The 922,746-nt window shown below is 70.9% G+C and carries 684 protein-coding genes, 1 tRNA gene and 10 pseudogenes (2 of these 695 running past the window's edge); 352 read left to right on the forward strand and 343 right to left on the reverse strand.

The features are described from left to right. Together WMF29_RS35395 and WMF29_RS35400 are read left to right on the forward strand one after the other, a co-directional pair. Positions 1–23, forward strand: partial view of a hypothetical protein gene (locus WMF29_RS35395; RefSeq protein WP_437324518.1) — the 3' portion only. Its footprint begins 220 nt before the window's first position; 23 of the gene's 243 nt are visible here — the last part of the coding sequence; its start codon lies beyond the left edge, outside the window; it ends in the stop codon at positions 21–23. 256 nt (positions 24–279) lie between these two features. Further along, the gene (locus WMF29_RS35400; RefSeq protein WP_437324519.1) at positions 280–699 is read left to right on the forward strand and encodes a peptidase inhibitor family I36 protein; all 420 of its coding nucleotides are present in this window, start codon (positions 280–282) and stop codon (positions 697–699) included. Between the two features lie 374 nt (positions 700–1,073). Here WMF29_RS35400 and WMF29_RS35405 read toward each other — a convergent pair whose 3' ends face one another. Beyond that, on the reverse strand, positions 1,074–3,515 hold the full coding sequence (locus WMF29_RS35405) for a family 43 glycosylhydrolase (protein ID WP_437324520.1): 2,442 nt from the start codon (positions 3,513–3,515) through the stop codon (positions 1,074–1,076). 293 nt (positions 3,516–3,808) lie between these two features. Further along, positions 3,809–4,225 carry a DUF4267 domain-containing protein gene (locus tag WMF29_RS35410; protein ID WP_437324521.1) on the reverse strand — a complete coding sequence of 139 codons (417 nt, stop codon included), beginning with the start codon at positions 4,223–4,225 and terminating at the stop codon, positions 3,809–3,811. Positions 4,226–4,333: 108 nt separating this feature from the next. Between WMF29_RS35410 and WMF29_RS35415 the strand changes: the two genes are divergently transcribed. After that, a complete protein-coding gene (locus WMF29_RS35415; protein WP_437324522.1) occupies positions 4,334–5,269 on the forward strand; it encodes a cupin domain-containing protein in 936 nt (311 codons plus the stop codon). A 459-nt stretch (positions 5,270–5,728) separates the two neighbouring features. Next, positions 5,729–7,114, forward strand: coding sequence for an IS4 family transposase (locus WMF29_RS35420; protein ID WP_437324523.1), 1,386 nt, complete (start codon positions 5,729–5,731; stop codon positions 7,112–7,114). A 76-nt stretch (positions 7,115–7,190) separates the two neighbouring features. Here WMF29_RS35420 and WMF29_RS35425 read toward each other — a convergent pair whose 3' ends face one another. After that, positions 7,191–7,580 carry a hypothetical protein gene (locus WMF29_RS35425; RefSeq protein ID WP_437324524.1) on the reverse strand — a complete coding sequence of 130 codons (390 nt, stop codon included), beginning with the start codon at positions 7,578–7,580 and terminating at the stop codon, positions 7,191–7,193. 125 nt (positions 7,581–7,705) lie between these two features. Further along, a complete protein-coding gene (locus tag WMF29_RS35430; protein WP_437324525.1) occupies positions 7,706–8,434 on the reverse strand; it encodes a hypothetical protein in 729 nt (242 codons plus the stop codon). Between the two features lie 728 nt (positions 8,435–9,162). Here WMF29_RS35430 and WMF29_RS35435 point away from each other — a divergent pair. Both WMF29_RS35435 and WMF29_RS35440 read left to right on the forward strand, forming a co-directional pair. After that, positions 9,163–10,284 (forward strand): M23 family metallopeptidase, encoded by a 1,122-nt coding sequence (locus tag WMF29_RS35435; RefSeq protein WP_437324526.1) that lies wholly within the window; start codon positions 9,163–9,165, stop codon positions 10,282–10,284. 388 nt (positions 10,285–10,672) lie between these two features. Continuing rightward, positions 10,673–10,783, forward strand: a pseudogene (locus WMF29_RS35440) (helix-turn-helix domain-containing protein); the annotation flags it as partial. Positions 10,784–10,832: 49 nt separating this feature from the next. Here WMF29_RS35440 and WMF29_RS35445 read toward each other — a convergent pair. The 3 genes from WMF29_RS35445 to WMF29_RS35455 all read right to left on the reverse strand — a co-directional run bounded on the left by WMF29_RS35445 (position 10,833) and on the right by WMF29_RS35455 (position 16,187). Beyond that, on the reverse strand, positions 10,833–13,667 hold the full coding sequence (locus tag WMF29_RS35445) for a serine/threonine-protein kinase (protein WP_437324527.1): 2,835 nt from the start codon (positions 13,665–13,667) through the stop codon (positions 10,833–10,835). A 106-nt stretch (positions 13,668–13,773) separates the two neighbouring features. Further along, positions 13,774–14,838 carry a DUF6268 family outer membrane beta-barrel protein gene (locus WMF29_RS35450; RefSeq protein ID WP_437324528.1) on the reverse strand — a complete coding sequence of 355 codons (1,065 nt, stop codon included), beginning with the start codon at positions 14,836–14,838 and terminating at the stop codon, positions 13,774–13,776. Further along, positions 14,835–16,187, reverse strand: coding sequence for an alpha/beta hydrolase family protein (locus WMF29_RS35455; protein ID WP_437324529.1), 1,353 nt, complete (start codon positions 16,185–16,187; stop codon positions 14,835–14,837). The genes WMF29_RS35450 and WMF29_RS35455 overlap by 4 nt, the downstream gene beginning before the upstream one ends. Positions 16,188–16,287: 100 nt before the next feature. Between WMF29_RS35455 and WMF29_RS35460 the strand changes: the two genes are divergently transcribed. Next, entirely contained in the window at positions 16,288–16,953 is a 666-nt protein-coding gene (locus WMF29_RS35460; RefSeq protein WP_437324530.1) for a TetR/AcrR family transcriptional regulator, read from the forward strand. A gap of 113 nt (positions 16,954–17,066) precedes the next feature. On the opposite strand, the gene WMF29_RS35465 is transcribed toward WMF29_RS35460, so the two are convergent. Genes WMF29_RS35465 through WMF29_RS35480 form a run of 4 tightly spaced genes read right to left on the reverse strand, consistent with a single transcriptional unit; the run spans position 17,067 to position 21,031 of the window. Continuing rightward, entirely contained in the window at positions 17,067–17,489 is a 423-nt protein-coding gene (locus WMF29_RS35465) for a hypothetical protein (RefSeq protein WP_437324531.1), read from the reverse strand. A gap of 8 nt (positions 17,490–17,497) precedes the next feature. After that, complete coding sequence (locus WMF29_RS35470; RefSeq protein ID WP_437324532.1) at positions 17,498–18,322, reverse strand: hypothetical protein; 825 nt, start codon at positions 18,320–18,322, stop codon at positions 17,498–17,500. Beyond that, positions 18,313–20,364, reverse strand: coding sequence for a hypothetical protein (locus WMF29_RS35475; protein ID WP_437324533.1), 2,052 nt, complete (start codon positions 20,362–20,364; stop codon positions 18,313–18,315). Before WMF29_RS35475 ends, WMF29_RS35470 begins: the two co-directional genes overlap by 10 nt. A gap of 13 nt (positions 20,365–20,377) precedes the next feature. Beyond that, entirely contained in the window at positions 20,378–21,031 is a 654-nt protein-coding gene (locus WMF29_RS35480; protein ID WP_437324534.1) for a peptidoglycan-binding protein, read from the reverse strand. Positions 21,032–21,277: 246 nt separating this feature from the next. Here WMF29_RS35480 and WMF29_RS35485 point away from each other — a divergent pair, with 246 nt between their 5' ends. Continuing rightward, positions 21,278–21,847, forward strand: coding sequence for a hypothetical protein (locus WMF29_RS35485; protein WP_437324535.1), 570 nt, complete (start codon positions 21,278–21,280; stop codon positions 21,845–21,847). 54 nt (positions 21,848–21,901) lie between these two features. On the opposite strand, the gene WMF29_RS35490 is transcribed toward WMF29_RS35485, so the two are convergent. The 4 genes from WMF29_RS35490 to WMF29_RS35505 all read right to left on the reverse strand — a co-directional run bounded on the left by WMF29_RS35490 (position 21,902) and on the right by WMF29_RS35505 (position 27,590). Further along, entirely contained in the window at positions 21,902–22,636 is a 735-nt protein-coding gene (locus WMF29_RS35490) for a ferritin-like domain-containing protein (RefSeq protein ID WP_437324536.1), read from the reverse strand. Further along, on the reverse strand, positions 22,633–22,974 hold the full coding sequence (locus WMF29_RS35495) for a hypothetical protein (RefSeq protein WP_437324537.1): 342 nt from the start codon (positions 22,972–22,974) through the stop codon (positions 22,633–22,635). The genes WMF29_RS35490 and WMF29_RS35495 overlap by 4 nt, the downstream gene beginning before the upstream one ends. A gap of 540 nt (positions 22,975–23,514) precedes the next feature. Next, the gene (locus WMF29_RS35500; RefSeq protein ID WP_437324538.1) at positions 23,515–26,274 is read right to left on the reverse strand and encodes a protein kinase domain-containing protein; all 2,760 of its coding nucleotides are present in this window, start codon (positions 26,272–26,274) and stop codon (positions 23,515–23,517) included. Positions 26,275–26,654: 380 nt separating this feature from the next. After that, positions 26,655–27,590, reverse strand: a complete 936-nt coding sequence (locus WMF29_RS35505; RefSeq protein WP_437324539.1) for an AraC family transcriptional regulator — start codon at positions 27,588–27,590, stop codon at positions 26,655–26,657. A gap of 92 nt (positions 27,591–27,682) precedes the next feature. Here WMF29_RS35505 and WMF29_RS35510 point away from each other — a divergent pair, with 92 nt between their 5' ends. Next, positions 27,683–28,564 carry an NAD-dependent epimerase/dehydratase family protein gene (locus tag WMF29_RS35510; protein WP_437324540.1) on the forward strand — a complete coding sequence of 294 codons (882 nt, stop codon included), beginning with the start codon at positions 27,683–27,685 and terminating at the stop codon, positions 28,562–28,564. A 196-nt stretch (positions 28,565–28,760) separates the two neighbouring features. Here the strand turns inward: WMF29_RS35510 and WMF29_RS35515 are convergent, their stop codons facing one another. Genes WMF29_RS35515 through WMF29_RS35540 form a run of 6 tightly spaced genes read right to left on the reverse strand, consistent with a single transcriptional unit; the run spans position 28,761 to position 34,444 of the window. Then, positions 28,761–30,029: an MFS transporter gene (locus tag WMF29_RS35515; RefSeq protein ID WP_437324541.1), complete on the reverse strand. Its 1,269-nt coding sequence runs from the start codon at positions 30,027–30,029 to the stop codon at positions 28,761–28,763. Next, positions 30,026–30,436 (reverse strand): hypothetical protein, encoded by a 411-nt coding sequence (locus WMF29_RS35520; RefSeq protein ID WP_437324542.1) that lies wholly within the window; start codon positions 30,434–30,436, stop codon positions 30,026–30,028. The genes WMF29_RS35515 and WMF29_RS35520 overlap by 4 nt, the downstream gene beginning before the upstream one ends. 2 nt (positions 30,437–30,438) lie before the next feature. Further along, entirely contained in the window at positions 30,439–31,065 is a 627-nt protein-coding gene (locus WMF29_RS35525) for a YdcF family protein (RefSeq protein WP_437324543.1), read from the reverse strand. A 24-nt stretch (positions 31,066–31,089) separates the two neighbouring features. Beyond that, positions 31,090–32,256 carry a DegT/DnrJ/EryC1/StrS family aminotransferase gene (locus tag WMF29_RS35530; protein WP_437324544.1) on the reverse strand — a complete coding sequence of 389 codons (1,167 nt, stop codon included), beginning with the start codon at positions 32,254–32,256 and terminating at the stop codon, positions 31,090–31,092. Next, positions 32,253–33,032 (reverse strand): WecB/TagA/CpsF family glycosyltransferase, encoded by a 780-nt coding sequence (locus WMF29_RS35535; protein ID WP_437324545.1) that lies wholly within the window; start codon positions 33,030–33,032, stop codon positions 32,253–32,255. Before WMF29_RS35535 ends, WMF29_RS35530 begins: the two co-directional genes overlap by 4 nt. Continuing rightward, entirely contained in the window at positions 33,029–34,444 is a 1,416-nt protein-coding gene (locus WMF29_RS35540) for a radical SAM protein (RefSeq protein ID WP_437324546.1), read from the reverse strand. The genes WMF29_RS35535 and WMF29_RS35540 overlap by 4 nt, the downstream gene beginning before the upstream one ends. 154 nt (positions 34,445–34,598) lie before the next feature. On the opposite strand from WMF29_RS35540, the gene WMF29_RS35545 reads away from it, so the two are divergent. Continuing rightward, positions 34,599–35,864 carry an oligosaccharide flippase family protein gene (locus WMF29_RS35545; RefSeq protein WP_437324547.1) on the forward strand — a complete coding sequence of 422 codons (1,266 nt, stop codon included), beginning with the start codon at positions 34,599–34,601 and terminating at the stop codon, positions 35,862–35,864. Positions 35,865–35,916: 52 nt separating this feature from the next. Here the strand turns inward: WMF29_RS35545 and WMF29_RS35550 are convergent, their stop codons facing one another. The 3 genes from WMF29_RS35550 to WMF29_RS35560 all read right to left on the reverse strand — a co-directional run bounded on the left by WMF29_RS35550 (position 35,917) and on the right by WMF29_RS35560 (position 38,747). After that, on the reverse strand, positions 35,917–36,804 hold the full coding sequence (locus WMF29_RS35550; protein ID WP_437324548.1) for a sugar transferase: 888 nt from the start codon (positions 36,802–36,804) through the stop codon (positions 35,917–35,919). Positions 36,805–36,865: 61 nt separating this feature from the next. Continuing rightward, on the reverse strand, positions 36,866–37,666 hold the full coding sequence (locus WMF29_RS35555; RefSeq protein ID WP_437324549.1) for an SDR family NAD(P)-dependent oxidoreductase: 801 nt from the start codon (positions 37,664–37,666) through the stop codon (positions 36,866–36,868). After that, complete coding sequence (locus tag WMF29_RS35560) at positions 37,659–38,747, reverse strand: radical SAM protein (protein ID WP_437324550.1); 1,089 nt, start codon at positions 38,745–38,747, stop codon at positions 37,659–37,661. The genes WMF29_RS35555 and WMF29_RS35560 overlap by 8 nt, the downstream gene beginning before the upstream one ends. A gap of 104 nt (positions 38,748–38,851) precedes the next feature. Between WMF29_RS35560 and WMF29_RS35565 the strand changes: the two genes are divergently transcribed. After that, the gene (locus WMF29_RS35565) at positions 38,852–39,790 is read left to right on the forward strand and encodes a UDP-glucuronic acid decarboxylase family protein (protein ID WP_437324551.1); all 939 of its coding nucleotides are present in this window, start codon (positions 38,852–38,854) and stop codon (positions 39,788–39,790) included. Between the two features lie 222 nt (positions 39,791–40,012). Here the strand turns inward: WMF29_RS35565 and WMF29_RS35570 are convergent, their stop codons facing one another. Continuing rightward, a complete protein-coding gene (locus WMF29_RS35570; protein WP_437324552.1) occupies positions 40,013–40,960 on the reverse strand; it encodes a glycosyltransferase family 2 protein in 948 nt (315 codons plus the stop codon). A 313-nt stretch (positions 40,961–41,273) separates the two neighbouring features. Between WMF29_RS35570 and WMF29_RS35575 the strand changes: the two genes are divergently transcribed. Beyond that, a complete protein-coding gene (locus WMF29_RS35575) occupies positions 41,274–42,911 on the forward strand; it encodes a hypothetical protein (RefSeq protein WP_437324553.1) in 1,638 nt (545 codons plus the stop codon). A gap of 142 nt (positions 42,912–43,053) precedes the next feature. After that, complete coding sequence (locus WMF29_RS35580; RefSeq protein WP_437324554.1) at positions 43,054–44,466, forward strand: winged helix DNA-binding domain-containing protein; 1,413 nt, start codon at positions 43,054–43,056, stop codon at positions 44,464–44,466. A 65-nt stretch (positions 44,467–44,531) separates the two neighbouring features. Here WMF29_RS35580 and WMF29_RS35585 read toward each other — a convergent pair whose 3' ends face one another. Next, positions 44,532–47,918 carry a kelch repeat-containing protein gene (locus WMF29_RS35585; protein WP_437324555.1) on the reverse strand — a complete coding sequence of 1,129 codons (3,387 nt, stop codon included), beginning with the start codon at positions 47,916–47,918 and terminating at the stop codon, positions 44,532–44,534. Positions 47,919–48,330: 412 nt separating this feature from the next. Here WMF29_RS35585 and WMF29_RS35590 point away from each other — a divergent pair, with 412 nt between their 5' ends. Next, positions 48,331–48,783 carry a hypothetical protein gene (locus tag WMF29_RS35590; protein ID WP_437324556.1) on the forward strand — a complete coding sequence of 151 codons (453 nt, stop codon included), beginning with the start codon at positions 48,331–48,333 and terminating at the stop codon, positions 48,781–48,783. Next, a complete protein-coding gene (locus WMF29_RS35595; RefSeq protein ID WP_437324557.1) occupies positions 48,780–50,588 on the forward strand; it encodes an FAD-dependent monooxygenase in 1,809 nt (602 codons plus the stop codon). Before WMF29_RS35590 ends, WMF29_RS35595 begins: the two co-directional genes overlap by 4 nt. A gap of 135 nt (positions 50,589–50,723) precedes the next feature. Here WMF29_RS35595 and WMF29_RS35600 read toward each other — a convergent pair whose 3' ends face one another. Continuing rightward, positions 50,724–52,115: a hypothetical protein gene (locus WMF29_RS35600; RefSeq protein ID WP_437324558.1), complete on the reverse strand. Its 1,392-nt coding sequence runs from the start codon at positions 52,113–52,115 to the stop codon at positions 50,724–50,726. Positions 52,116–52,177: 62 nt separating this feature from the next. Here WMF29_RS35600 and WMF29_RS35605 point away from each other — a divergent pair, with 62 nt between their 5' ends. From WMF29_RS35605 to WMF29_RS35630, 6 genes are all read left to right on the forward strand, one after another. Further along, on the forward strand, positions 52,178–53,173 hold the full coding sequence (locus tag WMF29_RS35605; protein WP_437324559.1) for a TetR/AcrR family transcriptional regulator: 996 nt from the start codon (positions 52,178–52,180) through the stop codon (positions 53,171–53,173). Between the two features lie 516 nt (positions 53,174–53,689). After that, the gene (locus WMF29_RS35610) at positions 53,690–53,944 is read left to right on the forward strand and encodes a hypothetical protein (protein ID WP_437324560.1); all 255 of its coding nucleotides are present in this window, start codon (positions 53,690–53,692) and stop codon (positions 53,942–53,944) included. A 26-nt stretch (positions 53,945–53,970) separates the two neighbouring features. Continuing rightward, positions 53,971–54,129, forward strand: coding sequence for a hypothetical protein (locus tag WMF29_RS35615; protein WP_437324561.1), 159 nt, complete (start codon positions 53,971–53,973; stop codon positions 54,127–54,129). A 130-nt stretch (positions 54,130–54,259) separates the two neighbouring features. Further along, positions 54,260–55,015, forward strand: coding sequence for a hypothetical protein (locus WMF29_RS35620; protein WP_437324562.1), 756 nt, complete (start codon positions 54,260–54,262; stop codon positions 55,013–55,015). A 4-nt stretch (positions 55,016–55,019) separates the two neighbouring features. Beyond that, on the forward strand, positions 55,020–56,603 hold the full coding sequence (locus WMF29_RS35625; RefSeq protein ID WP_437324563.1) for an aldehyde dehydrogenase family protein: 1,584 nt from the start codon (positions 55,020–55,022) through the stop codon (positions 56,601–56,603). Continuing rightward, positions 56,600–57,454: a class I SAM-dependent methyltransferase gene (locus tag WMF29_RS35630; RefSeq protein WP_437324564.1), complete on the forward strand. Its 855-nt coding sequence runs from the start codon at positions 56,600–56,602 to the stop codon at positions 57,452–57,454. The genes WMF29_RS35625 and WMF29_RS35630 overlap by 4 nt, the downstream gene beginning before the upstream one ends. A 94-nt stretch (positions 57,455–57,548) precedes the next feature. Here WMF29_RS35630 and WMF29_RS35635 read toward each other — a convergent pair whose 3' ends face one another. Then, a complete protein-coding gene (locus WMF29_RS35635) occupies positions 57,549–58,181 on the reverse strand; it encodes a hypothetical protein (protein ID WP_437324565.1) in 633 nt (210 codons plus the stop codon). A gap of 303 nt (positions 58,182–58,484) precedes the next feature. Here WMF29_RS35635 and WMF29_RS35640 point away from each other — a divergent pair, with 303 nt between their 5' ends. The 3 genes from WMF29_RS35640 (at position 58,485) to WMF29_RS35650 (ending at position 61,687) form a co-directional block, all read left to right on the forward strand. After that, the gene (locus WMF29_RS35640; RefSeq protein WP_437324566.1) at positions 58,485–59,420 is read left to right on the forward strand and encodes a hypothetical protein; all 936 of its coding nucleotides are present in this window, start codon (positions 58,485–58,487) and stop codon (positions 59,418–59,420) included. A 142-nt stretch (positions 59,421–59,562) separates the two neighbouring features. Further along, positions 59,563–60,048: a hypothetical protein gene (locus tag WMF29_RS35645; RefSeq protein WP_437324567.1), complete on the forward strand. Its 486-nt coding sequence runs from the start codon at positions 59,563–59,565 to the stop codon at positions 60,046–60,048. Positions 60,049–60,484: 436 nt separating this feature from the next. Beyond that, positions 60,485–61,687, forward strand: coding sequence for an IS110 family transposase (locus tag WMF29_RS35650; protein WP_437324568.1), 1,203 nt, complete (start codon positions 60,485–60,487; stop codon positions 61,685–61,687). Between the two features lie 560 nt (positions 61,688–62,247). Here the strand turns inward: WMF29_RS35650 and WMF29_RS35655 are convergent. The 5 genes from WMF29_RS35655 to WMF29_RS35675 all read right to left on the reverse strand — a co-directional run bounded on the left by WMF29_RS35655 (position 62,248) and on the right by WMF29_RS35675 (position 67,588). Next, positions 62,248–63,135 carry a putative glycoside hydrolase gene (locus WMF29_RS35655; RefSeq protein ID WP_437324569.1) on the reverse strand — a complete coding sequence of 296 codons (888 nt, stop codon included), beginning with the start codon at positions 63,133–63,135 and terminating at the stop codon, positions 62,248–62,250. A 148-nt stretch (positions 63,136–63,283) separates the two neighbouring features. Continuing rightward, entirely contained in the window at positions 63,284–64,450 is a 1,167-nt protein-coding gene (locus tag WMF29_RS35660; RefSeq protein WP_437324570.1) for an ABC transporter permease, read from the reverse strand. 50 nt (positions 64,451–64,500) lie between these two features. Continuing rightward, positions 64,501–65,667, reverse strand: coding sequence for an ABC transporter permease (locus tag WMF29_RS35665; protein ID WP_437324571.1), 1,167 nt, complete (start codon positions 65,665–65,667; stop codon positions 64,501–64,503). Continuing rightward, positions 65,664–66,362, reverse strand: coding sequence for an ABC transporter ATP-binding protein (locus WMF29_RS35670; RefSeq protein WP_437324572.1), 699 nt, complete (start codon positions 66,360–66,362; stop codon positions 65,664–65,666). Before WMF29_RS35670 ends, WMF29_RS35665 begins: the two co-directional genes overlap by 4 nt. Further along, positions 66,359–67,588: an efflux RND transporter periplasmic adaptor subunit gene (locus tag WMF29_RS35675; protein ID WP_437324573.1), complete on the reverse strand. Its 1,230-nt coding sequence runs from the start codon at positions 67,586–67,588 to the stop codon at positions 66,359–66,361. Before WMF29_RS35675 ends, WMF29_RS35670 begins: the two co-directional genes overlap by 4 nt. A 658-nt stretch (positions 67,589–68,246) precedes the next feature. Between WMF29_RS35675 and WMF29_RS35680 the strand changes: the two genes are divergently transcribed. Continuing rightward, positions 68,247–69,074, forward strand: coding sequence for a hypothetical protein (locus WMF29_RS35680; protein ID WP_437324574.1), 828 nt, complete (start codon positions 68,247–68,249; stop codon positions 69,072–69,074). Between the two features lie 261 nt (positions 69,075–69,335). Here the strand turns inward: WMF29_RS35680 and WMF29_RS35685 are convergent, their stop codons facing one another. Beyond that, positions 69,336–70,187, reverse strand: coding sequence for a LysR family transcriptional regulator (locus WMF29_RS35685; protein WP_437324575.1), 852 nt, complete (start codon positions 70,185–70,187; stop codon positions 69,336–69,338). Between the two features lie 11 nt (positions 70,188–70,198). Between WMF29_RS35685 and WMF29_RS35690 the strand changes: the two are divergent. Then, a pseudogene (locus WMF29_RS35690) lies at positions 70,199–70,960 on the forward strand (aldo/keto reductase); the annotation flags it as partial. A 271-nt stretch (positions 70,961–71,231) separates the two neighbouring features. Here the strand turns inward: WMF29_RS35690 and WMF29_RS35695 are convergent. Both WMF29_RS35695 and WMF29_RS35700 read right to left on the reverse strand, forming a co-directional pair. Continuing rightward, complete coding sequence (locus WMF29_RS35695) at positions 71,232–72,263, reverse strand: SGNH/GDSL hydrolase family protein (RefSeq protein ID WP_437324576.1); 1,032 nt, start codon at positions 72,261–72,263, stop codon at positions 71,232–71,234. 330 nt (positions 72,264–72,593) lie between these two features. Next, a pseudogene (locus WMF29_RS35700) lies at positions 72,594–72,809 on the reverse strand (transposase domain-containing protein); the annotation flags it as partial. A gap of 478 nt (positions 72,810–73,287) precedes the next feature. Here WMF29_RS35700 and WMF29_RS35705 point away from each other — a divergent pair. Continuing rightward, a complete protein-coding gene (locus WMF29_RS35705) occupies positions 73,288–73,989 on the forward strand; it encodes a DUF4336 domain-containing protein (RefSeq protein ID WP_437324577.1) in 702 nt (233 codons plus the stop codon). Positions 73,990–74,145: 156 nt separating this feature from the next. Here WMF29_RS35705 and sigJ read toward each other — a convergent pair whose 3' ends face one another. The 3 genes from sigJ to WMF29_RS35720 form a co-directional block, all read right to left on the reverse strand. Further along, on the reverse strand, positions 74,146–75,027 hold the full coding sequence (gene sigJ, locus WMF29_RS35710) for an RNA polymerase sigma factor SigJ (RefSeq protein ID WP_437324578.1): 882 nt from the start codon (positions 75,025–75,027) through the stop codon (positions 74,146–74,148). A 5-nt stretch (positions 75,028–75,032) separates the two neighbouring features. Continuing rightward, positions 75,033–75,659, reverse strand: coding sequence for an FMN-dependent NADH-azoreductase (locus WMF29_RS35715; RefSeq protein WP_437324579.1), 627 nt, complete (start codon positions 75,657–75,659; stop codon positions 75,033–75,035). 180 nt (positions 75,660–75,839) lie between these two features. Beyond that, the gene (locus tag WMF29_RS35720; RefSeq protein WP_437324580.1) at positions 75,840–76,457 is read right to left on the reverse strand and encodes an isochorismatase family protein; all 618 of its coding nucleotides are present in this window, start codon (positions 76,455–76,457) and stop codon (positions 75,840–75,842) included. Between the two features lie 154 nt (positions 76,458–76,611). Between WMF29_RS35720 and WMF29_RS35725 the strand changes: the two genes are divergently transcribed. The 6 genes from WMF29_RS35725 (at position 76,612) to kynU (ending at position 83,689) form a co-directional block, all read left to right on the forward strand. Continuing rightward, complete coding sequence (locus WMF29_RS35725) at positions 76,612–77,523, forward strand: LysR substrate-binding domain-containing protein (RefSeq protein WP_437324581.1); 912 nt, start codon at positions 76,612–76,614, stop codon at positions 77,521–77,523. 90 nt (positions 77,524–77,613) lie between these two features. Then, positions 77,614–78,609 (forward strand): alpha/beta hydrolase, encoded by a 996-nt coding sequence (locus WMF29_RS35730; protein ID WP_437324582.1) that lies wholly within the window; start codon positions 77,614–77,616, stop codon positions 78,607–78,609. Positions 78,610–78,639: 30 nt separating this feature from the next. After that, entirely contained in the window at positions 78,640–80,151 is a 1,512-nt protein-coding gene (locus WMF29_RS35735) for a GMC family oxidoreductase (protein WP_437324583.1), read from the forward strand. 92 nt (positions 80,152–80,243) lie between these two features. Beyond that, positions 80,244–81,191, forward strand: coding sequence for an AraC family transcriptional regulator (locus tag WMF29_RS35740; protein ID WP_437324584.1), 948 nt, complete (start codon positions 80,244–80,246; stop codon positions 81,189–81,191). Between the two features lie 87 nt (positions 81,192–81,278). Then, positions 81,279–82,193, forward strand: a complete 915-nt coding sequence (locus WMF29_RS35745) for an SDR family oxidoreductase (RefSeq protein ID WP_437324585.1) — start codon at positions 81,279–81,281, stop codon at positions 82,191–82,193. A 224-nt stretch (positions 82,194–82,417) separates the two neighbouring features. Further along, positions 82,418–83,689 carry a kynureninase gene (gene kynU / locus WMF29_RS35750; RefSeq protein WP_437324586.1) on the forward strand — a complete coding sequence of 424 codons (1,272 nt, stop codon included), beginning with the start codon at positions 82,418–82,420 and terminating at the stop codon, positions 83,687–83,689. A 111-nt stretch (positions 83,690–83,800) separates the two neighbouring features. Here the strand turns inward: kynU and WMF29_RS35755 are convergent, their stop codons facing one another. Further along, positions 83,801–84,976 carry an NADH:flavin oxidoreductase/NADH oxidase gene (locus WMF29_RS35755; RefSeq protein WP_437324587.1) on the reverse strand — a complete coding sequence of 392 codons (1,176 nt, stop codon included), beginning with the start codon at positions 84,974–84,976 and terminating at the stop codon, positions 83,801–83,803. 216 nt (positions 84,977–85,192) lie between these two features. Here WMF29_RS35755 and WMF29_RS35760 point away from each other — a divergent pair, with 216 nt between their 5' ends. After that, positions 85,193–85,732, forward strand: a complete 540-nt coding sequence (locus tag WMF29_RS35760) for a hypothetical protein (RefSeq protein WP_437324588.1) — start codon at positions 85,193–85,195, stop codon at positions 85,730–85,732. Here WMF29_RS35760 and WMF29_RS35765 read toward each other — a convergent pair. Next, a complete protein-coding gene (locus tag WMF29_RS35765; RefSeq protein ID WP_437324589.1) occupies positions 85,713–86,699 on the reverse strand; it encodes a matrixin family metalloprotease in 987 nt (328 codons plus the stop codon). The genes WMF29_RS35760 and WMF29_RS35765 overlap by 20 nt on opposite strands. A 128-nt stretch (positions 86,700–86,827) precedes the next feature. Here WMF29_RS35765 and WMF29_RS35770 point away from each other — a divergent pair, with 128 nt between their 5' ends. The 4 genes from WMF29_RS35770 (at position 86,828) to WMF29_RS35785 (ending at position 91,365) form a co-directional block, all read left to right on the forward strand. Next, positions 86,828–87,451: a Mut7-C RNAse domain-containing protein gene (locus tag WMF29_RS35770; RefSeq protein ID WP_437324590.1), complete on the forward strand. Its 624-nt coding sequence runs from the start codon at positions 86,828–86,830 to the stop codon at positions 87,449–87,451. A gap of 304 nt (positions 87,452–87,755) precedes the next feature. Further along, entirely contained in the window at positions 87,756–88,454 is a 699-nt protein-coding gene (locus tag WMF29_RS35775; RefSeq protein WP_437324591.1) for a cyclase family protein, read from the forward strand. Positions 88,455–88,668: 214 nt separating this feature from the next. Next, positions 88,669–90,525, forward strand: coding sequence for a glycoside hydrolase family 15 protein (locus tag WMF29_RS35780; protein ID WP_437324592.1), 1,857 nt, complete (start codon positions 88,669–88,671; stop codon positions 90,523–90,525). Between the two features lie 33 nt (positions 90,526–90,558). Next, on the forward strand, positions 90,559–91,365 hold the full coding sequence (locus WMF29_RS35785) for a hypothetical protein (RefSeq protein WP_437324593.1): 807 nt from the start codon (positions 90,559–90,561) through the stop codon (positions 91,363–91,365). Positions 91,366–91,546: 181 nt separating this feature from the next. Here the strand turns inward: WMF29_RS35785 and WMF29_RS35790 are convergent, their stop codons facing one another. From WMF29_RS35790 to WMF29_RS35800, 3 genes are read right to left on the reverse strand one after another with little or no spacing between them, the layout of a single operon-like run. Then, complete coding sequence (locus tag WMF29_RS35790) at positions 91,547–93,127, reverse strand: hypothetical protein (RefSeq protein WP_437324594.1); 1,581 nt, start codon at positions 93,125–93,127, stop codon at positions 91,547–91,549. A gap of 34 nt (positions 93,128–93,161) precedes the next feature. Then, positions 93,162–94,781 carry a hypothetical protein gene (locus tag WMF29_RS35795; protein WP_437324595.1) on the reverse strand — a complete coding sequence of 540 codons (1,620 nt, stop codon included), beginning with the start codon at positions 94,779–94,781 and terminating at the stop codon, positions 93,162–93,164. 14 nt (positions 94,782–94,795) lie between these two features. Next, the gene (locus WMF29_RS35800) at positions 94,796–95,878 is read right to left on the reverse strand and encodes a PEGA domain-containing protein (RefSeq protein ID WP_437324596.1); all 1,083 of its coding nucleotides are present in this window, start codon (positions 95,876–95,878) and stop codon (positions 94,796–94,798) included. Between the two features lie 460 nt (positions 95,879–96,338). Between WMF29_RS35800 and WMF29_RS35805 the strand changes: the two genes are divergently transcribed. After that, positions 96,339–97,346 carry an RNA polymerase sigma factor gene (locus WMF29_RS35805; protein WP_437324597.1) on the forward strand — a complete coding sequence of 336 codons (1,008 nt, stop codon included), beginning with the start codon at positions 96,339–96,341 and terminating at the stop codon, positions 97,344–97,346. 243 nt (positions 97,347–97,589) lie between these two features. Then, a complete protein-coding gene (locus WMF29_RS35810; protein WP_437331201.1) occupies positions 97,590–98,273 on the forward strand; it encodes an RNA polymerase sigma factor in 684 nt (227 codons plus the stop codon). A 180-nt stretch (positions 98,274–98,453) separates the two neighbouring features. Here the strand turns inward: WMF29_RS35810 and WMF29_RS35815 are convergent, their stop codons facing one another. The 5 genes from WMF29_RS35815 to WMF29_RS35835 all read right to left on the reverse strand — a co-directional run bounded on the left by WMF29_RS35815 (position 98,454) and on the right by WMF29_RS35835 (position 104,760). Beyond that, the gene (locus WMF29_RS35815; protein ID WP_437324598.1) at positions 98,454–99,350 is read right to left on the reverse strand and encodes a formylglycine-generating enzyme family protein; all 897 of its coding nucleotides are present in this window, start codon (positions 99,348–99,350) and stop codon (positions 98,454–98,456) included. Positions 99,351–99,965: 615 nt separating this feature from the next. Then, positions 99,966–100,748, reverse strand: a complete 783-nt coding sequence (locus WMF29_RS35820) for a hypothetical protein (protein ID WP_437324599.1) — start codon at positions 100,746–100,748, stop codon at positions 99,966–99,968. Positions 100,749–100,810: 62 nt separating this feature from the next. Next, a complete protein-coding gene (locus tag WMF29_RS35825) occupies positions 100,811–102,427 on the reverse strand; it encodes a hypothetical protein (RefSeq protein ID WP_437324600.1) in 1,617 nt (538 codons plus the stop codon). Positions 102,428–102,619: 192 nt separating this feature from the next. Then, positions 102,620–103,555, reverse strand: coding sequence for a hypothetical protein (locus WMF29_RS35830; RefSeq protein ID WP_437324601.1), 936 nt, complete (start codon positions 103,553–103,555; stop codon positions 102,620–102,622). Between the two features lie 227 nt (positions 103,556–103,782). Next, a complete protein-coding gene (locus WMF29_RS35835) occupies positions 103,783–104,760 on the reverse strand; it encodes a hypothetical protein (protein ID WP_437324602.1) in 978 nt (325 codons plus the stop codon). Positions 104,761–105,336: 576 nt separating this feature from the next. On the opposite strand from WMF29_RS35835, the gene WMF29_RS35840 reads away from it, so the two are divergent. Continuing rightward, positions 105,337–106,800, forward strand: a complete 1,464-nt coding sequence (locus tag WMF29_RS35840) for a protein kinase domain-containing protein (protein ID WP_437324603.1) — start codon at positions 105,337–105,339, stop codon at positions 106,798–106,800. Between the two features lie 157 nt (positions 106,801–106,957). On the opposite strand, the gene WMF29_RS35845 is transcribed toward WMF29_RS35840, so the two are convergent. Beyond that, complete coding sequence (locus WMF29_RS35845) at positions 106,958–108,337, reverse strand: extracellular catalytic domain type 1 short-chain-length polyhydroxyalkanoate depolymerase (RefSeq protein ID WP_437324604.1); 1,380 nt, start codon at positions 108,335–108,337, stop codon at positions 106,958–106,960. Between the two features lie 177 nt (positions 108,338–108,514). Then, entirely contained in the window at positions 108,515–109,357 is an 843-nt protein-coding gene (locus WMF29_RS35850; RefSeq protein ID WP_437324605.1) for an AraC family transcriptional regulator, read from the reverse strand. A gap of 71 nt (positions 109,358–109,428) precedes the next feature. Here WMF29_RS35850 and WMF29_RS35855 point away from each other — a divergent pair, with 71 nt between their 5' ends. Continuing rightward, positions 109,429–110,103: a glutathione S-transferase family protein gene (locus tag WMF29_RS35855; RefSeq protein ID WP_437324606.1), complete on the forward strand. Its 675-nt coding sequence runs from the start codon at positions 109,429–109,431 to the stop codon at positions 110,101–110,103. 7 nt (positions 110,104–110,110) lie between these two features. On the opposite strand, the gene WMF29_RS35860 is transcribed toward WMF29_RS35855, so the two are convergent. Continuing rightward, positions 110,111–111,013 carry a carbohydrate kinase family protein gene (locus tag WMF29_RS35860; RefSeq protein WP_437324607.1) on the reverse strand — a complete coding sequence of 301 codons (903 nt, stop codon included), beginning with the start codon at positions 111,011–111,013 and terminating at the stop codon, positions 110,111–110,113. A 101-nt stretch (positions 111,014–111,114) separates the two neighbouring features. Continuing rightward, positions 111,115–112,023 (reverse strand): annotated as a pseudogene (locus WMF29_RS35865) (pseudouridine-5'-phosphate glycosidase); the annotation flags it as partial. 334 nt (positions 112,024–112,357) lie between these two features. On the opposite strand from WMF29_RS35865, the gene WMF29_RS35870 reads away from it, so the two are divergent. Next, positions 112,358–112,864 (forward strand): hypothetical protein, encoded by a 507-nt coding sequence (locus tag WMF29_RS35870; RefSeq protein WP_437324608.1) that lies wholly within the window; start codon positions 112,358–112,360, stop codon positions 112,862–112,864. Positions 112,865–113,106: 242 nt separating this feature from the next. On the opposite strand, the gene WMF29_RS35875 is transcribed toward WMF29_RS35870, so the two are convergent. The 5 genes from WMF29_RS35875 to WMF29_RS35895 all read right to left on the reverse strand — a co-directional run bounded on the left by WMF29_RS35875 (position 113,107) and on the right by WMF29_RS35895 (position 116,834). Continuing rightward, complete coding sequence (locus WMF29_RS35875) at positions 113,107–113,913, reverse strand: ABC transporter permease (RefSeq protein WP_437324609.1); 807 nt, start codon at positions 113,911–113,913, stop codon at positions 113,107–113,109. A gap of 19 nt (positions 113,914–113,932) precedes the next feature. Then, positions 113,933–114,769: an ABC transporter permease gene (locus WMF29_RS35880; RefSeq protein WP_437324610.1), complete on the reverse strand. Its 837-nt coding sequence runs from the start codon at positions 114,767–114,769 to the stop codon at positions 113,933–113,935. Then, positions 114,766–115,764 (reverse strand): ABC transporter ATP-binding protein, encoded by a 999-nt coding sequence (locus tag WMF29_RS35885; protein ID WP_437324611.1) that lies wholly within the window; start codon positions 115,762–115,764, stop codon positions 114,766–114,768. The genes WMF29_RS35880 and WMF29_RS35885 overlap by 4 nt, the downstream gene beginning before the upstream one ends. Positions 115,765–116,247: 483 nt before the next feature. After that, positions 116,248–116,706, reverse strand: a complete 459-nt coding sequence (locus WMF29_RS35890; protein WP_437324612.1) for a hypothetical protein — start codon at positions 116,704–116,706, stop codon at positions 116,248–116,250. Next, positions 116,703–116,834, reverse strand: a complete 132-nt coding sequence (locus tag WMF29_RS35895; protein WP_437324613.1) for a hypothetical protein — start codon at positions 116,832–116,834, stop codon at positions 116,703–116,705. The genes WMF29_RS35890 and WMF29_RS35895 overlap by 4 nt, the downstream gene beginning before the upstream one ends. Positions 116,835–117,031: 197 nt before the next feature. On the opposite strand from WMF29_RS35895, the gene WMF29_RS35900 reads away from it, so the two are divergent. Then, positions 117,032–118,015 (forward strand): phosphotransferase family protein, encoded by a 984-nt coding sequence (locus WMF29_RS35900; protein WP_437324614.1) that lies wholly within the window; start codon positions 117,032–117,034, stop codon positions 118,013–118,015. Between the two features lie 50 nt (positions 118,016–118,065). Here the strand turns inward: WMF29_RS35900 and WMF29_RS35905 are convergent, their stop codons facing one another. After that, positions 118,066–118,668, reverse strand: coding sequence for a hypothetical protein (locus WMF29_RS35905; RefSeq protein ID WP_437324615.1), 603 nt, complete (start codon positions 118,666–118,668; stop codon positions 118,066–118,068). 1,117 nt (positions 118,669–119,785) lie between these two features. Here WMF29_RS35905 and WMF29_RS35910 point away from each other — a divergent pair. The 6 genes from WMF29_RS35910 (at position 119,786) to WMF29_RS35935 (ending at position 128,361) form a co-directional block, all read left to right on the forward strand. Beyond that, the gene (locus WMF29_RS35910; protein ID WP_437324616.1) at positions 119,786–123,070 is read left to right on the forward strand and encodes a glycosyl hydrolase 115 family protein; all 3,285 of its coding nucleotides are present in this window, start codon (positions 119,786–119,788) and stop codon (positions 123,068–123,070) included. A gap of 288 nt (positions 123,071–123,358) precedes the next feature. Continuing rightward, positions 123,359–124,582, forward strand: a complete 1,224-nt coding sequence (locus WMF29_RS35915) for a glycosyl hydrolase 53 family protein (protein WP_437324617.1) — start codon at positions 123,359–123,361, stop codon at positions 124,580–124,582. A gap of 22 nt (positions 124,583–124,604) precedes the next feature. Next, the gene (locus WMF29_RS35920) at positions 124,605–125,543 is read left to right on the forward strand and encodes a LysR family transcriptional regulator (RefSeq protein ID WP_437324618.1); all 939 of its coding nucleotides are present in this window, start codon (positions 124,605–124,607) and stop codon (positions 125,541–125,543) included. A gap of 14 nt (positions 125,544–125,557) precedes the next feature. After that, positions 125,558–126,196, forward strand: coding sequence for a class I SAM-dependent methyltransferase (locus WMF29_RS35925; protein WP_437324619.1), 639 nt, complete (start codon positions 125,558–125,560; stop codon positions 126,194–126,196). Positions 126,197–126,705: 509 nt separating this feature from the next. Then, positions 126,706–127,479, forward strand: coding sequence for a DUF6748 domain-containing protein (locus tag WMF29_RS35930; protein ID WP_437324620.1), 774 nt, complete (start codon positions 126,706–126,708; stop codon positions 127,477–127,479). 345 nt (positions 127,480–127,824) lie between these two features. Beyond that, positions 127,825–128,361 carry a hypothetical protein gene (locus WMF29_RS35935; RefSeq protein WP_437324621.1) on the forward strand — a complete coding sequence of 179 codons (537 nt, stop codon included), beginning with the start codon at positions 127,825–127,827 and terminating at the stop codon, positions 128,359–128,361. A gap of 52 nt (positions 128,362–128,413) precedes the next feature. Here the strand turns inward: WMF29_RS35935 and WMF29_RS35940 are convergent, their stop codons facing one another. Both WMF29_RS35940 and WMF29_RS35945 read right to left on the reverse strand, forming a co-directional pair. Beyond that, the gene (locus tag WMF29_RS35940) at positions 128,414–131,410 is read right to left on the reverse strand and encodes a glycosyltransferase (RefSeq protein ID WP_437324622.1); all 2,997 of its coding nucleotides are present in this window, start codon (positions 131,408–131,410) and stop codon (positions 128,414–128,416) included. A gap of 38 nt (positions 131,411–131,448) precedes the next feature. Beyond that, a complete protein-coding gene (locus WMF29_RS35945; protein WP_437324623.1) occupies positions 131,449–132,912 on the reverse strand; it encodes a formylglycine-generating enzyme family protein in 1,464 nt (487 codons plus the stop codon). 1,167 nt (positions 132,913–134,079) lie between these two features. Between WMF29_RS35945 and WMF29_RS35950 the strand changes: the two genes are divergently transcribed. Next, the gene (locus WMF29_RS35950; RefSeq protein ID WP_437324624.1) at positions 134,080–135,330 is read left to right on the forward strand and encodes a hypothetical protein; all 1,251 of its coding nucleotides are present in this window, start codon (positions 134,080–134,082) and stop codon (positions 135,328–135,330) included. A gap of 178 nt (positions 135,331–135,508) precedes the next feature. Here WMF29_RS35950 and WMF29_RS35955 read toward each other — a convergent pair whose 3' ends face one another. Together WMF29_RS35955 and WMF29_RS35960 are read right to left on the reverse strand one after the other, a co-directional pair. Next, positions 135,509–136,447 (reverse strand): glycoside hydrolase family 75 protein, encoded by a 939-nt coding sequence (locus tag WMF29_RS35955; RefSeq protein ID WP_437324625.1) that lies wholly within the window; start codon positions 136,445–136,447, stop codon positions 135,509–135,511. Continuing rightward, positions 136,447–137,238, reverse strand: a complete 792-nt coding sequence (locus tag WMF29_RS35960; RefSeq protein ID WP_437324626.1) for a tetratricopeptide repeat protein — start codon at positions 137,236–137,238, stop codon at positions 136,447–136,449. The genes WMF29_RS35955 and WMF29_RS35960 overlap by 1 nt, the downstream gene beginning before the upstream one ends. Positions 137,239–137,700: 462 nt before the next feature. Here WMF29_RS35960 and WMF29_RS35965 point away from each other — a divergent pair, with 462 nt between their 5' ends. The 3 genes from WMF29_RS35965 to WMF29_RS35975 all read left to right on the forward strand — a co-directional run bounded on the left by WMF29_RS35965 (position 137,701) and on the right by WMF29_RS35975 (position 141,629). Then, positions 137,701–139,038 (forward strand): STAS domain-containing protein, encoded by a 1,338-nt coding sequence (locus tag WMF29_RS35965; RefSeq protein WP_437324627.1) that lies wholly within the window; start codon positions 137,701–137,703, stop codon positions 139,036–139,038. A gap of 297 nt (positions 139,039–139,335) precedes the next feature. Continuing rightward, positions 139,336–140,868 (forward strand): lamin tail domain-containing protein, encoded by a 1,533-nt coding sequence (locus WMF29_RS35970; protein ID WP_437324628.1) that lies wholly within the window; start codon positions 139,336–139,338, stop codon positions 140,866–140,868. A gap of 356 nt (positions 140,869–141,224) precedes the next feature. Further along, positions 141,225–141,629 carry a hypothetical protein gene (locus WMF29_RS35975; RefSeq protein WP_437324629.1) on the forward strand — a complete coding sequence of 135 codons (405 nt, stop codon included), beginning with the start codon at positions 141,225–141,227 and terminating at the stop codon, positions 141,627–141,629. 13 nt (positions 141,630–141,642) lie between these two features. Here WMF29_RS35975 and pssA read toward each other — a convergent pair whose 3' ends face one another. From pssA to WMF29_RS35995, 4 genes are all read right to left on the reverse strand, one after another. Continuing rightward, a complete protein-coding gene (gene pssA / locus WMF29_RS35980) occupies positions 141,643–142,569 on the reverse strand; it encodes a CDP-diacylglycerol--serine O-phosphatidyltransferase (protein WP_437324630.1) in 927 nt (308 codons plus the stop codon). 226 nt (positions 142,570–142,795) lie between these two features. After that, complete coding sequence (locus WMF29_RS35985) at positions 142,796–143,431, reverse strand: hypothetical protein (protein WP_437324631.1); 636 nt, start codon at positions 143,429–143,431, stop codon at positions 142,796–142,798. A 6-nt stretch (positions 143,432–143,437) separates the two neighbouring features. Then, positions 143,438–144,841 carry a selenium-binding protein SBP56-related protein gene (locus WMF29_RS35990; protein WP_437324632.1) on the reverse strand — a complete coding sequence of 468 codons (1,404 nt, stop codon included), beginning with the start codon at positions 144,839–144,841 and terminating at the stop codon, positions 143,438–143,440. Between the two features lie 73 nt (positions 144,842–144,914). Then, the gene (locus WMF29_RS35995) at positions 144,915–145,271 is read right to left on the reverse strand and encodes an antibiotic biosynthesis monooxygenase family protein (protein WP_437324633.1); all 357 of its coding nucleotides are present in this window, start codon (positions 145,269–145,271) and stop codon (positions 144,915–144,917) included. Between the two features lie 607 nt (positions 145,272–145,878). Between WMF29_RS35995 and WMF29_RS36000 the strand changes: the two genes are divergently transcribed. The 9 genes from WMF29_RS36000 (at position 145,879) to WMF29_RS36040 (ending at position 156,170) form a co-directional block, all read left to right on the forward strand. After that, the gene (locus WMF29_RS36000; protein ID WP_437324634.1) at positions 145,879–146,997 is read left to right on the forward strand and encodes an NAD-dependent epimerase/dehydratase family protein; all 1,119 of its coding nucleotides are present in this window, start codon (positions 145,879–145,881) and stop codon (positions 146,995–146,997) included. Continuing rightward, positions 146,994–148,130 carry an SDR family NAD(P)-dependent oxidoreductase gene (locus WMF29_RS36005; protein ID WP_437324635.1) on the forward strand — a complete coding sequence of 379 codons (1,137 nt, stop codon included), beginning with the start codon at positions 146,994–146,996 and terminating at the stop codon, positions 148,128–148,130. Before WMF29_RS36000 ends, WMF29_RS36005 begins: the two co-directional genes overlap by 4 nt. Continuing rightward, positions 148,127–149,428, forward strand: coding sequence for a TIGR04295 family B12-binding domain-containing radical SAM protein (locus tag WMF29_RS36010; protein ID WP_437331202.1), 1,302 nt, complete (start codon positions 148,127–148,129; stop codon positions 149,426–149,428). Before WMF29_RS36005 ends, WMF29_RS36010 begins: the two co-directional genes overlap by 4 nt. Beyond that, a complete protein-coding gene (locus WMF29_RS36015) occupies positions 149,421–150,653 on the forward strand; it encodes a glycosyltransferase family 4 protein (RefSeq protein ID WP_437324636.1) in 1,233 nt (410 codons plus the stop codon). Before WMF29_RS36010 ends, WMF29_RS36015 begins: the two co-directional genes overlap by 8 nt. Then, positions 150,644–151,789 (forward strand): CgeB family protein, encoded by a 1,146-nt coding sequence (locus WMF29_RS36020; protein ID WP_437324637.1) that lies wholly within the window; start codon positions 150,644–150,646, stop codon positions 151,787–151,789. The genes WMF29_RS36015 and WMF29_RS36020 overlap by 10 nt, the downstream gene beginning before the upstream one ends. Next, on the forward strand, positions 151,786–152,925 hold the full coding sequence (locus WMF29_RS36025) for a CgeB family protein (protein ID WP_437324638.1): 1,140 nt from the start codon (positions 151,786–151,788) through the stop codon (positions 152,923–152,925). Before WMF29_RS36020 ends, WMF29_RS36025 begins: the two co-directional genes overlap by 4 nt. Then, complete coding sequence (locus WMF29_RS36030) at positions 152,922–154,028, forward strand: CgeB family protein (protein ID WP_437324639.1); 1,107 nt, start codon at positions 152,922–152,924, stop codon at positions 154,026–154,028. Before WMF29_RS36025 ends, WMF29_RS36030 begins: the two co-directional genes overlap by 4 nt. A gap of 45 nt (positions 154,029–154,073) precedes the next feature. After that, a complete protein-coding gene (locus tag WMF29_RS36035; protein WP_437324640.1) occupies positions 154,074–155,081 on the forward strand; it encodes a UDP-glucuronic acid decarboxylase family protein in 1,008 nt (335 codons plus the stop codon). A gap of 129 nt (positions 155,082–155,210) precedes the next feature. Next, entirely contained in the window at positions 155,211–156,170 is a 960-nt protein-coding gene (locus WMF29_RS36040) for a hypothetical protein (RefSeq protein ID WP_437324641.1), read from the forward strand. A 55-nt stretch (positions 156,171–156,225) separates the two neighbouring features. Here the strand turns inward: WMF29_RS36040 and WMF29_RS36045 are convergent, their stop codons facing one another. Continuing rightward, positions 156,226–156,363 carry a hypothetical protein gene (locus tag WMF29_RS36045; RefSeq protein WP_437324642.1) on the reverse strand — a complete coding sequence of 46 codons (138 nt, stop codon included), beginning with the start codon at positions 156,361–156,363 and terminating at the stop codon, positions 156,226–156,228. An 86-nt stretch (positions 156,364–156,449) separates the two neighbouring features. Between WMF29_RS36045 and WMF29_RS36050 the strand changes: the two genes are divergently transcribed. From WMF29_RS36050 to WMF29_RS36090, 9 genes are all read left to right on the forward strand, one after another. Further along, a complete protein-coding gene (locus WMF29_RS36050) occupies positions 156,450–157,121 on the forward strand; it encodes a TetR/AcrR family transcriptional regulator (RefSeq protein WP_272095753.1) in 672 nt (223 codons plus the stop codon). A gap of 76 nt (positions 157,122–157,197) precedes the next feature. Then, positions 157,198–157,665, forward strand: coding sequence for an ABA4-like family protein (locus WMF29_RS36055; protein WP_437324643.1), 468 nt, complete (start codon positions 157,198–157,200; stop codon positions 157,663–157,665). 1 nt (position 157,666) lies between these two features. After that, positions 157,667–158,500: a hypothetical protein gene (locus WMF29_RS36060; RefSeq protein ID WP_437324644.1), complete on the forward strand. Its 834-nt coding sequence runs from the start codon at positions 157,667–157,669 to the stop codon at positions 158,498–158,500. Between the two features lie 259 nt (positions 158,501–158,759). Then, complete coding sequence (locus tag WMF29_RS36065; protein ID WP_437324645.1) at positions 158,760–161,177, forward strand: type VI secretion system Vgr family protein; 2,418 nt, start codon at positions 158,760–158,762, stop codon at positions 161,175–161,177. An 82-nt stretch (positions 161,178–161,259) separates the two neighbouring features. Continuing rightward, positions 161,260–164,364: a DUF2169 domain-containing protein gene (locus tag WMF29_RS36070; protein ID WP_437324646.1), complete on the forward strand. Its 3,105-nt coding sequence runs from the start codon at positions 161,260–161,262 to the stop codon at positions 164,362–164,364. 7 nt (positions 164,365–164,371) lie between these two features. Next, a complete protein-coding gene (locus tag WMF29_RS36075; protein WP_437324647.1) occupies positions 164,372–165,463 on the forward strand; it encodes a pentapeptide repeat-containing protein in 1,092 nt (363 codons plus the stop codon). A gap of 7 nt (positions 165,464–165,470) precedes the next feature. Beyond that, positions 165,471–166,121, forward strand: coding sequence for a DUF3540 domain-containing protein (locus WMF29_RS36080; RefSeq protein ID WP_437324648.1), 651 nt, complete (start codon positions 165,471–165,473; stop codon positions 166,119–166,121). Positions 166,122–166,127: 6 nt separating this feature from the next. Next, positions 166,128–166,511 carry a DUF4150 domain-containing protein gene (locus WMF29_RS36085; protein ID WP_437324649.1) on the forward strand — a complete coding sequence of 128 codons (384 nt, stop codon included), beginning with the start codon at positions 166,128–166,130 and terminating at the stop codon, positions 166,509–166,511. 83 nt (positions 166,512–166,594) lie between these two features. Next, complete coding sequence (locus WMF29_RS36090; protein ID WP_437324650.1) at positions 166,595–167,065, forward strand: hypothetical protein; 471 nt, start codon at positions 166,595–166,597, stop codon at positions 167,063–167,065. Positions 167,066–167,143: 78 nt separating this feature from the next. Here WMF29_RS36090 and WMF29_RS36095 read toward each other — a convergent pair whose 3' ends face one another. The 7 genes from WMF29_RS36095 to WMF29_RS36125 all read right to left on the reverse strand — a co-directional run bounded on the left by WMF29_RS36095 (position 167,144) and on the right by WMF29_RS36125 (position 173,880). Continuing rightward, positions 167,144–168,199 (reverse strand): glycosyltransferase family 4 protein, encoded by a 1,056-nt coding sequence (locus tag WMF29_RS36095; RefSeq protein WP_437324651.1) that lies wholly within the window; start codon positions 168,197–168,199, stop codon positions 167,144–167,146. Next, positions 168,190–169,056: a PIG-L deacetylase family protein gene (locus WMF29_RS36100; protein ID WP_437324652.1), complete on the reverse strand. Its 867-nt coding sequence runs from the start codon at positions 169,054–169,056 to the stop codon at positions 168,190–168,192. The genes WMF29_RS36095 and WMF29_RS36100 overlap by 10 nt, the downstream gene beginning before the upstream one ends. Positions 169,057–169,355: 299 nt before the next feature. After that, positions 169,356–170,240 carry a beta-xylosidase gene (locus WMF29_RS36105; protein ID WP_437324653.1) on the reverse strand — a complete coding sequence of 295 codons (885 nt, stop codon included), beginning with the start codon at positions 170,238–170,240 and terminating at the stop codon, positions 169,356–169,358. Then, positions 170,237–171,040: a TIGR04290 family methyltransferase gene (locus WMF29_RS36110; RefSeq protein WP_437324654.1), complete on the reverse strand. Its 804-nt coding sequence runs from the start codon at positions 171,038–171,040 to the stop codon at positions 170,237–170,239. Before WMF29_RS36110 ends, WMF29_RS36105 begins: the two co-directional genes overlap by 4 nt. Positions 171,041–171,051: 11 nt before the next feature. Further along, a complete protein-coding gene (locus tag WMF29_RS36115; RefSeq protein ID WP_373372201.1) occupies positions 171,052–171,780 on the reverse strand; it encodes a sugar phosphate nucleotidyltransferase in 729 nt (242 codons plus the stop codon). Positions 171,781–171,820: 40 nt separating this feature from the next. Then, the gene (locus WMF29_RS36120; RefSeq protein ID WP_437324655.1) at positions 171,821–172,900 is read right to left on the reverse strand and encodes a CgeB family protein; all 1,080 of its coding nucleotides are present in this window, start codon (positions 172,898–172,900) and stop codon (positions 171,821–171,823) included. Beyond that, entirely contained in the window at positions 172,897–173,880 is a 984-nt protein-coding gene (locus tag WMF29_RS36125) for a DUF4202 family protein (protein WP_437324656.1), read from the reverse strand. Before WMF29_RS36125 ends, WMF29_RS36120 begins: the two co-directional genes overlap by 4 nt. A gap of 323 nt (positions 173,881–174,203) precedes the next feature. On the opposite strand from WMF29_RS36125, the gene WMF29_RS36130 reads away from it, so the two are divergent. From WMF29_RS36130 to WMF29_RS36145, 4 genes are all read left to right on the forward strand, one after another. Next, on the forward strand, positions 174,204–175,331 hold the full coding sequence (locus WMF29_RS36130) for an STAS domain-containing protein (protein WP_437324657.1): 1,128 nt from the start codon (positions 174,204–174,206) through the stop codon (positions 175,329–175,331). A gap of 245 nt (positions 175,332–175,576) precedes the next feature. Next, positions 175,577–176,380, forward strand: a complete 804-nt coding sequence (locus WMF29_RS36135) for a calcium-binding protein (RefSeq protein ID WP_437324658.1) — start codon at positions 175,577–175,579, stop codon at positions 176,378–176,380. 121 nt (positions 176,381–176,501) lie between these two features. Then, a complete protein-coding gene (locus tag WMF29_RS36140) occupies positions 176,502–177,656 on the forward strand; it encodes an AraC family transcriptional regulator (RefSeq protein ID WP_437324659.1) in 1,155 nt (384 codons plus the stop codon). Positions 177,657–177,987: 331 nt separating this feature from the next. Then, positions 177,988–178,449 (forward strand): macro domain-containing protein, encoded by a 462-nt coding sequence (locus tag WMF29_RS36145; RefSeq protein ID WP_437324660.1) that lies wholly within the window; start codon positions 177,988–177,990, stop codon positions 178,447–178,449. Positions 178,450–178,649: 200 nt separating this feature from the next. On the opposite strand, the gene WMF29_RS36150 is transcribed toward WMF29_RS36145, so the two are convergent. Further along, positions 178,650–179,129, reverse strand: coding sequence for a VF530 family DNA-binding protein (locus tag WMF29_RS36150; RefSeq protein ID WP_437324661.1), 480 nt, complete (start codon positions 179,127–179,129; stop codon positions 178,650–178,652). Positions 179,130–179,178: 49 nt separating this feature from the next. Here WMF29_RS36150 and WMF29_RS36155 point away from each other — a divergent pair, with 49 nt between their 5' ends. Then, positions 179,179–181,359 (forward strand): OmpA family protein, encoded by a 2,181-nt coding sequence (locus tag WMF29_RS36155; RefSeq protein WP_437324662.1) that lies wholly within the window; start codon positions 179,179–179,181, stop codon positions 181,357–181,359. Between the two features lie 66 nt (positions 181,360–181,425). On the opposite strand, the gene WMF29_RS36160 is transcribed toward WMF29_RS36155, so the two are convergent. Both WMF29_RS36160 and WMF29_RS36165 read right to left on the reverse strand, forming a co-directional pair. Next, the gene (locus WMF29_RS36160) at positions 181,426–182,451 is read right to left on the reverse strand and encodes a hypothetical protein (RefSeq protein WP_437324663.1); all 1,026 of its coding nucleotides are present in this window, start codon (positions 182,449–182,451) and stop codon (positions 181,426–181,428) included. 134 nt (positions 182,452–182,585) lie between these two features. Further along, positions 182,586–183,308 carry an SAM-dependent methyltransferase gene (locus tag WMF29_RS36165; protein ID WP_437324664.1) on the reverse strand — a complete coding sequence of 241 codons (723 nt, stop codon included), beginning with the start codon at positions 183,306–183,308 and terminating at the stop codon, positions 182,586–182,588. A 194-nt stretch (positions 183,309–183,502) separates the two neighbouring features. Here WMF29_RS36165 and WMF29_RS36170 point away from each other — a divergent pair, with 194 nt between their 5' ends. Continuing rightward, on the forward strand, positions 183,503–185,155 hold the full coding sequence (locus WMF29_RS36170) for a GAF domain-containing protein (protein WP_437324665.1): 1,653 nt from the start codon (positions 183,503–183,505) through the stop codon (positions 185,153–185,155). 148 nt (positions 185,156–185,303) lie between these two features. Here WMF29_RS36170 and WMF29_RS36175 read toward each other — a convergent pair whose 3' ends face one another. From WMF29_RS36175 to WMF29_RS36185, 3 genes are all read right to left on the reverse strand, one after another. Beyond that, on the reverse strand, positions 185,304–189,002 hold the full coding sequence (locus WMF29_RS36175) for a caspase family protein (RefSeq protein WP_437324666.1): 3,699 nt from the start codon (positions 189,000–189,002) through the stop codon (positions 185,304–185,306). 58 nt (positions 189,003–189,060) lie between these two features. After that, positions 189,061–191,181: a caspase family protein gene (locus WMF29_RS36180; protein ID WP_437324667.1), complete on the reverse strand. Its 2,121-nt coding sequence runs from the start codon at positions 191,179–191,181 to the stop codon at positions 189,061–189,063. 146 nt (positions 191,182–191,327) lie between these two features. Beyond that, entirely contained in the window at positions 191,328–192,110 is a 783-nt protein-coding gene (locus tag WMF29_RS36185) for a M12 family metallopeptidase (RefSeq protein ID WP_437324668.1), read from the reverse strand. Positions 192,111–192,320: 210 nt separating this feature from the next. On the opposite strand from WMF29_RS36185, the gene WMF29_RS36190 reads away from it, so the two are divergent. Further along, positions 192,321–192,464: a hypothetical protein gene (locus WMF29_RS36190; protein ID WP_437324669.1), complete on the forward strand. Its 144-nt coding sequence runs from the start codon at positions 192,321–192,323 to the stop codon at positions 192,462–192,464. 90 nt (positions 192,465–192,554) lie between these two features. Here the strand turns inward: WMF29_RS36190 and WMF29_RS36195 are convergent, their stop codons facing one another. Both WMF29_RS36195 and WMF29_RS36200 read right to left on the reverse strand, forming a co-directional pair. Then, positions 192,555–194,285 (reverse strand): hypothetical protein, encoded by a 1,731-nt coding sequence (locus tag WMF29_RS36195; RefSeq protein ID WP_437324670.1) that lies wholly within the window; start codon positions 194,283–194,285, stop codon positions 192,555–192,557. A gap of 203 nt (positions 194,286–194,488) precedes the next feature. Further along, positions 194,489–195,277, reverse strand: a complete 789-nt coding sequence (locus tag WMF29_RS36200) for a penicillin-insensitive murein endopeptidase (protein WP_437324671.1) — start codon at positions 195,275–195,277, stop codon at positions 194,489–194,491. Between the two features lie 225 nt (positions 195,278–195,502). Between WMF29_RS36200 and WMF29_RS36205 the strand changes: the two genes are divergently transcribed. Continuing rightward, complete coding sequence (locus WMF29_RS36205) at positions 195,503–196,360, forward strand: CvfB family protein (RefSeq protein WP_437324672.1); 858 nt, start codon at positions 195,503–195,505, stop codon at positions 196,358–196,360. A gap of 146 nt (positions 196,361–196,506) precedes the next feature. Here WMF29_RS36205 and WMF29_RS36210 read toward each other — a convergent pair whose 3' ends face one another. Both WMF29_RS36210 and WMF29_RS36215 read right to left on the reverse strand, forming a co-directional pair. Next, positions 196,507–196,974: a Dps family protein gene (locus tag WMF29_RS36210; RefSeq protein ID WP_157907930.1), complete on the reverse strand. Its 468-nt coding sequence runs from the start codon at positions 196,972–196,974 to the stop codon at positions 196,507–196,509. A 25-nt stretch (positions 196,975–196,999) separates the two neighbouring features. Then, complete coding sequence (locus WMF29_RS36215) at positions 197,000–197,596, reverse strand: YqgE/AlgH family protein (protein WP_437294584.1); 597 nt, start codon at positions 197,594–197,596, stop codon at positions 197,000–197,002. A 163-nt stretch (positions 197,597–197,759) separates the two neighbouring features. On the opposite strand from WMF29_RS36215, the gene WMF29_RS36220 reads away from it, so the two are divergent. From WMF29_RS36220 to WMF29_RS36230, 3 genes are read left to right on the forward strand one after another with little or no spacing between them, the layout of a single operon-like run. Next, on the forward strand, positions 197,760–198,170 hold the full coding sequence (locus WMF29_RS36220; RefSeq protein ID WP_272095805.1) for a 6-pyruvoyl trahydropterin synthase family protein: 411 nt from the start codon (positions 197,760–197,762) through the stop codon (positions 198,168–198,170). A 55-nt stretch (positions 198,171–198,225) separates the two neighbouring features. Further along, positions 198,226–199,722 carry a DEAD/DEAH box helicase gene (locus WMF29_RS36225; RefSeq protein WP_437324673.1) on the forward strand — a complete coding sequence of 499 codons (1,497 nt, stop codon included), beginning with the start codon at positions 198,226–198,228 and terminating at the stop codon, positions 199,720–199,722. Continuing rightward, the gene (locus WMF29_RS36230) at positions 199,709–200,929 is read left to right on the forward strand and encodes a DUF790 family protein (RefSeq protein ID WP_272095807.1); all 1,221 of its coding nucleotides are present in this window, start codon (positions 199,709–199,711) and stop codon (positions 200,927–200,929) included. The genes WMF29_RS36225 and WMF29_RS36230 overlap by 14 nt, the downstream gene beginning before the upstream one ends. Before the next feature lie 43 nt (positions 200,930–200,972). Here WMF29_RS36230 and WMF29_RS36235 read toward each other — a convergent pair whose 3' ends face one another. Beyond that, positions 200,973–202,052 (reverse strand): PHP domain-containing protein, encoded by a 1,080-nt coding sequence (locus WMF29_RS36235; RefSeq protein ID WP_437324674.1) that lies wholly within the window; start codon positions 202,050–202,052, stop codon positions 200,973–200,975. Between the two features lie 173 nt (positions 202,053–202,225). On the opposite strand from WMF29_RS36235, the gene WMF29_RS36240 reads away from it, so the two are divergent. Beyond that, complete coding sequence (locus tag WMF29_RS36240) at positions 202,226–203,335, forward strand: glycosyl transferase (protein ID WP_437324675.1); 1,110 nt, start codon at positions 202,226–202,228, stop codon at positions 203,333–203,335. Positions 203,336–203,355: 20 nt separating this feature from the next. Here WMF29_RS36240 and corA read toward each other — a convergent pair whose 3' ends face one another. Beyond that, on the reverse strand, positions 203,356–204,561 hold the full coding sequence (gene corA, locus WMF29_RS36245) for a magnesium/cobalt transporter CorA (protein ID WP_437324676.1): 1,206 nt from the start codon (positions 204,559–204,561) through the stop codon (positions 203,356–203,358). A gap of 272 nt (positions 204,562–204,833) precedes the next feature. On the opposite strand from corA, the gene WMF29_RS36250 reads away from it, so the two are divergent. Continuing rightward, the gene (locus WMF29_RS36250) at positions 204,834–206,171 is read left to right on the forward strand and encodes a hypothetical protein (protein WP_437324677.1); all 1,338 of its coding nucleotides are present in this window, start codon (positions 204,834–204,836) and stop codon (positions 206,169–206,171) included. A gap of 39 nt (positions 206,172–206,210) precedes the next feature. Here the strand turns inward: WMF29_RS36250 and WMF29_RS36255 are convergent, their stop codons facing one another. After that, complete coding sequence (locus WMF29_RS36255; protein WP_307730557.1) at positions 206,211–206,630, reverse strand: GFA family protein; 420 nt, start codon at positions 206,628–206,630, stop codon at positions 206,211–206,213. 212 nt (positions 206,631–206,842) lie between these two features. On the opposite strand from WMF29_RS36255, the gene WMF29_RS36260 reads away from it, so the two are divergent. Continuing rightward, the gene (locus WMF29_RS36260) at positions 206,843–208,387 is read left to right on the forward strand and encodes a hypothetical protein (protein ID WP_437324678.1); all 1,545 of its coding nucleotides are present in this window, start codon (positions 206,843–206,845) and stop codon (positions 208,385–208,387) included. Positions 208,388–208,432: 45 nt separating this feature from the next. On the opposite strand, the gene WMF29_RS36265 is transcribed toward WMF29_RS36260, so the two are convergent. The 5 genes from WMF29_RS36265 to WMF29_RS36285 all read right to left on the reverse strand — a co-directional run bounded on the left by WMF29_RS36265 (position 208,433) and on the right by WMF29_RS36285 (position 220,738). Next, complete coding sequence (locus WMF29_RS36265) at positions 208,433–209,119, reverse strand: pentapeptide repeat-containing protein (RefSeq protein ID WP_437324679.1); 687 nt, start codon at positions 209,117–209,119, stop codon at positions 208,433–208,435. A gap of 167 nt (positions 209,120–209,286) precedes the next feature. Continuing rightward, entirely contained in the window at positions 209,287–211,515 is a 2,229-nt protein-coding gene (locus WMF29_RS36270; RefSeq protein ID WP_437324680.1) for an NADP-dependent isocitrate dehydrogenase, read from the reverse strand. 462 nt (positions 211,516–211,977) lie between these two features. Then, positions 211,978–214,122, reverse strand: coding sequence for a response regulator (locus tag WMF29_RS36275; protein WP_437324681.1), 2,145 nt, complete (start codon positions 214,120–214,122; stop codon positions 211,978–211,980). Further along, positions 214,119–220,088: an AAA family ATPase gene (locus tag WMF29_RS36280; RefSeq protein ID WP_437324682.1), complete on the reverse strand. Its 5,970-nt coding sequence runs from the start codon at positions 220,086–220,088 to the stop codon at positions 214,119–214,121. Before WMF29_RS36280 ends, WMF29_RS36275 begins: the two co-directional genes overlap by 4 nt. Before the next feature lie 257 nt (positions 220,089–220,345). Further along, positions 220,346–220,738, reverse strand: a complete 393-nt coding sequence (locus WMF29_RS36285; protein ID WP_437324683.1) for a LysR family transcriptional regulator — start codon at positions 220,736–220,738, stop codon at positions 220,346–220,348. Between the two features lie 251 nt (positions 220,739–220,989). Between WMF29_RS36285 and WMF29_RS36290 the strand changes: the two genes are divergently transcribed. Continuing rightward, positions 220,990–222,300: an MBL fold metallo-hydrolase gene (locus tag WMF29_RS36290; RefSeq protein ID WP_437324684.1), complete on the forward strand. Its 1,311-nt coding sequence runs from the start codon at positions 220,990–220,992 to the stop codon at positions 222,298–222,300. A 53-nt stretch (positions 222,301–222,353) separates the two neighbouring features. Here the strand turns inward: WMF29_RS36290 and WMF29_RS36295 are convergent, their stop codons facing one another. Further along, entirely contained in the window at positions 222,354–222,833 is a 480-nt protein-coding gene (locus WMF29_RS36295; RefSeq protein WP_437331203.1) for a carboxymuconolactone decarboxylase family protein, read from the reverse strand. Between the two features lie 136 nt (positions 222,834–222,969). On the opposite strand from WMF29_RS36295, the gene WMF29_RS36300 reads away from it, so the two are divergent. Further along, a complete protein-coding gene (locus WMF29_RS36300; RefSeq protein WP_437324685.1) occupies positions 222,970–223,863 on the forward strand; it encodes a sigma-70 family RNA polymerase sigma factor in 894 nt (297 codons plus the stop codon). 50 nt (positions 223,864–223,913) lie between these two features. On the opposite strand, the gene WMF29_RS36305 is transcribed toward WMF29_RS36300, so the two are convergent. From WMF29_RS36305 to WMF29_RS36335, 7 genes are all read right to left on the reverse strand, one after another. Then, positions 223,914–224,384 (reverse strand): cupin domain-containing protein, encoded by a 471-nt coding sequence (locus WMF29_RS36305; protein ID WP_437324686.1) that lies wholly within the window; start codon positions 224,382–224,384, stop codon positions 223,914–223,916. A gap of 163 nt (positions 224,385–224,547) precedes the next feature. Then, positions 224,548–225,234 carry a DJ-1/PfpI family protein gene (locus tag WMF29_RS36310; RefSeq protein ID WP_437324687.1) on the reverse strand — a complete coding sequence of 229 codons (687 nt, stop codon included), beginning with the start codon at positions 225,232–225,234 and terminating at the stop codon, positions 224,548–224,550. Between the two features lie 227 nt (positions 225,235–225,461). Continuing rightward, positions 225,462–226,412 (reverse strand): hypothetical protein, encoded by a 951-nt coding sequence (locus WMF29_RS36315; RefSeq protein WP_437324688.1) that lies wholly within the window; start codon positions 226,410–226,412, stop codon positions 225,462–225,464. Between the two features lie 84 nt (positions 226,413–226,496). Further along, a complete protein-coding gene (locus tag WMF29_RS36320) occupies positions 226,497–227,462 on the reverse strand; it encodes a hypothetical protein (protein WP_437324689.1) in 966 nt (321 codons plus the stop codon). A 171-nt stretch (positions 227,463–227,633) separates the two neighbouring features. Then, positions 227,634–228,929 carry a pectate lyase family protein gene (locus WMF29_RS36325; protein WP_437324690.1) on the reverse strand — a complete coding sequence of 432 codons (1,296 nt, stop codon included), beginning with the start codon at positions 228,927–228,929 and terminating at the stop codon, positions 227,634–227,636. Between the two features lie 461 nt (positions 228,930–229,390). Then, entirely contained in the window at positions 229,391–233,266 is a 3,876-nt protein-coding gene (locus tag WMF29_RS36330) for a protein kinase domain-containing protein (protein WP_437324691.1), read from the reverse strand. 270 nt (positions 233,267–233,536) lie between these two features. Beyond that, on the reverse strand, positions 233,537–233,878 hold the full coding sequence (locus tag WMF29_RS36335) for a DUF2934 domain-containing protein (RefSeq protein ID WP_437324692.1): 342 nt from the start codon (positions 233,876–233,878) through the stop codon (positions 233,537–233,539). A 365-nt stretch (positions 233,879–234,243) separates the two neighbouring features. On the opposite strand from WMF29_RS36335, the gene WMF29_RS36340 reads away from it, so the two are divergent. Continuing rightward, a complete protein-coding gene (locus WMF29_RS36340; protein ID WP_437324693.1) occupies positions 234,244–235,338 on the forward strand; it encodes a sigma 54-interacting transcriptional regulator in 1,095 nt (364 codons plus the stop codon). 276 nt (positions 235,339–235,614) lie between these two features. Here the strand turns inward: WMF29_RS36340 and WMF29_RS36345 are convergent, their stop codons facing one another. From WMF29_RS36345 to WMF29_RS36365, 5 genes are all read right to left on the reverse strand, one after another. Then, positions 235,615–237,249 carry a hypothetical protein gene (locus WMF29_RS36345; protein ID WP_437324694.1) on the reverse strand — a complete coding sequence of 545 codons (1,635 nt, stop codon included), beginning with the start codon at positions 237,247–237,249 and terminating at the stop codon, positions 235,615–235,617. Positions 237,250–237,524: 275 nt separating this feature from the next. Continuing rightward, positions 237,525–239,258 carry a sialidase family protein gene (locus tag WMF29_RS36350; RefSeq protein WP_437324695.1) on the reverse strand — a complete coding sequence of 578 codons (1,734 nt, stop codon included), beginning with the start codon at positions 239,256–239,258 and terminating at the stop codon, positions 237,525–237,527. A 755-nt stretch (positions 239,259–240,013) separates the two neighbouring features. Next, on the reverse strand, positions 240,014–240,865 hold the full coding sequence (locus WMF29_RS36355; RefSeq protein WP_437324696.1) for a sialate O-acetylesterase: 852 nt from the start codon (positions 240,863–240,865) through the stop codon (positions 240,014–240,016). Positions 240,866–241,480: 615 nt separating this feature from the next. Then, positions 241,481–246,631 carry an AAA family ATPase gene (locus tag WMF29_RS36360; RefSeq protein ID WP_437324697.1) on the reverse strand — a complete coding sequence of 1,717 codons (5,151 nt, stop codon included), beginning with the start codon at positions 246,629–246,631 and terminating at the stop codon, positions 241,481–241,483. 331 nt (positions 246,632–246,962) lie between these two features. Beyond that, complete coding sequence (locus WMF29_RS36365) at positions 246,963–247,751, reverse strand: helix-turn-helix domain-containing protein (RefSeq protein ID WP_437324698.1); 789 nt, start codon at positions 247,749–247,751, stop codon at positions 246,963–246,965. 269 nt (positions 247,752–248,020) lie between these two features. On the opposite strand from WMF29_RS36365, the gene WMF29_RS36370 reads away from it, so the two are divergent. The 4 genes from WMF29_RS36370 (at position 248,021) to WMF29_RS36385 (ending at position 256,227) form a co-directional block, all read left to right on the forward strand. Next, a complete protein-coding gene (locus WMF29_RS36370) occupies positions 248,021–248,884 on the forward strand; it encodes a glycoside hydrolase family 16 protein (RefSeq protein WP_437324699.1) in 864 nt (287 codons plus the stop codon). 275 nt (positions 248,885–249,159) lie between these two features. Beyond that, positions 249,160–251,481 carry an alpha-amylase family glycosyl hydrolase gene (locus WMF29_RS36375; RefSeq protein ID WP_437324700.1) on the forward strand — a complete coding sequence of 774 codons (2,322 nt, stop codon included), beginning with the start codon at positions 249,160–249,162 and terminating at the stop codon, positions 251,479–251,481. Between the two features lie 150 nt (positions 251,482–251,631). Continuing rightward, complete coding sequence (locus tag WMF29_RS36380) at positions 251,632–252,117, forward strand: hypothetical protein (protein ID WP_272095841.1); 486 nt, start codon at positions 251,632–251,634, stop codon at positions 252,115–252,117. Positions 252,118–252,171: 54 nt separating this feature from the next. Then, the gene (locus WMF29_RS36385; protein ID WP_437324701.1) at positions 252,172–256,227 is read left to right on the forward strand and encodes a kelch repeat-containing protein; all 4,056 of its coding nucleotides are present in this window, start codon (positions 252,172–252,174) and stop codon (positions 256,225–256,227) included. Positions 256,228–256,341: 114 nt separating this feature from the next. Here the strand turns inward: WMF29_RS36385 and WMF29_RS36390 are convergent, their stop codons facing one another. The 3 genes from WMF29_RS36390 to WMF29_RS36400 form a co-directional block, all read right to left on the reverse strand. After that, complete coding sequence (locus tag WMF29_RS36390) at positions 256,342–258,501, reverse strand: hypothetical protein (RefSeq protein ID WP_437324702.1); 2,160 nt, start codon at positions 258,499–258,501, stop codon at positions 256,342–256,344. 21 nt (positions 258,502–258,522) lie between these two features. Beyond that, positions 258,523–261,219: a M23 family metallopeptidase gene (locus WMF29_RS36395; RefSeq protein ID WP_437324703.1), complete on the reverse strand. Its 2,697-nt coding sequence runs from the start codon at positions 261,217–261,219 to the stop codon at positions 258,523–258,525. A 316-nt stretch (positions 261,220–261,535) separates the two neighbouring features. Continuing rightward, a complete protein-coding gene (locus WMF29_RS36400) occupies positions 261,536–262,573 on the reverse strand; it encodes a D-alanine--D-alanine ligase (protein WP_437324704.1) in 1,038 nt (345 codons plus the stop codon). A 759-nt stretch (positions 262,574–263,332) separates the two neighbouring features. Here WMF29_RS36400 and WMF29_RS36405 point away from each other — a divergent pair. Continuing rightward, entirely contained in the window at positions 263,333–264,934 is a 1,602-nt protein-coding gene (locus WMF29_RS36405; protein ID WP_437324705.1) for an ATP-dependent DNA ligase, read from the forward strand. Between the two features lie 207 nt (positions 264,935–265,141). Here WMF29_RS36405 and WMF29_RS36410 read toward each other — a convergent pair whose 3' ends face one another. From WMF29_RS36410 to WMF29_RS36430, 5 genes are all read right to left on the reverse strand, one after another. Then, positions 265,142–266,719: a hypothetical protein gene (locus WMF29_RS36410; RefSeq protein ID WP_437324706.1), complete on the reverse strand. Its 1,578-nt coding sequence runs from the start codon at positions 266,717–266,719 to the stop codon at positions 265,142–265,144. An 867-nt stretch (positions 266,720–267,586) separates the two neighbouring features. Continuing rightward, positions 267,587–270,289: an ATP-binding protein gene (locus WMF29_RS36415; protein ID WP_437324707.1), complete on the reverse strand. Its 2,703-nt coding sequence runs from the start codon at positions 270,287–270,289 to the stop codon at positions 267,587–267,589. 162 nt (positions 270,290–270,451) lie between these two features. Next, positions 270,452–271,051: a hypothetical protein gene (locus tag WMF29_RS36420; protein ID WP_437324708.1), complete on the reverse strand. Its 600-nt coding sequence runs from the start codon at positions 271,049–271,051 to the stop codon at positions 270,452–270,454. Between the two features lie 116 nt (positions 271,052–271,167). Further along, a complete protein-coding gene (locus WMF29_RS36425) occupies positions 271,168–272,202 on the reverse strand; it encodes a hypothetical protein (RefSeq protein WP_437324709.1) in 1,035 nt (344 codons plus the stop codon). A 101-nt stretch (positions 272,203–272,303) separates the two neighbouring features. Further along, a complete protein-coding gene (locus WMF29_RS36430; RefSeq protein ID WP_437324710.1) occupies positions 272,304–272,999 on the reverse strand; it encodes a hypothetical protein in 696 nt (231 codons plus the stop codon). A gap of 600 nt (positions 273,000–273,599) precedes the next feature. Between WMF29_RS36430 and WMF29_RS36435 the strand changes: the two genes are divergently transcribed. The 3 genes from WMF29_RS36435 to WMF29_RS36445 are packed head-to-tail and all read left to right on the forward strand — an operon-like array spanning position 273,600 to position 275,945. Next, complete coding sequence (locus WMF29_RS36435) at positions 273,600–274,274, forward strand: hypothetical protein (RefSeq protein WP_437324711.1); 675 nt, start codon at positions 273,600–273,602, stop codon at positions 274,272–274,274. 23 nt (positions 274,275–274,297) lie between these two features. Further along, on the forward strand, positions 274,298–275,392 hold the full coding sequence (locus WMF29_RS36440) for a hypothetical protein (RefSeq protein WP_437324712.1): 1,095 nt from the start codon (positions 274,298–274,300) through the stop codon (positions 275,390–275,392). Beyond that, positions 275,367–275,945, forward strand: a complete 579-nt coding sequence (locus WMF29_RS36445; protein WP_437324713.1) for a hypothetical protein — start codon at positions 275,367–275,369, stop codon at positions 275,943–275,945. Before WMF29_RS36440 ends, WMF29_RS36445 begins: the two co-directional genes overlap by 26 nt. A 410-nt stretch (positions 275,946–276,355) precedes the next feature. Here WMF29_RS36445 and WMF29_RS36450 read toward each other — a convergent pair whose 3' ends face one another. The 10 genes from WMF29_RS36450 to WMF29_RS36495 all read right to left on the reverse strand — a co-directional run bounded on the left by WMF29_RS36450 (position 276,356) and on the right by WMF29_RS36495 (position 283,303). Next, positions 276,356–276,856, reverse strand: coding sequence for a hypothetical protein (locus WMF29_RS36450; RefSeq protein ID WP_437324714.1), 501 nt, complete (start codon positions 276,854–276,856; stop codon positions 276,356–276,358). After that, positions 276,844–277,170, reverse strand: coding sequence for a hypothetical protein (locus tag WMF29_RS36455; protein ID WP_437324715.1), 327 nt, complete (start codon positions 277,168–277,170; stop codon positions 276,844–276,846). Before WMF29_RS36455 ends, WMF29_RS36450 begins: the two co-directional genes overlap by 13 nt. Positions 277,171–277,283: 113 nt before the next feature. Next, complete coding sequence (locus WMF29_RS36460; protein ID WP_437324716.1) at positions 277,284–278,645, reverse strand: protein kinase domain-containing protein; 1,362 nt, start codon at positions 278,643–278,645, stop codon at positions 277,284–277,286. Positions 278,646–278,698: 53 nt separating this feature from the next. Next, a complete protein-coding gene (locus WMF29_RS36465; protein WP_437324717.1) occupies positions 278,699–279,655 on the reverse strand; it encodes a hypothetical protein in 957 nt (318 codons plus the stop codon). A 304-nt stretch (positions 279,656–279,959) separates the two neighbouring features. Next, the gene (locus WMF29_RS36470; protein WP_437324718.1) at positions 279,960–280,382 is read right to left on the reverse strand and encodes an arsenate reductase ArsC; all 423 of its coding nucleotides are present in this window, start codon (positions 280,380–280,382) and stop codon (positions 279,960–279,962) included. Further along, the gene (locus tag WMF29_RS36475) at positions 280,379–281,098 is read right to left on the reverse strand and encodes an aquaporin (RefSeq protein ID WP_437331204.1); all 720 of its coding nucleotides are present in this window, start codon (positions 281,096–281,098) and stop codon (positions 280,379–280,381) included. Before WMF29_RS36475 ends, WMF29_RS36470 begins: the two co-directional genes overlap by 4 nt. Then, positions 281,082–281,564, reverse strand: a complete 483-nt coding sequence (locus WMF29_RS36480; RefSeq protein WP_437324719.1) for an ArsI/CadI family heavy metal resistance metalloenzyme — start codon at positions 281,562–281,564, stop codon at positions 281,082–281,084. Before WMF29_RS36480 ends, WMF29_RS36475 begins: the two co-directional genes overlap by 17 nt. 46 nt (positions 281,565–281,610) lie before the next feature. Then, positions 281,611–281,916, reverse strand: a complete 306-nt coding sequence (locus WMF29_RS36485; RefSeq protein WP_437324720.1) for an ArsR/SmtB family transcription factor — start codon at positions 281,914–281,916, stop codon at positions 281,611–281,613. A gap of 127 nt (positions 281,917–282,043) precedes the next feature. Then, positions 282,044–282,325, reverse strand: coding sequence for a cupin domain-containing protein (locus WMF29_RS36490; protein WP_437324721.1), 282 nt, complete (start codon positions 282,323–282,325; stop codon positions 282,044–282,046). Positions 282,326–282,400: 75 nt separating this feature from the next. Beyond that, a complete protein-coding gene (locus WMF29_RS36495; RefSeq protein ID WP_437324722.1) occupies positions 282,401–283,303 on the reverse strand; it encodes a nucleotidyltransferase domain-containing protein in 903 nt (300 codons plus the stop codon). Between the two features lie 188 nt (positions 283,304–283,491). Here WMF29_RS36495 and aroA point away from each other — a divergent pair, with 188 nt between their 5' ends. From aroA to WMF29_RS36570, 15 genes are all read left to right on the forward strand, one after another. Beyond that, positions 283,492–284,868, forward strand: a complete 1,377-nt coding sequence (gene aroA / locus WMF29_RS36500; protein ID WP_437324723.1) for a 3-phosphoshikimate 1-carboxyvinyltransferase — start codon at positions 283,492–283,494, stop codon at positions 284,866–284,868. Positions 284,869–284,906: 38 nt separating this feature from the next. After that, complete coding sequence (gene cmk, locus WMF29_RS36505; RefSeq protein ID WP_437324724.1) at positions 284,907–285,719, forward strand: (d)CMP kinase; 813 nt, start codon at positions 284,907–284,909, stop codon at positions 285,717–285,719. Further along, positions 285,703–286,671 (forward strand): hypothetical protein, encoded by a 969-nt coding sequence (locus WMF29_RS36510; protein WP_437324725.1) that lies wholly within the window; start codon positions 285,703–285,705, stop codon positions 286,669–286,671. Before cmk ends, WMF29_RS36510 begins: the two co-directional genes overlap by 17 nt. A 4-nt stretch (positions 286,672–286,675) precedes the next feature. Beyond that, positions 286,676–287,815, forward strand: coding sequence for a hypothetical protein (locus tag WMF29_RS36515; RefSeq protein ID WP_437324726.1), 1,140 nt, complete (start codon positions 286,676–286,678; stop codon positions 287,813–287,815). After that, complete coding sequence (locus tag WMF29_RS36520) at positions 287,707–289,800, forward strand: 30S ribosomal protein S1 (protein ID WP_437324727.1); 2,094 nt, start codon at positions 287,707–287,709, stop codon at positions 289,798–289,800. The genes WMF29_RS36515 and WMF29_RS36520 overlap by 109 nt, the downstream gene beginning before the upstream one ends. Positions 289,801–289,989: 189 nt before the next feature. Continuing rightward, positions 289,990–290,553 carry a hypothetical protein gene (locus WMF29_RS36525; RefSeq protein WP_437324728.1) on the forward strand — a complete coding sequence of 188 codons (564 nt, stop codon included), beginning with the start codon at positions 289,990–289,992 and terminating at the stop codon, positions 290,551–290,553. Positions 290,554–290,683: 130 nt separating this feature from the next. Further along, complete coding sequence (locus WMF29_RS36530) at positions 290,684–291,235, forward strand: HIT family protein (protein ID WP_437324729.1); 552 nt, start codon at positions 290,684–290,686, stop codon at positions 291,233–291,235. After that, positions 291,232–292,692, forward strand: coding sequence for an AI-2E family transporter (locus WMF29_RS36535; RefSeq protein ID WP_437324730.1), 1,461 nt, complete (start codon positions 291,232–291,234; stop codon positions 292,690–292,692). Before WMF29_RS36530 ends, WMF29_RS36535 begins: the two co-directional genes overlap by 4 nt. Positions 292,693–292,816: 124 nt before the next feature. Next, the gene (locus tag WMF29_RS36540; RefSeq protein WP_437324731.1) at positions 292,817–293,764 is read left to right on the forward strand and encodes a hypothetical protein; all 948 of its coding nucleotides are present in this window, start codon (positions 292,817–292,819) and stop codon (positions 293,762–293,764) included. Positions 293,765–293,897: 133 nt separating this feature from the next. Continuing rightward, complete coding sequence (locus WMF29_RS36545) at positions 293,898–294,839, forward strand: hypothetical protein (RefSeq protein WP_437324732.1); 942 nt, start codon at positions 293,898–293,900, stop codon at positions 294,837–294,839. A gap of 158 nt (positions 294,840–294,997) precedes the next feature. Next, on the forward strand, positions 294,998–295,423 hold the full coding sequence (locus WMF29_RS36550) for an HIT family protein (RefSeq protein WP_437324733.1): 426 nt from the start codon (positions 294,998–295,000) through the stop codon (positions 295,421–295,423). A gap of 655 nt (positions 295,424–296,078) precedes the next feature. Further along, positions 296,079–296,747: a carbonic anhydrase gene (locus WMF29_RS36555; protein ID WP_437324734.1), complete on the forward strand. Its 669-nt coding sequence runs from the start codon at positions 296,079–296,081 to the stop codon at positions 296,745–296,747. Between the two features lie 107 nt (positions 296,748–296,854). Next, the gene (locus tag WMF29_RS36560) at positions 296,855–298,414 is read left to right on the forward strand and encodes a SulP family inorganic anion transporter (RefSeq protein ID WP_437324735.1); all 1,560 of its coding nucleotides are present in this window, start codon (positions 296,855–296,857) and stop codon (positions 298,412–298,414) included. A 418-nt stretch (positions 298,415–298,832) separates the two neighbouring features. Continuing rightward, positions 298,833–300,437: an FAD-binding oxidoreductase gene (locus WMF29_RS36565; protein ID WP_437324736.1), complete on the forward strand. Its 1,605-nt coding sequence runs from the start codon at positions 298,833–298,835 to the stop codon at positions 300,435–300,437. 312 nt (positions 300,438–300,749) lie between these two features. Continuing rightward, positions 300,750–301,340, forward strand: coding sequence for a PDZ domain-containing protein (locus tag WMF29_RS36570; protein ID WP_437324737.1), 591 nt, complete (start codon positions 300,750–300,752; stop codon positions 301,338–301,340). A 43-nt stretch (positions 301,341–301,383) separates the two neighbouring features. Here the strand turns inward: WMF29_RS36570 and WMF29_RS36575 are convergent, their stop codons facing one another. The 7 genes from WMF29_RS36575 to WMF29_RS36605 form a co-directional block, all read right to left on the reverse strand. Then, on the reverse strand, positions 301,384–302,802 hold the full coding sequence (locus WMF29_RS36575; protein ID WP_437324738.1) for a pyridoxal phosphate-dependent decarboxylase family protein: 1,419 nt from the start codon (positions 302,800–302,802) through the stop codon (positions 301,384–301,386). Beyond that, positions 302,799–303,698, reverse strand: a complete 900-nt coding sequence (locus WMF29_RS36580) for an alpha/beta hydrolase (RefSeq protein ID WP_437324739.1) — start codon at positions 303,696–303,698, stop codon at positions 302,799–302,801. Before WMF29_RS36580 ends, WMF29_RS36575 begins: the two co-directional genes overlap by 4 nt. A gap of 126 nt (positions 303,699–303,824) precedes the next feature. Next, positions 303,825–304,790, reverse strand: coding sequence for a hypothetical protein (locus tag WMF29_RS36585; RefSeq protein ID WP_437324740.1), 966 nt, complete (start codon positions 304,788–304,790; stop codon positions 303,825–303,827). Beyond that, entirely contained in the window at positions 304,787–305,833 is a 1,047-nt protein-coding gene (locus WMF29_RS36590) for a hypothetical protein (RefSeq protein WP_437324741.1), read from the reverse strand. Before WMF29_RS36590 ends, WMF29_RS36585 begins: the two co-directional genes overlap by 4 nt. A 7-nt stretch (positions 305,834–305,840) precedes the next feature. Next, positions 305,841–307,541 (reverse strand): protein kinase domain-containing protein, encoded by a 1,701-nt coding sequence (locus tag WMF29_RS36595; protein WP_437324742.1) that lies wholly within the window; start codon positions 307,539–307,541, stop codon positions 305,841–305,843. A 354-nt stretch (positions 307,542–307,895) separates the two neighbouring features. After that, on the reverse strand, positions 307,896–310,394 hold the full coding sequence (locus WMF29_RS36600; RefSeq protein ID WP_437324743.1) for a beta-glucosidase: 2,499 nt from the start codon (positions 310,392–310,394) through the stop codon (positions 307,896–307,898). Positions 310,395–310,646: 252 nt separating this feature from the next. Then, positions 310,647–311,210 carry a hypothetical protein gene (locus WMF29_RS36605; protein WP_437324744.1) on the reverse strand — a complete coding sequence of 188 codons (564 nt, stop codon included), beginning with the start codon at positions 311,208–311,210 and terminating at the stop codon, positions 310,647–310,649. A 376-nt stretch (positions 311,211–311,586) separates the two neighbouring features. Here WMF29_RS36605 and WMF29_RS36610 point away from each other — a divergent pair, with 376 nt between their 5' ends. Then, positions 311,587–312,162, forward strand: a complete 576-nt coding sequence (locus WMF29_RS36610) for a DUF2127 domain-containing protein (protein ID WP_437324745.1) — start codon at positions 311,587–311,589, stop codon at positions 312,160–312,162. Between the two features lie 91 nt (positions 312,163–312,253). Next, positions 312,254–312,862, forward strand: coding sequence for a hypothetical protein (locus WMF29_RS36615; protein ID WP_437324746.1), 609 nt, complete (start codon positions 312,254–312,256; stop codon positions 312,860–312,862). On the opposite strand, the gene WMF29_RS36620 is transcribed toward WMF29_RS36615, so the two are convergent. Then, complete coding sequence (locus WMF29_RS36620) at positions 312,851–313,540, reverse strand: RNA ligase family protein (protein ID WP_437324747.1); 690 nt, start codon at positions 313,538–313,540, stop codon at positions 312,851–312,853. The genes WMF29_RS36615 and WMF29_RS36620 overlap by 12 nt on opposite strands. 118 nt (positions 313,541–313,658) lie before the next feature. Between WMF29_RS36620 and WMF29_RS36625 the strand changes: the two genes are divergently transcribed. Beyond that, a complete protein-coding gene (locus WMF29_RS36625) occupies positions 313,659–314,789 on the forward strand; it encodes an AAA family ATPase (protein WP_437324748.1) in 1,131 nt (376 codons plus the stop codon). 66 nt (positions 314,790–314,855) lie between these two features. Next, the gene (locus tag WMF29_RS36630) at positions 314,856–315,596 is read left to right on the forward strand and encodes a Uma2 family endonuclease (RefSeq protein ID WP_437324749.1); all 741 of its coding nucleotides are present in this window, start codon (positions 314,856–314,858) and stop codon (positions 315,594–315,596) included. A gap of 28 nt (positions 315,597–315,624) precedes the next feature. Here WMF29_RS36630 and WMF29_RS36635 read toward each other — a convergent pair whose 3' ends face one another. The 3 genes from WMF29_RS36635 to WMF29_RS36645 are packed head-to-tail and all read right to left on the reverse strand — an operon-like array spanning position 315,625 to position 320,525. Continuing rightward, positions 315,625–318,708: an ATP-binding protein gene (locus WMF29_RS36635; RefSeq protein WP_437324750.1), complete on the reverse strand. Its 3,084-nt coding sequence runs from the start codon at positions 318,706–318,708 to the stop codon at positions 315,625–315,627. 12 nt (positions 318,709–318,720) lie between these two features. Next, complete coding sequence (locus WMF29_RS36640; RefSeq protein WP_437324751.1) at positions 318,721–319,476, reverse strand: enoyl-CoA hydratase/isomerase family protein; 756 nt, start codon at positions 319,474–319,476, stop codon at positions 318,721–318,723. Continuing rightward, the gene (locus tag WMF29_RS36645; protein ID WP_272104427.1) at positions 319,473–320,525 is read right to left on the reverse strand and encodes a RimK family alpha-L-glutamate ligase; all 1,053 of its coding nucleotides are present in this window, start codon (positions 320,523–320,525) and stop codon (positions 319,473–319,475) included. Before WMF29_RS36645 ends, WMF29_RS36640 begins: the two co-directional genes overlap by 4 nt. Positions 320,526–320,901: 376 nt before the next feature. Here WMF29_RS36645 and WMF29_RS36650 point away from each other — a divergent pair, with 376 nt between their 5' ends. From WMF29_RS36650 to WMF29_RS36675, 6 genes are all read left to right on the forward strand, one after another. Next, a complete protein-coding gene (locus tag WMF29_RS36650; protein ID WP_437324752.1) occupies positions 320,902–322,071 on the forward strand; it encodes an acyl-CoA dehydrogenase family protein in 1,170 nt (389 codons plus the stop codon). Positions 322,072–322,284: 213 nt separating this feature from the next. After that, a tRNA-Ala gene (locus WMF29_RS36655) sits at positions 322,285–322,357 on the forward strand. An 86-nt stretch (positions 322,358–322,443) separates the two neighbouring features. Further along, positions 322,444–323,532 carry a nicotinate-nucleotide--dimethylbenzimidazole phosphoribosyltransferase gene (cobT, locus tag WMF29_RS36660; RefSeq protein WP_437324753.1) on the forward strand — a complete coding sequence of 363 codons (1,089 nt, stop codon included), beginning with the start codon at positions 322,444–322,446 and terminating at the stop codon, positions 323,530–323,532. Then, on the forward strand, positions 323,529–324,296 hold the full coding sequence (locus tag WMF29_RS36665; protein ID WP_437324754.1) for an adenosylcobinamide-GDP ribazoletransferase: 768 nt from the start codon (positions 323,529–323,531) through the stop codon (positions 324,294–324,296). Before cobT ends, WMF29_RS36665 begins: the two co-directional genes overlap by 4 nt. A 15-nt stretch (positions 324,297–324,311) precedes the next feature. Then, entirely contained in the window at positions 324,312–324,953 is a 642-nt protein-coding gene (locus tag WMF29_RS36670; RefSeq protein WP_437324755.1) for a histidine phosphatase family protein, read from the forward strand. 22 nt (positions 324,954–324,975) lie between these two features. Beyond that, positions 324,976–326,094, forward strand: a complete 1,119-nt coding sequence (locus tag WMF29_RS36675) for an arginase family protein (protein ID WP_437324756.1) — start codon at positions 324,976–324,978, stop codon at positions 326,092–326,094. A gap of 6 nt (positions 326,095–326,100) precedes the next feature. Here the strand turns inward: WMF29_RS36675 and WMF29_RS36680 are convergent, their stop codons facing one another. Further along, positions 326,101–326,973 carry a sulfurtransferase gene (locus WMF29_RS36680; protein ID WP_437324757.1) on the reverse strand — a complete coding sequence of 291 codons (873 nt, stop codon included), beginning with the start codon at positions 326,971–326,973 and terminating at the stop codon, positions 326,101–326,103. Positions 326,974–327,452: 479 nt separating this feature from the next. On the opposite strand from WMF29_RS36680, the gene WMF29_RS36685 reads away from it, so the two are divergent. Then, positions 327,453–328,022: a hypothetical protein gene (locus WMF29_RS36685; protein WP_437324758.1), complete on the forward strand. Its 570-nt coding sequence runs from the start codon at positions 327,453–327,455 to the stop codon at positions 328,020–328,022. 130 nt (positions 328,023–328,152) lie between these two features. On the opposite strand, the gene WMF29_RS36690 is transcribed toward WMF29_RS36685, so the two are convergent. The 4 genes from WMF29_RS36690 to WMF29_RS36705 form a co-directional block, all read right to left on the reverse strand. After that, entirely contained in the window at positions 328,153–329,748 is a 1,596-nt protein-coding gene (locus WMF29_RS36690) for a DUF1552 domain-containing protein (protein ID WP_437324759.1), read from the reverse strand. A 14-nt stretch (positions 329,749–329,762) separates the two neighbouring features. Further along, positions 329,763–331,424, reverse strand: a complete 1,662-nt coding sequence (locus WMF29_RS36695; RefSeq protein ID WP_437324760.1) for a DUF1592 domain-containing protein — start codon at positions 331,422–331,424, stop codon at positions 329,763–329,765. Between the two features lie 285 nt (positions 331,425–331,709). Further along, positions 331,710–333,332 carry a DUF1552 domain-containing protein gene (locus WMF29_RS36700; RefSeq protein ID WP_437324761.1) on the reverse strand — a complete coding sequence of 541 codons (1,623 nt, stop codon included), beginning with the start codon at positions 333,330–333,332 and terminating at the stop codon, positions 331,710–331,712. A 177-nt stretch (positions 333,333–333,509) separates the two neighbouring features. Next, positions 333,510–335,573: an O-linked N-acetylglucosamine transferase family protein gene (locus WMF29_RS36705; RefSeq protein WP_437324762.1), complete on the reverse strand. Its 2,064-nt coding sequence runs from the start codon at positions 335,571–335,573 to the stop codon at positions 333,510–333,512. Positions 335,574–336,175: 602 nt separating this feature from the next. Here WMF29_RS36705 and WMF29_RS36710 point away from each other — a divergent pair. Further along, positions 336,176–336,742: a hypothetical protein gene (locus tag WMF29_RS36710; protein ID WP_437324763.1), complete on the forward strand. Its 567-nt coding sequence runs from the start codon at positions 336,176–336,178 to the stop codon at positions 336,740–336,742. A gap of 199 nt (positions 336,743–336,941) precedes the next feature. Here WMF29_RS36710 and WMF29_RS36715 read toward each other — a convergent pair whose 3' ends face one another. The 3 genes from WMF29_RS36715 to WMF29_RS36725 all read right to left on the reverse strand — a co-directional run bounded on the left by WMF29_RS36715 (position 336,942) and on the right by WMF29_RS36725 (position 341,287). Continuing rightward, complete coding sequence (locus WMF29_RS36715; RefSeq protein WP_437324764.1) at positions 336,942–337,706, reverse strand: hypothetical protein; 765 nt, start codon at positions 337,704–337,706, stop codon at positions 336,942–336,944. Positions 337,707–337,911: 205 nt separating this feature from the next. Then, positions 337,912–339,543, reverse strand: a complete 1,632-nt coding sequence (locus WMF29_RS36720; protein WP_437324765.1) for a DUF1552 domain-containing protein — start codon at positions 339,541–339,543, stop codon at positions 337,912–337,914. 19 nt (positions 339,544–339,562) lie between these two features. Further along, the gene (locus WMF29_RS36725; protein WP_437324766.1) at positions 339,563–341,287 is read right to left on the reverse strand and encodes a DUF1592 domain-containing protein; all 1,725 of its coding nucleotides are present in this window, start codon (positions 341,285–341,287) and stop codon (positions 339,563–339,565) included. Positions 341,288–342,140: 853 nt separating this feature from the next. On the opposite strand from WMF29_RS36725, the gene WMF29_RS36730 reads away from it, so the two are divergent. Further along, complete coding sequence (locus WMF29_RS36730) at positions 342,141–342,764, forward strand: FxLYD domain-containing protein (RefSeq protein WP_437324767.1); 624 nt, start codon at positions 342,141–342,143, stop codon at positions 342,762–342,764. Between the two features lie 251 nt (positions 342,765–343,015). Further along, on the forward strand, positions 343,016–344,572 hold the full coding sequence (locus WMF29_RS36735) for a helicase HerA domain-containing protein (protein WP_437324768.1): 1,557 nt from the start codon (positions 343,016–343,018) through the stop codon (positions 344,570–344,572). A 69-nt stretch (positions 344,573–344,641) separates the two neighbouring features. On the opposite strand, the gene WMF29_RS36740 is transcribed toward WMF29_RS36735, so the two are convergent. The 5 genes from WMF29_RS36740 to WMF29_RS36760 form a co-directional block, all read right to left on the reverse strand. After that, positions 344,642–346,291, reverse strand: a complete 1,650-nt coding sequence (locus WMF29_RS36740) for a serine/threonine protein kinase (protein WP_437324769.1) — start codon at positions 346,289–346,291, stop codon at positions 344,642–344,644. 195 nt (positions 346,292–346,486) lie between these two features. Further along, positions 346,487–348,145: a DUF2254 family protein gene (locus WMF29_RS36745; protein ID WP_437324770.1), complete on the reverse strand. Its 1,659-nt coding sequence runs from the start codon at positions 348,143–348,145 to the stop codon at positions 346,487–346,489. A gap of 109 nt (positions 348,146–348,254) precedes the next feature. After that, on the reverse strand, positions 348,255–349,355 hold the full coding sequence (locus WMF29_RS36750; RefSeq protein ID WP_437324771.1) for a hypothetical protein: 1,101 nt from the start codon (positions 349,353–349,355) through the stop codon (positions 348,255–348,257). Between the two features lie 204 nt (positions 349,356–349,559). Continuing rightward, positions 349,560–349,895 carry a hypothetical protein gene (locus WMF29_RS36755; protein WP_437324772.1) on the reverse strand — a complete coding sequence of 112 codons (336 nt, stop codon included), beginning with the start codon at positions 349,893–349,895 and terminating at the stop codon, positions 349,560–349,562. Next, positions 349,892–350,161, reverse strand: a complete 270-nt coding sequence (locus tag WMF29_RS36760) for a hypothetical protein (protein ID WP_272104389.1) — start codon at positions 350,159–350,161, stop codon at positions 349,892–349,894. The genes WMF29_RS36755 and WMF29_RS36760 overlap by 4 nt, the downstream gene beginning before the upstream one ends. A 593-nt stretch (positions 350,162–350,754) precedes the next feature. Between WMF29_RS36760 and WMF29_RS36765 the strand changes: the two genes are divergently transcribed. The 3 genes from WMF29_RS36765 (at position 350,755) to WMF29_RS36775 (ending at position 353,979) form a co-directional block, all read left to right on the forward strand. Continuing rightward, positions 350,755–351,453 carry a tetratricopeptide repeat protein gene (locus WMF29_RS36765; protein ID WP_272104388.1) on the forward strand — a complete coding sequence of 233 codons (699 nt, stop codon included), beginning with the start codon at positions 350,755–350,757 and terminating at the stop codon, positions 351,451–351,453. A 64-nt stretch (positions 351,454–351,517) separates the two neighbouring features. Further along, positions 351,518–352,933, forward strand: a complete 1,416-nt coding sequence (locus WMF29_RS36770; protein WP_437324773.1) for a protein-disulfide reductase DsbD family protein — start codon at positions 351,518–351,520, stop codon at positions 352,931–352,933. Between the two features lie 110 nt (positions 352,934–353,043). Then, on the forward strand, positions 353,044–353,979 hold the full coding sequence (locus tag WMF29_RS36775; RefSeq protein WP_437324774.1) for a hypothetical protein: 936 nt from the start codon (positions 353,044–353,046) through the stop codon (positions 353,977–353,979). A 36-nt stretch (positions 353,980–354,015) separates the two neighbouring features. Here the strand turns inward: WMF29_RS36775 and WMF29_RS36780 are convergent, their stop codons facing one another. Genes WMF29_RS36780 through ribF form a run of 3 tightly spaced genes read right to left on the reverse strand, consistent with a single transcriptional unit; the run spans position 354,016 to position 358,097 of the window. Further along, positions 354,016–354,993 carry a hypothetical protein gene (locus tag WMF29_RS36780; protein WP_437324775.1) on the reverse strand — a complete coding sequence of 326 codons (978 nt, stop codon included), beginning with the start codon at positions 354,991–354,993 and terminating at the stop codon, positions 354,016–354,018. Between the two features lie 58 nt (positions 354,994–355,051). Then, positions 355,052–357,046 carry a tetratricopeptide repeat protein gene (locus WMF29_RS36785; RefSeq protein ID WP_437324776.1) on the reverse strand — a complete coding sequence of 665 codons (1,995 nt, stop codon included), beginning with the start codon at positions 357,044–357,046 and terminating at the stop codon, positions 355,052–355,054. A gap of 49 nt (positions 357,047–357,095) precedes the next feature. Beyond that, a complete protein-coding gene (gene ribF / locus WMF29_RS36790) occupies positions 357,096–358,097 on the reverse strand; it encodes a riboflavin biosynthesis protein RibF (protein WP_272104380.1) in 1,002 nt (333 codons plus the stop codon). Between the two features lie 185 nt (positions 358,098–358,282). On the opposite strand from ribF, the gene WMF29_RS36795 reads away from it, so the two are divergent. The 6 genes from WMF29_RS36795 to rplI all read left to right on the forward strand — a co-directional run bounded on the left by WMF29_RS36795 (position 358,283) and on the right by rplI (position 362,352). Further along, positions 358,283–359,227 carry a ribose-phosphate pyrophosphokinase gene (locus WMF29_RS36795; protein WP_272104378.1) on the forward strand — a complete coding sequence of 315 codons (945 nt, stop codon included), beginning with the start codon at positions 358,283–358,285 and terminating at the stop codon, positions 359,225–359,227. 201 nt (positions 359,228–359,428) lie between these two features. Then, positions 359,429–360,121: a 50S ribosomal protein L25/general stress protein Ctc gene (locus WMF29_RS36800; RefSeq protein WP_437324777.1), complete on the forward strand. Its 693-nt coding sequence runs from the start codon at positions 359,429–359,431 to the stop codon at positions 360,119–360,121. A 124-nt stretch (positions 360,122–360,245) separates the two neighbouring features. Further along, on the forward strand, positions 360,246–360,917 hold the full coding sequence (pth, locus tag WMF29_RS36805) for an aminoacyl-tRNA hydrolase (RefSeq protein WP_437324778.1): 672 nt from the start codon (positions 360,246–360,248) through the stop codon (positions 360,915–360,917). Positions 360,918–361,025: 108 nt separating this feature from the next. Next, positions 361,026–361,565 carry a 30S ribosomal protein S6 gene (gene rpsF, locus WMF29_RS36810; RefSeq protein WP_437324779.1) on the forward strand — a complete coding sequence of 180 codons (540 nt, stop codon included), beginning with the start codon at positions 361,026–361,028 and terminating at the stop codon, positions 361,563–361,565. A gap of 3 nt (positions 361,566–361,568) precedes the next feature. Further along, positions 361,569–361,889, forward strand: a complete 321-nt coding sequence (rpsR, locus tag WMF29_RS36815; RefSeq protein ID WP_272104372.1) for a 30S ribosomal protein S18 — start codon at positions 361,569–361,571, stop codon at positions 361,887–361,889. 10 nt (positions 361,890–361,899) lie between these two features. Further along, entirely contained in the window at positions 361,900–362,352 is a 453-nt protein-coding gene (rplI, locus tag WMF29_RS36820) for a 50S ribosomal protein L9 (protein ID WP_437324780.1), read from the forward strand. A 127-nt stretch (positions 362,353–362,479) separates the two neighbouring features. On the opposite strand, the gene WMF29_RS36825 is transcribed toward rplI, so the two are convergent. Beyond that, positions 362,480–363,448 (reverse strand): PfkB family carbohydrate kinase, encoded by a 969-nt coding sequence (locus WMF29_RS36825; protein WP_437324781.1) that lies wholly within the window; start codon positions 363,446–363,448, stop codon positions 362,480–362,482. 430 nt (positions 363,449–363,878) lie between these two features. Between WMF29_RS36825 and dnaB the strand changes: the two genes are divergently transcribed. From dnaB to WMF29_RS36860, 7 genes are all read left to right on the forward strand, one after another. Further along, the gene (gene dnaB, locus WMF29_RS36830) at positions 363,879–365,381 is read left to right on the forward strand and encodes a replicative DNA helicase (RefSeq protein WP_437324782.1); all 1,503 of its coding nucleotides are present in this window, start codon (positions 363,879–363,881) and stop codon (positions 365,379–365,381) included. A gap of 15 nt (positions 365,382–365,396) precedes the next feature. Next, positions 365,397–365,825 (forward strand): hypothetical protein, encoded by a 429-nt coding sequence (locus WMF29_RS36835; RefSeq protein WP_437324783.1) that lies wholly within the window; start codon positions 365,397–365,399, stop codon positions 365,823–365,825. Positions 365,826–365,901: 76 nt separating this feature from the next. Then, entirely contained in the window at positions 365,902–368,700 is a 2,799-nt protein-coding gene (locus WMF29_RS36840) for a CehA/McbA family metallohydrolase (RefSeq protein ID WP_437324784.1), read from the forward strand. Positions 368,701–369,542: 842 nt separating this feature from the next. After that, positions 369,543–370,532, forward strand: coding sequence for an L-threonylcarbamoyladenylate synthase (locus WMF29_RS36845; protein WP_437324785.1), 990 nt, complete (start codon positions 369,543–369,545; stop codon positions 370,530–370,532). A 326-nt stretch (positions 370,533–370,858) separates the two neighbouring features. Further along, positions 370,859–372,061, forward strand: a complete 1,203-nt coding sequence (locus tag WMF29_RS36850; RefSeq protein WP_437324786.1) for a YcbK family protein — start codon at positions 370,859–370,861, stop codon at positions 372,059–372,061. Positions 372,062–372,320: 259 nt separating this feature from the next. After that, on the forward strand, positions 372,321–374,378 hold the full coding sequence (locus WMF29_RS36855; RefSeq protein WP_012239556.1) for a PrkA family serine protein kinase: 2,058 nt from the start codon (positions 372,321–372,323) through the stop codon (positions 374,376–374,378). A 67-nt stretch (positions 374,379–374,445) separates the two neighbouring features. Then, positions 374,446–374,589 carry a hypothetical protein gene (locus WMF29_RS36860; RefSeq protein WP_437324787.1) on the forward strand — a complete coding sequence of 48 codons (144 nt, stop codon included), beginning with the start codon at positions 374,446–374,448 and terminating at the stop codon, positions 374,587–374,589. A gap of 75 nt (positions 374,590–374,664) precedes the next feature. Here the strand turns inward: WMF29_RS36860 and WMF29_RS36865 are convergent, their stop codons facing one another. Then, complete coding sequence (locus WMF29_RS36865) at positions 374,665–374,928, reverse strand: hypothetical protein (protein WP_272104359.1); 264 nt, start codon at positions 374,926–374,928, stop codon at positions 374,665–374,667. Between the two features lie 33 nt (positions 374,929–374,961). Then, complete coding sequence (locus tag WMF29_RS36870) at positions 374,962–375,717, reverse strand: PP2C family protein-serine/threonine phosphatase (RefSeq protein WP_437324788.1); 756 nt, start codon at positions 375,715–375,717, stop codon at positions 374,962–374,964. A gap of 133 nt (positions 375,718–375,850) precedes the next feature. Between WMF29_RS36870 and WMF29_RS36875 the strand changes: the two genes are divergently transcribed. Beyond that, on the forward strand, positions 375,851–377,056 hold the full coding sequence (locus WMF29_RS36875) for an FIST signal transduction protein (protein WP_437324789.1): 1,206 nt from the start codon (positions 375,851–375,853) through the stop codon (positions 377,054–377,056). Between the two features lie 74 nt (positions 377,057–377,130). On the opposite strand, the gene WMF29_RS36880 is transcribed toward WMF29_RS36875, so the two are convergent. After that, positions 377,131–379,530 (reverse strand): protein kinase domain-containing protein, encoded by a 2,400-nt coding sequence (locus WMF29_RS36880; protein WP_437324790.1) that lies wholly within the window; start codon positions 379,528–379,530, stop codon positions 377,131–377,133. Between the two features lie 115 nt (positions 379,531–379,645). On the opposite strand from WMF29_RS36880, the gene WMF29_RS36885 reads away from it, so the two are divergent. The 6 genes from WMF29_RS36885 (at position 379,646) to WMF29_RS36910 (ending at position 386,912) form a co-directional block, all read left to right on the forward strand. Further along, a complete protein-coding gene (locus tag WMF29_RS36885; protein WP_437324791.1) occupies positions 379,646–380,701 on the forward strand; it encodes an ABC transporter ATP-binding protein in 1,056 nt (351 codons plus the stop codon). Beyond that, the gene (locus tag WMF29_RS36890; RefSeq protein ID WP_437324792.1) at positions 380,698–381,504 is read left to right on the forward strand and encodes an ABC transporter permease; all 807 of its coding nucleotides are present in this window, start codon (positions 380,698–380,700) and stop codon (positions 381,502–381,504) included. The genes WMF29_RS36885 and WMF29_RS36890 overlap by 4 nt, the downstream gene beginning before the upstream one ends. 5 nt (positions 381,505–381,509) lie before the next feature. Beyond that, positions 381,510–382,295, forward strand: coding sequence for an ABC transporter permease (locus tag WMF29_RS36895; RefSeq protein WP_272104548.1), 786 nt, complete (start codon positions 381,510–381,512; stop codon positions 382,293–382,295). A gap of 123 nt (positions 382,296–382,418) precedes the next feature. Then, positions 382,419–384,326 (forward strand): PAS domain-containing protein, encoded by a 1,908-nt coding sequence (locus WMF29_RS36900; protein ID WP_437324793.1) that lies wholly within the window; start codon positions 382,419–382,421, stop codon positions 384,324–384,326. 149 nt (positions 384,327–384,475) lie between these two features. Continuing rightward, positions 384,476–386,203 carry a hypothetical protein gene (locus WMF29_RS36905; RefSeq protein ID WP_437324794.1) on the forward strand — a complete coding sequence of 576 codons (1,728 nt, stop codon included), beginning with the start codon at positions 384,476–384,478 and terminating at the stop codon, positions 386,201–386,203. Between the two features lie 118 nt (positions 386,204–386,321). Further along, positions 386,322–386,912: a Uma2 family endonuclease gene (locus WMF29_RS36910; RefSeq protein ID WP_437324795.1), complete on the forward strand. Its 591-nt coding sequence runs from the start codon at positions 386,322–386,324 to the stop codon at positions 386,910–386,912. Positions 386,913–386,963: 51 nt separating this feature from the next. Here the strand turns inward: WMF29_RS36910 and WMF29_RS36915 are convergent, their stop codons facing one another. Both WMF29_RS36915 and WMF29_RS36920 read right to left on the reverse strand, forming a co-directional pair. Continuing rightward, positions 386,964–387,824 carry an EI24 domain-containing protein gene (locus WMF29_RS36915; protein WP_437324796.1) on the reverse strand — a complete coding sequence of 287 codons (861 nt, stop codon included), beginning with the start codon at positions 387,822–387,824 and terminating at the stop codon, positions 386,964–386,966. 107 nt (positions 387,825–387,931) lie between these two features. After that, positions 387,932–388,897, reverse strand: a complete 966-nt coding sequence (locus WMF29_RS36920) for a hydrogen peroxide-inducible genes activator (RefSeq protein ID WP_437324797.1) — start codon at positions 388,895–388,897, stop codon at positions 387,932–387,934. 134 nt (positions 388,898–389,031) lie between these two features. Here WMF29_RS36920 and ahpC point away from each other — a divergent pair, with 134 nt between their 5' ends. After that, positions 389,032–389,595 carry an alkyl hydroperoxide reductase subunit C gene (gene ahpC, locus WMF29_RS36925; protein ID WP_437324798.1) on the forward strand — a complete coding sequence of 188 codons (564 nt, stop codon included), beginning with the start codon at positions 389,032–389,034 and terminating at the stop codon, positions 389,593–389,595. 85 nt (positions 389,596–389,680) lie between these two features. Then, the gene (gene ahpF, locus WMF29_RS36930; RefSeq protein ID WP_437324799.1) at positions 389,681–391,243 is read left to right on the forward strand and encodes an alkyl hydroperoxide reductase subunit F; all 1,563 of its coding nucleotides are present in this window, start codon (positions 389,681–389,683) and stop codon (positions 391,241–391,243) included. Positions 391,244–391,286: 43 nt separating this feature from the next. Here the strand turns inward: ahpF and WMF29_RS36935 are convergent, their stop codons facing one another. Next, positions 391,287–392,189, reverse strand: coding sequence for a LysR family transcriptional regulator (locus tag WMF29_RS36935; protein ID WP_437324800.1), 903 nt, complete (start codon positions 392,187–392,189; stop codon positions 391,287–391,289). 148 nt (positions 392,190–392,337) lie between these two features. Here WMF29_RS36935 and WMF29_RS36940 point away from each other — a divergent pair, with 148 nt between their 5' ends. The 6 genes from WMF29_RS36940 to WMF29_RS36965 all read left to right on the forward strand — a co-directional run bounded on the left by WMF29_RS36940 (position 392,338) and on the right by WMF29_RS36965 (position 397,939). Beyond that, entirely contained in the window at positions 392,338–392,961 is a 624-nt protein-coding gene (locus WMF29_RS36940; RefSeq protein WP_272104333.1) for a glutathione S-transferase family protein, read from the forward strand. Next, positions 392,958–393,959, forward strand: coding sequence for a pyridoxamine 5'-phosphate oxidase family protein (locus WMF29_RS36945; protein ID WP_437324801.1), 1,002 nt, complete (start codon positions 392,958–392,960; stop codon positions 393,957–393,959). The genes WMF29_RS36940 and WMF29_RS36945 overlap by 4 nt, the downstream gene beginning before the upstream one ends. 138 nt (positions 393,960–394,097) lie before the next feature. Continuing rightward, positions 394,098–395,582, forward strand: a complete 1,485-nt coding sequence (locus tag WMF29_RS36950; protein WP_437324802.1) for a sensor histidine kinase — start codon at positions 394,098–394,100, stop codon at positions 395,580–395,582. Next, positions 395,579–395,716 carry a hypothetical protein gene (locus WMF29_RS36955; RefSeq protein ID WP_437324803.1) on the forward strand — a complete coding sequence of 46 codons (138 nt, stop codon included), beginning with the start codon at positions 395,579–395,581 and terminating at the stop codon, positions 395,714–395,716. Before WMF29_RS36950 ends, WMF29_RS36955 begins: the two co-directional genes overlap by 4 nt. A gap of 2 nt (positions 395,717–395,718) precedes the next feature. Then, positions 395,719–397,101 (forward strand): sigma-54-dependent transcriptional regulator, encoded by a 1,383-nt coding sequence (locus WMF29_RS36960; RefSeq protein WP_437324804.1) that lies wholly within the window; start codon positions 395,719–395,721, stop codon positions 397,099–397,101. A 367-nt stretch (positions 397,102–397,468) separates the two neighbouring features. Next, positions 397,469–397,939, forward strand: a complete 471-nt coding sequence (locus WMF29_RS36965; protein ID WP_437324805.1) for a response regulator — start codon at positions 397,469–397,471, stop codon at positions 397,937–397,939. A 397-nt stretch (positions 397,940–398,336) separates the two neighbouring features. Here the strand turns inward: WMF29_RS36965 and WMF29_RS36970 are convergent, their stop codons facing one another. Together WMF29_RS36970 and WMF29_RS36975 are read right to left on the reverse strand one after the other, a co-directional pair. After that, positions 398,337–399,308, reverse strand: coding sequence for a Rieske 2Fe-2S domain-containing protein (locus WMF29_RS36970; protein ID WP_437324806.1), 972 nt, complete (start codon positions 399,306–399,308; stop codon positions 398,337–398,339). A gap of 234 nt (positions 399,309–399,542) precedes the next feature. Beyond that, positions 399,543–400,733: a hypothetical protein gene (locus tag WMF29_RS36975; protein WP_437324807.1), complete on the reverse strand. Its 1,191-nt coding sequence runs from the start codon at positions 400,731–400,733 to the stop codon at positions 399,543–399,545. Between the two features lie 401 nt (positions 400,734–401,134). Between WMF29_RS36975 and WMF29_RS36980 the strand changes: the two genes are divergently transcribed. The 3 genes from WMF29_RS36980 to WMF29_RS36990 all read left to right on the forward strand — a co-directional run bounded on the left by WMF29_RS36980 (position 401,135) and on the right by WMF29_RS36990 (position 405,175). Continuing rightward, positions 401,135–401,695 (forward strand): CAP domain-containing protein, encoded by a 561-nt coding sequence (locus WMF29_RS36980; RefSeq protein ID WP_272104323.1) that lies wholly within the window; start codon positions 401,135–401,137, stop codon positions 401,693–401,695. A gap of 59 nt (positions 401,696–401,754) precedes the next feature. Continuing rightward, positions 401,755–402,894 carry an acyl-CoA dehydrogenase family protein gene (locus WMF29_RS36985; RefSeq protein ID WP_437324808.1) on the forward strand — a complete coding sequence of 380 codons (1,140 nt, stop codon included), beginning with the start codon at positions 401,755–401,757 and terminating at the stop codon, positions 402,892–402,894. Between the two features lie 226 nt (positions 402,895–403,120). Further along, a complete protein-coding gene (locus tag WMF29_RS36990; protein ID WP_437324809.1) occupies positions 403,121–405,175 on the forward strand; it encodes a M3 family metallopeptidase in 2,055 nt (684 codons plus the stop codon). 586 nt (positions 405,176–405,761) lie between these two features. Here the strand turns inward: WMF29_RS36990 and WMF29_RS36995 are convergent. Together WMF29_RS36995 and WMF29_RS37000 are read right to left on the reverse strand one after the other, a co-directional pair. Further along, positions 405,762–407,672 carry a hypothetical protein gene (locus WMF29_RS36995; RefSeq protein ID WP_437324810.1) on the reverse strand — a complete coding sequence of 637 codons (1,911 nt, stop codon included), beginning with the start codon at positions 407,670–407,672 and terminating at the stop codon, positions 405,762–405,764. An 815-nt stretch (positions 407,673–408,487) separates the two neighbouring features. Next, positions 408,488–408,664, reverse strand: coding sequence for a hypothetical protein (locus WMF29_RS37000; RefSeq protein WP_272104317.1), 177 nt, complete (start codon positions 408,662–408,664; stop codon positions 408,488–408,490). Positions 408,665–408,824: 160 nt separating this feature from the next. On the opposite strand from WMF29_RS37000, the gene WMF29_RS37005 reads away from it, so the two are divergent. Further along, positions 408,825–409,154: a PilZ domain-containing protein gene (locus tag WMF29_RS37005; protein WP_272104316.1), complete on the forward strand. Its 330-nt coding sequence runs from the start codon at positions 408,825–408,827 to the stop codon at positions 409,152–409,154. Between the two features lie 262 nt (positions 409,155–409,416). Here the strand turns inward: WMF29_RS37005 and WMF29_RS37010 are convergent, their stop codons facing one another. After that, entirely contained in the window at positions 409,417–412,035 is a 2,619-nt protein-coding gene (locus tag WMF29_RS37010) for a hypothetical protein (RefSeq protein WP_437324811.1), read from the reverse strand. 16 nt (positions 412,036–412,051) lie between these two features. Then, entirely contained in the window at positions 412,052–412,657 is a 606-nt protein-coding gene (locus WMF29_RS37015; protein WP_437324812.1) for a 5-formyltetrahydrofolate cyclo-ligase, read from the reverse strand. 435 nt (positions 412,658–413,092) lie between these two features. On the opposite strand from WMF29_RS37015, the gene mscL reads away from it, so the two are divergent. Continuing rightward, the gene (gene mscL, locus WMF29_RS37020; protein WP_272104310.1) at positions 413,093–413,542 is read left to right on the forward strand and encodes a large conductance mechanosensitive channel protein MscL; all 450 of its coding nucleotides are present in this window, start codon (positions 413,093–413,095) and stop codon (positions 413,540–413,542) included. A gap of 136 nt (positions 413,543–413,678) precedes the next feature. On the opposite strand, the gene WMF29_RS37025 is transcribed toward mscL, so the two are convergent. Beyond that, the gene (locus WMF29_RS37025; protein WP_437324813.1) at positions 413,679–414,908 is read right to left on the reverse strand and encodes a phospholipase C; all 1,230 of its coding nucleotides are present in this window, start codon (positions 414,906–414,908) and stop codon (positions 413,679–413,681) included. A 780-nt stretch (positions 414,909–415,688) separates the two neighbouring features. On the opposite strand from WMF29_RS37025, the gene WMF29_RS37030 reads away from it, so the two are divergent. After that, on the forward strand, positions 415,689–416,303 hold the full coding sequence (locus WMF29_RS37030) for a DUF885 family protein (RefSeq protein WP_437324814.1): 615 nt from the start codon (positions 415,689–415,691) through the stop codon (positions 416,301–416,303). Between the two features lie 150 nt (positions 416,304–416,453). Beyond that, the gene (locus WMF29_RS37035; protein WP_437324815.1) at positions 416,454–416,600 is read left to right on the forward strand and encodes a hypothetical protein; all 147 of its coding nucleotides are present in this window, start codon (positions 416,454–416,456) and stop codon (positions 416,598–416,600) included. A 103-nt stretch (positions 416,601–416,703) separates the two neighbouring features. Here the strand turns inward: WMF29_RS37035 and WMF29_RS37040 are convergent, their stop codons facing one another. Next, the gene (locus WMF29_RS37040) at positions 416,704–419,508 is read right to left on the reverse strand and encodes an RHS repeat domain-containing protein (protein ID WP_437324816.1); all 2,805 of its coding nucleotides are present in this window, start codon (positions 419,506–419,508) and stop codon (positions 416,704–416,706) included. Positions 419,509–420,494: 986 nt separating this feature from the next. On the opposite strand from WMF29_RS37040, the gene WMF29_RS37045 reads away from it, so the two are divergent. From WMF29_RS37045 to WMF29_RS37065, 5 genes are all read left to right on the forward strand, one after another. Then, positions 420,495–421,307 carry a hypothetical protein gene (locus tag WMF29_RS37045; protein WP_437331205.1) on the forward strand — a complete coding sequence of 271 codons (813 nt, stop codon included), beginning with the start codon at positions 420,495–420,497 and terminating at the stop codon, positions 421,305–421,307. 310 nt (positions 421,308–421,617) lie between these two features. Further along, entirely contained in the window at positions 421,618–421,896 is a 279-nt protein-coding gene (locus tag WMF29_RS37050) for a hypothetical protein (RefSeq protein WP_437324817.1), read from the forward strand. After that, positions 421,889–423,154, forward strand: a complete 1,266-nt coding sequence (locus WMF29_RS37055) for an AAA family ATPase (protein ID WP_437324818.1) — start codon at positions 421,889–421,891, stop codon at positions 423,152–423,154. Before WMF29_RS37050 ends, WMF29_RS37055 begins: the two co-directional genes overlap by 8 nt. Then, positions 423,151–423,849 carry a hypothetical protein gene (locus WMF29_RS37060; RefSeq protein WP_437324819.1) on the forward strand — a complete coding sequence of 233 codons (699 nt, stop codon included), beginning with the start codon at positions 423,151–423,153 and terminating at the stop codon, positions 423,847–423,849. Before WMF29_RS37055 ends, WMF29_RS37060 begins: the two co-directional genes overlap by 4 nt. A gap of 193 nt (positions 423,850–424,042) precedes the next feature. Next, positions 424,043–425,749 carry an adenylate/guanylate cyclase domain-containing protein gene (locus WMF29_RS37065; protein ID WP_437324820.1) on the forward strand — a complete coding sequence of 569 codons (1,707 nt, stop codon included), beginning with the start codon at positions 424,043–424,045 and terminating at the stop codon, positions 425,747–425,749. A gap of 107 nt (positions 425,750–425,856) precedes the next feature. Here the strand turns inward: WMF29_RS37065 and WMF29_RS37070 are convergent, their stop codons facing one another. From WMF29_RS37070 to WMF29_RS37080, 3 genes are all read right to left on the reverse strand, one after another. Beyond that, entirely contained in the window at positions 425,857–426,666 is an 810-nt protein-coding gene (locus tag WMF29_RS37070; protein ID WP_437324821.1) for a class I SAM-dependent methyltransferase, read from the reverse strand. 581 nt (positions 426,667–427,247) lie between these two features. After that, the gene (locus WMF29_RS37075) at positions 427,248–428,231 is read right to left on the reverse strand and encodes a phosphotransferase enzyme family protein (RefSeq protein WP_437324822.1); all 984 of its coding nucleotides are present in this window, start codon (positions 428,229–428,231) and stop codon (positions 427,248–427,250) included. A gap of 12 nt (positions 428,232–428,243) precedes the next feature. Beyond that, complete coding sequence (locus tag WMF29_RS37080; RefSeq protein ID WP_437324823.1) at positions 428,244–429,617, reverse strand: MFS transporter; 1,374 nt, start codon at positions 429,615–429,617, stop codon at positions 428,244–428,246. Positions 429,618–429,629: 12 nt separating this feature from the next. Here WMF29_RS37080 and WMF29_RS37085 point away from each other — a divergent pair, with 12 nt between their 5' ends. The 9 genes and pseudogenes from WMF29_RS37085 (at position 429,630) to WMF29_RS37125 (ending at position 457,555) form a co-directional block, all read left to right on the forward strand. Next, the gene (locus WMF29_RS37085; RefSeq protein ID WP_437324824.1) at positions 429,630–430,457 is read left to right on the forward strand and encodes a glycosyltransferase family 2 protein; all 828 of its coding nucleotides are present in this window, start codon (positions 429,630–429,632) and stop codon (positions 430,455–430,457) included. A 1-nt stretch (position 430,458) separates the two neighbouring features. Next, complete coding sequence (locus WMF29_RS37090) at positions 430,459–431,919, forward strand: C45 family autoproteolytic acyltransferase/hydolase (protein WP_437324825.1); 1,461 nt, start codon at positions 430,459–430,461, stop codon at positions 431,917–431,919. Positions 431,920–432,314: 395 nt separating this feature from the next. Then, positions 432,315–434,843: a cytochrome c peroxidase gene (locus WMF29_RS37095; protein ID WP_437324826.1), complete on the forward strand. Its 2,529-nt coding sequence runs from the start codon at positions 432,315–432,317 to the stop codon at positions 434,841–434,843. Positions 434,844–434,890: 47 nt separating this feature from the next. Further along, positions 434,891–435,541 (forward strand): LolA family protein, encoded by a 651-nt coding sequence (locus WMF29_RS37100; RefSeq protein WP_437324827.1) that lies wholly within the window; start codon positions 434,891–434,893, stop codon positions 435,539–435,541. A 591-nt stretch (positions 435,542–436,132) separates the two neighbouring features. Continuing rightward, a complete protein-coding gene (locus WMF29_RS37105) occupies positions 436,133–442,750 on the forward strand; it encodes an amino acid adenylation domain-containing protein (protein WP_437324828.1) in 6,618 nt (2,205 codons plus the stop codon). 3 nt (positions 442,751–442,753) lie between these two features. After that, a complete protein-coding gene (locus WMF29_RS37110; protein ID WP_437324829.1) occupies positions 442,754–448,162 on the forward strand; it encodes an SDR family NAD(P)-dependent oxidoreductase in 5,409 nt (1,802 codons plus the stop codon). 38 nt (positions 448,163–448,200) lie between these two features. Continuing rightward, positions 448,201–449,643: pseudogene (locus tag WMF29_RS37115) on the forward strand (condensation domain-containing protein); the annotation flags it as partial. Between the two features lie 29 nt (positions 449,644–449,672). Next, a pseudogene (locus tag WMF29_RS37120) lies at positions 449,673–456,659 on the forward strand (non-ribosomal peptide synthetase); the annotation flags it as partial. 68 nt (positions 456,660–456,727) lie between these two features. Next, a complete protein-coding gene (locus WMF29_RS37125; RefSeq protein WP_437324830.1) occupies positions 456,728–457,555 on the forward strand; it encodes an FkbM family methyltransferase in 828 nt (275 codons plus the stop codon). A gap of 58 nt (positions 457,556–457,613) precedes the next feature. Here WMF29_RS37125 and WMF29_RS37130 read toward each other — a convergent pair whose 3' ends face one another. The 3 genes from WMF29_RS37130 to WMF29_RS37140 form a co-directional block, all read right to left on the reverse strand. Next, positions 457,614–457,763 carry a hypothetical protein gene (locus WMF29_RS37130; protein WP_437324831.1) on the reverse strand — a complete coding sequence of 50 codons (150 nt, stop codon included), beginning with the start codon at positions 457,761–457,763 and terminating at the stop codon, positions 457,614–457,616. A gap of 104 nt (positions 457,764–457,867) precedes the next feature. Continuing rightward, positions 457,868–459,850: a carbamoyltransferase family protein gene (locus tag WMF29_RS37135; protein ID WP_437324832.1), complete on the reverse strand. Its 1,983-nt coding sequence runs from the start codon at positions 459,848–459,850 to the stop codon at positions 457,868–457,870. A 185-nt stretch (positions 459,851–460,035) separates the two neighbouring features. Then, positions 460,036–460,821, reverse strand: coding sequence for a hypothetical protein (locus WMF29_RS37140; RefSeq protein ID WP_437324833.1), 786 nt, complete (start codon positions 460,819–460,821; stop codon positions 460,036–460,038). 294 nt (positions 460,822–461,115) lie between these two features. Here WMF29_RS37140 and WMF29_RS37145 point away from each other — a divergent pair, with 294 nt between their 5' ends. Next, positions 461,116–462,111: an amidohydrolase family protein gene (locus tag WMF29_RS37145; RefSeq protein WP_437324834.1), complete on the forward strand. Its 996-nt coding sequence runs from the start codon at positions 461,116–461,118 to the stop codon at positions 462,109–462,111. A 31-nt stretch (positions 462,112–462,142) separates the two neighbouring features. On the opposite strand, the gene WMF29_RS37150 is transcribed toward WMF29_RS37145, so the two are convergent. From WMF29_RS37150 to WMF29_RS37175, 6 genes are all read right to left on the reverse strand, one after another. Then, positions 462,143–463,813: a hypothetical protein gene (locus WMF29_RS37150; RefSeq protein ID WP_437324835.1), complete on the reverse strand. Its 1,671-nt coding sequence runs from the start codon at positions 463,811–463,813 to the stop codon at positions 462,143–462,145. Between the two features lie 75 nt (positions 463,814–463,888). Continuing rightward, positions 463,889–464,962 carry a hypothetical protein gene (locus WMF29_RS37155; protein ID WP_437324836.1) on the reverse strand — a complete coding sequence of 358 codons (1,074 nt, stop codon included), beginning with the start codon at positions 464,960–464,962 and terminating at the stop codon, positions 463,889–463,891. 98 nt (positions 464,963–465,060) lie between these two features. Then, positions 465,061–466,368 carry a FecR domain-containing protein gene (locus WMF29_RS37160; RefSeq protein WP_437324837.1) on the reverse strand — a complete coding sequence of 436 codons (1,308 nt, stop codon included), beginning with the start codon at positions 466,366–466,368 and terminating at the stop codon, positions 465,061–465,063. Further along, a complete protein-coding gene (locus tag WMF29_RS37165) occupies positions 466,359–466,991 on the reverse strand; it encodes an RNA polymerase sigma factor (RefSeq protein WP_437324838.1) in 633 nt (210 codons plus the stop codon). The genes WMF29_RS37160 and WMF29_RS37165 overlap by 10 nt, the downstream gene beginning before the upstream one ends. 112 nt (positions 466,992–467,103) lie before the next feature. Then, positions 467,104–468,969 (reverse strand): ABC transporter ATP-binding protein, encoded by a 1,866-nt coding sequence (locus WMF29_RS37170; RefSeq protein ID WP_437324839.1) that lies wholly within the window; start codon positions 468,967–468,969, stop codon positions 467,104–467,106. Between the two features lie 265 nt (positions 468,970–469,234). Then, positions 469,235–471,928: a penicillin acylase family protein gene (locus WMF29_RS37175; RefSeq protein ID WP_437324840.1), complete on the reverse strand. Its 2,694-nt coding sequence runs from the start codon at positions 471,926–471,928 to the stop codon at positions 469,235–469,237. Positions 471,929–472,200: 272 nt separating this feature from the next. Between WMF29_RS37175 and WMF29_RS37180 the strand changes: the two genes are divergently transcribed. Then, positions 472,201–473,373, forward strand: a complete 1,173-nt coding sequence (locus tag WMF29_RS37180; RefSeq protein WP_437324841.1) for an SUMF1/EgtB/PvdO family nonheme iron enzyme — start codon at positions 472,201–472,203, stop codon at positions 473,371–473,373. 73 nt (positions 473,374–473,446) lie between these two features. On the opposite strand, the gene WMF29_RS37185 is transcribed toward WMF29_RS37180, so the two are convergent. From WMF29_RS37185 to WMF29_RS37215, 7 genes are all read right to left on the reverse strand, one after another. After that, a complete protein-coding gene (locus WMF29_RS37185) occupies positions 473,447–474,445 on the reverse strand; it encodes a HupE/UreJ family protein (RefSeq protein ID WP_437324842.1) in 999 nt (332 codons plus the stop codon). Further along, the gene (locus WMF29_RS37190; RefSeq protein ID WP_437324843.1) at positions 474,442–475,260 is read right to left on the reverse strand and encodes a peptidyl-prolyl cis-trans isomerase; all 819 of its coding nucleotides are present in this window, start codon (positions 475,258–475,260) and stop codon (positions 474,442–474,444) included. Before WMF29_RS37190 ends, WMF29_RS37185 begins: the two co-directional genes overlap by 4 nt. 137 nt (positions 475,261–475,397) lie before the next feature. Next, positions 475,398–476,633 (reverse strand): polysaccharide deacetylase family protein, encoded by a 1,236-nt coding sequence (locus WMF29_RS37195; protein ID WP_437324844.1) that lies wholly within the window; start codon positions 476,631–476,633, stop codon positions 475,398–475,400. A gap of 459 nt (positions 476,634–477,092) precedes the next feature. Next, on the reverse strand, positions 477,093–477,980 hold the full coding sequence (locus WMF29_RS37200) for a phosphotransferase family protein (RefSeq protein ID WP_437324845.1): 888 nt from the start codon (positions 477,978–477,980) through the stop codon (positions 477,093–477,095). Continuing rightward, on the reverse strand, positions 477,977–478,111 hold the full coding sequence (locus WMF29_RS37205) for a hypothetical protein (protein ID WP_437324846.1): 135 nt from the start codon (positions 478,109–478,111) through the stop codon (positions 477,977–477,979). The genes WMF29_RS37200 and WMF29_RS37205 overlap by 4 nt, the downstream gene beginning before the upstream one ends. 11 nt (positions 478,112–478,122) lie before the next feature. Continuing rightward, on the reverse strand, positions 478,123–479,166 hold the full coding sequence (locus WMF29_RS37210) for an NAD-dependent epimerase/dehydratase family protein (protein WP_272104250.1): 1,044 nt from the start codon (positions 479,164–479,166) through the stop codon (positions 478,123–478,125). 43 nt (positions 479,167–479,209) lie between these two features. Next, positions 479,210–480,247, reverse strand: coding sequence for a deoxyhypusine synthase family protein (locus WMF29_RS37215; protein WP_437324847.1), 1,038 nt, complete (start codon positions 480,245–480,247; stop codon positions 479,210–479,212). 438 nt (positions 480,248–480,685) lie between these two features. Here WMF29_RS37215 and WMF29_RS37220 point away from each other — a divergent pair, with 438 nt between their 5' ends. From WMF29_RS37220 to WMF29_RS37230, 3 genes are read left to right on the forward strand one after another with little or no spacing between them, the layout of a single operon-like run. Continuing rightward, on the forward strand, positions 480,686–481,252 hold the full coding sequence (locus WMF29_RS37220) for a hypothetical protein (protein ID WP_437324848.1): 567 nt from the start codon (positions 480,686–480,688) through the stop codon (positions 481,250–481,252). After that, positions 481,249–482,016, forward strand: a complete 768-nt coding sequence (locus WMF29_RS37225; RefSeq protein ID WP_437324849.1) for a hypothetical protein — start codon at positions 481,249–481,251, stop codon at positions 482,014–482,016. Before WMF29_RS37220 ends, WMF29_RS37225 begins: the two co-directional genes overlap by 4 nt. Beyond that, complete coding sequence (locus tag WMF29_RS37230) at positions 482,013–482,555, forward strand: hypothetical protein (protein ID WP_437324850.1); 543 nt, start codon at positions 482,013–482,015, stop codon at positions 482,553–482,555. The genes WMF29_RS37225 and WMF29_RS37230 overlap by 4 nt, the downstream gene beginning before the upstream one ends. 498 nt (positions 482,556–483,053) lie before the next feature. Here WMF29_RS37230 and WMF29_RS37235 read toward each other — a convergent pair whose 3' ends face one another. Continuing rightward, a complete protein-coding gene (locus WMF29_RS37235; RefSeq protein WP_437324851.1) occupies positions 483,054–483,740 on the reverse strand; it encodes a TetR/AcrR family transcriptional regulator in 687 nt (228 codons plus the stop codon). Between the two features lie 120 nt (positions 483,741–483,860). On the opposite strand from WMF29_RS37235, the gene WMF29_RS37240 reads away from it, so the two are divergent. Then, on the forward strand, positions 483,861–484,631 hold the full coding sequence (locus WMF29_RS37240; RefSeq protein WP_437324852.1) for an SDR family NAD(P)-dependent oxidoreductase: 771 nt from the start codon (positions 483,861–483,863) through the stop codon (positions 484,629–484,631). A gap of 24 nt (positions 484,632–484,655) precedes the next feature. On the opposite strand, the gene WMF29_RS37245 is transcribed toward WMF29_RS37240, so the two are convergent. Together WMF29_RS37245 and WMF29_RS37250 are read right to left on the reverse strand one after the other, a co-directional pair. Further along, entirely contained in the window at positions 484,656–484,826 is a 171-nt protein-coding gene (locus WMF29_RS37245) for a hypothetical protein (RefSeq protein ID WP_437324853.1), read from the reverse strand. A gap of 16 nt (positions 484,827–484,842) precedes the next feature. Further along, complete coding sequence (locus tag WMF29_RS37250) at positions 484,843–485,451, reverse strand: cytochrome c-type biogenesis protein (RefSeq protein ID WP_437324854.1); 609 nt, start codon at positions 485,449–485,451, stop codon at positions 484,843–484,845. Between the two features lie 268 nt (positions 485,452–485,719). On the opposite strand from WMF29_RS37250, the gene WMF29_RS37255 reads away from it, so the two are divergent. The 3 genes from WMF29_RS37255 (at position 485,720) to WMF29_RS37265 (ending at position 487,932) form a co-directional block, all read left to right on the forward strand. Then, positions 485,720–487,309: a cytochrome B6 gene (locus WMF29_RS37255; RefSeq protein ID WP_437324855.1), complete on the forward strand. Its 1,590-nt coding sequence runs from the start codon at positions 485,720–485,722 to the stop codon at positions 487,307–487,309. Between the two features lie 87 nt (positions 487,310–487,396). Next, positions 487,397–487,636: an addiction module protein gene (locus WMF29_RS37260; protein WP_437324856.1), complete on the forward strand. Its 240-nt coding sequence runs from the start codon at positions 487,397–487,399 to the stop codon at positions 487,634–487,636. Further along, on the forward strand, positions 487,633–487,932 hold the full coding sequence (locus WMF29_RS37265; protein WP_437324857.1) for a type II toxin-antitoxin system RelE/ParE family toxin: 300 nt from the start codon (positions 487,633–487,635) through the stop codon (positions 487,930–487,932). Before WMF29_RS37260 ends, WMF29_RS37265 begins: the two co-directional genes overlap by 4 nt. Before the next feature lie 48 nt (positions 487,933–487,980). Here WMF29_RS37265 and WMF29_RS37270 read toward each other — a convergent pair whose 3' ends face one another. Both WMF29_RS37270 and WMF29_RS37275 read right to left on the reverse strand, forming a co-directional pair. After that, positions 487,981–488,631 carry a peptide chain release factor-like protein gene (locus tag WMF29_RS37270; protein WP_437324858.1) on the reverse strand — a complete coding sequence of 217 codons (651 nt, stop codon included), beginning with the start codon at positions 488,629–488,631 and terminating at the stop codon, positions 487,981–487,983. Beyond that, positions 488,628–489,863, reverse strand: a complete 1,236-nt coding sequence (locus tag WMF29_RS37275) for an RtcB family protein (protein WP_437324859.1) — start codon at positions 489,861–489,863, stop codon at positions 488,628–488,630. The genes WMF29_RS37270 and WMF29_RS37275 overlap by 4 nt, the downstream gene beginning before the upstream one ends. A gap of 200 nt (positions 489,864–490,063) precedes the next feature. Between WMF29_RS37275 and WMF29_RS37280 the strand changes: the two genes are divergently transcribed. From WMF29_RS37280 to WMF29_RS37290, 3 genes are all read left to right on the forward strand, one after another. Further along, positions 490,064–491,698: a sigma-54 interaction domain-containing protein gene (locus tag WMF29_RS37280; protein ID WP_437324860.1), complete on the forward strand. Its 1,635-nt coding sequence runs from the start codon at positions 490,064–490,066 to the stop codon at positions 491,696–491,698. Positions 491,699–491,866: 168 nt separating this feature from the next. Continuing rightward, a complete protein-coding gene (locus WMF29_RS37285) occupies positions 491,867–493,018 on the forward strand; it encodes a zinc-dependent alcohol dehydrogenase (RefSeq protein WP_437324861.1) in 1,152 nt (383 codons plus the stop codon). A gap of 26 nt (positions 493,019–493,044) precedes the next feature. Beyond that, positions 493,045–493,449, forward strand: a complete 405-nt coding sequence (locus WMF29_RS37290; protein ID WP_437324862.1) for a hypothetical protein — start codon at positions 493,045–493,047, stop codon at positions 493,447–493,449. A 36-nt stretch (positions 493,450–493,485) separates the two neighbouring features. Here WMF29_RS37290 and WMF29_RS37295 read toward each other — a convergent pair whose 3' ends face one another. The 3 genes from WMF29_RS37295 to WMF29_RS37305 are packed head-to-tail and all read right to left on the reverse strand — an operon-like array spanning position 493,486 to position 496,615. Next, on the reverse strand, positions 493,486–494,547 hold the full coding sequence (locus tag WMF29_RS37295) for an imelysin family protein (protein ID WP_437324863.1): 1,062 nt from the start codon (positions 494,545–494,547) through the stop codon (positions 493,486–493,488). Positions 494,548–494,607: 60 nt separating this feature from the next. After that, entirely contained in the window at positions 494,608–495,999 is a 1,392-nt protein-coding gene (locus WMF29_RS37300; protein ID WP_437324864.1) for a hypothetical protein, read from the reverse strand. A gap of 7 nt (positions 496,000–496,006) precedes the next feature. Next, entirely contained in the window at positions 496,007–496,615 is a 609-nt protein-coding gene (locus WMF29_RS37305; RefSeq protein WP_437324865.1) for a hypothetical protein, read from the reverse strand. 338 nt (positions 496,616–496,953) lie between these two features. Here WMF29_RS37305 and WMF29_RS37310 point away from each other — a divergent pair, with 338 nt between their 5' ends. Next, entirely contained in the window at positions 496,954–498,078 is a 1,125-nt protein-coding gene (locus WMF29_RS37310) for a metallophosphoesterase (protein ID WP_437324866.1), read from the forward strand. A 37-nt stretch (positions 498,079–498,115) separates the two neighbouring features. Continuing rightward, positions 498,116–499,771, forward strand: a complete 1,656-nt coding sequence (locus WMF29_RS37315) for a tetratricopeptide repeat protein (protein WP_437324867.1) — start codon at positions 498,116–498,118, stop codon at positions 499,769–499,771. A 54-nt stretch (positions 499,772–499,825) separates the two neighbouring features. Here the strand turns inward: WMF29_RS37315 and WMF29_RS37320 are convergent, their stop codons facing one another. Next, positions 499,826–499,966: a hypothetical protein gene (locus WMF29_RS37320; RefSeq protein WP_437324868.1), complete on the reverse strand. Its 141-nt coding sequence runs from the start codon at positions 499,964–499,966 to the stop codon at positions 499,826–499,828. Positions 499,967–500,047: 81 nt separating this feature from the next. On the opposite strand from WMF29_RS37320, the gene zwf reads away from it, so the two are divergent. Together zwf and WMF29_RS37330 are read left to right on the forward strand one after the other, a co-directional pair. Further along, the gene (gene zwf / locus WMF29_RS37325; RefSeq protein WP_437324869.1) at positions 500,048–501,442 is read left to right on the forward strand and encodes a glucose-6-phosphate dehydrogenase; all 1,395 of its coding nucleotides are present in this window, start codon (positions 500,048–500,050) and stop codon (positions 501,440–501,442) included. Continuing rightward, complete coding sequence (locus WMF29_RS37330) at positions 501,439–502,254, forward strand: HAD hydrolase family protein (RefSeq protein ID WP_437324870.1); 816 nt, start codon at positions 501,439–501,441, stop codon at positions 502,252–502,254. The genes zwf and WMF29_RS37330 overlap by 4 nt, the downstream gene beginning before the upstream one ends. A gap of 40 nt (positions 502,255–502,294) precedes the next feature. On the opposite strand, the gene WMF29_RS37335 is transcribed toward WMF29_RS37330, so the two are convergent. Beyond that, entirely contained in the window at positions 502,295–503,005 is a 711-nt protein-coding gene (locus WMF29_RS37335; protein WP_437324871.1) for an HdeD family acid-resistance protein, read from the reverse strand. A 249-nt stretch (positions 503,006–503,254) separates the two neighbouring features. After that, on the reverse strand, positions 503,255–503,683 hold the full coding sequence (locus WMF29_RS37340; RefSeq protein WP_437324872.1) for a hypothetical protein: 429 nt from the start codon (positions 503,681–503,683) through the stop codon (positions 503,255–503,257). Between the two features lie 178 nt (positions 503,684–503,861). On the opposite strand from WMF29_RS37340, the gene WMF29_RS37345 reads away from it, so the two are divergent. Further along, positions 503,862–505,514 (forward strand): right-handed parallel beta-helix repeat-containing protein, encoded by a 1,653-nt coding sequence (locus tag WMF29_RS37345; RefSeq protein WP_437324873.1) that lies wholly within the window; start codon positions 503,862–503,864, stop codon positions 505,512–505,514. Positions 505,515–505,607: 93 nt separating this feature from the next. Here the strand turns inward: WMF29_RS37345 and WMF29_RS37350 are convergent, their stop codons facing one another. Then, entirely contained in the window at positions 505,608–506,009 is a 402-nt protein-coding gene (locus WMF29_RS37350) for a hypothetical protein (protein WP_437324874.1), read from the reverse strand. A gap of 150 nt (positions 506,010–506,159) precedes the next feature. Between WMF29_RS37350 and WMF29_RS37355 the strand changes: the two genes are divergently transcribed. Continuing rightward, entirely contained in the window at positions 506,160–507,443 is a 1,284-nt protein-coding gene (locus tag WMF29_RS37355; RefSeq protein WP_437324875.1) for a PAS domain-containing protein, read from the forward strand. Positions 507,444–507,655: 212 nt separating this feature from the next. Then, entirely contained in the window at positions 507,656–508,735 is a 1,080-nt protein-coding gene (locus WMF29_RS37360; protein ID WP_437324876.1) for a cyclase family protein, read from the forward strand. Between the two features lie 117 nt (positions 508,736–508,852). Here the strand turns inward: WMF29_RS37360 and WMF29_RS37365 are convergent, their stop codons facing one another. Beyond that, positions 508,853–509,332, reverse strand: coding sequence for a GNAT family N-acetyltransferase (locus WMF29_RS37365; protein WP_437324877.1), 480 nt, complete (start codon positions 509,330–509,332; stop codon positions 508,853–508,855). Between the two features lie 618 nt (positions 509,333–509,950). Between WMF29_RS37365 and WMF29_RS37370 the strand changes: the two genes are divergently transcribed. The 3 genes from WMF29_RS37370 (at position 509,951) to WMF29_RS37380 (ending at position 513,637) form a co-directional block, all read left to right on the forward strand. Then, the gene (locus WMF29_RS37370; protein ID WP_437324878.1) at positions 509,951–510,358 is read left to right on the forward strand and encodes a hypothetical protein; all 408 of its coding nucleotides are present in this window, start codon (positions 509,951–509,953) and stop codon (positions 510,356–510,358) included. A gap of 758 nt (positions 510,359–511,116) precedes the next feature. Further along, entirely contained in the window at positions 511,117–512,439 is a 1,323-nt protein-coding gene (locus tag WMF29_RS37375) for a glycosyltransferase (protein WP_437324879.1), read from the forward strand. A gap of 67 nt (positions 512,440–512,506) precedes the next feature. Beyond that, positions 512,507–513,637 carry a polysaccharide deacetylase family protein gene (locus WMF29_RS37380; RefSeq protein WP_437324880.1) on the forward strand — a complete coding sequence of 377 codons (1,131 nt, stop codon included), beginning with the start codon at positions 512,507–512,509 and terminating at the stop codon, positions 513,635–513,637. A 124-nt stretch (positions 513,638–513,761) separates the two neighbouring features. Here the strand turns inward: WMF29_RS37380 and WMF29_RS37385 are convergent, their stop codons facing one another. After that, complete coding sequence (locus WMF29_RS37385; RefSeq protein WP_437324881.1) at positions 513,762–514,637, reverse strand: helix-turn-helix domain-containing protein; 876 nt, start codon at positions 514,635–514,637, stop codon at positions 513,762–513,764. A gap of 394 nt (positions 514,638–515,031) precedes the next feature. Between WMF29_RS37385 and WMF29_RS37390 the strand changes: the two genes are divergently transcribed. Beyond that, positions 515,032–515,940, forward strand: a complete 909-nt coding sequence (locus tag WMF29_RS37390) for an SGNH/GDSL hydrolase family protein (protein WP_437324882.1) — start codon at positions 515,032–515,034, stop codon at positions 515,938–515,940. A gap of 180 nt (positions 515,941–516,120) precedes the next feature. On the opposite strand, the gene WMF29_RS37395 is transcribed toward WMF29_RS37390, so the two are convergent. Beyond that, the gene (locus WMF29_RS37395) at positions 516,121–517,713 is read right to left on the reverse strand and encodes an FAD-dependent monooxygenase (protein ID WP_437324883.1); all 1,593 of its coding nucleotides are present in this window, start codon (positions 517,711–517,713) and stop codon (positions 516,121–516,123) included. A gap of 97 nt (positions 517,714–517,810) precedes the next feature. Here WMF29_RS37395 and WMF29_RS37400 point away from each other — a divergent pair, with 97 nt between their 5' ends. Beyond that, on the forward strand, positions 517,811–518,587 hold the full coding sequence (locus WMF29_RS37400) for a TetR/AcrR family transcriptional regulator (protein ID WP_437324884.1): 777 nt from the start codon (positions 517,811–517,813) through the stop codon (positions 518,585–518,587). A gap of 12 nt (positions 518,588–518,599) precedes the next feature. Here the strand turns inward: WMF29_RS37400 and WMF29_RS37405 are convergent, their stop codons facing one another. The 5 genes from WMF29_RS37405 to WMF29_RS37425 form a co-directional block, all read right to left on the reverse strand. Then, positions 518,600–519,940 carry a cytochrome B6 gene (locus tag WMF29_RS37405; protein WP_437331206.1) on the reverse strand — a complete coding sequence of 447 codons (1,341 nt, stop codon included), beginning with the start codon at positions 519,938–519,940 and terminating at the stop codon, positions 518,600–518,602. Between the two features lie 603 nt (positions 519,941–520,543). Then, the gene (locus tag WMF29_RS37410; RefSeq protein ID WP_437324885.1) at positions 520,544–521,245 is read right to left on the reverse strand and encodes a thermonuclease family protein; all 702 of its coding nucleotides are present in this window, start codon (positions 521,243–521,245) and stop codon (positions 520,544–520,546) included. A 367-nt stretch (positions 521,246–521,612) separates the two neighbouring features. Beyond that, positions 521,613–521,843, reverse strand: coding sequence for a hypothetical protein (locus WMF29_RS37415; protein ID WP_437324886.1), 231 nt, complete (start codon positions 521,841–521,843; stop codon positions 521,613–521,615). Between the two features lie 106 nt (positions 521,844–521,949). Next, positions 521,950–523,542 (reverse strand): S28 family serine protease, encoded by a 1,593-nt coding sequence (locus tag WMF29_RS37420; protein WP_437324887.1) that lies wholly within the window; start codon positions 523,540–523,542, stop codon positions 521,950–521,952. A gap of 195 nt (positions 523,543–523,737) precedes the next feature. Beyond that, positions 523,738–524,256, reverse strand: a complete 519-nt coding sequence (locus tag WMF29_RS37425; RefSeq protein WP_437324888.1) for a hypothetical protein — start codon at positions 524,254–524,256, stop codon at positions 523,738–523,740. A 612-nt stretch (positions 524,257–524,868) separates the two neighbouring features. On the opposite strand from WMF29_RS37425, the gene WMF29_RS37430 reads away from it, so the two are divergent. From WMF29_RS37430 to WMF29_RS37440, 3 genes are all read left to right on the forward strand, one after another. Further along, positions 524,869–529,185: a VIT domain-containing protein gene (locus WMF29_RS37430; RefSeq protein ID WP_437324889.1), complete on the forward strand. Its 4,317-nt coding sequence runs from the start codon at positions 524,869–524,871 to the stop codon at positions 529,183–529,185. Then, complete coding sequence (locus WMF29_RS37435) at positions 529,182–530,435, forward strand: hypothetical protein (protein WP_437324890.1); 1,254 nt, start codon at positions 529,182–529,184, stop codon at positions 530,433–530,435. Before WMF29_RS37430 ends, WMF29_RS37435 begins: the two co-directional genes overlap by 4 nt. 133 nt (positions 530,436–530,568) lie before the next feature. Then, positions 530,569–531,444, forward strand: coding sequence for a Uma2 family endonuclease (locus tag WMF29_RS37440; protein WP_437324891.1), 876 nt, complete (start codon positions 530,569–530,571; stop codon positions 531,442–531,444). Positions 531,445–531,518: 74 nt separating this feature from the next. Here WMF29_RS37440 and WMF29_RS37445 read toward each other — a convergent pair whose 3' ends face one another. Continuing rightward, the gene (locus WMF29_RS37445; RefSeq protein ID WP_437324892.1) at positions 531,519–532,415 is read right to left on the reverse strand and encodes a dienelactone hydrolase family protein; all 897 of its coding nucleotides are present in this window, start codon (positions 532,413–532,415) and stop codon (positions 531,519–531,521) included. A gap of 63 nt (positions 532,416–532,478) precedes the next feature. Then, positions 532,479–532,886 carry a response regulator gene (locus WMF29_RS37450; protein ID WP_437324893.1) on the reverse strand — a complete coding sequence of 136 codons (408 nt, stop codon included), beginning with the start codon at positions 532,884–532,886 and terminating at the stop codon, positions 532,479–532,481. Positions 532,887–534,088: 1,202 nt separating this feature from the next. On the opposite strand from WMF29_RS37450, the gene WMF29_RS37455 reads away from it, so the two are divergent. The 3 genes from WMF29_RS37455 to WMF29_RS37465 all read left to right on the forward strand — a co-directional run bounded on the left by WMF29_RS37455 (position 534,089) and on the right by WMF29_RS37465 (position 538,652). Further along, a complete protein-coding gene (locus tag WMF29_RS37455) occupies positions 534,089–534,988 on the forward strand; it encodes a protocatechuate 3,4-dioxygenase (RefSeq protein WP_437324894.1) in 900 nt (299 codons plus the stop codon). Positions 534,989–535,192: 204 nt separating this feature from the next. Continuing rightward, positions 535,193–536,476 (forward strand): diaminopimelate decarboxylase, encoded by a 1,284-nt coding sequence (locus WMF29_RS37460; protein ID WP_437324895.1) that lies wholly within the window; start codon positions 535,193–535,195, stop codon positions 536,474–536,476. A 91-nt stretch (positions 536,477–536,567) separates the two neighbouring features. After that, entirely contained in the window at positions 536,568–538,652 is a 2,085-nt protein-coding gene (locus WMF29_RS37465; protein WP_437324896.1) for a bifunctional metallophosphatase/5'-nucleotidase, read from the forward strand. Between the two features lie 152 nt (positions 538,653–538,804). On the opposite strand, the gene WMF29_RS37470 is transcribed toward WMF29_RS37465, so the two are convergent. From WMF29_RS37470 to WMF29_RS37480, 3 genes are all read right to left on the reverse strand, one after another. Beyond that, positions 538,805–539,920, reverse strand: coding sequence for a hypothetical protein (locus tag WMF29_RS37470; protein WP_437324897.1), 1,116 nt, complete (start codon positions 539,918–539,920; stop codon positions 538,805–538,807). Positions 539,921–540,536: 616 nt separating this feature from the next. Continuing rightward, positions 540,537–542,639, reverse strand: a complete 2,103-nt coding sequence (locus WMF29_RS37475) for a PPC domain-containing protein (RefSeq protein WP_437324898.1) — start codon at positions 542,637–542,639, stop codon at positions 540,537–540,539. Positions 542,640–542,917: 278 nt separating this feature from the next. Continuing rightward, positions 542,918–543,835 carry a prephenate dehydratase gene (locus WMF29_RS37480; protein ID WP_437324899.1) on the reverse strand — a complete coding sequence of 306 codons (918 nt, stop codon included), beginning with the start codon at positions 543,833–543,835 and terminating at the stop codon, positions 542,918–542,920. 677 nt (positions 543,836–544,512) lie between these two features. Here WMF29_RS37480 and WMF29_RS37485 point away from each other — a divergent pair. Continuing rightward, positions 544,513–545,067: a sigma-70 family RNA polymerase sigma factor gene (locus WMF29_RS37485; RefSeq protein WP_437324900.1), complete on the forward strand. Its 555-nt coding sequence runs from the start codon at positions 544,513–544,515 to the stop codon at positions 545,065–545,067. Positions 545,068–545,079: 12 nt separating this feature from the next. Here the strand turns inward: WMF29_RS37485 and WMF29_RS37490 are convergent, their stop codons facing one another. After that, on the reverse strand, positions 545,080–545,526 hold the full coding sequence (locus WMF29_RS37490) for a helix-turn-helix domain-containing protein (RefSeq protein WP_437324901.1): 447 nt from the start codon (positions 545,524–545,526) through the stop codon (positions 545,080–545,082). Between the two features lie 391 nt (positions 545,527–545,917). Between WMF29_RS37490 and WMF29_RS37495 the strand changes: the two genes are divergently transcribed. After that, on the forward strand, positions 545,918–546,553 hold the full coding sequence (locus WMF29_RS37495; RefSeq protein ID WP_437324902.1) for a hypothetical protein: 636 nt from the start codon (positions 545,918–545,920) through the stop codon (positions 546,551–546,553). A gap of 70 nt (positions 546,554–546,623) precedes the next feature. Here the strand turns inward: WMF29_RS37495 and priA are convergent, their stop codons facing one another. Then, positions 546,624–549,071, reverse strand: a complete 2,448-nt coding sequence (gene priA, locus WMF29_RS37500; RefSeq protein WP_437324903.1) for a replication restart helicase PriA — start codon at positions 549,069–549,071, stop codon at positions 546,624–546,626. Between the two features lie 478 nt (positions 549,072–549,549). Here priA and WMF29_RS37505 point away from each other — a divergent pair, with 478 nt between their 5' ends. Then, positions 549,550–550,146 (forward strand): DUF2231 domain-containing protein, encoded by a 597-nt coding sequence (locus WMF29_RS37505; protein WP_437324904.1) that lies wholly within the window; start codon positions 549,550–549,552, stop codon positions 550,144–550,146. Positions 550,147–550,207: 61 nt separating this feature from the next. Here the strand turns inward: WMF29_RS37505 and WMF29_RS37510 are convergent, their stop codons facing one another. Beyond that, complete coding sequence (locus WMF29_RS37510) at positions 550,208–551,665, reverse strand: serine/threonine-protein kinase (protein WP_437324905.1); 1,458 nt, start codon at positions 551,663–551,665, stop codon at positions 550,208–550,210. 164 nt (positions 551,666–551,829) lie between these two features. Between WMF29_RS37510 and WMF29_RS37515 the strand changes: the two genes are divergently transcribed. The 4 genes from WMF29_RS37515 (at position 551,830) to WMF29_RS37530 (ending at position 556,780) form a co-directional block, all read left to right on the forward strand. Further along, complete coding sequence (locus tag WMF29_RS37515; protein WP_437324906.1) at positions 551,830–552,831, forward strand: helical backbone metal receptor; 1,002 nt, start codon at positions 551,830–551,832, stop codon at positions 552,829–552,831. A gap of 125 nt (positions 552,832–552,956) precedes the next feature. Next, entirely contained in the window at positions 552,957–553,202 is a 246-nt protein-coding gene (locus tag WMF29_RS37520; RefSeq protein ID WP_020740115.1) for a phosphopantetheine-binding protein, read from the forward strand. Next, positions 553,199–555,004: a fatty acyl-AMP ligase gene (locus WMF29_RS37525; RefSeq protein WP_272104110.1), complete on the forward strand. Its 1,806-nt coding sequence runs from the start codon at positions 553,199–553,201 to the stop codon at positions 555,002–555,004. The genes WMF29_RS37520 and WMF29_RS37525 overlap by 4 nt, the downstream gene beginning before the upstream one ends. 378 nt (positions 555,005–555,382) lie before the next feature. Beyond that, complete coding sequence (locus WMF29_RS37530; RefSeq protein ID WP_437324907.1) at positions 555,383–556,780, forward strand: MFS transporter; 1,398 nt, start codon at positions 555,383–555,385, stop codon at positions 556,778–556,780. 193 nt (positions 556,781–556,973) lie between these two features. Here the strand turns inward: WMF29_RS37530 and WMF29_RS37535 are convergent, their stop codons facing one another. The 6 genes from WMF29_RS37535 to WMF29_RS37560 all read right to left on the reverse strand — a co-directional run bounded on the left by WMF29_RS37535 (position 556,974) and on the right by WMF29_RS37560 (position 562,048). Next, positions 556,974–557,579, reverse strand: coding sequence for an HAD family hydrolase (locus tag WMF29_RS37535; RefSeq protein WP_437324908.1), 606 nt, complete (start codon positions 557,577–557,579; stop codon positions 556,974–556,976). Between the two features lie 111 nt (positions 557,580–557,690). After that, positions 557,691–558,998 carry a hypothetical protein gene (locus tag WMF29_RS37540; protein WP_437324909.1) on the reverse strand — a complete coding sequence of 436 codons (1,308 nt, stop codon included), beginning with the start codon at positions 558,996–558,998 and terminating at the stop codon, positions 557,691–557,693. Further along, complete coding sequence (locus tag WMF29_RS37545; protein WP_437324910.1) at positions 558,995–559,912, reverse strand: hypothetical protein; 918 nt, start codon at positions 559,910–559,912, stop codon at positions 558,995–558,997. The genes WMF29_RS37540 and WMF29_RS37545 overlap by 4 nt, the downstream gene beginning before the upstream one ends. Beyond that, entirely contained in the window at positions 559,909–560,754 is an 846-nt protein-coding gene (locus tag WMF29_RS37550; protein WP_437324911.1) for a hypothetical protein, read from the reverse strand. The genes WMF29_RS37545 and WMF29_RS37550 overlap by 4 nt, the downstream gene beginning before the upstream one ends. Continuing rightward, entirely contained in the window at positions 560,729–561,538 is an 810-nt protein-coding gene (locus WMF29_RS37555) for a ParA family protein (protein WP_272104085.1), read from the reverse strand. Before WMF29_RS37555 ends, WMF29_RS37550 begins: the two co-directional genes overlap by 26 nt. A 93-nt stretch (positions 561,539–561,631) precedes the next feature. Further along, positions 561,632–562,048: a hypothetical protein gene (locus WMF29_RS37560; protein WP_437324912.1), complete on the reverse strand. Its 417-nt coding sequence runs from the start codon at positions 562,046–562,048 to the stop codon at positions 561,632–561,634. A gap of 196 nt (positions 562,049–562,244) precedes the next feature. Here WMF29_RS37560 and WMF29_RS37565 point away from each other — a divergent pair, with 196 nt between their 5' ends. From WMF29_RS37565 to WMF29_RS37580, 4 genes are all read left to right on the forward strand, one after another. Then, complete coding sequence (locus WMF29_RS37565) at positions 562,245–564,872, forward strand: TonB family protein (RefSeq protein ID WP_437324913.1); 2,628 nt, start codon at positions 562,245–562,247, stop codon at positions 564,870–564,872. Then, positions 564,869–565,621: a hypothetical protein gene (locus WMF29_RS37570; protein ID WP_437324914.1), complete on the forward strand. Its 753-nt coding sequence runs from the start codon at positions 564,869–564,871 to the stop codon at positions 565,619–565,621. The genes WMF29_RS37565 and WMF29_RS37570 overlap by 4 nt, the downstream gene beginning before the upstream one ends. A 10-nt stretch (positions 565,622–565,631) precedes the next feature. Next, entirely contained in the window at positions 565,632–566,108 is a 477-nt protein-coding gene (locus WMF29_RS37575) for a hypothetical protein (protein ID WP_437324915.1), read from the forward strand. Between the two features lie 119 nt (positions 566,109–566,227). Beyond that, positions 566,228–567,166, forward strand: coding sequence for a hypothetical protein (locus tag WMF29_RS37580; RefSeq protein ID WP_437324916.1), 939 nt, complete (start codon positions 566,228–566,230; stop codon positions 567,164–567,166). A 72-nt stretch (positions 567,167–567,238) separates the two neighbouring features. Here WMF29_RS37580 and WMF29_RS37585 read toward each other — a convergent pair whose 3' ends face one another. From WMF29_RS37585 to WMF29_RS37600, 4 genes are all read right to left on the reverse strand, one after another. Further along, positions 567,239–567,901 (reverse strand): DUF4215 domain-containing protein, encoded by a 663-nt coding sequence (locus WMF29_RS37585; RefSeq protein WP_437324917.1) that lies wholly within the window; start codon positions 567,899–567,901, stop codon positions 567,239–567,241. A gap of 106 nt (positions 567,902–568,007) precedes the next feature. Next, on the reverse strand, positions 568,008–569,249 hold the full coding sequence (locus tag WMF29_RS37590; protein WP_437324918.1) for a hypothetical protein: 1,242 nt from the start codon (positions 569,247–569,249) through the stop codon (positions 568,008–568,010). Continuing rightward, positions 569,246–570,772: a tetratricopeptide repeat protein gene (locus WMF29_RS37595; protein ID WP_437324919.1), complete on the reverse strand. Its 1,527-nt coding sequence runs from the start codon at positions 570,770–570,772 to the stop codon at positions 569,246–569,248. Before WMF29_RS37595 ends, WMF29_RS37590 begins: the two co-directional genes overlap by 4 nt. Continuing rightward, complete coding sequence (locus tag WMF29_RS37600) at positions 570,765–571,409, reverse strand: RNA polymerase sigma factor (protein ID WP_437324920.1); 645 nt, start codon at positions 571,407–571,409, stop codon at positions 570,765–570,767. Before WMF29_RS37600 ends, WMF29_RS37595 begins: the two co-directional genes overlap by 8 nt. Before the next feature lie 823 nt (positions 571,410–572,232). Here WMF29_RS37600 and WMF29_RS37605 point away from each other — a divergent pair. The 6 genes from WMF29_RS37605 to WMF29_RS37630 all read left to right on the forward strand — a co-directional run bounded on the left by WMF29_RS37605 (position 572,233) and on the right by WMF29_RS37630 (position 588,750). Beyond that, positions 572,233–572,355: a GxxExxY protein gene (locus tag WMF29_RS37605; protein WP_437324921.1), complete on the forward strand. Its 123-nt coding sequence runs from the start codon at positions 572,233–572,235 to the stop codon at positions 572,353–572,355. 475 nt (positions 572,356–572,830) lie between these two features. Then, positions 572,831–574,849, forward strand: a complete 2,019-nt coding sequence (locus WMF29_RS37610) for an SAM-dependent methyltransferase (RefSeq protein ID WP_437324922.1) — start codon at positions 572,831–572,833, stop codon at positions 574,847–574,849. Then, positions 574,837–576,102, forward strand: a complete 1,266-nt coding sequence (locus tag WMF29_RS37615; RefSeq protein ID WP_437324923.1) for a ComEC/Rec2 family competence protein — start codon at positions 574,837–574,839, stop codon at positions 576,100–576,102. Before WMF29_RS37610 ends, WMF29_RS37615 begins: the two co-directional genes overlap by 13 nt. A gap of 7 nt (positions 576,103–576,109) precedes the next feature. After that, on the forward strand, positions 576,110–580,735 hold the full coding sequence (locus tag WMF29_RS37620) for a DUF6603 domain-containing protein (RefSeq protein WP_437324924.1): 4,626 nt from the start codon (positions 576,110–576,112) through the stop codon (positions 580,733–580,735). A 17-nt stretch (positions 580,736–580,752) separates the two neighbouring features. After that, a complete protein-coding gene (locus WMF29_RS37625; protein ID WP_437324925.1) occupies positions 580,753–583,059 on the forward strand; it encodes a hypothetical protein in 2,307 nt (768 codons plus the stop codon). A gap of 12 nt (positions 583,060–583,071) precedes the next feature. After that, a complete protein-coding gene (locus WMF29_RS37630) occupies positions 583,072–588,750 on the forward strand; it encodes a hypothetical protein (RefSeq protein ID WP_437324926.1) in 5,679 nt (1,892 codons plus the stop codon). Between the two features lie 278 nt (positions 588,751–589,028). Here the strand turns inward: WMF29_RS37630 and WMF29_RS37635 are convergent, their stop codons facing one another. The 6 genes from WMF29_RS37635 to glgC all read right to left on the reverse strand — a co-directional run bounded on the left by WMF29_RS37635 (position 589,029) and on the right by glgC (position 594,621). Next, positions 589,029–589,463 carry a hypothetical protein gene (locus tag WMF29_RS37635; RefSeq protein ID WP_437324927.1) on the reverse strand — a complete coding sequence of 145 codons (435 nt, stop codon included), beginning with the start codon at positions 589,461–589,463 and terminating at the stop codon, positions 589,029–589,031. A gap of 119 nt (positions 589,464–589,582) precedes the next feature. After that, a complete protein-coding gene (locus tag WMF29_RS37640) occupies positions 589,583–590,506 on the reverse strand; it encodes an alpha/beta hydrolase (protein WP_437324928.1) in 924 nt (307 codons plus the stop codon). 101 nt (positions 590,507–590,607) lie between these two features. Continuing rightward, positions 590,608–591,366 (reverse strand): RsmE family RNA methyltransferase, encoded by a 759-nt coding sequence (locus WMF29_RS37645; protein ID WP_272104065.1) that lies wholly within the window; start codon positions 591,364–591,366, stop codon positions 590,608–590,610. Next, entirely contained in the window at positions 591,363–592,316 is a 954-nt protein-coding gene (locus WMF29_RS37650) for a 50S ribosomal protein L11 methyltransferase (RefSeq protein WP_437324929.1), read from the reverse strand. The genes WMF29_RS37645 and WMF29_RS37650 overlap by 4 nt, the downstream gene beginning before the upstream one ends. A gap of 123 nt (positions 592,317–592,439) precedes the next feature. Further along, positions 592,440–593,135 (reverse strand): metallophosphoesterase, encoded by a 696-nt coding sequence (locus WMF29_RS37655; RefSeq protein WP_272104061.1) that lies wholly within the window; start codon positions 593,133–593,135, stop codon positions 592,440–592,442. Between the two features lie 217 nt (positions 593,136–593,352). Further along, positions 593,353–594,621: a glucose-1-phosphate adenylyltransferase gene (gene glgC / locus WMF29_RS37660; RefSeq protein ID WP_437331207.1), complete on the reverse strand. Its 1,269-nt coding sequence runs from the start codon at positions 594,619–594,621 to the stop codon at positions 593,353–593,355. 491 nt (positions 594,622–595,112) lie between these two features. On the opposite strand from glgC, the gene WMF29_RS37665 reads away from it, so the two are divergent. Next, complete coding sequence (locus tag WMF29_RS37665) at positions 595,113–595,817, forward strand: hypothetical protein (RefSeq protein WP_437324930.1); 705 nt, start codon at positions 595,113–595,115, stop codon at positions 595,815–595,817. 30 nt (positions 595,818–595,847) lie between these two features. On the opposite strand, the gene WMF29_RS37670 is transcribed toward WMF29_RS37665, so the two are convergent. After that, positions 595,848–596,255, reverse strand: coding sequence for a hypothetical protein (locus WMF29_RS37670; RefSeq protein WP_437324931.1), 408 nt, complete (start codon positions 596,253–596,255; stop codon positions 595,848–595,850). 78 nt (positions 596,256–596,333) lie between these two features. Next, complete coding sequence (locus tag WMF29_RS37675; protein ID WP_437324932.1) at positions 596,334–596,702, reverse strand: hypothetical protein; 369 nt, start codon at positions 596,700–596,702, stop codon at positions 596,334–596,336. 237 nt (positions 596,703–596,939) lie between these two features. On the opposite strand from WMF29_RS37675, the gene WMF29_RS37680 reads away from it, so the two are divergent. From WMF29_RS37680 to WMF29_RS37700, 5 genes are all read left to right on the forward strand, one after another. Next, positions 596,940–598,838, forward strand: coding sequence for a chloride channel protein (locus WMF29_RS37680; protein ID WP_437324933.1), 1,899 nt, complete (start codon positions 596,940–596,942; stop codon positions 598,836–598,838). A 327-nt stretch (positions 598,839–599,165) separates the two neighbouring features. Continuing rightward, positions 599,166–599,633 carry a response regulator gene (locus tag WMF29_RS37685; protein WP_437324934.1) on the forward strand — a complete coding sequence of 156 codons (468 nt, stop codon included), beginning with the start codon at positions 599,166–599,168 and terminating at the stop codon, positions 599,631–599,633. A gap of 53 nt (positions 599,634–599,686) precedes the next feature. After that, a complete protein-coding gene (locus WMF29_RS37690; RefSeq protein WP_437324935.1) occupies positions 599,687–601,315 on the forward strand; it encodes a circularly permuted type 2 ATP-grasp protein in 1,629 nt (542 codons plus the stop codon). Further along, entirely contained in the window at positions 601,312–602,349 is a 1,038-nt protein-coding gene (locus WMF29_RS37695; RefSeq protein ID WP_437324936.1) for an alpha-E domain-containing protein, read from the forward strand. Before WMF29_RS37690 ends, WMF29_RS37695 begins: the two co-directional genes overlap by 4 nt. A gap of 23 nt (positions 602,350–602,372) precedes the next feature. Beyond that, complete coding sequence (locus WMF29_RS37700) at positions 602,373–604,118, forward strand: class II glutamine amidotransferase (RefSeq protein ID WP_437324937.1); 1,746 nt, start codon at positions 602,373–602,375, stop codon at positions 604,116–604,118. Here WMF29_RS37700 and WMF29_RS37705 read toward each other — a convergent pair. From WMF29_RS37705 to WMF29_RS37725, 5 genes and pseudogenes are all read right to left on the reverse strand, one after another. Beyond that, positions 604,058–604,645 (reverse strand): glycosyl hydrolase, encoded by a 588-nt coding sequence (locus WMF29_RS37705; RefSeq protein WP_437324938.1) that lies wholly within the window; start codon positions 604,643–604,645, stop codon positions 604,058–604,060. The two genes, WMF29_RS37700 and WMF29_RS37705, sit on opposite strands and share 61 nt — an antisense overlap. Positions 604,646–604,746: 101 nt before the next feature. Next, a pseudogene (locus WMF29_RS37710) lies at positions 604,747–604,929 on the reverse strand (HNH endonuclease); the annotation flags it as partial. A 34-nt stretch (positions 604,930–604,963) separates the two neighbouring features. After that, positions 604,964–605,368, reverse strand: coding sequence for a hypothetical protein (locus WMF29_RS37715; protein ID WP_437324939.1), 405 nt, complete (start codon positions 605,366–605,368; stop codon positions 604,964–604,966). A gap of 229 nt (positions 605,369–605,597) precedes the next feature. Beyond that, positions 605,598–606,224: a JAB domain-containing protein gene (locus WMF29_RS37720; protein ID WP_437331208.1), complete on the reverse strand. Its 627-nt coding sequence runs from the start codon at positions 606,222–606,224 to the stop codon at positions 605,598–605,600. Positions 606,225–606,229: 5 nt separating this feature from the next. Continuing rightward, positions 606,230–606,883: an RNA polymerase sigma factor gene (locus WMF29_RS37725; RefSeq protein WP_437324940.1), complete on the reverse strand. Its 654-nt coding sequence runs from the start codon at positions 606,881–606,883 to the stop codon at positions 606,230–606,232. 169 nt (positions 606,884–607,052) lie between these two features. Between WMF29_RS37725 and WMF29_RS37730 the strand changes: the two genes are divergently transcribed. After that, entirely contained in the window at positions 607,053–607,331 is a 279-nt protein-coding gene (locus WMF29_RS37730; protein WP_437324941.1) for a helix-turn-helix domain-containing protein, read from the forward strand. A 365-nt stretch (positions 607,332–607,696) separates the two neighbouring features. On the opposite strand, the gene WMF29_RS37735 is transcribed toward WMF29_RS37730, so the two are convergent. Beyond that, positions 607,697–608,647: an integron integrase gene (locus WMF29_RS37735; protein WP_437324942.1), complete on the reverse strand. Its 951-nt coding sequence runs from the start codon at positions 608,645–608,647 to the stop codon at positions 607,697–607,699. Positions 608,648–609,073: 426 nt separating this feature from the next. On the opposite strand from WMF29_RS37735, the gene WMF29_RS37740 reads away from it, so the two are divergent. The 5 genes from WMF29_RS37740 to WMF29_RS37760 all read left to right on the forward strand — a co-directional run bounded on the left by WMF29_RS37740 (position 609,074) and on the right by WMF29_RS37760 (position 614,919). Then, the gene (locus tag WMF29_RS37740) at positions 609,074–609,946 is read left to right on the forward strand and encodes a hypothetical protein (RefSeq protein WP_437324943.1); all 873 of its coding nucleotides are present in this window, start codon (positions 609,074–609,076) and stop codon (positions 609,944–609,946) included. Further along, the gene (locus WMF29_RS37745; RefSeq protein ID WP_437324944.1) at positions 609,946–610,479 is read left to right on the forward strand and encodes a restriction endonuclease; all 534 of its coding nucleotides are present in this window, start codon (positions 609,946–609,948) and stop codon (positions 610,477–610,479) included. The genes WMF29_RS37740 and WMF29_RS37745 overlap by 1 nt, the downstream gene beginning before the upstream one ends. A gap of 237 nt (positions 610,480–610,716) precedes the next feature. Beyond that, positions 610,717–613,752, forward strand: a complete 3,036-nt coding sequence (locus WMF29_RS37750) for a CHAT domain-containing protein (RefSeq protein ID WP_437324945.1) — start codon at positions 610,717–610,719, stop codon at positions 613,750–613,752. Positions 613,753–613,994: 242 nt separating this feature from the next. Further along, positions 613,995–614,318: a hypothetical protein gene (locus tag WMF29_RS37755; RefSeq protein ID WP_437324946.1), complete on the forward strand. Its 324-nt coding sequence runs from the start codon at positions 613,995–613,997 to the stop codon at positions 614,316–614,318. A 163-nt stretch (positions 614,319–614,481) separates the two neighbouring features. Then, entirely contained in the window at positions 614,482–614,919 is a 438-nt protein-coding gene (locus WMF29_RS37760; RefSeq protein ID WP_437324947.1) for a hypothetical protein, read from the forward strand. A 185-nt stretch (positions 614,920–615,104) separates the two neighbouring features. Here WMF29_RS37760 and ltrA read toward each other — a convergent pair whose 3' ends face one another. Then, entirely contained in the window at positions 615,105–616,676 is a 1,572-nt protein-coding gene (gene ltrA / locus WMF29_RS37765) for a group II intron reverse transcriptase/maturase (RefSeq protein ID WP_437324948.1), read from the reverse strand. 738 nt (positions 616,677–617,414) lie between these two features. Between ltrA and WMF29_RS37770 the strand changes: the two genes are divergently transcribed. From WMF29_RS37770 to WMF29_RS37795, 6 genes are all read left to right on the forward strand, one after another. Beyond that, positions 617,415–618,485, forward strand: coding sequence for a nucleotidyltransferase domain-containing protein (locus tag WMF29_RS37770; RefSeq protein WP_437324949.1), 1,071 nt, complete (start codon positions 617,415–617,417; stop codon positions 618,483–618,485). Between the two features lie 6 nt (positions 618,486–618,491). Next, positions 618,492–620,240 carry a ThiF family adenylyltransferase gene (locus WMF29_RS37775; protein ID WP_437324950.1) on the forward strand — a complete coding sequence of 583 codons (1,749 nt, stop codon included), beginning with the start codon at positions 618,492–618,494 and terminating at the stop codon, positions 620,238–620,240. Continuing rightward, positions 620,225–620,728: a Mov34/MPN/PAD-1 family protein gene (locus tag WMF29_RS37780; protein ID WP_437324951.1), complete on the forward strand. Its 504-nt coding sequence runs from the start codon at positions 620,225–620,227 to the stop codon at positions 620,726–620,728. Before WMF29_RS37775 ends, WMF29_RS37780 begins: the two co-directional genes overlap by 16 nt. Then, positions 620,725–622,518 carry an SAVED domain-containing protein gene (locus WMF29_RS37785; protein WP_437324952.1) on the forward strand — a complete coding sequence of 598 codons (1,794 nt, stop codon included), beginning with the start codon at positions 620,725–620,727 and terminating at the stop codon, positions 622,516–622,518. The genes WMF29_RS37780 and WMF29_RS37785 overlap by 4 nt, the downstream gene beginning before the upstream one ends. 618 nt (positions 622,519–623,136) lie before the next feature. Then, positions 623,137–623,424 (forward strand): UPF0175 family protein, encoded by a 288-nt coding sequence (locus tag WMF29_RS37790; RefSeq protein ID WP_437324953.1) that lies wholly within the window; start codon positions 623,137–623,139, stop codon positions 623,422–623,424. Continuing rightward, positions 623,421–623,915, forward strand: a complete 495-nt coding sequence (locus tag WMF29_RS37795; RefSeq protein ID WP_437324954.1) for a DUF3368 domain-containing protein — start codon at positions 623,421–623,423, stop codon at positions 623,913–623,915. Before WMF29_RS37790 ends, WMF29_RS37795 begins: the two co-directional genes overlap by 4 nt. Before the next feature lie 349 nt (positions 623,916–624,264). Here the strand turns inward: WMF29_RS37795 and WMF29_RS37800 are convergent, their stop codons facing one another. Together WMF29_RS37800 and WMF29_RS37805 are read right to left on the reverse strand one after the other, a co-directional pair. Continuing rightward, entirely contained in the window at positions 624,265–624,435 is a 171-nt protein-coding gene (locus WMF29_RS37800; protein ID WP_437324955.1) for a hypothetical protein, read from the reverse strand. Between the two features lie 125 nt (positions 624,436–624,560). Continuing rightward, positions 624,561–625,322 (reverse strand): ATP-binding protein, encoded by a 762-nt coding sequence (locus WMF29_RS37805; RefSeq protein ID WP_437324956.1) that lies wholly within the window; start codon positions 625,320–625,322, stop codon positions 624,561–624,563. Between the two features lie 41 nt (positions 625,323–625,363). On the opposite strand from WMF29_RS37805, the gene WMF29_RS37810 reads away from it, so the two are divergent. Further along, positions 625,364–626,116: an ankyrin repeat domain-containing protein gene (locus WMF29_RS37810; protein ID WP_437324957.1), complete on the forward strand. Its 753-nt coding sequence runs from the start codon at positions 625,364–625,366 to the stop codon at positions 626,114–626,116. 45 nt (positions 626,117–626,161) lie between these two features. Here the strand turns inward: WMF29_RS37810 and WMF29_RS37815 are convergent, their stop codons facing one another. Both WMF29_RS37815 and WMF29_RS37820 read right to left on the reverse strand, forming a co-directional pair. After that, a complete protein-coding gene (locus WMF29_RS37815; protein ID WP_437324958.1) occupies positions 626,162–626,902 on the reverse strand; it encodes a poly(ethylene terephthalate) hydrolase family protein in 741 nt (246 codons plus the stop codon). Positions 626,903–627,633: 731 nt separating this feature from the next. Beyond that, on the reverse strand, positions 627,634–628,287 hold the full coding sequence (locus tag WMF29_RS37820) for a hypothetical protein (protein ID WP_437324959.1): 654 nt from the start codon (positions 628,285–628,287) through the stop codon (positions 627,634–627,636). 658 nt (positions 628,288–628,945) lie between these two features. On the opposite strand from WMF29_RS37820, the gene WMF29_RS37825 reads away from it, so the two are divergent. The 6 genes and pseudogenes from WMF29_RS37825 to WMF29_RS37850 all read left to right on the forward strand — a co-directional run bounded on the left by WMF29_RS37825 (position 628,946) and on the right by WMF29_RS37850 (position 635,095). After that, the gene (locus WMF29_RS37825) at positions 628,946–629,107 is read left to right on the forward strand and encodes a hypothetical protein (protein WP_437324960.1); all 162 of its coding nucleotides are present in this window, start codon (positions 628,946–628,948) and stop codon (positions 629,105–629,107) included. A 1,619-nt stretch (positions 629,108–630,726) separates the two neighbouring features. Next, the gene (locus tag WMF29_RS37830) at positions 630,727–631,344 is read left to right on the forward strand and encodes a hypothetical protein (protein ID WP_437324961.1); all 618 of its coding nucleotides are present in this window, start codon (positions 630,727–630,729) and stop codon (positions 631,342–631,344) included. A 330-nt stretch (positions 631,345–631,674) separates the two neighbouring features. Continuing rightward, positions 631,675–632,085: pseudogene (locus WMF29_RS37835) on the forward strand (NrsF family protein); the annotation flags it as partial. 356 nt (positions 632,086–632,441) lie between these two features. Then, a complete protein-coding gene (locus tag WMF29_RS37840; protein ID WP_437324962.1) occupies positions 632,442–633,596 on the forward strand; it encodes a hypothetical protein in 1,155 nt (384 codons plus the stop codon). 564 nt (positions 633,597–634,160) lie between these two features. Continuing rightward, positions 634,161–634,337 (forward strand): hypothetical protein, encoded by a 177-nt coding sequence (locus tag WMF29_RS37845; protein WP_437324963.1) that lies wholly within the window; start codon positions 634,161–634,163, stop codon positions 634,335–634,337. Next, positions 634,334–635,095 carry a transglutaminase-like domain-containing protein gene (locus tag WMF29_RS37850; protein WP_437324964.1) on the forward strand — a complete coding sequence of 254 codons (762 nt, stop codon included), beginning with the start codon at positions 634,334–634,336 and terminating at the stop codon, positions 635,093–635,095. Before WMF29_RS37845 ends, WMF29_RS37850 begins: the two co-directional genes overlap by 4 nt. A gap of 89 nt (positions 635,096–635,184) precedes the next feature. Here WMF29_RS37850 and WMF29_RS37855 read toward each other — a convergent pair whose 3' ends face one another. The 3 genes from WMF29_RS37855 to WMF29_RS37865 form a co-directional block, all read right to left on the reverse strand. Beyond that, positions 635,185–637,365 carry a glycosyl hydrolase gene (locus WMF29_RS37855; RefSeq protein WP_437324965.1) on the reverse strand — a complete coding sequence of 727 codons (2,181 nt, stop codon included), beginning with the start codon at positions 637,363–637,365 and terminating at the stop codon, positions 635,185–635,187. Between the two features lie 487 nt (positions 637,366–637,852). Then, positions 637,853–640,006: a glycosyl hydrolase gene (locus WMF29_RS37860; protein ID WP_437324966.1), complete on the reverse strand. Its 2,154-nt coding sequence runs from the start codon at positions 640,004–640,006 to the stop codon at positions 637,853–637,855. A 261-nt stretch (positions 640,007–640,267) separates the two neighbouring features. After that, on the reverse strand, positions 640,268–640,879 hold the full coding sequence (locus tag WMF29_RS37865; RefSeq protein WP_437324967.1) for a peroxiredoxin: 612 nt from the start codon (positions 640,877–640,879) through the stop codon (positions 640,268–640,270). A 601-nt stretch (positions 640,880–641,480) separates the two neighbouring features. Between WMF29_RS37865 and WMF29_RS37870 the strand changes: the two genes are divergently transcribed. Both WMF29_RS37870 and WMF29_RS37875 read left to right on the forward strand, forming a co-directional pair. Further along, positions 641,481–642,665 carry an acetyl-CoA C-acyltransferase gene (locus WMF29_RS37870; protein ID WP_437331209.1) on the forward strand — a complete coding sequence of 395 codons (1,185 nt, stop codon included), beginning with the start codon at positions 641,481–641,483 and terminating at the stop codon, positions 642,663–642,665. Further along, complete coding sequence (locus tag WMF29_RS37875; RefSeq protein WP_437324968.1) at positions 642,662–643,537, forward strand: MBL fold metallo-hydrolase; 876 nt, start codon at positions 642,662–642,664, stop codon at positions 643,535–643,537. The genes WMF29_RS37870 and WMF29_RS37875 overlap by 4 nt, the downstream gene beginning before the upstream one ends. 24 nt (positions 643,538–643,561) lie before the next feature. Here WMF29_RS37875 and WMF29_RS37880 read toward each other — a convergent pair whose 3' ends face one another. The 3 genes from WMF29_RS37880 to WMF29_RS37890 all read right to left on the reverse strand — a co-directional run bounded on the left by WMF29_RS37880 (position 643,562) and on the right by WMF29_RS37890 (position 646,868). Further along, positions 643,562–644,290, reverse strand: a complete 729-nt coding sequence (locus WMF29_RS37880; protein WP_437324969.1) for a hypothetical protein — start codon at positions 644,288–644,290, stop codon at positions 643,562–643,564. A 702-nt stretch (positions 644,291–644,992) separates the two neighbouring features. Then, positions 644,993–645,889: a hypothetical protein gene (locus tag WMF29_RS37885; protein ID WP_437324970.1), complete on the reverse strand. Its 897-nt coding sequence runs from the start codon at positions 645,887–645,889 to the stop codon at positions 644,993–644,995. After that, complete coding sequence (locus tag WMF29_RS37890) at positions 645,882–646,868, reverse strand: type IV toxin-antitoxin system AbiEi family antitoxin (protein WP_437324971.1); 987 nt, start codon at positions 646,866–646,868, stop codon at positions 645,882–645,884. Before WMF29_RS37890 ends, WMF29_RS37885 begins: the two co-directional genes overlap by 8 nt. 536 nt (positions 646,869–647,404) lie before the next feature. Here WMF29_RS37890 and WMF29_RS37895 point away from each other — a divergent pair. After that, positions 647,405–647,566, forward strand: a pseudogene (locus WMF29_RS37895) (MBL fold metallo-hydrolase); the annotation flags it as partial. A gap of 97 nt (positions 647,567–647,663) precedes the next feature. Here the strand turns inward: WMF29_RS37895 and WMF29_RS37900 are convergent. Both WMF29_RS37900 and WMF29_RS37905 read right to left on the reverse strand, forming a co-directional pair. After that, positions 647,664–649,139, reverse strand: coding sequence for an ATP-binding protein (locus WMF29_RS37900; protein ID WP_437324972.1), 1,476 nt, complete (start codon positions 649,137–649,139; stop codon positions 647,664–647,666). A gap of 327 nt (positions 649,140–649,466) precedes the next feature. After that, complete coding sequence (locus tag WMF29_RS37905; protein ID WP_437324973.1) at positions 649,467–653,267, reverse strand: M23 family metallopeptidase; 3,801 nt, start codon at positions 653,265–653,267, stop codon at positions 649,467–649,469. A gap of 492 nt (positions 653,268–653,759) precedes the next feature. On the opposite strand from WMF29_RS37905, the gene WMF29_RS37910 reads away from it, so the two are divergent. Continuing rightward, on the forward strand, positions 653,760–654,602 hold the full coding sequence (locus WMF29_RS37910; RefSeq protein ID WP_437324974.1) for a PfkB family carbohydrate kinase: 843 nt from the start codon (positions 653,760–653,762) through the stop codon (positions 654,600–654,602). Positions 654,603–654,715: 113 nt separating this feature from the next. On the opposite strand, the gene WMF29_RS37915 is transcribed toward WMF29_RS37910, so the two are convergent. The 3 genes from WMF29_RS37915 to WMF29_RS37925 form a co-directional block, all read right to left on the reverse strand. Further along, positions 654,716–654,955: an MbtH family protein gene (locus WMF29_RS37915; protein ID WP_437324975.1), complete on the reverse strand. Its 240-nt coding sequence runs from the start codon at positions 654,953–654,955 to the stop codon at positions 654,716–654,718. A gap of 516 nt (positions 654,956–655,471) precedes the next feature. After that, positions 655,472–655,624 carry a hypothetical protein gene (locus WMF29_RS37920; protein WP_437324976.1) on the reverse strand — a complete coding sequence of 51 codons (153 nt, stop codon included), beginning with the start codon at positions 655,622–655,624 and terminating at the stop codon, positions 655,472–655,474. A 56-nt stretch (positions 655,625–655,680) separates the two neighbouring features. After that, positions 655,681–656,595: a hypothetical protein gene (locus WMF29_RS37925; RefSeq protein WP_437324977.1), complete on the reverse strand. Its 915-nt coding sequence runs from the start codon at positions 656,593–656,595 to the stop codon at positions 655,681–655,683. Positions 656,596–656,832: 237 nt separating this feature from the next. Between WMF29_RS37925 and WMF29_RS37930 the strand changes: the two genes are divergently transcribed. After that, positions 656,833–657,150, forward strand: coding sequence for a putative quinol monooxygenase (locus WMF29_RS37930; protein ID WP_437324978.1), 318 nt, complete (start codon positions 656,833–656,835; stop codon positions 657,148–657,150). Here the strand turns inward: WMF29_RS37930 and WMF29_RS37935 are convergent. From WMF29_RS37935 to WMF29_RS37945, 3 genes are all read right to left on the reverse strand, one after another. Further along, positions 657,131–658,033, reverse strand: coding sequence for a LysR family transcriptional regulator (locus tag WMF29_RS37935; protein ID WP_437324979.1), 903 nt, complete (start codon positions 658,031–658,033; stop codon positions 657,131–657,133). The genes WMF29_RS37930 and WMF29_RS37935 overlap by 20 nt on opposite strands. Positions 658,034–658,173: 140 nt before the next feature. Continuing rightward, positions 658,174–658,962, reverse strand: coding sequence for a hypothetical protein (locus WMF29_RS37940; protein WP_437324980.1), 789 nt, complete (start codon positions 658,960–658,962; stop codon positions 658,174–658,176). A gap of 336 nt (positions 658,963–659,298) precedes the next feature. After that, entirely contained in the window at positions 659,299–663,255 is a 3,957-nt protein-coding gene (locus WMF29_RS37945) for a protein kinase domain-containing protein (protein ID WP_437324981.1), read from the reverse strand. An 865-nt stretch (positions 663,256–664,120) separates the two neighbouring features. Here WMF29_RS37945 and WMF29_RS37950 point away from each other — a divergent pair. Next, positions 664,121–664,528 carry a hypothetical protein gene (locus WMF29_RS37950; protein WP_437324982.1) on the forward strand — a complete coding sequence of 136 codons (408 nt, stop codon included), beginning with the start codon at positions 664,121–664,123 and terminating at the stop codon, positions 664,526–664,528. A 204-nt stretch (positions 664,529–664,732) separates the two neighbouring features. Here the strand turns inward: WMF29_RS37950 and WMF29_RS37955 are convergent, their stop codons facing one another. The 4 genes from WMF29_RS37955 to WMF29_RS37970 all read right to left on the reverse strand — a co-directional run bounded on the left by WMF29_RS37955 (position 664,733) and on the right by WMF29_RS37970 (position 669,838). Next, positions 664,733–665,185: a LamG domain-containing protein gene (locus tag WMF29_RS37955; protein WP_437324983.1), complete on the reverse strand. Its 453-nt coding sequence runs from the start codon at positions 665,183–665,185 to the stop codon at positions 664,733–664,735. 119 nt (positions 665,186–665,304) lie between these two features. Further along, a complete protein-coding gene (locus WMF29_RS37960) occupies positions 665,305–665,595 on the reverse strand; it encodes a hypothetical protein (protein ID WP_437324984.1) in 291 nt (96 codons plus the stop codon). 540 nt (positions 665,596–666,135) lie between these two features. Next, entirely contained in the window at positions 666,136–667,008 is an 873-nt protein-coding gene (locus tag WMF29_RS37965; protein WP_272103966.1) for a DNA-formamidopyrimidine glycosylase family protein, read from the reverse strand. Positions 667,009–667,087: 79 nt separating this feature from the next. Continuing rightward, complete coding sequence (locus tag WMF29_RS37970; RefSeq protein WP_437324985.1) at positions 667,088–669,838, reverse strand: hypothetical protein; 2,751 nt, start codon at positions 669,836–669,838, stop codon at positions 667,088–667,090. Between the two features lie 49 nt (positions 669,839–669,887). On the opposite strand from WMF29_RS37970, the gene WMF29_RS37975 reads away from it, so the two are divergent. Then, complete coding sequence (locus WMF29_RS37975) at positions 669,888–670,865, forward strand: hypothetical protein (protein ID WP_437324986.1); 978 nt, start codon at positions 669,888–669,890, stop codon at positions 670,863–670,865. 123 nt (positions 670,866–670,988) lie between these two features. Here WMF29_RS37975 and WMF29_RS37980 read toward each other — a convergent pair whose 3' ends face one another. The 3 genes from WMF29_RS37980 to WMF29_RS37990 all read right to left on the reverse strand — a co-directional run bounded on the left by WMF29_RS37980 (position 670,989) and on the right by WMF29_RS37990 (position 672,944). Next, positions 670,989–671,717 carry a phytanoyl-CoA dioxygenase family protein gene (locus WMF29_RS37980; RefSeq protein WP_437324987.1) on the reverse strand — a complete coding sequence of 243 codons (729 nt, stop codon included), beginning with the start codon at positions 671,715–671,717 and terminating at the stop codon, positions 670,989–670,991. Positions 671,718–671,749: 32 nt separating this feature from the next. Continuing rightward, positions 671,750–672,049 (reverse strand): hypothetical protein, encoded by a 300-nt coding sequence (locus WMF29_RS37985; protein WP_437324988.1) that lies wholly within the window; start codon positions 672,047–672,049, stop codon positions 671,750–671,752. A gap of 250 nt (positions 672,050–672,299) precedes the next feature. Further along, complete coding sequence (locus WMF29_RS37990; protein ID WP_437324989.1) at positions 672,300–672,944, reverse strand: DUF2267 domain-containing protein; 645 nt, start codon at positions 672,942–672,944, stop codon at positions 672,300–672,302. A 37-nt stretch (positions 672,945–672,981) separates the two neighbouring features. Here WMF29_RS37990 and WMF29_RS37995 point away from each other — a divergent pair, with 37 nt between their 5' ends. Then, a complete protein-coding gene (locus tag WMF29_RS37995) occupies positions 672,982–673,188 on the forward strand; it encodes a hypothetical protein (RefSeq protein WP_437324990.1) in 207 nt (68 codons plus the stop codon). An 81-nt stretch (positions 673,189–673,269) separates the two neighbouring features. Here the strand turns inward: WMF29_RS37995 and WMF29_RS38000 are convergent, their stop codons facing one another. Continuing rightward, the gene (locus WMF29_RS38000) at positions 673,270–674,190 is read right to left on the reverse strand and encodes a LysR substrate-binding domain-containing protein (protein WP_437324991.1); all 921 of its coding nucleotides are present in this window, start codon (positions 674,188–674,190) and stop codon (positions 673,270–673,272) included. A 90-nt stretch (positions 674,191–674,280) separates the two neighbouring features. Here WMF29_RS38000 and WMF29_RS38005 point away from each other — a divergent pair, with 90 nt between their 5' ends. Both WMF29_RS38005 and WMF29_RS38010 read left to right on the forward strand, forming a co-directional pair. Next, positions 674,281–675,174 carry an SDR family oxidoreductase gene (locus WMF29_RS38005; RefSeq protein ID WP_437324992.1) on the forward strand — a complete coding sequence of 298 codons (894 nt, stop codon included), beginning with the start codon at positions 674,281–674,283 and terminating at the stop codon, positions 675,172–675,174. A 390-nt stretch (positions 675,175–675,564) separates the two neighbouring features. Next, complete coding sequence (locus WMF29_RS38010) at positions 675,565–677,100, forward strand: hypothetical protein (protein WP_437324993.1); 1,536 nt, start codon at positions 675,565–675,567, stop codon at positions 677,098–677,100. Positions 677,101–677,573: 473 nt separating this feature from the next. Here WMF29_RS38010 and WMF29_RS38015 read toward each other — a convergent pair whose 3' ends face one another. After that, entirely contained in the window at positions 677,574–678,494 is a 921-nt protein-coding gene (locus WMF29_RS38015) for a transposase (protein ID WP_437324994.1), read from the reverse strand. A gap of 287 nt (positions 678,495–678,781) precedes the next feature. Between WMF29_RS38015 and WMF29_RS38020 the strand changes: the two genes are divergently transcribed. Continuing rightward, complete coding sequence (locus WMF29_RS38020) at positions 678,782–680,104, forward strand: DNA polymerase beta superfamily protein (RefSeq protein WP_437324995.1); 1,323 nt, start codon at positions 678,782–678,784, stop codon at positions 680,102–680,104. Then, entirely contained in the window at positions 680,101–680,880 is a 780-nt protein-coding gene (locus tag WMF29_RS38025; RefSeq protein ID WP_437324996.1) for a nucleotidyltransferase domain-containing protein, read from the forward strand. The genes WMF29_RS38020 and WMF29_RS38025 overlap by 4 nt, the downstream gene beginning before the upstream one ends. A 179-nt stretch (positions 680,881–681,059) precedes the next feature. On the opposite strand, the gene WMF29_RS38030 is transcribed toward WMF29_RS38025, so the two are convergent. The 6 genes from WMF29_RS38030 to rtcR form a co-directional block, all read right to left on the reverse strand. Next, positions 681,060–682,832, reverse strand: a complete 1,773-nt coding sequence (locus WMF29_RS38030) for a serine/threonine protein kinase (protein WP_437324997.1) — start codon at positions 682,830–682,832, stop codon at positions 681,060–681,062. Between the two features lie 63 nt (positions 682,833–682,895). Continuing rightward, entirely contained in the window at positions 682,896–683,492 is a 597-nt protein-coding gene (locus tag WMF29_RS38035) for a TIGR00725 family protein (protein WP_437324998.1), read from the reverse strand. Between the two features lie 22 nt (positions 683,493–683,514). After that, complete coding sequence (locus WMF29_RS38040; protein ID WP_437324999.1) at positions 683,515–684,057, reverse strand: chalcone isomerase family protein; 543 nt, start codon at positions 684,055–684,057, stop codon at positions 683,515–683,517. Positions 684,058–684,233: 176 nt separating this feature from the next. Next, on the reverse strand, positions 684,234–685,559 hold the full coding sequence (locus WMF29_RS38045) for a GDSL-type esterase/lipase family protein (RefSeq protein ID WP_437325000.1): 1,326 nt from the start codon (positions 685,557–685,559) through the stop codon (positions 684,234–684,236). Between the two features lie 572 nt (positions 685,560–686,131). Next, positions 686,132–686,746, reverse strand: coding sequence for a glutathione S-transferase family protein (locus WMF29_RS38050; RefSeq protein ID WP_437325001.1), 615 nt, complete (start codon positions 686,744–686,746; stop codon positions 686,132–686,134). A 225-nt stretch (positions 686,747–686,971) separates the two neighbouring features. Continuing rightward, positions 686,972–688,627 carry an RNA repair transcriptional activator RtcR gene (gene rtcR / locus WMF29_RS38055; RefSeq protein ID WP_437325002.1) on the reverse strand — a complete coding sequence of 552 codons (1,656 nt, stop codon included), beginning with the start codon at positions 688,625–688,627 and terminating at the stop codon, positions 686,972–686,974. Positions 688,628–688,846: 219 nt separating this feature from the next. Here rtcR and WMF29_RS38060 point away from each other — a divergent pair, with 219 nt between their 5' ends. The 3 genes from WMF29_RS38060 to argF all read left to right on the forward strand — a co-directional run bounded on the left by WMF29_RS38060 (position 688,847) and on the right by argF (position 692,226). Beyond that, positions 688,847–690,073, forward strand: a complete 1,227-nt coding sequence (locus tag WMF29_RS38060) for an RtcB family protein (RefSeq protein ID WP_437325003.1) — start codon at positions 688,847–688,849, stop codon at positions 690,071–690,073. Positions 690,074–690,125: 52 nt separating this feature from the next. Beyond that, complete coding sequence (gene rtcA / locus WMF29_RS38065) at positions 690,126–691,145, forward strand: RNA 3'-terminal phosphate cyclase (protein WP_437325004.1); 1,020 nt, start codon at positions 690,126–690,128, stop codon at positions 691,143–691,145. Between the two features lie 145 nt (positions 691,146–691,290). After that, positions 691,291–692,226, forward strand: a complete 936-nt coding sequence (argF, locus tag WMF29_RS38070) for an ornithine carbamoyltransferase (protein WP_437325005.1) — start codon at positions 691,291–691,293, stop codon at positions 692,224–692,226. Between the two features lie 15 nt (positions 692,227–692,241). Here the strand turns inward: argF and WMF29_RS38075 are convergent, their stop codons facing one another. Further along, positions 692,242–694,665, reverse strand: a complete 2,424-nt coding sequence (locus WMF29_RS38075; protein WP_437325006.1) for a PAS domain-containing protein — start codon at positions 694,663–694,665, stop codon at positions 692,242–692,244. Between the two features lie 343 nt (positions 694,666–695,008). On the opposite strand from WMF29_RS38075, the gene WMF29_RS38080 reads away from it, so the two are divergent. Then, entirely contained in the window at positions 695,009–695,554 is a 546-nt protein-coding gene (locus WMF29_RS38080) for a hypothetical protein (protein WP_437325007.1), read from the forward strand. 112 nt (positions 695,555–695,666) lie between these two features. Here the strand turns inward: WMF29_RS38080 and WMF29_RS38085 are convergent, their stop codons facing one another. Further along, entirely contained in the window at positions 695,667–697,448 is a 1,782-nt protein-coding gene (locus tag WMF29_RS38085) for a hypothetical protein (RefSeq protein ID WP_437325008.1), read from the reverse strand. A 402-nt stretch (positions 697,449–697,850) separates the two neighbouring features. Here WMF29_RS38085 and WMF29_RS38090 point away from each other — a divergent pair, with 402 nt between their 5' ends. Then, a complete protein-coding gene (locus tag WMF29_RS38090; protein WP_437325009.1) occupies positions 697,851–700,187 on the forward strand; it encodes an AAA family ATPase in 2,337 nt (778 codons plus the stop codon). A gap of 29 nt (positions 700,188–700,216) precedes the next feature. Here WMF29_RS38090 and WMF29_RS38095 read toward each other — a convergent pair whose 3' ends face one another. The 3 genes from WMF29_RS38095 to WMF29_RS38105 all read right to left on the reverse strand — a co-directional run bounded on the left by WMF29_RS38095 (position 700,217) and on the right by WMF29_RS38105 (position 703,432). Continuing rightward, positions 700,217–701,344 carry a DUF4419 domain-containing protein gene (locus WMF29_RS38095; RefSeq protein ID WP_437325010.1) on the reverse strand — a complete coding sequence of 376 codons (1,128 nt, stop codon included), beginning with the start codon at positions 701,342–701,344 and terminating at the stop codon, positions 700,217–700,219. Positions 701,345–701,851: 507 nt separating this feature from the next. Continuing rightward, positions 701,852–702,256, reverse strand: coding sequence for a hypothetical protein (locus WMF29_RS38100; RefSeq protein WP_437325011.1), 405 nt, complete (start codon positions 702,254–702,256; stop codon positions 701,852–701,854). Positions 702,257–703,255: 999 nt separating this feature from the next. Then, positions 703,256–703,432, reverse strand: coding sequence for a hypothetical protein (locus WMF29_RS38105; RefSeq protein ID WP_437325012.1), 177 nt, complete (start codon positions 703,430–703,432; stop codon positions 703,256–703,258). Between the two features lie 28 nt (positions 703,433–703,460). Between WMF29_RS38105 and WMF29_RS38110 the strand changes: the two genes are divergently transcribed. From WMF29_RS38110 to WMF29_RS38120, 3 genes are all read left to right on the forward strand, one after another. Further along, positions 703,461–725,771 carry a hypothetical protein gene (locus WMF29_RS38110; protein WP_437325013.1) on the forward strand — a complete coding sequence of 7,437 codons (22,311 nt, stop codon included), beginning with the start codon at positions 703,461–703,463 and terminating at the stop codon, positions 725,769–725,771. Positions 725,772–725,918: 147 nt separating this feature from the next. After that, positions 725,919–727,178, forward strand: coding sequence for a metallophosphoesterase family protein (locus WMF29_RS38115; RefSeq protein ID WP_437325014.1), 1,260 nt, complete (start codon positions 725,919–725,921; stop codon positions 727,176–727,178). A gap of 205 nt (positions 727,179–727,383) precedes the next feature. Beyond that, the gene (locus WMF29_RS38120) at positions 727,384–728,601 is read left to right on the forward strand and encodes a cytochrome P450 family protein (protein WP_437325015.1); all 1,218 of its coding nucleotides are present in this window, start codon (positions 727,384–727,386) and stop codon (positions 728,599–728,601) included. Between the two features lie 12 nt (positions 728,602–728,613). On the opposite strand, the gene WMF29_RS38125 is transcribed toward WMF29_RS38120, so the two are convergent. The 5 genes from WMF29_RS38125 to WMF29_RS38145 all read right to left on the reverse strand — a co-directional run bounded on the left by WMF29_RS38125 (position 728,614) and on the right by WMF29_RS38145 (position 739,539). Next, positions 728,614–730,686 carry an amylo-alpha-1,6-glucosidase gene (locus WMF29_RS38125; protein WP_437325016.1) on the reverse strand — a complete coding sequence of 691 codons (2,073 nt, stop codon included), beginning with the start codon at positions 730,684–730,686 and terminating at the stop codon, positions 728,614–728,616. Then, a complete protein-coding gene (gene treZ, locus WMF29_RS38130) occupies positions 730,676–732,622 on the reverse strand; it encodes a malto-oligosyltrehalose trehalohydrolase (RefSeq protein ID WP_437325017.1) in 1,947 nt (648 codons plus the stop codon). Before treZ ends, WMF29_RS38125 begins: the two co-directional genes overlap by 11 nt. Before the next feature lie 514 nt (positions 732,623–733,136). Then, positions 733,137–735,428 (reverse strand): ATP-binding cassette domain-containing protein, encoded by a 2,292-nt coding sequence (locus tag WMF29_RS38135; protein ID WP_437325018.1) that lies wholly within the window; start codon positions 735,426–735,428, stop codon positions 733,137–733,139. Continuing rightward, a complete protein-coding gene (locus WMF29_RS38140) occupies positions 735,425–738,217 on the reverse strand; it encodes an ATP-binding cassette domain-containing protein (protein WP_437325019.1) in 2,793 nt (930 codons plus the stop codon). The genes WMF29_RS38135 and WMF29_RS38140 overlap by 4 nt, the downstream gene beginning before the upstream one ends. A gap of 137 nt (positions 738,218–738,354) precedes the next feature. Further along, positions 738,355–739,539, reverse strand: coding sequence for an HlyD family secretion protein (locus WMF29_RS38145; protein ID WP_437325020.1), 1,185 nt, complete (start codon positions 739,537–739,539; stop codon positions 738,355–738,357). Between the two features lie 153 nt (positions 739,540–739,692). Here WMF29_RS38145 and WMF29_RS38150 point away from each other — a divergent pair, with 153 nt between their 5' ends. The 7 genes from WMF29_RS38150 (at position 739,693) to WMF29_RS38180 (ending at position 750,340) form a co-directional block, all read left to right on the forward strand. Next, positions 739,693–739,917, forward strand: coding sequence for a microviridin/marinostatin family tricyclic proteinase inhibitor (locus WMF29_RS38150; protein ID WP_437325021.1), 225 nt, complete (start codon positions 739,693–739,695; stop codon positions 739,915–739,917). 348 nt (positions 739,918–740,265) lie between these two features. Beyond that, positions 740,266–740,502, forward strand: a complete 237-nt coding sequence (locus WMF29_RS38155; protein ID WP_437325022.1) for a microviridin/marinostatin family tricyclic proteinase inhibitor — start codon at positions 740,266–740,268, stop codon at positions 740,500–740,502. 45 nt (positions 740,503–740,547) lie between these two features. Next, positions 740,548–741,546: an MvdC family ATP-grasp ribosomal peptide maturase gene (locus tag WMF29_RS38160; RefSeq protein WP_437325023.1), complete on the forward strand. Its 999-nt coding sequence runs from the start codon at positions 740,548–740,550 to the stop codon at positions 741,544–741,546. Beyond that, positions 741,543–742,568, forward strand: coding sequence for an MvdD family ATP-grasp ribosomal peptide maturase (locus WMF29_RS38165; RefSeq protein WP_437325024.1), 1,026 nt, complete (start codon positions 741,543–741,545; stop codon positions 742,566–742,568). The genes WMF29_RS38160 and WMF29_RS38165 overlap by 4 nt, the downstream gene beginning before the upstream one ends. Positions 742,569–742,786: 218 nt before the next feature. Continuing rightward, entirely contained in the window at positions 742,787–746,773 is a 3,987-nt protein-coding gene (locus WMF29_RS38170) for an AAA family ATPase (RefSeq protein WP_437325025.1), read from the forward strand. 205 nt (positions 746,774–746,978) lie between these two features. Next, positions 746,979–748,067, forward strand: a complete 1,089-nt coding sequence (locus tag WMF29_RS38175; RefSeq protein WP_437325026.1) for an AAA family ATPase — start codon at positions 746,979–746,981, stop codon at positions 748,065–748,067. Positions 748,068–749,632: 1,565 nt separating this feature from the next. Further along, positions 749,633–750,340, forward strand: a complete 708-nt coding sequence (locus WMF29_RS38180) for a hypothetical protein (RefSeq protein ID WP_437325027.1) — start codon at positions 749,633–749,635, stop codon at positions 750,338–750,340. A 73-nt stretch (positions 750,341–750,413) separates the two neighbouring features. Here WMF29_RS38180 and WMF29_RS38185 read toward each other — a convergent pair whose 3' ends face one another. The 4 genes from WMF29_RS38185 to WMF29_RS38200 form a co-directional block, all read right to left on the reverse strand. Continuing rightward, positions 750,414–751,514: a hypothetical protein gene (locus WMF29_RS38185; RefSeq protein WP_437325028.1), complete on the reverse strand. Its 1,101-nt coding sequence runs from the start codon at positions 751,512–751,514 to the stop codon at positions 750,414–750,416. A 531-nt stretch (positions 751,515–752,045) separates the two neighbouring features. Continuing rightward, positions 752,046–752,765 carry a molybdopterin-dependent oxidoreductase gene (locus WMF29_RS38190; protein WP_437325029.1) on the reverse strand — a complete coding sequence of 240 codons (720 nt, stop codon included), beginning with the start codon at positions 752,763–752,765 and terminating at the stop codon, positions 752,046–752,048. Positions 752,766–752,808: 43 nt separating this feature from the next. Beyond that, positions 752,809–753,189, reverse strand: coding sequence for a dihydroneopterin aldolase (locus WMF29_RS38195; RefSeq protein ID WP_437325030.1), 381 nt, complete (start codon positions 753,187–753,189; stop codon positions 752,809–752,811). Positions 753,190–753,378: 189 nt separating this feature from the next. Next, a complete protein-coding gene (locus WMF29_RS38200) occupies positions 753,379–753,690 on the reverse strand; it encodes a hypothetical protein (RefSeq protein ID WP_272103899.1) in 312 nt (103 codons plus the stop codon). 216 nt (positions 753,691–753,906) lie between these two features. Here WMF29_RS38200 and WMF29_RS38205 point away from each other — a divergent pair, with 216 nt between their 5' ends. Next, on the forward strand, positions 753,907–754,533 hold the full coding sequence (locus WMF29_RS38205; RefSeq protein ID WP_437325031.1) for a cupin domain-containing protein: 627 nt from the start codon (positions 753,907–753,909) through the stop codon (positions 754,531–754,533). Next, on the forward strand, positions 754,530–755,165 hold the full coding sequence (locus WMF29_RS38210) for a sigma-70 family RNA polymerase sigma factor (RefSeq protein ID WP_437325032.1): 636 nt from the start codon (positions 754,530–754,532) through the stop codon (positions 755,163–755,165). Before WMF29_RS38205 ends, WMF29_RS38210 begins: the two co-directional genes overlap by 4 nt. A gap of 8 nt (positions 755,166–755,173) precedes the next feature. Here WMF29_RS38210 and WMF29_RS38215 read toward each other — a convergent pair whose 3' ends face one another. Together WMF29_RS38215 and WMF29_RS38220 are read right to left on the reverse strand one after the other, a co-directional pair. Then, on the reverse strand, positions 755,174–755,914 hold the full coding sequence (locus WMF29_RS38215) for a Crp/Fnr family transcriptional regulator (RefSeq protein WP_437325033.1): 741 nt from the start codon (positions 755,912–755,914) through the stop codon (positions 755,174–755,176). A 93-nt stretch (positions 755,915–756,007) separates the two neighbouring features. Next, positions 756,008–760,027 (reverse strand): hypothetical protein, encoded by a 4,020-nt coding sequence (locus tag WMF29_RS38220; RefSeq protein WP_437325034.1) that lies wholly within the window; start codon positions 760,025–760,027, stop codon positions 756,008–756,010. A 444-nt stretch (positions 760,028–760,471) separates the two neighbouring features. Between WMF29_RS38220 and WMF29_RS38225 the strand changes: the two genes are divergently transcribed. Further along, complete coding sequence (locus tag WMF29_RS38225) at positions 760,472–761,308, forward strand: ferredoxin--NADP reductase (RefSeq protein ID WP_437325035.1); 837 nt, start codon at positions 760,472–760,474, stop codon at positions 761,306–761,308. A gap of 135 nt (positions 761,309–761,443) precedes the next feature. Here the strand turns inward: WMF29_RS38225 and WMF29_RS38230 are convergent, their stop codons facing one another. After that, positions 761,444–763,711, reverse strand: a complete 2,268-nt coding sequence (locus WMF29_RS38230; RefSeq protein ID WP_437325036.1) for a hypothetical protein — start codon at positions 763,709–763,711, stop codon at positions 761,444–761,446. Positions 763,712–764,012: 301 nt separating this feature from the next. Further along, positions 764,013–764,897: a vWA domain-containing protein gene (locus WMF29_RS38235; RefSeq protein ID WP_437325037.1), complete on the reverse strand. Its 885-nt coding sequence runs from the start codon at positions 764,895–764,897 to the stop codon at positions 764,013–764,015. Between the two features lie 509 nt (positions 764,898–765,406). On the opposite strand from WMF29_RS38235, the gene WMF29_RS38240 reads away from it, so the two are divergent. Then, positions 765,407–767,245, forward strand: a complete 1,839-nt coding sequence (locus WMF29_RS38240; protein ID WP_437325038.1) for a PE-PGRS family protein — start codon at positions 765,407–765,409, stop codon at positions 767,243–767,245. A 238-nt stretch (positions 767,246–767,483) separates the two neighbouring features. Here the strand turns inward: WMF29_RS38240 and WMF29_RS38245 are convergent, their stop codons facing one another. The 3 genes from WMF29_RS38245 to WMF29_RS38255 form a co-directional block, all read right to left on the reverse strand. Then, a complete protein-coding gene (locus WMF29_RS38245; RefSeq protein ID WP_437325039.1) occupies positions 767,484–768,821 on the reverse strand; it encodes a hypothetical protein in 1,338 nt (445 codons plus the stop codon). A 424-nt stretch (positions 768,822–769,245) separates the two neighbouring features. After that, complete coding sequence (locus WMF29_RS38250; RefSeq protein ID WP_437325040.1) at positions 769,246–769,782, reverse strand: hypothetical protein; 537 nt, start codon at positions 769,780–769,782, stop codon at positions 769,246–769,248. 115 nt (positions 769,783–769,897) lie between these two features. Beyond that, positions 769,898–770,608 carry a helix-turn-helix domain-containing protein gene (locus WMF29_RS38255; protein ID WP_437325041.1) on the reverse strand — a complete coding sequence of 237 codons (711 nt, stop codon included), beginning with the start codon at positions 770,606–770,608 and terminating at the stop codon, positions 769,898–769,900. A 455-nt stretch (positions 770,609–771,063) separates the two neighbouring features. Between WMF29_RS38255 and WMF29_RS38260 the strand changes: the two genes are divergently transcribed. Together WMF29_RS38260 and WMF29_RS38265 are read left to right on the forward strand one after the other, a co-directional pair. Continuing rightward, entirely contained in the window at positions 771,064–772,098 is a 1,035-nt protein-coding gene (locus WMF29_RS38260; RefSeq protein WP_437325042.1) for a serine/threonine-protein kinase, read from the forward strand. A gap of 85 nt (positions 772,099–772,183) precedes the next feature. Beyond that, a complete protein-coding gene (locus WMF29_RS38265; RefSeq protein ID WP_437325043.1) occupies positions 772,184–773,866 on the forward strand; it encodes a serine/threonine-protein kinase in 1,683 nt (560 codons plus the stop codon). Positions 773,867–773,940: 74 nt separating this feature from the next. Here WMF29_RS38265 and WMF29_RS38270 read toward each other — a convergent pair whose 3' ends face one another. Then, positions 773,941–776,184 (reverse strand): cyclic nucleotide-binding domain-containing protein, encoded by a 2,244-nt coding sequence (locus WMF29_RS38270; RefSeq protein ID WP_437325044.1) that lies wholly within the window; start codon positions 776,182–776,184, stop codon positions 773,941–773,943. A 228-nt stretch (positions 776,185–776,412) separates the two neighbouring features. On the opposite strand from WMF29_RS38270, the gene WMF29_RS38275 reads away from it, so the two are divergent. The 6 genes from WMF29_RS38275 to WMF29_RS38300 all read left to right on the forward strand — a co-directional run bounded on the left by WMF29_RS38275 (position 776,413) and on the right by WMF29_RS38300 (position 782,777). Continuing rightward, on the forward strand, positions 776,413–777,549 hold the full coding sequence (locus WMF29_RS38275; protein WP_272102888.1) for a hypothetical protein: 1,137 nt from the start codon (positions 776,413–776,415) through the stop codon (positions 777,547–777,549). A 121-nt stretch (positions 777,550–777,670) separates the two neighbouring features. Beyond that, positions 777,671–778,669, forward strand: a complete 999-nt coding sequence (locus tag WMF29_RS38280) for an NAD-dependent epimerase/dehydratase family protein (protein ID WP_437325045.1) — start codon at positions 777,671–777,673, stop codon at positions 778,667–778,669. Positions 778,670–778,727: 58 nt separating this feature from the next. Continuing rightward, entirely contained in the window at positions 778,728–779,654 is a 927-nt protein-coding gene (locus tag WMF29_RS38285; RefSeq protein WP_437325046.1) for a hypothetical protein, read from the forward strand. After that, positions 779,651–780,802: a peptidase MA family metallohydrolase gene (locus WMF29_RS38290; protein ID WP_437325047.1), complete on the forward strand. Its 1,152-nt coding sequence runs from the start codon at positions 779,651–779,653 to the stop codon at positions 780,800–780,802. Before WMF29_RS38285 ends, WMF29_RS38290 begins: the two co-directional genes overlap by 4 nt. Next, positions 780,784–781,617, forward strand: coding sequence for a CPBP family glutamic-type intramembrane protease (locus WMF29_RS38295; RefSeq protein WP_437325048.1), 834 nt, complete (start codon positions 780,784–780,786; stop codon positions 781,615–781,617). The genes WMF29_RS38290 and WMF29_RS38295 overlap by 19 nt, the downstream gene beginning before the upstream one ends. Before the next feature lie 392 nt (positions 781,618–782,009). Then, on the forward strand, positions 782,010–782,777 hold the full coding sequence (locus WMF29_RS38300) for a hypothetical protein (protein ID WP_437325049.1): 768 nt from the start codon (positions 782,010–782,012) through the stop codon (positions 782,775–782,777). Positions 782,778–782,852: 75 nt separating this feature from the next. Here the strand turns inward: WMF29_RS38300 and WMF29_RS38305 are convergent, their stop codons facing one another. Then, positions 782,853–783,764, reverse strand: coding sequence for a zinc metalloprotease (locus tag WMF29_RS38305; RefSeq protein ID WP_437325050.1), 912 nt, complete (start codon positions 783,762–783,764; stop codon positions 782,853–782,855). 762 nt (positions 783,765–784,526) lie between these two features. Here WMF29_RS38305 and WMF29_RS38310 point away from each other — a divergent pair. Together WMF29_RS38310 and WMF29_RS38315 are read left to right on the forward strand one after the other, a co-directional pair. After that, on the forward strand, positions 784,527–784,979 hold the full coding sequence (locus WMF29_RS38310; protein WP_272102881.1) for a Fur family transcriptional regulator: 453 nt from the start codon (positions 784,527–784,529) through the stop codon (positions 784,977–784,979). 164 nt (positions 784,980–785,143) lie between these two features. Next, positions 785,144–787,000: a permease gene (locus tag WMF29_RS38315; RefSeq protein ID WP_437325051.1), complete on the forward strand. Its 1,857-nt coding sequence runs from the start codon at positions 785,144–785,146 to the stop codon at positions 786,998–787,000. 137 nt (positions 787,001–787,137) lie between these two features. On the opposite strand, the gene WMF29_RS38320 is transcribed toward WMF29_RS38315, so the two are convergent. The 4 genes from WMF29_RS38320 to WMF29_RS38335 all read right to left on the reverse strand — a co-directional run bounded on the left by WMF29_RS38320 (position 787,138) and on the right by WMF29_RS38335 (position 791,048). Next, positions 787,138–787,485, reverse strand: coding sequence for a hypothetical protein (locus WMF29_RS38320; RefSeq protein WP_437325052.1), 348 nt, complete (start codon positions 787,483–787,485; stop codon positions 787,138–787,140). Between the two features lie 158 nt (positions 787,486–787,643). Next, positions 787,644–788,726: a serine/threonine-protein kinase gene (locus WMF29_RS38325; protein ID WP_437325053.1), complete on the reverse strand. Its 1,083-nt coding sequence runs from the start codon at positions 788,724–788,726 to the stop codon at positions 787,644–787,646. Between the two features lie 414 nt (positions 788,727–789,140). Then, positions 789,141–790,553, reverse strand: a complete 1,413-nt coding sequence (gene glnA / locus WMF29_RS38330) for a type I glutamate--ammonia ligase (protein ID WP_437276926.1) — start codon at positions 790,551–790,553, stop codon at positions 789,141–789,143. A 156-nt stretch (positions 790,554–790,709) separates the two neighbouring features. Beyond that, on the reverse strand, positions 790,710–791,048 hold the full coding sequence (locus WMF29_RS38335) for a P-II family nitrogen regulator (protein WP_012239819.1): 339 nt from the start codon (positions 791,046–791,048) through the stop codon (positions 790,710–790,712). A gap of 662 nt (positions 791,049–791,710) precedes the next feature. Between WMF29_RS38335 and WMF29_RS38340 the strand changes: the two genes are divergently transcribed. The 7 genes from WMF29_RS38340 (at position 791,711) to WMF29_RS38370 (ending at position 803,028) form a co-directional block, all read left to right on the forward strand. Then, positions 791,711–794,434, forward strand: coding sequence for a protein kinase domain-containing protein (locus WMF29_RS38340; RefSeq protein WP_437325054.1), 2,724 nt, complete (start codon positions 791,711–791,713; stop codon positions 794,432–794,434). Positions 794,435–794,438: 4 nt separating this feature from the next. Then, on the forward strand, positions 794,439–795,014 hold the full coding sequence (locus tag WMF29_RS38345; RefSeq protein ID WP_437276928.1) for a GNAT family N-acetyltransferase: 576 nt from the start codon (positions 794,439–794,441) through the stop codon (positions 795,012–795,014). Between the two features lie 94 nt (positions 795,015–795,108). Continuing rightward, complete coding sequence (locus WMF29_RS38350) at positions 795,109–796,671, forward strand: sensor histidine kinase (RefSeq protein ID WP_437325055.1); 1,563 nt, start codon at positions 795,109–795,111, stop codon at positions 796,669–796,671. Then, the gene (locus WMF29_RS38355) at positions 796,668–798,587 is read left to right on the forward strand and encodes a sensor histidine kinase (RefSeq protein ID WP_437325056.1); all 1,920 of its coding nucleotides are present in this window, start codon (positions 796,668–796,670) and stop codon (positions 798,585–798,587) included. The genes WMF29_RS38350 and WMF29_RS38355 overlap by 4 nt, the downstream gene beginning before the upstream one ends. Positions 798,588–798,670: 83 nt before the next feature. Next, positions 798,671–799,693 carry a Holliday junction branch migration DNA helicase RuvB gene (gene ruvB / locus WMF29_RS38360; RefSeq protein WP_272102872.1) on the forward strand — a complete coding sequence of 341 codons (1,023 nt, stop codon included), beginning with the start codon at positions 798,671–798,673 and terminating at the stop codon, positions 799,691–799,693. A gap of 117 nt (positions 799,694–799,810) precedes the next feature. Further along, positions 799,811–801,832 (forward strand): PAS domain S-box protein, encoded by a 2,022-nt coding sequence (locus tag WMF29_RS38365; RefSeq protein ID WP_437325057.1) that lies wholly within the window; start codon positions 799,811–799,813, stop codon positions 801,830–801,832. Then, positions 801,829–803,028 (forward strand): sensor histidine kinase, encoded by a 1,200-nt coding sequence (locus WMF29_RS38370; protein WP_437325058.1) that lies wholly within the window; start codon positions 801,829–801,831, stop codon positions 803,026–803,028. Before WMF29_RS38365 ends, WMF29_RS38370 begins: the two co-directional genes overlap by 4 nt. 22 nt (positions 803,029–803,050) lie before the next feature. Here WMF29_RS38370 and WMF29_RS38375 read toward each other — a convergent pair whose 3' ends face one another. The 7 genes from WMF29_RS38375 to WMF29_RS38405 form a co-directional block, all read right to left on the reverse strand. Next, positions 803,051–803,569: a hypothetical protein gene (locus WMF29_RS38375; RefSeq protein ID WP_437325059.1), complete on the reverse strand. Its 519-nt coding sequence runs from the start codon at positions 803,567–803,569 to the stop codon at positions 803,051–803,053. Next, complete coding sequence (locus tag WMF29_RS38380; RefSeq protein WP_437325060.1) at positions 803,569–804,294, reverse strand: anti-sigma factor family protein; 726 nt, start codon at positions 804,292–804,294, stop codon at positions 803,569–803,571. Before WMF29_RS38380 ends, WMF29_RS38375 begins: the two co-directional genes overlap by 1 nt. After that, positions 804,291–805,091, reverse strand: coding sequence for a sigma-70 family RNA polymerase sigma factor (locus WMF29_RS38385; protein WP_437325061.1), 801 nt, complete (start codon positions 805,089–805,091; stop codon positions 804,291–804,293). The genes WMF29_RS38380 and WMF29_RS38385 overlap by 4 nt, the downstream gene beginning before the upstream one ends. Before the next feature lie 113 nt (positions 805,092–805,204). Further along, entirely contained in the window at positions 805,205–806,356 is a 1,152-nt protein-coding gene (locus WMF29_RS38390; protein ID WP_437325062.1) for a S1C family serine protease, read from the reverse strand. Next, positions 806,353–806,655 carry a DUF1844 domain-containing protein gene (locus WMF29_RS38395; RefSeq protein WP_272102865.1) on the reverse strand — a complete coding sequence of 101 codons (303 nt, stop codon included), beginning with the start codon at positions 806,653–806,655 and terminating at the stop codon, positions 806,353–806,355. The genes WMF29_RS38390 and WMF29_RS38395 overlap by 4 nt, the downstream gene beginning before the upstream one ends. Continuing rightward, complete coding sequence (locus WMF29_RS38400; RefSeq protein ID WP_437325063.1) at positions 806,652–806,882, reverse strand: hypothetical protein; 231 nt, start codon at positions 806,880–806,882, stop codon at positions 806,652–806,654. Before WMF29_RS38400 ends, WMF29_RS38395 begins: the two co-directional genes overlap by 4 nt. Before the next feature lie 40 nt (positions 806,883–806,922). Continuing rightward, complete coding sequence (locus WMF29_RS38405) at positions 806,923–807,528, reverse strand: FKBP-type peptidyl-prolyl cis-trans isomerase (protein WP_437325064.1); 606 nt, start codon at positions 807,526–807,528, stop codon at positions 806,923–806,925. Positions 807,529–807,610: 82 nt separating this feature from the next. Between WMF29_RS38405 and WMF29_RS38410 the strand changes: the two genes are divergently transcribed. From WMF29_RS38410 to WMF29_RS38425, 4 genes are read left to right on the forward strand one after another with little or no spacing between them, the layout of a single operon-like run. After that, entirely contained in the window at positions 807,611–809,065 is a 1,455-nt protein-coding gene (locus WMF29_RS38410; RefSeq protein WP_437325065.1) for an efflux RND transporter periplasmic adaptor subunit, read from the forward strand. Positions 809,066–809,071: 6 nt separating this feature from the next. After that, complete coding sequence (locus WMF29_RS38415) at positions 809,072–809,869, forward strand: ABC transporter ATP-binding protein (protein ID WP_272102861.1); 798 nt, start codon at positions 809,072–809,074, stop codon at positions 809,867–809,869. After that, the gene (locus tag WMF29_RS38420; RefSeq protein WP_437325066.1) at positions 809,866–811,086 is read left to right on the forward strand and encodes an ABC transporter permease; all 1,221 of its coding nucleotides are present in this window, start codon (positions 809,866–809,868) and stop codon (positions 811,084–811,086) included. The genes WMF29_RS38415 and WMF29_RS38420 overlap by 4 nt, the downstream gene beginning before the upstream one ends. Continuing rightward, a complete protein-coding gene (locus WMF29_RS38425; protein ID WP_437325067.1) occupies positions 811,083–812,315 on the forward strand; it encodes an ABC transporter permease in 1,233 nt (410 codons plus the stop codon). The genes WMF29_RS38420 and WMF29_RS38425 overlap by 4 nt, the downstream gene beginning before the upstream one ends. Before the next feature lie 84 nt (positions 812,316–812,399). Here WMF29_RS38425 and WMF29_RS38430 read toward each other — a convergent pair whose 3' ends face one another. The 3 genes from WMF29_RS38430 to WMF29_RS38440 all read right to left on the reverse strand — a co-directional run bounded on the left by WMF29_RS38430 (position 812,400) and on the right by WMF29_RS38440 (position 817,022). Then, positions 812,400–814,439 (reverse strand): S1 RNA-binding domain-containing protein, encoded by a 2,040-nt coding sequence (locus tag WMF29_RS38430; RefSeq protein ID WP_437325068.1) that lies wholly within the window; start codon positions 814,437–814,439, stop codon positions 812,400–812,402. A gap of 126 nt (positions 814,440–814,565) precedes the next feature. Next, complete coding sequence (locus tag WMF29_RS38435) at positions 814,566–815,666, reverse strand: Mrp/NBP35 family ATP-binding protein (protein ID WP_437325069.1); 1,101 nt, start codon at positions 815,664–815,666, stop codon at positions 814,566–814,568. A gap of 126 nt (positions 815,667–815,792) precedes the next feature. Further along, a complete protein-coding gene (locus WMF29_RS38440; protein WP_437325070.1) occupies positions 815,793–817,022 on the reverse strand; it encodes a hypothetical protein in 1,230 nt (409 codons plus the stop codon). 407 nt (positions 817,023–817,429) lie between these two features. Between WMF29_RS38440 and WMF29_RS38445 the strand changes: the two genes are divergently transcribed. The 3 genes from WMF29_RS38445 (at position 817,430) to WMF29_RS38455 (ending at position 820,724) form a co-directional block, all read left to right on the forward strand. After that, positions 817,430–817,957, forward strand: a complete 528-nt coding sequence (locus WMF29_RS38445) for a TlpA disulfide reductase family protein (RefSeq protein ID WP_437325071.1) — start codon at positions 817,430–817,432, stop codon at positions 817,955–817,957. Positions 817,958–818,102: 145 nt separating this feature from the next. After that, complete coding sequence (locus WMF29_RS38450; RefSeq protein WP_437325072.1) at positions 818,103–818,627, forward strand: peroxiredoxin family protein; 525 nt, start codon at positions 818,103–818,105, stop codon at positions 818,625–818,627. An 87-nt stretch (positions 818,628–818,714) separates the two neighbouring features. Continuing rightward, positions 818,715–820,724 (forward strand): DUF6029 family protein, encoded by a 2,010-nt coding sequence (locus WMF29_RS38455; protein WP_437325073.1) that lies wholly within the window; start codon positions 818,715–818,717, stop codon positions 820,722–820,724. 36 nt (positions 820,725–820,760) lie between these two features. On the opposite strand, the gene WMF29_RS38460 is transcribed toward WMF29_RS38455, so the two are convergent. Continuing rightward, entirely contained in the window at positions 820,761–822,083 is a 1,323-nt protein-coding gene (locus WMF29_RS38460) for a hypothetical protein (protein ID WP_437325074.1), read from the reverse strand. Positions 822,084–822,178: 95 nt separating this feature from the next. Between WMF29_RS38460 and WMF29_RS38465 the strand changes: the two genes are divergently transcribed. Together WMF29_RS38465 and WMF29_RS38470 are read left to right on the forward strand one after the other, a co-directional pair. Further along, complete coding sequence (locus WMF29_RS38465) at positions 822,179–823,168, forward strand: diacylglycerol kinase family protein (RefSeq protein ID WP_437325075.1); 990 nt, start codon at positions 822,179–822,181, stop codon at positions 823,166–823,168. A 130-nt stretch (positions 823,169–823,298) separates the two neighbouring features. Next, positions 823,299–824,261, forward strand: a complete 963-nt coding sequence (locus tag WMF29_RS38470; protein ID WP_437325076.1) for an acyl-CoA desaturase — start codon at positions 823,299–823,301, stop codon at positions 824,259–824,261. Between the two features lie 270 nt (positions 824,262–824,531). On the opposite strand, the gene WMF29_RS38475 is transcribed toward WMF29_RS38470, so the two are convergent. Further along, positions 824,532–826,217 (reverse strand): CTP synthase, encoded by a 1,686-nt coding sequence (locus tag WMF29_RS38475; protein ID WP_272102849.1) that lies wholly within the window; start codon positions 826,215–826,217, stop codon positions 824,532–824,534. Between the two features lie 459 nt (positions 826,218–826,676). Here WMF29_RS38475 and WMF29_RS38480 point away from each other — a divergent pair, with 459 nt between their 5' ends. After that, positions 826,677–827,576 carry a fumarylacetoacetate hydrolase family protein gene (locus WMF29_RS38480; protein WP_437325077.1) on the forward strand — a complete coding sequence of 300 codons (900 nt, stop codon included), beginning with the start codon at positions 826,677–826,679 and terminating at the stop codon, positions 827,574–827,576. A gap of 46 nt (positions 827,577–827,622) precedes the next feature. Here WMF29_RS38480 and WMF29_RS38485 read toward each other — a convergent pair whose 3' ends face one another. Further along, a complete protein-coding gene (locus WMF29_RS38485; RefSeq protein WP_437325078.1) occupies positions 827,623–828,105 on the reverse strand; it encodes a hypothetical protein in 483 nt (160 codons plus the stop codon). Next, positions 828,102–828,635, reverse strand: a complete 534-nt coding sequence (locus WMF29_RS38490; protein ID WP_437325079.1) for a hypothetical protein — start codon at positions 828,633–828,635, stop codon at positions 828,102–828,104. The genes WMF29_RS38485 and WMF29_RS38490 overlap by 4 nt, the downstream gene beginning before the upstream one ends. 178 nt (positions 828,636–828,813) lie before the next feature. On the opposite strand from WMF29_RS38490, the gene dacB reads away from it, so the two are divergent. Next, positions 828,814–830,388 (forward strand): D-alanyl-D-alanine carboxypeptidase/D-alanyl-D-alanine endopeptidase, encoded by a 1,575-nt coding sequence (dacB, locus tag WMF29_RS38495; RefSeq protein ID WP_437325080.1) that lies wholly within the window; start codon positions 828,814–828,816, stop codon positions 830,386–830,388. A gap of 163 nt (positions 830,389–830,551) precedes the next feature. On the opposite strand, the gene WMF29_RS38500 is transcribed toward dacB, so the two are convergent. The 4 genes from WMF29_RS38500 to WMF29_RS38515 all read right to left on the reverse strand — a co-directional run bounded on the left by WMF29_RS38500 (position 830,552) and on the right by WMF29_RS38515 (position 838,039). Beyond that, positions 830,552–832,036, reverse strand: a complete 1,485-nt coding sequence (locus WMF29_RS38500) for a sigma-70 family RNA polymerase sigma factor (RefSeq protein WP_437325081.1) — start codon at positions 832,034–832,036, stop codon at positions 830,552–830,554. A 1,424-nt stretch (positions 832,037–833,460) separates the two neighbouring features. Next, the gene (gene rplT, locus WMF29_RS38505; protein WP_437325082.1) at positions 833,461–833,820 is read right to left on the reverse strand and encodes a 50S ribosomal protein L20; all 360 of its coding nucleotides are present in this window, start codon (positions 833,818–833,820) and stop codon (positions 833,461–833,463) included. Between the two features lie 26 nt (positions 833,821–833,846). Then, positions 833,847–834,044: a 50S ribosomal protein L35 gene (rpmI, locus tag WMF29_RS38510; protein WP_012239854.1), complete on the reverse strand. Its 198-nt coding sequence runs from the start codon at positions 834,042–834,044 to the stop codon at positions 833,847–833,849. A 185-nt stretch (positions 834,045–834,229) separates the two neighbouring features. Beyond that, on the reverse strand, positions 834,230–838,039 hold the full coding sequence (locus WMF29_RS38515) for a DUF3857 domain-containing protein (RefSeq protein ID WP_437325083.1): 3,810 nt from the start codon (positions 838,037–838,039) through the stop codon (positions 834,230–834,232). Between the two features lie 771 nt (positions 838,040–838,810). Here WMF29_RS38515 and WMF29_RS38520 point away from each other — a divergent pair. The 6 genes from WMF29_RS38520 (at position 838,811) to rimI (ending at position 844,032) form a co-directional block, all read left to right on the forward strand. Further along, complete coding sequence (locus WMF29_RS38520) at positions 838,811–839,293, forward strand: roadblock/LC7 domain-containing protein (protein WP_012239856.1); 483 nt, start codon at positions 838,811–838,813, stop codon at positions 839,291–839,293. An 11-nt stretch (positions 839,294–839,304) separates the two neighbouring features. Further along, positions 839,305–839,895, forward strand: a complete 591-nt coding sequence (locus WMF29_RS38525; protein ID WP_012239857.1) for a GTP-binding protein — start codon at positions 839,305–839,307, stop codon at positions 839,893–839,895. Positions 839,896–840,281: 386 nt separating this feature from the next. Continuing rightward, complete coding sequence (locus tag WMF29_RS38530; protein ID WP_437325084.1) at positions 840,282–840,866, forward strand: hypothetical protein; 585 nt, start codon at positions 840,282–840,284, stop codon at positions 840,864–840,866. 99 nt (positions 840,867–840,965) lie between these two features. Beyond that, complete coding sequence (gene alr / locus WMF29_RS38535; protein WP_437325085.1) at positions 840,966–842,246, forward strand: alanine racemase; 1,281 nt, start codon at positions 840,966–840,968, stop codon at positions 842,244–842,246. Between the two features lie 62 nt (positions 842,247–842,308). Beyond that, the gene (locus WMF29_RS38540; protein WP_437325086.1) at positions 842,309–843,511 is read left to right on the forward strand and encodes a vWA domain-containing protein; all 1,203 of its coding nucleotides are present in this window, start codon (positions 842,309–842,311) and stop codon (positions 843,509–843,511) included. Further along, complete coding sequence (rimI, locus tag WMF29_RS38545) at positions 843,508–844,032, forward strand: ribosomal protein S18-alanine N-acetyltransferase (protein ID WP_437325087.1); 525 nt, start codon at positions 843,508–843,510, stop codon at positions 844,030–844,032. The genes WMF29_RS38540 and rimI overlap by 4 nt, the downstream gene beginning before the upstream one ends. A 15-nt stretch (positions 844,033–844,047) precedes the next feature. On the opposite strand, the gene tssM is transcribed toward rimI, so the two are convergent. Continuing rightward, positions 844,048–846,963, reverse strand: a complete 2,916-nt coding sequence (gene tssM / locus WMF29_RS38550) for a type VI secretion system membrane subunit TssM (RefSeq protein ID WP_437325088.1) — start codon at positions 846,961–846,963, stop codon at positions 844,048–844,050. A gap of 93 nt (positions 846,964–847,056) precedes the next feature. Next, positions 847,057–847,560 carry a hypothetical protein gene (locus WMF29_RS38555; protein WP_437325089.1) on the reverse strand — a complete coding sequence of 168 codons (504 nt, stop codon included), beginning with the start codon at positions 847,558–847,560 and terminating at the stop codon, positions 847,057–847,059. A 550-nt stretch (positions 847,561–848,110) separates the two neighbouring features. Between WMF29_RS38555 and WMF29_RS38560 the strand changes: the two genes are divergently transcribed. Beyond that, a complete protein-coding gene (locus WMF29_RS38560) occupies positions 848,111–848,848 on the forward strand; it encodes a metallophosphoesterase family protein (RefSeq protein WP_012239864.1) in 738 nt (245 codons plus the stop codon). 171 nt (positions 848,849–849,019) lie between these two features. On the opposite strand, the gene WMF29_RS38565 is transcribed toward WMF29_RS38560, so the two are convergent. Both WMF29_RS38565 and rpoZ read right to left on the reverse strand, forming a co-directional pair. After that, positions 849,020–849,907 (reverse strand): class I SAM-dependent methyltransferase, encoded by an 888-nt coding sequence (locus tag WMF29_RS38565; RefSeq protein ID WP_437325090.1) that lies wholly within the window; start codon positions 849,905–849,907, stop codon positions 849,020–849,022. A gap of 108 nt (positions 849,908–850,015) precedes the next feature. Next, positions 850,016–850,258 carry a DNA-directed RNA polymerase subunit omega gene (gene rpoZ / locus WMF29_RS38570; protein WP_044966694.1) on the reverse strand — a complete coding sequence of 81 codons (243 nt, stop codon included), beginning with the start codon at positions 850,256–850,258 and terminating at the stop codon, positions 850,016–850,018. Positions 850,259–850,503: 245 nt separating this feature from the next. On the opposite strand from rpoZ, the gene pyrH reads away from it, so the two are divergent. The 3 genes from pyrH to WMF29_RS38585 all read left to right on the forward strand — a co-directional run bounded on the left by pyrH (position 850,504) and on the right by WMF29_RS38585 (position 853,678). Next, positions 850,504–851,265, forward strand: coding sequence for a UMP kinase (pyrH, locus tag WMF29_RS38575; protein ID WP_080599110.1), 762 nt, complete (start codon positions 850,504–850,506; stop codon positions 851,263–851,265). Between the two features lie 117 nt (positions 851,266–851,382). After that, a complete protein-coding gene (locus tag WMF29_RS38580) occupies positions 851,383–852,459 on the forward strand; it encodes a peptidylprolyl isomerase (protein WP_437325091.1) in 1,077 nt (358 codons plus the stop codon). Continuing rightward, positions 852,446–853,678, forward strand: a complete 1,233-nt coding sequence (locus WMF29_RS38585) for a KamA family radical SAM protein (protein WP_437325092.1) — start codon at positions 852,446–852,448, stop codon at positions 853,676–853,678. The genes WMF29_RS38580 and WMF29_RS38585 overlap by 14 nt, the downstream gene beginning before the upstream one ends. A gap of 9 nt (positions 853,679–853,687) precedes the next feature. Here WMF29_RS38585 and WMF29_RS38590 read toward each other — a convergent pair whose 3' ends face one another. After that, positions 853,688–856,348 carry a protein kinase domain-containing protein gene (locus WMF29_RS38590; RefSeq protein ID WP_437325093.1) on the reverse strand — a complete coding sequence of 887 codons (2,661 nt, stop codon included), beginning with the start codon at positions 856,346–856,348 and terminating at the stop codon, positions 853,688–853,690. A gap of 696 nt (positions 856,349–857,044) precedes the next feature. Between WMF29_RS38590 and WMF29_RS38595 the strand changes: the two are divergent. The 8 genes and pseudogenes from WMF29_RS38595 to nusB all read left to right on the forward strand — a co-directional run. Beyond that, a pseudogene (locus tag WMF29_RS38595) lies at positions 857,045–857,466 on the forward strand (carboxyl transferase domain-containing protein); the annotation flags it as partial. Positions 857,467–857,798: 332 nt separating this feature from the next. After that, the gene (locus WMF29_RS38600; protein ID WP_437325094.1) at positions 857,799–858,335 is read left to right on the forward strand and encodes a hypothetical protein; all 537 of its coding nucleotides are present in this window, start codon (positions 857,799–857,801) and stop codon (positions 858,333–858,335) included. Positions 858,336–858,884: 549 nt separating this feature from the next. After that, the gene (locus WMF29_RS38605; RefSeq protein WP_437325095.1) at positions 858,885–861,557 is read left to right on the forward strand and encodes an Rne/Rng family ribonuclease; all 2,673 of its coding nucleotides are present in this window, start codon (positions 858,885–858,887) and stop codon (positions 861,555–861,557) included. A 6-nt stretch (positions 861,558–861,563) separates the two neighbouring features. After that, entirely contained in the window at positions 861,564–861,926 is a 363-nt protein-coding gene (locus tag WMF29_RS38610) for a PilZ domain-containing protein (RefSeq protein WP_272102827.1), read from the forward strand. 17 nt (positions 861,927–861,943) lie between these two features. Continuing rightward, the gene (locus WMF29_RS38615; RefSeq protein ID WP_437325096.1) at positions 861,944–862,687 is read left to right on the forward strand and encodes a riboflavin synthase; all 744 of its coding nucleotides are present in this window, start codon (positions 861,944–861,946) and stop codon (positions 862,685–862,687) included. A gap of 58 nt (positions 862,688–862,745) precedes the next feature. Next, positions 862,746–863,915: a 3,4-dihydroxy-2-butanone-4-phosphate synthase gene (gene ribB, locus WMF29_RS38620; protein ID WP_437325097.1), complete on the forward strand. Its 1,170-nt coding sequence runs from the start codon at positions 862,746–862,748 to the stop codon at positions 863,913–863,915. A 135-nt stretch (positions 863,916–864,050) separates the two neighbouring features. Then, a complete protein-coding gene (gene ribH / locus WMF29_RS38625; protein ID WP_272102824.1) occupies positions 864,051–864,560 on the forward strand; it encodes a 6,7-dimethyl-8-ribityllumazine synthase in 510 nt (169 codons plus the stop codon). A gap of 16 nt (positions 864,561–864,576) precedes the next feature. Beyond that, positions 864,577–864,999, forward strand: coding sequence for a transcription antitermination factor NusB (gene nusB, locus WMF29_RS38630; RefSeq protein WP_012239877.1), 423 nt, complete (start codon positions 864,577–864,579; stop codon positions 864,997–864,999). A 36-nt stretch (positions 865,000–865,035) separates the two neighbouring features. Here the strand turns inward: nusB and WMF29_RS38635 are convergent, their stop codons facing one another. From WMF29_RS38635 to WMF29_RS38650, 4 genes are all read right to left on the reverse strand, one after another. Next, on the reverse strand, positions 865,036–867,495 hold the full coding sequence (locus WMF29_RS38635; protein WP_437325098.1) for an endonuclease MutS2: 2,460 nt from the start codon (positions 867,493–867,495) through the stop codon (positions 865,036–865,038). Next, positions 867,495–869,432, reverse strand: a complete 1,938-nt coding sequence (locus tag WMF29_RS38640) for a sigma 54-interacting transcriptional regulator (RefSeq protein WP_437325099.1) — start codon at positions 869,430–869,432, stop codon at positions 867,495–867,497. Before WMF29_RS38640 ends, WMF29_RS38635 begins: the two co-directional genes overlap by 1 nt. 50 nt (positions 869,433–869,482) lie before the next feature. Continuing rightward, positions 869,483–870,553 (reverse strand): hypothetical protein, encoded by a 1,071-nt coding sequence (locus WMF29_RS38645; protein WP_437325100.1) that lies wholly within the window; start codon positions 870,551–870,553, stop codon positions 869,483–869,485. 82 nt (positions 870,554–870,635) lie between these two features. Further along, a complete protein-coding gene (locus WMF29_RS38650) occupies positions 870,636–871,634 on the reverse strand; it encodes an NAD(P)H-dependent glycerol-3-phosphate dehydrogenase (RefSeq protein ID WP_272102820.1) in 999 nt (332 codons plus the stop codon). A 149-nt stretch (positions 871,635–871,783) separates the two neighbouring features. Between WMF29_RS38650 and WMF29_RS38655 the strand changes: the two genes are divergently transcribed. The 3 genes from WMF29_RS38655 (at position 871,784) to WMF29_RS38665 (ending at position 875,990) form a co-directional block, all read left to right on the forward strand. Continuing rightward, complete coding sequence (locus tag WMF29_RS38655; protein ID WP_437325101.1) at positions 871,784–872,857, forward strand: hypothetical protein; 1,074 nt, start codon at positions 871,784–871,786, stop codon at positions 872,855–872,857. A 259-nt stretch (positions 872,858–873,116) separates the two neighbouring features. Next, positions 873,117–874,544 carry a signal peptidase I gene (lepB, locus tag WMF29_RS38660; protein ID WP_437325102.1) on the forward strand — a complete coding sequence of 476 codons (1,428 nt, stop codon included), beginning with the start codon at positions 873,117–873,119 and terminating at the stop codon, positions 874,542–874,544. Positions 874,545–874,820: 276 nt separating this feature from the next. Continuing rightward, positions 874,821–875,990 carry a zinc-binding dehydrogenase gene (locus tag WMF29_RS38665; RefSeq protein WP_437325103.1) on the forward strand — a complete coding sequence of 390 codons (1,170 nt, stop codon included), beginning with the start codon at positions 874,821–874,823 and terminating at the stop codon, positions 875,988–875,990. A gap of 5 nt (positions 875,991–875,995) precedes the next feature. On the opposite strand, the gene kbl is transcribed toward WMF29_RS38665, so the two are convergent. Beyond that, complete coding sequence (gene kbl / locus WMF29_RS38670; RefSeq protein ID WP_437325104.1) at positions 875,996–877,186, reverse strand: glycine C-acetyltransferase; 1,191 nt, start codon at positions 877,184–877,186, stop codon at positions 875,996–875,998. 283 nt (positions 877,187–877,469) lie between these two features. Here kbl and WMF29_RS38675 point away from each other — a divergent pair, with 283 nt between their 5' ends. Both WMF29_RS38675 and WMF29_RS38680 read left to right on the forward strand, forming a co-directional pair. After that, complete coding sequence (locus WMF29_RS38675; protein ID WP_437325105.1) at positions 877,470–878,534, forward strand: hypothetical protein; 1,065 nt, start codon at positions 877,470–877,472, stop codon at positions 878,532–878,534. Positions 878,535–878,566: 32 nt separating this feature from the next. Continuing rightward, positions 878,567–879,979, forward strand: coding sequence for a DUF4331 domain-containing protein (locus tag WMF29_RS38680; RefSeq protein ID WP_437325106.1), 1,413 nt, complete (start codon positions 878,567–878,569; stop codon positions 879,977–879,979). Between the two features lie 36 nt (positions 879,980–880,015). On the opposite strand, the gene WMF29_RS38685 is transcribed toward WMF29_RS38680, so the two are convergent. Together WMF29_RS38685 and WMF29_RS38690 are read right to left on the reverse strand one after the other, a co-directional pair. Further along, on the reverse strand, positions 880,016–881,041 hold the full coding sequence (locus tag WMF29_RS38685) for a hypothetical protein (RefSeq protein ID WP_437325107.1): 1,026 nt from the start codon (positions 881,039–881,041) through the stop codon (positions 880,016–880,018). A 422-nt stretch (positions 881,042–881,463) separates the two neighbouring features. Next, positions 881,464–881,922 carry a hypothetical protein gene (locus tag WMF29_RS38690; RefSeq protein WP_437325108.1) on the reverse strand — a complete coding sequence of 153 codons (459 nt, stop codon included), beginning with the start codon at positions 881,920–881,922 and terminating at the stop codon, positions 881,464–881,466. A gap of 14 nt (positions 881,923–881,936) precedes the next feature. On the opposite strand from WMF29_RS38690, the gene WMF29_RS38695 reads away from it, so the two are divergent. Then, positions 881,937–883,001 carry an endonuclease/exonuclease/phosphatase family protein gene (locus WMF29_RS38695; protein WP_437325109.1) on the forward strand — a complete coding sequence of 355 codons (1,065 nt, stop codon included), beginning with the start codon at positions 881,937–881,939 and terminating at the stop codon, positions 882,999–883,001. Between the two features lie 43 nt (positions 883,002–883,044). On the opposite strand, the gene WMF29_RS38700 is transcribed toward WMF29_RS38695, so the two are convergent. Both WMF29_RS38700 and WMF29_RS38705 read right to left on the reverse strand, forming a co-directional pair. Beyond that, entirely contained in the window at positions 883,045–883,767 is a 723-nt protein-coding gene (locus tag WMF29_RS38700) for a hypothetical protein (protein WP_437325110.1), read from the reverse strand. Positions 883,768–883,956: 189 nt separating this feature from the next. Beyond that, a complete protein-coding gene (locus WMF29_RS38705) occupies positions 883,957–884,994 on the reverse strand; it encodes a polysaccharide deacetylase family protein (protein ID WP_437325111.1) in 1,038 nt (345 codons plus the stop codon). A gap of 220 nt (positions 884,995–885,214) precedes the next feature. Here WMF29_RS38705 and WMF29_RS38710 point away from each other — a divergent pair, with 220 nt between their 5' ends. Then, positions 885,215–885,460, forward strand: a complete 246-nt coding sequence (locus tag WMF29_RS38710) for a hypothetical protein (protein WP_437325112.1) — start codon at positions 885,215–885,217, stop codon at positions 885,458–885,460. Positions 885,461–886,186: 726 nt separating this feature from the next. On the opposite strand, the gene WMF29_RS38715 is transcribed toward WMF29_RS38710, so the two are convergent. Further along, complete coding sequence (locus tag WMF29_RS38715; RefSeq protein ID WP_437325113.1) at positions 886,187–886,783, reverse strand: ComF family protein; 597 nt, start codon at positions 886,781–886,783, stop codon at positions 886,187–886,189. Between the two features lie 297 nt (positions 886,784–887,080). Between WMF29_RS38715 and WMF29_RS38720 the strand changes: the two genes are divergently transcribed. From WMF29_RS38720 to WMF29_RS38730, 3 genes are all read left to right on the forward strand, one after another. Beyond that, positions 887,081–890,080, forward strand: coding sequence for a GYF domain-containing protein (locus WMF29_RS38720; protein WP_437325114.1), 3,000 nt, complete (start codon positions 887,081–887,083; stop codon positions 890,078–890,080). Further along, positions 890,071–890,919 (forward strand): hypothetical protein, encoded by an 849-nt coding sequence (locus tag WMF29_RS38725; RefSeq protein WP_437325115.1) that lies wholly within the window; start codon positions 890,071–890,073, stop codon positions 890,917–890,919. The genes WMF29_RS38720 and WMF29_RS38725 overlap by 10 nt, the downstream gene beginning before the upstream one ends. A gap of 234 nt (positions 890,920–891,153) precedes the next feature. Next, on the forward strand, positions 891,154–892,623 hold the full coding sequence (locus WMF29_RS38730; RefSeq protein WP_437325116.1) for an alginate export family protein: 1,470 nt from the start codon (positions 891,154–891,156) through the stop codon (positions 892,621–892,623). Positions 892,624–892,774: 151 nt separating this feature from the next. Here WMF29_RS38730 and ftsH read toward each other — a convergent pair whose 3' ends face one another. The 7 genes from ftsH to mnmA all read right to left on the reverse strand — a co-directional run bounded on the left by ftsH (position 892,775) and on the right by mnmA (position 901,907). Continuing rightward, entirely contained in the window at positions 892,775–894,721 is a 1,947-nt protein-coding gene (ftsH, locus tag WMF29_RS38735; RefSeq protein WP_272102803.1) for an ATP-dependent zinc metalloprotease FtsH, read from the reverse strand. Positions 894,722–894,885: 164 nt separating this feature from the next. After that, a complete protein-coding gene (gene tilS / locus WMF29_RS38740; protein ID WP_437325117.1) occupies positions 894,886–895,887 on the reverse strand; it encodes a tRNA lysidine(34) synthetase TilS in 1,002 nt (333 codons plus the stop codon). After that, entirely contained in the window at positions 895,884–896,120 is a 237-nt protein-coding gene (locus WMF29_RS38745) for a hypothetical protein (RefSeq protein WP_437325118.1), read from the reverse strand. The genes tilS and WMF29_RS38745 overlap by 4 nt, the downstream gene beginning before the upstream one ends. A 118-nt stretch (positions 896,121–896,238) precedes the next feature. Then, positions 896,239–897,636, reverse strand: coding sequence for a class I SAM-dependent RNA methyltransferase (locus tag WMF29_RS38750; RefSeq protein ID WP_437325119.1), 1,398 nt, complete (start codon positions 897,634–897,636; stop codon positions 896,239–896,241). Further along, entirely contained in the window at positions 897,633–899,909 is a 2,277-nt protein-coding gene (locus WMF29_RS38755) for a protein kinase domain-containing protein (RefSeq protein ID WP_437325120.1), read from the reverse strand. The genes WMF29_RS38750 and WMF29_RS38755 overlap by 4 nt, the downstream gene beginning before the upstream one ends. Before the next feature lie 190 nt (positions 899,910–900,099). After that, the gene (locus WMF29_RS38760) at positions 900,100–900,753 is read right to left on the reverse strand and encodes a hypothetical protein (protein WP_437325121.1); all 654 of its coding nucleotides are present in this window, start codon (positions 900,751–900,753) and stop codon (positions 900,100–900,102) included. Continuing rightward, positions 900,750–901,907 carry a tRNA 2-thiouridine(34) synthase MnmA gene (gene mnmA, locus WMF29_RS38765; RefSeq protein WP_437325122.1) on the reverse strand — a complete coding sequence of 386 codons (1,158 nt, stop codon included), beginning with the start codon at positions 901,905–901,907 and terminating at the stop codon, positions 900,750–900,752. The genes WMF29_RS38760 and mnmA overlap by 4 nt, the downstream gene beginning before the upstream one ends. 205 nt (positions 901,908–902,112) lie before the next feature. Here mnmA and WMF29_RS38770 point away from each other — a divergent pair, with 205 nt between their 5' ends. Beyond that, positions 902,113–903,405, forward strand: coding sequence for a response regulator (locus WMF29_RS38770; protein ID WP_437325123.1), 1,293 nt, complete (start codon positions 902,113–902,115; stop codon positions 903,403–903,405). Between the two features lie 40 nt (positions 903,406–903,445). Here the strand turns inward: WMF29_RS38770 and WMF29_RS38775 are convergent, their stop codons facing one another. Further along, positions 903,446–904,054, reverse strand: a complete 609-nt coding sequence (locus tag WMF29_RS38775) for a CPBP family intramembrane glutamic endopeptidase (protein ID WP_272102795.1) — start codon at positions 904,052–904,054, stop codon at positions 903,446–903,448. 93 nt (positions 904,055–904,147) lie between these two features. Between WMF29_RS38775 and WMF29_RS38780 the strand changes: the two genes are divergently transcribed. The 4 genes from WMF29_RS38780 to WMF29_RS38795 all read left to right on the forward strand — a co-directional run bounded on the left by WMF29_RS38780 (position 904,148) and on the right by WMF29_RS38795 (position 907,030). Beyond that, a complete protein-coding gene (locus WMF29_RS38780) occupies positions 904,148–904,444 on the forward strand; it encodes a hypothetical protein (protein ID WP_437325124.1) in 297 nt (98 codons plus the stop codon). Beyond that, positions 904,441–905,247, forward strand: coding sequence for a zinc ribbon domain-containing protein (locus tag WMF29_RS38785; RefSeq protein WP_437325125.1), 807 nt, complete (start codon positions 904,441–904,443; stop codon positions 905,245–905,247). The genes WMF29_RS38780 and WMF29_RS38785 overlap by 4 nt, the downstream gene beginning before the upstream one ends. Then, positions 905,225–906,526: a DNA methyltransferase gene (locus WMF29_RS38790; RefSeq protein WP_437325126.1), complete on the forward strand. Its 1,302-nt coding sequence runs from the start codon at positions 905,225–905,227 to the stop codon at positions 906,524–906,526. The genes WMF29_RS38785 and WMF29_RS38790 overlap by 23 nt, the downstream gene beginning before the upstream one ends. 162 nt (positions 906,527–906,688) lie before the next feature. After that, positions 906,689–907,030, forward strand: a complete 342-nt coding sequence (locus WMF29_RS38795) for a hypothetical protein (protein WP_437325127.1) — start codon at positions 906,689–906,691, stop codon at positions 907,028–907,030. Between the two features lie 69 nt (positions 907,031–907,099). Here WMF29_RS38795 and WMF29_RS38800 read toward each other — a convergent pair whose 3' ends face one another. Beyond that, positions 907,100–908,389, reverse strand: a complete 1,290-nt coding sequence (locus WMF29_RS38800) for an NAD(P)/FAD-dependent oxidoreductase (RefSeq protein WP_437325128.1) — start codon at positions 908,387–908,389, stop codon at positions 907,100–907,102. A gap of 173 nt (positions 908,390–908,562) precedes the next feature. Between WMF29_RS38800 and WMF29_RS38805 the strand changes: the two genes are divergently transcribed. From WMF29_RS38805 to WMF29_RS38825, 5 genes are all read left to right on the forward strand, one after another. Continuing rightward, complete coding sequence (locus WMF29_RS38805; protein ID WP_437325129.1) at positions 908,563–908,874, forward strand: 2Fe-2S iron-sulfur cluster-binding protein; 312 nt, start codon at positions 908,563–908,565, stop codon at positions 908,872–908,874. Positions 908,875–909,217: 343 nt separating this feature from the next. Continuing rightward, positions 909,218–910,882: an isocitrate lyase/phosphoenolpyruvate mutase family protein gene (locus tag WMF29_RS38810; protein WP_437325130.1), complete on the forward strand. Its 1,665-nt coding sequence runs from the start codon at positions 909,218–909,220 to the stop codon at positions 910,880–910,882. Positions 910,883–910,886: 4 nt separating this feature from the next. Continuing rightward, entirely contained in the window at positions 910,887–911,408 is a 522-nt protein-coding gene (locus WMF29_RS38815; protein ID WP_437325131.1) for a thiamine pyrophosphate-binding protein, read from the forward strand. After that, on the forward strand, positions 911,405–911,968 hold the full coding sequence (locus tag WMF29_RS38820; RefSeq protein WP_437325132.1) for a thiamine pyrophosphate-dependent enzyme: 564 nt from the start codon (positions 911,405–911,407) through the stop codon (positions 911,966–911,968). The genes WMF29_RS38815 and WMF29_RS38820 overlap by 4 nt, the downstream gene beginning before the upstream one ends. After that, a complete protein-coding gene (locus WMF29_RS38825) occupies positions 911,965–912,672 on the forward strand; it encodes an NTP transferase domain-containing protein (protein WP_437325133.1) in 708 nt (235 codons plus the stop codon). The genes WMF29_RS38820 and WMF29_RS38825 overlap by 4 nt, the downstream gene beginning before the upstream one ends. Positions 912,673–912,713: 41 nt before the next feature. Here the strand turns inward: WMF29_RS38825 and WMF29_RS38830 are convergent, their stop codons facing one another. Beyond that, positions 912,714–913,586 carry a CDP-alcohol phosphatidyltransferase family protein gene (locus WMF29_RS38830; protein WP_437325134.1) on the reverse strand — a complete coding sequence of 291 codons (873 nt, stop codon included), beginning with the start codon at positions 913,584–913,586 and terminating at the stop codon, positions 912,714–912,716. 487 nt (positions 913,587–914,073) lie between these two features. Here WMF29_RS38830 and WMF29_RS38835 point away from each other — a divergent pair, with 487 nt between their 5' ends. Beyond that, positions 914,074–914,442, forward strand: a complete 369-nt coding sequence (locus WMF29_RS38835) for a PDZ domain-containing protein (RefSeq protein ID WP_437325135.1) — start codon at positions 914,074–914,076, stop codon at positions 914,440–914,442. Between the two features lie 18 nt (positions 914,443–914,460). Here the strand turns inward: WMF29_RS38835 and WMF29_RS38840 are convergent, their stop codons facing one another. Further along, entirely contained in the window at positions 914,461–914,856 is a 396-nt protein-coding gene (locus WMF29_RS38840; protein ID WP_437325136.1) for a YbjN domain-containing protein, read from the reverse strand. 401 nt (positions 914,857–915,257) lie between these two features. Between WMF29_RS38840 and metK the strand changes: the two genes are divergently transcribed. Next, a complete protein-coding gene (metK, locus tag WMF29_RS38845) occupies positions 915,258–916,508 on the forward strand; it encodes a methionine adenosyltransferase (protein ID WP_437325137.1) in 1,251 nt (416 codons plus the stop codon). A gap of 322 nt (positions 916,509–916,830) precedes the next feature. Next, complete coding sequence (locus WMF29_RS38850; protein WP_437325138.1) at positions 916,831–918,132, forward strand: hypothetical protein; 1,302 nt, start codon at positions 916,831–916,833, stop codon at positions 918,130–918,132. A 75-nt stretch (positions 918,133–918,207) separates the two neighbouring features. Here the strand turns inward: WMF29_RS38850 and WMF29_RS38855 are convergent, their stop codons facing one another. Beyond that, entirely contained in the window at positions 918,208–918,843 is a 636-nt protein-coding gene (locus WMF29_RS38855; RefSeq protein WP_437325139.1) for a phenylalanine--tRNA ligase beta subunit-related protein, read from the reverse strand. 331 nt (positions 918,844–919,174) lie between these two features. Between WMF29_RS38855 and WMF29_RS38860 the strand changes: the two genes are divergently transcribed. Beyond that, positions 919,175–921,853, forward strand: a complete 2,679-nt coding sequence (locus WMF29_RS38860) for an O-antigen ligase family protein (protein ID WP_437325140.1) — start codon at positions 919,175–919,177, stop codon at positions 921,851–921,853. A 58-nt stretch (positions 921,854–921,911) separates the two neighbouring features. Further along, a protein-coding gene (locus tag WMF29_RS38865; protein ID WP_437325141.1) for a hypothetical protein crosses the window boundary here: on the forward strand, positions 921,912–922,746 show its 5' portion. The gene runs 428 nt beyond the window's last position; 835 of the gene's 1,263 nt are visible here — the first part of the coding sequence; it begins with the start codon at positions 921,912–921,914; its stop codon lies beyond the right edge, outside the window.

The raw sequence follows: 922,746 nt of genomic DNA on the forward strand, positions 1-922,746 counted from the left end.
GGTTGGTGAAGGACAGGTGGTAGTGACCGTACCCCGATTCGTCCTCCAGTGTGCCTCGCGTGCCGCTCATGCAACGAGTTCGAGGCAGGCGCCACAAGAACTTCCATGTCGATGAAGCCGCCATCCGGGATGGATGAAAGATTCCAGGCACATGCGAGCCCGCGTGGTTTTTATGCTAAATCATGTTAACAATAGTCGAAGACGGGGATGCGTGAATAGCCTCCGGTGCTAGGTCCCTCCGCAGTACCTGCCCCTGGGTGGGCAGGAGGAGGAAACCACATGCACTTGCTCCAGCACGTTCAGAACCTCCGTCGTTTCACTCCGTCCCGCTCCCTGAGCTTGCGTGTCCTGGTGGGCGCCGGCCTCCTCGCGGGGGCAGGCCTGCTGCTTCCCGAGATAGCCTCGGCGCAGGAGGAGGACCCCGTCCCCTGCCCGTTCGACAGCGTCCTCTGCCTCTTCGAGGAGGAGGACTACGGCGGGGAAATCTTCAACGTCCGGGCGCTGAACCCGCAGGTGGGCACGTGCGTCAACCTTCCGGAGCACGGCTGGGAGGGAAGGGCACACTCTGCCTACAACACCAACGGCGTCGGCGCCGCGATGTTCCAGAACGAGGACTGCATCGGCTACCCGTACCCCATCTACGCGGAGAGCGGCCTGAGCCCGCTGCCGTTCATCCCCAAGAGCGTCTACGTCTACTGACGCCATGATCGGGCGAAAGGCGATGGGCGTCGCGGCCATCGCCTGACGCGCCCGGGGGGCGGAGGATAGCCCGCGCAAAGCCGTTCCGACCTGTCACGAATTTCCCGCCAACGACGGGCAGTCGACATAACGTACAAAAGTACGATCCGCTGATCCGCCTACAAAAACCAACGGATCCAACGAGTTCACTCGGCTGCGGTATGTTGCCTACATTACGCTGGAGTTCACGACGGCGTTTGCGCGGCTGCGGCGTTCGCGGAGAAGATCGATAGCCGCCCTCTGGCAGCGGCCGGCTGGACAGCGGGCGTGTGATCCGGGACGATCTCGAGCCGGTCGTCGTCTTCGAGCGCCACCCGGTCTACATTACGCTGAGCTCATCCGTTCTTCCCAGGCACGAAGCGGAGCGACGCGAGGCGCAGCAGCTCACCAGAGCCGCCCTTTGCCCTCAGGTAGACCTCGTGGGAGCCGGCGGCGCTCACCTTGCATGTCACGGTCGTCCAGGTCTCCCAGCCGCCGGTGGCGGGGACATCGCAGGTCGCGACGCGGTGGCCGCCCGCCAGCGGGTCGAGCCATACCTCGAGGGCGCCGCCCTTCGCGCTGGAGGCCTGCAGCTCGATCTCGACCGACGCCACGCCGCCGCTGCCCAGATCGACGCTGCCATACATGGCCCAGTCGCCGTCCTCCAGGCCGCCCAGCACCGGCCCTGCCGACTGACTCGACACAACCTCGGTGCCGGACTCCTGGTCCGGCTCCGCGGCCGCGATCGCGGTGAAGCCGTCGCGGTACGTGAACAGGTCGAAGTCAGCGCTCGCGTTGCTGGCAAAGACGCCGGCCTGGCTGCCGACCCAGCCCATGTTGACTGTATCGTAGTCCTCGAGCGCGCTGATGTCGATCGGCTCGCCCACCTGGGTCCAGATCAGGCGGTCCGTGCTGAACCAGCCGGTGGCCTCGTGGTCCTTGCCGTGCACCAGCTTCAGCCAGAGGGTGCGCTCGGCCGGCGCTGGGGCATCGAAGCTGATCTCGGTCGCGTCCACCGCTTCATAGGCGCTCTCGTCGGCGTTGAGGACGGGGACGACCGACCGGAACGAGAAGCGGATCCGGTCTTTTGCGTCCGCCCGGACGCGCGCCACCGACACCTCCTGGCTGATGGGGTGCACCCACGTCGGGAACGCCGTGAGATCCTGCTCCGGGACGGCGTTGCCCAGGCGAACGCCAGCTGCGTCGCCCGCCGCTTCGGGGGCGAAGTCCATCCTCACGATCATCGCCTTGGCGTGCAGCGCGTCCTTCTGGATCACCCACCGCGTCTCGTCCTCCGCCGGCTTGAGCCGGAGCCACCCGGCGCGGTCGGTGACCGAGTAGCGATCGGACGGCATGTTGCCGTAGAAAGTCCAGGCCGGTGCGAGCTTGTCCCCGGTGAACTCGTCGTTGACGGGCAGCAGGAACGGGATGTCGCTGGGCGGCAGCGCCGGCGCCGGCGCCGGCTCGCCCAGGCGACCGTTCACGACCGGAACCCCGGCGCCGCTCTCGTCGTCGATCCAGGTCACCTGGCTGAGCAGCCCCTGCCGGCCCAGGCCACGCCAGTTGCTTTCGCACTCGTACGAGTGGGAGAAGACCCACCACGTGCCGTCGGCGATCTGGAACGGCGCGGTGCTGTGCTGCGCGCCGCTGAACGGGGCCTCTCCCTTGAGGACGCTGCCCAGCGGCGTCCAGTCCTCGGGGTTGCTGCTCAGCGTGGCGGAGCGCCACCCGTACTGCTCGCCGCCGCACCCCGTGTGGGTCGAGTCGAAGTAATAGTAGAAGCCGTTTCGCTTCGTCATGGTGGGCCCCTCGGCCCAATTGGCCTCGACCGCGCTGTCGGGGTTGGCCGCGGGATCACCGCACCCCCCGTTCTCCACGTCCCAGTTGACGAAGCTGAGATCGATCGACTCGCCGCTGAGCTGCCCGGTCTCGGGATCGATCTTCTGGAGCAGGTTGACGCCGAAGTTGTTCTCCTCGCCGCCCGTCCCTCCATTCCATTTGCACTGCCCCGCCTTCACGACCAGGTACGTGGTCCCGTCGTCGTCGACGAACACCGAGTCGTCATAGCCGGTCCCGCGGCCGAACGATACGAGCTCCGGGTCCTCTCCGGGCGGCGTGTAGGGGCCCACAGGCTCCACGTGGACGGGCTCCCCCCAGGGCCCTGCCAGGCTTTCGGCCTCCGCGAAGTACTGGTTGAAGTTGACGGCGAAGTAGACCCTGTAGCCGGAGGCGACCTTGACGATGAAGCCGCCCCACGTCCCGCCCCCCGCCGAGGTCGAGGCCTCCAGGCCGGACCACGCCGGATCGACGACGCGCGACACGCGCTGCCAGCGGATGAGGTCCCGCGAGTGCAGGATCTCGACGTTGGGTGAGATGTTGAAGCTGGAGCCGGTGATGTAGAAATCGTCCCCCTCGATGTAGATGTTCATGTCCGGGTGATCGCCGGGCAGGATCGGGTTCAGGTAGGTGGACTGGGGCTCGCCCGGCCAGCTCGCTGTCTCGAAGGCGGCGGTCAGCGTCTTGTTCCCGTCCACCGTGACCTCCACGACGTCGTCCGCCTCGCTCGAGGCCCCGCTCCATCCCGTGAAGTCGGCGCTCGGCGCGGGTCTGGCGGTCACGGTCACCACTGTGCCGGCCCTGCGCAGGTAGGTTCCAGGCGGAGGATCAGTCGTCCCGTCCCCCTTCGCCTCGATGGTCAGGGGATATTCCACGGGCGCTACCTGCTCGTCCACTCCGCAGGACATGGGCAGGGACCCGATCAGGATCATCGCCGTGATGCAAGCGCTGTGTTTTCTCATGGTCATATCCTGAGTCGTTCTGGCCGCCAATCCCGGCTACAAGGATCTCTGGCGGGTGTGCATGACGGCCCGTGCAGTCTTCGGATCGAAAGGACGAGCGCGGGCCCACTGTGAACGCTCACACGACGGGTGTCAATTTCCCTCGCGACGGGCGCGAGGTCGACCGGCTGGCCGGTGCGGCGGAGCGGCCTCTGCTCGATAAGTGGTTATCGAAATCACTGCCGCCCGGCCAGTGCCTCACTCCCTGTGGTCGACTATCGCCCCGATGGGACTCCTTCAATCGCTTGGTAGGGTCACGCACGGCGGCGGAGCTGCAGCACGCCGAGCGCGATGCAAAACACGGCGGTGCCCCAGTGGATCGCGAGGTAGCCCGGGTGAGCGCCGCGCCACGCGAGCACGATGGCTCCGTCGACGACGGGGATCACGGAGCCGAGGAGCAGCGTGAGCGCCGCGGCGCGCCGCTCGCCAAGGAGCGCGAAGGCGATGAGCAAGACGCCGACGGAGAGGTCGCGCACTCCCTTGGCGACAGCGTACGCGGCGAGGCCAGCGAGCGGCACGCCGAAGGCCGCAGCCGCGGTGCCGGGGACAACCAGGAAACGCGCGCCGATGAAGCACAGCGTGAGGCCGGTGAGCAGCGTGGCAATGCCCGCCCCGCCGAGGCGGCGCAACGGAAGGGACGAGGCGGAGGAAGCGATAGTGGCGTTGTTCATGGGCTGGATGTAGCCCTCAGCGGACGCGCCCGCGATGGCCGGCGCGCGCAACGAATGTCCCTGAACGCTCACATTGCGAGCGCCATGGATCATCGCTAGGCTCGCGCCATGTACCAGGATGATCCGCTATCGAGCCGATTTTCCATGGCAAAACTCTCGTCCGAGCTTGTCTGCCGGACCGCGGCGCGAGGGGCTTGGGCGCTCGAGCTTCCGGCGCGTCCGATCCTGGTGCTCCACCACGTGACCGAGGGGAGCTGCGTGCTGCGCGCCGGGCGAGAGGCTGTCTCGCTCTACCAGGGCGACGTGGCGCTGGTGCGACCGAACGTGGGGCACCGCGTCGACCACGGCGACGCGAGGGCGAAGCCCGTGCTCCTCGACCGGTGGCTCGATGTCTCGCGAGAGGAGGACGGCGAGCGCGTGCTCGGCCGCGGCGCCGCCACGGCGCGCGCGCTGTGCGGCGTGTTCCGGTTCGAGCACGACGCGCTTGCCCCCTTGCTGCAGGTCCTGCCGACGGTGATCCACGCCGGCGCGCGGGCCATCGAGGCGCGGCCCTCGTTTGCCGACGCGCTGGCGCGCCTGCGGAGCGAGCTGCACGAGACGCGCCTGGGGGCGGGGCTGGCTCGCCGTCGCTGGCTCGAGCTCATCCTCATCGAGCTCGTGCGGCTGCTCGCCGACCGCGAGCCCGCGAAGCTCGCCGCGCTCGGCGCCACGCAGGACCCCGTCGTCGCCCGCGCGATCGCCGAGCTCGTGCACGACCCGGCGCGCGCGTGGGACGTCGACACCCTGGCGCGAACGGTGGGCGTCTCGCGCGCCACGCTCGCCCGGCGGTTCCTCGAGGCCACGGGCGCGCCGCCCATGGCGTACCGGGCGACGCTGCGCACCGAGCACGCGCGCCGCCTGCTTCGGGAGACGACGCTGTCGAACCAGCAGATCGCCCACGCGGTCGGGTTCGCCACGGTGCAGGCGTTTCAGCGCGCGTTTCGGCGCGAGACCGGGGCGACGCCGTCGGCTGTCCGCGCGCAGCTGCGCGCCGCGCACGGCTGAATCACCGCGCAGGAACGTCGATCAGCTCGTGACGTAGATCGAAATAAGCGGACGTCTCGTTCGCTTGGGAATCGCCAAACCCTCAACGAGAGATGGTTGCTCGGAAGGTCATGCCGTCGGTGGCGGATAGGCGGTGCATGGGCGTGTCTACTCGCAGCGGGAGATCGGAGAATTTAACGCCAAGGCGCAAAGGCGCAAAGGCGCAAAAAAAAGCAAGAGAGAGAGAGAGAGAGAGAGAGAGCGAGAGGTCATTCTTGCAATCGATTGACGACGCGATGGATGCCCTGCCTCTGAGGCTACAGCGGTTTCCGCCCACCTCTGCTACGCGAAGAGCAGAGCGGCGGTCTCCCGCACAGGAGACGGGCCCAGATCGGCGCTTTCGGCGCGCAAGCGCACTCCGGTCTCAGGATCCTACAGATCTCGCTTGATGTGTGTTGGGCGACGTGATCCAAGCTGCGGATGGGTTCACCTGCAGCAGAGCACGCAGCGGCACTCGCCGAGGAGATGAGCGACGCGCACTTCGGCGATGCGCGGCTTTCGAAGCGCCAGACCAAGCTGGTGCAGAAGCTGGCGCAGGCGCCGGACAAGAGCTTCCCCTCGCTGCTGTCTGACAGCGAGCTGGAGGCGGCGTACCGTTTCTTCGGCAACGACGCCGTCACGCCCGCGGCGATCCTGGCTCCGCATGTGCACGCCACCCTCGCGCGCATGGAGGCCGAGCCGGCCGTGCTCGCCATCCATGACACCACGACCCTCTCCTTCCGCTCGGACGGCCAGCGGCAGGGGCTCGGACGGCTGCGCTCCTCGGGGCAGACGTTCTTCGCCCACTTCACGCTGGCGGTCAGCGGCGATGGAACGCGCCGCCCGCTCGGCGTGCTCGATCTGAGCACGCACGTGCGCGACGACGGCACGACGGACAACGAGCACGACCGCTGGGGAGAGCAGGTGGAGCGAGTCGCGGCCTTGGGCGCAGCTCCGCACGACGTGGTGCATGTCATGGACCGCGAAGGCGACGACTACGGCCTGTTCGCGCAGCTGTTGAGCGCAGGGCATCGGTTCGTGATTCGGCTCGCGCACAATCGCCTCGTCGAGGCCGACGCCCTCGGAGAGGAGGCCAAGCTCGAGCAGGCGCTCGCGCATGTTCAAGCGGTGGCCGTACGCGAGGTAGAGCTTTCGCCGCGGCCGGCGGGCAATCGCAGCCCTCAACAGAAACGGCTGCATCCTTCGCGCGCAGGACGCTTGGCCAAGCTCGCCCTTGGAAGCACGCGCGTGACCCTGCGGCGACCGAGATCCCAGCCGCGCGAGCTGCCGGCGACGCTCTCGCTTCAGGTCGTGCGTGTCTGGGAGCTCGAGCCGCCGCCGGGCGAAGCGCCGGTCGAGTGGGTGCTGCTCACGAGCGAGCCGGTCGAGTCCGTCGAGCAGTTGACGCAGCTGGTTGACTGGTACCGCGCGCGGTGGATGGTGGAGGAGTTCTTCAAGGCCCTGAAGACCGGATGCGCCTACGAGAAGCGCCAGATCGAGGACCTGCACGGCTTGCGCAACGTGCTGGCGCTCTTCGCGCCCATCGCCTGGCAGCTATTGCTGCTGCGCAGCGAGGCTCGGCGCGCTCCGGAGCAGCCCGCGACCGCCGTGCTCACGCCCACCCAGCTCGCGGTGCTGCGGGTCTTCGCGCGCAAGCCCCTGCCCGAGAACGCCACGGCCCGCGATGCCTTCCTGGCCATCGCCGGGCTCGGCGGACACCTCCGGCGAAACGGCGAGCCCGGCTGGCAGACCTTGGGCCGTGGCTACGAGCAACTCCTCACCCTCGTCCAAGGCTGGAGCGCCGCGAGGGAGGTGGGGAAAATATGATCAATCCTGAGACTCCGGTGCGCTGAGCACCGAAAACGCCGAGGTGGGCCCGTATCCGAAGCGGGTGACCGCCGCTCTAGAGGTTGCGGATCCAGGTGCGGAGGACGTCCAGCCCGGCCTCGTCCACGATCTCGGTCCCGAGGGGCGGCATCGAAGGCCAGTCCGGATCGCGCCTCCGGGCGCGCTCCACCACATCGCTGCCGTCGGGATCGCCCGGGTCGATCACCGGGCCGATGGCGGTGCGGTAGGTGGCCGTCGACTCGACGGACGCGAGCTCGCCGACCCGCAGCGTGAAATCGAACCTGCGCTCCGGGTCATAGCAGCGCGCGCCGTCGCTCTTCGGGCGGCTCCGGTTGTGGCAGTGGCTGCAGTTCGCGTGCAGCCAGCTGCGACGAGGCCCCGCAGATGAAGCGGCAGCAGCGCCGCGACGATGGCGGGGGATCAGGCGGTCATTGACCGAAGCCATCGTCCTTCTCGGCGATGTCGTTCACGCCGTCGTTGCCCTGGTAGATCGACTGCGCGGCTGAAAAATGCTGCTGGGTGTCGCCGCGGACCGTCGCGAGCGTCCGGGGTCGTGCGGCCCGGCTGGCCTCAAGAGGGGGCGTTGACCTCGAAGTTCCAGATCGTGTAAGGACCGACGGCATCTTCGCTGGCAGCCTTGAAGAACACATGGCTCGAGTAATCCATGAACAGCGTGTGGATCGTGTTTGCCGCCAGGGATTCATAGACGAACCACTGCCCGTCGCTGATCCTGCGGTACCAGAGCTGAATGGGCATGTCCCCCACGGTGATGGTCGACATCCTGAACGGCTGCGGAAATCTCTCGTTGGTCCCGTTCCAGACCTTGATCCACTGGTCCGCGACGTGGGACTGGAGCTTGCGCGGCTCCGCCGGCCAGTTCGGTATTCCGCACGCACCGCCGATCAGCTTGGCGGTCCCCGGCCCTTGGCCGTCGCCGGGGTCGACGAAGCCACACCCCGTGAAGCCCGGGTTGGTGAAGGACAGGTGGTAGTGACCGTACCCCGATCCGTCCTCCACGTTGATGTAATTGGTGCCCCGCTGCATGCCCTCGCAATACTGGCGATACGTCCAGCACGAGCCCTCCGCTTCCTCGCAGGGAACGAGGTAGCCGTCCGCGTACCCCGTCTCATACGTGAACGTCGCCCTCGCGTCGGCCCACATGCCGTTCAGCGCATCGAAATCGTCGAAGCCGACGAAGCAGCTCAAAGCCGCCCTGGCAGGGCTGGCCGACAGCATCGCGCCGAGCGCCATGGAGGCGGCCACCGCGCCGCGCAGCAACGTTCGAACCGTGGTGTTCATGGGTCTCTCCGGTCTCTCTTGTTCGGGTTGGTTTCTCACGGCGCGGCCATGAGCTCGTCGAGCTCGCGCAGGGCCGGCGAAAGGAAAGGCGTTCGCTCCCGCCGTTATCCCGGCTGAGGCGGCGCGACTCTGGTGCCCCGCACCGTCCGGGAGCCCCGTAGAGCAACGCGCATACCAGGAGGAAGCGCGCTGCTGTCCGCCGCCGTCTCCGCGCCGGAGCGAGGCCCTGTCCCCCGCGGGGACGCGGCGACTCCAGCCGAATGGCGCTCGTCGACGGCGCGGGAGCCCTGGCCTTCGCGAGCGGCGAAGGCCACCGCGGGCCGCGCGCGTCACGCAGACGGCCGTGACATGTCACGCCTGCTCGTCACGGTGCGACAGTGACATGTCACGCTTGCTCGTCACGCTGCGACAGTGACATGTCACGCTTGCTCGTCACGGTGGGGCCGGAGGCTAGCTCGCCGAGACTGCACCGCGGCACGTTCGCGCGGCGGAAACCCAGGCTCGGCGCGTGTGCAGCCGCGAGGGCCGCAAGGAGCCCGATCAGGCACGCTTGTTGCTAACCCAACTTATCCACGCATCGAAAGGGCCGCGTTCGCTCCTGAGCCTGCGGGATCAAGGCGCGCCTCCGAGCTTCCAGCGGGACGAGCGCCTCGTCCCGCTCCCGCTTCTTTCTCCTTACAGGCTGAAATGAGATAGGTACCATGTATATAAAGAGAACATCTTCTGGAATGTCCCTTGCTCTCGGCGTGTCCTTCTTGGCGCTGCTCGCGCAGGGATGCGGCTCTGCTGATGAAAGCGCGCCGGCCGGGCTCGCGGATGAGGAGCTCGTCGGGGAGAGCAGTCACGCCATCACGGCGCCTTCCAACATGGGTAACTATTGCAGCGTTACCTGGCCCGATGGGCGCTGGGCGTTCAAGTGGTCGCCCGCCAACCAGGACCCTTGCGACGACATCGAGGCCGACTTCGGCGGCGGATTCACGATCCGTCGCAAAGGCCTCTTCGCCACGACAGGCCAGAACAACGTCGTCTTGCGCTGCACGAACTGGTTAATCCTGCAGGCCGGCCCCGGAGACGCACCGCTAGACGCGGCGTTCGACAGCGCGTCCGGGAAAAGCGGATGCGTCTTCACCGTGGCGCCTGTGGCGATGCCCATCTTCGATGCCCCGTTCTCCTTGAGCGGGTCGTACACGCCCGTCACCGGGTTCGACTTCGCCAGACCCCCGTACAACCAGCTCGATGTCTCGGAGTTCGGTCAGACCGGCCTCAACAATGCCACGAAGGTGGATAACAAGGGACGAGACAAGACCACCTTGGGTTTTATCAACGACCATGACGGATACGACTGGCTAATGTCCAAGGGCACCGATGTCAAGGCCGTGGCGGCGGGGCGCGTCGTCGCGATTCACGAATGGAATACGGGGTGCGCGGGCAGCGACAGCCCGATTCAGAAGGAGCTCCTCATCAGGCATACGGTCTACGGCCAGAACGGGTACTACGAGAAGTTCTTGAGCCTTTACGCCCACCTCGACGCCTTCGATGTCGCAGAGGGCGATTGGGTGGAGAAGGGGGATGTCATCGGCAGCGTCGGCAACAACGGTTGCTCGAGCGGGGCGCACCTCCACTTCATGGCGGCACGCCTCACGAATACGGCAGACGAGTGGGAGGAGACGTTGCTCGTCCACCAGGGGACCGCCCCTCCCCACAATATCGGACAGATGACCATCGATCCGTTTGGCTTCTATCCAAACGGCGCGGGCTTCGACCCGTGGGCGTTCAGGGCCTTTCCAGACGGCGCGTTGAGCATCAATCTCTGGAACGCGGGTCAGGCGCCGTCGCAGGGCTCCTGGTAGGACCATCGGCAGCTAACAAATAGGCGTTTGCTCGAACGCCAGCGACTTGCAGCCGTCCGCGTTCGAGCAAACGTCCTGTTGGACGAAGCCGGTCCGCGGCAGCGGGCGCGACGCTCCCCGAAGCGCCTACGTGATGCGGGCGCTATGGGGAGAGTGGCCGTCGAGGTTGCTCGACGGGTCTGCGGCGGCATGGTGGGATGTGATGCGCAGCACCCGGGACGGGCATCGTTGGCGCCGCTGCGGGTAGGGCTCGAGCCGTGGACCCATGAGATGGGAACGAGGGCGCCGCTCGCATGGGGTCGAGCAGCGGGCAGAGGTTGGCCAACGGCCACGCGCGAGCGGCACCCGGAGGGACGAGGCCGACGCCCTGGCGAGGCTCCGGCTCGAGATGAAGGCCGCCGACCGGCAGCGCGTCGTCGAGGCCCTCGAGCGGTCCGCGAGCAACCAGATGCGCGCGGCGAAGCTCCTGGGCGCCTCGCTGCGCACGCTGATCAACCGCATCGACGAGTACGGCATCCCGCGGCCGCGGAAGCGGCCTCCCTGTGCGCTCACGAGCGCGACGAGAGCGCGGCGCGCTCGTCCGCCACGCCCAGCGCGCGGGACGCCCGTTCCCGGATCCCGCGGAGCACCGCCTCGACGTCCCGCTCCGCGCCGAGGGCGAGCCCCCGGTCCGCGAGCGCGCGCGCGGCGGCCGGGTCGCTCCCGGCGAGCGCCTGCTCCGCCGCGTGCAGGTAGAACTCCACCGCGAGCCGCGGCTCGCCGCCCCGCTCGAAGTGCTCGGCGAGCACCTTGGCGTCGTGCTCTCCCGCCTGCAGGAGCCACTCGGCGGCGAGCCGGTGCCCGAGCGCGCGATCGTGGTCCGGCAGCATCGCGTAGCAGCCGTCGCGGATGAGCGCGTGCCGGAACGCGTACTCCTCCTCGTCCGAGAAGCGGCTCTGCTCGCGGCGCTCGAGCAGCTCGCGCTGGAGCATCCAGGGCAGCCAGTCCACCGCGAGCGTCGACCCGCCGGCGTCGCCGAGCAGGGCGAGCGCCCCGGTCTTCCAGAACGCCTCGCCGAAGACGCTCGCCGCCCGCAGCAGCCGCCGCGCCTCCGCGGGGATGGCCTCGAGCCGCGCCTCGACCATGCCCAGGATCGTCTCCGGCAGCCTGTCCGCGCGCCCCTCGGCGACCGCCCGGATGAGCTCCTCCAGGTAGAAGGCGTTGCCGCTCGCGCGCTCGACGAGGCGCGCGACCTCGGAGGGCGGGAGCCCGTCGCCGAGGATCTGCCGCACGAGCTCCTCGGCCGCGCGGCGCGGCAGCGCGCCGAGCGTGATCTCGTGGACCTCGCTGCCCTCCCAGAGGACGGGGAAGACCTTCCGCACCTCGACGCGCGCCAGGTAGAGCACCGCGAAGGGCCGGTCGCGGAGCTCCCGGAGGACCCGCGCGATGAGCTTGAGCGACGCCGCGTCGCCCCACTGGATGTCCTCGAGCACGAGCAGGTAGGGCCCCGCCGCGCACGCCGCCTCCATGAAGTCGAGGTAGGCGAGCGGGATCTGATCGGCCATCAAGGCCGGGCTCTGCCGCGCCGCGAGGAAGCTCGGATCGGCCTCGCCCGGGAACGGCGTGCCGACGATCTCGCCGAGGAACGCGGCGATCCTCGTCCTCTCGCCCGGCGTCAGCGCCTGGGCGCGGGCGACGAGCGAGAGCAGCCGCTCCCGCTGCGCCGGGGCGGGCTCGCCGCCGGTGATCCCGGCCGCGCCCCGGAGCGCGGAGCCGAGGAGAGAGAACGGCGAGCCCGCGCTCAGCGAGTCGCCGCGGCCGACCGCGACGGTGAGCTCGGGGTGCCGCTCCCGCAGGATCTCGATGAGCTCGTACCGCAGGCGGGATTTGCCGATCCCGGGCGGCCCGGTGATCAGGATGGCGCGGGGCTCGGGCCCGCCGAAGCTGTCTTCCAGGAGCTCGCGCAGGTTCCTGAGCTCCCTGTCGCGGCCGACGTAAGGGCTCGGCTTCCCGAGCAGCGTCCGCGCCGACCGGCCGACCTCGCGCTCCTGCAGCAGGAAGAACGTGCCGGAGCGCGCCGGCTCGATCTCGAACCGCGCGTCGAGCAGCGCCCGCGTCACGTCGTCGATCCACACGGGCGCGGGCCTCCGCTCCGGGCGCGCGTCGCGCTCCGCGAGGGCGAGGAGCGCGGCCGCGCGGTCCATGACCGGCCCGACAGGGAGGCTGCCCGTGTGCTCGGCGCGGCCGGTCGTGAGCACGACGGAGGCCTCCGGCACGAGCTCGCCGAGCTTCAGGGCGCACCGCGCCGCGCGCGCGGCCTGCAGCGCGGCGTCGCCGACGCCGGCGATCGAGAGCACGATCGTCCCGTCGGCGAGCGCGTCCACGCGGGCCCCGAACGGCTGCGCGCTCGTGTAGAGCTTCCTCGTGAGGTCGCTCGGCGCCGCGGCGACGAGCGTGCTGGCCGCGCTGTCGCAGGGCGCAAAGCGCGGCTCCCGCGCGGCCACCAGCGAGAGCAGCCGGAGCTCGCACGCCGTGATCGCCTCGTACAGGACGGGGGGCGCGGCCAGGCCGCTCGTCGGATCGCGCTCGAGGGCGTCGAGCGCCTCGATGACGGCCCAGCCGTCGCGCGGCCGCTGTTCCGGGTCCTTCGCGAGCATGCGGGCGACGAAGTCATCGAGCTCCTGCGGCACCTCGGGCCGGAGGTTCCGCACGCGCGGCGGGTCTTCCATGAGGAGCTTCGCGAGGAGGGCCATCACGTGCTGGCCCTGGAAGGCGGGCCTGCCCGTGAGGCACTCGAAGAGCACGGCGCCGAGCGAGAAGATGTCGGCCCGCGCGTCGAGGCGGTCGCGCTCGCCGGTGGCCTGCTCCGGGGCCATGTAGCCCGGGGTCCCCATCACGGAGCCGGTCTGCGTGAGCGCGCCGATGGTGCGCTTCATCCGGGCGATGCCGAAGTCGAGCACCTTGAGGCCGGCGACCTCGCCGCCGACGAGCAGCAGGTTGCTCGGCTTGACGTCGCGGTGGACGACGCCCCGCGCGTGCGCCGCCCCGAGCGCCTCGGCGGCCGCGCGGAGCAGGGCGAGGCTCTCCTCGAGATCGAGCTTCTGCCGGGCGAGGCGCTGCGCGAGGCTCTCCCCTTCGAGCCATTCCATGGCGAGGTAGGGCACCCCGTCGGGGGTGATGCCGTGGGCCACGTGCCGGACGATCCGCGGGTGATCGAGCTCGGCGAGGATCCGCGCCTCGTGCTCGAAGCGGTGCGCGGCGCTCCGGTCGGGCTGGCCGAGGAGCTTGAGCGCGACCTGCGCCCCCGTGGCCCGGTCGACGGCGCGGTAGACCGTCCCCATCCCACCGGAGGCCGCGACGCGCTCGAGCTGGAAGCGGCTGTCGATGACCTCTCCCGGGCGCATAAGGCGGAGGATGCACCGGCGTCGAGCCGTCTTCAACGGTCCGGCAAGCGGCGGCCATCCGGTGTGCAGCTATACGCTCGCGCGGTGCGCGGCAGTGCGTCGCGCTTCAGCTCTTCGGGATGCGCCATGTCACGCCGGCGCGGAAGAAGAGCACGTTCGGGATGCTCTGCCCGCCTCCGGGGATACCATCGTCCTCGTCGTTCATCGGCTCGTAGCGACGGAACAGGCTGTGTCCCGCCTGCGCGTTCAGCCACACCGACGCGAACGCGCGCACGCCGAGGGTCACGCCCGCGGTCGCGACCGAGTAGGCGATGTGATCGACGCACTGCTCGGGCCGCGCCGCCCGCTCGTCCTGCTCGGTCGCCGGGTCGTCGGCCGGCTGGGCAGCGCACGGCCACGCCCCGGTGACCCGCGGGTCGCGCACGGCGTAGGCGTTCCCCGCCAGGTCCGCGCGCAGGCCGACCTCGACGCGATCCGAGAAGAGGAGCTTCACGGCCGCGAAGCCCGGCAGGAAGGCCTCGACGCGGAAGAGGGGGCTCGGCGTCCAGTCGACGTACGCGGCCGGCAGCGGGAGGAACGAGCCGAAGCTGTACGACGCGAGCGCACCGCCGCCGAGGACGAGCTTGTCCGAGAGCGTGTGGGTCACGAGCCCGAGCGCGCTGACGCGGACGAGCCCGCCGTCGACGGCCTCGAAGTCCCCCGCGAGCCCCGGCGCGACGCGCAGCGAGAGCGACCAGTCGTGGGGGAGCAGCTGGACGAACAGCACAGGGACATCGACGGCGTGGAAGGCCCGGAGCTCGTCGAAGCCGGGCGAGGTGCCGGCGTACGAGACCGCCTCCACGTGGTACGTCGCCCCCGGGATCAGGAACGTCCTCTCCCCGAGGGGGATCGGCACGTTGGCGTTGACCTCGTACGACGAGACCTGCGCCCGCACGGGGCGCGGGTCCTCGATCGCCGCGCCCGGCATGTACTGCGCGCTCAGGTCCACGAGATCGGGGAGCTGGGCCCACGCAGCGCCCGGCGCGAGGAGCGACGCCAGGGCGAGGAGCGACGCCAGGGCGAGGAGCGGCGCCAGGGCGCGGAGCCGCGGGGGGCGCGCGCCCCGGCGGGAGGGGCCCCCGCCTCGACGCTCGTCCGTGGCGCGCGCGGCGGCGCGATCGGCCGGCCTCATCGCGCCACCCGCTCGTCGAGCCAGTCGAACAGCCGCGCCTGGGCGAGGAGCTGGTTGCCGCCCTGGCAGTGGACCTGCGACGCCGTGCTCGCGTCGAACACCATCATGTGCTTCGGGCACGTGAGCGCGCCGTAGAGGCGCTCCGACTCGCCTGGAGACGCGTCCTCCGCGCTGCCCTCCATGATCAGCGTCTCGCAGCGGATGCTCGCGACGCCATCGGCGTTGTCGTACTTGCGGAGCTCGTCGATCACCTCGTGCGGCGTCGAGACGCCGTGCTTCCATGTCACGTCGTCGAAGTACCAGCGCGCGTCGGGCATCACAACCGAGGCGGCGTCGATGGCGCGGTCGAAGGCCGCGGGGCCGCGGCTGTGCAGCTCGAGAAGGCCGGGCATCGACGCGAAGTGGCGCAGCATCGCGTCGCGCCAGCTGACGACGCCCGGGTTGGCGACGAGGGCGCGCAGGCGGCGCTCGCGCGAGGCCGCCCGCGGCGCGAGGTAGCCGCCGAACGAGAGGCCCATCAGGACGAACCTGCCGGCGTCGAGCCGCTCGTCGCGCTCGGCGAAGTCGAGCACGCGGCCCACGGGCACCTCCCAGTCGGGCCGGAAGGGGTGCCCGTGGAGGCGCAGCGAGGCGCCCTGCCCCGGGCCGTGGAACGAGAGGACGTGGTAGCCCCGCTGGAGCGCGCCGTCGATGACCCACATGGTGTCCTCGGGCCACGCGTGGAGCCCCTGCTGCAGCACGATCGCGGGCGCGCGCGCCACCCCGGGCGCGTAATGGACGCGGCCGTGGAGCACGCCGTTCTCGTAGGGGATATCGACCTGCCGGGAGTCGTAGCCCCGCATGCGGAGCGCCCGCCCGTGCAGGTCGAGCCCCGTGATCGTCGCCTCGACCAGGCGCGGGTCGGAGCGGTCCGCGTAGCGCATCAGCCCGGCCCGGTAGTACGCGCCCGCGCGCAGGAAGTGCGACGCGGCGCTCCGCGTATGGCCGCGGGCCTCCGCCTCGTCGCCGTAGCCCTGCACCCGCTTCGCGGTGGCCAGCCACTGGTCGAACCACGAGCGCTCGTCGCCCGGGAGGATGCGGGTGGCGGTGTCGAGCACCTCGCCGACGTCGGTCAGCCCCATCGACGCGAGGCCGAGCCAGAACACGATCTGCGCGTCCATCACCGGCTGGCCGATGAACTTGAACCGGTGCCAGACGGGCGCCGCCTGGCCCCGCCCGAGCGTGTCGTCGCCGTGGAACCGCGCGGACGCGACCTCCTGATCGACCCCGCGGCGGCCCGACGCGAACCCGAGCGCCGCCGCGCCCCCCGCGAACGCCGTGTGGGTGAGAAACCTCCGCCGATCGACCATCGGTGCACCTCCGGCGCCTGATAAAACTAACGTTTGAAACATGTGTTTCAATAATTGACGCCCGCCGGGAGCATCGTCAAGGTATGTTTCAAACAATTGTATGAACGACCGTGACCCCCTCGCCCCTGCGGACGATCTCGATCCACGGCAGCGGCTCGTGGTCGCCGCGATCGATCAGATCGAGAAGCACGGCATCGGGCAGCTGACGGTGCGGAAGCTCGCGGCGGCGGCCGGCGTCAACATCGCCGCGGTGAACTACTATTTCCGGTCGAAGGAGGCGCTCGTCGCGGCGGCGCTCGAGGGGTCGATCCGGAACATGCTGTCGGACAGCGAGGATTTCCTCGCCCGGATGCCGGGTGATCCCCTGGAGGCGCTGAGCGGGCTGCTCGGCTACTACCTCGAGGGCGGGATGCGGTACCCGAACGTGAGCAGGGCGCTCCTGCACGACGCGTTTCACGAGGACGACTACAGCGGTCCTTTCCCGAAGCTCTTCGCGCCGGTGATGGAGCGCCTGCGCGATCTCGTCCGCGCGGCGGTGCCCGGGCTCGAGGAGCGGGCGGCGGCGCGCCGGGTGGTGGCGGCGCTCTCGGCGGTCTTCTTCCCGACGTTCTTCGCGGGGCTTTACGAGGGGCTGAGCGCGCTCGGCTCGCCGGCCGATCGCCTCGCCTACGCGCGAGAGCTGGCGCGGCAGACGCTGGCGCCCGCCGCGGTCCCGGAGCCGGCGGCGCCCGCGCCGCCCCGCGGCAGGCCGCAGAAGCGCGGGTGATCCGCGGGGGGGATCGTGAGTACCCGCCAGAGCGGCGGTGAGCCTTCAGGTGCTTCCACGACAGCTCGATTGCTGTGTGCCCTGGAGCTCCTGCCCCCGTGTCCCGAGCTCCTTCACTCGCACTGGGGCGGCGACGGTGCGAAGCACTCTCCCGCGGCGTTGCAGTACGTCCTGCCGCACTTGAGCTTCGGCTTCGCATCGGGCGACGGGCCGCGCGCGCCCGGCTTCCTGATCCCCGCGGCGCCCATGGACGGCGCAGCGCTCGCGGGCTGCGCGGACGGCGCAGCGCTCGCGGGCTGCGCGGACGGCGCAGCGCTCGCGGGCTGCGCGGGAGCGGGTGCAGCGCCCGGCGGCGCGGCGGTCCCGGGCGCGGTCGCCACCTCGGGCGCCTCCGTGACCGCCCCGGGCGCCGCCGCGACGCCGGACACATCCGGCGCCGCTCGGTCGGGCACCGGCGCCTGGGAGCGACCGCAACCGGCGCTCGAAAACGCCGCGAACCCCAGGGCCACGGCACCGACCCACGCTCGAGGGCTCATCCTGTTCATCACCGATGGCTCCGCGCCCACGCGATCTCGCTCTGCCCGGCCGCGATCGCGTCCATCCACGCCGCGAGCCCCGGATACGCCGCCTTCACCTGCTGCGCGTACCCGGCGAACGCCCCGGGATCTCGCGCGGCCTGGAGCTCCGCGGCGAGCCCGCACGCCTCGGGCGCGAACACGCCGCCGAGCACGCGGAGCCGCGCCGGGTCGACGGCGGCGAGCTCCTCCGGGCCGTGAATCAGGTACTTCATGAGCCTCAGGTACCGCAGCGGATCGCCCGGATCGGCGGGCGGCGCGAGCCGGGTCGGATCGGACGGCGGCCGGCGGAGCCAGCGCCCGAACGAGCCGGCCGCCTCGACCTCGGGCCGGAGCTCGTCGAGCAAAGAGCGCTCCGCGGCCGTGGGCTCCCGGAAGCGAAGCCGTCCGCGGCCGCTCGCGGCGACGTGCGGCGGGGCTCCGTAGAGCAGCACGCCGTCAACCTCCCCCGCCGCCAGATCGTCCGGCAAGAGCTCGGCGATCTCCACGAGGAGCCGGCGGACCTCGCCGGCCCGCAGGCGGAAGCTCGGCGCCGAGAGATCGGGATCCACCACGGCCGTAGGCGCCTCCTCGAAGAACGGCTCCGCCTCGCCCGGCCGCCATAGCCTGATGCCTACCGCGCCCCGCAGCGCCGCGGGCGACGGCAGCGGCAGCCGCATGAGCGACGCGCCCGGGGGCACGCTGCCGATCGTGATGCCCACGAACATCGGAAAACCGAGCACGTACTCCGGCTCGACATCGATGCCCACGAGGGCCGGGCCCGGAGGTGTGATGTCCGGCGCGCTCACTTCCACGCGAGCCCCTTGTTGTCCTCGAGGTGGACCCGCCTCACCTCCTTGAGGTGCCTGCCGCAGACGTCGCTGCCGGTCTTCCCGGACGTCCCCCGGATGAGGTTGCGCTTGTCGTCCAGCATCCAGTTGGGCCTGTAGTTCATGCAGCACGTCTTGTCCCGCGGCGCGCGGAAGTCGAAGTACCCGCACTTGTGCGGCATACCGAACGCGTGGACGAGCTCATGAACGATGGTCCCGACGATGCGGCCGCGGTACGTCGGCTTTGGCAGGCCGGTGCCCGCGTCGCGGTAGGCGCTGTGGTGCGTGAACATGATGGTCCGGCCGGCGAAGTACTCCTTGCCCTTGGCCGTCACGGTGGGGCTGATACCGGCGGTGTAGAAGGCGCCCGGATTGAACAGCTTGGCCTTCACGCTCGCGGCCATCCCGTAGCCGCCGGGGGTCACGGCGCCGCCCTTCTTCCGGAACCTGGGCGAGTAGTTGAACCGCACCTTGTACGCATGGGCGATCGACCCGTCGCCCGCCGTGAAGTCCGGCTGAGCGTCGTGCTCCACGATCCAGCAGCGCGTGATCGGGCCGGCCGCCGTCGTCTCGGTCTGTACGCTGAACAGGTTGAAGCCGACCGTCTCCGAGCCGGAGGTCAGCTCGGCGAAATCCACATCGGGGAACGTCCCTGGAACCTCGAAGAACTCGGAGAGGTTGGCGCCGGCGCCTGCGCTCTTCAGCACGACGTCCCCCTCGAAGACCTTGTCGCCCTTCTTGATCGGCAGAGGGTGCGGCTCCATCGCGGAGATGACGCAGAACCAGCCAGGGTTCGACTTGTTCGAGAACACCTTGTTCACGTAGGCCACGCACTCGGTCTCGAGGTCGTCGTCCTTGGGCGCCATGTGCGGCTGGTCCGGCACCTCTTTCTCCGGCTCGCAGTCGAGCTGGACGCAGCACGGCTCGAACGGCACGGGCACCTCGTCCATGGGCAGGACGAACGCGCTCTTCATGCGGATGGACTCGACCCGGATCCGGTGCCACATCGTCATGACGCCGGTCTCGGCGCCGAACCCCTCCACGTGCGTTGCAGCGTCGATGTCCGCCCGGAGCAGGAAGTTGTCCCCGGCCGTGTCCGGGCAGTGGAAGACGACCTTGCTCTCGTCGCCGACGATCGTCGTCTTCGCCTCGGTCGCGGCCGCGGACGCGAGCGCGAAGCCGGCGACCGCCTCCCAGGGCGGGCTCTTCGCTGGCTTGCCCTCGTTGTCGGCCGCGCGCGAGCCCTGGTGGTTGCCGGCGGCGTCATAGTCCTTCTTGTCGACGTACGCCCCCCACGCGGCGTGAAAGCCGGGATCGTCGTTGGTCGGGTCGTCCGGCTCGACGACCGTCCACCGGATCTTCGCGTCCGCGGGGAGCTTCCCCCGCTGGATCGTCACCTTGGCGGTGAGCTGGATGAGCTGTTTGTCCTTGGTCCAGCTCCCGGCGAGGTCGCTGTTGAGGTACACCCGGCCGAGGTGGTCCTGGCTCGTGTACCCGGGCCTCGCCTCGGCGCGCTTCACCCCCGGCGCGCCCGGCGAGACGGGCGCGTGAAGCCCCAGGATCTCCGTGATGGAGACGAGCACGGTGTTCGGCACCCGCAGCGTCGCGCGCGTCTTCTCCCCCTCGGCGACGCGGGGCACCGGCGCCGCGCCCGGCGCGCCGGGCACCTCGCGCGTGAGCACGTCGCAGCGCAGGAGCGGACCTCCGCCGAGCTCGTGGACCCGGGTCGGGTAGGGGCTGCTCAGGCTGCCCGTCACGGCGCCGAGGCGCTTCGGCCCGGCGTCGCCCAGATCGTCCCAGATCTCGACGGCGACCGGGATCGCCCCGTTCGCGGCGACCTCGCGCTTCCACGGGACCGCCTCCGCCGTAAGATCGACCTCCTTGGCGCCAGCCGGGATCGGCTTGCTGCGCCCGAAGCGCCGCCCGGCGATGAAGCCCAGCGCATACGGCTTCTTCGCGCCGGCGATCAGCCCGTCGACGCCGAGGACCTTCTGGAGGGTGATCGTGACCGCGGCCGTCTGTGCCATTCGTTCCTTCTCGTCACGCGCCGTCGTGGCGTTTCAGGAGCTTCGCGCGCGTCGCGTCGTCGAGGACCCCGGTCGGCGCCAGCCCCGACGCCGACTGGTACCACGCGACCGCATTGGCCAGCTCGGGCCCGTCCTTGCCGTCCACCTCGCGCGAGAAATAGCCGAGGTTCTTGAGGCGCCCCTGGACCCCGCTCGGGACCTCGATGGGATCGAGGTGCCCGAGCTTCAGCGCCCAGGTCACCCCGCCGGCGCGCGCCGTCTCGTTGCCCGGCGTGTCCGGCCAGGCCGCGAGCTCGGCGTCCTCCAGGTCGGCGGGGATGGGGTGCTCGATGGGGCTCTTGCCGTCCGTCGTCCCGGCGATGACGACGTCGCGGTACGTCAGCTCGTACGCGAACGGCTCCTCGACCTCGAGCAGGAGGCGGAGCATCGTCTTCGGGACCTTGACCGTGAAGACGTGCTTCCCGCCCGTCGGGACCTCGACCTCCTTGGGCGCCGTGTCCGGGATGATGAGCACGTCGCCCGGATAGATGAGGTTCGGGTTGGGGCGCTTCTTCTTGAACTCGGCGTTGTCAGGATGGTTGTAGATGACCCGCCAGTCGGAGAAGCCGTACTTCGGGGCGATGCTCGAGAGGCACTCTCCCTGTCGGACAACATGCTGGTGGGGCATCGGTCATCCCATCATCCCGGAGCGAGCATCCGCGAGCAAGCGATGCGACGAGCACCGTAGCTCGCCCGAGCGGCGCCCTCAAGCGCCGCGAACGGGCCGGCGCGCACGGCCGCGAGGAGCGCGGGCGACCGGGAGGCGCGACGGCCAAGGCCACGCGCATCAAGGCCCTGATCCGCTCCTGACTCGCGCTTGACTCTCCCCCGCGCGGCGTGATGCCATGGAGGCCAGGGGCGAATCGAGAACGCCATGCACGACCGCTGGGGTTTCGGCTACTTCCCTGACAAGGTGTGGATCGCGCGGCGGTATGATGCGCCGTTGCCGGACGGGGCCAAGGCCCTTCCTGCGCTGGAAGCGACGTCACGGCTGGAGGCGTGGCTCGCCGACGCCGTCCACGGCAGGGTGCTCCTCGTCGAGATCGGCGAGGCGCTCGGCTTTCCGGTGTCGACGGGGCCTTCGTTCGATCCGAGGGCGCTCGGAGCGCGGCTGCGGGAGGCGCTGCTCGACGGCCGCCTCCACGCCTACCGGATGCCGTCCGTCGCTTCCGGCGCGCCCCTCGCGCCGCCCGAGCTGCTCGAGCGCGACGCGCCAGCGCCTGCGCCCAGGGAGGACAAGACATGGGTCGGGATTCAGCTCATGGACGATGGGGACCCGCCGCAACCCGTCCCGTTCAAGAGATACCGTATCGAGCTGCCGGACCGCTCCGTTCGCGAGGGACTGCTCGATCAAAACGGCCAGGCCATGATCGTTGGCATCGATGCCGGGACATGCAAGATATCGTTCCCTCAGCTCCACGCGGACGACTGGCGGCCCGCGTAGGCGCACTTCGCCCTCCGGGCGCTGGTCTGGCCCGGGATGCTCTTGCGGCGACGATCAGCAATCGAAGAAGCGGCGAAGCCCGGGGCGGATGACCTCCTCGATGGTCTCATCGAGCAACACCCGGGCGTTCAGGCCGCTGCACAGCCCGAGCTGCTCCCCGTCCGGCGGGGCGTCGTGGGCCGGCAGGTGCGCGTGCTCGTGCTGCACGAGGTGCCGGAACGCGACGGGCAGGTAGCGCTCGATCGCTTGCCGCTCTGCCGAGGAGAGCTCCGGCGCGACCTGCTCGAGGAGGCGCCAGCCGAAGCGGGCGTGCCCGACCTCGTCGGCATAGATGCCCGTCAGCAGATCGAGCAGCGGCCCGGGCGGCATCTCCAGCCGCTCCGCGCCGATGAGGGCCACGGCCACCGTCTCGCTCATGCAGCAGATGTGGATCACGTTGCGGAGCGCGGCGGCGCGTGGGGGCGCGTCGCGGTGCAGGGGGAACTCCGGGCGTTCCGGGACGCTCGCGGTCGCCGTCCCGCCGAGGGCCTCCACCACGGCGCCGCAAAGGATCCCGTGATGGCGCTCCTCGTCGGCGAAGCCCCGGCATGTGTCGGCGAGCTCCGGTGGAAAGCCCGCCTCGGCGAGCTGGCCTGCGAGCGCCTCGAACACGGCCGACGACCCGTGCTCGTTCACCATCCGCGCGCGCCAGGTGCCGATCGCCGACGGGAACAGCGCCGCGGGGTACCCGCTCACGTCGAAGGCACGCGCGCGCGCCTCGCCGCGGAGATCGAGGGTCGCGGCGTTCATGCGACCTCCGACGGGGCATCATAGGCGTCGAGCGCCGGCGGGACCGGGGGACCCCAGGGCGTGCAGTACTTCTCATTGTAGAGCTCCGCCTCGGGAGCGACCACATCGCCGAAACAGCAGACCTGCCGGACGGGCTCGGCCTCTCTGTAGGAGATCGCGTCGGCGCCAACACCCACGATCAGCGCCGTGCAGCAGTTCACGAAGGAGGCGTCTCCGGCGAGGGCCGCCCGCTGCTCCTCGGAGAACCCCGTCCCGGGGGCGGGCACGCGCTGCGCGGCGTAGTCGACGCAGCAGTCGAGCTCCGCGCGAGGGCGAGCCTCCGTGTCGTCGAGGCTCACCTGCTCGGCGCACGCCAGCCCGGTCGGAGCGGGCGGGGAGCCACCCGCTCCGCCCGCGCCACCCTCATCGGGTGTCGGAACGACCCCACTCCCTGTCGAAGCTTCCCCACCGCCGCCGGTCGTCGCACCGACTCCGGCCGTCGCACCGCCGCCGGTCGTCGCACCGCCGCCGGCGGGCGGCGGGGCGTCCGGCACTTCCGCCGGAATCTCCTCGTCGGGATCCAGCGGTGACGACTGCCCACCAGAGACGTAACGTCCGTTGCAGCCCGCCAGGGCGCCACAGGCCAGCGCTCCCAGCGCGACCCTTGCTGCTGCACGCAATGCTGCCCGCCTCGTCTCCTCACGCATAAGTTCTCCTCCAGTAAATAGGTCGTTTGCCGCAGGGCGCGGCGCGAGCCAAGCTCTCGGCTCATGTGCACCAGTGTAGGCGCGCAGCACAGCGAAGAGAATCTGCATTTTCGGCACATCATTGAACTGAAATTCAGAACAATGGCGCCGCCGGTTCCCATGACCGGACCCCGGCACGAAGAGCGGGAGCGGTCAGTCGACCGGTCCGCAGGCGATCGCCTTCATCCTCGCCCGCGTCTGCTCGGCGGTCACCGAGCGCGGGCTGGCGTTCCCCCAGCGCTCGATCACGCTCGCGTAGGCCTCGCATGCGCCGGAGATCTCGCCCATCTGCTCGAGGGCCTGACCGAGAAACCAGAACGAGCGGACGTACCTTACGGGCCAGCCCAGCATATCGCACGTCGTGACCGCCTTGCGAAGCGTGGGGATCGCATGGCGAGGCATGCCCGCGAGGTAAAAGACCGCGCCGATATCCGCCTGGACCTCTTGCCCGACTTGATTGCTCATCAGCGTGGTCAGCGGCAGCACGGGGACGGCCTCCGCCGCCTCCTCGGGGTGCTCGATCCACCGCGCGTAGGCCTGCACCACGGCGGAGCGCGCAGGATCCGCCGCACCCTGCACGCGGGACCGCGACAGGAGCTCGGCCACCTTCTCCTGGAACTCGGCCCTGGCGATGAGGCCGGCATGCAGCATGACGCGCAAGAGGTCCGGCGAGCCGCCGGCGCAGGCGCTATAATTATCAAGACACGTCTTGGCGATGTCCGCTGCCTCGCGCCTGCGATCGGTCTCGAGGCAGACATCGATGAGCGCGCGGACGACATCGGCGTGCCCCGTAGAATCCGCGCTGATGTACATGCGCGCCTGCCGTAGCTGGTCCTCGGCCTGCGAGAAATTGCCCAGGATCGCGTTCAGGTTCGACTCGTCGAGCAGCGCGGTAAAGCGCCGCTCCTTGTGCGGCAGCGAGACCCGGCTCTGCCGCATCGCCTCGCGGACAGCGTCGAGAGAGCGCCCCTGCGCATAGCTCGACCACGCAAGCCTGCGAAAGATCAGCCGGCTCCTTCCGCTCGTCATGGGCCGCGTGAGCCACAGGTCCTCCTCCACGTCCGCGCAGCGGCCGAGCGCGCTGTGGTGCTCGCTCCGGATCTCGTAACAGCTGGCCGCCGTGGGCGAGATCGCGAGGCACCGGTCGATGGCGGCAGCGGAGTCGTTGAAGCTCCCGAGCTGCCACAACGACCTCGCCAGCGCGGCCCATCCCTGCGCGTACTGGGGGTCGATCCCGATGGCCCGCCTCGCCGCAGCGACGCTGGTATGGACGTCCGATCGCAGCGCGCAACGCGCGAGGAGGGCCAACAGCTCCGCGTCGCGATCATACGGGTGCTGCGCCGTGAGCGCGGTCAGCCGCTCCGCGCAGCGCGCCGTATCCGCGGGGTCGCGGCCGAGCGCGGGATCCATGGCCGCAAGGAGCGCTCGATCGCGGGGGTCGAGCGCGGCGCTCAGCTCCTCTGCGCGCTGATAGTGCTCCCGAGCTTCGGTGAGCTCCGGCGCGTAGATCGCGAGGCGAAGGTGCGCATCGGCAAAGGAGTCATCGATGGAGATCGCCTGCCGCAGGCCGTCCACCGCCTTGCCCTCGTTGGCATCGCGAGCGGCCTGGAGCGCGGCGCTGTACAGGGCGAGCGCCGAAGTAGAGCTGGAGCGCGGCCCGGGAACGGTGGTCGCCGCGACCGGACGAGGCCCTCCGCGCAGCGCGAGCGCCCCAGCGATGACGGCCGCGAGCGCCATCGCGAGGCCGATCTTCCAGGCCGCCCGCAAGCCGAGGCGTCTTCCGGTCGAGCGGAGCTCATCGCGGCGCGCCGCGGCGCCGAGGCGCTCGGTCGCGGCCAGGGGGTCCACCACGTCCCCATCCGCCGCCTCACCGCCCGGCGCCCTGGGCGGCTCGGAGAGGCCCAATGCGGGCGGCTCCGGCGCGCTGAAGCTCGGCGCCGCGCCCTGCGCGAACGGCGCGAGCGCGCGAGCGACCTCGCCCAGGTCGGAAAGCCGAGCCTGGCGGTCCGTCGACAGCAACCGGCCAACCACCCTGGCGAGCTCCCGGGGCACGTCGGGCGCGACCTTTTCCAGCGGGGGAATCGCGCCCGTCACGATGATCTTGAACACCTGGCCGACGTTGTCGGCCCGGGTCGGGAGCACGCCCGAGAGGCATTCGTAAAGAATGAGGCCGAGCGACCAGTTGTCGGTACGGTGATCGATCTGTCGGTCTCCGAACGTCTGCTCCGGCGACATGTAGCAGGGCGTGCCAAGCCTCGTCCCGCTCTCGGTGAGCCCCGTCGTCTGGGCGTCCTGTCCGCTCGTGGCCGTCAGCTTCGCGATGCCGAAGTCGAGGACCTTGACCCGCTCGCTCGATCCGTCGACAAGGAAGATGTTCTCCGGCTTCAGGTCGCGGTGGACGATGCCCAGCGCGTGCGCCGTCCCGACGGCCGAGATGACCGGCAGGAAGATGGAGGCTACCTCGCCGAGGGGCAGCCTCGGCTCGCGACGCAGCCTGCTTGCGAGCGACTCGCCGGACAGGAGCTCCATGACCATCACGGGTGCCCCGCTCTCGATCTCGACGTCGTGAACCTCGACGACGTTGGGGTGGCGGACGCTGCTCGCGAGCTTCGCCTCGCGCAGCAGGCGCATGCCCACCGCGCCGCGCACGGCCCCGCCCTTCACGAACTTGAGCGCGAACGGCTTGCCAGTCAGCGTGTGGCTCGCGGCCCAGATCACGCCCATGCCCCCTTCACCGAGCAGCCGATCGAGCCGGTACCGGCCGGCGACGACGGCGCCTGGACGCCACGTATGCCGTGCGCGCTCGTCGCCTTCGCCGCGCTCGTCGCCCTCACCCGGCGGAGAGTCTTTTCCCGCAGCGGGTTGGGTCGCCTCGAGGCCCTGCGTCAGGTCCGCTCTCGATGCGATACGCACGGCAGCCTACGCTACCCGACCGGCCCCCCCTGTCCAGATCGGAAACGAACGCGCCCGACGTGCTGTCAGCCCAACAGGAAGGCGGTAAAGCGAGGACACGTTTGCAAGTGCAAGGATCTTCCCGCATCCCTGCAAATATCTTTGGGCAGCGAACAGCACCACAATGCGCCCGACGGCCAATCGCCCCGTCCTTCTTGTTCAATTTGCCCGCTGAAAAGGGCTGCAAGTGAGGGAATTTCTCAGTCTCGCCACAGCTCATCGCGTATGCTTCCCGATCCATCCGCTCGCTCGACGGGTGCCGAGCCATAACGCCGTGGCTCCAAGGACATCGTCTCACCAGATAGCGCGGTCGAGCAAAGAGACGCAGCGCTCTCTGAAGCTCAGTATCCCGGCTCGCGGTCCCTGGATCGGTACGCCCCAGGCGGGACCCCGACCTCCCGGCGAAACGCGACGTTGAAGGCCGCCTCGTCCTGGTAGCCCACGGACGACGCCACCTCGGCGAGCGCGAGCCCGGGGCGCTCTCGCAGCGTCTCCTTCGCCAGCTCCATGCGCCAGCGCGTCAGGTGGCGGAGGGGGCCCTCTCCCACGTGCTCGCGGAAGGCGAGGGCGAAGCCCGAGCGGCTCATGCCGGCCTCCCGCGCGAGCGAGGCCACGGTCCACGCGCGGGCCGGGCCCTGGTAGAGCGCGTCCAGGGCGCGGGCGACACGCTCGTCCGCGAGCGCCGCGCGAAAGGAGCCAGGCGGCGCGGGGCGCTCGAGCTCCGCGCGGATGGCCTGCAGGAGGAGCAGCTCCGCGAAGCGAGCGGCCATGACCGGCGCGCCCGGCCGCCGGCCGCGCACCTCGTCGCGGATGCCGTCCAGGAGCCGGCCGAGGCCGGGCACCGGCTCACCGGCCCCGCCGTCGAGGAGGACCACGGAGGGCAGCGCGCGGAGGAGCAGCGGCCGCCCGGCGCCCGTGACGTGCATGGCAGCGCAGAGCACCACCGTCCTCGCGCCGTCGCCGCCCAGCCGGCGCCGCACCGTCTGCACGCCCGGCCGAGGAGGCGAGAGCCAGCGCTCCTCGTCGACGACGGCTGCCCCCGGCCGGTGCCTCAGGCAATGGGGGACGCCGTGCGGCATGAGCAGCAGATCGCCTTGGCCGACGCGGATCTCTCGGTCGCCGAGCTCCAGCCACATCTCGCCTTCGAGGAGGTGGTGGAGCAGGACGATCTCCCGGCGGCCGATACGAGCGCCCCACGGCGCGCCGAGCTCGACGCGGCCGAAGAGGCTGGTCTCGATGCGCACGTGGCGGAGCAGCGCTGTCAGGACATCGGGCATTGGACGATCACAAAAGAGCGCTGGACTCTATCACATGGAGGGTCCCCCGGTCCGTCGCCATGGTTCAGCCACCGATTCACGAGGAGGCAACCATGGACGTTTTCATCACCGGCGCGAGCGGCTTCATCGGATCTGCGGTCGCCCGCGCCCTTGTCGCGCGCGGGCACCGGGTGCGCGGGCTCGCGCGGAGCGACGCGTCGGCAGCGAAGGTGCGGGCCGCCGGCGCGGAGCCGATCTGCGGCAGTTTATCGCAGGTCGACGTGCTCGCGCGCGCGGCGGCGGCCGGCGACGGGGTGGTGCACACCGCCGCGACGACAGGAGAGGATCGCCCGGCCACCGACGAGGCGGCGGTCACGGCGATGCTCTCGGCCATGAGCGGCGGCGTCTTCATCACGACGACCGGGGCGCCCCGCGCGCGCTCGTCGCGGGTGCCCGTGCCGGAGGAGGAGAGCGTCAACCCCGGCGGAGCGCTCGAGTGGCTCGTTGCGGCCGAGTCGCGCGTGCTCGGCGCGGCGGGCGTCCGCGGCCTGGTCGTGCGGCCGCCCATCGTCTATGGCGACGGCGGAGGCCCGGTGGCGGGCCTGGTGCAGGGCGCGCGCGCCGCGGGGGTGGCGCGTTATATCGACGATGGCGAGAACCGCTGGTCCACCGTCCACGTGCGGGATCTGGCGGTGGCCTACGCGATGCTGCTGGAGTCGGACGCAAGGGGCGTATTCCACGCCGCCGAGGCGTCGCCCGAGCCCATGGCGGCGCTCTTCGCGGCGATAGGTGACGCCGCCGGGGTCCCCGTGGGCTCGTGGAGCCTCGCGGAAGCCCTCGCAGCGCACGGCCCCCTCGCCGGCTTCCTGGCCATGGACGCCGCCCTCGACGCGACGAGGCTGCGCGGCCTGGGCTGGTCGCCGGAGGTCGGAGAGGCGCTCGGAGGCGTCTGCGGCGCCCTGCGCGACCCAGGGCAGGGATATCGGACCCCCTGAGCCGCGCCGCAGGTGCCGTGACGGCGACATGAGGAGAGGCGCGCCCTGAAGCATCCTCTCGGCTTTGTTTCGGAGAAATTCACAGGGAGACGGGGAGACGGGGAGTTAGAATCCCATGAATCTCCCCGCCTCCCCGTCTCCCTGTTCAATATCTCTTTGTCAGGTGTGCCCCCAAAGCCGCACATCCATCCCCGCCTCACGGCGGAGCGCCGTCGCGCGCGGCGCTCGCCGCGGGCGCCTCCCCTCCTCGCCTCCTGTCGAGGGCGAGCAGACAGAGATAAGAAAAGGCACAAACAACGAGGCTGCCGAACACGAGCATCGGCAGCGAGTAGGCCAGCCTCTCCAGGCCCACCCCCTCGATCAGCTTTCCGGTGAGGGCCGGGAGGACCATGCCGCCTAGGCTGTCGCCGACCAGCACGAGCCCGGTCACGAACGCCGTCATGGGCACGATCTGCCCCGCGAGCGTGAAGCCGCTGGGCCAGAGCGGCGCCATGAAGAGCCCGAGCCCGAGCGCGACACCCCACAGGAGCGCGCTCGAGGGCGGCAGGAGCAGCATCATCGCGGACAGCACCAGACAGCCGCCCAGCCCCACGGGGATGACCTGGCGCGGCGTGAAGCGGATCGCCACCGGGATCGAGAGCAGCCTCCCGATCGTGAACGAGAGCCAGAACCCCGAGGTGAGGTACGCGGCCCCGGTCGCAGAGACGACGCCCAGCGTGAGGGAATAGGTGTAGATCCAGCTCCCGAACGAGATCTCCCCGCCGACGTAGGCGAACAGGTACAGCACCGCGACGAGCACCGGGAGGAGGTGCAGCGAGCGATCCGCGCCCTTCGCCGCGGCGTCCTTCCCGTCCTTTTCCCGGGGTTCGGGGCAGTGTCGCATCGAGAGCACGCCCAGGGCGACGAGCGCCGAGAAGGCGGCCACGGCCCAGTACGCCGCGTGGTAACCGCCCCAGGCGCCCGGGACGCGCGCGACGAGGAGCGGCGACACGAACGCGCCCAGCCCGAAGCAGAAGTGAAGTCCGTTCATGTAGGGACTGACCTTCTCCCCGTGCGTCCAGAGGAGCAGCGCGTTCGCGCCCGTGTTGACAAACCCCTCCGCGAGACCCCGGCAGAACGCCAGGACCACGAGCAGCCATAACCACGGGACGGCCGGGATGATAGCGAGGCACGCTGCAGCGACCAGGTGCGCTCCCCCGAGCAGGGTGTGCCCGTGCACGCGATCGAACAGCTTGCCCCCCCAGAGCGTACCGAGCGTGTAACCAACCCCCCCGCCGAGGAACAGCGAGCCCATGTCCCCGACGCTCGATCCCGTCTGCCGCGCCAGGTCCGGCAGGGTCGGCCCGGTGATCGCCGTGATGAGGCCCAGGCAGATGAAGAGCCCGAAGTAGCCGGCCGTCTGGCGCAGCGCCCTGTCGCTCCACCGGCTCGAGACCGGACGCTCCTCCACGGCTGCAGTGCTCATCGCTTCACTCCTTTTGCCCCATGCGGGGGATCGTGTGCCGGCCCCGGCGCGGCCGGGAATCCGGGGGGATCGTCGGCGCGCGAGGCGCCGGCCGCGCGCTCGCGCTCGTGCTCGATGCGCCACGACTCGAAGGCGAGCGCCTGGAGCGCGGAGAGGACGAGGACGGAGACGTCGGTGTTGACGTAAAGCCAGATGAACCCGAGCCCCAGGCCGCGCACGAGCAGGGCCACCGCCGCCCCGACGGCGACGTTGCCGCCCCAGAACAGGAGGCACACGCCCAGGCAGCGGATCGCGCGCCGGAGCGCGGGCGGGAGGAGGCCGGCGCGCATGCCGCGGCGGCGCCCCGCCGCATAGACCACGCAGGACGTGGCCGCGACGACGCCAAGGATGTAGAGCGCGTCCGACACCGCTACACCTCCCCGCGGAGCCGCGACAGCGCGCGCGCCGCGAGCTCCTGGAGCAGCCGGCCGATCGCCGAGAGGCGCTCCCCCGGGATGCTCGACGCCGGCGACCCCTCCGGGACGGGCGCGGCGAGGACCTCGAAGCCCGCGCGCTCGAAGAGCCGGCGCGCGCGCACGATGCGGTGCGCGCCGGTGACGAGCAGGATCCTCCTTGCGCCCCTGGGCAGCAGGAGCTCCGCGCTGCGCTGGGCTTCCACCGCGGTCGTCAGCCCGCGCGGCTCCGTGAGCAGGGCCGACGCGGGGACGCCGAGGCCCTGCGCGAGGCGCGCGCGCGACTCGGCCTCACTGGCCGGCCCGTTGCGGCTGCCGAGCATCAGCACGAGCGGCGCTCGCCCCCCGCGGTACAGCGCGACGCCCTCGACGGCGCGCCGGAGGGAATCCTCGGGGAGCCGCCCGTCCGGATCGACGTCCGCGCCGAGGACGACCACGGCGTCGGCCTGCCCGGCGTCGGGCGCCGACGCCATCCAGCGATCGAGCGGCGCGGCCGCCGGGGTGAACGCAGCGACGGCGAAGGCCATGAGCCCGATCACGCCGGCCGCGGTGCTCAGGCGGTCCCACGCTCCTTCCATGCGCATGCCGTCGGATCCCTGGAGCCGCCCCTACGTCGCGCCCAGGAGGGCGGGCATCGAGGAGCGCGCGAGCAGCCGCCGCGCCTCCAGCTCCTCCGCGACGCCGTGGATGGCGGCCTCGACGCGCTCGAGCGTCTCCTCGCTCATCCGGCCGTGCAGGGGCAGGCAGACCTGGCCCGCGCAGAGCCGGTCCGTGTTCGGGAGGACGACGCCCGCGGGGAAGCAGTCCAGCGCGTGCAGGGGCGGGTAGAAGTACCGGCGCGCCTCGACGCCGCGCCGCGCGAAGGCCGCGATGGCGTCGTCGATCGGGGCGTCGATCAACCCGACCCCGAGGTTCTGCCCGTTGGGGGTCACGCCCGGCGGGATGCGCTGGGCGCGGTACACCTGCGGGTGCCGGGACAGGGCCGCGCGCAGCCGGTCGAGGTACGTCCGCCTGCGGGCCAGCGCCTCCGGGAGCCGGCGGAGGGACGCGAGCGCCAGGGCGGCGCGCAGCTCGTCCAGCTTGGCGTTCATCCCCGGGACCGACGCCGAGAGCGGCTGCGTGAGCCCGTGGTTGCGCAGCCGGCGCATCGCCGCGCTGACCTCCCGGTCCGGGGAGACGACCACGCCGCCCTCCGCGGCCACGAGGACCTTGGTGGCGTGCAGCGAGTAGGTCGTCGCGGTGAGGAGCGCCTCGGCCTCCCGGCTCGCCGTCTCGGTGCCCATGCCGTGCGCGTTGTCGTAGATCACGGCCGCGCCGGCGCCGCGGGCCTCGCGCGCGATGGCGGCAAGATCGGGCGGGACGCCGAACACGTTGACCGGGAGGACCAGCGTCGCGCCCTGCTCCGCGAGCAGGCGGCGCAGGTGCCCCGGATCCAGCGTCCAGGTCTCCGGGTCGACGTCGCAGAAGACCGGCTCGAAGCCCGCGTGCACCGCGGCGTTGAGCGTCGCGATGAAGGTGAAGGCCGGCAGGATCGCCTTGCCCCGCCGCACCGCCGCGGCCTCGATGGCGAGGCTGATCGCGACGGCGCCGTTCGATACGGCCACGGCCTCCTCGACGCCGAGGAACGCCGCGATCGCCCGCTCGAAGCCCTCCGCGAGCGGGCCGCCGTTGCTCAGCCGCCCCGAGCGCAGGACGTCGGCGATCTGCGCCGCGATCGCGTCCGGCTCGTCCACCTGCGGCAAGACCATGGGGATGAAGGGTCGCTGGTCGCTCATGCTTGTCTCTCCGGACGAAGGCGCTGGTGTACGACGCGGCCGATGAACTCCGGGATGCCGAGCAGGTACCGCCGCCAGAGCCGCCGCGGCTCTACCGCCAGGCGGTAGAGCCACTGGACGTGGTTCCGGCGCACCCACTCGGGCGGGTACGCGACGGCGCCCGCCACCTGATCCAGAAGCCCTCCCATACACCAGGTGGCGCGCACCTGGAGCGCCCCGAGGTGCTGGCTCACCCAGAGCTCCTGCTTGGGCGGGCCGAGGCCGACGATGAGCAAGGCGGCGCCCGAGCCGTTGATCTCCCGGACCACCGCCGCCTCTTCCTCGGGGGCGAAGTACCCGTGGTGAACGCCGGCGATCCGGAGCCCCGGGCGCTCCGCGGCCAGGCGGCGCGCGACCTCGTCGGCGATCCCGGGCGCGCCGCCGAGCAGGAAGACCGAGGCCCCGCGCTCGGCGCAGAGGTCCGCGATCCGGCCCAGCTCGACCGGGCCCACGTTGATCCGCTCCGGGCACGGCCCGCCCAGCAGCCGCGCCGCCCAGACCACCCCGATGCCGTCGGCGTACACGACGTCGGCCTGGGAGACCGAGGCGCGGTACGGCGACTCGCGCGCCGCCAGCGTGGCGCAGTACGCGTTGACGTAGGTGTAGTAGTCGGGCCTGGCGCGCTCGGCCTGCAACGCCTCGTCCAGGCGGCGCAGCAGCTGCTCGAAGGAGAGCCGCGTGACGGGGACGCCGAGGACGTCGACCCGGGGCGCGCTCGAGGGCGCAGCGACGGTCATGCCTCGCCCCTGGCCGGCGCCACCTTGTCCTGCGCGCTGATGAACGCGCGAGGATCGGTGACCGGCTCGCGATCGAGGACGGGCCGCGCCTCGTCGGTGCCGAACATCGCGACGTAGTCGCCGTGGAACCCGTCGCAGATGTCGCGCAGCGCGCACCGCTGGCACCCCGCGCCCTTCTGGTAGCCGTTGTGCTCGACGCGGTTCAGCGCGTCGTGGCGGTAGGCCTCATCGCGATCCCCGCGGCGGCGGAGGAGCCGATAGGACAGCCCTTCCAGCTTCCTCATCAGAGGGCCGAGCCGCGGGTCCGTGTCGGCGCGGAGCATCCGGCCCCGGAGGTCGATCGCGTCCGCCAGGCGGAGGAGCGGCTGCCGGAGCCGGCCGAGGCGCGGCCGCGCGCCGAGCGGAACGGGCGGCGACACGGCGCCGGCCCGCATCCGCTGCGGGCCCTTGTTGGTCCAGGTCCAGCTCGCGAAATCCCACTCGTGCGGGTCGTACGAGAGCTGCTGGTAGTTGTACACCGACGACCAGTGGCGCTCGGGGACGATGCAGTGGGGCAGGTACCGGACGTTCGCCTCCACGCCGGCCTGCGCGAGCACGTCCAGGGCCTCGTCGAGCGGGCCCCGCAGGTCGCCATAACGAGGCACGTTCTCCGCGGTGCGTGCGCCCTCCTTGCGCTGGTCCGCGAAGGGGTTGAAGGCGAGGAAGTTGACGGCGCGCGCCCCCAGCTCCACCGACAGCTTCGCGATCGCCGGCAGCTGCGGCACCGCGAGCTTGGACATCACGCAGTTCACGCGGAACGGCACGTCGAGCGCGATGAGGTGGTTCAGCGCGCGCATCTGGCGCACGTGCGCGCCGCTCACGCCCACGGCCGCGTCGTGCGCCTTCCCGAGCCCCTGGACGCTGACAAGGAAGTCGGCGACGCCGGAGTCCTTGAACTGCTGCGCCTTGTCGCGCTTGTCGAGCACCAGCGCGTTCGTGATGAGCGTCGGCGCGAGGCCGATCCCGGCGCAGTACCGGATCAGCGCGTGGATGTCGCGCCAGATGGTCGGCTCGCCGCCCTGGATGTCGATCGCGTCGTTCCCGTAGAACTCGACGAGGGTCCGGCAGATCTCCTGCGCCTTCTCCAGCGACATGAACGGGTGCTCGGGGTGCTCCTTGTCCTCGATCCGATCGAGGAAGTAGCAGAAGTGGCAACGCAGGTTGCACGTCTGCCCGAGCCACAGCACGCCGCGGCGCGTGAGCGCTCGCGTCTGGCCGTGGGGCCGCGGCGCGGCGGCCGGGCGCGCGGCCGGCACCGCCAGGGCGAGGGCTCGCTCGAGCAGGATCTCCGGCGGCTCGATGTCCGCCGAGGCCAGCGACTCCTTCCGCCTGAGCTGCACCAACGAAACGTTGCCATCCGTGCTTGTCTTCACGTGGTCCTCTCCTGGATTCGATCCTTCACGCACGGCGCGCGGCGCCCTGCCGCTTCACGTGACTGCTGTCGGGAAGTTGAACCGCACCGCGATCGGGGCGATAGGGGAGCGGCATGCGCGCGCGGCGACCTCCGGTGAGGGATCTCCTCGATCCATGACGTCGTCGGCGCTCCGCGAGGACGCCCCGCCGCCGGCGAGGCGAAGCGTCTCGGGCAGCATGGCGCTGAAGACCGCGAGCGATCTCGTCTCGCGCGGCGTCCGCATGCTCCTCGCCGTGGTCGCCGCGCGGCACCTGGGGCCGGCGGGCTTCGGCGACTACAGCTACGCCTTCGCCGTGGGCTTCCTGCTCGGCGAGCTCTCGGACCTCGGCCTTCACCTGTTCATCGCGCGGGAGGTGGCCCGCGATCCCGGCGCTCCCATCGGCCCGCTCGTGCGCCTCAAGCTCGCCGTGACGCTGGCCGCCGGCGCCGTCGGCCTCGTGGTCGGCCTCCTCGCGGGCGCGGCCTCGCCGCGCCGGACGCTCGTGTGGCTGCTGACGGCCGCGTGGCTGATGGCCTCGTTCGTCGAGATGCTCAACCAGGTGTTCCGCGGGCACCAGCGGATGGAGCGCGAGGTGATGGTGGCGGTCACCATGGCGGTCACGTCCTTCGGGCTGGGGACGGGGGCGCTGCTCTCCGGGCTCGGCGCGCTCGGCCTGGCGTGGAGCCTCGTCGCGGGCCACCTGGTCGCCCTCACGCTGGCCCTGGCCCTCGCCGCCCAGCTGCTCGAGCGCCGGCAGTGGTCCAGCGAGGGCGCGGCGCTGCCGCAGGGCTTCCTCCGCGAGGCCGGGCCGCTCGCTGTGGTGATGCTCGCCAGCCCCCTCTACTTCCAGCTCGATCTCCTGATGCTGGGCTGGATGAGCACCCCCCACGCGGTCGGCGACATGAGCGCGGTCCAGCGCATGATCGGCGGCGCCATGATGCTGCCGGGCGTCGTGCGCGCGGCGGTCTTCCCCGCCTTCGTCGCCAGCCGCTCCGCGAGCGCCCGCAGGCGCCTCGCCACGCTCACCTTCGTCGGGCTCATGGCCGCGGGCGCGCTCATGAGCGCCGTCGTGTGGTGGATGGGCGGCCCGCTCGTCCGGATCGTGTTCGGCCCCGACTACGCGAGCGCCGTGCTGCCGCTGCAGCTCCTGACCACGGCGCTCGTGTGGATGGTGCCGGAGCTCGCCATCGGCCCGATGCTGTTCGCCGCGGGCCAGCAGCGCCCGTACGCGGCCCTCTGGACGGCCACCGTGCTCCTCATCGCCGCCGGGGACCTGTGGGCGGTGCCCGCGCACGGCGCCGCCGGCGCGGCCGCGGTGAAGCTCGTGGTCACGCTCGGCCTCGTGGCCGGCGAGGTGATCGTCCTCTTTCGCGTCAGGGACCACCTCGGGGCCTCCTGAGCGGCCGAGGAGCGGGCCTCTCGCGGCGTCGTCGATCGCCCGGCGCACCACGTCAGTAGCTCCCCACGCCGAAGAGCATGCGCAGCGGCGTGATCGCCATGATCTTCAGGTCGCCCCAGAAGCTGGCGTTGGCCAGGTAGTAGATGTCGAGGATGACGCTCTGGTCGAAGGTCACCTGGTTGCGCGCCACGACCTGCCACAGGCCCGTGATCCCGGGACGGCCGTCGGTGCGGAGGCGGTGCCACGCCTTGAGCGCGTCGTACTCCGCCATCGGATAGGGCCTCGGTCCCACCAGGGCCATGTCGCCTTTGAGGACGTGGAGGAGCTGGGGGATCTCGTCGAGGCACAGCCAGCGCAGGACGCCGCCCAGCCGCGTGATGCGCGGATCCCTGGGGTGCTTGGGGATGACGACCCCATCGTCGCGCACGAAGCCGGGGATCTCGCCGCGGATGACCGAGAGCCGCGCGGCGTCGCTCCTGTCCTCGCCGTCCCGGCGCCGCGTCCGCATCGTCCGGTACTTGAAGAACAGGAACGGCTTCCCGCGCAGCCCCGCGCGCGGCGCGACGTGGAACGCCCCGCCCGGGGACTCGAGGCGGATCAGCAGCGCGATCGTCAGCCACAGCGGCGCGCCCCCGAGCAGCACCGACAGGGCCACGAGCACCTCGACGGCCCGGGTGGCCGCTGCGTCGAGGCCGCCCCGCTCGCCCGAGCCGAACCGGACCACCGGGAGCCCCTCCGCCGTCCGCTCGGACAGGCCGAGGCGCTCCGCGAGCCACTCGAGGTCCCGCGAGGCGATCGCGACGGCCTGCGCCCGCTCGCGCGCCCGCTGCAGCACGTCCCCCACCGCGTCGAGGCCCTCGACGACGACGGGGGCGCCCGGATCCGCCGGAGGAGGCGGCGCGGTTGCACGTTGAGCGAAGGACGTCGTTGCAACGGTCAAGAAAACCTCCTGGTGGTCTCCGGTCCGGCGTCGCGGCGGTCCCCCGCCCTGCCGTCTCGCCTCAGCCCTCTCTCAGCTGCTCCCCGAACGCCCGGCGCGTCCGCCACCGCGCCCACGCCGGAAAGAGCTCTCCCACCACGCTGCGCAGGCGGAGCCGCAGCGGAGCGCCGCCCTGCGCCCGCGGCTCGCGCCAGAGCGCGGCCACGGTCTCGGCGACCCGGTCCACCGGGACGCCGCCGTCGTGCGGCCGGGACACCGAGCCCCGGCGCCGCCGCTCGTCCTCGTGCAGGCCCGTGTCCACCCAGCCGGGGTGCACCTGGGAGACCCGGATCCCCCGGGGCGCGAGCTCGAGCTCGAGCGCATCGCTGAGGCCGCGGACGGCGAACTTCGTGGCGCAGTAGACGCTCTTCATGGGCACGGCGCGGAACGAGACCTCGGAGCCGACGTTGATGATGTGGCCGCCGCCGCCCCCCATCGCCCGCGCCGCGTGCCGGCAGCCGAGGATGACGCCGAGGAGGTTGGTGCGGACGATCGCCTCCACGTCCTCGAGCGCCATCTCGTCGAGGCGCCCGTAGCCCTCCCGGGCGGCGTTGTTGACGACGACGTCGACCCCGCCGAGGAACGCGCGCGCCGCGCCGAAGAAGGCGCGCTGGGAGGCGTCGTCGCCGACGTCCACCACGCCCGTGCCGAGCCGGCGGCCCGCGCCCTCGGGCGCTGCGCTCTGCTGCAATGCGAGGAGCGCGCGCTCGTCCCGCGCGCCGGCGAACACCCGGTGCCCCTCCGCGAGCGCGCGCGCGACGATGGCCCGCCCGATCCCGCGCGAGCCGCCGAGCACGACGATGGCGAGCGTCCGCTCAGGCACGCGCGACCCGCGCCAGCAGATCGCGCCCCAGGCTGCGCGCGAGGAGCTGCTCGCTGCTCACGAGGTGCTGCTGGTTGAGCCACGGCGCCGCGCAGGCGAAGCAGCCGTGATCGCGCAGGTGCTCCCACGCGGCCCGGACGCCGACCTCGAGCACGCTCCTGGCGGGGAAGTCCGCGAGCCGCTGGTTGCACGGATACATGCGGCCGTCGCCGTCGATGAAGGCGTAGTACCGGCCCGCGCTGCACGGGAGGTACGGGAACCGCTCTCGCCGCTCCTCCCGGGTCACGCGATCCGCGTCGTGGTGTTGCCACCAGCGCGCCATGTTCTCCCAGACGCGCTCGCGGAAGACCATCGGCGCCCCCCGGCGCTTGTGATCGAGCAGCGCGTCCGCGAGGGCCTGCCGCTCGCCCGCGTCGAGGGAGTTGTCGCCGTGCACGCGCAGCTGCCGATCGGACTGCGGCGCGTAGCTCATGACGACCTCGAGCCGCGCGCCGAAGCGGCCCGCCAGATCGAGGAGCCAGGGCACCTGGTCCTTGTTCCGGCGGTTCAGCACCGCCTTCACGATGCGCGGAATGCCGCGCGCCTGGCACGCCTCGAGCGCCGTCATGGCCACGGCGAAGGTCCCCTGACCGCGGTTCAGATCGTTAATCGGCTCCGGACCGTCGACGCTCACGACGATCGAGCTCAGGCCCGCGAGCTCGTCCACGCGCTCCTTGACGCGGAATCCGCTGGTGACCATTCCGACCGAGATCCCTCGGCTCGCCGCCCGCTCGATGATGCGGCCGATGGATTTGTGCAGCATCGGCTCGCCGCCCGTGAGCGTCAGGACCGCCGTCCCCAGCGCCGCCGCCTCGTCCACGATCGCGCACAGCTGCTCGACCTTGAGCTGCCCGATGTCGTCCTGCCGGTGGTGGTAGTCGCCGTAGCAGTACTCGCAACTCAGGTGACATCGATTGGTAACACACACATCCACCCAGATCGGACGCGCTTCGCGGGCGAGCTTTGCGCGGACGAGCGAACCCAGGTAGCGAGGCGAGCGGTGCACGCCCGGCATGATAAGGAACTCGCCTCCAGATGTCATCTGGTCTTTGTAATTACCATTTCCTATGGTAAAGGTTCTTCGACCAATCACGGTGCCACGGCCCCGAGCTTTACCGAACAGCGCGTCAAGGAGGTATTTTTCCGATGAGTGCGAGCAAGCGAATCCTGGTCACGGGTGGGGCTGGTTTCCTCGGGTCGCACCTCTGCGCACGGCTGCTGGCCGACGGGCACCACGTGATCTGCGTCGACAGCATGGTGACGGGGCGTGACGAGAACCTCGCGCCGCTGCTGAAGAACCCGCGGTTCGAGCTGCACCGCTGTGACGTCAGCCAGCCGTTCCGCTTCGAGGTCGACCAGATCTACAACATGGCCTGCGCGGCGTCGCCCGTGAAGTACCGGGCCGATCCGGTGCACACGCTCAACACGAACGTGTTCGGCGCGATCAACGTCCTCCGCCTGGCGCAGGACCTGGGGGCCCGGGTCCTGCAGGCCTCCACCTCCGAGGTCTATGGCGACGCGCTCGTCCACCCGCAGCACGAGGACTACTGGGGGAACGTCAACCCCATCGGGCCGCGGGCTTGCTACGACGAGAGCAAGCGGGTCGCGGAGACGTACTTCTGGGAGTACCGCCTGACCCGAAACGTCGATACCGTCATCGTGCGCATTTTCAATACCTATGGCCCGAACATGGACCGGAACGACGGCCGGGTCATCGCCAACTTCGTCGTGAAGGCGCTCCGCGGCGAGGCGCTGGAGCTGTACGGCGGAGGCCACCGCACGCGCTCGTTCTGCTTCGTCAGCGACCTGATCGAGGGGCTGGTCCGCGTGATGAACGCCAAGGACCTGACCGGGCCGGTCAACCTCGGGAATCCGGCCGAGACGAGGATGCAGGACCTCGCCGAGCTCATCATCCGCAAGACCGGCGGGCGCGCGAAGCTGACGATGAGCGATGGCCTCGTCGACGATCCCCAGCGGCGCAGGCCCGACATCTCCCGGGCGACGGAGCTGCTCGGCTGGCGTCCTGTGGTGGATCTCGACTCGGGCCTCGATCGCACGATCGACTGGTTCCGCCCGCGCGTCTGACGTCCGGTGTTGAGCGCGGGGAGCAGGCTCGCGGGATACAAGCTCAGCCGCACGAACGCCGATCACGTCGATCGAACGTGAAATGAGGCGCCAAGGACGCCAAGAGCAGAAAATATTCTGGCGTCTTGGCGTCCTTGGCGCGCTTGGCGGTTTGAAATTCTGCTCTTTTCTGGTGGGTTGAACCCGCCTGCCGCGCTGGAGGCGCCCAGCCGGGGCAGGCGCTCAGCCGCCCTTCGACGGGAGGCGGCCGGAGGTGGCCATGACGCGCCCGCCGCGGCCGGCGCTGACGTCCGCCAGGATGCGATCGCGCTGCGCCCGGATCCGCTGTCCGAGCACGCGGTGGATCGCGGCCCTGAGGGCCATTCCCCCGAGCCCGCGCGTGACCGCGCCGGGCCCCGGCGCCGATCTCAGCCGGTCCAGGAGGATCTTCGCCGCCGTCTGCGCCGAGAGCAGGCGGGCGCCGTCGCGGCGGTAGAGCTCCGGGTAGCTCGAGCGGAGCTGCTCTCTCGCGGCGGCGTTGCGCGCCAGCGCGCGGACCACGTCGGCCATGCTGTCCACCTCGAAGTGGATGGGCGCCTCGGGGACCACGACCAGCGCGTCGCCGGCGACGAGCGCCGTGAGCCACGAGTCCTCGGTCACGAGGTCGACGGGCAGCCGAGGGAGCGTCCCGGCGGGCAGGAGCCCGCGATCGGCCATCACCGCGCCCAGCCGATCGCGATCGATGGCATAGAGGCGACCGGAGATGTAGTCCTGACCGAGGCTGGTCGTCAGCAGGCGGAGGACGGTGCCGAGCGGCGGGGGCGGCGCCCCGCGCGGCTGCTCGAAGGCCGCGGCGACGGCGGCGTGGGGAGAGCACTCCAGGGCGCGCAGCAGGGCCGAGATGGAGCCCTCGGCCGGGCGCACGTCCGCGTCCGTGAACACGAGGCGACGGTTGCGCGCCCGGGCCACGAGGGCGTTCCATGCGTTGTTCTTTCCGAGCTCGCTCTCGATGACGGCGAGCCGCGGCTCCCGCTCCCGGAACGCCTCGACGACACGCTCGGTGCCGTCCGTGCACCCGTTGAGACAGACGAGGATCTCGTCCACCTCGGGGCCGAGCCGCGACAGCTCGGTGAGGGTCGCCTCGATGGTGCGGACTTCGTTGTACGCAGGCAGGCAGATGCTGGCAGCCATCGACTCCGACGCATACCACCACGCCGGCTCGGGTGTCACGCGGCGCGCGCCGCGCGGGATGCCCACCCGGAACCAGACGATGCCAACGATGCGAGCGATGCGGACGATGCCGGCCGCGCCGGCGATGCCGACGCGTCCGCACCCATTGCACGAATTTTAGGCTTGGGTAAGTCTCTTGAATATGTTAGCGTAAGAACAACCCCGCGTGACCACAAAGTCCGCCGGAGGTTCGCGCCGTCGCGCTGGTTTCGCGCCTGACGTCATCGTGATCCTTGGGTGTGCCGGTCCAGGTGCGGCGCTGAGAGGAGAGCTTATGCACAGGCTTTTTGCGTTCGTGCTGGGTAGCACGGTGCTTCTGGGAGCCTCGTCGCCGGCGCATGCGAAGCGGCCGATCCTCGCCGAGGGGTCGCCGCTGCACGGCACCAATGGGATGTATGTGGGGCCGGATGGTCGGCTGTACGTCGCGAGCTTCCTTGGCAATGAGATCGCCATCGTGAACCGCAAGAGCGGAGCCATCGTGGATCGGCTCGACGCGTCGGACGGGATCGATGGCCCGGACGATCTCACGTTCGGCCCGGATGGCTCGCTCTACTGGACCTCGCTCATCCCTGGCAATGTCGTGAGGCACGCGCCGTCGGGCGAGATCACCGAGCAGTTCGTCGCGCCGGGGGTCAATCCCATCACGTTCTCCGATACAGGGCGCCTCTTCGTGGCGCTCGACTTCTTGGGTGACGGGCTCTACGAGGTCGATCCGGAGCTGTCGGCTCCGCCGCGCCACATCGCGGGCAACCTCGGCTTCCTGAACGGCATGGACTGGGGGCCCGACGGCAGGTTGTACGGGCCGATCTGGACGCAAGGCAGGGTGATCAGCATCGATGTGGACTCCTGCACCGGCGCGGTCGACCCGGACGTGGAGTGCGACCTCCAGACGGTCGCGGACGGCTTCTTCATCCCCGCGGCGGCCAAGTTCGACGGGCTCGGCCGGCTCCACGTGGTCGATCAGAACGGCGAGGTGGTGCGGATCGACATCGAGACGGGCGAGAAGGACATCATCGCGGAGCTCACGCCGGGGCTCGACAATCTCGCCTTCGACCCGCAGGGCAATCTCTACGTGTCGAGCGCCAGCGACGGCTTCATCGTCCGAATCAAGCCGAACGGCCAGACGCACACGATCATACCGGGCGGCATGATCATGCCCGGCGGCGTGGCCGTGACGACCGAAGGATGCGGCGAATCGGTCTATGTGGCCGATCTGTCGTCGCTGCGGAAGTTCGACGGGGACACGGGCGCTCCGCTGAGCGTCGAGCGGTCGTTCCTCGGTCAATCGGATTTTTATGGGCCTGCCACGGTGTCGGCGGACGGCTCGAACTTGATCTTGACCGCGTGGTTCAGCAGCGTGGTCCAGATCTACGATCCGGCGACGGCGACGGTCCTCGAGACGTACAGCAACTTCGTCTCGCCGCTCAACGCGGTCCGGTTCCAGGGAGATCTCGTGGTGGCCGAGCTCGGCGCGGGGCCGGGCGCGGCGCGCATCGCCCGCCAGACGGCAGGCGGCCCCGTGACGCTCGCGCCGATGACCGTGCCCTCGGGCCTCGCGGTGTCGGGAGGCGACCTCTGGGCCGCAGACTGGGCCACGGGCCAGGTCCTCCAGGTGGCGGCGGGGGGCGTGACGCTCTCTCCGCCGCTCGTGGTGGCCGACGGCCTGGATCAGCCGGAGGGGATGGCCGTCGATCTGGACGGCACCCTGCTCGTCGTGGAGGTCGGCAAGCGCCGCCTGCTGCGCGTGGACCCGGTGACGGGGCACACCTGGGTCGTGAAAAAGCACCTCGAGGTGGGGCTCGAGGCGGTCACGGGGACGGTGCCGACCTACGCGTTGAGCAGCGTCGCCGTGGGCCCGTCAGGGACGATCTATGTCTCTGGCGACAAGGACAACGTGCTCTATCGATTCTGACCCAATCGAGACGAGGAGGCGCTGTTCTCGTTCGTCCTCGCCCCCTGAATCCAGACGTGAGGCTCGCGACCTGCTGCTCTGGCCAGGAGCCGCAGGCGACCCATGGAGGATGAGCCCCGTTTCGCGTAAGCTCGCGGGCCGCATGCCCGCCCCGACGCTGACACGAAGAGACCTCAACCGGGCCACGCTCGCGCGGCAGATGCTGCTCGCGCGGGAGCAGACAACGGTCGTCCACGGGATCGAGCGGCTGATCGCCCTCCAGGCCCAGCTGGCGCGGCCGCCTTTCATCGGGCTCTGGTCGCGGCTGGCGGCGTTCCGGCGCGAGCAGCTCGTCCAGCTCGCCGTGCGCCGCGAGGTCGTCCGGGCGCCGTTCCTGCGCGGCACGCTGCACCTCGTGAGCGCAAGGGACTACCTGGATCTGCACCCGATCATCGCGCCGGTGCTCCACGCCGGGATGCGGTCGGTCCTCCGCGAGCGCGCAGACGCCCTCGACATCGCTCGGCTGGTCGCCCTGGCGCGCGCGTACTTCGACGCGGAGCCGCGGACCATGGACGAGCTGCGCGATCACCTGGCCGAGCTCCACGCCGACGGCGATGTGCGGGCCATGGCCCTCGCGGTTCGCATGCACCTGCCGGTCGTCCAGGTGCCCGCCGAGACCCCGTGGGGATATCCGGGAACGGCGGACTTCGCCCCGGCGGCGTCCTGGCTCGGCAAACCGCTCCGCGACGGCGGCGCGCCGCAGGCGCTCGTGCTCCGTTATCTCGCGTCGTTCGGCCCGGCGACAGCGACCGACGTGCAAACGTGGTCCGGCCTGACCCGCGTCAAGGAGGTGCTCCACGCCATGCGAGAGCAGCTCTGTGTGTTCCGCGACGAGCGAGGCCGGGAGCTCTTCGACCTGCCCGACGCGCCGCGGCCGCCCGCGGACACCGCCGCGCCGGCCCGGTTTCTCCCCGATTACGACAACCTCCTTCTCGCGCACGACGACCGCACGCGGGTCATCGCGGACGAGCATCGCCCGCGGATCGTCATGTCCGCCAACCTGCGGATCCTGCCGACGTTCCTCGTGGACGGGTTCGTGGCCGGCACATGGACGATCGAGCGGAAGAAGGCCACGGCCGCGCTCGTGCTCGAGCCGTTCGAGGCCCTTGGCAAGGCGGCGCGCGAGCAGCTCGCCGAGGAAGGGGAGGCGCTCCTCCGATTCATGGAGGAGGACGCCGGCGCGTTCGAGGTGCGCTTCGGGAAGAGTGGATCCACGAAGGCGCCTGCGGCGCGGGCGAAGGCGAAGAGCGGCGGAGCCGCCAAGGCACCTGCGGCGGCGGTAAAGGCGAAGAGCGGCGGCGCCGCCAAGGCGCCTGCGGCGGCGGTAAAGGCGAAGAGCGGCGGAGCCGCCAAGGCGCCTGCGGCGGCGGTAAAGGCGAAGAGCGGCGGAGCCGCCAAGGCGCCTGCGGCGCGGGCTGAAGGCGGGGGTGCAGCGAAGGCGCCTGCGGCGCGGACGAAGGCGAAGAGCGGCGGAGCCGCGAAGGCGCCTGCGGCGCGGGCGAAGGCCACGAGATGAGGCCGCCGGCTGCCCCCTCATTTTAGTGGCATTGTGGCGAGAGAATTAGAAAGCAGGGAGACGGACTACCGAGGACGAGCGCGGCTGGAGCGGCCGCCGACCCGCGACCGCGAGAGTCGACGCTGAAGCGCGGCTCCGGCGACAGCGAGATAGAAGGCCATGGTTCCGCCACCTGACGCCGCTGGCCCCATGGTGCAGCCGTGGTCCCTCGGCGATCCCTCTCCGGGGCCGGTCGATGAGCTCGATGCCCCCGTGTTTTCATCGGGTCCGGCCCCCGCAGCGCTGCTCGATACGGTGGCTGTCCCTGGGCCGCCGGAGCCTCCTGCACCGTTCCCGCCGTCTCCGCCGGCTGTGCCCGTCGAGGTTCCGCCCGCCGAGCCAACGGACGAGTTCATTTCGTCGCCGCCGGCGCCGCCCACGCCACCAGCGCCGCCCACGGCGCTGTCGCCGCCGCCAGAGCCGCCAGAACCGCCAGCGCCCCCCGCGTCGCCAGCGCCACCGGCGGTGCCAGCACCGCCAGCGCCACCCGCGTCGCCAGCGCCACCGGCGGTGCCAGCACCGCCCACACCGCCGGCGCCACCCGCGTCGTCAACGCCACCAGCGTCGCCAGCACCGCCCACACCGCCAGCGCCACCCGCGTCGCCAGCACCGCCAATTCCACCAGCGGCGCCAACGCCACCAGTCTCACCAGCGCCGCCCACGCCACCAGCAGCGCCCACGCCGCCGCTTCCGCTGCCAGCGCCGCCCGCACCGCCGTCTCCGCCGCCAGCGCCGCCCGCACCGCCGCCTCCACCGCCCGCGCCGCTGTCTCCACCCGGGCCGCAGCCATTGTCTCCGGCGCTCCGCGGATGGGGATCGTACAGCTCCGCATCCTTCTTCCCGTCCACGATGAGGGCCTGGTCGCCCGGAAGCAACGCGGTCACATGAGCGAGGTGGGACATCACGGTGGATGGAGCGGGTGTCCAGGAGTTCGTCGAAGGACGATAGATCTGCGCGACCGTCCCGCCGATGGCGAGCACCTCGCCCGTCGACAACAGCAGGGCCGAGTTGTTCACGCCCGACCCGATCAACATCGGCCCCGTGGGTGTCCAGACGTTGGTCGCCGGGTCGTAGACCTCCGCCGTCGTGTCGACGACGAGCACGCGGCCGTCCAGGAGCCGCGTCGCCGCAGGGTGGCTCCGAGGCGTCCCCATGGGTGCCGCCAGCGACCAGGTATGGGTCGCTGGATCGTAGATCTCGGCGCTGGCGAGCGCTACCGCGGTCGACGGGCCCGTGCTGTCTTCGAGTCCGTTGCGCCCGCCGACGACCAGCACCCTGCCGTCTTGCAGCAGCGTCGCCGCGTGCTCCGCGCGCCCGACGTTCATCCGCGCCACAGGGACCCAGGTGTCGTCGGCCGGCCGGTACAGCGCGGCCGATCGGATCCTGTCGATGGTGTACGGGTCGAGGGGGTCAAAAAACATCTCACCTCCCGCGATGAGCACCTCGCCGCTCCCGAGCAAGGTCGCCGTGTGCTTGGATCGCCACACGCTGTCCGGCGCGGCCAGCGTCCAGACATTCGCCGCCGGATCGTAGATCTCGTTGTTCAACTCCAGCGCTGGAGAGTCGTTCGGGATACCGCCGCTGATGAGCACCCTGCCGTCGGCGAGGCGCGTCAGATCGGGAGAAGACCGCGCGAAGTTCAAGGGAGCCGCCGTGGAGAGCGTCATGCTCGAGGGGTCGTAAAGCTCGTTGACCGCAATCGGGCCGATGCCGCCCGCGATCAGGATCTTTCCGTCCGGGAGCTCCACTGCCTTTGCGAAGCTCCGCGGCGTGTTCACCGGTCCGATCGGCGTCCCCGCGGGCGCGGCCGAGGGATCATAGATCTCGGCCCCCGGATGGCGCAGGCCGCCGACGAAAAGGACCTTGCCATCCGGAAGCAGGGTCGCCGTACCTGCGCGGCGGGCCCCGTCGTTCACGGGGCCTGACGAGAACGTTCGCGTGCTCGGATCGTAGACCTCGACCGGGTAGGCAATGTGGAGGTTCGATCCCATGCCCGAGACGACGACCCGCCCATCGCACAGGCGCGTCGCCGTGTGCCTGTCGCGCGGCACGCTCAGCGGGCCCGCGGGCGTCCATTCATTGGTGTCGGGATCGTAGACCTCGGTCGCGACCCCCCAGCTGGACACCACGAGCACGTCGCCGTCTTCCAGCAAGGTCGCCGTATGCCCGGATCTGGCTTGAAGCATGCTCGGCCCCGGGGTCCACGCGCCGGTGGTGGGGTCGTATATCTCGACGCTGGAGGAGGTGTTGCTCGCCGCGGTCCTGCCTCCCGCGACCAGCACGCGGCCGTCCAGCAAACGCGTCGCCGTGTGGTCGTTGCGCGCGATGGCCATCGCGGGCGTCGGCGACCAGCCGCCCGTCGTGGGATCGTAGATCTCGGCGGTGGCCGCCGCGAGGCCCCCGGCGACGAGCACCCGCCCGTCGTCGAGCACCGTCGCGGTGTGCCCCCCCCGCGCCGAGGTCATGGGTGCGGCGAAGGTCCACGTGTCGGTCGTTGGATCGTAGAGTTCCGCCGTGCCGAGACCCGTGCCGAGCGACCCGCCGCCACCCGTGACGAGCACCCTGCCGTCAGCGAGCAGGGTCGCCTGGTGAGCCCCCCGCGGCTCGTTCATCGGAGCAGCAGGCACCCAGGCGTCGAGCACGGGATCGTAGATGGCCGCGGTGGCGACCGGGAACAGGGTGTAGTCAGTATCCTGCTTGTACCCGCCCGCGATGAGCACCCTGCCGTCCGCGAGCGAGGTCGCCGCATGCGCCTCGCGGAGCGTCGCCTCGGGTGCGGCCGTGACGGTCCACGCCGGGTCGACGAGGAGCGGCATGCCTGTCTCCTCGACCCAGAGCGAGATCACATCGCCTTGCACGTCCAGCCGGGTCGCGATGCGCCCGAGCGGCGAAGCATAGCCCTCGGGAGCCGACACGATGATCCTCGCCTCCCCTGCCGCGTCGAGGACCTCCACGTTCGCGCCGCGGCGCTGGAGGCGCGCCCCTTCGACCTGCCACGAGGCGAGCGGCTCTCCGGCAGGCGCCCCCTCGGGGAACCAGAGCCATTCTTCCACGCCGTGTCGCTGCGCAGTCCAGAGCGCAAAACCACCCGCGCGAGGGTACGCGAGGGCGGCGCCGGCCTTCTGGCCTTCACCGCGCGCCCCGACCTCGCGCACGTCGATGCCGAGCCCGTCCGGCAGGTCGAACCGCACGGCGCCGCTCCCGTCCGAAGGGAACGCGAGCGAGAGGCCACCTCGCGACGGGCTCGGCGCGAGCTCGAAGCCCCTCGCGGCGGGCCGGAGCGCGTCGCCGCCGCGGAGCACGGCCCGGGCGCGCTCCTCGAACTGCGCCTCCAGCGCCTCGACGTCGAGCGCTTCACCCGCCGGCGCCGCACATCCGAGCCCGCACGGCAGACCGAGGAGCAAGAGCAACATCCCCCATCGCGCAAAACGCCATGCAGCAAGACGCCACGCATGGTCATGAATCGCCTTTGTGCCCATATCCTTCCTTTCCCTGGTGCTCGCGCTCGTACCGGCCGGCCAGATCACCGGGCCCTCCCCTCCGAGGCAGCTCATCGAGCGAGGCGTCGGCATGAGCCGTGCGACCTCCCCGAAGCGAGACGCCAGGCGGCCTCCTGGCTGCCGACGCTCGATCGGTCTCCGCTTGGATGCGGCCAGCGGCGACCCCATTCACCGCGCCACGCAGGACCGGAGCCCCCCAGGGCGAAAGCGGCGGCACGGACAGCGCTGCCTCCGCGGGCACGGGCGACATGCGTGGCCGTTTCCGGCCACCGCATGGCCACTCATGGTCATTGTGCACGTGATTCCCGCGCTTTATCCCTCTGCCATGAGCTCCGAACGCGCGCCATCTTCCACGACGTGGGCCGTGGGCAAGGCCCTCTGCATCCTGGCGGCCGTCGCTTACGGCCTGTTGACCGGGCTGATCGACATCGTCGATCCGCATCACCTCCGGAACCCCGACTGGCCTGGACACGCGAGGTTCCACCTTCTCTGGCAGATCAGCGCCGGAGCCCTCGGCGCGCTCGCTTCGATCTATCTCTTCTGGACGGCCACGCCGCGCACCGTGGAGCGTGTCCGGACAGGCGCCTTCCTGGGCGCCCTCCACATCGGCGGGTTCATCCTGGCCGCCGTCTTCAAGAGCGCCGCCGGCGCCGAGTTCGACGCCGGTGGCCGGGTCCTCCTCGGCTTCCTCCCGCCGAACATGCTGCACCTCGGCACGTCCGCGGCGCTGCTCTTCGCCGGCGTCTCCCTGTGTCACAAGAAAGGGGCTGCCACATGAGCGATCGCACCGTCTCTGCTCCCGTCCTCATCATCGGCGCTGGCCCCTCGGGGATGGTGAGCGCGCTGTGCCTCGCCAGGCGCGGCGTCGACTGTGTGCTCATCGAGCGCCGGCCGGGCCTGGAGAAGCACCCCAAGGCCCACGAGCTCTCGGCGCGCTCGATCGAGATCCTCCACGAGCTGGGGCTCGCTCATGGCGAGCTGTCCGCGGAGGCGTCGCCGGAGGAGGACGCCGCCAAGATCCTGTTCTGCGGCACGATCGGTGAGGAGTTCGGCTGCATCGATCTGCGAGCCAACGGCATCGGGCGGAAGTACCGAGAGCACCTCGAGGCGCCGATGCCCTACCTCAACATCTCGCAGGTCGAGCTGGAGAAGCTCCTCCGCGAGCGCGTCTCGGCCTCGCCGCGGATCCAGGCGCTCCATCACCATCAGTGGGAGTCCTTCGAGCAGGACGCGGAGGGCGTCACGAGCCGGATCACGAACAGGACGACGGGGGAGACCTTCGCGGTCCGGAGCCAGTACGTCATCTGCTCCGACGGCGCCGGGAGCCGGAGCCGCAAGGCCCTCGGGATCGAGATGAAGGGCCCGGACAAGCTGCTCGACGTCGTCAACGCCTATTTTCAGGCAGATCTGCGCCGCGTGGTCCGCACCCGGGGCAAACTCTACTTCATCTTCTCCCCCAAGGCGCCGGGCAGCGTGTTCATCGCCCACCACGTCGAGAAGCGCTGGGTCTTTCACCTCCCCGTGGCGACGCCGCACGAGAAGATCGAGGAGTACACGCCCGAGGTGATGCAGAAGAAGATCAAGGCGGCGCTCGGGCGGGACGACGTGGATATCGAGATCACATCGATGAGCCACTGGCGCATGACGGCGCAGGTTGCGGAGCGCTTCCGCAGCGGGCGCGTCTTCCTGGTCGGCGACGCCGCCCATCGCTTCCCGCCCACGGGCGGGCTCGGCATGAACTCCGGCATCGGCGACGCGCACAACCTGGCCTGGAAGCTCGCGATGGTGATCGAGCGGCGGGCGGCGCCCGGCCTGCTCGACAGCTACGAGGCCGAGCGCCGCCCTGTCATCGAGACGAACTGCGACGAGAGCCGGCTCAACTTCGAGAGGATGAGCGATGTCGCGGAGGCCTTCGGGATCGAGGTCGAGGAAGCTCAGTGGGTCAACGAGAAGCTGGCGAGCTCCACGATGCGCGCGCTGCCTGCCCCGCTCCGCGCCTGGACCGAGCGGCAGGTCCAGCACTACGGAGAGAGCATCCTCTCACGGTACCACCGCGATCCCTCGGTGCGAGAGCGTGTGCTCGCGGCCATCGCGCAGCAGAGGTCGCATTTCGACCGGATAGGGCTCGACCTAGGCTACACGTATGAGGAGGGCGCGCTGCTCGGCGACGGCACGAGGCCGCCGGAGGTCGACGACCGGGTGTCCTCGTACATCCCGTCGACCCGGCCGGGCGCGCGATTCCCGCATTTCTGGCTGGATGGCAACAGGAGACAGCGCGGCAGCCGCTCCATGATCGACTACGGCGCTTCCATCCTGCTGCTCGGCGCGGCCGTCGAGGCGCTGCCTGCGGACCGCGCGGCGCTCGAGCATGTCGAGGCGCGCCACGGCGTCCGGCTGTTCAGGCTGGGCTCGGCCGACATCCCTGCCTGCCACCGGGCCGCGGTGCACGCGCTCGCGCAGATCGAGCAGGACGGCGCGCTCCTGATCCGGCCGGACGGGCATGTCGCGTGGCGCCAGCAGCGCGGCGTGATGCTGTCCGTGGAGCTCATCGCGTCGATCGTGGAGCAAGTCTACGGGGTCTAGCTCCACCCACCAGGAGTCCTGCCAGGGATCCGGAGAGAGATTTCAACGCAAAGACGCAAAGCCGCAGACAAGGAAACGGGCCTCGTGGCGCCCTGCGCTCCTCCGGGAGACCGCGGGCGAGGGGCGGTCGCGACGTCACTGTGTCATCGGCAGCGCGACCAGGAGGTTCAGGTTGCACATCTCGTTCTGCGTGCCCCACCCCGGCAGCACCGGGGCCTCGGCGTCGCGCGTGTCGAAGGTGCATGTCACCTCGAGCGAGGAGCTCGGGTCGAGCAGCGGCGGCATGCGATACCAATAGACGCCCTGCCAGTGGACGTCCCAGTCGTCCACGCGCGCGATGCAGCTTTCCTGCGTCCCCGACCCGACGCGCACGTCGAAGGTGCGCCCGCGCTCGTGCATGTGCGGCATCACGCCGAGAACCTCGATCGAGGGCAGCGCCGGGTCGAGCGCGAGCTCCGCCCGCGTCCTGCGCCATGTGTAGGCGGCGTCCTGCTGGCCGGGCGGCAGCGTGTCCGGGCCGTCCGGCTCGAAGAGGGTCGTCATGAAGCCGTCGTCCCCGACGAACACGGCGCGCCGCTCCACGGTGTCCTCGTAGCGGAGCCGGAGGCGCGTCGAGTCCTCGGCGGAGGCGCCCGCGTGGTCATGGATGTTGTAATGCACCTGGACGACGAAGACGTCCTTCGCGGAGACCGGCGCCCCGGTGCCGCCGGGGAACTCGACAACGTCCTGCCCGGGCGCCCAGGCGAACAGCGGCTGGAACGGCAGCTCGTCGGCCGGTCCGCCGAAGCACTCCCAGCCGGGCCGGTCCGGCGAGGCCTCGTCGAGCTCCGTCATCACGTCCTGGTTCGTCTTGCCCTCCGCCAGCGACGCCTCCGAGGGGGTCACCCGGTAGACCGTGACGTGATGAACGATGGACCGGACCCCGGGCGTCACCTGATATCCGGTGATGAAGCGGTCCGCGTCGAGGCTCGGGTCCACGGGGAAGCACCTCCACTCGTCGTGGGCCGCGAGGGGATCGGCGGGGTCGACCACGGGGGTGATCGGCGGCGTCATGTAGTCGACCCCGCCCTCGAGCGTGGGCACGGGCGGGGTGGGCGGCGCGCCCGCGCGATCGCCCTCGGCGCGCGCCCCGGTCGCCCAGCGATGGATGACGTCGAGCTCCTCGGCGGTGAGCGTCTCGTCGTCCTTGAAGTCGCCGCACGAGCCGTCGTGCTTCACAAGGAAAGGGGGCATATGGCCGCCCCGCACCGCGTCGTCGATCGCGCCGGCGCGCGCCTTCGCCGAGATGTAGTCGTCGAGCCGGAAGGGCGCGAGCCCGCCCTCCTGATGACACGCGGTGCACTTGGACGCCGTTATCGGCGCGACGTCCTGCCAGAACGTCGGCTCCTGCGCCGTCTCCGCCTCCTGCGCCGCGCATCCGAGGGAAAGCGCGAGGAGCGGCACGGAGGCCGCGAGTCCGCGCGCGTGGAGGAGCAGGGTCGTCGTTCGCGTCGTTCGCCTCGATGGCCTCTCGTCGTGCTGCTTCAAGCGGACCTCCAGCAATTGTTTACGTAGTACACTGTACTGTGTGTGGTATACGCAGTTGAAGGATGGCTGTCAAACCAAAGAGACGGCGAAAAACTGCGACGGAGTACAGCGGAGGCGGCGACGCCGTTCGCGGCCTCGAGCTCCTCTGGGGGGTCAGGAAGCAGCCGAGCCGGGGGCCCAGGCCCGGCCTGAGCCTCGATCAGATCGTGCGGGCCGCGATCGAGCTCGCCGACGGCGAGGGGCTCTCGGCGCTGTCGATGCAGCGGGTCGCCGGGAAGCTCGGGTTCACCACGATGTCGCTGTACAGGTACGTGCCGGGCAAGGCCGAGCTCCTGGATCTCATGCTGGACACCGCGGCGGGGGAGCTGCCCCTCGTGGACAGCGTCCCCGGGGGATGGCGGGCCAAGCTCGAGGCGGCGGCGCTCGCCGACTGGGCGCTCTACCACCGCCACCCGTGGTTCTTGCACGTGACGCCGGTGCGCCCCGTGATGGGGCCGAACGGGATGGCGGCGTACGACGCGGAGCTCCGCGCGGTCTGCGGGATCGGCCTCACCCCCCGCGAGGTGCTCGCCGCCGTCCACCTCGTCGACGGGTACGTCCGAGGCGCGGCGAGGCTCTCGGTGGACGCGGCCGAGGCCGAGCAGGAGACCGGCGTCACCGACGAGCAGTGGTGGTCCGAGCGCGCGTACTTCTGGGACAAGCTCTTCGACCCGGGGCGCCACCCGACGATGGCGGAGCTGATGCGCTCGGGCGCGTTCGACGACCACCCGTTCACGGAGGACGTGTTCCTGTTCGGCCTGCACCGCGTGCTCGACGGCATCGAGGCGCTCGTCCGGTTGCGCTCCGGGGGTCGTGACGAAACTCGTGACGTATCGGCGGCTCCGGCGCGTGAGTGTGATGAAATTCCCGGCGACGCCCCCCGGCATGACGAGGGGCCGACGTGCGCGCAGTGCGGCCGCGAGATCGCCCAACCTGCCACGGGGCGGCCGCGGGCTTACTGCTCGCGGGCGTGCCAGCAGCGCGCTTACCGGGCGCGCAACGCGTCCGACGGGCGGTGATCGCCGCCCCTGTGCGCCTGCCGCCGGAGCGTGGCCGTACCCCTCAGCGCGCCGCCAGCATCCAGGCCGGCGCCCACCAGCAGCGGTGGAGCAGCCGGCGGTCGACGCACGCGAAGCCGGCCTCGTGCAGCAGCGCCGCTCCCGCAGGCTGCCGAGTGAAAGCGGCCCCCTGGTCTAGGCGCCGACCCCGACCGGTGATGCCGCGAGCCCTTGACCGCGCGCGATGCGGCGGCGGAGGGCGCCCCGGGATGAGGTGGCGGCCCGGGTCGTTCACGAGGCGATCGGTCGGCTGCTCGGCCTGGTGCCAGCACCGGAGGGGCGAGAAAGGTCGCGCCGACGGTAGCAAGCCGCATTGGCGAGGCGCCTGGATAGGACAGGTGCGGAGATCCGCGGAGGCCGAACCGTCTTAGCCTTGGCCGGCACTGTCGGAGATGGCGGCCGAGGTGGCACAGGACCGGAGCAGGCGAGAACCAGCGCCAGCAGGCCGAAAGCGAGCCAGACGATGAGAGGATAGGCATGTGTGTAATCGACGTTGAAGCGCAGTCCGGTCACCTGCGCGCCCTCGCGCTCGAGCATCTCCTTCAAGGGCGCGCCGAGAGCGCCCGTCGCGCCGTGTCCACGTGGCTCGAGTCGCGCCCGCGCCTGAATGTCACCCAGGCGAAGAGGACCGAGATCAAGAGGAGCGCGCACGCCGACCGGGCGGCCCCGAACATCGGAGAGAGCGCGATCACGGCGAGCACCTGCACGAGATACTCCGGGGCGCGGTGGTAGAGGAGGTTGTCCCGGCTCAGCTCGTCGTGGAAACGGAGATTGCGATCCAGGAACTCGTGGTGCGCCTGGTGGAAGGCGCCGATCGTGAGCGGACGGCGGCGCTCGTTCAGCCCGGCGCCATGACGGCGTGCGAGCGGCGCGCGGTGTCCAAAGCGCTGCGCATGGAGCGCCAGCGCCTGCGGTGAAGCTATGTCGACGACGGCCGGCGCATGTCCTCCGGCAAGTCGGCTTGCGGCAGGATGGTTGGTCGAGTACCTTGCGGGCAGCTCAACTCCGATGCTCTCTTCGACGAAGAGGGAAAGCGACGATCCGGAAATGGGAGCTGCCGAAGAGACCGTCTCGATCCGTGAGCCGATGTCGTTCGCGTTCGAGAGCGAGGCCGAAGCGGACGCCACGTGTCTCCTGATCACATGGTTTGCGATCGTCGAATCGGCAGCGCTCGGCGTCCTCCCCGTCCTCCCGGCGCTCGATCTGGCGCGGGAGCGCGACGATCTCGGCTATCTCGAGTCGTTCTTCGCGCACGGTATCCGGCACCTCAAGGACGAGCAAATGCACGCCAACCTCTGGTGCAAGGCGCTCCTCGATTTCAGCCGCGCCTACCCCGACGTGGTCAAGCGCGCGCGCCTGCCGGGCTGGCTGATGAAGATGATGCTCCGCAAGGTCGCCGTCCCGCACGGCGTGCTCGAGTTCGCCGTCGATTGCCTCGCCTTCGAGGTGGTGATGAGCGCCTTCTACAAGGTCGCCGCGCCGCGCCTGTCGTACCCTCCGCTCGAGCCGGTGTTCCGGCGCCTCGCCAGCGACGAGGAGGCGCACACCGCGTACGACCTCGCCTACCTCGAGGGCTTCTTCGCCCGGTCGAGCCGGTCCGCGCACCTGCGCGCGACCGCGCGCTACTGGTGGCACACGGCGGGCGTGCTCGCCACGGTCGTGCCGCTGCTCCGGGCGCTCGATCGCCACAAGCCGCTGCCCCGCGGCTCCTTCCGGAAGGCGCTCGCCGCGCACATCCAGGAGTCGGGGATGCCGGGCTGCCGTCGCCTGGTGCCCGCGCTTCTCAGCGGGCAAGCTGCGTAGTCCCATGGGCGAGATCATCCACGATGGGTGGATTCACGGCGCGTCACCGCTGGACGGCGCCCCGCTGTCTCCCGTGCGGGTGACGACGGCCGACGGGATCCGGGGGGTGGTCCGCCGCGCCCGGCAGGCGCAGGCGGCGTGGGCAGCGCGGCCGATCGCGGAGCGGGCGCGCCTCCTCGCCGAGGCCGGGCGCTGCTTGATGGGGAAGGCCGACGAGATCGCGGCGGAGCTCCATCGCGAGCTGGGCAAGCCGATGGCCGACGCGTACGGGGTCGATCTCGGCTCGACCCCCGAGGTCTTTCGCTACTACACGACGCGCGCCGAGGACTTCCTCCCGGCCGAGGACGTCGCGTTCAACCCGGTGATGTTCCCGCGGAAGAAGGCGCGGGTCGAGCGCCTACCGCACGGGGTGGTCGGCCTCATCATGCCGTGGAACTACCCGGTCTCCATCCCGGTGCACAACCTCGTCCCGGCGCTCCTCGCGGGCAACGCCGTTGTGCTCAAGCCGTCCGAGCACGCCGCCCGGACCAGCGCGGCGCTCGTCGGCGCCCTGTCGGACGCGCTGCCCGAGGCGCTGCTCGGCCTCGTGCAGGGCGGCGCCGAGGCCGGCGCGGCGCTCGTCGCGGAGGTCGACCAGATCGTCTTCGTCGGCGGCGTCGTGGGCGGGCGGGCGGTGGCGCGCGCCGCGGCGGAGCGCCTGATCCCGGCGCAGATCGAGCTCGGCGGCAAGGACGCGGCCATCGTGCTCCGCGACGCGGATCTCGATCGGGCAGCGCACGGGATCGCCTGGGCCGGCTTCGTCAACGCCGGGCAGAGCTGCGCGGGGGTCGAGCGCGTCTACGTCGAGTCCGAGGTCTTCGACGCGTTCGTCGGGCGCCTCGTCGCCGTCGCCGAGCGGCTCCGCGTGGGCGACGACGGCGCCGCGCCGGGCACGGTCGAGATCGGGCCGATGGCCACGCCGGCGCAGCTCTCGCGCGTCGAGGCGCACGTCAGCCAGGCGGTCGCGGCCGGGGCGCAGGTGCGCTGCGGCGGTGCGCGGCGTGGCAACTGCTACCTTCCGACGGTGCTCACCGGCGTCGACCCGTCGCTCGACCTGCTGCGCGAGGAGACCTTCGGGCCCGTGATCCCCGTCGTCGCCGTTCCGGATGCGGACGCGGCGATCCGCGCGGCCAACGAGAGCGCCTACGGCCTCACGGGGAGCGTGTGGACGCGCGACGTCGCGCGGGGAGCGGCGCTCGCGCGAGAGCTCCGGGTCGGGGTGGCGACGGTCAACAACCACATGTTCACGGCCGCGGCGCCGCAAGCCGTGTGGACGGGGCGCGGGATCTCGGGCTACGGCGTGCAGAACGGCTCGGCGGTCGTGCAGGCGATGACGAGGCCGCGGCTGCTCGCGGTCGACGAGAACACCGCGCCGCGCGAGCTCTGGTGGTTCCCCTACGACCGCGCGTTCTTCGATCTGGCGCGCGGGATGGTGCGCTCGCTGGGCAGAGGATCGAAGCTCGAGCGGCTCTCGTCGGCGGGCCAGATGGTCCGCGGCGCGGCCAGGCGGTGGCTCGCGGCGTCGCGCTCCGGGGAGGAGCGCTCTTGAGCGGAGCGCGAGAGAACGCGGCGCTCGCCTGGAGCGCCTATTTCACCGCCACGGTGTGGGCGTCGCTGGGCGTCCCGGGCGCAGCGCGCTTCGACACCCTGAGGGGGCGCGTCCTCCACCAGGCCGCGCGCTGGGGCGGGAGCGTGCTCGGCCTGCGCGGCGACCACAGCGTCACGAACCTCCTGCTCGCCGCGCGCCACCTCGGCCTCGGCGCGCTCCTCGACGAGATCGCCCCCGAGCAGGTGATCGAGCTCGCCGCGGGGCTGTCGCCGCGCGGGGCGGAGTGGGCAAGGGCTCGTCCGGTCGTGTACATCGAGGTCGACCAGGCCGCCGTGATCGACGCGAAGCGGCGTCTGCTCGAGCCCGCGCAGCCGCGCGGCGAGCTCGTCCTCGTCGCGGCGGACCTGCGCGAGGCCGACCTCGGCGAGGCGCTCGGCGCGGCGCTGCGCGACCGCCGCACGGCGGTCGTCTCCGAGGGGCTGACCGGCTACCTCGACGAGCCCGCGCTGCGCGGGCTGCTGCGGCAGGTGCGCCGCGTGGCGAGCCGCCTGAGCTCGTGCGTGGTGCTCATGGACTTCTACCTGCGCGACGGCGCCGCGGCCACGCCGGCGCGCGACGCCGGGGTGCCTGGGGAGGCATGGCTGCGCGAGCGCGCGCTCCGCTCGATGCTGCGCCGGGGACTCGACGACCTCGAGCACCTGCGCGCGCTCGTGTCGTCGGAGGGCTTCGAGCTCCGCGCCGCGCACACGGCGCGCGACCTTGCGGTCCGGGCTGGCATCGCGCCGCCTCCGCTCGACCTGTTCGTCATCGCGGAGCTCGCCACTCCAGGTACGACAGGTCGGACCCGATGAACTTCCGCACGCTGTACGACGACGACATCGCGGGCATCTGCCAGATATACCCCCCTCGGGATCTCTCCACGTCGACCTGCAACCGCATCCGCGTCTATGGCTCCCCGAGGCCGAGGACGCTCTCCAGGCTAGGGTAGGCGGCTTCCTCCTTGTCCAGGTTCAGGTCCTTCCAGGGAATTACCTCCTGCAGGAGACCGTAGTCGAAGGCCCAGAGACACTCTGGGCTCCCGGGCTCGAGCAGAGGGCAGCAGTAGTCGGTCCATGTTCCAAACCCATCTACCACGACCACCTCGCTGCAATTGCATGCGATATCGTTCTCGACCACCCTCCAGGGGTTAACCTCCTCGAGCCGAAGCCGGCGCGCCTTGGGCTCACCCGCGCGAACGAAGCGGAGCCCACGCAGGGTGTGCTCGTTGCTCATGCTGAGCTCCAGCTCCAGATCTGGCCACACGGGGAGAGAGTAGAACATCTTCATGGCATTCGGCGCCTGGCCTCTCGGCGCCGGCTCGACGCGCTGCGGCGCTCCAAGGAACCGACGATACAAGTCGGCATGGCACTCGTCCACGATGCCTGGGTCTTCATGATCCAGGCGTGCGCGCGCCAGCATCTCCTTGGCCGCATCGAACGCCGCCTCATCGACGCCTAAACGCCTCAGGCCTCCTGCGACACCCTCCTTGTTCCGCATACGTGACATGAGACAAACCTGAAGCGCGCCGACAGGATCCATGACTACTCCGCTCCAACACTCCACGGCTCATTGGGTGTATCAAAAGCGTCCGAACGAGTGCTCCGTTCCGCTTGCGCTTATCGTCAAGCGAGTCGTTGCGATTCTTATCATGCCGTTCGGTGCCACCACAAGCACCCCTTTATTACATCGGGATACCGCGTTCGGGCAGAACGGCTCTCGTCAGCGGCCGGTTCCGGGCGCGACTGAGCGATACCGCTCGTCATGTCTCGCCGTTATTGCGTCGCGCGGGACGCTGAACCGGGTCACCTTGACGTGAGCACGGATCACGTATAGATTTGAGTGATGCGTTCGACGGGTGTATCGAACGGATCTCGTGCGCGGTGGGCCACGGCCCTGAGCGCGATGATGCTCGCCGGCTGCGGCGTGACTGAGCTTTCGCCCATCGACGGCGCTGCCGGCGCGATCGATAACACCGGCAGCACGGGTTCGGGCGCGGGCGCCTCCAGCCAGAGCGGCTTTGGGCATTCTGGTTCCGGCGCGTCCGGCTCCGGCGGCTCCAGCGCGTCCGGCTCCAGCGGCTCCGGCCCTGGCGCAACACCAGAGCTGGACATCAACGGTACGTGGGCCATGTTCGGGTTTGAAGACCCGGTCGCCGTGGACATCGAGCAGCGCGGCAGCGTGTTGTCCGGGAAGGGTTGCTTCTTGGGGCTCGAGGTCGACGGGGTGCCCCATCCCTTGGGGCCGTGCACGCCGCTCACCGGGCGCATCGTGAACGGGCGCGCCGAGTTCGCGTTCATGGCCCTCGAATACCGCTATGCCGCGGACGCTTTTGTCGCAAAATCCGGGGATCGCATGGCGGGCCGCTTTCACGGCGTTTCATCGTGGTACGGGCCGACGGCGTGGCTGCGGATCGATCCTTCGCAACGGTGGCTCGCGCACGACAAGCGCCTCGGAACCGCGCTGCGCGAACACCAAGGCAGCTACGATTTGACCCTGGATCCGAGCAACGCACCGGGCGACGCGTTCTCGACCGATCGCTCCTACGCGCTGAGTCTGGGCGTCAACGCTTCGCCGCTCATCTTTGGCGATCTGGGCGCCTTTTGGGCGAGCGAGATGGCATGGCGTGAGCCCACCCTCACGATCGGCCCTGTACCGGCGACTCATCCCGAGCTGCCCGTCGCGCTCGAGCTCCGCTTCCGCGACACCGTGCTTCACGAGGTTACCGCGACAATGCCGGAGGGCGAGCGCTACGTCTTCACCGCGGCGCCCACGCCCTGATACGGGCGGGACACTGCCCCGGGCTTTCGTGCTGTCGTCGGTTCGGCTCAGTCTTCGAGCGGCGCTTCGGGACAGCGCTGCTGTTCGATGCCGCGGCGCGCTGCCGCTGCTCGAAGCAGGTCAGGGCGCACGCTCCGCGGTCTTGATACGTGTACTGGAGCAGTCACACGAGCCGGACAGCGGCGCGGGCACGTCCTCGACCGGCTCCGGCGGCGCGGGCGCGGGCGCAGCGGACGCCGCCGAAGCGGGCGTCGAGTGGACGCACGATCCGGGGAAGACCTTCTCGTACGTGGGCTGCAAGGACCACGGGATGGTGCTCTTCGTCGAGATCTGGCCGACGGGCGCGGCGTGTACGCCGGAGCCCTTCCCGCTGCTCGACGACGTGCTCGTCCTGGTGATCGCCGGATGGGATGGCGCGCCCGGCACGTACACGATCGGCGAGCAGACCGCGCACGGCACCGCGGGCGCGACCTTCGCCGGCCCTTCCGAGCAGCTGGAGGGCACGATCACCGTCGAGCCCTTCGCCGAGGCCCCGCGGTGGATCTCCTGGGAGCCCTCCATGGCCGAAGGCCGCACGGACCTCGGCCTCTGCGGCCACTTCGACGACTACCCCTGCGCGACGCCCTGAGCGCGGGTCGCCGTCAACAGCCGCAGAACGTCCCCACCATGAAGCCTGCGGCGAGGACGACGACGAGGCCGCCCCGTTGGGCCACACCTGAGCCACCCTCGGCGGCGAAACAGGTGAAAGCGATGGACATTATTACTATTTCCGGCGATCGCTCGTCATCGACAGATGGGATGAGGCAGCCCACGCGGCGCCTGGACCCACGATGCCGACCGCACCGACCCGAGCTTCTGCTCGACGCGTTCGCGCGGCGGGGCCTGCGAAGACAGCCCGCAGCACCGTGGAGGTCAGCCCAGCGGCAGCAGAGCGTGCTGGAGCGCGCAGGAAAGAGCCGCTCGAAGCAGCAAGCAACGTGGCTGACCTCTCGCCTGCAGGGGTGCCTGCAGGCACCCCCACGCGTTCGATGACGCAGTTGACGGGGGCCCACGAGAGGTCAGCCATGCGAAGTGTAGCGCTGGATCTGGGGGTCAACGAGATTTCGTTCTGCGAAGTGGCGGGCGGGGCCGTGGTGCTACGACGCACGGTCCGCTCGCTCGATTCGCTCCAGGATGTCCTCGGTCCGTCGTCCTCGCCGGCCCGGGTGGCGATCGAGGCGTGCCGCGAGGCCTGGGTGGTTCACGACAAACTCCGCGACTGGGGTCACGACGTCTTGGTCGTCGATACCACGCGAGCACGTCAGCTCGGCATTGGCCAGCACGGCCGCAAGAATGATCGCCTCGATGCCGAGGCGCTGGCGCGCGCCGTCGAGCGCGGGGGCATTCCGCTCGCTCACGTGCTGTCGCCTCACCGGCGGGCCATTCGTCACCAGCTGGCCGTCCGGCGCGCTCTGGTCGAGACGCGGGCCCAGTATGTCACCACCGTGCGCGGCCTGCTGCGCGCCTGCGGACACAAGCTCGCGACCTGCACCACCGAGGGCTTCCTCGCGCGGCTGAGCGAGGCCGCCTTGCCGGCCGGGACCCGTCAGCTGATCGGGCCCTTGGTGACCGCGCTGGAGGTGCTCAACCCCCAGATCGCGCTGGTCGATGCCGCGCTCGAGCAGCTGTGCGCCCACGAGCCGGTGATCGCGCGGCTGACCACAGCGCCCGGCGTGGGGCTGGTCGTCGCCGCCGCGTTCGTCTCGGTCGTGGATGAAGCCAAGCGCTTTCACCACGCCCACCAACTCGCCTCCTACCTGGGTCTGGTTCCCTTGGAGGACACCTCCGGCGGGCGCGACCAGCGGCGGCTGGGCGCGATCACCAAGCAAGGCAACGCGTACCTGCGCACGTTGCTGACGCAGGCCGCGCACACGATCCTGCGGCATAAGAACAAGAGCGGCGACGACCCGCTGCGTCGATGGGCCGATGCCATTGCCGAACGCCGGGGTCGACACATCGCGGTCGTGGCGCTGGCGCGGCGGCTTTCGGGGGTGCTGTGGGCCATGTGGCGCGACGGCACGCTCTACGACGCACAGAGCGCAGCGGCCGCCTCGGCCAAGGGCCTGCGCCTGCAGGCGCAGTCGGTCGAGCAGCAGGCACAGGCCATGAAGCAAGCCACGGTCAAAGCGCGCCGCCGGCAGCGGTCGATCGACAAGGGACTCGACGCCGCCGCGGCAGCGGATCCATCGAGGCCGACCTCGACCTCAAGGAGGACCTCGATGAACTGACTTCCCCCACCCGGGGGACATGCGCCACGAGCGCGCCACGCCAGGAGCGTGAACGAGGGCTACGTGGATGAGCGCGGAAACACCGAGGGTGATCCACCTCTGGGTCGAACACGCCGTTCGACAGATTGCGCCTCCACGATCCCGTTTCGGACCACAGCGTGCATCCAGGCCACCAAGGCGACTGCCGGCCTGTGAATGCGGATCGTCGATTGAGCCACAGCTCGCTCCTGCGGACGCGACGCGGCGCTCCAGTCCAACCGTAACGACGCCCCACCGGGGCGAAGGGAGACGTCCATGCCGAAACGACCTGCACTGACGACACCGAGCGCTACCAATGCCGAGCCGAAGCCGACCAGCCGCGGAAAGAGAGCGCTAAAGCCCTTGACCTCAGGGCTGCCTCATCGTCGGTGTTTCTGGCGGGATTGCTGACCCGCGGTACTAGCCCGTCCGGTCAGGCAGCGGCGTGCGGGCAGCAGCGCGGCATGGCAAGCGCTCTCGCCGCGGCGAAGCCGCCGGATAGCCCCGCTGCGGGCGTGGCGAGAGCGGTCGCGGCCGCGCTCTCACGCCGTGTCCCGCGGCGCGCCGACGAACGCGCTCTCGTCGTAGTGACTGCGGGGATTCCACGCCGCGTAGCCCGCGCAGCCGGCGTCGTCGATCGCGCGGATCTGCTCCCGGATGTGCCACGGCGTGTACTCGTAGCGCTGCATGGGGCGCGAGCTGTCCAGATCGAACGCCTGGATCCAGCTGCGCAGCCCCCCGATGCGCCCGGGCAGCGCTGCCACCCTGCGCCAGCCGGCCGAGAGCGACGCGTGCACGATCTCGTAGGGGTGATGCGCAGGGTTCGCGAACCCGAAGCTGCCAGGGCCCCAGTGCGACGGGTACGGCATCGGCATCACGTAGTCGAAGAGCTCCACGGCGTCCTCCAGCCGCTGGCCTATCCCGTCCTGCGGCCCGAGCAGCGTGAACCCGAAGACATCCGCGGAGATCGGGCGAGACGCCGCATTGCCGACCTCCGCGCGGAGAAACTCGAAGAAAGCGCGGATCGTCGGCGCCCTCTCCTCGATCGGCGTCCGCGATCGCGGCTCGCGCGCCGCGCCGTAGCGCACGTAATCGTAGTTCACCTCGTCGAAGCCGACGTCGTACGCACGGAGCGAGATCTCCGCGATCTCCCGCCATCGCGGCTGCGATCCGGGGTCGTACCAGCCCCGCGGGCCGCCCTTGAACGCGACGAGCCGGGCGATGAGGTAGATGCCGGCGTCGCGCAGGGCGCCCAGCTGGACCCTTGTCACCTCGTCCCGCTCGAAGAGGAGCGCGCCCTCCTCCGATCGGATATCGATCACCAGGGAGTTCAGCTCTGTCCGCTGGACCAGGGAGGAGAGCCGATTCAGCCGGTCCACGCTCCTCCCCGCCGCGAAGCTCACGTAAACCGCCTTGGTGATCGTGGGCATGCTGTTCCCCCCGCCGAGGGGAGAGCACGTCCCCGGCCAAGGGAGCGCCGTGCGCGCCGGAACACCGCGAGAGCCCTACGCGACTTCCCGGCTCTGCGCCCTCACGCTGGAATTCCCGCGAGCTCCCCGGCCGCCCCCCTCACCCGGGTCACCCCCGCATCGCCTGGATCGGGCTGATCCGCGCAGCGCGGAGCGCCGGGAAAAACCCGCCGAGCAGGCCCATCACCGCCGCGATCGCCACCGACGTCACCAGGATCCCTGGCGTCGGCTCGAACGTGAACACGACCTCCGACCAGCTCGCGAAATTGACGGTCGAGAAGCGCACGAACCTCATGCCGAGCGCGGCGAGCACGCCGAGCGCCCCGCCCGCCAGCGCGAGGAGGACCGACTCGATGAGGAACGACAGCAGGATGCTGAACCGCGAGAAGCCGAGCGCCCGCAGCGTGCCTATCTCGCGCTGCCGGTTGGCGATCGACGAGTGCATCGTGATCATCGCGCCGATCATGGCGCCGATCGAGAAGAACACAGCGATGAGCACGCCCATCACCTTGATGAAGATGCTCGTCCCCTCGGACTGCTTCTCGTAATAGACGCTCTCGCGCATCACCTCGAGCCCGAGGTTCCGGTTCTGCTCGATCGACGCCTCGAACGCGTCGAACTTGCTGGCCGAGGCGAGCCGCGCCCGCACCGCGGAGACGCTCCCCTCGCGTCCGAACGCCGAGCGCGTCGTGTGCAGGTCGGCCCAGATCTCGGACTCCGACGAGGAGCCGCCGTCCTCGAACACCCCCACGACCTTCACCGGCCGGTTCTTTCGCAGCTCGAACGACTCGCCGATCGACAGGCCCTTGAAGCGGCCCTTGATCGCCTTGCCCACGATCACCTCGTCCGTGCCCGCCTGCGCCGGCCGGCCCTCGATGATCTTCACCTGCGAGCGGAACGCGAGCACGTCGTCGGGCACCCCGCGCACCTGGACGTTGGAGATGCCGTCCGTGCCGAGCTTCTCGAGGAGGATGACCGCGATCACCTCCCCCACCCCGTCCGGCTTGCCGTCCTGCCGCTTCGCGACCTCGGCGCTCGCGAGGATCACGCCGATCTGCTGCTCCTCGATGCTGCTCACCATCTCGGCGTCGGAGCCCTTCCGCATCACGATCGCGACGTCGTCCCGCGCGGTGCGCCCCAGGGTGCGCTCCACGCTGTTCGCGAGCATCAGCACCGACGCGAACACGAACACCACGAGGCCGAGCCCGGACGCCGTCGCGAGGGTCGTCGTCTTGCGCACCACCAGATTTCGAACGTTGTAGGCGACGGGGATCATGAGCGCTCTCTCCCGCTTTCAGGGTCTCGAAGACAGGCTGCGTGGATCGCTCACGCCACGCGCCGGAGCGCGTCGGTGACCGAGAGTTTCGAGGCGTTGTACGCCGGGATGAGCGACGCGGCGAGCGACAGCCCCATCGAGAGCAGCACCGCCATGACCATCGTCGCAGGCTCGATCCGGAAATAAGGGAACCAGGCGCCCATGTTCTCCTCCAGCCACCGGCCCAGCCCGAGCTCGACGATCGGATACGAGACCACGAGCCCGATAAACCCGGCCAAGAGCCCGATGGTCGCCGCCTCCCCGATGATGAAGATCCTCACGTGCTTCGGCTCGAACCCGAGCGCGCGCAGCACGCCGTACTCCCGCGTCCGCTCCCGGACGCCCATGGCGATCGTGTTGCCGAGGATCATCATCATGATGAGGAGGATGATGACGGACACGACGTTGAGCGCCGTCAGCACGGCCGACATCATCGCCATGAACGAGAGGTTCATCGCCCGCTCGCTCATCGTCGCCGTCTGGACGTCCTTCTCGTCGAAGATCTTGTCGATCGCCGCGCTGATGTCCGCGCTCCGCGACGGGTCGTCGATCCGGGCGGTCATCCAGCCGATCTGGTCGCGCTGCCGCTCGGGGAGCGACTCGTTCAGGTAGTCGTAGTGAAAGATGAACTGCGACCTGTCGATCGACTTGCGCGTGGCCGTGTAGATCCCCGAGACGTTGAACTGCCAGTTTCCGGGGTAGATCGTCCCCTCCAGCGTCACCGTGTCGCCCGGCTTCACCTTGAGCCGGGCCGCGAGGACGTCGCCCACGATGGCGCCCTTCCTGTCGCCCAGCCACCGCTCCATGTCCTCGGGCGAGACGACCATCTCGTCGTAGACCTTGAAGAAGGTCTTCGACTCGACGGCCATCGAGGCGAAGAAATTGTTGGCGTCGCGCGGGTCCTTGGCGCCGAACCAGCTCATGAAGGACCCCTCCGTCACGCCGGGGACCTCGCGGACCGTGTCCATGTAGCGCTTCGGCAAGGGGAGGATGAACGAGATCTTGTGCCGCGTCGCGATCCGGTCCTTCGCGGCGTGGTCGGCGGCGACGTTCCACGCCGAGAGCACCGTCCGGAGGAGCACGAACGCGAGCACCGCCACCGCCGCGCCGATCACGGTCAGCAGCGTCCTGAACTTGTTGCGAAGGACGTTCCTGGCGGCGACGGAGACGAGGTTCATGACAGGTTCCCCTTGTCGAGCCGGCGCGTCACCGTGGCGCGCTCGGCGGCTGCCGGGTCGTGCGTGACCATCAGGATGGTCTTCTTGAACTCCTTGTTGAGCTTCTCCAGGAGGGCCAGGATCTCGTCGGCGCTCTTGCGATCGAGATCGCCGGTCGGCTCGTCCGCCACGATGATCGTCGGGTCGTTCACGATCGCCCGCGCGATCGCGACCCGCTGCTCCTGGCCGCCGGAGAGCTGCCGGGGATAGTGGCCCATCCGCTCCTCGAGCCCGACGACGCGCAGGGCCGTCTGCGCGCGCTTCCGCCGCTCGGACGCCGACAGGTTCGTGAGCAGGAGCGGCAGCTCGACGTTCTCGACCGCGGTGAGCACCGGCATCAGGTTGTAGGCCTGGAAGATGAAGCCCATCGTCCTGGAGCGGAAGCGCGCCAGCTCGCCGTCGCTCATCCGCGTGAGGTCCTGCCCCGCCACGCGCGCCGAGCCGCGCGTCGGGCGATCGAGCCCGGCGATCAGGTTCAGCAGCGTCGACTTGCCCGAGCCCGAGGGCCCCATCAGCGCCTCGTACGACCCCTCCGGGACGTCGAGCGTGATGTTGTCGAGCACCACGATCGGCTCCTTGTCGCGGAAATAGCTCTTGCCGACCCCCTGCAGCTCGACAATGGGCTTCGGCTTCCCGTCGCGATACCCCTCGGTCATTCGCTCCCCTTTTCCTTCTCTTTGATCTTCTGACCGTCCGCGAGCTCGGCCGACGGCCTCGCCACGAGGCGCGCCCCCGGGGCCGGGCCGTCGAGCAGCTCGAGCCCGCCGGGCGCGGGGCCGCCCACCTTGATGGGCACCATCCTCACCTGGCCCTCGTTGACCGCGAACACCACCTTGGCGCCGCCCCGCTCGACCACCGCGGACTCCGGGACGACGCGCTTCGGCGGCTCCTTCATCGCCTCCTCGGACAGCGCCTCGGCGAGGAAGCTCACCCGCGCGCTCATCTCCGGGAGCGCCTCCTTCGGCTCTCCGACGAACTTCACCTTCACAGGGATGGTCGCCTTGGCGCGGTTCACCCGCTTGCCGATCTCGAGCGTCGTGCAGCGGTGGCGCTTCGAGGGATACGCGTCGAGGACCACCTCGCACGGCTTGCCGGGCTCGACGAGGTAGAGGCGCGTCTCCGGGACATCGGTCTCGACGACGAGCGACGAGAAGTCGGCGATCTCGACGAAGTGCGGCAGCTCGAGGCCGACGACCTCCCCGACCTCGGGCGGCTTCGACATGATCGTGCCGTTGATCGGCGCAATGATCCTCCGGTCGGCCAGCGTGACCCGGAGGCTCTCGACGTCGGCCGCCGCGGCCTTGACCTCGGCGTCGGCCGCCGCCGCCGACTGGGTGAGCGAGTGCATGCGCGCGGTGAGGTCCTCCATCGACGCGCGGCCGGTCACCTGGCGCTCGACGAGCAGCCGCTCGCGCGCGACCTGCTGCTCCACCTCGAGGATGCTCGCCCGGGAGGCCGCGGCGCGCGCCCGCGCCGCCGCGACCTTGGCCTGGGCCGCGGCCACGAGGCTCTTCTGGTCGGCGTCTTCGAGCTCCACGAGCAGGTCGCCCTGCTTCACCACGTCGCCTTCCTTGACGTGCACCCGCGCGATGCGGCCGGGGATCTTGGCCCCGACCTTGGACACGACCTGCGGGACCACGTACCCGGTCGACGTCACGGAGATCGAGGCCTGCGCCGGCGAGACCAGCGCGACCTCCGTGGTGGTGACCTCGGTCTTGAAGATCGCGCTCTGCGCCCTGGGCAGGGCGAACGCGGCAGCGCCGGCGACGGCCGCGAGCACGACCACGGCGACGAGGGCGGTGCGGAGCGGGCTCCGCCGATCGGGATCGACGTCCCGCTGGATCCGGAGCGATGCGAGATCCGAGCTGAGCTGGTCGGACACGGCGTCTCCCTTAACACGCTTCCGGCGTCGCGTTGAACTTCTATCGTTCCTTTTTGACGCGCGGCGCCAGCCACGCCCGAAACGCAGGACGCGGCCTCGCGCCCGACCCTGGAGCGGCCCTTGCGTCATAGCGAAATCGCGTCCTGGCGTGACAATTCGCCCGTCCAGACCGCAATGCACCGGGCGGCTGTGCCCGCCGCGCCTCACCCACCTGTGGATGCGCGCTTCCTGGCGCGCAGCGGTGCTCGGGCCTTCGAAGCGCACGGCGGGCCTCACGACCGTTTGCTGGCGCACCAGCGCACCGCTCCAGCGATGGAGCAGGAGCGGAACGCGGGGAGGGAAACCGCTGCAAACAATCGAAACTACAAGCATTTGTCGAACCGAGATCACGAACGACCGATCGCGAACGACAGCGTCGCAAAACGGCCGGAGTGCCAATCACCGAGACCCACGCGGCGGAGCAGGCGGGAGGTGCACTGCGCGCCACACACGAGGTGGGATTGACGCCGGCGGTGCTGTGCGCGCCGACGCCGGCCGCGGCGCGCCGCGGTGATCGGTGCGTGCGCCTGTGGTGCGAGACAGGCGCCATGCTCTCCCGGCGCTCCCGAGACCAACACCGCGTCTCGACGCCCCGACGCCGCACGTCTACGCTGTGACGATGGGTTTCGTCGCGAGCCTTTTCATCGTCTACGGGGTCGCCGGGGTGGTGCTGGGTGTCGCGGTCGCCATCGCGATCGGGCGCTGCCTCCACCACCGGCGGCGCTCGCAGATCGCCGCGTATGCGCGGAGCCCTTCGGCCTCGCCCGGCGCGATACGCGAGGGGTTTGCGCTCCTGCGCGGCGAGGTGAGCGCGGAGGACGCCGCGCCGGGCGACGCGGTGATCGCGGTCGAGATCCCGTGCGGCGGCCAGGCCGGCGCCGCGCCGAGCGCGTGGCAGACGCGGGCGCGCGCGTTCTCGCTCCGGCTCCCCTCGGGCGCCGCGGTGCGGGTCGAGCCGACGAGCGGCAGGCTGAGCCTCGACACCACCTTCGTCCCGACGAGGCGCGGCGGCGCGCCCGCCTACGTGTCCGAGGTCCGCCCCGGCGACACGATCTACATCGCGGGCTCCGTGCGCCGCGAGATCGACGCGAGCGCCGCCGGCACGGGGTACCGCGACGCCGCGCGGGCCTGGGTGCTCCGGGCGCCCGCGCACGGCAGCCTCTGCGTCGCCTCGGAGACGGTCATCGCCCACCATGCCCAGCGCGCGCGGTTCCACCGGGCCTGGGCGATCGCGCTCGGCGGGGCGCTCGCGGCGCTCCACCTCGGCCTGTTCCGGGCGTTCCACGCGAGCGTGCTCGGCACCGTCGAGTCGGCCGGGAGCATCGAGATCGGCCCGGCCGCGCTCGCGCTCTTCTTCGTCGGCGCCGCGGCGCTCACCTACCGCACCCTGGCCGAGCAGACCTCTCCCTGGATCGAGCTCCGCGTGGATCGCTCCAGAGCGGCCTAGCGCACCGATCGCGCTGGAGTCCCGAGGAAATCAACAGAAGGGAAGAGAAACCGCAAGGGGCGCGAGGGACGCAAGGGACGAGCAAGAGAAGTTCTCGTCTCTGGTCTCTTGCGCCCCTTGCGCCCCTTGCGCCCCTTGCGGTTCCTCTCCGCATTCCTTGCCCTTGGACCTTGCTTCCCGGCAGATGGGCCGGGCCTCGCAACCCATTGATTCGCTTGTTCACGTCATCGAAGGGGCCGCCGGGCGCCGGCGATCGTGATGTTATGCGCGCGTCAGCGCGACGACGAACTCCAGGAAGGCGCGGACCTTGGCCGACATGAGCTGTGCGGCATGATGGTACGCGTAGAGGGGATACGTCTCCTCGGCCCACTCCGGCAGCACCTGAACGAGCCGTCCGTCGGCCAGGAGCTCGCGCGTGTAGAGCTCGAGCACCTGCGCGATCCCTTGTCCCGCGAGGCACGCCGCGAGGAGCGGACCGACCCCGTTCACCATCAGCTGTCCAGAGGCGCTCACGCGGACGACCTTCTTTCCGCGCACGAACTCCCATGCGAAAGGGCTTCCCGTGGAGGGATCTCGCATCAGGACACACGGGTGCTTCTCGATGTCGCTCGGGCGGCGTGGCGCCCCGTGGCGCGCGAGGTACGCCGGCGATGCGCAGGTGACGATGCGCGTGCGCAGGAGCAGGCGAGCCTTCAATGCCGAGGGCTCCGGCTGACCGAACCGGACGGCGACGTCGAAGCCATCGCGGATCAGATCGCCCATGCGATCGCGCACGGCGATCTCCATGGAGAGCTCGGGGTGGCGCGCGAGGAACGGCCCCAGGCGGGGCGTCAGCACGAACTGCCCGACGCTCCCGTCGACGTTCACGCGCAGGCGGCCGCGAACCTTGGCCGATGAGCCGCCCGCCTCGATGGTCGCGTCCTCGATGGCGGCCAGGTGGGGCGCCACCGACTCGTAGTAGCGGAGCCCCTCGTCGGTCAGCGAGATGGACCGGGCGGTGCGGCGGAACAGGCGCACGCCGACGCGGTCCTCGAGGCGGGCGATCGCACGGCTGACCGCGGATTGCGTGAGGCCGAGCGCCTCCCCCGCGCCCACGAAGCTCCCGGCCTCCACGACCGCGCGGAGGACGCCGAGGCCGTCCAGCGAACGCCTGTCGAACCCGCTTGTCGCGCCTCGGGGTCGATCACATCGACATCTACAGGCCGTCGCGCCTCGATCCCAGTGTTCCGATCGAAGAGACGGTGGGCGCCATCGCCGACATGGTGAAGGCGGGCTACGTCCGCTACATCGGCCTGTCCGAAGTCGGCGCGGAGACGATCCGGCGCGCGGCGGCGGTGCATCCGATCTGCGATCTGCAGATCGAATATGCGCTGGTGAGCCGCGGCGCGGAGGTCGGCGTCATCCCGGCCCTGCGCGAGCTCGGGATCGCGATGACAGCGTACGGCGTCCTGTCCCGCGGGCTGCTCACGGGCGCAAAGCCGTCGGGCGAGGGCGACTACCGCGCGCACATGCCCCGCTTCTCCGCGGGCAACGCCGAGAGGAACCAGCCCCTCGTCGATGCGCTCGCGCGCCTCGCGACGGAAAAGGGCGTGTCCCCGGCGCAGCTCGCCATCGCGTGGGTCCGCGCGAAGGGCGCGGCTCAGGGCGTGACGATCGTCCCGACCCTGGGGTCCCGCACGCGCAAACAGCTCGTGGAGGCGCTGTCGAGCCTCGATGTCTCGCTCGACACGTCGGAGGTCGCCGCGCTCGAGGCCGCGGTGCCCGCGAGCGAAGTCGCCGGCGCGCGCTATCCGGAAGCCCACATGGCGATGCTCGACAGTGAGCGCTCTCAGGAGAGGCGTACCGCGTCGTCGAGCAGCGACGCATCGAACGGCCAAGGGCGCTGAAGGGCAGGGCGACGCCGCCCTGCGCTAGATAAGTTGCTCTTACAGCGTCACCTTTCCAGTGCGGTGGCCCTCGGTTGGGACAGCGTGCTGGAACATCGGTCGGCTCGCCGAGCGGAAGCCGCGTCGTGCTGCCATTCGTTTTCGATACCAGGCGAGGTGATTGCGCCGGGGCGAACCAATAGCCGGGGTTACGCCGCGAGCTCCTCAATTTCGGCTCGAACGGCGTGCGCCGCGAATCTGCTCGAGCGTTGGTGGCGTTCGCCTTTCGATTTCAGCGGAGGTACGGACTCAACGCCTGGAACCAAACCTCGGCCATGCGGTTATACCCTGCCTGGTTCGGGTGGAGATTGTCGGCGAAGAGGGACTGCTTGTAGTTCGGGTCGTTGGTGAACGCTGTGTACATGTCCACCAGCACGATGTGCTGCCCCTTGCTGACGCGCGTCGAAACCAGGTCGGGCATGGCCGCGTTGTAGGCCTTGACGTTGTTGTTCGTGCCGTCCGTTCTCGTCGGCACGATCTGCGCGAGCACCACGAGGATGTTCGGATCACGCATGAAAATCGAGTCGAGCAGCTTGCCCAGGCGATTCGGTGCGTCCGCAAGGTTGATGTTGCCGTTGATGTCGTTCGTTCCGATCATCAACGTAATGATGTTGGGCTTGTAATTCGGAATGCTGGTGCCCACGAGCTGCGCGATGCCGTTGTTGCCCTCGATCGTCCAGCCGCCGTGACCCTCGTGGTTCTTCGGGAACGGCACTCCGTCCACCATGGGCACGCTGTAATCACTGGCGGAACCGACGAAGGTGATGTCGCGGTTCGCTTCGAGCGCGAGGTGGAACAGCGGGGCGCGGTAGCCGCCGGCGACGTTGAAACCCTGCGTGATTGAATCGCCGAAGGGCATGATCTTACAGGAGCCGCTCGCCGGGCAGGGCTGGAATGCCGGGCCGCCGCCCGCGCCAGCGCTGCCCCCTGCGCCACCTCCCTCGCCCGCGGTACCTCCGACACCGTCGGATCCGCCGCCCATGCCACCCGAACCCGCTCCGCCGGCGCCCCCGGTGTCGCCGCCGGCAGTGCCTCCCCCACCGGCGTTCGCCGCGCCCCCGCTGGTCGCGCTCGAGCCGGAACTGCCGGGCGAGCCGCCGCCCGCCGCTGTCCCGCTGCCGCTCGTGGTCCCGGAGCTGGTCGTGCTCGCGGTTCCGCCCGTCGTCGTGCCGGGCGAGTCGGCGTCATCACTGCACGCTGCGACGAGCAGCACCACACACGCGAGTACGGCGGAAGAAGAAAATTTCAGGCGATGTACGAGCATGTGCTACGCATAGCACGATCGCGTGCTCCACCGCGATTGTGAAGCGCAGCTTATCGAAGTTGCCGTCGTCGTTGAACGATTCCATCGCGAGGGGAAGTGCGTCTGGACGGCGGCGCTCTTCGCGGCCACGCGGCGCCCGAGCGCGAACGGCGGTTACACCGTAACCACCCGACCATCGCCATGGGCACGGCCCCTTGCGGCTCTCGCCGGGGTCGACGATGTTGGGCGCAGGGCGGCGTCGGCCCACGACTCGGCGCGGGCACAGGCGGTCCTGAAAGAGGGCCCGGTGAGGTGGCCTCCACCTGTGTCGCCGACCAAAGCGCGCGTGGTTCAGGTCGCGTCGGCGTCGCCGGCGCTCGGAGCAGCGAGCAACGAGTTCGCCCAGGCGTCGGGCAGCAGTTCGTCTAGCCGTCCGCGCGGCCAGCCCGCCTGCAACTTGCCGATGACGTCCGTCGCCCAGGCGAGCGGGTTGACTCCGTGCATCCGGCACGAGCCGAAGATCGTGTAGCCGATGGCCAGGCGCTGAGCGCCCTTGTCGGAGCCTGCGGGGCGCTCCTGGTCACTGCCGCCCTGCCGCGCGCCGGTGGGGAGCTCGCCTTCGCCGTGCTCGTCGGGGCGCCCTTCGTCGGCTGGGCCGTCGGTCGCTGGTGGCAGTACGATCTCTGCTCCGAGCCGGGCTGCCGCACGGCGCTGACGTCCGACCGGAGCGAGTGCCCGCGCTGCAGCGGCGCCATCGCCGGCGTCATTCGGTCGGCTGATGAGCACTACGCGGCGGCCGCGGATTTCCGGCGCGAGCTCAGCGCGCTGCGGGCGGCAGACCGGGCGCGCGAGGGCGAGAAGAAGAAGAGAACGAAGAAGCGGCCAGCCAGCGCTTCGGGTTGAGGACGAATGGCCGTGGCTGCCGAACACGCGGATCGCCGCGAACGGGGATCCCGCCGTTCCACGGTTTCGAAAAGCGCCCGGCGAGATTGACTTCCGGATCACGTTTGGATTTCCTGGCGCCCGCGTGGAGGAGGTCGCCCGCATGCCTGACAGCGCTCTCACCGCCGTGGTCGATGACAAGATCTGGACCCTGGACCGCCCCGTGTGGTTCAGCGGGGTACGGATGCGCGCCCGCACCACGGTCGTACGCCTCGACGACGGCAGTCTACTCCTTCACACTCCAGCCCCTCCCACCGATGCGCTGACAGAGCAGCTACGAGCCCTGGGCCCAGTGCGCTGGCTGGTGGTACCCAACTGCTGGCATCACCTCGGGGCACCCGCGGCGGCGGCCCATTTCCCTGACGCGAAGGTGGTGGGACCGGCGTCGGCGCTCAACAGGAACAAGGCGTTGAAGCTCCACATGGATATCCACGACGCCCAGTTCGGCGAGCAGGTCCCCGAGTTCGAGGCCTTGCCACTTCAGGGCGTGCCGTTCTGGGACGAGACGGTGCTCTACCATCGGCCAACGCAGACCCTGCTGGGCGCAGACATCGTCCTTTGCGCCGGCGCCAAGGACCACTGGACTTTGCGTTATGCCGCGCGCATTACCGGCTTTTACGAGCGGGTGCGCGTACCCCCCGACGCCAGGAAGAAGATTCCGGACAAGGCCGCGGCCGCGCGCTCCATCCGCTCCATGCTGGAGCGACCGGCCCAACGTCTCATCGTAGGGCATGCCGAGGTCATCGGAGAAGGTTGGCGCGACGACCTCGCACAAGCCTGGCGACTGGAGGGCGTGGAGGTGTAAGTCGACAGCGCCGCTCCCAAGCGGCGCTCGCCGAGCTCTGGCCCCGTCGATCGTGCGCCCGCCATCTGGCGCATGGTGAGGCGCTCACCCCGCACGCACCCTCTCCTCTCAACCAGCCGCTGCTCTCCAGCCCCTCCCTCCCCGGCCCCGCGCCGCTCAGCCAGCCTCCGCGAGGAAGGCCGCGAGCTTCTCCGGGTTGCGGTGGGCATAGATCCCTCGAATCACGCCCTCGTCGACGCTCACGCTCACGGCGGCGATCAGCCGATCTTCGTCGTGGACCAGGAGCCCCGGGGAACCGTTGAACCACCGCAACACGAAGCGGTAGCGGCCATCGGGATGCGCCGCGGCGCTCCAGACGCGGACGAAGAAGGTGCTCACCGCGTCCGCGCCGCGGAGCACGTGGGTCACCGTCTCGGCCTTGCCGCCCCCGTCCGCGTGCAGCTCCACGCCCTCCGCGAGCAGCCTGCGGAGCTCGTCGATCTGGCCAGCGCGGGCGGCATTCAGGAACGCGGTCAGGAGGCGCTGGTGCTCGGTGGACGACGCCGCGAACTTCGGCCGCGCGTCGCGGACCCGCGCGCGGGCGCGGGAGGCGAGCTTCCGGCACGCTGCGCTCTCCTTGCCGAGCAGGGTGGAGATCTCGTCGAAGCTGTAGCCGAACACGTCGTGCAGCAGGAACGCGGCGCGCTCGTTCGGCGTCAGCCGCTCGAGGGCGTGCATCAACGCCACCGAGACGGTCTCGTCGATCTGCGGCTCCTCGTCAGGGCTCCGCGTATCCTCCATCAACGGCTCCGGCAGCCATGTGCCCACGTACGTCTCTCTCCGGGAACGCGCCGATTGCAGCGTGTTCAACGCGATGCGGCTGCACACCGTGACGAGCCACGCGCGCGCGTCGCGGATCTGGTCGACGTCTGTCTGACTCCACTTCAAGAACGTCTCCTGCACGATGTCGAGAGCGTCGGCGCGCGTGCCGAGCATCCGGTAAGCGAGCCCCTCGAGCAGGGGGCGGTGGCTCTCGAAAAGATGCGTTCGGTGATCCATGACGGTTACTCGACCGGCTCTCCAGGAGAGGCGAAGAGACGGTCGATCTCGGCCCGCGCGCACGCGATGCGACGCGACCGAGAGACCTCGTCTCCGCTCATCCCCTCCAGCGAGATAACGTCGACCTTCGTGACGCCGATGAAGGCCAGTATCGCCCGCAGCGTGCGGGTCTGAAGCTCGTCCGCGGCGGCGGGCGAGGCGACACCGCCGCGCGTCGTCACGACGGACGCCGACGTGCTGGTGAGGAGGCCCACATAGCGCCCTTCTACCTGCGCGAACGTCCGGTCATTGCGGATGACGTGATCGAAGTACGCCTTGAGGGTCGATGGCAGCGTGAGGTTGTACAGCGGGCTGCTGATCAGCAAGTGATCGGCCGAGCTCAGCTCATCGATCAAGGCGTCGGACAGCACGAGGCCCTCGGGCGGCGGCCCCCCGGAAGGCGGCGGGGGCGCGAGAAACGCAGCGATGGTCGCAGCGTCGAGGTGCGGCACCGGATACCGGGCGAGGTCGCGAACGATGACGCGGCCGCCTGGATTCAACTCGGTCCAGCGTACCTGGAAATAGTCCGCCACGCTCCGCGAGATCGACCCTTGCGTGCGGGCGCTTGCATCTATCCTGAGCAGCTTCTTCATGTCCTCTCCGGGTGGGGTCCGCTCCCAGGACAAAGCAGCCCACCCGAATGTGACCGCCGGCGCAGCACGGACGCAGACGCTCGCGCCCGGCACGTCAGGTCCGCCCGATCCGCCAGGCACCCCTGGCGCCGGAGCCTCGCCGCTCGCCAGCGCCCGAGGGCTCTGCCGACACCGCCTCGTTCACTTGCGCAGAGCGCCGGCGACCTGGCCGACGAGCGTGGCCCAGGGCATGTCGAGCGCGGCGTAGACGGCGCCCGCCTCCGGACGGCCGTTGTCCTTGAGGATCTCGACCATCAGGGTCGCGTAGTCGGACAGGATGACGCCGGCCTGCTGCATGCGGAACAGGTTCACGTCGTGCTTGGTCTCGCTGAACGTGCCGGAGGCGTCGACGGCCACGTACGCGTCCAGTCCGCGCGCGACGGCCGTCATCGCCGGGAAGCCCGCGCACACCTCGAGCGAGATGCCGGCGAAGATCAGCTTCTTGCGGCCGGTCGCTTCGATGGCCCTGGCGACGCGCGGGTCGTCGTAGGCGTTCACGGTCGAGCGATCGATGATCTCGATGCCGGGCAAGGCCTCGACGAGCTCGGGGAAGGTCGGCCCCCACATGCTGTCGCGCGCCGTCGTGGTGACGACGATCGGCAGCTCGAGCGCCCTTGCGGCCTTCGCCAGGGCGACGACGTTGTGCTTCAGCTCGCCTGTCGAGTAGTCGCGGACGCCGGTCATGAGGCCGACCTGGTGGTCGACCAGGATGACGGCGGCGTTGTCCTGGGTGAGCGGTTCGTACTTGCGCATGGTCATTGGGTCCTCGGTTCGTCTCTGGATCCCGGTGGGTCCGGAGCTTCGGGGTCACGGCCGTTTGCCGTGACGACGCGAGGACTACCCGCTGGACGAACAACCCAAAAGACGTCAATTTTCGAACTCAGCGTCCGATCGGTTGGACGACGGGTGGAACATGCTGGATCTGAACGATTTCTTCCTGTTCGTGCAGGTGGTCGACCGGGGCGGATTCACGGCCGCGAGCCGCACGCTGCGGACCCCCAAATCGACGCTCAGCTACCGCATGCAGCAGCTCGAGAAGAATCTCGGGGTCCGGCTTCTCAACCGCACGTCGCGCAAGTTCGGGACGACGGACGCGGGCGAAGAGTTCTATCGGCACGCGGTCAGCATGCTTCGCGAAGCCGAGCTGGCCGAGGCCACGATCCGCCAGCGCCTGAGCGAGCCGAGCGGCACAATACGCTGCACCGGCGGCGTGGCGACGATGCAGTTCGCGATGTCCGATATCGTCGCGGATTTCCTCGTGCAGTACCCGAGGGTCAACGTCGTCGTGCATGCGGTCGACCGCGCCGTCGACATCGTCGGAGAGAACTTCGACGTCGCCATCCGAGCGCACTCGGATCCGCTGCCGGACTCCAACCTGGTCCAGCGGACGCTCGCGCCCGCCCCCTGGTACCTGTTCGCCGGATCCGACTACCTCGACGAGAGAGGCGAGCCGCAGAGACCCCAGGACCTGCGCGAGCATCCATCGCTGTTCATGATGCGGACAGGGGTCGCTCCGGTCTGGCGGCTGCGCCACGTGCGTCAGGCCAAGAACGAGGCCGTGGTGCCGCTGACGCCGCGGCTGTCGAGCGACGATATGGTCGGCCTGCAGCAGGCGGCCATCCGAGGTCTCGGGATCGTCGCCCTGCCCGGCTACATCTGCCGGGCGGCCGTGAAGTCCGGCAAGCTGCGCCGGGTGCTGCCGAGCTGGATCGCGGGCGACGCCACGATCACCGCGCTCATCCCCTACAGGCAGGGGCTGCTTCCCTCGGTGCGCGCCTTCCTCGATCATCTGGCGGCCGAGCTTCCGAAAGCCGTGCTGATCTAGGTCGTCCAACCAGCTGGACGCTGAGTCTCAAATTTGGCGTCTTTTCGGTCGACGTTTCCCGCCCTAGATCTCCCACGCCACGCGCGACACGTGGCTCCGCGCGGGCGGCGGAGCCATGTCCAACGATGGAGAACGACGATGTCGGAAACGCAGTTGCAGGATCATCAACGGAGCAAAACGGAGATCATCAAGCTCCCGTCCGAGGAGCGGCAGCGCGAAGCCGCGCTGCGCGAGCGGTTCGCCAGCTTCTGGGCGACAGCGACGGGAGACCGGAGAGCCGTCTACGATGCTTTCATCTCCGGCTCTCCCCTGACCAGCGACGTCACGCTCGAAGCTGTCGACGAGGCGGGCGTGCGGGGCTTTTTCATCCGTCCGCAGCAGGCCGAGCCGAAGCGTGCGATCCTTTATCTGCACGGCGGCGGCTACGTCCTCGGCTCGGCGAAGGCATACCGCGGATTCGTCAGCCAGATCGTCAGCCGCACCAAGATTCCGGCGCTCGTCATCGATTATCCTCTGGCGCCCGAAGCTTCGCTGCCGGCCGCTCCTGACGCGGCGCGGACCGCATCCCTGTTTCTGATCGCCAAGGGCTTCGACCGCATCGCGATCGTCGGCGACTCCGCGGGCGGCGGCCTCACGCTCGTGACGCTGGCGGGTTTGATCGGGAAGCCCGCTGGTCCGGCGCCGGTCGCCGGCGTCGTGTTCTCGCCGTGGGTGGATCTGTCCTTCACCGGCGCGTCGATGACGGATCCGGGCATCGTCGATCCGTTGCTCGGCCATGACTACCTGCAGGATTGCGCCCGAAAGGTCGTCGGCGCCCATAGCCCCTCCGATCCGCTCGCCTCGCCGCTGTTCGGCGACCTGAAAGGCCTGCCGCCGCTCCTCATCCAGGTCGGCACCGACGAGCGCCTGCTCGACGATTCCAGACAGTACGCCGATCGCGCGACGAAGGCCGGAGTCCCCGTCGAGCTCCAGATCTTCGAGGGCATGCACCACGTCTTCCAGCTCGACGTCGCGCACCTCGAGACCAGCAGGAATGCGCTCGATCGCGCCGCCCGCTTCCTCCGCGACGCGTTCGATCGCGGCTGAAAGGAGCCCATCGGAAAAGGAGAAACATCAATGGCCAACGAAACCCATCCATTCGACGTCGTCATCGTCGGCGGCGGATCCGCGGGCGCCGTGCTCGCGAGCCGACTGAGCGAAAACCGGGACCGTCGGGTTCTTTTGCTGGAAGCTGGCCAGGCCTACACGCCGGCGAACACACCGGACGTGATCGCGAACGCGAACCGCGTGGGCGGCGATCGCGATCACGACTGGGGCTACCACACCCAGGATCACCTCGGGCTCGGTCACGACGTGAACGCGATTCGCGGCAAGGTGCTTGGCGGCAGCTCGGGCGTGAACGCGGCGGTCGCGATCCGCGCCAGGCCGTCCGACTTCGCGCGCTGGGCAACACACGGCGTCGAGGGCTGGTCGTTCGAGGACGTGCTGCCGATCTTCAAGGCGATGGAGAACACGCCGACCGGCGAAGACGCCTGGCACGGGCGCACCGGCCCCTTCCCTATCCGGCAGCGGACGATGGAGGAGAACACCCCGTCGATGCGCGCGTTCGTGCTCGCCGCGGAAAGGTGCGGCCTCGCGCGCGTCACCGACTTCAACGGCGCCGAGCAGCACGGGGTGTCGCCCTACCCATTGAACGTCGTCGACGGCAAGCGGATCAACACCGGCATGGCCTACCTCACGGAAGACGTACGCCGCCGGCCGAACCTGACGATCAGAGGATGCGTCGAGGTCGACAGCGTGGTGTTCGAAGGCCGCCGCGCGACGGGCGTGCGCCTCGTCGGCGGCGAGACGATCGCGGCCGGTCAGGTGATCCTGTCGGCCGGCGCGTACGGCAGCCCCGCGATCCTGATGCGCTCGGGCATCGGCCCGTCGTCGCATCTGAAGGAGCTCGGCATCCCCGTCATCGTCGAGGCTCCTGTCGGCCAGCGGCTGAAGGAGCACCCGTTCTACTACAACGTCTATGCGCTGAAACCCGAAGCCAGATCGATGACGCCGGTCGCCGGCGCGATCCTCTGGACCAGGTCGAGCGAGGCGGGCGCGGACGAGCTCGATCTGCACGTCTCCGGCACGCACATCTTCGATCCGGCCCAGAGCCCGACCGGAGGGGCGATCGTGCTGGCCTGTTCGGTGACGCTGCCGAAGTCGAAGGGATCGATCCGCCTGGCAAGCCGCGATCCCCGCGCGATGCCGCTGATACGCTTCAACTTCTTCGAGGACCGCAGCGACCTGCGGCGGATGATGGAAGCCGTGCGCCTGTCGCGCAAGATCGGCAAGACCGCGCCGTTCAGCGACGTTGTCGAGCTGGAGATGACCCCGGGCAACGACGTGCAGGACGACGCCGCGCTGGAGAAGGCGATCATCGCGCAGGTCGACGGCTACTCCCATCCGACATCCTCCGTCCCGATGGGCGGACCGAACGATCCGGGCGCCGTCGTCGATGCAGCGGGCGCGGTCCGCGGCGTCGACGGCCTTCGCGTCGTCGATGCGTCGATCATGCCGGACATCATCTCGGCGCCGACGAACGTGACGACGATCATGATCGCCGAAGCTAACAGCCGGAAGCTCTGAGGCGACGAGCACGCCGCACCAACAGGAACCAAGCCGCCGCGCGCCTCGGCGAACGGTAGTTTCGCCTGGCAGCATGCGCCATAGTGCGACGCGTGTCGCTCGACGCTGCGATCCACTCCCTTGCCGGCGATCCGCTCACCGACATCCTCCGGCTCACCCAGGCCACCTCGGTCATGGCCGGAGGCATCGCCGCCGGTGGCCGCTGGGCCGTCCACTTCCCGCCGCCCGGCGAGATGAAGATCTCGCTCGTCGCCAAGGGCGGCTGCTGGTTCCGCCTGGACGGCCACAAGAAGGCGATCCGCGGCGAGCCGGGGGACGCGGTGCTCCTGCCCGGGAGAAAGGGGTTCCTCGTCGGCAGCGATCTCTCGGCCCCGCCCCTCGACGTGAGGTGCCTGCTGGCCCGGAAGCGCCACCTCTTCTCCACCATCGGTGACGGCTCCGAGGTGCTGATCCTCGCCGGCGGCGTGACCCTCGATCCGCGCCATGCCGACCTCGTGCAGGGCGCGCTTCCGCCTTTTCTGCACGTGCACGCGACCGCACCCCAGGCAGCCCCCATCCGCTGGCTCATCGAGCAGCTGCTGGCGGAGCAGACCGCGCGCGGCGCGCCGGGCGCCTTCCTCTCGGCGTCGATGCTGGCGCAGCTGCTGTTCGTCCAGATCCTGCGCGCCCACCTGGCCACGGCGCCACGCCTGCCCGCGGGCTGGCTGCGGGCCCTCCGCGACGAGCGGCTGGCGGCGGCGCTGCGCCTCCTCCACGGCGAGCCGGCGCGCGACTGGAAGCTCGAGGAGCTGGCCCGCGCCGCGGCCATGTCGCGCACGACCTTCGCCGTGCGCTTCAAGGAGGCCGCAGGGATGGCGCCGCTCCAGTACCTCACGGCGTGGCGCATGCGGCTGGCAGAGCGGCGGCTGCGGGACGAGGCAGCGCCGATCTCGCAGATCGCCGCCGCGCTCGGCTACTCGTCGGAGAGCGCCTTCAGCCAGGCCTTCAAGCGCGTCACCGGCAAGCGGCCGCGGGACTACCGCAACGAAGCGCGCGACTGAAGTTCCTCGATCGTTCCGTACGCTCGCGACAGTCATCGGCACGCTCGCGCATGGTGCGTTCGACAGGCCCTCGCTATCGATGAGGACATGCGAACCGTGCTTGTCCTCGGCGGCACCGGGCTCACCGGCCGCCGACTCGTCAACGTGCTGCTCCAGGAAGGGTTCCTGGTCCGCTGCGCCGTGCGCAACCTCGACGCCGCCCGCGCCAGACTGCCCGCCGCCGCCGAGCTCGTGCGCGGCGACATCGCCGATCGCGCCTCCATCGAGGAAGCGGCTCGCGGCTGCGAGGCCGTGTTCAACTGCGTGCACACGCTCTCGCCGCAGAAGGGCGCCGCGCCCGGCGAGACCTTCGTGGACACCGAGGTGCGCGGCCTGGAGAACGTGGTGGCGGCCTGCCGGCTCCACGGTGTGCGGCGCGTGCTCTACGTGACCTTCCTGGGCATCACGCCCGACACGCGCTCGATCTGGGCACGCGGTCGCTGGAAGGCCGAGCAGATGCTGCTCGGCAGCGGGCTCGACGTGACCATCCTCCGGCCGGGGCAGATCGTCGGACGCGGCGGCTTCGGCTTCGACACAACGCTGGCCAACGCGCGGCGGCGCGTGGCGCTGATCCTCGGCAGCGGCCGTAACCGCATGCAGAACATCGCGCTCGACGATCTCGTCCATTACCTCGTGCGCAGCCTCGACGAGCCGCGCACCTTCGGCCGGGCCTTCGACGTGGGCGGCGACGAGGCGTTCACCACCGACGAGATGGTCGACGTGGCGGCCCGCGTGCTCGGCCGGCGCCCGCCGTGGAAGCTGCACCTCCTGCCCTGGCTGCTGGCGCCGTTCGCCGGGCTCTTCGAGCGCCTGGCGGGCCTGCCCCGCGGCGCCTTCGCCGATCTGCTGCTGGGCGTTGACGCCGACCTCGTCGGCGATGTGGGGCCGATCCGCGCCATCATCCCGCTCACGCCCATGCCCTACGCGCAGGCCGTCGAACGGGCGCTCGCCGCGGGCGCCTGATAGGCGTCGATGCATCGTCGCTGGCCCCGGAAACCTCGAAAAGGCAGGACGGGTATCGGCAAGTCCACCACCGCGGCCTCGCCATCCTGGAAGGCTTGCAGCTGGAGGACATGCCGCCCGGCGACCACGACGGATCGCGCTGCCGCTCAAGCTGGCCAACCTGGGCGCGAGTCCAGTCCGTGCCATGCTGCGCCCCTGCGCTGCTGGACCGAAGGACGCCTGACATGAGCCTGCAAACCACCCGCGACACCTGCCTTGCCCGCGACGCAAGCGACCCGCTGCGCCACCTGCGCGACGAGTTCGCGCTGCCGGACGATGTGATCTACCTGGACGGCAACTCGCTGGGCGCCCGCCCCAAGGCGTCGCTGACCCGTGCCAGGGAAGTGATCGAAGCGGAATGGGGCGACGGCTTGATCCGTAGCTGGAACACGGCCGGCTGGGTGCACTTGTCCCGCCGCCTTGGCGACCTCCTGGCTCCGCTGATCGGCGCCGGCAGCGGCGAAGTGGTGGTCACCGACACGACGTCCATCAACCTGTTCAAGGTGCTGGCCGCCGCCCTGCGCCAGCAGCAGGGCGCCGCGCCCGAGCGCCGGGTGCTCGTGTCGGAACGCGACAACTTCCCCACCGACCTGTACATCGCCGAGGGCCTGACCGAGCTGCTGAAGATGGGCGGCGGCGCAGCCTACGAGTTGCGCCTGATCGACTCGCCCAAGGAACTGCCGCAGGCGATCGGCGACGACGTGGCGGTGCTGATGCTCACCCATGTCAACTACAAGACTGGCACCATGCACGACATGGCGGCCGTCACGGCGCTCGCGCACGAGGCCGGCGCGCTGACCGTGTGGGACCTGGCGCATTCCGCAGGCGCCGTGCCGGTGGACCTCCACGGCGCCCGCGCCGACTTCGCCGTCGGCTGCACCTACAAGTACCTGAACGGCGGCCCCGGCGCGCCGGCCTTCCTGTGGGTGGCGCCGCGCCATCAGAACCGCTTCTGGCAGCCGCTGTCCGGCTGGTTCGGCCATGCCCGGCAGTTTGCGATGGAACCCGCCTACGCCCCCGCCGACGGCATCGGCCGCTTCCTGTGCGGCACCCAGCCGATCACCGCGCTTTCGCTGGTGGAATGCGGGCTTGCCGTCTTCCGCCATACCGACATGGCCGCGCTGCGCGCCAAGTCGCTGGCGCTGACCGAGCTGTTCATCCAGCTGGTGGAAGCCCGCTGCGGACAGCATCCGCTGACCCTGATCACCCCGCGCGACGGCGCCCGCCGCGGCAGCCAGGTCAGCTTCGAGCACCCGCAGGGCTACGCGGTGATGCAGGCGCTGATCGCCCGTGGCGTGATAGGCGACTACCGCGAGCCGCGCATCATGCGCTTCGGCTTCACCCCGCTGTATACCCGCTTCGTCGACGTCTGGGATGCGGTGGACGTGCTGCGCGACCTTCTGGAGAGCGGCGCCTGGGACAAGCCGCAATTCCACCAGCGCGGCGCGGTGACCTGATCCACCCGTGGCCTGGACGACAAGGCGCTGGAAGATCTGGCCCGCCGTTGCGGCCCGCGCGTCAGCACCGTGAGGCTCCCCGGCAGCGAGGAGGACGACGAGGGCTTCATTTCACCTCGCCCGCCGCTTCACGGCATATCCATACGGGACCGGCCAGGTCGGCTCCGCCTCGAGCTCCTGCTGGGCCTTGATCGCCCAGTAGGGCTCGCGCAGCAGCTCCCGGCCGACGAACACCAGGTCGGCGTCGCCGCCCGTGATGATCTCGGAGGCCTGCCGGGGCTCGGTGATCAGCCCGACCGCGCCGGTGCGGATCCTCGCCTCCTCGCGGATCCTCTGCGCGAAGCCGACCTGATATCCCTTGCCCACCGGGATACGGGCCCTCGGGACCAGGCCTCCGGAGGAGGCGTCGATGAGGTCGACCCCGAGGTCGCGGAGGCGGCGAGCGAGCTCCACCGAAGCATCGATGTCCCAGCCGCCCTCGACCCAGTCGGTCGCGGAGATGCGGACGAAGAGCGGGAGATCCGCCGGCATGTGCCGGCGCAGGCGATCGGCGACGCGCAGGAGGAGGCGCATCCGGTTCTCGAGGCTGCCGCCGTAGGCGTCCGTCCTGTGATTGCTGAGGGGCGAGAGGAACTCGTGCAGCAGGTAGCCGTGCGCCGCGTGGATCTCGAGCACTCGGAAGCCCGCGCCGAGCGCCCGGCGCGCGGCCGCCTCGAACGCGTCGACCACGGCGTCGATGCCCGCCTCGTCGAGCGCCAGCGGGGCTGGATCCCCCTCGGCGAACGGCAGGGCGCTCGGGGCCACCACCGCCCAGCCGCCCTCCTCCGGCGTCTTGAGCCGAGCGCCGCCCCGCCAGGGCACATCGCAGCTCGCCTTCCGGCCGGCGTGCGCGAGCTGGATGCCGGCGATCGCGCCCTGGGCCTCGACGAACCGCGCGATGCGCGCGAGCGGCTCGGCGTGCGCGTCGCTCCAGATGCCGAGATCGGCCGGCGTGATCCGGCCGTCCGGCGTCACCGAGGTGGCTTCGACCATCACGAGCGCCACGCCGCCGACCGCGCGGCTGCCGAGGTGGACCAGGTGCCAGTCGCCGGCGAGCCCTCCGCGAGCCCAGTACTGGCACATCGGGGACATCACGACGCGGCTCCGGAAGCGGACGCCGCGGATCGTGAGCGGGCTCAGGAGGTCAATCTCGGGGATGTCGCGGTCGTGTTCAGCGTCCGCCAGGCAGCCGTGGAGCAGGCCGCCGACGTCCTCGGTGACGGCGTTCGTCGCGTGGGTGATGTGCATTCCGGTCCTCCGGTGGAGGGCCCGAGAGGGGCCGTGAGGGTCGCCCGCGCCCGCGTTGCAACGATGCTGCCACGGGGATGCTGCGCGCCACGCCCGAGATCGGCGGCCGCTGGCTGCTGCCGAGAGCGACTCCCTGGGGAGCGCGACGCTCGGCGAGCGTCCCGGTCATCGCCCCGATTGACGGTCGTGGCGGCCGTGATGTTATAAGCACCGCTCATGGGCAGAACGGCCAAGCTGCTTTCGGTCCCGAAAGAGCGGCAGATGGAGGCGCTCTTCGCACGCAGCGCCGAGATCCGCGACGAGTTTCGAGCGTGCTTCTCCGTGTCACCCGGACACCCGAAGACGCACGAGGAGCCGCGAGAGGCCGAAGAGCCCCATTTCGACGGGCTCTGGGTCTTCGGGGATGGGCCCGGCGTCGAGGTGGGCGACACCGGCGCGTACGTCGAAGCCGAGCTCCTTTGCAATCGCGTGCTCGGGGAGCGCTCCTACGTGCAGTACGAGTACCGCCTCGAAGCGCTCGATCTCCGGTACAAGGGCGACTACGCGCCGTATTACAGGAATCGCGGCAGGATCCTGAAGCACATCGGAAAGCGCCTCGAGCTCTTCTGCGCGTACTCGCTGCTCGAGCTCCACGAGCTGGTGCAGGGCCGCGGGGTCGAGGGAGCGACGCTCGGCGCCCTCTTCTCGCCCAGGCACGTGAAGGCCGTGTTCACGGCGTTCCGCGTGCCGATCCGCTTCACCGGCGACCTCGGTTGAGGTGCGGCGGTCGCCGATCCGGGCCGCGCTCGCCGGCGCGGGGGCGCCCGACGGCGCGGAGCCAGGCGGCCGCGCCGATCGCGATGGCGGCGAGCGGGGCGCTCCACCCTGGGCCGCCGGCGGCGGGCGGCGCCGCGCTGCAGCGGACCAGCTGATCCTCGGCGCACTCGGGCGAGAACCCGTGTGGAGGGATGGGGTTGCAGGTCGACGTGGAGAGATCCCGAGGGGGGTAGATCTGGCAGATGCCCGCGATGTCGTCCTCGTGCAGCGTCCGGAAGTTCATCGGATCTGACCTGTCGTACCTCGAGTGCATGGTCGCCTCGGGGCCGGCCATGGAGTGGTCGAGGCCCAGGAAATGTCCGGCCTCGTGCGTGACGATGGCGAGCAGATCCTCCCTCGGCGCGGCGGAGTCGTCCCCGACGGTGAAGTCGTAGAGATCGCTGTTGATCTCCATGTCGGCCCCCCAGAGCTCACCGGTCTTCCTGTCGAACTGCACCGTCGTGAGCGCGAGCATCTCGGTGTTGTGCCCCGAGCTCGCGAGCCACTCCATATCGCGGAAGACGACCACGTTGGCGTTGCCCGGCACGAGGCCGTCGACGATCCTCGTCTTGCCGTCCCTGGCGTTGAGCTCCACCGCTCCGCAGGCGACGGGCCCGAGGTTCTGGACGCGGAGCCCCGGCGTTCCACCGTCGCAGGGCGCCTGCATCCACGTGTCGAACGCGACATCGAGCACGTCGGAGATCTCCTGGTAGGAGACCTCGCTGGACGCGTCTTCCTGGATGCTGAAGCCAATGCAATCGCCCGCCCAGCGGAGCGGCTTGCACTCGCCGACCGGCTGGTCGTCCTGTAGGCAGAGCTCCGACCTCTTGCAGGTGTTCGAGCGGCAGTAGGCCGACGCCTGCTGCGCGCTCGCCAGCACGGCGAGCGCGGCCGCCACGCAGGAGCACCATGCACGCTTCATCGACATCGACTCCTCCACGATCGGTTGACCCTATGGCGACGGTAGCAGCGCGCGGCGGGCGCGTGGGGATTTCGCCGGCGGCGCCCTTGCCGCCCGCTGGCCTTCCGCCATCCTGAGCGCGATGGGGCGTGCTCGTGGGTGAGGCGGGCGGCGGAGCCGATCCGGCGCAGGGCGGCGCGGCCCCTGCGCAGGGCGGCGCGGCGGCGCAGGACAGCGCGGCTTCAGCGCAGGGCGGCGCGGGGGCGCCGAGCTTCCTGTGCGACGCGATGCTGGGCGGCCTGTCGCGCTGGCTGCGCGGCGCGGGCTACGACGCCATGTTCGAGCACGGCATCGACGACGGCGATCTCGTGCGCCTCGCGCAGCAGACCGGCCGTGTGCTGCTGAGCTCCGACGCCGGCGTGTTCGAGCGGCGTTCCCTGCGCACCGCGGCCGTGCGCGGGCTCTACGTGCCGCGCGGGCTGCGGCCGACGGAGCAGGCCGGCTTCGTGCTGCGGGAGCTCGGGCTGCCCGTGCGGGACCCCCGCTGCATGGCGTGCGGCGGCGCGCTCACGGCCGCCCCGAAGGACAGCGTGCGGGATGCGGTGCCGGCGGTGGTCGCGGATCGCCACGACGAGTTCTGGCGGTGCGACCGTTGCGGCAAGGTCCTTTGGAAGGGCAGCCACTGGGATGGCATCGTCGCCGGCTTGGCCACCGCGGCCGGCGCCGCCGCAGCCGAACCCCCGGCTCCACCGCCGGGCGGCCGCAAGCCGCCGCCGTGACGGGGCGGGCAGGATCCATTCGTCGGCCGGAACCGCCCGTGTGCTGCAGATAGACACGTGAGCGGGAAGAGCAGCGAGGGTGCCCATGAGATGCGGTGGCCCGGAACAGGCAACTCACGACGCGCCTCGACCTGAAGATCGCTCGCCTCCCGCCGCCCGATCGGCTCGGAGGCACGCTTCAGACGGGCCCGACGACGACTAGGTCGCTCGCCCGAGCGTCGCGAGCCGATCTGCCCCTCGACGGAGGGCTTCCGGCTCCCGGACGGGGCGCGGGGCACAATGGATGCCTCCGAGGGAGGCGTCCATGGAACGATCAGCCCTGAACCAGTCGAAGGAGCTGTGGGTCGACGTGAGTGTACCGATCCGTAACGGGATGGTGCACTGGCCGGGCAACCCCGAGGTAAAGATCGTCCAGACGCAGGATCTCGAGCGTGGCGATCCCGCGACCGTCTCCCATCTCTCGCTGGGCACGCACACCGGCACGCACGTCGATGCTCCGGCTCATTTCATCGTCCACGGCGCTGGCATCGACCGTGTTTCGCTCGAGCGGCTCATCGGGCCAGCGCGCGTCCTCGATCTCGGAGAGATCGATCGCATCACGCCGGCCCACGTCGATCCCGCCGACATCCGCCCCGGCGATCGCGTCCTGTTCAAGACGGGAAACTCCGCGCACTGGGATGAAACGCAATTTCGCTCGGATTACACCTATCTGTCATTCGAGGCGGCCAATCACCTGGTCGAGCGAGGCGTCTGGACCGTGGGGATCGACTACCTGTCGATCGGAGGCATGGATCGCGGGGCCGAGACGCACCATGTCCTGCTCGCCGCCGGAGTCTGCATCATCGAAGGGCTGGATCTCTCGCGCGTCGAGCAGGGTTGGTACGACCTCGTCTGCCTGCCGCTGCGCCTCGAGGGTCTCGACGGCTCTCCTGCCCGGGTCGTCTTGCGCCGGCGGCGATCGGAGAGATCGGAGAACGAGGCGGCGCTCGAGAAGCAGCGGTGATCGGGCGTCGTTCGCCGCTCGCCGCGCAGGGCCGCGCTTCGATCGAGGAGGTCGAGCGCATGGCCAGCGGCGACGAGGGCGGGCGAGCGAGACGTTCGCCGCGAGCGATTCGCGCGCGACCGCTACGCTCGGAGCGCGCTCGCGGTGCGCTGGGTGGGCGGCGAACGATCGGCTCCAGGATTGCGGTCCAGGCACGGACACGCATGGTGTAGCGATGTCAGCTCCGCTCGAACACTACGGTCTCATCGGTGACACGACCACGGTCGGTCTGGTCTCGCGTTACGGCTCGCTCGACTGGCTCTGCCTGCCGCGCATCGACTCAGACGCGTGCTTCGCGAAGCTGCTCGGACGCGACGACCACGGCTACTGGACCATCCGGCCAGCCACGGCGATACGAAGCTTGGAGCGGCGCTATCGGCGGGACACGCTGGTCCTCGAGACCGAGTTCGCCTGTGAGAGCGGCCGCGCGCGCCTGATCGACTTCATGCCCCCGGGCGTCGCCCCGCGCGACGCCAGCCGGCTCGTCGACGGAGCCCACGACGTCATCCGGATCGTCGAAGGAATCGAGGGCGAAGTGCCGATGCACTCCGATCTGAGGGCGCGGTTCGGCTACGGCCGCGTGATCCCGTGGATCCAGTGTGACGGAGGCCGAGCGACGCTCACGTCTGGACCCGCCGCGCTTGCGTTCAGCAGCCCAGCATCGCTTGACCCCGACTGGAACGCCGCCCGATTGGAGACGAACTTCGTCGTCCGCGCGGGTCAGCGCCTTCCGTTCACCCTCACGTTCTACCCGTCGCATGAGCACGCGCCGGCCCACCCCGTCGACGCGGAGCAGGAGCTCGCGCGAACCGAGCGTCACTGGCGAGAATGGGCGGGCTGTTGTCGCTACCAGGGCCGCTGGCGTGATGCCGTCGTGCGGTCGCTCCTTACGCTGAAGGCGCTCACCTATGCGCCCACGGGCGGGATCGTGGCGGCGCCGACCACCTCCTTGCCGGAGGACCTCGGCGGCTTTCGCAACTGGGACTATCGCTACTGCTGGTTGCGCGACTCCACGCTCACGCTCGACGCCCTGATGCGCGGCGGGTACCTCGGGGAAGCTCAGGCCTGGCGCGACTGGCTCATGCGCGCGGTCGCCGGCGCTCCTGCGCAGCTGCAGATCATGTACGGCGTGGCCGGGGAGCATCGGCTCACCGAGATCGAGCTGCCGTGGCTCCCAGGATACGACGAATCGAGACCGGTGCGGATCGGCAATGGCGCCTACGATCAATTTCAACTCGACGTCTACGGCGAGGTGCTCAACACGCTCTATGATGCCCACGCACAAGGCCTGCCGGATCTGCCGCACACCTGGGACCCCATCGTGGAGATCGTGGACTTCGTCGAGAAGTCCTGGCAGCGGCCGGACGAAGGCATCTGGGAGGTGCGCGGGGCGAAGCAGCTGCACTTCACGCACTCGAAGCTGATGGCCTGGGTGGCCGTGGATCGCGCCATACGCATGAACGAGGAGTTCGGCGTAGGCGAACAGCATCGACTGGAGAAGCGGCTCCAGCGCTGGCGCGCGTTGCGCGAGGAGATCCGCCTCGACCTGCTCGATCGCGGATTCAACACGCGCGTCGGCGCTTTCACTCAATCGTACGGCTCGGAGGCCCTCGACGCCAGCGTGCTCCTGATCCCGCACATGGGCTTCCTGGCCGCCGATGATCCCCGCATGCTGTCCACCGTCGCGGCGATCGAGAAGGGCCTCACCCGGGATGGCCTCGTCCTGCGTTATGCGACCGAGACGGGGGTGGACGGCCTGCCGGGGCACGAGGGGACCTTCCTCATCTGCAGCTTCTGGCTCGCCGACAACTACGCGATGGTCGGCCGCCTCGACGAGGCGGAGGCGCTCCTCGATCGCCTGGTCTCCCTCGGCAACGATGTCGGCCTGCTCGCCGAGGAGTACAGCCCCGAGCTGCGTCGCCAGCTCGGCAATTTCCCGCAGGCGTTCTCTCACATCGGGCTCGTCAACACCGCTCACATCATCGATGCAAAGAGAGCTGAGAAGGAAGTGTGCTTGCCATCTGCGGCGTAGTATGCCGTATCCGTGAGCAGGAGAGACGATACCGTGAAGCCTACCCAACCGCGAGAGCCGCGCACCATCGGTCGAAGATCGGACCCTGACGACAAGGAGGGCGAGGCCCTCAACAACGCCTTCGACCTGTTGCGTGAGATGACCTCGGCCCGCAGGCTGTCGACCCTCGTGAGACGACCGACGCGCGCGGAAGTCCTCCAGGCGGCCGACGACCACATCGCGTATTTCCCGCTCGAGGAGCCCCGCGAGCGAGCGCACGAGCTCCGGGAGGCGGTTCTTACCTGGAGAGAGGGCGAGGAGGTCCCGCAGGCAGTGTACGAGGCGGCCCGGCGTTTCTGTCTTTCGCTCGGCATAAGGGTGCCCGCCTGCGGCTGGGAGAACGACGACGGCTATCAGGTCCGGGCGATCGAGCGCGACACGGGCGAAGCCGAGCCGCCGCCCGCGGCGGAGGCCGCGGCCGCGCCGCGGAGCTACGGAGACGCGTCGAAGAAGGCAGCCCGGCTGGTCCAGGCGGTCGCGGGCGCCGTGAACATCGCCGGCGCGCTCGCCTCGCCGCGCTTGTGGGCCAAGGCGACATCGTGGCCGTCGCGAGAGCACCTGATCGAGCACGTGGACCAGCTGCTGTCCGCCTTCGGAACGGAGCTCGATCAGCAGAAATTCGCCGCGCCCGCCCGGAGGCTTCGCGCGCTGCTGTCGGCCTGGGAGCCAGGGCCCGAGATCCCCAAAGGCATCTCGGCGGCCGCCCGCGAGCTACTCGCCGCGCTGGGAATCCAAGAGCCTCCCGGCGGGTGGGACGCGCCCGAGGGGCCGCTGGAAGGGCCGAGCAACGACAACGCATAAAGCATGCTCGCCGGCGGCGCTGCACGTGACGCGAGCACACGACGCGCGGTGGACGTTCCCGCCACGGAGAGCGACCATGGGAGCGGCCATCAATACAGCGGCTGGTGCTGAGGCGAGGCGCTCGTCCTACCCTACTCCGGATCGAGCAGGGTAACCGGTCGCGGCGATCCCGCGCGCGGACCTACGGCGAGAAGCGCATCATCTCGGCGGCGAAGCCGTCGCTGCCTCGGTTCGCCTTGTCGCGCGTCTCGTCGAGCACTTCCGCGATGCCGCCCGGGCCGCCTTCGCCGATCTCGAACGTGACGCGATCCAGGGTGAGCTGCTCGTCGTCGGCGTAGGCGATGCCGATCGAGGGCCCGCCTGAGCCCCCGCCACCGTAGCCGCCCATGCCGCCCCAACCGCCGTAGCCGCCTCGGCAGGCGTGTTCGCCGAGCATGGGCGGATCCAGCCCCGGCGGGCCTCCTTGCACGCCCTGCCCGCCGAACTGGCCTCGGCCCCCTCGACCTCCGGGGCCGCCCGGGCCCGTGATGACGCGCGTTTCCCGCAGGGTCAGCTTGCTGCCCGGATGGGCGAAGATCGCGATGCTCGCGCCGCCCGCAGCGCCGCCGTAGCCGCCCTTGCCGCCGCAACCGCCGCCGCCGCCCGAGCCTCCCGACGCGCCGCCCAGCGCCGCGTTGCCGCAGGCGCTCCGGCCCCCCGGCGCGCCGCCGCCCCCTCCTCCCCCCTGGCCGGGCGCTCCCGTGCCGCCCTGGCGGCCGGGCACGCCTTCCCACCCGGCCTCGGTGAGGCGTCCACCCTGGCCGGCTGTGCCGGGCTCGCCCGGCGCACCGTCTGCCCCACGGCGGCCGTCCTCGCACCGGGCGCCGTCCTTTGCGCCCGCGCCGCCCAGGCCTACGTAGCTGGAGTTCGAGGCCGTCAGCGGCTTGCCGTCCTCGGCATCGCCACCGCGGTCCGGGGTCCCGTCGCCCCCTTTGCCGCCCGTCGACACCATGTCGCCGCACACGGTCGTCACCGCGGAGGCGCCGGCCACGGTCGCTGCCGAGCAAGCGTCCCTGCCGATCGCTCCGATCTCCCCGTACGCTGGCTGCGGATCGACGTAGACCGCATCCTCGCCGTGCTTGCCTCCCCCGCCCCTGTCCGCCTCAATCACGCTCCGAAGCACCTCCACGACCGCGCCCGGCTGGAGCTTCATCGCGATGGAAGAGCGATCCGGCTCCACCATGCGCCTCTGCTGCACTTGCATGTCCACGATCGTCGATACGCCATCGGTGGGCCCTTCGCCGTCGTCCTGCGCTGCCACCACGGTGATCGGGGGACCCCCGGCGTCTGGAGAAAGGAGCGTTACCACCCCGCTGGCTGAGCCTTCCGTGTAGTGGATCCATCTCGCCCAGCAAACGAAGCCGCCCCACAGATCGATGCCGGAGCGCAAGGTGATGCCCTCAGCGTAAGAGTCGGTGCAGGCGAACACCCGCCCGCGAGCACGCGGCGCGAGCGCGACCGCACGGGCGAGCGTCTTCACCGGTTTCTCCATCGTGCCGGGATTGCCGTCGTCTCCAAACGACCGGCTCGCGAACACCCCGCACCCAGCCTGCACGCGCAGCGCGGCGAGCCCCTGGATACACTCCTCCTCCGAGGGCGCGGCCGAGGGCTCTGGGTCACAGGTGCCCCCCTCCGCGCACGGTGGGGCGAACGGCTCTGCTCCGCACCCCAGGGCGGCTGGAGAGAACAGCAGAAGGACCCATGCGGTGCTTGTGATCTTCATGTTCCTCTCTCGGTCAATCCCCGTGCGAAATCCCTCATCGGGGCGTTGCAATCAGCTCGGGGAATTCCCAGAGGACGGCCGTACAGCCGTCCTGCCCTTTGGCGTTGTCGTCGCTCGGATCGCCTCCGTGTCCCCCGGCACCGGGGGCTCCCCACCTCCAGTCGGCGCTCTCCGTGAGGTGAACACTGCTGTCCACGCGCGCGACGGCGATGGAGACGCCCCCGAGCCCTCCGCCGCCATGGCCGCCTTTGCCTCCCGCGCCACCCGGACCCCCGTCGCATGCAAAGTAGGCCGCGGGTGCGATAGCTCCACGGGCGCCGGGTACCCCGCCCCAGCCACCCTCTTGCCCTCTTCCTCCGTTGCCGCCGCGACCCCCATTGCCGGTGATGATGTCGGTCTTGTCCACCATGACGTGAGCATGCAAGGCGATGATCCCGAAGCTACCGCCTCCATAACCGCCGCCTTGGCCACCGCGCCCCCCGCAGCCTCCACCCCCGCCCGAGCCACCGGACGGTCCGCCTTGCGGATCCACAGGGCGGCACTGCCCGTTCGTTCCGACGCCGCCCCCGCCGCCGCCTCCCTGGCCGATCCTCCCGTTCTGGCCGTCTTGCCCCGAGAAACCCTGCCAGCCGCGCGCGCTGATGGTTCCGTACTTGAGCGGCTCCTCCACTCCCTTCCCGGCTCCGACCCCGTTCGCGCCGGGCCCTCCATCGCCGCCCCACTCGCCGGGTGTACAGCCCATTGGCCCGCCCTTTCCCCCCTTACCGTTGTGCATCGCGCCAGCCCATGGTGCCGGTGCGCCTGGCTCACCGTCGCCGCCCGCGGCGACGTCGCCGTCGCCGCCTGCGCCGCCGATCGAGCTCGTCCCGTCCTCGCACACGGTCATCGCCGGCGGAGCGCCCTCGGTCCAGTCCGCTATGCACCCGGGCGCGCCCGGATGGCCAGGTGCCCCATCCGGCGCCCGCCACGGCGCATCCCGGGGAGCGCCATCGTTCCCATCCGCCCCATCGGCACCGTTCCCTGCCAGGATCTCGCTCGACACCACGTTCACCGCGGCGCCCTCTCGCACGATCATCGCGATGGACGACCCGCTCGGCCGAATCGCGTCCGCCGCCACGAGCCGCACGCCGAACACCACCGACGTCATGCTCGCCTGTCGCGCCTCCACGATGAGCGGCACCCGCTCCGGCGCCGGCGCGATCTCGGTGAGGCGGTCCTTGCCGCCCCAGGTCCACGCCGCTGTGGCGCAGTCCCGGCCGCCCCAGAGCGCGACGCCCGACGGCAGCGTGACGGCCTCCGCGAAGTCCTCCGCGCACGCGTACACCCGCCGCGTCCCCCCGGGCTCCGATGCCTTCTCCACCGCGCGCTGCAGCGTCCTGACGGGCGCTTTCCTCGTCCCGTCGCTCCCGTCGTCCCCGCTCCGCGCGACGAACACCCCGAATCCGTCCTTCGCCGGGCTCGTCGCGGGATCGCCGTCACACGGCGACGCCGGCAGCGCCGGCGGCGTCTCGCCGGGGAGCGGCTCGCAACTGTACGTCGTCGTGCAGTCCTCGGCATAGGAACACCCTGCGCCCCCCGCTGCGCTCCCGCAGCCGAGCGCGATCGCCGCGACCGAACGCAGCGTTCCTCGACCTTGCCGCCCGCGCGTTCCCAACGCCCCTCGTCGCCTCACCACACCCCCTGAAGAACGAGCCCGGCCTGCGTTCCCGTCGCGCTCGGAATCACATGAACGCCTTCACGGGCCGGCGTGCCGCCGAGGAGCCATCCCTCCGCGAGGAACGATGCCGCCGTCGCGACCCCGAACACGGCCCCCGTCACCAGCGCCACATTGCCGAGCGTGGCGAACCGGCCCCGCTCGGCCACCTCCTTGCGGATCTCCGCGCACGGCGAGGGCGCGTTCGGCCACCAGCACGTCGTCGGCGTCCAGCCTTGCCGGCGGCGCACCATGTCGCGCTCGGTCAGGTTGCCGTCAATCACATCGGCCCGCAGCAGGAACACCGTGCCGGCCGCCAGCGCCGCCGTGGCGAGCGCCACGCCCCCGATCCGGAGCTCCGTCAGGGGAAGCGACCGCCGCGCTGCCGGAGGTGGCGACGGGGCCGCCGGCCGCGCCGGGCCGGCGCCGGCCGCCGTGAGCGCGCCGCGCTCCTGGGCGCCGCGCTCCGGCGCGCGAGGCAGCTTCAGGGTCAGCGAGCTGGCCTTGCCCGCCTGCCCGTCGAACGCGCCCACCGCCTCGCTGTGGCCATCCAGCCGCGCCCGCACGGTGTGCTGCCCCGGCTCCAGAAACAGCTCGTACGTCGGCGCACGGCGACCCAGCGCCTTGCCGTCGACGAAGACCTCGGCGTCCGGTGGACTCACACCCAGATAGAGCGTCACCACCCGGCGCTCGGCCTTCAACAATCCTTCTTCGGCGCGCTCCAAAAGCGGGCTGCGGAGCGCGCCGCGGTGTCTCAAGCTCTGCGCCAGGTGGTCTGCCGCGTCTCGATAGCTGCCCAGCGCGAGCTCGCACAGGCCGAGCTCCGCGGCGATCTCGGCGCGCTCCGCGTCGGTCGTCCACGCCGCGTCGGCCGCCTTCAGCGCCGCCTCGTACGCCGCCTCGGCCTCGGCCCATCGCCTGGCATCGCGCGCCTGCCGAGCGCGGCGCAGCAGATCCTCCGCGGTCGATGTCTCCTGCGGCCCCGCAAGCCCTTGGGGATCCTGCGCGCTCGCCACGCCCTCCAGCGCCGCGACGACGCCGACAAAGACACACGGCAAGACGGAGAGGAGCGCATGGCGCACCCCACGCTGGATACTCCTGCGCGCGAGCCCATGTCAACGCGCACGGTCCCGCGACCGCCGAGCCTCCTCGTATATCCGTCTCGCGGTCCAGTGAGCTCACGATGGTCGGAAATCGTCCTCAAGCCACCGGACGCATGAGAATTTCAGCAATGATGATGCAATGCGTGACTCCGCTCCGGAAGGCCTTGAGGACGGAACGAGCACCGCGCCCACGACGGCTGCTGGGCCCCCGTCGAGATCCGCAGCGGGCGCAGGTGTGGCGGCGGAGGAGGAGATCTCACCGAGCCGCTGGTCCTCTCTTCTCGGGCTCGCCCACCGTAGGGCCACTCGCCGCGCATCTGCGAGGGCTCGGTCGATTTTTTGACCGTCCGGCCGGGCTCGGATCGTCTGCTGGACCGTGGACCGACCAACGCCGACCTGCGCTGTACCCGCCCGCGTGAGATCGCTCATCAGCTACGCTGGGGTGCCCGAGCGGGACCGCGATGACGTCGCGCAGGACGCCATGGTGCGGCTCTGGGAGCGGCGGGAGCAGGCCCGCTCGGCGAGGAACCCGAGCGCGTGGTGCGACAGCGTCGTCCTGAACACGGCCCGCGATCACCGGCGAGCGTCGCGCAGGCGCGAGGAGGCGCTCACGGGCCTCGACGAGGCGGCGCTCTGCGATGAGCGAGGGAGCCCCGAGGATCACGCCATCGCTCGCCAGGAGGCGGCGCTGGTGCGGCAGCTCATCGAGGAGATCGGCGAGCGGTGCCGCGGGGTGTTCATCGCGTGCGAGCTCCTGGAGCGGCCGATCGCCGAGGTCGCCCGAGAGCAGGAGATCCCGCTGGAGACGGCGCGAAGTCGGCTGCGCCGGGCCTGGGAGGAGTTCGAAGAGGCGGCGGCCCGCAGGGAAGCGAGGCAACGAGGCCGCGGCGCTCGCCGGCTGCGCGCCGCGCTGTTCCCGCCCTGGCTCCTGGAGCGGTGTTCCTGGCGGCGACGTAGCCCCACGCGCTGGGTGGCGCGAGGCTTTGCCGTCGCCTGCGCGGCGGCGCTCGGCGCGCTGGCCGTGGGCCCGATGGAGCCCCTCGAGCCTCTCCACCCCTCCATGGCCATTCTGCTCTCCAGGAGGACGACCGGGCCGGCGACCGGACAGGCCGCGAGGGGCCCCGCCGAGCCGGCGCGCGTGAGCGGTGCGCTGGACGGGGCGGTGATGGCCTTTCCGGCGCTGGATGGGGCGGTGACGGCCCCTGCCGTCTCCGCCATGCCGACAGGCTGGCCAGCGGCGCAGCGCCGCCCGAGGATCAGCTCCCGCGAGCAGGAGCTGATCGCCCGCGCACGGACAGCCATGGCGGCCGGTGATGTCGTGTCGCTCGTCGAGGCGCGACGCCTGCTGGAGGAGCACGGACGCAGATTCCCGCGCGGTCGCCTGGCTGGTGAACGCGAGGCGCAGCTGGCCGGGCTCAGGTGATGACCGCGCAGTAAACATCGACGCGAACGACGTGGCCTTCGTCACGGAGGCGGTGCTGGACCACCGTGGTTCGCGGCCTTTGTCATAGGGGATTGAGCGCTTCCTGAGCGGGCGTCGCGCGCCGTGCGACGTCCGCTCAGGAGCGATCGTGTCCGCGCGCCGACGAGCGTTCGCGCGGGGCATTCACGTTTCACCTGGAGGCGAGCCATGGAGCTTCTGGCGCTGCCCTCGCGAGGGGCGATGATGCATTCCATCAGAACACACGTCTTCACCGACGAGCCGGCTCCTCCGGCCCGGCACGACAGGACGGCTCGTTCGAGCGCATCCGGCGCGCCTCGCACCGCGCAACGGACAGCGGCGCAGCCGAGACCCAGGAAGAACAAGGTGAAGCCTGCCGCAAGCCCGTCTCGGGCTCATGCGTTCCAATGCCTCCTTCAGGGAGAAACGATTCGGCGCGTTCGCCGGTGGCTCGCGCGGCTCCGTGTGCCCGAGCGCGATCGGCACGACCTGAGCCAGGACGTCTTCCTGGCGGCTGTCATGAGCTTCGGCAGCTATGACCCAACGCGTGGCCCGATCGCGCGGTGGCTGAACGGGCTCGCGGTGAACCTGGCTTCGCGTTACCACGCGAAGGCATCTCGGCGGAACGAGGTCATCACGGACCCCGTGGAGCTGTGTAAGGCTGGCGAGCGCGCGACCGCCCTCGAGCTCCTGCTCGCAGCGGAGCGGCGGCGCCTGCTGAGATCAGTCGTCCGGGAGCTGCCGTTCGAGCTGCGTTCGGTGCTGGTCCAGCGCGACCTCCACGAGATCCCCATGAGAGACATCGCCGAGACGAGAGAGATGCCCCTCAGCACGGCGTACAAGCGGCGTACGAGAGCGCTTCACAGCGCGCAGGAAGCGCTCGCGAGACGCCTGGCTGCGTGGGATTAGCGCTACGCGAAGCCCCGGGTTTACACGCGACCGGGTGGCATGGTGAAGCTGCGAGAGAAAAAGCGGTGATGTCCGGAACCACATCGGCGCCCCCCGCGTTCCAGACACTCGCCCGGCGCGTCCCGGACACCCGAATCTACCGAATGCACCGCACGCGACGGGTATGGCTCCGATGAGCACCTACGGCGTCCTCGCGCACCGGGCCCCGAAGAGGGTGCCGCTGATCGACGGGACGAGGCCGTTACGACGGGACGAGAGCAGGTCCGGCGCAGTGGACCGGGGCTGCTCCGAGTCATCGAACTCGAAGCTCCCGCCGCGGAACCCCCGGCCCGTGGCGCTGGTCAAATTGGCGCAATCATTACATTCGTTTGGATAGTCTGCTGCGTACCAGTCCAGGACCCACTCCCGCAGGTTCCCGGCCAGGTCCGCCTGCCCCCACCTCCCGTCTCCCTTCGGCGACCGCGACCCGACGGCCTGGATATCGCTGAACGCACACTCGCCAGACGCAGACCGATCCCCTGCGCAGTCATACACCGCATAACTGTTATCGATTCTGGTCGAGCTCGCCGGATTCGACCACGGATACGCCCGCTGCTCGTCTCCTCCTGCCGCCGCGTAGTTCCACTCCGCCTCCGTCGCTAGCCGGCCCCCATCCCACGCGCAGAACGCGAACGCCACATACCAGTTCAGGCAGTTCATCGGCAGGTGCTCGGTACCTCCGTCGGTGTCGTCTCTCCACGTCTTGTAGGTCGGGCTGCAGTTGACTGCTGCCTTCAATGCCGCTGCGTCCGCGGGCAGGTTGCTCGTCCACTCCGCATTCCACCCGCTCCCCTCGATCAGCGGGTGAGCCCCCGCTCCCGGCGCCGGCTTGCTCCCGGGATACGCCTCCACGAACCTGCGGAACCGCCCCACCGTCACCTCGAACCGCTCCAGCAAGAACCCGCTCACCGTCGCTGGATACCTCGTATCGTTGTCCCGGTTGAACGTGCCTCCGGGCGCCGCCTCCGCGGTCGCGCAGCAGCTCTCGTCGCTACCCGGCCCGCACGTCTCGGCCAGTCCGACGCAGCTCGGCGGCACGCACTTCCCTCGGTCGCATACGGGCGCTGCCGCAGGACATGGCTCCGCCTCCTCCCACGCCCCGTGTTCGTCGCACCGCTGCGGCCGGTCGTCCGAGCAGCGCACGTCCTCCGGGCCGCACTCGCCGATGCACGTTCCGTCGACGCACGTCTGCCTGGCGCATGGATCGCCGTTCTCCCACCGCCCATCGACACATCGCCGCGGCGTGTTCTCCGAGCACTTCGTCTCGCGGCCTGAGCACTCCGGGACGCCCCCACCCACGCTCTCGCCGCCGCTGCCCTGCGCCGAAGCGCCGGTTCCACCCGCCCCACTCCCCGGAGCATCACTGTTACCGGTACTGCCGGGCGCACCGCCAGACCCTTCACCTGGTTCGTAGCTGGACGAGTCCGCGCCGATTGAACATGCGCAGCCGCCCGACACGGACACCGCAATCCCTGCCAGAGCCGTCGCCACCGACACGTTGAACCACGTCGAGCCTGCCATGGCGGTGCAGCCTCGTCCTCTCGCGGCCCGGTAGTCAAGGGAGCAGAGAACGTTCTGCCCTGGACGCATGTACACCTCCACTGAGCTCGTGCTACGTGCGCGCCGACGACGCGATACGCGGGTGCTGGACCGCTACAGGCACGTGTTGTCGACGACCACGCCGGTCTCCCGGAAGCGCAGGGTCCCCGGCTCCCCGTCGAGCGTGAGGGTGATATCCATGTCGATGACGCACGGGATGCCGGTGTCCGGCTCAGCCTCCCACGTCATCGTCCCGGTGGCCCCGGTCACGGCATAAGCGCGCTCGTCGGGGTCCGGCATGCCCGTGTCAGTACAATCGCCCATCTGGTCGGTGAGCGCCACGTCCAGCACGCCCCAGAGCCCCTCCAGCTCGATCCCGGCATAGAGCGGATCGCTATCGGCGAACGACGCGATCGAGATCACCAGACACCGATCCTCTCGCAGGTCCGCGTGGTGCACATAGACAACGTCGTGATCGGCGATCACGTAGTCTGCGCTTGCGCAAACCGTATCGCTCGACGCGTTCACCCCGGCCGCGTGCGCCATGCACTCATTGCAATAGGTGCGCTGATCGCACCCGCAGACCCCCTGACATTCGTCCGGACATCTCCCGACCCGCGGCCTCGGCGCGCATTCGCCCTGCGCGTCTCCGGCGCACGTCGTGTCGGGCGTCGCGCAGTACTCCGCCTCGCCGCAGGTCGCTCCCGCGTCCCCTCCGCAGGCGACCGGCGCTGCGCCTCCGCTTCCGCCTCCGCCGTCGCCGGTCGCGCCGCCGCCAGCGCTGCTGCTCGCGTCGCCGCCAGCGCCGCCGCCTCCGATCGGCGACACCTGTTCGTCATCGCTGCAGGCGGCGAGGAGGAGTCCGCACAGCAAGGAGCCAAGGAGCTCATGTCTCATGAACGGACTATGCCATGACCGCTCGCCGGAGAGGAGCGGCCACGGCGCTGTCATCGCCCTGCCTATCCCCGAGGCGCCTGGCCCTTCGCCGAAGCGCTGCCGCGCTGCCGCCGGCGAACCGCGCCGGCCAGCGCCAGCGCGATCGCCGCGAGCGGCGCCCCGAGCGAGCCGCGCGCGCCGGCCACGGTGCAGCCGCAGCCGCCGTCCGCGCCGGAGCCGCCGGCGGCGGCCCCGCCCGAGCCGCCGCCGCCCGAGCCGCCGCCGACACCGCCGCTGCCACCCGTGGCGCCGCTGCCGGCCGGATCCGTGAGGCCGCCGCCCGCGCCGGAGTCCAGGCCCGAACCCGTCGAGCCGCCGGTCCCGCTGGCCGCTGTCGTGCTCGTGTCCTCCACGCAGGCGCCGCCGACGCAGGTCTGCCCGCTCGGGCACACCGCTCCAGCACACGAGTCCACGCACGTACCGGCGTCGCAGCGCTGTCCAGACGGGCACTCGACGCCAACGCAGGCCGACTCTCTGCAAAGCCCGCTCGCCTCCTCGCACGCGCGCCCGCTCGGGCACGGCGTGCACGGGCACTCCGGCTTGCACACGCCGCCGTCGCAGACCGTGCCCTCCTCGCACGTCACGGTGCTGCACGGGTCGACGCACACCCCGACCCGGCACACCGTCGGGAAGGGGCACTGCACTCCATCACAGGGCGCGCGGCACCGCCCGCCGACGCACACCTCGCCCGCGTCGCAGGCGACCTCGGCGCAGGCTGGCTCGACACAGAACCCCGCGGCATTACATGCCTTGTCCGAGGGGCACACGAACTCGCCCCTGCCGCACGCCTGCACGCACACGCCCCGGTCGCAGACGTGATCCGGCGGGCAGAGCTCGCCTTCGTCGGTGGCGCCGTTGCAGTCGTTGTCGAGCCCATCGCAGGTCTCCTGCGACGACGGCACGAGCCCCTGGCAGGTGAGCCCACCCGCCGCGCACTGGGTCACCCCTGGCGCGCACACGCCGGGCAGCCCGGTGTCGCACGGCTCGCCGCCGCCGGTGCAGGTGAGGCCGCTGAAGAAGTAGACATAATCGTTGTAGTCGCCGTCGTTGTTGAAGTCGCCGGGGTTCGGGCCGACGTCGCCATCCTCGAACGCGACGTAAAACGCGTTCGGCGTCACCGTCGAAGCGTAGATGACGGCGGTGACCCAGGGCCCGGGCGTTGTACAGCCCGTGCACACCTGGTTCCACCGCTGCTCGGAGTAGTGGATCTGCGAGCCGAGGAGCGCGAAGCCGATCTGCCCGCCCGCATAGGCGAGATCGCTCCGGATATCCGCGGCGGTGATGACGGTGCCAACGGCGGAGCCGGCGGGGACGATCTCGTGGATGTCGCCGCGCGCCGGCGGCGCCGTGGCAGCGGGATCGACGTTGTACCAGCCGACCCCCAGGCGAGAGCCTGTCTGCCTGAGCACCAGCTCCGCCGTGAAGCCGCAGAGCGGCGAGAACGTGGACGGCTCGGTGCTCCCATCGGCCTGGTAGTCGAGCGCCTCTCCCCGGTTGGTGAACAGGGTGTAGAGCTGGACCTCGTTGTTCCTCGAGTCCCGCGGCATGACGCTGCCGTTCGGCTGCGTGACCAGCGCGCTCGCGGGGAGCGACGAGAGGCCGATGGAAAGAGCTCCCGAAAGAGTCAAAGCATACTTCATCGTCTGGTGATACCGAGACGCGCGCCCCAGCGTCAACGGAAACATTCCGCAACAACGGACAGGCGAGATGTCGGCCCCCCGCCTACAACACCGCTCGCCTGCGCTGATCGTCGCGCGCATCACAACGAGGCACGCAATGACAGGATCGTTGAACAAGGAGAAGGCCGGGGTGAGCGCCGCCGGCCCGCGCGCTCAGGCGACGCTGCGCGCGGGCCCGGACGCGGGCGCGACGCCGTAGGTGACGCGATAGCGCTCGTACCGCTCGAGGAGCTCGCTCGTGGTCTTGGGCATCGGCACGCGCGCGCGTGTGATGTACGAGATCACGTTCTTGCCACGGACGATCAGCTCGACGCCCTGGGCCGCCTGCTCGCGCTCGTGGGGCGAGGCGTCCTCGCCGAGCAGCGGCCGGAAGGCGGCGAGCTTCTCCGCCGACACGACGAACGACGTCCAGACCTCGAAGATGTCGTCGTCGGTGCGCAGCGTCTCGCACTTGATCTTGGCCGCGTGCGCGAACTCGCGGGCCAGGCGGTCCAGCCCGGCGAACATCGGCGCGCCCGCGAAGGTGGCGATCATCGCGTCGCGAATGCCGTCGATCGCCCTCATGCTCTGGGCGATCTTGACATACCGGCTGTTGTAGAACGCCTCGATCGGGAACGAGAACGCCTTGAAGGGCTCGCCCCAGAGCTCGTCGAGCCCCTCCTCGCCGCTGCGGTGGAGCACCATCTTCCCGAGCGTCAGGGCCTCGAGGAGGTGCTCTCCGCACTCGCGCATCAGGGCGTTGTCGGGCTCGATGGTGACGCCGAGCTCCTGGATCTCGACGAGCTTGGTGAAGATATCCGCCGCCCGATTGAAGATCGCGCCCGCGAGCATGGCGGCCTTGACGCGCTTCCGCTGCGGATCGGCCTCCGACTCGAAGGCGAGCCGCGCCTCGTCCAGCCGTTTTCCTGGGACGTTGATGCCGTGCTCGACGTGGTTGAACAGCCGCCGCGTCAGCGCCTCGATGAGCCGCTTCTTCGCGAGCAGCGTGTCGGCCGGCGCCTCGTAAGCCTTGATCCAGTAACCGTAGTAGTAGACCCGCAGCTGGCCGTCGATGATCTGCTTTTTCCCGAGCGGTATCGCGCTTTCCATGGCCCGCCTCCGATCGGCTGCCAGGCGGCGCCCCTGCGCGGGATGCGCGCGGGGAGCATGCCCGTGCGACAGCCGAGTAGCATGGGCGCAAGGCGGCCTGCAAGGCGTGAGCGACGCGATCCGGCGGAGTCCTCCGCCGGAAACCGGGACTTAACCGACAGGAAAGACAGCGGCTCGCGGCGTCGCCGCGGCCGCGCGCCAGCCCGCGCGCCCGCCGACCTCGGGGGCTACTGCGCGCACCCCTCGAGCTCGGCCATCATGCGCCAGAAGGCCATGGCCTTGTTCTCGCAGGCGCCCTGGGTCGTGTGGGTGTGCTCGTATTCCGTGTTGCCGGACGTCTCCACGTCGTAACGCGGGTGCTGCATCGGGATCTCGACGCCGTCCACCGTCGCGGTGTGCCGCTCGCCGTCCGCGTAGACGTCGAGGTCCTCGAAGTCATAGAGGATCTTCCCATGATCCCGGCAGAAATCGCGGATCTGCTGGTTGCGCTCCGTGCGGTTCACGCCGTTGTACTCCTCGTCGCCGGGCCCCGTCATGTAGATGAAGGTCACCTCCGGGAACTCCTCCCCGAGCGCGTCGAGCACGTCGAGGTACCGCTGCACGTCCTCCTCGGTCTGCTCGGAGATCTCCGAGGACCACGCCCACATCGAGTACCGGATCTCCGGGTGCTCGCCGAGGATGGTGCGCACGTCGTTGATCCCGGCCTCGGTCGCCCAGTACTGCTCGCCCGGGATGAGGTTGGTGTCGATCATCCCGTCCCACATCAGGAAGGCGCCTTCCTGCTGCGGGACGTCGCAATACTCCGTCTCGAAGGCGTAGGTAGGCGTCTTCGCCTCGATGCTCTCGGCGCCGACGATGATCTGGAAGCCGTGCGAGCGGTGGGCGTAATGGAAGACGAAGTCCCCCGACGTGAGCGCCTCGGTGCAGCTCGCCGGGATGCCGTCCAGGCTCGCGTGCCGGTGGTCGAAGGTCCGCGCGTTCGCGGGATCGGGATTGGGATCGCCGCCCGACGCCGTCGTCACCCCGCCGCTCGACGTCGACGTCGACGCGCCGCCCGACCCGCTGGTCGCCCCACCGCCCGACCCGCTGGTCGCCCCGCCGCCGGACCCCGTGGTCACCCCACCGCCCGACCCGGTGGTCGCCCCGCCGCCCCCGCCCGTCCCACTCCCGTCTGCCGGGCTGTCGTCTTCTCCGCAGGCCAGCACGCCGAGAGCGAGGGAGAGACCAGCAACGATGATAGTTGAATTGCAAAATAATTTGTTCATTGCAGTGTGGATTCTAGACGGAGGCAAGGAGATCGCAATAGATCTCGCAGGCGGTCTCGTGCTGCCGCGCGGGGGTCCGGATGTGGGGGCGCCGTGGTTTCTGGCGGCGCGGGCTCCGGCGGACCGCCGCGGAGGCCCGGCGTGCTGCGCTGCGCAAGCGGGGCCCCGGTGCGCCGGCCACCTGAGCGCCACCAGCGCGCAGCGTCGGCCCGCGCGGCGTCCGCGCTCGCCGTCGTCGCGAGCGCATCCCCCTCGCCGAACACCGCTGCTGTCAGGAACTTCACTCACCGACGGCGCTGCCGACGCCCGCGACGGCGCTGTCGACGCCCGCGTCGGACCGCGCCTGTCACGGCGCTCCGGGGAGCCATCTCGTGGCCGTATCGAGCCCGAGGCGCCCGGAACGTGGCGCACAGAAGGACAATCCATCTAACATCTCCCGGCTCATCGTGGCCGGCGCCTTTCCTATCCTGTACGCTCCCCTCGCCTCCCCTCGGCTATCAGGAGGAAGCCATCACCATGCAGTTCGCTCCGGATTCCGTCGTAGGTGGGAAGTATCGTCTTGAGCGACCTCTCTCGCACGGCGGGATGGGCTCGGTGTGGGTGGCGCGACACGTCAACTTGGGCTCTCTCGTCGCGGTCAAGTTCATGGACCCGACCTATGCTGCGTCGTCGACGTTCCTCGCTCGCTTCGAGCGTGAAGCGAGGATCGCAGCGAGCCTTCAAAGCCCACACGTCGTCTACGTCCAGGACTTTGGCGTCGACGACGACACTCCGTACCTCGTGATGGAGCTGCTTCAGGGTGAGGACCTGGGCACGCGCCTCGAGCGCGTCGGCCGGCTCTCTCTCGTGGACGCCACCCTGATCCTCCTGCAGGCCGGCAAGGCCATCCGTCGCGCGCACGACGCCGGCCTCGTCCACCGCGATCTCAAGCCTGCGAACCTGTTCCTCGTGCGTGTGGAGGGAGAGCAGGACGAGGTCGTCAAGATCCTCGACTTCGGCATCGTCAAGGAGACGGGCGCGGTGCTGACGGAAGAGGTGACCCGCACCGGGGAGCTGCTCGGCTCGCCCCACTACATGAGCCCGGAGCAAGTCCGGGGCGAAAAGGACATCGACCAGCGCAGCGATCTCTGGTCGCTCGGGGTCATCCTCTTCTATGGTGTCACCGGCGAGCTGCCCTTTCAGGGGGCCCAGCTAGGCGCCGTGATCGCCAACATCCTGGTCGGTCCGGTGCCCAGCGCGTCCCTGATCGCGCCCGACCTGCCGCCGGAGATCGACGCCTTCTTCGCGCGGGCGCTGGCCCGCGAGCGGGCGGAGCGCTTCCAGTCGATCGGAGAGATGATGGGCGAGCTCCGCCGTATCGCGGGCACGGCGTCGCCATCGATTCCGGATCTGCAATCCCCGTGCTCCGGCGTGCCGAGCACCGCTCGGCCGAGGCTCAGCGGGACGATAGCGCTCGACGCCGCCCAGCTCGACGAGCCAGCATCCGCGCCCCGCTCGGCGGGCCCCGGCACCCTGACCATCGCCGGATCGACGGCGCAGGAGGCCGGACAGCAGCGGCCTCAGCGCGCGATGCTGGTGGCCGGCATCGCGATGACGATGCTGCTCGGCGCCGGCGTCACCATCGCGGTGGGTGGGGGCGGAACGAGCGGCGGGGACGGAGTAGGCGCGAAGGTCGCCTCGGCCGGCGCGCCGGCGTCAGAGGAGGTCGCCGCCAGCGCGTCGGCAGAGGTCGGGCGCTCCTCGGAGCCGCTGGAGAGCGTGACGCCCGCGGTGCCCGCTGCGGAAGCGACGGGCTCGGCAGCGGACGTCGCCGGCGAGACCGCGGCGCCCTCGACGTCCACCACGGCAGCACGGCCGCCGTCGAGCGCCACGCCCAGGCCACCGCACACGGGTGTCCCCGCTCCTGCCAGGAGGCCGCCAATCCCGCCGACGACTACGCCGGGGCTCGACCGCGCACCGATTCCGGAGGTGCCCTTCTAGCGCGGAGACCTCCTTGTTGGCATTTCATGAGAAAGATTGAACAGGGAGGCGGGGAGGCGGGGAGATTTGTAGGATTTTCCTCCCCGTCTCCCCGCCTCCCTGTGAATTCTCTCGAAAAAAATCGAGGGGTGACTTCAGCTCACCGGCAAGACACGTGTCAGCGCCGGGCGTTTCGATGCCGGCGACGAAGCGTCAACAGCGCAAGCCCCATGGCGACGACCGCTGCGTACGAGCTCTTCGGCCTGGAATCGCCGGCGACGACCGCGCACCCGCCTGTCTCACCCGATTCACCTGCAGAATCCGAGCCCGCGCCGGAGGTGGCGCTGTCAGCAGCGCCGCTCGTTCCGCTCGTGCCGCTCGTGCCGCTCGTTCCGCTCGGGTCGCTGCCGCCCGTCGTGGTGACTTCGCCGCCGCCGGCGGGCTGCCCGCCAGAGCCGACGGTCACCCCCTCGCCCACGCCTCCGCCGTCACCCGAGGCGCCACCGCTCCCCGCAGCAGGCCCGGCGCCGCCGACGTTCTGGTCACCCCCGGAGCCATCGCCCGAGCCGCCCGTGCCGCCGCTGCCGGCAGCCTCGGAACAATCGGTCTCCGGATCGGCGCCACCGGCCTTGTCGAGACCGAAGAACGCGAGGATGGCGTCGGCCTCGTACGCCATGGAGTGCGCGCCGTTTCTTCCTGACCAGGCCTCGAACACCGTCTGGTTGCACTCGTTCTTCCAGAACTGGCGATCATAGGTGGTCCCGCCCGATGTGATCATGTCGGTCGAGGTCGGGGTCTCGCTCAGCTCGAGGACGTTCGTCCATTCCTTGATCGCCTCGGCCTGGTTCTTGTAGTTGATCGTCGCGTCCGCCGTGCCGTGGAAGATCTGGAGGCGGGGGCGATGTCCCGTATACCCAGGATACATCCCGCGGACCAGGTCTCCCCATTGCTGCGCCGACTTGCTCGTCCTGCCCCCCGCGCAGTTGTTGCTCCATTGCTGGCCCGCGTCGAAGCCGTCCGCCCAGCACCCGGCTGCCACCCCCGCCCTCGCCGCGCCGGCCCGGAAGATGTCCGGGTACACCGCCAGCATGGCTTGCGTCATCATTGCGCCGGACGAGCCGCCCATCACATAGACGCGCTTCGGGTCGCCTTTGTACTTCTCGAGCGCGTACTTCACCATCTGAGCGACGGCCTGCGTGTCGCCTCCGCCGTCGTGGGTCAGAGATTTCGTTGTGCCCACATCCCAGCAGTTCCGGCCGGTGGCTTCCGGAAGGATGATGATGAAGCCGTTCTTGTCGGCGCCCGCTTTGACACCCGAGATGCTGTTGAAGAACGAGCTCACCGGCGTGCTGCACGAGTGGCAGCCCACCACGATGGGCGGGTTCTCGGCCAGCTTGTCCGGCACGTAGATGTTCATGTTGACGTAGCTCGGGACGCCGTTCGCTCCCCACGTCGCCCGGCTCACCGCCTGCACTGACGCCGCGTACACGGGCATGGCCGCGAACAGCCCCAAAGAGAACGACGCGACCACGAAAACGCGATTCTGGAATCGACGCATGTTCGATGACCTCTAAAGCTGGCGTCGCCGACGACGGCGCGCGATTGGCGCGTGGATGCTATGGATAGAGGAACGTTGACGCAAGCCCCGTCGGGTTCTTCCAGCTGGAGAAAATTGAACCAAGACCTTGCGCATCATGGAGCCTTCTTGCGCTGTGGATGGCCGTGAACCCGCAGCTCACCCCTTCACGCCGGGCGGGCCGCCTTTCAACCTCGCTGCCGCGCACCGCTCTGCATAGACGGCCGGTGTGAAGCCGACCTGGGCCTTGAATTCCCGGATCAGGTGCGCTTGATCATGATACCCGAGCTCCTGCGCGAGCGCCGCCCACGCGACGGCCGCGCCCGTGGCCACGCGCTCCGCGGCCTCGTGGACGCGCGACCGCCGGATGATCCACTTGGGCCCGACGCCGATGTACCGCTCGAACGCGCGGTGCAGCGTGCGGACCGAGACGCCCGCGACCCGGGCGAGATGCTCGGCGCGGTGGATGTCGCGGTCTTCCTGCGCGCGGACGGCGAGCGCCATCGCCTCGTCGAGCCCGGCGTCCTCCGGCCCCTTGCGCGCGCGCAGGAGCTCCTCCACGGCGCGGATCGCGACGGCGTCGTCCGGCTGGTCGAGCGCGGCGCGCTCGAGCGGCCCGGCCGCGTCGCCGAAGATCTCGGCGAGGGGGACGACGCGGTCGACCAGCCGGCGCATGGGGAGGGGCGCGAACGGGAAGAAGCCGCCTGGCTTGAACTTCGTCGCGACGACGCGCCCCGTGCCCTCGAGCCGGACGACCTCGCGCCGGGTTCCGATGCCGTGCACCGCCGAGCCCGGCGCCTCGATGGCCAGGTTGACGCAGGGGTGCGGCAAGACCTCCTGCTCGAAAGGAGCGGCGAGCGACCAGCGGACGACCCAGTGCCAGTCGACGAGCCTGGCCAGGTCCGGCGCGGGCGCTTGGCGGTGCAGCTCGAAGCGCTGGAGACCGGCGGCCGGGTTCAAGATGCCGCGGGTGGGGTCCTCGGGGGTGATGGTCCGGCTCATGATCGCGCGTGGCGCTCTTTTACAATACCGGCCCTGGCCGTGGCAGTAGCGTCCGCCCCGGAGGCAGCAACATGGCTGATTCGACCACGACCCCGAGGGGCAACCTCGTCTTGTTCCATTCCCCGAACTCGCGCTCGGCGGGCACGCGCATCCTGCTCGAGGAGCTGGGCGCGCCCCACGAGCTCCGCGTGCTGAACATGAAGGCCGGCGAGCAGCGCAAGGCCCCTTACCTCGCCGTGAACCCGCTCGGGAAGGTGCCCGCGATCCTGCACGACGGCGCGCTCGTCACCGAGCAGGTCGCGATCGTCATTTACCTCGCCGATCTGTTCCCGGAGGCCGGCCTGACCCCGGCCATCGGGGATCCGCTGCGCGGGCCGTACCTCCGGTGGATCGCGTACTACGGCTCGTGCTTCGAGCCGGCCATCGTCGATCGGGCGATGAAGCGCGATCCGGCCCCGGCCGCGATGTCTCCGTACGGAGATTTCGATACGATGTTCGGCGTGGTGGCGGAGGCGCTCCGGAAGGGGCCGTATCTGCTCGGCGATCGATTCACGGCGGCCGACGTCCTCTGGGGCAAGGCGCTGGAGTGGATGGTGAAGTTCAAGCTCGTGCCCGAGCTGCCGGAGGTGACGGACTACGTCGCGCGGGTGTGCAGCCGGCCGGCGTCCACGCGGATCGCTGCGAAGGACGCAGAGCTCGCCGCGGCGCTCGAGGCTGCGGCCGCAGCGGAGGCGCGGGCGAGCTGATCGCCGCTCAGCACGCCGTCTGCTCCGGCTGCCCACCCAGCTGCTTCACCGCCCTCGATCCCGCCTCGATCCCGCGCCGCAGGCACTCCGCCTCGCGCGCGCCCTGGAGCTCCGCGGTGATGAACCCGGCCGCGAACGCATCGCCGGCCCCGGTCGTGTCCACCACCTCGACCTGAGGCGCCGGCTCGTCGAGGCGCACGCCCTGCCGTCCGCCCACCGCCGCGCCCCGCGCGCCACGCTTGATGATCACCCGCTCGAAATAGGCGCCCAGCGCGATCATCTGCGCTGTGAGGTCACCCGTGCCCGAGAGCGCCTCTGCCTCGTCGGCGTTGGCGAGCAGCGTCGACATCCCTCGTGTCCACTCAAGGAAGTCCCCGACCCTCACCTCCCGCAGGAAGCCCACGGACGCGGCGTCGAGGGCGATCGGGACGCCGCGGCGCCGCGCCTCTTCGGCGAGCCGCAGCGCTGCCCGCCGAGGCCCTTCGGCGAAGAGCGAATAACCCGAGAGGAGCACCAGCCGCGTCTCGTCCAGGAGCCCCACCGGCATGTCCGAAGGCTCGAGCGCGAGGTTCGCCCCACGGTCGGTGAGGAAGCTCCGCTCCCCGTCGGCGTCGACGAGGATGACCAGCACGCCCGACGGGTTCTGCGGGTCGGCCACGAGGATCGGGTCGACATGGAAGCTCCTGAAATAGGCTTCGAGATGCGGCTTGTCCCTGGCTCCGACCCGGGCGACGAACGACACCTTCGCTCCCATCGAGCCGAGCCACACCGCCTGGTTGGCCCCCGAGCCTCCGGGGCGGCTCTCGATCTTGGCGCGCCGGTCCGAGCCGCGCACCAGCGGCCCCTCGGGGCGGACGATCACGTCCGTCATCACGTCGCCCACCACGAGCACGCGGCCGGCCTCGCTCATGCCTTGGCCTTCGGCTTCGGCTTCGACTTCGCTTTCGACTTCGACTTCGACTTCGACTTCGACTTCGACTTCGACTTCGACTTCGACTTGCGCCTGGCCCCGAGCTCGCTCATCGCCACCGCGATCTCCGCCGCCACCGCCGCGTTGTTCTCGACCAGGGCGATGTTCGCGATGAGGCTCTTGCCCTCGGTGAGCTCGAAGATGCGCTTCAAGAGGAACGGCGTCAGGTCCTTCCGGCTCACCCCCTCTGCCTCGGCGCACCGGATCGCCTCCTCGATCCGCGCCTCGATCGCCCTGGCGTCCATGGCATGGCTCTCGGGGATCGGGTTGGCCACCAGGACCCCGCCCATGCCGAGCTCGAACTGCAGCGCGATGACCCTGGCCGCTTCCTCGGCGCTCTCGATCCTGTGGTCCACCTTCTGCCCGCTCTGCCGCGCCCAGAATGCCGGGAAGTCCTCGGTCTTGTAGCCCAGGACCGGAACGCCCTGGGTCTCCAGCGTCTCCAGCGTCTTGGGGATATCGAGGATCGATTTGGCCCCCGCGCAGACCACCGCCACCTGCGTATGACTCAGCTCCTCGAGGTCGGCGGAGATGTCGAAGGTCGTCTCCGCCCCGCGATGCACGCCGCCGATGCCCCCGGTGGCGAACACCTGGATACCGGCCCAGGCCGCCGCCATCATCGTGGTCGCCACGGTCGTCCCGGCCAGCCCGCCCAGGACCAGGAGCGCCGCCACGTCGCGCCGCGAGGCCTTGGCCGCCTTGCCGCCCCCCCTGGCCAGCCGCTCGAGATCGCCCCCCTTCACGCCGACCTCGAGCTTGCCGTCCATGATGGCGATCGTCGCCGGCACGGCGCCGTTCCGGCGGACTACCGCCTCCACGCGCTGCACCATCTCGAGGTTCTGCGGATACGGCATGCCGTGCGTGATGATGGTCGACTCCAGCGCGACCACCGGCCGGCGGCCAGCGAGCGCTTTCCTGACCTCGGATGAGATGGAGAGATGGTCCTTGATCGACACGCTGAGATCCTTGGGCGGCGAGGGTTTGGCGGCTATAGAGGCACCGGGCACGAGCGTCAAGCGGCCGCAACTTCTAGCTTGAGTCGAATGGTCCGAGTCGAGCCATGAAGGCCATGAGCTCGGTGCATCCACGTGGTGACCAGTGATTGAACGACGACCACACCGGCTGTTCATTCTGCTAGCCGGCATTGCAGCGCTGGCGGGTGCATACGTTCTGGGTCGCGTTTCGGCCCCCTCGGCAAGCGAACACGCGGGCGTCCCGAGCTCGAAGGACGGTCAGCGACTCGCGGCCTTGGAACGCGAAGCTCGTCGGCCACGAGCTCCGACATTGAAGGCTACCATCCCTTCGCAGCGTGGCTCGGCCGGCGACGGCACGGCCGAGACCTTCGACTCCGGCCGGCTTCGCGCCGGCGGCGAGCAGGAAGGCGAAGAGCTCGACGGTGCGGACGTGCGAGAGCCGCTCGATCCCGAGGAAGAGGAGCGCTCGGTGCACGAGGCGCGAATCGCGTTCTGGGACGGCTTGAGCGCTCGAGTCGACACCGAGCCGCCCGACCCAGCATGGCGTCGTGAGACAGAGCCGGTGATCACACGGGTGATCTCCGAGCAGCTGGGTCCACAGCTCAGCGTCGACGACGTCGTCTGTTCCTCCAGGCTTTGCCGCGCGAAGCTGACCCACCCCCGATGGCCACGCATTCCCAGCGACAAGTTCATCCAGCTTACATTGGGCCGCGGATCGCTCGCAACGATGGAGATCCAGGTGGACACCCGGGACGAGGGCGCCACCGTTCTGTATTTCTTGCGCAGAGAACGGGCGCCCACAGAACACGAGCTTTGATATTCGCTGGCGCAGCAAGAGGCGAACGTCCCGTGGCGACCCGTTTTTCCGCTACGGAATCGGGGCGACTTCCCGCAGCGGCGTCATAGCGACAAACAGCTTGAAACTACATGAAAATCGCAGAAATTCGAACCACCAAGACGCCATGAAACGCCATGAGACGCCAAGATACTTTGTTATTCTCCTGGCGTCTTATGGCGCCTTGGCGGTTCATTTCTCGCTTGAACAACGTGACCGGTATTTTAGGACCCGGAGGACTGGTACCGCCGCTCCCCGAAGCGCCAGATGCGCAGCGACACGAGCAGGAACGCCACCCCCACGAGCGGCGACGCCCAGCGCGCGGCCTCGGGCAGCGCCGGGACCGTGGGGCGATCGAGCAGCGCGCCCGCGGGGATGTAGCTCACGAACGCGAGCGGCACGACGAACGTGAAGAAGCGCCGGAACCAGTCGCGGTACAGGGTCAGCGGGTACTGCGCCGCTTCCGTGCCGCCATAGGTCAACGCGTTCATGATCTCCAGCGACTCGATCGTCCAGAAGCACAGCGTGGCCTGGAGCACGAGGAGCCCGTAGAACACGCAGGCGCCGCCGACAACCGCGCCGGCGAGCAGCGCCAGCCTGGCCGCTGTCCACCCCACGCTGAGCGCGCTACCGGCCCACAGGAGCATCACGAGGCCTACGGCGAGCCGCCCTGCGCGCAGGAACTGGAACTCCCCGGTGGCGACCTGGAACGCCGTGGAGCGCGGGCGCAGGAGGAGCCTGTCGAAATCGCCCGATCTCACCATCGCGGAGAAGGTGTCGAACCCGCGGCCGAACGACTCGGCGAGCGCGAACGAGACGTTGACGAGGCCGAACAGCAGCGCCACCTCCGCGAAGCGCCACCCCCGGACCGCGCCGAACCGGTCGAACAGCGCCCACGCCCCGAGCAGCTCGATGCCCACCGTGATGAACTGCCCGACCGACCACATCACGAACGACGCGCGATACTGCATCTGCGCCCGCAGCGACGCGGCGGCGAGCCGGAGGTAAAGCCTCGTTGCATCGAGCGACATCTCGCCTGCTCTTCCTCCGTCAGCCGCCCTGCACCACGAGCCGGCGCAGGCCGCGCGCGACCATCGCCCTGCCGAGCGCCACGAACGCGGCGGTCCACAGCGCCTGGTGCAGCAGCACGCCCGGGAGCGCCCCCGCGGGCAGGTGCCCGAGGTAGAGCCGGAACGGCGCGTCGACCATGCCCCGGAACGGCAGCGCATCGAGCCACGGCAGCATCCACGGCGGAAACAGCGGCAGCGGCACGATCATGCCGGAGGCGACGAGCACGAGCGACGGCACGATCCGCGCAATCCCGTCGCCGGACGTCGTCCACAGCATCGTCGACGTCACCGCCGTCGCGAACGCGCCCACGAGCGCCGCCGCGCCGACCATCGCCGCCGCCCACGCGCCCGCGGCGGCCAGCGACGGCGGCAGCGCCATGCCGAGGAGCGGCACCGCGACAGCGAACATCGGGACCGCGCGCAGCAACGTCGGCGCGACACGCGCGGCGAGCGCGCGGGCGAGCCAGAGCGCGTGCAGATCGAGCGGGCGCGCCAGCTCGTAGCCCACCGCGCCGGTGCGGATCAGCTCGCGCACCTCGGGATCGGGGTTCGTCGAGAACGGCAGCAGCTGGAAGAACGCCTGTCCGAGCCACGTGTACGTGATCGCCTGCCCGAGCGCCATCGGCGGCGGGGCGCCCGACATGGCGTTCCCGTAGAACGCCTCGAGCACCATGACCTTGATGAACCCCCAGAACAGCTGCGTGCCGAACCCGGCCGCGGCCGCGGCGCGGTACTGCAGGAGCGCGCGGCAGCGCGCCCGAAACACGGCGACACAGGCGGCCCAATTGCCCGCAAAGCTCTCGAACGGCGCGCTCACGGCGGCGCCCCCGCCTCACCGCCCTCGCCGTAGAGCCGCGCCACGATCTCGTCGATGGGCGGGTTCTGCACCAGGAGGTCGCGCACCGGATAGCGGGCCGTGACGCGCCCGACCAGCTCCGCCGTCGAGATCGCGGCGGGGTCGAAGCGCAGCGTCACGCGGGCGCCCTCGCGGCGGATCACCTCGGCGCGCGGCTCGGCGATCTCCGCCGCGGGGTCCGCCAGGTCCACGATGAGCCAGCGCTCCGCGGTGACCTGCGCGCGCAGCGCCTCGAGCGAGCCGTCCGAGAGCACCCGCCCCCCGGCGATGAGGATGACCCGCGAGCAGAGGGCCTCGATGTCATCCATGTCGTGCGTCGTCAGGATCACCGTGACGCCGCGCTCGCGGTTGAGCCGCTGCACGAAGCGGCGCACCGCGAGCTTCGAGACGGCGTCGAGGCCTATCGTGGGCTCGTCGAGGAAGAGCAGGTCGGGCGCGTGGAGCAGCGCGGCCGCGAGATCGCACCGCATGCGCTGGCCGAGGCTGAGCTGCCGCACCGGCGTGTCGAGCAGCGGCCCGAGGTCGAGCATCGCGACGAGCTCGTCGCGCGCGCGGGCGTGCTCGGCCGCGCCCACGCGGTAGATGTCCCGGAGGAGCTCGAACGAGTCGATCACCGGCAGATCCCACAGGAGCTGGGTGCGCTGGCCGAACACGACGCCGAGGCGCCCCACGTGCGCGATGCGCTCGCGCCACGGGACGCGGCCGGCCACCTCGCATCGCCCCGAGTCCGGCACGAGGATGCCCGCCAGGATCTTGACCGTCGTCGACTTGCCGGCGCCGTTCGGCCCGATGTACCCGACGAGCTCGCCCCGCTCGAGCGAGAACGAGACGCCCGCGAGCGCGTCGACGGCGCGGTAGCGCGGGCGCACGAGCCCGGCGAGCGCGCCCAGGGCGCCCGGCCGGCGCTCGGCGACCCGGTACGCCTTGCGCAAATCCTCGACGACGATCAGCGGCATGACGGCGGCCAGGGTCCCACGGGCGGCCGGGAGCATACTGGACCTGCGCCGAGCGGCCAGCGCCGCGAGCCCCGACCTCGATCAAGCCGCCAGCGCCGCGAACGCGGCGTGTGCGCCGAGGCAGCCCGCTTCCGATCCCCGCCGCGCCTCACTCCGGCTTCGCGAGCGGCGAATCGCGGTTATAGCGGCAGTCGTTCGACGTCGCGTAGAGCACGCTCGCTGGTCATGGCGTAGGGCGCAGGCTCCAGGTCGAGGTCGATCGGTCACCAACGTAAACGTAAACGTAAACGTAAACGTTTTCGTGGTCGTGGTCGTGGTCGTGGTCGTGGTCGTTCACGGCCTATCGTTGACGACCACGACCACGACCACGACCACGACCACGACCACGACCACGTAAACGTAAACGTTCGGATGTAGGAGAACGCGGCGCGAAGCTTGGTTAACGCCTATGCCCTGCCCGCCTTCGCCGCGCGCTAACCGCCTTCAATCCCGGATATAGACGCTGAGCCCTTCGAATGAGGCAGAGTTATCCCTGCTCGCGAGCCTCGCCACGACCCGGATGGCATCGCTCCCACCGGAGGGGACCGTCATCGCGCAGCTGCCGTTCAGGTGGGTTGCGCTAGATCCGCACCCGGCGTCGCCTTCCAGCTCGAAGCCGTCGCACGCCATCGTGCCGACCGGCGCGCCTCCACGGAGCAAGGTCACCTCGATGCGCACATGGTTTGCGCCGCTGTGCTCGTAGCTTTCGGCGTGCACCGGGAACTCGAGCGCCTTTCCCGCCGGAAACGAGAGCGCCTTCTCGACGGGGGTGTCGAAGCCCGGCAGATCGACCTGACCCGCCGTCGGGCCCAGGCAGCTCAGGAGCACGCCGACCCCGAGCGCCGCCACGGCGGCGCGCGCCCGGTCCCGGTTCGCTGCGGTCCGCAATAGGGGCGCGCTCACCCGCCGTCCTCCTCGAGGACGTCGCGCCCCCGGGAGCGGGAGCCGACCGAACCGGGCGCGCCGGGCGCCGAGGAACAGATCGCGACGACCTGCTCGATGGAGGTTTCCGGGGCGTCGGGTACCTGCATGCGGAATGCTCCTCTCAGGCGGACCGGGTGAGCTCGGGGAGCGACCTCTCCCGCGGAGGATTATCCGACGGCTCGGGCCCCGCCACCAGATCTCCCTGTTCGCGCAGGGCCCGCGGCCCAAGCTCACCACGAGCGCACGCGGTCCGATTCCGCGATGGCCGCGCCGGCGCGCGCGAGTTACGGTACCCGCCGCCTCGATGCCGCCCGACCACAGCGCGCCCCCTGGCGATCGATCCCTGTTCCCGTCGTTCGACGGCCCCGCCGGCTTCGACCGGATCCGCGCCGACCTCCCGGCCTTTCTCCCGGCGATCCGCGGGGTGTGCGAGCGCCACGGGCTCTCGTCGGGCGGGCTCTCCGCCTTCGCGCACGGGACCAACGTGGTCGTCTCGAACGACGCAGGCCAGATCATCAAGCTGTTCCCGCCCTTCCTCCGGCACCAGTTCGAGGCCGAGCGCCTCTCGCTGGGGCGCTTCCACGGGACCGTCCCCGTGGCCACGCCGGAGCTCCTCTGGCAAGCGGAGCTCGAAGGCTGGCCCTATCTCGTGATATCGCGCCTCCCGGGGCGCACGCTCGAAGAGGCCTGGCCCGCGATGAGCGGCGCGGAGCGCGCCGAGGCGCTCGCCCGCATCGGCGAGATCATGCGGGCCGCCCACGCGCTGCCCACCGCTGGACTGGAGAGCATCGATCTCGGCTGGGATGCGTTCCTGGAGCGCCAGATCGCCGGATGCGAGAGCCGGCACCGGCGGATGGGCTTGCCCGAGCGCCTCGCCTCGCAGATCCCGGCCTACCTCGAGTCCGCCCGCGCCCTCCTGCCGAGGTCCGTGGCCCCGGTCCTGCTGACCGGCGAATACACCCCGCAGAACCTCCTCGTGACCCGAGCGGGCGGGAGGTGGAGCGTCACCGGCATGATCGACTTCGCGGACGCGTGCCTCGGAGCACCCGAGTACGATCTCCTGGGCCCGTGCCTCTTCCTGTCGGCCGGCAGCGCGGACCTCCAGCGCGCCTTTCTGGGCGCCTGCGGATACGCGCCTGCCGACCTGGGCCCAGCGCTGAGCCGCAAGCTGATGGCCCTCGCGCTGCTGCACCGGTACAGCAATCTCAGGTTCCAGCTCAGGCTCGAAGGCTGGGAGTCCCAGGTCTCCTCGCTCTCCGAGCTGGAACAGACGATCTGGCCGTTCTGAAGCAGGATCTGCCCGTCCTCGGCGGCTCGCGTCGGCGCGCCCCGTCGCGATCACATGGCCGCGAGCAGGGCGGCGACGTCCTCGCAGGTGTGCTCCTCGACGGCCCGGCAGTTCCTCACGTCACCCCACGGCCTGAAGGCGCACTCCGCGGCGTCGGCTTCGCACGCTGCTTCGAGGTCCGGAGAGACAACGAGGTCACAGATCTGATGCTGCGACAGCTCCCACACCGGCGTCGGCCCGCACTCCATCCCTTCTCGCCCGCAGTGCCTCTCGCGTGTCTGCACAAGCGCGGTGCCGTCGCCCTGCACGAAGATCAGCGATTCGGTCTCGTCGACGTACGGACCAGGGGTGAGCAGCGAGTTGAGGACGCCCGTGCCGCCTCCGAGCACGAGCCTGGCCGCGCAGGGGAGCGTCTCTGGCGGGATCGGGTAGATGTGCACGATAACCCGCTCACAGCTCGGCTCGAAGCCGCAAGCGAACAGATCCAGGGCCGGATCGGTCGCCTCCGCGCCGCCGCCCGACGTGGTGTCGGACGACTCCGGTCCGGGATCCGTGTCGTCGCTCCTGTCCGGCTCCGCCTCGGTCTCGGCGCCGTCCGAGCCCTCGACGACGCGCGCGCAAGCGATGATGAAAGGAAGCTGAGCCGCTGCCAAGAGGAGCGCTCCTTGAATGACGCGATGTGCTCTCATGCTATTGCCCTTTCGACGAGTCTGTGGAGACTGTGCCAGGCATGGCACAAAGCAAGCGGCGCGCCACACCGTCCTCGCATCGCGGCGGCGCCGTTGCGATCCGCGACTCCAGACCCCATCCGCAGGCGGACAGCGGCGGGGCGACGACGTCGCAACCCGAAGCGCCGCGACATGGACGCGCCGCCTTCAGCTCGCGGTCGTGAGCCACGATGACACAAACGGACCATCGTGGCCCACCACCACGGCACATTGTGACGCACGCCCCCGAGCCTCGAAGGTCTGTTGAGCGCCCGAAAGCCTCCTCTTGCAATGGCGCTGTTCTCGAAGCAGTATCGCGCCGGAACGGGCCAGCCTGGCTGTACCCCTCTCTTGGGTTATTTGTAATGAGTATTACTTATCCTTGTTCGCTTCGAGGCAGCGTGACGGATGCGGCATCTTGGCGTTTCGAATGTCGTTGCGGCGTCGCTCTCGACGGTTGCAGAGGCTCAGGGAAACATCGTTTACCGGAACAACGCCTTCTTCCCCATCGACGAGCGGAACTTCATAAACACTGTCACTCATCACCGCTGCGGTAAGCCAGGGGACGCGCGCGCCGTGCAACAGCCACCTCGATGCATGACGGCATCCACCCGCGCGCCGCGACGACGAAAATGGATGCCGACCCGAAAAATCGAGGCGATTGCGTGATCAGATCAGCGCGCTGCGGGAATTCTCCCGGGCCACACCAGCGAGGTGCAACCTGGGTGACACCCAGCCAACTTGTGCAGAGAAGGCGTACGCCGCCTCCGAGCTTCATCTGTCGCGCCGTGGTGATCACCGGGATCGCCGCGGCGTGCTCGTTCGGAACAGCGCCTCGTGATCACCGGGATCACGGTCGCGATCGCGCGGATCGCCGCAGGGATTTGGACGATTGCATAGGAGCGCCCGGCCTCAGCGCCGGAGGTCACGGCCCGTGTCCAGCGCGGGCGCGTCGACGACGCCGGTCAGCCGCATCAACGAGGGAAACACCGTTATGAGTTACGCACGCATGGCCATCAGGAAGGGTCGAATCGGATCCTCGCTACTCTGCTTGCTGCTCCCCATGTCGCTCGCTTCGCTGGCCGCCTGCGGGTCGGATGGAGCGAAGGGTGATCCGGGCGATCCGGGGGAGCCGGGCGCGCCCGGTGAGCCGGGCGAGCCGGGGCCGCAGGGCCCGCCCGGCGAGACGCCGGTGTCGCCGGTCGACCCGGTGACGGGCTCCCTGGAGAAGTACGTTTCAACCGAGGGTGGAGCGGGTCGCTTCGCCCTCGCCGTGGGCGGCAAGGTCGCTCCGCTGGTCGTCAGCGAGAGCGATTATGCGGGCGTGAACCGCGTCGTGGACGACCTCGCGGCGGACATCCAGCGGGTGACCGGGACCGCCGCCGCCGTCAGCCACGAGATCCCGGCGTCAGCGAAGGAAGTGGTCCTCGTCGGGACGGTGGGCAAGAGCCCGATCATCGATCAGCTGGTGGAGGGCGACAGGCTCGATGTCTCGGGCTTGACCGGGAAGTGGGAGACGTTCGTCACGCAGATCGTCGAGCAGCCGATCGAGGGCGTGGACCGAGCGCTCGTCATCGCGGGCAGCGACCAGCGCGGCACCATCTTCGGCGCGTACGACCTCTCCTCGCAGATCGGCGTGTCGCCCCTGTACTGGTGGGACGACGTCCCGGTGCAGAAGAAGCAGGCGCTGTTCGTGCTCCCCGGGCAGCACACCCAGGGCGAGCCGAAGGTGAAGTACCGTGGGTTCTTCATCAACGACGAGAACCCGGCGACGGGCAACTGGGCGGCCAAGATGTTCGGGCCGGGCAAGGCGGAGGGCTTCCCCGGAGGGCTCAACCACCTTTACTGGGAGAAGATCTTCGAGGTCGCGCTCCGCATGAAGGCGAACTACATCTGGCCCGCCGTCTGGGGCCGTGCGTTCGGCGAGGACGACCCGGAGAACCACGCGACGGCCACGCGGTACGGCGTCGTGATGGGGACCTCGCACGAGGCCCCGATGATGCAGGGTATCGAGGAGTGGAATCGCCACGTGGTCGCGGCGCAGAGGGATGCGGCAGGCACCATCACCAAGCCAGGGAACGATCCGTACGGCGGCACCGGCGAGTGGCGCTTCTCGGTGAACTCCGAGGCGCTGAAGAAGCACTGGACCAAGGGCATCCAGCGGATGGTCGACCAGAAGATCGAGGGCGTCGTCACGCTCGGCATGCGCGGCCCCGGCGACGTCAGCCTGCCCCCGGCGGACGGCATCCCGCTCATGCAGAATATCGTCGCGGCCCAGCGGAAGATCCTCGCGGACGTGACGGGGCAGGACGTGACGACCATCCCCCAGGTCTGGACGCTGTACAAGGAGATCCAGGGTTACTGGGACGCCGGCATCACCGTGCCGGACGACGTCACGGTGGTCTATTGCGACGACAACTGGTCCAACATGAAGCGCCTGCCTAAGCCCAGCGAGAAGCGGGCCGGCGGCTACGGCCTCTACTACCACTTCGACTACGTCGGCGGCGGCCGTAACTACAAGTGGGTCGACACGATCCTCCTGCCCAACGTCTGGGAGCAGCTCCACCTCGCCTACAACTACGGCGTGGATCGGCTCTGGGTCGTCAACGTCGGAGACTTCAAGAACGAGGAGCTCCCGCTCCAGTTCTTCCTCGACTACGCGTGGAACCCGGATCGCTGGCCGGTCGAGCGCATCGGCGACTGGGAGCGGCGGTGGACCGAGCAGCAGTTCGGCTCCGAGCACGCGGACATCATCGCCGACATCCTGCACAGCTACACGCTGCTGCAATCGGATCGCAAGCCGGAGCTGACCAACCGGAAGATCACCGTCGATTACGATCTCATGGTCAGCGCGCCCACGACCGATGTCCCGGATCCCGACACGGCCGCGATCACGTACGACGACGGCGCGAGCCCGTTCAGCCTCACGAACTACCGCGAGCTCGAGAGCGTCACGGAGGAGTGGGAGGCGCTGGCGTCGCAGGCGGAGTTCGTGGAGAGGCTCCTGCCGGAGGAGGCGCACGACGCCTACTTCCAGCTCGTGCTCTACCAGGTGAAGGCGACGGCGAACCTGTATGCGCTGCGCCTGGCAGGGTTCAAGAACAAGCTGTACGCGGCGCAGGGGCGCGCGGCCACGAACGACCAGGCGGCCGTCGCGGAGGCGCGGCTCCAGGACGATCTGGCGCTCGCCTCCTACTACAACCACGATCTCGCCAGCGGGAAGTGGGAAGGTTTCCAGACGCAGCCGCACATCGGCTACGGCGCGCCGGGGAACCCGTCCTGGCAGCAGCCCGAGTACCAGTACAACAACATCCAGGAGTTCATCTGGCCCGAGCTCGTCTCGATCGATGTCCCCGCGGCGGCGGAGCTCGGCGTGGCGATCGACGGATCGAGCAACTTCTGGACGGGTGAAGGGGCAGGCGACGGGACCACGGCGAAAGCCGTCCTGCCGACGTTCAGCCGGTATCAGACGCAGCCCGAGCAGTACATCGAGGTGTTCAACCGCGGCAGCGCGCCGCTCGAGTACACGATCGACGTCGCTCTCCCGGTCGAGTGCCCCTCCGGCTGGGCCGCGAACACGCCTTGCCCGCCGTGGCTGAACGTCTATCCGAGCCACGGTATCGTCGACAAGGAGGTGCGCGCGACGGTGAGGGTCGACTGGGTCATGATCCCCACGAACCAGACGTTCCCGGTCGATGTCCCGATCACGGTCACCGGCTCGGACGGGAGCTCGGTGGAGGTCATCGCCCGCGTCGAGGATCCGCGGCAGGTCGCGTGGAAGCCGAACCGCTTCATCGAGGCGAACGGCTACGTGTCGATGGAAGCGGATCACTACAGCCGCGCGATCGGCACGGATGACGTCGAGTGGAAGGTGCTCCCGGACATCGGGCGCACGGGGTCGGGCGTGACGCCGTTCCCGGTGACGGCCGAGACCCAGGTGCCCGGCGCCGAGTCGCCTCGCCTCGAGTACGACATGCACCTCACGAGCAGCGGCCCGGTGAACGTGTATGTCTACGTGTCGCCCAGGAACAACTTCCAGAACTGGGCCGATGGCCTGCAGTACGCGGTGTCGTTCGACGACGGTCCGATCCAGAAGGTCAACACGAGCTACGCCGTCGAGCTCAACGGCAACGGCAACAAGATCTGGGAGCGGCACACCTCGGACAACGCCAACATCATGCGCACCAAGCACACGATCGCTGCGGCGGGTGACCATACGCTGAAGGTGTGGATGGTCCACCCGGGCGTGGTCGTCCAGAAGATCGTGGTGGACGCCGGTGGCGTGAAGGAGAGCCTCCTGGGTCCGCCCGAGAGCTACTGGATGGGCAAGGGGCCGGAGCAGCAGTAACACATCGTCTGTGAGCATTCCGAGGGCCCGCCGCGCACACGCTGTGCGGCGGGCCCTCGCCATTGATGGGCCCGGGCGCTGGCGCTGTCTTGAGGTCGCGTGAGCTCAGCGGCATCAGCTGCATCCCTCCAGCCGCTGCGGCAGGCCTGTCGACAGCGGATCTTTCTACCGGCGGCGCCGCGATCGCGAGCGCGCCCTCTTCGTGCGCCGTGATCGCGCGAATGGCCAATGGTAGGATCCTCGCCGGGGTCAGGGATGCTGCGACAGAAGCTTGGATGGATGGGTGTGATGGCGCTGCTCCCGGCGCTCTCCGCGTGCGGTGAGAGCTCGGGGGCCGGGGCGGCCGGCGGGGGCGGCGCCGCTCAGGCCGCGTCGACGGGCGCCGAGGCGTCCACGGGGAGCGGAGCTGGCGGCGCGAGCGGCAGCACGAGCGGCAGCGGAGCCGGCGCGGGTGGAACGTCCGCGAGCACCGGCGGCGCGGGCGCGGGGGGCGCAGGCGGCTCGGGCACGGGCGGGAGCGGAGGCGACGGGACGCCGGGCGCGCCCCAGGGCTTCATCCTCGGCGCGGACATCTCCTGGGTGCAGGAGCGCGAGGCCGGAGGCAAGGTGTTCCGCGACATCGACCCGCGGACGGGTGAGCTCGTCGAGAAGGACATCCTCGAGATCCTGAAGGCGCACGGGTTCAACTGGATCCGCCTGCGCCTGTTCAATGACCCCACGGCGGTGTACGCCGACGCGGCCGTCGACGACGACCCCTACTCGCCAGAGGGCTTCTGCGATCTCGAGCACACGATCGAGATGGCGCGGCGCGTGAAGCGAGCGAACATGGGTTTCCTGCTCGACTTTCACTACAGCGACGTGTGGGCCGACCCCGACGATCAACACAAGCCCGTCGCCTGGACCGATCTCGAGGGCGACGCGCTGGCGAGCGCCATGCGCGAGTTCACGCGGGACGCGATCGAGCAGCTGAGCGCCGCCGGCGCGCGGCCGGACATGGTCCAGATCGGCAACGAGATCCCGCAGGGGCTGCTGTGGCCTGACGGCTTCGTCACCGGGCAGGCGTTCCAGGGGCTGGGCTCGCTCCTGAAGGCCGGGATCCAGGGCGTCAAGGACGCCGACGACACCATCACCGTCATGCTGCACCTCGACCGCTGCGACGACAACGCGGCGACGCGCTGGTGGGTCGACGGCGTGCGCGGGCAGGGCGTCGAGTTCGATGTGCTCGGCCAGTCCTGTTACACCGAGTACCAGGGGCCGCCCTCGGGGTGGAAGGCGAACTTCGATGATCTCGTGAAGCGCTATCCCGACCTGAAGTTCGTGGTGGCGGAGTATTCGTGGGAGAAGCGCGCCGCCAACGACCTGATGTTCAACCTCCCGGACAAGCGCGGGCTCGGCACCTTCATCTGGGAGCCGACCGAGTGGCACGAGCGCATCTTCGCGCCGAGCGGAGATATCATCGAGAGCATGATCGCTCCCTATGATCAGATGAAGGTCGACTACCAGGGATTCTAGCGGCGCCGTGGACTGGGACGACGTGCGCCATTTTCTCGCTCTCGCTCGAACGGGCTCCGTCCGCGCGGCGGGCTCGATGCTCGGCGTGAGCCACTCGACCGTGGCGCGGCGGGTCGAGGCCCTCGAGGCGCGGCTCTGCGTGAAGCTGTTCGACAGGCACCGCGACGGGTACCAGCTGACGGACGCGGGCAACGAGATGGTCTCGGGGGCGGAGCGCGTCGAGCGGGAGATGGCCGCGCTGGAGCGCGGCATCGCCGGGCAAGACGCGCGGCTCGAGGGGCCCGTGCGGGTGACCTGCACCGACCCGTTCATCGCGAAGATCCTCCTCCGCGCCCTGGCCGGCCTCTGCGAGCAGCATCCAGGCATCGAGCTCGAGCTGGATGCCGACGCCAAGAACCTGGATCTCTCGAAGCGCGAGGCCGACGTCGCGGTGCGCGCGCTCTTGCCCGGCGCGTCCCCGCCGGAGCACCTGATCGGGCGGCGGCTCGCCCCCATCACCCTCTGCAGCTACGTCGCGACCGCGCACGCTGCCCGGCTCGACCCCGAGCGCGGCGCGCGCCCCGCGCGCTGGCTCGGATCCAGCGTGCACAGGATCGTCAAGGAGCTCGTCGCGTCGTCGAGCTATCCCGAGGTTCCGATCTGGGGCACGTTCGAGTCGATGGCGATCATGATGGAGGCCGCGCACGCGGGCCTCGGCTTCGCGATGTTACCCACGTACGCCGGCGATCCGGAGCCCGGGCTGCAGCGCCTCGCGAGGCCGGACCTGCGCCACGTCGCCGATTTCTGGCTCCTCAGCCACCGCGACCTCCGGGACAACGCGCGCCTGCGGGCCGCGCGCGAGGGCATCACCGCGGCGATGACGGAGCGCGCGGCGCTGTTTCGCGGCGAGGCCGAGGGGTGGCGCGAAACTGCGCCCCTGCGTCACGAAACTGCACCGGGCGCAGCCGCGCCGCGTGCGTAGATTCATCGACCACCATGACCACCATGACCGCCGACGCCAAGTTCTGGGACGACCTCGCCGAGAAGTACGCCGCCAAGCCGGTGGCGAACGTCGCTGCCTTCGAGCGCAAGAAGGCCATCACCCGCGAGCGCCTGCGCCCGGCCTCGACGGTCCTCGAGATCGGCTGCGGCACCGGCTCGCTCGCCCTGGAGATGTCGCCGTTCGCGGGCCACATCCACGCGATGGACGTCTCGGGCGAGATGATCCGCATCGCCAACCAGAAGAAGCAGTCCCAAGGCGCGACCAACGTCACCTTCCGCCAGGGCACGCTGGACGGACCTACCCCGTACGAGCCCGAGCACTTCGACAGCGCCTGGGCTTACTCCATCCTCCACCTCGTCCCCGATCGGAGGCGCACCCTCAAGACGATCTTCGACCTCCTCAAGCCGGGCGGCTCGTTCATCTCGTCCAATGTCTGCCTCGGCAGCACCTGGCTACCTTACGGCGCGATCATCACGGTGATGCGCTGGTTCGGGAAGGCGCCGTTCGTCTACACCTACGATCGCGAGACGATCCTCCGCGAGATGCGCGAGGCAGGGTTCGTCGAGATCGAGGAGAGGGACGTTGGTGCTGGGAAGATGGTTGCGTTCCTCGTGGCGAAGAAGCCGGGGTAGGACGCAGCTCGCTGCGACCGACCCTCATGCGGCCAGCCAACCCTGGTCCCGATTCGAGATCGGATGCTCCCCGCGGCGCTCGGCCACGGAGGACGGGGATGCGCGAGCAACGATAGCGGCAAAATCCGAGTCAGAACCGCGGCAAGAATCGGCGCGATCCCGTGCCAGCATAGTTCGTCAAGCTCTCCGTAAAGCACCGATGAGCTTGGGGGACAGTCCCCTACAATCCACGTCACTTCAGGTGGATTTCGCGACGCCTCGTTGCTCGTCGAATTCTTGCTCCGACCCGCTTTTCACTCGGCAGGTCTGCTAGCACACTACATTCATTCGCTGGAGCCGATCGTCTCCGGGCGAAGCACGGCGAGCAGGTGGCAGGGCGGCAGGAGCGTACCGTGCTCACGACAGCTCGCCCCCTCGACGCGTGGAAGCCCATGAAGGCGCCCAGAGCTTGCGGACCGGCCCGGGCGCTCGCATCCACGTCGACCCGTGTCCGCTCCTGGAGAACACCGATGTTCAACCTCACCCATCATCGCCTTTCGCTGCTGACCTTGCTCGGCGTGCTGGCCGTGCCAGCGCTCGCCTGCGAAGCCCCGCGCGAGGGCGGCCTCGCGGGGGACCTCGCCCAGTCCGAGCTCGACGTCGAGGACGATGTCGGCGCGCTGGCCGCGGCCGAGGTCGCCGTGGCGGACTATTTCATCGCGACCCATCCTGACTACCGAAAATGCGTCGCGCCGATCTGCGGCGGCCATTTCGTCGCTCGCGTCAACACCAGCGTGACCCGCTGCGCCGATGGGACTTGGCAAGAAGAATGCCACATGTTCGAGCTGGATCTGTCCGGGCTCGGCCTCGACCGCTCGACCGAGGCCAAAGCAAGAGAGGCGTTCGGCGCCGGGCAGGCGCTGGTCCGCGGCGGCCTGAAGCAGGTCGCGCTCGGCGACCTGCGGTCGCGGCCGGCTGACGTCCTCGTCGCCAGCGAAATCTGGCTCGGGGCGACGGGCAATACGCCGAACGGCCACTTTTCTCGGGTCGACAGCACCGGGATCGTGTGCGTGACGTATCCCTGTCCCTCCTTCTCCGAGCATGGCCTGAACACCGACCTGAGCGGTCCGCTCGACGGCGTCGATCTGTCCGCGTCCGGGGCCACGGCGAAGCAGGTCGAAGGCGGCATGAAGGCGCTCTCCACGGCCGGTCTGCTCGTCGCCGGCCAACATGCGATCGTCACCGGTCCGGCAGGCTCGATGAACCGCCTCGACGCGGCGGAGTTCTACCTGCGCCTGAAGTGATGATGCCGGCCCTCTCGTGTCTGCCCGTGCCCGCCAGGATGCAGGGCCGACGCGCCCGCGCCCGATAGCATTGTTTCACCTCTCGAACGCCGCCGTTCCAGCTCGCTGTCTGGTGTCGCCCACCGTGTCGCCGCATACTCTGGACATGATCCTGGCGCGGTTGCCGGGCGGGGCGGATCGGATGCGCCTGCCTCCGGACCTCCGGCTGCGGCGGGCTCATCTTGTGGCTCGCCGGTGCAGAGGGCATGACGGAGGATGGAACCTGGCCTCGCGCTTGGCTTGGAAGTTAACTCAACATAACAACACATTGGCAAACCAATGAAACACATCTATCAGATGACACCCATGCGCGCCCTGCTCTGCAGCCTCGTCGCCGGAGGCATCTCGCTGAGCGCACCCGCTCAAGCTCAGACGGTGTTCGGAGTCTACGAAGGAGAATCTTGCCCCGCAGGATACACGCCGCTCGCCCCAGTCGACGCCTTCTGGACGTTTCTCGCCCGCTGCGATGAGCTCCCCTATTCAGGGGTCTTTCGCCTCGCAGACGGGGCTTCGATAGATGGCCCGTGGAACAACTGCCAGCAGCACGCCAACGATACCCGCGAGCTGGAATACACGCTCTGCAAACCCAACTACCAGCTCTTTGACATTGACGGGACCACCTTTGCGGTGGTGAGAGGCGGAGAGCAGTGCCTGGAAGGCTTCGAGCACGTGGACTTCGCTACCGCCTCCGCCTACTCGGATGAGATATGCACTCACGTCGGGTACTGGGGGATCGCGAGGATCGGCGGAGGGGGATCGATCGACGGTGTAGGTTACGGTTGCGGCATCCGCGCGACCGACTCTCGCCAGCTCGGTGATGCCATCTGCGTAGAAATCGAGTGACCCCCCCCAACCAGAGGCAGCTGGCGCGATCCCTGCCGACCTGGCGAGCATCTCACCTCGCCCGCGCGTCCCGCCCGCCCAGGCACACGCCCACGTAGTCGGCGACCATCCTCTCCAGCGAGAACCGCTCCCGCGCGCGCTCCCACCCCGCCGCCCCCATGCGCGCCCGCCGCGCCGGATCGGCGCCGAGCTCCACGAGCGCCGCGGCGAGCGCCTCCGCGTCGCCCGGGGGCACCAGCCGGCCCGTCACGCCGTCGTCCACCTGCTCGGACATGCCGCCGACCGCGGTGGCCACCACCGGCAGCCCCTCGGCCATCGCCTCCAGCGACGCGTTCGGGCACCCGGCGGGCTCGGCGATCAGCGCGAACACGTCGAGCTCGCGCAGGAACGCGCGCGTATCGGCGAGCTCGCCGACCCACTCGACCGGCAGCCCCGCCGCCATCCGCCGCAGCCCCTCGGCGTACGCCTCGGCGCCGCGCTCCACGCCGCCCGCGATGCGCAGCACGTGCGGCGGCAAGCGCGGCGCCGCGAGGCGCAGCGCGGCGAGGAGCTCGTCGAGCTTCTTGTGCGGGTGGATCCGCGCCGCCGTCCCGATCGCGAGCAACGCGCGCCCGCCGCCGGACGCGCGCTGCTCGGGCGCTGGCGAACACGACGCCGCAACCGGGCGCGGGCAGAGCGCGACGCCGTTCGGCACGACGTGCGCCGGCGCCCCGAGCACCTCGGCGGCGAGCGCCGCCTCGGCCCCGTACTTGACGATCACCCCGGCGAGGCGAGCGCCGTAGTCGCGCGGCGCGCGGTAGGGCAGCCCGCGGCGCGGCGACGCGAAATACCGGCGCAGCGAGGCGAAGTACATCTCGCCCGGGCTGATGTCGAAGAGCGGGACGTCGAGCAGCCCGTCGGCCAGGAGCACCTTGTGCTCGGCGATCACGTTCCACATCAGCACGGCCTCGGGCGGGTCCTCCTCGATGGCGCGCAGCAGCCGCTCCACCGCCTCGGCCGGCTCGATGTCGGCCGGCGGAGGCACCGCCAGCACCGGGATGCCCGCGGCCTCGAGCGCGCGCCGCCCCGGCGTCGGGTACTCCGGCTGCTCCTCGATCACGGCCGCCCGGCCGCGCACGCCGGCCGCCGCGAGGCCGAGCAGCAGCCGGCGCGCGCTCGACTGGGCCCCGCCCATCGAGAAGTTGTTCGTGACGAGGAGCAGCCCGTCGCCCCGGCGCAGGCCGCGGTTCCGCGCGATCGCCCGCGGGTAGAGCCGCGCGTAGCCCTCGGCCATCCGCGCGAGGCTGAAGTGCCGCGCCACGACCTCCCGGCCGCTCGGCGGCCCTACGCCGGCGCGCGACTCCGCCGCGACCTCCCGGCCGCCTGTCGACGGGTCGCGCGCATCGCCAGCGGCGCCGGCGCGCGCCGCGGCCACGATCGCCCCGACGAACCGCTCGGGCGCGGCGTCGAGCGGCAGGTGGACCATCGCCGGCGTCTCGGCCGCGATCTCCGCGGTGCCGCCGGCCCCGGTCGCGACGACCGGGAGGCCCGCCGCGAGCGCCTCCAGGTGCGCGAGGCTCAGCCCCTCGTGGGCGCTCGGCGACACGAGGACGTCGGCCGCCGCGAGCAGGCCGGCGACGTCGCCGACCGCCCCCGCGAAGCGCACCTCGGCGCGCAGGCCGAGCCGGTCGACCTCGCGCCGGATCTCCGCCTCCGCGGCCAGCGCCTGCTCGCTGCCGGGCGAGGCGCTCCCGGCGATGACGAGCCGAGCCGCCCGCGGATCACCGGCCGCCGCCAGCGCGGCCCGCGTGGCAGCGAGGATCGCAGGCAGCAGGTGCAGCCGCTTCTGCGGCCGCGGGTTCGCCACGGCGAGCAGCACGAGGTCGTCCGGCGCGATCTCGAGGCGCCTCCGCCACGCCGCGGCCTCCGCCGACCCGGATCGGCGCACTGCCTCCGCCGACCCGACGCACTGCCCCTCCGCCGCCTCGGCCCGGCGCGCCGCCTCCGCAGGCGGGAGGTCGATGCCGTTCCAGACCGTGCGCGCCGGGATCGGCAGCGCGCGCTCCGCGAGCTCCGCCTCGACCGCGCGCGCGCACGCAACGAGCAGCGCCGCGTCGTCCGCAGCCAGTCGATCCAGGCCCGCCGGCCAGCCTGCAGCCACGTTGTGCACCGTCACGAGCGGCCGGTACCCGCGCGCGGACAGCCGCGCGAGATCCTCGGCGTCGAGCAGGTGCGCGTGCGCGAGATCCGCGCCCCACGCGGCGAGCCCGCGGGCGAGCGCGTCGAAGCGCGCCTCCCGATCGCCGCGCGCATCGGACAGATCCAGCGCCCCCGGCGGCGCGGTGAACGTGGCGCGGGTCGGCCGGTACACCGCGCAGACGAGCGAGCGCACGCCGCGCCGCGGCAGCTCCCTGGCGAGGTCGATCGCGATCCGCTCGGCGCCCCCCTGCTGCAAGCTGGTCACCACCTGCGCGACCCGCGGCGCCGCGTCGTCGCACACGTCGAGCGGCGCGTGCCGCACCACGCGCGCCCGCCGCGCCCCGAGCTCGCCCTGGAGCGCGGCGTCGAGCGGCTCGCCCGCGCCGAGCCGCGCCGCGACGCCCGCGGCGAGCGCCCCGTCGAGGTACACGCTCGCCGCGCGGGGCAGCCCCGGAGCGCGGCGGGCGCGCGCGGCGCGGCTCAGCTCGCCGCCCGTGGCGCGCAGCAGCTCGGCCCACGCCGTGGCATCGGCGTCGGCCCACACCGTGGCGTCGGAGCGCGCAGGGACGACCGCCGGCAGATCGATCGGCGCAAGGACGGCGCCGAGCGCGCAGAGCGGCAGCCCGGTGTCGCTCGGCGGCGGGAACGGGTCCGGCTCGAGCGTCGCGGAGGGCGCAGGCCAGGCGCCGCCGCGCACGAGCCACACCGGCCCCGCCGCGAGCTCCTCCGCCGCGGCCGCGAGCGGCGCCGCCGTGAGATCGACCGGCGCGAGCCCGGCGAGCCGGAGCGCGCGCAGCGTGCGGCCGGCACGGGCGCGTTGCGCGGGCGCCTCGGCGAAGACGGCGCAGAGCGGGCGGCGCATGCGGGACATGCGAGACATGCGAAACATGCGCGATCGCGCGGCGCGGCTCAGTAGGCCGACGGATAGCCGCGGAACGGCGCGGCGGCGGCCACGTCGGGCGCGCTCGAGATGCGGTCCCTCGAGCGTCGCCCCGCGGCGCCCACGGCCGCGCGCGGCGCGGCGGACGGCGCCGCGGCCCACCCGGCCGCGCGCGGCGCTGCCCACGCGGCCGCGCCGATCTGCTCCACCTCCACCGCGGAAGGGACGCCGCCCGTGTAGACGAACTGCCCGCGCGGGCCCGGCTCGATCGGGACCGACGCGCGCCGCATCGCGCCCTTCACGAGGCAGCGGTAGTGGAGCACCGACCCGTGCAGGTGCGGGGGCGCGTGCAGCCAGAAGCCGTCGCCCTGCGGCCGGAACGTCACGCCTGGCGGCCCCCCGGCCATGGGCCTGCGGCCGACCGCGCGGTGCACGAGCAGGCCGATGAGGCCGACGACGGCGCTGGCCAGGACGACGCCGCCGCCGACGAACCCCACCATCGCCGCGGTCGACCAGGAGCTCGAGCGAGGCGCCTGCGCGGTCGCCGCCGGCGGCGGGGTCGGCCCGGGCGCGACGGCAGGCGCGCTCGCCGAGAGCGCGGCGACGACGCGGAAGCCGTTGTCCGCGTTGCGGCTGCCGGGGTCGTTGCGGTACCGCGCGGCGGCGCGCAGGTGCTTCGCGTCCTTGAGCCACGACCCGCCGCGCAGCACGCGCCGGGGCTTGTCGCCGGCCGGGGGCGCCGTCTGCTCGGGGTCGACCGCCGGGCCGGGCGCATAGGGGCCGTACCAGTCGCGACACCACTCGTAGACATTGCCGCTCATGTCGTGCAGGCCGAAGGCGTTCGGCTGCTTCTGCCCGACAGGCCTCGTCCCGCTCCCCGCGTTGGCCTTGAACCACCCGATGGCGGCCGCGGCGCTGTCGTTGTCCCCCGCATAGAACCGCGTCTGGGTCCCCGCGCGGTCCGCGTACTCCCATTGCGCCTCGGTCGGCAGGTCGAAGGCGCGGCCGGTCTTCTGCGTCAACCAGCGGGTGAACTCGCCCGCGTCCTTGAAGGTCACCAGCGTCACCGGGTGCACGTCGGTCTGCGGGAAGCCGGGAGTCTTCCAGGTGAACTCCTTGCGCTGCGAGAGGCCCTTGCCGTCGAACCCGAACCCGCCGGAGGCGCCGACCTCGGCCTCCGTGCGGTAGCCGGTCTCCGCGGCGAAGCGCGCGAACTGCCCGACCGTGACCGGAAACTTCCCCAGGTAAAAGTCGCGGCCGAGGGTCACGTCCCGGACCGCCTCGTCGTCGCTGCGCCCGGCCTCCGCGGGCGGCGAGCCCTGGCGGAAGCGCCCCGCCTTCACCAGCACGAGCTCGAGCTGCACCCCCCCGAGGTCGATCGCGACGGCCGGGGCCGGGTCCGCGGCCCGCGCCGAGGCCGGAGCGAGGAAGGCGACGGCCGCCCCGAGGACGATCGCAGGAGGGAGGCCGCAGGCGGTGGCGCGAGGCTGCACGGGCCCACGCTACCAGAGAGCGCGGCCGAGGTGCGCGCGCAGCGACGCGAGCGGCGCAAGCGCGCGAGCGACCGAGCGACGGTGCACGCCCGGATCGCCCTCGCCCCGCCGGAAGAGCGGGCGCGCCGGCGCGCCCCTACCTCGCTGCCTTGCGCCACGCTCGCGACATCACACTTATCAAAACGTCTTTACAGTTCTTCACTCAACACATGATCTGACCTGCACCAGCGCGAAAACAGCGACAAAACAGCCCATCAATGCCGCTCCGGGTGCCCCATCGGGGCCTGGATCGAGGCTCGACAGGCGCTCGTCCGCATGGCATTCAACGATGCTCGACGCCGGATGCAAACGCGGTCGAGCGCAACCTGGCGACAACTCACGGCGAAGCGAAAGGATGTACGCACTGTCGACCGAGGCGTTCGATGTGCCATGGCATATGAACGGACGCGGGACGCGTGGCTCGTCCTCCGGCGCTGAGGATGTCGACTCCTTGCTGCGTGATGGCCTCCTCATGACCGATCGTCCAGCGTGGGCGCTCACGACGAACGTCCCGCAGCTCGCCTTGAACAGCGAGCTGCGAGCAGCGGAACGAGCACAGCCTGTCCTTGCTCTCGCGGCAGACTCACATGTGCGTGGTGGGGGGACTCCCCCGTCCTGTCTGGATGAGGGAACCGCCAAGTCGCCACAGGAGCCCCTCGCCGCTGCGGGTGGCAGCGAGGACGGTGGGGAGTTTTTCGCGGCGCTGAGCGTACGTGCCGACATGGCCAGCGGTACGATCGTCCACCCCCGCGCTGTCGCGTTTGATCTGCAGCGGGGCGCCGACAAGGACATTGCTTTTGGCGGCGGCAATCACTATTGCATCGGGGCGACGCTGGCTCGCCTCGATGTGCGGCTCGCCATCGACACATCGCTCGGCCGCTCCCAGAGATGGGGCTCGCGGGACCGGCCGAGCTGGCGCGGCCGCCCTCGATCCTGGAGATGACTTCATGATGCGTCCGACTCCGCCCTCGGCGGGGTGAGGTCGGCCGCGGACATGCCGGCGCGGAACAGCCGGCGTCGATCGATTTGCCTGGGTGCGCGCCCCTCCGCGAGCCCCCGGGAGCCATGTGCGCGCGACACGACGGGCGCGCGCGAGATGCGATATCAACACACGGCAGGGATCAACGCATGCGAACAACGACCTCACTCATCGCTCTCCTCGGTGCAACTGCGCTCTTCGGCTGTTCTTCCTCGAGCCCCAACCCTCAGCCCTCCGAGGACGAGATCCTTGCGCCGCCGGCCGAGGGCAACGGCGTGCAGTATCGGATGGTCTCCACGCTCCAGCCGGCGCAGGAGATCGAGCGCTGTCAGCTGTTCGTCGCGCCGGCGGAGGGGCTCAACGTCAACCGGGAGGTGGTGCGGTTCTCCGGCGGGAGCCACCACGTGCTCCTGTACACGACGCCCTACACGTCGATCCCGACCGAGACGCGCCGCGGCGTCGCCCTGGACGCGACCCAGGTCCACGACTGCAACGACGGCCCCCAGGCCGACTGGGAGGTCAACGGCGTGGTCGCCGGCTCCCAGTCGCCCGACGGCAACTCCTTCCTGGGCGATCTCCCGGAGGGCGTGGCGCTCAAGGTCCCGCCGGGCACGGTGCTCCTCATGAACACCCATTACCTGAACTCGTCGTCCAACCCCATCGAGACCGACGCGCGCATCAACCTCTACACGATCGCGGACGACGAGGTGGAGGTCGAGGCGGGCATGCTCTTCCATTACAACCCCTTCATCAGCGTGCCGGCGCACGGAAGCTCCACGGCGCGGATGCGTTGTGTCACCGAGAACGATATCTCGGTCGTGAGGATCCAGTCGCACATGCACCGGCGCGGCGTCGGCTATGTCGCGAACAAGGTCGGTCTCGACGGCACGATGACGGAGCTCTATGCCCACGACAGGTGGGAGGGGGTCCCGTCGAAGGAGTTCTCGCCCTTCCTCGAGGTCAAGGCGGGAGAGTCCCTGGACTACCACTGCGACTTCAACAACGTCGAGGATCGCAACATCGCGCAGGGCCTGACCACCCGCGACGAGATGTGCATGCTGATCGGGCCGTACTTCCCGCGCTCCCCGGCCTACGAGAACTGCCGGACGGAGGAGGGCCTGGAGGCCGCGACGTGGTTCGGCGACGGGCAGACCACGTGCGCCCAGGCGTTCGAGTGCCTCGGCAACGCCCAGGATGACGCCGCGGTCTACGGCTGCGTGGTGAACAGCTGCGAGAGCGTCGGGCCCCAGCTCTCGGCGGCGCTCGCCTGCCAGATGACGGGAGGGAACGGCGCCTGCATCGAGGCGTGCGACGGCCAGGACGCCGAGGCCTGCAATACGTGCATCGGCACGGCATGCGGCGCGGAGATGGAGGCCTGTCAGGCCGCGACGTGCGACTGACGTCGCGATGACAGTCGCCGCGGGGCGGCCCTGCTCCGCCCCGCGGCGATCCTCCCACGCCCGGAGGCGATCCTCCCACGCCCGGGGGCGATCCTCCCGCTCCCGGAGGCGATCCTCCCACGCCCGAGGGCGATCATCCCACGCCCGGAGGCGATCCTCCCGCTCCCGTACCGTCAGCTCAGGGAGCCGCGAGGAGCTGGGCCGCGAGCTGGATCCCCAGCTCCTCGGCCTTCGCGTGGTCCTCGACGGGATCGACGACCGCCCGCGGCCCCGCGAAGGCGATGTAGGTGACGCCGCTCGCCACCCCGGCGCCCGGCCGCTCGATGCCCACGGCCTGCGCCATCGCGTACGAGCCCATCCCGATCGTATCGCACTCCCCGGTATCGCCGAGGATGCCATAAGCGACCGTGTCGCCGCGGATGACCGCCACCACAGCGCCCAGCTCGACGCCGGCGTCTCTGTGGTTCCACGCCACCGCGGCGCATTCGTCGGGCCAGCTGTTGGGGGCGACGACGAACGGGAGATGGACCGAGTCGAGCGCGTTTCCCTGCGAGTCGGCCAGCGCCGTGTGAGCCGTCGACGAGGGACACTCGGTGGACTCGTGGGACAGACCGTCGCAGTCGATCCCCATCCCGGCTTGCCAGAAGTACGCCCCGCTCAGCTGGCAGACAGGGATGCCGGGCTCCGCGCTGCCGTCGAACGCGTTCCTGAAGCTTCCCGACGAGGCCGGGCGGCACGACGCCGTGAGCGCGAGCAGCTCCGCCGCCGTCGGAGGGCCCGGCGGCTGACCCCCGCCGGTACCGCCCTCGCCGGCACCGCCGCCGCTGCCCCCGTGGCCTCCCCCGCCTGTGCCCCCCTCGCCAGCGCCCCCGTCGCCGGCGCCAGCGCCTCCCTGGCTTGCGCCGCTCCCGCCTGTGCTGCCGCCGCCTGCGCCGCTCCCGCCCGCGCCGCCCTGGCCGACGCCGCCCGCGCCTGTGCCTCCCCCGCCCTGGCCGACGCCGAACTCGAGATCGCCGATCCCGGAGATGCTCGTGCACGCGCTGCCGCCGGAGAGCGCCAGGGCTGCGAGCGCTCCGACACGCCAGCCCCTCCTCGCGCGCGGCGCCAGCGTTCGCATCAGAACTTCCCCTGCAGCTCGATCCGCCCGAGGCCCACCCCGGCGCTCCAGACCACGCCGCGCGGCGCTCGCGGCGGCCCGCCCGCAGCCGCAGGCGCGCCCGCGGCGTCGGGCCCGCTGCCGCCGCCGGGCCGGACCACGAGCAGCACGACGCCCGTCGCGGCCGCCGCCGCGCCCACGATGAAGCTCACGGTGGACACATGGCCCAGCGTGGCCGCTGCATCGGCGTCGGCCTGCAGCTCCGCCGGGCAGCGCCGGCCCTCGCAGCGCGACCTGATGTCCGAGACCTGCGACAGCGACATGAGGCCGGTCACGGCGCCGACGCCGATGCCCACCGCCCCGAGCCCGAACGCGACGCCGGCAGGGACCAGCGAGCCGCCGCCCTCCGCCCCGGCCGGCGCCGCGGGCTCGGCGCGGGGCGGCGCCTTCACCGCGGCCGCCTCCAGCGCGGCGCGCACGCCAGCGAGCTCGGTCTCGGCGTCCTTCCGCGCCTCGAGGAACGCCGTCGGCGGGTCCTCCGGGAGCGGCTCGCCGAGGACCTGCTCGTACAGGTCGCGCGCGGCCTCCAGGCGGCCGAGCTTGCGCTGGCACCGCGCCATGTAGAGCACCAGCGTCGGCGCATGAAAGAGGCGATCCGCCTCCTGGAAGACGTCGAACGCCTCCTGCCAGCGGTCCGCGCCGTACAGCTTGAGCCCCTCGTGCGCCTTGGTCCGGGCGGCCTGCTGCGCCTCGGCCGAGGCGCCGGCCGGCGGAGGCGCCCCGAGCGCCGGCACGGCAGCCAGCAACGTCACAACGAACGCACACCGGCGAAGACAGTTCGAGAGCATCATCATCCTTGTCCGTCAGAAGCCGTCAGAAGCCGTCAGAAGCGGTCAGAAACTGCAGCAGAAGCCGGAGAGGGCGCCGCGGCCGTCGCCTGCTTCACGGCCCGCGCTCCCGCGCACGCCGCCTCGCCGCCGCGGGGGTCGACACCTTAAGGGGAAGAGCGCGCCACCGTCCAGCGACGACTCCGATGACCGGCGCCGTGATCTCCCAGGATCCCCGGCGCGCCCGCCGCCCGCCCGGCGACGTCACCGCGGCGCCGCGGCGCTGGCCGGGGACCGCGCGCGCCGCGCCGATCAATGGCAAACGAGCGAAACGAGCGGACCGGCGACGACGCCGCGTCGAAACGGATTTGATACATGGCGCATGTTACGGCTTCATGCATGACTTGCCCCCTCAAACGCTCGGATGAAGTAGCGGCGCGAGCTCGATTGAGGCTCGACAATGTCCTGACGGACGAGCGGTCGCTCGTGGACCTGCTCCGGGTGGTCACCGTCGACGTCCACGAGGCAGCGAGCGTCGAAGAGGCGCTGCATCGCACCATCACGCACATCTGCAATCACCTCGGCTGGCCGGTTGGGCATGCGTACGTGCCGGCCGCGGACGATCCGTCTCTGCTCCTTCCCACGGCGCTCTGGCACCTGAACGATGAAGCAAAGTTCGCGACGTTCAAGGCTGTCACGGAGGCGACACAGTTCACCGCGGGGATCGGCCTGCCCGGGAGGGTGCTCGCCTCGAAGCAGCCGGCGTGGGTGCGCAACGTCACGGCGGACGCCAATTTCCCGCGCGCCAGGCTCGCGAGGAACCTGGGCGTGAAGGCGGGGTTCGCGTTCCCCGTGGTGGTCGGCGCGGACGTCGTGGCCGTGCTGGAGTTCTTCTCCGACGCAGAGCACGCGGACGACGGGAAGTTCACGGCGACCATCGGCCGCATCGCGCGGCAGCTCGGCCGCATCTTCGAGCGCAAGCACGCGCAGGAGATGCTGAGCAGGGAGCGGGACTTCATGGCGGCCGTCATGGACCTCGTCGACGGCCTCATCGTGGCGCTCGACGCGCAGGGCCGCATCGTCAGCACGAACAGCGCCGCCGAGCAGGCGCTGGGGAGCGCGCGGGGGCTCCGGGAGGCGCGGTTCCTCTGGGACCTCACGCCGGATCCGCGCGCGTCGGCGCAGCTCAGAGGCCTCTTCGAGCAGCTCGGCTCGGGCGGGTCGAAGAAGCAGGTGGAGGTGCCGTGGACGGCTGCAGACGGGGCCCGCCGGGTGACGGCGTGGTCGGGCGCCGTCCTGCGCGGCAGGGACGAGCGGGTCCGGTTCGTCATCATGACCGGCATCGACATGACGGAGCGCAAGCGCGCCGAGGAGGAGCGCGCGCGGCTGCAGGAGGAGGTGATCAAGGCCCAGGACGCCGCGCTGGCGAAGCTGTCCATGCCGCTCATCCCCATCCGCGACGACGTGGTGGTCGTGCCGCTCATCGGCCCGCTCGAGGCCGGGCGGGTGCGCCGCATGATCGAGGCGCTGTCGCGCGGCATCGCGGATCGCCGCACGCGGATCGCCATCATCGACCTGACCGGCGTGGACGAGATCGATCCGCCGGCGATGGAGGCGCTGCTCGAGGCGGTGCGGGTCGCGGGCCTCCTCGGCACGCAGGTGGTCCTCACGGGGATCCGCCCCCAGGTCGCCCACCGCCTCGCCGAGCGGGGCGCGAACATGGGCCGCTGCGCGGTGAAGAGCTCGCTCCAGAGCGGGATCGCGTTCGCGATGGCGAGCCGCTGAGCCGACCAGCGCGCCCGACGTCGGGTGTCGTCCGTCCGCAACCGGAACGGCATCATCACTGCATGGAACAGGGACGAACGCGACACCGCCGCGCCATCGTTCCGTGCTGTAATGAGACGTTCCTGACCCCCCCTTCGTTTTGCTCACATTTTTAGAGAAGAATTCAACAGGGAGGCGGGGAGACGGGGAGAACGGAGTGATTTCACTCCCCGCCTCCCCGCCTCCCTGTGAATTTTCCCCCCAAAAATCGAGGGGATGCTTCAGGAGACGATCCCCAGAAAGGTCTGGTGCAGCGATATGCGATCGACGTCTTCCCTCTTGAAGCGATGCTCCTGGGTTCGACTGCCTCTGCTCGCCGCGGCGCTCGCCATGCCCGCGTGCGCGGCCGATCTGCCGCTCGACGCGGATGAGGGCGCGGAGGCGGAGCTCCTCGGCGAGCACAGCGATGCGCTGTCGACGCGCGTCCGGCTCATGGCCGCCAACATCACGAGCGGCAACAACCAGAGCTACGATCCCGGGCACGGCAAGCGCATCCTGCAGGGAATCAAGCCCGACATCGCCCTGCTGCAAGAGTTCAACTACGGAGGCAACACCGCGTCCGAGATCCGCGGCTTCGTGGACGCGACGTTCGGCGCCGGGTTCAGCTACTACCGCGAGAGCGGGGCGCAGATCCCGAACGGGATCGTGAGCCGGTGGCCGATCGTGGCGTCCGGCGAGTGGGACGACACGTCGGTGAGCAACCGGGACTTCGCGTGGGCGCGCATCGATATCCCCGGCCCCGGCCACGTGTTCGCGATCAGCGTCCACCTCCTGACCTCCAGCGCGTCGGCGCGCAACACGGAGGCGCAGGACCTCGTCTCGTTCATCGAGGCGAACGTGGCCCAGGGCGATTACCTGGTGATCGGCGGCGACTTCAACACGGGGAGCCGGACCGAGGCGTGCGTCTCGAGCCTCTCGGACGTCGTCGTCACGGCCGGGCCCTATCCCGCCGACAGGAACGGGAACGCGAACACCAACGCCGGCAGGACGAAGCCCTACGACTGGGTGCTCGTCGACGGGGACCTGGAGGCGTACGAGACGGCCGTCGTCATCGGCGGGAGCAGCTTCGCGAACGGCCTGGTGGCGGACACGCGCGTCTACTCGCCGCTGTCCGAGATCAGCCCCGCGCTCTCGTCGGACAGCGGCGCCTCGAACATGCAGCACATGGGCGTCGTGCGCGACTTCCTGGTCCCCGACGGCGGCGGCGGGGCCGGCGGCAGCGGCGGGGCCGGCGGCAGCGGCGGGGCCGGCGGCAGCGGCGGGGCCGGCGGCAGCGGCGGGGCCGGCGGCAGCGGCGGAGCCGGCGGCAGCGGCGGGGGCACGGGCACCGCCGCCGTGATCATCAACGAGGTCCTCGCGAACGAGCCGGGCAGCAACACGGCGGGCGAGTTCGTGGAGATCGTCAATGTCGGCACGGCGGCGGCCGCCCTCGCCGGCTGGACGCTGTCGGACGGCACGTCGACGCGGCACACCTTCCCGACCGGCGCGTCGCTCGGGCCCTCGACGGCCATCGTCGTGTACGGCGGCGCGTCCGCCGTGCCGAGCGGCAGCGGGGCCGTCGCGGCGTCCACGGGGTCCCTGAACCTCGGCAACAGCGGGGACACGGTCACGCTGCGAAACGCCTCGGGCACGACCGTGGACACCGTCACCTACGCGAGCGGGCTCGCGGCGCAGGACGGCATCTCGATGAACCGCAGCCCCGACGCCTCCCCGGGAGCGCCGTTCGTCCTGCACAGCACCCTTGGAGCGAGCGCCTCTCCGGGCCTTCGCGCGAACGGCTCGGCCTTCTGAGGCGCCGCTCGAACGAGCGTGGATTGCCCCGCCGGCCCCGGGTCGCCGTGACCCGAGGCCGCCCCGGACCACGGTTGCAGAGGAGTCGATCGGGCTGGTCCCGCAGAGCGGCCAACCGGCTCCTTCGCTCCGGATCTCCGCGACAGCCCATCGAGGTCGAGCGCCGAAGTGCCGCGTGCGCAGCCAGCACGAGCCTGCTCGCGGCCGCGCGAAGCGTATACCCGGAGGCAGGTACACAGGGTTGACGGTCAGCGCCAGGGCTCTAGAGGGTGGACCGCGTCAAGGTCGGAGGGACCTGACGTACAGCCGATCGTTCGAGACAAGCATCGTTCTCTCAATGGCAGGAGGGGTGATCCATGAGCAGGCTACGCCGCGGTCTCGCTACCCTGGCCGTCGTGTCGCTCACGTCGGCGGCCGCCTATGCGCAGATGATGATCTATGCGTATTCCGGGCCCACCACCAGGGCCGGAGGGGTCACCGGGACCACCCATCGAACGTTCACCTATGTGTCGATGGGCAGATGGGAGGCACGAACGAAAAATATCTGGAGTGATGGGCTACAGGACCCCGAGCAGGTGGATTACTATTTCGAGTACGATAGAGGGCCCGGGAAGGTCTGCTTGAGCCACGAGAACCAGGACCCGATCTGTCTCCTGGACGACGGGATCTACACGTATCGCGCGTGGCCGGGGGGCCCGAGCGCCGAGGTGAAGTGGTGGAAGCAGCAGGGGAACGGGTACTGGCAGTCGGGGAGGCCTTGATCGGCGGGCCGCGCTACGGCCGCTCCTCGCCTCCCCGGGCGCGCGCCTCGAGCACGGCCGGAGCGCCGCGCCGGAGCGCCGGGAGCCGCCAGAGCGACTCGACGACGCCGAGCAGGACATAGACGCCGAGCCCCCAGGCGAGGACGAGCGCGGGCCCCCAGCGGAGGGAGAGGAGCGCGATCGATCCGAGCGCGAGCGCGATGGCCAGCAGCGTGCGGGGGCCGGGCCGGAGATCCTTGAACGAGCGGAACCGGAGCGTCGACACCATCAGCATCGAGACGAGCAGCGTCGTCGCGAGGACGGCCAGCTCGACGCTGGCGCCGCCGAGCTGCCCGTCCGCGCGGCGGTGGGTCATGACGATCGCGAGCAGGATCCCCGCCGCGCCCGTGACAGGGAGGCCCACGATGTACCTCGCGGGCGAAGGCGGCCTGCCCGCCTCGCCCATGGAGAGGACATTGAAGCGCGCGAGCCGGATCGCGCCGCACGCGGCGAACACGGACCCGCCGAGCACGCCGGCCAGGCCGAGGCGGTGGAGCGCCCACTGGTACACGAGCAGCGCCGGGGCCACGCCGAAGGAGACGAGATCGGCCAGCGAGTCGAGCTGGACCCCGAACGCGCTCTCGGTCCGGGTCATCCGCGCGACGCGGCCGTCGAGCGTGTCGGCGAGCATCGCGAAGAGGATGAGGAGCGCGGCGCGCTGGAAGTCGTCGTCGGACCGCGCGGAGGCCGAGAGCCGTACCGCGTCGAAGCCGCAGAAGACCGAGGACAGCGTGATCAGGTTGGGGAGGAGATACAGGGTCCGCCTTGGCGCGGGCCGCGGCCGCTCCAGCGCCACCTCGCCGCGCGGGCGCCCGGGACGCGCCCTCGTCCCCTGCCCCGGGCCCGCGGGACACCACGGCCCGACGCCGGTGTCCCACGCTGCTCGATGATGTTCTGACATGGTGGCGATCCCGCGGGATGAGGGCGCCGCGGCGCCAGGCCGCTGCCCGATGAGCACGCCCGGCCGGCCTCGTAGTACACGAGGCGCCTCGCGTTCAAGCGGCAGGGCCGAGCGGCGGCGCAGAGGTGCGCAGGCGGGCCGCCGTCGGCTGTCGGGGTGTCGAGGCGGGTGCGGGCGAGCTCGGGGCCAGGCCGTCGCCCGGTCGCCCTTCACGACGGCCTGGATGTCAGAGCAGCACGGCGATGACGCCAGCCACGATGAGCGCGACGGCCCAGGCCCGATCGAGGTTGAACCAGGCGGTGCGAAGGATGGCGACGCCGAGCTTGTGATAGACCACGAGCGCGACCGCGGCGGCCGCCGCCATCATGGCGGCCGTATGGACGAGGACGGCGGCGATGTAGCCGAGAGGGCTCGCGAGCGACAGGCCAGCCGCGTCGTGACACCCGCCGTGGCACGGAGCGGGGTTGTCGGCGCCGAGCAGGAAGACCGGGAGCAACATGAGCCCCGCGCCGTGCGCGGTGGCCATCAGGAAGGACCACCAGGTCAGGTCGCGGAAGCCGACGCGCATCCCGACCCACCTCGGGTGCCGCGGCCTGACCAGCTTGAGCACGCCGAACGCGACGAGCGCGGCCGCCGTGAGCCATCGGAGCGCCGCGGCGGGGACGCTCGCGAGCCCGACCCCGAGCAACGCGACCGTGAGGCCGATCGACGCCGCGTGGCCGAGCGCGATGGGGACGAGCGCCCGCCGCACCGCGCCGCTGCTCTTCTCCTGCAGGCCCAGGGCGACGGCGAACAGCCAGCCCATGCCAGGGTTGACGCCGTGATAGGCGCCGAGGAGCGCCAGCGTGAGCCAGGGCATCATGGCCGGCTAGGGGTAGCAGAACGAGTCGGACGACGCGTCGCCCCCCTCGAGCCGCACCTGGTGAGGGCGCAGCGCGCCGAAATCGACGAAGAACTCGGGATCGACCGCGATGCCCCCGCCCGCCGCCACATCGACCTTGGCCATCCAGCCGCCCACGCCCTCGGGATAGAACTGCTCGTCCCACGATGCGTAAAGCGAGTTCGTGAAGTAGACGCGCCGGCCGTCGCGGCTCACCTCGACCATCTGCGGCCCGCCCCGCAGCGGGCCGGAGCGGCGATGCGCCGCCCGGCGCACGATGCCGCCGAGGTGCACCGAGCCAACCAGCTTCGGGTGGAACGGGTCCGATACATCGTACTGGCGGAGCTCGCCTGTGCCCCAGCAAGAGACGTAGAGGAACCGGTCGTCGAGGGAGAGGTTGATGTCGGTGATCAGCGGCGGCACCGCCTTGAAGCCCTTGAGCAGCGGCGGCAAGAGGTCGGGATCCGCGGGCTCGGCCGGCACCTCGATCACCTTGCGGATCGCCCACCGATCGCCGTCGCGATGCCAGAGCCAGATCGAGGCGGAGAGATCCTTGACGCTCACGACGACGCCGACGAAGCCATACGCCTTGGTCGGGTCGTGGGCGGGGCGGAGCTCCAGCGCCATCTGGTGCTCATCGCCGAGATCCAGCGCCTGGAGGTGCTTGCGTTTCCTCAGGTCCCATACATGGACGCGGTGGCCGTACTTCTTGCCGAGCAGGAGCTCCGGATTCACGCCGTCCTCGATCATCTTCGGCGTCCCCCACTCGCTCGTGAGGAGGGTGTCGTGGCCGAGGTGCCACCAGAAGTCGTAGTGGAGGAACTGCGGTCCGCGATCGATCTCCCATCGGCCGAGCACATCGAAGCTCTCGCAGTCGAGCACGAAGATGCCCCCCGGCCCGTCGCCGTCAGGGCCGCCGAGCGCGCTCACGTAGATGCCGTCGGGGCCGCAGTGCAGCGTGTGCGGGCGCGAGTAGCCGGCCCGCTTCGCGATCTCCTCGGCGCGCACCGTGTGGACGAGCTCGGGGCGGCGCGGGTCCGGCTTGACGTCGAAGACGAAGATGTTCGACGAGCGGAGCGCCGGGAGCAGGAGGAAGCGGCGCTCGACGTGGGGGTGCGGCGCGTAGGGGCACAGGGCGGCGCTGCACGCGTTCCAGCCGGAATGGTGGAGCTCATCGCCATAGGTCGGCAGCTCGTTGACCGAGACCAGGGTGCCGTACGCCGGCGACCTCGGATCGAGATCGACGACCGTGAGCGCGTCATGGCGCAGCTCGCCCGGGCGCTTCAGCGCGGCGCCCGCGTCGAGCGCGGTCACGTAGGCCAGCCGCTCGGGCGGCGCCTCCATCGCCAGGCGCGGCGACGGGTAAAAGGTGGGATCCGGACGAAACCGCATGCGCTGCGTCTCCTTGGTTCTGGGCGTTCGCGTGTCCTTCCAGGCGCCGCCGGCGAGGACCGGCGGCCACTGGCTACCCCGGTAGATCCGTGCTGAGAAATACCTCGTGGATATCGAGCTTGCTCGGGCCCGCGAACATCTCCTTCGGCGCGCGGTTCCTGTGCGCCTCCGCGAACGCGGGGCTCCGCGTCCAGGCGATGAAGTCGTCCATGGACCGCCACCAGGTCTTCACCTCGTAGAACCCCTGCGCGTCCGGGTCCGGGCTCCACGCGCCGGTCGCGTGGTCCAGCTTCATCGGCCTCGGCCTGTGGACCTCGTTCCGGATGAAGCCGGGCGCCTGATCGACCAGGTGGACCCTGTTCTTGAAGCGATCCTCGAAATCGGCCTCGTGGCCCTCGGCGACGGGGATGCGGTTGGTGACGACGATCATCGCTCCTCTCCTTCTTGCTCGTACGGCAGGCCCGCACGCTGCGGTCGATGGAAAGCTTAGCAGCCCCCGTGCCCGACCGGGGCCACGAGGCGCTCACCGCCCTGCTCGCGCGCTCCCGCGCTGACGCCGCCCGCACGCCGGCAGAATGCCTGGGAATCCCTCGGAGCTCAATGCAATGCCGCCGGCGACACGCAACCGATCAGAACCATCGCTACGGGTTCACCCTAACCGCTCCGACGTCAGCGGATCTCGCGCACTCGAACGGTACAGACCGGCCCGGAAGACGACGGGAAAGCCCCTATGGGCTCGCCAGACTCGAGCATTCCTTCGGCGGAGCACGGAAAATCGCACGGAGCGGGCCCTTGTTGAATACCTCACAACGATGCTTGCGTGATCGTGAGTCGCATGATACTCGGATGGCGTCCGGGGCAACGATCATGCCCTGTTTGCAACGAACGGAGCAGGGAACGACGCGCAGCGATCCGCCGGAGCACGACGTCATCGCAAGGGACATCGACCTCCGGCCTCATCTGGCCTCGCTCGCCTCGCCTGTTCCGCCCGGGCTCGCGGCGCCTCCGCCGTGCGCCGATCATCGAACCAGAGGGATATGACAAGCCACGTCCTCATCACCGGTGGAGCAGGGTTCATCGGCTCTCACGTCGCCGACGAGCTCCTGCGCCAGGGGGCCCGCGTCCGGGCGCTCGACAGCCTGGTCCCTCAGGTGCACGGCCCCGACCGCCGCCGCCCGGCGTACCTCGACCCGGAGGTCGAGCTCATCGTGGGTGATGTCCGCGACCGCGACGCGGTGAGGTCGGCGCTCCGCGGCGTGGACGCGGTTGTCCACTTCGCGTCCGCGGTCGGGGTCGGACAGAGCATGTACAAGATCGCGGAGTACACCTCGATCAACAACGTCGGCACCGCCGTGCTCCTCGAGGAGCTCGCCGAGAAGCCGGTCTCGAGGCTGCTCGTCGCCTCCAGCATGAGCGTGTATGGCGAGGGGCTCTACCGGACGGCCTCCGGCGCGGTCGTCCCCGGCGCGAGCCGGCCGCTCGAGCAGCTCAGGCGCGGCGACTGGGAGGTCCGGAGCGAGGCCGGCGAGGCGCTCGTGCCCATCCCGACGCCCGAGTCCAAGCCCCCGTCGCTCGAGTCGGTCTATGCGCTCTCCAAGTACGACCAGGAGCGGCTCTGCCTGATGATCGGGCGCGCCTATCAGATCCCGACCGTCGCCCTCCGCTTCTTCAACGTCTACGGCCGCCGCCAGGCCCTCTCCAACCCGTACACCGGCGTCCTCGCCATCTTCGCCGCGAGGCTCCTCAACGGCCGTCCGCCGGTGATCTTCGAGGACGGGCTGCAGCGGCGCGATCTCGTGAGCGTCACCGACGTCGCCCGCGCCTGCGTCCGGGCCCTCGGCGCCGACGCCGCGGTCGGCCAGGTGCTCAACATCGGCAGCGGGCGGTCGTACACCGTACGCGAGGTCGCCGAGCGCGTCCGCGATGTGATGGGGAAGAGCGGTATCGAGCCCGAGATCGTCGGGAAATCCCGGCTGGGCGACGTCCGGCACTGCTTCGCCGACATCGGCGCGGCGCAGCAGAAGATCGGGTATGCGCCCCGGGTGTCGCTCGAGGACGGGCTCCGCGATCTCGCCGACTGGCTCGAGGGGCAGGTGGCGAAGGACGCTGTCGCCCAGGCCCGCGCAGAGCTGGAATCCAGGGGGCTGACGGTATGAGCGCCGCGGCGCTCGACCCGGGCAGCGCGACCCTGGCGGAAGGACGCCCGGCGCTGATCACCGGCGGCGCCGGCTTCATCGGGGCCAACCTGGCCCACCGCCTGCTCCAGGCGGGAGAGGCGGTGATCCTCTTCGACAACCTCTCCCGCCCCTCGGTGGCGCGCAACGTCGAGTGGTTGAGGCGCACCCACGGCGACCGCGTCACGCTGATCACCGGCGACGTGAGGGATGCGCGCGCCGTCGCAGCCGCGGTCCGGCGCGCCTCCAGCGTCTTCCACTTCGCCGCCCAGGTGGCCGTGACGACGAGCCTCGTCCAGCCGGTGGAAGACTTCGAGATCAACGCCCGCGGGACGCTCAATGTCCTCGAGGCGATCCGCGCGGAGAGCGCCCCTCCGCCGCTCCTCCTCACGTCGACCAACAAGGTGTACGGCGGCCTCCTCGACGTCCCGCTCTCGTGCAGCGGCCGGCGCTACGAGCCCACGGATCCGGAGCTCCGGGCCTCCGGCGTCTCCGAGGCCCGCCCGCTCGATTTCCACAGCCCCTATGGCTGCTCCAAGGGCGCGGCGGACCAGTACGTCATCGATTATGCCCGAACGTTCGGGCTCCCCGCGGCGGTGTTCCGGATGAGCTGTATCTACGGTCCTCGCCAGTTCGGGACCGAGGACCAGGGGTGGGTCGCTCATTTCCTCCTCCAGGCGCTCCGGCGGGAGCCGATCACCCTCTACGGCGACGGGATGCAGGTGCGGGACGTGCTCTTCATCGACGACCTCGTCGACGCGCTCCTCCTCGCCCGCAGGGACATCCGGCAGATCTCGGCGTCGGCGTTCAACGTCGGCGGGGGCCCGGAGAACACCCTCAGCCTGCTCGAGCTGCTCGACCTCATCGAGGAGCTCGACGGCAAGCGCCCCCTGATCGGCTTCGAGGGGTGGCGGCCGGGCGATCAGCGGTACTACGTCTCCGACTGCCGCCGGCTCTCCGCGGCCACGGGGTGGTGGCCGCGCGTCCGGGTCCGCGAGGGGGTGCGCAGGCTGCACGGCTGGCTGCGGGAGCTGACGGAGGCGACCGGCGCCGCGAAAGCCGCCGCCGGCGCCGGCCAGCCCGCGAAGGAGCCGTGCGCGGGGGGCGTCCGGTGAGGTTCGCGCTCGTCAACCCGGCCTGGAGCTTCGAGGGGAGCATCTATTTCGGCTGCCGCGAGCCTCACCTGCCCCTCGAGTACGGCTACGCCAGGGCGCTGCTCGAGGCCGCGGGGCACGAGGCGACCGTCATCGACGCCCAGGCCCGGAGCCTCGCCGACGGCGCCCTCCGCGACGAGGTGGCCGCGCTCGGCGCCGACGCGATCGTGGTGACCACCGCGCCGAGCTACCTCTTCTGGCGCTGCGCGCCGCCCGAGCTCCGCGTCCCGCAGCAGGCGCTCCGCGCGCTCCACGGGCTGCCAGGGCTCCGGCTCGCGGTGGGGCCCCACGCCTCCACCACCCCCCGCGCCACCCTGCGCAAGCTCGGGGTCGACGCCGTGGTGATGGGCGAGTGCGAGGACGTGCTGGTGGAGCTCGCCGATCGCCCGCGATCGCGCTGGGGCGAGATCGACTCGATCGCCTGGCTGGAAGGCGACGAGGCGCGCGTGCAGGGCGGTCCGCGCGCCTCGGACATGGGCCGGCTGCCGGCCCTCCGCTGGGACGAGGCCACGGTGGCGCGCCACGCCCACCACCACCACCGCTTCGACGCCGCGCCGATCGGCCCCGGCGCCGAGGTCGAGGCGTCCAGAGGGTGCCCCTACCACTGCACCTTCTGCGCGAAGGACAACTTCCGCGAGGGCTACCGCAAGCGCCCCCTCGACGTGCTCCTCGACGAGCTCGACGGGCTCGTCGCCCAGGGCGTCCGTTACGTCTACTTCATCGACGAGATCTTCCTGCCGGATCGCCCGCTGCTCGAGGCGCTCGTCGATCGCCCGGTGTCGTTCGGCGTCCAGATGCGCGTCGACAACTGGAGCCGGGAGATGCTCGACCTGCTCGGGAGAGCGGGGTGCGTCTCGATCGAGGCAGGGGTGGAGAGCATCACCCGGGAGGGCAGGAGCCTCCTGGCCAAGCGCTGCAAGCTCTCGACCGAGCAGCTCGGCGATCTCCTGATCCACGCCAAGAAGAGCGTCCCCTTCGTCCAGGCGAACCTGATCCAGTCGCCGACCGACGATCCCGCGGACGTCGCCGCCTTCCGGGAGCGGCTCCGGCAGCACGGCGTGTGGGCGAACGAGCCGGTGCCGATGTTCCCTTACCCGGGCTCGCCCGAGTACACGATGCGCTGGGGCGCACCCGATGATCAGGCGTGGGAGCGCTCGGTCGCGCACTACCTCGATCGGTTCGATCGCTTCAGCGACCTCCAGGACAGCCGCCCTCTCCCGCTCTCCGCGCTGGAGATCGCGCCCCCCGGCCATGGCTGACGCCACGCGCGCCCCCGGCTCCGTCCTGATGACCGCCGACACGGTGGGGGGCGTCTTCTCCTACGCGATCGAGCTCGCGCGCGCGCTCGCGGCGCGCGGGGTCAGGACGTCGCTCGCCACCCTGGGCGGGCCGCTCTCCGCGCCCCAGCGCGAGGCCGCGGGCCGCGTGCCCGGGCTCGCCGTCTTCGAGAGCTCCTACCGGCTCGAGTGGATGGAGGATCCCTGGGACGACGTCGCGCGCGCCGGGGACTGGCTCCTCGAGCTCGAGGAACGCCTCCGCCCGGCGCTGATCCACCTGAACGGCTATGCGCACGGCGCGCTCGACTTCCGCGCCCCGAAGCTCGTGGTGGCCCACTCGTGCGTCCTCTCCTGGTGGGCGGCGGTCCTCGGCGGGGAGGCGCCGCCGCGGTACGATCGCTACCGGCGCGAGGTGGCCCGGGGGCTCGCCGCCGCGTCGGCGGTGGTGGCCCCGACCCGGGCGATGCTCGACGCCCTCCTGCGCCACCACGGCCCGCTCCCCGCGGGCTCGCGCACGGAGGTGATCCCCAACGCCGCCGATCCCGCGCGGTTCGCCCCGCGCCCCAAGGAGGAGCTCGTCCTCGCGGTCGGGCGGCTCTGGGACCAGGCCAAGAACATCGAGGCGCTCGGCGAGGTGGCCCCTCACCTGCCCTGGCCGATCCAGGTGGCCGGGAGCGACGTGCGCCCCGGCGGGGGCGCGGGCGCGCTCCCCCACCCCTCGCCCCTCCCCTGGCTCGAGCGCCTCGGCGTGCTCTCGCCCTCCGCCGTCGCCGCCGCGCTCGGCCGCGCGTCGATCAACGCTCACCCGGCCCGTTACGAGCCGTTCGGCCTGTCGGTCCTGGAGGCGGCGCTCTCCGGGTGCGCCCTCGTCCTGGGCGACATCCCCAGCCTGCGCGAGGTCTGGGGGGACGCGGCCCTCTACGTGGATCCCGGCGACACGGAGGCCCTCCGGCGCGCGCTCCGGACGCTCATCGACGCGCCCGGCGCGCGGCGCGAGATGGCTGCGCGCGCCCGCGCCCGCGCCCTCGGCTTCTCGCCGCGGCGGATGGCCCGGGGCTACCTGCGCCTCTACGGCGAGCTCCTCGGCCGCGGGCCCAGCGAAGCGCGCTCGCCGGCGCGCGATGCGGCCGAGGTGCTCGAGCGGCGCGGGACCTCGGGGTTCGCGGCCGCGCCCCCCGTGAAGAAGGCGACCGCGCCATGCGCATAGCCCTGTTCTGCCACTCCCTGCTCTCCGACTGGAACCACGGGAACGCGCACTTCCTCCGCGGCGTGGTCACCGAGCTCGCCGAGCGCGGGCACGAGGTCCGCGCCTTCGAGCCGAGGGACGCCTGGAGCCTCCAGAACCTCGTCGCCGATCACGGCGAGGCGCCGCTCCGCGAGGTGAGGGATGTCTATCCGCGCGTCGATCCGATCCGCTACGACCTTGCCTCGCTCGACCTGGACGAGGCGCTCGAGGGCACCTCGCTGGTCATCGTCCACGAGTGGAGCGAGCCCGAGCTGGTCGCCCGCATCGGCGCGCACCGGGCACGCGCACCGCGCGCGCCGTACCGGCTGCTCTTCCACGACACGCACCACCGGTCGGTGACGGATCCCGGGGCCATGGCGCGCTACGACCTCACCCGCTACGACGGCGTCCTCGCCTTCGGCCGGGTGATCCGCGACCTCTACCTCGCGCGCCGCTGGGCCCGCCAGGCCTTCGTCTGGCACGAGGCCGCGGACGTCCGCGTGTTCCGCCCGCGCCGCGGGGCCCGGCCGGAGCGCGATCTCGTGTGGATCGGCAACTGGGGCGACGAGGAGCGCACCCGGGAGCTCGACGCGTTCCTGATCGGCCCTGCGCGCGATCTCGGCCTCTCCGCCCGCGTGTACGGGGTGCGCTACCCCGAGCACGCCCGCGCCGCGCTCGACGCGGCCGGCATCGAGCACCGGGGCTGGCTCCCCAACTACCGCGCTCCCGAGGCGTTCGCGCGGGCCAGGGTGACCGTCCACGTCCCGAGGAGGCCCTACGTCGCCTCGCTCCCGGGGATCCCGACCATCCGGCCGTTCGAGGCCATGGCCTGCGCCATCCCGCTCGTCTGCTCGCCGTGGAGCGACGCGGAGGGGCTGTTCTCGCCCGGCCTCGACTACCTCGTCGCCCGGGACGGCGACGAGATGAAGCGGCACCTCGCGGCCCTCCTCGCCGAGCCCGCCCTGGCCGTCGAGCTGGCGGAGCGGGGGCGCGCGACGATCCTCGCGCGCCACACGTGCGCCCACCGGGTCGACGAGCTCCTCGCCATCTCCGCCGAGCTCGGCGTCGAGGTCGACCCTCCCGCGCCCGCCGCCACACCCCAGCGAGCCACGTCATGAACCGACGCAACCCACGCCCGATCCCGAGCCGATCGCTCGACATCGCCTTCTTCGGCTCGAGCCTCGTCTCCGCCTACTGGAACGGAGCCGCCACCTACTACCGCGGCATCCTCCGCGCCCTCGCGGCGCGAGGGCACCGCATCACCTTCCACGAGCCGGACGCCTACGATCGGCAGAAGCACCGCGACATCGAGGACCCGCCGTGGGCCCGCGTCGTCGTCTACTCCGGCACCGACCCCGCGGAGCCCAGGCGGCTCGTCGAGCAGGCCCGGAGCGCCGACGTGGTCGTCAAGGCCAGCGGCGTCGGCGTCTTCGACGAGCTGCTCGAGGCCGAGGTCGCCGCGCTCGATCGGCCCGGGCTCACGACGATCTTCTGGGACGTCGATGCCCCGGCCACGCTCGAGCGGGTCCGCGCCGCGCCGTCGGATCCCTTCCGGGCGCAGATCCCGCGCTACGACCTGGTCTTCACCTACGGCGGCGGCGACCCGGTGGTGCGCGGCTACGAGGCGCTCGGCGCGCGGCGCTGCGTGCCCATCTACAACGCGCTCGACCCCGAGACCCACCTCGAGGTCGCGCCGGATCCTCGATTTCACTGTGATTTTGCGCTGCTCGCCAACCGCCTCCCGGACCGGGAGCGGCGCGTGGAGGAGTTCTTCCTGCGGCCCGCGGCCGCGCTCCCCGGGCTCCGGTTCCTCCTTGGCGGCAGCGGCTGGCAGGACAAGGCGATGCCCCCGAACGTCCGTTACGTCGGGCACGTCTACACGGCGGACCACAACGCCTTCAACGCCAGCGCCCGCGCGGTGCTGAACGTGGCCCGCGACAGCATGGCGTCGGTCGGCTTCTCCCCGGCGACCCGCGTCTTCGAGGCCGCGGGCGCGGCCGCGTGCCTCGTCACCGACGCGTGGGAGGGGATCGAGCTCTTCCTCGAGCCCGGGCGCGAGGTGCTGGTCGCGAGGAGCGGCGACGACGTCGCGGAGATCCTCCGGACGCTCACGCCCGAGCGGGCCCGCGCCATCGGCAGGGCGGCGAAGCAGCGCGTGCTCGCGGGGCACACCTACGCCGAGCGCGCGAGGCAGGTCGAGGCGCTGCTGGCCCGCCCCGACGGCGCAACCCTCACCGCGAACGCGCCGCCGTGAAGCCCATCTCCTTCGTCTTCCTGGGCCTGTCGATCACCTCGTCGTGGGGCAACGGCCACGCGACGACGTACCGCGGGCTGCTCAGGCGGCTGGCCCAGCGGGGGCACAGCGTGCTGTTCCTGGAGCGGGACCTCTGGTTCTACGCGGAGAACCGCGACCTCCCGAGCCCGCCCTACGGCCGGACCGAGCTCTACCGGGGGCTCGACGATCTCCGCGCGCGCTTCGGGGGCGCGGTGCGCGACGCGGACCTCGTGGTCGTCGGGTCCTACGTGCCCGACGGCGCCGAGGTCGGCGCCTGGGTGACGGAGACGGCGCGCGGGAAGACCGCGTTCTACGACATCGACACGCCGGTGACGCTCAAGCAGATCGAGCGGGGCGGCGCCGGGTACCTGTCTCCGGCGCTGATCCCGCGGTACGACCTGTACCTCTCGTTCACGGGCGGCCCGACGCTCGAGCGGCTCGAGCGCCGCCACGGGGCGAAGCGGGCGCGAGCGCTCTACTGCTCGGTGGATCCGGACGAGTATTTCCCGGAGCGCGCGCCGCCCCGGTGGGATCTCGGCTACCTCGGCACGTACAGCGCCGATCGCCAGCCCACGCTGGACCGGCTCCTCGTCGCGCCGGCGCGCCGCTGGGGGCGGGGCCGATTCGTGGTCGCCGGCCCGCAGTACCCGGCGGACCTCGGCTGGCCCACCAACGTCGATCGCACGGATCACGTCCCGCCGGGCGATCACCGCGGCTTTTACGGCGCGCAGCGCTTCACGCTCAACGTCACCCGCCGGGACATGATCGAGGCGGGGTACTCGCCGAGCGTGCGCCTCTTCGAGGCGGCGGCGTGCGGCGTGCCGGTGATCAGCGACGACTGGCCCGGGCTCGACGAGCTCTTCGAGCCTGGCAAGGAGATCCTTGTCGCCCGCTCCCCGGAGGAGGTGCTCCACCTGCTCCGCGAGCTCCCCGAGCGGGAGCGGATCGCGATCGGCCAGCGTGCGCGCGAGCGCGTGCTCGCCCGACACACCGCGGCGCACCGCGCCGAGGCGCTGGAGAGGTACACCCGGGAGCTGCTCGACGAGCAGGACGCGCCGGAGCGCCCGGGGGACCGGGAATGAGGACGTCGACGTGGCGAGTCGACCTGGAGAGGAGGTCAGAGAGACATGAGCGCAGCGCTGCGCATCCTGGTGACCGGGGGCGCCGGATTCGTCGGCTCCCACCTGTGTGATCGGCTGATCCGGGAGGGCCACGAGGTCGTCGCGCTCGACGACTTCTCGACGGGCTCCCGGGACAACGTCGCCCATCTCCTCTCTCACCGGCGCTTCCGGCTGGTGGAGCACGACGTCATGCAGCCGTACGAGCGGGAGGTCGATCGCATCTACAACCTCGCCTCGCCGGCGAGCCCGCCGCATTACCAGCGCGATCCGGTCCGGACCACGCTGGTCAACGTGGTCGGCGCGCTCCACGCGCTGAAGCTCGCCGAGGGCTGCGGGGCGCGGGTCTTCCAGGCGTCGACCAGCGAGGTCTACGGCGATCCCGAGGTCCACCCGCAGCCGGAGGACTACCGGGGCGCGGTGAACCCGATCGGGATCCGCTCCTGTTATGACGAGGGGAAGCGCTGCGCCGAGTCGCTGGTGATGGACTTCCACCGGCGCGGCGTGGAGGTACGCCTGGCGCGGATCTTCAACACGTACGGCCCGCGGATGGCGCTCGACGACGGTCGGGTGGTGTCGAACTTCATCGTACAGGCGCTCCGGGGTGAGGACCTCACAGTGTACGGCGATGGCTCCCAGACACGGAGCTTCTGCTACGTGGACGACCTCATCGAGGGGATCGTCCGGCTGATGGAGCACCCGGCCGAGACGGGCCCGGTGAACCTGGGCAATCCCGAGGAGTTCACGGTGCTGGAGCTCGCCGAGGAGGTGCTCCACCTGACCGGGAGCCGGGGTCGGGTGGTGTTCCGTCCGCTGCCCGAGGACGATCCGAGGCAGCGGCAGCCGGTGATCGACCGCGCGCGGCGGGTGCTCGGCTTCGAGCCGAAGGTGCCGTTGCGCACGGGTCTTCGCCGCACGATCGAGGGTTTCCGGAGCGCGCTCGGGCTGGGCCATCGCGCACCTGGGCTCCCGATGTCGGACGATGACGCACCGTTGCCCCGAGCTGCGAACGGCTGAGTCGAGCCGACCGTAGAGCCGGTGCGCCGCTCATGATACCGTGAGCGCTCTGACGCCCGATTGTCGCACAGGGCCGTGCGGCGAACGGCAGGGGCACTACGCCCTTAACTTAGAGCGAAGGAGAGCGGCATGGATCTCAGGGCATGGTGCGCGGCGCTCTGCGCGGCGACGGTGGGTATCGCGGGCTGCGGCGGGGACTCGGGCACGAGCGATACCGGCGGTTCGCCGGGCGGCTCGAGCTCGGGCGATGCGCCGGCGGGGGGTTCCAGCGGCCAGGGGGGTTCCTTCGGCGAGGGGGTTGGCTCCGGCATCGGGTCCGGGTCCGGCAGCGGGACCAGCGGAGCAGGAGGCAACGGCGCGACGGGGTGCGAGCACGTCGATGTCGTGTTCGCGCTCGACAACTCCTCGAGCATGGATGAGGAGAAGGCATCGATGCGCGACGTCGTGTTCCCGGCGTTCGCGCAGGCGTTGCTCAATATCGATGGCATCATCGACTTCCGCGCGGCCGTGATGGACGCCTGCCCGCTCCCCGCCAACTTCCACACGCGCGGCGCCGCGGGCGACTGCTCGTTCCAGAGCGGCAAGGCGTGGATGGAGAGCACGAGCACCGACCTCACGGGCGAGTTCCAGTGCGCTGCCGATCTCTATGCGGACGACGTCGAGTGCACCGGCGACAGCGACGACGAGCAGCCCGCGTCCACCGTCGCCGCCGCGCTGGAGCCGCCGTTCTCGACCGCCGAGAACGCGGGGTTCCTCCGCAACGACGCGTTGCTCGTGGTGGTGGCGATCACCGACGAGGACGAGCAGCCCGTCCCGCGCCAGACGCCGCGACAGATCCACGATCGGCTGGTCGCCGCGAAGGGTGACGCGAAGAACGTGGTGTTCCTCGGCATCGGCGGGAGGCGGCAGTGCGCGGGCGCTTATGGGGACGCGGAAGAGGCCGAGGACATGCAGACGCTCGTGGACCTGTTCGCCGCCGATGGCCGTGGGTTCTTCTGGGACCTGTGCGAAGGGCACCTCGAGGACGGCCTCACGAACGCCCTCGCGGCGATCGAGCAGGCGTGTGGGGAGTTCGTGCCCATCAACTGACCGCACCTGCGAGGCCAGCTGACGAAGGGCGGCGCCATGAGGCGCCGCCGGCAGGCTACCGCGGCAAGCTCTCCTGGTCTTCCTCCGGCGCTTCGCCCTCCTCGGCGCCGAGCTGATCGACTTCCTCCCACAACGCATCGAGCTCCAGCCGGAGCCCTTCGCGGCGCCCTCGCGAAGAGATCCTTGACGGCATCTGATGTCATCGTTATAAAAAGTAACACTGTTACGTACGAAGACGTGGACGGCCGCTGCGCCGCCCGGAGACCAGGCGACACGGACATGGCGAGCTCGCGCCCGAAGACCACGAAGACCAGCGGCACGACCCAGGCGGAGCGCCTGCAGGCGTCGAGCTTGCAGCGCCGCGAGCAGCAGAAGGAGAACCTGCGGGGCGCGATCCTGGCGGCGGCGGGCGAGCTGTTTCTGGAGCAGGGCTACGAGGCGTTCTCGATGCGCCAGGTGGCCGAGCGCATCGGTTACTCGGCGACGACGATCTACCGCTATTACGAGGACAAGGACGATCTCCTGTTCGCGATCGTCCACGACGGCTTCACCGAGTTCCAGCGGGCGCTCGTCGCGGCCGCCGAGAGCACGGCGGACCCGATCGAGCGGCTCGTGGCGCTCGGCGCCGCGTACGTTCGCTTCGGCATGGATAACCCGGTGCACTACCGGCTGATGTTCATGCAGCGCTTCGACTTCGTCTTCGACCAGCGGAAAGCGCGGCAGCAGCCGATGATCGACTCGTTCGACGTCCTTCAAAACGCGGTCGCGTCCGCGATGGATGCCGGCGTGATGCAGCGCGGCGACGTGGAGCGCCACAGCCAGGTGGTCTGGGCCCTGGTCCACGGGATCACCGCCCTCGGTCTGGCCGACCGCGGCCGCTTCACCGCCGATGACGTCGACCGGACCATGGAGATCGCCATGAAGATGATGGTCCGGGGCCTGCACCCCTGATCGCTCTCTTTTTTTCCCGCGAAGTTAACACTGTTACGAATAGTTTCATCGTTACAGTCAGCAGTCGGTGGAGGGTATGATGGATAAGGTCTTTGGACTGAGCGGCTTGCTCGTGATGCCGTTCTGGTTCCTCATGATTTTTCTGCCCCGCGCTCGATGGACGCGGCGGATCATGGAGTCGCCGCTCGTCGTCGTCGCGCCCGCGCTGCTCTACACGGCGCTCGTCCTCCCGGTCATCGGCGAGGTGCTGCCGATCGTCAACCAGCCGAGCCTCGCGGCGGTCGCCCCGCTGCTCGGCTCGCCCGCGGGCGCCACGATCGGCTGGGTTCACTTCCTCACCTTCGATCTCTTCGTGGGCCGGTGGGTGTACCTCGACAGCCGAGATCGCGACATCTCGCCGTGGCTCATGGCCCCGGTGCTCTATCTGACGCTGATGCTCGGGCCGATGGGGTTCTCGCTCTACCTCGCCGTCCGCGCGATCGCCGATCGATCGGCGCGCGCCGTCGTCACGACCGCGGCGCAGCGCCGCGCCGGGGAGGCCTGACATGAGCGCGCGTTCTGTGACCACCTCGCTCCAGCTCCCCCGCTCGATCGAGGAGCTCCTCAGGCGGAGCCCCGTCCTGTTCGCGGCGGCCGCCGCCCACGTCGCGCTGCTCGTCTTGCTGCTCGCCGTCGCCCCGCTCGACGCGCGCCTCGTGATGGGGGTGAACCCGTGGATCAAGCCGGCCAAATTCGCCGCCTCGATCGCCATCTACCTCCTGACGATCAACTGGCTCGTCGGCGATGTCGCGCTCCCGCCGAGGGGCCGCAGGGCGGTCGTCTGGGGCACGGTGGCGCTGGTGAGCTTCGAGATGATCGCGATCACCGCGCAGGCGGCGCGGGGCGTGGCGTCGCACTTCAATCAATCGACGCTGTTCGACGGCGCGGTGTTCGCGCTCATGGGTATCGCCATCCTCGTGAACACGGCGCTCGCGGCGTACCTCGCGTACAGGTTCTGGGCGGCGCGACCGCCGCTGCCGGCTCCCTACCTCTGGGGCATCCGGCTGGGTCTCCTCCTGTTCCTGCTGGCCTGCGCGGAAGGCGGCGTCATGTCGGCGCACAACGCGCACGGCGTCGGCGTCGGCGACGGCGGGCCCGGGCTCCCCGTCGTCAACTGGAGCACGCGAGGAGGCGACCTGCGCATAGCCCACTTCTTCGGGATGCACGCGCTGCAAGCCGTCCCGCTGGTCGGGTACTGGCTGTCGGCGCGGGCGTCGGGGTCGGCGCCGCGCATGCGGCGGGCGGTGCGATGGGTGATCGCGTTCGGCGTCGCCTACGGCGCCGTCGCGCTGGCGCTCTTCCTGACAGCCCTCGCAGGGCGACCGCTGATTCGAATGTAGAGCGCGCCGCGCGAGGACGGCGGTCCTGCGCTGCCGGAGGCGAAGAGGCGAGCCGGCGCTGACCGCCGACGATGGCGCGTGACGATGGGCGCGAGCAGGGAGTCGTCAAGCCCATGACCTCGCCTGCGACGAATCCGTCGCGTCGTCGTCACCGACGGACAACAACAAGCAGGCGCCGCGCCACACAACTGACACAAATTCCGTCTAGGCTCTCCAGCGCGTCTGCGCCTGCCGCTGTTTCCCACCCGTGAGGCTCGCCATGCCTGACAATTTCGTCGTCCAATCAAGCGCCCTGCCCTCTTCCACCAAGCTCGTAGCTTTTCATGGAACCGAGGGTATCTCGAAGCTCTATCGCTTCGAGCTCTACCTGGTGATGACGAACGACGCCGGCCAGAGCTTTGATATGGCCGCGGCCGTGGGGCAGCCGGTGAGCATCTCCCTGGAGCGGAGCGACGGCGGCGAGCCCTTCCTTCGAAGCGGCGTCCTCGGGAGCATCGAGCTCATCAACGAGTTCGCCGGTCGGTCCGTCTTCCGGGCCACCATGGTCCCGCGCCTCGCCTTGCTCGCCATGTCGTTTCACAGCCGCGTCTTCACCGTGCAGGCCATCCCGGCGATCCTTCAAGCCGTCCTTCAAAAGGGCGGCGTCACGGACTGCTCCCTGCAGCTTCAGGGCTCCTATACCGCCGAAGAGCATGTCTGCCAGTACCGAGAGACCGACTATTCCTTCGTCGCTCGGTGGATGGAGCGCGAAGGCATCTATTATTACTTCGAGCATGGGGAGGGCGGCGAGACGCTGGTGCTGGTCGATGACAAGTCAGCCCATCAGCCCCATGGCGGCAAGCCCATTCGATATTACCCGCAGCCGGGCGGCGCCAACACCGCGAAGGACACCTTCCACGCCTTCACCTGCCGGCATGACGCCATGCCCGGCACGGTCCGCCTCAAGGACTACAACTACGCCACGCCGGCCGTGCCGGTCACCGGGCAGGCGTCGGTCAGCCCGAGCGGCGTTGGCGAGGTCAGCGTGTTCGGCGCGCGGTTCTTCTCGGCGGGGGATGGGGCGCGGCTGGCGCGGATCAAGGCCGAGAGCCTCTCCGCGACCGGCGTCGTGTACCAGGCGATGGGCAAGGCAGCGACGGTGGTCCCCGGGTTCACCTTCGAGGTCGAGGACCACCCGCGGGCCGCGTTCAACACGAAGTACCTGGCCATCGAGATCGAGCACTGGTCCAACCAGGCCCCGGACATGCCCGAGCTCCGCGACTTCACGACGTGGACCGACAACTACCGCATGGAGGCCAAGGCCATCCCCGTCACGACGCAGTTCCGCGCGCCGCAGGTCACCGAGTGGCCCCGCATCTTCGGCACCGAGATCGCGATCGTCGAGGGCGCGGCGGTCAGCGAGTACGCGCAGATCGACAGCCATGGTCGCTACCGGATCAAGTTCCTCTTCGACGAGAGCGACCTGAGCGGGGGGAAGGCGTCGACCTGGGTCCGGATGCTCCAGCCCCACGGCGGCGGCATCGAGGGCTTCCACTTCCCGCTGCGCGCCGGCGTCGAGGTCATGTGCGCCTTCGAGGGCGGCGATCCTGACCGGCCGGCCATCGTCGGCGTCGCGCCCAACGCGCTCACGCCGAGCCCGGTCACGTCGGGGAACAACACGCGGAACGTGATCCAGACGGGCGGGCGGAACCGGCTCGAGCTCGAAGACCAGGCCGGGCAAGAGCGGGTCACGCTGTCGACGCCCTATGACAACACCTACCTCCGGATGGGGGCGCCCAACGGTGGATCGTCGTATGAAGTCAAGTCGCAGGGCCACGCCTATGTATGGATCGGAGGCAGCTCCGAGAACATCGTGGGCGGCAACCGAACGGCGATCACCGTCGGCATCTCCGAGAGCGTGATCGGGGGCTTCAGCTTGAGCGCCGTCGGGGGTTACGCCGGGAGCTTCATCGCTGGATACTCACAGAACGTGATCTTGGGCTATCGCCACACGACCATCCTCGGCAATGAAAAGACGATCCTCCGCGGCAACCGAAAGACCAATATCACGAGGAATCGGAGCACGAAGATCGGGGGCGACGACACGTTCACGCTCGTGGGCGATCGCCTCGCCACCATCAGGGGCAACAGCAGCTTGCGCATCATGGGGAAGCGCAACACCCAGATCAGAGGCAAGGACGAAAGCACCTTCTTCAACGGGCGAGAGACGACGGTCTTCGTATCGAACAAAACGACGATCAACGGTACCAGCGAGACCGATGTCAACGGGACCCGACGCACAGACGTCCGCGGCCACGCCACCGGCAACTTTTATGCGGGGCGAACGACTACCGTTCACGCGGGGGGAAGCACGAAGACGATCAGAGGCGGGAACACCGCCAAGATCTATGGCCCCAGGAAAACCACGGTCTATGGACCGAGCTCGAGCACCATCCATGGCCCCGCCGAGAGCAAGATAACAGGCCTCTACACGACCAAGATCGGGTCGCGCGTCGAGGTCATCAACGGAACGAAATACGAGAACATCAAGGGGCTAGCGTTCAAACGCGCCCCCTTGGAGATAAAGAAACTGAACGCAGCAGAAATCTCGGCGAAGGGCTACAAGGCCTCAGCCGAGATATTGACGATCAAAGCTCGACTCGGCCTCTCGAACGCGGACTTGCACATCCTGAAGTAATCCACCCATCGAGCGTGGAACAGGCTCGCGCCCGGCGCTGAGCCGAACGATCCATCGAGCCCGCTACCCTGGAGTCCTTCGGATGAAAATCGTCAAGCCCATGCGCCTCGGGGTGGTGCCGAGGGTCTTCATGCACCAGCGCACCCCGCACCTCGTGGTCACCACCTTCGTCGGCTTCTCCTACGACCGGCCGGCCCGGCTGCTCTATGAGCCCACGGTCTGGAAGATCGCCATGGAGGAGCTCGGCGAGGACGGCCTCCTCGACGAGTTCAACCCCAAGACCCGGGGCGAGCTCCTCGTCACGGGCCGCTGCTATCCGCCGGGGCGCACCGCCCGCCCCGCGAGCTCGGTCCGCGTCCAGCTGGGGCCCATCAACAAGAGCCTCTACGTCATCGGCGACCGGACGTGGGGGATGCTCGGCATGTCGGACCCGGCGCCCTTCACCGAGATGCCCGTCACCTGGCGAAACGCCTTTGGCGGGAAGGATTTTGCCAGGAACCCGCTGGGCAAAGGCCACGGCGACAAGAGCGCGGCGCTCCCCAACATCGAGTCGCCCAAGCACCTCATCCACGCGCGCAGCGACTGCCCGACGCCCGCCGGCCTCGACGGCTACGACATGACGTGGCCCCAGCGGTTCTCCAAGATCGGCACCTACGACGCGGCGTGGCGCGACGAGTGCTTCCCTGGTTTTGCGCGGGATCTGGACCCGACGCTGTTCAACATGGCTCCGGAAGACCAGCAGATCGACGGGTTTTTCAGGGGCGACGAGACCTTCGTTGTCGAGAACATGCACCCCGACAAGCCTCGGATCGAAGGCGCCCTCCCCGGGGTCGTGGGTCGATGCTTCGTCTGCCTCAAGACGAGCGACGGCGTGGAGATCCACGAGCCCGCGATGAAGCTCGACACGGTGCGTCTGTTCCCGCACCGCGAGCGTGGGGTCGTCCTCTTCCGCGGCGGCATCGAGATCTCCGAGGACGACGCAGACGACGTGGTGGCGGTGCTGGTTGCCTGCGAACCCATGGGTGCCCCCAGGCCCGTCGCGTATTACCACGACTACCTCATCCCCCGGCTTGGCCTTGAGGGCAACGATCTCCCGGATGACCAGGACGACACGCTCATGCCCGAGCCCGAAGATCCGGAGGCGCCGCCGCTGCCCGATGACACGCTCTCCGGGCTCGCGTCAAAGCTCAGGCGGGAAGGGTTTCTGGGAGGCACTCCGGCTCGATCCGTCAAGCGCGCGGCCAGAGCCGCGGCCGGCGCCGGCGTCGTCACCGCCGGTGTCCACGGAGCGGGAGCAGCGGAGGGCCTCGACGCCGAAGCGGCCGAGGCCGAGCTCGAGAGGGACCCCGACATCGAGGCGACCGAGGCCGATCTCGCCGAGATGGGGATCGACCCCGGGCACCTCGCCGCCGCAGCCGACGACGAAGGGGCGGAGCCAGCCACGGACTTCCCGGAGGGCACGGAAGAAGAGAGCCCTGCATGGTCCCAGGCGGACGCGGGGGTGAGCCACGAGGCGGACACGGAGCCACTCGCGTTTGCGGCCCCGACGACGACCCCCGCCCTGGAAGACGACCCCGAGGAGGCCGAAGCGCTTCGCGCGCAGGAAGCGCTCATGGAATGGGGCAAGAAGCAGCTGCGAGACCGTGGCATCGATCCAGAGGCGCACCTCGCCCAGGAAGAGCCGTCCAACGACCTTGCGTCCCTCGATGACTCGGAAGAATCCGAAGAGGCCGTGGTCCGCTTGGTCGAGGGTCGGCTCGGCGGCGGGCTGACCGCGCACGGGGTCGACGTGGGCGCGTTGTTGGCGAGGACGCGTCAGAACGCCGCCGAGGGTCCGAGCGAGCTCAGGATGTCGGAGATCCGCGAGCGCGTGCGGCGGTCGCTGACGAGCGAGGGCTTCACGCCGGAGAAGAGCGAAGAGCTGGTGTCGTCGCTGGATTGGCAAGCATTCGAGGACGAGACCCAGGCCGCCGCTGACGAGGACCTCGACGACACATTCCACCTCCCCGACGAGGCGCCCGAGGCTGCCCAAGCGCTGCCAGAGGGCGAGGCCTGGGGCGGTGAGCCTGCGGACGACGAGGGCTTCGCGTCTGCGGAGGATCTGGACGACAGGGCTTCGTCTTTCACCGAGCTGGGCGAAGACGGGCCTCGGCTCGCGCACCTCCTGGCGGCCTCCGCGCCCCTCGACAGCGAAGAGTCCCTGCGACTTCGCGGCGAAGTGGAGGCCGGGCACAAGGAGGGGCGGAGCTTCGCGGGGTGCGACCTCACGGGCGCCGATCTCTCTCACCTCGACCTCGAGGGGATCGACCTCGAGGGCGCCATGCTCGAGTCGGCCTTTCTCACCGGGAGCATCTTGCGAAGGGCGAATCTCACAGGAGCCGTCCTGGCGCGAGCCAACCTGGAGGCCGCGGATCTCTCGGAGGCCAAGCTCAACGGAGCCAATTTCGGTTCGGCGTGCCTGCGGGACGTGAAGGCAGGTGGAGGCGTCGATTTCAGCGAGGCCGTGCTCGTCAAGGCGGACCTCTGGGGAGCGGATCTGTCCGGCGCCAATCTCTCGCGCGCCGACCTCTCCGAGGCCAATTTCTGCGACACCAACCTGGAGAACGCCGTCGCGGAAGAGGCGACGTTCCAGCAGGTGGACCTCACGGGGGCGCGCCTCGTGGGCGCGCGGCTCTCGGGGTGCACCTTCAACGAGGTGAACGTGACCGAGGTCGATTTCACCGGCGTCGACCTGAGCTCCGCCACCTTCATCGCCGCCCAGGGCGACCGCGCCATCTTCCGGAACGTGATGGCAAAGGACCTCACGAGCGTGATGGGCTCGTCCTTCGCTGGCGCAGACTTCGCCGGCGCGAACCTCGCCGGCGCGAACCTGATGGGGACGAGCCTCGCCGGCAGCGACCTCTCCGACGCCGACCTGCGCGGCGCGCTGCTCAACGAGGCCGACTTGACGGAGGCGAGCCTCGATCGCGCGAACCTCGCCGAGGCCATGCTGATCCGCGCCAACCTCACCGGGGCGTCGCTCTACGCCGCTGACCTGAGGCAGAGCATCATGAACCATGCGTGCGTCCAGGGGGCCAACTTCGAGAAAGCCAACCTGTTCAGCGTGTGCGCCGATCGAATGGTTGGAGATGACGACACGAGCTTTGCCGGCGCCAACCTCAAGCGACTCAGGGTAATACCGGCCTAGAGGGAGCATGGACAGGGAAGCGCTGCGCAAGCTGATCGAACAAGAAGAGGTCGTCTCGGAGCTGGACTTGTCGGGCTTCGACCTGTCGGGGCTCGACCTCTCGGGCGGGATCTTCGAAGATGTCCGCTTCACCAACGCCAACCTCGCCGGCGTCAAGGTGCGTGAAGCGATCTTTCACCGCTGTGACCTCGCGGGAGCCAACCTGAAGGGGCTGGATTTTCACCTTGGCACGGCCATGGACTGCACGTTCGCGGGGGCCGTGCTCGCCGACGCCTCGCTGGTTGGAGCGAACGTCTCGACCGTGAACCTCGAATCGGCCGATCTGACCGGAGCCGACCTCTCGTCGGCTACCATCGACCATGCCGAGCTCAAGAACGCCCGATTCGTCCGTGCCAACCTGACCGACGGCACCCTGTTCGGCGTCACGCTCGAGGGCACGGACTTCTCTCAGGCCAACTTGACCAGGGCTGTCTTGTTCCGTCAGGACCTGTCCCAGGCCATTCTCACGGGGACTACCCTCGTGGAAGCGATCCTGATCGAGGTGCGGATGGGGCCCAAGGACTTCCGGCGGATGGACCTCAGCAGAACGCAATTCACCAGCGCCGACCTGCAGGGTTGCGACTTTTCAGGGGCCACGCTGACGCAATGCGGCTTCAAGGGCGCCAACTTGACCGGGGCTCGACTGGACGGCGCCGTCGCCCGGCTGGCCGACTTCGTCGAAGCGACCCTGATGAACGCGAGCCTCACCCAGGCCGACCTGAGCCAGGCGCTCTTCGTCGACGCGCGCGCGGGCGCCACGAACCTCTCGGGCGCGCGGCTCGAGATGAGCGTCTGGCACCGGGCGAGGTGCCCGGGTGCCCGCTTCTGCCGGGCAGACCTGAGCCATGCAGACTTCTCCCACGCCGACGTGTCTTCCGCCGATTTCTCCGATGCGACGCTGTCGCGCGCGCGGCTGCACCGCGTGACGGACAAGGGCACGATCTGGCCGCCGAGCAAGGCGCTGGCGCACGGAGACGACCAGGAGCTCAAGGAAGCAGAAGACTGGCAGGCCAACGTCCTTGGGAGGCCTGCCGTCAGTCAACGCACCCCTCACACATGAGGAAACCATGCAGAGCGCAGCAAGAGCGAGACAATACCAGCGGGAAGCCTACGGCGAACACGGCGCCGTGCTCCGCATCGATGGCTCCGCGTACATCGTCGAGACCGAGCATGGCGAGGTCCGCGCGAAGCGCGCGACGAGCTGCCTGCTGGAGCCTGCCACCGGAGACCTGGTGCTCCTCACCGCCGTGAACGGCACGCATTACATCCTCGCCGTCCTCGAGCGGGAGGAGGGCGCGCCCTCACACCTCGTCTCCGAAGGAGATCTCCAGATTCGTCTGCGGCGCGGCTCGCTGGGCCTCTCGGCGCCCGACGGTGTACACGTGGCAGCCGGCAAGGACCTCTCGATGGCCGCGTCGACCTTCCGTGTCCAGGCCAAGGAGGGGCACGTCGCGCTGGAGCTGTTCTCGTTCCTCAGCAAGGTGGCTCGCGGCGAGGTCGACCGCGCCAAGCTGATCGGCCGGAGCCTCGACTCGGCGCTCGAACGGCTGTCGCAGAGGGTGAAGCGCTCCTACCGCATCGTGGAAGAGGCGGACCATGTGCGCGCCGAGCGCATCGACTATGCGGCCAAGGGCAACCTCGCCATCCACAGCGAGAACGCCAAGATCACCGCGTGCCACGTCGTGAAAATCGACGCCGATCAGATCCAGGTAGGGTGACCGAACATGTTTGCAATCACGTCGAGCGGTGGAATGGATTTTGGCATGCCGGATGTCTGCCGTCTTCCGACGATGGTCCCCGTCCCATTTCCAAACTTTGCAGCGAAGCCCATGGGGACGTCCCCCGCGTACAAAGTGCGCATCGGGGTCGCTCCCGCCCATACCCTGACAACCACCATTCCGCTCACCTCCGGCGACAACCCTGGGCTCCTTGGTGGCGTGATCTCCGGCCGCAACATGGGCCCCGCGAGGCGTCTCCGATTCTCTCGCAACACGTTGTGGCAGGGAAAACCGGCGGTGGTGCTGTCCGCCAACGGCTTTGGGAACCAGATCAATACGAACTCGACGACCATTGTCCCGAGCCAGATCAAGGTCCTGGTTCTCAAGTGACGTCCACTCGGTCTTCCGCGAGAGCCGTCCGCGAGAGCCGTCCGCGAGAGCCCGCCCTGTTCTGACCCCTGAGGGACACCCACGTGGCCATCGATGAAACTACCCGCATCCGCCTGGGGATCATTCAAAAGAAATACGGCGAGCGCCTGGCCCGCAGCACGAACGGCGCCAACACGCCGGATCGGCGCCAGGTTTTCATCGATGAATTCCGGCGGATCCTGGCCGACATCTTCGTGCCCACGTTCGAAGCCATCGGCGGGGAGCTCGCCTCGTCAGGCCACGCTTACCGGATCGAGCATGACGTGGGCGAGAAGACGCCCAGCATCGAGTTTCACCTCCTGCTCCGGGGCGTACCGGCGAACGCGAACAACCTGATCCGCCTCTTCTACAGCGCCGAGGCCGCGGGCGACGGAGAGGTGATCGCCGAGGTCAACGTGTACCAGACCCTGACCGAGCTCACGCGGTTCCGGGTGCTGTCGCGGGTCACCCGGGAGGTCGCGGAGCAGATGTGCGTGGACGCCATCGAACACGTCTTCGCCTGCAACGCTCGCTGAGCGGCCCGCGCGATGCCTGCGGCCCGGCCGGAGGCTGCGAGCGTCGTCCTCCATCCTCCAGCAGGGCGACCCGGCGCTTCACGCTGCGCGCAGGATCCGCCGGTACGTCTCGAGGTACGCCGCCGCCGTCGTCGCCGCCGAGAATCGCTCCTCGGCCGCGCCACGGCACGCCGCCGGATCGAGCCGGTCGACCCTCGCGATCGCGTCGGCCATCTCCGCCACGCCGTCCACGAGGAACCCCGTCCGGCCGTGCTCGACGATCTCCGGCAGCGCGCCGGCGCCGCGCAGCGCGATCACCGGCGTGCCCGAGGCCAGCGCCTCCAGGGCCACGAGCGAGCTGGTCTCCTGCACCAGGCTGGGGACGAGCACGCACCGCGCCGCCGCGAGCAGGCGGCGCTTCCGGGCGAGGCCTACCGGGCCGATGAAGCGCCGCACAGGCCCGGGGCCGCGCAGCATCGGCAGCAGGACCTCCCGGAGATACCGCGTGTGCTCCTCGTACCCGAACGCCTGGCCGGCGATGAGCAGCGGCACGCCGGCGCGGACCGAGGCCTCGACGGCGACGTGATAGCCCTTCTCCGGGCAGATCCGGCCCAGCGCGAGCGCGAAGCCGCGCTTGTACCGCCTCGGCCGGTAGTGCTCCAGCCGGACGCCGTTCGGGATGTCGGGCAGGAGCCGCGCCTCCGGCGGACAGGCGCGCCGCTGCGTCGCGGACACGCAGTGGAGGAATGTCCTCGGCCGCTCGAGACAGAACACCGCAGGCGAATAGAAGCTCGGCGGGAGATGGAGGGTCGCGAGCACCGGCACGCCCGGCTCGGGCAGATAGCGCTCGAAATCGACGCCGTGCATGTGGACGAGGTCGATCGGATACCTGTCCAGGGCCAGCGCGATGGCGCTCCGGTGATGGCTCCAGGCCCGCTCCCTCGCCGCCTCGTCGAGGGCCGCGCCCGGCGGGGGCGCCGGCGTGGCGACCAGCGTCCCGGCGCACGCGGAGCCCTCCGGGGCGACAACGATCGACCGGTGGCCGCCGCGCGAGAGCGCCTCGTCGAGCATCGAGAGCACCTGCTCGGCGCCGCCGACGGCGTCCGGACCCACGGGCGCGAGCGGATAACCGACGAGCAGGACCGTCAGAGGCACAGCTCGCGCTCGAGGCCGAGCAGCGTGAGCGTCTTGGCCGCGAGCCGCCGCCAGCGCGCGCCGTCGATCGGGAAGCCGAGGCGCTCGTAATGGAGCGGGCCGTCGTGCGGGGGCCTGCGGAAATCGTACGCGGGCGCCGGCCGGAAGCGCTCGACCTCCGCGCCGAACGGGGCGAGCACCTCCCGCTGGCTGGCGAAGCAGGCCAGCATGGCGCGCTTCCGCGACGCCTCGATGTCCGAGAGCCGGAGGGCGATCTCGGGGACGCCGGCGTGCGCGATGAACTCGCCGGTGCGGAGTCGGCCGCGCGCGGCGTGGTACGACGCCGCCTCGAAGATCAGCGGCGAGGTGACGCCGTTCCAGAGGGCGAGCACCGCCGCCGCATGGACGGCGAGCGCCGCCGCGTCGTGATCGGGGTGGCCGCCCTCGTAGGGGTGGGTGAACACCACCTCGGGCCGCGTCCGGGCGAACAGCTCGACGAGCCGCCGGGTGAGGCTCGGCGCCTCCTCGATCGCCTCCTGGTCGACAGCGCCGAGGCACCTGAGCCGCCCCGCAGGCACGTCGCCGGCCGACATGGCGCGGGTCACCTCCTCGCGCCGGAGCGCGGCGTAGCGCTCGCGCCCGATGCCGGCGAGGCCCGCCGGCACGAAGCGCTCGTCGCGGGGCGCGCCGTCGGTCACGTGGACCACCTCGATCGGGCTGAGCCGGCCGATCCGCGCGCCGAGCCCGATGGTCTCGTCGTCCGGATGGGCGAGCACGACGAGACAGCGCGGCGCCCGGCCCGACGAGAGCCACGAGAACGGCGGCCACGCGAGCTCCTGGGCGGAGGGGCCCTGACGGCGCAGCACGGCGAGGTTCACGACAGCACCTCCGCGCGCCTGCTGCGCAGCCCGGTGCGCGGCTCGGGTCGCCCCCCCGGGATGCCGCGGTGCTCCTCGGGTCTCCTCTTTCGCTTCGGCGTGCTCGCGACGTGGGACATGAGCCACCTGGAGTGCATGCGGTCAGGTCGTCCTGGCGAAAAACGCAGCGATCTCCACACTACCAAACGGCGACGCGGCGCGCCAGACGCGCGTAAAACGCGGACAGACGAGCAGGCGCCTACGCGCTCCTTTACGTACGCACGTACGCACGCCCGCACGGCGTTACGCATGGCGGCATCTCATGCGTAGCGCCGCGTCATCCGGGCGCAGAAGTCGGCGAACTCCTCGATCCGCTGCGGAGGGCTCGTGTGGTGGGGCCGGACGCCGGCGTGCTCCGGGGTGAAGCAGTAGGTCAGGGTCACCTCGAACGGCTCGAGCGCCTTCATCTGCCGGTCGAACCAGGCCTCCGCGCCGGGGCGGAAGCTGTCGGCCCAGCTGAGGCCCGTGCGGAGGTGGCGCACCCCGAGATCCTTCAGCCACGCCACCGCGTCGTCGAGCCGATGGTCCTCGAAGTGGAACCACTGGCACAGACCGAATTCAGGGGTGTACTCCGGGAAGAGCCGGAGCGCGCGCTTGGGCGTCCCGTCCTCGCGGAGCAGGCCCATGTAGAAATGCCGGTAATACGACGAGCCCTCGGCCTCCCGGTGCCGGGTCGTCGCCGGCCACGCGCGCGGCAGATCATAGAGGCTGTACCAGTGGATCCGCTCGACCTTGCCGCGGAGCAGCTCGGCGCTCCGCCGGAGGCCGAACTCCTGCACCTCCTCGGCGCCGAACGTGGAGACGCCGACCTCGGTGATCCAGAGAGGCCTGTCGGTCACCACGCGGATCTCCTCGAGCTTGGCGGGCCACTCGTGGATCTGCCAGTGATTCCAGTCGAGGGGGAAGCCGTGCACCGCGACCACGTCGACGTGCTCGAGCACGCCCTGCCGCCCCATGTTGGCGATGAACCCCGGATCGATCGGCGAGATGCCGCCCAGCACCCGCAGCAGCCAGTGGCGCTCGCTCCGGATCGCGTCCGCTGCGAGCTTCACCATGGTTCCATACGTCGTCCACTCGGGATCGATCTCGAAGTCCCAGTGCGACTTGTTGTTGGGCTCGTTCCAGAGCATCACCGCCTCGATCACGCCAGCTCTCCCTTCTCGAAAGCTCGCCTCGCCGGGTAGACGGCGCCGGGCGGACGACCGCCGGCCCTCTCGCGCCGGCGGCAGAGATAGACCTCGGGCTCGGGGTGGTTCACTATCTCGAAGCCGGCGCTCCGCAGCATCGCTTCGGCGCAAGCCCGGTTGGGCACCCACCAGTTGGTCGGGTCGTGCGCATAGCTGTGCTCCACGAAATGGAGCCGGGGATAACCCGCCTCGTCGAATATCTCCTCCTCGGAGAAGGGAAAATCTTCCTCCAGCAGCGCCACCTCCGCGCTGCCGCGCTGCATGCTCTGGAAAATGAGCGTGTGTCCGACCACGTGCTCGTGGAGCAGATCGAGCGCCAGGAGCGGGTGGCGGAGGTGGTACAGGACGCCCAGGAAGAGCACGAGATCGAAGCGCTCTCCGAGGCTGCCGACGTCGTACACGGAGAGCTTCCGGAACTCGATGTCCGCCCCGGAGACCTCCGCGGCGAAGCGCGCCTGCGCCAGGTAGTCCTCGTCGCTGTCGATGCCGAGGACGCGCGCCGCCCCGCGCCGCTTCATCTCGAGCGAGTAGAAGCCGGCGTTGCAGCCGATGTCGAGGACCGTCTTGCCCGTGAGATCCGCCGGGACGGCGTCGGCGAAGCCCCTCCATTTGAACGCGGGGTAATCGCCCAGGAAATGGTCGGGCGCCGTCTTCACCCCGCCGAGATCGAGGTTGTGGAACCACGGCCCGAGCCCGCGCACGCGCTCCTGGATCTGCTCCCGCGTCCACTTCGTCGCTCCCTCGACGCACCTCTCCATGGCCCCTCCCTTCACGCGGCAGCGCGGCTGAGGAGCTGGATGGCCTCGTGGTAGCCGTGCAGCGTCCCCACGTCGACATAGGCCTCTCCGGCCCGCACGGCGCGCGCGCTGCCGCCGCGGGCGAGGTACTCGTTCACCAGCGTCCCGATGTACGGGTCCTCCCGCCCGCGCTCGCACCAGAGGCCGTGGAGCTCTTGCATCACAGCCCCCGTGAGCCTGAAGGCGCCCCAGACCCACCGCGAGCGCGCGCCTCGCTGCTTGACCTGGATCTCGAGCACCCGGCCCTCCTCGTCGGTGACGACCGCGTCGAAGAGCTCCGGATGCTCGACCGGAAAGAGCAGGAACGAGAGCCCCCCGCCGCCGAGCGAGCAGAGCCCGTGCTCCGGGAACCACACCGTGTCGGGGAGCCCCACGAGCACGTCCTCCTCCGGCCGGATCCAGGGGAGCGACCTGAAGATGGCGTCGCAGAGCCCGGCGGCGGCCGGCTGCACCACATAACAGATGTGCGCCGGGCCGACGCTCGCGCCGTAGTACTCGACGATATCCGACTTGCCCGGCGAGATCACCATGCAGAGCCGGGTCGCCCCGGCGAGCACCATGCGATCGATGAGGTACTCGCTGACCGCGCGCGGCCGCTCCACGTCGCCGTCCCTGCGCGTCCCCACAGGGAGCAGCTCCTTCGAGAAGGCGAGCGGCTGTATCCTGCTGCCCAGGCCCGCCGCCGGAATCACTCCCCACATCGCGTCGTCCCTCCGTTCCATGAGCCGACCTCGACTGCGTTCAATGAGCCGAGACCGACTCGAGAATGGTCACGAGCTCCGCCGCGCGGCGCGCCGCGCTGTGCTCCGCGAGCACCCGCTCCTGCGCCGCGCGGGCGATGGCCGCGATCTCGCCCGCCGGGAGCGAGAGCGCCGCGACCGCCTCGTCCGTCGTCGCCGCCACGAGGATCTCCCTCCCCGGCGTGAAGAACCGGTCGAGCCCCTCCCACCCGTCGCTCAGGATCGGCGTCCCGCAGGCGGCGGCCTCGAAGAGCCTGCCGGAAGGGCAGTAGCCCATCGCCGCCATCGCCCCCCGCGTCACGTTGAGCGTCAGCCGCGACGAGCAATAGAACGCCGGGTGATCCGGCGGCGCCACGTGGCGCACGTAATGGACGTTGTCGCCGTTCTGCGCCCACGGGAAGTCCCCGGGATAGAGCGAGCCCCCGATGACGAACCGCCTCTCGGGCAGCCGCCTCGCCGCCTCGAGGAAGAGGCGGGAGAGCGCCGCCTGCCGGTCGGCGGCGTACGTGCCGAGGTATGAGAGATCCCCGCGGAAGCCGTCCCGCGGCGGGACAGGGCGGTGCACCGCCGGGTCCGCGCTGCCATAGAGCGGGAACACCCGCCGGGCGCCGAGCTTCGCCTTTAGCTGATCGAGCGCCGCGCCGCCGGTGTAGCTGAGCACGCAGTCGAAATCGACGAGGCCTCGAGGGCCGATGTAGCCGACCGGCTGTCCGGCCTGGATGCGATCCAGCGTCACAGGCGTGTCGAGATCGTAGAAGACCTTGAGCGCGCCGGACTCGAGGACCACGTCGGTCGCGGGGCCGCCGTCGGGGCAGTACGAGGTGACCATCGCCGCGTCGGCCTCGCGGACGGCGCGCCTGGCCTCGGGGAGGACGTCCTCGAACGAGGTGTAGAGCCGGAGCGTGTTGCCGTGCGAGAGCGCGCTCAGATCCCGGTGCGCGGCGTAATACGGGACGTCGCGCTCGAAGAAGGTGACGCGGTGCCCGGCCCGCCCGAGGGCGGAGACGACGCCGCGCCACAGCGTGGCGTGGCCATTGCCCCAGGAAGAGCTGATCGTCAGACCGAAGATGACGAGCCTCATGGCGGAGCGGACCTCCTCCATGCCTGCATCTCCGGCGCCGGCGTCGGCGGCCTGCCCGGCTCGCCGAGGATCATCGCTTCCACCTCGGGGCGGCAGCGGATCCGCGGCAAGAGCGCCCTTGCCTCGGGCCGGAGGCGGCGGAGCGTGTACGCCACCTTGGCGCGAGTGTGCTCGGGCCCGTAGCAGTCGAGGAACCCGGCGCTGTTCAGCGAGAAGAACGAGAGCGCGTCGGCGTCGTTGAGCAAGGCGAGCTCGGCGTCGTCCCCCGGCCGCTCGTGCGACGCCACCAGGGCGCCGATCCGGTCGAGGACCTCCGGCGCGAGCCCGACGCCGGCGAGCACGGCGCGCGTCAGTGCCGCCCCGCGCCGCGCGTGCTCGTCCTTGAACGCCTGGTAGTCCGGGGCGCGGTGCTCACGCCGGACGTCCGCCTCGGAGACGAGCCGCTCCACGTCGTGGAAGAGCGCCGCCGCCTGGACCGCGACGCCGGCGCGCGGTTCGAGGCGGAGCATCCATTGCCAGACGTCGACCGCATGATCGTGATCGGCGCGGACGAGCGGCCTGTCGAGATCGTGGAGCTCCCGGTGCCGCCCGAGGATCCGGGCGAAGACAGCGGTCGCGGAGGCGGGGTTCTTCCTGCGGATGAAGCGCTGGCACCGTGTGAGGACCTCGTAGGCGGCGCACGCGGCGCCCGCTCGATCGAGCCCCTCGATCCGGAGGTCGAAGAGGCCGCCGGCGTCGAGCGCGTGCAGGCGGGTGTCGAGCGCCCACAGGTCGAGCGCCGACGAGCGCCACGCGCGGCCGTCGACGACGGCGTGGAGCGCACCCCCGGATGGGCCGGGCGCGCCGCTCTTCACCGCCACGCCAGGGAACTCCCTGGAGAGCGCCGCCGTGTCGGACGGGGAGAGGAGCGGCGTCCCGCAGATCGAGGGTCCATCGCTGCTCGAAGGGGGGCCGTCGATGAGGATCAGGCGCTTGAGCATGAGCGTGCGCTCTCCGGTCAGCCCGGCATGGAGCTCGACACAGCTGCCGCGCGCGGCTGCCGCGGACGAACAGGGATCGCAGGTGGGAACCTATCGCCGTGGTCCTCACCGCACCATCGCGGAAATTCCGTAGAGCACCGTCGGGAAAGAAATGAGCGCGAGACGTGGGATCGCCGTAGCCAAGCCCGTCGCGGCGATCTCCTCTCGGCGCTCCGCTCCCGGCGCTCCACCCCGAGCCCCGGCATCCGCTCCGCGGCCGCCCTGGCACGACAGCCGACCGGCTCCCATTGCGCGCCGCGGCCCGGTAAGCGAGGGTGACGCCGATGCAGCTTGCGCAGCGCCTGGCCGGGCTTGAGATGTCGGCCGTCCCCGTGTGGGTCCTCGACGTGGACCGCTCTCGGGTCTGCTGGGTGAACGAGGCCGGCCTGGAGCTGTGGCGGGCGCAGGATCGCGACGAGCTGTTCGCGCGCGATTTCTCGATGGTGCCTGCGCCGGTCCGGACGCGCATCCAGGCCCTCGCCGCGCAGGTGCGCGAGCGCCGCGTCGTGCGCGAGAGCTGGACCTTCTACCCGCGCGGGGTGCCCGTGACGGTGACGCTCCACTCCTCGGACGTCGAGCTCGATGATGGGCGATTCGCGATCTTGAGCCAGGCGCTTCCCCCGGATGGAGCCCCTGAGCCGGAGCTCCTCCGAGGCATCGAGGCGCTGCGCCACACCTCCGTGATGATCGGGTTCGTCGACCCGAGCGGAGACCTGATGATGCAGAACCCGGCGGCTCTGCAGGCGTTCGGCCGCACCAGGACGTGGAGCGCCTGGCTGGGCGAGCCCGGCGAGGCGGACGCGATGCTCAGGGCGGCGCTGGACGGCGACACCGTGGCGCGAGAGATGATCGTCCGCACCGTGGAGGGGGAGCGCCTGCACGCAATCGAGGGGCGAGCGGTGCGTGATCCCGTGACGGGCGCCATGGGGGTTCTGTTCCACCACACCGACGAAACGGCGCGGATAGGGGCGGAGCGCTCCGCCGAGGAGCGCGGCCGCCTTCTGGAGGAGCTGAACGCGACGCTCGCGCTCGTCGAGCAGCAGCGCGGTGAGATCCTCGCCCTCTCCGCGCCCATCCTGGACGTGGGCGAGCGCGCGCTGGCGCTGCCGATCATCGGGGCGCTGAGCCGAGAGCGGAGCGCGGAGATAGCGGCGCGGCTCCTGCCTGCAATCGCCGGCTCCGGGGTCGACCGGGTGATCCTCGATATGACCGGCGCCGCGGCGCTCGACGAGGCCGGCGCCAGGCACCTGATCGAGATGGTACGAGCCATCCGGCTGCTCGGCGCGTCCGCCATGATCACGGGCATCCAGCCCGCGCTGGCCCGCACCCTGGTGGCATCGGGCTTTGACGGGACCGGCATCACCATCGTCGGCTCCATCGCCCAGGGCCTCTCGCGCTCCAGGAAGCGCTGAGTCGAAGCCACCGTCGTGCTCCGGCCGGGCATCCGGCCTCGTCCTGCCGTAAGCCTTCGACCACCTGGCACACGTCGGTCAACGATTGGCACAAAGCGGCACCATAATTCGTAACCTCTCAAGATTACATCGCATTCAGGACGGCACAAAGCATGCTCCTCCGGGCCATCATGAACATCGAGATGGCAAGGCGAGCGGTTGGGGTCGGGGTGTTGGCGGCGAGTGCGTCCTTCGGAGGAGGATGCATGGCCGAGGTCGTGGACGGGACCGATGAAGCGCAGGATGAAGTGAAAGAAGAGCAGACCGCCTGTTGGGCTGACTTCGGCCCCGAGGCGCCCGGCGAATGCACCATCGGCGAGGAGCGGGAATGTCCTGACGACGATCCCGCGTCTGTGACCGGGTTTTGCCGTGAAAAGTGCGTGAACATCGACGACAAGGCCGTCTGGGGGCTCAGGACCTATGACTTCCAGTGCCCCTTCTATGAATCGGCCTGGCACATCGGCACATCGGTTGAATGTGGCTGTTTCACGCCGCTCGTGCTCTCCTTCGACGATCGCCCGGTGGAGTTCACCGCCGAGGCGGGCGCCGCCTTCGATCTGACCGGCACCGGCGTGTGCCACGCGAGCGATTGGCCCACCTCGGCGACGCCCTGGCTCGCGCTCGATCGCGACGGCGACGGCGTCATCCAGGATGGAGGCGAGCTGTTCGGCTCGGCCACGCGGCTGGGGAGCGGGGGGTTCGCGAAGAACGGCTTCGAAGCGCTGCGGGAGCTCGACGCGGACAACAACGGCGTCTTCGACAAGCACGATCCGGCGTTCGCCAGGGTGGTCGTCTGGTCGGATAACAACCTCGACAGGACGAGCGAACCGAGGGAGATCACGCCCCTCGAGGCGCTCGGCGTGACGTCGATCGATCTCCGCGACTTCCGTGACATGCGCTGCGACGCGCGCGGCAATTGCGAGGGCGAGCGGAGCGCTTTTGCCTTCACGGACGCCGCGGGCGCGGCGCGCCGGGGGACGGTGATCGACGTGTACATGTCTCGTCGATGAGCGCTGCGCGGTGTTCACTCGGGCAGGCGGCGTGGGGGCAACGTAGCCATCTATGCTCCGCAGCGCGGCGCGCGGGCGGATCCGTCACTCACACGCTTCTGCGGAGCCCACGAGGGGGGGCATGAAAGCCGCCTGCTCTACCTGGCTGGGTCACAACAATTTACATTTTCCAAAGGGTGTGCTCCCTTCTCCTCCAATGCCGGGTCGTGCGCCTCGCTTTGTCCGGACAAGCCATGAGGGTGAAGGGGCCTCGCGCGCCGCGCAGGCGCCGGGGGCGGGGATTGCGCGGGCTCGGCTCGTGTGCACCGGCGACGTCGGCGAGGCTCGGGAGGCCTTCCGCCGCGTTTACGTGGGCGCGACCCTCGAGCCCAGGCGCGGCACATCGTTCGGCTGTGCGATGGAGGTCGCCTCGTTCGGCACAATCCGTGTCGTGGCGGGCGACTGGCCCGGCGGAGGGCGGGCCTTCGTGCCGGCGGTCGGGGACCAGTACATCCTGTCTCTCTCGGCCGGCGGAGAGAGCGCCGGCGATTACGCGGGCGAGCCCTTCCGCGTCGTGCCGGGCCGGCGCGCCGCGCTGTTTTCACCGGGGCGATCCTGCTCGCTCAATGTCAGCGGGGAGTTTCACGGACGGACCCTCGTGATCGACCGCGGAGCTCTCGACGCCCACTTCACCACGCTCACGGGTGCTGCGCTGCGCGGCCCGATCCGGTTCGGTACGGCGCTCGACATCGAGGACGGACCTGGCCGCGCGGTCCACGAGGTCGCGCAGCTCTTCCGCCGCCAGATCGAGCAGTCTTGGGCCTCGCCGATGCTGCTCGCCGCGCTGCGTGGTGCTCTCTTCACGAGCCTCCTGGTACACGCCCGGCACAGCCTATCGGAGACCCTCGATGCGCCGCAGCCGCGCGTGGCTCCGGCGTGCGTCCGCAAGGCTGAAGAATACATGGCTGCGCACGCTGCGGAGCCCATCACGCTGGCCGACATCGTCGCCGCGGCGGGCGCGCCGGAGCGGTCCCTGCGAGCAGCCTTCGTGGCGAGCCGGGGAATGCCGCCGATGGATTTCCTGCGGCGGCGCCGGTTCGAGCTCGCGCGCCGCCAGCTGGCCGATCCCTCGGACGGCACGTCGGTCGCGGGCGTCGTGGCCGCGCTCGGGCTCGGCAACCCGGGGCGGTTCAGCGTCGAATACAAGCGCCGGTTCGGCGAGAGCCCCTCCGAGGCGCTGTCCGCGGGACGCGCGGCCGCGGGCCTGCCGCGCCTCCGGCCGCGGCGCCGGCGCTGAGCGTCACGAGCGCTGGCACCCACGAGCAACAACTCGTGCGGCCGTGGTCGCCTCACTCGTCGGCCCCCTGAGCCGCGCCGTCGCCCACCCTCGGGGATGAGGTGGCGGCCTGGGTCGCTCACGAGGCGATCGGTCGGCTGCTCGGGCTGGAGGAAGACGCCGCGCGCCGGAGCGAGCACGACCGGCTCGCACGGGAGGCGCCGGTGCGGACGTACCGGGTGGGCCGGAACGGCGCGCTCGAGGTGGCGGGGCATAGTCGGCCCCTCGCCTCGCATTCGCGAGCCCGTCGGCATCTCACGAAACTGACCGCGGCAGTGCTAGGGTGCGCCGCGTGCCGACGATCTTCACCAAGGGCGATCTCCTCAACACCCCGGATCTCCACGCGTACGCGCACGGCGTGAGCTGCGTGGGCAAGATGGACACGGGGATCTCCGTGGCCTTCAAGAAGCGCTGGCCGGGCCTGCTCCCGGCGTTCGAGCAGCGGAGCGCCGAGCGGAAGCTCCAGCTCGGGGAGGCCTTCGTCTGGAGCGAGGGCGGCGACACGGTGTACAGCCTCACGATCCAGGAGAACGCGACGAAGAGGCCCTCGCTCGCCGCGCTAGAGCGCTCGCTCGTTGCGATGGTGACGCACGCCGCCGGGGCGGGGATCGCGCGGATCGGCGTACCGCGCGTGGGCGCCGGCAAGACCGGCCTCGAATGGCTGCGCGTCAAGAGCATCCTCGTCAAGGTCGCCAACGACAAGCCGGTCACGCTCGTGGTCTACGAGCAGTTCGTGCGCGCCCCGGGCGCCTGACTCCAGCGTTGGAGGACGTGATGCGCACCCGCGGCATCAAGACCGGGGCCTGTTCGTCCCGGGACGATGCTTGACCGAGCGGGGTGGCCGTCGGATACGGCAGCCTGGACATCATGATTCGTTCTGCGCGCTCATCGCGGTGATCACGACACCGCGTCGCTCCCGGATCCCGGTGCTCGGCGTGCGATCGAGCGGGCCGATCACGGGCTGGGCTTGGCTTTGTCCCGCAGGTAGAGAGCCTCCACTTGCTGCCGGGCCCACGGGGTCCGTCGCAGGAATTGCAGGCTCGATTTGATGCTGGGATCATACTTGAAGCAGCGAATGTTGATCATGCGTCCGAGCTGCTCCCAGCCATGCTGCGCGACCAGGTGCTCGAGGATCATCTGGAGCGTGACACCGTGAAGAGGATTGTGGGGCTGGGGCTGAGTCAACTCGGTGCTCGGGGGGCGATCGCCCCGGAGGGCCAGCGTGAGCCCGCTGTGTAGCACGTCGCGCGGCGGCCGCCGCACCCACGCCGCCCGTTCGCGCCGAGGAGCGCTCGGTTTCATCGGCCCCGCCCCCTCGTCGCAGCGACCCTGGCGGGAAGATGCGGTATGCGCCTTCGCTGCGGCCAGGTGAGCGGGGAGCTGCTGCGCCGCCGCCGTGCTCGACCGCTTGCCGTCGATCTGCGTCGGGTACACTGCCGGCGCACCAGCACCTCCACCTACTTCTCCACGGAAAGCTCGCCCCATGAAGCACGCGTTCCTCGCGGCGCTCTCGCTGACCCTCAGCGCGTGCGCCGGACCGCTGGCGAAAGGGCCGTCGGTCGATCTCCGCCTGCGGCACGTCGTCCTGTACCAGAACGGCCTCGGTTACTTCGAGCGCACCGGCGTCATGTCGGGCGAGCGGCTCACGCTCCGGTTCCGGGAGCGCGAGGTCGACGATGTGCTGAAGAGCATGGTGGTCGTCGAGCAAAACCTCGGGCCCAACGAGACCCCCTCCACCGTGAGCGCGCTCTTGCCGCGCTCCGGGCAGGCGAGCGGGCCCGAGGAGCCCACCGAGATCGAGCTCGTCTTCTCGCCGGCCGCGAGGAGGCCCGTGTCGATCGCGTACGCGGTGCCGACCGCCGCCTGGAAGGCGACCTACCGCGTGATCCTGCCGGCCAAGGGGCAGAAGGAGAAGCGGGCGCTCCTCCAGGCCTGGGCGCTCATCAGCAACATCGGCGACGAGGACTGGAGCGAGGTCGACGTGACGCTCGCGACGGGCGCGCCGCTCTCCTACGTCTCGAACCTGCGCGCGCCGGCGATGCTCGACAGGCCGGAGCTGAAGGGCGTCTACGACGGCGAGGGCGGCGCGCTCGCCCCCGTGCTCGCGGAGCGCTCGCCCGGGCCCGACATCGACCGCGACGGCGTGCTCGACCACGAGGACGCCTGCCCGCGCGAGCCCGGCTCGGCGAGCCCGCAACCCGACCGGCACGGCTGCCCGCACGTGGTCCGCGTCGCCAGCAGCAGCGAGGTCCAGATCCTGACCGCCGTGCCCTTCGAGAAGGGCTCGGACGTCATCCCGACGCGCGCGAGGCCGCTCATCGAGGAGCTCGCGCGCACGCTCAAGAGCGTCCCGCACCTCCGCGCGTTCGAGGTCGAGGGGCACGCGTCGTCCGACGAGGCCGGCGCGGGCGCGGCGGATCTCGCGGCCCGGCGCGCCGCGGCCGTGCGCGCGGCGCTCCTCCAGCTCGGGGTCACGGCCGAGCTCGTGACGCGCTCGCGCGGCGCCGAGGTGCCCCTCGTCGCCGGCGACACCGAGGAAGCCCGGCAGCGCAACCGCCGCGTCGTCCTGCGCGCCCTAGACGTCGGGCAGGCGCAGGCCCCCAGCCGGGGGCGCGAGGCGCCGGCCATCACGCCCGAGGCGATGGAGAAGGTGCCGGAGGGCGCGGCGAGCGTGGACGCCGTGGCCGGGGCCTTCCGGTACGCGATCGCGAACCCGGTGACGCTCCCGAAGAAGTCGTCGGCGCTGATCACGCTCATCAACCGCCCGGTCGCGGGCGCGGACGTCCTCCTGTTCCGCCCCGATCCCGCGGCGCCCGCGAGCGCGACCCACCCCTTCCGCGCCGCGCAGATCGAGAACCGGAGCGCGCTCGGTCTCCAGCCCGGCTCCGTGTCGATCTTCTCCGGCGGGACCTTCGTGGGCGAGGGTGTGCTCACGCGCCTTTTGCCCGGAGAGAGCGCGACGATCCCGTACGCCATCGACAGCTCGACCGAGGTGCGCGCGACGAGCATGACCACGGATGTGCCGGTGCGGTTCGTGTCGCTGCTCCGCGGCGCGCTGCGCGTGGAGGATCGGTACCGGCGCGTGACGGTCTACGATGTGAGGCCCGGCCGGGACGTGCCGGAGACATTGCTCATCCGCCACGCGAGGGCGACAGGGTTCGAGCCGCAGGGCCTCCCAGGGTGCACGGACGCGACGCCGGACGCCTGCCTCGTCGAGAAGAAGCTCGCGCCCGGCGCGCCCCAGAAGGTCGTGGTCGAGGAGACGCGGCTGTCTCAGCGCGAGATCCCGCTCGTCCAGGCCGACAGCGAGCGGCTCTCGCTCTACCTGAAGGGCTCGAGCCTCCCGGCCGAGCTCCGCGCGAGGCTGGACCGCGCGCTCGCGCTCCGGCGCGCGCTCGACGCGGCGAACGACGAGCTCGACCCGCTGCGGCGGAGGCGCGCCGAGCTGATCGACCGCGCCGCCGAGCTGCGCGAGAGCCTGAGGACCATCGAGCGCACGCCCCAGGCCGGCAAGCTCCGCCAGACCATGCTCGACCGGCTCGCCGAGGTGGCCCGACAATCGGAGGAGATCGGCGCGAAGATCACCCAGCGCATCGAGGACGTGGCCATGGCGCGCGCCGAGCTCGACGACACGCTCCGCGATCTGGTCATCGAAGGTCGGTGAGCGCCGGCGACTCGCCCTCTCGACCCGGCGCGCCTCGCTGACGAAGCGCGCCAGAACGCCTCCGCCTCATTCGGTTGTGCAGTCGGGCGCCGAGCTCGGGTCGGCCACCCACGCCGCGAGGCGCGCGGTCCCGGCGTCGCCCCACGCGTCGTGAGCGAGCTGATTGAACCGGCACCACTCATGACGCGTCTGCTGGATCGCGAGCGACTTCGCCGCGAGGTGCTGCTCGACGCGACCGGTCAAGGAGGTCTTGTCCTTGCTGAGCTCGTCGTGGGTCATCGCCGCCGGAGGCGGACAGTGGTCGCCTGGCTCGTAGTCGACCGTGCCCGAGACAAGGCCATAGGCGGTCGTCCGCCGCTGGCGGAAGGTCACGATCGCGTACTCCGGGTACGGCGCATCGTCGTCGCGAGTCACCGCCGTCCCGCTCGGCTTTTTGCCCTGCACGACGATGAAGCCCGTCGAAGGCACGGCGGAGTACGGCGTGAGCGCGGGGAACGCCGTGAGCGACTGGTCCACGGGGACGTCGCCGCCGAGCTCGACCCAGTTCGTGTGTGCGTAGAAGTCCTGCACCGCGTGAAGCGAACGGGAAAACGCCAGCAATGCCAGCGCATCGCCATCCAGCTGCGCGATGCCCGGGCCCAGCGCCGCCACCGCCTCGGCTTGCTTCTCGGCGATGAACGCGGCTCCTCCGCTGAAGTTGCAGTCGTCGAAGTGGGCAGCATTGCTGAAGTGGAACTCGGCGTCCGTCGACACGTTGCCGATCTTCAGAGCGCTGATCACCGCAGGCTTCAGGAACGACAGCGCGGTGCTGGTGATCTCCTCGTGGTTCGGCTCACCCGGCGCCGTTGAAAATGCATCGGCGCTCTCCTCGAGCGCCTCGGCTGTTCCAGGCTCGCCGGCGCAGCCGAGCGTCAGCGAGACCCCCATGACCCCCACGATGAACGCGGCGTGTCGATGTACGTCTTGCGGCATGTCTTCCGTAATTGCAAAGCGCGATCCAGGCGTGCGGGCTGAGCGTTCGTCGAGAGAAACACGCGGAAGGAGCTTGCGTGAACGCCCGCGCCCCGATGAGCGCACCTCATCGCCTGTCATTCCCTTCCACGCGCGAACCGCGCGCGTGCCTCACTGCGGCGTTCCGCCACGCTTCTCCCGTACCGTCGCGTCGAGCTCTGCCAGGCTGACGAGGAGCAACATCGGGCGGAGCCGCGGCCCCGCGTGTCGCCGCGTCACGCGCCGAGCGTGGATGGCTCGTAGCGCGTCACCCAGGTCTTGATTTCCAGCTCGCAGAAGATCAGGCGAGGCGCAATGAAGCCTGCCTGGGCCAGGAGCGCGAAGACCTCGGCGTCCGAGGCCGGCATCTTCAACGACGCCATGGCCTTCCGTCGTTGCTCCGCCGCCTCGGGCGGCCGCCCCTCCGCGAGGGCCCGCCGGTCCTCGACGGCCCTCAGCAGCGGATCGTCTCCAGTCCGACAGCCGATCACGAAGGGCGCCCCCGGCTTCAGGCGCCCTGCGACCTCCCGCAAAAGCTCGATGCGCGCCTCATCGCCCGGGACGTGGTGCAGGACGCCGATCATCTGGGCGCCGTCGAACAAGGGCCCGCGCGCGAGATCGCGCAGCTCGCAGGCATGCAGGCTCGTCCGCGCGAGGAGGCCTTCCGCCGCGAGCTTCTCTCTCGCGACGGCGAGCATCTCCGGCGAGGGATCGACGCCCGTGAAACGAACGCCGGCCCCCGCGTAGCGCGCGAAAGGCTTCAGCTCGCTCCCGGTCCCGACGCCGACGATCAGCAGCGACGCGGCCTCCTCGTCGGGTAGCGCGGCGACCATCACCTCGGCGATGACCTGCTGCATGACGCCATAACCCGCCCAGAAGCGGCGCACCTGGTCGTCATAGCTCAATGCTCGCTCGCGCCCGAAGCTCACTGCGTGTTTCTCGTGCTCGTCCGTCTTCATCACGCCTTCTCCTCGGCGGACGGTCGCCCGGACCGCCTTCAGAAGAGGAGTATCACCCGTCGTGCAGCCTCGACATGGCGGGGATTTCGGTCCGACCGGCGGGGCTTTCTGTCGCGACCGCCGCGGGTGCAGGCGCAGTACGGCGATGGATGCGTCAGGTTCCACCTGGCACGAACCAGACGTAGCATGGACGGATGACGGACTCAGACGACCGCCGATCGCCCGCGACGCGCGACGGGACACGCGATGAAATCCCTGCGCCGCTGGCGTCCCGGCAAGAGCCGGCGAGCGACGGGGCGCGTGAGGTCGGCGGGACGCCGGCGCCGCTCGATCTCGTGCCCGCCATGATCGCGGCGACCCGCGCGATCACGTGCGCGACCGACGAGGCGTCCCTGTTCGCGGCGGCCGTCGAGAGCCTGTCCTGCCTGGGCCACGACGCCTTCTACCTCAGCAGGTTCTGCGACGACGCGAACAGCGTCCTGGAGATCGTGGGCGTCTGGAAGCGCGGCGGCGCGCCGCCCGTCCCGGCCGGCACGCGCCTGCAGCGCTCGGCCTACCCCGGCCTGGAGAAGATCGCCGCGGGCGACCCGATCCTGTACGAGGACTGCGCCACCGACCCGCGTCTCCACGAGACGACGCGGCGCCTCATGGTCGACAAGATGGGCATTCGCTCGATGGCGCTGTTCCCGCTCATGCACGGCGACCGGCTCCTTGGCTCCCTGTCGGCCAACTACGGCGCGCCTCACGTGTACTCGCCGGAGGAGCGGCAGCTCTTGACGCTCGTCGCCCAGCTCTCGGCCGTGACGCTGCTCGGCATCCGGAGCCGCAAGCAGATCGACGAGAAGGTCCGGCTGGTGGAGGCGCTCTACCGCGCCGGCGACGCCGTCGCCGTGATCTCCGAGGAGGCGCCGCTGCTCGACAGGACAGCAGAGCTCCTGGTGAACGAGGTCGGCTACGTGATCAGCTGGATCGGGCTCGTCGACCACGAGCGCGGCGTGCTCGCCTCCCGCGCCGGGCTCGGCAGGAACTTCGGAGTCGATCTCTCCATCGTGCACCCGCTGGACACCCCTCGGAGCGCGGCGGTCGCGGCGTTTCATCAGGGCCATCCGGTGGTGCGCCCCGATCTCCACGAGCGCCGCGAGGCCGAAGCCTGGGGTGAGGCCGCCACGAGCGCCGGCCTGCGGACCGGGGTGTACGTGCCCCTCCGCGCGGGCGGAGAGGCGCTCGGGGTGCTGGGCGTCGGCAGCTCGGACGAGCGCATCACCGAGGACGAGGTCGCGCTCATCGCCGCGTTCGGGAACCAGCTCGCCGCCGCGATCCTCCGGGCGCGGAGGGACCGGGAGCGGACCGAGCAGCTCGCGCAGCTCGAGCGAGCCTACGACCACCAGGCGCGGCTGCTCGAGGTCGTGCGCGAGCTCTCGACGCCCGTCATCCCGGTCCACGACGGGATCCTCGTGCTGCCGCTCGTGGGCACGGTCGACTCGAACCGGAGCGCGCAGATCATGGGCTCGCTGCTCTCCGCGATCGAGCGCGAGCAGGCCTCGGTCGTCCTCATCGACGTCACCGGCGTCCCGATGGTGGACACGGGCGTCGCCGACCATCTGCTCCGGGCCGTCCGCGCGGCGGCGCTGCTCGGCGCCGAGGTCGTGCTCGTCGGCATCGCGCCCACCGTCGCGCAGACCATCGTGCAGCTCGGCGTGGACCTGAGCGGCGTGACCACCCGCGGCGATCTCCAGGCGGGCATCGCCCACGCCCTGCGGCGGCGGGGCCTGGAGATCCGCCCGCTCCAGACCGCCGCCGCGGCGCCGCCCGGCGCCGGCGGAGCCAGGCTCCGCAAGGTCCGGTGAAGCGCTCGCGAGAGGAGGAGGCCTCCACAACGCGGATCACGTGGACGCTGAGCGTGTTTCGTTGCCAGGGATCGAGCACGGATACCGTGATCTCGACCTGGGTCGCCCGCGAGGCGCTTCGCCGCGACTTGCCTGCCTTTGCTAGACCTCAGGCAATCGGACCGCGCGCCTGGCGGATGCTCTCCGCCATCATCGCCGCGATGCGGCGAGCGAGCGCGTCCACGGCGTCGGCGCGCCCTTCCACCATGCTGTCGAGCGCGCGCTGGTGGTCGTGGAACAAGCGCACCGTCACGCGGATCGAGCCGTCAGCCGCGCGGCGGTAACGCCCCGCCGGACGGAGCGAATCCGGCACCCCGGTGGCATCGACGAACACGAACGGCGGGGGCTGCCCCTCCGCAAGACCGCGTAGCGCCTCATCGACGTTCATGCCGAGCGCGAGCCCGTCGTCCATTTCCTCTTCATCCTGGAACGAGCTGCGCTCGACGAGCGGCAGAGGGACGGCGAGACGGAAGCTCCCGGGCCGCGCCGCGTCGACCGCTCCGATGACGAAGCTGGACCCTCCCGCGGGCACCGCCAGCAACGGGCGCTGTACGCCGCCGATCCCCTTGGCCAAGAGCGGCACCTGATCCACGACGTAGTTGTAGAGCTCGCCGACCCCGATGAGGTTGCCCCCGTGCAGCGCCGCTCCGCGCATGCCGGACAGCAGCGCGTAGGTGAGCAACCCCTGCGCATAACGGCTCGCCTCGTAGCTCACCGCGTCGGCCGCAGCCCCCGCGAGCAACCACAGCCCGGTTCGGTCCTTCATCCGCTCGAGCACGCGCTGGTAGCTCGACGGCACCTCGCGCTCCTCCGTCAGATCCTTGAGGAACCGCCCGGCGTGGCAGGTGTCGAGCAGCACCATCTGCTTGAGCGCCGGCACCCGCTTGATCCACTTTGTCAATTCCTGGCTAGAGAGCGCGCTGGCGCGCCAGACCACGGGATCGGCGTACGCCCGCTCCACCGCGTCCTGGGTCAGATAATGGAACTCGTCGTCCTTCCCGTCATTGACCTGCACGCCATGGCCCGACAGATAGACCACCAGGACGTCCTCCGACTTCGCACCTTCGGCCCACCTGAAGGCGGCCTCTATGTTCGCGCGCGTCGGCCACTCCGCGGTGTCGCCGGAATCCGTGCTCAGCACTTTGACCTTCACGCGGTCCTCGAACAACGGCTCGGTGACGAACCGCAGCGCCTTGCCGAAGTCCGCGGCGTCCTTACCAGCGTAGGTCAAGCGGAGACTGGGGCCCTGGTACCGCGAGATGCCGACGACTATGCCCCACAGCACGGGCGGCACGCGCCCCGGCGTACCGGCCGCCGCGAAGCGCGATTCGCTGCCGCGGCTCGCCAGCACGTCGTCAGCGTCCATCGCCACGACCGTGACTCGATTGCTGGCGTCGCCTTGGTGCAGGTAGGGGTGGCCGGCGAGCGAGAACTCGAACGACATCTCGCGAATGGCACCCGTCGCCTCGTCACGGAGCGCGTCGACCCAGAACTCCTGACGGCGCCCTTCCGCCGCCAGGAACGGCCGACCAGACTCGTCCTGTGCGAGGCGGCCGACGAGCGCCTCTTTGCCGTTGATGGCGATCTGTATCGTTCCGAATCCGCCCCCCTGGTCGCGCAGCTCCACGTACAGCGTCGGCCCCTTCTCTTCGCCCTCCAGGATCGTTCGGGCTCCGCTGCCCTGACCACTCAGCTCCGCGTGCACCGCCGGCCTCTTCGGCACCCTCTCCAGGATGGTCGTCCTCACCAACGGAAACAGCTTTGGCGCGAGCTGCGTCACAGCGCGCACCGGCTCCGCGCGGAGCTGCATTTTCTTGGCGAGCAGCGACGGATCGTAATAACGCAGCTTGAGCTGCGAGAGCGCGAGCGGCTCCAGATCGAGCAGCCAGTGGAGCCCCGCCGCCTCACCATCTTGCGACGTGTCGTAGCGACCCTCGTCGTCAGCGACCGCCCATCTCCTGTCGGCCAGCGAAAGCAGCGTGCACAGCCGCGCTGCGACGCCGACCTTCCACAGCTCCACGGTGCCGCTCGCCGTACCGCCGAGCACGAAGCGCCCGTCCGGTGAGAGCGCCGTCGTGGTCGCGTGCGCGATCATCGCGCCCCACTGGCACTTGGCGGTGAGCAGCCATTGTCCGGGGAGCGGCTTCTCGTCAACCACGTTCACTTGGCCGTCCCGGTGCGTGAGCAGCCAGCGCCCCACCGAGCCCAATCGCTCCACGCGGACCAGAGGATTATTCGGCATGCTCTCGCGCTCGTAATATCCAATCTCCTCACCGCTCTGCGCACTGCGAATCACCTGGCCAGGAAGGATGGCTTCGAGCTCCAGCGAGGGCGCCGGCGCCGTCGCGGGCGGCACCTCGGCGAGCCCGCCGGTTCCGGCGTCCCACACGTGCGCCATCCCGTCCTCGCGCGCCACTGTGAAACGGCGCCCATCAGCGGCGAATTCAATCCAGGTCGGCGCGAGCCGCATCGCCTTGACCGACCACACCACGCCACCGTCTACGCAATCTATGGCGTAAAGCGAGCCGTCCGCCATGCCAACCACCAGCAACGTCAACAGCGCCGAAGGCGACAGATCCGCCGCCTGGATCGCTCCACCGATCATGGCGAGCGCCTGCGCGACCGAAGCGCGCGGCGCGGGCGGCCGGGCCTCGAGCTCCCACAGCTGCACCGCCGCTCCGGGCGACACCGTCAAGAGCAACCGTCCGTCAGTCGAGAGCGCGATCGAGGTCGGCGCGCTCGAGATCGCCAATTCGAGGAGCCGACCCGCGGTGTGCGCGTCCCATACGATCACGACACCCGCCGTGTCGAGCGTGGCGACGCGAGCGCCGTCAGCAGAGAAGGCGGCGGCCCGCACCGGCGCCGCATGCCCTGAAAGTGCCTGGAGCTGGGCCCCCGTCCTTGCATTCCAGAGAATAGCGTCGTGATTGGGTCCCTCCGTGAGCACGAGATCGCCGCGCGGCGAGAACGCCGCCACGGTCGCCGTCGCGTCGCTCCGCTCGCCGAACCGGCGCACGGCCTCGACCCTCCCCTCCTTGACGGCCCACACGATCGTCTCCGCGCCCGACGTGACGAGCCTCGCGCCGTCCGACGAGAACGCAGCGAATCGCACCTTGCGCAGTCTGAACGGAGCGCGCAGAGATAGCCACTTCATCTCATCCAGCAGCGGATAACGGATCGCCGCCCCTTCGCCGCCCACGACGACCATTTGCCTTCCGTCAGGCGACAGGGCCACGCCGGCCGGATCGCCCATCCTCGCGGAATCAAGCCAGAAGGTGTATAGCTCGTCACCCGTCGCCGCGGCCCATGAGATGGCGCGCCCGTCGCCAGCTGCGGTGATCAGCCGCGAGCCGTCGGCGCTGAAAGAGATCAGGCGAATCACGCCGCTGTGTCCCGTCTGCGCCACCAGCTCTAGCTTCTTGCCGCCCACCAGCGCCACGCGCGACATCCCCGCCGTTTGGCCACCGAGCAGCGCTTTGATGAGCGCGCCACCCAACCATTTCGCGATCACGATGGCACGAAACAGCCGGTCCTCCTCGCGCGCGTCGCCGCCATCGCGCGCGGCCTTCATTCGCGCGGCCAGATCGATCACCGTGGCGAGATGCGCCGTCAATCGCTCGATCTTGCGCTGCAGCTCCTCCCGGAGGAAGCGCTCGGTCAGGAGTCTTTTTTCCCCCTTTTTCCGCGCCTCTTCCATCTCGCGGATGGCCTCGTCGGCGAATGCATCACGGACCGCACGTTCCGGCAAATCGACGAACACATGGAGAGCGCCGCACTGGAGGCCATACAGATCATGCCGAGATATCATGAGCTCCCTCTCCCGTGGCCACCCTTCACCGCCCCCCCGCCATCGCCCCGAAGCCGCTCTATTTCGCCGTCATTCGCACCACCACGACGTCCGCGGTCCAGCGCTCCGATGCGCCGCGCGCGTGCTCGCCCTTCTCCTCGACTCCGCTCGCTATCTCGGCGAAGGACGTATCACGCCTGAGGTAATCGAGCGACGCTGTGTTGTTCGTCGTCGCGATTGCCACGAAGCGATCCACCCCGAGCGATTGCCCCGCCGCGAGCGTCGCGCACATCGGATCCCCGAGGACGCCGGAGGAAGACCAGAAGGTCGCGCGGCTCTTCCTTGCGATGAGGTAGCGGCTCGCGTAGATGCTCACGCGCCCCTCGCTGTCGCAATTGACGAGCGTGACCCACAGGTCGATGTCCGAGGGATTCTCGATCTGGATACAGTAGCAGTCTCCGAGCGTGATCCACCTTTCGTTCACCGTGTCGAAGCGGCCCGCCTTCACCTCGTAATTGGCCCGCCTGGCTGGCTGCAGCGCTGGCAGCGGCGGGTTCTGGGCCAGCTCCGGCGGCAGCACGCCGATCTGCTCGTTGCAATCGAGGAGCGTCATCTGGAGGCAATGCTCTAGATCGGCGCAGTTGCGCGCGATTCGCAGGGGCGCGGCGTAGAGGTAATAGTGCTCCACCAGAGCGACCGCGATGTCCCTGGCGTCGGCCGGCGGCGCGGTGTTCGCCAGGAAGGGCAGCGTCGGCAGGGGCGGCCCCGGCTCCTCCCCGGTCCCGTAGATGTCGTCGGTGATGGCCCAGGACTTGTCCGAGCGCTGCACCAGCGTGATCTGGCCCTTGTCCCCCGCCGGCGCGATCTTCAGGAACGGCGAGGCGGCGAGCCGGTTCGCCATCGCCTCGTCGTGCGGCGCGAGCGCCACGACGAGCTTCGCCGCCTCGCCGGGCCGGATCAATCGACCGCGCATGAGCGCGCTCGGCGGCGGCGAAGGCGGGGGCATCGCGGGATCGGCCTTCGCAGACGACGTCGCGGGGGCGGTCGAAATCACGCGAACGAGGCCGATTCGCTCTCTCAAATCCTCTGGCGTGCCGACCGGCGGAAACACCGCCGTCGCGCCTGGCGTCCCTAGCTCCGGATAGAGCGCCACGACCGCGCCTTCGGTGACGCCCACCAGGGATCCCGCGTTGAGTCGATAGGTCGCGCTCGCCGCGTCGAAGGTCACGGAATATCCGATGTCTCCCTCCTCCGGCGGCCCGCCGAACACCCGTCTCACCGGGGAGCTCGAGAGCCAAGGGTGCTGATTCGCGTTCATCGCCTCCACCTTGGCGACCACCGTGCGCCAGATCTGGCCCCAGCGCAGCTCCGACAGCGTGGTATCCTCGAGCGCGCTCAGCTGATCCACGAGCGCGCGCGTGAGCAGGCCATGCGTCTTTTGCTGCCGGCCCGGTGCGGGAGGCTCACCGCCGCTGCCGTCCGACTCGCGGGCCCGCTCGTCGTCGAGGCAGGCCGCTACCACCATGAAATCGCCCGCGCCGACGCCTAGCCTCCTCGCTGCACCTCGCTCCCCCGTCGCCGGGGGCGGCGCGACCTCGGGCGGAAGCACGAACGGCCGCGGCGACTCGACGAACCGCGGGCGTACCCCCTTCTCCGGCACCTCCCGCGTCGCCCCCGCGGAGAAGCAACAATCGAGCACCACCGTCACGGCCGGCGTTCGCGCCGCGATCCTCCCGAGCAGCCTGTTCAGCTCCCAGTCGAAGAGGAGCCTCTCCCCATCCGCCATATTGCTGTCCGTCGCCAGCAGCGCCTCGCGATAATAGCGACTGTTGTCCCTCGGATCGATCACCTCGCTGCGCGTGCCGTGACCGGAGTGATAGATGAACACCCGGTCGCCCGGCTGCACCTCATCCCCGAGCGCGGTGAGCGCCGCGATCAGGTTCGCCTGGGTCGGCGCCTGCGTCGGCACCGTCGTCGGCCGCGGCGGGCCGCCGCGCAGGGGGGCGGCGAACCGCTTTATCCGGTTCGCCGGCACGCCCAGCCGATTCAGCAGCAACTCCTGGATCTCGTCGATGTCATTGACGCAGCCGCGGAGCGGGGAGACTCCGCCGGAGTAAACATCGATACCGATCAGCACCACGTGGAGGCTCGCCGCGGCGCGTTCCGCGTGCGGGGAGAGCGGGATCTCGGGCTGCCTCATTGCCCTGGGAGCGCGGGGAGCAGCTGGCTTGGTCTTCCTGGTTTTCATGGCGAACCTTCACAGTCGGGGACTACCGAGCGTCAATCCGCCACGCGCGACGGACGCGCGCGCGGCGGACGCCTGCGGCACCAGCGCTCGGCTCAGCGCTAGGGCTTCGGATATTCGCGCGCGACGAAGTCGTAGTCGCTCTCGCTGATCGTCACTCCGCCGAGGATCGGTATCCCGCTCTTCGTGCACTCGCCGGGGATCTGGTAGGCCATGATCGATTCCTCGTCGGGCCTGGCCGTGCCGAAGATCGAGCTCTCCTCGAGCGGCGTCAGCACCTGGAAAATCACGTCTTCTCGGCTCCAGCCCTGGGTCCGCATGAAGTAGGCGATCGTCCTCTCGAAATCGAGGCGCTCGACGATCTGCGCGCGGAGGTGCTCGTGCGGGAACCCCAATGTGTGGCCGAACTCGTGTGGAACGACCCGTTCGAACTCGGAATCCGGCGTGTTCAGCGTGAACCCTTGGAGGTTCATCGTCTGCTGACCCGGGTGGTTGAGGATGTCGATGCCGAGCCACGACCAGTAGCCCCCTTCGCCACGCGCGAGGCGGACGTCCGCGCTCGCCGCGTAGGACCGCGTCTCGACGAATTGGATATTTCCAGTCCTGCTCCACATGTTCGCGTACGCGAGGATTTTGCGCCGCAGCGCGGGCTCCGGATTGTCGAGGAAGCCGACGCTGAGCCGCACCCCCGTCTTCGGCCACCGTAGCCTGATGACGAGCGCAAGCCTGCCGTGCTCGGTGGGATCGATGTCCTCGATATTGAAGCCCGGCGGCAGGTTGTCCGGACGAACGGCCTTCGCCTGCACGGCCAGCTCCTTCCATTTTTCCGGCGGCGGAAGCTTGGGAATGCAGACCGGGACCTGACTTGCGAACGAGTTTTTCATGGCGCCCCTCCGATACGACCCTGCTGGAACGCTCCTTTCTTAAGGCGAGTCGACCCCAAAGCACAGCTCCCCGGTGCTCACCGTCGCGCGTCGGCTCTCTTCGGTGCCGCGCTCCACTCCCGGAGAGCCTGTCAATGCGCAAAGGTGACTTCGAGAGAGAGCGGCGGCTATCCGCCAAGCAGGAAGGCATCGCGGAGAATGTGGGAGGAGATGCATCATCCGTCGTCGATCACGATCCAGCTCGCGAACGGCCCGCTGCGCAACCGCGCGACGGGCGCGGTCGACGTCGACGCCGGCCCGTCCGCAGTGGGCGACGCGACGGCTGCCGGCGACGCGTTAGCCGCTCGGCGGTGAATCACTCAGAACAGAATGAAATTCATTGAGATGTCATCCGCGCCCGCCTCGCCGTCGCAGAATTCCTGTCGTGATTTCCGGCGCGCGATGCTAGCCGAGCGCCCCCGAGGCGGCCGCGGGGCGGAGGCCCTCGATCAGGGCCGCGCGATAGCGGTGCCGCGCCGCGGAGAGGCGCAGCGCCTCGCCTTCGTCCGCGAGCGACGCCGAGGCCATCGCGGCGTGACCCAGACGCAGGAGGGTGTAGGCGAGGAGATACGCCGGCAGGCGCCGCTCGGGATCATCGCCGGAGCGGCGCCGATATCGATCCAGGAAGGCGCGCCGGGCGCCTCGCGGCATCCGCCACTCGACGATGGCGCCGGCGAGATCCCAGGCGATGTCCGCGGGGCCAGGGAGGAAGTGATCGTCGCCGTGCCCGCAGGCGTCCACCTTGACCAGCTCGCCCGAGGCGGATCTGCGCCACTCGTGGGGATCCATCCTGCCATCGACGATCACCGGACGCGCGAGCTCCAGGTGGAGCTCACCCGGGAGCTCCCTCCGCATCTCCAGCGAGAAATTGGTGCGTGCCATCGCGATGAGCTCGTCGGCCGCAGGGCTCGGCACAGGGAAGGCCGAGGCGCGAAAGGCGCAGTAGTCGGCGAGGCGATCGAGCTCCGCGGCGGATAGCTCATCGGCCTGGAGCGGGCGGCCAGGGAGCCATGGATACGAGAAGAACCCCTGGCCCTCGTCGCGCGGCTCCAGCCCAAAGCCGGCCCGGAAGATGCCGTGTGCCCGCTCCAGACACTCGGCCCCGTAGCGGCCCATCCCTTCGAACTTGAGGATCCGGCGTTCGTCGCGGGAAAGGTATTTGAGGCGCTCCATGGATGTCCAGGAGGGCGGCCAGCGCGATTCGTCCTCGTAGCAGCGGCGGCGCCACGCCCCGGCGCCGATGGGCTCGCCCGCGTCGCCGGGGAGCTGCGCACCGCCTTCGGCGCGCTCCGAACGGAAGGACCTCCAGCGGCGGGCGCCGTCCGGCGCGACGAGCGCGTCGGGGTCGGGCGCGCGGGAGCCGAGGAAAACGATGCTGGCGCGCGGGACGCCCGCGTGAACCAGGGAGTCGCCGGCGGCGAGGAACGAGGAGCCGCTGAGGCCCGGCCCCTCGTCGACGACCCAGAACCGCGCTCCCTCAGCGATGCCGTCCTCGACCCAGCGGAGCTGCCCGGTGTCGAGCTCGACGCGGCGGTCATAGGGGTGACCTGATGGGCGCACGGTGATGCGCCCGGCCCGGATCCCCTGCCGGCGAAGCGCCGCGGCCGTCACCGCGCTCAGGGTCGTGCCGATGCTGCGGATGCCGACGACCCGGACCGGCGCCGGCGGGGACGCGAGCCGCTCGGCCAGCCGGGCGAAATCGAGCGGGTAGAGCGCGTAGAACGAGAACCCCTCGGGCGGCGAGGTCGAGACGGTCGCCGGGACCTCGACGGCCATGAGGACCTCGGGCGTGGCCAGACGTCTGGCTGGTCGCGGCCAGACGTCGGGCTGTCCGTGGTCAGACGTCGGGCCGTCCGCGATCGCGAGCGCGCCGTCACCGTCGATCAGCGCGGCGGCGAGATCGTCGGTGAGCTGCGCCAGCGCCGAGGCGCCCTCCGCGCCGGCGTCGGTGAGGATGGACTCGAGCTCGCCAGCGCGGATCAAGGCGCGGAGCACGACGTCGCGAGGGCGCTCCGCGCCTCCGGGGCCGGCGATCGCCTGGAGGTCGACCGCGAGCTCGTCGACGAGCCGCCGCCCCGGGACGTCGCGGCGGCCGCTGCGGAACACGTACATGCGGTATCCGGAGCTGTCGTCCATGGCGGGCTCCACGCCTCACCGCTGCGCGACGCGCGACCCGCGCCGCTCGCGGGCCTTCCCAGCGGTAACGTCATGGAACCGGCTCGTCAAGCCGCCGGCCTCGTGCGTGGAGGAGAGCGAGGGGCCTGACTCGGTCGTGGGTGGGGGCTGGCAGAAGGAGCAGCGCGAGCGGCTCCGGCGCCATCACCCGTCGATGGCTTCGCTCAGCGCGGGCCGCCGGCCGCGAACGCAAAATCGATGTGCACGTGCTCGTCGTGCCGCCACCACACCGGGCCGCGTGGGATCGCCCCTGCGAGGGAGCCAAGCGTGCGGCCCGCGGGGCTCGCGAGCAGCAGCGGCACGTACTCAGGCGCGAGGAAAATCCGCTGGATCCGGAGCTTCCTTGGCCTGGCCTTCTCGTCCAGCGCCGACAGGAGCCGCGCGAGATCGTCGAAATCGATCAATAGCTCGCCCCACCGGCCCTGCGCGTCGAACTCGAGGCCATAACCGAGCTTGTTCCAGGGATAGGTCGACACGTCCGCGGGCCGCCCCGCGCCGTCGCGCAGCGGGACGAAGATATCGACGCTGAGCCCGTTCTGGTGCGTGCGGTGCGGCCAGAACGGGCCGCCATCGCGGTGGCCCGTCTCCCCGACGACGAAGCGCCGCCCTGGCCTGGCGGCCGCGCACGCGGCGAACGCCTCCTCCAGCGCGCCGCGAACGGCGCCGTGCACGTACTGGCGCCCGAGGCTGGCGCCCAGGTAGGAGTAGGTCACGTAGCCGGGCCCCGAGGGGCGGAGCGGGTGCCCGTGCAGCAGCCGGCCGCGCGCGGGGCTGCCAGAGCTCTCGGACGGCGCCGCGCCGTCGAGCCATACGCGGCCGTGCGCCACGACGACGGGCGCGACGAGCAGGAGACCGGCGGCGACCGCGAGTCGCTTCCACGCCCGACGAGACGCGCTCGTCGCGCGCGGAGCCACGGCGGGCGGCACGCCCCGAAGGACCTGGAGGAGCTTCACCCCGTTCGCCTTCTTAGAAGATCGCTCGCGTCGTTCAAGCGAGAAATGAACCATCGAGCGCGCCGAGAGGACATGCCGCCCTTGGCGTCCCTGGCACCTTGGCAGCTCGCCATTGGCATCTTTCAGGCAGCTTCGACTTCATTTGTGGGATCGGGAGGTCATCGCGTCAAAAAGAGACGCGACCGACCGACCGCGCGCCCTGGCCCTGTGCAAGACTGCGCGCCGATGCCGTACGACCATCTCCTCGGGCGCGTGGTGACCCTGCCGGTGCGGCGGTTCGGCCCGCCGGGCGCCTTCCTCTCGGCCGATCCGGACGACCTTCGCCCGGACGCGCCGGTGCTCCTCTTGCCGCGCAGCGAGGTGCCCGAGGGCGCCAGGGAGGGAGACGCGCTCGAGGTCTTCGTGTACCTCGACTCCGAGGATCGCCCCATCGCCACGACGCGCCGGCCGAAGGTCACGCTCGGCGAGGTCGCCTTTCTGGCGGTCACCGACGTCGCGCCCTTCGGCGCCTTCGTCGACTGGGGCTTGCCCAAGGAGCTGCTCATCCCCCGCGCGGAGCAGACCCGCGACCCGCGGGTCGGCGAGCGGCACCCGGTGGGGCTGCTCGTGGACAGGACCGGGCGCCTCGCGGGGACGATGCGCGTGAGCGAGATGCTGCGCGACGAGGGCGAGTTCGATCTCGACGAGTGGATCGAGGGCGAGGCGTGGCGCAACGAGCCGGGGATCGGCCTCTTCGTCATCGTCGAGCGCAGGTTCGTCGGCCTGCTCCCCGCCCACGAGCCGCACGCGCTCTCCCGCGGCCAGGCGGCGCGGTTCCGCGTGGCGAGCGTGCTGCCCGACGGGAGGATCGAGCTCTCGCTCCGCGGTCACGCGCACGAGGAGGTCGAGAACGACGCGCAGGAGATCCTCGCCCGGCTCTCGCGCCCGGGCGCGCCGAGGGTCGGCGATCGCTCGAGCCCGGAGGAGATCCGGGCGCTCTTCGGCCTGAGCAAGAAGGCGTTCAAGCGGGCCGTCGGCCGCCTGCTGAAGGAGCGCGCCGTGGCGATCGACGGCGAGGGGTTCCTCGTCAAGAACGCGCGCTGAGCCGGGTTCTCGTCGCCGTGCCAGTCCAGCGTCCACGCCCACAGGCTCCCTGCCAGGTCCGCCGCGCCTTCACCGCCGCTCCAGTCCGGCCGGCGGCATCGAGGGATCCCCTCTCCGCAGCTCGACCGGCGTCGCGACGCGGGGGGTTACTCGAGCAGGCTGCGCAGCATCCAGGCGGTCTTCTCGTGGACCTGCAGGCGCTGGGTGATGAGATCGCAGGTGGGCTGATCGTTGGCGTTCTCGGCCACGGGGAAGAGCTCACGCGCCGTGCGCGCGACCGTCTCGTGGCCCTCGACGAGGCGCTTGATCATGTCCGTGGCCTTGGGGACGCCGTCGTCCTCCTTGATGGTCGAGAGCGCGACGAACTGCTTGTAGGTCCCCGGCGCGGGGAGGCCGAGGGCCCGGATGCGCTCGGCGACAAGGTCCACGGCGAGCGCCAGCTCGTTGTACTGCTGCTCGAACATGAGGTGGAGCGTCTGGAACATGGGCCCCGTGACGTTCCAGTGGAAATTGTGGGTCTTCAGATAGAGCGTGTACGTGTCGGCGAGGACGCGTCCCAGCCCGGCGCCGATCAGCTCGCGGTTCTTGGCATCGATTCCGATGTTGATCTCCATAGGACTCCTCTCGTGTCGTGTGCTCTCAGGCTTCTCCGATGCTGCGCATCGACATGACCTCTATGGGGCGCAGGCCGAGCAGCGCATAGGCCTGCTCCCAGCGCTGGTCCGCCGCCACGTCGAACAGGATCCCCTCGTCGAGGGCCACGGGCAGCCACGCGCCCGCGGCGATCTCTCGCTCGAGCTGGCCGGGCCCCCAGCCGCTATAACCGAGGAGCACCGTCCTGCGCCGCGGATCCGCGGCGGCCGTGCCGCGCACCGCGTCGGCCGCGAGCGTGTCGAACGCGCTCCGGGACGACGTGACCCGCACCCGCGAGCCCACCGGGATCACGCCCGTCTCCTCGGCCCCGAGCGCCGGATCGAGGCACAGGATCCACCCCGAGCTCGGCTGGACCGGCCCGCCGAGGTAAACCGGCGCCGGGTCCTTCAGGTCGTTGCCATAACCCGCGAACGACAGGAGCTCCCCCAGCGTCATCGGCGCTGGCCTGTTCACCACGAACCCCAGCGCCCCGCCCTCGCTGTGCACCGCCAAGAGCACGACCGTCCGGTCGAAGTTCGGATCGCCGAGCGGCGGCGACGCGATGAGGAACCCTGGGGCCAGCACGCTCGCTTCGCTGTTCATCGGCGATCCTCCCTGGCAACGGTCAACCGGTCACTGCGTCCCGCACGAACCCGTCCGCCGCGGCGGGGGCTGGATGGGGGGGTCGCCCCCACCTTACTCCGGTGTGCCGTGACAGGCGATTGGGATCTCCCTCCAGCGCCGGTGCGGCGGGTATAGTGGACCCATGTACACCGTCGGCGTCCGCGATCACATCATGGTGGCCCACAGCCTCAAGGGCGTGCAGTTCGGCCCTGCGCAGCGCCTGCACGGCGCGACGTACACGGTCAGCGTGGAGGTGGAGCGCGAGGAGCTCTCGCCCCTCGGCCAGGTGGTCGAGACGAGCGCGCTGCGGGATGGCCTGCGCGCCGTGCTCGCCGAGATCGACTACCGGAACCTCGACGAACACCCCGCGTTCGAGGGCAAGCGCTCGACGCCGGAGCTCATCGCGCGCTACATCCACCGCGAGCTCGGCCGCAAGCTCCCGGTGAGCGCCGGAAGCGCCCTCACGATCACGCTGCACGAGTCCCCCCTCGTCTGGGTGCGCTACCGCGCGCCGCTCCGGGGCGCCTCGGTCATGCCGACCGAGCTGGCCTGATCGTCGGCCATCTCCGCTTGGCACGCGGCCCTGCCCGCGGCAAAAGAGCGCGCCGATGACCGAGCCGGTCCGCACAGCGCCGATCGCCCTGAGCTTCCAGGGCGGCACCCTCCGCATCGAAGGCCTCGCCCCGCGCCCGGCGCTCGCGGCTGCGCCTGCGATCGACAGCAGCGCGCTGCCATCAAACGCAGACGAGCGCGCGGACGAGCCCAGCGGCGGCGACGCGGGCGATCCCGCCGAGGGCGCGCCGCTCGACCCCGCGTGCCTGCCCGCGTCCTGCCGCTGGGACGCGCGCGAGCGCGTCTACCGCGTGCCGGCGATCGACTACGCCGAGCTCGTCCTGAGGCTCCGCGCCCGCGGCGTCCCGTTCACCGACGGCGCCCGCAAGTACGAGGCGCTCCCGCTCGCGCCGCTCGCCAAGCACGACCCGTTCCCCTACCAGCGCGAGGCGCTCGACGCCTGGGCCGGGCGGCGCAGCCGGGGCGTTGTCGTGCTCCCGACGGGCGCGGGCAAGACGTTCGTCGCGACGCTCGCGATCGCCGCCCGGCAGCGCAGCACGCTCGTGGTCGTCCCCACCCTGGATCTCCTGAACCAGTGGTACGACGGGCTCTCCGCCGCGTTCGGCGTCCCGATCGGCCTGCTCGGCGGCGGGTATCACGACGTCCTCGACCTGACGGTGACCACCTACGACTCCGCGCACGCCCACATGGACCGGCTCGGCGCCCGCTTCGGCCTCGTGATCTTCGACGAGTGCCACCACCTGCCGAGCCCGTCGTACGCGCTCGCCGCGAAGATGTGCCTCGCGCCCTTCCGCCTCGGCCTCACCGCCACGCCCGAGCGCGCCGACGGCCGGGGCTACGACGATCTCATCGGCCCGATCGTCTTCCGCCGGGAGATCACCGAGCTCTCCGGGCAGTACCTCGCGGCCTACGACGTCGTCCGGCTCGAGGTGCCGCTCTCGGACGACGAGCGCGCCGCGTACGAGGCGGCGCGCGCCGTGTACATCGGCTTTCTGCGCGCGAGCGGCATCCGCATGCCCGAGGGGTGGGGCCAGTTCATCCTGCTGAGCTCGCAGTCCGACGCCGGCCGCCGCGCCTTCGAGGCGTACCGCCGCCAGCGCAGCCTCGCGCTGTGCGCGCCCGGCAAGATCGACGTCCTCGCCCGGCTGCTCCACGCCCACCGCGCCGATCGCACCCTGGTCTTCACCGAGGACAACGCCACGGTCTACCAGATCTCGCGGCAGTTCCTGCTGCCGGCGATCACCCACCAGACCAAGGTGAAGGAGCGCAGCGCCATCCTCGACGCCTTCAACCGCGGCGCGCTGTCGGCGGTGGTCACCTCGAAGGTGCTGAACGAGGGGGTCAACGTGCCCGAGGCCAACGTGGCGATCGTCCTGTCGGGCAGCGGCTCGGTGCGGGAGCACGTCCAGCGGCTCGGCCGCATCCTGCGCCGGAGCGAGAACAAGACGGCGATCCTCTACGAGCTCGTGGCACTCGGCACGAGCGAGCAGCGGGTGAGCGACAAGCGCCGGGAGCACGTTGCTTACCAGTGACCTCGTCCGCGTCCGCCGCCGGGGCGGGATGGTGGTGCCGCAGTACCTCCGCGGGGCGGCCGCCGAGCGCCTGCTGCCGGTCGCGCGGGCGTACCTCGACATCCTCTCGCAGCGCGTCGGCGAGCGCCGCGACGACGTCGAGGCCGCGCTCGACGCCATCGAGGTGCCCGCGCGGGATCGCGTGGCCTCGCTCGGCCTGAGGAAGGTGCTCGAGGACGGCTGCGAGTACGAGGTGCAGGAGGGCGTCGATCCCGAGGCGCTCCGGCGCGAGCTGTTCCACGCGGCGGCGGCGGCGCACCGCGCCCTCGACGTCCGCGCCCGCTTCGATCGCGCCGCCGTGCTCGACGAGGTGGCCGCCCGGCTCGGCACGACGCCCGCCGCGATCGAGGCGGGCCTGTACGCCGACCTGCGCGGCGCCGAGATCCTCCGGCGCGCGGCCGCGGACGCGCCCGAGATCCTGCTGGATCGGTACAACCTGGCGCTGGCGCAGTCGATCCTCCTCCGGGCGACGCAGGTGACGATCCGCATCGAGGGGGAGAGCGCCCAGCGGTACCGGCGGATCTTCCGGGCGGCGCGCTTCCACGGGCTCATCCACGTGGTCCAGGGCGATCCGGTCTCCGGCTACACGATCGCGCTCGACGGCCCGTTCAGCCTGTTCGACGCGGTGCAGCGGTATGGGCTGCGGCTCGCGATGTTCCTGCCGTCGGTGCTCTCGTGCGCCTCGTTCCGGCTGCGCGCCGACCTGCGCTGGGGGCGCGACAAGGAGCCGCTCGCTGTCGAGATCGGCCCGGCGGACGGCCTCCTGTACCATGGGCGCGAGCTCGCGGAGACGACACCCGAGCTGGACGCGTTCTGCGAGGGGTTCAGGAAGCTCGGGTCGCCCTGGACCGTGTCGCCGAACGAGCGGCTGTTCGCGCTGCCCGGAGAGGTGGTGTGCGTCCCTGACCTGGTGTTCCTGAACGCGGAGACCGGGGAGGAGGTGTACCTCGAGGCGTTCGGGTTCTGGAGCCGGGACGCGGTGTGGCGGCGCGTCGAGCTGATCCGGAAGGGGTTTCCGGCGAGGATCCTGCTCGCGGTCGGCAAGCAGCTCCGCGTGAGCGAGGAGGTGCTGGGCGACGACGAAGCCGGCGAGATCTATGTCTACCGGGCGACGATGTCGCCGCGGGCGGTGCTGGCCCGGCTGGACGGGAAGCGCGGGGGGGCGTGAGCCACCGGGGAGGGCAATCCGACACCCGCGACGCCCGCGACGCTCACGGCTCCACGGTCGCGTACGCCGGCGTCCACGCCCGCTTCCCGTCCGGCCGCGTGATCCGCGCCCGCACGTACCGCTCCCCGCCGCGGAGCCGGTACGTCGCCCGGCCCTCCGTGGGCTGCTGCCGCTCCAGCACGCGCCCGCCCCGCCCGACGAACTCGACGACCGCGCCCGCCGCCACCGGCCAGACCGAGAACGCGTCCCCGGCGATCGCGATCCTCCGCAGCCTCGCCCCGGACGACGCGTAGAGCCGTCCCCCGGCGAGCGCGCTGCAGATCGCGGCGCGCGACGCCTCCCGCGAGAACACCTCGATGAACCCGCGGCCGGGCCCCGCGGGCGGCGCGCCCGACCCGGCCATGAGCTGGTGCAGATCGTCCACCGCGACGCCCACGATCCCCCCTCCCGCGGCGCCGCGCACCGTCAGCACGGCGTCCCATAGCGCCTCGTGCGACGGGCGCGTCGCGTCGCCGTCCGTGTACACGTACGGGTGCCCGCTGTGGATCTCCAGGAGCTCCGCCGCGGGCGCCGCCAGGAGGTCGCCGGCCGATAACGTCCAGTCGAAATTCGGGTGGTTGATGAGCGCCACACCCCCCTCCGCCCACACACGGCCGATCGCCCACTTCAGCGCCTCCCCCTTCGTCAGAAAAGCGCCCCCGCCGATCGTCGCGCGCGTACAGAGCGCGTTCACGTGCACGGGCTTCCCCTCCGCCCACATCGTGATCTCTTCGCCGGGGATCACGACGAAACCCGGCGTCGACGAGAGATCCTGGAACATCGCAGGATCGACGCGCTGGTTGTGGTCTGTCACCGCCACGAAGGAATACCCGTTCTCGCGGTACCAGCGGACGACGTCGCGCGGCTCGCTGTCCCCGTCGCTCAGGGACGTGTGCGTGTGGATGTTTCCGCGCTGGAACACCTCCACGTCGAGCGCCTTCTCGAAGTGCGGGTGGCCCGGCGGTCCGTGCCCTCCGGGAGCAGAGCCCGAATCGTGCGAGGCGCGCTCCGCCCTGCCGGCAAGCGCGAGGAGCGCCGCCGCGCCGATGAACAGGAGAGCACTCCAGCGTCCACGCATGTTCATTGCGATGACATGGAGAGTATACAGAACGCCAGGGCCGCGACCAATTCGCAGAGAGCGTACCCGCACCTCCGCCGCCGCGCGTCACCTCTCCCGCTTTCCGGCGCGCGCGCGCCCGTCTCCTCTTCAATTTTTAATTGCCCCGGTCCACCGGCGTCCGGCGGCATACTGCTCCCGTGACGCCCCCCCTCCTCGCGCTCGTCATGATCGTCAAGGACGAGGCCCCCTCCATCCGCGAGACCCTCGCCTCGGCCAGGCCCCACGTCGACCGATTCACCGTCCTCGACACCGGCTCCACCGACGGCACACAGGCCCTGGTGCGCTCCGCCATGGCCGGTGTCCCCGGCGACCTCGTCGAGGAGCCCTTCATCGACTTCGGCACGACGCGCAGCCGCGCCCTCGATCTGGCCGGCGACGCGGCCGTGTTCACCCTGATGCTGAGCGGCGACGAGCGCCTCGTCGCGGGCGACGCGCTCCGTCGCTTCTGCGAGGAGCGCCGCGACGCGTCGGGCCCGGGGCACGGCGCCTACCACCTCCGCGTACGCTATGGCGATTCCGTCTATGACTCCGCCCGGCTCGCCCGCGCCTCGGCCAGGTGGCGCTACGTCGGCGCCACCCACGAGGTGCTCTCCAAGGAAGGCGAGCCGCCCCCCTCGATCCGCGTCCCCGACGCCCACATCGTCCACGACCTCTCTCGCCGCGACGCCGCCGCCCAGACCCGGAGATGGCAGCGCGACCTGGAGCTGCTCTCCGCCGCGCTGGCCCGATCTCCCCGCGACGCCCGCGCCGCCTTCTACCTCGCGCAGACGCTGGAGTGCCTCGGCCGGCACGCGGAGGCGTTCGAGGCCTACGAGCGGCGCGCCGCGCTAGGCGGCTGGCAGGAGGAGGTCTACGAATCGCTGTTCCGCATGGCGCGCACCGCCGCCGCGCTCGGGCGCCCCTGGCCCGAGGTGCAGCAGCGCTACCTCGACGCCCACGCCCACAGCCCGCACCGCGCCGAGCCGCTCTTCGCCGTCGCCTGGCACTGGTACGGGCAGCGGTGCTGGCCGCTGACGTACCTCTTCGCCTCCCGCGGCGCCGCCCTCCCCTTCCCCGCCCAGGCCACCCTCTTCGTGGACGCCGAGGTCTACGAGCACAAGTTGCTCGACCTCGTCGCGACCAGCGCGTTCCACGTCGGCGAGCTCGCCGCCGGCGAGGCGGCGCTGCGCAAGGCCCTCGCGCGCCGCCCCGGCGATCCGCGCCTGCTCAGGAACCTCGCGTTCTACGCGCCCGCGAAGAAGCGCTGACGCGCCGCGCTCGCCGCCGTTCAGGCGCCGTCGTCGTCCTTCCTGATCCAGCCCTTGCGGCGATAGTACGTGAGCAGCCCGACGACGCTCGCCAGCATCAGGAGCCATACGAACGGATAGCCGTAATACCAGTCGAGCTCCGGCATGTTGTACGGCGAGGTCTCGTGGTGGAAGTTCATCCCGTAGATGCCTGCAATGGCGGTGACCGGGAGGAAGATCGTCGAGATGATCGTGAGCACCTTCATGATCTCGTTCATCTTGTTCGATATCCCGGAGAGGTGGAGATCCATGAGGCCCGAGCTGAGCTCGCGGTAGGTCTCGACCATGTCCATCAGCTGCACCGCGTGATCGTACGTGTCGCGCAGGTAGAGCCGCGTGTCCTTGGCGATGATCGGGTTGTCCTCGCGGAGCAGCGCGTTGACGAGATCGCGCTGCGGCCAGATCGCGCGCCGGAGCGTGAGCAGATCCCGCTTCAGATCGTGGATCGGCTTCGACATCCGGCGCTTCGCGTCGATCACCTCGACCTCCAGGTCCTCGATGTGCTCGCCGAGCCGCTCGAGCACCGGGAAGAAGCCGTCGACCACCGCGTCGAGCAGCGCGTACGCCAGGTAATCGGCGCCCCGCTCCCGGATCGTGCCCCGGCCGGTGCGGATTCGCTCCCGCACCGCCTCCATGACGTCCCAGTCGGCCTCTTCCTGCACCGTCAGGACGAAGCTCTTGCCGACCAGGATGGCCAGCTGCTCGGTGCGCAGCACGCAGCGCTCGTTGACCTGCACCATCCGCGCGATGATGAGGACGTGCTCGCCGCCGTAGACGTCGGCCTTCGGCCGCTGGGGCACGTTGACCATGTCCTCCAGCGCGAGCGGGTGGACACGGAAGATCTCGCCCAGCCGCTCGAAGGTCCCCTTGTGCCCGAGCCCCCGGACATCGACCCACGTGATGGAGGGCCTGTCGTCCGTGAGGTAGGGGATGCACTCGTCGACGCGCTGGATCTCCTTCTCGGACACGACCTCGGCGTCGTAGTCGATGACGAAGATCTTCGGCCGCTGCGTTTCCTCGATGACGAGCGTTCCGGGCGGCGACGCCGGCGGCGGCTCGTGCACGAGCCGGGCGCGCCTGGGCCGCAGCGTCGTCCGGTCGAGGTCGGTCCTCTCCTGGACCCAGGAGGCGCGCGGCTGCGGCGCGCTGCTGCGCCGCGATTCGGGGGGTAGCGTGGAGCTCGTCACGGGGGCGTGATGGTAGACCAAGATGCCGGGGTATCGAGCGGGGATGACGCGTGGGATGACGCGTGGGATGACGCGCGGAGCGGGCGCGCTCTCGCGCTCGCTCCGCGGCGCCGGGTGGCGTATGCTTATGGGGCCGCGGAGGGGAGTTGCTGGTCGGGCCGCGGCGGGGAACGGGCGCTCGCAGGGCCGCCTCTTCCTCCCTGTCCCTGCTGGCCGGGGGAGCGCGCGACGCGCGCCGGCCTGCGCTGCGCGCCCTGTCCTTCCGGATGCCCATGGGAACGACCCTCGACATCGCGATCGGCCTCGTCAGCGTCTTCTTCCTGCTCAGCGTCCTCTGCTCGGCCATCCACGAGGCGCTCGCCGGCGTGCTCCGGCTGCGCGCGCTCAACCTGGCGCAGAGCATCGAGATCATGCTGGCCGATAGCGAGCTCGACGCGCACGTGAAGCGGTCGCCCGGCGCCGCCGATACCGCCGCCCCCAAGAGCCCCCCGCTGGAGCACGTCATGAAGCGCGTGGCGCGGGGCGCTGTCGTGTTCGTGCGCACCCGGGTGATGCCGGGACCGCACCCGAGCCCGCTCGCGGAGAGGCTCCGCGAGCACCCGCTGATCAAGGATCTCAAGTACGGCTGGGTAGGGCCGTCCTACATCCCGTCGCACGCGTTCGTGGCCGCGCTCATCGACACCCTGCGGCAGGTCCCCTGGCCCGACAGCGCCGCGGCGCCGCCCCCGCAGGCCGGCGCCGCCGCCACGCCTTCGCCGAGCGGCGCCGGCGCCGCGGCGTCGCCGACGAGCGACGCCGCTTCCGTGCCTTCGCAGGAGGCGAGCGACGGCGTCCCGCCGCCGCAGGCGAGCGCCTCCGCGCCTCTGCCGGGCGAGATCGCGGCGGCGCCGAGCCGCGACGAGGACCCGCTCGACGAGCTGAAGCACATCCTCCGGAGCATGCCGCCGAAGAGCGATCTCCGGCGCGCCCTCACAACGATCGTCGACTCCACGGTCAAGGACATGCGCGAGGCCAACATCCGGCTGGAGCGCTGGTTCAATGACGCCATGGACCGGGCCGCCGGCCGGTACAAGCGCCGCGCGCAGCTGATCATCAGCGCGACGGCGCTCGTCCTCTGCGTCGGGTTCAACGCCGACAGCATCCGCCTCGCGGGCGCGCTCTCGCGCGACGCGGTGGTGCGCGCCCGGCTGATCGCGGCGGCGCAGGAGATAGCGAAGTCGCCGCCCCGCGCCGCGCCCCAGGCCGGCGGCGTCGATCAGAACGAGGACATCATGTCCGCGATCGCCGAGGCCAGCGGCGCTCGCTCCCGGCTCACCGGGCTCGACGTCGAGATCACCTGGGGCGTGAAGGCCCCCGAGCACACGAGCGTTCCGAAGCTCTGGAACGCGATCGCGGCGATCCTCGGCCAGGGCATCGTCGGCTGGATCCGCGGGGTGCTCGACAGGCTCCTGACCCCCGGCATCCTCATCACCGCGGCCGCTGCCTCCCTCGGCGCGCCGTTCTGGTTCGATCTGCTCAACAAGCTCGTGAACCTCAGGACGGTCGGCAAGAGCCCCGAGCCTTACGAGCCCCCCAAGGGCGCCGGACCGGACAGCAGCGTGACCCGCTGACCCTGCGCGACGCTCGAGGGGACGACACGCCCGGTCGTCCTACCACGACGCTGGGTACTCATCGTGGGTCGGAAGCCCTCCGCTGGCGCACCCCCACGGCGCTCTGGATGCCCAGAAGATGTGATCCGTCGGCGAGATGGGCGGCGCCGTATCCAGCGACCCCGCCGGGACGACCATGATCTTGCCGCCCCGCCTCAGGCGCGGGACGGGACACCCGCAATGGCTGCAAAACCACTTCCCGAAGCTCTTCGCCGTGGGCAGCTCATAGCGTGTGATGGCCTCTTCCCCTGACAGCCATCGGAGCTGGCCGGGATCGACGGCCAGATTCGTGCCGTGGCCCGCGCCCGTGCTTTTGCGACAGCGCGAGCAATGGCAATGGGCCATCAACTGGAACGGCGGGTCGACCTCGAATGTCACCGCCCCGCAAAGGCAACCCCCGTGAATGCTGGACTCGCTCATGTGCTCTCTCCAGGCGCCTGACGCCGCGATTGAATGGGACGCACAGCCTATCCGATCTGGCGGGCGAGGATCGAGCTCGGTTCGCCCGGCGCGCCCGGAACACGAGCCGTGGCCGCCCCGACACGCGCCACGGCCGATCCTTGGGCCAGCAGAGGCATTTCACCCGTGCCTCCGAGCTGGTACGCAGGCTGCTAGATCCAGGGGACCGGACCATGAGAACATTGAGCGCTTGCTTTCTGCTGGGGATTCTCGTTGGCTGTCAGAAATCCGAGGAGGCCGGCCTGCCGGCGGCGAGCTCGGGACCGAGCGCCGGATCGAGCGCACCGGCGGCGGCCGCAGCGGAGGCAGCGTCGCCGGCCGCAGCGGAGGCAGCCTCGTCGGCCGCCGCGCCCGCGGCTGCGGCGCCCACCGAGCCGGCTCCGTCGTCGACCGCGCCGGCGCCTTCTGGTGCGCCGGCGTCCTTCAAGGACGGCCGGAGCGAGTCGATCGCAGCGGCCGTCGGCCTCGGCTGCGAAGCGAAGAGCCTCGATGGATGGCTCGAGCTGCTTTGCCGGAAGAAGAACGGGACCGGAGGGCACCCCGTCCGCGCGGTGCTCCACGATCCGAGCGCGGAGGCCGCAGCCGAAAAGCCGAGCGAGCCCGCGACGGCCGCCGACGCCGGCGAGGATCCCGACGCGGGCCCGTCGAACGAGGTCCTCGCCGACGAGCGCGGCGAGCTCCGGCTCGTCGCGCCGTTCCGGGCCGAAGCCAAGCAGACCGTCACGCTGGAGTGGACCGACACGCGCTACGAGCTCCAGATCGACGGGACGACCGCGAAGCTCGACTGGGCCGGCTCCGTGGTGTCGCACCGGCGCGCTTGCCAGGAGCTCCTCGATCAGAACCGAGCGCGCATCTCCGACGCGCAGAAGCTCGAAGGGCCCGAGAAGGTCTCGGCGGCCGAGGCGACGCGCCTGCCGAAGTTCGGGGTCTGCCAGCCGGCGGGGCTCGGCTCCTGGGCGCTGTCGCTGACGCGATTCGCGGGCGCCGGCGAGGGCGCGGCGCGCGCGCTCGCCTTCGACATCGAGGTGGTACGGATCGACCTCGAAGGCAAGCGCTCCGCGGCGCCGCTGGGAACGATCGAGGTCGCGCCCGGTGGACTCGCGATCTCCGCGTTGAACGTCTATGACTTCGACGACGACGGCAACGACGAGCTCATCGTCCCCTATGAGCTCAACGCGCTTGCCGCGGGCGCGAAGCCGGCGGCGCCGAGCCCGGTCTGGACGTTCTCGAACGGAGCGGTGTCCGCCTATGCGAAGGCCCCGAGCGTCTCCGGCGGCCTCGGCATCGAGCACCTCGATCACGACATGCGGCCTGACATCGGGAGCTACGGTCCCTTCGTCGCGTGGCTCGGCGCGGACTGCGGCGTGAAGAGCTGCCCGTCGCGTGTGACCGGGCCGAAGTTCTATTTCCATTCGGTGCAGGACGGCTCATTTTCAGCGACCGACGCCAGCGCGACGGGGGCGCTCGGCCGCGCGTGCGGCAAGAAGCCCGCGGCGATCGTCGTGACGGCCGGCAGCGGCGTGAACGTCGCTCAGACGGCGAAGAACCTCGTCTGCGCGCGCGCGCTGGGCGCCACGCGGGAGGCGATCGAGGGCGAGCTCGCGGCGAAACGCGCGGACCTCTGCGGCGGCGCGGCGACCTGCGCGCTGTCGAGCACGTTCGAGGCCTGGCTCGACGCGGCGCTCCCGGCTGAGCTCGGGAGCGCCGTGAAGCCGTGAAGGATGCAAATCGTTCGAGGCCGCGGCGCACGGCGGCCCGCGCCGTTATCTGCCGTCCTTCTCCGTGAATCCGAGCACGTGCATGCCGAACGAGGCCGCGAGGAGGATCGCCGCCTCAAGCGGGATGCGGGCGCCCTTCACGTTGTTCTTCGCCGGATCGATGAACAGATCCTGGGATCGAGGGAACTGCGCGTTTCGAAGGTCGCAGTCCTCGAAGCGCGTCCCCGCGAAGCGGCACTCCTCGAACACCGCCCCGGCGAGGTCCGTCGCGGCGAACACCGATTCGGTGACCGCGCACCGCTCGAAGCGCGTCTTGCGCAGCGCGAGCGAATCCATGATGACATACCGCAAGTCGCAATCCTCGAACGACACGTCGGGGAATTTCGCGATGTTCGTCCAGTCGACGCCCATCAGCTTGCAGGAGTTGAACGCCACGCCGCGCAGCGAGAGCATGGTGAGGTCGGCCTTGGTCAGATCGCAGCTCTCGAATACACAGTTCTCGAGCCGAGCGCGCGTCCAGCGGCTCTCGCCGAGCTTCGAACGCCGGAACACACAGCCGCAGAAATCTCGATCGCTCAGGTCCGCTCGTTCCAGGGTGAGCCCATCGAACGTCTCACCGTCGAATGAGTCCTTCCCTTCGAACGGGTCCAGCTTCTCTCGAGCGATTTCTTCACCGCCGCCAGCGCCAGGCTTGGGCTTATCTCCGCTGTTCGATCGTCCTCGTCCGGCCATTCCCTGCTCCAGTCCACCAAACGATTTCAGACATGGTGTCATCGCTTGGTGGTGGGCGTCAAGGCGCTCCCCCGGCGCGAGACTCGGTCGCACGGTGGTTGAACGGCCGTCGCCGCCGAGCGCGTCGCCTGTGGACACGCGCGCGCTCGGCGGGGACCCGGCGCGGCTCAGGAGAAGCCGTCGATGGCCGCGTTCAGCGTGGCGCTGGGCCGCATCGCGGCGAACGTCTTCTGATCGTCGAAATGGTAGTAACCGCCGAGGTCGACGGGCTTGCCCTGCGCGCCGATCAGCTCGCCGTCGATCTTCGACTCGTTGTCCGTCAGGGTCTGGGCGAGCTTGCCGAACTTGGTCGCCAGCTCCTTGTCCTCGGTCTGCTTCGCGAGGGACTGCGCCCAGTAGAGCGCGAGGTAGAAGTGGCTGCCGCGGTTGTCGATCTCGCCGACCTTGCGCGCCGGGCTCTTGTTGTTCTCGAGGAACAGGCCGATCGCCGTGTCCAGCGCCTTGGCGAGCACCTTGGCCTTGGCGTTGTTGGTCTTGTTGGCGAGGTCCTCGATCGAGACCTGCAGCGCCAGGAACTCACCGAGCGAGTCCCAGCGCAGGTAGTTCTCTTTCTGCAGCTGCTGGACGTGCTTCGGCGCCGAGCCGCCGGCGCCGGTCTCGTACAGACCACCACCGGCCAGCAGCGGCACGATGGAGAGCATCTTGGCGCTGGTTCCGAGCTCCAGGATCGGGAACAGGTCCGTCAGGTAGTCGCGCAGCACATTGCCGGTGACGCTGATGGTGTCCTTGCCCTCCTTCATGCGGGCAAGCGTGAACTTGATCGCCTCCACCGGGCTCTTGATCGGGAGCTCCAGACCCTTGGTGTCGTGCTCGGGCAGGTAAGCCTTGACCTTGTCGATCAGGTTCTTGTCGTGGGCGCGGTTCTCGTCGAGCCAGAACACCGCCGGGGCGCCGGTGGCGCGCGCGCGGGAGACGGCCAGCTTGACCCAATCCTTGATCGCGATGTCCTTCGTCTGGCAAGCGCGGAAGACGTCGCCGGCCTCGACCTTCTGCTCCAGCAGGGCGTTGCCGGCGGCGTCGACGACGCGCACCGTGCCGCTCTCGGCGATCTTGAAGGTCTTGTCGTGTGAGCCGTACTCCTCCGCGGCCTGCGCCATGAGCCCCACGTTCGGCGAGGTGCCCATCGTGCGCGGGTCGAACGCCCCGTGCTGCTTGTGGAACTCGATCGTCGCCTGGTAGATGCCGGCGTAGGAGCGATCGGGGATCGTGAACTTGGCGTCGTAGAGCTTGCCATCCGTGCCGTACATCTTGCCGCTGGAGCGGATGGCCGCCGGCATCGAGGCGTCGATGATCACGTCCGAGGGCACGTGCAGGTTGGTGATGCCGCGGTCGGAGTCGACCATGGCCAGCGTCGGGCGCTGCTCGTAGAGGGCCTTGATGTCCGCCTCGATCGCCGCCTTCTCGTCTGCCGGCAAGCTCTGGATCTTGGTGTACAGGTCGCCGATGCCGTTGTTCGGGTCGAAGCCGACCTTGGCCAGCGTGGCCGCGTGCTTCTCGAGCGCCTCGGCGTAAAACACGCTGACGGCGTGCCCGAAGAGGATCGGGTCGCTGACCTTCATCATCGTGGCCTTGAGGTGCAGGGAGAACAGCACACCTTGCTTCTTCGCGTCCGCCACCTGCTCGGCGTAGAACGCGCGCAGGGCCTTGGCGCTCATCACGCTGGCGTCGACAACCTCGCCCGCCTGCACCTTGACGCTCGCCTTGAGCACTGTCGTCTTGCCGCCGGCGACGAGCTCGATCTTCAGCTCCTGCGCCTTGTCCACCACGACCGACTTCTCGCTGCCGTAGAAGTCGCCGCTCGACATGTGCGCGACGTGGCTCTTCGACTCACGGCTCCACGCGCCCATCGAGTGCGGGTGCTTCTTGGCGTAGTCCTTGACGGCCGGCGAGGCGCGGCGATCGCTGTTGCCCTCGCGCAGGACGGGGTTCACGGCGCTGCCGAGCACCTTGGCGTAACGCGCCTTGATCGCCTTCTCCTCCTCGGTCTTCGGCTCGGAGGGATAGTCCGGCACGGCGTAGCCCTGCTGCTGCAGCTCCTTGATGGCGGCCACGAGCTGCGGAATGGAGGCGCTGATGTTGGGTAGCTTGATGATGTTGGCGTCTGGCGTCTTGGCCAGCTCGCCGAGCTCCGCCAGGTGGTCGCCTAGCTTCTGGTTGTCCGTCAGGCGCTCGGGGAAGTTGGCGAGGATGCGGCCCGCCAGGGAGATGTCGCGCGTCTCGACCCGGACCCCGGCGGCCTTCGTGAACGCCTCGACGATCGGGAGGAGCGAATAGGTGGCCAAGGCCGGCGCCTCGTCCGTCTTCGTGTAAATGATGGTAGAATTTTTCGTTTCCACTGTTTTCTCGAGGGTTGAACGGGTCGGGATTATCGGGAAGGTTTCGCCGGACGCCAAGGGCCCGTCGCACAGGCAGAATGCCCGGCATCGAAATTTGCGCAAGCTGCCCCTGGCTTCGGGCCGACTCGCCGCCGACCAGCCCCCGGATGCACGAGCGGCGGGCCGCGGGAGAGCGGAACGGGCCCAGCGCGGTCCGCAGCCGCGGGAGAGGGAGCCGGACCCCGGCGCCGGCTCGCTCACGGCCATGCCGCAGCGCGCAAATACAAGAATCCGAAGTGCCGAGCTCTCCGCGCAGGAATACGCTTCTCCCGCGAGCGGGTGCCGAGCGTCACCACGAACGGTGACAGTCGCGCGGCATCAGGCCAGCGCTCGCCGACGATCTCATCATTCGCTTCTTTCGATTGGCCGAAGCTACACCCTGCGGAGCCGATGAACGTCCACAGGTCCGCGCTCGGCCTCGACTCACCTCGCCCCGCCATGGATTCGCCCGGCCAACGTCGCCACGTGCGCCACCAGATCCGGCGGCTTCACCGGCTTGGCCAGGTGCATCTGGTATCCGGCCCTGAGCGCCCGCGCGCGGTCCTCGGCGCGCGCAAACGCGGTCAACGCCAGCGCCGGCACGCTCCCCCCACGCTCTTCCGGCAACTGCCGTACCTTCTGGATCAGCTCATACCCGCCCTCGTGCGGCATGCCGATGTCGCTCACCAGGACCATCGGCTGGTCTCGCTCCAGCTCCGCCAGGGCCTCCACGACCGAGCCCGCCGTCCGCACCTCCGCCTGGCACTCCGCCAGTATCCGCAGGAGCAGCTCTCGCGTGTCCGGCTCGTCATCCACCACCAGCACCCGCACCCCCTTCAAATTCAAGAGCTCCCCGCCACGATGCCGTGATGGCCGGCGCTGCGGCGTCGAGGCCGGCTCTCCTCCGGCCAGCGCCTCGGCGTGCTTGGCCTCCAGCGGCAGCTTCACCGTGAAGCTCGCCCCCTGGTCCTTCCCTGCGCTTGCCGCCTCCACCGTCCCCCCGTGCAGCTCCACCAGGTGCTGCACGATCGAGAGACCCAGACCCAGCCCGCCGTACTCGCGCGTGGTCGAGGCGTCTGCTTGCCGGAATTGCTCGAAGACGTACGGTAAAAACTCCGGCGCGATGCCGATCCCCGTGTCGCTCACCGCGAGGCGCGCGTACGACCCCTCGCGGCGCAGCGACACCCTCACCTGCCCGCCCTGCCGCGTGAACTTCATCGCGTTGCTGAGCAGGTTCCACACGATCTGCTGGAGGCGATTCGGGTCCCCGACGACGTGTTCTCCTGGCGACTCGACGCTGAGCTCCAGGCGGATCCCCTTCGCCTTCGCCGCCGGCTCGGTCGACTCCAGCAGCGTTTCGAGCATCTCGGTCAGATCGACCACCTCCACGTCGAGGCTCAGCCGCCCGCCGATGATGCGCGACATGTCCAGCAGATCGTCGATGAGCTTGGATTGCGCCCGCGCGTTCCGCTCGATCGTCCCGAGCGCCCGGCCCAGGATCTCGTCCGATGGGCCGCGCATACGGAGCAGCTGCGACCAGCCGAGGATCGCGGTGAGCGGCGTCCGCAGCTCGTGGCTCAGCAGCGCCAGGAACTCATCCTTCAGCCGCCCGGTGCGCTCGAGCTCCGCCCGCGCCGCCTGCTCGCGGGAGAGGAGCATCTCCCGCTCCGCCTCGGTCCGCTTTCGATCGCTGATGTCCGTGGAGATCCCGCAAACCGCGTACGACCGGCCCGACTCGTCGAAGAGCGGACACTTGATCGCGATGTACGTGTGGAGCCCATCGTCCTGGGGCACGATCTCTTCCATCTCCAGCGGCCCCCCGGCCGCCACCACCTGCCGGTCGAAAGCGCGAAGCGCATCGGCGCACTCCGCGGGGAACAGATCATAGTCGGTCTTGCCGGCGATCGACCGCGCGGTCACATGAAACAGCTCTTCGTAGCGGCGGTTGATCATCAGATAGCGTCCTTCGAGGTCCTTGACGTAGATGACCGCCGTGGAGTTGTCGAAGATGGCCTGAAGCAGGTGCTGGCTCTCGCGCAAAGCGACTTCCGCGCGCCGGCGCTCGGCGTTCTCCGCCTCGAGGGCGGCGTTCGAGCTCGCCAGCTCGGCCGTGCGCTCTCGCACCCGCTGCTCCAGCTCCTGGTGGGCGCGCAGGAGCTGCGCGTTCTTCGCTTCGAGCTCCTTCTGCGCCTCGCGCAAGCTCAGGTGCGTCCTGATCCGCGCGAGCACCTCTTCGATCTCGAACGGCTTGGTGATGTAGTCGACGCCCCCCGCCTCGAACCCCACGAGCTTGTCCGCCACTTCTCCGAGGCAGGTCATGAAGATCACCGGGATGTCTCGGGTGCCCTCGGCCGCCTTCAGGCGCCGGCAGGTCTCGAACCCGTCGATCCCGGGCATCACCACGTCCAGCAGGATCAGGTCGGGTTTCATGAGGCTGGCCCGCTTCAGGGCCGCCTCCGCGTCCTCGGCGGCGAGCGCCTGATGACCTGCGGATTCGAGATGATCCACGAGCAGGGCCAGGTTGGCGGGCATGTCATCCACGACGAGGATCGTGCCCTCACGAGCACCGGGCGCGGAGGCTCTGCTCATGACGGCTGACCGTCGGCCACCGCCGCGCCGACCGCGGCATGCTCCTCGACGAACTCCTGCAGCTTCCGCATCTGGTACGTCCGCGCCAGCGTCTGGAGCTGCTCGAGCCAGGGGCCGAGCCGCGGCTCGCTTTGCTGCATCCGCTCCGCCTCCGCCAGCACCTTCCGGATACGGCCCGACGCCACCAGCCGCGATAGCAGCGATAGCTGTTCGGCCGAGGGCAGCACCAGCGCGCTGTCCCCCTTCACCGCCGCGGGGGCCGTGGCGTTCACCGGTTCGTGCGTCCATTCCACGCGCAGGAAACGCGCGATCTTCTCGAAGAGCAGGTTGGCATGCACCGGCTTCGGCAAGAAGTCGTCCCAGCCGGCGTGGGCCCCCTTCGGCTGCTCGGCGGCGTTGACGTTCGCCGACGAGGCCAGGATCACCACCCCGTCGAGCTCGGGCATCTGCCGCAGGCGGCGCGTTGTCTCATAGCCGTCCAGGCCTGGCATGGCCAGGTCCATCAGGATCAGCGCCGGCCTGTGCTCCAGGGCCAGCCGCAGCGCGGATTCGCCGCCGTCGGCCTCGACGAGGTCGAAGCCTATGGGGACCAGCAGATCGCAGAACAGAGCGCGGTTGCCGGGGTTGTCGTCCACGACGAGGATCTTGCGGCGCTCGCCGCGATAACCGGTGATCGTGGCCCACGCCAGGGCCTCGTCGGCGGCCGCGGAAGAGAGCGCTTCGGCGAGCGTGAGCGTCACGGTGAACGCGCTGCCTTTGCCGAGCTCGCTCTCGACATAAATGGTCCCGCCCATATGCTCGATGATCCTCTTGCTGATGGCGAGGCCGAGCCCGGTGCCCTCGCTCTTCACCCTCTGGTCTCCGACCTGCTCGAACGGCTCGAAGATGCGCGCGAGGTGCTCCGGGGCGATGCCCGTGCCCGTGTCCTCGATCCGGAAGCGCACGTCGCGCTGCCCGTCTCCGCCCTCGTCCAGGACGTCGACGAGCAGGGTGACCGCGCCGCGCTCCGTGAACTTGATGGCGTTGCCGAGCAGGTTCAGGAGCACCTGCGTCAAGCGCTTTTCGTCGGCGTACACGGCGGCGAGCGCCGGGCCCCGGACCTCGTGGGTGAACGCGATGCCCCTCTGTTCGGCGCGCACGCTGCAGAGGTCCACCACGTTGTGCACGAAGGAGGGGAAGTCGAACCTCCGGGGGACAAGCTCCATCTTACCGGCCTCGATCTTCGCGAGATCCAAGAGGTCGTTGAGCAACGCCAGGAGGTGCTCGCCCGATTTCTTCACGATCTGCACCCCTTCGCGGCTCTTCGGCGAGAGCTCGGGCGCTCGCATGAGGAACTGAGCGTAACCCAGGATGCCATTGAGGGGCGTGCGCAGCTCATGGCTCATGCTCGAGAGGAAATCGCTCTTCGCTCGATTGGCGCGGTCGGCCGCCTCCTTGGCGATCCGCAGCTGCGCCGTGCGCTCCTGGATCTTCACCTCCTGGTCCCGGTACAGCACCGCGTTCTCGACGGCGATCGCCGCCTGCGAGGCGAGCACCGACAGGAGCTCCACGCGCGCGGGAGGGAACGCCGACGGCACGTCGCGGTGCTCCAGGTACAGCACGCCCACCACGTGGCCCCGATGCGTCAAGGGCAGCGCCAGCAGCGAGAGCACCGCGTGCAACGCCAGGTACGGGTCGCCGGCGAAGCGCGCGTCGGACCTCGCGTCGCCTGTCACCACCGGCTCGCCCGTGCGGGCCGCGTATTGCACCACCGCGACGGGGACGTCGTGGCTCTGCCCGAGAGGCTCCGACAGCCCTGCCTCGATGCGGGTCCCCTCCACCCAGAGCCGAGCGACGACCGAGAGCGCGTCCCCTTCGCTGAGCACCAGGGCGCCGCGCTGCGCCCCCGCGTTCTCCAGCGTGAGCTCCATCAGCCGGCCCACCACGCGCCCCGGGTCGAGCTCGCCCGAGAGGGCCTGCGCCGCGCGCACCGCGGTCTTCACGTCGAAATGCGCGCCTGTCGACCTGCCCGTGGTCGTGGTGGTCGCCATCACGGTCGTGCGCTCGGAGGCCGACTCGTGCAGGGACGCCTTCAGCAGGGCGGGATACCTCGCGTTCAGATGGGCGACCACCGCGTCAGCGCCCCAGCGCGCGTAGGCGTCGCGCGCCTCGCGCAGGTACATCGCCCCGACGTGGGTCTTGCCCGCCTCCAGCCGAAACTCGGCGGCGAGCTGGGCTGCCAGGGCCTCGATGTGCAGGAAGCGGTGCTCGCGGGCCAGCTCGATGGCCTCGTCGTACCTGGCCGCTGCCTCATCGGGCTTGCCCAGGACGCGGGCGTATTCGGCCTCGGCGAGGCGCAGCTTGTGGAGGAAATTGGCCTCGCAGCCTTCGGTGAAGTAGCGCAATCGCGCGAGGCTGTGCTCGATGTGCTGCCGCAGCCGCGCCTGCTCCTCGTCCGTGACGGCGACGGGCCAGCGCTTCGCCGCTGCGAGCGCGAGGAACAGCGCGATGTCTGTCACCATCGGGATCCCGAGGAGGTCTGCCTGGAATTGCTCCGCCTCCCGCATCCTCGACAGCGCCCGCTCCCACTTGCCAACAGCGCAGAACAGATATCCTTCCAGCGTACGAGCGAACCCTCCGGTGTACCTGTCCCCGTCGGCCAGGAGGGAGCGCGAACCTCGTGGCAATGGCTCCTCCTCCAGGAGGCGCTGGGCGCCGTCAGGAGACATCAAGACCTCGCAGAAGGACGCGACCAGCTCGAAATGGTGTCGCCCGACGGCGTCCCCTGCGCGCTGCACCAGCTCCCAGCGCGCCTTGTGCTGCGCGTCGACCTGGCCGAGCGGCAGGCCGCGCCACAGCCGGTAGTAGAGCAAGTCGCACAGGAGCCCCCAGCTCGTGCCTTGAAACGACCCGATCTTCAGGCCGGCAGCGATGGCTTGCTCGTAAACGGGGGACGCTTCATCGATGGGCCTCGAGTGGCCCAGGTAGATCCCCTTGAGCGCGAGGCACTCGGGGAGCATCGCGGAGCCGACGCGCTCCGCGGCGCGCACCCCGGGCGTGAGCCAGCGCATGGTACGGCGATACATGCCCGTCGCCACCGACCACGCGTTGGCGAAGCTGCAGATCATGAGGGTGGCAGCAGGCGTGAGCGCGTCCCGCCGTATCGCCTCGGACACGATGCGGGCGATGACGAGCGAATACAGCATCGGCCGGCCACCGTAGATCGCGCAGAGCTGCGCCTGCGTCATCAGGGCGTCGATGAGCCGGTGCTCCAGCGACGGATCGACCTGCATTCGATCAAACCCGTCCGGGTCGCGGTCCAGCCATTGATCCAGCTCGGTGGACTCTTGCAGGAGCGCGACCTGACACGCCTCATCCGTGTCGGGGAACGTGATGCCCCGCTTCGCGAGGGCGGCCATCCCGAGCCCGATTCCGCGCGCGTACTGGCCCGTGGCGACACAGCAGCGCGTGCGGATCTCCTGCGTCGACAGCCAGGCGACCTCCGGCAGAGGCCTGTCCAGCAATGCGAGCGCCCGCGCCTCGACGTCGTCGAACTCCCGCAGCAGATAGGCGGCCTCCAGGCGCTCCAGCCCGATCTCCGCCGACAGCGCGCGCTCCTGCTCCCAGGCGCGTCCGCCGAGGAGCGCCTGCGCGCTGTCCAGCAAGTTGGCCATCAATCGGTAGGAGCTCGCCGCCTTCGCGCAGCGCGCGGCCTCCAGGTTCAGCCGCGCGAGCTCCTTGCGCTCCTCCACGGACTCGAGCCGCGCCGAGCCCAGGTTCAGGTGCCGCACGAGCTCCAGGAATTGCTGGACCGTGCCCCCTTCGGCGAGATGACGCGCCTGGAGCCGCCGGCCGATCTCCAGGTGCGCGAGCACCCGCTGCTCCGGCGAGATCCGCTCGTAGCTCGCCTGCTGCACGCGGTCGTGCAGGAACCGGTACGCCGCGTCCATCGCCGCCGCGCCAATGACGCCGAGCGCCTGCGCGGGGCGGTAAGCCCCGTCGACCGGCACCACCAGCTCTGCATCCAGCGCCGGCCATAACGCCCCCGTCACCGGGGCGCGCTCCCACCCGCTGAGCCGCTCCAGATCCTGCAGGTGGAACGTGTGGCCTGCGCAGGCCGCGAGCCCCAGGAGCTGCTGCGTCGGCTCGGGCATCTCACGCACCTTGTCTGTCAGGAGCGCCACCACGTTATCGGTGACGCCCGCCTTCTCGAGCGACGATTGATCCCACCGCCACGCCCCGCTCTCCGGATCCCTCACCACCTGCTTCTGCCGGTGCAGCGAGAGCAGCAGCTGCTCCAGGAAAAAGGGGTTTCCGCGGGTCTTGCGCGAGAGCACGCGCGCCAGCGGCTCCACCCGCGCGGGCTCGCTCTCCAGCGTCCGCGAGCACCACTTTTGCACCTGCTCTCCCGACAGCGGGCCCACCGTCATCCGCGACACCTTGGCCTCGCTCTTCTCCACCGCCTCGACGAGCTTCCACAGCGGGTGCTCGGGCGGCGCCTCGTTGTCGCGGTACGCCGCGATCACCAGCAGCGATTTGCGCTCCACGTCCGTGAGCAGCGTCTGCAGGATGATCAGCGTGGCGCTGTCGGCCCATTGCATGTCGTCCAGGAACATCACGAGCGGCGGGTTCGGCGCCGTGACGGCTCGCACGAAATTCAGCCACGTCAGCTTCTGCCGGTTGAGCACCTGCTCGCCCTCGACCGGCGGCACCGGCGGCAGCTTGCCCATGACCAGGTCGAGCTCCGGCACCACGTCCGCGATGAGCCGCGCGTTGTCCCCGACCTCGCGCCGGATCCGCTCCTGCCAGGCCTCGAGCACCGCTTCCGAGCTGGAGAGCCATTGGCGCATCAGCGCCCCGAACGCCTGCGCCAGCGCCGCGTAAGGCGTCGACCGCGCGAGCTGATCGTGCTTGCCCGCGATCAGGAGCCCGCGCCCCGCCTGCGCGATATCCCTGTAGACCGTGCGGACCAGCGCCGTCTTGCCGATGCCCGAGGGGCCGCCGACGAGCAGGAGCTCCGTCGTGCCCTGCGCGGCGCGCGCAAAGGACTCGCCCACCCGCTCGACATCGCGCTCCCGTCCCACGAGCACCTGCGGCAACCGGAGCTTGCGCGAGAAGTCTTTTCTTCCCAGGCCGAACGGCTCCACCGTGCCCCGCTCGTCCCATCGACGGAGGGCCTCCTCCAGATCCTCTGCCGCGCCGCGGGCCGTCTGGTAGCGCCGCTCGGGATCCTTGGCCAGGAGCTTCGCCACGATGGCTGCCACGGTCCTTGGCACCTCCGGGGCGACGGAGTCGAGCGGAGGCGGGTCCTTGGCCAGGTGAGCGTGCACCAGCGAGAGAGGATCGCGCTCCGTGAACGGCAGCCGCCCCGACATCACCTCGAAGAGCGTCACCCCCAGCGAGTACAGGTCCGTGCGCGTATCGAGCGCGCGCGCTGTGCGCCCCGTCTGCTCCGGGGAAATATAGACAAGCGTCCCCTCCAGCGCCTCGGGGATGCTCGCCTCGGTGGCCTCCTGGGACAACAGCGAGGCGATGCCGAAGTCGAGCAGCGTGACCCTCTCGCACGCCTCGTCCACCAGCACGTTTTGCGGCTTGATGTCCTTGTGCATCACGCCAGCGGCGTGCACCCCCTCGAGCACCCGTGACAGGAGCCGGCCGAACCGCAGCGCGGCCCCGACCGGCACGCGCCCCTGCTTGGCGAGCAGGCGATCGAGCGAGCCGAGGCCAGGATCCTCCAGCACCAGCGCCGCCGTGCCGCCCCGCTGCTCCAGCGCCCGTGCGCGCGCCACCCCGGGCACCTGTGCGAGCTGCAGGAGCACCTGGTGCTCGTGGATCAGCCGCCCCATCACACGCGGACTGGCTACCTCGGCCACGGGGATCTTGATTGCCACGCGCGCCCCCGAGGGGACATGGACCGCGCGCCATACCCGTGTCTCGTTGCCGTCGTAGATTACCTTTTCCAGCGTGTAATCCCGCAGCTCCATCATTGCCCCCCTCGCATCCTTCAGGGGCGCTGCTGTCGGATCATCATCGTAGTGCCGAGCAGGACGGAATGCGACCGGCGATCCTCCCTCCGGGGAATTTTTCGGGCAATCTCTGCTGCACGACAAGGCCGTGATCGCCAGCGCGCTTCCCGGCGCCCAAGCGGGCTCCTTCGCGGGTATCCACCGCACCAGGCAGCTTGTCAGGCAATATCAGCGCCGAGCAAAACCGGACGGAGCCAGACGGCCGGGGGCATCGTTGTTCAACGGGCGCGATCCCGACACCGGAGCGAACGGCCCTCGTGCAGCATGGCAAACGAGTTCATCGAGCGCGTTCCGCGGACGTCGACGCGGCGCACCTCGCGCCCGCGCTCGAATGTCCAGCGCGTCACGCGCGATTCGCCGTAGACGATGCACGTGTGTTCGTCGAGATCGGACAGGATGCGCGCGCAGCGCTCGTGATAAGCGGCGCCGGCGCTCGTCGGTCGCACCACGCGCGCCGTGCGCTCGAGGAGCCGCACGCCGAGCGAGGCTTCGAGGCGGGCCACACGCTCGCTGACCGTCGAACGCGGCAGCCGCAGCGCTTTCGCCGCTGCGCTGAAGCTCCCGAGCTGCGCCACCTCCACGAACGTCGCCATCGCGTCGAAGTCGAACATTGTGCAGCCTGGTCGAACAGGCTATTCGCCGGTCGCTGCCTGGTCAAGCGCAGCGGGAGAACCTACCGTGGCTCTTGACATGGCCACGGCTGGCAGCGAAGAAATGGAGAACCCCATGATCCTCATCTGACCGTGAGGTGTGCCGTTTCGCGGGCCAAAGGCGAGCACCTTCCTGGAGTTCGCGCGCGATTCGCGAGCCGAGCTCGGCCGAGCGACGCTCTACTAGCGATTGCCATCCACGAGGTACAGCGATGCAAGACGAAACGCATGTCGAGGATTGGGGAGAGCTCTTCGTCACGCGCAAGTGCTGCGGCGCCGGCACGTGCCGGAACTACGCGCCGGAGCTCCTGGGCGAGGTGGCGCCGGCCAGCGACCTCCGGGAAGGCCGCCGCCTCTCGGTGCTGCCGGGCTCCTACGAGGACGGCGCCTTCACGGGTGTGCTGCGGCAGCCGCGGAGCAAGGAAGATCTGATGGCGGCGCGGACGGCGGCCGCGGCGTGCCCGTTCGGCGCCATCAAGCTCAAGCCGGGCGCGGCGCGGGCTCGTCGGGGCGATCTTGGATCGCCTTGGCGTGGTTTCCCGCGGCCCATCGAGGATGCCGTCTGGATCATCGGACAGCCATCCATCAAGAACATCGGCGCCCTGTCCTATTTCATCGAGCGGGACGGAGGCGGGGTGCTGATCGATCCCCCGAAGCCGAGCGAGGAGGTCTTCCGCTGGCTCGCGGAGCACGGCGGCGTGCGGTGGCTCTTTCTGACGCACCGGGATCATACGCACCACCACGCCGAGTTCGCCAGCCGCTTCCCGGGTTGCCGCCGCATCATCGGCGCCGCAGACGTGAACCTGCGTGAGAACAAGTACATGCCCTCGACCGGCGACGTGGAGATCAAGCTCGGCAACGAGCTCGGCCCGCTCTCGCTCGAGGGGGAGCCGCTCTCGCGAGAGGCGGCCAAAGAGGCCGAGATCATGGTATTGCCGCAGCCCGGGCACACGCCGGGCTCGCTATGCCTCCTCTATCGAGGCCGCTTCCTGTTCACCGGCGATCACCTGAGCTACTCGCGCCTCCTGGGTCGACTCGTGGCGCATCGATTGCAATGCTGGGAGGATTGGGAGCGCCAGACCCGCTCGGTGCGTTATCTGCTCGCGGCGGCCGAGGCCGGCTGGCTGAGGTTCGCGTGGGTGTTGCCGGGTCACGGGGAATGGGCCCGCCTGCCGGGCGAGGGGAGCGAGGCCGAGACGGCCGCCGAGCTCCGCCGCGTCATCACGTCGATGGAGCAGAAGCCGAAGGGGAATACGCCGCTGGGCCGCTGGATCCTGTACGTTCAGAGCCGGATGGCGCCCGAGAAGACGCTCGGCCGCGCGCTGCGCGCGATCGGCGGCGGGAGCGACGACTGGGTATTGCCGCGCGGCGCGCGGAGCTCGCTCACCGATTTCGATCCCGACAAGACGCAGATCGCCCTGCGCCGGCTCTATCTCCTCGGCGCCGCCGCGCTCTTGGCCGCCGGCGGGGCCGTGTGGCTCACCGCGCGCCGGGACACGAGCGCCCCTTCTGGTCGCTCTTAGGACGCAGGCTCCACACCTTCGCCTCGTCCGCGGTTGCCGGCGCGCGCTCCTCGTCAGCGGTTCTCCGCGCGCGCGTCGAGCCTCACCGAGCCGGCGATCTGCCTCGTGGTGACGTTGAACCGATTGAAGAGGTTGGTCAGCGCGATTTGCAGGGTCAGCGCCGCGAGCGCCGGCTCGTCGTAATGCCTCGCGGCCTCCTCCCAGACGTCGTCGGGCACCGGGTCCGCGCGGTCGCTGAGCCGCGTCGCGGCCTCGGCGAGCGCCAGCGCGGCGCGCTCCGCGTCGGTGAAATAGGGCGCCTCGCGCCAGGCCGCCACGGCGAACAGGCGCTCGTCGGTCTCACCCGCCTTCTTCATGTCGCGCGCGCCGATGTCGACGCAGAAGCCGCACCCGTTGATCTGGCTCGCCCGCAGGTGGACGAGCTCGAGCGTCCGCGCCGGCACGCTGCTCTTCTTCACCGCGCCGATCAGGGCGTAGATCGGCTGCATGACGTCGGGGATGACCATCGCGGGGTTCTTCATCCGTGCTTTCAGCATGTTCGTGCTCCTCCCGAGGGGCTCGGGTGTGCTCGCCAACCGTGACAGGACGCAGAACGTCCGTTCGCGTCGTCACATCGGCTAGGGTTCGTCCGTCACAGCCATGACGAAGCACGACGAGGAAGTGTGACCGATGAATGAAAATAGTTGGCTGGCGGAGCGGTTCGAGGCCCACCGGGCCCACCTGCAGGCCGTGGCGTACCGGATGCTCGGCTCCCTGAGCGAGGCGGAGGACGCCGTGCAGGAGTCCTGGCTTCACCTGAGCCGCGCCGACACGAGCGGCGTCGAGAACCTGGGCGGGTGGCTGACGACGGTCGTGGCGCGGGTGTGCCTCGACATGCTGCGCTCGCGCAAGGCGCGGCGTGAGGACCCGATGGCCGCGCCCGACCCCGCCGTGGACCGCGAGGCCGGGACCGACCCCGAGCGCGAGGCGGTGCTGGCCGACTCCGTCGGCCTCGCGCTGCTCGTGGTGCTCGACACGCTGACCCCCGCCGAGCGGCTCGCGTTCGTGCTCCACGACCTGTTCGCGGTCCCCTTCGAGGAGATCGCCTCCATCGTGGGCCGCTCCCCGGCCGCGGCGAGGCAGCTCGCGAGCCGCGCCCGCCGCCGCGTGCAGGGCGCGCCCCCGTCTCCGGACGCCGACGTCGGCCGCCAGCGCGAGGTCGTCGACGCCTTCATCGCGGCCATGCGCGGCGGCGACTTCGACGCGCTCGTGGCGATCCTCGATCCGGACGTCGTGATCCACGCCGACGCCACGGCCGAGCCCCCGGCCGGGGGCGAGGTCCGCGGCGCGCGCGCCTGGGCCAAGCAGGCGATCCCCGCCGCGCGCGGCGCCAAGTTTGCGCGCCCCGCCCTCGTGGACGGGACGGTGGGCATCGTCTTGGCCCCGAAGGGGCGGCTCTTCCGGGTGCTCCGCTTCACCCTCGCGCAGGGGAAAATCGCCCGGATCGACGTCGTGGGCGACCGCGAGCAGCTCCGCGATCTCGACGTGTTGGTCCTCGACGGCGGACCGCACCCGGAGATCTAGGCGTGGACCCGATCCCATCTCTCGCGGTGGTCATTCACCACCTCATCCGCTCAGTAAGGTGTTCCGTCCTTGTGCGTGTAGACGTACTTGCCGCCCACCTTGCGGACGGCGAGATCCTCGTCGGGATACTCGGCCCTGTCTTCGGGATCGCGGTTGCTGATCTCGAGGTAACGCGCTGGCGCGGCGCTGCGGTTGACGAAGTGATGCCCGTCGCGCGCGCCGGCCGGAAAACCCGCGCACTGCCCCGCCGTGAGCACCTGCTCGCCGTCGTCCGTGCGCAGCACCACCTCGCCCTCCAGCACGAACACGAGCTCGTCCTCGTGAGAGTGGTAGTGCCGCAGCGCCGACTCCTTGCCCGGGAAGAGCGTGGTGAGGTTGACGCCGATCTTCGTCAGGCCGAGCGCGTCGCCGAGCGCGCGCTTCTCGCGCGGCGTGACGCGCGCGCGAAGCGACTCGGGGTACGTCGAGCTGGTGCGGGGCTCGAGATCGCTGGGGTTCAGGGCAGGGCGTTCGAGGGGCATGATCATCTCCGAGCAAAGCGGCTGCGCTCAGCGGCCGCGCGGTGTGGGCATGAGCGTGGAGGCGAGCGTCGCCGGGCTCAAGGGGATCGCGGGGGCTCACGACCAGCCCCGCACCCCGATCCTCTCCCGGAGAGGGAGAGGGAGGAGGCTCTCGGGAGCGCAGTCACACCGGTCGGGCGCGCGCGGCCAGCAGGGCGGCGCGGCGCTCGGGAACCTGGAGCAGGGCGCGATCGCGGACGCGGGTGAGCACCTCGGCGGGCGCGGTCTCGGGGGAGCCGGAGTCGAAGGGAGGCTGCGGATCGTACTCGATGCTGAGCTGGATCGAACGAGCGACGTCCGCGCCGGCGATCTCCGCCACCAGGGTGAGCGCGAAGTCGATGCCGGCGGTGACGCCGCCGCCCGTGATCACGTTGCCGTCGCGCACGACGCGCGCCGCTTCGGTCTGGATGCCGAGCTCGGCGAGCAGCGGCCGGAACGCCCAGTGGCAGGCGGCGCGTTTGCCCTCGAGCAGGCCCGCTGCGGCGAGCAGCAACGAGCCCGTGCACACCGAGGTGACGTAGCGCGCGGCGCGACCGAGGCGCTGGACATGCGCGACGAGCTCCCGATCACCGAGGGCCGCCGTGAGGCCGTAGCCCCCGGGCACGCAGATCGCGTCCGCTTCGGTGATATCGGACAGGCGGGCGAGCCCGCTGAAGGTGAGGCCGCTGTCGGCGGACAGCGAGCCGCCCTCGCGGGAGGCCACCACGAGGCGCGCGCCGGGCAGGCGCTGCAACACCTCGAACGGGCCCGTGAAGTCGAGCTGCGTGAGCTGGGGGTACAGGATGAAGACGATCGTGAACGGCCTTTCCATCGCGCGCCTCTCTGCCGGAGTTGACCTAACCATCACACGATATCACCTTGGCAGAAAGGACAAATAGTCCTCCTTTCCTGCCAAGCCACGTGCCCACGCGATCAGCTCATCGGCGCTGAGATCGGCTGTCCGTCGCTTCATTCACAGAGATATTTAGCAGACCCCCCTTGCCAGCACAGGTCCGTCCCGCAGCCCCAATCCCTTCGCGCCACGCGGCCGCCACCAACTCAGAATCTGGCCCCCACCGCGACACGGAGCGTCGCGAGCTTGCCTTGCTCCAGGCCGAACCCGAGCGGCTCGTCCAGCGCCACGAGCAGCCCGGCCCGGAAGTACAGGCCCGACGTGGGTGGCTCCACCCCGACGAAGGGCTCGGCCGCGAGCTGCAGCTTGTCGGTCTGTGTGAGCGGGAACGCGGCCTGGAGCCGCGCGCCGACCCCGAACCCGCCCACGCTGCGCAGCTCCGCCTCGTTGCTCTGCTCGATGAAGAACTCCGTGTCGCCGCCGCCCGTGGGGATGGCGAACATCGCCACGAGATCGCTCCGCACATAGAGCGCCTCGATCGGGCGCAGCTCGATGCCGCCCCGGGCCCGCAGCGGGACGTGCTCCAGGAGCGCCCGCTGCGTGTCGAAGTACCCCCGCACGGCCAGCGCCGCCGCCGCGGCCGCCTTCGTGTCGTCGGACGGATCCTGCGTGATGGGGATGGAGGCCGCGAGCCCACCGACGAGCATCAGCATGGGAGAAATGTTCGCGGCGTAGTGAAGTCCTATCGAGGGATTGCCGAAGAAGAACCCCTCGAGCTCCGGCGCGACGGTCGCCGCGTCGCCCTCCGCCGCGTCGCCCTGCCCCGGGCCGGGCGCGCTCGCGTGGCTGCTCCCGTACGCAAACGGCAGCTCGGCGTCGAGGTGGAGCCCCGCGACGAGCTTGATCTGGGCGACCGCCGCGAAGGACGCCACGAAGGAGTTCCCCTCCCACGCGCCGCTCGTCCCGTCGCCGCTCACGGCTTCCCAGTCGGGGAGGTTCGCCTCGATGGTGCTGGTGAGCACGTCCGCCTCCACGCCGAGACGGAAGCCATAGGACTTCGCCCACTGCCCTTCCGTGACGGTCTCCTCGGCGAGCGCCGGCGGGGTGAACGAGAGCAGGAGCGAGAGGGCGGCGAGGGACGAAGCAAGCTGGCGCATGCGGACAGGGTATCTATTTTTCCGGACCGAGGCCATCCAGCCGCCTCGTCGAGCGGACCTCGGGCCGCGCGCTCCGGGCGAGCGCTACAGGCAACCGCTGGGCACGCTGCCCCAGTGGCTCTTGGCGACGACGGACCCGTCCGGACCCGACGTCGAATGCGAGCCGCACAGGCCGTCGGCGTCGGAGATCACGGAGTCGATGCCGATGCCATACTCCCAGTATTTGACCTCGAGGCTCGAATCGTGGGTCGAGCCGCTTCGCTCCGGAATGGAGGGGACGAGAATGCCGCTCGAGTCGAAGAACTCGAAGCCCGCGATGGAAATCGAGAGCGACACGTTCCGTACCTGGCCGACGCAGGTCGTCCTGCACGTGGGGTAGCCGACGGAGCTCTCTTTCGTGAAGCCCGAAGGGCAGCCGGCCGAATAACTGCAGTAGCCGTTGCACGTGACGGGCAGGGGCCCCGGCAGGTCGACGCACTCGTACTGGCCGGTGCCCTGGATCGTCTTGCGCTGGGTCTCGAACCCCCCTGACGTCACCGAGGTTCGGCTGCCGAGCTCTCGATACACGTAGTAGTCGTTCTTGAACGACTCTTCCTGCGTACAAAGGCCGCCGTTGCAGTGCGTGGAAGCGGCCATCACGATGGGCTCCTGGCCTTCCAGGAGAAAGCGCTCCCCCGCGATCTCGACCGTATGGCGTTCGCCCCCCAGCTCGCCTATCAATTGCGCCTTCGTCAGGGCGATTTCGTCGGGCGAGCCGATCGACACGCCGGCCACCCTGGTGATCCGGCCGTCCTCGTCCCGTTCGATCGTCGTGGTGCCCATGTCGAGCTCTTCGGCCCGCCTGGCGACCCAGCGGAGGGCGTCATGCTCGCTCGCGAAGCGCAACCCGCCGGCAGCCGCGGCCCGCCCGAGGGGGGCGGCGTCCTCCGCTTCGGTCGCTTCGGTCGCTTCGGCGCTGCAGCCCATCATGAACGCCGCGGCGAGCAGAGATGCGGCGCGGGACGTTCGGCGAGAATTGTTGGTGAGGTGCCGGTGCATTCTGTCGGTCATGGTGCGATCCTTTGTGGCCCTGGGTAATCACACTCCGTGCCACGTCTCGCGTCGAGGGCCCATGACCTGGCCAGGTGCTTCGCGGACGCGATATCGAGGAACGCGAGCGCGGGCTGGTCCTGCGCAAGTTGCGCAGGAATCTGCGCAACTTGCGCGGCGCTGCGCGCAAGGTCAGTAAGCGAGCGTGCAGGTGTTGCCGGCTCCGCACTCCTTGGAGGTGACCGCCGCGACGACCTGGGACGCCGGCATCGGCGTGTAGCGGTACGGAATCTCGAAGACGGTGCCCCTCGAGTCGTTCAAGTCGTCGCCGGTCCCCTGGTTGCCGATCCCCTTCCAGCCTCTTGGGCTGCCCATGTCCGTCCAGATCGACCTGTTCTCATCATAGACGCAGTTCTCGGCGATGAGCGCCATGTCCTTGCCCACGCCGTGGATCTGCCCGCCGCCGGTCTTGTGGTAGTTGTTGAGCATGTGCACGTTGCCGTACCGCCCGCGAGGCTGGCGTGAATCGACGCGCTCGCCCCAGTGGCTGTTCATGTACGTGATGTGCAGCTTCCCCACGCTCGCCGGCTCGTCGTCGCTGCCGGCGATCAGGTTCGAGAACCGGTGCTCCTTGTCGTACGTATAGTAGAAGCGCGCCCAGGAAACGGTGACGTAGTCGGCTCCCTGGGTGATGTCGCAGTTGCCGTCCTGACCGTCGGAGATGTCCAGATGGTCCAGCCAGACGTGGTGGGCGCCGTTCCCCGTATAGACGGCGTCTGCGCCGGACTTGCACTCGTCGTAGCTGGCGCAACGCGCGCCCCGCACGGCGAGGTTGCGAATGATGATGTTGTGCACGTCCGCGCCGCTCATCCGGATGTTGCCCGCGATGGTCACCCCGGGGCCGACGCCGATGATCGTCTTGTTGGCGCCTGGCGCGAGCGTCCCGCTGTAGTTCCCGGGTTTCACGAGGATGATCGCCGGGGTCGCGCCCTTCGCCGCGTCCTGGAGCTCGCTCATCGAGTCCACCGTGATGGCCGAGCTCAGATCCGTGCCGCCGCCGGTCGTGCCGCCGGCGACGCTCGCAAAGCCCGGAACCGGATCCGTGATGTGGAGGTCCCCAACCGGGGTCGGCCCGCCGGTGCCCCCGCCACCCGTGTCCCCTCCACCAGCGCCCGCTCCACCCGTGTCCCCTCCACCCGTGTCCCCTCCACCCGTGTCCACTCCACCAGCGCCCGCTCCACCCGTGCCGGCCGCACCCCCGGTGACGCCGCCCGTTGCGCCGGTGGTGGCTCCGGCGCCGCCTGTTCCGCCCGTGGTGGTACCAGCACCACCCGTGGCCGTCGTGCCACCGCCACTGGTCGCCCCCGCCGCGCCGGGGGTTCCTCCAGAGCCCGCGCCGGGGCCGGACGTGACATCGAGGTCCGTCGAGCTGCAAGCGACCAGCAAGCCGAGAATCGAGAAGGAGGCGAGTCGATACGAGTGGGTCATGGTTCCTCTGCGGGTGATGGCAGGCAAGCGTCTTTCCCGGAGGTTGCGCTACGCCCCCGCCAGCCGTCACAAATCGCCGGAACGCTCCCGAACCGCGATCCGCGTCGAATCCTGGAAGGCCGAGGTCGGCCTTTGCAACCAGGAGGCGCCGCGGGGCTCGCGGTCTCCTTGCCGCTGCTCGCGGGCGGGCGCGGGGCGCGCTCCAGCGGGGAGCGTGCACCATCGCACACCGGCCCGAGGCGCGGGGGCTTGTCATCCTCCTCCTGGCGGCCGTGCCTCCCGGCAAGTTGCGGGCGAGTTGTCGTGTCTCGCAAGGAGAGAATCAACCCATATCTCTTTTTTGCGTCTTTGCGCCTTTGCGCCTTTGCGTTGATTCTCTCCTTGCGAGACGCGACAACGCGCCAGGAACATGCCTGCAGTGCATGCCGGGGACGCCGCCCCTCACCGCGCCCCGCCTCCCCTCACCGCTCGACGCGGTCGAGCCAGGCGCGCGCGTCCTTCTCCAGCAGCGGATCCCCGAGCCGCACCGACAGCTCCAGGAGATCCTCGAACTCCCGCCGCGCGAGCGCGTCGTTGCGCGCGTTCTTCAGCAGCATCGCCGCCGCCCAGCGGCCCTGCAGCACGTCGTGCCAGTAGCCCTGCTCCTCCGCCCGCGCGATGAGCGCCTGCAGCCGCTCCCGCGCGTCCCCCGCCCCCGCCACCCCGTCGAGGTACGCGAGGTACATCCGGTTCGAGGCGGCCACCCGGTCGTACCCCGCCTCGTCCGCCCGCTCCAGCGACTCCGCGAAGAGCGACCGCGCCCGCTCGTGCTCGCCCAGCCGCACGCACGCGTAGGCCAGGTTGTGAAGGTTCACAACCCCGTCGAACCGCAGCCCGAGCGCCCGGTCCAGCTCGATCGCGCGCTCGCACGCCTTCGCCGCTGCCCGGAAATCCCCCGCGTAGAGCTCGATCGTCACGAGCAGCTTCGCCCGCACCGCCTCCGCGACCCGATCGCCCGGGGCGGCCGCCTCCCAGCGCGACAGCGCCTCCAGCGCCCCGGGCCGATCCCCCGAGGTCGCCCGCGCCAGGGCGACCGACTGGAGCGCCCGCGGGTCGTCCGTCGGTCCGAGCGCGGCGAGGTCGAGCGCCGCCCGCCGCGCGCGCGCGAGCTGGCCCTGAAGGCACGAGACCTCCACGTCGACCGTCAGCGCCTCCTGCAGGAGCTCGCGGCGACCTACCGCCATCTCGACCACGTCGTCGAGCAGGTCGTGCGACAGCCGGAACAGATTGGTCGCCCCGAGCGCGCGGGCGAGCTCGATGCGCAGCTTCACCCGGAGCTCGAGCGAGCCGACCGCATCGACGCGCGCAAGGATGCGGTCCGACGCCGCCGGCAGCGACGGCGCGCGGCGCGCGTGGCCGGCCGCCTTCGAGAGGATCCCCACCCACCGGCCGAGCTCGTCGGGATCGCGGCGCGCGACGTCCGAGAGCTCGAACGCCCGCGTCATCGCGCCGATCGCCGCGTCGAACTCGCCCCGGCGCACGCGGACCCCCGCCGCGCGCGCCAGGTGCCCCGCCGCGCCGTCCGCGTTCCCGAGCGAGAGCGCCCCGTCCGCCGCGCGGCCGAAGTGGCAGTCGACAAGCGCGAGCACCGCCGGATCGTCCCCGCCCACGCGCTCGAGCCACTCGGCCGCGAGCCAGTGGCCGAGCGCCCGATCCGCGTCCGTCAGCATCTCGTAGGCCGCGTCCCGCACGAGCGCGTGACGGAACGCGAACTCCGGCTCGCCGCGGAGCATCGACTCCGGCCGCGGCTCGAGCAGCTCGCGCTTCTCGAGCGTCAGGAGCCACGACTCGAGCTGCGGCACCTGCCCGCCCCCGCCGAGCATCGCCTCAAGACCCCCCCGCCAGAACACCTCGCCCATCACCGCCCCGGCCCGGAGCACCCGGCGCGCCTCGGGCTCGAGCGCCGCGATCCGCGACTGCATCATCGCGAGCACCGTCTCCGGCACCTCCCCTGCCCGCCTGTCCGCCGTCGCGCGCACGAGCTCCTCGAGGAAGAACGCGTTCCCCGCCGACCGGTCGATGAGCGCCGCGAGCTCGGCCTCCGGCGGCGCGTCGCCGAGGACCTCCCGCACGATCCGCTCGCACGCGCGGCGCGACAGCTCCCCGAGCCGCATCTCCGTCGCCTCGCGATCCTCCCACAGGCCCGGGAACGCCTCGCGCACCCCGGGGCGCGCCAGCGCCAGCACCATGAGCGGCTGGTGCCGCAGGAACCGGAGCGCCGCGTCGAGCGTGTCCACCGTGGCGCGATCGCAGAAGTGCAGGTCGTCCAGCACGATCAGCACCGGCTGCGCGTCGCACTCGGCCCGCAGGAAATCGAGCCACGCCCGCCGCGCCTGCTCCTCCATCACCGCGCGGTCCTGCCGCGCCGCGCGCAGCGCCGGGCTCTCCGGGAATGGCGCCCCGATGAGCTCGCCGAGCAGCTCCGTCACCCGCTCCCGCGAGGCCTCGCCGACGTGCCGCGCGACCCGCGCCGCGAGCTTCTCCCGCCGCGCCTCGGCGGGCTCGTCGTCGAGCAGGCCCGCCGCGCGCCGCACCGTCTGCGCGAGCAGCCCGAGCGGCGCCGCGCCCCGCATCGGATCGCCGTGCGCGCGCCACACCGTGACCGGCTCGCTGCGCGCCTCGACCCGCCGGACCAGCTCGTGCGCGAGGCGCGACTTGCCGACGCCCGCCCCCGCCGTGACCAGCACCACGCGCGCCACCCCCTCGGTGGCGCACTCGTCGAGCACGTCCTCGAGCGCGCGGAGCTCCCGCTCGCGCCCCACGCAGGTCGTGGGCTTGCCGAGCACCTTGCGCCCGCCGTCCTGCGGCTCGCGCGCGCCGAGCAGCGTCGGGCCCTGGCTGCCCGCCGCGATCTCGAAGCGGTCGCCGAGCAGCGCGGCCGTCATCTGGTCGATGAGCACCGGCCGGCCCGAGGACGGATCCTCCGCGGCGTGGCGGACCCGCGCGTCGAGCAGCGCGCCCGCGCGGTCGATGACCTGCCCCACCGCCTGCGTCCCGGCGATGACGTCCCAGCCCGTCGCCAGCGCCACCCAGGCCCCGGGCAGGAGCGCGTGGATCGAGAGCGCGCAGCGGGCGGCGTTGCCGGCGAGGTCGGTCGGCGAGCCCGCGCCCGCGACGACCGCCGCGACCGAGCCGTCGGCGAGCACCTCGAGGACCGCGCCGTGCGCCTGCGCGGCCTGCCGGACCTCGTGGAACGGCGTGGTCGGCGGCGGCGCGGGCCGGGGCTTCGCCGGCGGCGCCGGCGCGAGCAGGCCCTCGGGCAGCGCCTCCTTGCTGCCGGAGACGACGGTCGCGTGGTGCCCCGACAGCATCGTGTCGCTCGCCCGCTGGGGGCCCGCGATCGCCTGCGGGCGAGCGGACGGGGGGCCGCGCCTGCCGGCGCTCATCTCGGCCGCGAGGACGACGCTGACGAGCCGCCGCTCGCTCTTCGTCAACGCAGGCGTCGGCAGGCCGTTGCCGGTGGACATGTTGCCCTCCACAACGCTCAGCATCCTGAGCTCGGCGGCGACCTCGCCCGCGTCCGCGGGGCGCTCCGCGGGGTTCTTCGCGAGCAGCCGGGCCACGAGCAGGTCGAGCGGCGGCGGGATGTTCGGGCAGAAGGTGCTCGGGCGCGGCGCGGCCTCGAAGAGCACCTTGGCGAGGACGGACAGCGGGTGCTGGGCGACGAACGGCGACCGCCCGGTGAGGCACTCGAACAGGAGGCACCCGATCGAGTAGAGGTCGGCGCGCGCGTCGACGTCGACGTCGCCGCGGACGCGCTCCGGCGCCATGTAAGCGGGCGTGCCGATCGCCGAGCCGGTGAGGGTGAGCTCGTACGTCGCGTCGGCCTGGCGCGCGATGCCGAAGTCGATGAGCTTCGCGCTCCCGATGTCGCCGCCGGGCAGGAACACGTTGGTCGGCTTGAGGTCGCGGTGCACGATGCCGCGCGCGTGGACGGCGGCGAGCGCCTCGGCGACGCGGCCGACGAGCATCAGGCTGTGCTCGATCCCGAGCGGCCCGCGCGACAGCCGCGCGCCGAGGTCCTCGCCCTCGAGCCACTCCATGGCGAGGTAGTAGAGGCCGTCCGCCGTGACGCCGTGGTCGATGTAGCGGGCGACGACGGGGTGCTCGAGCTCGGCGAGCAGGCGCGCCTCCCGCTGGAAGCGCACGACGTGCTCCCTGCCCTGGTTGAAGATCACCTTGAGCGCGACCGCGTGGCCGCTCTGCCGGTCGAGCGCCCGCCACACCGCGCCCATCCCGCCGGAGCCCGCGAGGCGTTCCAGCTGGAAGCGGTTGGCGAGGACGTGACCTGAATGCATGGCGCAAGTATCGGTGTGCAGACCTCCGCGGTCCAGGCGGCCGGGCGCGCGTGGACCGCGAACCGTGGGCCCACCGCCCACGCGGAGCGCGAGGATACTCGTCCCGCGGCGCGGCTACGAGCCTCGAAGGCCCACGGGCGCCGCCGCCGGCCCGACGGGAGCCCCCCCTCGCCGGCCGAGGGCGCCGCCCACGCCCACGCGAGCGCGCCTGTCGCGCTCGCGTGGGCACGCGCGGGGCCCCGCGCCGCCCGCGCCGCCGCGGCGGAGACGTCAGCTGGCGAGGCGCTCGAGCCGCGCGTCGACCTCGCGCTCGGCGTTCAGCCAGTCTTCAACGGGGTTGTTCCGGAAGCCGGCCCTCTCGGCATATCCATAGGCCACCTTGGCGATCAGGCCGTGGCGCTCCTCGCGCGACAGCCGCGGGCGCGGAGGCGCGGCCTTCGGGGCGTCGACGCTCGCGCGCTCGGCGGCGAGCTTCACGGCCGCAGAGGGCCTCTCGGCGGCGGCGGGGGCAGAGACCGCGCTCTCGGGCTGCGCCGAGGCGACCGGGGCGGCGACCAGGCTCTGGGCCCGGGTGGTCTTCGTGCGGGCCGGGGTCTTGCGCTTCGAGCTCATCTCGTCGTCTCTCCTTTCGGGTACACGGGTCGACTAACCCAGGTCCGCGCGTACGCACAAATTTTGAGCACGTAGTTCCTCGGCGCCCGGCGCCGCCGGTCGGGATCTCCCTTCCAAGAGACCGTGGTTCGCGGTAGAGTGGATGTCGCTGACCGGGTGAGATCACCCGGCGTGTGTCAGCCATCATCCCTCGTTGTTCGTCGCCACCTCGTGGCCGACGTTCATCCGCCATCGTTCATCTATCGTTCCCATCTTCGTTCACGGCGGCCCATCCCCGGTCGCCGCCTGCGCTGAGGACAGCTCGGTAATCCAGAAAACGGCAGGCGCGTCGCTCGCCGTCTGCCCATGAATCGAGGAGATGCGATGTGGAAGAAAGCGCGGCCCCTTCCCGGCGCACGGAACACCTCTGCTCGTCCGGCGGCGGGATGACGCGCGTCGTCTGGGTCGAGGACGACAGCGAGGTGCGGCTCGTCGGCGCCTCGGAGCGCTGGGCGCGCGCGATGGAGCAGCTGCGCCGGCTGGCGGAGCACGAGCGCGCGCCGCTGCTCATCACGGGCGAGCCTGGCACGGGCAAGGAGCTCTGCGCGCGGCTCCTTCACGCGGCGAGCCCGCGCGCGGGCGGTCCCTTCGTCGCGCTGAGCGCGGCGCGGCTGCCGGCCGAGCGCCTCCGGGAGGAGCTCTTCGGCGTGGCGGCCGGGGCCGACGGGCGGCCCGCTGCGCGCCCCGGGCTGCTCGAGCTCGCGCGGGGGGGCACGCTGTTCCTCGACGAGATCGGCGCGCTCCCGCTCGAGCTCCAGCCGCGGCTCCTGGCCGTCCTCGACGGGGAGCCGCTCTGCCGGATCGGCGGCGGGGAGGCGCTGGTCGCGGACGTGCGGGTCATCGCCGCGACGAGCCAGGACCTCGCCGCGCGCGTCCTCGAGCGGTCGTTCCACGAGGCGCTCCACCGGCGCGTCGGCGGGCTCGCGCTCTCGCTCCCCCCGCTGCGCGAGCGCGACGGCGACGTGCGCAGGCTGGTCGAGCACTTCCTCCAGCGCCAGAGCGGCGCGACGGGGCTCGCGAGCGCCGGGCTCTCCCCGCGCGCGCTCGCGCAGCTCGAGGCGTATCCCTGGCCGGGGAACGTCCGCGAGCTGCGGAGCGTCGTCGAGCGCGCGTTCCTCCGGGCGCACGGCGCGCCGCTCGATCTGGAGCACCTGCCGCCGGAGATCGGCGCGGCGACGCGTCCTTCGGCGCCGCCGCGCTCGGGCCCGCCGGGCGCGCTGCGGCCGTCGCCGCCCGCGCGCGGCAGCGCGTCGCTCGGCGAGGCCGTGCGCCGCCACATCCTCGCGGTCTACGCCGCCCAGGGCGGCAACGTGACCCACACGGCGAGCGCGCTCGGGATCACGCGGGTCTCCCTCCGCCGGCACCTGCGCCAGTACCTCGCCGCGGACGCGCGCGACAAGGAGCCGCTGAGCGATCGCTAGAGGGACAAACGGGTTAAAAGGTCCCTAAATTCAATGGGTTGCGAGGCCCGACCGTTATGCCGGAAAGCAAGCGCCAAGGGCCAGGAATATGGGAGAGAGACAAACCGCAAGGGGCGCAAGGGACGCAAGGGACCAGAGACGAGATATTTTCTTGCCTTCCCCTTGCGCCCCTCGCGCCCCTTGCGGTTTCTCTTGCCTTCTGTTGATTTCCTCGGGACTCCAACGTGATCGGTGTCCTAGCCCCCCGCCTGCGCGCTCCGAGGATGACGCGCAGGATCAGCCGCGGCCCTTCCCGACCACCACGATGGTGTTGTTGATTCCGCTGTTGACGACGTCGGAGGCGTTGTGGACTTTCGCCGTGCAGGACCGCGAGCCAGGGCCCAGCAAGATGGGCTGCCCGCTGAAGTTGGCGAAGTTGTTCAGCGTCAGCAGGTCGTTCGTGCAGGGCAGCGGCGTGCCCACGAGGATGTTCGGCGCGCCCACGCTGATGCCCAGCGGAGCGCTGCCCGACAGCACGTTGTGGTCGGCCACTAGGCCGTTGCCCATCAGGTGCTCGATGAGGCTGCTGCCAAAGCCCGGCGCCGCATCGATATGGTTGAAGCGCACCGAAGGCTGGAGGTACGAAGGCGCCCCGTCGAGCTCGCTGAGGTCCGCGATGAACAGGGACGACGCGTTGAAGGGCCCTGTCGCCACCGCCTCGATCTCGTTGTGGGCGAAGCTCACCGTCGAGGGCTCCTTGGGCCAGCGGCTCGTCTCGGTGAGGCTCTGGCCCGCGAGCACGCCCACGGCGTGCCCGTTCGAGTCGAAGAAGCGGTTGTGCTCCACCGTCAGCGGCGCGTTCGACGGGCTCAGCAGCAGCGTCCCGAAGGCAATCAGAAAGGGATCCGTCGCCACGCCGTGCCCCGAATCGTCGAAGACGTTGTTCTCGATATCGGCGAACGCCTGCGGGTAGACGTCCTGCGGCGGGGACGGGAAGCGGAAGGCGCTTTGGGCCTCGAAAGCCTCCAGGCTGGCGGGCGGCGACAGGAACGTCTCCACGGCCACCGAGTGAAGCTGAGTATGCTCGAGAACACAGTTCTTCACCGTCACGAGCCCGTTCACCGGAAGGTGGTCGAACTCATTCCAGCCACCGTTGGCGGTGTCGGGCTCGACCGGCAGCCACTGTTCTCCGCCGATGAACACCAGGCCCTCCATCAGATTGCTGCCCAACGTCGGGCTCAGAATCTGGCCGTACACGCCCACGTTTTTGATCGACACGTCGTAATGCTCCACCTTGAAGTCCTTCGTCGGGTCGTAGTTGCCCTTGGATCCGGTCACCAGCACGGCCGCCCACACCGGCCTGACCTCGGTGCCGTAGTAAGTCAACGTGGGCCCCTCGCCCTCGACGGTGAACGACAGATTGCGCAGCGTGAGGTTCGTGCTGGTCAGCTGCCAGGGCGTCTTGCGCGAAGGCGGCTTGTTGAAGACCGCCAGGATCGGCGGAAAGCCCGGTGGGAACAGCCGTTCACGATACGCTTCATTCAGCAGGGGGAACACGTACGTGCCGTTCGCGGCGCGGCCGCGCGCCACCAGCACGGTATCGTTCATGCCGGCGCCACGCACCTCCGCGTCCAGGCCCTCGGCCGCCAGCGTCTCGCTCACGTGGAACGTGCCGGCGTCCAGCGCGATGCGGCCGCCGCGCGCCACGTTATTCAGCGCCCATTGCAGGTTCCTCGTGTCGGTCGCCATGCCCTGGAAATCGTCTTGCAGCCCCACCGGCGTCACCCGGATGACCCTGCCGTTCCCCACCACCCGCACGTGGTCGGGATCGGGAGGCACGGGTCGCGGCATGGCATGCGTCGTGGCAGCGGCGAGCAGCACGAAGAGCGCCGCGCCGACGGCCTTGGGGGTACCTTCGTTGACTCTCGCCATTGTTTTTCCTCCGCGGTGATTTGCCGGATGCTCCCGGCTGCCGACGGGCCAAACGATGCCACTCGGCGGCGCCTGCGCCACCTTCGCCGTACTTGCGGGTCGTTCGCCTCCTGCTCCGGGTGCATTCGGAGCCTGACGGGACATCGGGAAGGTCAATTCAACGCGAAATGGCTCCGTGGCACGAAAACTCCATGTGCTCGGCGTGACGGGCGAGCACGGCTCAGGCAACGCGCCGCTCGTACCCGAACGATGGGTGCTGCTCACCCATCTCTTGGTTACGGCGTCGGATCAGCGAAGGATCCTCCGAAGATATCCGAGTTGCCGAAGGTGGACGGACAGTCGGTGTTGGGCCTCGGCGTGGGAACCGTGCCTCCGGTGCGCAGCGACTGACGGAAGGCGTCTATCGCGGGGCAGTCTGCGGCGTTACGCACGTCGTTCCAGACAGCGACGCCGAAGTCCCTCGTCGCCGCCGCGTACACGTAGTCGCCCAGAAACTCGGCCACAAGGTCGTTCTGGCTGGAGCCGCGGGGATCGCCTGGATCACCGCGATGCAACTCAGAAAGCCCTGTCGGCGCGCCTCCCACTCCGATGTCGGCGTGGAGCACCACGCCTACGAGGCTCCGCGAATCTGTCGTGTTGTTACGGAACGGGGTGCGGAACGCGTTGTAGACGATATAGAGATCTGTTCCATCGGGAGAGAGGGCAGGTGCAGTATAGTACCCGCGGTCGCCGGGGCTCTGGATCGTCGTCGGACCGGACCAGGTCGCCCCACCATCGGTCGAGTGGCTGAGCATGACACGCTCATTGTTCAAGCCATCTCGGCCGTCGACCCACGTGTCCACGATCTCGTCTGTTGCGTCGTCCCCAGTCGGAGCACCGTTCGCGATATCGACATTGGGAGCGCCAGCGAGATCATTGCGTGCGCCTGCGATGCCATCCATGACGCAGCGGCCGATCACCGGATCGATAAAGAAGCACGGATCGGTGATACGAAAGAGCTCCCGTGGCGGTGTGAAACTTCTCCCGCCGTCGAACGACTGGACCAGCATGTGCGCGCCGTGCGGAGGTAAGAATCGGAAGGGTGACTGGAGCTGCTCGTAGAATACATAAACCACGCCGATGCTATCGGTGCGGATGGTGCAGCCGGACTGCCCCCACATCGTCGGCGGGACGTTGTGCGCAGGGGTCACTTGCTTCTGCTCCCAGGTATCGCCGCCATCGGTCGAGCGTATCACTGTCAGCGGCGCCGCCGCGCCCTGTTGACCTCGGAACTGGGCAAAGCAGACGTAGACGTTGCCGAAGAACGGACTGCTCTCGGCATTGTCGGCCCAGATCTGCTCCTTGTCGGCGAACGTCGTTGAGCTCTGACGCTGCGAAGCGATGACAGGAGGCAGCCAGTTGTTCTGGTCGGCGACTATCTCGGGAGTAAGCTCCGGGTCTCCGTCGATGCGGGACACGGCGACGGCTTCGAAGCCCCTGAACGCCTGCTCGCCGCGCTCGCCACTGAAGTTGGCGGTCAGATTGGCATAGTACAGACGCGAGCCATTGTCCCACGAGAATCCGTTCGGACCTGGGCGAGGACCAAAGGCGACCGCCGGATCGCCGTCGGAGACCAGCCCGTTCTCGAAGTACTTGGGCAGCGTGCCGATTGGCCCGACATGCGGTGTACATTTCTCGGGTCCACGACAATCTCTGGCCGTCCAGCCAGTGTAGGTCGGCTGCGTCCAGGTCTGGCCACGGTCGAAGGAGAAATAGACCCCGGAGGAGCCGACCCCCTGGGTGAACGGGCAGGTCGTCGGATCGCCGGCGTCGCACGCCTCCATATCGATATTGTCGTTCGCTCCGGCCGCAACCACGTTCGGATGGTTGGCATCCACCGCGACTGTCGGTTCATTCTGCTTGTTCTGCGAAAAATGCGAGACCGGGCTGCCGACAGAGACGAGCGTATCACCCCCTTGCGCGAACGCGGGGGCCGCCAACCCCAGCGTCATATACGCGTAGAGCACCACTCCAAGATGGCGAGCTATGCATGGGTGTCGCATGACCGATCCTTTCTCTTTATGAATCGACCGTCGACGTGGACGCGAAGTCGCGTCCGCGACAAGGCGCGCTGAGAAATCCCGCCTCGACGCACCGCCAGCGTGGGTTGCGGGACCCAAGAGCCGCAGATGCAAGGCGCTGCTATAGCGTACGACAATTCAGCGTCAACTTTTTACGGAGAGTCGCCAAGTCCACTTCTCGCGCGCCTTCCTACTTTGGACAAGGCACGTCCGCGGCGTTGGCGCGAGCCTTTGAACCGGAGGCACCGCTCTGTCGTCCCGGCTGGGGAAGCGAGCACGCCCTCGTCACCGTCGCGGCCGTTGGAAGAGGAGCTGGACGATCAGCGCCCGCCCACTGCGCATTCGCGCTCTCTGGCGGTGCCGACAGTGAGGCAGTCCCGGGCGTGGAGCTGCGTACGTTCGCCCCTGATATCGCCGACTCAGGGAACGCCGCACGACCTCCGGCACCCGTCCGTCCGAGCCAATATGAACAGGTCTAGGGAGGCGCATGAAACCCGGCGACGGATCGGTCACGGCGAGCGCCCCAGACCCTGGGATTGACAATTGGGCCCGGGTTGGGCCCACGCCTTCCGAGGGGCTGCGATCCGTCGTCACGCCCTCCACAAATCCCCGGGGATGCGACGGATCGCGACGGTTCGCCACCGCGGAACAGTCCCGCCAGGAGCCGAACCTGAACGCTCCTCCGCGCGGCGCGCAGGGAGCGCTCAGAGACCGAGGGCGCCGATCATCTTCTCGGCGTAGCGCTTGCCCAGGGTGACCTGCGCGTCGTGGCCGAAGTGGAGATTCCAGGTGTCGGCAGGATCGATGGCGAGCCCCTCCGCCGAAACGGCGTAGGCCTTGGGGATCAGCCCCGGGAGCTGGTTCACGAGCGAGTTGTGTTTTGCGCACGACCCCGAATGCAGGAGCTCTCCTGCAAGGAACGGCACGTCACCGATACCGAGATCGGCGCGCAAGTCCGAGACGAGCGTCTTCACCTTGCCGGGCCACGCGGGGTCGCCGCAGTTCGATTCGCCTTGATGGAACAGAATCCCCTCGATCACGCCGCCGATCTCCTGCGCCGCCTTCGCGCGCGACAGGATCCAGCTGTACTTGCTCCCCCCCGCCTTCATGAACGTCTCCACCTTCTCCCCGCTGATGGCGGACGGGACGAGGCCGACGGTGTCCTGGGCGGGGTAATGCTCGAGGATCGTCCTGGAGAAGTAGTCGCCGGGCCCGATCGCGCCGTTCCAGCATTCGTGGAGCGGCGGGGCAGCGACGTCCCACGCGCCTTCGACGCGCCCGGTCGCGGCGCACGCATCGAAGCCGAGGACCTTGATGCGGGGATTCTCGGTCTTGTCTGCGGCCAAGGCCTTCGGGTACCCGGCCATGTTCGATTGCCCGAGGAGGAGGAAGACATGAAACACGGGCTCGGCCGAGCCTCCGCCGCTGCTCCCGCCGACGCCCGGCTCATCCGCGCCGCCTGCCCCCGACGCCCCTCCACCCACCCCACCTGTGCTCGGCCCCGCGGCCTCTCCGCCCACCCCGCCTGTGCTCGGCCCCGCGGCCTCTCCGCCCACCCCGCCTGTACTCTGCGCGCTCCCCTCTGCGGGCCCTCCGCCGGCGAGAGCCCCTGTAGACGCTGAGGACACGACGCTGGAAGGCGCGCCGCCTGCCCCGCCGGTGCCTGCGGATCCGGTCTCTTCGACCGGGGCATCTGCTTCACTGCAGGCAAGGAGCCCGATGAGCGAGAACGCGATGCGCGAAGGCGTGAGCCCGAGAGACCATCGAAGTATGCTTTTCATGAGGACTTCTCCGACAGCTGCCGCTTGCCCATGACGAGTCGAGATCTCGCGCCCGGCGGGGGTAGGGCGCGACCGATGCCCCCACGCCGTTGCTCGCGAAAGGAGTCGGCGCTGAGCTCGATCCCGATCCCCAGGACGAAGGGCCCGGTGCGCATGACGCTATCCAGGGCAAAGCGGAAGGATGCCCGGACAAATGTGAACGCTCACATCAGCGGTGTCAACCCGAATCAGCCGGCCGGTGGCCCGCCGCCCGCCTCGACATTACATCGTTATGGCGTCTTATGGCGTCCTGGCGGTTCAAAAGACCCCACCTTCGGCCAAAGTACTCCATCCCCTCGGCTCCGCGCCGCAAGGCCCAGTTGGCACCAGGCGGCCCGCGCGCCCCTCTCCTCAGGACGGCTGCGCGAGGCCGCGCTCTCCCTCCGGCTCGACGGGCAGCTCGACGATGAACGTGGTCCCTGAGCCCAGCTGACTGCGCAGATCCACGCGCCCTCCATGCGCTCGCGCGATCTCCCGGACGAGGTACAGCCCGAGGCCGAGGCTCTGCGCTTGATGTAGCCCCGTCGCGCGCTCGAACGCCTCGAATACGCGCCGCTGGTCGGCCTCGGAGATCCCGATGCCCTGATCCGAGACCGAGAGGCGAGCGACGGCCCCGTCCCCGTCGGCGACGATCCGGACCGGCTTGCCGGCGCCGTACTTCATGGCGTTCGTGAGCAGGTTCGTCGCGACCTGCTCGAGCCGCAGCCGATCCCACCGGCCCACGACGGCGCGCTCCGCCCGCACGTGGAGCGCACATCCAGCCAGCTCGGCCTGCTCGCTCAGCCGTCCGACGACGTCCCGCACGAGCGCCGCCAGGTCCACCGGCTCACGCGTCAGGGCGAGCCGCCCCTTCTGGACGCGTGAGAGGTCGAGAAGGCTGTCGATCAGCAGGTTGAGCCGGCCGAGCTGGCGCTTGAACGACGTGAGGGACGACGACAGCCAGGACGCGGAGACCGCCTCTTGCTGCTTGATCGATCGCGCGAGCGCGTCGAGCTTCAGATGGAGGCCAGTCAGCGGCGTCTTCAGCTCGTGGGCGAGGAACGCCGTGCGCCGCTCCGCGGCCTCCGCCGCCGCCCGCGCCTCTCGCTCCCTGGCGAGCAGGAGCGCATTCTCGAGGGAAATGGCCGCCTGCGTGGCGAGCAGCTCGAGGGCGAGGAGCCGCTCGGGCGTGAACGCGTGCGTCGTGAGGTTGTTCTCGAGGTAGAGCAGACCGAGCACCTCGGCCTGCCGCAAGATGGGGACGCAGAGGACCGACCTCGGATTGTGCCGGACGATGTACTCGTCCCCCGAGAACCTGCCCGCCTTCGCGGCGGCGTCATCGAGGAGCACACGCTCCTTGGTGAGCCGCACGTAGTGGAGGAGCGAGGCAGGGAGGAGCGGAGAGGACGACACCGGCAACGACTGGAGAACCCTGGTCACGGTCCCCTGTCGCTCCTCGATCGCGGCTTCCGCCTCGATCGTCAGATCGCCGTCCCGCACGAGGATGAGGCAGCCCTTCTGGGCGCCTCCCTGCTCGAGGACGGACTCGAGCAGGGTCCGCAGGAGCTTCTCGAAGAGGATCTCGCCCGAGATCGTCTGCGACGCCTTGACGACCGCGAGCACGTCGAGCAGCTCCGTGCGGGCCGCGAAGGTGGCGGTCGGCTCGAGCGGCCGCCGCTCGAGGAGCTGCGGATAGCGCTGCTCGAGCTGCTTCACCTTGCCGTCGGCCCCCCAGCGCACGTAGCACGAGCGGGCTTCACGCAGGTACGTATCGGAGAAGCGCTCGAACCCTCGCGCTCGATAGAACCGAGACGCGAGCTCGTAGGCGAGCGCCTCGACGTGGACGAAGCCGCTCTCGCGCGCCGAGCGGATGGCCTCTTCGTAGAGGCGCATCGCGTCGAGGTCCCGGCCCTCGATGCGCGCGACCTCGGCGGACACCAGGACGTAGCGGCTCTGGAAGTTCTCGGGGCAGCCCGCGGCCCAGCCCCTCAGCTTCTGGAGCGGCTTCTCGAGCGCCTGAGCGAATCGCCGCCGCTGCTCGGCGGGCGCCTGCGCGTGGAGCGCCGTCATCGTGAGCGCGTGGTAGAAGTGGTGCGTCACTTCCATGGCGAGAGACGCCGCCTGCCCCTGCATCAGCGCGGCGGCGGCCGCGGACTCCAGCGCTTCGGCGTGACGCTCGTGCGTGAACGCGGCGATCTGCTTCATGATATGATAGATAGCGATTCCAAGGCCGAAGCCGGCCTTCTGGCAGATCGCGACCGAGCTCGCCTCGTCGAAGGCGCCGCTGTCGAAGCTCGTCGGCGCCCGCGTCGCTCCCTTCAGGCTCGCCGCGAGCTGCTCTTCGAGCCGGACCACGTGGTACACCACATCGTTGTGAGTCTGCCGGGCGAAGGCGGCGTATCTCCGCGCGACCTCGATCACGCGGTCGAGCGGGTCGCCGTTCTCCAGGACGAGCCACACCATGTTGTACGTCAAATAGCCGGCAAAGATGAAGTCTCCGACGTCGAGGCAATCGAGGAATGCCTTGTCCATGAGCGGGATGCTCGTCGCGTAGTGCCTGTACCAGATGCTGATGACGCCCGCGTGGTGGAAGAGCAACCTCCCCTTCAGCATGGCCGTGACGCTCTTGAATTTCTCGTTCAGCCTGAGCGCCATCTCGGAGAACTGGAACGCGTGCGGGACGTCACCGAGGATGGACACCATGACCGCGGCGTAGCAGCTATAAACGAAAGAGGACTCCTCGGCGGGTCCGTGCTGCAGGGACGCGTTCACCCCCTTGGCGGTGAGCAGCGGCCAGAGCGCCGGTCGCACGGAGAACATGAGGGGGGCCGATTCGGCGACAAGGCTGATAAACGCCCGCACGTCCTCGTCGGTCGCCACGGGCGCATCGACGAGATCGGCGATGCGGCGGCCGCGCAAGGCGATCGGGACCTGCCGGATCTCGGCCTCCACGGCGGCCTGGATCTCCTCGTCGGCCTCCGGGAGCGTCGCCCCGTAGAGCCGCAGGGCCTCGATCATGACCGTCATGGCGTCGCGGTGTCGCCCGGCGATCTGGTAGAGCCGCATGCGCAGCCGGTGGGCCCTGGCGCGGTCGGGCCTGGAGCGGGCGTTCTGGAGGATCAGATCGAACAGCCCGTCGGCCGGCTGGAAGTTGCCGGTGATGGACTCGCATTCGGCGAGCTCCAGGTAGAGCGCGAGCGTGTCCTCGTACCGCGCGCTCCAGGCGTCCGGCGGCAAGAGAGACGTCGCCTGCGCCAGGTAGCTGCGCGCCGAAGCGTAGGCGACCGAGGCCTTCGCCTTGATGCCTGCCAGGAGGTTGAGCCGGCAGAGCGCCTCCTTCTCGCGTGGATCGGTGATGAGGTGAGCGCCGTGATTGAGCTGGGTCGCGACGTCGAACGCCCGCTCCTCGACCGCCCCGCCTGGCAGACGAGACGCGAGGCGTCGGCCGATCTCGAGGTGCACCGCGGCCCGCCGAGCCTCCGGGATGAGCGAATAGGCTGCCTCCTGGACGCGGTCGTGCAGGAACTTGTAGGTGCCTTCGTGGCAGAGGACGAGCCCCGCGAGGATGGCCTGCCAGACATCCGCGTGCAGCGCCTCCTCCGAGCGGTCGCACGCTATCGTCAAGAGATCGACGTCCGCGGCGCTCCCGAGACAGGCGAGCTGCTTCAGCGCCTCCTGGGTGCCCGCGGGGAGCCGCGCGAGCTTGTCGACCATCAGGTCGACCACGTTGTCGGTGAAGCCTTTGGCGCGGATCTTCGCCAGGTCCCACCGGAAGGCGCCCGCGCTCGGGTCGAGCTCGATCAGCCGCTCTTCGTGGAGGGCGAGGAGAAACTGGATCGCAAAGAAGGGGTTGCCCGCCGTCTTCTCGTGGACCAAGGCCGAGAGCGGCGCGGCGTCCTCGGGGCGGCACTGGAGCATATCGCTGACGAGCATGGACAGGTGCTCGCGGGAGAGCGGGCCGAGCACGATATCCCGGACGCGCGCGCCCTCCCTCCTCACCTCGCCCAGCGCCGTCATGAGCGGGTGCGAGGGGGTCACCTCGTTGTCGCGATACGCGCCGACGACGAGGAGGTGCCCCGTGTCGAGGTGCGTCACCAGATCCTGCAAGAGCGAGAGGCTCGCCGAGTCGGCCCACTGGAGATCGTCGAGGAAGAGCACGAGGGGGTGCTCCTTCCGGGCGAACACCCCGATGAAGTGCCGGAAGACGATGCGGAACCGGTTCTGCGCCTCGACCGGCGGCAGCTCGGGAGCCGGCGGTTGCGGGCCGATGACCAGCTCGAGCTGCGGGATCAAGTCGACGATGAGCTGCCCGTTGACCGTGAGGACCTCGAGCAACCGCTGCTTCCATGCGGCGATCCTCGCGCTGTCGGCGAGGAGCTCGAGCACGATCTCCTGAACGGCCTGCACGATGGTGGAGTAAGGGATCTCGCGCTTGTGCTGATCGAATTTTCCCGAGGCGGAGAACCCCCGCTCGCGGGCGACGGCCCTGTCCAGCTCGTGGACCAGCGTCGATTTGCCGATGCCGGAGTAGCCCGAGAGGAGCACGAGCTCGGGAGATCCGGTGTCGATCACGCCCTCGAAGGCGTGCAGCAGCGCCGCGATCGCCTCGTCGCGCCCATAGAGCTTCTGCGGGATCCGCAGGCGGCCCGACGCGTCCTGCTCGCCCAGCGGGAAGGGCGCGACGCTCCCACCGCGGCGCCATGAGTCGAAGCACCGTTTCAGGTCATGGCCAAGGCCGCGGGCCGTCTGGTAGCGCTCCTCGGGCATCTTCGCGAGGAGCTTGATCACGATGTGCTCGATCGCCTCGGGCACTTCGGGGACCACCTCGGACGGGGCCGCGAACGCGCGGGCGACGTGACAATGGATCCATTCTAGCGGGTCGCGGGCGTCGAACGGGAGCTTCCCCGTGAGCATCTGGTAGAACGTGACGCCCAGGGAATACAGATCGGTGCGGCTGTCGATCCCACGGTTCATCCGCCCTGTCTGCTCGGGCGACATGTAAGGCAGGGACCCCTCGATGAGGCGTGCTGGCCCCAGGGCGTGCTGTTCGCCGGAGAGCCGTGAGGCGAGCGCGAGATCCGCGATCTTCACCTCGCCCGTCGCAGGAATGACCAGGATATTTGCGGGCTTGAGGTCTCTGTGAACGACGCCTCGCTGATGGATGTCGGAGACGGCCTCCGCGATGCGGACGGCGAGCGCGAGGAACCTGCCGGTCGCCATCGGCGCGCCGAGCAGTCGATCCAGCGGCTCGGCGCCGGAGTCTTCCATGACGAGGGCGAGCGCCCCATCGTACATCTCCAGGGCGAGGGGCCTGACGACGGCTCCCACGTCGAGCATCTTGCCCGTCTCGTACTCCCTCTTGAGCCGGGCGAGGTCCTGCGGCCGGCAGCTCCTCGGGTCGAGCACCTTGAGGACCACCGGACGGCCGTCGGCGTTTCGAACAGCACGGTACACGGCGGTACCGCGGCCCTCGTGAATGGTCTCGCGAATCGTGTAGGGAAAGGGAGGGGACGGGCTCGTCATTCAGGCGCTGGGCGAGGCAGCCTCGGCAGTGGCAGCAGGAGCCCCCTCCCCGGTAAGGTATACCATTCTCCGCCCTCGCATCATGGCCAGCGTTGCCGGCGATCCCGCCCGAATTCGCATCAGCCGACGGGCTCGGCGGCGTGCGCGCCCGAGGCGTCGTCGCCAGGCCGCCTCGGCCGAGAGCCGCTACGTTCAACGCGCCTCGGGCGATCGAGGACGGCACGCTCGACGCGCTGGGCGTGCGGGCTATCTGGCTCATGTCGTTCCAGGAGACCCCTGCCGGCGCAACCCTGACGAGCGACGGAGTCCGCCAGGTCACCGGAGTTCACGGTTACCATCCGTGCATCGGCACGGTCATTTCGGTCAGCGCCGCGCGCTGGCCGCCGAAATAGTCCTGGGGCGCGCAGCCGAGGGCGCGCGTGAAGACGCGGTGGCATTGCGCATAACTCCCGAACCCGACGGCGTACGCCGCGCGCGCGAAGCTCGCGCCGCGATCCACCTCGGCGACGAACTGCATCAGCTTGAGCCGCGCACGGTACTCGACGACGTTCACGCCCACGTCCTTGCGAAAACGCCGGCTGATCCCGCTCTCGCCCGTGTGCAGGCGCGCCGCGAGGGCCGCCCCGGGGAGATTCGGATCGAGCCGCAAGAGCTCGAAGATGCGGCGGCTTACCACGTGGGGGAGCGGCACGTTCGACAGCGACCGCTCGAAGAGCTCCGCGAGGCGATGCTCCACGACCGAGATGTCGCGCGCTCGGTCGAGCGCGCCGAGGAGCGCGAGCTCGTCGGCGAGCACGGCCGGCGCGAGCTGCACAGCGTCGAGCGCGACCTTCGACGCGGCCCCCGCGACGCGAGCCCCCAGCTCGGGGCGGAGCGCCGCGACGTACAGAACGAAATCGCTGCTCTCCTCGAGGAGCGCGTGATCTTGCCCCGGCGCGAAATAGAGCAGCGTGCCCGCCACGAGCGGCACCACGCGCTTCCCCACGCCCATGATGCCCGTGCCGCGAGCGACGAGGTTGATCTCCGGCTCCTCGTGGAAGTGCCGGGGCCGACGGTACTGCGGCTGGTGGCGGAAGACCTGGGCGCGCCGGCCGGCGAGCATCGGAAAGGGCTGGAACAACGCGGGCCGAGCGCTCAAGGCCAGGTCAGTGTGCGGCAGCGGTGACGCGGACAGGAAGCAAAAAATGCGAAGCGCTCTCGCACCCGGCGCGCCAAGTGGAGCCCATGATGCCTTCGACGCGCTGCACGGTCGCTTCGCTTCTGTTCTCCGCATTCACCGCGCTGGCCTGTGGCGATTCCAGCCAGCCCCCGGGCTCTGCGGCGGGGGCTGGCGGGGACGGCACCGGCGCGGGGGCTGGTGGTGGTTCCAGCGCCGGAACGGGTAGCTCCATGACGGGGGCTGGGGCTGCGGCTGGCGCCTCCGGCACCGGAGCCGGCGCGGGCGGCGCCGGCGGCGCGGGCGGAACGGAGGATGGCACAGCAGCGGCAGGCGCCACGGGTAACGGCGGCTCAGCGGGCGGCCCTCCCCCGGCCGAAGAGGCCTTCACCCTGCTCTTCCGCGACGATTTCGATCAGCTGGACGCAGCTCGCTGGCAGCTGATGACACATTCCTGGACGGGCAATCTGGCGCTGTTTTCGCGATCCGCCGCTACCATCGAACGTGGCCAGCTGGTGCTCCGGCTCACGCCGGCCCCCCAGGGCACCGCCGACAGCTCCGGAGCCGCCAAGACCTTCCTGGGCGCCGAGGTTCGCTCCATCGACGCGCTCACGTACGGGCGCGTGCGCGCTCGCGTCAAGTTGGCCCGAGGCTCGGCGGTCGTCTCGTCACTGGTCACGATCTACACCCCCTGGCCAGCGGACAACTGGAACGAGCTCGACATCGAGTGCCTCGGGGCCGAGCCGAATGACGTGCAGTTCAACGCCATGGTGTACACTGGCGCTCCGGTACGGCCCCCGGTGACGCAATCCGTCAGTCCGACTCAGCATCCGCAGAAGGTGGACCTCGGCTTCGACCCGAGCGCGGACTTTCACACGTACCAGATCGAATGGACACCGTCCGGCGCCCGCTTTTCCGTCGACGACGTGCTCCGACACGAGTGGACGGAGCGCATCGACCTCATGATGCTTCCGCAGAACGTGCTCATGACGATCTGGGCGTCGTCGAGCGCGGAGTGGGCCGGGGCCGTGACGGCCGAGACGGGCAAGGCGAGCGCGACCTACGATTGGATCGAGCTCTATCGGTACACGCCTTGATCGGGTCGCGAGACCAGGCCGCTCCGAGCGCGTGAGCTCGCGCGGCTCGGCCCGACAAAGCGCGAAGCGAACGCCTGGGTGCGGGCCGGAGCCCCGACGGAAACTGCGCGAGACTGTTAGCGACGCGACAGCATGGGCGGAGCATCGCTGTTCTCCGCAGCGGCTGCGGTGGTTCAGGGCGACGCGCGCGCTGACATGCCCCTCGCGATCGGATACTGCTCGAGGCCATGTCGCGCCGCCGTTCTGCTATCGTGATCGCCGCTGTCTGCGCCGTCATGCTCCCTGCCGTCCCGCTCGCGTGTGGGGGCGATCGCGAGCTCGACGCGGGCCAGGGGAAGGGTACGAGCGGCGCCGGGACGGCAGGCGCCGGTGCTGCTGGCGGCGAGGCGGCTGGCGTAGGCGGCGAGGCCGCAGGCGCTGGCGGGGCGGGCGGAGGAGCGCAGTACGGGAACCTGCTCTGTCCGACCTCGTTCACGTTCAACGCCCCTCCGGGGGCCACGGACGTCCGCGTCCCTGGCGAGTGGAACGGCTTCGATCTCGGCGCTGCCCCGCAGCTGCAGGGCGGTACGCAGGGCCGGCTCGTGGCCACCGTCGACCTGCCGCCGGGGCTGCACGGCTACAAGATCGCCTATCGGTCGGGCGGCGAGATCTCGTGGGTGCTCGACCCGGCGGAGGGGCGCCGCAAGTACGTCGACGGGGTCGAGAACTCGGCCGTCAAGGTCCCTGACTGCCGCCTCCCGTCGCTCTCTGTCGCGTCCAGCCAGGCGACGCGGCCTGCCGCCGGACAGGGCGCCTTCGAGGCTCGGCTCGTGTACAAGGATGGCATCGAAGGCGCGGGCCCGGAGGCGGCCGCGTTCGAGGCGGTTCTACAGGACCAGGACGGCGGGGCGCGCCCGCTCACGGATCGGGAGCTCTCGGTCGACGCGCGCGGCGACGTGCGGATCCGGCTGGGAGGCCTCGGCGACGGCAAATACCGGGTCACCCTCCGCGGGGCGACCCGGAGCGGCCGCGCCGGTGAGCCGCTCCGGCTTGTGTTCTGGGTCGAGGCCGAGGCGTTCTCCTGGGAGGACGCGCTCATCTACATGGTCGTCACCGATCGTTACCGGGACGGCGATCCGACCTTGAACCCGCCCGCCACGCCGGGCGCCGATCCGCGGGGGGACTGGGCCGGCGGGGATCTCGAGGGGCTGAGGCAGGCGATCGAGGACGGCACGCTCGACGCCCTGGGCGTGCGGGCCATCTGGCTCACGCCGTTCCAGGAGAACCCTGCGGGCGCAACCCTGGCGAGCGATGGAGTCCACCAGGTCACCGGATATCACGGTTACTGGCCCATCAAGGCGCGCGAGGTGGATCCGCGGCTCGGCGGCGCCGAGGCGCTCCGCGCGGTGGTGGCCGAGGCGCACCGCCACGGGATCCGCGTCCTCCAGGATTTCGTGGTGAACCACGTGCACGAAGATCACGAGTACGTCTCGTCTCACCCGGGCTGGTTCAGGACGGGGTGCGTCTGCGGGACGGACGGGTGCGACTGGACGTCGCACGCGCTCGATTGCATGTTCGCGAGCTATCTCCCCGACGTGGATCACACGGTGCCCGAGGCCAACGCCGCGTTCGTGGCGGACGCGATCTACTGGCTCGACGCGTTCGATCTCGACGGGCTCCGCGTCGACGCCGTGAAGCACGTGGAGGAGATCGCGACGCGCAACCTCGCCGCGGAGGTCCGGGAGGCGTTCGAGCCGGCCGGCACACGTTATTTCCTGATGGGCGAGACGGCGATGGGCTGGAGCGACTGCGCCGACCCGTGCAACGACGAGAACTACGGGACGATCGCGAGGTACATCGGCCCTCAGGGGCTCGACGGCCAGCTCGATTTCGTCCTCTATCACGGGGTCTCTTACCGGACGTTCGGCTGGGGCGAGGAGGGCATGCTGCACGCCGCGTACTGGGTCGAGCACGGGCAGCGGCGGTGGCCGGAGGGCGCGATCATGACGCCGTACCTCGGCAGCCACGACACGGCCCGCTTCGCGACGCTCGCCGACTACCGCGACGATGCGGGGCCTCGCGGCCGGGATGTCCCGGGCCGCCAGTGGTCGGACACCGCGGAAGCGCCCGGGTCGCCCGAGGTGTACGCGCGGACGCGCCTCGCGATGGCGTGGCTCCTGGGCCTCCCGGGCGCGCCGCTGCTCTACTACGGGGACGAGTATGGCGCGTGGGGCGGCGCCGACCCGAACAACCGCAGCATGTGGCGTCCGGAGGCGGAGCTCACGGCGGACGAGCGGGAGACGCTCGATTTCGTGCGCGCGCTCGGGACCGCGCGGCGGGCGATCCCCGCGCTCCGCCGCGGCGCCTACGTGAACCTCACCGCCACCGAGGACACGCTGGTCTTCGGCCGCCGGCACGGCCGGGGGGAGTCGGCCGTGGTGGCGCTGACGCGCGCGGGGACGGAGCAACGCATCTCGGTCGAGGTCGCTCAGGCGCTCGGTCTCCCGCCCGGCACCGAGCTCAGGGACGCGCTCGGCGGCTCGAGCGAGATCGTCTCCGCGACCGGCGTGCTCTCGATGAGCGTCCCGCCGGGCGGGGCGATCATCTTCGCGCCGTGATCGCCGGCGTGCCGGGGGAGCGGGCACCGGCGGCGAGCGCAGGCGCATCGCGAGCGGCGAAGCGGCTGGAGGAGCGCGGGAGGACGCGGCGACTCGCGCGCTGTCCGATTGAGCTCCGCAGCCGCCCCGGGTATGCCGGAGCGGTACGCCATGGAGCCCCCCAACGCGATCCAGTTGCCCGAGGAGCTCCGCGCGCCGCCCCCGCGCCCCTGGGCGGCCTTGCGGCACGTCCGGCACCAGCTGGCCGGCGTGGGGTACTCGCTGCTCTTCTGGGCGGGGCTGCTCGGGGTCGGCGCCTTCTACCGGCACGTCGATTTCGTCGCGATGCTCCTCACGGTCTCGCTCGGCGTCATGCCGTTCGTGCTCCTGTATCAGCTGCTGGGCAGCTATGCCGCGTGCCGCCTGGCGCTCCGCGGCGCGCCGTCGGCGGCGCACATCTACGAGGGAGCCGTCGTGACGAGGTACGGGACGGTGAACATCTGGCACGTCGTCGTCGCCGGCCAGCACGTGCGGATTCGCGCGAACGCGCCGCTCGACAAGAGCGTGGTCGTCCTCGTGACGCCCGAGACGCGGAGCGGCAAGCGCCGAGTCGGGGTCTATCATCCCCGGTTCGGGATCTGCACATCGCTCGTGTGAGCCGCGCTCGCGGCGCTGTTGTTGCGGGCGTGACCGCGTGAGACATTCGCTGGCATGCGAGCTGTGTCGGGTCTTCGCGTGCTGGTCATGGCCGTCCTGGTGCTGGCCGTGGTGGGGTGGATGGGCGCGCTCGGGTGCGCGGCGGGGCACGACGGCGCGGCGGCGGCGGCGCTCGTGCAGCGCCGGTTCCCGGCGCAGGCCGCCGAGGTGCTGGGCAGCGGTGCTCCCGGCGCGCCGGCGGCGACCGAGGGTGGCTTCGCGCTGGGCGCGCCTGGCCCGACGGGGCGCGGGCCGCGGCTCGCGGCCGAGCTGCCGCACGACGGCGGCGGCTGGATGCGGCTCTCGGGCGCTGGCGGCTTCGAGGTGCGGGTGCGGGAGGCCGGCGCGTCCGGCCAGGGGACGGTGGTCGACGGCGCGGTGATCTACGGCCGCGCGGGCGGCGCGTCGTTCTGGCGGGCGGCCGCCGGGGGCATCGAGGAATGGCTCACCGTGCCGCCGGGCGCCGTGCCGGCGGGTGAGCCCGCGGCCGTCTGGGAGGTGGACGGCGCGGCGCTGCGGCAGCGCGGCGAGGCCGTCGAGGTGCTGGACGCGGCGGGGGCGCCGCGGCTGCGCGTCACGGCGCCGCGAGCGTTCGCGGAAGGCGGGCGGCCTATCGCGGCGCGCCTCGAGGCGCGCGGGGCGGAGATCGCGCTGCTCGTCGAGGCGTCGGCGGAGCTCCTGCTCGTGGATCCGCTGTGGCGCCCCCTCGGCGCGATGGCCAAGAGGCGGGACGGGGGGCATACGGCCACGCTGCTGGGCGGCGACGACGGGCGGGTCCTGGTCGTGGGCGGCTATGGCGGCGAGGGCTATGCCGCGAGCGCGGAGCTGTACGACCCGGCGGACGAGAGCTGGGCGCCGGCTCAGCCGATGAGCGCACCGCGCCTCGAGCACGCCGCCGTGCTGCTGGACAGCGGGCAAGTCCTCGTCGCGGGAGGCTCCGACGGCTCGGGCACGACGGTGGCGAGCGCCGAGCTGTACGACCCGGCGGAGGACCGCTGGACGCCGGCGCGGCCGATGAACGGCGCGCGCCAGGGCCCCACGGCGACGCGGCTGGACAGCGGGCAGATCCTCGTCGCGGGCGGCTGGAGCAATGGCAAGTTCCTCGCGAGCGCGGAGCTGTTCGACCCGCGGGAGGGCATCTGGACCGCGGCGGCACCGATGAGCACCGCGCGTTATGCGCACACCGCGACGCTGCTGGCCGACGGGCGGGTCCTCGTCACAGGCGGCACCGGGGCGGAGGGCGAGGTCCCGACCGTGGAGATGTACAACCCGGCGACGAACACCTGGACCCCGGGGCGATCGATGAGCACCGTGCGCCGAGGGCACACGGCGACGCTGCTCGACGGCGGGCAGGTCCTCGTCACGGGCGGCTTGACGAGCGACGGCACGTTCCTCGCGAGCGCGGAGCTGTTCGACCCGGTGAACGGCAGCTGGACGCCGGCGGCGCCCATGAGCTTCGGGCGCTTCGACCACACGGCGACGCTGCTCGACGGCGGGCGGGTCCTGGTCACAGGCGGCCTCCACTCGTACCTCCACCTGGCGGACGCGGAGATCTACGACCCGGCGGAGGGCTCCTGGTCGAACGCGCCGGCGATGGCCGTCGGCCGCAGCGATCATACGGCGACGCTGCTCCCGGGCGGCGGCGTGCTCGTGACCGGCGGCAATCAAGGCATCGAGGCGAACGCCGAGGTCTACGACCCGCCGGGCACGAGCCCGTGGTCGGAGACCGCGCCGATGCGCGACGCGCGCCAGGCGCACACGGCGACGCTGCTGGACGACGGGCGGGTCCTGGTCGCGGGCGGCTACGGGGCCGACGCCATCGACCTCAGGACCGCGGAGATCTACGACCCGGCCGACGGCACCTGGACCGCGGCGAAGGAGATGCATGACGCGCGCTACACGCACACGGCGACGCTGCTGGGCGACGGGCGGGTCCTCGTCGCGGGCGGCTACGCGAGCAACGCGGAGGGCGCGCTCGCGACCGTGGAGATCTTCGACCCCATGACGCGCGGCTGGACAGCGGCAGCGCCGATGATCGCCGCGCGCCAGGGGCACACGGCCACGCTGCTGGACGACGGGCGGGTCCTGGTCGCAGGCGGCGTCGGGGCCAACTACGACAACCTCGCGAGCGCGGAGATCTACGACCCGGAGGAAGGCACCTGGACGGAAGCGGCGACGATGATCGCCGCGCGAAATGCGCATGCGGCGACGCTTCTGGGCGACGGGCGGGTCCTGGTCACCGGCGGCTACGGGCCCCGCGGTGAGGCCCCGAACGCGGAGATCTGGAGCCCCGACGCGCGCAGCTGGACAGCGGCAGCACCGATGAGCGCCGGGCGCCGGGCGCACACGGCGACGCTGCTGGACGATGGGCGGGTCCTGGTCACGGGCGGCTCCCCGGATTCGGAGGGGATCAGCGGGCTCGCGAGCGCGGAGCTGTACGACCCGGCGACCGATCGCTGGACGACGCGAGCTCCCATGAGCACCGGGCGCCAGAACCACACGGCGACGCGGCTCCTGGACGGGCGGGTCCTGGTCGCGGGCAATGACACTGTCAATGGCCATGGCAGCGCGAGCGCGGAGGTGTACGACCTCGCCACGGACAGCTGGTCTCCGGCAGGGACGATGTACTCCGAGCGATCTCGACACGCAGCGACCCTGCTGCGCCGTGGCAAGGTCCTGATCACCGGCGGCGTGGGCCCCGGCATGTATATCGCGAGCGCCGAGCTCTACACCGCGGCCTTCCCCGGCGACCCTTGCGACACCGACGCGGACTGCGCCGGCGCCTCCTGCGTCGATGGCGTCTGCTGCGATACCCCTTGCTCGGGCGTGTGCATGGCCTGCTCCGCCGCGAAGAAGGGCGCCGGCCCCGACGGCGCATGCGGGCCCATCCAGGCCGGCGCCGATCCGGACGACGACTGCGCCGCGGAGCCCGCCCTCTCCTGCGGCACCAACGGCCTCTGCGACGGCCGCGGCGGCTGCCAGCTGCGGGCGCAGGGCAGCCCCTGCGGCGCGGCCTCGTGCAAGGGCGCCTCCGAGCTCGTCGAGGCCCCCCTCTGCGACGGCCGCGGGGTCTGCGCCGAGGGCGACACGCGATCTTGCGCCGAGTACCGCTGCGTCGCGGGCGCCTGCCTCACGGGCTGCACCTTCGACACCCAGTGCGCCGACTCGGCCTACTGCGCGGCGACCGGCGGCGACTGCGTGCCGAAGAAGCCCGCCGGCGCCCCGTGCGCGCTCCCGAAGGAGTGCCTCAGCGGGCAGTGCAGGGCCGGCGCCTGCGAGCTCGACACCGACGAGGACGGCATCGGCGACAGCGAGGACAACTGCCCTGCGGTCCCGAACACGCTCCAGGCCAACACCGATGGTGGCCTGCCGGCGGGCGATCTCCTCGGCGATGCCTGCGACGAGGACGACGACGCCGACGGCGTCGGCGATATGGTGGACAACTGCCCCCTGATCGCGAACCCCGACCAGGCCGACGTCAACCGCGATGGGGTCGGCGACGCCTGCGATTGCAGCAACCCACGCAAGCCCGACGGCAGCCCCTGCGACGACGGCAACGCCTGCACGCAGACCGATACCTGCCAGAACGGCGCCTGCGTCGGCGGCGATCCCTTCGTGTGCCCGCAGCCCGACACCTCCACCTGCAGGCGCGCCGTCTGCGCGCCGGCCACCGGCGCCTGCGAGCGGCGCTACAAGCTCGACGGGGCGCCCTGTCCAGGCGGCGAGTGCATCGCCGGGGGCTGCTTGCTCGCGGAGGCCGCCAGCGGCTCCGGGGGCGGCGCGGGGGGCGAGGGTCAGGGCGGAGAGGGCGGCGGCGTTGGCCAGGGCGGCGAGGGCCACGGCGGAGCCGCCGCCGCGACCGGCACCGGTGGCTCCAGCAGCTCCGGCGGCGACGCCGGCGGCGCGCCTTCGGCGCCTGCTCCGGAGGGGAGCGGCCCGCCGCGCGCGCACGGCAACGGCTGCGCCCTGGCGCGCGGCGCTGGCCTTGATCCGGGCGGCTCATCCGCGCCCTGGCTCCTCCTCGCCGCGCTGTTCGCCGCACGATCCAGGGGTTTCCGCAAGGCAGCCTGATCCACCACCGCTCGCCCGATTCCCGCCGTGCTCAGCGAGCACGGCGAGCGGCTGGTGGCGCACGTCGTGGAGACCGGGGCTCTCCAGCGAAGGCAGCCCCCGAAGCCGCCCGTGTCACTTCGCCGTCTTCCGCACCGCCCCGTCCTGCGCCGCCCAGTAGACGTACGCCTCATCCAGCGCGATCGCGATCGGCTGCACCTGCCCGGCGGCGAGCGTCGCCAGGCCGGAGCCGTCCTTGTTCACGCGCCGCACCACGCCGCTGCCGCGGTTGACCCAGTACACGGCCCCGTCGGACGCCGGATCCACGGCGATCCCGGCCGGATCGGGCTGCTCGTCGGCGAGCACGACGAGGTTCGCTCCGTCCTTGTCGAGCCGCATCACCCGGCCGCTCTCCGTGCTCCAGAAGAGGTGCTCCGCGTCGATGCCGAGGAACTGCGGGGTGAGCCCGTCGTCGAACGACTGACCGGACGCGATTTGCCGCTGCTCCGTGCCGTCCTTCCGCATCTTCACCACGACCCCGCCGCCCTGGGCCCAGTAAAGGTGCGTGTCGTCGGCGACGAGCGCTCCGCCTGCCCTCCCGACGGTCCCCGTGATCTCGACGGCGTCCTGGGCGCTGCTCGTCGTGTCCACCCGGAAGACGCCGCTCTCTGCGCGCGAGGTGAACCACGCCGCGGTCGAGTCGGCCACGACGGCCCACGGCTCGGCGACGTTCGCGCTGAGGAGCAGGAGGCCGTCGCTCGCCGTGTGCTTGAGCACCCCCTCCGCGCTCGTCAGGAAGACGTCGAGCCCGGCGACGGCGACGCCCTCGAAGACGCCGAAACCGCACGTCCCGTCCTGCGGAGGCGCGAGCGTGGCGAGGCACGCGACCTCATCCAGCCCGTACTTCAGGACGCGGACCGCGACCCCGCCCTGCGGCCGCGCCCCGGCCAGGTAGAGGTGGTCGCCGAGCGCGGCGAGCGCCGAAGGCACGGCGAGCCCCGAGGCGATCGTCGTCGCCTCGGGGCCGCAGACGCCGTCCTCGCAGACGCCGCCCAGGCAGTCGTTGCCGCAGCCGCCGCAATGGAACGGGTTGCTCCTCACGTTCGTCTCGCAGCCGGTGAGGGGATCCTCGTCGCAGTCGCGGAATCCCTCCACGCACGAGAGCGCGCACTCGCCGGCGATGCACGACGCCGTGCCGTGCTTCTCGACGCAAGCGTCGCCGCAGCCGCCGCAGTGATCGGGATCCTGGCCGAGATCCGCCTCGCAGCCGTTCGACGCGTCTCCGTCGCAGTCGCCGAAGCCGAGGGCGCACGCGAGCGAGCAGGCGCCCGCCGCGCAGGAGGGCGTCGCGTTCTGGCTGCCGCAGACGTTGCCGCAGGCGCCGCAGTTCTCGACGTCGGCGTCCGTATCGCCGCAGCCTCCGCCCGCGCCCCCTTCGCCTTCGCTGCCGCAGAGCCCCGTGCCCGCGAGGCCGCTCAGGAACGCGTCGCAGAGCGCGCCGCTGCCGGTCAGCGCCGTGAAGTCGCACCGGTGGGCGAGCAGCCCGTCGAGGCTCGAGCAACAGCCCGCGAGGAGCTCGTCACACGAGGCGGACGTGAGCGGCTCCCTGTCGCCCACGGTGGGGCACCGGTTGGCGTCCCCGACCTGACCGAGGTAGCCGAGGCATTCCTCGGCGTTGCCGGCCTCGGCGACGCTCGCGCAGCGCGCGGCCGGGCCCTCGGGCAGCGAGGGGCAGCAGCTCGCGCCGAGGTAGCCGCAGCTCTCGCCGGCGTGGCTCACGTCCTCGCAGCGCCCCGACGGTCTGGCGTCCTGCTCCAGGAACCGCTCGCAGCGCCGCTCGTTGCCGGAGAACGCGATCGCGTCGCACGCCTCCCGCAGCGCCTCGGGCAGCGCCGCGCAGCACTCGTTCAGGAGGCCGGCGCAGTTGGGCCCGTACTGCGGCGCGGCGAGGCCGCCCACGCACAGGTCGACGTCGCCCGCGGCGCGGAGGACCTCGTCGCAGGCGTCGTCGTCGCCCTCCGCGGCCGCGGCCTCGCAGCCGGGGCGCAGCTCGGCCGGCAGGCTCGGGCAGCAGGCCTCGCCGAGGTGCGCGCAGCCCGCGCCGGGAGGAGGCTGGGAGGACAGCGCGCCGCACGCGCCGTACGCGCTCCCGTCGCTCGCGCATTGCTGCGCGCCGAGCGTGCCGTCCGGCAGGAAGCACGCGGCGAGCGAGCCGGGCGGGCAGATGCTCGGGTCGTGCACGCCGCACGTGAGCGTCGTGATGGAGAGAAAGAGGATCGTGCCAGTGCGGCGCATGGGATCACCTCCGGCCAAGCGTTATTCGCAGTCCGCCCTGGCGGCGCACACCTTCCGCCCCCGGGTCTCGTTCATGTAGTGCAGCGGCGAGATGAAGCCGTCCGTGTGCAGCGAGTTCTGGCACTTGTCGCTCACGGCCGTGAACGTCGCAGGCTCCTCGTCGGGATCCGTCCTGTTGGCGTCGTACACCGAGTCTCTGCATTTCTGCTCATCGTACGAGCTCAGGGACTTGTCGTATCCGCACGGCGCGCCGCTCGCCGTGCCGAACGTGCTGCAGAGCGCGTCGGAGAGGAGCACGTAGTGGAGATGCGTGTTCTCCTCCCCGCCCGTGAGGCCGAGATCCTTGTGAGCTTCCTTGATGGCCTCCCACGACGCGATGGAGCCGATCCGCTGCCCCATGGAGACCGTCTCGCCCTCCTTGATGAGGCCATCGCGGCTGAGGTGCCCGTAGAAGGAGCAGACCCGCCGCGCCGGGCCGCCGCTCGGGTCCTCGACGAAGTGCTCGATGCGGACGGTGGCGTGATAGCTCGATCCGTTGTCCCCGGCGAAGAGGACGCGCCCTGTCGCCATCGCCTTCACCTCGGCGCCGACGGTCCGACCGCCGTTCACGACGACGTCCTGGCCGAGGTGGTGTCCGCCCCAGCAGGGGTCCTCGTAGCCGAGGATCTTCAGCAGGCGCGGGTTGTCGATGGGATGCGTGAAGCCGAGGCCTGGTGGGAGGTAGCACCGGTCGCTCGCGGCGTTCGACGGCGTGATCACGCAGCCGAACGGGCAGTATTCCGAGCGGACGAACTTGTACTCTCTCCCGGCCGTCTCACCGTCAGCGCACGGCGCGGACGTGGTCCCCCGCGGGCACATCGCCCGGCAGTGGTAGAGCATCCTCGGGTCCCCGTGCGCGCCGAGCGGGCCGCTGTTGTCCCCGCAGTAGGCGGGATCCAGCGTGCCCGCGTTGTCGTTGCAATCGATCTCCGACGGATCGGACGTCGCGTTGTCGCAGCCGAGCCATTTCAGCCCGCGGTTGAAGGTGCCGGGGACCTCCCTGCAATACGGGGGCGTCCTGCCGTACGGGTCGGGTCCGCACTCGCCGCAATCGGTCCCGCAGGAGATCGGCTTGACTTCCCAGCCGCTCGGGCGCCCGAGCGTCCGGCCCGAGCACTCGTAGATCTGCTTGCCTGGACCGCACACCTGCAGGCCGCTGCGTGTCTCGCGCTGCGGCACGAGCGTGCCCTGGTAGTCGCGGAGGCTGTCGCAGTCGGGCACGGTGGAGCCCGGCGGAGGATCGGGCGGCGTGCCGGCCGGCCTGGCGTCGCTGTCGCCGCACCGGTCGTAGTTCGCCAACGGGTTCTCCATCGCATTGCATTCGCTGTTCGCGCACGCCTCCGCTGGCAGGAGCTCACCCATCTCGACGTCGCCGGAGAGCGCGGCCTGGTAGTCGTCGGCGCTGAGCCTGCAGTAGTAGAGCGTGCCGAAGCGCCCTGTATTGCCGTGCTGGCCGCAGACGCGGTACCACCATTCATGGGGGCGCTCCGCGCTCCGGTACGTGTACTTGGCCACGGAGGGGTGCGGGCACCGCTCGTCGCAGCGGTCCCACTGCGGGATCTGCGGGGCGCCCACGGTCGACTGGCCCCAGATGTCCCCTTCGTGCCAGGGAGCGAGCTCCGTCATGCGCTTGCACGTCCCGTCGCCTCCCGCGTCTGCACACGCGGTGAACAGGACGGGCTCTCCGCCGGGCGTGGGGCACGCGTAGAGCGCGGCATGATCGCCCTTGATCTCGCCGGTGGGCAGGCCGTGGTGGTCGTAGAACTTCTGCCCGCCGCAGAAGGTCTGCCCTGGCTCGATCGGCCGGGGAAGGGCCTGGCCCGAGCCATACCGCGTCGTGGAGATGAGAGGGCACCTCCCGAGATCCTCTTCTACCGGGCCGAGCCGCTCGTCGGGATCGCAGCGCTGTCCGAGGTTGAGCCATCCCTTTTTGCCGCAGACCCAGCGGCTCTCATTGCCGATGTCGAGCCCGCAGATCTCGTCCCCGCAGGCGCTCGTGACGGCTTCCTTGCCGTGGCTGTCCTGGACTCCGCGGCACGCGGTGCAGCTCGCCGGGCCTGCGCCCGAGCAGGGGACGCCGAGGTCCTGCCAGCCGTCGCTTCCGCACACGTGCTTCGTCTTCTCGTTGCCGGTGCCGGAGGAGAGGCAGGTGCGCGTCCCGCACTCGGCCGACGATCCCGGCAAGAACCCGCCCTCGCCTCGCGGAAGAGGGCAGTCGCACGCCCCGCGCGGAGGCCTGCATTCGGCGTCTCGGGGGCTCGTGGCCGCGCAGGTGCCGTCACACACGGTCCACCACCGCGGGATCTGACCGGCGCCGGAGCAATGGTAGAGGCCAGCGGCGTGGCCGTTGAGCACGCGCGCTCCGCAGAAGGCGAGCCCTTCCGGATCGTCGGAGGCGGGATAGTCGGAGTGGTCGGGGCAGGCGAGGTCACCGCAGCGGTCCTGCGCCTGGCTCTTCCACCCGCTCTCTGTGCAGGTATAGGAGATGAAGTCTCTCCCGCAGACCTTCATGCCGCAGAAGGTGTCGTCCGGATCGATGAGCTCACCGGTCGAGTAGGCTCCGTTCGGGCACCGGCAGCTGCGGTCCTCGTCCTGCGGCGCGCGGGGCAGGGACGCCGGGGCGAGCGGCGCTGCCTCTTCCCTGCAACCGCCTGCGAGGACGGTCGCCGTGGAGGCCATGAGAAACGATGCGCCGAGGAGTTGGCGGAACCCGGCCATGAGCGGCTCCCTTGCGGCGAGGAGGGTGAGACCAGACGAGGCTGGTTGGAGGGGCGTGAGGCGCCGAGGCTCTCACGGGCGGAGATTGCCGTCCAGGGGGACCAGGCTCACCTGCGGATCATGAAGATGCCGGGACGGCCCTTCCCTTGTCCTCCTCTTCATGGCGGCCTTGGCGCCATGGCGGCATTTCTGCTGATCCGGAGTGACCTCTCGCAGCAGCGCGATGGCAGCGCGCCCCGGCTCCGGCATGGGCCCCGGAGCCGCGCTCGCCTTCGCTTCAGATCGCCGACTTCACGAGGCGCAGCCGCTTCTCGGCCTGTCCCCGCTCGCTGAGCCGCAGCTCCGACGCGGCGGGCGCGCGGCGCCGCACCGGCTGGTGCAGCCTGGCGCTCGCCAGGATGGCCTCGCAGAGGTCGCCGAACTCGTAGCCTGCGGCCTCCGCGATCTTCGGCAGGAGGCTTGTCTGGGTCATGCCAGGCAGGGTGTTCACCTCGAGCACGTACTCGTTCTCTCCGCCGGTCACGAGCAGATCCACCCGCACCGCGCCCGTGCACCCGAGCGCCTGGGCCGCCCGCTCCGCCAGGTTCAGGACGCCGCGGTAGCGGGTCGGCGGGAGGCGCGCCGGCATGTGGTACTCGGTCATGCCCGGCGTGTACTTGGCCTCGTAGTCATAGAGCCCCTTCTTCGGGACGATCTCGATCGCGCCAAGGACCTTCCCGTCCAGGATCCCCACGTTGACCTCGGTCCCCGCCACGAACCGCTCCACGATGGCGGCGTCGTCGAACTCGAACGCCAGCGCGAGCGCCGACTTCAGCTCCTCGAGCGACCCGGCCTTGGTCACGCCCAGGCTCGACCCCTCGCCGCGCGGCTTGACGATGACAGGGAACCCGAACGAGCCATGGATGGCATCGAGCTCCTCGAGGTCCTGATTCGCACCCACAGTGTAGTAGGGAGGCGTCGGCACGTTGTGCAGCCGGAACATCTCCTTGGCCTTCAGCTTGTCCATCGCGAGGGCGCTCGCGAGCACGCTCGACCCCGTGTACGGAACCTGGGCGAGCTCCAGGACGCCTTGCACGCACCCGTCCTCACCGAGACGTCCGTGCAGTGCCAGGAAGGCTGCGTCGAGCCGCGCCCGCTGCAGCGTCGCGCAGAGCTCCGCGCCGAACCTGTCCCCGAGCGTGATCCGCACGACATCGTAACCGCGCGCCTCGAGCGCCTCGGCGACGGCCGCGCCCGAGCGCAGGGACACGTCGCGCTCACCCGACGAGCCGCCCATCACGACGCCCACCCGCTTCCGGACTTGCCGCTCCACCATCGAAGAACCTCCGTCGCCTTCCCGTGCGGACACCAACACCACGTCAGCTCCTTCCAGTACAGTCCAGCTGCCGGAGAGGTGCTGCGCAAAAACCAAGCCAGCTGCTCCCAAGGCCAAAACCGGCGGCCTTGTCAGCGGAGGGCGCTATTCCTGAGCTGTGGTTGAGGAAAGCCGCGCCCGCCCGCCGTGTTCACCTGCCCACGGCGTGCCGACCGCCAATCCGGTATCAAGGCCCGCGTCGGAGGTCAACTAAACGGAGCGATCTCGCCGTCGAGGGAGACGGGCGCGGCTCGGGCCATCTCGCGGCGTGTTCGGGAGTCCGCGGCCACGGCGGGGCAGCTCCGCGCGCTCTCCCCCCGCGCGGCGGCGCAGGCGCGTCATGCGCTTCGCACCTGGTGAATCGATGGCGAGCAGCACACGAGATCGTCTGATGGGCGATCGCGCTCTTGCCTGCTCGCGGCGCTGGCGGCGGCCGAGCGAGGAATTCGACGGCAGATGACGTGATAATTCTTCGCTCGCCCCCGCAAGTGGTTCCAATCGCGAATGGCCACGATCCCGGCGCGGGAGAGCGCTTTTCTGCTCCGCCGCCGTACACCCTTTGGTAGGCTCTCTTGGCCCATGCGGAGAACACTTGGCGCCCGTGGGCCAGGTCCGATCCTGCGGAGTTCCCCGGCTCGGTTGCGGAGGACACCCTGCAGCGGCCTCATCACGAGACCCGTCGAGCGTGAGCTCTCGAGGTGCCAGGGTAGGGTTGTCCGCGTGCTCGTTTCCGACTTCGTCGCCACCTCCGGGCGTGTCGCCGCGCTCTCTCGCCGTGTCGAGAAGATCGCCGCGCTCGCCGCGATACTGCGCCGCCTCTCGCCCGCGGAGGTGCAGATCGGCGTCGACTGGCTCGCCGGTCGGCTGCGCCAGGGACGGCTCGGCCTCGGGCCTGGGGTGCTCGCCGAGGCCCGCCGGGCCTCTCCTTCCGTCGTCCAGCCTGCGCTCACCCTGGGGGACGCCGACGCGGTCTTCACGGAGATCGCGCGCGCCTCGGGGCCGGGGGCGGCAGGGGCGCGCCGCGCGGCGCTGGGGGGATTGTTCGCGCGCGCCACCGATCGCGAGCGCGACTTCTTCGCGCGGCTCCTCGCCGGCGAGCTCCGCCAGGAGCGGGTCGAGCCGGTCATGATCGACGCGGTGGCGCGCGCGGCGCGGGTGCCGCCGGCCTCGCTGCGGCGCGCGGTGATGCTCGCCGGCGATGCGGCGGAGGTGGCCAAGGCTGCGCTCCTCGAGGGGGCGCTCGGCCTCCAGCGCTTCTCGCTGCAGCTGCTCCGCCCCGTGCAGCCGATGCTGGCGCAGTCGGCCGACGACGTCGCGACGGCGCTGAGCGAGCTCCGCGCGATGGCGCTGGAGTGGAAGCTCGACGGCGTGCGCGTGCAGGCGCACAAGGCCGGCGACGAGGTGCGCGTCTTCAGCCGCGGCCTCGGCCCGGTCACGAAGGCGGTCCCCGAGATTGTCGAGATCGTCCGGGCGCTCCCGGTCCGCTCGGTCGTGCTCGACGGCGAGGCGCTCACCTTTCGCGCGGAGGGCCCGCCGCACCCGTTCCAGGTCACGATGCGCCGCTTCGGCCGCGCGCACGACGCGGCCGCGCTGCGCGCCGAGCTGCCGCTGCGCGCCCTGTTCTTCGACGTGTTGCACCTCGACGGCGAGGATCTGCTCGACCGGCCCGGCAGCGAGCGCACCGCCGCGCTCCGGCAGGTGCTCGACAGGTCGCTGCGCGTCCCGCGCATCGAGCTGCCGACGGCGGCCGAGGCCGAGGCGTTCTTCGCCGACGCGCTCGCCCGCGGCCATGAGGGCGTGATCGCCAAGTCGCTCGCCGCGCCCTACGAGGCGGGGCGGCGCCGCGGCTCGTGGCTCAAGGTGAAGCGGGCGCGCACCCTCGACCTGGTGGTGCTCGCGGCCGAGTGGGGGACCGGCCGGCGCCGGGGGCTGCTCAGCAACCTGCACCTCGGGGCGCGCGATCCCTCGGCCGGGGGCTTCGTCCTGCTCGGCAAGACGTTCAAGGGCATGAGCGACGAGGTGCTCGCGTGGCAGACCCAGCGGCTGCTGGAGCTCGAGATCGGCCGCGACGCCGGCACGGTGTACGTGCGGCCGGAGATCGTCGTCGAGGTCGCCTTTGAAGACGTGCAGGCGAGTCCGCGGTACCCCGGGGGGATCGCGCTGCGGTCTGCGCGGGTGAGGAGATACCGGCCCGACAAGGCTGTAGAGGGCGTCAGCACGATGGATGAGGTGCGGGCGATCCATGCGGGTGCGCTCGCGCGCGAGGCGGCCGAGAAGGGTCAGGCGGAGGGTGGAGGAGAGGAGTTGGAGGAGGACGGGTGACGCTCGGGGCGAGCCGTCCGTCTCAGAGCGGCAGGCGCGCGAGGAGGAAGCCGTTCCAGCCCTCACTCTGCTGTGCCTCGGTGAGGCTCATCACGCTCATCAGGTGTCCTTTCGCGTCTCGCGCCCGTACCGGTGCCTCCGGGGAACCGCGCCCCCCGTCGTTTCCGGGGGCTCTCGATCGTCTGCGGGCGAGGTTCGCCCTTGCTGCTATTGAAGCGCGCCGCGCGAGGGTGGGTCGTCGAAGCAAGCTCCATCGAGATCGGTCGACAGCGCCGCGAGCGGCGTCCCGCTGCTCACGGCGGGGCTGTCCGGCTTGAGGTGATAATCCCCACCGGCGACGTCGACGAACCCCGGATCGATCCCCGCCATCGAGCCGTCGTCCGTGAGCGGCGACCCGACCGGACTCGACGCCTCCGGATCGTCGGCCGCGTACCACAGGTTCGTGTGCAATGAATTCGTCGCCAGCGTCGGGAACGACGGGGAATACTCCTTCGCCCCGACGTCGCTGCGGCGATAGTACGTGATGTTGTTGACGAAGCGATTGTCCGCCGTCGTCCGAACCCTGGGGTTCTCGCCCACGCTTCCCGACCCGGGAAAGAACGACAGCAGGCTGTGGTTCGGGAACACGATGGTGTTGTTGGCGACCAGGCACCCCACACAGCCGTTGAAAGAGACCGCCACGCCGGGCGCCACGATCAGGTTTCCGAGCACGCGTACGTCCTGCACCTCGATGATGTCGGCCCCCGGCGCGACCGGCGGGCGAAACTGCTCGGGCGACACGATCGTGCCGAGCTGGACCCCGTAGCCCCCGATGACATCGAAGATGCGATTGTTGCGGATCTCGACGTCCGAGCTGCCGCCCCCGATCACGACGCCGTTGCCGAGCGCATTGCCGGCGACCACGCCGCGGTGCGACCCCATGATCTCGAGCCCTTCAGTCGTGTCCATGTCGATGAACTGGCTGTCCAGCAGCCAGAAGTCGTGGAGTCCGGCCAAGCGCACAGCCTTGGCGTAATACGTGTAGATGTCGCGTACGGACACGCGCTCGACAGCGACGAATTGCGTCGCTGTCGGATCGGCGTATGCCTCGCCGTCATCGACGATGAGCGCGGGGACGTCTCTGGTAGGCAAGGTCTGGGTGATCTCGAGGTCGTGTATCACCACGTGGTGCAGCCGCGAGAAGTGCAGGACCGGGTCCCCACCGACGAATACCGGCCGCTCCTCCCCCGGTGCACCGCCGATCCAGATCGGCGCCTCGGCGGTGCCGGCGACGTCGCTGATCTGCTCGGGCTCGTACGTTCCGGCGTGGATCCGCACCGCCGTCCCCGGAGTCGCCGCGCTCACGGCCGCGGCGAGGGTCGAGCACGGTGCCTCCTCCGTCCCGCACCCCGCGGCGTCCGTCCCGCCGGGAGCCACGTGGAGGAACACCACCGGCTGCTTGCCGGCCGCGAAGTGGGGTAGGTTCGTGCAATCCACCGGCTCGCCGGACGGCTCTCCTCCACCGCGGCCATCCGAGCCGCCGCCTTCACCCGGACCGCCGCCCTCACCCGCGCCGCCGCCCTCACCCGCGCCGCCGCCCTCACCCGCGCCGCCGCCTTCACCCGGACCGCCGCCCTCACCCGCGCCGCCGCCCCAACCCCCCACGCCGTCACCGCCGGATCCTCCCGATCCAGCGCCATGAGCGCCGCTCGAATTGACGGGCGGATCGGCCTCACGGCTCTCACCGCATCCGGCGAGGATGATGGCAGGGGCGAGGAACAACAGGACAGAAGTGATAATGCGCATGGCGTGACCTCCGCGCAGCAGGCTACGTCCCCGCCCGAGGATCGCCCCTTAATCCCCTCTTAAAGCGATTCGCGCGCTCGTCCCCGCGGCGCCGTCGCCCTTGCTCTCTCATCCATTTCGCAGGCCCGCGGAGAGGGTGCTCGCGGGGCGGGGTGGGGATGTGTCAAGCGACAGTAACTTTTACTGACGCTCTACAGGATGTACCGATGCCTCCGTCGAGTTAGGAAACATTGCCTCCTTGTCGGGGTATGCGCCCCTCCGGACGGAAGGGCGGATGATCGAGAAGCGCCTCGGTCCACCCTGGGCTCTCTGGCCAGAGGGGAGATCGCGGCGCTCCCGTCGCGAGGCGCACCATGGATCCCACGGAGGCATGCGCAGGAGGGGCAAACGTTGCGTAGCTCACGTTGATGCGTGCGCAGGAGGGCACGTCGGACGCACAGGAGGGCGCTGAGGCGGCGCACGAGGGGCGGCGGGGCTGCGTAGGAGCCACGCAATAGTAACGTAGGACACACAAGAAGGCGCACAGGAGGGGTGCCGAGGCCGCGCAGGACCCGCACGGGTGTGATGTAGGACACATAACAAGGCGCGCAGGAGGGGTGCCGAGGCTGCGCAGGAAGGCGTTGGGCCCGCGCAGCAGGGGCGTCAGGGGCGCGCAGGAGGGGTGCGGAGGCCGCGCAGGAGAACGCCGGGCCTGCGCAGCGGGGACGCCTGGATCGCGCAGCAGAGCGCCAGTGCCGCCCAGCAGGGGCGCCAGTGCCGCACAGCTGCGCGCCGCGGCCGCGCAGCTGCGGATGGTGGTCAACTTTGCCCGGGAAAGATCACAGGGAGACGGGAGATTCACTAAGTTTTTTCTCCCTGCCTCCCTGTTCAAATTCGACCAGTACCCCCCGCGGCCGGCTCCACCGCGACGTAGTGGACCGGCAGCGCCGGATCCAGCGAGTACCCCTCTGCGTCTCTCCGGAGCCACGGCTTCATCCCGAGCTTCCGCAGCTGGTTCATCGCCACGTAGATCCGGTTCGCCGCCGCCTCCGGCAAGATCCGCTCGCCCGGCCACCCCGCCTCCTTCAGCGCCGCCAGGGAGAGCCCTCGCCCCGGCGCGCACCGCTGCTGCTCGGCCAGCGCGTGCAGCAGGCGCCGCGCCGCGTGGCGCTCGCGCAGGTCGTGCCAGCCGCCGCCCGGCGGGCGGACGAAGCGCGCCCCCTCGGTCAGGAGGAGCTCGCGCTCGCCCTCCGCCCGCGCCTCGGGCAGGCCGCCCAGCGCCGCCAGGCTGCGCTCCAGGATCCGGAGCAGCAACCGCACATCGTCGGATCGGCTCGCGCTCGACGGCGATCCCTCCCGGGCGCGCGCGATCCTGCGCCGCGCCGCGCCCGCGTGCGCCGCCGCCTCCTCCCCCCGCCCCGCGCGGCGCGCCGCCTGGGCGAGCGCCAGGTCGACGAAGCCGGACGCCACCCGCGCGAGCTCCACGTCGGGCTCGTCCCCGAGCTGCGCGAGCAGCCGCTCCGCGGGCTCGATCGCGCGCCGCGCCTCGTCCACCGCGCCGACCGACGCGAGCGCCGCCCCGAGGCGGCAGAGGGCGATCCCCTCGGAGCGGCGGTCCCCGACCTCGCGCAGCAGCCCCACCGCGCGGCCGTGGCACGCGCGCGCATCGGCGAGGCGCCCCTCCTCGTGGTGGAGCGCGCCGAGGTTGCCGAGCGTGATCGCGAGCAGCCGGAGATCGCCCACCTCGCCGAGGATCGCGGCGGCGCGCTCGTAGCGCCGGCGCGCCTGCGCGGGCGCCCCGCGCTCCTGCTCGAGCAGGCCGGCGTTCGTCGAGAAGATGCCCTCCATCCGGCCGTCGCCGATCTCCGCCGCGATCGCGATCGCGTGCTCGTAGTAGGCGGCGGCCTCGGCCTCCCGGCGCTCGTCGTGGTGGAGCGCCCCGAGGTTGCCGAGCACCCGCCCCTCGGCGCGGCGGTCGCCGAGGGCGCGGTGGAGCGCGAGCGCCTGCGCGTAGTGGTCGCGCGCGCGCTCCATGTCGCGCCGGCCGTGGTGGAGCACGCCGAGGTCCGCGAGGATCCCCGAGAGGAGCGCCTCTGCCCCGAGCGCCGCCGCCTGCGCGCGGGCGCGCTCGAGGTCCTCGAGCGCGGCCTCCGCCTGCCCTCGGAGCCGCCGCGCGCGCCCCCGCGCCGCGAGCGCGCGGGCCACCACGCGCGGCTCTGCCGCGAGCGCCTCGGCCGCCGCGAGCGCGCGGTCGAGCAGCTCGAGCTGCGCCCCGAACGGCCCGCGGGTGCTGAGCACGGGCTCGATGGCGCAGAGCGCCCGCAGCGCGCGCTCGGCCGCCGCCGAGGCTCCGGCGCGCGGCGCCGTCGCCAGGGCGAGCGCGCCCTCGGCGACGGCGAGCAGCTCCTCCAGATCGCCGGCGATGTGGTTGAGCGCGTCGAGCGCGCCCCGACGCTCGAAGTCCGCGGCCGCCGCCTCGCCGGCGACCAGGTAGAACGCCGCGTGCCGCTCGATCGCGGCCTCGCGCTCTCCGCGCTCGGCGAGCTTCTCGGCGGCGAGCTCTCGCACCACCTCGTAGAGCGCGAAGCGCGTCGCCCCGTCGCTCCTCGGGGGCGCCGCGCGGAGCAGCGACTTGTCGCGCAGCGCCTCGATCCGATCGATCACGGCGGCGTCGGGCTCCGCGAGCACGGCGGCGGCCGCCGCGAGCGTGAACGGCCCGTGGAAGGCGGAGCAGCAGGCGAGCGCCCGTCGCTCGCGGTCGTCGAGCAGGTCCCACGACCACTCGATCGCGCTGCGCAGCGTCGCCTGCCGCGCCTCCCTCCCGCGCGCCGCGCCCGCGAGCAGGTCGAGCCGGCTCCCGAGCCGCGCGAGCAGGCCGCGCACGCCGAGCACGCCCTCGCGCGCCGCCGCGAGCTCGATCGCGAGCGGGATGCCCTCGAGCCGCCGCACCAGCGCGGCGACGTCGGCGAGGTGCTCGTCGCCGGGCGGCGGCGGCGGCGCGGAAGCGCGGTGGGCCGCGGCGCGATCGAGGAAGAGCGCCACGGCCGCGCTGCGCTCGGTCGAGCCCTCCGCGGGGAGGCCGAGGGGGCCGAGCTCGTAGCTGATCTCGCCTGCCAGGCGGGTGCGCTCGCGCGACGTCGCGAGGAAGCGGAGCTCGGGCGCCGCGCGCACCCATGCATCGAGGGCCGGCGCGGTCTGCTCGAGCACGTGCTCCAGGTTGTCGAGCACGAGCAGCGCCGGCCCCTCGGTCGCGAGGGCGCGGCCGATCCGCTCGACGAGCGTCGCTTCCCGGCGCCCCGCCGCGACCTGCGCCCCGATCGCGCGCGCGACAGCGCCGCAGACGGCGCGCAGGTCGCGGCATGCGGTGAGCTCGCAGAGCCACACGGCCTCGCCGGCCTGCGCCTCGGCCCAGCGGCTGGCGAGCTCCAGGGCGAGCCGCGTCTTGCCCATGCCGGCCGGGCCCCAGACGGTGACGAGCCGCTCGCCGCGCCGGAGCAGCCCGGCGATCGCGGCGAGCTCGCCCTCCCGGCCGATGAAGCGCGACGCGGGCAGGGCAAGGTGCCGCCTCCGCGGCCGAGCTGCGTCCGCCATGCGCCGACCTTCGATCGGACGGGAGCTGGATTCAACGCCAGAGCGGGCGGACGACGGGGCTGCGTCTGGACGGGCGCGGTGGGAGGGCTGAGACGCGGTGGGGCGGCGGAGATGCGGCGCAACGGCGGAGATAGGGCGGGACGGCGGAGATGCGGCGGGGGCTCAGGGTCGCACGAGCGGGGTCACGAGCAGCTTCTTCCGTGCGCCGCTGAGCTCGACCTGCACCTCGATCCCATGCCGATCGAGCACCGACAGCGGGCGGATCGGCGTCACCTGGGCATAGAGATCGCCGGCGCCGCACCAGGTGCCCTGGAGCGCCGGCGCTTCGGCGTCGTCGGGCGTGAAGACGACGGCGCCGGTGCGGCAGCCGCCGTCGACAGCCGCGTAGAGGCCCTCGATGCGGTCGAGCGCCGCGGGCCGCGCGCGAAAGGCGAGCTCCGCGCCCTCGGGCGTGCGCAGCCGGCCGGATTCCCCGCCCGCATCGGCGGTCGCCGTCCACCCGTCGCTCTCGAGCGAGAACGCGCCGCTCGGGTCCTCGGTTCCCTCGAACCATCGGGTCATGGTCGCGTAGCTGCTCACGCCGCCGCAAACGTAGAGCGTGACCGAGCCTTCGCCGCGCACGAGGGCGAGCACGGCGTCCGTGTTATCGACCGTGCCGACGGAGATCTCGGGCGGCGGGGCTTCGGGGTCTGCGGCGCACGCCGCGCAGGACACGGCGCCGAGCACCCCGGCGGCGCGCGCGAGCGCGCGAGCGCTCTTCATGGAGAAAACGATCCCACCGGAGCGATGAAAAAAGCGCATGGGGTCTTATTTTAGTCGAGACCCGGGGCGGAGGGAGCGGCAGTTCCGTACCAAAGACAAATGGGAGTCCGTGAGCGCTATGCCCCCCCGTCCGGCGGAGCATCGCCGGACAGCCCCTTTCGTCGCGCGGCGCGGACCGCCGCGAGCCAGTGCACCTTGGCCGGGTCGCTGTCCCACGGCGGGGGCTCCCGGTAGAGCGAGTCCCAGAATTCGCGCGCTGCCGCCTCGGCGGTCGCGAGCTCGCTCTCGCCTTCGGGCGCGTCCTCGACGGCATCCACGAGAGCACGCCATGGGTCCGAGTCGTAGCCTCTCAGGTTCGCCCACGGCCTTGCGGGCTCTCCGTCGAAGAGCCCGTCGCTGCTCTGGAGATAGCCCTCGTACGCGCTCTGGGCCACGGCGTCTCGCCGGCGACGGTTGACCTCGTCCACGCAGGAGTGGCGGTAGGACTCGGCCCATTCGCGGTCCTCCTCCGGCACGTCGTCTCGCCAGGCGCTCGCATAGAGATCGCGCAGCTCCTGCAGGAGCACCGCCGACTCCTTGAGAACCGTTGTGTGACGCAACGCGTCCGCGAGGGCTCGGTTGCGCGCCGCGCTCGGTCCGGGGAGAGGAGGCGCCCTAAACGTCCAGGACCGCGCAACATCCACCACCGGGCGGATGGGCCTCGTCATGGATCTCGGGAGCCCGCGGCGCCCGCGCCGAAACCCCCTCCGAAAGGCGCGGAGCGCCGAGGGCCGGTCCACCTCGGGGGCGTCGTCGACCGCCAGCGCCCGCCAGACGGACGTCCGGTGGAGGCGCGCTGTCGGATCGCCCGTCGCGCCCTCGCCCTCGCCCTCGCCCGCGAGCGTCTGCCCGAAGTCGACGACGAAGGCAAAAAACGCGCTCTTGACGGCTTCGAGCAGCATCGGCCACGGCGGAGCGGGCTCCTTGCCGAACCTGCCCGTGAGGCTCTCGCGAGAGCCCGCGTCCACCCTCGGGCGGATGGCCTCGGGCCGTGAATCGTCGACCCACCTCCCGAATTTCTCGCGATGCGCCTCGGCCCATGCGCGGTCCGCCTCGGGCAGGTCGTCGTGCCATGCTTCGGCGCACAGCCTGCCCAGAAACTCGAGGTCCATGTTCCGACCCCAAAGTTCCTGGGCCGAAAATAGGCAACTCGCCGTGCCCGCCTCGACATCGATGCGCCGCATGAGGAAACACACGCGCGACGTTTTGAGCTTCATGGATGATCCCCTGGCTCACCGCCCGTCGGGTCGGTGGGTTGCTCGCCCGGAACGTCTGTCGGCCGAGGTGGGCACCCCCAGCCTGGTCCAGCGCCGAGCGGGCAGAGGAGCGGGACGAGCTGAGGGGCAGCAAATCCCGGAGGCGGCGCCGGGAGTGAGATAAGCCAGTCGATCAGCTCATCGACTGTGATCGATCTGGGGTTCGTCAGGTCGGACGGCACCTTCTCCGGCTCGTAACGAAAATCCCACACGAACCTGCACTCGACTTGCGTCACGCCCGGCACCTGCTCCTCGTGCAGGATCTTGAGATTCATGGCTGCATTGCCCCGCCCTTGAAATTCGTCGGCACACATCGTGTAGGTCACGGGGATATGTCCTCCTCCAAGGAGACACTGGATCAAGTCCTCGACGGTGTACGTCGGCTCCTGGTCGTTCCAGCCGCTCCAGGTGCCGCCGGCCTTCAACCGGCACTGGAGCTTGCCCACCTGATCGTTGCGGTCTTTCTTGTAGGTCAGCAGCCACTTCAGCGCATTGGTGTTCAATTTCCTTTTTTGCAAGTCCGATAGCACATCGGCCGGCAGCGCCGCGATCCGTCGTCTGAGTTCGTCGCGATCGTCGGGGTCCACGATCGAGCAGCCAAGGGCGATCACGGCGACCGCAGCGACCGCCACAGCCTTCAGGAGCAGCTTCATGCGCGCAGGATTCCATGGAGAGGCGGTGAGCATCAAGCCATCCGCGCGCCCAGTCCCCGCGCCGCGCCTTCCCGATGCGCACCTGCGGGCGTCGCTGTTCCTGAGCGAGCTCGCACGGGCAAGAGAGGACCGCGCTTCACCCCCACGCCAGAGTGGCACCATCGCCCCAAACCCGACACTTACGCCTGGGACGATATCGGAGGCCGGAAGGCTATCGTCCGTGTAGGATCGGAGTACCTATGCGTCGAGGTCCGCGGAGGGAGCCGGCGTTCCGCGGTGGACGGCGCCGAATTCGCGCGATTTCGACCACGACGGAGTGACGCGGGTGTTCGCGGAGCCGCGCTCGAAAGAATGGCTCAAAGCTGCGGTGCTGGTGAGGGTCGGGATGTTTCCCCGGCCTGGAGAACCGATGTTCGGCAAATGTATCGGCACTGTCACTGCCATTTCTTCGAAGGCGAAGCCCCGGCCAGCGGCGGCGCTTGGGCGCCAGGCACTGTCCTCCTGGTGGCCCGTCACGGCTTGACCGGCGGTGGCGACCGCGGGTAAGGTCGGCCACCGTCTACGGGTACGTGGATCGGTGAACCAGGGGAGGGGAAACCGATGAATCATCGGCGCGGCGTTCTGCTCGTCGTGTTTGCCTGCGGCTGCTCCATCGTGGATCCCAGCGATCGCGATGAGCTGAGACACCAGATCGCGGCAATGCCACTCGAAGAAATATCGAGGCTCACGAGGTTAGCCATGAACGCCGCGGCCCTCGACTGGCTTCAGGGCAGGCCACCGGGAGATCAAATGGGCAAACTCCAGTGCCGCTACCAAGCTGGCGGTCAGTGGACCGAGTGGGCCGACCAGGAGCCGTCCTATATTGTCCAAGACATGCGCACCTGTCTCATCGAGGAACCTTTCTTGGTGACCTACCTGATGTGCAAGGACGAATGGGAAGCGCTGCAGCGTCAAATCAGAAAAACCGACCTCATGAATAGCCTGCCGATCCCGGGCGGAGCGACCGTCGAGTGCCGGTTCGTATGGGACTTCCGCTACGAACCGGACAAGGTACCGGCCAAGCTGACGGACCCCGACGCGGTCGACACAGACGACATCATCAATACCCTGATCGCGCTACCCGCTCCGCCCCCTGGATGGGCCTTTCCTCGGCTCGTCCCTCTCCTCTGCCCGCTCGGCGCTGGACCAGGCTGGGGATGCCCGCCCACACCCACGGACCCGACAGGCGGACAGCCCACGGACCCGACGGGCGGACAGCCGGGAGATCGGCCGTGAGGTGGCTGGCGAAGCGCCCTGGAATGCTCGCAGTGCAGGAGGCAGGCTACGGATACGGCCTGTTTACCACCAAGAGACCCGATCTCTGGAAATGGCACCTCGAGAATCTCGGCCAGCTGTGCGCAGAGGCATGGGACGATGGCCTGCCCGAGGAAGACAGCGAATGGGCAGATCCGTACCGCAAGAAATTCAGCAGGTGGATTGACGATTCCGGACACGCTGACACCGACTACAAGGCGAATGCGGCGGATCTCCAGAGCCGCCATGGCCGCTTCGGCGGAGAGCCCGCGCCACCCTGGCCCATGCTGCTGGAGGCCGTCAAAAGCGCTTGTTTTGCCATGATCGAGGCCGCCAAACAGGTGCGCCCCGGCGCGAGCGAGCGTGCGGCGGAGGATCCGACGTCGCGACTCCACAGGAGCTATCTCTGGCAAACGCTGACATCCGACGACACGCCCCAGGAACACCGAGTCGACGCGCTCCGCGCCTTCCGAAGGGGTTTTCGGATCGGACGCCGCGGGAGACCGAGGACGCTGACGAGGCCCATCCACCCGATGCTGGAGCCTCCCGCGATCTGGGAGATTGCGGCGCCTGCGCTTCCCGGTCCGAGCGCCACGCGCGAGCGGGCCCTCAGGGCGCTGCCGGTTCCGGACGATGCGAAGAAGCTTGCGGCACGCGAGCATGAGCTGCGAGCGCTGTATGCGAGCGCATGGCGAGATGACGTGCCGGAGGAGGACCGCCTCTGGGCAGCGCTGTACCGTGACACGTGCATTCTGTGGGTCAACAACCGCCGGCGAACTGCCCTGGCGCAGAGCGCCTATGAAGGCTATCTCCAGAGCAGCGATGGGCGCTTCGGCAGCGAGCCTGCTGGACCGTGGCGTAGCGTGGGCACCTTCGCCAAGGAACCCTGGTATTCTCTCGTGGACCGCGTCGAGGACGCCCCCGAGGGCGAGAGCGAGCCGGCGACGGCCGAAGCAGCAGTATGGGAATACTGGGATGCGCTCTACCGGGACGCCCCGTCATGGGACAGCGACCCCGACCGGGCGCACTGGCTCGCGGCGGTCCGCGCCGCTCGAAGGAAGGCGCAGGCCGACGATGGTCCACGGGCGATGGGCAGGTAGTGCTCGGAGGGGGTCGCGCGCCGGGCTCGTCGCGCTGTCGCTTCTGCCCGCGGTCGCGCGGGCGGAAGAGGGCGCGCCGCCGCGCTGGGAGATCGACGTCAAGGCGACCTACGTCGTGCTGGGGTCGCGTGCCACGCGCGCGACGGGCGGCATCATGCCGTCGGTCACCGGCTTGCGCCGATGGCCTGTCCGCAACGCCGTGGACATCGGCATCGGCGCCGACGTGGGCCTCTTCGGTCTGGGCGGCGACGCGCGCTGGCTCGGCGTGCTGACCGGCCCCACCGCGGCCGTCCGGGGCAGGCCGTTCCGTGCGCCCCTGTCGTTCGAGCTCGCGGCGCGGCTCGACTTCGGGCGCATCCCTGTATGCAACGCATGGGGGTTGTGCCTGCGGTATCTTGGGTTCTTCCCGGCCATGGAGGCCGGCGCGGCCTATCTATCGACGCAGCATGTGGCGATCGTGGCGACGTGCGGTGTCCGCTTCATCACGACGCTCGCGTGGTCGGGTGTCAGCGTCGAGCCCGCAGCGGCGGGCCGAATCTTCTGGAAGGTATGACCTTGACGGGCGTAGAGCCCACCGACCCCACGTGCGGTCAACCCGGAGATTGCTCATGAACCCTTCGCTGGGGGAGACGAAGTCCTTCGTACCCCGCGTCGTGCGCGAGGTGGCCATCGGCCACGCGCTGTTCTCGACCAGGGATCCTGAAGAATGGAAGTCGAGCTTCGAGGATCTGGGCGTGCGTTCGCGGACCGCATTGACGACGCGGCCGACGACGAGAGCGATATCGAGACGGCTGAAGCGGCAGCGCGCGTGTGTTGGGACACACTCTACCGAAACGCCCCGCCGTGGAATAGCGACCCGGACCAGGCGCACTGGCTCGCAGCGGTCCGCGCCGCTCGATCCAAGGCGCTGGCAGGGAATGCACCACCAGAAAAGGCGCGATAGCCCCAGTAGATCCCGCCCGGCTACTCGGCCCCGCTGCAGTCCGAGACGTGAAAGACCGCCGTCTCCAGGCGCGCCTTTGCACCGTCGAAGAGCCGGATCAGGTCGCACGGCCCCGCCGACACGTCGGCCTCGTACGGGTCATCTTGCAGACCCTCGATGATGATCTCGCAAGCCCCCTGGTACAGTTCTCCGTCGATCTTCGCGGATGTGTGAGGCGAGCCGGGCTCGTCCATCACGTCGAAGAAGGAAAGCGACGCGCCATCCTTCGCGACCGCCACGCTCAGCTCACCTTGATCGCGCACGATGCACCACCCTGAAACATCGTCGCTTGCGTCCACGGCCCTCGTACCGTCGTCGCCGGTGTCGATCACCAGCGCTTCGCCGCCCCGCGAGACGGTGACCTTCCCCGCAACCTCGGGATCGGGGATGCACCCGCTGCTCGAGGCGCTGACAGCACCCCAGAACAGGAGCCGACAAGCACGCCTGAGGACGCCAGCGCCCCCGTCGCTCATGTCGTGCATCCGTCGTAGCTTTGAGCGGTCACCGTCGGCGGCGTCCCCCTGGGGGTGCAGCACATCTCGTGTTCTTCTCCATCCTCTTCAACATACGTTGTTCTGTCCTCGTATCCCTCCCAGCAGACATCATCCACCAGGCTGGGGATCACACAGAGGGTATAGCCCTCCGGAATATCGCTTCGAACAACGCCGGCACAAGCACGTGAGAACGTCGGCGACTCCGGCGCGGTAGAGGTATCTTTCTGCCATCCGTCCCAGAGGACATCCGTATCTTCCGCGCAGTCGTGCGCCTCGTTCTGCGTACCCTTCCAGAGCCACACGGCTGGGTATCCCTCACGGGGACCTCGACCGGGGCAGTCGCGATCTGGGGCGCAACCTACCCCAGCGCTCACGGCGATGAACAGAAGAACGCATCGCATCGACAGAAGCCCTCCTAATACAACGCAGGACCACAGCTGAAATCGCCGCCCTCGCAGTACGGCCGGCGCCGTTCGGCCTTCACCGTCGCGCCTGCTCGCTGCGAGAGCGCAACACGCGGGCGGCTATCCGCTTCCGTCGGGGCGGCCCTCGCCGAACCTTCCGGCGACGGTAAACGCTGCTGCTCGCGCAGCGGCGATACCCGCTCCACCAGCACCGTCTCCAGCTTCTCCGCGCGGAGCGCCATCGTAGTCGGGCGCGCAAGCCAGAGAGCGCCTGCGCATAGCGCGGCTGTCGCAGCAAGCAAAACGGCGACGCGGCTCGCGAGCTTCCGGGGCGGCGTACCGCCAGGGCCGCTCCCGATCATCATGAGCTCTCGCCCAGGCTCTCGGCCGAGGGAGAGCGGCGGCAGGACGGGCTCCTTCGATGCGGGCGCCGTCGGCGATGGCACGTCAAGCGGAGGGACTTGCAACAGCAGAAGCTCATCCTCATTCGATGGCGCCGCCGACGGCCTTCTCTCGGACGGCCGGGTGCCCGACGCTTCTGTCACTGGCCCTGGCGCACACGGACTCTCCAGATGGGAGCTGCGCAAGGTCGACGGCGCCGCGCCGGTGACGGGGGCGTGCTCTTCGCTCCCGCACGGTGCCCGGTCCAGCGTGGGCCATGCATCCGCGAGGCCCTCGAGCACCGTGATGAAGTGGTCGACGTTCCTGTACCTATTGCGCGGCTCCTCTTCCAAAGCCATCTCGATGGCGGCAGCCACGGCAAGCGGAATGTCGATGGGGATCGCAGGCTTAACCCGTTGTGCCCCCAACACACCTGAGTGGCCGACGTCGAGCGGGCGACGACAGACGAGCTCGTACAGCAGGGTCCCGAGGCCGTAGACGTCAGCCCGGGGCCCCACCCGGTCGCCGCGAAGGAGCTCAGGAGGCGCAACGAGCGGCTCCAGCGCGGCCTCGTGCGGCTCGATCCGGAACAGCCGGACGAGGCCGAACTGGCTGATGCTGTAATCCCGATTCGACGTGATGAACACGCGGTCTGGACCAAACGCCCCATGGCACCAGCCCAGCGCGTGACACCGCTGGATCGCCAGGGCAATCTCGATCAACATGTGCAGCGCGGTGGCTCCGAGATCGGCACCGCGCGTGGCATCTCTGATGCTGATCCCATGACTTCGCTTGCACGCGACCCAGGCAGAGACGCCGCCCGCATCTCCGTAGAGCACAGACTCCAACTGCGGGACCGCTCGTCCGACTTCCTGCAAGCGCTGGAGCTCCGAAGCGAAGGCCGTCCGGTCGATCGTCTGGCCCTCGCGCAAGTGCAGCCAGACGGTGGCGCCCTCACCACCTACCTGTTGAGCGAGGAACGTGCGGACCATGCCGTTATGAACCTCGCTGAGGATCCGGTGCCCTTCCCAGACGGTACCAGGCTCTACCACGAGAACCGCACCTCCGCGCCGCCCGCGCTTGCGCGGACCTGAGGGCCGCTCGGCAGCACCGCGATCGCCAGCGTCGCGGCCCCCAACACGCTACCAGCGACGAGGGCTGCCGTGCTGAGGTGCTGCTCTACATCGATAGCGCGCATCGCGCTTCGCGTCTCGCTGTTCTCCTCCCACTCGAGCCTGCACATCTCGGCCCTCAGAGCGCTGTTCTCAGTCGATGCCACGATGTGCAGCACAATCCCCGACACCAGGAGCGCGCCAGACGCAGCGGACCCCGTATAAAGCAGCCACGGGGCCGGGGGGCTTGCTGGCCGTACCGGCGCGCCCGCCGGCGTCGCCTTCAACGGAGCGACCGAACGCACGCTCGCCGGTTCCGCGCTCAAAAGGACAACGCGCGATTCTCTCGCGGTGATGTGCACCATGGAGCGTGCATTGCGGCCATCCGGCAACATCGTCGTGATTTCATGCTGCCCGGGCGCGACGTAGATCTGACCGCTCTCGTCCACGAGGCGCCCGTCCACGAGCACGGGCGCCGCCCCCGCGGGCGCGAACACGTGGAGCTGCGCCACCTCGAGCCGCGCCGCCGCCAGGTCCGCGTGCCGCGTCTCGTAGAGCCGCCGCTCCCTGGGCGTGGCCGGCGGGCGCATCTCCTGCACACACCGCGTGAGCTCCACCACGGCGTCCACCCAGCGCCCGAGTCGGCGGTCGAGCTGCCCGAGCTGGCAGATCCCCACCGTGGATCGCTCGATATCGTAGATCTGCGCCCACAGGTCGCGAGCGCGCGCGACGTCGAGCCGCTCCAGGGCGGCCTCTGCCTCCTTGATCAAAGCTGTCACGCGCGGCGACCGCGGCGGCGGCTGCGCGGCGAACGCTGGCTCGAGCGCGAGGAGGAACATCGCGACGGCCGCCACGTGCGACCAACAGATGACCAGCGCAGAACGCAGCAAAGCGCACCTCGGCCCTACGAAGGAGACCGGATGCCGCGCCGGCCCAATCCGGCGCGGTACCGCCTTTTCAGCTCAGCCTCGGCCGGAGCGGCGTCCATCCCTCGGGCAGACGTGCACTAACATAGGTCTGCCTGCGCTTTGAATCCCCCACAGACCGAATTTGCTCTCGCGAACGCATTACAAATCGCGGCCACAATTTCTCACCAAATCGCCCTCCTGGGTTGCCGGCAGTCCCCTTGCGTCGAGGCGCCGCCCGGCGGCGATCGCCGGTGCGCCGCTGCGCCCGCCGGCTCGAGGCTCGTCCTCAGCCTTCCTCGGCCGGTCGCGCAGCAGCCCACCCCTCGCGAGACACGAGCTCGGACACGCGCACGCGGACCTCGTCGCGGATCTCTCGCACGCGCTCCACCGGCTTGCCCTTGGGGTCTTCGAGGGGCCAGTCGTCACGGCGCAGCCCTGGAACCACGGGGCACACCTCCCCGCATCCCATGGTGACGAGCAGCGCCGCCTGGCTGGCCAGCGCATCGGTGAGCCGCTGGGGCTTCACGGCCGAGAGATCGATCCCCTCCTCCGCCATCGCGGCGAGCACTTCGGGATGGACGCGCGGGCCGGGCTCCGTACCGGCCGAGATGGCGCGCGCCTTGGAGGGATCGGAGAGGGCGTTGAACCACGCCGCCGCCATCTGAGAGCGACCCGCGTTGTGAACGCAGGCAAAGAGCACGGTCTTCATCGAATATCCTCCGGAAGCGCGCGATCGACCACGCGATCGGCGACCTTGGGCAGGGCAGGAACGAGCCAGCGAAACGCCAGCGTTGCCGCCGCCGCCCCTGCGAGCTGTGCAACGATGAACCCCGGTGCGTCGGCCGGACGGATGCCGGCGAACGTATCGCTTGCGGCCCTGGCGAGCGTCACCGCCGGGTTGGCGAACGACGTCGACGAGGTGAACCAGTAAGCGGCCGTGATGTAGGCGCCGACGGCGAAAGGAACCGCCTCGGCCCGCCTCCGGACACCGCCCCAGATGACGGCGAGCAACCCGAACGTCGCCACGAACTCGCTCACCATCTGGGCGAACCCTGAGCGCTCATGTTGCGATGCCGAGAAGAGGGCCTCGCCGAACATGACGTGAGCCACGGCGACGCCCGCGAAGGCGCCGGCAACCTGGGCCAGGAGGTAGGCAGGCACCTCGCGCCAGGAGAGTCCACCCTGGCTTGCGTCGGCGAGCGTGACGGCGGGGTTGAAGTGCGCACCGGAGATCGACCCGAAGGTCAGGATGAGCGCCACCAAGGCGGCCCCCGTCGCGATCGTGTTCGCGAGCAGGGCAATCGCCACGTTCCCGCCAGCGAGGCGCTCGGCCATGATCCCGGACCCGACCACGGTCGCGAGCAGCAGGGCCGTCCCGAGCGCCTCGGCGACGGCCCTGCGGGCGAGATCAGCGCGCGGCGGCATCGTCGAGCTTGGACGGGACGCAGCACGCAGGCGCGCAGCACGCGGCATCGCTCTTCGAGGGAATCGGGGGCTGGCTGGGCTGGCTCCCCATCACGGCCGCGTCCCCCTTCACCACGAACACCTCCCACGAGTTTCCGTCGGGATCCTCGATCCAGACCTTGTCCTGCACCGCGTAGCAGCAGGCCGTGTCCTCCTCCGTGAAGGTCTTGAGCTCCGCGGCCTCGAAGCGGCTCTTGGCCTCGAGCACATCGTCGGTGCTCGCCACCTGCACGCCGAAGTGGCTCGCGTTGACGCCGGTACGCGGCGCCTCCTGCATCGTGAGGTTCAAGGAAGGCGACGCGAGGTCGAACTTCGCGTAGCCGGGACGACGCTTCGTGGCGCGTACGCCGAAGGCCTTCTCGTAGAACGCAACGGAAGCGTCGATGTTGGCGACGTTGAGGGAAATATGAGGCTTGAGGACATTCATCGCGTGCTCTCCTTCCAAAAATATCGAACTAGAGGGGCAAAAAAAATCAGCAGCAACCCTTGCCGCGCTTGCAGCAGTCCTCCCACAGGTACGCTGTGAGGACACGGAGCGCCTCGTAGTCGGCGCTGTAGTAGTGAAACGTCCCTTCCCCGCGTGTCCTCAGGACGCCGGCATCGACGAGCCGCTTCAGGTGATGGCTCAGCGTCGAAGCGGCCAGTCCGACATGCGCCTGGATGTCGCCGGCGGAGGCGCCCTCCGCGCCGGCCTGTACCACGAAGCGCAGGACCGCCAGCCGCACGGGGTGACCCAGCGCGGCGAGCTGTTCGGCGTGGCGCTCGAGCGTCGACGGCACACCTTACTTCTAATAATGTCGAAGCATCGGCGCAAGCACTTCTTCCAAGTAAATAGAAACAAGAGCTGGTGCAGTGTCTGGTGCTCTGAGACAGAGCGCGGGGGGATCTCGGCGCCGCGACCCCCGCTCAGCCGAACCGGTAGTGCTTCCGCACCGGCGAGCGCACCTCCCAGGTGCAGCTCAGCCCCGCGGGGAACGTCACCAGATCCCCCGCCTGGATCCGCACCGGCGCGCCGCCGCCCTCCGCGGGCGTCACGAGGACGTCGCCCTCGAGCAGGTAGCAGATCTCCCGCTCGTCGTAGTGCCACGGGAAGGTCGACACCTCCTTCGTCCAGATGGGCCAGCCGCGCGCCCCGAGCTTCGCCAGCTGCTCCTCCGACGGACCGTGCTCCAGCTTGATCGACTCCATGGCTCCTCGTCCTCGCTCGACGCGCCGCCGCCGGGCCCGCTGCCGCGGCGCCCTCCGCGATCGTCGCGGCCGATGCTAGCAGCTCGGCCCGTCGCGGCGGCACAGGTCGCGCACCTCGAGCGCGATCGCCTCCATGCGCCCGAGGCGCGCGAGCAGCGCCTCCGCGCCCTCGCCGGGCGCCGCGAGCGTCGCCTCCACCCTGTCGGCGAAGCCCTGGGGGCACTGCGAGAGCGACCGCGTCCTCGGCAGGGCTCCCTTCTCGTTCGAGAGGTAGCGCTCGTTCAGCGCGAACAGCGCCTGCACCAGGCAGGCCGCCGCGCGGAACAGGCAGCCGCTCACGTAGAACACGTCGCCGCGCCGCCCGGCCTTCTTCGCTGTGTCGATGGCGAAGCCGGCCTCCCACAGGAACATCTCGAGGAGCGCCCTCCGCAGGGCCGGCGGATAGGGCGTCACGAGCGCCTTCAGCGGAGCCAGCGCGCCCGCCGGATCGAAGAGCGGCCGGCAGTCGTGGATATCGGCCAGGTAGTTGGCGCTGAGGAAGCCGTGCGGGTGCCCGGGCTGGTAGTCGCACGTCACCTGCCCCGCCCGGCACTCCGCGATCACGCGCCGCACGCGCGCGAGATCCCGGTAGAGCCAGTCGACCCGGTGCCCCTCGATCTCGAGCCACGCGCCGCCGTTGATCCAGGGCCCCCACGCGCCGGGCGGCGTGACGACGTCCTCGGCGGCGCTCGTGTGGAGCTCCCGCGCGAGCGGCGCCACGTCGCCCTCGGCGCCGCCCGCGCAGAGCTCCCGCGCGAGCGCGCGCAGCGCCGCGAGGTCGGGCGGGCTCTCGGGCTCGTAATAGATGCCCAGGTCGACGTCCGAGTCCGGGTGGCCCGCGCCTCGAGCGCGCGATCCGCCCAGCACGACCGCCACCACGCCCGGGATCGCCCCGAGCCGAACCGCCACGCGCGCCGCCACGTCCACTGCCTCGTCCATGCCGCCTCCTGTCGACCCGCCGCGACGCGCCGACCCTAGCATCGGGGCGCCCGCGCCGTCCCGCCGCACGCGCTGCGCCCTCGGGGCCCCGCCGCACGCGCTGCGCCCTCGGGGCGCCGCCGCACGCGCTGCGCCCTCGGCGCCCCGCCCGCTGTGCCTGCGCCCGCCGTTCTGCTACACGGCAACCCGTGCCCGACCTCATCGTCCACCCGGCGGAGCGGCCGCTCATCGGGAGCGTTCCGGTCCCTGCGGACAAGAGCATCGCCCAGCGGGCGCTCCTCCTCGCCGGGCTCGCCACCGGGCAGAGCCGCATCCGGGGCGGGACGCTCGGCGGCGACGTCCTCTCGACCGTAGGCGCGCTGCGCGCCCTGGGGGTCCGCGTCGAGGAGCCGTCGCCGGGCGACCTCGTCATCCACGGCGCCGGGCTCTCCGGCCTCCGCGCCCCCGGCGGCCCCATCGACTGCGGCAACTCCGGCACCACGATGCGGCTCCTCGCGGGCGTCCTCGTCGCCCAGCGCTTCGCCGCGCGGCTCGTCGGCGATCCGTCGCTCTCGCGCCGGCCCATGGAGCGCGTCGCGAAGCCGCTCCGGCTCCGCGGCGGGCACATCGAGGGGCAGCTCGATCCGCGCAAGATCGGCGAAATCACGGCGCCGCTCGACGTCGGGCCGCTCCCCGAGCCGCACGTGCTCTCGTCGATCGAGCACGAGATCCCCATCCCGTGCGACCAGGTGAAGAGCGCCCTCCTCCTCTCCGGCCTCTACGCCGACGGCCCCACGTTCGTGCGCGAGCCGATCGTCTCGCGCGATCACACCGAGCGCATGCTCACCGCGCTCGGCGTGCCGATCGACTCGGTCGGCGCGATGGTCTGCCTCGACGCCGCCCGCTTCTCCGGCGCGCTCCCGGCGTTCGAGCTCGACGTGCCCGGCGACCTCTCCGCGGCCGCGTTCCTCGTCGCCGCCGCGCAGATCGTCCCGGGGAGCCGCGTGACAGCGCGGCGCGTGGGCCTCAACCCGACGCGCACCGGGCTGCTCGAGGTGCTGCGCGACATGGATGGCGGCGTCGCCGTCGAGATCAAGGGAGAGGCCCTCGGAGAGCCCACCGGCGATATCCACGTCGCGCCCGCCTCCTCCGGCGCCGGCCTGCGCGCCGGGCGCGCGGGCGGCGAGCTCGCGGCGCGCGCCATCGACGAGCTGCCGATCCTGCTCGGCCTCGGCGCGCGGGCGCGCGGCCTCACCGAGGTGTTCGACGCGCGGGAGCTGCGCTCGCAGGAGACCGACCGCATCGCGGCGATGGCGTCGGTGCTCGGCGCCTTCGGCCTGCGCTGCGAGGAGCGCACCGACGGGCTCCTCGTCGAGGGCAGGCCCGACCGGCCGCTCGACGCGGCCGACGTCGACAGCCGCGGCGATCACCGCATCGCGATGACGGCCGCCGTGCTCGGGCTCGCCGCGGGCGGGCCCACGCGCGTCCGCGACGCGGGCTGCATCGCGACCAGCTTTCCCCTCTTCGTCGGGACGCTGCGCGCCCTGGGCGCGCGCATCGAGGTCGAGGGCGCCCGCGCCGCGTGAGCGCGCGATCGGTGAGCGAGAGAGGAGGAGGAGCGCAGGTGACCGAACGACAACGACAGGACGACGCGCACCACCTCCCGGCCCGGGACGAGCCCCGGCGGCTGCGCGTCGCGATCGACGGACCGGCCGGCGCCGGCAAGGGCACGGTCGCGCGGGGGCTCGCCGAGCGGCTCGGCTACCTGCTCGTCGACACCGGCGCGATCTACCGCGCCGTCGCGCTCGCGGCCCGCCGCGCGAGCCTCCTGTGGGAAGAGGAGGGCGCGATCGGCGCGCTCGCCGAGGATCTCGCGCGCGGCGGGCGCATCGCGCTGGAGCGGAGCCCGCACGGCGTTCCGCCCGACTCCTCCGCCCCCCCGCCCGCGAACGCCCCGGCCCAGTCGAGCCTCGGGGGCAGCGGCATGCGCGTGCTGCTCGACGGCGAGGACATCTCCAGCGCGATCCGCGCGCCCGAGATCAGCCTCGGGGCGAGCCGGGTCTCGGCCGTCCCCGCCGTGCGCAAGGCGCTGCTCGCGATGCAGCGGCAGGCCGGCGCGGGCGGCGGCGTGGTGCTCGAGGGGCGCGACATCGGCACCGTGGTGTTCCCGGACGCCGAGGTGAAGTTCTTCCTGACGGCGCCGGCCGAGATCCGCGCGAAGCGGCGGTACGACGAGCTCGTCGCGCGCGGCATGAACGTCAGCTTCGAGGCGACGCTCTCCGACGTGCTCCGCCGCGACAAGGCGGACAGCGAGCGCGCCGTCGCGCCGCTCCGCAAGGCCGACGACGCGATCCTCGTCGACTCCGGGCACAGGAGCCCGCAGGAGATCATCGACGAGATGGCGACCCTCGTGGAGATCCGTGCGCGCGGCGGCTGAGGTCCGCGCCGCCGCCGTCGCCGCCGCCTCCGCCCTGATGGCGCTCGGGCTCCCGGCCTGCGGGGACGCCGCGCCGCAGGTCGCAGGCGTCAGCCACCCCGCGCGCGCGGCGAGCCCGATCGGCCCGCGCGTCGTCCGGCGCGTCGAACCGGCCGATCTGCTGCCGGCCGATCTCGATCTCGTCGTGCGCGTCGACGTCGCCCGCATGCGCGACGGCCTGGGCCAGGCGGCCTCGGACGAGCTCGCCCGGCGCGCGCTCGACGAGGTGCCCGACGAGGCGCTCGAGAGCGCCCTCCAGCGCGCCGACGTCGTCTGGCTCGGCCTGCGGCTCGCCGATCTCGAGGAGGGCGATCGCGTGGTCGTCCTCGAGGGCCGGATGGCCGGGCTCACGCCCGATCCCGGCCGCTGGGAGCCGGCGCGGGCGGCGCAGGACGGCGTCGCCGTCTTCGACCGCCGCGGCGGCGTCGCGGGATCGCGCGCCGACACGGCGCGGATCATCGCGCTCGGCGATCGCGCCGTCGCGCTCGTGTCGGCGGTCGAGGTGAGCAGCGTCGCGCGCGTCCTCCGCGACGGCCCCGACGCGCGCCGCGGCGACCCGGCCGCCGAGGGGCTCGTGAGCCTCGACCTGCGCGCGCGCCGGCTACCCCCCTACCTCGCGCGGCGCTTCCCGTCGATCGGCGCGCTCGTCGCGGGCGTCGCGCGCGTCCGCGCCGTGGCGTCCCTCCACGACGAAGGGGTGCGCCTCGACGTGGAGCTCGTCGGCGTCGACGCGGCCGGCGCGGGGCGCGCCCGCCGGTTCCTCGAGGTGCTCCGCGACAACGTCGAGGATGTGCGTTACGCAGATCTCATGAAGGAGCTCTCGATCGAGCAGGTGGAGAGCACCGTGCGGCTCCGATGGCTCTTCCCAGCGCCCCTCGTGCTCGCCCTGCTGTCCGGGCGCTCGCCCGGCTAAGCCGATGCCTGACACCCTGATCGAAGAACCGATCCGACCGACCGTGACCGACGACCTCGCCGCGCCCGAGCCGGCGCCCGAGGGCGATCCTGCCGAGGCGCGCCCCGCGCCGCCCGGCGAAGGCGCCCCCGCCGCCCCGCAGCGCCCGGGCCGCCCCCGCGGAGCCGCGTGCCTCGTGCTCGCGATCGTGCTCGCCGCGCTGCTCGCCGGCGCGGCGCTCTGCGTCTACCTCTTCTTCTGGCGCTATGTGCCGACGGCCCGGCAGCACATCCCGGGCGACGCGAACATCGTGGTCCGCCTCGAGACCGCCGACCTCGCGCTCTTCGGCCCCGTGCGCCGGCACTTCCTCCCGCTGCTCGACGACGCGCCCCAGACCGCGTCGCGGAAGGCGCGCATCGAGGCGGCCACCGGGCTCGATTTCCCGTCGGATCTGCGCGAGATCGTCGTCGCGTCGACCGACGCCACGAGCTGGGTCGCGCTCGCGGGCGGGCGCATCCCGAAGGGCCGCTTCGTCGCCGGCATGGAGAAGGTCGCCCGCGACGAGGGCTGGGCCGGCGTCCGCCGCGAGGGCGAGCTCCTCCTCATCGGGCCGCGCGCCGTGCTCGGCCAGGCCGACGACGGAACGCTCGTCCTCGGCACGGACGCCGAGATCGTGAGGGCCGCGCTGCCGGCGTCCGACGAGTGGCGGCGCCTCGATCTGCCCGAGCAGGGCGCCGTCACCTTCGCGCTCACCAGCGCCGCGTGGTCCGGCGCCGCCACCGCCGCCTCCCGCGTGCTGCCGCGGGCCGGAGCGCTGTTCCGCCGCATCGACCACGCCTCGGGCACCCTCGCCCTCGGCGCGGAGCCCGCGCTCTCGATGCGCCTCGCGCCCGCGTCGGGCGAGGCCGCCGCGGCGCTCGCCCCGGACACCCAGGCGCTCCTCGGGAGCCTCAAGCTCGCCCTCGCGGTGCTCCCCGTCGACGTCGTCGGCGCGGGCGCCGCGCTCGAGGGAGCCCAGGCCCTCGCGCAGGGAGAGCTCGTCGAGATCCGGACGAAATGGCCCTACGAGGGCCTCGATCGCGCCTGCGCAGAGCTCGCACACCGCGCCCGCGCCGCGCGCGATGCGCGCAACGCCGACGGCACCGCGCCGGGCGCCGCGCCCTGAGATCGCGCCGCTTTGAGCGGGCGGGCACATCCTTCCCACCAAAACGGACCGGACCTACAAAAACCTCCAGTGGCTCGGTCGTTGCATTGACAGAGGCCCCTCCTCAGACTACAGGCTCGCCTCTCCCGAGGGGCCCGGGTGCATCGGTACGCGTGTGCCTGCCCCTCCGCCGCTCGTGCGTGGCACCTAGGGTCCACGACTGCGCCCGCGCGGCGAATCCCAGGGAAGGAAAGGAAACAAGAACGAACAACATGACTAGTAACATCCATATGGAGGCTGGCTCGTCCGGGGCGAGCATGGAGAGCTTTGCCGCGCTCTTCGAACAGAGCGTGGAGGGGGGCGATTTCGCGCGTGAAGGAGAGATCATCTCCGGCACCGTGGTCGCAGTGAACCGCGACTCCGTCGTGGTCGACATCGGCGGCAAGAGCGAGGGCGTGATCGCGCTCCGCGAGTTCGCGGACGCCGCGGGCCAGAGCGCCGTCAAGGCGGGCGACAAGGTCGACGTCTACATCGAGAGCCGGGAGAACGACGACGGCCTCGTGACCTTGTCGAAGGAGAAGGCCGACAAGATGAAGGTCTGGGATGAGATCTCGAACGCCTGCGAGGCGGACGAGCTCATCGAGGGCACGATCAGCCAGCGCGTGAAGGGCGGCCTCTCGGTCACCATCCGCGGCGGCGTGAAGGCCTTCCTCCCGGGCTCTCAGGTCGATCTCCGCCCGATCCGCAACTTGGACAAGCTGATCGGCCAGACCTACAAGTTCAAGGTCATCAAGTTCAACAAGAAGCGCGGCAACATCGTGCTCTCGCGGCGCGTGCTCCTGGAGCGCGAGCGCGACGAGATGAAGGCCAAGACGCTCGAGACGTTGACGGAAGGGATGACCGTCAAGGGGACCATCAAGAACATCACCGAGTACGGCGCGTTCGTCGACCTCGGCGGGATCGATGGCCTCCTGCACATCACGGACATGTCGTGGGGCCGCGTGAACCACCCGAGCGAGGTGTTCCAGGTCGGCGACGAGGTCCTCGTGAAGGTCCTCAAGTACAACGCCGACACCGAGCGCGTCTCCCTGGGCCTCAAGCAGACCCAGGAGGACCCCTGGAACCACGCCGAGGAGGCGTACCCGGCGGGCAAGAAGGTCCGCGGCAAGGTCATGTCGATCACCGACTACGGCGCGTTCGTCGAGCTGGAGCCGGGCGTCGAGGGCCTCATCCACGTCAGCGAGATGAGCTGGACCAAGAAGGTCAAGCACCCGTCGAAGCTGCTCGAGGTGGGCCAGGAGCTCGAGTGCCAGGTGCTCGAGGTGGACGCGCGCGCGAAGCGCATCAGCCTCGGTCTCAAGCAGCTGGAGCCCGATCCGTGGATGCTGTTCACGGACAAGTACCACCCCGGCGACAAGATCGCGGGCAAGGTCCGGTCGCTCACCGACTACGGCGTCTTCGTCGGGATCGAGGAGGGCGTCGACGGCATGGTCCACAAGAGCGATCTCTCGTGGTCGGTGCGCGTCAACAACCCGAGCGACCTCTACCACAAGGGCGACGACGTCGAGGCGATCATCCTCTCGATCAACCACGACGAGAAGAAGGTCTCCCTCGGCATCAAGCAGCTCTGGGACGATCCGTGGCCGAGCATGCTGACGGAGTACCCGCCCGGCCGCGTCCTCGACGACGCCCAGGTGGTGAGCATCGTCGACTACGGCGTGTTCGTGCGGCTGCGCGAGGGCGTCGAGGGGCTCATCTCCCAGGGCGACGTGCAGGAGCCCGAGGAAGGCAAGCTCAAGGTCGGCGACAAGGTGAAGGCCGAGATCTCGTCGCTCGACACGGTCGATCGCCGGCTCTTCCTGACGATGAAGAACATCGGCATGGAGCGCCCCGCCCCGGTCCGGCAGCAGCAGCAGAAGCGCAAGGACGACGACGACAAGCCGGTGGCCGGGACGATCGGCGATCTCATCAAGGAGAAGTTCGGCGCCAAGCTGGACCTGAAGTGACGCTGCCCGGCGCGCGGCGTCGCTGACGCGGCCGCGCGCCAGGCGCTCACCCGCCGCACGTCAGGTGCGGCGGGCCGAGGGCGCCCCGGTGCCCTCGGCTCGCCGTGTGGACCCGATGTCGACGAGAGGCGAGGCCCTCCCCAGGGCCTCGCCTCTTGCTTTTTCTGCGAGGCCGCGGACGATGCCGCGATGAGAGGCCTCCTTGCGCGCTCCGCCCTCGGGGCGCCCGTCCTCGCCGCCCTGGCGCTCAGCGCTCTTCCTGCCCGCGCCGACGGCCCCCGCACCTCGGCCGCTCCCGCTGCCCGCGCCGACGGCCCCCGCGCCTCGGCCGCTCCCGCTGCCCGCGCCGGCGGCCCCCGCGCCTCGGCCGCTCCCGCTGCCCGCGCCGGCGGCCCCCGCGCCTCGGCCGCTCCCTGGGCGGGGTTCCAGGCGCAGCCGCTCGGGCGCGCCTACGCCCCGCTCCGCGCCGCCGACCCGTGGTTCGGCGATGACAAGATGCGCCATTTCTGCGCGTCAATCGCCCTCGCCGGCGGCGGCTATGCGCTCGGCGCGCTCGCGACCAGCGACCTCCGCCAGCGGCTCGCGGTGGGCGCCGCGGTCGCGCTCGGCGCTGGGCTGGCGAAGGAGGTCTACGACGCCGCCGGGCACGGCACCCCCTCGGTCCGCGACTTCGTCTGGGATGCGCTCGGCACCTCCGCCGGGCTTGGCCTCTCGCTCTGGTTCGATCTCGCGGCCACGCCGATCCATTTCTGAGCCTCCACCGGCGGCGCTGCGGCGGGGCGGCGGAACGCGCGGCGCGCCTGCGCGGCAACCGCGAGGACGACGCGGCGACGAGCGAGCGGTGGTCCCGCGCGCCATGCCGCCGTGCTAGCGTCTCCGCGACATGGGTAACCCCCTGTGGGCGCCCTGGCGCATCGATTACATCCTTGCGCCGAAGGGCCAGGCCGACTGCATCTTCTGCGGCATCCCCCGCGCATCCGAGCAAGAACAGCGCGACCGGCTGGTCGTGGCGACGACCCGCCGCGCGTTCGTCATGCTCAACCGCTACCCGTTCGCGTCGGGCCACCTCCTCATCGTCCCGCACGCGCACGTCGCCTCGCTCGACGCGCTCGATCCAGCCGATCACGAGGCCCTCTTCCGCCTCGTGCGCGAGTCGACGACCCGCCTGCGCGCCGCGCTCAAGTGCGAGGGCATGAACGTCGGGATCAACCTGGGCACCGCGGCGGGCGCCGGGATCGCCGAGCACCTGCACGTCCACATCGTCCCGCGATGGCCCGGCGACACCAACTTCATGCCGGTGCTCGCCGACGTCCGCGTCGTCCCGCAGGCGCTCGAGGCGACGCGTGACCACCTGCTCGGCTTCTTCGCCGACCTCCCCGCGTCGCTCGTCGACGAGGGCCCCCACGGCCGGGCCGCGCGCGGCGGGGCGCTGTGAGCGAAGGCCCCTCGCGGCGCACCGTGTTCCTGACGGTCAGCGCCGTCCTCACGGCGGCGCTGCTCATCGTCTCCCACGCGGTGCTGCTCCCGTTCGTGCTCGCGCTCGTGGTCGCCTACGTGCTCACGCCGGCGGTCCTCCGGCTCGAGCGCGCGCGCGTGCCGCGGTGGGCGGCGATCCTCGTCGTCTACGCGCTCGTGCTCTCCGGGATCGGGGGCTTCTTCGCCCTCAGCGTCCCGCGCCTCATCGCCGAGGGGAAGGCGCTCACCGCCGAGGCCCCGCGCCTCGCCGCGCGCCTCCGCGAGGAGTACCTGCCCGCGCTCGACGCGCGGCTCAACCGCTGGTCGGGCCGCGAGCCCGAGGCGCCGCCGCCGGCAAACGCGCCCGCCCAGGAGCCCGATCAGGCCGCGCGGACGCCCGACTCCAGCGCGGCCCCTGCTGGAGGCGAGGAGAGCGCCGAGCGCCCGCCGATCCGCATCTTGCCCGGGCCGGACGGCTCGTTCGACGTGCAGATCGCCGACGACGTCGAGGTCCGCGAGACGCGCGACGGCGTCTGGCAGATCGCGCAGGCGCGCCCGAGGCACCGCGGGCTCTCCAGCGCGAACATGCTCCAGGAGGGCTACGAGAAGGGGGCCGCCTACCTGAAGGAGAACTCGCTCGCGGTCCTCCGGATCGGGCAGGCCATCGCGACGGCCATCTCGCGCGGCATCTTCAACCTCTTCATGACGTTGATGCTCGCCGGCTACATCATCCTGACGCACGAGAAGATCCTGCGCTTCTTCCGCGAGCTCTGGCACCCGACCTCGCGCGACTCGTTCGATCGGTTCCTGCGCCGGCTCGACCGGGGGCTCTCCGGCGTCGTCCGCGGGCAGCTCCTGATCTGCCTCGTCAACGGCGTCCTCTCCGCGATCGGCTTCTGGCTCTTCGACCTCAAGTACTGGCCGATCCTCTCCGTCCTCGCGGCGGTGATGTCGCTGATCCCGATCTTCGGCTCGATCCTGAGCTCGGTCCCGGCGGTCCTCATCGGCCTCACGCAGTCGTTCGGCACGGCGGCCGGCGTGCTCGCGTGGATCGTGGGCATCCACCAGCTCGAGGCGAACTTCCTGAACCCGAAGATCATCGGCGACTCGGCGAAGATCCACCCGGTCCTCGTGGTGCTCTCGCTGCTGGTCGGCGAGCACTTCTTCCAGATCACCGGCGCGCTCTTCGCGGTCCCCTGCCTCTCGATCGCGCAGACGATCTTCCTCCACTTCCGCGAGTCGACGCTGGGCCTCGCCGATCCGACGGCCACGATCCCGCCGCAGCGCGGCGTCCCGATCATCGCCCCCGCGATCGAGCCGCTCCCGCCGCTGCGCGGCTTCGAATCCGCCCGCCCGGCCTCCACGCCCGTCCCCGCCCCCGAGCCCGAAGGCGAGCCCAGCGCCCGCAGCAGCGATCCCGACAGGGCCGCGAGCTAGTTCCGCCCGCCCGAGCCCCCTCCCCGGGGCCGATCGGCTCGTCCGACCGCCTCCGCTGGCCGCTCCCCCGCAAGCCGGCTATGAGACCCCGCGCCCCGCGCAGGAAATCAGCTCCACGACCTCGATGAAGACCCCCGGCAAACCCACCCCGAAGAAGCAGAGCCCCAAGCAGCAGCGCGAGCAGGCCATCGCCGCCCTCCGCAGCGGAAAGCCCGCGGCCGACCCGCTCTCGCAGCTGAACCCGCGCTCGCTCGCCATCCGCGTCGGCATCCCGGCGCTCATCGTCTGGGCCATCGCCCTGGCCATCCCGGGGGTCTGGCCGAAGGCGGTCGCCGGCGTCCTGACGGTCATCGTGGGCGGCGTCATCGTGTGGGCGCTGCGCTTCGCGACCCGGACGCGCGCCGTCGCGCAGATCGTGCAGACCGCCGACTCCGCCGAGGCCCGCAAGGACGCGATCGCCAAGCTCGACACGGAGTTCAAGAAGGACGACGCGGCCGCGACCTTCGCGAAGGCGCAGCTCCAGATGCAGGAGGACCCGCGGGCCGCGCTCAGGACGCTGGAGACCATCAACCTCGACAAGGTGATGGCCCCGATGGCCGACGAGGCGCGCGCCCAGCGCGGCATGATCCACCTCATCCTGAGCGAGACGGACGAGGCGCGGGCGCTCGTCGACAAGATCGACATGACCCGCCACAAGGAGCCGAGGATCCGCGCCATGATGGCCGCCATCGTCGGCGAGGCGTGGGCCCGGACCGGCCAGGCCGGGAAGGCGGTCGAGCTGCTCGAGACCTTCGATCCGAACGACGAGGCGTTCGCCGAGCTCAAGCCGCAGCTGCTCCGCTCGCGCGCGTTCGCCTATGCGTGGGCGAACAACACGAAGCAGATGAAGACCACGCTGCGGAGCCTGAGCGCGCTCAACCCGCAGTACCTGAGCGGCTTCGTCACGAAGAAGAAGAGCCCCATGGGCGTCCCGCCGCGCGGCGTCCACCCGATGCTCGAGAAGGAGGCGTTCGAGATGCTGATGCGCTCGGGCGCCATCCCTCGCAAGATGCAGCAGGTGCGGCGCGGCTGACGCGCGGCGCGTGGTTGACCGACGAGCGACCGAGGCCGACCGGCGCCGCGCCTCGCCGTCGACGCGCCGAGCTCGCCCGCCGAGAGCGGCCTCTTGACGTGAGGCGCGGCGAGCGGCTCAGATGCGCGCCCTCATGAGAGGGACCGCGCTGCTCTACAGCTCCCATAACCGCTGCAACTTCATCCACGACCACTACATCGCGCAGCGGGCGCTCTCGGGGCGGGACAACAAGCGAATCCTGTTCCTGCCGATGTCCGAGGCGCCCCGCGACGGCAACGAGCGCGAGCGGCAGGAGTTCGCGTACGGCAACTTCAGCTGGTTCTTCCGGTTCTACGAGCGGTTCGGCCTCGAGCACGTGCCGTTCTACTGGACCAGCAACCTGCGCAGGGAGGACGTGGACGTCCTGTGGCGCTACCTCGCGTCGTCCGAGGTGGTGATCCTCGGCGGCGGCTACAGCACGACGGGGCTCTGGCGCTACAAGCAGCTCGGCGCGATGTTCGACGGAGAGCCCGGCAAGTTCGGGCGCCTCCTGCACGAGCGCCGGCAGCGGGGCCTGCTCACCGTCGGGTTCTCCGCCGGGGCCGACCAGCTCTGCCAGCACCTCTTCCGCCGGGTGTGGGACAGCCCCGGCGACAACGACGCGTTCGGCCTCGCGCGCGACACGCTCGTCACGCTCCACCACGAGCAGAGCCGCAACGGCGATCTCTGGCACGCGGCGCGGCGCATGCCCCGCTGCTTCGTCTTCGGGCTCCCGAACGACTCCGGGGTCCAGGTGGACTGGGGAGTGCTGCCGTCCGGCAACATCTGGCAGGTCTACGAGCTCATCATCGACACGTCGTGGGACGATCCCTCCGACGCGCTCCACGTCAAGACGCGGCAGGGCGCGCTCATCGACCACTTCGACCACACGGGCCGCCACTGGGCGTTCCACGGCGGCGACCACGTCGTGCGCGTCACGTCGCAGGACGGCGGATTCGACCGGGCCTGGATGACGGCCGGCGGTCTTCTCCTGGACTACTGGACGCGCGAACCTGCCACCTACGGCTCGATCGACGCCATCCTGGCCAGCCACTGATGACCGCGCGCCCCCTGCGCAGCCGCGCGCGCCCAGCGTGGCCACGGCCGCGCGCGCCCAGCGTGGCCGCGGCCGTGGCCGTGGCCGCGCGCCGCTGCCCGCGCGGCCGGCATTGACGCCAGGCAGGCCGCGCGGCATCGAAGAGCGCGAGGCTCACCATGCCGTCCCGCCCCTGCGTGTTCTGCAGCATCGCCCGGGGCGAAACGCCGGCCCACGTCGTGCTCGACGAGCCGGAGGTCCTGGCGTTCCTGGATCACCGCCCGCTCTTCCCCGGCCACTGCCTGCTCATCCCGCGCGCCCATCACGAGGTGCTCACCGATGTTCCCGCGTCGCTCGTCGGTCCGCTCTTCGCGACCGCCCAGCGCCTCGCGCGCGCCGTCGAGTCCGCATGCTCCGCAGATGGCTCCTTCGTCGCCATCAACAACCGCGTCAGTCAGAGCGTCCCCCACGTGCACATCCACGTGGTCCCGCGCCGTCAGCGGGACGGTCTCAAGGGCTTCTTCTGGCCTCGTTATAAATATGCGGGTGAGCACGAGATGCGCGGCTTCCGCGACGCCATCGTGACGGCATTGACGGCGGGTTGAATTCTGTCGCTGGTACGGGTATTTGGACGTGGCGCCGTGCTGGCTCAGGCGCGAGACGTCCGCCCCAGATCGGGACATTCTGCCCCACACGATCTGCACCTCGTTGTGTCTTGCGACGAACCGAGACCGCTGCCAGGTTAGGGAATAGACAGGGCGCCTCCCTGGTTCCCGCGGCCGACAGCCTGTCACTCCTCGAACGATGCTGGCCCTCCGGTCATTTTTCCCTCGGATCGCGCTGCTCTTTCTGCTGATCCTCGCCCCCGCTGCGCTGGGACGGGCGAATATCAGCAGCATCGAAGCCGGCAACTCCGATGTTTCGGGATCGTTTCGTACCGGGGCCAGCGAGAACGACGGTGTGCTCGAGGCCTTGCAGCCGCCGGCCCGCGACGGGGCCCGTCGTTCCGTCGCCTCCCGATCGGCGCCGCGCGCCGGCGCGGCGCCGCCGCGCGCAGTTCTCGTCGCCGATCTCCGGCCCGTCCGCGTCCCGTCCCCCGTCCCCCACCCTCCCCTCCGTCGTCCTCCACCACGCCTCCTGAACTGATAGGCTAGCTCCGTGGCCGAGGCCGCTCGCGGTCCGGCTCGGAGTCGCTGGAATCGGAGGTGTTCACGACGGCTGCCGCGCCGGATCGGCGCGGCCAACGAGAGGGTTTATTCCATGCAGAAGCTCGCTGACGGGTTGCACAAGTTCCATGCCGAGGTGTGCGGTACACATCAAGACCTCTTCCGCCACCTGGCGAGGGGTCAGCGGCCCGAGGCGCTGTTCATCACGTGCTCGGACAGCCGCATCAACCCGAACCTCATCACGCAGACCCAGCCGGGCGACATCTTCATCGTGCGCAACGTCGGCAACATCGTGCCGCCGTACGGCGCCAGCAACGGCAGCGAGGCCGCCGCGATCGAGTTCGCGGTCGCGCACCTCGGGATCAAGCACATCATCGTCTGCGGCCACACGCTCTGCGGCGCGATGCGCGGGCTGCTCGATCCCTCGGGCCTCGACGAGCTGCCGGCGGTCAAAGCGTGGCTCCAGCACGCGGAGCTGACGCGCCGCCTGGTGCAGGAGAACTACCCGCACATTGAGGGGGCGGATCGGCTGACGATCACGGTGGAGGAGAACGTGCTCGCCCAGGTCGAGAACCTCCGGACGCACCCGACGATCCGCGCGCGGCTCGCGCGCGGCGAGCTCTCTCTCTACGCCTGGGTCTTCAAGATCGAGACCGGACAGGTCTTTCAATTCGAGGCTTCGACCGGCCAGTTCGGGCCGATCGGTGACGCGGGGCCCCCGTCGGCGCTGCCGGAGACAGCGGTCTACCGGCGGGCCATCTGAGCGCCTGTTCGACACCGATCCACGTCTTAACTCGAATCGAGAGGGCCCGTTCGATGCAGCTTCCGAATCCTATCCATGCAGGCGCGGGGGTGAATCCCGCCGGCGCCGTGGCGCTTAGTTCCGAGAGCCCGGGTGCGAGCCGGGAATCGCCGCCCGCGGAGAGCGCGCCGCCGCTCGATCCGCGCCTCACCGCGAACCTCAAGTACGACATCCCGGCCGGCCTCGTCGTCTTCCTCGTCGCCCTGCCGCTCTGCCTGGGCATCGCGCTCGCGTCGGGGGCCCCGCTCCTCTCCGGCATCGTGGCCGGCATCGTGGGCGGGCTCGTCATCCCGCTCGTGAGCCGCGCTCAGCTCAGCGTGAGCGGCCCGGCGGCGGGGCTCGCCGCCATCGTGCTCGCGGGCATCACCAGCCTGCAGAGCTTCCAGGCGTTCGCGATGGCCGTGGTGATCGGCGGCGTCCTTCAGCTCGGGCTCGGCCTGCTGAGGGCCGGCGCTATCAGCCATTTCTTCCCCTCCTCGGTCATCAAGGGGATGCTCGCGGCCATCGGCGTCCTGCTCATCTTGAAGCAGCTCCCCCACGCCGTGGGCTTCGACAAGGACAACTTCGCCTCCGAGTCGTTCAAGGCCGACGGCGGCAACACCTTCACGATGATCGGCCAGGCGGCGCAGGCCATCGAGTGGGGCGCGTTCCTCCTCAGCGCCATCTGCCTCGCCATCCTGGTCGGGTGGGAGAAGTCGCGCCTCGCGAAGATCTCCTGGCTCCCCGCGCCCCTCGTCGCCGTGCTCGTCGCGACGTTCGGCAACGAGCTGTTCAAGGCGGCGATCCCGTCCCTCGCCCTCGAGCAGAAGCACCTCGTGACGCTGCCCACGGGCGACCTGGTCAGCGCGCTCCAGCTCCCGGACTGGTCGGCGATGCTGCGGCCCGAGGTGTGGGTGCTGGGCGTGACGCTCGCGATCGTGGCGAGCCTCGAGACGCTGCTCAACCTCGAGGCGGTGGATCGGATCGATCCGTGGCACCGCAAGTCGCCGCCGAACCGGGAGCTCGTCGCGCAGGGGCTCGCCAACATGCTCTCCGGGTTCGCCGGCGGTCTCCCGGTCACGTCGGTCATCGTCCGCAGCAGCGCCAACACGAACGCCGGCGCGCGGACGCGGCTCTCCGCCTTCACGCACGGCGCGCTCCTGCTGCTCGCGGTGGTCTTCGCCGCGGGGCTGCTCTCGCGCATCCCGCTCGCGTGCCTCGCGACGATCCTGCTCGTGACCGGCTACAAGCTGGCCAAGCCCAAGATCTTCGCCGAGATGCGCCAGCTCGGCTGGAACCACTTCATCCCGTTCGTGGTGACGATCGTGGCCATCGTGCTGACCGATCTCCTGAAGGGCATCGCGATCGGCCTGGCGGTCGGCGTCCTCTTCGTGCTGAGGACCCAGATGTCCCGGGTCTTCGACGTGATCCACGAGGGGGCCCGGGTGACCATCCGGTTCAACAAGGCGGCTTACTTCTTCACCCAGGGCAAGCTCGTGACGCTGCTCGAGCGGCTGCCGAGCGACACCCACGTGGTCGTGGATGCCCAGGGGGTTTCCTACATCGACCATGATGTCGCAGAGCTCCTCCGGCGCTTCCAGCAGTCGGCGCACCGACGCAACATCCACGTCGAGCTCCGCGGCTTTTAAGCGATACTCAGACACCTGCCCGTCGGCGCCCCGCGTAAGAGCCCCCTCCCCGGGGGCTCTTACGCGTTAACCAACGCTTCGCGCCGCGTTCTCCTACATCTCAACGTTTACGTGAACGTTTATGTGGTCGTTTACGTGAGCGTTTACGTGGTCGTGGTCGTGGTCGTGGTCGTTCACGGCTTACCGTTGACGACCACGACCACGACCACGACCACGTAAACGACTACGACCACGTAAACGTTCACGTTGGTACGAGCTTGGTTAACGCCTCTGACCCGGGGATCTACGGCTGAAACGCGAAAACAGCGGCTAATTTGGCCCGCCGAGCTGCCACGAGCGAAGCTGGTGGGATGCGCGCTGCTCCCGATTGGGCCAGGACGACGGGCGAGGTTCATTTCTGCCAGCCGTCGGGTTGACCATGGTCGCTCGATTCATCAGCGGGGCGCCCTCGGGCTCCCCTCGCGAAGACGAACGCGGCGGCGCCGGGCTCGCCCAGGTCGGGGAGGCGCCGCTGGCCCCACGGCTCGACGAGATCCGACGGAGACCTCTCTTCTCGCTCCAGGGCTACAGCGGGCTGCAACGATCGTGCGGAGACGTGTACTTTCCGGCGTCGGTCGAGGAGCTCAGGGTGCTCTTCCGCATGGCGAGGCGGACAGGGCGCAGGGTCACGTTCCGCGCCGGAGGCCAGTCGTTCGACGGCCAGGCGCTGAACGACGACATCGTGATCTCGATGCACCACTTCAGATCCATCGAGATCGACACGCAAGGAGCACGGATGACCGTGGGCGCCGGCGCCACCTGGGGAGCCATCGCCCGCGAGCTCGCCGCCCACGGCTTCGTGCCCTACACGGTCGTCTCGACGAGCCACGCCACCGCGGGAGGCACGGTCTCGGGGGACTGCCTCTCGCGCTTCTCGGGCATCGCCAGCAAAGAGGGACACTACGTCGAGCGGCTCTCCCTCCTCCGCCTCGACGGACAGCTGCTCTCCCTCAGCCGCGATGACGCGACGAGCGCGCTGTTCCACGCGGTGATCGGCGGGCTCGGCTACCTCGGCGCGGTGATCGATGTCACGTACCGCGTCGCGCGCGTCGCCCCGGCAGGGACGCCGATCCGGGTCGTCACCCAGGCGACGCGCTGCACCTCGCTCGAGGAGCTCGCGACGGCGCTCCTCCCACGCCCGGAGCAGCTCCTGCAGTCCGAGGGGGGCACCGCGGTCGAGGACGGGTGGATCCCGGAGGCGCTCTTCTCCATCGCCTTCCATACCCTGGACGGGAGCAAGAGCATGGTCCTCCGGTCGCGGTACGTCCCGGGGACCTCGCACGAGCTCCGCCCGCTGCTGATCCATCGCCCCCGGCACGTGCTCCGCGTCCCGATCGAGTGGCTGATGCGCGCGTCCGTGGTGAGCCGGGGCCTCTGGACCCTCATCGACCGCTTCCTCTTCGATGTCTCACGCCCGTACGTCGATGAGCTCATGGGCTACCTGTTCTTCATGGACGGCAACGTCCGCGCGAAGCGCATCGCGCAGACCTTCGGGATGCCCATGCTCACGGTGCAGCAAGCGTTCATGATCCCCTACGACCCGAGCGCCCCGGAGGACAGCCTGCGCCGGCTCGTCGATTTCCTTGGCAAGGTGGATGAGATCGCTACCCGAGACGGAATACCGCCGCTCCTCCTCGACGTGCTCCACATCCAGGGCGACCAGTTCCTCCTCTCGGCGAACCACGGGACCGACGGGTTCGCGGTGACGCTCGCGTTCGAGGTCTCGGAGGAAGAGAGCGCCCACCGGCTCCGCCTCCGCCTCAGCGAGCTCAGCGCGCGCGCTCTCGAGCTCGGCGGCCGCGTCTACCTGGTGAAGAACGTCCACGCGACAGCGGAGCACCTCCAGGCGATGTACGCGCACGCGCTCCCGGAGTTCGTCCGCCTGAAGCGGCTCGTCGATCCCGACGGGCTCCTGCGCAACGAGTTCCTCGAGCGGGTGTTCCCCGCGCACTTCGGCCCGGCGCCACGGCCCCCCAGCCCATGAGCGCGGCGCGCCGGGGACGGACACCCTCCCTGCTTTCCGGTGAGTTCAAGGCGCAAGGACGCCGCTCGGGCTCGCGAGAGACGGAATTGCGAGGCGCAGCGAGATAGAGAGAAGAACGCCCTCCGCGCGCGCCTCGCCCCGGTCATCGCCGCGCGCCGAACAACGGCCCGGACAGCGGCGGGGAATCGGTGGTTGGGATCTTGCAGCTCTCGGCGTGAGCGACGTGAACTGACGTGAACTGGCGTGAACTGACGTGAGCCATGTGAGCACGCGTGGTGAACGCGCAGAGGACACGCGGAGGACGCCGGGGCCATGCATGGCAGTCAACAGCGGGATCAGCCCCTCCGGACGCGCGGCGCGTACGGGTGGGCTCGACGCCTCTCAGGGGTGCTCACGCCGCTCGTCCCGCTGGCGGTCAGCGCGTGCCGCGGCGATTGCCCGCGCGTCGAGGCCTCGCAGCAGCGCGCCGAGGACATGCAGCAGCGCGCCGAGGACACGCAGCAGCGCACCGGCGCGCCGGCGAGCCCGGCGGCGATCGCAAGGCCAGAGAAGCGCGACAAGCGGTCGAGCCGCGCGCCGACGGCCACCTCCGTCCCGGCGCCCTGGCTGCTCACCATCCAGCCGACCACCGGGGAGGGCGCGAGGATCGCGAGCATGGATATCCGCAGCTTCACATCCCCGCTGCTGGAGCCGGGCGACGTCATCCTCGCTGTCGATGGGCAGCCAGTCCACTCGCTCGCAGGCCTGGAGAGCTACCTGCGCGCCCGCGTGCCCGGCGACATGGTGGTGCTCACCGTGCTGCGCAACGAGACAACGATCAACTATGCGATGCTCCAGGTGCCGGCCGGCGACCCTCCGGTGCCCCCGTCGGCCACGGCGACCGGGGCCAGAGGCGGCGGCTGACCGCCTCGCGTCCCGCCCGCGGACGCGGCCCGGCGCGTGGTCGTCAGGGCGGCGGCGCGTGGTCGATGACGAGCGCCTCGATGCGCGCCGCGAGCGCCTCGATGTCCCCGTCCGTCGTCTGCGGGTTCATGATGACGAGGCGCAGCCACGACTCGCCGCGCAGCGTGGTGCGCGTGATGTAGAAGCTCCCCTCCTCCACGATCTGCCGCCGGACGCGATCCTGCGCCGCCGAGTCGCGGCCGACCCGGAAGCAGAGGATGTTGGCCTGCGGGACGCCGAAGCACTCGAACGCCGGCCGGCGCGCGAGGAGGCCGTGGAAGCGCCGGGCGGCGTCGAAGAGGCGCTCGACGTGCGCGGACATGCCCGCCTCGCCGACGAGGGCGAGGTTGAAGAACAGCTTGAGCGACAGCTGCGCCTTCGTGCACTCGAACGTGAGCTTGGACAGATCGACGCCCTGCCGCTCGTCGTCGCCGTGCAGGTACGGCGCGTACTGCTCGTAGGTGCCGGCGAGCGCGGCGGCATCCTTGACGAGGACCGCGCAGGCCAGCGTCGATGTGCCGAGCATCTTGTGCATGTCGCAGACCAGCGAGTCGGCGAGCTCGACGCCGTCGAGGAGGTCCCGGTAGCGCTCGGTGAAGCGCGCCGCCGCGCCGTGGGCGCCGTCGACGTGGAGCCAGAGCCCCTCCCGCCGGCAGAACGCGCCGATCTCCCGCAGCGGGTCGAAGGCCCCGTTCGGCGTCGCGCCCGCGTTGGCCACCACGGCGAGCACCCGCTTGCCCGCCCGCTTCACATCGCCGTACGCCCGCGAGAGCGCCGCCGGGACGATCCGCAGCGCGTCGTCCACGGCGACCTTCACGACGGCGTCGCCGCCGAGGCCCATGATGGCAGCGGCGCGCGCGACGGAATAATGCGCCGCCTCGGAGGCGAGCAGGACGAGGCCGGGCGGGACGCCCGCCTTGAAGCTCCCCGGGGCGACGCGCTCCCTGCACGCGAGCAGCGCGCTCAGGTTGCCCAGGCTCCCGCCGTGGGTGATGACGCCGTCGCCCTCGGCGCCCCAGCCGATCTTGCCCCGCATCCAGCGGAGGAGCCCGCGCTCTATCGCGGTCCCGGCCGGCCCCATCTCGTAGACGGCCATGCCGTTGTTCAGGACGCCGTGCACGAGATCGGCGAGCGACGACGACAGCATCGGCACGGCCACCTGGTGACCGAAGTAGCGGGGATGGTGCAGCCGGTTGCTGTTGTCGAGGACGGTGGCGACGAGGGCGGCGAGATCCGCGCCGCCGTGCGCGACCGTGCGATCGAAGTCGAGCGCGGCGAGGATCTCCTCGATCGATCGCTGCACCAGCACCGGCCCTTCCCGGCGCTGCGCCCTGCGCACGTGATCCGCGAGCAGCGCGCCCAGGCGGGCCGCCTCGCGCTCGAGGAAATCGGGGGAGAGCGCGGTCGTCAGCGCGTCCTTCATCGCGATCCAGCTCCGCGCCCTCTGCCGGGCGCCTTGTCGCCGCCTCGCCTCCCGCTCAGGAACGCGAACGCCCGGTCGACCTGCTCGTCGGTCATCGCGTGCCCCGCGCGCGGCTTGCCGAGCGACCTGGAGGGCCACTTCAGCCTGCGGAGCATCTTCGCGAGCGCCACCTGGTCCTGGTGCGCCGGGTCCTTCCCGCCCCAGCCGACGAAGACCGGCGCGCGCAGCTTCGTCTGCGCGCCCGCCCGCTCCAGGTAGCGCGCGCCCGATCCGCCCGCGAACGCCGCGTAGCCGTCGACCGGCAGCCGCCCGCGCATCGCCAGCGACGTCGCGTAGTACGCCCCGTTCGAGAAGCCGAACACGAGCACCCGCTCGAAGCGCCCGCCCGCGCGCCGCTCGAGCTCCGCGCGCGCCGCGTCCCACTCGGCGATCAGGGCGTCCTCGTGGGCCGTCTGCGCGGCGGAGGCGGTGGGCCAGCACCACCAGTCTTCCATGGCCTTCGGACCTATCCCGCGCCGGCCGCGCGGCATCATCACGGCGACCCCGTGCCGGGCGCCGGCCCGCGCCGCGCCCCGCTGCTGCGCCCACTGCCACCCGGACTCGGGCTGAACGACGCCGTGCAGGAAGATCACGAGCACCCGGGGGCCAGGCGCCTCCCTGGCCGGCAGGAACGCGCAGACCTCACCGGGCAGCGACGCGAGCTCCGGCGCACACCAGCGGGCCGCCGCCGCGTCCTGCGGGGACGCGGGCGCGCTCGCCGTGGGCGCTGCCGCAGGAGGAGCGCTCGCCGCCGGCGCGGCCGCAGGGGGCGGGCTGGTCCCGTCGCCGTTGGCCGAGGCGGATGCGCCCGCGGCCAGGAGCGCGGCCAGGGACAGCACCGTCACGAGCGAGCGCATGGGCGCGCAGTACCATGTCCTCGCTTCCGCCGGGAAGTTCCCTCGCCGCCTCTCTTTCGCGTCTTTTCCCGCGTCCTGGCGTCGAGCGCTCGCCGCCGCGGTGGGCTCGGCGCGGGCCGCGCGGCCTCAGAGCCGCACCTCGATGCCCGCGCCGGACGCGCTCAGCCATGGCGTCACGGAGCCCGCCTTGGGTGTGCTCGGCGCGGGCTGCTTCAGCAGCAGGTAGAGCCCGACGCCCACGGTCGCGACGCCGGCGACGCCGAGGACGTCGCCGGCGATCCCCTTGGCCCGCGCGGCGCCCGCGTCCGCGCCCGAGCTCGAGCGCGCATCGCTCGCCTGCCTCACGCCCGAGAGCCCGAGGATGGCTCCGCCGGCGAAGAGCGCGCCGCCCGCGCCCAGAACGACGAACGGGAGCGTCCGGCTCGGCGATGCATCGGCAGCGCCGGCCACGGGAGGCAGCGCGCCCCCGGCAGCCGAGGCATGCCTCGCCTCGGTCGTGGCTCGCGCCAGGGCGATCGGGACCTCGACCGAGCTGCCCGCGCCGACGCTGAACCGGGCGACCGCAGCGCGGAACCCTGGAGCGCTCGCCGAGATCTCGTGAGCGCCCGGGTCGAGCTCAATGACCTGACCAGGCGCCGCGCGAAGCGGCCGCCCGTCCACGGCCAGCGCAAGCCCGTCGATCTCGGCAGGCTTGACGGCGATCGTCGCTCGGCCGATGCGCCCTTCGAGCGCTGCGACCGCCTCGCGCGCCGGCCCGACGTAGGGCGTGGTCGTCGGCGTCGGCGGCTCGGCCAGGAATGTGCGAAAGCTGGCGAGCGCCTCGACGAGGTGCCCGGTCTCTCTCTGCGCGACGCCGAGGCTGTAGCGCGTGAGGGGAGCCGCCTTGATCTGGAGCGATCGGGCGTACAGCGCGCGCGCCTCCTCCCAGCGCCCCTGCTTCGCCAGCTTGGCCCCCTGGACGAACAGCGCGCGCGCGGACTCCACGTCGCCCGCGTCGTGCGCCGACGCGGGGAGCGGGGCCGCGGCCATGAGCAAGGCCGCGGCGAGCGCGACGCCGAGCCGTGCGGATCGCGCTGCGGGGCGCGCGCTCATGAGCACTCTCCTTGCCGGCACTTCGTGCGGGCGGGGCATCTGTTGTCACAGGCGCCGCAATGAGCGTCGTTGTTCCACAGGTTGGTCTCGCAATGGTGCGCCGGGTCCCCATCGCAATCGGCGAAATGGCCATTGCAGGCCGCCTCGCTGCCAGGGCCGCTGCTCGCTCCAGCGCCTCCGGCGCCGCTCCCGCTGCTCGCGCCTTCCTCGCCGCTCGGGCCAGCACCGCCTCCGCTGCCCTCGCCTCCCTCGCCGCTCGCGCCAGCACCACCTCCGCTGCCCTCGCCGGTCCAGCTGCCTTCGCCTCCCTCGCCGTTCCCGCTGCTCGTGGCAACGCCGCTTCCGCCGGTGGGGCCAGCACCGCTCCCGCTGGTCGGCCCAGCGCCGCTTCCGCTGCTCGCGGCAACGCCGCTTCCGCCGGTAGGGCCAGCGCCGCTCCCGCTGGTCGGCCCAGCGCCGCTTCCGCTGGTCGGCCCAGCGCCGCTTCCGCTGGTCGGCCCAGCGCCGCTCCCGCTGGTCGGCCCAGCGCCGCTCCCGCTGGTCGGCCCAGCGCCGCTCCCGCTGGTCGGCCCAGCGCCGCTCCCGCTGCTCGGGTCAGCACCGCTCCCGCTGCTCGGGTCAGCACCGCTCCCGCTGCTCGGGTCAGCGCCGCTTCCGCTGGTCGGGTCAGCGCCGCTTCCGCTGGTCGGGTCAGCGCCGCTTCCGCTGGTCGGGTCAGCGCCGCTTCCGCTGGTCGGGTCAGCGCCGCTTCCGCTGCTCGGGTCAGCGCCGCTCCCGCTGCCTCCGCTGCCTCCATTGCTCGTGGCGGTGCGGCTCGTGCTCGCGCCGCTGCTGCCGTTGACGTCGCCCCCGCCACGCCCGTCGCTGGCCTGGCCCTCGAGCCCTCCGGCGCCCTCCGTTTCGTCGGCCTTGTCGGACAGCTCCTCGCTGATGAGAACGGAGCAGCCTCCCGGCCCGAGCGCCGCCGCGGCGAGCGTGACCAGGAGGAGCAGAAGATCGCCAGAACCTCGAAGGAAACGGAGCTTCACCCCGGGAGTGCGCATGACCACCTCAGAAGTCGGGCGCCGCCGGCAGCGGCATGGACGTGGAGACAGGCCGCAAACGCGGCGACGCAGCTCGCTGGGCGCGCGGCTCGGTCCGCTGAGCGCGTGGCTCGGCCACCTGAGCGCGCGGCTCCACCGGGGCCGGCAACAGCTCGTCCCATGGGTCGCTCGGCCCTTCCCGCGGATCGCTCTGCTCGTTCCGCTCCGCAGGCGCGCTGTCCACCGGCGCGCCCCTCACGGCCGTCTCGGGAGCAGCCGCGCGCCGCGCGCCGGCATCGGGGGGCGCGACGCCGATGGAGGGCGCGGCCGACGCCGTCCCCCGCAGCGCTTCCGACGCGCCCAGGACGACGGCAGGAGCAGCCGCAACGACCGCCGGTCGAGCGGTGCGCGCGCTCGCCCTTCCACCCCGCGCGTCCAGCCCCAGGACGACGACGAGAGGCGCGGCGAAGGCCAGAACCCCGGCAACGAGCGCCTTCTGGAGCCACGGCGGGGGCGTGAGCCCGAGCGGAGCTCCGCGCCATGCCCTGGGCATCCTGATGGTGCCGCCCCGGCGCGCGACGGGCGTGGCCGCCGGCGTCGGCAGCGCGCCCGGCGCCTCCCGTGCGACCGCCGGGCGCTGCGCCGCCACCTCCGCCCCGGAGATCGCGCCCGCAGGCGCGGCGATCGTGGCCGCCGTCTCCGCCGCGAGCGGCGGCTCGGCCCCTCGCGCGAGCCACTGGTGAGCGAGCGACGTGCCCGCCACGTCCGCGGTGACCCCGCGCTCGACCGCCCAGGCGGCCAGGGCGCAGCCGAGCGCGCGCATGCTGGGCCATCGATCGGCCGGCGACTTGGCCAGCCCGCGCCGGAGGATCGCCCACAGCGCCTCGTCGCCGGCGCCGAGCTCCGTCGTCGGCACCGGCTCCTTGCTGAAGATCGACACGATCACGGCGCTGAGCGTCTCCCCGCTGAACGGCCGCCGCCCGGTGATGAGCTCGTACAGCACCACGCTGAACGCCCAGACGTCGGTCTGCTCCCCGACGTCCAGCTGACCGTCGGCCTGCTCCGGCGACATGTACTCCGGGCTGCCGACGATCATCCCTCGCTGCGTGATCGCAGGGCTCGCCGCGTTGGCGAGCTTGGCGATGCCGAAGTCGACGACCTTCGGGACGTGGCCGCCCGCGCCGTCGGGCACGATGAGGATGTTGGCAGGCTTGATGTCGCGATGGACGATGCGCTGCGCGTGGGCCGTCGCGAGCGCACACGCGACAGGCAAGAGCATCTGGACCGCCTGCTCCGCCGGCACCCGGCCCCTCGCCTCGATCCAGCTCGAGAGCGGCGTGCCCTCAAGCAGCTCCATCACAAGGAACGGCTCGCCCGCGTCGGTCTCGCCGAAATCGAACACGCGCACGATCGCCGGATGGCCGAGCTTCGCCGTCGCCCGCGCCTCCCGGAGCAACCGCTCGGCGGCGTGGGCGTCGAGCTGATCCTCGTGGAGCACCTTGATCGCCACGTCGACGTCGAGCCAAAGGCTGCGCGCCCGCCACACCGTGCCCATGCCCCCGGCGCCCAGCCGACCCACGATCTGGTACTTGCCCGCGAGGACCTCGCCCACGGCGCGCTCCCGCTGCGATCCACGGACGCTCGACGAAACGCCGCCCGTGCTCTCATCGCCTCTCCCGGCGAGCGCGAGCCATCCGCTCTGGCCGGGGACATGGTGCTCGTCCATCATGGGTCGCCCTCCAGGAAAGCAAGCGGCGAACCAGGCGCCGTCTCCTCACCTCCGCGGGCGCCTGCGCGGCGAAGCACCCAGCCCACGCCCTGTCGCGCGCGCAAACTCCGGCGAGCTCGACGCTCGCCCGCGCGCGCTCACGACAAGACCAGCACGGGTTCCCCTTTTCGGCGGGGAATCGGCCGCGCGCATCGGTCACGCTGGGGCAATTTGCACCAAGGCATTTCGAGGGGAGCTAGGCGCCCGCCATGATCCTCGGCAAAGCCTCGCTCCTGGGCTCATCGATTCGATCCGGGGATCGCCGGATCGATCCCATCGAGCGCGCGCAGCGCCCGTGGCCGCGCAGCTGCGCTCTCACTCGTGCAGGTGCACCGCGGTCTGTCTCGTCAGGACGGCGGCCGAGTGTCCCGCATGCAGCGTGTACACGCCGGGCTCCACCTGCCATCGGCCCGCCGCCCAGTGCGCGAAGGCGCGCGGCTCGACGGTGACGGCGACGTCGACGGTCTGATCGGGCTCGGCCTCGACGGACGCGAAGCCGGCCAGCCAGAGCGCGGGGCGCTCGACCCCGGAGTCCGGCCGCGACAGGTAGAGCTGGACCACGTGGCGCCCGCGGCGCGCCCCGGCGTTGCGCACGCGCACCCGCGCCTCGACCGCCGCGCCGGCGGCGGCGCTCGGCGCTTCCACGTCGAGGATCTCCCAGCGCGTGTAGCCCAGGCCGTGCCCGAACGGGTAGGCCGGGGCGACGCCGGCGCGCGCCCAGGCGCGGTACCCGATGTGCAGGCCCTCGGCATAGACCAGCTTGCCGCTCTCGGGCTTCGTCGAGAGCACGGGCACGTCCTCCACGCGCGCGGGCCAGGTCGTGGGCAGGCGGCCGCCGGGCTCCACGGCGCCGAGCAGCACGTCGGCGACGGCGGCGCCGAACTCCTGGCCCGGGAACCACGTGAGGAGCACAGCGGCCACCTCGTCGCGCCAGGGCATGGTCACCGGCCCGCCGGAGTTCACCAGCACGATCGTACGGGGATTCACGGCCGCGACGGCGCTGATCAGCTCGTCCTGGCGGCCGGGGAGCCCGAGCGTGGTCCGGTCGAAGCCTTCGCTCTCGATCGCCTCGGTGGTGCCGACGACCACGATCGCGACGTCGGCGGAGCGCGCGAGCTCCACTGCGCGCGCCAGCTCCTCCTCGTCGGAGGCCGCAGGGACCTCGGCGCCCAGGGAGAACGCCACCGCCAGCGTGCCCACGGGCACGGTGTGCGTCAGGGCGAGATCGACCTCCTGGCCGGCGGCCAGGGACAGCTCGGCCGCCCGCTGCGGCGGGGCGAGCAGGGCCGCGGCGATGTCTTCCTTGTCCGGCAAGATGGCCTCGTCGAAGAGGACCTGCCCGCCGGCGGTGAGGCGGTAGACGCCCACGCCGGCCACGCCGATCCGGTGGAGCCCCGCCTCGGCGGCGCGGAACCGCGCCGTCACCTCGATCGCCGCGGCCTCGTTCGCGCGCTGATCCCCGATGAACGTGAGGCGCCCGACGTCGCGGTGCTCCTCGTGCAGGACGGCGCCCTTCGCGTCGAGGAGCCGTACGTGGACGCCGTGCTGGCCGCTCACGGGGTCGACGACCTGGTCTCCGGATACCGGCACGAGCCCTTCGTGGATGCGGGTGCCGACGGCGTGGAGCACGTCGGCGCGCCGGCCGAGCGCGGCGCGCAGCCCGTCGAGCGGCGAGACCGCGTAGTGCGGGTGGACGCTGGCGCTGCCGCCGCCCTGGATCCGCCCCGCCGCGGCGTTGGGGCCGATCACGGCGATGCGCCGCAAGCTGGCCGCGTCGAGGGGGAGCGCGTCGCCCTGGTTGCGCACGAGCACCATCCCGGCCGCGGCGGCCTCGCGGGCGAGCGTCCCGGCCTCGGCGCCGGAGAGCGGGGCCGGGACGGGGGCGGCCGGCGCGACGCCCTCGAGGGCGCCGACCCGGGCGGCGAGGCGCAGCAGGCGGCGGACCTTGTCGTCGATGGCCTTCTCGGGCACCGCGCCGCGGCGGACGGCGGCGACGAGCGCCTGGCCCCACGGCCCTCCCGGGCCCGGCATGGCGAGGTCCAGCGCCGCGCGCGCCGCGGCCTCGGTGGAGCGGGTCGCGGTCCAGTCGGAGACCACGACGCCGTCGAAGCCCCACTCGTCCTCGAGCGGCGACGCGAGCAGCGCGCTCTCGGTCAGGGTCACCCCGTTGACGGCGTTGTACGAGGCCATCACGAGCCACGCGCCCGCGCCGGTGATCATCCGCTCGAAGGGCGCGAGGTAGAGCTCGCGCAGCGTGCGCTCATCGACCCGGACGTCGACCGTGAACCGCTCGGTCTCCGAGTCGTTGGCGACGTAGTGCTTGGGCGTGGCGCCGACGCCGTGGGCCTGCAGCCCTCGGACGTAGGCGGCGCCGAGCCGGCCGGTCAGCAGGGGATCTTCCGAGAAGCACTCGAAGTGCCTGCCGCCGAGCGGGCTGCGGTGCAGGTTGACGGTCGGCCCCAGGACGACGTCGACGCCCTTGCGCCGCGCCTCCGACGCCAGCGCGGCGCCGACGCGCTCCAGCAAGCCCTCGTCCCATGTGGCCGCGAGGGCGGTGGAGGAAGGGAGGCACACCGAGGGATCGCGCTCGTCCCAGCGCTCGCCGCGCACGCCGACCGGGCCATCCGAGACGACCATGCGGCGCAGGCCGATCGCGGGCTCGGGGTGCGTGCTCCAGAAGTCGGCGCCCGTGAGCAGGCGGACCTTCTGCTCGAGCGACAGCGCGGCGAGGGCGTCCGCCACCCGCCGTTCGACGGCCTCGGGCAGGTGATCGGTCTTCTGGGGACGAGCAGCGTGCGAGTCGGCGACGGCCATGGACCCTCCTGGATGCGCGGAGGCGCCGCCGACGGAGGCGGCGCCGAGCACAGTGCTACCACGGTCGAGGAAACACCGGGTTCACAGGAGAGCGTCACGGCCGCCGGTGAGCTCGCGCTCCGCCGGAGGTGTGGCGACCAACATCCTTGTGCTGCAAACATGGCTCCTTCCCGGGGTCTCCGATGGCGGCCGGCATCGCCGTCGATGCCGGCCGGTCCAGCGGCACGGAGCCCGGGCTCCCCACCGGGGGGGCTATCCCTTCGCGGGCGCGGGGACCGCCGCCTCGGGCGCCGTCGAGCGCTGGTAGCGGCGGATCGCCGATTCCCCGATCGCCCGGGAGACGGCCGTCGCGGCGAGCGCGCCCGTCGCCACGGCGAAGGCCGGGTTCAAGCTCACCGCGAGGACGGCCACCGGCGCGGCGGCGCTGGCGGCACAAGCCGCCACCACGGCCGCGAGCTCCTTGACGCGCTCGGATTCGTCGATGTCCTTCCCGAAGAGCAGCGCTATCTCGAGGACCAGGTAAAGGTGCATCCTGGTAAGGATGGATGTGCCTGCGACGAACCCCACGCCTTCGTACACGATGCCGAACCCAGGGATGATGGAGGGCACATGGACGACGCCGCCCGCGGCGAAAGAGATCGCCTTGGTCGATGCGATCAGCCGGCGCGCCTGCTGCTCCGGCGACTCGTCTGGATACATGCGCCGGACGCGGGCCACCACGGACTGGATACGGGATTTTCGAAGCCTCAGGATGAAGTAGAAAAAATCATCGGTGAACAGGCTTTGCTGACTCGCTTGCTGCTGCCCGACGGCCATATGTCCCCCACTTGCAAGAATGCCTCGCGCGGATTCTGCCCTGATCAAGAGATCATCGGCGAAACCCCATGATTATACACGCTGGCGGCCACGGCTGCGGCGGGAGCGGCCAGGCGCTGGCGAGGCAAGGCCGCGCAAGCCGGCCGGGACGTCGCAGGCCACGGCCCGAACTCCGTACACGTCGCGCCAACTGCCGTCCTCGACACGCGTGATGTCAATGAGGTCGAGCTCCGCGAGCCCACGGTCGCGCATGTCCCGAAGTTCGGGCCCATCCTTGCCTCGTGGCCGGGTTCGTTCCATGGCGTCCCGATGGTTGAGCTCGGCGGGCCTATTCGAGGTCGATACGGGCCGCCGCGCGCGGGAGACACGTGCCAGGATGGATCGCATGGCCGCCAGGGATCGATTCGCAGCCGGTCAGGCCCATGCTCTGCAGCGGGCGCTCGGCGTGCGCGTCATCATCGTCTACAAGCTCGCCAAATCGGCGTTGCAGATCGTGCTGGCGATCGCGATCTTCGTCCTGGCCTCGTCCGGGCTCGCCGCCAGGGCTCACGCGTTCGCGGTCACGCTGGGCAGGGAGAGCGCGAGCGCCTGGAGCGCCGCGCTGATGGACGTGCTCTCGAAGGCGACGACGCCGCACGGCGCCCACGTCGTGAGCGCCGCGCTCGCGGCGGACTCCCTGCTCAGCTTCATCGAGGGTTCGTCGCTCCGCCATGGCTACAGGTGGGCCCCCTGGCTGGTCGTCGGAGCGACAGCCTCGCTCGTCCCCTTCGAGATCATGGACCTCGTCCGCCATGGATGGCGACTGACGCGCATCGTCATCCTGGTGATCAACATCGTCATCGTGGCCTATCTGAGCCGGCGCGCTCGGCGCGAGCGCCGGAGCGCCTCGGCAACCACAGGCGGCGACACGACGCTCCCCCCTGATGCCGGCGAGCGGACGACGGAAGGTTGACCATCCCGCCAGCTCCGTCGCGCGCGCGCCGACCGTTGCGCGGGGATGGCAACGGCGCGATGCTCACCGTCCCTCGAGCGAGGCCGCTGCCATGAGCCTCTCCACCGTGCTCCGCGTCCTCGGCCGCAACGACGGCGAGGTCCACAGCGTCTTCCGCGCCGGCTCGCGCGTGTACGGCACCGCCTCCGCGACGTCCGACGAGGATTTCGTCGCCGTCCTCGCGCGGCGCGACGCGCGGCAGGATCTCGCCTTTGCGCCGGGCGTCAACGTCGTCGTCCACGGCCTCGACACCTTCCGCGGAGCCATCGCCGAGCACAGCGTCTTCGCGCTCGAGTGCCTGTTCCTGCCGCCCGAGCACCGGCTCAAGGAAGGCAGGCCGCCCTTCCCGTTCAAGCTCGACAGGAAGAGGCTCGCCGCGTCGGCCGCGAGCCGCTCCGCGTCCGACTTCAAGAAGGCCGGCGCCCGCTTCGACGACGAGCCGGAGGCCTCCAAGAAGAAGCTCTTCCACGCCCTCCGGGTGCCGCTCTTCGCCGTGCAGATCGCCGAGACGGGCGTCCTCCACGATTACGGCGCCGCGAACCCGTACTGGCGCGAGATCCTCACGGACGAGCGCCTCGACTGGGAGGAGTACCGCAAGGCGTACGGCCCGATCCGCGAAGGCCTCTGCGATCGGCTCGCGGCGCTGGCCTCACGGCGGTGACGCGTCTACTGGCGCCGGGGCCGGCCCCGGCGCGAGCCGCTGGGGCCGGATCTCCTGGTGCATCCAGTGCTCGTCCGTCTGCACGTGCCCGCGCCGCACCCACTTGGCGAGCCGCCGCTGGAACGCCGCGTCCGGGAACTCGCCGGCGGCCCGCACCACCACGCCCTCGCGCGGGCCGCCGAACGCGGAGGGCTCGCGCGCGAGCGCGGTCGTCAGCGCCTCGAGCTCGCGCTCGCCCTCCACGGTGCCCCGGAACAGGACAGGCACCGTGGGGAGCCCCAGATCGTTCGCCTGGGCCACGACCATGTCCCACTCCCAGAAGAGGCCCCGCACGTCGTCCCGCACGCCGAAGACGAGCGAATACCCCGGGAGCGCATCGTACTCGATGGAGTGGACCGCATAGCAGTACTCGCAGAAGAGCGACATGCCCTCCGAGAGCAGGTGCGCGATGCTCGCGTGCGTGGCCTTCGCGAGGTCGAAGCTCGGGTGGGACGGAGGGCCCGAGTGCGAGCGGGAGAAGACGCTCGCCCGCGTGTACGTGAGGTTGCTCCCGTCGCACTTCTCGGTGATGACGATCTCGACGCCGAGCAGCCCCGACACGTCCGCCATCCTCTTGTCGTCGGACGTTCCGCCCGGGGACCACGGCAGGTGGAACGAGCGAGGGTATTTGGCGGACATGGCGGCGTCAGGGTAGCACCGGCGTCCTTTCGCGGACATGCTACGGCCCTCACGCGCGCTGCGCGGCGCGCGGCGTTGACTGCGGAGCCGACCGCGCGCTCGCCAGGGGTCCTCCGTCATGTCCTCCGCGTCCTCGCTCCTCGACCTGCTCACGCCCGATCCGGGGCGTGTCCCCTGGAATGAGCTCCAGGTCTTCGACTGGGTCCGCGCGCTCGAGGCTTGCCCGCAGGACCCGATCCACCACGCCGAGGGCAACGTCTGGATCCACACCCGCATGGTGCTGGAGACGCTCCTCGGGCTGCCCGAATGGCAGGCGCTGCCGGCCGAGGAGCAGCGCGTCGTGTACCTCGCGTGCCTCCTCCACGACGTGGCGAAGCCGGCGACCACCCGCGAGGAGGACGGGCGGATCACGGCCAAGGGCCACTCTCGCGCGGGGGAGCTCCTCGCGCGCCGCCTGCTCTGGGAGCTCGGCGCGCCGTTCGCGCTGCGCGAGCAGGTGTGCGCGCTCGTGCGCTATCACCAGATCCCGTTCTATCTCATCGAGCGCGACGACGCGCGGCGCGTCGCCGCCGAGATCAGCCTCCAGGCGCGCTGCGACCTGCTCGCGCTCGTGGCCGAGGCCGACATCCGGGGGCGCGTCTGCGCGGACATGGGGCGCGTCGTCGACAACATCGAGCTCTTCCGCGAGTTCTGCCGCGAGGAGGGGTGTTACACCGCGCCGCGGTCCTTCGCCTCGGATCACACGCGCTTCGTGTATTTCCGCTCCGATCTCGCCGGCGGCCGCCACCCGGACGTCGAGGTCTACGACGACACGCGCTCCGAGGTGGTGGTGATGAGCGGACTCCCGGGCGCCGGGAAGGATACCTATGTTCGCCACCACCTCGCCGACTGGCCGGTCGTCTCCCTGGACGCGCTGCGGAGCGAGCTGGAGATCGATCCGGCGGACACGCAGGGACAGGTGGTCCAGGCCGCGCGCGAGCGGGCAAAGGAATACCTGCGGCGCGGCGAGCGGTTCGTGTGGAACGCGACGAACCTCTCGCGGCAGCGGCGCGGCCCGCTATTGCAGATGGCGGCCGACTACGGGGCGAGGATCCGCGTCGTCTACGTGGAGGTGCCAGCGTCCACGCTGTTCGCGCAGAACCGAGCGCGGGAGGCGGCGGTGCCGGAGGCGGTCATCCGCCGGATGATCGAGCGCTGGGAGATCCCGGCGAGGACCGAGGCCCACGAGGTGGTGCTGGCGGTGCGCTGACGCGCAGCCCCGGTCGGCCGGCTGCGCCAGCGCGCGGCATGGGGTACGCTGCGCCTGGAGCGACGTATGCCCTTCCAGAGCGAGAATTCTTTCATCCCGATTCCCCCGCCCGGCGAGGACGAGCTCCCGTACGACGATGGAGAGCCGATGGAATCCGAGCGCCACCTCGCGCAGATGGGCCTGCTCATCGAGGCACTGCAGCTGTTCTGGCGCGACCGGGACGACGTGTACGTCGCCGGCAACATGGCCATTTATTTCAGCGAGCTGCAGGCGAAGAAGAACGACTTCCGGGGCCCCGACGTGTTCGTGGTGCTCGACACCAACAGGCGCGAGCGCAAGTCCTGGGTCGTCTGGCAGGAGGACGGGAGGACGCCCGACGTGGTGATCGAGCTGCTCTCCGAGAGCACCCAGGCCGTCGATCGCGGCGACAAGATGCGGATCTACGCGAAGCTCCTGCACGTGCCGGAGTATTACCTGTTCGATCCGTTCTCGGGCGAGCTCGAGGCCTATGCGCTCGATCGAGCCACGCGGTCCTACCTACCGATGCCGCCCGAGGCGAACGGCGAGGTCGTGAGCGCGTGCCTCGGCCTGCGCCTCGGGGTGCGCCACGGCACGTACCGCGGCCTCGCGGTCGACTGGCTGCGCTGGATCGATACCCACGGGCGCGTGCTGCCGACCGGCGGGGAGCAGGCCCGCGCCGCCGAAGAGCAGGCCCGCGCCGCCGGCGATGAGGCGAAGCGGCTCGCCGCCCGGCTCGCGGCCTACGAGAAGCAATTCGGCCCGCTGCCCGGCGGCGGCTCGGGCTAGCGGCTTCCCGACCGCCGAACGCCATGGGTCAGCCCCAGCCGACCCGCTCGCCCCGCCCGAACCCCGGCGCCAGCATCGCCGCCCACCGCGCCGGGCTCTTGATCCGCTCCCGCGCCATCACCGCGTCCGCCACGAGGAGCCGCTGGAGCCCCTTCTCCCCTCCGAGCAGCTCGCCCGCCTGGCGCCGCGCCGCCGCCGCATAGAGCGGCATGTCCGCCGCGTCGAACCCGGCCGCCGCCGCCTCCAGCTGCGTGATCGCCGCCTCCCTGTCGCCCCGTAGCTCGGCCGCGCCCGCGCGGATCAGCGGCACGAACGGGTCCGACCACGCCGTCTTCTCCCGGGCGAGCGCCGCGGCGTCCCGGAGCGCCACCTGGATCAGCGCCTCCGGATCGGGCGCCGCCTCGGCCACGGCGAGCGCCGTGCACGCGCGCTCGACGTGGGCCATCACCCGGCTGTTCTGCATCATCAGCAGCATCGAGCCCTCGATCCTCGGCCAGGCGTCCGTGAGGCGCTTCATCGCGGCGCCGGCGCGGCCAGCGTACCGGTCGACGTAGGTCTCGCCGAGCAGCCCGACGAAATGCTCGAGGTGGAACCCCGACGTCGTCCACCTCGACAGCGCCCCCGCGATCGCGCCGCGCGCGCCCGCCACGTCGTCCGACGCGAGCGCCACCCACGTCGCCTGCGCGCTGAAGATCGCCACCGCGTAGAGATCCCCCCGCTGCTCGGCGGCGCGGAGCACCGCCGGCGTCGTCCGCGCGAGCGCGTCGATCTGCCCGCGGTAGTACCGCGCCCACGACGCCATCAGCTGCGTCGTCGCGAGCTCCCAGGACACGCCGGCGCAGCGGTCGCGCAGGAGCTCGTCGGCGACCTCGTACCACGCGGACGCGGCCTTCCAGCGCCCGGCCGTGAACGCCTCGAGCATGCCCGACACCATCATCGAGAGGCCGAGGAGGTGCGGGCTGTCGAGCCGCTCCGAGAGCGCCCGCACCGCGGCGACGAGCTCCTCCGCGCGCGCCCGGCCCGGCGCCCCCATCATGCACGCGGACGAGGCCTCGAACGCGAGCGCGCGGCCGATGCGGTACGGCTCGCCGGCCCGCAGCGCGAGCAGCAGGGCGCGCGCCGAGAACTCGGCGGAGCGGACCATGTCGACGCCGGACAGCCCCACCGTCACCGTCCAGCAGGCGTCGATGCGCGCGAGCTCCTCCGGTCGCACCTCCGCCTCGGACCGCTCGCGGAACCGGAGGCCCCGCAAGCGCAGCTCCGCCCGGTGCAGGAGCAGCGCCACCAGCGCGCGCCGCGGCGTCTCCGGGAACGACAGGCCGACCGCCCGGAGGACGGCGCGGACGAGCTCGATCCCCTCGTCGATGTGCCCGCTCCGCAAGTACTGCTCGGCGGCCCGCCGGCGGAGCTCGAGCGAGAGCGCGCCGTCCGCCCCCTCCGCCGCCGCCGCGTAGATCCTCGCCGCCTCGGCGCTCTTGCCCGCGTTGACCATGGCGTCGGCGCACCGCACGCCGAGCGCGCGCCGCTCCGCCTCGGGGACATCCGCCTCGCGCGAGCGCAGGCGGAGCGCGAGCTCATAGAGCCGCGCCGCGCGCTCGAACGCGAGCGCCTCCGCCGCCTCCTCCGCCGCGCGCTCGGCGAGCCGCCCCGCCCGCGCCGCGTCCCCCGCGCCGAGCCAGTGCCGCGAGAGCGCCTCCGCGTCCGCCGTCCCCAGCGCCTCGAGCGCCCGCCCCAGCCTCCGGTGCCGCGCCGCGAGCTGCTCCGGGCCGAGCCGGCCGACCACGGCCGCGCGCACCCTGTCGTGCGACGCCTCGACGAGCTCGCCCTCGCCGGCGCGCCGCGCGGAGATCAGGTCCTCCATGAGCAGCAGCGTCGTCGCCGGGGCGAGCTCGTCGTCGCGGAGCTTCGCCGCGCGCGCCACGACCGCCGCGTCGATCGGCTCCCCGGCGACCGCGATCACCTCCAGCAGCCGGAGCGCCTGCCCCGGCAGGCGGCGGAGCCGCGCGTCGAGCGCCCTGCTCCACGCGGCGTCGCCCCGGGCGCCGTCCTCGCCCGAGAGCTCCTGCGCGTCGCGGGCGAGCTCGCCGAGCAGCCGCGGGTTGCCCCGCGAGGCGCGGGCGATGGCGTCCGCCCGCGCGCGGGTGACGTCGTCGCGCGCGAAGAGGAGCGCGAGCGAGAGCTCCTCGGCCTCGAGCGGCGAGAGCGGGCCGACCGCGATCTCGCGCAGCTCGCCGTCCCGGCGCGCCGACTCGATCCGCCCGCGCGCGCCGGCGGTCCCGGCCTCGGCGTCCGGGCGCTCGAGCCCCATCCCGTCGAGCAGCGCGCGGAGCGGCGCGCTCGTGGCGACGTCCTCGTCCCGGAAGCTGCCGAGGAACATCATCGCGGGCGCGTCGGGGGGCCGCGTGAGCTCGAGCAGGAGCGCCACGCTGTCGATGTCGCTCCACTGCAGGTCCTCGATCGCCACGACGAGCGGGCTGCGCTCGGCAATCCGCCAGAGCAGCAGGCGGAGCGCGTCGAAGCTGCGCTGCCGCAGCTCCTGCGCGTCGGGCGACTCGCTCGCGCGCGGCGCCGACGCGACGGCCGGCACGCGCGAGAGCACCGGGAACACCCGGGCGAGCACGTGGACGTCGCGCGGCAGGAGGCGCTCCACCTCGTCGTCCGAGACCCGCCGGAGGAAGCGGCTCAGCGCCTCCATCACGCCCCCGAACGCCTTGTAGGACTCGGCCGCCGCGAGGGCGCAGCGCCCCCGCAGGACGACCGGCCCCCTGTCGCGGCGGAGCCCCATCAAGAAGTGGTGGATGAGCGCGCTCTTGCCCATGCCCGCGGCGCCGTGGACGAACACGGCGACGGGCCGCTCCAGCACGAGGGCCTCGGCGGCGCGCTGGAGCGCGCGCAGGTGCGGGCGGCGGCCGATGAAGTGCTCTATCGCCGGCGGCACGGGCGGGAGCAGCGCGCTCGCCGGCGCGGCCTCGGCGCTCGTCGGCGCGGCCCCGACGCTCGCCGGTGCGGCCCCGGCGCTCGCCGAGGCAGCCTCGGCGCTCGCCGGCGCGGGCTCCGCGCCCTCCAGCGGGGGCTCGGCGCCCTCAGGGTCCTGCCGCTCCGCGCCCTCCACGCCGCGCCACCGTCACTTCTTGCTCAGGAACGTATCCATCGCACGCCGGTGCTCCGGGCCGTTCCACTGCTCGGCGAACGCCCGTCGCTCGACCTCGGCGGCGGAGGCGCGCAGCGCCTCGCGCACCTCGCGCAGGGACCGCTTCATGGCCGCGACCGAAGCGCGCGGGCCCTCGGCGATGCGGCCGACCTGCGCGATCGCCCGGCTCCGCGCCGCGCCGGTGGGGACGACCTCGCTCACGAGGCCGACGCGGAGCGCCTCTGCGGCGTCGATCCTCTCCGCCGTCAAGAGCAGCCGCGCCGCCGCGAGCGGCCCCACCCGCTCGCAGAGCCGCGTCAGCCCGCCCCAGGCCGGGGACAGGCCCATCTTGACGTGGCGGAACGAGAGCGCGGCGTGCTCCTCGACGATGACGAAATCGCAGAGCAGCAACAGCTCGCAGCCGCCTCCCAGCGCGTCGCCCTGCACCGCGGCGACGATCGGCACCTCGCTCTCCTCGAAGGCAGAGAGGCCCTCGAACAGCCGGAGGACCTCGCCCCCCTCCGCGCCGCCGGCGGAGAGCGCGTGGAGCTCGCGGATGTCGCCGCCCGCCACGAAGACGTCGCTGCTCGTCGCGGTGAGCACGACGCCGCGCACGCGCGGGTCGGCGCTGGCGCGGCGGATCACCTCGCCGAGGCGGCTCGCGAGGTCGCTGTCGATGGCGTTCCTGCGCTCGGGGCGATCGATGGTCAGGACGACCGCATCGCCGGCCGTCTCGACCCGCAGGGTCACGAGAGGGCCCTCCGCGCGCCCCTCCCGCCGGTGAGCGCCGTGGCCTTCCGGCGGCTCGCGCCCGCCCCGTTCTCCGCCGCCGCGCGGCTGAGCCGCCGCGGCGCCGGCATGCGCTCGTCGTGGATCACCTCGGCGATCCGCGCCTCGAGCGTGCGGCGGCTGAGGCCGCGCTGCTCCGCCGCGTACCGCTCGGCGTAGGTGATGATCGCGCCCGCGACGTCGACGCCGCTCGCGCGCTCGATCCCCTCCAGGCCGGGCGAGCTGTTGATCTCGAGGATCTTCGGCCCGGAGCGCGCCTCGAGCATGTCGACGCCGGCGACCTCGAGGCCCATCGCCTTCGCGGCGCGGATCGCGACGCTCCGGTAGGCGCGCGGCAGCTTCACCCGATCGCCCTTGCCGCCGCGGTGGAGGTTCGAGCGGAACTCGCCCGGCTTGGCGACGCGGCGCATCGAGGCGACCACGCGGCCGCCGACGACGATGACCCGGATGTCGCGCCCCTTCGACTCGCGCACGTACTCCTGGAGCACGATGTCCTGGCCCATGGCCCAGAACGTCTCGAGCAGCGCGTGCACGGCGTGGGGCGTCTCGGCGAGCATGGTGCCGATGCCCTGGGTCCCCTGCTGGAGCTTCACGATCGCGGGGCAGCCGCCGACGAGCGAGAGCGCCGCCTCGACGCCGGCCGGGCTCCGGGCGCACACGGTGATCGGCACGTTGAGCTTGCGGCGCGTGAGCAGCTGGAGCGCGCGCAGCTTGTCGCGGCTCCTCGCGATCGAGACGGCGCCGTTCAGGACGGGGACGCCCATGAGATCGAACTGGCGGACGACGGCGAGGCCGTAGTTCGTGATGCTGGCGCCGATGCGCGGGATCACGATGTCGAAGCGGGGCACCGCCGAACCACCGACGAGCAACGACGGGCGACCGCGCGACACGACGATCTGGAAATCGAGCGGATCGATGACGCTGACGTCGTGACCACGCGCGCGCCCCGCGAGCACGATCCGGCTCGTCGAATAGAGGGACGCGTTGCGGGACAGGACGAGGAGTCGCATGTGGCCCGGAGGCTAGCAGAGCCGGCAGACTGCGTGGATGGATGCGCGTGCCGATTCATTTTTCGCTCTTCGGCGGTTCTTCTACCGCTCGCACCGCTCGCACCGCTCGCACCGCGGCACCGCTCGCGCCGCGGCGCCGCTCGCGCCGCGGCCCGCACGGTCGCGCGCCGCGCCATCGGCCCTCGTTTTCCATGGGGCTCCACGCGGCCCGTTCGGCGCCGCGTGGAGCCCGCGTGGCGCCGCGCGGCCCCGTGAGGTTCCCCGCGCGGCCCGCGCGGCGGACCAGGCGCGGCAGACGCGCGGAGATGCGGCGCTTGCGCTGGAAAATGTTTCGTGTACGAATCATCTCGGTCGTGCCGGCGAGGAGGGGTTCGCGATGTGGCAGCCGTTCACGGAAGAACATCAGCAGTTCAGGAAGACGGTGCGGGCCTTCGCAGAGAAGGAGCTCGCTCCTCATGTGGAGGAGTGGGAGGCGTCGGAGTGCTTTCCCAACTGGGTGTTCAAGCGCGCCGGCGAGCTCGGGATCCTGGGCGCGCACTTCCCGGAGGAGCACGGCGGCGCCGGGCTCGACTACTGGTTCTCGGCGGCCAAGGCCGAGGAGCTCGTGCGCTGCACGATGGCGGGCGTCTCGATGGGGCTGCTCGTGCAGAGCGACATGGCGACCCCGGTGATCAGCGACATCGGCACGAAGGAGCAGATCGAGGAGTTCCTCAAGCCGGCGCTCGCGGGCGACAAGATCGCCGCGCTCGGCGTCTCCGAGCCGGCGGCCGGCAGCGACGTGGCCGGGATCCGGACGATCGCGCGCAAGGACGGCGATGATTACGTGCTGAACGGGCAGAAGACCTTCATCACGAACGGGACGCGCGCCGATTTCGTGACGTTGCTCGCCAAGACGTCGCCGGACAGGGGCGCCCACGGCTGCTCGTTCTTCCTCGTGCCGACGGCGCTCCGCGGCTTCAGCGTCGCGAAGAAGCTGAAGAAGATCGGCAACAAGTCCTCGGACACCGCGGAGCTCTTCCTGGAGGACGTGCGGGTGCCGGGGCGCTACCTGCTCGGCGAGCCCGATCAGGGCTTCGCGTACCTGATGCAGAACTTCCAGACCGAGCGGCTGGTCGCTGCGGTGAGCGCGATCGCGAGCTCGTTCATGACGCTCGACGGCACGGTCGAGTACGGGCGCGAGCGGGTGGCGTTCGGCAAGCCGATCATCAAGCGCGAGTCGTGGCAGCACAAGCTCGTGGACCTGTACACGCGCTGCGAGGCGGCGCGCGCGTTCGCGTACAAGTGCGTCGACCACTACAACGACGAGCGTTACGTGCGGAAGGTGCCGATCAGCTTCGACACGGTGAAGCTCATCTCGATGGCGAAGATCCTGGCCGGCGACGTGGCGAACGACGTCGTGGACACCTGCCTGCAGTTCCACGGCGGCTGGGGCTACATCGAGGACTTCCCGATCGCGCGCGCCTGGCGCGATCAGCGGCTCCTCCGCATCGGCGGCGGGACGACCGAGACGATGAAGTACTACCTGGCAAAGCTGATGAACTTCTGAGGGCCCCCGCGGCCCGGCGGCCGCATCGCCGCCAGGCCGCGCGCAGCCCTCCGCTGGGCACACCCACCAGGCAACGAGCGCAAACGGAAGCAAACAGAAGCAAACGCACGCAAGCAGCCGCGAACCGACGCCCTCGGACACAAAAGCGCGCCGGTCGAAAAAAAGTAGAGACAAGCGGCGCGAGAGGCTGTAGATATGCCGCTCCCAACGACCGGGGCTGTAGCTCAGCTGGGAGAGCGCATGACTGGCAGTCATGAGGTCAGGGGTTCGATCCCCCTCAGCTCCACCGATAGGACCGAAGGACTCCTGTTCCCATAAGGAGTCCGCAGCGCCGTGCCCGCTTGCCGGCGTGTCGGAGTAGAGAACCCGGACATGGCTCTCTCGCCTCACTGGGTCTTCCCGGAGCTCGACGCGAGCGCGGTGGCCGCGGCGCGCGCGCGGCAGGATACGCTGACCAAGCCGCGCGGCAGCCTCGGCGTGCTCGAGGATCTCGCCGTGGCGCTCGCCGGCATCCAGGGCGGGCCGCCCGCGAGCCGGCCTGCGGCGGCGGTGCTCTTCGCCGCCGATCACCCTGTCGTCCGGCACGGCGTGTCGGCGTACCCGCCGGAGGTCACGGCGGCGATGGTGGCGAACTTCGTGCGCGGCGGCGCCGCCGCCAGCGTCCTCTGCCGGAACCTCGGTGTCGAGCTGCGGGTCGTGGACGTCGGCGTCGCCCACCCCTACGAGCGCGTCGACGGCGGCGAGGGCGCGCGGCTGCGGCGCGATCCGGTCGCGGACGATCCCATCGGCGACCTGCGGATCGAGGACGCGCTCTCGGAGGCCGTCTACGAGCGCGCGCTCCGCGCGGGCGCCGCGGAGATCGACGCGCTCGGGGGCGACACGCGCGTCGTCCTGCTCGGCGACATGGGCATCGGCAACACGACGGCGGCGGCGGCCATGACGGCGCTGCTCCTCGGGGTCGCGCCGGAGGACGTCGTCGGGGCGGGGACCGGCGTCTCCGGCGACGCGCTGTCGCGCAAGATCGAGGTCGTTCGCGACGCGACGCGGCGCGCGCAGGGCGCCTCGGGCGTCCAGCGCACCGATCCGCACCGCGTCGTGCAGGCGGTCGGCGGGAAGGAGATCGCCGCGCTGGTGGGCGCCATGGCGCGGGCGATCGAGCGGCGGATGGCGGTGCTCGTCGACGGCTTCATCGTCTCGACGGCGGCGCTCGCGCTCGTCCGGATGTGCGCCGGGGCGCGATCGGGCATGCTCTTCGCCCACCGCTCGGCCGAGCGCGGCCACGCCCACGTCCTCGCGGCGCTCGACGCGCGCCCCTTGCTCGACCTCGGGATGCGGCTCGGCGAGGCGAGCGCGGCGCTGGCCGCGCTGCCCCTCCTCGACGCGGCCTGCGCCCTCCACGCGGGCATGGCGACGTTCGCGAGCGCGAGCGTGCCCGATCGCGCGCGGCCCGGGACGCGATGACGATGCCGCCGGTGCTGCGCGGCGCCCGCGCAGCGGCGACCTTCCTCACGCGCGTCCCGGTCGGCGGCTTCCCCTACGCCGAGGCGGACTGGCGCTGGGCCTCGGCCTGGTTCCCGTTCGTGGGCGCCGCGCTCGGCGCCGCCCAGGCCGCGGTGTGGCTGCTCGTCGACCGGGGCGGCGCGCTCGTCGCGGCGAGCGTCACCGTGGCCCTCGGGCTGCTGCTGACCGGGGCGTTCCACGAGGACGGCCTCGCGGACACGGCCGACGCGCTCGGCGGCGCGCTCGATCGCGCGCGGATCTTCGAGATCCTCAAGGACAGCCGCATCGGCGCGTTCGGCGCGGCGGCGCTGATCGTGGTCCTCGTGCTGCGCGTCGCCCTGCTCGCGCGGCTCGACGCCGCGGCGCCCGTCGCCCTCGTGCTGACGCAGTGCCTCTCGCGCACCCCGCCGATCTGGCTGATGGTCGCGCTGCCTTATGTCACCCAGAGCGGCTCGCGCAGCCGCCCGGTGGCGCAGGCGGCGCTCCCGCAGGCGCTGCTCGGCTCGCTCTGGCCGGCGCTCGCGCTCGCCGCGGCGCACGCCGCAGGGGCCCTCACGGCGGCCGAGGCGGCGGGCATGCTCATCGCGGCCGCCGCCGCCGCGACGATCTGCGGCCTCCGCTTCCGCGCCCGCGCCGGCGGGCTCACGGGCGACTTCCTGGGCGCGACGCAGCAGATCGCCGAGTGCGCCGCGCTGCTCGCCCTCGCGCTCGTGCGGGGCGGCTGAGCCGCGGGCGCGCGCATGGATCCCCTCGCCCACAGCCTCATCGCCTTCCGCCACGCCCCCGTCGCGCTCTCCGGCGTCTGCTACGGCCGCCTCGACGTCGCCGCGGAGCTCCCCCCGGAGGCTGCCGCGGCCGCGATCGAGCGCGCGCTCCACGAGCTCTGCGTCCGCCCCGGCGTGGTCTGGTCGTCGCGGCTCTCCCGCTGCGCGCTCCCGGCCGCCGAGCTCGCGGAGCGCCTCGGGGTGCCGCACGCCCTCGACGATCGCCTCGCCGAGATCTCCTGTGGCGCCTGGGAGGGGCGCGCCTTCTCGGACATCGAGCGCGACGACCCGGCCGCGTACGCCGCGTGGCTCGACGGCTGGGAGCGCGTCGGGCCGCCCGGGGGCGAGTCGGCGCTCGAGGTCGAGTCCAGGGTGCGGTCGTTCTGGCGCCAGCTCGGCTCCCCGCGCGGCGTGGCCGGCGTCGACGTCGCATCCGACGCGGACGTCGCGTCCCTCGCGCGCCCGCACCTCCTCGTCGCGCACGCGGGCGTGATGCGCGCGCTCCGGGTCGTCGCGTGCGGCGCCAGCTGGCCCGCGGCGATGAGCGCGCCGGTCCCTCACCTCACGGCCGAGCGCTTCCCTCTGCCCGCGTCCGCCCTTTCGCTGGCGGCCCCCTGAGGGGGGCGTACCCTCGTCGGGCATGACCCCGCAAGAAGAGCTCGCGCTCCTGCTGCGTCCGGCGGCCGGAGGCCTCTACCTCGTCTCGACCGGCCGCGCGCAGCAGCTCGAGGTCCAGCGGAGGCTCTACGGCGCCGCGACCGAGGAGGAGGTCCTCGCGCGGTTCCGCGCGTCGCTCGACCGCATCGCCGGCGCGCGCGCCGTCTTGCTCGGCGTGCCCTCCGACGTCGGCGCGGGGTTCCTCCGCGGCTCCAACATGGGCCCGCAGGCCATCCGGACCGCGCTCCTCGACGCCTTCCCGGACTTCCCCGAGCGGGCGCGCGAGGTCGGGCTCGTCGACATCGGCGACGTGTTCGTCGTCCCGCAGCTCCTGCACGACGACATGCTCTCGGAGGCGCAGAAGGCCGCGTCGCGCCGCGCGCTCTACCCTGGCGTGCCCGAGCCCGCGGCGTCGCGGCTGCCGGTCTCGCCGCTCTCCATCGCGGAGCGCGCGCTCGATCTCGTCTTCTCGATCAACCCGGGCGTCGCCCCCATCGTGCTCGGCGGCGATCACTCCACGGCCTTGCCGGTCGCGCGCGCGCTCGCCCGCGCGCGGAAGCGGCCGTGGGGCATCGTCCAGCCGGACGCGCACACCGATCTCCTCGAGGAGCGGCTCGGCATCGCGTACTGCTTCGCCACGTGGTCGTACCACGCGAACGAGCTTGTCGGGCGGGGCGGCCGGCTGACGCAGGTGGGGGTCCGCGCGTCGCAGAAGCCGCGCGAGCACTGGGAGAGCCGCTACGGCGTGCGCCAGTTCTGGGCGGCCGAGTGCCGCGCCGATCCGGCGGCGGCGCTCGACGCCATCGTGGCCCACGTGAAGAGCACCGGCGTCGAGGGCGTGTATTTCTCGAACGACATCGACGGCACGGACGCCGCGTACGCCGACGCCACGGGGACGCCGGAGCCGGACGGCCTGTCGCCCGAGTTCGTCGTGGCGCTCATCCGCCGGCTCGGGCGCGAGGTCGGCCTGATCGGCGGCGACGTCATGGAGGTCGCGCCCGCGCTCCAGCCGACGCCGGAGAGCGCGGCGCGCACGGTCGCGCTGGCGGTGCGCTACCTGCGCGAGACGATCGAGGCCACGGTCGGCCGCGCGCTCGCCTGACGCCGCTCAGGGCTCGGGGCCTCTGGCTGCGGGCAGGGCGGCGTCGCGGGCCCAATCGCTCCAGGACCCCTCGTAGAGGATCGCGTCCTCGCGGCCGAGCGTCGCCAGGGCGAGGAGGTCGTGGCAGGCGGTGACGCCGGAGCCGCAGTAGCAGACCACGGTGGCTGCATCGAGCGCGCCGAGGTCGCGATAGCGCCGCTCGAGCTCGGCGCGCTCGCGGAAGGCGCCCCCGGGCGCGCTGAGGTTCTCGACGAACGGGGCGGAGCGGGCGCCGGGGATGTGGCCCGGGCGGGCATCGACGGGCTCGGTCTGCCCCTCGTAGCGCTCGCGGGCGCGCGCATCGAGGATCACCGCCGCGGCGTCGCGGCGCAGCCTGTCGACAGCGGCCTTGTCCGCGACCGGGGCGCCGCCGGCGGCGAGATCCATGGTGGGCGCTGGCGCGAACGTGGGTGCCTCGGTCGAGAGGGGGTGTCCCGCGGAGGTCCACGCCTGGAGTCCGCCGTCGAGCACGCGCCCGCCGGGATGACCGAAGTAGCGCAGCAGCCACCAGAGCCGGGCGGCGATGGCGCCCCCGGCGTCGTCGTAGCCGACGACCACCGTGCCTGAAGTGACCCCGATCCGGGCGAGCACGCGCGCGAACGCCGCCGCGTCCGGCAGCGGGTGGCGGCCTGGTCCTCCGTGCGCCGGGCTGGAGAGATCGGCATCGACGTCGAGGTGGACGGCGCCAGGGATGTGGCCGCGGGCGTACTCGTCGGCGCCGCGGCGACCGCCGAGGTACCAGCGGCAATCGACGACGCGGACGCGGGGATCGCCCGCGTGCGCTGCGAGCCAGGCGGCATCGACGAGCGGACCGGGGGGCACGAGGAAGGGATCGCTCATGGGCGAAGGGTACCTACCCTGCTCGCGCTGGGCCACATCGCGTACTCGCCACGCTCGACGTGCTCGGCTGTGCCCGACGGCGCCGAGCAGCCGCCCGCGACTCCAGCGCTCGAGGACGCGCCCCAGAGCGACGGCATTTGCAAGCACTTTTGACAGTCGAGACCGGCTTGAGGGATCAAGCATGTACGTCAATCGGCGCGTACAGCATCGCTGGATGCGAGGAGTGCCACGACAAACCGCTTGATTTTCAAACGCTCTTGCTCGTCCTGCCCATCCAGGACGGCACCTCTGGCCTCGCTCAGCGCTCCACCGAGCGAGCCGCCGCGGCACGCGCGACGTGCTCACAAAAGTTTGGCTTCATCAGATCCATTCATCGATCGTGCTTCGCCTTGAAGGCCCGACGGTTCGAAGCCTCTCCTTTGGTCCCAGCCAGTGAGAGAGAGCTATACTTTTCTCTCCAACCACTTTAATCACGATCCATGAAACTTCGATTCTCAAATTACGCCGCCGCAGCGATCGTCACCATTCTCTCCCCTCTTTCAGGCTGCTCCGACGATGGGAGCACCGGCACCTCGGAAGCCGGCACGACCAGCGGAGGCTCTACCTCGAGTGCATCCGGGTCCGGAGGGCAGGGCTCGGGCGGGGATGGCGCCGGAGGGGCCACGGCCTCCAGCTCGACCTCCGCTGGAACCGGCGGTGGTGGCTCAGCGGTCGACCCGACCTTTGAGACGGTCCGGGAGGTCGTCGCGCAAGCTGGCTGCTCCACTGCGAGCTGCCACAACGGCGAGGCGAAACCGACGCTCGTGGACGACAACACCCTTTACACGACCCTGACGACGCACATCTCCGAGGCTTGCGGAGACATTCCGCTCGTCACCCCCGGCGAGCCAGAACAGAGCGCACTCGTCAAGATCCTGAAAGGCCCCTGCGGGGATATCGCCCGCATGCCCAACGGATGCGTCGGCGTGCCCGGCCCGGAATACACTTGCTTGCTCCAGGAATACATCGACGCGATCGAGCAATGGGTCGCGAACGGCGCGCCGCAGTGAGCGGCCGATGACGACGACGCGGGCTCCGCCCCGGAGCTCCGCGTCGTCGTGCTGATGCAAGAAGTCCGCTCCCTTCAGGAGGGGCCCTCTTGCATCTCGCTCAAGCGGGTCGACCCGGCCCGAGCGACGATCAGCCGTTCGCGCGAAGCATCTTGAACTCACCAGGATCCTTGATGGACACTGGGTTGTTCTCGCTGACGAAGAGCTTTGTGTCGTCGTGCTTGCCGAAGCAGATCACCTCTGCCGAGCCGCCGATCGCCGGGAAGCCGTCCGCGCCCGCCTTCACGCCGATGGCGTTCAGCAGGTTGCAGAAGTACTTGTTGATCGGCTGCGTGGCGACATCCGGCGGAGTCCCTGTGCCATCGATCGCGGCGAAGTCGAGCTTCGTCTGGCCCGGTCCGCAGGCAGCCTCGCTGCTGCCGACGGCCAGGTCGGCCTTGCCCCCTTCGACGTTCACGGCCTGACCCACCTTGAAGTAGCCGCCGCAGTCCCCCGCCTGGAGGATCGGGAGGTTGTTGAGGTTGTGGCTGTTGCCGTCGGAGTCTTCCTGGAACCAGACGGTCGCGGTGTTGTCGAGGAGCTTCCGGTCGCCCTCATCGATGCTGTCGAGCCGACCGACGAGGTAGGCGAACTTCTTGGCGTACCAGTCGTCGATCTCCTGAATCATCTCGATGACGCCAGGAACGCAGTCCCCGCCCATGTTGGCGTCGCCGACGCGGTGGGAAATGCCATGGGAGTCCTTCGAGTGATTGATTCCATCCCACTTGAACGTGACGCCCCCGGGGAACTTCATGAAGATGACGCGGTTCTGGTCGCAGATGGCCGAGAGCACCGCGAGGTCCATCATGACGTTCGTCGACTTCGACAGGTCGACGCCGAGGCCACCCCCCTGCGAGGCCGCCTGCACGGACTGGGCGGTCAAACCGAGCGCCTCTGCCTGGGCGGCGCTGCACTGGGCCCTGACCGTGTTCGTCGTCTGGTGGAGGAGGTCCTTCCAGTCGGAGAGCCGCTGCTTGTCCGCCTTGCTCATCCTGACCCTCTCGAAGGACTCCAGATCCTCCCGCACGACGTCGATCACGCTCTTGCCGCGGGCCACCTTGTACGTATCCTGCGACACGGGGCCCTGACCGAAGAGGCCCGTGAGGTTGTTGTAGATCGTCGTCGGAGACCCGATGCCAGGGAAGATCTGCTTGGGCTGGTCGTACGAGAAATTGGAGAAAGAATCCTGCCGCACCCCGCCGATCTGCATCACGAGGGGAGCCGCGCCGTTGGGGTTGACCTGCTCCGCGGCGATGTGGTCGAGCGACCGCCCGGTCGACTTCGCGTTGAACTTGTCGCTCTCAGGCGTCACCGGGTAGCAGGTGAAATACGACCCCATGACCTGACCGTGGGGGTCGTTGTTCTGGCCGTGGGTCCGCCCGAAGCTCCACTCGTTCATCGCCCGGATGCCACGGGGCATCAGGAGCTTCTTTGCAAAGGGAGCGAGGTGCTTGAGCGTGGTCGCCTCGTAATCGGCGGCGGTCAATTCGCCATGGGACTTCTTCGGGAACCACCGGTTCGTCAGGCAGCCATAGTGCGTGAAGAGCACGATCAGCCGCTTCGGAGCGCCGCCGCCGGCCGACTGCGCCTCCGCGTCACGCTCGGCGACAGAGCCCAGGAAAGGCGCAGCGACGACGGCTCCACCCAGGCCTCGGAGGAATACTCTTCGGTTGAGGTTCTTCATCATGGTCGTATTCCTTCTCAGTTCCCGACGATGGTGCGCAGGCGGAACGAATCGGCCTGGGTAAGATCGGTGAGCAGATTGATGATTGTGTAGCCGTCGTTGGACAGCTTGTCGCTGAGCTCGTTGACGGTGCAGGCGTCGTTCGTGTTCGGCACCCTCCGGCGAGCCCAGGAGACCCACTGCTCGGCATAGTGACGCTTGGCGATCTCCCCCGCGCCGAGCTCGGTCATCATCTCGAGGGGCGTCGTGATCGCCTTGGTGTTGGTGTCGCTGAAGTAGACGTCGCCCGTCGCGTCGATGTCACCGCCGAGCGGATCCTTCGTCTGCACCTTGCCAAGGGAGTCGAACCTCTCGAGCACGAAGCCCGGCGGGTTGACGAACTTGCTGTGGCATTCGACGCACCCCGCAGGGGAGGTCAGCGCCTCGATGGCCTCACGCTCCGTGGAGAACGGGCCCGGCGGCCGCGGCGTCTGGTCCGCGCCGGGCGTCGGCTTCAAGGTGAGCCCGAGCAGCCTGTTGGAGACGAACGCGCCCCGGAGGATCGGGCTCGTGGCGCCGAAGGACGAGTAGGAGCTCAAGAACCCAACGCGGGTCAAGAACCCCGGCCGCTCGGTCGGGTCGAGCTCCACCCGCGTCAGCTCCGCGCCGTAGTCCGCGGCGTTGAGCCCGTAGATCGGAGCGGTGTCCTTGTTGACGTACGCGACGTTGCTCAGGAAGATGTCCTTGAACGACCCCCCCTCGAACGCCACCTCCTCGAAGAAGGCGTCGATCTCGGCCAGCATCGGAGCAACGATGTCCGGGGAGTAGTCGGGGAACCGGGTCGTGTCGTGCTCGACCGTTCCCCAGTGCGACCCCTGACGGATGTCCGCATAAGCACGATGGAACAGGGCCACGATCGGCGCCGTCTTGGCGCGGTCCTGGACCATCCGCCCCGCCTGCGCGAGGATCTGCTCCTTGGTGGTGAGCTGACCGGCGTCTGCGGCCGTGTTCAAGGCGTCATCTGGAATGGAGCCCCAGAGCAGGAACGCGAGCCTCGTCGCCACCTCGTGGCTGGAGAGCTTGATGGCGCCGCTCTCCGCGTCGTCCGTCAGCTCGGGGACCGTGATGAACGAGGGCGAAGCGAGCATGGCGAAGAGGATGGCCTCGGCCACCTCTGCGGGCGTGCCCTTGGGCTCCAGCGTGTTGAAGCGCATGTAGCGCTGCACCTCTTCGTCCGTCACAGGGCGGCGGAAAGCCTTGCGGCCGAAAGCGCGGATCGTCGACTCGAGGCACCCGGCCGCGGCGGGATCGCAGGCGATGAACTTGGACTTGTTCGTTCCGGCCATCACCTCGGCGGCGATGCTCTCGGCTGCCACGAGGTAGGAGTTCCAGGCGATATCCGTCATGCTGCCCTCGAAGTCGGCCACGAGGAGAGAGGACGGGTTGCCCGTGGGGGCGTTCGGCAGGTTCGTCACGCCGAGCAGATCCCTCACCACCGCGTCGTACTCCCGGTTCAAGAGCCGCGGGACCTGGGATGTCGCCCAGATGCCGGGGGTGCAGACATCCGGGTCGCCGGGGTCCGGCTCCTCCGCTCCGCCCCCCGTACCGGCGCCAGAGGTCTCCCCACCGCTGGAGGAGACCCCCGGTTCACCGGGCGCGATCTCGCCAGTGCAACCAGCGAGAAAAGTTGATGACGTCAAAAATGTCGCCGTACCGATGTACGCTAGTTGCCGCAGCGTTCGCATAACGACACTATCCCCGACCCGCACCGAACTGATCCCCTAGCGCAGGATTCCAACGCGGCCCAACCAGCAATCCCCCGATTCGGTGAGTTGGCGCCCGCAAGCGCTCTTGAGACCGCTCGCGCGGCAGAATCTTCGCGCATGGCTTTAAGAGAACGTGTCATGAGCGCGGAGCGCCGGAGCACCGGGCCCGCGCGGCGAATTCATCACTCGAGCGCGCGACAGGCTCGGGAACGAGACCGCTCAGGCGTTCGCCCTGAGCGCGGTGAACTCGCCTGGATCGTGGATGGTGGAAGGATTGGTCCCGCCACCGATGAAGTCTTCCGTCCGGTCGTACCTGCCGAAGTGGGTCACCGGCTCCGAACCGCCCTTTGCCGGGAAACCATCCGTGCCTGCCTTGACGCCGAGGGCGTTCATCAAATTGCAGAAGTACTTGTTGATCGGCGCGTTGGCGAGCGACGGATCGGTCCCCGTTTCCTGGGAGACCCCGTCGACCTGGTCCGACGTGCCAGGGGCACACGTGATCTCGCTGTTGCCGGTCGTTAGATCGGGCGAGCCGTCGTCGACGTTCACGGCCCAGCCGGTCTTGAAGTAGCCGCCGGCGCTGCCGGCCTGGAGGATCGGCATGTTGTTGAGGTTGCGGGCGCAGCCGTCCGACACGTCCTGGAACCAGACGGCCGCGCAGTTGTCGAGGAGCGTCCCGTCGCCCTCGTCGATACGGTTCAGCTGGCCGACGAGGTGGGCGAACTTCCTCGCATAGTAGTCGTCGATCTTGAGCAGCATGTCGAGCACCCCCGGGACGCAGGTCCCCGTGATGTTCGCGCTGTCCAGGCGACCCGAGATACTGGCGCTCTCGTACTCCAGGCCGAGCCCCTTGAACAGGAAGGTCCCGGGGTACTTCAGGAAGATGACAGGGTTCGCGTTGCACGCCGCCGCGAGCACGGCGAGGTTCGAATGGAGGTCCGCTCCGTCCAGACCATCCGAGATTCGCCGCGTCAGCCGGTCGTCGACGCTCGGAGTCGTGCTCGCCAGGTCGACGTTCTCCTGCGTCGCGCCGAGCGCCATGGCGAGCGACGTGTCGCACTGCGAGGAAGCCACCACGTTTCCTGTCGCGTCGAGGAGCTCCTTCCAGGCCGCGAGCTTCTGCTTGTCCGCACGGCTCATGTCGAGCCGCTCGAGCCTCTGCAGATCATCCTTCACGATGTCGAGGACGCTCTTGCCGCGCATCGCCGCGTAGGTGTCCGGAGACGTCGGCTTCCCCGGTTCGAAGATGCCCGTGAGGCTGCTGAAGGCCTGCGACGCGTTGAGGCCCTTGAAGAGGGTCTCGGCGGCGGAGTAGGAGATCGCCGAGAAAGCGCCGTCATTCTGACCAGCGGTGTTCAAGAGCAACGGAATGCCTTGCGGGCTGAGCTGTCGCGCGATGACGTGGTCCAGCGAGGGACCGGTCGGCTTGGCGTTGAACTTCGTCGCTTGGTCGAAGCTGAACGGGTCGTCGCTGTTGGGAGTGACCGGGTGGCAAGTGAAGTACGACCCGTTCACCTGCAAGTGGCGATCGTTCCCCTGCCCCCGCTCCAGCCCCACCGTCCACTCGTTCATCGCGCGGATGCCTCGGGGCATGAGGAGCTTGTCGACGTACGGCGCCAGGTGCTTGAGCGTCGTCGACTGGAGGTCGGCGGCTGTGAGCGGGCCGTGCGACTTCTTCGGGAACCACCGCGTCGTGATGCAGCCATAGTGCGTGTACATCACGATCAGCCGCTTCGGTGGCGTGACCGGCTGCGCCATCACGGTGCGGTCGGTGAGCGAGCCGAGGAAGGGCGCCGCGACGCAAGCTCCGCCCAGCCCCCGGAGGAAGATTCTTCGGTTCACGCGCTTTGCCATGGTCGTACTTTTCTCGCTTCAATGGAAGTGGCCGCCCGGCTGCCACCCGGAACGCCCTCCGGATGCCCGCGCGTGCCACCTCTCCATCGCCCCTACAATCCCCGCGGGCCCGCGAACGTATTTGTAATTCGTCCGGCCGGGTGCGTTCGGCGAGCGGCCTTCGCCTCAGGCCTGAGCGCAGAAACGGCGCCAGATGTCGCGGTAAATCGACTCTAGATTGCGGGCAAAGCGCGGGCCGTCCATGAGCGGCGATCGCTTCATGCGATCGCGCAGCGTTCGGCGAAGCTCGCCCAGGTGCTCGAGGTCCCCGGCGAGCACGCTGGCGACCCGAACGTAGTGTTCCTGCGTCGTCGCGATGAGCTCCGGCAGGCCCAGGTTCATCGCCTGGCAGACGCCGGCGCGGCCGACCACGGTCTCGCCTGCGAGGGTCACCATCGGGACGCCCATCCACAGCGCGTCCAGGCTCGTGGTGTGGCCGTTGGAAGGGAACGTATCGAGACAGACGTCGATCTCGCGGTACCTTCGCAGGTAGTCGAGCCGCCCGCACCGATCGACGAACTCGATCCGATCGAGCTGGACGCCCCCTTCCGCGAGGATCGAGCGCACCCGGTCCCGCGCCCTTCCCTGAGGCGCCATGAGCGTGAGCCGCGACCTGGGCACCGCGGCCAGAACCCTCGCCCAGACGCGAAGCACCCCTTCATTCACTTTCCTGAAGTGGTTCAGACAGCCGAAGGTGACTCTCCCCTCCGTGAGAGCGGGGAGAGAGCTCACGTCGGGTACGTCGGTGAGCGGGTCGTAACACCAGAAGGAGTCGGGGAGCCGGATGGTCTCCTCCGAGTAGACGTCCGTGTTTGCGTCGAGGGGATCGAGGAAGGGGTCGGACAGGCGATAGTCCATCGATTCGAGGCCCGTCGTCCCTGGGTACGCCAGCCAGCACACCTGAACGGGCGCGGGCCGGCGGGCGAAGACCAGGACGCGGCGGTCGGTCATGTGCATGGTGAGATCGACGAGGATATCGATCTGATCGCGTCGAACGACCTCGGACAGGGCAGCGTCGTCCAGGGCGGCGACCTCGCGAAAGACATCGGCGTATCCGCGGATGCGCTCGGTCAAGTTATCCGGCCTGTCCGCGCTCGAGTAGCAAAAGATCTCGAACTGCCGGTGATCATGGTTCTGGAACAGGGGGATCGTGAAGAGAGACTGGACGTGGGTTCGGAAGTCGGGTGACACGTAACCGATGCGGAGCCGCCGGTCGGGGGAGCGATCGGTTTTGTGTTGGGGAGCCTGCGCGGCGAGGGGGCGGGCATGCCGGGCATTCCACGCGCGCGCCTCGGCGAGGATGTCGCTCTCGGTGACGTTCGGCCAAAACGGCATGTTGAAGAGAAGAGCGCTGTGAGCAGCGGGATCGTCGGGACACAGGGCGACGGCTTCGCGGTACATCGCCTGGGACTCGTCGAGGAGCCCCGACTCGCCGAGCGCGGTGGCGAGGTACTCCCGAGCGACATGGAAGCTCCGGTCGATCTCGAGCGCTCGACGCAGATCGTCGATCGCCTCGTCGAAGCGTCCGGCGTCCGCGTGGATCGCGCCGAGCGCAGTGTACGCGTTCGCCATCCGCGGATTCAGCCTCAGCGCCACGCGGTACCAGACCGCGGCGTCGTCCGGCCGGCCGCCGAGGCGCAGCGTCTCGCCGAGGGCCGCCAGGGCGTCGGACGCGCTCAAGCTCGATTCGGGGCTGCGCGCCGCTGCCGGACCGACCCCGGCGGCAGACCCGTCCCCTTTGCCCTTCAGGCTCGCGAGGCGCTCACCCGCCTGCAATAAGCCGGGCTCGAGATCGCGGGCGCGCTCGTAGCACGCCGCCGCCGCATCGACGTCCCCTTGCTCCTCGAACGTGAGAGCGAGGTTGAACACCCCCTCGGCGAAGTCGGGCTTTCGAGCGACGGCCATGAGCAGCACGGCGACCGCCTGGGGTCTCCGGCCGAGACAGCGGTATACGTCGCCGAGATGCGACAGGTAGAGGGCGTTGTTCGGGGCGACGCGGACGGCTCGCTCGAGGAGCCCGCCAGCCTCCGCGAGCCGACCGGCTTGGGCGGCGAGCACGCTGAGGAGAAACAGCGCATCGCCATGCCCGGGCGCTTGCTCGAGCACGCCGCGATAGAGGAGCTCTGCTCGATCGACTTGCCCGGCTCGATGAAACTGCACTGCCAATTCGAAGAGCGAAGCGGCGGTCACGGGGAGCTCCTTGTCGGAGGAGTGCGAGTCGTCGCTGCGAAGGATGGCTGCGCCCGGGCGCTGGGCGCAAGGCGGTTTGTAGTTCAACCAGCGCGTCCAGCATGGCTGTACGATGGGACGGCCACTGCGAGGAGCTTGACATCCGGTTCGCGTCTGGATTTCGTGCCCCCCCGACGCTGATCGTGCCGGACCCAGCCAAGCAGCCGAGCACGGGCGCGGCGACGAGCCCTGCTGAGATGGTGCGACGAGGAGCAACGACGCGATGCGCACAACCCCGGCTATCTGGTAACCTGGTCACGCGTGGTTTTGAGAGGCGCTCTTGGACACGTGAGACCGGTTGGAGGGCACAAGGCACGAATGTCAATCGACGTGTACAGCAGGGCTGTACACGAGCATGGGCCCCACGAACCGCTTGATTTTCGGCTCGCGTTTGCTCATTCTATCCGTACAAGAGGACGTTTCTCGCCTCGCGCAGCTCTTGCCCACGGGCGACGCGGTCAGAGATCGCACGTCGCCTCTGCAATCCGAAGCTCGAAGCCTTTTGCTTCGATCCAACGGGAACGAGAGCTAAACCTTCTCTCTCACCATCCTCGTCGTGAACCATGAAACTTCGAATCTCAAGCTTCATCGTGGTAGCATTCGTCGCCGTCCTGTCACCGCTTCCAGGCTGCTCCGACGACCCTGACGATACCGGCGCTGGAGGCGCCGGCGGCACGGATGCCAGCAGCACGAGCGCCAGTGTGTCTACCTCGAGCGCGGTCGGGTCCGGCGGTTCGGGCGGGGCTGGCTCGACCAGCGCGAGCACCGGTGGCGACGGCGGCTCGACCGGCAGCGGCAGCGAGATCGAACCGACCTTCGAGACGCTGCAGTTCGTGATACAAAACGCCTGTTTCGGGGCGGGTTGCCATAACGACGACATGAACCCCCTGAACTTGATGATCGACGGAGAGCTTCACGCGAGGGTGAGCTCTCACACAACCAAGAATTGCGGCGATCTCATCGATCCCGGTAATCCGGAAGAGAGCGGGCTCATCAAGATCCTGAAGGGGCCGTGCGGCGCAACTCCGCGAATGCCCCTTGAATGCGTCAACGAGGGGGATTCCAAGTGCATACCCCCCGACTACATCGAGGCGCTCACGCAATGGATCGCCGACGGCGCTCAGGAGTAGCAGTGCTTGGCGAGTAGCCGCCGACGGGTTGCGGCGCCCTACAGGCGCAGCGTGAAGGAAGCCGCCTTCGACGGCAGCTTCCTTCACCGCGCGTGACGCGTCTCCGCACACGTGCGCCCTGGGTTGCACGCGCGCGGGCGCCGGCTGCTTCTCGGAGGCGCCCTCGTGTCAGGGTTAGCCGAGCGGCTCATGGGATGGTCTACTGCTTTGCCATCGCGCCTGCCGGGTACGCGGCTTGATCAGCTCCGGGCGTTTCCACGGTGTTCGTCTCGAAGGCCCAGCTGCCGCCCGGCGGCACCTGGACTGCGCCGCTGGCGATCGCTACGCCGAGCGGACGCCCGACGCGAGTGACCGAGAAGACCGTGGCGGAGGGATCGTTCACCGCGACGTCGAGTCCGTTAAAGAGCTTGCCCGCGTACGCCGTGCCGGCGCCACCCGTCACGGCCTTCACGTCGCTGATGGTGAGGCCATCGATGGGAACGACGTCGAGGGCAAAGTAAGGGCACCGGTAGACGACGTATCCCACGTCTTCGATCACGATGTCCGAGGGCAGATCCGTCACCGCGGTCATGGTCACGTCACCTGGACCCACGCACGCGGCGATCGCGTCCGAGCCGTCCGTGACTCGATAGAAATGCTGGGTCAGCAGCCCGTTGATCCCGGATGCAAGGGACTGCTGGGCCTTGTTGTAGAGCTCGACGGAGAGGGCAGCGCTGCAAGCAGGGGTATCCCCGTCGTTCCTCAAGGCGGCGTAGAGCTCGGTGTTGGTCGGCCCTCTGCGAAGAGTTAGCGCGATCACGTTGAGCACGCCGTTTCCGCCGGGGAGCGCCATGATCGTGAGGTCTTCCGGGACGACGAGCGCGTCGTCGCCGGTGTCCCCGCCCACCCCGGCACCTTCGCTCGCCTCGCTCGAGCAGGCCAGCGGGAGGAGCAACGCAGCCAGGATGAGCAGACGCTTCGCCATCAGGAACATGAGAAGAGATGTCCAGCTTATCGCTGTCCGCCATCGTCGAGCAGCACAAGTCACGAAGTGAGGCACACCACAGAGAGCGACGATCTCTCGATACCCGCGGTCACCGACGGCGCACAAACCGCAAAGACCCCTTCGAGAAGAAGGGGTCTTTGGACCCGAGCTCGTCGGGGTGCTCAGGGCCTGGCTCCGAGCGTGCTCAGGCCTTGAGCTCCGTGAACCCGCCCGGATTCTTGATCGAGGCACCGGCGACCGCTCCCTTGCCGCCGATGAACTCTTCCGTCTTGTCGGAATAGCCGAACTTGGTCACCTCCGCGGAGCCACCCTTCGCAGGGAAGCCGTCCGCGCCCGCCTTCACGCCCATGGCGTTCATGATGTTGCAGAAGTACTTGTTGATCGGCGCGTTGCCGACCTTCGCATCGGTCCCGGTGCCCTGGTTGATACCGTTGACCTGGCCGGACCCGTTGGCGCACTGCGACAGGCTGTTGCCCTGCGTCGGGGTCGACGAGGGGTCGACGTTGATGATCTGACCCTGCTTGAAGTACCCGCCGCCGCTGCCGGCCTGAATGATCGGAGCGTTGTTGAGGTTGTGCGCGTTACCGTCCGACATCTCGTTGAACCAGATGGCGACGCTGGTGTCGAGGACCGTCTGCCCATTCCCCTGGGGGATGCTGTCGAGCATTCCGACGAGCTTCGCGAACTTCTGCGCGTAATACGTGTCCACCTTGACGAGCCACTCGAGCGCGTTGGGCAGGCAGCTGCCCGTCATGCCGGCGTTGTCGAGGCGGTGCGAGAGGGAGTGCGACTCCATGGTGATGCCGAGCCCCTTGAAATTGTAATTTCCCGGGTACTTCAGGAAAATGACGGGGTTGGCGTTGCAGGCGGCCGCGAGCGCCGCGATGGCCGAATAGATATCCGCTCCATCCAGATCGCCGGAGACCTTGGTCGTGAGGACGTCGACGCCCAGGCCACCGCCCGCCGCCTTGGAGGCGTTCGCGGACGTCGCACCGAGCATCACGCCGAGCTCCTCGCTGCACTGCGCGGAAGCCACGACGGTACCTGTCTGGTTGAGGAGCTCCTTCCAGGCTGCGAGCTTGCGCTTGTCGGCCTGGCTCATATCGAACCGCTCGAGCGTCTGCAGATCATCCTTGACGAGGTCGAGGATGCTCTTGCCGCGGAGCGTCGCGTAGGTGTCCGGATTCATCGGCTGCCCCGCCTGGAAGAGGCCCGTGAGGCTGCTGAATGCCTGCGACGCGTTGAGGCCCCTGTAGATGGTCTCGGCGGCGGAGTAGGAGATCGCCGACTGAGCGTTGTCGTTCTGGCCAGCCGTGGCCATGAGCAGCGGCGTGCCCTGCGGGCTGAGCTGCTGGGCCATGACGTGATCCAGCGAAGGACCGACAGGCTTCGCGTTGAACTTCGTCGCCTGGTTGAAGCTGAACGGGTCGTTGCTGTTCGGCGTGACCGGCTGGCAGGTGAAGAACGACCCCACGATCTGCGTGTGGGAGTCGTTCCCCTGTCCACGCTTCATGTTGGAGGTCCACTCGTTCATCGAGCGGATGCCGCGCGGCATGAGGAGCTTCTTCGCGTAGGGAGCGAGGGCCGCGAGGCTCGTCGACTCGAGATCGGCGGCCGTCAGCTCACCCTGGGTCTTCGTGGGGAACCACTTGTTCGTGACGCACCCGTAGTGGGTGAACATCACGATGAACGCCTTCCCACCGGAAGCGCTCTGGGCCTTGGCGTCGCGCTCCCACACGGAGCTGAGGAACGGCGCAGCCAGGGCGGCTCCGCCCAGGCCACGAAGGAAGATTCTGCGGTTCAGTTGCTTGCTCATGGTCAAGTTTCCTCAGCTTTCACGGCGTTTCGCGGACGCGCACGCGGAAGGAATCCGCTTGAGTGAGATCGGCCAGCAGGTTGAGAATGCTGTAGCCACCCTCAGACAGCTTGGTGTCGATCTGGTCGACGACGCACTTATCTTTCCCGTTCGGATCCCGCCCGAAGGCGTAAGAGACCCACGCCTCAGCGTAGAGCTGCTTGGCCTTCTTGAGCTGAGCGATCTCCTGCATGAGCTGCAACGGAGAGGAGATCTCCTTCACATTACCGTCGCCGAAGTCGATGGTGTTCGTCGTGACGCTCGCGTCGATCGCTCCACCGAGCGGATCGGTCGTCTGCAACTTTCCGATGCCGTCGAAGCTCTCCATCACGAATCCCGGCGGATTGATGATCGAGTGGCAGCCGTTGCAGGTCGCAGGCTCCGTCAGCTTCTCGACGCGCGCGCGCTGCGTCGCGAAGTCGCCCTGAACGGTCTGCATGGCGGCGCCGGGGATGGGCGGCCCCGGATTGACACCGAGCAGGTACACCGAGATGAACGCGCCGCGCAGGATCGGGCTCGTGGCGTCGTAGCCCGCGTAGGAGCTCAAGAACCCGACGCGCGTCAGGAAGCCCGGCCGCACGTTGGCGTCCAGCTCCACCTTGGTCAGCTCGGTGCCGTAGCTCGCAGGATCGAGCCCGTAGATCGCCGCGTTGTCCTTGTTGACGAAGGCGACATTGCTGAGGAGGAGGTCGTCGAACGAACCGCCCTCGAACGCGACGTCCTCGAAGAAGGAGTCGAGCTCTGCCTGCCAGCTGGGCTTGGCGGCGTCGGAGTACAGCGGATACGTCTCGGTGTCGTGATCCATCTTCCACCAGTGGGCGTTTCCGTTGTTCATCTGCGCCCAGTTGCGGTGGAACGACGTCACGAGCGGCCCGGTCTTCTCGCGCACGCCGATCATTCGCTGCGCCTGGGCCAGGATCTGCTCCTTGGTCTGGAGCTCGTTGTTGTCGGCCGCCGCGCTTAGCACCTCATCCGGAGCGGAGCCCCAGAGCAGGTACGAAAGCTTCGTCGCCACTTCGTAGCTGGACAGCTTGATGCCCTGACCCGACGCGTCCTGGTCGGTCGCCAGCTCGGGGAGCATGAGGAACGAGGGCGACACGAGGAAGCCGACCAGCGTTGCCTCGGCGACCTCGGCCGGCGTTCCTGCCGGCGTAATCTGGCCCAGCTTCTGGAATCGCGCCACCTCCAGATCGGTCAGCGGGCGACGGAACGCCTTGCGGCCGAAGGTCTTGATGGTCTGCTCCAAGCAGCCAGCCGCCGAAGGGTCGCAGCTGATGAACTTGGATTTGTTCGGCCCAGCCATCACCGCCTTGGCGATCTTCTCGGCGACCTCTTGATAGAGGCGCCACGCGTCCGGGGTCATCGGGCCGTCGAAGTCGTCGACGAGCTGCTCGGACGGCAGCTTGCTGTCGACGGTGGTCACGCCAAGGAGATCCCGCACCGTGTTGTCGTACTGCCGGTTCAGCAGCCGCGGGATCTGGGTCGTCATCGGGATGCCGGGGATGCAGACCTCGGGGGGACCGTTGTCGGGTTCGTCCGTGCCCCCCGAACCGGTGCTGCCGCTGCCGCTGCCGCCGGTGGTATTCCCGCCGCCGGTGACCTCATCCTCACCGGATGCGATCTCGCCAGTGCAGCCAGCGAGGAAGGTTAATGACGCCAAAAATGTTGTCGTACCAATGTACGATAGTTGACGCAACGTTCGCATGACCTCACTATTCCCGGTCCGCACCGGAGTGATCATGGGAGCGGATCAAAAGTGATGGGTCGGCCCGGAGGTCGCCATCCGCGAGATCACGCGCGCCTGACCGACGGCTTCTCTTGGAGACGTGATAGTGAAACGCCGGCGTACGAGCGGCGCGCTGATGCCGCTTCGACCACGACGAGCTGCCCGAGAGGCGCGCGAACGCCGAGTTCCCTGCGGAACAGCGACGCCCGCGAGCCACTGCAGGGGCCGTCAGGCGCGTCATTGCGACGCGGCGCGGCGGCGTGATCGGAGCCATAAGCATGCTCTGCTCGGCCGCTTCGGCGAGCGCGGCCGCCGCGGAGTGGAGAGACCTCACGAATCCAGTAGGTCCCCAAATGTGCAACCATGGCATTCTGAGCCTCATTCGTGGACAACGCGCCGCATCACCGGACGTGAGGGCCACCACGCCAATCGGATCATCTGGGGTGAGGGCGGTCATTTCTGGCCCGGATAGCCGGGTTGGCTCGCGACGTCGTCGACGCGGGCCATGGGAAGGGCGGGGATGCAATCAAAGTCCTTGGTCGTCATCGGGGCTGTCTCTCTTGCCCTCTTTCTCGCGTGCTCGGGGAGCGCCCTCGATGATGGGGCGGGCGCTGCCGGGAGCGGACCCGGCAGCGGCGGGGATACTGCCAGTGGCGGCTCGTCGGCGAGCGGTGGAGTCCTCCTGCCAGCCGGCGGAGCCGCGAGCAGCGGAGGCGTGGGCGGCGGCGAGGCGGGAGCTGGCTCGAGCGGCTCGGGGACGGGCGGGGGCGGAAAAGACGGGGACCCCGGCGGGGGCCTGCATTTCGTGCCGGAGGGCTTGTCCAGCACCGAGATGGACGAGGAAGGAGCCGGGCTCAAGCTGGTTGCCTTCACCCTGGTTCAGGGGGCGACGGGTCCCGAGCTCTACGCCGCTGTCAGAAACGACGGAGAGAGCCCGTCCTGCGACGCCGGCCTGATGTTCTACTTCATCGACAAGGCCGATCAGCTCATGACGACCTGGGGCGGCAGCTTGCTCAGCGGCCGGCTCTATCGGATAGACGACGGCTCTGGCGTGATGATTCCCTGCATCGCTCCGGGCGAGATTGCGATGACTGGCTCAACGGATCTCCCCGGCGAGCTCGTGATCGAGGAGCTCGGGTATCTGCAGCATAGGTTTCCGGCCTTCACCGTGGACGTGGTCCCAGTCGATGCCGTCACCGCCAGCGAGGTGAAGACCGTCCGCAGGGGCGCCGGGAGCGCCTACACGGGCACGCTCGAGAACCGACTCGATGTGGCCGTGAGTGACCCCAAGATAACGGTCTTCCCGGTGAATCGCGTCGGACGGCCGCTGGGCATGGCGACGAGCAGCGCGGCTGACGACATTCCGCCCGGCGGGATCTGGAGCTTCGAGACGACACCTGTGGACGACGTCGGCGTCGATCACGTCGCCTATCCGACGGTCTCGGTTCCTCCGTGAAGCGGGGTGCAGGTTCGTGGGGTCCGGGCGCAGCCGCTGGGCAGGCGAGCGAGACGCAGGAAATACGCCGCTGCGAGCCGAACGACGCGGATGATCCCGTGGGGCGCGTCGCACCCGATCGCAGAGAGGCTCGGCGTGCCCCGTGGCCTTCGACTCCGCCGCGACGCTGCCCTCGCCTCCCGCCCGGTCGCGCGCTCGCCTACAGTCTTCCGCCGAGCGCGCCGATCCCACCCCCGGCCCGAAGCGACCCAGTGAGCCCGATCTTCTCCCTCTGCGACGGCTTCCAGCTCGACCTCTCCGACTACGCGCGCACCGGGCTGCGCGTCGGCATCTGGGCCTCCTCCGGCCGGGGCAAGAGCTTCGGCGTCGGGGTCCTCTGCGAGGAGCTGCTCGCGGCCGGCATCCCCATCGTCGCGATCGATCCCGAGGGGGAGCTCTACACGCTGCGCGAGCGGTTCCGCGTCCTCGTCCTCGGCGGCGCCCACGCGGACCTGCCGCTGCCCTCCGGCGAGCGCGCGGCGGAGATCGCGCTCGCGAGGGTGCTCGACGACGGGCTCGGCCTCATCGTCGATCTGTCGGATCAACCGACGAACCGCTCCCAGCAAGAGGCCGCGCTCCCGTTCCTCGAGCGGCTCTGGGTCCTCCTGTCGGAGCGCCGCGCCCCGGCGGCCCTCGTGATCGAGGAGGTGCACGTCTTCGCGCCTCAATCGGGGGCGTCGCTCACCTCCGAACTCCTGCACCGGTTCGCCAAGCAGGGCCGCAAGCGCGGCGTCCTCCTCGTCGTCGCCAGCCAGCGCACGCAGGCGGTCTCGAAGGAGCTCATGAGCCAGCTCAACTTCCCCGCCATCGGCGGCTTCGAGATCGAGCGCGACTACGACGCGGTGAAGGCGCTCGTGGACGGGCACACGTTCGAGGAGTTCCGCGCGCTCCCGGCCGGCGAGTTCTTCCTGCCCGCCGCCGGGCGATTCGAGCGCTGGCGCGCCCGCCACACCGCCCACGGCGGCGAGGCGCCGAGCTGGACCGGCGGGCCCGGCGGCGCGCCGCGCGTCGCGGACGCCACGCTGAGCACGCTCATCGACGAGCTGCGCGAGGCGCTCGCGGCCGAGAGCGCGAGCCAGCACGGCCCGGATCCGAGCGCCGCGCTGCGGGCCGAGATCCGCCGCCTCCAGCAGCAGCTCGCCCGGGCCGACGAGGCGCGCAGAGCCGCCGAGGCCGAGGCCGAGCGGCTGCGCACCGCGCTCCAGGTGGCCGGCGTCGTCAAGGTGGTGATCCAGAGCGAGATCGTGGCGCGCGTGGGCCATGACGAGGTCGCGCAGGCGCCGGCGGCTGCCGCTCTGCGCGCACCCGCGGCTGCCGCTCCGCGCGCACCCGCGGCTCCCGCGCTCGGCGCGCCCGTGGACCGCGTCCCCGCGGCGCCCGCGCTCCCGCCCGCCGCGGCGTCGGGCGGCGCGGCCGTGAAGATCATCGCGAAGCCGGCCTCTCCGTCGCTCCGGGATCTCGCGATGCCGGCGAACACGATGCTCGAGGTGCGCGGCGTCAAGCAGATGGTGAGCGCCGCGAGGAGCCACGCGCGGCGCCGATCCCCCCGGTCCGTGCCGCACGTCGCCCTGGCCGCGAAGCTGCTCGCCCGCGGCGCGGCGCTGACCGCGGAGGAGCTCGCCGCCCGCGGCGGCTCGCGCAGCCAGGTCGAGATCCGGCGCGCCGCGCACGCGCTCGCCGCGCTCACGCGCGCGGGCTTCGCCTCGCTCCAGGGCGGCCGTCACGCGCTCAACGAGGCGGCCGTGCTCCGCGCGCTCCAGAGCGGCTGACGAGAGGCGGCTCCGTGCCGAGAGCTGACGGGGTCGCCCAGGCGCGCGCGGCGCGCAGCTCGATCTGCGCTAGCAGTAGGAAACGAAGATCAGGCGGATTGTCGCGAGCGTCCCGAGCACGAACAGCCCTGCATAGAAGATCGTCCGCTTGCGCCGCAGCTGCTCGGCGCTGAGCCCGGTAGACGCGGGCTCCTCCCCAGGCGCCACCTCCCCGCCGGTGTGCACCGCCGGCGCCGCGATCGGCTCGCTGCCTGCGGGCGGCGTGCTCGCTCCAGGCGGCCTGCTCCCGACGGGCGGCCTGCTCGCTCCAGGCGGCCTGCTCGCGGCGGGCGGCCTGCTCGCGACGGGCGGCGTGCTCGCTCCAGGCGGCCTGCTCGCTCCGGGCGGCCTGCTCATCGTGGAAGCCGCGCCGTCTGCAGCCTCGACCGCGCCCAGCCCTCGCTGGAGCTCTCCCTCCGGCGTCGTCGACGTCGCGTGCAGGAGCGGGCGCTGCGGCGCGTCGTCCGGGCCGTCGAAATCGAGGTACTGCACCGAGAGCGAGCCCATCGCGGCGCCGAGAGGGAGCGGGGCATCGCTCCGGCCCGCCGCAGGCACGCTGTGTCGTCCATCGGGCGATGACGGGCGGACCGACCTACGGTCAGCGGAGGTGGTCGCGACCGCCGGCGCCTTTCGCCCGACGCCCGGCGAGCTCTGTCTCGGCGCGCTCTCCGGAGGGAGCGACGGTGAGGCGCGGTAACCGGCGCCGCTCAGCGAGCCCGTCCTCGCGATGTAAGCCTCGACGTGCTCCTTCAGCTCGCTCCGGGCCTCTTGCTCGGCGCCGTGGCCCATCTCGCGGAGCACTTGCTCCAGATCGCCGGCCAGCTTGCCCGCGCTGGCGGTCCGCTTGTCGACGGAGAACTCGGTCGCCGCGTCGAGCGCAGCCGAGAGCCGCGCGCTCAGGTCGGGCAGGAGCTCGCGCGCGCGGGGGATCGGCATCGACGCGACGCCCATGATCAGCTGCCGCTGCGTCTCGGCCTTGCGCACCCGGCTGCCGAGCAGCGCCTCCAGGAGCGTGATTCCCAGGGAGAACACGTCCGCGCGCCCGTCGAACGGCTCCCCCCGCGCCTGCTCCGGAGGCATGTACGGGAGCTTCCCCTTGAACACGCTGGTGTCGGACTGCTCGTCCGCGAGGCCCGGTATCCGCGCGACCCCGAAGTCGGTCAGGCAAACGCGGCCGTCCCGCCCGATCAGGATGTTGGACGGCGAGACGTCGCGGTGGACGACCGCGTAGCTCTGCCCTTCGTCCTCGCACAGGCCGTGCACCGCCTCGAGCGCCCTCGCCATCTCCCGGCCGATGTACGCCACGGCGCGCGGCGAGAACGCGCCCGCCTTCTTGAGCACGCGATCGAGGGCGGGGCCGTCGATGTAGTCGAGCGCGAGGTACACCGAGCCCTCGAATTCCCCGAACTCGACGAGCCGGACGACGTTCGGGTGATCGAGCCGCGCGATCACCAGCGCCTCGGCGAAAAACGACTCCCTCGCGCTCTCGCCGAGCCCTGGCCTCGGGACCAGCCGCTTCAGCGCGACGTGGCGCCGGGCGTCGGGAGGCCCCTCCTCGGCGAGCCATACCTCCCCCATCCCGCCCTTGCCCAGCATCCGGATGAGCCGGTACTTGCCGGCGAACAGCTCCGGCGGCGGATCGGACTCGGCGTTCTTGCGACGCGGGCGGGAGGCGGGCATCTCGTGGTGTGCAGCGCTCGATCTCGACTCCGTCGAGGCTAGCCCTCCTGCTCGGGGTGGAGAGGGTGCAAGCGAGGCATGCCCGATCCTACCGCCGCCCGCGCGCCGCCGGAATCACCGCGTCGATGCCCGGCGCAGATACAGCCTGCGTGGACTGGGTCCCGCCTCACCGAGAGGGCGCGGCTCACTCCTCGCTCACTCCTGCGTGTGCTCCTCGCGGATCGGCTCCCGCATGGTCGTCGCCGGGAACCACTCGAAGAAGCGGTGGATGAGCTGGCGCCGCTCGGGCTCGATGTACTCGAACACGGCGCCCCGGTCGTTGATCTCCCAGAACTCGTTGCTCGTCACGGCCAGGAGCTCCGCGCGGATGGAGCGCAGCCTGTCGGGCCGCTCGTCGCGCATGTCGCGGTAGATCTTCCGCGCGAGCCCCTCCTCGCCCTTCTGCAGGTAGTACGTGGCGAGCTTGACCTGCGCCTTGCGGACGCCGCGGAGCGACGGCTCCTGCTGATCGAGCTCCGCTTCCTTGTCCACCTCGAGGAAGAGCTGGAGCAGCTCGTCCCGGGCAGGTGCGTGCAGGTCGTACGCGCGCTCGTTGACCACGCAGAGATCGAACGCGACGGTCTCGGTGAGGAACGCGAGCCCCATCGCGTGCGCCGTCTGCGCGTAGTACTTGAAATGACGCGCGATCTCGAGGACCTCATCCCCCCAGCCCGCCTTGAGCAGCTCCTCCGCGAGGTAGCGGTACTGGTTCAGGCTGTTGTAGGCCGCGGCGATGTCCTTCGCGTTGAGCGACCTGCGCATGTAGGTGTTGAAGAACTTCACCACGACCGCGACGGCCGCCCGGTCTCCAGCGGCGATGGCGGTCTGCCCGATGTAGCGCGTGTCGATGGCGATGCGCGTGATGAGGTCGGGCATCGCCGTGAGCGCCTCGCGATAGACCATCAAGAACTGGCGGAGCGCCTTGTACTCGAGCCAGGTCCGCGCGGTCGACAGCTTGCCGAGCGCCTCGGCGTTCATGCTCACGAAGTCCGTGTCCTTCGCGAGGCGATCGCGGATCTGGAACCAGCGCGCGTCGAGCGTCGCCTTGTGGGGCAGGTACGCGACGACGAGCTCCGACAGCGAGTCGATCGTCTTCGACGCGATCCCCTTGTCCTTCTGGTCGATCGCGTTGAGCGCCACGTCGGCGAGCTGCTCCAGCGACGAGAGCGCCGTCACCCGCCGCTCGTCGACCTCGCCGTCGCTCTCCCCGCCCTCGGGGCGCAGCGCCTGCTCGACGCCGCTCGTCTTGATCCGCCGGACCACGTTGTCGGGCTCGACGAAGTCGAACACGTACCCGAAGTACGGCGCCATCATGAGCAGGCTCGCGGTGAGCAGCGCCATCGTGACGAGGACGCCGTAGGCGGGGACGAAGACGTCCTCGGTCGGGCCGCCCCCGCCGACGCGGATCGAGAAGTTGACCCAGAGCGAGAACACCGCGCTGACGACGAAGAAGCCCATCACGACCATGTTCGTCCGGTCGCGGAAGAACATCTCGGTGATCCGCGGCGTGTAGCGGTTCGCGGCGAGCTGCACGATGATCGACGCGACCGTGATGACGATGCCGAGGATGGCGGCGATGACCTCGCCGATGCCGCTCATGATGTGCTCGGCGTCGCCCGGCGACATGCGCGCGAACACCTCCCAGAGCGAGAGGTGCGCGTTCTCGAGCCGCGCGACGTCGAGTAGATGGACGGCGGCGAGGGTCGCGACGCTGACGCCCAGGAGATACGACATCGGCCGCAGCCAGATGCGGGCCACGGTCGCGCCCCTGCGACGCTTTCCATCGGCGTCGTCTGCGGTCCGATCCGGTCTCATCAGGTGACCACCGCCTGGTCGACCTGCTTGCCGACCCGCCTGCCCACCCGCGCCACGCTGTCCCCCACGCACCTGCTCCACGCGTCCGCCACGCCAGGCGGCAGCCCGGCTATTTCTTCTCCGGGGGGCTGTCGAGATCTTCCGCGAGGTAGCTGAGGATCACCTCGTCGAGCGATTTCTCGCTGATCAGGTCCTCACCGAAGATCGATGCGCCTTCCGCCGGCCGGTTCGTCGCGAAGATGCTGGCCGGGCGCGAGGCCGCGTAGCGGCCGGAGCCAGGGCCACCCGAGAAATGCTCGACCGCGACCTGGGGCGCGGGCGGCGCGACGGGCTGCTCGGGATGGACGTTGCTGTAGACCCCGGCGCCGGAGGCCGCGGACTCCGCCCGCCGCCCGATCACCGACGCAGGCGGCGGCGGGAGGTCCTGGATCTGCTGAAAGAACGGCGTCTGTGCCTCGGCTGCGGCGCGCTCCAGCGCGTCGAGATCGAGATCGATGGACGGTTCGGGCTTGATCTCCGGGGGCGACGCCGGGCGTACGGCCCTGCCGGCGAGCGGGCTGGCCGCGCGCCCGCTGCCGAGCGCCTGGAGCGCGACGGGATCGAGCTCGAGCCGGGGGCGCCCGCTGGCCGAGGCGGGCGCCGGCTCGGCCGCCGGGGGGCGCGGCGCTGCGGCGACGGGCGCGGCCGCTGGCCTTGCGGGCTGCGCGGCGGGCCTGGGCGCCGGCGTGGGCGCGGCTGCCGGCTTCGGGCGCGGCGACGCCTCAGGCACGACGGGCGGTACGACGGGCGGCCCGAGGGGCCGGGAAGGCGGGGGCGGCTTCGGCGCGCCCGTCACCTCGGGCGACGACGGCGACGACGCCCGCGCGGGCTTGCTCGCCTCGGAATGCGACGGGGCGGCGACGGCACCCGCGGACACGGGCGGGGCGGCGGCGTCATCGAAGAGGTAGTCGAAGTGGCCGTCGCGCAGGGCGATGAACATCGCCTTGTGCTGCTCCTTCATGAGGCCGCGAACCGTCTCCGCGAGCGAGGCCTGACCGACGTGCTCCGCGTACGAGGTCTTCGTGGTCTTGAGGATGCGCCCGCCGTCGGCGAAGAGGTGCGTGATGATGTGAGGATGGCGAATGCCCGAGTCCTCAGTCTGTATGTGGAACAACCGCCCCTTATGCCGGACGTTGTTGTTGAAGCCGAGCAAGGGCGACGGGGCTTTCACGACAGGCAATCCGAGGGTGGGGAGGTGAGGAGATCGCGCCAGCGGGGAGCGCTCGCCACGGCCGAGACTATCACAGCGCGGCGCGCCCGGAACGATTCGCAGCGCGCCGGCGTCCCTTCACGTTCCTCCGCCGCTCCGCCGCCGCTCCTCCGCGGTGGGGGAGCATGTCGGGGCTGGTCCTCCGCGGGCCGCACGCTGGTCGCGTCAGGGCAGACAGCGCTCCAGGTCGTCCGCAGTTCCCGCCTGGAGGGCGCACGCCACCTCCGCCTGCGTGAGGTCGGCCTCGCAGCGGACGAAGCCGCGCTCGCCGGCGGCCTCGCGCGCCACTGCGGTCCTCTCGGCCACCTGGGACGCAGCGGGCTCGGGGTTGGCCGCTCGCAGGACGAGCTCGACGTACCGATCGAGGAGCGCGGCGCACGCCTCGGCGGACGGGCGCGGAGCGGCGCGGCGGAGCGCGGCGCGCCCCACGAGGATACCGAACACCAGCAGGACGATCGCCAGGGTTGCCAGGACATCGGCGCGGGTCGCGGGGCGCGTCACTCCAGGCACTTATCGACCTGCTCCGGGGTCGTTGCCTGCCGGACGCACACCATCGCAGCGTCCGTGATGCGGCGCCCGACGCACCTGTCGATGAGCTCCTTGCCGCGGGCGTCCCGCACCGCCGCCGTGCGCTCCTCGACGATCTTCGGATCGACGACGTTCTGCGCCCGGAGCTCGATCTCGGCGCTCCTCCGGAAGATGGCCTCGCACTCGTCGCGGCTCGCCGGGTGCCCGCACCCGGCCAGAAGCAGAAGGCCGGCGAGCAAGGCCAAGCATGGCGCGGGCCAGGAGGGGATGGGGGCCCGACCCAGGTTGAGGACCCGACCCAGGTTGAGGACCCGACCCAGGTTGAGGACCCGACCCAGGTTGAGGACCCGACCCAGGTTGCCGGAGACCGTGGAGACGGAATACCGCCTCCTTTGAAGGGAAGTTGAGCCAGGACGGCGACGCATGGCCGCGACGATGGCGCCACGCTCGATGGGGCGCAACAAGGTCCAGCCGAAGCCGACGGCCCACGGTGGCGCACGACCAACCCCAGCCGGCAACCCGCCGTCGTCCACGACCAGCCGCCCGCCCGCCACCTGGCCCGAGTCAAGATGGAAACGTCGCGTATTGCTGGAACGCGTGTGCAGGTCTGTTAGGATTGCTTTCTGTGCGCAAGGCGAGCGAGCACGGTGACAGCGTGGGCGGCGCTCGATCCGTCCGTACAGGCTCCGGGGGTACGCGACGACGCACGAAAGCGACGGCGCAGTCCGTTGCGGGCAGCGGGAATGACGCTGGCCCCAATGTTCCACGAGAGAAACGGCCCAGCAATGCGCCGCGACGGCGCGCGCCCGCGGCGGCGCTGACCGCGGAGGAGATGTTGCGGCGCGCGCTGGGCGCGGCGACCCCGCGGTCGCGCGCGCTCTGGGCGCGGCGGGGCCTGTCGCTCCGGGGGCCGCTCGACCGGACGACGCAGGCCATGCTGCTGCGGCAGCTCTACCTCGCGTATTTCGAGACACGCCGCTTCGAGCGGGCAGCCGAGGTGGCGGAGCAGATCCTGGCGCTCGGCGTGCTGAGCGACGTCGCCCACCAGGACGCGGCGCGCGCGAAGCAGGCCCTCGGGGACATCGAGGGGGCCGTCGGGCACCTCCGGCTGGCGGCGCGCACGGGGCCGGCGAGCCGGAGGGCGTTCCACTGGTGGACGCTGGGCAGCGTGTATCACCTGGCGCGCCGGTACGACGAGGCGATCGGCGCGCTCACGCGCGCGGCGCGCTGGGGCACGCGGGACAAGCCGCTCTACCAGGGCCACCTCGCCGTCGTGCAGTGCGAGAGCGGCAAGGCGGTGGAGGGGCTCGGCGCGCTGATCGATCGGCTCTCGGAGGTGCCGGCAGGCCAGGGTTACGGCCGGTTCGTGCTCGGGCAGATGGCCTACTTCGACCATCGCTGGGACGAGGCCAAGAAATACCTGGAAGCCTTCGTCCAGCGGAGCACCTCGGGGAGGGCCGCGGTCGCGATCGCGCTCGGCGCGGAGATCGAGGCGGCGCGCCGGACGCTCGCGTCCCTCGCGGAGCGCTGATGCCGGCCTGAACGGACGGCGGCGCGCCGCACGACCCCGATCGCTTTGCTATAGAACCTTCGTGATGACCGCTTCGACTCGTTTCAAGGCAAGCGTCGGCGCCGCGCCGGCGGGTGTCCGACGTGGCGCGCGCGGCGCCCTCGGACCCGCGCTCCCGGCGCTGGTCGCGCTCGCCACGCTCGCGTCCCCGGCGCTCGCGCTGGCCGATGATCAGCGCGACCTGTTCACCCGCGGTCTGGAGGCCGGCCCGCTCTTCGCCGCGCTCGCCGCGCTCGGGGGCGGGCTGCTCACGTGCCTGACCCCCTGCGTGTACCCGATGATCGCCATCACGGTGAGCATCTTCGGGGCGCGGGAGGCGAAGTCCCGGCGCGAGGCGATGCTGCTCTCGACGAGCTTCGTGCTCGGGATCGTCGTGCTCTTCACGACGATGCTCGTGGTCGCGGCGCTCACGGGCAGCCTGTTCGGCGGCGTGCTCTCGAACAGGTGGGTCATCGTCGGCATCGCGGCGGTGTTCATCGCGCTCTCGCTCTCCATGTTCGGCGCGTTCGAGATGACGCTGCCGGACACCCTGATGCAGCGGCTCTCGCAGGTCGGGGGCATCGGCTACGGCGGCGCCTTCCTGCTCGGTCTGGTGAGCGGCCTCGTCGCCGCGCCGTGCACCGGGCCCGTCCTCACCGGCATCATCCTCTGGATCGGGAAGACCCAGAACGTCGGCCTCGGCGCGCTGGTCGGCGCCACCTTCTCCCTCGGGCTCGGCCTGCCGTTCTGGCTCGTCGGCGCGTTCGCGTTCGCGCTGCCGAAGGGCGGCAAGTGGATGCTGGGGGTGAAGTCGTTCTTCGGGATCGTGATGATGGTCGTCGCGCTCTATTTCCTGAAGACGACCTTCCCGGCGCTGTCGTCGCTCGCGCAGCCCACGCCGCAGTTCATGGCCGTCATGGCGGGCCTCGTCGCGGTCGGCCTCGCGCTCGGCGCGGTGCACCTCTCCTGGGACGACGGCGGCGCCGGCGTGAAGGCCCGCAAGGGGGTCGGGATCGCGCTCACGGTGGCCAGCAGCTTCCTGCTCATCGCGAGCCTGGATCTGCCGAAGCTCGCCTCGCCCGTCCCGTCGGCGGTGGCCGGCGAGGCCGCGTCGCCGCAGCTCACGTGGCTGCACGAGGAGCCGGTGGCCGTCTCGAAGGCGAAGGCGGAAGGACGCCCGCTGCTCGTGGACTTCACCGCGGAGTGGTGCGGCGCCTGCAAGCAGCTCGCGAAGGAGACCTTCTCGGATCCTCGTGTCATGGCCAAGGCGGCGCACTTCGTCGCGGTGAAGGTCGACGCGACGGACGACGAGGATCCGCAGATCGACGCGGTGAAGGGCAAGTACAAGGTCGTCGGCCTGCCCACGGTGGTGCTGTACGACTCCACCGGCGCCGAGCGGAAGCGCTTCAACGACTTCGTCGGCCCGGACGTGTTCCTGGCCGCGATCGAAGGCATCCAGTAGCGCGCTGCGCCCGGCAGCAGCGCGCCGCACACGCCGTCGGCATGGCCCAGGAGGACCGAACGCCGCGAGGATGGAGCGACGGGCGCCGCGCCCCTCGCGGCCAGGCCGCCATGAACATCCGCACCTTCCTGCTCGCCGCCCTCGCGCTCTGCGCCCTGCTCGTCGCAGGCTGCGGCGCTGCGGGGCCCACCACCGGGACCGTGGTGTTCGGGGTGACGAGCGAGCTCCGCGCAGGCGCCGACATCGACCTGCTGCGCGTCGTCCTGCGGGCCGACGGAGACGTCGTCCACGAGGACGCGCTGGCGCAGAAGAACGGGCAGCTGTTCTTCCCGCGGGAGTTCTTCTTCAGCGATCTCGAGGACGGCACGGCCGTGGAGATCTCCCTGGAGGCGTTCGGACCGGAGGACGCCGAGAGGCCGCTGCTCACCCGCACCGCGTCGACCCGGGTGATCGGCGGCCGCACGCTGCTGCTCCGGGTGCGCCTCGAGCGGGAGTGCGTCGTCGCGCCCGGGGCGGCCACGTGCCCGGCGCCGCAGACCTGCGTGGCCGGCGGCTGCAGCGCCCCCGACGTGGATCCCCGGCAGCTCGAGCCCTACACCACCTCGTGGAACGCGGACGCGGAGCCGGACCTCTGCAAGCCAGCCGCAGGGGGGGAGCCGGTCGTCCTCGTCGGGGAGGGGCAGGCCGACTACTTCCCGCTCGATGACCTCGACGAGGTCCAGGTGGAGGCTGGACCTCAAGGCGGCTACCACATCTTCGTCGCCATCCGGCTCAAGAACCTCCGCCGGTCCGGCTCGCTCACCGTGGTGAACGGCCTCGTGCCCGAGCTCGGCTATGCGATCGAGCCGCTCGAGGTCATCTTCACCCTGGATCCCGACGAAGGCGGCTTCTGCAAGCTCGCCGGGCTGCGGTTCCGGCTGGATGGCGAGCGGAAGATCGAGGAGCTGCTCGGGAAGGTCGTGGAGGTCGAGGTGACGGTGACCGATCCCGACGGAGACGCCGGCACCGGCAGGCGCGCGGTGACGCTCTCGCAGACCATCCTGTAGCGCGCGGGCGCCCTGCGCGGGCGGAGGCACGCGGGCTCACTCGCGGGCGGCGCGCCATCGCGTCATCCAGCCGCCGGTGAGCAGGTCGAGGGTCGCCTCCGCTTCGAGCGCCGCGAGCGTCGCGGTGCGGTGCTCCTCGGGGCTCTGGCCCGGATCGGCCGCGAGCGCGACGGCGCGCTGCCACGCGAAGAGCAGCTCGAGCACGCGCGCCGTGAGCTTCGTCTGCAGCTCGGCGCGCTCGCGGCGGAGGCGCTCCAGGGCGATCTCCTCGTCGGCGAAGACGATCCGGTCGAGCCGCCACGTCGCGCGCGCCTCGAGCCACAGGCTCGTGCCGCCGGACGCCGTCCTTCGCGTCGGATCGTACTCCGTGGGGGCCAGGCTCTCGGCTTCATCGACGAGCCGCGAGACGCGGAGCCGGAGCTCCGGGAAGAGCGACGACGCCCGCGCGCGCGACGCGATCGCGTCGATGCGCGCCTCGGGATCGAGGAGGCGGGATCGCCGCAGCGCCGCCTCGACGATCGCGCGGGCCATCGCAGGCGTGACCCGGACCGGCAGCGGGAGCGGCGGCTCGGCCTCGGCTGGCTGCGCGGGCGGAGGTGGCCCCGGGAGCTCGCTCTCCGGCGCCGCGCGTGGCGGGCTCGGGGTCACGGGGGCAGGCTTCAGCCGAGGCGCCGCGGGTTCGGCGACGGCGGACGGTGGAGGCGGCGCGCCAGAGCGGGAGGATAGCCGCTCGAGGGGGATGCTCGCGAGCAGCATGCCGGTGAGGGAGCGCTGGCCGCCTTCGCGCCGAGCGATCCCGAGCTCCACCGCGAGCCAGAGCGGCTGCGCGCTGCCCTGGGGCGCAGCCCAGAGCTCGTGGGGCGCGGTGTCGAGGCGGTCCACGCGCGGGTCGAGCGCCGTGGGCTCGTCGTCGAGGGGGAGCTCCGCGCGTGCGCGCGGCGTGAGCAGAGCGCAGGCGAGCGCGCCGAGGAGGAGGAGAGCGGAGCTTGCGATGGATCGGTGGTTCGGGTGCACGCGAAGAGGGTCGACCGCCGCGCGTCGCGAGTTGCGTTCGACGGGTCGACCGGCTCGCTCAGCGGCCCCGGGATGGCGGGCGCGCCGGGGTGGTGAAGCTCCGCCAGAGCTCCGCTCCACCGCCCGGGGATCGGCCCCGATCGGCGCCAAGGCGCGGCCCGCCGCCCGGGGAGAAGCCCCGCTCCGCGCTTGCGCGCCGGAGCGCCTCGCTGGCGTGAGGTCCGGCGCTCCCGCCGCTTCCTCGGAGCAGCTCGCTCGAACCGCCGCGGGTCGCCGCGACCGCCTGCGCGATCGCCTCGGGCGTCGGCGCCGTTCCCGAGGCGAAGCGCGCCGGCGCCTGGTCGGGCGACGGGAGCGTCGGCTCCGCGACGAGCGTCGCGCTGCGCCCAGGCGCGACCGCCTCGAGGTCGCGAGGCGCGGCCGCTCGGACAGCCTCGGCGGCCACGTCGCTGGTCGCGGCCGGCGCAGCGGGCTCCACGTCGCTGCTCGTGGCGACCGCCGCCGCGGCCGCCTCGACCTCCGCGTCATCGCTGGCGACCTGCGCGCTCGACGCCCGCAGCGCCGTGGTCACCGAGCCTCCGCTCGCGTCGATCGCGGCGACAGGCTCGCCGTGCTGTCCGCTGGCACCTGGAATCGACAGGGATGCCGTCCCCGCGGCGATCGCGTCAAGCACCGGGGATACCGCATCGCCGACGTCGCCCTCGATGTCCCGCTCCGCGACGTTCATCGACGCACCGGGGCTGCCCGGCGGGATCTCACCTGTCAGTTCCGACGCAGAGGCCGGACGCTCCTCCGAGGTCTCACCCGTCAGCGCCGGCACAGAGGCCGGACGCTCCTCCGAGGTCTCACCCGTCAGCGCCGGCACAGAGGCCGGAGGCTCCTCCGAGGACGGCCTCGGCGAAGCCGGCAACGCGCGTGGCACAGCGACCTCGAGGCCGACCGCGAAAGGCTCGAACACCTCGCCGGCGAGCCAGCCCGTGCACATACGGAGGTTCGCGCCGGACGGGATGTCGCGCACGAACATGTCGCCGAAGAGCGCGTCGATGGCGAGATCCCGCTGCTCGACCACGGGCCGCTCCCAGCTCGGCATCACCGCGACGACGCGGATGGCGAGCTGCCCTTCCGGGCGACGCGCCCGCGCTCGCGCGAGCGTCCTGGGTCGCACTTCCCAGTAGAGGTAGATTGTCTCGTGATCGACCGCGATACCGACGATCTCGTCGACGTCATACCGCGCCGGGAGCTCCGCGCGCTCGTCGCGCAAGGCCGCCGCAAGACCCAGCGCCACCCCTGGGGCGACGGGCGACGCCGGCGCTTCGACACCTGCAGGCGAGGGATCTCGCGGTAGCTGCACCGGAACGTCGCCAGGCGCTCCGGCAGCGGGCCCGGGCTGCCCCTGGTGCTCGCTCGCGATCGCGGCCCCGCGAGGCTCGGTCGCGCCATCGTCCCGCGCGAGCGGAGCAGGGGAAGCCTCCACGGCGGCGCTGTCCGCATCCTCCGCGGCTGCATCCGCATCCTCCGCGGCTGCATCCGCATCCTCCGCGTCCGCATCCTCATCCTCCGCGTCCGCATCCTCCGCGTCCACGCCCGGCGCTTCCGCGCCTGCCCCCTGCCCGCGCGGCGCGCGCTCGATGAGCCTCTCCCGGAGCCGCCGCGCATCCTCGTCCTCCGGCGCTCGCGCGAGGATCTCGTCGAGCACCGCGATGGCGCGGTCCGTGTGCCCCTGGGACGCATAGATCTCGGCGAGCGTCGTGGTGGAACGCGGCGGCGGCGGCGGGGGGGGCGGCGGCCACTGCTCCGGCGGCGCCTCGCCGCGCAGCGCGCGCGCGGTCTCCGGCATGTGCAAGCCCCGCTCGACCACGCGCGAGAGCAGATCGCGCGCCCGCCCGAGGAAGCCGCGGAGGCGGGCCCGCTCCGGCTCGCTCTGCGCGGTGCGCGCCACGATCTCGTCGATGAGCTCGACCTTCGTGAGCAGGCGCGGCCGCGCCACCCCGAGCCCCTCGGCGCGCGCTACCAGCTCCTCCCGCGTCAGCCCGTCGAGCTCCCGGCGCTCCATCGCCGCCGACGCTACCACATCCGACGCTCGCTCACCCTCGCCGGACCGCTCAGCGAAACGCCCCCTCCGCCGCCGGATCCGCGCTGATCGACGCGAGCCGCGCCCGCGCCGCCTCGGCGTCGCGCGCGATCTGCGCCTTGAGCTCCGGCAGCCCGGAGAACCGCCGCTCCTCGCGCAGCCGGGCGATCAGGTGCACGCGCAGCGCCGCGCCGTAGAGATCCTCGTCGACGTCGAAGAGGTGCACCTCGAGGTTCGGCCGCGCCTGCCCCGACGCCTCGACCGTCGGCCGGACGCCGAGGTTGGCCACGCCGCGCGCGAGCGCGATCGCGCGGCCCGACGAGGTCACCCGATCGACGAGCGTCGCGTACACGCCGAACGGCGGGAGCGCCTCGTCGATCTCGTCGATGTTGCAGGTGGGGAAGCCGATCGTCCGGCCCCGCCTTGCCCCCTGCGCGACGACGCCCGACAGCATGTGCGGGCGCGACAGCATCCGCTCGGCCGACTCGAGATCCCCGCGCGCGAGGGCCGCTCGGACGCGGGTGCTCGACCAGGCCCCCTCGGCGTCGCCGACGAGCGGGTGCGATCGCGTCTCGAAGCCGAGATCCTCGCCGAGGCGCCCGAGCGTCGTGAAGTCGCCGGCGCGCCCGCGGCCGAACCGGAAGTTCGCGCCGACAAGGACGACGCGCGCCGCGAGCCGATCGAGCAGCACGCGCCGCACGAACTCCTCCGGCGTCTGGGCCGCGAACGCGCGGTCGAACGTCACCGCGTCGACCCGGATCGTCGGCTGCACGCGCTGGATGAGCTCGATCTTGCGCGGCAGCGCCGTCAGCGTCGCCGGCGGCGTGCGGCCGAGGACGCTCGCGGGGTGCGGGGCGAACGTGAGCGCCACCGGCTCGAGCCCCCGCCGCTCCGCGTCCAGCGCCGCGTCGGCGAGCAGCGCCTGGTGCCCCAGATGAACGCCGTCGAAATTGCCGATGATCACCAGGCTGCCCCGCGGCCCGGCCGCGGCGCGCCCGCCCTGCCCGGAAGCGGCGGCAGCGAAATACTCCACGGCCGCTACCTAACCCGAAGCAGCGCCGAACGAAATGCGGGTGGACGCAGGCGAGAACGCAGGTGAGAGCTGCGGCGCCGGTCACGATACGCACGTACAGCCAAGCGATCGCTGTACAGAGTCGCTTGACGTGCCCATGTTCGACTGATAGAGCCGCGCTCCCCGAAACGGGCTGGAGGCGCGCCGTGTTCAAGAGAGTCAGTATCTTCTCCGGCAACGCCAATTTCCCGCTAACCCAGGAAATCTGTCAGGTCCTGGAGCAACCGATGGGGAAGTCGCGCGTGTCGCGCTTCTCGGACGGCGAGACGTTCTGCGTCATCCAGGAGAACGTCCGAGGCGTCGACACCTACGTCGTTCAGCCCACCTGCTCGCCGGTCAACGACAGCGTGATGGAGCTCCTGATCATGGTCGACGCGCTCCGCCGCGCCTCGGCCGGCTCCATCACGGCGGTCATCCCCTACTACGGCTACGCCAGGCAGGACCGGAAGGTCGCGCCGCGGACGCCGATCACCTCGAAGCTCGTCGCCGACCTCATCGTCGCCGCCGGGGTGAACCGGATCGTCGCGCTCGACCTGCACGCCGGGCAGATCCAGGGGTTCTTCAACATCCCGTTCGACCACCTGTTCGCGATGCCGGCGCTGCTGGAGCACCACCTCCGCGAGCACTACGGCAAGGACGTGGTCATCGTCTCCCCGGACGCGGGCGGCGTGGAGCGGGCCCGCGCTTACTCGAAGCGCCTCCAGGGCACGCTCGCGATCATCGACAAGCGCCGCGAGCGGGCGAACGAGAGCGAGGTCATGAACATCATCGGCGAGGTGGCCGGCAAGCACTGCCTCATCCTCGACGACCTCATCGACACCGCCGGCACCCTGGTGAACGCCGCCAACGCCCTGATGAAGCAGGGCGCCAGGAGCGTCGCCGCCTGCGCCACGCACCCGGTCCTGTCCGGCCCGGCGGTCGAGCGCATCAAGGACTCGCCCCTCACCGAGGTCGTGGTGACGAACTCGATCCCGCTCTCGGACGAGGCGAGGGCCTCCGGTAAATTCAAGGTCGTCTCGGTGGCGCGGCTGCTCGCCGAGGCGATCCGCCGCATCCATCACTCGGACTCGGTGAGCTCGCTCTTCGTCTGACCGGCCGCGCGCGTTCGGCGGCGGGACGCACCGGCGACGCAGGTCGCCCGCGCCCCCTCGCCAGAACCCTCAAAAGACACAAAACGCGCCCTCCGGCGACGAAGGCTCGACTTTCTCTTCTCCGTTCTGCTATAGCGCCGCACCCTACGCCGGGGTGGACCGCGCACCGCGGACACCCGGATCACTTCTGGAGCCGTCGTCATGGACATCATCAAGCTCAACGCCACGAGGCGCGAGGATAGCGGCAAGAGCGCGTCGAGCCGCCTGCGCCGCGCCGGACAGATTCCCGCCATCGCCTACGGGCGCGAGCTCGCGCCGCAGTCGGTCGCCATCTCGCCGAAGGCGCTCCTTCAGGTGCTCGGCTCCGACCACGGCAAGAACTCCGTCGTCGAGCTGGCCATCGAGAACGGCCAGACGCTCACCGTCATGGTGCGCGACTACGACTACCACCCCATCTCGCGGGAGCTCGTCCACGCCGACTTCATCCAGGTGAAGCTCGACCAGCCCGTCGACGTGCAGATCCCCTTCCGCTGCGTTGGCAAGCCGAAGGGCGTGGTCACCGGCGGCGTGCTCCAGCAGATCTTCCGCACGATCCCCGTGCGCTGCCTGCCGGAGAAGATCCCGTCGTTCGTCGAGATCGACGTGACCGAGCTCGACCTGGGCGACTCGTACAAGGCCAGCGGGCTGAAGCTGCCGGAGGGCGTGAAGACGCTCCTCGCGGACGACCAGACGATCGCCGTCGTCAACGCGCCCGAGAAGGCTGGCCCCGAGGAAGAGGCGAAGCCCGCCGCCGGCGCGCCGGCCGCTGGCGCGGCCGCTGCGCCCGCCGCTGGCGCGGCTGCCCCCGCGAAGGGCGCGGCCCCCGCGGCCGGCGACAAGAAGGACAAGAAGTAATCCGGGAGCGGGCCGCCTCGCGCCTCCGCACCGCGAGGCGCGCGCGGCCCGCCCTGCCTCGCTCCCCGCCTGCCTCACCTGCCTCACCTGCCCGATTCCAGGGACTCAGCAGAACCAGCTCGTCATGCTGCTCGTGGTCGGCCTGGGGAACCCCGGCAAGGAATACGCTGCTCACCGGCACAACGTCGGCTTCATGGCCATCGACGCGCTGGCCGACGAGGTCCGGGCGGATCCGTTCCGCGAGAAGTTCTCGGGCGTCCACGCGCGGGCGGAGATCGCCGGACAGCAGGCGATCCTGCTCAAGCCGATGACCTACATGAACGAGTCGGGGCGCAGCGTGCAGCCGGCGATGGCCTTCTTCAAGGTCGCGCCCTCCGAGCTGATCGTGCTCCACGACGAGCTCGACCTGCCGTTCGGCACGGTTCGCCTCAAGGTCGGCGGCGGGCACGCGGGGCACAACGGGCTGCGCTCGATCATCTCCCACGGCGGGACGGGCGACTTCGGGCGCGTCCGCCTCGGGGTAGGACGGCCGCCGCCGGGTTTCCGGGGCGAGGTCGCGGATTACGTCCTGTCGGGGTTCGACGCCGTCGAGCGCGCGAGCCTGCCCGACTGCTTGAAACAAGCTGTCCAAAGTGTGCTAGAAGTCGCCGCCCGCGGCTTCGACGCCGCGATGAACGTCCGAAACACCCGGCCCAAGCCGGGCAAGAGGCAGAAGGGCGAGGGGGATGGGTCGACGGATCCAGCCCCCGCCGCGAAGGAAGGGAAGGGTCCCCTCCCCCCGACGCAGAAGCCCTGATCCTCTACGGAACAGCCTGCCGAGCTCGCCGGTGCGTCGCTCGACAGGCTGTTCCTTTCCTCGCTCCGGGGCGCCGCCCCGGGGCCATTGGCCGAGAGGGAAGACTGAATGAGCCGACAGGTAACGGCGCCCGGGCGCGCCAGAGAGTACGAAACGATCTACATCCTGCGACCCGACATCGACGCCGACGGCGCCGAGCGGATCGGGTCGCGCCTCGCCGAGGTCGTCGGACGCGAGTCGGGCCGGCTGACCAAGGTCGAGACGTGGGGACGCCGCCGCCTCGCGTACGACATCGCCAAGCACCGCCGCGGCGTTTACGTGTACCTGAAGTACCTCGGCGGCGGGAAGGTCGTCTCCGAGGTCGAGCGCAACCTGCGCCTCTCCGACGGCGTGCTGAAGTACCAGACGGTGCTCGTGCGCAACGACGTCGAGGTCGAGGGCGTCACGATCGCCGACGAGGACGTGAAGTTCGAGCGCCTCGAGCTCGCGCCGCTCGAGGACGACCGCGACGATTCGCGCGAGCGCCAGCTCGGCCTGATCGAGCCGGAGCGCCGCATCGACCGGAGCTCCGAGCAGGCCCCGGCGGGCGAGCTCGACGATGCCGAAGAGGCTGAGGCGGAAGGCGCCGCCGACGAGGAGGAGAGCTGAGCTATGAACGGCCGCAACAGTGACATGGGCCGCAACGGCGGCGCTGACTACGACGATCGCGACTTCGGGCGCACGCCCGACCTGAACGCCGACGCCCCGGGGCGCCGCCGCACGGGCCGGAAGCGCGTCTGCCGCTACTGCGCGGACAAGGCGCTGGTCATCGATTACAAGGACCCGCAAGCGCTCAAGTACTTCATCTCGGAGCGCGGCAAGGTCGTCCCGCGCCGCATCAGCGGCAACTGCGCGCGCCACCAGCGCAAGGTGACCCTCTCGATCAAGCGCGCGCGCAACATCGCGCTCTTGCCGTTCACCGTCACGGCGTAGGAGGTCGATCATGGCAACCCACATCCATGTGGTCCTCACGGAGGACCTCCACAACGTCGGCAAGAGCGGCGAGCTCGTGAAGGTTCGCCCCGGCTTCGCGCGCAACTACCTCATCCCGCGCGGCCTCGCGGTGGGCGCCACCGCCGAGAACGTGTCCCGCATCGAGCACGAGAAGCGGGTCGCCGAGTCGCGCGCCGCCAAGACGCGCTCCGAGGCGGAGCAGCTCGCGGCCAAGCTCAACCAGGTCAAGCTCACGATCAGCCGCCCGGTCGGCGAGGGCGACAAGCTGTACGGCTCGGTCACGGCGCGCGACATCGAAGAGGCGCTCGCCGCGCAGGGCTTCAGCGTCGACCGCCGCCGCATCGAGACCGACGCGATCAAGTCGCTCGGTGCCCACCCCGTCGTGATCCGCCTCGCCCCGTCCATCACGGCGTCGGTCGAGGTCACGGTCTCCGCCAAGTAGCGCAGCGCCGGGGAGCGCGGCTCGACCCGCGCCCCCGCGCTTCCCCTCCAGCCGCGCTCCCTCTCCCGCTGCGCCGGCGCGCCCTCTTCAGCCGAGTTCCCTCTCCCGCTGCGCCGGCGCGCCCTCTTCAGCCGCGCTTCCGCCTGACCCACGCCCGCGCGACGTCGTGCCCCCGCGCCACCGCGCGCAGCATGAGCGCCGCGTCCCCCCACCGCGCTCGCCCCTCCCAGACGAGGCTCGCCAGCATCCCGGCGCAGAAGGCGTCGCCCGCGCCCGTCGGATCGTGCGGGCGCACCGGGCGCGGCGCCACGGCGCGCTCGCCCCCGGGGCCGAGCAGGAGCGTCTCCCGCGCGCCGTCGGTGACGACCAGCGTCGCCTCGGGGCGGAGATGCTCGCGGAGCCCGCGCGCCGTCGTCCCCAGCACGTCGAGGTCGCCGGCGCTGCACTTCACGAGGTCCGCCTGCCCGAACAGCCGGAAGCAGCCGCGCACGCCTGCGCCGGCGTCGGAAGCCGGCGCGGCGCCGGCCCCCGCGCCGGGGACGGACGCGGCGCGCTCGGCGCGCGGCCACATCCGCGGGCGCGCGTTGACGTCGACCGAGACGGCGCACCCTTCGCGGCGGGCGCTCGCGGCCGCCCGCGCGAGCGCGCCGCTCGCCCCGCGCACCGGCGCGATCCCGGTGAAGTGTACGACCCGGGTCTGCCATCGTTCGGGCATCGCTGCAGCGAGCGCCTGCGCCTCGCTCTCGCCCTGCCTGTATCCCGCGAAGCGCGCCTCGCCGCGCTCGATCGCCACGAGCATGAGGCCTGTGCGCGCCGCGCTCAGCGACAGCCGTCCCACGTCGATGCCGGCCGCCGCGACCTCGTCCCTCAGCCCGCGCCCCATCGCGTCATCGCCCAGCGCGGCGCACAGCCCCGACCGTATGCCGAGCCGGACGAGCGCCGTCGCGGTGTTCACCGCCCCCCCTCCCGGCACACGGCGCAGCAATTTCGCTTGCTCGAGCGGAATGCCTTCGGGCGCATAGAGATCCCACAGCGCTTCACCGACGCAGACCACCTCGGCGGGCTCAATCCTTGTATGGCGTGTTTTGTGATCCACAATGGCGGCTCCCCGCGATGGCTCACGCCGAGGTGCGAAGCGTCATCGCAGCTGAGTCAAGCGCGAAAAGAAATGGCGATGAGACCGGGGTTGCTCAATTTCCATACCTCGCCGGCGGCGGCGGCGCCTCGCCCCGAGGCCCCTCGGCAGCGACCGCCGAGGAGGCCACCGCGAAAGCGTCCGAGCCTGCCTCCGATCATGGAAGAGCGCCCCCTCGACGTGGAACCTGCATTGGGATGCCCACCGCACGAACGCTCACTGCAATGCAAACAGAAACCCTTCTCAGGGCTGCCCATGTTCTGGTAGACGGAAATCGACCCTGCACCCGACGCCCCGGAGGAACGTTTCCCCTCCGGGGCGTCGCCCATTTCGGCACCTGTGGAAAAGCTCGGGGCGGGATGGGGGGAATCGGTGGGGAGGAGAAGTACGGATGATGAGAATGATGGAGCGCCGCGGCCAGCGGCCTCAGAGGATCGAGCCTCCCATCGTCGCCGGACGCGTGCCGCCGCACGACCTCGACGCCGAAGCAGCGGTGCTCTCCGCCATCCTGCTGCACCGCGACGCGCTCGATCGGGTGCTCGAGATCCTGAAAGCGGACCACTTCTACAGCGAGGCGAACAGCCGCGTCTATGAGGCCGCGCAGGAGCTCGCGGCCGCCGGCACGCCCATCGACATCGTCTCGGTCGCGTCGTGGCTCCGCGACCGGGAGCGCCTTGCCCAGGTGGGCGGCGCGGCGTACCTCGCCCAGCTCGCGGACGCGACGCCCGCGGTCGCGCACGTCGCGGCGCACGCGCGCGTCGTCTACGAGAAATGGCGCGTGCGGCAGCTCATCGCCACGTGCCAGCGCGTCGCGGCCGAGGGGTACGGCGACGTCGGGGTGGTGCAGGAGTTCATCGACGGCGCGGAGCAGGCGGTCTACCAGCTCGCCCGCACGCCCCAGGGGACGGCGACCCAGCCGATCGCCCAGGTGCTCAAGGCCGCGTTCGAGCAGATCACCGCCGCCGCCGAGCGCGGCGACCGGATCACCGGCATCTCGACCGGGTACGAGAAGCTCGACGCCAAGACGGCCGGCTTGCACGACGGCGACCTCACGATCGTCGCCGCCCGCCCCGGCATGGGCAAGACGTCGTTCGTCCTGAACCTCGCGGTGAACGTGGCGTCGCCGCGCATGGTGAGCTCCCCGGGGCCCGACCAGTCGGGGCACGGCGTCGAGCGGCACGATCCCGGCTTCGGCGCCTGCGTCTTCTCGCTCGAGATGCCCCGCGAGCAGCTCGCGACACGTATGGTCTGCAGCGAGGGCCGCGTCGACGTCGGCAAGCTCCGCCAGGGCTTCCTGCAGCCCGACGACTGGCGCCGCCTGACCGAGGCCGCCTCGTTCCTGTCCACCCTGCCCGTCTGGGTCGACGACACGCCGGCGATCTCCCTCCTCGAGCTGCGCGCCAAGGTGCGGCGCATCCAGGCCGAGTACGACCGGCCGCCCAGCGACGGCAACTCGGGGCGGCGCATCGGGCTCGTCGTCATCGACTACCTGCAGCTCATGAAGGGGCGGGACGGCGTGAGCAGCCGCGAGCAGGAGATCAGCGAGATCTCCCGCGGGCTCAAGCAGCTCGCGAAGGAGCTCAAGGTGGCGGTCATCGCGCTCTCCCAGCTGAACCGCGCCGTCGAGACGCGGACCACCAAGGACAAGCGCCCTCAGCTGTCGGATCTCCGCGAGTCGGGCGCGATCGAGCAGGACGCCGACAACATCATCTTCATTTACCGCGACGAGTACTACAACGCGGAGACGACCAACCACAAAGGCATCGCCGAGCTCATCGTCGCCAAGCAGCGCAACGGGCCGACGGGCAAGGTGCTCACGCGGTTCACCTCCTCGTGCACCCGGTTCGACAACCTCGCGCCGGGCGACTACCCGGAGATGGTCGACGACGAGTAGGCTGCGACCCACGACATGTCCGCCTGGTACGTCCCTGCCCTCCTCGCCGCGCTCTGCATGGCCGGTCACTACCTGATGCTGCGCGCGGCGGCAGGGCGGCTCGGAGACGCCCTTGGCGCGCTGTGCGTCGAGGGCACGGCGGCCGTCGGGATCCTCGTCTTCCTCCTCCTCCGCCCTGGCGCGGAGGCGCCTCCGTCGGCCCAGGGGGTGCTCTGGGCCTGCGCCGCCGGCCTGTGCATCGGTGGCGTCGCGACGCTCACCTTCATGGCGCTCCGCATCGGCGGTCCGGTGACCGCGACGGGGCCGATCGTGTTCGCCGGCGGCATCGCGATCGCCGCGCTCTTCGCGCCGCTGCTCTTCGGCGAGGAGTTCACCGCCCGCCGCGCGCTCGGCGTCGGCCTGGGGCTGGCCTCCCTCTTCGTCCTCGCCACCGAGCGCTCCTGACCCAATCTGCGCCGCGGCCGCGCATCGGAAGACGAAGACCCAAGCCGCGCCGCGGCCGCGCATCGGAAGAGGACCGATGACCCGCTCGCCCGAGAGCCCCCGCCCCCCCAGGAGCCCCGCGCGCGCGGGGCGCGCCGCGCGCCACGCCCTCCGCTCGGCGAGCCTCTGCGCGCTCGCGCTCGCCTCCGCGACCTGCGCGCCGCCCGTGCAGGGCGGCAGCGTCGTCGTGTCCTCCGGCGCCGTCGAGCGCCTCGGCATGCTCTGCCGGTGGGGGCGAGGCGGCGCGGAGCAGGGCGATCTCTGCCCGAGGGACGGCAGCGCCGCGCAGCCGGCGCGCGTCCGGCGGATCACGGGGCCCGCGGACGCGCTCTCCGGTCCGCTCGCGGCGGGGCGGCCCGGCGACTACGTGCTCGAGAACGACGCGATCGCCGTGGTCGTCGATCAGCTCGGCCCCGGGGCTGGCCTCGCCGAGAGCGGCGGCAACCTCGTCGACGCCGCGGACGCGCGGGCGCGCCGCGACGAGCTCGGGCAGATCGTCACGCGGCTCGGCGCGCCGCCGCGGCAGGTGATCTACCGCGACATCACCACGGGCGGCGGCGAGGACGGCGCCGCCTGGATCGAGGCGCGCGGCGAGGTGCGCGGGCGCGATCTCGCCGGCGGCGCGCTCTCCGTCACCACCCGCTACACGCTCCGGCCGGGCGACCGGGCGGTGATGATCACGACGTCGCTCCAGAACGACGGCGACCGCCCTGTCGAGGCGCTCGACCTCGGCGACGTCGTCCACTGGGGCGCGGCGGGGCACGTCGCGCCCGGGATGGCGCCGGGGCTCCGCGGCGAGATCGAGGCGCCGTACCTGGCCGGCGTCGGGACCGGCGTCGCGTACGCGCTCGCCCCGGTGGACGGCGCGACTGTCCGCGCGCGGAGCGGCGAGGGCTTCAGCGACGTGACGTTCGCCCGGCAGGCCGCGCTGCCGCCCGGCGGGCGCGCCGCGTACCAGCGGATCCTCGCGGTCGCGCCGCGCGGCGACTCGCTCGCCCTCGAGACGGAGCTCTTCTTTCTGGGCGGCGGCGCGCCCGGCGGCGTCGCGCTCGAGCTCGTGGACGGGCGCGGCGCGCCGCTCCCGCCCCTCGCCGGCAAGGTGACGCTGACGCCGATCGCCGAGGACGGCGCCGCGCCGCCCGCCGCCGCGCTCGATCTGTGGTTGCGGACCGGCGATGGCGCGCCGCTCGCCGCCGAGGCGCCGCCCGGCCTCTACCTCGTCGGCTTCGAAGGGAGCGGCCGCCGCGCGCTGGGGAGCGCGCGGATCCGGATCCGCGCAGGCGAGATGGCCCCCGCGCGGCTCACGCTCTCCGGCGCCGGCCGGCTCTACCTCGGGGTGCGCGAGGGCGGCGCCTCGGCGCCCGCCGCCGCCCCCGATCCCCTCGGTCCGCTCGCGCCGGCGAAGATCAGCCTCTTCGACGCGGCGACCGGCAAGGCCCTCTCGCCGCCCCGGCTCGCGCTCATGGGCGAGCTCGATGTCTCCCTGCCTCCCGGGCGAGTCCGCGTCGTCGCATCGCATGGCCCCGAGTACGCGCTCGCCGAGGCGATGGTCGACGTCGCGGACGGCGGTACGTCGCGGCTCGATCTCACGCTGGAGCGGGTGGTCGACACGTCGGGCTACATCGCCTGCGACCTCCGGCAGCACACGGCGCGGAGCGCCGACGCGGGCGTCTCCTCGGCCCTGCGGCTCCTCTGGAGCGCGGCGGAGGGCGTGGAGTGCGCGGTGGCGAGCGAGCACAACCTCGCCTCGGATCTCCAGCCGGACGTCGCCGCCCTGCGGCTCGAGACGCGGCTGCGCATGCTCCCGGGCGTGGAGCTGACGAGCGGCCGGAGCGGCGCCGGGCTCGGGAGCCTCGGCGTGTTCCCGCTCGGCAGCGAGGCGGCCGCGCCCCGCGAGGGCGCGCTGCGGTGGGTCGACGAGACCGCGAGCGAGATCCTCCGCGAGGTGCGCGCGCTGCCCGGCGAGCGCGTCGTCCAGGTGAGCCGGCAGCACGGCGGCGGCTCACCGCTGCACGGCTCCGGAGCGCCGCAGGTCGCGCCCGATCAGGGCCCGAGCCTGCTCGCGCAGATCGTCGGGGACGGCGCCGACGCCGTCGAGGTCTGGACCGGGCGCGACGCGGCCGCGCGGGACCGCGCGCTCGAGGAGCTCTGGGCGTTGCTCCGCGCGTCCCACCCGGTCACGCCGACGGCGACCAGCGACAGCCACGGGCTGCACGGCGCGGAGTCGGGTTATCCGCGCACCTACGTCGCCGTGGCCGACGATGATCCGGGCCGGCTCGACGCGGCCGATCTCGTCGCGGGCCTGCGGCGCCGGCGCGACGTGGTGATCACGAACGGGCCGTTCGTCACGATGCGCCTCGGCGACACCCGCCAGGGCGGCGTCGCCTCGGCGCGGCGCGGGTCCCGCGGCGGGCCGCTGTCGCTCTCGATCCGCGTCGAGCGCGCCCCGTGGGTCGACGCGCGCGAGCTCCAGGTGCTCGTCGGCGGCGTCGCGAGCGGCGCGCCGATCCCGCTGGAAGGCGCGCGCACCACGCCCGCGGGCGCGCTCCTCGACGAGATCGCGATCCCCGTCGTCCTCGGAGCCGGCGGCGGGCGACGACCGCCACGGCCCGACGCCGGCGCGGCGCGCGGCGACCGCGGGCCCGGGCAGAGCGCGCACGGCGCGATCTCCGTAGCCGAGGACACCTTCGTCGTCGCGATCGTCCGGGGGCGGCGGCCGCTCCAGCCGGTGCTCGCGGGGGACCCGGGCGAGATCCTGCCGTTCGCGATGACGGCGCCGCTCTGGATCGACGCCGACGGCGACGGTCGCTCCCTCGGCCGCGCGACAGGCCCTTGAGCGCGGCGAGCTCGGTGACGCGCCAGGCACAGCAGCGCAACCCCGCATAAGAGGGCAGCACGCGTTGCTGCAAGCTGGCCGGCGCCTGGCCCGGCTGTGCGGCATTACGTGTAGCCGTCGAGCTTTGCTTTTAAATCGTCCTTGGCGCGCGAAAGAAGCGAGCAAAGATGATCTCAACGCAAAGACGCCATAAGACGCCATAAGACGCAAGGATGTACGAAGTTTGCTCCTTTTTGCGGCTTTGCGTCTTTGCGACTTTGCGTTAAATCTCTCGATGGATCCCTCGCCGAACTCCTGGTGGGTGGAACCAGTACGCCCAGAGGACCGGTGGCTGGCGCTCCAGGACGACGCGAGCTGCCCACCCTTCCGATACGAGCGCACCGACGGCGCCAATGGATCTGTAGGATTGATACGGCGCCCTTGGTGGGTGCACGTCGAGAAAAGACCTGTATCAAAGGTCACGACCAGCGCCGGCGCTCGTTTGCGAGGCCGCGGATAGGTCACGACCTATCGCGGAGGATCTTTTCGGCCCCGGAGACAGGTCCCGATCTCAAGAAATGGATCTTTTCATACAAGTGACCAGGTCGCGACCAGGCCATGGGCTCACGAGGAGCCTCCGCGTCAGATCGCGATCTTGCCGTCGGCTCGCGAGCAGCCTCCGCGCCAGGTCGCGACCTCGCCGTCGGCTCGCGAGCAGCCTCCGCGCCAGGTCGCGACCTCGCCGTCGGCTCGCGAGCAGCCTCCGCGCCAGATCGCGACCTCGCGGGGCATCCAAACGAGCGGCCGGAGTGGATCGCTTTTCGTTTGCCTCCCGCGCGCCCGGGCAACATGGACCGCGGCGCATGCGAACCGAGCGGCTCGCCGCTGACGCGGCATCCATCGCACGGGCCGCCGAGATCCTCCGCCGCGGAGGGCTCGTCGCCTTCCCCACGGAGACCGTGTACGGCCTCGGCGCGCGCGCCGACGACGCGCGCGCTGCGCGCGGCATCTTCGAGGCGAAGGGGAGGCCGCCCGGCAACCCGCTGATCGTCCACGTCCCCGATGTCGCGTCCGCCCGCGCCCTCGCGGACGGCTGGCCGGCGGACGCGGAGCGGCTCGCGCAGGCCATGTGGCCAGGGCCCCTCACCCTGATCGTCGCGCGCCGGCCCGACCGCGTCGCCGACGTGGTCGCCGCCGGCGGGCCGACGGTCGCGATCCGCATCCCCGTCCACCCGGTCGCGCGCGCCCTTCTCGACGCGGTCGGGCTGCCGATCGCCGCGCCCAGCGCCAATCGCTCCACCGAGATCTCGCCGACCACGGCCGAGCACGTCGAGAAGAGCCTCGGCGGGCGCATCGACGCGATCCTCGACGGCGGGCCGACCGCCGTCGGCATCGAGTCCACCATCGTCGACGTCACGCGCTCGCCGGCGCGGGTGCTCCGCCCGGGGCACGTCACGGCCGAGGCGATCGCCGCCCTCGTGCCGCTCCAGGCGGCCGCCGCGCTGATCACCGCCCCGGCCGAGCGCGCCCCGTCCCCCGGGACCCACGCGCGCCACTACGCCCCCCGCGCGCAGGTCGCCCTGGTCCCCGCGCAGGCCGTCCGCGGCGAGCTCGAGCGCGCCGCGCAGGCCGGGGCGCGCGCCGGCGCCATCGAGCACGGCAGCCGCACCGCGACCGGGCCGCACGCCGAGCTCCTCCCGGGAGATCCCGCCGGCTACGCCGCGGCGCTCTACGCCGCGCTGCACCGGCTCGAGGACGCCGGCTGCGACGTGATCGTCATCGCCGCCGTCCCCGAGGCTCCCGCGTGGGACGCCGTGCGGGACAGGCTGACGCGCGCCTCCGCGCCCCCCTGAGCACGCGCCACGCGCCCATCGGTCACCAACGTGGTCGTGGTCGTGGCCGTGGTCGTGGTCGTGGTCGTGGTCGTGGTCGTGGTCGTGGTCGTGGTCGTCAACGATAGGCCGTGAACGACCACGACCACGTAAACGTAAACGTAAACGTAAACGTAAACGTAAACGTTCGGATGTAGGAGAACGCGGCGGGAGGCTTGGTTAACGCTCAGGGATCCCCCCGCGGGTGGGTTTTCATCCCCCGAGCTGGCGGTTTGTGGCAAATCAGGGTCGCCCGCCCGCTGGGTGAGCTACCTTCCTCGCCCGACTCTCACCCCTCGTCGATACCCATGCCGGCAACGTCCCGCGCCGCCGTCCACAGCCTCGCGACAGCCCTCGGCCTCGCCGCGCTGCTCGTTGCCGCCCCCCAGCGCGCCAGCGCCAGCCTGCTCGACGAGCCGCCGAAGCGCGCGAGCTTCAACCTGAACGAGACGGTCGCGCCGGAGCTGCCGCTCCTCCGCGCCTTCCACAACGCCGCCGTCGAGCGGCCTGGACCGTTCCGGCTCTACCTGAGCAGCGCCTACGGGAAATGGCGGGAGCAGCCGTGGTGGCAGCTCGCCTGGGGCGGCGCGCGGCCGGACGCCGCGGACGCGCTCGGCGAGCACGCGCTCGCCTCCCCTGCCCTCGGCTCCACGGCGTTCGCGAGCGCCGGCTCTCCCTTCATCCCCTTCGAGCTGCCCGGCCCTCTCCGGCTCGATCCGGCCGCTCCGGCGTGGTTCCGCCAGCTCGATCCGATCCTCGGCCCGCCGGTGCTCGCGACCACGGGGCCGAGCCTCTCCTCGAACGGCTTCGATCTGCTCTGGGAGCCGCCGAAGAAGCAGCCGCCCGACTGGCGCTGCCGCAGGGGTCCGGTCCAGTTCGCCCGGTACGGCGGCCAGCACGACGCCTTCGAGCTGGTGCGCTGCGACGGATCCGTCGCGCCCGGCGCGCTGGATCGCCTGTCGATCATGGCCCGTCCGCCCGACGCGCCGGACCCGGGCGCAGAGCTCCCCGATGAGCCCGACGCCGACACCTGGCAGCGTGCGCTCGAGTGGGTGCCCCAGGTCCGCCTCGTCCACCCGCGCCTGCTCTGGCTGCTCCAGCAGATCGCCGACGCCTTCCCGCGCCGCGGGATCCACATCTTCAGCGGGTACAGGCCGCGCGCGCCGACGACGCGCGACGCGCCGGCCGCGCGCAGGCCGGCGTCCGGCACGCACCACAGCCAGCACGCCGAGGGGCGCGCCATGGACATCCACGTGATGGGCGTCCCGAACACCGCGCTATTCCAGTTCTGTCGCACGCTCGACGACGTGGGCTGCGGCTTCTACCCGAACAGCAAGTTCGTCCATGTCGACGTGCGCCGCCCCGGCGCCGGGCGCGTCTTCTGGATCGACATCTCCGCCCCCGGCGAGCCGTCGGAATACGTCGACTCCTGGCCCGGCGTCGTCGAGAGCGGCGGGCTCTCCTGGGGAGGCGCGCAGGGAACGCGCTCCGGCGGGGCCGCGCCTCGCTGACGTCGCCTCCCCGCGGTCGCCCTCGCACCTCGCGCCTCCACCCGCGCGACCGGCCGCTCCGCTGCGCGCTCCCGTTCCGGATGATGGAGCGCGCCTCGGGGCGCGGTGACTTGCCTCCCCGCGATCGGTGTTAAGCTTGGCTTCTTCCCCCTGGGCGCGCGACGCGAGACGGGGGCGGAGCTCGGCGAGCCGAGATCTGTCCCTGCACCTCCGGCGGCAAAGGCCGCCCCGCGGTTGCCCTGGAGAAAAAGGGTGCGAAATGGGCGAGTTGCGGACAGGGATGGTTGAGAAGATCGCGGCGATGCAGGACTTCGCGCTCTACCGCGATCTCGCGTGGGAGGGCACGTTCGAAGAGTACCTCCAGATCGTGCGCCAGAACCCGCAGGTGACGCGCAACGCGTTCCAGCGGGCGTACGACATGATCATCCGCTACGGCATCGAGGAATACACCGACAACAAGAAGAAGCTCATCCGGTACAACTTCTTCAAGGACGAGATGCACGGCGGCGCCGACGCCGTGTACGGGCTCGACATCCCGCTGATGCGGCTCGTCCACGTGCTGCGGGCCGCCTCGGAGGGGTACGGCCCGGAGAAGCGCGTCATCCTGCTGCACGGCCCGGTCGGCTCGTCGAAGTCCACGATCGCCCGGCTCCTCAAGAAGGGCATCGAGCACTACTCGACGACCCCCGACGGCGCGCTCTACACGTTCGACTGGGTGAACCTCGACGACGTCGGCATGGCCGGGACGGAGAGCGCCCGCTTCAAGTGCCCGATGCACGAGGAGCCGCTGCGCCTCGTCCCGCCGGCGTGGCGCGACCGCGCGTTCCGCGAGCTCGGCCTCTCGAGCGCGCAGCACCACGTCCGGACCGAGGGCGACCTCGACCCCGCGTGCCGCTTCATCTTCAACCGCCTGATGGACAAGTACGGCGGCGACTGGTCGAAGGTGATGCAGCACGTGCGCGTGCGCCGCCTCGTGCTCAGCGAGAAGGACCGCGTCGGCATCGGCACCTTCCAGCCGAAGGACGAGAAGAACCAGGACTCGACCGAGCTCACCGGCGACATCAACTACCGCAAGATCGCGGAGTACGGCTCGGACTCGGACCCGCGCGCCTTCAACTTCGACGGCGAGTTCAACATCGCGAACCGCGGCATCGTCGAGTTCATCGAGGTGCTGAAGCTGGACGTCGCGTTCCTCTACGACCTGCTCGGCGCGTCGCAGGAGCACAAGATCAAGCCGAAGAAGTTCGCCCAGACGGACGTCGACGAGGTCATCATCGGCCACACCAACGAGGCCGAGTACAAGAAGCTCCTGAACAACGAGTTCATGGAGGCCCTCCGCGACCGCACGATCAAGATCGATATCCCGTACATCACGAAGGTGTCGGAGGAGATCCGGATCTACGAGAAGGACTTCAACAAGGAGAAGATCCGCGGCAAGCACATCGCCCCTCACACGCTCGAGGTCGCCGCGATGTGGGCCGCGCTCACCCGGCTCGAGGACCCGAAGAAGCACAACCTGTCGCTCGTCCAGAAGATGAAGCTCTACGACGGCAAGGTCCTGCCCGGCTACACGCAGGACACCGTGAAGGAGCTCCGCAAGGAGGCGTCGCGCGAGGGCATGGAGGGCATCAGCCCCCGCTACGTGCAGGACAAGATCTCGAACGCGCTCGTCAACGACCTCGGCGAGGGGACGATCAACCCCTTCATGGTCATGAGCGAGCTCGAGAAGGGCCTCCGGCACCACTCGCTCATCACGAACGACGAGCAGCGCAAGCGCTACACCGAGTGCATCGGCATGGTGAAGCGCGAGTACGAGGAGATCGTCAAGAACGAGGTGCAGCGTGCGATCAGCGCCGACGAGGACGCGATCCAGAAGCTCGCCGCGAACTACATCGACTCGATCAAGGCCTACACCCTGAAGGAGAAGGTGAAGGACCGCTTCACCCGCGAGGACGTCGAGCCCGACGAGCGGCTGATGCGCTCGATCGAGGAGAAGATCGACATCCCCGAGAACCGCAAGGACGACTTCCGCCGCGAGATCATGAACTACATCGGCGCGCTCGCGGTCGACGGCAAGAAGTTCGAGTGGCACACGAACGACCGGCTGCGCCGCGCCCTCGAGCTCAAGCTGTTCGAGGATCAGAAGGACGCGATCAAGCTCCAGACCCTCGTGTCGAGCGTCATCGACAAGGAGACGCAGGAGAAGATCGACATCATCAAGACCCGGATGATCAAGTACTTCGGGTACAACGAGGTCTCGGCGCGCGACGTGCTCGACTACGTGGCCAGCATCTACGCGCGCGGCGACACGAAGTGACCCTTCGCGGGGGCGCGGCGCGCGAGGCGCCGCGCCGCCTGCGCCCCTATCGGTCGCCATCGCCAACGTGAACGTGAACGTGAACGTGAACGTGAACGTGAACGTGAACGTGAACGTGAACGTGAACGTGAACGTGGTCGTGGTCGTGGTCGTTCACGGCTTACCGTTGACGACCACGACCACGACCACGACCACGTTCACGACCACGTAAACGACTACGTAAACGTTCGGATGTAGGAGAACGCGGCGGGAGGCTTGGCTAGCGCCTACGAACCGCCCCCGAGGCTCAGCCTTCGCGCCTGAGCCTCGCGAGCTCGCGCTCCAGCGAGGCCACCGTCCGCTTGAGGTCGCGGACCTCCTCGACGGTCGCGAGGCCCATCGCCTTGGCGAACGTCTCCTTCTGCTCCGCGGTGAACGAGGAGACCCGGCCGGGCACGCTCATCGCCGTCATGAACAGCCGCATGAACCGCTCGTCCTGCATCAGCTTCGCCACGTTCGGGTTCGCGGCGAGCTTCATGCCCTCGGTGACCAGTCTGTCCTTCAACGCCATCCTGGCAGCGTAGCCGACTTTCGCGCGGGCGCGTCAGCCCACCTCGACCAGCACCGCCGTGATGTTGTCCCGCCCCCCGCGCCGATTCGCGAGGTCGATGAAGAGGTCGACCGCCACGTCGCCGCCCTTCGAGGCGATGCTCGCGACCTCCTCCTCGGCGTGGAGATACCCGTGCAGCCCGTCGGAGCAGAGCAGGTATCGATCGCCCTCCTCCACGGCGACGATCGAGGTGTCGACCTCGACGTAGTCGCGGTTGCCGACCGCGCGCGTGATCACGTTGCGATGGGGCGAGCTCTTGGCCTCGTCGACGGAGATGAGGCCGTTCTTGATCTGCCACGCGATCAGCGTGTGATCCTCGGTCATCTGCACCGCGGTCCCGTTGCGGATCTGGTAGATGCGGCTGTCGCCCACCTGGCCGGTCACGAGCGCGCCGCCGACGATGAGCGCCGCGCTGATCGTCGTGCCCATGCCGCTCTTGTCGCGATCGAGCTCGGCGATCGCGAAGACCATGTACGTCGCCGCCTGGATCGCGCCCTCGAGGATGCGCAGCACGGCGCGCGCCTTGGGCTGCGTCAGCGGCTCGTTCGGATCGCCGATGGCAGGAAGGCCCCGCTTCACCATGCCGTAGATCGTCTCGACCGCCTCGGCGCTCGCGACCTCGCCGGCCGCGTGCCCGCCCATGCCGTCCGCGACGATGTAGAGACGGAGCTCGTCGTCCCGGAAGAACGCATCCTCATTGGCGCGCCGGTGGCGCCCGACATCGGTGCGGCCAAATGATTGGATCCTCATCGAGGTTGCCCGGTCCTTCGCTCGCCGTCCCGTGAGGAAATCCCCGAGGCGCCGGCGCGACTGTCGCACGATAAACTTCTTGAGCGGGGCCTGTCGAGTGGTCGGAGGCTCGGTTAGGATGGGCGAGCCAGCCATGGCACGAAGCTTCTCCGCGACCTGTGGGCCGGATGGCCTTCTCCAGCACCTGGCCGACCTGCGCAGCGCAGTCCCGTCGCCGTCGGGCGGCGTCGTCTTCGTCTCCGGACAGCTCGCCCAGCGCGCCTCGGGCGTCGCCGAGCTCGTCCGTGGCGCCTGGCGCGGCGTCCCGGCCTGCGTCGTGCCGGCCGCGGGCGTGCTCAGCGAGCGCGGCGAGATCGAGGGGGACACCGGCGCGAGCGGCGTGCTGTGGTCCGGCGGGCAGGTCACCCCCTTCGCGCTGCCCGAGCGGGCCGAGGAGCCGAGCCGCCTCCTGGGGGAGGCGCTCACCCGCGCCGTCGGCCAGCGCTCGGCGACGGCCATCCTCTTCGCCCGGCCCGGGGCGTTCGCGCCCGAGCGGCTCGAGGCGCCCGCCCTGTCCGCGCCGAACGCTTGCCTGTTCGGCGCCGGGACGGCCTCCGGCTCCGCCATCGGCGTGACGGCGCAGGGCGAGCTCATCGAGGGCCCGGCGACGGGCCTCGCCATCACCGGGTTCGCCCCGCCGCTCGTCGACGCCTCGACCGCCGCCAGGCTGCTCTCCGGCTTCCACCGCATCGACGACGCGAGCGGCGGCGTCGTGCTGCGCGCCGGCGGGCGGCCGGCGCTCGACCTGCTCTCCGCCGCGACCGCCACGCTCGGCGAGCCGCCGAGCGCGCAGCAGCTCATCCTCGCCGCGCTGGCCGACCCGCCGCTCGATCCGCCGGGCGCGCCGGGCGCGCCGGGCGCGCCGGGCGCCTACCGCGGCGAGCCGCGCGGCGACGCCGCCGAGGCGGCAGCGCCACGTTACGTGCTGCGGCCGGTCCGCGGCATCGATCCCTCGCGGCGGGGGCTCCTGCTCGGCGACGAAGCGAGGCCCGGCGCGCGCCTCGCGTTCGCGGTCCGCGACGCCGCCGTCGGTCGCGCCGGGCTCGAGGGGATCGCCCGGCAGGTGTCCCGGAGCGCGCTCGGGTCGGCCCCCCGCTTCGCGCTCTACCTGACCTGCGCCGGGCGCGGCCAGGGCCTGTACGGGACGCCCGACGTCGAGGCGCGCATCCTGCGCCAGCGCTTCGCCGACCTCCCGATCGCCGGCATGCACTCGAGCTTCGAGATCGCCCCCTGGGCCCGGGGCCAGGCCAGGCTCGCCCTCTACACCGGCGTGCTCGCGCTCTTCCGCGCGCCGAGCTGAGCGCTTTTCTACGCCGGCGTGCTCGCGCTCTTCCGCGCGCCGAGCTGAGCGCGCGCCGAGCTGCGCGCCGCGCCTCAGCGCTCGCGGTAGACCGCGACCACCGCGGAGGCCCGCCGCTGCACCGCCGCGTGGACGGCCGCATACCGCGGCTCGTCGCGCAGGGACGCGAGGACCGGACAGCGCTCGATCCAGATCAGGTCGAACAGGCCGTCGGCCAGCGAGAGCTCGAGCGCGGTCAGCGCGAGCTCTCGCTGGCCGAGGAAGGCCGCGAACTCCGCCTGGAGCTGCCGGATGAACGACGTGCGCCGCAGCGCCGTGACGGGCGGGCGCTCCCCCTCGACCTGCACGGGCCGTACGTCCGAGAGCCGCCCCTCGATGAGGTCGTCGATCACCTGCGCGAACGGCGCGGGGAGGTCCGGGAACGCCTCGCTCACGCGCTTCTGAGAGAGCTTCTCGACCACCTCCGGGTCGCGCTGCCAGAGCACGCGGCGCATCCGCAGGACGGTGTAGCCCGATCCGCTCCCCACCGTCGGATGCGCCCGGATCACGTCCTCGGCGTCCGACCACCTGCCCAGCAGCGTGTACGCGCGCGCCAGCGCCTGCGCCGCCAGCACCACCTCGGGATCGCGCGCCAGCGCGGACCGCGCGCGCCGCGCGCCCTCCTCGAAGGCGCCGCACTCGAGCAGGATGTGGCCGATGAGGCCCTCCGCCTCGGCGTTCCCCGAGCGCGACGCGAGCGCCGCCTTGAGCTCCCGCATCGCGCCGACCACGTCGAGGCGCTGGAACCGCACCGACGCCATCGCGAGCCGCGCGTCCGGCAGCCCGGGCGCCGCGGCGACGGCGCGAGACGCCGCCTCCGTAGCCAGGTCCCCGCCGCGATCCGTGAAGAACCAGAAGCGGGAGCGCGCGAGCGCGTAGGCCGACAGGATCATCGGATCCTCGGGCGCGCGCGAGAGCGCCTGCTCGAACAGCGCGATCGCCCGCTCCTGGTGCTCCGGCCAGAACCGGCGGTACTCGTGGCGCCCGCGCAGGAACAGGTCGAGCGCGACGGGATCGCTCGGCGCCGTGCGGTTCGACGCGGCCCCGTCGAGCGTCAGCGCCGCGGCGACCGCCTCGGCCACCTCGTCGTTGATCCGCAGCACCTCCGTCTCGGGGCGATCGAAGCGCTTCGCCCACAGCTGGAACCCGTCGGCGACGCTGATGAGCCGCGCGTTGATCCGCACCGTCCCGTCGCGCCGCCGCACCGAGCCCCCGACGACCACCTGCACCCCGAGCTCCCGCCCGATCTCGCGCGGATCGAGCTCGGAGGACGATCGCCGCCCGAGCGCCCCGCGCGGCCTCACCCGGAGGCCCGGCGTCATGGAGAGCGTGTCGACGAGATCGTCCGTCAGCTCCTCGGCCAGGTACGCGTCCGACGCAGGTCCCTGGTTCGCGAACGGCAGGACAACGACGCTCTTGCCGCCGTGCTCGGCCACCCCGGAGCTCGCCCCCGGGGTCACCCCGGAGACCGCCGTCCGCCCCTGCGGCGGCGTGAACGCCGGCGGCGTCGCCGCGGCCGGGCGGGTGAGCGAGGCGAGGTCGTGCACGACGCTCTCGACGGACGCATACCGGTCGTCGCGCTCGCGCGCCATGCAGCGGAGCACCACGCGCGCGAGCGCGTCGGGCAGGTCGGCGCGCCGGAGCCGCGGATCCGGCGGGTCGGCGAAGAGCCGCGCCGCGGCGACGGCGAGCGGCGCGTCGCCCTGCCACGCGCGCTCCCCCGTGAGCATCTCGTAGAGCATCGCCCCGAGGGCGTAGATGTCGGCGCGCGCGTCGACGTCGTCGGCGCCCTGCACCTGCTCGGGCGCCATGTACGCCGGCGTCCCCATGACCGCGCCCAGCGTCTTGCCCGCCTCGCCGCTCGCGACCGCGCGCGCGATCCCGAAGTCGGTCAGGACGACGCGCCCGTCGCGCCCGAGCAGCACGTTGTCCGGCTTGAGGTCACGGTGGATGACGCCGGCCCGGTGCGCGGCGTGGAGGCCCGCGCAGACGCCCTCCACGACGTCCAGCGCGCGGCTCACGCCGAGCCGCCGCTCGCGCGCGAGCAGCGCGGCGAGCGGCTCGCCGTCGACGAACTCCATCGTCAGGAACCGGTCGCCCTCGTGCTCGCCGATGTCGAAGACGCGCGCCACGTTCGGGTGCGTCACCTTGCGCGAGAGCCGCACCTCGCGCCGGAACCGATCGGTCACCTCCGGCGCGACGCTGAGCTCGCGGCGCAGCACCTTGACCGCGACGAGCTCCTCGAGCTCCAGGTCGCGGGCGCGGTACACGCTGCCCATCCCGCCGATGCCGACCAGCCCGAGGAGCTCGTACCGGCCTGCGAGGACCTGCCGCGGGCCGGTCGCCACGGCGTCCGCGGGGTCGGCCGCTTGCCGCGCGCCGCTCGCCGCGAGCGGGAGGTCGTGGATCGTGTCGTCCTTGGAGCTCTGCGGCATAGGGGAATTCCGGCGGCCGTTGCCCCCCGCGTCACGAGGTTAGCCCACGGGATCGGCCGGTCGAGCGCCGACCGTCGCGGGAGCTCCAGCACGGAGGTGCTAGTCTCCGCCGCCCATGGCAGAGGCGTCGAGCTCCATCGTGGTGGAGTCGCTCTCCAAGACGTACCAGGTCCACGAGCGCGCAGCCGGCTTCTCGGCCACCGTGCGCTCGCTCTTCCGGCGCCGCACCAAGGTCGTCCACGCCGTCGAGGACCTCTCGTTCTCGATCGCCCCCGGCGAGCGCGTCGGCTTCCTCGGCCCGAACGGCGCCGGGAAGACGACGACGCTGAAGGTGCTCTCCGGGCTCCTCCACCCGTCGGGCGGCAAGGTCGAGGTCGCTGGCTTCGTCCCGCGGCACCGTGAGCCCGATTTCCTCAAGCGGATCACCCTCGTGATGGGGCAAAAGCAGCAGCTGCTGTGGGACCTCCCGCCCGCCGAGACCTTCGCGGTGAACCGGGCGATCTATGGGATCGGCGACGCGGATTTCAAGGAGACCCTCGGTGAGCTGGAAGACCTCCTCGGCATCGCCGAGATCGCGACGAAGCCGACGCGGCAGCTCTCGCTCGGCGAGCGCATGAAGTGCGAGCTGGCGGCGGCCCTGCTGCACCGGCCGGAGATCCTGTTCCTCGACGAGCCGACGATCGGGCTCGACGTGGCCATGCAGCTCGGCGTCCGCGAGTTCATCCGCCGCTACAACGAGCGGCGGCGGGCGACGATCGTGCTCACGTCCCATTACATGGACGACGTGGCGGCGCTCTGTCCGCGGGTCATCGTCATCGACAAGGGCAGGCTGCGCTACGACGGCGACCTCGCGGCGCTCGTCCGCAGCATGCGGCCTCACAAGCGGATCGCGCTGCACTTCAAGAACCCTGTCGACCGGGCGCTCCTCGAGCGGGTGGGCGCCGTCCTCTCGCTCGATCCTGGCCACGCGGTGCTGCAGGTCCCGCAGGCGGAGCTGCGCGACGCGATGTCCTGGCTGCTCGGCCAGACCGACATCGCGGATCTCACGGTCGAGGATCCTCCCCTGGAGGAGGTGATGCGCGAGCTCTTTTCGGGCGTGGAGCCCTCGGTGGGACCGGAAGGCATGCCGGAAGGCGAGGCGGCGGGCTCGACGGGCGGGGCGGCGTCATGAGCGGGTTCTCTCGGGCCGCCCGGGCGTTCCCGACGCTGCTCCGCGTCGGGGTCGCGGCCGCGCTCGCGTACCGGGCCGAGATGCTGATCTGGATGCTCACGACGACGATGCCGCTCGTGAGCCTCGCGCTCTGGTCGGCGGTGGCCGCGAGCGCGCCGGTCGGCCGCTTCGGGCCGCGCGACTTCTCCGCGTACTTCCTGGCCATCCTCATCGTCCGGCAGCTGACCGGCTCGTGGCTCGTCTGGGAGATGAACATGGACATCAAGAGCGGCGCCCTCTCGCAGCGCCTGCTCCGGCCGATCCACCCGCTCTTCTCCTACGCCGCCGAGAACCTCGCCGCGCTGCCGCTCCGGGCGGCGCTCTGCTTGCCCATCGCGGTCATCGCGCTCGTCGCGACGTCGGGCGAGCGGTTCCAGCCGACGGCGCTCGAGCTCGGGCTCTGGGTCGTCTCGCTCGTCGGCGCCTGGGCGATCAACTTCTTCACCATGGCGCTGATCGGCTCGCTGGCGTTCGTCATCGACAGCTCGACCGCGGTGTTCGACGTCTACCTCGCGGCCTTCATGGTGCTCGCCGGCTACCTCGTCCCGATCGAGCTGTTCCCCTCGTGGCTCGCCGATCTCGCGCGGGTCCTGCCGTTCCGTTACAGCCTCGCGTTCCCTGTCGAGCTCATCACCGGCCTGCTCGACCCGGGCCGCGCGCTCACCGAGCTCGCGGTGCAGTGGGCCTTCGCCGCCGCGTCCGCCGCCGCCGCGCTCGTCGCGTGGCGCGCGGGGGTCCGGCGGTTCTCGGCGTTCGGCGGGTGAGCGGCGTGCGTTACCTCCGGTTGCTCGCGACGCAGCTGCGCGTGTCGATCGCGCTCGGGATGCAGTACCGGTGGGATTTCCTGCTCGGCGCGGTGATGACCGTCGTGTGGACGGTGGTCGGGCTGGTGCCGCTCCACATCGCGCTCGTGGCCCGGCCGCCGGTGCAGGGCTGGACGTACGAGCGGGCGCTCGTGGTCGTCGGGTGGTTCACGCTGCTCAAGGGCATCCTCGAGGGGGCCGTGAACCCGTCGCTCATCAGCGTGGTCGACCAGATCCGGAAGGGCACGCTCGACTTCACGCTGCTCAAGCCGGCCGACGCGCAGTTCCTCGTCTCCACGGCCCGGTTCGAGATCCGCAAGGTCGTGGACGCCGCGGCCGCGGTGGCGATCTTCACCTACGCCTTCGCCCAGATGGGGCGCGCCCCCGCGCCTGCCCACGTCGCGCTCGCGCTCGGCCTGCTCGTGACGGCGACGCTGGTGCTCTACTCCATCTGCATCCTCGTCATCTCCGCCGCGTTCTGGGTCGTGCGCCTCGACAACCTGGCCTACCTCTTCAACTCCATCTTCGATTTCGCGCGCTGGCCGGTCACGATCTTCACCGGCTTCTGGCGCGTCGTCTTCACCGTGATCGTCCCGCTCGCGCTGATGACCACGTACCCGGCGGAGGCGATGCTCGGCACCATCGCCCCGCGCACGGCCGCCGCCGCGGCGCTCGGCGCGCTCGTCTTCGGCGCGGTCGCCCGTGGCGTGTGGAAGCGCGCGATAGGCCGGTACACATCGGCGTCGAGCTGAGCGTCGCGAGGGCTTCCGGCGAGCGGCGCGCTGCGTTAACGTCACACGATTGCCCTCCGGGTGCGAGGAGGACTACGGACACCGGGGGAAGCGCGGGGATCGAGACATCGGGAAGGAGACGCGGTGAAGGACGGAGGGCTGACGCTCGAGGAGTTGGGTCGGAGCATCGTCGATCTCGCGATGACCGAGGACGTGATACGCCGCCAGGCGCTCGCCCTCCTCCCGGTCGGGCGCCGCGAGGAGCGGGAGCTCGAGGTCCTCGGCAGGCCGTCGCGGCTCACGATGGACTTCGAGGTCGGCGACCCGGCGGCGACGCGGAGCATGAGCGGCGCGTTCGATGTCGCGATCCCGCACGCCGTGACGGTGCGGGTCGACGCGGAGCGAGAGGCGGAGGAGCACCGGCTCGACGTGACCCTCACGCTGCGCATCACGCCGAGGCCCTGCGCCCCGCTCGGGATCTTCCTCGACGTCGCGGAGCTGTCGGCGGAGTCGGTGAGGTTCGCCGAGTCGCGGGTCGGCGCGAAGGACTACCTGCGCGGCCGGATCGCGGAGGAGGTGCGGAGGGAGCTCCTCCGCCTCGTGCGCGCGCGGATCGCGGAGAGCCGCGCGGACCGCACGCTCGACCTGGAGGAGCCGCTCCTCCGCGCGCTCGGGGACGCCTCCTGGGCGGGGCAGGAGGAGGCGGAGGAGCCGGACGGGCGGGACGCGCCGCCGCCGAGCCGGGTGCGCGGTGCAGGCGGCCCGGCGAGCGGCGTTGGGCTGCCGGACGCGCAGCTCAGCGACCTGGACGCGCAGCTGCGGTTCTTCGGGAACGCGATGCCCCTCCAGGTGTGGACCGCGCGCCCGGACGGCCGGCTGAACTTCGTGAACCGGGCCGTCCTCGACTATTTCGACCGCACGGAGGAGCAGATGATCGGCGAGGGCTGGCTCGCGGTGCTGCACCCGGACGACGTCCCGAAGACGGTGGCGGCGTGGACCCGGAGCCTCGCGACGGGCGAGCCGTACGACACGGAGTTCCGCCTGCGGCGAGCGAGCGATCAGACGTACCGGGAGCACGTGGTCAGCGCGCTGCCGCAGCGCGACGCGGCGGGGAACATCTTCCGGTGGATCGGCGGCACCACGGACGTGGCCGAGCTGCGCCGCGCCGAGGCCGCCCTCCGGAGGAGCGAGGCGCGCTACCGGCTCTTCGCGGAGGCGTCGAACGAGGGCGTCTGGTTCTGGAACATCCGCGAGGACACCGTGGAGTGGAGCGATCGCATGCTCCAGATGATCGGCGTCCGCCGAGAGGCGTGGGGCGGGACGTTCGCGAGCTTCTTCGAGCGCGTGCACCCCGACGACCAGGGGCCGGTGCAGGCCGCGCTGAGGGCTCACCTCGAGGAGCGGCGGCCGTTCGAGGTGGAGTACCGGCTGCGGCGCGAGGACGGCGAGTACCGCGACGTGTTCGTCCGCGGCATGGCCGAGTGGGACGACAACGGCGTGCCGTTCCAGATGGCGGGCGGCGCGACCGACATCACCGAGAAGAAGCGCCAGCAGGCCGTGCTGAACGAGCGGCTCGAGATCATCGAGCAGCAGCAGGAGGCGATCCGGGCGCTGTCGACGCCGATCATCGAGGTCTGGAGGGGGGTGCTGACGATGCCGGTCCTCGGCGTCCTCGACGAGGAGCGCGCGCAGCAGATGATGGAGGTGCTGCTCGAGGCCGTGGCGCGGACCCGCTGCCGTCACGCGATCATCGATCTGACCGGGGTGAGCGCCGTGGACGCGGCCACGGCCGATCACGTGCTGCGGCTCATCGACGCCGTGGCGCTGCTCGGGGCGCAGGGCATCGTCGTCGGCATCCGGCCCGAGGTGGCGCAGACGGTGGTGTCGCTGGGGCTCGATCTGTCGAACATCAAGACGCTCTCGAACCTCCGGGAGGCGCTCCTCTTCGCGATGCAGTCGAGCGGGGTGTCGGTCAAGCGGCGGCGCAGGCGGAGGGCGGGGCGCGAGCGCGCGGACGACGCGAAGGGGACGCGCGACTCGCGCGACGGGTGATCGGCACAGGCGGCGCGAGCGCGCCGGGCAAGCGCCGGCCGGCGCGCCCTGAGCAGCTCCTGGTCCGGGTTGACGTCGCGAGGGGGGGTGCGACGATGGCGACAATGCGTCCTCGCCGGCGGCTCGCCGCCTTACTCCCGCTTCTGTGCGTGCCCTCGCTCCCGCTCGCCCTCGCGGGCTGCCAGCAGGTTCTGGGCATTCATGACGTGAGCGACGATCGCGACACGGTCAGGCCCGACGGCCAGACGCCTCAAGGGAGCGGGGGCGCGCCCTCCGGGGTTGGCGGCGGCGGCGATGCCGGCGGCGAGGTCGGCGGCGGCGGGCTCGGCGGCGGCGATGCCGGCGGCGGCGGTCACGGCCCTGACGTCATGGATCTCGCGCTCGTCGTCCTGACGCCCAACGTCACGGTGCCTCTCGGGGGGAAGAACCTTGTCGAGATCGAGATACGGCGCACCGGCGGCTTCGACGGCGAGGTGACGGTGGCGGCGGTGAGCCCTCCTGCGGGCCTCGCCGTCAAACCCATCACGATCGCCGCCAAGGAGACGAAGGCCGAGATCGTGGTAGGCGCCGAGGCGCCGCTCGCCCTGGGCAACACGATCTCCTTCTCCTTGAAGGCGACCTCCGGCGCCCTGGAGAGCACCGCCTCCGTGACGAACGCGCTCGTGACCGGCCGCCCGGGCTCCCTGGACGCGACGTTCGGCGTGGCGACCGGCATCGCGCCGGTGCGCTTCGGGAACGACGACGGCGGCTATTTCACCGATATCGAGGTGGTCGGCGAGCGGATCGTCGCGACCGGCTGGGGCATCGGCGGCCTCGGCGGCTCGTCGATGAAGATCGCGCGCTTGACCAGCGCCGGCGCGCTGGATCCCGACTTCGCCGGCGGCGCCTTGCTGTCGACGAGGATCGGGAGCAGCTCGGGCGCCGAGGCCCAGTCGTTCGCGGTGGGGCACCAGGTCGACGGCAAGATCATCGCGATAGGCTGGCACGAGACCCCGGAGCCGCGTGACATCGCCCTCTGGCGCGTCGGGGCGAACGGCGCGACCACCGACCCGGAGTTCGGCAACAACGGCAAGGCGCTGGTCGATACGGGCGGCGAAGAGACGGTCGTGGACGGGCTCGTCCTGGCCAACGACAAGATCCTCGTCGCTGGCGCTCGCGACGCGCGCATGATGGTGGCGCGCATCTCCTCGAATGGGAGGCTCGACACCGCCTTCGCCGCGCCGAACGGCTTCTGGGCGCTCGACCGCGCCTCCACCGCGAGGGCCGTGGCCGTCGACCGCGAGGGCCGGATCCTGGTCGTGGGCGAGGTGGACGCGGGGGGCCAGTCCGACGGCATCCTCGCCCGCTTCCTGGCCAGCGGGCAGCCCGACACCACCTTCGGGACCGGCGGCCAGCAGGTCTTCGGTACATCCGCGATCAGCGAGCGCACGGCGGCGGTCGCCGTCCTCGACGACGGCCGCATCCTCGTGGGCGGCAGCGCCGGCAAGGACGGGGGCGCCGACTTCGAGGTCCGCCGCTTCCTCGAAGACGGCGCGGCCGACCCGAGCTTTGGCGCGTCGGGCGTCGTCACGCTCCCGATCACCGACGGCGACGACGTGGCGCAGGACGCCATCGTGCTCCCCGACGGCCGGATCCTGGTCGTGGGCAATGCGACCGGCGGGGCCACGCCTGGGCCGGTGCTCGCGCGCTACCTGCGCGACGGCAGGCTCGATCCCAACTTCGGAGTTGGTGGCGTGCTCTCCTTGTATGTCGGCGACTCGGGCGGCATCCAGCGGGCCGCGGTCTACCCGGGCCACAAGGTCGTGATCTGCGGCGAGAACCAGGGAGGTGTGCCAGGTCCAGGGACGTACGGGATCGTGGCGCGCCTCTGGATGTAGCGCTCGTCGGCGCCGAGTCAGGGTCCAAGCGGCGGTCGCCCTTCGCCACGTCCACAGGTCTCAAGACAAGGCTCCTCGCTGCCTTGCCCCGCCGCCCGCCCCCGTGCAGGCTTCGCCCATGGGCCAGCCCGCCGCGAAGCAGCGCCGCGCCACGTACGCCGACCTCGAGGCCGTCCCGGCGAACAAGGTGGCGGAGCTCATCAGGGGCGTGCTCCACGTCCTGCCCCGCCCGACGCCGCGCCACGCCAACGCGAGTTCGGTCCTGGGGATCAAGATCGGCGGCCCCTTCGGCCTCGGCGATGGTGGGCCAGGCGGCTGGTGGATCCTGGACGAGCCGGAGTTGCACTTCCCCGACCCGGACGCGCCGGGCGAGATCGACGCGCTCGTGCCCGACCTCGCCGGCTGGCGCCGCGAGCGCATGCCCGAGCTGCCCCAGACGGCCTACTTCGCGCTCGCGCCGGACTGGATCTGCGAGGTGCTGAGCCCGTCGACAGCGTCTGTCGACCGTGACGAGAAGATGCCGATCTACGCGCGCGAGGGCGTGCGTTACGCATGGCTGGTCGACCCGATCGCACGGACGTTGGAGGTCTTCTCGCTCGCCTCGGGCCGGGGCTGGGGGCCCGCCGCCGTCCACCGCGACGCTGCGCGCGTGCGAGTCGAGCCCTTCGAGGCCGTCGAGCTCGATCTCTCCGTGCTCTGGGCGACGTAGCAGACCGCCGTGCCGTTCAGTTCCCGGCGCCGCGGCCCGGGCAGCCCTAGCTCAGCGCGGCGCTCGCGCCGTGGCCTCCCACCGCTCCAGCGCGACGACGAGTCGAGCCGCCCCGAGGACGCCGGCCGGGAGCACGAGGAGCAGCGCGCAAGGCAAGAACGAGAGCAGCGCGAGGCCGGAGCCGAAGCCCATCACCGCGGCGAGGTTCCGGCGCACGAAATCGATCCGCGCCCCGACGGGCACGCCGCGGATCGACAGCGGGCAGTCGCAGAGGTCCCAGGCCCCCGCGAGCGCCGTCACCGCGAGCTGGAGCGGGACGACGACGACGCTCGCCGGCGCGAAGAGCAGACCCACGATGCCGAGGACGATGAGGATCGGGAGCGTGAAGGCGAGCGCCACGAGCGACGACTGCAGAGCGCGCCACATGTCCGCGAAGAAGCCGACCTCCGGCCACGGGGGCGCCCCGAGATCGGCCTCGGCCCTGCGCACCATCCGCTCCAGCGCGGTCCCCGAGAGCGGCTTCGCGAGCCCGAACGAGATCACGAGGGCGGCCACGAGCACCACCGCGAGCGAGAGGATCCGCAGCACGGCCATGAGCACGGTCCAGGGCCACCCCGTCCCCGGCTCCTTCACGATCAGGTCGACGAGCGAAGGCGCGAGCTCCACGCCCACGATCGACAGCACGACCATGAGCACCAGCGCGATGCCCGTGGGGACGAGCGCGAGCGGCCAGAGGTCCGGCGTACGAAAGAGGTAACCGTAGCCGCCCAGCATGGCCTTGAGGCCCGCGCCGAAGCCGGGGCGTTCGAGCGGCACGAGCCCCTCCGGCGGGCGCTGCGCCGGCGCCGTGAGAGAGCCGCGGGGAGCGTCGGGGGTGATCATCCGGCCACGAACGTCCCAGCGGTCGTGCATCGGGTCAACACCTTCCGCGCGCTGGCATCCGCCGCTGGACGAGCTCCCGCCTGCCGCGCAGTGAACGCGGCCCCTTCGATGCGTGGATGACCTCCGGACCTGCCTCGTCAGCCCTCGGGGAGCAGCGGATCGAGCACGCTCCCGCCCGGGGGCGAGGGCCCGAGCGCGCGGCGGAGGTGTTCGCGGATCGCGGCCGCGAGCGCCTCGGTGACACGTTTGCGCAGCTGGGTCCGCGACGTGACGAGCCCGATCTCCCGGAGCGGGATCGGCCGGGCGAGGGGCCGCACGCGGTCGCGGCGCTTGTCCGGGGGCAGCGCCTGCGCCACCAGCGCGGGGAGCACGGTCGCTCCGAGCCCGGTGTCGACCAGGCCGATCAACGTCTCGAAGCTGCCGCTCTCGAGCTGGACGCCGCGCGGGGGCCTCGCCTGGCCGCTCCTGCAATACGAGAGCACCTGGCTCCGGAAGCAGTGCCCCTCCGGGAGCACCCACAGCTCGCGATCGCTGAGGTTGGCCTGCGTGACCATCTTCCGGTCGAGCAGCGGGTCGCCCTCGGGGAGATAGGCGACCATCGCCTCGTGTCCGAGGGGCGTCTCGCTCAGCCCCGGAGCGTGGAGCGGCGTCGCAGCGAGCCCTGCGTCGAGGGTGTCGGCGGCGAGCCGCTCGATGATCTCCTCGGTCTTCAGCTCCTCGATGAACAGCTCGACGCGCGGGTGCGCCTTCACGAAGGGATCGAGGAACAGGGGCAGCACGGTGGGAGCGAGGGTCGGGATGATCCCCAGCCGGTAGCGCCCCGCCGGAGCGTCGTCGCCGGCGACGATCTGACCGAGCCGCTCCGTCTCCCGGAGGATCTCGCGCATCTGAGCGATGGCGCGCGCCCCCTCCTCGGTCACCAGGACGGGCTTCTTGCTGCGGTCGAACAGCACGATATCGAGGAGCTCCTCGAGCTTCTGGATCTGCATGCTGAGCCCGGACTGCGAGACGTGGCAGCGCTCGGCCGCGGTGCGGAAGCTGCGGGTCTGCTCCACCGCCACGGCGTAGCGGAGCTGCGTGAGCGTCACCTGCTCGAGGTCCATGGCCGGCGGAGTATCACAAAAAGTGAACGTTTCATAAAATCGTTCGATTGGCACCGCCGGCGCAGAACGACCACGTTGCCTCTCGCCGGCGCGGAGGCACGAGACGCCCCGCCCCGAAACGAGGAAACAAGAGAATGTCGCTCATCAACACCAAGATCAAACCGTTCAAGGCCACCGCGTTCCACCAGGGGAAGTTCGTGGACGTCTCGCACGAGTCGGTCCTCGGCAAGTGGTCGCTCTTCGTGTTCTACCCGGCGGACTTCACCTTCGTGTGCCCGACCGAGCTCGAGGACCTCGCGGACCTCCACGGCGAGTTCAAGAAGCTGGGCGTCGAGATCTACGGCGTCTCCACCGACACGCACTTCGCGCACAAGGCGTGGCACGACACGTCGGCGGCGATCAAGAAGGTCAACTACCCGCTCGTCGGCGATCCGACCGCCACCCTCTCGCGCAACTTCGGCGTGCTCATCGAGGAGGAGGGCCTCGCGCTCCGCGGCTCGTTCCTCGTGAACCCCGACGGCGTCATCAAGGTCTACGAGATCCACGACCTCGGCATCGGCCGCAGCGCGGCGGAGATGCTCCGCAAGGTCAAGGCGGCCCAGTACGTCGCCGCGCACCCGGGCGAGGTCTGCCCGGCGAAGTGGGACGAGGGCGCGAAGACCCTCAAGCCGTCGCTCGATCTCGTCGGCAAGATCTGAGGTGTTCGGGCGTCGCCGCGCGCGTGGCGCGGCGACGCCCGACAGCGCTCGTGACCCGCTCGTATTCGCCGGAAGGAACGCAGCCATGCTCGAAGACTCCATCAAGACCCAGCTCCGCGACGTCCTCGGACGGCTGACCCGTCCCGTCGCGGTCACCGCCTTCGTCGACGACTCGCAGGGGTCGGAGGAGATGCGCGCGCTCCTGCGCGACGTCGCGAGCGCCTCGTCCCTCGTCGAGCTCCACGAGCGGCGCGAGGGCGAAGGGCGCACGCCGTCGTTCGGCATCCACTCCCCTGGCGAGGAGCCGCGCGTGATCTTCGCGGGGCTCCCGCTCGGTCACGAGCTCACCTCGCTGATCCTCGCGCTCCTGCACGTCGGCGGCTATCCGCCGAGGGTGAGCGCAGAGGCGCTCGAGCAGATCGCGCGGCTCGACGGCGAGCTCCGGTTCGAGACCTACTTCTCTCAATCGTGCCAGAACTGCCCCGACGTCGTGCAGGCGCTGAACCTGATGGCGGCCAAGAACCCGAGGGTTCGTCACGTCGCCGTCGACGGCGCCCTCTTCCGGGGCGAGGTCGAGCAGCGGAAGGTCATGGCCGTGCCGACCGTCTTCCTGAACGGCGAGCCCTTCGGCCAGGGTCGGATGGAGCTCGCGCAGATCCTCGCCAAGCTCGACGACGGCTCCGCCGTAAAGAGGCGCGTCGAGGCGCTCGACCAGCGCAAGCCGTTCGACATGCTCATCGTCGGCGGCGGGCCCGCCGGCGCTTCGGCGGCCATCTACGCGGCGCGCAAGGGCCTCGACACAGGCATCGTCGCCGAGCGCTTCGGCGGGCAGGTGATGGACACCCTCGCCATCGAGAACCTCATCTCGGTCGTGGAGACCGACGGGCCCAAGCTCGCGGCGGCGCTCGAGCAGCACGTGCGCGCGTACCCCGTCGAGCTCATCAAGCACGAGCGCGTCGAGTCGATCACGCCCGGCTCGCCGTTCGAGCTGCGCCTGGCGAGCGGCGCCACGCTCCGCGCGAAGAGCGTTGTCCTGGCGACGGGCGCCCGGTGGCGCGACATGAACGTCCCCGGCGAGGCCGAGTACCGGACCAAGGGCGTGACGTACTGCCCGCACTGCGACGGACCGCTGTTCAAGGGAAAGCGGGTCGCCGTCATCGGCGGCGGCAACTCCGGCGTCGAGGCGGCGATCGATCTCGCGGGCGTGGTCGGCCACGTCACCCTGCTCGAGATCGCCCCCACCCTCCGCGCCGACGCGGTCCTCGTTCGCAAGCTCAAGAGCATGCCCAACGTCGAGATCGTCACCCGCGCGCGCACGACCGAGGTGGTGGGCGACGGGCAGAGGGTCGTCGGGCTCCGCTGGGCGCACACCGAGACGAAGGAGCAGAACCAGATCGAGGTCGAGGGCGTGTTCGTGCAGATCGGCCTCCTCCCCAACACCGGATTCATCAAGGGGACGGTGGAGCTCAACGGCCTCGGCGAGGTCATCGTCAACGACCGCGGGCAGACGTCGGTGCCCGGCCTCTTTGCCGCCGGCGACATGACGACCACGCCGTTCAAGCAGATCGTCGTCGCCCTCGGCGACGGCGCGAAGGCCGCCCTCGGGGCCTTCGAGCACCTCATCCGCGCCACCGCGCCGGCGGAGTGAGCGCCGTCCGGGTGAGCTCGCTCGGCGGTCTGCGATCGCGAGCTCAGCAGCTCAGCCACGCCTCGGACCGGAGCCGCTCGACAAGGAAATCGACGAACGCGCGCACCCTGGCCGCCGCCCGCCGGCCCTCCAGATGGACGACATGGATGGGGACCGGCGGGGGCTCGTGCGCGGCGAGCACGATCGAGAGGCGCCCGGCGCGCACCTCCGGGCCGATCTGATACGAGAGCACCCGCGCGAACCCCCGCCCGGCCACGGCCGCCGCGATGGCGACATCGGCGGTGTTGACGAGGAGCTGCGATGTCGGAAAGACACTCTCGACCCGTGAGCCCGACCCGAACGACCACTCCTCGGGTGAGCCCGTCGGCGAGAAGCCGATCGTGTCGAGCCGCGCCAGATCGGCCGGCGCCCTAGGCTCGCCCCGCGCGGCCAGGCACCCCGGCGACGCGCAGACCACCCGCCGCACCGAGCCGACGCGGATCGCGCTGAGCGACGAGTCCGGGAGATGGGCTATCCGGACGGCGACGTCGAGCCCCTCATCGAGCATGTCGACGATGCGGTCGACGAGCAGCGTCCGCGCCGACACGCGCGGATGGAGAGCCAGGAAGTCGAAGAGGGCCGGCGCGACGAACATTCGCCCGAACAGGACGGGCGCCGTGACGCCGATCTGCCCTCGCAACGCGGTGTGGGACCCGGCCGCGGACGCCTCGGCCTCCTCGATCTCGCCGAGGATCCGCTTGCAGTCCGCGAGGTACCGGGCGCCCGCCTCGGTCAGGCGGACGACGCGCGTCGTGCGGTGCAGGAGCCGGGTGCCGATGCGCTCCTCGAGCGCAGCGATGGCCCGCGTCACCGCCGGCGGCGACATGGACAGCCGCCGCGCGGCCGGCGCGAAGCCCTCCTCCTCGGCGACGGCCACGAACACGCGCATGGAGTCGAGGCGATCCATCGGATTATTCCATTTTCTGGAATGGTCCCTTGTCAAGGACGACCATTACCCTTGGCCACGGGAATGGGCATCCTGGCTCGGCGAGCGCGGGAGGCCCACGCGGGCTGTTCCGCTCCCCGCTGACATCCACAGCCGAAAGGACCCCTCGATGACCCTCCCTGCCAGCCCCATCCGCCTCTACCGCTATGCGCTCTCGGGACACGCGCACCGCGTGGAGCTGTTCCTGTCGCTGCTGCGGCTGCCGTTCGAGAAGGTCGACGTCGATCTGAAGGGCGGCGCGCACAAGTCGCCCGAGTTCCTGAGCAAGAACGCGTTCGGTCAGGTGCCCGTGATCGAGGACGGCGACGTGACGCTGGCCGACAGCAACGCGATCCTCGTGTACCTGGCCACGCGGTACGACCCGTCGGGGCGCTGGCTCCCGCGCGATCCGGTGGCGGCGGCGCACGTGCAGCGGTGGCTCTCCGTGGCCGCCGGGCAGCTCGTGGCGGGGCCCGCGGCGGCGCGCGCCGCGAGCGTGTTCGGCCGCAAGCTGGACGTCGAGCAGGCCAAGGGGATCGCCGCGCAGCTCTTCGCGGTGATCGACCAGCACCTCGCGAACCAGCGCTTCCTGGCCGGCGACGAGCCGACCCTCGCGGACATCGCGATCTACACGTACACGGCGCACGCGCCCGAGGGCGGCGTGTCGCTGGATCCGTACGGGAACCTGCGCGCGTGGCTCGCCCGCGTGGAGGCGCTGCCCGGCTTCGTGCCGATGAAGAAGGCGCTGTCGTGACCTCCCTGCCCGGGTGGACAAGGGAGGGCTCGCCCTATCACCCGGGCGAGATGGCCATGCAGGCGCGGGCTGGGGCGCGCGAGCGCGCCGAGAAGGCCGGGCGCCGGATCATCCGGGACTTCATGCCCGACCAGCACCGCGAGCTGTTCGCGCAGCTGCCGTTCCTGCTCGTCGGGGCCCTCGACGCAGGGCGCCGGCCGTGGGCCTCGATCGTCGTGGGGCAGCCGGGGTTCATGTCGTCCCCGGATCCGCGGACGCTCGCGGTGGAGGCTCGCCCGGGAGCCGGCGATCCGCTCGGCCCGCACCTCGTGGCCGGCGCGCCCGTCGGCCTCCTCGGCATCCAGCTGGAGACCCGCCGCCGCAACCGGATGAACGGGACGATCAGCGCGGCCGACGAGCAAGGCTTCGTGGTCGAGGTCGGGCAGAGCTTCGGCAACTGCGCGCAGTACATCCAGGCGCGAGCGCCCGAGCTCGTGAGGGCGCCGGAGGCGGCCGCCGCGCCCCCGGCGCTGGCGGAAGGGCCGGCGCTTTCCGCCGGCGCGGCGGCGCTGATCCGCCGCGCGGACACGTTCTTCATCGCGACCGCGGCGCCGTCCGCGCGGGGAGGCGACGCGATCGAGGGCGCCGACGTGTCCCACCGGGGCGGCAAGCCGGGCTTCGTGCGCGTGACCGAGGAGGACGGCCACACCGTCCTGACCTCGCCGGATTTCACCGGGAACTCCATGTTCAACACGTTCGGCAACCTGGCGATGAACCCGCGCGCCGGGGTGCTCTTCGTCGACTTCGCCTCGGGCGGGGTGCTGTCGCTGACCGGTGAGGCCGAGGTGCTCTGGGACGGGCCGGAGCTCTCGGCCTTCGCCGGCGCCCAGCGGCTCCTGCGGTTCCACGTGGCCGAGGGCGTCTGGCGGGAGGGCGCGCTGCCGCTGCGCTGGTCGGCGCCGGTACCCGCGCCGCAACTCGCGGCGACGGGCTCGTGGGAGGACGTGGAGCGCAGGTGACGCCGCGCCGCGGCCCGCGGGGGCCCGTCCAGGGGAGTTTTGCCCCATCGGGGCGATCCGGGGCGGGCCCGGGCGGGCCGGCGTGCGGACGCGCACCTTGAGAATGCGTACGCGTCCTGCATCCTAGCCGGCGACCCCATGCGGCTCGCCAGCAAGCTCACCTTGGCCCTCGTCCTCGTCATGTGCGCGGCGCTGGGCCTGTACGGTTACCTCTCCGTCCGGCGCGAGCGGGCGCTCTTCGAGGCGGACATGCGGCGCGACGAGCACCTCATCGGCATCGCGCTCCGCGCGGCGGTTGTCGAGACGTGGCGCCGGGACGGGATGGGCCAGGCGCTCCAGCTGCTCGACGAGATGAGCGAGCGCGAGGATGGCGTGCGCTTCCGCTGGGTGTGGCTCGACGCGCCGGCCGGGGATCGCTTCGCGCCCGCGCTGCCCGCCGCCGAGATCGCGGAGCTCTCGCGGGGCACCGAGGTGTTCCGGCTCGAGCGCGAGGGCGACAAGAGCGGGCGCTTCTACACGTACGCGCCCGTCGCGGTGGAGCCCGGGCGCGCCGGCGCCATCGAGATCTCCGAGTCGCTCGAGGAAGAAGAGACGTACGTCCAGGCGAGCGTGGTCAACACCGTGGTCACCATCGTCGCCCTCGCGGCGCTGAGCGGGCTCCTGGCGATGACCTTCGGGCAGGTCCTCGTCGGGCGCCCGACGCGGCGGCTCGTCGACAAGGCGCGGCGGATCGGCGAGGGCGACCTCGGCGGGCCGCTGCTCCTGCCGCAGCGCGACGAGCTCGGGCGGATCGCCCACGAGATCAACGCGATGTGCGAGCACCTGGCCGAGGCGCGCGAGCGCGCGGCCCGCGAGACGACCGCGCGCATCGCCGCGCTGGAGCAGCTCCGGCACGCGGATCGGCTCACCACCGTGGGCAAGCTGGCGTCGGGGATCGCGCACGAGCTCGGCACGCCGCTCAACGTGGTGGGCGGCCGCGCCAAGATGATCGCGCGCGGCCTGCCGCAGGAGGAGGCGGCGGAGAGCGCGCGCATCATCGCCGAGCAGGCGGACCGGATGACGAAGATCATCCGGCAGCTGCTGGACTTCGCGCGCCGCCGGGTGGCGCAGAAGGCGCCGGCCGATCTCGCGCACATCGCGCGCCAGACGCTGGCGCTCCTGGAGCCCCTCGCCCGGAGGCGGAGCGTGACGCTCCGCCTCGACGAGGCGGCCGGCGGGGCGGCGCACGCCGAGGTGGACTCGGGGCAGATGCAGCAGGTGCTCACGAACCTCATCATGAACGGCATGCAGTCGATGAAGCGGGGCGGCGAGCTCACCGTGCGGGTGGAGCGCGCCGAGGCGCGCCCGCCGGCCGACCACGGCGGCGCCCCGGGCGAGCACGTCGCCGTCCGGGTGACCGACGGGGGCGAGGGGGTCGCGCCGGAGAACATCCTCCGCATCTTCGAGCCGTTCTTCACCACGAAGGACGTCGGCGAGGGCACGGGCCTCGGGCTGAGCGTGTCCTACGGGATCGTGCGCGAGCACGGCGGCTGGATCGAGGTGGAGAGCGAGCTCGGCAAGGGCTCGACGTTCACTGTGTACCTCGCGCCGAGCGGGCAGGATGGCGCGGATGGCGCAGGATGACGCGCGCCCGGCGGCCGCGGGCCGAGGGCGAGGGCGCGCTCGCCGGGGCGGCCGCCGCGCCGCGGCTGGCCGCGGGCGATGCGCTGTATTACGCGAGCTGTCGAGGAGAGGTGGCGGGCGCGCCATCGAGGTGAGGATGGGCAGGCGAGCGCTGATCATCGACGACGACGAGGCGATGTGCGCGTGGCTCTCGGCGGACCTGCGGTCGCGCGGCGTCGAGGCGACGACCCGGACCTCACCGGCGGAGGCGCTCGCGCTGCTCGAGGCGGACGACGGCTTCGACGTCATCCTGACCGATCTGAACATGCGCGGGATGGACGGGATCGCGGTCTGCGGCCGGGCGGCCGAGATCCGGCCGGACGTGCCGGTCGTCGTGATCACCGCGTTCGGCAGCATCGAGACCGCGGTGCAGGCGATCCGCGCGGGCGCGTACGACTACGTGACCAAGCCGGTCGACATCGAGGCGCTGGCGCTGGCGCTGGAGCGGGCGATCGCGCATCACGCGCTCAAGGCCGAGGTGCGGCGGCTGCGCCGCGCCGTGGCGGGGCCCGGCGGGTTCCCGGACCTCATCGGCCGGAGCGCCGCGATGCGGGGCGTGCAGGACCTGATCGAGCGCATCGCCGACGCGGACGCGACGGTGCTCATCACCGGCGAGAGCGGGACGGGCAAGGAGGTCGTCGCGAAGGCGCTGCACGCGCGGAGCCGCCGCAAGGAGGGGCCGTTCGTGGCGATCAACTGCGCGGCGGTGCCGGAGTCGCTGATCGAGAGCGAGCTCTTCGGGCACGTGCGGGGGGCGTTCACCGACGCGCGCGCGGCGCGCTCCGGGCTGTTCGTCGAGGCGAACGGGGGGACGCTGCTGCTCGACGAGATCGGGGAGCTGCCGCTCGCGGTGCAGCCGAAGCTGCTGCGCGCCCTCCAGGAGCGCCGGGTGCGCCCGGTGGGCGGGAACGCGGAGGTGCCGTTCGACGCGCGCATCGTGGCCGCGACGAACCGCGACCTGGACGAGGCCGTCGAGGCGCGCCGCTTCCGGGAGGACCTGTACTACCGGATCAACGTGCTCCACGTGGAGCTGCCTCCCGTGCGCGCGCGGGGCAGCGACGTGCTGCTGCTCGCGCAGCGCTTCATCGAGGATTTCGCCACGCGCTGGGGCAAGGAGGTGGTCGGCCTGTCGCCGGCCGCCGCCGAGCGGCTGCTCGCCTACACGTGGCCGGGCAACGTGCGGGAGATCCAGAACGCCATGGAGCGGGCGGTGGCGCTCACGGGGTACCCGGAGATCACGGTGGAGGACCTGCCGGCGAAGATCCGGGAGCACCGGCCGTCGCACGTGCTCGTGGCGGGGGACGACCCGTCCGAGCTGGTGCCGCTCGAGGAGGTGGAGCGGCGCTACATCCTGCGGGTGCTCGAGGCGGCGGGCGGGAACAAGACGCTGGCGGCGAGGATCCTGGGGCTGGACCGGAAGACGCTGCACCGGAAGCTGGAGCGGTGGGAGCCGGGCGCCGAGGGGGCGAAGGGGAGCTGAGAGGGTAGGCGGGGTGGAAGAGGCCGCGGCGCCAGGCGCCGAGCGCGGATCGGCGGCGGAGGAGACCGGCGGCTGAGGCGCGGAGGAATACCCCGGGCGGGGAACGACGCCCCACCCCGGATGGCCGACGCGGAGGGATCACCCCTGCAACCCGCCCGCCCGCCCGCCTCAACCTGGGTCGGTTCCGGACGGCCACCTCAACCTGGGTCGGTTCCGGCCACCCCCGGCCACCTCAACCTGGGTCGGTTCCGGCCACCTCAACCTGGGTCGGTTCCGGCCAGCCAGCTCAACCTCGGTCGGTTCCGGACGGCCGCCGGCCGACGGCACGCGGCCTGCAATACAGACCGCTCACCAAGGAGAGAGCCCGATGCCCCACGACTCGATGCGCGGTCTTGCCTCGATCCTGAATACGCCCCCTGAGCCGGTGCCGCGCGTCCACCCCGGCGCGACCCGCATCCGCGTGCTGCTCGCCGAGGACGACAGGGAGTTGCGGCTGCTCCTCGCCACCGCCCTCCGCCGCGACGGCTACGAGGTCCTGGAGGCGCACGACGCCAAGCACCTCCTCGAGCTGATGGGCGAAGCGCTCGTCTCCGGGAACGGCGCCCCGGTCGATGTCGTGGTGAGCGACATCCGGATGCCAGGCGCGAGCGGACTCGATCTGCTGGCCGGGCTGCGCCGCGACGACTGGACCACGCCGGTGGTCCTCATCACCGCGTTCGGCGACCCGGAGACGCACGCGGAAGCCTACCGCCTGGGCGCCGACGCGGTGCTCGACAAGCCGCTCGACGTGGACGACCTGCGGCTCGTGGTCCAGACCCTCGTCTCGATGCGCGGCTGACGCCGGCACGCTCCTGGGGAGCATCCTCGCTGTCACAGCCATCACGAGACAGCGCGTGGGTGGAAGCATGTCGACGAGCAGCTGGCCTCCACACAACCCTTGTCAGAAGCACGCCAGTTGACCGATCGATAGGCTTCCAACATCGCCGTAGAGCAGATCCGTGCAATCGTGACTCGCCGCCCGTGCATAGGCTCGATCGCCTGACGCGGACCCTGTTAAACGTCTTATCGAACGGTCCACGCGCGCGCAATGAGGGGCTCCTCGGCCTCGGCGCGCCTGGTCTGGTAGGAGGCGAAGAAGCCTTAACCGTTCTTTCTTGGGCTCGCCCACGAGCCGCGCCTTCTCACCCCGCCTCGACGGGCAGCCGGCGCGGCTCCCCCGCGCGCTGCGCCTTCAATCACGCCCGCCGCATCTTGTGCCACGCGAGGATACCCGCGTCCGCGCGCACGAAGCGGCACGCGTCGAGATCCGCGTCGCGCGGCTCCGACGACGCGAGCATCCGCTCGTCGCCCGGCTGGATCAGCAAGAGCTCCGCCCGCAACCCGAGCCACGCGAGCAACCGCCCGATCACCGGGATCGGCACGTAGTACCGCCCCACGATCGCCGTCCGCTCCGCGTCGATCGGCGCGCACCCCGCCATGCCCACCACGCGCTTCCCGAACGAGAGGCGCAGCACGCCCGGAAAGCGCACCTCCACCTCGAACCTCCACCCCCGACGGCCATTCCAGGGCTCTCCGTCGTCGTGGCGCAGCACCGCCTCGACGTGGATGACGTCGCCCTCCACGCGGACCTCGCAAGGGTCGAGCATCGCGCCGACGCCCGGGAACCAGGGGCGGTGCGCGAACGGCAGGTGGTGGAGGTCGAGCATGCCCTCCATCGCGCGCGCGAACGGCACGTCCCAGTCCATCGACGCCGTGTGGGCGTGCCGCTCGTCCGGCGGCAGGCCGTCGAACCAGGGCACCGGCGGCAGCTCGGCCGGCCGCTCGCCCCAGAAGAGCCACACGAAGCCCCGGTGCTCCCGCGCCTCGTACCGGGTCAGCGCGAGCGCATCCCCCGCGCCGCGCGCGCTCGCGCCGCGTCCCTCGCACGGGATCGCGACGCAGCGCCCGTCCGAGGCGAACCGGAAGCCGTGGTACGGGCACTCGATCGCCCCGTCCACGACCCGCCCCAGGCCGAGGTCCGCGCCGCGGTGCGGGCAGCGCGCCCGCGCCGCGACCAGGGCGCCGCGCTCGTCCCGGAACAGCACGAGCCGCGTCCCGAAGCGCTCGACGGTGACCGGCCGCTTGCCCACGCAAGCCGCGTCCGCGATGATGTACCAGGCGCCCTCGACGAATGCGCCGCGCCCTTCCTCGATGCCGTGCTTTCGCATGATGCTCCTCCGATCGCCCGGAAGCCTGGGGCCGGCCCGGCCGGGGAGCAGTGCCGCACACGAACGAGGCGCTCGCCGCGCTCCTCGCGCGCCACGTGAACGTCGCAGCGGCGCGCCTGCCGGGCGCAGCGCCGCGGTGAGCGGCCTGCGCCGGCGGCTGGCCTGACGGGTTCCTTCACGCGCGCCCGGCCGCGGCCTGCGCCGCTGCCGGGCCTGCGCTCACGGGCCCTGCGCTCAGGGGCTCGGGGGGGCGATCTCCAGCTTCGCCATCACGCTGCCGCTGCCCGTGATGCCCGCCTGGATGTTCTCGACCGCCTGCGTGATCGCATTGGTGGCCGGGATGAGGCACGCCCCCGCCTTCACGCTGCCGGTGGCCGCGCCCTCGAGGTGGCCGCCCGACTCGACCACCGCCTTGGCGCTGGCGAGGAGCAGCTCGCCGCGCGCGTGCGCGACGACGAGGAGCCGCGGCAGGTTCGCCCTGAGCGTCGCGATCGCCGCCTCGGCGTCCGCCCCACCCTCGATGTTGACCGCGGGCTCCTTGCAGCTGGCCTTCGCGCTCGCGCTCGCCTCGCAGGAGCCGCTGCACTCCGCGGACCCCTGGCACTCGGCGCTCGGCGGCTTGAGCTCGGCCCTGCACTTCGGCGCCTTGAACTGGACGTCGCACGAGCCCGAGCAATCGGCGTTGCACTGCACCGCTGCGTCGGCCGCGAACGCGCACGAGCCACGGCACTCGCCCGTGCAGTTGCCCTGGCACTCGCCGCGGCAGTCGCCGCCGGCGGTCGTCGCGGAGCACTCGCCGTCGCACGTGCCCTCGCACGTCCCCTGGCACGAGCCCTCGCAGTGGACCGCCAGGTTGGCCGAGCCCTCGCACGAGCCGGTGCACTTCCCCTCGCACCGCCCCGAGAGCTGGCCAGGATCGCAGCGCGCGACGATCTCCGCCGGGGTCAGCTGGCACTCGACGTTGGCGCTGCACCTCGCCTCGCAGTTCGCCTGTACGCTCGCGTCGACCGTGCAGCTCGGCGGCTGGAAGGTGATCGACAGGCCGGCCGTCGCGTCCCCGAGCGCGTCGACGGCGAGCTCACACCATTGCACCGCCCGTTCGTTCGGCTTCGTCGCCGTGATCGTCGCCACATCCGCGCCGAGGTCCAGCGCGATCGCCTGACAGGCGCTCGTCACGTCCGCCACGATGGCGCCCGCGGCGCCCGTGAAGTCCGACACGGACTGCATGAAGGCACCATAATTGAGCTCTGCCTCGCCCTCGAGACCCCATTCCACCGTGGCGAGATCGGCGCCCGGCGTGAAGTCGCGACAGCAGACGTCATTCTGCAGCTCCGAGACCTTGTCACACCCCATCGCCGGGACGACGGAGAGCGCCGCCAGCGCCAGCGGGAATGCCGCGATTCGCCACGTCACACGGATATTCATCGGGAAACTCCTTGGTTCTTTGTCGGGCGTGCCGCTGGTGCCGAATTGCCACGGAGAGCGGTGAAACCCCGTGAGGGAGCACGCTCGCCGCCGAGCTCGGACCGCGGCCGCCTCCGAAGCAGGGCGACAATAGCTCATAGATCGACCCGCATGACAAGGCCCATGCTGCGGAATTGTTGCTCGTCTCGACGTCACCCTAGGGCGAAGCCCGTCAGCACGGGAGCCAACGACGACGAGATCTGTTGATGTCCATGTCGACGGCAGAGGTGGGAAGAACGCCCGGACGCGGCCGTCCAGGGACGGCTGCGGGCGCGCCATGACACGGCACGTCGTGGGTACAAGCAGCCTTCATCGAATCGCCGTTGCAGAGCTCGGCCGAGCCGTAGGACAATGGCCCCGTGATGACGCTCGGCCCACGGCTCCCCCGGTTCGTGCAGCTCTCTCTCATGCTCGCCCTGACGGCCGGTTGCGGCGCCTCGTCCGACGACGACGCGGGCCCGACGAGCGGCCAGGCCGCCGGCGAGCCGCCGAGGATGATCGGGATGACGGCGGCCCACAACGCCGCGCGCGCCGCGGTCGACCCGCCCGCCGAACAGGGGGTGCCCCCTCTCTCGTGGTCGCCCGAGATCGCCGCGGTGGCTCAGGCCTATGCCGCCCGGTGCACGTTCGGCCATAGCGCGAGCAACTATGGAGAGAACATCTTCGCGTCGACCGGCTCGTCCCCCACACCGGAGGACGTCGTCGCCTCATGGGTCGACGAGGCGGCCAACTACGATCTTGCGAGCAACGCCTGCAGCTCCACCTGCGGCCATTACACTCAGGTGGTATGGGCCGATTCCCTGCGCCTCGGCTGCGGGGTCGCCGATTGCACGACCGGCTCGCCGTTCGGCAGCGGCACCTGGCAGATCTGGGTGTGCAACTACGATCCTCCCGGCAATTTCGCCGGAGAGCGCCCCTACTGAGCCGGCGCGCCGTCCTCGTCTCCTCCCCGCCCCTCGCCGGCTCTGGTATCGCAGCGGCGATGGACTTCGGGTGGACCCCTTCCCAGCGTGCCGTCCACGACCGCATGCGCGCCCTCGGCGCCGAGGCCGACGCCGCGGCGCCGGACGATCGCATGCGCGTCCTCGCCCGGGGCGGCGCCCTCGGCCTGCCGATCGCCCGCGATCTCGGCGGCGAGGGCCTCGACCTCGTCACGACGGCGCTCGCCTACGAGGGCCTCGGCGCGACCCTGCGCGACGGCGGCGTCCTGCTCGCCGCGGGGGCGCACCTCTTCGGCGTGGCGCTCCTGCTCGCGCGGGTGGGCACCCCCGCGCAGCAGCGCGCGTGGCTGCCGCGCATGGCGAGCGGCGCGTGCATGGCGACGGTCGCCGCGACCGAGGCCGGCGCCGGCTCGGACGTCGCGTCGGTGCAGGCCAGGGCCGACCGCACGGACGCCGGCTACCGGCTCACCGGCGACAAGCGGTACGTGACCTGGGCCGACCGGGCCGACGTGTACCTCGCAATCGCGCGCGACGGCGGCGGCCGCGACGGAGGGGCCCCGGCGCGCGGCCTCACCGCGCTGCTCGTCCCCCGCGCCGCGGGCGAGGGCGCCGCGCGCGTCCTCCCCGGCGCGCCGCTCGCGACCGCGGGCCTCCGGGGCGCGCGGCTCGCGCCCGTCTGGTTCACCGGCTGCGAGGTCGGCCACGACGCGCTCCTCGGCCGCGCCGGCGCCGGCCTCGCCGTCTTCCAGATCGCGATGACCTTCGAGCGCGCGCTCATCCTCGCCTTCCGCCTCGGCGCCATGGAGCGCGCCCTCGGCGAGGCCGTCCGCTTCGCCCGCGAGCGCGAGATCGGCGGCCAGGCGATCGCGCGCCACCAGGCCGTCGCGCACCGCCTCGCGCAGATGAAGCTGCGGCTGGAGACCTCGCGGCTGCTCATCTACCGCGCCGCGTGGGCGCTGGATCAGGGCGAGCGCGGCCAGGCCGAGGCCGCGCTCGCGAAGTGGCACACGGCGGACTCGGCCGTGGCGTCCGCGCTCGACGATCTCCGGCTCCGCGGCGGCGCTGGCTACCTCGAGGACAGCGGCCTCCCCTCCGCCATCGACGACGCCCTGGGCGGCAGCATCCATTCGGGGACGTCCGACGTGCTCGCCACGATCGTCGCGCGGTGGCTGGGCGTCTAGCCGCTCGCCCGCGCTTCACCTCGACTCACCAAGCTCTTCCCTCGTCGTGACGTCAGGCCCCCGGGGAGGGTGCTCGGCGCCCCTCCCACGCAATGAGGAAGAACTTGGACGACGAACTACTGGCCAACCCTCGCCGGCGCCTTTACCAAGGTAGGGCTGCGCGGACCGGCCGAGGGTCGCCGGCCCGCGCCCGTCCGCCGGCCCTTCAAGCCCAACCAGGAACGATATGACCGAAGCGACCGACAATCCCCTGCTCACTCTCGGCTTCGAGATCCCGTTCGATCGCATCCGGAGCGAGCACGTCGAGCCCGCGGTGCGCGCGCTGCTCCAGGACGCCCGCGCCCGGCTCGACGCGCTCGTCGCGGCGCCTGGCCCCCGCACCTACGACAACACCCTCGCCGCGCTCGAGGCCGTCACCGACCGGCTCGACCGCGCCATGAACGTCGTCTCGCACCTCGAATCGACGTCCACCACGCCCGCGCTGCGCGCCGCGTACAACGCCGTCCAGCCGGAGGTCAGCGAGTTCCTGAGCGGCATTGCGCTCAACGAGGGCGTCTACGGCGCGCTCAAGGCGTACGCGGCCACGCCCGAGGCCGCGGCGCTGACCGGCCCGCGGCGCCGCTTCTTGAAGAAGACCCTCGACGATTTCCGGAGGAGCGGCGCCGAGCTCGACCCGGCTGGCAAGAAGCGCCTCTCCGAGATCGACGTCGAGCTCGCCACGCTCACCCTGCGCTTCTCGCAGAACGTGCTCGACGCGACGAACGCCTTCGAGTTCGTGGTCGAGGACGCTGCCCGCCTCGCCGGCCTGCCGCCGAGCGCGGTCGAGGCGGCCCGCCAGGGCGCCAAGGACAGGGGCATCGAGGGCTACCGCTTCACGCTGCAGGCGCCGAGCTACATCCCGGTGCTCACGCACCTCGACGACGCCACGATCCGCGAGCGCTTCTACCGCGCCTTCAACACGCGGGCGACCGAGGGCGACCACGACAACCGCCCGCTCATCCGCCGCATCCTCGAGCTCCGCGGGGAGAAGGCGAGGCTGCTCGGCTACGCGAGCTTCGCCGATCTCGTGCTCGAGGACCGGATGGCGAAGACGGGCGCCGCGGCGCGCCGCTTCGTCGACACGCTGCGGGCGCGCACCGAGCCGGTCTTCGCCCGCGAGAAGGAGGAGCTCGCCGCCTTCCGCCGCGAGATCGAGGGCCCGGACGCGCCGCCGCTCGCGCCGTGGGACGTCGCCTACTACGCCGAGAAGCTCCGCCGCGCCCGCTACGATTTCGACGACGAGGCGCTCCGCCCGTATTTCCCCCTGGATCGCGTCGTCTCCGGCCTGTTCGAGATCGCCCACCGCCTTTACGGCGTGCGCATCGCGCCCTGGCAGGCCGCCCCCACGTGGCACCCGAGCGTCCGCGCCTACCAGCTCGTCGAGCCGGACGGCGCCCAGAGCGCCGCCTTCTATCTGGACTTCGTGCCGCGGGAACAAAAGCGCGACGGCGCCTGGATGCACGGGCTCGTCACGGGCGCGCCGAGCGAGGATGGGCGCGCGACCGGCGAGGACGCGCGCCACCTCGAGGTCCTCGCGGGCAGCTTCACCCCGCCGGTCGGCGGCCGCCCCGCGCTGCTCAACCACCGCGAGGTCGAGACGCTGTTCCACGAGTTCGGCCACATGATGCACCACGCCTCGAGCCGGGTGCCGATCCGGAGCCTCGCCGGCACCAACGTCGCCTGGGACTTCGTCGAGCTCCCCTCGCAGATCATGGAGAACTGGTGCTGGGAGCGGGACGCGCTCGACCTCTTCGCGCGCCACCACGAGACGGGCGCGCCCGTCCCGGATGACCTGCTCCAGCGGATGCGCGCGGCCCGCACGTTCCGCGCGGGCGCCGTGACGATGCGGCAGCTCGGCTTCGCCGAGATCGACCTCGCGCTCCACATGGACTGGACTGGAGAGCAGGGCGATGTCGTCGAGTTCGCGCGCGAGGTCCTCGGGCGTTACTCGCCCGTCCCGTTGCCCGAGGGCTACGCCATGATCGCCGGCTTCTCGCACCTCTTCTCGAGCCCGGTGGGCTACGCCGCGGGCTATTACTCGTACAAATGGGCCGAGGTGCTGGACGCTGACGCCTTCTCCCGCTTCCAGGAAGAGGGACTGTTCAGCCGGAAGGTGGGCGACGCGTTCCGGGGCCAGATCCTCGCGCTCGGCGACACGCAGGACCCGATGGATCTCTACAAGAGCTTCCGCGGCCGCGAGCCCACGCTCGACGCCCTTCTCCAGCGCAGCGGACTCGCCTGAGCCTCCGGGGCGGCCGGGGGGCCGCAGCCACCACGGCGACAAACTCCCTCTCTGGCCATGTGACTGAGCGAGCTCTCGTGAGGCGTTAACTAAGCTCGTTCGATCATGCTCAGGGCATGAAGCCGCCGCTCTCCACCCCACCATCGAGCACCAACGTGGAAGTCTGCGTAGTCGTGGACGTTTACGTGGTCGTGGTCGTGGTCGTGGTCGTGGTCGTGGTCGTCAACGATAGGCCGTGAACGACCACGACCACGTAAACGTCCACGTAAACGTCCACGTAAACGACCACGTAAACGTTCACGTAAACGTTCGGTTGTAGGAGGATGCGGCGCGATGGTTGGTTGACGCCTACGCCTCATCGACCCCCGTAGGCGCGAAGAACACGTGTCTCTTCGCGCGGCGCGGGGAGGGCCGATGTCTGAGCCCAAATGACAAAGCTCCTCCGGCGAAGCCGGAGGAGCTTTGTCTCAGGCGAGTCCGGCGGGGCCCCCGCGCCGCGCGAAGAACACGGTCTCTTCGCGCCGGGCCACCTCGGACGACCGCCCCAAGGAGCCGCCGGCGCTCATCGCGCCGCCCCCCCGCGGGATCACTGAATCTTGAAGTTGCAGGCCGACAGCGTGGCCGTTCCGATCGTCTGCGTCATCGCCCAGTTCGCGAGCGAAGCGACGCTGGCCTGCTCGGACCTGAACGCGTAGTTGTTCGCGAGCTGCACCTCGGCGCCGTTCTTCGGCCGGATGTACACCGAGTACCGCTTCGCCGCCACGTCGACCACCATCCGGACGGTATAGGTCGTCCCGCCGGTGTACGGGAACACCTGGAGCGCCTGGTACCTCGCGCCGTTCCGGACGCGGACATTGCCTTCCTCGTCGAAGATGACGATCGCGGCGAGCTGGGTCCACTGGCTCGCGGAGCTGGTCGAGAGGCCGACCACGGCGTCGATCTTCGACGCGCTCGGCGTCACGTCCCAGGACGCCGTGAAGGTGCCCCGCTGGGTCGACGGCAGCGACGTATTGAACCACTGGCCAGCGTTGACGACCGAGCACACAGGCGCCGTCGGCGTGGGCGTGGTCGGCGTGGGCGTCGGCGTCGTGGGCGTCGGCGTGGGTGTCGTGGGCGTCGGCGTCGGCGTCGTGGTCGTCGTCCCGAACTCGAACGCGCCGATGTCGACCGCGCCCACGGCCGTCCGCCGCTGCGCGGTGCCGACGGCCTGGAGCGCCGCCCTCGGCGGGTGGTACAGCGGCATCGCCAGCGGCGACGGGAACGTGCGCCCCGAGATCCCCGTCGTCGAGCTGACACCCGCGTTCCGCAGCGAGCTCGTCGAGAGCAGCGTCACGTCGCGGTTGCCGATGCTCGTGAAGCCGGGATCGCTCACGATCAGCGTCCCCGTGAAGCCGGAAGGCACCGTCGTGCCCGTGGGCACCGCGTTGTTGACGCCCTTGATGAGCGGACTGCCGGTCGTCCAGCTCGCGTCGTCACGGAAGACCTGAACGCTCCCGCCCCCGACGCGATAGAAGATGTTGTTGTGCAGCTCGATGCTCTCGATGCCATCGAACAGGTGGATCGCCGCGCTCGACCCCGCCATCAGCAGGAACGTGTTGTTCACGAACCGATAACGCCCGTTGGTGTCACCGGTGCCGTCGCCGCCGACGCGGATCACGTACTGCGTGTGCGTCTTGCGGAAGACGTTGCCGACCACATCGGAGTCCTCCCGCGCGAGCCCCGGATCCTGCCCGTCGGGGCCGATGAGCTCGAGGTCCTTGTAGAGCCCGCCCTCGATCCAGTTGTAATAGATCTCGTTCCGCTCCGCGCGGGTCTTCACCGCGTTGCCACCGATTGCATCGTGGACATAGCTGTGCTGCATCCGGAACACGGAACCCGGGTAGGCGGACTCGTCCGTTGCGATGTAGATCGGGTGCTTCTGCGTACCGTTACCGCAGTTATAGACCTCCACGTATTCCACCGTCAGCGAACCTGAATCGCTGTCGGCGCCCAGGATCCCGTGCGATGGGCAATCGTGGATCACCGAGTCACGGATCGTGACATCGTGCCCGTGCTGGAAGATGCACCGCGAGGTGCCGCCCGTCACATCGAACCCCTCGAAGACGATGTGGTTGGCGTTGAGCTCGATCGTGTTGGTCCCGCCCTTCAGGACGGGGCGCTTCCCGCCGACCCGCACGCCGCGGATCGTGATCTTCGAGGTGGGCGTGCCCCATTTCGTGAGCCTGATGTCACCCGAGTACGTCGCGTTGCCGTCGACCTCCACCACGTCGCCCGCCTGCAGTCTGCTGGCTACCTCACCGATGGTCTTGTAGGTGCGCGTGGGACCGACTTGATACGTCGTGCCGGCCGCCTGCTCCTCCGCGTCCAGCTCCTCTGCGGTCACGTCCTCGTCGAGCGGCGCGCAGCCGAAACCGACGATCGACACCGCCACGAGCGAAGCGATGAACTTACCGGCGGCAAACGACCGCGACCCAAAGCCTTGAGAAATCGAATGCATGGCTTTTTCTCCCCCGGCGTCGTCGAACCCCTGTGGTGAACAGGACCGTAACGGGCGAAAGCATCAGGGGGCAGAAGAGGAGCCTCCCGCTGCGTGCCTTCGCGCCGCGAACCATCGGTGCAGACCATTCAGCACCAGAGGGGCGGATACCGGCGCTCTCGTGAAACAACTTATTCCCGGATTAACACGACGGGTCAAGACGAAATGCTTTCGAAAACGAAACGAACACCCAATTAGGTCGCACACCTCGGCCGCTTTTCACATCGCGGTTGCAAATTTTCGATGCAGAACTGCAATGCGCAGTCCGTCCGCTGATGTAAGGAAGGTATAGAGAAGTGGTCGTCCGCTCGCTTGAATCCAGACGAAATCCCCGGGAAATGTGGGTAAACCTCCAGTGCGACTGGGTTCTCCATGTCAGTCAACGACCTTTGCCTACCTTCCCCCCGCATTCGCTATCTCGGCCGCGGCGCCTGTGAACCGAGCGAGGTCGCGCTTCCTCGGCGCACCGCTGCGCTGCAAGCAAGAAACAGCTCGCAGTCCTGCTCGATTGCTTGGCGGACGGTCAGCTATCCGGGTCGCGGCTGGCCTGCGCCGGTCGAGCGCCGATCGCCGTGCCCTTCGTCCGCGCGGTCGTGAGCCGCGCCGCCGGGGTCCATGCGCGCGACGCGGGCTCGCGGGAGATCGTGGAGAGGGACGACGGGCCGGCGCTCGACGGGGAGATCGGGGCGTCCGCGCGGCGCGCGCGCGGCTCGCCGAGCGCGGGAGATGGGCGAGAATCGGTGGGAACTGGCGGGAATCGGCGGGCAGGAGAGCGCTCAGCGCCTCCCCTTGAAGCCCATCATCTGCTGCACCACCGCCTCGCTCTCCTCGGCGATCGCGCCCTCCTGCGCCGCGCGGTCGGCGCAGTCCTCACAGACCTTCTTCTTCTTGCTTCCGACCTTGATCGTCTTGAGCTCGTCGACCTCGCTATTGCATTCGCGGCACGTGGGCATCGCCACACCTTCCTTTCGCCGCGCCAGCATATCGCACCGATCCCGCGCGCGCCGAGATCGCGCCGCGAGCGGACCGCGGGGCTCGCCCGCCCGATGTTTGGCCCGGACGAGCCCCGCGACCTAGGCTCGCCGCGTCACGAGGACACCCAAGGAGGCTCCCATGGATCGGAGGCAGGGCGCGCGCGCTCAGGTTGACTTCCCCGTCTCGGCGCTCGTCGATGGCCACCGGCACCGGTGCCGCGCGATCGATCTCTCCCCCACGGGCATGGTCGTCGAGCGCGCGCCCGCGCTGGCAGGCCGGGCGCTGCCCGCCGTGACCCCGTTCGAGCTCGACCTCGGGGTCGGGCGCCCCATCCGGCTGCGCGCCCGCCCGGTCTGGGACCGCGACAACCTGCTCGCCGTCCGCTTCGTCGTCATGAGCGACGCCGACAGGCTCACCATCGCCGAGCACCTAGACCAGCGCGCCCACCGCCGCGAACCCCTCCATTAGGGCGTGAACGCCTTGAGCTGGATCGGGGGGGCACGTCCCCGACACGATGCTCACCTGCAAGGATGAAATCGCAGGATTGCAACACCGGGAGGATGTGCCCGGGACATCTATGCGAAATTTAAATCTATTTCCATCTTCTCGCAGTGGCATGTGAGCTGCTAATTCACGGACGAGCGTTGCTGGTGCGGCCTCTCCCCCCCGGGCCCCGGCGACGCTTTTTTCTTTTTGTCGCTCGATGGAGCGACGAGCGGTGGGCCACGCTCTACGTGCGTGGCTCTCTTCGCCGCCGCGCAGCGGAGATCGACGCCCGCGGAATGCTGGCGGCGGAGCGGCGAAGCTCGTCGAGCGCGTGCTCGGGCAGGCGCGGCGCGCGCGGCTCGGCCGCGCCTGGGTCGGGAGGGACGGCGCCTGGGTCGGGAGGGGCGGCGGGCGCGCGGGCGCCCAGGTACGGCCAGAGGCTCTCGCGGATGGGCGCCGGCAGGACGTTCTCCAGGTACTCGAGCGCGGTCCCGCGGAGGTGGGCGTCGTCGGCGTGGAGCGCCCTGTAGGCGATCTCGAGCGGCTCACGCTCGAGGCAGAGGGAAAGGACGCGGAACACGTGCTCCAGGCTGCGGCTCGTCCGCTCGACGAGCAGGCGCTCGGCCAGCGGCGCCTCGACCGGGGGCGCGACGTTGGGGGGCTGGGCGTCCCACACGCGACGACCGATCGCGATCTCCCGCATCGCCGCCTCGATCACGTCGTCGCGCCGCAGGTGGACAGGCGCGCGCTGCTGGAGGAGCCGCGCGAGCGCGACGCCGCACTGATAACGCACCTCGAAGCGCTCGTCGGTGAGGCCGAGCATCAGGCCTTCGGCGGCGCGCTGGGTGGGACAGGCCTGGAGCACCCGCGGGATGCGGCGCCGGAGGGCGACGCTCACGGACGGATCGAGGAGCGCGTCGAGGAGCTGGCCGGTCGCGCGGGGGGCGACGGCGCGGAGCGCCCGGATCGCCTCGGAGGCGAGCCCCTCGCGCTCCAGGAGCGGGAGGAGGTGCGGCACGAGCGCGGGATCCGGCTCCCGGACGAGCGCACGGCGGATCCGCTCGGGATCACTGGAGCGGAGGTCGGCCGTGGCGGCGAGCACCGGATCCGACGCCAGCGCGGCCGAGGCGGCGCGCGCGGACAGCGGCCCGTCGACGCCCCTGCGATCGCCCGCCGGAGGCCACGGCGAGCCCCCGGGGGCGTGGCCGGAGAGCGATGCGGGGCCGGCGGGCGCGGGGCCGGAGAGCGGTGAGCGGCCGGAGAGCGGTGAGCGGCCGGAGAGCGGCGGGCCGGGGTGCGACGTGCGCTCGCCGTCGGCAGGGCCGCGCCCGACGTCGGGCCGCGCCGCCGCGTTCCGGAGCGCAGCGAGCTCGGCGAGGACCTTGTCGCGGCTGAGCGCGTCGACGGTGCCGCTCAGGGTGCGGCGGGTGGTCGCATCGACGACGTTCGTCGGGTCGAGCGAGACGGCGCCGGAGCGCAGGCTGCCCTCGAGCGCGGCGACGTAGCCCCGGTGCAGCCGCGGCGTGAAGAGCAGCGTGACGCCCGCGGCCGCCGCGCCGAGGCCGAGCAGCAGCGGGAGCGACCCGCCCGGGGCGAGCACGAGCAGGCCCATCGCGAGGCCGCTGCCCGCCGCGGTGCCGATGCGGTCGAAGCCGACGTCGATGAGCGTCTTGATCGACCGCTTCTGGTCCGGAGGCAGGGGCGTGTAGAGGAGCTCGTAGCCCGAGCGGAACAGCGAGTTCCGGAGCACCGCCTCGGTCGCGCGGACGATCGAGGCGGCCCAGAGCCGCGGCGCGACCACGAGGGAGAGGGTGCTCGTGACGACCGCGGCCGGAAGGATGCCAATGGTGGCAGCGAGCCCGAGCCGGTCGAGCGAGAAGGTGGCGGCGAGCGACTGCACAAGGAAAGAGAGCACGCTCACCGAGAGGTGGAAGAGCGCGAAGAACGAGAGCAGCGCGTTGTGGTCGGTCATCGCGGCGGCCGCCTCGGCGCTGAGGGCCACGTCGAACAGCGCGCCGCTCACGGCGCCGAGGCCGACGAGCAGGCCGAGGTCGCGCAGGTGGCTGCTGTCGCGCAGCGCGGCGAGCCCTGACCCGCCGGCCCCAACCTCGGTGCGCCCGGCCTCAACCTCGGTGTGCGCCACCTCAACCTCGGTGCGCGCCACCCCAACCTCGGTGCGCCCGGCCCCAACCTCGGTGCGCCCGACCTCAACCTCGGTGCGCCCTGCCCCAACCTCGGTGCGCGCCACCTCAACCTCGGTGCGCCCCGCCCCGCCGGCGGCGCCGGCCGCGCGCGCGAGGCCGGCGCCCAGGTGGTGGGTGGCCCAGGCGGTGAGCACGCTCACCGCGGAGAGGGCGAGGAGCATCGTCGGGGCGTCGATGAGGCGGCTGGCGCGCCAGGCGAACAGGCCGCCGATCACCCCGCCGACCGTCCCGCCGCCCGCGATGCGCCCGATGGAGTGGCGGGCGGTGTGGGGGTCGAAGCGCTCGTTGACGAGCGACCAGAAGGCGGAGATGAGGGTCGCGCCGAAAACGGCGATATGCAGGTAGAAGACGAGGGCGGCGGCGCCGGGCGCGCGCCGGGCGAGGCCCCACTCCAGGGCGAGGAGCGCGGAGCTCGCGGCGAACGTGGCCGGGACGACGCGCGCGGGAGAGAGCTGGAGGAGCGCGCGCGAGAGCAGGACGACGGCGCCGAACGACAGGACCGCGCCGGCGGCCATGACCTTGGGGACGTCGGCCGCGCCGAAGCTGGCGAGGAAGAGGGCGTCGCGCGTCGCCCGGCCGGCGACCTGCTGGGCGATCATCGCGCCCGAGGCGATGGCCGCGAGGAGAACGGGCCTGTCGCTCGCGATGTCCTCTCCCACCTGTGCCCCGGGCATCCTAGGCCGGTTCGGCGGCGAGCACGCGGGCGTCGGTGACGATGGCCCCGACCGGGACGTCGCCCGGCGTCGCCGGCACCTCGGCGACGAGCTGGAAGTCGAACACGACGCCCACGGCGTGCGCCGGCGGGCAGAAGCGCGGCAGGGTGCTGTCGTAGTAGCCGGCGCCATAGCCGATCCGGTGCCCTCGCGGGTCGATCTGCAGGGCGGGCACGACGATGACGTCGAGCGCAGCGGCCTCCTCGTCGGTCGCGTCGGGCTCGCGGAAGCCGAGGCCGCGCTCCTGCATGGCCTCGGGGTCTTCGACGAAGCGGAAGGTCATGGCGCGCGACTCGGGGTCGATGGATGGGTAAGCAACCCGGGCGCCACGGGCCCGCAGGAGCGGATCGAGCTCCCGGAGGTCGACCTCGTTGCGCCCCTCGATCGGGTAGAAGAGCGCGACCCGCCGGGCCGCGGCGAGGGCCGGCAGCTCCGCGAGCGCGCGCTGGATCCGGCGCGATCGCACGAGGATGGCGTCGGCCGGGATGGAGCTGCGGACGGCCCGGGCGCGCTTCCGTAGCTCGGCTTTGGCGCGGTAGCGCAGGGCGGCCTCGGCATCGGGGTCCATGGCTCGGTGGTTCCTCCGGCGCGCATCCTAGAGAGCCGCCCCGGGCCGGGGAACCGCCATGTGCGAAATCGATGGGAGGTGGCGCAGTTGGCCCCAGGTGTGGCGCTCTTGCACCGAGCGCGCGGGCAGCGGCTCGCGCTGCGAGCGCGGGGGAGCGGGACGGCCGGGGGCTCGGTGCGCGCAGGGATCGGGCGGAGAGAGCGGGAGCGACCGCGCGGAGGGCGCAATTGCGAGCGGCTGGCCGGGGTGAGCCCACGGACGAGCCCGGTGGCACCGTTCGTGCTATTCGCGACGACTGCGGCGACTGCGGAGCCTGCGTGGATGGCGGCGACCGCCGCCGCCGCGCGATCCGCGCAGGCAGCACCTTGATCGCGGAGAGGCGACAGCGGAGCGGGGCCACGGCGAGAGCAGGAGCCCCCGACGCCGGAGGAAGCGATGTTCTGGGAGGATTTCAAGAAGTTCGCGATCCGTGGCAATGTCGTCGACATGGCCGTGGGCGTCGTGATCGGCGCGGCGTTCGGCAACATCGTCAAGGCGCTGGTGGATAACCTGATCATGCCGCCGATAGGCCTCCTGACGGGCGGCATCGATTTCAGCCGGCACTACATCGTCCTGAAGCCCCCGAGCGGCCCCGGTCCGTACGCGACCCCCGAGGAGATGGTGAAGGCCGGCGCGGTGCTCCTCCAGTACGGGGTCGTCATCAACAACCTGGTCAGCTTCTTCATCGTCGCGCTCTGCGTCTTTCTCCTGGTGCGGCTCATGGGGAAGCTTCACCGACAGCGCGCGGAGGAGGTGACGACGAAGGAGTGCCCCGAGTGCGCGATGAGCATCCCCATCAAGGCGGTGCGCTGCGGGCACTGCACGGCGGCGCTGAAGGGCGCATAAGGCATAACGGAGAGATCACCGCGCGGGCGGCGCTGCGGGCGCGGCTCGCCGGTGAGCGGGCTCCCCGTCGACGCAGCGCCCGTTGACGCCTGTATCGTCCGGAGGGGAGCGCGGCCGCGGAGCGCCGCGCTCTGGCTCAATGGTTCTCGACGGGCACGCCGGCCTCGAGCACGGCCTTCTTCAGCGTCAGAATCTCTTGCTGGCTGTCGGTGAGCTCCATCGAATGAAAGCCGGGTGGAGCGGTCGGACCCATGTGGATCGGGGCGACCGCGGTCTCCAGGATCGGGATGCCATCGAGCCGGCGCTGGTCGATGCGGGGCCTCGGCTCGGTGAGCACGGGGAGCAGGCTCGGAGACGCCGTGACCCGAGGGCTCAGCGCGTTCACGCGATCGGGCGCGAACAGCTCGAGCGCGGTGCGCGCGATGCACGTATGATCGAGGGTGCCGTGGAACGGCACGCCGCGCGGAGCCCACGGCGAGATGACCAGGGCCGGCACGCGAACGCCGAGCGTATCGAACGGCGCCGCCTCGCTCGCGGGCGACGGCGGCGGGCGCACGTGGTCATAGAACCCGCCATGCTCGTCGTAGGTCACGACCAGCGCCACGTGGGGCCAGGCCGGGCTCGCGATGAGGTGGTTGTAGATGCGCGCGATCAGGTTCTGACCGCGCGCCACGTCGGCCGGCGGATGGTCGTCGTTCGCCCAGTTCAGCAGCGCGTCGACGTCGACCAGCGTGAAGTTCGGGTCGATCCACGAGACGCTGGGCAGCGTGCCTTCGCGGCAAGCCTTGTAGAACGAGGAGATCTTCGCGATCGGCGGCCCGCGGTGGCCCTTGTATTTCTCGACGGTGCGCAAGAACGCGATGTCGTGCGAGTAGTAGCGCCACGAATCGGCCGGCAACAGGTCGAAGAACGTCGCGCGGTCGATCCATTGCAGGTTCCCCGTGCGCCCGGCGCTGGTTCCGCAGAGCGCGAAGAACCGGTTCGGCCACGTCGGCCCCGCGAACGAAGCGAACCACCGGTCGCAAACGACGTACTGGCGCGCGAGGCTATCGTACGTCAGCAGATCGCGCTGGTCGTACCAGCTCATGATCTCGGCGACGTGGCTGCTCGTGCTGTAGCCCTTCACGAAGCCGTCCATCGCGCCACCGTTGATCTGCCGCACGACGTCCGTTCGGAGATGATGCGGGCGGATCCGGGCTCTCGTGCTCTCGAGATGATATCCCGTGATCGGCGCACCGTTATCGTCCGAGTTCGTCGCGCCGATCACCCCATCGACGTCCATGCCTGTGCTGCGCAGGTAACCAATCATGTGATCGAAAGAGCGGTTCTCGAGCATCACGATGACCAGATGACGGATGTCTGCCATGTTCCACCGCTCGCTTTCCCATGCGGCTCAGCGCGCTGTCGGCCGACACGGCCGCGCAGGGCCGGTTTCACTATCTTGAATTCATCTACCGCAATCTGCCAGGGGAGAAGAAAATCCAAACATTTCGAAGACGTCAAGCCCCAGCTGCGGGGCCCCGCCCGGGTTGCCCGAACGTTTTCCATGCGCTCCGACATCCCCCGAAAAGCGGTGCCACTTCACAGGGGCACCTACGTGCACGCCACGGGGCTCGTGTTCGAGGGCATCTCGACCCTGCTCGACGACCACATCCCGCCGCCGGGCCGAGCCACGGCACTCGCACGGCTCCGGCGGTACGCCGGCTGGAGGCGGGCCACGCGCCCATCGCCGGGCAGGCGAGGAAGAGGCTCGACCAGGAGCTCGGGAAGCCCGGCTTGCTGGCGCCCTCCTTCGATGATCTGAAGGCGCAGATGCAGAAGCTCTCGCTGCCAATCGCGAAGGCGCGCAACTTGCCGAGCGCGGACTACCGGGATGCCATCCGCGCCCTGAAGAAAGAACAGCTCGTTGGCGAGGCGATCTTGCCGCATTACAAGGAGCGCCTCTCCCAGATCGAAGAGATCATCCGGAAGAAGCGCCTCGTCACGCTGCCGGAGCGGCCGGCGCGCATCCGGCTCGGCACCGCCGCGGAGAGCGCCGAGATGCCGGCGCCGCGCATGCGGCCGCCGCGCATGCGGCCGCCGCGCATGCGGCCGCCGCGCATGCGGCCGCCGCGGCTGCTCGACAACCAGGGAGAAGCGGGGGAGTTTGTGCTTCCGCTCAGCCTGCCTGGGCCCTCTGACGAGCTGCGGAGGGATCGACGACTTCACCCACGCCGCGGCCTCATGGACGCTCACCGCCCACGAGGCGCGCCCCGGGCACGAGCTCCGGTTCGCCTCGCTCGTCGAGCGGGGCGTCTCGATCGCCCGGGCCGTCTTCGCGGAGAACAGCGCCAACATGGAGGGGTGGGCTCTTTACTCGGAGGCCATCCTGCTCCCGTTCATGCCGCCCGAGGGCCAGCTCGTCTCCCTGCAACACCGCCTGGTCCGAGCCGCCCGCGGCTTCCTGGACCCGGAGCTCCAGGCGGGCAAGATCACGCCGGCCGCCGCGCGGGCCTTCCTGGAGAAAGAGGTGGTCCTCTCGCCGCCCCTCGCGCAATCCGAGGTGGAGCGTTACACCTTCCGCGCACCGGGGCAGGCGACCTCGTACTTCTACGGGTTCACCCGGCTGATGGAGCTGCGACGAGAGGTCGAGTCCATGATGGGCCCGCGCTTCGACGCGCAGCGATTCCACGACTTCGTGCTCGCCCAGGGCATCCTGCCGCCGAAGCTGCTTCGCAAAGCCGTCATCGAGCGTTTCGTGCCGGCACAGCGGACGCCCTGAGCGGCGGAGGGCCCGCGGCGCGCTCTGGATGAGCTCTCGCAGGCTGTCGCCAGGATCGGATCCGGGCGCGGCGACACATTGATGATCCGCGGGTCGTAGTACCGCGCCCCGAAGTAGTAGAGCCCCGTCGCCTGGTCGAGCTCCTTCCCGGTGAACACGTACGCCCGCCTGAGCTCGTACCGCGAGTCCGACGCGTCTATCCACAGCTCCCCGCTCGGGAAGTACTCGTCTCGCTGCGTCAGCGTCTGCTCGTTGTTCGACGCGAAGCTCGTGCTGCCCAGGTGGTCCGGGTGGTAGTACAGCGTCGGCGGGTCACGGAACCAGTCCGGATCCATCTTGCTCGCGATCCGCGTCTGCCCCGCATAGATGTGCTTCGTCACGAACCGCCCATCGCGCAGCGTCAGGTGCTGGTCGTGGTACGCCTCTCCTCCTCGCCGCTCACGTGGTGCAGGTGCACCCGCCGCTCGCCGTCGCCGTCGTACAGCATCCGCGACAGCACCTGACCGTTCTGGCTCACCCGCGTGACACGGTTCTCCTCGTTCCAGTCCGTCGTCCGCGTGTCCGAGCCACGGTACGTCCAGCCGGTCTGGTTGCCGCTCGCGTCATACCGCATCTCCCGCGGCCACGGCATCGACTCCGCCACCAGGTGCTCGTCGATGCGCCTCGGCGCGTGCGGCTGCGGGCCCGGGTACTGGTACTCCGACCGGTACGTCTGCTCCCGGATCGCGTGGTCCTCGCGCCATCCGTCGCACCCAGCCGGAACCGGCGTGGGGCACGTCTGCGGCACGTACCGGTAGCTCGCCTGGTCCTTGGTCAGGATGTTGCCAATCTCGTCGTACGAGAACGACAGCCGGTACCGGTACTGCCAGTCTCTCCGGTCCTGGTACGTCCCGCTCGCCGAGAGCAGCTGGTACAGATCGTCGTACCCGTACTGCTGCGTCGTCGGCCCCACCAGGACCGAGCCCGGCATCGACTGGTCGTACGGCACCTCGTTCCGCACGCGCTCCAGGTTGCCCGCCACGTCGTACTCGTACCGCATCCGCTGGAACGCCCTGGCCGGCTGCCCGCGCTCCACGAGGTACCGGTCGCGGTGGTCCGCGTTGATCTGCTGAAGCCGCCGCGACTTCTCGTAATACCGATACGACGTCGCGATCCCGTTGCCGTGCACCACCCTCACCCGCTGCTCGAACTCGTCGTACCCGATGTGCAACAGGTACTGCGTCACCGCCGGCTCGTCCGGGTGCTGCGGGTTGATCTGCGTGTTCGTTCCCACGGCCGACCGGACCAGGCCACCTCGGTCGTAGCCGTACGTCACCACCTCCGCCCCGGAGCCAGGGAACTTCATCGACAGCAGCCGCCCGAACCCGTCGAAGTCGTACTCCATCGTCGCCTGGTACGGCCCCCGGTGCGGCTCCCGCAGCCGGGGGAACTCCGTCGTCAGCTTCGCCACGTTCCCCAGCCGATCATAGGAGAACGTCCTCTTCCCCGCCTCGCTCTGCTCCTCCACGAGCCGCCCGGCCCGGTTGCCGTGCTCGTCGCCCGCCTCGCTCGGCGCGCCGTACACATACGTCACGTCCGTCGAATCCGGATAGTCCACCCGCCTGAGCCGGTTGAAGTCGTACTCGTATCGGATCAGCTTGCCCGCGCCCTCCGCCAAGAGCTTCGCCGTCTGCCGCGCCCCGACGTTGCCTGACCGGTCGTAACGCCACTCCGTACGCCCCATGTCCGGGCTCGTCAGCGTCACCATCCGCCCCAGCGTGTCGTACGCCGCCGTCGTCACGTTCCCGCGCGCGTCCATCACCCGCATGAGCTCGTCGACCGCGTTGTACCCGTACCGCGTCATCAGGGTGGTCCACGCCTCCGACCCGCGCAGCCGATTTCGCTCCTCGACCGCCACGATCGCGTTGTCCACGTCCTGGTACGCCTTGCGCACCTTCCCCTTCGGGTCGACCTCCGTCGCCACGAACATCGCCACGCCATCGAGCTCGTCGATATCGTAGCTCGTCGTGGTCACCGCCTCGCCGGCCTCGGCCTCCTCGTCCGGCTCCCTCCGCTCGACGATGCGCGAGAGCACGTCGTACTCGAACGTCGTCGGGTGCTTCAGCGGCACGTCCACGAACGCCGTGGCCTCGCCCGTCGCGAACACCGGCTGCCCCTGCTGCCAGACGCGCCCCCGCTCGTCCAGCACCCTCCGGCCGCTCACGCTCATGCCCACGACCGGCGCGGCCCCCGTTCCCGGATCCCTTTCCAGATCCTTCTTCGTCTGGATCACCCGGTCCAGCCCGTCCACGAACGTCACCGTGTCGATCGGATCCCCCAGGTGCTGCACGTCCTTGTGCCGCGTCCGCGCCCACGCCGGCACGGCGACGCTCTCCCCTGGCTGGAGCGCATACTCGAACGCGATCGTCGCCTCCGCCGCCGCCAGCGGGTCGTCCGGACCGAACACGGCCCGCAACCGCCCGAACGCGTCGAAGTCGTAGTGGACCTCATGGCCGTTGACGTCCCGCACCGCGCTGACCGCGCCGTAACGGTAGTCCGACGACGTCTCCGAGAAGTATCCGAACGAGTCGTCCACCCGGGAGAGGTACGTCTCCGCGACATCGTCGTACTCGTACGTCAGCGTGAAGCCCCGCGGCTCGATCGCCTGCTCCAGGTTCCCGTACGCGTCGTGCGAGAACTCCCATGTTGGATTCGTCGATGCGTCTCCCGTGTACGGCGCCCCCGTCGCCGGATCCTTGCCGCCGATCACCGTGCTCGTGATCCACTCGACCGCCCCGGTCACCTCGTCGTACCCGGCGGTGCGCTCCCGCAGCAGCCTCCCCGCGCTGTCGCGCACCTCGACGCTGTCCGCCCGCACGATGTGCGGCCCGTAGTACGTCACGTGATGGATCGTGGTCGTGACGTCGTCCTCCAGCGTGCCTGGCTCGCCGTGCTCGATCACCCCGATGAGGTTGCCGCGGTCGTCCCAGTCCCGCTCCTCGCTCGTCTGTTTGCCGGGCGCGCTCGGGTCCGTCGTGTTGCCCTCGTACCACGACATCGTCCGCAGCTCTTCCTCGGGGAAGAACGAGCCCGTCAGCGTCGGCTGCGCCCCGGGCGCGCGGTACGCCACCTGCTGCCGGCTGAACAGCCGCCCCTCGGCATCCTGCTCGATCACCTCGGCCACGAGCCCGCGACGGTAATAGTCCTGGTTGTGGTAACGCGTCACGATCTGCGAGCCGTCCTCGCGCGAGCCGCCCCGCGAGCACACGATCGGCGAGCTGCACCTCGGAGAGGGCACGCGTCGGCGCGCCGGCGGTCCAGAACAGGATCTCCTGCGGCCCGCGTTCGCCCGAAGGAAGCCACTCGATAACGACGTGCTGGGCCGTGACCGCCATGGGAAAACGCGTCCAGCGCTCGCCCGTGCCGTGGAGCGGCACGTCGACCAGGCCGGAGGCGGCCTGAAGCTCCGCGGCGTCCTCCGCACGGACCGTGAGCACGCCCTCGCTGCGCCCGTACAGGGAGAGCGCCTCGAGCGAGGTGGGCTGCGAAAACGAGACCCGGATCCGCACCTTCTCCCCGGTCTCGCTGCGAAGCCCCGTATCGCCGCGGCCGTCGAACAGCACCCACGGGTCCGCCCCCGGGACGGCGCCGTCGGCGCGAACGTCCGCTGGCAAGGCCACCATCGGGACCACGGCGAGACCATCGGGTCCGCCGGCGGGGTCGCCCGCGCTCGCGAGCACGGCGGCGTCCCCGGCGAGCGCCGCCGCGGGCTCGGCGCCGCCGCGAGCGCCGGTGAGCCGCGCGCGCAGGGGATCGCCTATCCGGCGCAACGTCAGCGCTTGAGCCCACGCGCCGAGGGGCGCGCTCACCACCATGAGCAAGAGAACGCAACCCGCGCACCGCCGCCACACCCGTCTCATGCACCCGGACGTCATCGCTTGCCTCCGCGGCCGCGAAGGGAGCAAACGACATCGTAAATAGCAATTACAAGCGATAACAGGCGAGGCGGTCTCACCGCAAAAAGCGCCGGATCCGGCCGGTTCTCAGCACGATTTCAGCGCATCCTCAGGCGCTCCGTCTCCGAGCCATCGAATTCAGACTACCGGATGCGAAGAAGTTCGTTATCCTGTCACGCTCAAGCAACAATCCTTGGCTCGCCCTCTCGATCGCCCGTGCGGCGTGGGGGGGTGGCCGATCACGCCGTTCACGGAGGTGACCTTGCGCAATCTCACGATCGGTGACCTGAAGCTCGCCCTGCGCGATCTCTTGACCGACAAGGCCGATGAGCTGCGCCTGTCGGCGACAGGCAAGCTGTATGAGCCCCGGCTCCGGGCGAAGCAGAAGGAGATCGACGCGATCCCCGACGCCGCGGGCACGCAGGCGCCGCTGGCCAGGGAGCTCGCCGAGGCGGACGCCCGGCACGACGGCCTCGGGGCGGCCGTCTTCTTCCTGTGCAAGGCCGTCGAGGCGCACCCCGCCTTGCCGGCGGCGCTCAAGGAAGCGGCGGCGACCGCGCAGCAGGCGTTCGTCCCGAAGCTCGACGTGCTCCGCGCCCCGTACGCGGACGAGGCGTCGGCGGCGCTCGACAACCGGCCCGAGCTGACCCGGCTCAAGGCGGAGCTGAAGGCCGCCGCGACCCCCGGCGGAGGGACCCTGCACGACTGGGTGAAGGCGTTCGTCGCCGCCGGAGACGACATCGACGGCCTGCTGCGCAGGCGCGCCACGCTCCTCGCGACGGGCGAGAACGCCGCGGCCACCGGCCCGCTCCGCGGCGCCGCCGTCGGGCTGCTCGGGCGGTTCCGGGAGGCGCTCCGGGACGAGATCCAGGAAGAGGGCAGCAAGCTGCCGGCCGACCACGAGGCGCGGCTGTTCGGCTACGTCGACAAGCTCAACGCCGATCGCGAGCGGGTCGGGCGCGGGCGCGCGGCGCCCGAGCAGGCCCCGCCCACGCCCCCTGGCCCGCCGACGGTGCCCGGCGCGTCAGCGCCGACCGCGCCGGAGGTGAGCGCCGATCCCGAGCTGTAGCCGGACCGCTCGCGGCGACATGCCGGGGGCGTGAGCGGCGAGGCCGCCGGGCATGTCCGACATGCCCGGCGGCCTGCTCGACGAGGCACCCGCCCATGTCGCGACATCCCGGGAGCCGTGACGGAGCAGGCGCCCGCCCATGTCCGACATGCCTGGGGGCCTCGCCTGGCAGGCGCCTGCCCATGTCCGACATGCCTGGGGGCCTCGCCTGGCAGGCACCCGCCCATGTCCGACATGCCTGGGGGCCTCGCCCAGCAGGCACCCGCCCATGTCCTTCCTCCTGGGTGCCCTCGCATCCTAGGATGCGCCCGTGTCGTTCATCCCGCAGCAGGGCAATTTCGTACGCATGCGCTCGCGCCTCTACCTCGTCGATGACGGCGCCCGGGGCGCTACCGACGACCAGGTGCGCGACGAGGTCCTGGCACGGCTGATCGAGCTCAACCGCGTCCGCACGGAGGACAAGCGCACGCGCGGGTGGCGGTGGCACGAGACGCGGGCAAACTGGACGACGATGGCAACGACTGAAGCAGGCGCGCTCCGCGCGCGCGGAAGCTCGCGCCCGCTGCTCACCAGAGAACACGATGCTTAGACAGCTGGAGCTCGACGGCATCGGTCCGGCCGACAAGCTCACGTTCGGGCCGCTCGCGGGACGGCTGAACCTCATCACCGGCGACAACGGCCTCGGCAAGTCGTTCCTCCTCGATGTCGCCTGGTGGGCGCTCACGCGGACCTGGCCGCAGTACCCCGCTGTCCCCAGGCGGCCAGACGCGTCCATCGGGTTCGCCTTCGACGGGGCCAAGGGGCTCACCGAGGACGTGTCCCCCTGGATCGCGAAGGCCCAGGACTGGAAGCGAAAGCGAGGGCGGCCATCGAACCCCGGCCTCGTCCTCTACGCGCGCGCGGACGGGGCGTTCTCGGTCTGGGATCCGGCGAAGAACTACCGCCTCTACCGCGGCGCGGACGGCAGCGAGCGGGAGATGCTGCCCGCCTACCACTTTACGCCGGGTCAGGTCTTCGATGAGCTCCGCACCGGCGACAACCAGGTGGTCTGCAGGGGATTGCTCGACGACTGGACGCGCTGGCAGCAGTCCCATGACCCTCGCTTCGCGATGCTCTCCCGGATGCTCGAGGCCCTGTCCGAGGATCCGGAGCGGCCCATGGAGGCCGGCAAACCTACGCGGCCCTTTCTGGAGGACGTGCGCGACGTCCCCACGATCAAGATGCCTTACGGCGACGAGGTACCGGTGATCTTCGCCGCGGCCGGAATGCAGCGCATGCTCAAGCTGGCGTACCTTCTAACCTGGGCGTTCTCGGAGCACGAGGAGGCGGCGCGGCGACAGGCCCTCCCGCTCTCGGAGCAGGTCATCCTGCTCATCGACGAGCCCGAGACCCACCTCCACCCCAGGTGGCAACGCGCGGTGCTCCCGGGGCTCCTCAGGACGATCGGCGCGTGGGGCGCGCATGCGCCGCGCGTCCAGGTGATCGCCGCCACGCACTCCCCGCTGGTGCTCGCGTCCGTGGAACCGCTGTTCGATCCCGAAGCGGACGCGCTCTGGAAGCTCGATCTCGTGGACGGCGCCGTGCAGATCGCGCAGGACGCGTGGCACAAGCGGGGGGACGTCAACCGCTGGCTGATGTCCGACGTGTTCGATCTCGGCGCCGCGACGTCCGCAGAGGCAGAGGCCGTGCTGCGCCGTGCGCGGCGGCTGCTCGGAGACTCGAGCCCTGATGCAGCCGAGGTCCGGCGCGTCAACGAGGCGCTCCTTCGCACGCTCCCCGAGATGGATCCCTTCCTGGTGCGCTGGCGGTATTACATCCAGCAGCACGCTGGCGGGGAGTCCGCGTGATTCGCGTCCAACGAGCCGCCGAGCCTGCCGAATTCGACGCCAAGGTCCGACAGAAGGGGAAGGCGGCGCTAAAGGAGCTGATCGGCTCGACCGAAGCGCCCAGACGACGCGGACCCAGGCGGGAGAAGCTCGCCGAGGGGATCGAGGATATCCCCTCCGAGGCCCTCCCCCCGTTCTGGGTGCAGGCATTGCCGGAGCTGCGAGCGGCCTACCGGGGCATCTGCGCCTATCTCGGAATGTACATCGACCCCGCGACAGGCCTGGCGACGGTCGACCACTTCAAGCCGAAATCGAATCACAAGGCGCTCGCCTATGAATGGAGCAATTTCCGGCTCGCCTCGCATCAGATCGACACGAACAAGGGCTATCACGAGGACGTCCTCGACCCCTTCGAGATCCAGGACGGCTGGTTCGTCATCGACCTGGGCACGTTCAAGGTCGAGCCTGCGGATAGCCTCAATGACGACCTCCACGCCGCGGTGATCGCTACGCGGGATCGGCTGGGGCTGAACTCCCCGACGTTCTGCGCGAGCAGGGCCCGTTACCACGACCTCTACCTCGGGCTGAGGACGGATCCCGACGACCCGGAGGAGCCTCTCCCGCTCGCCTGGATCCGCCGTCATTGCCCGTTCATGGCGCACGAGCTCCACCGCCAGGGTCGCCTCCGCCCTGCTGATCGGGAATCCACCCGTTGACCCCGGGGCGCGTGAGATAGCTCGCCACCGCGGCGGCGGGTACGAGCCGAGCGCACAACACGGCGCGGCTGTCGGCCTTGTCGCCGACGACGCCGATCGTGCGGCGGGCTCCTCAGGTGCCAGTGACCGCCTCCCCGGCCGAAGCGCTGTTGCCCGGCCGAATCGCTGTCCACCGGAAGCCGACTTTGCTTTGATGACGATCTTCATGTTCCGCCTCAGCACCGTTCGCGCCAAGCTCACCGTCCTCGTCGCGCTCTCGTCGCTCGCGACCCTGGCGGCCCTCCCCGTGTTGTCGTGGGTGATGCACCGGCAGCTGCTCGCGCAGATCAGCGAGCGCGTACCGCAGGCGATCCGCAACTTCCGGCTGGAGCTCAGGCAGCAGCAGCGCGCCATCTCGGCGACCTCACGCCAGGCGTCACGAACGCGCGAGCTGGTCGAGGGGCTCCGGCTGCGGAACGAGACGGCCGTGGGGACGGCGCTCGAGGCCGTCATCGCCGCTCATCCCAACGTCGCCATCGTCGCCTTCGATGAGCTCGGCAATCGGGTCGCGGCGCGGGGGCTCGAGGCGCCGCCGCCGAGCACGGACGAGGTCCCCGGGCTCACCGAGGGCCTCTCGGGCCTCGCCGAGATGGACGACCTGCGGGACGTGCTCGTCCATGGGTGTGATGGACAGCAAGGCTCGCCGCCTGCGTACATGATCGCCCAGCATGCGAGGAGCGACGCCGGATCGCTGCTCGCCTGCATCCCCATCGATCACACCTACTTCGACGAGGTGGCGACGAAGCTCGGCGTGGAGATCGCGCTCGTCGACCCGTCGGGCAAGAGGGTCACGGGCACGGCGCGCTTCCCGACCGAGCTGCTCCAGGGCGCCGCCATCGGCGACGAGACCCACCCCACGATCGTCGAGGAGGCGAGCTCGCTGTGGGCCCTCTCCCGCTTCGCGCCCCGATCGCTCCGAGGCAAGGCCGGCGATTTCTCGATCGTCATGGCGCTCGACGTGAGCGACGTCCGGAACATCGTGCGCCAGAACCTGATGTTCGCGGCCGGCGTGCTCACCGTCGCGGCGCTCTTCTCGCTGCTCCTCGGCGCGCGCCTCGCAAGCACGATGTCGCGCGCGCTCTCCCGCGTGAACGTCGCCCTCAAGCAGCTCGAGCAACAGCGGTACGTCCACGTGGAGGCGGTGAAGACCGGCGACGAGCTGGAGGATCTCGCCACCGGCTTCAACTCGATGGTCGACGGCCTCAAGGAGCGCGACAAGCTCCGCAGCACCTTCGGCAAGTACATGACCGAATCCGTGCTCGAACACCTGCTCTCCGGCAAGGTGCAGCTCGGCGGCGAGACGCTCACCGTCTCGATCCTCTTCTGCGATATCCGGAGCTTCACGACCATCAGCGAGCGGATGAACGCCCATGAGCTCGTGGGGCTCCTCAACGAGTATTTCACCGAGATGGTGGCCATCATCCTCGACGAGGGCGGGGTCGTCGACAAGTACATCGGCGACGCGATCATGGCGGTGTTCGGCGCGCCCGTCCCCAGGCCGAACGACGCCGTGCGCGCCGTGCGCGCGGCCGTCCGCATGCGCGCCGCGCTCGAGCGCTTCAACGAGCGACTCACCAGGCGGGGAATCCCGGCGCTGAAGACCGGTGTCGGGATCCACACCGGCGAGGTCGTCGCGGGCAACATCGGCAGTGAAGCGCGGATGGAGTACACGGTCATCGGCGACGCCGTGAACCTCGCCTCACGCCTGGAGAGCGCGACCAAGGAGCTCGGCGTGAGCGTGCTCCTCAGCGAGGACACGCACCTCCTCGTGAAGGACGTCTTCAACACACGTCCCATCAGCGAGATCACGGTCAAGGGCCGAGTGCAGCCGGTGATGACCTACGCGGTGGCGGATCGCTGACGAGCGCAAAGGGGCGCAGGGGGCGTGCACGAGGCGCACGTCGTGCATTGTTCGCGGCGCCCCGCCGAGGGCCGCCGCCAGGACCACGAGCAAGCGGCTCCGCCGGGTCAGTCGGCCAGCACGTCGCGCGGGCGGCGGGCGACCAGCGCGTGCCCCTCCAGGACCTCGCGAACGGTGCCGTCCGCGCCGGCGTACTTCGCGATGGCGTTGCGGACGTCGACGGCCAGATCCTCCTCGCGCGACCCCGGCCGGCCGTGCCATGTGGCCGCGAACGACAGGGCGCGGTCGACGAAGCGCTCCACGGGAGTCTCCCGCTGCTCGAGGACGGAGACGCGCTCGAGATGGCTGAAGGCCGAGTCGAGCAGCACGGCTTCGTTCTTCGCGGACTCGCGGATCTGCGGGCGCGCAGGGTCATCGGTCGAGTACTGGTCGATGAGCGCCTGGAACTCCTTGTGCCACGCGTTCGCCGGGACCTCGGGGTAGGTCTCTCCGAACAGCGCCACCGCGCCGCCTCGCTCGAGCAGCGCGTCCAGCGACTTGATGGTCTCGACGCGATCCATCCAGTGGAAGGCGCGACCGATGGTGACGAGCTTGAAACGGCCGAGGTGGGGTCCGAGCTCATACGAGCTGCCATGAACGAATCGGATCGACACGTCCGCTCGGGCGGCGTTCTCCTTGGCCGCCGAGAGCATCTCGGGCGATGGATCGACCGCGGTCACCGGCCCGGCGAGCGGCGCGAAGTCGATCGCGAGGAAGCCTGGGCCGGTCCCGAGATCGAGCACGCTGGCGCCCCGATCGAGCCCGACCAGCTGGGCCACCCGGCGGCTGAGGAGCTTCGGATAGGAAGGGCGGCCCGTCGTGTAGTACCGCGAAGCGGTCTTGAAGCGTTCCGGGTAGAAGAGTTTGCGTTCTGACATGGCGATGGCACCTCTCCTGGCCTCTGGCCAGCGTCGCGGGCAGCGAGCCCGGGCCGCCGACGCTGCTCCTCTGCGAGCACAGGGCCAGCAGCCGAGCGCGTCGGCAGCGCGGATGCGCGGCAGCGGATGGCGCAGGCACAGGGCGTACCACCGGCGAAAGTCGCGCGCTCGCCAGCGTCGCGGCGCGACGCTGCTGCCTCCGGAGCAGCGCCTCAGCAGTACAGCTGGCCTGGAGCGAGGGGCGGGAAGTCCTCGCACTTCCGCTTGGTGTCATGGGGGTGACACGACATTCCCGCGGCGTGCTCAGCGGGTGGTGGTCGTTAACGTGGTCGTGGTCGTTAACGTGGTCGTGGTCGTTAACGTGGTCGTGGTCGTTAACGTGGTCGTTAACGTGGTCGTGGTCGTGGTCGTCAACGGCTCAGTCGTGAACGTGAACGTCGACCGGAAGTCGACCAAAGATTCGGCAGAACGTTCACGTCCACGGTCGTGTCGTCGACGACCACGACCACGACCACGACCACGTTAACGACCACGACCACGTTCACGTTAACGACCACGTTCGTGGCCGCGAACAGGTCCGCTCACCCCCCGGCGAGCAGCCGCGCAATCTCACCGCGCTGGCGCCGCGCCGAGCGCGCCAGGGAGAGCTGCCCGGCCGCCCGGTACAGGTTGTGCGCGACCCGCGTCGGGAAACGCGACGGATCCCAGCCGAAATACCGGTCCTCGAAGGCATCCCGGCAGAAGCGCGCCGCGAGCTCCAGCGCGATCCGCTCCGCCGCGTCGACGAGCGCCTCCTGCTCCTCCGCGCCGAACGGCCGCGCCTCGCGGTAGCCAGCGACCGCCGCAGCGAAGACCTCGAGATCGAAGCGCGTCTCGGTCGAGTCCTCCCCGACCGGATTGCACCACGACCGCCACGCGTCGCCGAGCTCCACGTCGATCGACTGGAGCGCCAGCGTGTCGAGATCGAGCAGGCAGATCCCCTCCCCCGCCTCGGAGAAGCGCAGGTTCGAGATCTTGAGGTCGCCGTGGCAGTGCCGGAGCGGCAGGTCGAGCCGCCCCCGCCACGTGCGAAACGCGTCGAGGATGGCGTCCGCCAGCCGCCGCCCCTCCCCGCCCGTGGCCGCGCCGTCCAGCCGCTCCATGTGGAGCGCCGTGTCGTGCGCGCCCGCGCGGACGTGGCGGTACACGTGCTCGAGATCGTCCACCGCCCGGTGGAACCGGGCCGCGAGCTCCCCCGCGGCGCGCGCCAGCCCAGGAGAGCCGACCCGGTGGTGCGTCCGGCCAGGGACGAAGTCCATCACCCGCCACACCGCGCCCTCCGCGTCGCGCGCGCACAGGGCACCATCGCCGGCGCGCAGCAACCGCGGCGTCGCGAGGCCTCGGGCGGCCAGGTGAGCCGTCACCGCCTCGATGTCGTCGTGGACCTCCGGGGCGAAGATCGGGCTCACCCGCTGGACCACGTACCGCGGAGGGTCGCCGGCCAGCCAGGTGCCGTTGATGAGGCCCTCGTCCTCGCAGCGGCGCACGGAGAGGCCGCTCAGGGGCGCCCACACGTCCGGGATCATCGGGGCGGGAGGCTAGCTGCGCTCGGTCTCGGGGGGCAAGGGAGGCGGCGCCGAGACCGCCGGGACCGCCGAGACCGCCGAGACCGCCGGGACCGCCGAGACCGCCGAGACCGCCGGGACCGCCGAGACCGCCGCGGCCCGCCGGCGCAGCATCCACTGCGCCCCGAGCCACGTGACGACGCCGGCCCCGAGGCCGAGCCAGGCGGAAGCCGCGGGGACGCCGGCGCGCTCCACCAGGACCGCACCGCCGAGCAACGTCGCGCACAGGCCCACCGTGAGGGCCAGGTTGTCGACGGCCGAGAGCCGGCCGACGAAGCGATCCGGCGAGAGCCGCTGGATCTCCGAGCTCGACAGCACCCAGTTCGCCCCGCTGCCCAGGCCCCAGACGAGCACGACCGCGAGCAGCGCCGCCGGGTGGCGGGTCACCGCGAACACCGCGATCGCCCCGAACGTCACCCAGACGGCCCCCGTCGCCGCGCGCTCGCCCCGCAGGCCGCGGCGGACCAGCGCGACGCCGACCAGCGGGCCGACCCCCGTGCCCGCGCCGCGCACGCACTGGAGCACCCCCAGCGTGAGCGCGCCCGTGCCCGCGAAAGGGAGCTGCGTCGCGAGCAGGTTGAGCAAGAGGAGCGCCCCGCCGTTCGCCATGTGGACCGGCGTCTTCGCGAGCACCGCGTCGAGCAGCGGAGGACGCTCCCACGCGTGCCGCCACGCGAGCACCATGTCGCGGCGCACCGACGCGAGCGCCGACAGCATGCCGCCCTCCGCCGGCCGCCCCTCCGCCACCATCGGGGGGAGCCCCCGGAGGAACAGCGCCGACAGGCCGAACGACGCCGCGTCCAGGGCGAGCGCCGCCGCAGGGCCGAGCCCCGCGATCAGGCCGCCGAACGCCATCCCGACCGCGAACATGACGCTCCACGTCGCCGACGCGATCGCGTTCGCCTCGAGCAGCTCGTCCTCCTCGACGACATGGCGCAGCACCGCGCTCTGCGCCGGCAACCGCAGCGCGCCCACCGACGCGCGCGCGAAGACGAGGACCTGCAGCCCGACCACGTTGCCGGCGACCGCGGCGCCCAGCATCCCGACCGTGAGCGCCCCCTGCACGACGCTCGTCGCGATGAGCAGCCACCGCCGATCGAGCCGGTCCGCGAGCACCCCCGCCACCGGCGCGAACAGCGCGATCGGGAGGTGATGCCCGACCATCACCAGCGCGAGCGCCACGACCCCGCCCCCCTCGCCCCCCAGCGCGAGCAGGCTCACAGCGACGAAGCTCATCCAGTCGCCGAGCAGCGAGACGACCTCGCTCATCCAGACGCGACGGAACGCAGGACGGCAACGGAGCAGGAACAGGCCAGGACGGCGCTCCGGGCGCCTGCCGCTGTTCATCCAGGGCACACCATGGTAATCGCGCTCTGTCTCATGCGGATCTGCGCCATCATTCCCGCCTACCAGGCCGAGCGCAACGTGGGGGACGTCACACGGGAGGCGCTCCGGGTCCACGGCGTTGCCGGCGCCGTCATCGTGGTGGACGACGGATCGACCGACAGGACGGCCGAGCGGGCGCGCGCGGCCGGCGCCACGGTGCTGAGCCACCCGGAGAACCAGGGCAAGGGCGCCGCCCTGCGCACCGGGATGGAGTTCGCCCTCGCCTCAGGCTTCGACGTCGCGGTCACCATCGACGCGGACGGACAGCACCCGCCGGACGAGGCGCGGCGCCTCATCGAGGCCGACGCCGACCCCGAGGCGCTGGTGCTCGGCATCCGGGATCTCGTGGGCGCAGGCGCGCCGCGCGCGAACCAGATCTCCAACCGGATCTCGAACTTCTTCCTCTCCCTCTTCGCCGGCCGCCCCTTCGCCGACACCCAGTGCGGCCTGCGCCGCTACCCGCTCAGGAGGACGCTGTCGCTCGGCGCCCGCGACGAGGGGTACGCCTTCGAGGCGGAGATCCTCCTGCGCGCGGTGGCCGCCGGCGTCCGGCTCGTCGAGGTGCCGATCCGGGTCATCTACCCGCCCGAGGGCGAGCGGCTCACCCACTTCGACAGCGTGCGCGATCCGGCGCGGATCATCCGCCGGGTGGTGGCGACGCTCGCGCTCACGCGCGGGCTCCGCCACGTGCCGGCCGCGCCGACGCTGTCGCCGGACGACCCGGTCCGCCCGGCCGCGGCGAGCGCGCTCGCCACGGAGCTCGACCCCCACCCGCGGCAGCCGGCGACGGCGCCTCCCTGATTTGCGGCCGTCGCGCCTCGCACGCCACCGCCGCAAGCTCCTCGCGGCCGCCGCGCTCCTCGCCGCGCCGGCCCTCGCGCACCTCGGCATCGCCGCCGCGACGCGGATCGAGCCGCCCCCGATCCGGGCGGCCGCCGGCGAGCCCGAGGCGGGGCCCGGAGGGCTGCGCGTGCTCGGCCCGGCCTACGTGCGCCGCCGCGGGCGGATCCTCGAGGCGCGCCTCTCCGGATCGTCGGAGGAGATCGGGCACCAGCACGGGCGGCTCTTCTACCCGGAGATGGTGAAGAACGAGGGGACCCTCTACGAGCAGTTCCACCACTACGTGCCCGTCGCCCCGCTCCGGTGGCTCATCATGGACCTGTCGCGCCTCGAGTTCCGCGACGTGGACCAGGGCATGACCGAGGGCGTGCGGCGCGAGATCGCCGCGCAGGCCCGCGCCTTCTCGCCCGACCCGTTCGACGGCGTCCTCCCCACGTACCACCGCTTCGTCTTCCTCCAGTCGCTCTACGACATCGCGCTCTCGTTCGAGCACTCGCCGCTCATCGGCTGCACGAGCTTCGCGCTCACCGGGACGGCGTCGGCCGACGGGCACGCGGTGCTCGCCCGCAACTTCGACTTCGAGGCCGGGCCCGTCTTCGACGAGGGCAAGGCGGTGTTCCTCGTCCACGAGCAGGGGAAGATCCCGTACGCCTCGGTGTCCTGGCCCGGCCTGATCGGCGCGGTGACGGGGATGAACGCCGCGGGCCTCGCGCTCGTCGTCCACGGCGGGCGGGCCGGCGAGCCGCGGGCGGCAGGAGAGCCGGTCGTCCACACGATGCGCGAGGTGCTCGGCCGCGCGCGCAACGTCGACGAGGCGCTCGCGATCCTCGAGGCGCGCGCGCCGATGGTCTCGCACCTCGTGATGCTCGTCGACGCGGGCGGCGAGGCGGCGATCGCCGAGCGTGCGCCCGGCGCGCCGCTGCACGCGCGCCGGGGCCGCGGCAAGGTGCCGCTCACCAACCACTTCGAGGGGCCGCTCGCCGGCGATCCGCGCAACCTCCGCGTCCTGGCCGAGACCTCGACCCGCCCGCGGCGCGACCGCCTCGACGAGCGGCTCGCGGCGCTGCCCGAGGGCGCGACGGTCGAGGCGGCGATCGACGTCCTGCGCGACAGGCGCGGGCGCGGCGGCGCGCCGCTGCCGCTCGGCGACCGGCGCGCGATCGACGCGCTCATCGCCACCCACGCGGTCGTCATGGACGCCACGGCGCGCGTCCTCTGGGTCAGCGAAGGCCCCCACCTCGCCGGCCGCTTCCTCCGCTTCGACCTCACCCGGCTGCTCGATCCGGCGTTCGACCCGGCGCTCGACACGGCCGAGCCCGACGCCATGCCCGAAGATCCGCTGCTCACGAGCGGCGACTACGCCGCCTGGGAGCGCGCCGGCTCCCCCCACGAAGGCGGTGAGCGCGGCAACGACAATCCTTAAATAAACAGACGCAACTAAATAACCGCTCCGTCCCTCGCGCAAGCGCGGCGGCGCCGTCTCCATACCGTGACGCCGTTGTGGTGAGCGTGGCGAGCGAGCGCGACAGCCGCGCGCCCGGGATGCGCCTCATCCCGCGGGCGAGCACGAAAGCGCCGCGCCGCCGCGCCGACGAGGGCCCTCCCCGCAGCGCAGCGGCGACACACCCGACGCGAAATCGCAATTATTTCGGCGTGGTTTCGGGGTGCCATCTCTTCACACGCCCGTACACCGGAGGTGGGACACCTCTCGTCCGGCGTGGCCTTACCGCAAGATTGCCTAGCGCGACCTTCCGTCCGACAATGCGATTCGGGGCGCCAAGGTCGCGGCATCGGAGCGGCGACCGGGTCGACCAGACCATGACGGACATCAACCTGATCAACACGACCCTCGATCAACGGTACCTCATCCTCGGGCTGCTCGGGGAAGGCGGGATGGGGGCAGTCTACGAGGCACGGCACCTGGGCACGGGCCGCCGCGTCGCCGTCAAGGTGATCACGAGCAAGCTCGCGCAGGACGAGGCGGTGATGGCCCGCTTCGAGCGCGAGGCCAGGGCGGCCGGCGCGATCGACAGCGAGCACATCGCGAGCGTGCTCGATAGCGGCAGGGACCGCGCGACCGGCCTGCCCTTCCTCGTGATGGAGCTGCTCAACGGCGAGGACGTCGACCAGATGCTCCGGCGGCTCGGCCCCCTGCCGCCCGAGCTCGCGCTCTGCATCGTGGCCCAGGCGTGCATGGGCCTCATCAAGGCGCACGACGCGCGCGTCCTCCACCGCGACATCAAGCCCGCCAACCTGTTCCTGGCGCGGCGCGACGGGGGCGAGTACTCGGTCAAGCTGCTCGACTTCGGCGTCGCCAAGATCCAGGCCGACGACTCGTTCGAGCACCACCAGGAGCTCACGGCCACGAGCAACCTGATCGGCTCGCCCATCTACATGTCGCCCGAGCAGGCGCGCAACATGCGGGACGTCGACGGCCGGACCGACGTCTGGTCGCTCGGCATCGTCCTCTTCAAGATGCTCGCCGGGCGCACCCCCTACAGGAACTCGCGGGGGCTGGGCGAGCTCATCGTCGCGATCTGCTCGACCCCGGCGCCGCCCATCCAGAGCCTGGCGCCCTGGGTGCCGTACGAGGTCTCCGAGATCGTCGCGCGCGCGCTCCAGATCGACAGGAACCTGCGCTTCCAGAGCGCGGCGGAGATGCTCGACGAGTGCCGGATGCTGCTGCCGCACGGCATCTCGATCCACGAGAGCATGCTGCGGCCCCTGCCCGACTCGGTGCAGGCCGACGCCCCGCCGCCCTCGCAGGGGCCGCCGAACCCCGACGCCCCGACGCGGCGCCCGCCCACGCCCGTGGGGACGCCCCGCAGCTGGCAGAACAGCGCGGAGCTCTCCCGGCGCACGCCGACGCCCGCGGGCACGTCCCGCAGCTGGCCGGACCCCGGTGACCTCTCGACGCGGCGCCCGCCCACGCCCGTGGGGACGCCCCGCAGCTGGCCCGAGCACGTCACGCACAGCGGGCCCCTCGGCCAGAGCGGTCACCACCACGCGACCCAGAGCGGCCACCACGCGACCCAGAGCGGCCACCACACGACCCCGCACGGCCTCCTGATCCGCGGGCGCCCGGACGGCCCGCCCTCGTCGACGACCGGCGCCGGCACCTCCGTGCCGTTCCAGAGGACGATCATCGTGGCGGGCGATCCGCCGACCGCCCCCGTGCGGCAGCGCAGCAGGGCGGCCCCGCTCGTGGCGGCGGCGGCGCTGGTCGCGGCGACGGGCGCCGGCGTCGGCGCCTGGCTCGTGCAGAAGACGACGGCGGCGGCGTCCGCCCCGGCGACCGGCGGGACGCAGCCCGCGCCGGCGGCCGCCGCCCCGGCCGCGGCCACCGCGGCGCCGGGGGCGGCCGAGGCGCCGGCCGAGCCGGCCGTGCAGATCGATCCGGAGCGGCTCGGGAGCTTCAACCCGCTGCCGGCGGTCATCACGTCCTCGAGCAACCCGCTCACGGACGAGAAGATCAACCTCGGCCGGATGCTCTACTACGACACGCGGCTCTCGAAGAACCACGACCTCGCGTGCAACTCGTGCCACCCGCTCGACCGCTACGGCGCGGACGGGGCGAAGGTGTCGATCGGGCACGCCCACCAGAGCGGCCGCCGCAACACGCCGAGCGTGTACAACTCCGCGGGGTTCTTCTCGCTCATGTGGGACGGGCGCTTCGACAACGTCGAGGCCCAGGCCAACGGGCCGATGATGAACCCGAGCGAGATGGCGATGACGCCGGTGCGGCTGGAGGCGACGCTGCGCTCGATCCCGGAGTACGTGAAGGCGTTCGGCAGGGCGTTCCCGAACGATCCGTGGCCCGTCAACGCCAACAACACCGCGAAGGCGATCGGCGCGTTCGAGCGCAAGCTGATCACGCGCGGGCGGTGGGACCAGTTCCTGGAGGGGGAGCCCGAGGCCCTGACCAACGCGGAGAAGGAAGGGTTCAACACGTTCGTCGAGGTCGGCTGCGTGACGTGCCATTTCGGCCCGCACGTCGGGGCGACGATGTTCCAGAAGCTCGGCCTCGTGCGGTCGTGGCCGGACACGATGGACCGCGGCGTCTTCGAGATCACGAAGAAGCAGGCCGATTTCATGGTCTTCCGGGTGCCGACGCTCCGCAACGTGGCCATGACGGCGCCGTACTTCCACGACGGGTCCGTCTCGTCGCTGCAGGAGGCGGTGCGGCTCATGGGGAAGCACCAGCTCGGCAAGGACCTTTCCCATGCCCAGGTCGAGCAGATCGTTGTGTGGCTGAAGAGCCTGACGGGCGAGCTCCCGAAGGAGTACATCGCGAAGCCGGACCTGCCGGAGAGCGGGCCCAACACGCCGAAGCCCATTGCGGATTGAGCGCGGCCCGCTCGTCTGACATGAACATGTCAGAGGACGAGACGAGGATGCAGCGACGATCTTTCTTGATGGGGCTCGCGGCGTGCGGCGGGGCGCTGTCGGTCGGCAGCCACGCGCGCCGCGCGCGCGCGGACGAGGTGGGCGACGCGCTCGCCGAGATCACGCGGGCGCGCGCGTCGGTGAAGACGCTGGTCGCGCCGTTCACGCAGGAGCGGAGCATCGGCCTGCTGGCGACGGCGGTGAAGAGCGACGGCGAGATGACGCTGGTGCTGCCCGACCGGCTCCGGTGGGAGCTGAAGCCGCCGGACGCGATCACCTACTGGATCACGCCCGAGGGGTTCGGCTTCGCGACGCCGAAGGGCGCGACGGGCGCGGGGCGGGGCGCGGCGGGGCGCTTCGGGGCGGTGCTGTCGGACCTCCTGGTGCTGCTGGGCGGCGACCTCGGGAAGCTGCGGGCGCGCTACGATCTGTCGATCCCGAGCCGCGCGGACGGGATCACGCTGGCGGCGCGGCCGCGGGCCGAGGAGGTCGCGAAGCACGTGCGCAGCCTCGAGATGACCTCGGGGCCGGAGCTGTGGTCGGTGCGGCGCGTGGTCATCGAGGAGCGGAACGGCGACCGGAGCGTCATCGCGTTCGGCAAGGTGGCGCGCGACGTGAGCGTGGATCCGGCGCGGATGAAGGCCCCGAAGCAGGGCTGAGCGGGCGCGAGGGCAACGAGCACGCGGGCGGCGGGCGTGGCGTCGACGACGCGCGCGCGCCGTCCGACCAGGAGCAGCGCTTCGAGACGCCGTTGTCGCTCGGCCCGAGAGCGGCTGTGCGCCGCGCGCGGACCATTCGCCAGTTTGCGACAGATCGAGCGCGTGATCTCTTCATGCAACCGGGCTCGTCGGCCGGCATCGTTCTCAACAATAAATAACACTATTTAACGATTGCCCCCTGCGAGGCGATCATGCGGTGAGCGCGCCTAGCACATCACCGCGCCACAGGCCTCTTCCGCATCATCGGGAGACGTCATGCTCCGTCGATGGGTGGGCTAGACAAGCCCTCTCCTTCGTGGCATGACCTGCGCCCGTTGCTCGAGCGTTCCCCGTAACCCACGATCCTCTCGGGCTCGCAGCGAAGCGAGGCCGAGCCCGGTGAATCACCTCGACCGTTGGCGCACACTGCATCTCCCGCAGAGCATTCGATGCGTTGCGGGCCGCATGCATCGATTCGATGGGTGAAGCGCCTGGGTGCGCGCAGGGGGTCTTGCGTGCTTGAATCGAAAGGAACCGTTCGTGACACTTGGCATGACTTTTTCTGGGCATGCGCCCGGCGCCGCACAGGACGACCTGTCTGGATCTCGGAGCGCCCTGACGTCACTGCCTGAGCTGCTCGCTCGCCGCGCGGAAGAGCTCGGCGACGCGCCCGCGTACGTCCATCTCCACGAAGGCGAAGAGGAGACGGCGGCGCTCTCGTTCGCCGCGCTCCACGCCCGCGCTCAGGCGATCGCCGCATTCCTCCGCGCGCGCTATCCAGCGAAGAGCCGCGTCCTCCTCCTGTTCGCGCCTGGTCTCGAGTTCATCGAGGCGTTCTTCGGCTGCCTGCTGGCGGACATGGTGGCTGTCCCGACCTCGCTCCCGCGGCCGAATCGGACGGAGTCTCGGTTCGACGCCATCACGGCCGACTGTGCCCCTGCGTGCGCGCTCGCCGCGGGAGCCGCGCCGCGGGAGCGGAGCGCGTCGACCTCGCGCTCCGGGCTCGCGGTTCACACGCTGGAGGAGTGCTCCTCGGGCGCGGAAGCCGGACGCGTGAGCGGAGCCCCCGGCACGACAGACGACGTCGCGTACCTGCAATATACCTCCGGCTCGACCTCCAGCCCCAAGGGCGTGATGGTCAGCCATCGCAACGTCCTGCAGAACTGCCGCATGCTCGCCGAGGGGTTCGGGATCGAGCGCGGCGACACCTTCGTCAGCTGGCTGCCCCACTTCCACGATCTGGGGCTGATCCACGGGATCATGCTGCCGCTCTTCGTGGGCGGCAGATGCGTCAGCATGCCTCCGGCGTCGTTCATCTTCCGGCCCATGCGCTGGCTCGAGGCGCTGTCGCGCCACCGCGGCCACCACAGCGCGGCTCCGAACTTCGCCTTCGATCTCTGCGTGGCGAGCTCGACCGCCGAGCAGCGCGCCCGGCTCGATCTGTCCGCCTGGAAGACGGTGATCAACGGGGCCGAGCCCGTCCGCGCGGGGACCCTCGCGCGCTTCCTCGAGGCCTTCGCGCCGAGCGGATTCCGGCCCGACGCGCTGCGGCCCTCCTACGGCCTGGCCGAGGCGACGCTGGGGGTCAGCGTCTCGCCGAGGCGCCCGCCGCGCGTCGTCCGGGTGAGCTCCACGGAGCTGCAACAGGGGCGGGTGCGCGCCTGCGCCGCGGCGGAGCCCGACGCACAGGAGATCGTGAGCTGCGGCCGGCCCCTGCCCGGCACGCGCGTCGCGATCGTCGATCCAGCCAGCGGAGCGCCCGCGCCGGATCTGCAGGTGGGCGAGGTGTGGGTCGAGAGCAGCGCGGTGGTGGGCGGCTACTGGAAGAACCCGGAGGCGACCAGCGCCTCGTTCGGCGCGCGGCTGCGCGGCGCGGGCGACCTGCGCTTCCTGCGGACCGGCGATCTCGGCTTCTTGCAGGAGGGAGAGCTGTTCATCACAGGGCGGCTCAAGGACGTCATCATCGTCCGGGGGCGCAATTACTATCCGCAGGACATCGAGCTCGCTGTGTGCTCCGCCCACGAGGCCTTTGCGCCCGACGCTGGAGCAGCGTTCTCCGTGGGCCTCGAGGATGGGTCGAGCCTCCCCGCCGAGGAGCCGGAGGCGATCGTCGTCTGCCAGGAGATCAAGCGCGGGCAGCACGGGCTCGATCTCGAGGCGCTGGCGCGCGCCGCTCGGCGCGCCGTGGCGCAGCAGTTCGGGCTCCCGGTGCACGCGGTCGTGCTCCTCCCCCCGCGCCGCCTCCCCAAGACAACGAGCGGGAAAGTGCAGCGGAGGGCGTGCAAGGCGGCCTTTCTGCGCGGCGAGCTGGAGCCCCTCGGCGTGTTCCACGGCGCGAACGCGCGCGACGGCGCGGCCGCGGCCCAGGACGGGCCCTCCGCGACGGGAGGCGCGCAGCCCGGCGGATCGAGCTGTACCGCGCGCCTCGGGGCGCTCGTGGGAGACCTCCTTCAGGTGGACAGCGCGCAGCTGCGCTGGGACGTGCCGCTCGTCGAGATCGGGCTCGAGTCGGTCAAGGCGATCCAGCTGGCGGAGCGCATCGCGGGGCTCAGCGGCAGGCAGATCTCGCCGGCGAGCTTGATCGAGGGAATGACGTTGAGCGAGCTGTCGCGCCTGCTCGCCGGGCCGCTGTCGCCCGGCGATCGCGAGGAGGAGGCTCCAGTCGTCAGCCCAGGCGACGACGACCCGGGAGCGCCCTTTCCCCAGACCGACGTGCAGCGGGCGTATCTGGTCGGGCGCGAGAGCGCCTTCGACCTCGGGGGCGTCGGCTGTCACGGCTACCTCGAGCGGGAGTGCGATGGGCTGGATCTCGAGCGCTTCGAGCGAGCGTGGAATCGGGTCATCGCACGGCACGGGATGCTCAGGGCCGTGTTCACCGGAGACGGGCTCCAGCGGGTGCAGCGGACGGTGCCCCGCTTCGAGCCGAAGATCTGGGATCTTCGCGCGATGACGCCGGCCGACGCCGGCCGGGCGCTCGACGATATCCGTCATCGGCTGTCCCACCGCGTGTTCGCGCCCACGGAATGGCCCCTGTTCGACGCCGGCGTGTCGCTCCTTCCGGACGGCCGGCGCCGCGTGCACATCAACCTGGATCTCCTCGCGCTCGACGCCTGGAGCTGCGGGATCGTCTCGCGCGATCTGGAGCGCTTCTACGAGCAGCCCGAGCTCGAGCTGCCGCCGCTCGGCGTGACCTTCCGGGACTGCATCGTCGATGCGGAGCGCCATCGGCAGACAGCGGATCACGAGCGCTCGCTCGCGTTCTGGCGCGAGCGCGTGGCGAGCCTCCCCCCGGCGCCCGACCTGCCGCTCGCCAGGAAGCCTCGAGACGTCACGCCGCCCCGGTTCGTGCGGCACAGGGGGCGCCTCGACCGGACCGCGTGGGGATCGCTGAAGAGCCGGGCGAAGGCGAGCCGCCTCACGCCTTCGGCCGTCGTCCTCGCGGCGTTCGCCCAGGTGCTCGGGAAGTGGAGCGCTCGCCCGGAGTTCTCGCTCACGCTGACGTCGTTCGAGCGCCCGCGGCTGCACGAGGACGTCGCGGCGATCGTCGGCGACTTCACCACGGTGGTGCTGGTGGGCTTCGACGTGGGCGGGCGCAAAGCGGTCTCCGAGCTGGCGCGCGCCACGCAGGACCAGATCTGGAGGGCGATCGAGCACCGGCGCGCGGGGGCGATCCCGGCGCTCCGCCAGGCGCACGCGCCGAGCGTCCCCGTGGTGTTCACGAGCCTGCTGGGCCAGGGAGGGGCCGAGCCGCAGTCGCTGTTCTCCTGGCTCGGCAAGGAGGTCTTCATGGTCACCCAGACACCGCAGGTGTGGCTCGATCATCAGGTGACCGAGGACCAGGGAGAGCTCGCGTTCTCCTGGGATGTCGTCGAGGGGCTCTTTCCCGAGGGGATGGTCGGCGCGATGATCGAGTCCTATTTGGATCTGCTCACCCGGCTGGCGCACGGCGACGAGGCGCTCCAGCGGGCGAGGGTCGCGCTCCCGATCGCGCAGCAGGAGGCGCGCGCCCGGATGAACCGGACGCAGCAGGCCGCGCCGGAGGAGCTGCTCCACGCGGCGTTCCTCCGGAGCGCGGCGGCCCGCGGCGGGGCGCCCGCGGTGATCGCGGCCGAGGGGAGCATCACGTACGGGGAGCTCGACCGGCGGAGCAACGCCCTCGGCCGCGCCTTGCGGGCCCGCGGCGCGCGCCCCGACACCCTCGTCGCCATCGCCTGCGAGAAGGGCATTGCGCAGGCGCTCGGGGCGCTCGGCGTCCTCAAGTCCGGGGCTGCCTACCTGCCGGTGGATCCGGCGTGGCCCAGAGAGCGGCTCTGGGGGATCCTGGCGCAGGGCGAGGTGCAGATCGTCCTTACCCAGGCGCGGTTCGCGGAGCCGGCCCGGTGGCCCGCGGGGACGATCGTCGTGCCCCTGGACGCGCCGGGCGGGCTGTCAGAGGACGAGTCGCCCCTCGAGGCCGTTCAGCGGCCCGACGATCTGGCCTACGTCATCTTCACCTCGGGCTCGACGGGGAAGCCGAAGGGCGTGGCGATCGATCACCGCGGCGCCGTGAACACCCTCGCGGACGTGAACGCGCGCCTCGGCGTGAACGCCTCGGATCGTGTCCTGTCGCTCTCGTCGCTCGCCTTCGATCTGTCGGTCTACGACCTCTTCGGCCTGTGGGCGGCGGGGGGCGCGGTGGTGCTGCCCGAGCCGGGCCGGCTGCGCGATCCCGGACACTGGGAGGAGCTGATGTCCCGGCACGGCGTGACGCTGTGGAACACCGTCCCGGCGCTGATGCAGATGCTCGTGGAGCACCGGGCGGAGCGCCCGGGCGTCCCCGCGCCCCTGCGCGCCGTGCTCCTCAGCGGAGACTGGATCCCCGTGCCCCTGCCCGATCGCATCCGCGAGGCGTTCCCGGGCGCGTCGGTGCTTAGCCTCGGCGGGGCGACGGAGGCGTCCATCTGGTCCATCGCCTATCCGATCACCCGCGTGGATCCGAGCTGGAAGAGCATCCCTTACGGCAAGCCGCTCGCGAACCAGCGGTTCCACGTGCTCGACGGGGCGATGGATCCGTGTCCCGACGGGGTGCCCGGGCGCCTCTACATCGGCGGCGTGGGCCTCGCGCGCGGCTACTGGCGCGACGAGGAGAGGACGCGCGAGCGCTTCGTGACACACCCGGAGACCGGAGAGCGGCTGTACTGGACCGGCGACCTGGGACGCTGTCTGCCGGACGGGAACATCGAGTTCCTGGGACGCGAAGACTTCCAGGTGAAGATTCAAGGGCACAGGATCGAGCTCGAGGAGATCGAGGCCGCGCTGCTGCAGCACCCCGACGTGGCGAGCGCCGCTGTCTCGGTGGGGAGCACGGCGAGCGGTGGAAAGCGGCTCATCGCCCATGTCGTTCCGGCCCCGGGCAGGGCGCTCGAGGCGCCCGGGCTGCGGGCGTTCGTCGCCTCGAAGCTCCCGGACTACATGGTGCCGAGCGCCTTCGTGGAGGCGCGCCGCCTCCCCCTCACCAGCAACGGCAAGGTCGATCGCAGCGCCCTTCCGGATCCAGCGCGGGACCCCGGCGTGGAAGAGCAGGTCATCGCGCCTCCGCGGGCCACCGCGGCTGATCCGGCGCTCGCGCCCGGGGTCGAGGAGCTGCTCCGCGAGCACCCGAGCGTCGCGGCAGCGAGGGTGGAGCGCGCCGCGGGCGAGCGCGCCGGGCTGGTCGCGTACGTGACGGCGCGGGAGGGCGCGGCAGACCCGGAGGTCCCCTTGCTGCAGGATCCGATCGCGAAGCTGAAGTTCAAGCTGAGCAAGCCGGCGCAGCGCGACGATCTCTCCGGGGCCGCCATCCCCCTGATCGCCCGCGCGCGCACGGACGAGGATCTCTCGGCGTTCGCGCGGCGGCGCAGCTATCGCCAGTTCCGGAGCGAGCCCATCGCCTTCGAACGTCTGGCGCGCTTCCTGAGGCAGCTGTCTCCGGTGAGGCTGCCGGGCTATCCGCTCGCCAAGCAGCTCTACGCCTCGGCGGGCAACCTGTATCCGGTGCACGTGTACCTGTATGTGAAGCCGGATCGGATCGAGCGGGTCCCCGGAGGCACGTACTACTTCCACCCCGAGCGCGAGCAGCTGGTCGCGATCCAGCCCGGCGCGCACATCGACCGATCGGTCCACGGAGGTCCCAACGGGCAGGCGTTCGACAGCTCGGCGTTCAGCGTGTACCTCGTGGCGGATCTCGGCGCCATCGAGCCGGTGTACGGCAGCCGGGCGCGGGATCTGTGCCTCATGGAGGCCGGCGTCATCGCCCATCTGCTCGAGTCGACGGCGCCGGATCACCAGATCGGCCTCTGTCAGACGGGCGGATTCGACTTCGCGCAGGTCGCCCACCTCTTCCAGGTCGGCCCGCGCCACGAATACCTCCACGGCCTCGTCGGGGGGGCCATCTCGGACGCGGACACCACCCTCGAGGCGCTGGCCCGCGAGTCGGCGGCGCTGGCGGCCATGGTCGACGCCGCGACGCGCGCCGCGTCGCCGCAGGGAGTTGCCCTGGCGAGGCCGGAGCGGCCGCGCGATGGGCTCGCGCGAGCGCTCTCGTCGTACGTCGCGGAGCGCTGGACGGAGGAGCCCGTCAGGGTGGTCGTCGTCGACAGGCTCCCTGGCCCGGCGGAGGGCGCGCAGCGGTCGGTCCCGGAGGGCGCGCAGCGATCAGCCCCGGAGGGCGCGCAGCGGTCAGCCCCGGAGGACGCGCCGCCGCCCGCGGAGCGAGCCAGGGCGAGGCCCGCCGCGGTGGCGAGCGACGGGCTGGAGAGCGCCATCGCCGGCATCTGGGCCGAGGTGCTGAGGCGCCCGCGCGTCGGTCACGACGACAACTTCTTCGACCTCGGGGGCGACTCGCTCCTGCTCGTCAGCATGGCGCGCAGCCTCCGCGAGCGCTTCAGCCGCGATGTTCCCCTCGTGCACCTGTTCGAGCATCCGACGGTGTCCCAGCAGGCGGCGTACCTGAGGGCGCTCGGGGTGAACGCGCCCCCCTCGGCGAAAGGCGACGATGCGGCGGCGGTCGGGGCCGCGCCGGGCACGGCGGAGGGCGCCCGGTTCGACGCCATCACCGCGCGCGCCCGGCGGCAGCGCGAGCGCGGCCTGGAGCGGCGCGGGCTCGCGCCGGAACAGGCCCAGGCCTCGCGCCAGGGCAAGCCGGAGGATTGAGCGATGCAGGACCTCGGAGATCTGCGCGACGCCGTCGCGATCGTCGGGCTGAGCGGGCGGTTCCCGCAGGCGAACGATCCGGAGGCGTTCTGGAGGAACCTGCGCGATGGCAGGGAGTCCATCGCCCGCTTCACGGAAGAGGAGCTACTCGCCGCCGGGGTCCCTCGCGCCCAGGTGCGGGATCCGGGCTACGTCAAGGCGCGACCTTGCCTCGACAGGCCGGAGTGGTTCGACGCCGACTTCTTCGGATACAGCGAGCGGGAGGCGCAGTGGATCGATCCGCAGCAGCGGCTGTTCCTCGAGTGCGCGTACGAGGCCCTCGAGGACGCGGGTCACGACGCCGAGCGGTTCCCCGGCTGGATAGGCGTCTTCGCCGGCGCCAAGATGAACTCGTATCTCCTCTCGCACCACCGCGCGCTGCTCCGGAAGTTCGAGTCCTCCGAGGCGATGCAGCTCCTGATCGCGAGCGACAAGGACTATCTGACGACGCGCGTCGCGTACAAACTCAACCTCAAGGGACCGAGCATCAGCGTCCAGACGGCCTGCTCCACAGGGCTCGCGGCGGTCCATCAAGCATGCCAGAGCCTGCGCGCCGTCGAGTGCGACATGGCGATCGCGGGCGCGGCGTCGGTGATGTTCCCGGAGCGGCGCGGGTACTTCTACGAGAAGGGCGGGCCATGCTCCCCCGACGGCCACTGCCGTCCTTTCGACGCCGACGCCGCGGGGACCGTGTTCGGCGACGCGGTCGGGGTCGTCGTGCTGAGGCGGCTCGAGGACGCGCTCGCGCAGGGCGATTTCATCCACGCGATCGTCCTCGGGTCCGCGACGAACAACGACGGCTCCGCCAAGGTCGGGTACACCGCCCCGAGCGTCGACGGGCAAGCCTCGGTGATCGTGATGGCGCACGAGGTGGCCGGCGTCCGGCCGGACACCATCGATTATGTCGAGGCGCACGGGACCGGCACGTCGCTTGGCGACCCCATCGAGGTCCGCGCCCTGGAGCAGGCCTTCCGGCGCGCCGCAGCCCCGCTCCACCGGTGCGCCCTCGGATCGGTGAAAGGGAACGTGGGCCACTCGAACACGGCGGCCGGCATCGTCGGGCTCATCAAGACGGTGCTGGCGCTCCGGCACGCGCAGATCCCGGCCACGCTCCACTACCGGCGGCCCAACGCGGAGATCGACTTCGACAGCTCCCCTTTCTATGTGAACACGGAGCTCCGCGCCTGGCCGAGGGACAACGGCCCTCGGCGAGCGGGCGTGAGCTCGTTCGGGATCGGGGGAGCCAACGTGCACGCGGTCCTCCAGGAAGGGCCGGCGTACCAGCCGACCCCCGCCGGAGAGAGCGAGATCCTGGCGCTGTCGGCCCGGAGCGAGGCGGCCCTGGCAGCGATGCGATCGCGCCTCGCGGAGCACCTCGAGGGGCACCCGGAGATCTCCTTGCGCGACGCGGCGTTCACGCTGCTCGAGGGGAGGCGGAGGTTCTCGCACCGCGATTTCGTCGTCGCGTCGTCGTCGCCCGACGCCGTCACGCGGCTGCGCGCGCCCAGGGCGGGGCGAGGGGCGCGGACGGGCGCGGCCGGCGTGGTGATGCTGTTCACCGGCCAGGGGAGCCAGCACCCTGGAATGGGCCGGTCGCTGTACGAGGAGCACGCCGTCTTCCGCAAGACCCTGGACGAGTGCGCGGAGCGGCTCCGGCCGCTCCTTGGCCGTGACCTGCGAGCGCTCCTGTTCAATGGCCCGGCCGAGGAGCTCCGGGAGACGGAGGTTGCTCAGCCGGCGTTGTTCGCCGTCGAGTACGCCGCGGCACGACTGCTGGAGGAGTCGTGGGGAGCGCGCGCCGAGGCGCTCCTCGGGCACAGCGTCGGCGAGCTCGTGGCGGCCTGCGTCGCCGGGGTGTTCTCGCTCGAGGACGGGCTCCGGGCGGTCGCGGTGCGCGCGAGGTTGATGCAGTCGCTGCCGCGCGGGGCGATGCTCGCGGTGCCGCTGTCCGAGGGGGCGGCGCTCGAGAGCCTCACGCCCGCGCTGTCGCTCGCCGCGGTGAACGGGCCCGAGCTGTGCGTCGTCTCCGGCCCCGAGGCGGCCATCGCGAGGTACGAGGCGCAGCTCGGCGCGCGCGGGATCAAGGGCCGCCGGCTCCAGACCTCCCACGCGTTCCACTCCGCCGCGACCGAGCCGATCCTGGACGAGTTCCGCAGGGCCATGGCGGGGATCACGCTGCGCGAGCCCCGGATCCCCCTCCTCTCCAACGTCACCGGCGGGTGGATGACGGGCTCGATGGCGCGGAGCGCCCAGTACTGGGCTGACCACCTGCGGCGCGCGGTCCGCTTCGGCGACGGCGTCAAGGCGGCGCTCGAGGGCGAGGGACCGCATCTGTTCGTGGAGGTCGGGCCCGGTTCGACGCTGTGCTCGCTCGTGCGCGCGCAGCTCGGGGGGAGCGCGGAGAGCGCGGCCGTTCCGCTGCTGCCCGGGCCGGGCGACGCCGGGAAGGGCCGGCGCGTGCTGCTCGAGGCGGCCGGCGAGCTGTGGGCGCGCGGCGCCGACCTGCGCTGGCAGGCGGTCTTCCCGGACGCGCGGGCGCGCCGCGTCCCGTTGCCGACCTACCCCTTCGAGCGGAGGCGCCACGCGGTCGAGGACGGGCTGCCGGAGCCGTCCACGGGCACGGCGGAGACGATGGCCCCCGAGGGCGCGGAGGACACCGGGGGAGCGCGGCTGTTCCGGCTCCGCTGGTCTCGTCTCCACGAGGCCGCCTCGGTATCCCGGATCGAGAACGGGGCGCCGTGGCTGCTCCTCACCGACGCAGACGAGGGCGCGGCCGCGCTGGAGGCGCACGTCCGCGGCTCGGGCGCTCGCGTGATCACCGCGCGCCCAGGGCCGGCGTTCGCCGCGTCGGGCGACCTCGCGTTCGTCCTGCGCCCTGACAGCGAGGAGGATTTCCGGGCGCTGCTCTCGACCCTCGACGGGCAAGGCCTCTTTCCCCGGCGCATCGTCCACCTGTGGAGCGCGCTTGGGGGGCCGGGCGAGGGCCCTGGAGCGATCTTGCGGAGGGGCTTGCTCAGCGTGTGCGCCGTCTCGCGGAGCCTCGGCGCCGCGCCGCCAGGGGCGGGGATCGAGCTCGCGATCGTGACCCGGGGAGCCCACGCGATCGCCGGCGAGACGATCCCATCGCCGGACCACGCCGCGCTCGTCGGCCTCTGCCGCAGCCTGGGCAACGAGCTGGCCGGCGTCCGCTGTCGCGCCGTCGATGTGATCCCGCCGCGCGACGGGGAGACCGCCACGTCGTGGGCGCGGGCCCTCTTCCGGGAGCTCGCGGGCGAGCCGGAGCACGACCTCGTGCTGCTGCGCGCGCAGCAGCGCTGGGTGCCCGCGTTCCAGGCGATCCCTCCATCTCCGGCCGCGGAAGCATCGCGCTTGCGGCGCGGGGGCGTCTACCTGATCACGGGCGCCTTCGGCGGGATCGGGCTGCGCCTTGCCGAGCACCTCGCGCGCGCCTGGTCGGCGAAGCTCGTGCTGATGGGGAGGACGCCGCTCCCGCCGCGATCGGAGTGGTCGAGCTACCGGGAGCGCGACGGGGCGCTGGCCGCGACCGCCGAGATCCTCGAGGCGCTCGGGCGGATGGAGGCGGAGGGCGCAGAGCTCGTCGTCGCCGCCGGTGACGTCGTCGAGCCGCAGGACGTGGCGCGCGTCTTCGCCGAGGCGAGGACCCGCTTCGGGCGCATCGACGGGATCTTCCACGGCGCCGGGATCCCGGGCGCCGGCCCGCTCGAGGCGCGGACGAACGAGGAGATCTGCCGGGTGCTGTCGCCGAAGACCGCCGGGACGCGGAACCTCGCCGACCAGCTCGGGCAGGAGCGAGAGCAGCCCTTCCTCGTGCTGTTCTCATCGACGTTCTCGCACCTCGGGGCGACCGGACAGGCGGACTACGCCGCCGCGAACGCGTACCTCGACGCCTTCGCCGGGGCGCACCAGAGCGCGACCGGCAACCCGAGCTTCGCCGTCGCCTGGGACGGCTGGGAGCAGATCGGGATGGCGGCGCGGGCCGGGCTCACCCGGCCAGGGCCGTTGCCGCCTGGGCCAGGGTCGAGCCTCCGGGGGCACCACCCGCTGATCGACCGGGTGGACGGCGCGGCGCCCGGGCCGCGGGTGTTCCACAAGCGGTTGAGCCTGGCGCGCGACTGGCCTGTCGCGGAGCACCGGATGCAGCGCGCCGGGCTGGTCTCGGGCACGACCCTGATCGAGATGGCGCGGGCCGCGGCCACGCTCGCGGGGATGAGCGCCGTCGAGCTGCACGAGGTCCGCTTCCACGCGCCCTGCCGCGTGGAGGACGGAGCGCCGCAGGACGTCTATCTGGAGAGCGAGAGGAGCGGGGCGCGCACCGAATTCTCGATCTTCGCCCCTGGCCCCGCCGGGGCCAGGGAGCGGCTCGCGTCGGGCACCTGGACGCCCGCGCTCGACGAGGCGCGCGAGCGCGCGCCTGTCGCGTCGATCCGGCGGCGCTGCCGCCCGGCGGCCGCGCGGCAGCTCTTCGAGGCCGTCAACGCGAGCGGCTTGCTCCGGTGGGGACCTCGCTGGGACTGCATCGAATCGCTCCATGTCGGGGAGGACGAGGCGCTCGCCGAGCTCCGTCTTCGCCCGGAGTTCGCGGAGGACCTGTCCGTGTACGGCCTGCACCCGGCGCTGCTCGACGTGGCCACCTCGGTGACCGCCGTGCTCGACCCGCGAGGGATCTACCTCCCCGCGGGGTACGGCCGCGTGGTCTGCCTGGCGCCCACTCCATCGAGGCTGTTCAGCCATGTTCGCCTGCGCCGGGAGGAGACCGAGCCTGGCCGTGTGCTCTCCGCGGACGTGACCCTGCTCGACGAGCAGGGGCGGGTCATCGCCGACGTCACCCGCTTCGTCCTCCAGCGCGTCCACGGCGGCGCCGCCCTCGCCGCGCCGTCGCGGAGAGCGTCGCGCGGCATCGACCCGGAGGACGGGATGGAGGCGCTCGAGCAGATCCTCGCGCTCGCCGGGCCCGAGCAGATCGTGGTCTCGCCGCGCGACTTCCCGGCCCTCGCCGAGCAGCAGCGCCGCGCCCGGCTGGAGCCCTCCGCGAGCCCGCGGCGGCCCCTCGGCGACGACGAGCGGCCTCGCGACGAGATAGAGCGCGTTGTGTGCTCGCAGTGGGAGGAGCTGCTCGGCCGGCGGCCGATCGGCATCCACGACGAGTTCTTCAGCCTCGGCGGCCACTCGCTCCTGGCGATCCAGATCCTCTCGCGGATCAACGACGCGTTCGACGTCGAGCTGCCGAAGCAGGACATGTTCGAGGGGGCGACAGTCGCCCGGCTCGCCGAGAAGATCACGAGCGCTCTCGCCGAGCGCCTCGCGATGCTCGAGTCGATGACAGACGCGGCCGCGCCCGGCGAGCCGTCCTGAGCCGTGAACACGCCGGAACCCGGGAGAGGAGCGTCGAGGTGAGCGAGCTAGAGCAGCGGATCAAAGGCCTGTCGTCCCAGGAGCTCAAGGCGCTCGTCGCGAAGCTGAAGGGACAACGTCCGTCCGGCGACGGCGCGGCGGCGGGGCCGCAGCGGACCGGGACGCGGTCGAGGTTCCCCCTGTCGTTCGCGCAGCAGCGGCTCTGGTTCCTGTACCGATATGAGCCCGACAGCCCTGCCTACAACCTCCAGGGGGCCGCGCGGCTCCGGGGTTCGCTCGACGTCGCCGCGCTCGAGCGGGCCATCTCGCTCCTCGTGGAGCGACACGAGATCTTGCGGACGCGCTTCGGCGAGGACGCCGAGGAGGCCTACCAGGAGGTGCTGCCGCCGTCCGGCGTCGCCGTGGCGGTCACGGACCTCTCCACGATCGATCCGGCGGCGCGAGAGCGCGAGCTCGCCCTCCGGTGCGCGGAGATCGCCCGGGCGCCCTTCGTGCTGGAGCGAGGCGACCTCCTCCGGACAGCGCTCTTTCGCCTGGCCGCAGAGGAGCACGTCCTGCTCATGGCGACTCACCACATCGCCAGCGACCACTGGAGCTGGGGCGTGCTGCTCCGGGACCTCGGCGCGCTCTACAATGAGCTCGTCGCGGGGCGCGCCCCGCGGCTGGCCGAGCTGCCCGTCCGGTACGGCGATCACGCCGTCTGGCAGCGGAGCCAGTGGAGCCAGGAGCGCCTTCAGCGGGCGCTCGCGTACTGGAAGGAGCGGCTGCGCGGCGCGCCGGCGCTCCTCGATCTTCCGCTGGACCGCCCGCGCCCGGCCTCGCAGGCGCACCGGGGGGCGAAGGCGTCGCTCACGCTGTCACCCCGGCTCGGCGCGGCGGTGAAGGCGCTGTGCCAGCGGGAGGGCGTCACCCTCTTCATGGCGCTCCTCGCCGCGTACCAGATCCTCCTCTGTCGCGTCGCGCAGAAGCTCGACGTCGTCGTCGGGTCGCCCGTCGCCGGGCGGACGCGGCGAGAGATCGAGCCGCTCGCCGGGATGTTCGTCAACAACCTCGCGCTCCGCGCCGACCTCTCGGACAACCCCAGCTTCGTCGAGCTGCTCCGCCGCACGAAGCGCGACGTGCTCGACGCCTTCGCGCACGACGATCTGCCGTTCGAGCTGCTCGTGGAGGCGCTGCAACCCGAGCGGAGCACGTCCCACGCGGCGCTGTTCCAGACCCTGTTCATCCTCCAGACCGCGGCGGCCGGTCTGCCGGCCTTCACCGGGCTCACGGTCGAGCCGGTCGAGGTGCCGGTGACGACATCGAAGTTCGACTGGACCGTCGAGGCCTGGGATCGCCCGCAGGGCCTCCGGCTCGATCTGGAGTACGACACCGACCTGTTCCGCTGCGATACGGCGGAGCGGATGCTCAGGAGCTATGAGGCGCTCCTGCGCGCGGCGGCGGCGCGCCCCGACACGCGCGTGCTCCACCTGCCGGTCGTGCACGAGGCCGACGCGCTGCACCTCGATCGATGGAACCGGACAGAGCGATCTTTCCCCGAGGAGCTCTGCGTCCACGAGCTCTTCGAGCGGCAGGCGCAGCGCCACCCGGAGCGCGTCGCGCTCGCGCTCGGTGAGGGCGAGATCACGTACGGAGAGCTCGACCGCGCCTCGTCCCGCCTTGCGCGCCGGCTGCGCGCGATGGGCGTCGGCCCGGACGTCCCGGTGGCGATCTGCATGGAGCGATCGATCGAGCTCGTCATCGGGCTGCTCGCGATCCTGAGATCGGGCGGCGCCTACGTGCCCCTGGATCCCGCGCTGCCGGGCGAGCGCATCGCCTATATCCTGCGCGACGTCGGGGCCGCCGTCCTGCTCACGCAGCGCGCGCTGCGGCTCCCGCTCGCCGGCGAGCCGCAGCGGACGGCGTTCTTCGAGGATCTCACCGAGGATTCCGGCCTGGCCGAGGAGCCGCTCGCGACGCCGCCCTGCAGCCGGAACCTCGCCTACGTCATCTACACGTCGGGCTCGACCGGGCACCCCAAAGGCGTGCAGGTCGAGCACCGCAGCGTCGTGAACTTCCTTGAGGCGATGCGGGAAAGTCCCGGCCTCGACGCCGGCGACGTGCTGCTGTCGGTGACCACGGCGTCGTTCGATATCTCCGTCCTGGAGCTGTTTCTGCCGCTGAGCGTCGGCGGAAGGACGGTCCTCGTGTCCGCCGCCGAAGCGCGGGACGGCGCCGCGCTCCTGCGAGCGCTGGAGCGCTCGGGGGCGACGGTCATGCAGGCGACGCCGAGCACGTGGCGCCTCCTGCTCGCGGCGGGGTGGACGGGCAGCCCGCGCCTCCGCGCGCTGGCAGGCGGGGAGGCGCTGCCGCCGGATCTCGCCCGGGAGATCGGCGCGCGCGCGGGCTGCCTCTGGAACCTGTATGGCCCGACGGAGACGACCGTGTGGTCCGCCGCGGCGCGCGTCGACGATCCGGACAGGATCACCCTGGGATCCCCGATCGCCAACACGCGCATCTACCTCCTGGACGAGCGGCGCGAGCGGCTCCCGATCGGCGTGGCCGGGGAGCTGTACATCGGCGGAGCGGGCCTGGCCCGCGGGTATCACGGCCGGCCTGACCTGACCCGGGAGCGGTTCGTGGAAGACCCGTTCTCGCCGGCGCCGGGCGCGCGGATGTACCGCACCGGAGACCTGGCGCGGATCACGCACGACGGGCGGATCGAGTTCCTCGGCCGGATCGATCATCAGGTGAAGATCCGCGGCTTCCGCGTCGAGCTCGGCGAGATCGAGGCGACCGTGGCGCGCCACCCCGGCGTCGGGGAGTGCGTCTGCGCGGCGCACCGCGACGCGGTGGGCGAGGCGGTGCTCGTGGCCTATTACGTGCCCGCGGCGGGGCCGGTGAGCCCCGAGGCCCTCCGGGCGCACGCGCGCGCGTTCTTGCCCGAAGCCATGCTCCCGGCGCGCTTCGTCGAGCTGCCCCGGATGCCGCAGACGCCGAACGGCAAGATCGACCGCAAGGCGCTCCCGGGCCTGGACGCGCTGGAGCGCGCGCCGGCGCGCGATCGGCAGGAGCCGGCGACCGAGATGGAGAGGCTCGTGGCCGCCGTCTGGGAAGAGCTCCTCGGGCGCGCGCCGGGCAGGACCGACCATTTCTTCGAGCTCGGGGGCCATTCGCTGCTCGCGATGCGCGCCGTCTCCCGCATCCGCGAGCGCGCGGGCGCCGAGGTGCCGCTCCGGTGGCTGTTCGACACGCCGGCGCTCGCCGATCTGGCTCGGCGGATCGAGCAGATCGCGCGTCCGTCGACGCGTCCGGCGCTGCGCCGCCGCGACCCGGGCGGGGTGATCCCGCTGTCGTACGCGCAGACGCGGCTCTGGTTCCTGGATCGGCTGGCGCCCGGAACAGGGGCCTACAACGTCGGCGGCGCGGCCGAGATCGCGGGGCCCCTGTGCGTGCGCTCCCTGGAGCGCGCGATCCACGCCGTCATCGAGCGGCACGAGGCCCTCCGCACCGTGTTCCGCGTCGTGGACGGGGCTCCTGTCCAGATCGTCCAGCCATCGGCGCAGCTCGACTTCGAGGAGATCGATCATCGCGCGCTCGCCCGGGACGCGCGCGAGGCGGCGGCGCTCGCGCGGCTGCGGCGGATGGCCGGACGCCCGTTCGACCTCGCCCGAGGCCCCTGGTGCGGGCCGAGCTCGCGCGGCTCGACGACGAGCGGTACCTGTTCGCGTTCGCGATGCACCACATCGTGACGGACGGCTGGTCGCACGAGATCTTCGTGCGCGAGCTCGCCGCCGCTTATGAAGCGATCTCGGCGGGCGAGCGCCCGCGCTGGGAGCCGCTCCCGGTCCAGCACGGCGACCACGCGGTCCACGAGCGGCAGCGCTGGGACGAGGCGGCGCGCGGCGAGGAGATCGCCTTCTGGAAGGCCGAGCTCGCGGGGGCCAGCCAGACGCTCGATCTCCCGACGGATCACCCTCGCCCCGCGGAGAAGCGGTATCGGGGGGCGCGGCACCACTTCCGCTTTTCGCGGGCGCTGACCGAGGCCGTCGAGGACCTCGGCCGCGAGCGCGGCGTGACGCCGTTCATGGTCCTGATGGCCGGGTTCCTCGCGCTGCTCCACCGGCTCAGCGGGCAGACGGACCTCCTCGTCGGGACGCCGATCGCTGGGCGCGATCACCGCGAGCTCGAGGGCGTCATCGGGTGCTTCGTAAACACCCTTGTTTTCCGCGGCGATCTCGGGGACGACCCGGCCTTCAGCGCGCTCCTCGCGCGGGTGCGCGGCACCGCGGTGCGCGTGTTCGCGCACGCGGACATCCCCTTCGAGCGGCTCGTCAACGCCGTTCGACCGGAGCGAGATCTCGGCAGGACTCCGCTCTTCCAGGTGATGTTCGCCTTCCAGCCCAAGGTGCCAGCGCCGGTCTCGCTGGGCCGGGCGCGGGTGACGCCGATCGACCTGGATCCCGGCACATCTCAGTACGACATCACCCTGTCGATGCAGCGCGATGAAGCGACCCTGAGCGGTCATATCGAGTACGACACGGCGCTGTTCCGCGAGGCGACGATCGCGCGCCACGCCGAGCTCCTCCAGCGCCTCCTCACCGAGGCGGCGCGTGAGCCCGACAAGAGGGTCTCGGCGCTCCTCCTCGGCGAGGCGCTCGGACCCGCGACGGCAGCGGATGCGCGCCGGGCGCTCTCGGCGCCCGCGCTCCCGTTCGTGCGGAGCGACGTGGCAGGGGAGCCTCCTCGGCTCGTCCGCCGCGCCCGGCGCGTCGACGCTGGGCTCATCCGCGGGCTCGAGGCGCGCGCGGCGCTCCTCGGCGTGGCCCCGGGCGCGGCCATTGCCGCCGCCTTCGCGCAGGCGGTCGCCGCGTGGAGCACGTCGCCGCTGGCCGTCGTGGTCGGCGCGCCGGGCGAGCCGCCGAACGGAATGGTGTCCGTCTCCATCGGCGCAGGGAGCGGGCAGATCGAGGTGAGCCGCGGCGGCGAGGCGCCGTTCGTCGACCTCGCCCGGGCCTTCGACGAGGCCATCGCGCGCGCCGCGCCCGGGGCACGAGCGCCGGACGAAGCCGAGCGTCACCCCGGCGCGACGGCCGTCCGGCTGCGCGTCTGTGCGCCCTTCCGAACCGAGGGAGGAGGACAAGGCACGCTGGCTCCCTGCATCGAGCACGAGATCCAGCAGGACGACGGGGGCTTCGCGCTGCGCTTCGGCTCCGCCGATGATCTTTTCCCTGAAGGCCTCGCGGTGGATCTCCTGGACGCGTACGAGGCGCTCCTGAGCCGCCTCTCCCGGGACGGCGCGCCCTGGACCAGGGCGGCGACCATCGAGCTCCCGGAGCGGCAGCGCGCTGTCCGCGCCGGCGTCAACAGCACCACCCGAGAGGTCTCGAACGACCTCCTGCACAGCGGGTTCATGCGGCAAGCGGCGCTGAACCCCGCTGCGCCGGCGGTCATCAGCCCCGAGAGGACGCTCACCTACGGGGAGCTCGATCGGAAGAGCAGCGCGCTCGCCCGGCGCCTTCGCGCGCTCGGAGCCCGGCCGAACGCGCTCGTCGCGGTGGCCGCGGCGAAGGGGTGGGCGCAGATCGTGGCGATCCTGGCGGCCCTCAAATCGGGGGCGGCGTACCTGCCCGTCGATCCGGAGTGGCCCATCGAGCGCATCCGCGCGGTCCTGGATCAGGGGCAGGTGGAGATCGTCCTGACGCAGGAGCGTCTGGCCTCCTCGCTGGCCTGGCCCGGGGCCCTGCGCCTGATCGTGGTCGACGACGACAGCGCGTCCGCGTCGGAGGACGACAGCCCGGTCGCGGCGGTCCAGGGGCCGGACGATCTCGCCTATGTGCTGTTCACGTCGGGCTCGACGGGGAAGCCCAAGGGCGTGGCGCTCGACCACCGCGGTCCGCTGAACACGATCCTCGAGATCAACGAGCGCTTCGAGGTCTCCCCATCGGATCGCGCCCTCGCGCTCTCCGCCGTTCACTTCGATCTCTCGGTGTACGACGTGTTCGGCCTGCTCGGCGCGGGAGGCGCCCTGGTCATCCCCTCGCCCGAGGCGGCGCGGGATCCGGCGCACTGGCGGCACCTCATCGAGACCCACCGGGTCACGGTCTGGAACTCGGTGCCCGCGCTGATGCAGATGTTCGTCGAGCACCTCGGCGGCGCTCCTCCGGCGTGCCCCTCGCTGCGCTGGGTCATCCTGAGCGGCGACTGGATCCCCGTGCCCCTGCCCGATCGGATCCGCCGCGCTTGCCCCGGGGCGCGGGTCATCGGCGCGGGGGGGCCGACGGAGACGTCGATCTGGTCGATCTTCTATCCCGTCGGAGAGGTGGACTCGACCTGGAGGAGCATCCCTTACGGAAGGCCCCTCCCAAACCAGCGAGTCCACGTGCTCGACGAGCGCATGCAGCCATGTCCCGACTGGGTCGTCGGCCGCATGTACGTCGGCGGGATCTGCCTCGCCCGCGGCTACTACCGGGATCCCGCGCAGACCGCGGAGCGCTTCCTCGAGCACCCGGAGACGGGCGAGCGGCTCTACTGGACCGGCGATCTCGGGCGATTCCTTCCGGACGGGAACATCGAGTTCATCGGGCGTGAAGACTTCCAGGTGAAGATCCAGGGAAACCGCATCGAGCTCGGGGAGATCGAGGCCGCGCTGGCGCAGCATCCCGAGGTCGAGCAAGCGGTGGTGTGCGTGGAGTCGACCCCGAGCGGGGCCAGGCGTCTCGTCGCCTGCTATGTGGCGGAGCGGGGCGCCGCGCTCGAGCCTCGCGTCCTGGAGGAGGTCGTCGCCGCGAGGCTGCCGCAGTACATGGTGCCCAGCGCGTGGGTCGCTCTGGAGCGCATGCCGCTGACTGCCAATGGCAAGGTCGATCGGAAGGCGCTCCTCGAGCTCGCTCACCAGCAGCAACAAGGGGCCAGCGCGGCTTACCGGGCGCCGTCGTCGGAGGCAGAGCGCCGCATGGCCGCGCTCTGGGCCGGCGTCCTCAAGCTCGATCGGGTGGGCGTGGACGACAATTTCTTCGCGCTCGGAGGGGATTCGCTCCTCGGCATTGCGCTGGTCGAGCGGGCGCGGGAGGCGGGGCTCGACGTGACGCCGAGGCAGCTGTTCCAGCACCAGACGATCGCGCGCCTTTCGGCCGCTTGCGCCTCCCCGGACCGCGCGGCGGTGGACGTGGAACCAGAGAATGCGGAGCGGCCGCTCACCGTCCTCCAGCGCTGGTATCTGGAGGAGGCCCGCGGGCGCACCCGCCCGGCGCGCTGGAACGTGAACCTGCTGCTGGAGGCCGTGGCGCCGCTCGATCTCGACAGGCTCGCGCGCGCTTCGCTCGTCCTCGTCAACCGCCATGAGGCGCTCCGCGCGCGCTTCGAGCGCGCCCCGAGCGGCTTTCGCCAGGTGATCGACGCGCCGTGGACCGAGGCGCCGTTCGCCTGCGTGGATCTGTCGGGGATCCCGGAGGATCGGCGCCGGGCCGAGCTCGAGCGGCATTGCGATCGCATGCAGGACGAAGTCGAGCTCGAGCGCGGGCGGCTGTTCCGGATCGTGTTTTTCAGGTGGGACGAGCAGGGGCGAGGCCGGTTGTGGCTCAACGCGCACCACCTCGTGGTCGACTGGATGTCGATGATGATCGCCGCGCTCGATCTGCAATCCATCTACGATCAGCTCGCGACGACGGCCACGCCCCGCCTGCCGCCCACGGGCGCCTCCGCCGGCCGCTGGACACGCGCGCTCGAGCGGTGGGTGAGCGACGAGATCCTGCCGAACGAGCGCGCCTACTGGCTCTCGCTGCCCTGGGACGAGATCGATCTCCTGCCGGCGGACCATCCGGCGACGCGTCATCTCTATACGGTGGAGTCGGTCCGCGATCACTGGGCGTCGCTCTCGGAGCAGGAGTCTCAGGTCCTCTTGCGGGACTTGCCGGCGCGCTTCGGGGTGAGCACGGAGCACGCCCTCATCGCGGCGGTTCTCCGCGGCGTGACCGCGTGGACGGGCCGCGACTGGCAGGACATCATGGTCCTCAACTCGGGGCGTGATCTGATGCCCCATCACCCGGAGCTCGACGCGTCGCGCACGGTGGGGTGGCTGAGCGCCGAGCGGGTGCTCGTGCTCCGGCGCTCGAGCCAGGAAGAGCCGCTCGCGGCGCTGCTCGATACGAGCCGGCAGATCGATCGCATCCCGAACGGGGGCCACGGCTACAACCTCCTCAAGTACCTGGGCGGCGACGCCCCGCTCAGCGCGGAGCTCGGGCGGCTCCGGAAGCGACCGGGGATCCTGTTCAACTACCAGGGGCGCGTCGAGCCGCCTGCCCAGGGCTCGATCCTCCGCATGGCGAGCGAGTCCACGGGGTACGACGAGGCGGCGACGAACCTGCGGTTCAACCTGTTCGAGTGCCACGTCCTCGTCCGCGGAGGCGCCCTGACGTTCCGGTGGCGCTACAGCGCGAACGTGCATGCGCCGGCGACCGCGCAGCGGGTCGCCGGGGGCGTCATCGACGATCTGCGGGCGATCGCGCGCGCGTGCGGGTGAGCCGAGCGCGCGCCCGTGCGCGCGGCGGCGCGAGGGATGGACACACCACGTTTGGATGAGCCCCTATGAAGACGTTCGCAATCGAGTTGCCGGACCAGAGGGTCGTTCACGATCGCGTCCCCGACATGGCGAGGACGCTGCATCTCCAGGTGCAGGGCTACTTCAGGCCTCGCGTGCAGAGCCTCCTGGCCAGCGGGGAGGTGACCGTGATCGACGTCGGCGCGAACATCGGCCTCTTCGCGCTCGAGGTGCTGAAGCGCACCGGCGGACGGGCGCGGATCCACTGCTTCGAGCCGATCCCCGAGACGTTCGAGCTCCTCCGGATGAACCTGAGATCGTCCGGATCGGAGCGCGTGCGCCTGCACCGCGCGGGCCTGGGTCGGGCCGCGGGCACGGCGACGTTCCACTACGCGCCACGCCAGGGCGCCATCTCCAGCATGTATGACATGATGGCGAGCGACGACAAACAGGCCACGCTCGCGGCCATCTACGACGAGCGGATCCGGGAGAAGCACCACGCGGATCTGCCGGCCTACATGAAGCACCTCCCGCGCGCGGTGAACTCGGTGCTCATCGACTGTCATGCCTGGTGGATGAGGCGTGGAATGAGGCGCGTGGAGTGCGCGCTCGAGACGCTGTCCGAGCTCATCGAGCGGGAGCAGATCGGGCAGATCGACCTGCTCAAGATCGACGCCGAGAAGGCTGAGATCGACGTGCTGGAGGGCATTCGCCCCGACGACTGGGGGAGGATCCGGGCCGTCGTCCTCGAGCTGCACGACTTCGGCGGGAGAGGGGAGCGCGTCCGGCGGATGCTGCGCGATCACGGGTTCGAGGTGGAGACCGACCAGATCTGCCCCGAGGACGTGATCATCACCATGGCGGGGTACCGGTAAAATGCGGGAGCGTAGGCGCCAACCACGCTTCGCGCCGCGTTCTCCTACATCCGAACGTTTACGTAGTCGTAGTCGTGGTCGTAGTCGTGGTCGTGGTCGTGGTCGTGGTCGTGGTCGTGGTCGTCAACGATAGGCCGTGAACGACCACGACCACGACCACGTAAACGTTCACGACCACGTAAACGTCCACGACCACGTAAACGTTCACGACCACGTAAACGTTCAGGTCGGTGACCGATGGTGGTAACGCCTATGAGAATGCGGGGGAGCGCCGGCCGCGGGGCGCTCGGCGGCTCCCCCCCTCCTCCGCCGTCAATGGCCGATGGCAGGCAGCAGCCGCACCACGCGCTGCGACCAGAGCTCGATCAGCTCGGCGATCACCGCCTCCCGATCCTCCACGCCGTCGAGCAGCTCGCTGAGCCGCTTCCGGCCGTCGGCCCGCCAGAGGACCTCGAACGTCTCCGCAGAGACAGGATACCGGGCGTCATTGTAGGTCGTGACGATCGCGCGCTCTACCTCGTAGCCGCCCGGAGTAGGCCCTCGCAGCGAGAGCAGCTTCACGAAGGTCGGAAACGAGGGGACGAGCTCCGCATAGGCCGAGAGCGGCGCGGGCTTCTTGTGGACGAGGTGGTCGCCGACGACCAGCTTGTCGAGCCGCGTCGTCAGAAAACAGGTCACGCAGTCGTCGACCGAATCGACGATCGGCTCGGCGTTGTTGTTGAAGGAGGTGTTGAGCACCACCGGCACGCCGGTGATGTCGCCGAAGGCCCGGATGAGCTGCCAGAAGCGCGGGTTCGTGCGCCTGGAGACCGTCTGGACCCGCGCGGTCCCGTCCACGTGCGTGACGGCGCCGAGCAGCTGTCGCTTCTGTTCGTGGACGGGCACGGTGAAGATCATGAACGGCATGGTCTCCGCGCCGCCGAGATCGAAATAGTCGCGCGCGTCCTCCTCCGTCACCGCGGGGGCGAAGGGCCGGAACTCCTCGCGCTTCTTCACCATGGCGTTGATGATGTCCTTGTTTGCCGCCGGCCTGGGATCCGCCAGGATGCTGCGATTGCCGAGCGCGCGGGGGCCGAACTCGGAGCGGCCCTGCGCCCACCCGATCACGCTGCCCGCCGCGAGCAGCTCGGCGGCGGCCTTCGGCGCGTCGGCGAGCTCCTCCACGCGGATGAAATCGCGCCACGCGTCGAGCGCTCTCCCGACCTCGCCCCGCTCGCCGATATGCCTCCCCCAGTACAGGTGGTCCATCGCGGGCATCCGCCGCGCCGGGGCCTTTCGCGCGTGCACGGCCATCGCGGAGCCGAGCGCGCAGCCGGCGTCGTGCGCGGCCGGCTGGACGAACACCCGCTCGAACAGCCCGGAGCGGAGGATCTTCCCGTTCAAGGTGCAGTTGTGCGCGACGCCGCCCGCGAAGCAGAGGCTCCCCTGCCCGGTCTCGCGCTGGAAGTGCCGCAGGCAATGGAAGACGATGGTCTCGAGCGCCTCCTGGAGCGAGGCGGCGATGTCCTTGTGGTCCTGCGTGATCGGCTCCCGCGGCGCGCGCGGCCGGATCGCGCCGTGGAGATCGACGATCTTGTCGAAGTCGATGGCCCAGGCGCCCTCCGGGAGCAGCGCGACCATCGCCTGGAACAGCGCCCGGTACCTGCGCGGATCGCCGTAGGGAGCGAGACCCATGACCTTGTACTCGTCGAAGAGCGAGAATCCGAGGAACCGTATCACCTGGACGTAGAAATTGCCCAGCGAGTCGCGCTCCGGGATGTCTCTCAACGAGTGAAGCTCTCCGCCGGAGCCGATGGAGACGGATCCCGACTCGCCGTCGCCGCAGCCGTCGAGCGTCAGGACCAGGCTGCTCTCGTACCCCGACCCGATCAGGGCGCTCATCGCGTGGGCCGTGTGATGCTTGACGAACTGGATGCGCTCGGGCCCCACGTCGACGCCGAACTCGGCGAGCACGAGGCGCCTCATGACGTCGTTCGCCGTGCGCAGCTCGGGGCCGGCGGAGAAGAGCCCGCGCTTCACCTGGGCGTCGCACCATTCTTCGCTGATGTAAAAGCAGAGGTGGTCGACCTCGTCGACGCGGAGCCCCCGGCTCTCCAGGCAGAAGCGGGCCGCCTGGAACGGGGCCTTGTTCGAGTGCTTGAGGCGGTTCAGCCGCTCCTGCTCGATCGCCGCGACGACCTCGCCGTCCTCGAGGAGGACGGCGGCGCCGTCGTGCGACGTCGCCGCGTTGAATGCTGGTCTCGGATAACCGAGATGGTCCGGCTCGTGACCCCCGCTGATTCCAAGGATTCGCATGAATGGAGGGTAGCCTTCGAATGCGATAAGTAAAGCTCGCTCACGCGCAGATCGACGCGCTGACACGGCGATCCATGCGAGATTCGAGCGGCGCGTTCGACGGGCCGAGCGGGGCTTCTTTTATTTTGCAGGAGGCAATCCGCACGACGAGGTCGTAGAGCGGGCGCCGCGGCGCCAGGCGAAGCTCAGCACTCGCACTCGTCCTCCCCCTCATAGGACTTGGCGACGAAGCTCATGTCGTACGGGTAGTTCGCCTCGGGCGGTCCATAGACGCGGAGCAGCAGATCGTTCGCCGAATCCGCGCCTCCTCCATCGAGCCATACCCGTCCATGATCGCTCTCCTCGGCCCCGAGGAGCTCCATCGTGGCAGCGCTGTAGACCTCCACGATCAACGTGTTCTCTGGGGCGGAGGGCGGAGTATACTGCTCACAACCCGAGCCGCACAGCCCCGCCCCAGAGGCCAGGACGCGAAGGCTCCAGTTGACCTCCTCGATCCCGAGAGAGGTGGTGTCGAGCAGGTACCAGTCCTCGTCGCCCTGGCAGAGGACGAGATCGAGCTTTGAAAACCACGCGCTGGGACCGAGGCTGTCGTCGGTATGGTCATAGGCGAGCGGGGCCGCAGAGGTGGACGCGTCGTTCGCCTCGTAGGCGTCGTCCGCGCAAACAGACGCTCCGCCGCTCCCGGTCGCGGCCCCGCCCACACCAGCCCCACCACTGCCGCCGCTGCCGCCGCTGCCGCCGCTGCCGCCGCTGCCGCCGCTGCCGCTGCCGCTGATGGCGCTGCCGCTGATGCCAGCGCTGCCACCGCTGCCACCGCTGCCGCTGATGGCGCTGCCGCTGATGCCGGTACCGCCGATGCCGCTGGCATCGCTGCCGCCGCCTCCTTCGGCGCCTGGGCCTACGGCATCGTCCAGCCAGCGCGAGCAAGACGGCGTTGCAAACAAAGACGCGTAGAGCGCTGCGACCCCCATGAGACGAACCGAGCTACGAATGAGCGACATAATAACTCCACTGGGCACAGGTGAACGACGAACTCCAGGACAGAACTTCGCCTTCGAGGCGCGAACATCGAGCATTTGCACGAATCCGCACGAATCAGGCGCAGAAGCGAATCATCAGCTCACATCATTTTCACATCTTCGCAACTCCCTCCTTTCTCATGGCGCCGTCGCTGCCACGGCGTATCCTTGTCGGCGATGGATCCGCATCGTTCGATCGTCCCTCATCGCTCTCCTGATCGCCGCCGTCCTCATCGCCCTCATTCGATGCGCTCGCGCGCCGATCGCGGCGCTCGCTTCCGGAGCATCGCGTGGGGCGCCGCGCTCGCCGCCGCCCTGGGGTGCCGTTCGTCGCCGGCTCCGCCCGCCCGTCAGGAGGTCATCGACATCCATGTGCACCTGACGGAGGCCAACGCGGTGGCGCCATTGCTCGCGCACATGGCCAAGCACCACATCGATCGCACCGTCATCCTGGCGAGCCCGGACCTGACCAGCGGCCGCGGCGGCTCGGGCCTCTCCGGCTACCGCGCAGGCAACGACATCGTCCTCGACGCCGCAGCGGCTCACCGTGGAAAGCTCATTCCCTTCGTCACCCTGGATCTGGGTCACGACGACCTCGCGTACCTCGCCGAGCTGCGCAGCCGAGGCGCCTGCGGCGTGAAGCTTTACCAGGGGCACAACCTCTTTCACGAGCGTCCCCTCGACGACCCCTCGCACCAGGCGATGTGGCAGGCGCTCGCGGATCAGGCGATTCCGGTTCTCCTTCATGCCAACACCGTCCGTTACAGGAGCGAGCTCGAGGCGGTCCTGCGCGCCTTCCCCGACCTGCGGCTCGTGTGCGCGCACCTCTGCGGCAGCCGCACCGACCTCGCGCGCATGGAGTCCCTGATGGAGGCGTTTCCGCGCCTCCTCGTCGACACGAGCCATGGCTCTGCCGGCCCGGCGACAGAGGGGTTCGCGAGCCTCGAGCGGGATCGCGCCCAGCTCCTCAGGCTGTTCTCTCGCTGGCCCGAGCGCTTCCTGTTCGGGACCGACCTTGTGACCAGCGGACTGGACCCCATGTCCATGGAGCTGTGGGACCTGCAGGCGGAGTCGAACATGGGTCTCTTGAAAGAGGACAAGTTTCGCTTCTTTCGTCAAACCGCCGATCATCAATCGGCCCGCACCATCGGCACCTATCAGGGCCTTCACCTGCCCCCCGAGCTCCTCGGCCCCGCCCTCGGGCAGAACGCCGCGCGATGGCTCGGCGCCTGCCTGCGCTGAGGGCCATCTCGCGGGCCGCCCGCCCGCGGCCTCAGGGGCCGAACTTCGCGAGGAAAATGGCCCGGGTAGGCGCCGGAGCCACCAGCGGCCCCGTGCCAAAGTCGATGGTGCCGAGGAACGGGCCGGCGGCGTACACATCGCCGGTCGCGTCCATGGCCGTGGAGTAGCCGTACTGTTGCTCCCTGCCGCCTGTGTGCTTCACCCAGCGGACCGTGCCCGTCGCATCGAGCTTCGCGACGAAGGCATCGCCGTAGGTGCAGTCCATCAGGCCCGTGCCGAAGTCGACGTCGCCGTACATCAAGCCGGTGATCGCGATGTCGCCATCCGCGGTCGCCGCGGTGTCCAGCGCCGACTGCGGGCCATACTGCCCGAGGCGCTTGGCCCAGAGGAGCTCGCCTGCCGGGTTCAGCTTGGTCACGAAGGCGTTGCCGCCCCACGTGACAGAGTCGGGCCCGAGAGGACCGTACCCTCCCGCGCTCACCAGCGGACCTGCGCCGAAGTCCACGCTCCCGAGGAACGTCCCGCTGATGACGACGTTTCCAGCGCCGTCGACCGCGACGCCGTAGGCCCTCTGGAGCGCCTCGTCGCCGAACCGCTTGCTCCAGACGTGCTCACCGGCCGCGTCGAGCTTCGCCACGAAGATATCCTCGCTGCCCGCGGTGGTCAGCGGCTCGCCGCCGAGGTCGATCGTCTCGGCGTAATAGTCGCCGAAGCTGCCGGCGAGGACGACGCTGCCCGACGCGTCGAGGGCGACGTTGTGGATCTCCGTGTAGCCGAGCTGCTTGCTCCAGAGGCAGCTCCCCGCAGCGTCGAATTTCGCGATGAACGAGTCGATGTCACCGACGCTGGTCAGCGAGGCGCCGCAGACGCTGATCTGGCCCATGAACGTCCCTGTCACGACGACGTTCCCGGCTGCATCGATGGCGAGGCTGTCCGCCCATTGATCGCCATCGACGCCGATTCGAGCCGACCAGACGTGATCTCCGTCCGCCGTGAAGACGGCCACGAAGGCATCGCCATCCGACTCCTGCCCCGCGAGCAGACCCCCTCCGAAGTCGACGCCGGTCCCGTAATACGTACCCGCCGTGGCAATGAGCCCCGCCTCGTTGACCGCGACGTCACGCGGGTAGGCGGAACCGGAGAATTCCTTGTGCCAGAGGGGTTCTCCTTCGCCGTCGAATCTCGCGAGGGAAAAGACCAGGTTGCCCCCTGTCGAGAGCGGACCGTCGCCGAAGTCGACGCCATCGGCGACCGCCGTCGCGACGACGAGGTTGCCGGCCTCGTCCACGGCGATGCGGCTGCCCGTCCAGACCAAGGGTTGACCTCGGTCCGCGGCGAAGTGCCGGCTCCACAGAGGATCGCCGCTGCCGACGGCGCCGCCGGCGCCTGCGCCGCCGCTGCCGACGGCGGCGTCGCTGCCGCCGGCCCCGCCGCTGCCGCCGGCCCCGCCGCTGTCGCCGGCGCCGCCGGCCCCGCCGCTGCCGCCGGCGCCGCCGGCCCCGCCGCTGCCGCCGGCCCCGCCGCTGCCGCCGGCCCCGCCGCTGTCGCCGGCGCCGCCGGCCCCGCCGCCGCCGCCGGCCCCGCCCGCTCCCGTCGCGCCACCTCCGGCGCCATCATCGCGTATGGGGTCGAGCGGGATCCTGTCGCATGCGGCGACAAGCGTCATGAGCACGGTGCATCCAGGTACGAGGAGCTGTTTCAAGGAGGTCTCTCCGATCGCGATTGAAGAAGTGCGCGTGGCCTGCTCCTATGAATGGCCGCCTGTCGTGGCGGCGGCTCACCGCTGGACGACGACGCCGAACGAGAACGACGCGAGCGGGCTGAACGTCGAGATCACCCGTCCTGCAAAGCGGATATCGACAGGCGGGATCGCCGCGCCGCCGAGCGCGCCCGCCGTGAGAACCACGGAGTCGATGAGCCGGAAACGCGCCTCGCCTCGCCCGTACACGAGGGCGGTGAACGTGGACTCGTCGCTGTCGATATAGGGCGGTCTCGCATCGCCGGACGCGCTCACGTAACTGAGACCCACGCCGGGGGAGAGGACGAGTCCGAAGCGACGGCTCCTCTCGATGGGCGCGAGGGCGAGCTCGGCGCCGAAGAGCGAGCGGCGAAAGCGAACCTTGCCTTCCGCCGCCTCGATCTCCGGACCGATGATCGACAGGTCCGCCAGGAGCCCGGCGCCGATCCGGGCCGAGGGCCAGATGCGGAGCGAGGCATCGAGCGCCAGCGAGGCGCCGGGCGCCTGCCATCCCAGGGCGATCGCGACACCGACCTCGACGAGCGGGGCCCTGGGCGCCGCGGGCAACGCGAACGGCGGCGAGAGCGGCGCCCAGGCGCGGAGCGGCTGGCTCCCCCACGCCTCGCCGGGCAACGCGGCAGGAGGCGCGACGGGAGAGGGCTGGACCGGAGCCGGCGCGACGGCCGCCGGCTCTGGTCCGACGGCCGCCGGCGCTGGTCCGGCGGCTCCGGCGGGGGCCCCGGCCGTCGACCGGAGCGCCCGCACCAGCTCCGCCGCGCGGAGCACCCGGGTGTCGAGCGGGCCGTCGGGCGCCACGCTCGCGACCAGGTCCGCGCGCCCGCTCGAGTCCGACCAGATCTCGATGGCTCCCTGCTCGCCTTCAGGGATGACGATGAGCAGCCCGCCGGAACCAGCCGCCGCCGGGCTCGCCTCGACCCGTACCTGCAGGCCCGCCGCTTCGAGCTCCTGCGAGAGGCGGTACGCCAGCGCCCCGCGCGCGCCGGCGACGACCGTGATCGGCGGCGCCTCGTCGGCGGAGCACGGGGCCGCGAACGCCGCGAACGCCGCGAACGCCAGCGACGCGACGAGCGCGCAGCAGATCGAGCTCGCCACGGCGCGCGCTCCCGGCGAGCGCAGGCGGCGCCGGCGTGGCGGCCGCGACCTCCGCGGGCGAAGGCTCGATCCAGCGTGCAGGCTGCCGAGCGGAGACCTCAATCGGCCCCATGGACGAGCGTCGCCGCGAGCCCGGCGTGGGCGCCGTTCGGGTACGCCGCGAGGTAACGCGCGGCGAGCTCGCTGGCGCGCGCGCGGAGCTGGAGGTTCCTCGCGCACTCGATCGAGCGGCCGAGCGCCTCCGGCGCGAGCGCGCCGCGCGGCCTCTCCGCGAGGTACACGGCGAACCAGCGCTCGGCCTCCGCCCAGGCGCCGCGCCCGTCGAACGCCATGCGACCGAGGTGGTACGCCGCTGCGGCCGCGGCGTCGCTCCCGGCAAACCGCTGGCGCGCGGCCTCGTAGAACCGGGCCGCGACGCTCGGCTTGCGCGAAAGCCGCGCCGCGGAGCCGAGATCGACGAGCTCCGCGCCGCTGGCGCGCCCGAGCACCGTGTCGATGCCCAGGAGCTCCACGTCCGCGAGCGCCTCGCCGAGCTTGCCCGCGGCGAGGTGCGCGCGCCAGCGCTCGGCGGGGGAGTCGGCCAGGGGCTCGCCCGCGCGGGCCCGCGGCGAGCCAAGGGACGGCGGCGCGGGCGCGAGCGCGGGAGCGGACCCGGCCGCGCTCGGGCTCGGGCTCGGGAGGGGGGCGGGAGGCCGAGCCGACGGGATTGCCTCCGGATCAGGCGCCGGCGACGACGCCTGCGGCGCAACGGGTCGAGGAGCCGCGCACGTCAGCCGCGTCGCTTCGGGGGCGGCGACCGCGCGCCCCGATGGGTCGACGCACGGGCCCAGGATGCGCACGCGGCCGGTGATCATCGAGACCGTGAGCTCCTCGGCCTCCGTGTTCCACGTGACGTCGAACTCGGTGCCGATCACGTGGACCTCGAAAGGCCCCCCGGCCACGACCCACCGGGTGTCGTCGCGATGCACGACGCGCACGTGCAGCGAGCCGCGCTCGAGGAGGACGCTCGCGCCCCGGGGGCCGACCTCGGTCACGCGGGCGCGCGTCCCGGGCGCGAGGTCCACGCGCGACCCGTCCGAGAAGTCGAGCCCGACCTGCGACGCGTCCGCCGCCACCCACCGGCCGACGGCGCCCGGCGCCCCTGCGACCCGGTAGGTCAGCGGGTCGCCCGGCCGGAACAGCACGAACCAGAGGACCGAAGCGGCGACGCACGCCGCGGCGAGCGCGACGCCGAGCCGCCGTGAAAGGGGAGCCGCCCCGGCGTTCAGCGAGAGCGCGGCCTCCTTGCGGTAGATCGCCTGGAGTCGATCCGTGGTCGACGGCCGCACCAGCCGCTCGAGCGCGGCGTCCTGGTGCGCGGCGACCCGGCGCCCCACGGCCGCGACGTCTTTGGTCCTCACGTCCATCGGTCGCCCTCCGCGAGCCAGGTAGAGAGAACTTCGTCCTTCTTGCAGCGCTCGACGAACGCGAGCTCCGCGCGCTGGATCCGGCGCTTGACGGTGGCGAGCGACACCTTGCACGCGGCGGCCACCTCGGTGAGCTCCTGGCCCTCGACGATGCGCAGCGTGAAGGCCAGCCGATCGTCGGCGTCGAGCGTCTCCAGGGCGCGGTAGAAGGCACGCACGCCCTGCCGGGCCTCCGGGTCGGCGCTGGCCGCGACCTCCGGCATCTCGTCGCTCGCGAAGAACGCGAGCCAGCGGTGCCTGCGCTTCTTGCGGAGCGCCTCGCGCGCGACGAACACGGTGACGCCGGTGATGAAGGCCTTCAGCGCCTCGGGCTCGCGCACGTCGTCGATGCGGGAGAACACCCGGGCGAACACGTCCTGGACCAGATCCTCGAGGCTCCGGACGTCGCCAAGGATGCGAAACAGCATCCGCTCGACGAGGCCCGCGTAAGCGTCGAGCAGGCGGCGCTCCGCCGCGGGGTTCCGGGCGTGCAGGCCGCGCAGGATGTCGGCTGAGGTGAGCTGCGCGCCGGCGGGGCCGTCCGGTGGACGGGGCTTTCGAACGACGCGGAGGTGCGCGGACATCGGGTAGCCTCTAGATGGCCGGCCCCCGCCGCGACGGCTCAGATCGGGCGCGCGGCGTCGCCCTGCGCCCCCGCTCCTGGATCATGCTTCGACCCGGCGCCTCGGGATCCGCTCACGCGCCGGGCACGGCCGCGGCCTCGAGCAGCTCCAGCGCACCCGCTCGGCGGCCGAGGCCTCTCGCCCCGGAGGGCTCGTGCGCCCGCCAGAGATCCATCATCCGGCGGTACGCCCCGCCGCGGCGGAGGAGCGCCGCGGGCGGGCCCTGCTCGACGACGCGCCCGCCGTCGATGACGACGACGCGGTCCGCGCGCGTGGTGGTGGAGAGGCGGTGCGCGATGAGCAGCGTGGTGCGGCCTCGCGAGAGCCCCTCGATGGCCCGCTGCACCGCCGTCTCGCTCGCGATATCGAGGCTGCTCGTGGGCTCGTCGAGGATGACGACCGACGGGTCCTTGAGCAGCGTGCGCGCGATCGCGAGGCGTTGCCGCTCCCCGCCGGAGAGCGCCACGCCGCCGCGGCCGACGAGGGTCTGGTACCCCAGAGGGAGCCGCTCGATGAACTCGTCCGCGCAGGCGGCGCGCGCCGCGGCGCGGAGCGCCTCCTTCGTCGCGTCGGGCGAGCCATACCGGAGGTTCGCCTCGATGGTGTCCTCGAAGAGGAACGGCTCCTGCGTGACGATCCCGAGCTTCCGCCGGAGCGCGCGCTGCGACAGCGCCCGGAGATCGTGCCCGTCGATGCGGATCGCCCCGGAGGTCGGATCGTGGAGCCGCAGGAGCAGATCGGCGAGCGTGCTCTTCCCGGCGCCGCTCGGGCCCACGACCGCCACGAACTCGCCGGCGCGGATCGAGAGCGAAATCCCGTCGATGACCGCCCGCCCGGCGGCGCGCTGATAGCGGAAGCTCACCTGGTCGAGCTCGAGGTCGCCGCGGATGTGCTCCGGGCTCACGGCGCGCTCCGGATCGGCGACCGCGACCTCGGCGTCGAGCACGCCGAAGATCGCCGCCAGGCCGACCTCGGCGCGGCGCGCCGTCTCGTAGACGCCGAGGAGCGTCTGCGCAGGGCCGTAGAGGCCGCCGACATAACCGAGGAACGCGACGAGCGTGCCGACGCCGAGCTCCCCGCGGAGGACGAGCAGGCCCCCCACGCCGAGCAGCACCACGCGGCCGATGTTGACGCACACGCTCCGGCCCGCGGAGAGCCGCGTCTGGAGCCCGATGCTCCGGAGCACCTCGCGTTGCGCCTCCTCGACGGAGCCGATGAACCGGGCGTGCTCGTCCGCCTCGCGCGCGAACGCCTTGACCGTCTTGATGCCCGAGAGCACCTGCTGAAAGCGGTTGTAGATACCGCACCAGCGGTCGAGCACCTCGCGCTCGCGCTCCACGAGGCGCGCGGTGGTCGCCCTGCCGAAGAGCAGCGGAGGCACGATGAACCCGACAGCGACCAGCGCGAGCAGCGGGCTCAGCCGGAGCATGATCCCGAGCGAGACGACGAGGTAGACGAGCGCCGGGAAGAGCTGGAACGCGACAGAAGAGAGGCAGTCCATGAGCGACGTGATGCCGCGATCGACCCGCGTCATGGTCTCTCCGACGCCCCTCTCCTGATGGTACGAGAGGGGCAGCGCGTGCAGCCGCGCGGTGGTCTCGTCGAGCAGGTCCCGGTTGATGCGGAGCCGCACCCGCCAGACGGAGAGCGCCCCCAGGCCCTCCGCGATCTGCCGGAGGACGACGAGCGCGCACAGGGCGAGCGTCATGCCGGCGAGGGCCCGGGCGCCCAGCTCCCCGGGCGCGGCCGGCCCGCTCCCGGGGCCGAAGACACCGGCGCTCGCCGAGATCTGGTCGAAGATCGCGCGGTGCGCGAGCGGCTCGAGCGCGGGCAGGCCGCCCGAGACGAGGGTGAGCGCGAGGCACACGGAAAGCCGGCCACGGTGGGGAGATAGGTAATTCAGACTGCGGCGCAGGTCACGGATCAGGGATCGCTTCACGGCCAATGCTCATTCGCGCCTCATCGCAGCGCAGGAGAAGCGCGCCAGGCGCGCCCCGATACGAGCAGGGGATAGCCCTAGGCGCAACGGCGTTCTCTGCACATTGGAATGGAATCATCGGTGTCCCAAGAACCCGCGGATCCGAGGGAGCCTGGGAGTCTGGATCACGCGCCTGCGCGGGCGGCGGTCGCGATGACCCGCGCGCTCGCGCAGGCGGCGACCGGCGACATGGCGCCGCCGGGGCCCGCCGCGCGCTCGCGCAGGGTCAGCGCGCCGGCGAGACGTCCACCACGCTCGCCGGATCCGTCACCGCGCCCGGCCCGAAGTGGAACTCGAGCGGCTCGTTGTCGAGCCATTGCGGAAGGAGGTTGTTGTAGAACGCGCTCTCGCGGTGGAGGTCCGACCCGCCGGGGAGGCCGAAGCGCATCTTCGGGCCCTCCGGATCCGCGTCGATGACGAGGCGGATCGACGGCCCGTTGGCGAAGGCGAAGCTGGGCTTCTCGCCGTCCGGCGGGAGCGCGCGCGATCTCGGGTTGGCGACGTTGACGGTGAAGAGCCCGCCCGGCGCGGCGTAAGGCCCCGCGTTGTACACCGCGAGGCCGAAGTTATCGAAGATGCTGCGGAGCGAGAGCGTGTGGACGCGGCCCCAGCGCCAGTCGTCCGCCGGGCCGATGACAGCGAGCGAGGCGGCCGCCTTCGTGAGCGCCCGGAGCACGATGTCGTCCTGCGTCTCCACCACACCGTCGGTGGTCACGTCGTCCCAGAGCAGGGGACCCGAGCTCAGGCGCGCCGGATCGCGCAGCGCGCGCGCCACGACGGCCAGCCCGAACCCGGGCTCATCGACGCCCGCCGCCGCTGCCTCGTCGCCCAGCGCCTCGCTGACGATCGCATAGAACGTCGCGTGGAACGCCGTGCAGCCGATCGACTCGGCGGCGAGCGTCGCGTCCTCCACCTTGCCCGCGCGCGCTGGATCGTGCCCGTCGAGCCCTGTCGGACACGTATGGTCCCAGGCGGCGAGCGCGTCGACGACGGCCTGCTCCTCGTCCGTCAACGTCGCCAGCTCCGCCGCCGAGAGCACGGCAGGCACGACGAAGCTGCCATAGAGCGAGTACGTGTCGCCTTGCATCGCCGTCATGGTGTCGGGCGAATGCGCGTCGCCGCCTTCGTCGAGCAGATCGAGGATCCGCTGCTCGCGCGTCCCGTCGGCCTTGCCCCACGCCTGGAGCGCGCCCTGCCCGTCGTTCGTGGGATCGCCGTCGGCGGTCGCGCCCGTCATGTCGCCGTTCGCCGTCGCGATCGCGGCCGCAGGCGGGTTGAGCAGCTGCGGCAGCTCGGCGAACGGGATCGGGTCGCCCCACTCGGCGCTCCCGTCCCCCGGGAGCGGCAGCCACGCGGGCACCTCGGGCGACGCCCAGGGCCGCGCCGGCACCTTGCTGTACGGGAACCAGCCGATGTTCCCCTCGGTGTCGACAACGACGAAATTCTGGCTGACGGTGCTGGTCGCCTCGAGCCCCCTCCTGGCTTCGGCGACGCTCCCAGCGCGCCCGAGGGCGAAGAACGCGTCGAGGTCCGTCCCGCCGTCGTGCCCGCGCCACCGGATGGTCACGGCGGTGCCGGCGTCCGCGTCCTCGCTCACGATGGGCCCGTGGTGCGGGACCCAGCGGAAGGTCTTCTCGATCGTCTCGCCGGAAGCCGCGTCCTTGAACGAGAACTTCTTCTCGACGATCGCCACGTCTTCCCCCTTGAAGTCGACCGACGCGCCGTCCCCTGTGAGCGTCTCCAGGTAGACGTCGGCCAGGTCGTAGTACGCGGTGGTCACGCCCCAGCCGATGGACTCGTTCTGTCCGACTATCACGCCCGGCATGCCCGGAATCGTGGCGCCGGCGACGTGGTATTCGCCGTCGCCCCTGCTCTTGGCGTCGAGCTCGACGGGGAACCAGATGCTGGGATTGCCGAGCAACAGGTGCGGATCGTTCGCCAGGAGGGCGTGGCCGCTCCCGGTGCGGCCCGGACCGACAGCCCAGTTGTTCGACCCGGCGTCGCCCGCCATCTTGCGCCGGCCGTCGCCGACCTTCGCCGCGCGCTCCGCCGCGCCCGTGAGGAGCGCCCGGCGCGGCGAGAGCCGCGACACGGCCACCGGCGCGAAGGGCCGCACGAGGTCCGCCGTCTGCGCGGCGGGCACGGTGGATGCGTCGAACACCGGCGCGGGCGAGAACAGATCGGCGGCGAGCGCCGCATCGAACAGCGGTATCTGCGCCGCGAGCTCGAGCTCTTGCCCGCTGTTGTTCGAGAGGTCGTTGAGCACGTAGAGGCCGACGGCTGTGCTGTCTTCCGGCCTCCAGTCGCGGATCGCCTCCTTCACCATGAGCGCGAGGTTGTACTCGACGGTCAGCGTCGCGCCGTTCCTCTTGTTCCGCATGTCGGCGAGCCAGGCGTTCACGCCGCGCGCATACGCGTCCAGATGCCCTTTCACCTTCGGGCTCGCCTGCTCGTAGAGCGCGCTCTCGAGCGGCTCGCCCTCGCGCGTCGTGAAGAAATGGCGGTTCTGATAGTCCTGCTCGAGCACCCGCGCGCCCGCCTTCACCAGCCCGCCGAGCGATCCCTCGACGAGGTTGCGGATGAAATCCATGAAGAAGAAGCGGTTCTGAGCGTGGAAGTAACCGAGCGCGGCGAAGCAGTCGTCGTCGGACGCGCACTCGAGGTGGAGGACCCCGAGCTCGTCGGTCACCGCCCGGACATCCCCGTCGAGATCGGGAATCGTCACGCCGCCGGCGTCCGATCCCCCGGCGCCGCCGCCCGCTGCGCCCCCGCCCCCCGCTGCTCCTCCGCCGCCTTCACCGCCATTGCCACTTGCCGCGCTGGACGGGGCTTCGCCGTCGTCGCCGCACGAGACGGCGGCCGCCGAAGCGGCAAAGACGAACGCAAGAACCAGCGAACCGAAACGAGCCGTACGCATCATCAGCGATACTCCTTCTGCCTTCGGGCGCACGATATCACGCGCCTTCGGCGGGAACGGCGATCTATGCGCGTCGATAGCCTGCCGGAGCAGAGGGCGAGATCTGCAGCGCCACATCGCGGAGCCGGGGCTCCCGGAGAGCGCCCGGCGCGCCGCCGCCCGGAGCTCGCGCGGACCCCCGCCGGACCGCCGCCGGCACGGCCGGAGCGCGCGGCGTCGATCCGGGGGCGCGACGCCTGGTTCCCCTCGCCGCGATCTCGACTATGACGCCGGGCATGCGACGCCTCCTGCTCCCCCTCTCCCTCCCCACCCTCACGCTCGCCGCCGCCTGCTCCGGCGCGCCCCCGGAGCCCGCTCAGTCGGTGCCCTCCCCGCGCGCGCACGACGGCCGACCGCCCGCGGCCGCGGCGCCCCCCGCCGAGCCCGGAGCCGGCGCGCCCCCCGCCCCGGAGGCCGGCGCGCCCGCCGCCCAGGCGGGGACCGCCGGCGGGGAGACCGCCGCCGCCGAGGAGCAGGCGTGCCCGGCCGACATGAAGCTCGTCGAGGGCGAGTACTGCAGCGAGGTCGAGCACAGCTGTCTCCGCAGCTGGTACGACAAGTCGAACAAGAAGACGATCTGCGAGGAGTTCGCCCCCACCCCGGCCCGCTGCACGGGCGACAAGACGAAGAAGCGCTATTGCATCGATACGTACGAGTGGCCGAACAAGAAGGGGGAGCGGCCCGAGGTGATGAACCGCTTCCACCAGGCGCAGGTCAAGTGCGCCGCCGTCGGCAAGCGCCTCTGCACCGAGTCGGAATGGACGCTCGCCTGCGAGGGCCCCGAGATGAAGCCGTTCCCTTACGGGTACTCGCGCGACGCGACGAAGTGCAACGGCGACCACATGTGGGACGATCCCGACATGAAGAAGGTCGCGAAGCGCGACCCGGGCGAGCTGGCCCGCCTCTGGAAGGGGGTGCGGAGCGGATCGCAGCCCCAGTGCATCAGCGACTATGGCGTCGCCGACCTGCCCGCGAACACCGACGAGGTGGTGGCGAGCGAGACGAGCGGCGGCTGGCGCGGCAAGTTCGACAGCGTCCACACCGGCGGCCCCTGGTACAAGGGCGTGCGCAACCAGTGCCGGCCGAAGATCTACACCCACGACGAGGGGTTCTATTATTACTTCCTGAGCTTCCGCTGCTGCGCCGAGCCCGACGGCAAGGCCACCGAGCCGCGGACGCCCCGCCAGGTCCAGGAGGGGTGGGACATGGCTCGCGTCGAGCGGATGGCGCAGTTCACGGTCGAGGAGATGCGCGGGAAGCTCGAGCTCAAGCAGCAGGGCAAGTGCGAGTGCAAGGCGACCGACATCCTGTGCAAGACGATGTGCGGCACGCTGCTCGGGCCGGGCGCGGTGGACGCGACGCCGGGGGGCGGGGCGCCCGCTGCGCCGGGTAACGGCGAGAAGCGGTGAGCGGCGAGGCGCCTGCCGGGCGCTGCAGTGGAGCGCGAAGGGGCCGCCTCCACGCCGCAGCCTGCGGGATCCGCTACATGCGGGCGTCCGTCAGCATCGCCACGACGCGCTCGATCGACCAGTAGCCTGCCATTGCGCCCATCGCATACACAACGCCGCGCCTCACCGTCGCCGGCTGCGTGGGGACCCGCGCGGCCAGCAGGCGCAGCGCGACCACCAGCGCGATCACGCCGAGCTGGCCGATCTCCACGCCCACGTTGAAGAACAAGAGCGCGATCGGCACATGCCTCTCCGGCAGCCCGATGTCGAGCAGCGACGAAGCGAACCCGAGCCCGTGAAGCAGCCCGAAGGCGAACGTGACGGCCCAGGGGGCCCGGCGCGTGAGCGAGTCGGTCGACCGTAGGCACTCGCCGCAGATCAGCACGATCGAGAGCGCGATGGCCGCTTCGACCGGCGGGGCAGGCAGCGTCAACCAGCCGAACACGGCGCAGGCGAGCGTCAGGCTGTGCGCGACCGTGAAGGCCGTGACCGCGCCGAGCAGCTTGCGGCCGCCGCGCACGAGGAGCGTGAGCGCGATGACGAAGAGGAGATGGTCGAACCCGGTCAGGATGTGCTCGACGCCGAGCCACGTGTAATCGACCATGATAGGCCGGAGCGCGCGGAGCCCGGCGGAGGCGGGGATACCGTAGACCACCAGGCTCGGGTCGTTGCCTGTCAACACCCGGACGAGCCGGCTGCCATTCCGCCACTCGACAACGACCATCACGTTGGTCTCGGTCCCCTCGAGCCAGGGAAGCTCGATGGTGCCGACCAGGCCGTCGTGACCGCAGTCGAGATACGCTCCCTCGACCTTGCAGGCCGGAGGGAACACGGCGGGCGTCGCGAGCTCGGCCTCCAGCGCGGACGAGCTCGCCTGCCAGCGCACGAGGAACCGCCCTTCGTGACCTTCCACCTCCGTCAGCGAAAGAAGCGCCGAGTTGAGCGCGTGGCCCGCCGCGGGGGCGGGCGCCAGGAGCAGGGCCAGCAAGAACGGCAGGGACCGAGCCAGCCGGAGCAGACGCGAACGATTCAAGGACTCTCCTTGAATCTGTACTGCGCAAGGAGGCTCTTGACGAACTCGTCGACGGCTTCCTTCTTCCTTGCGGCGGCCCAGTCGGTGGTGAGGATCGCGCGGATCGCCTCGCGGCCGGGCAGCCCCCCGCTTATCTGGTTGACCCGCACGAGCAGCAGGCTGTCCTGGGTCTCCAGGGGCTGCCACGTCGCGAGCGGCGAGCTGCCAATGCTCTCGGAGACCGCCGGTCCGAACTTGTCCGCGAGTGAATCGCGGGTGAGGTTGCCACCCACGATCGGACGACCGAGCGTCCTCGGGTCCGCACCGTCGGCCAGCGCCCGTCGATACGTCGACCGCTGCTCCTCTGCAGCCGGATCGCTCCTGGGAAAGGTTACGACCTCGAAATCGTACCGCAGCGGCGTCTCGTACTTGCTCCGGTGAGAAGCCAGCCACGCGTCCAGCTCTGCATCCGTCGGCTCCCGCGCCGCTATCGGCTGAGCCGCCCGTGTCCGCAGCTTCTCGGCCAGCGCGACCCGCACCGTCGCATCCTGCCGATCGAGCCCCTCCCGCAGCGCCTCACGGTAGAGCACCTCGTCCCGCTTCCACCCGTCGAGCGCCTCCGCCAGCTCCGCCGCCGTCGGCGCCCGCCCCATGGTGTCGCGGAACTGCCGTTCCAGGTCCGTCTTCAGCCCCGTGCTGACGACGATCTCCCTGGGATCGCCGGCGACGAGCCGGTGGCCGAGGAACAAGAGCGCGCCGATGAAGAGGAAATGAATGACCGGTTCGCGGAGCAACCGAGCGAAGCTCCCCATCGTACTCCCGCTGGTGTCAGGCATGAAACGCGCTCTCGCTGGAGGAGAGGAGACCCAAACGCTTCGGAGACGTCAAGCTCCAGCTGCGGGACCTGCCGCGGGTGGGGCCGGCTACGCCCGAAGCCGCGCCGGTGAAGGCGCGCGGCTTCGGGCGGCTCGCGTCACGGCGAGAGCGTGACGGACTTCGCGTCGAGCGCAACTTCGTAGTAGCCGTGCGGATCCCACTTGAGCGGGGCGCCGTTCTGCTTGAGCGTGCCGCCGGTGACCGTCACGCGCACGTACTTGCCCGGCGGGAAGTTGGTGGGGAGCGTCCAGTTGTAGGTCGTGTCGTTCCCGTTCTTGGTGTTGGTGCCGTCGGTGATCGCCTTCTGGCCGCGCCAGTAGGCACCGATGGTCTCCATGGTGCCGATCCACACGTCGCCGTATGCCTTGACGGCCTTGACGTGATCGACCCAGGCCTGGAACGGGATGGGCTGATAGGCGCCGTCGTTGCCGCCGGTGAAGCCGTGGATGCAGAAGGTGCGCCACTTCTTGCCGCTTCGCGCGCTCGAGACCTCCGAGTCCATCTGCGCCTTGGAAGCGTTGGTCGGGGGAATGTAGGTGGGCAGAACGAACGGATTGCTGTTGTCGTTCGGGCCGATCAGGGCGTTGGACACGCCGCGATTGATCATGAAGCGCGTCCGGGCGATGCCCTCGTAGACACCCGCGCCGTTCGGGGCCGCCATCGTGTACGGCGTGACGTCGTACTTGTCCTTCATGTCCTTCGTCGCGGCGTCCGTATCGGAGCCGTTGTCGTTGCTCGAGTGGCTCCTCGTGTGGTTGGCGAGCTCGTGCCCGCGCGTCAGAGCCTGTTTCCAGACCGCGTTGTTCGCTTCCTGCTTACCGGTCCAGACGTAGAAGGTGAACGGCACGTCGAGCGCCATCATCTCATCGAAGTGCTGGATCTGGGTCTGGTTCACGTCGTCGAAGCTGTACGTCACGGCGCCCGCGAAGCCGGCCCAGTCGATGACCTTGAACCCGCCCGCCGCACCGGCCGGCTTCGGCACATTGCCGCCGCCGGGCGCCGGCGGAATGCCGGAGTCGGGCAGCGATCCTCCATCACCGCCACCGCCCGTCCCTCCTCCACCCGCACCCGCTCCGCCGGTGCCAGCCGGGTCCGAGCCGCCCGTGCCGGCCGGCTCCGAGCCGCCCGTGCCGGCCGGATCCGCGCCGCCATCGCCCCCGGTCGACGCCGAGGTCGTGCTGGGCTCCCCGCCGCTGGAGGAGGAGCTCCCCGGCGTGCCGCCGCTGCTGCTGGTGGTGCTCGTCGTCTGCTGGCCACCGGTGGTGCCGCCGGAGGTGTCCTCCCCGTCATCACCGCCGCAGCCGCTGACGTGCAGCGTGCCCAGCAACAACATCGCACCGAGCGCCAAGGACGATGACGCAGGAAAATTTTCGAAGTGGAGGAATCGCAAAGATTTCGGCATGAGGTGAGGATACAAATTCCCGGAAGGCGCTCAAAGGATTATGCACGACGCACGCGGGTCGACGCATCGCACGAATGGCTCACATGTTACCAAAAGTAGCGAGCGGCTCACGTGACCCAAAGTAGCGAGCGGCCCACGTGTTACCAAAAGTAGCGAGCGGCCCAGATGTTACCGAAAGTAGCGAGGGCCGCGTCGGAGCGCTCCGCCGTATCTTTCTAGCGACGCGGCGACTGCTGGAGCGTACCGGGCTTCGCGTCGGCCTCATGTGCAGCGCTGTCCCCCTGACTCGCCAGGTGTATTCCAACCCGCCTGGACGATCGGCAAAGCAGACGGGCGGCCCCGTGGTGACGGCCGGAGGAGCCGCCCGCCGCGTGGGTCCACGGGTCCGCTTCACGGGTCCCCCTGGTGTCCGAGCAATACGCGTCGACACCATCGATGCAGGCGCGCGTCGTCGGTCGCGAACGACCAGCGGGCGGCGAGCCATCGCTCTGCAGGCGCGAACAGCGCGTCGAGGTGCTCGGCCAGCAGCCACTCCCGGGCGAGGCGTCGGTCGCGATCCGTGGCGGTCGTGGTGATGAACGGCGTGAGGTAGATGACGGCCGACAGGGGATCGAGCCGAGCGTCTCCCACGATGGGTAGGCCCCCGAAGTCGATCACGGCGCTCACCTCCTGGCCTTCGACCAGCACATTGCCTGGATAGAAGTCCATGTGCACGAAGCTCGGTCGCTCCGGCTCGGGCAGCGCGGCGGCCAGACGCGTCGGATCGATGCCGTCGAACGCGCTCCCGGCGCAAGTCAGGCTCTTCCTTGCGCGCAGCTCGAGGTAAGAGCGGTAAGAGGGCGTCCGGATCGGCTCGGCTTCACAGAGATCGCCGTACCACGCAGCGCTCACCCGCAGGGCTCTCAGCTGTGTCGAGGCCTCGAGATAGCGGGTGATGAGACGTTCACGCTCGGCGCCGGCCGCCTCGCCGAGCACCTGCAAGAGGGGTCGCCCGGGGAACCGCGGCTCGAACGTGATGAGGCGGCCGTGCAGCTCGGTCATCTCCAGGACACGGGGGATCGAGAACGGCACCGCGCTCGCGTTTTGGTGGAAGTCCTCGAGCAGCTGGGCTCGTCGAACGACCGTCTCCCGGACGGTCCCGGGATGGTGGACGCGCACGACCCGCTCGCCGCCCAGTGCGAACACGCAGGCTTCACCGCCGATGCCGAGCAGCGCATCCCGGGTCAGGCCGAGATGGCTCATCACCTGCAGCAGGGGGGCGTCGTCCTCGATGCTCATTCCGGGGCCCAGCCTAGCAGCCTCGGCCCCTTCGCGATGTCCGCGACGCGCGAGCTCCCCGCCGTCCAGTCCGGCGGCTCGACGAGCTTCGGGAGCCCGCGCCCTGAGATCGAGAGGACGGCGTTCACCACGCCGCGGCCCGTCAGAAGAACGTCTTCAACAGGCCGATCGCGCCCTGCTTCCAGGGCACGCGATGGGTCACACCCGAACGGCTCTCGAACTCGCTCCGGTGCGCCCGGTACCACTCGAGGTTGCGCACCAGCGCGTCCTTGTTCGAGTACTTCGGCGCGTAGCCGAGCACCCGCTCGGCCTTCTCGATCGACACGAACGAGTCCTTCGACGCCGTCTCGTAGACCCACTTGTAGAGCGGCGACACGCCCATCGCCTCGAGCGCGCGCAGGCCGAGCACCGCCGGCGCCGCCGGGAAGGGCACGATCTTCTTGCCCTTGCCCACAGCGTCGAGCACCGCCTGGTAGTCCTCGCCCATGGTGGTGAACTCCTTCGCGCCGATATTGAAGGTGTCGTTGGCGACCGACGCATCCTTCGTCATGCACAGGTAGATGGCCTCGCAGAGATCGGCCACGTCGAGGAGCTGATAGCGGTTCTTGCCGTCGCCGATCATGGGGAAGCCCTTGCCGTCGAGCGCCCAGTCATAGAGCAGGGCGAAGACCCCGAGCCGCTCCGGGCCGATGAACGACTTGGGCCGGATGATGGGCACGACGAGCCCCCGGCCGCGCTCCTCCAGGCACACGACCTCGGCCTGGATCTTGGCCTGTCCGTACGGACCCACGCCGTCGAGCCGGTCGTCCTCGCAGAGCGGGTGGTGGTCGGGGATGCCGTACACGGCCGTGGAGGAGATGTGCACCGCGCGCTCGACGCCGTGGCGGCGCGCGGCGCTCATGACCACGCGCGTGCCGATCACGTCGGTCGTGTAGATCTCCTCCGCCGTGTACAGGGGCAGCGCGGCCGCGGTGTGCACGACAAAGTCGTGCCCCTTCACCGCCGCGTCGACGGCCGCCGCGTCACGGATATCCCCGCGCACCTCGCGGATGCTCGACCGCTCGGGATAGTCGAAGTCCAGGAGATCGAGCGACGTGACTTCATAGCCGCGCTCGAGCAGGTGCCGCACCAGATTGATCCCGAGGAAGCCCGCGCCGCCCGTGATCAGGACCTTCTTCTTGCTCATCGTCTTGCAACCTCGCTTCAGGAATGAGGAGAGCCGCCGACGCTCACGCGCCGCGCGCCTCGATGATGGCCCGAGCCTCGGCCGGGTGGCGCTTGCACTCGAGCAGCGCTCCGAGCAGGAGCGGCGCCACGATGGTGGCGTCCGACTCGATCACGAACATCGGCGTGTCCGCGGTCAGCTTGTCCCAGGTGATCTTCTCGTTGGGCGTGGCGCCGGAGTACGAGCCGTAGGATGTTGTCGAGTCGGAGATCTGGCAGAAGTAGGCCCAGGGCCGGGCCGGCTCGCCGAGATCGTACTTGAGCGACGGCACAACGCAGATGGGGAAGTCTCCCGCGATCCCCCCGCCGATCTGGAAGAACCCCACACCCGCGCCTGCGCTGAGCGCGCGGTACTGATCGTAGAGCTCGGCCATGTACTCGATGCCTGACTTCACGATGCTCGCGCTGCACTCGCCCCGCTTCACGTAGGACGCGAAGATATTGCCGAAGGTCGAGTCCTCGTGGCCCGGGACGACCAGCGGCAGCCCGGCCTCCGCGGCGGCGAGCAACCAGCACTCCTCGGGCGGTCCACGGTGGAGCGCGGGCTCGACCGCCTGGACCAGCTCGTAGAAGTACTCGTGCCAGAAGCGGCGCTCGCCGCTCGCCGTCGCCCGCTCCCACCTGGGGACGATGTGCTTTTCCACCGCGCGGAAGGCCTCGTCCTCGGGGATGCTGGTGTCGGTCACGCGCCGCATCCGATTGTCGAGGATCCGCGTGTCGTCCTGCTTGGTGAAGTAACGGTAGTCGGGGAAGTCACGGTAGCCGTCGTGCGCCACGAGGCGAAACAGCGACTCCTCCAGGTTGGCGCCGGTCACGGACATGCCATGGATCAGGCCGGCACGGATGGCCGGCGCCAGCGTGATGCCGAGCTGGGCCGAAGACATCGCCCCGGCCACGGCCCAGAACATCTTCCCCCCTCGCTCGATGTGCTGCCAGTAGGCGAGGAGCGCGTCGCGCGTCGCGCGGGCGTTGAAATTCTTGTAGTTGCGGAGAACAAACGTGAGGAGGGGCAGCGTCGTGGCCCCCGAATCCGTCTCAGCCATGTTTCGCCGAGCCTCAGCGACCACAACGGTCGTCCCGGTGGTCTCGGGTCGCGCAGGCCACCAGGGACGCGCTACGGACCGGCGCAGACCGGGCCGCCATCGCAACGTCGGGTGGCTTCGGGGGCACCGTAGCACAAATCGCGTTGATCGTGTCAAGCCCGTCTGAACGGGCGGGAGCGTGCAGGAGACATGCGCCGCCACGGACAGGGCGAGCACAGCGGCAAGTACGACATGGCCAGCGACGGCATGGCGCTGGCCCACGCTGTGGAGGTGGCACCGCTGCCAGGAGACTGACAAGCGCTCGCGCCTCGCAGGCAGCTGCGCACGGGCGTACGCTCTGGACCGTGCGACCCCTGGCCCGTGTAGTGTTCTCATCTCGATTCCGTTTGACGCCGTTCCTGTGATCAGAAGGATGGCCCGCGTCGCCAGGTTGCTCGCATGTTTCGGAAGACAGGGAAGGAGACGATGAGGACGACAGGCCGGCAGATCTACTCGGCGATAGGGATCGCTCTCGTTCTCAATATCGTCCCGACGCGGGCAGACGCATTCGAGCTGAGCGCCGGAATAAGCCTCGGGGGGATCCGGGCTGGTACCACGACGCGTCTCGCGGTGGGCCCGCATGCAGGAATTTCGTGGCGCATCAAGAGCAATATCACATTCAAGGTTCACGAGCTGTTCAGCGTCATGCCCCCAATCCAGATAGGTGGAGCCGGTGTGCACAATAGCACCGCCGTCGCCCTCGGATACGGTTGGAAGAGTGGCGATTTCACTGCCGGTCCATCGTTCGCGATGTACTTCATGCCAGCCTGCGGGAGCGCGTTATGTGGGCATGTCGCCGGGCTGGCGGCAGGCGCGCATGCGCAAACGAACGTGTACCTCGCCGGAGCGCTAGGCGTGTCGGTGACCGCCAACGTGGATTGGGTCGGCGGGAGCAGCCTCGTGCTTCCAGGTTACCTGTCGGCGCTTGTTGTCGCCGGTCCCGTGCTTCGATGGAGCATAAAATGAACATCAAAAGAATCCTGCTGCTGATCATGACCATCGCCCTGTGCACGCTAACGGCGTGCAACTGGACGGTAGGAGAATGCTATCCCCGCGAGGAGTGGGAGGGGGGTGCAGGTGCAGGCGGACCAGTTGGGCCGCCCGCCCCCGTCATCACCTCCGTCGCGTCGGGGGACTTCGGGGCCGACCCGCAGGGAGGCGGCGAGCGCAAGATCCAGTGCAACAAAACGGATAGCGAAGAAGAAGAAGAGAGCCCGGGCGACAACTCAGCGCGGCCGACAGGTAGCCCGACAAGCCCGCAAGATCCGTGCCCTGGAATCGGCGACATATCCGGAAACGGAGCGACCTTCTTGAGCTGTAGCGATGCATGCAGCTCGAAGTGTCCACCTGGAATGGCCCCATGGGTATACGGAGGTTTCGATCCGTCGGATTTCAATTTTGTTGTCATCATCAATGACCCGGGCACGGGTAAAGGCGGAGGGTGGCAAGAGGCCAAGGTAAACCTGGAGTTCAGAAGACTCACTATCCCGCATCCGATCAAGAGCTGGATCTGCAATTTTTCCATCGGCATGCCGCTCCGGACTGAGATTTATGGACAAATCGATGCTGACCGTGCAGCCAGCCTCAGCGAGGAGATCACGGAGGAGGTCGCAAACCGCATGGAATACGATCTCCCCCCGGGGATATTCTGCGGTAGATTCGTCGACCAGACGCGGACGACGTTCATATCCAAGTACAAGGGGCTCGGCGCTAGGGTGACGAATCCATGATGATAACTCGCTCCGAGCTGCTCGACGTCGTTTACCGCTTTTACCCGCGAGGCGTGCATAACACCGATCGCATCTACGTGCCTCCCGACGAGCCCGTCTACAAGGACACGGAGGAGCACCGCCGCCTGGTGGAGGCCGCGAACCGCGGGCGAGCGGAGTACCCAAGGTGGAACGCCATGATCGACAGGTTGGGGGATCGATACGGCCTTCAAAACGAATCGCTCCACCTGTTGTCCGGGGGGGGCGACCCGGCGTACTCGGCTCGCATCTGGCTCATCGACGAAATTGCGCTCAGCTTCCACGTGTCTCTGCTCGGGCCATACTATGGGATCCATCTCCCCGGTATCCCCGAGGAGGAGCCGGTGGCGCGCGAGGTCGCCCGGGAGATCGAGGCCACGTACCTGGGCTACCGGCGGATCCCGCCGGAGATCGGGAACGAGGTGGTGCCGGATGTGGCGATGAACGTGGTGTTGATGGGTGAGGCGACGATCTACATGTGCCTCTTCTCGGAGGTGTGGACTTGGATCGATCCGGTATAGCCCTTCCCTGGCGTCCGCCGTCCACGTAGCAGCCTTCGGTCGGCGCCGTGCTCGTCCTCGGCCTCCGGCGCCGTCGCTGACGCGGAAGGCTGGTTGTACCTCGAAGAGCACGCCCGGCTCGTGGCCACGCGAATCCGAGCATCAAAGGACGATCGCTGGCACGCCCTGCTGCGTCGCGTCGAAGGGCGCTTCCCAGGCATGGTCATGAACGAGTCGCTCCATCTTCCCTCCGGTGGCTGCGACGAATGTGACTCACTCACGCTCGATCTGGCAGAATAAGCGGTTCTACAACCGCCAGAACCGTATCGACAGTCCGTGGGGGTTTTTGCTTCAGTATCGACGGATGGCTTCCTGCACAAGGATAAGATGTTCGAGGAGCTTGCGCGCATGCGTCCGCACGACGTATGCGGCACCGCGATCTTGATCCGGGCGAGACCGATCCTGCTGCTGCGCGCACCAGCGGTGCGACCCGCCTCGGGATCGAGGGCGGACACATCCTCAACCTGGTTTGCCTTTCCTTCTCTCGCCGGCCCGCTGGCGCGGCTCCCCGCCAGCGGCGCGCCGCCCTGTCCGCGCCGCCCGTTGCGCCGGGTCGACCTTGCCCATCGCTGCGCATGCGAGCCCGGGCAGGGTCTCCTTCATCCACGTCGGGTCCACGGCGCCGGAACCGGAGAGGTAGGCGCGGCAGGCCTGGTGCGCCGGCCCGAGCAGCACGACGTCGATCATCACCTCGGACGAGCGCGCCCCGGAGAAGACGCCGAGCTCCGAGAGGTGCGCGACCGTCTCCGCCTTGAGCCGCGCCTTGGTCTCCCGGAGCGCGGCGCGGTGATGCCCGTCGAGCTCCAGCGCGAGCGCCTGGTACATGAAGCGCGCCTCGCCCTCGTGGTCGAACACCCAGGTCAAGTGCGCCTCCACAAGCGCCCGCACCGCCGAGGGCGCCGTCCTGGCGGCGAGCACGCGCGCGGTCACGTACCCCACCAGCCGCTCGAAGGTCCGCTCCAGCAGCGCCGCCACCAGCGCCGGGAAGTCCTCGAAGAGGTGGTACACGCTCGAAGGGCTCGCGCCCGCCTCCTTGCGGACGTCCTCGATGCCTGTGCGCAGGAGGCCCCGCTGCTCGAAGCAGCGGAGCGCCGCGTCCAGCAGCGCCTCCCGGCGGGCCACGCCGTTCTGTCGAGCCACGGCCATGGCCCTCCCCTACCCCAGCCGCGCACCGCTGGCCAGCAGGCCCAACTGGAAGATTCTTCCAATTTTATCTTGGAAGTTTCTTCCATTTTGTTTACCTTCCTGTCGAAAGCGAGGTGTCACATGGATCTGGGGCTGGAGAAGAGAGCCGCGCTGGTGACCGGTGGCTCGCAGGGGATCGGCAAGGAGGTGGCGTTGCAGCTCGCGGCCGAGGGGGCCCGCGTGGCGCTCACTTACCGGAGCGAGCGGGACAAGGCCCGAGAGGTCGTGCAGGAGATCGAGCGGCGAGGCGGCGAGGCGCTCGCGCTGGAGCTCGACCTCGGATCGGTCGAGTCCGCCAAGGGGGCGGTCGCGGCCACGCTGGCGCGCTTCGGGCAGATCGATGTGCTCGTCAACAACGCTGTCCGCTGGAGCGAGCGCCTGCCCTGGGAAGCGCCGCGCTTCGAGGACATCCCGCTCGCGGAGTGGCAGGGCGTCATCCACGACAACATCGACGGCGCCTTCGCCGCGATCCAGGCCGCGGTGCCCTCGATGCGCGCGCGCGGATGGGGGCGAATCGTCAACATCTCCTCGGGCGTGGCGCTCGACGGGGTGGTGGGCGCAGGGCCGTACGCCGCCGCCAAGGCGGCGCTCCACGGGCTCACGTCCGTGCTCGCGCGCGAGCTCGGGCCGCACGGGATCTTGACCAACGTGGTGGCGCCGGGCTTGACGCTGACCGACAAGGTGAGCGCGCATGTATCACCTGAGTTCGTCGCGCAGCGCGGGAAGGCCTATCCCGTGGGGCGGCTGCTGCGGCCGGAGGAGGTGGCGTCAACGATCGTGTTCCTGTGCTCGGCGGCGAACACCGCGGTCACGGGGGAGATCGTCCGCGCGAGCGGGGGCCGGCCGATGTGACCGATGTAACTGCCACCCACCCGGCTACGGCGCCTGCGCGCCGTCCACCACGGCTGCGAACTCCGGATCGATCAAGCTCTTCATGAAGGCCACGACATCCGCCTTCTCGGTCGGGGTAGGCTTGCCGTCGGCAACCCCCCTGTCGCGCGCGTGACACGAGGCGCACGGGCATTCCGGGTCGCCCTCGAAGGACATGCAACCGGAGGTGCGCTCACGCGTCGAGCTCCCGGAGCTCGGCGTCGAGGCGCTCGTCATACGCGTCGCGGGCAGCCGCAAGGGTGCCTCCGGACGGAGCGGCCTGCGCTTCGTTGCTCCGCCACGAGCGCAGCAGAGCGAAGATCCCGAGGAAGGTCGCTGCGATGGCCAGCAGCAATCCCAGCGCGACCTTGCCGAGCGTGCCTGACGAGGGCGCCGCGCGGAGGCGTTCGCCGTAACGCGCCACGAGGTCCTGCTCGATGGCGTCGGCCACCTCCCCTCGACGGAGGCGCGCGTGGATCTCGCGACGAAGATCGCGCGCCACCTCCGATTCGTGGACATCGAGCGTCTGATCCCAGCAACAAGGCGCGAGCAGACGCGCCGCGAGCGCCCTCTCGCCGGGCGCCGGGGTCGAATCGACGAGCTCGGAGGCGGCTTGACTGGGCGGCGCGGGCTCGGCCCTGCCGGGGAGCGCCACGCCAGCGAGGGCGACGGTCAGCGCTGCCACATGGCGCCAGCGCGAGTTCGTCAGCGATGGGATCCCCACCGGTCCGCTTGCCTTTCGCACGCCGTGAGGGAAGCGGGCCGGATCATTGGCAGACCCGTCGTGGTCTCGCTGGATCATGGCGAGACAGGCTAGCGTCACCCGCTGCCAACGTCCTGCGACACGATGTCGCGCTTGTCGCCGCGCGGCGCAGAGCGCTGGCGGGACCTCGAAGCAGAGCGCCGCCCAGCCGAAAAAGTAGCCTGGGAGCGGCCCGTCCGAGGCTCGGCCGGGCTGTTCAAATTCCCGCGGTTTGTCGGGTCCTGCAGCATTCGATTCTGCCCGCGAGGTATCTCGCGCTGTCCGAGGACCGCTCGAGGATCGGTCTGGCGCTTGCAAACGGACGAGCATGAGCAAGAACCGACCAGCCTCGTCATGGACGACCGTCGCGCTCGCAGAGAGGCCGATTTGCCGCGGCGTCTTCGCGCTCGTCGCGACATCGCTGGTCGGTTGCGGCATCGCCAGCGTGTGGGCACAGACGAGCTGTCCGACCCCGCCTCCGCCCGACGCGATCGCCCGCGCACAGGAGGCTTGCCAGGTCGCGGTGCAACGGCCGGAGCAGAGGAAGACGGCCCACGACCTCTCGGACATCTTCAACGCGCGGAACGCCGAGCCGTCCTCTCCCGTGTTCCTGAGCCAACCGAAGCAGGGCAGGGTCTCGGGGTTCGACTTCTACCGGGATCCGCTGAACTCGGACAAGCCGAACGAGGATCCCACCGCCATCATGAAGCGGGAGATCGCGAACAAACCCAACGTCATGCGCGCTCAGCAGAAGCTCCTCGAGCAGCGCTACGATCTCACGCCCAGATTCGACCCCGTCGCCAGGATGTCGCGCGGCAAGCCGCTCTGCGTTGGCCCGACGGCGCGGCTCCAGAGCGGGCTGACCTGGGAGAAGCTGGCCGCCATGCCTCCCCTGGAGATCAAGCGGCAGGGCGTCTTCCCGTATCCGTCGCTGCCCCATCCCCTGCAGGCGAACGGCGGCCAGGTCTTCCCGAAGATGCAGATCGCGATGTTCCCGCGGCTCGAGCGCTTCGACGTGGACTTCGATCTGCCGGAAGCGTTCCTGCCCGAGTTCCCGCCCGCGATGTTCCTGAGCAACCGGCCGGAGCTCGGCGACGTGTCGCGCGGGGAGGTGGTGTCGATCAACAACTACTACCGGCTCTTCAAGGACATCCTCACGCCGGTGCAGCTCGACGGGCTCCGGCTCCTCCTGACCTCGTTCCCGCAGGAGGAGTTCAACCCGACCGACGATCGCAAGTCGCGTGAGCCGAGCCTCGGCGTGACGTGCCTCGACTGCCACATCAACGGCCATACGACGGGGCAGTTCCACCTGAACCCGGACATGCGCCCGCAGGAGCGGCGCCTCCGCCTCGACACGGTAAGCTTGCGAGGCGTGTTCAACCAGCAGATCCACGGCTCGAAGCGGAGCCTGCGATCCGTCGAAGACTTCACGGAGTTCGAGCAGCGCACGGCCTACTTCAACGGCGATGCCATCCACGCCATGAAGAAGGGCATGAACATCCTCGACCGCATCCAGGTCAGCCACATGGCGCAGCTGCAGAACATGCTCGATTTCCCGCCGACGCCCAAGCTCGACCCGGCGACCGGCCGCCTCGACCGCACGAAGGCGACCCCGAGCGAGCTGCGAGGCGAGCAGATCTTCTTCGGCAAGGGTCAATGCGGAAGCTGCCACACGGCGCCCTTCTATCTGGACAACCAGCAGCACGACTTGCATCTCGAGCGCTTCCTCAAGGACGAGCCGGGGGACGGCCCGATCAAGACGTTCACGCTGCGCGGCATCAAGGACAGCCCGCCGTACCTGCACGACGGGCGTTGCCTGACGCTCGAGGACACGGTGGAGTTCTTCAACATCGTGCTCGGCTTGAACCTCTCGCGCGACGAGAAGAGCGATCTCACCGCCTTCATGCGGCAGCTGTAGCCGTCAGCTGCTGCGGCCGGAGGAGGTGGCGCCGACCATCCGCTCGTCGGCGATGCCGATGGGTCGAAATCCTGCTACAATCCCGCGATGTCGTCCAGGAATGCCGTGCTTGCCGAGGCTCTGCAACTTCCGCCGGAGGAGCGAGCAGACGTCGCGAAGCGCTTGATCGCGAGCCTCGACGGACCAGAGGACGAAGACGTTGAGGCTGCCTGGCTCGCCGAGGTTGAGCGACGTCTGCGGGACGTCGACCGTGGCACGGCGAGCGCCGAGCCTTGGGACGCTGTTCGGGAACGGCTCGCCGCACGTCTCCGCACGAACCGCGAATGAAGATCGTCGTTCTCGACGAGGCAGACGCCGAGCTTACCGCCGCCGCGGACTGGTATGAGCAGGAGCGAGAGGGCCTCGGTGAGGATCTGCTGGCCGAGGCCGATCGTGTACTGAGTGCAATCGCGGCGAGCCCAACCACATGGCCGCTCGTTGCGGGCAGCAAGATCGTCCGCCGGTTCCTGTTCACACGGTTCCCGTATGTGGCCTACTTCGTCGTCCGGGACGAGCATGTCCTCGTGCTGGCGTTTGGCCACACGAGTCGAATGCCTGGCTATTGGCGGAACCGACTTAAATAGCGAGCTAGAGAGACTACGCCTGTCCAACAAGACGCGAGGCCGCTCCCCTCACCGCCCCTCCCGCGCCTCCACCACCTCGAGCGCGCTCTTCCGCCCCACCCGGTACGTCCTCACCGGCTCCCCCCGGACGATCCGGTCGTGCTCGCTCCAGCGCGCCTCTTCCCCTTCTGCGGCGCGCCGGGCGGCGCGCTCGGCGAGCCGCTCGGCGATGCGCTCCACCCCGCGGCGGACGTTCGCGCGCTGCGAGCGCTCGTCGGCGACGCGCACCGTGATCCCGCTCGGCCGGTGGTGGATCCGGACCGCCGACAGGGTCTTGTTCACGTGCTGCCCTCCTGGCCCGCCCGCCCGGCAGGCCGAGATCTCGAGCTCGTCCAGGTCGACGCCCTCGCCCGCGCCCGCCCCCGCAGCGTGGATCGCCACCCCCGCGAACCACCGCTTGCGCGCCGCCTTCCCCCGCGCGGCGCTCCGCTCCACCAGCGCGTGTGTCCCGAGCTCGCCCTCCAGGCAGCGCCGCGCGTCGCCCTCCACCAGGATCTCGACCGAGGCCGGCGCGTCCTCGTCCCCGTGCACCGTGACGTCGACCACCACGAGCCCGCCCTCCTGGCAGAGCGCCTCCATGCGCTCGGCGAGCCGCGCCACGAAGCGCCTCACCTCGATCGGCCCCCGACCCGCGCTGATCTGCACCCACGACCGGCTCATCGCTTCACCGTGAGCACGGGCACGAGCGGCGCGACAGGCGTCGCCAGGCCGGCCTCGACAAGGCTCTCGATCACCGGCTCGATCGGCTTGTACGCGTCCGGGTGCTCCTCGAGCAGCAGCGCCGGATCGTCGCACACGACGCGGCCGCCGAGCTCCGTGCGCGCGAGCTCGCGCCGCCGGTACCTGGCCGCGATCTTCTCGCGCGCCTCGCTGCGCCCCATCTTGCGGCCCGCGCCGTGGGCCACGGAGCGCAGCCCGGCCTCCGCGTCGCACGAGCGCATCACCCACGACGGCGCGCCGCGCGACCCGAGCACCACGGTGAAGTCGCTCCCCCGGGCGGGCGCCGCGCCCTTGCGGTGCACCCAGGCCAGCTCGCCGCCCACGGCCTCGCGCGCGACGTCGTTGTGGGTGAGGTCGAGCCCGCCCGTGATCGTCGACGCCCGCGAGGCGCCGAGCGCGCGCAGCATCCGGTAGGCGAGCAGGAGCCGGTTCGCCCGCGCGAAGCGGCACGCGCCGGCGAGCTCGCCGAGGTAGGGCTCGGCCGCGTCCCCCTCGAGCACCGCGCCGCCCCAGCGCTGCCCGAGCGCGCCGCCGAGCCCGCGCGAGCCGGAGTGCGCCAGGACGACGAGCTCCCCCGCGGAGAGGCCGAGCGCCTTCGCCGACGCAGGGTCCCGCAGCGCGCCGACCCGGGCGACCTCGAGGAAGTGGTTCCCGCCGCCGACCGAGCCGAGCGCGCCCTCGTAGCCCGCGCGGTACGGCGACGCGTCCCCGCTCGGGCGGAGGCCGTCCTCGGGCTCCGCCGCCGCGAGCCGCGCGAGGGCCTCGGGCACGCCGTCGAGCTCGGCGAGGCCGCGCGCCCCGCGCTCCCAGACCCGCTCGAACACCGCCCGCGGGTCGCACTCGGCGAGCGGATCGTCGTCCATCGCCTGCCGGGCGCGCCGCTCGAGGACGTCCGGCGCCATGCGGCCGATCGACGTCGCGACGAGCCGCACGCCGCAGCCGGCGTCGCCGCCGATGAGCTCCGGGACGACCCGGTCCGCGAAGGCGAACGCCGCGCCGATGGGGATGCCTCGCCCCGCGTGAAGGTCCGGCATGCCCACGGCGCGGACGCAGCCGGGCAGCGCTGCGACGCGCGCGAGCTGCTGGACGGCGTTGCCCTCGAGCCAGACGTCGTCGCGGGCGACGAGGCGGGCGTGGGCAGGAAGGACTGCGCTGTCGGCGGGGGCTTTCATCGAGATCTCCTGGGCAAGTGGCCACTACGGCGAAGGCAGGCGCGAACACGGATGGGAACGCCCATGGGAATGCGGAGGAGACTTGCGGCTTCCGTGCCAGCGCGCGGCCCGCGGCGACACCGGCAGAACGCTTCAACGTGGTGCGTGGCGCACCAGTTAAAATGGTACATCATGAACCACACCTGGTGTACGGTGCACCAGTGAATCGCCTCCTCCTCACCTGGTCGGACGCGGGCACGCTCGGGCCGGCGCCGGCGCACCACGGCCGCCGGCCCGAGGGCGATCGCGGGCCGGTGCTGCGGCTCCTCGACCAGGAAGAGAGCCGCTACGACGCGATCGTGGTCCTCACCATCCCGGCGGGCGAGGCGCCGTCGCGGGCGCTCGTCGAGCGGGCGCGGGCCCGCGCGCCGCGGATCGAGCTCCGGGTGGTGGACGTCGACGATCCGTCGGACCACGCGAAGCTCTTCCGGGCGCTCGGGAAGCTCTCGGCGCAGCTCAAGCGCGCCTTCCCGCCGGCGACGTGGGCGACGGACGTCCTGCTCTCGGCCGGCACGCCGCAGGCGCAGACGCTCTGGGTCATCCTGGTGCAGGCGGGGATCCTGCCGGCGCGCATGCTCCAGGTGATCCCGGCGGCGTTCGTGCCGCACCCGCACCCGCGGCCGGTGCGCGAGGTCCGGCTCGACATCGAGGGCTTCCCGGAGATCCGCGCGCTGCGCGAGGAGGTCGTGCGCCTGCGGGCCGAGGCGCGCGTGCGCGACACGGTGCTCGTCGGCGAGAGCGAGCCGATGCGCTTCCTCCGCGCCCGCATCGCCCGGGTCGCCGCGACCGACGTGCCTGTGCTGATCGTCGGCGAGACCGGGACCGGAAAGGAGCTCGCGGCCAGGGCGATCCACGAGCACAGCCCGCGCGCGAGAGGGCCGTTCATCGCGGAGAACTGCAGCGTCTTCGCCGAGGGCGTGCTCGCGAGCGAGCTGTTCGGACACGAGGCGGGGGCCTTCACCGGGGCCGCGGGGCGGCGGCGCGGCGTCTTCGAGCAGGCGCACGGCGGCACGCTGTTCCTCGACGAGATCGGCGAGCTGTCCCCGCGGGTGCAGGCGTCGCTGCTGCGCGTGCTCCAGGACGGGACGCTGCGGCGGGTGGGCGGCGAGGCGAGGATCGAGCTGGACGTCCGCGTCCTCGCGGCCACCCACCGCGATCTCGCGGCGATGGTCGAGCAGGGGACGTTCCGCGAGGATCTGTATTACCGGCTCCGCGGCGCGATCATCGAGGTTCCCCCGCTCCGCGCGCGGGGTGGAGACATCGAGGTGCTCGTCGACGCGTTCCTCGACGAGGTGCAGTCGCGGCGCAAGGGGCGCGGGCTCGAGGTGACGCGCGAGGCGCTGAGGAGCCTTTACCAGCACCCCTGGCCCGGCAACGTGCGCGAGCTGCGCGCGGAGGTGCAGCGGTGGGGCGTGTTCTGCGAGCACACGGTCGACGTGGGCGACCTCGCGCCGGAGATCGCGTCGCCGGCGGCGCGGCCGGCGAGCGGCGGCGCAGGCGGGTTCGCGCGAGCGACGGAGTCGGAGGCAGGCCGCGAGGAGGTCGCGCCGCTCTCGGAGGCCGTGGCGTCGGCCGAGCGCGCCGCGATCGGGCGCGCGCTCGAGGTGCACGAGAGCAACCTCTCCCGCGCGGCGCGCGCGCTCGGCATCGACAGGAACACCCTCAAGCGAAAGATGGCGGCGTATCACCTCCGCAAGGGCGGCGCGCCGCGCGAGGCCGTGAGGGGCGGAGATTCGAAGAAGCCGAAGCTGACGCCGGTGCCGAAGAAAGAGAAGAAGACGACGAACGACCGATGAGAGGGCGAACGGCGCCCGCGCCGTCGGCGTCAGCAGCGATGTCCTCGATGTCCTGAGGCTGGGCGCCCGAAGGCCGGAGAGCCGATGCCTACGTCAGGTACACTCACGAGCGCGCGCGCCTGGTTCACCCCTTGCATTGCTCCACGGGCAGCGTGGGAGGTAGTGCGAATGCTGGCGCTCACATACCATGGGCCGAGGAACGTCCGCGTCGAGGAAAACCCGGAGCCTCGGGTTCAACATCCGAACGACGTGGTCCTGCGCGTGAGTCGCGCCACGATCTGCGGCTCTGATCTGCACCTCTATCATGGCTACGTGCCTGACACGCGCGTGGGGACCATCTTCGGCCATGAGTTCACCGGCGTCGTGGAGGAGCTCGGGGCCTCGGTGCAGACCCTGAAGCGCGGCGACCGCGTCGTGGTGCCCTTCAACATCGCCTGCGGGACGTGCTTCTTCTGCCAGCGAGAGCGCACCTCCGCGTGCGAGAACACGAACCCGCTCACCACGATCACCGGCGGGATCTTCGGCTACTCGCACACCACCGGCGGCTACCAGGGCGGCCAGGCCGAGCGCGTCCGCGTCCCCTTCGCCGACGTCGGCCCCATGAAGATCCCCGACGACCTCTCGGACGAGGACGTGCTCTTTCTCTCGGATATCCTCCCCACGGGGTACCAGGCGGCGGAGATGGGAGACATCGGCCCCGCGGACACGGTGGCTGTCTTCGGCTGCGGGCCCGTCGGCCTCGTGGCCCAGCGGTGCGCCTGGCTCCTCGGCGCGCGCCGGGTCATCGCGATCGATTCGGTCGGTTACCGTCTCGATTTCGCGCGCCGGCACAACAAGGCAGAGACGCTCGATTTCAGCGAGACCCCTGATGTCGTGTCCACGCTCCGGGACATGACCGACGGCCGCGGGCCGGACGTCTGCATCGAGGCGGTCGGCCTCGAGGCGAACGGGTCGGCGCTGCACGACGTGCTGGGCAAGGCGCTCATGCTGGAGGCCGGGTCGCCCGTCGCCCTCAACTGGGCGATCCAGTCGGTCCGCCGCGGCGGGAGGGTCTCGATCATCGGCGTCTACGGGCCGCCGTGGAACCTCGTCGACGTGGGCGCGGCCATGAACAAGGGCCTGACGATCAAGACCGGGCAGTGCGACGTGAAGCGGTACATGCCCCACCTGCTCGAGCACATCCGCAACGGGAACATCGACCCGAGGGCGCTCATCACCCACCGCGCCCCGCTCGACGCGGCCGCGGAGATGTACCGGGTGTTCGCGGCGAGGACCGACGGGATCCTCAAATGCGTGCTCGTTCCGCGGGGGGCCAAGTGAGCTCGGTCATCGAGGGGGAGACGATCATGGAAGCCGAGATCGTAGTGCCGAGGGAGCTGCCGTACTGGGGAGTCGATCTTTGCCCCGAGGACAGGCCCGGTGTCCCGAGGGAGGTGCCGCCGCGCCTCCTGGAGAGCGCGCACTGGCTCGAGCCCGAGCAGCAGCCGATCGAGGGGCTGGTGCTCAGGCACCCAGGGCGCGCCCGTCCGACGCCGGTGTTCAGCACGGCCTTGCCGCCGAGAGGAGCGAGCGGGGCGCTGCGCCGCGTCGCCTACAAGGTCCCGGATCACCGGCTCTCCCACTGGGTCGCGCTGTTCGTCGCGGATCGGGTCGACGTGATCGAGAGCCTCCCCCTCCTCTTCTTCAAGAGACTCAAGAGGCGGGTCGTCAGGGCGGGCAGGCTCAGGCGCCCGGCGTCACAGCGCGCGTGACAGAGGCCCCCTGAGGTGGGTGTCGCCGTTCGTGGATCATAGCTCCGGGATGCTGAGCAGATCGGCGGCCTCGCCCATGCTGCGGACCAGGGAGCCCTCGACCGCGTCATCGCTCTCGCGCTGAACGAGCGAGAAGAGCTGGCCGAACGGGGTCTCGAGCTGCGCCGCCGTCGGATCCTCGGAGCTCCACAGGTCGGGCACCGGCGGCAGCGCGTCGCCGGGGAGCGCGGCGTAGGCATCCTCTAGCCGCTCGAAGCCGTCGAGGACCGACTGATCGACCGCGGCGGCGTCGCCCTCCATCGAGAGGAGCCAGCGCTGGAACGCAGTGTAAGTCTGCCTCCCGGCCGCCACGTTCGCGCGCATGTCGGCGAGGGTGTACTGCGCATAGCGGGACTCCTCCTCGCCCGTGGCGGCCTTCGCCACCTTCTCGACCTGCTCGCCGAGCGAGCCGATGACCCCCCGGAACGCCGACGGCGCGTCGAGCGCCAGCCCGCGAAAGTCGGATTGCATCTTCCTCGTGTCCGCCACCAGGCGGGCGCAGAGGCCGCGCTTGAACGCCTTGGCCTCGGCCTCGGTCGCGGGGAACGCCGCGGCGCGGTACCTGGCCCCGAGGCCCGACTCGAACTCGACGACCGCGGGCGGGATGGCGTCGGACCAGAGGATCCGCTCGATGGCGTGGACGCCGGTCACCCCTTCGCCGTCGAACGGATCGGCGTCGGCGGCCGCCTCGATGAACGCGTCATACCGGGCGTCGGTGGACACATCGAGATCCCGGAAGAGGACCGCGATCGCGCCCTCGACGTGCTCATAGGCCCACCGCGCCTTCTTCCACTCGGCCTTCATGGCGTCGACGGCGTCCTTGTCGGCCGCCGCGCTCCACCCGTCCTCGTCCGGCTCGGGCGCAGCGGCCTGCAGCGCCGCCGCCGCGGAGGCGAGGTCGTCGAGGTTGGTCTGGATGAACGCCTTCACGTCGAGCACGGCCTGCTCCTCGTAGCCAGGGGCGGCGAGCGGCTCCTCGCCTTCGCTCCCGCACGCGGCGAGCGCGAACGAGGCGGCGACGGCAAGGCAGAGGGGAAGACGCGCGCGATGGATGACCATGGGGAAGAGCTCCTGTCTTGGGGCGCTCGGGAGGAGCGCGCAGAGTCGAACAGCGCCTCCTCAACGAGCCTTGTGAATGAACGCCATCCTGGCGAGGCACATCTCGTCGAACGCCGTATCTCCGAGGGACACGTCGACCGGGCTCGTCGTGTGTCGCTCTCTCAGCGCCGCCCGCAGATGGGGATTGTCCAGGGAATTGTCGTACGTGCACCTGATCTTCAGCGCGTCGCCCGGCGCGAGCCGCGGCAGATCGTCGATCGCGGCGTCGACCTGGTAGAGGCGCTGCCATGTGAGATCCCAGGACGGGTCCTGCAGCAAGCACTCCTCGGTCTCCTTGCCGGAGGCCCCGCCCGCGTGCTCGATGTCGATCTTCACGTCGGTGCCGATGTAGTGCATGTGCGGGCCGACGCCGTAGACGTGGAGGTCCGGCGTCGGGTGACCGTTCATCGTGGCAGGCAGCGTGAAGCGCATGCGCTCGACGTGATCGTGGGCGCCTGCCGGGATGCGGAAGGAGGCGCCTCGCTCGTCGTCCGGACCTGGCTGCAAGCCGTCGCCGTCCGCGAACTGGCGAGCGTAGTTGCCGACGAGCGCGAAGAGCAGCTCGTACTCGGGGCGCGACGGCGTGAAGCGCATCTGAAAGCGCGTGCTGTCCGGGGCTGCCGTCGCCCCGGCCGGGTGGTAATGGATCTGCATCACGAGCCGTGAGCCCGCCGGTATCGGGGCGCCCACGTTCGGTCCACCGTCGAAAGGCCGGCCGCCGGGCGCCCAGGCCGCGACGACGCCGCCCTCGACCCGTGGGCCTCCGAAGCACTCGTAGCTGCCGTCAGGGCCGGCGAGCGCCTCGCTCTCGCCGCGCTCGTCGAGGAACATCAACGCGTGGTGCACGATCTTCGAGTTTCCGACGAGGAAGCTCCACCCGTTCAGGTATCTCGTGTCCGAGAGCTCCGGATCCAGGACGAAGCAGCGAAACTGATCCGCCTCGCCGCTCGCGACGAACGGCGCCATCGGCGCGAGCTCCTGCTCCGCGCCGTGGAGCTCGTCCGCTCCCGACGCGAGGGGAGCCGGCGAGAGGGCGCGCTCCCCTTCCGGCGCCCCTCCTGCGCTCCACGCCTCGATCGTCGCGATCTCCTCGCCGCTGAGCCGGAGATCGGCCTTCCAGCCATGGCGAGGCCTGCACTCGTCCGTCTCGAACGCGCCCCAGGGGGGCATCGTGCGCTCGCTCGTGACCTCGGCGATCAACTCGGCGACGCTCTTCGCGTCCTGGTAGCTGCCCAGGCCGAACGGGGCGATCCCACCCGTGGAGTGGCAGCTCACGCAGCTACGCTGAAGGAGCGGCTCGATATCGGCGTGGAACGTCGGCGTCCCGCCGGCCGCGTCGGAGCCGCCGGCGCAGCCCGCGAGCGGAGCGGCGGTCAGGATCATCCGCAGGAGGGCGGCCCGTCGCGCGCTCACCGGGTCCTCACGGGTCATACACCTCGGCGTTGCACTCGATGGTGAGCCTCCCCGCGTCCTGCGTGCAGACCGGCGGGCTGTAGCAGTTTCCCACGCTCATGGATTCGGCGGCATCGCCGACGCAGTCGCACGAGGGCTCCGGCATGCAGGGGACAGGGATCGTGTGACAGAAGAGCTGCGGCGGCGGCTTGAACGGCTCTTCGTGGGGCTCGTCGAGGATCTCGCAGTACTGATCGGCCGATCTGCAGAAGTAGCTGCCGCAGGCGAAGGTCCCTGGAGGCGCGGCCGCAGGGGCGCACGTCTCGGCTGCGCCGATGCTCTGTCCTGCCCGCTCCGCCTCGCAGGCGCTCGCGTAGGCGCGACCGTCGCAGGCGCAGACCTGCGTGTCGCTCTGACACGTCGTCGGTCGCAACAGGCATGCTCCGTCCTTCCCTCCACATGCCCCGGGCGGATAGTAACAGAACTCGTCTTCGGCGCAGATCGTCCCGCTGCACAGCGCCGCCTCTGCGGGGCTCGGCCCGCTTCCGGCGTCATCGGCTCCACATCCGGCGAGCGCCAGCGCAGAGCTCAACCACAGGATCCCTCGGGCCACATCCATGCACATGGACAGATTCATATCAGGTTCTCCTGTCCGCCCGCAGATCTACCGCGTCGAGCCTGTCAACGAGGAGAGGATCGAGTCGACAGGCTCTTCTACCGGCAGCGACGAGGGCAGCAGTGTGGAGATTGAGTGACGAGCTGAGCTGCTGTGCTTCGGCGATGATCTGGCCCCGGCGTCGTGCTCGTCGACCAACTTGAATTCCTATGCAACGATAGCGCAACACAATCTCCATCACAAAAACAAGAGCCCTTGCAATAGGGTAAATTTTCCATCCAGGGGACAGATCTCTCGATCTTGACGGGAACGCCGTGAGCACGGAGCGCCGTGCGCCTGGTGGGGAAGGAGCGTATTCCATGGAGACACAAGGAGATAGGGATCAGCAGAAGGAGCCTCGTAAGGCTCCCCTCGCGCGGATGTTCGGCCTCGTGATCGGCGCCATCGTGCTGGCGCTGTCGATGGGGATCGGGGTTTCGGCGTGCGCCGGCGCGGGCGGCGACGAGCGCGCGAACGACGATCCGCAGGGGGTTTACGACGGGCAGGAGGAGGAAGGCGCCCTCGAGCCGAGCGAGACGGCGTCAGCCGCGCTGAACGGAACGGTCTCGACGGATCCGAACCTCAAGATCGCCTTCATCGGGGACACGGGCACGGGTAGCAGCTTCACGAGCGTGCTGAACCTCGTGCTCAGCGAGGGCGCGGCGGCGGTCGTCGTCAACGGAGACATGTCGTACTCTGCCAACCCGACCACCTGGTGGAACCAGGTCGAGTCGGTCCTCGGCACGACGTTCCCCGTGTTCATCTCGCGCGGGAACCACGATGACTCCTCCTGGAGCGGCTATCTGCCCAAGGCGGCGAATCACCTCGGCGGCGCGACCCGGGTCGCCGGCGCGCACGACGCCAACTACAAGACCACCTTCCGCGGCCTCGTGCTCGTGACCGCCAAGAAGGGCGATAACGGGGCGACGCACATCACGCCGTTCCTCGACACGGACACGCATATCTGGAAGATCTGTCAGTGGCACCAGAATCAGGCGGCCATGCAGGTGGGCGGGAAGGGCGACGAGATGGGATGGGACGTCTACGAGACGTGCCGGAAGCAGGGCGCGATCATCCAGACGGGACACGAGCACAGCTACGAGCGGACGAGGACGCTCACCAACATGACCTCCCAGACCGTCGACCCCACGTGCAACGGCGCAGGGGTCCTCTGCGTCGGAGGAGATGGGACGAACGGGCGGACGTTCGTGACGGTCGCCGGCCTCGGCGGGAACAGCATCCGCAGCCAGACGCGCTGCACACCGACGACGTTTCCGTACGGGTGCAGCAACACGTGGGGGTTCATCTACACCTCGAACCAGAGCGCGAATTACGGTGCTCAGTTCATCACCTTCAACGTCGGCGGCAACCCCAAGGCGGCCACGGGTTACTTCAAGACGATCAGCGGGACGACCGCCGAGACGTTCTCGATCACCCATGACTGAGCGTTCCGGGCGATTCTCCCGATCGCACTAGGGGTGCATGTTGCGCGAGCTCTCCCCCGGCCGCCGCGGGCTCATGGCCGTCGCCGCGCTGGCCGCCGCTTCCCACGCGACGGCCCTCGGCGGCGGCTACGTCTGGCTCGATCACGCGCACCTCCGTGAGGGGCGCGCGCTCGCGGCGCCCTCCGGCTGGCTCGGGCTGTTCACCCGGGGCTTCGCGGATACCAGCTTCTACCGGCCGCTCATGGCGCTGTCGCTCTCCATCGACGCGGCCGTGTCGAAGACGCCCGGCTTCTTCCACGCGATCACGCTCGGCTGGCATGCGCTCGCGTCGGTCATGACCACCGTGGCGGCGCGCGCCCTCGGCCTCTCGCCCCGCGCGGCGCTGGCGGCCGGGCTGCTCTTCGCGGTGCATCCGACGACATCCCTGGTCGCTTCCGCGATCGCGTTCCGCTCGGAGGCGATGATAGCGGTCTTCCTCCTTGCGCTCGTCGCCGCGCACCAGGCGCAAAAGCCCGCTCTCGCAGCCGCGGCGCTCTTCGCCGGCGCGCTCACGAAGGAGACGGCGTGGCTGCTTGGTCCGCTGTTCGTCCTGGCGCTCTCCGCTGAACGACGTCGGGAGGGCGGCTCCACGGCCGATGCGGGGGCCGCCCGGCACGCCCCGCCGCGACCCCAGGCAACCACCGCCGACGCCGCGGCGCGCCTGCGCCTGCTCGCAGCGGAAGGCGTCGCGTTCGCCGCCGCGACCGGCCTCCGCCTGCTGTATGCGCCCCGCTTCCGGGCCCAGCATCCCGCGCTGCCGCTCGACGAGAGCGTCGGCACGAGGCTCGCTGCGCTCGGGAAGAGCGCCCTGGCGCTGGTCGTGCCGCTCGACCAGAGCATCTGCGATGCGTTCCGGATCACCCGCACGGCGAGCCTTTCGGCCCTCTTCGGCGCCGCCGTGCTCGGTGGCGTCGCCCTGCTCGCGTCACGACGGCGGGGCGTTGCATGGCTCTTCGCGCTCTCCCTCCTTCCGTCGCTCCAGCTCGTGCCGATCATGCGCTGGTGGTCGCCCCATTACCTCTATGTGCCGCTTGCGTTCGGCGCGATGCTCCTCGCCCACGCAGCCGATCGCCACGGCCGGCGCCTGTGGGCGCTGGTCCTCGTCCTCGGCGTGCCGTTCACGGCGCTCTCGCTGCGCGAAGGACGAAGGTATGCGAGCGATGAGCGCCTCTGGGCGCCGGAGGTGAGCCGCGAGCCCGCGTGCCGCGAGGGGCAGTTCTTCCTCGGCGAGGTGGCTCGGGACGCCCGCGACTGGGAGGCGGCCGCGTCGCGGTACGAGCGAGCCGCGGCGCCCGACGCCGACCATCTCTCCTACGCCGATGAGCTCGCGGCGCTCCAGAACCTCGGCGCCGTGCGCTTCGCTCAAGAGCGGTGGGCCGACGCTCGCGCTGCGTGGACGTCCGCTCTCGAGCGCTCCGGCGACGATCGAGAGAAGCGCCAGATCACCCACAACCTCGCGGCCGTCGCGCTTCGCAGCGGTGACCCGGCAGAAGCGGCCCGCCTGCTCGAGCCCGAGACCAGCCGCAACGACGCGCTCCCCGAGTCGCTCCTCATTCGAGCCAGGGCATTGCACGATCTCGGCCGTGAGGACGAGGCCGTCGAGCTCGTGAAGAGGCTCCAAGGCATGGCGCAAAAGCGCGCCCGCGCCCGGTGAGCCGCTCGGACCCGCCGCATGCGCAGGCTGCACAGGCGTGGCGCGGATCTGCTCTCAGGACTGCGACGGCAAGAGCCCCGGAAGGCCTCCCGCTGTCGCGCTCGGCACAGCGCCCTCGTGCCGATCGAGCGTGGCACACGCGATGCCGGGCCGGACCAGGGCCTCCAGGGCCATGACGAGAGGAGCCGAGCTCATGCGCACTGGATGGATGGAAGGTAAAGGTCAGGGCAGCTCGGGCACGCGGCGCGTGAGGTCCGGCGCCGCCGAGCAGGCGGCATGAAGGCCGCCGACGCGCTCGTGCTCTTCGGAGCGACAGGCGACCTGGCCTTCAAGAAGATCTTCCCGGCGCTGGCCGGGCTGATCCGCCGGCGCAAGCTGGACGTGCCCCTCATCGGCGTGGCCAAGAGCCCGTGGAGCATCGAGCAGCTCTACGCCCGCGTCCGCGAGAGCCTCGAGCGGGCGGGCGCGTTCGAGGCCGGCGTCCATCGCGAGCTGTGCGCGCGGCTCTCGTACGTGAGCGGGGATTACGCCGATCCGGCGACGTTCCACCGCCTCCGCGAGCGACTCGGCACCGCCCAGCGGCCGCTCCACTACATGGCCGTGCCGCCCGCCCTGTTCGAAGAGGTCGTCAAGGCGCTCGACCGCTCCGGGTGCGTGCGGCGAGGGCGGCTCGTCGTCGAGAAGCCGTTCGGCCAGGATCTGGAGTCCGCTCGCGCGCTCTACCGCACGCTCGCGAGCGTCTTTCCGGAAGAGGAGATCTACCGGATCGACCACTTCCTCGGCAAAGAGCCGGTCCAGAACATCGTTTACTTCCGCTTCGCGAACGCGCTTCTCGAGCCGGTCTGGAACTCCCACCATGTCGAGAGCGTCCAGATCACCATGGCCGAGAGGTTCGGCATCGAGGGCCGCGGCCGGTTCTACGACGCGACCGGGTGCATCCGTGACGTCCTGCAAAACCATCTCCTGCAGGTGCTCGCGTGCCTCGCCATGGATCCACCCCCGTCCGGCGACGCCGACGCCGTGCGTGCGGAGCGCGTCCGGCTGCTGCGGGCCATCACGCCGCTCGATCCGGCGCACGTCGTCCGCGGTCAATACAACGGGTACCGCGGCGAGCCGGGCGTCGCGCCGGGGTCGCAGGTCGAGACGTTCTGCGCGGCGCGGCTCCGCATCCACACATGGCGCTGGGCGGGCGTGCCGTTCTGCATCCGCGCTGGCAAGCGCCTCGCCGTCACGGCGACCGAGGTGCTCGTCCTGCTGCGGCGGCCTCCGCACGCCGTGTTCGAGGACGTCGGGCGCGGGGCTCCAGACTACGTGCGCATCCGGCTCGCTCCGGCGCCGGAGCTCGCCGTCGGCGTGCGGATCAAGGCGCCTGGCGAGCTGATGGCCGGACAAGCGACCGAGCTGCTCGTGACGAGCGATCTGTCCGAGGCGCTGGCGCCCTATGAGCGGCTCCTCGGCGATGCGCTCGCAGGCGATCCGACCCTGTTCGCGAGCCAGGCCGAAGTGGAGGCGCAATGGGCCGTTGTCGATCCGGTCCTGGACCAGGCGACTCCGCTCTCGCCCTATGAGCCGGGCAGCTGGGGCCCAGCCGAAGCCGACCGCCTCGTCGCCGACCTCGGCGGGTGGCGTACACCGACCGTGGCCACCCCGCTGGCGAGGAGAGCCGCATGACCGGGATTCGCGTGCTGCTCGCCGACGTGGACGGCGCGCTCCTCACGCCCGAGGGCGTGCTCACCCCCAGGGCGGAGCAGGCGGTGAGTCGGCTCCGCGACGCCGGCGTCGACCTCGCGCTGGTGAGCAGGCGCTCGCCGCGCGGCCTGCGCGGCCTGCTCGGGCGGCTGGCGATCGCGACGCCCGTCGCCGCGTTCGGCGGCGCCATGCTGGTGCGGCCGGATCTCTCCGTGATCGAGCAGCACCCGATGGACAACGGCGCGGCCGTGGTCGTCATCGCGACCCTGGAGCGACACGGCGCCGCGGTCTGGGTCTACCAGGGCGACGACTGGCTGGTGCGCCGCGCCGACGCGCCGCACGTCGCGCGCGAGCAGGCGGTCGAGCAGTGTGTCCCCAGGGTCGTCGAGCGCTGGGAAGGCGTCGTGGACAGCGCGGTCAAGATCGTCGGTGTCAGCGACGACGCCGAGGTGCTGGAGCGCGGCGAGTCGGACCTCCGGGGGGCCTGCGCGTTCTTCTCGGCGTCACGGCCCGTGCCTCATTGCATCGAGGTGATGCACCCCCGGGCCAACTCCGGAGAGGTCGCGAGGGCCCTCTCGGCGCGCCTCGGCGTCCCCGGCGCAGCCATGGCCGCGATCGGCGAGCTGCCCGACCATGTGCTCATGTTCCGGGAGAGCGGGCTCAGCATCGCCATGGGGCAGGCGCGCGCCGTCGTGCAGCGACAAGCCGACTTCATCACGCTGTCGAACGCCGACGAGGGCTTCGCGCACGCCGTCGAGACCTGGCTGCTCGCCACGAGCGGTGGTGGCCAGTGAGGGACGAGCGTCACGCGCGGTCTCCAGCCCGGGGCGCCTGTCACATGCTGGCCACCGGCCGCTGTCGCGCGCTGGACCCGATCAGCAGCATCGACATGCCGCTGACGAGGACGTTGACGCCGACGAGCAGCCCGATCGCCCACGCCGCGGTGCTCGGCCAGCGCCACCAGATCAGGACCCCGAGCGCCAGCGCGAGCAGCCCGTCGAACAGGAGCCAACCCCAGCCGGGCATCTCGCGATGCTGGAGCGCGCGGACGATCTTGAGGAAGCCTTCCGCGAAGAAGAACGCCGCGAGGATCAAGGTCAGCGTGACCGTGCCCGTCACCGGGAAAGCCACGATCAGGACGCCCGCGGCGAGCTGGATCAGGGCGCCCGCGAGCGACCAGGCGGAGTTGGCCCATCGCCGGTGCTGGATGGCGTGGACGCCCTGAAAGAGGCCGCTCGCCACGAGCACGCCCCCGATGGCGACCGCCGTGACCAGCGAGGCGATCACGGGCATGAGGATCGCGAGAGCGCCAAGCACCAGAAGGGCGATGCCGAGCCCGATGAACGAGCCGCGGTTCTCCCGCAAGGTATGGGGCTCGACCAGTTGCAACCCGAAGCTCGTCGTGTGAACAGGGTCCTCCCAGCGATCAGCCATGTGTGTACCCTCCTCTTCCCGGAGCTGGAGTTTCGCCGTAATCGTGAACCGTAACCGTAAATGGAAGCCCAGCGCCTCACCGGCGCGCCTGCTCGCCGCAACGAGCGCCACGCGCTCCGCCGAGAGCGCATGAGTCGGGCGGGGCACGGAAGGGGTCGGACCACGGCGAACAAGGTGCCGTCCCCGAGCGGTGTCAAGTGACTCCAGAGCGGCCGGTCTCGCGCGCCCGTGATCAGGTTGCTCACCCCCCGCGCGCCCAGGGGAGATGGCGCACGGCCCTCTCCGCGGCGTGGTTCTACCGAGAATCGGCGCGGCCGGGCCGCTCGGCCGGCGAGCCAACGCAGGAGCGCCCGCCTGCGCTCACTCGTACCACGTCGGCACGATCTCCCGCACCTCGGGCAGCGCGGCGATACGACAGACCTGGTCCCATGCCGCGTCCTCGAGCGCTCCATGGCGCGCGGTGCACTCGGCGTCTCCCGTGGGGAAGAAGTACAGGGTCTCTTTCGACACATCGCACCTGGCGCGCCCGCCCGACGAGCCGGCCCGGATCGTGGGCGCGATGGTCCGCACGCGCGCGAGGAGCGCCGCGTCGCCCGACGGCAGGCAGAACTCCAGGGATCCATCGTTCACGCACCCCGTGTCCCTGGTGAACGCGAGCTTCTGGGTCGGGCACGACGGCGCAGGGGGCGGAGGTCCCTCGACGACCCCGTCCCCCGGCATGGACGGCGGCGCGGAGGTACAGCTCGCCAAGCACGCTATCAGCCAACGAGAGATCGCGAATCGTCGCATGGATCCACTCCCCATGTGCGCGAGCGGCGCACCTGCAGCCGATATCGCACAGACGTTGGTTCTGTCAACCCGGAGGTCCTGCAGTTTGGGCTTGACGTCTCCAGGACGTTTGGGTGTGCTTTCCCACGGTTTCGGCGGGCTTCAACCTCGACGACCTCGGGCTGGTGCAAGGATGAACGTGCGGCTCCTTCTCTCGCTGTCTGCGCTGGGCGCTCCGCTGCTGGTTGCGACGAGCGGCTGGGCAAAGGACTACTACGTGGCCCCGGCGCCCGCCGGCAACGACGCGAACGCCGGCAGCGAAGACGCGCCGTTCGCGTCGATGGCCAAAGCGCAGAGCGTGGCCATGGCCGGCGACGTCTTCTACTTCAAGGGCGGCACGTACGCGTACAGGCAGGGCACCACCACCTGCTCGAGCGGGACGGCGACCATCAGCGGTGTGGTGCTGAACAAGAGCGGGAGCGCCGGCAATCTCATCAGGTACTGGGCCGCGCCCGGCGAGAAGCCCGTCTTCGATTTCGACGGCATCAGGGATTCCTGCCGTATCAAGGGCATCCTCGTGTCCGGCAATTTCATTCACCTCAAGGGGCTCGAGATCAGAGGCGTTCGCCAGAACAACAACCTGAACCACGAGTCCTGGGGAGTGTGGAACCAGGGGAGCAACAACATCTTCGAGGCGCTCGACGTCCACCACATCATGGGCGCCGGCATCTTCATCCAGCGCGGCAGCAACAACCTCGTGCTCAACTGCGACTCGCACGACAACTTCGACGAGCTCACGTCGAACGGCGCGGGCGAGAGCGCGGACGGCTTCGGCTGTCACGTCGGCGCCCGGGAGACGGGCAACGTATTTCGAGGCTGCCGCGCCTGGTGGAACGCGGACGACGGCTACGATTTCATCAACTCCGGCGCAGCCTGCCTCGTCGAGGACTCGTGGGCCTGGTACAACGGCTACAAGCCGGGGACGCAGACCGGCATCGGCAACGGCAACGGCTTCAAGGGCGGCGGCTACGGCGCCGATCCGGCGAAATTTCCGGCCGAGCCCGCGGCGCACACGGTGCAAAACTGCCTCGCCGCCTTCAACAGGGCGGCAGGGTTCTACGCGAACCACCACCCGAGCACGCTCTACTTCTACAACAACACCTCGTACGGCAATCGCCCCGACTTCAACATGCTCGGGATGGATTCGAACGGGAACGACATCACCGTCGGGGTTTACCGGAACAACCTGGCGTTCGGCGGGACGCTGTTCTCGAACCGCAACGACGCCGACGACGCGAACAACTCCTGGACGGCGGGTGGTGTCACGGTCTCGAACGCGGACTTTCAGAACCCGTCCGAGATGGGGCTGGAAGCTCCGCGACAGGCCGACGGAAGCTTGCCCGTCCTCACGAATTTCCGCCTCGCGTCGAACAGCGACGCCATCGACAAGGGCGTCGACGTCGGGCTGCCCTACGCAGGCTCCGCTCCGGATCTTGGCTGCTTCGAGACGGGGCTCGTCGAGACCGCGGGGGTTTCCGGCGCTGGCGGAGCGGGGGGCGCCGGCGCGGGCAGCGGCGGCACCGCGGATACGGGGTCGGGCGGCGCAAGCGCAAGCGCAAGCGAAGGAGCCACGAGCGGAGGAGCGACGAGCGGCGACGCAACCAGCGGCGGCACGACGAGCGTCGGCGGCGGCGGAACCTCGGGCACGGGCGGCGGAGGCACCCCTCCGAGCAGCGCCGATGATTCAGCCGGCTGCGCGTGCAGCACGCTTCGCGGACACCGGCCGGATGCAGCGAGCCTCGCGCTCCTCACCCTCGTGCTTTGGGGCGTCAGAAGGCGCCGGAAGCGCTGAGTCCCAGGAAGTGCCGGTCGTCGGCGTCATGGCGTTCAGGCAGCATTCGCCTTGCGTGAGCCTGTCACGCGTGCGCTCGGTAGCCTGGATACATCAAGCTGTCTTGTTGCGGAGCGCGAGCCCGATCCCGACCGCGGCCGCGCCGATCACGAACGGCAGGGCACCGAGCGAGGCGCCGATCGTCACGCACTGATTGGCCTCCTCCGTGCCGACGCGCCGGATCATCTCGCGCTGCGCGGCGTCGATCTCGACGCCGGGATAACCGAGCGCCTCTTCCACGCGGGCAAGTCCCATGGAGCGGCCGAGCAGCCCCACAGAGACGGCGCCGAGCCCCAGCAGCACGGCGACAGCGCCCGGGATCCAGGCAAAGCCGCGCGCCTTCGTCGCCAGCATCGCGGCCCCCACAAGGCCGGTCCCGATGCCGGCCGTCCCGGCCAGGAGGGCGAGCCACGCTGCCCACCCGCAGGCCTTGAACGCTTCCAAGACGCTGTGCATGCTGTCCCACTAGCGCAGCGCCGGCCCGGAGAGAAGCTCAGGGGGCCGTGCGCCCCGCGCGCCAGGGGCGCTGACGGGGAGACATTGGATAGGCAGGAAAATTGTGACCCACCTCAGCCCGCAGCTGGGATAACATCCCCTGGGAGGGCGATGGACGCGCAGAAGACCGTGGCGCTCGAGGCGGAGCTGGATGCATTGCAGAAGGAAGTGCAGCGCCTGCGCTCCCGCGTCGCCGAGCTGGAGGAGGCCGACCGCAGCTTCCCGGAGCGCTTGCTCGACGCGCTGCCCAGCCTCGTTTACGTGCTCGATCTCGATGAGGGGCGGTACATCTATCGTAACCGGGAGCTCGTGGATCTCGTCGGAGGGGGCGGCGGAGCGGCCGAAGGCCCGCCCCGCGGTGACGGCCTGTCCCCGATAGTCCATCCGGACGATATCGGTCGCATCGAGGAGTACCGGGCTCGCGTGGCCGCCTCGGAGAGCGAGGAGCAGACGACCGTGGAGTACCGTGTGCGCGGTCGCGACGGCGGCTGGCGATGGTTCCTCGAGCGAGGCGTCGCGCTCGGCCGCGATCCCGAGGGACCGGGGCGCCGGATGCTGGGATCGGCGCACGATATCACCGCGCGCAAGCATACGGAGCAGATGCTCGAGCGGAGTGAGAGCCTGCTCCATGCGTTCCTCGAATACACGCCGTCCATGATGGTCGCGGTGGACGCCGCGGGCCGCCTCCTCCTCGTGAACCGCGAGATCGAGTCCTTTTACAGGATGAGCCGCGAGGAATTGCTCGGGCGGGTCGTCTACGACATTCTCCCGGCGCCGGCCGCCGCCTCGATACGAAAAGCCAATGAAGAGGTCGCAGCCGCCGGACGCCCGGGCGCATCCGAGCACGTGCTCGTCTTCCCGAGCGGTCCGCGCACCTACCTGTCGACCAAGTTCCCCATCCGCGACGCCGAGGGGAAGATCTACGCGGTCGGGACCGTCTCGGTGGACATCAGCCGAACGAAGCAGGCCGAGGCCGAGCGCGCGGAGATGCAGCGTCAGCTCATCGAGATTCAGCAGGCGACGATCCAGGAACTCATCACGCCGCTCCTGCCGCTGGCGCGCGGCGTCGTCGCGATGCCGATCGTCGGGAGCGTCGACCCCGCGCGCGCCGAGCAGATCCTGACGACGTTGCTTGAAGGGATCGCCGACCGGCGGGCCAAGATCGCCATCCTCGACATCACCGGGGTGAAGTTCGTCGACGAGCGGGTGGCGCAATCCTTCGTCGACGCGGCCCGGGCCGCGGGGCTGCTCGGCACCCGGGTCGTGCTCACCGGGATCAAGCCGCAGATCGCGCAGACGCTCACGACGATGGGCGCCGATCTGAGCGGCATCGTGACCACAGGGACCCTGGAGAGCGGCATCGCCTACGCGCTCGGACGCCGGCTCCGCCGGTAACCGACGGTAACCGAGCGCGCTCCCACCAACAGACCGGGTGTACGCCGGTACGCACAAGGCCTTCACAGCATTGGCGGAGCCCGCGAGGATCTCGGAAGAGCAGTATTCTTGCGCCCCTGACGGTGTATCCTATTCATGACATGCGCCCGCGCCCACAATGGGAGCGTGGGGCGCTGTCGGTACAACGTGCGATGTGACCCAGGAGGTTGCCTATGAAGCCTGGAGCGATGCCGTTACGTGGCGCGATCGTGGTGACCATGGCCGTCAGCCTTGTTGGAGGCGCGGCGCTGGCCCGCGGCGTGCCAATGCTGGGGGTGGGAGGTTACGATCCGGTGCCCGGTCCCTCGCCGTGGGGCCCTGACGACGAGGCGGGCGCCTCCAACACGCAGACGCCGGACAAGGTCCTCGAGGCCAAGCGCCTGATCAAGGAGGGCAAGGTCTATCGCCTGGGTCACGTCTACGAGCCGGGGATGCCGACGTTCCCGGGCAACCAGGGGCTCTCCTTGGAGGCCGGGCCGACCTCGGTCATCCAGCAGCAGGTCACGAACTCCGAGGTGATGCACGGGGAGTTCGGCCAGATGGGGACGGAGTTCGACGCGCTGGGCCATTTCGGCTACATCCCGCCCGGGAGCACGGACCCCGCCGACGCGCTCTTCTACAACCAGTTCACTGGCGCCGAGGTCCTCACGGAGGACGGGCTCGCGCACCTCGGCGTCGAGCATGTGAAGCCGATCGTCACGCGCGGCGTGCTGCTCGACGTCAAGCGCTACGCGAACGGCGGGCAGACGCTCGCGTTCGGCCAGGAGATCACGCTGGCCATGGTGAACAAGACGCTGCGCGCGCAGAAGATGGACGAGCGCGACATCGGCGTCGGCGACGTCGTGCTGATCTTCACGGGCTGGGAGGAGAACTGGGAGCTCGGCACCGAGGGGTATTACACGCAGCCGGGCGTGGGGCTGGCCCAGCCGGGGATCGGGATCGAGGTCGCGAAGTGGCTCGCATCGAAGGGCATCGCCTGCGTCGGGTCGGACAATTTCGGCATCGAGGTCACCCCGCCGAAGCCTCCGGTGGCGCCGGGGGTGGTCTTCCCGGTGCACCATCACCTGCTGGTGAAGAGCGGAATCTTCATGCACGAGGTGATGGTGCTCTCGGAGCTGGCCGCGGATCTGGCCGCGGAGCTCCAGCAGCATCCCCACGGCCACAAGAGCCCCTACGAGTTCTTCTACGTCTACAGCCCGCTGCCCCTCCGGGGCGCGTCCGGCTCACCGGGCATCCCGCTCGCGATCCGGTGAGCGGCTCGGCGCGCCGGGGCCGCGCGCGCCCCGGTGTCGCCAGTCTCCTCTGGGCCTCTGTCGTTCGAGCTCTCTCTTCAGGGGGCCAGAAGCGCCCTCTGCCACGCCGCGCAGCCGTCAACCGAGGCGTTTTCTCATGCTCAGGCTCGTGATCCGGTAGCCGAGCGACTCGTAGAGCCGCCGCGCCCGCGTGTTCTGCGCGAAGACGTGGAGTTCGATATCCCGGGCGCCCAGTCCGCGGGCGGCCTCCTCGGCGAGCGCCATGACCCGGCGCCCGAGGCCCCGGCCGCGGGCGTCCTCACGCAGGTGGATATCGTAGATGAACGCGCTTCGAAACCCGTCCACGCTGGTCATCCCGATCCAGAGGTGCCCGACCACGGCATTCCCTTCCAGCACCGAATAGAGGTGGTGGTCGGGGGTGGCGAGCCCTTGCGGCAGGAGCGCCTCCACCTGGGAGCGCGCGTTGCGCTGCGCGTCCGCAGTCCGGGCGTCCACGGCGCTCGCGCGATCGCCGGCGTACGAAGAGATCACGAGCTCGACGAACGCATCGAGCTCGATGGCATCGAGCGGCCGCAGGGCGACGGGCAGGTCGGTCATTGGTAGATCCTACTTTCTCCTGCCCGGCCGAGCAGCCGGTCGATGAAGGGCAAGGCCCCTTTCAAACCGCGCGTGTAGCTTCTCGACCTGGATCCGCTCGCCGACGCCCCCCCTCGCCGCATGGATCTAGAGGGTACCGCAGGTGCTTGCATGCCCGCAATCAACGGTGTGGATAGACCGTTGATAGGGCGTCATTCTCAGGGGGTGTCCGATCGCGTAAAAGAGTGTTCTGATGGAATCGGCGAGTGCCTTCGCTTCGTCCGCCTGCCGGCGCATCGCGACCTGACCCTGCATCGCACAGTGTAGGCTCGCGTTCCACGCCGAGGTGGGCGCAGGTCCCGGTTCAGTCCGCCGGCCAGCACGGGCTGAGCGGGAATCGTACAGCTGACTGCGCCGGCCGAGCGCGTCCCGCGCCACTCCTGTCCGGGATTTGCCACTGCGCGTCAGCGCGATTTACGCGGTGAGGCTTGCCGAGCAGGTTTCCAGTACGTGTCCGAGGCGTCTCTTCCGGCGGCGTCGAAGGAACAACCAGGCCAAGCCGACGAACTCGGCAGCTCCACCTGGGATGCTCGGCTCGCTCGCTGGGCTGCTCTGGGTCTGGTACAATGGTCGTTGGCCATGCTCGAGATCCTCCGCAACGCGCACCACACGGTGACGATCGACCCGGTCTTGCAGATCGCGCGGGTCACGCGGAGCGCGCTGCCGTCCGAGTCTGTCGCGCAGTTCGAGGCGCTGTGGATGGAGGTGGGGCGCGCGCTGGACCGGGTCGACCGCCATCGGCTGTGTCTGCTCATCGATCTGCGCGCGGCGGCAGGGCGGAATGATCCGCAGTTCGAGGCGGCGATGCAGCGGATTCGGCCGGTCGTGATGGGCGGCTTCCGGCGCATCGCCATCCTCGTGCGCACGACCGCGGGGGCGCTGCAGATCCAGCGCCATGTCCGCGAGGACGGCATCGATCGGATGATCGGTAGCGACGAGGCTCGGCTGCTCGATTACCTCCGCGAGGCACCGGCGCGCATCCGTTGATTCGGATCGCGATCGGCGTAGCCCCCCAGGCGCGCGCTGCTGCGCCGTCGGCGATCTGCATCGAGGTGTCCTCCGTCCGGCAATATCCATCGCGGTGCCCCTTGCTCCGTGCTCCGTGAGGAGACGATGATCCGAAGTCACCCCCGGCGCCGCCGCAAGGCGAGCCGCTGCCAACCATGCTCCATCCCAGGTCGACCCCCGGCCCGGGCCGCGGCACGCCCTCTACAGTGCTCAGACGAGCCAGACGCGGCTCACCTTTCGTGACCAGCCGGCGACGATTTTTGTAATTCAGCGAAAACGAACGACTTTTGGGGCCAGCGACCGCGCCGCCACGCCGGCTCTCGGCGACCTCAGGGGCCGGTGAGGTATCGCCCCCGAGGGACATGGCCAGTCGAAGACTGGGACGGATCACCACCGTTGGACGCCGCGATCCATGTCCTCTTCGAGGTTGTGCAGCCCCTGTACTCCGGTCTTCTCGTTCGTTGTGCGATGTGCTTGTCAGTTCGCGAATTGGCCGTATAGTAGATTCGAGTCGCGCCGCTGCCGTCCGCAATGTAGTCATGCGGCGTGCTGCAGCGCTCGTGTCGATCGGCCAGGTCGAGACGCCATCCGTCCCAGGTTCGCTCCGGCGATGTTTTGGACGGTGTGTTCCGTACCGGAGAGACACGGCGTGACGGGAGGACAGCGAAGCATGTCCTGGCGCTCGATGAGCGGCCGAGTCGAAAGATCGGCAGTCTACTCGATGGGGGGAGAGGGGTATGGAGGTACGGACCGATTGCGGTATCGAGGCTCGTGATCTCAAGGATTCACGGGCTTCCCGGCGGCTCGCCATCGCGCACGTGGTGAGCAGCTTCCAGACCGGCGGCGCCGAGCAGGTGGTCGTCGATCTCGCCGCGTCCCAGCGCGCCGCGGGGCATGACGTGCTGGCGGTCGCGATCGCGGAGGATCCAGACGGCCCGCGCGCGGAGCAGCTCCGGCGGCGCGGGGTCGAGGTGCACCTCGTGCCGAAATGCCCGGGGTTCGACACGACGCTCACGGCCCGCCTCGCCGCGCTGTTCGCGACGAAGGGCGTCATGCTCGTCCACGCGCACAACGACCTTTCGCTCATCTACGCGGCGCCCGCCGGATGGCTGCACCGGGTCTCCGTCATCCACACGACGCACGGCGTGTCCCAGGGCATGCAAGGACGGAGCTGGCTGCGCCGCGCCGCGTCCGCGTTCGTCGATGCCCATGTCGCGGTGTCGCAGCCGACCGCCGCGGTCGTCCTCGACCGGCGCGAGGTCGATCCGCCGAAGCTGCATGTCGTGGTGAACGGCATCGATCTATCGCGGTTCGCGCCGGATCCGGCGGCCAGGGCGCGGGTGCGGGCCGAGCTCGCGATTCCGCGAGACGCCTGGGTCGTCGGGACCGTGGGGCGCCTCTCTCCCGTGAAGAACCAGGCGCTGCTCGTGCGCGCCGCCGCGACGTCGCTGCCCCGGAACGGACGGGTGCTCCTCGTCGGCGAGGGCGCCGAGCGCGGGCGGCTCGACGCCCTCGCGCGCGAGCTCGGGGTGTCGGAGCGCGTGCTGTTCGCAGGCGAGCGCCACGACGTGCCGGCGCTCCTCGCCGCGCTCGACGTGTTCGCGCTGCCGTCCCTGTCCGAGGGCCTGCCGCTCGCGCTCCTCGAGGCGATGGCCGCTGGCCTTCCGGCCGTCGCGACCGACGTGGGCGGCGTGTCCACCGTGCTCGTCGACGGGGAGACGGGCTTCCTCGTGCCGTCCAACGAGGTGGCGCCGCTCGCCGCAAAGCTCTCGGAGCTCCACGCCAATCCCGCCCGCGCCGCGCAGATGGGCCGGTGCGGCCGGATGCTCGCGCTCCGGCGCTACTCCGCGATCCGGATGGCCGAGCGCTACATGGATCTGTACGCGCTGCTGCTCCTGCGGCATTCGCAGCGTGTCGCCGCTGTCCGCCCGAGCACGCTGCTCGCCCGGTTCTGGGGCGAGAACCAGCGGCCGCGCGTAAACACCGCCGCCGCGCACCGCGACGGGCGAGCGCTCGGCGATCACCCGTCGTCGCGCTCGCCGGCGCCGCTCGCGAGCTGATCAGGCGGCGGAGCGCCGCCATCGCCGAACTCTGCTGCTTTCAAACGCTCTCGAGGGGGGATGACTCATGCCGAACGCAATGCGATGGCTCTCGGATCTCCTGGCCGCGCCGTGGGCGACGCGGCCATTCACACCGATGATGCACGGCCATTCGACCATCATCGTGATGCATCGGCTCGCGGACCCGGATCACGGGATCGAGGGCCTCGATCCGCGCGCCCTCCGGCGCGCGCTGCAGTTCCTGAGGCGCGAGCGGTATCCGATCGTGTCGCTCGAGCGGGTGTTCCGGAGCCTCGCGGGTGAGGAGCCGCCCATCGATCGGGCCGTCGCCTTCACGATGGATGACGGCACGATCGACCAGGCGACGGTCGCCGCGCCAATCTTCGCGGAGTTCGATTGCCCGGCCACCATCTTCGTGGTGAGCGGCTATCTGGACGGCGATCTGTGGTGCTGGTGGCACCGCGTGGAGCACGTGTTCGAGACGACGCGGCGCCGCGAGCTCAGCGTGACGGTGGACGGCCTCCGCCACGTCATCCGCCTGGACGCCGGCGTCCCGCGGGCGCAGCTCGCGCGGCGCTTCATGGAGCGGTGCAAGCGCGTGCCCGAGACCGAGAAGCTCCGCGCCATCGTGCGGCTCGCCGCCGCGGCCGAGGTCGATCTCCCGGCGCGCCCCCCCGCGCGTTACGCGCCCATGTCGTGGGATGACGTCCGCGCGTGCGAGGCGCGCGGCATCACGTTCGGTCCGCACACGGTCACCCATCCGGTGCTCTCCAGGACGAGCGACGCGCAATCGAAGCACGAGATCCACGTGTCCTGGGCGCGCCTGCGCGCCGAGGCCAGGCGCCCGGTCCCCATCTTCTGTTATCCGAACGGGCATGTGGGGACGGACTTCGGTCCTCGCGAGTGCGCGACGCTTCGCCGGCTCGGCTTCCTGGGAGCCGTGACCAACTGGCCTGGTGACTATGCGACCGCCAACGGATTCCGTAGCTCCGCGGACGCGCCGTTCTCGGTGCCCCGGATCGACTTCGGCGCGGATCACCGGAGCTTCATCCGCTCGGTGTCGGGCGTCCTGCGGACCAAGCAGGTGCTGCAGCGGCAACTCGCCCTGCGAGGCGCGGCGGCGCGGATCGATCCGGGCCTGACGCTCGATGGATCTCAGGACGAAGCCCAGGGCCCGTCGGCCTCGCCGGTCGAGTGATCGTCGAACACGCGCGCGGCCGCTCATGCGGTCGCGGACGGCGCAGCCCCGCCGGCGTGCGCCGGAGCGCCACGCGCTGCTCGCCGCGAGCGGATCGCGTGCGCCCGAGAAGCCGGCCGGGCCATCACTTCTTACGATACGCGCCGGGCGTCGTTCCCGTACGGCGCTTGAACGCCGTGGTGAGGTGCCCCTGATTGGAGAAGCCGCACTCCAGGGCGATCTCCGCGATGGACAGCCGCTCGTCCTGGAGCATGGTCATCGCCTTCTCGATGCGGCGTGAAATGACGTACTGGTGCGGAGTCTGGTGAAAGGCGTTCTTGAACAAGCGCGAGAAATGGTCCGGCGAGTAGCCCACCAGCCCTGCCAGGTCGACCAGCCCGAAGTTCGAGGAGAGCTCGCTGTCCACGAATTTTTCGATCTGGGTGCGCTGGCTCCTCGAGAGGCTCGCGTTGCGCAGCGAGATCTCCGCCCCTGATCCCGCGCCGTACCGCGCGGATAGGTAGGAAGCCAGCGCCAGGCAGAGCGACTGCACGTAGACGGCCCCGAAATACTCCTGGCCCGCGGCCTGCGCCTGCAGGCGATGAACCAGGTCGACGACATGGGCGTCCACCAGACCGAACCGCGGCTCCCGCTCCGGAACCAGCACGCCGGACGGAGACGCACAGAGCGCCAACATGGATGCTTCGGGGAAGTTTACCGACGTGCACACGGAGGGGCGCCCCCGCCACTCGACGCTGTACAGCCTGGTCCTCCGCGGCAAGAGGTCCATCATTCCCGAGAGCCGCTCGAAGGAATGCTCCCGGACCTCGCCCGAGGTCGGCTCCGCGAAGCGAATGTCGACCCGCGAGGGGCCTCCCGTCCAGACCAGGATCGCATCGCTCTCCGCCGAGAGTGCTTCGAGCCGGCCGCTCTCCGGCACGTGCCCGATCCGGAGGGGCAGCCCCACCCAGTCCGATCCGGTGAGAGCCGCGCCGTACTTCGCTGAAAACTCCGCGGTCATGCGTGGGGTCGCCCAGGAGCATCGTCGGCGTCGAGCAAGACGGGGGTCAAGCCCCTCGTGCGCTGGGCATGTGAGCGCTCACCCACCGGTGCTCGCTGGCGCTGGGCGGATCGGGTCCCCCGCGTCGGGATCCTGAAAACGTTCGCCGGGAATTTGAACGACCTCGCTGCGAGCGCCACGTACCCTTCCCTTCACTTCCTCGCAGAGCCCGAGCGGGTGGTGTGGCGCTGCGCCGAGCCCCCGTCTCCTCTGCCAACAACACAATTTTCTTCGGTCGCTGACCGGGAGCGCTGCTCACATGTCTACCTCGACCTCTCCGCTGCTCGTCCGCCGTGGCGCATTCGGCACCTTTGCCCGTGGGATTCCGCTCGTGGGCCTTCTCTTGGTCGGCTCTATGGCCTGCTCCAGCGCTTCGGATGGGTCGTCCGATGACTCGACTGGCTCCGGAGGAGGTGCTTCTTCTTCCTCCGGCGGCCCCCAGACGACGGCGAGCGCGGGTGAGGGCTCGGGCGTCTCCTCGACCACGAGCGGAGCTGGCAGCACGACGACGGCGGCGACCAGCGGCTCGGGCGGTGGGGATTCTTCCAGCAGCTCGAGCAGCGCCGGAGGGGCTGGGGGCGCGAGCAGCAGCAGCGCTGCGGAGACCTCGAGCGGCAGCGGGGGCGCGCCCGAGACAGGGTTCCAGCCTTGCCCTGCGACGGGCCCTTGCAAGATCCTGCCCCTCGGGGACTCGATCACCTTCGGTCTCGGCTTCGACGGCGGGTACCGGGTCGAGCTCTTCCACCTTGCCACGCAAGACGGCCACGATGTCACGTTCACGGGCACGCAGCAGATGAACGGCCCCGCGATGGTCGATGGCAAGCCGTTCCCGCGCAATCACGAGGGCATCAGCGGAGAGACCATCCAGCAGATCGCCAACCGTGTGCCGACCCCGGCGCTCCGCGACGTGCCGCACATCGTGCTGCTCCATGCCGGCACCAATGACATGTATCAAAGCCCGAACGGCGCCGACACCCGCCTGGGCGCCCTCATCGACGAGCTGATCGCCGGCGCGCCCGACGCGCTGATCGTCGTGAGCAACATCATTCCTTTCCCGAGCGGCGCAAACGCGGTCAGCACGTACAACGCCAAGGTCCCCGGGGTGGTCCAGGAGCGCGCCAACAAGGGCGCGCACGTCATCTTCGTCGATCAGTTCAAGGATTTCCCCACGTCCGAGCTCGGCGACGGGGTCCATCCCAACAAGGCCGGCTACGCCCGGATGGCGGGCGTCTGGTACGACGCGATCTCCGACTACCTGAGGTGAGCCGGCCTGGCGCCGGAGGCGAGCGTCCGCTGGAATCCGCTGGCGAACTCCTTTGAAGGGCGTAGCTGCGCCGGTGCGAGCCTTCTATGTGAAGTGAGCGGCTGGCCGTCTGCGTGCCCGGTCCTCCGGATCAATCGATCGTGAGCATCCTCGTCGGTCGACCTGGCTGGCGATGACCATCTACGTGAGGGCGGCGGGCTCGCCGGTGCGGCGCGCGGCCGACGACACCCGCCCGAGGGCATCGGCGAGCGCGCCGCGCGGATCCGCCGGCAGATCGAGAGAACGCCACGCCACGTAGCCGTCCGGGCGGACCAGCGACGCGCCCCCGGCCCCGAGGCCAAACGCTTTGCAAAACGCTCCTTCATCGGATGGCAGCACATCCGCGCCGATGCGGACGCATTCGAGCTCGATGCCCAGCTGCTCGCCGACCTGCGCTGCAGCGGGGCACCACCGCGCGTCCTCGGTGAGCAGCACCCAGCGTCGCTGGAGCAGATCGAGCGTCGACAGCCGCTCGCCGTCCCTCACCACCCACGCGTGCGGCGCGCGCGTGCCGGGCTGACCGGCCCATTGCTCGGGCCGCAACGCCGGCGGGAGCCCGTCGCCGGCGCCGAGCACCGCCGTCGATCGGTACAGCTGCCCGAGCTCCATGGCGTCGTCGTCGATGATCGGCACGCCTCCGGCGGTCCCGCCCGCGTGTGCCTTGTAGTCCTCCCGGGCGAAGATCTGGTGATGCCGGAGCCACGCGATCGGGCGCCGCTCGGCGTCATACGTGTCGAGCAGCTCCGGCGTCGACGTGCCCGACAGGACCGCTGACAGCTTCCACGCGAGGTTGTGGGCGTCCTCGATGCCCGTGTTCGCGCCGTAGCCGCCCCGGTTGGGCGGCAGCGTGTGCGCGGCATCCCCGGCGAGGAACACCCTGCCGGACGTGAATCGATCGGCGACGAGGGCGCTGATCTCCCAGCGCCCGGTCGTGAGGATCTCGATCTCCAGGTCCGGCCTGCCGATCGCCCTCGATATCAGCGCTCTCAGCGTCTCCGCGTCGCGCTCCTCGTCATCCCAGAACATCAGCACCCAGCGGCCATCGCCGTACGTGGTGAGGAACGCGCTGAAGCCCGGCTGCTCGATCGCGAACTGCGTGACCCCCGTTCGAAGGTACTCCTCGAGCGGAGCCCGGAAGAGGACGCTGCGCGCCGTCCGGATGTGCCCTCGCCCGGCGCGGCCGATCCCGAGCGCCTCGCGGAGCGCGCTGCGGTGGCCGTCCGCCGCCACCAGGTAGGAAGCGCGCACCGCGACCTCTCGCCCGTCGCGCCCGCGCAGCCAGGCGGTCACGCCGCCTGGGTCCTGCTCGAAGCGGGTGAGCTCGGTCTCGAGCCTCACGTCGGCGCCAAGCTCGATCGCCCTGTCTCGAAGCCTGGGCTCGAGGCGATCCTGCGCGATCGCGGCGCCAGCGCACGGCGAGCGCTCGATCGCGGGCGCCGCCTGCTCCCCGGGCGTCCACGGGACCTCCTCGAACCACTTCCCCGCGAGGCTCTCGACCCGAGCCCGGCGCAGCCGGAAGCCGGGCGGCACCTGCGGGATGTGCGGTCCAAGCCCGACCGCACGATAGAGCTCCAGCGTCCTCGGCGTGTAGCCGATCGCGCGTGGATGCGGCGAGCTGCCAGCGTGCCGCTCGACCAGCACCGTGCGCACCCCTCGCCAGGCCAGGAACACAGCGGCCGACAGGCCGACCAGGCTGCCCCCGACCACGAGCACCGACGTCGATTCTACGTGCATGAAGACCGTCCTTTGATACAGTGTATCACTACGATACAGTGTATCGATCAGGATTTGTTGTCAACCGGGTGCCGATGCGGACAAGACGAGACGAGCGATGACCGCACGGCAGAAGAAACCGCACGCGACCGACGCCCCCCTCATCTGGGAGCGCCCGGAGCCGGCGCTCCGTCCCGCTCCCGGGCCGCTGAGCAGAGACCGGATCGTGCGCGCCGCCATCGCGCTCGCCGACGCGGAAGGCCTCGCCGCGGTGTCCCTGCGCAAGATCGGGGCGTCGCTCGACGCGGGCCCGATGCGCCTCTACGGCTACCTGGACACCAAGGAGGAGCTGCTCGAGCTCATGGTGGACGCGGTGTACGGGGAGATGGCGTCCGCAGGGCCGATCCCCGGCGACTGGCGCGAGGCCCTCCGGACGATCGCCCGCCGCACGCGTCGGGCCGCCAGGGAGCACGGGTGGTTCATCGATCTGCTGGGCGGCCGCCCCCACCTGGGCCCGAACGCCCTCGCGCACCTCGAGGCCTCGCTCGCCGCGCTGAGCGGCGCTCCGGGCTTCGAGGACATCGACGCCGTCATGATGGCGGTCGGGACCGTCAACGCCTATGTGATGGGCGCCATCCGCGCCGAGGCCAACGAGCTGCGCGCGGAGATCGCGAGCGGCATGGATCAGACCGAATGGCAGCGGGCGTCGGAGGCGTACATCCGCCGGATGATCGCCACCGGCCGCTTCCCGACGCTCGCCAAGGTGGTCGAGGACGCCACCCACCCGCCCGCCGACGCCGCGTTCGACAGGGGTCTCGACTGCGTGCTCGACGGCATCGCGGCGCGCCTCTCCTGCGGAGCGGCGGCGGGAAGAGGTCTCCGCGAGCGGCGGTAAGCCGCGGCCTTCCTAAAGTACTCGGAGGAACGCCGTGAGATCGGCCTTCTCCTGCGCCGTCAGCTTCGTGCCGAGCACGAGGTTGAAGAACTCCACGGTGTCCTCCAGCGTGAGCAGGCGACCGTCGTGCAGGTAGGGAGGGCTGTCCTTGATGCCGCGCAGCGGGAACGTCTTGATGGGGCCGTCCGCGGTCGCCATCCGCCCGTTGATGAGCACGGGCTTGAAGAAGCGCTCCGCCCGCAGGTTGTGCATCAGGTTGTCCGTGTAGTACGGCGCGACATGGCACGTCGCGCACTGGCCCTTGCCGTTGAAGACCGCCTCTCCGCGGAGCTCCTCCGGCGTGGCCTTCGCGGGGTCGAGGCGCCCGTTCAAGGCGAGCTTCGGCGCCGGGGGGAAGTCGAGGATCTCCTGGAACTCGGACATCGCGTGTACCTGGTGCCCGCGGTCCAGGATGTTGATCCCCTTCTTCACGGCGATGACGGGGTCACCGTCGAAGTACGCCGCTCGCTGCTCGAACTCGGTGAAGTCCTCGACGGTCTTGAGCGCGCGCTGCGAGCCGAAGAGGCGCTGGATGTTCACGCCGCGCAGCGTGGGGGTGTCGAGGCGGTGACGGAACTCCTGCGGCCTTATGTCGCCCACGAGGTGGGTCGCGTTGTTCGTGTGCCCGTTCGCGTGGCAATCGAAGCAGGCGACGCCGAGGCTCGCCTTCTCCGAGCGCCGGTCCGAGGTCGCGTTGAACTGCATCTGCGGGAACGGCGTGACGAGGAGGCGGAGCCCCTCGAGCTGCTTCGGGTTCAGGATGCCGTTGAAGAGCTCGTAGAAGTTGTCGATCGTGACGAGCTGCCCCTTGGAGACGTCGCCGAGATCAGGCCGCGTCGTGAGGTAGATCGGCGCCGGGAACTCGGAGATGAGGTGATCCGGAAGATCGAAGTCGAGATCGAAGCGCGTGAGATCGCGCCCGGTCTGGCGCTTCAGCTCCTCGATCTGGAGCTTCGGGAAGACCATCCCGCCTTCCGGCTGGTTCGGGTGGGGCAGCGGCAGGAAGCCCTGCGGCCAGAGCCCCTGATCCCGGATGGCGTCGGGCGTGAGCGCCGCCAGCGATTCCCACGTCGTCCCCTTCTCGAGCTTCACCCGGACGCCGCCCTGGACGGGCTTGCCGCGCGACATGGTGACCCCCGGCGCAGGGCGGTTGGCGAGGTCGTACCGCGCCTCGAGCAGCGTCTGGTGGCGCTTCATCACCGCGGGCTTGTCGGCCTTCATCCGGGCGACCAGCTCGGCGAACGGCTCCTTGTCGACGACCGGCAGGTAGCTCGTGCGCGGCGTGGCGGGGCCGGGCGGCGGATTCGCGTTCATGGGCGCCCTCGGGCCCGTCGGCGCGACCGCCTCGGGCGTCCCCGGCGGCGCGTCGCGCGTGCTGACGGGCTCCAGAGGCACCGCCCCCGGCGTCGAGGCGCAGTGCACGAGGCCGAGGGAGAGCGCCGCAGTGCACGCGACCATGCACGTGATATCCATTCTCTTCACAGGCATAAGAGCGGCTCCTTCACGAGGGGTACGTCGTCAGAAATGGCCGGCCGAGCGCCCCGCCTCCCGGCGCGCGGAGCTCTCGCCCGGTGCACACGAATGGCGGCTCGCCGGGCACACTGCCGAGGCGCCATGAGCAGTTCCGCCCGCAGGCGACTCCTGTGCCAGGGGCGCGCCCGCCGTGCGCTCCGTTCCTGATCAGGCGCGGAGCGGGGCAATTCGCGCGGGGAGATCGTGCCTCCTCGCTCGAATCGGCAAACGAGCACGCCTCGCGCCATCGCGGGTCACCGTGCCAACGGAGCTCACGAGCGCGCTCCGTCCAGCCGAGGAGCGGGGGTGGCGCGAGGCAAACTGCCACGATCCGTGGCATCATGGCCCGCTCCGTGTGTGCGACCGGGGCGCCGCGGGAGGCGCGCGCCCCCCACGGCGGTCGGTTCAGCCGTCCCGCCGGCGCCGCTCCGGCGTGACGCGGAAGAACGGCGCCTTGACGTCCTTCGCGTCGAAGAAGAATACCCGATCCCAGACGGGGACCCGCTCCCGCTCCGCCAGATCGTACACCTCGCCTCGAGACAGGCTGCCGACGAGCTTCGCGCTCGAATGGCCTCGCATCCTCCACCGGAACTCGTACGGGAGCAGGACGCTGGGGTCGCTGAACATGCCGCGGCGCTCGGCGAAGCTACGCCGCGCGGCCTCGGAGAGCTCCCGGGCGTGACGGAGGTTCGGGGCGACGATGTAGGTCGTCGCCAGGCCCTCCTCGAGCATCTGCCGGTTGATGAGCCGACCTCGCGACAGGACGTATCCGAGCACGCGGCCGTACACGTCGAACGGCTGTTCGTCCGTCTGGATCTCGACCTCGGCGCCGTCAGGGAGCAGCTCGGAGAGCCGCTCGGCGGCCACCTCGGCCCAGTACCCCTGCGAGGCGCCGAGGAAGTGCGTCTCCGGCGTATCGATCGAGAGCATCCGGACAGGATGGGTCACGCCGCGCTCGTCGCGCACGCGGAGCGTGTCGCCGTCGACCGTCCTCACCACCTCGGCGACGAAGCTGTCGCCCGGCAGCTCCGGGCGCAGCCCCCGCCTCCGGGAGACAAGAGACACGTAGTCGATGAACCTCCGGAACTCCGGAAGCAATCCTGCCATCGCCCCCTCCTATGATGGATAGCCCCACAGAAACCGCCGTCCGCGCGTCGCGCGGACTATCACCCTGCCCAGGCGGCCTGTTCCATGAAGATATAGAGAGGGCCCTGGCCCTAGGAAAGCGCTCGCCGCGCCTGACCCGCGGGGCGCGAGGTGGCCTGAAGCGCCGGTCGGATGGAGAGGGAGAATTGAACGCCAGGGCGCCAAGGCGCAAAGACGCCAAAAGACAAGAGAGATTATTTTACCTTCTTCGCTCCCTTGGCGCGCTGCCGTTGCAATCTTCTTCTGGCGCCTTCACGAGCTTTTTTCTCTTCTTTTGGCGTCTTTTGGCGTCTTTTGGCGTTCAATTCTTCCTCTCCTATAGCACCGCTCATCCCACCGCCTTCCGGGCCTCGCCGGCGCCGATTTCCTCCAGCAACTCATCCTCGTCCTCCCCGGCGGACAGCTTCTCCAGCGCCAGCCGCAGCTTCGGCTCGGCGCTCGCCTCGGCGGCGACGCGGATCCGTCTCTCCACCGCTTCGCCCCCGTGCGGGCGCGCCGCGAGCGCCGCAGCGACGCGCTGCTCCGGCAGCGCAGAGCCGTCCTCGACGATGCGCAGCACCTCTTCGAGGTCGTTCCCCGCCGTCCGGGGCGTCCGGATCGCGCAACCTCACTGTCCCTTTCGAACCCCAGGCCGCATCCGGGCCACCGATGGCACAGCGAGGCGATCAGAGAGCGAATCGCGGGCGCAGCATGCGCGGAGAGCGGGGGAGGGCAGCGCGCAAGGGCTGCGCCGTCACGAGCGACCGTGGCACCCCCGCCCACCGGGCGAGCGTCGCCACCGCGGCGTCCCTGTCGGCCGGGGCGAGGCCGCCGATGTGCGCGCCGTGGTTCTCGCCCGGCGCGAAATAGCGATACGAGTCCACCGCCGCGCCGAGATCGAAGGCCCCGGCGGACCAGGGGTCGTTCTCGCCGTAGATGAACAGGAGCTCGCTGCCTTCGGTAGCGACCCAGCGCGCGACGTCCTCCATCGCGGCAGGCAAGAACTCCGGCTCGACGGGGATGCTCGGCAGGCGATCGACCGACCTCCAGTCGAACGTGAGCAGGTCCGCGACATCAGCGGTATCGGGCATGGGGGCGCCGAGCTCTGTGTAGCATTGCCAGTAGTACGGCTCGAAGGCGAGATACGCAGCATCGGCGCCGGCGCTCACGGGCGAGATCAGGCCGAGGGCCAGCCACAGGTCGTCGTCGGACGCCGACGCATCCGGGATCTGGCCGCAGTTGACCTCGTGCGAGTAGAGCCAGAAGTAGAACGGGAGCCATATCACGGCGCTCTCGAGCTGCGCCTCGACGCCGAACAGATCGTAGGTCAAGCCCAGCGCGTCCGCTTCCGTCTCCGCGCGCTCGAGCATCGCCGGGCGCCGGAGCAGCACCTCGCGCCGGAACGCGGCGATGCGGTCGCGGCAGTCGGCCTCGCCGACCTGGTTCAGGAAATCGATGTAGCGTGGATCTTCAACGCCGTGGCTGAGCGGAGTCACGTAGGCCACCGTGCCGTCGACGTCATCGGGGTAGAAACGACGATGGTAGACGGAGGTCATTCCCCCCTTGCTCGCTCCCGTAGAGATCCATCTCCCGGTGTAGATCGCGCGGAACGCTTCGACGACGCGGTGGTGATCGGCGGCCGCCGCTTCGATCGTCATCTTGGTCCAATCCGCCGGGTCCGGGCGCGACGGCTGGAAGAACCGGTGCTCGATGTAGATCTGGTTTGCGTTCAAGAGCGCGGTGGGCTCTTCGATGTACTGCTCGGAGAGAAAAAGCGAGTAGCCGGTCGCGGCGAGCACGAGCGGCGCGCTCGAGTCGCGGTGGTGCAGCGCGAGCCGCTGCCGGAAGCGCTCGCCACCCGGGGCATCGTGATCGACAGGTTGTTCGAGCTCGATGACGAAGAACCGATAGCCGGGGATCTTGGACGCCTCTTCCGTGACCTCGGCGACGTCGAGCGCGCGCAGCTGATCCAGGATATCCATTGGCGCGCCGCCGCCGCCGCCGCCGCCGCCGACCGACCCGCCCACGCCGCCAGCGCCGCCGCTGCCATCGGTTGCGCCGCCGCTGCCACCGCCGCCATCGGTCGCGCCGCCGCTCGTACCGCCCTCGCCGGTCGAGCCGCCGCCGGTCGCGGCGCTCGCGCTTGTGCTCGAGCTCGCGGAAGATGTCGTCGAGGCGCTCGCCTCTCCGCTGCCGTCGTCTCCGCAGGAGGCGACGGCCGCCAGTGCGAGCGATATCAAGAAGGCCGCGCGGCTGTTCTGCATCGTCCGGTCGGCCATCGTGGCGGCAGCGTGCCCGATCGGCGTTCGGAGCGGCGTGGCGCAGCAAGATTTCCACGTTGCGGGTGAGCCCTCCCAGGGGAGCAGCGCCGGGAAGGCATGAGCAGGAGAGCGCCGTCCTCGGTCCGGCGTGCTCATTGCCAGGGTGAAGTTGCCAACGCGTGGGCCTGCACGGCGTGTCGATGCGAGCGCCGGTTATTCACAAGTCCAGGCGCCGGCGCGCACGATCTTGCCCGTGGCGCAAGCCCATCGCTCCGCCGTGATGGCCTCGATGAAGCAGGACATTGCTCTCGCGTCGATGTCAGGATCCTGTGTCCCGACGGCGCAGCCCATCTCATCGAACTTGACCGCGATCCCAGCGCCGCACGGAAAGTTCATAGCGATGACGCAATCCTCGCCGATCTCCAGCAGCTGCTCCGTCGCAACGTCGGCGGAGGTGTCGCCAGCTTCGCAGAACACCGGGCGCTCTGCGCAGGGCGTGAGGCCATCGAGCGGGATGGGATCGAACTCTCCCTCCGAATCGATGATCCCACCGAAACTCCGGTCCGGGGCGCCGCCCTGGCCTCCAGTGCCGCCCGAGACGTCCGGAACACCCGTGCCGCCGGCGCTGACGCCTGCCTCCGGGTCGCTCGCTTCACAGCCGAGACAGCTCACGACGGAAATCACAAGCAATCGATGTGTCCATTGCATCGACAGAGCATAGGGAGCTTCCATGCGGAGCACAACGCGACCCGCCGCGCGGGGTCGCCCCGCCCCCCAACCCAGGTTGGGGCGACCCGGCCCCGCGGGTGGGCGAGGCGAGTCACGTCGCGGATTTCCACCCTGATCAGCCGGCCTGTTTCATGAAGATATAGAGAAGACCCTGGCCCTCTGAAAGCGCTCGCCGCGCCTGACCCGCAGGGCGCGAGGTGGCCTGAAGCGTCGGTCGGATGGAGAGGAAGAATTGAACGCAAAGACGCAAAGGCGCAAAGACGCTAAAAGACAAGAGAGAACATTAGCCTCCCTCGCTCTCTTGGAGCGCTGGCGTTGCAATCTTCCTGCGCCTTCACGAGCTTCTCTCTCCTCTCTTGGCGTCTTTGCGCCTTTGCGTTCAATTCTTCTTCTCTTGGCGCCTGGGCGGCTCGCAGCTCGTGCCAGCACCAGGCGGCAGCCGGATGAGCGCCGCTCGCCGTCCCGCTCCGGCTTGGGGCTACGCTTCCTTCGCGCTTTCCCGTTACGATGACCAGCGCGATCGCTTCGGTAGATCGCCGGGGGGCATGGGACGTCTGCATGCGGCCCCGCGCTGGGCTCCCGGGGGCGAGGGCCACCGCGGCGAGGAGGTCTTGGATGTCGTCGCATGAACAGGTAGAGCCGGCCGACACGCCGGCAGAAGAAGGCGCTGCGAGGGCGGGGGCCGAGCTCGCGCGCCGCAGGCGAGGCCTGCGCTTCCGGCTCGCGCTCGGGGCGCTCGCGCTCGCCGCCAGCGTGACCGCGCTCGTCCTGAGCCACGAGACGAAGCCCGAGAAGACCAGCGCCATCGGCGCGCGGCTCGAGCTGTCGTCGGGGGAGGTCACGCTGGCGGCGAGCCCGCAGGACGACAGGAAGTCGACGGTGGTGTCCGGGATACCGGTCCCGGTCGGGGCGAAGCTCGCGACCGGAAAGGGCGCGCGGGCGCTCGTCCGGCTCGCCGACGGCTCGGCGGTGTTCCTCCGCGCGGACTCGGAGATCGCGCTCCGCGCAGAGGGGCTCTCGATCGCCCAGGGCGAGGTCTGGCTCGACGCGCCGCCCGAAGGGCGCAGCGGGCTCTCGCACGCGCTCGGGGACGTCAACGTCTCGGCGGCCGACGCCGGCCTGTCGATGAGGCGCTCGGGCGACGCCGTGAGCGTGTACGTGGCGCGCGGGCTCGCCGTCGTCGCGGCCCCCGGCGGGCGCGTCGAGGTGCACGCAGGGGAGCAGGCGACGGTCGCCGGCAGCGCCGCGCCCAAGGTGGCGCCGCTCGCCTACTGGGAGGACTGGACCGGAGGCATGGGCGACCACCGGCCGCTCGCGGGCGAAGGCAGCGGATCGGGCCGGATCTACGGCGTCGACCTGCAGGGCGCCCCCGGGACGCAGGCGCGGACGCTCGAGATCAGCCGGCAAGCCGTGCGGGCCGTCCTGCGCGACGGCATCGCCGAGACCGAGGTGGACCAGACCTTCTCGAACCCGGGCGGACGCCAGGTCGAGGGCTGGTACTGGTTCACCGTGCCCGAGCGGGCGATCGTGAGCTCGTTCGCCGTGGAGACCAACGGCGTGCTCGTCGAGGGCGAGGTCATCGAGCGGAAGGAAGCGGCGCAGCGGTACCAGACCGCGGTGCAGACCGGGCACGAGCCGGCGCTGCTCGAGTGGGTCGACGGGCACAGCTACCGCGCCCGCATCTTCCCCGTGCCCGCCAGCGGCTCCCGGCGCGTCGTGCTGCGCTACGTGGAGATGCTCAGCGCGCCATCGGGTAAGCTTGCTTACGTTTATCCGATGCGCGCGAGCGAGCCCGTGCAGATCGGCGAGTTCTCCCTCTCTGTGGATCTCGGCCAGGCCGGCCAGGGGCTGCAGATCGCGACGCTCGCCGACGCGGTGATCGAGGACGGCGGGCGGCGGGTGAGCATGCGGCGCAGCGGCTACGAGCCGCGCGCGGACTTCCAGCTGGAGGCCGCCGTCAAGGCCAAGCCGTCGCCGCTGCGGGTGTCGCGCTTCGCCGCGGGCGAGGACCGCGCGGACTACGTGATGGCCAGGTACGTGCCCGACGTGGACTGGGCCGAGCTCAAGGAGCTGCCCGCCGACCTGGTCGTCGTGGTGGACACGTCGGCGTCGGCCGACGAGTCGGCGCGGCAGCAGAAGGCCGCGGCCGCCGAGGCGATCCTGCGGGCGATGTCGCCGTCGGACCACTTCGCGCTGATCGCGCTCGACTCGGCGCCGGCCGTCCTGCACCCGAAGGACGGGCTGGCGGAGGCCTCGGACAAGGAGATCTCCGCCGCGCTCACGCGGCTGGCCGAGCACGCGACGGGGGGCGCGACCGACCTCGGCGCGCTGTTCGAGTCGGCGCTCGGGCGGGTGCACGGCAAGGAGCAGCCGGCGGTCATCTACATCGGCGACGGGCTCGCGACGAGCGGCGAGGTGACGGGCGCGCGCCTCGCGGAGCGGCTCCGGCGCTCGCTCACGGGCTCGCGCGCGCGCTTCTTCACCGTCGGCGTCGGCGAGAACTCGAACCACGCGCTGCTCCGCGAGCTCGCGCGCGCCGGGGGAGGACAGGCGTTCCGGATCGACGAGGCCGAGGGCTCGACGTCCGAGGTGCTGCGCCTCGCCGGCGCGATCAAGACGCCGACCATCACCGATCTCGCGATCGACCTCGGCGCAGGGCTCGACGAGCCGATGCTCACCGCGAGCGGCAAGGTGTCGCGCGGCGAGGAGGTGGTGCTGCTCGCGCGCACGCACCACGCGCTGCCCACGAAGGCGATCGTGAAGGGGCGGCTCGCGGGGAAGGAGTACACCCGCGAGCACCCCATCGAGCTCGATCGGGGCGTCGGCGCGGCGCTGGTGCCGCGCTTCTGGGCGGCCGAGAAGATGCGGCGGCTGCTCGCGGACGGCGACGACATCGAGGCGCACCGGGGCAAGGTGGTGGAGCTCGGGCTCGACTACGGGCTGATCACGCCGTTCACGAGCACGCTGGCGCTCGAGAGCGAGCAGGCCTACGTGAACCAGGGGATCCGGAGGCGGCGCTCGCCGCTCCGGGGCGAGCGGCTGACGGCGCTCACGCCCCAGCGAGAGCGCGAGCTCGCGGCGCTGCTCGCGCCGCCCTCCGCGGCCGTCGCCGCCGGGTGCGGGAGGAGCGAGCCGAGCGCGAGCTACGAGGAGAGCCCGGCGAAAGAAGGCGGCCACGGCGCGAGGGCGCAGGCGGCGGCGCCAGCGCCGGCGATGGCGCCCGCGATCGCGGAGCAGGGCAACGAGCGGGACCAGAGCGCCCGGGGGGATGTCGCCTCGCCGGGCGCCGCGCAGGCGGCCCCACCCCCTGCGCCCACCGCGACGGCGGCGCCCCCGGCAGAGGAGGCGGAGATGAAGCAAGAGCCGGCGCGGCTGAAGCAGGAGGCCGCGGCGAACCAGGCGGACGCCCCCCGCCCGCTGGATGCGCCCATGAGCGCACCGGCGGCCGGCGAGCCGCCCGCGCGCCGCGCGGCCGGCGCGCTCGGGTTCAAAGGCGCGGTGGGCGGCGGCGGCGCGATCACGCCGTCCGACGCCATCCTGCGCCTGGAGAAGGCCCGCAAGGCAGCGCCCGCGGCGGTGCGCCCCGCTCCCCGGACCTCCCCGCCGCCGAGGCGCCCGCAGGTCGCGATGGCGCCGTGCAGCGACACCGCGCGGCGGCCGCTCGCCGAGCGCATCGTCGTCTGGTCGAAGCGCCTCGCACGCGCCACGGCGGCGGAGGAGCTCATCGCGCGCTACGAGGGCGCGCTCACGACCTGCGAGCTGCCGGACTGGCGTTCGAGGGCCGCGCTCCTCTCGCTCCTCCAGGCGAAGGTGTCCACCGAGGGCGGCGCCGAGGCGCTGCTCGCCCGGTTCGGCGGCGAGCCCGAGGCGCAGCGGTTCATCGCGCACGCGCTCCTCCGGCGGAGCGTGGACCCCGCGATCAACGCGGCGGTGCGGCGCACGCTCTTCGGGGGCGTCGATCCAAGGGCGAGCTGGGCGCTCCTCGACGAGCGGCTCGCGGCGCTCCCGACGGTGGACGAGCGGCTCGCGCTGGTGCGGCAGGCGCTCACCGACCGGCCCGACGATCCGGAAGGGGAGATCCGGCGGGTGCGCCTGCTCGCGGAGGCGGGCCGGAAGGACGAGGCGCTCGCCTACGGGCGGCGGCTGCGCGACCGCGGCTTCATGAGCCCGGCGCTCGCGCTCGATCTCGGCGACGTGCTCGCGTCGAGCGGCTTCGAGGCGGACGCGCTGCGCACGTACTCGGAGGTCGTCGAGTTCGATCCGGCGAGCCCCGCGTCGCGCGCGATGCTCGGCGACGTCTACCTCCGGCACGGCTGGTACGCGGCGGCGTACCGCCAGTACACGACGCTCACGGACCTCGCGCCGGCCGAGCCCCAGGGCTGGCTGAGGCTCGCCGCGGCGGCCGCGGGCAGCGGGCGCGTCGACGAGGCGCTCCGCATCCAGCGCAAGGTCGCCGCCGCGGAGGGCACGCCGGGGGCCGACGATCCGCGCGCATGGGCGCGGCTCCTGTCGGCGGCGCGCATCGGCCGGCTGCTCGCCGGGGGCGGCGGCGCAGGCGCCGAGGCCGAGAGCCTCGCCCGCAAGCTGAAGGAGCTCCAGCTCTTCAGCGGCCCCGGGGCGCTGCGCGTCGTGCTCTGGGAGGACTACGCCGCGGAGCTCGCCCTCGCGGCGCGGGACGGCCAGGTGGACGCGGCGCTCGGCGACGGCACCTTCGCGCCTGCGGTCGGGCTCGCGGCGGTGCAGCTGCCTGCCTCGGAGCTCGCGCGCCTCGAGTGGCGCGTCCGGTTCCGCAGCGATCCGCCGGGGAGGGACGTGCGCTTCGTGGTGACGACGATCGTGTGGGACGGCGCGTCGTTCCAGGTGACGAGCGCGCCGGGGTCGATCGGCGCGAAGGACCGGGAGGTCGCGCTGGCGAGCGGCGCGCTGCCATGATCGACGTCTCGCTGCTCGGCTGGCTCCTCATCACGCTGACCTCGCCGCTGTCGCTCGTCCTGCTGCTCGTGGCGCTCGGCTCGGTGGCCTACCTCGGCGTGACGGCGCTCGAGGCCGCGCCCCGCCAGCGCGGCGCGCGTGCGGTCGGCACGGGCGCGGCGGCCTGCGCGCTCGCGGCCGGGATGGTCGGGCTGCGCGTGGGCGCGGGCGCGGGCGCGGCCGTCCCGACGGCCGCCGTGGGGATCGCCGCCGCGGCCGCGATCGGGGCGACCGCGGCGTGCGCGTGGACCTTCGGCGCGCGCGCCGCGGCTGCGCTCGGGGCGGCGCGGGCCCGCCGGAGCGCCGCGGCGCTGCGGGCGGGCGACGAGCGGCGCCGGCTGCTCGCGGCGAGCCAGCGCGCGTACGCCGAGGGAGACGACCTCGCCGCCGAGACGGCCTCGGCCGACGACGCCGTCGCGCGGCTGCGCGCCGCGGTCGGCGCGCTGGCCGACGCGCGCGCCGCGCTCGAGGCGAAGCGCGCCGGCGCGCAGGACGGGCCACGATCGGAGACGCGACCGGCGGCGAGCGCGCTCGCCGAGGACCTCGCGCGCGCGTGCGACGAGGCCGCGCTGAAGCTGTCGATGGGCCAGCGGGTGCTCGCCGCCGCGGAGGCCGCGGCGCTGCGGATCGCGTGCAACGCGCCCCTCCGGCGGCTGCTGCGGCGGCGGCCGCGCGAGGCCACGCAGGCGCTCGCGACCCTGGGCGCGGGCGCGCTCGCGCCGGCGGCGGCGTCGCTCGAGGCGTTCCTCGGCGAGGTGCGGGCGGCGCGCGTCGAGGTCATGGAGATCGCGGGGCGGCGCGCGCCGGGGGCGCTCGGTGCCGTCGACAGTGCGGCCGGTCCAGAGGCCGCGGAGGGCCCGGCGGCGCTCGCGCTGCGCGAGCTCGCCGCGATGGAGTCGGCGTACGGCGCGCTGCTAGAGCGGCTGCGCCTGGCGGAGCTCCACGCTTCGACGCGCGCCTCTGTCGAGCAGGTCGAGAGCGCCGCGGGCGCGCTCTCCACGACGGCGAGGGCGGCGGCGATCGACCCGGCGGCGATCGGCGCGCTCGTGACGGAGATAGCGCGCGCCGAGTCGGCCGTCGCCGCCGCCGCGCCGGAGGCCGGGGGCTCGCGCGCGCTCGCCGAGGCGCTCGCCGCGGGCTCGGTGGCGCTCGATCGGAGCGACGCGACGTCGCTGTCGGAGCTCATCGCAGCGCTGCGCGAGCTCCGCTGAAGCGAGGAGCGACGACCGCCCCTGAAAATCGAACGGAAAACGATGCCTGGCCGTAAGGGGTGCAAGAGATGCCCTTGGCGCGCGGCGCCCTGGGAGCCTCCCCGAGCGAGGTCGGTTGAGCTAGGCTTTGCGTGTGGTTCAGGCCCTCCCTGCCGGTTATCTCTTCGACCCTGCGGACCCGCGCGCGCCGACGAGCGAGCAGTGGGCGCGGATGACCCCGGCCGAGCGCTCGCGCGTCGTCGACATGCTCCCTGCCGAGGTCCCGCTGGAGCTCATGCCCCCCGAGGGAGACGCGCACCGCAAGGCGAAGCGCGATGCGCTCGACGCCCTGGACGGCTTCTTCCGCCGCACCGCCCGCAAGATCTACCTCTCTTCCGAGCTCGCCGTCTTCTACCCCGGCGAGCCGCGGTTCGCGCCCGACCTGCTCGCCGTTGTCGACGTCGAGCCCCACGAGCGCATGCGGTGGGCGGTCGACCACGAGGGCAAGGGGCTCGATCTCGTGATCGAGGTCCACGTCGCCGGCAGCCGCACGAAGGATCACAAGCTCAACGTCGACCGCTACGCCCGGCTCGGCATCCGCGAGTACTTCCTCTTCGACCGCGCCCGCCTGCGCCTGCACGCCTACAGGCTGCCCGCGGCCCAGGAGAGCGATCCCTCACGCCCGCGCGCCTACCAGCGCATCGTGCCTCAGGCTGGCCGGTTCGCCTCCGAGGTGCTCGGCCTCGATCTGCTGCTCGACGGCCCTCGCCTCCGCTTCTTCGCGGGCAACGCCCCTCTCGAGGACGCGGACGAGATGATCGCCCGCCTTGGCGGGATGCTCGATCAGGTCATCTCCCACCAGGAGGACGCGCAGCGCGTCGCCGAGGAGCTGGCCGCGGAGCTCGACAGGGAGCGGCACCTGCGCGAGGAGGAGCAGCGCCTGCGCGAGGAGGAGCAGCGCCTGCGCGAGGAGACAGAGAGGCAGCTTGCGCAGGCGCGCGCGGAGATAGAGCGGCTCAAGTCCCGCTGAGCGCCTGGCCGGCGAGGGGGATGGCCGCTTGAGTCTTCCTCGCCAGCCCCGCCGCCGCGCCGCCCATCAGCCCTTCAGCCCTTCAGCTTCGCCGCCAGGAACCGCCGCGCCTTCTCCCACGCGTCCGCCGCGGCCTTGGTGTTGTACCGCTCTCCCGACGGGTTCGCGAAGGCGTGGTCGGCGTCGTACCGGAGCACCTCGTGCTCGATGCCCGCGTCATGGAGCGCCTTGTCGAAGTCGTTGACGACCTCGGGCGGGATGCCCTTGTCCTGGTTGCCGAAGATGCCCAGCACGGGCGCCTTGATCGCCTTGAGCTGCGCGGGGTCGGTGACGAGCCGGCCGTAGTAGATGACGGCCGCGTCGAGCTCGGGCTCGTTCAGCGCGAGCTTGAGCGACCACGCGCCGCCGAAGCACCACCCGATCGAGGCCGTGCGGGGCGCGAGCACGCGCGCGTCCGTCGTGAGGAAGCGGTGCGCCGCGCGCACGATCTCGATCCCCTTCGCCTCGTCGACCGCCTTCATCGCCGCCATCGCGTCGTCCGGCGTGGTAGCGACCTTGCCGCCGTAGAGGTCCACGGCGAGCGCCGCATACCCGTCCTCCGCGAGGCGATCGGTCCAGTGCTTGATGTGCTCGTTCAGGCCCCACCACTCGTGGATGACGACGACGCCCGCGATCGGCGGCTTCGCGTCCCGCGGCAGGCTCAGGTACGCCTTCGTGCCGGCCACCTCGACCGTCTGTCCTCGCGCGGGCGGGGCCTTGTCCGCCCTGAGCTGGTGGAGGGCCTTGAAGTCCTCCTCCGAGAGCAGCCCGGTCGGGCTATCCGCAGCGCCGGACGACGCCGGCGCCGGCGCCGCGGCCCCGGTCGGCGGCTCGACGCGGGGCGCGGGGGACGAGGCAGAGCAGGCGGTCGCGACGAGCAGCGCCAGCGGCGCAGCCAAGCGGAGGCGGCGGAGGTGGGACAGGAGCGTCATGGCCCGCACCCTACCAGCTCGGAGCGGTGCGCCGGAAGCCTCGCCGCGAGGCGTCGCGCCCGCCTACGTCGCGACGCGCAGGCGCATCTGGCTCGACGCGACCCCCCGCCGGACCGCAGACGCCAGCGTATCCGCGGCGAACGGCTTCGCGACGAACGCATGCGCGCCGAGCCGGAACGCCCGCTCGCGCTCGCGCGGCGAGGACATCGACGAGACGATGACGACCGCGACGTCGCGATGGTGCCGGCTCTGCCGGATGAAACGGATGAGCTCCAGGCCGTCGATGTCCGGCAGGTGGATGTCGATGATCACCGCGTCGTAGGCGCCCCCGTGCATCCGCCGGAGCGCCTCGAACCCGCTCGCCGTCTCGTCGACCGCCACCGCCAGCCCGAGCTGTGGCGCCCCCTCGAGCGCGGCTCGCATGTGCGCCCGCATCGCGGCGGAGTCGTCGATGAGGAGGATGCGGGTCATGCGGCGGGTCCGGTTCGAGCTCTCGAGGGGGCGCCTAGTACACCAAAACCGACAAAATCAGAAGCGCCCGTCGGCTTTCCGACATGCGAGGGTCCCCAGCGGCGCCCCTGGCGGCCCCTCCACGTCCGGGTCCGGCTGCGCCAGCACCGTCATCGCCCGGCAAGGAGGGTCCCACGCCGAGCGGGACCACGGCGATCGTGCCTCGCCTCCCTCGGACCAGGCCCGGCTGGTCTTCGGGCGAGCGGGCTCATCCTCAGGCACGAGCCGACCTGTGCAGGCGGTCGCCAGGCCCCGACCCGTCGCCGCCCCGCGCCGGCAGCCGCTCCAAACAACGGGATCCGCGCTGGTCAGGTGCTCCGCGGCGGCCTCCGAGGACCGGCATGGCCCCTCCTCGAGCCCGCGGCGTGATCACATCGGCCCGTTCCGGGAATTCGTCTGAGTCACACAGGAAACTTTGTGCGCACCGCGCGCGCTGCACTTCTTCGCCAGGGCTGCTTCGATGAGAGCCCTGGCTCTTCCGCGAGAGTTCTGGACGAGGCGAGAGAGAGACGAGATGCAACGAGCCCGGCGGCCACGGCACGGTCCGTGCTCAGCAAGTTGGCGTGAGATGCTCCCGGGGAGGTCGGTCCTGTCCTCACCAGCCGCCCGCGAGTCGACTCGGCCTCAGCATCGGAGCGTCGATCTCTCCCTCGGCCTGGAACTCAATCTATCCTTTTGACGACGAGATCGAGCGACGATATCCCATTTGTGGTCCGTCGCTCCGCGATCGCGCACCTCGGCGCGTCGCCCGGTTCTTACTTAGGAGGGCCACGCCCGTATGTCCTTGAAGCACTGTCTCACCGTGAACAGCGGGTGGGGCAGCCTGTCCTCGGGCGGCTTCGGTACCCGTGCTCCCCGACCCATCCTCGGCGCGCTCATCCCGTCGCTCGTCATGGTGGCGTGCCAGTCCGAGACCGGGAACGGCGATGACGCCCCGGATGACGCGGCGTCGACGAGCGCCTCCTCGGGGACCAGCGGCGCTGGCGGCGTCGACCGCGGCCCCACCGCTGGCCGCGGCGCGAGCCTGGGCAGCGCCGGCGCTGGCCCCGACGCTGGCGCAAGGGCGAGGCGCCGCTCCGTGTCCGGCCAAACCAGGGTGATTGCACGGGTCAGATCAGCGACTCATCGAAGGAGACCGTTGTATGGGTAACAGGCAAGGAGCCGTGCCGCGAGATCTGATCGACTGGGTCTTCAACCGTCGGCAGCCCCTCGTCAAGCTCGGGGCGTTCGCCATCACCAAGCCCGTACTCGTGTCCTGCAGAGAGGACGACGAGATCGGCGGCGACCAGCGCGGGAGCGGCACCGGCGGCGGAGGAGGCGCATGGAACGGCCCTGGTAGCACGGGCAGCAGCGCCGCAGGCCCCTTCGCCACCAGCCCGAGCAGCGCCGGCGGCGGCGTGAGCGCAGGAGGCGCCGACGCGCTCGATCCGTCGATCTTCAAGGGCGCCGGCAGCTGCCGATTGACCGCCACCGACATCGGGGGGTCGTCCTTCATCGACGACAGCGAGATCCCGAACGACATCAGCCTGTTTCGCGACGACATCCGGGACGACCACCCCGGCTGCGAGCTCAGGCTCTATGTCCGCCTGCTCGACGCCCGGAACAACCACGAGCCCATCCCCGATGTTGAGGTCTACATCTGGCACTGTGACGCGGAGGGGCAAACCAGCGGCTTCGAGCATCAGGACCCCTCCACGCCGTCCACGGGCGCGGCCGAGCGTACGCCGGAGAGCCAGGATCGCTTCTGCCGCGGCGTGCAGCTCTCCGACCGCAACGGGATCGTGGGCTTCAAGTCGATCTATCCCGGGTCGGACGCAGGGCGGCCGGTCCACGTCCACATGGTCGCTCGCATCAACGGAGCCACGACCAGGCGGATCACGACGCAGCTCTATTTCGAAGCGGACCTCAGCGCGGAGGTCTTCAAGAAGGAGCCCGCCTACGCGGCTCGCTCGACGAACATCCCGGCGTCCAGCCTCAATCCGCCGCCAGGAAGCGTGGTCATGCCGACGACGTACACCTCGGGGCTGGTCACCAGCATTCTCAACATCATCGTCGATGCCTGAGCGCGTGGGAGTCCTCCCAGGGCGCCCGGGGGGCAGTGCCTCACCGCCCCCAGCTCGACCCGGGCCCGGCAACCCGGAACGGCGCCTGCCCGCTGCCTGCCGGACGACACGAAATTTCGAGGAAACAGGGCACCTCTCCCCTTCGCGGCGCCCGCGCGGCGGACAATCTCGCTCCGGGGCGCCAGACTGCGGTAGGGAGGTTCCATGAGCGACACGGATCGGCTGGATCCCGGGAGCATGGCGCGCGCGTTCCGCGAGGCGCGGCGCCGCGGGATGGATGTGGAGCCGGCGGTCCTGTTCCACGACCTGGGGCGCATGCGGGCGCGCATCGGACGGATCGACGCGGCGTTCCCGCCGGGCGCCCTCCACACCGTGGCGATCAAGGCGAACCCCCTCGTCGAGGTCCTGCGGGCGGCGGTCGACTGCGGCGCTGGGCTCGAGGCGGCCTCGCTCGAGGAAGTGAAGCTCGCGCTCGCCGCCGGCTGCCCTCCGGACCGCATCGTCTACGACTCTCCCGCGAAGTCCCGCGCCGACATCGCGGAGGCCCTCGGCCTGGGCGTGCGGCTCAACGCCGACAACCTCGATGAGCTCGCTCGCATCGACGAGCTCGTCCGTCACGAGGGGGCGGCCAGCCGCATCGGGCTGCGCATCAACCCGCAGGTCGGGGCCTCCAGCATCGCCTTGACCAGCGTCGCGGATCGGCGCTCCAAGTTCGGGGTCCCCCTCGAACAGGCCGACGCCGTGCGCGCCGCCTTCGCGCGGTACCCGTGGCTCGCCGGGCTGCACGTGCACGTCGGCTCGCAGGGGTGCGCGCTCTCGCAGCTCGTCGACGGGATCGGCCGCGTCGAGGCGCTGCGCCAGGAGCTCCGGCGCGCGATGGGGCCGCTCGCCGCCGGCACCATGGATATCGGCGGCGGTCTGCCTGTCGCCTACCGGAGCACGGATCGCCCCCCGGCGCTCGAGGACTACGCGGCCGCGCTGCGGCGCGAGGTGCCGACGCTCTTCGAGGAGGGGACCGCGCTGATCACCGAGTTCGGGCGCTGGGTCCAGGCCGGCTGCGGCTTCGCGGTCTCGCGGGTGGAGTACGTGAAGAAGGACTCGGCCGGGCGCACAGCGATCCTTCACCTCGGGGCCGACTTCCTGCTGCGCCGCGCGTATCACCCGGACGACTGGCACCATGACTTCATGGCGCTCGATCCCGAGGCCGAGCCCAAGGAGGGGCCGCTCTCGCCGTGCACCCTCGGCGGCCCGCTCTGTTTCGGCGGCGACGTGCTGGCCCGCGAGCTCGCGTTTCCGGAGCTGTCGCCCGGCGATCTCGTGCTTATCCGCGACACGGGGGCTTACACGCTGAGCATGTGGTCTCGCCATTGCAGCCGCGGCATCCCTGCTGTGCTCGGCGTCGATGCCGACGACATCCGGGTCTTGCGCGAGCGCGAGCTGCCAGAGGACGTCGTCGCGTTCTGGAGCCGCGGCCGCGGCCGGCCATGAGCCCGCCGCGCGGCGTTCACACGGACGTTTCCACGGGAATCCAGCATGTGAGAACATGGCGCGGCGAGCGCTGCGGCGTGGAGGAGCTGAGATGAGATCGAGCGGAGCTTCGTGGGTCCTCGGGCGATGCGCACGAGCGTGGCGGGTCACGCTCCTCGGAGCCGCGCTGTGCGTGCCGCTGGTCGCCAGCGCGGGCTGCGGAGACGACGATGTGACGACCCCCGCCGCGGTGTCCAGCGGCAGCGGCGGCGCGACGGGCACCACCTCGGGCGGAGGCGGCGCTGGGGGCTCGGGTGGCTCCGGCGGCAGTGGCGCTGCCGGCTCCGGCGGCTCCGGCGGCAGCGGCGCTGCCGGCTCCGGCGGCTCCGGCGGCAGCGACACTGCGGGCTCGGGCGGCTCCGGCGGCAGCGACACTGCCGGCTCCGGCGGCTCGGGCGGAGGCGGCGCAGCCGGCTCGGGTGGCTCCGGCGGCAGCGACGCTGCCGGCTCCGGCGGCAGCGGCGCCGCCGGCTCGGGCGGCTCCGGTGGCTCGGATGGCACCGGCGGCTCCGGCGGCGACACCGTGAGCGTGCAGATCATCGCCTTCAACGACTTCCACGGCAACCTGGAGCCCCCGACCGGCAGCAGCGGCAGGATCACCGTGTCTACCACACCCACCAACACCACCGTGGACGCCGGCGGCGTCACTTACCTGGCGTCCCGCGTGGCCGCGCTCCGCGCCACGAACCCGAACACCGTGGTGGTCTCGGCTGGCGACCTCATCGGCGCGAGCCCGCTCGTGTCGGCGCTGTTCCACGATGAGCCCACGATCGAGGCCATGAACCTCCTTGGCCTCGACATCAACGGCGTCGGCAATCACGAGTTCGACAAGGGCACAGCGGAGCTCCTCCGGATGCAGTACGGCGGGTGCAGCCCGGCCGACGGCTGCACGGACGGCACCTTCTTCCCGGGCGCGAACTTCAAGTTCCTCGCCGCCAACGTCGTCGTCGACACGACGACCGGCAGGACGCTCTTCCCGCGCTACGACATCCGCGAGTTCGACGGCGTGAAGATCGCCTTCATCGGCATGACGCTCGAGGACACGCCGTCCATCGTGACGCCGATCGGCGTCGCGGGGCTGTCGTTCATGGATGAGGTCGACACGGTGAACGACATCGTCCCGGAGCTCCAGGCGCAGGGAATCGAGGCGATCGTCGTGGTGCTCCACGAGGGAGGGCTCCCCACCGGCCTCTTCAACGAGTGCCCGGGCATCTCTGGCCCCATCGTCGACATCGCCACGAACATCGACCCCGCCGTGGACGTGATCCTCTCAGGGCACACCCATCAGGCGTACAACTGCCTCCTCGGCGACAAGATCGTGACGAGCGCGGCGTCGTTCGGCCGTCTGGTGACTGACATCGATCTGGAGATCAGCAAGAGCACGGGCGACGTGACGGCGAAGACGGCGAACAACGTCATCGTGACGCGCGAAGCGCCCGACGCGGGCGTGAGCACCCTGGTGACGCGCTACAAGGACCTCGCGGCGCCGCTGGCCAACACGCAGGTCGGCACCATCACCGCGACGCTCGACCGCGCGGTCCCGGCCATGGGCGCCGGGCTGTTCACGATGGGCGCGGTGATCGCCGACGCCCAGCTCGCCGCCACGCGCGACGCGAGGACCGGCGGGGCCGAGATCGCCTTCATGAACCCGGGAGGCATCCGCGCGGACCTCACCTACGCGGCCTCTGCCACCGAGCCCACTGACGGGGTGGTCACGTTCGGCGAGGTGTTCACGGTGCAGCCCTTCGGCAACAGCCTTGTCGTGATGACCCTCACGGGGGCGCAGATCGACACGCTGCTGGAGCAACAGTTCCGGCTGGACGCGGGGGGCGTGAGGCAAAGCCTGATCCTGCAGATCTCGGACGGCTTCACGTACACGTACAGCCAGAGCGCGCCCGTCGGCGCGAAGGTCGACATCGCCTCGATCCGGATCAACGGCGTTCCGATCGAGGCGGCGCGGACCTACCGGGTGACGGTGAACAGCTTCCTGGCGACGGGCGGCGACGGCTTCACCGTGCTCAACGACGGCACCGACCGGCTCGGCGGCGCGCTGGATCTGGACGCGCTGCGGGACTACTTCGCGGCGAACTCGCCCGTCTCCCCGCCCGTGCTCGATCGGATCACGGTCGTGCCCTGATCGGGGCAGGCCGTCGCGTGGCCTCAAGACATTGTCATGAGCAGGGTGTCATCGAACGGACAGCGTCGATGGCGAGGGGAGCCCGCCGGCGCGGCTCGAACGCGCCCGGCGGTCGGTCGACGCAGCTGTGGGAAGGAAGCGAGCCCGCTCGCTCAGGCCGGGTTCACCGCGATCTGCATCTGGGCGATCACGATGTCCCCTTCCATCACGGCCTTCGCACGAAGGCCGCTGTTGCCGGCTTCGTCGGCCTTGATGGCGCCCTGGTAGTAATTCGCCAGGCTGCCGGTGGTGCGCGCCTTGTACGGGTCGTACTTGGTATGAACGGAGTCGGTGAAGGCGGGATCGAAGTAGAACTGCGTCGTGAAAATGTGGTCTCCACCCTGGTACGTGGTGCGCCCCTTCGACATCGACCCCTTCTTGAAGCAGACGAAGTGGATGTGAACGTCGCGGCCGTTGTACCAGCCGGGGAAGATGCTCCGGAACGAGACGACGCCGTTCGCGTCCGTGGTCTGCACGCCGCGACAGAAACGGTCCGTGTTGTCGAGATCGTTCTGCCCCGGCCTGCCCGCGTACGGCGCGTCGGGCTTCTGCTCGTTGGCGCCACCCCTCGTCCCGAAGCCGCTGTAGAACCCCTGCCCGTCCGTGTGCCAGATGTAGACCTCCACGCCGGCCAAGCCCACGCCCTTGCCATCACAATCGGGCTTGCTCATGTCGAGCACGCGCAGGTGGAGATGCATCTCCACGCCGGGAGGCGCGCTCTCATTGTAGCGACCACGAATGTCCTGTCGGACCAGGGAGATGTCGTCGTTCTTCTCGAGCTCGTGAATGAAGAAGGGGCCCTGGCCGGCGCCGTCCGTCTTGTTGAGCGCCCTGCACGTCGGCACATTGTCGAACGGCGGCGCCGTGAGGCCGTCACCGCTGCCGCTACCCCCACCACCTCCCGTGCCCGGCTCGGAGCCTCCCTCGCCTGAGCCGCCCGAGCCCGCCGTGGCGCTGGTGCTGGCCGGTCCCGCGCCGCCCGAGCCCGCCGTGGTGGTGCCAGGGTCGGCCCCCCCGCCTCCCGAGCCCGAGCCCGAAGCCGAGCCCGTGGACCCGCTGCTCCCGGAGCTCGTGGAGCTTCCGCCGCCGGTGCCTCCGGGCTCCTCCGACTCGCCGCCATCTCCGCACGACACGGTGACGGCAATCACCCCCAGCCCCAGGAGCGCCTGGCGCCGGTCAACGACCTTGAACGACGGGCCCTGGGTCTCGGTATCTCGTTCCTTGCTCATAAGAAACTCTCCTCAGGTGGTCCGATGACCTGTCCGTCCGGCGGACAAGGCGCCGAAAAGGCGACAGCATCTTCCCAAGAACGGCGACAGTAAAGCATGGCGCCGCGGGGCGTGGAAGGCGGGACCCGAGCTAATCCCACATTCCCGCCCTCATGTAGTTATCCTCCGCTGTTTCACGCGCTTCGGCGCGTCATGGATCGAGGGTGACGGAGGCCTGCGCGCCACCCTGGATCCACGTGCGAAGGACCTCGATCGCCGCTGGGAATCCCGTGGTTCGGGCCGGCATCGGTCGCTTGTTGCATGTCCCCTGGCAGGAGGCCCCGCGGCCAGCGGCTGTGGAGTAGGACGAGGCCCCTTCGATGCACGAGTGCGTTGTGGATACGGCGCACTTTTGCAGAATGGATGCGAGTCGACAAGGGACCTTCTGTCGCCCGAGACACCAGGAAGGCGGGCTCTACCACAAGCGATGCCAGCACCCGACGTGGTCGACGCGCTTGCAGCCCAGACAGAGCTGCGAGAACGCGGTTTCAATGGGAGTCTTCACGATCCGGGCGTACTGGATGTCGAGCGTCGCGCGACTCCGCCGTTGGCGGGCGGCACGGCCGAACGGGGGGCGCTAGTCGTTCACCGCACGACCATGATCGGGCAGCGGTGGCCACACCATCCGCTGCCCGGCCGCGAGCGCGGGCGAACGATGGATGGCGGGCGGCGCCGCGAACGACGCCTCCGGCGTGCCGCCGGCCGCGGCGTCCCTCGGCCACCAGTCCATGCTGAGGTGGATGTGGTGATGGTGATATGGCCACCCCTCGCCGTACGCCATCCGGTCCGAGAAGCTCGCGAGCTCGTCGTCGGTGATCTTCCGCCGATCCCGGGCCGGAAGAGCGTTCAGCCTGGCCGCCGTCCTCGAGAGGAACGGCGCGATCACCTTGTCCACGCCGACGACGCGCGTGCGGGGCGAGCGGAACAGCCTGGCCATGAAGAACGCCTCGCGCTCGAGGTCGACGATGTGCTTCCGCTTCGCCGCCGAAGAGCAGTACCCGTCCTCGTGCTTCGACCCGTCTCCGCAGATGATCTGCCCATCGTTCGATCCGTCGGTCTGGAAATAGGCGATGTCGATGTTGCCACCCTGGTCGTGCGTCGACTCGGGGTGACGCGGGCTGTCGACGTCGTAGCCGGGCGTGACGCCGTTCATCTGGCAGACGTCGATCAGCGAGAGCGGCGTCGTGCCCGGGAACGCCCGCATCGTCTCGGCGAGGGCGTCCCGGACGAGCATGATGAGCTCGCGCCTGGCAAAGCGATAATTGCTGAACGTCTCCCAGACGTAACCGCCGCCGACCACCGAGTCGTCGGGGTCGGGGAACGGGAACGGCAAGAGCCCGCCGCCGCCCTCGCCGAAGCCGGCGCACTCGTCGAACGAGAAGCCGGCGTCCACGCAGCTCGGGCCATCGATATAAGGATATGAGGTCACGTCCAGGCCATAGGCGTTCTGCGCGCCGTCATGGCCGACGACCCGGACGAAGTACTCGGCACCACCCCGCTCGGAGTAGAATCCATAGAACTCGGTGTCCGTCTCTTGATCGCGGTACGAGTACGGATACTGCGCGCCGTCGCGCGAGCCGAGCAGGCGGCCCACGCCGTCATAGACCACCAGATCGATGTCCCCGGCGGCCTGACGGAACCGGATGCCCACGCGGACGATGGTCCGCTCCGGCACCACGATCTTGAACCAGTCCTCGTCCCCCTCGCAGAGGGTGAGCTCGTTCGTGACGCCCGTGGGCGCGGTCACCGCTGCTCCCAGGTCGTCGTTGGGCTCGAGGGCGTCGCCCTCGGCGCCGCAGCCGGAGGGGCCCTTGCGGCACTCGCCGCCATCGCAGGAGCTGCCCTCCGGGCACCAGCCGGACGGGACGTCGGGTGAGCACGCGACATCGTCCGATACGCAGAGCTCCCCGAGGCAGGTCGTGCCCTCCGGGCAGGTCGACGCGGCGTCGCAGCCAGCGTAGCAGGCCGACCTGCCCTCGCCGTCGACGGTGTGACACACGTAGCCAGGCCGGCAGTCGAGATCGCTGCCGCAGGTGTTCATGCACACGGGCGAGCCGCCCTCCGCCGCGGGGAAGCAGCCCGCGCCCGGCCCGCACTGGTCGTCGCTCTCGCAGTCGAAGGCGAGGCAGTACCCCTCCACCCAGCCGTTCGGCGCCGAGGGGTCCTCGTCGCGATAACAGGTCCCGCCGCGCAGCGAGCACGCCTCGTCGTCGTCGCAGGCCGCGCCGACCTCCCCGGCGCCGACCGTATCCTCCGCGCACGCCGCGCCGCAGGCCGCGTTGCACCCGTCGCCGCGCCGAGGAGAGCACAGGCCATGACGGTTCTGCACGCCATCGCAGGTCGCTGGATCATAGAGGGGATAACACACCCCCGAGTCGGAGAGGATGTCCGTGTTGAAGCAGCGAGAGCCGGGCGCGCAGCCCTGCTCGCTGTTCGGCCCCGTACACAGCCCCGCCGCGCGCTGCATGCAGATGCCGAGCATGCAGACGGCCGCCTCGCCGTCGCAGTCCGCATCGCAGCTGCAGCTCGCGCCGACGGGCTGGTGCTTCTGGCCCGCTCCGCCGCTCTGCAGCTTACTGTCGCCCGTCAACTCCGATTCCCATGGGTCCACATCACACGCTTCCAGAGAACCCATGAGCGCCGGCACCACAACGAAGAGCCATCGCCAATGCAGATCCATGTCACCCTGCCTATTGAGAAGTGCGAGACCGCACCTGGCGAGCGTTCTAGTCACAGGCGAGGGGTAACTGGTTATTGAAAAGAGCGCATGAGTCACGCGGGATACCCCGCGCGAAGATATTCCCAGCTTCGCAGCGGTGTTGTCGTCCCCGCGCGTGGGGGCGCCTACGCGATGAGCGGCAGGCGCACGTCCGCCGCGGCGGGCTCGCGGTCATCGGGCATCCTGGCCGCGCCGCGCCGCGGGGCCAGGCGATCGTCGGCGGGTCGACCCGGGGCGCTCTACTCGTACTTCTGGCTGACGCGGAACGAGCCGAGCGAGCGTACGCCCGTCGCATGCTGCTCGAGCAGCGCGAGGGCTTCCTTGAACGCAGGCTCCTCCGTGCTGCCCTCGCACTCGACGAGGAAGAGGTACTCTTCAGGGCTGTCGGGCAGCGCGCGAGAGACGATGCGCGTGAGGTTGATGTGGTGTCTCCCGAGCGCGGAGAGCGCCGCGACCAGGGCGCCCGGGCGGTGGTCCAGCCCGAACAGGAGCAGCGTCCGCCCCCCCGAGGCCGGCGGCTCCGCGGTCTTCCCGACGATGAAGAAGCGCGTGATGTTCTCGCCCTTCGCGCCGAGCTTCGGCACGAGGATCTCCAGCTTGTAGATGGCCGCCGCGCCCTTGTTGCCGATCGCGCAGGCCTCGCCGTCCTGCGCCGCGCGCTCGACCGCCTCGGCGGTGCTCTCGGCCTCGAGGATCTGCGCGTCAGGGTAGGTCTCGCGCAGCCAGTCGCCGCAGTGCTTGAGCGGGACGAAGTGCGAATAGATGCGCTTCGGCGCCACGCCCGCCCTGCCGAGGAGCGACAGCGTGACGTGCAGCGAGAGCTCCTCGCACACGGCGAGCGCGGCGCCCGTGCCCTCGCGGCGGATCAGCTGATCGACGGTGTCGTAGATCGGGCCGCCCAGCGCGTTCTCGATCGGCACGACGCCGTAGGTCGTGGCGCCGCCGGCCACGGCGTCGAACACCTCCGAGATGGTGCGCCGGGGCGTGAGGTCCGCGCTCGCGCCGAAGCGCCGGGACGCGACCTCGTGGCTGAACGTCCCGGGCCGCCCGAAGTAGGCGACCCGCTGGCGCGGCGCCGGGCCCTCCGCCGCGTCGCTCGCCGCGGGCGCCGCGCCGTCGCCGCGCGCCGTCCCTGGCTTCCCCGCGTCAGCCGACATGTGCGATGGGCGCCCCGCCAGAGCCCGCGCAGACGGTCACGACACGCCCCGAGCGGGGCGCGCCGCTCCGCCGTGGGGCCGGCATCCTTCGATGGAAGCTGTGCATCGAGCGCCGCCTGTCTACCGGCGCGATGCGGCGGAGTCCAGCGAGGAAAGCGGCGGCGTCTCGCCTGCCTGCCCGCGCGGGAGGCGCCCGCAGCCGCGGTCTGCCCGCGCGGGAGGCGCCCGCAGCCGCGGTCTGCCCGCGCGGGAGGCGCCCGCAGCCGCGCTGCACCAGGCCGCCGCCGAGCCCGCCCGCGCGGCGATCGCGCCGCAGCTGCCAGGCGGGAGCACCATCGTGCCCGACGATGCCCGAAGGTACCCTGGAGCAGTTCGGATGAGGAACGATCGTTACATCGCGAGAACCATCGTCGAACGGCGCTTTCCCGAGCGATTCGGCCTGCATGCGCGCGAATGCGCACGCGGAGGGCGGCGCAGGCAATAACCACACACGCATACATCTGACCACTTTTTCGATCAGATTTCGCCTGTGATCGCCCCGACCAGTTTTTGCAAGTTCCGTTTCTTGTGATAACGATCGTTACGCGATGTCGGGAACGGGGCGTCGAGGCCACGGTTCAGGGCCGCCGAACGACAGAGAAGGCGCCTATTGGCGGATCTTCAACAAGAAAACGATCGTGCTCGTGCGGCGATGGCTCCGCCTCCTGGGGGTTCCGCGCCGGGATCGCTGGGACATCGCCCAGAACGTGATGCTCGCGGCGCACGAGAGCTTCGGGAACTACGATCCGGAGCTCGGGCCGTCCGATCGCTGGCTGAACAAGATCGCGGTCCACGCCGCGTCCCACTACGGGCTGCGCGAGCGGCGCCGGAGGGAGGAGCCGTTGCCGGACGACTTCGACGCAGAGCTCGACGAGCCCTCGGCCGAGGAGCAGATCGTCTCGGAGTGCGATCGCCTGTTCGTGCTCGCGGTCCTGCGCGAGCTCGATGCCGAGTTCGGCGCGATCCTCATGGCCCACGACATCGAGGGCGTCCCGATGGCGGACTTCGCGAGCCGGGCCGGAATCCCCCTCTCGACGGCGTACAAGCGGCGGAGCCGAGCGCTCGCCGCATTTCAGCAGCTGGCCACGCGGCGCCTCGCGTCGATGCCCGGCGCAGAGACGCGGGGGGGTGGCCGGCAGGAGTCCGGCGCTGGGCCACCTCGCGTCACGGGCTGGTCCGCGCGGACGACGTGAGGGATCAGGGGCTCATCGCCCGCGCCGGCTCGATGACGAGGGGGTGGAGCCGCGCGACCCGCGCTCCTCCGACCGAGGCCGCGAGCGGAGCCGCGCGCGCTCCGGATCCTCGTTGATGAGCGCGAGGATGGCCTGCTTCTTCGGCGAGTCGTCGGGCTCGATCAACAGGAAGAGGAGCGCCTCCTGGAGAGCCTCGGGCGCGCGATCGAAGCGATCGGCGACGACCGCGGAGACCGGGCTCCTCCCGTCGCCGGGCAGGAGGAGCCGAGCATCGCAGTCGAGCCCCTGTGCGATGAGCGCCAGCGCGCCGAGCCCGAGATCGCGTTCGCCGCGCTCGACCTGCCGCAGGTAGGTCGCCGAGAGGCGCGCTTTCTCGGCGAACTCGGCGTAAGTGAGCCCGTGCAGCTGCCGGAGCACGCGAATGGCCCGACCGACCTCCTTGGGAAGCGCATCGCTCATGGCCGGCGCAGCCTATCAACTCCCGCCGCGGCCGGAAAAGGACGATCGCACGTTTCTCCCTGCATTCACGGGGGACACGCGTCGATGACCGTTACTTACTATAACTGATTCAGCTCCTCCAAGTGCGCCCGGGAGTGCGAGTTCTCGCGCTTCTCGATCGCTATGTCGGTGAGGAGGGGCGCTTGGCCGCCGCTCGGGTCGAGGCGCGGTCAGCGATGCGATGGTCGCGTCGGTTGCGTCGGTGGCGTCGGTCGCGTCGGTCGCGTCGGTCGCGTCGGTCGCGTCGGTTGCAGCCGCTGGGCGCTTCTGTCATTCCTGGCGCGTTCGCTGGCAGGATGTGCGCTGTATCGAGCGCGTGTCTCGGCCCCTTCGGGGGACGGCAAGGGGTTCGATGATCCGTCTGGAGCTTTCAGGAGAGCACACCCGGCTGCACTCGACGCTGTGCGCCCAGTGCCCGCAAGGCCCCGCGGGGTGCTGCGTCAGCCCGCCCGAGCTCGATTGGACGGACATCGGGCGCATCGTCTCCCTCGACGGCCGTGCCTGGCTGCTCGAGCAGATCGCCGCCGGCAACCTGCTCCCCGTGAGCCGCGGACTCGAGCTCCGGCGCGTGCGGAAGCGGGAGGAGCGCACGGCCCCGCGGCAGTCGAAGTGCGTCTATCACGGCGCGCGTGGCTGCACCGTCCCCGCCGAGCGGCGGGCCGCGACATGCAATTACTTCCTCTGCGAGGACGCCTTCGCCGAGCGCACGGACGGACAGACGGATCCTGCGTCCGCCGAGAGCCGCCGGGCGCACGCGCTCCTCCGGGACGTCTACGGCCGCTGGGACCGTGAGCTCGCCGAGGCGGTCGCCTCCCGCCCGGAAGGGCCGACGTGGGACGCGGCGTTCCTCGACTGGCTGGGCGCGGAGTTCGAGCGGCTCTCGCGCGCGTCGCGCGACGAGCTCGGCGAGCTCACCGCGCCCGGCCTCGCCGCGCCCGGCCTCGCCGCGCCTGGCGTCACCGCGCCCGGCGTCACCCTTCCTGGGTAGAGAGCGCCTCAGGCTGGGTAGAGAGCGCCTCAGGCGCAACGAGCGCGCCCGTTTCCCCGCGGATCGCGCGTCACAGCATGGCGACCGGATCCACGTCGATGATCACCCGGGCGTTCCGATCAAGGCCATCCCTTATCAGCCCGGCCAGCGCCGCGAGCGCCCCCCGGAGCGGACCGCGCTCGCGCGCCCTCAGGAGCACCCGGAACCGGTAGCGCCCGCGCAGGCGCGCGATCGGCGCGGCCGACGGGCCGAGCACCTCGACGCGCCGGGCGAGCCCTTCGGGGCAGGTGCGGGCGTGGGCCGCGAGCTTCGCCGCAGCGCCGCGCCCCACGCCCTCGTCGACCGCGTCGATCCGGAGCAGCGCGAGGCGCGTGGCGGGCGGATAACCCACCTCCTCGCGGTCGCGGATCTCCCGCTCGAGAAAGCCAGGCACGTCGTGCGCCGCGGCGAACGCGATGGCCGGGTGCTCGGGGTTGCGCGTCTGGATGAGCACCCGGCCGGGGCGGTCGCGCCGCCCCGCGCGCCCGGCCACCTGCACGAGCAGCTGGAAGCCGCGCTCGGCCGCGCGGAAGTCGGGCAGCCCGAGCGCGGCGTCGGCGTTCACCACGCCGACCAGGGTCACGTTGGGCAGGTCATGGCCCTTCGTGACCATCTGCGTGCCGACCAGGATGTCGATCTTGCCCTCGCGCATCCTCGCGAGGATCGCCTGCGAGCGATCCTTGCCGGCGACGTCGCGATCGAGGCGCGCCACGCGCGCCTCCGGGAACGAGCCCGCGATCGTGGCCTCGAGCCGCTCGGTGCCGAGCCCCTCGAGCAGCAGGTTCCGCGCGCCGCACGAGCTGCAGCGGTCCGGCAGCGGCCCCGCATAGTCGCAGTAGTGGCAGCGCAGCCGCCCCCCCTCCGGCCGCTCCTCGAGCGGCGCCGCCGGCGCGGGCGCGCCGGCCGGCGAAGGCGGGCGCGCGTCGCGGCGCCGCCCGCGGTGGTACGTCAGCGCGACCGAGCAGGCGTCGCACGTGGTCAGCGTCCCGCACGAGCCGCAGACGACGCTCGGGGCGAAGCCGCGGCGGTTCAGGAAGAGGATCGCCTGCTCCTTCGCCGCGAGCGTCTTCTCGAGCGCGCGGTGCAGCGGCAGGGAGATCAGCGGATCGCCCGAGGGGCCGGCGCCGAAGCGGCGGAGATCGACGAGGGAGACCTCGGGGAGGCTGGCCTCGCGGTGCGCGCGGTCCGGCAGGCGCAGCTCGACGAGCTTGCCGCGGCGCACGAGCGCGACGGACTCGATGGAAGGCGTCGCGGAGCCGAGCACGCACACCGCCCCCGCGCGGTGGGCGCGGAGCAGCGCCATGTCGCGCGCGTGGTAGCGCACGCCCTCCTCCTGCTTGAACGAGCCGTCGTGCTCCTCATCGACGAGGATGAGGCCGAGGTCCGGCACCGGCGCGAACAGCGCGGAGCGCGCCCCGATGGCGACGCGCACCTTGCCGACGTGCAGGCTCGCCCACATCGCGTGGCGGTCGGCGTCGCTCAGCCCGCTGTGCAGCACGGCGAGCTCGTCGCCGAAGCGGGCGCGGAAGCGCGCGACGAGCTGCGGGGTGAGGGCGATCTCCGGCACCATGACGAGCGCGCCGCGGCCCCGCTCGAGGCAGCTCTTGATGGCGCGCAGGTACACCTCGGTCTTGCCGGAGCCGGTCACGCCGAAGAGGAGGAACGCGCTCGGCCGCGGCTCCTGGGCGATGCGCCGCGCCTCCTGCCCGACGGGCCGCGGCTCCTGGTGGGTGCTCGCGGGGTGCTCCCCTCCCCCGGCTGGCGCGGGCAGCGCCGCGAGCGCCGCGTCGATGCGCGCCGCGGCCTCGGCCTGCGCCGCGTTGAGCTCGGGGGGCACGTCGCGCTCCTCGGCGCGGCGGAAGAACGGGTCGCGCGGCGGCTCGCGCTCGTCCAGGGTGACGAGGTTGCGCTCGGCGAGCTTCTTCAGCGCGCTGCGCGCGTTGCCGAAGCGCTCCTCGATCCGCGCGACCGGCTGCTCGCCGTTCGCGCGGAGCAGCGCGAGGACCGCCGCGGCCTGCCCGCGGAGCGTGCCGGGCTCCTCGACCACGTCGGTCGCGCTCGCGTACGCGACCTTGCGGCCGCCGACCTGCTTGGCGCGGCCGAGGTCGAGGACGCCGTCGAGCTCCCCCTGGGCCTTGAGCGCGCGCACCTGCTCGCGCTCGATCGCCGGCAGCGCGAGGCGGAGCACCTCGCCGATCGGCGCGAAGTAGTAGGCGGCGAGCTCCTGCAGGAAGGCGAGCAGCTCCGCTGGCAGCGCCGGGCGCGCGTCGACGAGCGCCGCGAGCGGCTTGATCTTCGACGGATCGATGGCCGCGCTGCGCTCGCTGACGGCGAGCACCACGCCGAGCAGCTTGCGCCGATGGAACTCGCAGAGGACGCGCGCCCCCGGTCGCACCTCGCCGGCGAGCGCGGCGGGGACCTCGTAGGTGAAGGCCTGCGAGAGCGGGACGGGCACCGCGACGTCGGCGAGGAGGGGCATCGCTCCGGGAGGGCCGCGCGCGGCGCGGCACGGGCGAGATACCAGAGAACGCCGCCCAGGACGAGGAACGCAGGGCATGCGCGCGGGCACCCGCGCTGGGCCCGGAAAGGAAAGAGTCCAAAAAAAAGCGCCGCCGGGGCCTCGGGGGGGGGAAGGCCACGCCGGCAGCGCTGGCCGGACATAGAGCACCGTCCATGCCATCCGCGAGATTCGCGATCCGAACGTATTTCACTCCAGATGGGTCGCTCGCTTATTTCGAACCTGAAATTTCGGCAGAGCACCCTTGCAGAAGCGAAGTGTGCGGCCAGCTCGCGCGTCGCAGACGCACGCACCGCGGGAGGGGATGGGAACGCCCTACCCGCTCCCGCGGGGTCCGCCGATTGCTCGGGCCCCGGTCAGGGGTTCACCGCTGGACGGTCGGCGGGGCGGGCGCCATGCGCTGGAAATCTGCGCAGCCACGCGCCCCGGAGGAGGGGACATGATCGGAACCGCAGTCTTGGGGGGAATCGAGGAGCAGGACTGGATCGACCAGATCGCCGACCCGCTTCAGCGCGGGATCCAGTCCGTGCTGAGGCGAGCGCCCACGGTCGCCAAGGTGCTGCATGGCGAGTTCCTCGGGCACCCCTTGCACCCGGTGCTGGTGACCATCCCCATCGGCGCCTGGTCCTGCGCGCTGGTGCTCGATCTCGCCGGCATCGGCCGCAGGCGGCGCTTCCATCGGGGAGCGGACGCGACCGTGGCCATCGGCCTCGGCGGGGCGCTCGTGGCCACCTTCGCCGGGCTCGCCGACTGGAGCACCACCCTCGGCCCCGCGAAGCGGATCGGCTTCGTCCACGGCGCCTTGAACCTCGCGATCGCCGGCATGTACGGCGCATCGCTCGCCTCCCGGGCGATCGGGCTGCGGTCGCTCGGGATCGCGCTGTCGACCGCGGGGTTCGGCCTCGCGGGGGCGAGCGGCTGGCTCGGCGGAGAGCTCATCTACCGCTACGGCGTCGGCATCGGCAACGACGCGTGCGCGCGGAAGCCGGAGATGCAGGTTCCCGTGCCCGAAGCGCCGATCGCCGACGCGGGTTGACCGCGACGAGCGCCGGCGCGCCCGACGGGAGCGAGATACGTTCTCCTCGCCCGGGCGGGCGCTAGCGCACCGCGAGATAGCAGCCCGCGATGACGAGCGCGGCGAGGACGAACAGCAGCGCGCCGAGCAGGAGCAATGGCACGAGCCTGCGCTGCTGCGGGCGGGCGAGCGAGGGCTGCGCCCTGGCCCAGGGCGGCGGCTCGGCCACGGCCCGCGCGGCGGGCTCTGCGCCCTGCGCGCCGGCCGCCCTCGTGAGCAGCGCGGCGGCCTCCATCGCCGGCGATGCTGCCATCGCCATCGCGCCCTGCGCGATCGCGCCCTGCGCGCCGCCCTCCACCGCGCTCGGCGTGACGGCCCCCCTCGCGCTCGGCGCGAGAGCCACGGTCGCGATCGGCTCGATCACCACAGGCGGACCGAGCTCCAGCGCGCGCACCGCACGCTCTCGCGCTCGGCGGGGCGCGACCAGCTCCGTGCCGAAGTTGTCCCGCAGCCACGCCCCGAAGCGCAGCGGGCTGGCCGTCAGCTCGGCCGCCGCCGCGTAGGCGACGATGTCCTGGAGCATCGCCGCCGCGCTCGGGTAGCGCTCGTCGGGCGCGACCGCGAGCGCCCGCGCCACGATCGCGTGGAGCGCCGCCTCGTCGGGGAGCCCGCGCTCCACGAGCGGCGGGATCGACGCGCGCCGCGCGAGCTCGAGCAGATCGCCACGCGCCGCCTCCTTGGAGAGCGCGGCGCCGGGGCCCACGCTGTACATGCGCCGGCCGGCGAGCAGCTCCCAGAGCAGGATGCCCGCCGCGAAGACGTCGGATCGCGCGTCGACCGCGTCGCCCCGGGCCTGCTCGGGGCTCATGTAGCCGGCCTTGCCCTGCAGCGCCTCGTCCATGCTTCCGCAGCGCTCGTGCGCGCGGGCGATGCCGAAGTCGCAGAGCTTGATCTCGCCATCGAAGCTCAGGAGCACGTTCGACGGCGAGACGTCGCGGTGCACGACGCCCTTCCGATGGGCGTACGCGAGCGCCTGGAGCGCCTCGGCGATGATCAGCAGCGAGAACGCGACCGGGAACTTCACCTTCTGGCGCGCGCAGCGGCGGAGCAGCTCGCGAAGGTCGAGGCCCTCGACGTACTCCATCGCGATGAAGAGCGAGCCGTCCTCGCGGCAGAGGTCCTCGACCTGCACGATGGACGCGTGGCGCAGCCCCGCCGCGAGCCTGGCCTCGCCCGCGAGCATCTCGACGAAGCGCGGGTCGTGCGCGAACCTCGGGGCGACCTCCTTGATGGCGACGAGGCGCGCGGCGCCGAGGTCCGTGCGCACCCGGGCCAGGTAGAGATCGGCCATCCCTCCCTGGCCGATGTGATCGAACAGCGTGTAGCGGCCGATCTGGCACGGCAGCAGCCGCCCTCCGCGGGGCGCCGCCCGGCGGCGGGGAGCCTCTTCGCGCGCGGCGCCGAGGGGGAGAGCGGGCAGGCCGGAAGGCGGGTACGGGAGCGTGCCTCCGCGACGCACATCGAGGCGATCGATCTGCACGAGCCGTCGTCGCAGACTTCGCCCGGGCGGGCCAACTAAGTGGACGCCGCGCCGTTCAGGCCCTGCGCCGCGCAGTCCACGTCGGTCCACGTCGGTCCACGCGCAGCGCGCGCGGGCCGCGCAGTTCACGTGCAGCGCGCGCGGCGGCGGGCTACATCCGGCGCATGGCGTTCAGCGCAGGCTGGGGACCGGCCTTTGCCGGGTCGTTCATCCGCATCGTCGACGACCGGGGGCGCAAGCACGAGTGGCGCTCCCCTCCGCGGCGCATCGTCTCGCTCGTCCCGAGCGACACCTACTCGCTCCTCCGGCTGGGCGCCCGGGATCAGCTCGTCGGCCGCACCCGCTACTGCGTCGCGCCCGCGGGGGACGTCGAGGGCATCGAGCTCGTCGGTGGCACGAAGGACGCCGACGTCGACCGCATCGCCGCGCTCGAGCCCGACGTCGTCGTCGCGAACCAGGAGGAGAACAGCAAGCGCGACATCGAGCGCCTCGACGCCGCGGGGCTCCGGGTGCTCGTCTCGTTCCCGAAGCGGGTCGCCGACGGCGTGGCGCACCTCGCCCGGCTGGCGCGCCTGCTCGGGCACGCCGCGGCGAAGCCCGGCGCGGCCGCGCCCCCGGCGCACGTGGAGCACGGCGCCCCGGGCCAGGCGCCGCCGCCGGCCGCCGCGCGCGAGCTGGTCGCGGCCGCCTACCGCGCCCACGCCGCGGCCGAGGCGCGGCGCCGCGAGCGCCCGCCGATCCGCGCCTTCATCCCGATCTGGATGGACCCGCTGATGACCGTCCACGGCGACACGTTCATCTCCGACGTGCTCGATCTCGTGGGCGCGCAGAACGTCTTCGAGGATCGGCCCCGGCGCTACCCGCTCGCGGCCGACCTGGGCAAGGCGCCGCCGCTGCCCCCCGAGCGCGTCCAGGGCCGCGACCTGCGCTACCCCCGCGTGACCCTCGACGAGGTGATCGCCCGCGCCCCGGAGCTCGTCCTGCTGCCTGACGAGCCGCACGCCTTCACCGACGCCGACGCGGCAATATTTCGCTCCCTCGACATCCCCGCTGCCCGCCGTGGCCACGTGATCAGGTGCGACGGCAAGGACCTCATGTGGTACGGCGCGCGGGCGCTCGAGGGGCTCAGTCGGCTGCGCGAGATCGTCGATGCCGCCCGTCCCTGATGCACGCGCGACCGTCGGGTCAGGGGGTGCGACGCCGAATTCCCGCGGCCTTGCGGCCGAGCAAGCCCCTCCTCGCCACGCCGCAGTTGGGGTAGGAACGTAGGATGACGTGGACACGGGAGACGTTGCGGGCAGAGATCATCCAGCTCCTGGAAGGACACACGGCCGGCGAGGTAAAGATCGAGGAGTCGAGCCACCTCGTCGCCGACCTCAGCCTCGACTCGCTGGGAGTGATGGAGATCGTCGCGGATATGGAGGATAAGTTCGACCTCTCGATCCCCGACGACATGTTGCGCGAGGTCGACACGGTCGCCGACGTCGTCAAGGCCATCGAGCTCCGGCTCAAGAACGAAGGAAGGCTCTCGGGATGACGGCTGTTTGGAAACCGCGGACGGTCGCTCAGGCGATCGAGGACGCAGCGGCGAGCACGAAGACGGGCTATCGCTTCATCGAGGAGTCGAGCGAGAACGAGCCGTTCTTCACGCACGGGGGCATCGAGCGGGCCAGCGCGCGCTTCGGCGGCGCGCTCCAGGCGCTCGGGCTCGGCAAGGGCGATCGCGTCGCGTTGATCCTGCCGGACAACGCCGATTTCATCTTCGCCTTCCTGGGCGCGATCCGCGCGGGCGTCATCCCGGTGCCCATCTACCCGCCGACCGGCCTCGGCAAGCTGACCGGCTACCTCGAGAACACGCTGCACATCGTCGCGAAGAGCGGCGCCAAGGTCCTGCTCACGAGCGCCGAGATCAAGCGGATGCTCGGCACGATCCAGGCGCAGGCGCCGGCGCTCGAGCAGATCGTGGCGGTGGAGGGCCTCCGGGGCGCCCGCGAGGAGCTCAAGCCGGTCAAGGTCGAGCTCGACGACGTGTGCTTCCTCCAGTTCACGAGCGGCTCGACGTCGCGCCCGAAGGGCGTGGTGCTCACGCACGCGAACCTGGCGGCGAACGTGCGGGCGATCGTGGATCTCGGCCTGGGGGTGCGGGAGTCGGTCGATACGGGCGTGTCGTGGCTGCCGCTCTACCACGACATGGGGCTCATCGGCTTCGTGATCGCGCCGCTGTACTACGTCAACACGATCACGTTCCTGCCGCCGCTGCTGTTCCTGAAGCGCCCGGTGCGCTGGCTGGAGACGATCACGCGCCACCGCGGCAACGTGTCGTTCGGCCCGAACTTCGCCTACGCGCTCTGCGTGAAGCGGATCCGAGAGCAGGAGATGGCGGGGCTGGATCTCTCGACGTGGCGGGTCGCCGGGTGCGGCGCCGAGCCGATCCGGGCCGACAACCTGCGCGCGTTCGCCGAGAAGTTCGCGCCGGTCGGCTTCGACGAGAAGGCGTTCGTCTGCTCGTACGGGATGGCCGAGAGCACGCTGGCTGTGTCGTTCAGCGCGCTCGGGGCCGGGCTGCAGACCGACGCGGTGGACGGCGAGACGCTCTGGAAGGAGGGCAAGGCGACGCCCGTCCCGGCCGACGGCGAGGGCGCGTCGTCGCTCGTGCAGTGCGGGTCGGCGTTCGAGGGGCACGAGATCGGCGTCTTCGCGTCGGACGACGCGGAGAGCGCGCGCCCGCTCGGCGATCGCGAGGTCGGGGAGCTCCGGCTCCGGGGCCCGAGCGTGATGCCCGGCTATTTCAACGACCCGGATCTCACGAAGGAAGCGTTCGCGGGCGGCTGGCTGCGGACCGGCGATCTCGGGTACCTCGCGGAGGGCAAGGTCTATATCTGCGGGCGCTCGAAGGAGGTCATCATCGTCAACGGGCGCAACTACTACCCGCAGGATCTCGAGTGGGAGGCGAGCCGCGTCTCCGGGGTCCGGAAGGGCAACGTGATCGCGTTCGGGACGATGAAGCCGCACAACGACCGCGAGCGCGTGGTCATCGTCTTCGAGACGCCGGCGTCGGACGAGCAGGAGAAGCAGGCGCTAAAGGGCGAGGTGCGCCGCGTCGTCCAGCAGGCCATGGGGCTCACCGTCGATGACGTGGTGGCGGTCGGGTCGGGCATCCTGCCGAAGACCTCGAGCGGGAAGCTCCAGCGGAGCAAGACGCGGGAGCTCTACGAGAACGGGGAGCTGCTGATCCGCAGCTCGTCGCGCGAAGGGGACCGGCTGGACGCGGCGAAGGAGTTCGCCAAGAGCCAGATCAACTTCTTCCGCCACGCGATCTTCCGCGGGCGGGGGGGGTGATCCTGGAGGGGGGGTCGGAAGGGGGCCCCTGGAGACTGCAGGGGCTGCCGGAGGGGGCAGGGAGCGCGTGCGGCGCGCGTGGGGCCCCGCCGAACTCGCATGACCGGTGAATCGCCCTTGACGGGCGATTCACCGGCCATGCTCAGACACGGCCCGTCCCCACGCGCGCCGCACGCGCTCCCTGCCCCCTCCGGCAGCTCTCAGGACAGCAGGCCGATGCTCCACGGCAGATGACCGCGGCTCTGGTAGCTCTCAGGACAGCGACACGTCACTGAGCGCGCCGCGACCTCATGGACGGAGTTCGAACGAGCGGGCGAGCGGGGGAAGCGCGAAGGCATGGCCGCTCGTGCGGTGGGCCGTTATCGTCGAAGGGCGTCCATGCCTGCGTGGCTCAATCAGCTGCTGCCGATCCTGCTGCTGCTCACGGCCATCGCGGTCGTCATGCGGCGGCTGCCGAAGATCGATCTCGGACACTCGGAGGAGTTCCGGCGCCGGCGGTTCTTCAACTGGTTTCCGCTCGGGCTCACGTACGCCTTCCTCTACATGGGACGGTACAACCTCTCCGCCAACGCGCCGGAGCTCGGAGCGCTGCACCTCGTCAGCAAGCAGGAGTTCGGGAACATCGACGGCTGGGGCTCGGCCGTTTATGGGGTCGCCTTCCTGCTGAACGGGCCGCTCACCGACCGGTGGGGCGGGCGCGCCACCATCCTGCTCGCCGCGGGCGGATCCGCGCTCATGAACGTCCTCTTGGGCGTGGCCGTCCGGTTCGCTCAGGAAGGGCAGCTCGACCACAGCACCGCCATCACCGCGATGACGGTGCTCTTCTGCGCCAACATGTATTTCCAGAGCTTCGGCGCCGTATCCATCGTCAAGGTGAACGCGCCCTGGTTCCACGTCCGCGAGCGCGGGATGCTCGGCGGCATCTTTGGCATCCTGATCTCGCTCGGGCTCTACTTCGCCTACGACTGGAGTCGATTCATCGCCAAACACCTGCCGATGCCGTGGGTGTTCCACGTCCCCGCGCTGCTGCTGCTCGGCTTTTTGGCGCTCGATGTCTTCCTCATCCGCGACACGCCGGGCCAGGCGGGGTTCCGGGATTTCGACACCGCCGACGCGTCCTCGGGCGACACGGGCGAGCGCTCGGGGGCGATCGAGGTCGCGCGGCGCATGTTCTCGCAGCGGGTCATCTGGATCATCGTCGCCATCGAGTTCTGCAGCGGCTTCCTCCGCAACGCCGTCATGAAGTGGTACCTCATCTTCGCGGACAAGACCGGGCTCAAGGGCTTCGTGTCGGCGCACTGGGGCGTGCTCCTCTGCATCGCCGGCATCCTGGGCGGGGTGTTCGCCGGCTTCATCTCCGATCATGTCTTCGATTCGCGCCGCGGCCCGGTGGCCTCGGTGCTCTACGCAGGCCTCGTGTTCGGCGCGGTCATCGTCCTCTTCACCCTGAGCTTCCCCATCGCCGGGTGGACGGTCGTGTTCATGTCCCTCTGCGTGATCGGCGTCCACGGCATGCTGTCCGGGACCGCGAGCATGGATTTCGGCGGGAGGAAGAACGCCGGCGTCGCGACTGGCATCATCGACGGCTTCGTCTACCTGGGCACGGCGACGCAGTCGTTCCTCTACGGGAGCATCCTGCCCTCGGGGGACGCGGCGAAGCACCCGGGGAACTGGATGTCATGGCCCGCCGCCATGCTCCCGGTCGCGCTCGTCGGCTTCGCGCTGGCGACGCGCGTGTGGAACGCGCGGCCCGCGCGGCGCGCGGCGGCCCGCTGACGCGCGGCCTCCACGCGAGCCAAGCGAGGGTTCCGTCTCGCCCGAGCATCGCGCTGGAGCTGCCGGGACGAACGGACGCCCAGGAGAAGGTCAGTCCATGAGCTTTGCTGCGAAGGCGCCACCCGGCGCAGAGGTCCTGTTCGTCTGACGCCCCCGGCTCAGCCCCGCCGGCCCTCTCCGCTCTCCACCCCGCTTACCCACGCTGGGCGGCGAGCGCCCGGGGATCGACGAAGACCCACGGCATGCCCGCCGCCTGCGCGGACTGGATCCCCAGCGCGGCGTCCTCGAAGACCAGGCACCGCGCGGGCTCGACGCCCAGGCGCTTCGCCGCCTCGAGGAACGGGTCGGGCGCCGGCTTGGGTCGCGCGTAATCCTCCGCCGCGACGACCACGTCGATGTACCCGCGGAGGCCCAGGAACTCGAGCGTCCGTTCCACCGACGCCCGTGGGCTCCCCGAGACGACGGCGCGCTTCACGCGCGGAGGAGCGTCGCGGAGCGCGGCCACGACCTCAGGCACGCCTCGCACCGTCGGTATCAGGCGGTGATACGCCGCTTCCTTCGCCGCGAAGACCTCGGCCACCGGCATCCGCAGCCCGTACTTCCCGTTCAGGAGCTCGACGATCCGGTCGGTCGGCATACCCGCCCAGCCGTAGAAATCTTCGCCGGAGAACTCGCACCCATGCGGGGCGAGCGCCTCGAGCCAGGCCTGGTAATGGACCGGCATGGAGTCCGCGATCGTGCCGTCGCAATCAAAGAGATAAGCGACAAACGAGCCTGAGGGGAATACGAGTCCTGGCATAGGCCACACCTAGTAGCATATCGGCAGGCCTCCCGCCGGTGCGCCGACCATCCCGAAGAGTTCGCAGCTCAAGACCTCGTGCTTCGTTTTGCTCGCGGGCGAACGTGAACGTCACCACCTGTCCTCGATCGCCTCCACCCGCACCTCGCACGCGCCATCCCCCCTGAGCGGCGACTTCGTCTCTTGCGCGCGGAACCGCGTCCCCATCTTGAACAGCCCGCCATACGTCTCGGCGTCGATCGGCCGCGCCGTCCCGAAATCGACGCGGTGCAGGAGCTGCATGATCGCGAGCGCCGTCCCCTGTTGAAACAGGAGCCGCCCCCGCGCCGTGGACCCGTGCTTCATGGCGTAATACGCGCTCTCGTGCGTGATCGGCGCCCGCAGCACCAGCGCCCGGCCCGGCTGGAACTCCGGCGCGGAGAGCGCCCCCCAGCCGAGCGCGCGGGCGAGCCCGAGCAGCTGCTCGAGGCGCTCGTGCTGATCCCTGCCCACCGGACCGCACGCCGCCTCGAACGACGAGGACGAGAGCATCCCCCCGAGCAGGTGGAACGCGCCCGTCTGCGCCGCCTCCCGCACGAGCGCCTCGAACACCGGGACGAGCTCGGGAGACCGCCGCTCGATGAGGTGCACCGTGTCGAACGTCTTCTGATCGATGTACCCCACCGGCAAGAGCGCCAGGTTCACCCCGTACGCCGAGATGAGGCCGCGCTCGTCGGACCGCAGCGCCCCGAGCTCCTCGAGCATCGCGCCCTCGACGCGCTGCGCACGCGAGAGCGGCCCGCCCTCGGGCTCCCAGCGCACCCGCGCCGACTCGATCTGCTTGCGCGTCAGCGCCTCGCCGAAGCGCGGCCGCTCCGACCGCCGCGTCAGCAGGAAGGTGCAGGCCGCGTCGCCCCGCGCGACGCACGTCACCTCGTCGGCGTCGAGCCGCCCCCAGTCGGACGGGAACGCGAGGCTCGCCGCGGCCGCGCAGTAGCCCGAGGCGAACGCGTCCACCGCCAGCCGGTTCTGGATCCGACCGCCGTACTTCGCGAGGAAGCTCGTCCCGTGGAAGAGCGAGTCCGCGTGCACCGCGCCGCCCTCCGCGCTCACCTCGAACCGCAACCGCCCCTGCCCCATCGCGGCGAACAGCTCGCCCGCGAGCTCGAGCTTCTCCCGCGGCGACGCCCCGTGGCGGTCCTCGTACAGCGGCTCGAGCAGCGCGTGCGCCGCCTCGAACGCCGCCTGCCGGCGCACGCCGCGGCTCTCCCCGCCGAGCGCGTCGAAGATCGTCTGCTCCAGGAAGAGCGCGAAGTGGTGCGAGTGCGCGATCACCAGCTGATCGGCCACGTGGAGCAGGCCGTGCGGGAGGATCGGGCCGACCAGATCGCCGAGCGGGCCCTCGATGCGGCCCCGCAGGCCGTGCCGGAGCGCCGTCACAGGAGCCTCCGGAGCGCGGCGCGCTCCAGGCCGAGGATGTCCGCGACCGCCGTCTCGACGAGCACCATCGCCTCCGCGCCGAGCCCGTCGGGGTGCTCGAGCGCGAGCGGCGTCAGCCCGGCGCGCAGCGCGAGCCGGAGCCGCGCCACGTGAGGCTCCGGCGCGCGCGCCTCGAGCAGCGCGAGCAGCCGCTGGATCCGCGCGACCTCGGCCGACGGCGGATCGGCGGGCGGCGGCGTCCCGCCGGTCCGGCGCGCCGGGATGCTGGACGAGCCCCTCGGCGGCGCCGACCGCGCGACGCCCCGGACGAGATCGTCCACCGTGTCCGCGCTGAGCGGCTCCTCGAAGAGCCCCGACGGGTCGCTCAGCATCTCCTCGGGCGGCTCCTCGAGCGGCAGCTCGGGCGCGAGCGTGGCGGCGAGCCGCTGCGCCACGAGCCGCGCCATGCCGAGCGGCATCGTGCTGTCGAACAGGCTCGCGACGACGCACGCGCGGACGCGGCGCAGGAGGACGGTCCGGCCGCTCAGCTCCAGCGTGACCACGGGGTCCGGGAGCTCCTCCGCGCGGCCCTGCGAGCGCGGCGGCTTGCTCGACGAGCGAGCGCCTCGGCTCCGGGCGGGGCGGATCGAGCCCTCCCGCTCCGGGACGAGCCGCTGCGCGGCGAGCTGGCTGCCGAGGTACGCGTCGCGCAGCCCCGCGGCCACGTCGCTCGGAGAGAGGGCCGCGCCCTCGCGGACGAACACGGCGTGGACGCGCGCGTCGCCGAGGTGGAACACGACGATGGCGTCGAGGCCGCCGACGCCGTAGCCGAGGCCGTCGAGCGCGATCGGCGCGAGCGGGTCGTCGTCGTCCAGCGCGCCCGCGACGGCCGCGACGCCACGACCGAACGAGGGCTCGCCGTGCTCCGCGCTCACCCGACGACCCCGACCGCGGCGTCGAGCGCGTGCCGGCACGCGATCCGGACGGCGTGCGCCTCGCGCGGCGTGAGCGGGCCCGGGCGCATCAGGCCGACGATGTACGCGGCGGAGCGCACCTGGAACCCGATGAGCTGGAAGAACGGCCCGTCGCCGACGCAGAGCTCGAAGCGCTGCGACGGGGCGCCGGGCAGCGCCGCGACGAGCGAGCCGATCGCCGACGCGATGAGGCCCGAGGCGGCGAGCCTCGCCTCCGTGTCGCGGATCGCGCCGGCGAACGGGAGCCCGGCCGCGTCCGCGAGGAACACGTCCGTGGCTCCCGTCGCCTCGGCGATCCACTCGATCACCCGCTCGCAGCGCGCGACCGGCCCGCCCGCCGCGGCGAGGTCCGGGAAGCGCGGCGCGCGGCCCGCCGAGAGCGCCTCGATGGCGCCGTCGAGCCGCTCCTCGAGGGGCTCGCGCGCCGCCGCGAACGAGGGCGGCGAGGCCAGAGGCCGCAGATCGAGCGGCGCGCCGCGGCGCGAGTCGACGTCGTCGGCGGACGAGGGCAGCGCGCCCCGGAGCCCGAGCTCGCCGCCCACGCCGGGGCTCGACAGGGGGCTCGACAGGGGCAGGAGGTCGCTCGAGGGCGCGAGCTCCTCGAACGACGGCGAGAGCGGCGACGAGGACATCGGCTCGGGCTCCGCCCGCGAGGGCGGCGGCCGCGACTCGAACGACACGAGCGGCGGGGCCGCGGGCGCGACCGACGCCGCCCGCGGCCTCCGCGACTTCGACCGCTTGACCAGCGCCGCCGCGGTGACGACGGCGCCGTCGACATCAAAGGAGGAGCGAGATCGGGCCATCGTCGTCGTCCGGCGAGGTGGGGTCCAGGCGAACCAGCACGTCGTTCGCGAGCTGATCGAAGACGCGCGCGAGCGGCGGAGGGCGCTTCTGCATGAGCAGGAGCGGCGCCCCGCGGAGAGACGCCTCGAGGAACGCCTCGTCGCGCGGGATGACCGTATCGAGGATGATCCCGTCGGGGAACTTCGTCCAGAGCGTCTCGGCGACGTCGAGCGACGCGGACGCCTGCCGGTCGAACATCGACAGCACCATGCCGAGCAGCGACAGGTGCGGGTTCTTCTCGGCCCGGACGCGATCGATCACCGCGAGCAGCTGGCCGATCGAGCGGAGCGCGAGCGGCTCGGCCTGGAGCGGCAGGAGCGCGTGCGTCGCCACCTCGAGCGCCCGCGTCGTGACCTTGCCGAGCCCCGCGGGGCAATCGACGACCACGATGTCGAAGTCGGGCGAGAGCCGCGCGAGCACGCTCGGGAGCACCGGCCCTCGTGCGAGCGCGTCCTCGAAGCCCGCGACGGTCGTGGGATCGACCCGGCCGACGGTGAGCACCTGGAGCTGCGGCTCGCGCGTCCGGAGCAGCACGGACTCGAGCCGCTCGGCGCCCGTGAGCAGCTCCGCGACGCCCGGCCGCGCGCGGTCGGCGAGGCCGAGCGACAGCCCGAGGCTCCCCTGCGCGTCGAGCTCCAGGATCAACGCGCGGTTGCCCGCGCGCCCGAGGGCGAGCCCGAGGTTGAGGGAAATCGTGGTCTTTCCGACGCCGCCCTTCTGGCTCGCGACCGCGATGACGTGCATGGACTCCCTGACGGCGCGCTGTCATGGCGCCCGGGGGCCATCCTAACAGGACGGGTGCGGCTGAGAACTAGTCCCGTCCCTGACGAGCGCGAACTAGAGCAGCGAGATCCGCTTCATCAGCGTGCCGCACAGATCGCTCTGGGGGTTGCGCTCGCGCTCGACCTTGAGGCCAGCGCGGAAGATCTTGTCGGCGCTCTCGACGTTGCCGAGCACGACGTGGCAGAGCCCGAGGAGCTCGTGATCGCCTGGATCGCCGTGGATCGACACGAGCTCGGTCAGCGCGGGGACCGCGGCGCGGTGGGCGTCGATCATGGCCTCGGTCGGCGTCGACGGGACGCCCTTGGCGAGGATCATGAGCCGCAGCACCTGGCGCTGATCCTCGGGGCGCTGCTTGAGGAACTCCGGCTTCTGGAAGAGATCGCGGTACCCCCGGTAGGCCGCGTCGAGGTCGCCACCGCGCGCGAGGGCGACGATGGTCTTGACCGCCTGGACGAGCGTCTCATTCGGCATGACGAGACGATACACGGCCCCGCGCCCGGGGGCGAGACCGCCGCTGCGCCGGCGCGACGTGTCGCCGAAAAGCCGCGCGCGTGGGCGCGCGTGGACGTCGCGCGCTTCCGTCACCGTCGTCTGCACGCGCGGAGCCCGGCAAAGCGGCGCTTGCAGCCGCTGTACGGCGTGGTAGTCGCGTCGAGCTCGGTTGCTCATGCGCTGGTCATCCCTCTGCTACCTCTCCGCGATCGCCCTCGCCGCGCCGGCTGCGCTCGGGCAGCCTGAGCCGCGGCCCGATGCGCCCGTGGCGCCGCAGATCCTCGAGCACGTGGACCCGGAGTACCCGCCCGAGCGGCTCGCGGAGGGCGTCGACACGACGGTCACGCTGTTCGTCACGGTCGAGAAGGACGGCACGGTCAGCGACGCGGTCGTGGCCGAGTCCGGGGGCGCGGCGTTCGATGACGCGGCCATGAAGGCCGTGCGGCGGTGGCGTTTCTCGCCGGCCATGCGCGGCGGCGCGCCGGTGCGGGCGCGGATCCGCGTGCCGTTCCACTTCGCGCCGGGCCCCCACGAGGAGCAGCCCGCGCCGGCGCCGACCGAGGCGCCGAAGGCGGCAGATCGCCCGGCGGCGCCCCCGCCGCCCCGGCCGGCGGCGCCGAAGCCGGTGGAGTTCGCCGGGGGCGTCGCGGGCCCGCACGCGGTGGCCGAGCCCGGCAAGCCGATCGAAATCCACGTGCAGGGCCGCCCGAACCCGCCGCGCCGCGCCGCGAGCGACTTCCGGATCGGCCGCGCGGCGCTCTCCGCCGCGCCCCACGCCACCGCCGCGGATCTGCTCCGCACGGCGCCCGGCGTTTACGTCGCGCACCCCGAGGGCGAGGCGGTCGCGCAGCGCATCTTCCTCCGCGGCTTCGACGCGGAGCACGGCCAGGACGTCGAGCTCCGCGTCGGGCAGATCCCGCTGAACCAGCGCTCGCACCTCCATGGCCAGGGCTACGCGGATCTCAGCGTGATCATCCCGGAGGTGGTGCGGTCGCTCCGCGTCGTCGAGGGCGTCTACGACCCGCAGCAGGGCGACTTCGCGGTCGCGGGCAGCGCGTACTTCGACCTCGGCGTCGAGGAGCGCGGGCTGCTGCTCAAGGGCACGCTCGGCTCGTTCGGCACGCGGCGGCTGCTCGCGCTCTGGGCGCCGGAGGGCCAGTCGGAGGACACGTTCGGGGCCGCCGTGGTGCGCACGACCGACGGCTTCGGCGACGGGACGCGCGGGGCGATCTCCGGGGGCGCCGTCGGCCAGTACCGCGTGCCGCTGCCGGACGAGTACTCGGCGCTGCTGCACGTCGCGGCCCACGGCGGCCGCGCGAACCTCGCGGGCGTGCTCCGGCGCGACGACATCGAGGCGGGGCGCGTCGGCTTCCACGACGCCTACCCGGATCTCGCGGCCCGCGCGCAGTCGGCCGCGTCGACGCGGCTACAGCTCGCGCTGAGCGTCGAGCGGACCGACGACGACGGCTCTCAGAAGAGCGCCTGGCTCTGGGCGGCGACGTCCGGGTACCGGAGCCGGATGAACTTCACCGGCTACACGCAGCGCTCGCGCCGGCGGCCCGAGTGGGTCGGCAGGGGCGACCTCATCGAGCAGGCCAACCAGGACGCCGCGCTCGGCGGCGGCATCGCCTACCGCACGCCGCGGATCCCGCTCGCGTCCTGGCTCTCCGGCCAGGTCGCCGTCGGCGCCGAGGTGCAGACCGACGGCATCGACCAGGCGCAGAACCTGCTCCAGCCGCCGCAGAACGAGACGTGGGATCAGCGCGTCGACGCGTCGATCCAGCTGACCGGGGTCGGCGCCCACGCCGACGCGCTGCTCGAGCTGTCGCATTACGCGCGCCTCCGCGGCGGCCTGCGCGCCGACCTGCTCGTCTTCGACGTGGACGACCGCATCGGCAACTTCATCCCGGCGGCGCAGAAGGAGACGCACATCGAGGGGTTCCGTCGCACGGCGGCGGGCCTGGCCGCCGGCCCGCGGGTGACGCTGGAGCTCGATCCGCTGCCCGCCCTGCGCGTCTCCGCCTCGTACGGGCACGGCTACCGCTCGCCGCAGGCGCGGCTGCTCGAGGACGGGGACAACGCGCCGTTCGCGACCGTGAAGAGCTACGAGGCCGGCGCCACGCTGCGCCCCGGCGGCGGCCTCAGCGTGACCGCGGCCGCCTACGAGACGCGCCTCTCCTACGATCTCGCGTTCGACGCGGCGGAGGGCGCGCTCGTGCGCATCGGCCGGACGACCCGCCGCGGGCTCGTCGCTTACCTGCAGGCCGCGCCGAGCCCCACGCTCACGGCGGGCGTGAGCGCGACGCTCGTCCACGCCACGCTGGACGAGCCGCCCCCGCCCACGCCAGAGAACCCGTCGCCGCCGTACGTGAAGGGACAGCAGCTCCCGTTCGTGCCGCCCGTGGTGGTGCGCGCCGACCTCGCGCTGAAGCGGCCGCTCTTCACGATCGCCGGCGCGCCCGTCGAGGGGCGGCTCGGCTACGGCGCGACGTTCCTCTCCCCGCGGCCGCTGCCGTACGCGCAGACCGCCGCGCCGGTCTTCGTGGCGGACGCGTCCCTCTCTCTCCGGCGGAGCCTGCGCGTCGGCCGCGACGCCGCGCAGGGCGGCCCCTGGATCGAGGTCGGGGTCGAGGCGCAGAACCTGCTCGACGCCGAGTACGCCGACACGGAGTACTCGTTCAAGTCGACCTGGCCGGGCGCCGCGGGCGCGTCGCAGCCGTCGATCCCCTCGGAGCTGCCGGCCCGGCACATCAGCGCCGGATCGCCGCGCTCCATCCTCGCGAACGTGACGCTCTCGCTATGAACGCCCCGAACCTCTCCCCGGCCGCGCGCCGCCTCCTCGCCGTCGTCCTCCTGGGGTCGCCCGCGTTGTCCGCATCCGCCTGCGCCGGCACCGGCCAGCCCGAGGTCACGTACGCGGCGCACGCCGAGGCCGACGTCCCCGGGGAAATCGTCGCGGGCGCGTGGACGATCGCGCTCGACGAGGCGACGGTCGCCTTCGGCCCGGCCTACTTCTGCGCAGCGGACTCCGGCGCGTCGACGCTGTGCGAGACCGCGATCGCCGAGCTGACCACGATCACGCGCGTGAACCTGCTCGACCCCGCGCCGCAGCCGCTCGGCCTGGTCCACGGCTTCGAGGGCGAGATCCGGAGCGTGTCGTTCAACTACGGCATCCACTGGTTCTCGACGGAGTCGTCGCCCACGCCGGCGCCGGAGGCTCCCGGCGTCAGCTCCGTCCACCTGCGCGGGCGCGCGACGCGGGGCGCGGAGGCGCTCGACTTCGAGGCCGACGTCGACGCCGTGCCGCAGCGCCAGGGGCTGCTCGCGGTGCCGAGCCTCGCCGTCGCCGCGAGCGTCGGCGCCGCGCCGGTCCGCCTCGCGGTCCGCTTCGACGTCGTGGACGAGTGGCTCGCGAGCGTCGATTTCGACGCGCTGGCCGAGGGAGGAGCGACCAGGGTCGCCATCGCGCCGGGGTCGCCCGCGCACCAGCGGCTGCGCTACGACATGATCGCGGTGCACCGGCCGCAGTTCCTCTGGTCGACGTCGCCATGAGGCGGTCTCCTTGAGACGCCGTCCGGCCCGCGTGACGGCCGCCGCGCGGCGGCGGCCTGGCCGGAGCCCTGCCTGCCGGTGGCGAGCGCGCTGGCTCGTGGCGCTCGCGCTCGCGGCGCAGCTGTGCAGCCTGACGCACGCGTTGCTCGTCCGGCACGTCCGCTGCGAGCACGGCGAGCTCGTCCACGCGGCGACGGTCGCCGTCGCCGCGGCGACGCTTCACGCCGAGCGCCGTCCTCCCGGCGACCAGCCCGGCGCGCGGCCCGGCGGGGGTGACGACCTGTGCGACGCGCTCGCGCCGCGCCACGAGGGCGACGAGCACTGCGACGCGTTCGCGCTGCGCGGTCAGCTCGGCGCGCCCGTGCACCGCGTGGCGGAGGCCACGCTGCTCGAGGTCGTCCGCCTCGCCTCGCTCCGACCCTCGCCCGAGGTCCGACCCATCCCCTTGCTGATCCTGGCGCCGAAGAGCTCCCCGCCGGCGGCCTGAGCATCTCACGAGGCCAGAGGGTGATGCGGGCGCTGGGCGCGCGAGGAGCGCGGGCCTGCGCTCGCCGGGCGCGTTCGTGCGCGCTCGTCGGGATTTCGAGACGACTCAGGAGCTTGATCATGATGCAGAGACTGAAGGTGACAGGGTTCATGGTGACGGCGTGCGCGCTCGCGCTCGTCGCCGGGTGCGGCGATGAAAGCGGCGCGACGTCCGAGACCGGCGCCGTGCAGATCTTCGTGGAGCCGGAGGACACCATCCCCGAGGGCCTGGAGCCGGGCACAGGGGAGGAGAACATCGCGGACGGCTGGAAGGTCACGTACGAGCGGTTCCTCGTGACGATCGGCAACGTGCGCGCGGCGCGCTCGGATGCCGAGGAGACGCTCGGCGATGAATCGGTGTTCGTGCTCGACCTCAAGAACGCCCCGGCGACGAGGTACGTGATCGCGAATTTCCAGGACGTGAGCGCGGTGCGCTGGGACCGCTTCGGGTTCGACCTCCCGAACGCGAAGGCGGGGGTGAAGACGCTGCCGCCCACCACGGCGGCCGACGTCGACCTCATGGTCGAGGGCGGCTATTCGCTGTTCTTCGAGGGATCCATCGAGAAGGCGGACGGCGAGTCGTGCCCGCCGCCCGGCGGCGCGTGCGTCCCCGCGGCTCGGGTGCGCTTCAGCTGGGGCCTCCCGGCCGGGACGTCGTTCGACGATTGCGCGACCGAGGACGGGATCAACGGGTTCAGCGTGCCGACCAGCGGCACGGTCGCGGTGAAGCCGACCATCCACGGCGACCACTGGTTCTTCGACAACATCACCGCGGGCGTGGAGCTGACCAAGCGCTACGCGCAGTACATCGCGGACAGCGATCTCGACGGCGATGGCGAGACGACGATCGACGAGCTCAAGCAGGTGAACGCCGCCGATGTCTTCGGCGACGAGTACAACCTCGCCGGCGCGTCCGGCGGCCCGATCGAGACGGCGTACGACTACGTGGTCGCGCAGGCGCGCACGCTCGGCGACTTCCAGGGTGACGGAGAGTGCCCGAGGCGCGCCGTGCTGCCGTGATCGGGTGAAGGCGGAGGGCCGCGCCGGTCGCGCCTCGCTTGGCTTTACCGCCTCTCCTTTTCAAGCACGGCGCTATGCCGGGCCGAGCTGACAGGCGCTCGTACACCCGTCGCCGTCAGCCGTGTTGCCGTCGTCGCATTGCTCCCACTCCGGGTCCACCACGCCGTCTCCGCACACCGCGCCGGCGCTCGCCCCGCCCTCGCCCCCCGCTGCGCGGAGCTGACAGTCGCTCGAGCACGCATCGCCGTCAGCCGTGTTGCCGTCGTCGCATTGCTCCCACTCCGGGTCCACCACGCCGTCTCCGCACACCGCGCCGGCGCTCGCCCCACCCTCACCCCCCGCTGCGCGGAGCTGACAGTCGCTCGAGCACGCATCGCCGTCCGCCGTGTTGCCGTCGTCGCATTGCTCCCATTCCGGGTCCACCACGCCGTCTCCGCACACCGCGCCGGCGCTCGCCCCGCCCACGGCGCTCGACCCGCCCACAGCGCTCGACCCGCCCACGGCGCTCGACCCGCCCACAGCGCTCGACCCGCCCACGGCGCTCGACCCGCCCGCGGCGCTGCCTCCGGTCGCGCAGTCCGTCGAGGAGGAACAACATTCGACACACGCCCCCGTGCCCGTGCTCTCCTCTGGCGAGTCGACCCCTTCGATGAAGCGCACCTCGCACGCGGCCTGCATCAAGAACAGCCCTGCGACGGCGAGCAGCGGACGGCGCGAAAGAAGATGATGACGCATGACTCTCCCTCTCGAAGCGAAGCCGAGTTGTGCCTCGCTCTGGTAAGTGGGCGCGAGCTCCTCTCCGTGGCTCACCCAAATCAACGATTCAGAAGGATCCGGCGACTCAGAAGCTCACCTGCAGGCCGAGGCTCGGGAGCAGCGCCGGGCGCCCGGTGCGGCCCACCTCCACACCAGCGATGGTGAAGACAGGCTGTCTTGCGAGCACGAGGACGTCGAGCGCCGCGTGGGCGGCGAGGTACGGCAGGACGCGGACGCCGACGCCGGCCCCTGCGGAGACGCCGGCGGTGAGCCAGTCCTGACGCCGGTCGCGATAAGGAGGGTTCGCCCGGCCGGCGACCGTCACATGATAGACGCCTGCGCCGAGCGAGATCACCGGATGGATCCGCCACGCCTCGGGGCCGGCGGCGTACGCCAGGCCGATCATGGCCGCGGTCTGCCGCAGCGCCACGCGCCCGCCGGGAGCGTCGAGGCTCCTGGCCACGACGGCCGGCACGAGGGTCCCGCGCAGGGAGACGCCGGCCGCCAGATCGGATCCCACGCGGAAGTAGGGCCCGGGGACGACCCCGACGTCGCCGGCGAGCGCTGCCAGCCCCGCCTCGACGCTCAGCCGGCGCTCGTCGGACGTGGGCGCCGCGGGCGCCCGGGGCGCGGCGCTCCGGGGGTCGAGCCGCCCGGGCGCGGCCGACCCGCGCGCGGCCCGGGATCCGCTCGCAGGCGCGGCCGACCCGCTCGCCGCCCGGGATCCGCCCGCAGGCGCGGCCGCCCCGCTCGCCGCCGTGGCTCGATCCGCGGGCGCGACGGCCGCTCGCGGCTGCAGCAGCGCCGCGTCGAGCGCGATGGCCTCGCGCCCCGCCGGCGCGGCCGCGTCGGCGATCCATTGCGCCACCCGCTCGGGCAGCTCGCGGCGCTGCTCGCCGCTCAGCTCGAGCAGGCTGGCCCGGAGCAGCTCCGCCGATCGCACGGCGAGATCGCTCGCCGCGTTGCTGGCGCCGGGGACGCCGAGCTCCACGCGGCGGACCAGCGTCTCCTTCGTCGCGTGATCCGCGATCCACGCGTCGGCGACGGTGCCGCGGTCGGTCTCGAGGATGGCGATGGCAGCGAACACGCCGTCCGCGCCCTCGATCTGCGCGCGCCCGTCGACGCCCGGCGCGCCCTCGAGCGAGCGGACCGAGAAGCCCACGGCGCGCAGCTCGCCCGCGAGGCGCACCGTGGCCTCCTCGACGACCTTCCCGGCGTGCGGCGCGCGCACCACGACCACGCCGATCTCCTCCGCGGCGCTCGCCTCCCGGGACACGAAGAGCGCGGCGCACAGCGCAAGGGCAAGCCCGAACCCGCTGCGCCTCATGGGCGGCGGAGGATCTCCGTCGCGACGGCCGCGAACGCCCCGCGCGGGTAGCGCGCGAGGTACTGCTCGGCGATCGGCCGGGCCGCGCCGTCGCCCTGGGAGGCGCGCAGCACGATCATCTTCCGCCCGAGCGCCTCGGCTGCCAGCGAGCCGGCCGGCGACTCGGCGAGGTACCGATCGTACCAGTCGATGGCCGCCGCGGGCGAGCCCGCCTCCGCGATGCGACCGAGGAGGAACGCCGCCGATCGCGCCTCGGGCGAGCCAGGGAAGCGCGAGCGCTCGGCGAGCAGCGCGCGCCGCGCGAGGTCGTTCCGCCCCGTGTAGCGCGCAGCATCGGCCAGCGCGGCGATCTCCGGGAGCGGGCTCGCGGCGATCGTCGCGTCGACGCCCCGCGCCTCCGCCACCGCGATCGCCCCGGCGAAGTCGCCGCGGACAACATGCTCGCTGCAGCTCCCCGAGGCGGGCGCGGGCGCCGCGGGCGCGCGGACCGCCGCCGAAGCTGGCGCGAGCGTCGCCATCGGATCGGTCGCTACCGGCGCCGCCATGGCCGGCGCTCCCACCGCGACGGGCGCTCCCGCCATGGCCGGCGCCCCCACCGAGACGGGCGCTCCCGCCGCGGCTGCCCCGCCCGTCTCGGCCGGCGCCCCGGCGCCCTCCAGCATGCCCATCTCGGCCGGCGCCCCGGCGTCCTCCAGCATGCCCATCTCGGCCGGCGCCCCGGCGTCCTCCAGCACGCCCATCTCGGCCGGCGCCCTGGCGTCCTCCAGCACGCCCATCTCGGCCGGCGCGTCGGCTTCGCGCAGCCCGCCTCCTTCTGGCGCACGCGCGCCGGCGGCGCTCAGGTCCGCGATCGTGAGCTCGCCGCGGATCACGTCGGCGACCAGGCGCTGGCCGCCCTGGAGCGCCACGCCGCCCGAGGCGAGCGGGCCGCGGACCGCGACCGAGCCGCTCTGCATGGTCAGCTCGAGCCGCTCGCGCTCCCAGCTCAGGTCGAACTCGGTGCCCGTCACCCTGACGGTGAACGGCCCTGCCGCCGCGACCCACTCGGCCTCGGGCAGGTGCGCGACCCGGAAGTGCGCGGCGCCGCCCTCGATGTGGATCTGCGCGCCGCGCGCCGTCACGGCGGTGATGCGCCCGCGCGCCCCCGGCGCGAAGCGGACGGTCGTCCCTTCGCTGAAGCGCGCCGTCGCCCCGCTGGTCCCCCCGCGCACGTAGGTGTCCGCGAGCGCCGCGCCGTCGGCGCGTTCTCCCGGCGCGACACCGTCGATCTGGTACGACAGGCGCGCCGCCGGACGCAGCGCCCAGAGGCCCAGGATCACGAGCAGCGGCGCCAGCGCCGCCGGCAGGAGCCAGCGCCTCCGCGGCGCGAGCGGCAGCACGGGGCGCTCGACCTCGTCGATCAGCCGCGCGCGGCCGCGGGCGAGCGCGCGGTCCGCCGGCGGGGCCGCCCCCGCCGCGCGCGCCAGCGCCGCGAGCCGCCGCAGGGCGACCTCCGGCGGAACCCCGGGCTTCGGATCAGCCATCGCTCGCCTCCTCGACGGGCTCGACGTAGGCCGCGAGGAGCGGATCCCGCTCGGCCATCGCGTGGACGCGCGCGGTCACCTTGGCCAGGTGGCGCTTGGCCGTGGCCAGGGACATCCCGCTCGCCTGCGCGGTCTCCGCGAGCTCCAGCCCCTCGATGTGCCGCAGCACGAAGAGGAGCCGCGCCCTGTCGTCCAGCCTGTCGAGCAGCGCGTAGAGCCGCGCGACCGCCTCGCGCGCGCCCTCGTCGACGCCCTCGGCCGGCTCGTCCGGCAGCACGCCGCTGTCGGTGAGCGAGAACCAGCGCCGGAACCGCCGGCGCCGCAGCGCCGACCGCGCGACGCGCACGGCGATGCCGAGGAGGAACGGCCGCAGCGCCCCGGGATCCCGCAGGTTCTTCACCTCCCGGAAGAACTGCAGGAACGTCTCCTGGGCGTGGTCCTCGACGTCGCCGCCCGGCCCGAGCACGCGGCGGAGCAGGCCGTGCACCAGGGCGCCGTAGCGGTCCCAGACGGCGCCGGCGGCGCCTGGCTGGCCCTCGGCTGCCGCGCGGGCGAGGCCGGCGTCGTCCAGATCGGTCAGGGGTCTGGCGCGGACGAGGGTGAGCCGGGGGGCGAGGGCTGCGCTGGGCAAGACCACGGGAACTGGAATAGGTGGTCGCGAGGGGGTCCCGGTGGCTCACAAAAGCGACGGGGTCGAACGCCGCGCGCGCCTCGCGAAGGGCGCACCGGAGCTCTCGACGGGAACGGGACAGGCGGCATCGAGGGGTGAGGCCGACGCCGGAGCCCCGGCGAGAAGGACCGGCCAGGGATCGCGGGGTCGGAGGGCGGCGTCTCCAGCGCGGAGACGAGTGTCGCTCGTCTTTTCTTGGAGCCACGTCCACCGGGAGACGAGTGTCGCTCGTCTTTTCTTGGAGCCACGTCCACCGGGAGACGGGTGCCGCTCGTCTTTTCTTGGAGCCACGTCCACCCGGAGACGGGTGCCACCCGTCTCTGGCGTGGAGGCGCCTATACCAGGACACAGGTGCCATCTGCCTTTCCTGGAGCCGCCCCCCTCCAGGAGACAGGCGCCCCCATCTCCGGCGTGGAGGCGACTGTACCAGGACACAGGTGCACCCATCTTTTCTTGGCGCCGCCTCCTCCAGGAGACGAGTGCCACCCATCTCCCGCGTGGAGGCACCAGCTCACCCGGATGGGTTCACGGCACGTCGCCCGCCCCGGGCGGGGGCCGGGACGGGTTCGGGCCTCCTGGCAGGGGCTGGCCGACGGGGCCTCGCCAGGTCGTCGGCCATCTCGACGTAGCGCGCCAGGAGAAGCCACGTTGGCGGAGGGCGTCGACCTGTACGTTGTCACAGCGCTGGGCGCATCATCGTGCTTCCGACGGTCATCGTCGAGATGTCTCGAATTTTAACGCAAAGACACAAAGACACAAAGACGCAAAGACGCCAAAAGGCGGAAAGAGAATGTTCGAAGATGAGATAGCCAGGGTCGTCATCGACGCAGCCATCGAGGCGCAGCGTACCCTTGGAGATCCAGGGCTGCTCGAGACCGTCTACAATGAGGCGCTTGGCTTCGAGCTTGAGTGAGCGGGAGGCAGGGCATTCATCGCGTGGTCAATGGGTTGCAAGAATGTGCTCTCTCGCTCTGTGGGGGCCGCCCGCCAGGGCCAGTAGCTACAGGGGGACTGGTCCCGAAACGGTGGCGACGTGGGAGGAGAATCGGAGCTCATGGCAGGGCGCACGCGAGTCCCTGGATGCGCTGACACATTCGACACCTGCGAGGACAAGGACCAATCTTGCACACATCAGATTGACTGGAAAGCCCCCTTTGCGCCGTCTGCCGGGACTCTCGCCAGAGGGATGCGCAGATGAGTCAACCTCGAACGGATCGAGGCGAATGCAGCATAGCCGTGGTGAGCCTGTGACGTAATACGATGTCCAATGCGCACATTCGTCTGAAACAGGCCGTCCAGACGTGTGGAATCGCCTCCCGGCTGCGAAGGTTGACGCGATTGGTCGCGCCCGGTAAGGTGGAGGGTCATTCAGTGGCGGAGTCGGTCTCATGCAGACGGATGCGTTACTCCCGCTTTCACAGTCGCCACTGTGGCGCCTTCAGCGCGAGTACTTCGAGCGGGCGGGGGTCGATGCCTGGCGCAAGGGCGTAGTCCCGAGCTTCGTCACGTCGAATGCGTTCATCGCGCACGCGTATGCGCAAGTGGTCGCCGCCCATCTCGAGGACGTGTCCGCGGCCGAACGCGCTTATGTCGTCGAGCTGGGCGCGGGGTCCGGGCGCTTCGCGCATCATTTCCTGCGCGCCTATTTCGACGACGACGGGGAGCGCGCGCGGCCGCCGATCACCTACGTCATGAGCGATATCAGCCGCGCAAACGTCGAGTTCTGGCGCGCTCACCCGAAGCTCGCGGAGTACGTGGCGCGCGGCGTGCTCGACTTCGCGCTCTTCGACGCGTGCGCCGATCGGGCGCTCACCATGCTCGAGGGCGGGCGCACGCTCGGCGACGCCGCGCCGGGGCGCGTGATCGCCATCGCCAACTACCTCTTCGACAGCATTCCTCACGATCTGTTCATGATCGACGGCGGTCGGCTCTACGAGTGCCACGTCGCGCTCGACGCGCAGCGCTCGCTCGACATGGATCCGAGCTACGAGGCGCGGCCGTGCTCCGAGCCGCGCTACGCCGACGCGAGCTGGAACCGCCTCCTCGACGCCTACGGCGCCTCGCTGTCGAGCGGCTGGTTCCTGCTGCCGGTCGGCGCGCTCCAGTGCGTCGCCAACCTGATCGCCATGGCGCGCGGGCGCCTGCTGCTGCTCAGCGCCGACAAGGGGACGCCGGCGCTCACCGACGTGCGGCGGGACGTTCGCCCGCTCCCGGCGCGCCATGGCAGCATCTCGTTCAACGTCAACTATCATGCCCTCACCGACTACGTGACCGGCGCCGGCGGCCAGGTGATCGAGCCGAAGCACACGAGGCGCGGGCTCCACGTCGCGGCCTACGTGTTCGGCGCGGGGCGCGGCGAGCTCTCGCGTACCCGCGACGCGTTCGAGCAGCACATCGCCGATTTCGGCCCCGCCGATCTCGTGGAGCTCATGCGGACGGTGACGCGGCACCGCGATACCATGGGCCTTTTGGAGATTGCCGAGCTGCTCGACCTCGCGCGCTGCGACACCGACGTCTTCCGCGCCTGTCAGCCGCGGCTCGCAAAGCTCCTGCCGGGCGCCTCCCCCGAGGAGCGCCGCTCATTTCGCGCCATCTTGCACCGCGTGCTCGCGGCCGACCTCTCGGGGACCAGCCCGCACGAGATCTCCCTCCCCGTCGGCGCGCTGTTTTCGGCCCTTGGCGATCACGAGCAAGCACTGGCGCTCTTCGAGCGCGCCGAGTCGCTCACCGGTCCCACGGCGGTCACGCGCCTCCACGCCGCGGTCACCAGCGCGAGCCTCGGCCGGCTCGAGGAGGCGAGGCGCCACGCGCGCGACGCGCTCCGTCTCGATCCACAGCTCGCGGCGGCGCGCGTGCTCTCGGTCGACCTCGACCTCACGCTCGCGCCGCTCACGCCCGCACACGCGCCGTGGATCGCCGCGCACGCCGACGCGGAGGTGACGCGCCTCTCGCGGCTCGCGCCGATCTCGTCGGAGCTGGACGCCGCTCGCTGGATCCGCGCCGTCACCACCGGCGCGGGACGCCGCGCGTTCGCCATCGAGCATGTCGATCGCGGCACCGTCGGTGTGATCACCCTCTCGACGTTCCAATCGGCAGGGAGCTTCGTCTTCTGGCTCTCGCGCGAGCACTGGGGGCTCGGCCTCGGCACCGCCGCGGCGCATCGGCTGCGCCGCCTGGCGATCACCCAAGACGGGGTCGAGGAGCTGTTCACCCTGGTGCTCGCCGAGAACGTGCGCTCGATCCGCGCGCTCGAGCGGCTCGGCTTCCGGCGGCTCGCGGACGCGCCGCCGCCGCTCTTTTTGTACCGCTGGGGCGCGCGCCCGAGCGACCCGCATGCGCTCGCGCGGCTTCGCCGGCTGCTCGACGCGACGACTTCGGAGATCGAGGAGCCGGCATGGCCGACATGAAAGGGACAGACGTCGATGACGATGCGGCCGAGCGCTTTGAGCTCGTCTTCATCTACATGGGACAAGGCGACTGCACGCTGATCCGCTGCCCCGACGGCCAGGTGGTGGTCGTCGACTGCGGCAGCAAGGCCTACCTCGAAGACGAGCCGTTCGTGCGCGCACAGCTCTTGCTGCGGTCGAAGACGTGGGCCGGCACCGAGAAGAAGGTCCATTCGCTGATCCTCACGCATCCGGACCGCGACCACTATAACAAGCTCGGCGAGTTCTTCTGGGGCACCAAGTTCAAGGAGCCGTTCGACATCGACGGGAAATCGTACTCGACGATCGAGCCGCCCATCGGTGTGGAGCGCGTGTACTTGAGCCAGAGCTACAGAGACGACAGCCCGATGGGCAACTACAGTGAGAACAGCGCGAATCATTGGATCTATGCGAACAAACTCGACACCGCGGCGATCTACGAGGTCACCATCAACGATACCAAGGACGAGCTCAAGCAATGGCGCAGAGAGGACGGGTTCAAGAAAGCAGGGACGACCCCGATCGCCGGTAGCAAGCAGGTGGTTTTGTCGGGAAGGACGAAGAATGGTAAAAACTGGGAGATAGCGATCATCGCCGGCAATGTCCCTATCAACCAGAAAACTGGGCTGAAGGATGAAAACGGGAACGCGCTCACCGAGCCGAAGGACGCAGCCAACGCGGCCAGCCTCGTGACGCGCCTCTCCATCGACCGCTCGGTCGCGCTGCTCGTCGGAGACGCGACCTTCAGCACGGAGAGGTTCCTGATGGATAAGCACCCCGATGCCATCAAGGAAGTCGCGATCGCGCAGGTCGGTCACCACGGCAGCTCGGACACGTCCTCGTCGCCAGCCTACGTCAAGCTGGTAGACCCCGCGCGAGCGGCGGTGAGCGTTGGCTATAATGAGTCCTCACACCGCCTGCCGCGCTATAAGGCGCTGGAACGTTGGCTCGAGCTGCTCGATGAGCGCGACAAGGGAGCCGAACACCACATCGATTACTGGCAGACGGAGGAGGAGGCGGGAACCAACTGGGAGGAACAACTCGAAGTGTGGAAGAAGGATCCGGAGGACTCGAAGATCCTCGAGAAGTGGGGGGATAAGTTCTCGTACCGCCTGAGCGACCCAGGGGACGGCCGCATCTACGCGTTCTCCGGGAATATGTTCCTCTTTCGCGAAAGCACCCGCCTTCAGCTAGAACAGACATCAATGGGCACCTTCCGCTGGACGCTGGCGTGAGATGCCCATGAGCAACCTGACCGACGTCCTGCAGCGCAGCCTGAAGGGGAGCGCGTTTGCCCTCAAGACCGGCGACTTGCAGTCGCCGGCCATCGACGCGATCGCCGGTGATTTCTTCCCGAACGCGGTTTTGTCGCTGACGCAGGCGCGGCTCGACGTTGCCGCTGACGGGACGGCGGTGGTGCGCGGGACCGGCGTCGATCTGCCCCTCACCGGCATGAGCGTCGAGGCGCGCTTCTACGATCGCGATGGCCACTCACACTTCCAGCTCACCGCGACCGCCGGCGCCGGCTTCACGCTCACGGCCGCGCTGCCGGCGCTGGCGAGCCCGCTCGCCACCGCGCTGCGGTTCGCTTCACCGCCGACGCTCACGCTCCACACCGATCCGCAGAGCGCCGCGGGCGCTCCGGGGATGGCTCTCGCCGCGACCATCGACCTCAAGGCAATGACCGCCGGCCTCTCAGGCTTGCTCGGAAGGGACTCGCTGCCGCTCTCGGGGAGCATCGTCATCAAGGAGCAAGGCTCCAAGCTCCACGACGTCCATTTGATCGCTCCGGCGGTAAGTTCCGTGAACCTCGGCTTTGCCGAGGCGAACGACGTCACGCTGTCCATCGGCATGCGGCTCGCCTACGACCCGTGGACGCGAGCGTTCGGCGCTATCCCGTGGCTCGGCCTCGCTACCAGCATCACGCTCGGCACGGGCGACCGCCGTTCGCCGCCGATCCCGCTGTCGCTCGAGACCACGAGCCTCGGCGGCCCGCTTCGCTTCCAGGCGGACGTGGGCGACGGCATCGCGGCCGCGCTCGACGATCTTGAGGCGCTCGTGCAGCACGTCGGCCTCGCCAGCCTGCTGCGCGCGCAGACCCTCTTCCGCGTCGCCGACAGCGTCCGGGTCACCACGCTCTTCTTCGATCTGGACATCGGAGGCGGCGGCGGGCTCACCGGCATCGGCGTGGCGCTGGAGAGCGCATCGCCGTGGAATCTCCTGCACATCGACGCCACTGGCGCCGACCTCACCGTGTCAACCCTCAAGGTCACCGTCACCCTCGCGCGACCGTTCTCGCTCGACAACGCGCGCGTGTCCGTCGGCGGCGAGGTCGCGCTCGGCGCCGGCACCATGGTCGTGAACGCGACGTTCCCGGATCTCGCGGTGCAAGGCTACCTGCGCCAGGGCAGCGGGCTCGCCCTCGGCGATCTTCTCGCGCTTTTTCTCGGCGCGTCCGCGCCCGCGCCGGCGCTCGCGCTCGACGTGCTGACGTTCGACGCGTCGTCGGCCGGCTACTCGCTCGACGTGACCATCGATGGGACCTGGTGGCTCCCGCTCGGCGGTGCGCTCTGGGGCGTCGAGGAGGCCGCGCTCTCGATCGTCCGGCGCGCTCAGGCTCGCTCGGCGAGGGTGAGCGGGCTCGTGCGCATCGCCGACGTGCTGATCGAGGTCGCGGTCGACGTGCCGGGCCCAGGCGCGGGCTGGACCTTCTCAGGATCGACCGCGCCCGACCAGGTCGTCGTTATCGGTCGGCTGCTCGACGAGCTGAGCCGGCAATTCGGGCTCGCGCTGCCGTCGGCGCTCACCGACCTCGTGCTCGACGCGCTGGCGTTCACCTTCGACAGCAATTCGGGCAGGGTGACGTTCGGCTGCGACGGTCGCTTCACCATCGCCGACCACGACGTGGCGGCGCGGATCCGGATCGCCTACGCGGACAGCGCCGCCGGCGTCACCGCCAGCACGTCGGGCACGCTCACGATCGGCGCCGCCTCCTTCACGCTCGCGTTCGACATGTCGCCGGGGTCGCGGCGCGTCAGCGCGTCGTGGAGCAGCGCGCGGCCGACCGGCTTCGCCGACATCGCGGGTGCGCTCGGCGTCTCCCTGCCCCTGCCGCCGGAGCTCGATCTCGGGCTCGTGCGCGCGTCCCTCGCTTACGATTTCGCGAGCGTGGCGCTGCTCATCACGGCGCGCTCGGCGAGCTATGGAAACGCGGGCGCGAGCCTCGTCTCGCGCCGAGACGCGGACGGGGGCCGCTGGTACGCGTTCGTGTTTCAGACGCACGTCGCGATCGATCTCGGCAATGTGCCGGTCGTCGGAGCCGGGCTACCGGCCGCGCGATCGATTGGGCTTCACGACCTCCGCTTCACGGTGGTCTCGAAGGATCTCGACGCCCGCACCGTCGCCGACGTCAACGCCTCCCTCCGCGCCGCCGATCCGGACGCCGGCACGCTCCCGACCGGCCCCGCGCGCCGAGGCGTCCTGCTGGCTGTGCCGATCACCATGGGGAGCGACAGCGCGCTGCTCGTAATCCCGCTCGACGGCGCCGCCGCGCGCCTGACCGCGCCGCCGCCGGTCGCGGCCGGCGACTCGATGAAGTGGCTGGACGTGCAGCGCGCATTCGGGCCGGTGTGGTTCCAGCGGCTCGGGCTCGGCTACGCGGGCGGGCAGATCGAGGTCGCGCTCGACGCGTCGCTGACGTTCGCCGGCCTCACGGTCTCGCTCATGGGCCTCCGCGTGACGAGCCCGCTGTCGAGCTTTTCGCCGAGCTTTCACCTCGACGGGCTCGGCATCAACTTGTCGGAGAGCGTCCTCAACGTCAGCGGCACGTTGCTCGCGCTGCCCGACCGCGGCATCGACAGCGCATCGCCGCAGTACGCCGGCCAGGTGGTGGTCGAGACGGAGGCGTTCGGCGTCGCGAGCGTCGGCGAGTTCAGCAACTTCCAGGGGCAGCCGACGTTCTTCTTCTTCGCCATGCTCGACGCGCCGCTAGGCGGGCCGGCGTTCGCCTTCGTCACCGGGCTCGCGCTCGGCCTCGGCTTCAATCGCAGGTTGATCCTTCCGAGCCTGGACGCGCTGCCGAAGTTCCCGCTGGTCGCCGCCGCGCTCGCCGACACCCCGTCGAAGAATCCATTTCACGGCAAGACCGACCCGGCCGCGGCGCTCGAGGTGATGAGCGACGCGATCCCGATCTCGCTCGGCGACAGCTGGCTCGCGCTCGGCGTGCGCTTCACCTCCTTCGAGCTTGTGCACTCGTTCGCCCTTTTGACCGCGACCTTCGGAGCGCGCTTCGAGATCGATCTGCTCGGGCTGTCGATGCTGGCCGTGCCAAGCAACGCGCCCGATCCGATCGGCTTCGCGGAGATGGCGCTCGAGGCGAGCTTCTCGCCTGACGAAGGCATGCTCGCCGTCGACGGCAAGCTCACCCCCGCTTCCTACATCCTCTCGCGCGACTGTCATCTGACGGGTGGGTTCGCGCTCCGCGCGTGGTTCAGGGATACGGCTGACGCGTCGGCCGGCGACTTCCTCGTCACGCTCGGCGGCTATCACCCCGCGTTCGCGAGGCCGGCGCGCTATCCGCTGGTGCCGCGCGTGGGCGTCAATTGGCGGGTGAGCGACGAGCTGACCGTCAAAGGCGACTTCTATTTCGCGCTCACGCCAGCGGCCGTGATGGCGGGCGGGTCGATGGAGGCGGTCTGGCAAAGCGGCGATCTGAAGGCGTGGTTCTCCGCTGACGCGGACTTTCTGCTCTCGTGGAGACCATTCTACTACCGGGCGCACGTCGCCGTGAGTCTGGGCGCCTCGTACAAGGTAGATTTGTGGATCACGTCGTTCACGGTCACGGTGCGAGTGGGCGTGGACCTCGATTTCTGGGGTCCCTCGTTCGCGGGCCGCGCCACCGTCGATCTCTACGTCGTCAGCTTCACGATCTCGTTCGGCGACAGTGACCCGAGCCCCGAGCCGATCTCGTGGAGCGAATTCAAGTCGTCGTTCTTGCCGAAGGGTTCTGCGTCGCCGTCGCCGTCGCCGCGCGGCGCGCGATCGGGCGGCGATCCGCCTCCGATCCCGATCGACACCTATTGCAGCAGCCGCGTCGCCTCCGGCTTGCTCCAGGATCTCAGCGGCCAGAAGCGCGGTGACGATGATCCCGACTGGATCGTCAACCCCGAGACCCTCGTGCTCGAGACTCACTCGGCGATGCCGTCGACAGAGGCGAGCTACACGACCGGTGACGCCGCGAACGCGCCGCGGACGACGCCGCTCTCGGGCGAGTGGAGCCGCGCAGTCGGCGTCGGCCCGGTGGCGGTCGCGGCCGCCGACTTCGTGTCGCGGCACGCGATCTCGATCTTCCGGCTCGACGGCGACGCGGAGGACTACCACTTCCCGGTCGAGCTCGCTGCCACGCCCATCAAGCGCAACGTCCCGTCCGCGCCCTGGTCGCCGTCGGTGGCGCTCAACCCCAACCTGACCACGCTCAACGCCGGCGCGCCGATGATCGCGGACACGCTCAGCGGCTTCCGCCTGAGCGCGCCGCTGACGGCGCCGGATCAGACGCCGGTCCCGGTGCGCCTCGCGATCCTGCAGACGACGCCCCATCCCCACCAGGGACAGGGCGCGTGGAGCGCGCCCAAGGTCGCCACCGGCGATCCGTTCGATCAGGGGCGCGCCATGGACGTGCTCACCAGCACGGTGAACGACGCCCGCAAGGTGGCGAGCACGCGCGTCGGAATCCTCGCGGCGCTGCGGGCGCAGGGCGTGACCGTGGACCCGTCGGTCAATGTGGACGCGCTCGCGGCGCACGCCGCCGACGTCCTGCTCAGCGCGCCGGTGTTGAGCTACCTGGGCGAGGAGCCGGCGAGGGCGGCCTGACCGAGAGGGGAGCGAGCATGGCCAACGAAGTTCCGCCGAAGGTCCAGGGAGACATCGTGTTCGTGGACCGGCGCCAGCCGCCGCTCCTTTCGGGCACGTACCTCGTCACGGTCGAGCAGACGCTGCTCAACAAGAACCCGCAGCGCGCCGGCGCGGACACCATCAACGAGCGCTACGTCAATACACGGCGGTTCGTCGTGCGCGGCGAGCGGCTTTCGCTCGACGCGTCGGAGGTGCGATCGGTATTTCCGCCGCCGAATAGCCACGGAGAGTTCGCGAATGTGCTCCCGCACGTGGTGTTCGAGCGCCGTACGCTGCCGTGGGAGCGCTCGGCTGACGACAGCGAAAGCGGCGCGAGCTGGCTCGCGCTCCTCTTGTTCGAGGAGGGCGAGGCGCCGCCGTCGCGAGCCGCGCAGATGGGCGATTTGCAGCGCGGCGACTTCTATCGCAGCAAGGACGACGCGGCGGCGGGCAAGCCGAAGAGCGCCAGCACCCTGCCCGCCGACACCGCCTCTTATGGCGACGGGTTTCGCGCGCTCAAGATTCCCGCGTTCGCGACCGAGTACGGCGAGAGCTGGTGGGATCCATGCCGAGTGATCGACGTCCCGGTCGCGATCTTCAGCGCGATCGCCCCGAGCGCCTTGGATCTGCGGTGGCTCGCGCACGCGCGCATCGCCTCCGCCGAGGCGAAGGCGAGCGGCGCCGCCGGCACCAGCACCGAGTGCTCGGTGATCGTCGGCAATCGGCTGCCCGCGCCCAACACGAAGTGCACGGTGCACCTGGTCTCGCTCGAAGGGCTCTCGACCATGCTCCCCGCCGCCGATACGTACACGCCCGCGAAGATCCAGCTCGAGAGCGGCGCCGCCGCGCGCAACGTTCGGCTGCTCTCGCTGCGCAGCTGGAGCTTCACGTCCGTCGACGCGGGCGAGACGTTCAGCGGTTACCTCGAGCGAGTGAGCGTCGGAGCGCTGCAGCGCCCCGCCGCGAGCGGCGACGGCAGCGACGCGGCGAGCCGGGTGGCCAACGCGTTCAAGCTCGGATACACGGCGGTCAATCACCTGACGCGCCTCGGCGACACCACGGTGTCGTGGCTGCGCGGGCCGCTGCTGCCGTTCGCGGCGGCGCCGGTCATCGTCCCCGCGCCCGGCTCGGCCGGCGCCGCTGCGCCGCTCTCGTCGGCGGATCAGGCGGTCCGCTACGAGCCCGAGACCGGCATGATGGACGTCTCGTACGCCGCTGCATGGCAGATGGGTCGACTCATCGCGCTGCAAAATCGAGGCTTCGCTGTCGGGCTCTATAATTGGAAGCGGCATAACCAGGTGAAGACCGCGCTCACGCTCGAGCGCCAGGTGGTGGTCGAGCGGCTGGGCACGACGCTCGGCGTCGATCACGCCGCGCTACGGCGGGAGGGAGCCGCGGCCCTGCGCGCGGGCGCGGCGCACCTCTTGACCCAGGCCGTCGCGGAGAGGCGCGTGCAATCGCCGGGAGGACAGCGCGCGCGGGCGGGCGCCGAGCGCTGCCTGATGCCGCGGCGCCACCACCACGAGCGTCTCGTCGAGGCGGTGGCGCACGCGCCGACGCTCGCCGCGATCCACGCTGACACCGAGGTCCCCGACGAGCTGGCGAGCTGGCTACGAGCGCTCGCGCTCCTCAACGGCGTGCCGCTCTCGTCGCTGCTTCCGGACGCGACCATGCTGCCGCCAGAGTCGTTCCGCTTCTTTCAGCTCGATCTCAACTGGGTGAACGCGCTGCTCGAGGGCGCGTGCAGCATCGGTCGTTCGAGCTCGGCTGATCTCGCGCACGACGCCGCGCTCGCCCCCAAGCTCTACGCCGCAGCCGCGCCGCCGAAGGTCGCGAGCGGCTTTCTCTTGCGCTCGGCGGTGGTCGACGGCTGGCCGGGCGTCGAGGTACGCGCCTACGACGCGAACCTTTCGCCGCTGCCCAACGTGCTGCGCATGGATCGCGTCGCGCCGAGCGTGCTCTTGTTCCTCGCCGAGGGGTCGGTGCACGCGGTGGACGTGCAAGAGCCGTCGGAGGGGCTGCACTTCGGCGTCGACGTCAGCGCTACCGGCAAGGACCTTCGCTACGTGACCGTGCCCGGGACCGCGCCGGCGGGCACGCAGCCGGGCAGCGTGATCGCGGGCGCGCCGTCGACGACGGTCGGATACCGCAGCGGCCGCGCCATCCAGATCGCCAAGCTGGCGCGCGATCTCAGGAGCAACATCGAAGCGGCTCAAGGCAATCAGGGCCGCACGTTCACCGCAGCGGAGTTCGCGCTCCAGCTGGTCGAGGGCGTACAGCTGGTCCGCTTCATGGTCGCGTAAGGAGACGAGTCCGTGAACATCAGATTCGAGGCAGCCCCCGCGCTCGTGGTGCCGATCGATATCGCCGCGCTCTGCGTCGGAGACCCGGACGCGCACGGGGGCGACGGGTACGGCACCAAGGATTTCGCCGAGCTGGCCGCGGATTTTTCGATCCTGCCGTACCTCAACGCGAGCGGCGCGCCGGTGCAGCCCAAGGCGAACGTGAGCGAGATGGCGCTTCCGCGCCCGTTCCAGCCGGCAGCGAACCCGCTCGGGCAAGGCGTCCACCTGCACTGGGCGCTGCCCGCCTCGCTCACGCGCGGCGCGACCGGCGCGGGGGGAAAGATCCAGTTTCCCACGGCGCCCAACCGCTGGTTGGTGGTGCGCATCGCGACCGATGAGTCGAATCCATCGGCGCCGGCGTGCGCGGTGAGCGGCTGGGTGATCGAGAGCGATCACCTGTGGGACGAGGGCGACGGCTCGCCCGCGCAGCCGCACGACTCGATGAGCCGCGCGGTGCCGCTCGCCCCCGAGACGAAGGCCCGCCCCAACAAGGCGCAGCGCCGGCTCGGGCGCGCGTTCCCCGTCGCGACGTGGATCGACGGCACCGCCAAGGCGACGGCCGCCGTCCACACGGCGCTCGGCTACGGCACGCCCAGCTTCGCCGCCGTCTACCAGCACTGCACCAACGTGTTCGGCTTCTTCGATGCGCTCGCCGACGCGTCGCTGCCCGCCGGGAGCAAGCTCTCGTATGCGGTCATCGGGTGGTATTCGGGCGCTGGCGATCCGCTGGCCACGCTGAGCTTCCCCGACGGCGTGACCACGCCCGCCGCCAAGCTGGCGTTCCTCGAGAGGACGCTCGCGTGGACCTTCGCGCTCGACAGCGCGTCCGCCTTTCCTGCGCGCACGGTGTGCAGCGGCCTGCTGCGCGGCATTACGTGGGATCCCCAAAGGCGCTACGTCACGCCGCGCGCCGACACGCCGGTCGACGTCGCCATCGGGAACCACACGACCGAGGCGATCGCGGCGCTGGTCGCCGAGCAGCCGCAGTTCGCCGCCCTGCCAGAGATCGAGCGCGTGCTGCTCTTGCTTCAGCTCAACCTGCTCTCACGGCTGGACGTGCCGGGCGGACTGGCGGCGGCCGAGGAGCTGCTGCACCAGGCGGCGTTCGGCGCGCGCTCGGGGGGGACGATCTGGAGGCTCAAGCGCGCGGGCGCCGGCGCGCCCCGGGACAAGCACGCGCCCGTTTTGGTCGATGCCGCTGCCCTCACGGACGCAGCCGCCGCCTCGGGCGACTCCGGCACGGTGCCCGCCGACCTCGCAACCAAACTCAATGATCTCAACATCACGCAGGAGGCGTGCGACCGGGCGGCGCGTGAGATCACGTCGCGCCGCAGCCAGATCTTCCTCGATTGGTATCGCTACATGCTCCTACAGCACCCCGAGACCGGCGCGCCCGGCGGCGACGACGCGTTCCACCTGATCAAGTCCGAGCTGGACGAGCTGAACGCCGCGCTGCAATCCGCGCAGCAGCTCGCCACCACGCTCACGCAGCGCGTGGATGCGGTGACCGCGGCGCTCGGCGGCGCGTATCAGCTCGACTCAACCGACGCGCCTCGCTACTGGCAGCCGAACGATCCGGTGCTGGTGATCTCGGGCGCGGATCTCAATCCGTCGGCGCGCCATGGCGGCAACGGCCTGCTGGCGTGCCGCCTGTCGAGCGCGCTGCTCTCGTCGATGACCGCCGCGGGCGCCGGCCCGGTGACCGCGGCTGCGCTGCCCCGGTGCGCGGCCGACGCCCGCGCCGCGATCCCGCCTGAGGCCGCTGCGCTCGTCGGCGAGGCGTTCTTCCTCGACCCCGATCGCGCTTGGATCCTGGCGCGCGCAGTGGCGGCGCAGGGGGGCCCGACCAATCCGGCGACGGGCGATCCGGCTGGGTTCCTCGCGGCCGTGCGGGCCGCGCAGGCGGGGCTGATGAGCGGCGTGGCGACAGGCGGGGTCAGCTTCACCGGTAGGGCGCCCTCACCGGTGGGCGTGAAGGCGTGGTCAGCGCCCTGGATCCCGCTCGTCCTCCAGTGGGAGGTGGCGTTCTCACCCACGCGGCCGGTCGGCGAGGGGCTCAGCGCGAGCTATCCGAGCGACTTCATCGCATCCAACTTCGCGCTGGATGCGGATGCGATCGACCTGACGCCGAAGGCCGCGCCGCCGGCGACGATCGAGACGTACAGCGGCTCGATCGTGCTCAGCCACCGCACCGAGGTCGGTCTCACGTCGCAGATCGATACGTGGCTCCGTCAACACCCTGACGACCCGCACGCGAGCGAGCTCAAGCAAGTGCGCGACGGCCTGACGCTCTCGGCGATGGCGCAGGCGATGGACGGCTTCAATCAATCGCTCCTCACGCGCAAGGCGACGCTCCAGCTGCCGGTGTCCGATCCGCTCGCCAGCCTCGACGGGCTCGATCACGATCGCCTCTCCAATCAGCTGGTGCCGCAGGCAGTGGCGGGCGAGAACGCGACCGCTCCGCTGCCGCTGCGCCTGTACAACCCGCTGCGCGCTGGCACGATGAAGATCACGAGGCTGCGCATCGTCGACGCGTTCGGTCAGGTGCGCGATTTCAACGCGCCGCCGCTGCTTCGGGCCGCGAGCCTGCGTCCCGCCGGCGAGGCGGCGAGCGGCGCGACGGTGGTGCTGCCGCCGCGCATCACCCAGCCGAGCCGCCTCCTGTTTCGCTGGCTTTCCGCGACCGGCGACCAAGTGGAGAGCAGCGGCCCCCCTGCTGCCACGCCCATCTGCGGCTGGGTGCTCTTCAATCACCTCGACGACAGCTTGATGCTCTATGACGCCGACGGGCATGCGGTTGGCTCGCTCAACGTGCAGGGGCCGACCTGGCAAGGCGCCCCCGGCAGCGACAGGTTCGGCCAGCCGATCGAGCAGGCGCTCGCCGACCAGAACCCGCACTTGAAGGCGTTCGCGCTGGGAATCTACAATAACCCGCGCGCAAGGCAGTTCCTGACTCGACTGCTGGAGGTCATGGACCGGTCCATGACCAGCGTGAACCCGATCGGGCAGCAGCAGGACGGCGGCTTGAGCCTGCTCGTGGGGCAGCCGCTCGCGCTCGCTCGCGCGTCGCTGCGTCTCGAGCTCGAAGGGCTGCCGGCGCTCAACCAGGGCACGACCGCGTTCAACGCGGCGGCCTCGGCGCGCGCGCCCTACGCGAAGCGCGACGCAGCCGGGTTCCCCTCGGTGAAATTCCCGGTGCGGCTCGGCGATCTGAGCAATCTCAACGATGGGTTGATCGGCTACTTCATCGATGACGGCAGCGCCGGCGCGTACCAGACGTTCTATGCCCCCGCGAGCGCGTCAGCCGATGGCGGCATTTCGCCGCCGGCCGCCGACACGCTGTCGCTGGCGAGCGGCGGCGACGCGGCCGCGCTCACGCTGTCAATGCTCGTCGATCCACGCGGCTCGATCCACGCGACGACCGGTATCCTGCCGGTAAAAGAGATCACGATTCCTCCAGACCTCTACAGCGACGCGCTCGGGCGCATCGCTGTCACATTCCTCGCGTCGCCGATCGTCACCGGCGAGGGGCCGCTCGCCTTGCCGCTGCCGGCGGAGAGCGGCTACGCGTGGTCGTGGGTTACGGCTCGACCGGGAGGACGGGGCTTTTCGGTGAACTCCGATCTGTCGCCCATCCGCGCGGCGGGGACGCTCGACTCCGCGCGGCAGCTCCAGGAAGGCTGGCTGCGCCTGACCCGCGCTGCCGCCGCCAGGACCGCTCGCCCGGCGGGGCTCCTCACGGCGGCGCCGCCGCTCACGCTCTCGGTGCAGAACGCGGACGGGAAGCCCGCGGTCTACATCACCACCGAGGCAACGAGGAACCGGATCACAATCTCGTTGACCAACCAAACCGGCGCTCCACTGGCCCTCAAAGGCGGCGCCGCGCCGGTGCCCGAAGAACAGGTCGCGCGCGGCGGACCGACCGCGCTTTATTTGACGTTTGGCGCCCTCTTTTCGGCGAGCGAGCTCGGCGAGTTCCAGGTGAGCGCGCCGGGCTGGAACGCCGCATTCTTCCGGGACGACGTGGCCAACTGGGGCCTCACGCCAACGGACGATCTCGTGCTGGCCGACGAAGCGTCGATCGCGATCGTCCTCACCAACGTGATCGCGAGCGGACAGCCGGCGCCGGGCACGGTCACCGTCGATTACTACAACGCCGGCGCCATCGACGACGACAGCTGCGCGGCCGCGCTGCTCCGCGAGAACCCGCCGTCGGGGCAGCGCGATCTCTCGCTCAATGTGGGCTTCGTCGACGACTCCACCGTCTTCCTCACGCGCGACGCGAACAACCCGATCACGAACACGCTGGTGTTCCACCTGAGCAATCCCTCGCCGACCACGCCGATCGTGTCCCCCGGCACGCCGCCAGGGCCGAGCCCGCCCGTGTTTCTGCTCTTCTTCGTCTGCGAGGAGGCGCCGGGGTATGGCGCGCTGACCACACGGGCGCGCGCCGCCGACGTCCAGGTGAAGCTCGCGCAGGTATATGCCGACCGCTGGAGCGTCGAGCCCGGGCCCCCGGGCGACACGCCAACCTGGCGGCTTCTGCCGCTGACGCCCGAGATCCTCGGCGTCGGAAGCGCCGCGAGCGCCGAGTTCACGATCGAAAACCTGGTAAGTGAGCTCTCGCCGGGCATCACGCAGCTTTACATTCAATACAGCAACATCCCCGGCTACAACGACGGCGCTTTCGTCCTTTCCGTCGAGAAGAGGCTGCCTACACCGGGGATACTGCGGTTCATCAACACGACCCCGGATATCATCAATCAAGGCGATCCGGTCACGCTGGCGTGGCAAACGTTCGGGGTGAGCCGGCTCGACTTGTCGTACGAGATCGACGGCACGACATACAGGCACTCCGCGCCGGGCGACCTCTCCTTCAGTCAGATGTATTCCCCGCTGCCGCTGCCGGTCGAGTCGATCACGTACTACCTCGACGCGTACGACGGCTCTGGGCACAAGGTCGCGGGCGCGTACGTGCCGATCACGGTCAGGCTGCCGCCGGTGGTGATCCACGCGTTCCAGGTGGACGTGAACCCGGTCGACCTGCAGCACGGGCCGCAGACGGTGACGCTCAGCTGGGACGTCGCCAACGCTGTCAGTATCGAGATCGAAGGCATCGGCAAGGTCGTGGGCACGAGCCTGCGCGTGCAGGTCAGCGCGACGCAGATGTTCGTGCTGCGCGCGTTCGGCCGCGGCGCAGCGGACCTGCAAACGAGGGCGCTCACGGTGCAGAGCATCCCGGACTTCCTCGCCGCCACCACCTTCACCCTCCGGAACTTCTCGCACAGCGTCATAAGCTCGATCGACGGGACGTGGACGGTCGACCAGACCCTCGTGGAGACGCTCTCCTTCTCGAAGGACGGCACTGGACAGTACGCGTATTCGATCGACGGCGGCGCCCGCTCCGATCATGGGCGCTACGATCCGATCCACGAGAGCTGGAGCGACCCCCGCACCACCTGGATGCTCGACGGGACAACGCTCAGCGTCGCCACCGGCAAAGGGCCGATCGCGCTCACGGTGAGCGGCGCGACACTCGTATATCGGCAGTCGCTCGACATCTTCACGCGCCACGAGAACACGTTCACCCCCGTGCCGCGCCTTTCCGATGAAGGCTTCTCTTCTCAGATCGCCCGCCATCGCCGCTGATGGATGGACCGGGTCATCTCCCTGACCGACGGCTCGGAGCTGGCCTTGCAATGGTTACGAGAACGCCCCTCTCGCTCTCTTGCTTTTTTTTGCGTCTTGGCGCCTTGGCGTTCAGTTCTTCGATCTCCTGCCGCGAGTCAACACGCCCATGCACCGCCTCTGCGACCACGGTTCGGGAGCAGACGACCCATGCCACCGTAGCCGCGCGCTTCGCGGGATGCTCCGCCTCGCCCCAGCGACGGTCGCCGACACCGAGCGCGAGGTAAACAAGCCTCTCCTCATCGCCTGACGTCGATTCCTTTTTCTCTCAGGCGCCGGATGATGTCCTGGCCGTTCATCTCCCAGAGGTCACCAGGGTCGATCTCTCGCGTTTGGCCGTCCTTCATCTTCACAATCCACACCTCAATCTCGCGATTCTTTCTATCCCTGGCGGTGCCAATCGCGAGGGACGCGACCTCAGCGAGACGAAATCCCTTCACGGTCGGCGCGAACCAGAACCCCGTAGTCTGCTCCAGCTTCTGGTCGTCGAGGACGACCCGATCCATCGCCAGCATCGGCGCGAAGAGGCCGCCGGCTACCGCAGCAACCCCAAATGCGATCAAGGCAATTATCATCGGCTGGCGCCTCCACAGCAGGAGCGCGCCGATCGACGCAGCAACGACCGCGATGGCAATCGCAATGCCGGGCACATAGCTTGGGAAGCTGTAGATCATGCTATCTTACCTGACGTACCTGGCATTCTACCGCGAGACGCGAGCTGCGGCGAGACCCGAGCAAATGTGAGGGACCATGTCGCCTCACCCGCGGGGATGCGGGGTGCTGGCGCGGCGCTCTACCGCGCCTCGTGCTCGCGCCAGAAGGCGAACGCCTCGTCCAGGTACACCTCCTTCGCGCCGTGGCCGAACGGGTGCACGGCGACGCGCACGGGCCAGCCCGCGCCGCGCAGCACGCCGGCGAGGGCGCGGGCCGAGCCGCCCACCGTGTCGTTGGCGCCGAAGCCGATGTAGAACGGCCTAGGCGCGAGCGTCGCGAGCTGGGTCGTCGCGTGGCCTCCCCCGCCGGACATCGCGCCGAACCCGTCGGCGTCGATCCCACCGCGCAGCGCGAGCGCCGCGGCGAAGTACGCGCCCGACGACGAGCCGGCGACGTATACCCTCGAGAACGAGACGCCGGTGATCTCCTCGAGCTTTCTCCGCTTCTCCGCGAACACCGCGACGAGCGCGGCGGCGTGCTCCTCGTACGCCCGCTCTCCCGTCGGCCAGCCGCGCCAGCTCGCGTAGCCCTTCGGCGCGAGGCCGACCTTGCCGCGCGGTATCAGCGCGGCGACGCCCGCGCGCCGGGCGGCGCGGGACACGACCGTCTCGACGTTGGTCTTCTGCTCGCTCTCCTTCCCCGGCGGGACGATGCCATGGAGGTAGAGCAGCAGCGTCCGGGTCGGCGCGTCGGGCAGCACGTAGCAGGTCTCCTCGTCGAGCGCGTCGACGCCGTCGATGCACCAGTCCGTCTCGACGCGCGGCGGACGCGCTCGGGGCCACGGCGCCGGCTCGGGCAGCGCGGTCGCGGCCACGGTGACGGCCGGGGTCGGCGCTGCAGGCACGAGGCCGGGCTCCGCTGCATCGAGCGCGGCCCCGTCGGGCGCCGGCGCGCGCGCTCTCCCCGGAGCGTCTGTTGTGTTGCTGCACGCGCAGAGCGCGACCGCGAGCGCGCCGAGCAACGCCGCGATCCACCGCGCCGCACCTCCGAAGCAGGACCCCATGACGCGACGCCCAGCGCCGGCCGGCTCGCCGCTCGCTACCAGCTCGCCGCTCGCTACCAGCTCGCCGCTCGCTACCAGCTCGCCGCTCGCTAGCCGCCCCATCACCCTGCGCGCGCGTCGCTCACCGCGATCAGCGCCCCGAGCGCCGCTGCGCACACCGTCTCCGTGCGCAACGTCAGCGCGCCGAGGCGCACCCGCTCGAAACCGAGCGCCGCGCACATGCCGAGTTCCTCCGGCGTGAACCCGCCCTCCGGTCCGACCGCGAACGCCGCCTCCATGCCCGGCGACAGCGCGGCCAGCCGCGCGCCGAGCGGCGTCTCCGCGTAGGGATCCAGGCACATCCCCAGCGCGCCGCCCTCCGTCGACGGCGCCGCCCGCGCCTCGGCGAGCGCCGCCGCGAGGCTCATCGGCGCCTCCACCCGGGGCGCGTCCCCGCGGCCGCACTGCCGCGCCGCCTCCACCGCGATGCGGCGCCAGCGCTGGCTCCTGTCCTCGGCGGGCCGCGCCACGCTCCGCGCCGAGATCGCCGGGATGATCCGCGTCGCCCCGAGCTCGGTCGCGTCGCGCACCACCGCGTCCATCTTGTCGCCCTTGCCCACCGCCTGGATCCACGTCACGCGCCGGCCAGGCCGCAGCGCGGCCGGGCGGGGCGCGTCGATGCGCGCCTCCGCCCCGCGGCGACCGATCGACTCGAGCGTGGCCTCCGCCTCGACGCCGAGCTCCGGATCGAACACGACGAACCGATCCCCCTCCCGGAGGCGGTGCACCCGCACGACGTAGCTCGCCGCCTCGGGCGGCAGCGCGATCACGCCGGCCGCGATCGCGCCGAGCGGCACCCGCAAGAGCCCCTGCCCGCTCATCCCGGCGAGGACGCCGCGCCGCCCGGCGCGCGGAACAGGAGCGCCACCCAGCCCTCGCCGCCCGCGTCGCCCCGCCCGGCCCTGCGATCGCCGCCCGGCGACGCCGGATCCGGCCGGGTCGCGACGTGCTCGAGCGGGCGCGGCAACGACGTGTACCGCGCGATCAGATCGTCGCGCTCGCTCTCGAGGATGCCCGACAGGATCAGCCAGCCGCCCGGATCGAGCACGCGCGCGAGCTCCGGCGCCAGCGGCCGCAGCACCCGCGCCTCGATGTTCGCGACGACCCACGGGAACCGCCGCGTCACCCCCTCGACCACGCCGGCGCTCGCCTCGATGCGGCCCTCGAGGCCGTTGCGCGCCGCGTTCTCGAGGACCACCTCGATCACGTCCTCGTCGTTGTCGATCGCGACCGCCCGCTCCGCGCCGAGCAGCAGCGCGACCAGCGCGAGGATGCCGCTGCCCGTGCCCACGTCGAGGATCTCGCGGCCGCGGAGCTCCGCCGCGTGCTCGTCGAGGAGCTCCGCCACGAGCGCCGTCGTCGCGTGGAGCCCCGTGCCGAACGCCCTGCCCGGCTCGAGCAGCAGCACCCGCTCGCCCTCGCGCTCGGGCGCGCGCTCCGCCCACGGCGGCACGACCGTGATCGTGGGCGTCAGCGCGAACGGCGCGAAGTGCTCCTTCCACGCGTCGCGCCAGGCGTCGCCCACCACCTCCTCGAGCCGCGCGGCGAGCGGCGGCGAGAGCTCCCCGAGCGACGCGATGGCGTCCATCGCCTCGCCGTGATCCTCGAAGCTGGCGACGAGCGTCACCTGGCCCGATCGCGCGCCGCGGACGAGCGTCTGCTCGTCGCGCTGCTCGACGCCGCTGGCGCCCAGCTCGAAGAGCAAGGCGCCGATCTCGTCGGCCTCCGGCTCCGGGACATCGACTGCAACGAACGGGTATCGAGGCTCCACCTGGCTTGCTCCGTGACGGGCCGCCGGCCTGAAGAGCGGCCGCGGCGCGGACCGGAGCCTAACGAAATTCCCGCAGAGAGGCGCGGCCGATCGCGCGGAACCGCTGGAACACGCGGAGCATTTTTAACGTCCGACGTAGCGGCGCCGCGCCGGAACCGAGACGAGCACCTCGGAGCGCGACGCCGGCGGCGGGACGCGCTCGCCGTCGTGGAGCACCATCGCCGTCAAGCGCCCCCCGTAGACCGCGCCCGTGTCGATCCCGGTCGCCCACGCGTGCATCTGCGGCTCGCTCCGCGCGTTGTGGCCGAACACCACGTGCGGCGGGCCCTGGTACGTCTGGCCCCACAGCGTCTTGCCCCCGCGGCGCTCGACCGGCTCGCCGTAGCGGCCGAGGCAGCGCACGTACATCAACGTGTGCGGATCCTGTCGCTCGATCGGCAACCCGGGGATCAGCCCCGCATGGACGACACGGAGCCCGTGCTCCGGCAGATCCAGCCAGTACGGCAGCGTCTCGAGCCACGCCCAGTCCCGCTTGCGCAGCTGCTGCGCGGTCTCCTTCGAGAGCTCCCCCAGCGGCTCGCCGCGAGGATCGCTCCGACCGGCACGCCAGCGGAGCAGCCGATCCTCGTGGTTGCCCCGCACGGAGATCGCGCCGACCTCCCGGAGCAGATCGAGCGTTCCGCACGGATCGGGGCCGCGCACGATCAGATCGCCGACCATGACGACCCGATCGCCCGATGCGAGGCCGACGTGCTCGATCAGCCGCGCCAGCTCATCCCGGCAGCCGTGAACGTCACCGATGATGATCGTGCGCGGCATCTCACACCCAACGTAGCAGGGACGCCCGTTCCATGGGGGGCGCCCAGGCCCGTCCCCCCGGGCACGGCAGGACCGCGCGGCCCCGCCGGCGAGCGCGCGGTTGCCACCACGCGCCGCCACGCGCCTCCGCGCGCCGCGATCGGAATTTTACATGCAATTCAGGAGTTTTGCACGCGGGCCACCTGGACGGCGCCACGCCGGGCCTCGGTCAGGCGCATTACGGGGAGTCGATCTTGGCGCGCTTCGGGATCACGACGATCCCGCCCTCGCTGACGAACCACTTCTTGCGGTCCTCCTCGAGGTTGAAGCCGATCTCGGCGCCGGCGGGGATCTCGACGTCCTTGTCGATGATGCAGCGGCGGAGCTTGACGTGGCGCCCGATCTTGACGTCCTCGAACAGCACGCACTCCTCGATGTGGCTGAAGGAGTTCACGCGGACCCGGTTCGAGAGCACGCTGCGGTGGATCCTGCCGCCGGAGATGATGCACCCGAGCGAGACCAGGCTGTCCGTGGCGATGCCGACGCGCGCGTTCGCCTCGTCGCGGAAGACGAACTTGGCGGGCGGGTCGTGGCTGATCCCGGTCCGGATCGGCCAGCGCGGGTTGTAGAAATTGAACGCCGGCTGGATGCTGACCAGATCCATCTGGGCCGCCCAGTACGCGTCGATCGTCCCGATGTCGCGCCAGTACCCGGCGCCCTCGTCCTCGCCGGGGACGCGGTTCTCGTGGAAATCGTAGACGTAGACGCGGCTGCCGCTCTGGACCATGCGCGGGATGATGTCGCGCCCGAAATCGTGCGCGCTGTCCTCCGTCGCGGCGTCGTGCTCGAGGACGTCGAGCAGCGCCTTCGTCTTGAAGATGTAGTTGCCCATCGACGCGAGGCACATGCCCGGCCTGCCGGGCATGCTCGGGGGATCCTGCACCTTCTCGTGGAAGGCGAGGATGCGCCCCGACTCGTCGCACTCGATGACGCCGAAGGCCCGGGCCTCCTCCTTCGTCACCGGGATGGCGGCGACGGTCACCTCCGCGTCGCGCGACAGGTGATCGTGCAGCATCTGGCGCACGTCCATCTTGTAGACGTGGTCGCCGCCGAAGATGCAGAGGTGCTCGGGCGACTCGTCCGTGATGACGTGCTGGGTCTGGTAGACGGCGTCCGCCGACCCCTTGAACCAGCTCTTGCCCGTGCGCTGCTGCGCAGGGACGGTCTCGATGAAGCTGTCGAGCATCGGCGAGAGGCGCCAAGCTCGGGCGATGTGCTCGTCTAGCGACGCGCTCTTGTACTGCGTGAGGATCTTGATGCGGTGCAGGCCGGAGTTGACGAAGTTCGAGAGGACGATGTCGATGATCCGGTACCGGCCGCCGAACGGCACGGCAGGCTTCGCCCGGTCGTGCGTCAACGGGCCGAGCCGGCGGCCCTCGCCGCCAGCAAGGATCATCACCAAGACCTTCGACGCTTCGAAAGCGGCGCGCAGGTTCGTCTCGCGCATGGGACGGAGAGGGTACTCGATCGATGTTGCCATCGCGAAGAGCGGAAACGCGTCCTTCGCGTATTCGAGGCAACCCCGGGGCAGGGAGAACGCAGCGGAGAGCCGCGCAACCCGGCCTGGCGGCGCCGAGCCCAGCCGGGCGGGGCGCGCTGCGGGCCTCGCCGAGCACGCCTCTCGCGCCCTCCTGCCCCGCGATGGGCGGCGCCGGCAGCGGCCCGTCGCGCTCTGCCGCCCTCCGCCCCTCCGCCCGCCCTCCGCCGCGGTGCGCTGCCGCGTGCCGATGCGCGACGATGCGCGACGATGATCGATGAAGAGAGGGGGACGTCTCCGTTTCTCTTTACGATCGAGTCGCGGCCGTGTTAGCCGTTTCCGCCGTCGCGCGCGCATGCGAGAGGCGCCTGACCCGCACGCGGCGCACCGCTGTCCGAGGGCTATTCCAGCGCTGGATCTTTCCTGCTGGAGGTGCCCGTCACGCTGACCTTGGAGATGCCATGAACGCCCGATTCGGTCGAACCCTCCTCGCCGCCATCCTCCTCGTCGCGGGCACTTCAGGGTGCGGAACGGACGAGCAGCCCTACCAGGCAAAGCCCGCCTTCAGCGGCCGCAAAGCGACCCTGCCCGCGGTGCCGACGCTGCCCGCAAAGAACAAGAAGCAGGGCGACGCTTACACGGTCTGGGGCGTCACGCACGACCTCCGGAGCCGCGTCCACTTCGAGGACGTGAACGGCAAGAAGATCTCGATCGTCGGCTACATCGTCAAGACGAACCTCGCCGAGGCCCCCGCCTGTGCCGTGCACAAGACGGGCAAGGGTGACCCGCCGGACTGCAAGGCGCCGGTCCCGAGCTTCGCGATCGCCGACGAGAAGGGCGAGACCAAGGACATGATCGACGTCATGGGCTGGGCCTCGAACTTCGCGCAGATCTACAGCATGATCGAGGCGATCGACAAAGCGCCGCGCGGCAAGGAAGGCGAGGCGAAGCTCACGGACGAGTTCTGGGGCCAGGAGCTGCCGAACCCGATCCCGGGCGTCGGCGCGAAGGTGAAGGTCACCGGCACCTACGGCGTGACGTTCACGAAGTCGACCGGCGGCGCGGCGGCCAACCCGAAGTACGGCATCATGTCCGCGGAGCAGATCGAGTTCCTCGAGCCGCCGCCCGAGAAGGCCACCCTCCCCGGCATGAAGCGCAAGCCCTGACGCCGTCGCGTCGGGCCGCTTCACGCCGCTTCACGTAAGGATGGACCGGATCCCGCTGCTCGGCTCGGTCGCCGCCGACTCGAAGACGGCATCGACGAGCAGCCGCCGCGCCGACTCGTCGTCCGCTTCCCGGCGATCGACGCGCACCAGCGACGCCGGCGCCTGACGGGTGATCGAGTCGAACGCCTCCCGATCGAACCGGTACAGCTCCTCCATCACGATCACGGCGTACGGCTGCGACGCCGCGCTCGTCGCCCGGAGCGAGCGCAGATCGCACTCACGCACCACCACCCCGAGCCGGGCCCCCGCCTCCCGGCACACGGCGACGAGCTCGGCAGGACAACCGGCCACGATCACGAGCGGAGCGGGCGGAGCGTTCGGGACCACGGCCTTGCGGGGCTTCGTACCGTCCTCCATGGGCGCCTCAACGTAGGCCATGAGTTGAGTACGCCGGCAAGGGAATTGTTTCGTCAGGCACGACTGGCGAGCCGGTCTTTCTGGGCGATACAGCGGCGATCAACGCACACCGGGTCCCTGCTGGATGTTCCACCCCCGGCCCTCTGCCACGCCGATGAAACGGATCCGCCCCGACCGCTCCATATCGTCGACAAGCTCCTCCGCCTCGAGCTGCGAGATGTCGATCCGGTCGCAGAGCACGTCCCGGAACCGGGTCTTGCCCGGCACGTAATCCTCGTCGATCAGCGTGCCGAGCGAGCTCGCCAGGATCTCGGCGGCCAAGTCGAGCGCCACCACGGGCGTGACCACGGTCTCGGCGGTCGTGCGGACGCTCTCGTCCGTCGTCTGGACGGCCGCGTCGCCCATCGTGACGCTCGCGTCTCCGGTGATGAGGGTGCCGTACTCGACGGTGCTCCGATCGGTCGTCATGACTCCACCTCGTCCGGGCTCGGGCGGGTCCGGAGGCCGCGCCCGCGCCAGGCTTCCTTCCTCGCTATGGGGCGCAGGAACGCCGATCGGAAGCCGAGCGGACGCTGACACCGCGAGGGCGCCTCCGGGGACGCCGATCCTGGCGGCGATTTCAGGCGGCAATCCGCCGAAGATCAGGGAAGCTACCGCTCCTGCCAGGCCCATCGCTCGAGGGGGGAGGCCCTGGGCCACGAGATCATGATGTCGTCCCGCGAGTACTCCCCATCACGCCCCAGCCGCGCGGGGGCGGCGCGCACGCCGATCCCCCGCGCGCGGGGGCTGATCCCGTTCCAGCTCGTCGGTCGGGTGCTGCTCCACGCGATCCTCGTCGGCGTGACGGCCGGCATCGCCGGCTCGCTGTTCTTCGCCGCCCTCGAGCTCGCCGAGCACGAGCTCTTCATCGCGGTCACCGGCTACGAGCCGCTCCGCGCCAAGGGCGAGGCGGTGCTCTCGAGCGCGCACATCGGGGCGTTCCGGCCGTGGCTCGTCCTCGTCCTGCCGGCGTTCGGCGCCCTCGTCGGCGGGGTGCTCACGACGAAGCTCGCGCCCGAGACCCGCGGCGGCGGCGGCGACGCCTTCATCCGGGCGTTCCACCACCTGGGCGGCAACTTCCGCCGCCGCGTCCCGCTGGTGAAGGCGATCGCCTCGATCTTCACGCTCGGCTGCGGCGGCGCCGGCGGGCGCGAGGGGCCGACGATGCAGATCGGCGGCGCGATCGGCTCGATCATCGGCCGCGCGCTCCGGGTGGACACGCGCGAGCGGCGGATCCTGCTCATCGCCGGCGCGGCCGCGGGCATGGCGGCCGTGTTCCGGACGCCGCTCGGGGCCGCGCTCCTCGCCGTCGAGGTGCTGCACCGCGACGACTTCGAGGCCGACGCGCTCATCCCGTCCATCCTCGCGAGCGTCGTCTCGTACTCGGTCTTCATTTACTTCTTCGGCGAGTCGACCCTCTTCGCGCACGCGCCCCGCTACCCGTTCATCCCGAGCCACCTCCCCCTCTACGCCGTGCTCGCGCTCGTCGTCTCGCTCGTGGCCACGGTCTTCCTCCGGACGCTGCACGCCGTGGAGCACACGGTGCACCGGATCACGCTGCCGCCCTGGGCGAAGCCCGCGCTCGGCGGCCTCGCGCTCGGCGCGCTCGTGACCCCGCTGCTCATGCTCCTCGGGCCGCGCTTCGACAGGCCGGGGCAGGGGTTCGGGATGCTGGGCGCGGGCTACGGGGCGGCCCAGATCGCGATCACGGGGGCCGCGTGGCTGCCGAGCGGGTGGACCGCGGTGCAGCTCCTGCTCGTGCTGCTCGCCACGAAGATCGTCGCGACCTCGCTCACCGTCGGCTCGGGCGGCAGCGCGGGGGACTTCGGCCCCTCGCTCGTGCTCGGCGCGCTCACGGGCGGGGCCTTCGGGCGCGCCGCGGAGCTCCTCCTCGGCGACCCGCGCATCGACCCCGGCGCGTTCGCGCTCGTCGGGATGGGCACGTTCTACGGCGGGATCGCGCACGTGCCCATCGCCTCGCTCGTCATGGTCTGCGAGCTCGCCGGCAGCTACGACCTGCTCGTGCCGCTCATGCTCTGCGAGGGCATCGCCTTCGTGGCGCTCAGGCACAGCACCCTGTACCGCGCGCAGGTCGCGACCAAGCGCGAGTCCCCGGCGCACCGGGACGAGCTCATCGTCGACGTGCTCCGCAGCATCCGCGTCGCCGACATCGTCATCCGCAGCCGCCCGTTCGTGTCGTTCGAGGCGCGGACGCCCGCCTCGATCGTCGTCGAGCGCATCGCGGCGTGCGAGTGGCAGGACACCTTCCCCGTGCTCTCCGAGGACGGCAAGGTCGTCGGCACCATCGACGCCGAGATCCTCCGCGCCACCGCGACGAGCCCCGAGCTCTCGGGGCTCGCGATCGCGCACGACATGATGGCGAGCCCCGCCTCGGTCAGCGAGGCCGAGGACCTGCACCACGCGCTCCAGGTGCTGCTGGAGCTGCGCGTGCGGGAGCTCCTGGTCACCGACGCCGAGGGCAAGATCGTCGGCATCCTGGACGAATCCGACGTCACGCGCGCCTACCACGACGCGACGGCGGAGCTGGAGAGCGCGGTTCAGTAGGGCTCTCGGAGCAGACGACAGACGACGGCGCGAGGCGGACGCATGGCGCGCTCGCCCTGGAAATTCGGGAATGGCCAGCTTTCCGACGCCTGCGCGGCGGCGCGGCGGACACGCGCGTGTCACGGGCGTCCGCGCGCGGATGTCCCGGTCGCGCCGCGCGCCCGATCGTGGTTCGGGCGTAATGACGCAAGCGCGCGGACCCCACCGCTTTCGGGAGTCTCCTGAGCTTTCAATCTTGGATTCCACGCAGCGACGGAACGGAGCGCGTGGGGAATACTCTCGTTCATCCGGGGAATTCGGGGTCCGGAGAGCGCGAGGGAGAACGGCATGCTGGTCGATACGCTCGGAGGTCGGACGGTGCGGCGCAACGCGGAAGTACGAACACGATCGAGCGCGCCGAACAGCCGCGCCAAGCTCGTGGTCGTCGTGGACGACGAGCCCAACATCCAGGAGGTCGTGAGCATGATCCTGGAGAGCGAGGGCGGCTACGAGGTGCGCTGCGCCTCGAACGGCGAGGAGGCGCTGGCGCTGCTCGACCAGATCGCGCCGCCGGATCTGCTCGTCGTCGACATCATGATGCCGGTGATGGACGGCTGGGGCCTGCTCACGGCGCTCCGGCACAACGAGAAGACGGCCCGTATACCAGTCATTGTTTCATCCGCGTCTTCAAAACATGACGCGACGAGCCTCGGTGTCGCTAAAGTGCTGCCCAAGCCGATCGACTACGACGCCTTCCTCGCCGCGGTCGACGAGCTCACGCGCTCCAGAGAGCGCCAGATCCTCGACGCCGAGTAGGCAGAGTCGATCGGCCGACCGCGCCACTGCCTCCATCACGGCAGAAACCGCAAATGGCCCATGGACCTCGGGGGCCGTCCAGCGGTAGCTTCACTCCAGTGTTGTTAGAGAACCCGGGTGCCGGCCTCTTCGCCGGCTACACTCCCCTCCCCGGCGCCTACGACGAGCTGTTTGGTCGAGACGGCGCTCCTCGCCCCGAGTTCCTGCGCACTGCCACGCTCCTCGGCGCGCTCGCGCCGAACGAGTTCGCGCGCGCGCAGCACCTCGCGGAGCTCGCCCTGCTCAACCAGGGCGTCACGTTCTCGGTCTACGCGGATCAGCGCGGCGCGGAGAAGATCTTCCCGCTCTGCCTCATCCCCCGGATGCTCTCCGCGGCGGACTGGGCCCACATGGAGCGGGGCCTCGAGCAGCGCGTCCGCGCGCTCGGCCTCTTCCTCGACGACGTCTACGGGGACCAGCGCATCCTCAAGGAGGAGCGCGTCCCCCGGGACCTCGTGCTCGGCTCCGGGCAGTACCTGAAGCAGGTCCACGGCCTGCGGCCCCCGGGCGGCGTGCGCATCCACATCGCGGGCGTCGACATCATCCGTGATCCGGCCGGCACCTTCCGGGTCCTCGAGGACAACCTCCGCACGCCGTCCGGCGTCTCCTATGTCCTGGAGAACCGGCTCATCAGCAAGCGCGTCCTGCCGCACCTGCTCGACAAGGCGCGCGTGCAGCGGGTCGACCATTACCCGGCCCGGCTCGCCGAGACGCTGCGCTCGGTGTCGCCCGCGAGCCCGAGCGGCACGAGCGCCGTCGTGCTCACGCCGGGGCCCTACAACTCGGCCTATTTCGAGCACAGCTTCCTCGCGCGCACGATGGGGCTCGAGCTCGTGCAGGCCCCCGACCTGTTCGTCGACCAGGACCAGGTCTTCGTCCGCACGACGCGCGGCCCCCGCCGGGTCCACGTCATCTACCGCCGCATCGACGAGGCGTTCCTCGACCCCGAGGCCTTCCGCCCCGACAGCCTGCTCGGCGTTCGCGGCCTGATGCGCGCCTACGCCGCCGGCAACGTCGCGCTCGCGAACGCGCCCGGCAACGGCGTGGCCGACGACAAGGCCGTGTACCCCTTCGTGCCGGAGATGATCCGCTATTACCTCGGCGAGGAGCCGGTCCTCGAGCAGGTCCCCACCTACCTCTGCATGCGCGACGACGACCGCCGCTATGTGCTCGACCACCTCGACCAGCTGGTCGTCAAGGCGGTCGACGAGGCCGGCGGTTACGGCATGCTGATGGGGCCGCAGTCGACCGCCGCGCAGCGGGACGAGTTCCGGGCGCGCATCCAGGCGACGCCGCGCCGCTACATCGCCCAGCACCGGATCGAGCTCTCGACGAGCCCCACCTGGGACCCGACCGCCAAGACCGCGGTCCCGAGGAGGCTCGACCTGCGCCCCTACGTGCTGACGGGCCGCGACGGCTCGTGGGTGCTGCCCGGCGGGCTCACGCGCGTCGCGCTCGTGGCCGGCTCCTACGTCGTCAACTCGAGCCAGGGCGGGGGCTCGAAGGACACCTGGGTCCTGAAGGGCTCAGGGGAGAACGCGCAGCGCACACCCTCGATCGGCGCTCCCGGCGCGGGCTCCGCTGCCGTGAACAACGACCCTCCCGGCGCGGCGCCGGGCTCTGCCCTCCCGGAGGCCCCGTGATCTCCCGCGTCGCCGATCACTGCTTCTGGTTCGGCCGCTACCTCGAGCGGACCGAGAACATGGCCCGCATCCTCGCCGTCACGCAGAACCTCGCGCTCGACGCCGAGATCCCGACGCAGCAGTGCTGGCTGCCGGTCATCATCGTGGCCGGGCAGAAGGCGCACTTCGGGGCCGAGCACGGCGAGGAGGCCGCGGCCGACGGCGAGCTCGTGCAACGCACCATGAGCTTCGACGAGGACAACCCGACGAGCCTCCGCAGCTCGATCTCGGCCGCGCGCTGGAACGCGCGGTCGATCCGGGAGGTCGTCAGCCTCGAGGTGTGGGAGACCGTCAACGAGCTCCACCTCTGGGTGAACAGCGAGGAGGCGCGGGAGGAGTTCAGGTCGAGCCGCTACGCCTTCTACCGCCGCGTACGCCAGCTCACACAGCTTTGCCTCGGGCTCACGCAGAGCACGATGCTCAACGACACGCCGCTCGATTTCATCTGGCTCGGCGTGCTGCTCGAGCGCGTCGGGCAGACCGCGCGCACGCTCGACGTGCATCACCACGCCCTGACCAACCTGCCGCCGCCGCCGCCGTCCGAGATGAGCGCCCAGGCGCAGGGCGCGCTGCGCAGGCAGCACCGGGTCGTGGAGACGGCGCTCTGGCTCTCGCTCCTCCGCGCCTGCTCGGGGTTCGAGCCGTTCATGAAGCTCAACCAGGGTCAGGTGAGCGAGCAGGCTGTCGCCCAGTTCCTCCTGTACGAGCCGCGCTTCCCGCGCTCGATCCGGCACTGCGTCCACGCGGCGTTCGCGCGCCTCTGCGAGATCCGGCCGCCGGACAGCGTGGCGCTCCCGGGCGGCGAGAGCCTCGAGCGGCTCCAGCTCCTGCACCAGTGGGTGGCCGACAGGGCCACCGAGGCGTTCGACCCGATGGCGGTCCACGCGGCGCTCACCCATGTGGTCGACGAGACGGCGATGATCTGCGACGGTATCGGTCGCGAGCTGCTCGGTTACGGGCCGCCCGACAGCAACCCCACGGTCACGAGCCAGTAGCCGCAACAGTCGCCGACGCACCCATGCCGAATCTCCTCGCGATGTCGTTCGAGGGCGAGCTCGCCCCATGCTTCGATCTCACCTGCCTGCAGCCCGGACGCAAACTGCCTGACGGCTGGGGCATCGGTTACTACCCCGGCGGGGAGCCGAGCGCCTCGGTGCTCAAGGAGCCGGCGCCGCCGCAGGGGAGCATCCGCAGCGAGCTCGTGAAGGCGTGGGAGCACCTCGAGTCGTCGCTGCTCGTGCTGCACATCCGCACGGCGACGTGGGGCAGCGTCAACGACGCCAACACGCAGCCGTTCAGCCGGAGCTGGGGCGGGCGTGACTGGCTGTTCGCGCACAGCGGCAGCCTCGTCGACCGGATCGAGGTCGATCCGAAGTCGCTCTTCCAGCCGGTCGGCTCGACGGACACGGAGCTCATCCTGTGCGAGCTCATGCGCTGGATGGCGTCCGAGGGCCTCCGGAGCATCGGCGACGTCGATCCGGCGGTGCTGCGCGACTGGTTCGACGAGATGAACGAGCACGGCCCCCTGACGTCGGTCCTGGCCGACGGCCGCGATCTGGTGGTCTACGCGGATCGCGATCGCGAGGGGGACGCCTTCCTGTGGGAGGTGCTGCCGCCGTACGAGCGCCTCGCGTTCGGGGACGACGATCTGGAGGTCGACCTGACGCGCCGGGGGGTCAAGAGCCGCAAGGGCGTCATCGTCTCGTCGGAGGAGCTCAAGGTCCACGCGAGCGGGCGGCCGGCGGCCTGGAAGCGCGTGCCCCCGGGGCACCTCGTGGTGCTGCGGCAGGGGGCGCTCCGGGCCACGGCGTCCCCGCGCACCGACCGGCGCAAGCCGTCGTCGTCCACGCCGCCGCTCTCGTCGCGCCCGGTCCGGCGCCCCGTGCACGCGGCGATCCGCCGCTTCCAGGTGGTGCACCGCACGTCGTACCACTATGCGACCGCGGTGGAGCGCAGCACGCACCTCCTGCGGCTGACGCCGGCGCACGACCGGATGCAGACGCTGCTGCACAACGAGATCGACGTGTCGGTCGAGGGCCAGCATCGCGAGTACGACGACGTCTTCGGCAACCGCGCGCGGCGGGTGCTGCTCGACACGCCGTTCAACGATCTCGTCATCGAGTCGAGGTCGCGGGTGGAGCTGCTCGACACCGATCCGCTGAGCTTCCGCCCGCTGCGCGCCCGGTCGACGATCCCGCTCGTGTGGATGCCGTGGCAGCGCCAGATCCTGCAGCCGTTCCTCCTGCCGCCGGAGCTGCCCGAGAGCGAGCTCGCGGAGCTCAGCGAGTACGCGATGACCTTCGTGGAGCGGAACGGCTACGATCTGCTCGACACGCTGCTCGACCTGAACGCGTCGATCTTCGAGGAGTACGAGTACAAGCAGGGGTCGACGAACCTGTTCACGACGGCGTTCGACGTGTACGCGAACCGCCGCGGCGTGTGCCAGGACTTCACGAACCTGTTCATCTGCCTGACGCGGCTGCTCGGCGTGCCGTCGCGCTACGTGTGCGGGTACATCTACACGGGGCCGAAGCACGAGAACCAGCGGCAGAGCGAGGCGTCGCACGCCTGGGTCCAGGTGTACCTGCCGGAGATCGGGTGGAAGGGCTTCGACCCGACGAACGGGATCCTGACGCAGACCGATCACATCCGCGTCGCGGTCGGGCGCAACTACGTCGACGCGACGCCGACCTCGGGCACGATCTACGTGGGTGGCGGGGCGGAGCGCCTCGCGGTCGACGTGCGGGTCGAGCCCATCGATTGAGGGGGCGGGGGGCTCAGGGACGCGGGTGGTAGGGTACTTTGGCCGAAGGTGGGGGCTCTTGAACCGCCAAGACGCCGAGGACGCCAAGAAAATAAGATTCTTGGCGTGTTATGGCGCCTTGGCGGTTCCATCATGCCGGCCCGGTCGGGGTAAACTGTGCTGTCCGCGGTGATCTGCCAGTAGGTCTGCGCAGAGGCCGTCTCCATGGCGAGGAGCACCCGGCCGAGGTTCTCCACGTCCTTGTTCTCGAGCGCCTCGCCGAGGAGCTGCATGCTGTACCACGCGTTGACGGCCTCGGAGGTCGACTCCTGGTTGCGGCCGTCCGCGAACGGGAACAGCCCCGACGCCCACGAGCGGCCCCTGAACCAATCCATACTGCGGAACGGCGTGAAGAACGTGTCCTTGGTGCTCGGGTTCGCGATGTCCCGGACGAGCCAGAGCGCCTTGTCCCCGTACTCCTCGCGCCACGCCTCATCGCTCTTCGCCAGCACGGCCGCGGCATAACCCTGGTTGCGTCGACGCTCCACGTGAAGTGATCGCTCCAGCGATGGAGGCGCGGATTGAAGAGCGGCACGATCTCTCCCGTCAGCGGGTCGACCGATTCCGTGGCGCCTGCCTTGAACTCGTTGCATGGGCGGCATGCGAGGCATACGTTCTCGAACGAGGTCGGCCCGCCCTTCGAGACCGGCGTGATATGATCGTAAGTCAGGGGAATTCCGCTATTGGCCTCGCTTGTCAGGCAGTATTGACAGCGGCGCCGATCGGCCTCCTCGATACGAGAGCGGAGCAGTTCGGAGACGTAGGTTGACACCGCAGTCCGTCTTCCATCTCGTGGAGGGCGCGCGCTACGGCGAAGCGACGGCGTGCCCGCGCCATCGCAGGAGCGCCGCAGCGTGGGCCTTGCGGAGCATGAACAGGTCGCTCTCGTGCCGGAGACGCTCGAGCTCGATGCGCTCCGCCGGCGTGAGGAGCCCCTGGGTGTTCCGGTCGAGCAGCTCGTCGTAGCGCGCGAGCTCTGCTTCGGACCTGTGGTTCTTCGCGATTTGCCAGAGCGCCTGGTCGTCCATCTTGTCGAGGCAGGCGAGGTCGACCTGGAACTCCGGGGGCGCGTCGTCCCAGGCGGGAGGGCTGCCGAGGCTCAGCGCGCGTAGCATCACGGCTTCGAGCGGCTGTCGGGTCGCGAGCGCAGTCCCCCTCAGCCGCTGGTAGAGCGCTTCGGGGAGAGCGAGGGTGACGGTGGCGGTCGACATCGCGCTGGGGTGGACGCGGGAGGCAAGCTCGCCTCGCCGTCGAGCCTAGCACGAGGAGCACCCCGGCTCCTCCCCGGCCAGCCGCGATGAGGAGAGCGAACGCGCGGCGGGGCTGCCGGCCGGGGCGATGCGCCGGAGGCTTTCGGCTGGATGCGCGGGGGCGGGGGGCGCCCCACCGCAGCGGCGCTGCGCGCCGGCGGCGGGGCGGGGCGCTGCGCGTGGCGAGGCCCTACTCGTGGACGGCGGCGTAGCGGCCGCTGGGCGTGACGATGACGTGGGCGGTGAGCGGGACGTGCAGCTCTGCCGAGAGGTGGCGCAGCTCCAGGGTCATGTCTTCGTCCTCGCGGGTGGGCGTCGGGTCGCCGCTGGGGTGGTTGTGGGCCAGGACGAAGCTCTGGGCCGCCATGTCCAGCGCCGTGCGCAGGACGGTCGCGCGGTCGATGGTGAGCACGTCGGCGCCACCGCGGGCGAGCAGGCGCGTCTCGCGGACGCGGCCGTGGCCGTCGAGCGCCGCGATCCAGAGCTCCTCGTGGACCAGGGAGGCGAGCCTCGGGCCGAAGTACCGCGCCACGCGGGCGGCGTCGTTGAGGAGCGCGCCCCGGCGCGCGCGGGCGGCGTGGTAGCGGCGGCCGAGCTCGAAGGCGGCGGCGAGCCGGGTCGCGTCGAACAACGCTATCTGGGTGCGCTCGGCCAGCGCCGCGGGCGAGAGGCGCCCGAGCGCGGGGAGAGCGGCCGTGCCGAGCAGGCGCGGCCCGACGCCGGGCAGGCCGAGCACCATCTCGAGCAGGGCGGCCTCGGTCGCGGTCGGCAGCTCGGCCGCCGTCTCGGCGGGGGCGTCGACGGGGGCGCGGCTCATCGGGCTCATCGGGGCCACCTCCGAGCGCGGGTGAGGGCGCGGGCGAAGAGGCGGCGCGCGAGGCGCAGGCGGGTGGCGACCGTGGGGCGCGGGAGCGAGAGGGAGGCGGCGATCTCGAGCGAGGAAAGGCCGGTGGCGGCGAGCGACAGGATCTCGCGCAGCTCGGGGCGGAGACGGTGGAAGGCGCGGAGCAGGCCGCGGGCGACGAGGCGGGCCTCGGGCGAGGGGGCGGCGAAGGCGGAGAGGCGGTCCGGGTCGACCGCGGGGAGCTCGTGGCGGCGGTGGGCCTTGGACCGGTCGTGCGAGGCCTGACGCGAGGCGATGCCGGCGAGCCAGCGGCGGAGGGCGTCGGCGGGAGGAAGCGCGGGGGACGGGCGGAAGCGGCCGGCGCGCAGGCTGCGCCAGGCGCCGAGGAGGGTGTCCTGGGTGAGGTCGTCGAGATCGGCGGGGAGAACGCCGCGGGCGCGGAGGGTGCGGCGGATGAGCGGGCGCTGTTCGAGGAGCGCGCTGGGGTCGAGGTAGACGGAGGGGTGCGGGGGCTGGTGGTGAAGGGGTTTGGGCGGGCGGGCGAGGCGGCTGCGAGCAGCGGGTCGGGGGCGGCGACGGGAGGGCGGATCGATCTCTTGGCCCTGGTCAGGGCGTAGACGTACGGTTTCCATGTCGGACCTCGTTCGTGCGGGGTTCGGCCACGCCGCCCGGGGTGTTAGCAGCACCCGCGGGCGGCACTTTTTGTGGTCTCGCCACGTTACGAACTGACAGCCGGCAGGTCAATGAAATCCGATCTGCTGGATCATTATTCTGAACCCGGCGCGGGGGTACGCGAACGGCGTGCGAACGCTCACGCTCGATACCCTCCTGCTCTACATTGCGGCGAACCTGCGGCGTCTACGCCAGCAGCGCGGCATCACGCAGGAGCAGCTCGCGGAAACCGCCGGGATCGAGCTGCGGACGATGCAGGCGATCGAGGTTGGGCGGCAGAGCATGAGCCTCGGCACGCTCGTCAGGCTCGCGAACGCGCTTGATGTGTCGCCCGGAGTTCTTCTCCGCAGCGCCGCGATGCCGGAGATCAAGCGCGGCCGGCCGCGCAAGCGTCCCGCCGGCACCTGACAGTCAACCCCCAGTGTCCGCAGCTCGACAGCCCGCGGCCATCCGCGCCCTTCTCCACCTGGCGCATCGCCGGCGCGTGCTTTGCTGCGGGCCGTCCCGCGTGGTGGAGAGCTCGGCGAACTGCGGCAACCTGAACAGCCCCGTGGCTGATCGGCCGGGAGGTTGCAGGGGCACTCCTTCGCTTCGGAGGGGTAGCGCATCAAGGACCCGCTCGCGCCTTCATTTGGTGTAGAGACCGCACGGTCCTGGCGCTGGCCTCCTTGACAAGATGGGGCAGCCGTCGGCTACGCTACCTTTCCGCGATGCGTGGGGGCGGCACGTGGGAGTGGGGTCGGAGTTCAAGGCGCGCCACGCGCAAGCGGCGGTCAGCGGTCGAGAGGGCTAATCACGCCGAGAGGGCCGCGGTCGACGATGTGGGTGTAGATCATCGTGGTCCGCACATCCTTGTGGCCGAGCAATGTCTGGATCGTCCGGATGTCGGTGCCCGCCTCGAGCAGGTGGGTCGCGAAGCTGTGGCGGAGGGTATGGCATGTCGCGCGCTTGGTGAGCCCCGACGCCCGTCCGGCATTGTTCACGGCCCTTTGCACCGCCGATTCGTGCAGGTGGTAGAGGACCTGTCGACCCGTCGCTGGATCGGTGCAAGGGCGAGAGGCGGGGAAGAGGTACTGCCAGGGGAGGCTCGTGGCTGCTCCTGGCATCTTCGCTCGCAGAGCGTGGGGCAGGTCGACCTCGCCGCGGCCAGCCGCGAGCTCCTTCTTGTGCCGTTGCGCCACGGCGTCGAGCTGGACCTGCAGCTCGTCGCGCGCCCGAGCGGGGAGCAAGGCCGGCCGGTCGTGCTGTCCTTTCCCGCGGCGCACCATGATTTGCCGTCGATCAAGGTCGACGTCTTTGACGCGAATCGAAAGCGCTTCGAGGAGGCGGAGGCCGCTTCCGTAGAGAAGCTCGCCGATGGGTCGAAAAGGTGGGATCAGGTGCTCGAGCAAGGTGAGCGCGTCCTTTCGCGAGAGGACCGTGGGGAGGTGCTCCGGCCGGCGGGCACGCTCGAGCGCTTCGAGCCGGGGTATCTGCAGGTCGAGGACCCGCTTGTAAAGGAAGAGGAGCGCACACAGCGCTTGGTTTTGCGTGGACGCCGCGCTGCGGCGCGCGACCGCAAGATCGTTGAGGAAGGCCGTGACCTCTTCCGCGCCCATCTGCCGTGGGTGCTTGCCGTGATGAAAGCGAATAAATGCCCGGATCCAGTGGACATACGCCTCTTCGGTACGCGGCGAGTAATGCAGGCGCCGGATGGTGGCGCGCACGGCTTCGATGAGGGTCATGGGGATGGTTCCGATTGGTTGGGGCCGGTTCGTCGGACCCGCATTGACCCTCATCGGCGCAGGGCAGGCGCGAGTTGCGGAGGCCAGCGGATATTTGGGCCGCACTTCGGTCGCCCGAGGCAATCAATTGCAGGCACGCATCTTGCTTTGCGGCACACCGTCGCCGTCCGAAGCCCCTCAACGGCGATACGTAGTTGTGCAGCGGCGGCCTATCTCCGGAGATGCGCAGATAGCCTGCGGAAGATCGCGACCTATCCGCGGGAATATGTAGATATGCTGCGGGGTGCCGCGACTCATCCGCGAGAACACGGTGATCGGGCACCGCGGTTCGCAGCCTACATGTAAAAAATGCGAAGATATGTCGCGCGGCACAGATGATTGCGACGTTCGACTGAGTATCCATGAGACGCCCGGAGGGACCGGACGATGACGCGTCAAAATGATCGACACTGCCTGATCATCGCTCCAGGGGGCGCAGACTTAACTGTGCTGATAGAGGTGCTCCATGAGAACGGTTACGAGGTATTAGCGCCTACGGCGATGGGCGCCGGCGTCACTTGGCTTGCGGCTCTAGGTGAGGCCCTTGGGCGCGCCGACCTCGTAGTTGGGGTCCTTGATGTCAGCGACCCGTCCGCCGCCTTCTTCGACCTTGGATTCGCGGTCGGGCGAGGTACCCCTATCCTTATCATCGCCCCTCCCTCAGTTGCGCTCCCCGTGGGTCTGTCTTCTGTCCCTGTGGTGCGCGCAACCATTACCAACAGGGAAGCTCTCGAATTCGCCCTGCCGAACTTCAGACCGCCCGGACCCAAGCGTCGCACCTCCCGCCTAGCGGGACCGGACGTCGCGAGTCTGATTCCTTCTTATCGGGCGCGCGCTCGCACTGCACGAGGAAGGGATCTGGAAGAACTAGTCGCGACAGTTTTCACCGATGCAGGCATCGAAGCAAAGTCCAATGCACGAATTGGTCCACGGGAAATAGACCTTGCGATCTGGTCCGACGCTCTCGAGCCATATCTGGGCGCACCGGTACTGGTAGAAGTCAAAGACCAAATCGACGAACGGGGGCTCGCGCGAGCCCTCGCCCATCTGACGGTGACTGTGAATGCAGCGCAGGCTCAATGGGGAATCCTGGTATATCGCGAGGGCCCCGCGGGTGCGGTCGTCAATGCGCATCTCAGCCAAGCGGCGCACGTTCTCGCTCTGACGGTCGACGATCTGCTTGATGGCCTCGCTCGATCAAGCTTGTTCGACCTGCTCCGCTCGCTGAGAAACCGGAAAATACACGGTGTGGGGCAATAATGGCGACCAAGTTCGCAGCCACGACTGCCGCACTGCTGCAAGCCTCTCTGCGCGCTAAAACAAGTCAGAGCAAAGGAAAACTGTTCGAAGACCTTGTGGCTCACTTGTTCTCGTCGATCAGGGGAGTCGAAGTGAATCGCCGCAACGCAAAGAATCCGTTTCAAACGGAGGAAATTGACGTTGCCCTCTGGAATGACCAACACTCTTCCGCAGTTCCTTTCCTCCCCTGGATCATCCTCGTGGAGTGTAAAAACTGGACCACAGCCGTCGGCTCAGAGCAGGTAAGCTGGTTCGATACCAAGCTTCGAAACAGAGGCATTGAACTCGGCATTCTATTTGCCGCCAATGGGATCACCGGAGACGCTAAGTCGCTCACAGACGCACACCTTACGATCGCAACGGCGCTGCGGGAACGGCGACGAATCGTCGTACTTACGTCCTCCGACGTTACGGCGTTGAGAGGGCCTTCGCAGCTGGTAAGCCTGCTCAAACAGAAGCTTTGCGATCTTGCAATTGTTGGAACAACCATATGAAGGCCGACCGGCCGAACTCAGCACTGAACCCGACCGCGCTTTGCGCGGCGGGTTACCGCAGCGTTCGGCAGGCAGGCGTTGTAGGCCGCGCGGAAACCGTAAACCGCGACAGATGGTGGACGCAAACATGATCAATACTAGGGAAATGAGCCTGACGCGGCGATGGCCTCCGTCTGTGATGATAGCGGTTTCCTTCAAGGCAGGGCGCCACCCTGACTCAAGGGCGCGACCAGGATCATGATGGCCGCGGAGCGTCCTACCGGCTTCGAGCTGCGATGGCTCCAGCCGCTGCGAGGCGACGAGATCGCGCCCCTAGTCGCCAACGTGGTGCACTCATCGCCGGAGGTGGCCAAGCACTCCTTGAGCGCGGTTGTGCGCCTGTCCCTCACGCCTCGGGCCTGGTCGCTGGTCGCCGCCAATACCCGGCTCCTCCTCGATCGCGCCGCGACCTTCGACGAGCCCACCCTGGCCGAGATCCTCCGCAACGCGACCAGGATCCCTGTGCCGTCGCTGCGCGCCGTGCTCCTCGACTTGCTCGAGAAACCCCTCGCCGAGGTGCCACGCCAGCACCTGATCTCCGCCCTCGCCCGATCAGAGGAGCCAGCGGTCGTCCCCGCTCTGCTACGGCAGCTGCGAAGCTCCGATCCTGAGGTGAGAGTCGTTGCCGCCCGAGACCTGTCGATCTTTCGGGGCTTGGACCGCGACGAGCTGCAAAGAGCCTTCGCCGGAGAGCTTCACCCCGCGGTGCGCTTCTGGATCGCGCTAGCGCTGGCCGTAGGCGGCGCGCCGGACGCGTTGCTCCAGTTCTTCCGAGAGCGGCGACTCCGGTATCGCTTGAAGCCGCCCTACATCAACCACCGAGCATGGCAAATCGCCTGGCAGGTCGAATCGCTTGCGGCCCGACTGCGCAAAGGTCGGCTGGGAAAGCTTCTCGGACCGGTAGACGTCTTTCTCCGACAACGCGGCCTTCTTCCGGGCTGGGAGTGGGAGCCGGCGATCTCGGTCGATGGCTCCGAGCAGTTCGTGCTGCACGAGCGAGCTGACTTGCTCTCGGACGAGATCCGCCGATCGATAGGACGAATCCCGCTCTCTCCGACCGACGCGAGGGCCACCCTTCAGCATACGCTCAAGCCCCAAGAGCCCCATCGCTGGCCCGGTGCCGAGACACGCGCTCCAGAGCGCGTCGCTTCCGAGACCGAGATCGCGGGCGCCAAGCAGACGGTCGAGCGGTGGATCGAGCGCGCCCCCGATTGGGCGGCGGAATCGCAGGAGCTCTGGGACAGGCGGACAGCGCGCGGCGTCGTCGGATTCGAGCCTGGGTTCGCCCAGGTCGATCCAAGGCTGCGCGGGCGCGCGGTAACAGCCCTCTTCGTGCGTCAGTTCGCCCGGATGCGTGATCCGGTCAGCGCGGAACCTTTCCTCTATCGGCACGACGAGTTCGCCATTTCGGACGGCGGAAACACCATGTGCGTGCTCGTGATGAGCATCATCGAGGGTGCGGCGGGCATCGACGTCGCAGAGCTGTTCCGGCTCTATTGGGAGAACGAGCAGGCGCCCGTATATCCAGGAATCCAGCTCGCGGCCGCGGCATCGTATGCGAGCCCTCGGGAGGTGCTGGTGGCGACCGAGCTGGCGCTCCGTTCCGGGTCACCGGAGCACCGTCGCGCGGCGGCCGAGTTCATCGAGCTTGTTCGCCGCTACGTGGGCCAGGGGATCCCGGGTTGGGGCGGGGAGGGAGGTGCGCCGGAAACCGAGTCCGACCATGCCAGCGCCGAGCACCGCGAGACCCTGTCGTACGACCCGCTGCTCGAGGCTCCCGCGCTGGTCTCCCCCGAGCAGAGCGTGAAGATCCGGGTGGATCTTCGGCGGGCCGCCGGTCTCGCCGGCCAGCTTCGGTTGGAAGACATCGCCTCTCCCTGGCGGGCGCTCACGGTGGACGTGTCCATCGTCGCCCCCGGCATCCGAATCCAGGCCGGGCGCGAGAGCGGAGTCATTACCTTGTACCCGGACGGCACCTCGCTGCCCTTCGAGACGGAGGGTGAGGTGGCTCCAGAAGAGGGTCAGAAAGGCATCCGGCTCTGCGCGCTCTTCAGCTTTCGTGGCCGTAATTGTGGCTGGGCGGACCTCCGAATCACCCTGGACGCCGCTCACCCGCGTGGCTCGCCCATCGCCGCCAGCATCGAGATAGATCTCGATGCCGAGCCCCCCGCGCTCACGCTGCAAATGGCCTACGACGAGCTGGCGGATGTGTACGTCTACAATGTCTTGACGAGGGAGGAGCTCCAGCACCTCCCCGGCATGCCCGATGAGGCTTGCGGGAGCGTCCGGCTGCAACGAGACGACGTCGCCCAGTGCCGACGCATCTTCGCTACGACGGTCGCGATGGACGCCGGGCAGGCTCGGAGCACGCTCCAGGGGCTCGGCGATCTGCTCTACGAGCGTCTCCCCAAACCCTTTCGCGAGGCATACCAGGCGCTTCGCGAGCGGCTCGGCGAGGGCTTCGATATCCAGGTGATCAGCGACGACCCGGGGTTCCCCTGGGAACTCGCCCGTCCATGCCTCGACGGGTCGAGCACGACCTTGCTCTGCGAGGCGCATCCCATTGCGCGATGGCCAAGCGGCCGGATTGACTCTCGCCGCGTTCGGCTGAGAAGGGGCGGGACCATCCTCACGGTCGCTCCGGCTTACAAGGGCAAGGAGAGCCTTCCTCGCACGAAAGAGGAGGCGGCTTGGCTGGTCGAGGAGCTCGGGGCAACACGCTTGAAGCCGATAACCAGGGACGGCTTCCTTGGCGCCCTTCGAAGAGGCGATCCACCTATCTCGGTGTTGCACGTCGCCGGACATGGCACATTCAATAGAGATGCACCACTCCTCTCGAAGCTGGGGCTGGGAAGTCAGTACCTGACGGTAGCGGACATCCGGGGGACGCCGAAGCAGGCGCTCGAAGACGCCCTCGTCCTCCTGAACATTTGCGAGGCGGGAGCGGCGGACGGGCACTTCGGGCATACGGTCGTCAGCCTGGCGGAGAGTTTTCTGCATCGCGGCGCCGCGGCCGTCATCGCGCCAATCTGGACGGTGGGGGACGGAGAGGCCTTGGAGATGCTGAAACGCTGCTTACCCCGGATGCTCAGCGGCACGCCGATCGCCGAAGTGCTTCGCGACGCGCGCTACGGAGATGGCATGTCCATCGATCCGCTCGCGTACCTGCTCTGGGGCGACGTGCACGCCGCATTCGGCCCGCAGGAGGCGGACGATGCCGCTCGGATCGGCTGAGTTCCTCCGCTGCGGTTATGCCGCTCCGCCAACGCGGCCCAGAGCATGGCGGCGCCATGGCGGGGCGGCTTCGTCATCTGAGGCGCCGAACAAGCCGATGAAGCAGGCCGGCTTCGCCGGCAGCTTATCGTCGGTCGTTAGGCGGGCGGAAGGCGTTGCGGAGCCCTCCGGTGCGGCGTACGGTGACATTGTGTAGGACGGCGCAACGATCGCACACCCAACACTTTGCAAGGGTCCCACTAATGGCGAAGGTCTCGATCTCCAAGAACCTCACCCATCCGCAGTGTGTGCTTGCTGCGCAGCACTTCCAGCAGTACTGGCAGATCGTTCTGACCCAGGCGGGTAGCAACGGCGATTTCACTATCGGCCATGGCGCGAACGGCAGGTGCGCCCACATGCACGCGGCGCCGTGGAACCGCAATCTATGGATTTGGTCAAACCCAAGAGGTTGTAAGGTGTTTCTTAGTTTGAAAGCGAAAATTCATCGCGACTACTGCGGCGCCGGAAGGGTCGCAGGAGGTGCGTACCGCGGCGTTGGCCATTGCTCGTGCGGGGGCCAGCACTGACGAGGATAAGAGGAATCGCCGCTCCATGCCTTTGGTGCTCACTAGAAGAGGTCGCCGGTGGCCCAATCGACTCAGACCGAAAGGGTTTGAGTCGTTTGATCATGAGGATTTTGCCACGTGGTGGAAACGGAACCAAGCCGAACTCCCGGATCTGGATCCGCGAGTGTTCGAGCAATGGGTCTTTCGCCATTGGTCGTATTCGGAGTACTTCGGTTTGCCACTGCGGGGCCTCAAGTGCCGGGCCGTGTACCTTGAGACGAATACGTTGCTTGCGGTTGGCGCTGGTGGCAACGCAATCCCAGACCGGACTCCCGAGTCCCTCTTGGCGGTCTTCGAGCACATGCGCGAGTTGCCGTGTCAGCCCATGATCACGATGAATAGTACCGGCACCTGGGACTTTCCCGTGCTGCTGCTGGAGAGTCCAAACGGATTCGTCTATCGTGGACGACAGGAACATGCACCGAAACTGTGGCTCATCGAGGGGCACCTGCGAGTTCGGTACCTGATGGCCCTCGCTGCGCACGGTGTCGTGCAGAAGGAGCACTCGGCGCTTGTACTCGCTTACGACTCCACTCGCTCGCGCGTCTGGGGAAGGGCATGATTCACCGCTTCGATGTACTCCATCTCCGCTGGGAGCCGCCGAACAAGCGGCTGCTGCCGGCGGATCGAGTAGGCGCCCCCCGTTGCCGGGGGGCGCCTCTCACAGAACCGGACAAGTGCTGTTCACATCCGGCTCTTCGGGACGGCGGGTTGCGACCCCCGCCGCCGGCCGGTTCACGACCTCTCCTATCCCAGCGGCAGCGTCAGCTGCACCGGGGCGACGATGCGCCGGGCGTGGGCCTCCCACTGCTCCGCGAGCGACACGAGCCCCCGTTCGGCGAAGTACGCGTTGCGGAGCCCTCGGTCGACCGCCGGCGAGTGGCTCAGCGCCCACCGGGACTTGCGGCCCCCGTAGACGTTGCGCCACGCCGTGCGAGGCTTGACCCCCAGCCGAATCAGTTTCCGTACGATCGTGCGCTTGGTCTTCCAGTGCGCGAGCTGGATCGCGCGCAGCCGGCGCCGCGCATGCGCGTCCAGCCCCTCGAGCGTCTGCTTGACCCCTGCCGTGCAGATGCCGAAGAAGCCGAGCCATCCGAGCAGAAACGCGTTGAGCTGGAGGATGCAGGCTCGCAGCGAGCTTCCCCAGTTTCTCGGCGTCAGCTCGCGGATGGCGGCGTCGACGCGCTCCTTGGAGCGCTTCGACAGCAGCACCTCGACCTCGCCGTCGAGCGGCTCGCGCCGCAGACGGAAGCCAACGAAGTGCCGTTCCTCGGGACGGGCTACGGCGCTCTTGGCGGCGTTCACCTTCAGGCGCAGCCGCCTCTCGATGAAGCTCACCAGGCTCGCCATGACCCGTCGCCCCGCTTGCTCGCTACCGACGTAGATGTTGCAGTCGTCCGCGTAGCGCACGAAGCGGTGCCCGCGCCGGGCAAGCTCCTGGTCGAGCTCATCCAGCACGATGTTGCTGAGCAACGGCGAGAGCGGGCCGCCTTGCGGGACCCCCTCGTCCATGCTCACCGCCACGCCATCCGGCATGACCACCCGCGCCTTGAGCATGCGGCCGATGACCACGAGCAGCCGGCGGTCCGTGACGCGCTGGGCAAGCCGCGCCATGAGCCGCTGGTGGTGGACTCGATCGAAGAACTTCTCCAGGTCGAGATCCACGACCCACTCGTAGCCCTCTTCCACGTAGCCTCGGGCCTGGGCGATCGCGGTGTGGCAGCTCCGGCCGGGCCGAAAGCCGTGGCTGCTCCCGTGGAATGTCGGCTCGTACAGCGGCTCGAGCACCTGCCGTACGGCTTCCTGGACCACGCGATCCACCACGTTGGGGATCCCCAGCCCACGCTCACCGCCTCCCGGCTTGGGGATCCACACGCGCCGGATGTCTCCGGGCACGTACGTTCCCGCAAGCAGGGCCGCGCTCAGCTCTGGCAGCAGCCTGGGCAGGTGCTCGCGCACTTGCTCGATGCTCTGCCGGTCGGGGCCGGGGGCTCCGTTGTTCGACGCCACCTTCTCGAAGGCCTCCCGCAGTCGTTCCGTCACCTCTTCCATCGTCGCCGACGTGGCTGTCTTCTTCTTGCGCCTCGGCTTCGGCGCCGCGCGCGTCGCAGCCACGGGTCGGCCCATGTCCGCAACGCCGTCGGCCCTTCCGGCTCGCGCCGGCAGGTCTTCGGCTGTCCCGAAGCGCATCCCAAGCTGCCCCGTCCGTTCGTTGACCGGGACCGCCTTCCCTCCCCCGAGCGGGTCGCCCCGCCGGGTTACGGCCGCCTTTCGACGGCTTTTCGGTACCATGCGGTCCTCTGACTTCTGCCGGGCCATGACCTTTCGTCCTTCCGTCCTACGGGCTACCGCTGGCGCGGAACCCGGCAGAGCTCACCGGGTAAGTCCCCACAGTCTTCACGACCATCCCGTCGCCCCTACGCCTGCGCCTCCGACGGAGATCGGGCTTCACCGCTGGCAGCCGGCTCACCCGGCGCAGACGCCTCACGGCGCTTCGCTCTCGCTCGACACGGTCGTGCACCTACAGCTTCCACCAGACGCCCCCCTCGCGGGTTCAAGGCCGTGCAGCCAGCGCCCTTGCCTCCTCGGTGTCGGGTTCCCTCCGTCAGGGCCCCGGGTCTGGACTTGCACCTCCTGCCTGTGGGTCATGCCGGTCGCACTGCACCTGCGCCGCGCTGCGCGCGGCCCGGCGCCCCGCGGCAGAGCCGCAGTCGTTCGGCGGGCGGGTCCTGTGCCACGCGCGTCAGGCGGGAGGGTCTCTCGGCGGCGGAAGGAGCGTTCGGCGCGGCAGGCTGTCCGCTCGATGCGGCAGGGCGCGCGTTCGGCATCGCCGAGATCGACGTCGGCGCGAGCTGGATCGCCTCGACCCTTGCTTGCGTGTGACAGACAATGTCACGAGTACGCGTGGCGGCACTTGCCGGCCGAACTGATCGTGCCTACGTGACAGCGACCGTATGTTAACTCGCAAACGTAGTGCACGATCATGACCGCGCACGACGTTCGGGCAATCCGCGCGGCGGACTGCCCTTCGGCCCACGCTGCAACCCCCGGGTACCCATGGCCAACGTCCAAAAACAGTTCGAGCAGTACGACGACAAGATCCGGCTCACCCGCTACGACGAGAACGCGACGCTCGTGAAGCGCCGCGACGCGGTGCTCGACAAACTCCGCGACCGCTTCCGGGCGATGCGCAAGGAGGGCAAGGACATCCCGACCTTCCGGTGGTTCAACCAGGGCAGCTACGAGATGGGCACGGGGATCGACCCCGAGAACGGCGACTACGACATCGACGTCGGCCTCGACTTCAACGCCACCAAGTCAGAGTACGAGAACCCCGTCACCCTCAAGGAGCTCGTCTACGACGCGCTCAAGGACCACACCCCGCTCGGCACCGTCGTGCGCCGGTCCTGCGTGACAGTGAAGTACCAGATTGACGGCGAGCTAGCCTACCACGTCGACCTCGCGATCTACACCTGCGACAACACCGAGGCCGACCCGCGCACGCTCTACCTCGCCAAGGGCAAGCTCAACTCCGCGCCCGAGCACCGCGAGTGGGGGCTCTCCGATCCCAAGGGCCTCACGGCGTGGGTTGCCGAGCGCTTCGAGGGCGACGAGGAGACCCAATTTCTTCGCGTCGTGCGAGCCCTCAAAGGCTGGAAGTCGTGCATGTTCGACCACAACGGCAACAGCGCGCCGCCGGGCATCGGTCTCACGATCGCCGCGGGCCGCCTGTTCCGCCCGGAGGTGGCGATCGACCCCGTGACCATGAAGACCACCTGCGACGACCGCAAGGCCATGCGCAGGCTCGTCGACGCGATGGTGCGGGACTTTTCGCTGGTCGTGTCGCAGGAGACGCCCGGCACGCAGGTGGAGCGGCTGTTGGTCGCGCTGCCCGTGGTCCCGAACAAGGACGTGTTTGCGAAGATGACCGACACGCAGAGCCGCAACTTCAAGGCGAAGCTCGTCGGATTGCGGGACCTGCTCGACGCCGTGGAGCGCGAGGAGGACCCCGTCGAGGCTTGCACCAAGATGCAGAAGCAGTTCGGGAGCCGGTTCCCGGTGCCCCCGAAGGAGGAGACGGCCAAGTCGGGCAACCGCGCGATCACGTCGTCGGGTGTCTCCGCGTAGCCGCGCATGCTCGCGCCTTCCACTACGGTACCCGCCGCGCATCACGCGTACCTCGAACGGTTGGGGACCGAGGGGCACCTTCGGGATCCTCGCCCGATCGAACCGCGCGCTGCGTGGTATCGGGACCGCACCCTCACGGCAGCCGTGGAGGGAGCGCTCGATCTCGGTGACCGGGTGGCGCGAGTGCAGGTGGGACTCCCGGTCGGGTTCCCCTCGCGACTTCCGGTGGTGGCCGTCGACCCTCGCGGCGAGTTCGCGGCCCTGCCCCACGTGGAGCCGAACGGCGCGGTCTGCTACCGCCCGCGCGACGAGCCCCTCCTCGACCGCGAGGACCCGTTCGGGATCGTCCGCGAAGCGCTGAACCTCGTGGCGGCGACCCTTCGTGCGGGACTGCACGGCGACCGAGCGCGGGAGTTTGCCGACGAGATCGTTGCGTACTGGAGCGCGGCGTTCCCGAAGGCGCCGACGCTGCTGAGCCTGATCGAGCCCGATGCCCGGGCGCGGCTCGTCACGCTGTTCCTCGACCACGGCATCCGCGTCGCGGTCGCCGACTCCCCCGCCGCGCTCGCGGCGTTCCGCCAGTCCCGTAACGTGGAGCGGCTCACTTTCGTCAATGCCGTGTACGTGCCGGTCGAGGGCGTCGCCGCGGTCCCGGACTTCCACCCTCGCCAGCTCTGCTCCGCGGAGGGGCTCCGCGCCTTCGCCCTGACTACGCTCTCGAAGGACCGCACCCTCTGGCGCAACATCGAGCAGCACTGCCGGGCGCGCGAGGTTCTCGTCGTCCTCGGCGTGGCGCGTCCTGCGGGTCGGCGCGGGCTGGTGGCGGTCGCCATTCGGCGGCGAGGCGATGGGCATCCGCTGGACCCAGGAAGGCTCCGGGACGACGTCATCGCGCCGCGCCGCCTCGAACCTGTCGACCGCGGGTTCGTGCTCCCGCGCGGTGGTGCTGATACGGACCTGGGGCAGCGCCGGGTTCTCGTCGTCGGGTGCGGCGCGGTCGGTGGACACGTCGCGATGAACCTCGCGCGCGCTGGCGTCGGCATCATTGAGTTGATGGACTTCGACGAGTTCGTGCCGGCGAATACCTACCGCCACGTCTGCGGGCGGGCGTACCTCGGAAAGAAGAAGGTCGTCGGGCTCAAGTTGGAGATCGAGCGGCTGCTCCCCTTCGTTGAGGTGCGGACGCACCTCAACGACGTGCTCACGTGGGCGACGGACAAGCCCGAAGCCTTTCGTGACTTCGACGTCGTGGTGCTCGCGACCGGCAACCCGACCGTCGAGTTGCAGGTCAACGCGACGATCCTGCGCGACGCAGCGGCTTCGCCCGCGATCTTCGCATGGCTCGAGCCGTTCGGGCTGGGCGGTCACGCGCTGGTCACGCACGTCGGCGCGACGCCGCGCGGGTGCTACGAGTGCCTGTACGCCCGCGACGAGGACGGCACGCTCGTCTGCCGTGCAGCGTTCGCGCGGCCGGGCGCGCGGTACACGCGGGATGTCCTCGGGTGCGGCAGCCAGCACGTCGCCTTCGGAGACGTCGACGCCCAGCAACTCGCCGCGAGCGCCTCGCGCGCAGCCGTGGCCGTGCTGCGCGACGCGATCAGCGAGAGCGTGCTCACCTCATGGAAGGGCGACGCGACGGCGTTCCGCGGTGCGGGGTTCGAGACCACGATCCGCTACGAGCGAAGCGGGATCCAGACCCAGCTCACGAGCGCGCAACTGCTGCGACCGGGGTGTCCCGTATGTCATCCGAGCTGACCGCGCGGCTACGATTCCTGCGCCGCGACGGATCGACGTTGGTCGTGTCGGCGCCGGCGCTGGCGGCCATGGTTGCGTTTCAACAGCGGACGCGGCGCGATGCCGAGGCGGGCGGCGTGCTGCTCGGGCGCTACCTCCGCGACGCGCCGCACGTGATCGTGGATGAAGTTACGACGCCGATGCCAGGCGACCGTCGCTGGTTCACAGGCTTCCACCGGAGCCGGCGCGCGCACCAGCGGGTGATCGATGACCGCTGGAAAGCGTCCCGCGGGACCTGTCAATACCTGGGCGAGTGGCACACGCACCCCGAGGAGACCCCCACACCGTCGTGGATCGACCGCTGCGACTGGCGCCGCCGGCTCGCGCGCGACAGCTACGACGCAGCGTCCCTCTTCTTTCTCATCGTTGGCACCCGCGCGGTCGCTGCCTGGGAAGGTACCCGTGCCGAAGTGCTCACCCAACTCCCTGAACACCCCAACGACCTATGAACACGGAACATTCTGCGACCCTCAACCCCTCCGCGACGGGTTTGATCCTGCTCGCTCATCCGGTGCACTGGACCATCTCCTCCGCGGAGATGGTGCAGGCCCTTTCCACCGAGACCCACGCCCTTTCGCGCGTAGAGGTGTCGCTCGACGAAGTGCGCGTGCCGATGCACGCCGCCGGCCTGATCGACTGGGTCGACGCGCGGCAACGAACGGAGCAGGCGCTGGCCGAGCGCCTCCGGCCGCTGCTCGAAAAGTCGGACGGCTACCACGTCGCCTACTTCGGGGCCGCACCGATCCCGCTCGCGATGTTCCTGGGCTTCCGGGTCGGCACGTGGGCGACGGTGCATCCCTTCCAGAAGCGCCACGACAGCCCGAGCTGGCGCTGGCAGCGCGAGGACAAGACCATCGAGGTCAAGGTCGAGGGCGTGCCGCGCGATAAGGTGCGGGCGCGCGGCGACGTCGCGATTCGCGTCGCGACGTCCCACGCGATCGATCTGCAGGATGTGCGCGACGTCGTGCCCGAGGCCATCGCGGAGATCTCCATTCAGACCGCTCCGACCCACACCGACGCGCTCAGCTCGGCGGCCGATCTCGAGGCCGTGGCGACCGAGTTCGTGCGGGCCCTGGACGCGGTCATCGAGCACTGCCCCAACGCCCAGTGGGTCCACGTCTTCGTCTCCGCGCCGGTGGGAATGGCGTTCCGTCTCGGCGCGTGCGTCTCGCCCACGAAGCACCCGCGTGTGAAGACCTACCAGTACATGCGCGAGAGCTCGCCGAAGTACGCGCCGGCGATCGTGCTCCAGGAGGACGGCGAACCCACGTTGGTGCTCGACGACGTCGCGCGGGACCGGGCGGGCACCGCGCGCCGCCTCTGGGACGAGGAGCGGGCGCGGCTCGCGGCGTACGGCACGACGTTGAAGCGCCACGCCGCGAAGGCCGAGACGTGGTTGCCGACACTGTTTCAAGATACCGCGAGCGCGTGGAACCCCGGGCTTCGGCTCGCCGCGCTGCCGCCGCTCTGGAAGGCAGGCTTCGAGAACGTGCGGGTCGGCCAGGGGCCCTCGGCGCTCGCCGAGTTCCGGTTCGATCCAGCGAGCCGCGAGTGGCAGTTCGGTGACGTCCTGCTCGCCGGGATCGCGCGCCAGGTGCCCGGCGAGGACGATCTGCGGCGCGCCGGTCGGATGTTCCTGCTCCACGAGGGGCTGCACGAAGTGGCGCAAGGGCTGACTTCCGCAACAAGCGCGCGGATCGGCCGCTTCCCGAAGCTGCTTGAAGAGGTGGACTACGTCGCGGATGTATGGGCGATGCTCCATGACTACGCGCTCGAACGGGACACCTCTGGCAAGACGTCCGATGCCCGGGCCCACCTGCTCAAGTGCATCGACGTCGCGCTCGGATCGTTCTGGGGCTTCGATGATCGCGGCACGGAGCTGCGGGAAGTGCAGGTGCGGCGCCTGCACCGCTACCTGATCTGGACGTGGCAACGCTTGCGGCTCGAGCAGGTGACGGGCGGCGAGCCCGACGTGATCCGAACCCTGTTGGAGCGACCGATGCTCGAGCTGGCCGGCCCGCCGGTGGTCGCTCGTCGGGAGCGCGTGTACTTCGACCTCGATCCGAAGCGCGTCGACAGCCCGGAGCTCATGGTCCTCGACGGCAATCGCGCGCAGCGGTACGGCACCGGCCCCGGCACGCCCGTCGCGAACATCCTGGAGGGCTTTCGCCGGCGCGATAGCACGCTCATCCGCGACGCCCTGCAGGGGGTGTTCGACCAGGTCCGCCGCGCCGCCTGACGCGCTTGCATCCGCCGTCGTGCCGAGCTGGATCGCCTCGGCGGGCAGCAACCGCGAGGGCGTTCGTGCGGGCCAGGCGGTGCTCGGCCGTGCCCGGCGCCCGTCGTCGGGGCCGCCGAAGGCGTCGATGAACGCCCGAAAGCATGGTGGCGCCATGGCGGTGCGCGGCTCCGCCACCTGGGCGCCGAACAAGCCGATGAAGCTGGCCGGCTTCGCCGGCAGCTTATCGTCGGTCGTTCGGCGGGCAGGCGTGAGCCGAGGCAGTTATGGCTCCAGCGGAGTACAGCCTCCCAGGCCCGCTCGTGCCCGCTCGCGTCTGCCCGGGCCTGGGCAGGCGCCGCCCCGCGCCCAGCATCGTCGACCCCGGCGAGAGCCGCAAGGGGTTGCGCCCATGGCGACGGCTGGGCGGTTACGTCCCGGCGGACGTCGCTCCCGACGACGATCGCACCGACGATGAGTGAGCTGCGTCGATGCGACATTCGCGTGGCGTGGACCCGGGGTCACGTGAGCGTTCGCCCGGCCGTCGACCCGGGCAGCGTGGGGCGGGGAGCATCTCGGCCTTGCAGGCCACGGCGTCGGGTGGGATCCTCGGCGTGCACCGGCAGGACGTGAGGCAGCATGGGATCGTTCAACCTCGAAATTTCGGACGACATCCTCGACGAGGCACGCATTCCACCAGCCGAGAGGGAGGCCGTGCTCAAGCGAGAGCTGGCCGTGCATCTGTACGCTCGCGAGCTCTTGCCCAAGGCCGCCGCTCGCCGGCTGTCGGGGATGGATCGGGTTGCCTTCGACGACCTCCTCGGGCAGCGCGGGATCCCGTCACGGCTCACGGTCGAGGACTTCGATCAGGATCTCGCCGACCTCGCTGCGTTCCGGCGAGCCGCGGGCAGTGGCGGGCTCCCATGACGACGCCGCTGGTGGTGACGAACAACACGCCTGTGTCGCACCTCCTCCGGATCGGACAGCTTCCGTTGCTCGGGCTTCTGTTCGGGCGCGTGCTCGTCCCCGCCCAGGTGGTCGACGAACTCGATCGAGGCCGGCACGTCCTCGGCGCCTGGCGTGAGGCGCCAGGTGCCGATGCGCTGGTCGTGGCCGCGCCGCTCGATGGGCCTTTTCTGCGGCAGCTCCTCGTGCAGCTCGACCCCGGAGAAGCTGCGGCCATCGCGCTGGCGGTTGAGAGGAGCGCGTCGCTGTTGCTCATCGACGAGGTAGACGGCAGAAAGGTGGGCCGGCGACATGGGCTACGGATGACGGGGACCCTCGGCGTCCTGCTCGAGGGGAAACGTCAGGGGCACCTTGACGAGGTCCGAGCGTGGATGGACGCGCTCAGTCGTCGAGGTTTTCACATCGGCGCCGCGCTCAAGCAGCACGTCCTCGCGGCCGCCGGAGAAGCCTGAGAATGGGCGTGAAGCTCAAGAAACTTACAAATTCGCATGAACGATAAATCTGCATGAACGAGGCTTTGACCAACTTCCACGTGAGCCGCGCTATACACGCAGAGCCGCCCAGCGAGTCAATGCTGCCGACGGTCGGGCAGCGCGCTTCGTGCGGTGCCCGGACCGCGGCAGACCGGCAGGGCGTTAGCCAGATCAGGCCCAGATTGAGTAGAAGACGCAGACCATGTGACCAGATCATCTGATGGCGGCGCGGTCCGCCGGAACCTGAACGAGCGATGCCGCAACGGTTCGTCCGACGGCCCGCTCGTGGCGACGGCGATGGGCGATGGGGCTATCTTCGCCCGCACGCTCACCCCACCACGAGCGCCGCGCCGAAGCACGCTGTCGCGACCAGCATGGTCACGATCGGCGGCGGCGGAAACGCGCGGACGGCGAGGACCAGCAGCGCCAGCGACACCGCCGCGTTCAGCGCCACGACAGCAGGGAGCGCGGCGAGGGCGGGCGCGGCGAGCACGCACACGGCGCCGCCCTGTTGATGATCGCGGCAATCCGCAGGGATTCGGTGAAGTTCACCGGTGAAATCCGCGCCCGGTGCCGGTGAAACCCGCATCCGACGCCGGTGAAGTTCACCGGTGAAGAGGCGGCTCAGTGCTTCTTGGCGCGGCGCTGCTTGATGCGGGAGGCGCTCAGCTCCTTGGCTTCCTTGAGCCGGTAGCTCTCGGCCTCGATCTCGATCACCTCGGCCCGGTGCACGAGCCGGTCGACGAGCGTGACGACGCAGGCGGCGTGCGGGAAGACCTGGCCCCAGTCGGAGAAGGCCTTGTTCGTGCTGAGCAGGATCGGCTTCTGCGCGTCGTAGCGACGAGTGACGACCTCGAACAGCAGGTCGGCGTAGCGGCCGTCGTAGGAGAGATAGCCGACTTCGTCGATGCAAAGAAGGGCGGGAACCGTGCAGCGGTGCAGCCGGCGCGCGAGCGCGGCCGAGGACTCCTGCGCGGCGAGGTCGGCGAGCATGTCGCTCGCGGTCGAGAAGCGGACCGTGTGACCGCGGATGACGGCCTGGTGGGCGACGTTCTTCAAGATCATGGTCTTGCCGACGCCGTTGGGGCCGACGAGCACGGCGTTGTGGCCGGCGGTGATGAAGCCGGGAGCGAAGAGGTCGTCGACGGCCTCGCGGTCGATTTTCTTGGGCCAGGACCAGTCGAAGTCGGCCATGGGCTTGAAGGCGGCTACGCGGGAGTTTTTGATGCGGCGTTCAAGGCTGCGCTTGTGGCGCTCGCGCTCCTCGATGGCGAGCACCTCGCGAAGCCAGGGCTTGTCGGCGAGCTCCTCCCAGCACGCGAGCAGACCAAACAGGCCGAGGCCCTTCAGGCGGGCCCTTGTCTCGGTGGGCGTTAGAGCGGTCATGGCGTCGGCTCCTTCCTTAGGGCGTCGTAGGTGGCGAGCGAATGCGGCGTGACGACGGGCGTGAGCGCGCCATGGGCCACTACTCCAACGACACTGCCAAGGTCCTCCAGGAAGTGTCCAAGCACGGCCTCGAGCACCGCAGCATGTTCGGGTTGACCCCGCTGATGATGGCCGCAGAAGCCGGCAACGTCGCGCTGGTCGAGACGCTCATCGAGCGCGGCGCCCGGCTGGACGCCGTGGACAGCCTCGGGTGCATGCCGGTGCACTTCGCGCTACGGCGCGCGTTCAAGGACTCGAGCTACGCGCGCGAGAAGCTGGGCCCCTTGTTCGCGCTGCTCTGCCCCACCTCGATCGACCTCGAGGTCGACGACAAGCGGCTGCGGCTGACGCGAGCCCAGGGCGAGTTCCTCCTCCTGCTCCTCATGGTAGCGCGCGTCCACGACCTTCACGCGGGCGTGAAGCGCTACCATGGCTTTCAAGCGGCGCACGTCGACGAGAGCCTGCTGAGCGCGTTCCCGCGCAGCGTCATTCCAGAGGAGCGGCGGCGGCGAGTCTACTGGAACGGCGTGCTCGCGCGCGCGGAGGTGAGCTCCAGCTACAAGCCGGCGCGCAAGCTATGGCGTCGCGAGCGACAAGGCCACTACATGCCCAGCACGGTCGGCGTGCGAGTCGCCGGCGAAGCGGGCAAGCCGGACACCTACGTGCCGCTCGATCGCCTGCTAGGTTGCGACATCCTCGAAGAACAGGGCGCGCCAGACGCAGCCAGCCGGGCTCATGTCACGAGCCCGTCCTGAAACGTGATGCTGCCGAGCACGAAGGTCTGCTCGGTGTACCGCCTGTCACTCGTTCCAGTTCTTCCACCCGTTCCAATTCTTGGACTGAGTCTGCCACACGCCCTTGTTGTTGTAGTCGCCACCGTCTTTGAGGAACGCGTCCTTGCGGGAGTTCTCCCCGCCGAGGTGCCAACGCATCCAAGCAACGTTCGCTCCGGCGCCGTCCCAAGGCCCCGAGCCGTGACCACCGCCCTTCATCTTGCCGAGCCAGACTGGCCCCTTGTTGCCGGCGTTGTTGAAGTCACCCTCGGCGTTGGGCGCCTCTTGACCCGTTTCACCGTAGATGATGCCGACAGGGATCTTGAGATTGACGAGGGCGTTGTGCTCGAAGGAGCCGCTGTTGTCGAGCAACGCGGTGGAGACGCGCTTATCGGTTTGAGCAGCCGCTTCCGACGACAGCCCGCCCATCGAGTGCCCGAACACACCAACGCGGTCGAGGATCAAGCGGCCGTACATGGGGCTGTTCGGATCGGCGTCCTGAGCCTCCAGCCAATCGATCGCCGCCGACATGAGCACGGCGTCGCCCGTCGACTCTCGAATACCGACGAGGACGAAGCCCTGCGAGGCCATGCGCGTCAGCAGCTGTAGGTAGTCGCGAGGAGGGGTACCTCCGCCCGGACCCCAAATGGCCACCGGGTGCTTCTTGTTGGGCTCGGTGGTGAGCGTCGTCGGCCTGACGAGAATGTGGCCACCGCCGCTGAACGAGAGGTCCTGAACCGTCGTCGGGAGCGGTCCGTTAGCGTTCACATTGTCACCCGCCAGCACCACTTCGGGCCGATTGACCTGGCCGCCGCTACCGCCCGTACCGGCGGAGCCACCAGAATTCGCGGCGCTCCCGCCAGAATCGGTCCCGCCACCGCCCGCGCCCGAGTCGCTGCCTCCGGAGCTCGTGCCGGTGCCTGCGGACCCCGCAGTGGTACCACCCGAGCTGTTGCCAGCGGCCTCGCCCGTGCCGCCCGCTCCGGCGGGGTTAGCGCCGCCGCCAGAGCTGGTCTCGGTTCCGCCCAAGCCCGCGGCACCCGAGCTCGAACCGCTCGCCCCTGGGCTGTAGCCGTCGCCGGGAGCGGACTCGCTCGAGCAAGCAAGAACTAGAATGAGAACAGAAGGAGCTAGTTGCCTCATGGGATACCTCGGAGCTCCGAGCGCGCTGTCTTGACGACGGCCCTCAGGCCAACCTGCTACCTGAGCGGAAAAATTCGAACGACTCGCTGCTGTGCGGCGGCTGCGATGTGAGCGCACACATGACCCGATTCCGCTACGAAGTCCACCTATTCCGCTGCCGCGCGATTGTTCAAACCGCGCTAAACTCGAGGACTTCGGCCGGACGGCTCTAGCGCCCGACGGCGGGAGTATCGTCACCTCGTGAGCCTGACCGAGCCGACCGACTTTCCCATGCCGGAGGTTGACGCCAATGGGGTCGACCAGTAGTGTACAGCTATACGGTAGGATGCCTTCCGCTTGGTGCCAGTAGTGTACAGCTATACGTCGTCGAAGGCCTGGCGCACGGTGCGGGCGCGGTCCTCGACCCAGGAGCGATCGAGCGCTGCGGAGCTGGTCCACTCGGTCGCTTGTCGGTTGAGGTCGTCGAGGTCGGCGTAGGTCCGGACCGCGAACGCCTCGACGTGCCCGCGCACGAAGAAGGGCATCGCCGCGCTCGGGAAGAAGCGCAGGAAGAGCCGCCGCGAGTAGCTGAGCACCATGACGAAGGCCCAGAGCGGGCGCAGCGCCCGGCCGACAGCCAGCTTGCCGAAGTGCGCCCAGTCGACCTGCGCTTGCTCGCCGGGCAGCGTGCGCAGCCGCTGAAATGCCTCTGCCGGTTTCTTGGGGCGGAGACGGCCGATCACCCGGCGCAGATGATCGGGACCGCCCGGATAGCCCCGCTCCTTGAGCATGCCGAAGAGGCGACTGGAGCGCAGCGAGGGATACTTGCCGAGCTGCTCGACGATGAAGGGCACGAACGGGTCGACCATCGACGGGCGCGGCGCGACGACCTTCGGGTCGACGCCCGATTGCCCGAGCACGCGCTGAACGGTGGTGTGGTGCAGCCCGAGCTGAGCGGCAATGGTGCCCACGGGCCACTTCTCACCATGATAGAGGCGCAGAACCTCGGCCTCCTTCTCTTTCGCGATCACCACCGCCTCCCGTCACCGCGGAGGGCTTCGTGGGACGCGGGGAGCGCGTCGGTGAACAGCTGACCGAGCGCGCCGCTCGCGCAGGGCCCAGGGCGGAAGCCGCGCTCCGCAGAGCGAGCAGCGGTCGACATCTCGGATCCAATCGTCATCGTTGTCCTTTCGGCCGGGGGTGATCTCCGGCGCGAGCTGGGACATCGACGGGGCCGCGGCTTGTGTCACCCCGTGATGCGTCACTTTCTGCGCGGAGAACTTGTCCCGCTGCCGGTCCCGATACCGGGCCTGGCGAGCGGCATGGAGGCGGCGAGCGCGAGGCCGGCTCTGGTAGGCGACGCCGGCGCGACGGAGCGACTCACGACGCCGGAGCGGGCGGCAGTCGGGGCAGAGGCGCTGGCCGCGATCGCAGCGACGGCAGAGGCGAAGCTGGACGCGGCAGCGGGCGCAGTGGGCGAGGCGGTAGGCGGACGAAGGCAACGGGCTCCATGACGCCGCTTTCTGGACCTGGAGCCCGGCTTGTGATGAAGGTGGGGGACTCCGGCAACGCGGAGCTCCAGAAGGCCCGAGGGTGGCAGCCCTTGGGCCTTCGACTTTTCGGCGGGCGTAACGTCTACGCCGCGGAGGCGAGCGCGGCCCAGATCGGCGTAGGTGCCGGCGGTGAACGGTGAACGCTGCCGATCATGGGGCCGCGGTCTTCACCGATCGGACGCGGGACGCGATGATCACCGACACGCCCCTGCGGGCGCCGCCGCCGCCCTGGCCCGGCGTGCCCCGGCCGCCGTCGCCGGCCCAGTCCGTCGCCCAGCCGGCCTCGCGGCCTCGCTGATGCGGCCGATGCCCTGGCCGGGTGCGCCAGCCCTCGTTTCTTTGCCGCCGGTCCTCGGCCAGTGCGCTCCACATGCTGCCGTGTGGACCTGGAGCACGGCCCTGGAGATTTCAATACGGCACCGGATGGTCTCACCGGCCGACCGCGCCGGGCCGCCGTCGCGTCCGTCCTCCGCGCCGCCGGGCAATCCGTCAGCGCCCTTGCCGCCGACGCTCGAGAGCCCGCCGTCCGCCTCGCTGGGGCTCGCCGCCCTGGCCACCGTCGGACGTCTCGATCTCGCTGTCGCGCACGGTCACCCCGGCGTGCAGCGCGACGAGGCCGATGCTCGGGTAGCAGGAGGACGGAACGGAAGACGGCGAGCCGGAAGGGAGAAAGTGTTGCGCAGCAACCACAAAAGGCACCCGAGACGGCGACGGGGCTGCGCAGGAGACCACCGGGGCTGCGCAGGAGTCGGACGATTGTAATAAAGGACACCAATGAAGGCGCCCAGGAGGGGGCACGGGGCCGCGTAGGACGGCGGCGAGTGTTGCATAGGACACCAACGGCGGTGCACAGGAGGACGCCGAGGCCGCGCAGGAGGGCGCCGGGGGCCGCACAGGAGGACGCCGAGGCCGCGCAGGAGGGCGCCGGGGGCCGCACAGGAGGGCGCCGAGGCCGCGCAGGAGGGCGCCGGGGGCCACACAGGAGGGCGCCGGGGGCTGCGCAGGAGTGTACGAGCGGAGCCCCGGGATCGAGCACGCCGTGGGACTCGCCCTGGACCGGCGTGCGCATGGCAAGCGTTGCCTTCATGGCAAGGTTTGCCAGCCCCCCGGGAGGCAAAAGCGGGAAGGACTGCCATCACGCGCCGATGCCCGCGCCCCGGACGCGACGAGGCGACCGCTCCCGCGCTCCGCCGGGACGCGCGTCCACTCGTCGCGCCGGAGCGTCACAGGCCAGATCTCCGCGGCACGCTCGGTGCGATATTGCGATGTAGATGGGTGTGCGCCGAGCGAGGTGAGGGCGCCGCTCGCACCACGGATCGGCCGCTCGCCTCGCATCCACATCCGACATGCTCCGCGTCGCGCAAGCGTCGCCGGAGCTGCGTCGCAGGCGGCGGGTGGCGGCACGCGCCATGGGACCGGGAAAGCTGCCCGGCCACTCGGCCCCCTCCGTCCAGGAGTACGAGAGAGCCGCGCGCTGCATTGCCGTACTGTAGAACACTTGTGCGGACTTCCTCGATATCGACGCTCTGTTCGACTCGCACCCCGAGTGCTCCAGGGTCTTCGTGGGCAGGGCTGTTGCCAGGAGTTCTTCGACATCAACTGACCGTTCGTCTCCGCTCACCGCTCCTCCCCGCCGCCCGCCTCCACGTCGTGCCGCGCCCCCGGCGTCCGGTCCCCGTCGCCGTCCCCGTCCCTGCGCAGCACGTGACCGTCGCGAAGCGCTCGCAGCCGACGTCCTTCGGAGTGACGCGCGCGTCGCTCGATACGCTGTCGCTAGCACTCGGTGAGTGCGAGACCGCGGGCTTCCACGAACGACAGCAGCCTGTCCCGTCGTGGTCCGGGGTCGCCTGGAGCGCGGCGTCCCGTGAACAGGCGGTTTCCTCGCAGTCGCCCCGCGGAATCGTATACGCTGCATGCATGAGTCAGGTCGTGATGCAGGCAGCGGAGTTCTCGACGGTCGCTGCGGCGGAGCAGGCCGCGGCGGAGCTGCGGCGGCTCGTCGCCGACTATGCCATCTACGAGAAGACCGCCGACGCGCCGTGGAGCGAGGGCGCCGTGCCCGCGCCGCTGGTCGAGCTCGGGCGGCGGCACGGCGTGCCGTGGCCAGGCGACGCAACGTCGCGGTTCCTGCTCAAGGGCCTGTTCAACGACGAGGCGAACGTGCTCAGCGTCGATCGCCTGGTATTCTTCTGGGGCGGCGGCTTCGATCTCGGCGGCGCGTGGCTGCGTGAGGTGCTGCTGCGCGGGCTCGGCGCGGTGCACTCCACCGACGCGCCGCGGCTGGTGGTGCGCGTGGACGATCCGCAGGATCGCGCGGCGGCGTCGGCCGAGTTCCTCGTCGAGGAGGACTACGAGGAGCCGTTCACGACGACGGACGACGCCGTACTCGATCGTGCGCTGTTCACCATCACGTTCGAGCGCGACGGCGACCGCGTTCACCTGACGTTCGAGGACTCGGGCGGGCAGGACTGGGCGTTCGTCGCGATGCTGCCCCAGCTCTCGGGCGACGATCCCACGCTGCGCCCCTCGTCTTGAACCGCGAGCAGGCTGCTGGGGATGATGCCCCGGTGCTCTTCCTGGACGCCGGAGCTCAGGCACCGCGGCGGGCGGGCCGGCGCGGCGGCGTGATGGGGGCGAGGGGTGTCCGCCGGGGAAGAGCACGGCGGCGGCCGAACGCGAAATGCGGGCCGCGACCGAGATGCTGTGGCATGCCACGTCGCGGTGCGCAGCAGGTCCACGCTGCGACGGAAAAACTTCGCTCCGGCAATATCTGCTCTCGTGGTGAGCCGGTCCGATGGCAATCTGCTACTGCCATTGGTGAAACCGATGATTCGTTAGAACGATGCTGGAGTTCTCTGCGCTACCGGAAGGCTCGGCCGCCCGCGCGGCGCGCTGATCGCCTCCGCCGCCTCGGCGCCGGCCCTGCTGCTCGGCTGGAAGCTCGGCTGGAGCGGCGCCCTCGGCGCCGTCGCCGAAGCGCCGGCGAGGCTCGGGCTGCGCTGCCTCCTCTTGTGCCTGATCACCTCCGCGCTCCCCCTCACCTTGCTCCTGCTCGCGCGCCGCGGCACCGATCCACGACACCCCGCGGTCACGGGCGCTGCGCTCGGCGCCGCGGTGGGGGCTCTCGCCTGGGGGCTCACCGATCTGTGGTGCCCGGTCACGGGGCCTCGTCACCTCCTGCTCGGCCACGTCCTGCCGGTGCTCGTGGTCACTGCGGTGGGCGCCGTCGTGGGATGGTGGCTGATGCCGCCGCCGAGCCGCCCGCTGCGGGCATGATCGCGGCAGCGTAGCCGCCCTCGCGCCCGCCAGCATCGTCCCGGGGCGCTCACCTTTCGGCTCGGGCACCACGGGCGGCGGGCCACCATCATCGCGCCGCCAGGTCGGGTGACTCCGTCGTGGGCGGCGCGTCGCGAGGCACCTCCAGGGCGACTCGCAGGATCGGCGGCCTCCTCGGCCAGCTCGTCGCTTTTTTTGAAACGCACGCCGTCGGCGATCCGTAAAGACGGATGTGGACCGCGGGGCCGTGCCTCGCCGAGAGGCGGCGCGGCGATAGCTCCACGCTTCGATGAAGGCCGGCGACGCCTCGCAGCGCGCCATGGCCCCGCAGGTCACGTCAACCACGAGGAGGCCACATGACCAAGCGTAGGCTTATGAATCTCTCGCACGTTGCTTCGATCTCCTTCATCGCTTCTGTGCTCGCCGGCTGCGTCGCCGGCGCAGACGTGACCGACGAGGACACGGCCACTGACGGCGAGGCCGGCGAGGCCGGCGAGGCCGGCGAGGCCGGGGAGATCGGCGAGTCGCGCGAAGCCCTCACCGCCCCGCAGGGCCGGATCGCGAGTTTCTTCCGCTCCGAGAGTCACGTCGCCGGCGGCGTCACCGCCAGCGGCGTCGCCATTCCGGCGACGTCGTACGGGCGCGGCGCTGGGGTGCCGCTGAATACGTGCGATCCAGGCTTCGAGCAGCAGGGCTCGCTGTGCTACCCCAAGTGCAACAGCGGCTATGTGGGCGTCGGCCCCGTCTGCTGGCAGGTCTGCCCTGCCGGTTATTCCGACGACGGCGCGACCTGCCGTCGCGACGCGCGGATCATCAGCGCCAACAATTCGTCGTGCCCCTGGTACGATAAGTGTGGTGTCACCCTCGCGAAGGGGTGCTCCGTGTGCCCGCCCGGCTACACCAGCGACGGTTGCACCTGCCGGATCAACGCGCACATCTTCGGGAAGAGCTCCTATGGGCGGGGCGCGGGCGTCACGCCCCATTGCCGCGCTGACCAAGACCAGAACGGCGCGCTCTGCTATCCGAAGTGCGAGACGGGCTACAATGGAGTGGGGCCGGTGTGCTGGCTGCAGAACCTCGACGTCAACAGCTGCCAGGAGCTCTATGACGCCACGCTGGCAGGCGCCGCCTGGTCCAGCGGGACGACGATGACCTACGGCTTCGGCGTGGGGATCGAGGCCGGCGCGACGCTGGGAGCCGAGACCGGCGTCGTCTATGGCCGTGACGGAGAGTTCGGCTGCTATCTCACGACCTGCGCCGGCGTGGCGACCAACATCAGCATCGGCGCGTGGGGCGGCTTCTCCCTCTTGGACGTGCCGTTCAGCGGTGTCCAGGGGCAGTCGCTCGTCGTCAGCGCGGCCGCCGGGGAGATCGTGGGCTTTCAGACCTCGGAAATCCTCACCACCAGCGGGCAGTTCGTGGGCACCGCGAACAACATCTCGCTGAGCGCGGGCGTGCTCCCGATCGAGGTCGGCTTCTCCTCCTGCAACACCTGGGTGCAGCAGCTCTGAAGGGCAGCGCGCGCCTCGTTCTACGGATGCGACAACAGGACTTCCGCAGCCTGATGGGGAGCAATCCCGACGAGGCGCGCAGGGCGCTCGAGCGCACCTCGACGGACCCCTGCACTTTACCCCGATCGAGGCGCCCGAGGGCAAACGCTACCGGATCGAGGGGGAGGTCGGGCTCGAGGCGATGCTCGCCGTCGAGGGTAGTGCCAGGTGCACTACCGATGGCGTCCCCCGCGGGATTCGAACCCTGGACGCGCGTCGAGATCCGCAGGAATCACGTAGGCTTCCGCATGCTGGCGACGAGGTGACGAAGCAGACGGCGGCAGCTAAGTGCGCGGAACCTCGTACGCCGGACGAATCGCGGACGAAACCGGAGGACCCGCGGACGGTGCTGCTCGGCCAGCTCGCGGAAGGCATGCGGGCGGCGCTCGCGCCGCGCGAACTTCTCGGCACTCAGCCCGCTCCGCTCCCATCGCCCCACCCGCTCGGCCCACTCCACTCTCGTCGCCATCGCTTCCTCCTGCGTCGCGATGACAACAGGTAGCCGGCCCCCCACGGATGGTCACGATGCCCTTGGCTGGGCGGTTACGCCCGCTCGACGTGGCGCCCCCTCGTGACGCCGAAGCCGCCCGCGGGCGGCCCGCGGCCCGCGTAGCCGCGGCGAGCCACGACGTGCTCCGCTACGAGGGCGTGGTGGCCGCGGTGCGTCCACGGCTCGGCGTCGTGGTGGCGATCGGGGGTTGAGCGCCACCGTCGACGCCCTCAGCACCGCGGAGGACGGGCCCCGGGCACGGCGTGGCCGGCAAGCAACGCCCTCTCGCTTCCTACCCGCCACGCCGTTCAACGATCTCGTCATCGAGTCGAGGTCGCGGGTGGAGCTGCTCGACACCGATCCGCTGAGCTTCCGCCCGCTGCGCGCCCGGTCGACGATCCCGCTCGTGTGGATGCCGTGGCAGCGCCAGATCCTGCAGCCGTTCCTCCTGCCGCCGGAGCTGCCCGAGAGCGAGCTCGCGGAGCTCAGCGAGTACGCGATGACCTTCGTCGACCGGAACGGCTCCGATCTGCTCGACACGCTGCTCGACCTGAACGCGTCGATCTTCGAGGAGTACGAGTACAAGCAGGGGTCGACGAACCTGTTCACGACGGCGTTCGACGTGTACGCGAACCGCCGCGGCGTGTGCCAGGACTTCACGAACCTGTTCATCTGCCTGACGCGGCTGCTCGGCGTGCCTTCGCGCTACGTGTGCGGGTACATCTACACGGGGCCGAAGCACGAGAACCAGCGGCAGAGCGAGGCGTCGCACGCCTGGGTCCAGGTGTACCTGCCGGAGATCGGGTGGAAGGGCTTCGACCCGACGAACGGGATCCTGACGCAGACCGATCACATCCGCGTCGCGGTCGGCCGCAACTACGTGGACGCGACGCCGACCTCGGGCACGATCTACGTGGGCGGAGGGGCGGAGCGCCTCGCGGTCGATGTGCGGGTCGAGCCCATCGATTGACGAGGCGGCCGGCCCACGACCGCGGGGCGATCCATCGAGAGCGCCCGCGGCTCACGGCCGCCGGGCGCTCGATGGAGGGGGCGGCCGGCTCAGGGCCGCGTGGCGATCCAGTAAAGGAGCGCGGTCCGGCTTAGGCCGTCGTCGAGCGCGGTGAGCGCCTGCGCGTCCTCCCATGCCGCCTCCTTGTCGACGGTCGCGTGCGCCGCGATCAGGAACGCTTTCCAGGGGTCCTCCGCATCCTGCGTGGAGTCCGAGATCGCGGGCCACGCGTCATCGATCCAGTCCGTGGAGATGAGCGACTCCGAGATGGGCGTGATCGGGAGGAGCTGGATCCCATAGACGTACTCGGGGTTGGCGCCGAACCACGTCCCGAAGTCGGCCTTCGTGGACCAGAGCACGCCGACGGCGCCGTTCTTCTTGAACGGCTCGGGGTAGACGGTGCTATCCGCGGTGATCTGCCAGTACGTCTGCGCCGAGGCTGTCTCCATGGCGAGGAGCACCCGGCCGAGGTTCTTCACGTCCTTGTTGCCCAGCGCCTCGCCGAGGAGCTGCATGCTGTACCAGGCGTTGACGGCCTCGGAGGTCGATTCCTGGTTGCGGCCGTCCGCGAACGGGAACAGCCCGGACGCCCACGAGTGCCCCCTGAACCAATCCATGTGCCGGAACGGCGTGAAGTACGGGTCCTTGGTGCTCGGGTTCGCGATGTCGCGGACGAGCCAGAGCGCCTTGTCCCCGTACTCCTCGCGCCACGCCTCATCGCTCTTCGCCAGCACGGCCGCCGCATAGAGGAAGTAGCCGTAGTGGAAGTGGTGATCGTTGTAATACCCCTGGCCGAAGTCGGCGGACTGGTCCTCCAGGCCCCTGGTCGTCACGAGGCCGCCCCAGGTCGTGTCGTAGACGAGGGGGTTGTCGTTCTGGCCGTCGAGCCACGGGTTGATGCGCGACTTGAGCCGATCCTTGAGCTCCCCGGCGATATCCGCCTTGCCGACCACCTCGGCGATCTGCGCGAGGCGCGCGAGCTTCGCGATCTGCTTTCCCCCGAAATAGGGGTCTGTCCCGATGACCGTCTCGTCGGGCATGAACGTCCGATCCTCCTCGAGCGCCGCCATGACATCCTCACCGTACCGATCGTCCGGGAAGTAGCCGGTGCTCGTGCTCGTAGCGGGACGAGGTTTGGGAACGCGATCCCAGTCCCAGCCGATGGTACTGAGCGGGTAATTGAGCTCCCAGCTCGACCCAGCATAGGCCTTCATCCGGCCGACGACAGTGAGGTAGGAGAGGTCCAGTGTGCTTTCCGTCCCGAGGCGCGCCCGATGGTGCGGCATGGCCATGGTCAGGAGATCGCCCTCCCCCGTCGTCTCCCAGACGAACCGCACCGAAGCCGTGTCGCCTTTGAGCGACACCTCGATGTCGCCGCCGACCGGGATGGCAGCGGCGTGGTCGTCGAGCTCGGCCGCGGCGTTCGGCCCGGGGACGAGCGCGAGGCGGAGCGAACCCTCGTACGGCTCGTCCGCCGTCATCGAGAGGGCGTCCCACTCGAGGCTGATCTCGGGGAATGCATAGAGCACCCACGTCTGGCCGTTGTTGAGCGAGATCTCGAATCGGTCGCCCGTGACCGTGGTCGGGCTCGTCGACTCGCCGTTGACCGCCGTGATCGCCACGCCGTCGCCGGCGCGGACGGAGGGGGCGAGCCCGTCGTAGGTGGCCGTCACGTACGGCATCCCGTACACGATGGGCGCCGTCATCGTGCCGCCCTCCGCCGTCCACTCCACGGTGACCGAGAGGAGATCGGACGACTTGACGGTGTGGCCGGAGAAGGCCTGGCGCGCGCTGAGCGCGAGCTGCGTCAGGTCCGCCGAGGTGACGGACCTGCTCTCCACCACGACGTCGGGCCGGGAGATCGACAGCGCCTGTCGGACCGCCTTGAGGTCGTACGGCGCGGCGTTGATCCGCTGATCACCCTCGCCGAGCGCGAAGTTCATCCAGGTGGCGTTCGTGGGAAGCGGGGCCTTGAGATCGGCCAGCACGGCGCCCGGCGCGAGCGGGTGCTCCACCGCGGTGAACTCCGGCTCGACATCCGACAGCGGCTTGCTGCGGTCGAGATCCCACGTCTCGACCGGCACGCCGCCGGCGGCGCCAGTGCCGCCAGCGCCGCCGGCGCCGCCAGCGCCACCGTTACCGCCGCCGCTGCCACCACCGCCGCCGGTCCCAGAGACGACGGTCGCCTCGTTATCGCCACAAACGGCGACCGCGAAAACGCTGCATAACAAAGCCAAGATCCGAACCTTCGGATGCTTCAGAAGCATAATCCTCACTTCTCCCGTTCCAGAGCAAATCGCTCTCGCCTCATGCCACGCGGCGCAAACGCTAGCTCCAGCCTCACGCTAGCTCTGTCGCACCAAGCAGCGTAACGCGGCGGGGCGCGATTCTTTCATGGAGTAAAGGACGAGTCCAGCTCGGAGGACGGAGCGGCCCCTACCGAAGCTCGCCGGGACAGCGCAGGCCGGACGACGGAGGTCGCGGAGAGCCGTCGTCAGTGAGGCTGGATCAATAGCCGCTGCGATGAGCAGCTGTGACGGCCCGACGCGCCGAGCATGGCTCCGTCGCAGCGCCGAAAGCGTCGGCCGAGGACCCGCTCGCTCTCCGCTGGCGGCCCCTGTTCGACCTGGACGCGACCCGGCCGTGACGATGCCAAGATCGTCCACGGCCGGATTGCGGCCTGATGGTAACTAGGTCGCGAAGGTGAACCGATTCCCGCTACGGCCGCGTGGCGATCCAGTAGAGGAGCGCGGTCCGGCTGAGGCCGTCGTCGAGCTCGGTGAGCGTCTGCGCGTCCTCCCAGGCCGCCTCCTTGTCGACGGTCGCGTGCGCCGCGATCAGGAACGCTTTCCAGGGGTCCTCGGCGTCCGGTGTGGAGTCCGAGATCGCGGGCCACGCGTCCTGGATCCAGTCCTTGGAGATGAGCGACTCCGAGATCGGCGTGATCGGGAGCAGCTGGATCCCATAGACGTACTCGGGGTTGGCGCCGAACCACGTCCCGAAGTCGGCCTTCGTGGACCAGAGCACGCCGACAGCGCCGTTGTTCTTGAACGGCTCGGGGTAAACCGTGCTGTCCGCGGTCACCTGCCAGTACGTCTGCGCCGAGGCCGTCTCCAGGGCGAGGAGCACCCGACCGAGGTTCTCCACGTCCTCGTTCTCGAGCGCCTCGCCGAGGAGCTGCATGCTGTACCAGGCGTTGACGGCCTCGGAGGTCGACTCCTGGTTGCGGCCGTCCGCGAACGGAAACAGCCCGGACGCCCACGAGTGGCCCCTGAACCAATCCATGTTGCGGAACGGCGTGAAGAACTTGTCCTTGGCGCTCGGGTTCGCGATGTCCCGGACGAGCCAGAGCGCCTTGTCCCCGTACTCCTCGCGCCACGCCTCATCGCTCTTCGCGAGCACGGCCGCCGCGTAGAGGAAGTAGCCGTAGTGGAAGTGGTGATCGTTGTAATACCCCTGGCCGAAGTCGGCGGCCTGGTCCGTCAGGCCATTGGTCGTCACGAGGCCGCCCCAGGTCGTGTCGTAGACGAGGGGGTTGTCGTTCTGGCCGTTGAGCCACGGGTTGAGGCGCGACTTGAGCCGCGCCCTGAGCTCCTCCGCGAGGTCCGCCTTGCCGACCACCTCGGCGATCTGCGCGAGGCGCGCGAGCTTCGCGAGCTGCTTGCCCCCGAAATAGGGGTCTGTCCCGGCGACCGCCTCGTCGGGCATGAACCCCTTGTCCTCCTCGAGGGCCGCGACGACGGCCTCGCCCCACTCGTCCGAGACGCGGCGCGGCGCGTCCCAGCCGATCGTGCTGAGCGGGTACTTGAGCTCCCAGCTCGCGCCGGACATGCCCTTCATCTGGCCGATCACGGTCGGGTACGAGACGTCCGCCGGCTTGAACATGTTGAGGTGATCCAGATGGTGCGGCAGCGCCATGGTCAGGAGCTCGCCCTCGCCCTCGGTCTTCCAGACGAAGCGCACCGTGGCCTCGTCCTCGGTGACCGAGGCCTCGATGTCGCCGCCGACCGGGATGACAGCGGCGTGGTCGTCGAGCTCGGCCGCGGCGTTCGGCCCGGGGACGAGCGCGAGGCGGAGCGAGCCCTCGTACGGCTCGTCCGCCGTCATGGAGAGGGCGTCCCACTCGAGGCTGATCTCGGGGAACGCATAGAGCACCCACGTCTGGCCGTTGTTGAGCGAGATCTCGAATCGGTCGCCCGTGACCGTGGTGGGGCTCGTCGACTCGCCGTTCACCTCGGTGATCGCCACGCCGTCGCCGGCGCGGACGGAGGGGGCGAGCCCGTCGTAGGTGGCCGTCACGTAAGGCATCCCGTACACGATGGGCGCCGTCATCGTGCCGCCCGGCGCCGCCCACTCCACGGTGACCGAGAGCAGATCGGCCGACTTGACGGTGTGGCCGGAGAAGGCCTGGCGCGCGCTGAGCGCGAGCTGCGTCAAGTCCGCCGAGGTGACGGCCTTGCTCTCCACCGCGACGGCGGGCCGGGAGATCGACAGCGCCTGTCGGACCGCCTTGAGGTCGTACGGCGCGGCGTTGATCCGCTGATCGCCCTCACCGAGAGCGAAGTTCATCCAGGTGGCGTTCGTGGGGAGCGGGGCCTTGAGATCGGCCAACACGGCGCCCGGCGCGAGCGGGTGCTCCGCCTCCGTGAACTCCGGAGCGACGTCCGACAGCGGCTTGCTGCGGTCGAGATCCCACGTCTCGGGCGGCACGCCGCCGGTGCCGCCGGTGCCGCCGCTGCCCCCTCCCCCGCTGCCTCCGCCGCCGTCCCCCTCGGTCACCTTGGGCGGCGGCTCGTCGTCGCCGCACGCGGCGATCGCGGAGAGGCAGCTCAGCAAAGCAAAAGTCCGTAGCATCGGATGCTTCAACATCATAATCCAGCTCCCTCGCTCCCTCGCTCCAGCGCTCATCGCTCCACCTGACACGAAGCGGATCGAGAGATGAGCCCTGGTATCGTGGTAGTTTCATCGATTTGCAAGCAACGGCACAGATTCTTTCATGAAGCGCGGGGCCCGTCCAGCTTGGCGAGCGCGCCGTCCACGCGCCCGAGGCCCTCGCGATGCCATCCATCAGGTGATCGACAGCCCGCACGCCGCGAGTCGGCTATGTCGTTGTCCGACGGTTCATGCGGTCCCTTATCGAGTCTTCGCAGGCGCCTTGGCCGCGCCCTTCGCAGGCGCCTTGGCCGCGCTCTTCGCAGGCGCCTTGGCCGCGCCCTTCGCAGGCGCCTTGGCCGCGCTCTTCGCGGTCGCCCCTGGCAAAGACGCGGGCGGCGCCTCGCCTCTGCCGCCTCCGCGCACGAGCGCGAGCACCTCGTCCGCGTGTCCGTCGACCTTCACGCCGCTGAAGGCGTGCTTCACCGCGCGGTCGGGGCCGATGATGAAGGTGCTCCGGATCGTACCCATCACCTTCTTGCCGTACATCGACTTCTCGCCGTAGACGCCGTAGGCGTTGTGCGCGGCGAGATCCGGATCGCTGAGGAGCGTCACCCCGAGATCGTATTTGTCCCTGAACTTCCGGTGGCGTTCGACGGAGTCGCGGGAGACGCCGAGCACGACGGCGCCGGCCTCGGCGAAGGCGCGCAGGGCCGCGGAGAAGGCCTGGGCCTCCCGCGTGCAGCCGGGCGTGTCGTCCTTTGGATAGAAGTAGAGGACGACCGTCTTGCCCGGGAAATCCGTGAGGCCCACCGTCTTACCGCTGTCGCTTTCGAGAGAGAAATCGGGGGCACGATCGCCTGCATTCACCATCGCTCGTTCGCTCCTTGTCCACCCGGGCGCAGGGAGGACAGCCCCCCTTCCCCATCGGCGCGCACGGTAACACGCGACGTCCCCGGCGTACCACATAGCGCCCGCCGGCCCACGCCAGCGTCGCCGCGCGCCGCGCCGAGGCGACGAGTCGGCGGGGCCTCGGCCCGGAGGGCGCTCAGGGCCAGCCCGGATCCGGCTCGGGCGGAGCTTGGATTCCGTCCGAGGGCGTCCGCACGACGACTGCGCTCCACTCCCGGTTGCCCGCGCCCGCGCGCGGCCGCGGCGTCCCTCCCGCGAGGCGCGGCGCGCGGCGGCTGGGTGGCGACACACGATCTCGGAGCGAATCGCGAGGAGCCGGGTCGCGAAGAGCCGGGTCGCGAAGAGCCCGGCCGGCGGCGCGAGGCAGGGGGCGATCGATGTGAACCCGCGAACCGAACGAACCGAGCGAACCGCGCAGGCAACCGTGCACGCCGCCGCGCAGGCAGCGGAGCGCCCGGGGCCGGCTTGCCCCCCCGGGGCAACCGAGGTACCCAAGGCCTATTCGCAAGGCGCATGGACGGCGTCATCGAATAACATGGCATCAGCGCTGCTGGAGGAGATCATGACCCTGCCCGTCCCCGTGTACATCGTCGCAGCGGCCCGGACGCCGATCGGCGCGTTCCAGGGCGCACTGTCGCCCTTGCCCGCCCCCCGCCTGGGCGAGGTCGCCATCCGGGCGGCGCTCGAGCGGGCAAAGCTGTCTCCGGAGGCCGTCGAGGAGGTGTTCCTCGGCAATGTCCTGTCCGCGGGTATCGGGCAGGCTCCGGCCCGGCAGGCCGCCATCTACGCCGGCATCCCGAGCAAGGTCCCGGCCACCACCGTGAGCAAGGTCTGCGGATCGGGCCTCCAGGCCGTCATCTTCGGCGCGAAGACGGTGGCGCTCGGCGACGCGGACGTCGTCGTCGCCGGCGGCATGGAGTCGATGTCGAACGTGCCCTACTACCTCCCGCAGGCGCGCTCCGGCTACCGCATGGGCGACGGCAAGCTCGTGGACGGCATGATCCACGATGGCCTGTGGGACCCGTACGGGAACTTCCACATGGGCACCGCGGGCGACGCGTGCGCCAGGGAGCACGGCTTCTCGCGGGAGGCGCAGGACGAGTACGCGAAGGAGAGCTTCCGCCGCGCGGTCGCGGCCCAGCGCGAGGGGCTCTTCGCCGCGGAGATCGCGCCCGTCTCCGTCCCGCAGAAGAAGGGCGACGCGGTGGTCGTGAAGGAGGACGAGGGCCCGCCCGCGGGCAAGCCCGAGAAGTTCGCGTCGCTGAGGCCCGCGTTCCAGAAGGACGGGACGATCACCGCGGCCAACGCGTCGTCGATCAACGACGGCGCGAGCGCGCTCGTCCTGGCGAGCGAGCGCGCGGTCAAGGAGCACAAGCTCACGCCGCTCGCGCGGATCGTCGGCTATGGCGGCGCCGCGCAGGCGCCCGAGTGGTTCACGACGGCGCCGGCCGCGGCCATCGCGAACACCACGAAGAAGCTCGGCATCCCGACGGACCAGATCGACCTCTTCGAGGTGAACGAGGCGTTCGCGGTGGTGGCGCTCGCGGTGAACAAGCTCTCGGGGCTCGACGCCCAGAAGGTCAACGTCCGCGGCGGGGCGGTCGCGCTCGGCCACCCGATCGGCGCGAGCGGGGCGCGCATCCTGACGACGCTGCTCTTCGCGATGAAGGACCGGAACGCGAAGCGCGGCCTGGCCACGCTCTGCATCGGCGGCGGCGAGGCGCTCGCGGTCGTCGTGGAGCGGTGATCCGCCCGCAGCCCGTCGGGCCCGGCGTGCGCGGCGTGGAGGCCTTCCCCGCGCGCACGCCGACCCTGCCGCCCGCGACCCACACGAACAGCTATGCGCTCGGCGGCGGCGAGGTGCTGCTCGTCGAGCCGGCCACGCCGTACGAGGACGAGCGCCGCGAGTGGCTCGCGTGGGCGCGCGGCTTCGCGTCCCAGGGGCGGTCGATCGCGGCGATCGCGGTGACCCACCACCACGCCGACCACGTCGGGGGGGCGCGCTTCTTCGCGGCCGAGCTCGGCCTGCCGGTCTGGGGGCACGCCGAGGCGGCCCCGCGCCTCCCGGGCGTCCCGCTCGCGCGCCGCCTCGCGGACGGGGAGGTGGTGCGGCTCGGCGGGCCGGAGCCGATGGCGCTGCGGGTGCTCCACACGCCGGGGCACGCGCCCGACCACCTCTGCTTCCTCGACGAGGCGCAGGGCGCCCTGGTCTGCGGCGACATGGTGGCCGGCGAGGGGACCATCCTGATCGATCCCCGGGAGGGCGACATGGCGGAGTACCTCGCGCAGCTCGAGCGGCTCGCGGGGCTCGGGGCGCGGGTCGTGCTGCCGGCGCACGGCGGGCCGATCGACGCGCCGGAGGCGCTGTTCCGGCGCTACATCGCGCACCGGCTGGGGAGGGAGCGGCTGGTGCTGGCGGCGCTCGAGGCGGCCAGCGCGGCCGGCGCGAGCGGCACGTCGATCGAGGCGCTCTTGCCGGTCGCCTATGCCGACACGGCGCCGCTCGTCTGGCCGCTCGCGCGGCTGAGCCTCGAGGCTCACCTGATCAAGCTGGAGCGCGAGGGGCGGGTGGTGCGCCGCGAGGACCGCTGGCGGCGCGCGGCGGGAAAGGACGCCTGACCGTACGGTCGGGCGGAGCGGGGGTCACTTCGCGGAGGCGTCGCCCTTCGCGCGCCGCGCGTCGCGGTCGCGCTGACGCTCGGCGATCCGGCGTGCCCGCTCGGCCCGCTCGGAGGCGATCACGCTCGGGGATTTCGTGCCTGCCTTGATGGATTCCGCAGCCCAGAACTTCGCCGCCTCCTTGCTGGACATGGCGCAGTCGTCGCCCTCGTTGCAGCTCATGCGCGGGCTCTGCCGCTGCGCGCTCTCGGGCGTCAGGGCCGCGCGCTCCTTCCCCTGGGCAGCGGCCGCCCCTGCCGACCGCCCTGCCCACGCGCGGCGCGCCCCGGCGCTCGATGCGGCGCACTCCCCGGCCTCGCTGCAGTTCATGCGCGACTCGGCCTTGGTCTTGAGCGGCGAGGCGCTCGTGCGGGCCGACGCCCCGCGCCCTGCGGCGGCGCGCGCCTCTCCGCGGGTCCGGTGGGCGGTCGCCGCGCGAGAGGGGCAGTCCGCGCCGGTATCGGAGCAGCGGATCCGCTCCTGTCCGTGGGAGAAGCGGCTCGGCAACGCGCGCTCGGCGCGCTCGGAACGCCACTGCCGCCCGGCGGCCTGGTCCCGCGGCTTGTAACGGTAGGTCCGGTCCACCGTGTCGCCGCGCGACCTGAGGACCTCGATGTGCCGCGGCGCGCGCGCGGCGCGGCCGCCCTCGGCGAGCGCCACGCCGGCGCAGAGGGAGACGGCGACCAAGGTGGTGACCATGGCGGATACTTTCATTGGTGCTCCTCGCTCTCCAACAGAATGGGTGGACGACCCACATCGTTCCCACGAGCCTTGCCTGCATGGGCTCGCCGGCCGTGAGCGAGACACAAGCAAGAGTGACACCACCACGGAAATACGGGAAATCAGGCGGATCTAGAGCGACAAACGGGTTGAAACTTCGAGAAAAAGCAGGAATTTCACAGGGAGGCGGGGAGGCGGGGAGCGAGACACGGCAAGAGGGAGAAATTCATTTCTTCTTCCTCCCCGCCTCCCCGCCTCCCTGTGAAAATTCTCCGGGTTTCAACGTGATCGGTGTTCTAGAGCGAGGCCGTCACACGGTTAACGCCGCCACCGGGAGCGGGCCGTCAGCGCGCCGCGCGGAGAGCAGCGTCTCGCAGCACTCCCCGGAGGGTTCCCATCCACAAGTTCCATCGCCAAGACGAAGCCTCCTCGTGCCAGCCGACCTCGTGCACGGTGACGAGTGTGCGGGTGCATGAGGCGGCTAACCGCGTTGCCCTCGCGCAGGAGCTACGCTCGCGCAGTCGCGCTCCGGCTCCGCGGTGAGTCAGCTGAAATGCTCGCGCTCGTCGCCGCCGAACTCCGCGGTCAGTTAGCGAAGACCCGTCAACCGCTGGGCAACCGGGCAGCCTTCTACGCGACGAGACCGTTCCAGTGGACGCATTATCGATGAGTCGAACGAGGTGGTTGACACTCACGTTAGGCGCGCGAGACGCCCTTTTCGAGGTCGAGCGCGTCGTCCGTCATCACTTTGCTGACCTTGTTGAGAAGCTGCAACACGAAACCGACGACGTCGGCCTGCAGGTCCTCGTCCTTCCCGCCAGTGATGAAGGCCGCGACGCGCATCGGACCGACCGCATCGGGGCTCGAAAAGTCACGTTCCAGGATGGTGAGAGCTCGCTGTGCGTCAGCGTCGTCCTCCAGCAGTCGGCGAAGTTGCTTTGCCACGTCATCGACGCCCGCGCCGTAATTCCGCACTACGTAGTAGAGGTCATACGCGTCCTTGTTCTCGCCGCGACTGTCGAAGGCGAGTGCTTTCAGCACGACGTACGCGCCTGCGCCGCATACCCACACATCGCGCTTCGCCTTCTCGCCGAAGAGGGTCGTCCCCTCGAGCGTCACCTTCAGGCGATCATGGAACGCGCACCGGAGACCGGGTGCGATGATCGCCGCAAAGTCCGACTCAATGTCGCGAAGCTTGCCGCCCTTGTCGCCATCACGCGACGGTTCGATGAGAAAGTCCACCGTCACGGTGCCGGAGTTCGTGATTGCCCAGCGCTGGCGCGTGGGCTTGCCGGCGTCGTTCTTGTCCGTCTTGAAGCCAGCGTCCCGCAGGCGCCCGGTGAGCGTCCGGTAGCGGCCCTCGTCAAGCAGCGCGAGCGTTAGACCTACGTCGAGGTCGAGGGTGCCGACGTGCGGCTCGACGTCCTCGGCAAGCGCCCCTTGGTCGATGATGAGCGAGGGCACTAGACCGCCCACGATGACGAGGTCGTCCATCATGTCGCCGAGCCTCGTGGCGACATAGAGGCACGTGGCGCGCACGAGTTCGACCTGCTCGCTCTTGTACTCCGACGCGCGCTTGGGCTTGTCAGTCATTGCGTCTCCAAGTGAGCAGTTCGGCGCGTAGACGCTCGGCGGCTTCCGACGCACGTTCCGGGTGGGCCTTCAGATCGAGGTACGCCTGCACCGCATCGACGCAACGCACGCCATCACGAGACTTAGCGCCTTGAAACACACCAATGTCGTTCGGCACCACGAGCCAGAAATTCGCGCCGCGCGCCTCTTCGCGGAAGCCAAGCTTCTCCTTCAACTCTTTCGACGGGTGAGCTGCGAGGAAGAAGGTCGCGATGCGGAACGCGGCGAAATGCGTGAGCTGCCACGCGGCCGCGAGGCCAGTCGCAGCGTGCTCGATCGATGCTGCGGAGAGAGTATCGCTCGCAAAGCGAGTGAGCGCATCGCCCGAGCGTGCGGCAACATGGCCCTGAATGAGCGTGTGCTTGTCGAAGCGGTATTCTTCGCGCCAGGCGTCGAGAAGCAGCTGAGGGTCCTTCACGCGAAGCGAGCCGGTCGGCTCGCGGATCACATAGCTCTCATGCTCGAGGCGCGAGACGATGCGACTGACGAAGCCCTCGGACATGTCCGTCGCGCGAGCAATCTGCCGTTGCGTGAGGGCGCGGCCCTCGTGCATGAGAAGCCAGCGAACAACGCGCGCGCTCTTGGGGGCGAAGAGACTCGCTGGACGTCCCGGTCCGCGGAACCGGTTGGGACGTCCGTCGACAATGATGCGGATGCCTGGCGCGACGATGTGGGCGTTGCCACTCAGGTCGAACCAGGAGATGCGTGCCCCCTCGCAGGTGCGGCGGCCGGCCTCGGTCATGAAGGGCACCACGAGCAGCGGGATGGCCTTCCTGCGCAGGCGCTGGGTGATGGAAGCGACCCGTTCGCCGTGGGCTGCAAGTGACCCCGGCGAGGCCGAGCCTAGGACGTCCAGGACGAACGTATGCCCAGCCGCGAGTACAACCCGATCGGCCTCGGGCGCCAAGCCGGCGAGGACCTGGATGTCGTCCTCAGGCATGTCGAGCAGACCGGCGAGCACAGCCGACGTCTCCTCGAGTAGCTGCTCTTGGGAAGGGCGCGACCCCACACTTCACTAAATAGCCCAGCTTCACCTAAAGGTAAAGCCCAATAATTTAGTTAAGCATCCGCAACGACTGGCGCACGAACTTTACTAAATTTGCGTGCTTTACTTTTACAATAAAGCTTGGGTATTTAGTGAAGTCTGGTTGCCGCTTGGCGGCAGGTCAACATCAGCGCACGCTGGGCAGCGCATAACTTGCACGAGCATGTCAATAATCTGGAATGTCAACAGATTTTAGACTGGCCGGAGGAGAATCAGATGCGTGGATCGCGCTGAGAGGCGCGTTCCGGCTCTGGGATGTGAGCGACTGAGGCCACGCCACACCGGCAGCGTGGCACCAGGCTCGGGCGTGTCGCTGGACGTGCCCGTGAGCAACGACGCCGCGCGCCTCGCCGGCGGCGTCGTCCACCGACTGCGTGGTTGAGGCGCCGTTCCCGCGCTACGTCGCGCACCGGCTGGGGAGGGAGTGGCAGGTGGTCGCGGAGTTCGAGGCGGCCAGCGAGGCCGGCGCGACGCTCGAGGCGCTCTTGCCGGTCGTTTACGCGGACACGGCGCCGCTCGTCTGGCCGCTCGCGCGGCTGAGCCTCGAGGCTCACCCGATCAAGCTGGAGCGCGAGGGGCGGGTGGTGCGCCGCAAGGACCGATGGCGGCGCGCGGCGGGACGCCTGATCGCACGGCCGGGCGGAGCGGGGTCACTTCCAGCAGCGAGCGCCTCGAGCGCCGCGTCTCCCCTCAGGAAGCACGCGGCAGCTCGACCCGGAACACCGAGCCAGCGCCCTGCTCGCTCTCGACGAGGAGGCGGCCGCCGTGCGCCTCGACGATGCGCTTCGCCACGGCGAGCCCGAGGCCCGTCCCCGGGATCGCGCCCGCCGATGCCTTGAGGCGCCGGAACGGCTCGAAGAGGTGCGCCAGATCCGCCGCATCGATCCCAACCCCGCGATCGCGAACCGCGATCTCGGCGCGGCCCGTGCCGCCGTGGACCGTCACGTCGACCTGGCCTCCGGCGGGAGAGTACTTGAGCGCGTTCGACAGGAGGTTGTTGAGCACCTGCTGGACCCGCGTCGCATCGCAGCGGACGAGCACCGGCGCCTCGGGGAGCGAGAGCTCGATCGGATGCTCCGGCGAGACCGGGCGGTAGAGCTCGACCGCCTCCTGCACGAGCTCGCGCAGATCGCGATCCTCGACCCGGAGCTCGAGCTTGCACGCCTCGATCTGTGACGCGTCGAGGAGGTCCCCGACCATGCGCTCGAGGCGATCGACCTGCCGTCCGACGAGCGCCATGGTCCGCTGCACGCGCGGCTCCGACGGGGGGCCTCCGTCGTTGAGGAAGCCGACCGACAGCCGGAGCGCCGAGAGCGGGTTCCTGAGGTCGTGCGCCACGCCGCCGAGGAACGCGAACTGCGCCTCGCGCTGGCGCTCCAGCGACTCCGCCGTGCTGTTGAAGGCCCGCGCGATGTCCCCGAGCTCGCGCGGCCCGACGAGCGGCGCGCGCGCTGCGCGGTCCCCCGCGCCGTAGCGGCCGATCGCCCCCTGGATCGCGACGATGGGGCCGTAGACGAGCCGCCGCGCGCTGATGAGGACCAAGGACGCGCCGGCCATGAAGAAGATGACGGCCGCGACGCCGGCGGCGGTCGCGCGCCCGCCCAGACGCTCGATGAGCGCCTTGGACGCACGGGCCTGATGGAGGTTGATCTCGACGAGGCGATCGAGGGCCTTGAACGCCTCGTCGAAGGCGAGCGAATCGATGGCCGGCGCCCGCGCGTCCGACGAGGGGGGTGGGCCGCCGGCATCGGCGGCTCGACGCCCGACGAGGTATTCATCGACGCGCTGCTCCGCGTCGATGAGCACGTCGCTCTCTTCCTGGCTGCTCACGTAATGGTGAGCCTCCGCAAGGCCCTTCCGTAGCTCGCTCTCCCACTCGTGGAAGGTGGAGCTCGGCCCGCCGCTGGCGGCCCCGGCGTCGCGGTTGATCTGATGTGCATCGAGGAGGAGGTCGATCTGCAGGCTGTGCACCAGGCGGACGCTCTCGATCGCGTCGCCGAGGATCCCGGTGGCCTGCTGCATGGTCGTCGCGGCGACCATGAGCGCGGCGACCACGGCGATCGCCGCGCCCGTGAGGAGAAATGTCGCGATCCCGAGGAGCGTGCTCAGGCTTACCTGCCCTGAGGAGCCGAGCTCTGACGGGCGCCGCGCCGCTGCTGATTCCATGGTCTCGATTGGTCCGATTTTGCGCCTGAGGCAACTCGGACGCACCGTCGCCCCCCGAGCGGCGGCCCTCCGCGCTCGCCAGCGGGCGCCGCGCGCCTGCGCCGAGGCGAGCGACGCCCGAGGCTGTCCGGCGTGCGTCGCTGACGGGAAGCCGCCTGGCACGCGTCAGGAGCCGTCGCGACGCCCTGCGCTCGAAAGCGAGCGGTCCGCCCGGCGCAAGCTCGATCGAGGTGCCGGGGCCACGGCCCCAGGGCCCCCAGGGCGGCGGCGCCGGTGAGCTCGGCTCAACGGCGCACGCCGATGATGGGCGGCGTCACGGCGCGGGCGTCACGGGCACGCCTGGGCGGCCGTGTTCCGGCGGAGCCCGCAGGCGAAGGTGCCGCCGCCGCAGCTGAATACGCTGCAGTACTCGTGCACCTCCCTGCGCCCGTTGGGGTAGGTTTTTACCTCGCAGTCCGCAGGGCTGTAGTCGCACACCTCCTGGCAGCGGATCGGGCCGGTCGTCCCGTCGTTCGCGTCCGTGCACGGCCGCTCATCGAGCTGGGTAGTCGACGTGAACCCCACGTCCGCTTGATCATCGAAGTGCCCCGTGCAGAAGTGCGCGTCGGTGACGGTGCCCTCGAGATAGCCCCGGATGTCCGGCGAGAAGAACGGCACCGGGTTCGGCGCCTTGTTGTCGGCGACGCGGCGGACCTCGAAGTGCAGGTGATCGTTGTTCGGCCAGTCCGACGACTCGCCGATCTCCTGCCCCGGGACGACGAGATCGCCCTCCGCGACGAGGGTCGACGCGGCGTGCCCGTAGATGACGTAGACCGAGCCATAGCGGATCGTCAGATCGATCTGGGCGGGCGCGCCCCGGGCGGTGGGGTACCTGCCCACGCAGGCGTCTGGCCCGGCGCACATGACCTTTCCATAGCCGACCGAGTACAAGGGGCTGCGCGCCGGGACGGAGAAGTCGAGCCCGCTGTGGTTGCCGGACGTGTGCGTGTAATAGACGGTCTGGAGCACGACCGAGGTGCACGTATGGCCGAAGTACTGCCCCATGGGCGGCGCATCCCCGTTCGGCATCGTGGTGGGGTGATTGCAGAACGTGGGCACCTTCATGTCGCTGAGCTCGTCGCCGGGCCCCACCTCGCCACAGCCGGTGGTCGGGTCCCCCCCGCCGCCGGCGCCCGAGACCGACGCGTTCGTGATGGTCGCGCCCTCATCGAACAGGCTGGTGTCCAGCTCGAGCGGGTAGGTGGGCGTCGCGCTGCTCGTGTGGAACACGGCCCCGTTCTTCAGGTAGCGGACCTGGCCGCTCTGCACGTCGACGCGGAAGACGTCGCCCGCCTGGTAGGTCCCGAAGTAGCCCTGTCCGTAGCCGTTCTCCACGACCTCCAGTCCCCCGTCGCCGCGCAGGTAGATCGCGTAATCGATGTCTCCGTACCCCTGATCGGCGTCGCCGTGGCCAAGGCCCGCCATCTTGTACCGGTTCGTCTCGTTCGTGGAGAACTCCACGTAGCCGTCGTCCGACGCGATCTGCTGGACCGACGAGGCCCCGGCATGCCAGCCCCAGCCGGCGGCGCGCGTCAGCGAGCCCCCGCTCGCCGGCGCATAGCGGACGTTCTTCCAGAACCCCGGCGGCATGCAGCTCGTGTCCCCGGCGCAGCTCACGACCTGGGCACCGGTAACGGTCGCGCCCTCGTGGTTCAGGCTGGTATCGAGCCTGAGCGGATAGGTGGGCGCCGTCAGGCTCGTATGGAACGCCAACCCGTTCTTGCGGTACCGCACCTGGCCATTGACCACCTCGACACGGAAGACGTCGCCGGCCTGGTAGGTCCCGAAGTACCCCTGTCCAACGCCCTGCTCGTAGATCTCCAGGCCTCCATCGGCGCGCAGGTAGATCGCATAATCGATGTCCCCGAAGCCCTGATCGACGTCGCCGTGGCTCAGACCCGCCATCTTCTGGAGGCTCGCCTCGTTCGTGGAGAACTCCACGTAGCCGTCGCCCGCCTCGATCTGCTCGGCCGACGAGGCCCCGGCGTGCCAGCCCCAGCCGGCGCTTCGCGTCAGCACGCCTCCGTTGGCGGTGGCATAGCGGACGTTCTGCCATAGCCCCGGGGGCATGCAGCTCGTGTCCCCGGCCGCGCAGCTCACGACCTGGGCGCCGGCGACGGTCGCGCCCTCGTGGTTCAGGCTGGTGTCGAGCCCGAGCGGGTAGGTAGGCGCCGTGGTGCTCGTGTGGAACACCATCCCGTTCTTGCGGTAGCGCACCTGGCCATTGAACACCTCGACGCGGAAGACGTCCCCGACCTCGTAGGGCCCGAAGTATCCCTGTCCAACGCCCTGCTCGTAGACCTCCAGGCCCCCGTCGTCGCGCAGGTAGATCGCGTAATCGATGTCTCCGAAGCCCTGGTCCGTGTCGCCGTGGCCGAGGCCCGCCATCTTCTGGAGGTCCGCCTCGTTCGTGGAGAACTCCACGTAGCCGTCGCCCGCCTCGATCTGCTCGGCCGACGAGGCCCCGGCGTGCCAGCCCCAGCCGGCGTCGCGGGTCAGCAGGCTTCCGTTCGCCGTGGCGTAGCGGACGTTCTTCCACTCCTGCGGCGGCATGCAGGCCTCGTCCCCGGCCGCGCAGCTCATGATCTGGGCCCCGGTGACGGTCGCGCCCTCGTGGTTCAGGCTGGTGTCGAGCCCGAGCGGGTAGGTGGGCGCCGTGTTGCTCGAATGGAACACCATCCCGTTCTGCCGGTAACGCACATGACCGTTGAACACCTCGACGCGGAAGACATCGCCCGGCTGGTACATCCCGAAGTACCCCTGTCCAACCCCCTGCTCGACGATCTCCAGGCCTCCATCGGCGCGCAGGTAGATCGCGTAATCGATGTCTCCGAAGCCCTGGTCCGTGTCGCCGTGGCCGAGGCCCGCCATCTTCTGGAGGTTCGCCTCGTTCGTGGAGAACTCCACGAACCCGTCGCCCGCCTCGATCTGCTCGGCCGACGAGGCGCCGGCGTGCCAGCCCCAGCCGGCGGTGCGCGTCAGCACGCCTCCGTTGGCGGTGACGTAGCGGACGTTCCTCCACAGCCCCGGCGGCATGCAGCTCGTGTCCCCGGCCGCGCAGCTCGCGACCTGGGCGCTCGTGATGGTCGCGCCCTCGTGGTTCAGGCTGGTGTCGAGCCCGAGCGGGTAGGTGGGCGCCGTGGCGCTCGTGTAGAACACGAGCCCGTTCTTGCGGTAACGCACCTGGCCGCTGAACGCCTCCACGCGGAAGACGTCGCCGGCCTGGTACGTTCCGAAGTAGCCTTTCCCAACCCCCTGCTCGACGATCTCCAGGCCTCCATCGGCGCGCAGAAAGACCGCATAGTCGATGTCACCGAAGCCCTGATCGGCGTCGCCGTTGCCGAGGCCCGCCATCTTCTCGAGGCTCGCCTCGTTCGTGGAGAACTCCACGAACCCATCGCCGGCCTCGATCTGCTGGACCGACGAGGCCCCGGCGTGCCAGCCCCAGCCGGGGCTGCGCGTCAGCAAGGTCCCGTTCGCCGGGGCGTAGCGGACGTTCTTCCAGAACCCCGGCGGCATGCAGCTCTCGTCCCCGGACGCGCAGCTCGTGACCTGGGCGCTGGTGACGGTCGCGCCCTCGTCGTGCAGGCTGGCGTCGAGCGCGAGCGGGTAGGTGGGCCCCGTGTGGCTCGTATAGAATACGACCCCGTTCTTGCGATAACGCACCTGGCCATCGAACACCTCGACGCGGAAGACGTCGCCGGCCTGGTAGGTCCCGAAGTAGCCCTTCCCGTACCCCTGCTCGAGGATCTCCACGCCCCCGTCGGCGCGAAGGAGCACCCCGTAATCGATGTCCCAGAACGACGGGCTCTCATCGCCGTGGCTCAGCCCGGCGATCTTGGTCCGGTTCGCCTCGTTCGTGGAGAACTCGACGAACCCGTCGCCCGCCTCGATCTGCTGGACCGACGAGGCGCCGGCGCTCCAGCCCCAGCCCGGACCGCGGGTGAGGGCGCCGCCCGACACCTGGACCTCGACGGCGTTGTTCCAGAAGGCGGTGGCGCCCTCTGTGGCCCGCGCGTCTCCCGCGCTCGCGATGGTGCTCCCGAGGGCGAGCGCCGCGAGGAGCGCGCCTTTGCAAAGCCTCCTCATGATGCGCCCGTCCTCCCGCGGCCCGCGACGAGCGCGGCGGCGGGGCGTGGCGCTGGGTACCGGATGGATCTGTCGAATGCGTGAGTAAGCACGGTGTTGCTCTCCTCTGGACATGGATCGTTGATGAGAAGCCGGGCATACGAAGCCCTTCGGCCAGCGCTCCGCCGCGGGTCGCGCGTCGCGTGTCGCGCGGCCGTCGCGCGTGCGCCTCCGTTCACCAGCGCGCGACGGCGGCTGGCACCGGCGCGCAGGAGCGCGCTGCGACGCGGATCAGGTGTGGCTCTCCGGCCACCCCCGTTCCTACGCCGCGGCCGTCCGTCTTCTGACAGACACCGATCCTCTTTTCCCGCACGCGCCGCCGGCCATGCCCGGCGAGGGGCGCCGCCCGGCATGGCGGGCGGCGCGGGGGGCTGGGGAGGCGGGCGTGCTCCGGCCGGGCGACGGCCAGGACGCGCCCGCGCGGCGCGGCACCGCCGTGCTATGTCGAGCGGCATGGCAGCGCCGCGCATCGCCGTCGTGGGGCACGTCGAGCACGTGACGCTCGGCCGCACCGAGGGCGTCCCTCAGCCGGGCGACATCGTTCACCTGCTCGACGCGCGCTTCCTGCCCGGCGGGGGCGGCGGCCTCGCCTTCGCGCAGCTCTGCCAGAGCGACGCCGAGATCCACCTCTTCACCGCGCTCGGGCGCGACGCGGCGGCGCGCGCCGTCGAGGAGCGCATCCGTGTCGCGCCGGGGCGCGTGCACGTCCACGCGGCCGTGCGCGCCGTGGACCACCCGCGCGTGGTCGTCGTCGTGGACGCCGAGGGCCGTCGCACCATCATCGTCACGGGGGCCCCGCTCCAGCCCGCCGCGACCGATCCGCTCCCGTGGTCGATCCTCGCCGGCTGCGACGCCGTCTACTTCACCGGCGCCGACCCCGAGAGCCTGCGCCTCGCGCGCGCCGCGCGCCGCCTCGTGGTGACGGCCCGCCGGGGCGCGGCGCTCCGGGCGGCGGCGATCGCGCCCGACGTGGTCATCGGCAGCGCCTCCGATCCGCGCGAGAACGCCCCGCTCGACGCGTACGACCCCTGCCCCGGCGCGCTGGTGCTCACCGACGGGCCGCGCCCCGTCCGCGTCCTCCGCCCGGGGGGCGCCGCGCTGGTCGACGCGCCGCCCGCGCCCGCCCGCGTCCTCGGCGAGTACGGCGCCGGCGACAGCTTCGCCGGGGCGCTCACCTTCTATCTCGCCCACGGCCTCCCGGTCGAGGAAGCCTGTCGCCGCGCCGGACCGCACGGCGCCGCCGTGCTGGGCGGGATCGATCCGCTCGAGACGCAGATCCGCCTCATCGCGCCGTGACGCAGATCCACGCCCGCGTGGAGGGATCCCGGCGCCTCGGTCGACATGAGCGGAGGGACGCCCTCGCGCCCGCTCCACCTCGTCGTCGCCGCCATCCTCGCCTCATGGCGGCGTCAGGAGAGCCACTCCGCGCGCGCTCGAGCGACCTCCGCCGGGGCGCATCCCTCCGCAGGGGCGCGCAGGCGCTCCCATGCCTGCTCGATATAAGCGAGGCACTCCATGATGGATCCCTGCTTGCCGGCCTCCCGCGACCCTCGGGGGATCGCGCGCTCGACAGGGCAGACGGTGTACTGCTTCTCGTGATCGACGACGACGCGATAGGTGGCTACGTCCTGCCGCTCTTCCTGGTTCATCTTCCCCTCCACGGGTCGGCCCGACTGCGCTGCGGGGTCGCACCATAACCTCGGCCCCCGCGCCGTCGAGCCGGAATCTCCGAGCGCGGATCGCAGGATCAGGCCGTCTCCGCCCGAGACGGCATCACGCCGGGATCGATGCCCGTGTCACGACATCGCGCCAGCGAGCCGATGCCCCATTGTTCGACGCCTCACGCCGCGGGAACGGGCCAGGAGCCTCAGCCCGTGTCTTGTCGTGCGCGCAGCCACCGGTGGTTCACATCGACGTTCGGTCACGCGCTGCTTGCTGGCGAGGCGGTCGACGCTAGCGTGGCACACCTGCGGAGGTACGAAGGAAGCGACGGAGAGGACCGAGCCATCATTATGGCGGTAGGCGCCGATGGCTTCGTCTCACGGAGCGACGTATCCGCTTACGAGGTCACCGGCGTTGACGAGGACGGTAGGTGCGGCATCGGCGCACGTCGAGCGCGCCTTGTCTCCGCCGGCTGCAGGGCATCGCGGCGTGATACGGACGGTTCAGGTCCAGCTCAGAGTGGCAATCGAGCGTCGACCTTCGTCGAACAGCCCCTCGAGCGTCGCGGTGATCTCATCAAGAACAAACTGGCCGCGGTCGAACGGGCTCGCCTTCCTCGGGTCCACGGCGAGCAACTGGCAGGTGCCCGCCTCCACGGCGGCGCGCAGGAGAGAGGGCCTCCTCGCCTGTCTTTGCGGTCCGCGCGTTCCAGTCAGGAGAGCACGTCGGTCGCAGTCTTCGCCCCGAGCACGTTATCGATCCAGCGGTCGAGGGTCGCGATGTCCGTGCATGCGTGAATGCGCGCGCTCTCGTTCGCGGCCACCGCGATCCCTGCGCGCGCAAGCAGCCGCAGCAGCGTGTCCCGCTTGCCCTTGAGCTCGCCCTCACGTAGGCCCGCGAGCTTGCCCTCACGTAGGCCCTTGAGCTCGCTGCGATCCATGAGCTCCCGCACGAACGGAAACCTCGCATCGTCTTCGATCTGCCGTTCCATGACCAACGCCTCCAGAGCCCGCCGCATGGGCTCACGCAACCCGCTCCAGATGACCTGAAAGTAGACCATGGCGTGCTCCTGGTCGAGCCGACCAAGCGCAACGAGCGCAGCCCGGAGCACGGCGAACCCGTTCGGCCCATTGCCGTGCGCCACCGCCGAGAGCACGGCCAGCTCCGCGTCCTTCTCCGCCTCGGCTGGGTCGGTGATCTCGGGGACGACGGCCGGACCGAGCACCAACGGCTCGACGTGGCCGAGGCCCAGGCCGAGGTCGATGCTCTCCGCCGCCCAGGCGGCCACGCAGGCGTCCGGTGCGATCACGAGCACCACCGTGCCGCAGCGCTTCTTGGCGCGAACGACCGTTACGTACGTCGGCCACGAGAACTTCTTGTCCGGATCCATGTCGCGCTGGACCTCGATGACGATCGCCAGCACGAGCGCGCCGCTCGCGTCTCGAAGCTCGAGCACCAGATCCGCGCGGAACTCGACCGGGATGAGCTGATCGAGCGACGACTCGACCACCCCGACCGAGGCGTGTGACGGCACCTCGAGGTGGAAGAGCGTCGCGAGCCAGAGGGGCGCGAGCTCGGGGTGCTCGCGGAACATCTCGACGAGGGCATTGTGCTCGAGCGTCGGCATGACGCTCGGCCTCGAGCACACCCCATGCCGACGCGAAACGACGGGAGAATCCGAGGAGCGCTCCAGCGCAAGGGTGGCGGCGCCATGGCGAAGAACGGCGGCCACCCCTCCTGTGAAGCGCCCATCCACGGCGCTGATGGATCCATCCAGAACAACGAATGGTCGGCCGGACGCGCGTCGTTACAACTCTACTCACCGAAGCGCGGCGCGCCGTGCGCCGCCGAAGAGGAGGATCCCATGACCGCTGCTTCCCCGACCGCCGTGACCCTCTCCCTCCTGGCCCGCATCGAGGCCAAGCCCGGCAAGGAGGCCGAGGTCGAGGCCCTCCTCCGCTCCGCCGTCGGCCTCGCCGTCGAGGAGCCGCGGACGGTTCACTGGTTCGCGCTCCGCATCGGGCCGTCGACGTTCGGCATCTTCGATACATTCGCGGACGAGGTGGGGCGCAAGGAGCACCTCGCGGGCCGCATCGCGGCCGCGCTCATGGCGAAGGCGCCGGAGCTGCTCGCCACGCCGCCCGTCATCGAGCACGTGGACATCATCGCCGCGAAGGGATGACCGGCCGCGCCCGGGCAGCGCGCGAGAGCAGCGCGTCCCAGAAGAGCTGCAAGCCCGGCGCCGGCGTGCGATCGCCCGAGCGCACGAGCGCGACGGTGCGCCGGAGGGCCGGATCGACGAGCGGGCGCTGCGACGCGCCCGTCACGAGCACCGAGTGCTCGGGCATGAAGGCAAAACCCAGCCCCGCGTGCACCAGGCTCTGGACCCAGTCCTCCCGATCGGTGCGGTACGCCGCGTACAGGTCCACGCGCCGCGCGGCGCACACGCCCGTCACCTGCTCGCGCATCTCGCAGGCGAGCCGATCGAGGTAGGGCTCGCCGTCCAGATCCTCGAGCCGCAGGCCCTCGCGCGCGGCCAGGCGATGGCCGGGCGGGAGGACCACGACGTAGCGCTCCTCGTACAGGGGCGCCACCACGCACCAGTCCGGAACGGCGTCACCGAGGTTCGAGACGATGACGTCGACCTCGGCCTCCTCCAGCCGCCGCAGGAGCTCGCCCTGCACGGCCACCGCGATCTCCAGCTCCACCCCCGGCGCCTCCGCGCGGAACGCCGCCAGCGAGCCGGCGAGCCGCGCCGGCCCGATGGTACAGAGGATGCCCACCCGGAGCGGCACCTGCTTGAGGCGCCGGTGGTTGTCCGCGATCACCTGGACGGCCTGCATCTCGTCCCGCAGCCGCTGGAGCCGCGGCAGCACGCGCTGCCCCAGCGCCGTGAGCTTGGCGCCGCCGCGCTCGCGCAGGACGAGCGGCCCGCCCAGCTCCTCCTCGAGCTTCTTGATGGCGGCCGTGAGCGCGGGCTGCGAGACCGCGCACCGCTCGGCCGCGCGCGTGAAACTGCGGGTCTCGGTCACCGCAAGGAAATACCGGACCTGATGCATCTCCATGGCCGCGCATCTTCGCCCGACGACGCCGCCCGCGCCAAGGAGGCCGAGGAGGCCAAGGAGGGAGGAGCGCTCGCTCGGCTCCGATCAGGGCTGCTGCGGGAGAAGATGACCGGCGGCCCCTCTCCTCGGGATGGCGAGAGTCACCGCAGCGCGGTGGTGATGATGTAGCGCGTCTTGCCCAGCTCGGGATCATCGCAGCTTTTGTAATACTCCCCGGAACGGTCGAGCTTGCCGCAGGACTCCTTGCAGCTCCCGACGATCTCGATCATCCCGCAGCCCTCGATCTCCCCGTCCGCATTGACGTGCCCGGCGGCGCAGTCGCGCTTCGCCGAGCGCGAGACATCGACGTTCGCGGTGTTGTAGCAGGCGCGCAGGTACGGCGTCTTCGTGAAGAGGTTCCCCCAGAAGGCCCCTTCGACATGAGGGTACTCGTCGAGCTCATCGTCCTCGACCTCGTGGCAGAGCGGGGTCTGTCGGGAGCGCATCGAGACAAGGACCGAGACGCCATAACGGTTCGTGTGGGCGGCGAGGCACGCGGAGACCATCTGCTTGCCCTCCTTATCGAGCGGGCGCCGGTCCCACCGGGGCGCGAGGCCGAGGTGTCCGGGATAAACCTCCTTGTGGGTCGCGCCCGCGCGGTCGGTCCAGGAGAAACGGAACGACTGGGACTCTTTGAGGGCGCAGCTGACCGTGTACTTCACGAGCGTCCGGAAGAGGTCGCCCCTCTCGCTGGGGTCTTTCAGCGCAGAGGCCGCCTCCGGGGCCAACGCGTTCGCGCTGAGCGCGTTGGCGCTCAACGCATTGGCGCTCAGCGCATTGGCCGTCAGCGCATTGGCGCTCAGCGCATTGCCGCTCGCGAGCGCGTCAGCGCTCGTGTCGAGCTCCTCTATTTCTTCAGCATGCGCTTCGAGCTCCAGCTCGGGCGCCATGCAGCCAGTAGCCACGAAAAGGATACCTGCGCATCCAAGTACAGCCTTGATTTTCACGTGATGAGACCTCGGTAGCGAGCCAAGGGGAGCACCCACGCTCCCCGATCGCAGCACGCCCTCCGGTGCGTCGTTCAGCACAACGACAGCCGGGAACTCTCCACGTCTAAGCTAGAGTACGGTGATTCACCGCGGCTGTCAGCTCTTAAATTGACGCCCGCTGCAGATTCGCCCGTAGCAAAACGGCGCGTAGTTACGCCAGATTACGCCCGGTTACGCCAGATTACGCCCGGTTACGCCGGATTACGCCCGGTTACGCCGGATTCCGTTCAGCTGCGCTCAGTTCCGACTCATTCCGACCCACTGCGCCGCCAGCTCCAGTGTGCGGGCGTTGTCCGGGACGTGGGAGAGAAAGCGCCTCCGCCACTCGGGATCGCGGACGCTGGCGGCCCGGTCGAGCAGCTTGTCGCGCGCCGATGAAATGGCGACAGCGGCCCTGTTCGCGTCGCCGACCGCAGAGAACGCCTCCGCGTGGACCAGCCGGATCATCGACTCACCCTCCTCGATCCCGCCGAGCGACTCGAGCGCTGCCAGGGCCTCGCCGGCGGCCGCGAGCGCCTCGACGGCGCGCCCCAGCCCGATCAGCGCCCGGGCGCGGATCGCCGTGGCCGCGACGCGGAACGGCGACGCGCTGTCCAGCGCCTCGGCGAGGCGCGCCTCGCGCTCCGCGCCCGCGAAATCGCCGGCGAGAAGGGCGATCTTCGCGAGGTACGAGCGCGACACCACCTCGGCGCGCGGGTCGCCCAGCCGCTGGCTCGATGCGAGGGCCGCCTCCTCGACGGCTCGTGCCTCGACGAGCTTGCCGCAGTAAGCGAGGACCTGCCCGAGGCTGGCCTGCGCCGCCGCCGCCACCTCGTGCAGACCCATCCGCTCCGTGGCCTCCAGCACGGAGCGGAGCGCCGCCTCGGCGCCGCCGAAGTCGCCGAGCTCCCCGTAGGAGTAGCCCAGGTTCGCGCGGGTGATGCACGCGTTGCGCCGGTCGCCGACCTGCTCGTACGCCACGAGCGCAGCCTCCAGGCCGGTGACGCAGGCGCCGGGATCGCCCCCGCTCATGGCGCGGAAAGCGCGCGCCTGGTGCAGCCCCGCGACCACCTCGGCCCCCGTGCCGGCGCCGGTCGACGCCCCGTCGCCCATGGCGCGCTCCACCTCCGCGATGAGCGCGTCGACGACCGCGAGCCGCCCGGTGAAGGCCAGCGTCGAGGCGCCCATGGAGAGACAGGTGCTCTTCGCGCTCTCCGCGCCTTGCGAGGCCGTCATGACGACCGCCTCGCCCATCCACCGCTCCACGCGGTCGAAGCCGCCCAGCTTGCTCGCGGCCGCGACGGCCTGCGTGACGGCCGCGAACCATGGCGCCGAGCCGGGCGCGAGGTGCCGCGCCGCGTCGGTCCCCCATTGCTCGGCGAGCGCGAGATCGCCCCGCCACACATGCGCCTCGGCCTGGACCAGCCGGAGCGCCCCCACCACCGCGGGCTCCGGCGCACACTCGAGCCCGCGCTCGGCCCGCGCGATCGCTGCGCCGAGATCGTTGCCCTCCAGGGCGTGCTGCGCCGCGCGCAGGTACGCCGCCGCGGCCCGCGCGGGCACCGCGCCGCGCTCGAAGTGCTCCGCGAGCGCCATCGCGTCGGGCTCGCCCGCGCCCTCCAGCCAGGCGCCCGCCAGCGCGTGGCCGAGCCGCCGGTCGGCCTCGGTCAGCATCCCGTACGCCGCCTCCCGCACCAGCGCGTGCCGGAAGCGGTACTCGACCTCGCCCCGCAGCCGCCCGGGGCCGCGCCGGTGGACCACCTCACGGCGCTCCAGCTCCGAGAGCCAGCGCGTCACCTCGGCGCCCCCGAGCAGCGCGCTCACCGCGCTCGGCCAGAACGCCTGGCCGAACACGCTCGCCGCCCGCAGCACGCGCCGCGCCTCGGCGTCGAGCGCCTCGATGCGCGCCTGCACCATCGCCAGCACCGTCTCCGGCAGGTCCGCGCCGTGGCCGGCCGCCACCGCGCGGACCTGCTCCTCCAGGTAGAACGGGTTGCCGTCGGCCCGGTCCACCAGCGTGGCCACGAGCTCCGCGCTCGCCTCGTCGCCCAGCGCGGCGCGCACCAGCCGCTCGCTCGCCCGGCGCGTGAGCGGCGGCAGCATCATCTGGTTGCCGAAGCGCCCCTGGGACAGCCCCGGAAAGGCCTCGTGCACCTCGGGTCGGGCCAGCCCGAGCACCAGGAACGGCAGATCCCGGAGGCTCCGGAGCGCCGCCTCGACCATCGTCAGGGTCGGCAGGTCGCCCCACTGCAGGTCCTCGAGGATCAGCAGCACCGGCTGCCTCGCGCACTCGGCCCGGATGAACTCCTCCCACGACAGCCGCAGCTGATCGCCCATCAGCTGCCGGTTGCGCCGCGCCGCGCCGACCCGGATGTCGTCGTCCGGGAACGGCGCGCCCAGGAGCTCGCCAAGGAAGGCGCTGACACGCCCGACGTCGAGGTCGGGGTGGCGCTCGACCCGCGCCCTCACCTTGCGCCGCCGCTCCTCCAGCGGCTCGCCGTCGACGATGCCCATCGCGCTCCGCAGCGCGCGCGACAGCAGCCCGAACGCCGAGCCCGAGCTCATCGGATCGCCCTGGCCGACCCACACCTCCACGCGCGCGCCGTCCGCCAGGTCGGCGCCGCCTCCGTCGCGCGCGCCGTCGGCCGCTCGCGCGTTGCGCGCCGACACCTTCTCGAGGAACTCCTGCCGCAGCCGCGATTTGCCCATGCCCGCCGCCGCGACCACCAGCAGCACGCCCGAGGTCGACTCGTCGATGCTCCGCTCGAGCTCGGCGCCGAGCACGCCGAGCTCCCGCTCTCGCCCGAAGCACGCCATCGGCTTGCCAAGCAACGCCGGCGCCGACGTCACCTTGAGGTCGTCCCGGGCCCCGTGGAGGAAGCGCGCGCCGCCCTCGCTGCTCGTCTCGAACCGGCCGCCCAGGAGCCCCGCCGTCACCTCGTCGATGCGGACCGCGGCGATCGCGCCCGGGTCGCCGCGCGACGGCAGGAGCTGGACAGCCCGGTCGATGAGCTCGCCCATCGGGATGCGCGACGTCAGCTCGGCCCGGCCGGTCACGAGCGAGACCTGCGCGCCGCCGAGCAGCCCGCGCAGCGAGAGCGCGCAGCGCGCGGCCTGCGCGGCGAGATCGGTGGCCGCCTCGGCGCTCGTCAGCACGAGCAGCGGCGATCTCGCGTCGATGAGCTCGATCTGGCCCTGGTAGCGCTCGGCGAGGGCGTAGAGCTCCTCGGCGCGGCCCGTCGCCCGCGCCTGCTCTTCCTCCTGCGAGCGCGTCACCTCCTCGGGCGCCGAGCGCTCGTGCGCGAGCACGAGGCACGTGACGCGCCGCTCGCTGCTCGTGAGCTCCAGGACCGGCGCCGGCGCGGCAGGGTGGGCGCCGTCCGCCGCGCCGGCGCGGCTGAGGTCGATCGCGCGGAGCTCCTCGGCGACGGCCGCGCCGTCGCGGGGCCGCCCGTCCGGCTGCTTCGCGAGCATCCTGGCGACGAGGGCGTCGAGCTCGTCCGGCAGGTCGGGGCGGACCTCGCGGAGGCGCGGCGGCTCGTCGAGGAGCACCTTGACCAGCACGGCGAGCGCCCCGGCGCCCTGGAAGGCGGCGCGCCCGGTGAGGCACTTGAAGAGCACGCAGCCGAGCGCGAACACGTCGGCGCGGGCGTCGACGCGCCGCTCGCCGCGCGCCTGCTCGGGCGCCATGTACTCCGGGGTCCCGAGGACTGTGCCCGGCAGGGTGAGCTGCTGGTCGATCCGGAAGCGCGCGATCCCGAAGTCGAGCACCATCGCGCGATCGAGCCGCCCCTCGACGAGCAGCAGGTTGCTCGGCTTGAGGTCGCGGTGCACGACGCCCTGCCCGTGGAGGGCGCCGAGCGTCTCCGCGATGCGCGCGACGACGTCGACGCTCTCGGCGGGGGTGAGCGCTCGCCGCGCGATGCGCTCGGCGAGCGTCTCTCCGGCGAGCCACTCCATCACCAGATACGGCTTGCCGCCCGCCGCGACGCCGTGGGCGATGTACCGGACGACGCCGGGGACGCGCAGCGCCGAGAGCGCCTCCACCTCGTAGGAGAAGCGGCTCAGCTCGCCCTTGTCGGCGCGGCGAATCACCTTGAGAGCCACCGTGTCGCCGCTTCGCCGGTCGCGCGCCCGGTAGACGTGCCCCATCCCGCCCGAGCCCGCGAGGCCCTCGATCTGGAACCGCTCGTCGACGATCTCTCCGACGCGCATCAACGGCCGTGAATCCAGCGATATCACGCGCGCCGCCCTCCTGGTCTGGATACAGGCCCGGGATGGTATGGCGACTCACCTCCACGGCGGCCGCGATCGAATCGAATGCGCGATGCGACGCGTCAGGGCTGGAGTCTCACGAAGAACACGCCGGGGCGCTCAGGGAGGACCGAGCTTCGCGCGCCGGCAGCCCGCCGGTGCGAACGAGGGGTTCTCGACGGACACGAGCGTGTGTGCAGGCCGTCCGGGTGGTGCACCGAGCGCAGGTAAGCCGTCGACGAGGAGGGCGTCCGTGATGGGCGAACGGCTCCGGCGCCGGAGCGGGCTCCGCCGGGTACCGTGTTCGGCGGGCTCGGTTCAAGGCATCTGAAAGGCATCGAAGAGCGCATCATGCCATGTCGATGAACCTGCGTAATCGCGTCATGTCGAGCACCAGGGAGAGAGCGCCAAGCCCACCCGGTGAGGCGATGCTCGACGCGTCCTTCGCTCGCGGAATCGCCACCCCCGGCCGACGGCGCCCGGGGGTGGGCGCGCTCCTTCGGCGCGGAGGCGGCGTGCGCCCGGAGGGGCGGCCCCGAGGCGCGCGCCGGCGGGCCGGAACCTCCGCTCCTCGCGTCGCGCCAGGGCGTCCGCGCGGCGCGAGCGAGGACGGAGACAGCGCTGGGCGGACATCATGAATGAAGTTTTTCTCTCCTGACGTTATCTTCGCCTCGGCGGCGTTTGTGATGAAGTTTTTGTCCCTCGACGCCGTCTCGGACTCCGCGGCGTTCGCGAGCCGGCTGGGCGACCAAGGTGGCTGTTGACTTCCACCCGCGGAACTGCAATGTCTCTCGCTGCGCTTGCCCTTACCCACAGGAGACGTCGGATGTCGATGAGCAAGAAGCTGATGAGTGCCGTGTTGATGACCGTCGGCATTGGCTTTGCTGGAGCCGCGTGGGCCGCCGGCGGGACCGCAGACCTCCCCGCTTCCGTCGCCGAGAAGAAGGATTTCGGCTGCGGTGCAAAAGGACAGAAGGCCTGTCCGATGCAGGGCTGGATGAAGTCGGTGATGCAGTCGGCGACGACGAGCGGCGACGGCGCGAAGATCGCGGAGGCGCTGAAGTACGTGGCGGCGAGGCCGCCGAAGGGCATGGACAAGTGGGTCGCGATCTCGAACGAGGGCATCGAGAAGGCCAAGAAGGGCGACATCGACGGTGCCAAGGCGAGCTGCAAGGCCTGTCACGATCTGTACAAGACGAAGTACAAGGAGACGCTCCGCGACGCCCCCTTCTGAGGCGTTTCTCTCCTCTCTCGCTCTCGCTCTCTTCCCTCCCTCCGCTTCTCCTTCCGCGCGCCGAGAGCGCGCCTCCTTCGGGCCGCCGTGGCCGGTCGCGCCGGGGCTCGCCCGCCGATCTGCGGCGACGGCCACGAAGCCGGCCCGCGGCGACGGCCATGAGCCGACCCGCGGGCCAGAGCCCCCCGTTCGGTGCGCGCCAGCTCAGCAGCCGCCGCCGGCAGCCGCGCAGATCTCCTTGGGCGTGAGCGTCCGGCCGAAGATGCGGAGGCTGTCGAGCAGCCCGTTGAACTCGTCTGCCCCCGACGGCTCGTCCGAGCCGATGTGGACGGGCTGTTCGCCGGAGGCGATCACCGGGCCAGAGGGGCTCCGGTCGACCTCGACGCCGTTCACGTAGAGGCTCTGCGTCTGGCCATCGGAGAGACAGGCGACGTGCGTCCACTGCCCGGGAACGATGGGGTAAGCCACGTTCCGCTCGACGCCCATGGTGCAGCGGATCTGTCCGCCCGGCATCAGGAAGAGCGAAGGCTTCCCGCCGCTGTCGATCACGGTGTATCGCCGCTTCTCCGGCAGCGAGGCGGGGTTGATCCAGACATCGATGGTCATCGCGGACGCGGTCCACGCGGCGTCGTGGTGGAAGTAGAGTTTGCTCCCCATCGTCAGCGAGAGCGCCTGGCCGGCCCGGCCAGGCACGTACTCCAGGCTGCGCGCCTTCTCTGGCGTGAAGTGATGCTGCGAGGCGTCGTCGGGGTTCCCCTCGAACGCGAAGCACGCGATCAGCGATGGCTCTGCCGCCCCGCACAGCGGCCGGGGAGCGCCACCGGGCTCTTCGCCCTGAGTTCCGCCCGGTTCTTCTGCCGGATCCCCGCCGGGTTCTTCGACCTGAGGGCCGCCGGGTTCTTCTGCCGGATCCCCGCCAGGTTCTTCCGCCGGACCGCCGCCTGGCTCTTCGTCGGGAGCGCCGCCCGGCTGTTCGACGGGAGCGCCGTCAGGCTGTCCTGCGGTGGCTCCGCCGGGTTCTTCCGCCGGAGCGCCGCCAGGTCCTCCGGGTTGAGCTTCGAATTCACCTGACCCGCCTGTGCCTCTCGTTTCGAGGACGCACCCCGGCAACGACAGGAGAAGCGCGGCGACGCCGGCCAGGCGATGTGCAGATAGATGGGATTTGCAAAGCATGCTGCGTTTCCTGCGGGGCGCTCAGCGTAGCTCAGAACGCCGCTCGGTGTCACCGCGTCTCGCACGAAGGTTCGATTTGCGCCGGCGCGCGATACGTCGATGCAGTGAGAAGAAAAATGCATCGATGCAGTGAGAAGAAAAATGCACCACAGCGGCGCCGAAGAAGAGGCGCGGAGTGAGCGGCACAGAGGGAAATATCACCGACGGCGGCCAGAACCAGTGTGGCTGTCAGGGCGTGAGCATCCCGTGCAGGGCTGAGGGCGCGGGGCTCGCGCCGCCGGAGCCGCTGCCGGAAGCGCTGTGGCGCCGGGTCGCCAGCGCAACACCACACGACGCAGCTCGACGTGGCAACGGCGCTTTCCCGCGTCGACCCGTCGTGTCGCGGTGACAGCGACAGGCGAGGTGCCCAGGCCGGCGCCGCAGCCGGCGTCGCCTCAGCCCGGCTCCCGCCTGGCGCGGCGCGGATCGCCCGCTGCGGTCCTCCGCGCCTCCGGCTGGCAGGCCGGACAGTAGATCGCGTCGTGCCCGTGGACGCTCGCGCGACGGAGCTTGTCGCCGCAGCGCGGGCACGGCTGGCCCGGACGCCCGCGGACCTTGAGGAAGTCGCGCAGCCTCTCGTCCAGCGCAGGCGCGCGCCGAGCGATCGTCCGGGTCGCGTCGCCGAGGACATGAGCGATCGCCGTGTGCAGGCGGTCGGTCTCCTCCTCGGAGAGGCTCTGGACGGTCGCCTTCGGGTGGATCCTTGCCTCGAAGAGCACCTCGTCGGCGTACGAGTCTCCCATGGAGTCGAGCGCCGTCCCGTCCATCAAGAAGTCCTTGGCGAGGTCGCGCCGCCCGCGCGCGGCGGCGCGGAACGCCTCCTGCGTGAACACACGAGGATCGAGGACGTCGAGGCCGACGCGCTGGAGCCCGGGGATCTTGTCGAAATCGCCCCGCGCGAGCACGTGGACCTTGCTCATCTGCACGTCGTCTCGGACCCTGAGCTCGCGGCCGTCCCCGAGGGTCAGCGAGAACGCGAGATCGGTCGGGATCCGCGTCTCTCCTGGGCGCGTGATCGAGAACCGCCCTGCCAGCATCGGGGAGATCACGAGATCGAGCGCGCGCGCCCCTTCGAGCTCGAAGACCACGGCGTGCGCCCGCCGCGCCACGCGCCGGATCTCGGCGCCCGGCAAGAGCGCGTCGAGGCGCTCCGCGAGCAGGACGTGCAGCACCACCGCGTTCTCGGCCCGCGCCGCGGACACGGTCGCGCCGGCGAGCTCGCGCGCGAGGATCGGGACGACGTACTCCAGGTCCGGGCGCTCGGGCACGGCTCCAGGATACAGATCTCGCCGCGAAGATCGCGCGACTTCGGGCGAGGCGCGAAAAAGAGGCGCGGCGGCGAGGCAATCAGGCGCTGATCCGCGGTGACTCCTCGCCGAGCGCGGCCTCACCGCCGTCGCGCCGCCTCGGCCGCTGCGCGCCCTGGATCACGAGATCCTCGCGCCGGGCGAGCGCGTACACGACGCGGATGCGCGCGGTCTTGAAGGCCCTCTCCGGCGCCGGGTTCAGGTGCACGACCCTGCGCTCGCCCTGCTGCGTGACATGGCTCGCGCCCCCGGGCTCGCCCTGCTGCGCGACGAGGCTCGCGCCCCCGAGCTGGTCCTCCTTCGGCTCCTCGACCTCCAGCGCGATGGGGATCGCGCCCCGGGGCGCGAGCGCCGTCCGGATCTCGTCGAAGCGGAGCTCCTCGCCCGCCTGCCCCGCCCCGTCGGGCGGCGGCGCCTCGATGCGGACGAGGTCCTGCCCGCCCTCCCCGAGGAGCTCATCGTAAAGAGCCGTTACGCCCGGCACGAAGGCGCTGTGGACCATGAAGTAGTTCTTGATGCGCTCGGTGCTGACGAGGCTGACCCGCACGGCGAACCCGCACTTGTCGGGGGCAAGGAGGCTCCGGACGTGCTCGCCCTTCGCCACCGAGGAGAACTCCGCGAGCACATGCAGCCCCCTGCCGTGCGCGAGCTCCCGGCTCGCCAGCGCCCGCGCGAACCGGATGACCCGCATCGCCGTGCGCGCGTCGCGATCGAGCCCCTCGGGCTCGCTCAGGAACACCGCCGCGGAGAGCGGCGCGCCGCGCGCCGCGCAGCGCACCGCGAGCGAGGCGAGGTCGTGCCCGTGCTGCGTGTACACCGTCGCGCTGCCCCCGCGCGGGAGCGAGAGCATCGCCCCGTCCGAGCCCGGCGGCGCGCCGCCCGGGCCCGGCGTCACGCCGAGCGAGGCGAGCCGGTCGGCGAGCGGCATCCGCTCGTCCCCGCGCTCCCCGAGGACCAGCGTCACCTCGATGCCCGGCACGAACCTCGCGAGCGCGTGCAGCAGCGAGGGCAGCGCGGCGCTGTACCCGACGATGAGCACCCGCTCGATCTCGTTGAGGTGCAGCGAGAGCTTCGCCGCCCACGCCTGCGCCGCCGTCGCGCCGCCCGACGCCGCGGCGCTCTCGATCCCCCGCCCCCTGTAGAGCTCTCGCCCGTAGTCCAGGAGCGGCGCGTAGGTCGCCGATACGCCGATGAGCCCCCGGAGCCGCTGCGCCGGCACCCGGCCCGCCCGCGCGCCGAGCGCCCACGCCGGCGATCCCTCGGGCGGATCGAGCAGCGGATTCAGCCACGGCACGAGCCCCTCGACCGACACGAGCTTGCCCTCCTCGCGCTTCGGCACCGCCGCCTCGTTCCCGAGGAACACACCCGCGAGGATCACCTGCTTCTCGTAGGCAGCGCGCGCCATGTCCGAGAACGAGAGCTCGTGCTTCGGCGCCTCGCCGAGCTTGCCGACGGCTCCGACCGCCTCCTCGCCCAGGAAGATGTGCGTGTAGAACTCGGAGCCGTCCGCGGTCATGAGGTCGGTGTAGAGGGACTCCACGCCCGGCGTGAGCAGGTGCTGGCAGAGGAAGAAGCCGAGGAACCGCTGCATGTCGAGCGGATGGGTCCCGGGCCCGCCCACCGCCTGGATGAGGTCGCGGTTCTTGCTCTCCTGCACCTCGACGAACACGTGGCCGTGCGGGTTCTGCGCCCGGAACGAGGAGAGCGCCATGGCCGTCAGGGCGTCGGCGTCGGGCCCCGCGTCGGGCCGCGCGAGGATCAGCGCCCGCTTCGCCTCGGCGGCGCCTACGAGCTCGAGCGCCTCCGGCTGCGCGCTGTCCCCCTGGCGGTAGCTCACCCAGCGCATCCCCGGCGCGTAGAGGTAGGCAGGCGGATCGTCCTCGGTGCCGAGGAGCGCCATCCGCGGGAGCGCGTGGCGGGTCGGCGGGGGCCCGCGGCGGACGAGCCACTGCCAGAGCTCCGAGAGACGGATGCTCCGGAGCGCGCGGTGGCGCTCGTACAGCCGGACGAACTCCTGCACCAGCATCTCCGCCTCGTGCACCGGGCCGATCACGAGCGCGTGCCCCGCGTAGCGGACCGGCCGCCGCCGCGCCGCGCGCACGACCTGATCGACCACGTTGGCGCCGATGCCGATGATGAACGACGTGATGAAGACGCCCACCATGGTGAGGCCGAGCGAGACGACGGCCACGACGGGGTGCACCCGGAGGTTCTCGACGAGGTTGTCGGCGCTCTCGATCTGCCGGAAAGACCACCAGATCCGGTCGACGAAGGTGGTGTCGGGGGTCGGGCCGCTGCCATCGTAGTCGTGCGTGATCGCGAGGTGGCTGAGCAGCACCGAGGCGCCAAACGCGAGCCCCCAGACGGCCAGCGTGACGAGCCCGAACTGCTCGAGCAGCTCGCGCCGCGTCATGATCGCGTAGAGGTCGATCGCGATCTCGCGCGTGAAGCGCAGGAGCAGGAAGAGCCGCGAGAGCCGCAGCATGGGGAGGGCGTGGGCGGCGTGCGCGTCGAGGATCCGCTCGAGCGGCAGGAAGCTGATCCAGGCGATGATGTCGAAGGCGAAGAGGAGCACGTCGAGGCGCGACCGCCCGTCGCCGCGCTGGCGGAGGAGGACGGCCCGGAAGAGGAGCTCGACGCCGAAGATCGCCAGGAAATACGGGCGGAGCTGCTCGTCGAGGCCCTGGATGGGCAGGACCGAGACGAGGATCAGGAGCGAGATCGCGGCCTTGACGGGGCGGGTCTCCAGCCCGCCGGCGAGGCGGTGGAGCAGGGGCAGGCGGGGCGCCATGGGCGGCAAGGATAGGCGACCTCGCGCGCGGCTGCTGTAAGCTCCCCGGGTGCCAGCCCCCCGCTCGTTCGACGAGAAGCGCGCGAGGATCGCGGCCCTCGCGGAGGCGCCGCCCGCGGAGGCGGCGGCCGAGCTGCGCCGCCTCGTCGCGGACCGGAACGGGTACCTGGTCGGCGAGGCCGCGGCGATGGCGGGGCGCCTCGGGTTGCGGGAGCTCGTGCCGGATCTGGTGGGGGCGTTCCCGCGGCTGCTCGAGGAGCCGCTCAAGAGCGACAAGGGCTGCTCCGGCAAGAACCGCATCGTCAAGGCGCTGCTCGCGTTCGACGCGCACGAGCCGGACACCTACGTGGCGGGGCTGCGCCACGTGCAGCTCGAGCCGGCGTTCGGGCAGCCGATCGACACGGCCGCTGGGCTGCGCGGGCTGTGCGCCCACGCGCTGGTCCACGTCGGCCACCGCGAGGCGCTGCTCGAGGTCGCGCCGCTGCTCGCCGATCGCGAGCCGGTCACGCGCGCGGAGGCCGCTGCGGCGCTGGGCAACTCCGGCCTCGACGCGGCGGCGGCGGCGCTCCACGTGAAGGCGCTCTCCGGCGATCCGGAGCCGGACGTGCTCGGCGCCTGCTACCGGGGGCTCCTGCGGCTGCTCCCGGGGCGGTACCTCGGCTTCGTGGCGAAGGTGCTGCAGCAAGGCGACGACGGCGCCGCGGAGGCGGCGGCGCTCGCGCTGGGTGAATCGCGCCTGCCCGAGGCGCTGCCGATCTTGCAAGCCGAGCTCGCCGGGGCGGCGCGCGCGGGCGGGCTGCGCGACAGCGTGCTGCTCGGGATGGCGCTGCTGCGCACGGACGCGGCGAACGACGCGCTCGTGGCGCTCGTCGAGGAGGGGGCGGAGGTGCACGCGATCGCGGCGCTGAGCGCGCTCTCGCTGCACCGGCACGACGCGCCGCTCGTGGAGCGGGTGCGGGAGGCCGTGATGGGGCGGAGATCGAAGAAGCTCGCGGCGGTGTTCGCGGAGAAGATCGACGGCGGGTGACCGGACGGCGGCGCGGCGAAGCGAGGCCGAGGGCGCGCGATGTCCGCCCGAGCCGAGGTCGGGTCCGGGCTCAGAAGGCGAGAGGGCGGGCGCCGCGATGGCCGGGCGACGGACGGCCGCGCCTCACGTCGCCGGCGGGGTCCACTGACGTACGGTCGGACGAGCGAAGGTGTAAAGGGCGTCGATCGTGCGACGTGGAGGAGCTCGACGGTAAGTCGCGCGGTGGATCGACCACGCGTGGAAGATGCATGCGTCTCCGGCGCGCAAGGCGACGCGCGCGGCGTTCGGCATGTCCGGCGCGGTCCGATCGGCGCCCCTGCGGATCCGGAGCTCGTCCGGCGTGTCCCAGCGGGCGTGGGACCCGGGGACGATCTCGAGCCGATCGTCGTCTTCCAGCGCCACCCTGAAGTGGACCGATGTCGTCGTCGCGACGATCGCGCGCTCGATCTCTGGATCGGATTGGCCGAACTGGCTGTCTCGGTGCCAGTCCCCGTCCCAGTCGCGCCTGGTCTGCTCGTGGTAGTAATGCGCGTCCTTCAGGCGCGGGGGGCCTTGCTCTCCCGGACGCGAGAGGCCGGCGAGCAGCTCGCAGACGCGCCGGGAGCCGACGAACGCGGAGATGAGCTCCAGCGCGCAGGGATCGTCCTGAAAGCAGGTCGCGCCGTCCGTGAGGAGCGATATCCTGGGGGTCGAGTGACCCGTCTCCCGGGAGAGCGCTCGTGTGCGGAGGAGCGCGGCGTCGCACGCGCGGCGGAGCTCGGCGCGCTCGACGATGTCGAGGAAAGCGGGCGCGATGAAGAAGCCTTGCGCGCGAAAGGCATTGATTCGATCTCTCGTTGACGTGCTCATCATGACCTCGCGACACTCGGGATCGCGGAGATCACTCAATGGATGGCCCGAGGCCCACGCATCGCCAGGGCGACGAGGGGGCTCTGGGGGAACGGCCTCAGGCGATGACGGCTCGAGACGACGAGACACGCGAGCCGCCCGGCGATCTCGAAGGTCGCGAGCGCAGCGGGCGCGCCGAAGTAATCGATCGGCACGAGATCGATGTTCCGTGTCGCCTTCGGCGTGGAACGCTCGTCGAGGATCCGCGCGAGCGCCTTCTGGTAGCTCTCGCCGGTCCGGGCCATCCTGGCGCGGACGTCGGCGCGAAGCTTCTTGTGGTGGTGGCGGTTCCCCATCGGCCCTGTCCAGGTGATCTGCCGAGATCGGTCCTTGTCGGCCGGCACCGACGGAAGAGCGGCAGCATCACGAGCGAAGACCGCCGAAGGGCAGCGCCCTCTTCGCCCCTCGCGGAGCCGTGCCGGCGGCGAGCGAGGTGCCGGGCTCGGAGAGGCCCGTGAGGCGAAGTGTTCGCGGGAGCACGGCCGCTGTCAAGCAGGCGCCGGAGGGCCCGCGCCGGGTGGGGCCGTCGGCGCTGCGGTTCCCTGCTCAGCGTTGCGCCTCGCTGACGGGGTGCTCGGGGCCGGGGCGCCCGTCAGCCAGCGTCTCTCGGAGGCGCTCCTGCGTCAGCCCCGGGCTGCTCGACAGCCTGGTATCCGCGTGGGGATCGTCCGATCGGGCGACCGACTCCGCATGGGCCGTCTCTGGGCGCGCCTCGCTCAAGGGGTGGCGGCTGCCAGGCCGCCCCGTTGCGAGCGTCGAGCCCTGGCCGATGTCGGGTGGAGACGCCGCGTGCGCCGGCCGCGGCGGGGGCGCTCCGGCCGAGCGAGGCGCGAAGAGGTCCGCCCAGTCCGGCAGGTGCCGCTGGAGCCGCAGGCGCTCGGCCTCGGGCAGCGCCTCGCCGATGACCTGGCACACGGCCTGGGCGTGCTCCATGCCAAAGCCGCGCGGCGCGCCCTCGCGGCGGGCGATGCGGTCGTAGAGCTCGTCGCGATCGAAGTCGCCCTGGTACGTGGCGCCCCGCACTGCTGCGGCGACCGGGCCCGGCAGTCCACCGGCGACCGGGACCGCCTCCTCCGCGAGCAGCCGCTCGCCGAGCGTCCGTGCCGTCACGGCGATCGCACGCTCGGCCTCGCTGCGGCCCTCGAAGCCGGCGCGGCGCTGCACCTCCTCGACGAAGCGGTCGTAATCCATGCGGGCCTCCTTCCGGAGATGGTCCACTGCGAGAGCCGTGCCAGGCGCCTGCGCAGGGCGGGGCGACCTCAACCTGGGTCGGGGCGGCGACCTCAACCTGGGTCGGGGCGGCGACCTCAACCTGGGTCGGGGCGGCGACCTCAACCTGGGTCGGGGCGGCGACCTCGGCGACCTCAACCTCGGCGACCTCAACCTGGGTCGGGGCGGCGACCTCAACCTGGGTCGGAGCGGCGACCTCGGATAGTGTCGTGATCTCGGCAAGATCGATCCCGAGCGAGACGATGGTCTGGGCGACGCTCGGCCGGATCCACCCCCGATGGAATGGCTAGCCCTCGCCGACGCGGCCCGCGCGCACCTTGAGCTGCATCCGCAGCGCCTCGACCACGTGATCACGCAGCGCGACGGTCTTCCTCGGCAAGTGCTGGCCGCTCGGGAACACGAGGAAGACGCCGCCCGTCGGCGCCGTCCAGCGCGGCAGCACGCGGACGAGCGCTCCAGCGAGCACGTCCTGCTGGACGAGGAAGGTCGGGAGCAGGCCGATCCCACCGCCGTTGCGCACCACCTCGCGCGCGAAGAACCCGTCGTTCGCGAGCCACCGGACACGGAGCCGCGCGCGGGCGCGCGACACCTCGTCTCGCCCGAACGGGCTCGTCTTGATGAGCGCCACGCAATCGTGCCCCGCGAGATCGTCCAGCGTCCTCGGCGTCCCCCGCGCGGCCAGGTACGCGGGCGAGGCGTAAAATTGCAGGTGCAGCTCGCCCACCTTGCGCGCGACCAGCGTCGAGTCTCGCGGCTTCTTCGCGAAGAACCGGAACGCAACGTCGTACCCCTCTTTCACCAGATCCACCGGCTGCGTCGACAGGTGCATCTCGACCGTGATGCGCGGGTAGCGGCGGCAGAAGGCGGCGAGGATCTCCGCCAGCACCTCGGTTGCGAAGTCCGCCGTCGCCGTGAGCCGCAGCGTGCCTGACGGCTCGTCCTCGAGCTCCGGGAGCCCCTCGATCGCCTCCGTCAGCGCCTTGAGCCGCGAACCGAGGCGGTCCACCAGCGCCTGCCCGGCCGTCGTCAGCGCCACGCTGCGCGTCGTCCGCTGCAAGAGACGCACGCCGAGCGACGCCTCCAGCGACGCGACGCCCCGGCTGACCGTCGACTTGGGCACCCCGAGCCGGCGCGCCGCCTCCGTGAAGCTCGCCGTCTCGGCGACCGCCGCGAAGACGGAGAGGTGGTTCAGATCCATTGTTCCCATTTCGGCACACAGTAGATGAAATCTGCGTGTTGCACCAAATTCGAGACAGAGGCAAACATCCGCTCAACCTCGTCACAAGGAGCTCTCATCATGTCTCAGCCTCTCCTCGTCACCGGCGCCAACGGCCAGCTCGGGCGGCGCGTCGTCGATCTCTTGCTCGCGCAGGACGCAGGGCCGCTCCTCGTCACGACCCGGCACCCGGAGAAGCTCGGCGAGCTCCGCGCCCGCGGCGTCGAGGTGCGGCGCGCAGACTTCGATGCTCCCGCCTCGCTCGCGGAGGCGTTCACGGGAGCGGCGCGTCTCTTGCTCATCAGCACCGACGCGCTGGACCGCCCGGGCCGGCGCATCGCGCAGCACCGGAGCGCGCTCGAGGCCGCTGCGAAGGCGGGTGTGCGGCACGTGGTCTACACGTCGCTGACCAACCCCGGGCCGGGCTCGCCGATCACGATCGCGCCCGACCACCAGGCCACCGAGGACGCCCTCGCGGAGAGCGGGCTCGGCGCGACCGTCCTGCGCAACAACCTCTATACGGACTTCCTCGTGGCCTCGCTGAGGCGCGCGCTTGCGACGGGCCAGCTCGTCGCTGCGGCCGGCGACGGCAAGGCCGGGTACGTCACGCGCGAGGACTGCGCCCGCGCCGCGGCCGCGGCGCTGGCCGCCGATTTCGACGGCAAGCGCGTGCTCGATATCACCGGACCTGCGGCCGTGTCCCAGCGCGAGCTCGCGCAGATCGCCTCGGCCGTCACAGGCAAGTCGATCGACTACGTCCCCGTGCCGGGCGACGCGCTGGAGCAAGGCATGCAGAAGGCCGGGATCCCCGCGGCCATGGCCACGCTGCTCACCTCCTTCGACGAGGCGATCGCCCGCGGAACGCTGGATGTGACCACGAGGGCGGTGGAGGAGCTCACCGGCAAGCCCGCGGAGGACGTGCGGAGCTACCTCGCGCGCCACCGGGCAGCGCTGCTCGCGCCGGTCGAGGCCTGATCAGGCGGGAACTCCGATGGCGAGCGTGTAGACGACAGGCTCGTTCACCCCAGCCATTCCGAGGAGCGAGCCAGAAGGCAAGCACGCGCAACCTCCTGCGCGATCGAGCAAAGCCTCACCGATGCGCTGCGCGCTTGGTGGGAGACGCGCTTGCGTCAGCCAGGATCGCCAACCTACGCCGCGGCGCGAGCCAGACGGGCGAGCACCTCGCGCTCTTGCGCCTCGCCCCCTGAGACCGGCAGCGAGAGCGCCTCCTCGGCCTCGGCGTGCCCGCCGCGGCCGAACGGCCCCAGGGTGAGCGCAGCGCAATCTGATTCGCAGATTTCCTGAAATTGGAAGCGAAACTCCCTTACGCTGGCCTCCCGGGATCTGCCTGGAGGAGGAATGTTCATGCGTCGATGGTCCGTTCTGCTGTGCGCTTCAGCTGTCGTTGCATGTGGTTCGGGGGACGACTCGCCGGGATATGACTTGTCGGGCGGCGGCGGCATCAGCTCCGGGGAAGGCGGAAGCGGGGGGCACGGAGGAAGCGGCGGGAACGGCGGAAATGGCGGGCTCCCTCCCGCATTTCGCTATGGCGCCAACCTCGGCCATCGCAACGCGGATTGGGGCGACGACAAGGAGGCCACGCTCGCGGCGCTCGCGGGGGTCCGCAGCCTCCGCATCAAGCTGCCCGCCGCCCATTTCGCGAGGTGGGGATACGAGATCGAGGTCGGGGACATTCAATCATATGCGTCCCTGGGCATGGGGGATCACATCGGATTTCTCATCGGCTCTGAGTCGGTCGATCTGACGGTGGCGCCGGCCGACGCGGAGGACTGGCAGAACGAGTACTATATCCCAAAGAGCCTCTACGAGCCGATCTTCTCGGCCGACGGAACGGTGAATCCGGGCAACGCGTGGGCCTCTTACGTGTATCGGACCGTCGACACCTACAAGCCCTGGGTCAAGCTGTGGCACGTGTGGAACGAGCCCGATTGGGTGGCCGACTGGCACGTCACCGAGACATGGAAGACCGAACCGCCGAAGGCCGCCGATCTCCCCCGGTTCAACGGATCGATATTTGACTATATACGAATGCTACGCGTCACCAAGGAGGCCGCGCGCAAGGCAGATCCGGATGCGCGGATCGCGACGGGGGGCATCGGATACCCCTCGTTCCTCTCGGCGATCCTGCGCTACACCGACAACCCCGACGACGGCGCGGTCACGCCAGATTACCCGGAGAAGGGCGGCGCCTACATCGACGTGCTCGATTTTCACTATTACCCGATCTTCAGCCCGAAGAGCTCGGATGCGTCCGTCGACGATTTCCTCGCGTCGAAAGATGCGTTCGCCGCGACGCTCGCCGACGGTGGGGCGGAAGTGCAGAGGTGGAATGTCTCGGAGAACGGCGCGCCGCTCGCGCCGACGCCGGAGTACCCGGAGGTTGGGAGCCCGGAGTACGCGCGGAATTACCTCATCAAGATGATGATCATGGCGCAGGCGCACGGCATCGGCGGCGTCGACTGGTTCATTCTATCGAACGGCGAGGACGGGAGCGACGACGTGTTCGCGCACATGGGGCTCTACAACGATGTCGGCGCCCTCGCCAGCGTGGATCAGGCGACCAAGACCGACCTCGGCAAGGCGTACACCACCCTCAACGAGGTGCTCTTCGGCGCGTCCTACGATGACCGTGCGACAAGGGAGCTCGCGCTGCCGGGGGGCGCTCGGGGCGCCGTGTTCACGAAGGACGGCAAGCGCCGGATCGCCCTCTGGGCCGTGACGGCGAGCAGCACGGAGGAGGCGTCCGCGAGCGTCGAGCTGGCGACGGCGACGGGGTTCGAGGTCCATGCGTGGGATGGCGCGAAGACCTCCGCCGACGCGAGCGGCGGCAGGGTGACGCTCGCCCTCTCCGGCAGCCCGGTGCTGCTGATCGAGCGGTGATGCCCTGCTGGCGACCCGACCCAGGTTGTCGTGAGCTGGAGGCGACCCGACCCAGGTTGTCGTGAGCGACCCGACGACCCGACCCAGGTTGCGACCTACCCGACCCTAGACCGGGGTTGAGCTGCGGCAGCAACGCCGCCGCAGTTTCAGTCGAGCGGAACTCTATCTCATGGCACGCTCGATCCCCGGTTAGACAAGCTTGATGCCAAGCTGTGCTTTTCGCTACACTGTTTTTTCCGCTACACTGGTTTTCCGACACGAAATTCCCGGCCCGTTTACACGACGCAGATCGCAACCCCTTCGGATCCGCTCCTACGCATTCGGGACGGCATCGCCCCTGCACATCCCATTGCGCACACCACCGCACAACGATGTGCCGGTCGCACCGCCAACCCCAAACGGACGCGTCCCACGACAAGGCGCTGATGCCTCGCCCGTCGCCCAGCCTCCCCGCCAACGCCGCTGCTAGGGCTCTACACCGTGAGCACGAAGTCGGCCACGCTGGCGCCGTGAAACGTGCGCATCCACCACGTCCCCGCGGGGAATACAGCGCTGCGCACGCCGGCACGCCATCGCTCGAGTGCCGCACGGTACGACGCTCGAAACGCACGCACAGCGGCACCTGCGATTCGCCACGCGTCCCCCTGATTGCGACCAACCGCAAACGTCGGATTGCCGTCGCGCAGCGGCTCGAAGCTCGTCACGCGCTCGTAAGGGGACACCCTGCTGGCTCTCTCGGCGCCCAAGAAGCGAAGTCCTCGCCGCTGCACCTCCGCGCGGGCCCGCGCTTCCTGTCGCTCGAGCTCGGCAGAGACGTCCTGGCGAAAGCCTTCCGCGCTTTCCTGCTCAATGGCCGGCGGCAGCGCGAGTGAGACCGCCACCTCCTCGGGCCACTGGGGGTTTTCCGGGTCGAGATACACCGAAGGCCGTGCCGCGCGCAGCACGCCGCGACCGAGCTCGTCCACATTTACCTTGGCGCCCGGCCACTCGCGAGCATGCTGCACCAGGCCAGCGGCGACGGGATTCGCCATGACATAAGCAATCTTCTCCACCACCGCCGCGCGCGTGAGCAGCCGCACCACGCTCGTGGCCTCGTGGTCCCACACGGGGCCTTCCCACCCGCGTAGCACCTTCGTGCCAAGCGCGACGATGCGATGGAAGAATTGCAAGAACCGCGGCAGGACGCCCCTCGAGTCGGTCACGACCAGGTGCAGATGCGTTGACATGGCGCAGAGCGCATGGACCTCGATGCCGTAACGGCGGGTCGACACCGCGAGGACGTAGACCAGGAGCCGGGTGATGGCCGCATCCGGGCGGAAGAGCAGGTGCCGGCGCAGGACGCGACGGGTGATGAGGTACGTGGCTCCGGCAGCGATCTCGCGGGGCTGGCTCATGACAGGTGCACCATGACAAGCTTTGTGCCACGGGTTTTCGTCAATCATTTCGCTGCTCGACCAAGCTTCGTGGGTGGCGGCCGCCTGGCGGTCCGCCACCTGAGCTGGAGCCGTCGCCTACTCCAGCCTGACCTGGGTTGCAGTTAGTCCGACCCAGGTCGGGACGCCAACCTCGGTCTGCCAACCTGGCCTACCGCCAATCTCGTCGGCCCCGGTCGCCCAAACCTGGGTTGGATCCGTGGATCCGCAACCTGGGTCGGGCCGTCACGGCGTGATAGCGTCCGCTCATGGCGCTCCGCCTGCGCGGCCTCACCCACCTCGACCCGCTCGCCGTCCCTCTGCCCCATGGCACCGAGGTGACAACCCGGGTCGACCGCCTCCTCGGCGATCGACATGTCCCGCAGGGCGCCATCGGGCGTGTCGTCGGCTCGGCCGGCGCGGAGCTCGACGTCATGCTCGTCGGCGTCGGCGTCGTCCGCTACAACCGCGACGAGCTCGTCCCGCGCAAGGCCGGCCAGGTACGGCATGCCGAGCGGCGGAGCGCCGCCTGGGACGCCCTCCGGCCCACCGTGGTCCTCGAGGCCGTCGTAGGCTCGCGCGCTTGGGGGCTCGCGAACGAGGGCTCCGACACCGACAGGCGCGGCGTCTTCGCTCTCCCCTTCCCCTGGACCACAGGCCTCGCCGAGCCGCCCAGGGACCTCGTGAGCACCGACGGTAGCTCCTCCTATTGGGAGATCGAGAAGGCGATCCGCCAGGCCTTGCGCGCCGACCCCAACACCCTCGAGCTGCTCTTCGTCCGGACCGCCGAGGCGCGCGACGACATCGGCGCGTGGCTCCTCGATGCGCGTGGCGCGTTCGTCTCCTCGGCCATCTACGGCAGCTTCGGCCGCTACGCGCTCTCCCAGCTGAAGCGGCTCTCGCAGGCGCACCGCCTCGCCGAGCACCGGGAACGGGTGCTCGAGTGGCTCGCCGACGACCCCTCGCTGGCGCTCGCCGACGTCGCCCGCAAACTCGCCGCCGTCAGCCCGCGCGCCGCGCCGACCCAGGTTGACCGGGAGCTCCAGGCGAAGGAGTACATCAAGCAGCTCTACCGCTCCCTCCACGACCAGGGCCTCCTGCCCGCCCGCGACTTCGCCTCGCTCGTGGCCTTCGCGCGCGCGGGCAGGGCCTTGCTCGATCCCGCCCGCGACCTCCGCCCCAAGAACGCCTACAACCTGGTGCGCCTGATCGCGACCGCCATCCGCTGGCTGCGCGACGGCGAGGTCGATCTCGTGGTGCAGGGAGACCTGCGCGAGACGCTCCTCGCCATCAAGAGCGGCGCGTGGCCGCTCGAGCGCACCATCGAGCTCGCCGAGTCGATGACGCCCGACCTCGAGACTGCGCGACTCGCCACCAAGCTGCCGCCGCACCCCGACGTGCCCCGGGCCGACGTGCTCCTCCGGCGGGTCCGCGAGGAGATCGCCCGCCGGCACCTCGCGGCGGAGCCCGGCCCCCTCGGCAAGGACGCTCCCCCCGCGCCGGTCGCAACCTGGGACGACGGAGACGCAACCTGGGACGGCGGAGACGCGGCCCCCACGCCCGGAAACGAGGAGAGAAAGGACGACGGATGAACCCCCAGGTGCTCGAAGCAAAGCAGCAGGAGGTCGCGGCGCGCGTCATCGCCGAGGAAGAGGCCAAGCGTTCGCACCTCGTCATCGCCCTGAGCGGCGCCCACGCGTACGGCTTCCCCTCGCCGGACAGCGACCTCGACCTCAAGGCGGTCCACGTCGAGCCGACCGAGAAGCTGCTCGGCCTCCACCGCAGCAACGCGAGCCCCGAGCGGATGCAGGTCATCGACGGCGTCGAGATCGACTACACCTCGAACGAGCTCCACCCCGTCCTCATCGGCGTCCTCCAGGGCAACGGCAACTACATCGAGCGGATCCTCGGCCCCCTCCAGCTCCACGTCGATCCCGACCTCGCCTCGCTTCGCCCGCTCGTCGCCGCCGCGCTCTCGCGCCGGATCTTCCGCCACTACATCGGCTTCGCCACGAGCCAGCTCCGCGCCTGGGAGGCGGGAGGCCGCTCGTCGGCGAAGAAGCTCCTCTATGTCCTCAGGACCACGTTGACCGGCGCCCACGCCCTCCGGACGGGCGAGATCGTAACCGACGTCACCGCGCTCCTCGATCTCTACGGCTTCAGCACCGCGCGCGAGCTGGTCGAGGCCAAGCGCGCCGGCGAGCAGGCGCCGCTCGCTCCCGACGTCGCCGAGCGCTGGGCCGAGCAGATCGCCCGGGCCTTCACGACCCTCGAGGCGGCCCGCGATCACGCCGTGCTGCCGGAGGAGCCGCCCAACCACGGAGAGCTCAACGACTGGCTGCTCGCGCTGCGCAAGGCCCGGCTCTGAGGCGCGGCGAGGGCTCGCAGGCACGTACATCGACGTGTGGACACGGGCACGCCCGAGCGTCGGCCCCTGGACGGCTCACCGCGGTCCCACGCTCGTTCCCCCGGCGAACGCCCGGCCAGCCTCATCTCACCGCGGCAGCGCGCAGCCGTCCCCGCACGCCTTGCGGCCATCGCCGCACTTCACCGCGGCAGCGCGCAGCCGTCCCCGCACGCCTTGCGGCCATCGCCGCACTTCACCGCGGGCCCCTGCCCAACGCAGGTCACCGGGCATCCTCCCCCGGTATTGGAGCAAGACACCGCGCACGAGCCCATGCACATCACCTGGCACCCACCGACCCGATTGCACCTCACGACGCTCCTGTCGCCCACGACGTGGGCACACTTGTTGACGTCCTCGCAGGTGATCGAGCACCCCGCGCCGCAGGTCACCTGGCACGTCTCCGCGTTGCGGCAGTCGGTGGAGCAGCCGTCAGCGCACGTCGTGCTGCACACCTTGCTTTTCGCACAGGAAGACTGGCAGTCGCCGGCGCAGTGGCTCGCGCAGCTCTCTCGATCGGAGCAGCTCGGCCTGCATCCGGGCGCGTCGCCGCACGTGAGCAGGCAGCTCGCCGGCGCCTTCCCCGGACTGCCGCCCGGGCAAGTGCAAGGCGCGCCCGGCGGACAGCCGGCGGGGTCGACCGCGAGCACCGCAGCGCTCCGGGCCTGCGCGACATCCTGGAGGGACACCGGCGCGCCGCTGTCGCCAGCGTCGCCGGCGCCCTGGTCGCGGGAGGGCCAGAGCAGCAGCACCATCCCGACTCCCACGCAGAAGAGCAGCACCGCCACCCCGCCGACGACGGCGATCTGCGTCGCTCCCGGTGCGCGCTGCCCCCGCCCCCGGGGCGCTGCCCCCGCCGCCCCCGGATAAGGCTGGCCCGGAGGAGCCCCCGTCGAGGCGGCCACCGCCGCCGGCATCACCCCTGCCGGCGGGCTCGCGCTCGGATATTGCGCCCCCACCGGCGGCCCGTCGGGGATGGCCCGGCCGTACGCGCGCGTGCGCTCGTCCATCCTGGCCAGCTCCCCCGTCGCGAAGGGCGGCTCCTCGCCCCGGCGCACGGCGCGCACGTCGGCGAGCATCGTTTGCGCGTCCGGATAGCGCCGCTCGAGCTGAAAGGCGAGCGCGCGGTCCACGACGCGCGCGACCCGCGGATCCACGCCCGGCGCCACCGTCAACAGCGGAGGAGCCGGCGTCGTGCCCCTCTTCACGAGGAGCTCTCCCTCGGTGAGCCCGTCGTCGTCGTGGACTCGACGGTTCGCGAGGACGGTGAACATCGTCGCGCCCACCGCGTAGAGATCGGCCCGCCCGTCCACGTTCCTCCCCAGGATCTGCTCGGGCGCCATGTAGCTCGTCGTGCCCAGCACCGCGCCCGTCCGCGTCTTCAGCCCCGAGCCGCCCTGCTTCATGCGCGCGATCCCGAAATCGAGCACCTTGAGCCGCCCATCGCGGGTCACGAAGAGGTTGTCCGGCTTGATGTCCCGATGGACGATCCCGGCGTCGTGCGCCGCCTTGATGACCTCGAGCAGCGTGTCCATGTGGGCCAGGAGCTCGGTCAACGAGATCGTACCGAGCCGCAACACGCGCTCGCGGAGGCTCTCTCCGTCGAGCAGCTCCATGACAAGGAACGGCTCTCCCCGCTCGGTCACGTCGATGTCGTGGACCTGCACCGCGGCCGGGTGCCCGAGCCGCGCGGCGGCGAGCGCCTCCTGCTCGAAGCGGGCGCGGAGCTCGCGAGACACCGCGCCCTCCGGGTGCAGGATCTTGATGGCCACGCGGTGCCCCACGTGATGGGTGGCCGCGTAGACGGCCGCCATCCCCCCCGCCCCGATCAGCGCGTCAATCCGCCATTTTCCGTGGAGGGTCGTCCCGACGCGGGCTTTCAGCCGCTGGATCTCCTCCTCTTCCGCTTCCGACATCGGCGCGGAGGCTAGCACGGGCTGCCTCGCGGCCGACTCGCGCGGACGCCGCGCGGCGCCCTGTCACGCCCCCCGGCCGCGGCCGCGGCCCGCCATCTCCCACGCCGTCGCCACCGCCTCTTCCGCGCTCGCGGCCGACACGATCCGATCCGAGCGCCGGTCGTCCACGCGCCCCCCGGCGAGCTGCCTCGCCCAGCCGCCGCTCGTCGCGAGCGCGAGCAGCGGCTTGCCGAGCTGCCAGGCGACGGCGACCTCGCTCAGCGTGCCCGCGCCTCCGCCGACGACCACGACCACATCGGCCGCGGCGACGACCAGGATGTTGCGCCCGATCTGCATGCCGGTCGGGACGACGATGTCCACGTACGGGTTGGCCGCGGACGCCTCGTACCCTGGCAGGATCCCCAGGATATCGCCGTCACGCCACGTCGCCGCCTCGCGCCCGCCGCGCGACACGGCGGCCATGACGCCCCCCAGCCCCCCGGTGACCAGCCGGAACCCCGCCTCCACGGCGCGCCGCCCGAGCTCGACGCACACAACCTCGGTCGCCGCGTCCACCGCGAGGCCGTTGCCGATCACCGCCATCACGGGGCGGCGCGGCACGTAGGGCGCGATGTCCCGCTTCGTGTCCTCGTCTTCTCGCTCGTCCCGATCGTCGTCCATCACGGCTCCGCTCCGGCGCCCGCTATTTCAGCCGGCCGATGAGCTGATCGCCCAGGTTCGGTTGATCGATCTTCCCGAGCCAGATGCTCCACACGGCCTTCATGAAGTCCACGCCGGCGACGCTCGCGCTGCTGCCTCCGACCGCGACGGTCGTGGTCTTCTTCTCCGGGTCGTACTGGATGGTGATGCGCGCCCCCTCCTTCAGCTCCCCCTGGAACGCGCCCACGAACGCCTTGATCTTGGCCTGATCCTTGTACCCGTTCATCGCGAAGGCGCCTGTCAGCGCGTCGTGGATCTTCTCCTTGTCCACGTCGCGCAGCATCTTCCAGACGAACTTCTTCGGGACGTCGGCGTCGATCACCGCCTGCTTCGATCGCGACGCCGGCGCCTGCTTCATGAAATGGCTGATCTCGTAGACGTCGATGTCGATGAACGCGATCGTCTTGACGCGGACGCCGGTGCCCGTCAGGGCCCAGTCGTCGGCCCTGACCGGGGCGGCGGCGAAGGTGAAGAGGGCCGCGAGGGCGACGACCAGGACCATGAGCTTCTTGGGAATGAGCTTCATCGGAGACCCCCTGGAGGGCGCGGGCCGGCCGAGCCCACCCGAGGGCACCGCTCCCCGGGTCTGCCGTTCGTGCGCCAGCTCGAGCTAGCCCCCGCGGCCGCGTGGAGTCAAGGCTCGCGCCGGCGCCGCGAGGGCGCTCGGTCGCGTGGTCGCGTGTCGCCCGGCGTCTGGTCGCGCTACCGCTGGGCCGGGTAGAGGCCGTCCACGGCGTCGGCCCAGAGCTTGTTCATGGCCACCCGCCCGGCGGGATCCGGGTGCACCTTGTCGGTGAACCGGTCGGGGTGGTCCTTGAACCACGTATACAGGTCCGGCCCAGGAGGGAGGCCGTTCTGCTGCGTCAGCTCGTCGATCGCCTGGTTGAACACCGGGACCGCGTCGTGGTTGCCGTCCGGCGAGAACGGGATGTGCGCGAGCACCGGGACGCGGCCCGCTGCCTCGATCTTGTCGATGATCTGCTGAAGGTTCGCCTTGAAGGTGCTCGGGTCGGTCTGGCCCCAGGAGTCGTTGGTGCCGTAACCGATGGCGAAGTAGTGGAAGTCGGGGTTCAGCTCCAGGACGTCATCGATGCGATCGAGCGCGCTGGGCTTGTCGCTGCTCTTCGTGAGCTCGCTCCCGATGCCGCCGTTGATCATCGCCGGATAGTGGGCCGGGTGCGCCGCGTGCACGTTCTCGGCGAAGCTCGGCTGGGTGGCCGGGGTGTCGCGGTCATAGGCGAACGCCGTGATGCTGTCGCCGAGGAAGAACCACGTGTCCTCCGCGCCCTTCGAGATGTCGTGCACGTCGATCTCGTCGAGCTGCACGCCGGTGTCGTCGGTCATCGCGGGGGCCGCGGTCACGACGAGCCGGACCCAGCTCTTGCCGCCGAAGTCGAAGCTGTGGGCGCGCGTGCGGACCGGGTTGTCGGTCACCTCCGCGACCTTGGTCCAGGTGCCGTCCGAGCCGTTCGTGGAGTCGCTCGACGTCTCCACGCGGTAGGCGCCCGGCGCCCCGTATTGCACGTCCGTGTAGTTGTAGTTGTACGAGGCCGTCCAGCTCAGGAGCAGCCGCTCGTACCCGGTGCCGACCTGGATGGCGACCCAGGCAGGCGCTGCCGAGGTGGGCTTGCCCGCGATCCAGGTCCCAGCCGACCTGTACTTGCCGTCGTTGATCACCGACGCCGTCCCCGCCGAGGCAAAGGCCGGCTTGCCGCGAGAGATGATGGGATTGGGCACGATCCCCTGCGCGTCCGGACCGCCGCCGGCGCCGCCACCGCCGGTGCCGCCGCCACCACCCGTATCCCCGCCGCCACCCGTATCCCCGAAGCCGCCCGTACCACCGCCCGCGCCGCCCGTGCCCTGCGCGGTGGTGCTCCCGGAGCTCCCGGAGCTCGCTGACGAGCCGCCCGTGCCCCCGGAGCTCGCTGACGAGCCGCCGCCGTCGTCATCCGAGCAGGCCGACAGGAGGACTACCGTCCCCAGCGTGAGAACCAGGAAAGGTGACTGGTGAAATGAACGCAAAGCCATCGAAGCTGACCTCCAGCGCCGGGCACTCTGGGGCAGTTCGGCGCCACGATCAACAGCGGAGGTGCCCCCCGTCATCGATCCACGCCGACAAAATGAACCGGTAAAGAACAGCTCGCTGCGCCACGGCTCGCAGCAGCTCAGGACAATGCCCTGGCGAGTAGAATTGTCAACTGAAACGGTAAATATCCAGAGATGTTCTCGGTGGCGCCGGCGGGACGACGGCAGGTCCTCGCGACGGACGGCATCCACGTCGAGCGCTCCCACACAAGCCAGCACGCACGACGCCAGGCGAGCGACGAGCGGTGCCGTCCGAGGGCGCTCCGGTGACACCGCCCCCTACGGCGCGCTTGACACGGACAACGGTCCCAGCGTCCATGCGCCGAGAGGCAGCACGCGAGGGGTGGACCCTTGAACGCCAAGAAAGAGCCGAGACCGCGGGCGCCGGGACGAGCGAGGGCGGCAGGGGTGGTAGCGGGGCTCTTGGCGGTCGCCACGCCCCTCGCGGCAGCGGCGGACCCCTCGGGAGCTCCGGGCGCGCTCAGCCCGCCGCGCGCGCCCGTGGACTCCTCATCTCATCCCTCCAGGCCTTTGAACGGCTCGCGCCACGCCTCGATCTCGTCCAGCTGGTTCGACAGCCGCTGCACCTCCGGATAGTCGGCCAAGGGCAGCCGCGCGCGCGCGGCATACGGAAAGACGAAGGCCACGCGGAAGTCGGCATAGCTCAGCTTGTCGTCAATCAGCCAGCGGCGGCCCTTCAGCAGACCGTTCAGGACCTCCGCGAACTGTCGGAACTCCTTCAGGTGCCCGTCCATCACCGACTGCTCTGCTCGGTCGGTCGTGAACGTGGGCTTGACGATGTATTCGAAGTAGAGCGCGCTCGCCGGCGGATTGAAATGCTGGTGCGCCCAGCTCAGCCAGCGCAAAAGCTCCGGCAGACGAGCGGGCGCGGGCCAGAAGTCCGAGCCAGTCAGCTGACACAGGCGACAGACAATGGCGTCGGCCTCCCAGAGGGGCGTGCCGTTCTCGACGAGGATCGGAACCCGCGTGTTGGGGTTGAGCGTTCGGAAGAATTCGATCTGATCCGGCGCGAACGGGGCCGCGCGGATGAACTCCACAGGCGCCTGGACGTGCCGTGCCACAGCCACGGCGAGGCGGGGGTTTGAGTTGTGCGAGTAGTAGAGCTTCATCTGACCTCCGTTCGGACCCGCGCCGCCGGGGCGCACCCAGCTGGCCCGTTGGGTGGATATCAAACCATTTGCGCCGCCGTCAACCGGGCCCGCACGCTGTCGAGGGAGGGCGGCGCCTTGGATGCATGGATAATTCAGGGGTATAGCGTCGCTCTTCCGGGGGTACAGGATCGCACAGAGGATCTTCTGTCACCCGAGATAAGCGGCCTTTCGCCGTTACCCCCTCTACCCGCCCTCCGCCACCACCTCGCTCCAGTCGATGTCGAACCGCGCCAGGTACTTCCGCAGCCGGTCCGCGTCGTTGACGCTCTTCTTCTTCGCCCGCGACGCCGCGAACAGCACCCGTCCCGCCTCCGACAGCGACCGCGCGCCCTTCAGCACCCGCAGCACCTCGGCGAGCTGCACCCGGTCGAACGGGTCGAGCGCCGCCGCCCGGCGCGCGCCGAGCGCCGCGACCACGGGATCGTCCCCATCGCTCCCCTCCCCCGCCGCGCCGCCCGCGGCGAGCGCTCGCCCGCCCGCCGCCGGCGCTCGCCGCCAGGCCTCCACCAGGCGCCCGATCTCCTCGTCCACGATCGGCACCCCGATCCTCCCCCCGGGCGCGAGCGTCGCCATCCGCGTCACGGCCGCGTTGAAGTCCCGGAAGTTGCCCGGCCACACCGCCTCTCGCGACGTCGCGAACGCGAGGAACCGCGCGCGCGCGTCGCGGCTCATCGTGATCCGCACGCCGAGCAGCCGCGCCGAGGCGTCGAGCTCGTAATCGAGGTTCGGCTCGATGTCCTCGACCCGCTCCCGGAGACCCGGGAGCCGGAAGGTCCACAGGTTGATCCTCGCCAGGAGGTCCTCCCGGAAGCGCCCCGCCGCCACCTCCAGCCCGAGATCCCGGTTCGTGCCGGCGAGCAGCTGGAACTCGCTCCTCACCTCCCTGTCCGAGCCGACCGGCAAGAACGCCTTTTCCTCGATCGCCCGCAGCAGCATCGCCTGCTCGTCCGCGCCGAGCTCGCCGATCTCGTCGAGGAACAGCACCCCCTCGTGCGCCTTGCGCAGGAGCCCCGGGCGGTCCTGGAGCGCCCCCGTGAACGACCCCTTCGTGTGCCCGAACAGCGCCGACATCGCCCCGTCGCCGCGGATCGTCGCGCAGTTCAGATCCACGAAATCGCCGCCCACCTGCCGGCGCCCCTTCTTGAGGTCGTAGATCTTCCGCGCGAGCTGCGACTTCCCCGCCCCCGTCGGGCCCATCAGCAGGATGGGCGCGCGCGACGCGATCGCCACGTGCTCGATCCGCTCGATCAGCCGGTTGTACGCCGCGTTGCGCGTGTCGATGCCGCTCTTCAAGAACGACACCCCCTCGCGCTGCTCCTTCTGGAAGCGCGACGCGATGCGGTCGTACTTCGAGAGGTCGAGATCGATGATCGTGAACGACCCGGCCGCGAGCTCCTCACGGTCGCGCTTCGGCGGCGACGTCTGGATGAGCCGACCCGGGAAGTACCGCGACTCCGTGAGCAAGAACAGGCAGATCTGCGCGACGTGCGTGCCCGTCGTGATGTGGACGAGGTAGTCCTCCCGGTCCGGCGCGAACGGGTACGCCCTCGCGAAGTCGTGGAGCGCGCCGTACACCGCCTCGAAGTCCCAAGGATCGTCCACCTCGACCACGTGAGCGCGGATGTCCGTCTCCGGCGAGGCGTGCCGCACGTCGCCCATCACCGTCTCGGCCAGGCCCTCGAAGCGGCGCTGGTAGAGCAGCTCGAACCGATCGACGATCAGGTCCTCGTGCTGGCAGAGCGCCACGCTCGGGCGCCAGCGCGACCAGCGCTCCGGCGTCTTTCCGGTGTCCAGCGTCGGGCCCAGCATGCCGAGGACCACGGTGGTCTTGCGTGTCATAGAATCTTCTCTAACCGTTTTATACACAGGTCTAATCCGCAGGGCCAGGGGCCCGCGATCGCCTGGATTTCGAGTGGCACGCGCCGTGCGATGCGCAGGAACGACGGACCGGCGGAAACGACGGAGACCGACGAAGACCGACGGAGACCGACGGACCCCACCGAGAGCGAGCGTCGCGGCGCGAGCCGGACGGCTCGACCCCTCACCGGAGATCTTGCCATGGAGCGAAGCTACAACGTCATCCCCACGGACTCGGGCGTGCCCATCAAGGCGTGGACGGTCGGCGTGCCGTTCGAGACCGCCGCAGAGGCGCAGCTCAAGAACCTCGCCGCGCTGCCGTTCATCCACAAGTGGATCGCCGTGATGCCCGACGCGCACCAGGGCATCGGCGCGACCGTGGGGAGCGTGGTCGCGACGAGCGGCGCGGTCATCCCGGCGGCGGTGGGCGTCGACATCGGCTGCGGGATGATGGCGGCGCGCACGAGCCTCTCCGCGTCGCAGCTGCCGGACGCGCTGCGCGGGCTCCGGACGGCCATCGAGGGCGCCGTGCCGCACGGCCGCACCGACAACGGCGGGAAGAACGACCGCGGCGCGTGGCGCTCGCCGCCCCCCGCCCAGGTCGCGGCGTGGGCCGAGCTCGAGCCGCGGTACCGGCAGATCGTCGAGAAGCACCCGCGCATCGGGCGCGGCTATGCCATCGAGCACCTCGGCACGCTCGGGACCGGCAACCACTTCATCGAGCTCTGCCTCGACGAGGAGGACCGCGTCTGGGTCATGCTGCACAGCGGGTCGCGCGGCGTCGGCAACCGGGTCGGGAGCTACTTCATCGAGCTCGCCAAGCAGGAGATGAGGCGCTTCTTCATCCACCTGCCCGACAGCGACCTCGCGTACCTGCCGGACGGGACGAGGCACTTCAACGACTACATGCAGGCGGTGTCGTGGGCGCAGGACTTCGCGGCGGTGAACCGCGAGCTGATGATGGCGCAGGTGGTCGAGGCGCTCCGCGGCTCGGGCGAGCTGCCGCCCTTCGACGCGACCGTGGCGGCGGTGAACTGCCACCACAACTACGTGGCGCGCGAGCACCACTACGGGAAGGACGTCCTCGTGACCCGCAAGGGCGCCGTCCGAGCGCAGGCGGGCGATCTCGGGATCATCCCGGGCAGCATGGGCGCGCGGTCGTTCATCGTCCGCGGGCTCGGCAACCCGGAGAGCTTCTGCAGCTCGAGCCACGGCGCGGGCCGCGTCATGTCGCGGGGCGAGGCGCGCCGCCGCTTCTCCGTCGCGGACCACGAGGCCGCGACCGCAGGCGTCGAGTGCCGCAAGGACGAGGACGTGATCGACGAGACGCCGGCGGCTTACAAGCCGATCGACGACGTGATGAAGGCGCAGAAGGATCTCGTCGAGATCGTCCACACCCTGCGGCAGGTCGTCTGCGTGAAGGGGTGAGCCGCGCGCCCCGGCGCCGTGATATCGCTCATCCAGGGGAGAGCCGATCGCCATGCTGACCATCGATGGATCCATCGGAGAGGGAGGGGGCCAGATCCTCCGCACGACGCTCGGCCTCTCGCTGATCACGCAGACGCCCGTCCGTATCACCTCGATCCGCAAGCGCCGCGCGCGCCCGGGCCTGATGCGGCAACACCTGACCTCCGTCCGGGCCGCGGCCCAGATCGGCCGCGCCGAGGTGTCGGGCGCCGCGCTCGGGTCTCAGGAGATCGTGTTTCGACCGACCGCGATCGTCCCCGGCGAGCACACGTTCCAGGTCGGGAGCGCGGGGAGCACGACGCTCGTGCTGCAGACCGTCCTGCCCGCGCTGCTCCGCGCGCCCGCGCCGTCGGCGCTCGCGCTCGAGGGCGGCACGCACAACCCGCTGGCGCCGCCGTTCGATTTCCTGGACCTCGCCTACCTGCCGCTCGTGCGGAGGATGGGGCCGGACGTCACCGCGACGCTCGTGACGCCCGGCTTCTACCCGGCCGGCGGCGGGCTGGCCCGCGTCTCGATCGCGCCGGCGCCGGCGCTCGCGCCGCTCGAGCTCCTCGAGCGCGGGGAGATCCGCGGCCGGCGGGCGGTCGCGACGGTGTCGAACCTCCCGGGCGCCATCGCGGTGCGCGAGCTCGACGCGGCGGCGGCGGTGCTCGGCTGGGAGGCGGGCTGCTTCAAGCCCAGCGTGCTGAAGGGCGGGAACGGCCCAGGCAACGTGATCACCATCGCCGTCGAGAGCGAGCACGTGACCGAGGTCTTCACCGGGTTCGGCGCGAAGGGCGTGCGCGCGGAGTCCGTCGCCACGAAGGCCGCCGAGGAGGCGCGCGACTACCTCGCCGCGGGCGTCCCCGTGGGCGAGCACCTGGCCGATCAGCTGCTCTTGCCGATCGCCCTCGCGGGCCGCGGCGCCTTCCGGACGGTGCGCCCGTCATCCCACACGACAACCCACCTCGGGCTGCTCCGAGATCTCCTCGGGATCCGCGCGTCGGTCGAGCAGATCTCGGACGCGGCGTGGCAGATCGAGATCTGGCGCTGAGCGCGGTCCACGGCGGATCCACGGCCGATTGACGGCGGCGTCCCGGTTGTGCCACATCACGACGAGCGTACGGCGCGCCCTGCGTCGCGGGCTGCCCCGCGGCAGGGCGGCGCGCCCGGACGGCGGCGACGCGGAAGGCGGGACAATGGCGAAGCGCGATTACCTCAAGATCACGGACACGACCCTGGCCGAAGCGCACCGGGTGCTCAGGCTCGCCGCTCGCCTGAAGGAGGAGCCGAAGGGGCGGCGCACGACGATCCTCGCCGGCCGAGCCATCGCGGTCGTCCTGGAGAAGGCGAGCACGCGCACGCGCGTGTCGTTCGAGGTCGGCATCGCGCAGCTCGGCGCCCAGCCGGTCGTGCTGAGCACCCAGGGCAGCCAGCTCGCCCGCGGCGAGCCGATCCGCGACACGGCGCGCGTGCTCGCCCGGTACTGCGACGCGATCGCGTTCCGCACGTCGTCGACCGCGCGCCTGCTCGAGATGGCGGAGGCGAGCGTGCCGGTGATCAACGCGCTCTCGGACGACGGCCACCCGGTGCAGGTGCTCAGCGACATCTTCACGATCCAGGAGGCGCTCGCGGCGAGCGGGGACAGGACCGGCGTCGCCGGCCGGCGCATCGCGTTCCTCGGCGACTGCGCGAGCAACATGGCGCGCTCGTGGCTCGAGGCGGCGCAGCTCTTCGATTTCCACCTCGTGCTCGCGGGACCCGAGGGGTACATGCCGCCCGCGGACGAGGTCGAGCGCGCGCGGAAGACGGGCCACGTCACGATCACGCACGATCCGCGCGAGGGCGCCGCGGGCGCGGACGTGGTGAACACGGACGTGTGGGCGAGCATGGGACACGAGGCCGAGGCGGAGAAGCGCCGCACCGCGTTCGCCGGCTGGACCGTGGACGCCAAGGTGATGGCGAAGGCCGCGCAGCACTCCATCGTGCTCCACTGCCTGCCGGCGCACCGCGGCGAGGAGATCGACGACGAGACGCTGGAAGGGCCGCGCTCGCGCGTGTGGGATCAGGCCGAGAACCGGCTGCACGTGCAGAAGGCGCTGATGCTGTGGCTGCTCGGCGTCGAGCTGGCGTGACGCGGCCGCGCAGCGTCAACCGAGGAGCGCGCCGCGCGGGGGCAGGACGGAGGCGCCGTCGCCGCCCGAGCGGCCCGTGAGGTCCGCGACGACCTGCACCAGGTCGGCAGGGTCGATCGGCTTGGCGACGTGCTTCTGGAAGCCGGCCGCCAGCGCTCTCCTCCGGTCCTCGAGCCGGGCATAGGCGGTCAGGGCCACGGCGGGGATACGCCGGATCTCGTCCCGACCCGCAGCGCGCAGCTGGTGAATCAGCGCATAGCCGCTCTCCCCCGGCATACCGATGTCGCTGAGCAGGACATCGGGCCTCAGCCGCTCCAGGACGCTCATGGCCTCGCTCGCCGAGCCGGCCGTGGTGACCCGCGCGCCCGCTCCCTCCAGCAAGAACGCGAGCATCTCCCGGGCGTCCGGCTCATCCTCGACGACGAGGACGTGAACGCCGAAGAGCGGCGGCGGCTCCCCGCTCCTCGGCAGGGCGCGCCCCGGCGCAGACGGCGGCCCCTCGTGCGCGGCGGAGGGCGCCGCGGGCAAGGGGAGCGTCACCGTGAACGTCGCTCCTCTCCCCTCACCCGGGCTCTCCGCCTCCACCGTGCCGCCGTGCAGCTCGACGATGTGGCGGACGATCGCGAGCCCCAGGCCGAGCCCGCCGTGAGCCCTCGTCGGCGAGGAGTCGCCCTGGCGGAAGCGGTCGAACACATACGGCAGGAACGACGTGGCGATGCCCTTGCCGTTGTCCGTGACCGAGATCGCGACCTGCGAGTCGCTCCGCCCCACCCGGACGGTGACCAGCCCTCGCTTCGGGGTGAATTTCACCGCGTTGGAGAGCAGATTCCACATGACCTGCTGGAGGCGATCCGGGTCGCCGCTCACGTGGCTGAGCCCCTCGCCCAGCTCGACGCGGATCTCGATCTCCTTCGCCCTCGCCGTCGGCGTGATCGTGTCCACCGCGGCGTCGATGACCGCGGCGAGATCCACGGTGATCGTGCGGAGCCGCAGCTTGCCCGTGATGATCCGGGAGACCGTCAGGATATCGTCGACGATCTGCGCCTGCGCGTGGGCGTTGCGCTCGATCGACGCCATGCCCTGCTTGATGCGCTCCGGGCCGAGGTCCTTGTCCTTGATCAGCCGCGCCCAGCCCAGGATCGCCGTGAGCGGCGTCCGCAGCTCGTGGGAGACCGTCGCGAGGAACTCGTCCTTCATGCGGTTCGCGTCCTCGGCCCGGATGCGGTCCTTCTCCGACTGGGCGAGCGCCTGCTGCTCGCGGCGGAGCAGCTCCGTGCGCTCGCGCTCTAGCTGCTTCAGCTCGGTGATGTCGACGACGGCGCCCGTCAAGAACAGCGGGGAGCCGTCCCGCTCGGCGACGATGCGCCCGCGATCGTGGACCCACCGGATCGACCCGTCGGCGCGGACGATGCGATGGATGAGGTCGTAGATGCAGCGCTCGCGGACGCTCTTCTCGGTCATGGCGATCACCGCGTCGAGATCTTCCGGATGGACGCGGCTCAGCCAGTCGCCGATGGGCTGCGTCGTCTCGCGCTCGTCCAGGCCCAGGATGCGGTTCAGGCTCGCGTCCCTCGTGTCGTACTGCGTCTCCAGGTCGACTCGCCACGTGCCCACGTCCGCCGCCCACGTGGCCAGCCGGAGCCGATCCTCCCGGTCCTGGAGCGCGCTCTCGATCCGGAATCGCTCGGTCAGGTCGACGGTCGCGCCGACCATGCGGATCGCCGTGCCGCCCGCGTCGCGGAGCACCGCGCCGCGATCGAACACGCGGGCGACGGAGCCGTCGCCGCGGTAAACGCGGTACTGCGCCGACCAGCTGTCGGCGTCCCCGTGGATGAGCTCCTCGAACGAGCGCGCAATGCGGTCGCGATCCTCGGGCAGCACGCGGTCCACCCACCACGCGCCGGTCGGGTCCGTCTGCTCGGGCGTATAGCGGAAGACCTCATGAAATGTCGCGTTGCGCTCGACCCGGTCCGTCCGGATATCCCAGTCCCAGATCGGGTCCTTGATCGCTCGACCGAGGAGGCGATAGCGCTCGTCCTGCACGTCCGCCTCCAGGCGCGCGCGCTGCTCCCGGGCGTCTGCGTGCGCGGCGCCCTCGGCGGGGCCCGCGAGCGCGACCGCGGCCTGATCGGCGAGCGCCTCGATCAGCCAGGCATCGTCGCCCGAGGCCGGGGCGTCCCGCTCGACCGCGAGCACGCCAGAGACACGGCCGTCGACGATCAGCGGCGCGGCGGCGACGTGGGCCGCCCCGTCCAGCGCTCGCGCTATCCCGTCGTCGACGCTCGGGAGCGGGCGGCCGCAGAGCTCGGCGAGCAGCGCCGGATCGAGCCCCAGCGCCGCTCGCACGACCGGGCGCTCGTCCTCGTCGTTCAGGATCAGGACGGCCCTGCCGGAGCCGCTCAGACGCGTCGCCGCCGAGAGGACGATCTCTTGAATCACGCGCGCCGAAGACGCCGACGCGAGCGCGCGGCTGGCCTCGGTCAGCGCGCGAACCTGCGAACGGTGCCTCTCCTCGTGTTCGATCACAGGCAGACGACCCTCGGATCCAGGATGAGGGTGCTCTCGCGGACGATGGATGTGCATCCCTGACCAGATCAGCCGGGCACGCTCTTGAAACACGACGCCACCACACCAGAGCACGAGCAGGCGGTATGCCTCTTGCAACCCTGTCATAGGAGCGCGTCGACATGCGCGCCAGCCAAGCTGCAGGCGACCCGGCGCAGAAAACTTGGCCCGGTATCCCGATTCCTGAGCAAACCCGCGCTGCGTGGATTTCCGCGACATGCCGCCGGAGCTCCTCCTGGCCGTGGCCGGCGCGGCGCTCTCCTTCGGGCTGGTCCAGACGCTCCGGCTCGCGTGGAGGCGCGCATCGCAGCGGCGCCGGCTCTCGCGGTGCCGGGAGCAGGGCGCCGCGGGAGAGGCCCGCGCCGAGGCGCTCCTCCGCGAACTCGGCTACACCATCGTCGGCCGGCAGGTGGCGGTCTCGTACGGAGTCCACATCGACGGCGAGCCGGTCAGCGTCGGGCTCCGCGCCGACTACCTCGTGGCGCACGGTCCCAGGCGGTATGTCGCCGAGGTGAAGACGGGCCGGCTCGCGCCGCGCATCGACACGCCCGCGACGCGGCGGCAGCTGCTCGAGTACCGCGTCGCGTTCGATGTCGACGGCGTGCTCCTGGTCGACGCGGAGTCCCGGCGGGTGCGGTCGGTGGTGTTCCCGCTGCCCACCGGCGCCGCGGCCGCGTCACCGTACGGCGCGCGCCTCGCGTGGGTCCTGGCGGCGGTCGTGGGGGGCCTCGTCGCGGCGATGGCCGCGCGCTCCGCGTGGTGACGCGGGCACGCGGCGGGCCATAGCGCGGCTCACGGAGGGCGCGCGGCGCGGCGCGCGAGGTTGCGAGGTTGCGAGGCTCACTGACGGCTCGCGGCGCGCGCCAAGGGGAAGCCTACGGGCGGCTCGCGGCGCGGCGCGCGCGGCGCCTGCGGCCGGCGAGCAGCAGGAGACCGAGCCCGAGCAGGCCGACCCTGGCCGGCGAGGCCTCCGAGGTCGCGCCCGCGCTGCACGCGCAGGACGCGTCGGGCTTGTTGCCGCCCGTGCCGCCGCTCGCGCCGCCGGAGCCGGCGCCAGAGCCGGAGCCGGAGCCGGAGCCGGTGGTCAGATCCACCGGATCGTCGAGCCCCACGTCGGGTCCGACCGGCCCTCCGCTCGCGGCGGAGGCGGCGCCGCCGTGGACCACCGGCTCGCCGCAGACCCCGTTGACGCACGGCGCGTTGCCGGGGCAGATGGCGCCCGCGCACGCGTCAGCGCAGCTCCCGGCGACGCAGACCTGCCCGTCAGCGCACGTCTTGCCCTCGCAGCCGGTGTCGACGCAACGGCCGTCCGCCGCGCACACCTTGCCGGTGGGGCAGGTGCGGCAACCGCAGTTGGACTGGCAGATGCCGCGCTCGCAGACCGCGCCGTCCTCGCACTCGATGTGGGCGCAGAGATCCACGCACCGCCCGAGCTGGCACTCCTGGTTCGCGGGGCAGACGACGCCGTCGCACCCGCCCACGCAGTTGCCGCCGACGCAGATCTGGCCGCCGGTGCACTCCTTGCCGACGCACGCCTGCTCCACGCAGAAGCCGTTGTCGCAGACGAGGCCGGCGTCACAGACGACCTCGCCGCGCCCGCAGTACGGCACGCACGACCCGCGGTTGCACACGAAGCCCTCGTCGCAGAGCCCCTCGCCGTTGTCGACCTCGCCGTCGCAGTCGTTGTCGATGTTGTCGCAGGTCTCCTTCTGCTCGCCGGGCTCGAGCACGGGCAGGCACTCGACCTCGCCCTCGGTCGCGCAGCCCGTCCTGCCCACGGCGCACGCGCCCTGCAGGCCCGTGTCGCAGATCTCGCCGCCGCCTTTGCAGGTCACGCCCGTGATGTAGTAGACGAAATCGTTAAAATCGCCGTCGTTCTCGTACCCGCCCTGGCTCCCCTTCCAGCTCGTCGCGGTCACGGGCAGGTCCTCGAAGGCGACATAGAACGCGTCGGGCTCGGCGGTCGACGTGTAGATCAGCGTCGTCACCCACGGCGCGTTCGGCGTGCAGCTCGTGCAGACGGTGTTCAGCTCGCGCTGCGAGAACTTCGTCTGGGTGCAATAGGTGCCCGCCTTGCCGATCAGCGCGAAGCCGACCAGGCCGCCCTGGTACCGCCGATCGTTCCGGATGTCCGCCGCCGAGAACTGCCGCGGCGTCCAGTCGTGCTGCCCCGCCTGGGTGGTCTCCATCGTGGCCAGCGGGCAGAAGTCGTTGTCCTCGCAATTGAACGCCGTCGAGGTGTCCGCGGGGATCAGCTCGTAGATCTGGTTGTCCGGCGGGCGCGTGCCGCTCGCGTTCGCGTTGTACCAGCCGAACGCGACCTTGCACCCGCCCCCGCGCAGCACGAGCTCTCCCGAGAACCCGCAGAGCGGCGAGAAGACACCTGGCTCCGTGCTCGCGTCGGCCACGGGATCGATGTCCTCCCCCCGGTACCCGAAGAGCCCATCGAGCGTGACGGCGTCCCTGGGGAAACCGCGGCCCGTCACGAGGTTAAGCTCGTTGGCGCTGACCGCCGTGGGCAGGCGCGTGCCATCCAGCTGCGTCACAGCAGCGCTCGCGGGCACGGCCCCCGCGAGCGGGGCAAGCGAGAGGAACAAGGAAAAGGCGGCTCGAGCCGCGCGGCGGCGAGGCGTCATGAAATAAGGTGTTTGCGGCATGAACACCACTCTACACCTCCCGAGGAGGCCAGGGTGGATGAGATTACACATCTCCACGCCGCCAGAATTATGCAGCACAGGTGTTCCTGCGTCGCAGCGCGCATCCGTTTTGACGCACGCCGTCACCACGACGCATGGAGTTGATCTGACGTTGAGCCGACCGTCGGCGTATTCCGATGCCGCTCCACTTCGCGCCTGGACAGGCCTCCTCAGGGCGCCGAGCGACCGACTGCGGCGGAATCGTCGCAATGGCGAAATGGAAGAGCGGAGCAATGAAACGACGTCGCGCGCAACGAAACGACCAACAGCGCGGCCGACCAGCGCAGCGGCGCTCCCGGCCCGGGGTGTTGCCCGGGTGTGGTAGGCTCGCGCGCTCAGGCTGCGCGTTTCCACCGCCACCGTATGACCAAGAAATCGCTCCGCGTCTATTTCATCGCCCATCACGACGGCCGCTTCACCGGCATCCTCCTGCGCACGTGGGCATTCCTCTTCGATCGGCCGGCGCCATCCGCCTATGGCGCCTCCGAGGACGACGTGCTGCGCGCGATCGAGGTCGAGCTCCACGCGCGGCTGGCCACGGACGAGGACGATCTCGATCGCTACCTGTGGGACGAGTCGTTCGAGGTCCGCTCGCTGGACGTCGACGTCCACCCGCAGACCACGGTCAAGCGGACCGCCGTCGTCGGCCGGCGCCAGATCCCGCTGCGGCTCACGTACCTCGCGAGCAAGCTCGCCGAGGGGGGAGTCCGCGTGATGCTCCCCCGCTTCGGCTGGTCCGTGGTCCTCGAGGATCTCTCGATTGCGCCCGACGTGCTCCGCCAGCTCGTCACGAGCGCGCTGCTCGGCGAGTCCCCGCGGTCGCTCTTCGATTTTCGCCGGGAGGGAGACGAGTACGTGCGCCCGTGGTCGCCGCGCCGGATGGAGCGGGCCGGGCGGAGCGCTCGGCGCCCGGAGGACGAGCGCCCCACGCTGCACGCCGTCTCCGAGGATCTCGTCGAGAAGGCCGCGCGCCAGCGGCTGCCGCTCGCGGTGGGCGAGTCCGAGGAGCTGGAGCAGGCGCTGCCGCTGTTCGACGTGACGCGCGCCGCGCACGCCGCGCCGCCGCCGTCGATCCTCCTGGTGGGCGGCCCGGGCGTCGGCAAGACGACCTGGGTCCACCGGCTGGCGCGGCGGTTCGCGGCGTGGCGAAGGGACAAGGCGCGCGCGAGCTCGCCGGGCCTGTTCAGCACGTCGGCCGATCGGCTCCTCGCCGGGATGATGTACCTCGGCATGTGGCAGGCGAGGTGCCTGAAGCTCGTGGGCGAGCTGTCGCACGAGGGGGATGTGCTCCACGTCGGCGCGCTCTTGCCGCTGCTCCGGCCGCAGCCGGACGGCGCGTCGATCGGCGACGTGTTCCTGCCGGCGCTCCGGACCGGCGAGGTGAGCCTCATCGCGGAGTGCACCGAGCCGGAGCTCGAGGCGTGCCAGCGCCGCGCGGCCTCGCTCGTGGCGTGCTTCCAGATCGTCCGGCTGCGCGAGCCGGATCCGGCCGCGGTGCCGGCGCTGCTCGCGGAGTACGAGGCGCGGAAGGACGCGCGCGTCCGGCTGCACCCGGCGGGCAAGAAGCGGCTGGTGCAGCACCTCGCGATGTTCCGGCGCGACGTGCTCTTCCCCGGCAAGGCGTTCCGCTTCTTCGACTGGCTCGCGCAGGAGGCAGGCGCCCGGGCCGGCGCGGAGGCGGAAGCGGCCGGAGCGGCGCCGGGGCGCGTGCTCTACCCGCGGGACGTGTCCGAGGCCTACGCGCGCCACTCGGGGCTGCCGATCGAGCTCATCGCCGACGAGATCCCCGCGAGCGCCGAGACGATCGCGCGCGGGCTGAAGCGGCGCGTGATCGGGCAGGACGAGGCGTGCGACACGGCGGCGCGGGTGCTGGCGCGCTTCAAGGCCGGGATGAACGACCCCGAGCGCCCGTGCGGCACGCTGCTGTTCGTGGGCCCGACCGGCGTGGGCAAGACGGAGCTCGCGAAGGAGCTCACGCGGGCCATGTTCGGCGACGAGGGGCGGATGATCCGGCTCGATATGAGCGAGTACAGGCTCCCGGGCTCGTCGGCGCGCCTGCTCGCGGCGGGGCCGGACGCGACGACGCTGGCGCAGCGCGTGCGGCAGGAGCCGCTGTCGCTCGTGCTGCTCGACGAGATCGAGAAGGCGCACCGCGAGGTGTTCGATCTGCTGCTCGCGATCCTCGGCGAGGGCCGGCTGACGGACGAGGACGGGCGCCACGTGGATTTCCGGATGGTGCTCATCGTGATGACCTCGAACCTCGGCGTCGCCGACCGGGCGCCCGTCGGCTTCGGCGGCGACGACGAGCGCGCCCTCGTCCCGGGCGCGCGGCGCGCGGCGCCGGCGGGCGTGCGCGAGCATTTCCGGCCGGAGTTCGTGAACCGCATCGACCACGTCGTGCAGTTCCGGGGCCTCGGGCGGGACAGCGTGCTCAGGATCGTCGATCTCGAGCTCGCCAAGGCCGAGGCGCGCACCGGGCTCGTGCGGCGCAACCTGAGGCTCCGTGTGCTGCCCGAGGCGCGATCCTTCCTGGCCGAGGCGGGGTTCGATCCGAGGCGCGGGGCGCGGCCGCTGAAGCGGGTGATCGAGGAGCGGGTGATCACGCCGATCGCGGCGCGCATGGCGGAGGATCCGGGGTGCCGGGATCGAGAGGTCGTGGTGGCGGGCGGGGACGCGGGGCTCGAGGTGCGTTTCGGGTAGACCAGGGGGGAGCGGCGGTCGTCCGGCGCTCAGCCCGCTTCGATGGGCGCCTCGGGCGCGGCCCCGGGCTCCTCGTGCAAAACGGCCCAGACGAACTCCGGGATGAGCGCGAGCGAGTGCGGGTCCTGTGTGACGCCGATGAGCCCGCTGATGAGCTCCAGGGAGTGCTCCTGGCGGTGCGCGTCGACGAGCCGCAGCGGCGCGCTCGTCAGCGCCGGCGGGAGCCGAGCGAACCCCGGCCCCTGCGGATCCGCCAGCGCGACGAGCCGGTTGCGCCGAGCCTCTGCCGCCGTCCACCGCTCGAGCCAGTCGTCGAGGTGCGTATTCGGGATGAAGTGATCTGCGGGCCACGCGCGGAGGTAGGGGAAGAGCACGTGAATCCAGCCGGTGAGCTCGTCCGCGGCGTTCTCGTACCGGAAGAAGGCGCGCCAGAACGCCGGATCCGGAGGCTTTCGCCCCTCCGCCGAGGCGACGATCTGGTCCAGCACGGGCAGGAGCGCGCGGGTCCAGCGCTCCGCGCCGAGCGGGCCGAACGCCTCTGCGCGCTGCCGCACCGAGCGCCAGTCATCCGCCGTACCCATCAGGTAGATGCGCGGGATTCCGGGTCTCGGAAACACCATGTCGGCCGGGAAAGGCGGCTCCCACTCGAAGTGCGGCGCGAGCGGGGTTGTCACCGTGAGCTCCGAGGCCACCCGCTCGACCGGCCCTGTCGTCGAGAAGTCGGCTGTCAAGAGCTCCCTCAGCCCGCCGACCTGCGCGGCGGTCTGGGCGGATAGCTCCGAGAACGTGATGGGCCACGGGTTCACCTGGCCGAGCGTGAAATCAGGCCGCTCGAGCGTCAGCTCGAAATCGCGGTCCTCCCGGATGAACTTGCGCCGCTGCGCCTCGTTCGCCGCGATGTGGAGCGTGAGCCCCCGCGCCAGGCAGAGCCATATCACGTCGGGCGAGAGCACGAGCGGATAGCGCTGGGTGAACGCCATGTACGCTGCCTGGACGAGCGGGTGCACGTCCGTGCGCCCGACGAGCGGCAGGCGATGCCGGTAGGCGGCCTCGATGGGCGAGACGAGCAGGCTCTGCACCGAAGCTTCTTCGTCGAACGCAGGCAGGGGCGCCGTCGAAGGCGCGACCTCGGCAACGTCGATCGTCGTGACGCTCATAGCTACTCGTCCTCCTGGCCCTGCGCGACGGCTTCATGGGCCAGCGCTGCCGTAGAAAGAACCTCGTACACAAGCGCGCCGCGCGAGACAACTCGCGCCGGCGGCAGCCGCGCAGCGGGCTCAACCTTGGAATCGCCTCGGCAGCACCTGGACCTCGTCGGACGCGCCGACGCACGGCCGTGCGCCAGATGCGTGAGCGGAGAGACAGCAAGCGCTCACTTAGAACGGAACATTCCAGTAAGACTGACACGCCCGTGCTTGCAATTGGAGCGCCAGGTTACCTGCTCGGCGGACCGACCGCAATCGCGAGGCTCGTCGTCGTGTCGCCCTGGATGCATGCGCGGATTCGGTCCCGGGGGAGCGCCACAATGGCGCGAAGGTGCTGGCATCTCCCGGTCCACAAGGCAGATCCGGAGAGATGCGCTGCTGGCCGAGCAGGGTGACATGGCACGGCATATCCCGCCTCCAGGCGAGGAGCGAGGCGCTTGGCAGCGCATGAGTTTCGCGTCATTCATGGCGCATGCCCTCCTCGCGCAGCTCCTCGCGCAGCCCTTCGCGCAGCCCTTCGCCGTCGAAAGCCACAGGTGTCCGATCGGGGTTGCGCGCCCAGGTAAAGAGCGCGGGCAATTTCGCGCATCCCCTGACCGACGCAGGCAGCACGTCCAGCAGCGCAGCCGCGCCCAACGCCGTGAACCAGGCCGCGGCCCCCAGCCCGAGCCCGAAGCCAGACCCCTTCTCCGGCTGGGATCCCGTCACGCGGAAGAGCACCAGCCGCACGAGCTCACCCGGCCCGGCGACCACGACGACGGCCGCTCCGCACAATCCATCAGGGAGCCATTCCGGGAGCACGACGACCGGCAACAATAGCACCAATGTCGGTCGAGCACCCACCAGTGCACCAAGCTCACCCACCGCGACACCGAGACCGCCGGTCTCCAGCGCCGGGAACCTGCAGGATCCGGTCAGGCCTCGATCCGCTGCTTCCGACGGCGGCCTCCCCAGGGGCTCCACCCAGCCTCAGGCCACCGAGCCCACCGTCAGGCCTCAATCCGCTCCTTCCGATGGCGGCCTCCCCAGGGGCTCCACCCAGCCTCAGACCACCGAGCCCACCGTCAGGCCTCAATCCGCTCCTTCCGATGGTGGCCTCCCCAGGGGCTCCACCCAGCCTCAGACCACCGAGCCCACCGTCAGGCCTCAATCCGCCCCTTCCGATGGCGGCCTCCCCAGGGGCTCCACCCAGCCTCAGACCACCGAGCCCACCATCAGGCCTCGATCCGCTGCTTCCGACGGCGGCCTCCCCAGGGGCTCCACCCAGCCTCAGACCACCGAGCCCACCGTCAGGCCTCAATCCGCCCCTTCCGATGGCGGCCTCCCCAAGGGCTCCACCCAGCCTCAGGCCACCGAGCCCACCGTCAGGCCTCAATCCGCTCCTTCCGATGGCGGCCTCCCCAGGGGCTCCACCCAGCCTCAGACCACCGAGCCCACCGTCAGGCCTCGATCCGCTCCTTCCGATGGCGGCCTCCCCAGGGGCTCCACCCAGCCTCAGACCACCGAGCCCACCGTCAGGCCTCAATCCGCTCCTTCCGATGGCGGCCTCCCCAGGGGCTCCACCCAGCCTCAGACCACCGAGCCCACCGTCAGGCCTCAATCCGCTCCTTCCGATGGCGGCCTCCCCAAGGGCTCCACCCAGCCTCAGACCACCGAACCCACCGTCAGGCCTCAATCCGCTCCTTCCGATGGCGGCCTCCCCAAGGGCTCCACCCAGCCTACCAACCAGCCATCTCAGGACCTCGGCAAGGGTCCCCAAGGGAACACCAAGGCGACGGCGCCAGGAAGCACGGCTCCCAAGGGGAGCGAGGTGCCCGGAGAGGCGCCCCCGAACGAGACCGTCGCAAAGGATGGCACGTCGGCTCAGACGTCCCCCAAGACGGGCGAGACCAGCGCGAAGAGCACCCCCGCCGGAAAAACCGCCTCCACCGCGGAGCCCGCGCCCGTCGATCCCTCCACCTCGAAGTCACCGCCCGCGGGGCAGGGCTCCCGGCAGCCGGGGCCTGGACGCTCGGGACCGACGCCGGGACGCTCGTCCACCACGGCTGACCCAGCGCAGGACGGCAAGGTGACATGGATCGCGGACAAGGCCGTCAAGAAGTCCGCATGGAGGACTCCGACGGGTAGAGGCAGCCGCAAGAAGGCGAAGCGAGCCGTCCCGAGCATCGCCGACCAGCTGACCAGCGGCGGCTTCCCCACCAATCCCGTGCAGGCGAAGAAGCAGATCGGGAAGCGCTTCCCCAAGGGACCGCTGTTCAACGAAGCCGAGTGGAACGCCTTCGAGCAGCTCTCCTCGACCCCTCAGGGACAGCGCTGGCTCACCGCCTCCGGCATGCTCCCGCTCGGCCAGATCGAGCAGTACCTTTCGAACGACAACGCCGAGAAGTTCCGCGGCTTCCACCTGCTCCACAAGCCGAGCAAGGTCGTCCTCGCGAGCTACGTCTCGCGCCAGATGAACGGCGGCCAGGATGGCAAGCGCTTCGAGGGCACGCCTCCGGCGGCGGTGGCCCTCTCCATGGAGGCGAGGCACACGACCGACCCGGCGAGGCGGGACGAGCTCAAGAAGCAGATCGATCAGGGCATCGCCAACGAATGGGCCAAGACACTCGAGCATACCGAGCCCAACGACGATGTGATCTCAGCCATGGACCAGGGCGCCGTGCTGGCTCCGAGGACGCTCAAGGAGAGCTTGACGTTCGCAGAGATCAAGACGCTCTCGACGGACGAGGCCCTCGACCGGTACCGGCAGTCGATCGAGGTGCTCAAGAACACCTTCCACCTGCTCCAGGCCGGCGCCGAGATCTACGACGCCGACTCGAAGAGCCATGTCCCGCTCCAGGGCGTACCGGTCGCCAAGCTCCTGTCGCACGGAGGCCGCGTCAACATCCAGATCCCCGAGGGCAGCCCGCCCTACGCGCTGACAGAGTTCCTCGGCATCACCGACGAGAACGGCAACCCCAAGGCCGGCGTGTTCAAGCGCGACTTCGGGACGCACCACGTCTCGCTCGGCAAGGGCAAGTTCAAGGAGCAGGGCGGGCAGTACGCCGCGATCAGGTCGAAGCTGGACGACACAGAGCTCTACGGCATCAACCTCGCTATCGGCGGGCTCGGCCTCAAGGACTTCAACGGCGACATCATCCTGCCCGACGGCGCCCACGGGCACGTGTTCATCGGCTACCGCCCGCCCAAGCCGGGGAGGCGGGGCGCGCTCCAGATCGGCATCGAGACCACCGGCCCAGGCGCGCCCAGCACCGTCGGCTACATCCACAACTGGCGCTCCACCGAGAAGACCGCCAACCCCATCTCCAGCGTCGGCGGTCTCAAGCAAGACAAGATCGGCGACGAGAAGGGCAAGAACGCCCGCACCGTCGACCTGCGCAAGTTCGGGGACGATTGGAAAGGGATCCTCGAGGAACGAGCGGACCAGTTTGCGCACGACGTGACGGAGAACCCGACTGAGGCGATCAAGAACCTCGTCGGCCCGCGCGATATTCCGCAGCTGGACACCCATGATACCGCGCCGCGCGCCGCCGACGAATCGTCCGACGGGTCGCCGGACGAGTCGCCCGACGAATCGTCCGACGAATCGTCCGATGGGTCGTCCGACGGATCGGATCGCCCCGCGCGAGGTTCGCGGGGCGGCGATCGCCGCGCTCCGCCAGGTGACGCCGCGTCCGACCCGGTGCGAGGCGCCCGGGATCCTGGGCAGGGCGGCTCGGAGCAGCGGCCGCGCGGGGTCGAGCAAGCCCCCAGGGGCAACGAGCCCCGGGAGATGCCCGGTGACACGCCGGAGCAGATGACGGCCAAGACGCCAGAGGCCTCGAGTCCTGGGCCGGAAGCTGAAACGACGCAAAGCGCTCCAGGAAAGACGCCGGAGAGCCTCGGCCCGCGCCTGCCGGAGACGACATCGCGGCCGCCCGCGCGCGGCCCCGGGAGCGCGGCCACGCCGATCACCACCGATACGAAGGCGCCGGCCGGGTCGCCCGTGGCCAACGCGCAGGACTCCGCGGCAGCGTCCGCGACCCCGGGCCCGGGGACGCTGCCGTCGCGCGATGACGGCAGCGTCGAGGAGGTCGACGCGGAGTTCTCCCGGGACAACGCGCAGGACGCGGGCGACGAGGACCACAGCGATGCGGACTCGGACCACGACGCCTCCGAGGACCAGGCTGACGACGACTCCGGCGACGAAGGCGAAGGCGACTCCGACGACGAAGGCAAAGACAAAGACGATTCCGACTCCGACGACGAAGGCGAACGCGAACGCGAACGCGAACGCAAAGACGACTCCGACTCCGACGACGAGGGCGACTCCGACGACGAAGGCGAAGGCGAACGCGAACGCAAAGACGACTCCGACTCCGACGACGAGGGCGACTCCGACGACGAAGGCGAACGCGAACGCGAACGCGAAGGCAAAGACGACTCCGACTCCGACGACGAAGGCGAACGCGAACGCAAAGACGAGTCCGACTCCGACTCCGACTCCGACTCCGACTCCGACTCCGACTCCGACTCCGACTCCGACTCCGACTCCGACTCCGACTCCGACTCCGACTCCGACTCCGACTCCGACTCCGACTCCGACGACGAAGGGGAAGGCGACTCCGACGACGAAGGCAGAGGCGAAGGCGAAGGCGAACGCGAAGACGACGAAGGCGAAGACGACTCCGACGACGAAGGGGAAGGCGACTCCAACGACGAAGGCAGAGGCGAAGGCGAACGCGAACGCGAACGCGAAGGCGAACGCGAAGACGACGAAGGCGAAGACGACTCCGACGACGAAGGGGAAGGCGACTCCAACGACGAAGGCGAACGCGAACGCGACGAAGGCGAAGACGACTCCGACGACGAAGGGGAAGGCGACTCCGACGACGAAGGCAGAGGCGAAGGCGAACGCGAACGCGAAGACGACGAAGGGGAAGGCGACTCCGACGACGAAGGGGAAGGCGACTCCGACGACGAAGGCAGAGGCGAAGGCAGAGGCGAAGGCGAACGCGAACGCGAACGCGAACGCGAAGACGACGAAGGCGAAGACGACTCCGACGACGAAGGGGAAGGCGACTCCGACGACGAAGGCAGAGGCGAACGCGAAGACGACGAAGGCGAAGACGACTCCGACGACGAAGGGGAAGGCGACTCCGACGACGAAGGCAGAGGCGAAGGTGAACGCGAAGACGACGAAGGCGAAGAGGACTCCGACGACGACGACGACGACGACGACGACGACGACGACGACTCGGAAGACGACAACGGAGATCGCTTCGGGCCATCCCAACGGCCCCAGTCCGGCCGCGGGGTTCCGTCTCTAACGCCGCTGACGCCTGAAGGCGGACAGCATGCCCGCGCGCCTCGCGGCGAGTCCCCCGCGACGAGCACCAGAACCGGCGGGGACGGCAACGCTCCTCGAGTTCCACCCCAGGATAGCCCGGCGGACATGCTGGCCGGGTACAACCCCGCTCTGGACAGCGGGGATGCTGCAGCCGACCCGCAAGCGCAGTTCGACGAGATCGAGGAAGAGCAGGAGCCGCCGTCGGAGCGAGCGCCGGATCCGGAGACATCCACCCCCGTCGAGCAGGTGACCTGGATCGTCGATAAGGCCGTCAAGAACACCATCTGGCGGACCGACACGGGCTTCATGAGCCGTGACCAGGCCAAGCACGGTCTCTCCGCGATCCAAGGCCAGCTGAGCGCCAGCGGCTTCCCCCCCGATCCCACGACGGCCAAGGAGCAGCTCGGAGGGCGCTTCCCCAGAGGACCGCTGCTCAGCGACGCCGAGTGGAGCGCCTTCCAGCAGCTCTCCTCCACCCCCCAGGGGCAGAGCTGGCTCAACGCCTCGGGCATGCTCACCCACGACCAGGTCGAGAAGTACCTGTCGAGCGACCCGAGCGACAACCCCGAGCGGTTCCGCGGCTTCCACAAGCTCCACAAGGCGAGCAAGGTCGTGCTCGCCAGCTACGTCTCGCGCCAGATGAACAGCGGCGAGGACGGCAAGCGCTTCGAGGGCACCCCGCCGGCGGCGTTGGCCCTGTCCATGGAGGCCAGGCACACGACCGACCCGGCCAGACGAGACGAGCTCAAGAGGCTCATCGACCGGGGCATCATCGACGAATGGTCGAAGACCCTCGAGCACACCGAGCCCAACGACGCTGCGATCACGGCCATCAACCAGGGCGCCGTGCCGGCTCCGAAGACGCTCTTCAATACCCTGACCTTCACGAAGGGCAAGAAGCTCTCGAAGGACGAGGTCGTCGAGCGCCACGGGCAGTCGCTCGAGGTGCTCAAGAACATCTTCCACCTGCTCCAGGAAGGCGCCGAGATCTACGACGGTACCTCCAAGAGCCATGTCCCGCTCCAGGACGTGCCCGTCGCCAAGCTCCTGTCCCACGGCGGCCGCGTCAACATCCAGATCCCCGCCGGCAGCGGTCCGTACGCGCTCACAGAGCACCTCGGCATCACCGACAAGAACGGCAACCCCGCGGCCGGCGTGTTCAAGCGCCTCATCGGCACCCACCACGTCTCGCTCGGGGATGGCAAGTTCAAGGAGCAGGGCGGCCAGCTCGCCGCCCTCCGAACCAAGTTCGACGACACCGAGCTTTACGGCATCAACCTCGCCGTCGGCGGCCTCGGCCTCAAGGACTTCAACGGCGACGTCATCCTGCCCGACGGCGCCCACGGCCACATGTTCATCGGCTACCGCCCGCCCAAGCCGGGCAGGCCCGGCGCGCTCCAGATCGGCATGGAGACAACCGGCCCTGGGGCGCCCAGCACCGTCGCCTATCCCCACAACTGGCGCTCCACCGAGAAGACCGCCAACCCCATCTCCAGCGTCGGCGGCCTCAAGCAGGACAAGATCGGCGACGAGAGCACCAAGAACGCACGCACCGTCGACCTCGCCAAGCTCGGCGGCAACTGGGCCAAGACCCTCAAGGACCGCGCCGACAGCTTCGAGCGAGAGCTGGCCCAAAGAGGCAAGGACGCGCTCCACGAGCTCCTCGGCCCCCGCACCCAGCCGCCTCAAGAGCTCCAGGACGACGGCGTGGGCCACTCGGGCGATACGCTCGCCGGAGCCGCCGCGCCCAGCGCCACCCCCTCCCCCGCCCCAACCAACACCGCAGCCACCGCCCACGTCGAGCCGAGCGCGCAGAACCAGGGGAAGACGCTCGATGAGCTGCTCGGCTCGCTCGACGAACAGAGCCGCGCATGGTCACGCCCGCCCAGCGCGGAGAACAAGAAGGAAGCCCTGCAGCTCTTGACCGGGCTGCTCCAGCAGCAGAACGTGAATCCCTCGGTCATCGGCAGGCTTGGGGAGCTCATCAACAATCCCGCCTCGCTCTCGCAATCTGCCTTCGCCAACTGCGGGCCCACCAGCGTCCTCTACACGACGCTGAAGAACGATCTCGCCACCACCTCCCACCTGGTCGCCGCGCTCTTCACGGGCAAGCTGCTCGGCCGCTTCGCGAGCACCCCCGGGGCAAAGACCTTCGCACAACAGGGCTCGGGCAAAGGGACGCTCAGCGACGACCTGGACCTCCTCCGGCGCGTGATGACCGGGGATGTCCCCAAAGCCCTCGGCCCGACGCCCACAAGGCCCCTCGTCAACGGCCTCAAAACCGCCAAGGCCAAGGGCGACAGCCTGAAGAAGGCCGAGGACCGAGAGGCGCTGGATCGCCGCCTCCTCGACCACCTGCTCACCCGCGGCCTCGTCGAGATGCTCGGACAGGACGCGCTCGCGAAGCTCGAAAAGATATCCGACGCGGCCAATCAGCCCGGCGTCTCCGCGGCCCAGGGCGACCTGCTGGCCTCGGCGAACTCGGTCGCGGGCATCTTCAGCTCGGCGCTCGGCGCGAACCCCACCGTCATGACCCGCAGATCGCCTGGCGGTTACGATATCGCGCGCGTCAACGAGGCGCTCCAGCCCGATCGCGCCGGCTTCGCCCTGGCCACCGTGATGGACGGGGAAGCGCTCTGGAACGAGGCCCTGAAGCACCCGCCCGACGCCACGACGCCCCACGATCCTGCGAAGGCCGCGTTCTTGAAGCGCTCCAAGGTGGAGAAGCCGCATCAGGTCGCGATCGACGGCCCGATCACCGAGCAGGGCGACTCCTTCATCGTGCCTCTCCAGTCCTGGGGGCGGGCCTTCTCCATCCGGGTGAAAAAGAGCGAGATGCCCGGGCTCTTCTCGGTCATCACCTACGGGGCCTACCCCCCAGCGAAAGGCTCGAGCCCGGGCGCATCCGCGCAGGAGCTCGCCTCGAGCCCATCCGAACAAGCGCAATCGCCCGCGTCGCACGCGCCAAGCGACGATCCAGCCGAGCTCCTCACCGGAGTCCTGCCGCCGGAGGACGCCGAGATGGCCGCGGGGACGCCATCGCGAGAACAGGTCTCATCCAGGACCGACAAGAAGCTCTTCTCGCCTGGCCGAGAGACGATCGAACTCCACATCGATCCTCCCACCTCCGGCCGACCCGTGGACGGCCTGACGCTGGAGGTCTACGATTCCAGCGGTGCTCTTGTATTCAGGAGCCCGGAGCCGATCGCTGCGGGGGACGGCACGCTCCCCGACAAGCTCTCCTGGGATGGCGAGCAGAATCAAGGGCTCGCGCAGCCGCAGCTCGCCGCACCGGCGCCGCCTCCCCCGCCACCGCCACCGCCACCGCCGCCCGGGGGAAGCGCGCGGCCGCCTGCTCCCCCGGAAACGCCCGGCTCCGAAGCCCCCAGCCCTCCGCCGCAGACGCCCAAGAAGACCTACGTGCGGCGCGACGGCGCTCCCTTCACGCTCAAGGTCGTCGCTCACCTGGCCCCCGCGGACCCGGCTCAACCTGGACCGACAGGCCAGATGGAGGCCCAGGGCGGCGACGCGCTCGCCACGGCGCCGAGTTCGAGCGCAGAGCCCACAGACACCTCGCTGACGACCGTCGAGGCCGCGACGGTCGGCGTCTATTACCCACCCTCCCTCGGGTATGAGGTCGAGTTCTCGGCCACGCTGCTGTTCGCCCCATCCCGAAGTGAAGAGCTGAGCGATCCGCCGCAGGGCTCCAGCTTCCACCTCGCGCAGACCGAGGAGACGATCGGGAACTACCACCTCCTCTCGCTGACGCGTGACCAGTCGGTCGCCGAGATGGTCAGCGGCCCAGTGCCAGCGACGGACCACGCGACGCACAAGGGTCTCCTGCTCGCGATGCGCCACCTGATCGACACGTTCAAGGAGGTCCATAAGGACCCGTCCGCGTTCGGCGTCAAACCGTACCGCTACAGCGACGGCAAGAGCGCCGGGCGGGACATCACGGTCGTCCCGCTCAACGAGGTGCTGGCCAACTACAACAGCCGGATCGACTCGGACAAGATGATCCCGCAGGAGGTCCGCCCGCGCCTGCAGCTCCAGCCGGTCACGGGGAGTGGAAATCAGTACTTCGTCGAGGTCGGCCAGAAGACGCCGAGCATCGCGAGCGTGCAGGTCAACTATGGCATGCTCACGCAGACGCTCGGAGGCGGCGAACGCATCGCGGAGCTCAAGAAGCTGTTCGAGCCGATCGGTCTCAGGTTGTTCGAGCCCATCGTCGACAACGTCGCGAGAGCGCTCTCGACGCTGGATGACTTCCCCGCGGCGGCGGCCGCGGACCCGGAGGTGCGCGCCGCCCTGGTCATGGGCACGTGGGTCGCCGCCATCCAGCAGACGTTCCCGAACGCGCAGAGCTCCGACATCAAGAACAAGTATGGCCAGATGCCGAAGGCCGCAATCCGCGACGTGTTCAACGCCGCAACCAACGAGGCCGCGAAGGCCGAAGCCCTGCAGTGGCTCGGCGTTGAGGCCAATCTGGAGAAGGTCGCCGCGGCGCTCGCTGAGCATGCGCTCGACGGCCAGCACAAGGGCGCGGTGCTGGACGTCCTCAGGAGATCATTCAAGGACAACGAGCGGCTCGGGCCCCATGAGGGGTCGCTGTATCCGGTGTTCGATCTCGGCGGTCAGCCCGCTCTCGTGATGGAGGCGCGCACGGGGAGCGCGCGGCTCGTTGAGACCGTCGAGCAAAACCTGAGAGGCTCGATGAACAGCGAGCCGTCGCTGAAGCACATCTCCGATCTGGAGAGCGTCTACCTCGCCCCGAGTACGCCCGCCACCGAATCGGCCGACGCAACCACGCCGTCGGGTCTACCGCCGGGTCCACCGCCACCTCCACCGCCGCCTCCACCGCCGCCTCCACCGCTGCTCCCCGTGCCGCAGGTGACGACCGCGCCGGAGGACATGCTGGCAGCGTACAACCCCGCCTCGAACAGCGGCGATACGGCAGCCGACCCGCAGCCGCAGACCGACCCGATCGAGGAGGAGCAGGAGCCGCCGTCGGAGAGCGCGCCCGATCCCGCCGCGTCCACCCCCATCGAGCAGGTCACCTGGATCGTCGACAAGGCTGTCAAGAAGACCCTCTGGCGCACCGACACCGGCTTCATGAGCCGCGAGGGGGCCAGGCGCGGCGTCCCCGCGATCACTGGGCCGCTGACCAGCGGCGGCTTCCCGGCCGATCCTGCGAAGGCCAAGGGACAGATAGGAAATAGATTTCCCAAAGGGCCGCTGCTCAGCGACGCCGAGTGGAGCGCCTTCCAGCAGCTCTCCTCCACCCCCCAGGGACAGGCATGGCTCAACGCCTCTGGCATGCTCACGCACGCCGACATCGAGAAGTACCTGTCGAGCGACGCAAACGATAACCCCGAGCGCTTCCGCGGCTTCCACCAGCTCCACAAGGCCAGCAAGGTCGTCCTCGCCAGCTACGTCTCGCGCCAGATGAACAGCGGCGACGGCGGCAAGCGCTTCGAGGGCACCCCGCCCGCAGCGCTGGCCCTGTCCATGGAAGCGCGGCACACGACCGACCCGACGAGGAAAGCTGCGCTCCAGCAGCTCATCGACCAAGGCATCGTCGACGAGTGGTCCAGGACCCTCGAGCACACCGACCCCAACGACGACGCGGACACCGCCATCGGGCAGGGCGCCGTCCCGGAACCGAACAAGAAGCTCTTCCGGCCACAAGGGACGCTCTCCAAGGAAGAGGTCGTCGGCAGGCATCGCCAGTCGCTCGAGGTCCTCAAAAACGTCTTCCACCTCCTCCAGGAAGGCGCCGAGATCTACGACGACAGCGCAAAGAGCCATGTCCCGCTCCAGGACGTGCCCGTCGCAAAGCTCCTCTCCCACGGCGGCCGCGTCAACGTCCAGATCCCCGCTGGCAGCGCTCCTTACGCCCTCACCGAGCTGCTCGGCATCACCGACAGCAACGGAAACCCCGCCAGGGGCGTCTTCAAGCGCGCCTTCGGCACCCACCACATCGCCCTCGGCGACGGCAAGTTCAAGGAGCAGGGCGGGCACGCCGCCGCCATCCTGGCCAAGCTCGACGACACGGAGCTCTACGGCATCAACCTCGCCGTCGGCGGCCTCGGCCTCAAGGACTTCAACGGCGACGTCATCCTGCCCGACGGCGCCCACGGCCACATGTTCATCGGCTATCGCCCGCCCAAGCCCGGCAGGCAAGGCGCCCTCCAGATCGGCATCGAGACCACCGGGCCCAACGCCCCCAGCACCGTCGGCTACGTCCACAACTGGCGCTCCACCGAGAAGACCGCAAACCCCATCTCCAGCGTCGGCGGCCTCAAGCAGGACAAGATCGGCGACGAGAGCACCAAGAACGCGCGCACCGTCGACCTCGCCAAGCTCGGCAGCGACTGGGCCACGACGCTCAAGGACCGCGCAGACAGGTTCGAGCAAGACCTCGCGAACAACGGCAAAGACGCCCTCAACGAGCTCGTCGGGCCCCGCAGCCAGCCGCCGCAAGAGCTCCAGGCACCCGAGCAGAGCGGGTTCTTCGCCACCTCGACAGAGACCGGCGCCACCACCGCCGGCGACGCGAGCACCGCGGATCTCGAGGCCGAGGCGATGGAGGTGCTGAAGCAGCAGACGACGCTCAGGATCTTCATCCCGCGGGCGCCCGGCAACGGCCATCAGTCCGCCTCAGTGCAGCTCATGAAGCGGCTCGTCCATCTCGGCTTCTCCGGCGAGTTCGATGTCGTCTACGACGACTCCAACGAGCGCGGCGACGATCCCACGCAAGAGGACGTGAAGGAGGGCGGCAAGAAATACGGCCTGAACCGGGCGAAGCTCACGAGCCTCTTGCCGGGATTCAAGGAGAACGGCGGCCCCATCCAGAGCTTCGATACCGGGGGGCTCCGGGTCAACGTCATGGGCCTCAAGACGTTCCAGGCCCTGAACGACCGAAAGCCGGCCAAGTACGGGCTCACCGGCGCATTGGACAACCACGAGAAGCCGGAGGGCATCCTGACCCTGCTCGACGTCGGCTCGTTCGTCCAGCTCCAGCCCATGGACTGGAATCGCGAGAGCGGCTTGCGGGGCGTCACCTACCGGGACAGCAAAGACAATAATAAAGAGCTGTTCCACGAGGTCGAGGCGCTCGCCGGGCTCGGTTACATCTACGACACCACGGAGCCGGGTGATCCGAAGGCCATGATCGAGGAGGAGCTCGCGAAGAGCAACGCCGCGGCCAAGGCCCCCGGCGTGCTCGCCTTCCTCGACCAGACCTCGAAGGGCGAGGACGGGAAGCCCAAGACCCACACCATGGTCGCCTACGGGCTCGGCACCGGCGAGGCTCCGGACTCGAAAGCTCCGATCTTCGAGCTGTTCAACCTCATCACCGGCCTCCTGTACGCCCAGGATGACGAGGGCGCGGGGACCGACCTCAAGGACAAGGGCGTCATCCTCGGCGCCGCGGGCTGGGTCAACGAGAAAGGCGAGCTGAATCAGGACGAGTTCGACGCGCTCAACAAGATGCTCAACGGAGAGTGGGAGGGCGGGCTCCAGCTCCTCGTCGACTCGGAGGGCAACGCGACGAGGGAGAGCTGGCGAGCGCTCGCCGACCGCCTCGAGCGGAGGCTCCTCAAGGACGGCAAGCCGCGCGTCACCGTGCTCAACATCGAGGACGCGGAGGCGCCGGCGCGCATCGCCGACGTGAAGGCCGGCGAGGTCCTCGTCGTCGAGTTCTCCCCCAAGCGCCTCCCCATGCCCGTCTTCGAGCTCCTGCGCGCGAGGACATCCCTGCCCAACGGCTTCGAGAGCGTCAACGGCATGGACAAGGAGCGGCAGAACAAGCCCTACTTCCACGTCGGAAAGGAGCTGAGCAACAAGTTCCCGGGCAAGGAGCTGCTCCCCGACATGCCCAAAGCAGACGTCATGGCGAATCGCGCCAAGCTCATCGGCAAGCAGCTGCAGGGGCGCGACGGTCTCGCGAACTGGGCGCTGAACTACAACGACAGCAGGTTCCCCGCGATCTTCACGGAGATCGCGAGCAGGAAGCCGGCCATCAAGCTGAAGTCCCCCAACACGGACGGCAAGGTCACGGTCAAGGTCGTCGGCAGTGACGTGTTCGGCACGGAAGAAACCACGAAGCGCACCAAGATTTACAATCGGAACGAGCTTGGAAAACTCTACCGGGACAACGAGGGGCTCATCACCGAGAAGCTCCGGGACAAGGACCCCGACCGGCTCATCGGCCGCTACCTCAACGACACACAGAAGCCCGACTCGGATCTGAGCAAGTACTTCAAGGCGCTCAAGGATCTATCCGCGACCAAGGATCAGGTGAAGATCGCCTTCACCGAGCTCATCAGGGTCGAGAAGACCCCTCCCCCGCCCGCCGACGCCTCTCCCTTGCCGACCGCGCCGGAGGCCGACACCTCCGGCGAAGCTCAATCGTTCGCGCCCAGCAAGGGCGGTCCCCTCGTCGCGCCTGGCGGCGGCGCCGCCGCTCAGACCGCGCCGGGCGATCCCTCGGCGCCGGCCCCGTCGCTCGCCGAGCTGACCGACATGGGGATGAAGCGCGGGCTGCGAGGGAGCGCCCTCGACGATTATACGAGCCGCGCGCTCGAGACCGGCGACGCCGATCCGACGAGCTACCTGAAGTCGCTGGTGGACGACATCGTCGGCATGCCGCGCGAGTTCAAGGAGAGGGCCAAGGCGCTGCTCGAGCAGCCCGCGCGGATCGAGCAGCGGGACTTCGCCTTCTGCGGGCTCACGGCCATCGCCGAGGCGGTCCTGCACAACAACCCCATGAAGGCCATCGACGTCTTCAGGTCGCTGTTCGACACCACGCCCTACCCGCTGGCGTCAGGCGGCTCGATCCCGGTCACCCCCGGCCAGGAGGAGATCGCCCGGGGCAAGGACCCGAAGCGCAACGTCCTGCTCGGCGGCAGGGTCAGGCAGATCGAGCGCATGTCCAGCCACACGGGCAAGGACTACGGCGACAAGCGCCTCGACATCCTGCTCGCCCGGGCGCTGCCCAAGCTCTGGAAGACGCGCGCCAGGGACGAGTACGACGCGTGGATCAAGCAGGTCGAGGGGGGCCTCGACGGGCGCTTCGCCCAGAAGCAGGACCAGCTCGCGGGCGACGGCGTGCGCTTGAAGCGCGGCGACTTCCCCATGAGCGAGGAGGCCTATACCGGCATCGTCGGCGACGTCCTCGAGGCGAACAACGTCAACGTCATGTCGTCGAAGGACGGCGAGTACGACATCGACGCGATCAACAGGCTGTTCGACGACGGCGGCAGCGGGCCGTTCGTCCACGGGATCGTCCTCGCCGCGCCGGTGGGGACCGAGGCCAAGAAGTACGCGCCTGGCTCCGACAACCTCGGATCGGACAAGGACCTCAGCGCCTGGAGCGATCCGGTCAGCTCGTTCGGGAACCAGGGGCTGCACCAGGTCAGGATCGTCGGCCCCATCGAGACGACCACGACCCCCGACGGCGCGGACGCCTACGTCGTTCCGATCTCGAGCTACGGCAAGACCTTCCCGTTCGTGGTGCGCAAAGACAGGATGGGGGAGTACTTCCCCAACATCCTCACCGGCAGCTGGCACCCGCCGGCGGCGACGCTCGCGGCGGAGCAGCCCACGGCGTCGGCGCCCGCGAGCGCCGGGCCCGACGCCGACAAGAGCGGCTTCTTGGCCACCATGCTGGAGCCCAGCGCCGCCGACGCCGGCACAGATCCCTCGACCCCGCAGGACACGCCGCCCGACGCGGAGACGACCGGGGAGGAGGACCCGCTCAAGACCGCTGGGCAGACCCTGGCCCGCGCGCTGGTCAGGGTGAGCATGAAGACCGTGGCGCGCGTCTACGTGCAGAGCCAGAGCGACAGGACGACTCCGTATATCGAGACCCGGCGAAAGGAGCTGGAGGACGTCGACGATCACCCGCTGGCTAGACTCCACGGCGTGCGCGTGATCTCGACCTGGACGCCGCGGCGCTTGCAGCTCGGCATCGCCGTCGAGCATAGATACAGCACCTCGTATTTGCGGGACGCCTACGACGATCCCAAGAAGGCGGGAGCGCTCGGCGTCTTCAATGACGCCACGAAGAAGATCCTCCAGGACGCCGACCGCACGCTCGATCCGAACAAGACCTATTTCCTGGTCAACTCCCCGAACGCCCTCGAGCGCCTCGATCCGCTCCGCGACCAGGTGGACCTGACATCGGCCGAGATCATCCCCGGCGGGCCCGGGGTCCATGTGCTCGCGACCGATCTCGCCAGAACCAGCACGAACGGCGAACCGCCGGCCGAGAAGGTCCGGAACTATCTGAAACACATCGGAGCGACGCCGTCGACTTACCAGGCGTACAGGTACTCGAACCCCGAGGCTGGCGAGTTCGCCACCGACAGCAGCATCGACAACCTCGACACGCTCGAGAAGATCCGGAATGGCGTAGACTTCAGACGACTGAAGGCGATCGCCGACTCCAATTCATCGATGCGGTTCATCTTCAAGACGGCGGTGTCGCTGATCGATGGGCTTGACGAGGCCGTCGCGAATCTCGACAACGACGGGTTCCGCCGCGGGAAGCTGGTGCAGGAGGCGTTGAACAACATCGCGTTCCTCCTCTCGGCCTTCTACGTGTTCAGGAGCAGCAGCGCGCGTGTCATGTCCTATTACGACCTGCTGGTCGACGAGCTCTTCCTCACGCTCGCCGCGGCACGTCCGTACACGCCAGGCGATCTCATCACGGGCGAGCAGCTCGTCCAGGACGCGCGCAATCCGAAGGTGAAGGATCTGGCCAGCCGCGAGGGGGTGGATCGGCTGATCCAGCCTGCCTGGAGCGGGATGGATGCGCTGGTGACCGCGCTCGAGGCGGCGCGGCAGAGCAGCGGCAAGATGGTCCATCTGATGCACCGCGAGCGGCCACAGGCGAATTACTTCGAGGTCCCGGAGGTCCTCGCCGCGCAGGCCCGCGTCGCGCAGACCGGCACGGAGGAGGGGAACGCCGGCATCGTGTACGCGACCCTGGATCCGAGCTCGCCCCTCAGCCCGCCCACCTCGCCGGACGACGTCATCCGCGAGGTGCGCGCCCGGGCCCAGGGCTTCGAGACGCAGAGGCCGGAGGGCGTGGACGTGATCTCGCTGGTCCTCGACACGACGATCCAGACGGAGCCGCAGGCCCCCGGCGAGCTCACCCACGTCGATCAGGTGGTCGACGGGCTCGCCGACCTGGTGGCGGAGGGAAAGCTCCAGATCTTCCTGGGGAGGAGCTACCAGAAGTACCAGGGCCTCGGCAGCGCCAAGGTGATGGGAGGCGCTATCACCCTCCTCAGCTCGAAGGACGGCGCTCAGCAGAGCGGCGATTTCCTCCGGAGCATCGATACGAGCGGCAACACGTCGCGCGACGAGTGGCAGTTCTTCACCCACATCCTGAAGCACGCCAGCGCTCACGAGCTCGGGATGATCCGCGTCGCAACGCAGAACGCCGCATTTGTCGCCGAGATGCTGTTTCCGAGGGGCGGTGGCACCCCGTACATCAGCGGGCTGCCGTTCCTGATGAAGGACGCCTCGATCGAATCGTATCTGAAGAACCTGGATGTCCTGCAGCTCGACAGTTTCGGGCTCGTGACCAGCACGTTCCTCGGCATCTCCGGCGTCGGCACGCGCGTGACGATCGGCCAGGAGCCCAAGGAGCGCCTCATCGAGAAGTTCTTCGCCGCGGGGCACCTGCTACCGGAGGACTTCAACAGGCCCAGATACCCCACCCTCGACAACGTGTTCTCGCAGATGGACGCGATCCTGAGCGAGGTGGAGGGGCGTTACGAACAACAACATGAGGCCCCCGAGCAGCTCCCGTTCCACCCTCTCGGTTCGAGCGCCCCGAAGCCTCAAGCGTCGGACATCGCCTCGCGGTACCGCTCCATCGTCGACAGGCACAGGCCGGCTGCGCAGGGCACGCAAGGCGATGCGCACCTCGATCACGTGCTCGCTTCGTATCTCTGGTTGAGCTTCCTGGCGCTCCGAAAGAAGAGCGACGACTACCTGAAGCACACCCTCGTCACGAAGCCCATGAAGAGAACTGCCCTCCCGGCGTTCCTCCGGATGAGTCGAGAGCTGTTCGGTACGGGGCTGCTCCTTCGCTTGACGCCGGAGATGCGCAGGCAGCTCAGCGCGGCCTGGATCGAAGCCCTCGACGATCTCACGGGCCCGACGCTGAGCGCACGCGCCTCATCGAACGCCGGGTCGACGAGCGCGCAAGAAGATCTCTCGGACCTGCCCGAGTCCTGGCGTGAACTCAAGAGATTCGGCCTCTTCGCGCCGAAGGACGACGTCGCTCGGATGACCAGAGAGCTCCTCGGAGCGGCCTCCGAGCTGCTCGACAGCGAGGCGCCAGCGTCGCAGCCGAATCCGAGCGTACGGCCGTCCGCACCTGGCCTGCAGACGTTGTCGGCCCCGCCCTCGGCATCAACGCTGACCCCTGGGACCTTGCCCGGCTCCATCCCGCTTCCGCCGCCGCTGCCTGGGACCTTGCCCGGCTCCATCCCGCTTCCGCCGCCGCTGCCTGGGACCTTGCCCGGATCCATCCCGCTTCCGCCGCCGCTGCCTGGGACCTTGCCCGGATCCATCCCGCTTCCGCCGCCGCTGCCTGGGAGCTCCGCCGGAACCATCCCGCTTCCGCCACCGCCCCCGCAAGGCCAGCCGCAGAATCCGGCGGACCGCCTGGGCGCGTACAACCCGTTTGCGAACGCGGGGTCCGAGACGGCTGGCCCGCCGTTGCAGCCCGGGAACGCGGCGCTCCTCGCCCCGCAGGGCGCGACCGGCACCGCTGCCCCGACCACCGGCGGCGCGGCCGAGATCGAGCAAGGCACGCAGGCCCAAGACAGCACGATCGAGAATCGGATCCGCGCGATCGACGAGCAAAGCAGGGCGTGGTCCGGCCCGGCGAGCGACGGCGTCAGGCGACAGGCCGCGGACAGCCTTGCAGGCCTGCTCGAGTCGCTGAACGTCGACAGCGCGATCGTCGGCAGGCTGCGCGAGCTCATCGAGGACCCCGCGTCGCTCTCGCAGTCCACCTTCAGCAACTGCGGCCTCCAGAGCACTCTCTACACGGTGCTGAAGGGCGATCTCGCCACCGCCTCGCACCTGATCGTCGCGCTGTTCACCGGCCGGCGGCTCGGCCGGCTCGCGCAGGCGCCCGGGACCAGCGACCTCGGCGCGCAGCAGGACCCTGGCAAGGCGGCGCTCAGCGAAGATCTCGACATCGTCCGGCGCGTGATGACCGGAGAGATCCCGCGCGCCCGCGGCCCGGTTCCGACCCGGCCGCTCGTCAACGGGCTCAAGAGGGCCGGGGCGAAGCGCAGCGGCCTGACGAGCGCGCAGGACCGGCAGCAGCTGGATCGCCACCTGCTCGACCACCTGCTCGCCCGAGGCCTCGTCGAGCTCCTCGGACAGGACGCCGTCGCGCGGCACGAGAAGCGAACCGACGGCGCCAAGCAGGCCCATGTCGTGGCGGCGGAAGGCGACATGCTCCTCTCGGCGAACTCGATAGCGACGCTCATGAGCGACGCGCTCGGGGCCGACGTCGAGGTCAGGAGCAACGGCCTCTCGGAGAACGACATCGCGCGCGTCAACGAGACGCTCAAGCGCACGGATCGGGCAGGGTTTGCCGTCGCGACCGTCTCGAACGGCGCTGCGCTGTGGGAGGCGGCGGAGCGATACCGCAGCGGCACCACGACAACTCGCGATCCCGCGAGCATCGCGCCGCTCGGCGAGGGCGAAGCCGAGAGCCGGCACCACCTCGCGATCAACGGCGAGATCACCACGGACGGCGACGCCTTCATCGTGCCTGTCCAGTCCTGGGGGCAGGCGTTCCCCATCCGGGTGCTGAAGGCAGAGATGCCGAAGCTCTTCGAGGTGATCACCCACGGGACCTACCCCCCGCCGCACGCCCCGGCCAACGGCGCCTCCACCCAGCAGCGCGCTCCGGCGCGCCTCGGAGCCGGCGGGCTGTCCGGCACCACACAGGACGCCAGGGACCCGAGCAACCAGCTCGCGGGAGCGCCCACGCCCACGAGCTCAGGTCAGCGGATCGCGCCCCAGCCACCCCAGCAGATCGGCGTGAACACCTTCGGGAGTCCCGCGGAGTGGCGCCGATACGACAGGGGAGTCCGCAGCTGGGTTCGCGACGTTTTCCAGCTCTCTCCGGCGGAAACAGGCGCTCTGATTCGCACGGTCTCCCCGGCGGCCGCGCGCCTCATGCTCGCGCTGCACGATCACCCCCGGAGGGACCAGCTGACGTTCCGCCCGATGGATCGCTTCCGGATGACGGACGCGACGTTCTTGCGACAGAAGCTCCAGCAGCTCAACCAGCCCGCGGCGGCGCCCGCGGTCGGGGGGCACGCGCCGGCGCAGGCGCAGGACAGCCCCGCGCAGGACCGGCCCACCAGCCCTCGCAGGGCCGGCGAGGCGCCTGGGCGGATCGATCCCGCGACGGTCCAGCTCACGCCCTCAGGGCTGTACGACGCCCTCCTGGAGCGCGTCCCGAACGAGCGGCTGGACGAGGTGGCGGGCCTCGTCGTCGAGACCATCGACACCCAGCTCCTCCCGTCGATCCTGGATCTATTGCCCATCGGCCTGCACCCTGCCGCGCGGCTGGCCGAGGAGATCATCGAGAAGTGGCTGGCGTTCAACCCCGACTTGCTCGACCTGCCCGCCAGCGAGCTGAAGGAGCGCCTCGCAGCGCACGCCGAACTCGTGCTGGGCACGTTCGAGCGCGACCGAGGTCGCTCGACGATCGGCCGAAAACCCGGCTCCTCCGCCGCGGCGCCTGCCGCCTCCGCGGCGTCGAGCGCCCCGCAGCCCTCCGAGGGCACACCTGCCGATCAGGAGGAGCTCGAGGACAAAGCGCGAGAGTCCTCCTCCAGCACGAACAGCGACGCAGGCACGAGCAGCGACGCCGGCGCGCAGGGGACGTCGACCGAACCCGAGGGTTATGAACCCCTGTTCGCCGACCTCGACGACCTCGACTTCGGCCTCAGCGCCGAGGAGCACAAGGAGAAGGAGCGCGCGGCGCGGAACCAGGAGAAGCTCGAGAAGCCGCCTCGCAACAACGATCGGGAGCGCGCCATCCCCGAGTGGATCTGGGGTGTGCCGCACTACGCAGGACTGCAGACCGCGCTGCTCGCGCACTTCGACGACGACGCGGTGCGACGCGCGCTCGCCGAGCTCCTGACGAGTACCGAGAGCCCGGAGACTCCGCCGAGCGGCGCGGGGCGCTTCGCAGAGTTCGTCGTCATCGCGCTCAAGGAACCCCACGACGCCGAGAGCCTGAAGCAGGAATCCGCGAAGGTGTTCGGTACCTACGAAGGCGAGATGCGCAGGCTCGCCTACGACGCCTCCGAGGCGCTGGGGGCCCTCGCGTGGGCCGACGACGTGCCGGACTTCGATATCGAGGCGCTGCGCGACCCGCCGCCGCCCCCGCCGGCGCGCGAGGCGGAGCCACCGCGCGCGGTCCTCAAGAGGGGCCAGGAGGGACGCTGGGTCACCCGCGAAGAGCTCGAGATCATCAATCGATCCGTCGGCGAGCACGCGTTCGCCGGCATGCTCGCGGGCGCCATGAACAGGGGCAAGATCTCGGGCATCCGCGCGACCATCGAGCAGCTGGTCCGCCAGGCCGAGCGCGTGGCGGCCCCGGCGCTGTCGCCGCCGCTCACGTCCACCTCGCTGGTGGTCGACACCAACCTGGTCGTGGCGCTCTTGACGCCGCCCGGAGAGCTGACGCTCGCCAAGCGCACCCTCCGCGAGCAGCTGGACGTGTTGATCCGCGAGCACGGGATAACCGACCTGCGCCTCGCCAACATCAACATCGGAGAGCTGTTCCAGCACGACGACATCGTCGGACGCACGTTCACCACCAGCGATGGGCGAGAGATCCCCTGGTACGGCGTCCCGGTCCACGACGACCGGCGCGACGACACGACCGATTACGCGCTGGGGTTCGAGCAGCTCGTGAGCGGCTCGGTCGGCGAGAAGAAGGGCAGCGCCGACCGCAGCATGGTCGCCGACGCCTTCTTCTCCGACCGCGCCAGCGACGAGGACGGCGCGCCCGAGGTGCCTCATTTCGCCACGGCCGATCACGGCATCCTGACGCCGCTCTTGAGCTTCGCCGGCATCGACGCGAAGAAGCGCGGCGAGAAGGCTTTCATCGACTTCGTCAAGGAGAACACCGAAGACGGAACTCCTTATTTCGAGCCGGAGCTCAAGGGCCGCAAGCTCAAGGCGCATACGATCCTCACGCTGGAGATGGCGACGGCCGGGCACGCCGCGGCCAATGACGCCCCGCCGCCCGCCCAGAGCGAGCCCGTCGGCGTCGCGCTCCTCGACAGCCCAGTCGGCGCCACCCACCGGGTCCATGACCTCATCTCGCTCATCCGCGCCTTCGGGTTCGACGCCTACATCGTCGGCGGCGCGGTGCGCGACGCCCTCAGCGGCAAGAGGCCCAAGGACGTCGATCTCAAGACGAACATGCCCATGTCGCTGCTCGAGGAGGTGCTGGGCAGCGACCCAGCGTTCCAATCCCTCCCCGTCACCGTCGTCCCCGAACAGCGCCTTCTCCAGGTCGGAGGCGTCAACACGATGGTGGACATCACCACCGGCGACGACACCAGCGTGCAGGGCCCGCTCGACGTCATGGCCGACGCGCAGAAGCGCGACTTCCGGATGAACGCGCTCTACCTCGACGAGAACGGCTTCGTGGTCGATCCGCTCGACGGCGCCATCGAGGATCAGCTCGTCGGCAGGCTGCGCTTCGTGGCCGACCCCGGCCCGACCGCGCCCGTCGAGGAGCGGCAGAACGCGGTCGTCGAGCACCTGCGCCGCTCGCCGTGGCACCTCGGCCGCGCGCTCAAGTTCTATCAGCGCGGCTACGAGCTCGAGCCCGAGATCCTCCACGCCGTGCTCGACAACGCCGAGAGCATCCTCGCGTCGATGAAGGAGCGCGAGGCGCCGATCCACGCCAGGTCGCTGGTCCTGCACACCACGCAGGCCGACTCGCCCACGGATCTTGCCGAGATCATGCAAGTGCTCGGCTTCTCCCCCCAGGCGATCCGCGAGATCATCCCCGATGATGTGGCCGGTCGCTTCGACGACGAGAGCCTCGCGTACGAGCACGACGTCTTGCCGCGCTGGCGCGACACCCCCGACGACGACGGCGCGGGGTATCCGCTCGCCGCGCCGGAGATGAAGATCGACCTCGCCACCGGGCGGATCTATCAATATCGCTTCCACGCCATCGCGCCGCAGCAGGAGGGGCAAGCGGGGGAGCGCGTCATCATCGACGTGGACCTGAGCGACCACAACCAGCCAGGCCACCACGCGCCGCACTACCACGTTTACCGCTGGCGCAAGCGCGACGGCCAGTTCAAGTGGGACAAGAAGAAGAACGGCTTGTCCGACACCGGCCAGCCGGGCCTGCCGGAGATCGCTGACGGCCGCTACCTCGGCCCCCAGCCGTGGCGGTTCGAGGAGGGGCTCGACAGCGACAGCGACGACTTCCTCGACGTCGCCGCGACGCGCATCGAGGAGGCAGGCATCGAGCTCACGAACGACGGCGACCTCCTCGACCTGGGCGGGCAGGTCAAGCTGCACCCGGAGCGGCTGCGAGAGCTCGTCGATCGCGGGCAGTTCGGCAAGCTGCTCATGCTGGTCAAGAACCTGAACGACGGCATCCCCTGGTCCTCCAGGGATCAGGCCACCGTCGATCTGTCCGGCTCGCACCGCGGCCAAGAGCGGCTGCGCTTCACGCCGCAGCTGGACCTGGTCGTGCCCTTCCTGCGCGAGAGCGGCATCGAGGACCCCACCTCGATGGCGATCTTCGCCGAGAACGGCGAGATGCGGCACGACGCCCTGCTGCGGCTCTATGACCTGGTGAGCGGCGAAGAGCGCCCGGATCTGCGCGGCCCGGCGGCCGCGTTCGCTCAGGAAGGCGCCGGGAGCGTGAGCGAGTTCGTCGAGCGCTTCGAGTTCTATGTCGCCTCGATGAAGGGCAACCTGAGCGGCGCTGACGTCGAGGCGCTCTGGCAAGCGCAGATCGAGGCGGCGCAGGAGGCGGACGCCGTGGGCGACGTCACGCTCCGCGAGGGCGGCGAGCTGGCGGAGCGGCTCGCGGCGGCGGCCAGCGAGCTTCGCTTCGAGTCGGCGGGCGCCGCCGCCTACCACGCCGCCAAGCACGGCGACGAGTTCCTGACGCCGGAGGAGCGGGCTGCCAGCGTGTCGCCGGAGGACGCCGTTCGACGTTACCTCGACGCCGCGCGCAAGGCCGTCCGCAAGGCCGCCCAGGCCGACACCTTCGAGACGAGGATCGACGAGACCGGCGCGACCAACGTCGTGCTCTGGGACGGCACGACCAAGGCCATCGTCCGGGTCGCGCCCGACGGCACGGCGCACATCCTCAGCAGCTACGTCCGAGAGCGCCGCAACACCGCGCCTGCGGCGGCGCCTCCCCCGAGCGCCCCGTCCAGCTCCGCCGTGGCCAACAGTGATGTCGAGTCCGATAGCGAGGACGAGGACGAGTCCGATAGCGAGGACGACGACGAGTCCGATAGCGAGGACGACGACGACGACGACGAGGACGAGGACGACGAGGACGAGGACGACGACGACGACGACGACGGCGACGAGTCCGATAGCGAGGATGATGCCGAGTCCGATAGCGAGGACGAGGACGACGACGAGTCCGATAGCGAGGATGAGGATCCGGCCGACAGGATCGGCGGGTACCGGCCCGTGGATGGCGCCTCCGACGGGACACAGCACCCGCGAGCCCCACAAGCGACCGGCGCGCCGGCTGCTCTCGACGGCGCCGTGCCCATCCCCGCGCGGATCGACGCCCTGGTGAGGACGCTCGTCGCGAAGAGCGACGCGTGGTCCTCCCCGCGCACGCAAGCGGACAAGCAGGAGGCCATCGCGCTCGTGACCGAGCTCCTGCAACAGCTCGGCATGGACGCCCGGGTCGTCGACAGGGCGGGCGAGCAGGGCAAGGACACGCCTGATTCCGAGCACTCCGCCTGCACGTGCGTCCGTTAGGCCAGCGCCCGCGTCAGCCGCGCTCCGCGGGCGCGCTCCACCTGTCTCCTCGCCAGGGCGCGGCTCGTCCGCTCCAGGCGAGCGCGATCCTCATCGGATGAGCAGCGCTCCCGGCGCCGAGCGGCTAAGCTCGGGCCGCGTCTGCCCATGAAGTTCGTCCACGCCGCCGACCTCCACATCGACAGCCCCCTCCGCGGGCTCGACCGTTACCCGGGCGCGCCCGTCGAGCAGATCCGCGGGGCGACCCGCCGCGCGCTCGAGAACCTCGTGAACCTCTGCCTCGCCGAGGAGGTCGACCTCCTGCTCCTCGCGGGCGACATCTACGACGGCGACTGGAAGGACTACAGCACGGGCCTGTTCTTCGCCGCGCAGCTCTCCCGCCTGCGCGCCGCCCGGGTGGACGTCGTGCTCCTCTATGGCAACCACGACGCCGAGAGCAACATCACGCGTCACCTGGAGCTCCCGGAGAACGCCCGGCGGCTCGATCCCCGCCGCCCCGAGTCCATCGTCTTCGATCGGCTCGGGGTCGCCGTCCACGGACAGAGCTTCGCGACCAAGGCCGTCACCGACGATCTCGCCGCGGGTTATCCGGACGCGCGGGCAGGCCTCTTCAACATCGGCATGCTCCACACCTGCCTGGGCGGCCGCGAGGGCCACGACAACTACGCTCCTTGCAGCCTGAACACCCTCGTCGGGAAGCGATACGATTACTGGGCGCTCGGCCACGTGCACACCCGGGAGGTGCTCTCGCGCGATCCGTACATCGCGTTCCCCGGCAACCTCCAGGGCCGCCACGCCCGCGAGACAGGCGAGAAGGGCGCGCTCCTCGTCGCGGTGGACGAGGGCCGCATCACCTCGGTCGAGCACCGCCCCCTCGACGTCGTGCGCTGGTGCGCCTGCGAGGTCGATCTCTCCCCGGCCGCGAGCGCCGACGACATCGTGGATCTGACGCGGGAGGAGCTCGAGCGGCGCCTCGCCGAGGCGGACGGGCGCACGCTGGCCGCGCGGGTCTTCCTGTGCGGCGCGACGAAGGCGCACGCCGCGCTCCGCGCCGATTTCGAGCGCTGGACAGGGCAGATCCGCGCGATCGCCAACGACCTCGGCGGAGCGCTCTGGATCGAGCGCGTCCTCTCCCGGACGATCTCGCCGCTCCAGGTGGGCGCGCTGGACGAGCGGGACGACGCGATCGGCCAGCTCACGCGGTCGCTGCGCGCGCTGCGCGACGACGAGGCGGGCCTGTCCTCGCTGCTGCGCGAGTTCGCGAGCCTCAGGAACAAGCTGCCCATCGAGGCGCGCGAGGGGGACGACGCGATCCGCCTCGACGACCCGGCGTTCCTGCGCGAGGCGCTCGACGACGTGGAGCACACGCTGATCTCGCGGCTGCTCGGCGCGAGCGACGCGCCCTGAAGATCGGGCGCGCTCCCGCGGCGCGCCTGAGCTCCGACGCCGCAGCGTGACGGCGCGCCCGAGCTCCGGCGCCGCGGCGGTAACGGCGGCGCGCAGCGCTCCGACCGCCGCTTGACGGCGCGCGGTTCTCCACCATGCACACCTCGCGATCCGGCGTGACGCGAGCATCACCTCGAACGTCCGGACGCAATCGAACGGGGGAATCATGGTCGACCAGGACGCTTTTCCGGAGCTGTTCCATCCGAGCAGCCGCGCCGAGCCTCACGCGATCTACGCGCGCATGCGCGCCGCGGGGCGCCTGCATCGCCTCATTCACCCCCGCCTCGACGTGCCCATCTGGGTGGCCGTGCGTCACGACGACTGCGTGGAGCTCCTCAAGGATCCGCGCCTGATCCGCGACTTCCACAAGCTCCCTGGCGAGGTGCGCCGGCGTTACTTCCCGCTCAGCGAGCGCACGACCTTCATGGATCGGCACATGCTCGACGCCGATCCGCCGGATCACACGCGGCTCAGGGGCCTCGTCCAGCGGGCCTTCTCGCCGCGGATGATGGAAGGGCTGCGCCCGCGCATCCAGGAGATCGCGGACGGGCTCATCGACGCCGTGATCGACCGGCGCCGGATGGAGCTCGTGGCAGACTTCGCGTTTCCGCTCCCCACCGCGGTGATCGCCGAGCTCCTCGGCCTCCCCGTCGAGGATCGCGACCGGTTCCGCCGGTGGACCAAGATCCTCCTCGCGCCCGCGAACAATCGCGAGTTCGTGGAGCGCGGGCAGTCCGTGGTGGAGGAGTTCGGGGCGTACTTCCGGGCGCTCTTCGAGGTCCGCCGCAAGGCCCCGCGCGACGACCTGATCAGCGGCCTCGTGCTCGCCGAGGAGCAGGAGCACAAGCTGAGCCCGACCGAGCTCTCGAGCATGGTGTTCCTGCTGCTCGTCGCGGGCCACGAGACCACGGTGCACCTCATCGCGAGCGGCATGTTCCTCCTGCTCTCGCACCCCGAGGAGCGGCGCCGGCTGGCCGAGGACCCCGGGCTCGTCGGCTCCGCGGTGGAGGAGGCGCTGCGCTGCGAGGGGCCGGCAGAGCTCTCGACGATCCGCTGGGCGCTCGAGGACATCGAGCTGTTCGGCGCCCGCGTGCCGGCGGGAGAAGGGGTCGCGGCGGGGCTCCTGGCCGCGAACCGGGATCCGGAGCACTTTCCGGATCCGGACCGCTTCGACATCGGCCGCTCGCCGAACCGGCACATCGCCTTCGGGAGCGGGATCCACTTCTGCCTCGGCGCGATGCTCGCGCGGATCGAGGCGGCGATCGCCTTCTCGACGCTCCTGCGGAGGCTGCCGCGCATCGAGCTCGCCGTCTCGCCCCGCGACATCGTGTGGAGCGAATGGCCCATCATCCGCGGCCCGGCGGCGGTGCCTGTGGGATTCTGAGCGGGCGAGCGCTCAGCCCCCCGAGGGGGCCGTCCGGGCGTAGGCGCGCAGCACCTCGGCCACGCTCCACGCCTGGGCGACGCACCCGCGGGGCGTGAACGGCGGCTCGGCGTCGAAGATCTCGCTGATCGAGCCGGCGCACGCCTCGTCGAGGTGCGGCGCGAAGCCCTCGAGCAGGCGCCGAGCCCCGGCGAGATCGGTGGGATACACCTTCAGCCAGGCGTCGATGAACGGGCCCATGAGCCACCCCCACACGGTGCCCTGGTGATAGGCCATGTCCCGCGCGCGGAGGTCGCCGAAGTACTTCGGTTTGTAGTCCGGGTGCCCCGGCGCGAGCGACCTGAGGCCCACGGGCGTCCAGAGCCGCTCCTTCGCCTGATCGACGATCCCCTTCCAGCGCGCGGGATCGAGGACGGGGTGAGGCAGAGAGATCGAGAGGAGCTGGTTTGGCCGGAAGGCGTCGTCGACGCCCTGCTCGCCGTCGATCACGTCATAGAGATAGCCGTGCTTCTCGGACCAGAAGCGACGGTTGAAGGAGGCCTTAACCTGCTCGGCGGCCGCGCCGTAGCGCTTCGCGGCGCCGTCGCCGTCGGACTCGCGCGCCCAGCGCTCGATGAGGCGCAGGGCGTTGTACCAGAGCGCGTTGATCTCCACGGCCTTCCCCCGGCGTGGCGTGACCACGTAATCGCCGACCTTCGCGTCCATCCAGGTCAGCTGATACCCCTCTTCCCCCTGGCGGATCAGGCCGTCCTGAGGGTCGGCGCGGATCCCGAAGCGCGTCCCGCGGGTGTGGTGCTCGACGATGTCGATCAGCGTGGGGAGGATGAGCCGGAGCGTCTCGCGATCCCCGGTGGTCGCCAGGTAGCGATCGAGCGCGTGGAAGAACCAGAGGGTGGCGTCGGCGGTGTGGTAGAGCCCGTCGTTCTTGCCCTCCGGGAACATGTTGGGGATGAGCCCATCCTTCACGTAATGGGCGAACGTGCGCAGGATGTAGCCCGCCTCGGTGTGGCGCCCGGTGACGAGCGTCAGCCCCTCCAGGCTGATCATGGTGTCCCGGCCCCAGTCGGTGAACCAGTGGTAGCCCGCGATGACGGTGCGCACCTCGTCCCCGGCGGCCCGGGCGCGGGCGGCGTCCTCGACGCGGCCCGCGGGGCTGATGAGGAACTGATCGGCGCCGAGGACGAGCTCCGCCGCCGGGCCGGTGCGGACCTCGGGCGCCGCGGCGAGCAGGAGCCGTGTCCGGCGCTTGCGCTCCGCGCGCTCCACCTCGTCCGTGGAGAGGGCGTTGAGCGTCTCCCAGGCCTCCGTCGACGCGATCAGCGTCGCGCTGCCGGAGACGGGGAGCTCGAGGCTGAAGCGGCCAGGGCTGTAGAACTCGCCGACGGCATCGTATCCGCGGCTCTGCTCGATCCGGTAGCGCACGTTGCGCAGCCGGGCGCTCTCGATCCTGAACTCGGCCCGAGCGCCCTGGACCTTCAGCCGGAGCGGCGGCAGGTCGCTCGGCGACGCGAGCTCGTAGCGATCCTCGACCACGGTGAGCGCATAGGGGCCCGCCACCGGCCGATCGAGCGCACCCTCGTGCGGCCGGAAATTCACCCACGGCTGGAGCTCGATCCGCACCGGCCCCGTCCCCTCGACGAGCGTGTACGTGACATGGACCGTGTTCTGCGCGTGGGGCATGAGGAGGCGCCGCTCGATCGCCATTCCCGCGCCCTCGTAGCGCCAGACGGGGACCCCGGCCTCGAGGCGGAACTCGGCGAGATCGATGACCTGCGCGCCGCCGTCGTCGAGCCAGGGCTCCTGACCGCCCACCTGGTACACCCTGTCGTCCGCGGTGAAGATCCGGGTGGAGAGATCGCTGAGCATCATGGTGCGGCCGAGGGGGGCCGGCAGCGCGGAGATCAGCAGTCCATGGAAGCGGCGGGTCACCGCGCCGGAGACGGTGCCCGACGCGTAACCGCCGAGGCCGTTCGTGACGAGCCATTCCCGCGTGAGCGGGTCCGAGCCGCGCTCGGCGTCGTCCTGCGAGGTGGGGGCGGCGCCCCGGGACCAGACCATCCTCCGGCAGATCTCGTCAGCGTACATTCTTCTTGGGCTCCTCCGGGCGCGGGTTGGCGCTCGTCTTCTCGGGCACCGGCGTCCCGACCACGGGGTGGAGGAGGATCGCCGCCTCGCCCGGGATATGGACGCCCTCCTCGGTGATGACAGGTGGGCTGCCTTGGCCCCCGTAGCGGGGGGACTCGCTGGACCACGCCGTCTCCCAGCGGCGCCCCGGCGGCGGGGCGAAGAGCGGCTCCGGCAACGAGCCTCGGTGGATGTCCCGCCCGAGGTTGACGAGGAGCAGCCGGTCGTCGCCGTCGTCGCCGAAGTAGCGCAGGAGGAAGGCGTGGGCCGAGAGGACGGCCCCGTCGACGCCGCGCGGGCGCTGGGCCCGGATCACCGGATCGCGCCGGCGGAGCGCGATGAGGTCCTCGTGGAGGGCGTAGATGGCGGCGTTGCGCTCGCGCTCGGAGAAATCGAGCTTGCAGCGCTCGAACGTCCGCGGGTCGCTCGGATCGTCGAGCTGCTCGCGGACCTCGGGCGCCGCGCAGGAGGGGAACTGCTCGAGGAACTCCGCCCTGCCCTTGCGCACGAGCGGGGCGAGCTCGGGGTTGTGGTCGGCGAAGAAGAGGAACGGCGCCGAGGACCCGAACTCCTGCCCCTGAAAGAGCATGGGTGTCCCCGGGGCGAGGAGCAGGGCCGCCGACATCGCCCGGAGCCTGCCCGGGCTCACGATGTGGCAGAGCCGCTCGCCTCGCGCGGTGTTGGCGACCTGATCGTGGTTCTCCAAGAAGAGGACGAAGCGTGCCGGATCCACGCCGAGCGCCGGCGTCCCTCGCCGCTGCTTCTGCCAGCGGTAGCGCTGCCCCTGGAAGAGGAACCCGTGCTTCAGGGCGGAGAGGAGCTCCTGGGGCGAGCCCTCGTGATCGCTGTAATAGGCCTCGCTATGGCCGGTGAGCGCCACCTTGGCGCTGTGGTGGAAATCGTCGTTCCAGATCGCGTCGAGCCCGTAGCCGCCCCGATCGGCGGCGCGGATCAGCCACTCTTCCTGGGACTCGTTCTCGGCCACGAGGAACGTCTCCTTGCCCCTCGCCGCCTCCCGCACGCGGCGCGCGATGGCGGCGAGGATGTGGTCCTTCGACCCATCGTAGATGTTCTGCGTCGCGTCGAGCCGGAGCCCGTCGAGGTGGAACTCGTCGATCCAGTAGCCGGCGTTGGAGATGAAGTATTCCCTCACCGCCTCGGATCGCGGGCCGTCGAAGTTGATCGCCGCTCCCCAGTCCGTCTTGTGACGATCGGTGAAGTAGTCCGCGGAGAACTGGCCGAGGTAGTTGCCGTCGGGGCCGAGGTGGTTGTAGACGACATCGAGGATCACCGCGATCCCGGCGCGGTGCGCCGCGTCCACGAAGCGGCGGAGATCGTCCGGGCTTCCATAGAGGCGCGTCGGCGCGAAGAGGTTCACGCCGTCGTACCCCCAGTTGAAGCGGCCGGGGACCTCGGCGATGGGGAGCAGCTCGATCAGGGAGACGCCGATCCGCGCGAGCTCGGGCAGCTCGCGGGCCGCGGACTCCCACGTGCCCTCCCGGGTGAAGGTCCCGACGTGCATCTCGTAGACGACTTGCCCCTTCAGCGGAGCGCCCCGGAATGCCGCGTCGCTCCATGAGAACGCGCCGGGATCGATCACCTCGGAGGGCCCGTGCGGCCCCTCCGGCTGCGACCGCGAGGCGGGATCGGGATAGAGCGCCTCGCCGTCGTCGAGCCGGAACCGGTAGCGGGTACCGCTCGCGGCCGACGCGACGAGCCCCGCGAAGTAACCGCCCTCCTCGGGCCGCAGCGGGGCGGCCCCGCCGCTCCCCGGCCCGGCCTCCAGGACGACCTCGACCTTGCGCCGGCCCGGCGCCCAGACACGGAAGTGGACTCCTTTCCCGGTGAGCACCTCCGCGCCGATGGGCAACCGCCTCTCCGTCTTGAACTCCAGCATTGAAATGAATTCTAGGCTCAACACAGATGACGTCCAGCGCCTATATGCACATGACGACGCTACCGCCGTCACTGCTCAGCTGTCGAGCGCAACGTGCCTTACGGGGCTCCCTGAGAGCGTTCAGGGGCAAACCGACATCGAGGTCAGCGCCGACTGTGTGGCGAAATTGCGCGACGTGAGCTCGCTCTGAAGCGCGCGCGCCGCTGGGCTCCCTCTTTGCCCAAGGCGCGTGTTCGAGAACACGAAGCAGGACGCGACAGGACACGACGAAACGAGATGGGAGAGCCATGAAGGGGGGCTTGACAGCCTTGCGACAGGTCGTATCCCGAAGCGATAGGCGGCCACGCGTCCTCGGACGCCTGCACCCGCGGCGCGAGGTGCGCATCACGCCGTCACCGAGAGAGTTCAACGCAAAGACGCAAAGACGCGAAGACGCAAAAATGCATTTGTTTTTTGCGCCTTTGCACCTTTGCGCCTTGGCGTTGAACTCTCTCCCGCTCCCGGGCGGGCGGTCCTACGGGTGGGCGATGACCACGAGGGTGCGCGCGCGCCGGAGCACGCAGCGCAACGCGCGCTCCAGCGTCTCCGGATCGAGCGCCGCGAAGCTCTCGTCGAGCACGACGACCTCGGCGCCCTGCAGCAGCGCGCGCGCGATGTAGAGCCGGCTCCGCTCGCCGTGCGAGAGCTGCCAGCCCGTCTCGCCCACCACCTGCTCCAGCCCTCCCGGCATCCGGCCGAGCAGCTCGCCGAGGCCGAGCTCGTGGCAGATCTCCTCGGCCTCCGCGAGGTCGTCGGGCCTCGGCGGCCAGCGCCTGCCCATCAGCAGGTTGTACGCGAACGTCCCGGCGAGGACGTGGTTCTCGTGGAACTGCGGCGCCGCGGCCACGCGGCGCCGCCACGCGGCGGCGCCCAGCATGTGGCGGTCGAGCCCGTTCAGCAGCAGCAGCCCCGCGTCGGGCGCGCGCAGCCCGGAGAGCAGCGCGCTCAGCGTCGACTTTCCGCCGCCCGAGGGCCCCTCGAGCAGGATGCGGTCGCCCGCCGCGATCCGCACCGACACGTCGACGACCGCGGGGCGCGCCCGTCCCTTGTGCCGGAACGACAGCTCGTGCGCCTCCAGGACCGCCGCGCGGGCCTCGGCGTCCGCCGCGCCGGCCTGGCCGCCGGCGATTTCCTCCACGCCGCGCGCGCGAGCCGGCGATCGCCCCGCGTCGGGGGGTAGCGGAGGAGGCGGCGGCCCGCCGCGGGCGGCCGCCTGGAACAGCGTGGAGACCTGCTCCCACGCGATCGCCGCGCTGGCGAGGCTCGACAGGCCACCCGACAGGCCCTGGAGCGCACGGCTCGCGAGCAGGACGCCCCCCAGCGCCACCGCGTACGCCCCTGCGGAGCCGGTGCCCGCGAGGAACGGCGGCAGGAGGCCGGCGATGCCCGCGATGAGCCAGCCGCGCGGCATCAGCGCGCCGATCTCGATCTGGCTCCGGTCGATGTCGCGCGACCGCAGCAGGTACTGGGCGAGCGCCTCGTCCTCGCCGTGGTGCCAGCGGCCGTGGCGCTCCTGGGCGAGGCGGGTCCGGTGGCCGACCAGGCGCTCGACGAGGTCGTGCGTCATCGCGAGCCGCGCGGCGGTCCAGCGCGCGCGCCGCCGGTAGAACCGCGCGCAGAGCGCGACGACCACGACCGCCCAGGCGGCGAGCAGCAGCGCGTGGATCGCGCCCGCCGCGCCCTGGGCGAGCACGGCCGCCGCCGCCGCGAGCTCGAACGCCGACGCGACCGCCGCGACGCCGCCGCCCATCGCGAGCCCCTCGATCGCCTCGGACTCGATCACGCGGCCGAGGAAGCGGCCCGCGCCCTCGCCGCGCACCTCCTCGGCGTCGAGCGCGAGCGCGCCCGAGAGCAGGCGCTGCTTGACCAGCGCGCTAGAGTCGATCGCGACGAGGCCGGACAGCCACGCCATGAGCTGGCGCAGCGGCACGACCGTCGCGAGCAGCAGCGCGCCGGCGACGAGCCACCCCTCGTCGAGGTGGTCGTCGAGGATGCTGCGCCCCACGGTCATCCACACCAGGATCCAGAGCGTGTAGGCCGCCGCGTGGGCCGCGAGCAGGCCGAGGAGGCGGCGCGGGATCCGCGCGGCCGCGGCCTGCCGCGCGAGCGGCGCGCCCGGCGGCAGGCGCAGGCTCCAGATGCCGTCGACGATCACGGGCCCGAGGCGCTCGTCGAGCAGGGCCCGCCGCGCGCGCCCGCGCCGCCGCGGCCGCACGGCTGCGCGCGCGAGGACGCGCTCGATCTCCGGGAGCACCTGCGCCTCTATCGGGCGGCAGATGCGGCCGGCGATCGCCTCGACAGGGACGCGCGCCGTGGAGCGGTCGGCGCGGAGCGCCGCGAGGTCGCGCCCCCTGCGCCCCACGACGGCGAGGAAGCGGGGCGTGCCGCCGTCGCGCAGCCACACGAGCGCGGGCGCGACGCGGAGGAGCGCCTCGCCGATCTCGTCGTAGCGCGCCGCGATCGGCTCCGCCTCGACGCCGAGGTACGCCGCGGCCTGATCGATCCACGCCCCGAGCGCGTCGGCGCTGCGGAGGTGCCCGGCGGTCGGGACGGGCGCCGCGGCCGCGCGCGGGCCGAGGCCGCTCTGCGTCGCGAGCGCCTCGAGCGCGTCGCCGAGGCGCTCCGCCGGCCACTCGAGGGCGCCGAGCGGATCGACCGCCTGGTCCGGCCGCGCTCCCCACCCGGGTTGCGGCCTGGCCCCCCACCCGGGTTGCGCCTCCGCCCCGTCCGGCCGGGCTTCCCACCCAGGTTGCGCCTCGGCGGTCACCTCCGCTCGCCCTCCGCCGGCGCTCCGGCGCCCTCCGCCGTCGCTCCGGCTCCCTCCCCTGCCGCTCCGGCGTCCTCCCCGGCCGCCTCGGCGATGCGCCCGCGCGCGACCCTCAGCCGGCGCCATCCGCCGCTCGACCAGAGCCCTCGCTGCACGGCTGCCTCGGCCTCGAGCAGCGCGCGGTAGCGCGAGCCGGGGCGCGCCGCGAGCTCGGCCGGCGCCCCGTCCTCGACGACGCGCCCGCCGTCCACGACGAGCACCCGCTCGAACGATCGCGTCTCGCCGACGTCGTGCGTGACGCACAGGAGCGTCGCTCGGCGGAAGCGCCGCCGCGCCCGGGCGAGCAGCGCCCGGCGGCGCTCCCGGTCGAGGCCGCGGAACGGCTCGTCGAGGATCGCGAGCCGCGCCTCGCTCCGCAGCATCGCCCGGCCCAGGCGCAACCGCTGCCCCTCGCCGCCGGAGACGAGCCCTCCGCCCTCGCCGAGCAGCGTCTTCTGCCCCTCTGGAAGCCGCTCCAGCACCTCGCGCAGCTCGGCCTCCTCGACGACGGCGCCGAAGTCGGCCGCGTCGTCGGGCGCGCCGTAGCGGAGGTTGTCGAGGAACGATCGGTTCCAGATCTGGACCGCCGGGTCGACCCACGCGGTCTCCTCGCGCAGCGCGCGCACCCGCTCGCCGTCGAGGGGGCGGCCGTCGACGAGCACCCTGCCCTCGCTCGCCCTGTGCCAGCCGAGCAGGACCCCGACGAGGCTCGACTTCCCCGCGCCCGAGGACCCCACGATCGCCACGTGGCTGCCCGCAGCGATCGTCAGATCCACCCCGTCGAGGATCACATGACCTGCCGCCTGGATGCGCACGCGCTCGAAGGTGATCGCGCAGCCCGCGCCGCCGGCGCCCTCTTGCGCGAGCGGCGCCGCCGCGGCGGGCGCGCGCAAGGGGGCGCCGGCGCGCGGCTCCTCCGGCGCGCCGAGCGGCTCGAGCAAGCGCAGCGCCGTGTTGCGGTGCCCCGGGTACTGGAGCAGCGTGCTCGCGAGCGCCTGCCCGATCGCGGGCAGCGCGAGCGCCCAGTAAAAGAGCAGGAGCGCCCGAGAGAGAGCGCCCCCGCGGGCGAGGAAATCGCCGAGGATCCACGCGGCGAGCGCGAAGCCGATCAGCGCCTGCGCCCCGTCGACGGCGAGGGCTGCGCGGAGGAGCGCGCGGCCGGCGAGCGCCCACTCCCCGAGCAGGCCCGCGTGCTCGCGCCGCACGGCCCGCTCCGCGGCGTGCGCCCGGATCGGCACGAGGCCGAGGAGCGCGTCGAGGTAGAAGCCCGTGAGCGCGCCGGCGTGGGTGCGGACGCGCAGGTCTCGCTCGACGAGGACGCGGTTCCCCGCGAACGGCAGCGCGAGCGCGAGCGCCGCGCCCGGCACGGCGAGGCGCGCGCTCGCGGGATCGATCCAGACGATCGCGGCCGTGGTGACCGCGAGGTCGAGCGCCGAGCGCGCGATCTGGCCGCCGAACGCGGGCAGGCCGCGGAGCACGTGCAAGCTGTGGCCGCGCTGCGCCATGTCCGAGGCCGGGCGGCTGTGGAAGTAGCGATCGCCGATGCGCGGGATCTTCGCGAGGAACGCCATCCGCAGCCGGACCTCGAGGTGGCGCCCGAGCCGGATCATCCCCGTGGTCAGCGAGAGATCGAGGGCGAGCTCCACCGCGAGGAACGCCGCGAGGGCGACGATGGCGGCGAGGCGCTGCTCGAACAGCGCGAGATCGTTCGAGATCTGGAGCAGGCCCCGGAAGAGGAGGCTCTCCAGCACCACCGTCGCGACGCTGAGCAGGAGCGCTCCGGCGAGCACGGCGGGCGTCAGCAGGCCATCCTCGCGGATCATCCGGAGGAGCGCGCGCCCAGGCGGGATCTCGCGCTCCGCGAGGGCGGCTGCGAGGTCGGGGGGGAGGCGCGCCTCGCCGCGCGCAGCCGCCTCGCCGCGAGCCCCCGCCTCGGTATTTGCCGGAGGCGCGGGGGCGCCGGCGCCCGGCGCGCCGTCGCGGCCTGCCGGCGCGTGGGCGAGGCTGAGCGGTCTCCGCCCGCGGATCCGCACGAGCACGGCGCCGCGCGTGAGGACCTGCTCCTCCCCGCGCAGGCCGGCCGGCCCCGGGCGCGCCGTCCAGAAGCCGGGCGGGATCATCTCCTCCCGGGCGGCCCCGGCGTCTCGATCGAGCAGCGCGCCCAGCACGCGCGCGGCCTCGCGCCCGCGCCCGAGGCCGCCGGAGCGCACGAGCGACGTGACAAGGCGCGCGCCGGCGTCGAGCGCGGCGATCGCTCGCCAGTCCCGGTCCGACAGCGCCGCCTCGATCGGCCCCGTCCCTGCGCCGAGCCACGCGAGCCGGCGCCCGAGCGGCCGCGTGAACCCGTCGCTCGCGGCCCACGCGCGGAAGTCCGCCGCGGACAGGGGCAGCTCGTGCTGGTAGAGCTCGGCTTCGAGCTGCCGTCGCGTGACCCAGCGCCGCCCCGTGCCCGGGTCCATGATCTGCGCGAGGCCGCCGTGCCGGCGCCAGATCACGACGATGTGGAGCGGCCCGGTCGACTGCCGCACGATCGCCAGGGCGGGCAGCGCCTGGGCCTCGTCGAGGAGCACGTGCTCCGGCGGCAGGAGGATCTGCTGGGCCACGAGCCCGAGCTGCTCCGCGAGGTCCTCCAGGGTGTCGATGGAGGTGCCGTCGACGTCGGTCTGGCAGGCCTCGCGCAGGCGCCCATAGCTCACGCCGACGCCGAAGCCCTCGAGCACGCACTTCAGCGTCGCTGGCCCGCAATCCATCGCCGAGGTCTGCACGACCTCCGGCGCGAGGAGGCTCCTCCTCGGGCTCGGCGGCCTACGGCGGGGATCGGCGCTCGCTGCGCGCTCCGGCGCGGATCGTGGCGAAGAACGTGGATCGGCGCCCGCCGTCCCCTGGCTCACCCGTCCGCTCCGCCGCGGACCCTCACGATCTGCCCTGCTGCCCGCAGCACGAGCGACGCCGGCGAGACGCGCTCCATCTCGATGACGACGTTGCCGGGGAGCCCGTGCTGCATGGGGATCGGCGACGCGGGATCGGGGCGCACGCCGAGCTCCACGCGGATGCGGCCCTCCTGCGCCTCGCTGGCGACGCGCTCGACGGTGGTGGCCAGCGTGCCGTATTCGGTCCAGGGGAACGCGTCGAGGCGCAGGCGCCCCGCCTGCCCCGCGCGGATCCGCCCGACGGAGGAGGGCGGGAACTCCGCGATCACCCTGAGCTCGCCGGGCGGGACGACGGCGGCCACGACGTCGCCTTCGCGCACGAAGGAGCCGGCCCGCAGCACCGTGATCTCACCGACCCGCCCTGCGATCGGCGAGCGGATCTTGCGCCGCTCGATCTCGGCGAGCAGCCCCTCGATCGTCGCCTCCAGCACGAGCCGCTCCCCCTCGAGCGAGGCCGCCTCGCGGTCGAGCCGCGCGAGCTCGGCCTGCTGCTCGCTCTGCCCGGTGCGCCGCTCGACGTCGGCCCGCGCGGCGGCCCGATCGAGCGCCTCGGTCGCCGAGCGCCTCGACAGCGCCTCGGCCGCGAGCCGCGCCGCCTCGGCCTCGGACACGAGCCCGTCCTGCCGGAGGCGCACGGCCCGCGCCGCCTCGAGCTCCTGGAAGCGCGCGCCCGCCTCCGCCTCCTTGAGCCGCGCCTTCGCCTCGTCGATGCGCGCGCGCGCCGCCTCCGCCCCGTCGCGCAGCGCCTGCGAGCGCGCCGCGATCTCGGCCCGGAGCGGCCCCATCTGCCCCGCGATGGCCGAGAGCCGGGCCCGCTTGTCGTCGATGTCGCGGCGGAGCGGCTCCACGTCGAGCTCGACGAGGACGTCGCCCGCGGCGACCTCGGCCCCGAGGAGGTCGAGGCGGACCGCGGCGACCCTCCCGCCGAGGGGCGCCTCCACGCGGTGTGCCGCCTGCCCCACCTCGAGGCGCGCGCTCACGCTCGCCTCGTACTGCCCGACGCGCGCGAGGAAGAACCACGCGAGCCAGCCCCCGAGCAGCAGCGCGCCGATCGCGGCGCCCGCGATCGAGCCGCGATGGCCGTCGGTCGCGATCACGTGGATCGAGCGTGAGAACCCGGCGGGCATGAAGGGTCGCGACAAGGTACACGAGCGAAGGATGCGCAGGAAGTCGCACCCATCGCCCGGGTAAAGGCGTTGAGCCTGGCAAAACTTCACGTGCGGCGCGGACCGATTAAATGAATGCTCTCCTCCGCGGCTCCGCCGCAAAGCAGTCATTCCATCTGGAGGTCCCCCATGGCTGATATCGATCGTGATCACGAGCAGAACGAGCAATCGGAGCAGGAGGAGCAGACGGAGACGGTGCCGTTCTTCGCTCGCTACCTGGAAGATCAGAAGCGAATCCGGACCGGCGTCAAAGCCGGCGGCAGCTATCTCTCCAAGAAGTACCCCTCCGACGGCGACGAGGACGTCACCATGAAGTACCCCTCCGACGGCGACGAAGAGCTGGCCGTGAAGTGAACCGCGAACGCCGCACGGCGGGTAACCGCCCGCGGCCGAGCGGAACCCACCGAAATCGCCCGCAACATCGCGTACCTTCCGTACCTTCCATAACGACGTCGTGACAACGCGTAACCAAGCTCAACACGATTCAACACAATCGAGCGCCCGTGATTGAAAGATCGCCGCAGCAGCGGAATCGCAGCATCACGGGATCGCGGAATCACGACGTCGAGCCCGCCGCAATTGTGCTGAAGAGCGCCGAAGATCGTCCTCGGGCTTGCACCCCCGCCCGGTTGCTCGCTACGGTAGCTCTCTTGTCCTCGGCGGCTCCGTCGCCGCGGCAACGCAACCATCTGGAGGTATCCCATGGCCGATATCGACAACCGTGAGCCCGAGCAGCAGGAGCAGAAGGACGACGCCGAGGCGGTGCCGTTCTTCGCGCGCTTCCTGGAGGATCAGAAGCGCGTCCGTACCGGCGTCAAGGCCGGCAGGTCGCCCTACCAGACGCTGAAGTACCCGTCGGACCAGGAGGACGGCGGGGGCGGCGGGAAAGACCCGATCTTCACCACGCTGAAGTACCCGTCGGACGGCGACGAGGCCTGAGCATCGCATGGACCGCCCGCGCCCGTGCGAGAGAGGCCTCCTGACGTGACGACGGCGAGCGCGAGCGTCCTCCTGGTCTCGCACTCACAGGACGACTTCGGGATCGGGCGCGTGGCGGAGGCGCTGCGAAGGCGCGGCGCTCGCCCCATCCGCCTGGACGTCGACCGGTTCCCTCGCGACATCACGCTCTCGACGGCGCTCGGGCCGGGCGGCGTGCGCCGACGCCTGGAGGACGCCGGGGCCGAGATCGGCGGAGACGAGATCTCCGCTGTCTGGCTCCGGCGCCTCTGGGCGCCGAGCCTCGGCGAGGGCATCCCCGAGGCGTACCGCGGCGCCTGCGTGCGCGAGTCGATGGCGGCGCTGGCCGGGTGGCTGCGCGGGCTCCCCGCGCGGCGCTGGATCAACGAGCCCGAGGCCGAAGAGCGCGCCCAGGACAAGCTGCGCCAGCTCGCGGCGGCCGCGTCGGTCGGCCTGCGCATCCCCGAGACGGTCGTGACGAACGACCCGGCCGAGGTCCGCGCTTTCTTCGCGCGCCTCGGGGGGTGCGTGGTCGCCAAGATGCTCACGCCCTTCTCGACGAGCCTCGCTGGCGGCGCGCCCTTCGTCTTCACGCACGCCGTCGCCGAGGCCGACCTCGACGCCCTCTCCGGGCTGCGCCAGAGCCCCATGATCTTCCAGGAGCGCATCCCCAAAGCGCGCGAGCTGCGCGTCGCGTGCGTCGACGGCCGGTGCTTCCCGGGCGCGCTCGACGCGACCCGCTACGAGTCGATCGCGGTCGACTGGCGCCACCCGGACGTGAGCGAGGTCGGCATCGGGTGGGAGCCGGATGCCCTCCCGCGCGACGTCGAAGCGCAGCTCGGCGCGCTCCTTCGCGCCCTCGGGCTGGTCTTCGGGGCCGTCGACCTCATCCGGACGCCCGACGGAGAGCACGTCTTTCTCGAAGTGAACCCCGCCGGCGAGTGGGGCATGCTGGAGCGGGATCTCGGCCTGCCGATCGCCGACGCGCTGGCGGAGGCGCTGATCGCTCCGACGGAGAACCGGTGACAGTCCTCATCATCACGCACAGCGAAGACAACGAGTGCATCGACCGCGTCGCCGCCGCGATCGCCAGGCTGGGCGGCCGGGCCTTCCGCTTCGACACCGACGCTTTCCCGGCGGGGGCGCGGCTCTCGCTCTCGTCGGGGACCGGGGCGGGCCGCTCCACGCTGACCACCCGGGACGGCGCGCTCGACCTCGGCGACGTGACCGCCGTCTGGTATCGCCGGGTCGCCTACGGCGCCAGGCTGCCCTCGTCGATGGATCCGCAGCTCCGGACCGCGTCGGTCCACGAGGCGAAGCAGACCGCGGAGGGCATGCTCGCTGCGTTCCGCGTCCCGCAGGTCGACCCCTTGCCGGCGGTGCGCTTCGCGTCGAACAAGCAGGTGCAGCTCGACATCGCGCGCGAGGTCGGCCTCGACACGCCGCGCACGCTCACGACCAACGACGCCGACGCGGCGCGGGCCTTCGCCGCGACCTGCCCCGGCGGGGTGATCGCCAAGATGCTCTCGTCGTTCGCCGTCTACCGCGACGGCGAGGAGCAGGTGGTCTTCACGAACGCCCTCGAGGCCAAGGACCTCGCGGACATGCGCGGGCTCTCGCTGTGCCCGATGACCTTCCAGGAGAACATCCCGAAGGCGCGCGAGCTGCGGGTCACGGTCGTTGGCGAGCGCGTCTTCACGGCCTCGGTCGACTCGCAGGCGGCGCCCGGCGCCGAGGTCGACTGGCGCCGGCAGGGGATCGAGCTCATCGACGCCTGGCGCAAGGACACGCTCCCGCCCGACGTCGAGACGGGCGTGCTCCGGCTGATGGATCAGCTCGGCCTCAACTACGGCGCGCTCGACATCCTCCGCACGCCGGACGGCCGGCACGTCTTCCTCGAGGTCAACCCGTCCGGCGAGTTCTTCTGGCTGGAGCGGACCCCCGGGCTCCCGATCAGCGAGGCGCTCGCCGAGGTGCTGCTCGGCAAGGCGCCGCGGCGCGGCTCGTGGAGCGCCTTCCTCCACACGCCGGCGACGCAGCGCCGCTGAGCCGACGGCGCAGCGCCGCCGGGCGGAGCGGACGCTCCGGTGCCGCCCGCCCGCCCGCCGCATCCAGCACGACACGACCTGCCGCCCTCTCATCGGACGGACGGGCGCCGCGCAACGTGCCTCGGCTCCGCGCAGTGCGGCTTGACAACGCCCGGAGGTTCCGCACTTGCTATCCGTTCAGGGGAGGGCACCGTCCCCTGCGCCCGGCAAGCGATCTCGTGAAGATCCTAGAGCTCCACCTCCTCGCGTTCGGCCCTTTCACGGATCTCCGGCTCGACTTCTCCTCGCCGTCGCCGGGCCTCCACGTCGTCTACGGCCCCAACGAGGCAGGAAAGAGCACCGCGCTCCGGGCGATCCGCGGCCTGCTCTACGGCATCCCGCACATCACGCCCGACGCCCACCTGCATCACAACACCGATCTCCGCGTCGGCGGCCGGCTCGCGGGAAGGGGCGACGCCGCGCTCGCGCTCGTCCGCCGCAAGGGGCGCGTGAAGACGCTCCGCGACCCGGACGACAACCCCCTCGACGACGCCGCGCTCGCGCCGGTGCTCGGCGGCGTGACGGAGGAGCTCTTCCGGACCTCCTTCGGGCTCACCCACGAGACGCTCCGCCAGGGCGCCGAGGCCCTGCTCCAGGGCAAGGGCGACGTCGGTCAGAGCCTGTTCGGCGCGGGGCTCGGCGGGCCGGGGCTGCAGCAGCTGCTCACCACGCTGCGCCAGGAGGCGGACGAGATCTTCACGCCCCAGGCGAGGACCCGCCCCCTCAACGAGGCCATCAAGGCCTTCGAGGCGGCCCGCAACGGGGCCAGGAGCGCCGCTCACCCGCCCGCGGACTGGACCCGCAAGCGGCAGGAGATCGACGAGCAGCGGGCCGAGCAGGAGCGCGTCGACGCGGAGCTGCGCGCGCTCCGGTCGACCGACAAGCGGCTCCGGCGCGCGCTCCGGGTGCTCCCGCTGCTGGAGGCGCGGCGCGCGATCCTGGGCCGGCGCGCCGCCCTCGGCCATGTCGTCCTGCTGCCCGAGAGCGCGCAGCGCGACCGCGAGGACGCCCAGGACCGCGCCGCCGACGCGAGCGCCCAGGCCTCGCGGCTCCGCGCCGACATCGCGGAGCTCGAGGCCCGCCACGCCGCGCTGGAGGTCCCCGCGTCGCTCGCCGACCTCGACGCGGGCGCGGTCGACGGCCTCGTGACCCGGCTCGGGAGCCACCGCAAGGCCGCCGTCGACCTGCCGCGCGTCCGGGCGGAGCTCCACGGCGTCGAGGAGGACGCGCGCGCGATCCTCCGCAGGCTCGGGCGGGACGCCTCGCTCGCCGGCGGCGACGACCCCGAGCGGCTCGAGGCGATGCGCGTCGACGTCGCGACCGAGGCGCGCATCAAGAAGCTCGCCCGCGAGCGCGGCGCCGCCGAGGCCAAGCCGCGCGAGGTGGAGCGGCTGCTCTCGGCGCACCGCGCGCGGCGCGACGCCTGCGCGCGCAGGCTGGCCGAGCTGCCGTCGGGCGAGGACCCCGCCCCGCTCCGCGGCGCGCTCTCGCGCGCGCAGAAGCAGGGCGACCTCGAGCACCGCCTCCGCGAGGCCGCCGCCGCGGCGGCGCAGCTCGCCCGCGACGCGGACGCGCAGCGCGATCGGCTCGGCCTCGCGGCAGCGCGGCGGGCGCGGCTCGACGCCGGCGACGCGCCCGAAGGCCGGCCGCTGTCCGCGGCCGAGGCGAGCGCCCTGCCCGTCCCGCTCCCCGAGACGGTCGACCGGGCGGCCGCGCAGTGGGGCGCGCTCGCCCGGGAGCGCGAGCGGCTCGGCGAGCGCGCCGCCGAGATCGAGGCGCGCCTCCGCGAGAGCGCCCGCGAGATCGACGCGCTCCAGCGCGCCGGCGCCGTCCCCACGGAGGCCGACCTCGCGGAGGCGCGCGAGCGCCGGGACGCCGCCTTCAAGGCACTGGTGCGCGCCCTCCAGGCGAAGGCGGGCGCCCGCGCGGCGGCGGCGACGATCCACACCGCCACGCTCTTCGACATCGGCGCGGACGCGCCCGCCTCGCCCGGAGCGCGGCGCAGGCCGTCGCTCGCCGCGCGCGACGAGCCGCCGGCCGCCCGGGGAAAGCCCGAGGACTACGCCGACCTGGTCCGCGCCACCGACGCCCTCGCCGATCGGCTGCGCCGCGAGGCCGACCGGGTCGCCCGCCTGGCGCGGCTGCTCGCGGACGAGACGCGGGCCCAGGCGGACCAGGCGCAGCTCGCCGCGGAGCGCGCCGCGCTCGCGCGCCGGGCCGAGGAGGCCGAGGCCGCGTGGCTCGAGCTGTGGCGGCCCGCGGGCGTCGCCCCGCGCTCCCCCGAGGAGATGCGCGGCTGGCTCGGCCGCTACGCGGCCCTCACCGCCACGGTCGATCGGCTGCGCGCCGCGGAGGCCGAGGCCGAGGCGCTGCGGGCCCGGATGCAGGCGCACGCGGCCGAGCTCCACGCGGCGATCCAGGGCGCCCGCGCCGCGCCGGGCGCCTCGCGCGGGGACGCGGCCGGCGTGGGCGCGCGCAGTGATGCGGCGGCCGTGGGCGCGCGCGGCGATGCGGCCGGAGCGCCGGAGGACGCGCCCGCGCGCCTCCCGGCGCTCGTCGAGGCCGCGGAGCAGGAGCTCGCGGCCATCGAGGGCGCGGCCCGGGAGCGCAAGGAGCTCCTGCGGGAGCGCAAGGAGCTCGAGCGCGAGATCGAGGACCTCGAGCGCGAGCAGGCGCAGCACGCGCGCGCGCTCGAGGCGTGGCGTGCCGAGTGGGCCGAGGGCGTGCGGCCGCTCGGCCTGCCCGGCGACGCCTCCGCGGACGAGGCCACGGCGATCCTCGACGAGCTCGGCGCGCTGTTCCGCAAGGCGGACAGCGCGGCCCACGAGCGCCGCCGGGTGCGCGGCATGGAGCGCGACGCCCGGGCGTTCGCGGCCGACGTCGCGGAGCTCGCGTCCCGGCACGCGCCGGACCTCGCCCCGCTGCCGGCGGATCAGGCCGCCGATCAGCTGATCAAGCGCCACCACAAGGCGCGCGCCGACCTCCGCGAGCGCGGCGAGATCGCGCGGAGCCTGGCCGACAAGCGCCGCGAGCTGGATCAGCAGGAGGCGCGCCGCGCGGCCGCCGAGGCGCGCCTCGCCAAGCTCTTCGAGGCGGCGGGCGTCCCGCGCGGCGGCGACGACGCCGCCGACGTCGCCGCGCTCTCCCTCGCGGAGGAGCGCTCGCGCGAGGCGCGCCGGCTCGATCGCGAGCTCGTCGAGAACGAGGGCAAGCTCCTCGAGGCGGGCGAGGGCGCGGGCATCGCCGCGCTCGAGCAGGAGACCGCGGGGGTGGAGCGGGACGCGCTCGCGCTCGAGCTCGACCGGGCGGAGGAGCGCCTCGCGGCGCTCGAGGACGAGCGGCGCCGGATCGACAGGGCGCTCGGGAGCCTGGAGCAGGAGCGCGAGCACCTCCGGGCGACGGTGGGCGCCGCGGAGGCCGCCGCTGAGGCGCAGATCTGCCTCTCGCACCTGCGCGGCGAGGTGCGCCGTTACGTGCGGGCGCGCCTCGCCGCGGTGCTGCTCGAGCGCGAGATCGAGCGCTACCGCGAGCGCAACCAGGGCCCCATCCTGGCGCGCGCGAGCGCGCTCTTCCACCGCCTGACGCTGGGCGCCTTCGCCGGCCTCCGGGTGGGCTACGACGAGAGCGAGCAGGCGATCCTCCGCTGCGTCCGCGCGGCGGCGTCCGTCGCGGGGGTCGGCGGGGCAGCGGCCGCGAGGGCGCCCGCGCCGGACGGCGCGGCGGAGCCCGTGACGACGCCGGCGGACGCAGCGGCAGAGCCCGTGAAGGCGCTCGCGGACGCAGCGGCGGAGCCTGCGAAGGCGTCTGTAGATGCAGCCGCGGAGCCCGCGAAGGCGCCGGCGGACGCAGCGGCAGAGCCCGCGAGGGCACCGGTGCAGCGCGAGGTGGACGTGACGGGCCTGAGCGACGGCACGCGCGACCAGCTCTACCTCGCGCTGCGCCTCGCGAGCCTCGAGCACCACGCCCGGACGGGCGAGCCGATGCCGCTCATCCTGGACGACATCCTGATTCACTTCGACGACGACCGCGCCCGGGCTGCCCTCGCGGTGCTCGGCGAGCTCGCGGGGACGACGCAGGTGCTGTTCTTCACGCACCACGCGCGGCTCTGCGAGCTCGCGCGCGAGGCGGTGCCGGCCGATGTGCTCCGCGAGCACCGCCTGCGGTAGAGGACCGCGGCGGGCGGGGCCAGCGGCTCCTCGGGGATGCCGGGGAGTTGAATCCCGCAGGTTGGCCCGAGCAGCGAGACGTGGAAGCTGAGCGCCGTTTCGCCGGTGAGCCAGATACGACCCGAGTGCGCCGGTTCGCTCCCCCGCAGACAGGCTGAGCGACTCGTTTCAAGGCCGGTGACCTCGATGGGCTATCCTGGGCGGGATGACGGTCCAGGAGCTCCACGTCGCGGGATACCGCTCGATCCGTGAGCTGACCCTCCCCCTCGCGCAGGTCAACGTCATCGTCGGACCGAACGGCGTCGGCAAGACCAACCTCTATCGCACCATGGTGCTGCTCGGCTCCGCGGCGAGCGGGACCTTTGCCCGCACCCTGGCCGAGGAGGGCGGGATGCCCTCGGTGCTCTGGGCTGGCCAGCGCAGCAAAGGCCCGGTGCGGATGACGCTGCGGGTGCGGCTGGACCAGCTCGTCTACGAGCTCCAGTGCGGACTGACGCCGCCGCCTGGAGGGCCGTTCGAGCTGGATCCGGACATCAAGGAAGAGAAACTCTGGTTGCTCGACAAGCGCCGCCGCCTGCCGATGCTGGAGCGGGCCGCGGGCTCGGCCTTCGCGCGCGACGCGGACGGCCATCGCGTGACCTTTCCCTTCTCGCTCTGGGGCTCGGAGTCGGTGCTCGCGCAGGTGGTGGAGCCGCATCGCTTTCCATTGCTCTCGGTGGTGCGGCAAAAGCTGATGAACTTCCGGTTCTATCACCACTTCCGCACCGACTCCGGCGCGCCGTTGCGGGTCGAGCAGGTCGGGGTGCGGACGCCGGTGCTCAGCACCGATGGCCACGATCTCGCCGCGGCGCTGGCGACGATCCTCGATATCGGCGACAGGGGCGCCTTGAAGGATGCCGTCTCCAGCGCGTTCCCCGGCGCGTCGCTCGAGGTCTCGTCGACGCAGGGGCGGTTCCGCGTCGAGCTCGGGTTGCCCGGGATGTCGCGGCCGCTCGACGCCCGCGAGTTCTCGGACGGCACGGCGCGCTATCTCTGCCTCCTGGCGGCGCTGCTGAGCCCGAGGCCTCCGCTGCTGCTGGCGCTGAACGAACCAGAGACGAGCCTGCATCCGGATCTGCTCGGGCCGCTCGGGGATCTCCTTGTGCACGCGGCCTCCCGGAGTCAGCTGTGGATCACGACGCACTCCCGCCCGCTGGCAGAGCGGCTCCAGAAGGCGACGCCCTGCCGGCTCATCGAGCTTGGCAAAAATGGTGGCGAGACGGTGCTGGCGCACGGCGCGGCGGAGGATGAATGACGTCCGCCCCCGCGTGAGCGCTGCGAGCGGAGCCGGCGCGGGGAGGAGATCTCTTTTCCTGGTCAAGCGGGGGGCAGCGACGTCGCGGAGCTCGATCACGTCGCATGGACCGCGACGGTGCCGGGCTCGCCGATGCCCGCCTCGACCTCCGCGCCCGCGCCGCAGCGGAGCCACCGCGGAGTGAACGCCGCCGAACTCGCCCCGAGCTCCTTACCGGCCCGGCGCACCCGTGCACGCCGTCAGTGCGGGTATCCAGCGCGAGCTGCACACGTTCTCCTTGACGTTCCCCCCTGAAACCACGTAGGTTTCCTCACAGTTCTCAGGCGTGTTGCCAAACGCTGGGGAGACCTACGGGAGTCAAAGAGATGTCTTGTCTCGCGCGCGTGACATTCATTGTCATGAGGCCGCCCAGCAGCCCGGACGCCCTAAGACATCATAGCCGATATACGTGTCGTTCCGGCAGGACCCCGCTACCGTGTTTCTGCCAGCATGATCGATGCGTACCATGAAACGCATTTCCCTCATCCGCTTGCTCGCTCCGCTGCTCGCTCTCCCGCCGATGATGGTGGCAGTGGTTCCTGGATGCACCCAACCCGAGCCTGATCCCTGCACTGTTCCGGGTGAGACGATCTGGTTGTGCAGGTTCTTGATCCAGCGGAAGGGGTGTGGGTGCTTCGAGCCGATGGAAGAGGCCAACTGGGCCTGCGCCGACAACCCCGGGACGGCCAGGGAGCGGGCAGAGCTCGTCCTCAACGCGGATTTTAATACCGTTGTGCTCTCCAGCAGGGGCTGCGTCAACACCGGAAGCGCGTACCCCCAAGCCGCAGAGCCGGAGCTTATCGTGGAGCATCTCTCGTGTGAGCCGGCTCCGCGCGACGACGCCTGCCATGCGTGCGCGAAGGCATCCTGCTGCAGCGAGTACGACGCATGCGTCGGCAATGCGAACTGCGCCTGTCTTATCGACTGCCTGTCCGATGGGAGAGCGCCATCTGTGTGCACGTTGCCCGAGAATTGTGGGCCAGTTGATGACACCTTCGCGGCCACAGCCGTGTGCCTGGACAGCGCTTGTCGGGCGCCGTGCCCGACCCCGGACTCGCTGGCCGACGCCTCGACTTCCAGCTCCACGGACCCCAGCACGAGCACCGAGGAGGCGAGCACCGCATTCAAGGGAGAGATACCATAGAACGCTAGCGCCAAGCACGATTCGGGTAGGCTACAGCGCTCCGAGGGCTCTCAGCCACGCGAGCAACCAGGAAGGACCAACGATGGTCAAGGCCGCTGAATCCCTCGAACGCAGAGCGCTGGTCACCCTCGGGGACGAGCTCGCCCGCGCTCACGGCGCGCGCACCCTGAGTCATGCCTTGAAGGTGAGGCTCGGCCTCGACAGGCGCGGAGGCCTGGCGACGCTCCTCAGGGCCAGCGAGGAGCGAGAGGCCGACGGACCGTTCACGGAGTCGGGGCGCTTCGCGGCGGCCCTGGTGGGGCGGCTTCGCCTCGATGGGCGCGCGGAGCTCGCGGACGCCCTGGTGTCGTTGCTAAGGAATGGCCCGATCGACTGCGACCCGATGCTCTGGCTGAACGAGATCCAGGCCAAGCTCGCGCAGAGAAGCGAAGCAGCCGCCGAGCTCCGCGCCCGCGGCCGCCATGAGTCCGCCCGTCTTGTCGAGTCCACGCTGTCGATGGACCTCCGGATCGGGCTCATCGTGCGGCTCCGTGCGGAGGGCCGTCACGATCTTGCGGACGCCATCTCGGCAGCTGCGGACGCGCTCGAAGCTCAAGAACGGCGCGAGGACGCGACGCCCGTTCCACATCGCGTGCCCGCGGGCGAGCACGCGCCACCCCCTGCTGAGGTCGCCGCCCTCCGGGCTCTCGGCGGCGAGCTAGGGCACACCCATGCCGCGGAGGTCCTAGCCTATGCGCTCGTCACACGACTTCGTGCCGAGGGGCGCCAGGAGCTCGCGGGAACCCTCATGATGTTCTGGGCGCGCGACATCGCTGGGCCAATCGCCGACCCGGCACGACTCGCGGCCGACCTGATCCTGCAGCTCCGCACCGAGGGACGTGGCGAGCTCGCGGATACGATCGCATCGTTGCTCCGCGGGGCCGCCATCGACCGCGATCCGTGCGACATCATGGCAGTGTGGCTGGAAACGCTCGCCGGACCCGTCGTCGACCCGGGATCGATCGCCGCCGCCCTGGTCGCGGCCCTCCGCAAGCAACACCATGAGGATCTCGCGGATGCGGTCGAGGTCCTGCTGAACGCCCGCGGTTGAACGCTCACCGTTCAGGGAGTGATCCGGGAAGCCCCCGGCGTCGACGTCTCCCAGGTGGCCGCCGATGACACGCTCACTCCGGACACGGCCCGCCGCACCCCGCGCCGCCGCAGTCGACGCCGGCCTCGTCGCCGTTCTTCACGCCGTCCGTGCAGGTGGGGGCCTCGCAGACGCCAGCCCAGCACACGCCGCTCGTGCAGTCCGCGCCGGTCAGGCAGCCCCGGCCCGGCGCGCAGCGCGGGCAGTACTGCTTGCCGCAGTCGACGCCGGACTCCCGGCCGTTCTTCACCCCGTCGCTGCAGGTCGGGATCACGCAGGTCTCGTTCGTGCACACGCCGCTCATGCAGTCCGTGGCCGCGCGGCAGCGGTCCCCCGCCTGGCAGGGCCGGCACGGGCCACCGCAGTTGAAGCCTGTCTCTCCGAGGCCGGCGTCCTGCACGTCGTTCACGCAGTGCTCCGGCACGCACCAGACGCCATCACACGCGCGCCCGCCGGGACAGAGCAGCGACGCGTCCGTGGCGACACACTGCACGCAGGCGCCCTCATGGCACCGCCCCTCGCCCGAGGCAGGACACGTGACCTCATTCAACAGGAGATGCCGCGGCTCATCGATCTCGCAGACGTCGAGGGTGCACTGGTTGCCATCATCGTAGATATCCTGGGCCGCCACGCTGACCACACGGCCGTCGGCTGTACACTTCTCGATCTTGCAATCGCCGCGGAGCTGCGACTCGATGGGGCCCTCGTGGATCTCCACCGCGCACGCGCCGTCCACGCACCGCCCCGCGCCGCACCGCGGGTCCGGCGGGCCAGGGCACTCCGCGTCGCTCTCGCAGCCGCCGGGCGGCACGGACACCCCGGAGCACTTCTCGGTGCCCACCTCGGTGCCCTCCGCGCACTCGTCGCAGGTGAGGCACGCCTTGAAACAGTCCGAGTCCTGCTCGCCGCGCGAGCCCTCCTCGCCGCGCGCGCAGCAGATCACCTTGCCCGGCTCGCCGCACACGCAGCGCTCATCGACGCAGACCGTGCCCGGCACGTACTGGTGGTCCGACTCGCAGTCATCCGTGACCGCGCAATCTCCGCCCATATAGGGCACGTCACCACATGCGAAGAACGTCGCTGGGCCGATGAGAAGAATGCAACCAACAAACCAAGGCGCGATGGGCTTACCCATGCTCCAGTCCTCCGGCACGAGGCTGAGGCGCCGGCACCCCGGCGGCCCCAATCCGCCCGGGTGTCGTTTGCCTGTCATCCGAGGCGCGCACTATGCCGCGTCGGGCCCGCGGCCGTCACGCAAGTTTTCACCAGAATGCGCCGCTGGCGAGGCAGCCTCCCAGCAGGGCAGGCGCGAGGCCGAAGGGAGGAAAAGCGGTGCTCGTCAGCGGAAAGCCGCTGACTGACACCGTGTCCTCCGCCGAGCCGCGAGGAGGGAACGCCCGCAGCCGTGCGCCCCTGCTCGCCGGGCCGCGCCTCGTCGCACCGGGACGCTTCGCCTCCGGCTCACGAGGCGAACAGCCAGGCGATGCTCGCCGCGCCGGCCAGGAAGAGCGCCGCCGTGAGGATCAGGATCGCCGTCCGGTCAGGGCGGTACTCCCCGCGATCGATGGCGCGCGCGACGCGCAGGTAACTGCTCCCTCGCGTAGGCCTCCGTGCGCTTCACGCTCTCCTCGCCGGGCATGGTGGCTCGCCCTCCTCGGCGCCCCGCCTAGCGGCGGCCGTACCGATCGTCGAACCACGGGTACGCCGTGTTCGAGTAGCCGCGGATCTCCCAGAACCCCGGCTGATCCACCGCGCTGAACGTGATCCGCCGGATCCACTTCGCGCCCTTCCAGGAGTAGAGCTGCGGCGTGATCATCCGCACCGGGCCCCCGTGCTCGCGCGGCAGCGGCTTGCCCTCCCAGGAGTGGACGAGCAGGACGTCGGGCAGCATGGCCTCGTCGAGCGGCAGGTTCGTCGTGTAGGGGGTCTGCGTGCCGGGCGCGATGTCGCTCGCCTCGATCAGCACGAAGCGCGCGTCCGCGAGCGGGCGCGCGCGCTCCGCGATGTCGGCGAACCGGACGCCGATCCAGTGGTTGTCCAGGCGGCTCCAGGTGGTCACGCAGTGGAAGTCGGACACGTCGAGCGTCTGCGGCAGCTCCATGAACTCTTCCCAGGAGTAGGTCCGCGGCGCCTCGCAGAGCCCGTCGATCTCGAGCCGCCAGCGCTCGGTCGGGATGTCCGGCGTATCGCCGAGATCGAGCACCGGCCAGCTCGTCACCTCGCGCTGACCGATCGGCAGCCTCGGCATCCCATGCCGGTTCGGCGGCCCGCTGCCCATCGGCGCGAGCCCGTCGAAGGCGCCCTTGCCGCGCGCCGCCTGCCGCGCGGCGAACGCCTGCTTGCGCTCGATCAACGACCTCGTCCGCCGCCCCGCGTCGTCCGCCATGACGTGACCTTGGCGAGAGCCCAAGACGCCTGCAAGAGCGAGCTCATCCGACCTTGCGGCCCGAGAGCTCCACGGATGCGGCATCCACCGACACCGACGTCGGAGGGCCGAACTTCTTGACCTGAACGGTCACGAGGAGGGCCGGCGTGTCGTCGAGCACCCGCTCGATGATGCGCTCGGCGAGCGTCTCGAGCAGCTTGTACGACGCGCTCGTGCCCGATTCGACGACGAGGCTCGCGAGCCTGTCGTAATCGAAGACGCGCGCGCGCGTGTCGGCTCGAGGCAACAGCGAGATCGGGAGCTCCACCTCCAGGCACACAACGAAATCCTGGGGCAGGTCGCGCTCGGCGCGAGACACGCCGTGCTTGGCGCGAAAGCGGATGCCGTCAAGGCGGATCCGGTACGTCTGGATCACGGACTCCATCGGCGCCCCCTAGCATGCCTTCCGGCCGGCTTCCGCCGCAAGAATGCCAGGCGGCAGGGTCGCCCGCTCGCCGCGGCCTTCCCGACGCGCGACGGCCGTCCCGGCGTGTCCCGGCGCGGGCGGCCTTCCCGGCGCGACCGCCCTCCAGGCGCGCGGCGGCTGCGCGCCGCGTGCGCCATGTGCGGCACGTCAGAGGAGAGGCCGCTTGAAGCACACGGCGTCGATCTTCCCGGACATCTCGCTGCGCAGGAACTGCACCGGCTCCCAGCCTTCCTGCCCGAACCGCTTGAGGACCGGGTTCCATCCGGACGTGGTGGTCACCTCGATCACCTGACTGTCGCTGACGCGCGCTGTCTCCACGTCCACGCACCGAACCTCCCACCGGGGCGGATCGGTCCCCGCCTGCACCGGCGGCACCAGAAAGCGCGGCGCGACGTACGACGCGGAGCAACCGAAGAGAAATGCGACGGCGATGGCTGTTCCGGAGCTGAGCTTCGGCATGGGCGGTCCTTTCCTGCGGGGTCGACTCGCGAAGGCGTATCGACGCTTCGAGCGCCACGTCAACTGGGAACGGCGCGCGCGCCGGCGCCGAGCGCGCCGACTCCTCGGACGTGACAGGCGCGTGTCCGGGGCGCCCCGCCACGTCCGCTGGAACCGCTCGCCCTTCCCCCGCGTACTCATCCAGGGGCACAACCTCGCCTCGAAGGAGCGGAGCCGATGATGCTCGCTGGACACCTCGATGATCCGTTGGAGGACGCGCTCCTCGCCCGCGCGGGATGGGCGCGCGACGCCGAGGTCGAAGCGCACCTCGGCGCCTGCAGCGACTGCGCGCGCCGGCTCGCCCACGCGGAGGCCGCCGTCGCGGCCGTCGCCCTCGCGCTGCCGCCGGTCCCGCCGGAGGGCCGCCTGCGCGCGCGGCTCTTCGCCTCGGTCGATCGCCTGGAGCGGTTCACCCCGATGGCGCCGCGCCTCGCCGCCCTCATCGACGTCGCGCCGGACGACGCCCGGCGCGCCCTCCACGCGCTGTCCGAGCCGGAGGCGATGAACGCCGTGCTCCCGGGCATGCGCGTCCTGCCGCTCGCGACCGGCCCGCGACGCGCGACAACGAGCGCGGTCCTCGTCTGCCTCGAGCCGGGCGGGTGCATCCCGCGCCATCGCCACCTCGGCGACGAGCGCATCCTCGTCTTCGAGGGCGCCTTCGCCGTGGACGACGGGCGCGTCGTCCGCGCCGGGGAGGAGCTCCACAGCCCCGCCGGCTCGATCCACTCCATCCCGACCGTCGTCGGCGACGCGCCGTGCCTGTGCGCGATCGTCGGCGAGGGCGGCATCGAGGTGGCGCCATGATCGCCGCGAGCACCGGGCCCGCGCCCGCTCACGAGGCGCCGCCGGCCCACGCCGCGGCCCCTTCCGCGCCGATGGCGGCCCCGGGCAGCGACGAGGAGCTCGTCGCCCGCATCGCCGGCGGCGACCGGAAGGCCCTCGCCGCCCTCTACGACAGGTACGCGCCCGCGCTCCTCGCGCTCGCCCAGCGGGTGCTCGGGAGCCCCGCCGAAGCCGAGGATCTCGTCCACGACTGCTGCCTGGAGGTCTGGCGAAAGGCCCACACCTACGAGCCGCTCCGCGGGTCGGCCCGCACCTGGCTCATGATGCGCCTGCGCAGCCGCGCGCTCGACCGGCTCCGGTCGGCACGGCAGCTCCGCCTGGTCGCGGACGGCGAGGGGTACGACGCCCCGGCCGACCTCGGCGGCCTCGACCCGGCGCTCGGCTCCGACTGCGCCCGCGTGAGGCGCGTCGTGGCCGCGCTCCAGGAGGACCAGCGCACGGTGCTCGAGCTCGCCTATTTCGAGGGGCTCTCCCTCGTGGAGATCGGCGAGCGCCTCGCGGTGCCGGTGGGCACCGTCAAATCCCGCCTCTCGCGCGCGCTGGAAAAGCTGCGCGCCACGCTCCAGGAGCAGCCGCGCGCCGCCGTGGGCTGACGCCGCCGCTAGCGCTTCCGGGCGAGCGCCTCGCGGTCCTTCACGATGAGCCGCCGCCCCGCCGCGTCGAGCACGCCCTCCTTCCGGAACGCCCCGAGCGTCAGCGTCACCGTCTCGCGCGTCGACCCGATCACCTGGGCGATCTCCGCGTGCGTGATCGGCGCCGAGATCAGCGTCCCCCGCGGCGTCGGCACGCCCCACCGCTCCGCCGCGTGCAGGAGGAACTCGGCGAGGCGCCCTCCCACGTTCTTGAACAGCATCGACTCGATCCGGTCCTCGGTCTCCCGCTGCCGCGCGACCAGCAGCGCGAACACCGCGCCCCCGAGCCCCGGGTGCCGGGCGCAGAGCTCGCGGACGAGCGCGAGCGGCACCCGGACCACCTCGGCCTCATCCATCGCGATCGCCCGCTCCGTCCGCGTCTCCAGCCCGCCGAGGCACGACTCGCCGAGCACGTCCCCCGTACCGCGGTAGCTGAGCGGGAACGCCGCCCCCGCCTCGTTGACGCGCTCGACGCGCGCGCGCCCCCGGCCGAGCACCACCAGCGTGTCCGCGGGGGCCCCCTGCTCGAAGATCGCCGCGTCGGACGCCACCACCTCGAGCACCGCGGCGTCCGTGATCGCCTCCCGCACCTCGCGATCCACCTGCGCGAACAGCGAGGAGAGCCGGAAGGCGCGCGCCACCCGCGCCTTCACGGGATCCGTGGGCTGGCGGCCAGCATCCTGCGCGTACTGGGAATCCAGATCGCTCACGGTAGGGAACAAAAGAGTAATCCATCCCGCGTGGGTTGACACACAGGAATCCCTGCTACCGAGGCCCGGCGCGGGGTGAGCGGAGCGGCGCGCTCAGCGTCCGTCGCGGTCGAGCTGCACGACGATGTCCCGGTCGAGCGCGCTGTCCGCCGCGCGGGCGAACTGCTGGAACTTCGTATAGGCATCGGGCTGCACGCGGCCCGCGGGCAGATCGAGGAAGCGATCGAGGACCAGCGCGCCCCCGTCCACGCGATCGTTCACCCGCACGGCGCGCCCCTCGTCGTCCGCCTTCGACGGAGCGAGCTTCGTGACCACGCGCGCGCCCGCGGGGAGCTTGACGCGGAGCCGCACCTCCGAGCGCGTCGCGATCTGCTCCGACAGGTAGAGCGGCGTCTCCCGGACCGGCAGGCTCGCGAGGCTGGCCACGCGCACGCCGAAGGGCGGCGTGATGACCAGCTCCCCTCCCTGCGCGCGCGCGAAGCTCGCGGCGGCGATCTTCATCTTCAGCGTGAGCGGCCGGTCGATCTCGGTCAGCTCCTTGATCTCGATCTCCTGGAGCCGCGCCCCCGGCACCATCTGCGGCAGGAGGCGCGACTCGACGGCGTCCCTGAGCTGGGCGTCGGGGAGCGACTCCAGCGCCGAGCGCAGCGCGATCGCGAGCTTGCCCTCGTAGCGCTGCTCGATCGCCAGCGACGCCGAGCCGTCCCTCGCCACCTCGGCGACGCCCTCCGTGACCACGCCGTCGTGCGCGCCGGACGAGGGCGTCACCTCGCGCGGCGTCCCGGGCTTCAGCACGATCGCCGGCTGCCCGCGGAGGGAGCTCGGCAGGTAGCCGTACGGCGCGAACTTGTCGCGCACGAACATCCAGCGGACCGCGCCCGCGCCGGGCTTCTCCCCGGTGTCGAGGCGGACGGCGAGCGCGTTGAACGTCTCGGCCTCGCTCATGGGCCCGCGCGGCGGCGCGGTGAGCCGGTCGCTCACGACGCCGTAGCCGGCGTCGATCCCGACCAGGCGGCACAGGTAGAGGAACGCCTCGGTCCGGTTGCCGCTCTTGCCGATGACGACGCGGCGGCCGTCGTCCTCGCGCCCCGGCTCCACGTTGGCGAGCACCCACCGGTAGATCCGGCGCGCCTGCTCGTCCTTCGACGGCGCCGCTCCCCCGCCCTCGCCGCGCGCCTCCTGCGCGGCCCCGGCGGCCTTCCCCTGCTCGCCGCCGCCCGCGTCCGGCGAGCGCGGCGAACGTGCGATCGCCTGCGCGATGCGCACGAGCCGCGGATCGCGCGGCGTCTCGTCGGCGGCCGCGTCGACCATGCGCGCGATCGTGCTGTCCAGGCGGATGCCCCAGCCGATGCGGATGTTCGGCAGGAACTCCGAGATCGGCGCGCTCGCCGGCTCCTCCGGGAGCGCGGGGCTCTTGTCGACCCGGTAGCGGCGGGTGACGAGCGCGCCGGACTCGACGATCTCCGGCGCCGGGACGGGGCCGGAGGCCTCCACGTCGAGCGGCCGGCTCTTCGGCGACACGACGATGAACTCGCTCCGCCAGTAGGGGACCTTCTCCTCGCGGAAGAACCAGCGCGGCCCCTGGAACGTGAGGCCCCCCTGCCCGTCGCCGCGCAGCACGAACAGGTTCTCCACCTCGATGTAGTCGCCCACCTCGAGGTGGGGCATCGTCACGGTCGGCTTGCCCTCGACGAACTCCGGCTCGTGGATCGACCCGTCGCGCTTGACCGTGCGGAGCTTGAGCACGAGCCCCTCGGGCACGCGCTGCTCGGCGTGCTCCTGGATGGCCTCCCGCGACTGGATCCGGATGATCTCGTGCTGGAGCATCCGCGCCGAGCCGTCCTCGTGGACCCACATGGCCGCATAGTCGAGCACGCGCGCCGCCGTGCCCGGCATGACCTCGCCCGAGGCCTCGTGCTCGGCGATCACCTTCTTCGAGTCCAGCCGGTACGGGCTGAGCTCCGTCGTGCCGTCGAGCAGCTCGATCGCGTCGCGCAGGCCCGAGGTGTCGGCGCCGGTGCGGATCGCCTCGATGAGCGCCTTCTGCAGCGCGTCGCGCTCTCCCCGCGCGAACCGCGCGTCCGCGAGCGCGAGGCGCGCGTCGGCGTCGTCCGGCGCCTTCGCGAGCGCGCGCTCGAGCTGCTCGAACGACTCGGCGCGCTTGCCGGCGCGGGTCAGGAGGTCGGCGATGCGCGCGGCGATGTCCTTGCGGTCCTTGCGGGCGGAGCCGAGGCGCTGGAGCTCCTTGATCGCCGCCGCGTAGTCGCGGCGATCGATCGCCCTCTCCAGCTCGATCTCCGCGTCGGGGTCGAGCTCCCGGATGCGCGCTGCGACGGCGTCGGCCTGCGCGATGTGCCCGTCGCCGTCGTGGATCCGGAGGAGCGCGCCCAGCACCTCGACGTCGTCCGGGAAGCGCGCGGCGGCCTCCTTCACGGTGCGGACGTGCTCGACGCGCCAGCCGAGCCGCGAGTACATCCCGGCGAGCGTCTTCAGGAGATCGGGCACCTCCCGGAAGCGGTCGGCGAGGGCCTCGATCGTGCGGGTCATCTCGGACAGGCCGACCTTGTCGGCCTCCTCGAGCGCGAGCCAGAGGCGGGGGTACCAGAGCTCCGGGTCCTTCTCCGCGGCGCGCGCGCGCACGTCCTTCACGAGGTCTTGCCCGTCGGACGCCGGGAAGATCGGGTCCTTCTCGAGGAAGACCGCCTGGGCCGCGAGCGCGGGGCCGGTGGCGCGCGCCGGATCGGCCACGAGCGGCTCGATCAGCACGGCGCTCACGTCGTCCTGGCCCTCGAGGTGCGCGATGGTCGCGGCGAGGTACCGGGCGATCGGGTCGGCCACGTCGCGCTCGGCGCGGGGCGCGCCGCGCAGGCCGAGCGCGCGCGCCACCTTCGGCGCGGGCTGCGGCGGCACGCCGAGCGCCGTGAGGAACGGCTCGATGGGGTTGGGATCCGGCAGGACCTCGGGCGGGACGAGCGAATAGGGCGGCGTCGGATCGGCGGACGTGGCCACGCCGAGGGGCGTGCCGTCGGGCGCGAGCAGGCGGATGGAGGTGTCGCGGCCCCCGACGCGGGCGACGATCCGGTGCCGGCCGGGGCCGAGGCGCAGGCGGGCGCCGAAGCGGGGCCAGATCCCCCACTGCTTCGTGTCGCGCGTCAGCACCTCGACGTCGTCGACGAGGATCGCGTAGGCCCCCTGGACGGCGACGAGCATCTCGCGCTCGGCGGGCAGGTCGACGAAGGTCTCGACGTAGAAGATGCCTCCCGCGGCCCCGCCCTCGCCGGGCCCCTCCGGCGCGACGGCGGAGAGCTGGCAGCCGCGGCGCTCGGCGCCGAGCACGCGCGGCGGGCCTCTGCGTTGGGGATCGCGCGTGAACACGGGCGGCCAGGGGCCGGCGCGCTCCGCCTCGTGGTGGACGCGGTGGTCGCTCGCCGCCAGGTGGCCGAACGGGCCGGCGAAGCGGGCGCTCTCGATGCACCCGTAGCGGCGCGCCGCGAGATCGATGAGGGGCGTCGCGTCGGCGGCGGCGCCGGCCGGGCGCGCCGCGGCGGCCTCGTCGGGCAGCCCGTCGAGGCTCCACCATTCGACGAGCTCTCCGCGCGCGCGCCAGCCCAGCTTGCCCGGGTGGTCGATGGCGCGCAGGACGACCTCGCGGGACTTCTTCCAGAGGCCCGCGACGCTCGATCGCAGGCCGAGCAGGCGGTTCGCGGCGAACCAGCCCACGAGGGGGGCGTCGGGGTGCGCGCTCACCCGGGCGGCGTCCAGCGCATCGAGGTAGGCCGCCGCCGCGCGCGCGTTGCGGCCGTGCCCCTGGTCGTCGATCGCGCGCCCGAGCGACGCGAGCATCGATTTCGCGCCCGATTTCGCGCCGATCTCCTCCAGGCGCTTGCGCGCCTCCCTGGCGCCGGCGGGCGTGCCGCCCGGGACCAGGAGCTCTCCGAGGAGCCAGCGGCCGACGATCTCGCCGTCGGTCGAATGCGCGCCGGCGTCACGGAGCGAGGCGATGGGGTCTTTCGCGCCGGGCGCGGTGACCGCGCCGCAGGCGCCGAGCGCGAGGGCCAGGGCGGCGGCGCCGGCGAGCCGGGCGAGCGTGGAGAGGGGGCGAGGAGCGCGCATCGGCCCGGTCCTTAGCGCGAGCGACCGCGTGCGCACAGAGACGCCGCGCGGCGCAGCGCTCCTGGCCCGCCCGGCCCCCGTGAGCGCCCCGCCCGGCCCGCTGGCGCGCCTCGCCCGGCGGACGGCCTCCGCGCCGTGTGGCCAGCGGCTCCACGGGCATCGTCAACGAGCCCCCTCGCCCCTAGAGGACGAAGCGCTACGAGGTCGTGCCACGACAACGCGGCGACGCTCTGCGGAACCACCGACGACGGCGCCATGGGCCAATGATGATCTTGATTATCATTTGCATGATTGCTATGTGAAGCATCGAACTCATGGAAGACGACCTTGCGGTAGAGCTCGGCGCCCTCGCGCGCCGCGGCGCCGCCCCGCTGTCGTGATCGGGGAGCGCGCTCTTTCGAACCACCACGCCGCGATGCTTCCGCACCGACAAGGATGAACGACATGGTACCCGGCTACACAGAAGAGACGGTGCTCGAGGTCCACCACTGGACGGACAAGCTCTTCACGCTCAAGACCACCCGCTCGCCGAGCTTCCGCTTCGCGAACGGGCAATTCTGCATGATGGGGCTCGTGGTCGCGGGCAAGCCGCTCGTCCGCGCGTACTCCCTCGCGAGCGCGAACCACGAGGAGACGCTCGAGTTCTTCTCGATCAAGGTGCCGAACGGCCCGCTGACCTCGCGCCTGCAGCACATCGCCGTCGGCGAGACGATCCTCGTCGGCAAGCGCGCGACGGGCACGCTCACGATCGGCAACCTGCGGCCGGGCCGGACCCTGTGGCTCCTGGCGACCGGGACCGGCCTGGCGCCGTTCCTCAGCGTCGTCAAGGACCCCGAGACGTACGAGCGCTTCGAGCGCGTGGTCATCACGCACACGTGCCGCCGCGCGCAGGATCTCGCGTACGCGCGCTACCTCGAGCACGAGCTCGCGGCGGACGAGCTTCTCGGCGAGATCGTGCGGCCCAAGCTCCGCTATTACCCGTCCGTCACCCGCGAGGCGTTCAAGACCGAGGGCCGGATCACCGCGCTCATCGAGTCCGGCCGCATCTTCGCCGATCTGGCGCTGCCCGCGCTCGACCCCGCGCACGACCGGCTGATGCTCTGCGGCAGCTCGGAGATGCTCGCCGACACCGCCGCGCTCCTGGAGTCGCGCGGCTTCGAGGAGGGCAACAGCGGCGAGCCGGGCGACTACCTCGTGGAGAAGGCCTTCGCGGGCGAGAAGCGCTCCCCGCTCGCCGGCGCGTCGCCGATCGAAAGCACGAACCTGTCCGGCCCGGCGTGACGTCGCGCGCCGCGCGTCGGGCTGCGCCCGGGACCACGCGCCGGCGTCACGGCTGACGCGCGGGTCGACGGGACGCGCAGGCCACGTCGTCGGATCTGGACCGGGGCCGCCGCCCGCCGCGGTCCAGACCTCGGCTCACGCGCTCGCTTCGACGGCGCTGGCGACCTGCTGGAGGAGCACCGTCTGCTCGATCACCTCGGGCGGCACGCCGACATCCTCGCGCACGACGGCCACATCCCCGCGCGCGCCAGCCGCGTCCTCACGGACGACGGCCACATCCCCGCGCGCGCCAGCCGCGTCCTCGCGCGCGCCAGCCGCGTCCTCGCGCGCGCCAGCCGCGTCCTCGCGCACGACGGCCACGTCCTCGCGCTCCGCCGCCCGGCGCAGCGCCGCGATCTCCGCCTGCGCGGCGACGAGCGCCTGCTCGAGCTCCTCGTGGAGCGCCTGCGGGGAGCCGGCCGTGGCGCGCGCCTCGGTCAGCTCGCGCTCGAGCTGCGCGATCTTCCATCCCGCGGCGCGCAGGTCGGCCTCGCTCGAGGCGGCGCTCCGCGCCAGCGCGTCGAGCTGCTGCCGCAGCGCCTCGACCGCGCCGCCCGGCCCGCCCTGCCCCGCGAGCCCTCCGCCCTGCCCGCCGTCCGCCGCCTGGCCCGGCCCGCCGTGGTCGGCCGACGCCGACGCGAAGACCGTCCCGAGCTCGTCGACGAGCTCCTTGCCCACCCGCTCGCTCTCGCGCAGCTGCGCCATGAGCGACGCGATGACGTGGCCCCGATCGCGCAGCGCCTCCTCGAGGCCCGCGATCTCCGCGGCCGCCGCCTCGCCGGCGTCGCGCTTCTCGAGCTCCGACGCCCGCTGCTCCAGCGCGACGACGGTCTGCTCGAGCTCCACGATCCGCGCCTCGAGCAGCAGCCTGCGCGCGTCGAGGGCGCTCCGCTGATCCTCCAGCGCGCGGCTCTCGCGCTCGTTCCGGTCCGCCCGCTCCTTCTGCCGGTCGCGGTCGCGCGCGAGCTCGGCGCGGGCGGCCTCCAGTTCCTCGATCCTCCCCGCCGCGCGCCGCGCCTCCTCCAGCGCGCGCTCGCTCTCCTGCGCGCGCCGGCGCGCCGTGTCCCGCTCCGACGTGAGCTTCGAGAGCTCCCGCCGCGCCCCCGCGGCGGCGGCCTCGAGCTCCTCCACGCGCGCCGCGAGCGCCCGGTCGGGCGCCGCCACGGCGGGCCGCGCCTCGAGCTCGGCGATCCGGGCGCGCGCGGCGTCGAGGTCGGCGGTCGCGGCGTCGAGGCGGTCGCGGGCGCCGGCGATCTCCGGCTTGTTGCGGATCATGCCGAGCTCGAGCTCGACCTTGGTCCGCACCCGCTTCTCGTCGTCGAGCTGCTTCGCGAGCCGGGTCGCGCGATCGCGCTGGCTGCGGAGCTCCTCCTCCATGTCGCGGATCTGGTGGGACAGGCGCTCGGCCCGGACGTGGGCGTCGCCCGCCCTGGCCTCGACGTCGCGGAGGCGCGCCGCCCTGGCGTCGAGCTCGGCCTCCACCTCGGCGAGGCGCGCGGCCGTGGCGACCGCGCTCTCGGCGCGGACCCCGGCGTCCTCGCGGTCGCGCTGGTGCCGGGTGCGCAGCTCCGCGAGCTCGCCTCCGAGCCGCTGCGCGCGGCCCTCCGCCTCGCTGAGCGCCTCGGGCGACGGGCCGGCGCTCGCGCCCGGGAAGCCGGCGAACGGCAGCTCGATCACGGCGAACGCGTCGAGCCTGGGCAGGCGCTCGCCGGCCACGGCGATGAACCACTCGGGCTCCTCGGACGCGTCGAGGATCGACGTGTCCACGCTGACCTCGGGCTCTCCCTTCGGCGCGAACTCCGCGACCGTATAGCCGACGAACGGCGCCTGGCCGACCATCCGCACCTGCTTGAACTGGAGCGCCACGACGTCGTAGAGCGCGTAGTAGCCGGGCGCCGCGCCGCGGCGCGCGCCCGCGGGGAGCAGGCCCCGCGCGGCGTCCGGGTTCGGCGACGCGATGACGGCGACGCCGCTCGCGGCGGTGAGGCGTCGGGCGCGACGGACGACCTCGGCGGGATCGCCGAAGAGGGAGAGATCGGGGATGACGAGGGTGTCGAAGGCGCCGTCGCGCACCCCGAGGTCGCCGTCGAACACGGCGACGTTCGGGTGCGGCTGCCGCGTGGGCGCCGTCCGCGCGAGCTTCTCGGCGACGCGCGCGGCGTCCGGGTCATAGGCATGGACGAGGCGGGCTCCGCGCTGGAGCAGCCGGTCGGCGAGGCCGATGGTGACGTCACCCAGCACCGCGACCCGCCGGCCGCGCACGAGCGGCTCGAGGTAGGCGCTCAGCACCAGGGCCGGATGGAGCGCGGCGGGGGCGGCGTGCCGCGGCGAGCCTGCGGCGGCGAGGGAGGACTCCGTCGTCATGGTTCCGTCCTCTTACGGCTCTGGGGGCCCGGAGTCCACAAAGCGCAGTGCAGAGTTGCAAGGCGGCTCCCGCCGCGCCGAGCGCCGCCGGGCGCCGCCCGCGCGCGCCGGGTCCCGCACCCTCGCGCCGGCCCCATGATCCGCACCTCCACGACCCCGGCACAGTGAGCCATCTCACCTATGACGCTCCGCGTCTGCGCCTCCTGCTCCGGGGCTTCTATGTCGCTCCCGATGTAATCTCCACAACACCTGCAGTTCGCCCACCCTCGCTCGAGATGCGCGGTCCTTCTGCCGTGCTCGCTCAGAGGATCACCGTCTCGCAGCCGAGGAGGATCTGGATCTTCGCGATGGAAGCGCCCCTCGCGGCCTCGCAGGTGCCGGGGCACAGCACGAGGGCCGCGGGAGAACCCGGGTTGTCGTAGCGCCAGCCTGGGCCGTCGCAGCCAGGGCGCTGAGGCAGGACCTCCTGCGGTGCGCCGTCGAGCCCGAAGAGGACGTTGACGTCGTCGAACGCCACCTGTCCGCCGGCCACCTGGGAAGGGACCTCGACCTCGCACGGGAGCGCCTGCCCCGTGACCTTCGCGAGCGCGTTCTGGAACTCGACGGCGATGTTGTTCGCCCCGACGAGGACGGCGGCGTCGGTGCCTCCCGCGGCCGCGACCTGGTTCGCGAAGCTCTGGTTCACGCCCGGGAGCCCGATCACGAAGGTGCGCACCGGGAAGCGGTAGCGCGCGGCCCGCGCCGCGAGATCCGCGATGGCGCCCGGGTCTTCCGGGTTCACCCCGGCGCACTGGGCGGCGGGCCCCTGGGGCTGTCCATCGGTGACGAGCAGCACCGCGGACGCCTCGCCGGGGTGGTCCTCCGCCACGTCGATGCCCTGGAGCAGCGCGCCGCCCAGCGCCGGATAGATGGGCGTGCTGGCTCCGTTCGGCGACTCGGCCTCGAGGGCGGCGACGATGGCGCCCGCGTTGTCGGGGAGCGGACCGAACGGGACGAGCGGCTCGCTGTACGCCTTCTGGTCGCAGGCAGGAACATCGTCCGCGACCCGAGGAAAGAAGCGCAGCGCCACACGCACGCCGGCGAATCTCGCGCTGTTGACGAACGCTGTCAGGCCAGCCTTCGCGCTTGTCCACTTGTCGGCCACCATGGGGTCGTCACCCGCCATCGAGGACGACTTGTCCATCATGATATAGAGATTGAGCGGGACCGCGATCGCCTCCTCGGTAACGAGGCCACAGGCGGCGTCCGGATCGGGGAGCTCGACAGGTGCGTCGGTCGACAGCCCACCATCCGGATCGAAGGTCCCGCTAGGGCCAGTTCCGCCCGAAGAGGAAGAGGACCAGACGAGGCCAGCCCCTGAGTCCGGTGCACACGCGCCATGGAGCCCCATGGCAGCAGCGAGCCCAACCATGGAGGCGAGCGAGGTGTGGTGAAGCGATCTGAGGCGCATGAGATGAACAGATGACAGCGGGGACGGTGCGGAAGCGGGAAGCTACGCAGGCACAGAGTACCGGAGACGGTGACAGGCGCGAGAGGCGAATCACGGAATCGTGAGCTGGCTCGCGCCGGCGCAGCACATAACGGCGTGGGCGGACGCACGGTCGATGCGAACTGCAATGTGGCGCACGGCCCATGCTGATTGGGATCGACAAGACAAAGTCTTTTCGAAAGGCGCGTGAAGGTGCAGAATTAAGCATGCGCGCACAATTCTTCCTCGAGACGGCATCTCTGCTCGCATTGCTCTTGGCGCTCGGCTGCGCCGAGAGCAGCTCGATCGACGGTCCCATCGGGCCAGTTTCGGGCACGGGAGGCGGCTCGGGCGCGGGCGGCGAATCGTCCGCGAGCAGCAGCGCCACGACCGCGTCATCGAGCAGCAGCGCGGCCGCCACGAGCGGCTCGGGCGGGGGCGAAGGCGGCTCGGGCAGGGGTGAAGGCGGCTCGGGCGGGGGCGAAGGCGGCTCGGGTGGAGAGGCGGGCAGCGAAGAGGCGGGCGGGGGCGGCGGTGGGGTCACGGATCCGTGCGCGCTGGGATGCTTGCCGGGCACACACGACCTGGACGGCAATCTCCTCACGGGCGAGTGCGGCTGTGAATACGCGTGTACGCCGACCGCGGCGGGTGCGGCGGGCGAGGATCCGATCGACGGCGAGTTCATCGATGACAACTGCGATGGCGGCGACGGGCTCGTGGAGCAGTGTATCTACGTCTCGGCGAGCACGGGGGACGACGCCAGCAGCGGGACGCGCAACGCGCCGGTGGAGACGATCGCCAAGGCCATTCAGGTGGCGCAAGCGGGCGGGGTCCCGGCGGTCTGCCTGTCGGGCGAGCTGTACCAGGAGGCGGTCACGGTCGTGTCCGGCATCAGCATCTACGGTGGGTTCGATCACAACAACGCTGACTTCAAGTTCCGGAGGACGAGCTCGGTGACCACCACCGTGAGCGCGACAGGCACGGTGTTCCAGGCGCCGTCGATCGCGCAGCCGACGCACATCGAGGGCATCTCGATAGAGGCGCTGAGCCCGTCGTCGGCCGGCGCGAGCACCTATGGAGTGCGCCTCGGCGGGGGGACGGCGGATCTCTTCGTGCGGTTCAACCAGATCAACGTGGAGGAGGGCCGGGCCGGCGCCGCGGGGACGAACGGGGCGGCGCACGCGGCGGGGACGGCGACCTCGGGGAATGCGGGAGAGCAGGGCTGCAACGACTGCAGCGGCCTCGGCAATGCCGGCCCGGCGCCAGTGTGCGACGAGCCTGGCGGCAGAGGCGGGTATGGTGGACATGGCTCTAACACCGGAGCGGCCGGCCATCCGGGCAGCCGGGGCGCGGAGGGCGGCGCGGGCGGCGCCCCGTTGCGCTGCTTCAGGACCCGGTCGGCAGGACACGATGGAACGCCGGGCATGGCGGGGTCGCAGGGGATGCCGGGGACGGGGGGCGCGAATCTCGGCAGCATCGCCTCGGGTATCTACCAGCCTGCGAACGGCACCAACGGGCAACCGGGAATCAACGGCGGCGGCGGCGGCGGCGCGGGCGGCGGCGGCGGCGGCTCCTGCGAGGTAGGCCCTGATGATCGCGGCGGGGGCGGCGGGAGCGGCGGATGCGGCGGGCTCGGCGGCCGCAGCGGCACGGCTGGCCGCGGTGGAGGCGGGAGCTTTGGCGTCTTCGCAGCGGCCGGACGGGTGGTCGTCTCTCGCAACGAGATCACGACCGGAAAGGGAGGGAACGGCGGCCGCGGCGGCAACGGCGGAGCGCCACAGCTCGGGGGGAACGGCGGCCCGGGCGGCCCCGGTCCTGATGACGCCGGCAACGGCGGCATCGGCGGCAAAGGTGGTCCTGGTGGCGACGGCGGCCCGGGAGCGGGCGGCGGCGGCGGCCCGAGCGCCTGCCTGGCGCGAGCCGCGAACGTCAGCTTCACGTTCGGAGGCAACAGCTGCTCGACCGGCGCCCCCGGCTACGGCGGCGCTGGCGGCACGACCCCGAGCGGCGGCGCCGCGGGCGCGGGACAGGACGGCAAGGCTGCCGCGAACCTGCAGATCAACTGACCAGCGCCGCTGAGCTGGAGAAGCTATCTCCCAACCCGTCCCAGGTCGATCTTCGTCACGACAGCGCTGAACTCTCCCGGCGCCACGACCTTCATCTCATTGCCCCAATCCAGCGTTCCGTCGTTGAGCCCGACGACCACGACGGCATTCGTCCCGGGCTCCGTGTCGATGCCAACCACCGCTTGCCCTGTCGCAGCATCACCGAAACGCCTGCTCCAGAGGTGCGCTCCGCCAGCGCTCAGCTTCGCGACAGTCCAGTCGCGCTCCTGTCTGCCGCCGAGCAGCCCGCCCCCGAAGTCGACGGCGCCTGCGGCCCCGGCGCCGAGCACGACGTCTCCAGAAGTGTCGGCGGCGACGTGAACCCGAAAGGTGAAAGAGACTCGACGTCCGATCCAAAAATACCTGACTTCGGTTCTACACCCAACTGGGACGAATCATCGCCGAATCGCAATGACCACATGTGGTTCCCCGCGGACGAGAGCTTCACGAGCAGGATATCCGAGTCCTCTGGCCCGCTGGTCTCGTGGGCGCCTCGGACCCCGTGGGCATGGATGGCAATCGCTCCTGCGAGAGCGCCAGCCGCGAGGATATCTCCACGCGCATCGACGTCGATGTCAGTCACCCAGGCACGCCCCTCTCCCAGGAGGCCAACAGTCCAATCTCGCTCCCCCGTGGACGAGAGCTTGAGCATGAAAGCTCCAGCCCCCGACGGGCTCGGGCCGATGCTTCTGTCGAAGCCGAAGTCGGTGAATCCCGTGAACCGGCCCCCCACAACGATATTACCGGCAGGATCCACCGCCACCGCCTTGGCCTCGAGGCTCGTTGTCGCCGTGGTGTATTCAGGGTCGCCCAACTGAAAGCTCCATAGCGGATTACCCGTCTCGCCGTCCAACCTCACGACAAAGGCGTCCTCGGATGCAGTGGTCAGGGTCGACGAACCCAGGCTCACCTCGCGCCTGAAAGAGCCGACCAGGACCACGTCACCGTCGGGCATAGCCGCCGAATCCAGGACAGCGAGGCGGCCCGTCCCCGTGAACAAGTTGCGCCCCCAGATCAACTTGTTGTCTGACGAGAACCTGGCCACGAAGCAGCCATTCTCGTCGAGAGTGGGCGCCGTGATGGATTCGCCAGCATCAAGCTCGATCTCTTCCTCGTACAGGCCCGACAAGACGACGCTATCGTCAGGCAGCACCGAAAGACGCGATCCCAACGCGCCATCCAAGACTTTCAGCCGCAGCCACCGGCTGAAGCCGTGGCTACCGTCCGGCTTCAGCTTGGTGAGAAAGAAAGCAAATTGAGACGATATCAGCGGCGGGCCGCCGAAATCAGTGGTACCTCGAAAGACTCCTGAGAGGAGAACATTTCCCTTCGAGTCGAGCCGAGCGCTCTCTGGAAAGACCAACTCATGGCTATCGAAGCTCTTGGCCCAGAGCACTCCTGAGCAGGAATCTTCGTCGCAGTCCTCGAACTCGTCGAGGCCCAGGACCTGGGCGCACGACGCGGCGCCCAGGAGGGCACCGAGGGCGAGCACGCGGGAGGCGCGAACGAAGAGCGGAGAAGGCGGAGCGCGGCGCATGGTGGCGTATGAGGCATCAAAGCGTCAGGCCCGTCAAGGGTGAAGCAAGATGCATAGAAGCCCTGCTCGCTCGCGCCGTAGGGCACCGCGGCTCTGTATGGGCCGACATGACTGCGCATAACGTCAGGCTCGGCTTCAGCAGCGAGTCGACATGGAGACAGAATCATGGTCGGTGGAACCGACCGAGCCCATCCCGCTCACGCTCGCACGACCCCGCTGGTCGCCCCCTCAACCCTCATGACCGCCGCAAACCCGGCCTCGCCTGGACGCCGCCCCAGCGCGCCCCGGGCGGAGCGGCCGCCACTATCGTGGATACTCGTCCGCCCGGGGCGCCGGCGCCTCCAACGCCGTGGAGGCGCCTCCGCTAGACTGGAGCAAAGCGACACGCGCCCGTGTTAACGCGTTGCGACGTCACGCCGACCGGCTAGAACGGCTCCCGGAAGCAACGAGCGCTGACGACAGGAGCCCCCATGACCACCGCAATGCAGATGCCCATGATGCCGCAGACGATGTCCCCCATGATGTCGACGCCGGATATGGCCGCTGGCGCATCCATGATGCCCGGCATGATGGGCATGGGCATGCCGATGATGCCCATGATGGGCATGATGCCCGGCGCGATGGGCATGAGCATGCCGATGATGCCCAGCATGATGGGCATGAGCATGCCGATGATGCCCGGCATGATGGGCATGGGCATGCCGATGATGCCCATGATGGGCATGATGCCCGGCATGATGGGCATGAGCATGCCGATGATGTGCAAGATGTCGTGTGAGATGACGAAGGACGGAATGACCTGCAAATTGATGCCGCCCGAGGGCATGTCGATGGACATGCTGAAGGAGCGCTGCGAGGCCATGACGAAGATGATGTCGGCCGGGATGCCCATGATGATGATGTGCGGCGGGATGCCCATGATGATGTGCACGCCCGCCACGACGAAATAGCGCGGCCGCAAACCCTCCTCGGAGCGGCGAAGCGTCGGCGCTCGCCGGCGTTCTCGCGCTGCTCCGCGCCTTCCGCTCCCCCGCCCCTTCCGCTCCCCCGTCCCTCGGCGAGGAAAGCGCCACGCCTCAGGGCGCCGACAGCGAATACGTCATCACCAGGTACATCAGCGAGTCGACGTTCGCCGGGTTGCGGTAGACGTGCGGGACATCCGCCTGGAACACGAGCGCATCGCCCGTCGCGAGCAGAAACCGCTGTCCGTCGACGCTGATTTCAACGGTCCCCTGACATACCACGATGTTCTCGGTCGTCCCGGGCGGGTGGGGATCGGCATTCTCGACGCCGAGCGAGGCCAGGTGCAGCTCGTAAAACTCGACCGTTCGCGGCGCATCGAACGGGAAGAGCGCGCGCGAGGTGAACTTGCCGTCGTGCGATGTCAGCCGCTTCGCCCGATCCCCGCGCAGCAGCATCGGGCCGCTCGCCGCGCGCTCGCTGACGAGCGCCGAGAACGGCACGCAAAGCGCGCGGGCGATCTTCCAGACGACGTTGATCGTGGGCGCGCTGCGGCCGAGCTCGACCTGGCCGAGCATCGCACGGCTCACGCCGGAGATCTTCGAGAGCCGCTCCAGCGAGAGGCCGCGCCGCGTGCGCAGCCGCCGAAGGTTCTCCCCGACAACATGCGTGAGATCCGACGGCGCGTCGTGGTGAGCGACCTCATAGGTCCACTCCTCCTCCAGCTCCTGCTCCTGCGCGACGGGCCTGGCCGGCTGCACGTCGAGCGCGACCGGAACCGCACCGTTCGCCTGGGGAAGGTCGCTGTTCTGTCGGACAGATCTCATACGAGGATGGGCGCCACTCTACACGGGATCTCAGGGTCGGCAAACCAACCAAATTCGTCGCTGCATCAGGATGAGTGGAGTCAATCATCAGGCAATTTCCGTCACTCCTAGGATGTCGCCTGAACCCGATCCGTGACGTCCCTGTCGCATTCACCTTCCCCCCTCGGCGCGTTCGCCCTCCCGAGCACGGTCGCGCTTCCTCCCAGCGTGCTTGGCCGTACGCTCACTCCCCGCAGGCTCACTCGCCGCAGGCGTCTTCCGCCCGCAGGCTCCTTCCCACGGACCGCGTCCCCGGGCGCTCGCGCTTCCCCGCTCCTCGCGCCTCGGGTCCGGCCCCGGCCGGCGGATCGGGTCGGCGCCGAACCGTCCCTACCGCCAGCGCGCCGGAGCGGCTACAACCTGGGCTCGCTGTGCGGCACGCTGACGCAGCGCGCTCGAACACCGAGGGCTTGCCGATGGACCACGACATCGACGACGTGATCGACGGCCGGTACAAGCTGATCGAGGTGGTCGGTCAGGGAGGCCAGGGCGTGGTCTACCGCGCCCTGGACCAGGAGACGGGCACGCACGTCGCCGTCAAGTACCTGAGGCCCGAGTTCGCCAGCGATCCCGCCCTGAAGACCCGCCTGCGGCGCGAGGCCCGCGCCATGGGGGAGCTGGTCGGCACCAGCGCGACCCACGTCTTCGCGTTCAGCGAGGCGGCCAACGGCACGCTCTACATCGTCATGGAGTTCCTGAAGGGCAGCGATCTCGAGACGACGCTGCGCCGGCTGGAGGCGCGGAACCAGCGGCTCCCGCTCGACGAGATCCGCGAGCTGTTCCTCCCGATCGTCGACACCCTCGACGCCGCGCACGCGCGCGGCATCGTCCACCGCGATCTGAAGCCAGCGAACATCTTCGTCCTCGACAACGACACGGGCGCTCCTTCCTCCACCTCCCCTCACGCCGGGAGCGCGCCGGCCCGCGCCGCCCATCCGGCGCCCCCCGCCGACGCGCAGCTCCCCGTCACGGGCGACGGCGCGCAGGGCCACGCCGGCGCAGCGGCGCGCGGGCGCGTGCGCTTGCTCGATTTCGGTCTTGTCAAGGTCATGCAGGCCGACCCCCTCACCCGCGAAGGCGCGATCCCCGGCTCGCCCAGCTACATCGCGCCCGAGGTATGGAAGGGCCGGCCCCAGGAGATCGACCACCGGATCGACATCTATTCGCTCGGCGCGGTGCTCTTCCGCGCGCTCGCGGGGCGCCTGCCGTTCGCCGGCGCGAGCCGGGTCGACATCCTCCTCGCCGCCGCCCGCGGCCCGCGGCCGAGCCTGCACGCCTTCCGGCCCGACCTGCTCCCCGAGGTGGACGCCTGGGTCGCGCGGGCGCTCGCCGTGGCCCCCGAGGAGCGCTTCCAGGACGTCCGCTCGCTCTGGAGCGCGCTGGAGCCGCTCCTCGATCGCGCCGTTCGATCCGGCGGCGAGGCCGCGGGCGGAGGCGCGATCCTGCGCTGAGCACGTTCCTCACCCGACCGCCTTGCGACGCGGGAAGCGGCGCTGGTAGCGTGGTGCAAACCATGCCCGAACCGAGGGCCGCAGGATGAGCTCCTCGCCCGGCCTGTTGCAGCCGAATACGCGGTTTCGCAACCGTTACCAGGTGCTGCGCGTCATCAAGGCGGGCGGCATGGGCGCCGTGTACGAGGTGATGGACGACGTCACCGCGACGCGCCGCGCGCTCAAGGTGATGCTGCCCAGCCTGCTCGACAGCGAGGAGCTGCGCGCCCGCTTCGCCCTCGAGGCCCGCATCACCGGCGTCATCGAGAGCGACCACATCGTCAGGACCTCGGACGCCGGGGTGGACGACGAGACCGGCACCCCGTTCCTCGTCATGGAGCTGCTCCGCGGCGAGGAGCTCGGCAGCCTCGTCAAGAAGCGCGGCGCCCTCCCCGCCGAGGACGTCGCGCTCTACCTGTTCCAGGCCGCGCTCGCGCTCGACAAGACGCACGCGGCGAGCATCGTCCACCGCGACCTCAAGCCGGACAACCTGTTCGTCACGGTCCGCGACGACGGCTCGCCGTGCGTGAAGATCCTCGACTTCGGGATCGCCAAGGTCATCGAGCAGCACAACGCCTCCACGCTGACGCGGCAGATGCTCGGCACGCCCGTGTACATGGCGCCGGAGCAGATCCGCGCCGAGCGCAACGTCGGCCCGCGCGCCGACATCTACGCGCTCGGGCACGTCGCGTACGCGCTCCTCGTCGGCGAGTCGTACTGGTCCCAGGAGGCCGAGGCGACCGCGTCCCCGTACATGCTGGCGGGGGAGCTCCTGCGCGGCGCGATGGAAGCGCCCAGCGCGCGCGCGGCGCGGCGGTCCTCGGCGGCGCTGCCGACGGAGTTCGACGGCTGGTTCCTCAAGGCGACGGCGCTCAAGCCCGAAGACCGCTTCGAGCGCGCGTCCATCGCGGTCAGCGCGCTCGCCGCCGCGCTCGACGTCGCCCTCCCGCGGGCCCCGCGCGTCATCCTCCTGCCGGAGCCGGCGGCGCCCGCGCCGAGCGCGAACCCGAGCCCGACCGACCCGACGCTGCCCTCGAAGCCCGGCACGGCGAAGGGCTTCGCCGAGGTGCCGACCGTCACCGTGCCGGAGCTGTCGTCGAAGACGCCTGCCTCACGCCCCGGTCCCGCCTCGAACCCCAGCCCTCCCCCGCGCTCCGTTACGCCGCCACCCAATCCGCCCTCGCGCTCCGTCCCTCCCTCGTCGTCCGCGCCGCCCGCTCCGTCGGCCGCCTCGAAGTTCGCGGAGACCCGACCCCGGACATCGCCCCTGGACCCGCCGGGCCGGACGGGCCTCTCCGGGAGCGAGCCGTTGAGGAGGTCCGAGCTCACGTCGCGGCGCGAGCGCATCGCGCAGCGGCGGTTCAACGTCAGGCCCGACACGTCGACGGGGGTCCTCCACGTGAAGGTGTGGGGGTTCTGGGACATCGACGAGGGCAAGGCGTACCTCGACGAGTTCCGTCAGAAGGCCTCGACGCTGCTCAACCTCGGGAAGCCCTGGTACGTGCTCGCCGACATCGCGGATTTCCCCCCGCAGAAGCCCGAGGTGAGCCCGTACGTCGAGCAGACGATGGCCTACGCCGTCGAGCACGGCATGCGCAAGGCGGCGAACCTCGTGAACAGCGCGCTCTCGAAGATGCAGATCTCCCGCCTGTCGGCCGCCATGGGGCTGCCCGAGTACTCGTTCTTCACCGCGGAGGCCGACGCCGTCGCGTGGCTCCTGAAGGGCTGAGCGCGAGGGGCCGAGCGACGCCGGCTGGCCACGAAGCGCCGAGCGCGAGGCCAGCCACGAAGCGCTGAGCGCGCTCAGCCGAGGACGAACCGCCGGATGCGCCCGGCGAGGCTCCGCACCTTCTCCTCGGCCTCGAGGTAGCGCTCGGCCGCGTCGCGCAGGTGGGCCTGGCGCGACGCCATGAGCAGGCTCAGCTCGATCACGAGCTGCGGGCGCGCCTCGATGATCGGCTGCAGGGCCTCCTTCGTGATCTGGTAGAGCACCACCTCGTCGACGGCGCGCACCGTCGCGGTGCGCTCCTCGCCCGTGAGCAGCGCGAACTCCCCGAAGACGGCGCCCTTCTCCAGCGCGGCGACCGTCGAGTCCTGCCCGTCGGGGTGCCGCACCAGGACCTCGACGGCGCCGGACGCGACGACGAACATCGACGAGTCCCGCTGCCCCTGCAGCACGATCCGGTCGAGCGGGCCGTACTCGATCCGGCGCGCCTTCGTGGCGAGCTTGCGGAGCTCGCGATCGAGCAGCGGCTTGAAGACCGGCGTCCGCCGGAGCAGCGTCATGAGGTCCTCGGCGCTCGCCTCGCGCGTCGCCTTGCTCGGCTCCTCCAGCTCGATCGACGCCGCGGCCCCGTGGCCGTCGCGCCGCTGCAGCGCGGCGAGGTGCGACGGGTTCTTCTCCATGTACGCCTCGAGGAGGCTCGCGTTCCGCGGGATGCACTCGTCGCCCGTGTAGTCCATGAGGTTCCGCTCGGCGGCCCACCGGGCGACGTCGTTCATCGACTTCCGGTACTGCCGGCACGCCGCGGGGAAGATGCCGTCCTGATCGCCGAAGAGCCCCGTCAGCGCCTCGGGCATCAGGCTGAGGCCGAACAGCCGCATGTCCCCCCGCTGGTGCCAGAGCGCGAAGTCGCGCCACCGCGGATCGAGGTGCGCGAGCTCCGGGAACGCGAGCACGTTGTTCTTGAGGACGGCCCGCTCCGCGTCGCGGAACACCCGGTGCCACGTCTCCTGCGCGTTCCACAGGTTGGGGCCCGCGAGCTCGATCGCCTTCTGCAGGTCCGCGTGGTGGGCGTGCAGGAAGGCGAGCGTGGCCTTCTGCTTGCGCATCAGGTTCGTCAGGCTCACGGGCCCGGCCGCGAAGAAGCCGGCCGCGCGCGGCGCGATGTGCCGCATGTCCCAGACCTGCGCCCACGCCGCGACGTCGATCGACGCGCGGATCGGCGCGAACGCCGCGCCCTCCTCGAAGGCCTCGCGCTCCCCCGGCGAGAGCATGTCCGGGTAGTCGTGCTTCACGGCCTCGAAGATGCCGAGGCACGTGAGCAGCTCGAGGTAGAGGCCCACCCTGAGCAGCCAGCGGGGGTCGGGGAGGTTGCGCCGGTGCTGCTCGAGGTCCTGATGGATGGCCCGCAGGTACAGGAGCGCCTTGTCCATGCCGATCGTCAGCACCGGGAACCACGGGTGATAACCGACGTGGAGCTCGTCGATCCCGAGCGCCCGCTGCTGGATCTCCGTGTCCGCCTTGACGAGCCGGTCGAGCAGGCGCGCGTAGAGCGAGCCGAAGCGGCCAGTGTCGAAGATCTCGATGTCCGTCGACTCGGAGGAGACCGTCCTGCCCGCCTCGCTGAGCTTGATCTCGACCCGGAGCTGCTGCCGGAACAGGCTCGCGAACGTGAACGGCTCGAAGCCGTCGGTGACGCGCCGCCGGAACGACTCGGGCAGGTCGGCCCAGAAATAGCCGCCGCCGGTCTCCTCGCCGGGGGGGTGCGGCACGAGCTGCCGCGCCGGCACGATGGTGGCGACGTAGACCGTCTGATGGAACGAGTTCCACGGGGCGGGCTCGAGCTTCGGGACGGGGTAGGACGAGGTCGAGACGATCTGCGGGCTGAGCGGCACGTCCATGAGCCCGGGCACCGGGGACGGCTCGCCGTCGCCGGGGCTCGCGGGGAGGAACCACGCGGACAGGGTCACCTCGAACGGCCGCTCGAAGGGCGCGACGAACGCGTAGAGGTCGCGCAGCCGGTAGAGCAGCCACACCTCGTCGCCCAGCTCCGACGGGTCGCCGGAGGTGTTGATGCAGCCGACGCGCTCGCTGCACCCGTGCCCCGGATAGAGCGCCTCGTCGACGGGCCGCTTGCCGGGCTCGAACGGGATGAGCTCCAGCGACGGAGACAGCTCGGCCGACTCCTCCTCCGGGCTCTGGCGCGCCTCGAGCTGGCGCAGGTACTGGCGGACCCGGGCGAGCTTGTCCTCCCAGTCCATGCCCTCCACGCGGCTCATGAGCAGCCGCTTGAACTGCCTCTGGAACTCCTTCGGGGTCATCATGCTGCGTCCACCTGAGTTGCCGGGGGCCGGACAGGCCCGACGCGAGAGCTTACCGGCTTCGCGCGCGCTGCGTCGTGCGATCAGCGCGGCGCGCGGCGTCCCGCGATCAGCGCGACGCGCGCCGCCCGGCGATCAGCGCGGAGCGCGGCGCTCCGCGATCGGGGCCGAGACCACGTCCGTGCGAGCCCCTTGCAGCGCCGCGTCTCGGAAGGTACGGGCTCAAGCCCTATGGCTATCGAGATCCGCGAGCTCCGGAAGGGCGACAAGAAGGTCCTCAAGGACTTCCTCAACGTGGTCGACACCGTCTACGAGGGTGAGCCCAACTATATCCGCCCGCTCGACTTGGACATCTCCGATCGGCTCGACAAGAAGAAGAACCCGTTCTTCGAGCACGCCGAGGGGACGGCGTGGGTGGCGTACAAGGACGGCAGGCCAGCGGGCCGGATCACCGCGCAGGTCGATCACGAGCACCTCCGGGTCCATCGCGACGACACTGGCTCCTTCGGCTTCATCGATACGATCGACGACGCCGAGACGGCCGGAGCGCTGTTCGCCGAGGCCACGGGCTGGCTGCGCGCGCGCGGGATGAAGCGCATGCGGGGCCCCTACTCGCTCTCGACCAACGAGGAGATCGGCTGCCTCATCGAGGGCTTCGAGCTCCCGCCGGTGATGATGATGCCCTACCACCGGCCGCACCAGGGCCGGCTCATCGAGCAGGCCGGGCTCGAGAAGGTGAAGGATCTCTACGCGTGGGGCTACGAGGTCGGCAACGTCCCCGCCCGGGCGCAGAAGGCCCACGCCGAGGTCCTGGCGATGCCGGAGGTGCACACGCGCTGCGGCGATCCGAAGAACCTGCTCCGCGACATCCGGATCCTCATGGACGTCTACAACGACGCCTGGAGCGATAACTGGGGCTTCGTCCCGATGACCGAGAAAGAGCTCGTCAAGTGGTCGAAGGACGTGCGGCTCATCCTGATGCCCGAGCTCACCAAGATCACGTTCATCGACGGCGAGCCGGCCGCCGTGTCGCTCGGGCTGCCCGACCTCAACCAGCTGATCAAGGACTTCCACGGCAAGCTCCTCCCCGGCGGCATCTTCAAGCTGCTGTGGCGGCTGCGCGTGCGCGGCCCGAAGCGCGGGCGCCTCGTCGTGCTCGGCATCCGCAAGAAGTGGCGCCACGTGCGGCGCTACGCCGGGCTCAGCGCCTTCCTGTACGTCGAGATGAACCGCGCGGCGCATCTGCTCGGCATGGAGGGCGGCGAGCTCGGGTGGACGCTGGAGGACAACGCCGCCATCAACGCGGGCATCCGGCTGATGGGCGGCCGGGTCCACAAGAAGTACCGCGTCTACGAGCGGGCGCTGTGATGGGCGCGGGGGCCAGCGCCGAGCGGCGCAGGCGGCTCGACGCGGGCGCCGGCAGCTCGACGTGGGCGCCAGCGCCGAGCGCCTCGGGCGCGCGCCGGGACCGTAAAGAAGGAGCGGATCGATGAGGGTGCTGGTCACGGGCGCGAGCGGGTTCCTCGGCTCGCACGTCGCCGAGCAGCTCGCGCAGCAGGGGCACAGCGTCGTCGCCCTGGTGCGGCGCTCGTCGGACACGAGGTTCCTGTCGTCGCTGCGCGGGGTCGAGCTCGCGTACGGCGCCGTCGAGGACGCGGAGAGCGTCCGCCGCGCGGTCGTCGGCCCGCCGGGCGTCGACGCGATCGTGCACTCGGCCGGGCTGGTCAAGGCGCGCGACGAGGCGGAGTTCTTCCGGGTCAACGTCGACGGCACGCGGAACCTGCTCGACGCGGCGAAGGCGGCGCCGGAGGGGGCGATACGGCGGTTCGTGTTCGTCTCGAGCCTCGCCGCCATCGGCCCGAGCCTGGACGGGCGCCCCATCGCCGCCGATGCGCGCCCGGCCCCCGTGACGCGCTACGGGCGCTCGAAGCTCGAGGCCGAGCGGCTGGTCCTCGCCGAGAAGGGCGCGTTGCCCGTGGTCGTCGTCCGCCCCCCGATGATCTATGGCCCGCGCGACCAGGAGTCGTTCGCGTTCTTCCAGAGCGTCGCGCGCCGCTTCCTCCCGATGCTCGGCGACGGCAGGAACACGCTCAGCGTGATCTACGCCTCCGACGCCGCCGCCGCGTGCATCCGGGCGATCGAGAGCGACGTGCCGAGCGGCCGCGCCTACTTCATCGACGACGGAAGCGTGTATGTGTGGCGCGACATGCTGGCGGACGTCGAGGCGGCGCTCGGCGCGCGGGCGCTCGTCCGCGTCGGCGTCCCGTTCTCGCTCATGCGCGGCGCCGCGCTCGCGAGCGAGGGGCTCGGCCGCCTCACCGGCAAGGCCGTGATGCTCACGCGCGACAAGCTGAACGAGCTCTCCGCGTCGCACTGGGTCTGCGACTCCAGCGACGCCCGCAGGGAGCTCGGCTGGGCGCCCGCGGTGGGCTGGGCGGAGGGGACGCGCCGAGCGGTCGCCTGGTACCGCGAGCACGGCTGGCTGTGACGTGACGCCGCGCCGCGCGCCGTTTGACGCTCGCCCGCGGCCTCCGTACCGTGAATGCATGTTCCGCCGTCCGCCGGGTGCCCCGGCCCTCGTCGCGATGGCGCTCGGCCTGACGGCGGCGCCCGCGCAGGCCCAGGAGCCGCCTCGAGGCGGCGCCGCCGCGGCGGCTCCGGACGCGGGCAGCGCGGCGGCGGCGCCGGCCGCGCGCGGCGCGCCGGACGCCCCCGCCGCACGGTCGGCCCTGCGCGGCGCCGTCGTGGTGGCGGTGGACGACGCGAGCGCCGAGGCGGCTCGCGCGCTCGCTCGCGCGATCTACGGCGACCCCGCGCTCCGCCCGCCCATCGACGAGGCGACAGCGCAGGTGCTCACCGGCGATCCGCCGCGCCCGGACGCGCCGGCCGCCGTGAAGGAGCTCGCGGAGGTGCGCCGCTCCGCCGGGCGCGCCGAGTCCGAGCCGGTCGCGCGCGGGCTGCTCGCGTCGCTCGGCGCGGGCGCAGGCGCGGCGCTCGTCGTCGCGGTGAGCACGGCGCACGGCCACCCCGTGGCGCGCGTGCTCCGGGTCGCGGGCGCGAGCTACGCGCCGATCGAGCTCGGCGCGACGGTCCAGCGGACCGCGGACGGCGCGGCCGCCCCCGCCGGGGCGACGTTCGACTGGCCGGGCGCGGGCGCGGCCGTCCGCGCGCTGCTCGCTGGAGACGAACGGAGCGGAGGCGCGGCGGGTCGCGCCGCGACGCCGCCCGCGCCCGCCTCATCGCCGCGCGGCGCCTTGGGACCTCGCGCCGACGTCACCCAGGCGGCGCCGAAGTCCGCGAACGGCGGCGCCAGCTCGTCGGAGCCGTCGGAGCGGCGCTCGACGTGGAGCTCCCCCTGGTTCTGGGGCCCGCTCGCGGGCGTGGTCGCCACGGGGATCGTCGTGGTGGTGCTGGCCCAGACGGGCGGCGATTCCGGCGACACCGTGCACCTCCGGGGTCGGATCGCGCCATGACGCGCTCCTCCCGGCGCAGCCCAGCGGGGTTGGGGCTGAGGCTCGCCGCGCTCCTCTGCGTCGCGATCGTCGCCGCGCCCGCGCGGCTCGCCGGCGCCGCGCCCCGCGTCTACGACGCGCCCGCCGCGTCGAGCGACGGCGGCGCCGATCTTCCCGTGCCGCCGCCGCCGCCGGCGTACCACACCGAGGATCTCGGCTGGATCGAGTTCGCCTATCACCCGTCCACCCGCGACCGTGTCCGCCCTCTGATCGCCCGCGCCGGCGATCTGCGCGCCGAGCTCGGCGCCCTGCTCGGCCGCGACGTGCTGACCGCGCCGGTGAAGGTCCGGATCGCGGATGTGCCCGCCGAGCTCGACGACCTCGTCCCCAGGGGCCTCGCTGGCCCCGTGACGGCCGTCTCGTTCGGCGCGCTGCGGCTCGCGGTCCTGAGCGCCTCTCCGCGGCTCGGCGCCGAGACGCCCGATCTCGAGGGCGCCTTCCGTCACGCGCTCGCGCACCTCGCCCTGGATGAAGCGACCGGAGGCGCCGTGGTCCCGCGCTGGTTCCACGAGGGGTTCGCCGCCCACGTGGCCGGTGAGCGCGTCGCTCGGCGCGCGCAGGTGCTCTCGGTCGCCGCGCTCCGGGGGCGCCTCCTCCCGCTCGACGAGCTCGAAGCGAGCCTCGCGGGCGCCGAGGACACGGCCGGCTCGCTGCCCTATGCGCAGGCGGCCGACGTCGTCCGCTTCCTCGTCGAGGACGAGCGGCGGCAGAGCTTCGTGCGTGCCCTGGCTCGGGTGCGCAGCGGCGTGCCGCTCGAGGCCGCGCTCGGGGCCGCCTATGTCTCGACAGGCCGAGAGATCGAGCTCGCGTGGCGCGCCAACGTCGCGCGGCGCTACGGCTTCGTCCCGGTGCTGGCTGGCTCGCTGCTGGCGCTCGGGCTGCTCGTCTCCGGCCGGCTGGCCGTGCGGCGGCTCCGCAGCCGGAGGTCGCCGCCGCCTCCCGCGCCGCGCCGGCGGCTCCGCGCGGTGTCGGAGGCGCGCCACCGCCCTGCGCGCCCGTCCACGGTCCAGCTCGTCGCCACCCTGGGCGCGCGTCACCGCAACGAGGCCGACGGCGACGCGGACGTCCCGAAGGTGGAGCACAACGGCCAGTGGCACACGCTCCATTGAACGCCGCCGAGGAGGCCCGTCGGCCCGATCCCGCCGGACCGCAGCGCCGCCTGACGGAGCTCGCGCTCGGCGCGGCCTGGCTCGTCGGCCTCGCCGCGGCCCTGCAGATCGTGTCCGTGCTCCTGTCGTCGAGCCCGCTCGCGGCGGCGCTCGGCGGCGCGGTCGTCGCCGACGTCGTCGCGGCGCGGGCCGGCGTGCAGTGGACCGACCCTCTGGAGCCGGACGGCCCAGGCCGCCGCGCGCGCATCGCCCGTCGCGTCGGGCTCGGCGCTGCGCTGGGCGCGCTCGCCGTGCTGATCACGCTCGGCGTCTCCGCGGTGCTCGGCTGGGCGACCGTCGAGGCCGGGGCGCCCTCGGCGAGCCTCGGCTTCGCCCTGGCGCGCTCGATCGCCCTCGCTGTCCGCGACGAGCTCCTGCTCACCGGCATCCCCTTCGCCGCCGCGGCGCGCGCCGGCCTCTCGCCTCGCCCCGCGCTTGTCTTCTCCGCCCTCGCGCACGGCGCCGCGCTCGGGCTCGCGCCGGGCGCGTCCCCGTCGAGCTTCGCCCTCGCGACCGCGCTCGGCGCGCTCGCCGCGGCGCTCTTCCTGCGCGCCCGCGGCGTGTTCGCGGCGGTCGCCGTCCACGCGAGCTTCACCTCGCTCGCCGGCGCAGGTCTGCGCGGCGCCCTGCTCGACGCCACGTGGACCCACGGCGCGCTCGCCACGGGGACGCAAGCCTTCGGCCGGCCTGCCTGGCTCGGCGCGGCCGTGCTCGCGATCCTCGCCGCGCTCACGCTCCGCGCCGGCGCCCGGCAGCCTGACCGTCCAGCGCGGTGAGCGCCTCCGCCCCGCGCGGCCGCCACGGAGCTCTCGCCGCCGCGCCGGCATGAAGCGCGCCGCACCCGCGTTGTAGCTCCGGACAGCGGCGCTGGCGGCGCGACGTCCATCGCAGCGGCGCACTCGGCCGCTCCCCTTCCACCTCCGGCGTCCGGCTTCCAGCGCTCGGCGCGTCACATCCACCGGACCGACACCGACATTTCACAGCGCCGTGAGAGCACGTGCCGCGCGAGCGGCTCGCAGGCGAACACGCGCGATGTCCCACAGCGCCTCACCCCTCGGACACGGCTATGTCATATTTCAGCGCACCGCGTCAAGCACACATTGACGCGCCGCCTTCGAGGAACCAACGATCAGGTATGCATTGCGAAAGGATCGTTCGGATTGCGCCGATGATGCTGCTCGCGCTCGTGTCGACGGGCTGCGGCATGGCGACGATGATCGACACGAACACGCGCTCCATCCAGGCAACGACGGAGGAGATGCGGCGGACCCGCGCGACGATCGAGGATTCGAATCAGACGCTGCGGAGCTCGCAGGAGAGCATCGATCGGCTCGCCGAGCTGCGTCAGCCGATGGAGAAGCTCGCCGAGATGCAGGCGGCGATGGAGCGGCTGGCCGAGCTCAAGGGGTCGATGGACGCAATGCAGCAGAGCATGCGCGAGACCGCGCGACTCAAGGAGTCGATGGATCGGCTGAGCCAGATGGAGGCCACCATCGCCGCGATGAACGAGAGCCTCGTGAGTATCCGCGGCCCGCTCACGGACGTCGCCGCCCTGAACGCGCCGATGCGTGATGTCGCCGCCCTGGACGCGCCGATGCGCGACGTCGCCGGGCTGAAGCAGCCGATGGAGCAGGTCGCGACGCTGCGCGAGCCGATGAAGGAGGTGAGCAAGCTGTCGGCCCCGATGGAGCAGATCAGCCAGATCGGGGGCGATTCGTCGCGCCAGACCGGCCTCGTCGCCGTCGGCCTGCTCGGCTGGGGCGTCGTGACGTTCCTCGGCGTGTACTTCGGCGTCCAGGCCGGCACCCGCCGCCAGCAGCGCCTGGCGCAGGGAGATCGGGACTCCAGCGCGGGGCCGGCGCCTGCCGAGCCCGCGCCGCGCGTCCTCTCCGAGAGCCGGAGCTTCGAGCGCCGGGCCCAGATCAAGTCGATGTGATCGAGCTCTGCCGGACGCCTGTCCGGCCGGCGAGCGGCGGAGTCACCCGCCGCCCGCCGTCACATCATCCACCGATCAACGATACGTGTCCCAGTGCGCCGACATGCGATCGGCCTGCCCTGCAGTGAACCCATCCATGCAGGAGTCGTCGGTGTAATCCATGAAGTTCTGGACCGGGTCGAGCCCACCTCCCCGGCAGCTGTCCCTGTTCAGCGGGCAGCCATACGCGGCGCTGCGCTCGGACGCCGTATCCGCCACGCCATCGCCGCTCTTGTTGCAGCCGCCTTCGAACGTGTGGAAGAGGCCGAGCCAGTGACCGACCTCATGCGTACCGGTATCTCCCTCGTTGTACGGCGCCGCATTGCCGCCGGGCAACGTGGAATGGAGCAGGACGACGCCGTCGTCGCTCGGACGGGCCGCGTAGCTCGAGGGGAACGTCGCCCAGCCCAGCAGACCGCCGCCCGGGTTGGCCGTGTAGAGATTGAGGTGGTCTGGCCCACCAATACGGAGCGCCGCCTTGGCCTGCCGCTCGGCCGCGGAGCCCGACGACATGGTGTACCAGGTCGCGTTCCTCGTCCGATCGACCGAGGCCAGTGTGAAGCTGAAGCGGGTGCTCGCGTACGCCTCGTTGAGCACCTCGATCTGCTCCGCGATCATCCCGTCCGTCACGTCGCCGTTCGACACGCCCACGCCCTTGTTGATGACGTGGACGTGCACGGGGATCTCGACCGCCGCGCCCGCCGAGAACCCGAGCGCCATCCGGCTGCGGACGAACTGCTCGACGGCTTCCTTCTCACCGTCGCTCAGCTCGACGGTCGCGCAGCCGCGCCGCAGGGGCGCCGGCGCTGCCTCGACCTGCTCATCAGGCACGACGTCGGCGACGGCCGGCGCATCCTCCGCGGGGGTCGAGGGGTCGGCGCCGCACGCGACGCCCAAGGCAGCGATCAAGACTAAGGCAAATACATCCGCACACGTCCGAGCTCGCATGGACACTCTCCTTGGTTCATTTCCCCGCAAAGGAAGCATGAATATAACTCCGCGATCACAATCGGTTCAATTCCAAAAGGGCTGATTCCACTCGCGACGACAAAGGAAGATTCCACGTCTTGGTCGTTCTGGTCGTCTTGGTCGTCTTGCGTGTCTTGCGCCCTCTCGCCGAACGCCGACAGGACCCCGGGACACGCAGAGCGATGACGAGGCGCGAGGGCCCGCGTGGAACGGACACGCCGATTGCTCCAACTTGGATCGATCGCTCCATTATGGAGCACACGTCGAGAGCGGCGCGGACCGAGGGAGCCCCCCCTCGACTCGAGATCAGACGATGCGGACCCGGCCGTTCCGCCTGTTCCATGTCCTCCGCGCTTCGGGGTCAGCGCCGGAGGAGCTCACCCCGATTTCGAGGCGCTTTCCCGAAAAGCGCCGCACCGCGCGCCCATCCGCCTGGTCTGTGCAGTTCGAGCGACGCTCAAAACCAGGTGCACGACGTCATCCAAACTCTCCGCCTGCCACATTCTCTCGCAGCCGGGTCGGCGCTCGTCGCCGCCGGTCCTCTCGGGGCCGCGCTGGGCACGCGCGCACGCGGCCCGAGCGGGAGCAGACGCTGCGTTCTCGCTGACGGTGGCGCGGCGGGCTCGGCGGCGATCTTGCGATCTCGCCCACACTGGCGCGCGGCCGACCCGGGCGCTGCGCGACCGGCGGCGGCGATGCATCGTGATTGCAGTACCCTCCTGGCGACGGTAGATGTCTTGCATGGCGCGTACGAAAGCAGGTCAGTCCGCGGAAGAGCTCCGTGAGCAGATCCGGGCGGCCGGCTTGCGAGCCACCTCGCCGCGCATCGCGGTGCTCCAGAGCCTCGGCCGCTCGCGGACGCCCGTCAGCCATGCGGAGCTCGCTGCTGAGCTCGCCCCGAAAGGGTGGGATCGCGCCACCATCTACCGGAACCTGATCGACTTGACCAACGCCGGGCTCGTGCGCCGCACCGACATGGGCGACCACCTCTGGCGGTTCGAGCTGCGGGAGGCCACCGGCGCCCACGCGGCGGACGAGCACCCGCACTTCATGTGCGACACGTGCGGCGATGTGCTCTGCCTCCCTGACGAGAGCATCGAAATCAAGGCGGCGCGCGGCGCGCCGCGCGCGTTGCGGCGCAAGGGACTCCAGATCCAGATCAAGGGTCGCTGCGATCGGTGCGTGCAGGCCTGAGCGGCGGAGCAGCCCCCGGGCATCGGCGACCCCCGGCCACCGGCGGCCCCGAGCCGCGTGAATGACGCGGCGCTCAGCGGCCGCAGGCGGCTGTCCGCATCTTGGTTGCAACACCAATTTGATATTGATTAGGCCACGTGGCTCGGGCATAGCCCACCGCGCCCATGCTCGCGCTCGCCGTCGCCCTGTCGATCGCCGGCCTCGCCGCGGGGCCGCTCCTCGTGGCGCTCGGCCGGCGCCAGGCGCTGCCGACGTCGGCGCTCGACGGGCTGACGCTCGGCCTCGTGCCCGCGCTCGTGCTCACGCGCCACCTGCCGCACGTGGTCGAGGAGATCGGGGCGCAGGCGGTCCTCTGGGCGGCGCTCGGGTACGCGGCGCTCGGGCTCACGGAGCACAGGAGGCGTGACACCGGCGAGGTGCTGGGGCGGGAGATCGCGTTCTCGGCGCTCGCCGTGCACGGGTTGCTCGACGGCGCCGGGCTCGCGCTGGCCGTGGCCGCGGCCGACAGCGGCGCGGACGGGGTGCTCTTCGCGAGCGCCGTCCTCGTGCACCGGCTGCCCGAGGGGCTGTCGCTCGCGGCGCGCTTTCTGCCCGCCTGGGGGTGGCGGCAGCTCGCCGCGCGCCTCGGGCTCCTCGGGCTGCTCACGGTGCTCGGCGCCGTCCTCGGCCAGCGCGCCATGGAGAGCCTCCCTCACGAGTCGTTCGAGGTGTTCATCGCGTTCGGCCTCGGTGTCCTCCTGCGGCTCGTGGTCCACACGCACGAGGCGCCGCCTCGGAGCGCGCGCGCGCGGACCACGAGCGCGATCGCCTTCGCCTCGGGGCTCTGCGTCGCGCTCGCGCTCCCCAGCCCGGAGAGCTCCTTCACGAGCGCGCACGCGTCCGAGCTGTCGATCGCGGAGTCGCTCGGCCCGCTGTTCGTCGAGACGGCGCCCGCCATGCTCGCCGGGCTCGCCATGGCGGGGCTCCTGCGCGCGTTCTCTCCGAGCGTCCTGCGTCGCTCGACCGGCTGGCTGCGCGGCGGTGCGGCGCTGCCCCGGGCCGCCCGCAGCCTGGCGTCTGGGCTGCCGCTGCCCCTCTGCGCCTGTGGCGTTGCGCCGCGCATGCAGCGGCTCCCGCGCGCGAGCGCGCCGGTCGCCGCGGTCGTCGCCGTCGTCCTCTGCGCCCCGGCGCTCGATCCCGCCGGCGCGCTGCTCTCGCTGCGGGTGCTCGGCCTGCCGTTCACCGCGGCGCGCGTCGCGGGCGGCGCGCTCCTCGCCGTGCTGGTCGCGCTCCTCGTCGCCAGGGTGGCCGGGGCGCCAGGATCGAGCGCTGCGCCTCCCTGCGGCGCGCCGCCCGTCATGGCAGGGGCCGTGGCGTCGCCGGGCGCGCGGCTCCGCGCCGCCGTCGCCGAAGCCGTAGGTCCAGCGCTCGATCACGTGGCCGCCTGGTACGTCGTGGGCCTGACGCTCGCCGCCGTCCTCGAGGCGTCCATCGCGCCGGCCGCAGCGCGCGTGCTCGACGCGCCGGCCGACGTCCTCGTGAGCGCGCTCCTCGCGGTGCCCGCTCACGTGTGCGCGCAAGGCGCGGCGCCGCTCGCCGCGGCGATGATCCACAAGGGGCTCCCGGTCGGCGCGGCGCTCGCGTTCCTCGTGGCGGGGCCCGCGACCCACATCGCGGCGCTCGGCGCGCTGCATCGGGCGTTCGGAGCGCGCGCCGCCGCCGTCTCCGCGCTCTTCAGCGTCGCCTTCGCCGTCGCGCTCGGCCTCGTCGCGAACGCCTTCGTCCCCCTCTCGGCGGTCCCGGACCTCCACGATCTCGCGCCCCAGGAGCACTCCACCATCGCGTGGGTCTGCGCGGCCGCGCTCGGCGCGCTCCTGCTCTCCAGCTTCATGAGGCTCGGCCCTCGCGCATGGTTCGGCGGCATGCGCGGCGCCGGCGATACCGGTGCGCCCGGGTCAGAGGAGCCGCATGGGCCCTGCGCACACGCGCATCGCTGCAGCGCGAGCGGCGCACCGGACGACCACGGCGCGCCGCCCGCCTGACGCCGGGCTCCCCGGAACGTCGTTCCAGGAGATCCCCTCGCCGGTCTCCCTCATGCGCCGCTCGCCGGTCTCCTTCGCGTGTCGTCCCGCGGCCTCCACCCCACGCGCCTGAGCTCCGGCGCGGGGCGGCGCGGCGATCACCCTAGCCGGACCGAGCCGTGGTGATCGCAGTGATCGCCGTGCGGATGGTGCAGGTGCGCGCCGACGAGGTAATCGAAATGATCGCCGTGGGGCACGGCCTGATGGCCGCAGCCTGCCCCGTGCGTGTGCGCCTTCGCGTGGTCGGCGCATGCATGGCCCGGCGTGCACGCGTCAGGGTTCTCCTTGCCGACCGAGAGCACGTGCTCATCGAAGTGATCGCCGTGCGGATGATGCAGGTGTCCGTCGTGCAGGTAATCGACGTGGTCCTCGTGACGCAACGCCTGATGTCCACATCCCTGCCCATGAACATGGGCGTGCGCTTCATGCGTCTGGTGGTCGTCCATCGACTTGCATCCTTTCCATCAATGCTGGCTTCGAGCTCAGGTGACGGCTCGAAGTGGGGGCAACATGGGGCCCCGACGCGCACTGCCGCAAGGAGCAACCTGACGCGCATGCCGTGGACGAGCGGGCCGCGCTCGCTCGCCCTGCGGCGCCGCGGCGCTCAGCGGATCCAGTACCTGCCGATGAGCACGAGCGCCATCGCCCAGAGCACCACCCCGATGCCCGCCGCGACGAGCATGGCCTTTGGCAGGCGCCTGCCGTGCTGCACGAGCCGTCCCAGCGTCCCGGCGGAGCCGCCGCCGCGCGCCGCGCTCTCCGGCGCGAGGCCGACGTCGCCGCCGAGGCCGGTGTCCGAGGCGCGCCGCCCCTTCTGTCCCCGGAAGCGCTCGGCGCGCAGCTCGCGGAGGACGGCCTCGAGCTCCTTCGCGAGCGCGCCCGCCGAGGCGATCCGTTCGTCGCGCTCGCGGCGGAGGCACGTTTCGACGAGCTGACAGAGGCGCGGCGGGAGCCCTGGCCTGCGCGCGGCGATCGGATCGCAATCCTTGCTCAGGATCCGGACCATCAGCGCGTTGTAGTTCGGCGCCTGATGCGGGGTCGTCCCGGTCAACGCCTCGTACATGACGACGCCCAGCGACCAGATGTCGGCGCGGGCGTCCACGTCCTCGCGCCCCGCGGCCTGCTCGGGCGACATGTAGGCCGGCGAGCCGACGACGCAACCCGTGCGGGTCAGCGAGAAGTTGTGCTCCTTCTCCAGGACCTTGCTGATCCCGAAGTCAAGGATCTTCCCCACGAGCTCGCCCAGGTGGTTGCGGTGCACATAGATGTTCGCGGGCTTCAGATCGCGGTGGATGATCCCTTGCTGATGGGCCATGTCGAGCGCCCGCGCGAGGCCGAGGAAGAGCTCGACCAGCACCTCCGGAGCGATCGTGCTCTCGCGCCGCAGCCACTCGTCGAGCCCCTCGCCGACGAGCAGCTCGAACACGAGGAACGGAGAGCCGTCCTCGGCCTGACCGAGGTCGAGGATCTCGACGATGCTCGGGCTCCGCAGGCGTCCGCTCGCCTTCGCCTCGTTGAAGAAGCGCTGGAGCGCGACGGCGTCCCCGGCCACCTCGGGGCTCATCACCTTGAGCGCCACGTCGCGGTCGATGAGCACGTTCTTCGCGGCCCACACCGACCCGCTGGCGCCTTGGCCCAGGAGCTTCACGAGCCGGTAGCGAGACTGGATGAGATCGCCGGGGTTCACTGCTGCGCCGAGGTGTCGCTGGGGAGCTGAGGGAACTGAAGGAACCGAGGGAACCGAGGAAACAGACCAACCGGCGGACCGGAGGACCGCGGGACCGGCGGCCGAGGAGGAGCTGGCTTGACGCCGCCCCCACCGGAGCCGGACCGGAGGATAACCCGAGCCATGGACGAGCGGTACCGCGGTGCGGCGCGCTCCAGCAGGAAGCAAAAGTTCGCGGTGCGAGGGGGCGATAGCCCACCTCGTCGCCTCCGCGGGCGCAGAGATCCGTGGATTTTGCGATACCGCGGCGCTTCGACTCGACGTCACCGGCGCGCGCCGAACACGACGGCCAGCGATGAAGAGCCCGGACAGCGAGGGGCACAGCGCAATTTTCTTGTGCGCCGGCCCCTGCTCTGTCCTCGGAGGTGGGGGCGATCAGACGTCGTAGTAGAGGAAGAACTCGTGCGGGACCGGGCGGAGCCGGACCGCGTCGACCTCGCGCTCGCGCTTGTAGTCGAGCCAGGTCTTGAGGATATCGCGGGTGAAGACGTCGCCGCGGAGCAGGAACTCGTGGTCGCGCTCGAGGGCGCCGAGGGCCTCGTCGAGCGAGCCCGGCATGTGCGGCACTTCCTTGAGCTCCTCGGGCGAGAGCGCGTAGATGTCCTTGTCGAGCGGGTCGCCCGGATCGATCCGGTTCTGGACGCCGTCGAGGCCGGCCATCATCATGGCGGCGAAGGCGAGGTACGGATTGCAGCTCGCGTCCGGGAAGCGGACCTCGATGCGGCGGCCCTTCGGGCTGTTGCCGGGGGCCAGCGGGATGCGGATCGACGCCGAGCGGTTGCGGCTCGAGTACGCGAGGTTCACGGGAGCCTCGTAGCCCGGGACGAGCCGGCGGTAGCTGTTCGTCGTCGGGTTGGTGAGCGCCGCGAGCGCCTTTGCGTGCTTCAGGATGCCGCCGATGTACCAGAGGCCCGTGTCGGACATCCCGGCGTAGCCGTCGCCGGCGAAGAGCGGCTTGCCCTCCTTCCAGAGCGACTGGTGGCAGTGCATGCCGCTGCCGTTGTCGCCGTAGAGCGGCTTCGGCATGAACGTCACCGACTTGCCGTTCTTGCGGCCGACGTTCTTGATGACGTACTTGAACCACATGAGGTTGTCGGCCATCGCCGTCAGCGTCGAGAACTTGATGCCGATCTCGCACTGGCCGGCCGACGCCACCTCGTGGTGGCCGACCTCGACCGCGATGCCGGTCTCGATCAGCGTGGACATCATCTCCCCGCGCAGATCGCCGAGCGTGTCGGTCGGCGCGACGGGGAAGTAGCCCTCCTTCGACCGGATCTTGTGCCCGAGGTTCGGGCCGGCCTTGCCGGCGTTCCAGACCGCTTCGTCGCTGTCGATCTCGTAGAAGGCGCCGCGCTGCGAGCTCTCGTAACGGACCGAGTCGAAGACGAAGAACTCGGCCTCGGGCCCGAAGTAGGACGTGTCGGCGATGCCGCTCGCGCGGAGGTGGTTCTCGGCCTTCTGGGCGATGTAGCGCGGGTCGCGGCCGTAGGGCTGGCCGGTCACCGGATCGCTGATCTTACAGATCATGCTCAGCGTCTTCTGGGCATGGAACGGGTCGAGCTTCGCCGTCGACGGGTCGGGCGTCATCAGCATGTCGCTCGCGTTGATCGGCTGCCATCCGCGCACCGACGAGCCGTCGAAGCCGATCCCCTCCTCGAAGAGATCCTCGTTCAGGCGGGACGCCGGGATGGTCGTGTGCTGCCAGATGCCGGGCAGATCGATGAACTTGAGATCGACAAATTTTACGTCGTTTTCCTTCGCAAACGCGACGACATCTTTCGCCTTCATGATCTTCTCTACCTCGCTGACTCGCTGCTCTCGCTGTATGTGACTCGACGGTGCGCGGGCTCGTGCTCGCTGTTCGCTTCTCGGTTGTCGGTCGTCGATCCTCGAGCCTGTGACCCGCCGCGAATGCCCTGTGACGCTCTGCCGGCGGCGCGCCTCCTAGATGGCGTCCTCGCCGCGCTCCCCCGTGCGGATCCGCACGGCCTCCTCGACGGGGACGACGAAGATCTTGCCGTCGCCGATCCGACCCGTCTTGGCGCTCTTCTCGATCGCGTCGATCACGTCGCTGACCATGCTGTCCGGCACGACGATGTCGACCTTCACCTTCGGCACGAAGTCGACGACATACGCCGACCCTCGATAGACCTCTTTCTTGCCGCCGGTCCGACCGAAGCCCTTTACCTCGGTCACCGTCATGCCCTGAATCCCGACCTCGGCGAGGGCGTCCTTGACCTCGTCGAGCTTGAACGGCTTGATGATCGCCTCGACCTTTTTCATTGCGCACGCCTGTGGTGACCGGGTGCCCGCCAGGGTGGAAGACCCGGGCGCTCACCCGAAAGGCCCCGCCGGAGCAGAGCTGGTAAAGGGGGGACACCTCCGCCGGCGGCCTCCCATCGATGTGCCGGGCGCCGCCCGGCTTCCGATCCGTGACGGGGGCGGCCCGGTCCACCGAGCCTTGCCCGACACTGTCAACGACTCAGGGACCCATCCAGCGGAGCCGGATCGGCGCCCCTTCACCCCGGACGCTGGCGCGCGACCGAAGGTCCAGGCTGGTGTACCCAAGCTCATGTTTCCGGAATGTTTCGCGCATCCTGCGAGCGTGAGAAAAGTGCATCGGGCGTCAGAAAATCGGAGCCCGCTTACTTTTTTCACAGCTCCACCTGCGCAAGGCAGAGCCCGCTTGCGCGGCGGCGGCGCCGGGGGGGTGAGAATCCGCTTACGCACCGCGGCGCCGGAGGTGGGTCCCCGCGTTGTTCCATGGCCAGCCCGGCATGGAATCCGCTTTCACGGCGCCGTCCTGGAACCGCTGAGCTCGCTCGTGCGGCGCCCGGGAAGGGATCGGCCCCTCCCTGACGGGTCATGCTGCGCTCGCCATTGTTCTTGCGACGCGGCTCGAATAGGCTGCGCTGGCGAATCCAGTCGCGGGACAGCCCTGCCTGATGGCTTTGCCGAACAAAGCGAAGATCCCGGTAGGCACGGTCCTCGCCGGAAAATACCGCATCACACGCGAGATCGGGCGCGGTGGCATGGCTGCCGTGTACGAGGCCGAGCACATCGACATCGGCAAACGCGTGGCGATCAAGGTGCTCGCCCAGGAGCTGACGACCTCAGCCGTCGTGGTCGAGCGCTTTCTCCGAGAGGCCCGGGCCGCCGCGTCGATCCGCAGCCCCTTCATCTGCGACGTCTACGACTCCGGCAAGCTCGAGGACGGGCGGCCCTTCCTGGTGCTCGAGCTCCTCGAAGGCGAGTCGCTGTACGAGCGGATGACCGTCATCAGGTACCTCGACCCCGAGACCACCGTGACGGTGGTCTCCCAGGTGTGTCGAGGCCTCACCAAGGCGCACGCCGCCTCCATCGTCCACCGCGACCTCAAGCCGGAGAACATCTTCCTCACGAAGGATGAGGAGGGCCGGCTCTGCGCGAAGATCCTCGATTTCGGCCTCGCGAAGTTCTACGCGCCGGTCGACGGAGGCGACGCGCAGGCGCGCCTCACCCGCGAGGGCGCGGTCTTCGGAACACCGGCTTACATGAGCCCGGAGCAGGTGCGCGGCCAGGGAGCGGTCGACCACCGCGCGGATCTCTGGGCGCTCGGCTGCATCACGTACGAGTGCCTCACCGGCCGCACCGTCTGGCAGACCGAGCAGGGCGTCGCGATGACGTTCGCGCAGATCGCCAACGCGCCCCTGCCGCAGCCCGCGGCGCTCCGCCCCGACCTCCCGGCGAGCTTCACAACGTGGTTCGAGAAGGCGCTCGACCGCTCGATCGATCGCCGGTTCCAGACCGCGAGGGAGTTCGCCGACGAGCTGTCGGTCGCGCTCGGCGTCGCGCAGCCGACGCCGCCGCGCGGCGCGGAGCCGTCGCAGGCGGGGCTCGTCATGCCGGGCGGCGACGCGCCGGCCGACCTGTCGTTCGATCCGCCGGGGGTCGTCCGTGTGACCCCCAACGAATCACGGCGGACCGTCCCGTCGGGTCCGGCGGAGCGCGGGGGAGATCCGTTCGCCGGGCTGGACAGCTCGGGCGCGCCCGGCGCCGCGATCGCCGGGCGCGTGAGCCAGGGCGCGGGGCAGCAGATCACCTTCTCCGGGGGCTCGGGCGAGACATCGGTCCCCGATCCGCTGGCGCACGCGTCGCCGCCGAAGCGGGGCGGCGCCGGGCGCGCGCTCGTCGTGTTCGGCGTGCTCGCGCTCGTCGCGGGCGGCGCCTACGCGGGTTACCGCCAGTTCCTCAAGCCGACGTCCCTGCCGCCCGTCTCGTCGACCACCGCGGCGCCGTCGGCCACCAGCGCCCCCTCGGCCTCCGCCGGGGCCAACGTGCCGGCGCGCGCCGACGCCCACGCCGAGCCGCCTGGCCTGGCGTGGCCGCCGCTCGTCGCGCAGGCGCAGGAGGCCGTCGCCGCCGGCGATCTCAAGGCGGCGCTCAGGCTGCTGAAGGACGCTCAGGACAAGGGTAACCACCCTGTGCCGCGGACGCTGAGCGAGAACGTGCAGATCGCCCTGAAGGACGCGAGCGGCAAGGCGGCATGCGCGCTCACCGGCCTCGCGAGGCCGCGCACGCACGATCTGGTGCGCGAGGGCGGCCGCGCCGTCGGAGCCAGCCGGCCTTCGATCGCGCTCGGCCCGCGCGGCGCGGTGGTCACCTGGACGGACTCGCACGAGGGCACCGAGCACGCCTACACGACGACGCTGGACGGCGCGATGCGGCCGTCGTCGCCGGCGCTCGACGTGACGCCCGAGGGCCGCGCCATCGGGCGCCCCGAGCTGACCTCGGCAGGCGATCGGCTGGTGCTCACCTACTGGGACGGCAAGGGACCGGAGGCCGGCGTGCACGTGCGCTGGCTCGACGCCAACGGGCGGATCGACGGCCCCGCCGTGATGGTCGCGCCCTTCCCTCGCGGAGGGAACTCGTGGCCCTCGCTCGCGCGCGCCGCCGAGGGGTTCCTGATCGCGTGGTCGGACGACGGCGACAACGCCTCCGAGGACCTCTTCATGCGTCGCCTTTCGCCGAACCTCGATCCGGCGGGCGACATCATCCGGCTGACCGACGTCACCCCGACGGGCCCCTCGAAGCCGCGCGTCCGCTTCCCCTCGGTGGCGGTGACGAACGACGTGATGCACCTCGCCTTCCGCTTCGATCGCGAGCCGACGCGGGTCATCCAGTACATGCGCCTCCCGCTCGCGAACGCCAGCAAGGGCCTCCCGCCGGCCAGCCCTGGCAAGCGCGCCGACCGCGCGCTCGGCGACCTGTCGCTCGTGAACAGCGATCGGGTCCGGAGCGACAGCCCCTCGCTCGCCTGCGGCGCGAGCGGCTGCTTCGTCGTCTGGCACGGCGAGGCCCCGCTCGGGGGCGCGTCGGCCGCCTACATCGATCCGGCCAAGGGCCAGCCGATCTGGCGCAAGCGGTTCTCGAAGTCGGGCGCGCGCCCGTCGATCGCGATCGCGCCGAGCGGGCAGGCGCAGCTCGTCTGGTTGGAGGGGGGCCGCCTGCTCACCGCGTCGATCAACCGCGACGGCGTCGGCGCGCCCACGAAATTCGCCCGCGTCAGCGGGGATCAGCCGGCGCCCTCGATCAGCCCCGGCGCGAAGCCCGGAGAGTGGTATGTCGCCTGGCTTGACTACGAGGCGGGTCATCTCGAGCCCTACGCCGCCCGCATCCAGTGCCGGTGACCCCATGCTCATCCTCCCACCTCGAAGCGAGGTCCGCGCCCGTCCCATCGAGACCGAGCGGCTGATCCTCGTGCCGATCGACCCGTCCGACGGGCCCGAGCTCTGGCTCGCCGTCAACGGCTCGCGCGCCTACCTCCAGCGCTGGCTGCCCTGGGTGCAGTTCCACACGGATCCGGCCGCGAGCGTGCGCTTCGCCGAGGCGTGCGCCGCCGACTGGGATCACGGCAGGGCGCTGCGCTTCGTGATCCGCGAGCGCGCGCACCGCTCGCTCGCCGGGGTGGTGGGGCTCGAGGCGTGCGTCCACCTGCACCGCTCCTGCGAGCTCGGCTACTGGCTCCGCAAGGAGGCGACCGGGCGCGGGCTCATGACCGAGGCCGCGAGGGCCGCGCTCGGGTTCGCGTTCGGCCACATGGGCGCGCACCGCGTTCGGGTTGCGGCCGCGACGGACAACCATCCTTCCCTCGCTGTCATCGGCCGGCTCGGCTTCCGCTTCGAGGGCATCGCCCGGCAGGCCGAGTGGTGCGACGGCCGCTGGCTCGACCACTCCGTCTTCGCGCTCCTGGCGACCGATCCCAGGTGAAGCCCGCTCACGAGGGCGCTCGCTCGCTAGTTCCCTCCGCGCGCCCGAGGTGGCCCGTGCGCCGCCCGAAGCGCGCTAGCATCCTGATTCCGCCGTGGCCCGCCGTCGTCGCCTCATCCGCTGGCCCCGCGGCACGACGCCGCTCGTGCCGCTCGCGCCCGCGATCGTGATCGTCGTGGGGATCGCCACGGCGGTGGCGATCGCGCTGATCGGCATCGGCCAGCTCGCGAAGATGAGCGATCAGGCCGCGAGCCTGCGCGCCGAGGTGCTGGCCGCGACGCTCTCGGCGCGGCTCCGCGGGACCATCGAGGGGGAGCGGACGGCGTTCCTGAGAGAGGCGGCGCGGCGGGCTGGGTCGGAGATCCTGCTCGTCGATCAGGGCGGTCACGTGCTGATCAACGAGAGCTTCAGCGCGCCGGCCAGGGCCGGCATCGTCCAGATGCTCACCCAGGGCAAGGGCGAGACGACGACCTCGCTCGGCCGCGTCCGGTTCGCGGCGCGCCCGCTGCACCCGCCGCTCTCTCACCTCTCGGTGCTCACCTTCGTCTCCGCGCCGAGCCCGCCGCCCGACTCGATCGCGCTCGGCAACGCCGTCGCGGCGCTCACGGTGCTGCTGCTCGGCGTGGCTGTCGCGGTCGCGCTCTCGTTCACCAAGTCGGCGCGCGACGATGTCGACTACCTGCGCGAGCGCATCACGGCGATGGCGCGCGGACAGGGCCAGAGCGCGCTGCCCACGGACGTGATCCAGGCCGAGCCCGTGCCGATCAGGTCGCTCGACCAGGTCGGCCTCCTGACGGCGGCCTTCAACCTCCTGATCACCCGCTTCGCCGCGGCGGAGCGCACCTACCGGGCGGACCTCCAGCAGGCCTCCGCGATGGATCGCGAGCGCTCGGCGTTCCTCGCGGGGCTGAGCCACGAGCTGCGCACGCCGCTCAACGCCATCCTCGGGTTCGCGCACGTCCTGGAGAGCGAGGTCGACGGGCCGCTCAGCCAGGACGCGCGCGAGGCGCTGTCGGTCATCCGGCAGAGCGGCGAGCACCTGCGCACGCTCATCGACGACATCCTCGACCTCTCGGCGCTCGAGACGGGCAAGCTCCAGCTCTCCCGCCGCGCCGTCAACCTCCGCGCCCTCGTCGACCAGGTGATGCGGGAGGCGTCCGCGGCGGCGCGCGACAAGCCCCTCCAGCTGCGCGTCACCGGGGACCACACCCTGGTCGCGCACGCCGATCCGCGGAGGGTGCGGCAGATCCTGACGAACCTCGTCTCGAACGCCGTCAAGTTCACGGCCCGCGGCTCGGTGACGGTCAGCATCACGGGGCGCGGCCGCTACGCGGCGATCGTCGTCCAGGACACCGGCCCCGGCATCCCGCCGGAGGAGACGTCGGCGGTCTTCGAGGAGTACCGACAGACCGGCGACGTGCGCTCGCGCCGGGCCGGGACGGGGCTCGGGCTCTCGATCGCGCGGCGCCTCGTGCTGATGCACGGCGGGACGATCCAGCTGGAGAGCGAGCTCGGGCGGGGCTCGACCTTCACGATCACCCTGCCGATGTGGATCGTGCAGCAGCCCCTGTTCGCGCCGACCCCGCCCACGCCCGACGCGGCGGCGCCGCCGGGGAACGATCCCGGCGCCGGCGGCCCCCAGGGGAGGATCGCATGACCGAGGAGCGCATGAGGGACGACGCGATCCACTTCGCGAGGCGCGTGCTCGTCCGCCAGGCGCTGGTCGGCGTCGCCGCGTTCGGGGCGATCGCGGCGCTCGCGCCGAAGCTGCTCATCCTGGAGCAGCGCGTCGCCGCCAGCGTGCTCTCGGTCGGCGCCAAGATCGCGCTCGCCGCGATCTGCGCGACCACGCTGCTGACGCTGCTCCGGCTGCGCACCCACCAGAACCTGCTGCGCTCGCTCGTGATCGGCTCGCGCGACATCGATCACGAGGAGCTCGAGCGGTTCGCCGGGCTCCCGACCTCGCTGGCGCTGCGCTTCGTGCTGGCGAGCTCGACGATCTCGAGCCTCATGATGATCCCCGGGATCAGGCCGGAGAAGCTCGACGACGGCCGCGCGGTCAGCCTGCTCATCCTCGCGATCACGATCCTCAGCGCGTCCGCGATCCCGCACTACGTGCTGACGCGCGCCGCGGCGTTCAGCCTCTTCGAGATCAGCCCGGCCGAGGCGATCGGGGCCTTGCTCGAGACCGCCGAGCTCTACCAGACGCCGCGCCGGCGAGTCACCTCCAAGCTGCTCCTGGCCGTCGCAACGCCGGTGCTGCTCGTCGGCGTCGGGGCGGTGCTCATCGCGAACGCGCACCTCCAGACGTTCATCGAGCGCAGCCGGCGCTCGACCGCGGGGCTCATCGCGCGCACGGCGCTCGACCCGTCGCTCGGGGCCATCGACGCGGCCGGCCGCAACGACGTCGTGGCCTCGGCGGCGGAGTTCGGGTTCCTCGCGCGCCTGGAGCACGACTGCGTGGGCGCGGAGCCCTCCTTCGGCCGCGAAGCCGACGGGCAGATCGCCGTGATCACGCCGCTCGACTACGGCTGCGTCAACACCCGGTTCTCCGCCGACCTCGAGCCCTCGGCCGCGATCTGGGGCGCGCTCGTCGCGCTGCTCGCGGTGCTGGTCGCCGCCGCGCTCGGCAACCTGTTCGGCCGCGTCCTCGCTGCCGATCTCGTGCACGCCACGAAGCAGGTACGCTTGCTCGGCACGGACAGCGTGCTCCGCGGCGCCACCCAGATCGCGCGCCCCGCCCGGTTCGCCGTCGTCGCCAGGCTCGGGCACGCCATCGAGGACCTCGCCGAGCGCTTCCGCGTCTTCGCCGCGGCGCAGGAGCGCGCGCTCGAGTCCCGCGAGGCGGCGCAGCGCATGCGCGGCCTCCTGTTCGCGAGCGTGAGCCACGACCTGAAGAGCCCGCTGAACGCCATCCTCGGGTTCGCCGAGCTCGTGGGCCAGGAGGATCTGACCCCCGCGCAGCGCGAGAGCCTGGAGCTCATCGCGACGCGCGGCCGGGAGCTCCTCGGCCTCATCGAGTCGATCCTCGACGCCGCCCGCGTCGAGGCCGGGCAGCTCACGCTCGAGCCTCAGCCGACGTCCGTCGGCTGGCTCATCGCGGGCGCGCTCCGCAAGGCGCGCGAGCTCGCGAGCGACGCCGGCGGCGAGGTCGTCATCGAGGTCGGCGACACGTTGCCGCTGATCCCCGTCGATCAAGCGTACGCGACGCGCGCGATCGCGGTCATCGTCGCGCACGCGCTCCGGACCGGCGCGGCCGACCCGTCGGCGCGCCTCGTGCGCCTCACGGCGACGATGGCCGGCGAGTTCAACAACGAGGTCCGCATCGACATCGAGTACGGCAGCCGCGACGTGCCGCCGGACGAACTCGAGGCCCTGTTCAGCCGGCAGACCACGGCGCGCGGGCGCGGCCTGACGCTCGGCCTCAGTCACGCGCGATCGGTGATCGAGCTCCACGGCGGCTCTCTCGAGGTGGACGGCGCCCCCGACGGCCGGCCGCTCTGCCGCGCTCGTCTACCGCGCATCCCGCCCCCTCGCCGTCCCCGCCTGTCCTCGGTCCCCGCGCTCGGCTGAGGTCGCCCAGCGCCCCGCGGCGACCCGCGCCGCCGCCGCGGGGATCACTTCCCTTCGCTGCTTGCACGCGGTACGCCCGTGGCATGCCTGAACGGGCGCTCTCTCCTGCCGAGACAGGCGACGACGATCGCTTCGACCGCCTCTTCCGGCCTGCCTCGCTCGCCGAGTACGTCGGTCAGGCCAAGCACACGGAGAACCTCAAGGTCTTCGTCGAGGCCGCGCGCCGGCGGCGCGAGCCGCTGGACCACATGCTGTTCTGTGGCCCGCCCGGCCTGGGCAAGACCACGCTCGCCCACATCATCGCCCGCGAGATGGGCGTCGCCCTCCACGTCACGAGCGGACCGGCGATCGAGCACAAGGGCGCGCTGGCCGGCTTGCTGACGAAGCTGGAGCGCAACGACGTGCTGTTCATCGACGAGATCCACCGGCTCACGCCGGCGGTCGAGGAGAGCCTCTACCCCGCGATCGAGTCGTTCAACATCGACATCATGACCGGTGACGGCCCGTACGCGACGACGATCCAGCTCGCGCTGAAGCCCTTCACGCTCGTGGGCGCGACGACCCGCACCGGGCTGCTCACCGCGCCGCTCCTGTCGCGCTTCGGCCACGTCGTCCGCCTCGACTTCTACCCCGTCGAGGAGCTCGAGCGCATCGTGCAGCGCAGCGCCGGCCTGCTCGACGTGCCGATCGACGCCGGCGGAGCGCGCGAGATCGCGGCGCGCGCGCGGGGGACGCCGCGCGTCGCCAACCGCCTCCTGCGCCGCGTCCGCGACTTCGCCGAGGTGCTGGGCGACGGCGCGATCACGATGGAGATCGCGCGGAAGACCGCGGAGCGGCTCGAGATTGACGCCGCCGGCCTCGACGAGATGGATCGCCGGCTGCTGCGCGTCATCGTCGATCACTACGACGGCGGGCCTGTGGGCATCGACACCCTGGCCGCGGCGCTCAGTGAGCCACGCGACACGATCGAGGACGTGTACGAGCCGTTCCTGCTCCAGCAGGGCTTCGTCGGCCGCACGCCGCGCGGCAGGGTCGCGACCCGCCGCGCCTACGAGCACCTGGGCATCGCGGCTCCAGCGGCAAAGCAGGGGGATCTCTTCTCCTGATCCCAGCGCCGCGCGGGCCGCGCAATGCGTTGCGCAACGCCGCGCAACGCCGCGCAACGCCGCGCCGATGTCCGGAATTCTCTCATCGCTCCAGCCTGGAGTCGCTAAGCTTGGCGTGTGCCTCGCCGTGATCCTGTGCTCGTCGTGGACGACGACGCCGTCAGCCGGCAGATGCTGCTGCACGCGCTCGCCGATGCGGGCATCGAGGCCGTCGCGGTCACCTCGGGCGCGGACGCGCTCGCCTGGCTCAAGGCGAGCGTGCCCGCGCTCGTGCTGCTCGACCTCGTGATGCCGCCCCCTGACGGCTACGTGGTCCTCAGCGCCGTGCGGGACGCCCCTCGGACGCAGGACGTCCCCGTCGTCGTGCTGACCGCGCTCGACGCGGACGAGGAGGTCGCCCGCGCCTTCGAGCTCGGCGCGGACGATTTCATCCGCAAACCGTTCCGCCCTGCCGAGCTCATCGCGCGCATCCGCGGGCAGCTCCGGATCCGGGACTACGTCGACGCACTCGCGCGCAAAGAGCACGACGCGAAGGTGGTCCTCGAGCTCACCCAGGCGCTCTCCTCGACGCTCGACTTCCGGAACATCCTCTTCACGGTCGTGCGGCGCATCGCCGAGGTGGCGCGCGTCGACCGCTGCAGCATCGTCCTCGTGCGCGACGCGGGCGACGTCGGCTACGTGGTCGCCGCGAGCGACGACAAGGAGCTGCGGGATCTGCCGATCGATCTCGGCAAGTACCCGGAGATCCAGCGCGTCATGCGCACGGGCGACGTGCTCGTCATCGACGACGCGAAGGCGCACCCGCTGTTCGACATCGTGCGCGCGGAGCTCCCGGAGAACGCGTTCCGCTCGCTGGCGCTGCTGCCGATCCTGTTCGAGGACAAGCCGCTCGGCGTGCTCTTCTTGCGCGGCCGGCAGCCTGTAGCTCCCCACGCGCACGAGCTCTCGCTGGCCCGCACGGTCGCGAGCGCCACCGCGATCGCCCTGCGCAACGCGCGCATCCTGCAGTCGCTCCGCGATCAGACGCAGCAGAGCACCTTCGCCCGGTTCGAGGCGGAGCGCCGGCTGAAGGCGCTCCAGCGCTACGCCGACTTCTTCTATTCGACGGCCGACGGCATCGTCGTCGTCGATCCTGACGGTCACATCCTCTTCTCCAACCCGCGCGCGCAGGCGATCACCGGGCGCACGGCGGAGGACCTCGAGAGGGCGAACCTGGCCGATCTCGTCGACGCGCGCGAGCACCCTCTCCTCGAGGAGATCCGGGCCGGCTTCGCCAAGGGATCGTTCCCGCACATGGTGGACTTCACCGTGCGGCGGGGCGAGCACGAGCGGCTCATCCTGAGCTTCAGCTTCAGCAGCGTCCTTCGCGAGGAGAGCGGCGCCGTCCTGGTCAGCTTCCGCGACGTCACCACGGAGCGCGCCACCGAGGCGGAGCTCACCAAGACCAAGGAGTTCCTGGAGCGCGTCATCGACAGCTCGGTCGACGCGATCGTCTCGGCCAACATGGAGGGCGTCGTCCTGCTCTTCAACCGCGCCGCCGAGCGGATCTACGGGTATGACGCGAAGGAGGTCGTCGGCGTGATGAACGCCCGCGCGCTCTACCCCGACCACAACGCCGAGCACATCATGAGGCTCATCCATGCGAAGGAGCACGGCGGTCCCGGCCGGCTCGAGGGCTACCGGACCGAGGTCCTGGCCAGGGACGGGTCGCGCATCCCGGTGCACCTCTCCGCGGCGCTGATCTTCGAGAACGGCGTCCCGGTCGGCTCCGTCGGCATCTTCACGGACCTGCGGGAGCGGATGCGGATGGAGGCCCGCCTCACCGAGGCGCAGGAGGAGCTCCGCGCTCGCGAGAAGCAGGCCATCATCGCCGAGCTCGCGGGCGCGGCCGCGCACGAGCTGAACCAGCCGCTCACCAGCGTGCTCGGCTACGCCGAGCTGATCTGCCGCCGGATCGACGACGCGTCCCCCATCAAGGGGGCCGCGGCCACGATCCGCAGCGAAGCCGAGCGGATGGCGGAGATCGTCCGCAAGATCGGCAAGATCACCCGCTATGAGACGAAATCCTATGTCGGCGCCGCGAAGATCATCGATCTCGACCGGTCGAGCGGCGACGACCCGAACAGGGTGATCGGGTGAGCGGAAAGACCGCGGAGCGCCTGGGGGAGCAGCCATTGTCCGACGCTCCCGTCACGCTCCGGAAGCCCCTCACCCGGGACATCCCGATCGAGTGGGTGGACAGCCTGCTGATCGCGTCGAGCGAGCTGGATCCGTCGGCCTCCATCGAGCAGCGCGCCTCGACGCTGCTCGGCGCGGCCGCGAAGGTGCTCACGGCCTGCGGGCTCGGCGTCTACATCCCCGGCGCGACGGGGGCGCAGGTGGCCGTCCGGGTCTCGCCGCGCGCTCGCCGCGACGACGTCCGCGATCCGGCGCGGCTCCTCCCGGAGTTCGCCTTCGAGCGCGTCGTGGCCATCGAGCCCGGAGGTCGGTCGACGATGCACATCGCGGCCGACGACGCCGCGTACCTCGACAGCGCGCCGGTAGAGGCGCTGGTCGACCGGCTCGTGCTCACCCTGGGTGCGTCGCTCCGCGAGGCGCGCGCGCACGACTCGCTGCGCGCTCAGGTCATCCAGGCCGAGAAGCTGGCCTCGCTCGGGAAGATGGCCGCAGGCGTCGTGCACGAGCTCAACAACCCGCTCACCTCGATCCTCGCCTACTCCGAGTACCTGCGCCGCAAGGGCGAGCGAGGCGGCTTCGACCCCTCGGACATCGAGCGGCTCGCGAGGATCAACGACGCGGCGGATCGCATCCGCCGGTTCTCGCGCGACCTGATCGCCTACGCGCGGCCGTCCACGGAGAAGCCGGGCGCCGTCTCGCTCCACGACATCATCGAGCGCGCGCTCGTCTTCTGCGAGCACCTCCTCGACCAGACCGGCGTCACCGTCGAGCGGTGCTTCGACGAGATCCCTCCGGTTTGCGGCGTCATCGACCCGCTGACGCAGGTGTTCGTGAACCTGTTCACGAACGCCGCGCACGCGATGCACGAGCGCGGCGGCTGCCTCGGCATCGCCACCGCGATGTCGCCGGAGGACGGCTACATCACGGTGACGATCCGCGACGACGGGCACGGGATCGAGCCCGAGCACCTGCCGAGGATCTTCGACCCCTTCTTCACGACGAAGACCGATGGAACCGGCACCGGCCTCGGCCTGAGCATCGTAAGGAACATCGTTGCCTCGCACGGCGGCAGCATCCGCGCGGATGCGCGCGCCCCGCGCGGGACGGTCTTCTCTCTGGATTTGCCGATCGCGCTGCCGTCCTCGGCCCGCCGCTGAGCAGGGGCGAGCTCCCCTCGGCTCAGGGCGCGACCTTGATGCCGATCACGAGCACACCGTCCATGTGCTGCTGACCCGCCACGAAGAAGTTCTCGCCGGCCTTGGCGTTCACCTCGAGCAGCGGCAGGAACGTGGTGCCACCCGGCTTCTGGATGCTCGCGCTGACGACGAAGCGCCTCGGCTCGTCCTTCTTCTTCGCGGCCACCACGTCCTTCAGCGACACCATGAGGACGCTGCCGTTCGGCAGCTTCGTCGTGGTCGGCTTCCCCTTCTGCAGGCTGACCTTCCGCCGTTCGAGGAGCTTGTAGCTGTTGTACGACGAGAACGGGGGCTTCCCGAGCTCGGGCATCTTGCCGATCTTCGGGTCGATGCCTTTCCCGTCGTTCGTCGCGTGGAGGATCACGATCTCGGACGTGACCTCGGCGTCTGACGGCGCCGCTTGCGGGGGCGCCGGCGCCTGCTCTTGCGCGACGGCAGGGGAAGGGCTCACGCCGAGCGCCAGGACCATGGTCGCGGTGATCGCACTCGCAAGAAATCTCATCACTGTCCTCCCGGACCGTCATCGGAGAGCCAGACCACCGTGGTCGTCGGGCCTGAAGCCACGGCCTCCTGCGGGACGTAAAAGATGGTGCCCATGCGTGCCCCGAAGTCGACCGCGGCGATCTCGACGCCGGGCTCGACCTCCCCCTCGAAGCTCGGCGCGGCGGCGGGCTCCTTCGCCGGCGCAGCGAGCAACGCGGAGGGCGCCTCGGGCGGCGGGGCGAGCAACGCGGAGGGCGCCGATGTCGTCAGCTCCGCGGTGGGTGTCTCCACGCCCATCTTGCCCCAGACCATCAAGGCGGCGGCCGCCGCCACGGCGAGCGCCGTCAGCGCGAAGATCCCTCGCGAGTTGTCGTTCGCCGGCGCTCCCTGGAGCCGCGCCCGAACGCGGGGCGGCTCGCCCGACGGCGACGCCGCGAGCGGCGGCGCGACGGCGCCCCCGTCCACCCGCGCGGCGCCCCCCTGCCCTTCGAGGATCTTCGCCATCACCCCATCGGCGATGCCGTCGGCCGCGCTGGAGGCCAGCGCGCTCTCCTGGATCATGTCGGCCGCGGTGACGAGCGCTGCGACCTTCGCTCGGCAGCGAGGGTCGTGGAGCACGTACTCCTCCACCTGCCGGTGGCGAGCCTCATCGAGCTCGCCGTCGACATAGAGCATCAGCTCCAGGTCCGTCGGCGGGGCGCTCGCTTCCCCGTGATTCGCCTTGCTGCTGTTGGCGGTGCTCACGCGATCTCCTCCGGGTCCTCTGCTGGGGCCTTGCCCTCTTCCTCCGCGTAACAGTCAGCGAGGGCGCGCTGAAGCTTCTGACGAGCGTGGAACAGGCGGCTCATGATCGTCCCCTTCGAGACCCCCATGGCCTGAGCCATCTCCTCGTACGACATGCCCTCCACCTCCCGCATCAGGATCACGCCTCGGTGGTAGGGCGGCAGCGCGTCGAGCGCGGCCTGGATGCGCCCGGCGATCTCCCGGCGCCGGACGACGTTGAGGGGGTCCGCGCCGTCGATCCGAGCGACGAGCGGGAAGTCGGACTGCTCGTCCGCCGCCTGGTTCTCCTGGAGCTCGAGGTCGCGGCGTCCCGGCTTCCGCATGAGGTCGATCGCCAGGTTCGTGACGATCCTGTAGAGCCAGGTGAAGAACGAGGAGCCCCCCTGAAAGGAGCCGAGGCCCTTGTAGACCCGGAGGAAGGCGTCCTGCACCAGCTCGCGCGCGTCGTTCTCGTCGCGGACGAGCCCCATCGCGATCGCGAACGCCCTGCGCTGGTGCCGTTCCACGAGCGAGCGGAAAGCCGCTTGGTCCCCCTTCTGCGCCCGCTCGATGAGCTCACGATCTTCCTCCGCTTCCCGCCGCCGCGCCTCGCGATTGGACGCACGGGCGGAAGCGCTATTCAGGCGCGGGTGGAGCTGCTTCGTTTCGGGGTGGTCGCCCTCCGCGGACAGCTCGTCGCCTTCCGCATCGCCCTCGCCGGGATCACCGGGAGGTGCGACCGGCTCGAGCTCGTCCGGGTGAGAAGGTGCAATGGCCACGGGGTCAGCTTACCTGAGGAGGCTGGGGGACGAGGGAGGTCGCGGAGCAGGCGGCCACGCACGGCGCGCGGCAGCCGGCGGACGTGCCGGGCGGCAGGTAGCGGCCGTCCGGCTCACGGCTCATCGGGCTCGTCGCTGAGCTCGGGTAGCTCGCCCAACGTGAGGCGGACATCAAAGACCCGCTCCAGCCGCGCGACGCGGAGCGTAATGACCTTGTTCACGCCGGCGATGCTCGCCATCCACCGGAGCTCGTTCGGGTCGGAAATCGCCTTTCCTTCGAAGCCGATGATCACATCGTCCGGCGCGATGCCAGCTCGGTCCGCGGGTCCGCCTGCCACCACGGTCTTCACCCACGCCCCCTTTCGATCGGGGCGCTTGAGCCGCCCCGCCTCGATCGAGTTGAGGACGTCGACGATCACCCCGACCTGGCTCCGCCGGATCTTGCCGTCACGGAGCAGCATCGGGAGCAACTGCCGGACCATGTTGATCGGGATCGCAAACCCGATGTTGTTCGCGTTGGCGCGCACGGCCGCGTTGATGCCGACCACCTCGCCCTTGAGGTTCAGGAGCGGGCCGCCGGAGTTGCCGGGGTTGATGCTCGCGTCCGTCTGGAGGAAGTTGAAGTAGCCGCTCGGGTCGAGCCCCTTCACGTCGTCCCGGGTGCGGCCCTTGGCGGAGAGGATGCCCGCCGAGACCGTGTGGGAGAGGCCGAAGGGGTTGCCGATCGCGACCACCCAGTCGCCGACCTCGATGGTGTCCGAGTCGCCCAGGGGAAGCGACGGGAGCCCCTTCTCCTCGACCTTCAGCACGGCGACGTCCGTGTGCTTGTCGCGGCCGATGACGGTCGCCTTGATGTCACGGCCGTCGACGAAGCTCACGAGGATGTCGGTCGCGCCCTCGATGACGTGGTTGTTCGTCAGCAGGAAGCCCTCTGGATCATAGACGAAGGCGGTCCCGAGCCCCTCGGCGACCGTGCGGCGGCGGCCGCCCGGCTGCTGCTGCCGCTCGACGCGCGCCTTGACCGTCGCGACCGCGGGATCGGCCCTGCGCGCGAGCGGCGCGAAGGAGCCGGGCATGCCCTCAGAGCGGACGATCGGGGGAGGAGGCGGCGCCGACGGAGGCGGCGGCGCGGTCGCCACCGGCACGGCGCCCGAGGGGACGGTGGAGCTGCTTGCGCTGGAAGAGTGGCCAGGAGAGGCCTTGCTGCACGAGGCGACCAGCCAGGCGAGGAGGACCCACGAGAGAGCCCTGGCGCCAACGGTCACGATCGTTTCGAGACCTCGAGGTAGCGCATCCGCAGATCGTAGAGCGCCTGCTCGAGCAACCTCTCCTCGTCGCCCGAGAGGTTCCCCTTCGTCTTCTCCTGGAGGAGCGACAGCAGATCGATGTCCTGATGCGCGAGGACCAGGTTCTGCTCTTCCCTGCCGTCAGGGCTGGGCGCGTCGCCGAGGTGCACGTACGCGGAGCCGATGATCGACAGCACGAAGGTCGAGAAGTCGAGCGTCGGCAGCTCCGGGGGGCTCCCGAACGGCGGAAGCTCTTCCCGATTCTTCGCGTCGCTCACTCTGCCCCGTCGTCGTCGAGATCGGGCTCGACCCGCGGCCCCTGCGCCGACGCGCCGAGCGCCGGCTGATCGACGGCGATCCCCTCGGCTTGCTCCTCCAGGTCCGGCAAGCCCGCGAGGTGCGCCTCGATGGTCCCGGCGCTGAGCGTCCCGCTCGCCAGCAGGCGCTCGCGCACCCGGCGATCGAGCTGCAGCTCCGTCAGCTTGCCCTTCTCACCTACGGTCATGATGTGATCTCCTCGGACAACCCGCCAGTTCGCAGCGGGCTTATGACGACTTCTTCGAGAGCGTCACGAGCACCCCCCCATCCCCGTGCTCGTGATGGTGGCCGTGATCGTGGTCGTGGTCGTGGTCGTGACCGCAGCAGCCCTCGCTCTCGGACTCCTCGATGCGCTCCTCCAGCTCGGCCTGAGCCTGCGCGATCTCCTCCTCGCTGGCGGCGCGCACGTCCTTGACCTGAACCTGAAAGCGCACCTTCTGGCCTGCCAGAGGGTGATTCGTATCCACCCGGAAGCCTTCGGGGAGGATCTCGATGACCCGGAGCGCGATCGGTGAGCCGTCCGGGCCCTGGGCGACGAACTCGTCGCCCACCTCGACAGCGCCGCCATCGGGGAAATCCGCCTTGTCGACCTCGAAGACGCCGGCGTCATCGCGCTCGCCGAACGCGTCCTCCGCCTCGACGGTGATCTCGCGCTGCTCGCCCGCGCGCAGCCCTTCCAGGGCACGCTCCAGCCCGGGCACGATCTGGGCATAGCCGTGCGTGTAAACGAGCGGCTCCGCGGTCGATGCCTCGTCCACCGTCTCGCCGTTTTCGTTGAAGAGGACGTAGGACAGCGTGACGACCGTATCCGTTGCGATGGGCAGCGACTCCATGGGGCGGCGGTTGGTCTGCCACGGCGGTTCCGCGGTTTCAAGCGAGGCGCGCTTGCGCGGCAGCGTGCTATGAGGACGTCCGATGGCCGACTCCATGGCTCGGGCGACCGGTCGCGACCCCCTCGACGCGTCGCCCCCTGCTGAGCAGGTCGCCACGGAAACCGAGCGCCTCCGTCCCGGAGAGGCGCCGCCGGGCGAGATGCGGCCGGCCTCGGCCGCGCCGGTTCCCCCCGGCGGCGCGGCAGCCCGGGGCCGCCGCGAGGGCGGACCGCATCCTCGACGCGGCGGAGAGAGCCTGGAGCAGGAGCTCTCCCGGGTGGGCACGAAGCGCTGGCTCGCTCGGCTCGGCGTCCTCGCGACCATCGCAGCGCTCGTCGCGGGGATCGTCGTCTGGAGGATCCGGACGAGGCCCCCGCCGCCGCCGCGCTACGTCACGGGCGACATCACCACGGGCGACGTGCTCGAAGTGGTCCAGTCGACGGGGCAGGTCAAGCCGCTCACCGAGGTGCAGATCGGCGCCCAGGTCTCGGGACGAATCACCAAGGTCTACGTGGACTTCAACAGCATCGTGAAGGCCGGCGACGTGCTGGCCGAGATCGATCCGACGCTCTTCGGGGCGCAGATCGACTCGAACCAGGCGCAGATCTCGGCGGCGAACGCGAGCGTCGTGCGCTCGGAGGCCTCGCTGGGGACCGCCAAGCAGCGGCTCGACCGCGCGAGGAAGATGGTCGCCGAGGGGGTGGGCTCGCAGGCCGATCTGGATACCGCGCAGGGCGCCTACGACGTCGCGCTCGCCGACGTCGCGGCCTCCAAGGCGCAGGTGGCGCAGCTCAGGGCGGTGCTCCGCTCCTCCACGACGAACCTCCAGTACACGCGCATCTTCTCGCCCATCGACGGGGTCGTCATCAGCCGCGCGATCGACCCCGGGCAGACCGTGGCGGCGAGCTTCCAGGCGCCGACCCTCTTCGTGATCGCCCAGGATCTCCGCAAGATGCGCGTGCTCGCCGACATCGACGAGGCGGACGTCGGGCGGCTCCGCGAGGGCATGGCGGCGGACGTGAGCGTCGATGCGTTCCCGGGCGAGACGTTCCGAGGGACGGTGAGCCAGGTGCGCTACAGCCCGTTGAACCAGTCCGGCGTCGTGACGTACGCGGCGGTCGTCGAGGTCGACAACCCCGACGTCAAGCTCCGGCCGGGGATGACGGCGACGGTGAGCGTCCGGTCCGCCGAGGCCAGGGGGGTGCGGCGGCTGCCGAACGCGGCGCTCCGGTTCAAGCCGGCCCCAGCGCGGGACAAGGACGGCAAGGAGATCAAGGCGCCGCCCCTCGAGCCGCTCCCGCCGAAGAAGGGCCGGATCTACGTGCTGACCGACGCGACGCCGGGGGCGGAGAAGATCGAGCCCCGCGTCGTCGACGTGGGGATCACCGACGGCATCTTCACCGCGCTGGCGTCCGATCTCGGGCCGCTCAAGGTCGTCACCGACGAGAACGACGATCCGTCAGCGAGCGGCAAGGGGCGCGGCCCTCGGCTGTTCTGAGGCGTGATGCTGCCCCAGAGCCAAGACGTCGCCGCGGCGCCCCGGGACGAGCCGCTCATCGAGCTCTCGAGCGTCGGCAAGGACTACACGACCGAGGCCGTCATCGTGAGGGCGCTTCGGCACGTGGATCTGACCATCCAGCACGGCGATTTCGTCGCGATCGTCGGGCAGAGCGGCTCGGGCAAGAGCACCCTGATGAACATCATCGGGTGTCTGGACCGGCCGACGCAGGGCACGTACCGGCTCGACGGCCTCGACGTCACCCGGCGCAGCAACGACGCGCGCGCGATCGTCAGGAACCGCCTTATCGGGTTCGTCTTCCAGGGCTTCAACCTGCTGCCGCGCACCACGGCGCTCGAGAACGTGGAGCTGCCGCTGGTCTATCGGGGCGTCGGCGCGGCGGAGCGGCGCAAGCGGGCGCTCGAGGCGCTCGGCGCGGTGGGGCTGGCCGAGCGCCTGCACCACACGCCGAACCAGCTCTCGGGCGGACAGCAGCAGCGCGTCGCCATCGCTCGGGCGCTCGTCACCTCACCGCCGCTGCTCCTCGCCGACGAGCCCACGGGCAACCTCGACACGCGCACGAGCTACGAGGTGCTCGGGCTGCTGCAGCGGCTCAACCGGGGCGGGATCACGATCGTCCTCGTGACGCACGAGCCGGACATCGCCGCCTGCGCGAGCCGCGTGATCACGATGCGCGACGGCGAGATCCGCAGCGATCTCAGGGACGACCGCCCCGTCGACGCGGCGGCGGCGCTGGCCGCGCTGCCCCTCTCCGAGGCGGAGCGCGACGAGCTCTCGCCATGAGCGGCTATCTCGCCGCCGTCCGGATCGCGCTGCGCGCCATCGTCCGCTCGAAGCTCCGCGCCGCCCTGACGGTGCTCGGCATCCTCATCGGGGTCTCGGCCGTGGTGATCGTCGTGGCGCTCGGGACGGGCGTGCGCAACCGCGTCCTTGGCGAGATCTCGGGCATGGGGGCGAGCTCGATCTACATCTTCCCGCAGTCGACGCAGGCGTCGGGGCTGAGGCGCCGCGAGAACGCGAGGATGTCGGAGGCCGACGGGATCGCGATCCTGAAGGAGTCCACGAGCGTGGCCGCGCTGAGCCCGTTCAGCTCGACGTCGACGCAGGTCGTGGCCGGAGAGGCCAACGTCGCGACCCAGGTCATGGGCGTGACCCGGAGCTACCTCTCGATCCTCTCGTACAGCGTCGGGGTGGGCGAGGGCTGGACCGAGGCCGACGAGCAGCTCAAGGCGAAGGTCTGCCTGATCGGCGAGACGGTCCGGGAGAACCTGTTCGGCTCGGGCGAGGCGGTGGGGCGGTACATCCGGATCGGCAAGCACCCGTTCCGGGTGATCGGGGTGCTCGCGAAGAAGGGGCAATCGCCCTTCGGCGAGGACCAGGATGATCGGCTGCTCATGCCGATCGGCAGCTTCCGGTCGCGGATCGTGCCGAGCGCGCCGGGCAGGGTGCAGATGCTCGTCGCCGCCGCCACGAGCGAGCGGACCGTCGATCGCGCGGTGGAGCAGATCGACAGGATCCTCCGGCAGCGTCACGAGATCGCGCCGGACGACGAGCCGAATTTCGTGATCCGCACGCAGGCGGAGTTCCGCGCCTCCCAGGAGCGGATCCTGGACACCTTGACGATGCTCCTGTCCTCGATCGCCGCGGTGTCGCTCCTCGTCGGCGGGATCGGCGTCATGAACATCATGCTGGTCAGCGTCACCGAGCGGACGCGCGAGATCGGCATCCGCATGGCGATCGGCGCCTCCGAGGGCGACATCCTCGTCCAGTTCCTCGTCGAGGCCATCACCCTCTCGCTCATCGGCGGCGTGCTGGGGCTCGGCGCGGGGCTCGGCGTCATCAAGGCCCTCGCCGCGACGCTCGGCTGGAGCATGACGTTGCCGGCCAGCGCGGTCGTCGTCGCGGTGGGGACGAGCGCGACGATCGGGATCGTCTTCGGGTTCTTTCCGGCCCGCCGCGCGGCCCGTCAGGATCCCATCGCCGCCCTGAGGCACGAATGAGCGCCACGCTCACCCGCGTCTTCTCGGCGGTCGTGATCGCGCTGCGCGCCGTCCGCCGGAACAAGCTCCGCGCCGGGCTCACGATCCTGGGGATCACGATCGGCGTCGCGGCCGTCGTCACCGTCACGGCGCTGGCGAGCGGCGCGCGCGCCAACGTCAACGCGCAGATCTCGAACCTCGGCTCCAACTCGCTCATCGTCTTCGCCCGCTCCGCCCGCGCCTCGGGCGTCCGCAGCACCGCGGGCGCCAAGCTCTCGGAGCTCGATGGCCAGGCGCTCGCGCGCGAGTCGACGAGCATCCGGCTCGTGGCGCCGTTCCTCAGGTCGAGCGCCCAGGTCATCCACGAGGGCCAGAACGCGAGCCCGACGCTCGTCGGCACGCGCCTGAACTACTTCGAGATCCGGAGCTGGAAGATCGCGCAGGGAGAGCCGTGGAGCCCCGCCTCGGAGAACCTCTCCGAGAAGGTCGTCGTGATCGGGGCCCAGACCGCGCGCGATCTGTTCGGATCGCTCGATCCGGTCGGCCGGATGGTGCGGATCGGCCGCCAGATGTACCGCGTGCTCGGCGTGCTGGAGGAGAAGGGGGCGTCGCCCTTCGGGCAGAGCCAGGACGAGATCGTGCTGATGCCCATCACCACGATGCGGTCGCACGTCATCGCCACGCGGCCCGGGGAGGTTCACGCCATCTTGCTGAGCTCGACGTCGGCCGAGACGTCGGAGCGCGCCAGGCTGCAGGCCGAGGCGATCCTCCGCCAGCGGCACCACATCGGCGAGAATGACGAGGACGACTTCGCCGTCCGCAGCCAGGCGGAGTTCCAGGCCATGCAGGACGCGATCTTCGCGGCGCTCTCGGCGCTGCTCGTCAGCATCGCGGCGGTGTCGCTCGTCGTGGGCGGCATCGGCGTCATGAACATCATGCTGGTCAGCGTCACCGAGCGCACCCGGGAGATCGGCATCCGGATGGCCATCGGCGCCCGGGAGATCGACATCCTGCTGCAGTTCCTGCTCGAGGCGCTCGTGCTCGCCACGCTGGGCGGCGTCGTCGGCAGCGCTCTCGGGTACGGCGTCATCTTCGGCTTCTCGCGCGCGTTCGGCTGGCCGATGAGGCTCGAGCCGACCGCGCTCGCGGTCGCGCTCGGGGTGAGCACGGCGATCGGGATCGTCTTCGGGTTCTTCCCGGCGCGGCGGGCCGCGCGCATGGATCCCGTGAACGCGCTGGGGCGCGAGTAGCGCGAATCGCGCCGAACCGCAGCGGTGGCTGGTGGAGGATGGAGGCGGAGGCGCCGCTGCACGGGCAGCGCGCGCCTCCCGGGATCAGCTCTTCTTCATCAGGTCGGCGAACGTGCCGAACTTGGCCTCGCGCGCGACCCCCGCGCGGTACTGCTGGTACGCCTGCTTCTCGGCGTCCTCCTTGAGGGCGCGGATCGACAGCTTGGCCTCGCCCCGGCGCGGATCCACCTCGATGACCTTCGCGTCGAGCTGGGTCCCGATGGGGAACTCCTTCCGGAGGTCGGTGCCGCGCTGCGTGCCGGTGTGGCCGGCCGGGATGAAGCCGCGGGCAGCTCGCCCCGTGGTGCCGAGCACCCGGACGACGAGCCCCCCTTCGGTCACCTGCGTGACGGACACCTTCACCGCCTTGCCCTGCTGAACGCGCTGGCGCGGCTCGCTCTCCTCGCCCTCGGGCGGAGCAGGGTGGAGCCCGATGCGCCGGCCCGCGGCGTCGCAGGTCGCGACGACAACGTCGACGTCGTCACCGACCTTCACGACCTCGTCCGGGTGCTGGATCGGCTTCATCGAGAGGTCGGCCGTGTGGATGAGCCCATCGATGCCCGGCTCGAGCTCGATGAACGCGCCGAACGGCTGCAGTCGAGCGACCTTGCCCTTGTGGCGCGTGCCGACCGCGTACTTCTCCTTCACCGCGTCCCACGGATCGACGGTGGCGGCCTTGCGGCTCAGCCAGAGCTTGCCCTTGTCGTCGACGCGGAGGACCTTCACGTCGATCTCCGCGCCCGGCTTGAACAGGTCGGCCAGCTTGGCGCCGCGGTCGTGGCTCGCCTCGCTCATGTGGACGAGCCCCTCGACGCCGCCGGCGTCGGGGAGCGCGACGAACACGCCCCACGCGACGACCTTGCGCACGATGCCCTTGTGCAGCGAGCCGGGCTCGATCGACGTGAGCGCCTCGGTGCGCGCCTTCCGGCTCTCCTCCTCGAGCATCTTGCGACGGGACACGACGATGTCGCGCCCCTTCTTCGCGAACTGGGTCACGCCGAAGTCGAGCCGCTGGCCCACGAGGTAGTTGAGGTCGGCGCCGTGGCGCAGATCGACGTGCGACGCCGGCGCGAAGGCGCGGAGGCCACCGAGGTCGACCTCGAGCCCGCCCTTGACCGCCCCGGTCACAAACCCCTCGATCGAGTCGCCGCTCTGGAGCGCAGCCTCGGCGCGCGCGCGCGCCTGATCGAGCTGCACCGGCGCCCTCGACAGGAGGAGCATGCCTCCGCGCACGCCGGTGCTCGCCACCGTCGCGATGAACTGATCACCCTCGATGGGCGGCTCCTCATCGAGGATCTCGCGACGGTCGAACAGCCCCGTCGCCTTCCCGGCGATATCGATCCAGATGGCATGGTCGGTGATCTTGCTGACCTTGCCGAACACTTCCTCGCCGATGCTGAAGGCCGGGCGCTCGCGCGGCGGCGGCGCGCCCTGCCCCTTGCGTCGCTTGCGCTTCTCGCCACCGGGCTGCGGCTGCCCGCCCGCCTCGTCGGCAGCCTGCTCCTCCTCGCCCTCATCTTCTGCCGCGTCGGCCGCGTCGGCCCCCTCAGCTCCGCTGGCCTCGGCCGCCTCAGCAGCCTCGGCCCCGGGCTGGCCGGCTTCCTCCGCGCCCTTGCGGCGACGGCGGCGGCGGCGCTTCTTTCCAGCGCCCCCCTCGGTCTGCGCGGCCGCACCGGCCTCTCCAGCCGGCGCGGGCTTCGCGGCCGGCGCGGGCTTCGCAGCCGCCGGAGGGGTCCGCTTGCCAGGCGAGAACCCGGGCTTGCGGTTGCCGATATCGTCCCGCGGCAGGCCTGGAACGCGGTTGCCGATGTTGTCGCCCGGCTGCTCTTCCCACTCGTCGTCGTCAGCGCTCGCCGGGGCGGCGGCTGCCGCCGCGGCCGGTGTCGCCTCGGACTGGGTCGAGCTCGCCTGCGGCGACGCTTCTCCGCCGGGCTCGTGGCTCGCTTCGAGCGGGGGGGTGGACCCCGCTTCATGGGCTTGGGCTGCCTGCTCGGGCGCAGCGTTCGACGACTCGAGCGGGCCGCCCTGGTCGGCCGGAGCTCCCGGCGCGTCCGCCGGCGTGGTGGTATTTTCGTGGGTATTCATCCGCGCCTCGCGCGACAACGCATGCCGATGGGGGCGAAACGTGCTCGCGTTCTCTCCAGCGGCCCCCTCGGTTGAATGGGGGAAGGGGCCGGAACCATATCGTACCCGGGACGTTTACGCGAGAGCCTACCGCATGATGGGCAGGTGCTTGTTGGTCCCCCCGCTCCGATCGATGCGGAGGCCGCCCCCGCTCGCGAGGTTGTGGGCGCTGACCTGGCCGGCCAGCCGCTCCGCCACATCCACGAAAGCGCGCGCGATCGGGCTGCTCGGGGCAGCCTGAACGACCGGCGTGCCGGCGTCGCCCCACTCCCGGATGGCCGGATCCATCGGGATCTGGCCGAGCAGCGGCGCCTCGGCGAACTCGGCGATCTTCTGCCCGCCGCCGGCCCCGAAGAGCTCGTGCCGCTTGCTGCACCCGTCGCACACGAAGTAGCTCTCGTTCTCGACCACGCCGAGCAGGGCGATCCCGACTTTCTGGGCCATCGAGACCGATTTGTACACGTCCTGGAGGGCCACCTCCTGCGGTGTGGTCACGACGATCGCGCCCGTGGTCCTCATCTTCTGGGAAATCGTCAGCGCGATGTCGCCGGTACCGGGCGGAAGATCCAGCACGAGGTAGTCGAGCTCACCCCATTCCACGTCGCGCATGAACTGGATCAGGGCGTTCTGGAGCATCGGCCCGCGCCAGACGACCGCCGACCTCGGATCTTCCAGCAGGAAGCCGATCGACATGAGCTTCACGCCAAAGCGCTCGAGCGGCAGGAACTTCTGCCCGTCGGCCGACGTCGGGCGGCCCATCACGCCGAGCATGGTCGGGACGCTCGGCCCGTACATGTCCGCGTCGAGCAGGCCGACCTTGGCCCCCTCGCGGCTGAGCGCCAGGGTGAGGTTCGCGGCGACCGTGCTCTTGCCGACGCCGCCCTTGCCGCTCATCACGAGGATGATGTTCCGCACGCCCGGGGACGGGTCGTCCTGAAGGATGGTGCGCGTGGGGATGCCGACGTCCCACGCGATCCGGACGCCCTTCGCGCCGGCGCCCTTCAGGGCTGCCTCGATGTCCGCCGCGAGCCGCTGCTTGAAGTAGCTGGTCAGCTCGACGGTGAGCGAGACGGCCTCGCCCTCGACCGAGAGCTCCCGGACGCGACCGAGGTCGGTGATGGGGCGCTGGAGGTCCGGCGCGATGACCGTTGCCAGCGCAGCGAGCGCGGCGTCCTTCGTGATGGGCATGGGGCGAAGCAGTTAGGACTGCTCGGGATTCCCGTCAACCTGCGAGCGCGGCGTCGCCGCGGGCGCTCGTTCTGGCCTGGCCGGGCGCGGCGCGACACCGGCCGTTCCTGCGCCCGGTCGGCGCCGTCACCAGCAGGTGGTGACCTTGGAATCGGGGTCGCCGGCATCGAGCCGGCGCGACGGCAGGTAGCACCGCGAGTCCACGCAGTCCCCGCTCGTGTTCTGCTTGACGCACACGCACTCGCCGACGAGCCCGCTGGGCGACTTCGGGCAGACCTCGGCCGCGTTCTCCGCGGTGCACTGGATGGGGAGCGCCGCGTCCAGGCACGCCCGCTCGCCGCGCAGCGTGGTGGTGCACTCCATCGTGGAGTCCGCGTCGCCGCAGTCGGTGTCGTTGCGGCACGGCTCGCAGAAGTTGCCCTTGCCGGTGCAGGCGCCGAACCGCGGGACGCACGCGCCGTCGTCGCACCGGTAGTCCAGATCGCAGTCGGAGTCCGCGCTGCAGGACCTGGCGCACCGGCGCTCGCCGTCGATCGCGACGCAGCGCTGCTCTGCGACGAACGAGCAGTCGAAATCGGTGCTGCACGGCGCGCACTGGGTGCGCTTGACGCAGGTGCTGCGCAGCAGGCACACCGGGCCCTCGACATAGGTGTTGCCGTCGCCGAACGTGGACGGGTCGATGCACTCCTCGTCCGTCTCACCGCAGAAGCTGTCATCCCCCTTGTCCGTGCCGCAGATCGCGTGAGGATCGCGCGACACGGCGCACTCGAAGCCGCCGGGGCAGTCCGCATCGCCCGTGCAGTGCGGCATCGTGCAGTAGGCCTCGGCGTCGCCCTGTCCCTTGCCGAGGCACTCCAGGCCGAGCGAGGCGCACTGGTCGGGAGGGCAGGCGGGGACGACGCAGGAGCTGCCGTCGCTGCACTTGCCGGCGGAGCACGCGGGGTCGTCGCCGCACCGCTCCGCGTCGCGCTGGCACTCGCCGGGGTTCCCGTTGCATTGGATCGGGTTGCACGGCGTCTCGTCGGGGCAGCGCCCGAACTGGCCGCACTCGGTGCCGAATGGACAGGGCGCACCGAAGCCCACCATCTTCTCCTTCTGCGTGCAGACCAGGATCTCGGCCTTCGTGTCGTCCTCCTCGGCCGGCGCACAGTCCTGGAGGCCTGGAATACATTCGCCGTGGCTGCTGCACCTGAGCACGCAGCGGTTGCCGACGCAGGTGTTGCCCTCCAGGCAGAGCTCTGGCTTGCATTTGCCCTCGCAGACGCCGTCGACGATGACCCCCCCGAAGCATTCGTCCTGCGCGCCCGACGAGCATGCGCCGCCCGCGATGGCCGCCCCGCTCGCCAGGCAGCACAAGATCAGGAAGGCGTGGATACTACGGAGACGGGGCCGACGGGCGCTGTGAGAAGCGACAACCTGCTGCATAGGACCTCAGCGCGGGAAACACCCGCGGATCGGGGCAGGCACGGCGGGCCTGGCCGGAGATTGCGGAAACGCGCTCCCGAGCGAAGCGGCGACGCCAAGGTTGCCCTTGACGCCCCCCGTGCCGCCCAGAAGAATGAGCACTCCTACACCATACTTCAGGCGGTGGCATCATGCGAATCGACGCGGTTCTCGGTGGGATGGGCCTTTTCGTCGTGGCGGCTCTAGGGCTCGTCGGCTGCGCTGAGGATCCCATTCCTGCTCCTCCTTTTCCCGAGGGGACGGGTCAAGCTGCGAACGCTCGATATCCGGCTGGGCCGTATGGGGTGAGCCTCCACCGGGTGATCGCGAACTATCAGTTCGTCGGGTACGCCAACGCCGCCGAACACAACGACACGATGCAGCCGATTCAGCTCGCCGATTTCTACAACCCGACCGGGACGGAGGTCTTTCCGGAAGGCTCGCTTTACGGCGCGGGAGAGCCGAAGCCGAAGGTGCTGCTGATCGACGTCTCGTCCGTATGGTGCGGCCCCTGCAAAATCGAGGCAGAGTCCGTCCTGCCCGAGCTCTACAAGAAGTATCAACCCCAGGGCGGCGAGTTCCTTGTTCAGCTCGCAGACGGAAGGACCCCGGGCGAGGCGGCGGTCCCGAACGACCTGTACCGCTGGACGACCCGGTACGACGTGCAGTACCCGTCGGCGATCGACCCTTCGTACAAGCTCGGCGCGCTTTTTCAGGCCGACGCGTTCCCGGCGAACATGATCGTCAGGACGCAGGACATGACGATCATGGAAGTCGTCGCTGGCGTGCCCGAGGAGAACAGCAATTTCTGGCGGACCTATGAGAAGATCATGAACGGCGAGCTCTGAACGAGCTTCGCCGTGGGCGCGTCGTCGAGCCACCGGTCGGCGCGCGCTGCAGGGAGAATCTGCCAGGGCGCCGCAGAGGGCGCCCGCGACGTTGAGCCCTCATGCCGGTTGGCCACTCAGGCCGGCCCTTCGCGACGGAAACCCAATGAACCGAAACACCCGCTGCGCGCTCTCGCTGGCGTTGATTGTCCTCAGCCTCGCTGCCGCCTCGTGCGGAGCGGCCTCCGGCGGCTCATCGGCGAGCCCGGCGCCGGATTTCTCGCTCCCCGCCCTCGACGGCAAGACGGTCAGGCTCTCGGACTACGCCGGCAAGAGCGTGGTGCTCATCGACTTCTGGTCGACCACCTGCGATCCGTGCCTGGCGGAGATGCCCCACCTCGTCGAGCTCTACAAGAAGCACAAGGACAAGGGGTTCGTCGTGCTCGCCGTGTCGCTCGACGGACCGGAGTCGCGGGCGCAGGTGAGCAGCACGGTCCACGACAGAGAGATGATCTTCCCTGTCCTCCTCGACGAGGAGACGACCGTGGCCGCCAGGTACAATCCGAAGCGCGAGCTCCCGTTCTCCGTGCTCATCGGCCGAGACGGCTCGATTCTTCACAAGCGGGGCGGGTACCAGCCCGGCGACGAGGCAGCGCTCACCGAGCAGGTCGAGAAGGCGCTTGGCCAGTAGCGCCTGGGCGGCCGTCTTCGCGCGCTCTCGGCTCGATCGGCGGCTCGCTGGCTCCACGGCGCCGAGGTCCGTGGTAGAGATCGGGCGGTGCGCAGCCCGCTCCGCCTCGTCCGTTCCTGCCTGACAGCGACGTTCGTCCTCGCGGCCTCTCCGGCGGCGGCGGTCGATCTCCCGAACGTCGGCGGCGAGCCGCTCTCGCTCGATGTCGTGAACACCGCGGCCGCCAGCTATCACTTCGACAATCGCAACGACGATCGCCGCTATCCCTCGCGCTATCTCGACGACAACTACGGAGAGATCGTCGATCGGGTCGACGCTCAGCTCAACTGGTGGCGCATCCAGCTCGGGACGCGGCTCAACGCCTCTTTCTACCTGGCCAGGCCCTCGGCGACCAGCTTCGAGCTACAAGAGAAGGTCCTGAACGACGAGGTATCGTTCGATCTGAACGACGCCGCGCGGGAGGTTCACTCCCGCTATTTGACGACGGTCTATCCAGCGAAGCTCTGGCTCACCTACACGCAGCCGGGTATCGAGGCAACAGCGGGCGACTTTTACGCCCAGCTCGGACGCGGCCTCGTTTTCAGTGTGCGGAAGATGGACGAGCTCGCCATCGACACGACCCTGAGGGGCGGCAGGCTCGTTCTCGACAAGGATTTCCAGCTGTTCAGGCTCGAGGCCACCGCCTTCGCCGGGCAGATGAACCCGCTGCGCGTCGATGAGGCGAGCGGCAGGCGGCTCCATGGCGACGGGTCGCCGCTCTTCTTCGGCTTCCCTGGCGCCGATGACCTGGTCACGCGCGAGACGACCGTGGATGCGCAGGGGAACCCTCGCACCCGCAACGTCATCGAACGGGCGCGGCCGAACTACCTTGAAGACACGGTGCTCGGCGGACGCCTGGAGGCGACCCTGAAGGGCGTGGAGCTCGCCGCGAACGGCGCGCTGCTGCTGCGCAAGACATACACCGAAGAGTTCAACCGATGCCTGGACGAGGGCGGCGCGGATCCTCAGGCTGCGCTGCGCCTGTGCGGCGGTAGATTCCCGGAGTTCAACGTCGTCAGCGCCCCCCCTGCGCGGCAGCACAACACGATCCGCACCTTCAGCGGCTCGGTGAGCATTCCGTCCATCGCAGAGCGCGGTGACGTCTACGTCGAGGTGGCGGGTCAGCAGCTCCGTGGCGGTCATCTCGACCGTGATGGCCTGCCTGCAAAGGACATGTCCGGCTATGCGGTCTATCTGGCGGCGAACGGGCGCGGAGGTCCGCTCGCGGTCGCCCTGGAAGGGAAGCACTACCGGCGATTCTTCCCGCTGTCGGCCAACATCGACGTCTCTTCGCTGTCGAACCCGGGGTTCAATGCGCCGGAGTTCGAGGGCGTGGCATACAACCAGCCTCCTACGGCGGAGCCCATCTACGTCGAGCCGATCGGAGCGCCCAACGTCTGCGTGACCGGCGGGCGCGGGCGCGTCGACTACCGCTTCACCCGGAGCGCGGCCATCTATGCCTGGCTCGGTCGCTATGTGAGCTTCTCCGAGCGCCAGGCGAACTATGACTGCAAGACGGACGACACGAGCAGGACCGACACCTGGGATACCGCAGCAGGCACCGAGATCGATTTCGACGGCAGCCGCTCGCACGTGCGCGCGTGGGCTGGAGTCCGGCAATCCGATGAGGCCGACACTGGCCATGTCTTCTACAGCGAGGGCTATGTCCGCTACGACGTCGTGAAGCACCTCGCCGGCGCGTTCTCGATCCAGGCGCAAGGCAACAGCCGTCGCCGTTACAGGCCGGAGAACTTCGAATCTTCCTGGGTCGAAGGGGACAACTACCTCGCGCTCCAGTGGTCGCCCCACCTCGCAGCGATGTTCGGCTACGAGTACACCTCACAGCCCGGGTGTGCACCTGGCAAGGACACCTGCCACTTCTTCAACGGGGGCCTGCAGTGGAAGGCCGGGTCGACGAGGACGGCGCTCGATCGGATCATCGACACCGCGCAGCTCTTCGTTGGCCAGCGGCGCGGGGGGCTGCGTTGCGTCTCGGGCGTGTGCCGGTTCTTCCCGCCGTTCGAGGGCGCGCGGCTCGAGCTCGTCTCGAAGTTCTGAACGACCGGACCACCTCGGGCGCCGCCCCGGCAACGCTCAGAACGCCCCGAGGATCTCGCAGGCCACCGAGGTCCTGACCTGGGGCTCGGGGTCGGCGAGGAGCGATGCGGCGCGCGGGATCTCGCCGAGCGCGACCAGGCCCGCCCCCGCCGCCTCGCGCACCGGGATCTCGCGGGACCGGACATCGCGCTCCAGCAGCGGCACGACCGCGCGGATGCCTGCACGTGCGAGGACTCCCCGCGCGAGCACCGCGCGCGTCGACGTCCCCGCGGCGAGCGTCATCAGCCAAGCGACCGCCGCGGAGCGCTCGCGCGCCGCGACGTCCCGCGGCGCGGCGTCGACGTGGCGGCTATGGACGGCGAAGACCACGGCCTCATCCGGATCGCCCTGCGCCTCGATGAGCGCGGATCGCACCGCTGTGTCCTGGAGCGGCGCGGAGAGGATGGCGTAGACGCGATCCCGGCTCTGGCTGGAGCGGACAGCGCCGATGAGGACGGAGACCGCTTCGCCGGCGCCCTCGCCTCCCGCGCGGACCAGCGCGCGCGCCGCGGCGATCGCAGGCGCGCCGCGCTGGGTGGAGATCGCCCAGAGCAGCTGCGCGCGCCCGCCGCCGCCCATCGCGCGCGGCGTCGCCCACGCTTCGGCGATCGCCTCGCGCCCGGGTTCATCCGAGAGGGTCCAGATATCGCGCAGCGCCAGCACGACCTCCTGATCGCCGAGCGCCCCGGCGGCGCGGATCGCCAGCGTCCGCGCGAGCGGGTAAGGATCGAGCCGCGCCGCCTCGAGCAGCGCTCCCCGGTCGCTCGGATCCGCTGCCGCGGCGGCGGCGCGGAGCGCCGAGACGCGGACCTCCTGATCTCCGTCGAGCATCCGCGAGCGGCGCACCGCGCCGTCCTCGGCTGTGACGAGCGCCCGCGTCTCCAGCGCGCGGAGCGCCGCGTCCTTGCCGGGGTGTCGCCCCGCCGCCGCGTCGCTCGCGTACCGCTTCACGCTCTCCGGGTCGGTGAGCCCCGCCTCGAGGAGGAGCATCTCCGCGGCGGTCGCGATCGCGTCCGAGCCCGCGGCGCGCTCGGCCAGCGCGTCCTCCAGTGCGCGCGCGCACGTCCGGAGCTCGCGCAGCCGATCGACCCCCGATGGCGGCGTCGCGCGCGCGATCTCCCCCTGCGCGATCGTGCGGGCAATCGCTCGTACGTCGTCGCTGTCCAGCGCGCCGCGACGAAGCTCGTCGCCCAACGTGCGGCGCAGCTCGTCGAACTTGCCCGCCTCGGCTGCGCGTAGGGAGGCCGAGCTCGCGCAGCCGGTGACGGCGACGATCGAGAGGAGGCCGGCGAGGATCGACCCGGAGAGCACGCGACGCATGACGCGCGTCTTACCGCGCCGAAGTTCGCGTTCGAAGCCCCTTCGGCTCGACCACCCGGGGAATCCGTTCTATAGGGCGCTCACGTTCCGGCACCATGCGTATCGACGTCATCGTCAACACCACGGCGCGCCGGTACCGGGCGAAGCCGTCGCTCATCGACCGCATGGCGGTCGCGTGCGCTGGCGCGGCGGAGCTCCACCCGACCTCGAACGTCGCGGAGCTCGCGGAAGTCTGCGAGCGGCTCGCCCGGCGAGGCACGGATCTCGTCGCGCTCTCGGGCGGCGACGGCAGCTTCATGGCCGGCGTCACGGCCCTCACGCGCGCCTTCGGCGAGCGCTCGCTGCCGCCTCTTGTCCTGCTGCCAGGCGGAACCGTGGCGACCGTCGCGCGGAACTGGGGCATGACCGGCGATCCGGCCGTGCTCCTCGCGCGGATGGTCAGCCAGGTTCGCGGCCTCCGGAGCGGCGCGGCCATCCAGGGCGCCGTCCGCCGGCCGACCTTGCGCGTGCGCGCGACGACCCGCGGCGGTGTCGAGGAGCGCATCGGCTTCATCTTCGGCACCGGGCTCGTGGCCAGCTTCTTCGATGTCTATTACGAGCGCGGAGGCGACGGCTACGGCGCCGCTGCGCGCATCGTGGCGCGGGTGTTCATCGAGTCCTTCTACGGCGGCGCCTACGCGCGCCGCGTCCTCGACCCGCTGCCGTGCACGATCGACGTGGAGGGGCGGCAGCTCGCCCCACGCGCCTGGTCGCTCATCTGCTCGTCTGCCGTGCGTGACCTCGGGATCCACATGCTGGTCACCTACCGGGCAGGGGAGGATCTCGATCGCCCTCACCTCGTCGCCAGCGCCCTGCCCCCTCGAGAGCTCGGGCCTCGCGCGCCGCTCGTCCTCGCGGGCCGCCGGATCGGCGGCAGGGACCACTTCGACGACCTCGTCCAGGATTTCACGGTCCGGTTCGGCGCCGAACCCAGCGCGGCCTCGCTCGGCGACGGACCCTACATCCTCGACGGCGATCCCCTCCGAGCGAGCGAGATCCGGGTCTCCGCCGGGCCAGCCATCGACGTCCTCTCCCTGCGCCCCTGAGGGCGCGCGCTCGCCGACGCCCTGCGCCGATCCGTCGGCGCGCCGGCAGCTTCATCGCATGACGGAATCATGACCGGCGTCGTGAGCCCCAGTGACGGGCGTGCTCGATGCTCCATCCACCTTGGAACCCATGACGCAAGCGCCTGCATCGAGCCCTACACGAGTCGTCGTACCGAAGCCTGGCCCCAGCCTCGGCCAGATCTTCAACGTGCTGGGGATCGCTGCGATCCACGTAGGCACCGTGGTCGCCATCCTTCGAGGTGCCACGTGGAAGCTCGCGGCGCTCGCCGTGGCCACGTACTTCGTCCGGATGTTCGCGATCACGGCGGTCTACCACCGGTACTTCTCGCACCGCAGCTACAAGACGAGCCGCGGCCTGCAATTCCTGCTCGCGCTGCTCGGCACCACGGCGACGCAGAAGGGCCCGCTGTGGTGGGGGGGGACGCACCGCGTCCACCACAAGTACTCGGACACCGAGCGCGACGTCCACAGCCCGCTCCGCAAGGGGTTCTGGTACGCGCACATGGGTTGGTGGCTCGGCCGCGAGCACGAGGAGCTCGATCTGAAGCGCATCCCTGACTTCGCGGGTTTCCCTGAGCTCCGCTGGCTGGAGCGCTACCACGTGGTCGGCCCGCTCGGCATGATGGCGCTGCTCTTCGCGGTGGGCGGCTACGACGCGTTCCTGTGGGGCTATGTCGTGTCGACGTGCGCGCTCATGCACGGCACGTTCACGATCAACTCCCTCGCGCACGTGTTTGGCTCGCGGCGCTACGCAACGACCGACACGAGCCGCAACAACTTCTGGCTCGCGCTGATCACCCTCGGCGAGGGCTGGCACAACAACCACCACCACTACATGAGCAGCGCGAACCAGGGCTTCTTCTGGTGGGAGATCGACGTCAGCTTCTACATCCTGCGCGCGATGGAGAAGCTCGGCCTGATCTGGGAGCTCAGGACCGCGCCGGCGCACGTGCTGCAGCGGAACCTGATCAAGGAGGTCGGCGAGCGTTCGCCGCTGCTCGCGCCTCAGGCCACGAACGCCGAGCCCCTTGACGCCCCGCCGCTGGGTCAGCCGAGCCTCGGCGACGTCTGATCGCGCGCGGCGTTCGTCATCGATGATCTGCGGACGGAGGCTGCAGAGCCGCCTTCGTCCGCGAGCGCTCGCGACGACCCCCTCGACAACCATCGCAGCGCCGCGCGTCTCGCTGTCGACGCGGCGGGCCAGAGCCCCTCGGGAGCTCTGGCGCGGGGCGCATCTTCATGCGCTACGGGCTCGTCCGTGTCGTTCGGCTCGTCGCGGCTTTCGTACGCCTCACTCGCCTGCCTAGCGGCTGAGCCCGTAGCGCACGACCTGCACCCCGCCCTAGTTGACGGACGAGGCAGCTTGCTGGGTGTGGGCGGAGGCAGAATCGCCGGGCTTCGGCTTCTCGGCCTTGTTGCGCTCGCGTTGGCGCTCCAGACCGGCGCGCACGAAGCGCGCGAAGAGCGGGTGCGCGCTATGGGGGCGGCTCTTGAACTCGGGGTGGAACTGACAGCCCACGAAGTACGGGTGCTCGCGCAGCTCGATCATCTCGACGAGGCGCTGGTCGGGCGACGTCCCGGAGAGCACGAGCCCCTTCTGCGCCATCGCCTCGCGGTACTTGTTCGACACCTCGTACCGATGCCGGTGCCGCTCGCTGATGCTCGTCTGCCCGTACGCCTCCGCGGCGACGGAGCCCTTGTCCAGGACGCACGGGTACGCGCCGAGGCGCATCGTCCCGCCCTTCTCGACGACCCCCTTCTGGTCGGGCATCAGATCGATCACCGGGTAGGCGGCGTTGCGATCGAACTCCACGGAGTTGGCTCCCGTCATGCCGCAGACGTGGCGCGCGTACTCGACGACCGCGAGCTGCATGCCGAGACAGATCCCGAAGAACGGGATCTTCTCCTCGCGCGCGTAGCGGATGGCCTCGATCTTCCCCTCGGTCCCGCGATCGCCGAAGCCGCCGGGCACGAGGATGGCGTCCAGGTTCGACAGCAGGTCGGCCGCACCGCGCGCCTCGATCTGCTCGGAGTCGATGTACTCGAGCTCGACCCGCACGTCGTTGTGGAGCCCGCCGTGGACGAGCGCCTCGTGCAGCGACTTGTAGGAGTCGCGCAGGTGCACGTACTTGCCGACGACGCCGATCTTCACGATGCCGCGGGACGGCTTCTTGAATCGCTCGACGATGCGCTGCCACGGCGACAGGTCCGGCTGCCTCGCCCAGATGTTGAGCAGCTCCGTGATCTTCTCGTCGATCCCCTCGGCGTGGAGGACGAGGGGGAGCTCGTAGATGCAGTCGACGTCGACGGCCGCGATCACGCAGTCGACGGCGACGTTCGAGAAGAGGGAGATCTTCTCCTTCATGCTGCGCGGGAGCGGCCGATCGCAGCGACAGAGGAGGATGTCCGGCTGAATGCCGATCTCGCGCATCTCCTTCACCGAGTGCTGGGTGGGCTTCGTCTTCAGCTCGCCCGCCGTCGCGATGAACGGCACCAGCGTGACGTGCACCGAGATCGCGTTCTGCGCGCCCGACTCCACCTTGAGCTGGCGGATCGCCTCGATGAACGGAAGCGACTCGATGTCACCCACGGTACCGCCGACCTCGACAATCGCGACGTCAGCCCCGTCCGCAGCAGAACGGATGCGCAGCTTGATCTCGTCCGTGACGTGCGGGATCACCTGCACCGTCGCGCCGAGGTACTCGCCGCGGCGCTCCTTCGAGATGACCGCCTCGTAGACGCGGCCGGTGGTGAAGTTGTTCTGGCGGCTCATCCGCGCGAGCGTGAAGCGCTCGTAGTGCCCGAGATCGAGATCGGTCTCTGCTCCATCGTCTGTGACGAAGACCTCGCCGTGCTGGTAGGGGGACATCGTGCCGGGATCGACATTGATGTACGGGTCCAGCTTGAGGTGGGTAACCTTCAACCCACGGGACTCCATCAGCGCCCCGATCGAGGCCGCAGCGAGTCCCTTGCCGATCGACGATACGACTCCGCCTGTGACGAAGACGAATTTGGTCCGCTTGCTCATGACCCATCGCTCCGCTGCGCCGTGTGCGCGCCTGTAACCAGTCCCTCGAGCGGCGCTCCAAGGTGAGCGCCGCCAAGGGTCGGCTGTCCACGGCAAATACCTTGCCCGGCTTACAAGCCGCACGGCCCCGTCAGCAGGACCGAAGCCGGAGGAAACCCCGCGACGGGGAACCCCGCGCCGGCAACAGAACCTGACCTGCCGTACGAGCCCATCTGCAACCGGCAGGGACCCACGGCAAGCCTGCGCGACGTGATGCCGCTCTGAATCCGCCGGCATTCTAGGCCGCTCTCCCAGCGCGTCAATGCAAAGGACAATCCGATGTCCCAAGAAGGGTCGAGTCCCTCGGGATCGCACGCCGACCGCCGGCCGCAGGCGTAGGCGCGGGGGGTTCCGCCGGCCTGAGAGCGTCGGCGGACCGGGATGGTACGCTCCGCCGGCTCCCGGCGGCCTGGTCACGCCATGAGAATCGCGCACGTGCTCCAGCTCGCGACGTCCACCCCGATCGTAGCGCTCGAACGGGACGGAGCGCTCTACGACGTCGCGGAGCTAGAGCGCCACTTCGGGACGAAGCTCGCGGACATCCGCGGCGTGTCGGACTTTCACACGCGCGTGGTGGCGCTCCGTTGCGCCGGCCTTCACGCGCTGGATGATCGGCTGCTCAACGGAGATCGTCCCGCGTCGACGCACCTGCATCCAGCCACGATCTTGTGGCTGCCTCCCTGCGCCACCGACCGCGCGGCGTACATCCAGCTCGGCCCCTACGCGCACGGCGCCGAGCGACCCTGGTATCGGTTCGGCAACAGCCGCGCGCTGCTTGGACACGCCGCTGAGATCCCCTTCCCCCCGCTCGAGGACAGGCCCGACTACGAGCTGAACCTCGCGGTGGTCCTCGGCGAGGACCTGTGGCGTGCCACCCCGGACGAGGTGGAGCGCGCGATCGCTGGCTACACCGTGCTGAACGACTGGACGGCGCGCAGCTTGGAGGCGCGGTCGCTCGCGCGCAGGCTCCCACCGTCGGAGGCGAAGGACTTTGCAACGCAGCTCGGCCCGGTGCTCGTCACGCCCGACGAGCTCGGCTCGGTCGAGGCGCTGCGGACTCAGGTCCGCGTCGATGCCGAGACGCGTTCCTGTTCGCGCGTCGGCGAGTGGACCTTCTCGCTGCCGGAATCCGTCGCGTACATCAGCAACCACATCGAGCTGCGCGCGGGCGACGTGATCGGAGCGGGCCGCGTCTTCGGTGGAAGCGCTGATCAGCGCGTACCGTACGGCGCCAGCGTCGAGCTGCTGATCGAGCGCATCGGACGGATGACCGGCAAGCCCGTCTGCGGCCCCGCGCCGTTGCCATGGCGCCGCCGGTGAGCGGGCGCCGGCGCATCACCGCTCGGCCCGCATGGTTCTCGGTAGTTCAGAACGTACCGACGACGCCGAGGCCCATGCCGGTCGCGGTGATCACCGGGGCCGGCCGCACCGTCAGCGCCGCAGGGTTCGAAGGCTGCGCCGAGCGCGCCTCCGTGGTCATGAAGATCCCTTCGCCGACGAGACCCAGGCCGGCGAGCTGCGCGAGCCCACCGATGGCGGTGAGCGCCCCGCGAACGTACAGCGTCGCGCCGCAGTCCGGATCGTCCGCGGCGCAGCCGTTCTTGGCGAGCGCGAGCCATGGGCCAGCGATCGGGATCTTCAGCTCGCTCGCCCCAGGGACCTCCGGCCACGAGGATGCAGCAAGGAATGCTGCGCCGTAAGCGAGCGCCGTCACGGCCACCCCGCCGACGATGAGCTTCACGCGTGCCGAGGACGGCGGGTACCGCGGAGGTGCCGCCGGCTCCTCCGCACCGGCGGAGGCAGTGGCCAACACCAGCGCGGCGACGACGGCGAGGGAGGCGCACTTCATGGCGTCTTCGTTCCGGAAGCTCCCGCGCCGGACTTCTTGGACGGCAGCTTCACGGTGTACGGGACCTCGAGCGGATCGCCATCGAACGGCAGCACGATCTCTCCGACGAAGGCGCGCTTCACGCAGGATTCGGCGGGCGTCCCCGCGAAGGGCGGCCCGACCAGCACGTCGGTCACGCGTCCCTTCTGGCCGTCGAACACGACCTTGACCTCTCCCTCGCCCGTCGGCGCGTTGGACACGACCTCGGCGCAGTTCGCCGCCTTGTCCCCTCCGCGTCGCAGGGCGATCTCCATCTGCTTTTTCTGGTCGGGGTTGAGCCCGCCCCCGCTGTCCACCGACGCGCCCGCCTCGGAGCCGGAGCTCCCCGCCTCGGCGCCGGAGCTACCCGCCTCAGCGGGCTCGGCCACATCGGACGAAGCCTTTTCGAAGTTGTAGTCTTCCCCTGCCTGCTTGGGCTTGGCGCCGGAGCATGCTGCAGCCGCGAGGAGGATGAGCGGCAAGAGCGCGCGGGTCGAATGCTGCTGGGACACGGTGTCCTCCGTTCGAACAGAGCGTGAAGGAGCGTCTGTGCGCACCCTAGCAAGCTCTCCTTTCCGAGGACAACCCCGAGCGCACACGCGCGCACCGATGAGCGCCGCCGGGGCTGCGACGACCGGTCGACCGGAGGAGGCGTCCGCGGTGGAGGCGTTGTAGAGGCAGACAGATCTCATGCCTCGACATCCCCGCCGTGCCGTCTCCGCGGTCGCGCTCGTGCTCTCGTCGATCCTGGCTCGCCCCGGCGGCTCGCAGCCGCTCGACGGCGGCACGGGTCCCGCTGACCGCTCGGCCCGCACAGCAACGCCGACCCAGGGAGCCCCCGTCACCCCGAACGCGCGCCCAGCACCCCCCGCGTCGCACGGGCCTCAAAAAATCGACCCTGACCGCGCTCGAGCGGAGGTCGAGGCGCTCGTCACCGACGTGCGCCGGTTGGGGGGACGGGTCGGCGTGCTCGCCCTCGACGTCGCCAGCGGCGCGGCTCTCGCGGCCTTCGATCAGCGCGGCCTGTACAACCCTGCATCCAACGCGAAGCTCTTCACGGCAGCCGCCGCGCTTCGCCTGCTCGGGCCGAGCTACCGCTACCTGACCGGCCTCTACGGGGAGGCGTCGAACGGAACCGTCGCCGAGCTCGTGCTCCGGGGTTCGGGCGATCCCTCCCTCAAGACGCCCGATCTCTGGGAGATGGCGCGCGCCCTGAGGGCGTCCGGCGTCCGCAAGGTCGCGGCGATCTCGATCGACCAGGGCTACTTTGACGCGCGCTACGTGCCTCCCGCCTTCGAGCAGCAGCCGGAGGAGTGGGCGGCCTTTCGCGCCCCGGTCGCGGCAGCCTCGTTGAACGCGAACGCGTTGCTCTTCACGGTGCGCCCGTCGAAGGCAGGGCAGGCTGCCTCCGTCGCGATCGATCCCCCAGGCTTCGCGGTGCTCCAGGGCACGGTGACCACCGCGAGGCGCGGCACACCGGAGAAGCTCGGGGTCCGGCTCGAACCGAGCGGCGAGCGCCTCGTCGCGCACCTCAGCGGGCACATCCCAGAGGGCGGCCGCGCGGTGAGCCTGGCGAGGCGCGTCGACGATCCCCGCCTGGTCGTAGCGTATGCGCTCAAGGAGATGCTGCTGGAGGTGGGCGTCGACGTCTCCGGCGACGTGCGGCTCGGCGGTGAGCGCCAGAAGAGGCTCCTCGTCGCCCACCGCTCGGCACCTCTCGGCGAGCTCCTCTCCGCCCTCGGAAAGGACAGCGACAACTTCTACGCGGAGACGATCTTCAAGACGCTCGCCGCAGAGAAGCGTGGGCGCCCCGGCACAGCCGAGGGTGCGGCGGAGGTGGTCGGCGAGACCCTCAGGGAGCTCGATGCTTTCGAGCAAGACGTCGTCCTGAGGAACGGCTCCGGCTTGTTCGACGCCGCTCGCGCATCTCCTGAGGCCATCGTCCGGCTGCTCCGCGCCGCGCTTCTCGATCCGGCGCTCGGCGCCGATTTCACCGCGCAGCTCGCGATCGGCGGTGTGGACGGCACCTTGCGCAGCCGCTTCCGCGGGTGGTCGAAGGAGCGCGCGATCCGCGCCAAGACGGGAACGCTCGCCTCGGTCGTGGCCCTGTCTGGCTACATCCTCGCGCCCCCTGGTCGTTCCCCGATCGCCTTCGCCGCGCTCGTCTCCGACGTGCCAGGGAAGATCGACCCCGCACGAAGGGCCATCGATCACTTCGTCGAGTCGCTCGCCGACGAGCTCTGGAAGGACGCACGCACGCCCTGAGAGCGCGGGTGGCCTCGTGTCGACCCGCTGGGCTGCGCTGGGCTCCGGCCCCTGCTCACCTCTGCGCGCCCCCACGCAGCCGCATGTTCGGGCGGCTCACGAAAAGCGGCCGCGCAGCATGACGCAGCGCGGCCGCTTCACCGACTCGTGCTGAGCTCGTCGCTCAGTAGTCGCGCATCTGCTTGCGGATCTTCCCGAGCGCCTGCTCCTGGAGCTGACGGATGCGCTCGCGCGACAGGTTGTACTTGTCGCCGATCTCCTTGAGCGTGAGCTCGTCCTCGTCGTCGAGGCCGAAGCGCCAGCGGATGATCCGCGACTCGATCGGCGTGAGCGTGGTCAGGAGACGCCGGACCTCGTCGCTCCACTTCCTGTTGGCCAGGTGATCGAACGGCGACAGCGCGTTCTCCTCCTGGAGGAAGTCGATGAACTTGCGCCCGTCCTCGTCGCCGACGGGACGATCGAGCGAGAAAGGCGTCTCCGCGTAGAAGTCCTTCACCTTGTCGAGCTTCTCGCGCGGGACCCCCGTCTCCTTCTCGAGCTCCTCGATGGTCGGCTCATGCCCCGTGCGCGCGATGATCGCCTGCGTCGCCCGCGCCACGCGGTTGTACGTATCGAGCATGTGGACCGGGATGCGGACCGCGCGGCCCTTGTCGGCCAAGGCGCGGCTGATCGCATGCCTGATCCACCACGATGCATACGTCGAGAAGCGGTAGCCACGGCTGTGGTCGAAGCGCTCTACCGCCTTCATCAGGCCGATGTTGCCTTCCTGGATCAGATCGATGAGCGGCAGGCGCCCGCGGTTGTAGCGCCGCGCGATCGACACGACGAGCCGCAGGTTGGCCTTCACGAAGCGGTTCTTCGCGTCGTGCTGCGCCTGGAAGGTCCGCTCGACCCGATCGAGGTAACGCCGGTAGGAGCCAGACATCGGGAGCCTCGGCCGCGTGGGGCGGGTCTCCTCGGGATCGCTCACGTCGTCCTCGAAGTCAGGCTCGCGCACGAGATCGCGCGCGATGGTGAAGGCGCGCGCCATCCAGAGGCGATCCGAGTCAGGCAGGCGGACGGCCGCTGCGAGCTCCTCGGAGAGCTGGGTCCACGGCTTCTCCTGCTCGGCGAGCAGCTTCCCCTTCTGCTTCTTCGCCAGGCGAACGAGCTTCTGCATCTCCGCGATCTGCGGGGCCTTCACCTCGTCCTCACCCGCCTTGGCGACATCCTCCTCGAGCGCGGTGAGGATGTACTCGGCCGCAGGCAGGTAGGAGAGCAGGGCCACCCAGTGCTCCACCTCCGTGCGCTCGACAGCCCGCGCGGTGTCGAGCTCCTCGTCCGGCCCCATGACGGGGTGGAGCGCCATGTCGCGGAAATAGCGGGCGAGCATCGAGTCACCGCCCCCGTCCTCGACATCCTTCAGCTCCCGATCCTGGTTCCTCGCGCGCTCGGGCTGAGGCAGCCGATCGAGCGGTCCAAGGTCCAGATCGATGAAGTCAGCCGCCCGCTCCTCATCGAGGATCTCGGCCGGGCGGGGTCGCACGACCGTCTCCTCCGTCTGGTCGTCATCCAGAATGCCGAGCGCTGCGATTTCCGGCGTGGCCGTCCCACCCTGAGCGAGCGGGTCGCCCTTCACTACAGTGGCGTTGCTCTTGGTCGACCTCATGGCGGCTCCCTCCACGGTGGTAGCTCCTTGAAAGTGCGAGCGCGGCGACTGGTTGTCCCCGAATTCTTCGACCTCGGAGACCTCCAACTCGGTGGTCTGCGATGCCCCCCGCCGGGGAGCCGATGCGGTCTCGGCTCCCTGCGAGCTCTTGGATGCCGCGAGCCGCGCAGAGGCACCTACAGCAGAGGACTTGGCGTTTCTCCGCGCAGTTTCTGGACGGCGGGCGGTCGACGTGCTCATCTTGGTCTTTGTGTCGGCGTTCACTTCTAAACGGCTGACCTTGCGAGATTGAAATGTCCCGCCACCTTTTGAGGGCAGGCGAGACGATTTCGTGCCAGACAGAGGAGAGGAGCTGACCGAAGGAGCCCCTGTTGAAACTGGCAACCGCTGGTGCTTTCTTTTGATTCCGGTCGAACTCTTCTCATCTGAGGCAGGTCTGCTCTTGCAGAATGATGCTCCTGCGCCAGTCCCCGGTAGCAGCCCAGCTTCAGAAGCAAAAACAGTGCCTTTTTTAGCGTGCGTTCCTGCTTCTCCCGTTTGAGAGCTTGGCCTGGGTGCGCTATGTAGAGCGGAAGGCGCTGTCCATGTCCTGTCGAGCGAGACATTCCGCTGCGACCGAACCGAACTGCATGGCTGGGTGCGCTGTCGGGGACGCAACAACATCGGCAACCTGTTCTCCTTGGGGACACCTCGAGCTCGCAAGCGTTCCGCGGGTCGGTGGGTCCGCCCTCGCAGCTCAGGCAAGGGAATTTCGCTGCTTTTTCCAGCGTGTAGGAGTCCCGTACCTAGCCGCTGAGGCCGTTCTCTCAGTGAGCTTCGATGTTTCCTGAACCTGGGCCTCCCGATGGCAATGTCGAGCCCTCACCCGACGGACGAAGGCGGAGAAGGTTATTTTTCGCGACAGACCGCCTGGAAAGTTGGCAATTCCGGCAAATCGTTCAGGCTCAGCGGAATTTATAGCTAAGTCTGTTTCTGGAAACAGGACCTGGATCGCCCCTTAGGCTGGTCAGGCCTCGGCTGGGAACGCAGAACCCCGCGAGAGACAACGCTCGGTAGGCCAACCGTCACCGGGCTGGGCTGGGTCGGAATTTACCCTGATCGCACGATCATACGGTGCCATCGGCGGTGCGTAGCAAGTGCGCACGGAATGCACGCTGCGCATTTGCTCGGTGCCTAATCGCCTCACACTGATGACTCTGATCAGCGTCAGCGACGGCAGCCGCACGGCCTCGCCTGAGGGTTGCGCCCGAACTCTACGTTTGCGACGCAACCCGAAGGATCGCTCGCCATGGCGGCGAGTCAAATATATGAAATGTTACGACAATCGGGCACTTGCGAGGAAAGGACCGGGGCGGCCTCGGCCGATTTCGACCGTTCCGCATCGGAATGGTCGAACGATGGGCTGAAGACCGCCCGCGGAGCCGTCACTTCGCCGCTGAGGGCGAGACGAGCTTCGCCACAGCACCGAACGACGCAGGATCGTGGATCGCGATCTCGGAGAGGATCTTCCGATCGAGGGCGATGCCTGCCTTCTTGAGCCCGCTGACGAGGCGGGAGTACGTCGTACCGTTGAGGCGCGCGGCAGCGTTGATCCTGGTGATCCAGAGACGACGGAAATCCCGCTTCTTGAGCTTACGGCTGATGTAGCCGTACTCCCAGGCGTGGCGGAGCACCTCGACCGCCTGGCGGAAGCGGTTCTTTCGGCCGAGGAAGTAGCCCTCGGTCTGGTTGAGGACACGGTTGCGACGGCGGCGGGCCTTGAAGCCTCTCTTTACACGCGGCATCGGTAATCTACCTCACTGCTCCAGGGTCAGCCGTAGGGAAGAAGCAGCTTGACGCGCTTCTCCATCGCCGAATCGACCATGTCGTTCTTGCGGAGACGACGCAGACGCTTCTTGCTCTTTTCCTGCATGCAGTGGTTGAGCCCGCCCTTGCTGCGGCGAATGCGGCCGGAGCCGGTCACCTTGAAGCGCTTGGCCGCGGCGCGGTTGGTCTTCATCTTCGGCATGATGCCCTCGATCCGAATGCCTATCGCTCCCGGCGGCCACCGCTCCGAACCACCGGAGGGGCTGTTCTGCGCCGCAGGGATGCGTAGAGGGGGCGCTTTATGGCGATCCGGCGTGGGGTTGTCAAGTGTCCCGGCAGCGGCTAGGGGCCCGTCGGCGCGCCGAGGGGCCGGGGGTCAGGCCGTCCTCACTTTCCGAACACCACCCGCTGACCGAAGACGCGGTCCGCCGTCTCGCAGAACGTTCGGAAGGCCATGTACTCGGACGGCTTGATCCGGGACTTCGTGAGGGAGATCTGACTGCGGACGACGATCTTCCCCGCGGACTGCTCGATCGAAAGCGAGAACTTGCCGAAGGGGGTGTCCACGTCCTCGGGCAGCGGCGCCCTGGTGACACGCCACCCGGCGGGGATCCGGAGGGTCCATTCATCCCGGCGCGTGGTGAGCGCGGGAATGATCACGTCGCGGGTGCGCGCCGAGAGGGATGCGAACTCGGTGGCGAGGCGCTGCGTGGGCACAGCCGGGACCGACAGGCTGTCGCCCTCCCGTCGAGCGAGCGCGACCGCTCTTCCTCGAGCCCGCAGCTTCGCTGGCTGCTCGATGTCCTCGAGATCGTTCACCTCGACCCCGGCCTTCCCAGGGGCCAGCTCGACCGCCCCGAAGTCCGTGGCGAGGTCACGAGCTGCGCGGTCGCGGCGCGTCCCCTCCGCCATGTAGCGGGTCCGCCACTCCGGCGCAGACGCGCCGGCCACCTGGATGTCGACCCCGAGCTGAGCAGACCCGTCAGCGCTGACCGCGATGTCGACGGTCCGGTGCACGACCGAGGCCTCCGGAGCAGGCTCCGGCAGGCGAACGAGCTTCGGCTTGCCCTCGTTGATCTGAAGCGCCATCGCGCCGCGATCCATGATGGGAAGCTCTGTCGAGCCCGAGTGCTCCGCCGTTCCGTCGAGGTAAAGGTCGAGCGACGGCACGTACGCGATCGCGTGGTCGAACGGCGCGAGGCTCGCGGGCTCCGGCTCGATGTCGCCTCGCATGCGGGTGCGCACCAGGACGATCGTCGCTGGGATGCCGATCTCGCGGAGCATCGTGACGATCAGCGTCGCCTTGTCCTTGCAGTCGCCCCAGCCGCGAGCGAGCGTCTGCGCGCACCTCCTCGGGCGAATCCCCTCGATGCCGAACTCGAGCGCCACGTAGCGCGTCTCGGTCGCGTACTTGTAAATCGCGCGGACCTTGCTCCGATCGTCGGCGAGGCCGTTCGTGATCTCGCGCACCCGCTTGCGAACCTCATCATCCACATCGAACTGCTCTCGCGCGAGGCCCCAGTACCAGGAGCCGACCTCGTCCCAGGTCTTGAAGGTCGAGACGTGGACGTGCGCGAGGATCTCGGACCAAGCGGGCATCGCCGGCTCGGGCGCAACCGGCGGCACAGAGGCGGCGGAGAAGCGGAAGATGCGCCGCTCGGCGTCCTCCTTGGTCTCGCGCACGAGGCCAGGCAGATTGGACGCGAAGACGTGGAACTGCCTCGTCTTCGGGGTGATCAGCACGTACTCGCTGCTGGCGATCGGCTCATCCCCCTGGAGGAACTCGATCTCGCCGAAGTGATCGGCGATCTCGTTGCGGGGGCTGACGTCATCGACGCGGTAGCGCAGCTCGACCACATCGCCGGCGTTGAGCCGCGGGAAGCTGACGTAGAACGTGCGCGCCGATGTGTACATCGCGAGCGCCGGGTTGTTCGCCCCGGATTCCCCGCTCTCGATCGCCCCGTCGACCTTGCCGTCTGCTCGGTAGACCTTCGCGGCACGGAGGCTCACGGTCTGGCGATCGGCCTGGTACTCGAACGCGTACTGCCGGGCGCTCGCCGCAGCCTCGTCCGTCAGCGGCTGGAAGACGACCTGCCGGAACCGGCTCGCCAGGCCGTTCGGGAAGACGGTGGTGACCGTCAGGTTGCGCAGCGTGCGCTTGGGATACTGCCGGTCAGCGTTGCGCCGCATCGGGAGGAAGCGGTCGGGCGCCCAGGCGTAAGCCTCGTCGGCGCGCGGCTTCGGCGGCTCGATGTGCTCGATGTACTCGCGCACATCCTTCGCCTGAGGGCTGATCGCCAGGATCTGCTGCAGCATCTCCAGCTGCGCCTCCCGGTTTCCCTCCTCGCCGTAGAGGTCCGAGAGAGCGCGCAACGTTCCGATGTCTTCCGGCGCCATGGCGAGCGCGCGCTGATGGGCCGCGAGGGCGCGGTCACCCTGGCCCAGCGCGCGGTACGTGCGCGCGGCGACCGTGCGAGCCCAGACGGAGTCGGGCTCGCTGCGGAGGAAGCGCTCGATCCAGCGCTCCGCCCCGGCAGGATCGCGGCGCGCCACCGCGAGCTCGACCTGCTGGTGAAGGAAGCTCGAGTCGTCGAACCGCAGCGCGGCGTAGCGCGCCTCCATCTCGGCGGCCTCCGTGTCGCGCCCGAGCGCGCGCAGCTGCGCCGCCGAGGCGCGGAGGAGCGCGACGCTGCTCGGCTGGCGCGCGAGCGCCCGCTCCAGCGTGGCGAGCGCGGTGCGCTTCAGCCCAGCCTCCCCGTAGAGGTCCACGAGCCCGAGGACGGCCGTGACATGATCGGGATCGGACGCGAGGATGCGCTCGTAGATCGGAGCCGCCTCCCGCCAGTTCGGGCTCGTTTGCGCGAGCCGAGCCTGCGAGAGCAGGACGTCGATGTCCTCACGTCCGCCCGCGAGCGCGGCCGCGCGCTCGATCCACGCGCGCTGCTGGTTCCTGTCCTCCGAGAGCTGGCCCGCGAGCAGGTAGCGACGCACGCTCGGCTCGGCCTCGGCGGAGCGCCGCGCGAGGTCGCGCGCTCTGTGCTCCCCCTCGGCGTCACCGCCGGTGAGCATGAGGTACCGCGCGAACGCCTCCAGCATGGCGGGTGAAGGCCGAGCGGCGCTCGCGGCGCGCTCGAACGCCTGCATCGGCCCCTCGATGACAGCCGCACGCGCGGCGAGCTTCGCTCCTGAGGTTGGCCCTTCGGCCTGCGCCCGCGCCCCGCCCACGCGCCTCGCGCCATCGGCTTCGCCCTGAGGCGCCGTGACGTGGGTTCCGATGTCGGAGGTCACATCCAGATCAAGATCCGGCGCCCCCTTCTCGTTGCCGATGCGGAGCGCGAACTTGGGCGCCGACGCACCTCCGCAGACCTTGATCGTCAGGCGGTTGTAGCCGGGCCTCAGCGTCACCGGCGCGGCGAACCGATCGATGTCGAGCTCGCGGTACCCCGGATCGGCCAGGACCTTCGCGCCGTTCCAGAACAGCTTGAACGCGCCGTCTGCCCCGACCCAAATCGAGATCGGCCGAGGAGCGCGCGTCCCGGCCTTCGCGCGGACGAACGTCGTCGCGTAGCCGCAGACGCCCTCCACCGGACGAATGAAGTCGCCGAAGTCAAACCACCCGTACTGCGGCGCCTCGGGGGGCACGCGCCACCGGACCGCGCGCGCCTTGCCGTCGTACGTCCTGCCCGCGGCCATCGGCTGCGCGAGATCTTCCTCGGGCCCGAACGCCCGCTCGAAGCCCCCCTTGTTCTCGTTGTCGAACGGTCCGATCGTCGCCCAGCGGCCGATGAACCCGAGCTTTTGGATCCTCGCGACCGCTCCGTCGAGATCGCCTCGACGCCTCCGCGCGTACGCCGAGAGGAGCTCCGCATAGACCTGGGTCGGCGCGCTGGTCGCGCCAGCCTCCGCGATGGACGCGATCGCCTCCTCGACCTGCGTCGGATCCGCGCGGTCCCACGTGCGCCAGAGCTCACGTAGCGCGCCGTAGACCTCGGGGCCTCTCGCCGCGCGGACAGCCGCGTGCGCGGAGAGCACCTCGGGGTGAACCGCGCCGAGCTCCGCGCGAACATCGGCGCCGAGCGACATGGCGCACGCCAAGGCCGCCGTCCCCACGGCGAGCGCGCAGAAGGACCGCCCCCTCGTCGTCCCCTGGTTGAGCTCGATCTCACGGGGCTCGGCCCGGCTGAGCACGTCACGCATCCGAGGCGCTATCCCGTGGCCGAAGCCATCGGTCAAGCACAAGGCATGGCTGCAGAGGCGCCGCACCGGCCGAGGTCAAGGGGGTGCTGCCGACGATCCGGCGGAACGCACGCCGGCAGGAGATCGTCCCCCGAGCCGCGTTCATCGGGCGGCGCCTTCATGAGCCCGCCGCGCCGCCGGCGCCGATCCCGCGAGTTTTGTCTATCTTTTGCCGGGTACAGAGCCGGGGACAGGGCGACGACACGCAGCGCGCCCCACAGCAGCGCCCCTGGAGGAAGGCGCAGCGCTGTCCGACCGCATTCAACTCATGAAAGAGTAGCAATTTTAGATACTTACCGTGCAAACCTTCCGGGCGGCCGGGGCGGACAGGCGCCTGGAAAAGGTCCGGAACCAAGGCTCCCCTGGGGGCAGGGGGAGCGAGCTCCGTCGGGGTCCGGCAAGGCTCGGCGAGGTTCGGCCATACGATCCTCCAACTTCCAGAAAGGGCCGCCTTGCTCCGCCGCACCAGCTTCGGATAGAAACGTCCCAAGATGTACGGGAGCACGGTCGAGGAGCAGCGGCACTGCGCGCTGCGAACCGGCCATGCAAGTCCCCAAGGCAGTGAGCGTCACGCCGCGAACGTGGTACCGGTGGTAGTAAGGCAAGCCCGCGCAGCGGGAAGCCAGTTGGATGACGATGGTCGGGGACCGCACGTGCGGCGCCCGGTGATGACAAGGGCGACAGAGCCCGCAATGCCCAGGGCCCCATCGCGAGAGCGCTGGCGGAGGAACGATGGTCAACCCTCAGATGGTGATGTACGAGGAGGAATTCAATCAGATCCAGAGCGTGGTGGATCGCCTCGTCAAGGACGCCAATGCGAAGGTCGTCTTCATCGTTGACAAGAACGGGCAACTGATCGCCGCGAGCGGAGACGTCGACAACCTCGACACCACGTCGCTCGCCTCGCTGACGGCGGGGAACATCGCCGCCACGGGCGGGATGGCGAAGCTCCTCAAGGAGAACGAGTTCGCCACTCAGTTCCACGAGGGTGAAAAGGCGAACATCCACATCCAGCTGGTCGGGAACCGCGTCATCCTCGTGGTGATCTTCGACTCAAAGTCGAGCCTCGGGTTGGTGAGGCTCCGGGTGCGAAAGGCGAGCGAGGAGCTCAACCACATCTTCGAGGCGCTGCTCAAGAAGGTGCAGGAGCCGGGCGCCGACTCGCCGTTCGCCGAGATCACCGACGAGGACATCGACAACCTCTTCAACGACTAGGAGCGCGGTCGATGAGCTTCATCAATTACATGGCGCGCGAGATCAACTGCAAGATCGTCTATTACGGCCCGGGTCTCTGCGGCAAGACGACGAACCTGCAGTACATCTATGAGCGCACCAACCCGGACGCGAAGGGGAAGATGATCTCCCTCGCCACGGAGACCGACCGGACACTCTTCTTCGACTTCCTCCCGCTCGCGCTGGGGGAGATCCGCGGCTTCAAGACGCGGTTCCACCTGTACACGGTGCCGGGGCAGGTCTTCTACGACGCGAGCCGCAAGCTCATTCTGAAAGGCGTCGACGGCGTGGTCTTCGTGGCAGACTCGCAGCTCGGCCGCATCGAGGCGAACCAGGAGTCGGTGGAGAACCTCCGCACGAACCTGGCCGAGCAGGGCTACTCGCTGGACAAGATCCCGTACGTCATCCAGTACAACAAGCGGGACTTGCCAGAGATCGGCACCGTCGAAGAGCTCCGCTCGCTGCTCAACCCGACGAACGTCCCCGATTTCGAGGGGGTCGCGCGGACCGGCGTCGGGGTGTTCGACACGCTCAAGGCGGTCGCCAAGCTGGTGCTGACCGAGCTGAAGAAGGGCGGCCCCTAGGTTTCAGGGGCCGGCCCAGAAGATTCGAATCGAAGAACGGCGCCGCGAGCGAGGCCGTGGTCCCGCTCGCGCTCGGTGCAGCGATCAGGCGCGCTGGTAGATGCGGTTGCGCCGGTTGCGGTTCTTCGCCTTCAGCTTGGACCGGTAGCGCTTCGACTTGGAGCGCGTGGTCTTCCGAGGACCTTTCGACAGCATGAGGAACATGAACAGGCTCCGTTGAGGCGCCCGGCGCGGAGGCGTCGTGCCGCCGCCGCCGGTGCGAAGGGGCGGCAACGTACGGCATCACAGGGCAAAGTTCAACCGGAGAGCACCTCGGCCGGGCGACCGGCTGGTCCCGCGGCGGATAGGACAGGCCCTGGCACCGGGGCCGAGCTTTTCTGCTATCGGTGTTCTACGACGTGCGGTTCAGGACCCTCCTCTGCCTAGCCGCCGCCTCGGTGACCGCGTGCGGCGCGAGCATCAACGCGGTCTACGAGGGGGACGTACGCTTCGAGCACTGCATGGCGCTTGACTCGCTGGCCGACGTCAAGCCGACCCTGCGGCGCGCGTGCTGGGACGAGTGGCTTCAGTTCTGTACGTTCGGCCAGACGCGCGACCGTGTGGAGTACGCCACGCTGCGGGCCAGGCAGCTCAGCCACGCGAGCGATTTCGACGAAGGTGAGTGGACTCCGCCGAGCAGCCGAGCCCCTGCCGTGCCTGAGCCGACCAGCGCGCTCGCTCCGCCGCCCAGGCTCCTGACCGCCGACGTGGCCGCGACGGCGGCAGCGGAAGAGGCTCGCGCAGACCCAGACGCGAACGACGGCGGCGCTGCGCCCCCGGCGTCGAACACCGCGGAGGTTGCACCGCCGGGAGCGAAGTGCAGCGCGTCGTGCCAGGCGGACTGGAAGGAATGCCAGGACGACTGCAAATCCGCCGCCTGCGAAAAAGGATGCTCCGGCAAGTACACGCGGTGCATGCGTCGCTGCTTCTGATCGACGTGGTCTGCTCTCCGCGCAGATGCCTCACCTTGTCACACCAAGATGGCCTGGAATCTTGACCCGCGATCGAGCGTAGAGCTATCGGCGTACACGATGTCCGCTTCGCACGCGCCCAAAGAGCTCAGCAGCACGACTCCTGATCGCAACGGCACGGCGTCGCCCCTCGAGGGGCTCGGTGCGAGCGCAGGCCCCATGCGGGTGCTGCGGCCACGGCGAGCGGCGCCTGCGGACGCCGTGCGGCCGACCCGCGCCGAGGTGAACCTCGCGCACCTGCGGCACAACCTCCGCGTCCTCGAGCGAGGCCTGATCGGCGCGGAGAAGCCGCAGATCTGGGGCGTGCTCAAGGCGGACGCGTACGGCCACGGCGCGCCCGCCGTCGCACGGACGCTCGAGCGCGCCGGCATCCCCGGCCTGTGCGTCGCGTTGCTCGAGGAGGCCATCGAGCTGCGAGACGCCGGCATCCGGCTCCCTGTCCTCGTCATGGGCGGCTACTACGGCCCGCGCCGCGACGGCTTCGAGGAGATCATCGCGCGCGATCTCGTGCCCGTCGTCTACGACGCCGGCCAGATCGAGCGCCTCGCGAGCGTGGTGCGGCTCGAGCAGCGCGGTCGCGTGGGCGTCCATCTCAAGGTCGACACCGGCATGGGACGGCTCGGGGCCGCGAGCTCGGAGATCGAGGCGGTGTTCGCGACGCTCGCCAAGCACCCGGAGGTGAAGCTCGACGGGCTCATGACCCACCTCGCCTGCGCGGACGCCGACGATCTCGGCGTGACGATCGAGCAGATGCGTCTCTTCGGGGAGATCGAGCAGCGAGCGAAGAGCTTCGGCCTCACGCCGCGGGTGCGCCACGCATCGAACAGCGCGGCGATGCTGCGCCTCCCTGCGGCGTGGCTCGACATCGTCCGCCCGGGGGTCGCGCTCTTCGGCATATCGCCGTGCGCGGGGCTCGCGCCCGACCTCAAGCCGGTCATCCGGGTGCGCAGCGAGATCGTCGCGCTGCGCACGATCGCGAAGGGCGACAGGATCGGCTACGGCCACACCTGGCAAGCTTCCCGGGAGAGCGTCGTGGCCACCGTGCCGATGGGGTACGCCGACGGCCTGAGCCGCCAGCTGTCGAACCGCGGCGCCGCCCTCGTGCGCGGCCAACGCGCGCCGATCGCGGGCGCCGTGTCGATGGATCTCACGATGCTCGACGTGACGGATGTGCCGGGAGCACGCCTTGGGGATGAGGTGGTGTTCCTCGGAGCGCAGGACGGGCCGCTCGGGCGCGGCACGATCAGCGCTGAAGAGATCGCGGGGCTCACGGGGACGATCGCCTGGGAGGTGCTGACCAGCATCTCGCGCCGCGTGCCCAGGTTCTACCGCGAGCCCTGAGCGCGCGCGGCGGCGCCCGCGCTGGCGCTGCCAGCGCGAACAGGCGTGATACGCTGCTCTCCATGAAGACGGCCGTGAAGCAGCGGGCCAGCGCCTGCGGCATGCTCTTCTGCGTCGGGGCTGTGCTCGCGCTCGGCGGCGCGGCGATGACCGCGTGCGAGGACGAGGTCGCGAAGCAGCGTCCGCGCAGCGGCATCGGTCAGGGGGCGCAAGAGCCGGAGGACGGGTTCGATCCGGACACCGAAGACCCGAGCGGACCACCGGCCGCGGATGCGGGTGGGCTCTGCGGCAACCGGATCCACCAGGTCGAGATCGCCGAAGCGCCGAACATCTACTTCGTCCTCGATGCGTCAGGCAGCATGCTCAGCCCCGCGTCCGCGAGCTCGAGCGCGACCCGATACGACCGGGTCCGTGAGGCCGCGGTCGACCTCGTGCGGAACCTGGGCCCGCTGATCAACGTCGGCGCCGCCGTGTTCCCCGTGGACGCGACCGACGAGGCGCCGTGCAGGCCAGGCGGCGAGGTGTTCGCTGTCACGCCGGGGGCTCCCTTCGCAGAGGGACAGGAGGGCTCCACGACGACATCGCGGTTCCGCGCGGCGACGCGGGCGGCGCCGCTCGGCGGGACGCCTACCGCGGCGACCCTCGCGGCGCTGACGCCGAAGCTCGTCGGGCTCCCCGGAAAGACCATCGTCGTGCTCGCGACCGACGGAGGTCCGAACTGCAACAGCTCGGCGAAGTGCGACGCCAACGGGTGCATCGCCAACATCGAGCAGCAGTGCCCCGAGGAGAACTGCTGCTCGCCCTCGGGTCGCTCGGGCCCCGAAGGGTGCCTCGATCGCGACGATACGGTCGCCGCGATCGAGCTGCTCGCGGCGAGCGGGATCGATGTCTATGTCGTCGGCATCCCCGGGAGCGAGTTCTACGGCGATGTCCTCGACCAGATGGCGCTCGCCGGCGGCACGGCGCAGTTCGTCAGCCCGTTCTACTTCAAGGTGGACAACCTCGACACGCTTGGGAACGTCCTCTCCAAGATCGCCAGCATCGTCGTCTCCTGCGAGTTCGACCTGGTCGACCCGCCTCCCGAGGCGGGACAGACGAACGTCTACCTGGACGACGAGCTGGTCGCCTACGACCCGGAGAACGGGTGGCGCTGGAAGTCGCCCGCGGTGGTCGAGCTCCTCGGGGAGGCATGCACGAAGCTCAAGAGCGGGCGGGTGGGGCAAGTCCAGATCGTCTCGGGCTGTCCGACGGAGGTGGCGAGGTGAAGCGCGAGGCGACGAAGCTCTCGGCCTCGCTGATCCAGCTGACGGCCGACGCTGCGGACGACGCCGCGCTCGACGAGATCGACGCGGTCGCGGCCGCGGCGTTCGACGTGCCGCAGTTCTCCGCGCGAGAAGAGCTGCGCCGCCCCTGGACGCGCTGCTGGGTCGCGCGCGAAGAGCGGCGCGCGCTCGCCTTCCTCATCGCGTGGCACGTCGCCGACGAGCTCCACGTGCTCAACGTGGCCACTTGCCCGGCCGCGCAGCGGCGCGGGCTCGCGACGGCGTTGATGAACCGGTCGCTCGAGTATGCACAGGAGCAGCAAGTGCGGCTGATCCTGCTCGAGGTGCGCCGCTCGAACCGGGCAGCGATCCGGCTCTACAGGAAGCTCGGCTTCACCGCGATGGGGGTACGCCCTCGGTACTACAGCGACAACGGCGAGGACGCGATCGAGATGGTGCTCACGCTCGATCCAGCGACAGGCGCGGTGCAGCCAGGCCGCGACGAGATCCGCATCGAGATCTGAGCCGCGCCGCGTGGCTCAGCGCGGGCCCGCGGCAGGCGCCGCCGCGGGGAAGCGAGACACCGCGGCGAGCGGCGGCAGCCGCGCCGCCACCACCTGCATCGGGGTGAGCAGCAGCGGCCGGAGCAGCGTCTTGGCCCGCTCGTCGAAGGGCTGGAGGAGCGCGTCGGCCTGTCGCGTCGCCTCGACCAACCGATCGGCCATGAGGCGCGCATCGACGTTGGGGTTCAGATCCTCGAGGCGCTGGATCTCGTCGCGAAGAGCGCTGAGCAACGAGATGTACCTCGCCAGGGGCGTGTCCGTGATCGGCGCCGAGCCGCTCGGCGCGGCAGGCACGCCGAACTCGACGGTCCGCTTGAACTCGTCCGGCACCGAGCTCGGCCGGTTTCTTATGAGCTTCACGTTGACGGGGACCTTCAGCCTCGTCTTCTGCTCGATCTTCCGCTCGAGGTACTCCTTCCCCCGCTTGGCCAGGGCCGAGTCCTCGATCGCGCCGCGATCCCGCTTCCACTGCGTGTTGTCCTCGAGCGCTCGGATGATGCGGAGGTACGGGTAATCCGCCTGGGTGAGCGCCTGGTACGTCTCCTTCGCCTCCTTCAGGTTGGCCGGGACGCGCACGGTGAGGTCCGCCATCCAGTCGGTCCACTGCGCGATGTAGCTGGCGTCGTAGTCGGCCGCGAGGCCGTCCAGGTTCTTGCTGATCGAGGCCTCCTCGCCGGGCGCGAGGTCCACGACCCACCGCTCAGCCATCAAGCTGTCGGCGCCGCTCTCGAGCCTCTCGAGCACCGCGAAGTGCCCCCTCTCGGTGTACGGACCGTCCACCTCCTTCCAGCGCTTCTCCTTCGCGTACAGCTTGCTGCCGATGATCTTCAGCACGGCGGGGCGGTCGGCGAACATGTCGCCGAGCGTGTGCGGAGGGTACTTGCGGTTGGCGCGGCTGTTGTCACCCGTCTCGTCGTACTTCTCCTCGATGATCGCGTTGACGAAGAAGTCGTAGTACCGCTTCCGCGGTGGCACGGCCTGGAGCGTCGCGCGCACGCTAGCGACCAGATCCTCCTTGCGCGCGATCGGCGTGACCCGCTTCTCCTTGATGAGCGTCAGGTAGTACTCGACGTGCCGATCGAGCTGCTTCTTCAGCTCGCTCTCGGTGAGGTTCGAGGTCGCCCGCAGCACCTCGGCCCAGAGCGAGGTGAACCTGTCCTTCGCCCACGCGACGTCGAGGTGCTCGACGTCGCTCAGCATCAGGTACAGCTTGAGGTCGTTCCGCTCGCGGAGGTAGTGGTCACCCTTCGCGAGCTTGAGGCGATCCTCGAGCCGCTGCTTGCACGGGATCACGAAGCCGTTCTGGAGGCTCGCGACGTAGACGTGCACGAGCGGCGGGTACACCGTCTCGCCCTGGAACATCGTCCACCCCTTCCCGTCCGGCGGCCCCTCCTCGCGCGCCTTGTCGATCTCCTTCAGCCGGTCCAGCGCAGGCCCCAGCGCGGCGAGCTTCTCCGAGAGAGGTCGCGTGTCCTCCCATCGGAGCGCGCTGACGGTCCGCGCGTCCGCCTCCACGTCGCGCAGGAACGCGCGGTTGTTGACGAACGACACCACGCTGGGGATCGCGAGGATGACCCCGAGCGCCGCGGCCGCCGCGCTGATCGCGCCGCGGACGAGCCGCTGGCGCCGGATCTCGCTCGCGCTCCTCGCGGCGATGTCCCCGTCCGGGAAGACGACGTTCATGAAGACGTCGTGGAGGAAGTAGCTCTTCGACTCCACGTTCTGCTGCGCCGCGGCCTCGTGCGTTCGGATCCCCATCGCCTGGCCCATGCGCTGGAGGACCCGGTCGAGCGGCCTGCCCTCCTGCGTGCCGCTCGTGAAGTAGAAGCCGCGAAAGATGGGCGTTCCCTGGAACGCGTTGACCATGAAGACGGTCGAGACCAGATCGGAGAGGTTCCGCCGGATACCCGAGAACTCGAGCGGGAACTGGTAGACGCGCTCGCGCACCTCGCGGCTTCGCTCCATCACGAGCCGCTTCAGCGAGCGGCCGTGGATCTGCCTCGCCAGGGCGTCGAACTCGGCGTCGAAGAGCCTCCCTGGGTCGGCCTTGTCCGCGCTCAGCTTGAGCGTCGCTCCCCACGCCTGCGCGCGGTCGCTCTTGCGCATGTCGCCGAAGAACTCCGAGAAGCCCGCGATGAGGTCGCACTTCGTGAACAGGAGGTAGACGGGCAGCACCATGTGGAGCTGCGTCATCACCTCGTCGATGCGCGCCCGGAGCTTCTTCCCCATCAGCTCGATGTGCTGCTCGCTCGCGTCGATGAGATCCGCCACGCTCACGGCGACGAGGATGCCGTTGAGCGGGCGGCGAGCGCGGTGCTTGAGGAGCATCTGCAGGAACGCGATCCACTCCTCGTGATCGTCCTGCTCCGTCGTGTAGCGCCCCGCGGTGTCGAGGAGGATCGCCTCGTTGGTGAACCACCAGTCGCAGTTGCGCGTGCCGCCGACGCCGCGCACGCCGCCGCCGTTGCTCGGGTGCGCGTACGGGAAGACGAGGCCCGAGTGCTTCAACGCCGTCGTCTTCCCCGCCCCGGGCGGGCCGATGATGACGTACCAGGGCAGCGAGTAGAGCGCGGCGTTGCCGTGCTCCTTCCCCTTGCCGAGCTTCGAGCTCTTCAGGGCGCTGATGCCGCCCTGGACCTGCCGCTGGAGCTCCTGGATCTCGGCGCGGCGCTCGGGCCGCGCGTTGAGCGCCTGCTGCGCTCCTTGCTGGACGATGGCCCGCTCAAGCGCAGAGGCGGCGCGGCGCGCGTTGATCCGGCGGTACACGAAGAGCGCGATCGCGGAGAGCGCGATGACGACGCTCGTCGCGATCGGGATCGCGGTGGGCAGGCCGAACGTGAAGCACGCCGCCCACGAGATGAGGAACAACAGCCCGAAGAGGACCCACAACACGGAAGCGACGATACCACCGGTCGCCGCTCCCGGAGCACGTCCGCGCGGCGCCGCCCAGCGAGCGTGATCTGCCCGCGCGCGGCGATCCCGGCGTCAGTCGCCGCCGCGCTCGTAGTCGCCCGGGTCGAGCGCGGCGTCGGTGTCCTCGCCGGCCGCGAGCCGACGCGAACGGATCGCGTCCACGGCGATGTCGATCACCTCGAGCCGCGTCGAGGGGGCGTAGTACTCGTTTTCCGAGACCGACGGCAGCTCCGCGAGCCTGGCCGCGACCGCCTCACGATCGTCTTCCTCCAGCTCCAGCGCCGCCGGATCGCCGCTCAGGGCGTCCTCTGCGAGGTCCGGCGCGGCGTCGGCCCGATGTCCGCGCGTGAGCGCCTCGCGCACGAAGAGGACGGGGCTGAAAGCGAGGTAGACCGACCCGAACTGCACCTGCCAGTAGGTCGGATCTTCGCCATCCAGGCGCCACCACGACGCGTGCCGGCGCCGGATCACCTCGCCGAAGTAAGCGCCTGCCATGTGCGCGACCATCGGCAAGGCCTCGACCCGCTCCGACGTCGCGCCGCGCGCCTGCTCGAGGTAGTGGTCGAGCAGAGGCAAGGTCTCCGGCCGATAGTCAAGCCGTACGCCGAGGGCGCGCTCCACAAACCGCACGCACCCCTCGGCGAGATCCTCCACGGTGGACGGCGGCGGCGCGACAGGTTCGACAGCTGTAGCGGACAGCGCAGACTCGGCCGGCCGCTCCGCAGAAATCGGAGAGGTCCCTGCACCGTTCTGTTTGGTATTCATGGGCTCCACGCTATTCTTCTCCGGTGCGGGTGGCCGCTCGTCAACGTGGTCGTGCTAGGAGCGCCTCGGCAAGCTCCGCAAGGACCGTGTCCGGCCCTCGACCGTCCTCTGCAGATCCTCGGGCGCAGCGGCAGTGGAAGCACGGTCCGTCGGAGCCGACAAAGTTGACGAAGTCGACAGAGCCGATGGATTCGACGGAGCCTGCGGAACCGCCGGAGGCAACGGAGCTGACGAACCAGCCGACACAACGCCCACGAGCCGACAAAGCTCGGCGCCGGTCCAACCGGCCCGTCCGTGGATTCGGGTTTGAATTCCTAACGGAAGTCGAGGCCTTCGTGCTAAGCTCCGCCCTCGCGTCGAAATGAGACTCGGGATTTTCAGCGATACGCACGCCAACTACGAGGCGCTCAGCGCTGTGCTCGAGTCCTACCGCCACGAACGTATCGACGTTTACTACTGCCTCGGGGATACGGTCGGCTACGGCGGCTCGCCGAACGAGTGCGCCGATCTCGTCCGCAAGGTGGCCAAGAAGACGATCCTCGGCAACCACGACGCGGCCGTCGCAGGTCGGATGGACTACTCGTATTACTACGAGGCCGCCCGGCAGGCGCTCGACACCCACGCTGCGATGCTGTCCTCCGAGAACGCGGCCTGGCTCCGGAGCCTGACGTACCAGGAGAAGTTGACGGACATCAACGTCGACCTCTGCCATGGCTCACCCGTCCGGCTCGAAGAGTTCGAGTACATCTTCGCGCCGGAGCAGGCGCGCGAATGCCTCCCGATGTGGAACGAGCTCGGTCACATCACGCTGATCGGCCACTCCCACCTCTGCAAGGTGTTCGCGCTCACACCGAACAGCGTCGAGGAGCTCCCCGCGGTGGACTTCCAGCTCGAGCAGGGTCGCAAGTACATCGTGAGCGTCGGCTCGGTCGGACAGCCGCGGGACTACGACAACCGCGCGAGCTACACGGTCTACGACAGCGACACGAAGCGCTTCGAGTTCAAGCGCGTCGAGTACGACATCGAGACGGCGGCGGAGAAGGTGCTGCGCGCCAAGCTCGAGCGCAACTTCGCTCATCGCCTCTACATCGGGGTCTGAGACTCCAGGCAACGGCCGCATCTGGCGCGACCTCGGTGCGGCAGGACCAGGGGCACACGCGCGCTGGTGCGCGGACACGTCGCGCATGGCCCGATACCGACCTGGCGCTGCTACAGGGTGGCCCGAGGCGCTGCAGGCTCCGGGCGTTCGAAAGCCGGTGCCGCGCCCCCTTCAGCGGCCCCCTTCATTTCCAGGGCGGCGGGCCCGACCAGAACGGCGTGGCCGGCAATGATAGAGCAGCATGCTCGTCTGGTTGTCGGGCGGCTCCGGGGAAAAATCGCTGCGAAGCGCCGTGAGCTCGAAGCCGTTGTAGTGGAGCAGGGCTTCGAGCTCCTGCGGGTAGAACTGACGATGGGCGAGCGGCGTCATCCAGCGCTCGCCGCCGTCGACGGGCGAGAACTCCATGGAAACGAACAGGATCTGCCGGACCTTGTCGTAGTCGAACCGCTCCGTGTACCGGACGAACTCGCCAGGGCCATCCTTCGCGGGGTACCGGAACCGCGGCGTGGCATAGGCGCGATCCGGATCTCGCGCGAGCTCCGCCGGCTCGGGCATGGAAACGTCGAAGACGAGCTCGCCCTTCGGCGTCAGATGCTCGCGCGCTCGCGCGAGGAATCGCTCCACGTCCACGCGCGTGTACAGGTGCAAGAAGGCGTTGAACGGGCAGATCACGAGCGGAAAGCGGCGCCCTAGCCGCAGCGCCCGCATGTCGCCCCGCCGGAGGCTCACGCGAGAGGAGACATCGCGCGGCTCGCGTCCAAGCTGCGCGCGCAGATCGCCGAGCATCGGCGCCGACAGGTCCACGCCGGCGATCTGGACCCCCGCCCTCGCGACAGGCAGCGTGATCCGTCCGTTGCCGCAGCCGTACTCGAGCACTGGGCCCGCCGACGCGATGGCGAGGTCGACGTAGTAGCGGACGTCATCCTTCCGGCGCGCGTACGTCTTCGCGTAGTACGCCGGATCCTCGTAGTGGGCCGACGTCCCAGCCTCGAGCTCCGGATCGCGACGCTGGCCGGAGCCCGAAACATGCGCCGGCCGCTTCGTGGCCATCCCGCTCATGCCAGGCAACAGATCAAGCGGAGCGCTGGCACGGTGACGGGAGCGAGCTGCGGAACGGAGCCCCGACGGAGGCGCGCATCACCGGACGCGCGCCCTTCCGATGCGGCATCAGCGCTGGCCGCCGGCGTTCATCTGCTGGAGCCACTCGGAGACGACCTCGTGGGAGCTCCGGTGGAAGTGCACCTTGCCCGCCGCGATCTCTCGGAGGCTGGTCACGGCAGGCTTGTTCTTCGTCTTCACGAGGGCGTCCGAGCCCTTCATGAGCTGCCGCGTCCGGTTGGCCGCGAGCACGACGAGAGCAAAACGGTTTTCCTCGCGCTCGAGGCAGTCTTCCACAGTCACACGCGCCATAGGGGGGCCGAGAGTAGCTCCCCGCCCCGGCAAGCGCAAGGTACATGCCGCCCCGGCGGTCCTGCCTGCTCTGCCTGCTCTGGTTCCTCTGCTTCCTCAGCTTCCCTCCGCTTCCTCTACTCTCTCGGCTTCCTCTGGTTCTGCTTTCGCTCTTCCTCCTTGGCGGCGCGCGCTGCCGCTTGGCCCGAGCGATGGGTCACGTTGCTCGTTGCCCTCCACGCAGGTCCCGGCTACGAGGTCGCACCGTGGCCGCTGACCAGGACTCTCTCCTTCCCCCTCCCCCTCGTCCGGCCCCCGGGCTGAAGTACCGCCGCATCGTGCTCAAGCTGAGCGGCGAAGCGCTCTGCGGCGAGGAAGGGGGGTTCGGCATACGTCCCGAGACGCTCCACCACGTGGCCGGCGAGGTCGCCGAGCTCCAGCGGATGGGGGTGCAGATCGGGGTCGTCGTGGGCGGCGGCAACATCTTCCGCGGGCTGAAGGGCGCGAGCGCGGGGATGGACCGCTCCCAGAGCGACTACATGGGCATGCTCGCCACCGTCATCAACGCGCTCGCCCTGCAGGACGCGCTCGAGAAGACGGGCGTGCCGACGCGCGTGATGACCGCGATCGAGATCCGGCAGGTCGCCGAGCCGTACATCCGCCGCAGGGCGATGCGGCACCTGGAGAAGGGCAGCATCGTCATCTTCGCCGCGGGCACGGGCAACCCGTTCTTCTCGACCGATACGGCTGCAGCGCTGCGGGCCATGGAGATCCAGGCGCAGGCGCTGTTCAAGGCGACCAAGGTCGAAGGCATCTACGACCGCGATCCCGTGCGCCACGAAGGCGCGCAGATGTTCGCGCACCTGAGCTACGACCGCTTCCTCGCCGACAGGATCGGGGTCATGGACTCGACGGCGGTCACGCTCTGCCGCGAGAACAAGATGCCCATCCGGGTGTTCAAGCTCATGACCCGCGGCAACATCCTCCGCGTCTGCAGGGGCGAAGAGATCGGCACGATCGTCGACTGAGCGCGCGTTCGAGCGCTCCGCGTGCGCGACGAGCCGAGGCGTCCGCCGACGCGCCAGCCTGAACGAGGCGCAGCGACCTCGAGCCACGCTGAAACCGTGCTAGACCCCGAGCCAGCAATGACCCGAGCTCCGGTGCGCCGACCCCTGCTCGCCATCTCGCTCGTCGCGCTCGTCGCGAGCTGCGACGAGCCCGCCCTCCAGGTCCCCTCGGACGCGGGGGATCCGGTCTTCGGCCTCACCGCCGAGCAGTCGGCGCGCGTGCTCGCGAAGGTCGGGGACAGGGTGATCACCCTGGGCGACTTCGGCAGGACGCTGGAGCGCATGGATCAGTTCGATCGGCTCCGGTACCAGACGAAGGAGCGGCGCCGCGAGCTGCTCAGCGAGATCGTCGACGCGGAGCTGCTCGCGCTGGAAGCCCGGCGCCGGGGCCTCGACAAGGACCCCGCTGTCGAGGACGCGATCCGGCAGATCCTCCGCGAGGCGATGATCGCACGGGCTCGAAAGGGCCTGCCGGCGCCGGCCGACATCCCCGCGTCCGAGGTGCGCGCGTACTACGAGGCGAACGCGGACAAGTTCAGCGAGCCCGAGCGCAGGCGCGTCGCCGCCATCGTCGTCGGCGACAGAGCGCTCGGGGAGAAGGTCCTCAAGGAGGCGCAGAAGGCCGGGAGCAGCAGCGCGTGGGGGGAGCTCTTCCTCAAGCACTCGCTCACGGCGCCGAAGGACAAGAGCGCTGCCCCGCCGCTCGATCTCGCCGGAGAGCTCGGCATCGTGGGCCCGCCCGGCGATCAGCGCGGCGCCCACCCCCGCGTCCCACAGCCGGTCCGCGAGGCCGCCTTTCGCATCGGCAGCGTGGGCGCGGTCGGCGAGGAGCTCGTCGAGGCCGACGGACGGTTCTTCATCGTCCGCCTGAACGGGCTCACCAGCGGGCACCGGCGCGAGTTCGCGGAGGCCGAACGCTCGATCCGGGTCGCGCTCCTCCAGCAGAAGATGCAGGACCAGGAGCGCGCCATCGAGGACGAGCTGCGGAAGAAGTTCCCCGTCGAGATCAACGAGGCGGCGCTCTCCTCGGTCAAGCTGCCGGAGCAGCTCATGCAGACCGGGAGCGCGGCGCAGCCCGATCCCGCGAAGCCCCACGCGCCACGGCCGGAGCAGGCCGGCGCTGCCGCGGCGCCGTCGAGCGATGCCGGCAAGTAGCGAGCTCGTCGCCGCCGCGCGGCTCGCCCGGCGACCCGGCGAGGAAGGCGCGAACACCCGCGCCGTCGCGCTGCCGGAGCGACCCGGTCCGCTCGCCACGAGCGCGCAGGAAGCGCGACCAGCCCGCGTGAAGGCGCGGAAGAGCGACTGGACATGGCAGCTGCGCCACGCGCTCTCGAGCGCCGACGACCTCCACCGGGCGCTGTCGCTCACACCGGAGGAGCTCGCCGGCGCCAGGCGCGCCGAAAGGGCGGGGCTGCCCGTCCGCGTCACCCCCTATTATCTGAGCCTCTGCGACAAGGGCGATCCGGCGTGCCCGATCCGCCGGCAATGCGTGCCGCTCGCTGACGAGGCCGCCGAGGTGCCCGGCGATCTGGTCGACCCCCTCGGGGAGGTCGCGCACGAGGTCGCCCCCCACCTCGTGCAGCGGTACCCGGATCGCGCGCTGCTCCTCGCGACCGACCGCTGCGCCGTGTACTGCCGCTTCTGCACCCGCTCACGCATGGTCGGCGACGGCGGCGGCGCGGTGGCGCTCGAGCGCCTCGCGCCCGCGATGGCGTACCTGGAGGCGCACCCGGAGGTGCGCGATGTCATCGTGAGCGGCGGCGACCCCCTCGCCGTCTCGACGGACCGCGTCGTGCGGCTCATCGCTCGGCTGCGGCAGATCCGGAGCGTGGAGACGATCCGGATCGCCACGCGCGTGCCGGTCACGCTGCCGCAGCGGATCACCGCAGAGCTCGTGCGCGCGCTCAAGCCGTACCACCCGCTCTGGGTGATGACGCACTTCAACCACCCGAAGGAGCTCACGCCCGCCGCCGAGCGCGCCTGCAAGCGCCTCGCGGATCACGGCTTCCCCGTCATGAACCAGACCGTGCTGCTGCGCGGCATCAACGACGATGCGACGACGCTGGCCACGCTCTTCCGAGGTCTCGTGCGCTGGCGGGTGCGCCCCTATTACCTGCTCCAGATGGACCCCGTGCGCGGCACGGCGCACCTGCGCACGCCGCTCGCGACCGGCGTCTCCCTCATGGAGCAGCTCCAGGGCCGGCTCACCGGCATCGCGCTGCCGAAGCTGATCGTGGATACGCCAGGCGGGATGGGCAAGGTGCCCATCGGCCCCGAGTACGTCGTCGATCGCGGGCCGGGGCGCACCGTCCTCCGCACGCACCGCGGCGTCGAGGTCGAGTACGTCGACCCCCCGGCGGGGTCTGGCGGCTGAGCCGCCGGCTCAGCGACCCGGGCCCCGCGAGAGCGGCTTCGCGACCCGGAACGACAGGTTCAGCGCCCGCGCGATCCCGAAGAAGCGGGTGCGCGACGCGCTCCTGCACTGCTGCGAGTCCGCGGCCCAGTTCCCGGAGCGGGCGATGCGCCACGGCGGCGCGTCCCCACCAGCGTCGGCGGCCGATTCGAGCTCACCCGACGTCTCCGCCCACGATCTCTCGCCGTTCACGTCGGCGACCCACTCGCGCACGCCGCCCGCCATGTCACGCACGCCGTAGGGCGAGGTGTCGATGGGAAAGGTCCCGACCGGCTCTGGCTGCGCCAGGAACGGCCGCGACGAGCGCATCAGACAGAACGTCGGGTCGAAGTGATCTCCCCACGGATAGAACCGGCCGTCGGTCCCGCGAGCCGCCTTCTCCCACTCCAGCTCGGTCGGGAGTCGGAGCTCGATCCCGTCGCGCTCGCTCCGGAAACGGCAGTAGGCCACGGCGTCGAACCAGTCGATGAGGATGACCGGCAGGTTCCAGAGGTGCCCTTCCTCCGCCGGGAACCGCTTCTGCGCGTCGCCCTCGACCACGCTGGGCAACGGCTCCCAGCCGCCGCTGCTGGCGGGCCGCGCGACGTAGCCCTCGGAGCCGCGCGTCCCGTGCGGCGCGCGCTTGAGGGCGAGATCGAGATCGCGCGTCTCGAGCTCGTTCAGGAACTCGCAATACTCGCGGAAGGTGACCGGGAACTTCGCGATCGCGACGTCGGGGACGTGGAGCTCGGCGCGGCGGAGCGGATCGTAGGCCTGCGCGTCGCCGCCGGCGATGAAGGTCCCCCCGGGGATGTACACGAACCCCTCGCCGATCTCCGCGTCGGTGTAGAGGTTGACCTCGACGCGGTGGTGGGTGCCCCGCTTGAGCAGCAGCGGGTAGCGCACGTCGCGGCAGCCGGCGCGCTTCAGGATGAAGAGGTAGCTGCCTGGCTTGAGGTGCACCTCGCGGAGCGGGGTGCGGCCGAGCGAGCGCTCGTCGCTGGCCACGAGGATGCGATCCTTCTCGACGTAGCGGTACGCGACGACGCTCGCGCCGGGCGGCGACGAGTCGAACGAGAGGACCGAATCGGCGGTGAGCAGCGCGGCGTAGCGGCCCACGTCGAACTCCGCCACGAGCGCCTCGTGGTAGATGCGCGCCGCGTGCTGGTGCTCCTGGTCCGCCCGCACCGCGCGCGACCAGTACAGGTCCGCGAGCCCTGCGCGCGCCTCGACCAGGTCCGGATCGTACGCCAGCGCCTTCGTGTAGAGATCGATCGCCTCCGCCGCGGCGCGCGCCTGCTCGCGCTCGACCCCGGCGGCCCTGTCCTCGAGCTGCCACCCCGCCCGCTTGCGCTCGATCGCCTCGTACTCCTTCACGTCCTTGAGCAGCCGCCGCGCCTCCTCGACGAGCCGCTCGCGCTCGCCGTCGAGCCGCCGGTCGCGCTCGAGCGGCGCCTTGGCGAGCTCGCAGAGCTTGATGGCCTCCTCGCGGCGGCGCATCCGCTCCTTGGCGCCCTCGAGGAACGCCTCCGCCTCCGCCGCGACGCGGTCGGCGGTCGGCGGCCGCTGATCGGGATCCTTCGCGAGCATCGCCAGGCAGAGGTCCTCGAGCAGCAGCGGGCAGCTCGGCGCGATCGAGCGCGGCGGCCTGGGGTCGCGCGTCTGCGTCGCGAGGATCACGGCGAGGACGGTCGGCGCGTCGAACGGGTGCTCGCCGGTGAGGATCTCGTAGAGCACCACGCCGAGCGCGAAGATGTCCGCGCGGTGATCGATCCGCGCGTGGTCCCCTCGGATCTGCTCGGGCGCGATGTAGCCGGGCGTGCCCGAGAGCGCGCTCGCGATCGCCTCGTGCCGCCGCCTGCCGAAGTCCTGCCCGCTCGGATCGACGGAGATCGGCTCGCTCACCTCCGCCCTCGCGAGCAGCTTCGCGTTGCCCCAGTCGCCCAGGTAGACCTCGCCGTAGTCGCCGAGCAGCACGTTCTCCGGCTTGATGTCGCGGTGGGCGACGCCTCGCCGGTGCGCGTAGGCCAGCGCCCGGGAGATCTGCACGAACGCGCCGATGAGCCGGACGAGCGGCCATTGCCTGCGGAGCTCGGGGTTCGTCAGCACGTTCTGCAGGCTCTGCCGCTTGACGACCCGCATGGAGTAGTAGGGCTGACCGTTCGGCAGCGTGCCGAGGTCATAGACCGGGATGATGTTCGGGTGCTCGAGCTGGGCCGTGATCCGCGCCTCGGTCCGGAAGCGGTTGCCTACCGCGGAGTCCTCCTCGGCCCCCGGCTTCAAGGTCTTCAGCGCGACAACGCGCCCGATCTCGCGGTCGCGCGCCTTCACGACCTTCCCGGCGCCCCCGGCCCCGAGCGCCTCGCCCACCTCGTACCGGCTGCCGCCGGAGTTCACGGCGCGCGTGGCGGAGGTCGCGAGCGTCGGGAAATCGGCCCCGACGTCCTCTCCCGGCAGGTCGATCTCCCGCTGGGTGTCGAAGCGCAGCGCGTCCTCGTCCTCGCTCTGCGGCGAGAGGGCGCGCGCGACGGGCGGGCTGCGGCCCTCCTGCGCGAGCAGCTCCGGCAGCGCCGCCAGCTGCTCCGGCGTGAGGATCCCCTCGAAGAGCTCCTGGGGCGTCGACGCGCCGCCGAGCGTCCATCGGCAAGCCATATCCCAAAGGGCGTTGGGCTCGATGAGCCCTCGCGCCACGGCGGCGACGGCCAGGGCACGAGCCTCACGAGTCTGAGCGAGCTTCACTCGAGCGACCTCTCGTCCGAAACGATCTCACCCCGCGACGCGAGGCGGAAGGCCACGCTGAGGCCGTCGAGCGCAAGGCGTCGCGAGCCACGAGCGCGTGGCGCTCCCGCGAACGCTCGAGGGCTGCCGGTGACGCTGTTCCGTGCGCATCTCACGAGGCGCCGCACGTCAGTTGCCGTGGCAGGCGACCGCTCTGCTGCCACGCCGGCCCGAGCTGCCCCGTTCGAAGTCGCGGCGCGGCGGGTCCGCAGCGGCGATGGCGGCCCCCGCGTCCCGGTCTTCAGATGGTCTACGTATCGGGAATTCCTGCATTTACCATCGGCAGCTGAGCGCCGCTCAGCGTACGTGGTGTCCCCTCGCCCGCGCAAGAGAGTAGGGCGAAGCCGCTCGAGGACCCCGGTCATTTTTCGTCGCAGGTCCTCGCGCCTCGCACGTCTCCGCGTCGCGCAAGCTTCGCGTGCTTCGCGTGTTTCGTATGTTTCGCACGGTTCGCACGTTTCCGCCGGCCTCGCCCCCTTGTCGTACCGGCTGCAGGGGTCGTCGCCCTGCCATGACGTCGCGCCATCGCGCGCGGCGGGATTTCGATCTCTCGAGGGGGATAGGCGCACCATCATCGCTCACGGAGCGAAGCTCCTCTATGCGTTCGCCGGAGCCACCGTGCCCGAGGTGACGGGGATCACCCGCAAAGCATACGGCGGCGCTTACGACGTCATGGCCTCCAAGCACATCCGGGCCGATTACCACCTCGCCTCCCCGGCGGCCGAGATCGCGATCATGGTCCCGGAAGCGCGGTGAGCATCGTGTACCGCAGCGAGCTCCAGCGAGCGGCCGACCCGGCCGCCGCCCGCGCACGCTTCGCCGACGACGACAAGGCGAAATTCGCCAACCCGTACAAGACGGCCGAGCTCGGCTTCATAGACGAGGTGATCTACCCGCGCATGCTCCGCACTCGACGGGCTCGGGCCCTCGACCTCCTGCGCGACAAGCGGGACAGGAACCCACCGAAGAGGCACGGAAACATCCCGCTTTAGCAGAATTTTGCGATGGCTAGGGCCCCGCGAGAGCGGTGCTCTGGCCGTGCTCTTGGAGAGATCAGCGAGCAAACCGCTTAGAGCGCCACGGCAGGTGGGTGCCGGGGCGAGCGACGCCGTTGCGCGGCCGATCCCGAGCGTGTAGAAACGACTTGCGTGGCTGTTTTTCTTTGAACTCCACGCGCGATGCTTCTCTCTGACCGACGATCTGCACAGGTGCACCCGGGGGCCGGTCGCAGGAAAACGGGTGGTTTGGCAGGCATGCCGAGCGTTGGGGGGGCGCCGAGTACACGAATGAAGGGTCGGTTGGGTGTTCTGTGGAGGTATTGAGCATGAAATCTTGGGTATTCGCTGCGGTTTTGATTTCCGGCTGCGCCCTCGTGGCTTGCGGTGACGACGGCAGCACGCCGTCGGGCTCCAGCACCACCAGCAGCAGCGGGAGCAGCAGCTCTGGCGGCGGCAACGGCGGCAACGGCGGCAACGGCGGCAACGGCGGCAATGGCGGCTCCGGCGGCAGCGGCGGAGAAGGAGGCGCGAGCGCCACGAGCACTTCCTCGACGGGTACCCCGACCTGTGATGACACGACGGACACGTGCGGCCGCGACACGAATGAGGGCTGCTACAAGTGCGCCATCGAAGGGCCGTGCAAAGAGGTCCGCAAGGCCTGCGTGGAGAGCAGCGACTGTCGTGCTCTGGTGCTGTGTATCGATGACTGCGCCCAGGAGGAAGACCTGGCGGCGTGCATCGAGGCGTGCCGCACGGACAAGGCGGCCGCGGTCGAAGCCTACGACGCCTTCATCACGTGCACTGTTTGCGAGGAGTGCGCCGAGAGCTGCGATGCCGCCGGAGAGCCGGTGTGTGGCCTGTGAGCTTCTGACAACAGCAGCGCATCTCCGAAGGGGGCGCCAGATGGCCGCCCCCTTCGGCCTTTATGCGGGCCGAGCCTCGACGGACGGCTCGCCCGCGCCAGCCGTCGCGGGCCGGCAGCCGGCGCAGGGCGGCGCGGGGCACGAAACCGGCGGCCCGGGAGCAGGACGGAAGCGGCGGCGTGCCAGCGGGGCCTAGGGGCCGAGGCGCCGAGGGAAACGGGCGGTTCAGGTCCAGAGCGAGGGCCGGGAGGGCCCCCCTGAGGGACGTCGCCCCAGTTCGCGCGCCCTCGCCGCCGTGCGCAGGCCTCGACCCGGCGCTCCCGACCAGGCCCTGGCCCAGCCGCAGGCGCCGCCGGTCCGCGGGCTCGGCGCCGGGCGCCGTCGAGGCAGAGCGGCGGAGACGCGAGGTAGCTCACGCGCTGGCGGCCGGCCTGCCTCGGCGACCTCCGGTCCCGGGCCCCAATCGCGCAGCATACTCCGGGTTGCGCCTTCATGGGCCGGGCAACCCGTGGTAACGCTTGGCGGCGCCGCCGATGTGCGGCATCCGACATGGGAAAGAACCTTCTCGTCATCAATGTGGACATCCGCGAGACACGCGTCGCGCTGATCGAAAACGGGATCATCGCTGAGCTGCATCTCGAGCGGGAGAGCTCCAAGGGGACGCTCGGAAACATCTACCTCGGCAAGGTCAGCCGCGTTTTGCCCGGAATGCAGGCCGCGTTCATCGACGTGGGGCTCGAGCGAGCAGCCTTCCTGCACGTCGAGGACCTCATCCGGCCCGACGATTTCGAGGCGTACCTGGCTGGGCACCGCCGGACTGCCGAGGAAGAGCGCGCCTCCTCGCGAGGCCGCGCCGCGCGCGGCAGCGAGGCGCCTGGACCCAACGAAAGCGAGGTGCATGAGCTATCGGGCGCAGAAGCCGCGCCCGAGAGCCCCGACCTGGCCCCCGGACGCCACGAGCTCCGGGAAGGGGCGGACTTCGGGGCAGACGAAGGATTCGAGGCCGGCGGCCCGGCCGAGGCCGGCGGCTCGCTCGACGAAGGGAGCGACGTGCCGATCGAGCTGCCGACGGCGCTCGACGTGCTCGGAAGCCCCTCCGGCCAGGCGTTCGCCGGCGTGGGGACGATGGTGGCGCTCGACGAGGCCGACGACTCGGAGCCGGAGATCGACGACGGGCACGCGCACGACGGCGCGGACGACGACGACGAGGAGCTGGTCGCGCCTGGCGGAGGCGGCGACGCCGACGAGGCGAGCGCAGAGGAATCCGGCCCCGACGAGGTGAGCGTCGAGGACGACGACGAGCTCGACACGCCCGCCTACGAGGTCGAGCCTGCCTCACCGCCACCGGAGGATGGCGCGGACGCGTGGAGCGCGGCCGAGGAGCATCCGGAGGCGCTGAGCAACACGGCGGACAGCGGCGAGACGGAAGCGCATGAGGCGAGCACGTCGGACGAGCCCGTCGCGCACGGCGCTGCCGGCGAGTGGCCGGCCGGACAGGAGGCGAGCGCGCCGCCCGTCCCGGAGGCCGCGGCAGCCGCCTCGGGCGATGACGTCCCGCCGGCAGCGCGGGCGCGCAGCGGGCGCGCGCGCGGACGGCGGGAGGCGCGCGTGCGCCGATCGGGACGGACGCGCGACCGGCGCGCCAACCTCGAGGGCGGCAGCCCCGCGCCCGTGGAAGCGGCCCCCGCGGAAGCACGCGAGGGGCGCGAAGGGCGCGAGGCGCCGCGCGAGGGACGGCACGCCCCGCGCGAGGGCCGAGAAGGCCGCGAGGCGCCGCGCGAAGGCCGCGAAGGGCGCGAGGCGCCGCGCGAAGGCCGAGAGGGCCGGGACGGACGCGAAGGGCGCGACCGGAGCGGCAAAGGACAGCAGGGCGGGCGCGATCGCGAACAACGCGGGCGCGAGCAGCGGGCGCGTGGGCGCGAGCAGCCGCGGGACGGCAAGGGCAAGAGCGCAGCGCGGGGCCAGCAGAGCTCACGCAGCTGGCAGAACGAGCCGCCGCGGATCTCGAAGTCGACGCCGATCCGCGAGGTCGTCCGCGAAGGGCAGGAGGTCATCGTCCAGGTCTCGAAGGAGCCGATCGGGACGAAGGGCGCCCGGGTCACGAGCCACATCTCGTTGCCCGGCCGCTATGTCGTGTACCTGCCGACGGTCGATCACATCGGGATCTCCAAGCGCATCGGCTCGGAGAAGGAGCGATCCCGGCTGCGGGACGCCATCGAGGCGATGAAGCCCCCGCAGGGCGGGCTCATCGTGCGCACGCTCGCCGAGGGCCTCACGAAGAAGCAGCTCAAGGCCGACGTCGGCTACCTCGTTCGCCTCTGGGGCGAGGTCGCGAAGAAGCGCGAGAGCGGCGTGAGGGCGCCGGCGGTGCTCTACACCGAGCTCGACCTCGTGCTGAAGACCGCCCGCGACCTCTTCACCGACGACATCGAGAAGATCGTGATCGACGACCGCGAGGAGTACATCCGGCTGCGGCGCTTCGTCGAGATGTTCATGCCCGAGCGCGCCGACGCGGTGGAGCTCTACGAGGGGACGGAGCCGATCTTCGACGCGTACGGGATCGAGGACGAGATCCAGCGCGCGCTGTCGCGGAAGGTCCCGCTCCCCTCGGGCGGGCACCTGATCATCGATCAGGCCGAGGCGCTCACCGCGATCGACGTGAACACAGGGCGGTTCGTCGGCAAGGGGTCGAAGGATCTCGAGGAGACGATCCTGACCACGAACCTGGAGGCGGTCGAGGAGATCGCCTATCAGCTCCGGTTCCGGAACATCGGCGGGCTCATCATCCTCGACCTCATCGACATGGAGCGCGCCCAGAACCGGGAAAAGGTGCGGCGCCGCCTCGAGGAGCTGCTCTCCAGGGACAAGGCGAAGACCACGCTGAACCGGATCTCCGATCTGGGCCTCATCGAGATGACCCGGAAGCGGACGCGCGAGAGCCTCGGGCGGACGATCCTCGAGCCGTGCTTCTACTGCGACGGGACGGGCCAGCTGCAGTCCAAGCAGACGGTCGCCTACGAGATCCTGCGGCAGATACGGCGCGAGCGGATGAACCTGCCCGGCTACTCGGTCGTGGTCAACGCGCACCCGGCCGTGATCGATCTGCTGAAGAACGACGAGCGCATCGCCGTGCAAGAGGCGGAGCGGCTGTTCCAGCGCCGGATCGATCTCGTGCCCCGGAAGGAGTACCACCTCGAGCAGTTCGATCTGCAAGGCAGGTAAGGCGTCATGGTGGACGATCAGGGTTCTCCGGAGAGCAGCGACGCGAAGACGGGGCGCAAGGAAGAGCGCGTCACCATCAACAAGGAGTTCGAGTCCTACGACGCGTTCATCAACGAGTACGTGACGAACATCTCGCGGACCGGCGTGTTCGTGCGCTCGAAGACGCCGCTCGCCGTCGGGACGAAGGTGAACCTGCGGTTCACCGTGATCATGGACGACATCGAGACGGTCGAGGGCGTCGGCGAGGTCGTGCGCGTGCACGACGATCCGCAGGGGATGGGGGTCGTCTTCACCGAGCTGTCCGGCTACTCGCAGGGGCTCATCGACAAGCTCCTGACCAGCCAGGGGCACCGCACCTCGAAGGGCTAGGCAGAGGGGCGTCGGCGATGTTCACAGGGCTTGTCGAGACGATCGGGGTCCTCCGCCGCCGGAGCGGCGGCGCCGTGGCCCGCGCGCTCGTCGAGGCGAGCCTCGGGCCGCTGACGCTCGGCGAGTCCGTGAGCGTGAACGGCGCCTGCCTCACCGTCGATCGCATCGCGCCCGGCGGGTTCGAGTGCGACATGTCGGCCGAGACCCTCGGCCGCACCACGCTCGGCGCGCTGCCGCTCGGCGCGCGCGTCCACCTCGAGCGCGCGACGCCGCTCGGCGCGCGGATGGGGGGGCACGTGGTGCTGGGCCACGTCGACGGGCTCGGCCGGGTCGTCGAGCACGCGCGGGCCGGCGACGCGATCCGCCTCCGGGTGAGCGCCCCGCCCGAGCTCGCGCCGTACCTGGCTCCCAAGGGCTCGATCGCCGTCGACGGCGCGAGCCTCACGCTCAACGCCGTGTCCGCGCCTGGCGCCGCCGAGATCTGGTTCGATGTGATGCTGGTGCCGCACACCATCGGCCGGACTCTCCTCGGAGAGCTCCGCCCCGGTGCGGCCGTCAACCTTGAAGTTGACGTGCTCGCGCGCTACGTGGCGCGGGCGCTCGAGGTCGCATCGCTCGCCAGCGTGAAGGGCCTCTCGAGCCAAGACGCGCGCGGCGGCGATGCCTCCGCCGAGCGCGGCGAAGAGCGCGGAAATACGGGAGAGCATGCGGATCACGACGAACGACTCCTCGCAAAGCTGCGCGCGGGGGGATTCTGGTGAGGCTGTGTCAGCCGCCTCGAGCGGCAGGCTCGACCAGGACATGACCTCCGGGGGCCCGATGCCTCATCGGCTGACCATCGACAAAGCGGTCCTCGACCGTGTGAACACCGCGCTCGATCACATCCGCGCGGGCAAGATGGTGATCCTCGTCGACGACGAGGATCGCGAGAACGAGGGGGATCTCTGCATGGCCGCGGAGGCGGTCACCCCCGAGGCGATCAACTTCATGGCCATGCACGGGCGCGGCCTCATCTGCCTCGCCCTCGACGAGGAGCAGGTGGCGCGCCTCGAGCTGCCGATGATGTCCGCGCCAGGGCGGAGCGGACCGCCGCTCGGCACCGCCTTCACCGTCAGCATCGAGGCGCGCACCGGGGTGACGACCGGGATCAGCGCCGCCGATCGGGCGCACACGATCCGGGTCGCGATCGCGCGCGACGCCGCGCCCGAGGATCTCGTCACGCCGGGGCACGTCTTTCCGCTGAAGGCGCGCCGCGGGGGCGTGCTCGTGCGGACGGGGCAGACCGAGGGATCCGTGGATCTCGCGCGCCTCGCCGGGCTCCGGCCGGCGGGCGTGATCTGCGAGATCATGAACGACGACGGCAGCATGGCCCGCATGCGGGACCTCGAGGTGTTCGCCGCGAAGCACGGCCTGCTGATCGTGACGGTGGCGGACCTGATCCAGTACCGGCTCCAGACCGAGCGGCTGGTCCGCTGCGTGGGCGAGCGGACGCTGCGGCTCGACCTGACGGGCACCGAGTGGACCGTGTACGTCTACGAGGTGATCAACGAGCAGCGGCAGTTCCTCGCGCTGACCAAGGGCGCGGTGGCGACGCCGGACCCCATCCTGTGCCGCGTGCACTCCGGGTCGACCATCGCGGACCTCTTCAGCTCGACGCCCCTCGACGGCGGCTCGAACCTGCGCGAGGCGCTCCTCGCGATCGAGAGCGCCGGCGTCGGGGTGGTCGTCTACATCCCGTCGCGAGGGGACCTGGGCCGCGAGCTGGAGCTGCTGAAGGGCTCGGGCTCCGACGAGGCGCTCCCCGTCGTGAAGACGCAGCAGCCGTGGACGCTGCGGGAGTTCGGCCTCGGCGCGCAGGTCCTGGCGGACCTCGGGGTGCACCAGATCCGGCTCCTCACGAACAGCCAGCCGAAGATCGCGGGGATCACCGGGTACGGGCTCACCGTGATCGAGCGGGTGCCGCTCGTCTCGATGAAGGGCGAGGCCTGACAGACGGGCGCGCTCGTCTCGATGAAGGGCGAGGCCTGACAGACGGGCGCGCTCGTTCGCTGGTAAAAGGACGCTCGGACAGGATCGCGATCGCGGCGATCGCGCGCCTCGCGCGGCAGGAGAGAGGAACGGCGGATGGCAGAGCAAGCGGTCGGGCAGGCACAGGCGAGGGTGATCGAAGGGAACCTGGTGGTCCCGCCGGGGGCGCGCTTCGCGCTCGTGGCGAGCCGCTTCAACCACTTCATCGTCGACCGCCTGGTCGAGGGCGCGCTCGACGCCATCGCGCGGCACGGCGGCGCGCTCGGTCGGACGTCGATCGTGCGCGTCCCGGGCGCCTGGGAGATGCCCACCATCGTGGGGAGGCTCGCGCACAAGAAGAGCGTCGACGCGATCATCACCCTGGGCGCGGTGATCCGGGGCTCGACGCCGCATTTCGACTACGTGGCGGCCGAGGTCACGAAGGGGATCGCGACCGTGTCGCTCCAGACCGGGGTGCCGGTCACGTTCGGGGTGCTCACGACCGACTCGATCGAGCAAGCGGTCGAGCGGGCGGGCACGAAGCATGGCAATAAGGGGTGGGAGGCCGCCGTCAGCGCGATCGAGATGCTCGCGCTCGGCGCCGCGCTGGACACCGCTGGCCTGTAAACGAAGGTTCTGAGAGATGGGTGCGCGCTCTACCGGCCGCGAAGCGGCCTTGCAGATGCTGTTCGCGGTGGAAGCTGGCGGGAGCTCGGCGCCGCGCGTCGTCGCGACCTTCTGGCGCGAGACGCCGGGCGATCCCGAGGGACGCGCCTACGCGGACGAGGTGGTGGTCGGGGTCGCCGAGGATCTCGCGGCCGTGGACGAGGCGATCCGGAAGGCGAGCACGAACTGGCGCCTCGAGCGGATGGCGCGCGTCGATCGGAATGTCCTCCGGCTCGGCGCGTGGGAGCTCATGAACCGCCCGGAGGTGCCGCGCGCGGTCATCCTCGACGAGGCGGTCGAGCTCGCCAAGCGCTACGGCAGCGAGGAGAGCGGCGCCTTCGTGAACGGCGTGCTCGACCGGATCGCCGAGAACCTCGGCCGCGTGGACCGGGATCGCTGAGCGTCACGGCGCGCCGTCGCTCGGGCACGCGCTCGCTCACCACTTCAGCCAGGCGACCGTCACGCCGTCGCCGCCCTCGCTCGGGCCGCCCGGTCGGAGGCGCGCCACGTACGGGCTCCCGCGCAGCGCCTCGCGGACGGCGTCGCGCAGGGCGCCCGTGCCGTGCCCGTGGACGAAGAACGTGACCTTGCGGCCCGCGCCGAGCGAGCGGTCGAGGAACTGCTCGGCCATGGCGACCGCCTCGTGCGCGCGCAGACCGCGGAGATCCACCGTGTTGTCCGCCGTCTGGATCGGGACGTCGGGGTCGGCGGCGGCGTCCAGATCGACGCGGCGCTGCGGCGGCGCCGCGGCGGCCGGCGGCGCGCCGGTGCCGCGCAGCTCGGCGATCGAGGTCGTGAGCTTGAGCGAGCCGGCGGTGACCCGCAGCTGGCCGCCCGAGAGGACCTCCACCACCTCGGCCTCGGCCCGCAAGCGAGGCACGTAGACGCGGGCGCCGACGCGGATCGCGGCCGGATCGATCGCCGGCCGCGCCTGCGGCTCGTCCTTCGGGCGCAGCTCGAGCTCGCCGCCGAGCGACGTCTTCTGCCCCACCGCGTCCATGGCGCGAGCGGCCGCGCGCACGTCCTCCTCGGTGGGCTTGCCGCGCAGGCGCGCCTGCGCCGCCTTGAGGTCCTCGCGCGCGCGCCGCAGGCTGGCGAGCAGCGCCTCCCCCTCCCGCGTGATCACGCCGCGCTCCTTGTCCCGAGCCCGCTCGATCTCCGCCTCCAGCTCCCGCCGCTTCGCGCGGGAGGCGGCCGCCTCCCGCTCGGCGTCCTCGCGCGCGAGCTCGAGCGCGCGGCGCTCGGCGGAGAGCTTCTCGACCATCTGCTCGAAGGTGACCGCCTCCTTCGTGAGGAAGCGCTCGGCCCGCTCGAGCACGGCGCCCGGGATGCCGAACCGCCGCGCGACGGCGAGCGCGCTCGAGGCGCCGGGCACGCCGACGACGAGCCGGAAGGTCGGGCTCATGGTGGCGAGATCGAAGCCGACCGAGGCGTTCTCGAAGCGCTGATCCCCGAGCGCGAGCGCCTTGAGGCCCTCGTAGTGCGTGGTGCTGGCCACGGTCCCCCCGCGCGCGCACAGCGAGTCGAGCACGGCCGCGGCGAGCGCCTCGCCCTCGCGCGGATCGGTGCCGCCGGCGAGCTCGTCGAGCAGGACGAGCGCGCCGGGGCGCGTCTCGCCGAGGATCCGCCCCAGGTTCTTCACGTGGGCGCTGAAGGTCGACAGGTTCTTGTGGAGGTTCTGCTCGTCGCCGACGTCGGTCAGCACGATGTCGAAGAGCGCGACGCGAGAGCCCTCCCTCGCCGCGACCGGCAGGCCCGCGCGGACCATCAGCGCCGCGAGCCCGAGCGTCTTCAGGGCCACGGTCTTGCCGCCGGCGTTCGGTCCGGAGACGATCATCGCCCGGCCCGCGCTCATCGCGAGGTCGCTCGGGACCACCTTCACGCCGTCGAGCGCGAGGAGCGGGTGGCGGCCCCCGATGAGCTCGATGGAGGTCGCCCGCGAGCCGCCCTCCGAGGCGCCCCGGCCGGCATCGAAGGCGTCCCCCGGGACGTGCGGGAAGGTGAGGTCGAGGTCCTCCGCGAGCCGCGCCGCCGCGGCCCGCACGTCGGCGTGGGCCAGCGCGCGGGCGGCGGCCGCGACGCTCTCGACGTCCTCGGCCACGCGGGCGGTGAGCGCCGCGTAGATCGCGAGCTCCTCCCGCGCGACCTCGGCGTCGACCATCTTCATCCGGTTGCCCGTCTCGACGAGCACCCGGGGCTCCACGAACACGGTGGCGCCGCTCGCGCTCGTCGCGTGGACGATGCCGGGGAAGCGCTCGTGCGCGTCGGATCGCACCGGCAGCACGTAGCGCCCGTCGCGCTCCGTCCAGTAGCGATCCTGGAGGATGTCCTCGTGCTTCTGGATGAGGTCCTCGAGGCGCCGGACGAGCCGCTCGCGCACCGCGCGCCGCTCCGCGCGCAGCGCCTCCAGGCGAGGCGACGCGCGATCGGCGAGCGTGCCGTCCGGATCGAAGGCCGCCGCGAGCTCGCGCGCGACGGCGTCGAGCTCCGGGTTGGTCGCGCACGCGGCGTAGAGCGCGGGCGCGATCTGACGCCGGTTCTGCAGGTACTGCCGCGACGTCCGCGCGGCCTCCAGGAGGCCGAGCACGGCGCGCAGCTCCTCGTTCGCGAGCGCCGCGCCGATGCGGGCCCGTTCGAGCGCGTCCTCGAGCTCCGCGACGTCGCGCGACGGCACCGGCTCCCCGGCGCGGGCGAGCTCCACCGCCTCGCGCACCTCCGCGAGCGCGGTGAGGGCCTCGGCGCGCGTCGACGCGAACGGCAGCGCCCGGGCCAGACGCTTCCCGCCCCGAGACGCGCATCGCTCCGCGAGCGCCTCGAGGACGCGATCCCACTCGAGGTCGGCGCGGGTCTTGGTGGGACAGGGATCTGCGAACGGCCCTTCGGGGTTGTAGTCCATCACGCTTCGGTCGGATCGCGGGCCACGCCGCCGGCCCCGCTCGGCATCGGGTTCTGCTCCTTCTCGAGGTAGCGGAAGATGGTGCGCGGGTCGACGCCGAGGTCACGGGCCGTCTGCGTGCGGTTGCCGTTGTTGCGCTCGAGCGCCTCCAGCACGTACCGCCGCTGGAACTCCTCCTTGGCCTTCTCCAGCGGCATGATGGCCGTCTCGGCGCCCGGGCCGAGATCGAGATCCTCCACCGCGAGGAGCGCCTGGTCGCAGAGGACGAGCGCCTTCTTGATGCGGTTCTCGAGCTGCCGGATGTTGCCCGGCCAGGGGTACTTCTTGATCGCGGCGAGCGCGGCCGGGCTGAAGCCTCGCACGGCGCTGCCGAGCTCGTCGGCGTACTTCGAGAGCAGGACCTTGGCGATGATGAGCACGTCGTCGCCGCGCTCGCGGAGCGGCGGGAGCCACAGGTTCACGACGTTGAGCCGGTAGTAGAGATCCTCCCGGAAATTGCCGGCGCGGATCTCCTCCTCGAGGTTCCTGTTCGTGGCGGCGACGATGCGGATGTCGACCTTCTCGGGCTTGGAGTCGCCGACGCGGAAGACGACCCGCTCCTGGAGGGCGCGGAGGAGCTTCACCTGGAGGTTCAGCGGCAGCTCGCCGATCTCGTCGAGGAACAGCGTGCCCTTGTCGGCGATCTGGAACTTGCCCGGGCGGCTGGCGATGGCGCCGGTGAAGGCGCCCTTCACGTGGCCGAAGAGCTCGCTCTCGATGAGGTTCTCGGGGATCGCGCCGCAGTTGATGGTGACGAAGGGGCCGCCCTCGCGCGGGCTGCGCCGGTGCAGCTCCCGCGCGATGAGCTCCTTCCCGGTCCCCGTCTCGCCCGTGATGAGCACGCTGATGTCGGTGGCCGCGACCTTCTGCAGCTTGCGGAACACCTCGAGCATCGACGGGCAGGCGCCGATGATCTCGCCGAACTTCTTGTCGTGCAGCTCGGCGACGAGCTTGGCCTTGTCGGCCCTGAGGGCGTTCAGGAGCATCGCGTTCTGGAGGATGAGCGAGGCCTGAGACGCGAAGATGCTGAGCAGGTCGAGCTGGGCGCGGTCGAAGAGGTGCTTGATCTTGTCGTTGCCGACGTAGAGCGCGCCGATGATCTGGCCCTGCGACAGGAGCGGCGCGCACATCACGCTGGAGAGCTTCATCGCGATGACGCTGTCGCTCCGGCCGAACTGCGTGTCGGCGAGCGCGTCGGACACGATCACCGGGCGGCCCGAGACGATGACCTGGCGCACGATGCTGTCCGAGATCCCCCCGGCCGCGTCGGTGATGGCCTCCTTGCGGACGTTGCGCGACGCGCGCACCGCCAGCTTGCGCTCGCCGCCCGCGGCCGGAGCGCCGCCGCAGACCGCCGTGTCGGCCGCCGCCTCCGCCCCCTCGAGGAGCAGGAGGAAGCCCTTGTCGGCGTGCGTCAGCTCGATGACGTCGTCGAGCATCGCCTCGAGGAGCTCGTCGACGCTGCGCCGGTTGATGAGCTTCTCGCTGAACGCGAACAGCTTGCGGACGCCGGCGAGCTCCGACGAGCCCTGCGGCGGCGCGGGCCGCTCCGCCCCGCCGTCGCCCGCCGGGAGCCGCTCCTGGACGGTCGGCGCCTCGGCGAACATCGAGAAGCCGACCTCGACCGTGCCGAGCTGGAGCCGGTCGCCGTGCACCAGGCGGGCGCGCCGCTTCTTCTTGCCGTTGATCGCGATCTCCCCGTCGCGCTCGCACTCTTCCAGCACGAAATCGCGCCCGTCGAACACGATCTGCGCGTGATGGTCCAGCACCCCTGCCCCCGCGACCGCGACGTCGTTTCCGAGCGCCTTGCCGATCGTCGTGACCGGCTTGTGGACGCTGTACAGGCGTGGCGCGCCCTCGGAGGCGAAATACTTCAGGGTCGGCATCGAGGGGAGCATAGCAGGCGTGCCGCGGCCTCATGCAGCCGTGTTGGACGGCACACCGCGGCTTACCAGAGCTCTCCGACGACGACGGCGCCGAGCCCGCCTCGGTAGGGCGTGAGGCTGCCGCCGAGCACGCGCGCGAACGGGGGGCGGCCACGATCTTCCTGGTCGTCCAGGGCGACGGAGGAGCTCGAGTCCGGCCTGCCGAGGAACAAGGCGCCCGCGACGAGGCCGAGGGTGCCCGCCGCGCCCTGGGCGATGAGGCCGCGGCGGGGGTCGTGATCGCTCCCGATGTACGCGAGGTAGATGGGCAACGACACCACCGTGCCGATGCCGAGCCCGCCCCACATCCACGCGAGCTGGTTCCACGAGGGCGTCCACGCGACGGACAGGCCGACGGCGCCCGCGGTCGCGACGTTGAAGCCGATGAGGCCCCCGAGCGAGATGCTGTCGTTCGACTCGCTCCAGTCGCCATTGCTGGCGGCGGCCCCGAACGCGCTGCCGATGAGCGAGCCCCAGACGGCGCCCGAGGCGACGAGCATGTTGGTCTGCGGCTTGGGCCGGAGGAGGTAGTAGAACCCCCAGCCCGCCGCGCCGCCGACGGTGGAGCCGATCACCTCGGCGGTCGCGAGCCCGAGGAAGCCCCACTCCTTGCCCTTCCGCGCGCTGACGTACTGGTAGGAGGCGATGCCGAGCCCCTCGCCCGCGCCGATCACCATGCCCGTGGCGATCGCGGACGGCATGCCGCGCGGCATCGGCGGCGAGTCGAGGAAGTAGACGCCGACCGGCGCCGCGACGCCGAGGAGCGCGGGGGCGATGAACTGCACGCCGGGATCGTCGATGCCGGCGACCGCGTCGATCCAGATGCCGGTCCCCACGCCGTAGGCCACGGAGGTGGCGTAGAGGTAGCCGACCTCGAGCGGCGTCGATTTGGGCTCGCTCTTCTTCTGCGGCGCGTACCCGTAGCCGCCGTACCCGCCGCCGTACTGGCCTCCGTACCCGCCGCCGTACTGACCGCCGTACGCGCCGCCCTGCTGACCACCGTAGGGCGGCGTGCCGTACTGGGCAGCGGCCGTCGAGCTGACGCTCGACAGGAGGAGCGCGGAGAGGAGACTCACGAGAGGTCGCGTTTGCATCGCGCCGCCACTTTACACGCTCGCGAGAGGCGAGGCGCGCTGCGGCGCGAGAAAGTGCCTTCCCGCGAGCCGGCCCCGCGTCTCACTCTCTCGTGAGGGCGCGGGTCATGAGGTCCACGACGGCCTGCTGCGGCGGCTTTCCCTCGTACAGCATCCGGTACACCTCGATCGTAATCGGCGCGCTCACGCCCAGCTTGTCCGCGAGGTCGTGCGCGCTCTTTGCCGTCTTCACGCCCTCGGCGACATGGCCGAGGCCGGCGAGGATCTCGTCGAGCTTCCGTCCCCTGCCCATCTCGATCCCGACGGTGCGGTTGCGCGACAGCTCGCCCGTGCACGTGAGCACCAGGTCGCCCATGCCGGAGAGCCCCGCGAGGGTGAGCGGGTTCGCCCCCTTCGCCGCCGCCACGCGGCCGATCTCCGCGAGGCCGCGCGTGATGAGCCCGGCGCGCGCGTTGTGGCCGAAGCCGAGGCCGTCGCAGATGCCGGCGGCGATGGCGATGACGTTCTTGAGGGCGCCGCCGACCTCCACGCCCACGACGTCGTCGGACGAGTAGACCCGGAACCGATCGGTCGCGAACATGCGCTGCACCGCGTGCGTCTCCCGCTCGCTCCTGCCGGCGACCACGACCGTGGTCGGCTGGCCGGCCGCGACCTCGCGCGCGAAGCTCGGGCCCGACAGGTACGAGAGCCGCGGCTCGGCCTCGCGCCCGAGCTCGTCGACAAGCACCTCGCTCATCAGCATCAGCGAGTCGTTCTCGATGCCCTTCGTCGCGCTGCACACGAGCGCGTCCCGGGGGATGTGGCGCCCTGCCTCCCGGACGACCTCGCGCAGCGCGTGCGACGGGACGACCACGACGGCGAGCTCCGCGCCGCGGAGCGCGTCCTCGAGATCGCCGGTCGCCCGCAGGCTCGCGGGCAGCTCCACGCCCGGCAGGTACCGGTCGTTCTGGCGCTCGCGGCCGATGCGCTCGGCGAGCTCGCCGTGGTGCGCCCAGAGCGCGGTGGGGTTGCCCTTGTCCGCCAGCAACTTCGCCAGCGCCGTCCCCCACGCGCCGGCCCCGATGACTGCGACGTTCGCCATGGCAGTGACCCTATCACCACCCACGCGCAGAGGCCGAAGGCGACGCGCCTCGCGGCGCGTGGGGGCCCGAAGGCCACGCGCCTCACGGCGCGCGGCTCGACCCGTCGGCGCGCCGCTCGATCCGCCGGTGTTTCGACTATGCTGCGCCCATGCTCTTCCGCACCGCCGCGCTGCGCGCGCTCGGCCTCGCGCTCTGCCTCTCGCTGCTCGGAACGGTGTGCGGCGCGTGCGGCCAGGGCGCGCTCGGCGTGATGCCCGGCGTCGTGAACGATCCGGGAAACCTGTCCCTCCGCAGGGCCATCCTCGCCTTCGCGACGAGCCAGCTCTGCAGCGAGATGCGGAAGCGGAGCGTTCCGCTGCGCCTCCGCGACGAGGATCCGGTGACGGGCCGGTTCTACCCGGGCTCGTGCGTCGCCCAGGAGCTCGCGAACGGGCACCTGTTCCTCCAGTTCGGGGGGAGCGGCGTCGTCTGGACGAACCTGACGAAGCGCATGAGCTTCGATGCGAGCGCGGCCGTCGAGTACGACCACGACTTCCTGATGGATGGCGACACGATGTACGTGTACTTCCGCCAGCGCTCGACCACGGCGGCGACCTTCACGACCAAGCTCATCGAGCAGCCCAGCGCGATCTCGCTCGGCGGCGTGTCGCTCGCCCAGGGCAGCGCGTATGCGAACGCGCTCGGCGCCCAGCTCCTGAAGACCGAGATCGCCCGGGGGTTCACCGTCATCCGCGACGACGACGGCGCCGTGCAGTTCGGGCTCGGCATCATCGAGAAGGGGCAGCGGCCCGACGCCCCGTACCAGCGCCGCGACAACGGCAAGCTGCTCCTGGCGAACGAGCGCACCGAGGTGCACCAGGAGCAGCGCGATTACATCGGCCCCCTGGAGATCGCGGGCAACGGCGAGGCCCTGACGCTCACGGTCGCCGTCGAGGGCGCGCCCGGCGTGGACGTCATCCTCGTGCCTCGAGGCACCGGGGAGCCGTGGCTCCAGGCGTACCTGACGCAGCCCGCGCCGGCGCCCCTGACAGCCGCGCCGCTGCTCGACGAGCCTGTGTACTCGGGCGCCCCCTGGCGGCGAACGGTGCCGCTGCCCAAGGGGCAGTACTACCTGGTCATCGACAACACGAGCGCCGCGGGGCGGACACAGCCAACGACGTACGCCCGCGACGACCGCGCGGCCCTCGTGAGCTACGCCGTCGAGGTCGGAGACGCGCCCTGACGAGGGCAAGCGAGCGCAAACAAGGGCGACGAGGGCGAACGAGGACACGCGGGCGACGCCAGGCGACGACGCCGACGGACCGCGCGTCGCCCGCCGTGCCTGCGCACTTGCCGCGGCGAGGGGCGGCGTATACATAAGCTCTCTCTTGCCGCCGCGCCCCGATGATCAACCCCAGAGCGTCCCGTCGGTCGCGGCCAGTCGGTCCGCAAGCTCGGAGTTCAAACCCTCGATGAGGGGAAGCGCGAGCTCGGAGCCCCGCGTGAGCGCGGCCAAGGCGACCGGCGGCGCGGACCCGCGCTCGACGGGCAGCTCTCCTCCGCCAGGGGGCAGGGACGGCCGGGCGCCGCTGCGCTTCCTGTTCCACCTCGTGTGGATCTGCATCGTTCCCTTCGCGCTCGCGGTCCTGAACGTCTGGCTGCTCACCCCGCCGGCGGGAGGGAGCTCCCAGCCGCTCCGGGTCTTCGTCGGCGAGCAGCAGATCCCGGCCGGCATCGTGCTCTTCACGATCTTCGCGATGATCCTCTGGCGGTTCCGCCACGAGCTGCCGTTCGCGTCGGCGATCGGCGTCGGCGGCCGCCGGGACATCCCGCCGAAGGCGCGCGCTCGCTTCGAGGACGCCGCGGCGCTCCTCGAGGAGGCCAACCGGATCCTGCGCAGCCGCAAGCGTGACGTCGAGCGTGAGCTGACGAGCGGCGAGCGCGAGCAGGTGACGCAGGCGATCGCGGCCCTCGAGCGCGCGATGAGCGCCGACACGTTCGACGCCGACGAGTTCGACGCCGCCCACAGCCGCGCCGATCGCGCGGTCGGCGAGCACCTCGGCCGCTGGCGCAAGGGCGAGATGCGCGAGTACGCGGAGTCGATCGGCATCGCCGTGGCCGTCGCGCTCCTCCTGCGCGCCTTCGTCGTCGAGGCGTTCAAGATCCCGAGCGGCTCGATGATCCCGACCCTCATGGTCGGCGACCACATCTTCGTCAACAAGTTCACCTACGGCCCGCTCATCCCCTGGACCGACCAGCGCCTCTTCCCTCGCCTGCCGCCGTCGCGCGGGGACGTGATGGTGTTCAAGTTCCCCGAGAACAAGGAGCAGGACTTCATCAAGCGGACGATCGCCATCCCTGGCGACACGCTGGAGGCGATCAACGGCCGCCCCGTCATCAACGGCTGGCTCGTCCCCCACTGTCACGTCGGCCCCTACCACTACGAGGGCCGGCAAGCGGAGCTGTTCGTCGAGTACCTCGGAGACAAGTCGTACTTCACGCTCTACGAGAAGAACCCCGACGGCATGATGTGCGTGGAGAGCGACGACTGCACGCCGGGCTCCACGTGCCGGGGCGGCATCTGCGGCGATCTCCAGGGCCCCTTCAAGGTGGCCGCCGACGAGGCGTGGGTGATGGGCGACAACCGCAACAACAGCCACGACTCGCGCAGCTGGCGCGGCGGGCTCGGCGCGGGCGTGCCCTTCGATCACATCAAGGGTCGCGCGATGTTCGTGTGGATGAGCTTCGGCCCCGGCGGCGGCATCGCGCAGGATCGCCTCTTCGTGAACGTCATGGGGCGCCCGAAGCTCCCCGGCGCCCACGAGGCGGCCCTGCACGACGGCCTCGACAAATGCCTCCGCGAGCGGCCCCCCGTCTCCGAGACGACCCCGCCTCCCCCGCCCGCGCGCCCTCAATCCAAGCGCCGCTGAAGCCCGTCAGCAGCGCGTGGGAGCGCGGTCTCCCCCACGCGTGTGTGCGGTCCCGCCACCTCGCGGTCGACGCGGCGAGTCATCCGCTTCAGGTCGACGGTGCGCCCGGGGCGCCGCGAGATCGAGCCGAAGAGGCCGAGCGAGGCGCCGGAGACGGGATCAACCCGAGCGCAATTTTCTAGTGGGCGCTCGCTCGTTCACGCGCCACGCTTCACGTGCCCGAGGCGCCCGTGCGGCAGCTGCGTGCGCCTCGAACCCTGAACAGGAGCCAGGTGCATGAGCGACGCGATGTGGGCGCTGACGTACAACCGCGAGAGGCAGCCGTGGGAGTCCACCGTCGGCCTGTCCAAGGATCAGGTCGAGCGCCCGGCGATCGACGAGGCCAGGGACTACCACGACCGCGCGAGCGTCCTCGTCAAGCCGATCATGACGGGCTTCTGCGGCTCGGATCGCGGCATCTGGTTCCGCAGCGCCTTCAAGGACATGATCCTCTCGTCGCTCGAGCGCGATCGGAAGGCGACGCGCACGATCGGCCACGAGCTGCTCGGCCGCGTGGTCGACCTCGGGACCGACGCGCGCCGGTCCTTCGGGCTTCAGATCGGCGACATCGTGTCGACCGAGAGCCACATCGCCTGCGGCGCTTGCTACCAGTGCCGCGTCGGCGACACCCACGTGTGCGCGGACGACAAGATCATCGGGATCAGCGAGGATGGATGCTTCGCCGAGCTCGTCAAGCTGCCCGCGAAGAACCTGTGGCGCACCGACATCGCGAGGATCCGGCCCGAGGTCGCCGCGGTGCAGGAGCCGTTCGGCAACGCCGTGCACGCGTGCACCAAGGTGAACCTCCGCGGCAAGCGCGTGGCCATCTTCGGCTGCGGCACCATCGGCCTGTTCGCGATCGCGATCGCCCGCGCGATGGGGGCGATCTACGTCATCGGCGTGGAGCCGGCGGAGCGGAACGCCGAGATGGCCCGCCGCCTGGGCGCCGACGCTGTCCTGCGCCCGCACCGGGCGAGCCCCGAGCGGCCCCACGCGAGCGATCCCGAGCTGACGGAGCGGGTGCGGAAGCTCACGGACGGCGTGGGCGTCGACGTCGTGCTCGAGATGAGCGGCGTGAACAGCAGCGTCAACAACGCGATCCACGCGGCGAGGCGCGGGGGCGACGTGATCCTCTTCGGCCTGAAGAGCGGCGACGCGGTGATCGAGAACTTCGATCGCCTCATCGTGGACGGCATCAGCCTCCACAGCGTGATCGGCCGGCGCATCTTCGAGACGTGGCACATCACGCGCCACCTGCTCGAGTCGCGCGATCCGAACATCCACGACCTCATCTGGGAGGTCATCCTGAACCGGGGCGAGGGGACGGTGTTCGACTTCGAGGACTACGACGCGGCGGCCTTCCAGGAGGCGATCTCGAGCCACCCGAAGGTGATCCTCCGGTACTGAGCCGCTCAGGCGACGACGCCGAGGCGCCCGCCGACCCGCCGGAAGGCGTCGATCGCCTGATCGACGTGCTCGGGCTCGTGCGCGGCCGAGAGCTGCACCCGGATGCGGGCCTCGCCCTTGGGCACGACGGGGTACGAGAAGCCGATCACATAGATGCCCTCCGCGAGCAGCGCCTTCGCCATCTCGTTCGCGAGCTGCGCCTCGCCCAGCATGATGGGCACGATCGGGTGGGGGCCGGGCTTGATGGTGAAGCCGGCCTGCGTCATCCCCTGCCGGAACCGGCGCGCGTTCTCCATCACCCGCATGCGCAGCGAGGGCTCCGCGTCGATGAGGTCGAAGACGGCGATCGAGGCGCCGGCGATGGCCGGGGCGAGCGTGTTGGAGAACAGGTAAGGCCGCGATCGCTGCCGGAGCAGGTCGACGATCGGCTGCCGGCCGGTCGTGAAGCCGCCGCTCGCCCCGCCCAGCGCCTTGCCCAGGGTGGAGGTGATCACGTCGACGCGGTGCATGACCCCGCAGAGCTCCGCGGTCCCGCGGCCCGTCGGCCCGATGAACCCGGTCGCGTGCGAGTCGTCGACCATCACCATCGCGCGGTACTTGTCGGCGAGATCGCAGATGGTATCGAGCTTGGCCAGGTACCCGTCCATCGAGAACACGCCGTCGGTGGCGATGAGCCGGAGCCGCTTGCCGGCCGTCGCGCGGAGGATGTCCTCGAGGGCGGCCATGTCCCCGTTCGGGTAGCGGTGCCGCTCGGCCTTGCAGAGGCGGATACCGTCGATGATCGACGCGTGGTTCAGCGCGTCCGAGATGACGGCGTCCTCCTCGCCGAGGAGCGTCTCGAAGAGGCCGCCGTTCGCGTCGAAGCACGACGAGTAGAGGATGGCGTCCTCGGTGCCGAAGAAGCGGGCGATCCGGGACTCCAGCCGGCGGTGGAGGTCCTGCGTGCCGCAGATGAAGCGCACGCTGGAGAGGCCGAAGCCGTGCGTGTCGATTGCCTCCTTCGCCGCCGCGATGACCGCCGGGTGCGACGACAGGCCAAGGTAGTTGTTCGCGCAGAAGTTGAGGACCCCGGCGCCACCCTCGGTCCGGATCACCGGCCCCTGCGGCGTCGCGAGGATCCGCTCTTCCTTGTAGAGGCCCGCCGCACGGATGTCCTCCAACGCCCGTACGTACAGTGACCGAGCGACATCGAACATGACTTCGTTATAAAACGGGGCAGTCAGCGGGTCGACGGGGGAACGGCGTCCGGGCGGCGCCGCTGCTCATGGGCCTGAGCGCCAGCAGGCCACCCCGGACACGAGAGGCAGGGTGCACGCGGCTTTGTCGCGCGCAGCGCGGCCGGCGCCTACTCGACCCGGGAGCCCCGTGGCAGAACGGGCAGCGTCCAGCGCCGCGCGATCGCCGTGCGGCTCGCGTCGCGTGCGCCAGCGCGCGCCGCGCGAGCCGAGCGCACGAACGGCGCCCTCGGGAGGAGCAGGCATGACGGAAGCCAGGGGGGACTTCCGGCGAAGCGCCGGTGTGCTGTGCGCTGTCGCGTCGCTCGCGGCCGCCGCGAGCAACCCGGGCTGCAGCCGCGCGGAGGATCCGCCCGGACGGACCAGCGCGAGTTCCACCGGAGGGGCGCCAGGCACAACTGCGGCGAGCGGTACGGGAGGCGGGGGCGGCGCGGGGGGGGATGCTCCCTATGCGGTCTCGCCGCTCGTCCCGGCGATCGCGTTCGACGCGACGCCGGATGCCGGCGGAGCTTACGTGTACTTCACAGGCCTCGGCGCGGACGGCAGGGCCGGCGTCTTCAGGATCGGCGCGCAAGGCGGCGCGGGCGCCGCCGAGATCGCGGCCGGGCCGCCGCTCGTCGCGCCGCTCGGGATCGCGACGAGCGCGGACGGCGGTCGCGTCTTCGTGGCCGACCCAGGCGCGGGCGGCCCGGCGCTCGACGACGCGGGCGCCCTCTTCGCGATCGACCTGCCCGACGGCGCGGTCGCCCCGATCGACGGCGGCGAGGGGCTGCAGGCGCGCGGCCTCGAGGTCGCGCGCGGCGCGGACAACGAGGAGCGGATCATCTTCTCGGGGCGCGATCGCGACGACGGCCAGCCCGGCGTGTTCTCGCTGCCGGCGCGCGGCGGCGAGGTGTCGGCGCTCGCCAAGGGGAGCCCGCTTGTCGACCCGAGCGGGATCGCGGTCGCCGGCCCGGGCGACGTCTTCGTGTGCGACACCCTCGCGAGCCCCGACGAGACGGCGACCATCTTCAGGATCGAGGACGGCTTCGTGAGCCCGTTCGCGACCGGGCTCCACGTCGGTTATCCGTGCGGCATCGCGCTGACGCGCGACGACGCGGCGCTGCTCGTGCTCACGCGCGACCCGACCCGAGGCGCCGACGAGGTCGTATGGATCGAGGTGGCGTCCGGGGCGCGAGCAGCGACGGCCGCCGGCGCGCCTGGCCACGACGAGCCCGGGGGGCTGCACCGGGCGAGGGGCGCCGACGTCTTCGCGTTCGTCGATCACAGGGCCCAGGAGCAAGGCTCGGTGTTCCTGCTCAGGCAATGAGCCGCAGAGGAGCGATGGAAGGACCAGCACGCATGATCCACCGACCGTCGCGCGCCGTCGCCGTCTTCACGGCGTCCGTCGCGCTCAGCGCGCCCGGCCTCGCCGCGGCGTCGAGCCACCGCGAGGCGCCGGCCATCGCGAGGGATCCGGCCGCCGACAACACCGACCTGTACGCGTGGGTGGAAGGCGGCAACCTCGTGATCCTCGCGAGCTACATTCCGCTCGAGGAGCCCGCCAGCGGGCCGAATTTCCACGGCTTCTCGGACGACGTGCTCTACGAGGTGCACGTCGCGCGCGGGCCGTCGAGCCTCGAGGACGCGCTGACCTATCAGTTCCGGTTCTCGACGAGGCCGTACCCGGCGGCGGATCCGGCGGGGATCACGCCGGCGCCGAGCGGCGGCAACGAGTTCTTCTCGCAGCTCGCCGGCGGGGAGCAGACGTACACCGTGACGAAGATCGAGGGTGGAGCGTCGACCGTGCTCCTGAGGGACGCCCCGGTCGCGCCGCCGAACATCGGGAGGAGGACGAACCAGCTCGCCTACCGGATCACGGGCGGCGGTTACCCGGCCTTCGCGACGTCCTCGAAGTTCCTCAAGCAGATGGCGGGCGGCGCGGGGCGCGCCTGGGCCGGGCCGCGCGACGACGGGTACTACGCGGATCTCGGCCGCGCGTCCGATCTGGCAGGGCTGTGCCCGCTCCTCGCGGCGCCGAACCCGTCGTGCACCGCGCGCGACAACCTCGCCGGCTTCAACGTCCACACGCTCGCGCTCGAGATCCCGCTCGCCGCGGTCAACGGCGGCGCTGAGCCGACGCCGGGGCCGAGCGACCGGCAGACGCTCGGCATCTGGGCCTCCGCGAGCCGCCGCAAGGTGCGGATCCTGCGCGCGAACGGCAAGGAAGACGGCCTCGGTCCCTGGGTCCAGGTCTCGCGTGTCGGCCTGCCGCTGATCAACACCTGGATCATCGGCCTGCAGGACAAGGACAAGTACAACCGCGCGCACCCGCGCGACGATCTCGCCAACTTCGGGGCCTATTTCCTGAACCCGATCCTGGTTCGCGACGCCGAGTTCGCCGGGCTCTACCAGGCAGGCCAGCCGCTCGCGGCCTTCGATCCCGAGGCGCTGAGGCAGGGCCGGACCGACCTCATCGACACCTTCAACCTGAAGCCCGCGAGCCTCGGAGGGCACAACCTGGAGACCTTCGGCGACGTGCTCCGGATCGATCTGGGCATGCCGTCGGGCTTCCCGAACGGCCGGGCGCTGGTCCCCGGCGCGGATCACGAGCAAACCGACGTCACCGACGCGGTGCTCACGCTCATGCTGACCGGCGCGCTCGGCACGACGGCGGGGGACGGCGTCGCCGCGAACGACGCGCGGTTCCTCCCGGCCTTCCCTTACCTCGCGACGGCCTGGGAGGGCGCGACCCAGGGCCACTTCCGGCCCTGAGCCGCCCGGCGTGGCGCCGCGCGCGGAGTTCGCCTGTCACGGCGCCGCGCATCGCATCCCGCACACGCCGCCTGCGGCGTCCCCGCGCCCTCCTCGAATACACGCGGAGCGGCACTCGCCGTCGCGCGTGCAGGCCTCGCCCTCGGCCTTCGGCGCCGCGCAGCGCCCGTCCACGCAGCGCGCGCCGGCCGCGCAGAGCCCGCCGATGCAGGCGGCGCCGGCGGGGGGCAGCGCCGCCTCGCTGCAGCGCGCGTCGACGCAGCGGCGGCCCCGCCCGCAGGCCGCGTGGGCCTCGCAGCGGCCGCCGAGCGGAACGTCATCCGCGCACGCGCGCCCGGCGCAGTGGCCGCGGCACTCGGGGTGCGCCTCGGCGTAGCGCGTCTGCCGGGTGACCGCGGCCAGCGAGTCGACCGAGAGGCCGCAGGGCCCCGCGGCGCGCGGGGCGCGGCAGGTGCCCGCGTCGGTGGGGCCGGCGCCATCGCAGCGCAGCCCGCCCGCGCACTCGAGCGACGACCGGCACCGGGCCCCCTCCTCGAGCGCGCCCCGCACGATCCCCTCGCACGCGGGCGGGACCGGGGCGGCGAGCGGAGAGACCCAGTCGCACCCATCGAGCGACCGTTCCATCGCCTCGACACAGCGGCCCACCTCGTCGGTCGATAGCGTCACCGCCCGCGTGCGCACCGCGAGGCTCAGCGCGCGCGCACACTCGGCGGCGGCGTGGAAGCCCGCGGCGCCGCCGCAGCACGCCGCCTTGCGCCGCGCGGGCAACGCGTGAAGCGCGTCGCACAGCCGGGCCGCGAGCGGCTCCGGCGCGCCCTCGGCCTTCCCGTAGACAGGGGTGATCTCGTCGCCCGGCGGATTCTCCGCAGGCCACGTCGGCGAGGGCGCCGCGGCCGCGTCCGCCTCCGGCGAGGGCGCCACGGTCGCGCCCGCATCCGGTGAGGACGCCGCGGTCGCATCCGCCTCCGGCGAGGTGCGGCGAGCACACGCGGCGCAGAGGTGCAGGATCAGCGTCGCGGCGCAGAACCGCTGCAGGCGGTCGCCATCCGTCTGGACAGGCAATGCGATCTCCTCCGCGCTGCGCGCTGCTGGTCGATCGAACGATGCGCTGGAGCGGCGAGCTTGCCGGCGCAGACCGGCGATGCAAGGTCTTTCGCGATCGGATCGAGCCTGTGACGCCCCCGAGAGAGCCGCGACGCGCCCAGGGCGGAGCTCCAGCGCGAGGGGAGGTCAGCGCTCCGATGCTGCGACGACCGGCTCGCGGGACGAGGACGACGCAGCCGCGCTCGGGGCGCTCAGCGACGCCGCCCTCGAGCTCGGCGCCTTCCAGGTCGCGGCCCAAGCGGCGCAGCGGATGGTCGACCAGCGGCCCGGCGCGCTGACGGTTCGTGCGAGGAGCGGCGCGCGAGGCGCGCTGGGGGTGAGCACGCGAGGCGTGCCTTGGTGGTGAGAGCTCACGAGTCCGGCCGAGCGGGGACTCGACGTCAGGTGTCGTATTTCACGGTCGACGGGACCACCATCGGTGGAGGAGCGATCGCAGGTTGCGACGGCGCCGGGGCGGACTCATCGGCAGGGAGCGAGCCTGGCTGGCTCTTCGGTGGCTGGCCATGGAGCTCCCGCAGCCGGGCGGGCGCGGGCTCGATCGCTGTCGGGGCCTCTTCTCCTCCCGCCTCGACCTCCGCTGTGGGGGGCACGCTCACGGCGGGCGGCGGCGGGACGAACATCCTCGGCACCTGGATGGAGCGGGCGATCGACGCGACCTCCGGGAAGCTCGTGGCCATCCGCTCGACAAACGCCGCACGGGCCGCATCATCGGGGGCGCTCGCCGAGGCCTTCGCGACCCGCAGCGCCGACCAGAGCTCATAATACCAGGCGGAGAGGGAGGCATGCGCTTCCAGCAGGTCACGAATGGTATCCTCGGAAACGATGATGTTCTTGCCCATGGGCGAGAGGATACATGACCGAGCGACGCCTCCCACCTCGTTCGAGCGGCTCAACACCGGCGGAGCAGGCGCCGGACCCGACCTCGGCGCGCGCGGCGCCCAGCGCTCTCCGCGGCCCCGGGACACCGGGCGACGGCGGCACGCCGCTCAGGATCGTCACCTATAACGTCCGCTACTTCGGGCACGGCACGCGGGGCATCGCCTCGACAAGCGCCGCCATCACCCGGATCGCGACGACGCTCGCGCGGATGTCCCCGCTGCCCGATCTCGTGTGCCTCCAGGAGGTCGAGACCCAGTCGCTGAGGTCCTCGACGATGAACCCGCGGTGGCACCCGGAGGAGACCCAGCTCGATCGCCTGATGACCGAGCTGCACGCCGCGTTGGCGCACGCAGAGCGGCGCGAGCGCTACGTCGCCTACTACTTCCCCGCGCACGCCTACAGGCTTACCTCGCGGACGAACATCTACACGACCGGGCTCGCGGTGCTCGCGCGCGACACATTCCACATCGGACACCACAACGCGGAGCGCCCGCACGACATCACCCATCGGCGGGGGGTCAAGAGCCTGAAGCAGACGCGCATCTGCGCGCACGTGTCGTTCGAGCACGAGAGCGGGCTGAGCTTCGATGTGTTCAACACCCACCTCAGCCTGCCGAGCGTGTTCTCGCGGGAGTTCTGGACCGGCGAGGCGAGGATGGGGTTCGGGCCGAATCAGATCGAGGAGGCGAGGGTGCTCGCCGAGTTCGTCCGCCGCGAGCGCCGGAGCGACAACTTCGTGGTGGTCGGCGACTTCAACTCGCTGCCAGGCTCGCCGGTCGATCGCTTCCTGCGCGAGGAGATCGGCTTCGTGGACGCGTTCGCCAAGGTCCGATGCCTCTCCGAGACGGAGGCGCGCGCCTTCCCGACGGCGGGCTTCATGAACCTCCGCATGCACCTCGACCACGTCTACTCGTCCGAGCGCCTCGAGTGGCTGGACTTCACGGGCACGCACCCGTTCGGGCACAAGGGCGCGTTCGCAGGGTTGTCCGATCACGTCCCCCTGATCGCGCGCTGCCGCCTGCCGGGCGCCGCCGGCTGACCGCCGCGCCGCGCAGGAGCCCTGCGCGCGGCGCGCCGGCCGCTCACCCCGGCAGCCAGAGCAGGTCGTCCATGATGGGCTCGAGGCACGCGGAGATCTGGGGGCCCAGATCTCCGCCGCACGCGAGCTTGCCGAAGCAGGCGCGGACCGCGTGCCGACCGCGGCTGTTCATCGCGCCGATCGCCCGCTCGAGCTGCGGGCCGAGGCCTTCCTCCAGGCTCTGCCGGCAGGTGTCGTAGTCGAGGTCTCCGCACCCCGCGAGGCGGCCGCAGAGGACGGCCATGTACGGCGCCAGGTCGGCGCGCGGGAGCGTGGTGGCCGTCATGGCCTCGGAGCCGCAGCGGCTCACCTCCTCCGCATAGGCGGCGGTGAAGGGATCGCCATCGAAGCGCCGCAGCGCTGCCAGCGAGCACTCCGAGGTCGCGCGGAGCATCTTCGGCGAGGCCATCGTCGTCATCTGCGTGCACTGGTCGAACTTCGGCCAGCCCTTCGCCTGATCGGTGGCCCGCTGGTAGAGCTCCTCGAGGTACACGCACCAGGCGCGCTGGGCCTCGCGCTGCTCGCGCTGCTCGCGCTGCTCGACGCTCGTCCCCCGCGCGCCCTGCCCATCGGACGACGCCTGCGCGGGCCGCGCGGGCGCCTTCACGGAGGCGGCGGGCGTCGACGCGCCGCCGCATCCCGACGCGAGGGCCGCGGAGATCAGCGAGGCCGCGCCGAGCATCGAGACGGCGGCGCGGAAGCTGCGTTCATGGATTGTGCCTTTCACGGGAGCCCCCCTTCGTCGAACAGGCTGCGCAGCAGCTTTCGTGGCCCATCGAGGCCATGCGCGTGCAGAACCGGACCAGCGACGTGCACGTGCACAGCCCAGGCCACACGCGCGCCGGCCGAGGCGGCGTCGAGCGAGCGGAGGCGCTGCGGGTGCGCGGCGGCGGACCGGCGCGCGGTCTTTGCTCGATCAGCGGCTGGCCCGAGAGCCGGGCCGCTGGCCGATGAGCAGCTTGAGCTTGAAGAGCGCGCCGATCTGCCCGCGGTCCATGGCGATGCGCGGGAAGTTCAGGGGGTCGAAGGACGAGAGCATGCAAAGGCCGGAGTTGTTGGTGAAGCCGATCTCGAAGCCGGCCTCCCTCACGGCGCGATGGAAGGCGCCGCACAGGCTGTATCCGACGGGGTACGCGACCGCATGCACGGCCTCGTTCAGGGCGTCGGAGAGCACGCGGCGGGAGCGCGCAAGATCGCGAGTGGCCTCTTCGGGCGAGAGCGTCTGGAGGACACGATGGCTGTGCGAGTGCGACTGCACGTCCATGCCCGCTCGCCTCAGCGCCCCGATGTGGTTCCAGTCCATGATCGTCCTGGTCGCGAGCGCGCGCTCCTCGCCGAGGTCGATCGACACCCCCGTGGCGCGCTCGATCTCGTCCCAGAGGCGCCCGATGTCGACCCCGGAGGTGTGCTTGATGGTCTGGCAGACGAGCATCGCCGCGGCGATCGGGTCGCGCAGCGGCTCGAGCACGAGCGTCGCTGGGTAGGCGATCTCGACGCGCGCCCGGCGGCACCGGTGCATGAGGAGCGCGACGCGATCCCACCAGAAGAGGCGGCCCCTGTCGGGGTACTCGGTGGCGATGAAGAACGTGGCCGTGACCCCGGCGCGCTGGAGGAGGGGCAACGCGACGTCGTGGTTGTCACGGTAGCCGTCGTCGAACGCGACCATGACGGGGTTCGGCGGGAGCTTCCGGCCCTTCGCGAGGAGCCGCACATCCCGGAGGGACACCACGGTGCCGTGCGTCTTGATGACCGCGAGCTGCTCCTCGAACTCGCGCGCGCTCACCTCGGCGACCCCTGGATCGAGCTCGTCCACGTCCGAGACTTCCGCGATGCGGTGGTAGGTGAACACGGAGAGCACGGGCAGCCGAAGCTTCGCGCGCAGCCAGAGGAAGCGATCCAGGAGCCCGAGGGTGTCGAGCACCCCGGCGGCCAGCACACGACGACCGCGCGGCAACCTCCTGCGAATCCACGTCAGTGGATGTGCGACGACGTACACGAATGTATTCCAGCACACAATCAGCGTTCGTGCTTGCTCTCGCGGCCGGCTCCGACGGCGAAGCTCCTGCACTTCCGGCGGGTGGGCCGCCGACCGGGGGAATCCGGTGCGGCAGCGATCCCGCTAAAGTGGCGTCCGATGTTCTTGACGGACAAGGAGGTATCCCAACCTGGGTCGGATGTGCCTCAACCTGGGTCGGCCAGCGTCAACGTGCCTCAACCCGGGTCGGCCAGCGTGGACGTACCTCAACCTCATCAACCTCAACCTGGGTCGGACGTGCCTCAACCCGGGTCGGCCAGCGTGGACGTACTTCAACCTCATCACCTTCAACCTGGGTCGGACGTGCCTCAAGCCGGGTCGGCCAGCGTGGACGTACCTCAACCTCAACCTGGGTCGGGCGTGCCTCAACCTGGGTCAGGCGTAGGCGTGCCTCAACCTGGGTCGGACGAGCGCCCCCCGTCGAAGCCGCCCTCGCCTCAACCTGGTTCGGTCTCGCCCCAAGCTGGTTCAGCCGAGGCCCCTCTGTCGAAGCCGCTCTCGCCGCTCGGCACCGCCGTGGTTGCGCTCGCGACTGCAACCATCCTGTTTGCGCTGGGGGTCTACACCGTCGAAACGAGCCTGCCAAAACAGGCGGCACGCGGCCAAGCGTCTCGACCTGCGACCGTGGTCACCGGCAGTCCTGTGAGCATCACCGCTGTGGCCTCAAAGCAAGCGGCCGTCCCCGTGCAGCTGGCAGCCGCGCCCCCGGCGAGCGCGACCGACGCCACCGCGCAGCCGACGCCGACCGCATCCCCGACGCCACGTGCTGAGACCGCGGCACCTCCAGCACTGCCAGCTACCGAGGCCGCGGCACCTCCAGCACTGCCAGCTACCGAGGCCGCGGCACCTCCAGCACTACCCGCTATCGAAACGGCAACCCTTCAACAGCAGACATCCGTCGACGCTGCAGCGACGACTCCGCCAACCCCGCGAAAGGGCCACGGCCTGCTCAAGATCAGCTCCTCCCGGAACGCGACCGTCTACGTGACGGGTGTGCCGGTAGGGCCCAGCGATCGACCCGTCGAGGTACGCTGCGGGCGCTTTTTCGTTCGACTGGGCGAGCCGACGCGCGACGGCACGCGGTGGCTCACCGAAGGCAGGACCGTCCGCGTCAGGTGCGGTGTGCTGACGGAGGTGAGCTTCTGAGCTCGCCCGCCCCGCTCTCGGCCGTCGCGAGGACGAGGTAGATCACCGAAGCTGCGCCCGCGCCAAGGAGCGCATCTCGACACGCGGCGAGCGTGGCCCCCGTGGTGGCCACGTCATCGATGAGCGCGACCCTCCGGCGCTGCACGCGCTCTGGCGCGTGCACGCGAAACGCACCCGCCACGTTCTGCAGGCGGACGTCGCGCGGGAGCTGCGCCTGCTGCGCGGTGGGACGGACACGGCGGAGGGCCCGCGGGGCGAAGGACACCGCGAGTCCGTCAGCGACGTGCGCGGCCAGCAGGGCCGCCTGGTTGTACCCGCGCTCGGCGAGACGGCGCGGATGCAGCGGCACCGGGACAACCAGGTCGACGCGCACCTCTGCATCGCGCGCCGCGCAGAGCATCAACCGGCCGAGCGGGCGCGCGAGATCGGGGCGATCTCCATACTTGAAGCGCCGGATCCCCTCCGCGATCGCCCCTCCAAACGGAGCGAACGCGACGAGAGGCGTCCCCGCCGCGGCGCGCGTGCCCGCGCCCCCTCGCGGGGCCCCCTCTGCGTAAGGCACGGAGGTCTGCGCGCAACCGGCGCAGAATACCGAGGCATCGGCGATCGGGGTGTCACAGCCCGCACAGGCCGGCGGGCTGAGCGTGCGCGCAGCGGCGGCGAGCACGGAGCGGACTGCGGCGACGAGGGCGCGGGAAGGGCTCATGAGCGACCAGCGCGATCTTCGTCGTGAGTGGACGTGCGGTTGCGTGGGCGCACGAAAGAAGATCTCTTTGCAAACGACGCGCGGTACGATCGCGATCGTCGTGGTTCACGTCCTGAAATTCCGGCGCTCTACCAGCTGGCGGAGGGGCCCCCGTTGAGCGCGTGGAGATGGACGGATGAGCGCGGCGTCCAGCGGAGCCTGAGCACCGCCGAGCTGCGCAGCGCGCTGTCTGCCGGGATCATTCCAGGCTCCACGCTCGTCTGGCGCAAGGGCATGGACGCCTGGGCGCCCGCGTCCAGGCAGCCTGAGCTCGCCGATGCCGCCCAGCTCCGGCGCAAGCCCGAGGCGCGCACCGCCGCGCCTGAGAGGCCGGCCGCCGGGGCCGGAGAGGCCGCTCGCGAGGACGGGGCGGCGCTGGAGATCGAGCTCATCGAGGATCTGGGTCCGGCGCCCGCGCGCAGCGGCCAGCCCATCGGCCCGGCGCCCGCGGAGAGGTCCGCGAACGGGCGGAAGCCGGCGGCGCAGCACGCGGCCCGGGCGACCACGCGACCGCAGCCGCCTCCCCCGCCGCCGCGCAAGCGCGAGTCCATGCGGACGCTCACGGGCGTCGAGGCGCCGGCAGACGCGCCGGCCAGCGGACAGAACGCGCCGATCGTCGTGCCAGCCGCAGGCGGAACGTTCGATGCGGGGGTCGCCCGCGCGATCACCCAGCTGCCCCATTACGACGGTCCCTCGCCCGGCGATCAGGGAACGACCGAGATCCCGCGCGCGCCCAAGCTCCCCTCGGGGGCGGAGGAACCCGAGGAGACCTCGGCGGGTCAGCGCCCTGCCGCAAACGCAGGCAGCGCCGCGAGCGATGCCGGCGCGACGGCGGACGGCGATCAGCCGGCGCCGCCGAGGCGCGCGGCGGGCGCGGCTGCGCCCAGCAGGCCGGGGGCGGCTGCGGCCAGCAGGCCGGGGGCAGCTGCGCCCAGCAGACCGGGGGCAGCGCCGAGGGCCGCGGGCGGTACGACGTCGCGCGCGGAGGCGAGACCACCCCGGCCCCCGCCTCTCCCCCTCGATCGCGACGCGGCGCTGACGGGCGCTGCGCCGCAGAACGATGGGCGCGGCGGAGCGACGACCGGCGCCGATCAAGGCGCCGGCAAACCCCTCTCGGCGACGCCACCGGCGCCCTCGAGCCCCGGCCGCGCCACGAAGCGCCCCGCGCCCACGGGGAAGCGCTCCGTGCCGCCACCTCCAGTTCCGGTCCGGTTCCCCGCCGTCGCCGCGAAGCGGCCTGCGGGCCCGCGCGCGCCTGACGCACCGGATCAGACGGCGGCCGGCGCAAAGGCCCTCGTCCGTCTCGGAGCGCTCCCCGCGCCGCCGCCGCGCCCCCCCGCGGACGCGCCCCGCGCCACGCCGTTGGCAGCAGCACCTCCCTCGCCGTCGGCCTCGCTGGCAGCGCCGACCTTGCCCATCGCCGCGCCGGCCCCACCGGCCGACGCTGCGCCTGTCACGGGCGCCGTCCCCACGGCGATGGCGTCGCCAGGATCGCGCCCTGCGAGCCCAGCGACGTCCACCGACGGTCCCTCGCCCCGCAGCATCGAGGACGCGCCGGCCGGCGACGGCCGCGAGCCCGCTGCGAGCCGCGATCGCGGCGACGCCCCGGAGCCCTCCACCACGGTGCTGCACCGCGAGACCCCGGAGCTCCCCGCGCCGCCCGTGCCCAGCGAGACGAAGCGCTCTCCTCTGGCCGCCGAGGCGCCGATGGGGCGCCGCGAGTACGCGACGATCCCGTCGGTCGGCGTCGGATCGAGCGCGTCGCAGGGGCACCCGGCGATGCGCTCGTGGCCAGGGCTGCCAGGGCTGCCGAACCCGCAGCGCAGCTCGGCGGCTGCCGACGCGCTCCAGGCCTCGGGCCAGCGCTCGGATCGCGGCTCCGTCCCTGGATCGGGCAACGGCCCGCCAGCGCTCAACCCGCGCGCGCTCGCGGCGCGACGCGGCGACGGCAAGGGGCTCTCTGCAGCCGTGACCGTGCCGGTCTCGTCGCTCATCGGCCTCTGCGGGGCGGCGGTGCTCATGAGCGTCGTCGCCTTCTTCGCGGGCCGCCGCTCCGTCATGGCCGCGCGGCAGCCGCCGGTCGGGACGGCGCGCACAGCGCTCGGCGCAGCGCAGGACGCCGCGCGCTCGGCGATCCCCGTCCCGCCGAAGCCCTGCTGGGTGGCGCGTCAGCCCCAGCCATGGGCGCCGCTCGTTGCGAAGAGCATCCCCTTCGAGGTCACGGCAACGAAGGGCGGCAAGCTCGTGGTGGGGTACGCGAAGAGCCCCATGGAGGCCGTCGGCCTCGAGATCGATCCCGCGACCGGGGAGCGGAGCGAGCGGTTCTCGAACCGGGAGGCCGCCGACATCGTGAGCATCTCGCCGGTCGAGGAGCGCTTCACCGTCCTCACGGCCGCGCAGCAGGCCATCCGCTCCCCCGTCAGCGTGCCGGGGCCGAGATCGTTCGTCGTCGGTCTGGCGAACGGCGCTCTGGTGGCGGCCGATGCCCCTGACGCCGCCCCCTCCCCGCTCTGGCCGGTGCAAGGTGATGAGCCGCTCGAGGCGCCGCGCGCGCTCGCGGCCGGCTCCGGCGGCTACGCCGTCGCGTTCCGCCGCGAGAAGGCCGTGTGGGCAGGCTGGCTCGACGCCGAGCGCAAGCCCGTCGGCGAGCTCACCCGGGTGACCGGCTCCGGAGGCTCGATCGGCAAGCCATCGCTCGGATGGAACGAGCGCGCGCTCGCCGTCGTCTTTGCCGATCGGCCAGCGGATGGGCGATGGGAGATCCGCGCCGGGCAGGCCGCTCCCGGTACCATCCCCAGGTCGACCCAGGTGATCCCGCTCCCTTCCGGCGGCCCCGGGGGCGACGCCTTCGCGCCGGATATCGCGGGGCTCGGCGATGGACGCTGGCTCCTCGTGTGGACCGAGGGCCCTCCGGGGAGCCGCGCCATGCGCGCGCAGACCCTGGCCGCCGACTTCTCCCCGATCGGGGATCCGATCGCGCTCTCGCCGCCGGCCGGCAACTTCGGGCAAGGCGTGCTCGGCGTGTCGTCGCGCTCCGGTTACGTGGGCGTGGTGTTCCTCTCGAAGCCTGCCGCGAGCTACGAGCTCTGGGGGGTCATCCTCCAATGTGGATGACAAGGCCGCCGGACCGCGCGAGCCGGCTCCGCGCGGCGGCGCTCGCGCTGCTGCTGGTCGCGCCGCCCGCGCCCTTGCTCGCCGCGTGCGCCGCGCAGGTCTCGCTGCTCGATCAGGGGCGGGCCCTGCGCACGGGCAAGCAGCCCTACGACGAGTTCTTCGAGGCCGCCCGGGCGCTCCGCGACGAGTCGCTGAAGGCCGAGGAGCTCTCGAACGCGGCGCCTGCCGAGCTCTCGCGCGCGCTGGGGCTCGATCCGAGATCGGACCGCAAGGCGGCGCTCGAAGCGGCGCGCGCACGCGCCGCGGAGCTCCGCGCGGCGGGCGTGCTGCTCCAGGTCGAGCTCGTGCCAGAAGCGCGGATCGTGAGCGCCCGAGGCGGGCGCGCGCTGGACGCGGAGGACAGGGACACCATCGCTGCGTTCGAGGCGTCCTTGAAGAGCTCCCTCGCGACGTCGAAGCAGCTCGGCGAGCTCTCGAACCGCGCCGCGGAGCTCGAGAAGAAGCGGGCGTCGCTGGCGGCCGCATGGGCCGAGGCGCTCGCGGACGATCCGCAGCGCCGCGAGGTGAAGCACGAGCTCGAGGCGGCCGAGCGCGTGATCGCGGAGGCGGGCGCGGCCGCGGATCGACACGCCGGCAGGGCGTCGAAGCTCACGCTCGATCTGGTGCTCGCCGTCGATTCGGGCGACGCTCCGGCGCGGCGGGGCGCGGCGAGCCGACCACCGCCGAGGCAGCCCGCCGCGAGCGTGAAGGCGCCGCCGCGGCGCGGTAGCGGCGCAGGGGCCGCCCCGAAGCCACCCAAGCCGCCGGTGTCGCGCGGCGAGGACGATTTCGATCCCTGACGTCGTCGGCCAGGCGCTTGGCGCATGGCGCACGCCGCATGGCGCGCGGCACGCCAGCTGTCCCCGCCGGACGCTGGCGCCGTCGGGAAGGAGCGGAGCCGCTTCCCCACTTGTCCGACGCGCATCGGGACGCCTATCCTCCGCGAGCGATCCAGGAGCGCCGCCCGCCCGAACGCCGCGGTCCTGGCCGCACCTCTGCAGTCCGACGACCCCGCGCTCCGGCCCTCTTCGCTGATGATCCGATCCCTGCCGTTCGCCTCCATCGCTCTGGGATCGGCGCTCCTCGCGCTCACGTTCGCGCCCGGAAGGGCGGCGGCGCAGGCGTCGCCGCAGTCGGAGGGCCTGGCCGTCGGCGGGTTCACGTTCCGCCCCTCCGTGGAGTTCCGGCTCCGCGGAGAGTTCCGCCGGTACCCGGTCGACACGGGCGGTGACGTCTACAGCTCGAACGCGGTGCTCGCCGAGGGCTTCGGAGGCGCCCTGCCGCCGCTGAGCGACACCGGCAACGTCGTCAAGACGCAGTGGTTCTTCGCCCAGCGCGCGCGCCTCGGGCTGACCGTCGAGCGCGGCCCGGTCACGGGCGTCGTCACGCTGCAGGACGCGCGGCTCTGGGGGAACGACGACGCGATCTTCGTCGGGCCGGGCGAGCCGGCCCTCCCGGAGACGGCGCCCTACGAGGCGTACATCGATCTGCACACACGCTCGGGACGCCGCGCCTTCGTCCGGCTGGGCCGGCAGCGGATCGCATGGGGCGATGGTCGCCTGGTCGGAGCGGACGACGAGACGCTCACCGGGCGATCGCTCGATGCGGTGCGCGCAGGGCTGCAGCTCGGCAACGTCGACATCGAGGCGATGGCCGTGGTCCTCGCTGCGCCAGGAGGCGCTCCGCCCGAGGTGGCAGGGACGCGCAAGCCCATCGCCGCCGGGACAGGGGCCCAGCTCTACGGCCTGAACGCGATCTGGCGGGTCGCTCCCCTGCTCCACCTCGAGGCCACGGCGCTCGCCCGCATCACCCGGGAGCCGCGCCCGACCTGGCTCACGCCCGGCGACACCGTCGTCCTCGACGCGCGCGTCTCGGGCGACCGCCGGGGCTTTCGCTACGCGGTCGAGGGGGCGTACGAGCTCGGCCGCGTGGCCACGTTCGCCGCCGACCGCGCTCTCGGCGCGTTCGCGGCCGCAGCGCGGGCAGAGCTCGAGACGGCACTCCCCGCCCACCTCACCTTCAGCGCCCGCGGCGCCTACGCGACGGGCGACGATGGCGCGCTCGAGGTGGGCGAGACGCAGCGCCGCTTCGATCCGATCCTGCCCGACGCGCAGGACAACCACGGCCCCATGGGGCTCTACGCGTGGTCCAACGTGATCGAGGGGGGCGGAAGCGTCCGCGCCTCGCCCTTCGAGCCGCTGACCGTCTCCGCCGGATACACGTTCGTCGGCCTCGCCTCTCCAACAGGCAGGTGGGTGACGGCGCGCCTCCTCCCCGTCGGCGCCGCCAGCGACAACGAGAGCCGGACGCTGGGCCACGAGATCGATCTCTCGCTCGCCTTGCAGCCATGGGAGCCGCTGCGGCTCGCGCTCGGCTACGGCCTGTTCATCTTCGGTGACGGCGCCAAGGCGATCTTCACGAGCGCGAACCGCGCGCACGACGACGGCCGCCCGGCCGATCTGCAGCAGTGGGCGTTCCTGCAGGCAACGCTGACCGCCCCCTGAGGCGATCCGGGGAGCGCGCCGGCCGCGCGCGTCGCTCTTCTGATGGGCAGGGAATCGAGGGGGCTCGGGGCGCCGCGCCATCCCGCGCGGCGCCGCAAGTGCGTTGGGGGTGCCGCCCGAGGCGTCGGGCGCCACCCCCTGCGCTCCGGGATCAGGTGCTCGGGGCGGGCTTCGGGGTGCCGAAGATGCTGGCCGCGCGCCGCTTCTCCTTGGCGGCGCGATCCCGATCGCTGTAGCTCGGGATCACGACGCGCTGGCGCTGCGGCAGCTCGCGGCCCCCGACGATGGCGTCGACCTCCTCGGCGTCCAGCGTCTCGCGCTCGAGGAGCGCCGTGGCGAGCCGCTCGAGGATCTCGCGGTTGTCCGTGAGGAGCTGCCGCGCCTCGGCGTGGGCGTCGAGGATGAACCGCCGCACCTCGTCGTCGATCTGGTTGGCGATCGTCTCCGAGTAGTCGCGGCGCCGGCTCGTGAAATCGCGCCCGAGGAACACGCTCTCCTCGTCCGCGCCGTACGAGATCGGCCCGATCACGTCGCTCATGCCGAACTCGGTCACCATGCGCCGCGCGAGGTTCGACGCTTGCTTGATGTCGTTGCCCGCGCCCGTCGTGAACTGGCCGAACACGATCTCCTCCGCCACGCGGCCGCCCATCAGCACCGACAGCCGCGCCTTGGCGAAGTCGCGCGACATGCTGAGCCGGTCCTCCTTCGGCAGCTGCTGCGTGAGGCCGAGCGCCGGGCCGCGCGGGATGATCGTCACCTTGTGGACCGGATCCGAGAACTTCTCCAGGAGCTTCGCGACGAGCGCGTGCCCGGCCTCGTGGTAGGCCGTGGTCCGCTTCTCCTCGTCGCTGATGACCATGCTGCGGCGCTCGGCGCCCATCAGCACCTTGTCCTTGGCCATCTCGAAGTCGACCATCGTGACGACGTCCTTGTCCTGACGCGCCGCGAGCAGGGCCGCCTCGTTGACGAGGTTCTCGATGTCGGCGCCGACGAACCCGGGCGTGCCCCGCGCCAGGATCTCCATGTCGACGTCCGGACCGAGCGGGACCTTCTTCGTGTGCACCCGGAGGATGCCCTCGCGGCCGCGCACGTCGGGGCGGTTCACGACGATGCGCCGGTCGAAGCGGCCAGGCCGCAGGATCGCAGGGTCGAGGACGTCGGGGCGGTTCGTCGCGGCGACGATGATCACGCCCTCGTTCGACTCGAAGCCGTCCATCTCGACGAGCAGCTGGTTCAACGTCTGCTCGCGCTCGTCATGACCGCCGCCGAGCCCCGCGCCGCGGTGGCGGCCGACCGCGTCGATCTCATCGATGAAGATGATGCACGGCGCGTGCTTCTTGCCCTGCTCGAACAGGTCGCGCACCCGGCTCGCGCCGACGCCGACGAACATCTCGACGAAATCCGAGCCGGAGATCGAGAAGAACGGCACGCCCGCCTCGCCGGCGATCGCGCGCGCGAGGAGCGTCTTGCCCGTCCCAGGGGGGCCCATCATCAGGACGCCCTTCGGGATCCGGCCGCCGAGCTTCTGGAACTTCTTCGGGTCCTTGAGGAACGCGATGATCTCCTCGAGCTCGTCCTTCGCCTCGTCGATGCCCGCGACGTCGGCGAACGTCACCTTGTTCTGCGCCTCGCTGAGCAGCCGCGCGCGCGACTTGCCGAAGCTCATCGCCTTGCCGCCGCCGGCCTGGAGCTGGCGCATGAACAGATAGAACATCACGAGCAGGAAGACCGTCGGCAGGAGGTACATGATCGCCCCCGGCCAGAACGGCGACGTCTCTTCCTTCTCGAAGAACACCGCGACCTTGTTGTCGACGATCGTCTTCGTGATCTCGTCGGCGTTGTCAGGCCCGATCGTGACCTTCTTCGTCTTCGTCCCGCTCTTCGGGTCCTTGACCCAGAAGGTGTACTCGCGGTCCTTGATCGTGACCGACTCGACGTGCGGATCCTTGTCCTTGGCCTCGACCTGGACCTGGGCCATGAACTCGCTGAACGCGACTTGTGTGGCGGGCCGGGAATCCGGGCTCAAGAACTGCCAGATCGCCAAGAACATCATGATCAGCAGAACCCAGAGCAGCAGCGTCTTGTGCGATTGCTTCACGAGGACCCTCTAAGCTCGCGGCGGCGAGCCGGCGTGTACTGAAATTGTACGCGTGTTCCAGTCAGCATGCCACCCGTCGGCTCGGTCGTCGACCGCAGGTCTCCACCGTGGTGACGCAGCGAAAAAAGGGGACTCGACAGGGGCCGCGGGTGGGGTGCATGCGGTCAGGTCCCGCGACGTGCAGACCCGTCCTCGATAAGCACGCTGGACTCCTCTGGAAAGCCCACGGCGATCTCTTCGCCGCCGCGAACGCGGACGCGCAGCGGCCGCCCCAGCTTGCGAGCCCGCTCGATCGCGAATCGCTGCGCCCGACCGAGCGGAATCGACAGCGGCTCGCTGCCGTCGAGGACGTCTGGATCGCCGCCACGCGGCCGATCTCGCCCGGCGACGAGCATGTCCGAGAGCGCGCAGAGGTGCTCGACGATGGCCGGCGACAGGTCCTCGAGGAGCGGGAGGAGCTCGCGGCGGACGCGGACGCGCGTGAAACGAGGATCCCTGTTGCTGGGATCCTCGGCGAACGCCAGTCGATGTCGGCCGAGGTGGGCGAGGACGTCGGCGCGGCGGGCCTGGAGCAAGGGACGGATGAGCTCGATGCTCGCTGCCGACCCCGGCTCCTGGTCCTGGCACGCCGCGCCAGCGGCGTCGGACGGGAGCGGGGCGCGCGGCGGCAGGACGGCGAGCCCACGGGGCCCCGCGCCCCGCAGCAGGCGCAAGAGCACTGTCTCTGCCCGGTCGTCCGCGGTGTGGCCGGTCGCGATCGCGCGGGCGCCGCACGCCGCCGCGGCAGCTGCCAGCGCGGCAAACCGGGCGGCGCGCGCCCTGGCCTGGAGGTTCGCGCCGGGAGCCACGTCCACGCGGGTCTCGGCGTAAGGAACCCCGAGCTGCTCGGACAGGTCGCGCGCGATCACGAGCTCGGCCGCGGCCGCGGCGCGGAGGCCGTGGTCGACGCCGTGCGCGACCACCTCGTGGCCGATCCGCCGCCGGAGCAGCGCCAGGACGTGCAGCATCGCGGTCGAGTCGGGGCCTCCGGAGCAGGCGCAGAGCACGACGTCGCCGCGAGCCAGCAGCCGCTCGTCCCGGATCAGCCGCTCGGCGAGGCGGATCAGCGACGGGGGGTGCGACCGGCCCCGCCTGGGCGGCGGGGGAGGTCCGGCAGGAGGGCTCATCGCAGCTCGAACGCTTTGCAGAAGATGATCTCTTCGCGCCCCTCGAGCGAGGTGCTCAGGTGCGGCGCGACCGGGTAGCCGAGCGAGCAACGAGGCCCGCAGCCAGGCGGCCCGGCGCCCGCCTCGTCGGGGTCGGGGGCCACCGGATCGAACGAGGCGCAATCGGGGCAGGCGAACACGAGACGATAGCGTCGCGCCTCTTCGCGGAGTCGATCGTCGAGGTGGTGAATCATCCCCGGCAGCGTAGCGCAAGCCGCCGGGCGACGGCGCCACGCGGCCGCGCGCGGCCCTCCGGCCGAGCTCGTCGGAGCAGCGCTCGGAGCGGCGAGCAGGCCGGCATGCCCGCGCGGATCAGCGAGCGGATCTGCGGGCGCGGGAGAGCCGGACGATCGACTCGATATGGCTCGTCTGAGGAAAGAGCTCGACCGCCTCGATGTCCGTGATCTCGAAGCCGCCGCCGAGGATCCCGCCGAGATCGCGCGCGAGCGTGGCCGGGTCGCACGAGACGTAGACGACCACACGCGCGCTCGAGGCGGCGATCGCGCGCGCCGCGCCTGGAGCCCCGCTGCGCGGCGGATCGAGCACCACGACGTCGGTGCGCGCCGGGATCGGGTGCTGATCGGCGTCCGCCTCGATCGCCTTGCCGGCGAGGCCTCGAGCGGCGAGGTTCTGCCGCAGGCAAGCGACCGCTTCGGACGAGAGCTCGACGGCCGTGAAGGACGCGAGCCCCGCGTGGCCGGAAGCGGCAGCTCCGGCGGGCTCGGCGGCCGGGGAGGGTCGCTGCGCGCCGCGCGCGAGCAGCACGGAGAGCGTCCCGCTGCCGGCGAACAGCTCAAGGACGTGCGGCGGCCGGGTGGAGTCGAGGTGGGCGAGCTCGGCGGCGCGGCGGGCGAGGACGGCCGCCCCTTCCTCGGACGGCTGCCCGAAGCCGCCCGGCGCGAGGAACAGCGGCAGGCCGTCCGCTCCCAGGATGGCGGGCCGCGGATCGCCGAACGACGCGGCCTCGCGCGCGCCGTCGAGCGTGACGCGAGCGCCGGCCCACTCGCCGCGCGCCGTGCGCTCGTCCAGCCGCTGCCACACGGCCGGCGGCAGCTGACCACGCCACAGGATCTCGACCACCGGGCGGCTCGAGGCGCCCAGCGAGATCAGGACATCGCCCTCCCCCACGGCTCCATGGAGGACGCCGGGCAGCTCGCCGGCGAGCGGCGCGATCGCGTCGACAAGCACCACGCAGCGATCGACCGCCGCCACGGCGTGCGTCCTCGGCGCGCGATAGCCCACGCGCACCTCGCCGCGCTCCGCGCGCGCGAACAACCTCGCCCGCGACCGGTAGCCGAGCGGCAGGGGGGCCGGATGGACGCGGATCGGCGGCAGCGCGGCCTCGGCGAGCGACGTCGCCCGCGCGATGGCTTGTCGGACGATCTGCTCATGCGCGGCCTGCTGCGCCTCGATACGGACGTGCATCCAGTCGCAGCCGCCGCAGGCGTCCGCGAAGCGGCACGGCGGAGCGACCCGATCGGCGCTCGGCTCGACGACACCGAGGAGCCTGCCCCTCGCCGGGCGTGCGCTCCGGTCGAGCTCGACCTCGACGAGATCCCCCGGCGCGGTCGCAGGGACGAAGACGACCTCGCCCGCGAGCCGACCGACCCCCGCGCCCCCGGCGGCCAGCGCCTCGATACGCAGGTGGGCTCGCTCGCCGGGGCGGTGCCGCGCCCTGGCACCGTTCGAGCGGCGGTGGACAGACTTCATCCCTTCATCGTAAGGCGGTGCGGGCTGATCGGGCCGGGGTGGACGATGGACGCTCGGTCGCGGAGGGCGAGACCGCGCGCGCGAAAGGCCCCCGCGGGGCGCCCCTGCACGCAGGAGCTCGACTGGCCCGTGGTGGTCGCGTCCGTCGAGGCAGGCGACGCAGGGGCAGCGTCCACGCCCCTGGAGGGCGAGGACTGCACGGCGCTCGTCTTCATGTAGATCAGCGCGCCGATACCGAGCACGCACAGCACGGTGAGCGTGATGACGGCGACGAGCACGAGCGTGTTCCTGCCGTTGCCCTTGGACGCCGCGTCCTGCGTGGCGGCCCAGATGGCCGCAGGATCCGGGCGCGGCAGGGAGAGCGCCGTCTCGATCTGCGACTGCGGAGGCTGCGCTGTCGCGGCGGACGCGAACAGCTGGGCCTGCCCCACGGTCATCGGCGCCGGTGCCGCCTGCACCGGCGCGCTGACAGCGGGCGCATGGGCCGGGGCATGACCCTGGCCATTGAACGGGAGCGCATACGGGACGGCCGCGTGCCCCGGCGACGGCACAGCGACGGCGGGGGTCCTGGTCACCCGCGCGTGACGCGCAGGCTCGCTCGCGCCCTGAAGAACCGGCGGTGGATCCTGCGACGGGAGCGCGAGCGTGGACGCGAGCGGATTGCCCAGATCGCTGTCCAGGAGGCCGCCCTTGGGGAGGGGCGCGAGCTCGCCGGTGTCGAAGTCGCGCGGAGGGTACGGGCTCGAGGAGAGCGGAGGCGGAGCAGCGTCGTGGCCGCCGGGCACGCGCGGTGGGCTCGGGTAGGCGGGCGAAAAGCCGGGGCGCGCCGTCGGCATGCCAGGACGCACCGTGGGAATGCCGGACTGGACGCCGGCCTGGCGAGGCTGCGCTGGCACCGGCTCGGGCACCGTGCCGGCCGCCGGGCGCATCATCGGGCGCTCCCCATGAGGAAGGGATCGCACCGGCTCGGCTTGCTCGCGCGTCGCGACCGTCGTCGGGACATCCTCATCGTCATCCATCAGCGATGAGGCGGACATCTGCCTGTCGTCCGCGTCCCTCGACGGCGGGCGCCCGACCGGCGCGATCCCGCTCGCCGGCGGAGCGTTCTGCCGCAGGATCTGCGGCGGCGTGAGGCGCTGCTGCGGCTCAGGCTCCCGACCGCGGCTGCGCAGCCCGACGCTGTCCGTGGCCGTCGTCGAGCTGCGCGAGCGCACCTGCTCGACGTTGATGGTGGACGTCACCTCGGCGGCCCACGCGAGGTGCGCCTCGCGCTTCTGGATGCGATCGACGAACACCTGCTGCACGAACTGCGCGACCTCTTCGGAGCCAACGAAGACCCCGCTCCTCATCAGGAAATTCTGCAGGGCCCGCGAGAACTCACGCGCGGTCTGGAAGCGATCTTGCTTGTGCTTGGCGAGCGCCTTCATGACCACGCTCTCCAGCTCGATCGGATAGTCGGGCACGATCGTGGACGGCGGCGGGACCACGCAGGCCTGCACCTTCTCGAGCGTGTCGAGATCCGTATCCATCCGGAAGAGGCGCTGGTTCGTCGTGAGCTCCCAGAGGACGACCCCGAGCGCGAACACGTCGGTCGTGCGATCGATCTCGTTGCCACGCACCTGCTCGGGAGACATGTAGGCCAACTTGCCTTTCAGCGTTCCCGCGCGGGTGGACGACAGCCGGTCGGCCACCTTGGCGATCCCGAAATCCACGACCTTGGTGTAGCCGTCGTAGGTGAGGAACAGGTTGTGCGGCGTGACGTCGCGGTGCACAAGGCCGAGCAGCTGGCCGTTCTTTCCGCGCAGCTCGTGAGCGGCGTGAAGCCCCTCTGCTGCATCGGAGCAGATGCGCGCAGCGAGCTCGGGCGAGATGCGCAGCCGGCGCTCCTCCGCGCGGCGCATCACCTCCCGGAGCGGCTCGCCGTGGAGGTACTCCATGGCGATCCAGTAGGTGTTGTCGTCCTTCCCGAGGTCGAAGACCTGCGCGACATTGGCGTGGTTGATGCCAGCCGCGATGCGCGCCTCATCCAGGAACATGTCGACGAACTGATCGTCCTCGACCAGATGAGGGTGGATCCGCTTGATCGCGACCCACTTTTGGAAGCCGCCCGGGCCATCCATGCGAGCCAGGTGAACGCTCGCCATTCCGCCCACCCCGATCTCGTCGACCACACGGTAACGGCCCAGGAAGTAGGTCCCCTGCTGCTTCTCGGACTCCTTCGCGCGCGCTTCAGGCGATGAATTGGTCGACCCGGGGCTTGGAGGTCCGCCCATTCGCGATGCGGGTCGAGGCGGGGGTTGGGGCATGAGCGGTCACTACTTTACCGCGAGTTCGCGGCGCTTTGCCATGTCGTCTCGGCCAGGACACCTTCCAGATGGTCAGCTTCAATCCACCGGGGCGCTGAAAGCTCCTGTCCCGACAGGTAGGACACCGCCTGAGGCCGAGGACGGAGTCGTGACGGGCTCAGGGGAACGGTTGCCCAGGTTGACCTCGCTCGAAGTAGAAGCGGAACCCCCCGGTGACCCGCGAAAGGAGCTCCCGAGGGATGGCGTCTGCGGGGTGACCGAGCCCTGCGTCGCGCGGATCGCCGACCCAGACGTCGAACGTCGCGTCGGTGTACTTGTCGACCGCATCCGTCTCGTTCGGATCGCCGCTGAACAGCGCCTGGAACTTGATGGTCCCGTCGACGGCGTAGAGCACGATGTTCTGGTTGTGGCAGGACCGCTGGAGGTAAAGCGCCATGTGCACGAGCGGCGCGAGCCCCTCCGGCTTCGGCGTCGGTGGAGGCGAGCCCGGCAGCTGGACGCCGGGCGGGAGCCCCACGCTCAGGTCGACGTCGAGCTTGTTCACGGTCCCGTCCCCGCGGATGAGGTCGACGTCATCGATCAGGACCGCGAGCCCGTCCGAGATCTCCTGCAGATCGCTCCCGCGCTGCACCCGGACCTGCAATGTGGAGCGGTAGGGGACCGCGGCGAAGAAGTCCGGGCTCATGTCGTAGCTGTCGTCCCAGCAGCCGGCCGCGCGCAGCCGTTCGCTGATGACCTCGCCTTCCCCCTGCCCGAGCGAGCACCCGAGCGAGAGCGCGCAGGCGAGGGGCGCGAGCGCGCGGGCCCTCATGACGCCGCCTGCGAGCGAAGGGCCGCCTTGATGCGGCCTCCCCCGAGGACGCGATCGCCCCGGTAGACCACGGCCATCTGTCCGGGAGAGACGGACCGCACCGGGCTCGCGAACCGCGCAACGAAGCTCTCCGCGCCCGTCGCGGGGTCGCGGCGCCGCTCGATGATGCCAGGCGCCGCCTCGTGCCGCGCGCGCACCCGCACCTCGGCCTCCAGGGGGAAGACCGCGTCGTCGCACCACACCGCGTCGGCGATCTCGGCGCCCGCGGCGTACAGATCGCCCTCGTCGCCGAGGTGCACCGCGCCGGACGCGGGGTCGAGGCCCACGACGAACGCGGGCCGGCCGAGCGAGACGCCGATGCCCTTGCGCTGGCCCACCGTGAAGCCGTGCACCCCGCCGTGCGCCCCGACCACGCGGCCGTCTCGATCGACGATGGGGCCGGGCCGGAGCCTGTCCGCGGCGCGCTCGGCCACGAACGGCGCGTAACGGCCGGAGGGGATGAAGCAGAGCTCCTGGCTCTCTCCCTTCTCGGCGCCCGGGAGCCCGCGGGCGATCGCCTCGGCGCGCACCTCCTCCTTGGTCGAGTCGCCGAGCGGGAAGAGGAGCCGCGACAGCTCGTCCGACCGGAGCATGTGCAGGAAATAGCTCTGATCCTTGTGCCGATCGCGGCCGCGGTAGAGGCGAGCGCCGCCCTCCTCCAGGACGACCCGCGCATAGTGGCCCGTCGCGACCCACGAGACCCCCAGCCGCTCCGCCAGCGGGAACAGCTCCCGGAGCTTGACCGAGCGGTTGCAGGCCACGCACGGGCTCGGCGTCTCACCCGCGAGGTAAGCCTCGACGAAGGGATCGACGACGTGCTCGCGGAACAGGGCGCGCCGGTCGAACGTGTAGTGCGGGATCCCGAGGTGGTCGGCGACCCGGCGGGCGTCGTGCTGATCCTCGGGCGCGCAGCAGCGGCTCTTGACGCTGCCGTCGTCGGGGTAGTCCCAGAGGTGCAGCGTCACGCCGACGACCTCGTATCCAGCGTCGCAGAGGCGCGCCGCAGCGACGGACGAGTCGACTCCGCCGCTCATCGCGATGAAGACGCGAGCCCCCGAGGAGGCCCGCTCGCCGGGCCGCGCCGTACCGTCGGCCTCTCGGACCAGAGTTGCCATTTCCGTTCTTATAGCGTGGATTCCTCGCCGCGGCCGGACGCCGCGGGCGAACCCGGACGGGATGCCACGGCGAGCTCGCGCGGGATGCTGCGGCGAGGGCTGGCACGAGGAGCCGGGCGGCGGCGCGCCGGCGAATGAATGATCAGGCTGGCTCTCCGCCATTCACCCTTGGCCACGCCCGCAGGGCGCGTGTACCGTCTGCCAGATGCCGAGCGGGGTCGTGCTCGTGATCGAGGACGAGGAATATATCGCGGACCTGCTCGCCACCGCGATCCGGGAGGCAGGTTACGAGGTCATCTTCTGCGCCACCGCGGAGGCCGGGCTCTCCACCGCCTGCACGCTGGAGCCCGAGTGCATCGTCTGCGACATCGGCCTGCCCGACCACGACGGCTACTGGGTCGCGCGCAACGTGCGCACCCAGCCGTCCCGGGTATCGGTCACCCCGTTCCTGTTCCTCTCCGCGCTCGACGACCAGGAGGCCCGCCTCGAAGGGTTCCACGTGGGCGCCGACGTCTACATGACCAAGCCGTTCCGGGTCGGCGAGGTCGTCGCGCAGATCGGGGCGCTCGTGCAGATGGCGTCGCGCCTGCGCCAGCGGCGGGACAGCCTCATGTCCATCCCGGCGTCCGTCGATCAGACCGCGATCGAGGGCGATCTCAGCCAGATGTCGATCGCGACCGTCCTCACGGTCCTCGAGATGGAGCGGCGGTCGGGTGTGTTCGAGGTGAGCAGCAAGAAACGTCGGGCTCAGCTGGACATCGCCGAAGGGTGCATCGTCGAGGGGACCGTCGGAGGCACGCGCGCCTCGGCGCTCGCCGCGCTCCGCACCATGCTCAGCTGGAAGGTCGGACGGTTCGCGTTCGTGCCAGGCATCCGCCCCCTGCCCGCGGAGCGGACATCCATCGCTGCGTACCTGCTCGAGGCGACCCGGCTCGAGGACGAGAGCGCCCGCGTCGAGCTGCCGTTCCCGCCGTCGCGACGCCGTCCGGAGCCCCGGAGCGCGACGACGGCGCTCGGCGGGCCTTCGTCGATTCTGGACGACGTCGCGCCGCCGTCGTCGCGCGTCGTGTCGGAGGAGCGCCTGCGCCGCGGGCCCACCCCTGCGCCACAGAGGGGCTCCGACCCCGCCGTGGCGATCTCCGATGGGCCGCCGTCGCTCGAGCTGAACTTCGACTTCGAGCTGGCGACCCCGGCGGCGCCGCCGACGCTGCCCTCGCTGGCCCGCAGGACAGTGAAGCCGTCGAGCCAGCGCGGCGTGCGCGTGGAGGAGAGCGAGCCTCCGACGCTCCCGCGAGCCGGGAGCCGACCGCCGCCCTCGCGACCGTCCTCGCCAGGCCGCGAGAGACAGAGCACCGCGGAGATGGGCGAGCTCTCCCGCGGGAGCGTCGCTCCCCCGGAGACCCAGCCGGCAAGCCACGAAGGCCCGCCGCGCGCGACCCCGATCCCCCCGAGACCGGTGCCGGCCAGGCCTCCCCGCCCCGACTCGAAGAAACGCTGACGGCGGGAACGGGGGACAGTGAGGAAGCGGAAGCGCCGATCTAGAGCGTCATCCGCGGCTCCACCTCGTCCGGATCGTGATCGCGCAGGTAGCTCAGGTTGACAGCGTTCACGACGGCGTGCGCCAGGACCGGCCCGACGAGCGACCCCGTCGCCGCGAAGATGGCGCCGAGCCCCGCGCCCACGCCCACGGCCCAGCCGATCCACACCCAGCGGCTCGGACCGCGCATCTGGTGCATCAGACCGAAGAGGATCGCGCTCAGCGGCACACCGAGCAGCGGCGTCAGCAGCCCGCGGAAGAGCAGCTCCTCCCCCAGGCTCGAGAGGCCCGCGAGGAGCAGGATCTGACCGAGCGAGAAGTCGCGCGCGACCGGGCGGAGCTCGGCGTGCAGGCGCCGCGCCCAGCTGAACCGCGCCACGGCGACGCGCGTCGTCACGACGACACCGGCCGCCAGCGTGAGGCCGAGCGCGGCGCTCATCAGCAGCGCGGCCAGCGGCGGCAGCGTGAGCCACGGGCTCGGGTGGATCCACGGCCATCCATCCCGCAGCACCAGGCCCAGCGAGGTCGCCAGCGCCGCGAGGACGAGGTAGCCGGACGCCGCCCGCACCGTCGCGTCGGTTCGACCGGTCCGCGCCCATCGCGACGCCATATCCCATCATGGCACGCCGAAAGAAGCCGGTGAAGCCGCGCGCGCCGTCAGGACCCCTGGCCGAGCGCCGGCAACCGGAGTACGTCGACGCCCGTGCACGCGACCGTGGTCATCTTCCCGGGCTCCAACGCCGATGCCGAAGTGATCCATACGCTCCGCGACGTGCGGGAGGGGCTGGTCGGCGGCGACGCGAACCCCAACGGATCGGCGATGGACATCGCCGGCATCTACGGCGGGCCCCGGCGGAACGTGCTGGGGCTGATGCCGCACCCCGAACGGATGAGCGAGCCCTTCCAGGGCCACGGCTGCGCCGACGGGCGCGCCCTGTTCCACGCCGTGCTGCGCAGCGTAGGCGGCGCCCGCTCGGCCCCATCCGCGAGCGCGCCGTGAGCGCCGCGTCGCCCGGCGCCGCCCGCTGCCGCGTGTGCGCCGCGGCGCTCGCGCCGGAGAGCGACCGCTGCCCGCAGTGCGGCGCGGCCGCGCGCGCCGAGGCCTGCCTGCACTGCGGCGGCGTGACCGGCGTCTCGGCGCACCCCGAGCTGCGCTTCGTGTGCGACGCCTGCGGCGGCCCGCGCGTCCCCGTCGCCGACGACCGCGTCGAGCGATCCGGCCGAGAGGCGCCGCTGCTCCAGAAGGCGCGCGCGGCGGCGTCGGCGCGCTCGGTCTGGCGCGCCGCAGGCATCGCGGCCAGCGCGCTGTTCGGCTTCGAGCTGCTCCTGTTCGCCGTGCTGCTGCTCGTCCTCGACGCGAGCGTCGGGCTCTTCACCGCCGGCCTCCTCACCATGGCGCCCGTCGGCGCCTTCGCCGTCTGGGCGCTCCGGCGGGCGAAGTCGCGGAGCCGGGACATCGCGCCCGCGCTCGACGCCGCCTGGGTCTCCGTCGCCTCCGACGTCGCCCGCCAGGCCGAGGGCCCGCTCACCGCCGGCGGGCTCGCCTCGACCCTCCGCATCGCCGAGTCCCAGGCCGAGGAGCTCCTCGCCCTGCTGGAGGTCAACGACGTCGTGCGCGGCGCGGTGAGCCCCGCGGGCGAGTTCGGCTATGCGCCGAAGCTGCGCGTCGGCGCGGCGCGCGGCGAAGACCGGGGCGAGGCGGGGGCCGAGAGCGTGGCGCGCGCCCTCGCCGCCGAAGAGGAAGCCTTCGCTGCCGAGCCCCTGACGCAACGGACCGCCCATGTCGACCCCGCGAAGCGCTGATCCCAAGCCGAAACCAGGTCCGCCGCAGCAGAAGGCCCGCGCGGGCCGGCCCGCGCCCCAGGAGCGCCGCGCCCTGACCCACATCGGCGGCGCGACGCTGCTCGAGGGCGACCCCGAGGGCGCCGCGAAGCTCGCCCACGCGCTCGACGTGGCCAGCTCGAGCACCGCGGAGGAAGCGGCGCGCGCGCACGTGCACGGGTTCCACAGCTACCCGGCCCGGATGCACCCGGACACGGCCCGCCGGCTGATCGAGGGCCTCTCGAGGCCGGGCGAGCGGGTGCTCGACCCCTTCTGCGGCAGCGGCACCGTCCTCGTCGAGGCCCGGCTCGCGGGTCGAGCGGCGATCGGCGTCGACGCGAACCCGCTGGCCGTGCGCCTCGCCCGCCTGAAGGTGCAGGGCAGCACCCCCGGCGAGCGCGAACGGCTCATCGCCGCCGCCCGCGAGGTCGCGGCCGCGGCCGATGAGCGCCGCAAGGCGCGCGCCGGTCCGAGCCGCCGGTACGGCCCCGAGGACGTCGCCCTGTTCGAGCCGCACGTGCTCCTCGAGCTCGACGGGCTCCGCGTCGGCCTCGACCGCATCGCGGGCCACGGCGCCGACGCGCTCCGCGCCGATCTCGAGCTCGTCCTCTCCGCCATCCTGACGAAGCTCAGCCGCCGCACGTCCGACACGTCGGAGCACGAGCTGCCGCGGCGGATCGCCGCCGGCTATCCGGCGCGGCTCTTCCTCCGCAAGGCGGAGGAGCTCGCCCAGCGCCTGGCCGAGGTCGCCACTCAGCTCGAAGCGAGCCCGCCCGCGCTCGTCGACGAGGGAGACGCGCGCGTGCTCCGCGGCGTCGAGACCGGCTCGGTCCACCTCGCGATCACGTCGCCGCCCTACCCGGGCGTGTACGACTACCTCGCCCACCACGAGGCGAGGCTGCGCTGGCTACGGCTCCGCAGCGCCCGCTTCGAGCAGGACGAGATCGGAGCCCGCCGGCACCTCGACCCGCTCGGCCCCGAGGCCGGCCGCGCGCGCTGGCGCGATGAGCTCGGCGGCGTGCTCACCGCGCTCGCGCGCGTCCTCCGGAGCGGCGCGCCGCTCGTGCTGCTGATCGCCGACAGCGTGGTCGCCGGCGCGCCGGTCTACGCGGTCGACGTGGTCAGGGCCGCCGCGTCCGGCGCGCGCCTCACGGTCCGCGCGGTCGCGTCGCAGCCGCGCCCCCACTTCCACCGCCCCACGGCGCGCGCCTTCCAGCGCCGCCCGCGCCACGAGCACGCCATCCTGCTGATCCGCGCCTGATCCGCCGAGCTCGCCCCGCTGCGCGCGCTCACGGCAGCGCGCCGCCGCGCCTGAGCCACCGAAAATTGCCCCGCGGCGCGGGCTCGTGGCAGGGTGCGACGGCTTCGGGCAGCGCGCGAGGCGGCCAGCACCGGCCTCCTGCGGCGCCCCGGGCGCGCGACGATGGCGAGAGCTCACCTGGCACTTCTTCTCTGGGGCACCCTCGCCCTCGGCTGCGGCAAGGCAGGCGGCGATCCGGGGAAGGTCGACCTCGACAGCACGGGGGTCGACGCCTGCGACAGCTACCTGGCCACGATGACCACCTGCGCAAGCAAGCTGCCCGCGGAGACCAGGAAGAGCCACGAGGCCGCGATCCGGATCGCGCGCGACGTGATCGAGGCCAAGGCGGAGGCCGACGACGAGGCGCTGAAGGGCGACGCGAGGGCGGAGGCGCGCGTCGCGCTCGCGGCCGCCTGCAAGCAGATGAGCGACGCGGTCCTGGACCGCGAAGCGTGCGGCCCCTGAGCGCCGGACCGCCGAGCGCGCGGGCGAGCGCGCACGCGGCGAGGCACGCGCGCGGCCTCCCGCCGCGCTTCACGCGAAGGCGGGCACCTCCGCCGGATAGTGCTGCCGGAGGAACGACGCCCACTGCGGCCGCCGCTCGGCGTGGAACACGTCGCCCGCGAGCATGCTGGTGATGAGCTTGCGCATCGTGGGCCGCTGGTTCGGCTCGAACAGGGTCTCCCGGAACTGGCCTTTGTAAAAACCCTGAACGACCCCAAGGAAGAGATCGACGGCGTAGCGGATCTCCGCCTCGTAGGCGGCGAACGCGGCGCGCGAGGTGTCCCCCGCCTCGAGCGCGCGGTGGATGGCCGTGGCGGCCAGATCGGCGCCCTTGATGGCGAGGTGCGCGCCCGTCGAGAAGAGCGGGTCGAGGAACCCGCCCGCGTCGCCCACGAAGAGCCATCCATCGCCGGCGAGCTGGTCGATCCGGTACGAGAAATCGGCGAGCGCCCCCACCGGCCTGACGCGCCGCGCGCTCGCGAGGAACTCGCGCGCCCAGCCGCTCTCCGCGACGGTGCGATCGAAGAGCTCGTCGAGGCGCTCCCCCTTCGCCCGGCTCCGGATCCAGCTCGACGACACCACCGCGCCGACGCTCGTCACCTCGCCGCGGAACGGGATGAACCAGAACCACCCGTGCTCGAAGATGACCACCTGGATGTTGCCCTGGTGGATCCCCTCCTCGCGGGGCACGCCCTCGTAATGGGTGAACAGCGCGGTCTTGTCGAGCTCGGCCAGCTGCGCCTTCCGCCGCATCCTCGACGCGAGCAGCGTGTCCCGCCCCGTCGCGTCCACGATCACCGGCGCACGGAGCTCGACGACATCGCCCGCGCCGGCGCGCGCGGCCGCGGCCTCCTCCGGCGCGGCGCCGTCGGATCGCGCGCGAGGCCGCGCGCGCACCCCGACGGCGCGGGGGCCCTCGAACACCACCTCGACGGCCTCCCACGACTCGCGCACCTCCGCCCCGAGCTCCGCGGCGTGGCGGAGCAGCAGCTGGTCGAACGCGTCGCGCTCCACCTGGTAGGCGAACTCGAACCTCGGATCGAACGCGTCGGTGAAGCTGTACGTCCGCGTCCGCCCCGTCGACGAGCACAGGAACCGGGCGCCGTATTTGCGGAGGAACCGCGCGTCCAGCTTCTCGTCCAGCCCGAGCCGCTCGAAGACCTCGCGGGATCGCGGCAGCAGCGACTCGCCGATGTGAAAGCGAGGGAACCTCTCCCGCTCGAGCACGAGGGCCCGGCGACCGAGGCGGGCCAGCGACGCGGCGAGCGTCGACCCACCCGGCCCTCCGCCGAGGATGATTGCGTCCCAGCGATCCGTCATCGCTCGTCGTATAATGCGTGCTGACGCCCGAGAAAATGCGCTCTCGGCGTCGGTGAAAGGGAGCCGACACGCCTCCGCCCTCCGGGCCGGGGCCCTCGCGCTCCAGGCGCCGCGGGTCCTCGCGCACCCACGCGCCGGGGCTTGGCGCGCCACGCAGGGAGGAGGGATCGGCGGTGCCCACGGTCGTGTTCGAGGACGGCGCGCTCGGCCGCGCCGTCACCGCGGAGGTGGGAGCCGGCAGGCTCATCGATGTCTGCGACGACGCGCGCGCTCCGGTCGTTTTCTCGTGCCGCGACGCGCGCTGCGCCACATGCCGCGTCGAGGTCGTCGAAGGGGAGCAGCTCCTCGATCCGCCCGCGCGCGGCGAGCTCGATCTGCTCGAGCGCCTCGGCGCCCCGCCGCGGCTCCGGCTCGCGTGCCAGGCGGTGCTCCGCGCGGGCTCCGGGCTGGTCCGCTTGCGCGGGGTCGTCGGCCGCGAGGGCTGAGCCGAAGGGGACGCGCGGCGAGCATCGCGCGCCCGCCATCAGGCACCGCATCAGGCACCGCCGCAGCGCGCACGTCCGCGCGTGGCGGAGCGCGCTCCGCCGCCTTCGCGATCGTCTGCTCCGGTCGTGCCCTGCCATTGGCGGCACTGGCGAACGGTGTTAAGGCAGGCCCCGTTCTGAGGCCCGGCTCCTCGGGGAGGAGAGCGAGATCAGGCGCCCCCCGGAGCTGCCCGCGCGCGGTGACGACGGGGCGCCGCTCGCCGGGGACGCGCACCGCAACACATGCGGACGCGGCCGCCCGCCGGGCGTGGATGGCAACGTCGCGCGGAGGAGTGGAGGAGACGTGACCAAAGCCAGGAAGCTGCGCGAACTCATGGCCCGCCCCGGGCCGATCGTCATCATCGGCGCGCACAACGGGCTCTCCGCGAAGATCGGTGAAGAGGCAGGGTTCGACGGGCTCTGGGCTTCCGGCTTCGAGATATCCGCGAGCTACGCCGTGCCGGACGCGAACATCCTCACGATGGCGGAGAACCTCCAGGCCGCCAAGATGATGAACAACACGTCGCTCCCGGTCGTCGCGGACTGCGACAACGGCTACGGCAACGCCGTCAACGTCGTCCGCTGCGTCGAGGAGTACGAGGCGGCGGGCATCGCGGCGATCTGCATGGAAGACAACATCTTCCCGAAGCGCTGCAGCTTCTACGCCGGCGTGAAGCGCGAGCTCGCGGACGTCGAGGAGCACGCGCTCAAGGTCCGCGCGGCGAAGGCGACGCAGAAGGATCGCGACTTCGTGGTCATCGCGCGGACCGAGGCGCTCATCGCCGGCTGGGGGATGGAGGAGGCGCTCCGCCGCGGCCGCGCCTACGCGGACGCGGGCGCCGACATGGTCCTCATCCACTCGAAGAGCAAGGACCCGGACGAGGTGCTCTCCTTCGCCCGCGCGTGGGACCGCCCGAACACGCCGCTCGTCTGCGTGCCGACCATCTACCGCACGACGAGCGTCGATACGCTGCACAAGGCGGGCTTCAAGCTGATCATCTTCGCGAACCACGCGATCCGCTCGTCGATCAAGGCGATGACGGAGACGCTCCAGACGCTGAAGCGCGAGATGTACACCGGCAGCGTCGACGATAAGGTCGTGCCGCTCGAGCGCGTCTATCAGCTCGTGGGCGTCGACAAGATGAAGCAGGAGGAGTCGAGCTTCCTGCCCTCCGGCAGCCCGGGCGTCACCGCCGTCATCCTCGCCGCCGGCCAGAGCCAGGGGCTCCTGCCGCTCACGGAGGAGCTGCCGAAGCCGATGCTCGACCTGAAGGGCAAGAGCATCCTCGAGCGGCAGATCGACGTGCTCAACGCGTGCGGCGTCAAGGACGTCGCCGTCGTGCGCGGGTACAAGAAGGAGGCGATCAAGGTCCCGAACGCCCGCTTCTACGACAACGACGAGTACGCGACGACGAACGAGGTCGTCTCGCTCTTCCGCGCCTCCAAGGAGCTGAGCGGGCCGTTCCTCTTCCTCTACGGCGACATCGTGTTCGAGCGCGGCCACCTCGAGAAGCTCCTTAAGAGCCCGGCGGACATCTCGATCGTCATCGACCGCGCGTACGCCGAGGGCCAGCGGCCCAAGGACGCGCGCGGCGTGCCCGACCTCGTGGCCCTGAAGGACGCGCAGGAGGCCGGCTACCGCTTCGTCGGCGCCGAGGCGCCGCACCGGGTGGCCCGCGTCGGACGCGCGATCCCTGCGGGCGAGGCGCACGGCGAGTTCGTGGGCATGGCCATGTTCACCGCGAAGGGCGCGCGCCTGCTCACCGACTGTTACCACCAGCTTCAGGAGACCCGCGCGAAGGGCGGCTTCCACGAGGCCGAGTCGCTCCGCAGCGCGAGCTTCACCGACCTGCTCCAGGAGCTCATCGACCGCGGCGCGGACGTGCAGGCGATCGACGTCTACAAGGGGTGGCTCGAGATCGACACGTTCGAGGACTACCGTCGCGCCTGGGCGCTCATCAAGGAGTGAGGCGATGTCCCACGGTTCCCACGGTTCAGGAAAATCGTATGCGCCCGAGTTCGTCGCCGCGCTCAAGGAGGCGGGGTTCGACTTCTTCGCGGGCGTGCCCTGCTCGCTGTTGAAGGGCCTGGTCTCGCTGCTCGACGCCGACGCGAGCGCTCGTTACATCTCGGCGACCCGCGAGGACAGCGCCATCGGGATGGCGTTCGGCGCCTGGCTCGGCGGCAGGCTGCCGATGGTGCTGATGCAGAACTCCGGGCTCGGCGTCTCCGTGAACGCGCTGGCCTCGCTCAGCACGATGTACGAGGTGCCCGCGCTGCTCGTCATCTCGTGGCGCGGCGAGGGCGGCAACGACGCCCCGGAGCACATCATGATGGGCGAGATCATGCTCCCCATCCTCGATCTGATGAAGATCCAGCACCGCGTCCTCCGGGCCGCCGAGCCGATGGGGCCCCAGGTGCAGTGGGCGAAGGACGTCATGCTCTCCACCAGGCAGCCGGCGGCGCTCATCGTGCCCGCGGGGGTGCTCGAATGAACAAGCTCGAAGCGCTGAAGGTGTTCACGGCGGCGGTCGGCAAGGACGACCTCGTGGTCTGCTGCAACGGCATGATCGGCCGCGAGCTCTACACGACGCAGGACCGGCCCTCGAACTTCTACATGATCGGCTCGATGGGGCTCGGCCTGTCGATCGGCCTGGGGCTCTCGCTCGCGCAGCCGCGCAAACGGATCTTCGTGCTCGACGGCGACGGCAACGTCCTCATGGGCATGAACGCCCTCGCCAGCGTCGGCAGCGAGCGGCCGGCGAACCTCGTGCACGTCGTCCTCGACAACCGCTCCCACGCCTCGACGGGCGGGCAGCGGACGATCTCGGGCGACGTGAAGCTCGAGTCGGTCGCCAGCGCGGTCGGCTACCGCGCCACGCACCGCGCCGACTCCGTCGAGTCCTTCGAGGCGTCGCTGCGCGTCGCGCTCGTGCAGCCGGGCCCGGTGATGGTCCTCGCCCTCGTCGACGGCGGCACCGTGAAGGGCATCGGCCGCGTCGCGCAGACCCCGCAGGAGCTCGCCTCCCGCTTCGCGGCCGAGGCGCGCCGATGAGGGCGATCCTGCTCGCCGCCGGCCGCGGCCGGCGCATCGGCCGAGACGCTCCGAAGTGCCTCATCTCGATCGAGGGCAAGACGCTGCTCGAGCGCCACCTCGTGAACCTCACCGAGAGCGGCGTCACCGATCTGACGATCGTCGTCGGCTTCCGGCACGAGATGATCGAGGAGGCGCTCGCCTCGCTCCGCCCTTCGCTGAAGGTCGAGCTCGTCAAGAACCCGCGGTTCACCCACGGCAGCATCGTCTCGCTCCACGTCGCGGCCGATCGGCTGTCGGGCGGCGGGCTGTGGATGGACGCCGACGTGCTGTACCCCGCCGCGCTGCTGCGGCGCCTCGTGAGCTCGCCGCACGAGAACTGCCTGCTGGTGGACGCGAGCTCCGAGGAGAGCGGCGAAGAGATGATGGTCGGCGTCCGCGCCGGCCGCATCCTCAAGATCGCGCGCCGCGTCGGCAAGGACTGGGACATCGCCGGCGAGACCGTCGGCTTCGCCAAGGTCGGTCCGCAGGGCGGCCGCGCGATGCAGCGCCTCCTCGAGGAGGAGGTCTCCGCAGGCCGCCTCGATCAGGAGTACGAGGCCGCGATGGACCGCGCTTTCCAGGAGATACCGTTCGGTATCGAGCGCGTCGACGACCTCCCCTGGACCGAGATCGACTTCGAAGAGGACGTGGAAAAGGCCCGCCGCCTGGCGAGCTCCCTCTAGAGCGGGCCCGAGCTCGGCGCGGCGCAGCCCAGTCGCCGAGCTCAGGCCACGGCCAGCTTCGCGCGCCGGGATGCGCCGCGGAGGAACCAGCCGTTCAGCCAGATGACCGCGACGATCCAGACGACCCCGCCCGTCGCGAAGAAGACCTGACCCAGCCAGAGCTGGTCGACGAGGAGCGTCAGCACCACCATCGACAGGAACGCGTCGCCGTTCGATATCGCCCAGAGCGCGCCGATGAGGCGCGTGAGCGGCGACGCCTCCTCCCGGATCAGCTGCTTTACCTGATCCGCGCTGGTCGAGGACTGGCTCCGCCGCGGGTCGAACCACTCGTGCTCGAACGCGAGGTGCCCCATGCGCCCGATGAAGACATCGAAATGGGCAAAGAACGAGGACGAGGGGCCGAGCGCCTGGATCTTCCGGCGCAGCACGTCCGCCGTCTCGTCCGTGCCCGTCTCGAAGATCGAGCAGTACTTGAGCTTGAAGTAGTCCGCGGAGAAAGAGCGGAGCGCCCCCTGGAGCAGCGCGATCAGCAGGAGAGCGTTCGTGGACACGGTCGCGCTCCACGGGCCCTCCGCCGGCGGGTGAAGGCGAACGTGCCAGAAGATGCCGGCATAAAGAAAGACGACGCCCAGCCAGTCGGCCAGGCCGTCAATGGCGTGCCCCGCGGGGCTCACCATCCTCTTCGCCCGCGCCAGCGCGCCGTCCACGCAATCCAGGATGGAGCGGAGCTCGAACACGAGCGCCCCGGCGATGAGGTGCCTCGGATCATCGAACGTCACCAGGTAACCGGCCAGCGCAGCGAAGAGCGGCTGAACCAGCGTGACCTGGTTCGGCGTGACCGGCGTCCTCATCAGCGCCCGCACGATCCAGCGCGCGATCGGGTACCGGTAGTAGCGATTGAGCGGGTCCTCCATGCGCATCTTCCACCCGCCGGGCACACCGCCGGACTGAGCGGCAGGTGTGGAGCTCTCGGCAGCAGCGCGCGGTTCAGGCATCGGTGACCCCGGCCCGGACTCTAGGGCAGCCGCCCCTGGGGACCAACTGGATTGCGACCGCTCGATGGACATGGCGTGTCAGATCGCTGCGGGCCGGCGTCCTGGCGCCACGCCGCGCTTTCCAGGGCGTATCTCGCGCCGCCGGCGACCGGCTGCGTAGTCGCTTGCGCTCCCGAGGCCCCACCGAGAACCACGCTTCGCACCTCGCGTGCGTAAGCGACAGGCACACTCGAGCGCTCCCTGTCCTGTAAAATCACATTCTCTCGCCTGCGACGTTGCGATGTTGGACGAGCGCGCGCGTCCGCTGGAGCCGGTCTGACGTGGCTGTCGCGCCACGCCGCGCGCTCCGGGGGGCGCCCTGCGAGAATGGCAGCGCGCCGGGGCTACTCGGCGCTATGGTGCCGCTGTGGCAAGCAGGTCCTGGAGCGCGGCGCTCCTGCTCGTGGCCGCGGGATGCACCGCGAGCGTGGGATCCATCGGGGCTGTCCTTGGGCGAGATAACGAGTCGCTGGCGCTCTACGTGCGCGACGTGCCGCCGGGCCTCGCCGCCGAGCGAGCGGGGCTGATCCCGGGCGACGAGATCGTGATGATTGATGGCGTGTATGTCCGTGATCTCTCCTCGGCGGAGGTGCGCGATCGGCTCCGCGGCGCCGTTGGGAGCCCCGTCGAGCTCACCGTCGTCCGCGGGCGCGACGTCCGGCGCGTCCGGGTCGTGCGCACGGAGCTCAGGGCGCACGAGGGGCTCAAGCCAAGAGAGGAGCAGATCCCGCCTTGAAGCGGGGCCGGAGGTCGCTCATTGCGCGGCGAGCGCCACGAGCTCGGCATAGTGCTTGTTCGCATAGAAGGAGAGGACATCGACGGCGTCGCGCACCTCGCTCGGATCGAGGTCCTGGAGGCGGTACTCGACGCTGAGAATCACGTCGCCCTCCTCGTCGGCCGAGAGCTTGGCCATGTTGATCTCCCGGTTCAGCTGGAGCAGGCGCCGCACGATCACGTCGCCCTCCTCGAGCTCCAGCGGGAGCCGCACGAACGGGATCACCGCGAAGACGACGAAGGGGGGCGAGAGCCGCACGAACAGCGGGAAGTGCCGCTCGGCCCCCTGGAAGTCGCTGCGCATGGTGTCGTTGGATACGACCTCTACAGCCCAGCCCTCGCGCTCGAGGCACGCCTTGATCTCGTCGAACGTCATGCGCGGCATCATAGCCTCTGGCGGCGCGCCTCCGGGAGCACACCGGATCGGCGGCCCGACGCCCCCCGCTCGTCCGGTCTCACGGCTGATCCCACCGGCGAGCTCCCCGCGGGCAGCGCAGCTCCTTCGCCTGGAGCAGGGAGCGCGACGCACCGGGAAGCAAGGAAGCTAGCCGAGTGAGAGTGCTGCCCAGGCAGCAGCCGCCGCGAGACGTCGGTGCGGCTCGACAGCGACAGCCGCCAGCGCCGTCCACACGGCGGTCCACACGGATGACCGACAGCCCGGAGGCAGCTCGTCCGGCCGGCGCTTTTGTCCGCGGAAGGCCGCGGCTCGCGTTGACGGTGCCCCGCGCTCGAACTATGCGTAGAGGTCCGATTTCGAGTCCGCCGAAGGAGCGATTCATGCGCCGTTACCAGTTCACATCCGAGTCCGTCACCGAAGGACACCCCGACAAGGTGTGCGACCAGATCTCCGACGCCATTCTGGACGGGATCCTCGAGAAGGATCCGACGGCCCGCGTCGCGTGCGAGACCCTGGTGAAGACGGGGATGGCCGTCGTGGCCGGCGAGATCACCACCTCGGCGTGGGTCGACATGCCGGTCGTCGTGCGCAACACCATCAAGGACATCGGCTACACCGACGCCGCGATGGGCTTCGACTACGAGACGTGCGCGGTGCTCACGGCGATCGAGAAGCAGTCGCCCGACATCTCCCGCGGCGTCACCGAGGGCGAGGGCCTCTTCAAGGAGCAGGGGGCGGGCGACCAGGGGCTCATGTTCGGCTATGCGACGGACGAGACGTCGGAGCTGATGCCCTCTCCCATCAGCTACGCCCACCGCCTCGCCCGGAAGCTCGCCGATCTCCGCAAATCCAAGAAGCTCGACTGGCTGCGCCCCGACGGCAAGACCCAGGTCACGATCGAGTACGAAGATCAGACGCCCGTGCGCGTGAGCGCCGTCGTCGTGTCGACGCAGCACAGCCCCGAGGTCAAGCACAAGACGATCGTCGACGCGGTGCGGAGCCTGATCATCGAGAAGTGCATCCCGGCCAAGCTGATGGATCGGAGCACGAAGATCTACGTGAACCCCACCGGCCGGTTCGTGGTCGGCGGCCCCTTCGGCGACGCCGGCCTCACCGGCCGCAAGATCATCGTCGACACCTACGGCGGCATGGGCCGGCACGGCGGCGGCGCCTTCAGCGGCAAGGACCCGACGAAGGTCGACCGCTCCGCCTGCTACTACGCGCGTTACGTCGCGAAGAACGTCGTCGCCTCCAAGCTCGCGGCGCGCTGCGAGGTGCAGATCGCCTACGCCATCGGCGTCGCCCAGCCGGTCGGCGTCCACGTGAACACCTTCGGCACGGGCCGCGTAGGTGAGGACGTGCTCGAGAAGTACATCATGCAGAACTTCGACATGCGGCCGAAGGCGATCATCGAGCAGCTCGATCTGCTGAAGCCCATCTACCGAAAGACGGCCGCGTACGGCCACTTCGGGCGCGACGAGTTCACCTGGGAGAAGACGGACCGCGCGGCCAAGCTGGCCGAGGACCTGCTGCGCCCGACGCTCGCCGCGGTCCCCGCGGCCACGAACGGCTCCGGGAGCAAGAAGGAGCCGAAGCGCAAGGGCAAGAAGGAAGTGGGCGCCCAGGCCTGATCGTTCGGAACGCTCCGCCCGCTGCGCGTGAGCAGGGCGAACCGTGACGGCCCCTCGGAGGGGCCGAGAGCGCCGGCGCTGTCGAAGCGCCGGCGTTCTGCGTTTTGTCGACGCAGCCGGCCTCTCCCGGAGCGCGCATGAACATGGCGCCTGGGTCGGATGCAGGTGCCACGATGTGGGCACCCACCTCACAAAAAAGCACCGCCATTTGCCGGGATGGGCTGACTGCTGCGGCCGCTTCTGCTGATAAAATCATCGACGACTCCCGTATCGCCGGATCGACCCGAACCTCCCTGGTTCCATGCGACCTCGAGGAGCACCGATGAAACCTTGGTTGAATTTCTTGAGCCTCATCACTGCAGCAGGGTGTGTGGGCGCGGCCTGCACCGGGAACATCGGACCGGTAGGCGGCCTCGATGTCGGGGAGGGCGGCGCCGCGAGCGCCTCCAGCACCGGCGGGATACCGCACACGACAGCCGAAACGACGGTCGACGCGTCGACCGTCGCCACGTCCGCGGGTGTGGGCACGGGGAGCGCGGGCTGCAGCGGCTCGCCGGATGTCGACGACGACGGCGACGGCTTCACGGAGCTCGACGGGGACTGCGACGATTGCAACGCGCTGGTCAACCCGCGAGCGCTCGAGCTCCCGACGGTCGGTGGAGAAGGGGGAGCCTCGCCGGAGCCCGTGGACGACGACTGCGACGGCATCGCCGACAACGTGCCCGAGCCGTGCGACGACGGGATCCCGCTCGACGACCTGGATCCGCTCAGCGCCGCGAGGGCGGTCGAGCTGTGCAAGATGTCGTCCGGGCCCGACGACTGGGGCGTGGTCTCCGCGGCCTGGGTCATGGTCGACGGCGCGCCGCCGCCGCAGGAGCCCGAGCTGCTCGCCAACTTCCACCTCGGGCACGGCGTCCTCCCCGCGTTCGGGCCCAACGTCCCGCCGAGGGCGGGCAAGCGGCTGCTCGCCCTCTCGAGCGGCACGGCGCGGACGCAGAACGACGAGGGGTTCGAGAGCCCGGAAGGCTTCGACAAGAAGTACGAAGGTGATTTCCCGCAGGGCTTTCCGAAGGTCCCTCGCAACTGTGAAGATCTCGTGCAAGCGAAGCCGTCCGACCCGACCGCCGTCGAGATCACCATCCGGGTCCCGTCGAACGTCCACGGCTTCGCGTTCAACGTCAATTACGTCACGTTCGACTGGCCAGTCGTCTGCGACAATTTCAACGATTACTTCGTCGCGTTCCTCTCGCCGCGGCCGGCCAACCTCATCGATGGCCACATCCTGTTCGACAGCGAGAGGAACGCGATGAGCGTCAACAGCACCTTCATCGACGTCTGCGCCTGCGCGGGCGGCCCGCCCTGCGATCTCGACGGCAGGGTCTACGCATGCACCCGCGGGACCCGGGAGCTGCTCGGGACGGGGTTCGAGAGCCGCGCTGGGACGAGCTGGCTGGTCACCTCGGCGCCCGTGGAGCCGAACACGGAGATCAAGATCCGGTGGGGGGCGTACGACGCCGGAGACCATCAGCTCGATTCGACCGGGCTCGTCGACAACTGGCGATGGCTCACCGACAAGGACGAGAACGTGATCACGCTCCCCGACGCCCCGGCGGCGAAGCCGTAGGGCGCACCGGCAGCGGCGGCGCGCACACCGGCGTGCGTGGGAGGCGCCGGCCAGCGCGCCCGCGCGCCGGCGCGCTCAGGCCACGAGCGGCGCGTCCGAGGTCGCGGCGCCGACGCCGGCGAGCAGCTCCTTGTACCAGGCGGCCGCCCCCGCCGCGCGGCCCGGCAGCGCGCGGCTGCCCCAGAGGACCGAGAGCGTGCGGGTCGTCCCCGCGTGCGTCTTCGTCCGCTGCGCGTCCTTCACCGCGTTCGCGCACGGGCCTTCCGCGTCGAAGACGCAGAGGAGCCCCTCGAGGTCGATCTCCTGCCCCGAGGCGTTGAACACGTAGCGGGAGCCAGCGGGCGCGACCTCGATGCGGAGCGGCGGGCGGGCGCGGTCGAGATCGATCACGCTGATGGGCAGGCCGGTGTGCAGCGACACGGCGTTGCACGCGTCCACGGCCGCGTTGATGGCCGCGAGCGATCCCCCCTCGGCGGCGCGGATGAGGTACTCGGAGGCCGGCTTGCCCCTTCCGGTCGGCTTGTAGCCGCCGTGCCGGAGCAGATCGCGGACGGCCGACCGCACGGCGTCGTCCGAGCGGAACGGGGCCGAGGCCTTGTCGGACAGGAGGCCGCGGAGCGCGTCGCTCCCCTGCAGCTCGCCGAGCGGCGCGGGGAACGTCGAGACGAAGGCGGCGACTTCGAGCAGAGGATGTGCCGGGAGCGTGAGCACGCGGCGCACTCTACACCAGCGGCGAGGCTGCGCGAGCGCCATCCTCGGAGCAGGTCGTGACGGCGAGCTGCTCGCCGGAGGCGTGGTTGGGCGCGCGCGGGAGGAGCGCCTCGAGCGACCGCTTCGGGATCGACCGCGCGGCGGTGAACGCGAAAGAAGGCCCGTTGATGCGCGGCGGAGCGCGACAGCGCTCCTGGATGGATGCTCGTCATCTCACACTCTCTCGGTCAATCCCGGGAGTGCGCAGGTCGACTCGGTCGACTCGGTCGACTCGATGGTACCGTGAGCGATCCCGTCCCTCTGCGGCGCAGATCGACTACCCTGTCCGGCCGTGACGACGGACTCCACACGCCCGAAGCTGAGGTCGCCCGCCGAGCTCCGGCGCTCGATGGGCGGCGCGGCGCGGGGCCGCCCAGGAGGCGCCGCACCGCCGCTCGCCGAGCGCGTGATCCCGTGGCTGCTCGGGGCCACCGTCGCCGGGTCCGTGCTCTCCATCGGCGCTGTCCATACGCCGACGCTGGCCGTGGTGTCCGCGGTCGTGGCGATCGCCGCCGCGCTCTCGCTCCGCGCCAGCGCGCTCGGCGGCGAGGCGTCTCACGCGAAGACGCTGCCGGCGCTCACGCTGCTCGGCTTGACCGCGTATACCCTGCTGCAGGCCGTGCCGATGCCGCTCGCGTGGCTCGAGCGGCTCTCGCCGGCGAGCGCCGACATCTGGTCGCGCTCCCTGATGCCGCTCGGCGAGGCGGCGCCGCGGTACGCCAGCGTCTCGCTCGACCCCGGGGCCACGCTGGTCGAGGCCGTGAAATGGTTGACCTATACCGGTGTCTTCATCACGGCCGCGTTCGTCGGCGCGCGGCGCGGCGCGAAGCTCGGGATCACCCTGGTCTTCGGCAGCGCGTTCCTCGCCGCGCTCACGACGATCGCCCACGGGCTGCTCGGCGCGACGACCGTCTTCGGCCTGTATCAACCGCGGTTCTCGGTGGCGTCATGGCACGTCGGGCCGCTGCTCAACCCGAACAACCTCGCCGGTTACCTGAACCTCGGCATCCTCTCGGGGGTCGGGCTGCTGCTCACGAGCAGGCCGCACCTGCCGGCCTGGGTCATCGGCGTCGGGCTCACCACGATCGTCGGGGTCGGCATCATCGCGTCGTCTCGCGGAGGGCTGCTGGCGCTGCCGCTCGGCCTCGCCCTCTTCGCGCTGCTCTCGCGGCGGCGGCGCGGCAGGCACCGCGCCGCCGCCCGCGGCCGGGGCGCGGCGGCCTGGCTGCTGAGCGTGGCCATCGGCGGCGGCGCGCTGCTGGCCGCGCTCGCCGCGACGAACCGCACGCTCTCGGAGATGGCGGACGACAACCTCGACAAGCTGTCGCTCTTTCGCTCGACGCTCCCGCTGCTCGCGGATCACTGGCTCCTCGGCATCGGGCGCGGCGCATTCGAGACGGTGTTCCCCGCGTATCGACAGTCGCCGGGGAACATCGTGTTCACGCACGCCGAGAACGTCGTGATCCAGTGGGCGGCCGAGTGGGGCGCCCCGGTCGCGGCGGCCTCGCTCGTCGCGCTCGGCGTCGCGTTTCGCCCGGGGAAGATCGCCCTGCGCGCGAGCACGGCGGCGCTGGGCGCCTGGGTCGGCTGCGCGGTGCTCCTCCTCCAGAACCTGTTCGATCTCGGGCTCGAGGTGCCAGGCGTCAGCATCGCGCTCGCGGCGACGCTGGGCTCGCTCTGGGGTGATGCCTACGGCGAGCGGCCGCGGCTGGAGGCTCCGGCGGGCGAGCCCGGCCCGGAGCGATGGCGGCCGTGGCAGGCGGCGGGTTGCGCGGCGGTCTCCGCGCTCGTGCTCGTCTCCCTGATGGTGCGCTTCGGCTGGCGCGACGTCGACCACGACCGCCGATCGCTGCGCGCGCAGAGCGACGCCGGCGCGGCGAGCGGCGCCGGCTGGCCACGCTTCCGCGAGGAGCTCCGCGCGGCGATCCTCCGCCACCCCGCGGAGCCGTACTTCCCGTTGCTCGGCGCGGTCGCCGCGCTGCGGGGCAGCGGCGAGAGCCCCATCCCATGGCTCCAGCGCACGCTCGAGCGCTCGCGCCGCCACGGGCGCGCTCACCTCCTGCTCGCGGAGGTGCTCGCGTCGCGCGGCGCCAAGGAGCAGGCGCTCCTGAGCCTGCGGCTCGCCGTGGAGGACGACCCCGGCGTGACCGCCACCGCCGCGGGGCTCGCCCGGCAGTGGACCCAGACGTGGGAGGAGCTGCTGCGGGCCGTGCCGGAAGGCAGGGCCGGGGTCGAGGTGCTCGAGCGCATGGCCACCGCGGGCGACCGCCGGGACGAGGTCGACCTGCGCCTGCGCTGCGCGGAGGAGGCGATCGCGCGCGACCGCGCGCGGGTCGGAGCGCACTGGGCCGCCGGCGACGCGCTGCTCGCGATGCTGGAGGCCCCGGGCTCCGCCCGCTGCGGCGGTGACGACGCGCGGAGGGCCGCCTGCGAGCGGGAGATCGAGGCGCACGCTGCAGCGGTGCAGGGGCTCGACGACCGCTCGTTCTTCGCGGTCCAGCTGAGGGCGCGGCTCCTCCTCCTGGGCAAGAAGGGCGCGGAGGCGGAGCAGCTGCTCGCGGGGAGCTGCGAGCGGCTGGACAACCGGGCCGGCTGTCTTCGCCTGCGGGTCGTCGCGGCGGCGCAGATGGCCTCGTCCGAGAGGCTCCTCCCCGCGCTCCGCGAGCTGCTCTCCGCGTCGTGCACCTCGCTCGCGGCGTGCGCGGCGACGTCGACCTGGGCCGGCGACCTGCTCGCGGCGCGCGGGGACTATCCGTCGGCCGTGACCTACTACGCGCGGGCAGCGCAGGACGAACCGACGGAGGAGCGCCTCCTCAAGCTGGCCGACGCCGCGAGCCGCGCGGGCGCGCACATCGAGGCGTCGAAGGCGCTGGAGCGCCTGCTGCAGCGGCGCGGGGGGCAGGACCCCGCGCTGCGCAAGCGGGTCCTCGAGGAGAAGGCGAAGGCGCTGGCGCCGTCGCTCAGCCCGTAGGTAGATTGTGCGCGATCGTGGCCATGCTCGCCTTCCTCAATCTCCCGCGAATCGCCCTGTGAAGCTGTCGTCGTTGCTGCGCGCTGGAATGCACGGCGGCGCCGGGGTCGCTTTCGCCGTCATCCTGCCCCGCGCCGCCTCGCTCGTCGCCCAGTGGGCGCTCGCGCTGTCGGCCACGCCCGCGGCGCTCGCCGCGCTCGCCAACTACACATCGCGAGGGATGGTCGTCGTCGCGCTGGTCTCCGCTGGCCTCGCGCCGATCCTTGCGCGCCGGGCGCGCGCCTTCGCGACCAGGGGCGGCCGCGCGCTCGTGGGCGGCGCCATCGCCCTCATCGCCGCGTTCGCCTTCAGCTGCACGCTCACCCACGAGCTGACCTCGGGGCTGGGCGGGACGGCGGGGGTGGTCACCGCGCTCTTCAGCGCGTGCTCGCTGCTCGCCGCCGCCTCGCCGAGCATCTGGCCGATCTGGCAGCTCCGGGGGCGGTATTTGCACGCGCTCGCGGTGCTCCTCGTCTTCTCCCCCGGCGCTTCCATGCTGGCCGCGCTGGCGGGGCGCCCCGATGCCGTCGCCGTCGCGATCGGGATCGCCGGCGCCTCGCCCGCGCTGCTCCTCCTGCGCCCGACCCGGCTCCGGCGCGCCGCACGTTACGCGGTGCTCGTCGTCCGGCGCGCATTTCCGTACTCCATTGCGAACTTCTCGACGGTCCTCGTTTACCCGATCTCGCTCAGCGCCAACCTGAAGCTCATCGGCGACCATCGCGTCGGGCAGCAGGTGCTCTACTGGTCGTTCGCCGTGGTGCTCTCCCAGGCTTCGCAGGCGTTCGCCGCGCGCGCCATCGCGGGCGCGAGCAGGTCGGGAGACGAGGCGGCGTGGCAGGCACGCGCGCTGCGCG

This window comes from Sorangium sp. So ce381 (assembly GCF_051473845.1).
GTDB lineage: Bacteria > Myxococcota_A > Polyangia > Polyangiales > Polyangiaceae > Sorangium > Sorangium atrum.

Coding starts and splice junctions, on each gene's coding strand:
- WMF29_RS38045 (WP_437325000.1), bottom strand. CDS start 685,559: ATGGCTTTGCGTTCATTTCACCAGTCACCTTTCCTGGTTCTCACGCTG.
- WMF29_RS37315 (WP_437324867.1), top strand. CDS start 498,116: ATGTTGCGCGAGCTCTCCCCCGGCCGCCGCGGGCTCATGGCCGTCGCC.
- WMF29_RS37175 (WP_437324840.1), bottom strand. CDS start 471,928: ATGATGCGTACGGCTCGTTTCGGTTCGCTGGTTCTTGCGTTCGTCTTT.
- WMF29_RS37390 (WP_437324882.1), top strand. CDS start 515,032: ATGGCCTGCTCCAGCGCTTCGGATGGGTCGTCCGATGACTCGACTGGC.
- WMF29_RS35625 (WP_437324563.1), top strand. CDS start 55,020: ATGGGCGAGATCATCCACGATGGGTGGATTCACGGCGCGTCACCGCTG.
- WMF29_RS37715 (WP_437324939.1), bottom strand. CDS start 605,368: ATGTCGACCGCCACCGTCACCCTCGCTCTCCCCGAAGCGCTCTACCAG.
- WMF29_RS36590 (WP_437324741.1), bottom strand. CDS start 305,833: ATGCGCACTCCCGGGGTGAAGCTCCGTTTCCTTCGAGGTTCTGGCGAT.
- WMF29_RS36140 (WP_437324659.1), top strand. CDS start 176,502: ATGAAAGCCGCCTGCTCTACCTGGCTGGGTCACAACAATTTACATTTT.
- WMF29_RS35910 (WP_437324616.1), top strand. CDS start 119,786: ATGTCGCTCGCTTCGCTGGCCGCCTGCGGGTCGGATGGAGCGAAGGGT.
- WMF29_RS36960 (WP_437324804.1), top strand. CDS start 395,719: ATGGGCAGGCGAGCGCTGATCATCGACGACGACGAGGCGATGTGCGCG.
- WMF29_RS36610 (WP_437324745.1), top strand. CDS start 311,587: ATGGATCGCATGGCCGCCAGGGATCGATTCGCAGCCGGTCAGGCCCAT.
- WMF29_RS37260 (WP_437324856.1), top strand. CDS start 487,397: ATGTCGTCCAGGAATGCCGTGCTTGCCGAGGCTCTGCAACTTCCGCCG.
- WMF29_RS38460 (WP_437325074.1), bottom strand. CDS start 822,083: ATGCGTCGCGTGCTCTCCGGGTCGATCCTCGCCGGCCTCCTCTCGATC.
- WMF29_RS38520 (WP_012239856.1), top strand. CDS start 838,811: ATGGTCAACCCTCAGATGGTGATGTACGAGGAGGAATTCAATCAGATC.
- WMF29_RS37590 (WP_437324918.1), bottom strand. CDS start 569,249: ATGAGGCGCAGCGGGTTCGGGCTTGCCCTTGCGCTGTGCGCCGCGCTC.
- WMF29_RS37515 (WP_437324906.1), top strand. CDS start 551,830: ATGGCGTTCAGCGCAGGCTGGGGACCGGCCTTTGCCGGGTCGTTCATC.
- WMF29_RS36215 (WP_437294584.1), bottom strand. CDS start 197,596: ATGAACAGCGAAGCGAGCGTGCTGGCCCCAGGGTTCCTCATCGCGTCG.
- WMF29_RS37955 (WP_437324983.1), bottom strand. CDS start 665,185: ATGGGGAGCAAACTCTACTTCCACCACGACGCCGCGTGGACCGCGTCC.
- rpmI (WP_012239854.1), bottom strand. CDS start 834,044: ATGCCGAAGATGAAGACCAACCGCGCCGCGGCCAAGCGCTTCAAGGTG.
- WMF29_RS36135 (WP_437324658.1), top strand. CDS start 175,577: ATGGCCGAGGTCGTGGACGGGACCGATGAAGCGCAGGATGAAGTGAAA.
- WMF29_RS36260 (WP_437324678.1), top strand. CDS start 206,843: ATGAGAACATTGAGCGCTTGCTTTCTGCTGGGGATTCTCGTTGGCTGT.
- WMF29_RS37015 (WP_437324812.1), bottom strand. CDS start 412,657: ATGGACCCCGATGCCGAGGCCGCCCTGCGCTACCGCGCCAAAGCCGAG.
- WMF29_RS37535 (WP_437324908.1), bottom strand. CDS start 557,579: ATGCCAGGACTCGTATTCCCCTCAGGCTCGTTTGTCGCTTATCTCTTT.
- WMF29_RS36015 (WP_437324636.1), top strand. CDS start 149,421: ATGGCTGACGCCACGCGCGCCCCCGGCTCCGTCCTGATGACCGCCGAC.
- WMF29_RS38415 (WP_272102861.1), top strand. CDS start 809,072: ATGCTGCCCCAGAGCCAAGACGTCGCCGCGGCGCCCCGGGACGAGCCG.
- WMF29_RS38690 (WP_437325108.1), bottom strand. CDS start 881,922: ATGGGCAAGAACATCATCGTTTCCGAGGATACCATTCGTGACCTGCTG.
- WMF29_RS37925 (WP_437324977.1), bottom strand. CDS start 656,595: ATGCCGACGCTCGAGCACAATGCCCTCGTCGAGATGTTCCGCGAGCAC.
- WMF29_RS35640 (WP_437324566.1), top strand. CDS start 58,485: ATGCGTTCGACGGGTGTATCGAACGGATCTCGTGCGCGGTGGGCCACG.
- WMF29_RS36305 (WP_437324686.1), bottom strand. CDS start 224,384: ATGCCCCTCGAACGCCCTGCCCTGAACCCCAGCGATCTCGAGCCCCGC.
- WMF29_RS36170 (WP_437324665.1), top strand. CDS start 183,503: ATGACGGACTCAGACGACCGCCGATCGCCCGCGACGCGCGACGGGACA.
- WMF29_RS36400 (WP_437324704.1), bottom strand. CDS start 262,573: ATGGTGGAGCGGCAAGTCCGGAAGCGGGTGGGCGTCGTGATGGGCGGC.
- argF (WP_437325005.1), top strand. CDS start 691,291: ATGGCGAAGCGCGATTACCTCAAGATCACGGACACGACCCTGGCCGAA.
- WMF29_RS36335 (WP_437324692.1), bottom strand. CDS start 233,878: ATGAGCTCGAAGCGCAAGACCCCGGCCCGCACGAAGACCACCCGGGCC.
- WMF29_RS36180 (WP_437324667.1), bottom strand. CDS start 191,181: ATGAGGCAGCCCGAGATCCCGCTCTCCCCGCACGCGGAACGCGCCGCG.
- metK (WP_437325137.1), top strand. CDS start 915,258: ATGCGCCGTTACCAGTTCACATCCGAGTCCGTCACCGAAGGACACCCC.
- WMF29_RS37085 (WP_437324824.1), top strand. CDS start 429,630: ATGGTAATCGCGCTCTGTCTCATGCGGATCTGCGCCATCATTCCCGCC.
- WMF29_RS36515 (WP_437324726.1), top strand. CDS start 286,676: ATGCCTGACACCCTGATCGAAGAACCGATCCGACCGACCGTGACCGAC.
- WMF29_RS38050 (WP_437325001.1), bottom strand. CDS start 686,746: ATGAAGCTCTACTACTCGCACAACTCAAACCCCCGCCTCGCCGTGGCT.
- WMF29_RS37585 (WP_437324917.1), bottom strand. CDS start 567,901: ATGCGTCATCATCTTCTTTCGCGCCGTCCGCTGCTCGCCGTCGCAGGG.
- WMF29_RS36865 (WP_272104359.1), bottom strand. CDS start 374,928: ATGGCGTTGAAGGACAGACTGGTCACCGAGGGCATGAAGCTCGCCGCG.
- WMF29_RS38085 (WP_437325008.1), bottom strand. CDS start 697,448: ATGCCGCAAACACCTTATTTCATGACGCCTCGCCGCCGCGCGGCTCGA.
- WMF29_RS38615 (WP_437325096.1), top strand. CDS start 861,944: ATGTTCACAGGGCTTGTCGAGACGATCGGGGTCCTCCGCCGCCGGAGC.
- WMF29_RS37970 (WP_437324985.1), bottom strand. CDS start 669,838: ATGGCGCCCCGCCTGCCCCTGCTCCACCGCCTCGCCGGCGGGCTGGAG.
- WMF29_RS38185 (WP_437325028.1), bottom strand. CDS start 751,514: ATGGGTAAGCCCATCGCGCCTTGGTTTGTTGGTTGCATTCTTCTCATC.
- WMF29_RS37250 (WP_437324854.1), bottom strand. CDS start 485,451: ATGATCCAGCGAGACCACGACGGGTCTGCCAATGATCCGGCCCGCTTC.
- WMF29_RS37890 (WP_437324971.1), bottom strand. CDS start 646,868: ATGCCTGAGGACGACATCCAGGTCCTCGCCGGCTTGGCGCCCGAGGCC.
- WMF29_RS36345 (WP_437324694.1), bottom strand. CDS start 237,249: ATGGCGAGAGTCAACGAAGGTACCCCCAAGGCCGTCGGCGCGGCGCTC.
- WMF29_RS36320 (WP_437324689.1), bottom strand. CDS start 227,462: ATGACCGACAGAATGCACCGGCACCTCACCAACAATTCTCGCCGAACG.
- WMF29_RS36130 (WP_437324657.1), top strand. CDS start 174,204: ATGCAGCTTGCGCAGCGCCTGGCCGGGCTTGAGATGTCGGCCGTCCCC.
- WMF29_RS38270 (WP_437325044.1), bottom strand. CDS start 776,184: ATGATGACCCCGAAGGAGTTCCAGAGGCAGTTCAAGCGGCTGCTCATG.
- WMF29_RS35590 (WP_437324556.1), top strand. CDS start 48,331: ATGAGCTCCGAACGCGCGCCATCTTCCACGACGTGGGCCGTGGGCAAG.
- WMF29_RS36025 (WP_437324638.1), top strand. CDS start 151,786: ATGAACCGACGCAACCCACGCCCGATCCCGAGCCGATCGCTCGACATC.
- WMF29_RS38230 (WP_437325036.1), bottom strand. CDS start 763,711: ATGACGACGGAGTCCTCCCTCGCCGCCGCAGGCTCGCCGCGGCACGCC.
- WMF29_RS36495 (WP_437324722.1), bottom strand. CDS start 283,303: ATGGACGAGGCAGTGGACGTGGCGGCGCGCGTGGCGGTTCGGCTCGGG.
- WMF29_RS35930 (WP_437324620.1), top strand. CDS start 126,706: ATGTTCAACCTCACCCATCATCGCCTTTCGCTGCTGACCTTGCTCGGC.
- WMF29_RS37605 (WP_437324921.1), top strand. CDS start 572,233: ATGTTCGAAGATGAGATAGCCAGGGTCGTCATCGACGCAGCCATCGAG.
- WMF29_RS37215 (WP_437324847.1), bottom strand. CDS start 480,247: ATGGCTGAGACGGATTCGGGGGCCACGACGCTGCCCCTCCTCACGTTT.
- WMF29_RS35475 (WP_437324533.1), bottom strand. CDS start 20,364: ATGGCACAGACGGCCGCGGTCACGATCACCCTCCAGAAGGTCCTCGGC.
- WMF29_RS38665 (WP_437325103.1), top strand. CDS start 874,821: ATGAGCGACGCGATGTGGGCGCTGACGTACAACCGCGAGAGGCAGCCG.
- WMF29_RS38255 (WP_437325041.1), bottom strand. CDS start 770,608: ATGAGATCTGTCCGACAGAACAGCGACCTTCCCCAGGCGAACGGTGCG.
- WMF29_RS36085 (WP_437324649.1), top strand. CDS start 166,128: ATGTTTGCAATCACGTCGAGCGGTGGAATGGATTTTGGCATGCCGGAT.
- WMF29_RS38695 (WP_437325109.1), top strand. CDS start 881,937: ATGACCGAGCGACGCCTCCCACCTCGTTCGAGCGGCTCAACACCGGCG.
- WMF29_RS36075 (WP_437324647.1), top strand. CDS start 164,372: ATGGACAGGGAAGCGCTGCGCAAGCTGATCGAACAAGAAGAGGTCGTC.
- WMF29_RS36840 (WP_437324784.1), top strand. CDS start 365,902: ATGACCCGCTCGCCCGAGAGCCCCCGCCCCCCCAGGAGCCCCGCGCGC.
- WMF29_RS36470 (WP_437324718.1), bottom strand. CDS start 280,382: ATGAAGACCGTGCTCTTTGCCTGCGTTCACAACGCGGGTCGCTCTCAG.
- WMF29_RS38315 (WP_437325051.1), top strand. CDS start 785,144: ATGCTCGCGCTCGCCGTCGCCCTGTCGATCGCCGGCCTCGCCGCGGGG.
- WMF29_RS37475 (WP_437324898.1), bottom strand. CDS start 542,639: ATGGATCTGCATTGGCGATGGCTCTTCGTTGTGGTGCCGGCGCTCATG.
- WMF29_RS36045 (WP_437324642.1), bottom strand. CDS start 156,363: ATGCCGTCAAGGATCTCTTCGCGAGGGCGCCGCGAAGGGCTCCGGCTG.
- WMF29_RS37240 (WP_437324852.1), top strand. CDS start 483,861: ATGGATCTGGGGCTGGAGAAGAGAGCCGCGCTGGTGACCGGTGGCTCG.
- WMF29_RS37255 (WP_437324855.1), top strand. CDS start 485,720: ATGAGCAAGAACCGACCAGCCTCGTCATGGACGACCGTCGCGCTCGCA.
- WMF29_RS38095 (WP_437325010.1), bottom strand. CDS start 701,344: ATGAGCGTCACGACGATCGACGTTGCCGAGGTCGCGCCTTCGACGGCG.
- WMF29_RS38815 (WP_437325131.1), top strand. CDS start 910,887: ATGTCCCACGGTTCCCACGGTTCAGGAAAATCGTATGCGCCCGAGTTC.
- WMF29_RS36670 (WP_437324755.1), top strand. CDS start 324,312: ATGGATCCCCTCGCCCACAGCCTCATCGCCTTCCGCCACGCCCCCGTC.
- WMF29_RS38275 (WP_272102888.1), top strand. CDS start 776,413: ATGGCTATCGAGATCCGCGAGCTCCGGAAGGGCGACAAGAAGGTCCTC.
- WMF29_RS36565 (WP_437324736.1), top strand. CDS start 298,833: ATGGTCGCTCGATTCATCAGCGGGGCGCCCTCGGGCTCCCCTCGCGAA.
- WMF29_RS37400 (WP_437324884.1), top strand. CDS start 517,811: ATGACCGCACGGCAGAAGAAACCGCACGCGACCGACGCCCCCCTCATC.
- WMF29_RS35825 (WP_437324600.1), bottom strand. CDS start 102,427: ATGAAGTATGCTTTGACTCTTTCGGGAGCTCTTTCCATCGGCCTCTCG.
- WMF29_RS37505 (WP_437324904.1), top strand. CDS start 549,550: ATGATCGGAACCGCAGTCTTGGGGGGAATCGAGGAGCAGGACTGGATC.
- WMF29_RS36175 (WP_437324666.1), bottom strand. CDS start 189,002: ATGATATCTCGGCATGATCTGTATGGCCTCCAGTGCGGCGCTCTCCAT.
- WMF29_RS37775 (WP_437324950.1), top strand. CDS start 618,492: ATGCTCGCGCCTTCCACTACGGTACCCGCCGCGCATCACGCGTACCTC.
- WMF29_RS37555 (WP_272104085.1), bottom strand. CDS start 561,538: ATGCACGTCATCGCGGTCGCGAGCCAGAAGGGCGGCGTCGGAAAGACC.
- WMF29_RS36370 (WP_437324699.1), top strand. CDS start 248,021: ATGACGGGGGCTGGGGCTGCGGCTGGCGCCTCCGGCACCGGAGCCGGC.
- WMF29_RS36265 (WP_437324679.1), bottom strand. CDS start 209,119: ATGGCCGGACGAGGACGATCGAACAGCGGAGATAAGCCCAAGCCTGGC.
- WMF29_RS35545 (WP_437324547.1), top strand. CDS start 34,599: ATGACGTCGTCGGCGCTCCGCGAGGACGCCCCGCCGCCGGCGAGGCGA.
- WMF29_RS38425 (WP_437325067.1), top strand. CDS start 811,083: ATGAGCGCCACGCTCACCCGCGTCTTCTCGGCGGTCGTGATCGCGCTG.
- WMF29_RS37745 (WP_437324944.1), top strand. CDS start 609,946: ATGGCGACCAAGTTCGCAGCCACGACTGCCGCACTGCTGCAAGCCTCT.
- WMF29_RS36050 (WP_272095753.1), top strand. CDS start 156,450: ATGGCGAGCTCGCGCCCGAAGACCACGAAGACCAGCGGCACGACCCAG.
- WMF29_RS37445 (WP_437324892.1), bottom strand. CDS start 532,415: ATGACGCTCCTGTCCCACCTCCGCCGCCTCCGCTTGGCTGCGCCGCTG.
- WMF29_RS37265 (WP_437324857.1), top strand. CDS start 487,633: ATGAAGATCGTCGTTCTCGACGAGGCAGACGCCGAGCTTACCGCCGCC.
- WMF29_RS36575 (WP_437324738.1), bottom strand. CDS start 302,802: ATGAAGGACGCGCTGACGACCGCGCTCTCCCCCGATTTCCTCGAGCGC.
- WMF29_RS37495 (WP_437324902.1), top strand. CDS start 545,918: ATGATCCGTCTGGAGCTTTCAGGAGAGCACACCCGGCTGCACTCGACG.
- WMF29_RS37230 (WP_437324850.1), top strand. CDS start 482,013: ATGATGATAACTCGCTCCGAGCTGCTCGACGTCGTTTACCGCTTTTAC.
- WMF29_RS36545 (WP_437324732.1), top strand. CDS start 293,898: ATGAGAGGGACCGCGCTGCTCTACAGCTCCCATAACCGCTGCAACTTC.
- rplI (WP_437324780.1), top strand. CDS start 361,900: ATGGCAACCCACATCCATGTGGTCCTCACGGAGGACCTCCACAACGTC.
- WMF29_RS36625 (WP_437324748.1), top strand. CDS start 313,659: ATGTCCTCCGCGTCCTCGCTCCTCGACCTGCTCACGCCCGATCCGGGG.
- WMF29_RS36975 (WP_437324807.1), bottom strand. CDS start 400,733: ATGAATATCCGTGTGACGTGGCGAATCGCGGCATTCCCGCTGGCGCTG.
- WMF29_RS35560 (WP_437324550.1), bottom strand. CDS start 38,747: ATGACATCTGGAGGCGAGTTCCTTATCATGCCGGGCGTGCACCGCTCG.
- WMF29_RS36950 (WP_437324802.1), top strand. CDS start 394,098: ATGCGGCTCGCCAGCAAGCTCACCTTGGCCCTCGTCCTCGTCATGTGC.
- WMF29_RS38335 (WP_012239819.1), bottom strand. CDS start 791,048: ATGAAAAAGGTCGAGGCGATCATCAAGCCGTTCAAGCTCGACGAGGTC.
- WMF29_RS36890 (WP_437324792.1), top strand. CDS start 380,698: ATGAGCGGGTTCTCTCGGGCCGCCCGGGCGTTCCCGACGCTGCTCCGC.
- WMF29_RS36285 (WP_437324683.1), bottom strand. CDS start 220,738: ATGTTCGACTTCGACGCGATGGCGACGTTCGTGGAGGTGGCGCAGCTC.
- WMF29_RS38430 (WP_437325068.1), bottom strand. CDS start 814,439: ATGAATACCCACGAAAATACCACCACGCCGGCGGACGCGCCGGGAGCT.
- WMF29_RS38760 (WP_437325121.1), bottom strand. CDS start 900,753: ATGAGGGCCCGCGCGCTCGCGCCCCTCGCCTGCGCGCTCTCGCTCGGG.
- WMF29_RS36605 (WP_437324744.1), bottom strand. CDS start 311,210: ATGGCCGTCGGGCAGCAGCAAGCGAGTCAGCAAAGCCTGTTCACCGAT.
- WMF29_RS36440 (WP_437324712.1), top strand. CDS start 274,298: ATGCTCGCAGTGCAGGAGGCAGGCTACGGATACGGCCTGTTTACCACC.
- WMF29_RS35840 (WP_437324603.1), top strand. CDS start 105,337: ATGCAGTTCGCTCCGGATTCCGTCGTAGGTGGGAAGTATCGTCTTGAG.
- WMF29_RS37845 (WP_437324963.1), top strand. CDS start 634,161: ATGCCCTTGGCTGGGCGGTTACGCCCGCTCGACGTGGCGCCCCCTCGT.
- WMF29_RS38850 (WP_437325138.1), top strand. CDS start 916,831: ATGAAACCTTGGTTGAATTTCTTGAGCCTCATCACTGCAGCAGGGTGT.
- ruvB (WP_272102872.1), top strand. CDS start 798,671: ATGCCTGAACGGGCGCTCTCTCCTGCCGAGACAGGCGACGACGATCGC.
- WMF29_RS37550 (WP_437324911.1), bottom strand. CDS start 560,754: ATGGCCCGATCTCGCTCCTCCTTTGATGTCGACGGCGCCGTCGTCACC.
- WMF29_RS35655 (WP_437324569.1), bottom strand. CDS start 63,135: ATGCCCACGATCACCAAGGCGGTTTACGTGAGCTTCGCGGCGGGGAGG.
- WMF29_RS37465 (WP_437324896.1), top strand. CDS start 536,568: ATGAGATCGAGCGGAGCTTCGTGGGTCCTCGGGCGATGCGCACGAGCG.
- WMF29_RS38140 (WP_437325019.1), bottom strand. CDS start 738,217: ATGGATTGCGGGCCAGCGACGCTGAAGTGCGTGCTCGAGGGCTTCGGC.
- WMF29_RS36120 (WP_437324655.1), bottom strand. CDS start 172,900: ATGAGGCTCGTCATCTTCGGTCTGACGATCAGCTCTTCCTGGGGCAAT.
- WMF29_RS38285 (WP_437325046.1), top strand. CDS start 778,728: ATGTTCCGCCGTCCGCCGGGTGCCCCGGCCCTCGTCGCGATGGCGCTC.
- WMF29_RS35760 (WP_437324588.1), top strand. CDS start 85,193: ATGGGCAGAACGGCCAAGCTGCTTTCGGTCCCGAAAGAGCGGCAGATG.
- rtcR (WP_437325002.1), bottom strand. CDS start 688,627: ATGACACGCAAGACCACCGTGGTCCTCGGCATGCTGGGCCCGACGCTG.
- WMF29_RS38475 (WP_272102849.1), bottom strand. CDS start 826,217: ATGAGCAAGCGGACCAAATTCGTCTTCGTCACAGGCGGAGTCGTATCG.
- WMF29_RS37160 (WP_437324837.1), bottom strand. CDS start 466,368: ATGGACGTGAGGACCAAAGACGTCGCGGCCGTGGGGCGCCGGGTCGCC.
- WMF29_RS38200 (WP_272103899.1), bottom strand. CDS start 753,690: ATGCCGAAGCTCAGCTCCGGAACAGCCATCGCCGTCGCATTTCTCTTC.
- WMF29_RS38310 (WP_272102881.1), top strand. CDS start 784,527: ATGGCGCGTACGAAAGCAGGTCAGTCCGCGGAAGAGCTCCGTGAGCAG.
- WMF29_RS37025 (WP_437324813.1), bottom strand. CDS start 414,908: ATGGCAGACATCCGTCATCTGGTCATCGTGATGCTCGAGAACCGCTCT.
- WMF29_RS38035 (WP_437324998.1), bottom strand. CDS start 683,492: ATGGACGACGATCGGGACGAGCGAGAAGACGAGGACACGAAGCGGGAC.
- WMF29_RS38465 (WP_437325075.1), top strand. CDS start 822,179: ATGCGTATCGACGTCATCGTCAACACCACGGCGCGCCGGTACCGGGCG.
- glnA (WP_437276926.1), bottom strand. CDS start 790,553: ATGAAGGCGAAAGATGTCGTCGCGTTTGCGAAGGAAAACGACGTAAAA.
- WMF29_RS37790 (WP_437324953.1), top strand. CDS start 623,137: ATGGGATCGTTCAACCTCGAAATTTCGGACGACATCCTCGACGAGGCA.
- WMF29_RS36685 (WP_437324758.1), top strand. CDS start 327,453: ATGAAACTTCGATTCTCAAATTACGCCGCCGCAGCGATCGTCACCATT.
- WMF29_RS38820 (WP_437325132.1), top strand. CDS start 911,405: ATGAACAAGCTCGAAGCGCTGAAGGTGTTCACGGCGGCGGTCGGCAAG.
- WMF29_RS37785 (WP_437324952.1), top strand. CDS start 620,725: ATGAACACGGAACATTCTGCGACCCTCAACCCCTCCGCGACGGGTTTG.
- WMF29_RS38340 (WP_437325054.1), top strand. CDS start 791,711: ATGGCTTTGCCGAACAAAGCGAAGATCCCGGTAGGCACGGTCCTCGCC.
- WMF29_RS35790 (WP_437324594.1), bottom strand. CDS start 93,127: ATGAAGATCACAAGCACCGCATGGGTCCTTCTGCTGTTCTCTCCAGCC.
- WMF29_RS36060 (WP_437324644.1), top strand. CDS start 157,667: ATGAGCGCGCGTTCTGTGACCACCTCGCTCCAGCTCCCCCGCTCGATC.
- WMF29_RS36740 (WP_437324769.1), bottom strand. CDS start 346,291: ATGCCCGCCTCCCGCCCGCGTCGCAAGAACGCCGAGTCCGATCCGCCG.
- WMF29_RS37490 (WP_437324901.1), bottom strand. CDS start 545,526: ATGAGCGATGCGCTTCCCAAGGAGGTCGGTCGGGCCATTCGCGTGCTC.
- WMF29_RS36280 (WP_437324682.1), bottom strand. CDS start 220,088: ATGATGGAGCTGCGGGATTACACGCTGGAAAAGGTAATCTACGACGGC.
- WMF29_RS36210 (WP_157907930.1), bottom strand. CDS start 196,974: ATGGAGATCAACATCGGAATCGATGCCAAGAACCGCGAGCTGATCGGC.
- WMF29_RS38600 (WP_437325094.1), top strand. CDS start 857,799: ATGAAATCTTGGGTATTCGCTGCGGTTTTGATTTCCGGCTGCGCCCTC.
- WMF29_RS38540 (WP_437325086.1), top strand. CDS start 842,309: ATGAAGACGGCCGTGAAGCAGCGGGCCAGCGCCTGCGGCATGCTCTTC.
- WMF29_RS37055 (WP_437324818.1), top strand. CDS start 421,889: ATGCTTAGACAGCTGGAGCTCGACGGCATCGGTCCGGCCGACAAGCTC.
- WMF29_RS36310 (WP_437324687.1), bottom strand. CDS start 225,234: ATGGAAAGGCCGTTCACGATCGTCTTCATCCTGTACCCCCAGCTCACG.
- WMF29_RS35925 (WP_437324619.1), top strand. CDS start 125,558: ATGACCACCATGACCGCCGACGCCAAGTTCTGGGACGACCTCGCCGAG.
- rplT (WP_437325082.1), bottom strand. CDS start 833,820: ATGCCGCGTGTAAAGAGAGGCTTCAAGGCCCGCCGCCGTCGCAACCGT.
- WMF29_RS36040 (WP_437324641.1), top strand. CDS start 155,211: ATGGATCTCAGGGCATGGTGCGCGGCGCTCTGCGCGGCGACGGTGGGT.
- WMF29_RS36720 (WP_437324765.1), bottom strand. CDS start 339,543: ATGAGCAAGCAACTGAACCGCAGAATCTTCCTTCGTGGCCTGGGCGGA.
- WMF29_RS37070 (WP_437324821.1), bottom strand. CDS start 426,666: ATGTCAGAACGCAAACTCTTCTACCCGGAACGCTTCAAGACCGCTTCG.
- sigJ (WP_437324578.1), bottom strand. CDS start 75,027: ATGGATCACCGAACGCATCTTTTCGAGAGCCACCGCCCCCTGCTCGAG.
- WMF29_RS38710 (WP_437325112.1), top strand. CDS start 885,215: ATGTGCCTCAACCTGGGTCGGCCAGCGTCAACGTGCCTCAACCCGGGT.
- WMF29_RS37075 (WP_437324822.1), bottom strand. CDS start 428,231: ATGATCCCGGACGTGTGGGCGCCCCTGAGCGGCCTCTCCGTGCGCCGC.
- WMF29_RS35720 (WP_437324580.1), bottom strand. CDS start 76,457: ATGACCATGCGCAAGTACGAACCGCTCACCCAGGACAACGCCGCCGTC.
- WMF29_RS37675 (WP_437324932.1), bottom strand. CDS start 596,702: ATGACGACCGATCGGAGCACCGTCGAGTACGGCACCCTCATCACCGGA.
- WMF29_RS36435 (WP_437324711.1), top strand. CDS start 273,600: ATGAATCATCGGCGCGGCGTTCTGCTCGTCGTGTTTGCCTGCGGCTGC.
- WMF29_RS38515 (WP_437325083.1), bottom strand. CDS start 838,039: ATGCGTGACGTGCTCAGCCGGGCCGAGCCCCGTGAGATCGAGCTCAAC.
- WMF29_RS36520 (WP_437324727.1), top strand. CDS start 287,707: ATGGCCCTACGAGGGCCTCGATCGCGCCTGCGCAGAGCTCGCACACCG.
- WMF29_RS37220 (WP_437324848.1), top strand. CDS start 480,686: ATGTTTCGGAAGACAGGGAAGGAGACGATGAGGACGACAGGCCGGCAG.
- WMF29_RS35455 (WP_437324529.1), bottom strand. CDS start 16,187: ATGGTCGATCGGCGGAGGTTTCTCACCCACACGGCGTTCGCGGGGGGC.
- WMF29_RS37905 (WP_437324973.1), bottom strand. CDS start 653,267: ATGAGGAGGCTTTGCAAAGGCGCGCTCCTCGCGGCGCTCGCCCTCGGG.
- WMF29_RS36725 (WP_437324766.1), bottom strand. CDS start 341,287: ATGCGAACGTTGCGTCAACTATCGTACATTGGTACGACAACATTTTTG.
- WMF29_RS36940 (WP_272104333.1), top strand. CDS start 392,338: ATGACCCTCCCTGCCAGCCCCATCCGCCTCTACCGCTATGCGCTCTCG.
- WMF29_RS38610 (WP_272102827.1), top strand. CDS start 861,564: ATGGTGGACGATCAGGGTTCTCCGGAGAGCAGCGACGCGAAGACGGGG.
- WMF29_RS36665 (WP_437324754.1), top strand. CDS start 323,529: ATGACGATGCCGCCGGTGCTGCGCGGCGCCCGCGCAGCGGCGACCTTC.
- WMF29_RS37700 (WP_437324937.1), top strand. CDS start 602,373: ATGCCGAATCTCCTCGCGATGTCGTTCGAGGGCGAGCTCGCCCCATGC.
- WMF29_RS36375 (WP_437324700.1), top strand. CDS start 249,160: ATGCTCCCTGCCGTCCCGCTCGCGTGTGGGGGCGATCGCGAGCTCGAC.
- WMF29_RS37355 (WP_437324875.1), top strand. CDS start 506,160: ATGGACGCGCAGAAGACCGTGGCGCTCGAGGCGGAGCTGGATGCATTG.
- WMF29_RS38375 (WP_437325059.1), bottom strand. CDS start 803,569: ATGAGATTTCTTGCGAGTGCGATCACCGCGACCATGGTCCTGGCGCTC.
- WMF29_RS37375 (WP_437324879.1), top strand. CDS start 511,117: ATGGAGGTACGGACCGATTGCGGTATCGAGGCTCGTGATCTCAAGGAT.
- WMF29_RS37460 (WP_437324895.1), top strand. CDS start 535,193: ATGAGCGACACGGATCGGCTGGATCCCGGGAGCATGGCGCGCGCGTTC.
- WMF29_RS35565 (WP_437324551.1), top strand. CDS start 38,852: ATGAGTGCGAGCAAGCGAATCCTGGTCACGGGTGGGGCTGGTTTCCTC.
- WMF29_RS37580 (WP_437324916.1), top strand. CDS start 566,228: ATGATGCAGAGACTGAAGGTGACAGGGTTCATGGTGACGGCGTGCGCG.
- WMF29_RS37180 (WP_437324841.1), top strand. CDS start 472,201: ATGCGACGCCTCCTGCTCCCCCTCTCCCTCCCCACCCTCACGCTCGCC.
- WMF29_RS37570 (WP_437324914.1), top strand. CDS start 564,869: ATGAACGCCCCGAACCTCTCCCCGGCCGCGCGCCGCCTCCTCGCCGTC.
- WMF29_RS38240 (WP_437325038.1), top strand. CDS start 765,407: ATGCGCGCACAATTCTTCCTCGAGACGGCATCTCTGCTCGCATTGCTC.
- WMF29_RS36990 (WP_437324809.1), top strand. CDS start 403,121: ATGACCGAAGCGACCGACAATCCCCTGCTCACTCTCGGCTTCGAGATC.
- WMF29_RS35935 (WP_437324621.1), top strand. CDS start 127,825: ATGCGCGCCCTGCTCTGCAGCCTCGTCGCCGGAGGCATCTCGCTGAGC.
- WMF29_RS36870 (WP_437324788.1), bottom strand. CDS start 375,717: ATGAGGATCCAATCATTTGGCCGCACCGATGTCGGGCGCCACCGGCGC.
- WMF29_RS38190 (WP_437325029.1), bottom strand. CDS start 752,765: ATGGCGGACGACGCGGGGCGGCGGACGAGGTCGTTGATCGAGCGCAAG.
- WMF29_RS36325 (WP_437324690.1), bottom strand. CDS start 228,929: ATGACCCACTCGTATCGACTCGCCTCCTTCTCGATTCTCGGCTTGCTG.
- WMF29_RS36595 (WP_437324742.1), bottom strand. CDS start 307,541: ATGATGGACGAGCACCATGTCCCCGGCCAGAGCGGATGGCTCGCGCTC.
- WMF29_RS38260 (WP_437325042.1), top strand. CDS start 771,064: ATGGACCACGACATCGACGACGTGATCGACGGCCGGTACAAGCTGATC.
- WMF29_RS37620 (WP_437324924.1), top strand. CDS start 576,110: ATGAGCAACCTGACCGACGTCCTGCAGCGCAGCCTGAAGGGGAGCGCG.
- WMF29_RS35915 (WP_437324617.1), top strand. CDS start 123,359: ATGGCGCTGCTCCCGGCGCTCTCCGCGTGCGGTGAGAGCTCGGGGGCC.
- WMF29_RS38125 (WP_437325016.1), bottom strand. CDS start 730,686: ATGTACGCTGACGAGATCTGCCGGAGGATGGTCTGGTCCCGGGGCGCC.
- WMF29_RS35405 (WP_437324520.1), bottom strand. CDS start 3,515: ATGAGAAAACACAGCGCTTGCATCACGGCGATGATCCTGATCGGGTCC.
- WMF29_RS38005 (WP_437324992.1), top strand. CDS start 674,281: ATGTCTCAGCCTCTCCTCGTCACCGGCGCCAACGGCCAGCTCGGGCGG.
- WMF29_RS38120 (WP_437325015.1), top strand. CDS start 727,384: ATGGTCGACCAGGACGCTTTTCCGGAGCTGTTCCATCCGAGCAGCCGC.
- WMF29_RS35515 (WP_437324541.1), bottom strand. CDS start 30,029: ATGAGCACTGCAGCCGTGGAGGAGCGTCCGGTCTCGAGCCGGTGGAGC.
- WMF29_RS38725 (WP_437325115.1), top strand. CDS start 890,071: ATGTGGATGACAAGGCCGCCGGACCGCGCGAGCCGGCTCCGCGCGGCG.
- WMF29_RS35820 (WP_437324599.1), bottom strand. CDS start 100,748: ATGAGACATGAGCTCCTTGGCTCCTTGCTGTGCGGACTCCTCCTCGCC.
- WMF29_RS36715 (WP_437324764.1), bottom strand. CDS start 337,706: ATGGCGAAGCGTCTGCTCATCCTGGCTGCGTTGCTCCTCCCGCTGGCC.
- WMF29_RS37770 (WP_437324949.1), top strand. CDS start 617,415: ATGGCCAACGTCCAAAAACAGTTCGAGCAGTACGACGACAAGATCCGG.
- WMF29_RS38580 (WP_437325091.1), top strand. CDS start 851,383: ATGACCCGAGCTCCGGTGCGCCGACCCCTGCTCGCCATCTCGCTCGTC.
- WMF29_RS38030 (WP_437324997.1), bottom strand. CDS start 682,832: ATGTCGGAAGCGGAAGAGGAGGAGATCCAGCGGCTGAAAGCCCGCGTC.
- WMF29_RS38635 (WP_437325098.1), bottom strand. CDS start 867,495: ATGGACTACAACCCCGAAGGGCCGTTCGCAGATCCCTGTCCCACCAAG.
- WMF29_RS36255 (WP_307730557.1), bottom strand. CDS start 206,630: ATGAGCGAGTCCAGCATTCACGGGGGTTGCCTTTGCGGGGCGGTGACA.
- WMF29_RS38525 (WP_012239857.1), top strand. CDS start 839,305: ATGAGCTTCATCAATTACATGGCGCGCGAGATCAACTGCAAGATCGTC.
- WMF29_RS38645 (WP_437325100.1), bottom strand. CDS start 870,553: ATGCAAACGCGACCTCTCGTGAGTCTCCTCTCCGCGCTCCTCCTGTCG.
- WMF29_RS36195 (WP_437324670.1), bottom strand. CDS start 194,285: ATGGACGACAGCTCCGGATACCGCATGTACGTGTTCCGCAGCGGCCGC.
- WMF29_RS35775 (WP_437324591.1), top strand. CDS start 87,756: ATGGAACGATCAGCCCTGAACCAGTCGAAGGAGCTGTGGGTCGACGTG.
- WMF29_RS35585 (WP_437324555.1), bottom strand. CDS start 47,918: ATGTTGCTCTTGCTCCTCGGTCTGCCGTGCGGGCTCGGATGTGCGGCG.
- WMF29_RS37095 (WP_437324826.1), top strand. CDS start 432,315: ATGACGGACATCAACCTGATCAACACGACCCTCGATCAACGGTACCTC.
- WMF29_RS37225 (WP_437324849.1), top strand. CDS start 481,249: ATGAACATCAAAAGAATCCTGCTGCTGATCATGACCATCGCCCTGTGC.
- WMF29_RS37900 (WP_437324972.1), bottom strand. CDS start 649,139: ATGGAATCAGCAGCGGCGCGGCGCCCGTCAGAGCTCGGCTCCTCAGGG.
- WMF29_RS36800 (WP_437324777.1), top strand. CDS start 359,429: ATGGACATCATCAAGCTCAACGCCACGAGGCGCGAGGATAGCGGCAAG.
- WMF29_RS37470 (WP_437324897.1), bottom strand. CDS start 539,920: ATGAGCAAGGAACGAGATACCGAGACCCAGGGCCCGTCGTTCAAGGTC.
- priA (WP_437324903.1), bottom strand. CDS start 549,071: ATGCCCCTCCTCGCCGACGTCGCGGTGCCCGTCCCGCTCTCGCAGGCC.
- WMF29_RS38080 (WP_437325007.1), top strand. CDS start 695,009: ATGCCGCCGGAGCTCCTCCTGGCCGTGGCCGGCGCGGCGCTCTCCTTC.
- WMF29_RS38730 (WP_437325116.1), top strand. CDS start 891,154: ATGATCCGATCCCTGCCGTTCGCCTCCATCGCTCTGGGATCGGCGCTC.
- WMF29_RS38500 (WP_437325081.1), bottom strand. CDS start 832,036: ATGAGGTCGACCAAGAGCAACGCCACTGTAGTGAAGGGCGACCCGCTC.
- WMF29_RS36475 (WP_437331204.1), bottom strand. CDS start 281,098: ATGCCGCCGCGCGCTGATCTCGCCCGCAGGGCCGTCGCCGAGGCGCTC.
- WMF29_RS36585 (WP_437324740.1), bottom strand. CDS start 304,790: ATGAGCGCGCGCCCCGCAGCGCGATCCGCACGGCTCGGCGTCGCGCTC.
- zwf (WP_437324869.1), top strand. CDS start 500,048: ATGAAGGCCGCCGACGCGCTCGTGCTCTTCGGAGCGACAGGCGACCTG.
- ribB (WP_437325097.1), top strand. CDS start 862,746: ATGCCTCATCGGCTGACCATCGACAAAGCGGTCCTCGACCGTGTGAAC.
- WMF29_RS35995 (WP_437324633.1), bottom strand. CDS start 145,271: ATGATCGTCGTCACCAACCGCATCCCCGTCGCCGAGGGCCACGAGGCC.
- WMF29_RS38755 (WP_437325120.1), bottom strand. CDS start 899,909: ATGGGCGGACCTCCAAGCCCCGGGTCGACCAATTCATCGCCTGAAGCG.
- WMF29_RS37395 (WP_437324883.1), bottom strand. CDS start 517,713: ATGCACGTAGAATCGACGTCGGTGCTCGTGGTCGGGGGCAGCCTGGTC.
- WMF29_RS36420 (WP_437324708.1), bottom strand. CDS start 271,051: ATGAAGAGCGCTCGCGCGCTCGCGCGCGCCGCCGGGGTGCTCGGCGCC.
- WMF29_RS35535 (WP_437324545.1), bottom strand. CDS start 33,032: ATGACCGTCGCTGCGCCCTCGAGCGCGCCCCGGGTCGACGTCCTCGGC.
- rpsR (WP_272104372.1), top strand. CDS start 361,569: ATGAACGGCCGCAACAGTGACATGGGCCGCAACGGCGGCGCTGACTAC.
- WMF29_RS35570 (WP_437324552.1), bottom strand. CDS start 40,960: ATGGCTGCCAGCATCTGCCTGCCTGCGTACAACGAAGTCCGCACCATC.
- WMF29_RS38245 (WP_437325039.1), bottom strand. CDS start 768,821: ATGCGCCGCGCTCCGCCTTCTCCGCTCTTCGTTCGCGCCTCCCGCGTG.
- WMF29_RS37165 (WP_437324838.1), bottom strand. CDS start 466,991: ATGTCCGCGCACCTCCGCGTCGTTCGAAAGCCCCGTCCACCGGACGGC.
- WMF29_RS35990 (WP_437324632.1), bottom strand. CDS start 144,841: ATGCGGTTTCGTCCGGATCCCACCTTTTACCCGTCGCCGCGCCTGGCG.
- WMF29_RS37370 (WP_437324878.1), top strand. CDS start 509,951: ATGCTCGAGATCCTCCGCAACGCGCACCACACGGTGACGATCGACCCG.
- WMF29_RS36445 (WP_437324713.1), top strand. CDS start 275,367: ATGGTCCACGGGCGATGGGCAGGTAGTGCTCGGAGGGGGTCGCGCGCC.
- WMF29_RS37295 (WP_437324863.1), bottom strand. CDS start 494,547: ATGGTCATCCATCGCGCGCGTCTTCCCCTCTGCCTTGCCGTCGCCGCC.
- WMF29_RS36935 (WP_437324800.1), bottom strand. CDS start 392,189: ATGGATCGCCTCGACTCCATGCGCGTGTTCGTGGCCGTCGCCGAGGAG.
- WMF29_RS35670 (WP_437324572.1), bottom strand. CDS start 66,362: ATGACCGAGGGGTATCGCGACGGGAAGCCGAAGCCCATTGTCGAGCTG.
- WMF29_RS38675 (WP_437325105.1), top strand. CDS start 877,470: ATGACGGAAGCCAGGGGGGACTTCCGGCGAAGCGCCGGTGTGCTGTGC.
- glgC (WP_437331207.1), bottom strand. CDS start 594,621: ATGCGCGAGACGAACCTGCGCGCCGCTTTCGAAGCGTCGAAGGTCTTG.
- WMF29_RS35810 (WP_437331201.1), top strand. CDS start 97,590: ATGCATTCCATCAGAACACACGTCTTCACCGACGAGCCGGCTCCTCCG.
- WMF29_RS37680 (WP_437324933.1), top strand. CDS start 596,940: ATGATGTCGTCCCGCGAGTACTCCCCATCACGCCCCAGCCGCGCGGGG.
- WMF29_RS36845 (WP_437324785.1), top strand. CDS start 369,543: ATGCGAACCGAGCGGCTCGCCGCTGACGCGGCATCCATCGCACGGGCC.
- WMF29_RS35525 (WP_437324543.1), bottom strand. CDS start 31,065: ATGCGCATGGAAGGAGCGTGGGACCGCCTGAGCACCGCGGCCGGCGTG.
- WMF29_RS37350 (WP_437324874.1), bottom strand. CDS start 506,009: ATGCACAGCGTCTTGGAAGCGTTCAAGGCCTGCGGGTGGGCAGCGTGG.
- WMF29_RS37405 (WP_437331206.1), bottom strand. CDS start 519,940: ATGAACGCGAATCCGCCGCCCGGCCCCGCCACGCCGCGCACGAGCTAC.
- WMF29_RS38020 (WP_437324995.1), top strand. CDS start 678,782: ATGGCGCTCCGCCTGCGCGGCCTCACCCACCTCGACCCGCTCGCCGTC.
- WMF29_RS37610 (WP_437324922.1), top strand. CDS start 572,831: ATGCAGACGGATGCGTTACTCCCGCTTTCACAGTCGCCACTGTGGCGC.
- mscL (WP_272104310.1), top strand. CDS start 413,093: ATGTTCTGGGAGGATTTCAAGAAGTTCGCGATCCGTGGCAATGTCGTC.
- WMF29_RS36395 (WP_437324703.1), bottom strand. CDS start 261,219: ATGGCCTCCACGGCGACCGTCCTCGCAGGCGGTTGCAGGGAAGAGGCA.
- WMF29_RS36550 (WP_437324733.1), top strand. CDS start 294,998: ATGCCGTCCCGCCCCTGCGTGTTCTGCAGCATCGCCCGGGGCGAAACG.
- WMF29_RS37860 (WP_437324966.1), bottom strand. CDS start 640,006: ATGATGTTGAAGCATCCGATGCTACGGACTTTTGCTTTGCTGAGCTGC.
- ahpF (WP_437324799.1), top strand. CDS start 389,681: ATGCTCGAAGACTCCATCAAGACCCAGCTCCGCGACGTCCTCGGACGG.
- WMF29_RS37805 (WP_437324956.1), bottom strand. CDS start 625,322: ATGACCGCTCTAACGCCCACCGAGACAAGGGCCCGCCTGAAGGGCCTC.
- WMF29_RS36710 (WP_437324763.1), top strand. CDS start 336,176: ATGAAACTTCGAATCTCAAGCTTCATCGTGGTAGCATTCGTCGCCGTC.
- WMF29_RS37640 (WP_437324928.1), bottom strand. CDS start 590,506: ATGGGGTCCTGCTTCGGAGGTGCGGCGCGGTGGATCGCGGCGTTGCTC.
- WMF29_RS36190 (WP_437324669.1), top strand. CDS start 192,321: ATGCATCATCCGTCGTCGATCACGATCCAGCTCGCGAACGGCCCGCTG.
- WMF29_RS37125 (WP_437324830.1), top strand. CDS start 456,728: ATGAAGACGTTCGCAATCGAGTTGCCGGACCAGAGGGTCGTTCACGAT.
- WMF29_RS36165 (WP_437324664.1), bottom strand. CDS start 183,308: ATGAAGACGGACGAGCACGAGAAACACGCAGTGAGCTTCGGGCGCGAG.
- WMF29_RS37385 (WP_437324881.1), bottom strand. CDS start 514,637: ATGACCGCGGAGTTTTCAGCGAAGTACGGCGCGGCTCTCACCGGATCG.
- WMF29_RS37840 (WP_437324962.1), top strand. CDS start 632,442: ATGACCAAGCGTAGGCTTATGAATCTCTCGCACGTTGCTTCGATCTCC.
- WMF29_RS38485 (WP_437325078.1), bottom strand. CDS start 828,105: ATGAAGTGCGCCTCCCTCGCCGTCGTCGCCGCGCTGGTGTTGGCCACT.
- WMF29_RS37310 (WP_437324866.1), top strand. CDS start 496,954: ATGGAGACACAAGGAGATAGGGATCAGCAGAAGGAGCCTCGTAAGGCT.
- WMF29_RS35445 (WP_437324527.1), bottom strand. CDS start 13,667: ATGCGCCCGGGAGAGGTCATCGACAGCCGCTTCCAGCTCGAGCGCGTC.
- WMF29_RS37340 (WP_437324872.1), bottom strand. CDS start 503,683: ATGCGACGATTCGCGATCTCTCGTTGGCTGATAGCGTGCTTGGCGAGC.
- WMF29_RS37990 (WP_437324989.1), bottom strand. CDS start 672,944: ATGGATTACGACCGCTTCGTCGAGGAGGTGCAGCGCCGCGCCGGCTTC.
- WMF29_RS37330 (WP_437324870.1), top strand. CDS start 501,439: ATGACCGGGATTCGCGTGCTGCTCGCCGACGTGGACGGCGCGCTCCTC.
- WMF29_RS35665 (WP_437324571.1), bottom strand. CDS start 65,667: ATGAACCTCGTCTCCGTCGCCGCCAGGAACGTCCTTCGCAACAAGTTC.
- WMF29_RS35465 (WP_437324531.1), bottom strand. CDS start 17,489: ATGAGCCCTCGAGCGTGGGTCGGTGCCGTGGCCCTGGGGTTCGCGGCG.
- WMF29_RS35755 (WP_437324587.1), bottom strand. CDS start 84,976: ATGCACATCACCCACGCGACGAACGCCGTCACCGAGGACGTCGGCGGC.
- WMF29_RS38090 (WP_437325009.1), top strand. CDS start 697,851: ATGACCAAGAAATCGCTCCGCGTCTATTTCATCGCCCATCACGACGGC.
- WMF29_RS38205 (WP_437325031.1), top strand. CDS start 753,907: ATGATGCTCGCTGGACACCTCGATGATCCGTTGGAGGACGCGCTCCTC.
- pssA (WP_437324630.1), bottom strand. CDS start 142,569: ATGTCAGAACATCATCGAGCAGCGTGGGACACCGGCGTCGGGCCGTGG.
- WMF29_RS36880 (WP_437324790.1), bottom strand. CDS start 379,530: ATGCCGCAGAGCTCCAAGGACGACACGATCCACGACCTCCCGCTCGCG.
- WMF29_RS36275 (WP_437324681.1), bottom strand. CDS start 214,122: ATGAGCAGAGCCTCCGCGCCCGGTGCTCGTGAGGGCACGATCCTCGTC.
- WMF29_RS38825 (WP_437325133.1), top strand. CDS start 911,965: ATGAGGGCGATCCTGCTCGCCGCCGGCCGCGGCCGGCGCATCGGCCGA.
- WMF29_RS36055 (WP_437324643.1), top strand. CDS start 157,198: ATGATGGATAAGGTCTTTGGACTGAGCGGCTTGCTCGTGATGCCGTTC.
- WMF29_RS37980 (WP_437324987.1), bottom strand. CDS start 671,717: ATGATGAGCACGTCAACGAGAGATCGAATCAATGCCTTTCGCGCGCAA.
- WMF29_RS36250 (WP_437324677.1), top strand. CDS start 204,834: ATGGGAACGACCCTCGACATCGCGATCGGCCTCGTCAGCGTCTTCTTC.
- WMF29_RS35855 (WP_437324606.1), top strand. CDS start 109,429: ATGGCTGATTCGACCACGACCCCGAGGGGCAACCTCGTCTTGTTCCAT.
- WMF29_RS37530 (WP_437324907.1), top strand. CDS start 555,383: ATGCCTGCGTGGCTCAATCAGCTGCTGCCGATCCTGCTGCTGCTCACG.
- dacB (WP_437325080.1), top strand. CDS start 828,814: ATGCCTCGACATCCCCGCCGTGCCGTCTCCGCGGTCGCGCTCGTGCTC.
- WMF29_RS36770 (WP_437324773.1), top strand. CDS start 351,518: ATGACCGCTTCGACTCGTTTCAAGGCAAGCGTCGGCGCCGCGCCGGCG.
- WMF29_RS35745 (WP_437324585.1), top strand. CDS start 81,279: ATGCGAACCGTGCTTGTCCTCGGCGGCACCGGGCTCACCGGCCGCCGA.
- WMF29_RS36650 (WP_437324752.1), top strand. CDS start 320,902: ATGTGGCAGCCGTTCACGGAAGAACATCAGCAGTTCAGGAAGACGGTG.
- WMF29_RS36965 (WP_437324805.1), top strand. CDS start 397,469: ATGCCCCACGACTCGATGCGCGGTCTTGCCTCGATCCTGAATACGCCC.
- WMF29_RS35765 (WP_437324589.1), bottom strand. CDS start 86,699: ATGTCGATGAAGCGTGCATGGTGCTCCTGCGTGGCGGCCGCGCTCGCC.
- cobT (WP_437324753.1), top strand. CDS start 322,444: ATGGCTCTCTCGCCTCACTGGGTCTTCCCGGAGCTCGACGCGAGCGCG.
- ribH (WP_272102824.1), top strand. CDS start 864,051: ATGGCAGAGCAAGCGGTCGGGCAGGCACAGGCGAGGGTGATCGAAGGG.
- WMF29_RS36220 (WP_272095805.1), top strand. CDS start 197,760: ATGTACACCGTCGGCGTCCGCGATCACATCATGGTGGCCCACAGCCTC.
- WMF29_RS35660 (WP_437324570.1), bottom strand. CDS start 64,450: ATGATCCCCGTCGCCTACAACGTTCGAAATCTGGTGGTGCGCAAGACG.
- WMF29_RS37200 (WP_437324845.1), bottom strand. CDS start 477,980: ATGAGCATCGAGGACGACGCCCCCCTGCTGCAGGTGATGAGCCATCTC.
- WMF29_RS35450 (WP_437324528.1), bottom strand. CDS start 14,838: ATGAGGCCGGCCGATCGCGCCGCCGCGCGCGCCACGGACGAGCGTCGA.
- WMF29_RS38775 (WP_272102795.1), bottom strand. CDS start 904,054: ATGGCGTCGCGATGGGCGCGGACCGGTCGAACCGACGCGACGGTGCGG.
- treZ (WP_437325017.1), bottom strand. CDS start 732,622: ATGCTGGAGTTCAAGACGGAGAGGCGGTTGCCCATCGGCGCGGAGGTG.
- WMF29_RS37635 (WP_437324927.1), bottom strand. CDS start 589,463: ATGATCTACAGCTTCCCAAGCTATGTGCCCGGCATTGCGATTGCCATC.
- WMF29_RS38605 (WP_437325095.1), top strand. CDS start 858,885: ATGGGAAAGAACCTTCTCGTCATCAATGTGGACATCCGCGAGACACGC.
- WMF29_RS38015 (WP_437324994.1), bottom strand. CDS start 678,494: ATGAGCCAGCCCCGCGAGATCGCTGCCGGAGCCACGTACCTCATCACC.
- WMF29_RS36985 (WP_437324808.1), top strand. CDS start 401,755: ATGGACTTCGGGTGGACCCCTTCCCAGCGTGCCGTCCACGACCGCATG.
- WMF29_RS35530 (WP_437324544.1), bottom strand. CDS start 32,256: ATGAGCGACCAGCGACCCTTCATCCCCATGGTCTTGCCGCAGGTGGAC.
- WMF29_RS38305 (WP_437325050.1), bottom strand. CDS start 783,764: ATGCGAGCTCGGACGTGTGCGGATGTATTTGCCTTAGTCTTGATCGCT.
- WMF29_RS36330 (WP_437324691.1), bottom strand. CDS start 233,266: ATGCATTCAGGTCACGTCCTCGCCAACCGCTTCCAGCTGGAACGCCTC.
- WMF29_RS37065 (WP_437324820.1), top strand. CDS start 424,043: ATGACGATCTTCATGTTCCGCCTCAGCACCGTTCGCGCCAAGCTCACC.
- WMF29_RS36645 (WP_272104427.1), bottom strand. CDS start 320,525: ATGCGACTCCTCGTCCTGTCCCGCAACGCGTCCCTCTATTCGACGAGC.
- WMF29_RS36850 (WP_437324786.1), top strand. CDS start 370,859: ATGCCGGCAACGTCCCGCGCCGCCGTCCACAGCCTCGCGACAGCCCTC.
- WMF29_RS38150 (WP_437325021.1), top strand. CDS start 739,693: ATGGCTGATATCGATCGTGATCACGAGCAGAACGAGCAATCGGAGCAG.
- WMF29_RS36065 (WP_437324645.1), top strand. CDS start 158,760: ATGCCTGACAATTTCGTCGTCCAATCAAGCGCCCTGCCCTCTTCCACC.
- WMF29_RS38795 (WP_437325127.1), top strand. CDS start 906,689: ATGGCGAGAGCTCACCTGGCACTTCTTCTCTGGGGCACCCTCGCCCTC.
- WMF29_RS36385 (WP_437324701.1), top strand. CDS start 252,172: ATGCGAGCTGTGTCGGGTCTTCGCGTGCTGGTCATGGCCGTCCTGGTG.
- WMF29_RS36315 (WP_437324688.1), bottom strand. CDS start 226,412: ATGCGCCAGCTTGCTTCGTCCCTCGCCGCCCTCTCGCTCCTGCTCTCG.
- WMF29_RS38800 (WP_437325128.1), bottom strand. CDS start 908,389: ATGACGGATCGCTGGGACGCAATCATCCTCGGCGGAGGGCCGGGTGGG.
- WMF29_RS36070 (WP_437324646.1), top strand. CDS start 161,260: ATGAAAATCGTCAAGCCCATGCGCCTCGGGGTGGTGCCGAGGGTCTTC.
- WMF29_RS36855 (WP_012239556.1), top strand. CDS start 372,321: ATGGGCGAGTTGCGGACAGGGATGGTTGAGAAGATCGCGGCGATGCAG.
- WMF29_RS35900 (WP_437324614.1), top strand. CDS start 117,032: ATGCCGCCCGACCACAGCGCGCCCCCTGGCGATCGATCCCTGTTCCCG.
- WMF29_RS37910 (WP_437324974.1), top strand. CDS start 653,760: ATGGCAGCGCCGCGCATCGCCGTCGTGGGGCACGTCGAGCACGTGACG.
- WMF29_RS35985 (WP_437324631.1), bottom strand. CDS start 143,431: ATGATGCCCTGGCTCACGCTGGCGCTCCTCGGCGCCTATCACGGCGTC.
- WMF29_RS37420 (WP_437324887.1), bottom strand. CDS start 523,542: ATGGCCGACCGGACGATGCAGAACAGCCGCGCGGCCTTCTTGATATCG.
- WMF29_RS36390 (WP_437324702.1), bottom strand. CDS start 258,501: ATGCGCCGCACTGGCACGATCCTCTTTCTCTCCATCACGACGCTCACG.
- WMF29_RS36525 (WP_437324728.1), top strand. CDS start 289,990: ATGAGAGGCCTCCTTGCGCGCTCCGCCCTCGGGGCGCCCGTCCTCGCC.
- WMF29_RS37740 (WP_437324943.1), top strand. CDS start 609,074: ATGACGCGTCAAAATGATCGACACTGCCTGATCATCGCTCCAGGGGGC.
- WMF29_RS35895 (WP_437324613.1), bottom strand. CDS start 116,834: ATGCAGGTACCCGACGCCCCGGAAACCTCCATCGAGCAGGTCGTCGCG.
- dnaB (WP_437324782.1), top strand. CDS start 363,879: ATGATGAGAATGATGGAGCGCCGCGGCCAGCGGCCTCAGAGGATCGAG.
- WMF29_RS37290 (WP_437324862.1), top strand. CDS start 493,045: ATGGAAGCCGAGATCGTAGTGCCGAGGGAGCTGCCGTACTGGGGAGTC.
- WMF29_RS35420 (WP_437324523.1), top strand. CDS start 5,729: ATGGGTTCACCTGCAGCAGAGCACGCAGCGGCACTCGCCGAGGAGATG.
- WMF29_RS37450 (WP_437324893.1), bottom strand. CDS start 532,886: ATGACCCGCATCCTCCTCATCGACGACTCCGCCGCGATGCGGGCGCAC.
- WMF29_RS35885 (WP_437324611.1), bottom strand. CDS start 115,764: ATGCCGCTGATCGTCGTCGAGGATTTGCGCAAGGCGTACCGGGTCGCC.
- WMF29_RS35940 (WP_437324622.1), bottom strand. CDS start 131,410: ATGTCCCGCATGCGCCGCCCGCTCTGCGCCGTCTTCGCCGAGGCGCCC.
- WMF29_RS38840 (WP_437325136.1), bottom strand. CDS start 914,856: ATGACGTTCGACGAGATCAAGGCGTGCCTCGAGCGCGAGGGCTGGGCT.
- WMF29_RS35505 (WP_437324539.1), bottom strand. CDS start 27,590: ATGCCCGATGTCCTGACAGCGCTGCTCCGCCACGTGCGCATCGAGACC.
- WMF29_RS38565 (WP_437325090.1), bottom strand. CDS start 849,907: ATGAGCGGGATGGCCACGAAGCGGCCGGCGCATGTTTCGGGCTCCGGC.
- WMF29_RS37935 (WP_437324979.1), bottom strand. CDS start 658,033: ATGGAGATGCATCAGGTCCGGTATTTCCTTGCGGTGACCGAGACCCGC.
- WMF29_RS36530 (WP_437324729.1), top strand. CDS start 290,684: ATGGGTAACCCCCTGTGGGCGCCCTGGCGCATCGATTACATCCTTGCG.
- WMF29_RS38640 (WP_437325099.1), bottom strand. CDS start 869,432: ATGCTCCCCTCGATGCCGACCCTGAAGTATTTCGCCTCCGAGGGCGCG.
- WMF29_RS36290 (WP_437324684.1), top strand. CDS start 220,990: ATGCAAGACGAAACGCATGTCGAGGATTGGGGAGAGCTCTTCGTCACG.
- ltrA (WP_437324948.1), bottom strand. CDS start 616,676: ATGGCCCGGCAGAAGTCAGAGGACCGCATGGTACCGAAAAGCCGTCGA.
- WMF29_RS36000 (WP_437324634.1), top strand. CDS start 145,879: ATGACAAGCCACGTCCTCATCACCGGTGGAGCAGGGTTCATCGGCTCT.
- WMF29_RS37750 (WP_437324945.1), top strand. CDS start 610,717: ATGATGGCCGCGGAGCGTCCTACCGGCTTCGAGCTGCGATGGCTCCAG.
- WMF29_RS38290 (WP_437325047.1), top strand. CDS start 779,651: ATGACGCGCTCCTCCCGGCGCAGCCCAGCGGGGTTGGGGCTGAGGCTC.
- tilS (WP_437325117.1), bottom strand. CDS start 895,887: ATGAGCCCTCCTGCCGGACCTCCCCCGCCGCCCAGGCGGGGCCGGTCG.
- WMF29_RS38235 (WP_437325037.1), bottom strand. CDS start 764,897: ATGATGGACAAGTCGTCCTCGATGGCGGGTGACGACCCCATGGTGGCC.
- WMF29_RS37560 (WP_437324912.1), bottom strand. CDS start 562,048: ATGCCGAATGAGACGCTCGTCCAGGCGGTCAAGACCATCGTCGCCCTC.
- WMF29_RS36425 (WP_437324709.1), bottom strand. CDS start 272,202: ATGGACCTCGAGTTTCTGGGCAGGCTGTGCGCCGAAGCATGGCACGAC.
- WMF29_RS36980 (WP_272104323.1), top strand. CDS start 401,135: ATGACGCTCGGCCCACGGCTCCCCCGGTTCGTGCAGCTCTCTCTCATG.
- WMF29_RS36915 (WP_437324796.1), bottom strand. CDS start 387,824: ATGCACGACCGCTGGGACGTTCGTGGCCGGATGATCACCCCCGACGCT.
- WMF29_RS37135 (WP_437324832.1), bottom strand. CDS start 459,850: ATGCGAATCCTTGGAATCAGCGGGGGTCACGAGCCGGACCATCTCGGT.
- WMF29_RS36430 (WP_437324710.1), bottom strand. CDS start 272,999: ATGAAGCTGCTCCTGAAGGCTGTGGCGGTCGCTGCGGTCGCCGTGATC.
- WMF29_RS36615 (WP_437324746.1), top strand. CDS start 312,254: ATGAGCCTCTCCACCGTGCTCCGCGTCCTCGGCCGCAACGACGGCGAG.
- WMF29_RS37005 (WP_272104316.1), top strand. CDS start 408,825: ATGGATCGGAGGCAGGGCGCGCGCGCTCAGGTTGACTTCCCCGTCTCG.
- WMF29_RS38180 (WP_437325027.1), top strand. CDS start 749,633: ATGCTCTGGCTGAACGAGATCCAGGCCAAGCTCGCGCAGAGAAGCGAA.
- WMF29_RS35635 (WP_437324565.1), bottom strand. CDS start 58,181: ATGGATCCTGTCGGCGCGCTTCAGGTTTGTCTCATGTCACGTATGCGG.
- WMF29_RS35425 (WP_437324524.1), bottom strand. CDS start 7,580: ATGGCTTCGGTCAATGACCGCCTGATCCCCCGCCATCGTCGCGGCGCT.
- WMF29_RS36765 (WP_272104388.1), top strand. CDS start 350,755: ATGTTGCGGCGCGCGCTGGGCGCGGCGACCCCGCGGTCGCGCGCGCTC.
- WMF29_RS37000 (WP_272104317.1), bottom strand. CDS start 408,664: ATGCCCACGTGCCGCGAATGCAATAGCGAGGTCGACGAGCTCAAGACG.
- WMF29_RS36580 (WP_437324739.1), bottom strand. CDS start 303,698: ATGCGCTCGCTCGTGACGGTGCTGTCCCTGGCCGCGCTCCTGGCCGCG.
- WMF29_RS36235 (WP_437324674.1), bottom strand. CDS start 202,052: ATGAACATGCGTGGACGCTGGAGTGCTCTCCTGTTCATCGGCGCGGCG.
- WMF29_RS37755 (WP_437324946.1), top strand. CDS start 613,995: ATGGCGAAGGTCTCGATCTCCAAGAACCTCACCCATCCGCAGTGTGTG.
- WMF29_RS35680 (WP_437324574.1), top strand. CDS start 68,247: ATGGGTTTCGTCGCGAGCCTTTTCATCGTCTACGGGGTCGCCGGGGTG.
- WMF29_RS37880 (WP_437324969.1), bottom strand. CDS start 644,290: ATGAAAGTATCCGCCATGGTCACCACCTTGGTCGCCGTCTCCCTCTGC.
- WMF29_RS37985 (WP_437324988.1), bottom strand. CDS start 672,049: ATGGGGAACCGCCACCACCACAAGAAGCTTCGCGCCGACGTCCGCGCC.
- WMF29_RS35510 (WP_437324540.1), top strand. CDS start 27,683: ATGGACGTTTTCATCACCGGCGCGAGCGGCTTCATCGGATCTGCGGTC.
- WMF29_RS38480 (WP_437325077.1), top strand. CDS start 826,677: ATGAGAATCGCGCACGTGCTCCAGCTCGCGACGTCCACCCCGATCGTA.
- WMF29_RS37235 (WP_437324851.1), bottom strand. CDS start 483,740: ATGGCCGTGGCTCGACAGAACGGCGTGGCCCGCCGGGAGGCGCTGCTG.
- WMF29_RS38210 (WP_437325032.1), top strand. CDS start 754,530: ATGATCGCCGCGAGCACCGGGCCCGCGCCCGCTCACGAGGCGCCGCCG.
- WMF29_RS36490 (WP_437324721.1), bottom strand. CDS start 282,325: ATGGAGTCGATCAAGCTGGAGCACGGTCCGTCGGAGGAGCAGCTGGCG.
- WMF29_RS37105 (WP_437324828.1), top strand. CDS start 436,133: ATGACTTTTTCTGGGCATGCGCCCGGCGCCGCACAGGACGACCTGTCT.
- WMF29_RS35410 (WP_437324521.1), bottom strand. CDS start 4,225: ATGAACAACGCCACTATCGCTTCCTCCGCCTCGTCCCTTCCGTTGCGC.
- WMF29_RS37950 (WP_437324982.1), top strand. CDS start 664,121: ATGTCGATGAGCAAGAAGCTGATGAGTGCCGTGTTGATGACCGTCGGC.
- WMF29_RS35735 (WP_437324583.1), top strand. CDS start 78,640: ATGGCCAACGAAACCCATCCATTCGACGTCGTCATCGTCGGCGGCGGA.
- WMF29_RS38010 (WP_437324993.1), top strand. CDS start 675,565: ATGCGTCGATGGTCCGTTCTGCTGTGCGCTTCAGCTGTCGTTGCATGT.
- WMF29_RS37525 (WP_272104110.1), top strand. CDS start 553,199: ATGACGGCTGTTTGGAAACCGCGGACGGTCGCTCAGGCGATCGAGGAC.
- WMF29_RS35875 (WP_437324609.1), bottom strand. CDS start 113,913: ATGTCGCTCGATGCAACGAGGCTTTACCTCCGGCTCGCCGCCGCGTCG.
- WMF29_RS35850 (WP_437324605.1), bottom strand. CDS start 109,357: ATGAGCCGGACCATCACCCCCGAGGACCCCACCCGCGGCATCTTGAAC.
- WMF29_RS37915 (WP_437324975.1), bottom strand. CDS start 654,955: ATGAACCAGGAAGAGCGGCAGGACGTAGCCACCTATCGCGTCGTCGTC.
- WMF29_RS38770 (WP_437325123.1), top strand. CDS start 902,113: ATGCCGAGCGGGGTCGTGCTCGTGATCGAGGACGAGGAATATATCGCG.
- WMF29_RS37945 (WP_437324981.1), bottom strand. CDS start 663,255: ATGCGCGTCGGAGAGATCGTCGACGAGCGGTTCCAGATCGAGGGCCTC.
- WMF29_RS35950 (WP_437324624.1), top strand. CDS start 134,080: ATGCGAACAACGACCTCACTCATCGCTCTCCTCGGTGCAACTGCGCTC.
- WMF29_RS36110 (WP_437324654.1), bottom strand. CDS start 171,040: ATGGAGAGGTGCGTCGAGGGAGCGACGAAGTGGACGCGGGAGCAGATC.
- WMF29_RS36630 (WP_437324749.1), top strand. CDS start 314,856: ATGCCCTTCCAGAGCGAGAATTCTTTCATCCCGATTCCCCCGCCCGGC.
- kynU (WP_437324586.1), top strand. CDS start 82,418: ATGAGCCTGCAAACCACCCGCGACACCTGCCTTGCCCGCGACGCAAGC.
- WMF29_RS36600 (WP_437324743.1), bottom strand. CDS start 310,394: ATGGCCGTCGCCGACTCGCACGCTGCTCGTCCCCAGAAGACCGATCAC.
- rtcA (WP_437325004.1), top strand. CDS start 690,126: ATGCTGACCATCGATGGATCCATCGGAGAGGGAGGGGGCCAGATCCTC.
- WMF29_RS37210 (WP_272104250.1), bottom strand. CDS start 479,166: ATGAGCAAGAAGAAGGTCCTGATCACGGGCGGCGCGGGCTTCCTCGGG.
- WMF29_RS35970 (WP_437324628.1), top strand. CDS start 139,336: ATGCGATCGACGTCTTCCCTCTTGAAGCGATGCTCCTGGGTTCGACTG.
- WMF29_RS37795 (WP_437324954.1), top strand. CDS start 623,421: ATGACGACGCCGCTGGTGGTGACGAACAACACGCCTGTGTCGCACCTC.
- WMF29_RS37735 (WP_437324942.1), bottom strand. CDS start 608,647: ATGACCCTCATCGAAGCCGTGCGCGCCACCATCCGGCGCCTGCATTAC.
- WMF29_RS38000 (WP_437324991.1), bottom strand. CDS start 674,190: ATGGGAACAATGGATCTGAACCACCTCTCCGTCTTCGCGGCGGTCGCC.
- WMF29_RS38830 (WP_437325134.1), bottom strand. CDS start 913,586: ATGGAGGACCCGCTCAATCGCTACTACCGGTACCCGATCGCGCGCTGG.
- WMF29_RS35485 (WP_437324535.1), top strand. CDS start 21,278: ATGCACGACCGCTGGGGTTTCGGCTACTTCCCTGACAAGGTGTGGATC.
- WMF29_RS35845 (WP_437324604.1), bottom strand. CDS start 108,337: ATGCGTCGATTCCAGAATCGCGTTTTCGTGGTCGCGTCGTTCTCTTTG.
- WMF29_RS38585 (WP_437325092.1), top strand. CDS start 852,446: ATGCCGGCAAGTAGCGAGCTCGTCGCCGCCGCGCGGCTCGCCCGGCGA.
- WMF29_RS38560 (WP_012239864.1), top strand. CDS start 848,111: ATGAGACTCGGGATTTTCAGCGATACGCACGCCAACTACGAGGCGCTC.
- WMF29_RS36155 (WP_437324662.1), top strand. CDS start 179,179: ATGAAGCACGCGTTCCTCGCGGCGCTCTCGCTGACCCTCAGCGCGTGC.
- WMF29_RS37360 (WP_437324876.1), top strand. CDS start 507,656: ATGAAGCCTGGAGCGATGCCGTTACGTGGCGCGATCGTGGTGACCATG.
- WMF29_RS38225 (WP_437325035.1), top strand. CDS start 760,472: ATGGTACCCGGCTACACAGAAGAGACGGTGCTCGAGGTCCACCACTGG.
- WMF29_RS35430 (WP_437324525.1), bottom strand. CDS start 8,434: ATGAACACCACGGTTCGAACGTTGCTGCGCGGCGCGGTGGCCGCCTCC.
- WMF29_RS35830 (WP_437324601.1), bottom strand. CDS start 103,555: ATGGAAAGCGCGATACCGCTCGGGAAAAAGCAGATCATCGACGGCCAG.
- WMF29_RS38280 (WP_437325045.1), top strand. CDS start 777,671: ATGAGGGTGCTGGTCACGGGCGCGAGCGGGTTCCTCGGCTCGCACGTC.
- WMF29_RS37245 (WP_437324853.1), bottom strand. CDS start 484,826: ATGTCCTTCGAGGGCGACCCGGAATGCCCGTGCGCCTCGTGTCACGCG.
- WMF29_RS37625 (WP_437324925.1), top strand. CDS start 580,753: ATGGCCAACGAAGTTCCGCCGAAGGTCCAGGGAGACATCGTGTTCGTG.
- WMF29_RS37810 (WP_437324957.1), top strand. CDS start 625,364: ATGCGGCGTGACGACGGGCGTGAGCGCGCCATGGGCCACTACTCCAAC.
- WMF29_RS37670 (WP_437324931.1), bottom strand. CDS start 596,255: ATGGCCTACGTTGAGGCGCCCATGGAGGACGGTACGAAGCCCCGCAAG.
- WMF29_RS37870 (WP_437331209.1), top strand. CDS start 641,481: ATGACCCTGCCCGTCCCCGTGTACATCGTCGCAGCGGCCCGGACGCCG.
- WMF29_RS36680 (WP_437324757.1), bottom strand. CDS start 326,973: ATGAGCGATCCCTTCCTCGTGCCCCCCGGTCCGCTCGTCGATGCCGCC.
- WMF29_RS36360 (WP_437324697.1), bottom strand. CDS start 246,631: ATGACGAGCCCGTCCCCTCCCTTTCCCTACACGATTCGCGAGACCATT.
- WMF29_RS37430 (WP_437324889.1), top strand. CDS start 524,869: ATGTCGTCGCATGAACAGGTAGAGCCGGCCGACACGCCGGCAGAAGAA.
- WMF29_RS35480 (WP_437324534.1), bottom strand. CDS start 21,031: ATGCCCCACCAGCATGTTGTCCGACAGGGAGAGTGCCTCTCGAGCATC.
- WMF29_RS37425 (WP_437324888.1), bottom strand. CDS start 524,256: ATGGAAGCTCCCTATGCTCTGTCGATGCAATGGACACATCGATTGCTT.
- WMF29_RS37720 (WP_437331208.1), bottom strand. CDS start 606,224: ATGAGCCGCGCCCCCGTCGACGCCCCCGCCGAGACGGCGGCCGAGCTG.
- WMF29_RS36730 (WP_437324767.1), top strand. CDS start 342,141: ATGGACGAGGAAGGAGCCGGGCTCAAGCTGGTTGCCTTCACCCTGGTT.
- WMF29_RS36125 (WP_437324656.1), bottom strand. CDS start 173,880: ATGCTCAAGCGCCTGATCCTCATCGACGGCCCCCCTTCGAGCAGCGAT.
- WMF29_RS35715 (WP_437324579.1), bottom strand. CDS start 75,659: ATGAAGAAGCTGCTCAGGATAGATGCAAGCGCCCGCACGCAAGGGTCG.
- WMF29_RS36225 (WP_437324673.1), top strand. CDS start 198,226: ATGACCGAGCCGGTCCGCACAGCGCCGATCGCCCTGAGCTTCCAGGGC.
- WMF29_RS36885 (WP_437324791.1), top strand. CDS start 379,646: ATGGCAGAGGCGTCGAGCTCCATCGTGGTGGAGTCGCTCTCCAAGACG.
- WMF29_RS36080 (WP_437324648.1), top strand. CDS start 165,471: ATGCAGAGCGCAGCAAGAGCGAGACAATACCAGCGGGAAGCCTACGGC.
- ahpC (WP_437324798.1), top strand. CDS start 389,032: ATGTCGCTCATCAACACCAAGATCAAACCGTTCAAGGCCACCGCGTTC.
- WMF29_RS38155 (WP_437325022.1), top strand. CDS start 740,266: ATGGCCGATATCGACAACCGTGAGCCCGAGCAGCAGGAGCAGAAGGAC.
- WMF29_RS36205 (WP_437324672.1), top strand. CDS start 195,503: ATGCCGTACGACCATCTCCTCGGGCGCGTGGTGACCCTGCCGGTGCGG.
- WMF29_RS38195 (WP_437325030.1), bottom strand. CDS start 753,189: ATGGAGTCCGTGATCCAGACGTACCGGATCCGCCTTGACGGCATCCGC.
- WMF29_RS36300 (WP_437324685.1), top strand. CDS start 222,970: ATGAATGAAAATAGTTGGCTGGCGGAGCGGTTCGAGGCCCACCGGGCC.
- WMF29_RS38745 (WP_437325118.1), bottom strand. CDS start 896,120: ATGATTCACCACCTCGACGATCGACTCCGCGAAGAGGCGCGACGCTAT.
- WMF29_RS38175 (WP_437325026.1), top strand. CDS start 746,979: ATGACGGTCCAGGAGCTCCACGTCGCGGGATACCGCTCGATCCGTGAG.
- WMF29_RS35650 (WP_437324568.1), top strand. CDS start 60,485: ATGCGAAGTGTAGCGCTGGATCTGGGGGTCAACGAGATTTCGTTCTGC.
- WMF29_RS35860 (WP_437324607.1), bottom strand. CDS start 111,013: ATGAGCGAGGCCGGCCGCGTGCTCGTGGTGGGCGACGTGATGACGGAC.
- WMF29_RS38410 (WP_437325065.1), top strand. CDS start 807,611: ATGGCCGACTCCATGGCTCGGGCGACCGGTCGCGACCCCCTCGACGCG.
- WMF29_RS36540 (WP_437324731.1), top strand. CDS start 292,817: ATGAAGACCCCCGGCAAACCCACCCCGAAGAAGCAGAGCCCCAAGCAG.
- WMF29_RS35435 (WP_437324526.1), top strand. CDS start 9,163: ATGTCCCTTGCTCTCGGCGTGTCCTTCTTGGCGCTGCTCGCGCAGGGA.
- WMF29_RS37685 (WP_437324934.1), top strand. CDS start 599,166: ATGCTGGTCGATACGCTCGGAGGTCGGACGGTGCGGCGCAACGCGGAA.
- WMF29_RS38420 (WP_437325066.1), top strand. CDS start 809,866: ATGAGCGGCTATCTCGCCGCCGTCCGGATCGCGCTGCGCGCCATCGTC.
- WMF29_RS37565 (WP_437324913.1), top strand. CDS start 562,245: ATGCGCTGGTCATCCCTCTGCTACCTCTCCGCGATCGCCCTCGCCGCG.
- WMF29_RS37270 (WP_437324858.1), bottom strand. CDS start 488,631: ATGAGCCGGTCGTGGGTGCAGATCAGCGCGGGTCGGGGGCCGATCGAG.
- WMF29_RS38590 (WP_437325093.1), bottom strand. CDS start 856,348: ATGGCTTGCCGATGGACGCTCGGCGGCGCGTCGACGCCCCAGGAGCTC.
- WMF29_RS38265 (WP_437325043.1), top strand. CDS start 772,184: ATGAGCTCCTCGCCCGGCCTGTTGCAGCCGAATACGCGGTTTCGCAAC.
- WMF29_RS37665 (WP_437324930.1), top strand. CDS start 595,113: ATGAACGCCCGATTCGGTCGAACCCTCCTCGCCGCCATCCTCCTCGTC.
- WMF29_RS36480 (WP_437324719.1), bottom strand. CDS start 281,564: ATGAATGTCCTCAAGCCTCATATTTCCCTCAACGTCGCCAACATCGAC.
- WMF29_RS38220 (WP_437325034.1), bottom strand. CDS start 760,027: ATGCGCGCTCCTCGCCCCCTCTCCACGCTCGCCCGGCTCGCCGGCGCC.
- WMF29_RS38790 (WP_437325126.1), top strand. CDS start 905,225: ATGTCGACCCCGCGAAGCGCTGATCCCAAGCCGAAACCAGGTCCGCCG.
- WMF29_RS36160 (WP_437324663.1), bottom strand. CDS start 182,451: ATGACAGGCGATGAGGTGCGCTCATCGGGGCGCGGGCGTTCACGCAAG.
- WMF29_RS36775 (WP_437324774.1), top strand. CDS start 353,044: ATGAACATCCGCACCTTCCTGCTCGCCGCCCTCGCGCTCTGCGCCCTG.
- WMF29_RS35605 (WP_437324559.1), top strand. CDS start 52,178: ATGGCTGTCAAACCAAAGAGACGGCGAAAAACTGCGACGGAGTACAGC.
- WMF29_RS36875 (WP_437324789.1), top strand. CDS start 375,851: ATGGCACGAAGCTTCTCCGCGACCTGTGGGCCGGATGGCCTTCTCCAG.
- WMF29_RS37645 (WP_272104065.1), bottom strand. CDS start 591,366: ATGAGCGGGCAGGGGCTCTTGCGGGTGCCGCTCGGCGCGATCGCGGCC.
- WMF29_RS36555 (WP_437324734.1), top strand. CDS start 296,079: ATGCAGAAGCTCGCTGACGGGTTGCACAAGTTCCATGCCGAGGTGTGC.
- WMF29_RS36380 (WP_272095841.1), top strand. CDS start 251,632: ATGGAGCCCCCCAACGCGATCCAGTTGCCCGAGGAGCTCCGCGCGCCG.
- WMF29_RS38345 (WP_437276928.1), top strand. CDS start 794,439: ATGCTCATCCTCCCACCTCGAAGCGAGGTCCGCGCCCGTCCCATCGAG.
- WMF29_RS38400 (WP_437325063.1), bottom strand. CDS start 806,882: ATGACCGTAGGTGAGAAGGGCAAGCTGACGGAGCTGCAGCTCGATCGC.
- rpoZ (WP_044966694.1), bottom strand. CDS start 850,258: ATGGCGCGTGTGACTGTGGAAGACTGCCTCGAGCGCGAGGAAAACCGT.
- rpsF (WP_437324779.1), top strand. CDS start 361,026: ATGAGCCGACAGGTAACGGCGCCCGGGCGCGCCAGAGAGTACGAAACG.
- mnmA (WP_437325122.1), bottom strand. CDS start 901,907: ATGGCAACTCTGGTCCGAGAGGCCGACGGTACGGCGCGGCCCGGCGAG.
- WMF29_RS38750 (WP_437325119.1), bottom strand. CDS start 897,636: ATGAAGTCTGTCCACCGCCGCTCGAACGGTGCCAGGGCGCGGCACCGC.
- WMF29_RS37190 (WP_437324843.1), bottom strand. CDS start 475,260: ATGCCTGACACCAGCGGGAGTACGATGGGGAGCTTCGCTCGGTTGCTC.
- WMF29_RS36185 (WP_437324668.1), bottom strand. CDS start 192,110: ATGAAAAACTCGTTCGCAAGTCAGGTCCCGGTCTGCATTCCCAAGCTT.
- WMF29_RS38355 (WP_437325056.1), top strand. CDS start 796,668: ATGACCGAGGAGCGCATGAGGGACGACGCGATCCACTTCGCGAGGCGC.
- WMF29_RS36745 (WP_437324770.1), bottom strand. CDS start 348,145: ATGAGACCGGATCGGACCGCAGACGACGCCGATGGAAAGCGTCGCAGG.
- WMF29_RS35620 (WP_437324562.1), top strand. CDS start 54,260: ATGGGAGCTGCCGAAGAGACCGTCTCGATCCGTGAGCCGATGTCGTTC.
- WMF29_RS36835 (WP_437324783.1), top strand. CDS start 365,397: ATGTCCGCCTGGTACGTCCCTGCCCTCCTCGCCGCGCTCTGCATGGCC.
- WMF29_RS36410 (WP_437324706.1), bottom strand. CDS start 266,719: ATGCGCATTATCACTTCTGTCCTGTTGTTCCTCGCCCCTGCCATCATC.
- WMF29_RS36785 (WP_437324776.1), bottom strand. CDS start 357,046: ATGGAGCGCCGGGAGCTCGACGGGCTGACGCGGGAGGAGCTGGTAGCG.
- WMF29_RS36675 (WP_437324756.1), top strand. CDS start 324,976: ATGACCCCGCAAGAAGAGCTCGCGCTCCTGCTGCGTCCGGCGGCCGGA.
- WMF29_RS37655 (WP_272104061.1), bottom strand. CDS start 593,135: ATGCCGCGCACGATCATCATCGGTGACGTTCACGGCTGCCGGGATGAG.
- pth (WP_437324778.1), top strand. CDS start 360,246: ATGCTGCTCGTGGTCGGCCTGGGGAACCCCGGCAAGGAATACGCTGCT.
- alr (WP_437325085.1), top strand. CDS start 840,966: ATGTCCGCTTCGCACGCGCCCAAAGAGCTCAGCAGCACGACTCCTGAT.
- WMF29_RS36955 (WP_437324803.1), top strand. CDS start 395,579: ATGACGCGCGCCCGGCGGCCGCGGGCCGAGGGCGAGGGCGCGCTCGCC.
- WMF29_RS38025 (WP_437324996.1), top strand. CDS start 680,101: ATGAACCCCCAGGTGCTCGAAGCAAAGCAGCAGGAGGTCGCGGCGCGC.
- WMF29_RS35580 (WP_437324554.1), top strand. CDS start 43,054: ATGCCCGCCCCGACGCTGACACGAAGAGACCTCAACCGGGCCACGCTC.
- WMF29_RS37930 (WP_437324978.1), top strand. CDS start 656,833: ATGACCGCTGCTTCCCCGACCGCCGTGACCCTCTCCCTCCTGGCCCGC.
- WMF29_RS38320 (WP_437325052.1), bottom strand. CDS start 787,485: ATGGACGACCACCAGACGCATGAAGCGCACGCCCATGTTCATGGGCAG.
- WMF29_RS35975 (WP_437324629.1), top strand. CDS start 141,225: ATGAGCAGGCTACGCCGCGGTCTCGCTACCCTGGCCGTCGTGTCGCTC.
- WMF29_RS36970 (WP_437324806.1), bottom strand. CDS start 399,308: ATGCGAAAGCACGGCATCGAGGAAGGGCGCGGCGCATTCGTCGAGGGC.
- WMF29_RS38655 (WP_437325101.1), top strand. CDS start 871,784: ATGCTCTTCCGCACCGCCGCGCTGCGCGCGCTCGGCCTCGCGCTCTGC.
- WMF29_RS36115 (WP_373372201.1), bottom strand. CDS start 171,780: ATGTGGGGAGTGATTCCGGCGGCGGGCCTGGGCAGCAGGATACAGCCG.
- WMF29_RS37615 (WP_437324923.1), top strand. CDS start 574,837: ATGGCCGACATGAAAGGGACAGACGTCGATGACGATGCGGCCGAGCGC.
- WMF29_RS38060 (WP_437325003.1), top strand. CDS start 688,847: ATGGAGCGAAGCTACAACGTCATCCCCACGGACTCGGGCGTGCCCATC.
- WMF29_RS37365 (WP_437324877.1), bottom strand. CDS start 509,332: ATGACCGACCTGCCCGTCGCCCTGCGGCCGCTCGATGCCATCGAGCTC.
- WMF29_RS37865 (WP_437324967.1), bottom strand. CDS start 640,879: ATGGTGAATGCAGGCGATCGTGCCCCCGATTTCTCTCTCGAAAGCGAC.
- WMF29_RS36570 (WP_437324737.1), top strand. CDS start 300,750: ATGCATGGCAGTCAACAGCGGGATCAGCCCCTCCGGACGCGCGGCGCG.
- WMF29_RS37195 (WP_437324844.1), bottom strand. CDS start 476,633: ATGTTGTTGCTGGGCACGCTGCACGTCAGCGGCTGCGGCGGTGATGAC.
- WMF29_RS37830 (WP_437324961.1), top strand. CDS start 630,727: ATGAGTCAGGTCGTGATGCAGGCAGCGGAGTTCTCGACGGTCGCTGCG.
- WMF29_RS37380 (WP_437324880.1), top strand. CDS start 512,507: ATGCCGAACGCAATGCGATGGCTCTCGGATCTCCTGGCCGCGCCGTGG.
- WMF29_RS37110 (WP_437324829.1), top strand. CDS start 442,754: ATGCAGGACCTCGGAGATCTGCGCGACGCCGTCGCGATCGTCGGGCTG.
- WMF29_RS35610 (WP_437324560.1), top strand. CDS start 53,690: ATGTGTGTAATCGACGTTGAAGCGCAGTCCGGTCACCTGCGCGCCCTC.
- WMF29_RS37595 (WP_437324919.1), bottom strand. CDS start 570,772: ATGGCTGATCCGAAGCCCGGGGTTCCGCCGGAGGTCGCCCTGCGGCGG.
- WMF29_RS35705 (WP_437324577.1), top strand. CDS start 73,288: ATGCCTGACAGCGCTCTCACCGCCGTGGTCGATGACAAGATCTGGACC.
- WMF29_RS35575 (WP_437324553.1), top strand. CDS start 41,274: ATGCACAGGCTTTTTGCGTTCGTGCTGGGTAGCACGGTGCTTCTGGGA.
- WMF29_RS35725 (WP_437324581.1), top strand. CDS start 76,612: ATGCTGGATCTGAACGATTTCTTCCTGTTCGTGCAGGTGGTCGACCGG.
- WMF29_RS38040 (WP_437324999.1), bottom strand. CDS start 684,057: ATGAAGCTCATTCCCAAGAAGCTCATGGTCCTGGTCGTCGCCCTCGCG.
- WMF29_RS37725 (WP_437324940.1), bottom strand. CDS start 606,883: ATGGAAACCGTACGTCTACGCCCTGACCAGGGCCAAGAGATCGATCCG.
- WMF29_RS36690 (WP_437324759.1), bottom strand. CDS start 329,748: ATGATGAAGAACCTCAACCGAAGAGTATTCCTCCGAGGCCTGGGTGGA.
- WMF29_RS37480 (WP_437324899.1), bottom strand. CDS start 543,835: ATGTCGGCTGACGCGGGGAAGCCAGGGACGGCGCGCGGCGACGGCGCG.
- WMF29_RS37940 (WP_437324980.1), bottom strand. CDS start 658,962: ATGGCGCCCGAGCTGGAGCTCGAAGCGCATGCTGAAGAAATAGAGGAG.
- WMF29_RS37100 (WP_437324827.1), top strand. CDS start 434,891: ATGCAGCGACGATCTTTCTTGATGGGGCTCGCGGCGTGCGGCGGGGCG.
- WMF29_RS36005 (WP_437324635.1), top strand. CDS start 146,994: ATGAGCGCCGCGGCGCTCGACCCGGGCAGCGCGACCCTGGCGGAAGGA.
- WMF29_RS38435 (WP_437325069.1), bottom strand. CDS start 815,666: ATGCCCATCACGAAGGACGCCGCGCTCGCTGCGCTGGCAACGGTCATC.
- WMF29_RS37285 (WP_437324861.1), top strand. CDS start 491,867: ATGCTGGCGCTCACATACCATGGGCCGAGGAACGTCCGCGTCGAGGAA.
- WMF29_RS37275 (WP_437324859.1), bottom strand. CDS start 489,863: ATGAAAGCCCCCGCCGACAGCGCAGTCCTTCCTGCCCACGCCCGCCTC.
- WMF29_RS36460 (WP_437324716.1), bottom strand. CDS start 278,645: ATGGTCCGCACGTTCCTCGCTCAACAGGTAGGTGGTGAGGGCGCCACC.
- WMF29_RS38470 (WP_437325076.1), top strand. CDS start 823,299: ATGACGCAAGCGCCTGCATCGAGCCCTACACGAGTCGTCGTACCGAAG.
- WMF29_RS38680 (WP_437325106.1), top strand. CDS start 878,567: ATGATCCACCGACCGTCGCGCGCCGTCGCCGTCTTCACGGCGTCCGTC.
- WMF29_RS37885 (WP_437324970.1), bottom strand. CDS start 645,889: ATGACTGACAAGCCCAAGCGCGCGTCGGAGTACAAGAGCGAGCAGGTC.
- WMF29_RS37140 (WP_437324833.1), bottom strand. CDS start 460,821: ATGGGGGTCGCAGCGCTCTACGCGTCTTTGTTTGCAACGCCGTCTTGC.
- WMF29_RS36020 (WP_437324637.1), top strand. CDS start 150,644: ATGCGCATAGCCCTGTTCTGCCACTCCCTGCTCTCCGACTGGAACCAC.
- WMF29_RS35595 (WP_437324557.1), top strand. CDS start 48,780: ATGAGCGATCGCACCGTCTCTGCTCCCGTCCTCATCATCGGCGCTGGC.
- WMF29_RS37320 (WP_437324868.1), bottom strand. CDS start 499,966: ATGAGCTCGGCTCCTCTCGTCATGGCCCTGGAGGCCCTGGTCCGGCCC.
- WMF29_RS36035 (WP_437324640.1), top strand. CDS start 154,074: ATGAGCGCAGCGCTGCGCATCCTGGTGACCGGGGGCGCCGGATTCGTC.
- WMF29_RS38650 (WP_272102820.1), bottom strand. CDS start 871,634: ATGGCGAACGTCGCAGTCATCGGGGCCGGCGCGTGGGGGACGGCGCTG.
- WMF29_RS36995 (WP_437324810.1), bottom strand. CDS start 407,672: ATGCATTCGATTTCTCAAGGCTTTGGGTCGCGGTCGTTTGCCGCCGGT.
- WMF29_RS38115 (WP_437325014.1), top strand. CDS start 725,919: ATGAAGTTCGTCCACGCCGCCGACCTCCACATCGACAGCCCCCTCCGC.
- WMF29_RS35955 (WP_437324625.1), bottom strand. CDS start 136,447: ATGCGAACGCTGGCGCCGCGCGCGAGGAGGGGCTGGCGTGTCGGAGCG.
- WMF29_RS35460 (WP_437324530.1), top strand. CDS start 16,288: ATGAACGACCGTGACCCCCTCGCCCCTGCGGACGATCTCGATCCACGG.
- WMF29_RS36920 (WP_437324797.1), bottom strand. CDS start 388,897: ATGGACCTCGAGCAGGTGACGCTCACGCAGCTCCGCTACGCCGTGGCG.
- WMF29_RS37145 (WP_437324834.1), top strand. CDS start 461,116: ATGCGCTCGCGCGCCGATCGCGGCGCTCGCTTCCGGAGCATCGCGTGG.
- WMF29_RS37410 (WP_437324885.1), bottom strand. CDS start 521,245: ATGGCAGGATTGCTTCCGGAGTTCCGGAGGTTCATCGACTACGTGTCT.
- WMF29_RS35400 (WP_437324519.1), top strand. CDS start 280: ATGCACTTGCTCCAGCACGTTCAGAACCTCCGTCGTTTCACTCCGTCC.
- WMF29_RS38450 (WP_437325072.1), top strand. CDS start 818,103: ATGAACCGAAACACCCGCTGCGCGCTCTCGCTGGCGTTGATTGTCCTC.
- WMF29_RS36450 (WP_437324714.1), bottom strand. CDS start 276,856: ATGCACGACATGAGCGACGGGGGCGCTGGCGTCCTCAGGCGTGCTTGT.
- WMF29_RS37435 (WP_437324890.1), top strand. CDS start 529,182: ATGATCGACGTCTCGCTGCTCGGCTGGCTCCTCATCACGCTGACCTCG.
- WMF29_RS37690 (WP_437324935.1), top strand. CDS start 599,687: ATGGCCCATGGACCTCGGGGGCCGTCCAGCGGTAGCTTCACTCCAGTG.
- WMF29_RS37780 (WP_437324951.1), top strand. CDS start 620,225: ATGTCATCCGAGCTGACCGCGCGGCTACGATTCCTGCGCCGCGACGGA.
- WMF29_RS36415 (WP_437324707.1), bottom strand. CDS start 270,289: ATGGCGGACGCAGCTCGGCCGCGGAGGCGGCACCTTGCCCTGCCCGCG.
- WMF29_RS36910 (WP_437324795.1), top strand. CDS start 386,322: ATGGGCCAGCCCGCCGCGAAGCAGCGCCGCGCCACGTACGCCGACCTC.
- WMF29_RS35490 (WP_437324536.1), bottom strand. CDS start 22,636: ATGAACGCCGCGACCCTCGATCTCCGCGGCGAGGCGCGCGCGCGTGCC.
- WMF29_RS38405 (WP_437325064.1), bottom strand. CDS start 807,528: ATGGAGTCGCTGCCCATCGCAACGGATACGGTCGTCACGCTGTCCTAC.
- kbl (WP_437325104.1), bottom strand. CDS start 877,186: ATGTTCGATGTCGCTCGGTCACTGTACGTACGGGCGTTGGAGGACATC.
- WMF29_RS38300 (WP_437325049.1), top strand. CDS start 782,010: ATGATGCTGCTCGCGCTCGTGTCGACGGGCTGCGGCATGGCGACGATG.
- nusB (WP_012239877.1), top strand. CDS start 864,577: ATGGGTGCGCGCTCTACCGGCCGCGAAGCGGCCTTGCAGATGCTGTTC.
- WMF29_RS37305 (WP_437324865.1), bottom strand. CDS start 496,615: ATGAATCTGTCCATGTGCATGGATGTGGCCCGAGGGATCCTGTGGTTG.
- WMF29_RS36620 (WP_437324747.1), bottom strand. CDS start 313,540: ATGTCCGCCAAATACCCTCGCTCGTTCCACCTGCCGTGGTCCCCGGGC.
- WMF29_RS35415 (WP_437324522.1), top strand. CDS start 4,334: ATGTACCAGGATGATCCGCTATCGAGCCGATTTTCCATGGCAAAACTC.
- WMF29_RS37080 (WP_437324823.1), bottom strand. CDS start 429,617: ATGAACAGCGGCAGGCGCCCGGAGCGCCGTCCTGGCCTGTTCCTGCTC.
- WMF29_RS35695 (WP_437324576.1), bottom strand. CDS start 72,263: ATGCTCGTACATCGCCTGAAATTTTCTTCTTCCGCCGTACTCGCGTGT.
- WMF29_RS35780 (WP_437324592.1), top strand. CDS start 88,669: ATGTCAGCTCCGCTCGAACACTACGGTCTCATCGGTGACACGACCACG.